Here is a 922,746-nt window from a genome sequence, read left to right on the forward strand (position 1 = left end):
TTGTCACAGGACGAAGAGCTCGCCCGGGTCTGGGGCCACGTCGTCGCGACCCTCGAGGCGAGCCCCGACATCACGCCGCGGCAGATCGCCTTCGTCCGGCTCGCACGTCCGCTGGGGCTCCTGGACGGCACCCTGCTGCTCGCCGTGGGCAACGACCTCACCAAGGACTACCTCGAGACGCGCGTGCGCTCGGAGGTCACGGACGCACTGTCGGACGCGCTCGACCGGGAGGCCCGGTTCGCGATCACGGTGGACCCGGACCTCGCGAGCGACACCACGCCGGCGCTGCGCGTCGTGCCCCCTGCTCCCCCCGCCCCGCTGGACCGCGGGGACGCGCCGCGGCACGAGGAGGACGGTGCCGAGCGGCCGGAGCTGTCGGTCGTGCACGGCGGGCAGGACGACGACGTGACCGGTCGGCCGACGGTCGACAACCGGCCGCTGCCCGCGGGGCGCAAGCAGGCCTCGGAGCCCGCGCGCCTCAACCCCAAGTACCAGTTCGAGACGTTCGTCATCGGCTCGTCGAACCGCTTCGCCCACGCGGCCGCGGTCGCCGTCGCCGAGGCACCGGCCAAGGCCTACAACCCGCTGTTCATCTACGGCGACTCGGGCCTCGGCAAGACGCATCTCCTGCACGCCATCGGGCACTACGCGTACAACCTCTACCCGAGCGTCCGGGTACGGTACGTGAACTCCGAGGAGTTCACGAACGACTTCATCAACTCGATCTCCGAGGGCAAGGCCGGCGCTTTCCAGCGCCGCTACCGCGAGGTCGACGTACTCCTCATCGACGACATCCAGTTCCTGCAGGGCAAGGAACAGACGATGGAGGAGTTCTTCCACACGTTCAATACGCTCCACAACGCGAACAAGCAGGTCGTGATCACGTCGGACCTGCCGCCCAAGCAGCTCAACGGCTTCGAGGACCGCATGCGGTCGCGGTTCGAGTGGGGCCTCATCACCGACGTCCAGCCGCCGGACCTGGAGACGCGCATCGCGATCCTCCGGAAGAAGGCCGGCAGCGAGCGTCTGCAGGCGCCGCCGGACGTGCTCGAGTACATCGCGAGCAAGATCTCGACGAACATCCGCGAGCTTGAGGGTGCGCTGATCCGCGTCACCGCGTTCGCGAACCTCAACCGCCAGCAGGTCGATCTGTCCCTCGCGGAGATCGTGCTCAAGGACTTGATCACCGACGAGCAGACGGCGGAGATCACGGCGACGCAGGTGATCGGCCAGACGGCGGCCTACTTCGGCCTGTCGATCGACGACCTCTGCGGATCGAGCCGGTCGCGCGTTCTCGTGACGGCGCGGCAGATCGCCATGTACCTGTGCCGCGAGCTGACGGACCTGTCGCTGCCGAAGATCGGCCAGGCGTTCGGCGGGCGTGACCACACGACCGTCATGCACGCGAACCGCAAGATCCGCGAGCTCATGGCCGAGCGCCGCTCGATCTACAACCAGGTGACCGAGCTCACCAACCGGATCAAGCAGCAGAGCCGGGGCTGATCCGCCCGTACTGTCCGTTTGATGGGGGATCCGTCCTCACGGTTATCCACAGTTTCCACAGGAGGCTGGGGATGTTTGTGACGGTGTTCACCCGATCGGAGCATCGAGCCTCCGAATGTGCCCGAGCGGCCCCCTGACCTCTGGTTTCGTTCCTCGAAGCTGCCCTCGCGTGTGACCCCCACCGCGTGAGCGATGAGACAAGTCTCATCGTCGAATCGATGCGACGACCTTGACGGCAACCCTCACGTTCCGGATGAAACATGCATGGGACGAATGTTCACACCTGTGCACACACCTGTGGACGACGGTGGACGACACGCGCGATCACTGTGGACGACACGGCCTCGACCGGTGGACGTCCGGAGGGCCTCCCGACGACTTCCACGGCCATCCACCGACGCACCGGCCCACGACCCACAGCACGTCCACACGGCACGACGCACCTGACCTGCACGGACGGCCGCGATCCACACCATGCACACGACCGATGACGACGACGAGACTTCTCTCTGCTGATGATCCACACACCGCCGAAGGCTGTCGGCGGCAACCTCGGGTGCCGCTCGCCCCGCCAACACGGACGGTGCACCGGACACCGCGACGACTCGGTCGTCCACACGGCCCGCACACCTGTACCGAGCGTCCGACCTCTCGCGTAGTGTTCGCGTGATGCCACGGACGGGGCCTCGTCGTGCGTGCGACCAGCGGGCACACGACGGCTCACCGGCGTCGCCCGCACGAGCGCCCCACACCGGCTCCGCGCGACGACGTCCCCGGCAGCACTCGAACGACGAAGAGGTGACACATGAGGTTCCGGGTCGACCGTGACGTCCTCGCCGACGCGGTCACGTGGACGGCTCGCAGCCTGCCCACCCGCCCGCCGGTCCCCGTGCTCGCAGGCGTCCGTATCGAGGCCGACACGACCGGCACGATCCAGCTGTCGAGCTTCGACTACGAGGTCTCGGCCCGCTCCCAGATCCCGGCCGACGTGTCCGAGCCCGGGACGGTGCTCGTCTCCGGCCGCCTGCTGGCCGAGATCTCCCGGGCGCTGCCGGACAAGCCGGTCGACGTGGTGCTCGACGGCACGAAGGTCGTCGTCACCTGCGGCGCGAGCCGCTTCACGCTCCTGACGATGCCGGTCGAGGACTACCCGAACCTCCCGGCGATGCCCGCGACGGCGGGGACGGTCGACGGCGACGAGCTCACGCACGCGGTCGCGCAGGTGTCGGTCGCCGCCAGCCGGGACGACACGCTGCCGCTGCTCACGGGCGTGCGCGTCGAGATCGAGGGCGAGAAGGTCACGCTCCTCGCGACCGACCGCTACCGCCTCGCGCTGCGCGAGCTCACCTGGAAGCCGTCGTCGCCCGACATCTCGACGGTCGCGCTCGTGCGTGCCCGGACGCTGTCCGACGCGGCGAAGTCGCTGGGCAGCGCCGGCTCGGTCACGGTCGCGCTCTCGACCGGTGCCGGCGTGGACCTCATCGGGTTCGAGGCCGGCGGCCGCCAGACGACGAGCCTCCTCGTGGACGGCGACTACCCGGCCGTGCGGCGGCTCTTCCCCGACGAGACGCCGATCCACGCGATCGTCTCGACGCACGCGCTCGCCGAGGCCGCCAAGCGCGTCGCCCTCGTCGCGGAGCGGAACACGCCGATCCGGCTGGCGTTCTCGGAGGGCCAGGTCGTCCTCGACGCCGGGCAGGGTGACGACGCACAGGCGTCCGAGGCCCTCGAGGCCACGCTCGTCGGCGACGACATCTCGGTCGCGTTCAACCCGCAGTTCCTGCTCGACGGTCTCGGAGCGCTCGACACGACGTTCGTCCGGCTGTCGTTCACGCACCCGAACAAGCCGGTCGAGTTCACGGGCCAGGAGTCGCTGGACGGCGACGACAAGCAGGAGTACCGCTACCTGCTCGTGCCGATCCGCTTCGCGAGCTGACGGTCCCTGCTGCGCGGGCGGACCGTGACGCAGTCCGCACGGGCACGATGCGGCGCGCCAGGCGCTGCACCGGGCCGTGCGGCAGAGTGACCGGTGGACGCCGGTCGGGCGAGTTCCGGGACACCGGGAGAGGCGAGGGGTCATGCACATCGGTCTGGTCGGGCTGGGCAAGATGGGCGCGAACATGCGGGAACGCATGCGCGCCGCCGGCATCGAGGTCACGGGGTACGACCGCAACCCCGACGTGACCGACGTGCCGTCGCTCGAGGCGCTGGCCGAGGCGCTCCCCGCGGGCGAGCGGGTCGTGTGGGTCATGGTGCCGTCGGGCACGATCACCGACGCGGTGATCCGGGACCTCAGCGGGCTCCTGAGCAGCGGTGACGTCGTCATCGACGGTGGCAACTCGTACTACCAGGACGACCAGCCCCACGCCGACCTGCTCGCCGAGAAGGGAATCGGCTTCCTGGACGTCGGCGTCTCGGGCGGCGTGTGGGGCCTCAAGAACGGCTACGGCCTCATGGTCGGCGGCGACGCGGACCTGGTCGCGCGCGTCATGCCGGTCTTCGACGCGCTGCGCCCCGAGGGTCCTCGCGAGGAGGGCTTCGTCCACGCGGGCGCGATCGGCGCGGGCCACTTCGCGAAGATGGTGCACAACGGCATCGAGTACGGCCTCATGCAGGCGTACGCCGAGGGCTACGAGCTGCTCGCCGCGAAGGACCTGGTCACCGACGTCCACGGCACGGTCAAGGCGTGGCGGCGCGGCACGGTGGTGCGGTCGTGGTTGCTCGACCTGCTGGTCGAGGCGCTCGAGGCGGACCCGTCGTTCGGCGAGATCGACGACTGGGTCGAGGACTCCGGCGAGGGCCGGTGGACCGTCGACGAGGCGATCGACCTCGCCGTGCCGGCCCCCGTCATCTCGGCCGCGTTGTTCGCACGGTTCGCGTCGCGCCAGGAGGAGTCGCCCGCGATGAAGGCCGTCGCGGCCCTGCGGCAGCAGTTCGGCGGTCACGCGGTGAAGCCGGCGGGCACGACGGGCCCGATCAGCGACACGACCCCGGTCCCGGACGCGGCGGTGCCGCCGTCCGCCTGACGGCGACGTCGCCGGATCGACCGTCCGTGGGGCGCATCCGATCCGGCAGCCGCGCAGAGCCGTCCCGGCACGAGCCCGGCGACACAGCCCGTACGCCTCACCACGACGAAGAGACCCGATGTACGTCGCCCACCTGTCGCTGACCGACTTCCGCTCGTACGCGCAGGTCGAGCTGCCCTTCGAGCCCGGCATCACCGCGCTCGTCGGGCCGAACGGGCAGGGCAAGACGAACCTCGTCGAGGCGATCGGCTATGTCGCGACGCTGGGCAGCCACCGGGTGCCCTCGGACGCGGCGCTCGTGCGCGCCGGGGCGAGTCGCGCCGTCGTGCGCACGCGTGTGGTGCGGGAGCTGGAGCCCGGGCGCCCGCGCGCGACGCTGGTCGAGGTCGAGGTCACGCCAGGCAAGGCGAACCGCGCGCGCGTGAACGGCGGGTCGCCGGGGCGCGCGCGCGACATCCTCGGGATCCTGCGCACGGTGCTGTTCGCACCCGAGGACCTGACGCTCGTCAAGGGCGACCCGGACGGGCGCCGCCGGTTCCTGGACGACCTGCTCGTGCAGCTCGTCCCCCGGTTCGCCGGCACCGTGCAGGACTACGAGCGGGTGCTGCGGCAGCGGTCGGCGCTGCTGAAGACCGCGGGTGCAGCGATGCGCGGCGGCCGCGGGACGGCCGACCTGCGCACGCTCGACGTCTGGGACGCCAAGCTCGCGCAGACGGGCGCGGAGCTGGTCGTGGCGCGCCGGGCGCTCGTCGCCGCCCTCGCGCCGCACGTCGCCGCGTCGTACGCGCAGGTCAGCGCAGGTCAGGGGGAGGCGGTCATCACGTACCGCGCGAGCCTCGACGCGGCCCTGGCCGACGACGGTCGGGGCCGCTCGGCCGAGGGGTCGCCGGACGTGCCGAGCGGGGCGCCGCCGCGCACGTCGGACGTGCCCGCGAGTGCGAGCCTGGTCGAGGCGCAGCTCCTCGAGGCCATGGGCCGGCTCCGGTCCAAGGAGGTCGAGCGGGGGGTGTGCCTCGTCGGACCGCACCGCGACGACCTCGTCCTCACGCTCGGCGGCCTCCCCGCGAAGGGGTACGCGAGCCACGGTGAGTCCTGGTCGTACGCGCTGGCGCTGCGCCTGGCGTCGTACACGCTGCTCACGGACGGCGTCCCCGTCGCGGCCCCAGCAGTAGAGGGCCCGGCGGCGGACGGCTCACGGGCGGACGGCTCTCCGGCGGACGGCTCAGCAGCGGACGGCTCGCCGGCGGACGGCTCAGCAGCGGACGGCTCGCCGGCGGACGGCTCAGCAGCGGACGGCTCGGCAGACCGTCCGGCCGCCGACCGCCGGGACCCCGACCCGACGGCGTGGCTCGGTCGCGGTGCGGACTGGGGGCCGGACGGCGAGCCCGTGCTCATCCTCGACGACGTGTTCGCGGAGCTCGACGCCCGCCGCCGCGACCGCCTCGCGGAGCTCGTCGCCCCGGCCCGGCAGGTGCTGGTGACCGCTGCGGTGGCGCAGGACGTGCCCGAGCCGCTCGCCGGTGCCCGCGTGGACGTCATGGGAGGCGAGGTCGCCCGTGTCCTCTGACGACGCCCGCGCCTCCGCCGACGCCAGGGCCTCCGCCGACGCCCGCGCCTCAGCCCGCGCCCGCGCCCGCGACGGCGCTCGCACGCGCGGCAGCGCCCACGACCCGCAGCCCGACGACGCGCTCCTCCCCCCGGTCCGCCGGCCGGCGTCGGACGGCGCACCGCTGCGCCAGCTCGTGGACCTCGTGCCCGAGCGGCAGGTCGCGGCCGCGGCGCTCAACCGAGCGCGGGAGGCCGCGCGGGCGAAGGGGATCCGGCCGGGTGACGCGCCCCGACGGCGGCCGCTGGTCGACGTCAACCCGGGCACCGCGGGGCCGGGTGCGCGCGACCCGCAGGCGGTGGCCGACACGCTGGGTGCGCTGGTCGGCCAGTTCGGCTGGGGCTCGGGGCTGGTGTCGGGCACGGTGCAGCACCGGTGGGCGGACCTCGTCGGGCCGCAGGTCGCGGAGCACTGCTCGTACGTGTCGCTGGAGGCGGGCGTCCTGACGGTGCAGGCGAGCTCGACGAGCTGGGCGACGAACCTGACGTGGGCGGTGCCGACGATGCTGCGGCGGTTCGCGGAGGAGCTCGGCGAGGGCGTGGTCTCGGAGATCGCGGTGCTCGGGCCGTCGGGGCCGGGGTTCGGGCGGGGGAAGCGTCGGGTGGCCGGTCGTGGCCCGCGCGACACGTACGGCTGAGGCGTGCCGACGGCCGTCGTCACGGAACCTGCCCGAAGTTCCCTCCCCCGCGGACGTCGACACGAGGGGTAACAGGCCGGGGTCCAGGTAGACTGTGAACGTCAATTCTGGCGCGCTTGCGCCGGTACCAGAGCCGAGAACTCCAGTCTCCTGGGGTGATCCGCCCTCCGAGGTCCTTGGCGGGGCGCTCTGTCGCGTGTGAGAGCTTGAGGAGTACACCCGCCCGTGGCCGACGAGAGCACGACCCCGCCCAGCAGCCCGAACGGCGCCGGCGGGTACGACGCCAGCGCGATCACGGTCCTCGAGGGACTCGAGGCTGTCCGCAAGCGGCCCGGCATGTACATCGGCTCGACCGGTGCGCGCGGCCTGCACCACCTGGTCTACGAGGTGGTCGACAACTCGGTCGACGAGGCGCTGGCCGGGTACTGCGACGCGATCGAGGTGACGCTGCTGGCCGACGGCGGCGTGCGCGTCGACGACAACGGCCGCGGCATCCCGGTCGAGCTGCACCCCACCGAGGGCAAGCCGACGCTCGAGGTCGTCATGACGATCCTGCACGCGGGCGGCAAGTTCGGCGGCAGCGGGTATGCGGTGTCGGGCGGTCTGCACGGCGTCGGCATCTCGGTCGTCAACGCGCTGAGCAGCCGGGTCCACTCGGTCGTGAAGCGCGACGGGTACGCGTGGGAGATGGACTTCGAGGACGGCGGCAAGCCGACGGGTCCGATCCGCCAGGGCGAGGCGACGACGGAGACGGGCACGAGCCAGACGTTCTGGGCCGACTCCACGATCTTCGAGACGATCGACTACGACTTCGAGACGCTGCGCTCGCGCTTCCAGCAGACGGCGTTCCTCAACAAGGGCCTGAAGATCACGCTGACCGACGAGCGTCCGCAGCACACGGGCACGGAGGACGAGGTCACGGACGCGGAGCCGGTGGCGAGCGACGACCAGCCGGTCGACGCGCCGCAGCACCGCACGGTCACCTACAAGTACGACGGCGGCCTCGTCGACTACGTGACGCACCTCAACGCGGCGAAGAAGGTCGAGCTCGTCCACCCGGACGTCATCGAGATCACGTCGGAGGACACCGAGCGTCGCATCTCGGTCGACATCGCGCTGCAGTGGACGAGCGCCTACAGCGAGTCGGTGCACACGTTCGCCAACACGATCTCGACGACCGAGGGCGGCACGCACGAGGAGGGCTTCCGGGCGGCGATGACGTCGCTGATCAACCGGTACGCCCGCGAGAAGAACATCATCAAGGAGAAGGACGAGAACCTCACGGGTGACGACATCCGCGAGGGCCTGACGGCCGTCATCTCCATCAAGCTCGGCGAGCCGCAGTTCGAGGGCCAGACGAAGACGAAGCTCGGCAACACCGAGGCGAAGACGTTCGTGCAGAAGGTGGTGAACGAGCGGCTGGGCGACTGGCTGGACTCGCACCCGAACGAGGCGCGCGACGTCATCCGCAAGTCGATCCAGGCGGCGGCGGCGCGCATGGCGGCCCGCAAGGCGCGCGAGGCGACGCGGCGCAAGGGCCTGCTGGAGTCGGGCGGCATGCCGGGCAAGCTCAAGGACTGCCAGAGCAACCGTCCGGAGGAGTGCGAGGTCTTCATCGTCGAGGGCGACTCGGCCGGCGGTTCGGCGGTCCGTGGCCGCAACCCGCGGACGCAGGCGATCCTCCCGATCCGCGGCAAGATCCTCAACGTCGAGCGTGCGCGCCTCGACCGCGCGCTGGGCAACCAGGAGGTCCAGGCGCTGATCACGGCGTTCGGGACGGGCATCGGCGAGGACTTCGACATCGCCAAGCTGCGGTACCACAAGATCGTGCTGATGGCCGACGCGGACGTCGACGGCCAGCACATCCGGACCCTCCTGCTCACGCTGCTGTTCCGCTACATGCCGGAGCTCATCACGCAGGGCCACGTCTACCTGGCGCAGCCGCCGCTGTACCGGATCAAGTGGTCGAACGCGGACCACGACTACGTGTACTCGGACCGTGAGCGCGACGCGTACGTGAAGGACGGACTGGAGAGCGGCAAGCGGCTCCCCAAGGAGAACGCGATCCAGCGCTACAAGGGTCTCGGCGAGATGGACTACCAGGAGCTCTGGGAGACCACGATGTCGCCCGAGCACCGCACGCTGCTGCAGGTCTCGCTCGACGAGGCCGCCGCCGCGGACGAGATCTTCTCGGTCCTGATGGGCGAGGACGTCGAGTCCCGCCGCTCGTTCATCCAGCGGAACGCGAAGGACGTGCGCTTCCTCGACATCTGACGGAGCCGGGCGCCGGCCCTCCACGAGGAAGCGCGCCCGCCCCCACGTCCTCCCCCGCCGCACGACAGAAGGAACCCCGTGACCGAGACCCCGGACCAGATCGAGCACGGCCGCATCGAGCAGGTCGACCTGCAGCTCGAGATGCAGCGGTCGTACCTCGACTACGCGATGTCCGTCATCGTGGGCCGCGCGCTGCCCGACGTGCGCGACGGCCTGAAGCCGGTGCACCGTCGCGTCCTGTACGCGATGTACGACGGCGGCTACCGCCCGGACCGCCAGTTCTCGAAGTGCAGCCGCGTCGTCGGCGACGTCATGGGCAAGTACCACCCGCACGGCGACTCGGCGATCTACGACGCCCTGGTCCGTCTGGTGCAGGACTGGTCGCTGCGGTACCCGCTGGTCGCCGGCCAGGGGAACTTCGGCTCCCCCGGTGACGACCCGGCTGCGGCGCCGCGGTACACCGAGTGCAAGATGGCTCCCCTCTCGATGGAGATGGTGCGGGACATCGACGAGGACACCGTCGACTTCGGCGACAACTACGACGGCCGCACGCAGGAGCCGCTCGTCCTGCCCAGCCGGTTCCCGAACCTGCTGGTCAACGGCTCGGCGGGCATCGCGGTCGGCATGGCGACGAACATCCCGCCGCACAACCTGCGCGAGGTCGCCGACGGCGTCCAGTGGTACCTCGACCACCCGGAGGCGACGAAGGAGGAGCTCCTCGCGGCGCTGCTGCTGCGGATCAAGGGCCCGGACTTCCCGACGGGCGCGACGATCCTCGGCCACCGCGGCATCGACGAGGCGTACCGGACGGGCCGCGGCTCGATCACGATGCGCGCGGTCGTGAACGTCGAGGAGATCCAGGGCCGGATCTGCCTGGTCGTCACCGAGCTCCCGTACCAGGTGAACCCGGACACGCTCGCGAAGAAGATCGCGGACCTCGTCAAGGAGAACCGCGTCACGGGCATCGCGGACATCCGCGACGAGACGTCGGGCCGCACGGGCCAGCGGCTGGTGATCGTGCTCAAGCGCGACGCCGTCGCGAAGGTCGTGCTCAACAACCTCTACAAGCACACGCAGCTGCAGGACACGTTCGGCGCGAACATGCTCGCGCTCGTCGACGGCGTGCCGCGCACGCTCAGCATCGACGCGTTCGTGCGGCACTGGACGACGCACCAGCTCGAGGTCATCCAGCGGCGCACCCGGTACCGGCTGCGCAAGGCCGAGGAGGCCATCCACCTCTACCGCGGCTACCTCAAGGCGCTCGACGCGCTCGACGAGGTCATCGCGCTCATCCGCCGCTCCCCCGACGCCGACCAGGCGCGTGCCGGCCTGATCGCGCTGCTCGACATCGACGAGCAGCAGGCGCAGGCGATCCTCAACCTGCAGCTGCGTCGGCTGGCCGCGCTGCAGCGCCAGGAGATCATGGACGAGCACGCGAAGCTCGAGGCCCAGATCGTCGAGTACAACGCGATCCTCGACTCCGAGCAGCGCCAGCGGGACATCGTCAGCACCGAGCTCCAGGCGATCGTCGACAAGTACGGCGACGAGCGGCGCACGACGATCCTGCCGTTCGACGGCGAGGTGTCCGTCGAGGACCTCATCGCCGAGGAGGAGATGGTCGTCACCATCACCCGCGGCGGCTACGCGAAGCGCACGCGCTCGGACAACTACCGGGCGCAGCGTCGCGGCGGCAAGGGTGTGCGTGGCGCGCAGCTGCGCGAGGACGACATCGTCGACCACTTCTTCGTCACGACGACGCACCACTGGCTGCTGTTCTTCACGAACCTCGGCCGCGTCTACCGCGCGAAGGCGTACGAGCTGCCCGAGGGCGGCCGGGACGCGAAGGGCCAGCACGTCGCGAACCTGCTGGCGTTCCAGCCGGGCGAGACGATCGCGCAGGTCCTTGACGTGCGGAACTACGAGCAGGCCGAGCACCTGGTGCTGGCGACGCAGCGCGGCCTCGTGAAGAAGACGCGTCTGACGGAGTACGACTCGAACCGCTCGGGCGGCGTCATCGCGATCAACCTGCGCGAGGACGAGGAGGGCCGGCCCGACGAGCTCGTCGCCGCGCGCCTCGTCAACTCCGACCAGGACCTCATCCTCGTGTCGCGCAAGGGCCAGTCGGTGCGGTTCACCGCGTCCGACGACGCGCTGCGGCCGATGGGTCGCGCCACGTCGGGCGTCACCGGCATGAAGTTCCGCGGCGACGACGAGCTGCTCGCGATGGACGTCGTGCGCGAGGACGCGTTCCTGTTCACGGTCACCGAGGGCGGCATCGCCAAGCGGACCGCGCTCACGGTCGAGAACTACCGGCAGCAGGGCCGCGGCGGTCTCGGCATCAAGGTCGCGAACCTGCCCGAGGCGAACGGTGACCTGGTCGGCGCGCTCGTGACCGACACCGATGACGAGGTGCTCGTCATCATGGAGCGCGGCAAGATCGTCCGCTCCGCGACGTCCGAGGTGAACGCGACCGGCCGCACGACGCAGGGCGTCATCTTCGCGAAGCCCGACGCGGGCGACCGGATCATCGCCGTCGCCCGCAACACTGAGCGACACCTCGGTGAGGATGCCGGTACCGTGGGCGGCGAGAACGGCCAGGGTTCCGACGAACCGGACGCCTCGGGGGCCCCCGGTGCGGCGGACGCGACCGGTGAGCAGGCCGTCGCCGACCAGTCCTCGGAGGACGCATGACCGACCCGACTCCGCCCTCGATCCCGCCGCGCCTGCGGCCGACCACCCCCACGACGGCACGTCCGGGGGCGTCGACGGGTGCGAAGTCGTCCGCGAAGTCGCCGACGGCGGCACGCAACGGCAACGGCCGCACGGAGTCCGCGTCGTCGACCCCCGTCCGGCCTGCACCGGCCGACGAGAAGCCGAGCAGCGAGACCGACGGCGTGTCGACGCCCAAGCGCGACGAGCCGCCGTACCGTGCGTCGGCAGGGGTCCCTCCGCGCACGTCGACGTCAGCCTCCGCTCCCGACGAGGACGAGCAGCCCTCGCCCCTCATGGTGGCGGTCGACACCGCGACCGTGTGGTTCAAGAAGGCGGCCGGTGCGACCAGCGCCGCGTTCGCCTCGGCTACCCGACCCCGTACCGAGGACCCGACCATGAGCAGTCCGGCACCGGCCCCCGCCACGTCACCCACGGCGGCCCGCACGTCGACCCGTCCCCCCGCGACGGGCGCGACATCCCAGGTCCGCCCGGCGACGGGTCGCATCCCGACGGTCGGCGGCCCGCGCCGGGTGCGTCTCGCCGTGTCGCGCATCGACCCGTGGTCGGTCATGAAGCTGTCGTTCCTGCTGTCCGTGGCGATCGGCATCATGATCGTCGTCGCGGCGGCCGTGATCTGGCTGACGCTCGACGGTCTGCACGTGTTCACCGAGGCCAACGACCTGGTGAAGCAGATCACGGGCGAGGAGAGCCCGATCAACATCCTCGAGTACGTCGAGTTCCGCCGCGTGGTGTCGGGGGCGACGCTCATCGCCGTCATCGACGTCTTCCTGCTGACCGCGCTGTCGACCATCGGCGCGTTCCTCTACAACATCGTGGCGGCGCTCGTCGGCGGCGTGCACGTGACCATGACCGACGAGTGACCTCGACCGGCCGGCCCGCCGCCCGTGCGGGGGCCGGTTTGGGCGGGACACCTCGGCTGGGGTAGTCTCGTCCGGCGCGCAGCGCACGTGTCCGCACGTGTGCCAGGCGGCACGGGCCTATAGCTCAGACGGTTAGAGCGCTTCCCTGATAAGGAAGAGGTCACAGGTTCAAGTCCTGTTAGGCCCACTCCCGACCCGTGGGGGATCCGATGAAGAAGCTCCTGCTCGTGGTGGCGGTCGCCGCCGTCGGTTACGTCCTCTGGCAGAAGTACCAGCAGGACCAGGACGAGCGGGACCTGTGGTCCGAGGTCACCGACACGTTCGAGTGACCGCCTCCCCCACGTGACCGCCGCCCCTCCGGGCGGCACCCGGGGGCCATGGCGCAATTGGTAGCGCACCTGCTTTGCAAGCAGGGGGTTAGGGGTTCGAGTCCCCTTGGCTCCACACGTGTGATGACGCGGGACATCGTTGATAGATGTCCCGCGTCATCGTTTATAGAGGAGAGCCCGGCCATCGGCCGGGCTCTCGTTCGTTGTTGCGCCAGTAGGTGCGGGTCGGGTCGATGGTGCAGGTGGCCAGGATCTCGCCGGTGTGTCGGGCGATGACGGTGGCTGTGGTCTCGTCGATGAGGACCAGGACGGAGGTGCCGCGGTGGGCGGCGCCGATGCCGAGGTGGTGCATGCGACCGGCGCGGCGCAGGGAGATCTTGCCGTTCGTGCCGACGTGGTCGAAGCGCAGCCGGTAGTGCCCGGCGATGGTGGTGCCGGCTGGTCGAGCCTTGGGGCGGGCGTGGTAGGTGTCGTGCGGGGTGGCTCGGTCCAGGGCGCGGTGCGGGCGGGCGGTGTTGTAGAGCGCGCGGAAGGCATCGAGCTGGGCTTGTAGCGCGGGTAGGTCGGCGGCTGGTGGCTGGTGTGCGAGCCAGTTCTTCAGGGTCTGGTGGAAGCGTTCGATCTTGCCCTGGGTCTGCGGGTGGTTCGGGTGGCCGTTCTTCTGCTGGATGCCCAGGGCGTGCAGCAGGTACTCGAACGCGTTGCGTCCGCCGGTGAACCTCGAGGTGTAGACCGAGCCGTTGTCGGTCAGCGTGGAGGCGGGCGGTCCGTAGGCGTTGATGCAGGTCGTGAAGGTCTCGACGACGAGTGTGCCGGTGACGCGGGGGTGGGCGGTGCAGGCCAGCAGGTAGCGGGAGTGGTCATCGAGCCAGTTCAGGATCTCGGTGTCGGTGCCGTCGGCCAGGGGCCAGTGGGTGAAGTCGGACTGCCAGGTCTCGTTGGGTTGTTCGGCGGCGAAGCGGCGCAGCGAGGAGCGGGGGCGTTTGCGCGGCTCGGACACGATGAGCTGCTCGGCGTGCAGGACGCGGCGGATGGTGGACGGCGCCGGCGGGTCCAGTCCTTCGGCGGCCAGGTGCCAGGCGATGGTCACCGGGCCGGCGTCCAGGCCGTCGACGGTCAACTTCTCGCGCAGCTCGACGATCCGGGTGCGCACGTGCTCGCTGGTCGCGTTCGGGTTGCTGCGGGGGCGTCTCGAGCGCGGCTCCAGACCGTCCAGGCCGTCGGCTTCGTAGCGCTGCACGAGGGTGTGGACCCACTGCCATGACACCTCGAACCGGCGGGCGGCCTCCGCCTTGGTCAGGCCCTGCTCGACGACGGACAGCACGATGACCTTGGCCTTCGACATGGTCGATCGTCGCGGCCCGGCCGGTATCAACGATGTCGCGACTCACCTATCAACGATGTCGTGAACCACAACACCCTTGGCTCCACACGCGAACGAAGGGCCGCTGACGCGCGTCGGCGGCCCTTCGTGATTCTCAGAGCAACAGAGACGGCCGCGGGTCGGTGTAGATCAAGAAGTTGTCGATGTACTTCTTGTTGATCATGACCTTCAGCGCGCGCTCAGCACCGTCCGGCTGCTGCCCTTGACGGAAGCTGCCGAGCACGATCTCGAAGTTCGCCTCGTTGACCTCGAGGATCATCATGCGACGGAACGTCACGGACTCCTTGAACTTTCGGGCGTACGAGAGCGGGTCGAACTCCTTCCGGCCCTTGTGCCCGACCGACCGGCGCCACTCGTTCCATGCGATCGTCGCCACGTCGCCGTTGTCTCGGGCGTGCTTAGTCGTGTGCTCGTAGATGACGTACCAGAACCGCCCGTACTCCTGGACGCACCGCCTGACGTCCTCCGCGTCGTTCCCGGGTGACTCGTGCTTGACGATGTCGGACGCCTTGAGATCGCCGTAGTAGTCCACCGAGAGTCGGCTGCGGAACGCGAGGTCGAAGTCGTAGCGGTGCCTTCTCTTGTCCTTCTGGAACTCGACGAGGTCGAGCAGCGAGCTCCTCCTGACGAAGGCGTCGAAGCGGTACTCGAGATAGAAGCCCGGCCACTCCGCCTGGAACCGGTCCGGCCATGCTGCGGCGTGCATCTCCTGCACGGCTTCGAGCGCGGGGATCTCGCGCCCGTCCAGGAGCTCGGCGTTGAACCGCCGGAAGACCTCGATCCTCGGGTCCTCCGGCGCGACTCCGCCCGACAGGTAGCGACTCAGCTCGTCCGCCCTGACACTCGTCAGGTGGTTGCCGTTGCGGTCGACCCTCGAGAACTGGCCGACGACCTGCGCCTGATGAAGGTCGTTCGTCGCGACGTGCGCAGCCGAGTTGTTCGCCTTGCGCCTCACATAGGTGGCCGGGTCGAAGTCGACGAAGATCGTGACGTCGCGGTAGCTGTAGATCCCGATGAATCGCGTGACGAGGCCCGCGGCTCGTGCCTCCGACTCGATGTCCAGCCACTTGATGGGGATCTGGATGCGCTTCTTGAACGCGGGCCAGGGGTTGCCGAGATGAGTGATCTGCTTCTTCAGGATGGCCTGGTCGCGGTACCTGACCACGCGCTCTCCGGCGAGCGTCTCGACGACTGCTCCCGGCAGGGCGGCGAGGAGCAGCTCGTCCTTTCGACGGTTCGAGAGTCTCGTGTCGACGTCGTGGAGCAGCTCTCCGTCTCGCCCGATCTGGTCGACCACGACGGACCCCATGACGCCTCCCAGCCTGTCGCGGCACGCATCGCGCACCCGCGCACCACGACGGTGCCTGACCTGCGGACAGACGCTAGCAGCTGTCGCTCCCACGTCGGCCCCGGCTGGCCGAGTCGCATCCGTGCTCGATGTCGGAGGGGCAAGCTAAGCTGTCCGAGCTTGCGCCGCGCGCCGAGTTGCGCGCCGGGTGGCAGAGCTGTCAAGCTTCGAGGATGGAGATCGGGTGAGCACGGCGAGCGCGGCGTTCAGGTACATCGACCTGTTCGCCGGCATCGGGGGCTTCGCTGCGGCACTCGAGGCCTTCGGCGGCGAGTGCGTCTACTCCGTCGAGATCGACGCGGCGGCGTCCAGGGTGTACGAGCGCAACTGGGGTCACTCTCCGCTCGGAGACATCACGAAGGACGCGAACGACGTCGTGATGAACGTTCCTCCGCACGACGTCCTGGCCGCTGGATTTCCCTGCCAGCCGTTCTCGAAGTCGGGCGCACAGCGCGGCATGGAGGAGACGCGGGGCACGCTCTACTGGAACATCCTCAAGATCATCCAGGCGCACCACCCGACCGTCGTCATGCTGGAGAACGTGCGGAACTTGGCCGGCCCGAGGCACAAGCACGAGTGGGACGTGATCATCCAGACGCTCCGCGCGGAGGGCTACCGAGTCTCTGAGACGCCCGCAGTCTTCTCCCCCCACCTGCTGCCGTTGGAGCGCGGCGGACGTCCCCAGGTGCGCGAGCGCGTGTTCATCACGGCGACCTACGACCCGGACGGCGTCCTCGACGGCGTCGTGGCGAGACCACCGCTGGAGCACGTCTCTCTCCGTGGCGGCGAGGAGTGGGACCTCGCCGCGGACCTGCCCTTGGACGAGGGCGCCGTCGCAGGCACAGAGCTCACGTCCGACGAGGTCGAGTGGATCGACGCCTGGGACGACTTCGTGACCACCATGTGGCCCGTCGTCCGGAGTGCGCGCACCGACAGCGAGCGGGAGGCGACCCTGCCTGGCTTCCCGATCTGGGTCGACCGCTGGATCAAGTCGGAGGAGCTCGAGGCGTGGGCGGCAGGTGCCGCACGCATGCCGTACCGGCACCAGGTCGATCTCCCCGACCGGTGGGAGGACGTCCCGGCCTGGAAGCAGGCGTTCCTCGTGAAGAACGCCTGGTTCTACACGCGCTACAAGGCTCAGCTCGACCGCTGGCTCGAGCGCCACGACGTCGCGTCGTTCCCGGCGTCGCGGCGGAAGCTCGAGTGGCAGGCGCAGCAGACCGAGACCTTGTGGGAGTGCGTGCTCCAGCTGCGACCGTCGGGCATCCGCGCGAAGCGACCGACGCACCTACCGGCGCTCGTGGCGATCACACAGACCTCGATCATCGGCCGGCTCCGCCGCCGGCTGTCGACGAGGGAGGCCGCGCGGCTCCAGGGATTCCCGGACAACTTCGACTTCGGGGTCCAGACGGATGCGGCTACGTACAAGCAGCTCGGCAACGGCGTGAACATCGGAGCGGTCTGGAACATGCTGCGGGCGCACGCCATGCGCGACGAGGCGATCCTCCAGACGACCCGTCAGGGCCGCGAGCTGTTCCAGGCCATCGTCGAGCAAGCACCTTCGAGCCCCGACGAGCGTCTGGAACACGTCGTCGCGGCGGGCCAGCGACGCTACGCCGACTCGCTGCTCGAGGCAGTCGCCGTCTGACGGCGCCACCGGCCGTGGACCTCTCGCCACCGGTGCCTCAGCACGTGCCCGCGCATCCGGGCTCGTCCTCGCCTGCCGTGTCACGGAGGATGAGCACCGCCAAGCGGCGCGACACCGCGGCCGAGCTCGCACTGAGGCGCGAGCTGCACCGGCGCGGGCTGCGATTCCGGGTCGCGTACCCGGTACCGGGCCAGCGCCGGCGGACTGTCGACGTCGCGTTCACGCGGGCGAGGGTCGCCGTCCTCGTGGACGGCTGCTTCTGGCACGGGTGCCCCGAGCACGGGACGAAGCCACGCGCGAACAGCCAGTGGTGGACCGCGAAGCTTGCCGCCAACCACGCCCGTGACAGGGACACCGATCGCCTCCTGGGCGAGCACGGGTGGACCGTCGTGCGGGTCTGGGAGCACGAGGCCGTGAGCACTGCCGCCGATCGTGTGGAGGTAGCGGTGCGACAGGCCACCACTCGCTCGTCTCACGCGGCCGAGCACTGACAGTCGCGGGCCGACGCAGGGCCGCGCCAGGCCGGCGCGCCGGCAGTCGCCCGCGCTTCGGGCTGCGGACGGCTACCGGCTCTCGAGGAGCGACTTCAGCAGGGCCAGGTCGGTGCGGACGAGGGCCTCGTCGCGGTCGAGCTCGGCGTCGGTCATGCCGGGCATCGGGCGGAGGGTGAAGACGACGTCGCACGCGTCGTCGCCGTCGGGGATGGCGCGCAGCGGGACGTGCACGGTGTCGCCGGACGGCGTGAGCACCTCGTGGTCGAGGACGCCGAAGGGGTTCTGCGGCGCGAACCGCACACGCACGCGCCCCTCACCGGTCTGCACGTACCACTCGCCGTCGTCCTGCAGGACGTCGGAACCGAGGCCCGGCGCCCACCGCGGCAGGTTCCGCGGGTCGGAGGCGAACTCGTAGACCACGGCCATCGCTCGGTCGATGTGCTCGCTGAGGTGGCGCGTCCGCGTCGTCATCCGGCGATGGTGGCACGCGGCGCCGACACCTGCTCAGGGTAGGGCGCGTCGACTCAGGTGCCGAACGACTCGGCGTAGCGGGCGACCTCCTGGTGCCAGGAGTCGCCGTCGGGGCCGTCGAACGTCCGGTCGACGACGCGCGCGACCTGCACGCGCACCCGGACGGCGATGTCGTCGCCGTAGCGGCCGCGGTGGGCGTCGAACCAGCCGAGGTAGGCGACGAGCGCCTCGGGGTCGTCGGTCGAGGCCAGGGCACCGAGGAGACGGATCGCGACGTCGACGACCTGCTGGTCGGTGAGCGCGTGGGAGCGGAGGAGCTCGACGACCCCGCGGACGGCCCCGTCGGCCACGGTCGGCAGCCGCAGGAAGCGTTCGGTGAGGCCGGCGACGTCGGTCGTCGTGCGCAGCAGCAGCTCGAAGCCGGCGGCCGCCAGGACGGGGTCCGCCGAGCCGCCGACGTCGCGCAGGACGGCCGGCTCGTCGGCGCCGGCGTCCAGCCACCCGCGGATCGTGGCGACGGCGGCGGGGAGGTCGTCGTCGGGCAGCAGGCCGCGCACGACGGGCGGGTCGGTGGCGACGACGAGCACGGGGTCGTCGGCGCCGGGGAGCGCCTGGTCGGCGTAGGGGACCGCGCGGAGGGTGTCCGGGGGGAAACGGTGGGCGCCGGGAGGCTCGCGCCGGTCCGGCGGGCGGGCGGTGACGAGCTCGACCGTCAGCGGGGCGTCGGGCGGTGCGCCGAACACCGGCAGGTCGGGCACGACCTCGACGTCGAGCGCGAACCCGTCAGCCCGGAACGCGGTCTCGCCGGCGGGGACGGGCCGTTCGTCGACCAGCCGGGCCGTGCCGGTGAACGCGGCGGACGCCGACTCGACGGCGTCGAGCCAGGAACGCGCCGCGGGTGCGCGCCGTGGCCCTGCGGACCGCCTGCTCATGCCTCCACCCCCGTCCGGTCGGTCACCAGCTCGACTCGACGATGGTCGCGACGTCGTCGGCGACGGGGTCGCCGTGCAGCGGCCATCGTCCGCCGGTCCCGTCACCGGTCCCTGTCACCCGCGCACCGGACGTCGCGGTGGGCGCGACGACGCACCGATGATGCGTCCAGCGTGCGAGGCCGCCGCTGCCCTCGCAACAGGGCCGGCGCCAGCCGATCGGGCACGCGTCGCTGCCCGAAGGAGCGGTCTCAGGCGGGAGGTGCGGTGTCCGCCGGGAGGAGCTCGGCACGCAGTGCCTCGACGCCGGTGAGTGTCACGGGCGGCCGCATCGCGTCCGGCCGGGCGTCCCACTGCGCGCGGGTCATGACGAAGCGGCGGTTCAGCGCCGCCGAGCCGTCGCGCAGCATCGGGTCCTCGCCGTTGTCGGCGTAGCCGAGCCGACGCGTCACGCCGAGCGACCGTGCGTTGTCGGCGAACGCACCCGTCGTGGCGCGCTCGGCGCCGAGCCCGTCGAACAGCAGGTGCAGGATCATGAGCCGCATGCGGGTGCCGACGCCCGCGCCCTGGTGCCGCAGGCCCAGCCACGAGCCGGTCTCCGCGGTCCGCAGCAGGGGGAAGTGCTTCGCGTACGCGCCCTGGATGCCCAGCACCTCCCCGGCCCGGACGACGCCCAGCTCGATCCGCCAGTCGTCGTCGGAGTACGAGGCACGGTTGCCCCACTGGTAGGTGAGGACGTTGCGCGCGACCTCGGCGGGCGTGCCCTGCGTCCACGGCACCGTGAACGGCATGAGGTCGGGTCCGTGGACGCCGTCGCCCGCGAGGCGCGCGAGGTCGGCGAGCAGGTCGTCGTCGAGGTAGCGCAGCTCGAGGTCACCGCTGGTGACGCGGACGCCGGCGAGGGGCCAGAGGTCGACGAAGGGGGTCGTCATGCGGGTCAGCGTGTCGGCCGCCGGGGGCGTCGGCAACCCGTTTCCGCTGCTCACCAGGCGTCGCCGCCGCGCGCGCGGTCGGTGATGGCCGCGAGCACGTCGTCGGTGTAGACGGGCTCGGCGTCCGGGGTCACGGCGCCGTCGTCGAGCGTCGTCCACTGCCAGTGCGGCGCGACGCGTGCGGTCGTGCCCTGCTCGGCGAGCCGGAGGTCGAGCAGGACGCCGTACCGGTAGCCGAACCGGCGCTGGATCGCCTGCGCGGTGACCAGGTCGAGCGCACCCGGGGTGTCGGCGGCGTCGGCGCTGAGCTCGACGAGCAGCAGGTTGTGCTCCGGCCCGAGGCGTCCACGCCGGTGCACGATCAGGTGCGGCGCGCGTGCCGTCCCCTCGTCGAGCCGCACCGACGACTCGAGCACCATGCCGGACCGGTCGTACTCCGCGTCGACGTCCCACGTGCTCTCGACCGTGCCGCGCAGCGCCCAGCCGAGGTGGAACGAGATGGTGCGCGGGCTCGGCCGGCTGGTGCCCGACGACGGCGCGAAGAGCGTCCACTGGTCGATGAGCGTGTTCGTCATCGCGATCCGGACGCGGGCCTGCAGGTCGGCGAGCAGCATGCGCGGACCGTACTCCCCCGCGGCGGCCGTCCGGCGGGACCACCGGCCCGTGACGGTGGCGGCGCCCGCGGCCACACGTCCGCGCCGACGTGGTTACCGAGCGGTCGGGTTTGCCGTCGACCGGTGTGGGTCCGGGCGTCTAGGTTGGTCCGCTGTGACACCTGTCATCGCCGCCCGTGGCCTCACCAAGACCTTCGGCGACCTCACCGCCGTCGCCGGCATCGACTTCGAGGTCGCGTCGGGCGAGTCCTTCGGGCTCCTCGGCCCGAACGGCGCGGGCAAGTCGACGACGATGCGGATGGTCGGCGCCGTGTCGACGCGGTCCGGCGGCGACCTGCACGTCCTCGACCTCGACCCCGACACGCACGGTCCGGAGATCCGGTCGCAGCTCGGCGTCGTCCCGCAGGAGGACAACCTCGACACCGAGCTGACCGTCCGCGACAACCTGCTCGTCTACGGCCGGTACTTCGGGCTCCCCCGCCGCGTGTGCGCGCAGCGCGCCGACGAGCTGCTGGAGTTCGCGCAGCTCACCGAGAAGGCGAAGGTCAAGACCGACAACCTGTCGGGCGGCATGAAGCGGCGCCTCACGATCGCCCGCGCGCTCATCAACGAGCCGCGCATCCTCATGCTCGACGAGCCGACCACGGGCCTCGACCCGCAGGCCCGGCACGTGCTGTGGGACCGGCTGTTCCGGCTCAAGGAGCGCGGCACGACGCTCGTCGTCACGACGCACTACATGGACGAGGCCGAGCAGCTGTGCGACCGGCTGGTCGTCGTCGACCACGGGCGGATCATGGCGGAGGGCAGCCCGGCCGACCTGATCCGGCAGTACTCGACGCGTGAGGTCGTCGAGCTGCGGTTCGGGTCGAGCCGCAACGCCGAGGCCGCCGAGCGCATGGACGGCGTCACGGAGCGCATCGAGGTGCTGCCCGACCGTGTGCTGCTCTACGCCGACGACGGCGAGGCGGTCGTCGAGAAGGTGCTCGCCCTCGGCCTCGAGCCCACGACGAGCCTGGTCCGCCGGTCCAGCCTGGAGGACGTGTTCCTCCGCCTCACCGGGCGGAGCCTGATCGAATGACGACGACGAGCACCCCGACGCCCGCCGCGCAGCGCGCGCTCGCCGCCGGCGCCCTGCCCCGCCGGTTCGGCTGGTGGTACGTCGCCGAGGCGCAGCTGCGCAGCATGAAGGCGTACGGCTGGACGATCGTGGCGAGCGGCGTCGGGCAGCCGCTGCTCTACCTGCTCGGCATCGGGCTCGGCCTGGCCGCGTTCCTCGACGTGTCCGTCGCCGAGGGGCCCGCCGGTCCGATCGACTACGTGACGTTCGTGGCGCCCGCGCTGCTGGTCACCGCCGCGGTGGGTGTCGCGATGGACGAGTTCACCTACGCCGTGATGTCGGGGTTCAAGTGGCGGCGCCTGTACTACGCGCCCAACGCGTCGCCGGTGTCGCCGCCGCAGCTCGCGACGGGCGTCGTCGTGGCGTGCGTCGGACGGATGCTGTTCACCGTCGTCGTGTACTACGCGCTCATGGTCGCGTTCGGTGCGGTCGGCGACCCGCTGTCCGGCCTGGCGATCCCGCTCGTCGGCATCCTCGGCGGCCTCGCATTCGGTCTGCCCGTGATGGCGTACTCGGCGTCGATCGAGGACGACCGCGGGCAGTTCGCGCTCATCCAGCGGTTCGTCTTCACGCCGATGTTCCTGTTCTCCGGCACGTTCTACCCGCTCGACTCCGTCCCGCTCGCGTTCCAGTGGATCGGGTGGATCTCGCCCGTCTGGCACGCGTCCGAGATCGGGCGGTCGCTCAGCTACGGGTCCGCGCCGGGTGCCTGGCCGGTCGGCGTGCACCTGGCCGTCCTGCTGGTCATGGCCGGGATCGGCGGGCTCGTCGCGGGCCGGATCTTCACCCGGAGGCTGCGCGGATGACGACGACCACCGCCACGACCCGCACCCCGCCCCGCCGGCGGTCGCGCGGCGGCGTCCGGGCGCTGTACGCCGGCAACGCGAGCGCCGTCGTCGAGCGCGGCCTGCGCGCGACCCGGTCGGGCAACTGGGTCATCGTGCTGTCCGGGTTCTTCGAGCCCGTGTTCTACCTGCTCGCGATGGGGTACGGGCTCGGCACGTTCGTCGGCGACGTCACGATGGCGTCCGGCGAGACGATCTCGTACGCCGCGTTCGTCGCGCCCGCGCTGCTCGCGGTGTCCGCGATGAACGGTGCCGTGTACGACTCCACGTGGAACGTCTTCTTCAAGATGCACTTCGGCAAGATCTACGACGCGATGCTCGCGACGTCGATCGGGCCGCTCGACGTGGCGCTCGGCGAGATCTCGTACGCGCTGCTGCGCGGCGGCGTCTACGCGCTCGGGTTCCTGTCGGTCATGCAGGTCATGGGCCTCAACCTCGCCTGGACCGCGTTCCTGTCGCTGCCCGCGCTGCTGCTCATCGCGTTCGGGTTCGCGTCCGTCGGGATGGCCGTCACGAGCTACATGAAGACCTTCCAGCAGATGGACTGGATCAACTTCGTGATGCTGCCGATGTTCCTGTTCTCGGCGACGTTCTACCCGCTGTCGATCTACCCCGAGGCCGTGCAGTGGTTCATCAAGGCGCTGCCGCTGTGGCACGGCGTCGAGCTGGTCCGCGGCCTCACGACCGGCGAGCTCTCCCCCGCGATGTGGGGCCACGTCGCGTACTTCATCGGCATGGTCGTCCTGGGCGTCGCATTCACGACGACCCGCCTGCGGGCCCTCTTCCTCGACTGACCGGACCCGTCGGTCCCAGGTCCGACCCCGCCACGACGAACGGGCCCGGTGCACACGAGGTGCACCGGGCCCGTCGACCGTGGCGGTCGCCCTGAGGTCAGCGGGTCAGCCGCAGACCTCACCGTTCACGGTGAACGACGTCGGGTTGGTGTTGGTCCCGTTGTGGGAGCCGTTGAACCCGATGTCGACGCTCTGGCCAGGCTGGATCGTGGCGTTCCACGCGGCGCCCGTCGCGGTGACCGTCGTCCCGGTCTGCGACCAGACGGCGCTCCAGCCCTGCGTGACCTGCTGGCCAGAGGAGAAGGTGAACCCGAGGGTCCAGGTGAGGGGCTTCGTGCCCGTGTTGGTGAGCTTCACCGCGCCGGTGAAGCCGGTGTTCCACGAGTTCGCCGTGTAGGTGACCTTGCACGACGCCGTGGTGGTCGTCGGCAGCGTCGTGAACGTGACCGCCGCGGAGACCGCCGACGTGTTGCCCGCGGCGTCCTTGGCCCGGACGACGTACGTGTACGCCGTGTCGGGCGTGAGGCCGGTGAGGACCGTCGACGCGGTGGTGGGCGACGCGACGAGCGTCTGCGTCGTCCCGTTGACCCGCAGCACCTCGTACCCGGACAGGCCGCTGCCCCCGGTGTCGGTCGACGCCGTCCACGTGAGCGTGGCACCCGTCGTGCCGACGTTCGACGCGACGGGCGTCCCGGGGACGGTCGGCGCGGTGGTGTCGACCGGCGGTGCGGTCGTCGTGAACGTCACCGAGGCGGAGACCGCGGAGACGTCGCCGGCCGTGTTCCTCGCCCGCACGGCGTACGAGTAGGCGGTGCTCGGGGTCAGGCCCGTGAGCGTGTACGTCGTGCCCGTGGTCTGCGCGACGACGGTGGTCGTCGTGCCCTGGACGCGCAGGACGTCGTAGCCGGCGACGGCCGGTGTGCCGGTCGACGCGGCCCAGGTGAGGGTCGCGCCGGTCGACGTGACCGCGGACGCGACGGGCGTGCCCGGCGTCGTCGGCGGCTCGGTCTCGCCCTGCGTCTCGGTCGTGAACGTGACCGCGGCGGACGCGGCGGACACGTTGCCGGCGACGTCCTTGGCCTTGACGACGTACGAGTACGACGTGCCGGGCGTGAGGTCGCGAAGGATGTAGGCCGCGGCGGTGGTGGTGCCGACGAGGGTCTGCGTCGACCCCTGGACGCGGTACAGCTCGTACCCGGCGACGCCCGAGCCGGCGTCGGTGGACGCCGCCCAGGTGAGCGACGCGCCGACGGTCGTGATGCCCGACGCGACGGGCGTGCCCGGGACGGTCGGCGCGGTCGTGTCGGTCGTGGTGCCGGTCGGCTCCTTGCCCCAGATCAGCGTGCTGCCGTCGTAGAGCGTGATCGCGGACGTCTTGGCCAGCGCGGTCGACCCGAGACCCGTGAACGAGGGGTCGTTCGCCGCGTTCCAGCCGGTCGGGCCGGTGAGCCGGAACTGGATCTCCCGGCGGTGCTGGGACTGGCCGCCGGGGTGGATGTTCTGCCCGACGCAGGACAGCTCGACGTACCCGAGGGTGCCGCCGGCGCTGACGCCCTTGCCCGACTGCGCCCCGCACTCGGAGTAGTTGGACGACAGCGTGACGTCGGACGCCGCGAAGCCGTCGGTCGTGAACCAGTACCGGATCTTCGCGTTCTTGAGCGCGCGCGCCGGGTACGCCGACTGGTTGCGGATCATGCCCTTGATCTCGGTGTACGTGGTCCCGGGCGGCTGGTTGAGCATCGCCTCGACGAAGATCTCGTCACCGTCGGGCACCTCACGCGTCGGGAAGGACGCGAGCGCGGTGCCGCCGTACTCGTCCACGAGCCGCGCGAGCGCGCTGGTGAAGCCGGCGTTGTAGTCGGTCGCGACCTCGTTCGCGACGTAGTCCTGCCGCGAGTCGGTGTACGCGTCGTTGGGCGACCCGGGGCCGCCGACGAGCGCGCCGTAGAGCACGTGCCGCGACGCGGCGGGCGTCGTGATCGAGTCGAGCCACGACCCGTGCGCCGTGCGGTGGTGCGGCATCGTCGGCGGGTTGGTGCCGAAGCCGACGACGTACGACGACTTGCGCGGGTTGTCGCCGAGCGCGTAGTTGATCTGGCGCACGCCGAAGTCGTGGTACCGCGCCTTGCGGGTCGCGTCGGTGAGCCAGTCGGAGTAGACGAGCGCGACGAACGACGTGTTCGCGGCGTACCGCAGCGCGCCCCACGAGTCGAGGACGGCCATGCCGCCCGGCGAGTACGGCACCTTCTGGCCGTTGACGCCGACCGTCCAGTAGTCGAGCCAGCGGTTCGCGTCGTCGACGTACTTCTGCTTGCCGGTCTCCATCGCGAGCAGCGCGTACATGCCGAACTGCTTGTTGTCCCACGCCACGGTCCACTTGTAGGACTTCGTGGTGCTCTGGTTCTCGGTGCCGAGCTTGTCGTACTCGGTCTCCGCCTTGCTCAGGTACGAAGCGTCACCCGTCGCCTTGTAGAGCCAGTACGCGCCCCAGACGAGCTCGTCCTGGTAGCCGGACCACGACTTGTAGTACGCGGAGGCGGCGGTGACGCAGTCGGAGTAGCTGCCGCGGTACTGGTCGGCGAACGAGTAGAGCTGCTTCGCGTGCGTCACGAGCGAGGCGGCGTACGTCGGGTCCTCGGACTTGAAGAGGATCGACGCCGACGCGAGCGACGCGGCGGTCTCGGCGGCGACGTCGGAGCCCGGGCAGGACGCGGTGATCTTGTGCGACGGCCGCGCCATCGTCATGACCTCGGCGGGGCCCCACCACTTGTGGTCCGCCTCGCCGTCGCCGACCTGCACGTACAGCTCGTTGGGCGCGGTGTGCGCCTTGACGAAGTAGTCGTTGACGAACCGCAGGTTGTCCTTGAGCTCGTCGAGCCTGGCCGGCCTTGGTGTACCCGCCGGGGCTGTCGATCGCGCCCCACGCGAGCATCGTCGCGCTGAACGCCATCGGCAGGCCGAACTTCACGTGGTCGCCCGCGTCGTACCAGCCGCCTGTGAGGTCCTTGCCGACGTCGGCGCCGTCGGTGAGGCCCGAGTCGCCGCGCCAGGAGACGGGGAAGTCGTCGGGCAGGTCGCCGGAGCGCTGCGCCTGGTAGAAGAACATCGACTTCTGGAGCGCCTCGGCGTAGTTGTACGCGGGGGCGGCGCTCGCGGAGGTCGCGAGCGGGGCGACGAGCAGTCCGGCGGCGACGGCGAGGGCGGAGGCTCCCGCCGTCGCGGTGCGTCCGCGGGATCCGCGGGGTCGAGGCGCGCGTGGCGCCGTGGCATGGCCGAGCATGGGGGTCCTCTTCCGGGCACGGGAGTGGTGGACGGCGTCCCGTGCTGACCGCTGTCGCTCCGGCACGACGCGCCTGGGGCGCATCGTCCAAACCCGGCGCTGTACCGGTCAACGGCCTAAACGATTCAGCACCGCCGACCTGCCACGACGCCTGTCCCCGGCAGCACCACGCCCCCCGGGCTCGAGGCCGGCGGAGGGCGTGGGAGCTGCTGACCCGGCGCGCGTGCCGGGCGGTCGGTCAGGCCGAGGGCGTGCCCTTCGTGTCGTCGGTCGTCGGGTTCACGACCGGGTCCGGGGTCGCCTCCGTGGACCCGGCGTCGACCGTCTTCGGCGCGGTGCGACGGACCCGCTTCGCGGCCTCCGTCGCCCCGTCCTTCGCCTCCGCGACCTTCTCCGTGAGGTCCTCGCGCGCCTCGGCGACCTTCTCGGCAGCCTTCCGGGTCGCGTCACGACCCTTCGCGACGGCCGCACCCGCGGCCTCCCCCACGGCGTCCGCCGCGTCACCCACGGCGTCCGTGAGGTCGTGACGGGCCTCCTGCGCACGGGACCGGAAGTCGTGCGACGACGTGCCGAGCGAGTCGGACGGCTCCCACGGCTCGGCCCACGGGTCGACCTGCGACCGCGACCGGCTCCACGCGACGGCGGCGGCACCCACCGCCGCCACGCCCGCGACGATCCAGAAGACCTTCGCGCCCGTGTGCTTGCGCTCCCTCTCCGCCGCCGCGGCGGCAGCGGCAGCCGCGGCCGCGGCCTTGGCGGCACGCTTCGCGGCCCGCTTGCTCGTGTCGGACGAGACGTCCGCGGCCTTCTCGACGGCGGCGCCGGCCTTGACGGCGGCCTCGTTCATCGCGGCCACCAGGCGCGGCAGCAGGTCGTCGACGAGCTTGTCGTGCGCGGTGTCGATCGCGGGCGACGCCTTCGCGGCGGCCTGCTCGACCTTCGGCGCCGCGGCGATGACGCTCTCCTTGTACGCGTGCTCGACGCGCGGCAGGAGCCACTCGACGAACGCCTCGACGCGCGGCGTCGTCCACTCCTTGGCGTGCACCGCGGCGTCCGACGCCTTCGACGCCGCCTCCTTCGCACCGACGGCCGCGGCGATCTTGGCCTGCGCCGCCTTGTCGGCGAGCGTCGCGCCGAGCTCGGCGGCCTGCTCCTTCAACTGCTCCGTGTCCACGTCGATCGTCGTGCGGCTCTTGCTGAAGCCCATCGTCAACTCCCGGCTGCTGTGCGGGCGGGTGGGGCATGACCCATCCGCGCTGGTCGGCGGCACTGGTGTCCCACTCTGCCACCGGACCTGCTGAGATGCAGTCCGGCAGCGCGATCGAGCACCCGTCCGCCGCTCGCACCGTCGGCGCTGCGTGCGAGACTGTCGGCATGTTCGCGACCCTGCACACGTCCGCCGGTGACATCCGGATCGAGCTGTTCCCGAACCACGCGCCGCGCACCGTCGAGAACTTCGTCGGGCTGGCGACGGGCTCCAAGCCGTGGACCGACCCCGCGACCGGTGAGCAGCGCACCGACGCGCTGTACTCGAACCTCGTGTTCCACCGCGTGATCGACGGCTTCATGATCCAGGGCGGCGACCCGCTCGGCACGGGTCGCGGCGGCCCGGGCTACACGTTCGACGACGAGATCCACCCCGAGCTCGCGTTCTCCGAGCCCTACCTGCTCGCGATGGCGAACGCCGGCAAGCGCATGGACCCGACGACCGGCAAGGTCGGCGGCACGAACGGCTCGCAGTTCTTCATCTCGGTCGCGCCGACGACGTGGCTCAACGGCAAGCACACGATCTTCGGCAAGGTCGCCGACGACGCGAGCCGCGCGGTGGTCGACGCGATCGCCACGACGCCGACGCGCCCCGGCGACCGTCCGGTCCAGGACATCGTCCTGCAGTCGGTCTCGATCGAGGACTGAGCGGGTCCCCATCACCGAGAACCCCACGCCCGACGCGGCCGCACCGCCGGTCTGCCCGCGGCACCCCGACCGGGTGTCGTACGTGCGCTGCCAGCGGTGCGGCCGTCCGGTGTGCCCGGACTGCCAGCGCCAGGCCGCCGTCGGTGTGCAGTGCGTGGACTGCGTGGCGGAGGCGGCGCGTGGTGCGCGGCCGGTCCGGACCGCGCTCGGCGGGCGTCGGCGCGAGGGCCGGCCCGTCGTCACCTTCACGATCATCGGCCTGTGCGTCGTGAGCTTCGTGCTCCAGCAGGTCGTCCCCGGGTGGACCACCCGGTGGCTGTTCGTCCCGGTGCTGCCCGACGCGTTCGGGCTGCCGGTCGCGACGCTCGCCGCGGAGCCCTGGCGGTTCCTCACGGCGGCGTTCCTGCACTCTCCCGGCGGCGTCGTGCACCTCGCCGTCAACATGCTCGCCCTGTGGATGATCGGCCCGTACCTCGAGCAGGCGCTCGGTCGGGCGCGGTTCGTGACGCTGTACCTGCTCAGCGCCCTCGGCGGGTCCGTCGCCGTGGTGCTCCTCGCGGACGCGCTCGACGCGTGGGGCGTCGGCGTCCTCGGTGCGTCGGGGGCGATCTTCGGCCTGTTCGGCGCGGTGCTCGTCGTCATGCGGCGGCTCGGCGGTGACGTGCGCGGGATCCTCGTCGTCATCGGCCTCAACGTCGTCGTCGGGTTCGTCGTGTCGGGCATCTCGTGGCCCGCGCACCTGGGCGGCCTGTTCACCGGCCTGGCCCTCGGAGCGGCCTACGCCTACGCCCCCGCCGAGCGGCGCCGTCAGGTGGCGGTGCTGGCGCCCGCGGTCGTCGTCGCGGTGCTGGTCGGAGCCGCGTGGCTCGCGTACTCCGCGGTCGGGCTCGTCTAGCTCGTCCCCAGGTGGCGTGCGTCACCCGTGCACGACGGACCGTCTGTCCACAGCCTGTTGACCTGCGCAAACACCGTCTCTGTCCCCAGCGGTGCACAACCATGTGGATAACTACACGGCTGTAGTTCCACAGCTGTGAGCAACCTTGGGGACGGGGGCGGAAGGCCCGGATCGTTCGTCACGACGGCTCCTGCGCACCGTACGGCAGGGGTCTGACACGTCCGCGCCGGGCCGGGGCAACACGTGCCGTCCCCGGGAACGACGACGGCGGGGCGGGTCGTCGTCGACCCACCCCGCCGTCCACCGGCGCGACGTCAGCGCCAGCGCGTCGTCATCCCGAAGCCCGCGATGATGAGGGTGAACCCGATCGCCAGGTTCCACTGGCCGATGCCGGGCACCGGGTACCTCGAACCCGTCAGGTACGTGACCACGATCCACGCGAGCCCGATGAGCATCAGCCCGAGCATGACGGGCACGAACCACGGCGGGTTGGGCTTGGGGCCGGCCGACTTCTCGGGCGGCGGGATGTACGCGGCCTTCTTGCGCGACCTCGACTCAGGCACGTCCGGGCTCCTGTCCAGCAGCGGTACGTGACGCGGGGCGTCACGCGAACGGACGGTGACGGGGTGTCACCGTGCGACAACGATGTGGCGTGGACGTCACGCACCGTCACGGGCGCCACGCAACGTGACCTAGCGTAGTGGGCACGAGCCCCACGCCCGACCCCTCGAGAGGACGACAGTGACCGAGCACTCGCACCGTGCGCGGCGCTTCCTCGCGCGTGGCACGCTCTCGGTCGCCGTCGTGCTCGCGCTCTCGGGCGCGCTGTTCGCCGCGAACGCGCGCTTCGCCGAGGCCGCCGAGGGCGAGCGCCACCCGCAGGACCTCGCGGGCCTCGCCGGTGTGCAGAACGACCGCGTCGCGCGGCTCTCGACCGAGGTCGACGACCTGCGGAACGAGGTGAACACGCTCGCCGAGGACAGCAACGCGGACGCCAGCACGCAGCCCGGGTCGCCGAGCGCCGGCTACGTCGTCGAGGGCGGCGCGACGCCCGTCAGCGGGCCCGGGCTCACGGTGCAGCTCGAGGACGCGCCCGCACGCGAGGGGGTCGACCAGGACCTGCTGCTCGTGCACCAGCAGGACATCCAGAACGTGATGAACGCGCTGTGGGCCGGGGGCGCGGAGGCGATGACGCTGCAGGGCCAGCGGGTGATCTCCACGAGCGCGTTCTGGTGCGTCGGCAACGTGCTCAAGCTGCACGGTCGCGTCTACTCGCCGCCGTACGTCATCGAGGCGATCGGCGACCCGTCCGAGCTGCGTGACGGGCTCGCCGCGTCGCCGGCCGTCGGGCTCTACCTGCGCGACGTCAAGGCGGTCGGCCTCGGCTGGTCCGTCGACGAGTCCGACACGATGGAGATGCCCGCCTACTCCGGTGCGACCGAGCTCGAGTACGCCCGCGTGCCGGACGGGGTCGAGATCCTCCCGGGGCTCGAGGAGGCCGAGGAGGCCGCGAAGGACGAGGCCCGTGCGGCCGACCAGTCCCGCAGGCCCACCGGCCCGGTCGGACCGGGGAGCCCCGATGAGTGACGTCGCGCCCACCGTGACGACCGCGCCCGAGCGGCCGCCCCGGACGCGACGCAGCCGCCGCGCCGACCGACGCGTCTCGCGCGCCCGGCAGCGCGCGTACACCGCCGTCGGCGTCGTCGGCGAGGTCCTCATCACCCTCGGCGTGCTCCTGTTCGCGTTCCTCGCCTGGCAGCTGTGGTGGACGGACGTCGAGGGCAACCGGGCGCAGGCCGAGATCGTGCGCGAGCTCGACTGGGAGGAGGCGCCGGCGCCCGAGCCGAGCGCGACGCAGGCCGGCCCGGTGGTCGCCGAGCCGCGCCGCGACGAGCCGCCCGTCATGGAGGAGCCGCCGCACGCGACGACGTTCGCGACGATCCAGGTCCCGCGCTGGGTCGGCGAGCCCGAGCGGCCCGTCAGCCAGGGCACCGACCGCGCGACCGTCCTCGACGTGCTCGGCGTCGGTCACTACGAGGGCACCGCGATGCCCGGCGGCGTCGGGAACTTCGCGCTCGCGGGACACCGGACGACGTACGCGAAGCCGTTCAACCGTGTCGAGGAGCTCCAGGTCGGCGACCCGATCGTCGTCCGGACCGCCGACACCTGGTACGTGTACCGCGTGACGTCGACGCAGGTCGTCAAGCCGTCCCAGGTCGACGTCATCGCGCCCGTGCCGGGCGAGCCGGGTGCGACGCCCACCGAGCGGTTCATCACGCTCACGACGTGCCACCCGATGTTCTCCGCCCGGGAACGCTTCATCGTGCACGGCACGTTCGACTACTGGGCGCCGGTGACGGACGGGACTCCCGCCGAGCTGCTCCCGGGCGCATGATGGGCGCCCGACGATTCCGCGTGACAGGAGACCGATGATGTACGGGTGGCTGTGGCGGCGCCTGCCGGGCCCGTCCGTGGTCCGGGCGCTGATCCTCGCGGTCGCCGCGTTCCTCGTGCTCGCCGCGTGCTTCCTGTGGGTGTTCCCGGCGGTCGCGCCGTTCATGCCGTTCAACGAGACCACCGTGGGGGAGTGACGTGACCCGGATCCTGGTGATCGACAACTACGACTCGTTCGTCTACACGATCGTCGGCTACCTCAACCAGCTCGGCGCGGAGACCGTCGTCGTCCGCAACGACGCCGTCCCGCCGCTGTCCGAGCGCGAGGACTTCGACGGCGTCCTCGTGTCCCCCGGTCCGGGCACGCCCGCCGAGGCCGGCCAGAGCATGCAGGTCATCCGGGACTGCGCCGAGACGAGCACGCCCATGCTCGGCGTGTGCCTGGGCCACCAGGCGCTCGGCGAGGTGTTCGGCGGGACCGTCACGCACGCGCCCGAGCTCATGCACGGCAAGACGAGCGAGGTCGAGCACCACGGCGAGGGGGTCCTCGTCGGGCTGCCGTCGCCGTTCACCGCGACGCGCTACCACTCGCTGGCCGTGGTCGACGGCACGGTGTCCGACGAGCTCGAGGTCACCGCGACCACGCACGGCATCATCATGGGTCTGCAGCACCGGACGCTCCCGCTGCACGGCGTGCAGTTCCACCCCGAGTCGGTGCTGACCGAGGGCGGGCACCGGCTGCTCGCGAACTGGCTCGCCGTCTGCGGCGACGATGACGCCGTCGCGCGGTCCGAGGGGCTGCACCCGCTCGTCCGCCTCTGACGGCCGCACCCGACACCCCCGGCACACAGCGAAGGCCCCGCCCGTCCGGAGACGAGCGGGGCCTTCCGCGTGCAGTGGTGCGCTACGGCGTCGGCTTGGGCGTCTGCTGCCCGTTGTTGTTGCCGCCACCCGGGCCCTTCGAGACGTGCAGGTCGATCTGCTGGCCCGGCTCGACCTCGGACCCGCCGTCGGGCTCGACCCGGATGACCTGGTCGACGGGCGACTCGGACTGCTCGTCGACGCGCCGCACGTTGGTCAGGCCGGCCTGCGCGAGCGCCTGCACCGCCTGGTCGTAGGTCATCCCGACGAGGTTGTTCGGCACGACCGGGTTCTCCGGCGCGATGGCGATCTCGATGTTGATCGTCGTGTCCTGCGGGACCAGCGAGCCCGCCGGCTTGTCCTGCGAGATCACGGTGTCGGGCGGGAACTCGTTGGTCTCCCGCTCGCGCGAGTTGGCGTTGAGCGACGCGTCGTTGAGCAGCTGCTCGGCCTCCGCGCGCGTCTTGCCGGCCAGGTCGGGGACCTGCACGTTGCCCGACGACACGAAGAGCTTCACCGGGCTGCCGGACGACACCGACTCGCCCTCGGCGGGATCGGTGCGCGTCACGCGGCCCTTGGGCTGCTTGGGGTCGTCCTCGGAGGTGCGGTTCGGGTCGACCGTGAGCCCGGCCGCCTCGATCGCGGCGACGGCCTCCTGCTCGGTCATCCCGGCCAGACCCGTCGGGACGGTCGTGGTCGCCGGGCCGGTGGAGAACGTGACGGTGACGTTGTCGAGCTTCTCGGCCGGGGTGCCCGCCGCCGGGTCGGACTTGATGGCCTCGCCCTCGGGGACGGTGTCGTCCGGCGCCTCGGCGGGCGTGAACTGCAGACCCGCGTCCTCGATCTTCTTCTCGGCCTCGTCGCGCGTGAGCCCGACCACGTTCGGGACGGTGAGCTCCTCGGGCGCGTTGTCGCGCGCGTTCGCGACGAGCAGGGCGATGATGCCCGCGACGGCGAGGACCGCGATGCCGATGAGCACCCACATGAGCCACGGCTTGCGCTGCTCGTCCTCGGGGTCCTCGGGGAGGCCCGCGGGCGTCGTCGGCTGGAGGCCCGTCTGCGCCCACGGGGACGTCGGCGCCATGGCCTGCGTCGCGGCGACGGCCGGGGGAGCCATGACCTGCGTGGCCTCGGCAGCGGCGACCGCCGCACCGGCGGCGACGGCGCCGACCGCAGGCGCGCTGACCACGCCGCCGCGCAGCACGGCCTCGAGGTCGGCGCGGAACTCCGCGGCCGTCGAGTAGCGGGCGTCGCGCTCCTTGGCGAGCGCCTTCGCGGTGATGCGGTCGAGCGCCTCGGGGACGTCGGACGCGAACTGCGAGGGCGTGGGCGCCGTCTCGCGGACGTGCTGGTAGGCGACCGCGACGGGGGAGTCGCCGGTGAACGGCGGACGGCCCGTGAGCAGCTCGAACAGCAGGCAGCCCGTCGAGTACAGGTCGGAGCGCGCGTCGACCTGCTCGCCGCGCGCCTGCTCGGGCGACAGGTACTGCGCGGTGCCGATGACGGCCTGCGTCTGCGTCATGGTCGCGGCGGAGTCGGCGACGGCGCGGGCGATGCCGAAGTCCATGACCTTGACCGCGCCCGTCGGCGTGAGCATGACGTTCGCGGGCTTGATGTCGCGGTGCACGATGCCCGCGTGGTGCGAGTACTCGAGCGCGGAGAGCACGCCCGCGGTGATCTCGACGGCCTCCTCGATCGGCACCGCGTGCCCGTCGCGCAGGATGCCGCGGACCGTGTGACCCTCGACGTACTCCATGACGATGAACGGCACGTGCGCGACGACGCCGGTCGGCTCGGTGAAGACGTCCTCGCCGGTGTCGTAGACCGCGACGATCGCGGGGTGGTTGAGAGCCGCGGCGGCCTGCGCCTCACGCCGGAACCGGTTCTGGAACGAGGGGTCGCGTGCGAGGTCGGAGCGCAGGATCTTGATCGCGACCGTGCGACCGAGCCGCGTGTCGTGGCCGATGTGCACCTCGGCCATGCCACCGCGCCCGATGAGCTCGCCGACCTCGTACCGTCCGGCGAGGATCCGGGATCCGTCGTCCACCACTAGGCGTCCTTCACTTCCGTCGTCAGCGGGCGCGCGGAGTCGTGACCGCGCCCGTCCACCGAGATCATCCCATCGGGACTGCCGCGACGAGGGTACTGACTGCCGTCGTCGCGTGGGGGCGTGCTGAGCGCGACGACGGCCCCGGGCGGTCCGTCGAGGGGTGCGGCCCTGGTCAGGCCGTTGGCGAGGGCCGCGCCGAGCAGCGCGACCAGGAGGAGCACGAGCGCGAGCAGCGGCCACCGGTACCGCGAGAAGCGGCCCAGGCGCGGCCCGCTCGTGCGGAGCGAGGCGACGTTCACGTGCCGCGGCGTGCCGGAGGCGCGCGCCCGCGGCTCGTCCCGCCGGCTGCGGCGCGGCGGGTACGTCGGCGGTGCCTCCTGCGACGTGCCGCGGGCGGTCGTCACGGCCGTCGCGAACGTGTCGACCGGGCGCGAGATCTTCGAGACCAGCACGGGCACGCCGCTCGGGGGAGTGCGCGGCACGAGCTTGTCGAACAGCCCCGCGAGCTCCTCGCCCGACTGCGGTCGCTGCGCCGGGTCCTTCGACAGCAGGCGCATGACGAGCGCGGCGAGGTGCTTGTCGACGCTCGACGGCAGCGGCGGGACCGCGTTGTTGACGTGCGCGACCGCGATGTCGACCGCGGTCGGACCGGTGAACGGCCGGTGCCCGACGAGCGCCTCGTAGGCGACGACGCCGAGCGAGTACAGGTCGGACAGCGGCGTCGCGGCCTTGCCGACGGCCTGCTCGGGCGACAGGTACTGCGCCGTGCCCATGACCATGCCGGTCGCCGTCATCGTGATCTGGTTCTGCGCGAGCGAGACGCCGAAGTCGGTGATCTTCACGCGGCCGCCGCGGCCCAGGAGGATGTTGCCGGGCTTGACGTCGCGGTGCACGACGCCCGCCGTGTGGGCCGCGTGCAGCGCGCGCGCGGTCTGCGCCAGGATCGGCAGCAGCCGTCGCGGGGTCAAGACGGGCTCGCGCTCCAGCAGGTCGGACAGCGGCTCGCCGACGACGAGCTCCATGACGAGGAACGCGGAGCCGTCCTGCTCGCCGTAGTCGAAGAGCTGCGCGATCGACGGGTGGTGCAGCGACGCCGAGTTGCGCGCCTCGGTCCGGAACCGCTCGAGGAAGCCGGGGTCGCCCGCGAACTCCTCCTTGAGGACCTTGACGGCGACGGGACGCGCGAGGGCGTCGTCGTGCGCCTCCCACACCTCGCCCATGCCGCCGGTCGCGATCGGCTTGATGAGCCGGTACCGGCCGTCGAGGGCCACGCCTGCCGCCGTCCTCACGATCCCAGCACCGCCTGGATCACGGCCTTCGCGATGGGCGCGGCGACGCGGCCGCCGGTCGCCTCGTTGCCGGCGCTGCCGCCGTGCTCGACGATCACCGCGACGGCCACCCGCGGGGCGTCGGCGGGCGCGAACGCGGTGAACCACGCGTGCGGCGCCTGGTCGTCGCCGGTCTGGGCCGTGCCGGTCTTCCCGGCGACCTGCACCCCCGGGATCTGCGCGGCGGTGCCCGACCCGTCGGCGACCACGCCGACCATCATGTCCCGCAGCGCGGCGGCGGTCCCGGGCGACACGGCGGTCGACAGCAGCTTCGGCTCGGTCTCGTCGATCGTGTGCAGGTCGGCGGACCGCACGGTCTGCACGAGGTACGGCTGCATGAGCTGGCCGCCGTTGGCGATCGCGGCGGACACCATGGCCATCTGGATGGGTGTGGCGCGGACGTCGCGCTGGCCGATCGCCGAGCCCGCCGTCTCGGGGGCGTCCAGGTCGTCGGGGAAGACGGAGGGCACGACGACAGTCGGGATGGTGAACCCTTCGTTGAAGCCGAACCGCTCGGCCTGGGTGCGGATCGCGTCGTCGCCGAGGTCGAGCCCGAGCTGCGCGAACGACGTGTTGCACGACACGCGCAGCGCGTCGGCGAGCGTGATGGGGTCGGCGCCGCAGCCGCCGCCACCGAAGTTGCCCACGGTCGCCGTGGTCTGCGGGAGGTCCAGCTCGACAGGTGCGGGCAGCGGCGACTGGGGCGTGTACGAGCCGCTCTCCAGGGCCGCCGCAGCCGTGACCAGCTTGAACGTCGACCCGGGCGGGTAGACCTCCTTGGTCGCGTTCGACCGCAGCGGGTTGCCCTCGGCCGTCGACAGCGCGGAGAACGCCTCGCCGGCGGCCTTGGTGTCGTGCGTCGCGAGCGCGTTCGGGTCGAAGCCGGGCGTCGAGACGAGCGCGAGGATCTTGCCCGTCGACGGCTCGATCGCGACGACCGCGCCCTCCTGGTCGCCGAGCCCGTCGCGTGCCGCCTGCTGCGCGGCCGGGAGGAGCGTCGTCTCGACCGCCGCACCCTCGGGCCGGCGACCGGTGAGCACGTCCCGCACGCGCGTGAAGAACAGCTGGTCGCCGCGGCCGGTGAGCGCGTCGTTCGCGGCGAGCTCGAGCTCGGTGCGGCCGTTGACCACCGAGTAGAAGCCGGTGACCGACGACCACAGGTCGCCGCCCGTGTACGAGCGCTGGTAGCCGAACGCGTCGTCGACGGGGGCGGACGACGCGACGGCCTCGCCCGCGACGACGATCGGGCCGCGCGCGTTGCCGAACTCGCGGTACAGCGTGCGGACGTTGCGCGGGTCGTTGTTGAGCGTGTCCGCCTGGACGTACTGGACCCACGTCGTGCCGCCCATGAGCACGACGAACATCACGAGGACCACGGTGGCGAGGCGGCGCAGGGGAGTGTTCACGACAGCCCCTCGATCCGCTCGGTGGGCTGGTCGCCGCCCGTCGGGCCGGCGGTACCGCCGCCGCTGCCACCGACCGCCCGCGCCCCGGACGCGACCGGGGTGCCGACCTCGGGCGTCAGGACCGCGCGCACCACGGGTGCGGGTCGACGGGCCTCGTCGGAGATCCGGAGGAGGAGCGCGACGATGACCCAGTTCGCGACGAGCGACGAGCCGCCGTACGCGAGGAACGGCGTCGTCAGGCCCGTCAGCGGGATCAGGCGCGTCACGCCGCCGACGACGACGAACGTCTGGAACGCGACGACGAACGCGAGGCCGCCCGCGAGGAGCTTGCCGAACCCGTCGCGCACGCCGATCGCGGTCCGCAGGCCGCGCTCCGTGAGGATCGTGTAGCAGAGCAGCAGCGCGAGCAGGCCCGTGAGGCCGAGCTCCTCGCCGAGCGACGCGACGATGAAGTCCGACTCGGCGTACGGGACGAGGTCGGGCCTGCCGGAGCCCCAGCCGGTGCCGAACAGGCCACCGTTCGCGAGCCCGAACAGGCCGCGCACGAGCTGCCCGGAGCCGCCCGGGAACCGGTCGAAGATCTCCTGGTCGAACGGGTGCAGCCACGCGTCGAAACGCGCCCCGACGTGCGGGAACGCGGTCGCGGCGACGAGCGCGCCGCCCACGAACAGCAGGAGGCCGATGACGACCCAGCTGAGCCGCTCGGTCGCGATGTAGAGCATCGCGACGAACAGGCCGAAGAGCAGCAGGGACGTGCCGAGGTCACGCTCCAGGACGAGGACCGCGAGCGAGACGCCCCACACGATGAGGATCGGGCCGAGGTCCCGCGGCCGCGGGAGCTGGAGGCCCAGCACCTTCGGGCCGGCCAGCGCGAGCGTGTCGCGGTGCGTCACCAGATACCCCGCGAAGAACACGGCGAGGGCGATCTTGGCGAACTCCGCGGGCTGCATGCCGACGCCGCCGACGCGCACCCAGATCTGCGCGCCGTTGATCGCCTGGCCGATGCCCGGCACCAGCGGGAGCACGACGAGGCCGAGCGCGACGATCATCGCCGTGTACGTGTACCGGCGCAGCGTGCGGTGGTCGCGCAGCAGCACCAGCACGAGTGCGGCCAGCACTACCGAGATCGCGGTCCACCCGAGCTGCCGCTCCGCGAATCCCGCGGCCTTGTCGCGCGCCTCGTACGCGATGTCGATCCGGTAGATCATCGCCAGGCCCACGCCGTTGAGCGCGACCGCGACCGGCAGGATCACCGGGTCCGCGTACGGCGCCCGCCAGCGCAGCACCAGGTGCAGCGCCACCGCGAGACCCGTCAGACCTGCCGCGTACCCGATGACGTCCGCGGGCACGCTGCCGTCGATGCCGAGGCCCACGAGCGCGTAGCCCGCGACGGCGATCGCGAGCGCCAGCACGAGCAGGCCGAGCTCGACGCCCCGGCCCGCACGCACCTGGTGCGGCTGCACGGTCGCCATCACGTCCGCCTCACGGGCTCGTCACCCCGGCAGCCGGGTCGACGGCCGGCGGCGTGGTCGGCTCGGTCGCGAGCGGCGTGGGCGTGGCCGTGGGGGTCGGCGTGGGCTCGTCCTGCGGCTCCGCGTCCGCCTCCAGCATGCGCACCAGGTCACGCGCATCGTCCAGCGACGTCGCGTGGATCGTCTGCTCGACGCGCTCGCGCAGGTACGCCGAGCCGAGGTCCTCCATCGACGTGCCCGACCGCTCGACGACCCGCGACAGGGCGACCGGGCCCAACGTCTGCGGCAGCCCGCGCAGGATGACGACCTCGCCGTCGGCGTCCGCGACGTAGTACTGCGTCTGCGTCCACAGGTAGCCGAGCGCGAGCACCGCGACCGTCAGGAGGCCCGCAAAGGTCCACACGAGACCCGCGCGCACGCGGCGGCGCCCCACCGGCTCGTCGTCGTCCTGGTCCTCGTCGCCCACCGCGCCGACCGTGACCGGCACCGCCGGCAGGTCGGCCGGGTCGTCGTCCTCGTCGTCCGCCGTGTCCGGCGGGGTCTTCTGACGTGCCGCCGACTGCGTCAGCGACGCCGCACGCGCCGCCGGGCCGTCCGCCGCTGACGTCGGGTCGTTGCGCGACGTCGCCGCCGCACCCACGACCGTCGCCGCCGTCGTCGGGCCCGCACCGTCCGCGATGTCGTCGAGCTCGATGACGTCCGCCAGCACCACCGTCACGTTGTCGCCGCCGCCCGCGCGCAACGCGAGCTGCACGAGCCGGTCCGCGCACGCGTCGACGTCCGCGATCGTGCGCAGCGTCTCCTCGATCGTGTCCGCGCTGACGAACCCCGACAGGCCGTCGGAGCACAGCAGCCAGCGGTCTCCCGGACGCGCCTCCCGGACCGACAGGTCGGGCGTGACCTCCGCGTCGAAGTCGCCCAGGACCCGCATGACGACCGACCGCTGCGGGTGGTGCTCGGCCTCCTCGGGCGTGATCCGGCCGATGTCGACCAGGTGCTGCACGAACGTGTGGTCCGTCGTCACCTGCGTCAGCACACCGTCGCGGAACAGGTAGCCGCGCGAGTCGCCCAGGTGCACCATCGCGAGCTTGTTGCCCGCGCGCAGGATCGCGATGACCGTCGTGCCCATGCCCGCGAGGTCCGGGTCCGCGTCGACGCGCGCCAGCAGGTCGTCACGCGCCGACTCCAGCGCCGCCTCGAGCTGGTCCAGCGCGTCGTCCGGGCCGTGCGACTCCCCGTCGAGCGGCGCGAACGCCGCGACCGCGACCGACGACGCCACGTCGCCGCCCGCGTGCCCGCCCATGCCGTCCGCGACCATGAGCAGGTGCGGACCCGCGTAGGCGGAGTCCTGGTTGTTCGTGCGCACGAGCCCGACGTCCGAGCGCGCCGCATACCTGAGGGCGACGGTCACCGGGTTACCTCTGCAGCTCGAGCACGCTCTGTCCCACGCGGACCGGTGTACCGGTCGGCAGGGGGATCGGTCCGTCGACGCGCTGGTCGGCCAGGAACGTCCCGTTCGTCGAGCCGAGGTCCTCCACGAACCACTGGCCGTCCTGCGGGAAGACGCGCGCGTGACGCGAGGACGAGTAGTCGTCGTCCAGGACCAGCGTGCACGACGGCGCACGGCCGATCAGCACCGGCGCCGTGCCGAGCGGGACGATCGTGCCGCGCAGCGGGCCCTCCGTCACCACCAGCTTGCGCGGTCCCGAACCGCTGCGCGCCGAGCGCGGCGTGCGGACCGGGGTGGGTGCGGGTGCCGCGGGGGCCGGGGCGGCGGCGGCGGCTGCCGCGTCGACCGGCTGCGGGCGGGCCGGCGTGGCCGTCGCCGCACGGTTGGCACGACGACGGTCCGTGATGCGCGTGCCGTACAGGTCGCGGCGCAGCACGCCGATCGCCGACAGCACCAGGACCCACAGCAGTGCGAGGTACCCCAGCCGCAGCAGGGTGATCGTCAGCTCACTCATGCGCCGGCGTCACTCGTCCAGGTCCGGCTCGCCGCCCGTCCAGAACAGGATCCGGGTGCGGCCGATCATGAGGGTGTTGCCGTCGACCAGCGTCGCCGCCGGGACGTGGTGCCCCTCCACGTACAGGCCGTTCGTCGAGCCCATGTCCGACGCGATCACACCGTCCGGCGTCACCCGGATCTCCAGGTGCCGGCGCGAGACGCCCGGGTCGTCCACGATGATGTCCGCCTCCGAGCCCCGGCCGATGACCGTCACCGGGCCCGTGAGGATGTAGCGCTGGTCGTCCACGATCAGCAGCGGGTGGCGCGACGTCGGCGCCGTCGCCGCAGCGGGCGCCACCGCGCCGCGCACCGTCGCGCTGTGCACCCGGAAACGACCCGCCTCGAGGTCCGCGTCCTCGCCGAACGACACCGTCACCGGCCCGACGAACGCGTACCGCTGGCTCGCGGCGTGCTCGGTGACGGTCGCGGCGAACTCGTCCGCCATCGCCTCCGCGCCCCACTCCTCCACATGGTCGTAGTCGGCAGGCGCGAGCTCGATCGTGAACTCGTTCGGCACCACCGTCCGGTCACGTCCCACGACCGCCGCACGGTCGTCGAGCTCCCGGCGCAGCGCGCTCGCGAGCTCCACCGGCTTCAGCTCGCTGCGGAAGGCCTTGGCGAAAGCGTTGTTCACGACGCGCTCCACGCCGTTCTCGAACTTGTCGAGGAAGCCCACGCCCACCTCCCTTACCCGTGCCGTGCCGTGGCCGCGCCGATCGTCGGTGGCCGTCCTGGACGTTGATGGTATCCGTGCCGCGCCCGCCACGGCCGGGTGAGGCGGGTGTTGTCGTGGGAGGACTCGGGGGAGGTCCCGTGCAGCGGGGTCGGTCGGGGTGCCTGCGCGGGCTCCGAGGCGGCCATGGGGTGTGTTGCCGCAGGTCATCCCGTCGGGTCGGGAACCACCCCGGCGCCGTGCTAATGTTCTCCGGCGCGCGCGAGTGGCGGAACGGCAGACGCGCTGGCTTCAGGTGCCAGTGTCCGAAAGGGCGTGGGGGTTCAAATCCCCCCTCGCGCACAAGTCACGAAGGGCCTCTGACCTGCTGGATCAGCAGATCGGGGGCCCTTCTGCTTACCCTGTGGGAACACCCGTGGGAACATGGGCCGTTTTCGAGGGGGGATCCAGGTGGCGCGCAAGCCGCTCGAGCCGGTCGAACGACCACGCACCGACGGCGACTCGTCCTGGCAGGTGCGGTGGCGAGTGGGCGGTGGCACCGGACCCGTGGCGTCGGAGACCTTCTCCACTCGCGAGCCGGCAGTCGAGTTCGCTGCGGCCGTTGACGCGGCAGACCGGTTCTGGCCCACAGGGTGGGTCAAGGGCGTCGGACGGCCCGTGCCCGAAGTCGAGGAAGCCGTCGACCCGTCCGTTGTGACGGTTCAGCACGTTTACGACGCCTACATGGAGGTCGTGCGGCGGCGTATGCGGCGTAACAAGATTCAGGCCGACCAGGTCCAGCGCTACGAGGGGTACTGGCGCAACCGCCTCGCACCGTCGTTCGGTGAGGTCCCGTTCGTCGACGTGGACGACGACCTCATCGACGGGTGGGTCGACGACATGCTCGAAGAGGGGTGGCAGGCGAAGACGATCCTCAACTGGCACGGGTTCTTCTTCTCGGTCATGGACCACGGTCGCGGACGCATGAAGCTCCGCCCCGACAATCCGTGCACGCTCACTGACCTGCCCGAGCCCGACGCGGGCACTGAGGTCCGGCAGGTCCGGTTCTTCACGCACGGCGAGTGGAACCTGCTGCGCGAGTGCCTGAAGAGCGACGTCCACCTGCTCGTCGACGTGCTCCTGGCGTCCGGCATGCGGTGGGGCGAGGTGTCAGCGCTGCGGGTGGAGTGCGTCGCGTTCCAGGGAGACGACGAAGCCGTCCTCCGGATAGTGCGAGCATGGCGGCAGCGCGGGCAGGGCGACACGTCCAAGGTCCTCACGGACCAGGGCGAGACGAAGCGGTGGAAACTCGGACCACCGAAGAACAAGCGGTCACGGTCCGTGGTCATCAGCGGTGACGTGGTCCACCGCCTGAGCGATGCAATCAGCGGGGCGCCCGGTGAGGCGTACGTCTTCCGCACCAAGCACGGCCACCCGTGGCGGTACCCGGACTTCCACTTCCACCGATGGTCTCCTGGACGGGACCTGGCGAAGGAGGCGGGCCTTCAGAAGGCCGCCAAGCCGCACATGCTTCGCCACACATACGTCGTCTGGCAGCTTGCGGACGGTGTGCCGCTGCACGAGGTCAGCGAGGCGTTGGGCCACGGCAGCATCGAGATCACGTACGACATCTACGGCGGCCTCATCGACCTGACCGACCCGACGAACGCTCGCCGGATGGCGAAGGCGATGGCAGAGGCGAAGACGGCGACGTTCGGGACGCCTCCACCGCGCGAGCAGGTTGACGCCTACCGGCCGCCCACACGAAAGCCCGGACCCGGACCTACAGCTTCGTCCTAGCGGTGGAGCGACGCGGATTGGGCTGCTCGCCGACGGTCAGGCGGCCATTGCGCGTCGCCGAGCCCGTCGGGGGCAGTGTCGGCACGGTGGCCTTGGAGCGCCTCTCACCGGCGAGCACGATTTCACCGATGTGGCCGGGGCTGAAACGCAAGTGCTTGCCGAGGCGGGTGCATGGGAAGTCGACGTCGTCAGCAGCCATCCGAGCGAGCGTCGTTGCCGGGATGCTGAGGACCTCGGCGGCTTCGTCGGTGCCCATCATGGCCGAGCGCACGTAGAGGCCCGGGACGCCGGGCACGGGGACGAGCATCTCGTGTGCTCGCTCGTCGGGCTGGACGAGACGTAGCGTTCGAGCCGGTCGGTGCGGCGTGGGGGGCGCGTCCGGGACCGCGTGAAGCGTGGCGGATGGCGTGACTCGAGGGCCGTGAGTTCCTGTTGCGGCGAGCGTCAGGGGCTCGCCCTGGCGCTCGGCGGGGCTCACGGGTTGGGCTGGTGGCTGTGGTGTCTCATGGGACTACGGTAACAACGCGGATATACGGTCTGACCAGGTACAACGCTAGCGTGCTAGCCGGTTTCGGCTCCGTGCCCGGCTCTCGCGAGCGGGGCCAGCACGCCACCGTGCTAGGTCGGACTTACCACCAGCGTCTATACGGAAATGTCCAAATCGAACCCTCCGCCCCGCAAGGACGAAGCCGGTTCAGACACCGTGATGCAACTCACACGCGGCCCTCACCTCGGAAGCGCTGTCGCACCCCACCGCGACCCTCTCCCCATGCCCCGCCTTGTCCGTCCTCTGAACCCGTGGCGCCTCATCGGCGCCCCACTCCCGGAGCGCTTCGAGGTGGCACGCGACGCGACCAGCACCGCCGAGGAGCTGACCGTCGTCGCCCCGCCCGCCCAGGACGCCAAGACCGACCCGTCGCTCACCGGGGTCTGCTGCACGGATGGGTGACACCTGACCTGTGGGGACGCGGTCCCCGCTGGAAGGATGTGCACCGTGCCCAGGCCCTATCCCATGGAGTTCCGCCGGGACGTCGTGGCGGTCGCCCGCCGTGGCGAGGCCCCGATCAAGCAGATCGCGCACGACTTCGGGATCGCCGAGTCGTGTCTGCGCAACTGGCTGCGTGACGCGGACGTCGAGGACGGCAACCGTCCGGGCGTGACCGCCTCGGAGTCGGTCGAGCTGCGTGAGGCGCGTCGGCGGATCCGGCTGCTGGAGCAGGAGAACGAGGTGCTGCGTCGCGCAGCGGCGTATCTCTCGCAGGCGCAGCTGCCGGGAAAAGGCTCTACCCGCTCGTGAGTGAGCTCGCCGCCAACGGGGTGCCCGTGCCGGTGACGTGTCGGGTTCTCAAGCTCGCCAGACAGCCCTACTACCGCTGGCTCGACGCACCCGTCGGTGCGCGTGGCTCGAGCAGGCGTATCTCGCGGACGCGTTGTTCGACGCCCACCGCGACGATCCGGAGTTCGGCCACCGGCTGCTCGCCGACGAAGCCGCCCGCGCCGGTCTGGTCGCCTGCGACCGCACGGTGTGGCGGATCTGCTCGTCCAACGGCTGGTGGTCGGTGTTCGGCAAGAGACGCCCCCGAGGTGGCAAGAAGGCCGGGCCGCCGGCGCACGACGACCTTGTGCTGCGCGTGTTCACCGCCGACGGACCGAACCGGTTGTGGCTGTGGGACATCACCGAGCACCCCACGAGCGAGGGCAAGGTCTACCTCTGCGCGATCAAGGACGTGTTCTCCAACCGGATCGTCGGGTACTCGATCAGTGACCGCATGACGTCCCACATCGCGGTGAACGCCCTGGCCAGCGCCGTGCAACGTCGCGGTGACGTGGCCGGGTGCATCGTTCACGGGGACCGTGGGAGCCAGTTCCGAAGCCGCAAGGTCCTGCGCGAGCTGGCCCGCCACGACCTGGTCGGGTCGATGGGCCAGGTCGCCTCCGCGGGCGACAACGCCGCGATGGAGTCGTTCTTCTCACTCCTGCAGAACAACGTCCTGAACCGGCGCCGCTGGACCACCCGCGACGAGCTGCGCCTGGCGATCATCGTCTGGATCGAACGGACCTACCACCGCCGCCGACGCCAAGCGCGACTCGGTCGCCTGACCCCCATCGAGTACGAGACCATCAACACCCCTCAGGTCGCACTCGCCGCCTGAGACCCGCTGTCACCTACTCGTGCAGCAGACCCAACATGAACGCGTTCGTTCCGCGTTCGTTCCGCGTTGCGGCATGCATGGGCACGACGTGTCGCTCGACGCCGAATGCGTGAGCCACGGTGGGCATCATCGTGTGTGTCGCGCCGAATCCACGGAACACCACAGGAAGATATCCAGCGGGTGTGCTGCCGGCGCGTAGGAGTCCGGGGTGAATGAGCATCTGCAGGCGGGTGCGGTCCTGGTCGTTCCAGGTACGTGTTGCAAGCATCCCGCCGCTGGGGATTTCGACGACGTCGTAAGGGGTGAAGTCAGATTCGGCGACTTGCTGAGCGACACTCGTCGGGATGAGCCCGACAGCGTATGTGTGCTCGTTGCGCGGGGCGAACGGGCAGCCGTCGTCGGTAAGGTGCATAGCGTTCTGTCCAATCGTGATGGGGTCGATAGGGACCTCCGGGGATGTGGCGCCGCGCTGATTGGCGACGACAACGGAGAGAAGATCACGACGACTCGGAAGGACCAAAGGATGTTCCCCACGGACCCCCTGTTTGGACAGCCATGGCGTTCAGAACCATGACGAACCCTATCGAATGCGGACAGCAGAAAGGCCCGCCGGGACGCCCGGCGGGCCTTTCTGTCGTCTGGTGGTGCGGGCTAGTTGGCTGCTTCGTACGCGGCCCTAACATCGGCCGAGATGCGTCCGCGCTCGGACACTTGGTGCCCGTGCGACTTCGCCCAGTCGCGGATCGCCTGCGCATCGGGCGATGTGCCACGCGCACGACGTGCCGCGGTGCGGGCTGGTGTGCGGCCGACCTTACGGGCGTGACCGACCCACGAAGCCAGTGCGTCGCGAAGTTCCTGAGCGTGGGCGGCCGTCAGGTCTATCTCGAACGTCACCCCATCAAGACCAAACATGACCGTCTCGTCGGCTGCGGTCCCGTCGAGGTCATCCGTGAGCAGCACCTGGATCTTTTGCGCCATCATCGATCTCCCGTTCGTCCGAGCGTCCGTCGAACTCTACCGGGACCTAAGTGAATATGGTGTCGCTCCCCAGCTCCGCAAGGCGCGCGTCCACTTTGGCCTGAATATTCGCTGGTACTTCGTCAGCGGCCATCAGGTAAGTGGCGCCATCTCCGCCTAGTGCAGTAACCACCCGCCGTGCACATGCCTCGCACAGATATCCGTTCGTCGCGCCGGCTGCCACGAGCAGCGGGGAGTCGTATCGCGCCGACTCCGGCGTTTTGCAGATGTCGCATTCGTATCTGTCTCCAAACATCACGTACACCGTTGTCGCGGCGAATGGATGCAGGAGTTCTGTCTCTTCATCAACGAGTGCGCACGAACGCGCCAAGTGATCCAGGACGTGACGATCGGGCGGAACTACCGGCGTGCCATCAATGTCGAACGCGGGCACCTGCTCAATGTACGAGTCGCCAGCCATCGCGAGCAGGGCGCCGAGCGCGTCTGGGAGGAGATTCCCCTCGTTGTCCCGCAGGGCGTTGACCTGAACGCTCATGTCCGGCTGGGGTAGGAGCCAATCGCTCTGCGGCATGGACCCGACCGTAGCGCTCTTCGACGCCTGTTCCCCAAGCCTCGATCTCGCTTCGCTCGGCCCCGCTCCGCTCTTCCGTCGGGACTTCCGAGCCAGCCCGCCGTCTGAAGCCGCGAAGGGGCGGCACCCCGACACCGCTACACCACGCGTGGCCGATGCACCAGGTCGATGGCGACGTGCACGGCTGCACCAGCACCAGCGGCCGCATGCGTCGGCATCGGCTCCGCAGGACGCACAGGAGCCGCACCCCCCAGGCAGCATCAGGAGGGCTCAGCTGGTTCCCGGCCCAGAGCTCTGCGGGCACGGTGAGGCGAGCGCTGCGAGCCGGAGGCAAGCGCCGCGCCCAGCCGGCGCACCAGACTCGCTCCACAGCTGCCCCACGGCCAGCACCACACGGACGAGCAGCGACGACCCGGTTCGTCGCAGCACGTGAAGCACGGGGAGGGCGAGCGCCGGGTCACCTGGGCGCGCCGCTTACCGCAGGGCTTGGCCGGCGCCCATCGGAGCGGCCCGAGCGGGATGGCCCGGATGTCCACGAGAGCGGGTAGCGGCGTGGCGGGCAGGTTACGGACGGAGCGAAGCGAGACGACCAGCGCGACCCTCAAAGCGTTGGTCGTCTCGATGAGCAACTGACCGAACCTGGCCGAACCACCACCACCACCCAACAGTCAGCACGAAAGCGCACGTGCGGCCGGCGCAATACCCCCAACCAACTAACGGTTGCTTCGTTTCGCGCGGGGGACGAGAGCGGGTATTCGCGCAGGTCAGTGCATCGTCTCTCCGGAAACATGCCGTGCCTATTGGAACGGTACGATTGTCGGTCCGGCCGTTCGGGTGGGCACCTATCGTGTATAGCGACGATGAACGCTGCTACCGATTTGGAGCGATGAGAATGGCACCCCGGTACCTCACTGAACTCACCCGCCTAGACGTCGAGGTCGTTCGCTTCTGCGTGCGATTCCCAGGTTGTCGTCCGGAGGCAATCACGGCATGGTGCGGGGCGTCGCACGATGGCATCCGAAAGAGCTTGCGCCGGCTGATGGCCCACAAGATGGTGCGGCAGCGGGTCCTACAACTCGACCTTGTCGGCGCAGACCGAAGCATCCGTGAAACGACTGCCCGAGTGTGGCTTGCCACCGGCCGTGGAGCACGCCTCGCCGGCACCTGGCGTGTGCCCGGCTCCGGGATGCAGGTCTCCCTCGACGCCGGGTCTGTGAGCCACTGGCTTGGAAATCATCAAGCCGGCGTGGCGTCATTGGCCGCCTGGTATCGCCACGGTGTCGTCAGTCCCGATGGTGTGCGGCGCGGGTTCGAAGTCGGCGGCGAAAGGGAGGTGCTCAGCCTGGAGCGGCGAGCAACCTCGGCGGTGGACTCCTCACGACCCAGCTCGCAAGCTACTGGTCGGTCCGCGTCCCTGGGCGCAAGGGCGTGCACCCCCCGGACCTAGTCGTCGTCGGCCGCGACCCCGGTCCCGAGGGCACCGGTGACCCGGTGCGTTTCGCCGTCGAACTCGAGCGGGCCATCAAGGAGCAGGCGGACTACGACGCGGTCGTCGCGGCCTATCGCGACGCGGGGCTCCCTCAGGTCTGGCACGTTCTGTCGGCTCGCACGGCTGAGCGGCTCGCCAAGGCGGCGCAGCGGGCCGGATTCCAGTGGGCGCCATCGCCCACTCGCGGTGTAAACGTCTCCACGGACGGGCTGTTCCGCATGCAGGGCTGGAGGTCGGGCAGGGTACTCAGCAACACAGCTTCGTGGGCACCTCGCCTGAACTTCCCCGCGAGCTTCCCTGCGGCCCTCGACGCCTACGTCTTCCCGCAGAAGCTTGACGCCTGGCGCGGCGGAACGATCGTCGACCCTAGCGCAGAGCCCCTTTGGGAGCCGCTACCGATGTACGACGCTGCCGCCTAATCCCGCCACCGCACGCGACGCCCCGGCACCTGCCGTGCGCACGGAGGGACCGAGGCTTCGGGCTGTCCGAGACGTGCCGGAACTTCACGGAGTGGGACGAGGCGGGCGCGGCCCTCGGGCTTACGCCTCGGCGCGCTGGCGGCGCTGGTAGAGCCAAACCGCGTGGTCGAGCCTCCGCTGTGAGACGTGGAACTCTGCGGCGGCGTCCTTGACCGCTGCGCGCGCCCGGTCAAGGTCAGCCGGTCCACTCGCCCCGATGGCGTGACCCACGAACCTCTGCACCATCGTGTCTGGCTTCACGCCGTCGACGCCGGTGTTCATCAGTAGGTAGTCCCAGGAGACGATGCCCAGGCCGCGCGTCCTGAGCCACGCCGACCCTCCTTCGCCGACCCGCGCATGGAGATCTGCGACGGTGTGTATCCCCGCCGTCTCGAAGGCCACCGCCGCCTCGTACACCGCTTCGCTCTTGAGTACCCGACCCAGACCTCCGCGCGCGGTCCCGGGCGCGACCGTGCGATTGACAAACAGCGATGTCGCGGCAGCCGCAGGTCCGCCAACCTCGTCGATCGTGGCGCGAAGCTCGGGCGTTCCGTCGTTGTTTGGGTCGGCCCCCGCTGCCCGGCGGTGCTCGCGGTATCGGGCGATCACGCGTTCGGCGCTCTTGTAGGTCGCTTGGAGCGAGAAGGCGGAGTCAAGCATCGAGAGCGCCAGGGAGCTGACGTATCCGGCAGGCTCAACCCAGTGCTCGGGCGCACCGAGCACCGCCCGAGCGTGCGCAACGACCGCTTCCACGTCACTCGTCATGGCCCGACCGTATCCGCGGTGTCGCCGCCAGGGGAGGCCTCCAAGAGGGACGTCACTCACCCGCCAGGCACCCCGTACACGGCTCGAAGCCGGTCAGTACGGGCCGCCGAGGGCCGGGCTGTTCTGGGCGCTCACCAGCGCGTACACAAAGCCGCCAGCCGCCCCGCTCGTGTGACCGAAAGGGCGGCTGGCGGTGTAGCGGTGGAGTTCAGAAAGCGAGCGGCTCGTCGTCGATGTCGATGGCGAGAGGTCCTCAAGCAGCAGCCTCGGACCGAGCCACCAAGGGGCCAAGCCAGGCCGCACCAGCGATACCGGCGCTTGCAGCAAGCCTCGACCAGTCGCCGAGCTCTCGGGCTGCACCTCGCTGACCGACAATGACTTGCTCCGCGACAGCCACCAACATCGCAGCAGATGGTGCGAAGCCGGTCCCAGTAGCGTGAGCCGACGCCCAGACCGACGCCACATCGCCTGCGAGCTCCACGAGGTCGCAGGCGAACGCCAGGTCATCCCGAGCGACGTCACGAGCAAGTTGCGCCAGCCGGATCGCCCCCTGCCCCACGGCGCCCTCATCGACTCCGTCGGGCAGGTCCGCGCACAGGTCCCAGACGGCGACCACCTCACGTAGCGGGTCGTCGTCCGCGAGCGTCTCGTCCTCCCACAACACAGCCGCTGGCTCGCCGGCGGTCTCCAGGTCGTACTCGTCACGGCTCGCTTCGTAGCGCGCCTCTGCCTCCGCCCACCGCTCGTCTGAACGGGCACTGCGCAGGCCGCGCACCGCACGCTTGAGCTCAACCTTGCCGTGCACCCCGAGCTCGATGGCAAGGATCCATAGCTCGGTGACGAGGCGGTAGCGCCCGTCTTGGCGGTCCGCCACACCGGCTTCCACCAGCACGGCCAGAGCGTTGTCGGCCTGCTTCACCGTCTTCCACGTCGCGTCGGCCACCTGCGCCCGACCGACCTCCCGGCCGTCATACATCATCGCAACGATCAGAATCGCGGTGGCCCGCTCGCGGCCGGCAAGGATGCCCGCCGCAGCCAGGTCAGACCCAGCGACGTCGGCGACACCACGCCAGGTCGGCATGCCGCCAGTGCGTGCCAACTCGTCGGTCGGCGCGACGATTTCCCACACCGTCGCACCGCGCATCTTGGAGCCTGTTTGGACCTCGCGTACGCACGGGTGCGCACGAAGCGCAGCCATGACGGCGCCACCGTCCATCGCAGTCAACAGCTCCAGCTGCATCTGCGACAGGCCGACCATTGCGCGGTCCAAGCGCACACAGGTCGCGGCGAGGACGGCCAAGGCCACCCGCTGCTCCGGGGGAACGGCGACTACCCAGGCGGCTTCGATGGTCGCCAGTCCTGTCCGCCCCAGGCGTGCACGACGGTCACCACCACCGGACTCCAGCCACGCACGCGCCCGCTTCACCGCCCGCCGCACGTGTCGACGGCGCCCACCCGCGGACCGACGAGTGACAACCCGACCGCCTTGTCGGCGCTCGTTCTTCATGCGGTCACCGATGCGGAACGCGTCGAGGAAGCAGTACACGTCGCCGACAGTCGCGTCCCGCGCCACGAGCGCGTCGATGACGCTCATCTCACCCTGGTGGCGCGAGCCCCGATCGGACGGGTCCCAACCCTCGCCCGTCGTGCAGACGAGGTCCTGATGGGCAGCAGAAAGCGACTCGAACCACTCGCGTGGCGACCGCGTCGGTGCCTCGTCGACCTCGAAGTGCAGCAGGAGCCTCGCCTCGCGCTCGTCGGCTCGCACACCGTGCTCGGTGAGAAGCGCGGCGAGTCTGCCCGTCGACACCGGCTGGGTCCGGCCGATGAGCGCCTCGACGGCCTGGGCGTCCATCGGCACGAACCGGCCCCCGTGGTCCAGGATGCCCCGCACCTTCGTCAGCCCGGCCGGGTGCCACGGCTTGTAGCCCGCGCTCACGAGCGTTCGCCCCCAGCCACCGAGCCTTGCAACCTTGCGATGCCCGAGCTTGGCCGCGATGAGGTCCACGTACGCCTGCGAGTACCGCCGGGTCGGCGTCATTGCCACACCGTTGAGCGCATCCACACCATAGGCACTCGAGCCGGAGCCCGTGACCACGACGACCACACCCATCAAAGTGGCTGCCCACGCCGCCACCCGGCGGTCTTCGGGAACAGCATCCGGCTCGAGTGGCTGTGAGGGCGGGTCCAAGTCGAGCATCGCGATCGACGAGCGGTGCTCAGCGACAACCGCCGCAGGAAGCCGCATCGCCTCCTCAGCGCTGAGGTCGGACGCCGGCGTTGCCTTCCCGTTCTCAGGGTCCCAGGTGTGAATGCGGCACGGCGCAGTCGGGCGGACAAGCAGGCCGGCGCCGAGGCGAAGCCAGCGCTCGTCTTCCTCCGTGAAGACCTGCCCGTAGGAGGCAACGGTTACACTTGATTCCATTCGGGGCCTCCTTCACAGGCTCCACGGCCGGTCACCTCCCGCATGGGGTGGCCGGCCTTTCTGCTACTTGTTCGCTCCGGTGAGTTCGTGCACTCGAGTGATTGACAGTCCGGAACTCGCGGCGATCGCCTTCAGGCTCGCCTCGGCCGCACGGGCCGCTCGCAGAGAGTCAAGGCGCGCGGTTGCTGCCAGGCGGTGCTGCAGCGTTGTCGCGCGCACTTCGCGCAGCGCCTCATCGGCGACCATCGAGACCACGTCCTTTCGCTCTACCGAAAGTCTATTCGACGGTCCGGACGGCTTTCTGAACCCCCAACTTCCACTGCCGACGGTGATTTCCTCTGTAGATTTGATCGAAGGCCAACTGACGTCTACACGTTGAGGTAGACGAGGAATGAGCGACCAACAAGGTCGCCATGGGACGACTACACGTAGGCGGTCCAAGGAATGACAACCCGCCCACGATTCCCTCTGTAGATTTGATCGAAGGCCAAGTGACGTCTACACGTTGAGGCGCGGGCCCCTCTCCCGAACCCGTTCGCCTCGTGGCGCACGGGTCGAACCCACCTGCCTGGGTGAGTGCAGGGATACGTGGGGGCGGCGCTTGGTGCGGGACGGTCAGACCTTGCCTGGCGGCACGATCGAGATCAGCAGCACCCGGAAGCGACCTCGCGCCGCGCCTTCGAGGGTGCTGTAGTCGCCCCAAGCGAGCGTGTGAGTGCCGGTGATGTCGAGGGCGTCCTCGCGTCCTCGGGTGGTCCCAGCGCCAGCCGTGACACCCCACGCGCGAAGTCCGGACAGGGTGGTGCTCTCGTAGAGCCTGAATGCGGATGCTGCGGTCGTGCGTCCATGGCCCGGGTCCGACCAGTAAGAGCGGTCGTTGCTCACGACGATCACTGCGCCGGCGTCGGCGAGTCCAGTGCGGACGAAGTGCTCGACCCGATGAACGTCCTTCACGACGTCGTACGCCGTAATGTCCTGCGCGCCTTGGCGGGGAAGCTCGAACAACTCGCCATCGACGACCGCGGTCAGGGCATCCGTTGGGTACTTCAACTCGATGGCGACGCGGCCGAGCGACGTTCGGAGCAGCACGTCGACCCGCTCGCGTCGACCGGGCCGTGATGGCTCAGGAACGCGCACCTCGAGGCGCACGTCGGCCGTCGAATGCTCCAGGTGTACCTGCCATGCGAGTTCCTGCTGGAGGTCGGCCTCAGAGTGGAACACCGGGCGGCGTACGGCGAGCGCGGCGAGGATGCGCGAGAGGTTCAGCTCATCGAGCGCCGGGTGCACGCGTTCACCACGGTCCGTGCTCAAGGCACGTAGTGCACCTAGACGTCGCCACTAGCACATTGCCCTCGGGTGTCGTCGTTGTCAGGCGCTCCCGGTTCGCGAGTCGCTGCCAGGCGCCTGGTGCGTCGATGAGTCCCCATCGGGAGTAGTCGTCGTCCTCGTCACCCTTGTGTGGGCACCCGTCGAAGTGCGCCTTGCCGCTCGGCGCGACCCGGAGTGCGGCGATGCGTTCGCGCGCAGTCCGGCGCCGCTCGAGCCCATGTGCACAGACCTCGTCGTCCATGTCGCAGAGTTCGCAGTAGGCCATGCCCGAGTATCCGTCAAGGTGACGGCCGCGTGAGCGCAAGTGACTGCTCTCTCAGCACGAACAGACGGCGCTCGTCGGGGAAAGCGCGAGCTGGGTTCGACGACGCTGATCCACGAAGCTGCGGCGCGAAGCGTCGCCGACTCGGATGCGCCGGATCGGACAGCTGCCGGGTCGAGCTCCTAGCCGGCCGCCACCGGGGTGGATGCGTTCATCACACGAAGCCTGCTGCCAGACTTTCGCCAACCGCCTTCGATCCTAATGCTGGCGCGGCGCCGACCACCTGCGGGCGACGGCGACTGTTGAGGACCTGAATGGAGTGACCTTGACCGAGTCAACGAGCGTACCTCTTCACCTCCTCGGCGATCATCGTGACCCGACCTGGGCCGACATGTCGCAGTACGTTGTCCACTTCACCAAGAACTCGGCGGTGTTCGCTCAGATCCTGGCGAGCGGCGTGCTGAGGCCGTCTGGGCCGTTCGGCTTCAGCTGGGCTCGGAAGGTCGTCGAGGTGCAGAACAGGCACTTGTCAGTCTGCTTCAGCGAGGTTCCGGTGGACAGGATCAAGCGAATCGCAGATCGTCATGGTCACTACGGCATCGCGTTCACCAAGGACTTCATCCGAAACGCACAAGGCGCGCGTGTCTGGTACGTCGACCAGGGGTCAGAGCAGGCTCGCAACCTGAACAGGCACCTGGGCGAACTGCGGTTGAGGCGAGACTTCGCCCACCCCATGTGGGAGCTCACGCCCTTCATGGACCTAGTCATGCCCGGCCAATACGAGTGGGACTGGGAGCGGGAGTGGCGGGTGCGCAATGAACTCCGGTTCCGAATGACGGACGTCGCCTTCGTCATCACACCCGAGGGTGTCGGTGAGATGCCAGAGTTGCACGGTCTTTACAGCCACCCGAAGCTCGACCTCATCGTCGCCGCAACGCCGCAGCCGCTCGTGGACCTGGTCGAAGACCTGGTGAAGGAGTTCGTCCAGACCTTCGAGAACCCAGTCGACAATCTGCCTGTCGATGACGGTGAGTACGTCTGGATCGTGAACGAGTGGAACACCGAAGGATGCGTTGACGAGCTGTTCCCCGAACTCTCGGACGACGTGCGTCCCCAGCTCATCGACTACTTGGATGGCATCAGTCACTCATGGGTCCGCTCATCGGACGTCGCATCCATCTACGAGTAGCAGTCGAACCCTCGTAGTCGGCACCACCCCATCCAGGACGCTTGCCACGACTCACTCGGTCGAGCTGCGGGAAGCGAATCCCGGCTTCGGCACGTGCAGCTCGCGACCGGCCAGAGTTTCACCGATGCTCAACACACGCAGGCGCTCGGAAGTCGGACGGCGACTCGTCCCTGCCGTCGAGCAGAGCGTGTCCACGATCGGAGCGCTACGGGCTCTGCCCCACCGTCGAATCGAAGTCGTTCATGCGGCTTCTGGAGTGCCTGAACTGGTCAGCGGACGACGCCTCCGGGGGTGACACCAGTGTCACCCCCCATGACGGGGGCGTCACCCAGGGGTGGCGTGGATGTCACCCAGGGGGTGTCACCGGTGTCACCCAGAACCCTAGGAGAACACCTCAGGTAACCCTCAGGGAACGTTTCCGCCTCGCTTCGCTCGCCGGACGCGCCATCGGCTCAGCCCGATCATCGAGGCGACGGTCCTGCTTGACTCACCACCTCGACCGTCCAGAGCGCCTTTCAGAAGGTGGCGCTCAGTCGTCGTCCTTGGGTAGCGAAGCGCTCGAACAGGCTCGAGCGGTTCCAACCCCAACCCCCGATTGCGCCCGCCCCCCTTCCCCGCGCCGCTCGGGAAGGCCAGACGCGCGTCCAGGAGCCGCCAAGTGGGCCGTCGAGCGCCCGGTGGGCCATCGCGCAGGGTCGTGGCGGCTTCGGTCGCCAGCGGGGCGTGTCGCGTCGGAACTGTGTCTGGACCGCAAGCGTACGATCGTCAGCCAGGCGACGACATGTCGTCTGCACGTCGCGGCAACACCCGACCGCGCCCCGACATGGGGTGCGAGCCCGACACGGGCGCCAGTCGCGCCGGACCGGACGTGCGCCGACCGAGCGGATCTCGGACGCAGGGCGAGCGCGATGCTCGACAGGCGCGATGCCTGAGCCCCTGTGGTCTGGTGGCAGGCGGCTCCCGCGACCACTGGGCGCGACCACCCGGACCGCGCTCGGACCGCGCGGTTCCACCTGCCGTGAGCCGTCATCGGCTCAGCCAGAACGAACCTCACCAGCACCGACCTTCTTCGGGCCGCTGACCGGGCAACGACCTCCGAAGGAGCGCTCGTGCTCGAGTCCCTGTTCGGCCACCTCGCGGTCGCCGGCACGGTTGGCCTGGTAGTGCGTCACGCCTGGCTCGCGTGGGTCGTGTCGTCCGAAGACCGGAGTCGCCGCCTCGCCCGGATCTATCGGGCACGTCGACCACGGGCCCGGTAGTTGCGCAGAGGCCGGCTTCCGTCCTCCGCCCCGTGTCGGTCGGTACGGTTCGTGGCGTGGATGAGTTGCTGCCCTGGGCGTGGGTCTTCCTCGGCGGCGTGCTGGTCACTGCGATGACCAACCTTGCCGTCAAGGGCACCGAGTCGGCGCTCGCCCGCGTGGGGCGTCTCGCAGCCGTGCCCTTCCGACGGTTGGTGGCCGGTCACCGCCGGAGGATGGTCGCCAAGTACGGAGCGCCGCAACCGGAGTTCACGCATCCAGCGCGGTTCGAGGTCCATGGCGAGATAGACGGCAACCGAGGACGAACCTGGCTAGTGAACGTCGGGCACGGCGACGCGTTTGGGGTGGTCGCGGCAGCCGACCCAATGAGCCCTGGACGCGTGACGATCCGAGGCGCGGCGTCGTGGAGTGCGATCCCCTCCGACGGTGGACGCGAGCTCATCGCCGTCGTGTCAGACGTGCTTGCACTGATCTCAGACGCGAACACGAACACCATCACCGTGTCCTGGCGGGACGCTGACGGCACCCAGCATGAGGACGAGGCGCCACTCGATGCGAACGCCACTCGCGTGGCAGCGAGTCGGCAGTAGACGCTTCTCGCAGTCACCGCACACGGGCGTATGGCCGGGGTTGGCCGCGGTCGACTCATGCTCGTTGCGACGGTGCGGGCGCGGCATGACCGTCCGAGCAGTCGGATGCGGCGCGGGGGTGACACTCGCCGCAGCACGGCATCCTTGAGGGATGAGTGACCCCACCAGCACAGCTGCCCCGGGCGGAGACTGGCGCGACCTCGTCGCATTCGAGACGCCTGCGCGTGTGGATGCCGCCTACCCGTGGATGAAAGGCCCCGAGTGGCGCGAGGTGCTGTGGTGCTCGTCTTGTGGGGGCGGCTCGCCAGTGCGGCTCGGCAGCGAACTTTGGGCGATCAAACACCACCACGCGACGCAGCCGCTCGGACACCTACGGTTCTACTGCCGCGATCACCTGCCCGACCGTGAGTGGACATCGAGCGGTGGCGGGAATAGCGGGGCCGGTCGCGTCGGAGCGCTGTGTCCGACCTGCTCGATGACGCTCCCGCTGACCGGTGTCTGCGACACCTGCGGGTAGCGCCACACGCGCTAACGGCGAGACCATCCCGCGATATCTCGAGCGACATGGAGGGCGCCACGGCGTCGGGTTTTCGACTCCCGGCTCAGCAGCCGGTGGTGCTGGTCCTGACCGCGCGAGGCGCGGCGGCCGCCGCCGGGAGGTCGAACTGGGGTCGGCCGGGAGCTCACCCGCATCACGGCAGCCGTAGCCCGGTGGTGCCGTGACTTCGCGCACTAGCCTGCCGTGTGGCAGCACACCGCCCCGCCGGAAGGTGAACACCTATGCCGCTCGAAATGGGCGTCTGGCGCATCGAGAACGGTAAGCCTCGCAGGCTGCCGCCAGTCACGGTCCCGACCGAGGCCGCGCTGGAGTCGTTCCTCGAACGTGACCCGTCCTTGCTGGGGGAGCGGCTGCTGGTCATCGGCCGGCAGGTGCAGACCCCGCACGGCAAGCGCATCGACCTGCTCGCGATGGACGGCGACGGCAACCTCGTCGTCTTGGAGCTCAAGAGGGACCGCACCCCTCGTGATGTCGTCGCGCAGATCCTGGACTACGGCTGGTGGGTGTCCCGCCTCGACCGTGACAGCGTCATCGACATTGCGAACACCCACTTGGATGCCCCGTTCGAGGCAGCGTTCGAGGGCGTGTTCGGCACACCCCCGCCGGATGAGCTCAACACCGAGCTCCGCCTGACGATCGTCGCGACCGAGCTCGACTCGTCCTCCGAGCGCATCGTCACCTACTTGCGCGAGTTCGGCGTTCCCGTGAACGCCGTGTTCTTCACCTACCTGGACGACGGGGACAGGCAGTACCTGGCCAGGTCCTGGCTCGTCGAGTCCACCGAGCAAGCCCAGTCCGCACCGACCCAGAAGAAGGGCAAGCGCGCCGAGTGGAACGGCAAGGACTGGTTCGTCTCGTTCGGTGACGGCCTAGGCCGCTCCTGGCAGGACGCCCGCGCCTACGGCTTCGTCTCCGCCGGTGGTGGCTCCTGGTACTCCCGGACCCTGCGCAACCTCCCCGTCGGTGCCCGAGTGTGGGTGCACATCGCGAACACCGGGTACGTCGGCGTCGGCACCACGCTCGGCGAAGCGGTCCGGTTCGACGAAGCCGAGGTCCAGGTCGCAGGCCAGTGGCTCCGGCTCGCTGACCTGAAGCTCACCGCCGCGTACCGGCACGGGAAACCCGCTCAGCCCGCAACGGACGACGAGGACATCGACGAGTGGGTTGTCCCGGTGCGCTGGGACGTGACCCTGGACAAGGGGGACGCGTTCTGGCAGAGCGGCATGTTCGCGAACCAGAACTCCGCCTGCAAGCTCCGTCAGGAGTTCACGCTCGAACGCCTGGCCGAGCGGTTCCCGAGCGGAGGCGAAATCGAGTAGGCGCCTGAGCCGTGTCGCAGGTGTCGGCCGGCTCTCGTGAGCGTGCTTGTCACCCGGACGGACAAACGTCGGGATGCTGGTTGGGCTCGATAGGCTCTCCGCGTGCGCGGCCCGGTGATTTTTCTTCCACCTGCCCAGCGGTCGGCACTCCAATCCCTTGCGGACGCGGGAGTTCGGGCTCGTGTTCGGCGCCCAACGCTGGAGGCGCTCGTCAGGCACGATCTCGCAACGCCGGAGGGTGCCCTGACCGATAACGGTCGGCGCTGGCTAGCGGAGTCCAACGACGACCGACACGAGACGATCCGCGCCGATACGGTGCAGTTCCTCGTCGCGATCGGACAGGACCCGACGCTTGTACCGAGCAGCGAGCAGGTGCGGCACATCGACGACGAGCGCCACGTCGTTCCGACACCTGAAGGATGGCAACTCACCCAACGTGGCAAGGCCGTCGTATCGCTGGTCGAGCTCCACGCCGGGGCGCCGGCGACCGCGATTGGCGACTGGGACGTAACGGGCTTCACCCCTTGGGGTGCGGCAGTCCAGGTCCTCGCGCGCCTCGAACGGGCCGGCTACGCCTGGCGCTTGATCGAGCGTTCTGACCTGCTCACGTTCGATGGGCGACCGTGGGCGTTCTACGGCACGCAGCCGTGGCTCGAGCTCCGACTCAACGCCGCCCCATGTCCGGAGCCGGTCGCCATCGAGGCAGTCGAGCAGGCGATGCTAAACACGGCGGACGAACTGCGCCTGATCCTGGACGACTCCGGCGTCACTCTTGACTACGAAGAAGCACGCCAGGCCGACCACACGCGGGTCGAGTTGAGCATGGCGCAGTGGGACGACGGCAACTTCCACGCGCATGTGTCACGAGTGGGCGACCTCATCGTCGGGGACGGCCTTGAACTCTTCCGCGCAGGCCGCGGCAGGGATGTTCGTGACCTCGCACCGATCACCACGTGGCGCGCCGCGCGCCTGTAGCCACAGGGCAGGCGAGCCGAGCCGAGTGTGGAGTCTCGGCAGAATCACCCTGTGCCTGTCTGTGCCATGTGGCACACTCAAGCTACGCGATAGGGCTTCAACCCGAGCGTCCAGCCTTCGGCCCTCGTCCCACGACGGGGGCCGTCGTGCATCTCGAACCTGTAGGTCTTGCCCGTGCGGTCGTCGAGCCACACTCGGTCACGCGTCACGATGCCGTCGACCTTCTTCCACAGGCGCTCGTTCGCCCGAGCGACCCGTGGGCGTTGGGCGTCCCGGTCGCTGTCGATTCGGGTCTTCAGGTAGGTCACCAGGTCGACGGCCTGGATCTGCCGGTACTTCGACGAGTCCACAAACTCGATCTTCAAGATGCGGTCGAGGTTCTTCTTCCGGTAGCCCCACGTCCCGAACTGCTGGAAGTGGAGGAGCGAGCGGACGACCGACGCCGCGAACCGGCACTCGTCCGCGAACACGTAGCAGGCCTGCTGCTTGCTGACGGCGCGCTCGTGGATGCGCTCCAGGGTGTACATGAGCGCTGCCTCATGCTCGTTGTAGCCGCGTCCCGCGTAGATTCGCTGAAACTCCGGGCGGTAGATCGCTTCGAAGATGAGGGCGTCGGCCCGAAACGCGATGGCGTCCAGAGCTTGACCGTAGACATCGATGCGCTCCCATGGCTTGAGGTCGCGCCAGACCCCATGCCCCTGGAACATCTCGAAGCCGTGCAGCTCGGTGGACGCTGGGATGCCGTACTTGACCTCGGCACGGTCCATCACGGCATCAAGGTCTGCTGCGAGGAGCCTGCGCTGCCCTGCAGGCATCACGAGGGCTCCGATACGGTAGATGTCGCCGTCAGCGGACTCGTCGATGAGGGCGACCCACCGGTCCTCGGCATTCACTACTGACCCCCAAGAAGTGTGGTCAGTGCGCTCCGACCAGGTGGAACGTACCAGCGCTGGGCGACGTCGTCAGGGCCGAGCGCGGCTCGGCCACCGCGATGCGCGCGAGCACGAAGGGCCGGCTCGGTGGGGCCGGGCCGCGGGTGCCGTTCTGCGACCCACTGTTCGGCGCGGCGGGGGTCGGATGAAGGCGAGCCCCTGGACGGGATCGCTCACGGGTCCGCGACAGACTCGTCGATCTCAACGCCATGGGAGTCCGCCCACTGCTTGGCCGCCGGTCGGAAGTGGTGGCTCCAGTACGGCCATCGCAGTGCGCCAGCGTCGGTGAACTGTGGCAGCTCAGGCAGACCGAACGCGTGTCCTAGCCCGACGAGGAGACGACGAACCGCGACGAGCAGTTCGGCACGGCCTGCCGCTGCCGCATCCACGAGTGCGTACGTCGTCGCCACAGGGCTTTGCCGTCCCGTGATCGAACGGCCGTTGGTGACCGGAAACCCCTGGCGGGCGTGCCCGAGGTAGGTCTCGTCAACCGACGTGGCGGTCACGATGAACGCACGGACCAAGGCCGTGCCCGAAGTTTGCGCCCGGTCACGAGCGTGTAGCGCCAGGAACTGCACCGACCCCGCGAGGAGTGCTGCGAGGGATTCCTCGGCGATGGTGTGCGACGGGTCCGGTGGTTGCACGCCCCGTCGGATGTCCCAGCACTGGGCTGCGACGACTCCGGACCCGTCCGTGTGGAGGGCCGCCGAGATGCCCTTGTCCGGACCATCGACTCGTAGCGAGCCGTTCGCGGTGAGACGCTCGAAGCCGACGTCGACCTGGTGGAACGCCGCCCCGCCGCCGGCCAGCGGATGAATGCTCCGGTCTCGGACCTCCCTCTCGAAGGCCCGGTAGCTCGCTGCTGTGACGTCGAAGTGCCCGGGGAGTTCTGGAACGAGGGAGACGACGACCCAAGGGCTGTCACCGTCGAGCCGCTCGACAACGTCCGCCTCTACGGTGTCGGCACGCTCGAGCCGGGCCGACGCGCTCGTCCAGCGGTCGCGATATGCCGCAGCGACTTCCGGTTCGTTCAGGTACCGCGTCGTCGTCCCGGTGCGAAGCGGGTAGCGCAGCGTGTCGTGCACCACCACGGCGTGCGGCGCGAGGGCGCTGCGAGCCACCGCAATGGCGATGAACCCGGGCCTTCCGTCTCTCCCTGGAATCGCGCGGACGTCGAACGGCGGCAGTGGGGCGACGCCAGCGGCGACGGTCTGGACGAGCCGGCGAACCTCGTCGTCTGACGTGTCCACGCCAGGGGCAGCGGATGCGCGGGCTTGGTCGTCTTCGTCGACGCCCAGCACGATGACGCCGCCGGCGGCGTTGGCCAGTGCAGCGACGTCGATGGCGAGTGCCTTCTTCCCACCGTCGCTCGAGACATACGAGTCACGCTTGAAGTCCAGGTCGAACGACTCGGCCACGTTGCTGGCGACGAGGCCCACGATGTCGTCGTAGGCAAGGTCGTCTACCTCAGCGCCCAGGACTTCCCGCAGACGTGCCGACCGCAGATGCGCCATGGCCGCACGATGGCAGATCGCGCCGACACCGCGTGCATCAACGCGGCGGGAGCCTCGTAAATGCCCCACTTCGTGGGTTCGGCGAGCGGACCTACCGGGTCGGCAGGGACGCTCCCTCGACCTGAACCGTGAGGTCTTGAGCAACCCAGAACACCGTGACCTTGAGGCTCATGAGTACAGGCAACATCACCGCCACCTCGGCACGGTGGTCCTCGTTGTCCGGAAAGGCCAGAGCGGCATGCACGCCGCCAGTTGCGACCCACCGCAGCGCCCGGACGGTTGCCACTCCAACGTGGCTATAGACCTGCTTACGTGTGAACGGCTGGCCGTATCGCTTCGACGTCGTGCGAGCGCTGCCGGCGCCCTTAGCCTCAACGAAGAGGCGGTGGTGGCCGAGCCACGCTTCCACATCGTTGCCCCGCTGGTGGCTGTACCTCGGATCGATGTCGGTCCAACCGGCGTCGCTCAGGTGGCCACACACTGCGTCGACCACCTGGTCCTCGTACAGGAAAGACGCTGATGGCAGCTCGGGCTCAATGGCCACGGCCGTTACTTCGGCGGTTCCTGGTTGGCGCGCTCAAGAGCGTCGAGGATGACGTCCATGTCTTCGTCATCCTCGGCGCCGTACGTGTTGAGGTCCAGCTGGTCATATCTGCCCATGCAGTGACCTTACTGACAACGGGCCGCGTCGACGCCGTACGCATTCCGTCCTATCAACGTGCGTGAGGGCGGCGGAAGAGGGCCGAAGGTTTGAGTGGCCCGCCACCGCGTCAGCCCTTGCCGAAGGTCGAGCCCGCCGTGGACTTCGCACCCTTGCTCGAGCTGTCCGAGGCGAGCGTCGCGCCGGCCTTGGACATCGCTGCCTTCGACGGCTTCCCCATGTTCATCACCTCCTTCTGGTGGTTTCGACACCACCGACGGTATGGAAGACGTCTGACATGCCCGTCCCGGGAACGACCCGTGGCGAGACACGCGCCGCACGGCAGTTCGCGTCGCCGGCTAGGCGTGGCCACTCGAGCCAGGGCGCGTGACCCCGGGGCTACCTGGTCGCCCGCATCCACGCTTGTTCGCTCGCGCCCAGCGCTGGTCGTCCGACCGCGACCCAGGCCGGCTCGTAGAGGTCAGTGAGACCACGCCAAGTTGTGTCCGTCGGGTCGCGAAGCTCCCACCCGAGTTCCTCGAGCGTGAGGTCGCCCTTGCGTCGGTTACAGCCCCAGCAGGCCGTGACGAGGTTCGACTCCGCGACAGGGTCACCGCCGCCGGCGACGGGCACCACGTGGTCGAGCGTCGTGGAACGCGCCACGAACGCGGGATGTGTCTCGGACGCCTTCCAGTTCGGGTGCATCGGGAACTCCTCCGGGTAGAGCCGCGTCAGCAGGCGCATCACCGGCGTAAGGATCGTTCGCTCCCCGCAGTAGCGACACTGGTAGCAGTCCCTCGCGTAGACCCGCGCGATCACCGTGGTCGACGGCCACCGCTTCACGCCACTCGAAGGTGTCGGCTCGAAGCGAATCTCGTCGAGCACCGACCGTCCGCCCTCGACGTCGCCGTCGATCACGAAGCGCAGTGCCCGCTCCAGCACAGCCGGGTAGGGGTCGTCGAGCTGGCGAGGCCCGTTCATCGACGTGACGTCCATGGCTGGACCATTCCACAGCATGCGTGTCTGCTGGCCGTTCGGATGCAGTAGCCCCTGTGAATGACGCTCTACGGGCGCTCCGAGCAGGCCTCTCACCGAGTCACTGAGTGATCGCCTTCACGACGGAAGCGACGCCAGGAGCAAGCTGGTACGCGGTACCTGCGATGGTGAACGCATTCGCGACGAACGCGATGAGTTCCCAGTACTTGCGCACGCCCTTCCTCTCGTCCGCTTCGGGGCGACCGTTCGACACGGCAGACAACGCGGCGACGGAGTCGAGAAGCGCTTCTCGGACACCCTCGGCGCCGCTCACCTTGAAGAGCCGGAGTGCTGCCTGCAGTCGCAGGGCATGCCGGACGAGAAGGCCACGTGCATCTTCGTCATCGATGGCCTCGAGCGCGTCAAGCAACTGCCCTACGAGGTCCGCTGCCTGTGCGACCGCGTCGGCCTCCATGTGGACCGGCGGCTCATTGCGGTCGAGTTGGTCGGCGACGACCTGCAACAACATCGTGTCGACCTCGGTGTACTGCGCCTTGAAGTTCTCGACCGTCGTTTCCAGTTGGTGGGCGATGCTCATGGCCGCGTCAACCCGTGCGCGCCACCCCAACAGCAGGTCGTGGTCGACGTTCGGAAGTCGCCGGACCGCCGCCTCGGTCTCGTCGGGCAAGGCGAGCACCGCGACGACACCCTGGACCAACGCGCTCGTGTCGGCGGGTTCGCACCTGAAGATCGGAGCCCAAGCGCCCCTCAGTTGCGTGTTCGAGCGTCCGCGCATCTCGACGAGCAACGCGTGAAGCCGTCCAGCCGGTGTGTCCTCGCGTGCCATGCTCGGGACCCTAATGGCGGAACGCCGCCCGGTGGGCTCTCTCGAAACCTTGGTTACGGGAGACTCTCCCGGCGCCCTTCGGGATGCGTGCAAACGGGACACAGAGGTCGCTCAGAAGCTGTTATCAAAATGAGGTCCCGTATTCGTGTGCGCGAACGTGGCATTTCGATACGTTCGGACGCCATGAAGACCACCGAGAGCGTCCTCGCGCCGACTGGCGTCGACTTGTCGTATTGCCGCGTGTCGACGACGGCTCAGCACCTCGATCGGCAGCTCGCCGCGATGGCCACCGAGGGCATTCCCGAGGACCGAACGTTCGTTGACAAGGCGACCGGCGCGCACACGCAGCGGCCCGGATTGCAGGCGCTGCTCGCGTACGCACGACCCGGCGACGTGGTCGTTGTGTACACGCTGGACCGGCTCGGCCGCTCGCTCCGGGACACCCTGAACCTCGTCGCCGAGCTGAAGGATCGTGGAATCGGTCTGCGCACCATCGCGGACCCGATCCGCATCGACACGACCGACGAGTCTCCAACGGCGCAACTGGCCTTGCTCCTGCTTGGTCTCTTCAGTGAACTCGAGCGCGTCTACAACCGCGAGAGGGTCGCTTCGGCGCGCGCTGCCCGCGCGGCGCGGGGCGACGGGCGCGGCGTCGGTCGACCCCGCGCGCTGTCCGACGACCAGATCGCCTACGCGACGCATCTGCGTGACATCCTCGAGCGCTCCGTCCCGTCCATCGCCACTGAGTTGGGCGTGGGCACTGCGACGCTCTACCGCGCACTGCCGCCTCGCCCGGTCCTCGCGCCGACGGCGAGCGGCACGGAGCCGGAGCAGCGCTGATCGGCGAACCACCCCACTCGCGCCGGGCGTGACCTTCGGCCAGCGCCAGCGCGGCTCTGGCCGGCCACGCGCCCGACCCGTGGCTTGACGGGCTCGCACCCCGGTACGTCGCGGGGACTATCACCGTCGCGAAGACGAGGAAGGCCGTCGAAGCCCAGTAACCGTGTCCCTCACCACCGACCCCAACCCCGGAGGCGCCGCTTGACCATGAACCCGACATTCGAGCCGTACGGCGGCTACGCCCTGACCAACCTGCACCAGGCGGGCGGTGAGGAGACCCTCCGCTTCGAGGCGTTCGTGACGCTCCACGGCCGGAAGGTCCTGCACGTCTCGAACGGAGGCGTGGGCGGTTCGCACCGCTACCAGCCCGTCACGTACGACTGGGCCGGGTTCCGTGCCACGCTGGCCACGTTCGAGGGCTACGCCGTCGGCTGGAATGCCGGGAGCGAGTTCGCTGGCTACGAGGACGCGGACCAGCTCGTCAACCGCCTGATCGATGTGGCGGCGCTGAACCGCATGCGCGTAGTGCCTTTCGTGCTCGACGGCGGTGACTATTGGCAGACGGGTGAGTGCCACAGGTTCACTCGCTCGGCGACGCGCGAGCAGGTCATCGCAGCCCTAACGGGTCCGGAGTATGCGCACCGCACCCCGCGCGTCTGGGAGAAAGCCGTGGGCGACTTCGTGCTAGTCGGCGACGTCGTCGGCGAGCCTGTCGACGGGGAGTGCCCGTGAGCGTCACCGCCGCGTTCACCGCGTCCGTTGTCGCGCATCTCAACGCCGCAGGGCTCTTCGCCTTCGTAGACCGTCAGGTGGGGCCTGCTGCTATCTGCGTCGAACTCGTGACCGACGAACTGCTCGCCTTCGTTGACCTTGAGGACCTGTCGTTCGCGGTCACCGTCGCCCGGGCGGGGACGCAGCGACTCGTCCCGGACGGACCGCTACGCGACCACGACCGGTGTGCCAACGCGGGTTGTGTGAGCGGTGCGCTCCTCGAGCGGGTCCTCGCCCAGAGGTGCATCGAGTACGCCCGATGAGGCTCACGTAGCCTCGAACTGTGGCGGAGCAGTGGACCAGCACGACCGCGGGGCGTCACCTCGCTGGGCGGGTCAGGGTCAGCACCGCGCCTGAGGTCGCGCTCCGAAAGGCGCTCCACGCGGCCGGGTTTCGCTTCCGTCTTCAGGTCAGGCTGGCTCCTCGCGGTTGCACGCCGGACCTCGTACTCCCGCGCTACCGGGTCGCGGTGTTTGTCGACGGGTGCTACTGGCACTCCTGCCCGGCGCACGGCCGCAAGACGCCGTGGACCGGGCCGAACGCAGACCTCTGGGAGCGGAAGATGGCCAGGAACCGCGAGCGGGACCAACGGTCGACGACGCTCGCCCGGGACGCCGGGTGGACCGTTCTCCGCGTATGGGAGCACGAGGTAACAAACGACATCACGGCCGCCGTCGACCGCCTTCGCGCAGCGTGTGGCGGTGGGTCGACGGCGAACTAGCACGCTACGGGGCTAGGGTCCCGCCCATGCCGATCCTGTGCGGTGCGACGGGCCAAGACCTTGCGACGCTCCACGTGGACCCCAAGGACGAGTCTCTAGTTCGCACGCTTGCCAACATGCTTGGCGACCCGGAGTTTCTGCTGCCGTTCGTCGCGGCCCAGCCCCAGTACCGCCAGACGTACTACGCACTCACGGCCGCCGCACTCCTCGAGGATGTCTGGTCCGACGCTCTCGCCAACTGGATCGCGCGAACAGAACCGGGCTCCACGCTTACGAAGACGCCACGTGGCGTGAAGGGCGCTCTCGGCGACTACTTGTTCAACCAGCGTCCATACAGCCACAAGTCCGGCGACGGTCCGCAGGACATGGGCGTCCACTGGGACGCTCTCGTCGCACAGAAGAGCAGCGGGCTCTGGTCGTCGCCGATCTCCGTCGTGTACGTCGCGTCGGGGTATGGCAACAAGGAGGGCGCGTTCGAACGTCACCTCGCGCCGAGCACTGTTGCACCAGTCTCCGTGCGAGTCGTCTTCCCGCTGCCACCGCAAGTGCCAGCGCGCGGGAAGGTCCCAGCGCTGTTCCGTTGGGAACCAACGGGCGCAGCCGAGGTTCTTGCCGTGTGGGCTGACTGGCCGTCATTCGAAGAGGTGTGGTCGCTCGTGGCCGAACAGGTTGCGAACGGTGTCCCGGCCAACCACATCGAACTGCTCTGGGTCCGTGCAGGTAAGGGAGTCGTCGCCGGCGACTTGGGGACAGTCAAGATCCCAGCCCGTCCCGGGGTCTACGTTCTGCCCGAGACGTTGCTGACCGACGTCCCTACCAACCACAACAACCGTGCGACGATCCTCAAGGCCACAACGATGGGCGAACTGATGCGGTCAGCCGCGCACCTCGGGTTGTGGGCGCCGTTGCCTATGTGGTTCGCGGCGTACGCGCCGCCGCGACCGCCGGACTTGTACCTGGCACTCCGTGGCGAGTTCGACCGGCGGTTCTCGCCCGTGAAGTAACAGCGTTCAGCCGGCCACAGGGAACATCTCGGCCAGCAGCTTGTCGGGTGCGTCGGGGGCGCCGTCTACGGCGGCAAGGATTCGACGGCCCTGCGGTGTCGTCTGCAGCACGTCGCGGTCGCGGTTCACGTGGGCGCGGAGGATGTGCCACACCACGCCGATGTTTACGCCGTTCCCGAGCTGCTTGTACGTCGCGGACGTCGGCTGCTCGCCAAAGTTGAAGCCGTCCGGCAGACCCTGTAGGCGCGCGGCCTCTCGAGGCGAGAGTCGACGCTCGCGCGGCCCAACGACGCTGGTCTGCGTGATTGCGACGAGCGCTGGCACGTACGTTGGGCGCTTGGCTCGGATGCCGGACGGGCGCAGGTGCATCACTGTGTCCCAGAGCCGCGGCGTGTCCTGTGCCTGCCATTCGAGTTTGCGGCGCGAAGGCGGGAAGGCGTCTGTGAACACGCCCCACTTCTTCGCCCACTTGTCGAGCGTCTTCCTGTGCTCCGTGTAGAACACCGCGTTCTTCGTGAGGTGCTGACGCTTCCACAGCGGGGTTTCCACGGGGATGCGCAGTTCGTCGACCTCGACCCACGCGTCTGCCCAGATGGGGAAGCCCGGTAGGCGCTTACCTTCGCGCTCCTCCCACATGAGCTGGACGAACTCGTCCCACGCGTCGATCCAGAGGCGTTCCGATGGGGTGAGGTCGCAGCCCTGCACATGGTGGTCGGGGTCAAGCGGCAGATGCGTGTCCAGGTCCCAGTCGTCGGGCCCCCAGCCATCGAACCTATCCGCCATCGTCGCTACGGGTGTCGGGCGGCTGTCGCCGATGCCCTTCGGGTTGTACGTCGCGGTGATGAACACGCGTTCACGGACCTGCGGCCGTCCACCGAGCGCAGGCGGCAGGAGGTGCGGGGAGAAGATCGCCGGCACATCCGAGACCCGGTAGCCCTCCTCGCGCAACGTCCGGACGATGATTCGCAGCTCGTGGTCGTGGCGCGGCCCCGCAAGGTTCCGGACGTTCTCGATGAGGACGACGGTCGGCTTGTGCTCCTGCACGATGCGCAACGTGTTGAACCACAAGGTTCCACGGGTCTCGTCCATGCCGCGCTGCGCACCTGACTTAGAGAAGGGCTGGCACGGCAGCCCTGCAGCCAGGATGTCGTGGGGGGGCACGTTCATGACGTCGTCGTTGGCGTCCTTGGTGATGTCGCCGCGCGGGTCCATGCCCCAGTTCCGCTGGTAGGCGGCAGCGGCGTAAGGGTCGATTTCGATGGCGTAGCGGCACGTCCCGCCGTACGCCGACAAGGCCGCGTGGAAGCCGCCGATGCCCGCGAAGAGGTCAACGAACCGGAACGCCGGCTCCTCGGACGTGTCGGTCACAGCAAACCTCCCAGACTACGGTCGCAGGGCGACAACGCGGGCCGTCCCGCAGTCCCCAAGCTAGCAGCTTAGCTGACAGTTCAGCTATCCGTCGGCAGCGTGTCTCCGATGCCGCCCGGCGCGACGGTACGCGTCGGGGCTGACACGCACGGCACCCTGCTGAGCGCGGGCGGGTCCCATGGACCGTGTTCCCGCCGAGCCGAGTGTCGTGTTCCCAGTGGGAACACGACACGCCGGGAACTGCACCCAACTGCAAGGAACTGGCTACAACGACGGGTGGGAACACGGTGTTTCTGCGTTTGACCTGCTCAGACACCACGTTGGCGGGGGTTCAAATCCCCCCTCGCGCACAGTGGGGTGGTTCCCGAAGGAATCGCCCGAGCAGTACCGAGACTCCCGGTCAGGGTTCCTGGCCGGGAGTTTTCGCGTTCGTGGGGCGCCGACGCCCGGGCCGCGGGCCAGTCGGGGACAGCACGGAGCCCCGCCGAGCGGCTCGACGGGGCTCCGTGGCTGCAGGATCGACGGTGACCGGAAGCGTCCGGGCCCGCCTCGTCCTGCCTCAGGGCGAGGTGCGCGCCCGGCGCCGCAGCAGGACGAGCGCCCCACCGACCACGATCAGGCCGAGCGCGGTCGGGACGATCCAGGGGTCGGAGAAGCCCGTCGCGGGCAGCCTCCCGCCCCAGGCCGCGCCGGTGCGCTGGGCGACCGTGCGGCTGCCGGAGCCTCCCGACGGATCGGCGGGAGCCTGTGCGCCGGTCCCGGATCCCGGCGGGTTCGCGGGCACGGGCCCTGGCGGGTCGACCGGGCCGGGATCCGGCGGGTCGGTCGGCTCGGGTGCGATCTGGACGATCGGACCACCGCCCAGCCACGCCATGCTCTCCGCGCCCTCGGCGAAGGTGCCGACGGCGTCGCCGGCCCGGCCGGCCTGCGCGGCCTGGGCGGCCAGCGGCACGCTCACCGCGTCGTAGAGGGAGGACTGCACGGTCGCCGGCAGGGTCGGGTGCGCCTGCTGGAACTGCTCGGCGGGCATCGCCTCACGCGGCGTGTCCGGGAGCGTGACACCGCCGACGATGTCCATCCAGTACTCCATCTCCCCGAACGTCCACTCGTACCGGAAGAGCGGCGTGCTCAGCTGCTCGAGGTACTCGTCGAAGACGTCCTGCGGGTCCCACGCCGTGCGCGCCGGCCACGCCGAGACGTCACCGGAGCCGATCACGTCGTGGAACGCGCCCGGCCGCTCGGCGTCGCGCTCCTTCAGCCACTGGGCGGCCACCCGGGACGTGTAGACGCGACGCAGGTCCGAGTACTCCGGGGCGGTGTTCACCCGCTGCTCCAGCAGCGGCGCGAACGTGTCGGCGATCCGCTGCGTGTTGCGGTCCACGACGTCCTGCGGCGCGTCCTCGCAGAGGTCCTCGACCTGGCCCGGCGGGCGCCAGTCGATGTCCATCGGCTCGTACCGGGCGGCCAGGGGTGCGTCGAGGATGTACAGCTGGTCGCCGTCCTCGCGGACGGTCGCCGGCTCGGGCTCGACCCACATGCGGTACGACCCGTGGCAGATCAGGCCGTCGGAGGTGCGCTCCATCGAGTCCCAGAACGCCTTGCCGTGCTCCGTGGCCGGGTCCATGTACGTGTTCTGCGTCTCCTTGAACCGCAGGTCCGCCTGCAGCAGCACGCGCCCCGCGTCGGTGGTCGCGAACTGCGGGTCGATGATGGACTCCGGCGTGTCCGGGTTGAGGTTCACCCAGAACTGGCTCTGGTCGAGGGACAGCCAGGTGAACAGCGCGTCCGAGGACAGGTCGAGCGCGGCCTCGCCCCCGTATCCCGGCTCGGCCTCGCCGTCGTCCGGCAGCTCGGCGGCGGAGAAGGCGTACCCGAAGTCCTTGGTCTGCGGGTTGTCGGACACGTAGTGCAGCTCGAGCGACGTCCAGTCGATGCCGCCCGGACGCCGCGGACCGAAGCCCTGACGGCGCTGGTCGTTCGCGAAGTCGTCCGCGAGGCGCCGGGCCTCGCGCGCGTCGGCGGCCGTCCGGCCCGAGCGCTGGGCGAGGTCCTTGGCGGCGCCGCCGGTCGGCCTGTTCGGGTCGGGGCTCATCGAGCTGTTGCCCGGGTTCGCCGCCGGGTTCTGCAGGCGTGCGGTGGACTCCAGCACGACGTACCGCACGCCGTGCTGGTTCATCAGCCGGATCTGCCCGGGCAGCGGCTCCTGGCTGAAGACGTAGTACACCCTCCAGCCCGACCCGCGCATCAGCGCCTGGTCGGCCCGCAGCTGGTCGAGCTTGAGCGGTGAGCCACCGGACTTGAGCTCGTAGGCGACCTGCCGGGCACGGTTCACGGAGTCGTACCGGCGGTCGTACCCGAGGTTCTTCTCCTTCGCGAGCTGCGTGTCCTCGCACATCCAGTCCGGGCCGCCGAGCTTCAGGCGCCGCCCGACGTTGCGGTGGAAGCCGTCGCCCCGCGAGTCGTTGGCCATGTTCGGGATGTACGTGTTGCGCCAGCGCTCCCACTCCCACTCGCCGCCGCTGGTCGTGTACTCCTTCCAGCGCCGGAGCATGTGGTCCTCGGACCCGGCGGGGAAGCTCTTGTACTCGCCCTGCAGCGCGTCGAGCTCCGCACTGGTCGGCGCCGCACGGTTCCGGTACGCCTCGGCGGGGTTCTCATACGTGTAGTCCGGGATCTTCTCCTTGTGCCCCGCCGGCACGTTCTTCCCGCCGGGTAGGTCGTCGTCGCCCGCGATGCCGTCAATGCCGTCGATCAGCTCGTCGCACTGGATGTCGAAGCGGGGTGCGGCCTCCACCTCGCCGACCGGGACGAGCACGACCGTGATGGCGAGCGCGAGCCCGGCGGCGAGGCCGAGCAGGTCTCGGAGCCGGTCGCGGCGCCGGTCCGGGCGCGGGAGGTTGCTTCGTGGCACGTCCATCTGGGCCCCCTGAGACCAGCGACGACGCAAACCCCGCCAGGCTCCCGTAAACCGTGCAGAACGGTCAACGGGTTAGTGGGACCGCTCCCTCGCGACCCGGTCCGGAGCGGCGGTCTGAGGGCGGTCGACGTGAAGCCCGGCCGTGAAGGTGAGGACGGCGTCGTGCAGGTCGTCCGCGAACTGCGGTGCGGACGTCGTACCGGTGACCACGGCGAGCCAGATGCTGCCGGGCACCGGGGCGGCGACCTGCGAGGTCGAGCTGAGAGCGCCCGTCACGGTGCGCTCGACGCGGCGCGCGACCAGGCCGGGCCCGATGCCGGTGTCGACGGGCTCGTCGCTCTGCACGACGAGCCGCGCGAGGGTGAGGTCCGCCCGCAGCGGGGCGGTGCGGAGCCACGTCAGGGAGATCGCACTGACCTCGGGCTCGGAGCTCGCGTCGCCCGCCGAGCCCAGGCGCAGCAGCGTCACCACCGCACCGCTGCCCGCGCTGGCCCGGGCCACCGACACCAGCACCGCGGCCGCGCCGCGGCGACGACGCTCGTCGAGCGCCGCCCACACCGGGGTCCGCGCGACGAGGGCGACGAGGTCGTCGCGCATCGACGGCGCGTCTCCTCGCAGGGCGTGCCAGCCGTCGGACGCGGTCACGCCGAAGCTGAACGGTGGCCGTGAGGGGACGCCCGGCAGACCGGATCCCGGCGAGGCGCGCTCGACGCTAGGGTGCACACCCGGACGATCCCATACGAATCGACCCGCGACGCGCAGGGAGCCGACGTGACCGACGAGCTGACCCGGGCGCAGGACCGCGTCGACGACCTGCGCGCGCTGCTGCGCCAGGTCCGGGAGGCGCGCGAGGGCCTCCCGTCCCTGCACCGCGCCGCCGAGGCCGTCGGTTCGCCCGGCACCTGGACGGGGACGGCGGCCGACCGGCTGCACCGCGACGAGCTCGCGCCGGTCGCCGCCGCGCTCCCGCGGACGCTGGTCCGCGTCGAGGAGGCCGTGGCGGACGAGCTCGCGCACGCCGAGCGCGCGCTGGGGCGGGCACGCGAGGACGCGGAGGGCGCCGCGTGACGCGTCTCGTCGAGGTCTGCCCGAAGGCGCTGTCCGAGGTCCGCTCGGACGTGGCGGCGACCCGCGACGCGGTCCGCGACACGGTCGGCCCGTTGCGGCACCGGATGGTCGCGCTGGGCGTGCCGACGGGGGCCATGGACGAGGCACAGATCATGGCGGACCGTCTCGGCACGCACGTGCTCGGCACGCTCGACCCGTACGTCGCGCGCGCACGGGACCTGGCGGCGATGCGCTACGACGGTGCCTTCGGTGCGACCCTGCCGGTGGTCGACGATCCGGACCCGTACGTCCCCGCCAGCCCGTTCACGCAGACCGCGCTCGCGGGTGGGGGCGTCGCCCTGACGTGGAGCGCGGCACCCGTCGAGGAGCAGCAGGCCGACGAGCGGGACACCGAGAGGTCCCGCGGGATCGGCGACTGGTTCGGCGACCGCTGGGACGACCTGTCCGGGGCGGTGTCGGACGGTGTCGACCGGTTCGCCGACGTCGCCACCGACGCCTGGGACGGCGTGCTGGACGCGGGTGGGCAGGTCGCCGACTGGTGGGACCGGACCAGCGCCGACCTCGGCGGCTGGATCGACGAGAACCTGGACGGGCTGCGCGACTTCATCGGCGAGCACGTCGCGGTGTTCCGCGTCCTCGCCTCGGTGTGCCGGGTCGTCGGCTGGGTCCTCGTGGGCGTCGGGGCGGTGCTGACGGTCGCGCTCGCGATCATCGGCGGCCTGGGTGGGGCCGCGATCGGCGCCGTCTTCGGCTTCGGGGTCGGTGCCGTGCCGGCCGGCGGCGCTGGTGTCGTCGCAGGGTTGTCCTTCGGGCTCAAGGTCGTCGGCGTCGGCTTCACGCTCGTGTCCGTCGGCGACTTCCTCGACGTCGCGGCCGACTGGGGCGAGGGCACGATCGACGGGCAGCAGCTCGTCCAGCAGGGCGGCCTCGAGCTCGTCCTCGCCGTGACGTCGTTGCTGGGCGCCGGTGCTGTCGGGAAGATCCTGCAGAAGACCCTGCGGCACCTCCCGGCGTCGTGGCGTTCGGCGCTCGACGACCTCTTCTCCCGCCCGGCGCCGACGCGGCCCCGCGGTCCGTTCGCGTCGTCCGACCCGTTCGTCGCCGACGCCGCCAACGCGATCGAGGCCGCGTTCCCCGGGCAGGTCCGGGACATCAACAACCTCGTGCCGATGAGCAACGGGCTCTCGCGCGAGGTGGACGTCGACCTGGGCGATATCGTCGTCCAGGTCAAGGAAGGCAACGCGCGAGGGCTGACCGGCCAGATCCTCAAGACCGAGCAGACGACCGGCCGCCGGACCATCGGGTTCGCCCCCGACATGCCCGACGGGGCGTGGCAGGCCGCCGCGAGGCAGGGCATCCCGATCGCGCGGTCGCTCGACGAGCTCGTCGCCATGGTGGGAGAGATGCGGTGAAGGGTGCGCTCGTGCTCAGCGAGGACGCGGGCCTGTTCGAGGTCGCGCGCGACGTGATCGTCGGTCGGGGCGGGACCGCGGTCGAGGACACGGCCCAGCTCCGGGGGCCCGACGGCTTCCTGCTGACGCTGTTCCGCGACGAGTACCCGGGCGACGACTTCCGCGAGCAGCCCTTCACCGCGGCCGACGGGGTCGAGGACGTCCCGCCGCTGACGCAGGTGCACGGTCTGCCCGTCGAGTGCCGGTCCGAGGTGCTGTTCGTCGACGTCGTCGGGGCGATCTCGGCTGCCGCCGCGAGGCCCGTGTGGGTCCTGGACAACGAGTCGGTCCTCTGGGCCGCCGAGCGGCTGGACCCCGCGACGATCTCGCTCTGAGTGCCGCGAGGCCGGCAGGGCGGCGCCCGCTCGCGAGGACGCGCGTCCGAGGCCGACCCGGTGCCGCGTGTCAGCCGCTCGTGGCCATCACGCGCGTGAGGGCGTCGACCTTGTCGAGGCACGCCTCGAGGCCGGCGGCCGAGAGGTCGCGCGACGCCTCCGTCGTGTAGCCGCGCTCGATCACGGTGAGCCGTGTGCCGTCGTCGGTGGGCTCGAACGTCACGAGGTGCGGCACGGGGTCGGGGACGCCGTCCAGGCCGGCCGCGGCCGGGCCGAGGTGATGCCCGTCGGCGTCGACGAACCGCAGGTCGTAGCGCAGCTCGTGGGGCGCGTCGACGAGGGTGTACGTCCACGACATGTACGTCGTCGCACCGCCCATCTCCGCCGGTGCGCGCATCCCCAGGAGCGACGTGCCGCCCTCGCGGACGTCCAGCACGGCGACGGGGCAGGTGAACGGGCCGGGGCACCACCACTGCCGGACCAGCCCGGGCTCGGTCCACACCCGCCACGCCTCGTGCGGCGTCACGGGCAGCCGCCGCGTGGCCACCACGTCGTAGGTCTGCTCGGTCTCGGGCATCTCGTCCTCCTGCGGTTCCGACGTCGTCCCCGATACGGACCCGGCTCCGCGGGCGAACTCACCGTCCGGCGACGCGGCGTCTCGTTCACCGTCGCAGGCCACCGGGCGGGCGCTCGGTCCGACCGGCGCGCATGCTGGGTCGAACCGGGCTGGAGCACCTCGGTCCGTCGCGTGCTCGACGTGAGGAAAGTCGATGACCACGAGAGTCGAGAAGTCGGTCCTGGTGAACGTGCCGGTGGCCGTGGCGTACAACCAGTGGACGCAGTTCGAGGACTTCCCGCAGTTCATGGGCGGTGTGAGGTCGGTGACGCAGCTGAGCGACGACCGGTTGCAGTGGGTGGCCGAGATCGCCGGCGTGAAGCGTCAGTGGGAGGCCCGCATCCTCGAGCAGGTGCCCGACCACAAGGTCGCGTGGGCCGCCACCGAGGGTGCGACCAACGCGGGTGCGGTGACGTTCGAGGACGTCGGTGGCGGGCAGACCTCGGTCCACCTGTCGCTGGAGTACGAGCCCGAGGGGCTGGTCGAGAAGGTCGGCGACAAGCTCGACGTCGTCGAGAACCAGGCGGAGAAGGACCTCGAGCGGTTCAAGGCGTTCATCGAGGCCGAGGGGTATGCGACGGGCGCGTGGCGCGGGTCGGTCGGCGCCGGCACGGGCGCGGGCACGCCCGGCGTGGAGGACGCCGCGGCGTCACGTGGCGACTCGGGCAAGGCCGGGGTCTCGGCCAAGGCCGTCGCTGCCGGGGTGGGTCTGGCCGCCGCCGGCGTGGCTGCGGCCGCTGCGACGCGGAAGAGCGGCTCGACCGACGACGTCGTCGTCACCGAGTACGACGACGTGACGCCCGTCGTCACCCCGGACGTCGGGGTCACGCCCGTCGTCGACGAGGACGTGGAGGTCGTCGTCACGGACGTGCCGCCGGCCGGGACGCTCCCCACCACGGAGGACCGGACCGACCCCGGCACCCGGATCTGACCATCACCTCAGGCGCGGTCGCGCGTCACGCCGCCGCTGTCGATGTGACGGGCACGAGCGCACCCGTCATCGCATCTCCCCGACGATCGTCAGCGTCGGAGCACGCCCGCGTCGTCGAAGGTCACCGTGCGCACCCACGGCTCGGCACCGACGTGCGAGTCCAGCCCGAGCGCAGCCGTCGGGACCGGCGCGCCCCTTTTGGTACGGTTCGTCGGTCTTGGAGGACGAGTCGTGAGAGGTCGTGGATGAGGCCGGTCTGGCGCGCCGCGGTGGGTCTGGGAATCGTCGCGGGGCTGGTGGGGTGCTCCTCGCCGCAACCGGCGGCGCCGACCGCTGCGTCGACGACGGCCCCACCGAGTCCGACGCCGACCCCGACGACCGTGGACTACTCCAACGCGGAGCTCGGGATCGTCTTCGAGGACGAGCCGCAGTGGGCGGGCGACGCGGCGGCGGTCTACCACTGGGCGGCGCTGTACGAGACGGAGTACTGGCGGACCCTGACCACCAACACGGTGAGCCCCGCGTTCGCGACCATGGCCTCGCCCGAGGTGCAGGCCTGGATGCAGCAGATCGCCGACACGAACGGGAGTCTCCAGGCCGAGGTCGGCGGGGTGTTCCGCGTGGACGTGCGCGACGTCGTCGTCGAGGGCGACAGCGCCAGCGTGATCGCGTGCCTCGACTACGCCGACGCGACCTTCGCCGACCCCAACGGCTCCTACACCCCCGACCAGGTCGGGTTCGGCGGCGTCTCGCACCAGGAGCTCACGTTCCTGCGCGTCGACGCCGACGCGTGGATCGTCCAGACCAGCACGGTCGAGGGCAAGTGCTGAGGCGGCTCCTCGCCGCCGTCGCGTCCGCGCTCGTGCTCCTCGCAGGGGCGGTCGCCCCGGCCCTGGCGGCCGACCCGCCCGGGTTCCTCGGCGAGGCGGACGACGTCACCCCGCCGCCGGCGCCGGTCGTGACGCCCGAGTCGTCGGGCGAGGGTGTGGCGGTGCGGGTGAGCCAGTCAGGGTCGACGTCGTCGGGCCGGTCGTTCTCGGGGACCTCGACGGTGTGGGTGCCGCCGATGTGCTGGTACTCGCGGGGGATGACGGGGGCGGAGTACTACGAGACGTGGCGACCGGGGGGTGCGGTCGAGACGGGTGGGTTGTGGTCGCCGAGCGGCCGCCGGTACGTCGACATGACCGTGCACCCGGGCTACGAGCAGTACGCGACGGTCGAGGGCTTCTGGTACGAGCCGATGTGCCGGGCGGGGGCGCCGCGGGAGTACTCCCAGGAGTACTTCGCCTCGCACCCGGCTCGGTTCGTGACGCCGACCGACCAGGTCCCGGCGCGGCAGGAGTCGATCGACCCGGCGGTGCTGGCGCAGGTCGCCGAGGACGCGATGGAGCTTCCGGCGGGGCAGATCCGGTGGAGCCCGTCGCTGTCGGGGGTGGGCGCCACGGTGGTGGGCGTGGAGACGTGGGTGTGGGTCGAGGACGCCCCCACGCAGGTCAGCGTGCGTGCGGAGATCCCGGGGACGTGGGCGCAGGTCGACGCGGTGCTGTCCGGGCTGCGGGTGTCGGCGCCGGGGGCCGGGACGGCGGACTGCCCGGGTGCGGGCGCGGTGTGGTCGGCGGGGGCGGACCCGGACGCCGCGTGCACGGTCGTGTTCCACCGCTCGACCGCGGGCGGGGACGACGTCGACGGGGACGACGCCACGCCGCCGACGGTGACCCTGACCGCGACCGCGTCGTGGACGGCGTCGTGGATCTCGTCCCTGGACGCCGACCCGACCGAGCTCGCCCCGCCGGACCCGCAGACGACGACGACGCAGATCGCGGTCGCCGAGGTCCAGGGCCTCGTCACCCGCCCGTAGGGGCCGCAGGACGGGACAGCGCGACCGAGCTGTCGGGCGGGGTGGTGCGAGGTCCCTGGTTCGCTCGCGGATGCGGCTGTCATGCTCAGGTCTCGGGGGTGGCGTGCCGATATACCCCTCAGGCCCCGGTTTGGGGCGTCCGGTCGGACTCGAGCGAGGACTCCCATGACCCTCCAGCCTCACCGGCTGCGTCGTCGTACCGCCCTCTCGGCGGCGTCCGCGGGCGCGGTCGTGTCCCTGGTCCTCGTGCTCCTCGCGCCGCCCGGCGCGGCCGAGCCGACGGCACCGGAGCCGTCCGACGCACAGCCGGGTGAGGTCGTGCAGACCCCCGACGAGTCCACGGCTGAGACCACCGCCGGGACGACGGGCGAGGCACCGGCGGCGCCGGACCGGGTGCTCGTCCGGTTCGAGCCCGGCACCGCCGACCTGGTGCAGCGGTCGGCGCTGGCCGCCGCGGACGCGACGCTCGACGGCGCCGTCGGGAGCACCGGGTTCGTGGCGGTCGAGACGCCGCCCGGTGAGGCCGAGGCCGTCGTCGAGCAGCTCGCGGACGACCCCCGGGTCGCGGAGGTGCAGCTCGACCACGTGCGGTCCGCGTTCGGCGTGCAGGAGTGGGGCGGGGACGAGTACCTCGACTACCAGTGGGCGCACCTGGAGCTCACGACGCTGCCCTCCGCGTGGGAGGTCAGCACGGGTGCGGGCACGACGATCGCGGTTCTCGACTCGGCGATCGCGACCAGCCACCCGGAGTTCAGCGGCCGGGTGCTCCCGGGATGGGACGTCATCGAGGGGAACGGCACCCCCGAGGGCCTGGTCGCGCACGGCACGATGGTGGCCGGGATCGCCGCCGCCGGCGCGCAGGGTCTGGGCACGGTCGGTGCGGCGTACAAGGCGTCCCTGATGCCGGTGCGTGTCCTCGACGACAACGGGTACGGCACGGACTCGGGCGTCGCGACCGGCATCGACTGGGCGTCGACGCGGGGCGCGGACGTCATCAACCTGTCGCTCGGCGGCCCCGCCGAGTCGCCCGTGCTGAAGACCGCGCTGCAGCGTGCCGTGGCCCGCGGTTCGGTCGTGGTGATCGCCGCGGGGAACACGTCCGACGACGTCCCGCAGTACCCGGCCGCGTACGCCGCCGACATCCCCGGCGTGCTGTCCGTCTCGATGACGGACGGCGACGGCTCGCTCGTGCGCGGCGAGCGGGGGTCGGGCTCGTCGTGGAACGACGCGGTGTCGATCGCGGCGCCCGGGTTCGACGCGGTCGGGACGATGGGCGCGAACGGGTACGGGTTCGGGACGGGCACGTCGTTCGCGGCGCCGTTCGTGAGCGGTGCGGCCGCGCTGGTGGCCGCCAAGAACCCGACGTGGACGCCGGACAAGGTCGCCGAGCGGCTGATGGCGACCGCGCGCGACGCGGGTCCGCGCGGGGTCGACCCGTACTTCGGGCGCGGGATCGTCGACGCCGCGGCGGCGCTCGGCCTCACCCCGGCGCCCCCGCTGGACCGCAGGGTCTCCGACGAGACCGTCGACGACCTGCCGGCGACGGCACGGCCGGTCACCCTCCCGGTCGCCGGGCCGGTGGACCTCGAGGCCGAGGGTGACATCGACTGGGTCCGGTTCACGGCCACCGCGGGCGCGGACTACTGGATCGCCGTCGAGGGCGGGCGTACGCCGGTCGCGACGGTGCTCGACGCCGACGGTCGGGAGATCGGGTACTCCGGGGGCCGCGAGCACGTCTACCGCGCCCCCGCGAACGGGCCGGTGTACGTCGGGGTCGGTCCGCAGGGCCTGGACGACGAGACCCCCACGCTGTCGATCCGCCGCTACGACGCGAGCAGCGGCCCGGTCGACCCGGCCGGTGCCGGGGCGTGGGTGTGGTCCGTCGACCCGGCGGCGTACTCGTCGGGTGTCGGCGTGCGGCCGGACCTCACGGTGACCAGCCGCCGCCAGCTCGCGGCGGGCGCGGGCGACGGTGTCCGGCTCGTCGGCTCGGACGGCAAGGCCGTGACCCTCGTGCCCGTCGCGACGACCGCGACCAGCGTGACGCTGCGTCCCGCGGCCGACCTCACGGTCGGCGGCCACTACGAGCTGCGGGTCACCGGCATGACCGACACCGGCGGCGACGTCATGACGGAGACCGTCCGCAGCTGGTTCACCGTCGGGGCCGCCGGTCAGCGCTTCACGCCGGTCGACCCGTACCGTGTGCTCGACACGCGTCAGGGCTACGGGCCGATCTACCCCGGCCGTCCGGTCGACGTCGACCTCGGCGACCTCGTGCCGGCCGACGCGACGGCCGTCGTCCTCAACGTCACGGCGGCCGCGCCCCGCGGCAACGGGTTCGTCCGCGTCTTCCCGACGCCCGCGGTCGGCGTGACGACCGAGCCGTCGACGTCGAGCCTCAACCTCGCGCACGGCGTCGACCAGCCGAACCTCGTGACCGTGAAGCTGGGCCGTGACCAGCACGTCCGCATCTCGGCGGTGTGGACGACGACGGACATCGTCGTCGACCTGGCGGGGTACTACAGCAGCGGTGGTGCGACGGCGTACCAGCCGGTGTCGCCGGTGCGCGTGATGGACCTGCGCACGGGTGAGGCGGGCGGGCCGAAGGGCATGGTCCGGGCGCGCAGCTACGTCGAGCTGCAGGTCGCCGGGCGCAACGGCGTGCCGGCCGACGCGACCGCGGTCGTCCTCAACGTCACCGGGGTGAACCCGGCCGCCCGCACGACGGTCCGCGTCTACCCCGCCCCCGAGCCGTACCAGAACACGTGGATGCCGGAGGTCTCGAACCTCAACCTCATCCCCGGTCGCGACCAGCCCAACCTGGTGACGGTGAAGGTCGGGTGGGGCGGGAAGATCCGCCTCTACTCGCACAACGTCGACATGTACCTGGTGGCGGACCTGGCGGGCTACTACACGCCGACCGGTGCCAACGGGTTCACGGCGATGGACCCCGAGCGTCTCGCGGACACCCGGACCGGTCAGGGCCTGCCCGGCGGGCCGATGTACCCGGGGGTCACGCGCTCGCTCGCCGTGGCGGGCACGGCGGGAATCCCGGCGGACGCGACGGCGGCGGTGTTCAACGTGACCGGTGCCCGGCCGCAGTACCTCACGGTCATCCGGGTGTTCCCGACCGGACCTGGCGCGCCGCCGAGCGTGTCCAATCTCAACCTCGTGCCCGGCCGTGACGACCCGAACATGGTGATCTCGCGGATCGGCGACGGCGGGAAGGTGTCGTTCTACAGCCACTCGGCGCTGACCGACCTGGTCGTCGACGTCGGCGGGTTCTTCCGCACCTTCGGCTGAGCCGGGCGGACCCGACCGGCGGGGCTGATCGAGCGCGGGGCCGCGCACGTCGCCGTGACGGTCCGGTCGCCGCCCCCGGGGGCGTCGGCGCTCACGACGATCGACGCGCGCGACGACCGGGTCGCGGACGTCGGCAGGCGGCAGGTCAGCGGGCGAACGGGCAGCCCGCGCAGCCGGGCGGGCGCGCGTCGGTGGTCGCCGCGCAGTCGGTGCACCCAGCGGTCGGGCGGAGGACGAGCCCGAGCGACTCGGCGTGGTCGAGCGCGGCCTCGACGGCGCCCACCGACATCCCGAGGCGGGCGGCGACGCGGGCGGGACGACGGCCTGCCCGCGTCTCCCGGACCACCGCGGCGAGCGTGGTCACAGCAGCCGTCCCACCTGGAACACCGCGACGGCGAGCACCCACGCGAGGACGAGCTGCGCGGCCACCGCGCTCGCGGTCCAGCGGGCGCCGAACAGCCGGACCTGCTCGGCGAGCGTCGCGAGGCACGGCGTGTAGGCGAGGACGAACACCATGAACGCGAGGGCCGCGGCCGCACCGGCGCCGCCCGAGGTCCGGTCGAACGTCGCGCGGAGCTGCGCGCCGAGGTCGCCGGGTCGCGTCGGGTCCTCCGGCTCGGCGACGGCGTAGGTCTGCGCCATCGAGCCGACGACGACCTCCTTCGCGACGAAGCCCGTCATGAGGGCCGCGGACGCGTGCCAGTCGTCGAAGCCGGCGGGCGCGAGCACGGGTGCGACGGACTCGGCCACCCGGCCGTAGACGCTGTCCTCGACAGGCACGTCGGCGACCGTGTGGCCCGGCGTCGCGGGGACGGCCATGAGGAGCCAGACGACCGAGAGGGTCGCGACGACGATCGAGCCGGCCTTCGTCACGAACGACCGCACGCGCACCCACGTGGTCGTCGCGATCGACGTCAGCCGGGGGCGCTGGTACGCGGGGAGCGCGAGGACGAAGGGCTCGCGACGGAGGTCGCGGAACGCCGTGCGGCGCAGCAGCACGCCGGCGCCGACGACGAGCAGCGCGGACACGACGTAGAGGCCGAGGACCGCGAGGCCCGCGCTGTCCGGGAAGAAGACGGCCGCGAGCATGAGGTAGACGGTCAGGCGTGCCGTGCACGACGTCAGGGGGATCAGCAGGCCGGTGAGCAGCCGTTGGCGGGCGTCCGGCAGGACTCGCGTCGCGGACAGCGCGGGCAGGTTGCACCCGAAGCCGACGACGAGCGGCAGCACCGCGCGGCCGTCGAGCCCGAGAGCGGCCATCGCGCGGTCGGCGACGAAGGCCGCCCGCGCGAGGTAGCCGGAGTCCTCGAGCAGCGCGACGGCGACGAACATCAGCGCCATCAGCGGGACGAACGACAGGACGGTGGCGACGCCCGCGACGACGCCGTCGAGCACGAACCCGCCGACCCAGTCGGGCGCGGGGTCGAGCACCGTGCGCAGCACGCCGCCGAGCCACCCGTTGACGACACCGTCGACGGCGTCCATGAGCGGCGCGGCAGCGACCGTGACCAGCTCGAACAGCGCCCACATGACCGCGAGCAGCACGGGCAGGCCGATCCACGGACGCAGCAGAACCTCGTCGATGCGGTCGGACCACGTCCGGACGGCGGGCCGGGCGTCGCCGGTCAGCCCTGCACGGGCGCAGACCTGCTGCACCCACGCGAACAGTCCTTCGGCGTCGGCCCAGACGTCTCCGGCACCGTCGGACGCACCGGCGCGCGGCGGCGTGAGGTGCTGGGGCGCGGTCAGGGCCGCGCGCACGGCCATGACCAGCGCGGGGACCCCGGCACCGGTCCGCGGGTCGACACCGACGACGGGCACGCCGAGCGCCCGGGCCAGCGCGCCCGGCTCGACGTGCAGCCCGCGGGCGGCGGCGACGTCGCGCATCGTGAGGCCCACGACCGCGGGCACGCCGGCGTGGGCGAGCTGGCCGACGAGGTAGAGCGATCGCTCGACGGCCGACGCGTCGACCAGCACGACGACCAGCGCGAGGTCGTGCGCGGCACCGCCGACGGTGTCCGCGGTGACCTGCTCGTCGGGCGTCCGGGCGAGCAGCGAGTACGCGCCCGGCAGGTCGACCAGGTCGACGTCGGCCGCCCGCCACACGCCCGTCGCGAGCTCGACCGTCGTGCCCGGCGCGTTGACGACGCGCTGCCGGGCGCCCGTCACGCGGTTGAACAGCGTCGACTTGCCGACGTTCGGGCTGCCGACGAGCGCGACGGTCGGCCGGCTCGTCGGCGCGACGGGCACCGGCGTCTCATGGCACGTCATGCCGCGAGCGCCACGTCGATGCGGCGGCACGTGGGCCGGTCGACGGCGAACCGCTCGGCGCCGACCGCGACGACCCTGCCCTGCGCGCGCACGTCGTGCGTCACCTCGACCAGCGCGCCCGGGCGCAACCCGAGCTCGCGCAGCCGCAGGCCCGCCGCGCCGGGGACGTCGACGGCGAGGATCCGGACGTGCGTGCGGGCGGGGCACGAGGCGAGGTCCACGGCCCGACCGTAGGAGTGAGGCATGCCTCACCTCATGCGACCAAGGTCCTATCTCGGCGGGAGAGCGCGTCGCCGTGAGCGAGGGACGCCTCGGCACGGGTCACAGCGTGATGCCTGTCCGTGCGGCGACGTCGCGGACGAAGTTCTGGCAGCTGTACCGGGGGTAGTCCGTCGGCTGCGGCAGAGCCGCTGGGTTGTAGTGGTACGCCGTGGCGGCGACACCGCGCGCAGCGTCGACCACCGCGCCCGACGTCAGGCCCTCGGGCACGGCGACCTGCTGGACGAGCGAGTTCGCCTTGTGCGCGCCCGCACCCCAGAGCACGCGAGGTCCGTCGGCGAGGGTCAGGTCGAGCTGGAACCAGCCCGTGGCGCCCTCGGGGGACGACGCCTCGAGGATGAGCCACCAGTGCTGCTTGTGGGCGACCGGCCCATCGGTCTTCCAGAGCAGGATCCGGGTGACGGCACCCTCGACCTTCGGCCCCACGGACTTCTCGAGCAGCGCACCGAACCGCACCAACGTCGCGGGCTCGTTCCCCGCTCCCGGCTGAGGGGTTGGGGTCGGGTCGCCGCCCTCCTGACCTCGCTGGACGGGCACGGGGCGTGCGCGCACATCGAGGAGACGGGTCGCAGCCCGGTTGCCGGCGGTGCGCTGGACGAGCCGGATCTGGGCCGCGTCGGGCGCGTGCACGCGGGCCCGGTCCGGTGCGACGACCCTCGACACGTCCCGAGCGGCGTGCGAGCGGGCCGACGAGGCGGCGCGTTCCGGTCGTTCACCCAGCCGCACGTCCTGGTACCCGGTCCGGACCATGGCGACCACTCTCTCGACGCGAGGCGCTCGTGCTCGACGGTTCCAGCGTAGGCGGGTGCCCGTGCACGAGGCCGCACGGGGCGGACGGCCGCCGGTCACGTGGACCGGCGGCCGTCGTCGCCGTGCTGCGTGGGGTGCCCCGTGGCGGGAGCCGGACGGCTCAGACGCAGGGCGCCCCGTTGACGGTGAACGCCGTCGGCGTGGTGTTCGTGCCGCTGTACGAGCCGTTGAAGCCGATGCTCGTCGAGCCGCCGGCGGGTACGGTGCCGTTCCACGGCGCGTTGGTCACGGTCACGGCCGACCCCGTCTGGCTGTAGGTGGCGCTCCACCCCTGCGTGACCTTCTGGTCGCCCGGGAAGGTGAAGCCCAGCTGCCACGACGACCACGGCGCCGACCCGGTGTTGGTCACCGTGATCGAGGCGGTGAAGCCGTTGCCCCACGAGTTCGCCGTGTAGGCGACGCGGCACGCGCCGGGCGGCGGGGTGGTGACGTCGGGGAGCGTCCGGAAGGTGACGCTGGGCGACAGGGCGGAGAGCTGGCCCGCGGTGTCCTTGGCCCGGACCGTGAGCACGTGGTCGGTTCCGGGGGCCAGGCCGGTGAGCGTGACCGACGGGGTGCTCGACGTCGCCACGACGGTGCCGTCCTGCGCCCTCAGGACGTCGTACCCGGTCACGCCCTTGTCGTCGGTCGAGGGCGTCCACGTGAGCGTGGCACCGGTCTGCGTGATCGCCGACGCGACCGGGACGCCCGGCGTGCTGGGCGGCAGGTCGGCGGTGGTGCCGGTGGTCCGCACGGTGACGGACGCCGAGTCGGAGGACAGGCGGGCGTTGTTGCGGGCCCGGACGACGAACGTGTACGAGGTGCTGGGCGTCAGGCCCGTCACCGTCGCCGAGGTGGTCGTGGTCGACGCCACGATCTGCAGCGCGTCGCCCGCGATGCGGATCACGTCGTACCCGGCGACGCCGCTCTCGGGGTCGCTCGACGCGGTCCAGGTCAGGGTGACCGACGTGTCCGTCACGGCGCTCGCGGTCGGCGTGCCCGGGACGGTCGGCGGCGTCGTGTCGACGGGCGGCGCGGTGCCCGCCTTCTCGGCGGCCCAGCTCGCGAGCCAGGCCAGCGCCGAGTTCCAGTTGATCGCGACCTCGTTGACCGAGTACGCCTCGATGTGGTCGACGAAGCACTTCTGGGCCGCGCAGCCGCCGAGCTGGGCCGCGGCGATCGGGTCCTGCAGCTCGCTGTTCGGGCCGCCCGAGAACGACCCCGGCGGCGCGATCGGCAGGGACGCGTCGGCCTGGTGCGCCCAGAAGCGGTGGTGCACGTTCTGCACGGCCCGCTCGCCGTAGCCCGCGATGTACGACTGGTTCAGCGGGTTGCGGCCCTGGAAGTAGTCGAGCGTCGCGTAGACGCCGGTGCGGTACTTCGACTGGCCGGTGAAGTCGTACGCCAGCGCCAGGGCGTTCGCGTTGTTGGCCACCTGGCCGTTCGAGCCCCAGTAGTAGACCGAGCCCGCGTTGTTCGGTGCAGGGTAGGCCTGGGCGTTCTGGCGGGTCAGCGCCGCGTCGGCGAACGACACGATCGCGGCGCGGGTCGCGGCGACGTCGGCCGCGGGGAGCCCGGTCGGGACGAGCGCGAGCGTCGTGTCGCCGAGCCCGCCGGTCCAGCCCCAGTCGTAGCCGCGCTGCGCGAAGCTCCCGCCCTTGTAGAGCGGCGAACCCGTGACGTCCGCGCGGTAGGTGTCGGAGCCGGTCGTCGCGTAGAGCTCGGCGGCGGCCCAGTAGAACTCGTCCGTCACGGAGCTGTCGCTGTACGCGCCACCGCCGGTCCCGTCGGTGCTCGAGGCGAGACGGTTGGGGTTGGCCTTGGCGGCCGCGTACGCGGTCTGCGCCGCGGAGAGCGCCTTCGCGGAGAACGTCGGGTCGTACGTCTTCCACAGCCGCGACGCCTGCGCGGCGACCGCGGCCATGTTGAGCGTCGCCGCGGTGCTCACGGGCGACAGGAGCCGGCGCTGGCTGTCCCGCGCGGGGATCGTCGGGAGCGCCGTCCAGTTCTCGTCGTGGATCTTGTGGTGCACCATCCCGGCGTCCGTGCGGCCGGCCGGCACCTGCATGCGGAGCAGGAACTCGACCTCCCACCGCGCCTCGTCGAGGACGTCCGGGGCGCCGTTGGCGCGCTCGGGGATCGCCATCGTCCCGTCGGCCAGCGCCGTGGCGTCGGCGCCCGCGACGTGCAGCGTCCGCTCGTACGCGTTCTGCAGCTGCCACGTCGCGATGCCGCCGTTGACGACGTACTTGCCCTGGTCACCGGCGTCGTACCAGCCGCCGCGCACGTCGAGGCTGTACCCGCACGACTGCCGGCACGGGACGCTGGTGTCGCCCTGGTTCGGCGCGACGCCCAGGTGCCCGGCCGCCCGCGCGTACGTGCTGCCGACGTACTGCGACTCGATCGCGATGCCGCTGCGCTGGTGGTAGAAGAACGCGAGCGCGTCGTACCGCAGCTTCTTGACGGGGTCCGCGGAGATGTCGAAGGGGAGGCTGCTCGCGCCGCCGGCGGACAGCACGTAGCCCGAGCCCGGGGTGTCGAACGTCGAGAAGTCGATCTGGTGGGTCGAGTCGCCGGACAGCGCGTCGGCGCCCCGCACGATCGACTGCCCGGACGCGACCGTCGTCCCGGCCGCGTTCCGCAGCGTCCAGACGACGGGTGACGTCGACGTGCTGACCAGCGTCGCGACCTTGGCGACGCCCGGCACGTAGGCGACCTGGTTGACCTTGACCTGCGAGCCCGGGTCGGGGGCCGCGAACGCCGCCTGCGGGGCGACGACGCCGCACACGGCCAGGGCCGCGGCGACCGCGACGGCGGCGACGCGGGCCCGGCGCGGCCCTCGGCGGTGGGTGTTCCATGACATGGCGGTCCTTCGTTGGACGGACGACTGGTGAGGGTGCCGTCACCACGAGGGCCGGCCGGCACGGTCGTCGGGGGGAGGCTCCGTCCACGCTAGGGCGCACGCGGAGCCGGTCAGGGGCGCTCCGGCAGCGGAATCGATTAGGCCGTGACGTCGCCCGGTCCCGGTGCGGGGGCACCGCACGGATCCTCGTGGTGCTCACCACGATGTGCGGCACCGCCGCGGGGCGAAGGCTCGTGCCGACGGAGGCGACCAGCGCCTCGGCAGGCACACCCGGGAGACGGATCATGCCCAGCATCACCAACCCCAACCTGACCCTGAGCGAGTCCGAGGGCCAGGTCACGCTGCGCGTCGAGTACGACGCCACCTTCACGCCCATCGACCGGCACCTGGCGGCCCTCGGGCTCAACTTCCACGCGCACACCACCGCGCACGGCTCCGACGGCGGGATCAAGGGACCGACGCTCACGGAGTTCCCGCGGCACCGGTTCGAGGTCACCGACGGAGAGCGGGACCAGGTCTTCGAAGGCGTCGTCGAGCGTCACACCGTCGCCCGCTCGGTCCTCGGCGAGGACCCCGTCGGCGACGCCGACGAGATCATGGTCAACGTCCGCGTGCACAGCCCGCTGCCACCGATCTTCACGGACGACGAGCTGTCCGACATCGAGACCCTGACCTCGGCGGGGTGAGGAGTCGACCATGTGCTGGCACAGAGAAGACAACGCACCACCGAGCTTCACCTGGACGCTCACCGTGACGAACGTCAACGGGGCGACGGTGCGGCACCACGTCCCGGCAGGCGCGATCGGGCTGGTCGTCCTGTTCGACGGCGGAGGCGGCGGGAGCGTCTGGTTCCGGCTGATGGAGAACCGGCTCCAGGTCGAGGCGCTCGTCGACGCGGGCTACGCGGTCGCGGCGCTGGACAGCGCCGGCCCGAGCGGTGACTACGACATGACGGCCGACCCCGTGACGAACCAGGACCTCGTCAACGTGGACGCGCTGATCACCCTCCTCGGGTTCGGCGGGTCGGACGTCTACTACCTCGGCTTCTCGTCGGGCGGCGCGTTCGCGAGCCTCGCGACGGTGTTCACGCCCGCCCGGGCGCTCGCGCTGTTCAACGTCCGGGGCGTCGCGAGCACGTTCTCGAACGCGGTCTTCCTGCCGCCCCCGACCCTGTGGGTCGTGGGCCGGAACGACCGGCGCATCCCACCCACCGACCCGGGACTCGTCGCGAACTGGGCGGCGATCGCGGCCAGCGGGGTCGACTGGCAGTTCTACGTCAACGAGCCGGCCGGCCTGCTGCCCGAGGCCTTCGAGCGCATCAGCGACCCGACGTCGAGCGTGAGCCCCGCCGACTCCGCCGACGCGGTCGCGGACCTCCGGGCGGGCGCCCAGCTCGACGCGTGCTCGGTCCCGGTCGGGCCGGCGAGCGCGATCAACTGGGCCGTCGTGTCGCCCGGGCCGTCCTTCACGGCGGACTTCCAGGCCGAGGCGCAGCGCCAGATCAACGAGCTGTACGGGTCGCACGTCCTCACGAGCGACTTCCGGCAGCAGGTCGTCGCGTTCTTCCAGGCCCACACCTGACGTCAGCGGGCGGCCGCACCCGTCGGTCCCGGCCGCGTGAGGTGCGGCTGACCGAGGGCGCCGGGGAGCTCGGCGCGGCTGCGGACACCGAGCTTCTGGAAGGCGTGCGTCAGGTGCGTCTCCACCGTGCGCCGGGTGACGTAGAACTGCCCGGCGATGTCGCGGTTGCTCACCCCCTGGCTCGCGAGGGTCGCGACGCGGTGCTCCGCCGGGGTGAGCGCGCCGGGCCCGGTCGTGGCGGGTCGTCGTGGACGGGCGCCGCTGGCGTGCAGCTCGTCGCGGGCGCGCCGGGCCAGCATCGCCATCCCGTGCTGGTCGGCCAGGTCCAGAGCCTCGCGCAGCGGAGGCCGCGCGTCGCCCCGCCGGTTCGACCGTCGGAGCGCCGCCCCGAGGTCCACGAGGCAGCGGACGTGCTCGAGCCGCGCTGGCGAGGACGCGGCGAGGTCCGTCGCCTGCTCGAGCAGCGGCACGCGTGCCGGGCCGTCGATCGTCTGGGCGAGGGCCCGCCTGCCGGTGGCGCGGGCCGCGGGCGTGCCGAGCACGTCGGCCAGCCGGAGCTGGTCGCGGGCGACCACCTCGGCCCGTCGTCGCTCACCGAGCGCGACGAGGGCCTCGACCTGCGTCACCCGCCATGACGCGAGGACCGGGTGCTGCACCGTCAGCTCCTCGCAGCGGGCACGCGCCTCCTCCGTGTCGGCGTAGGCCTCGTCGAAGCGCCCCTGCGCGAGCCGCAGGCGCGCGCGGCTCTGCAGGAGCAACGGCGAGCCCATGGCCCCGGGCGGCGGCGCCCCGGTGTGGCCCGTCTCCAGCAGCACGGTCTCGGCCTCGTCCAGGCGGTCGGCCTCGGTGAGGACGTCGACGAGCGTGTGCAGCGCCCACGTGAACGCCGCGGGCGGGGTGTTGCCCTGGATGACCTCGAACAGCAGGCGGGCGTCGGGCTCGGCGTCGCGGATCCGGCCCGCGCGCACCAGGGCCATCGACCGCCGGAGACACCCTTGCGTGAGGGCGAGCAGCCACCCCCGCGGACGCGCCACGTCGATCAGCGCCGTCGACCACGCGATCGAGGCGTCGAGCTCGTCGATGCCGACGAGGACGACGGCCGCGGCGGTCGGGAGCAGGGAGTCCATGTCGGTGCGGAACACGTCACGGACCAGCGCGGGCGCGAGCAGCCGGCTCACCGTCGTCGCCGGGAGCCCGGCCCAGGTGGCGCCCATCGCCGCGTTCACGGCGGCCAGGCCCGGCAGCAGCGGGTCCGACGGCGCGGCGCGGAGCCGTCGGACGGCCTCGGCGTGGGTGCCGGCCTGCATCGCGGCGTCCATGACCAGCTCGTGCTCCAGGCGCTCGCGCTCCTCGGCGGCGCCCGGGACGGCCCGGTCCGTCGCGGTGCCCGCGAGCCCTCGCCGCGCCAGGTCCATGGCCTCCTCGAACATCCCCGCGATCCCCAGCGCGCGAGCCCCCCGCAGGGCCGTCGCGACCCGCAGGTGCGACGGGTCGGCGAGCGCGACCGCCGTGCGCAGCAGGGCCGGCGCGTCGGGCTGCCACCGCGCCGCCTGGGCGAGGCCGAGCTCGAGGTGCACCGCGGCGGAGGTCTCCCGGTCCGCCGGAGGCTCGACGAGCGCGCGACGCAGGTACGCTGCCGCGCTCTCCGGCGCGCCGCGAGCGCCCGCCCTCGCAGCCGCGGCTCGCAGCGTGTGCACCACCGCGGCGTCGGCACCGGGGTCGGTGCGGAGCAGGTGCAGCGCCACCCGCTCGGGCTCGGCCGCCTCCCCGGCGAGCAGGTCGGCGGCCTGCCGGTGCAGCCGTGCCCGCTCCCCGTGCCCCAGGTGCGCGGAGAGCGACGACGCGATCAGCGGGTGCGCCAGGGTGAGCTCGTGCTCGCCGCGCACGAGCCCGGCGGCGCGCATCGCGTCGGCGAGCGCGGCAGCCTCCCGCGGCGGGCACCCCGCGAGCACGGCGGCGTGCCGCACGGGGGCGTCCCGACCCAGCACGGCCAGCGCACCGGCCAGCCGGTCGGCACCGGCAGGCAGGCGCGCGAGCTGCCGGACGACGCTCCGTGCCGCCTGGTCGGCCACGACCTGGTCGAGCCGTTCGGCCGACGCCCGCGTCGGGGCGATGCCCTCGGCCTGCACCTGCGCGACGAGGACGCCCAGCAGGAACGGGTTGCCGGCGCTCGCGGCGTGGCAGGCCTCGACGAACGCCGGCTCGGCACCCGGCAGCGCGCCGACGACGATGCCCTCCACGGCGGCGAGGCTCAGGGGACGCAGCCGCACGGTCGGGTCGGGCGCCGCGGCCAGGAGCTCGGCCAGGAGGTCGGCCGAGGGGGCCGGCTCGCCGGAGCGGACCGCGCACAGCACCCCGACCGGGACGTCGACGAGCCGACGCGACAGCGTGGCGAGCCAGCGCAGGGACGACGCGTCCGCCCAGTGGGCGTCGTCGACCACGAGGAGCACCGGCTGGCGCTCGGCGAGGTTGCTGGCGAGCCAGACCAGCCCGTGCACCGCCGCGTGCATCGCGTCGCCGCCGGGAGCGGGCTCGGGTGCGGCCAGCGCGAGCGCGGGACCGGCCAGTGCCGCGGCGCCGGTCGTCAGGTCCGCCCAGTCGTCGCGCCTCCGGACCGGCTCGAACAGCTGGCGGGCAATGCCCCAGACCGCGTCGCACTCGAGCGGTCCGCCCCGCGCCGAGCACGCCACGAAGCCGTCCGCGGCAGCGACCCGGGTGGCGGCCGCCAGGAGGCTGGACTTGCCGATCCCGGCCGGACCCTCGACGACGACCACCCGGCCCGCACCGGCCCGGATCGAGGTGAGGTGCCGGGTCAGCGTGGCCAGCTCGCGGTCGCGGTCGAGCAGCCCGGTGCTCACGCCTTTCACCGTACTCCGGCGTCGGACGCGGCCGACGGCGCGGCGTGCAGGTCGCCGTCGCGCGACGGTGACGATCCGCGCAGAGCCTTCACGACACTTCGACGCCGACCCGGTCCGGGGCTCGGTGCCCGCTGGGTACGGTCGGCCCGGCGCCGGACCCGGTGGCCGCCGAGCGACGGACAGGAGACGGGATGCCCGACGGGGCGCGGTTCGACAACCTGCGGCGGGCCGGTGCGGGCGTCGTCGCCGTCGTGGGGGTCTGGACCGCCGCGACCCTGGTCGGCGGCGGGACGTGGGCGACGGTCGGCGACGGGTTCCGCGCGCTGCTCGGGGAGGGCGCACCGTCGGACGCCGTCGAGGCGCAGTGGGCGCTGCGCGGGGACGCGCTGCCGCTGCTGGTCCTGGTGCTCGGGCTCGTCCCCGCGGTCGCGCTCCTGCTGGGTGGGGTGGCGCGGCGGTCGCCCGCTGGGCCGGACACCGCGAGCGTCGAGGCGCCGGCGGACGGGTCGACGTCGGTCCCACCCGGAGCGCGCCGCCTGACGTCGCGCGGCGCCGGTGTCGTCGCGGGTGTCGTGGCGGCGGGCGTGGTGGCGGTCGTCGCCGGGGTGCTCGTCGTGTCGGCGGACCCTGCGGCCCCGCGCCTCCCGTCCCGGCCGTGGATCTGGCTGCTCGTGTCGTCGCCGCGCACGCTCGCGGGCGTGTGGCTCACGTGCGTGGGGGCCGGGGTGGGCGTGGCCGGGGTCGGCGTCCTGCTGCGGCGCCGGGGTCCTGCCGTCGGGGGTGCGCTGGCCGTGGTGGTCGGCGCGTCGGCGACCGCCCTCTCCGCGGCCGCGTGGACCGCGCGGACGGTCGCGGCGGTCGCCCGGTACCGCGGCGGACCGTCGTCGCTCGCGACGGTCCTGCAGGACGGGGTGGTCGCGGCGGGCCTGGTCGCCGCCACGGCAGCGGTCGTCGCCGGGTCGTGCGCCGTGGTCGCGTGGCGCCGGCTGGGGGGCGGGGAGTCGTCCGCCCGGACGGTCGGACCGGAGGAGCGCAGGGCGACCCTGCGGCGGCGACGGCTGGTCGCTCTCGGCGTGGCGGCCGTCGTGGTGGTCGCCGTCGGCACCGCGTCCGGCGTGCGGGTGGCGGAGCGGCGCGTCGTCGACGAGGTCGTGGCTGATCCCGTCCTCGCGGCGTGCCTCGAACGGGCCCTCGGCGCGGGCCGGGGTGACGGGCTCGCGCCGCGCCGGTTCGACGAGGTGTTCACGGTCGACTGCCCGCGCGGCAGCGGCGGTGCGCAGGTCCGGTCGCTCGACGGTCTCGAGCGGCTCACCTCGGTGCAGCGGATCGACCTGACCGGCCAGGACGTCGCCGACCTGCGGCCGCTCGCGGCGCTGACCCGGCTCACGTCGTTGCGCCTGACGAACAACCCCCGGGTCGCGGATCTCTCACCGCTGGCAGGGCTGCCGCTCGACGACCTGGGCCTGTCGGGGACCGGTGTGCGCGACCTGGGTCCGCTCGCGGGGACGACCTCGCTGCGGTTCGTCGGCCTGGGCGGCACGGGGGTGTCGGACCTGTCGCCGCTCGTCGGGTCCACCGGGCTGATCGAGCTCGACGTGTCGCACGCCGCCGTCGTCGACCTCGCGCCGCTCGCGGGCGCTGCGAGCCTGACCAAGATCGACGTCCGCGACAACGGCGTCGTGGACGTCGCGCCGCTCGCGCGGATGCCCGCGCTCGACGAGCTGTGGATCGGCGGCAACCCGGTGGCCGACCTGCGGCCGCTCGTGGACGCGCCGGCCCTGCTGGGCGTCGACGTCGAAGGGCTGCCGGGCACGACGCCGGGCATCGCCGAGCTGCGGGCGCGGGGCGTCTACGTCGGCGGGCTGGCCTGACCCCGAGGGGAGGCCACGGGTCGAGGTGGCGTCGGGCTCGGGGGGACGGGCGCGGCGGGTCCCGCGGGCGGTCGCGTCCTGGTCAGCGCACGGCGTCGGCCGTCGGCTCCACGGCGTCGGCCCGCCGGCGAGGACGTCGTGCCAGAACGAGCGCGACGGTGGCGAGCGCCGCACCCAGCGCGGCACCGATCGCGTTCGAGAGCCAGTCGTTCGTGTCGCACGAGCGGCCCAGGACCGGCAGCAGCGCCTGCACGGCCTCGATGCCCGCCGACGCGAGGACGCCGCCCAGCAGCGCGAGCAGCGGCCGACGGGTCGCGACGGCCGCGAGCAGCACGGGCGGGACGAACAGCAGGACGTTGGCGAGCAGCTCGACCCGGCCGAACGTCGGGAGCACCCAGCCGACCGCGCAGCGCTCGAACACCTCGCGCTGCGTCGGGACGAGCGTCAGGAGCACGACGGGCACGAGCGAGAGCGCGCACAGGATCCACGACAGCCGGGGCGGGCGGCCGAGGAGCCACCGCCCGAGCAGCGGGCCGGCCACCACGAGGACGGCGAGCACCGTCGGGCCGAACCAGGGGTGGGCGACGAGCAGGGTGGAGATCACGAGTCAGGGGCTCCGGGGTCGGGCGGGGAGTGCGACGCTGCGGGGGCGACGCCTGGGGGTGGGGTGGTCCGGGCGGTTACGAGGCGAGACGGGTGCCGTCAGCACCGGCCTGGTCGAGCGCGTCCGGGCCCTTGATCGCGTCCCACACCGCGTCCAGCGAGAGGCCGAGGACGTCGGCGATCGCGGCGATCGTCGGGAAGGCGGGGGTGGCGACGCGGCCGGACTCGATCTTGCGCAGCGTCTCGGGCGAGATGCCGGCGTCGAGCGCGACGGTGAGGATCGACCTGTCGGCCCGCGCACGTCGCAGCAGCGCACCGAGGCGCTGCCCTCGGGCGACCTCGTCGGGCGTCAGCGGCAACCGGACCATACGGCCGATAGTAATACCGGGATAGTATGGCCGGGATAGTTATCCGAACCGCGGAGGGGCCTGGCCCGATGATCGAGATCCTGACGCCCACCGAGGTGCTGCGTGCCCGTGACACCGGCGCACTCGTCGCCGAGATCCTCCACACCCTCCGCGGCCGCGCGACCGTCGGCACCAACCTGCTCGACATCGACCGCTGGGCCCAGCGGATGATCGCCGACGCGGGCGCCGAGTCCTGCTACGTCGACTACGCGCCGTCCTTCGGGCGCGGGCCGTTCGGCCACTACATCTGCACGTCCGTCAACGACGCCGTCCTGCACGGGCTCCCGCACGACTACGCGCTCGCGGACGGCGACCTGCTCACGCTCGACCTCGCGGTGTCGCTCGGGGGAGTGGTCGCCGACGCGGCGATCAGCTTCGTCGTCGGCTCCGGCGCGCGGGCCGAGGACGTCGCCCTCATCGAGGCGACCGAGCGCGCGCTCGCCGCGGCGATCGCCGCCGTCGGGCCCGGCGTGCGGCTCGGCGACGTCTCGCACGCGATCGGCACCGTCCTCACGGACGCCGGCTACCCCGTCAACACCGAGTTCGGCGGGCACGGCGTCGGGACGACCATGCACCAGGACCCCCACGTCCCCAACACGGGCCGCCCCGGCCGCGGGTACACGCTGCGACCCGGCCTGCTGCTCGCGCTCGAGCCGTGGGTCATGGCCGACACCGACGAGCTCGTCACCGACCCCGACGGCTGGACGCTGCGCAGCGCGACCGGCTGCCGCACCGCCCACTCCGAGCACACCGTCGCGATCACCGACGTCGGCGCGGAGATCCTCACGCTGCCCCGCTGACTCGTGCCAAGGTTGGCAGGGTGCCGGCCCTGGCCTCGGTCCGCTCTGGCCGGGTGAGGACTCGTGCAGGCGCCGCACGCATGGACCGCGATCAACGGTGTCCGTGGGAGGGCGTGCGCCATGAGGCCGAACGAACCGTCCGGTGCGTCTGACTGGGACGACCGCATCGCGATGTTGCGAACGGAGTGGGCGCGCATCGAGCGGTGTGCGGTGGCCGTCGTGGTCAGAGAGGTGGCCGAGTGGGGGGATCGGCTCGCCGTCATGCGAGCCGAGCAGAGCAGGGTCGCGGCAGACGGAAACTGGACATCTGGCGAGCCGACACTCATGGGCGCGCTCTGGATGCAGCACAACGAGGTAGTTCTCACACGTGCACTCGCATGGTTGCTCCGCCCTGATGGGCGTCACCGCATGGGCCGGGCGCTGCTCGACCTGATCGCCGAGAGGGTCGGACTACCACCGCTCCCGCCCGACGCGGAGATCGACGTCGTCACGGAGGAGGCGCGCCGCGAGCGCGAGTCGGGACGGGAGACGCGTGCCGACCTTGTCGTCTACGGACCCTCGTGGACCCTCGTGATCGAGGCGAAGGTCTACGCCGCTGAACAACCCGACCAGCTCGACCGGCTGGCCGACCTCTGGGGCGAGGACATCGGACGGGTCTGCTGCACGGATGGGTGACACCTGACCTGTGGGGACGCGGTCCCCGCTGGAAGGATGTGCACCGTGCCCAGGCCCTATCCCATGGAGTTCCGCCGGGACGTCGTGGCGGTCGCCCGCCGTGGCGAGGCCCCGATCAAGCAGATCGCGCACGACTTCGGGATCGCCGAGTCGTGTCTGCGCAACTGGCTGCGTGACGCGGACGTCGAGGACGGCAACCGTCCGGGCGTGACCGCCTCGGAGTCGGTCGAGCTGCGTGAGGCGCGTCGGCGGATCCGGCTGCTGGAGCAGGAGAACGAGGTGCTGCGTCGCGCAGCGGCGTATCTCTCGCAGGCGCAGCTGCCGGGAAAAGGCTCTACCCGCTCGTGAGTGAGCTCGCCGCCAACGGGGTGCCCGTGGCGGTGACGTGTCGGGTTCTCAAGCTCGCCAGACAGCCCTACTACCGCTGGCTCGACGCACCCGTCGGTGCGCGTGAGCTCGAGCAGGCGTATCTCGCGGACGCGTTGTTCGACGCCCACCGCGACGATCCGGAGTTCGGCCACCGGCTGCTCGCCGACGAAGCCGCCCGCGCCGGTCTGGTCGCCTGCGACCGCACGGTGTGGCGGATCTGCTCGTCCAACGGCTGGTGGTCGGTGTTCGGCAAGAGACGCCCCCGAGGTGGCAAGAAGGCCGGGCCGCCGGCGCACGACGACCTTGTGCTGCGCGTGTTCACCGCCGACGGACCGAACCGGTTGTGGCTGTGGGACATCACCGAGCACCCCACGAGCGAGGGCAAGGTCTACCTCTGCGCGATCAAGGACGTGTTCTCCAACCGGATCGTCGGGTACTCGATCAGTGACCGCATGACGTCCCACATCGCGGTGAACGCCCTGGCCAGCGCCGTGCAACGTCGCGGTGACGTGGCCGGGTGCATCGTTCACGGGGACCGTGGGAGCCAGTTCCGAAGCCGCAAGGTCCTGCGCGAGCTGGCCCGCCACGACCTGGTCGGGTCGATGGGCCAGGTCGCCTCCGCGGGCGACAACGCCGCGATGGAGTCGTTCTTCTCACTCCTGCAGAACAACGTCCTGAACCGGCGCCGCTGGACCACCCGCGACGAGCTGCGCCTGGCGATCATCGTCTGGATCGAACGGACCTACCACCGCCGCCGACGCCAAGCGCGACTCGGTCGCCTGACCCCCATCGAGTACGAGACCATCAACACCCCTCAGGTCGCACTCGCCGCCTGAGACCCGCTGTCACCTACTCGTGCAGCAGACCCGACCGTGCTTCGTCTTCTTGACGCGAGGCCGTCGGACGCCTCGGACCGCGCGACGTTCAGCAGGCCAGTGGCAGGCACTGACCTGGGCCGACGTGGCAGCGCTGCTGCGCGCCGCCGTGGTGGGGCGACGACCACGGCCGGGGGTAGAGGACTTCATCGAGACGTTGGAGGCGTATCACCGTGTCTGAGCAAGGTGGTGGTCGCGCTCGCAGCCAGGACGATGCGCGCGCTTGGTTCTATCTGGACCACAGAGGCGACATCGAGACCTGGGTGACCCTTCGTTCAGAGGGTCGTGCCCTCCTGCATCGGTGCCTCCTCGAGATGGGACCGATGATCGACGAGCTTGCTACCGAGCTCGGGGTCGAGGTGCGCGACGGCGATCTCGACGATGGTGACCGCCCCGGATTCGGGCTGCGTCGGCGAGACTGGGTGGGTCCGGTCCTCGCCGAGGTCGCAGTCGTCGTGGAGTGGCAGCTGAGCGCTCTCCTCATCCCAGGACGCGGCGACACATGGCCGTATGTCGCTGTCAGATACGACGCAGCGATGGACGACCCCGCAGGTCGACGTTCGCTCGAGGCCGCGCTCGCGGATGTCCGCAAGGACCTGGACGGAAACGCGTCTCGGTGGTGGCCATTCTGGCGCTACGTCGAGCCCGCAGACGGGGTAGTCGATCCCGACGCGCTCATCGAGGCCTGCATCGAAGACCTCCGGGAGCTGTGGGCTGCGACTGCGCCGATCCTCGACAGCATCCGCACCCAAGTGGTGATCGACGAACCGTCGGACTGACCTCGACCGCGATCTGCGCCGGTGGCGTGTCTCCTGCGAGAGCGACACGCCACCGGACCCCAGTCGTCAGGCCAGCCGGCGGCGGACCAGCGTCGCCAGGCCGATGCCCGCGGCGAACAGGGCGATCGCCGCGACGAGCCGACCGAGGTTCGTCGCGCCCGCGCCGTCGACCCCGGCGATCTCGATCGAGTACGCCGTCGCGCCGACCGCACCCTCGGGAGCGCCGTAGGCCATGCCCTCGGCCTGCGCGCGCTCCGCACCGGCGGCGAGGACCGCGTACTTCACGCCGAAGTCCTCGGCCGTGGCCTGGCCGCTCGCGACGACCTGCGAGGTGCCCTCGTCGGAGAGCTGCTGCGTGCCGTCGACGAGCTTCGGCGCACCTTCCGAGGCCGACACGAGACCGTCCGCGAGGAGCGTCGAGCCGTCGGCCGCCCGGTCGATGCCGTCCGCGAGCTCGTCGGCGCCGGCGTGCAGGCGCGCCGCCCCGGTCCCGAGCCGCCCGAGGCCCGACGCCAGGGCGTCACCACCGGCCCCGAGCTGGTCGCTGCCGGACTGGAGCGCGTGGATCCCGCCGCGGAGGGTGCCGTCGGCCTCGGTGTCGTCGGCGTCGCCGACGGCCTTCTGCACGCCCGAGACGACCTCGGACACCAGCCTGCTGACCCCGGCGTCGACGCGGACGAGCCCCTCCAGGAGGCCGTCCTTCGCGGGATCGCAGACGCCGGGGAGCGACGCGGAGCTCAGTCCGCACTCGACCGAGGTCAGGCCCGGGTTCGCGATGTGCGTCAGGCGCCCCTGGAGGAAGGTGAGCGCCTGCTGGAGCGTCGCGTCGGCCGCGGGCGCACTCCCGTAGAAGGCGGGGGAGTCGGGGTTGCCCAGGGCCGCTGGGTCGGCGAGCGCGGCCTGGCCCGCGCGGAGCTGGTCGGCGAGCACGCCCAGGACGTACCAGTTCACCGGGTCGACCGTCGGGTTCATCGCAGGGCGGGCACCGTTGGGGTAGCACGGGTCCGAGCCGGCGGCCACACCGTTGCGCACGTGGCCGATGACGGTGATCGCGCACCCGAGCCGCTGATAGGCGCCGGGCTCGGTGGCGCTCACGTTGTAGACGCCCGCCGCCATCGACGCGAGGGCGGCCGGTGCGGCCACGCCGACCTGCCGGCGGAGCTGGTCGACGCCGGCGAGGAGCGTGTCGGGGGTCGTCGTCGAGCCGATGCCGGCGCGGAGCCGCGTGATGCCGTCGTGCAGCTCCTTCGCCTTGGTGGGCAGTGCGCCGACGGTCCCGTACATGGTGACGAGGCCGGCGTCGACCTTCGCGAGCCCGGCGTCGACGCGGGCCAGCCCGTCGAGGAGCTGGGGCGCCTTCGCGCGCGCCTCCGCCAACCCGTCGTCCAGCTGCTCGGCGCCGGCGGCGAGCCGGGCCGCGCCGGGGGCGGCGGAGTCGTTGAGGCCCGACGAGAGCTCGGCGGCACCGTCGCGGAGCTCGAGGAGCCCGGCGAGGAGCTGGCTGGCGCCGTCGTGGAGCTGGAGGACCGAGTCGTCGATCTGGGTCGCGCCCGCGGTGAGGTCGACGCCCTTCTGCGCGCCCGAGCGGTAGCTCTCCGCGCCGCCCTTGAACGACGGGTAGTCGAGCGGGGAGACGGGCATCGAGGTGAGGGTCGCGGGCGGCACGACGGCGCCGCGGACCTGCGCGGTGTAGCCGAACTCGGCGGTCGCGGAGCCGATGGGCGGGAACAGCGTCATCTGGAACTGCAGGCGCGTGCCGCCGCGGCCGTCGCCGGCGAGGCCGGCCTCGTCGGACTGCACGTCGGTGAAGGTCGACGGGAGGACGGTGACGAGCTGGCCGATCATCGGCACGACGGTCTCGGCGGACGCGGTGGCCTCGGTGCCGGTGCCGTCGTCGTAGGTGACGTCCTGCGTCTTCCCGGTGGTGTTGGTGACGGTGTAGTGGACGCCGAGCGTGCCGGAGCGACCGACGACGGCGCCGGGCTGCACGGGCTCGCCGTCGAGCGTGTACTCGACCTCGACGGTCAGCGGGAGGTCGCGGTCGTAGGTGCTGACGGTGCGGGCGCGGCGCTCGCCGTCGACGTCGACCGTCGCGACGAGGCGCCCGTCGACGACCCGGTACCCGCCGAACCCGTCGAGGTTGCGCAGGCCCTTGGTCGACACGGGGTTCTCGACGGTCGTGCTGCCGCGGCCGGTGAACGCGAGCTGGTCGTAGACGCGTGCCTCCTGCAGGGCACCGGTCGCGGACAGGCGGGCCTGGATCGTCTCGGTGTTCGTCACGGTGACGTCGCCGGAGCCGGAACCGGAGCCCGAGCCCGCCGCCAGTGCGGACGAGCCGGCCGTGCCGACGAGCAGGGGGACGAGCAGCGCGGCGGCGGCCGCGGTGGTGGTGGAGCGGCGCACGTCAGGCCTCCGGCTGCGGGTCGTACGGGCGGGTGGCGGGCATGCCCCGGCGGGCGTCGGGTGCGGCGTACGGGCGGGCCGGGGCGTGGGTGCCGGCCGCCTCGTAGGCGCCGACGGGCTCCGGCTCGGCGACGGCACCGCGTGGGGCGGTCGCGTCGTCGGCTGCGAGGGCGTCGGCCCGCTCCTGCGCGCGGTCCTGCTCGACGACCGGGCCGAGCAGCGACGTCGCGAGGAACCCGGCACCGGCCGCGAGGAGGATCGACGTGGCGGTCGCCGCCGACGACGCGACGAACGCGCTCGGGTCGTCGGAGTAGGTCGCCTCGTAGGCGCCGGCCATCGCGGCGGCGCCGAGCAGCGCGGCCCACAGGGGGAGGCGGCCGCGCGTCGCGCCGGCGACGGCGAGGCAGACGGCGAGGACGACGAGGACGGCGACGGCGCGGCCGGCGGCGGCGTCGGGCAGCGCGGCGGCGCGCAGCGCGTAGCCGAGCCAGGCGGCGAGGAACCCGACGGCGAACGCGGCGGCGCGGGCGCCGGGCGACCGGTCGGGCACGAGGCCGAGGGCCCCGCCGAGCGCGGCGCCGAGGAGGGTGACGCCCTGGAGGTCAGGGCCGGAGAACAGGACGATCGCCGTCGCGAGGACCGCGAGGGCGAGGCCCGCCAGGATGTGACGCCTCATGCATGACCACCTCGTCGTGGTGACCGCCGTCGGGGTGCGCCCGGGGCGGTGGTGCGGGGACACGGTCGCCCGAGGGCCCGCTACCTGCACCGTCACCGTTGACGGGGGTCGTCGAGCGGGCCCTCGGGCATGACCGAGCGACTGTCTAGCAGTCGGCCCAGCACCTGAGCCATGCGGTACTAGGTAAATCGGCGCGGTACTGGATACATCGTTATGTCGCCGTGATGTTGGTGGTCAGCGCAGGAGCAGCGGCGCGACGGCGTACCCGCCCGCGGGCGGCTGCTCGCGCTCGCGCGCGCGGTCCGGGTCCGGCGCGACGGCGGTCGTCGCGGCGAGCACCGCGCGGACGAGGACGCGCAGCTCCATCGTGGCGAGGGGCCGGCCGGGGCAGACGTGCGGCCCGACGCCCCAGACGAGGTTGTCCGCGGCGTGCGCGTCCGGGTCGAACGCGTCGGGGTGGCCGAAGACGTCGTGGTCGCGGTTCGCGGCCGTCCAGTGCAGGACGACGGTGTCGCCCGCGGCGACGTGCCGGCCGCCGAGCGTGACGGGTGCCGTGGCGACGCGCCGGTTGCTGACGAACGGGTCGTCGATGCGCAGGATCTCGTCGAGGACGGCGTCGAGCTCGCGGTCCCCGACCCCGGCGCGGAGGCGGTCCTGCAGGTCCGGGTGGTCCGCCAGGTACGTGAGCACGACGCCGGCGCACAGGGCCATCGAGCCGAGGTCGCCGCCGGTCCAGTTGCGCAGGATCGAGACGATCTCGTCGTCGGTGAGCGGGCGCCCCTCGACGCGGTCGCGGGTCAGCTCGGTCGTCACGTCGGCGGGCGCGTCGTCGCCGGCCCGGCGGCGGGCGTCGGTGAGGGCGCGCACGATCGCGTCGAACCGCCGCGCGACCTCGGCGGTGCGCGCACGGTCGCGCGAGCGCGTCGCGGCCCGGTTGTCGGCGACCCATGTGAGCAGGTCGTCCTCCAGGTCGGCGGGCCAGCCCAGCCAGGCGCTCTGCGCGCGCACGGCGAACCGCGCGCCGAGCGCGACGGCGTCGACGGTGCCCGGGACGTGGAGCTCGCGCACGGAGCGGGCCGCGACGTCGGCGACCACGGGGACGAGGGCATGCATCCGGTCGGGCGTGAAGTACCGGTCGACGACGGCGCGGAACGCCGCGTGCGCGTCACCGTCGAGCCCGTTCGGGACCTGCAGGTGCCGCGACACGGCGTTGGAGAACGTGCCCGGGTCGCGCGCGACGGCGACGACGTCGGCGTGCCGCAGGACCGTCCAGGAGCCGTCGGCGGTGTGCGCGACGGGGCAGCGGCCGCGCAGGTCGTCGGCGGTGTCGCGGGCGTCGCGCGCCGACGCGCCGGGGACCTGGGCCGTCGGGAGGTGCTCCGTCACGTGCCCATCCTCCTGCACCGACGGGGTGACGCTGCGCGGGCGGCGCATCACCGCAGGTCAAGAGGCTTTTTCCCGCGCGAAACGTTTAGCCGTTGAGTCTGCGGAAACCGCTGTCCTACGATCGAGAAACCGGTTACTCACACGGTGGGTGACGTCTGCAGAACCCGCGACGACGCGGCGCAGCGCCCAGGACGGCGCGCGGGACGCACCACGGCACTGCCCCTTCGATGACGAGGTGAGAGGCAACGATGAACCGACCAGTCGCAGTGCGACTTCTCGCGGCAGGAGCCACCACGGCTCTGGCCGCCACGATCGGCCTGACCGCCCTGGCCGCCCCCGGCGCCGTGGCGGTGACGGGCAGCGCGAACGGCTACGCGGCCCAGAACGGCGGCACCACCGGCGGCGCGGGCGGCACGACCGTCAAGGCCACGACCGGCACGGCCATCCACCAGGCGCTCTGCGGACGCGCCAGCACGAGCACCCCGATCACGATCCAGGTCGAGGGCACGATCACCGTCGGCAACACCGCCAAGGTGTCGGGGAGCTGCAACACCGCCGCCGGCGTGATCGAGCTCAAGGGCATCAGCAACGTCACGATCGAGGGCGTCGGCAACGGCGCCACGTTCGACCAGATCGGCATCCACATCCGTGACTCGAAGAACATCATCATCCAGAACGTCACGGTGAAGAACGTCAAGAAGTCCGGCTCGCCCACGTCGAACGGCGGCGACGCCATCGGCATGGAGAGCACGGTCCGCAACGTCTGGGTCGACCACGTGACGCTCGAGGCGTCGGGCGGCGAGTCCGAGGGCTACGACGGCCTGTTCGACATGAAGGACGACGTCCAGTACGTGACGCTGTCCTACTCGATCCTGCGCAACTCCGGCCGCGGCGGCCTCATCGGGTCGAGCGAGTCCGACACGGGGAACAGCTTCATCACGTTCCACCACAACCTGTACTCGAACATCGAGTCCCGGACGCCGCTGCTGCGCGGCGGCACGGCGCACATGTACAACAACCACTACGTGAACCTCACCAAGTCCGGGATCAACTCGCGGGCCGGCGCGAAGGCGAAGGTGGAGAACAACTACTTCGAGGACTCGAAGGACGTGCTCGGCACGTTCTACACGTCCGAGCGGGGGACCTGGCAGACCGCCGGCAACATCCTGGACAACGTGACCTGGTCCTCGACCGGCTCGGACAACTACCCCGCCGGCCCGAGCATGGCGTCGACCACCACGGTCTCCGTGCCCTACTCCTACAGCCTCGACGGCGCGTCGTGCGTGCCCAGCGTCGTCTCCGCGACCGCCGGCGCGAACAAGGGCCTGAAGACGTCGAACGGCTCCTGCACGCCGACCACTCCGAGCCCGACGCCGACGCAGACGTCGAACCCGACGCCGACCCAGACGTCGAACCCGACGCCCACGTCCAACCCGACCACGCCGCCGAGCGGCACCAACCTCAGCATCGGCGCGGGCGCCGACGGCTCGAGCAAGGCGTCGGGCACGAGCTACGGCAACGTGATCGACGGCTCGACCAGCACCTACTGGTCGCCCTCCGGCTCGACCGGGAAGATCTCGGTCAAGTGGGGCTCCGCCAAGACGATCTCGAAGATCAACGTGATCCAGGCGTCGGGCGGCGGCTCGATCACCTCGTGGAAGGTCCTCAACGGCGACAACGGCGCGACGCTCGCGTCCGGCAGCGGCGCCCCGGGCGTCGTGTCCTTCTCGTCGACGTCCCTCAAGAAGGTGACGCTGGAGATCGTGAGCGCGTCGGGCACGCCGCGCATCGCCGAGCTCCAGACGTTCGCCGGCTGACAGCCCGCACGGGTGGCAGCCTGACGGGTGGCAGCCCGACGGGTCGCGTGAGCGGCCCACCGGGCCGGGTGACCGACATCCCGGCCCACCACGGGGAGCCCCGGGGGTCCAGCACGAGGACCCTCGGGGCTTCCCCACGTCTGCCCGGTCGCTCGTCCGCGCCCGTCGCGTCGCGGTCCGGAGTAACGTCCAGCGACCGTGGACGCCTCGTACCCGCCGCCCGGTCCCCTCGCCCCGACGCCCCCGCGTCGCTCGCTCGTCGGACCGGTCCTCCTGACGTCCGCCGGTGCGCTGCTGCTCGTCGCGACGATCGTCGTCGCCCTCCTGGTCGTGCGCACGTTCCTGTCGCTGCTGCCCCTGAACGTGATCGACGGCGCGGGGAACCCGGGGTCGGCCGCCCTGGCCTCGACCGACGTGCCCGGCGTCGTCGACGTCACCCTGGAGCCGGGCCGCTACGACGTGTTCCTGGTCGTCGACGACGCCGACGCGCACACCGGTCTGGACGCGGACGTGCAGGTCGTCGGGCCGGACGGGTCGTCCGTCGAGGTCGACGACGCGCCCGGCGTGAGCATCAACGCGCAGCGCGGCGACCGCCGGGCGTTCAACGTCGCGGCGTTCACGGTGACCACCGCGGGCGAGCACACGGTCGTGGTCCCCGGCTCGCCGAGCGAGGGCGCGCTCGCGGTCGTCGCGCAGGGGCAGGCGACGTCGTCGTTCGTCGCCGGGGTGTTCGGCACGATCGGGGGCGTCTTCCTCGCCGTGGTCCTCGGCCTGGTCGGCCTCGGCCTGACGGTGGGCGGCGTCGTCTGGTGGGCGCTGCGCGCGCGGACCCGTACGGTCGGACCGTCGGGAGTCGTCGGCCGAGGAGGGGCATGAGCTGGGTCGAGCACTGCATCTGGTGGCACGTCTACCCGTTGGGGTTCACGGCGGCGCCGATCCGGACGGAGCACGACGCGGCGCACCGTCTGCGCCACCTGGAGGCGTGGCTCGACTACGCGGTCGACCTGGGCGCGTCGGGGCTCCTGCTCGGGCCGGTGTTCGCGTCGGAGACGCACGGCTACGACACGCTCGACCACTTCCGGATCGACCCGCGCCTGGGGGACGACGAGGACGTCGACCACCTCGTCGCCGCGTGTCGTGACCGCGGGCTGCGCGTCGTCCTCGACGGGGTGTTCAACCACGTCGGTGCGGGTCATCCGTGGGTCCGTGAGGTGCTGGAGGGCGGGCCCGACGGCCCGCTCGCGGACGTGCTCCGCGTCGACTGGTCCGCGCCGGGCGGTCCGCGGCTCGGCGACTTCGAGGGGCACGGCTCGCTGGTCGCGCTGAACCACGGGTCGCCGCGGGTGGTCGACCTGGTCGCGCGCGTGATGACGACGTGGCTCGACCGCGGCATCGACGGCTGGCGGCTCGACGCGGCCTACGCGGTCCCGACCGAGTTCTGGGCGCAGGTCCTGCCGCGGGTGCGCGCGTCGCACCCCGACGCGTGGTTCGTCGGCGAGGTCATCCACGGCGACTACGCCGCGATCGCGCAGGCGGCGACGTTCGACTCGGTGACGCAGTACGAGCTGTGGAAGGCGATCTGGAGCAGCCTCGTCGACGGCAACTTCTACGAGCTCGACTGGGCGCTGCAACGGCACGCCGAGATCCTGGGCAGCGTCCTGACCAGCACGTTCGTCGGCAACCACGACGTCAGCCGGATCGCGTCGACCGTCGGGCCGGAGGGTGCCGTGCTGGCGCTCGTCGTCCTCATGACCGTCGGTGGCGTGCCGTCCGTCTACTACGGCGACGAGCAGGGGTACACCGGTGTCAAGGAAGAGCGGCTGGGCGGCGACGACGACGTGCGTCCGTCGATGCCCGCGTCGCCGAGCGACCTCGCGGCGTGGGGCGCCGACACGTTCCGCCGGCACCAGGAGCTCATCGGGCTGCGTCGTCGGCACCCGTGGCTGGTCCGGGCGACGACCACGGCGACGTCGCTGACCAACACGCGCTACGCCTACACGGCGCGGGCGGGCGACGAGGCGCTGCACGTCGAGCTCGACGTCACCGCCGGTCACCGCGCGGTCGTGCGCGACGACGCCGGGACGGTGCTGTTCGAGTACCGCGCCTGACCGGGGTGGCCCGGGCGGGTCCCGACGCCGCCGCACGCGTACGTGCGGGTGACGCGCGTCCCCGCGGGGGGTGCGGGCGGTGTCCCTCGTCCGGGGACGACTTTCTCCTTCCGCTTGACTTTGCCCGGCGTCGCCAGCAGCCTTGACGCTCAAACGCCGGTGACACGAGTCAACGACCGTGACCAGGCCTCAGAGACGAGGTCTGGCGCCGGCGACGGACTGCACCACGGCGGTCACGAGCCGCCCGCACCACGCCGACCACGAGGCACGGCCCGCGCTGCGACAGGGACGTCGCACCGGTACCGCGCCGACGACCGGCGCCCGCCCCGCACCGGCGTCGCGCGACGCCGGTGAGCCCAGCACGCCCGGCGCGCACGTCCCCCGACGCCCGCGCCGACCCCGGTGCCGCACGACGCGTCGACGACGACCGCCGCACGGCACCCGACCCGAGAAACGGAGACCGTCGGATGTCATCCCATCCCCTGCCGGTGAGGGCGCGAGCCGTCGACCGGCGCGCCCTCGTGGCGATGATCGTGGTCGGCGCCCTCGTGGCGTACCTCGTCCAGGCGCTGTTCCTGCCCGTGCCGCGCGCCGCTGCCGTGAGCGTCGGCGCAGGCAGCTACGCGGAGGGGACGCCCAGCGGCGGCGCGGTGCCGACGGAGTGCAACGGCACGCCGGTCACCAACCCGCGCGCGCACGTCACGTCGAGCTTCCCGGCGGGGGCGATCCCGACGAACGACTGGTGGACGTCGCTGCTGTGGCGCAAGTTCGACTGCAACGCGATCTCCGAGAACCTCGTCGCGCACCCGCTGACGTTCAAGGCGTTCACGAACGGCCTGGGCGTGAGCTACCCGACGACGCCGAGCGTCTCCGGCACGTCGACGGGCGTGAGCGAGTACCACTACTCGTACGCCGAGGACTTCCGGCTCGGCGTCGCGGGTCTGACGTCGGACGGCAAGGTCGACACGTACTCCGACTGGACCGTCACCGAGCTGTGGAGCAACGGCTCGAGCAGCCTGCGCACGACGTTCGGGCACGGCCTGCCGTTCGTCTACGCGACGAAGACCGGCGGCAACGCGACCCTGACGACGACGGGCACCCCCACGGTGTGGAGCAACACCAACGCGGCGCTCGGCTTCACGGTCAACGGCCACGACTACGCGGCGTTCGCCCCCTCCGGTTCCACGTGGAACATCTCGGGGACGTCGATCAGCTCGTCGCTGAACGGCAAGGACTTCTTCTCGGTCGCGGTCCTCCCGACGGCGTCGGGGAGCAGCACGTCCGACAAGGTCGCCGCGCTCAACGCGTACGCGACGTACGCGCACAACCACGTGACCGGCACCAAGGTGTCGTGGTCGTACAACGAGTCGACCGCGCGCATGACGGCGACGTACGCGTTCACCACGACCGCCAAGCAGGGGTCGGCCACCGGCACGGTCTACGCGCTCTACCCGCACCAGCGCGACCAGCTCTCGGGCGTCACGCCGAGCAGCTACGCGTACGTCTCGCCGCGCGGCCCGATGCGCGTCGTCATCGGCTCGTCGCAGTTCCAGACGATCGCCGCGTTCAACGGTGTGCTCCCGCAGCTCGCGGCCACCGGCTTCACGCCCGGGTCCGCCGACGCGACGCAGCTCAACGGCTACGTCGACCAGGTCGCCGCGACCGACCCGTTCGCGGGCTTCGGCGAGGACACCTACTGGACGGGCAAGGCCTTCGGCCGGGCCGCGCAGGTCATCCAGATCGCGCACCTCACGGGCAACACCACCGCGCGCGACAAGCTGCTCGCCTCGGTCAAGACCCGCCTCACCGACTGGATGACCGCGTCCTCCGGCGAGACGCAGCGGGCGTTCTGGTACAACCCGTCGTGGGGCACGCTCATCGGCTACCCCGCGTCCTACGGCTCGGACACCGACCTCAACGACCACCACTTCCACTACGGCTACTACGTCGTCGCGGCCGCGAACGTCGCGCAGTTCGACCCGTCGTGGGCCGCGGACGCCGCGTACGGCGGCATGGTCAACACCGTCATCAAGGACGCCGCGAACTGGGACCGCAGCGACACCCGGTTCCCGTTCCTGCGCGACTTCGACATCTACGCCGGCCACGACTGGGCCTCCGGGCACGGCGCGTTCGGCGCGGGCAACAACCAGGAGTCGTCGTCCGAGGGCATGAACTTCGCCAGCGGGCTCATCCAATGGGGCCAGGCGACGGGCAACAAGACCGTCCGTGACCTCGGCATCTACCTCTACACGACGCAGGCGTCGGCCATCGAGAACTACTGGTTCGACACCGACGACGAGGCGTTCCCGGCCTCCTTCGGGCACTCCACGGTCGGCATGGTGTGGGGCGACGGCGGCGCGTACGCGACGTGGTTCTCCGCCGAGCCCGAGATGATCCAGGGCATCAACCTGCTGCCCAGCACCGCGGGTCACCTCTACCTGGGCTACAACCCGTCGTACATCGGCCGCAACCTCACCGAGCTCGAACGCAACAACGGCGGCAAGGCGACGGTGTGGAAGGACATCATCTGGGAGTTCCAGGCCCTCGCCGACGCTCCCACGGCGCTGTCCGAGTTCCGGTCGCAGGCGAGCTCGTACACCGTCGAGGAGGGCGAGTCCCGGGCGCACACGTTCTACTGGCTGAAGAACCTGTCCGTGCTCGGCACCGTCGACCGGTCCGTCACGGCGAACACCCCGCTGCACGCGGTCTTCGTCAAGAACGGCACGCGCACCTACCAGGCCGCCAACATGGGCAGCTCCGCGATCACCGTGACGTTCTCCAACGGGGTCACGCTGTCCGTGCCGGCGCGGTCCGTCGCGTCGACGACGGGCGGCTCGACCGGCGGCGACACCACGGCGCCCTCGACGCCGTCGGGGCTGTCCGCGTCCGGCACGACGTCGTCGTCGACCACGCTGTCGTGGTCCGCGTCGACCGACAACGTCGGGGTGACCGGCTACGAGGTGCTGCGCAACGGCACGGTCGTCGGCTCGACGTCCGGCACGACGTACACCGCCTCCGGGCTGTCCGCCGGCACCGCCTACACGTTCGCCGTCCGGGCGTACGACGCGGCCGGCAACCGGTCGTCGTCGAGCAGCTCGGTGAACGTGACGACGCCGTCCGGCACGGGCAGCGACACGACGGCGCCCTCGACCCCGTCCGGGCTGTCCGCGTCCGGCACGACGTCGTCGTCGACCACGCTGTCGTGGTCCGCGTCGACCGACAACGTCGGGGTGACCGGCTACGAGGTGCTGCGCAACGGCACGGTCGTCGGCTCGACGTCCGGCACGACGTACACCGCGTCCGGCCTGTCCGCGTCCACGGCGTACACGTTCGCGGTCCGGGCCTACGACGCCGCCGGCAACCGGTCCGCCACCAGCGGCTCGGTGTCCGTCACGACGTCGGCCGGCACGGGCACGGGCGTCGACGCGACGTCGCGCATCCAGGCCGAGGCCTTCAACGGCCAGTCCGGCACCGCGACCGAGGCGACGTCCGACACGGACGGCGGGCTCAACGTCGCCTGGATCGGCAACGGCGACCACCTGCGGTTCGACAACGTCCGCTTCGGCACCACGGCCCGCACGCAGTTCAGCGCGCGCGTCGCGTCCGGTGCGGCGGCCGGGGTCAGCGGGCTCGTGGTCGTCCGGCTCGACAGCCTCACCGCGCAGCCCGTCGGCTCGTTCGCGATCGGGAGCACGGGCGGCTGGCAGACGTGGCGGACGGTCCCGACCAACATCGCGGGCGTGACCGGCACCCACACGGTCTACCTGACGTTCGAGTCCGGTCAGCCGGCCGACTTCGTCAACGTCAACTGGTTCACGTTCCAGTAGGCCGACCGACGACAGGGCGCACCCGCCGGGCTCCACACCGGTGGGTGCGCCCTCGGCGCGTCAGGACTGCTCGCGGTCGCGTCGTGGGGCGTCAGGCCGGGACACGACGACGTGACCGGGACCTCGACGGCCAGGGTCAGGTGGACTCGCGCGCGACGACGTGGAAGACGTCGCTCGTCTGGGACGGTGGCCGGACCGCCGGGTCGAGCGCGGCCAGCACGGACGCGGCCAGGTAGGACGCCTGGGCGTCGATGGCCTGCCAGATCGTGGTGAGCGGGGGCGCCGCGAGCTTCGCGGTGGGGATGTCGTCGACCCCGATCACGGCGACGTCGTCGGGCACCCGCAGCCCCTCGGCGCGCAGCCCGGCGAGCACCGCCAGCGCGACCTCGTCGTTGTAGGCGGCCACCGCGGTCACCGGCTCGTCGCCGGACCGCCACGCGCGGACGGCGGCCGTCGCCGACTCGACGTCCAGGCCGACCGCCGCGACGCGCGGCGCCGGCAGGCCGTGGTCCTCGCACGCCGCCCGCACACCCGCGAGCCGTCGGTCCGCGAAGGCCGCGAGCCGGTCGTCGGCGGGAGCCGCATACGCCAGCGACCGGTGCCCGCGCTCGACGAGGTGGTCCACCTGGAGCGCGCCGATGTTCGTCTGCGGGACGGAGAAGATCTCGGGGTGCGGGTCCTCGTCGAGCGCCGTGCCGACGACCGGGATACCGGCCCGACGCATGGCGTACGTGTCCTCGTCGGCGAACGGCGCGAGGCCCAGGACCGCGCACGGCGTCACCGCGCGCCACAGGTCGGCGAGCGACCCCTTGCCGCGCCCGCTGTGCACCAGCACCGACAGCCCGTGGTCCGCGAGCGTCGTCGTGAGGTGGTCGATGAGCGTGTCGATGACCGGCCCGACCGTCCAGTCGGGCAGGACCACGAGCACGAGGTCGGAGCGTCCCGAGCGCAGCGTCCGCGCCGCCGCGGACGGGGTGTAACCGAGGCGGGCGGCCGCGTCGAGGACGCGCTGCCGGGTCGCGTCGGTGATGACGACGCCGTCCTTGGCGTTGAGCACGTAGCTCACCGTGGTGCGCGAGACACCGCTCTCCCGGGCCACGTCGGCACTGGTCACGCGCGGCACGGTCTTCCTCCTCAACCTGGCCGGACTGCGCCGACCACCCTAGACCCGCGCACGGGCCCGGCGACCGAGGCGTCGTCGAGAAACGCGCGCACGGCGCAACGCCCCGCCGCCCGCGCGACGAGTCGTGCGAGTGGCGGACGGCCCGGCGTCAGGCCTGCTGCGAGCGCGCGACGAGCTTGTGACCGAGCTGCCCCGCGGAGTGGGCGTCGAGCATCTGCGTCTGCGCCTCGACGATCCGCAGCAGCGCGGGGTCGTGCCGCTGCACCTCGGACGACTGCAGCAGCACGGTGCCCTTGCCGGTGAAGTCGTACTGGCGCTCCTCGCCGGACTCGCGACCGAACATCATCTGCACGCCCGACACGAGCGAGTGCGCCATCCAGTTGTAGTCGTAGTGGTGGCTCGGCGACGGGCAGTCGGCCCAGCCGAGCAGCGCCTCGGGGTCGGCGCGGAACGGCGGCTCGACGAAGATGACGGGCCCGTTCGACGACGCGAGGAACTTGCCCGTGCCGATGAGCGTGACGAAGCCCGGGACGATCGACTGCTTGAGCTCGAGGCCGGTCTCGAACGCGAGCAGGTTGGTCTGCTTGATCGTGAGGTTGCCGTCGCCCAGGTCGTACGAGTTGATGTCGTTGCCGCGGTCGCCGATGACGAGCTTGCCGCGGCCGCTCGCGACGACCCACTCCTGCGCGTACAGCGGCGACGCGAACCGGGCGGCGACCCACGCGGCGCGCGAGGCGTAGGCGCTCACGGCGGAGAAGTCGATGTTGCCGTAGTACGCGATCATCGCGCCCTTCGACGTGAACCACTCGCCGTTCAGGTCGATCGAGAACGAGTACGCGTTGACGTTGTCGTTCGCCGGGAGGGTCCGGGCGTCGTAGATCGTCGTGTCGATCCCGCTGATCATCAGAACTTCTCCTCGGACGCCTGGACGTAGACCGTGCCGTGACCCGACACGTGGAGCTGGAACGCCTCGCCGGACCCGCGGCCCACGAGGTCACGCAGGCCGACGCTGGCCTTGAGGTCGATGTTCAGCGCGCCCGTGTGGCCGACGTACGCCTGCGGGTCGACGCCGACGACCTCGCCGTTGAGCGGCAGCGGGAACGTGCCGCCGTGCGACAGCAGCGCGACCGACCCGTGCCCCGAGATGCGGGTGGTGAACAGGCCCTGCCCGGTCATCGCGCCGCGGACCGCGGAGCGGATGCCGCCCTGGCCGATGAACTCGACGCTGGTCTGGAGGTTCGCGTCGTGCGCGAGCAGCCGGTCCGCCTCGACCGTGAGCGAGTCGCCGCTGAGGTCGATCACCGTCACGTGCAGGCCGCGGAACCCGTACAGGACGGAGCCGTTGCCCTCGGTCGCCATCATCGGGTTCGACTCGCCCGACATCGCCGCGCCGACGAACCCGCCGACGCCCTGTCCCTGGCCGCTGATCGGCCGGAACGACACGTTCCCCTCGTACCCGAGCATCGCGCCGCGGCGCGCGAGCACCGGGTTCTGCGTCGTCACGGGGATGCGGACGACCTTGCTGTTGACCTTCTCGAACGCCATCGTCGTCGCCCTCTCAGCGCTCGGCCGGCTGGATGTAGACGGTGCCGTTGCCCTCGAACCGCAGGGAGAACGGCTCGCCGCCGTCCTCGCCGATGACGGACCGCCAGGAGACGCCCGACACGAGGCTCATCTGCGTCTGGCCGGTGCCCGCGACGTACACGTCGGGGTCGACGACCAGCGGCTCGCCGGGCGTGACGGCCAGCGCGATGAGCGGGCCCTCGGACATGATCGCGACCTGGCCGGTGCCGGTGACGGTCGTCGTCGCGAGGCCCTGCCCGGACGTCATGCCGCGCAGACCGGCGAACTGCACGTCGAGCTGGAGGCCGTCCGTGACGGCGAGGATGTGGTCGGACTCGACCGTGAGCCGGTCGTTCTGCAGCTGCACGACGGTCACGTCCATCGCGTCCTGCGCGAGGTAGACGCGGCCCGCGCCGCTGCACGTCATGAGCGAGATCGACTCGCCGGCGACGCGCTGCTTGAGCGCGGCGCGGAACCCGCCGCCGCCGCCCATGCCGGCCGACTTGAACTCGACCTTGCCGGTGTACGCGACCATCGAGCCGGACGCGGCCCGGACGGAGTCGCCCTGGAGGTCGGCGTGCAGGACGCGCTTGTCCGCGGTGAGGACGGCCACGGTTCCCCTGTCTGACGGGCGCGCGCCGGGGCGCGCGGGCGGAGGGTGACGCCGCGAGCCGGGGGCGGTGGGCGTCAGGACTCCGGGGAGCCTAACCGTGCGGTGCGACGCCTGCGGCGCGTTCCAGCCTCCAGGGCAGGTGATTCCCCGACTCGGGGGAACCGCGCCCCGGACGCGACGACGCGACCCCGCGCCGACAGCGCGACATCGATCTCTCGCGCTCGCGCCGATGTCGCTCCGACGCCGCCGTCCGTCACTTCGACGCCGAGGCGGTCAGTCTCGGCATCTCACGGGGGGAGGTCCTGCGTCGCCATCTGGAGGCTGAGGTCACGCGCGACGAGTCCCGGAGCGTCTCCATGACGGGCGCGGACCGGGACCGGTTCGCCGCCGCCTACTCCGGCCTCGCCGACCCGCACGTCATGGGCGCCGCGTGGCGGTGACGGCGTGGCTGGTCGACGAGTCGGCCCTGGTCCGGCTCCCGTACGCGGTGGACCGTCACCTCTGGCAGTCGCGGCTCGAACGCCGTCCGCTCCGCATCACCGTCGTCACCCTCGAGAGGCTCGACTTCGCCTGAGCCCCGTCCCGAGCCGGAGAACCGGCCCGGGGCGTCGGGGTTGGCCCCTACAGTTCACGGGTGCCTGACGACGGGACCATCGGGACGACGACGCAGAGCGCCTTCCAGGTCGACCTGCGCGGCGTCGTCGAGCTGCTGAGCCACCACCTCTACTCCGGCCCGCGCGTGTACGTGCGCGAGGTCGTCCAGAACGCGGTCGACGCGGTGACGGTGCGCGGTGCGCGCGACGACCGGCCGGCGCTGCTGCTGGTCCCGGCCGACGTGTCCGCGGACGGCCGGCTGCACGCGATGGACTCCGGGGTCGGGCTCGACGAGGACGACGTGCGCACGTTCCTCGCGACGATCGGCCGGTCGAGCAAGCGCGACGAGCTGGGCCTGGCGCGGTCCGACCTTCTCGGGCGGTTCGGCATCGGCCTGCTGTCGTGCTTCATGGTCACGGACGCGATCGAGGTCGTGTCCCGCCGCGGCGACCGGGGCGACGAGCCGCCGGTGCGCTGGGTCGGCGAGGCGGACGGGACGTACCGGCTCCAGTCGTGGGCGGCCGACGGGCAGATGGACGACGAGCGCGCCGACTGGCTCGCCGCCGGGCCGGGCACGTGCGTCGCCCTCGCACCGCGGCGCGGCTCGGAGCACCTGCTGAGCAGCGCGAGCGTCGTCGAGCTGGCCCGGCACTACGGCGCGTACCTCCCGCACCGCGTGGTCGTCCGCACGCCCGACGGCGACGTCGAGGTGAGCGACCGGACCCCGCCGTGGCGCGAGACGGACCCCGAGCGGCGGCGTGACGCGTGCGTGCGGCTCGCGGAGACCGAGCTCGGCGGGACGCCGTTCCACGTGCTCCCGATCCGCGTGCCGGAGGCCGGGCTCGACGGCGTCGCCGTGATCGCCGGTCAGCGGTCGTCCAGCGCACGGCACGGGCGCCACCGCGTCCACCTCAAGGGCATGCTCCTGTCGGACCAGGTGCCGGACCTCGTGCCGGAGTGGGCGTTCTTCGTCCGGTGCGCGGTCGACGCGGAGCTGCTGCGTCCCACGGCGGACCGCGAGGGGCTCGTCGAGGACGACCTGCTGGAGCACGTCCGCACGTCGATCGGCGAGCAGGTGCGCGCGTGGCTCGTGCGGCTCGCGGCGACGCAGCCGCACCGGTTGCGCGAGTTCCTGTCGCTGCACGACACCGCGGTGAAGGCGCTCGCGCTGCACGACGACGAGCTGCTGCGCATCGTGCTGCCGCTGCTGCCGTTCGAGACGAACCAGGGCGTCACGACGCTGCCCGAGCTGCTGGCCACGACGGACGTCGTCCGCGTCACGCAGTCGATCGACGACTTCCGGCAGGTCGGGGCGGTGCTCGCCGCGCAAGGCGTGGCGGTCGTCAACGGCGGGTACACGTTCGACCTCGCGCTCGTGCACCGTCTGGTCGACGTCCGGCCGGACGCGGTCGTCGAGCGCGTGACGCCGACGGACGTCGAGGGCCACGTGCGGTTCGTCGGGGAGGAGCGCGCGCGCGAGGTCGCGTCGGCGCTCGACGAGATCCGGGCGGTGCTCGACGCCGTCCAGGTGGACGTCGAGCTGCGGTCGTACGCACCCGCGACGCTCCCCGCGCTGCTGGTCGAGGACGACGCCGCGCACGACCGCCGCGAGGTCCGGGCGGTGGCCGCGGAGGTCGACGACGCGTGGGGTGCGCTGCTCGGCGCGTTCGACGACGGTGGCAGCGACCGCCCGCGCCTGCTGCTCAACGACGCCAACCCGACGGTGCGGCGCGTCCTCGCGCTCGACGACGCGACGCTGCGCGGCCTGGCCGCCGAGACGCTGTACGGCCGCGCCCTCCTCGCCGCCCCGCGCCGTCTGCGCCCCGCCGACTCGGCCCTGCTCGACCGCTCGTTCAACGCCCTGCTCGACCGTGCGGTCGCGACGGTGACGCCCGCCATCGAGACCCCCGCCACCGAGACCCCCGCCACCGACCCCGAGGGGACGACCCGATGACCGTGACGCGTGCCGAGGTCGAGGAGCTGCTCCAGCGGCTCGCGCAGACGCCGCCGAACGCGAAGCCCGACGTCGCGACGGAGCTCGTGCAGGTCGCCGACGCGCAGGGCGACGCCGACCTGCGGTTCCGCGCCCGTCTGGCGTACGTGTCGTCGTTGCACCACGCCAACGACCGGCACCGCATGTTCGCGCCGTTCGTCTACGTGCTCCAGCAGTACGACGCCGCGCCCGGCTGGATGACGGAGGAGCAGCGCTGGGAGGTCCTCTGGCTGCACAAGTGGATGGTCACGTGGCTCGTCGACCACCCGCAGGTGCCGCTCGCGCAGCTCCAGGAGGTGCTCGACGGGATGCGGCGGCGGTACGCGGAGGCCGGCGAGGGGCTTGCGCCCGTGCTGGGGTGCGCGTACGTGCTGCGCGCGCACGTCGACGGTGAGGCCGCGGCCGAGGCCGAGTTCGACGCGTGGGTGCGCGCGCCGCGCACGCACCTGTCGGACTGCGAGGGCTGCGAGCCGTCGGCGCGCATCGCGCACCTCGCCGAGCTGGGCCGCCACGAGGAGGTGCTCGCCGAGCTCGCGCCCGTGGTCGACGGCGACGTGGGGTGCAGCGAGCAGCCGCAGGTCGCGATCGGCGAGGCGCTGACGTCGCTCGTCGTCGTCGGCGACCACGACCGCGCCGCGACGCTGCACCGCACCGCGTTCCGGGCGAGCCGGTCCAACCCCGCGGACACGGCCTCGGTCGCCCGGCACCTGCACGTGCTCGCACGCACCGGCAACCTCACGCGCGGGCTCGAGGTGCTGGGCGAGCAGCGGCACGCGCTCGAGCACCCCTCGTCGCCCTACGCGGGGATGGAGCTCGCCGCGGCGGCGACGCGGCTGCTGCACGCGGTGGTCGCGGCCGGGGACGGCGAGGCGACGGTCCGCGGTGGCGGTCGGCCGCCCGAGCGCGCCGCCGACCTGCTGGTCCGCGTCGAGGAGCAGACGTGGTCGCTCGCGCGCGCGTTCGACGAGCGCAACGGCACGACGGCCGTCGGCGACCGCGTCCGCGCCTGGGTCGAGGCACCCGACCTCCCGCACCTCCCGCTCGGCCCCGTCACGGCACCGGCCGAGACGGTCGCGCGCCTCGACGTGGTCCGCACCCCGCTCGACCCGACGTTCGGCGCCGACCCCGGCGGCCTCGACCTGCCCGCGCTCGCGGAGCTCGTGATCCTCGCGCGCCGGCGGGCGTCGACCCCGACGTGGACGCGCCTCGTGGCGCACTGGAAGACGCGCCGCGACGGCGAGCTCGCGGCGCTCGACCGTGCCGACACCGTCGCCGTGCGCGCCGCGGCCGACCTCGACGCCTTCGCGCTCTGGGCGCCGTCGCCGCACCCCGACCTGTCGCTCGCGACCAGCGCCGCGGAGCTCTACCGGACCCTCGGCGACGAGGCCGAGGCGGTGCTCGTCGAGGTCCTGGCCGACCTGCACGCCGGTCGCCCGGTCGACGTCGCCGCCGTGATCACCGCCGTCGACGCGCACGGCACCCCCGTGCAGCGGGCGCGTGCCCGCTCGCGGGTGGCCGCCGAGGCGCTCGAGGAGCAGGCGCGGGCGCTCCACGCGGACGCCTACGCGATCCTCGTCGAGGCCCGCCCGACGTCCGCCGAGGACCGGTCGGTCGCGGCACGCGTGCTGCTCGACGTCACGCCGTTCGGCCCCGACCGTCCGGCGGTCCTGCAGAGCGCGCTCGACCTGCTCGACGACGGCGACGAGCCCATGCTGCGCGCGCAGGTCGCCTCCGAGCGGGCCGTCGCGAGCGCACAGGAGGGCGACCTCGACGCGGCGCACGCGCACTTCGACGAGGCCGCGCGGGTCGCGCGCGTCGCCGGTGCGCCCGAGGTGCTGCTCCAGGTCGAGGCGCGCCGCGCGCACGTGCTCGCCGGGACGGGTCAGCCGGACCGTGCGGAGGTGCTCGCGCTCGCGGTCGCCGCAGCCGCGCGCGAGGTCGAGCGCCCGGACCTCGCGATCGAGCAGAGCACGCTCGCGGCGCAGCTCATGGCGTCGCGCGGGCGCGAGCTCGAGGCCGTCGAGGTCGCCGAGGCCGCGCTCGGGCTCGTCTACCCCGACGCCGCCGTGTCGCGGCAGCACCGCGCGCTGCGCCGCCACCTGCGCGCGCAGCTGCTCGACCTCACGTCGCGCCTGTCCGCGGCGCTCGGCGAGCAGGACCGCGCCGTCGCGCTCGCCCGCGAGGCGGTCGACCTAGCGAGCGGCCCGGCTGAGCCCGGCGCCGAGCCCGACCCGGGAGCCGCGGCCGTCGTCGCGCGCCTCGCCGGGCTGGTCGAGGACGACGACGCCGTCGAGGCCACCCGCCTCTACGCGCACGCGCTCGACCTCGCCGAGCGCGCAGGTCAGGACGCGTTCGCGCAGGTCGTGCGGCGCGAGCGGGTCGCCGCGCGGTTCGACGCCGACGGGGTCGACGCGGCCCTGCGGGACGTCGACGACGCGGCCCGGTCCAACGCGGCGGCCCACGCCCGCACGCTCGCGGACCCCGAGGCGGCCGCTGCGTGGCAGGGCTGGGACTTCGCGTGGGAGGACGTCGTGCTGGCGGGGATGCGCAGCCGCGTGCTCGCGTCGGCGGGGCTCGTCGACGACGCGCTCGCGGCCGTCGAGGGGCTCCCCGCGCGGTGGGACGAGGTCGGCGGGCGGGTCGAGGCGATCGACGCCGAGATCCTGCGCGGCCGGCTCCTGCTGCACACGCCCCGACCGGACGAGGGCGTCGCCGCGCTCGAGTCGGCCGCGCTGCGCGCCCGCGCCGCCGGGGAGACGTCGCTCGTGCACTCCGCCGCCGGTACGGCCGCGAGCTGGCTCGACGAGTCCGGTCGTCCCGCGGAGGCGCAGGCGCTGTGGGACCGCCTGGTCGCGGACGTCTGACGCGGTCGCCGGCACGGGTCGCCGGCGCTCGCTGCTCCGCCAGCGGCCGTCGGTCCCGGGGTCGCCGATCGCGTGGACGTCGCTCGCCGCGCGCCCGGCGGCGCGATGATGGGGTGATGTCGAGGATCGCGGTCCGCACCCGGGTCACCCGGATCACCGTCGACGGGCCGCCGCGCCACGTCGAGGACCTGCTCGCCGCCGAGGAGCCGCTGGAGATCCGCGTCGGGGGCCGGTCGCTCGTCGTGACGATGCGCACACCCGGCCACGACGTCGAGCTCGCGCAGGGGTTCCTCGTGTCGGAGGGCGTCGTGTCGCGTCGTGAGCACGTCGCCGCCGCCCGGTACTGCGCGGGTGCGACCGTCGACGGGGAGAACACGTACAACGTCCTCGACGTGACGCTCGGGCCCGGCGTCCCCGCTCCGGGCGCACGCGTCGAGCACAGCTTCCTCAGCACGTCGGCGTGCGGGCTGTGCGGCAAGTCGAGCATCGACGCCGTCCGGACGCACTCGTGCTGGACGGTCGACGGCGACGACCTCGTCGTCCCGCCCGCGCTGCTCGCGACGTTCCCCGATGCGCTGCGCGAGCACCAGGACGTCTTCGCGAAGACGGGCGGCCTGCACGCGGCCGCGCTGTTCGACGGGCGCACGGGCGACCTGCTGGTACTGCGCGAGGACGTGGGCCGGCACAACGCGGTCGACAAGGTCGTCGGGTGGGCGCTCGCCGCGGGGCGGCTGCCGCTGCGCGGGACCGTCCTCATGGTGTCGGGGCGCGCGTCGTTCGAGCTCACGCAGAAGGCGTGGATGGCGGGGATCCCGTTCCTCGCGGCGGTGTCGGCGCCGTCGTCGCTGGCCGTGGACCTCGCGCGGTCGGCGGGGATGACGCTCGTCGGGTTCCTGCGCGGGCCGTCGATGGTCGTCTACGCGGGAGCCGAGCGCGCGGCGGTGCCTCCGCCCGGCAGGCCGCCGACGTCGGACGGCGCCCTCGCGGCCAGGGCCCAGCCGCAGCCCGTCGAGGCGGTCGCCCGATGACGCGTCGGCCGCCCGTCGTCGACCCGGCCGCGGCGCCGTCGACGGAGGTCCACCGGCCCGCGTCGTGGGCCGTCGGCCTGCCGTCGGTGTCGAACGCGATGGCGTACGCGGTCGGCGAGATGGGCGCGGCCCGCGCGCTGCGGCTGCTCACGAAGCTCAACCAGAAGGACGGCTTCGACTGCATGAGCTGCGCGTGGCCCGACCCGGACCACCGCGGCATGGCGGAGTTCTGCGAGAACGGTGCCCGCGCGGTGAGCTGGGAGGCGACGCAGCTGACCGTCCCGACGTCGTTCTGGGCGGAGCACTCGCTCACGGACCTGGCCGGGAAGTCGGAGTACTGGCTGGGCGCGCAGGGCCGGCTCGTCGAGCCGGTGCACAAGCCCGCGGGCAGCGACCACTACGTGCCCGTGACGTGGGAGGACGCGTTCCGGATCGTCGCGGACCGGCTGCGTGGGCTCGACTCTCCGGACCAGGCGGCGTTCTACACGAGCGGGCGGGCGGCGAACGAGACGGCGTTCGTCTACCAGCTGTTCGTGCGGGCGTTCGGCACGAACAACCTGCCCGACTGCTCGAACATGTGCCACGAGTCCACGGGGTCCGCGCTCGGCGCAACCATCGGGATCGGCAAGTCGACGGTCACGTACGACGACTTCGCGCAGGCGGACCTGATCGTCGTCATGGGCCAGAACCCAGGCACCAACCACCCGCGCATGCTGACCGCGCTGGAGGACGCCAAGCGGCACGGCGCGACGATCGTCGCGGTCAACCCGCTGCCCGAGGCGTCGCTGAAGCGGTTCCGCAACCCGCAGCGGCTGCGCGGTGCGGTCGGGCACGGGACCGACATCGCGGACCAGTTCCTGCGAATCCGCAGCGGCGGCGACATGGCGCTGCTCCAGTGGGTCTCTCGACGCGTGCTCCAGGCGGAGGAGCGCGCGCCCGGGACGGTGCTCGACCACGCGTTCCTCGACGCGCACACGCTCGGCCTCGACGACTTCCGCCGGCACGTCGCGGACCTCGACGAGCAGGAGGTCCTCACGGCCACGGGCCTCACGGTCGCGGAGATGGACGAGCTCGCCGACCGCTACCTCGCGGCGGGCCGCGTCATCGTCACGTGGGCGATGGGTCTGACGCAGCACCGCAAGGGCGTCGACACCATCAAGGAGATCGTCAACCTCCTGCTGCTGCGCGGGAACATCGGCAAGCCGGGCGCGGGTGCGTCGCCGATCCGCGGGCACAGCAACGTGCAGGGGGACCGGACGATGGGCATCTGGGAGCGCCCGCCGGACGCGTTCCTCGACGCGCTGGCCGCCGAGTTCGCGTTCGAGCCGCCGCGGCACCACGGACTCGACTCGGTCGCGTGCGTCGAGGCGATGCAGCGCGGCGACGTCAAGGTCTGGTTCTCGCTCGGCGGCAACTTCGTCGGTGCGATCTCCGACACCCGAGCGGCCGAGGCCGCGGTCCGCGGCACCGACCTCACCGTGCAGGTGTCGACCAAGCTCAACCGCTCGCACGCCGTGACGGGCGCGGAGGCACTCATCCTCCCGACGCTGGGCCGGACCGACCTCGACCTCCAGGACACCGGCCCGCAGTTCGTCTCGGTCGAGGACTCGGTGTGCGCGGTCCACGCCACGCACGGCCCGCTGCCGCCGGTCTCGCCGCTGCTGCTCTCGGAGATCTCGATCGTCACGCGCCTCGCCCGGGCGGTCCTGGGCGACGACGGGCCGATCGACTGGGCGGGGTTCGAGCGTGACTACGACACGATCCGCGACGCGATCTCCCGCGTCGTGCCGGGCTTCGCGGACTTCAACACGCGCATCCGCCAGAAGGACGGGTTCGTCCTGCCGCACGGGCCGCGCGACTCACGCACCTTCCCGACGCCCAGCGGCAAGGCGCTCCTCACCGTCAACGACCTCGTGCCGGTGGAGTGCCCGCCGGGCCGGTTGATCCTCCAGACCGTCCGGGCGCACGACCAGTTCAACACCACGATGTACGGCCTCGACGACCGCTACCGCGGCATCCGTCGCGGGCGCGACGTCGTCCTGGTGAATCCTGACGACCTCACGGACCTCGGCCTGGCCGACGGCGACCGCGTCGACGTGCACAGCGAGTGGCCCGGCGAGGCCGACCGCGTCCTGCCGAACCTCCGCGTCGTCGCCTACCCCACGTCACGCGGGTGCGCGGCGGCGTACTTCCCCGAGGCCAACGTGCTGGTCCCCCTCAAGAGCACCGCCCTCGACAGCAACACCCCGGTCTCCAAGGCGATCATCGTCCGCCTGGCCCGCCGCCCGTCCGCCCCCTGACGCCCCGACCGCGGCGTGGAAGGAATGGTTCGCCCGACGGCACAGACCTTCCACGCCAGAGGCCGGCGTCTCAGGTGCGGCGGACGAGAACCCGGCCGGCGACCACGTCGGCCGTCCAGGTCGCCAGGTCAACGACGTCGTCCCGCGGCGTCTTGCCGCCGGTGTCCAGGCACTCGCCCGTGCGCAGGTCCCACACCTGCTTGTGCATGGGCGACGTCACCGTGGGGGTGTCGCCGACGGACCCGACGATCCCGCGCGCGACGACGTTCGCCCCCGCGAAGGGGTCGCGGTTCTGCACGGCGAGGACGGTGTCGTCGGCGAGGCGGAACAGGGCGACCTGCACGCCGTCGACGAGGGCGGCTGCCCCGCGCTCGGGGACGAGGGCGTCGAGGCCGCAGACGTCGGTGCTGACAGTCGTCGTGGTGGTCACCGGGTCACCTCCAGGGTGAGCGTGCGCGCGACGCGCGGGTCGTGGTGCGCGACCTCGCCGGGCTCGGCGGGGCGGACCTGCCCCCGCAGCGGCGTGTACGCGAGGTCGGGGTCGTGCGAGCCGGGTGCGTTGACGAACGCGGTGAACCGGTCGAGCTTGTCGGGGTCCTCCAGGGCGGCGGCCCACTCGTCGCGGTAGTCGTCGACGTGCGCGGCGATGTCGGCCTCGAGGTCGGCGGCGATGCCCTCGCTGTCGTCGACCAGGACGGCCCGCAGCGCCTCGATGCCGCCCGGGTACTCGGCGACGAACGGCGCGGTCCGCTGCAGCCGGTCGCCGCGGCGGACGTACAGCGCGAGGAAGCGGTCGATGACGGCGACGAGCCCGTCGTCGGTGAGGTCCTCGGCGAGCAGGTCGGCGTGCCGCGGGTTCGCGCCGCCGTTGCCGCCGACGTAGACGTTCCAGCCGCCCGCGGTCGCGATGACGCCGACGTCCTTGCCGCGCGCCTCGGCGCACTCGCGCGCGCATCCGGAGACGCCGACCTTGAACTTGTGCGGCGTCCGCAGGCCCCGGTAGCGGTTCTCCAGCAGGATGCCCATGCTCACGGAGTCGCGGACGCCGAACCGGCACCACGCCGACCCCACGCACGACTTCACGGCGCGCAGCGACTTGCCGTACGCCTGCCCGGACTCGAACCCGGCGTCGATGAGCCGCTGCCAGATCGCGGGGAGCTGGTCGATGCGCGCGCCGAACATGCCGATCCGCTGCGCGCCGGTGATGCGCGTGTAGAGGCCGAACTCCGCCGCCACCTCGCCGAGGGCCACGAGCTTCTCCGGCGTGATCTCGCCGCCCGGCACCCGCGGGATGACGGAGTAGGTGCCGTCCTTCTGCAGGTTCGCCATGACGTGGTCGTTGGTGTCCTGCAGCCCGGCGTGCTCGCGCTCCAGCACGTGCCCGGCGCGCAGCGAGGACAGGATCGACGCGACGACGGGCTTGCAGACGGCGCACCCGCGGCCGGTGCCGTGCGCCGCGACGATCTCGGTGAACGTGCGGGCCTCGCCGGCGGCGACCAGCGCGTACAGCTCGGCACGGGGCATCGCGAAGTGCTCGCACATGGCGCGCGACACCTCGATGCCCGACGCCTCGAGCTGGGCGTTGACGATCTTGGTGACGACGGGGACGCACGAGCCGCAGACGGTGCCGGCCTTGGTGCACGCCTTGACCTCGCCGACCGTCGTGCAGCCGTGCGCGGTGACGGCCTCGCGGACGGTCCCGGCGGTGACGTTGGTGCACGAGCAGACGACGACGTCGTCGGGCAGGTCGGCGCCGGTGTCGGGCGCACCCCCCTCGGGCGCGAGGAACGCGGACGGGTCCGCGCCGAGCGGGCGGCCGAGCATCGGGCGCAGCTGCGGGTAGAGGGCCGCGTCCCCGACGAACACGCCGCCGAGCAGCGTGCGGGCGTCGTCGGACACGACGAGCTTGCGGTAGGTCTTCGCGACCGGGTCGGTGAACGTGACCTCCAGCGCACCCGGGGTCAGCGCGTTGACGTCGCCGAACGACGCCGCGTCGATCCCGACGCCCTTGAGCTTCGTGCCCTCGGGAGCGGGCGTGTAGAGGCGCGGGCCGCCGAGCAGCCGGTCGACGACGACGTCAGCCATCGCGTTGCCCGGTGCGACGAGCCCCGTGCACTCGTTCTCGAACGACGCGCACTCACCGATCGCCCAGATCGCCGGGTCGGACGTGCGGCACGACGCGCCGATGACGACGCCGCCGCGCTCGCCGATCGCGAGGCCGGACTCGCGTGCGAGCCGGTCGCGCGGCCGCACGCCTGTCGAGAAGACGACGACGTCGGCGGGGATCTCGTCGTCGCCGGACAGCCGCATGGTCGCGACGGCACCGTCGTCGCCCGCCGCGAGCCCGGTGCAGCCGGTCGTGGTCCGGACGTCGATCCCGAGCCCGTCGACGAGGACCCGCAGCGCCTCGCCGCCGCCCGCGTCGAGCTGCACGTTCATCAGGTGGTCGGCGAACTCGACGACCGTCGCGCTCGCGCCGAGGTGCTGCAGCGCCGCCGCGGCCTCCAGGCCGAGCACGCCACCGCCGACGACCGCGCCGCGCAGCGGCCGGCCGAGCACCGCGGACCGGTCGGCGACCCACTCGCGCAGCTCGTCGAGGTCGGTCAGCGTCCGGTACCGGAACACGCCCGGCAGGTCCGTGCCCTCGGTGCGAGGCGTCCACGCCCACGAGCCCGTCGCGAGCACGAGCTGGTCGTACGGCAGGACCACGCCGGAGCGGGTCGTGACGGTCTGCGCGTCGCGGTCGAGCTTGTCGACGGCGTCGCCGGTGATCAGCGTCGTGCGCGGGTCCTCCCACACGCCCGGCTCGAGCGCGAGGTCCGCGGGCGTGCGGTCCGCCGTCAGCAGCTCGGACAGGTGGACGCGGTCGTACGGCACCCACGGCTCGTCGCCGACGACGGTGACGTGCCAGCCGTCCCCGGGCGCCCGGTCGAGCAGGCCGGCGACGAGGCGGTGGGCGACCATGCCGGCGCCGACGACGACGACCCGGCCGAGTGCGGGCGGAGGGGTGGTGCGCATCGGAGTGGACTCCTGACGGGGGACGAACGGTGCTGCGCCCAGCATCCGTGCACGTCCGGGCCTCGCGACGGGCCCTTGGGCCCACGCAACCTCACACGGCGCCGGGGGGTCGTGAGAGAACTCGGGCCGACGTGCCCGACCGGCTCCCGACGACCCGTCGCCGCACGACCGGAGGTCCCTGGCCGGCGCCCGGCCGCCACGCCACGATGGCGCCGTGATCACCCTCTACCTGCACGGCCGGCTCCGGACGACGCGCGCCGACCTGGAGGCGTTCCTCGTGCGCGCGCGCCCGGTGTACGAGGAGCCCGGTGGCATCCGCACGCGGTTGCAGTGGGCGCTCGACGACCCCGCGGCGTTCGTCGAGATCATGGAGTACGCCGACCGCGCGACGTACGACGCCGACCAGGTCCGCGTCGAGCAGGACCCGACGATGCGCGCGCTGCTCGCCGAGTGGCGTACGCACCTGGACGGCCCGCCGCGCGTCGTCGCGTACGCCGAGGCGGACCTGCCGCCTGACGCGTCAGTGACCGGCGACCGCTAGTCGCCCCCGCCGCCTCCGTCGGAGCCGCCGCCCCCGTCGAACCCGCCGCCGCCGTCCCAGCCGCCCCCGTGGTCGCCGTGCCCGCCCGCGTCGCCGCCGGACCACGGGCGACCGGTCGAGCGGGAGCCGCCGCTGCGCCGCGGGAGCAGCAGGATCGCGATCGCGACCAGCACGAACACGACCACGAGCCCGACCGCTCCGGGAGGGAAGCCGGGGTCGGGTGCGGGTGGTGTCGCGAGCGCGAGCGGGGGCATGGCGGCGTTTCTAGCGCACGCGACGGGGTTCGCGTGGCGGAACGGGACATTCGTCCCGCGGTCGGGTGACCCGCGGCTGGGAGAGTCGCGTTGAAAGGATTCAGACCGTCGACGAGAGGGCGAGACGATGACCGGCACCGGCACGGGGACGCGGTCACGCGCCAGCCAGGCGCTGCGCGAGGAGATCCTGTACTACTGCCGCGAGTCCGTGCGGACGGGCCTCAACTTCAACACCCAGGGCAACATCAGCGTCCGCGTGCACGGCGACGACGGCTTCGAGGGCGTCGTCATCACGCCGTCCGACGTCCGCTACGACGCGATGCACCCCGACGACATGCTCGTCGTCGACCTCGACGGCACCGTGGTCGAGGGCGACCTGCTGCCGTCGACCGAGCTGCCCGTGCACCTGGCGCACTACCGCCGCCGCCCCGACGTCCAGGCGATCGTGCACACCGAGTCGACGTTCGTGAACGTCCTCGGCGCGCTCGGCCGGACGATCGACCCCGTCCTGCTCAACATGGTCCTGTACGCCAAGGGCCCGGTCCCCGTCATGCCGTTCGAGTTCTCGACGTGCGCCGCCTTCGGGGAGCGCAGCGCCGACCTCATGGGCGACGACGTCAACGCGGTCGTCTGGGCCAACCACGGCCTGCTCGCCGTCGGCGTCTCGCTCAAGCTCGCGTTCAAGGTCGCCGTCGCGGTCGAGGAGAACGCCGAGGTGCTGTTCCACGCGAGCCGCGTCGGCACCCCCCACGTCCTCGCGTACGACCGCATCGACGTCCCCGAGGGCACGCGCCTGCCCTGACGCGTCGGGCACGGCCGGGGCGAGGTGCCGGCGAGGACGCGTCAGCCGTCGAACCGCGGCCGGTCCGCCTCCGCCGCCTCGGCCGTGCGCCAGAACCCGCGCAGCAACGCCTCCTCCGGGCTGAGCGGGTCGACGTCCGCCGTGCCCGGGTCGCCGTCGTCCGCGAGGGCCTTGACCTCGTCGTGGATCCGCTCCATCGACGCGTCCAGGGTCGACGCGACCTCGGCGGCGAGCCGCAACGAGTCGAGCAGGTGCGGCGGGACCTGCCGGTGGTACTTGTAGAAGATCTTGTGCTCCAGGCTCGCCCAGAAGTCCATGGCGATCGTGCGCAGCTGCACCTCGACGATCACGTCCTCGACCCGGTCGGACAGGAAGACGGGCACCTGCAGGATCAGGTGCAGCGACTTGTAGCCGTTGGGCTTCGGGTGGGCGATGTAGTCGCGCTCCTCCAGCAGCGTGAGGTCGGCCTGCCCGACGAGCATGTCGCGCACGCGGTAGATGTCGGACACGAACGAGCAGGTCACACGCACGCCCGCGACGTCGAACATCTGCTCGCGGATCGCGTCGGGCGTCAGCGGGATGCCCTTGCGGCGGCACTTCGCGAGGATCGACTCGAACGACTTCAGGCGCGACCCGACGTGCTCGACGGGGTTGTAGTCGCGCATGTGCCTGAAGTCCTCGCGCAGGATCGAGAGCTTCGTCATGACCTCGTCGATCCCGAACTTGTACGTGAGCACGAGCCGGCGCAGGTCCGTCATGAGCGCGCGGACCTCGGCGGCGTCGGGGACGGGACGGTCTGGGTCGACGGGGAGGATCTCGGTCACGCGTTCCACCGTACGTCGGTGCGTCGAGGGCCCCGCCGGGCCGGAGGTCCGGGGTCCGCCAGGGTCGGCGACGCGGCGACGCCCGCCCCGCGACTACGGGACCGGCACGCGCGACACCGTGAACGGCCCGGGCGCCTCGCCCGCGGCGCGCTCGCCGAACTGGCTGTTCACGACGAGGAGCGACCTCCCGACGAGCGCCGCGGTCGTGGGGTCGTCGAACGACGGGTCGGTGGTGCGGCCGACGACGGTCCCGGACCGCAGCGACCGGTCGAGGTCGACGCGCACGACGTACCCGACGTCGCCCTGCCGCTCGACGGCCCACAGCGTGCGGTGCCGCAGCACGAGCCCGTCGCCCGCGACCGTCTCCCCGCCCAGGTCGATCGCCGCCACCGAGCGGTCCCGCAGGCCGACCCGGAACAGCGTCGCGGTGTTCGACTGCGCGAGCACCGCCGTGCGCCCGTCCTGCGAGATCGCGATCCCGTTGACGTTGAACCCCGGCTGGTACTGCAGGGCGGTCCCGGTGAGGTCGAGGAACACCGGCAGCGTCCGCTCGGCGGCCGTGGCGCGCAGGTCGCGCGCGTCGATCCGGTAGAGGAACGGCCGCTGCGAGTCCGTCGCGTACACGTCGCCCCGCGGGCTGATCGCGACGTCGTTGACGAACGTCGGCGCACCGGTCGGCGCGACCAGCCACGACCCCACGAGCGCGCGCGTCCGGACGTCGTACGCGAAGACGCGTCCCGTCGCGCCGCCCGCGACGACGAGCGTGCGTCCGTCGGTCTTCATCCCGACCGCGGACGTGCGCCCGTCGGCCCCGCCGAGCAGGAACGGCGTCGCCGCCGGCTCGTCGAGGTCGCCGCGGTAGACGGTGCCGTCAGTCGTGCTGCCCACGTAGAAGTCGTCGCCGTGCACCGCGACGCCCTCGGGGAACACGTCGTCGGCCGCCGGGCCGGTCGGGTCCAGGAGGTAGCTCGTCGGGCGGTCGTGCCCGTGCCCGCCGCCGGGACCGTGGCCACCGCCACCTCCGTGCGCGCCCGCGGCGGCCGGGGCGGCGACGACCAGGGCCGCGGCGAGCAGCGCTGCGGCGAGACGTCGGGTGGTGCGTCGGACGGTCATGGCGGTCCCCCTCGTCGACGGTTCGACGGCGACCGTGCGCGGTGGGCGCGGCGTGCGTCGTCGCGCGCGGAGCCTCCGCGAGGCTAGGTCGCGCGGCCCGCGCCCGCATCCCGGGGCGGCGAATCGGATCGCGTCGCCACCGTCGGCCGCGCGAGGATGGCGGCATGAGCACCCCGACCCTCGACCGTCTGACCGCCGACCTCACGACCGCCATGAAGGCCCGGGACACGTTCCGGACCGGCACGCTCCGCCAGCTCGTCGGCGCCGTGCGCGCCGAGGCCAAGGCCGGTCCCGTCGAGAAGGACCTCACCGAGGACGACGTGCTGCGCGTGCTGGCCCGCGAGGTGAAGAAGCGTCGCGAGAGCGCGGAGATCTACACGACGGCCGGCGCCGACGAGCGGGCGGCGAACGAGAACGCCGAGGCGGACGTCGTCGAGGAGTACCTCCCGCAGCAGCTGTCCGACGACGACCTCGCGGCTCTGGTGCGCGACGTCGTCGCCGAGACCGGGGCCAGCAGCATGCGCGACATGGGTGCCGTCATGAAGGAGGCGACGGCCCGCGCCGGGCTGAGCGCCGACGGCAAGAAGCTGTCCACCCTGGTCCGCGCGGCGCTCGCGGGCTGACGGGACACCGAAGGCCCGGCCGCGGAGGGTTCCCCCTCGCGGCCGGGCCTTCGTCGTGCTCGCCGGTGTCCCCGGCTCAGTCCTCGGTCCGCTCCGGTGACGTGTTGAGCCCGCGCTGCATGGGCGTCGCGCGCCCGCCGACGAGGATCGTGCGGTCCTCGGACAGGAACGGGTTCGGGTCCGTGAACGCGTGCGTCAGGTTCAGCGCGAACCCGCGCGGTGCGACGTTGTCGTGCTCGTCCATGTCGTCCTCCTGCGTGCCCTCTGCGAGACGTACCTGGGCACTCGTCCAGTCTTCACGTGCGCCCGGCACCATACCGGGACCATCGACCGGCCCGTGGCTCGTCTGAGGGGAAGGAGACGTTCCCGACGTCCTGGATACCGGGCGAAATCGGGACAGAATCCCCCATCGGCGGTGGTCCGGGCCGTACGCTCGCTGCGTCGTGCGACACCGGGGGACGGCGGTCCACGACGCCGCGACCGCGTCGTCGGCGCTCGCGGCAGGGGCTGCGGCTGGGGGCACGCGATGACGACGAGCCTGGACGACCCGCCGGCGGGCGCACCGCCGGGGACCGACCGCGCCGTGGTCGACGTGGACGTCCGCATCGTCCCCGACGGCGACGCGTACCGGTCGGTCGTGTCCTGCGACGACTACGGCACGTCGAGCACGCGCCCGTTCGCCCCGCCCGTGCCGGCCGCCGACCTCGCCGCGTTCGCCGACGCGCTCGCCGACGCACGGCGGCGCACGCGTCCCGACGCCGACGCCGCCCGGGCGCTCGCGGAGCGCACGGAGTCGCTGGGCCGTGCCCTGTTCGACGCGGTGTTCGCTGCCGACGCGCGCGACCTGCTGGTCACGGCGCGCGACCGTGCGGGCCGCGACGGCGGGGCCGTCCGGGTCCGGCTCCAGCTCGACGACGCGCCCGACGTCGCCGCGCTGCCGTGGGAGCTGCTGCTCCACGGCTCGACGTACCTGGTGCACACGGACGGCGTCTTCGTCGTGCGGTACCCCGACGCCTCCACGCCCGTCGACCCCGCGCCGCTGGAGGGGACGCTGCGCGTGCTCGTCGTCGCCGCGTCGCCCAGCGACCTCCCGCCGCTCGACGTCGACCGGGAGGTCGAGGCGCTGCGCGAGGCGCTCGCCCCGCTCGGGGACCGCGTGGAGCTGCACCGGCTCGAGCCGCCGACCCTCGACGCGCTGCGGCGCACGCTCGACGACCGGTGGCACGTGCTGCACGTCGTCGGGCACGGCGGTGCGGACGCGCGCGGAGGAGTCCTGGCCCTCACGGCCGACGACGGCACCGCGGACGTGCTCGACGCCGCGACGCTCGCCGACCACCTGCTCGCCGCGCCGCGGCTGCGGGTCGCCGTGCTCAACGGGTGCAGCACGGGTGAGGTCAGCACCCAGGAGCCCAAGGCCGGGTCGGCGCACCAGCTCGTCCGCGCGGGCGTGCCCGTCGCCGTCGCGATGCAGTACCCCGTGACGGACCGGTCCGCGCACGCCGCGGCGTCGGCCCTCTACGAGCGGCTGGCCGCGGGCGCGCTCGTCGAGCAGGCCGTCACCGCCGCCCGGCGCGCGCTGCTGCGCGGACCCGAGTGGGTCACGCCCGTCCTGTACACGCGCACGTCGCCGCGCGTGTTCGTGCCGTCGACGGTGACGCCCGACGCGCCCGCCGTCGTCGTCGCGCCGCGCGACCGCGTGCCTGCCGGGGTGGTCCCCGACGTGCTGCAGCCGCGCTGGTGGGCCGTGCGGGAGGTCGCCGCGTGGATGGACAGCCCGTCGACGGCGCTCCTGCTCACGGGCGACGTCGGGTCGGGCACGTCGGTGCTCGCCGCGTGGCTGGCCGGTGCAGGGACGACGCCGGACGAGCCCGACGCCCCCGTCGCGCTGCTCGAGTCCGTGCGCGACCGGTGGGACGCCGTGCACGTCAGCCCGCCGGGCGGGAGCGGCGCGCCCGTCGACACGCGGTCCGTCGTCCGGTCCCTCGCCGAGCAGCTCGCGACGACGGTCCCCGGCTGGAAGCGCGGGCGCGCGGACGCGGCAGGGCCCTACGGCCTCGCGCACCTGCCGCCCGAGGAGCTGTTCGCGGTCCTCGTCGGGCAGCCGTTGCGCGGCGCGCTCGAGGCCGCACCGGGCACCCGGGTGCACGTGCTGGTCGACGGCCTCGACCACGAGGCCCTCGACCCGGTGCTGCGGGTCGCCGCCGTCCCGGGCGTCCGGGTCCTCGTCGCGGGCACCGACCCCGCCGTCGCGACCGCGCTCGACGCGCTGGGCGCCGCCCGCGTCGACCTCGGCAGCCCGCACCGGCGCGCGCTCGTCGACGCCGACCTCACGGGCTACCTGCGGCGCCGCCTCGCGGGCACCGCGCGCGGCGACGACGAGATCTCCGCGCTCGTCGCGCGGGCCGCCGGGAACTTCCTCCTCGCGCGGAACGCCGCCGACGAGGCGCTCGCGCGACCCGACGTCGCCCTCGCCGACCTCGTGCTCCCGCGCGACGTGGACGCGTCGTCCGAGCACCACCTGCGCACGACGCTCGAGCGGTCGTTCGGCCCGGCGTGGCGGGACCAGTGGGCCACCACGATCGAGCCGCTGCTCGGCCATCTCGCGGTCGCGCGCGGACCCGTGCCGCTGCCGGCCCTCGTGCGCTGGCTCGGCTCGACGCTGCCGCGCGTCGCGGCCCTCGTCGACGGTCTCGGCGACCTGGTCGTGACCGACGCCGACGGCTGCCGGCTCGCGCACTCGTCGCTCGTCGCGACGCTGCGCGCGCCCACCGTCGCGTCGGGCGGGCCGAACCTGCTGCGGGTCGACGAGGCCGCCGCGCACCGCCGGGTCGTCGACGGCGCCGTGGCGCTCACCGGGACGGACCTCGCGCACCCCGACGACGTGGGCGCCGCGTACTCCCTGGTCCACGCGCCCGGGCACCTGCGCGAGCTGCCGGCCGAGGACGACGTCCCGGCCACGCCCGACGCCGGGCGGGACCCCCGACGGGCGGGGCCGAGCAGGCGCCAGGCGCTCGACGACCGCGCCCTCGACCCCGCGTGGGTCGACGCCCTCACCGCGACGGTGCACGACCCGCTGCTGCTCGGGCTGCCCTACCGCGACCTCGTCGCGCTGCACCTGCGGGCGCACGACACCGCCGCGGTGGAGCGCGTCGTCCGGTTCCTCGGGGCCTCCGACGTCCCCCTCCTGCGCGGGGCGGTGTTCGACGTCCTCGCCACCTACGCGGAGCGGGCGCCCGCCGACGCGACCGGCCTCCTCGTCCGGCTCGCCGTGCACGCCGCCCCGGAGCTCCAGCGCATCGCCCTGCACGCGACGTGCCTCCTGCCCGCCGCCGCGCAGGCCGACGTGTACGCGGGCGTCGTCACGCACCCGGACAGCACCGACGCGCACGCCGTGGCCGCCGCGTTCGCGCTGTACTCCAACGGCACGTCGGACCCCCAGCGCCTCATCGGTGACGTCCTCGACACGGTCGTGGGGCGCCTGCGCGTCTTCCCGCCCCGACGCGGCACCTGGCCGCTCGTGACCTTCTTCTCGCAGGTGACGGTGACGAACTACGTCAACGGCTGCGCGGACTCCGAGGTCGTCGACGCGACGAGCAGGCTGTGGCGGCACGTGCTGGTCGACCGGATCGGCGTGCTGCGCCCGTGGGGGCCGATCGTGCAGCGGCTCGTCGTCGAGCGCGGGGTGGCACGGCGCATCGCCCGCCGCGTGCTGCTGCTGTTCACCCCGCCCGGGCAGCCTGACGGTCCCGTCGAGCTCGGTGGGCACCGCGCCGAGGCGCCCGCGGCCCGACGCGTCCTCGCGGGCCTGGACCCCGAGGCGGACGTCGCCGCGCTCTCGGACGACCTCCGCGCGCTGCTCGCGTCCGAGACGACGATGTTCCGCGTCCTCGCCGCGCTGGTCGTCGCGGTGCACGGCCTCGCCGACCCCGCCGGGACCGACGCGCTCGTCGACACCCTCGCGGCCGGCGCCGACGCCCGGACCCTGCGCGCGCTGCTCGTCGCGCACGCCGTCGTCGCCCCCGACGAGACGCCCGCGTCGTGGGTGCCCCGCCTCGAACGCCTGACGCGGCTCGTCACCGCCGGCCCGCACGACGAGCACGCCGCCGCCGGACCCCTCGGTGGCCGGCACCTCGCGTTCGTGCCGCTCGGTCTCGCGTGCGCCGCGACCGCAGCCCCGCTGGACGTCCTCGACGAGTGGCTGCGCCCCGACGCCGACCCGGGCTGGCGGTTCTGCTGCCTGCGGGGTCTCGGCGCCGTCGGGCTCTACCACCCGGACGCGGTGCTCGGGACGTTCGAGCGGCTCGACCGCGCGGGCGTCCTGCCGCTCGACGCCGCCGTCCCCGCGCTCGCCCTCATGGCCGGCCTGCACCCCATGCGCACGCGCACGTGGCTGCTGCGCGCCGGCCGCCGTGACGTCCTCGACGCGGTGTTCGGCGCCGCCGACCCCGCCGACAGCCGCGAGCACCTCGAGCTCCTCGGCATGTACAACGCCGCGGTGCACGCGAGCGTGACGTCGTCCCGCGTGCGCGACCGGCTGGTCGCGGAGATCTTCGCCGCGTTCCTCGACTGCCGGACCGGGCGCGAGTGGTCCCGGCGGTTCGGCGCCGCCGGGGTGCGCGTCCTGCGCGAGGACGACTGGACGCTCGCAGCCTGGACGTCGTGAGGTCCGCTTCGCGGGCGGCGAAAAGAGTTGGCGCGTGTGCGGACGCGACGTAGCGTCGACAGCACACGGGAAGGAGGTGGTCCGGAACATGAAGCATTCCAGGACGCGTGAGGTGACTGTCCGCTAGTCGCCCGACAGCTCGGGACGGACTGCACGTCCGCCCGTTGCTCCCCGCCGGTCACGGCGAGGGGCGGCGAGCGAATCCCGGCAGTCACCGCAGCCCGTGGGAGCCGCGACCTCGTCCGCCGCGGCAGGACCGTCCAGGTCCGGCCCACGGGCTGTCCCGTGCCCGCCCGCGGTCGGTGGGCCTGCGGCGACGTGACAAGGTGGTTCCGTGGCCCTCAAGAACCCCGCCCAGATCGAGGCGATGCGTCCCGCCGGCCGGTTCGTCGCCGGAGTCCTGCAGTCCCTGCGCGACGTCGCGCGGCCCGGCATGACGCTCCTCGACCTCGACGCGCACGCGCACCGCATGATCGACGACGCCGGCGCGCACTCCGTCTACCTGGGCTACCACCCGTCGTTCGGCGCGATCCCGTACCCCGGCGTGCTGTGCACGTCGGTCAACGACGCCGCCCTGCACGGGCTGCCGTCGGCGCAGGTGCTCGAGGACGGCGACGTGCTGAGCATCGACTTCGCCGCGCAGGTGCAGGGCTGGGTGTGCGACTCCGCGCTCACGTTCCAGCTCGGCACGCAGACGCCCGAGGCGCAGCGGCTCATCGAGACGACCGAGCGGGCGCTCGACGCGGGCATCGCGGCCGCGCGGGTCGGTGCGCGCATGGGTGACGTGTCCGCGGCGATCGGCCGGATCGGGCGCGACGCCGGCTACGGGATCAACGCCGACTTCGGCGGCCACGGCGTCGGGCGGACCATGCACGAGGAGCCGCACGTCGCGAACCTCGGGCGGCCCGGGACGGGCGTCCGGCTGAAGGCGGGGCTCGTGGTGGCGATCGAGCCGTGGTTCATGGCGGGCGGCGACGACTACGTGATCGACGACGACGGCTGGACGATCCGTACGGCCGACGGGTCGCTCGCCGCGCACGCCGAGCACACGGTGGCGCTGACGCCCGAGGGCACGGTCGTCCTGACCGCGCGCGACTGACGCGGGGGCGCCGGGTTCGCCGGCCGGTACCCGTGACCGGTGCGGGTGAATCGGGCGGCCCCGGGCTGCGTCGTGTCGGTGGCCCGTGCTAATCAGGTGCATGAGGCACTCGTCGCCACACGTGCCCGAGGCACCCGTACGTGTGGTTCTCGGCCGTTCCTGTGGACGAGGGGAGCGCGGACCCGTCCGGTTCCTGGCAGGATGCTCGGGTCGTCCCGCCCTGGGGCGCCGAACCGCAAGGGGGTTGATGTGAAGTTCGCGATGGGATCCGACGTCCTCTCGACGCTGACGAAGAAGACGTCGTCGTCGAACGAGGACCTCGGTGCGCTGGTGCGTCAGCTGGCGGCGGCGGCCGAGCCGCTGCAGGGCAAGTTCAACGGCGCCGGTCGTGCGGCGTTCGACAAGTTCAAGGGCGAGACGGACCGCATCGCGGTCGACCTCAACGGCGCCCTCGCCTCGGTGCTCCAGGGCATCGGCGGCATGGACCGGTCGTTCGGCGAGGGCGACCTGCAGATGGCCGACGAGACGCAGGCCGCGCAGGGCGGGTCCGCCTTCGACGCGGCGCGGTTCGGTTCGGCGAAGGGCTGAGGGGGAGAACGATGAGCGGCAACAGCATCGACCGTCGGGACTTCGACCTGGGCGCATCCACGACCGCGCAGGAGAACTTCAACGCCGTCGCGCAGCGCCTCGAGGCCCTGATCGACGCGCGCGACCGCGACGTCAAGACGGCCATGGCCGACTACCAGGCGTCGGGCGTCTCGGAGGAGTACGCCGCCAAGGAGGCGCGCTGGAACCGCGTCGCCGGCGAGGTCCGCACCATCATCCGCACGCTCCGCGGCGCGCTCGAGAAGAACGACGCCACGGCGCAGGACACGCTGAAGAAGGCCAAGGCGGCCGTCGACGCGATCGGCTGACGCCGTGACGAGGTGGCACATCGAGCCGGCGGGGGTCCAGGAGGTCCTCACCAAGGTCGGGAACGTCGCGAGCCTGCTGTCGAGCGTCGTCCAGGCCATGCCGGCCAACGCCGAGTCCGCGGTGACCGCGGGGAACTCGCCGATCATCGGTGACGCGATCGCGGGCTTCTTCGAGCACCACAAGCCGACTCTCGAGTCGATCGGCAACCGCATCAACGCGTCCGTCGGGGGCGCCGCCGCGGCCACGCGGTGGTACCTCGAGGGGGACGAGACGATGGCAGCCCAGCAGCAGTCCGCCGCGGCGTCGTGCACCGGCGCGAACGCCCCGACCTTCCAGGTGCCGACTCCGTGACCGACCAGTGCTACGCCTCGGGCATCAACCCGTACGCCATCCCCGGCGCCGACCTCGACCCGGACGGCGTGATCGCTGCGGCGAACGCGCTGTCGGGTCAGGGCGCGTCCGTGCGCCAGCACGGCGCCGACGCGCTGAACGGCTGGCGCGGGCTGTCCGGCTACTACGAGGCGCCCGAGGCGAGCACGCTGTTCGTCGTCATGGACCCGGTCGAGGCGAAGTCGCGCCAGTTCGGCGACGACGTCGAGAAGGTCGCGACGGCGCTCAAGACGTACGCGGAGGCGATCCGTCCCATCAAGGCGTCGCTGGCCACGATCAAGAGCGACGCGTACGCGTTCCGCAGCAAGATCGCGTCGAACGCCGAGTGGGAGTACGACCAGGACCTGGTCGATGAGAACACCGCGCTCGTGTCCCGCGTCAACGCCGAGCAGGTCAAGCTCTGGGAGGCCGAGCGCACCTGCGCCAACGCCATCCGCGCGCTGTACGGCGCCGAGCCGTGGCACGCGATGACGGGCGAGGACGACCCGCTCGGCTACGGCCTGGACTCCCTGCCCACCGACGCGGCCATGCCGTGGGGGTCGGAGGTCGAGCGCAAGGACCACTGCCCGAAGTCCGCGGCCGTGCAGGTCAAGCGGTTCGTGTGGGACGGCGTCGTCGTCGACGGCCTGTGGGGCACCGTCGTGGGTCTCGGCCAGCTCGTCGGCATCAAGGACTGGTCCTGGTCGTGGGACACGATGAAGACCACGTGGGTCGGCATGGGCGGTCTCATCGGCTACGCCGACGGCGAGTGGTCCTGGGGCAACGCGGGCAACGCGTGGCTCGGCCTCGGCAAGGGCCTCATCGCGTGGGACACCTGGGAGGACGACCCCGGGCGCGCCGCGGGCGGTGCGATCTTCAACGTCGCCACGATCTTCATCCCCGCCGGTGCGGCGGTCTCCGGCTCGAAGGGCGCGGCCACGGCGGCCGGCGCCGCGGGCAAGGCCGCACGCGTGTCGTCGTGGCTCAGCAAGGGTGCGCGCGTCCTCGAGTTCGTCGACCCCATCTCGCTCGGCCTCAAGGGCGTCGGCGCGCTGCCCAGGCTCGGCGACCTGCTGACCAACATGAAGATGGTCGACGACCTCGGCAAGGCCATCGACATCGACGTCACCGACGTGAGCACGACGCTCGACGACGTGCCGACCAACCTCGGCGACGACCTCGGCTCGAACATCCCCGTCCGCGACCCCGACCGCGTCGACGTGGGCGACACCACGGGCGCCGACGTGCCCGAGCCCGTCAAGGTCCCCGAGCACCAGCTCGTCGGCACCGACGGCAACCCCGTGCACGACACGACCCCCGGCGGCACCGGCTCGGGCGCCGACGACCTGCTCGACGGCGGCACCACGCGTCCCCCGGGCAGCACCACGGGCGGCACCGACGCGCCGACCGGCGGCTCGCACGACCCGGCGACGCCGGGCGGCTCGGGCACCGGGACCGGCGGCGCCGGCCACGGTGGCTCGGGCTCCGGTGGCTCCGGCTCGCCGGTCGACCCGCCGACGAACCCCGTCGACCCGCCGAAGACGCCGGCGGACCCGCCGACGGGTGGCACGCCGGGACACGTCGACCCGCCGACGAACCCCGTCGACCCGCCGACGAACCCCGTCGACCCGCCCACGACGCCGGTCGACCCCGCCACGGGTGGCGCACCGCACGCTCCGACGACCCCTGTCGACCCGGCGACCGGCGGTGCTCCGCACGACCCGGCGACGCCCGTCGACCCCGCGACCGGCGGCGGCTCGACGCCGCCGCCCGCGTCGGGTCCGACCGGCCCGGGCAGCTCGCCGCACGGTCCCGAGCTCAAGTTCACGGAGGTGCTCGAGCAGGCTCTGCTCGACAACGGGCTGAACAGGACGAAGTTCCGGGAGCTTCTCCAGACGAGACTCGAAGACCTGACTCCGAAGCAGGCGGCGGCCCTGATCGACATCCGCGACCGCATGCCGCAGGTGTACGAGGACACGCTGCTCCAAAAGGTGATCACGCCTCACCAGGCCCTCAAGATCGTGGGTGGCGAGGCCGCGCGGTTCTTCGACCCCGACCACCTCGCGACGATTCGCGCGGGCGGTCCGGCGGATCTCGACGACCTGGGCGGATTCGTCTCGCGGCTCATCGACGTCGACGGTGCGCTACCGGCGCAGCTCTACCACCAGCTGGGACTCAACTACCCCAACAGTCCCTTCACACTGCCTCCGGGCGCGCCGTACTCGCTCGCCGACGACTCGGCCTTCACGGTGCGGTACATGGCGGGTGACGCCGTCGACGTCGACTGGACGCCGGGCACCGGGACGTCGTCTCTTCCCGACTACGTCTATCCCGGGATCCCGGACGGGCCCCTCAAGGCGCTGACCTCCATGCCCGGTTCGATCCTCTCGATCACCGACGACCTGCAGCGCCGGACCGCGATGTACGACTGGATCAAGACGAACGATCCCGACTCGGCGTTCGCGGCGTCCCGCGCACTCGATGTCGATCCGGCCACCGGCGTTCCCCACACGGGCGGCGAGCGCAACCCCTTCCGCGGGAACGGGTGGAGCGGAGCGGCACAGGCGTACAGCCCTGAGCTCACGTACGGCCCCAAGTCGGTCAAGATCCCGACCGGCTCCGAGCTGTGGCGTGTCACGGCCGGTGGCACGAACGAGCTCGTGGCCGTGTTCGACGGCAAGAAGTGGCACGTCCAGCCACCTGCGGTCACGCCGTGAGGGCCGGCATGTATGTGGAGATCGACGGCGCCACCTACCGCGCGACCGGCAACGAGCTCCCCTTCCTGGTGTTCGCACCTGCGCAAGAGCCGCGACCTGACGGCTTCGCCGCCGAACCCGACGGAGGGTGGACTCGACTCGTGGACAAGAGCGAGTTCCAGCGCGCGTACGTCGTCCGGACGACCGCGCGATGGAGAGACTGGACCGTACGGGTCAACCGCGTGGAGGACGGGATCGCGCACTGGCGGTATTACGGAGACGGACTGCCGGCCGACGACTCGAGAGTCTCGCGGGTCGGCCTCTTCGAGTGGTTGGGGCGCACGCCCGTCGAGGAGCTCGACGACGTCGTCGAGACCGTCGATGAGATGGCTCTGTGACGCGCGCGCTCGGTCCGTGGATACCGTGAGGGCGGGGTTGTACGCAGAGCTCGACGGCGTCACCCATCGGGCCGAGGGATCGGACGCGCTCCCGGTGAACCTCGTCGCGCCCGCCGGTCAGGAGCCGCCCGACGGGTTCGCCGAGGACCGTCGTGGGCTGTGGATCAAGCGCGTCGAGGACCCGTCCGAGATCGACCGGCTCTACCGCGTCCGCACGACCGCACGCTGGTCGCGGTGGACCGTCGACGTGGACCGTGTCGAGGGTGACATGGCGTGGTGGTCGTACGACGGCGACGGCCTCCCGCTCGACGACCGCAGGATCCACCGCAGCGGCTGGAGCGAGTGGCAGGGCCACGTCCCCGTCGCCGAGCTCGAGGACCCCGTCGAGGTCGTCCACGAGCTCCTCGTGTGAGGCAGGCACCCTCGTCGTCCGCCCCGTGGTGAGGGCCGGTGTCGGGCCTGGACCGGTCGTAGCATCTCGAGCAGCACGGCTCGGCTGAGGTGGGATCGATGAGCGCTCGTGACGGCGGCAGGATCGCGGTGTTGGCGGGCGGCCACGCGGAGCTCGACGGCGTGGTGCACTCGACGACCAGCCTCCTCTCCGGCCCGCTGATCCAGCTGCTCGTCCACCGCGACGCGGAGGCGCCCGGTGGCTTCGAGCGGCGCGTGGACGGGACGTGGATGCGCGTGGTCGAGCGCACGTCGCTCACCCGGCTGTTCCGCGTGACGACGCACGCGACCTGGCGGGGGCACGAGGTGCGGGTCGAGCGCGTCCTCGGGCACGAGGCTCACCTGTGGAGCCAGACCTACCGCCCGCCGGACGACTCGCGCGTGGTGCTCGACCGGGACTCCTGGTCGGCGACCGTGCCCGTCGACGAGCTGAGCGACGTCGTGTCGACGACCGGGGAGCTGTCGGTGACGTGGCCCGTGCGGCCGGAGGGTCTCGCGTGGTGACGGGTCACGTGCGGGTCGGCTACTACGTGGTCGTCGACGGCGTCGAGTCCGCGTGCGAGGCGCCCTACTCGGCGCAGGTGCGGGCGTTGTCGACCCGGTGCGACGACGACCCCGACCGGACGGTCACGCGCTACGACCGGCTCGCGGTGGACCGGGTGTTCCACGTGGAGGCGTGGGGCCGGTGGCGGGGGGCGGACGCGACGCTGCAAACGATCCGGACGGACGGCGTGGTGGTCGCCGGCAGCGCGCCTGCGCCCGAGGGCGACGGGGTGCGACACCTGTCCGGCGGCCGGTGGCAGGCCGTGGTCGACCCGGCCGAGCTCACCGACGTGCGCGAACGCGAACGGGAGGTCCTCCGGTGCCGCCCGCGCTGGGTGCGCGGGACCGGGCCGGACGCGACGCGCGTCGGGACGTACGCCCTGGTCGGCGACGAGGTGCTGCCCTGCGGGGAGCCGCTGGAAGGGCTGCTGCCCGTCGGCTACGGGCTCACGGGCGACCCCGGCGACGGTCCGGCAACCGGGCTGAGCGGCGACCGGCTCGTCGCCCTCGCCGACGTCCGCGGTCTGGAGACGGTCACGACCACCGCGTCGTGGCAGGGACGGCGCGTCGGCGTCGCGGTCGTCGAGCGGGACACGGCGCTCGTGTCGCTCGAGGACGGGTCCACGGAGGTCGTGGCGCTCGACGAGCTCAGCCTGGTCGCGGAGGAGGTGCGGCCGGCACCGGTCCCCACCGCCCCGGTCCGCGCGGCACCGTCGACGGGGCCGGCACCGCGGCTGCCGGCGGGAGCCCGGCCGCCCGAGCTCGTCGCGTGGGTGAACGACGGCGGCGTCGGGCACCGCGAGCTGCGGGACCTCGTCGCGGGCGTCTACCGGAGCGCCGACGCCGACGGCATCGCGGTGCTCGTGCGCGAGCTGCCGCGGCTGCGCACCGCGGACCCCTCGGCGGACACCGCGTGCGGGTACCGGCGGCTGGACTGGACGCTGCGCGTGGCGACGGCCACCTGGATCGCTGCGGCCGGGTTGCACGACCTCGCGGCGGAGGTCCGGGACGCGGCGCGCGTCGTCGACGACGAGACCGCGGTGGCGCTGCTCGACCCCGTGAAGCGGGCGCTCGCGGCCCTGCACGAGCGCGTCGTCGAGACCAACCGGGGACCGGCGACCGAGTGGGACGAGCTGCAGTGGCGCGCCGCGCGCAAGGGTGGCCGGGCGGAGTCGCTCGTCGCCGTCTCGAAGACCGTGTGCCTGGTGCGGGCCGTCGGGCGCGGGGATGGCCGGTACGCGGGTGCGGCGGCCACGACGTGCGGACGAGCCTCCGAGGCGCGGACCGCTGCGGCGCGTGTGGTCGCACGCCGAGGGGTGGATCCCGGGCTCGACGTCGCGCGGTACCCGCTCGGTGACGCGTTCCGGCGGTCGGCGCTCGACCTCGTGCGGGCGGCGACGCGCCCGAGCGCCTGAGCCGGCGGTCGCGCAGGCGGGTGGGCCTGGGGATGGCGGGCGGCCGGGTCGCCCCGCGTGGGACATACTCGCCGGAGCGTCTGGACCCGAGTCGAAGGAGCAGTCTTTCGTGACCGTCATGCAGAAGGCCGTCACCCCGCAGATGAGCGCGGCGTACCTGGAGTCCGGGTACGACCGGGTCGCGGGGTTCGTCGTGCGGGCGGAGGACGTGGCGTGGGCGACGACGCCGGCGGCGGTCTTCGAGGCGCACGGGCTCGGTTTCCCGGGCGCGCCGTTCACGCCGGACATGGACCACGTGGACGTGCTGCGGTTCCCGGCCGGCCCGACCATGCGGTTCCTCAACGCGACGGGCGGCACGGACCAGCGGACGCGCGAGCTGACGGGCGGTCCGTTCGTCGACCGGCCGCCGTTCACCGGGCTCGGCTTCGTCGCCGTGGCCGATCACGTCGTGCCGCTGTCGTGGCTCGAGCACACGCGCGTCCCCGCGGGCTCGGAGCTGGTGCGGATCGGCCGGGACGGGTCGTCGACGGTGATCGGGCGCTACGTGGACGTCGGGCACGGCTGGACGTCGGACGTCGTGACCGTCGGGCCGCCGCGCGACCCGCGGATCTCGCGGCTCGTCGGGCACCTCGTCGAGTGGAACGGCGGGCACCTCTCCGCCGACGTGCTCGACGACCGCGCCGTGCTCGCGCTCGACGGCGAGCCGCGTGCGGAGCTGGGCTTCACGCGCACGGCGAACGGCCGGTGGCGGCGCGAGGTGCCGCTCTCGGAGCTCGGCGCGCGGTTCGAGCTGCACGTCAGCGGCCGGTGGAACGGGCTGGAGGTGCGGCTCGTGGACCAGTGGCCGCCGGAGAACGGCGGCACGGTGTCGCGGGCGTTCTACACGGGGCACAACGCCGACCTCGCGGAGGGGCTGCAGCTCGTGAAGGTCGACGCCGCCGCCTACGAGGTGGTCGTCCCGACCGAGAACGTCGTCGACGTCGTCGCCACGCAGCTGATCCCGCAGGCATGGTCCTGACGACCGCCGCCCGGCGTGGTCGCACATCGATGAGCGAGGCATCCATCGACGCTGACCTGGGCCGACGGGGTGGTCGTCGGCGGGTGGAGGGCTCCGCTGGTCGCCCGACCGCCCGAAACGTGCCAGGATCGGCGCTCGCAGAGCGGTTGCGGCACCTGGCTGTGACCCAGGTCCGACCGAGGGGGTGACGCGGGCCGTGGGCGACCCCGTCGTGGCCTGGTGCGGCGTCTGCGCGGCATCCCTTCCCGCCGGTGCGGCGACGTGCCCCCGGTGCGGGTCGGCGGTCCTGCGCGGGCGTCGTGAGCCCCTCGCGGTCCTGGAGGGCGCGCGTCGCGCCCCCACCGCGTCCGTCGTCGTCGGCCTCGTGATCGACGTCCTCCTCGTGCTCGTCGCCCTCGCGCCCGCCGTCGTGGGTGCCGTCGGCACGGCGCCCGCCGGCCGGGCGCTCGTCGCCCTCGGTGCCGTGCTCGCGGTCGCCGTCGTCCTGGTGCTGCTCGTCGTGCTCGGGCGGACCGGGCGGACGCCGGGGCTCGCCGCGCTCGGCCTGCGGCTCGTCGACGGCGCCTCGGGGATGGCTCCCGGGCGCGGGACGGGCATCGCGACGTGGGCCCGTGACGGCGTGGTGCTCGACGTGCGCGGCGGGGTCGACACCGCGCGGCGGGCGACCGTCGGGACGCGTGAGGCGATCGGCCGGCTGCGCCCTGCACCTGCCGCGGGCGGTGCCGTCGGTGCCCGTGACGCAGCGACGGGGGCGACCACCGCCGCCGCCCGCGGAGCCGGCGCGTCGTCGCCTGCCACCGCCGGCGCCGCCGGCGCACGGTACGGCGCACCCGCCGCCGACGACGCCCGGTACGGCACGGCTGCCGGCTACGGCGTCGCCCCCCGCACGGGCGACGCCTGGTCCGGTGCTCCCGCTGCTCCGGGCGCCGCACCCGCGACGACGTCCGGGCCGGCGGGGCCCGGGGCCGCGAACCCGTGGGCCTCGACGGCGGGGGCCGGGTCGGCCGACAGCGGCGAGGCCGGCGGACAGGCGGCGCCGGCGGCCGGCGGTCGGCGGGCCGCGCGTCTCGCTGCCGCGTCCGCATCCTCCACGGAGCCCTCGGGCGCCCGCGGCGAGCAGGCGTCCTCGCCGACGCCCCGCGTCGCGCTCCCGCCGTCGGGCGCGTTCCCGACCGTCTCGACCGGCACCCCCGGTCGCGGTGCGCCGACCGCGGGCGGTGCGGCGGCGGGCGTCGTCCTGCCGCCCGTCCGCCCGCTCGACGACGCCGGCCACACCGGGCCCGCCGGCTGGACCCCGACGCGCGCGACCGAGGCTGCTGCCGGGGGCCAGCACGCCGCACCGGGCCAGGGAGGCGGCTCCGCGGGTCCGTCCGGCTCGACGGCACCCCTCTCGGGCGCCGAGCCCGTGGTCGGCCCGGGCGGCGCTGCGGCCCGACCGACCGGTGGGGCGCACGGGATCGTGCTCGTCGCCGACGACGGCGAGCGGCTGCTCGTCACCGGGCTCACGCTGATCGGGCGGAACCCCGAGCCGCGGCCCGGCGAGGTCGTCGCGGGGCTGGTCCCGATGATCGACATGACCCGCTCGGTGTCGAAGACGCACGCGTCGGTCCGCTGGGACGGCACGACGCTGTGGGTCGCCGACCGCGGCTCCACGAACGGCACCGCGGTCGTGCGGCCGGGCGCTCAGCCGCTGCGCGTCGGCACGGCGACCGAGGAAGAGGCCCCGGTGGGCTCCCAGCTCCGGCTCGGCGAGCGCGTGTTCCGCGTGGAGGCGACGGCATGACGGTTCCGCACCCGGCGCTGGACGCGCGCGCGGGCGAGGTCCTGGTGACGGAGACGCGCGCGGAGGTCGCCTACCTCAGCGAGACGCGCGCCGACCTGCTGGTGCGTGCGCGTGCCGACGGGCGGCGGGTCGCCCTCGTGAGCGACGAGGTGACGCGGCTGTCGTACCCGATGCGGGAGGCGCTGCGGGACTCGGGCGGCGCGTGGGTCGTGCGCGGGATCGACGGCACGCTGCGCGACGGGTCCGACGGGCGGCGGCTGTCGTCGGTCGGCGAGATCGCGACGCGCGGGCCGATCACGGCCGCCGAGGACGTCGCGGTGCGGTTCCTGCGCCCGGTCGCACCGCAGTCGGTGCAGCTCGTCGTGTCGCAGGCCGTGCGGCACCGCGCGACGGCCGACACGCAGCTCGGCGGGACGGCGGAGCTCTTCGCCGAGGACCTGACGGGAGCGGCGCCGAGCGGGTGGGGCGCGCACGAGCCCGCGGTCGTGGCATGGGACCGCGTGCGGCTCACCGAGCTCGCGCGGAACCGGATGCCGGAGGAGACGACGGTCGTCGTCGCGGGCACCCCCGAGCGGCCGCTCGTCGGCACGATCCGCACCGCGCGCACCGAGCACGGCCTGGAGGAGACGACGCAGCTCGTCGTCGGCGTCGGCGCGCCGGGCAGCCCGCAGGCACGCGCCGCGATCGACGCGCTCCCGGGCACGTTCGACCGGCTCGCGTCGCGCACCATGCCGCTGTTCGGCCTCGTCATGGGTCGCCAGGGCCGTCGCGACCTCACGTTCCCGTCGGTGCTGGAGGCGCCGCCGGTGCCGCTCGGGATGCTCGTCGGGCCGCCCGGTGTCCGCGACCTCGGCCTGCCGGTCGACGAGCTCGTGCGCACCCTCGGCGCGCGCGTCGTGGGGCGTCCGCGCGTCCCCGGCCTGTACTTCCCGCTCGGCACCCTGGAGCGTGACGGCTGGCAGGCGTTCGACGAGGTGCTGCGCGCGATCGGGCACGACCGGGTCCGTGAGGCCCTCGGGGCACCGCGCGGACCGTGGGAGGGGGCGCTCGATGGCCCGCGACCCTGACGCCGTCCTGCTGGAGTCCGTGCGCGTCCACCGCGCGCGCCTGCGCGCCGCGTTCCTGCACGGCGACCTGCGCGACCGGCGGACCACCAACGACAACGTGCGGCGCTTCGTGGGGAGCGTCGTCGTGGCCGCGCTCGCGTGCGCGGGCTGCGCCGGCTACTCGTTCGTCCAGGCGAACAGCGGGTCGCTGCGCGGCGGACCGACGAGCCCCCAGACGACGATCGGGACGACACCGTGAGCACCTTCACCCGACTGACGCTGGTCGGCGCCGAGCGTCGTGCGGAGGTCGTCGTGCCGTCCGACGAGGGCGTCGCCGCGATGCTGCCGCAGCTGCTCGAGCTCCTCGGCGAGTCCCCGCGCCTCGCCCCGCAGGCGGTGTCGCTCGTCCGTGTGACGGGCGACCAGGTCGACCTCGCGCTGGACCCGGCGTCGCAGGGCCTGCTCGACGGCGAGGTGCTGCGCGTCGTGCGTGCCGCGGCCGCCCCGCCGCCCGCGGAGGTCGCCGACGTGACCGACGCCGCTGCGGAGGAGCTGCGGGCCCGCACCGACCGGTGGTCGGCGTCGTCGCGCCGCGTGCTGGCCGCCGTCGTCGTCGGGCTCGCGACCGCGGCGTCGGTCGTCGCGGTGCCGCTCGTCGAGCAGCCGGTCGCGGGTGCCGCGGGCGTCGCGGGTCTCGCGCTGGTGCTCGCGGCCGTCGCCGCCGGGCTGGGGCGCGCGGGTCGCCGGTACGCCGGGCTGGTCCTCACCGCCGCGGTGGTCGGGACGGGCGTGCCCTTCGCGGCGCTGCTGCTCGCGACGGGGGACGTGCCGCTCGCCGAGGCGGCGACCGCAGGGTCGCTGCTCGCGTGGGTCGCGCTCGGTGCGGGGGCCGGGATCGGGCGGTCGGACCGCGGCGCGGCCGTCGGCGCCGTCGCGGGTCTCGTGCTCACGACGCTCCAGCTCGTGCTCGGCGCGCTGCTGCCCGAGGTCCGCGCCGACGCGGTCGTCGCCGTCGTGGCCGTGATCGCGTGCGGGCTGCTGCCCTGGTGGGCGATGACCACGTCGGGCCTCACCGGGCTCGACGACGCCGCGCTCGACGGGACGGCCCCGCGTCGGCCCGCGGTGCGGCTGGCGCTCGGTGACGCGTACGCGGGGCTGACCTGGAGCACGGTCGCCGTGGCCGTCGCGGCGGCGACCTCGTGCGCCGGCCTGATCGCGTCGCAGGACACGGGTGCGACGGTGCTCGCGGTGCTCGCGCTCGTCGTCCTGGCGCTGCGTACCCGCAGCCTGCCGCTGCGGCCGCAGGTCGCGCTGCTGTGGGCGGCGGTCGTCGTGCCGCTGGTCGTCGGGGTGCTCGGGCCGTGGGGTTCCGGCGAGCCCGTCGCCGCGGCCGGTGGGGCGCTCGCGCTCGCCGTCGTCGCGGCCGCGGTCGCCGGCACGGACCCGTCGGGGCAGCAGCGTGCCCGGTGGCGTCGGATCGGCGACCTCGCGGAGCTGCTCGGCGTCCTCGCGATGCTGCCCACGTTGCTCGGAGTCCTCGGCCTCTACGCCGACCTGCTCGGGACGTTCTGATGGCGGGGGCACGGCTGCGGGAGGTCGCCCGGCTGACCCTCGCGGGGTCGACGGGCCTCGCGCGCACGCTCGAGGAGGCCGACCAGGGCCTCCGGCGCCCGGTGTCGACCAGCCGGCGTGTCGCCGTCGTGCAGGCGGACGGCGGTGCGGGCGCGACGACGACGCTCGCCGGTGCGGCGACCGCGCTGGCGCAGCGGCGCCCGGCCGCGGTGCTCACGGTCGACGCCGCGGCCGGTGCGGCGGCGCTGGTCGCCGCGACGCGCGCGCCCGAGCCCCTGCCGTGGACCGTCGCACGCGGCGCGACCGCGGGGCTGGTCCGAGCCGCCGACGCACGGGCCGCGCTGCCCGTCGGGCGCGGCGGGCTGCGGGTCCTGGGCGACGGGACCGCGTCGTCGCCGTGGCCGCCGGGTCCGCGAGCGTGGCGCGAGGCGGTCGACCCGGTCGGCCGGTTCTTCGACGTCGTGCTCACGGACTGGGGCGTGCGGCCGTCGACCGACCTCGGCGTCGTCGCGGGGGACCACCACGTCGTGGCGGTCGTCGCGCGCGCCGATCGCGGGCCGGCCGAGCGCGGTGCGGTGCTCGCGGCCCGCCTGGCGACGGGGGCGCACGACGGCTTCGCGCCGGGTCGGCTCGACGCCGGCGTCGCGGGTGCGGGATCCGGGCGTCCCGGCGGAGGTGGCACCGGGGCGTCGCGCGTCGGCGGTCCGGGTGCTGCGGTCGTGCCCGGCGCGGGACCCGGCGGCGCCGGGCTCCTCGACGGCGTGTCGGGCGACGGGTGGCGTGCGCCCGCCGTCGTGCTCGTGCTGGTCGACGTCGGCGGGACCGCCGGGCGGACGGACACGGTCGCGCGCGACGCGCTCGACGGGCTGCCGGTGAGCGTGGTGAGCGTCCCGCACGACGTGCTGCTCGGGCGCGGCGACGTCGTCGCGGGCACGGCCGTGAAGGCGGCGTGGTCGGCGCTCGCGTCGCACCTGCTGGCCCGCGCGTGCGACCCGTCGTCCGCGCTCGCCGACGGGCAGGTCGCATGACGCGCGTCCTCGTGCACCGGCCCGCGCGCGTCGTCCGGCCGCTGGAGCAGCCGCCGGACGTGCCGGTCGCCGCGCCGCCGCAGACGAACGACGCCACCGGCGGTGCGGGCCTCCAGTCGCTGCTGCCGGTCGTCGGCGCGGTCGGCTCGATGACGATGATGCTGGTGCTGCGCGGGAACCCGCTGTTCGTGCTGGTCGGGATCATGGTGCTGGTCGTCGCGCTCGTCGGTGGCGTCGGCATGGCCCTGAGCAGCCGTGGGACCGCGGCCCGGACGCGGCGGCTCCAGCGCGAGCGGTACCTCGACTACCTCGAGGAGCTCCGCGCGGACCTCGCGGACGCGGAGGACGACGCCCGCAGCACGGCCCTCACGGTGCACCCGGACCCGGTCGCGCTGGTCGACGTCGTGCGCGACCCGGAGCGGCGCTGGGAGCGGCGGCGCACCGACCCCGACTTCCTCGACCTGCGCGTCGGCGTCGGGGACCGGCCGTGGTTCTCGCTCGTCGTGCCGGAGGACCCGAACCCGACCCAGCCGTTCGACCCCGCGATGGCGGCCGAGGCGCGTACCGTCGTGACCCGGCACGCGCGCGTGCCGCAGATGCCCGTGACCGTGCGGCTGGACCGGGCGGGCGAGGTCGCGGTCGTCGGGCCGCGCGACGCCGGGCTGGCCGTCGTGCGCGCGCTCGTCACGCAGGCCGTCGCGCTGCACGCGCCGGACGACCTGCAGGTGGCGGCGGCGTTCCCCGCGGCCCGCGCCGGCGACTGGGCGTGGCTCGGTGCGGTGCCGCACGTCGTCGACGACACGCTGTTCGACGGTCCCGTCGCCGCGCGACGCGTCGCGGGCGACCTCGCCGGGCTCGTGCGGGTCGTCGGGCCCACGCTCGTGGACCGCGCGCAGGCGGCCGCCCGGGCACGACGCAGCGGCGGCATGGGCGACGGTGCCGCGTTCGCCGCGCGCCTGCTGGTGCTGTCCGACGACCACGGCGACGTCGCGCAGGTGCTGCCCGCGGTCGACGCGGCGCTGCGGCCTGCCGACCTCGGCGTGACGGTCGTGCACCTCGTCGAGGACCGGCGGCACGAGCCGTCGGACACCGCGGTCCGGCTCACGGTCGACGCGGACGGCTCGGTCGTCGTCGAGGACCTCCGTGACCCCGACGCCGTGCCCGTGCGGGCGACCGTCGACGACGTCCCGGTCCCGCTCGCGTCGGGCCTCACACGCGCGCTCACGCCGCTGCGCCTGTCGTGGGAGGACAGCGCCGAGGCGGGCGAGGCCGCCGCGATCGGCACGGACGCGCTGCTGGGCGTCGAGGACGTCCGCCGCATCGACCTGCACCGCACGTGGGCGCCCCGCTCGCCGCGCGACTTCCTGCGCGTGCCGGTCGGCGTCGACGACACGGGCACGCCGCTCCTGCTGGACCTCAAGGAGTCGGCACAGCTCGGCATGGGCCCGCACGGGCTGTGCGTCGGCGCGACCGGTTCCGGCAAGTCGGAGATGCTGCGGACGCTGGTCGCGGCGCTCGCGATCACGCACCCGCCCGACGACCTCGCGATGATCCTCGTCGACTACAAGGGCGGTGCGGCGTTCGCGCCGTTCGCGGGCCTGCCGCACGTCGCGGGCATCATCGACAACCTCGCCGACGACGCCGGGCTGACCGAGCGGGCGCGCGCGAGCATCGCGGGCGAGGTCGTCCGCCGCCAGCAGGTGCTGCGCGACGCGGGCTCGTCTCCGTCGATCACGCACTACCGCGAGATGCGCGCGACGACCCGCCCCGACCTGCCGCCGCTGCCGCACCTCCTGCTCGTGATCGACGAGTTCGGCGAGCTGCTCACGGCCGACCCGGACTTCGTCGACCTGCTGCTGACGATCGGCCGCATCGGCCGGTCGATCGGGATGCACCTGCTGCTGTCGAGCCAGCGCATCGAGTCGGGCCGCCTGCGCGGGCTGGAGACGTACCTGTCGTACCGGATCGGCCTGCGCACGTTCTCCGAGGCCGAGAGCTCGGTCGTCCTCGACACCCCCGACGCGTTCCACCTGCCGGCCGTGCCCGGGTACGGGTACCTCAAGGTCGACACGACGGTCTACCAGCGGTTCCGCGCGGGCTACGTGTCCGGGCCGCTGCCGACCGACGACGTCCCCGAGCCGGAGGTCACCGACGAGACGCGCCGGCCGCTGCTCGTGCCCGTGCACCACGGGCTGCTCGCGGCGAACGGGATCGGCGACGGCGCGCCCGGCGAGGTCGAGCTCGTGCGGCCGTCCGTCGGGGCGTCGATGGTCGACGTGGTCGTCGAGCAGCTCGCGTCCGCCGCGACCCCGACGACCCCGGTGTGGCTGCCGCCGCTGCCCGCACGCGTCGCGCTCGGCGGGCTGGTCGGCGAGGCGCGCCCGCCGCACCTCACGGTGCCGCTCGGCATCCGCGACGACCCCGCGAAGCAGCGGCAGGAGCCCTGGCGTCTCGACCTCACGCGCGCCGGCGGGCACGTCGCGATCATCGGTGCGCCGCAGTCCGGGCGCACGACGGTCCTGTGGACGCTCGCCGCGGGCCTCGCGCTCACGCACGACCCGCGGCAGGTCGCGCTGTACGGCATGGACCTCGCCGGCGGTGGGCTCAGCCGCCTGGAGGCGTTCCCGCACGTCGGCGGCGTCGCGACCCGGTCGAGCCGGGACCGGCTGCGGCGCCTGCTGGAGGAGCTGCACGGAATGCTCGCCCAGCGCGAGCGGGTCTTCGCCGAGCACGGCATCGACTCGCTCGCGCTCCTGCGCGCGCGGCACGCCGCCGGGCAGGTGCCCGAGCTCGCGACCGCCGACGTGGTGCTGCTCGTCGACGGCGTGGGCGCCGTGCGCGGCGACTTCGAGGAGCTCGACGAGACGTTCACCGCGCTGCTGTCGCGCGGCAGCGGCTTCGGCATCCACGTCGTCATGACGATGGCGCGCTGGAACGAGGTGCGCATGCAGAGCCAGCCGCTCGTCGGCACGCGCATCGAGCTGCGGCTCAACGACCCGGGCGACTCGACCGTGGGGCGCAAGCTCGCCGCGACGCTGCGCGCCGACCAGCCGGGCCGCGCCCTCACCGACGACGGCCTGTTCGCGCAGGTCGCGCTGCCGCTGCCCGACACCGCCGCGCTCGACGGTGACGTCGCGACGGTCGGCGCAGGGCTCGACGCGCTCGCCGACGAGGCCCGCCGTCGCTGGGGTGGCGCGGCGGCCGCGCCGAAGATCCGCGAGCTCCCCGAGGTGCTCGACGTGGCCACCCTGCCCGACCCGCTCGACGAGCCCGACCTCGTGCCGTTCGGCCTCCGGCAGGACACCATGTCGCCCGCGCTGCTCGACCTCGTCGCGCGCGACCAGCACCTGCTCGTGCTCGGCGACCCGCGCTGCGGCAAGACGACGCTGCTGCGCACGGTCGTCGAGGGGCTCGTGGACCGGTCGACGCCCGACGAGCTCGTCGTCGCGGTGTTCGACCCGCGCGGCGGTCTCGCCGACGTCTGCCCCGAGGACTACCTGGGCGGCCGCGCGACGAGCGCGCCCCTCGCGCTGCAGCTGTCGACGGCCGTCGCCGCCGAGCTCGCGAAGCGCACCGGCGACGGCGCCTCGGCCGGTCCCCGGATCGTCGTCGTGGTCGACGACTACGACATCCTCGCCTCGGGCGGCACCGACCCGCTGCGCCCCCTGCTCGAGCACCTGCCCGCCGCGCGCGACCTGCGGCTGCACGTGCTGCTCACCCGACCCGTGGCCGGCGCGTCGCGCGCGCTCTACGACCCCGTCCTCCAGGCCGTCCGCGACACCGGCGGCAGCGGCTTCCTCATGGCCGGTGAGCGGTCCGAGGGTCAGGTCTTCCCCGGCCAGTACGCGGAGCTGCTCCCACCCGGACGCGGCAAGTGGCTGCGTCGCGGCGAACGGCCCACGCTCGTCCAGGTCGCCACGTCGCAGGAGGTGCCCGGTGCCCCGTGAGCTCGTCGTCCTCAGCCCGACCGCGCCCGACGCGCGCGTGCTCGTCGAGGCCGGTGCCGCCGTCGACCCCGACCTCGGGCTGCGCACCCTGCACGACGGCGCCGTGCACCAGGTCGTGCGCGTCGACCCCGCCGACCCGTCGCAGGGCACGGGCGTCGTGAGCATCATGCAGCCGCTGCGCGTCGACAACGTCGCGGAGGTCCGTCGGCTGCTGCCGACCCTGACCGCGCTGCCGCCGTGGCTGGACGCCGGCCAGCCGGTGTGGTGGGTCGAGGCCGTAGCGCCGTGGGGCGACCTCGGCCGGACCGGGATCGCCGTCGTGCAGGAGATGGCCGCGCGCCTCGGCGGCGTGTGCGTCGTGCAGGACGGCGAGTAGCCCGTGTCGTTCGTCGCGCCCCCGCCCCCGGCGCTCGCCGGGCTGCCGGAGTCCGTCCTCGCCGCCGTCGGCCGTCCGCTGCCCGCGTCCGGTGCCGTGCACGTCGCGGGCGTCGGAGGCGGTGTGGGGACGACGACCGTCGCCGGGCTCGTGTGGTCGGTGCTCGCGCTCGCGCACCCCGGTGCCGTCGGGCTCACCGAGCACGCGGCCGTCGTCGGCGGAGGAGGTCTGGGTGGCGGCCGGGTCGTCGCGCGGGTCGACGGTGAGGTCCCGACCACGGCGCCCGTCGTCGTGCACGACCGTGGACCGCTCGCCGCGGTCGTCGCCGAGTCGGAGCCCGGGCCGTCGCGCGTGCTGGTCGTCGTGTGCCGCGCCCACGCCGCGGGGATCGCGGACGCCGCGCGCGCCGTCGAGCGGGTCGGGGTGCGCGGTCCCGACGACCTGCGACGCGTCGTCGTCGCCGCCGTCGCGACCACCGGGGCCGCGCCGGGCACGCGGGCCGTCGCGGACGCCGCCGACCGTCTGGGGCTGGCGGTGCCGCTCGTCGTCGTCCCGTTCTCCCGCCACCTTGCCGCGGGCGGCGCCCTGCCCGGTCCGGACCTGCGCCCCCTCGCCGCCGGCGGCGTCCTGACGTCCCACGCCCTGGCGGCCCTCACCTCCTGACCCCTCGCGGCTGCGGACCGCTCGGGTCCTCGGTCACCCACGCCGCACGACCCCGTCAGGGGGACCGTTCCCGGGGGTTCTCGGGTCGCCATGACGGGATCGTGCGGCTCGGCGGAGCCGTGGGGTCGTCGGGAGGTGCTTCCGGGTCAGAGGGCGCGTTGGTACCTGCGCATCGCCGCGACCGACCAGGCGGCGACCAGGACGGCGAGCACCGCCAGGAGGGCCGAGCGCGTGCCGACGAGGGACCAGTCGACGTCCGTCGACATCGCGGTGCGCGCGACCTCCGTCGCCCAGGTGAGCGGGTTGAACCGCGCCGCCGACTCGACCCACGCGGGCAGCAGGTCGGGGGGCATGAGTGCCGTCGAGACGAAGGTCGCGGGCAGGACGATCGTCGTCGAGATGCCGATGAGCGCCGTCTGGTCGCGGGCGAGCAGTGCGACGGCCGTCGACAGCGAGCAGAACGACGCCGCGAGCAGCAACGACGCCCCGAGCGCGACGGCCAGCCCGACGACGCCGCCGTCGAACCGTGCGCCCGCCGCGAACGCGATCGCGAGGACGATCACACCCTGCACCGCCGTGAGCAGGAGCTGCTGGACGAGCTGCCCGACCACGAGTGCCGACCGGCGCACCGGCGACGTCAGCAGGCGGTCCATGACGCCGCTGCGGATGTCATCGATGAAGCCGGTCCCCGCCCACGCGCCCGAGTACAGGACGGTCATCATGAGGATGCCCGGCACCAGGAACGTCAGGTAGTCCGCGCCCTCGAAGCCCGGCACGGTCGCCACGGACTCGAAGACGTTCCCGAACAGCACGATCCACACGAGGGGCTGCAGCACCGAGACGCCGAGGCCCCACGGCTGGCGGACCGTGTCGACGACCCACCGCCGGCACACCTCCCCGGTCTGGGCGAACCACGACGCACGGCGGGCCGCCGAGGCGGCGGTGCGGGTGGGGGCGAGCGTGGCGGTCATCGGGCCACCTCCCGGGCGTCGAGTGCGTCGGACGGGTCGGTCGGGCGGTCCGTCGACGAGTCCGACCAGGAACGGCCCGCGTAGCGCAGGTAGACGTCGTCGAGCGTCGGTCGGGACACCGCGACGGCCCCGTGCCGGACGCCCGCCGCCTGGAGCGCGGCGATGGTCGCGCCGACGACCGCGGGACCGTCGGGGGTGCGGGCGACGAGCCGTCCCGTCGGGCCCTCGACGTGCACGACGACGTCGCTCAGGATGCCCGCGACGGCGCGCCGCACGGCGTCGGCGTCGGGCTCGACGAGGTCGACGGTGAGGGTGTCGCCGACGAGCGTCGCCTTGAGCTCGTCGGGTGTCCCGGCGGCGACGACGCGCCCCCGGTCGACGATGCTGAGCCCGTCGGCCAGCCGGTCGGCCTCGTCGAGGTAGTGCGTCGTGAGCAGGACGGTGAGCGCGTCCTCGCCGGCCAGGCGGCGGATCTCGTCCCACATCGCCGCGCGCGCCTCCGGGTCGAGCCCGGTCGTCGGCTCGTCGAGGAACAGCACGCGCGGCGCGTCGACGAGGCCGAGCGCGACGTCGAGCTTGCGTCGCGTCCCGCCGGAGAGGCCGCCCGTGCGGCGGTCACCGGCGTCGCCGAGGCCGAACCGGTCGACCAGCGCGGCCGCGCGGTCGGACGCGTCGGACCGCGTCGCGCCGCGCAGCCGGGCGGCCATGACGAGGTTCTCGCGCGGGGTGAGCAGCGGGTCGGCGCCGGTGCCCTGCGAGACGTAGCCGATGCTGCGGCGCACCTCGTCGGCGTCGACGACGACGTCCTGCCCGACGACGCGGGCCGTGCCGCTCGTCGCGCGCGACAGGGTCGTGAGGATCTTCGTGGTGGTGGACTTGCCGGCACCGTTCGGGCCGAGCAGCCCGTGGACGGTCCCGGCGGGGACGGTGAGCGTGAGGCCGTCGAGGGCGCGGACGTCCGGGCGGCCACGGCCGCCGGGGTACGTCTTGACCAGGTCGACCGCCTCCACCGCCGGTGGGCGGATGGGCATGGTGGTGCTCCTTCTCGGTCGGACCGAGGTGCCACCTATGCTGGTCGGTGCAGCGGATCGCACAGGTGTCCCGCCTCGCGGCGGGGGCTCGGTCGGTTCGTCGTCGGTCGGCCCGGGTGTGCCAGCACCTGGGCCGACCTCGTTCCCGGGGGTCCCCGGGGGTCTGGGTCGCGACGGCGGATCGACGGCCGACGTCAGCGGTCGGGCGGGCCCTCCTGTCCCGCGAGGAACGGCGAGAGCGCGTCGGCGACCGCCTCCGCGAGCTCGTCCGGGTCGATGCGGCCCGCGGCGTTCGTCCGCGCGTGCAGCGACCGCCACAGGTCGACGTGCTCCAGGGAGCCGTCGGTGATCGACTGCTCGAGCCCGACGACGAAGTCGAGCTCCGCGCGCAGCAGCCCGATCTCGTACTCCGCCTCGAGCGCGAAGATCCGCGGCAGGCCTTGCCGGCGGGCCTCGTCGACCGTGGTCTCGAGCGACGTGAGCGTCGTCCGGACCGACGCGGCGCGCATGCGCAGGAGCCGGGCGACGTCGTCGGGCGGGAGCAGCGGCAGGAACGACAGCGCCGCCTCGAACTGCGGGAACTCCTTGACCGGCGTGCGGACGAGGTCGCTCAGCCAGTCGACGGCCTCCGTCGCGCCGTCGTCGGTGATCCGGTACACCGTGCGCGTCGGGCGGTTGCCCTCGCGCTCGGTCGACGCCGCCTCGATCAGCCCGCGCTTCTCCAGCCCTTCGACGACGGAGTACAGCGACCCGAAGTTGAGCCGCACGGTCTCGTCCTTGCGGCGCTCGCGCAGGGTCATCGACATCTCGTAGGGGTGCATGGGTCGCTCCCAGAGCAGCGTGAGCACGGCCAGTGCCAACGGGTTGCTCCGCCCTCGCCCTGCCATGCTTCTCACCGCCTCATCACTCGACCCCGAATGCTCGTTCCAGAGTATATCGCGTCTATATCGCGTCTCAACCCCGTCCGGGTTCGTGGCCGGCCGTCCCTACCTCGGCAGGATGGGCGCGTGGAGCTCGAGTTCGACGGCGAGGTGTTCTGGTGGAAGGGCCCGGCGCCCTTCCACTTCGTCACGGTGCCGGAGCCGGAGGCGAGCGAGCTGCGGGCCGCGTCGCCGCTGGTCAGCTACGGCTGGGGCGTGATCCCCGTGGCGGTGGTGATCGGCCGCACGCGCTGGACCACGTCGTTGTTCCCGAAGAAGGGCGCCTACCTGGTCCCGCTGCGCGACGCCGTCCGTGCGGCGGAGGCGATCACGCTGGGCGATGTGGTGTCGGTCCGCCTGACGGTCGACGTCGAGCGCGCCGGTCGTCGCTGACGGCCGCCCGGCGTGCGGGAGGATGGGCCGGTGACCGAGCCGTACCGCGTGATGACCGTGTGCACCGGCAACATCTGCCGGTCCCCGATGGCGGAGATCGTCCTCCGCGACCGCCTCGACGCCGCCGGTCTGGGCGACCGGGTCGTCGTCGACTCGTCCGGGATCAGCGACGAGGAGCACGGGCGGCCGGTCGACCGTCGGGCGCGCGACGTGCTCGCCGCGCACGGGTACCCGGTCGGCGGCGGTCACCGTGCCCGGCAGGTCCGCGCGACCGACCTGCCCGCGCGGGACCTCGTGCTCGCGATGACCGCTCAGCACGCGCGGGCGCTGCGCCGCCTGGCGGGCTCGGGCGACGTCGCGGACCGGATCGTCATGTACCGCTCGTTCGACCCGGCCGCACCCGTCGTCGCCCCGGGTCAGCCCGAGCACGTGCTCGACGTCGACGACCCCTGGTACGGCGGTCCGGAGAACTTCGAGACCTGCCTCGCCGAGGTCGAGGCCGCCGCCGACGGGGTCGTCGCCCACGTGCGTGCGGCGCTCGCGGCCCGCGACGGTGCCCCCACGACCTGACACCGGCATGACGTCGCGTCCGCCGCGTGCGCCGGGCGCGCGAGCCTAGAGCCAGCGGTTGCGGCGGAACGCGCGGTGCAGCAGGACGCACGACGCCGCGATGACGACGAGAACGGCCCAGAACCCGAACGCGGTGTCGGCGACCGGGAGGTTGCGCACGTTCATGCCGTAGATCCCGGCGATGGCCGTCGGCACGAGCCCGATGGCCGCCCACGCGGAGATCTTCCGCATGTCGGCGTTCTGCTGGACGCTCACGCGGGACTGCGCGAGCGCGACCTGCGCCAGGTCGGCCTGCAGCACGCCGCTCAGCAGGTTGTCGGCGGCCTCGATCGAGTCGGCGACGCGCAGCGTGTGGTCCTCGACGTCGCGGAAGTACTCCTGCAGGTCGGCCGGGATGCCCGGCACCTGCCCGGACGCGAGCCGGTGCACGGGCCCGACGAGCGGCACGACGGCCCGGCGGAACTGCTGCACCTCGGACTTGAGCCGGTAGATCCGCTCCGCGTGGTCCTCGCCGGGCAGCGACCCGAACACCTGGTCCTCGATCTCGTCGAGGTCGACGTCGACGGCCCGTGCGACGTCGAGGTACTCGTCGACGGTGAGGTCGAGCAGGTGGTGCAGGACGGCCCACGGGCCGAGCGCCATCGTCTCCGGGTCGCCCTCGAGGCCGCGGCGGGCCCGCGCGGGGACGGTCGAGTCGCCGTGCCGCACGACCACGACGAACCGCTGCCCGACGAACACCGCGAGCTCGCTGACGTCGACGATCTCCGCGTGGTCGACGTACCGGACCGGCTTGACGATGGCGAACGTCATGTCGCCGTACCGCTCGAGCTTCGGCCGCTGGTGCGCGCGGATCGCGTCCTCGATCGCGAGCTCGGGGAGCGAGAACCCCTCGGCGAGGGCGTCGAACTCGTCCGCCGACGGGTTGACGAGGCCGATCCACACGAAGCCGTCCTCGTGCTCGGCCTCCTGCGCGGCGGCGAACACGTCGTCGAGCCGGTGCTGCCGGACCCCGCGGGTGTAGAGCGCGCAGTCGACGATCACGGTCCGATCGTCCTCTCGTCGCGACGACGCGTCGACCTGGAGTCCTGCCGCGTGGTCGGTCCCGGGTCACGTCGCGGGACGTCGCACGGCAGGATGGGCCGGGTGAAGGTCGCTTCCCGCGCGCACGTGCCGCCGTTCGCCGTCATGGAGATCCTCGCCGCCGCGAACGCGCGCCGGGCCGCCGGGGTCGACGTGCTCAACCTGTGCGCGGGCGAGCCGTCGACGGGTGCGTCGGAGGTCGTGCGGCAGCGGGCCGTCGAGCTGCTGACGAGCGGCGACCTCGGCTACACCGAGGCGCTCGGCGCCCCCGGCCTGCGGGCCGCGATCGCGACGCACTACCGGACCTGGTACGACGTCGACGTCGACCCGGCGCGGATCGCGGTGACGACCGGCTCGTCGGGCGGGTTCATGCTCGCGTTCCTCGCGGCGTTCGACGTCGGCGACCGCGTCGCGCTGGCCCGCCCCGGGTACCCCGCGTACGCGAACATCCTGCGCGCGCTCGGCTGCGAGGTCGTCGAGCTGCCGTGCGGTCCGGAGTCCCGGTTCCAGCCGACGGTCGCGCACCTCGAGGCGGCCGGGCGTCTCGACGGTCTCGTCGTCGCGAGCCCTGCCAACCCGACGGGCACGATGGTCGGCGCGGCCGCGCTCGCGGACCTCGCGGCGTGGTGCGCGGGGCGCGGCGTGCGGCTGGTCAGCGACGAGATCTACCACGGCATCACCTACGACGCGGACGCCCAGGTGGCCACCGCCGCGCAGTACCTCGACACGGGTGCGGTCGTCGTGAACTCGTTCTCGAAGTACTGGGCGATGACCGGCTGGCGGCTCGGCTGGCTCGTGCTGCCCGACGACCTCGTCGCACCCGTCGACGCGCTCGCCGGGAACGTCGCGCTGTGCCCGCCGGCCCTCGCGCAGCACGCGGGCGTCGCCGCGTTCAGCCCCGACGGGTACGCGGCCGCGCGGGCCAACGTCGAGCGGTACGCGGCGTCGCGCGCCCTGCTGCTGGAGCGTCTGCCGGAGCTCGGCTGGACGCACGTCGCGCCGGCCGACGGCGCGTTCTACCTGTACGCCGACGTGTCCGCGACCGGTCTGGACTCCGTGACGTGGTGCGCGCGGCTGCTCGACGAGGCCGGTGTCGCGCTCACGCCCGGCACGGACTTCGACCCCGTGGACGGGCGCCGGTTCGTGCGGCTGTCGTTCGCGTCGTCGCCGGACGTCGTGCGCGAGGCCGTCGACCGGATCGTGCACTGGCAGGCGACGCTCGCGCCCTGACGCGCGCGGGCACCATCGGGGCGGGCCGCACGTTGACCCGTCGACCACCGAACCCGGGAGGACCGACCATGCGTTGCCCCGTCGACCAGGCCGAGCTCGTCATGTCCGAGCGGCAGGGGGTGGAGATCGACTACTGCCCCACGTGCCGTGGCATCTGGCTGGACCGCGGTGAGCTCGACAAGATCCTCGAGCGTGCCGCCGCCCCCGACCCGGGCCTCGGCGCCGGCGGGGCACGTCCGCCCGCCGACCCGCGTCCGCCGGCCGACCCGCGCGCGCCCTACGACGAGCGCCGCTACGACGACGGCCGCGGCTACGACGACCGGCGGGGCTACGACGACCGTCGCGGGTACGACGACCGTCGCGGCTACGACCCGCGCTACGGCGGCGACCCCCGGTACTCGGGCGACCCGCGCTACCGCAAGAAGAAGAAGGAGTCCTGGCTGGAGGACCTCTTCGACTTCTGAGGACGACGCCGGACGGGGCTCCGTCGTGGCGCCGCACGCGGCCTGGTCACCGGTGCCGTGCATCGTTGGAGAACTCGTCGCTCACGAAGCGATTCAGGTTCTTGTGACGCGTGCGCGCAGCGCGTGAATGTGAGCGATCACATCCTGCGCCGGCCCTGGCGCGGCCCGTCGGAAGGACCCTCCCCATGGCCCCGTCCAGCCGGCGTCGTGCGCTCGCACGACGCCTCCTGTCGATCACCGCAGCCGTCGCGCTCGCCGCCGGCGGCCTCGTGGCGGCCTCGTCCGCGCAGGCCGCGGCGCCCGCGCTCCGGTCGGCCGCGTCGGGCCGGTGCCTCGACGTCGCCGGCAACAGCACGACCCCGGGCGCCGCGATCCAGATCTGGGACTGCAACGGCGTCGCAGGGCAGGGGTGGACGTTGACGTCCGCAGGTGAGCTCCGCACGTTCGACGGGACCCGGTGTCTCGACGCGCTGAACTGGGGGACGACGGCCGGCACGGCCCTCATCTCCTGGAGCTGCACCGGTGGCGCCAACCAGAAGTTCGCGTGGGGTGCGAACGGGTCGCTGCGCAGCCAGCAGTCGGGCCTGTGCCTCGACGTGACCAGCAACCGCACGGCCAACGGCACCGCCGTCGCGCTGTGGACGTGCAACGGCCGCGACAACCAGCGCTGGACGAGCGTCTCCGGCGGCGACGGCGGGACGACGTACCCCAACCCCGGCGTCGTCACGGGCGCGACGTGGGCGCACGACCCGACCGTCGTGAAGCGTCCCGACGGCTCCTACCTGGTCGCGACGACCGGCCGCGGCATCCCGCTGAAGACGTCCCGCGACCGCACCGCCTGGACCGACGCGGGCGCCGCGTTCCCGAACGGCACCCCGTGGACGGCGACGCACACCACCGGCGACCTGTGGGCACCCGACCTGTCGTACCGGGACGGCCGGTACTGGCTGTACTACTCGGCGTCGACGTTCGGCAGCCAGACCTCCGGCATCTACCTCGCGACCAGCCCGAGCGGCGACGCCGGGACGTGGACGAACCGCGGCCTGGTCGTCAGCACGACCAGCAGCAGCGGCTACAACGCGATCGACCCCGACGTCGTCACGGACGCGCAGGGGCGGCTGTGGCTGAGCCTCGGGTCGTTCTGGTCGGGCATCAAGCTCATCGCGCTCGACCCGTCGACGGGCCTGCGGTCGGGCAGCGCGATCCACTCGCTCGCGACGCGCAGCGGCGGCGTCGAGGCGCCGGACATCCTCCACCGCGACGGCTACTACTACCTGTTCGTGTCGTTCGACGCGTGCTGCCGCGGCGCCCAGAGCACCTACCGCGTCGCGGTCGGGCGATCGACGTCGATCACCGGCCCGTACGTCGACCGCGCGGGCGTCGCGATGACCAGCGGCGGCGGGACGCAGGTCCTCGCCGGGCACGGCTCGGTGCACGGCCCCGGCCACAGCGCGACCCTGCGCGACGGCGACGGCGACGTGCTCTTCTACCACTGGTACACCGACGCCGGTGACTCGCGGCTGGGCATCAACCTGCTCGGCTGGGACGCCGCGGGCTGGCCGTACGTGCGCTGAGGGCCGGACGCGGGCGTCACGGGGAGCGGCGCCCGGACGGCGGACGCGGCGGTCGACGGGGACCGGGTCACCTCGTCGACCGCCGCATCCCGCGCCGCGCCCGCGGGCCGGTGTGGCGACCGTCCGCGCCCCGATATCGACGGCGGTCCGCCGACCGGGACGTCCCGCGCCGACGTAGGTTGGTCGACGTGCACGTGCCCCCGCTCGTCGAGCCCGGACCGCCCCTGACCGCCGCCCAGGTCGCCCGCGGTTCCCGCCACCTGCTGCTGCCCGGGCTCGGGGTCGACGGCCAGCGCCGGCTGCGGAACGCGCGCGTGCTCGTCGTCGGCGCGGGCGGGCTGGGCGCACCCGTCCTGCAGTACCTCGCCGCGGCGGGGGTGGGGACGATCGGCGTGGTCGACGACGACGTCGTCGACGTGACGAACCTGCAGCGCCAGGTCGTCCACGGCACGTCCGACGTCGGCCGCCCCAAGGTCGACAGCGCGCGCGACGCGATCGCCGCGCTCGACCCCGACGTCCGCGTCGTCGTGCACGCGCTCCGGCTCGACGAGGCGAACGTCGACGACGTCCTGCGCGGGTACGACCTCGTCGTCGACGGCACCGACAACTTCCCCACCCGGTACCTCGTCAACGACGCGTGCGTGCGCCTCGGCCTGCCGGAGGTGTGGGGGTCGGTCCTGCGGTACGACGCCCAGACGACGGTCTTCTGGGGTCGCCCGCCCGCCGGCTCGGGTGTCCCCGCCGTGCAGCTGCGCGACCTGTTCCCGTCCCCGCCGCCGCCCGACACCGTCCCGTCCTGCGCCGAGGCCGGCGTGCTCGGCGCGCTGTGCGGGCAGGTCGGGTCCGTCATGGCGACCGAGGCGGTCAAGCTGCTCACGGGCCTCGGCGAGCCGATGCTGGGCCGCGTCCTCGTCGTCGACGCGCTGCGCGGCCGCTGGTCGCAGGTGCCGCTCGTCCCGTCCCCGCGCCGCTCCTCGGCCGAGGAGACGCCGGTGCCGTCGGCTGACGCGACCCACGGTCCTTCGCGCACCGACGGGGCGCCGCGCGCCGCGGGTGCGCCGATCAGCGGAGCGGCGTCGGTGGCGTCGCACCCGCTCGACGACGACGTCCCGACCGTGACGGCCGCCGAGCTCGCCGCACGGCTCGCGGTCGACCCGACGACCGTGCTCGTCGACGTCCGCGAGGCCGCCGAGCTCGACGTGATCGCCGTCCCCGGTGCGACCCACGTCCCGCTCGGGCGCATCCTCGACGGCTCCGGCGTCCCCGACCTGCCCCGGGACCGGCCGGTCCTCGTGATGTGCCAGGTCGGCGCCCGGTCGATGGTCGCCGCCCGCGCGCTCCGGGCGTCCGGCGTCGACGCGGTCAACGTCGAGGGCGGCGTGCTGGCCTGGCTCGCGACGCGCTCGTGAACGCGGCGGACGGACCGCCCGGCGAGGACCGCTGGGTCGCCTGGGCGGCGTACCCCGGACGAGCCGGGCACGGCGCCGGCGTGGCACGCGAGTCGGCGTGGTCCGTCGTGGCGCAGCGGTTCGAGGAGCTGCTCGCCGATGGAGGCGGGTACCTCGAGGTCGGTCCGGCCGACGGCGAGCACCCGGCGATGTCGATCGGGTTCGACGAGCGCGTCGCCGTCGTGCACCTGTTCCCGGACCCGTCGTCGTGCCTCCTGCTCGTCGGTGACGGGTCCCGCGCGCCCGACGACGTCGTGAGCGTCCCGGTCCTCGACTCGGTGGCCGACTTCGACGGCGTATACGCGACCGCCCCGCGCGACGCCTGGCGTGTCGTCGAGCGCGTCCTGCGGGACGGCACCGACGACTCCCGCTGGCACGCGCTCTGACGCGGCGAGCACCGGCCCCGGTGGACGGGCCAGGCGTGCCGGGCGTGCCCCTCCCGTCCGCCGGTCGTCCGGGCGTATCTCGCCCGACCTCCGGCCCGCCGACCCGGCCCGGCGTTTCTCCCGGTGGTCCGCCCCGCCGGACCCCGGCGGGCGGGTGGCAGGATCGGGGGGTGCCGACGACCACCGTGATGCGGACCCTCGACGAGCACCGCGCGGCCGCGCTCGCGCTGGCCACGCCGCTGCCCACGGTCGACGTCGGCCTGACCGACGCGCTCGGGCACGTGCTCGCGCAGGACGTGCGCACCGACGAGCCGCTGCCGCGGTGGGACAACTCGGCGATGGACGGCTACGCCGTGCGCGCCGCCGACGTGCGCGACGCGTCCGAGGCCGCGCCCGTGACGCTGCGGGTCGTCGCCGACCTCCCGGCGGGGTCGTCGGGGCGCCCGGTCGTCGAGCCGGGGACCGCGGCGCGGATCATGACGGGCGCGCCCGTCCCGCCCGGTGCGGACGCCGTCGTCCCGGTCGAGGACACCGACGCCGGGACGGTGAACGTCCAGGTCAGGGCGTCGACGGCGGTCGGTCGGCACGTCCGGCGAACCGGCGAGGACGCCGTTCCGGGGGACCTCGTCGTCGCCGCGGGGACGCTGCTCGGCCCCGCGCACGTGGCCGCCGTCGCGTCGGTCGGCGTCGCCCAGGTCGCGGTGCACCGGCGGCCGCGCGTCGCGGTCGTCAGCACGGGCGACGAGCTCGTCGCGCCCGGCACGGCGCTCGCGCACGGGCAGATCCCCGACTCGAACTCGTGGCTGCTCGCCGCGGCGGTGCGCGAGGCGGGCGGCGAGGCGATGCGGCTCGGCCCGGTCGGCGACGACCCGGACGCGCTGCGCGACCTGCTGCACGGGCTCGACGGCGGCGTCGACGCGATCGTCACGTCGGGCGGGGTGAGCGTCGGCGCGTTCGACGTGGTCAAGGCCGCGCTGCTCGACGAGCCCGACGTGGTCTTCGTGCCCGTCGCCGTGCAGCCCGGCAAGCCGCAGGGACTCGGCCGGCTGCCCGGCGGGACGCCCGTGCTCGCTCTGCCCGGCAACCCTGTGAGCTCGTTCGTGTCCTTCGAGCTCTTCGTGCGGCCCGCGCTGCTGCGCATGCGTGGTCTCGCCGACGTCGAGCGCCCGACGACGACCGCCGTGGCGGACGACGGCTGGCGCACCCCGCCCGGCCGCGCCCAGGTCATGCCGGTGCGCTTCGTCGCCCCGACGTCCGCCCCGACCTCCGAGCAGCCCCACCCGCACGTCGTCCGCGCCACCGCGGGCGGCTCCGGATCCCACCTCGTCGCCCGCCTGGCCCTCGCCGAGGGGCTCGCGGTCGTCCCGCCCGACACCACGGTCGCGCCCGGCGACCTCGTCACCGTCCTGAGAGTCGCCCCATGACGCAGCCGTTCACCCACCTCGACGCCGCCGGCCACGCCCGGATGGTCGACGTCACGCACAAGCAGCCGACGGTCCGCGCGGCCACCGCCTCGGGGCGTGTCGTGTGCGGGCCGGACGTCGTGGCCGCGCTGCGCGACGGCAGGGTCCCGAAGGGCGACGTGCTCGCCGTCGCGCGTGTCGCGGGGATCGCCGCCGCCAAGCGGACGGCCGAGCTGCTGCCGCTCGCGCACGTCATCGGCGTGCACGGCGTCGTCGTCGACCTGCGCGTGGAGGACGACGGCGTCGCGATCGAGGCGACAGTCCGCACAGCCGACCGCACGGGCGTCGAGATGGAGGCGCTGACCGCCGTCTCGGTGACCGCGCTCGCGGTCGTCGACATGGTCAAGGGCCTCGACAAGTCCGTGTCGATCGCCGCCGTCCGGCTCGAGGCGAAGACCGGCGGCAAGTCGGGCGACTGGCGGCGCGAGCCGTGACCTTCGACGCGGTCGTCCTCGCGGGCGGTCGCGCGCAGCGGCTCGGCGGTACCGACAAGGGGTCCGTCGTCGTCGCTGGTCGCGCCCTGGTCGACCACGCGCTCGCGGCCGTCGCCGACGCCAGTGCGCTCGTCGTCGTCGGGCCGCCCTCGGTCGCCCGACCGGGCGTGCTGACGGTCCAGGAGTCGCCGCCGTTCGGCGGCCCGGTCGCGGGCCTCGCGGCCGGTCTGACCGCGCTCGTGGCGACGCCCGCCGTCGAGGACGCCGTCCCGGGCGACGAGGAGCCGGCGCAGCGCACGGGTGCCGCGCCGGACGCGAGCGTGGCGGCGGGCGACGCCGGTGATCCGCTGGTCGTCGTCCTCGCGTGCGACGTGCCCGGGGCCGCGCGTGTCGTCCCGGCGCTCGTCGCTGCGGCGCTGGCCGCCCCCGAGGCCGACGGTGCCCGGCTCGTCGCGGGCGACGGGTCGCCGCAGCACCTCGTCGCGGCGTACCGCCGGTCCGCGCTCGACGCCGCGCTCGCGGCGCTCCCGGACGGCCCGCGCGACGCGTCGGTGCGGCGCCTGGTCGCGGGGCTGCGGCTGGTCGACGTCCGCGACCCCGACGACGCGGCGGCGGACGCGGACACGTGGGACGACGTGCGCCTCCTCGACGCCCGGCTGTCCGGTGGCACCATCGACCCTGACGACGATCGGAGGACACCGTGAGCACAGACCCCCGCAGGGCGCCCGGCGCGGACCTGCCCGCCTGGGTGGAGCACGTCGCCGCCGAGCTCGGCGTCGACCCGGCGCTCGTCGACATCGAGCGCATCCTCGACGTCGCGACCGACGTCGCGCACTCCGTCGCCCGGCCGGCGGTCCCGGTGACCATGCTGGTCGCGGGCCTCGCGATCGCGTCCGGGCGCTCGGGCGAGGACGTGCTCGCGACGGCCCGCCGCGCCGCGCTGGCGTGGGCGTCCGACGAGAACGTGCTGCCGTGACGACGCCGACGGAGGCGTCGACCGCGACGACGGGACCCGCGCCCATCACAACCGGGCACCGGACGGCACCCGCCGGGACCGTGACAGTCCGGTACTTCGCCGCGGCCGCCGAGGCGGCGGGTCTCGACACCGAGGTCCTCGCCGCGGGCACCGCGGCGGACGTCGTCACCGAGATGACGGGCCGCCACCCCGCCCTCGCCGCGGTCCTGCCGCGCTGCGCGCTGCTCGCCGACGGCACGCGCGTCGAGGGCGCGGACGAGGTGCGTGCGGGCGTGACGCTCGACGTCCTCCCGCCGTTCGCGGGCGGCTGACGGGCTGACCGCCGCACGCCTGCCCGACCGGCGTCCGGCCGACCCGCCCGGCGCACGCACGCCGGACGGGTCGTCGCGTCACCAGGGCACCGCACCCGACCGGTCGCGGAAGGTGCCGGACGGCGCGTCGGGTCCGACCGTCGCCGCGGCGACGACCGCGTCGGCGCCCTGCTCGACCGTCTGGTACCCCTGGAACCCGTTGAGCCCGGTCGCGGTGTAGCCCGGGTCGACCGCGAGGACCTGGTACCCCTCCAGCACCTTCGCGTACTGGCTCGTGATCATGTTGAGCGCGGCCTTCGACGACGGGTAGGCGAGCCCGGCGATGGTCGACTCGAAGCGACCCGGGTCGGTGGTGACGCCGAACGAGCCGAGCCCGCTCGACACCATGACGACGCGCGGCTGCGCGGACCGGTCGAGCAGCGGCAGGAACGCGTGCGTGACCCGGACGGGTCCGAGCACGTTGACGCCGTAGACGGGCAGGAAGTCGGCGGCCGGGGTGTCCCGCGGCCCGACGACGCGCCCGCTGACGCCGGCGTTGTTGACGAGCACGTCGAGCCGGCCGTGCGTCGCGTCGACGACGCGGACGGCCTCGGCGACGGAGGTGTCGTCGGTGACGTCGAGCCGCACGGCCCGCGCGTCGCCGCCGAGCCCGGTGGCGACGGCCTCGCCGGCGGTGAGGTCGCGCGCGCCGACCCAGACGGTCCAGCCGAGCGCGACGAGGCGGCGGGCGGTCTCCCGCCCGATTCCCTGGGTGGCCCCCGTGACGAGGGCGATCGTGGTGTCCATGGGTCGACCCTCCGCCGCCGCCCCGGGGCCCTCCAGGGCGCGTCGACCCTGGGACCGGCGGTCCCACGCTGCGACGTCCCGCGCGCGACCGGACGGGTGGATCCTGGGCGCATGGATCGTGGGGAGCTCGCCCAGGTGCTGCGGCGTGCGCGTGCGCGCCTGTCGCCGCAGGACGTCGGCCTGCCGGCCGGGGAGCGGCGTCGCGTCGGGGGTCTGCGCCGCGAGGAGGTCGCGCTCCTCGCGGGCGTGAGCGTCGACTACGTCGTGCGGCTCGAGCAGGGCCGTGGACCGCGACCGTCGCCGCAGGTCCTGCGTGCGCTCGCCCGGGCGCTGCGGCTCGACGACGACGAGAGCGCCGAGCTGTTCCACCTGGCGGGCTCGACGCCGCCGCTGCCGGGCACCGTCGACGACGTCGTGCGCCCCAGCGTGCAGCGCCTGATGGACCGCCTCGTCGACCTGCCGGTGATGCTGCTCGACGCGCGCGGCGACGTGCTCGCGTGGAACGCGATGGCGTCGGCGCTGCTCGGTGACTGGTCGTCGGTGCCGGTGCGCGAGCGCAACGTCAACCGGATCCGGTTCCTCGGCACGACGCCCTACGGCCCGCGGACGCGCGTCGCGATGTCGCCCGGTGAGCGCGAGGAGACCGCGGCGCAGGCGGTCGCGGCGCTGCGGACCGCGACGGCCCGCTACCCGAAGGACGCCCGCCTGAACGAGCTGATCGCCGAGCTGCGGCGCGAGAGCCCGGACTTCGAGCGGATGTGGCAGGAGGGCGGCGCGAGCCTCTGGCGCAGTCACCGCAAGTCGGTCGACCACCCGACCGTCGGACGCGTGACGCTCGACTGCGACGCGCTGCACGTCCCCGACAGCGACCAGGCGCTCATCGTCTACTCGGCCCCGCCCGGCAGCCCCGCCGCCGACGCGCTCGCGCTCCTGCGCGTCATCGGGACGCAGACGCTGACGCCGACCGCGGGCACGGCTGCGACGCGCGACTGACGGCCCCGGGCGGCGGCCCGTCGTGGTCGCCGCACCGGTCGCCCAGGGCCGAAGGGTGCGCCTCGACGGCACCCGGCGCACGCCGAGCGGCCGTCCTCCACCGGAACGGGGGAACGTGACCGCGCTCGGCGCGCGACCCGTCCGGGCCCGACCTAGCGTGGCCCGATCACCCCGTCCTGAGCGAAGGGAGCACGGTATGCCGACGATCGACCAGACCATCGAGGTGGCCGTCCCGATCAGCACCGCCTACGACCAGTGGACGCAGTTCGAGGAGTTCCCGCACTTCATGGGTGGCGTCGAGGAGGTGCGTCAGGTCACGGACACGCTCACGCACTGGCGGACCTCGATCGGCGGTGTGGAGCGGGAGTTCGACGCGCAGATCACCGACCAGCACCCGGACCAGCGCGTCGCGTGGCGCAGCGTCGACGGCCCCGCGCACGAGGGCGTCGTGACGTTCGAGGCGATCGACGCGGGCACGACGCGCGTGCACGTCGAGACCCGGTGGGAGCCGGACTCGCTCGTCGAGAAGGCCGGCGCCGCCGTCGGTGCCGACGACCTGCAGGTGAAGGCCGACCTCAAGCGGTTCAAAGAATTCATCGAGAACCGCGGCACCGAGACGGGTGCCTGGCGCGGCGACGTCTGACCGCCCGACGCACGACGACGCCCGGCCGCCCGCTCCTGGGACGGCCGGGCGTCGTCACGTGCACGGCGCGGCGCCGCCGAGCGTCGCGACGTCGACGACCGCGCCGACCAGCGCCGGGCCGGACGCCAGCACGCGGTCGTTGTGACCGCCGCCCGGCACCTCGACCTCGACGACCGTCGACCCGGCCCGCCGCGCCGCGTCGGCGACCCGGCGGCTCAACCGGTCCGGGACCGTCGTGTCGGCGTCGCCGTGGACGACCGCGACGGGCACGGTGACCCGCCCGACGTGCGCGACGACGTCGAACCGGTCGCGCAGCAGCCACCCGAGCGGCACGCCCGTGACGGCCCGCGCCGCGTCGGCGAGCGTCGTGAACGGCGACCGCAGGACGAGCGCGGCGGGCGGGTGCTCGGCGGCCAGCCCGCTGGCGACCGCGCCGCCGAGGCTCTCACCGAGGTAGACCGTCGACGCGGCGGGGACACCGGCGTCGAGCAGGAAGTCGCGTGCCGCGCGGGCGTCGCGCGCGAGGCCCTCCTCCGACGGCGAGCCCGGGTTGCCGCCGTAGCCGCGGTACTCGAGCAGCAGCACCCCGAACCCCGCGTCGCGCAGCGCCGACGCGAGCGACGCCCGCCCGGCCCGGTTCCCGCCGTTGCCCGGCGCGACGAGGACGGTCGACGTGCACCCGTCGGCAGCGGGCAGGTACCAGGCGGCGAGCGTCAGCCCGTCCGACGTGTGCAGCTCGACGTCCCGTGCGCCCGGCAGGACGGACGCGACCGGGGGCGGCTCGCGGCGGTCGGGGACGAACACGATCGACCGCTGCATGACCGCGACCCCCACGACGGCGAGGACGAGCACGACGGCGAGCGCGCCGAGCGCGACCGCGACGCGGCGCCGGGCGCGCGGACGAGCGTCGGACCGCCCGCTCACCGTCCGATCGTCGCACCGGCACGTCGCACCGGCCACGACGACCGGCGCCGCCAGGCGCTACCGCGCGTCGAGCGGGCGGGCGTGCGCCTCCAGCCAGCCGGCGATCTCCTCGAGCGTCAGGTGGTCGTCGCCGCCGACCGCCCGGACGAACCTGTCGACGTCGTGCGGCTCGGCGACGAGCCGATGGCCGTTGAGCCGGTAGAGCACGTCCGTCATCGTCCAGGAGAGACGCTTGTTCCCGTCCAGGAGCGGATGTGAGCGGTTGAGCGCGTCGAGGAGCGCCGCCGCCTTCGCGTGCAGGCCCTCATACGCCTCGACCCCCCACACGACGGCCGCGGGGCGCGCGAGCGCGGACGCGAGCGCCCCCTCGTCGCGGATGTAGAGGCCGAGCAGCTCGCAGAAGTCGAGCGTGTCCTCCATGTCGACGTAGACGACCGTCGTCATCGCGAGAGCAGGTCGAGCGCCTCGGTGTTGTCGGCGATCGAGTCGCGGATCGCCCGCGCTGCCGCCGACCGCCGGGCGGCCCGAGCGGCGAGGGAGGCATCCTCGTCGGCGGCGTCGAGGCGGGCCGCGTGCTCACGGACGGCGATCGCGACGACGTCCGTCATCGTGCGCTTCTCCCGCTCCGCGACCGTGCGCAGCAGCTCCTCGTCGGCCGGGTCGAGCCTGAGCGTCATCGCCATCGCGCACATCCTCCGTGGCAGGTATCGGGCGGATACCAGCCTAGTCGGCGCCGATGTACCGGCACCAGCGCCCGCCGGGTTCCGCGCGTCCGCGGAGTCCGTCGTGTCGCCGTGGCGACACGGATGGCGGACGCAGCGGCCGCTGGGACAGCCGCGGTCAGCCGCCGATCGCGCTCATCGGCCGGTCGGGCTGCCGGAACGTCGGCTCGCCGATGCCGTGACCGGCCTTCTTGCCCGCGAGGCAGCGCCGGAACGCGTCGGCGACGGCGTCGTCGTCGAGCGCCTCGTCCCGCACGACCGCGCGCACGTCGACCTCGTCCTGCGCGAACAGGCACGCGCGCAGCTGCCCGTCGGCGGTGAGCCGCAGCCGGTCGCACGCCGCGCAGAACGGCGCGGTGACGGACGCGATGACGCCGACGGTCTGCGGTCCGCCGTCGACGTACCAGAGCTCGGCGGGGGCAGCGCCGCGGCCCGGCACCTCGGTGAGCGTGAACGCTGAGGTCAGCCGGCCGAGGATCTCGGCCTGCGTGACCATCTGCGTGCGGTCCCACGTGTGGCCGCCGTCGAGCGGCATCTGCTCGATGAAGCGCATCTGGTACCCGCGCTCGACCGCGAACCGCGTGAGCGCCACGACCTCGTCGTCGTTCACGCCGCGCATCGCGACGGCGTTGATCTTCACGGGCCGGAGCCCGGCCGCGTCGGCGGCGGCGATGCCCGCGAGCGTCTCGACGAGCTTGTCGCGCCGCGTGAGCTCGATGAACTTCGCGCGGTCGAGCGTGTCGAGGCTGATGTTCACCCGCGACAGCCCGGCGTCCCGCAGCGCGGACGCGAGCGCGGGGAGCCGGAGCGCGTTGGTCGTGAGCGAGACCTCGGGGCTGCCGTGCGGGCCGGTGAGGGCCGTGAGCCGCCGGACGACGTCCACGACGTCGACGCGCAGCAGCGGCTCGCCGCCCGTCAGGCGGATCTCGGTGATCCCGAGCTCGACCCCGACGCGCGCGACGCGCACGATCTCGTCGGTGCTGAGCATCGTCGAGCGGGCGAGCCACGGGACGCCCTCGGCGGGCATGCAGTACGTGCACCGCAGCGAGCACCGGTCGGTCAGCGAGATGCGCAGGTCGTGGTGCGGCCGCCCGAACCGGTCGACGAGCGGGGCGTCGGAGCGGGGCGCGTCGACCTGCCGTGGCGCGCGGTCGCGCGGCGTGGCGCGGGCGTCGTCACCGGACGACGAGGACCGCACGGTCGGCATCGGCAGGTCCGTCATGACATCCCCACCCACACGTGCGACCCGTCCGCGAGGATCTCGCGCTTCCAGACGGGCAGCTCGGCCTTGACGGTCTCGACGAGCGCCCGGCACACGTCGAACGCCTCGGCGCGGTGCGCGGTCGCGACGGCGCAGACGATCGCCGCCTCGCCGACCTCGAGCCGCCCGACGCGGTGGCTCACCGCGAGCCCGAGCACGTCGTCGTCCGCCGCCGCCCGCTCGGCGAGCCGCGTCAGGACCGCCGCTGCGTCGGGGTGCGCGCTGTACTCCAGCGCGACGATCTTCCCGTCCACCGACGGGTCGTGGTCGCGGACGAGCCCGACGAAGGTCGCGACGGCCCCCGCCCGCGCGTCGCTCACATGTTCCACGTGAAACAGCAGGTCAAGCGGCCGCTCCTCGATCCGCGCCAGCACGGTCATCCGTGGTCACCCCCCGCGACCTGGTCGAGCAGGTGGTCCAGCAGCGGCAGCAGCGTCGCGAGGTTGTCCCGGACGCCCCCGGGGGAGCCGGGGAGGTTCACCACGACGACCCCGTCGGCGGTCACGCCCGCGAGCCCGCGGGACAGGACGGCCGTCGGCACGGTCCGCGCCGACTCGCGGCGCAGCAGCTCGGCGATCCCCGGCAGCTCGCGGTCCAGCACGGCACGCGTCCCCTCGGGTGTCCGGTCGCGCGGCCCGACGCCGGTCCCGCCCGACGTCACGACCAGACGCGCACCGTCGCGCGCCGCCGCCTCGATCGCGTGCTGCACGGGGAGGGCGCCGTCGGGCACGACGGCGGGCTCGGCGACCGCGTACCCGGCCTCGACCAGCAGGTCCCGCGCGAGCGGTCCCGACCGGTCCTCGCGCGTCCCCGCCGCCGACCGGTCGGACACGACGACGACCGCCGCGTGCCGCCCGTCCCGGTGTCCCGTGGTCACCGCGTCAGCCTAACGACGCACCCCCGGACCGCCTCCGGTGCCCGCACCGTGGAAAACCCCGCGGCCCGCGCCCGCCGTGCCAGCATGGGCGCGACCCCCGACGAGCGACCCAGGAAGAGCACCGGTGCGCAGAGCAGGCCCGACGTGGCGACGCAAGCGACGACTGCTCCTGAACGCGGCTGTCGTGGCCGTGATCGGGTTCGCGGTCCTGCGCGCCGCGACGCGCGGGTCCACGGTCATCGCCGTGGCCGCCGTCCTCGCGGTCGGCGGTGCGGTGTGGCTCGTGGTCGACTCCCTGCGCCGTCGACGCCGACGGGCGCTCGCGCCCCTCGACCGGGCACCGGCCGACGGGACGCGCTGAGGACGGCGGGGCCCGCGCACCACGCCGGGTGTGCCCGCGCCGGCTCGTCGGACGGGCGGCACGGGTCCTACGGTGCCGGGATGGGACCCGAGCGGCGGACCGAGCGACTCGTCATGCGGCAGTGGACCGAGGCGGACCTCGAGCCGTTCGCGCGGATGAACGCGGACCCCGAGGTCATGGAGCACTTCCCGGCACCGCTGACCCGCGAGCAGAGCGACGCGCTCGCTGCCCGGGCGCAGGCCGGCCTGGCCGAGAACGGCTGGGGCCTGTGGGCGCTCGAGGTCGACGGCCGGTTCGCGGGCTTCACGGGCCTGAACCGCCCGTCGTGGAACCCGGACCTCGTCGAGGTCGGCTGGCGGCTGCCGCGGTGGGCGTGGGGGCACGGGTACGCGTCGGAGGCGGCCCGCGAGGCGCTGCGCGTCGGGTTCGAGGAGGCGGGCCTCGACGAGATCGTCTCCTTCACGGCCGTGCCGAACGTCCGCTCGCAGGCGGTGATGCGGCGCATCGGCATGACGCGCGACCCGGCCGACGACTTCGACCACCCGTCGGTCCCGCACGGGCACCGGCTCGAGCGGCACGTGCTGTACCGCATCGCCCGACCGGCGGTCGGCGGCGACGACCCGGCGGCGGGTAGGCTGGCGCGGCAACGCGACAACTGAACACGCTGCTCGAACCGACGCGGGAGAGCTCCGGACACCACGAGCCGGACGCCGAAGGAGCAACCCTCCCCGGGAATCTCTCAGGCCCCTGTACCGCGACGGCGAGGCAACTCTGGAAAGCGGTCGACCCCCGCGGGGACCGACCCACCGACGGTGCAAGTCGGCGCGCCCCGGGCCCTCAGCGGCCATGGCGGACCGGCAAAACTCTCAGGTCGCACGCCCGGCGCGCGCGGATGACAGAGCGGGGAGCCCACACGCCCGTCCCGGCGCGCCTGCCGGACGACCCCCGGAGCAGCCCGTGACCGACCTCAGCTCGTTGCACGACGTCGTCGCCCGTGCCGGCGCCCTCGCCGTCCCGCCCGTGCAGCCCGACGCCGACGCCCCGCACGCCGGCCCCGCCGCCGAGAGCCACACCGCCGCGGTGAACCTGACGGCCGTGGAGCACACGCCCGCCGCCGAGGGGTTCGCCGACCGGCACATCGGCCCGCGCGGCGAGGAGACGCTGCGCATGCTCACGACGGTCGGCTACCCGACGGTCGACGCGCTCATCGACGCCGCCGTGCCCGCGTCGATCCGGACGGGCCGGGAGCTGGACCTGCCGGCGGCGCGCAGCGAGGAGGACGTGCTCGACGCGCTGCGGAGCATCGCGGGCCGCAACCGCGTGCTCACGTCGATGATCGGCCAGGGGTACTACGACACCGTGACCCCTGCGGTGATCCGGCGGAACGTGCTGGAGTCGCCCGCCTGGTACACGGCGTACACGCCGTACCAGCCGGAGATCTCGCAGGGCCGCCTGGAGGCGCTGCTCAACTTCCAGACGATGGTCACGGACCTCACGGGTCTGGACATCGCGAACGCGTCGCTGCTCGACGAGGCGACCGCCGTGGCGGAGGCCGTCGCGCTCATGTGGCGCGGGCAGCGCAACAAGCCGGGCACGGTCGTGCTCGACGCGGACCTGTTCGGCCAGTCGCTGGCCGTGACGGTCGGGCGTGCGGAGGCGATCGGCCTGCCCGTCGTCGTCGCGGACCTGTCCGAGGGGCTGCCCGAGGTCGAGGGGACGCTGCTCGGTGTCGTCGTGCAGCAGGTCGGCGCGTCGGGTGCGGTGCGCGACCTGCGACCCGTGATCGCGCAGGCGAAGGAGCGCGGCGCGCTCGTGACGGTCGCCTCGGACCTGCTGGCGCTCACGCTCGTGACGACGCCCGGTGAGCTCGGTGCGGACATCGCGGTCGGGTCGGCGCAGCGGTTCGGCGTCCCGCTGTTCGGCGGTGGCCCGCACGCCGCGTTCATGGCGGTCCGCAACGGCCTGGAGCGGTCGCTGCCCGGGCGGCTCGTCGGGGTCAGCATCGACGCGGACGGTGCGCGCGCCTACCGCCTCGCGCTGCAGACGCGTGAGCAGCACATCCGCCGCGAGAAGGCGACGAGCAACATCTGCACCGCGCAGGCCCTGCTCGCGATCGTCGCGTCGATGTACGCGGTCTACCACGGCCCCGACGGCCTGCGGGCGATCGCGCAGCGCGTGCACGGGCACGCCCGGTCGGTCGCGACCGTCCTGACCGAGGTCGGTGTGACCGTCGAGCACGCGACGTACTTCGACACCGTGCGCACCTCCGTGCCCGGCCGTGCCGCGGCGGTCGTCGCCGCAGCCGCCGACCTCGGCGTCAACCTGTGGGCGCCCGACGCCGACCACGTGCAGGTCACGTGCGACGAGCGGACCCGCCCCGAGCACGTGCTCGCGGTCGTCCTCGCGTTCGCGCAGGCCGGCACGACGCGCCTCGAGGCGGACGAGGACGGCACGTTCGCGTTCGGCTTCGTCGGCGCCGGCGACCTCGACGGGCCGTCCGACGCGCTCCCCGAGGCGCTGCGCCGCACGACGCCGTACCTGCAGCACCCCGTCTTCCACCTGCACCGCTCCGAGACCGCGATGCTGCGCTACCTGCGTCGCCTCTCCGACAAGGACCTCGCGCTCGACCGCACGATGATCCCGCTGGGCTCATGCACCATGAAGCTCAACGCGACCGTCGAGATGGAGGCGATCTCCTGGCCCGAGTTCGCCGCGATCCACCCGTTCGCCCCCGCCGACCAGACGCAGGGCTACGCCGAGCTCGTCACCGAGCTGCAGGACTGGCTCGCCGAGATCACGGGCTACGCGGCGGTGTCGGTGCAGCCGAACGGCGGCTCGCAGGGCGAGTTCGCGGGCCTGCTCGCGATCCACGCGTACCACCGCAGCCGCGGCGAGGAGCGCGACATCTGCCTCATCCCCGCCTCCGCGCACGGCACGAACGCGGCGTCGGCGGCGCTCGCGGGCCTGCGCGTCGTGGTCGTCGCGACGGCGCCCGACGGGTCGATCGACCTCGACGACCTGCGCGCGAAGCTCGACCAGCACGGCCCGCAGGTCGCGGCGATCATGATCACCTACCCGTCGACGCACGGCGTCTACGAGGAGGGCGTCCGCACGGTGTGCGACCTCGTGCACGACGCGGGCGGCCAGGTCTACATCGACGGCGCGAACCTCAACGCGCTCGTCGGGCTCGCGCGCCCGGGCGAGATCGGCGGCGACGTGAGCCACCTCAACCTGCACAAGACGTTCTGCATCCCGCACGGCGGCGGCGGTCCCGGTGTCGGTCCGGTCGCGGTCGCGGCGCACCTCGCGCCGTTCCTGCCGGGCGACCCGACCCCGGCGCGCGACGGCGACGGCTCCGGGGCCTCGGCGACGGGTGCCGTCGCCCCGGTGTCCGCGGCGCCCTGGGGCTCGGCGGGCATCCTGCCGATCTCCTGGGCGTACGTCGCGCTCATGGGCCCCGACGGCCTGCGTGCGGCGACGGAGACGGCCGTGCTGGCCGCGAACTACCTGGCCACCCGGCTCGCGCCGCACTTCCCGGTGCTCTACACGGGCCCGAACGGGCTCGTCGCGCACGAGTGCATCCTCGACCTGCGCGACCTCACCAAGCAGACGGGCGTGACCGCCGAGGACGTCGCGAAGCGGCTCATGGACTATGGGTTCCACGCGCCGACGCTGTCGTTCCCCGTCGCGGGGACGCTCATGGTCGAGCCGACGGAGAGCGAGGACCTCGCGGAGCTCGACCGGTTCGTCGACGCGCTCGTCGCGATCCGTGCCGAGATCGACGCGGTCGCCGACGGCCGGTGGACGGTCGAGGAGTCGCCGCTGCGCAACGCGCCGCACACCGCGGCGGCGGTCACGTCGGACGACTGGGACAAGCCGTACCCGCGCCGGCTCGCGGCCTACCCCGTCGCGTCGCTCGGCGAGAACAAGTACTGGCCGCCGGTCCGCCGCATCGACGGCGCGCACGGCGACCGCAACCTCGTCTGCTCGTGCCCGCCGGTCGAGGCGTTCGCCGAGTGAGCACGTCCGAGCCCACCCCGACGAACGGAGCGACCGTGAGCGACCCGACGACGGACACCCTGTCCCCGCTGCACGACGAGCACGTCGCCCTCGGCGCCGCGCTCACGTCGTTCGCCGGGTGGCAGATGCCGCTGCGGTACTCGTCCGACATCGCCGAGCACACCGCGGTCCGCACGGCCGCGGGGCTGTTCGACCTGTCCCACATGGGCGAGCTCGAGATCACCGGCCCGCAGGCGGGTGCCGCGCTCGACGCGGCGCTCGTCGGTCACCTGTCGGCGCTCGCCGACGGTCGTGCGCGGTACACGATGATCGTCGACGAGCACGGCGCGGTCCTCGACGACCTCGTCGTGTACCGGCTCGCGGCCGAGCGGTTCGTCGTCGTCGCGAACGCGTCGAACGTGGCCGTCGTCCGCGACGCCCTCGTCGAGCGGATCGCGGGCTTCGACGCGGCCCTCGACGACGCCTCGTTGCGGACGGCCCTCGTCGCGGTCCAGGGCCCGCGCGCGGAGCAGATCGTCGCGTCGGTGACCGAGGCCGCCGACGTCGACGCGGTGCGCGCGCTCAAGTACTACGCCGCCGTCCCCGCGACGGTCGCCGGGCTCTCGGCCCTCGTGGCGCGCACCGGCTACACCGGCGAGGACGGCTTCGAGCTGTTCGTCGACGCCGCCGACGCCCCCGCGCTGTGGCGTGCGCTCCTCGCCGCCGGCGAGCCGCACGGTCTCGTCCCCGCGGGCCTCTCCGCGCGCGACAGCCTCCGCCTCGAGGCCGGCATGCCGCTGTACGGCAACGAGCTCGACCGCACGACGACGCCCTACGACGCGGGACTCGGTCGCGTCGTCCGGCTCGACAAGACCGACGCCGACGGGAAGCCGCTCGACTTCGTCGGACGCGCCGCCCTCGCCGGTCGCCACGACTCCGAGCCGGCCCGCGTGCTCGTCGGGCTGCAGGGCCTCGGCCGCCGCGCCGCCCGACACGGCTACCCGGTGCTCGCGTCGTCGGCGCCGGACGCCCCGCACGTCGGGACCGTCACGTCGGGTGCCCCGTCGCCGACCCTGGGCCACCCCGTCGCCATGGCGTACGTGACCCCGGAGGTCAGCGCCCCGGGCACGGAGCTCGCCGTCGACGTGCGCGGTCGCGCCGAACCCGTGCGCGTGGTGGCCCTGCCCTTCTACCGTCGTCCTCGATGACGTCGTCGCGACACCTCGCAGCACCCCCGTCGCGACGACACCCGTCCTCGACGAGCCCGGCCCGGACCGACCTGGAGACGCCATGACCGACCTGCCCACGCACCTGCACTACACGCTCGAGCACGAGTGGCTCCAGGACGGGACGCCCGCGACCGTCGGCATCACGTCGACCGCCGCTGAGGCGCTCGGCGACATCGTCTACCTCGAGCTCCCGGCCGTCGGCGAGACGATCACCGCCGGTGCGGTCGTCGGCGAGATCGAGTCCACCAAGTCGGTGTCGGAGCTGTTCTCGCCCGTCTCCGGCACCGTCGCCGAGATCAACCAGGAGGCGATCGACGACCCGTCGCTCGTCAACTCCGACCCGTTCGGCCGCGGCTGGCTGCTCAAGGTCGACGTGACCGAGACCGGTCCGCTGCTCACCGCCGAGGAGTACGAGGCGCACGCCGCCGGCTGACGTCCTCGTCCTCCGGTGAACCAACTGCTGCGTCGAGCCGTATATCGGACGTTACGGACCGCACACCATCGGCCGAACGGGTGAACCCGACGGGCTCTCGTGGCCCGGGTGTATCAGCAACGCCCCCCGACGTTCATTGTGGGTGGCAGCGAGACCGGTACGCAGCGATTCGCGCAGAACGAGTTGGTGAAAGTGGCGTCATGACGCCCTGGATGTCGCCTCTCATCCGGTACGCCGCCTCAGGCGGAGCCGGAGAAGTCGGCATCCATGCAGCACAACCGGAGGACACGATGAGCATGTTGGAGACGAGCGAGACGGTCGGGACCGTCACCGAGGCGCTGACCCGCCGCGAGCGGGTGGTCCTCGGCGAGCTCGGCGAGGACGTGACGCTCGAGGAGATCGCCACCCGTCTGTTCGTGACGCGCAACACCGTCAAGTCCCAGGTCCGCAGCGTCTACCGCAAGATCGGCGTCTCCACGCGCGCCGAGGCGGTCGCGTGGGCCGTCGCGCACGGCATCCGCTAGACCTGACGACGCCGACTTCCCGGCGGCCCGGGCGACCGGGCCGCCGTTCGGCAGCCGGCAGCGCCTCGCCCGCTTTCGCCCACCGGGCCTGGCAGACTCACCGCATGACATCACCCGTGCTCGTCGTCGCCGCCGCCGTGGTCGACGACCTGGACGAGCCCCGGGTCCTGCTCGCCGCCCGTCGCGCGACGCCGGCGAGCCTCGCAGGTCGATGGGAGTTCCCCGGCGGCAAGGTCGACGCCGGGGAGACCCCCGAGGTCGCCCTGCACCGTGAGCTCCGGGAGGAGCTCGGCATCCGTGTCGCCCTCGGCGACGAGGTCGTGGGTCCGGACGACGGCGTCTGGCACCTCACCGACCGGTACGTGATGCGGCTGTGGCTCGCCGAGGTCGTCGACGGCGTCCCCGAGCCTCTCGTCGAGCACGACGAGCTCCGCTGGCTGCCCGCCGGGCAGTGGCACGACGTCCCGTGGCTCGACGCGGACGTCCCCATCGTGGACGCGCTCGCCGCACTCGTGGGCGACCGCGTCTGACGTCCCTTTCCGCACGCCCGCGTCTCCGGACGTGAGACGGCCCGCGGGGGGCCGGCATCGACGGCGGCGGGACCGTGTGCCGGCCCGCTCCGCGGGCCGTCAGCTCACCAGCGGTGGTTGCTGTTGCCCGAGCAGACCATGCCCGTGCCGCGGCAGAAGGTGCACTCGCCCTTCCACCGCTTGCGACCCTGACCCTCGCAGTGGTTGCACTCCGCCACCGGGGACGTGCACTCGTCGCACCTCTTCATGTCCGCCTCCTCGCCAGGCTCGTCGTCGTGCCCGGACCACGAGCCGTCTGGATCGGCACGGGGTCTTCAGTCGTCAGCATCGGCAGGACACGCGTCCACTTGAGCGGCGCGACCTGACCGTGACCTGGACGCGGGTCCCGACGGCGTCTCGGACGGGACCTATGTCGCGATTCGTGCGCTGTGTCCGTGCAGGTCGGCGAAGATTCGCCCGTTCGGCGCAGCGGTCGTCGGCGCGTCGATGACCGGACGGGGACCGGGTCGTCCGTGCGACGGTGCACCGTCCGAGCGTGTCGTCCACGCTCGTGCCGGGACCGTCGGACGGCGTCGCCGGAGCCGTACCGGGCCGGACCGGACCGGCGGCCTGGAGTCAGGCCAGCGCCGCCGCCAGGCGCCGGACGCCCTCGTTGAGGGTGGCCGTCGACGCCGCGAGGTTGAGGCGCGCGAAGCCGACGCCCTCCGGCGTGCCGAACGTCGGCCCGGGGTTGAGCGCGAGGCGACCACGCTCGAGCGCCAGCCGAGCGGGGTCGGCGCCGTCGCGGACCGCGAGGACGTCGCGCAGGTCGAGCCAGGCGAAGTACGTCGCGTCGGGCGGCGTCCAGCGCGCCGCGGGCAGGTGCGTCGCGAGGAGCCCGGCGAGCAGCCGCTGGTTGTGGCGCAGACCGTCGAGGACGGCGTCCAGCCAGTCCCCGCAGTCGCGGAGCGCCGTCGTGTGCGCAACCGAGCCGAGGTGGCTGACGCCGTGCAGCACGATCTCCGGCAGGCGCGCGAGGTCCGCGCGGGCGTCCGGTCCCGGGACCGCGACGGCCGCCTTGAGCGCGGCCAGGTTGAACGCCTTCGACGCCGAGTGCAGCGCGATCGCCGACGGGATCACGGTCGTCGTCGGGACGAACCTCGGTCGCGCGTCGCCCTGGCCGTCGCCGTCGGTCGACCGCGCGCTCACGGTCGTGACGAGCGGCGCGTGGATCTCGTCCGCGACGACCCGGACGCCGTGCCGCTCGGCGAGCTCACCGACGCCCGCGAGCTCCGCCGCCGTGTGCAAGGTGCCCGTCGGGTTGTGCGGGTGGCAGAGCAGGTACGCGGCGCGGCGGCCGCCTGTCGTGGCCGTCGCGAACGCGGCGTCGAGCGCGTCGAGGTCGAGGCGGCCGTCCGGTCCGAGCGGGGCGGGGAGCGGGCGGCGGTCGGCGTGCGCGACGAACTGCACGAACGGCGGGTACACCGGGGGACTGATCACGACGGCGTCGCCGGGGTCGGTGACGAGCCGCAGCACCTCGACGATCCCGAGCATGACGTCCGGCACGAGCCGGCAGTCCGCGACGGGCACGTCCCAGCCGTAGCGGGTGGCGGCGAACCCGGCGAGGGCCTCCGCGTAGTCGGGTCCGTGGACGTACCCGGTGTCGCCGGCGCGCATCGCGTCCGACACCGCCCGGACCACCGCCTCGGGCTGCGGGACGTCCATCTCCGCGACGTACATCGGCAGCACGTCGGGCGGGTAGCGGCGCCACTTCTGGCTCGTCCGTCGACGCAGCGCGTCCAGCGGCACGGAGTCGAAGATCGTCGTCCCGGCGCGCACGTCCACGTCCCGACCCTATGTCGGCCCGCTCCGGCCCGGCGGAGGGCCGGGCCCGTGGTGGACCCGGCCCTCCGGTCGTGCGGTGCGCCCGTCAGGGCGTGCGCGACGTCAGAGCGTCGCGCGGACCGCCCGCGTCGCCTGCAGGATGTGCTCCAGCGACGGGGTGACCTCCTCGTAGCGGCGGGTCTTGAGGCCGCAGTCGGGGTTCACCCAGAGCTGGTCGAGCGCGATGGCCTTGACGGCCTCGGTCAGGAGCTCCTCGACCTCGGCCTCGCTCGGCACGCGCGGCGAGTGGATGTCGTAGACGCCCGGGCCGACGGCGCGCGGGTAGCCCGCGGCGGCGATGTCGCCGAGGATCTCCATCTTCGAGCGGGCCGCCTCGATCGACGTGACGTCGGCGTCGAGGCCGTCGATCGCGCCCATGATCTGGCCGAACTCGGAGTAGCACAGGTGCGTGTGGATCTGGGTGTCCTCGCGCACGCCCGCCGTCGAGAGGCGGAACGAGCGGACCGACCAGTCGAGGTACGCCGCGTGGTCCTCCGTGCGCAGCGGCAGGAGCTCGCGCAGGGCGGGCTCGTCGACCTGGATGATGCCGATGCCCGCGGCCTCGAGGTCGGCGATCTCGTCGCGCAGGGCGAGGCCGACCTGGTTGGCGGTGTCGCCGAGCGGCTGGTCGTCGCGCACGAACGACCACGCGAGGATCGTCACCGGGCCCGTGAGCATGCCCTTGACCGGCTTCTCCGTGAGCGACTGCGTGTACGAGGTCCACGCGACCGTGATGGGCGCCGGGCGCGACACGTCGCCCCACAGGATCGACGGGCGCGTGCAGCGCGAGCCGTAGGACTGGACCCAGCCGTTGGTCGTCACGGCGAACCCGTCGAGGTTCTCCGCGAAGTACTGGACCATGTCGTTGCGCTCGGGCTCACCGTGCACGAGGACGTCGAGCCCGATCTTCTCCTGCAGCTCGACGACGCGGCGGATCTCCGCCTTCATCTCGTCCTCGTACTGCTCGGCGGTGAGCTCGCCCTTGCCGAACGCGGCGCGGGCCTTGCGGATCTCGGGCGTCTGCGGGAACGAGCCGATGGTCGTCGTCGGCAGCGGCGGCAGGTCGAAGCGCGCGGCCTGCGCGGCCTTGCGGGACTCGAAGTCGCCGCGGTTGAACGCGTCCTCGCCGAGGGCGGCCACGCGCTCGCGCACCTCGGGACGGACGACGCCGGGGGCCGTCTTGCGCGACGCGACCGCGTCAGACGCCGCGAGCAGCTGCTCGTGGATCGCCTCGCGGCCCTCGGTCAGGCCCTCGGCGAGCGTGACGACCTCGACGACCTTCTGGTCGGCGAACGCGAGCCAGGACTTCAGCGTCGGGTCGAGCGTGGGCTCGTCCTGCACGTCGTGGGGGACGTGGAACAGCGACGTCGACGTGCCGACCGTGACCGCACCGGCGCCGATGTTCTCGAGCTGCTCGAGGATCGCGAGCTTCGCGTCGAGGTCGGCGCGCCAGATGTTGTGGCCGTCGATCACGCCCGCGACCAGCGTCTTCGACTCCAGACCCGGGACCGCCTGCGCCGGGGCCGGGCCGCGGACCAGGTCGACGCCGATGGCCTCGACGTCGGTCGCGGCGAGCACGCCGAGCGCATCGCGCAGGTCGCCGTAGGGCGCGGCGACGAACAGCGCCGGGCGGCCCTCGACCGCGGTGAGCGCGCGGTACGCCTCCGTGACCGACGCGAGCAGGCGCTCGACCGGCACCTCGACCGAGTCCGACACGAGGGCCGGCTCGTCGAGCTGCACCCACGTCGCCCCGGCCTCGGCCAGGTCGCGCAGCAGCGCCGCGTAGACCGGCAGGACGTCGGCGAGGCGGTCGATCGGCGCGAAGCCCTCGGGGGAGCCCTCGGCGGCCTTCGCCAGCGCGAGGAACGTGACCGGGCCGACGATGACCGGGCGGGTCAGCACGCCCTCGGCCAGCGCCTCCGCGAACTCGCGCACCGGGCGGTCGCTCGCGTAGCGGAACTCGGTGTCGGGTCCGATCTCGGGGACCAGGTAGTGGTAGTTCGAGTCGAACCACTTGGTCATCTCGAGCGGCAGGTCGTCGCCGCGGCCGCGCGCGACCGTCGAGTAGCCCGCGAGGTCCAGGCGTCCGTCCGCGTCGACGAGGTCGGCGAAGCGCGGCGGGACCGCGCCGAGGACCGTCGCGGCGTCGAGCACGTGGTCGTAGAACGAGAACGCGCTGGGGATCGCCGGCACGTCCGTGCGCAGGCCGAGCTCGGCCAGGCGGGTGCGCGTGCGGCGGCGCAGGTCGGCGGCGACGGCCTCGACCTCGTCGGCGGAGGAACGGCCGGCCCAGAACGCCTCGATCGCCTTCTTGAGCTCGCGGCGCGGACCGATCCGGGGGTAGCCCAGGACGGAGCCGGCGGGGAACGTGGGGGTGGTGGTCATCGCGGTGTCTGTCCCTCGTGGGTCGGGTCGGGTGCCGTCGTGGTGGGTCCGGGCGAGCCGGGGGTCGTCGCGGTGGAGGCCGTGACGGGTGCTGCGACGCGGCCGGTGCGCGCCCCGCCGTCCAGACCCGCTCCTTCGAGCAGGTCGAGCGCGGCGTGGTGCTGGTTGAACGTGTAGAGGTGGACGCCCGGGGCGCCCCCGTCGAGCACCCCCTGGACGAGGTCGACGCCCGCGCGGATGCCGCGCCGGTGTCGCTCGACGTCGTCGTCCGCGGACCCGAGCAGGTCGAGCAGGTCACGCGGGACGGGCACGCCGGTGAGGTCCTGCACGCGCAGCAGCCGTGCGGGGTCCGTCGCCGGGATGATGCCCGGGATGATCGGGATGGTGACGCCCGCGTCGCGCGCCTCGGCGACGAGGCCGAGGTACGCCTCCGCGTCGAAGAACACCTGCGTGATCGCGAAGTCGGCGCCGGCCTCCTGCTTGGCGAGCAGCGACGCGACGTCCTGGGCGCGCGTCCCGCCGGTGGCCGCGTTGCCGCGGGGGAACGCCGCGACGGCCACCGACAGCGGTCGGACCCGGGCCCGGACCGCCTGCGACGGGCTGCCCGCGCAGCGACGCGACTCGATCTCCCGCAGCAGCTCGACGAGCTCGCTCGCGGTGTTCAGGCCGTCCGGGTGCGGCTGCCAGTCGGCCTGCCCCGCGGGCGGGTCCCCCCGCAGCGCCAGGAACGAGCGTGCCCCCTCGTCGAGGAACTCCTCGACGATCGTCGTGATCTCGTCGCGCGACGTGCCGACGCAGGTCAGGTGGGCGATCGGGTTGAGCGACGTCTCCCGCAGCAGACGGCTGACGAGCGCGCGGGTCGTGACGCGCGTGCGTCCCGAGGCGCCGTACGTGACCGACACGAAGTCGGGGTGCGCCTCGCCGAGCCGCTGGATCGTCTCCCAGAGGCGCGGAGCGGCGTCGGGGTTGCGCGGGGGGAAGAGCTCGAACGACACCGTGGGCCGGTCGATCGCCGCGAGCGGGCGACCCGGTGCGACGTGCGGACCGGTGGTCCGTCGCGAGGCGGGCTCGTCGACCGTCACGGGCCCGGCGGCCACCGCTGCGGCGGCGGCGTCCGTGGCGGGTCCGGTGACCGGTGCGGGCGCCGCGACAGGAGCGGGCGTGGCGACCGGCGCGGGAGCGGGCGCGGCGGTGCCCGGTGTCGCGCTCGCGAGGGGCGCGCTCACCGGGTGGCCCGGGGCGTCCGGCCCGCGCGGGGTGCGCGGGGACACGCGGCGTGATGCGGCATCGTTCACTCCATCGACCCTGGCGGAAGCACCCACACCCTCGCCAGGAGGGGGGTTGCTGCGGCGTCGTCGAGCCAGGTCTCTCGGCCGCTCTGGATGGTTGTCGTGATGCTAGACCGCCGACCACATGGTGGGCAACGCTGCTCGATCGGTGAGACGGCGACGTCCGCGGGGTCGACGGGTCAGACGGGGGCGTCGATCGGAGGGCGCCCGGGGCTCGGTCGGGCGACGGGGGCGGGGAGCACGGCGGCGCCGACGAGGGCGCGTCGGGTCAGCGGCGGCGGCGCGGCGTGAGGTGGCCCGGCCGGAGCCGGCTGCGCTGCGTCGGGACGTCGAACCACGACGTCGGCGAACCGGCCTGCACGCCGAGCAGTCCGTCCTGGACGGCGGCCAGCACCTCGGCGTCGACGGTCGACGGGGTCGACATGGCCGCTGCCGCCCCGCGCACGGCGTCGAGCCGTGCGTCCGGGTCGGTCGTGTCGGTCATGCCGGGCATCTTAACCTCCACCCGAAAGAGGGTCAGGGGCGGCGCGGAGGCGTCACCCGACGGGAGCAGCAGCCCGCCGGCCCCCGCAGCGACAGCCCGACGCCGGCCCCCGCAGCGACAGCCCGACGTCCGCCCCCGAAGCGTCAGCCCGACGCCCACCCCGGCAGCGTCAGCTCGACGCCCACTCCGGCAGCGTCAGCCCGACGCCGGGCGCCCGGTCACCGACGGGCACGTCGCGAGGTGGTCGTCGACCAGCCCGCACGCCTGCATCGCCGCGTACGCGGTGGTGGGACCGACGAACCGGAAGCCGAGCGACTTCAGCTCCCGCGCCAGCGCCTTCGACTCGGGGGTCACCGCGGGCACGTCCGCCCAGGTCGCGGGGCGGACGTGGTCCGCGCGGTCGGGGGCGTGCGACCACAGCACCTCGTCGAGCGTGCGCGACTGCGCGTGCAGGTCGCGCAGCGCTCGGGCGTTCGCGATCGTCGCCTCGATCTTCGCGCGGTTGCGCACGATCCCCGCGTCCGCCATCAGCCGGGCGACGTCGGCGTCGCCGAACTCCGCGACGACCTCCGCGTCGAAGTCGGCGAAGGCCGCCCGGAAGGCGGGCCGCTTGCGCAGGATGGTGATCCAGGCGAGCCCGGACTGGAACCCCTCCAGCGCGACCCGCTCGAAGAGCGCGTGCTCGCCGTGCACCGGCCGGCCCCACTCCTCGTCGTGGTACCGCTCGTACAGGGGGTCGCCGTCGCCGAAGCACCGCCCCACGAGCGGCGTCGGACCGACAGGGTCGGCGGGCGCGGCGGGTTCGGTGGTCAGGTCGGTGCTCGGGGGCGGCTGTGCGGTCACGACGTCAGTCTGGCGTCGTCCGCCCACACGTCGACGGCCGGGCGAGGGCAGTGGGGACGCGTCGGTCGTCGACGGGGGCTGTGGACGGCTCGGTCACGCATGGCCCGCGCGGGCGATCAGCGCCGCGATCCCGTCGAGCACGAGCCGCGACCCGAACGAGACGCCGTCGTCCTGCATCGCGGCGCTGAACGCCCCCGCGTCGGCCGCCCGCAGGAGCGCGGGGTGCTCGTCGCGAGTCGCGACCGCCGCGAGCATGCGGTCCATGTCGTAGGGCGCGGCGGTCATGTCCTCGACCGCCCGCTCGCGCGCCTCCCACGACGCGAACAGCCGCAGCTCGTCGAGCTGGTGGCTCGCGAGCATGCCGACGGCGGCGACCTTCGACGCCTCGTCGAGCGGTGTGTCCTCCAGCGCGGCGACCATCGCCTCCATCCACGCGAGCCGGTTCGGCCCGACCGCGTGCAGCACGGTGCCGGTGTGCGCGAGCCACGGGTGCGCGTAGAGGATCGGCTGCTGGAGCGCGACGAGCAGCTCGAGCCGGGCGCGCCAGTCGCCGACCTCGGGCCCGACGACGGGCGGGCGGCCGCTCGCGCGGTCCGACATGAGGCTGACGACCTCGTCCTTCGACGACACGTACCGGTAGAGGGACATCGTCGTGAAGCCGAGCGACTCGGCGAGCCGTGCCATGGACACCGCGCCGATCCCCTCGGCGTCGGCGAGCGCGATGGCGGCGTCGGCGATCTGGTCGAGCGTGAGGCTGGGGCGTGGGCCGCGGCGGGGCGGCTCGGGCGCGCGCCAGAGGACGGCGAGGTCGGGGGGCAGCGCGGAGGCGTCGACGGTAGCGGCGGGTGCGGGGGTGCTCTCGGCGCGGGCCGCCTCCCGTCGGGCCTTGTCCGCCTCGCGGGCGGCGCGCTGCTGGGCGAGGGCGGCGTCGCGTGCAGCCTTCTCGGCCTCGCGCAGCGCACGACCGGCCTCGCGGGCGGCGTCCCGGGCGGCGCGCTCCCGCTCGGCCTGGGCGCGCTCGGTCTCCTTGCGGGCCTCGTCCTCGCGTCGCCGGCGCTCCTTCTCGACGCCTGCGAGGGCGCGCGTCCGCTGGTCCTCGGCCTGCTGGAGCGCCTTCGTGCGGTCCCGCTCGGCCTTCTCCTCGTCGCGGCGACGCCGGTCGGCGTCGCGACGCGCGCGCTCGGCGTCCTTGGCGGCGGCGCGCTCGGCCTTCTCGCGGTCGCGGCGGGCCCGGTCGGCCTCCTTGGCGGCCGCGCGTTCGGCCTTCTCGCGGTCGCGCCGCAGGGCCTCGGCCTCGCGTCGCGCGTCGTCGGCCTCCTGACGGGCGCGGGCGTCGCCGTCGTGCGCACGTCCCTGCGCTCCGTCGTCGTCGTCGCCTGCCGGGTGGTCGACCGGCGGCGTCGTCGCCGCGTCGTCCTGTGCACGTCCCGGCACGGCGCCGCCCGCCGCTGACCGCGCCCGTGCCGCGTCGTCGGCGTCGGGCGACTGCGCCGGGTCGATGGCCTCGTCCACGTCGTACCTCCTTGACGCTCGATCCTATAAGTGTGTATGACATACACACACAGTTTACGACGTACACAGAAGGAGGCCACGCGATGACCGCTCCGATCGTCGTCGCCCGCGGACTGCGCAAGTCCTACGGCGACCTCACCGTCCTCGACGGCGTCGACCTCGACGTCCACCGCGGCGAGGTCCTCGCCCTGCTCGGGCCCAACGGCGCGGGCAAGACGACGACCGTCCGCATCCTGTCGACGCTCCTGCGACCCGACGGCGGCACCGCGACCGTCGCGGGAGCCGACGTCGTGCGCGACCCCGCCGCCGTGCGCGCGGCCATCAGCCTCACCGGCCAGTACGCCGCCGTCGACGAGCTGCTCACCGGGACCGAGAACCTGCACCTCATGGCCCGCCTCGCGCACCTCGGCAGCCGCGAGGTCCGCACGCGCACCGCCGACATGCTCGAGCTCTTCGACCTCACCGACGCGGACGGGCGCCTCGTCAAGACGTACTCGGGCGGCATGCGGCGGCGGCTCGACCTCGCGGTGAGCCTGCTCAGCCGCCCGCAGGTCGTGTTCCTCGACGAGCCGACGACCGGCCTCGACCCGCGCAGCCGCGGCGACCTGTGGGAGGTCATCCGCGGTGTCGTCGACGCGGGCGCGACGCTGCTGCTCACCACGCAGTACCTGGAGGAGGCCGACCGCCTCGCCGACCGGATCGTCGTCATCGACCACGGTCGCGTCATCGCGCAGGGCACCGCCGCCGAGCTCAAGCGGACGGTCGGGTCGGCGCACGTCGAGCTCGTGCTGCGCGACGGGACCGTGCAGCAGGTGCCCACCGACGGGTCCGTCGCCGACGTGCACCGCATCCTCGGGGAGGTGTCGGCGCGCCCGCTCGACGTCGCCGCGTGGCAGGTCCGTGAGCCCACGCTCGACGACGTCTTCCTCAGCCTGACCGGCAAGCCCGCCGAGCCCACCGAGCCCGCCGCCGGCGCCGCCCCGAGCGACACCGACCGCCACCGCCCGTCCGCCGACGCGCTCGCCGCCGCCGGCCCGCACCCCCGGGAGACCCGATGACCGCCCTCCTCGCGCCCGCACCCACGACGGCCCGCCCCGGCCCGGGCCAGACCGTCCGGGACACGACCGCGCTGATCGGCCGGACGCTGCGCCGCACGACCCGGCAGCTCGACACGCTGCTGCTCTCGGTGATGCTGCCCGTGATGCTCCTGCTGATGTTCACGTACGTGTTCGGCGGGGCGATCGACCCGACCGGGCGCTACGTCGACTTCGTCGTGCCGGGCATCATCCTGCTGACCGCCGGGTACGGGGCGGCGAACACCGCGGTCGACATGGCGTCCGACATGACGAACGGCATCATCGACCGCTTCCGCTCGATGCCGATCCGCGCGACGGGCGTCGTCACCGGGCACGTGGTGGCGAGCATGGCGCGCAACGCGGTGTCGACCGCGCTCGTGATCGGTGCCGCGTTCCTGGTCGGGTTCAGCCCCGACGCGACGCTGCTCGACTGGCTCGGCGCGCTCGGCCTGGTCGCGCTGTTCGTCCTCGCGCTGACGTGGGTCGGCGTGGCCGTCGGGATCGTGTCGTCCGGGCCGGAGGCGGCCAGCGGCTTCACGTTCTTCATCCTGTTCCTGCCGTACGTGTCGAGCGCGTTCGTGCCGCCGGAGTCGATGCCGTCGGTGCTGGAGGCGATCGCCGCGTGGAACCCCGTCACGCCGGTGACCGACACCATGCGCGGCCTGCTCCTCGGCCTGCCGCTCGAGACGTCGACGTGGGTGTCGGCGGTCGCGTGGTGCGTCGGCATCTTCCTGGTCGCCCGGACGGCCGCGGGCCTCCTCTTCGCCCGCCGCCGCTGACGCAGCCGGCCGACGGCCCGAACCCCGGCGACCCGGGTCCTGTGACCGCAGGAGCGCCACGAGCGGTCACAGGACCCGGGTCGCCGGGATGGGGAGGGGATGGGTGACCGGCGGCCGGCGGTCCTCGGGTGCGCGGCGTGCCTAGAGGGCGGCGAGGGCCTTGCGGATGCGGGTCGGGGAGACCGGTACCGGGGTGCCGAGCTGCTGCGCGAACAGGCTGACACGGAGCTCCTGGAGCAGCCAGCGGACCTCGTCGAGCGCCGCGTCCCGGGCGGAGTCGGGCGAGGACGCACGCGCCTTCGTCACCGCCGCGTCGTACAGGTCCTCGACGTCGTGCACCTGCCACGCGAGGTCCCCGTCGCGCTGCGGGTTCTCCGCAGCCTTGCCCAGCCGGTGCCGGGCCGCGCGCAGGTACCGCGTGAGCTGCGGCAGCCGCACGGCCCCGACCTCGGACACGAACCCGTCGTGCACCAGGTCCGCGGACTGCTCACGCACGTCCTGCACGGTGGCCAGGAGCGCGAGGCTCGCCGACGTGCGCAGGTCGGCCTCGAGCTCGCGCCACGCGCCGAGCACCGCGACGAGGTCGGTGACGACCGCGTGCACGGCGTCCTCCAGCCGGTCGCGGACCACCGTGCGCAGCGCGGCGTAGGCGTCGGCGTCGCGCACCTCGGCGGGGGTGCGGTCGCCGAGATGGGACGTCACGAGCCGGTCGATCGCCGCGAGCTGCACGTCGGTGACCAGCGCGTCCGTGCTCGGGTACGGGCTCGCGGCGAGGGTGAGGGCCTGCGTCCCGGTCCAGCGCGACGTGATCCGGCCGGTCGCGAGGCCGACGTCGAGCAGCAGCAGCCGGCGCAGGCCACAGCGGGCGGTCGACGGGACGGCCGCCGCGTCGGCGAGCGTCCGCACGGCGACCGACGTCGTCTCGTCGACGAGCACGGGGAACGCCCGCACGGTGACCCCGGCCGCGGTCGCCTCCAGGACCTCGGGGAGTCGACCTCCCGGGAGGTCGTCGGGCCAGGTGCGCAGGCCGGAGCGCTCGATCGACACGGCCGCAGCAGCGGCCGCCGACGCGGGCGCCGACGAGCCCGGTGCCCCGGGCGTCGGGCTCGTGCCCCGACCGGGACCGGCGCCGGCACCCTGCGCGGCCGCAGCCCCGACCGCCCCGGTGCGTCCGTCGACGGTCGTCCCGCGGCCACCGGCCGCGCCACCCGACCCGGCCGTCGCTCCGGAACCCGGCCCGTCACCGCCCGGCCCGCCGGAGGCCGCGCGCGCCTCCTCCATGGCCGCCCGCACCGCGGTCCGGACCGCGGCGTCGACGGCCTCCTGCGTGCGCGAGGCGAGCCGCCGCTGCAGGACCAGCAGGTCCTTCCCCTCGTCGACGACGCCGCCGCGCTCGCCCACGACGCGGAACGTCATGCGCAGGTGCGGGGGCAGCCTGTCGTCGTCGAACGCGTCGTCGGGCACGTCGACGTCGCGCACGGCCCGGACGGCCTGCCGGAACAGCTCACGGAACGACGGTGCGGCGTCGCCGGCCCGGACGGTGTCCTCCCACGACGCGGTGTGCTCGCGCAGCCACGCCTCGACGGACCGTGCGACGTCGGGCGCGGGCACGAGCTGCACGCGGACGGGCTTGGGCAGCGAACGGATGGTCGCGGTGACGAGCTCCTCGCGCAGCCCGGGCACCATCCAGTCGAACCCGTCGGGGGTCAGCCGGGCCAGTGCCGTGATCGGGACGTGCACGGTGACGCCGTCGGCCTCGGTGCCGGGCTGGAACTGGTAGGTCAGCGGCAGGCGCAGGTCACCCTGCGGCCACCGCGACGGGAACGCAGACTCGTCGATCGCGTCGGCGTCGTCGGCGACGAGGAGCTCGCGCGTGAACGTCAGCAGGTCGGGGTCGCGTCGTCGGGCGCCCTTCCACCACTGGTCGAAGTGCCGCGCGGAGACGACGTCGGACGGGATCCGCTCGTCGTAGAAGGCGAACAGGACGTCGTCGTCGACGACCAGGTCGCGACGGCGGGCGCGCGCCTCCAGCCCCTCGGCCTCGGCGAGCAGCCGTCGGTTCTCGTGGAAGAACTGGTGGTGCGTCGTCCACTCGCCCTGCACGAGCGCGTGCCGGACGAACAGCTCGCGCGCGTGCTCGGGGTTGACCTTGGCGTACAGCACACGCCGCTGCGCGACGATCGGCACGCCGTACAGCAGGACCTTCTCGAACGCGGTCGCGGCCCCCTGCTTGGACGACCACGCGGGCTCGGAGTAGGTGCGCTTCACCAGGTGCGCGCCGACCTCCTCGGCCCACTCCGGCTGGATGCGCGCCGCGTCGCGCGCCCACAGCCGCGACGTCTCGACGAGCTCGGCGGCCATGACCCACGCGGGCGGCTTCCTGGCGAGCCCCGACCCGGGGAAGATCGCGAACCGGGCCCCGCGCGCGCCGAGGTACTCGTTGCGCGCCCGCCGGTCGGGCCGCCGCCCCCGCGCGCCCGTGCCGCCACCACGCGCCGGTGCCGCGACCTCCGTCGCCTCCTGCATGCCGATGTGCGACAGCAGCCCGGACAGCACGCTGACGTGGATCCGGTCGGCGTCCCACTCGAGCCGCAGGGCTCCCCGCGCGGTGTCGTCGAGCGCACGGCCGGCCCCCGGGCCGTCCTCCGGGTTCGCGGCCGCGCCGCCGACGGGAGACGTGGACGTCGGACGGAGCGGGGAGACGTGGATGCCCAGCGGCTTCGCGAGCTCACGGAGCTGGGTGACCACGTCCTGCCACTCGCGGATGCGCAGGTAGTTGAGGTGCTCCGACCGGCACATCCGGCGGAACGCGTTGCCGGACAGCTCGCGCTGCTGCTCACGCAGGTACTGCCAGAGGTTGAGGTAGGCGAGCAGGTCGGACGTCGGGTCGGCGAACCGGCCGTGCAGCTGGTCGGCGCGGTCGCGCTCCTCGGCGGGACGCTCGCGCGGGTCCTGGATCGACAGGGCCGCGGCGATCACCATGACCTCGCGCGCGACGCCGCGACGGCCGCCCTCGACGATCATGCGTGCCAGCCGCGGGTCCATCGGCAGCTGCGCGAGGGCCCGCCCGGTGTCCGTGAGCCGCGTGACGGTCCGCGGTCGCTGCGCGCCGCCGTCGGCGCCCTCGACAGCGACCGTCTCCAGCGCACCGAGCTCCGTGAGCAGCTGCACGCCGTCGCGCACGGCCCGCACGTCCGGCGGGTCGACGAACGGGAAGTCGGTCACGTCGTCGGGCGACGCCGCGACGCCCACGGCGATCATCTGCAGGATCACCGAGGCCAGCGACGTGCGGAGGATCTCCGGCTCGGTGTACATCGGCCGGGCCGCGAAGTCGTCGGGCGAGTACAGCCGGATCGCGATGCCGTCCGCGACGCGCCCGCACCGCCCGGACCGCTGGTTGGCCGACGCCTGCGAGATCGGCTCGATCGGCAGCCGCTGCACCTTGGTCGCCTTCGACCAGCGCGAGATGCGCGCGGTGCCCGGGTCGACGACGTACCGGACGCCGGGCACGGTCAGCGACGTCTCCGCGACGTTGGTCGAGAGCACGACGCGTCGCGCGGCGTGCGGCTCGAACACGCGGTGCTGCTCGGCGGCCGACAGGCGGCTGTAGAGCGGCAGGAGCTCGACGGCCTGCGGGTGGCGGGGATCGGTCGCACGCGCGCCGAGCGACGTGCGCAGCGCGTCCTCCGCGTCGCGGATCTCCCGCTCGCCGGACAGGAACACGAGGATGTCGCCCGGCCCCTCGGCGGACAGCTCGTCGACGGCCTCGGTGATCGCGGTCATGAGGTCGCGGTCCTCGGTGGCCTTCGCGCGCGGCCGGCGGCCGGCGTCCTCCGCGGGCGCCTCGACGTCGGGCGACAGGGGCCGGTACCGGATCTCGACGGGGTACGTGCGGCCGCTGACCTCGACGACCGGCGCGGGCACGCCGTCGGGGTGCTCGGCCGTCGGCGGCCCGGCGAAGTGCTGCGCGAACCGCGCGGAGTCGATCGTCGCGGACGTGATGACGACCTTGAGGTCCGGCCGCTGCGGCAGCAGCCGCGTCAGGTAGCCGAGGATGAAGTCGATGTTGAGGGAGCGCTCGTGCGCCTCGTCGATGATGAGCGTGTCGTACGCCCACAGCATCGGGTCGCGATGGATCTGCGCGAGCAGGATGCCGTCCGTCATGACCTTGACGAGCGTCTCGTCGGACGACGTGTCCGTGAACCGCACCTGGTACCCGACGAGCTCGCCGAGCGTCGTGCCGACCTCCTCGGCGATGCGCTCCGCGACCGACCGGGCCGCGATCCGGCGGGGCTGCGTGTGGCCGATCTGACCGGCCCGCCCGCGGCCGAGGTCGAGCGCGATCTTCGGCAGCTGCGTCGTCTTGCCGGAGCCCGTCTCGCCCGCGACGACGACGACCTGGTGGTCGCGGATCGCGGCGGCGATCTCGTCGCGACGTGCGCTGACCGGCAGGTTCTCGGGGTAGACGATCGGCGGGACGACGACCTGCTCGCGGACCGCCGCGGCCCGGGCCCGACGGGCCCGGGCGCGCTCGTCGTCACGTCGCCGGTCGTGCTGCTGGCCGCCGCCGCGTGCACGCTGGCCGGGCTGCCGGGCCTCGTCGGTCCGCCGCGCCTCGTCGGTTCGGCGCGGCTCGTCGGGCCGCCGACCGCGGCCGCCACCGCGACCCCCGCGCCGGCGGGGGCCGGACGGGCGTCCGGTCGACGGCTCGCTGGTGGTCACGACGCACGATTCTCCCAGGTGCCCCGCGTCGCCCGCGCGCTCATTGCTCCAGCAGCACCAGCGCCTGGATGACGGGACCCGCGACGGCGACGTACATGACGGCGAAGAACAGCGCGTAGAGCAGCGTGAACGCCGTCGCCTGACCGGCCGCGCGCGGCTCGCGCAGGTGCGCGACCGTCTTGGCCACCACACGCCACGGCCGGACGACGTCCCAGCTGTTGAGGCGCAGGTGCCGGCCCAGGTACATCCCGAACGAGACGAGCAGCAGCACGACCGCGACGAGCGCGAGCGTGTCGCCGGCCAGCAGCGGTGCCGCGACGTCGCCGTGCCGCGCGATCGTCCACTCGAGCTGCACGAGCAGCACGTTCAGGACGGTGTTGAGCACCCCGGCCATCGCGAGCGAGATCACGAGGACGACGTCGAACCACATCGGCACGCCGTCGCCGTCGCGCCGGTGGCTGAGGTTGAGCTCGGTGACGAGGTAGCCCGCGTTCGGCAGGAGCAGGAGCCAGACGAGGAGCAGCAGGCCGACCAGCGGGAGGACGACCGCGCGCGGCACCCCGACCGCCAGCAGGAAGATCAGCGCGTACGACAGCAGCAGGACCAGCAGGGGGGCCGCGGACAGCGCGAGGTTGAGCAGCATGGGCCGGTAGACGCGCGTGCCGAACACCGGGCCGCGGGCCACGACGAGCCCGAGCGCGAGGACGTTCATGAGGAGCACGCCCAGCAGCAGGCTCGCGATCACAGGCGGCGTCCGGACGCGGCGGGCATGGCGCCATCGTGGTGCGCGACGGCTGGTCGGGCCAGCGGACGGGCGCCCGTCGCGGCCGTCCCGTGCGGGCACGGCGGCGGGGCCGACCGGGACGGGTCAGCGACCCTGCGGGAAAACGGGTGGCGCGCGCCCGCCACGCCTGCTTACAGTGCCGCCGTGCTGATCTGACCACCGCGCCGAGTCCCTCTCCCGACTCCCCGCGCCCGTCGTGCTGCTCCCGACGTCGGCGCACCCCCCGGTGGTGATCGCATGAACCCAGTCCTCCGTGCCCGTGCCCTGACCCGTTCCTACGACGGGCGTCCCGTGCTGACCGGCGTCGACCTCGACGTCGACCCCGGCCACCGCCTCGGTGTCGTCGGCGAGAACGGCATCGGCAAGTCGACCCTCCTGCGCCTGCTCGCGGGCGTCGAGCAGCCCGACAGCGGCGACGTCACACGGCCCGCGGCGCTCGAGCTGCTGACGCAGGAGCCGACCTTCGCGCCGGCCCACACCGTCGCTGACGTCATGGCGGCCGCGCTGGCCGACGTCCGTGCCGTCGAGCACGCGCTCGAGGACGCCTCGGCCGCGCTCGCGGACGACGTCCCCGGTGCCGACGACGCGTACGCCACCGCTCTCCTCGACGCCGAGCTCGCGGGCGTCTGGGACGCCGACCGGCGGGCTGAGCTGGCCCTCGTCGGGCTCGGTCTCGCGGACGTCGAACCGACCCGGCCGACCGCGCGGATGTCCGGCGGGCAGCGGTCGCGGCTCGCGCTCGCGGCCCTGCTGGTCCGCAGCCCGGCGGCCGTCCTGCTCGACGAGCCGACCAACCACCTCGACGACGCCGCGGCCGAGTACCTCGCGGGGGCGCTGCGCGCGCTGCCCGGGGCCGTCGTGCTCACGAGCCACGATCGCGTGTTCCTCGACGAGACGTGCACCGAGATCCTCGACCTCGACCCGTCGCTCGACGGTCCCACCCGGTACGGCGGCACGTTCACCGACTACCTCGCCGCCAAGCGCGTCGAGCGCAACCGGTGGGAGGAGCGGTGGAAGGCCGAGCGCGAGGAGCTGTCCCGGTTGCGGCACTCGGTGCGGGTCACCGCGCGGCAGGTCGGGTACGGCCGCGAGCTCGGCAACAACTTCAAGATGGACTACGACGCGCAGGGCGCCCGCGTCGAGCAGCAGGTGTCCCGGCGGGTCAGGGACGCGCAGCGGCGGCTCGACGAGCTCACGCGCGACCACGTGCGCAAGCCCCCGCCGCCGCTGCGGTTCGCGGTGCCGTCGTCATGGTCGGGTGCGGCCGGCGGCCTCGTGCTGCAGGTGCGCGACGCCGAGGTGCCCGGGCGGCTCACCGTCCCGTCGCTCGACCTCGCCGCCGGCGCCAAGGTGCTGGTCAGCGGGCCGAACGGGGCGGGCAAGTCGACGCTGCTGCACCTGCTCGCGGGAGACCTCGTGCCGGCCCGCGGGTCCGTGCAGCGGGCGCGCGGCGTCGAGGTCGCGCTGCTCGAGCAGGACGTCGGCCTGGCCGACGACCCGCGCACGCCGCGGACGCTGTTCGACGCCGTGACGGCCGACCTGCCCGACCCGGTCCGCCTCGTCGACCTCGGCCTCGTCGCGCCGCGGGACGTCGACCGGCCGCTGCGGGAGCTGTCCGTCGGGCAGCGTCGACGCGTCGTGCTCGCGCTGCTCGTGGCCCGGACGCCCGGCGTGCTGCTGCTCGACGAGCCGACGAACCACGTGTCCGTGCGGCTGGCGGACGAGCTCGTCGACGCCCTGGAGGTGTCGCCGGGGGCGGTCGTCGTCGCGACGCACGACCGGTGGCTGCGGCGCCGGTGGACCGGGGAGCACCTCGTCGTGCGCGACGGACGTGCGGCCTGGGCGGACGCCCCTACAGTGGCCGGATGAGCGAGACGGCCGGGTCGGACGGCGAGCGGCGGGCGGCGGCCGCGCTCGAGGCGTCGGGCGTCGGCTACACGATCACGCGGCACGGGCCCGTGCGGTCGCTCGCCGAGGCGGCCGCTGCGCGCGGGGTCGAGCCCGCCGACGTCGTCAAGACGATCGTCGTGCGGCGTGGCGACGACGACTTCCTCTTCGTGCTCGTCCCGGGCGACCGGACGATCTCCTGGCCGAAGCTGCGCGCGCTGCTCGGGGTGTCCCGGCTCTCGATGCCCGACGCGACGACCGCGCGGGACGTGACCGGGTACGAGCGTGGGACGATCACGCCCTTCGGCTCGCTCACGGCGTGGCCCGTCGTCGCCGACTCGCGCGTCCCGGACCGGTCGGTGTCGATCGGCGCGGGCGCGCACGGCGTCGCGGCGACCGTCGACGGGAGTGACCTCGTGCGGGCGCTGGAGGCCACCGTGGCGGACGTCACCGACCCGGAGGCGTGACCTGTCGTTGACCTCCGGACGCCGCCGGGCGGCGTCGACTGTGAGGGTTCTGTACTGGTTCTCGACCCGATCTTGACCGGACCGGGTCGTCGGTCGATCCTTGACGAACGCCGCGGATCGGGCACGAACCCCGGGGAACGGATCCCGTCCCGTGGCCGTTGGGCCTCTCGAGTGGCGGCGTCGGCACCGGCCGGTACCGTCATCAGGCCGCCGGGCCTCACGGGTCCGGTCGCGCAGGAGTGAGGAGCCATGGAGCTGATCGAGCACACCGCCGCCGCCGGGACGATCCGGGTCGACGAGCAGGACGGCCGCACGGTCGTCGTGCTGGTCGGCGAGGTCGACGCCGCGCTGCGCGACGAGGCGAGCGCGACCATGGCCCGGGCCCTCATCGGCGGCGACCCGGTCGTGATCGACACCACGCACGCGACGTTCATCGACTCCTCCGGCATCGCCTTCGTGCTGCAGCTGCACCTCGCGGCACGGGAGGCCGGCATCCCCGTGACCCTCCAGGACCCGCACCGCGTGCTGCGCGACGTGCTGGAGATGATCGGCATGGGCGGCGAGTTCGCGTCGGCCGAGCCGGTCGTGGCGGTCCCCGAGCCCGCCTGACCCGGCGTCCCCACGCCCGCCTGACCTGACGACGCGGGCGGTGCGGTCGGCCCGGCGCTCGTGCCGAGCCGTCCACAGCCCGGGATCACACCGGCCCGTCCACGACGCTCCGTGCCGCCTCGGTCGTCGTGTCGGACGCGGCGGTTAGCGTCCTCGGCATGCGGATCCTGCACACCTCCGACTGGCACCTCGGTCGGACGCTGCACGGGGTCGACCTCCTCGACCACCAGGCGGCGTACCTCGACCACCTGGTCGAGGTCGTGCGTGCCGAGGCCGTCGCCGCGGTGGTGGTCGCGGGAGACGTGTACGACCGTGCGATCCCGCCCGTCGAAGCCGTGACGCTCCTGTCCGACACGCTCGCGCGGCTCGCCGAGCACACGACCGTCGTCGTGACGTCCGGCAACCACGACTCCGCGACCCGGCTGGGCTTCGGGTCCGCCCTCATGCGCGAGCGCGTGCGGCTGCGCACCCGGGTCGCCGGGCTGCACGAGCCCGTCGTGCTGCCGTCCGACGACGGCGACGTGCTGGTCTACGGCCTGCCCTACCTCGACCCGGACACCGTGCGCGCCGACCTCGCCGAGGACGGTCCGGACGGCGAACGGCGCGTACCGGCACGTTCGCACGAGGCCGTCGTCGGCGCCGCGATGCGCCGCGTGCGGGCCGACGTCGACGCGCGTCGCCGTGCCGCGTCCGGCGGGCGGGTGCGCAGCGTCGTCGCCGCGCACGCGTTCGTCGTCGGGGGCGTCGCGAGCGAGTCGGAGCGGGACCTCGCAGTCGGCGGCGTCGAGCACGTGCCCGCCGGGGTGTTCGCGGGCGTCGACTACGTCGCGCTCGGGCACCTGCACGGCCCCCAGCGCGTCGCCGGCCCCGACGGCACGACGCTGCGCTACTCCGGGTCACCGCTCGCGTACTCGTTCTCGGAGCTGCGGCACACGAAGTCGACGGCCCTCGTGGACCTGTCCGGCGCCGATCCCGCGGTCGAGCTCGTCGCGGCGCCGGTCGCGCGCCGCCTCGCCGAGGTGACCGGCACGCTCGACGACCTCCTCGGCGCCGCGGGCGAGGCGCACGTCGACGACTGGGTCCGGGTGACCGTGACCGACCCGCAGCGCCCGTCCGACCTCTACCGCCGCGTCACGCAGCGGTTCCCGCACGCGCTCGTCGTGCAGCACCGTGCACCCGAGCACGCGCGCACGTCCGCTGCCGCCGTCGTCACGGCCGCGCACGACCCCGTCGACGTGGCCGCGCAGTTCGTCAGGCACGTCACCGGTGCCGACGCGACCGCGGTCGAGGTCGACGTGCTGCGCCGCGCGTACGAGGACGTCCTCGCCGCGGAGCGGAGCGCCTGATGCAGCTGCGCACGCTCACCGTCCAGGCCCTCGGGCCGTTCGCCGGCCGGCACACCGTCGACTTCTCGGCGCTGTCCGCGTCGGGGCTGTTCCTGCTCGACGGCCCGACCGGCTCGGGCAAGTCGACCCTCATCGACGCCGTGGTGTTCGCGCTCTACGGCAAGGTCGCGTCGGCCGACGCGAGCGACGACCGGCTGCGGTCCGCCTACGCGGCCGACGACGTACCCACCGTGGTCGACCTCACCTTCGAGGTCGCGTCCGGCGTCTACCGCGTGCGGCGCAGCCCCGGGTACGACCGCGCGAAGAAGCGCGGCACCGGCACGGTCCGGCAGCAGCCGTCCATCACGCTGTGGCGACTGTCGGCCGACGACGACGGCAGCGGCGACCCCGACGACGTGCCCGCCGGCGAGGTGGTCTCGACGCGCCTCGACGAGGCCGGGGCCGAGCTCCAGCGGGTCGTCGGGCTCGACCGCACGCAGTTCGTCCAGACGATCGTGCTGCCGCAGGGGGAGTTCGCGCGGTTCCTGCGCGCCGACCCCGAGCAGCGGCGCGGGCTGCTGCAGAAGATCTTCGGCACCGAGGTGTACGACCGGATCGGCCGCCGCCTGGTCGAGCTGCGGCGCGAGTCGGCGGAGGCCGTCGCGGCCGCGCGCGCGGGTCTCACCACCGCTGCGGCGCACCTCGTCGGGGCCGCCCGGCTCGACACGGAGACGGCCGACAGGCTGCGGCACGACCTCGACGAAGCGCTCGCGACCGGCACCGTCGACGCCGTGAGCGGCGTCGTGGGGACGTTCGCCGCGGACGTGACCAGCGCCGCCACGACCGCGCACGACCTGGCGGCGGCCGCCGAGCGCCGGCGCGCGGACGCACGGACCGCGCTCGACGAGGCGACGCGCACCGCCGAGCTGCTGCGGCGCCGCGACGCCCTCCGGGCCGAGCGCGCGGCGCTCGACGAGGCCGAGCCCCTGCACCGCGCGGCGCAGGCCCGTCTCGCGACCGCGCGCTCCGCGCAGTCCGTCCGGCCCCTGATCCACCGGTCCGACGAAGCGCGGGTCGCGCTGGAGTCGGCGTCGAAGGCGCTCGACGCGGCCGTCGACGCGGCACCCGCCGACCTGGCGGAGCTCGCGCGACGGTCGTGGCCCGACGACGCCGAGCCCGCCGGACGGTCCGGCTCGCGCGGGGCGGACGACGGTGGCGCCGCTCTGCCCGGTGCCGTCGGCAGCGCGCAGCCGACGCTGTTCGACGTCGCCGTGGAGGCCGTGGGGTCCGCGTCGCCGGCCGGCGAGCGGCGGCTGCTCGACGTCGCGCGCGAGCAGGCCGTGGCGCAGGCCGCGGCGATCGAGCGGCTCGTGGCCGTCGAGGCCGGGCTCGAGGCGCGCCGTCAGGAGGTGCGCGGGGCCCGGGCGGGCGTCGACGACCTCCGCACCGAGATCGGCGTGCACGACACCTGGCTGGCGGCGCGTCCGGAGGAGAGGGCCGCCCTCGTCACGGCACACCGCGAGGCGACGGAGCTCGCGGCGTGCGTCCCCGAGCGCACGGCCGCGCTCGAGGCGCTGACCGACGTGGCGTCGGCCCTGGTCGCGCTCGACGAGGCGACCGACCGGCACGCGTCCGCTGAGCGGCGGCTCGCGTCGAGCGCACGGGCGGCGGCCGCCGCCGTCCAGCGCGAGGCGACCCTGCGGACCGCGCGGATCGCCGACCTGGCGGGCGAGCTCGCGTCGGCCCTCGCGGACGGCGACGCCTGCCCGGTCTGCGGCGCCGTCGAGCATCCCGCCAAGGCCGCGCTCGGGGCGGACCACGTCACCGCCGACGACGTGCAGGACGCCGAGGACGCCCGGGTCGCCGCCGAGCACGACGTGCGCGCCGCCGAGAGCGAGGTCGCACGGTGCGCCGAGCGGGTCACCGCCCTCGCACGGCAGGTCGACGGCGCCACGCCCGACGACGTCGCCGCTCGGCTCGCCGCCGCGCACGAGGCACTCACCGCTGCCCGCACCGCCGTCGCCGACGCGGCACGTCTCGCCCGGGACGTCGAGGCGCACGACACCGCCACCGCGCGGCGGGTGAGCCTGCGCCAGGACGCCGTGACCGCGCTGGCCGCCGCCGAGGTGCGCATCGAGGCGCTGGTCCAGCAGCTCGACGCCGCCGAGGCCGAGGTCGTGGCCGGCCGGGCCGACCATCCGACGGTCGCCGCCCGGCACGCCGCCTTGCGCGAGCGCGCCGCCGCGGCCGGGACGCTCGCCGACGCGCTCGTCGCCGTCGAGCGCGCGCACACCGACGACACGGTGCGGCGTGCCGAGCTCGCGGACGGGCTCGCGGAGCACGGGTTCGCGTCCGTGGACGAGGCGCGCGACGCGCTCGTGGACCCGGCCGTGCTCGACGAGCTCACCTCGACCGTCGAGGCGTACGTCGCCGCCGTGGGGCGGGTGCGCGCCGGCCTCGCCGAGGACGCCGTCGCCGGTCTGCCCGACGACCTCGTCGTCGACCTCGCGGAGGCGCGCGAGGCAGAGCGGACCGCGCGCGTCGAGCACGAGGCCGCCGCCGGCGAGGCGCGCAGCGCCCGGGACCGCGCCGACGCCGTCCAGGCCGCCACGGCCGCGGTCGTCGCGGCCGCCGAGCGTCTCGTCGAGCGCACGGCCGCACACGCGCCCGTCGCACGGCTCGCGGCCGTCGCCGGCGGGACCGGCGGGGACAACGCGCACGCCCTGTCCCTCGCGACCTACGTGCTGACGCGCCGGTTCGAGGACGTCGTCGCCACCGCGAACGACCGGCTGCTCGGCATGTCGGACGGGCGGTACGAGCTCGTCCGCAGCGACGTCAAGGAGGACGTCAGCACCCGCCGCACCGGCCTGTCGATGCGCGTCGTCGACCATCGCACCGGCCACCAGCGCGACCCCCGCACGCTGTCCGGCGGCGAGACCTTCTACGTGTCGCTGTGCCTCGCGCTCGGCCTGGCCGACGTGGTGAGCGCGGAAGCCGGCGGCATCGACCTCGGCACACTCTTCGTCGACGAGGGGTTCGGCAGCCTCGACCCGCACACCCTGGACCAGGTGCTCGCCGAGCTCGGACGGCTGCGCGCCGGCGGGCGGGTCGTCGGCGTCGTGTCGCACGTCGAGACGCTCAAGCAGGCGATCGCCGACCGCATCGAGGTCCGTCCGACACCGCACGGCCCGAGCATCCTCACGGTCCGCGCCGGCTGAGCCGTCGGGCACCGTCTGTGGTGTCGCGGCCGGTCGCGCCGGTCGGGAGGCACGCTCGAGCGGCGGGCGGCGGGCGGCGGGCGGCGGGCAGCGGGCGGCGGGCGGCGGGCGTCGCGCCACGGAGGACGTCGATCCGCGTGCGGGTGAGCCCGGCGGACGTCGTGACGTGGGCGCCGACGGGGTCCGGCGACCCCAGGGCGAGGGTCGCGCACCGGTGTGCCGGATGACCGGCAGCAGGTATGGCGTGCGTCACAGTCGCGACCTAGCCTGAGAGGAAGCGTCGACGAAGGACCTCACGATGTCGTGGGTATTGCTGGCCGCAGTGCTCTTCGTGCCGGCGCTCGTCTTCAGCGCCCTGTGGTCGCTCCTCCCCGGCGCGGACGAGCCGCCGCGATGGCGGGTCGCGCTCGCCGACCGGCTCGAGAGCTGGGCGCACCGGCTGCGCCCCCCGCGCCCCGTCCCGCCGAACCCGTTCGACGCGCTCCGCGTCCAGGAGCGCCTCGGCGCCGTCGCCGACCACGTCCGTGCGCTCGAGCTCGACCCGCGCACGTTCGCGCGGGCGGAAAGGATCATCGCGTCCCAGCTCGCGTACGACCAGCTGCTCGCCGAGGCGTGCCGGCTCGCGGGCGTCGAGGTCCTGCCGCGCCCCAAGGGCGACCCGGCCGAACGGTTCCGTGAGGAGGTCGAGCTCGCCGCGCGCGGCTGGACGTGGTGAGACGCGCTGCGAGACCCGGCCCTGCGGATGTGCGCCGAGGTCAGCGCCCCTACCGTGGGCGCGTGCGCACCACGACCGAGCCGAGACCGGCCGCCCCCGAGACGTCCGTCGCGCCCGCTGACGCGCCCGCTCACGTGCCCGCACGGCGCGCCGCACGGGCCGGGGCGGGGTCGGGTCGATGAGCGGCCGCGCGGTCGCGATCGTCGTCTCCACGATCGTCGTGCTCGCGGCCGGCGTCGTCGTCGCCGACCGGGTCGCGGCGTCGACCGCGGAGCGCCGCGCGGCCGAGTCGGTCGAGGCGAACCTCGACGTCGCCGGCACGCCCACGGTGACGATCGACGGCTTCCCGTTCCTCACGCAGGTGCTCGCCGGCTCGCTCGACCACGTGACCGGCAGCGTCGACGGCGTGACCCTCGACGGTGGCCTGACGGCGACGGACGTGACGTTCGACGCGCAGGGCGTCAGCACGTCCGAGCCGTACACGGTGGCGACCGGCTCCATCACGGGCACGCTGCCGACGGCGACGATCGAGCAGGTCGTCGCCGAGCAGACCGACCTCGACGTGACCGTCGCCGTCGACGGGACGTCGCTCGTCGCGTCGGGCGAGGTGCTCGGCGTGGACCTCTCGGCGGCGCTCCAGCCGCGGGTCGAGGACGGCCGGCTGCTCGTCGACGTGGGGCGCATGTCGCTGGGCGGGCTGACGATCACCGTCGACGACCTGCCGGAGCGGGTCTCGTCCCGGTTCCGAGGGCTCGAGGTCCCCGTGAGCGGGCTCCCCGAGGGCCTCGTGCTGTCGGCGGTCGAGGTCGTCCCGGACGGTGCGCGCGTGACCGCCACGGGCGACGACGTGACGCTCACGGCTCAGCCCTGACCTGTCGTCCCGACGGGCCGGTAGGGTCCCCCTGCCCGCGGACACGTCGCGGGCGGGACGACCCCGAGGAGAGCCGTGGACTGGTGGAACGAGACGTGGCAGTCGGTCACGACGCCGCAGCCCGTGCCCGACACCGTCGTCGTGGTCGTGACGGCCGCCGTGGTCCTGGTCGCTCTGGTCGTCCCGCAGCTCTGGCACCTCACACGGCACGCGCTCACGATCGTGCACGAGGCGGGCCACGCCGCCGTCGCGGTGCTCGTCGGCCGGCGCCTCTCGGGCATCCGGGTGCACTCGGACACGTCCGGGCTCACCGTCTCGGTCGGGAAGCCGCGCGGACCCGGCATGGTCGCCACCGCGGCAGCCGGGTACCCGGCGCCGGCGCTGCTCGGGCTCGGTGCCGCGTGGCTGCTGTCCGAGGGGTACGCGGTCGCCCTCCTGTGGCTGCTCGTGGTCGTCGTGGCGCTCGTGCTCGTGCAGATCCGCAACTGGTACGGCCTGTGGTCGGTGCTCGTGAGCGCCGCGGTCCTCGTCGGCGTGACGGTGTGGGGCTCCGCGGTCGTGCAGTCCACGTTCGCCTACCTGGTCACCTGGTTCTTCCTCCTCGGTGCGCCCCGCGCGGTCCTGGAGATGCAGTCCGGTCGGCGGCGCGTGCGTCGTCGTGGCGGGTCGGACGTCTCCGACGCCGGCATGCTCGGGCGCCTCACGCACCTGCCGGGACTGTTCTGGGTCGGCGTCCTCCTCCTCGTCTGCCTCGGGTGCCTCGCCCTCGGCGGTGCGTGGCTGGTGGGCCTGCAGCTCGCCTGAGCCGAGCTCTGGCCGTCACGTCGTCACGCACCCGCCGAGCGCACCGGCGAGCGCCCGCTGCTCGTCGCGTGTGACGGACAGCCCGTACGCCGACTTCACGAGCACCTGCCGGACCGCGTACGCACACCGGTAGCCGACGTTCGGCGGCAACCACTGCGACGCATCGGCGGCGCCCTTGTCCTGGTTGGCGCGACCCTCGACGGCGAGCAGGTTCGCCGGGTCGTTGGCGAAGGCCGTGCGCGCGGCGTCGGTCCACCCGGCGGCGCCCGCGACCCACGCGTCACCGAGCGCGACGACGTGGTCGACCTGCACGTCGCCGGACGACGGCCCGCGCTCGAACACCATCCGGCGGCCCGTGTACGGGTCGTCGAGCGTCCCGTCGAGCACCAGGCAGCCGCGGGTCCCGGGCTTGGTGGTCGTGCCGGTGAGGTCACGTCGCAGGACGTCGTTGCGGGTGTCGCAGCCGTTGCGGTCGACGTCAGCCCACGCCTGCCCGAACTCGTCGCGCTCGTACGGCTCCGGGGGCGGTCGGCTCCGCACGTCGAGGGTCGCGAGAGCTCCGCGGGCGAGGGCGAGATCCTCCGCGTGGACCGGGTACCGGGCCGCCGACCGGGCCTGCGTCCACGCGGGCAGCCCCGTGCCGGTCGCCACGCACAGCGCGAGCACGCAGAGCGACGTCCGGCGAGCGCGCAGGTGCGCGCGCACGGCGTCGGCGCGCGCGGTGAGGAGTGCACCGGCGGGCGGCGCCGGGACGCGGTGCGCGCGGGGTCGGAGGGCCATGTGCCGCAGCCTCCCGCGGTCGTCGTCACCCGGTCCTCGCGCCGGCCGTGGTCGGTGGAGCGGCGGCGCCGGCGGCGGGCTGTGGACGGCTCGGCGTGGTGCCGGGCCCCACCCGGCGACGGGGTCGGCGGACTATCGGTCGCCGGGTCCCCGGGCCGCCGGGACCGCTGGGCCCTGGCTGCCGGGCTGCTGGGCCGTCGGGCCGCTGGGCTGCCGGGCTGCTGGGCCGCCGGGCTGCTGGGCTGCCGGGCTGCCGGGCTGCCGGGTCGCCGGGCCGCTGGGTCGTCGGGTCGCCGGGCTGCTGGGCCGCCGGGTCGCTGGGCCGTCGGGCCGCTGGGCTGCCGGGCCGCCCCACACCAGGGCCGCGAGGCCACAGGGCCCACCGGTGCCACGGCGGAGTCTTGACTTCGAGTGCACTCGAAGCGTCACCATCGGACGCATGAGCGTCGTCGCGGAACGGGTTGGCCTGAGCATCGCGGAGGCGGCGGAGGCCACGGGGCTGACCGCCCACACGCTGCGCTACTACGAGCGGGACGGCCTGCTGCTCGACGCGGTCGACCGGGCGACGTCCGGGCACCGGCGGTACACGGAGCAGGACCTCGGCTGGATCCGGCTGGTCACCAAGCTGCGGGCGACGGGCATGCCGGTGCGCGAGATCCGGCTGTACGCGGACCTCGTGCGCGCGGGCGAGGGGAACGAGGACGAGCGGCTCGCGCTGCTCCGGGCGCACCGGGACCGGGTGCGGGCGCAGCTGGACGAGGTCGCGACGCACCTGCTCGCGATCGAGGGCAAGATCGCGGTCTACGAGGGCACGTCGGACAACTGCACGTCCGCCTGACCCCGCGCGTCCCGCCTGACCTCGCGCGTTCCGCCTGGCCTCGCACGCCCCGCCTGACCACGCACGCCCCGCCTGACCGCGCACGCCCAGTCCGACCGCGCACGCCCAGCCTGATCGTGCGTCCCGCCTGACCCTGCGCGTCCGTTCGACCGCGTGCGTCTGCCTGACCTGCACGGACCCTGCACGCGCCTGCACGCGTCCTCCCGCGGCGCGGTGCGTCCGGATGCCTAGGGTGACCGCGTGCGCCCCCGCCCCCGCTCCCGTGCCGTCCTCGTCGTCGTCGCCGCGGTCGTCGTCGTGGCCGGGCTGGTCGTCGCGACGGCGGCGTCGGGCGCCCTGGCCGACCCGGCGGGCGACGCGCTGTACGCGGGGCTCGTGTACGTCCTGGTGCTGCTCGTGCGGCCGCGGGTCCGGCCGTGGCGCGCGGGTGCGGTCGCGACGGCGGTGTGCGTCGCCGTGGAGCTCGCCCAGCTGACCGGTGCACCGGCCGCGCTGGTGGAGGCGGTGCCCGCCGCCCGGTTCGTCGTGGGGACGACCTTCGTGCCGGTCGACCTGCTCGCGTACGCGCTCGGGGCGGCCCTCGCGATGGTGGCGGACGCGACGGCGGTCCGCATGGTGCGCAGGTCCCGGGACGTGCACGTCACCCGCTGACACACTGAGCCGTCCACAGCCCTGGACACGCGCATCGGTGTCCACCGGGTCGAGGCGCCAGGGTGCCGAGCACACGCATCCCCGGCATGCTGTCCCACGTCAGCGCACGCCGGCGAAGGGGCTGAGATGGCGACGTCGACGAGCATCTTCCGGCGCAAGTCCGTCGAGGACTCGCTCGCCTCCGCGGAGGACCCGGACCGGCACCTCAAGCGGAACCTCACCGCGTGGGACCTCGCGATCATGGGCGTGGCGGTCGCGGTGGGCGCGGGCATCTTCTCGGTCGGCGCGACGGCGGCCGCGAACTACGCGGGCCCCGCGGTGATCGTCTCGTTCGTGATCGCCTCGATCGTCTGCGCGCTCGCGATCATGTGCTACGCCGAGTTCGCCTCGACGCTCCCTGTCGCCGGGTCCGCGTACACGTTCTCCTACGCGTCCATGGGCGAGTTCGTGGCCTGGATCATCGGCTGGGACCTCATCCTCGAGATGCTGCTGGCCGCGGCGGTGATCGCGAAGTTCTGGGGCGTGTACCTGTCCGACGCGTTCGGCCTGTTCGGCGTCGACGTGCCCACGACGCTCGAGCTCGGGCCGGTGGACGTCGAGTGGGGGCCGGTCGTCATCGTGGCGGTCTTCACGACGCTGCTCGCGATCGGCACGAAGCTCAGCGCACGCGTGAACAGCGTGTTCACGATCATCAAGGTCGGCATCACGGTGTTCGTGATCGTCGCCGGGTTCTTCTACGTCAACGCCGCGAACTACTCGCCGTTCGTGCCGCCGTCGCAGCCGGCTGAGGGCGCGACCTCGCTCGAGCAGCCGCTCACCGCGTTCCTGCTGGGCATGTCCCCCTCGATGTACGGCGTGATGGGCATCCTGTCCGGCGCCGCGCTCGTGTTCTTCGCGTTCATCGGGTTCGACGTCGTCGCGACGACCGCGGAGGAGGCGCACGACCCGCAGCGCACCATCCCGCGCGGCATCCTCGGCGGTCTCGCGGTGGTGACCGTGCTCTACATCCTCGTGACGGTCGTCGTCACCGGCATGGTGTCGTACACCGAGCTCGCCGCGTCCGACTCGCCGTCGCTGACGACGGCGTTCGTGCTGGTCGGGGCGGACTGGGCGGGCCGCATCATCAGCGTCGGCATCCTCGTCGGGCTCACGTCGGTGCTCATGGTGCTGCTGCTGGGCCTGACGCGCGTCGTGTTCGCGATGAGCCGCGACGGGCTGCTCCCGCGCGGCATGTCCCGCACGTCGCCGCGCTTCCGGACGCCGGCCCGGTTGCAGATCGGTGCGGGCGTCGTCGTCGCGCTGATCGCCGGGCTCTCCGACGTCGAGCTGCTGGAGGAGATGATCAACATCGGGACGCTGTCGGCGTTCGTGCTGGTCAGCTTCGGTGTGCCGCTCCTGCGCAAGCGGCGTCCCGACCTCCCGCGCGGCTTCCGCGTGCCGTGGTCGCCCGCCCTGCCGATCATCTCCGGCCTCGCGTGCATCTGGCTCATGCTCAACCTGACCGCGCTGACCTGGGTGCGGTTCGCGGTGTGGCTGCTGCTCGGGATCGTCATCTATGCGGTGTACTCCTACCGGCACTCCGTGGCCGGGCGCGAGCAGCAGGACGTCCCGGCGACGACCAGCACGTCTTGACCTGACAGCCTGACCGCGCCGCCCGGCGGCGCGGACCGCGAGCGAGCCCGCAGAGGAGACGCACCCGATGGACCCGTCCTACGCGCTCTGGATCCGCGTGACGTGCGAGTTCATCGGCACCGCGATCCTCATCATCCTGGGCAACGGGACGGTCGCGAACGTGCACCTCAAGGGGTCCAAGGGGTACCGCGGCGGGTGGTCGCTCATCGCCATGGGATACGGGTTCGGCGTCATGATCCCCGCCGTCATGTTCGGCGGGGTCAGCGGCAACCACATCAACCCGGCGTTCACGCTCGGGCTCGCCGCCTGGGGGATGTTCCCCTGGTCGAACGTGCCGTACTACATCGCCGCGCAGATGCTGGGTGCGATGGCGGGGCAGCTCGCCATCGTCGTCACGCACAAGCCGTACTACGACGCGACGACCGACCCCGACGACATCCTCGCGACGTTCTCGACCGTCAACGCCGCGCGGTCCCGGCTCAACGGCTTCGCGAACGAGCTGCTCGGCTCGCTGGTCCTCTTCTCGTGCGCGCTCGGCATCGTGAACTCACCGCTCACCACGACCGAGCCCGGCCTCGCGCACGTCGTGATCGGGTTCCTCGTCTGGGGGCTCGTCGCCGGCCTCGGCGGGCCGACCGGGCCCGCGCTCAACCCCGCGCGCGACCTCGGGCCGCGCATCGTGCACGCGCTGCTGCCGCTGCGGCACAAGGGCGGCTCGGACTGGCGCTACTCGTGGGTGCCGGTCGCCGCACCGATCCTCGGCGGGCTGCTCGGCGTCGGCGGCTGGAAGCTCCTGCTCGGCTGACACGACGACCGGTCCGACGACGTGGGCCGGCGACGCGCGTACGAGCCGCCGGCCGCGGCGTCAGGCGTCGAGCGGGGTGAGGACGAACACGGGGATCTGGCGGTCCGTCTTCGTCTGGTAGTCGTCGTAGGCCGGCCACACTTCGGTCGCGCGCGCCCACCACTCGTCGCGCTCCGCGCCCGACACCTCGCGGGCCTCGTAGTCGCGCTTCACGGCGCCGTCCTGCAGCTCGACGTGCGGGTGCGCGACGAGGTTGTGGTACCAGGCGGGGTTCTCGGGCGTGCCGCCCTTCGACGCGACGACCGCGTACCGGCCGTCGTGCTCGACACGCATGAGCGCGTTCTTCCGCAGCTTGCCGCTGCTCGCGCCGACGGACGTCAGGACGATGACGGGCTTGCCCTGGAGCGTGTTCCCCTTCTGGCCGTCGGTGGCCTCGAAGAGCTCCGCCTGCTTGCGGGCCCACTCGGACGTGCTGGGTGCGTACTCACCGGTCAGAGGCATGTCGGTGCCAACCTTCCGCCTCGGCGACCCATTCCCGTGGCCCGCGCGTCGGGCGCGCCGGGCCGTCGGCGGGGGTCAGGGGCGACCCTTCTGCTGGTCGAGGATGTCCTTCGCCTTCTCGACGACCTGGTCCACCTTCGCGTCCGTGCCGTCGTCCGTGCGGGACTTCACCGCGTCGGCGGCACGGTCCAGCGCGTCCTTCGCCTGCTCCTCGTGGCCCGCCAGGGCGCCCTTCGCCTTGCTCACCAGGTCGTCGATGCCCATGTCGTCTCCTGTCGGCTCGTCGGGGTCGCCGGTTCGCCCCGGCACCTGGCCAGTCTGCGTGCCCGGCGGCGCGGCCGCCCGTCGGCAGACGTGAGGGCAGGCGTGAGGGCACGCGTGGTGGCGGCGCCCGCAGGTGTCTAGCCTGGGTGGCGAGGTGAGCGACGATGCACGCTGAGGTGGGAGACACGGTGGTCGTCCACGGCCGGACGGTCGGGACGACGGACCGCCGCGGGACGGTCGTGGAGGCGCGTGGCGCCGAGGGGCCGTACCTGGTGAAGTTCGACGACGGGCACGAGAGCCTCGTCTTCCCCGGTCCGGACGTGTCGGTGGAGGCGCGGTCCTGAGGTCACGTCCCACGCGCCGGGCGCACCTACGCTGACGCGCATGGGTGAGCGACCGGGCGAGGACGGGCAGGGCGACGGGTACCGCATGACGGGTCTCGTCGTGCGCGACCACCGGGTGCGGGTGCCGGTCGACCGCGCCGACCCGACCCGGTTCGGCGAGATCGACGTCTTCGCGCGCGAGGTGGTCGACCCGCGACGCGCGTCGGACGACCTGCCGCTGCTGCTGTTCCTGCAGGGCGGGCCGGGCGGCATGGGGCCGCGGCCCGCGCAGGGCGGCTGGCTGTCGAAGGCGCTCGAGAAGTACCGCGTCGTGCTGCTCGACCAGCGCGGGACCGGGAGGTCGTCGCGCGTCGACGCGCGCACGGTCGAGCGGATGACCGCGGGTGGTGCGGACGCGGCCACCGTCACGGAGTACCTCGCGTGCTTCCGCGGCGACGCGATCGTCGCGGACGCCGAGCACCTGCGCGCGACCGTGTTCGGCGGCCGGCGGTGGGCGACGCTCGGGCAGTCGTACGGCGGGTTCCTCACGATGACGTACCTGTCGCGGCACCCCGAGGCGTTGACCCGCTGCTACGTGACCGGCGGCCTGCCCTCGCTGACGGTCGACGCGGAGACCGTCTACCGGCACACGTTCGACCGGCAGGAGGCGCGCAACCGGGAGCTCGCGCGGCAGCACCCCGACGACGTCGCGCTGCTCGGGGTGCTCGCGGACCGGGTCGCGGCCTGCGACGTGGTGCTGCCCGGCGGCGACGTGCTGACCGTCGAGCGGTTGCAGACGCTCGGCATGTCGCTCGGCATGAGCACGGGCATCAGCGGTCTGCACTGGCTGCTCGATACCGCGACCGACGACGTCACGGGCGAGCCGTCGGTCCCTTTCCTCGCCGAGGTCGCGTCGCGGACGGGCTTCGAGACGAACCCGCTGTACGCGGTGCTGCAGGAGGTCATCTACCACCAGGGGGAGCGCACGGGTGGGTGGGCCGCGGCCGCGGAGCACGACCGGCGTCCGGTGTTCGCGTCGTCGTCCCGGCCGCTGCTGCTCACGGGTGAGGCGATGTACCCGTGGATGTACGCGCAGCACGCGGCGTTGCGCCCCTTCGAGGCGGCCGCTCACCTGCTGGCCGAGCGCACGAACTGGCCTGCGCTGTACGACCTCGACCGGCTCGCGTCGAACGACGTGCCCGTCGCCGCCGTGCAGTACTACGACGACCCGTACGTCGACCTCGACCTCGCGCTGCGGACCGCCGACGCGGTCGGGAACGTGCAGGTGTGGATCACGAACGAGCACCTGCACGACGGTCTGCGCGTCGCGGGCGACGCGATCCTGCCCCGCCTTCTCGACCTCGCGGACGGCGTCTGGTCCGTCACGGGCCGCTGAGGGGCGGACGGCGTCTGGTCGGTCACGCGCGCTGAGGGGCGGTCGTCGTGTGCCGGCCGCCGCGGCAGCCGTGCGGGATCACCCGGGTTCGACGGCCGTCACCCAGCGCAGGCCGGGGAAGCGTGCGAAGTCGCGATCCTGTGACACCCACGTCGCGCCGTGCTCGATCGCGACGGCGGCATGCTGCGCGTCGGCGACGAGGTTGCCGCGAGCGTCGGCGGCCCGGCAGAGCTCGGCGACGAGCTGCCAGTGGCGTGGTCCGGGCGTCACGCGCGAGACGTTGGGATGCGCGACCAGGGCGTCGACGAACCCGAGTGCCTCGTCGAGCGTCGACGGTCGGACGAACACGCGCGGGTGGGTGAGGACGCGCACGACCCCGCCGAGGACGGCGTCGGTGAGGCCGAAGGTCTCCGGTCCGGGGACGTGCTGCTCCACCCAGGTGCGCAGCCTCGCGTGCTGTGGCGCATCCGCGCGGGCGGCCCCGACGAGCACGTTGACGTCAGGCAGGATCACCGGGCGTCCATCACGTCGAGCAGTGCCGCGCTGTCGTCGAGCTCGACACCGGGCTGCAGGCCGCCGGAGCCGGTCGGCGCGACGACGAAGTCGACCGCGGCATGCCCGGCTCTCGCGCGGCGACGCAGCGCCTCCCGCAGCGCCTCCTCGACGAACGACGTCATCGTCTCGCCAGAGGCGGCGGCGGTGGACTTCACCTCGCGATAGAGGTCGTCGGGCAGCAGCAGCGTCGTACGCACGCATATCAGCATACGTGGGATATGCGGATATGTGTGCGTCCAGTCCCCAGGTGAAGCGACGCGCGCGTCACGGACGCAGCGGACGTCGCGCCTCTCGTGGCCGAGCGCGCCGCGCGCCGGTCCGCCCGGCGAGCCGGGTCAGCCCCACCAGCGCCACCAGCGCCGCTCGGCGGGCACCGACGAGGACACCGGGACGCCCACGAACGCGGCCACCCGCGTCCGCTGCGCGCCGAGCGGCGCGCGGTCGAGCAGGTCGGCGATGCGACCGCGCTGCTCGGGTGCGAGGTCGAGCCACATCCGGGCGCCGTACGCGTCCAGCCAGGCGGCGACGTCCTGGGTGCCGCGGGCGGCGAGTGCCGGGTCGGGATCGAGCGCGGCCCGCAGGCTGCCTTCGAGCCGGTGCCACCCACCCGACGACCGCGACACCGCCCACGCCGCACGGCGGCTCCACGGCTGCGGCGAGGACCACGCCTCGTCCGTGACCGCCGGCCCGGCGAAGACGCGCGCCAGCGCCCGCGCCGCCGCGGCGGTGACCCGGGGAGACGGGTCGAGCATCGCGGGGCGGGCGATCGCGATCACGGCGTCGCGGTCCGCCAGCACCCCCAGGCCGGACACCGCAGCCCCGCGCACCCGCGGCTCGGCCGAGCCGAGCGCTGCGCGCAGGACGTCGACGTGCCGCGGCTCACCCGTCCCGGCGAGCGTCTCGAGGCACGCGGCGTGCACGCGCGGCGGCGGGTCCGTCGCCAGCCGGGCCAGGGTCCACGCGGAGAGGTCGAGCCCGCGACGGGCGGCCTGCCCACGGGCGCGCTCGCGGATGCGCGCCGCGGCGTCGGTGGTCAGGGTCAGCACGTGCTCGTCGGTCAGGTCCGCGACGGCGACGTCGAACGCGCGGACGCGCACCACGACGCGTGGCGCGTCCAGCAGCGCGCCCACCTGCGCGCGGTCCGCGGTCGCGAGGTAGTGGTCGGCGTACGTGAGCAGCACGACCTGGTCGGCCTCGGCGCGCACGAGGGTGAGCAGCCGCTCGGGCGCGAGGAGCCCGGACCGGCACGCGACGTCCGCCGCCCAGCGCCGCACGATGCGGTCCGGGCTGCGGAGCGCGTGCTCGACGAGGTCGGAGTTCGTGGTCGTGCGCGTCGCGACGGTCAGGACGGCGGCGACGGCGTCCCGACCGCGCACACGTCCACCTCCGGCGAGGACGACGCCGAGCGCGCGCACCGCGTCGTCCGGCGTCGCGGGGCCCGCGAGCGCCGAGACCAGCGCGTCGCGCGCGGCGGCGCGCACGACGGGGACGTGGTCGAGGGTGCGCAGGGCCAGGGCTGCGGCGACGACAGGCCCTCGACGGTCGGCGAGCAGCCGGACGGCGCGCTCCCGGATCCGCCCGTCCGCGACCATGCTCCCGACGACGACGACGGTGAGGTCGAGGGCGCCCGGATCGGCCATCGCGGCCCGCCAGCGGTCCGCCTCGGTCGACACGTGCCAGCCCCCCGGGTACCACCACCGGCCCGCGCCGCGCACCGACTCGTCGAGCCGGAGCCACTGCGTGCCGTCGAGCTGCGACAGGCCGACCAGCGCGTCCCGTCGGGCGTCCGGGTCGCCGTCGAGCGCCGCCGACGCGAGGACCTCCGCACGGCGCTCCCCAGGCTTGTCCATGCCCGCCAGACTGGAGGTCATCCCCGCTCCTGGCCAGCGGATTGGTGGCCGAGCACCCGTGCGGCGGTGGGTCAGACGCGGGTCGTCGTCCTCTCGGCGTACGCATCGCGGACGGTCGTCTCGGCGGCCTTGCCGTACACGCAGTAGCCGTCGTCGGTGGCCGCGTCGGCCTCGTCGTCGAGCGCCGCCGGCCAGTCCCAGAGCATGAATCCCTGGACCCAGGGGCGGCGCGCGCTCGCGGTGAAGGCGGCCTCGTACCAGGCGACCTGGGCCTCCTGCGAGGGTGCGCCGTGCAGCGCCCAGTCGTTCGGCAGCGCGGGTGAGCCCTCGCGGCTCGGGCAGCCGGCCTCCATGAAGAGGAACGGCTTGCCGACCCGCTCGACGACGGGCTCGATGCGGTCGAGCTGGTGCTCCCAGTCGTCGACGGGGTAGTAGCCGGACGACGAGACGACGTCGACGGCGTCCCACCAGGTGACGCGGTCCTCCTGGTACTTGTCGCAGTTGTAGGTGACGAGCCCGTCGTAGACGCCGCGGACGGCGGCGATCAGTGCGCGCCACTCGTCGGCGCGGCGGTCGGTCTGGACCATCTCGCAGCCGACGCACAGCATCTCGACGCCCTCCTCGGCAGCGATGCGTGCGTGGTGGACGACGTAGGCGGTGTACGAGGCGAACCAGTCGCGCCACGTCGGCTCGCACGGCACGTCGTGGTCGAAGAAGTTGATGTGGGCGCGCCAGGTGCCGTCGGCGACGTTGACCACCGGCTTGAGGACGACGCGCAGCCCGCGGGCCTTGGCGGCGCGGACGGCCCAGCGGACCTCGTCGTCGGAGACCGTCGGGGCGTCGTGGAACCGGACGTCGACGGACTGCGCGGTGTCCTGGTAGGCGGCGAAGGTGATCGCGGTCCAGGTCACGCCGAGGCGCTCGACCATGAGGTCCATCGACCGCTCGGCCGCCGGTCCGCCCCACGTGCCGCGGACGCCGGTCCAGCCCCACGTCATGCCGGCGACGTACCCGCCGGGGATCTGCTCGCTCACGTCGTCCTCCCGCCCGCCGTCGCTCCGTCGCGACGTCCTGGACAGCGTAGACGACTTATTCAGTCCGCCGAACTTAGTCCGTCGAGGCGGTCGCGTGCATCCACGGCGTGTACGTGACGCCGACCAGCAGGCCCTCGGGGCTCAGGAGGCGGGCGGTCGTCTGGCCCCACGGCTCCTCCGCGGCCTCGCGCAGGACCCGGTGCCCCGCCGCCGCGAGCTCCGCGACACCCGCCGACACCGCGTCCACCGACGCGACGTCGAGCTCGACCCACGCCTGCGGCACCGGCACGTCGTCCGGCCACGACGGCGACCCGAACGTCGACTCCGCCGCCTGCGCGAGCGGCCACAGCGCGAACGCCTTCACGCCGTCGAGCGCGTCGTTCGTCAGGTAGCCCGGCGCCGGCTCCTCGAGCGGGATGCCCAGGCCGCCCTCCCAGAACGCGCGCGCGGCGGCACCGTCGCGCGTGATCGGGCCGAACCCGGCGACGAACGCGACCTCCACGACGACCTCCTCGCAGGCCACGCCGCGCGACCACCGCGCGGCCCGGTGCGTCCGACGCTAGCCCCCGCCACCCACGACGAGGGCCCGCGCCCGGTCCAGCACCGCGTCCAGCATCGCGGGCGTCAGCCGGCCCGTGAAGGTGTTCTGCTGGCTCACGTGGAAGCAGCCGAGCAGCGTCAGCGCGTCGCGGCCCGTCCCGGCGTCGGGCCGTCGCAGCCGCAGCTCGACGCCGTGCCCGAACGCCGGTCGTGGCCGCGGCACGTCCCAGCCCTGCTCCGCGAGCGTCGTGAGCACCGCCTGCCACCCGAACCCGCCCAGCACGACCATCACCGCCGGGTCCACCAGCTCGATCTCGCGCGCCAGGTACGGCCCGCAGGTGCGCCGCTCGGCCGGCGTCGGCGCGTTCGCGGGCGGCGCGCACCGCACCGGCGCGGTCACGCGGATCCCGGTCAGCGTCAGCCCGTCGTCGCGACGCACCGACAGCGCCTGCGACGCGAACCCCGTGCGGTGCATCGACGCGAACAGGAAGTCGCCCGAACGGTCGCCCGTGAACATGCGGCCCGTGCGGTTCGCGCCGTGCGCGGCCGGGGCCAGGCCGACGACGAGCACACCCGCGCGCGGGTCGCCGAACCCCGGCACCGGTCGGGCCCAGTACGTCTCGTCGCGGAACGCGGCGCGCTTCACCTCGGCCACCTCCTCGCGCCACGCCACGAGCCGCGGGCACGCGCGGCAGCCGACGACGAGCGCGTCGAGGTCGTCGAGCGTCGGGGCGTCGCGTGCGAGCGGCGGACGCCGTGCGTCGTCGGGTGCGGCGTCGCCCGACGGGGTGGGCACGTCGCGGTCGACGACGCGACGCCGCGGCGACGGGCGGGCCGGCGGGTGCGGGGTGTCGGTCCGGTCCGTCACCGGTGGGAGCCCAGCAGGTCGTCGACGGCCTCCAGGGCGGCGCGCGCGTCGGGGACGTGGTGCACGGCGGGGCGTGCCGACGAACCGCCGGTGAGACGCTCGGCGGTCACCCCGGGCGGCGGGGCGGGCTCGTGCCCGTCGGCCGCGCGGACCACCCACCCGCCGACGGCGACCACCGGCACGCCCGTCCGGACGGCCAGCGCGACCTCGCTGAGCGTGCCCCACGACCCGCCGACGCTGACGACGACGTCGCTCGCGCGCACGAGCAGCGCGTTGCGGACCTCGCCGAGCCCGGTCGGGAGCGCGACGGTGAGCCACCGGTTGCCGGCGTCGCGGTCGTCGCCCGGCAGCAGCCCCACGACGGTGCCACCCCCGGCGTGCGCGCCCTGCGACACCGCCGCCATCACGCCGCCCAGCCCGCCGCACAGGACGACGTGACCGCGCGCCGCCAGCCCGCGGCCGAGCTCCTCGGCGACGTCCAGCTCGACCGCCGACGCCTCGCTCGGCCCGACGACGCCGACGTGCCTGCCGCTCATGAACGCCTCCGCACCGGTCCGTCCCGTGGTCCGTTCCCCCATCGGACCACACCGCGACCCGATCGGGACCACATCGTGACCTGGGACGCTTTCCTGGCAGCGCGACCACCCCGCATCCTTCCGGCACGTCGAAGGAGGCGAGACATGGAGCGGACCGTCACGGGTTCGTCCGACGAGCCGGGGGGCCGGGTCGACTGCTACTGCGGGTGCCCGACGTGCCCGGGGTCGGGGAGCGCGCCGGCGGACGGCAGCGACGCGGCGTGGCTGCACACGGTGCTGCCGCCGTCGACGTCGCAGCCGTGGGTGCTCCTGCCGTTCGGGGCGGTCTGGTCGGGGCGCGCGACGGTCGACGCGACCGACTGACCGACGCGGCTCACGCGAACCGCGAGGCGTCCCCGGCGCCCACGCGCACGACCTCGGGCGCGCCCTCGGTCCAGTCGACGACGGTCGTCGGGACGGTCCCGCAGTCGCCCGCGTCGACCACGGCGTCGACGACGTGGTCGAGCTCCTCCTTGATCTGCCGGCCCTCGGTGAGCGGCTCGTCCTGCCCGGGGAGGAGCAGCGTCGACGACAGCAGCGGCTCGCCGAGCTCGCGCACGATCGCCTGCGCGACGCGGTTGTCGGGGATGCGCACGCCGACGGACCGCTTCTTCGGGTGCGCGAGGCGGCGCGGCACCTCGGGCGTCGCCTTGAGGATGAACGTGTACGGGCCGGGCGTCGCCGCCTTGATCGCGCGGAACGCGGCGTTGTCGAGGTGCACGAGCTGCCCGAGCTGCGCGAAGTCGGCGCACACCAGCGTGAAGTGGTGGCGGTCGTCGAGGTGCCGGATGCGGCGGATCCGCTCGGCGCCCTCCTGGTCACCGACCCGGCAGCCCAGGGCGTAGCAGGAGTCCGTCGGGTAGACCACGAGGCCGCCGCCTCGCAGCAGGTCGACGACCTGTGCGACCGCGCGCGGCTGCGGGTCGTGCGGGTGGACGTCGAAGTAGCGGGCCATGGGCCCGAGCGTAGGCCCGTCGGCGGTGTCGTGGCCGGTCGGAGGGGTGTCAGGCGGGCACGAGGTGGTCGGGGCAGACCTCGAACCGGTCGGGGGTCATGGTGAGCTCGGCGCGGCCGCCCGTCAGCGAGCGCAGGTCGAGCGCGTAGCGGGCGAGCTCGGCCTCGGGCACCGACGCCTCGATGCGGACCGTCCCGTCGTCGAGCGACGTCGTCGCGGTGATGCGGCCGCGGCGCGACGACAGGTCGCTCATGACGTCGCCCTGCGCGGTCGTGGGCACGACGACCGAGACGTGGCTGATCGGCTCGAGCACGACGGTCCCGGCGGCGGCGAGCGCCTCCCGGACGCCGGTCGCCGCGGCGGTGCGGAACGCCATGTCGGACGAGTCGACGGAGTGCGCCTTGCCGTCGTACACCTCGACGCGCAGGTCGACCACGGGGTACCCGTGCGGGCCGCCGTGCTCCATCGCCTCGACGACACCCTTCTGCACCGCGGGGAGGTAGCCGCGCGGGATCGCCCCGCCGACGACCTTGTCGACGAACTCGAAGCCCGACCCGTGCGGCGCCGGGGACACCCGCAGCTGCACGACGGCGTACTGCCCGTGCCCGCCGGACTGCTTCTTGACCTTGCCCTCGGCCTCGACGGGCTTGCGGATGGTCTCGCGGTACCCGACGGGGACGGGCGACGTGCGGACGTGCACGCCGAAGACGCGCGCGAGCCGTTCGAGCGCGACGGCGAGGTGCGTGTCGCCGAGGCCGCGCAGGATCGTGCGGTCGGTGCTGCGGTCGACCGTGAGGGTCGTGTCCTCGGCGACGAGCCGGGTCAGCGCGCCGGACAGCCGGTCGTCGTCCGACTGCGTGAGCGGCTCGAGCGCGAGCGCGTAGACGGGCGGGCGCGTGCGCGGCGGGACGGCCGTCATCGCGGCGCCGGGGCCGGTGCGGTCCGCGAGCAGCGACCCCGACGGCGTGCCGGTGAGCTTCGCGACGGCGGCGACGTGACCCGCGGGGACGGCGTCGACCGGCACGTGCTCCTTGCCGCGCAGCCGGAACAGGCCCGGGATGCGCTCCTCGGTGCGGGTCGTGGTGTTGACGAGCTTGTCGCCGGGCCGCAGGGTCCCCGACAGCACGCGCAGCAGCGTCACCTGCCCGACGAACGGGTCGGCGAGCGTGCGGAACGCGTGCACCAGCAGGGGGCCGTCCGGGTCGGCCGCGACCTCGACGACGGTCTCCCCGGCCAGCACGCGCGCGGTGCGGTCGGTGGGCGACGGGGTGAGCTCGCACAGCAGGTCCGCGAGCCGGTCGACGCCGACCCCGGTGACCCCTGAGACGACGAGGACCGGGAAAGCCTCCCGGTCCCTGACCTCGTGCGCGAGCGTCCGCTCCAGCTCGGCGGCGCTCGGTACGTCGCCCGACAGGTAGCGCTCCAGCTGCTCGTCGTCGTGCGCGACGATCTCCTCCGTCACCTCGTCGTGCAGGCGGTGCTCCTCGTCCGCGACGTCGGCCGGCAGCGGCTCGGTGTGGTGGTGGCCCTCGGCGTCGTACGCGAGGCCCTCCTCGGTGAGCACGTCCGCGACGCCCGTGAACGCGGACTCCTCGCCGAGCGGCAGCTCGAGCGGCACGAACCCGTCGCCGAACGCGGCCCGCAGGTCGGCGACGACGTGCCGGAAGTCCGCGCGCGCCTTGTCCTCCTTGGTGACGACGACGATCACCGGCAGCCCTGCCTCGGCCGCGGTGCGCCACGCCGCGTGCGTGCCCGCCTGCACGCCGTCGACCGCGCTGACCACGATCAGCGCGAGGTCCGCGGCCGACACCGCGGCGTCGCACGCGCCCACGAAGTCCGGCGACCCGGGGGTGTCGAGCAGCGTCACGTCGTACGTCCCGCCGTCGGGGGCGCGCCATCGGAACGGGGCCACGCCCAGCCCGAGGGAGATGCCGCGCGCGATCTCCTCCGGCTCGTGGTCGCTCACCGTCGAGCCGTCCTCCACCCGCCCCGGCCGGGTCAGCACCCCGGTCTGGTGGAGGAGCTCCTCGACGAGCGTCGTCTTGCCCGCGCCGGCGGCGCCCAGCAGGGCCACCGTGCGGATCCTCGGCGTCGTTGCCTGGTCCATCGTCGTCTCCCGGCCGCCTCCCGGCGGTTCCCCGGGGGCACGTGCGACCACACTAGCCAGACCCGTGCGGGCGTGGCAGGACGAGAGACCCTGGCATCCGTCGGCGCGAGGTGCGAGGGGTCGGGAGGCCCCGCGCCCGGTGCGGCGGGACGGCGACGGCCCGGGTCGCACCCTCGCGCGGAGGGGCGTCCCGGGCCGTCGGGAGCGGCGTGCGTCAGCGCGCGTCGAGGATGTCGACCACGAAGACGAGCGTCGAGTTGGCCGGGATCGTGCCCTGGTCCTGGGCGCCGTAGCCCTGGTCCGGCGGGACGACGAGGAGCACCTGGCTGCCGACCGTCTGGCCCTGCACGCCCGTGTCCCAGCCCTGGATGACCGCGCCGGCGCCGGCCTGGAACTCGAACGGCTCGCCCTTCTCCCACGCGGAGTCGAACTGCGTGCCGTCCCAGAGCCAGCCCGTGTACTTCACGGTGACGAAGTCGCCCTCCTCGACGACCTTGCCGGAGCCCTTGATCAGGGGCTGCGTGACGAGCGTCGTCGGGGCGTCGCCGGCGACCGGCGCGACCGACGGTGCGCCGTCCGTGCCGAGCGTCACGGCCGGGAGGCCGGCGGCCGGTGCGACGGCCTCGCCCTCGGCGCGGGTCGGCAGGCTGGCCGGGTCGGCGCCGTCGACCGCGTCGACGACCTCCATCGCGTACACCTGCGTGTTGTTCTCGCCCGACGACAGCGCGACGAGCACGCGCGCGCCGACGTGCGCACCCTTCAGCTCGGTGTCGAGCTCCGCGATGCTGGTCTGCCCGACCTTGATGCGCTGCGGGGTGTCGGTGTCGTACGTCGAGCCCATCGTCGAGCCGTCGGTGCCGTTGAGCATGAGCATCTGGACGGACATGATCTGCCCGTCCGTGAGCTCGTCGCCGTCGCCGTCCTCGACGAGGTGCGCGACGAACGTCGTCACGTTGAACGGCTTGCTCGGGAGCGTGACGGTCGGCTCCTCGCCCGCCTCGCCCTCGATCTTCACCTTGGCCAGCGCGGCCTTGTCGGCGGCGACCGCGGCGTTCGCGGACGCCGACGCGTCGCCCGACGGCGAGTCGCTGGAGCCGCCGTCACCGCTGCACGCGGCCAGCGAGAGGGACAGGACGAGCGCGGTCGCCGTGGCGACGACGGCGCGAGCGGTGGTCGTGCGGCGCACGAGGGTCCTCCGTCGATTCGGGTCCCGCCCGGGGTCAGGCGGCGGACCCCGGAACGGTACGCGACTTTCCTGGGGGTCTGCTGAGGACGACCGCGCGAAACCCTTCACACGGACGTGCCGAGCGCGGCGGCGAGGTCGGCCGGGGAGGTCGTCGGGCGGTCGCAGACGAAACCGCGGCACACGTACGCGGCGGGGCGGCCGTCGACGAGCGGCCGGTCGCGCAGCAGCGGCAGGGCAGGTGCGACGTCGGGACCGTCGGCGGCGGGTGACGGCGGCCCGGCGGTCGGCGGCCCGGCGGTCGGCGGCCCGGCGGCCGGCGGCCCGGCGGTCGGCGGCCCGGCGGTCGGCGGTCCGGCGGGCGGTCCGGCTGGCGGTCCCACGGCGACGACCAGGCCGGGTGCGGGTGAGCGCAGGGCGACGCGGTGCAGGGCGCGGGTCGCGTCGTCGTCGGGTGGCCCGACGACGGCCACCTCGCGCGGCCCGTCGAGCAGCGCCTCCGCGACCGCGAGCGCCCAGCCCGCCGCGCGCGGGTGCTGGACGGCGATCCGCAGCGGCTCGGCGAGCGCGCGCTCCGCCGCCTCCCGGTGGCGCGACGAGCCGGTGAGCGCCGCGTAGGTGAGCAGCGCGCCGGCCGCGGCGGCCTGGCCCGACGGCGTCGGCCCGTCGGCGGGGTCGTGCGGGCGGCGCAACCGGGCGAGGACCGGGTCGGTCTCGTCGTCGGCCGTGTCGAAGAAGCCGCCCTCGCCGTCGGGGAACCGGTCGAGCACCGTCTGCAGCAGCCCGCCCGCGGACCGCACCCAGCGGGCGTCGCCGGTCACCGCGGCGAGCGCGAGCAGGCCGTCGGCGACGTCGGCGTAGTCCTCCAGCACGCCGGCCGCCGCACCGGCGACCCCGTCGCGGGACGCCCGCACGAGCCGGAGCGGGACGACGGCCCGGGGGTCGCCGTCGGTCCGGACGTGCAGGTCGGTCAGCAGCGTCGCGGCGCCGACCGCCGCGTCGACCCAGTCGGGCCGGTCGAGGAGCGCCCCCGCCTCGGCGAGCGCGGCGATCACGAGGCCGTTCCACGCGGACACGACCTTGTCGTCGCGGGCGGGCTGGGCGCGGCCGGCGCGGTGCGCGAGCAGCCGGGCGCGCACCGACGCGGCGCGGGCCTCGTCGTCGGGGTCGGCGTGCAGCGTCGGGACGGACGTGCCGTGCTCGAACGTCCCGTCCGCCGTGACGCCGAGCATCGCGGCCGCCCAGGCGCCGTCGTCCGCGCCGAGCACGTCGCGGAGCTCACCGGGCGTCCACACGTACGTCGCGCCCTCGGCGCCCTCGGTGTCGGCGTCGAGCGACGACGCGAACCCGCCCTCGGCGGTGCGCAGGTCCCGGAGCAGCCAGTCGGCCGTGCCCGTGACGACGCGGTGCGCGAGCGGGGAGCCGGTGCTGCGCCACCAGTGCGCGGACGCGCGCAGGAGCAGCGCGTTGTCGTAGAGCATCTTCTCGAAGTGCGGGACGGTCCACGTCGTGTCGACCGCGTACCGCGCGAAGCCGCCGCCGAGCTGGTCGTGGATCCCGCCGCGCGCCATCGCCTCGAGCGTGTGCTCCGCCGCGTCGAGCGTGCGTGGGTCGCCCGTCCGCGCGTGCCGGCGCAGCAGCCACTCCAGGACCGTCGACGGCGGGAACTTCGGGGCGCCGCCGAACCCGCCGTGCACGCGGTCCTGCGACACGAGCAGCCGGCCGAGCGCGCGGTCGAGGAGCGTGTCGTCGACGACCGCCGCCGGGGACGCGACGAGCGGGGCGCCGTGGTCGACCGTCGCCCGGGGGTCGCCGTCGATGCGGGGAGCCGCCGCGTCGTCGGACGGCGCAGGGCCGGACCGGGAGGCGGCGAAGGCGTCGCGGATCGTCGTCGCCGTCGCGTCGACCTCGTCGCGACGCGTCTGCCACGCGGCGGCGATCCCCGCCAGCACCTCGGGGAACGACGGGACGCCGTGCACGGGACGGGGCGGGAAGTAGGTGCCGCAGAAGAACGGGACGCCGTGGGGCGTCGTGAACACCGTCATGGGCCAGCCGCCCTGCCCGGTGAGCGCCTGCGTCGCGGCCATGTAGACGGCGTCGACGTCGGGCCGCTCCTCGCGGTCGACCTTGACGTTGACGAAGTGCGCGTTCATGAACGCGGCGGTCGCGTCGTCCTCGAACGACTCGTGCGCCATCACGTGGCACCAGTGGCACGCGGCGTACCCGACCGACACGAGCAGCGGCACGTCGCGGCGTCGCGCCTCCGCGAAGGCGTCGTCGCCCCACTCCCACCAGTCGACGGGGTTGTCGGCGTGCTGGCGCAGGTACGGGCTCGTGCTCGCGGCCAGGCGGTTCGTCATGACGCTCCCTCCGCGGGGCGTCCGGCTCCCCGGGAGCGTCCGACGCTACGCGCCGACGCGCGACGCCGCGCGGGCGGTGAGACCCGCGCGGCGTCGTCCGGGATCAGCGCGCGGCGCCCTTGAGGGTGCCCGTGACGAGCTCGCCGTCGGTGTCGAGCACGCACTGGATGACGCGGTCGTCGACCGTCTCCCAGCCGGCCTGCGTCGGCGTGAGGGGCCACAGGTACAGGGCCGAGTCGTCGTAGGGGATGCCGACGAACGCCTCGAACTCCGCGGTGCAGAACGCCTCGCCCTGCGCCTGGACCTCGGCGTCGCCGGGGAAGTCGCCCTCGGCCAGCTCGGTCTGCGCGTAGATCTCGCCGTCGTGCGGGTCGGTGCAGGGGACGACCGGGAGCGACTCCATCTCGGTCTCCTCCATGGCGCCCGCGTTCAGGCAGTCGCCGACCTGGACGGAGAAGACGTCGGCGTCGGCGGACTCGGTGATCTGACCGCCGGGCGACTCGCGGGGCGCCTCCTCGGGGCCGAGGAGCGCGCAGCCGGACAGCGCGACGAGCAGGAGGGCGGGGGCGGCGACGGACGTCGCGACGCGCCGGATGGGGAACACGGGTACTCGATTCCGGGGGTCGTGGGGTGCGTCGGGGCAGGGCCGCCGACGTCAGACGCGGCATCCAACCACGCGGCCGTTCCTGTGCGTGGGCTGTGTGACCTGCTTCACACCGTGGTCGCGGAACCGCAGGTCCGCCGTTCACCCGTGCGCCGCCCGGGCGCCCTACCGACGTGTCGGTGGTCGGGTCCACGATGGCCCCGTCCGCACCGGATCGACGAGGAGTCCCCATGGCCGTGACCCTGAACCCGTATCTCAACTTCCGCACCGGGACGCGGGAGGTGATGGAGTTCTACCGGTCCGTGTTCGGCGGCGAGCTGAACGTCAGCACGTTCGCGGACTTCGGCGCAGCGCAGGACCCGTCGGAGGCCGACCTCGTGATGCACAGCCAGCTCACGACGCCCGACCTCACGCTCATGGCCGCGGACGTGCCGAGCCGCATGGAGCTCGCGTCCGGCTCCACCATCTCGGTCTCGCTCAGCGGCGACGACGACGCGAAGCTCCGCGGCTGGTACGACGCGCTGGCCGAGGGCGGGACCGTCCTCGAGCCGCTCACGGTCGCGCCGTGGGGTGACGCGTTCGGCATGGTCGTCGACAAGTTCGGCACCACGTGGCTGGTCAACATCGCCGGCTCGGGCTCGGGCTCGGACGCGGCGCCCGCCTGACGCGGCTCGGCCCGGGTCGGCGGGCCACCGGGCCGACCGGAACGTCGTCAGGCCTCGACCGGCGCGGGTTCGCCCGTCTCGACGGGCGTCCGCGGCCGGTCGGGGGCCGGGCGGCCGACGAGCGCGCGGGCCGGCAGCAGGCGGTCGATCCCGACGAGTGCGAGGCCGAGCACGTAGAAGCCGACGCCGTAGATCGCGACGTTGAGCGCGAGCCCGCCCCAGCCGAGCTCGCCGAGGTCGATGAACCCGTACGGGTAGCCCAGGTCCCACACGAGCCCGCGGACCGTCGCGAACACGCAGTACGCGAGCAGGTAGCCGAGCCAGTACGCCGCGTGCCGCAGCCGCAGCCGGCGGTGCGCGTCGAGGAGCACGAAGTCGAGGAACGCCGCGACCGGCGTGATCTCGTGCTCGATGGTCCCCGACGTCAGGCCGAACGCGACCGCGGGGGCGTCGGCGGCCTCGGGCGCCAGCACGAAGTACGAGATGAGGCCGGTGATCGCGAGGAACAGCGTGACGCCGCCCTTGAGCCACGCGGGCGGCTGCGGCCGGCCCAGCAGCGACGCGAAGCCGGCCCAGATCATCACGACCGCGAGCATCAGCCCGGCCTGGTTGGTGAAGTAGACGAGGCCGTCGAGGTCGCCGTCGAGCCAGATCTCGTGCGTCCCGATGAGGGCCAGCGTGGCGATCGCGAACCGTACGAGGGCGACCGGGACGTTGACGACGGAGAGGGACATGGTGCGGACCTTTCGACGACAGCGACGGTGCTGTGGACGGAACCTTCGCACCTCGGCCCGGGGCGGCGCACCCACCGCGCCGTGAGGGCGCCGCCGCGGCGGCGACGTCCGCCGAGGTGGGAGGGCCTGCGAGCGACGGACGGCACGGCCACGGACGCGGCGATGCCGCCCGCGACGCCGGGCTCAGCGGGCCGCCGCGCCGTCCCCGACGATCGCGTCGGCGTGGTCGGCGACCCACGCCATGAGCGGCAGCAGCCGCGCGACGAGCTCGTCGCCCAGCGGTGTGAGCGAGTAGTCGACGCGCGGCGGGACGGTGGCCGTGACCTCGCGGTGCACGAGGCCGTCGGCCTCGAGGGTCCGGAGCGTCTGGGCGAGCATCTTCTCGCTGATGCCCTCGACGACGCGGCGCAGCTCGCCCCACCGCATCGAGCGCTCGGAGAGGGCGACCAGCAGGAGGACGCCCCACTTGCTCGTCACGTGGTCGAGGAGCACCCTGCTCGGGCACGCGGACGCGAGAACCCCGTCCGTCATGAGCCGGTCCAGGACGCTGACCTCGTTGCTTACCGTCACGTCCGTACCTTACGACGAAGTGGGTACCTCCCGACGGGAAGGTGCCGCGACGGGCAGCGGTTGACGACGGCGACACACCCGCCGCCCGGCTGCCGGGCCACCGAGAGGACCACCATGTCGATCGTCGTCACCGGAGCCACCGGCCACCTCGGCCGCCTCGTCGTCGAGCACCTGCTCGACCGCGGCGTGCCCGCGCAGAACGTCGTCGCGACCGGCCGCTCCACCGACCGCCTGGCCGACCTCGCCGCGCGCGGCGTGCGCACGACCGTCGCCGACTTCGACGACCCCGCGACGCTGACTGCCGCGTTCGACGGCGCCGACGTCGTGCTGCTCGTGTCCGGCAGCGAGGTCGGCCGGCGCGTCCCGCAGCACACCCGCGCGATCGAGGCCGCCGCCGCGGCCGGGGTGGGCCGCGTCGTCTACACGAGCGCCCCGCACGCCGACACCACGCCGCTGCCGCTGGCCGTCGAGCACCGCGCCACCGAGGAGGTGCTGCGCGCGTCGGGTCTCACGTGGACGGTCCTGCGCAACAACTGGTACTCCGAGAACTACCTGCCCGTGCTGGAGCAGGCCGCGGCGACGGGTGTCGTCGTGTCGAGCACCGACGGCGGGCGGGTCGCCTCCGCGCCGCGCGACGACTACGCCGAGGCTGCCGCCGTCGTCCTGTCGACCGACGGGCACGACGGGCGTGTCTACGAGCTCAGCGGCGACGTCGCGTGGACGCACGACGAGCTCGCCGCGGCCGCCGCCGAGGCCCTGGGCCGGCCGGTCGAGCACCGCGCGGTGTCCCCGGAGGAGCACCGGGCGATCCTCGAGGGCGCCGGGCTCGACGCGGGCACGATCGGGTTCCTGCTCACGATGGACGAGGGCATCGCGCGCGGCGACCTCGCCGACGCGACCGCCGACCTGCGCACGCTCGTCGGCCGCCCGACCGTCCCGCTGGTCGACACCTTCCGCGCCGCCCGCGCCTGACGACCGGCACGCGCACCGACCGCTCGGCGTCGACGGAACCCGGTCGACCCGGGTCCGGGTACCGCGGACCGCGTCCGCGCGGTACCCAGACCCGGGTCGCGCGTCGGTGGCGGTCGGCGAGGCGGTGGGGGCGGGGGCCGGGTTAGCCTCGGGCCGTCCGGGTCGACGGAGAGGCGGGCGCATGGGCAACGGTGGACCGGTCACGTTCGGGGTCGTCGGGAGCGGGTGGCGCGCGGAGTTCTTCCTCCGTGCGGCGCGCCTCATGCCCGACCGGTTCCGGTGCGTCGGGGTCGTGACGCGGACCGCCGAGCGCGGCGCCGAGGTCGAGCGGGCGTGGCAGGTGCCGACGGTCCGCACGATCCCCGAGCTCGTCGCCGACCGGCCCGACTTCGTCGTCGTCTCCGTGCCGTGGCCCGTCACGCCCGAGGCGACGCGTGAGCTCGTCGGGCTGGGCGTCCCCGTGCTCGCCGAGACGCCGCCCGCGCCCGACGCCGACGGCCTGCGCGCGCTCTGGGCCGACGTGGGCGCGTCCGGGCTGGTGCAGGTCGCCGAGCACAGCCCGTCGATGCCGCAGCACCAGGCACGGATCGCGCTCGTCGACGAGGGGCTGGTCGGCACGCCGACGAGCGTGCAGATCTCGTCGACGCACCTGTACCACGCGGTCGGCCTGGTCCGGCGGCTCCTCGGGACGGGACGCGGCGAGGTCGACGTGCACGCCGTCTCGACGACGGCACCGCTGCTCGACCCGAGGAGCCGCGACGGCTGGACCGGCGAGACCGAGCCCCGCGACCGCTGGTCGATCCTCGCGACGCTCGACTTCGGGGGCGGGCGCACCGCGCTGTACGACTTCACCGAGAACCAGTGGCACAACCCGCTGCGCACCAACCGGATCGTCGTCCGCGGGTCGCACGGCGAGCTCGTCGACGACCGCCTGACGCGGTGGGTCGACGAGCGGACCGTCGTGACGTCGTCGCTGGTCCGCCGCATGTCGGGCGTCGAGCAGGACCTCGACGGCTTCGACCTCGAGCACGTGAGCCTCGACGGGCGCGTCCTGTACCGCAACCCGTTCGACGGCGCCCGGCTGGCCGACGACGACGTCGCCGCCGCGACCCTGCTCGCCGCCACCGGCGCGTGGGTGCGCGGCGACGGCCCGCCGCCGTACCCGCTCGCCGACGGCTGCCAGGACCATCTGCTCGGCCTCGCGATCGAGGAGTCGGCGCGCACCGGCCGGACCGTCCGGACAGCGCGGGAGGCGTGGGCGGACGCGTGAGCCGCGACGCGACCTCTCCGGACGCGCGGCAGGCCACCGCGGTCGTGCTCGGCGCGGGGATCGGGGGCCTGGCGGCAGCGGTCGGGCTCGCGCGGGCCGGCTGGGCCGTCACCGTCCTGGAGCGGGCGATCGCGCTCGAACCCGTCGGCGCCGGGATCGCCCTCGCCCCCAACGCGATCCGCGCGCTCGACGCGCTCGGCGTCGCCGACGAGGTCCGCGCGATGGCGGCGCTGCGCGGCGAGATCGGCATCCGGCGGGCCGACGGGCGCTGGCTCGTGCGCGCCGATGCGACCGCGGCGAGCGAGGCCCACGGGGAGGCGACGGTCGTCGTGCACCGTGCGCGGCTCGTCGACCTGCTGGTCCGGGCCCTGCCGGACGGCACGCTGCGCACCGGTGTCGAGGCGACCGTCGCCGACCCGGGCGACGCGAACCGCCCCGCACGGGTGCGTGTGCGCCGGGCGCCGACGGACGCCGGCGCCGACACGCTCGACGCCGACCTCGTCGTCGCCGCCGACGGGATCGACTCGCGCACCCGGGCCGCGCTGTTCCCGACGCACCCCGGGCCGGTCGCGACGGGAGTCGTCGCATGGCGGTTCGTCGTGCCCGAGCCGGACGGGCTCGTGCCCGCCGAGACGTGGGGTCGCGGGTCCGTCGTCGGCCTCGCACCGCTCGCCGACGGGCGCGTCTACGGGTACGCCACGGCGGTGCTGCCGCCGGGTGGTCGGTCCGACGACGAGGCCGCCGAGCTCCGGCGGCGGTTCGGGACGTGGCACGCGCCCATCCCGACGATCGTCGCCGGGCTGGAGTCGCGCGACGTCCTGCGGCACGACCTGCGGTGGCTCGCGACGCCGCTGCCGCGGTTCGACGTCGGCCGGGTCGCGTTCCTCGGCGACGCGGCGCACGCGATGACGCCGAACCTCGGCCAGGGCGGCTGTCAGGCGCTGGAGGACGCGGTCACGCTCGCCGTCCTGCTCGGGGCGCCCGACGCCTCGACCGTCCGGACCGCGCTGGCCGCGTACACCGCGGAGCGCCTGCCGCGGACCCGGCGGGTCCAGCGGATGTCCGCGCAGGTCGGCCGGCCGACGACGTGGACGGCACCCGCCGCGGTCGCCGTCCGGGACGCCCTCATGAGCGTCGTCGGGCGCCTCGCCGGCCCCCTGCTCGTGCGCCGCACGGCTCCGGTCGTCGGCTGGCGCCCCCCACGGGCCTAGTCGCGAACGACGCCGGCCTCGACGGCGACGATCGCCGCCTGCACGCGCGACGCGCAGCCGAGCTTGGCGAGCACGCGGCTGACGTGCGTCTTCGCGGTCGACTCCGTGATGACGAGCGCGGCGGCGACGTCCGCGTTCGACATCCCGGCGCCCAGGCACGCGAGCACGTCGCGCTCGCGGGCGGTGAGCGACGCGACCGCGTCGGCCTGCACCGGGTCGGACGGGACGTCGCGCACGGGGGCCGGTGCGGCGGCGACGAGGTCGGCGAGCAGCCGGCGCGTCACCTCGGGCGCGAGGACCCCGTCGCCGGCGGCGACCCGCTGCACGGCGTCGACGAGGGCGGCGGCGCCGGTCGTCTTGAGCAGGAACCCGACGGCGCCCGCGCGCAGCATCCCGAGGACGTACTCGTCGAGGTCGAACGTCGTGAGCGCCAGGACGTCGGCGAGCCCGTCGCGCGTGATGACGCGGGTCGCCTCGATGCCGTCGACGCCGGGCATCCGGACGTCCATGAGCACGACGTCGGGACGCAGCGCGCGGGCGTTCGCGATCGCGGCCGCGCCGTCGGCGGCCTCGCCGACGACCTCGATCCCGCCCTGCTCGAGCAGCAGCCGCAGCCCCGCGCGGATCGCGGCGTGGTCGTCGGCGAGCAGCACGGTCGGCGCACGCCCGGCCGCCGGCTCCCGGTGCGGCGCGCCGGGGGTGTGGTCCGCGTGGCCGCTCATCCGACCACCGTCGGGAGGTGCGCGTGCACCGTCCACGTGCCGTCGCGGGCTCCGGCGTCGAGCGTGCCGCCGAGCGCCTCGGCGCGCTCGCGCATCGTGAGCAGCCCGGTGCCGCCGTGCAGCGGCGGGGGGACGGCGCGGTCGCCCGTCGCGTTGGTCACGGTGACGTCGAGACCGGTGTCGCCGGCGGCGAGGACCACGCGCGCGACGGCGTCCGGTGCGTGCTTGGCGGCGTTCGTGAGGGCCTCCTGGACGATGCGGAACGCGGCGTGGTCGGTCGCGGCGGCGAGCCCGTCGGGCCGGGTGCCGGAGACCTCGACCTGCTGACCGGCGGCCTGCGCGGCGTGCACGAGGTCGTCGAGGCGGTCGAGGCCGGCGGGTGCGGTGACGGCGTCGGGACGGCCGCGGAGGACGACGATCATCGACCGCAGCTCGGCGAGCGCGTCGAGCGTGCCCGCCCGGACCGCCCGCAGCGCGGCACGGTCGGCCGCCTGGTCGGGGGGACCGGCGAGCGCCGCCTCGGCCCGGATCGCGACGGCGGACACGTGCCCGGCGACGACGTCGTGCAGGTCCCGGGCCGTGCGGGCGCGCTCCTCGCGGACGGCGGACTCGCGGTCGAGGTCGGCGATGCGTGCGAGGTCGTCGGCGTGCGCGCGCGCGAGCTCGGCGGCGGCCCGCTCGGCGTCGGCCCGTTGCCGCTCGGCCTCCGCCCGCCGGCCCTCGGCCTCCGCCCGCCGGCCCTCGGCCTCCGCCCGGTCGCGCTCGGCCTCCGCCCGGCGCCCCTCCGCGGCGGCGCGGTCCGACTCCAGCGCGGCGAGCTCGTCGCGGCGCCGCACGTCGTGGGCCCACCACAGCGGCGTGCCGTAGATCGCGACGGACTGGAGCAGGAGCAGGACGGCCTCGCGCGGCGGCGCACCGAGCGCGATCACCACGACGGGCGTGACGACGACGACGGCGACGACGGTGACGACGATCCGCCGGCGCACCGCCTCGCGGGTGAGGAGCGCGGCGGTGTAGAGGGCGTCGAACAGCGCGACGAGCGTCGCGACGCTGCCGCCGAGGACCGCGTCGAGCAGCGCGCACGCGGCCGCGACGAGCAGGACGCCGACGGGGTGGCGCCGCTTGACCACGAGCGCGGTCGACGCGACGACGAGCAGCACGACGTGCCACAGGCCGACCCGGTCGGCGACGACGTCGGGCACCCACGGCGCCGCCGCGCTCGCGACGCCCAGGCCGAGCAGCACGAGCCCGAACAGCAGCGTCGCCACGGCGGCCGTCCGGTCGTCCCACCAGCCGCGCGCCCGCACGGTCTGCACGAGCCGCGCGCCACGGTCCCACCAGCCCGTGCCGGGCGGGTCCGCCGCGGTCGGCGCGCGGACCGCGTGCCCCGGTCCGGTGGGCGCGTCGCCGGCACGGGCGGGACGGTCGGACGCCGCGTCGCGCACGGACCCGCGCACGCCGTCGGTCGCCTCGGTCATCCGCCCATCCCAGCACAGCGCCCCCCGACGGCCGTCGTCCGAAGGATGTACGGGCGCGCACGGGATCGGTCCTCCGCCCGACGCGACGCACCGCGGCCCGCGGCGAGGGTGACGGCATGGCCGAGCTGCTGGAGCTGATCCGTGAGAACCCCGTCGCCGCGCTCGTCGTGGCGTGCGAGGTGGCGTTCTGGGTGTTCCTCGTCGCCGCCGTCGTCGCGCGCTACGCGCTGCGGTGGCGTCGCACGTCGACCGTCCTGCTGCTGTGCGAGCCGCTGCTCGAGGTCGTGCTGCTCGTGGCGACCGTGGGCGACCTGCTGCGCGGCAGCGAGCCGACGTGGACGCACGGGCTCGCCGCGCTGTACCTCGGCTTCACCGCGGGGTTCGGGACGTACACGGTCCACAAGGTCGACGCGTGGGTGTCGTGGCGGTTCGCCGGCGGACCGCGCCCGCCGCAGGTGCCGAAGACGGGTGCGCCGGCGCGCGCGCACGAGTGGCGGATGTGGGGGCGCGTGGTCGTCGCGTGGGTCGTCGCCGCGGCCGTGCTCGGGGTGCTGCTGCTCATCGCGCAGGAGCCGGACCAGCGCGAGGTGCTGCTCGGGTGGCTGGGGCGCGCGACGCTCGTCCTCGTGATCTGGTTCGTCGCCGGGCCCGTCTGGACGGAGCTGTCCTCGCGCGGCCGCCCGGCCGACGAACCCGTCGACGCCCAGGAGCGCGCGGACGCCCGCTGAGCGTCGCGGGCGCCGACGGCCGGTGGGCGTCGCCTCGCGCGGCGCCCTGGGATGCGGTCGGGCGGGACCGGTGCGACGGTCGAACGATGACGCGATTCGGCTACACGCTCATGACCGAGCAGTCCGGCCCGAAGGAGCTCGTGCGGTACGCCGCCGCGGCCGAGGAGGTCGGCTTCGACTTCGAGGTGTCCAGCGACCACTACTTCCCGTGGCTCGACGCCCAGGGACACTCCGGCTACGCGTGGTCGACGCTGGGCGCGGTCGCGCAGGTGACGAGCCGCGTCGAGCTCATGACGTACGTGACGTGCCCGATCCTGCGGTACCACCCGGCCGTCGTCGCGCAGAAGGCGGCGACGCTCGGGGTGCTGTCCGACGGCCGGTTCACGCTCAACCTCGGCGCCGGGGAGAACCTCAACGAGCACGTCGTCGGCGAGCGCTGGCCCGCGGTCGGTGAGCGGCACGACATGCTCGAGGAGGCTGTGGAGATCATCCGCGAGCTCCTCACCGGCGAGCGCACGACCTACGACGGGGCCTACTTCCGGGTCGACTCCGCGCGCGTGTGGGACGTCCCGGACAGCCCGGTCGAGATCGGTGTCGCCGTCTCCGGCGACCAGTCGGTGTCGCGCTTCGCCCCGCTGGCCGACCACCTCGTCGCGGTCGAGCCCGACGGCGACCTCGTCGCGTCGTGGGACGCCGCCCGCCCGTCGGGGGCGCCGCTGTCGCGCAAGATCGGCCAGGTGCCGATCAGCTGGGACCCGTCGCAGGAGCGCGCGATCGAGCGTGCGCACGAGCAGTTCCGCTGGTTCGCGGGCGGGTGGAAGGTCAACGCCGACCTGCCGACGACCGAGGCGTTCGACGCCGCGAGCCAGTTCGTCCGGCCCGAGGACGTCGCCGAGCAGATCGCGTGCGGCCCCGACCTCGACGCGTGCGTCGAGTCGGTCCGCGCCTACTGGGAGGCCGGGTTCACCGACGTCGCGATCGTGCAGGTCGGCGACGAGAACCAGGCCGAGTTCCTCCAGAAGGCCGCCGGGCCGCTGCTGGAGAAGCTGCGCGCCGCGTCGACGGAGTGACCGCGGCACCACCGATGAGAGGAGCACCGACCATGGCCGTGACCGCCTTCCAGGACCTCCCGCTCGCCGACCGCGACCGTGCGTGGGACGGCGACGCCGCCGAGAAGCGCGTCCGCGCGTGGGCCGACGCGCAGGACGAGCCGAACGCGAAGTACCGCGACGCGCACGTCTGGTACGACGCCGACGCGAAGGAGAACTTCACCGCGTACAAGCTGCTCATCGCCGACGTGGTCGACGGCCGCCTGCGCGCGGTCCCGCGCGGGGTGTTCGCCGCCGCCGCCGTCATGCAGGGCTCGCGGGGCGGCGTCGACCTGCCGGACAAGGACCGCGACCGCGTGAAGAGCCACCTGGCGAAGTACTACGCGAAGCTCGACGAGACCCCGCCCTGGGACGACTGACCCGCCGAGGCCCACCGCCGAGCGCAACATGAACGGCGTTCCCGTGATGCGGAACGGCGTTCATGTTGCGTTCGACGGCGGCAGGGGGCCGGACCGCCCGGGCGATCCGTCGAGGGGTCAGTAGCCCGGGCGGAGGCGGACGCGGGGCTGGTTGTCGGCCGACCGCGACGACTCGACGATGCTCGGGCGGTCGGCGACGAAGTCCCCGAACGACCGGTACCCGAGCGACCGCTCGCTGAACGCCGGGTCCATGCGGGTCATCTGGTTCTTGAGCTCGCCGAACGACACCCACTCGTCGTCGGGCTTCTTGGTGCGGACCAGCCGCATCGCGCGCATGAGCAGCTGCGTGGCGGCCCGGTGGGCGGCCTTGCCGCTGCGCGCGGCCGGGCGGTCGGCGGACTCCACGGCGTCCGCGTCGTCCGCCGTGCGTGCCGTGCCGGTCGACGCCGGCGCCGTCGTCGCGTCGTCGGGCGACTCCGCGCCGCCGGCCCCGGACCCGGCGCGCCCACCCTTGCCGTTCCCGCGCCCGCCCGTCCCGGCAGGGCGGTCCACGGCGGTGGGGCCGGTCGTGGCCTGGTCGGCTCCCGACCGGTCGGCGGCGTCCTCCACGGCCTCGTCGTCCGCGTCGTCGGCGGCGGACGTCTCCAGCAGGTCGTCGTAGTCGGCGAACTCGTCGCACGCGGCCATGAGCGCGCGTGACGTCGCACCCGCGACACCGATCCCGACGACGTACCGGCCGAGGCGCTTGGCGCGCTGCGCGAGCGCGACGTAGTCGGAGTCCCCGGCGACGACGACGACGTGGGTGACGTCGGGCAGGCGGAACAGGTCCTCGACGACGTCCACGGCGAGCCGGATGTCGGCGCCGTTCTTGAGCCCGGCGGTCACCGGGAAGAGCTGCGTGAGGTCGACGGCGCGGTCGACGAGCTGGCGCTGGTAGGCGGCGTTCGCGGGCACGGACCAGTCGGCGTAGGCGCGGCTCACGACGACGGACCCGAAGGACGACGCGTAGTCGAGGATCGCGCCGACGTCGACGCGCGCCTGCGCGAGCCGCTGCGCGACGGGGTCGTCGGCGCGGGCGTCCATGCGGTGCTCGCGGGCGCTGTCGCGGTACCAGTCGCCGCGGCGGAAGGTCTGGTCGTAGCGCGAGATGACGATGTTGTCGAAGTCGACGTACACGGCGACGCGGGCGGTGGTGGTCTCCGGCATGCGGCCCATCCTGGCCCGTGCGGGGCGGCCGTGCGGTCCGAACCCGCCCTGCGGCGTCAGGCCGGCGGCGAGAACCGCGCGAGGTCGGCGGGGACGTCGTCGTGCCGGAGCTCGAACCAGACCGCCTTGACGGCGACGCCGTCGTCCTCGGAGGCCGTGCCCCAGCTCGACGACAGCCGGTCGATGAACATGACGCCGCGACCGCCGAGCGCGGTGGGCGGCGGGTTGCGCAGGACGGGCTCCTCGCGGGCGCCGTCGGTGACCTCGACGCGGGTGCGGACGTCGTCGACGTCGACGCGGAGCGTCACGGGCGGGTCGGCGTGGGCGACGGCGTTCGTCACCAGCTCGCTGACCAGCAGGACGAGCACCTCGAGGCGGGCCGGCTCGACGCCGGCCTCGAGCAGACGCTCGCGCGCCCACCGGCGCGCCGGCGCGACCGCGGAGAGCGCGGGGGCGACGGACGTCTCGGCGCGCATACGGGGCCTCCTGCTCGACCTCGTCCGGGGGGCTGATGTGGGGGACTCCGCCACGGTTGTGCACATCCGGCGATTCGGCAACTCGAACTCGCCCGACGGGACGCTCCGGCACCCGGACGCGTGTGAGCATGGTCGCCGTGGTCCCTGTCGCTCCTCCCGCCGCGCCGCGCCCGTCGTCCCGCCAGGTGCGTAGGTGGCGGCGCTACCTCGCGGACGAGCGCGCCGAGGCGGCGGTGTACCGGGACCTGGCGTCACGTCGGTCCGGCGAGGAGCGCGTGATCCTGCTCGCGCTCGCGGAGGCGGAGCGACGGCACGAGCAGCACTGGCTGGACCTGCTGGGTGACGACGTGGGCCGGCCGCTCCAGGGCGACGTGCGCACGCGCGTGCTGGGCTGGCTGGCCCGGAGGTTCGGGTCGGTGTTCGTCCTGGCGCTCGCGCAGCGGGCGGAGGCGCGCTCGGAGTACGCGGACGAGGCCGACGCGACGCCGCGGATGGCCGCCGACGAGCGGATCCACGAGGAGGTCGTGCGCGGTCTGGCGACGCGGGGCCGCAACCGGATGTCGGGCACGTTCCGCGCGGCGGTGTTCGGTGCGAACGACGGCCTGGTGAGCAACCTGGCGCTGGTGCTGGGCATCGGCGCGAGCGGTGCGTCGCAGGCGACGGTGCTGCTCACGGGCCTCGCGGGGCTGCTCGCGGGTGCGCTGTCGATGGGCGCGGGCGAGTACGTGTCGGTCCGGTCGCAGCGCGAGCTGCTGGAGGCGTCGCGGCCCGGCCGGCACGCGGCCGAGGCGCTGCCGCACCTCGACGTCGACGCGAACGAGCTCGCGCTCGTCTACCGGGCGCGCGGGCTGGACGCGGACGAGGCGCAGGCGCGGGCGACGCAGGTGCTCGCGGCGTTCGGGCCGGGCGGCTCGCGCACGGAGGCGGTGACCGGGGTGCCCGCGGTCGCGCGCGAGGCGCTCGCGGTCGCGGCGGGCGAGGGCGACGAGGACGCGCTGGTCGAGGTCGACGAGCACGAGACGGTCGGCACGGCGATGGGCGCCGCGGTGGCGAGCTTCTGCTTCTTCGCGTCGGGTGCGGCGATCCCGGTGCTGCCGTACGTGTTCGGCGCCGACGGGCTGGTCGCGGTCGCGTGGGCGGCGGCGCTCGTCGGTCTCGCGCTGCTGGGGACGGGCGCGACCGTCGGCGTGCTGTCGGGGGCGTCGCCGGGCAAGCGGGCGCTGCGGCAGCTCGCGATCGGCTTCGGGGCGGCCGCGGTGACGTACGCGCTGGGTCTGGCGTTCGGGACGTCGGTCGCCTGAGCCTGCCCCTCGCCGGGAGCCTCCACGATCTGACGCCGGGTCGCTCGTCACCGAGCGCCGCCCGGTGCGTGGGACAGGTTTGGCAATCCTTAGTTAGTTGAGGCTAACCTGCGCGTGTGCCCACGACGAGCCCGTCCGACGACGCCACCGCCGCGCCCGGGGTGCCCGCGCTCCGCGGCCACGACCTGCGCCTGGCGTACCACGGCACGGTCGTCGTCGAGCGCGCGGGCCTGCGCCTGCTGCCCGGCGAGGTCACCGCGCTGATCGGCCCCAACGGGTCCGGCAAGTCGACGCTGCTGCGCGCGCTCGCACGGCTGCACAAGCCCGAGGCCGGCACGATCGCCCTGCCCGACGTCGAGGACGCCCGCACGCTGTCGGCGCAGCACTTCGCGCGACGCGTCACGCTGCTCTCGCAGTCGCGGCCCACGCCGTCGGGCGTCTGCGTCCGCGACGTCGTCGGCTACGGCCGCCACCCGTACCGCGGCCGCTGGCGGCAGGACGACCCCGACGGCCCGCGCGCGATCGCGTGGGCGATGGACGTCACCGGCACCACGGACATGGCCGCCCGCCCGGTCGACGAGCTGTCCGGCGGCGAGCTGCAGCGCGTCTGGCTCGCGACGTGCCTCGCGCAGGACACGCGCGTCCTGCTGCTCGACGAGCCGACGACCTACCTGGACCTGCGCTACCAGGTCGAGATCCTCGACCTCGTCCGCGACCTCGCCGACGAGCACGGCGTGGCCGTCGGCGTCGTGCTGCACGACCTCGACCAGGCCGCCGCAGTCGCCGACCACGTGGTGCTGCTGCGCCGCGGCGAGGTCGTCGGCGCGGGCCTCCCGCACGAGGTGCTGACCGCCGACGCGCTCACCGAGACCTACGGCATCCGCATCGACGTGACCGTCGACGACCAGGGCCGCGTCCGCACGCGCCCCGTCGGCCGGCACACGCACCGCAGCCTCACCCCCGCCTGACCCGACCGACCGCCTGACACCGCGCCCCGCCCCCGTGGGGCGCACCACCACCACCCGAGGAATCCCATGCGAACCCTGCGCGCCCTGCCCGCCGCCGTCGTGACGGGCACCGTCGCCGCCCTGCTGCTGACCGCCTGCGGCACCACCGAGGAGCCCGCCGAGGCCGCCGAGCCCGGCACGACCGAGGCGGCCGGTGGCCCGGTCACGATCACCGACGACCGCGGCGAGGAGGTCACGCTCGACGCCCCCGCGACGGACGTCGTCTCGCTCGAGTGGGGCCTCACGGAGAACCTGCTGACGCTCGGCGTCACGCCCGTCGGCCAGGCCGACGTGAAGGGCTACAACACGTGGGACACGGTCGTGCCGCTCGACGCGTCGGTCGCCGACGTCGGCATGCGCGGCGAGCCGAGCCTCGACGCGATCGCCGCGCTCGACGCCGACCTCGTCGTCACGACGACGGACCTCCCGGAGGAGGTCATCGCGCAGATCGAGGAGACCGCCCCGGTCATCGCGCTGCGCGGCTCGGACGCGAGCGACCCGATCGGCCACATGGAGCGGACGATCACGGTCCTCGGCCAGGCCACGGGCACCGAGGACGAGGCGGAGAAGGCGCTCGACGAGTTCGACGCCGCGGTCGCCGACGCCAAGGCCGAGCTCGCGGACGCCGACCTCGCCGGCGCGAAGGTCGCGATGGCCGACGGCTGGCTGTCCGACGGCGCCGTCTCGATCCGCGCCTACACCGAGGGCTCCTACCTCGGCGGCATCGCGCAGCTCCTGGGTCTCGAGAACGCGTGGTCCGTCGAGGGCGACCCCGACTACGGCCTCGGCGGTACCGACGTCGAGGGTCTGACGACGCTCGGCGAGGGCGTGCACTTCCTGTACGTGGCGAACGACACCGACGGCGGCGACGCGTTCACCGAGGGCCTCGGCACGAACCCGATCTGGCAGCAGCTGCCGTTCGTCGTCGCGGGCGACGTGCACCGCCTGCCCGACGGCATCTGGATGTTCGGCGGTCCCGCCTCGGGTGAGGCGTGGATCGACGCGACGGTGGGCGCGCTGACGAAGTGAGCCTCGGTCTCGACGAGCAGGTCGACGCACCGGCGGGCACGCGCCCGGGCCGGGGCGGCGCGACGGGGACCCCCGCCGTGCCGCTCCGCGCCGCGGCGCTCCCGCTGGTGGGGGTGTTCACCGCGGCGGTCGTCCTCGTGGCGGCGCTCGCGGTGCTCGACCTGACCCTGGGCACCTCCGACGTGGGGGCCCGGGACCTGTGGCAGCTGTTGTGGGGCGCGAGCGACGACCAGACCCTCGCGGTCCTCGTCGCGTCGCGCGCCCCGCGGGTGCTCGCCGGTCTGCTCGTCGGGGCCGCGCTCGGTGTCTCGGGAGGCGTGCTCCAGTCGGTGGCGCGCAACCCGCTCGCGTCGCCGGACACGCTCGCCGTCAACGCGGGCGCGTACGTCACGGTCGTCCTGGCGGCCGTCCTCGGGATCTCCCTGCCGTTCGTGCTGAGCGGCGCCCTGACGTTCGTCGGCGGCCTCGCGGCGGCGGCGTTCGTGCTCGCGATCGCGCGCGGCGGTGCCGCCGGCCCGTCGCGCCTGGTCCTCGCCGGGTCGGCGACGATGCTCGCGCTGTCCTCGATCACGTACCTGCTGATGCTGCTGTTCGAGCAGGAGACGCAGGGCATGTTCGCGTGGGGCGAGGGCACGATCGTGCAGTCCGGCACGCAGAAGGTCGCGCAGGCGGCGCCCGTCGTGCTCGTCACGATCGTTGTGCTCGTCGCCTGGGCGCGGCGGCTCGACGTCCTCGCGCTCGGCGACGACACCGCGTCCGTGCTGGGCCTCGACGTGCGGCGCACGCGCGTCGTCGCGGTGCTGCTCGCGGTCCTGCTCGCGGCGCTCGCCGTGACGGTCGCGGGGCCCGTCGGGTTCGTCGGGCTGTCGGCGCCCGTCATCGCGCGGCTCGTCGCGTCGCGCGTCCCCGGTCTGTTCCGGCACCGCCTGCTGCTGCCGTTCGCGGCGCTCGCCGGGTGCGCGGTCGTGCTGGCCGCCGACGTGCTGATCCGCGCGCTGGTGCCCGCCCGGGCGGGCGTGATGATCCCGACGGGCGTCGTCACGACCCTGCTCGGGGCGTCGCTCATGGTGTGGCTCGCGCGCCGGCTGCGGGCGTCCGGGCCCGTGCGGGTCACGGCGTCGGTCGGGGCGCGGGCCGCGTCGCGGACGCGCGTGGGCGTCGTCGTCGGGCTGCTCGTCGTCCTCGTCGTCGGCCTGCTCGTCGCCGGTCTGCTGCTCGGTGACCGCCTGCTGCTCACGGGCGACGTCGCGAACTGGCTCGCCGGGACCAGCGGACGGCAGGTGTCGTTCGTGCTCGACCAGCGCGTGCCGCGCGTGCTCGCGGCGCTGCTCGCCGGTGCCGCGCTGGGCCTCGCCGGGACGTCGGTGCAGGCCGTCGCGCGCAACCCGCTCGCCGAACCGGGCCTGCTCGGCATCACGGGCGGTGCGGGCGTCGGCGCGGTGCTCGCGACCGTCCTGCTGCCGGGGACCTCGGTGTGGGGCGTGTCCGTCGGCGCGGTGCTCGGCGCCGGGCTGACGTTCTCGCTCGTCTACGGCCTGTCGTCGCGGCGGGGGCTCAGCTCCGACCGGCTCGTGCTCGTCGGCATCGGCGTCTCCGCCGCGGCCTCCTCGATCATCACGCTGCTCGTCGTGCTCACGAGCCCGTGGAACACGACCATGGCCCTCACGTTCCTGTCCGGCTCGACGTACGGGCGGACCGCCGCGCAGGTGTGGCCCGTCGCGGTCGCGCTCGTCGTGCTCGCGCCGCTGCTGGTGCGCTGGCGGCGGGACCTCGACGTCATCGCGCTCGACGACGACGTGCCGCGCGTGCTCGGCGTCCCCCTGGAGCAGACGCGTCTGGGGCTGCTCGTCGTGACCGCGCTGCTCACGGCCGTCGCCGTGTCGGCCGTCGGCGTCGTCGGGTTCATCGGGCTCGTCGCGCCGCACCTGGCGCGCGCGCTCGTCGGGTCGTCGCACGCGCGCGTCGTCCCCGTCGCGGCGCTGCTCGGCGCGGTCGTGCTGAGCGCCGCGGACACCGTCGGGAGGACCGTCATCGCGCCCGCGCAGATCCCCGCGGGCCTGGTGGCGGCACTGATCGGCGCCCCGTACTTCGTCTACCTGCTGTGGCGCAGCCGCCGCGCCTGACGCCGCGCGCGGGCCGGGTGTCCATGTGACGAACACCCGGGTTTAGGCAAGCCTCACCTTCGCGTAGGGTGGCCGACGTGACGACGACCACGACGACGGAGACCACCGCCGCCGCGACCGACGCGCTGCCGTTCCGCATGTTCGCGGTCCAGGTCGCGGACGTGCAGCGCCTGTGCCCCAGCGTCCTGCGGATCACCTTCAGCGGCGACGACCTCGACCGCTTCGCGGACAACGGGTTCGACCAGCGCATCAAGTTCTTCCTGCCGCTGCGCGACGCGGGCTACGACGAGCTGCTCTCGCTCGACGGCTCCGCCGACTGGTACGGCCGCTGGCGCGCGCTGCCCGACGAGCGCCGCCACACCGTCCGCACGTACACCGCGCGCGCCGTCCGCCAGCACCGTCGCGAGCTCGACGTCGACGTCGTGCTGCACGGCGACCTCGGCCCCGCCTCCCGCTGGGCGGGCTCCGCCGCCCCCGGCGACGAGCTCGTCATCCTCGGCCCCAACGCCGACGCGGTCGGCCCGCACGGCGGCGTCGACTTCGTGCCCCCGGCCCGCACCGACCGCCTGCTCATCGCGGGCGACGAGACCGCGCTGCCCGCCATCGCCGGCATCCTCGAGCGCCTGCCCGCCGACGCGCGCGGCGAGGCCATCATCGAGATGCCGCACCCCGAGGACCGCCTCGACCTCGTCGCGCCCGAGGGCGTGACCGTCCGCTGGTACGGCCGCGGCGACAACCCGCACGGCTCGCTCCTCGTCCCCGCGGTCCAGGCCGCGTGCGCCCGCATGCTGCCCGGCCAGGCGCCCGCGCCCGACGTCGACCTCGAGGACGTCGACGTCGACGAGGGCATCCTGTGGGAGGTGCCCGTCGACTGGACGACCGGCGAGCCCCTCGCGACCGAGGCGCACCTGTACGCGTGGCTCGCGGGCGAGGCCGCCGTCATCAAGACGCTGCGCCGCCACCTCGTGTCCGAGTGCGGCGTCGACCGCAAGGCCGTCGCCTTCATGGGCTACTGGCGCGAGGGCCGCTCCGAGGCGAGCTGACGCGTCGCCGCCGCCGCAGCAGGCGGCGGGCCGGTGCGGCGGCGGGGGTCGTGCGACCGACCTAGGCTCGGACCCGGGCGATCCGCCCGACCGACTCCCGAGGGAAGACGACTCATGCAGACTCGCAGCATCGGTGACCGCCAGGTGAGCGCGATCGGCCTCGGCGGCATGCCGATGTCGATCGAGGGCCGGCCCGACGAGGCCCGGTCGATCGCCACGATCCACGCGGCGCTCGACGCGGGCGTGACCCTCATCGACACGGCGGACTCCTACCACCGCGACGCGGGCGAGGTCGGGCACAACGAGGAGCTCATCGCGAAGGCGTTGCGGTCCTTCGGGCGTGACACGTCGGACGTCCTCGTCGCGACCAAGGGCGGCCACCTGCGCCCCGGGGACGGCTCGTGGACCCAGAACGGTGACCCCGACTACCTCAAGGCGGCCGCCAAGGCGTCCGCGCAGCGGCTCGGCGTCGACGCGATCGGCCTGTACCAGTTCCACCGCCCCGACCCGTCGGTGCCCTACGCCGACTCGGTGGGGGCGGTCCGCGACCTGCTCGACGAGGGCGTCGTCCAGATGGCCGGGATCTCGAACGCGAACCCGGAGCAGATCCGTGAGGCGCAGGACATCCTCGGCGGTCGGCTGGTGAGCGTGCAGAACCAGTTCTCGCCCCGGTTCCGCTCGTCGCTGCCCGAGCTGGAGCTGTGCGCCGAGCTCGGCATCGCCTTCCTGCCGTGGAGCCCTCTCGGTGGCATCTCCCTGGCGCGGTCCGGCGAGCTGGGCGCGGAGTTCGCGCCGTTCGTCGACATCGCGGCCGACCACGGGGTCTCGCCGTTCCAGGTCACGCTCGCGTGGGAGCTCGCACTCGCGCCGGTCGTCATCCCCATCCCGGGGTCGTCGCGACCGGAGTCGATCCAGGACTCGGCCGCGGCCGCCTCCCTGACCCTCACCGCCGACGAGGTCGCCCGGCTGTCCGCCGCCGCGTGAGCGCCTGACGCGCGTGTGACGGTCGCGCTCGTCGCTCACGCCGACCGGTTCTGGCGGTCGCTGCGCGATCCGTGGCGGTCACCCCCTTGGCAGGGCCGTCCCGCGCTCGGGAGAGTCGGGTCATGTCCGAGACTCGAGAGCTGCCGGCCGCGTTCGACGGTCAGGTCCTGGTCGCCGGCGACCCGGGGTACGACGAGGCGCGCGCGGTGTGGAACGGCGCGGTCGACCGGCGGCCGCGGTACGTCGTGCGGTGCGCGGGCGTGGCCGACGTCCAGCGCGCGGTCCGGGTGGCGCGCGACCTGGGCCTCACGCTGGGCATCCGCGGCGGCGGGCACAGCGCGGCCGGGTGGGCGGTGCCCGACGACGGGCTGATGATCGACCTGTCGGGGATGCGGGAGGTCACGGTCGACCCCGCCGCCCGCACGGCGCAGGTGCAGGGCGGCGCGCTCCTCGGGTCGCTCGACGCGGCGACGCAGCCGTTCGGGCTCGCGACGACCGCGGGCATCGTGTCGCACACCGGGATCGGCGGCCTCGCGCTCGGCGGCGGTGTGGGCTGGCTCGCGCGCCAGGTCGGCCTCACGTGCGACAACGCGCTCGGGTTCGAGGTCGTGACCGCCCAGGGGGAGGTCGTGCGAGCGACCGCCGACGAGAACCCCGACCTGTTCTGGGGGCTGCGCGGCGGGGGCGGCAACTTCGGCGTCGTCACGCGCTTCGACCTCGCGCTGCACGACGTCGGCACACAGGCGCTCGTGGCGGAGGTGGACCTCGACCCGGAGCACGCCCTCGACGCGCTGCGGACCTGGACGGCGCGGGCGTCGGACGCGCCGCGTGCCGCGACGCTGTACGCGGAGATCGTCGCCGGGGGTCCGCTCACGCTGGGGTTCGTCCGGGTCGGGGACCCCGCGGGAGCCGAGGGGCTCGTCGCGGAGCTCGACCACCTCGGGACGCCGCTCGCCCGACGCGTCGAACCGCGGTCGTACCTCGAGGTGCAGAGCCAGTCGGACGCGCCGACGGCGCACGGCTTCCGCCGCTACGCGAAGAGCCACTACGTCCGCGGTCTGCCGGACGCGGGTCTGGAGGCGTTCCTGGCGCACGTCGACGCCGGTGTCGGTGCGGCCAGCCTCGTCTCCTACGGCGGCGCGATCGCCGACGTCGACGCCGACGCGACCGCGTTCGTGCACCGCGACGTGGAGCTCGAGTACGACGTCGGTGCCCGCTGGGAGGACGCCGCGGACGACGAGCGCATCGTCGCGTCGTGCCGCGGGCTGGCGGCGGGGCTCGAGCCGTGGAGCAGCGGCGTCTACGTCAACGCGCTCGCCGACGAGGGCAGTGCGGGGGTCCGGCGGGCGTACGGCGACGCCACCTACGCCCGGCTGCGTCAGGTGAAGTCGGCCTGGGACCCCGAGAACGTCTTCCGGCTCAACCAGAACATCCCGCCGGCCTGACGTCGCTGACGTCGCCCGAGGGGCGCGCGACGGCTCGTCACCGGGTCGGGTCGACGACGGTGACCCCGGCGACGACCGCGCTGTCGAAGCGGGGCAGGAGCGTCGCGGCCTCGGCGAGGCCGACGGTCCGCTCGACCAGGAGCCCCGGCCGGAGCACGTCGCGCTCGACGAGGTCCATCATCCCGGGGTAGTCGACCGCCGCCATCCCGTGGCTGCCGAGCAGGTCCAGCTCCCAGCCGATGACGCGCGACATGGGGACGCGCGGGTGCCCGTCGACCGGCGGCAGGAGCCCGACCTGGACGTGCCGGCCGCGCCGGCGCAGGCTGAGGATCGCGTCGGCGCAGGTCTGCTCGCTGCCGACCGCGTCGACCGTCACGTGGCTCCCGCCTCCGGTGATCTCGACGACCGCCGCCGGGACGTCGGCGGACCCGGCCTGGATCACGTGGTCCGCTCCGAGGCGGGAGGCCGCGGCGAGCGCCTCGGGGTTGCGGTCGACGGCGACGACGCGAGCCCCCAGGGCGCGCGCGATCATCACGGTGCTGAGGCCGACGCCGCCGGCGCCGTAGACGGTGACCCACTCACCCTCGGCGACGCGCGCGCGGGCCACGAGCGCCCGGTACGCCGTCGCGAATCGGCACCCCAGGCTCGCGGCCGTCACGAAGTCGACGCCGTCCGGCAGGGCGACGAGGTTGGTGTCGGCGGCGTGCAGCGCCACCCGCTCGGCGAACGAGCCGCAGTGCGTGAAGCCGGGCTGCTGCTGCCGGGGGCAGACCTGCGCGTCGCCGGCGAGGCACCACTCGCACGTCCCGCAGCCGCACACGAACGGCACCGTCACGCGGTCGCCGACCTGCCAGCGCCGCACCTCGGGCCCGACCTCGACGACGACGCCCGCGAGCTCGTGACCGGGGACGTGCGGGAAGGTCACGTCGTCGTCGTGGCCCGCCCAGGCGTGCCAGTCGCTCCGGCAGACGCCCGTCGCCCGCACCTCGACCACCACGCCCGCGGGCGGGGCGGTGGGGGCGGGCACCTCCCGCACCTCCGGCGGGGACCCGACGACATCGATCATCACGGCACGCACCGGGGCATCGTGCCACCCGTGCCGGGCACGCGCGGACGGCGGCTGTGGAGCCGTGACGCCTGCCAGCGGTCTGCGCGCGCCCGATCCCGCCGCGCGCGGCAGCATGAGGGTCGTGAACCTGCGACAGCTCGGACCGTTCCGCGTCTCCCCGATCGGCCTGGGCGCGATGCCCATGTCGATGAACGACGACAGGGCATACCCCGGCGAGGACGACGCGATCGCGACGATCCACGCCGCGCTCGACGCGGGCGTCACCCTCATCGACACCGCCGACATCTACGCGCCGAGCTGGGACACGATGGGCCACAACGAGGTGCTGGTCGGGAAGGCCGTCCGCACGTGGGGCGGCGACACGAGCGACGTCGTGATCGCGACCAAGGGCGGGATCACGCGGGGCCCCGGCGAGTCGTGGGGTCGCGACGGGTCGCTGGCCTACCTGCAGGGCGCCGTCGAGAAGTCCCTCCGGAACCTCGGGGTCGAGGCGATCGACCTGTACCAGTACCACCGGCCCGACCGCTGGATGGTGTACGGCGAGGTCATGGAGAACCTCAAGACGCTCCAGACCCAGGGCAAGGTGCGCGCGCTCGGGATCTCGAACGCGAGCGTCGAGGAGATCGAGATCGCGGAGCAGGTGCTCGGGGAGGGCAACCTCGCGAGCGTCCAGAACGAGTTCTCGCCGCGACACCCCGGCAGCTACGGCGAGCTCCGGCACTGCGAGCGCCGCGGCATCGCGTTCCTCCCGTGGAGCCCGCTCGGCGGCACGGGCGGTGGTGCACGCGCGGTGGGTGAGCGGTTCGCGGTGTTCGCCGAGCTGGCCGCGACGTACGAGGTCAGCCCGCAGCGTGTCGTGCTCGCCTGGGAGCTCGCGCTGAGCGACCGGCTCATCGCCATCCCGGGTGCGCGACGGGCCGCGTCGATCCAGGACTCCGCGCAGGCGGCCACGCTCGTCCTCGATCCCGAGGACGTCGACCGCTGCTCCACGGCGCTCGGGCTCGACGCCTGACGGTCGCCCCCGTCGCCGCCCGCGGAGTCGTCGACGTCGGGTGCGTCGGACCGGCAGCCCGGATCCGCGTCGACGCGCGCCAACTGGATCGCGTACGCGCTGATCGGGGCGCTCGTCGTGGTGGTGATCCTGTTCTTCGTCGGGTACGCGATCGGCATCGCCGACTGACCGGCTGCGCCACCCGCGGGGCCGCGGGTCAGCGGTGCTCGAAGACGACGTACTCCTGGCGCTCACCGTCCTGGTCGCTGACGCCGAGGGCGAGCCGGCCGCTGAGCGACGCCATCCACGTGACCTCGTCGCCGAAGGCCACGTCGGCGCCCGTGGGCGCGGGGGTCGGGGCGGGACCGGGCCGCACGACGTGCTCCTCGCCCGCGTCCTGCACGTGCACGGACCACAGGCGCTCGCCCCGGTAGGAGATCGCGTCGAGCTGCGCCCCGCGGGCGGCGAGGATCACGCGGCCGTCCGTGAGGAGCTGGTGGACCGAGACGCCGTCGCCCGGCATCGGCACGCGCCAGCGGACCCGGCCGGTCCGGGCGTCGACGGCGGCGAGCTCGTCGGGCGTCCGCGCCACGACCAGGCCGTCGAGCGCGATCGCGGCGAGCACGTCGAGGCCGGGCACCTCCCACCGGACGGAGCCGTCCGGCTCGCGCAGGCGTGCGACGCTGCCGTCGTCGGCGGCCGGGTCGGCGGGGAGCGGCTCGCCGCCGCGCGTGCGGGTCGAGCTCGGTGAGGCCGCCGTCCCGGTGAGCAGGGCGTCCTCCAGGGTGCCGTCGTCGAGCCCCACCCACTCCAGGTGGTCACCGTCGAACGGCACCTCGGTCCCGTCGGGGCGCACGAGCATCACGGGGACGTCCCCGGTCGGCTCGTCGGTCGCGCGCTCGGGGTCGGTGACGACGACCGAGCCGTCGGGCCGGAGCGTCGTCTGCCCCCACAGCCCGCCGTGGCCTTCCAGCGTGGTGAGGGTCGCCCCGTCGTCGGCCGACAGCAGCCACCCCGCGTCGTCGGGGCCGACGGTGGCCAGCACGCGGTCCTCGACGGCCATGATCGACACGTACGTGTCCGGCCCGACCTCCGGGAGGTCGAGCGTGCGCGTCCACCGCGTCGTGCCGTCCCACTCGGACGCGGCCAGGGTCAGGCGTGCGCCGTCGCGCGTCCCGACGACCGTGCCCCAGGGGCCGGTGCCGAGCATCGCCCCCGCGGGCAGGTCGGTGCGGCGCAGCACGCGCCCGTCCGCACCGGCGACCTCGACGATCGCCGTCACGTCCGTCCAGAGGCCGTCGGCCGGTGCGTCGGCGGAGGGGGGCAGCTGCCAGTGGACGACGCACCGCAGGGACGTCGCCGCCTCGTCCTCCGGGGGCCAGCACCACGAGCCGCCGTCGAGCGCGCCCTCGACCGGCGGGGCGAACGTCGTCTCCCAGACGGGTTCCGCGGTCGCGGGGTCGAGCGCGACGAGCCGGGCTTCCGTGGCGCCGCCGGACCCGGACGTCCCGGTGACCAGGACGTCCGCGACCGGCACCCCCATGCCGAGGTACGCGGACACCTCGGGCGGCACGTCCCCGTCCCGCCACGAGTAGGAGCCGCGCAGGAACACCGGGAACGCGGGGTCGACGGGGTCGAGCACGAGCGGGACGTCGGCGAGAGCGGCTGCGCGGGCGTCGTCCTGCACCCGGAGGCGGTGGTCGCTGACGAGCTGGTACGCGACGAGCCCGGCGACGACCGTCGCGCCCGCGACCAGCCACCGCGGCCGGCGACGGACGCGGTCGAGGAACGACGGGTCCTCGTCCTGCGCGGGCGTCGACGGGTCGTCCGTCTCGACCAGGTCGACGTGCCGCATCGTCACGTGCGGGACGCTACTCGTCGCGCCCCCGCGCCCGCTGCTGTTCGGGCGGTCGACGGGCGGCCCTCGGGGGCCGGGTGCGAGGGTGGACGCCATGCGGATCACGACGCTGACCTCGACGATCGTCCTGTGCGCGCTGGCCCTCGCGGGCTGCGCCGCCGAGCCGGAGGCGCAGGAACCACCGTCGCCGACCGCTGCCGCGTCGACACCGGCCGCGTCGCCGACCCCGACGGCGTCGGTCGCCACGGACGTCGCGCCGGACGTGATGCTCGCCGAGGCGGACTGGTCGGCGGTGGGCCTCGCGGCCCCGCGCGACGAGAGCACGGGGGTCGTCGACTGGCGCCTGCCGGACGCGTGCGCCGCGGGGGCGCCGGCCCCGACGTCCGCGATGCGCACCGTCACGCAGGGCACCGGCGAGCTCGAGTCGTCCGTCGGGGTGCAGCAGGTCGTGCTGCTCCCGGACGCGGACGCCGCGGTCGCGGAGGCGGAGCGTCTGACGGCCGCGCTGACCGCGTGCACCGCGGGCGAGCCGCCGACGCTCTACGTCGCCGAGCCGGTGCCGGTGGGCGCACAGGGCGTCGGGCTCGCGACCGACTACTACGGGTCGTCGGCATCGGGTCCGCTCGACGACGCGATGGGCACCTACGTCGCGGTGACCCGCCGCGGCACCGCGGTGATGCTCGTCGGGCTCGACGGCGGCGAGTCGACCGTCGGGTCGGCGCGCACGACCGTGTCCGGGCTCGCGCAGCAGGGCTGGGAGCAGCTGTGCCCGTTCGACTCCGCGGGCTGCTGAGGTCTACGGGGCCGGGCGCAGCACGATCAGGCGCCACGCACCCCGCGCCCCGGGCGGCACGACGGGCGCGCGCGGCGGCACGGGCGCGACGCGCACGTACCCCGCGCCGACGGCCGGGCGCGGGTCCGGGTCGCCCGCGTTCGGCCACAGCGCGCACGCGCGCTCGGCCTGGGCGGTGATGGTGAGCGACGGGTTCACGCCGAGGTTCGCGGTGATCGTCGAGCCGTCGAGCACGTGCAGGCCGTCGTACCCGAACACGCGGTGGTAGGGGTCGACGACCCCGTCCGTGGCGCTCGTGCCGATCGTGCAGCCGCCGATGAAGTGCGCGGTCATGGGCACGTCGACGATCTCCCCGAGGCTGCTGAACGCGCCGCCGCCGACGTGCGCCGCCATGCGCCGGTAGGCGGCGTTGGCCCGCGGGATCCAGGTCGGGTTCGGTTCGCCGCCGCCGGGCGTGGACGTGAGCCGCCACCGTCCGAGCCGGGTGCGGCGCGGCCCGACGGTGATCGACGCGTCACCGGTCTGCATGACGAGCCCGATGACGGTGCGCTGCGACCATGACGCGAGCCCCGTGACGACCGAGACGGCCCGCACGGGGTGCCGCAGCACCTGCCCGAACCAGCGGACGGGCCGGGGCACGCGCCCGCCACCGTCGGTGAGGACCGTCGCGAGCAGGCCCATGAGGTTCGACCCGCGCCCGTACCGGACGGGCTCGAGGTGCGTGCGTTCGTCGAGCCAGACGGACGACGTGATCGCGACGCCGCCGTTGAGCGGCTCGTGCCGCCGCCAGCCCCGCACCCGGCGCGCCGCGCCGCCGAGCGACTCCGAGTTGGTGCGGGTCAACGCCCCGAGCCGGTCGGACAGCCGCGGCAGCGTCCCGTCGGCCTTGAGCCGGTGCAGCAGCGACTGCGTGCCCCACGCCCCGGCGGCGACGACGACCTGGTCCGCCGCCAGCGTCGCGGCCGGCCCGCGTCGACCCGTCGGGACGGTCGACACCGTCCAGCGGCCGTCGCGCGTCGGGGACAGCGACGTCACCGTCGTGTCGGGCACGATCCGCGCACCCGCCCGCTCGGCCAGCCACAGGTAGTTCGTCTCGAGCGTGTTCTTCGCGCCGTGCCGGCACCCCGTCATGCACTCGCCGCACTCGAGGCAGCCGCGCCGCTCGGGCCCGGCCCCGCCGAAGAACGGGTCGGGGACCGCGGCCCCCGGCGTCCCGAACACGACGCCGACCGGCGCGCGCCGGAACGTCGCCTCGACACCGAGGTCACGCGCGGCGGCCAGCACGACACGGTCCGCGGGCGTGACCGTCGGGTTGTCGACGACACCGAGCATCCGTCGGGCCTGGTCGTAGTGCGGCGCGAGCTCGGCGTGCCAGTCGGTGATGCCCGCCCACTGCGGGTCGGACCAGAACGCGTCCGACTCGGGCTCGTACAACGTGTTCGCGTACACGAGCGACCCGCCGCCGACACCGGCACCGGCGAGCACGACGACGTCGGGCAGCACGTGGATGCGCTGGATGCCGTGGCAGCCGAGCCGCGGCGCCCACAGGAACCGCCGCACGTCCCACGACGTCCGCGGCAGCGTCTCGGCCGTGAAGCGTCGACCGGCCTCCAGGACCGTGACGCGGTACCCCTTCTCGGAGAGCCGCAGCGCGGCCACCGACCCGCCGAACCCGGAGCCCACGACGACGACGTGCGGGCGCGCGTCGCTCCCAGCAGACGTCATCGTCGACCTCCGGCACCGTCGCCCGCGTCGGTCACGGACGTCGTGATGATAGGACGACGCCGACGTCGGGCCGGGGTCAGCGTCCGGCCAGGGCGGGGACGGCCTCGCTCGTCGCGTCGAGCGGGTGCTCGTCGGTCGCCGCGACGAGGGAGCGGACGAGCGGGTGCCACGGGCGGGTCGTCGGGCCGGTGAGCACGAGGTCGCGCGTCAGCGTCGGTGCGAGCGGGGCCATGACGACGCCGTCGGGGAGCAGGCCGCCGCCGAGACTGGGCATGACGGACACCCCGATGCCCTCCTCGACCATGCGGAGCATCGTCGCCAGCTCGCGCACGCGCTGTCCGGGGGAGAACGGCAGGTCGGCGGTGCGGTGGAGGCGCCGGACCTGGGCCTCGCACCCGCCCCCGGACACGAGCAGGCCGTCGTCCACGAGCTCGGCCAACGGGATCGGGCCGGCGTCGACGAGCGGGTGGTCGGTGCGGACGACGGCGCGGAAGTCGTCGCGCGCGACGAGCCGGGCACCGTCCGGTGCCGGGTCCGGGTCGACGAGCACCGCGGCGTCGACGATGCCGCCCTCGAGCCACTCCGCGAGCTCGTCGTCGTCGCCCTCGAACACGCGCACGTGGACGAGCGGCAGGCGGTCGCCCCACGTCCGCAGGAGCGCCGGCATGAGGCCCTGGCACACCGTCGGCACGGCGGCGAGCCGGACGGTCCCGGCCGACCGCGCCGAGGCGTGCTCGGCCGTGAAGGCGTCGGCGGACGCGATCGCGGCGCGCGCGTGGGGGAGCAGGCGGGCACCGAGCGCCGTCGTCACGACGGGCGTCGCTCGCTCGACGAGCCGGCCGCCGGCCTCCTGCTCGAGCGCGGCGACGGCGTGCGAGACGGCGGACTGGCTGACGTCGAGGGCCGCGGCGGCGTCGGTGAACGACGCGCGGTCGACCACCGCGACGAAGACCCGGAGCTGCACGAGCGTGGGCATGAACCGACCGTATCGCGGCATGAGCCGGATGCGTTTGCCTCATGTCGGAGGTCTCGGCCACGGTGGTGCACGTGACCCGGGACCGGACGATCGTCGTCTACTACCTCGCCGCCGCCCTCGTGTGGGGTGCGAGCTTCCTGTTCATCAAGGTCGGGCTCGACGAGGGCCTGAGCCCGGCGCAGGTCGTGCTGGCGCGGCTGACGCTGGGAGCGCTCGCGCTGCTCGTCGCGATGGTCGTGCTGCGGCGCCGCTGGCCGCGCGGTGCGCGGACGTGGGGGCACCTCGCGGTGCTCGGCGTCATCCTGTGCGTCGTGCCGTTCCTGCTGTTCTCGTGGGCCGGGCAGCACGTGACGTCGGGGCTCGCCAGCATCCTCAACGCGACGACGCCGCTCATGACCGCCGCGTGGGCGGCGGCGCTGCTGCCCACCGAGCGGCTGGTCGCCCGGCAGCGGGTCGGCCTGCTCGTCGGCATCGTCGGCGTGGTGGTGGTCGTCGCGCCGTGGACCTGGCTCGCGGGCGGCGTGTCCGCGAGCGTCCCGGCCGTCCTCGCATGCCTCGGGGCCACGGCGAGCTACGGCATCGGCACCACCTACCTGCGCCGGTTCGTCACGCCGCTGGGCCTGCCGCCCGAGTCGGTCGCGGCCGGGCAGATCGGCGCCGGGGCGCTCCTGGTGCTGGCCGCGTCACCGTTCATCGTGCCCGTGGGCACGCTGGGCACGCTCGAGGTGTCGTGGCCGCTGGTCGGCGCGATGGTCGCCCTCGGCGCGCTGGGCACCGGCGCCGCGTACGTGTGGTTCAACCGGATCGTCGACGCGTGGGGCGCGCAGCGAGCGTCGACGGTCACGTACCTGACCCCGCTCGTCGGGGTGGTGCTGGGCGCGCTCGTCCTGGGTGAGCGCGTGCACTGGTACGAGCCGGTCGGGGGGGTGCTGGTCGTGCTCGGCGTGGTGGTGGCGCAGCGGGGGAAGCGGGCGCCGGTCGCCGCAGCCGCGCCGGGCGAGGCGCTCGAGGCGCGGACGGCCTGAGGGCGGCCGCCGGGACCTCGCCGGGGTGTCTCCACCTCGCCGTGTTTGGTCGTGAGCGCGCCCGGGTGCACCATGGACGGCGATCTGCGTCGCGGGACCAGCCCGCGACCGCGAGCACGGAGTGCATCTCGATGCAGCAGGGAAGCGAGGCGGCCGTCCTGGCCTCCTCAGGCGCGGGCCCGACGCCCGCCCCGCACGCCTGACGCCTCACGGCGACGACCCGTCCGGACCTGGTCCGCGCGGGTTCCTCGGTGCACCCCGGCGGGCCGTCTCCTGACCCGTGCCGTCCCCGGACCTCCGATGGTCCGGCGACGGCTCCTGCCGCACGAGAGCCGAGACCCATGCTTCCCCTGACCGAACAGCAGATCCGCACGTCCTTCGTGAACTGCTCGCGCCGCGAGGCCGCGCAGCTCACCCTCCCGTCCGACCTGGCCGACCTGCGCTGGGACCGCCTCGACTACCTGGGGTGGATCGACCGCAAGGCGCCGCTGCGCTCCTACGTGGTCGTGCCCGTCGACGACGGGATCGTCGGCGTCACGCTGCGGGCCCCCGAGGTCGCGTCGCGCCGCCGTGCCGTGTGCGCGTGGTGCGAGGACGTCTACGCGACCGACGACGTGTCGATGTACGTCGCCCGCCGGGCAGGTGCGGCCGGTCGCAACGGCGACACCCTCGGGACGCTCGTGTGCACGGACTTCCACTGCTCGCGCAACGTGCGCCGCAAGCCGACGATCATCGAGGCCGGCCAGGACCCGGCCGGCGTCGTCCAGCGCCGCATCGAGACGCTGCGCGCGCACTCCGCGCGCTTCGTCCGCGAGGTGCTGCGCGAGTCCTGACCGCTGAAGGTGCGGCGTCGGCACGTCCGGCGCCGCACCGGGCTCACGGTCGACGCACCACCTGCGGCGCGTGTCGCGACGGCCGAAGGGCTGGACGGCTGGTGCGCCGGTGCGTACCTTCGGGGCGTCCGTCCGTCCGTCGACGATGGCCCCCGGTGCGCCGCGAAGCACCGCCCGCATGGAGACTCGACCCGGAGGGCTCGCCCTCGTCGTCCCGTGACCGGCCCGCAGGTGCGGGTCCGCACCCGCCAGGACCTGCGTCGGGAGCGACGTCCCCGCCCGCACTCCTGCTGGGACCACCTGGTCGCCGCACCGTTGTGGCCGTTGCACGGCGTGAACCTCGGCACGCTGCTGCGGACGTGCGACGCCGTCGGCGCGTGCCTGGCCGTCCCGCGGCTGCCGTGGGTGCCCGAGGCGCTGGCGCGCGGCAACACGCTCCGTCAGCCCGCGTGCGTGCACTGGACCGGCAACCCGGTCCGGTGGCTCGAGAAGCAGCGGGAGCGCGGCTCGGCGGTCGTGGGCGTCGAGCTGACCGAGGAGTCGGTGCGGCTCGGCGACCTGCCCGCGGCTCGCCGCCGGACGGTCATGGTGCTCGGGCACGAGCAGACCGGCATCCCGCCCGAGGCGCTCGACCTGCTCGACGTGACCGTGGAGATCCCCATGGTCGGGACCGGGTCGAGCCTCAACGTCGCCGTCGCGGGCTCGCTCGTGCTCTACCGCCTCGCGGGCCTGACGTGACGGCTGCCGGGCGGCGGCGTGCGTGGCGGGTCAGGCCGTGGCGCGGTGGCAGGCGGCGAGCAGCGTCTCCATGCCGACGCGGATGTCGTCGATCTCCCGTCGGGACAGGCCCAGGCGGTCGACCATCGCGGCGGGGATGCCGACGGCGTCGGCGCGCATCGCGCGGCCCTCGTCGGTGAGCGCGATGACGAGCTGCCGCTCGTCGTCGCCCGCGCGCGTCTTGGTCACGAGGCCGAGCGTCTCCAGGCGCTTGACCAGCGGCGACGTGGTCGCGGGCTCGAGCTGCAGGACGGCGGCGAGCCGCTTGAGCGAGAGGTCGCCGTGCTGCCACAGCGCGAGCATCGCGAGGTACTGCGGGTGCGTGAGGCCGAGGGGCTCGAGGAGCGACCGGTAGACACCGACGAGCGCGCGGGCGGCGGCGGACGTCGCGAGGCAGAGCTGCGCCTCCAGGGCGAGCGGGTCGGTGTCCGAGGCGTCCGTCACGGTGGTCGGCATGCGAGCATCCTAGTGATAAGTTCGTGCACGAATCATCCGCGCACGAATGGAACTCACGATGGGCTTCGCCGACCGGTTCGACGCGCTGAACAACCACGTGACGCTGTTCTTCCTGCGCTTCGTCGGCCCGCCGTCGGTGGGCTCGCCCGACGGGCGCGGGCGCGCGGTGAGCGACGACGAGCGCGCCCGCGAGGTCGAGATCCGGCAGTCCTTCGAGCGCGTGACGGGCCCCGACGGCCGCCCGTACCTCGTCGAGCGCCCGTCGTCGGAGGGCTAGGCGCCCCGCTGGTCGCGGAACGTGCGGTCGGCGTCCGCCTTGGCAACGGATGACGTCACATCCGATGCTAACGTCGTCCTGTGACAACGGATCCGCCCTCTGCGCGACCGGCCGCATGGCCCGCGTTCGGCAGCGAGACGGTCGAGTGGCAGTCGGCGGACGCGGGATACGGGCCGCGCACCGGCCGTAGCGGACGCACCGGTCCGTACGAAGCCGCCGTCCCACCCTCGATCGCCGAGGCCCCCGTCGTCCTGTCCACGTCGACGGTCGCGCTCGTCGCCGAGGCCTCGGCGGAGATCGCCCGGTTCGACGGCGAGACGCACGCCGCGACGACGTCGTACGCGGCACTGCTGCTGCGCACGGAGGCTGCGAGCTCGTCGCAGATCGAGAACCTCACGTCGTCCCCGAAGGCGATCGCTCTCGCCGAGCTCGGTCGGAAGGGGCGGGCGAACGCGGACGAGATCGTCGCCAACGTCGCCACGATGACCGAGGCGCTCGACGGAGCCGAGCGGCTGGACGGCGCCGCCATCCTCGCGATGCACCGGACGCTCATGGCCGACCACATGCCGTCGGCTGCCGGCCGGTGGCGCGAGGAGGCGGTGTGGATCGGGGGGAGTGCCCGGAGCCCCCACGGGGCGGCGTACGTCGCCCCCGTGCACACTCGCGTCCCGGACGCGATCGACGACCTGGCCGCATTCATGGCGCGCGACGACGTGCCGGTGCTCGCGCAGGCGGCTCTCACGCATGCGCAGTTCGAGTCCATCCACCCGTTCCCGGACGGCAACGGCCGCACGGGGCGCGCGCTCCTGCACGCCCAGCTGCGGCACGGGGGTCTTGCCCGGGAGGCGATCGTGCCGGTGTCGGCGGGGTTGCTGGCCGACACCGACCGGTACTTCCGCGCCCTGACCGTCTACCGGGACGGGGACGTCGAGCCGATCGTGGTCGAGGTCGCAGATGCCGTCTTCCCGGCGTTGGCGAGCTCGCGACGGCTCATCGCCGACGTCTCCGACGCGCGCGCCGGCTGGGGTGAGCGGATCCGGGCGCGCCGGGGCGCAGCCGCGTGGGCGCTCGCCGACCTCCTCACGACGCGTCCGGTCGTCGATGTCCGTCTGGTCGCCGAACGGCTCGGGATCACCACGGTGAACGCCCAGCTCGCGGTCGACAGACTCGTGGAGGACGGAGTCCTGACGCAGGTCGGCAACGGCGCGCGTGACCGGGTCTGGCAGGCGGCCGAGGTGCTGGACGCGATGGATCGGTTCGCCGCGCGCTCTCGGCACCGCGTCGTGTGATCCGGAGCGCCGAGCCGACCGTTGCTCACGGCAGGGGGTCGGTCGCCCACGGGTAGGACGGCTGGGCGCCGAGGCGCGTGACGGACGCCGCGGCGACGCGGGTCGCGAAGGCCGCCGCGTCCCGCAGGGCGTCCCCGACGGCGAGCCGGGCGGCGAGGGCGCCGACGAAGGCGTCGCCCGCGCCGGTCGTGTCGACCGCGTCGACCCGCACGGCGGGCCACGACCAGGAGGCGCCCGCCTCGTGCCCGACGACCCCCGACGTCCCGAGCGTGACGACGACCGACGCCGGCCCCCGCGCCGCGAGCTCCGTGGCGGCGTGGTGCGCGCCCTCGGCGCCGGGGGCGATCGGGTGCCCGAGCAGGAGGGCCGCCTCGTGCTCGTTGACGACGAGCGGGTCGGCGAGCGCGACGACGTCGTCGGGGAGCGTCGTCGCGGGTGCGACGTTGAGCAGCACCCGCACGCCGGCACGGTGCGCGAGGCGGGCGGTGTGACCGACGGTGTCGAGCGGGATCTCCGCCTGGAGCACGCACACGCGGCCCCCCGCGACCACGGCGCGGGCCGCGTCGACGGCTGCCGGCGTCACGGCGGCGTTGGCGCCCGGGACGACGACGATCGTGTTCTCGCCGTCGTCGGCGAGCGTCACCACGGCGAGCCCGGTCGGCCCGTCGACGGTGCGCACGTGCGCGAGGTCGACGCCCGCCGACGTCAGCAGGCCGAGCGCGACGGCGGCGTTCTGGTCGGTGCCGACCGCGCCGACCAGCGCGACGGACGCGCCGAGCCGTGCGGCGGCGACGGCCTGGTTGGCGCCCTTGCCGCCGGGCAGCGTGACCGCGTCGCGGCCCAGGACGGTCTCGCCGGGGCGCGGGTGTCGCCCGACCTGCAGCACGAGGTCGGCGTTGACCGACCCCACGACGACGACGTCGTGTCCCATGGCGCCTCCTCGTACCCGACCGGGACATCGTGGACCGTCGGCCCGGGATGTCGCCGCCCGTCCGCCGCCCGGGTGCCCCGGTTGCGCGCCGATCCGGGTCGCCTACCGTGGGCGACGGTCCAGCAGAGGCCGTCGGGTGCGGTTGCGCCGAGGCGGCGACGGGCGCACCCGGACGGCGGACACCGTCGGCACACGATCGGGTGACCTGGGTCCAACCGGGCGTAGTCATCCCAGGACTTCGGGGAGGCTTGCGGGATGGACATGCGGATCGAGGTCACGAACGCCGACGTCGCCGCGGCCAAGCGCGCCTGGTCGCGCGCGGTGGAGAGCGGCGAGAGCGACGCCCGCACCCAGGTGCTCTACGACAGCCTGCGCCGCGTCATCAACGCCCAGGCCCAGCAGATGGCGGAGGACTTCCGCGCGAAGCGCGCGAGCTGACCGGCGGAGTCCGGCGCGGAACGCGCGAGCCGACCCGGCGCGCGGCCGGGTGGCGCGAGCGGACCCGGTGGGCCGCGGGCAGCCACGGCCCGCGACCCACCGGACCTGTCACGGGTAGGACGTGACGAACGACGGGGTCCCCGTGTTCGTGTTGTCCACCTGACCGCCCACACCGTTCACCACGTGGCGGATCGTGCCCGCGCTGAGGTTCACGGTCATGACGTGCTTCAGCGTCACGCCCGGACGCTGCGGCACCTCGAACCCGTTCTCGGTGACGATCGACGGGTTGTTCTGGTTGAACACGTAGACACCGGCACCCCACAGCTGGTGCGACCGCACGCGGTCCCCGACCTTGTACCCGGCCCACCCGAGGGTGCCGTCGGGCTCGGTCCAGTCCGCCTGCGTCGGCGGGTCGTACGGCAGCTCGTTCTGGTACAGGACGACGCGTCCGCGCTCGCCGTTCCAGATCGTGTTGTGCTGCTGGAAGTGCTCGACGAACAGCCCGGTCGCGGTGACGTCGTCGCCGTTCACGACGACGCCGTTGTGACCGATGTTGGTGCGCCAGCGCTCGGTGTCGCCGTTGACGCCCTCGGTGAAGCCCTCGACGCCGTGGTCGGCGCGCCACACCCACGTGTGGTCGACGAGCACGTCGTCGGCGTTGATCTCGAGCGCGACGTCGGTGCTGCCCTTGTGGGGCCCGCCGACGCGGAAGTAGACGTCACTGAGCGTGATCGGGTCGCGACGGCTCTTGGTGCCCCAGTCGGGCGCGTGCCGGTGGTCGAGGCCGACCTTGAGGAGCACGGGCGACTTCGTCGGGCCGGCGTCGATGGTGACGCCCGCGACGACGATGCCCGGGACGTCGGCGACGAACAGCGGGGTCGCACCGCGCGCGGACGTGAGCGTCGCGTGGCCGGTGCCGAGCACGACCGTGCCGGGCCGCCAGACGGCGATCGTCGACGCGACGTCGTAGACGCCGGGCGTGAGCAGCAGGTGCTTGCCGAGCGCGAGCTGCGCGTTGATCTTGAGCACCGAGTCGCCGGGCTTGGCGACGTAGAAGTCGCGCAGCGGGATCGATCGGCCGGGCGTCATGCCGTTCGCCCACGTGATGCCGCGCGTGCCCTCGGCCGCCGACGGGACGCGGACCTGCCACGTGCCGCGGGAGTCGACGTAGAGGTACGGCTTCTCGCGGCTGACGGGGGTGGTGTCGAGCGTCGTGTACGGCGGGTCGGGGAACGTCGCGTCGGCGGGTGCGCCCTCGACGCCGGAGAACACCTGGTTCCAGACGGCGTTCGACCAGCTGCGCACGGAGCTGTTGCGGGTGAGCCACTGCTGCTGCGAGCCGTTGACCACGTCACCGAACCGGGAGTCGGCGATGAACCCGCCGCTCGCGTACTGCGGGCCCGCGGTGCAGTAGTCCATGAGCGAGAAGCCGGGGTCGCCCTCGTTCGCCAGGACGTTGATCCGGCGCAGCGACACCGCCTGCGACACGGCCCAGAAGTTGGCCGACGCGCGGCAGCCGTCCTGGCCGGCGCCGTCGATGTCGAGCGTGAGGTTGGACAGCGTGCGCCAGAAGTTGACGAGCGCGATGCAGTTCGGGTTCGCGGGGTCGTCGGACAGGCAGCGGTTGTAGGTCTCGATCTTGCCGTGCACGACGACGTCGGTCGGCGACGCCCCGAGGCCGGCGACCTCGGTGTAGTAGCCGACCTTCATCTGCAGGGGCTGCGTGGCGGTGCCGTACTCGCCGGGCTTGAACAGCAGCGAGTACCGGGCGGTGCCCATCTCGGCGTCGACCTGCTGGGCGTGGATCTGGTCGACCTTCGCCTGGATGTCGGCGACCGGCATGCTCGGGTCGAAGACGACGACGTTCGGGCCGAGGTTCGGGGTGGCGGGCGCGCCGCCGCCGTGCGCGGTCGCGGGGGCGGCGGCCGTCGCGGCGAGCGCGAGGGCGAGGGTCGCGATCAGCGGGGCGCGACGACGTCGTCGTGACCGGCTGCTCGCGGGGACGTGCGGGTCCATGCGGGTTCCTCTCCGTCGAGGGTGGACACACCGGAGGAAACCACACTTACCGACCTGTTAGTAAGAGTCCGGTGAAACGTGTCCACGATCGGGCCTCGGACATCCGCGACGGCCGACGCACCGCGCGGGCACCGGGACGCGGGTCTACTGTCGAGAGAAGCGGCGTCCACGACGGCCCCGGGGGGTTCGGACCCAGCCTCTCTCTTCCTTCGCGGCGGAGCCGCGAGGAGGACCCATGCCCGTCCACGCAGCCGAGGCGGTAGGCCGCTACACGTACGACGAGGGCGGTCGCTGGTGGTGGTCCGACACCATGCAGGCGACCTACGGCCCCGGGACGGGGGGCTCACAGCCGGGCGCCGTGGGCGTGGGACGCCTGCTGCACCGCGTCCTCGAGGACGACCGCGGGCGGGTCACCGACGCGCTCGCCGCCTGCGTGACGCACGGGACGTCCTTCGCCGTGTCGCACCGCGTGCACGCGGCCGAGGGCGACGGCCGACGACGCGTCACCCTCACCGGTGCCCGTGAGCGCGACGACGCCGGCGAGCCCCGCGTCGGGGGCTTCGTCCTGGACGTCGACGAGGCCGTCACCGCCGCCGCGCGGCACGACGCACAGCTGCAGCTCGGCACGGCCCTCGCGTCGCACGCGCTGATCGACCAGGCCAAGGGCGCCCTCATGCTCGTGTACGGCATCGACGAGCAGGAGGCGTTCGACCTGCTGCGCTGGAGCTCGATGCGGCTCAACGTCAAGCTCGCGCTGCTCGCCCAGCGGGTCGTCGCAGTCGTGCGCGAGGCCGAGAGCCTGGCACCGTCGGCCCGCGACGCCCTCGAGCGCATGCTCGACGACCCGGACGCCCCGCCCCGTCGACGTGCCGACCGCGGCGAGGTCACCACGACGACCTACGGGCCGCACGGCCCGGTGGTCACGGTCGGCGGCCGGGTCGACCCGTGGACCGCGCGGCAGCTCGCCGAGGCGCTCGGCACGGTGTGGTCCGAGGCCCGCGCGCAGGGCGGCCTCGTCGTCGACCTCGAACGCACGGCGGGGATCGGCGCGGCGGCCCGGCACCTGCTCGCCGGGACGGCGCGGCGCGCGGACTCGGACCACGTCCGGCTGTGGGTCGTCGTCCCCGCCGGCGACCCCGCCGGGATGGTCGGGACCCTGCCGGCGCGCGTCGTGCGCGCCGCGGACGAGGCCCTCGCGCCGGGACGTCGCTTCGGCGCCGTCAGCGCCTGACGAGCAGGACACCGGACGGGCCTCGCGGGGGCGGAGGTGGTGCTGATGGACGACGCGGTGCGCACCGTGCGCTGGGACGGCGGCTGGGTGACGCTGGTCGGCCGGCGGCTCGAGGGTGAGCCGACCGCCGACGCGTGGCACGCGATCGCGCGCGGACGGCGGACGGCGCTGCGACTCGGGCGACCCCACCTGATCGACCTGCCGGACGAGACCGTGGTGGAACGCGTGGGCGAGCTCGACGACAGGGCCGACCAGGCGCCATGGGTCGCTCCCCCGACCGACCCGCGCGCCCACGGGAGGTGGCGCTCGGCGGCCGACCTCACGGCACGGGCCTGCGAGCGGCCGGCCGAGCTGCGCGAGGGTCGCGCGTCGTCGCGTGCTCACGTCGACGACGGCGCAGCCTCGGCCCGCGAGGCGCAGCGCGCCGCGGCGGCCGCGCGCGCCCGGTCCGCCGACGTCTTCGAACGGGCCGCCCTCGCGCACGAGGCCGCGGCCGACGTGCACGAGCGGCTCGCACGGCTCGGGTCGGACCCCGCTCGCCACCGCTCCCGCGCGCGCGAGCACCGCGAGGCGGCCGAGGCCGACTGGCGGATGAGTCGCTCGGGGCGTCCGCGAGGGACGAGGGCGACGTCTCAGCTGCCGGAGTCGACGGAGGAGGAGCTGAGGTCGACGGTGGAGGAGCTGGAGACGGCGAACGACGACCTCCGGTCGACGCACGAGGAGCTGGAGACCGTGGGCGAGGAGCTCCGGTCGATCAAGGCCGAGCCCGCCACCGGCGACGCGGAGTCGCGCCAGCGGACCGCCCGGACGCGCGAGCTCGACGACCTCACGGAGTAGGTGGCGTCGACCCGGTGCGGGTGGGACGAACGGCACGCCTCACTGCGTCGATGCTCCCGACCGCATGAGCGCAGCGCGGCCGTGACGCGTCAGGCGGGTGGCGTGTCGTCGAGCGCGCCCGCGACGGCACGCTCGAGTCGGCCCCCCTGGGTGCCGAGGTCACCGCCCGCGGCGACGGCTGCCTGCATGACGAGCCGTGCGGCTGCGGTCACGTCGACGTCGCGCCGGTCCGCGCTCCACCGGAGCATCTCCAGGGCGCCGGCCCGGTCGACCCCGTAGACCAGGCCGAGGCACCCGATCGCCTGCTCGACGACCGGACGCTCCGCGAGCAGCTCGGGCAGCTTCGCGTTGACGGCCCGCGCGGCACGCGCGCGGACATCGGGGGACACGTCGACGACCACACCGCGCACGTCGTGCCCCTCTCCTGCCGGCTCTGCGACCCCGGCGATCGCCATGACCCGGGACTCGCCCTCGAGTCGCTTGACGGTGTGCACCTGGGCGAACGCGGCACCCCCGCGCGCGCACTCCTCGACCGCGCGGCGCAGCGCCTCCCGCTCGTCGACGCGTACGTGCCGCAGCAGCGCGTCGAGCGTCGGCGGGACGTCGCCGGGGGACATCCCGAGGACGGCGTACAGCTCGTCCGACCACCAGGGGCGGCCGTCGACCGGGATGAGGAACTGTCCCGACTGGAGGTCGTCCATCACTCGTGCTCCGCAACGCCCGGCAGCCGGGCGCCCGTGGCTGGACACTGTCGGCCGGATGATGTGCCCAGCGTAGTCACGGCGCCCTGTCGCGGCATCCACGTCCCGTCCCGTCCCGCGCCCGGGTACGCGGAGCCCCCGCGCCGACCGCACGCCGACCCCTCGCCCCGCCGTGGGGCGAGCCGAACGGACGTCGCAGGTGGCGCCGTCGGGAGAACCGCCTCTCCCGCCTCGGCTCGCCGAGCCGGGAGAGGCGGTTCATATTGAGGGGAGCCCTGAGGTAGTTCGGAGCCGGTCAGGGGCGACGCGGATCGCCCTTCGAGCCAGGCGGAGGCTCCGATGCGTGCAGTGCGATGGGCGGTCCCGGGTGCAGCGGTCCTGCTGGTCCTGACGGCGTGCGCCCGCGGGACGGGTGGCGGCGACGGGACGGCGGCGCCGTCCTTCGACCCCGACGCGGACGTCTCCGGGACGCTCACGGTGATGGGCTTCGGGGCGGGCGACGAGATCGGCGAGACCCGTCTGGAGCGCGCGAAGGAGTCGATGCCGGACGTCGACGTGTCGCTGATCGAGGGTGACCTCGACATCCAGGCGTTCCTGTCGGCCGTCGCCGCGGGGGACCCGCCGGACGTCGTGTACGCGAACCGCGACCAGATCGGGACGTTCGCGTCGCGCGGCGCGGTCGTGCCGCTGGACGAGTGCTACGCGTCGCAGGAGATCGACGAGGACGCGTTCCGGGACGCGGCGCTCGCGCAGGTGACGTTCGGCGACCAGCTGTACGGCGTGCCGGAGTTCAACCAGGTGCAGCTCACGATGGCGAACCAGTCGCTGCTCGACGCGGCGGGCCTGACGATCGAGGACGTCAACGGCTCGGACTGGGACGCGGTCACCGCGGCGACGACGGCGTTGTCGACGTCGGACGGCGGCACGGTGAGCGTCATCGGGTACGACTCGAAGATGCCGGAGTTCCTGCCGCTGTGGGCCAAGGCCAACGGCGCGGACCTGCTCTCGGAGGACGGGCGCACGGCGCAGCTGGACGACCCGAAGGTGCTCGAGGCGCTCGAGTTCGCGGTCAACGTCTATGACGTGCAGGGCGGGTTCGCGGGCGTGAAGTCGGCGCGCGACGCGGCGGACTTCTTCGGGTCCGGCAACCAGTTCGCGTCGTCCACGCTCGGCGCGATGCCGATGGAGCAGTGGTACGTCAACGTCCTCAACGAGAACTCGCCGGACGCGCCGATGGCGTTCGACGCGTTCCGGACCCCCGAGGGTGAGCCGCTCGCGTACGCGACGGGCTCGGCGTGGGCGATCCCCGCGGGATCGGCGAACCCCGAGGCGGCGTGCCGGTTCGCGGCGTCGATGGTGTCGTTCGACAGCTGGATGGCCGCGGCGCAGGCGCGGGCCGACGCGCGCGAGCAGGAGGGCCTCGTGTTCACGGGCGTCCTGACGGGCAACGAGAAGGCGGACGACGAGATCCGCTCGACCCTCGTGAAGGTCACCGAGGAGCCGTGGGCGACCGGCGTGAACGCCATGTACGAGGCCAACGACCACACGTTCGCGCTCCCGGCGAACCCCGCCGACAGCGAGTTCAAGACGGCCTGGCAGGACGCGGTGAACCGCGTGCTCAACGGCCAGCAGGCGCCCGCGGACGCCCTGGCCCAGGCGCAGGAGGAGGCGCAGAAGGCGCTCGACGCGGCGTGGGAGCGCTGGGACGGCGGGGCGACGGACTGATGGCCGCCACGACGACGACCGCACCGGCCGGGGTCGCGGCCCCGCGCCGGCGGCGGTCGAGCGTGTCGAGCCGTGACGCGCGCCACGCGTGGTGGTTCATCAGCCCGTGGATCGTCGGGTTCCTGGTGTTCACCGCGTGGCCGATGGTCTACAGCGCGTACCTGTCGCTCACGGACTACGACGTCATCAACGACCCCCGGTTCGTCGGGCTCGACAACTACCGCGAGCTGTTCGCGGACCCCAAGGTCGCGCTCGCGCTGCGGAACACGTTGATCTACACCGTCATGGCGGTGCCCGCGGAGATCCTGCTCGCGCTCGGGCTGGCGCTGCTGCTCGACCGGGCGGCACGGTCCGCGGGCTTCTTCCGGACCGCGTTCTTCCTGCCGAAGATGACCCCGCCGGTCGCGATCGGCGTGCTGCTGCTGCTCCTGTTCAACGGGCAGAGCGGCGTCGTGAACACGGTGCTCGGGTGGTTCGGCATCGCCGGTCCCGCGTGGACCACCGACCCCGACTGGGTCAAGCCCGGGCTCGTGGTGATGGGCCTGTGGACGATCGGCTCGACGATCATCATCCTGCTGGCCGCGCTGCGGAACGTGCCCGCCGACCTGTACGACGCCGCCCGCGTCGACGGTGCCGGCTTCTGGCACCGCACCCGCGCGGTCACGCTGCCGATGATCAGCGGCCCGCTGTTCTTCGTCGTGGTGGTCAACACGATCGGGTCGTTGCAGATGTTCACCGAGGCGTACACCGCGTTCTTCGGGTCGGGGAACACGACCTACTCGAACGACGCCGCGCTGTTCTACGTCATCTACCTGTTCCAGCAGGCCTTCGAGTTCCTGCACATGGGGTACGCGTCGGCGCTCGCGTGGCTGCTGTTCCTCGTGATCATGGCGATCACGGCCGTCCAGGTCCTCGTGAGCCGGCGCGTCGTGTACTACGAGGGGGACCGATGACGTCGACCGCCTCCGCCACCCGGATGCCGCAGGGCGTCGTCACCGCCGCGCCCCGCCCGGTCACGGAGCGCCGCCGTCCGCGCCGCCTCGTGACGCGGGTCGCGGTCATGGCGGCGCTCGTGCTCGCGACGGTCGCGTTCGTCTACCCGTTCGTGTGGCTGCTCTCGGCGTCGTTCAAGCCGCGCGGCGAGGTCTTCGACAACCGTCTGATCCCACGCACGTTCACGCTGCAGAACTACGTCGACGTGTGGCAGGTCGCGCCGATGTGGACGTGGCTCGTCAACACGCTGGTCGTCACGACGCTCGCCGCCGTCACGGTCACGGTCTCGTCGGCGCTCGTCGCCTGGGGCTTCGCGTACTTCCGCTTCCCGGGCCGCGGGCCGCTCTTCGGGCTGGTGCTGGCCACGATGATGCTGCCGGGCGCCGTCACGATGGTGCCGACGTACCTCATCTGGAAGCAGCTCGGGCTGGTCGGCGGTCTCACGCCCCTGTGGGCGGGCAACCTGTTCGCGAGCGCGTTCTACGTGTTCCTGCTGCGGCAGTTCTTCCTCTCCCTGCCGCGCGAGCTGTTCGAGGCCGCGCGCCTCGACGGCGCGGGCAACTGGACGTTGTTCGCCCGGATCGCCGTGCCGCTGTGCAAGCCCGCGCTCATCCTCACGCTGCTGTTCGAGATCCAGGCCGCGTGGACCGACCTCATGCGCCCGCTCATCTACCTGCAGGACTCGTCGACGTTCACCGTCCCGCGCGGGCTCAAGGCGATGCTCGACCAGTTCGGGTTCGGCGGGGAGTGGCACTGGGAGATCGTCGTGACCGCGAGCGTCATCACGACCGTCCCGATGATCATCCTGTTCTTCCTCGGTCAGCGGCACTTCGTCCAGGGCATCGCGACGACCGGCTCGAAGGGCTGAGATTGCGGCCGGCCCGCCGCTGCGTAGGGTCGACAGGACGGTCGAGACGTGGCCGGTGAGCCCGTCGGCGCGTGCCGGCGGCGGACGTCCCGGAGGAACCTCATGGTCACGGCCGACACCGACCGCCCCGGCGACCACACCCGCGAGCCCGAGGGCGTGGGACGGCACTCCGGCCCGCGCGCCGAGTCCCTCGCGGGCTCGGTCGCGCGCGCGCTCGAGACCGCGCACCAGCTCGACCCGGTCGTCGAGAAGCTCGCCGCGCTCTGGCGCACCCCGCTCCAGCACGACGGCCTGCGCCGCCTGCTGCGCGGCAAGCCGCTCGGCCACGCCGCGCACCCGCTGCTCACCGACGTGCCGCTCGGGCTGTGGCTGAGCTCCGCCGTCCTCGACGCGACCGGGCAGGACGAGGCGGCCCGACGTCTGATCGGCGCCGGCGTCCTCGCCGCCGGGCCGACGCTCGTCACCGGGTGGGCCGACTGGGCGGCGGGCGACGACCGGACCCGGCGCGTCGGCGTCGTGCACGCGGCCTGCAACGGCGTCGCGCTCGCCTGCTACACGGCGTCGTGGGTGGCACGGCGTCGCGGCCACCGGGGCGTCGGCCTGCTCGCGTCGGCGGCCGGGGCCGCGGCACTCGGCGCCGGGGGCTTCCTCGGCGGGCACATGGCGTACGTCCTCGGCTCGCCCCCGCGCGACCCCGACGCACCCGTGCGCTGACTGCCCTTCGTCCCGTACGCCGCGGCACCGCCGTCGGTCACAATGTCCTGCGCGCGCCGGACCACGGCCGCGCACGCCCCGGGCAGCGTCGCCCGCCCCGACGACGCGACCGAGGACGACACCATGGCCACCACCGACACCCCGACGCTGCCCACGGCGATCCCGCACGGGCGCGCCGAGGACGTGCTCGGCCTGCTCACGGGCGTCGTGCTCGTCGCCGTCGGCATGTCGCTGCTGCGGGCCGCCGGCCTGGTCACGGGCGGCATCGCGGGTGCGGCGCTGCTGCTGGGCCACGCGGTCGACGTGCCGCTCGGCGTGCTGTTCTTCGCGCTCAACGTGCCGTTCTTCGCGCTCGCGGCGCACCGGTCCGGGTGGTCGTTCACGCTGCGCAGCGCGGCGACCGTCGGGCTCGTCTCGCTCGGTACCGCGCTGACCGCCGCGCACCTTGACGTCGCGTCCGTCGACCCGTGGTTCGCGGCGGTCGTCGGCAACCTGCTGTGCGGCACGGGGCTGCTCGTCGTGTTCCGGCACCGGTCGAGCGTCGGCGGCTTCTCGATCGTCGCCGTGCTGCTCCAGGAGCGCGCGGGCATCCGCGCCGGGCACGTGCTCATGGCGCTCGACACGCTCGTCGTCCTCGCCGCGTTCGCCGTCGCGCCGCCGCTCGACGTGCTGGTCTCCGCCGGTGGCGCCGTCCTGCTGAGCCTCGTCGTGACGTTCAACCACCGGCCCGGGCGCTACACCGGGTTCTGACGGTCGCGTCCGGTCAGCCGCCGTAGAACGACTTCAGCAGCTCGTACGCGACGATCGCGGGCCACACGAGCGCCTTCGGGATCGCGAGGACGAAGTCCCAGAACCCCTCCCCGGCCGAGAAGTAGTACACCGCCGCGCCGATCAGCCCGAGGCCGTACACCGCCCCGCCGCCCGCACCGCCCGCGTCCGATCCCTTCGCCATCACGCACTCCCGTCGCTCGCGCCGCCGACCTCGCCCGGCACCTTCCCGCGACGGCGACGGCGGCGGCATCACCCGCGGCGGGCGGTTCCTGGCGGCCGGTGGGCGTGTGGGTGGGTCGCGGGACGATGGGTCGGACGCCGCCGGGGTCGTCCGGCGGGCCGACCGAGGGGGTTCCCGTGGAGTTCAGGCTCGAGCTCGTGATCGTCCCGGTGAGCGACGTGGACCGTGCCGTCGCGTTCTACGCGGAGCAGGTGGGGTTCGTCGTCGACCACGACCAGCGCGTGAGCGACGACGTGCGGTTCGTCCAGCTCACACCGCCCGGTTCGGCGTGCTCGATCGCCGTCGGGCTCGGCCTGACCGACGCGGCGCCCGGCTCGGTCAAGGGCCTCCAGGTCGTCGTGGACGACGCCGACGCGGCGCGGGCCTTCCTCGTGGAGCACGGGATCGACGCGCCCGAGGTGCAGGAGTTCCCGTGGGGCCGGTTCACGGGCTTCCGCGACCCCGACGGCAACGAGTGGTCGGTGCAGCAGCTCCCCGCCTGGCGCGGCTGACGGGGTGACGCGGCGTCGGACGGGCCGGCGCCGCGCAGGTCGGGGCCGGTGACCCCTTCCTCTGTCGCGCATGCGCGACATATGCTCGCCCGGTCAGCGACAACGGCAAACCTGCCGCGAGGCAGGGACGCAAAGCCATGGGGCCCTCGTGGTCCGCCAGGCTGCCGAACGACCCAGGGGGCTCCCCACCATGCGCACGCCTGCGCCCGTCCAGGGCGTCCTCCGCCATGCCCACCACCGACCCACCGCCCGCACCGCGCTGCTCGCCGCCGGGGTCGCCGCGCTCCTCGTGAGCGGTCTCACTGCACCCGCCGCGGCCGCCGAGCCCGCACCCGCACCGTCGACCGCGAGCGCCGCGCTCACGCCCGCGTCGGGCCTGCTGTTCGGCGCCTTCGTCGCGACCGGCTCGTCGGCGAACGTGGACGACGCCGTCGCCGCGTTCGAGCACACGGTCGGCCGCAAGCTCGACGTCCAGCGCGTCTACCGCCGGTGGGGCGACGACCTGCGGGCGGGCGGGGTCGCGTCCGCCGTCGCGCGCGGACGCACGCCCGCCGTGTCCGTCGCGTCCAAGCGGGCCGACGGGACGGCCGTGTCCTGGGCGTCGATCGCGCGCGGCGACCACGACGCCGCCATCGCGGCGCAGGCCACGACCGTCGCGGGTCTCGGCGTGCCGATCTTCCTCACGTTCCAGCACGAGCCCGACTACGCGACCGGCTACGGCACCCCCGAGGAGTACCGCGCGGCGTGGCGCCACTACGTCGAGGTGTTCCGCGAGCGCGGCGTGCGGAACGTCGTGTGGACGTGGATCGTCACGCCCGCGGCGTTCGCGACCGGCTCGACGAGGCCCACCGCCGACGCGCTCTACCCGGGCGACGACGTCGTCGACTGGGTCGGGCTCGACGTCTACAACTGGTCCGGCTGCAACCCGGGCGGCCCCACGTCGTGGAGCCCGGTCGCGAGCCAGTCCGCCGCGGCCCGCACGTTCGCGCAGGCGCACGGCAAGCCCGTCATGGTCGCCGAGTGGGGGTCCGTCGAGGACCCCGCCGACCCGCAGCGCAAGGCGGGCTGGCTGCGCGACGCGATGGCGACGTGGACCGCGTGGCCCGAGGTCAAGGCCGTCCTGTACTTCCACCAGCAGGGCAGCTGCCCGTGGTGGGTGGACTCGTCGCCCGCGAGCCTCGCGGCCTTCACCGAGATCGCCGCGCGGCCGGCCGCGCGCACCCGTGCGAGCGCGTTCCTCGACGTGTCGACGACGCACGGCAGCGCACCCCTGACCGTCACGCTCGACGCGTCCCGGTCGTCCGGGGCGGGCCACGTCGCGGGCGCGGGCGTCGCGTCGTGGACCCTGGACCGCGGCGACGGCACCCCCGTCCTGACCGGCACGGGGACGCCCCTGGCGACCCTCACGCACACGTACGCGGCCGGGACGTGGAACCCGCGGCTCACCGTCACCGACGCCGGCGGGCGCGCGGTGACGGACGCCGTGACGCTGCGCGCCGCCCCGGCCCCGACCGTCACGGTCTACGCCAAGGACGTGACGACGACCGGCGCGACGTCGCAGGCGCTCGTGGACCCGCACGGGTACGCGGGGACCGTCCAGGTCGAGTGGGGGACGAGCACCGCGTACGGCACACGCGGTGCCGTCGTGAGCGTGCCCGCCGTGTCGTACATGCGGACCGTGAACCAGCCGCTCACGGGGCTCGCGCCCGGCACGACCTACCACGTGCGCACCACGACCATCACGCCGGCCGGCACGACCGTCACGACGAGCAGCTTCGAGACCGCGGGCCGCCCCACGTCGTCGCGGCAGTACACGTCCGGGACGACGCCCACGTCGACCTCGTTCGGCGCTCAGGTCCACCCGCACCGCCTCGCCACGACCGCGTGGTTCGAGTGGGGTCCGACGACGGCCCTCGGGTCCCGGTCGCCCGTGACCGACGTCGCCGCGCTGACGTACGAGAAGACCGTGACCAGCGGCGTCGTCGACGGGCTCGCGCCCGGCACGACGACCTACTACCGCGTCGTCGCGCAGAACGCCGCCGGCACGTTCGTGGGGCCGGTCCTCAGCGTCAGGACCCCGCGGCTGCCCTGACGGCACCGCCCCGCACCCACGCCGTCAGCCGCGCCGGCCGCACCCGCCGGCGCGGCTGACCGCGCCGCCCCGGCTGTCCTAGGGTCGGCTCATGGCCGTGACCGACGCCGACCTGGTCCACCTGCGGCGGTGCGTCGCGCTCGCGCGCGAGGCCCTCGACGACGGTGACGAGCCGTTCGGCTCGGTGCTCGTCGACGCGCACGGCACGGTGCTGCTGGAGGACCGCAACCGCGTCAAGGACGGCGACGGCACCCGGCACCCCGAGCTCGAGATCGCCCGCTGGGCAGCCGCGCACCTCCCGCCCGACGAGCGGCCCGGCTGCACCGTCTACACCTCCGGCGAGCACTGCCCGATGTGCGCGGCCGCGCACGGCTGGGCGGGCCTCGGCCGGATCGTCTACGTCGCGTCGAGCGGGCAGCTCGTCGCGTGGCGTCGCGCGTGGGGCCTGCCGCCCGGTCCGGTCGCTCCGCTGCCGGTGAAGTCCGTCGTCCCCGGAGCCGTCGTCGACGGCCCGGCGGAGGCGCTCGTCGAGGAGGTGTGCGCGCTGCACCGCGCGCACGCCGACCGGCCGGCGTGACCGCTCCCGACCCGTCGCGCGCGGGTACGTCTCCCACCGGTACGGGACGGCCGCGCGAGGACCGCCGTGGGCCGACCTCGTACTTCCAGCGTGTCCGGTGGAGGCACGACGCCCCCGACCAGCCCGTCGTGCTGTGGGCCGAGGTCTCCGACGGGTGGGAGGTGCGGAAAACGGTGTGGCAGCGGGCGCGGACCGGCGGCGACGAGGACCGACGTCCGGGAGGGCCCCTAGCTCGTCGTCGCCTTCTCACCCCTGAGGAAGGCGAGGATCGCCGGCGTCGCGAGCCGGAGCTGGGCGACCCCCGCCTCGATCTTCGCGGTGCTGATCGTGTCCCACAGCGCCGCCGCCTCGGTGCTCAGCAGGCCCGCGAAGTGGTGTGACAGCGCGATCCGGGCGGTCGCCACCCACTGGCTCGCGGGCGGGTTGGACGGCATGTCGAAGTGCTGGAGCGAGTCGGACAGCTCGCGGATCTCCACGATGAACAGGTTCTCGGCGGCCTTGCCCCGCTCGGTGCGCGTGTCCATCGGGTACGCGCCCATGCCGTACAGGTGACGGTCCCGGGTCTCCTGCGGCCCGGGGAAGGGGTCCGTCTGCTCCCGGGCGGGGTCGCGCTTGCCCCAGCCGATCGGCGGGGACATGAGGTCGCGGCCGGCCCGGTCGTGACCGGGGACGTCGGCGCAGATGCTGCTGAGCCACTGCTGCACGGTCGGGCCCTGCATGACGACGTACGCGTTGTTGCCGTCCCGGTCCTTCACCCGCCGGACGACGAAGGCGTCCCGCAGCGCGTCGTCCTGGGCGACGACGTCCGGGTCGGCGCGGTAGGGCGCGACGGGGAACCGTGAGGTCATGTCGAGCCGGTCGCCGAGGACCGGCTCGACCGTCACCGCGCCGCGTGCCGCGCTCGGCTGCATCAGGCCGCGGAACACCTCCTGGTCCTCCCCCGAGAGGCTCAGGAACGCGGCCCGGAAGCTCGTGCGGGCCATCAGCCCGAACGACGCCTTCGGGCCGTCGGTCGTGCCGAGGTCCCACCACACGCCGTCGATCTGGACGGACGAGCCCGTCGGCTCCTTCACCTTCTCCGGCGGCCGGCTCCCGGCCTCGAGGTAGTACGCGACCATGCTGAGCAGACCGCTCACGGCGCCGGAGAGCGTCCGCGCCCCGGTCCACGTGCCGGTCCGCGTCCGGACCTTGTCGAGCGTCTCGCCGCGGATCTCACGGACGACCGTGGTCTGGGGGTCTTTCTTCTCGCGGTCCGCGACGGGGACGGTCATGGCGTTGGCGAGCAGGGTCGCGACCTTGGCCAGCGGCACACCGATCGTGGCCTGCGGCGTGGCCGCGAACGTCTTGTCGGGCGCGTCGATCCGGGCGTCCCGGAGCCACCTCCCCGCGAACGGGCCGGCGCCCTTGTGCACCGTGGTGCTGCCGGTCGCGCCGAGGGCCGTCGCGACGTTGCTCGCGCCCTGCACGGCGGCGAGCGCGTCGACGATGTCGTCGGTCGCGGTCGTGACGAACTCCAGGTCGGACTGCGAGGCCGTCGCGTTGTCGCCCTCGATGCGGAACAGCCCTTCCTGGCCCTCGTAGACGCGTTCCTTCTCCGCGACCCCCGGGACGCCGCCGCCCGGGACGAACGTGTTGCGCGTGCTCTGGAACTCGAACCCGAGCTTGCGCTGCACGACGGGTCCTGTGCCCGCGAGCAGCCCGCTCACCGCCCGGTTGCCCGCGAGCCGCCCCAGGGACGCCACGGCGGCCGCGCCGGTCACGAGGGGCACCTGCCGAGGTCGCTCCCGTCCGGGGGCGGGCGCCGACGCGCGCGTCGGGACGGCGACCTCGTCCTCGCCGCGACGACGGGCGCTCACCGGTCCGCCCCGCGTCGTCCGACGGCCCACCGGTTGACGACGTAGAGCAGCACGCCGATCGCGAGCAGGATGCCCGCGCGGACGTACACCGCGGGGTCGCGTCCGGTCAGCGGTGACGCGAGCACGAGCGACACGACGGCGCCCGCGACGGGTGCCCACGTCGGGGCGCGGAACGTGGGGCGGGCGTCGGCGTCGTCCGCCGCGGGGCGGCCCGGCGCGGCCCCGTCGTCGGCCCGGTCGTCGGCCCGGTCGTCGGCCCGGTCGTGGGCCCGGTCGTCCCCCTCGGCACGGCCCTCGTCGGGTCTGCGGCGGAGCACCAGGACGGCCACGTTGACCGTCGCGAACACGAGCAGCAGCAGCAGGACGGTCGTGTCGGCGAGCCCCGCGAGGTCGCCCGTCGAGACGAGGGTCAGCGCGACGACCACCGTGAACGCGATCGCGACGAACGGCGTCTGCCGCCCGCCCACCCGGCCGAGCACGCGCGGCACGATCCGCTCCTGCGCCATCCCGTAGACCAGCCGCGACGCCATGAGCATGTTGATGAGCGCGGTGTTCGACACCGCGAGCAGCGCGATCACCGCGAACAGCGCCGGCGGGAACGTCAGCCCGGCGACCTTCACGACCTCGAGCAGCGGACCCGTCGACTCCGCCAGCACGTCCGTCTCGACCAGCATCGACGACGTGAACGCGACGCCCACGTAGATGAGGCCCGCGACCACGAGCCCGCCGAACAGCGCGCGCGGGAAGTCGCGGCGCGGTGCGCGGCACTCCTCGGCGAGGTTGACCGAGTCCTCGAACCCGAGCAGCGCGTAGAACGCGAGCGCGGTCGCGCCCAGGACCGCCACCCACGCCGCGCCGTCGGTCTCCAGCACGAACGCCCGGCCCGGGTCGCCCTCGCCCGTGAGCAGCGCCCACCCGCCGATCGCGAGGATCACCAGCAGGCCCGTCGCCTCGACGATCGTCAGCACGACGTTGACGCGCACCGACTCCGAGATCCCCAGCAGGTTGACGCCCGTGATGACCAGCAGGAAGAACCACGCCGCGACCAGCGTCGGGACCGTGACGAACTCCGCCAGGTAGTCGCCGCCGAACGCGCGCGCCGCCGCGCTCGCGGACGTGACGCCCGACATCATCACGGCGAACGCGACGAGGAACGTGAGGAACGGCCGACGGAACGCCCGGTGCGCGTAGAGCGCCGCGCCCGCCGCCTGCGGGAACCGGCCGACGAGCTCCGCGTACGCCGTCGCCGTCAGCGTCGCCAGCACGAACGCGCACACGAACGGCAGCCAGACCATGCCGCCCACCTCGGCGGCGACCTTGCCCGTGAGGGCGTAGATGCCCGCGCCGAGGATGTCGCCGACGACGAACAGCAGCAGGACGCGCCGACCGATCGTCCGCCGCAGCGGTGGGCCGTCGGACGGGCGCGTGCCCGTCGTGGCCGTCCCCGGCTCGCTCATCGTGGCTCCCCCCGCCGACGCACGTGCCGCCAGTGTCGTCCCGCACGTCCCCCCGCGCGCGGCGGGCCGTCCCGCTCGTGCCTGGCGGACGCCGCGCGCCCGGTCGCCGCCGGTCGTTCACCGCGCGGACCCGCGGGTGGGTGCCTACGCTCGGACCTTCGGACGGGGCGGTGCGCTCTGCGGGTGCGCCGCCGTCAGGACCCTCGGGAGGACCGCTCATGAAGGGCAAGGTCGTGTTCGCCGTCGGCGTCGGGCTCGGGTACGTGCTCGGGACCCGTGCAGGACGGGGTCAGTTCGAGAAGATCAAGGGCTGGGCGAACGACGTCTGGCAGGACCCGCGCGTCCAGGGCTACGTCCAGGACGTCGAGAGCCAGGCGACCGCGTTCGCCAAGCAGCAGGGTGTGGCGCTCAAGGACAAGGCCGTCGAGGCCGCGAGGTCCGCCGTCGCGGGCAACGCACCCTGGCGGTCGTCCACGACGCCGGAGGCCGACGACCCGGCCCCCGACATCATCGCCGGCGAGCCGATCATCGACGCCGACGACGCCCGCACCCGCACCCCCTGACGAGTCGCCGCTCCCCGCTGGCCTGGTGAACACGGGGAGCGACCGACCACGACGACGCGCCCTCACGACCGCCACCCGGCGGGCCGGCGGGGGCGCGTCGGCGTGTCCGGCCCGCAGGCGGGCGGGCCGTCAGGCGGGCTGGCCGTCAGGCCGGGCGGGCCCTCAGGCCCCGAGCGCCTCGACGACGGCGGCGGCCGTCTGCGCCGGGTCGCGGTGGACCGGGAGCCGGAGGCCGTCCTCGTCCTCGCCCAGCGGTTCGAGCGTCGCGAGCTGCGACTCCAGGAGCGACGCGGGCATGAAGTGACCGCGCCGCCCGGCCATCCGCCGCCCGAGCTCTTCGTCGGGGACCGCGAGGTGCACGAACCGCACACGGCCCTGCGCCCCGCGCAGCACGTCCCGGTACGCCCGCCGCAGCGCGGAGCACGCGACGACGGTCCCGCGGCCGGCCTCGGCGTGCTCGGTCATCGCGGCCGCGACGAGCCGCAGCCACGGGCCGCGGTCCGCGTCGGTCAGCGGCACGCCCGCGGCCATCTTCTCGACGTTGGCCGGGGGGTGCAGGTCGTCGCCCTCGACGAACGGGACGTCGAGCGCCTCGGCGACGAGCCGCCCGATCGTCGTCTTGCCCGTCCCCGACACGCCCATCACCACGACGTGCTGCACGCCCACCGGCTCTCCTCCCGCTGCGGAACCCGCCCACCCTCCCACGCCGGCGCCCGCCCCCACCCGCACGCCCAGGACGGGTGCCCCGGGCGACGTACAGTGGCGGCGATGTCCGTCCTCGTCGACACCACACCCCTGCGCGTCAGCCCGGCGTTCCGACGGCTGTGGTGGGGGCTGTCGGTGTCGAACCTCGGCACGCAGCTCACCGTCGTCGCCGTCGGGCTCCAGGTGTACGACCTCACGGGCTCGACGTTCTCCGTCGGCGTCCTCGGCGTGTGCGCGCTGGTCCCGCTCGTGGTGTTCGGGCTCTACGGCGGGGCGATCGTCGACCACTACGACCGCCGCCGCGTCGCGCTCGTCGCGTCGCTGGTCGCCTGGACCGTCGTCCTCGGCCTCGCGGTGCAGGCGTACCTCGGCAACGAGCACGTCGCCCTGCTGTACGCGCTGGTCGCGGTGCAGTCGGCCGCGGGCGCGGTCAACAGCCCGGCACGGACGGCGATCATCCCGCGCCTGCTCGACCCGACGCTGCTCCCGGCGGCCAACGCGCTGCAGACGACGGGCTGGAACGTCGCGCTGACCGTGGGCCCCCTGCTCGGTGCGGGGCTCGTCGCCGCGTTCGACTACGCCGCCGCGTACACCCTCGACGCCGTGCTGTTCACGTTCGCGCTCGCGGCGCTGCTGCGGCTGCCACCGGTCCCGCCGGAGCCGTCGTCGGCGCGACGCGCGCGCGTCGGCCTCGGGTCGGTCGTCGACGGCCTGCGCTACCTCGGCACGCAGCGCAACGTCCGCATGACGTTCGCCGTCGACCTCGTCGCGATGATCACCGCGTCGCCCCGCGTGCTGTTCCCCGCGGTCGCGCTGCTCTACCTCGGTGGCGGCGAGACGACGACGGGCGTGGTCAGCGCGGCCGTCGCGGTCGGCGCGGTGCTCGCGGGCCTGTTCTCCGGAGCCCTGGTGCACGTGCGCTGGCAGGGGCGCATCATCACGCTCGCGATCGTCGTGTGGGGGCTCGCGATCGCGGGGTTCGGCGCGGTCCTCGTGAGCGTCGACGCGACCCGGCCCGACCAGGTGCTGTGGGGCGCGCTGGCGCTCGCGGTGCTCACGCTCGTGGTCGCGGGCGCCGCGGACGCGATCTCGTCGGTGTTCCGGCAGAGCATCCTGCAGACCGCGACGCCCGACGACATGCGCGGACGCCTCCAGGGCGTGTTCGTCGTCGTGGTCGCGGGCGGCCCGCGGCTGGGCGAGCTGCTCCTCGGCGGGCTCGCGACGCGTGTCGGCGAGGGGTGGACGGCGGTGGTCGGCGGCCTGACGTGCGTCGTGCTGGTCACCCTCCTGGTCCGGGCGCAGCGCACGTTCTGGCACTACGACGCCCACCACCCCACCCCCTGACCACCCGCGACGCCCTCCGCCGAGGCGGTGTGGGGCGACGAGCCCGCACGACCGGGTCGTCGTGCGGCCGCGCTGTCGATCCCGGCGATCCCCGTCCGTCACAGTGGTGACACGCCGCAGCCGCACCGGAGGAGCGACCATGACGCAGTACGCCATCTACTTCCAGCAGAACTGGGTCGGGGACCACCCGGCGGAGTGGTTCCGGAGCCGCGTCGAGCCCAGCACCGCGGTCGTCCGTGACATGGAGGCGGCCGGGGTGCTGGTCTTCGCCGGCGGGCTCGAGGAGGACCTGGCCGACGCGTTCACCGCCGACGCGACGAGCGGGACCGTGACGATCACCGACGGCCCCTACGTCGAGACGACCGAGTACCTGGGCGGGATCACCGTGATCGACGTGCCGGACGTCGAGACCGCCAAGCTGTGGGCCGGCCGGGTCGCCGAGGGGTGCGGCTGGCCTCAGGAGGTCCGGGTCATCAAGTAGCGCCCCCGGCTACCGCCCGACGACTGTCCGACGTGAGCGTGTCGAGGAACGTCCGCAGCGCGTCGGCCAGCGTCGTGCGGTACCCGGGGAGCCACTCGCCGTCGAAGGACCGGGGCACGATCTCGGTGGTGAGGACGAGCGTGAGGAACGTCCGGTACAGCGTGAGCCGGGTCTGCGCCGACGGGCTCGTCACGTCGATGCCACCCGGCACGACGCTCGCGTAGCCCGCGAGGACGCGCGGGTTCACGGGGCCGACGTTGTGGCAGTCCGCGCCGACGAGCTCGTGCAGCGGATCCCCCCAGAACGCGCGCTCGGGGTCGATGACACCGACGATCTCGCCGGTCGACGGCTCGACGAACAGGTTCCCGGCCCACAGGTCGGTGTGCACGAGCGCGGGCGACGTGACGTCGTCGAGCACGTCCCCGTGGCGGCGCAGGGCGGCGCGCACCTCGTCGGCGGGGAGGACGACGCCCCACCGGGGCGCGTCGGTCAGCACGGCCTCGACCATGGCGGTGAACGTCTCGCGCCACGTGCGCCTGTTGAGGCCGGCCGCGGGGTTCGGGTAGCCGAAGCCGCCGTCGGGCGCCGGCAGGCCCGCGGTGTGCAGCCGCGCCATGTAGGCGCCGAGCTCGTGCTCCGCGCGCGCGGCGCGCGGGTCCTCGTCGGCCGGGCCGAAGCCGACGTCGACCAGCGGCACGCCGGGCAGGTGGCTCACGACGAGCGCGTCGGACGGCAGGTCGGTGCGCGTGAAGTCGGTGAGCAGCACGCGCGGCATGAGCAGCGCCGGGTGCTCCTCGGCGAGCCGGTAGACGTGCGCCTCGGACCGGACGAGGTCGTGCTCGTAGGTGAGCAGCGCGTCGGTCGCGGTCGGCGCGGTCTTGACGATGACGCGGGTGCCGTCGTCGAGGGTCACGCGGTAGCTCGTCGCGAACATCCCGCCGGTCAGGCGCTCGACGGCGGCGATCGTCCCGAGCGGTGCGAGCACGGCGCGCAGCGCGTCGACGGGTACGTCGGTGTCCGGGGCGGCCGCGGGGGTCTCGTCGGCGAGGGTCACGACGCGCACGCTACTGCGGGGTCGGCGCGCCGGGGGAGGGCCGAAGGGCTGTTCGTGGTGTCGAAAACCGGGGCGCGCGTGGTGTCGAAAGTCGCGGCGCCGACGGCGTCGGTGATGTCCGGCCGGACCGCCCGCGGCCGGGCGGTCAGCCGTCCTCGGCGACGCCCGTCGGGCGCGGCGGCGCGGGGTGCTCGACGGCGCTGCCGACGTCGCCGTCGGCGGCGCCGCGCTGCCGCGGGACCGCGCCGCGCGGGTCGACGCAGTCGGCGACCTCGCACGCGGCGACCGCGGCACCGGCGGTGGGCGACGGCGACTCGTCCTCGACGGCGCGCGGGACGCGCACGTCGGCGGTCGTCGCGTCGGGGCGGGGGCGCAGCGTGCGGTAGGCGGCGAGGGTCGCGACGAGCGCGAGGACGGCGGACACGATGACGACGAGGAACCCGCCGTGCGACCCGTCGGCGTCGATGCGGGACCCGGCGATCGACGAGCCGAAGGAGACGCCGACACCGAGCGACGTGCCGACCCAGGTGAGCCCCTCGGTGAGGCGCGCGGGCGGGACGAGCTGCTGGACGAGCGCGTTGCCGTTGATGAGCGTGGGCGCGATCGCGAACCCGGTGACGAACATGACGGCGGCGAGCACGACGAGGTTGGTCGCGACGACGAAGAACGACACCCCGACGGCGAGGACGACGACGCCGATCGCGAACCGCTGGTGCAGGGGCCGGACCCAGTGCCGCGTGCCGTAGAGCAGGCCGGCGATGAGCGACCCGAACGCGAACACCGCGAGGATGACGCCGGCGATGCCGGTGTTCCCGGACTCCTCGGCGAACGCGACGGTGGACACGTCGGTCGCGCCGAAGATCGCGCCCATCGCGACGAAGACGAGCGCGAGCACGACCATGCCGGGGTTGGCGAGCACGGACCCGCGGACGCGCTCGCCGCCGGCGGCGACGGTCGGGGCGGGCTCGGTCGCGCGGAGCGCGAGGAACCAGTACCCGCCGACGAGCAGCGCGACGAGCGGGACGACGAGGCCGGCGGCGGGGTCGACACCGGTCGCGAGGACGGTGGCGAGGACGGGGCCGACGATGAAGACGAACTCGTCGATGGTCGACTCGAGCGCGTAGGCGGTGTGCATGGGGCGGGGGTCGCCGCCGAGCACGCCGGACCAGCGGGCGCGCACGAGCGAGCCGAACGACCCGACGGCGGCGCCCGTGACGGCGGCGGCGGCGTAGAGGAGCCACGGGTTGCTGTCGGCGCGGGCCGCGACGACGAGCGTGACGAGCCCGACGGACGCGACGGCGACGGCGGGACGCATGACGCGCGCCTGCCCGTGGCGGTCGACGAGCCGCGCGAGCTGCGGCGAGCACAGGGCCTGGGCGACGACGTAGACGGCGGAGACGCGGCCGGCCAGCCCGTAGGAGTCGTACAGCGCGGAGATCATGAGGACGATGCCGATCCCGATCATCGACATCTGGAGGCGCGCGACCATCCCCGCGACGGAGAAGGCGAGGGCACCCGGGCGCGACAGGATCTCGCGGTAGGGCTGGAGCATGCTCCCAGTCTCGCACCGCGCTCCGACGGCGGCCGGGGCTGGTGGTGGGGCGCCGGGTGCCGCACCATCGGTGCATGACGGACGTGCTGGTCAGCGACGCGCCCGAGGCGCACCGGTTCGAGGCCCGCGACGCGGCGGGCGAGCTCCTGGGGTTCGCGGTGTACGACGTGGTGGGCCGGACGGTGGTGTTCACGCACACCGAGGTGGACCCGCGCGCGGAGGGTCGCGGGGTCGCCGCGACGCTCGTGCAGGCGGCGCTGGACGCGGTGCGCGAGAGCCACCGGGACGTCGTGGCGCTGTGCCCGTACGTGAAGGCGTGGGTCGCCCGTCACCCGGAGTACCAGGACCTCCTGCACCGGCCCTGAGGGCCTCGGCGACGTCCCGTCGGCGGCTGTCGTCCGGAGCAACTTCTTGTAAATTTCGTGTGAAGTTGCCTCGGGCAAACCGGACATCTCCGGTCAAGGGGTAAGCGCTTGCGGTGAGCGCGGTCACTTTTGGACAAGTGTCCGTCTAAATCCCCTGTTACCGCCTGGTAAGTTCGATTTACCGAGTTCGCCGGGCGCTGTCATCCGTGTGCCTGTCCCCGGCTTCGGATCGTGCGCCTCCATCAAGCAGGGGGCGGTTGCGCACGTCCACTCGCAGGTCAACGGCCTGCCAGTGGTCTCTCGACGCGCCTGTGGGGGCCTGCGCGCTTCCCACGGTGACGTCCATGCTGGATCGCCGACGACGCCGGGACAGCCCGTCAGTAATTCGCCACCACCGTGTCGGGTAGGCAATTCATGTTCGTATTCGTGCTTCAGCTGCGTCATATGCTGGAAGGGCAGTCGGAGTTTTATCTCTTCGCTGTCTTCTCCACGCTGATCTGGGCGTTGTGGCTGCTCAAGGTCCTTCTCTCACGTCGGTACAAGCCGTACACCGGCGAGTTCCACGGCACCACCTCCGTCGTCGTCCCCGTCGTCGACGAGCCCCTCGACCTCTTCCACGACGTGCTCTCGCGGATCGTCGCGCAGCAGCCCGACGAGGTCATCGTCGTCATCAACGGCAAGCCCAACCCGGGCCTCGAGCGCGTCAGCGAGGAGTTCGCGCCGCTCGTCCGCTGGGTCCACACCCCGATCCCGGGCAAGCGCAACGCCGTCAAGATCGGCACCGAGATGTCGCGCGGCGAGATCACCGTGCTCGTCGACTCCGACACCGTCTGGACCGACGGCACGCTCCCCGAGCTCGTCAAGCCGTTCGCCGACGCCAACATCGGCGGCGTCACCACGCGTCAGCGCATCCTCGACCCCGAGCGGTCCTGGATCACCCGCTGGGCCGACTGGCTCGAGAACACCCGCGCGCTCTACTCGATGCCCGCGCAGTCCGCGCTCGGCCAGGTCGGCTGCCTCCCCGGACGCACCATCGCGTTCCGCCGGCACATCCTCATCGACGTCATGGACGACTTCATGCACGAGAAGTTCATGGGCGTCTTCCTCGAGGTCTCCGACGACCGCACGCTCACCAACCTGACCCTCAAGGCCGGGTACAAGTGCGTGTACCAGTACACGAGCCTCGTCTACACGGACGCCCCGCTGCAGGTGAAGAAGCTCTTCAAGCAGCAGCTGCGCTGGGCCCGCGGCAGCCAGTACAACACCCTGCGGATGCTGCCCTGGATGATGGGCCACGCCCCCGTCCTGGCGATCTTCTTCGTGATGGACATCATCCTGCCGTTCCTGCTGGTCGGGACGATCGCCGGCTGGGTGTACCGCGCCGTCTCCGGCACGGGCGTGAACCTCTACCAGGCGATCCTCGAGACCTACACCGGCCTCGAGGGCTGGGTCTGGGTCGTCGCCACGATGATCATCTCGTCGGTGCTGTCCATGGCGATCCGCCAGATCCGCCACCTGCACGAGAAGCCGTCCGACTTCCTGCGGCTGCCGATCTTCATCATCGTCTCGACGTTCTTCCTCATGCCGGTCCGCCTGCTCGGGTTCCTGCGCATGGCGCACGCGTCCGGCTGGGGCACCCGCGCCGGCGCCTACGCCGGCGGCGACCTCATGGAGGAGCTCGAGAACGCCCCGCAGGCGCCCGTCGACCTCGTCGACCGCGCCCCCGACGGCGTCGTCCCGAGCCAGCGCTCCGCCGACGGCACCGTCCTGACCGAGGCACCGACCCGCGTCCGCCGCGCCACCGCGGCCGCCGCACCGGCCCCCGCGCCGCGTCGCCGTCGCCGTCTCAACCCCCTCGCCGGCATCCCCTACGTGGCCGCCGTGCTGATCTTCGCCCTGGAGGCACTCGTCTATGTCTGAGCACACCGCCCACGGCTGGTGGACCCGGGCCATCCGACCGTCCCCCCGCAAGCGGCTGACCGCAGCCGCGATCGCCCTCGCGCTCATCGCCGTCACCGTCGGCGTCTGGCTGTCGCCGTCCGTCGACGGCGTCGTCCCGACCCGCGCCTCCGCCGAGGAGCTGCGGCTCCAGGCGGAGAACGACAAGCTCCGCAACTCCCTGGAGGCCCGCGAGCAGGAGGTCCTCGACCTCGAGCGCTCGCAGCGCAAGGCCGCCTCCGAGCGGTCCGCCGCCGCCGAGCGCGGCAAGGCCAAGGCCGCCGAGGAGAAGGCCGCGGCCGACGCCGCCGCGCAGCAGAAGGCCGCCGAGGAGCAGGCCGCCGCCAAGGCCGCGTCCGCCGCCAAGGCCGCGACCGAGAAGAAGGCCGCCGCCGAGCGCGGCAAGGCGCGCGACCGTGCCGAGCGGGCCGAGGCCGCGCTCGCCCGGGCCCGTGCCGCGGCCGCCACGCCGTCGTCGTCCGGCCCGGCGCCCGAGGTCAAGCCCACGGCCCCGTCGCTCGCCGAGCTCCGGCAGCCGACGGCCCGCCAGTTCGGCCTCTACACCCCGCAGGCCCCGTTCAGCTGGGCCGAGCAGGACGCGGTCGCCGCGCAGGTCGGCACGCAGCCGAGCATCGTCGGCTACTTCCAGGGCTGGGACGGCAACTTCCGGGCCGACGCCGTGACGCGCTCGTGGGCCAAGGGCGCCATGCCCATGCTCACGTGGGAGTCGCGGAACCTCGCGACGGCGAACGACGTCGTCGAGGAGCCCGAGTGGTCCCTCAAGGAGATCATCAACGGCCGCTACGACGCCTACCTGCGGCAGTACGCCGCCGACGTCACGGCCCTCGGTCTGCCCGTCGCGATCCGTCTCGACCACGAGATGAACGCGTCCTGGTACCCGTGGAACGAGCAGGGCTCCGGCGGCGCGTCCGTCAACGGCAACAGCCCCGGCGAGTACGTGGCCATGTGGCGTCACGTGCACGACGTCTTCGAGGCCGCCGGCGCGAACCAGTACGTGCTGTGGGTGTGGGCGCCGAACATCGTCAACAACCTGCCCGCCGCGAACCAGTCGCTCGCCTACACGAAGTCGCTCTACCCGGGTGACGAGTACGTCGACTGGGTCGGACTGTCCGGCTACTACCGGCCGCCGTACCGCGACGGCCAGACGCCGACCTTCGCGTGGACCTTCGACAAGTCGCTGGACCAGCTGCGCTCGATCACGCACAAGCCGATCTTCCTCGCGGAGATCGGGGCGTCGGAGAGCGGCGGCCAGAAGGCCGCATGGGTCACCGACCTGTTCGACGCGCTGGCCAAGCCGGAGAACGCCGACGTCGTCGGGTTCGCCTGGTTCAACCACGCCGTCACCACCATCAGCCAGGGCGAGCGCCTCACCAACGACTGGCGCGTCGAGTCGCGCGCCGACTCCCTCGCCGCCTTCGTCGAGGGTCTGCACGACCCCGCCGCAGGCTTCGCCCTCCCGGGCGGTGCGTCATGACGCCCGCGACGCCCACTGCCAACCCCCGCCGTTCTAGGAGAAACGACATGACCGAGCAGCACACCGAGGACCTCACGGTCGCGGACCACTTCCCCCGTCGCGTGTTCGACGCCGACGCCCCCGCCCCCCGCATCTCGGTGCTCGGCACCGGCTACCTCGGCGCCACGCACGCCGTGTCGATGGCCGCGCTCGGCATGGAGGTCGTCGGGTACGACGTCGACCCCGCCAAGGTCGCCGCGCTCCAGGCCGGCAAGGTGCCCTTCTACGAGCCCGGGCTGCCCGAGCTCCTCGAGGAGCAGCTCGCCACCGGCCGCCTGCGCTTCACCTCCGACGTCGCCGAGGCCGTGGCCTTCGCGGACGTGCACTTCGTGTGCGTCGGCACGCCGCAGACCAAGACGAGCCACGCCGCGAACCTGTCCTTCGTCGAGGCCGCCACCACGGCCATCGCGGAGAACCTCACGCACGACGCGCTCATCGTCGGCAAGTCCACCGTGCCCGTCGGCACCGGTGCGCGCCTGCGCCAGCTGGTCGCGCAGAAGGCCCGCACGGACGTCCGCGTCGAGCTCGTGTGGAACCCCGAGTTCCTCCGCGAGGGCAAGGCCGTCCAGGACACGCTGCACCCCGACCGCATCGTCATGGGCGGCACCACCGCCGACTCCGAGGCGCTGCTGCGCCGCGTCTACGAGACGCCCATCGCCGAGGGCACCCCGGTCGTCGTCTGCGACCTGCCCACCGCGGAGCTCGTCAAGGTCAGCGCCAACGCGTTCCTCGCGACCAAGATCTCGTTCATCAACGCGATCGCCTCGGTCTGCGAGGCCGCCGACGCCGACGTGACCGTCCTGGCCGACGCGCTCGGCCACGACGTGCGCATCGGTCGCCAGTTCCTCGACGCCGGTCTCGGGTTCGGCGGCGGCTGCCTGCCGAAGGACATCCGCGCCCTCATGCACCGCGCCAACGAGCTCGGTGCGCACCAGGCGTCCGCCCTGCTCCAGCAGGTCGACGAGATCAACATGGGCCAGCGCGGCCGCGTGATCGACCTCGCCCTCGAGGCGTGCGGGGGCTCCGTGCTGAACCGCCGGGTCGGCGTCCTCGGGGCGGCCTTCAAGCCGCACACCGACGACGTGCGTGACTCGCCGGCCCTCAACGTCGCCGCGGCCCTGCACCTGCGCGGTGCCCAGGTCACCGTGTACGACCCCGAGGCCGGCGACACCGCCCGCGCGTCCTTCCCGACGCTCGGCTACGCGACCTCCGCCGAGGAGGCCGTCGAGGGTGCGGACGTCGTCCTCGTCCTCACCGAGTGGGACGAGTTCGTCGGCGCCGAGCCGGCGAAGCTCGCCGCCCTCACGCAGAACGCGAACGTCATCGACGCGCGCGGCAAGCTCGACCCGCAGCGCTGGCGCCAGGCCGGCTGGTCCTTCCGGGGCCTCGGCCGCACCGCCGCCTGACGGGTCGTCTGAACGGTCGCCGGGGTGTCGGCGACCGACCTCGGGCCGCCGGAGGCACGGTCCGGCGGTCACCCCCGCACGCACCACCCGACCGCGTCGGGTCGGGGGTGCGTGCAGCGGGCGGCGTCGCGCCCCGACGCCGCTCCGCACGACGGGCCGCGCACCTCGACCAGGTGCGCGGCCCGTCCGTGTCCCCGCCGCCACGCCGCCCGGTCCCGCCGGGACGTACGGTGGCGCGCATGCCGCACGCGTCCGGACAGGTCGACGTCGTCGTCGTGAACGGCGGCTCCAGCTCGGGGAAGACCTCGCTGTGCCGCGCTCTCCAGGAGGCGCTCCCCGGTCTGTGGCTGACGTTCGGCGTCGACGCCCTGGTCGACGCCCTCCCGGGCGGCGGTGACAGCCCGCGGGCCGACATCACCTTCGCCCCGGACGGCACGGTCAGCGTCGGCCCCGACTTCACCGCCGGGCAGGACGCCTGGTACGCGGGGCTCGCGGCGATGGCCCACCACGGCGCGCGCCTGGTGCTCGACGAGGTCCTGCTGGCCGGGGGCGCCGGGCAGGAGCGCGTCCGCCGGGCGCTCGACGGGCTCGACGTCGTGTGGGTCGGGGTGCGCTGCGACCCCGACGTCGCTGCCGCGCGCGAGGCGCAACGGCCCGATCGCACGCCCGGCATGGCGCGCGCCCAGGCGCTCAGCGTCCACGCGGGTGTGCGGTACGACCTGGAGGTGGACACGACGCGACGGCCGACGCCCGACTGCGCCGCCGAGATCGCCGCCGCCCTCGCGGCCCGGACGGCCGCGCGCGGGTGACGGCGGGACGGCCGCGCACCGCAGAGCGGCTCGTCGAGGGCTCCTCCCCGGTCAGTCGGGGACGGGTGCGTGCGTGATCGCGGAGAGACCGGCGTTCACGGGCCGCGAGTACGTCGTCACGTCGGTGATGCCGAAGCCCGCGAGACGGGCGGTGTGCTTCGCGAGGTAGCGCTGGGCCGACTCGCGGTCCGTGAACAGGTACGCGCCGCCCGCCGTCCCGGCCTCGGCGTCCTCGGTCCAGACCTTCCAGAGCAAGCCGTCCTCGGCCGCGATGTCCGCGGCGAGCCCGCCGAACGCGGTGACGGCCTCGTCCCCGACAGGCCCGTCGGTCGCGAAGTCGAAGAACAGCAGGTGCGCCATGGGTGGGTCCTCTCGCTGCGGGCCGCGGAGGGACGCGAGACGCGCTCCGCTGGTCGCCCAGTCGACCACCGGCCGCCCACATCGACGCCACCCGGGCCGCAGCACCGGCGACGGCGCGTCAGCGGTCACCAGGCCCGGGTCGTCACCACGCACAGGGGCGACCCGGGCCTGGGTACCGGAGAGCGGACGTCAGCGGTACCCGGACCCGGGTCGTCGTGCGGAGCTGGCCGGGGGGCGGCGGGCGTCAGCTGCCCAGGGCCTGGGAGACGACCTGCTTGGCCTCGTCCTGGACCTGCTTCAGGTGGTCCTCGGAGACGAACGACTCGGCGTAGATCTTGTAGACGTCCTCGGTGCCCGACGGCCGCGCGGCGAACCACGCGTTCTCGGTCGTGACCTTGAGGCCGCCGATCGCGGCGTCGTTGCCCGGCGCGTGCGTGAGGCGCGCGGTGATCGGCTCGCCCGCGAGGGTGGTCGCGGTGACCTGGGAGGCGTCGAGCGCGGCGAGCGTCTTCTTCTCCTCGCGGGTCGCGGCGGCGTCGACGCGCGCGTACCAGGACTCGCCGAACTCGCCGACGAGCTCGCGATGGATCTGCGACGGCGACTTCCCGGTCGTCGCGATGATCTCGGACGCGAGCAGCGCGGGCAGCATGCCGTCCTTGTCGGTGGTCCACACGGTGCCGTCCTTGCGGAGGAACGACGCCCCGGCGGACTCCTCGCCGCCGAATCCGACGGACCCGTCGACGAGGCCGGGCACGAACCACTTGAACCCGACGGGCACCTCCAGCAGGCGCCGGCCGAGGCGCGCGGCGACCCGGTCGACGAGGCTCGACGACACGAGCGTCTTGCCGATCGCGGTGCCCGACGGCCAGCCCGGGCGGGCGCCGCCGTACAGGTAGTGGATCATCACGGCGATGTAGTGGTTGGGGTTCATCAGGCCGCCGTCGGGCGTGACGATCCCGTGGCGGTCGGAGTCCGCGTCGTTGCCGGTCGCGACGTCGAACGGCGCCTCACCGCCCGCCATCCGCTGCACGAGCGACGCCATCGCGTACGGCGACGAGCAGTCCATGCGGATCTTGCCGTCCCAGTCGAGCGTCATGAACGACCAGCGCGGGTCGACCTGCGGGTTCACGACCGTGAGGTCGAGGCCGTAGCGCTCGCCGATCGCGCCCCAGTACTCGACGGACGCGCCGCCCAGCGGGTCCGCGCCGATCCGCACGCCCGACGTCCGGATCGCCTCGAGGTCGAGGACGTTCGCGAGGTCGTCGACGTACGCGGACAGGTAGTCGTGCTTGCGCGTCGTCTCGGCCGCGACCGCCTGCTCGTAGCTCAGGCGCGGCACGGACCGCCAGCCCGACGCGAGGATCGCGTTCGCGCGGTCGGCGATCCACGCGGTCGCCTGCGACCCGGCGGGGCCGCCGTCCGGCGGGTTGTACTTGAAGCCGCCGTCGCGCGGCGGGTTGTGCGACGGGGTCACGACGATGCCGTCGGCGAGCCCGGGGCCGGACGTGCGCACGCCCTCGGAGGTCCCGGCGCCGTTGTAGCTGAGGATCGCGTGCGAGACGGCGGGCGTGGGCGTCCACGAGTCGCGCGCGTCGACGCGGACCTCGACACCGGCCGCCGCGAGCACCTCGAGCGCGGAGCGGAACGCGGGCTCGGACAGGCCGTGCGTGTCGCGGCCGATGAACAGCGGCCCGTCGGTGCCCTGCCCGCGGCGGTACTCGACGATGGCCGCGGTGATCGCGACGATGTGCGCCTCGTTGAAGGCGGAGTCGAGCGCCGAGCCGCGGTGCCCGCTCGTGCCGAACACCACGCGCTGCGCGGGGTCGTCGAGGTCGGGTTCGCGGTCGAAGTAGGCCCCGAGGAGGGCGTCGAGGTCGACGAGGTCGGACGGCTGGGCAGGGGTTCCGGCGCGCGGGTCCATGCGGTCGATCCTTCCGCATGACCTGCGCGCGCGCAGCCCCCGGTGGTCCCAGCCGTCCGTCGTCGTGGTGTGCCCGCGGGCGTCAGCCGGCGGAGCGCCCGCCGTCGACGAGCCACACCTGGCCGGTGACGTGCGACGCCTCGTCGGACGCGAGGAACGCGACGACGTTGGCGGCCTCGGCGGACTCCCCGATGCGTCCCTGCGGGACCTGCTGGGCCAGGGTGTCGATGAGGTCGGCGTCGAGGTTGTCGAGCCACGGGGTGCGGATGATGCCCGGCCCGACGGCGTTGACCCGCACGCCTCGCTGCGCGTACTCGAGCGCCGCGGTCTTCGTCATCATGACGACCGCGCCCTTCGAGGACCGCGTGCGAGGCGGGCGTCGCCGCCCGTCCCGGGGACTCCCGGTACCCTTCGGGACATGGCCAGGAACACGCCCGACTTCGTGCTGCGTCCGTTCGAGGGGCTCCCCGGTGAGCCCGACTGGGTCGCGCTCAAGGAGCTCGTCCCCGCGGCGACCGCGACCGCCCGCACCACGAAGGAGCACGGGGCGCGCGACGTCCTCGTCACCACCGTGCTGCCCACCGCCTGGCCCGCGCTGCACCGCGCGGACGGCGTCGTCCTCCTCGCGCTCCAGACGGTCGGCTCGTCGGGCGACGCGAGCCGCGACCTCGCCGCCGCGCTGCTCGAGGCCCTCGACGTCGAGCCCGGCACCGCGGTCGAGACCGTCGGCCTGCCCGGTCCCGGCCCGCGCCTCCAGGACGTGCTCGACCCGTCCGTGCCGTTCGAGGTCACGGTGCACGACTCGTTCTCCTACTGGCTCGCGCCCGACACCGAGCGCACGCCCGACCTCGTCGCGGCGATGGAGGAGGCCGACGCGGGCATCATCGACACCCGCAAGCTCGCCGCCGCCGACGCCGCCTACTGGTGCCGCATGGGCGCCCGCGAGTTCCTCCGCTGGGCGCAGCCGCACGACGAGCAGGTCGTCCTCGACGCGCTCGCCCGCCTGCACGCGCGCCGTGCGTCCGGGTTCGACGGCGGCAAGTTCGTCGGCTACTTCCGGTCCAGCGGCCTCGTCGTGCCGGTGTGGGAGCTCGCCCGCGGCTCCGAGGCCGAGGACGTCGAGACCCCGCTCGCGGCGTTCGCCCCCTCGTTCGCCGAGGCGCTCGCGTCGACCGAGCCGCTCGACGCGAACGAGCGTCGCGCCCGCGCCGGGCTCGTCGCCCGCCAGGTCACCCTCCGCTGACGCCCGCCGCGCCCACGCCCGCCGCGCCGACGCCGCCCGCCGGACGGGTGTCGTCGGCGTCCCGGCCTGCGGCTCCGGGCGGGCGGTCGCCGTCCGGCTCGCTAGGCTGACGCCCGTGACGCGCAAGGGCGGGAAGGCCGCCGACGACCAGCCGGAGGCCGGCCCGACCGACGCCTCGACGGCCGCTGCGACCGCGCCCACGCGCACGCGTGGCCGGACGCCCGCCACCACGACGGTCGACGAGGCGACGACGCCCGCCGACACGGGTGTCGACGCCCCCGCCGCGACGTCCGACGCGCACCCCGAGGCCCCGGCCACGGGCGGTCGTCAGCGGCGCGGAGGCCGGGACGCCGGTCGCGACGCCGCGCGTGAGCCCGCGCACGACGCGCGCGAGCCGAAGCCGCACCGGCACAAGCAGCGGGTCGCCGTGATCATCCCGGCGAAGGACGAGTCCCGGCGGATCGCCGCGACGGTCCGCTCCGCGCGCGCCATCCCGCACGTCGACCTCGTGCTCGTCGTCGACGACGGCTCCGAGGACAACACCCAGCACGTCGCCCGCGAGGCCGGGGCCGTCGTCGTCCGGCACTCGCACAACCGCGGCAAGGCCGCCGCCATGGAGACCGGCGCCGCCGTCGTCGCCATGCGGGATGCGCCCGACCGGTCGCCCCGCGTCCTGCTGTTCATCGACGGCGACCTCGGCGAGACCGCGGTCAACACCGCACCGCTCGTCCCGCCCGTCGTCGAGGGCCACGCCGACCTGTCGATCGCGCTCCTGCCGCCGCAGCCCGGCGCCGGTGGCCGCGGCATCGTCGTCGGCGCCGCGCGCCGCGCGATCGCGTCGATGACCGGCTGGACACCCACGCAGCCCCTGTCCGGCATGCGCTGCCTCACGCGCGAGGCGTTCGAGGCCGCGACGCCGCTCGCGCGCGGCTGGGGTGTCGAGACGGGCATGACGATCGACCTGCTGCGGCAGGGGTTCCGCGTGATCGAGGTGCCCTGCGAGCTGCGGCACCGACCGTCGGGCAGCGACCTCAAGGGCCAGCTGCACCGGGCCGCGCAGTACCGCGACGTGCAGCTCGCGGTCAGTGCGCGTCGGGTGCGGGGGGCGGCGTCGGCCGTGCAGCAGGCGGTCGCGCCGCGGTCGCGTCCGCCGCAGACGCACCGCTGACCCCACCGTCGACGACCGCACCGCCACCGTCGGCGACCGCACCGCCACCGGCGGGAGCGTCGGCCTCGCCCTGAGCGTCGGCCTCGCCGCGCGCGCCGACCGCGGCGGGCGTCCTCTCGTCGACGGCGACCGCCTGCGGCTCGGGCGCCTCGAGCCGCCACTGCGCCGCCGCGGCGACGAGGCACGGCACCGCGACCGCGATGCCGGTGGCGGGCACGACGATGCCGGAGTCGTTGATGAGGAACCCGACGCCGAGCCCGGCGCCGATGGCCAGCACCGCGGGACGCAGCAGCGGGACGGCGGCCTGCAGCCCCGCGAGCGGGCTGCGCGGGCCCATGAGCGCGCCTCGCCGCGGCCGGTCGCCCGCGAGCACGATCCACGTGAGCGCGATGCCGAACACGGCGAGCACGAGGTAGCGCCAGTTGGTGAGCACGCGCAGGTTGACGGACAGCTTGCGGTAGACGACGTCCCACAGCCCGCCGTCGAGGACCGTCGCGAAGAACCGGCCGAGGTGGGTGCGGTCCGCGGGCGGGCGCATCCAGTCGAGCACCGCGAACCCGCCGACGACGAGCGCGCCGACGCCGAGGATGATCGCGAGCGTCCTCCAGTGCACGCGCCGGCCGCTCACGGTGATCGCGAGCAGCGCGAACGCGAGGATCAGCGCGGGCGGGCCACCGAAGTCGGAGCCGAGACCGGGGGCGCCGTCGACGACGACGAGCAGCAGCCCGAGGCCGGCGACGAGCACGGTCGCGAGGACGCGCCGGCCGCGGCGCACGAGCGGGTCGGCGATCGCGACGGCGACGAGCAGGCCCGCCGCGGTGAGCAGCGCGAACGCCTGGTTGCTCATGCCGTAGAACCGCGCGGCGAGCAGCCGGTGCGCGCCCATGGGCGTGTCGATGACGAGGTGCGAGCCCGTGCAGGCGTCGACGACGAGCACGCCGACGGTCACCGCGGCCACGAACCCCGCGGGTCCGAGCACCGAGCGCCGCCACGGCCCGACGAGGGCCAGCGCCGTGATGAGCGCGATCCACGCGAGGACCGTCCACCAGAACGCCATGCGCGGGTCGGCGGCACGCCACCACGGGACGAGACCCGTGAGGAACGCCGTGATCGGCGCCGCCGCGAGCGCGAGCGACGCGATCTTGAGCGCGTGCAGCGCGGGCCGCAGGGGTCGGCGGTCGGACCGGCCCTTGCGCGTGAGGATGATCGCGGCGGCGACGAACAGCACCGCCTGCGCGAGCACCATGCGCGTCGAGAACCCGCCGCTGACGCGCGTCACCCACTGCGCCTGCTGCTGCACGTCGAGCAGCGTCGCCATCCGCCCGGACGCGGTCACGGGACCGGCGGTCGGGACGATCGTCGCGCCCGCGAGCGCCGGCGCGTCGTCCTCGAGGTCGAGCGAGTCGAGCAGCGTCGGTGTGACGTCGACGGTCTGCACCAGCCCGGCCTGCCGGGTGGCGCCCGACGTGAGCAGGTTGCGCGCGTACTCGTCGCCGTTCGGTGCGGTGCCGAGCGCGGCGGCGAGCTGGAGCGTCGCGCGGCTGGAGTCGGCGAGCGACACCACGAGGACCGTCGCGCCGCTGCGCTCGGTGGCCCGCAGGACGGCGCCGATGCGGTCGTCGAGGGTCTGCGCCTGCGCGGACCGCGTGGGCTCGACGATCGCGCCCGGCGTCGGCAGCTCCGGGTCCGTCGGGTCGGCGATGCCGGGGATCTCGTCGCCGGGCTCCTCCTCGACCGGGGTGGACGAGCCGCGCGCGGCGGTCGCGTAACCGGGGTCGCGCAGCACGCCCGCGTCGACGACGACGAGCCGCGACGTCTGGAGCGCGTCGCGCACGGTGCGCGTCAGGGCGTTCGTGCTGCCCGGGCGGGCGAGGTGCGTGCCGACCGGGAGCCCGTCGCCGTCGGCCAGCGCGATCGCGGCACCGGGGCCGATGCCGGTCGCGGGGGTGCCGGAACCGGCGAGCAGGTCGCCGAGGAGCCCGGGGCGCGCGCCGTACGACTCGGACTCGGCGGACGACAGGTAGTCGTCCCAGCCGGGCACCTGGCCGTCCTCGCCGGGGTCGCGCAGCGAGCGGCAGGTGCGGTCGTCGGCGGGCAGGTCCGCGGCGCGCTCGCCCGACGACACCGCGAGCCAGCCGTCCGCGGGGCAGGACCGGGACGCGACGGACCGCGCGGCGACGAGACCGATGGACCCGTCGCGGGAGAGGTCCCACAGCGTCGGCGTGGTGAGCGTCGTGACGTCGTCCCAGCGCAGGCCGGTGACGCCGACGAGCACGACGGGCGCGGCGGCGGTGTCCTCGGCGGTCGGGGCGGGGGTCGCGGCGGTCGCGGTCGGGGCGGTGAGCAGCACGGTCGCGGCGGCGAGCAGCGTGCCGGCGAGCGCACGCACGCGGTGACGCAGGGCGCGCGGGCGGGCGGAGGTCGGCACCGGTCAAGCCTACGGGCGCACTACCCTCGACCCCGGCGGGTGGGGTCGACGCCGCGTGGAGCGCCTGAGGAGGAGCTGTGATGTCCGCACCAGGAGCGGTCGCGCCCGGGGCGTCGTCGGAGTCCTCCGGCGGGCGGCCGCGGTACGCCTACCTCGGGCCCGCGGGCACGTTCACCGAGGCGGCGCTGCGGCAGGTCGTCGGGCCCGACGAGGCGGTGTACCTCCCGCAGACCGACGTGGCCGCCGCGATCGAGGCGGTCCGGTCCGGCGGCGCCGACTTCGCGGTCGTCGCGATCGAGAGCACCGTCGAGGGCGGCGTCACGGCCACGCTCGACAGCCTCGCCGGCGGCGCGCCCCTCGTGCTGCTGCGCGAGGTGCTCGTGCCCGTCCAGTTCACGCTCGCGGCCGCGCCGGGCGTCGCGCTCGCGGACGTGCGACGCATCTCCGCGCACCCGCACGCGTGGGTGCAGTGCCGCCGCTGGCTCGCGCACCACCTGCCGGGCGTCGTGCACGTGCCGGCCACGTCGAACACCGCACCGGCCGCCCTCCTCGCGGGGCGCGCCGCCGACGGCGAGCCCACGGACCTCGGCTTCGACGCCGCGCTCGTCCCGCCGCCCGCGGTCGAGACGTACGGGCTGGTGCCGCTGGCCGAGCACGTCGCGGACAACCCGAGCGCGGTGACGCGGTTCGTCGTCGTCGGCCACCCCGGTCACGTCCCGCCGCCGACGGGCGCGGACAAGACGACGCTCGTGGTGCACCTGCCCGACAACGAGGCCGGTGCGCTGCTCGCGATGCTCGAGCAGTTCGCCGTGCGCGGCGTGAACCTCTCGCGCATCGAGTCGCGTCCGATCGGCGACGCCCTCGGCCGCTACTCGTTCTCCATCGACGCCGAGGGGCACATCACCGACGAGCGGGTCGGCGAGGCGATCATGGGCCTGCACCGCCGCTGCCCGCACGTGCGGTTCCTCGGCTCCTACCCGCGGGCCGACGCGGTCGCACCGACCGTGCACGTCGGGACCGCCGACGCGGACTTCGTCGGGGCTCGCGAGTGGCTGCGCGCGGTGCGTGAGGGCTCCGCGACCTGACCGGCGGGTCGGGTCTGGTCAGCCGAGCGAGACCCCCAGCACCTGCGCGACGGGCGTCGCGCCGACGTCGAGCCCGCGTGCGACCCGGTCCGCCGTCACGCCGTCGGCCGGTGCCGGGAGGTCGAGGTCGGCCGGCTCGGTGAGCGCGACCGGTCCGGACAGGCCGCGCGTCGGGTCGCCGTCGACGGGCTCGGCGTCGGAGTCCACGAGCGCACGTCCGGGCGCCGCGACGGCCGTCGTCAGCGCGTACCCGGCGGGCAGCTCCCAGCGGACCCGGTAGACGCCGTCCGGGAGGTCGTCGAACGCCGCGGTCCCGTCGGTTCCGGTCGTCGCGGCGGCGACGAGGCTGCCGTCGGTGTGGTGCGCCGGGCGGGCGTCCGCGGTCTCGAGGTGGACGACGACGCCCGACAGCGGGGCCTCGGCGGCGCCGCGCAGACCGTCGGCGTCCTCGTCCGACCATGCGCCCGTGACCAGCGCGAACGCGGGCGGCGCGACCGCGCGGTCGTCGAGCAGCATCGCCCGGTCGTCGGCCGCGGGGCCGGGGTCCGGGGCGAGGAGCACGAGGCCGAGCGCGGCTGCGGCGAGCGCGCCGACCGTCCCGAGCGCGACCGACGCGAGCGTCGTGCGATGGTTCGCGGGCGACCCGACCACGGGCACGGGCGCCGTCCGGGGCGCACCCGCGGGCGGTTCGGGGCGGCTGTCGGTGGTCACCGTGCTCCTCGTCTGCTCCGCGACCGCGGCGGGCCCTCGGGGGTGGGAGGCGACCGTCCGCGTCGACTGCTCTCCACGGTAGCGGCGGGAACGGACATCGGCGGAGGAGTCGGGCATTCTTCACCACCCCGGAGCAACGACCGCCCGACCGCGGGCCGAGGGGCCGCCGTCAGCGCGTCGGGACGCGCACCACCAGCGCCCCGGGGTCGATCCGCGCGCTCAGCTCCGTGACGCGACCCACCACGTCGCCGTCGACCTGCACGTGGTCGCCGCCCGGCACGACGAGCCGCACCTCCTGCGCGCGGGTGTGGTCGATGCGGCCGATCTTCGCGGGCAGGTCGTTGCGGACCCCCACCCCTTGCAGCACCACCTCGCCGAGGAGCTGCGCCCAGCCCGCGATCCCCGCGCGCGTGTCGATCGCCGCGACGTCGAGCCAGCCGTCGTCGAGCTCCGCGTCGGGCAGCAGCGTGATGCCGCCCGGGAGCCGGCCGCAGTTGCCGATGAGCAGGCTGCGCAGCCGCGTCGTGGCGACCGGCTGGTCGTCGAGCCTGACGTGCACGCGCGTCCGCCGCCCGTGCAGGTGCTTCATCCCTGCGACGAAGTAGGCGATCCACCCCACGCGCGCCTTGAGCTGCTCGTCGGCGTCGGCCACCATCGCCGCGTCGAACCCGACCCCCGCGATCACCAGGAAGATGTGGTCGCGCGGCAGGTCCGTGTCGTCGGGCAGGCTGTCTGCCGCCTCCGCGACGTCGTCGTGCACGTCGGACTCCCAGCGCTGGACACGCAGCCAGCCGACGTCGATCGTCCGGTCGCGGCCCTCGACCGCGACCCGCATCGCCGCGAGCGGGTCCGACAGCGGGATGTCGAGGTTCCGCGCCAGCAGGTTGCCCGTCCCCAGCGGCATGAGCCCCATCGGCACGCCCGTCCCGACGAGTCCCTCCGCGACCGCGCGCACCGTCCCGTCGCCGCCGATCGCGACCACCACGTCGGCCCCCCGCTCGACCGCGAGCCGCGTCTGGCCCACGCCGGGGTCCTCGACCGTCGTCTCGAGCCAGAGCGGGGTCGGCAGCTCCTGCTCCGCGCACAGCCGCAGCACCGCCGCGCGCAGGTGGGCGACGTCGGGCTTCGAGGGGTTCGCGACGAACGCGACGAGCTGGCCGCCGCCCTCGATCTCCCGCGCCAGCCGCAGCGCCCGGGCCGACCTCGCGGCGCCGGGGGCCTCGATGCGTCGGCGCAGCTCGCGCTGCCGGACGAGGAGCACACCGACGCCGAGCAGCGAGAGGAGCGCGAGCGCACCCGCCGCGACCGCGACCCACCCCTCCCACGACACACGGGCAATCTACGGCCCGCCCCCGCCCTGGCCCGCCCGAACACCCCGAGCACCGCCTCCCGGGCCACCGACGGACGCCACCTCCCGACCCGCGACCCGGGACCCGGGTGCTGCGGGCCGGGTGGAGCGGCGGAGGTGCGGGGCGGCGGGTGCGGGGCGGTCGGTAGAGTCGGCGGGTGATCGATCTGCGGCTCCTGCGGGAGGAACCCGAGCTCGTCCGGACCAGCCAGCGGCTGCGTGGCGACGACCCGTCCCTCGTCGACCAGGTCCTCGACGCCGACTCCCGCCGCCGCGCCGCCCTCACCGAGTTCGAGACGCTGCGCGCGGAGCAGAAGGCGCACGGCAAGAAGGTCGCGTCGGCGCAGGGTGACGAGAAGCAGGCGCTGCTCGCGCACGGCAAGACGATCGCGGAGAAGGTCAAGGGGCTGCAGGCGGAGGCCGACGAGGCCGAGCGGCACGCCACGGACCTGGCCCGGCGGATCGGCAACGTCGTCGAGGACGGCGTCCCGGGCGGCGGCGAGGACGACTACGTCGTGCTGGAGCACGTCGGCACCCCGCGCGACTTCGCGGCGGAGTACGGCGACGACTTCCAGGTGCGCGACCACCTGGCGCTCGGCGAGGGCCTGGCGGCCATCGACACCGAGCGCGGCGCGAAGGTGTCGGGCGCGCGGTTCTACTACCTGACGGGCATCGGGGCGCGGCTCGAGCTCGCGCTGCTCAACGCGGCCGTCGACCGGGCGCTCGCGGTCGGGTTCACGCCCGTCATCACGCCGACGCTGGTGAAGCCCGAGGTCATGGCCGGCACCGGGTTCCTCGGCGCGCACGCGGACGAGATCTACCACCTGCCCGCGGACGACCTGTACCTGGTCGGGACGTCGGAGGTCGCGCTCGCGGGCTACCACAGCGGCGAGATCCTGGACCTGACGGGCGGCCCGAAGCGGTACGCGGGGTGGAGCGCGTGCTACCGGCGCGAGGCCGGCTCGTACGGCAAGGACACGCGCGGCATCATCCGCGTGCACCAGTTCCACAAGGTCGAGGCGTTCTCCTACACGACGGTCGAGGACGCGGCCGACGAGCACCGCCGCATCCTCGGCTGGGAGAAGGCGATGCTGGACCTCGTCGAGCTGCCGTACCGCGTGATCGACACCGCGGCGGGCGACCTGGGCAGCAGCGCGGCACGCAAGTTCGACTGCGAGGCGTGGCTGCCGAGCCAGCAGCGGTGGCTCGAGCTGACGTCGACGTCCAACTGCACGACGTTCCAGGCCCGCCGCCTGGGCGTGCGCGAGCGCACCGCGGACGGCACGGTCCGTGCGGTCGCGACGCTCAACGGCACGCTCGCGACGACGCGCTGGATCGTCGCGATCCTGGAGAACCACCAGCAGGCCGACGGGTCGGTCCGCGTCCCGGAGGCGCTGCGCCCGTACCTCGGCGGGCTCGACGTGCTGGAGCCCGTGCGATGAGCCGCTGCACGATGGTCGCGCTCGACGTCGACGGCACCCTCATGTCGTACGACGGCGTCATCTCCGCCGACGTGCGCGACGCGATCGCGGCGGTGCGGGAGGCCGGCGTGCACGTGGTGCTCGCGACGGGTCGTGGCGCGCACTCGGCGGTTCCGGTCGCGCGCGACCTGGGGCTCACCGAGGGCTGGGTGGTGTGCTCGAACGGCGCGGTGACGGCCCGCATCGACGGGACGGACGAGGGCTTCGCGATCACGAAGTCGGTGACGTTCGACCCCGGTCCGGCCCTGCGGACGATCGCGATGGAGCTGCCCGACGCGCTCTTCGCGGTCGAGGACCTCGGCGTCGGATTCAAGGTGTCCGCGGACTTCCCCGCGGGCGAGCTGTCCGGGCGGGTGCAGGTCGTGCCGTTCGACGAGCTCGCGTCGACGCCCGCGACGCGCGTCGTCATCCGGGCGCCCGAGGCGAGCCCCGAGGAGTTCCACGAGCTCGTGGAGCGCGTCGGCCTGCACGAGGTCGAGTACGCCGTCGGCTGGTCCGCGTGGCTCGACCTGACCCCGGGCGGGGTGTCGAAGGCCAGCGCGCTCGAGGAGATCCGGCAGCACGAGGGCGTCGAGCCGTTCGCGACGGTCGCCGTCGGGGACGGGGCCAACGACGTGCAGATGCTGCGGTGGGCCGCGCGGGGCGTGGCGATGGGCCACGCGTCCGACGTCGTGCGCGCGGCGGCGGACGAGGTCACCGGCACGATCGAGGACGACGGCGTCGTCGCGGTCCTGCGCAGCCTCGTGGGCTGACGAGGCGCCCGCAGGCGTCGTCGCAGGTGCCGAGGGCAACGGCCACCGGCGGCTGACACGTGTGCGTTGCCCAATTGTGACCGTTCTGTCCCCGTGTGCCGGTTGCGAAACCCTTGCGCAACGACTTGCATCGCTGGGGAGGGCGCGACGGGGTGGAGTCGCGCCGTCCGGACCATGACGACGTGGAGGTCTCATGAACGGCTTGCGCAAGCGTCGCGGCTACACCGCGGCAGCGGCGGCGGGGGCGGGTCTCGTGCTCGTGCTCACCGCCTGTTCGGGCAACGACGACGACGGCGGGGGCGGCGGCGACGAGACGTCGACGACCGACTGCTCGGCCTACGAGGACTACGGCGACCTGTCGGGGAAGACGATCAGCGTCTACACCTCGATCGTGGACCCGGAGTCGCAGCAGCAGATCGACTCCTACGCCCCGTTCGAGGAGTGCACGGGCGCGAAGATCGAGTACGAGGGCTCGCGCGAGTTCGAGGCGCAGCTCCCGGTGCGCCTCCAGGCCGGCAACCCGCCGGACATCGCGTACATCCCGCAGCCCGGCTTCCTCAAGTCGATCGTCGAGCAGTACCCGGACGTCGTCGTGCCGGCCCCGCAGGCCGTCATCGACAACGCGAACGAGTACTACACCGAGGGCTGGGTCAACTACGGCACCGTCGACGGCACGCTCTACGCGACGCCGCTCGGCGCGAACGTGAAGTCGTTCGTCTGGTACTCGCCGTCGGCGTTCGAGGAGAACGGCTACGAGATCCCCACGACGTGGGACGACCTCATCGCGCTCACCGACCAGATCCGTGAGGACTACCCCGACGTGCAGCCGTGGTGCGCGGGCATCGAGTCCGGCGACGCGACCGGCTGGCCGGCCACCGACTGGCTCGAGGACGTCGTCCTGCGGACCGCGGGTGCCGACGTCTACGACCAGTGGGTCAACCACGAGATCCCGTTCAACGACCCGCAGATCCTCGAGGCGCTCGGGACCGTCGGCTCGATCCTCAAGGACTCCGAGCGCGTGAACGGCGGCTGGGGCGACGTGACGTCCATCGCGACGACCCCGTGGAACGAGGCCGCGCAGCCGATCCCGGACGGCGCCTGCTTCCTGCACCGTGCGGCGAACTTCTACCAGGCCAACTGGGACGAGAGCCTCACGGTCGCCGAGGACGGCGACGTGTACGCGTTCTACCTGCCGGGCAAGACCGCCGAGGACAAGCCGCTGCTCGGTGGTGGCGAGTTCGTGACGGCGTTCGCCGACCGTCCCGAGGTCGCGGCGTTCCAGGCCTACCTGTCGAGCCCCGAGTGGGCCAACAAGAAGGCCGAGGTCACCGGCCAGGGCTGGCTGTCCGCCAACAACGGCCTCGACCCGGAGCTCCTGCAGTCGCCGATCGACAAGCTGTCGTTCGACCTGCTGACCGACGACTCGTACACCTTCCGGTTCGACGGGTCCGACCAGATGCCCGGTGCCGTCGGCGCCGACGCGTTCTGGAAGCAGATGACCGCGTGGATCGCCGAGAACCAGTCCGACGAGGAGACGCTCGACAACATCGAGGCGGCCTGGCCGCAGTGACGCCTCGACCGGTGTGACACCGCCGTGGTGGGGGTCCGTCCCGGGCCCCCACCACGGCCGTCGCACCGGCTGTCCCGACGTCTTCGGCGCGCGTACGGACCGCGCCCCCCGTTGCATCGACGCCGGCCTCGACGGCGAGGAAAGGGTGAGCCATGGACTGGTTGCTCGAAGCGGACACCACGGGCGAGAAGTTCGCGGTGATGGTGATCGCGATCCTGCTGTTCGTGGTCGTGATGGGTCTGATCCTGTTCGGCGTCGACCGGATCAAGCGGCTGCCCTCGTGGGCGGTCGCGCTCGGCTTCCTGGGCCCGACGCTGATCTTCATCGCGTTCGGCCTGCTGTACCCAGGGCTGCGGACGATCCGCGGCTCCTTCTACAACAACACCGGTGACGCGTTCGTCGGCTTCGACAACTACGTGCGCGCCTTCACCGAGGACCAGTTCCAGACGGTCCTGCGCAACACGCTGCTGTGGGTCGTGCTCGTCCCGCTCGCCGCGACGTTCATCGGGCTCGTGTACGCCGTCATGGTCGACCGGACACGGTTCGAGTCGTTCGCCAAGACGCTGATCTTCCTGCCGATGGCCATCTCGCTCGTCGGCGCGTCGATCATCTGGAAGTTCGTCTACGAGTACCGACCCGACCAGGGCAACATCCAGCAGATCGGCCTCGCGAACCAGCTCCTCGTGTGGCTCGGGCTGCCACCGCAGCAGTTCCTGCTGAACCAACCCTGGAACACGTTCTTCCTCATCGCGGTCATGGTGTGGATCCAGGCCGGCTTCGCGATGACGGTCCTGTCCGCCGCGATCAAGGCGATCCCCGACGACATCGTCGAGGCCGCGCGGCTCGACGGACTGGGCGGGACCAAGATGTTCCGCTTCATCACCGTCCCGAGCATCCGGCCCGCGCTCGTCGTCGTCCTCACGACGATCGCGATGTCGACGCTCAAGGTCTTCGACATCGTCCGGACCATGACGGGCGGCAACTTCAACACGTCGGTCGTGGCGTACGAGTTCTACACGCAGTCGTTCCGGGCGCAGCAGCAGGGGCTCGGCGCCGCGCTCGCCGTGATCCTGTTCGTGCTCGTCATCCCGATCGTCGTCTACAACGTGCGGCAGCTGCGTCTGGCGGAGGAGATCCGATGACCGTCATCCCTCCCACCAACCTCGTCGACGAGACCGAGGCGGACACGCGCGTCGCGAAGCCCGCGCGCAAGATGTCCCGCGCGGAGAAGCGCGCGATGGCCGTGAAGGGCAAGCTCAGCTCGCCGTGGGCGTCGGGCATCGCGATCACCATCGCGATCCTGTGGACCGTCCCGACGTTCGGCCTGTTCGTCACGTCGTTCCGGCCGCGCGCGGAGATCCGGTCGTCGGGCTGGTGGACCCTCCCGTGGAACCCGGAGCTGACGCTCGACAACTACCAGGAGGCGCTGTTCGGGTCGTCGACGAGCCTGTCGACGTTCTTCGTCAACTCCGTCGTCATCACGCTCCCGGCCGTCATCATCCCGATCTCGCTCGCGCTGCTCGCGGCGTACGCCTTCGCGTGGATCGACTTCAAGGGCCGCAACCTGCTGTTCGTCGCGGTGTTCGCGCTCCAGGTCGTGCCCATCCAGGTCACGCTGATCCCGCTGCTCTCGCAGTACGTGTCGTGGGGCCTCGCGGGCTCGTTCTGGGTCGTGTGGCTGTCGCACTCGATCTTCGCGCTGCCGCTCGCGATCTACCTGCTGCACAACTTCATGAAGGACATCCCGCCGTCGCTCGTCGAGGCCGCGCGCGTCGACGGCGCCGGGCACGTGAAGATCTTCTTCCAGGTGCTCCTGCCGCTGCTCACGCCCGCGATCGCGTCGTTCGCGATCTTCCAGTTCCTGTGGGTGTGGAACGACCTGCTCGTCGCGCTCGTGTTCGCCGGTGGCACCCCCGACGTCGCGCCGCTGACGGTGCGCGTCGCCGAGCTCGCCGGCACGCGCGGGTCGCAGTGGCACCTGCTGTCGGCCGGTGCGTTCATCGCGATGATCGTGCCGCTGATCGTGTTCCTCGGGCTCCAGCGGTACTTCGTCCGCGGCCTGCTCGGCGGTGCCGTGAAGGGCTGACCCCCGCTCGACCGCCAGACACCTGCGGCCCGCGCACCCTCCGGGGTGACGCGGGCCGCAGCGTGCCGGGCGGGCGGAGTGCCGGTGCCTACGCTGGACGCGTGCCCGCGCCGCTCCTCTTCGTGCTGTCGGGCCTGACCCAGTACCTCGGCGCCGCGATCGCGGTCGGGCTGTTCGACGTGCTTCCGCCCGCCGTCGTCGCGTGGCTGCGGCTCGCCGTCGCCGCGGTCGTCCTCGTGCTGTGGCGGCGGCCGTGGCGGTCACGTGGCCTCTGGACGCGTCGTGCGGTCCGCACCACCGTGCTGTTCGGCGTCGTGCTCGGGCTCATGAACGTCGCGTTCTACGTCGCGATCGACCACCTGCCGCTCGGCACGGCGGTCGCGCTCGAGTTCGTCGGGCCCGTCGCGGTCGCCGCGGTCACCGGGCACGGGTGGCGCGACCGTGTCGCGATCGGCGTCGCGGCCCTCGGCGTCGTGCTGCTCGCGGGCGTCACCCTGGAGTCCGGCGCGGTGCCGGGCGGCGACGCGGTCGTCGGGCTCGTCGCCATCGGGATCTCCGCCGCGTGCTGGGCCGGGTACATCGTCCTCGGGCGCCGCGTCGCGACCGCGGAGAGCGGCGGGGTCACCGGGCTGTCCGTCGCGATGACGGCGGGCGCGCTCGTCCTCGCGCCGTTCTTCGTGGCCGACGCCGCACCCGTCGCCACCGACGCGTGGCTCGCGCTGCTCGTCGTCGGCGTCGCCGTGCTGTCGTCCGTCGTGCCCTACGGGCTGGAGCAGGTGGTCCTGCGGCGCGTCCGCCCCGCCACGTTCGCGGTGCTGCTCGCGCTGCTGCCGGCGACGGCGGCCGTCGTCGGTGCCGTCGTGCTGCGGCAGGTCCCGCACCCCGCCGAGCTCGCCGGGCTGGTGCTGGTCTCGGGCGCGATCGCGCTCACCGGCACCGACCGGACCGCCACCGACGAGGCGCCGCCGCCCGCCTGAGGACCGGCTCGCCCGCACGACGGGAGGCCGCGCGCGGGCCGGGCCGCTCGGATGCGCGCGCCGGGGCGAGGTCGCCGCGCTGGGCGGGACGGCTACAGGTACTGACCGGTGCCCGGGCGCTCCGGGTCGTCGGGGTCGCCGATCGCGAGGCCCGGGTGCCCGGGGTGCGCGCCCGGCATCCCGCCTCGGCCGGGCGGCAGCGCGCGACGCATCTGCGACAGCTGCGCCTGCGCCGCCATCTGCTGCGCCACGAGCGCCGTCTGGATGCCGTGGAACAGCCCTTCCAGCCACCCGACGAGCTGCGCCTGCGCGATCCGCAGCTCCGCGTCCGACGGCGTCTGCTCGTCGACGAACGGCAGCGTGATGCGGTGCAGCTCGGCCACGAGCTCGGGGGACAGGCCGTCCTCGAGCTCCTTGAGCGAGCGCTCGTGCACCTCCGCGAGACGCGCACGGGCGGCGTCGTCGAGCGGCGCGCTGCGGACCTCGTCGAGGAGCTGCTTGATCATCGTGCCGATCCGCATGACCTTCGCGGGTTCGCCGACCAGGTCGGTGACGTCCTCGCCGGCGTCGTCCTGCGCGTCGTCGGCGCCGTCCGGCGCGGGCACCACGACGACCCGCGGACCCGCGCCCGTCGGGCCCTGCGCGTGCTGCTGCGTGCCGACCTCGTCACGTGCCTCGTCGTCGCTCATCCGGGCATTGTGTCCCGCCCGTCCCGCCCGGTGCAGCCCGGACCGTCGACCGGTCCGCCGTCGGTAGGGTTGACGCATGTCCTGGCTGACGACGCCCGCGCACGCCCGGTGGCTCGAGGGCGAGACCGACCGGTTGCTGGACTTCGGGAGGGCGTCGGCGGTCCCCGGCGGCGGGTTCGCGCGGCAGGACGAGCAGGGCGCTCCCCAGGACGGCCCGCTCGAGCTGTGGATCACGTGCCGCATGACGCACGTGTACGCGATCGGTCACCTCCTCGGCCGCCCCGGCTCGGCCGCGCTGGTCGACCACGGGCTCGCGGCGCTGCGCGGGGTCTTCCACGACGACGAGCACGGCGGCTGGTTCGCCGAGGTCGAGCGCGACGGCACCCCGCGCGACGCCGACAAGGCCGCCTACCCGCACGCGTTCGTCATCCTCGCCGCGTCGAGCGCGGCCGCCGCGGGCCGGCCCGGTGCGCGCGAGCTGCTCGACGAGGCGCTCGCCGTGTCCGAGCGGCACTTCTGGGACGACGAGGCGGGGCTCGCGGTCGAGCAGTGGGACCGCACGTTCACCACGCTCGACGGCTACCGCGGCGTCAACGCGAACATGCACACCGTCGAGGCGTACCTCGCCGCCGCCGACGTCACGGGGCACCGCGTCTGGCTCGACCGCGCGCTGCGCATCGTCGAGCGCGTCGTCGACGGCTTCGCGAAGGGCAACTCCTGGCGCATCCCGGAGCACTTCGACTCCGCGTGGGTCGCCGACCTCGAGTACAACGTCGACACCCCCGCGCACCCGTTCCGGCCCTACGGGGCGACGATCGGCCACTGGTTCGAGTGGGCCCGGCTCACCCTGCACGCGCGCGCCGCCGTCACCGCCCGCGGCGACGTCGCCCCGACGTGGCTGCTCGACGACGCCGTCGCGCTGTTCGACGCGGGCGTCCGCGAGGGCTGGGACGTCGACGGCGCCCCCGGATTCGTCTACACGGTGGACTGGAGCGGCCGCCCCGTCGTGCGCGAGCGCATGCACTGGGTCGCCGCCGAGGCCGTCGCCGCGGCCGCCGCGCTGCACGCCGCGACCGGCGAGGCGCGGTACGACGACCTCTACACGCAGTGGTGGGAGTACGTCGGGGAGCACCACCTCGACCGCGAGGGCGGGTCCTGGTGGCACGAGCTCGGCACCGACAACACGGTGTCGCGCACGGTGTGGGCGGGCAAGGCCGACCTCTACCACGCCGTGCAGGCGACGCTGATCCCGCGGCTGCCGCTCACGCCCGTGATCGTCCCGGCGCTCGCGGCGGGCCTGCTGGACTGAGGGGCCCGGCCCACCGGCGCGCGGGCGGCGTCAGGGGACCAGCAGCACCTTCCCGAAGACCTCGCCGCGCTCCATCATCCGGTGCGCCTCCGCGGCGTCGGCCAGCGGGACGCGCGCGTGCACGACGGGACGCACCCGGCCCTCGGCCACGAGCGGCCACACGTGCCGGGCCACACCGTCGACGATCGCCGCCTTCTGCGCGTGCGGGCGCGAGCGCAGCGTCGTGCCGATCACCGACGCGCGGCGCGCGAGCAGCAGGCCGAGGTCGAGCTCCGCGCGTCGACCCTGCTGCAGCCCGATGACGACGAGCCGGCCACCGTCGGCCAGCAGCCGCAGGTTGTCCGCGAGCGCCCCCGCACCCAGCACGTCCAGCACGACGTCGACACCGCGGTGGTCCGTCGCCGCACGGACGCGGCCGACGAGGTCCTCCTCGCGGTGGTCGAGCGCGACGTCGGCACCGAGCTCGCGGACCCGCGCCACCCGGTCGGGTCCGCCGGCCGTCGCGAGCACCCGGGTGCCGAGCGCACCTGCCAGCTGTACCGCCACGGAGCCGACACCGCCGGACCCGCCGTGCACGAGCAGCGACTCCCCGGGGGACAGGTGCGCCGCGCGCAGGTTCGACCACACCGTGGCGACCGCCTCGGGCAGTGCGGCGGCGTCCTCCAGGGGAACGTCGTCCGGCACGGGGAGGCACAGGTCGGCGCGCACCGTCACCCGATCGGCGTAACCTCCGCCCGCGAGGAGCGCGGCGACGCGGTCGCCGGGCCGCCACCGGTCCGTCACCGACTCGCCGACGGCGACCACGACCCCGGACACCTCCAGCCCCGGCCAGGCCGGGGCGCCCGGCGGCGGGGGATAGTGACCCTCGCGCTGGAGGAGGTCCGCGCGGTTGACTCCCGCGGCGCTGACCTGCACCAGGACGTCCGCGGGCCCGGGTGTCGGGTCGGGCACCTCGGCGACGCGCAGGACGTCCGCCGGACCCGGCTCCGAGACCACGACTGCCCGCATCTGCGCACCCTAGCGGCCCGTCAGGACGCGGCAGATAGGGTGCGCACCTGGTCTCGTCCCGACGTATCCCATCGGGTGAGGTCCATGGCAAACTCTGGCCCGGGCTAATGGTCCGGTGTCCAGGAGCCGATGGTGGCGGTGGACCCCCAGAGGGTCCGTCAGGACGCAGGGCCGGCACGCCCCCCGGTGGCAACACCCGTGTCGGGTGGAGGAAAGGAACGACATGCTGCGACGGCTTGGCATCCGCGCCAAGATCTTGGCTGTCCTTGCCGTGCCCATGCTCGTCCTGTTCGGTGCTGGGGCGTTCATCTCGTACGACGCGATCCGCGAGGCGCAGCGTGTGCGGGCGGCCGAGGGTGCCGTGGCGGCGCTCCAGGCGTACGCCCCGCTGGCGAGCGCGATCCAGACGGAGCGCGTGCTGTCGGTGAACGCCGCGCCCATGGAGGAGATCGAGGCGGCGCGCAGCGCCACCGACTCGATGCTCGCGAAGGTGCGCCCGATCACCCGCGAGCTCGACCTCGAGGAGTTCCCCGCCTCGGTGGTGCGGCAGTTCCAGGAGGTCCAGCTCGCGCACAACACGGCGCTGCCGCAGGTGCGCACGCTCGTCGACGGCAAGGGCGACCGGAACCAGACGGCCAACAGCTACGAGGCCATCATCAAGGGCCAGATCGACCTCGTCGAGCAGGTCGCGAACGTCCTCGACGACCGCGACCTGGCCCAGTACGTCACGGCGTACCGCGACGTCTCCGCGACGGCGGACGGCCTCGTGACCGAGATGCTCGCCGGTCAGGGCCTGCTGCGTGCCCGCCAGGCGCAGGCCGCCGGCGCCCGCGTCTACCAGAACCTCGTCACGACGACCGAGGTGTCCCGTGCCCGTGCCCGTGCCGCCGTCGAGCGGCTCGGTGAGAACGGCATCGCGATGCCCGCCCGTGACCCCTCCTCGTCCTTCACGTCGATGCGTACGTGGATGCAGCAGGGCAACGCGCAGGGCTTCGACCGCATCGACCCCGCCGCGTACGCCGGTGACATCCAGCAGCAGCTCGCGTCGCTCGTGAGTGTCAACGAGGCCGTCCTCGAGCGGGCGTCCGACATCGCCGACTCCGCCGCGACCGCCGCCGAGACCCGCGCCGTCTACACGATCGCGATCGCGATCGCCGCCGCCGCCCTGTCGCTGTTCTTCGCCCTCGTCATCGCCCGGGCGATCGTCACGCCGCTGCGGCGTCTGACCGCCGCCGCCGGTGACGTCCGCGAGCAGCTCCCGAAGCTCGTCGAGCAGGTGGCCGTCCCCGGCGAGGGTCCCGAGATCGTCCTGCAGCCGATCCCCGTGAACTCCCGCGACGAGGTCGGCGCTCTGGCCGAGGCGTTCAACTCCGTGAACGCGACGACCGTCCAGGTCGCCCAGGAGCAGGCCGCCCTCCGTGGCTCCATCGCGGAGATGTTCGTCAACGTCGCCCGTCGCGACCAGGTGCTCCTCAACCGCCAGCTGTCGTTCATCGACTCGCTCGAGCGCGCGGAGGAGGACCCGTCGACCCTGGCGAACCTCTTCCGCCTCGACCACCTGGCCACCCGGATGCGTCGTAACGCGGAGTCGCTCCTCGTGCTCGCCGGCATCGACTCCGGTCGACGCCTGCGCGACGCCATGCCGCTGTCCGACGTGATCCGGACCGCGTCCTCCGAGATCGAGCAGTACGACCGCGTCGAGCTCGACCTGCAGGTCGACCCGCACATGCTCGGCTTCAACGCCCTCGGTGCCGCGCACATGCTCGCCGAGCTCCTCGAGAACGCGACGATCTTCTCCGAGCCGGAGACGCCCGTCACCGTCACGACCGGCGTGTCCGGGCAGCACGTGTACGTCCGCATCCTCGACCACGGCCTCGGCATGACCGAGGCGGAGCTCGCCGCGGCCAACTCGAAGATCGTGTCGGTGTCCGCCAGCGACGCCCTGGGCGCCCAGCGCCTCGGCCTCTTCGTCGTCGGCCGGCTGGCGCAGCGCCTCGGTGCCGAGGTCCGCCTGCACAAGAGCTCGCAGGGCACCGGTACGGAGACCATCGTCCGGTTCCCGTCGACGCTGTTCGTCGCGACCGAGACCTCGCTGTACGGCGCGCCGCCCGCGGCGCAGCCCGCGCAGCTGCCGGCCGCGGCCCCCGCCCCGGTGGCCGAGCAGGCGCCCGTCGTCCGCGAGGTCGACCTCGCGGCGCTCACCGACGGCCAGACGGGCCTCGGCCTGCCGCGGCGCAAGAAGACGGACGACACGGGCGAGAACGAGATCGCGCCCTCGTCGCTGCCGGTGCGCGGCGGCGGCCAGCTGCCGACCCGCTCCGCGAAGACGTTCGACGAGGACAAGATCGTCCTGCCCGAGGTCCCGTCCGGGAACCTCGCCGCCGACCTCGGCTCCGCCGGGGGCGAGTGGACGCCGCCGACGATCGCGACGACCCCGCTCAACTCGGGCCTGCCGAGCCGCTCGCGGGCGTCGACCGCGGCGTGGGCCCCCACGCCCGAGCCCGAGGCCACCCCTGCTCCCGCCGCGCCCGCCTCGCCGGCCGCGCGTGCCGGTCTGTTCTCCGGGTTCCGCGGTCGCGGCGACCTGGCGACCGGCACCCCGGCGTCCGGCATCTCGATCCCCGGCCTGGCCTCGGACGACGACGACCGTCCCGCCGACCCGGTGCGCGCGCCCTGGATGTCGCTCGGTGCGCACTCCCAGGCCGCGGAGCCGATCGTCGTGCCGCAGCTCGCGGAGGACGACGAGTGGTCGCCGACCCCCGCCGAGGACTCGGCGGACGTCGTCGAGGCTCCGGCCGACGAGGTCGCCGTCGCGGCCGCTCCCGAGGAGTCCGAGCCGGCCTGGGCGCCGGCGCCGGTCGCCGAGACCGAGGAGCCTGTGTGGGCGCCGACCCCGGTTGCCGAGACCGAGGAGCCCGCGTGGGCGCCGACGCCGGTCGCCGAGTCGCAGGAGCCGACCTGGGCGCCGACTCCGGTTGCCGAGACCGAGGAGCCGACCTGGGCGCCGACCCCGGCCGCCGAGTCGCAGGAGCCCGCGTGGGCGCCGACGCCGGCCGCTGAGACGCAGGAGCCCGCGTGGGCGCCGACGCCGGTTGCCGAGTCGCAGGAGCCCGCGTGGGCGCCGACGCCGGCCGCTGAGACGCAGGAGCCCGTCTGGGCGCCGACCCCCGTCGCCGAGTCGCAGGAGCCCGCCTGGGCGCCGACCCCGGTCGCCGAGACCGAGGAGCCCGCGTGGGCGCCGACGCCGGCCGCTGAGACGCAGGAGCCCGCCTGGGCCCCGTCGTTCGCACCGGCCGAGCCGACGCCCGCCGCCGAGGAGCAGTGGAGCGCCCCCGAGGCGCCCGCCGCGACCTCGACCGGCCTGCCGTCGCGGTCCGCCGCACCCGCCGCCCCGGCCGCGTCGTGGGCCGAGCCCGTCGTCGACGAGCCCGCCACGGCCGACGCCCCCGCCGGTGACGCCCCGGTGTGGACGTCCCGCCTGCAGGGCTTCACGTCCTACAGCGGGTACGCCGGATGGGCTGCCCGCTCCACGACGCCGCAGGCCGACGTGCCGTTCGAGAAGGCCCTCGACGAGGCTCGCGCCTGGCACACGGGCGCCGTCCCGGTCGTGCCGGAGCCCGCAGCCCCGGCGCAGGAGCCGGCCGCCGAGGCCGACGCGTGGCCGACGCCCGCGTGGGAGGCGCCCGCCTGGGAGCCGCCGACGTGGCAGGCGCCCGCCTGGGAGACCGCCGAGCCGGCCGCCGAGGCCGTCGCGGAGCCCGTCGTCCAGCCCGAGCCCGCCCCGGCTGCGCCGACGTTCGCCCCCGTGCAGCTCGTCCCCGACGAGGAGCCCGAGGCCGCGTGGGAGGCGCCCGTCGCCGAGCCGCAGCCCGCGTGGGAGGCGCCGGTCGCCGAGCCGCAGCCCGCCTGGGGTGCGCCCGTCGCCGAGCAGGCCTGGCAGGCCCCGGCCGCCGAGCCGCAGCCGGCGTGGCAGGCGCCCGTCGCCGAGCAGCAGCCCGCGTGGCAGCCGCCCGTCGCCGAGGCTCCCGTCGCCCCGGAGCCCGTCGCCGAGCAGGCCGGCCCGCAGCCCGTGTGGCACGGCGCGACCCGCGCGTTCGCGCCCACCGAGGAGCCCGCGGCCGCCGCGGCTGCCGCCCCGAGCGCCGGCTTCAACGAGCTCGTCCAGGGGGGCGAGCAGGACAAGCCGAAGCGTCGCTGGGGTCTGTTCGGTCGTCGCAAGGGTGAGGACGGCGCCGAGACGGCGTCCGCGCCGACCCCGGTCGCCCCCGCGCCCGTCGCGGAGCAGCCCGCCCCGCCGCGCACGTCCGCCTGGAACGCCGAGCAGCCGCCCGCGCCCGCCGCCACGCCCTCGTGGGCCGCGGCGACGTGGACCGCCCCGGCCGCGCCCGCCCCGGCCCCGGCTCCCGTGCCGGCCGCCGCGGCGACCGAGCAGCGGTCCGGCGCCGGCTGGGCGCCGCCGGAGTGGGCTCCCCGCCCGCCGGCAGCCGCGGCCCCGGCCGCGACCGTCCCGCACCCGTCGCTCCCGCCGTCGGTCGCGCCCCGCATCGGGACGCTCGACGACGAGGTCGCCGCGATGCTCGCGATGCGATCGGACATCCAGGAGCAGGCGCTCTCGGAGCTCAGCCAGCTGTCCGCCTACCGGCCCGCCTCGATGGGCATGTCCGGTGAGACGCTGCAGCGGCGTGTTCCTTCAGCTGTGCCGTCGGCCGTCCCGGCCGCGGACGAGGGCAAGCCCGTCCAGCGCGACGCGGACCAGCTCCGCTCCCGCCTGTCGAGCTTCCAGTCCGGGACCAGCCGTGGCCGTCGTGCCGCGGACGGCCCCTCCGGCCAGAACGGCCAGGCCTCATGACGGCCTACGAATCCCGACCAGCCGTCTCCGCCCAGGTGACGTCTCACCCCGCAGTCGTCACCGACTGCACCAGCAAGGAGGAAGTGTGACCGCGCTCAGCACCGAGGCAGCCAACTTCGGCTGGCTCCTGGACAACTTCGTCCGGACCGTGCCCGGCACTCGCCACACGCTCGTGGTGTCGGCGGACGGTCTGCTCATGGCGATGTCCGAGCAGCTCGACCGCACCAGCGGCGACCAGCTCGCGGCGATCGTCTCCGGCATGTCGAGCCTGACCCGTGGCGCGTCGCGCCAGCTCCGTGCGGGGGAGGTGCGCCAGGCGATCATCGAGATGGACGCCCTGTTCCTCTTCCTCATGAGCGTCTCGAACGGCTCGGTCCTCGCCGTGGTCGCCGAGTCGAGCTGCGACGTCGGCCTCATCGGCTACGAGATGGCGATGCTCGTCTCGCGCACCGAGGCGACGCTCACCCCGCAGCTCATCTCCGAGATGCGCGGCCAGCTCCCCGTCGACGGCGCGACCCGCGCCCCCGTGGCCTGACGCGAAACGGAGACGGCTCGAACATGAGTGAGCACATCGAGTACGAGGCCAGGACGGTGCGGCCCTACGCCGTCACCGGCGGCCGCGTGCGCTCGGCGCGCTCCGACCTGCCCCTCGAGGCGCTGGTCGAGGTGATGCCGGGCGCTGTGACCAGCGCGGGGCTGCCGCCCGAGAAGCGGGCGATCCTGCAGCACGCCGCGCACACCTACATCTCGGTCGCAGAGCTCTCGGCTCTGCTCCACCTCCCCCTCGGGGTGGTCCGGATCCTCGTGTCCGACCTCTCCGACCAGCAGTACGTGCGCGTGCACACCTCTCAGCCGGTCGAGGTCAACACCGGTGAGTCCCCCGCCCTGTCCCTGAGCGTGCTGGAGAGTGTTCTCAATGGCATTTCCGCCCTCTGACGCCGCCGTCGCCGCTCCGGCGGGGACCGCGGGGTCTGTCGCACCCACCGTCGTCAAGATCGTCGTCGCGGGCGGCTTCGCCGTCGGCAAGACGACCTTCATCGGGTCCATCTCGGACATCGAGCCCCTCAACACCGAGGCCGCGATGACCGAGCACTCCGTCGGCGTCGACGACGCCGGTGGCGTGTCGGACCGCAAGACCACCACGACCGTCGCCATGGACTTCGGCCGCATCGCGCTGCCGGGCCAGCTGTGGCTGTACCTGTTCGGCACGCCGGGCCAGGACCGCTTCCTCTTCATGTGGGACGACCTGGTCCGCGGCGCGATCGGTGCGGTCGTCCTGGTGGACACGGACCGTCTCGACCAGTGCTTCCCGGCGGTCGACTACTTCGAGAGCCGTGGCATCCCGTTCGTCGTGGGTGTCAACTGCTTCGACGGCGTCGCCAAGCACCAGCTCGACGACGTCCGTGAGGCCCTCGCCATCCCGGCGCACGTGCCCGTGCTCTACACGGACGCCCGGTCGCGTGCCGCCACCAAGCAGGCGCTCATCTCGCTCGTGCAGCTCGCGATGGAGCGTCTGCGCAACCGGTGAGCCACCCCGCACGCACCGACGGCCGGTCCCCGCACGGGGGCCGGCCGTCGGCGTCTGCGCCCTCGTCGGCGGCCCCGCCGGACCACCGGGGGGTGGGTCGGGCGACGTCCGGGGTCCCAGACGGGGTGCGAGATCATGGGAGGGTGCCGCCGGTCGTCCCCCCGCCGCCACCCGAGCGCCGTCCGGTGCTCGGGCGTCCGCCGGTGCTCGACGGTCCGGGCGACGGGGCGGCCGACCGCGTGGTGACGCGTGTGCCGGTCCTGCCCGAGCCGCGCACGCCCGCCGACGACCGGCAGGCCGAGCAGCCCGTGCCGCCGATCCCGACCGACGCGCACCCCGCCGGTCGGCCGCTGCCCTGGGCGCCGACCTCCGCACCTGCTCCGCCGCCCGACGTCCCGCACCCGTTCGCGCCCGTGCACGCGCACGTGGCCTCGCCGGTCCAGGGGGGGCCGGCCGGCGTCGGCCCGGGCGCCGTCGGCCCGGGCGCCGTCGGCCCGGGCGCCGTCGAGCCGCCGCTCGTGGAGCCGCCGGTCGTGGAGCCGCCCGTCGTCGACACGGCTGTCGTCGAGCCGTCTGTCGTCGGACCGTCTGTCGTCGACCCGTCTGTTGTCGACCCGGCTGCGCTCGACCCGTCTGTCGTCGACTCGCCTGTCGTCGACCCGGCTGTCGTCGACCCGCCTGTCGTCGACCCGGCTGCGGTCGACTCGCCTGTCGTCGACTCGTCTGTCGTCGACTCGTCTGTCGTCGACTCGTCTGTCGTCGACTCGTCTGTCGTCGACTCGTCTGTCGTCGACTCGGCCGTCGTCCGGTCGGCTGTCGTCGGGCCGCCGGGGGACGCGCCAGACGACGACGTCGCGCCCACGGTGGCCGTCGACCCCGTCGCGCCCGACTCCGCCGCCCCGACCGGCGCCGTGCCGTGGTCGCTGGTGCCGCGCCGCGAGCGGCCCCGGGTCTACGTCGACGGGTCGGCGCTGACCCGGTACCTGCGCGGCGCACCGTCGCGCGACGCGTGGCTCGCGTGGGTCGCCGAGCACGAGGACCGGCTCGTCACGACGTTCCTCGGCGTGAGCGAGCTGCGTCGTGTCGCACGTCCGCGCGGGGTCGAGGCGCACGGCGTCGCGCACGACGTGACCGACCGCGTCGAGGTCGTGCGGTTCTCCGACCAGTCCCTGCACGCGGCCGCGCGCGTCGCGACCGTGCTGCCGTCGTTCGTGGCGCTGCACGTGGGCGCCGCGGTCGCGCACGCGCAGGTCGGGACGGTCGCGACGTACGACGTGCAGCTCGCGCAGGTCGCGGCGCTGCACGGCCTCGAGGTCGTGAGCCCGGGGTGGCCGGCCGGCTGGTGGGAGCGGGCGCAGCCGGCGTCGTGAGTGCCGCGTCGGTCGCGGAACGGGCGCTGGCGCGGAGGGCTGCTGTGGGAGGATCGACCCCAGCGCGCGGGCCTCGGGCAGGCGGACCCAGCGGCGCCGGGAGGGCTGTCTGAGCGGCCGAAAGAGACGGTCTTGAAAACCGTTGGGGCGGGACACCCCCGTCCTCGTGGGTTCGAATCCCACGCCCTCCGCCACGCCCCCGCGCGTCCGGACCGCGGACGGGCGACCACGCGCCCGGCCGCGTCGTGCGACGGGTCACCCGCTGCGGGCGAGGAGGCGTCCTGGTCCCCGGGCCTACCGTCGACGGATGACGGAGGAGCGCGTCGGGGTCGGGAGCCGGACGGCGCCTGAGGTCCGGCCGTCGGCCGAGCGGGCGGCACGGGCGGCCGAGGGGCGGTCGGCACGCAAGCGCGTCCCGCGGTCGGCGCTGGCGGACGTCGCGACGCGCGACGGGCGGCCGGGGGCGCTGGACCTGCTGGAGGCGCAGGCGACGACGCGGCTGCCGGACCTGGTGCCGGTGCGGTACGGGCGGATGGCGGAATCGCCGTTCGCGTACCTGCGCGGGTCGGCGGTGGTGATGGCGGCGGACCTGGGCGCGTCGGAGGACACCGGGCTGCGGGTGCAGCTGTGCGGTGACGCGCACGTCGCGAACTTCGGGACGTACGGGTCGCCCGAGCGGAACCTCGTGTTCGACCTCAACGACTTCGACGAGACGCACCCGGGGCCGTTCGAGTGGGACCTGAAGCGGCTGCTGGCGAGCCTGGAGGTCGTGGGGCGCTCGCTCGACGTCGGGCGCCGCCGTCGGCGGGAGATCGTCGTGACGGCGGCGCGCGCGTACCGGGAGGCGGTGCGGGACTTCGCGGGGCAGTCGGCGCTGGCGGTCTGGTACGCGCGGATCGACCTGGGGGACCTCGTCGACGCGGTGCCGCAGGACGAGCGGATGGTGCGGCGGGCACGCACCGCGCTCGACAAGGCGCGACGACGCGACCACCTGCAGGCCGCCGCGCGGCTGACGCGCGTGGAGGGGGACGAGCGGCGGTTCGTCGCGGACCCGCCGCTCGTGTCGACGCTGGAGGACGTGCTGCCCGCGGACGCCGCACCCGCGTTCCGGCGGGGCATGACCGACCTGCTCGTCGACTACCGGGCGTCGCTGGCGCCGGACCGGCGTCGGCTCGCGGAGCGGTACCGGGTGGTCGACGTGGCCCGGAAGGTCGTGGGGGTGGGCAGCGTCGGGACGCGCGCGTTCGTGGTGCTGCTGCAGGGCGTGGACGCGGACGACGTGCTGGTGCTCCAGGCGAAGGAGGCGCAGGCGTCGGTGCTGGCGCCGCACGTGGGGGGCGACGGGTACGCGCAGCAGGGGCAGCGGGTCGTCGAGGGGCAGCGTCTGATGCAGGCGGTGAGCGACGTGATGCTCGGGTGGCAGCGGTCGGCGGGCCCGGACGGTGTCGCGCGGGACTACTACGTGCGGCAGCTGCGCGACTGGAAGGGCGGTCTGGACCTGACGGGTGCGCGGCCGACGGGACTGACGGCGTACGGGCGGCTGTGCGCGTGGACGCTCGCGCGGGCGCACGCACGGTCGGGGGACGCGATCGCGATCGGCGCGTACCTGGGCGGGTCCTCGGCGGCGGACGAGGCGCTCGCGGACTTCGCGGCCGCGTACGCGGACCGCACGGAGTCGGACCACGCGGACCTGGAGGAGGCGGTCGACGACGGTCGGCTGCCGGTGGTTGGCTGAACCTGCCCACCTACCAGTGGGGACAGCCTGACCCGCTCAACGAGGTGATCGCGAAGGCCACCCCGGCGCGCGCAGCACCTCGCACTGGTGCTGCTGCTGGCCACCATCGAGCAGGTCACCGGCGTGCACACCTGGCGGCACCCCGACGCCGCCAAGCGCGCGTACCTCACCGCCCTGGCCACCTGGGGCTACCCGCTGTCCGACGTGGAGGCCTTGCTCACCGGCGAATCGACGGACGACGCGGAGGCATACGAGGGCGTCGAGTCCGTGGTCTGCGGGAACGCAGTCCCCGACGGCGAGGTCCGGTGGGGCGAGGGTCGCGCGATGTGCGAGGGGTGCGTCGGCAGCGACGTACGCGAGGACGACCCGGACGCATGAGCAAGCCCCCTGGGCCGGGCAGGCGACACGCCCCGGCCCGGGACCGGCCAACCCGGCGGGGTCTGGCCCGCCGCAGGCATCGAGCCCCCGACGGCCCACAACCGCGCCCACCACCAGCCCCACCCGACCCGGAAGGACCGACCCCACCATGAGCCGACGCCTGCGACCCCTGCCCGACAAGCTCACCGCACCGATCCTGCACCTGGTGCAGATCACCCGCGGCGCCACCACCGACCCCACCAACCCCGCACCCTGGGCTGCCGCCGAAGCCGGCCAGACCCCCATCCGTACCGGATACAAGGCCGCCCGCCGCACCGCCTCAGCTGGCCAGTACGCCGCGCACCTGATCGCCCACGCGTCCTAGATGGTGGCCCAGTTGGGATCACCGGGCTGTGGGAGCTTGGCGCTCCCCTTAGCCCCGGGAGCAGCCGCTTGGGCCGTTGCCGGGTCAAGCAGCTTTCTGCGGTATCGGCTGTCGAGGACGAGGGTCAGCTCGTCGTAGGAAAGGCCTCCGCGTTGCAGCACCAGCTCGTTGAACGTCTTCAGGCCCATGATCACCTTGAGCTTGGTGAGGACCGCCTCGATGGACGATGCTGTGAACGTCGCGCGGAATGCCTCGAGCGTGAGGATGAGGTTCGCGACGTTGCGACTATAGTTGCGGTACTGGTCCTTGTTCGCCTTGGTCAGCACTTTCACCTTGACGTTGCTGGTTCTGAGTGTTTCAAAATCAGCCGAAGCGGCCTGGTCGAGAGGAATGGCCGTGCCATGCGGCGCCAGCGGCGCTGGCGCATCCGGGTTTGGGTTTGCCTCCACAAAATGTCCGGTGCGGCCGCGGATGAGGCGGACGGGGGACGGGGCGTCCGGCGCGGGAAGATCTGGATTCTGGAGCACCTCTATAAGCTCGGACACCGTCTCCATCAACGCCGCCCGGTAGGACGCGACGGCGGCGCCCTTAACCGAGTTGGTCGCGGCAGGGTTGTAAGGGCTCCCGGTGTAGTGATCATGCTCACTGACGACGTACGCGAGTGTGGTCGGCGCGAGGCCCTCGACGGTGTAGCCCAAGGCCCTCAACCGAGAAAATAGCCGGCCGCCCAGCGCATGCAGCGGATCCGGCCCGGCCGCCACCCTGCACGCGTAGAGCAGAAACTGGTAGCGAAGGCCCTTTGTCATGCGCTTTCGGAAGGCGATCATCAAAAAGTTCTCGTCGTATTCGCCGAGCTCGTACTCGTTCCCGTGACCGATGAGGATCTCGCGCTCCGGTGCCGGGAGAAATGCCTCAGTGAACTCGAAACTGGACGAGCTGGTGTTGAGAGGCTCCCCATTTGGGACCATCGGCTTCTGAAGCAGCTCCGCGTTTGCCCCGGCCAGCCGCTCGTACCCGACGAGCACCTCCCCGTCAACCTTGCCGATCGTCCTGACCATCCGTTGCACCGCCACGGCGGGTCGGCCGGCGTCCCCAGGCCGGCTTGGAGACGGTGGCGCAGAGGCGATCAGGTGCTGCACCGCCCGGTTGCCTGCGGATCGCTGGAGTCCCAGCAGCAGGCGCGCGGACGGGCCGCCGCCAGTGGGGAGGGCTGGCCGCGCGGGCGAGGTCTCGCACGATGCACGACGGCACGCGCGCGGCGTCCCTTGAGACGCGTCTGGTCCGAGAGCCCGACGGTTGCCCCTCACGGCGCCCCCACTCCGTAGCAACTGCTGGTCAGCGTAGCTCCGACCGACATCGCGAGCGACATGCTGTCGCTGCGTCGTCCGGTCAACGCCTCCAGCGCACCGCGCGCAGCTGGAGCACAACCTCGTCGTCCTCGACGCGCTCGAGCACCACCGGGACGACGTTGGTGGCGGGCCGAGGTGTGCGGGGTCGTGGCGCCCTTGCGGACGTAACGGTGGCGGCGTAATGTACAACCACATGGTTGTAGGAATGGACACCGACCACGTCGACCGGGTCTTCGCTGCCCTGGCCGACCGGACCCGTCGGGACATCGTCCGGCGCGTCCTGCACGAGCAGGAGTCCGTCTCCGCACTGGCCCGGCGGTACGACATGAGCTTCGCCGCCGTCCAGAAGCACGTCGCCGTGCTCGAGCGCGCCGCGCTCGTCACCAAGACCACGCAGGGCCGCGAGCGGCTCGTGCGCGGCAACGTCGAGGCGATCCGGGCCGCCGCCCGCCTCCTCGACGCCTACGAGGAGATCTGGCGCGGACGCATCGACCGCATCCACGCCCTGCTGGACGAAGGAGAGGACGCATGACCGTCATCGAGAGCCACAAGGACCCGCAGGCGCTGACGCTCACGATCAAGGCCGAGTTCACCGCCACGCCCGACAAGGTCTGGGAGGTCTGGGCGGACCCGCGCAAGCTCGAGCGGTGGTGGGGCCCGCCGACGTGGCCCGCCACGTTCACCTCGCACGACTTCGTGCCCGGCGGCCGCGCGCAGTACTACATGACCGGCCCCGAGGGCGAGAAGGCCCACGGCTGGTGGGAGTTCGTCGCGATCGACGCACCCACGGGCCTCGCGTTCGACGACGGGTTCGCCGACCAGTCCGGCACCCCGCAGGACGACGGCCTCGTCACGCGCGCGGTCGTGCAGCTCGACGGCGCGTTCCCCGGCACGCTCATGACGATCACGTCGACGTTCCCGTCGGCGCAGGCCATGGAGCAGCTGGTGAGCATGGGCATGGAGGACGGCATCCGCGAGGCGCTGGGCCAGGTCGACGCGATCCTCGCGGAGGACTGACCCGGCCGCCCGGACCACCCCGGGCCACCCCGGACGACGGGTCGCGGCGCGGGTACGACGCGCCGTGGCCCGTCGTCGTCGCGCGGACCGGACCGGCCGGGTGCGTCGCCCGCCCGACGGGCGGGCCGGCCGGACGCCACGGACGATGGGGCGATGAGCGACGCGACCGACAGCCGCACCCCCGACCGCCCGACCGACGACCACCTGCCCCCGCCCGGCGTCAGCGACGCCGTCGTCGAGGCGGTCGGCGGCGTGACCGCCGCGTTCGAGGTCATCGAGCACGCGCGCGGCATGCTCTACGCCTTCCACCGCCTCGTCGGCCGCGCCGACGCCGAGCTCGCCGACGCGCTCGACCGGCTCGCCGACGCGGGCCATCCCGACGTCGCCGACGAGCTCCGCGCCGAGGTCGTCGGACGCAACGTCCTCGACGGCCGGTGGACGTTCCAGGTCGTCGAGGAGTTCGACGACGGCTACTACCGGACGTTCGCCGACGCCGAGCGCCGCACGCGCGAGCGCCTCATGGGCGGAAGGCGGCACGTCTACGAGGCGCAGCTCAAGGAGCGGAACCGCACGCACGGCCGCCCGGGCCACGAGGCACGACCGGAGGTCTGACGCGAGCGCCCGCCCGGCCGGTCGCCGTCGGGAGGTCGTCCGGAGGGCCGGCTCAGTCGGCCGCGACCAGGGCCGCCGGGCCGCGTGCGGGCGCGGGCGACGGACCGTCCGTCGCCGGTGCGGGCCGGGGGAAGTGCTCGGCGAGGTAGCCCGCGTACCCGCCCGGCGACCGCCCGGCACGCCGCCCGGAGGTCAGCACGTCGACCACGTCCGACGCCACGATCGTCGCCCCCGCGGCGTGCAGCGCGGCGACCAGCCCGACGTCCTCGTGCTCCCGCCGCGGCGCGAAGCCGCCCGCGGCCACGTACGCGCTCGCGCGGACGCCCAGGTTGGCGCCGTGCACGTGACCGTTCGGCCGGCCGGGCACGCGCGTGCGCTGCCACCGGACGACCTCCTCCGGCAGCAGGTCCCGCGGGTCCGGCCGGACCGTCCCGACGACGACGTCCGCGCCCTCGTCGGCGAGCCGGAGCTGCTCGACGAGCCAGCCGTCGGGCACCTCCGAGTCGGCGTCCGTGCACGCGACCCACACGTCGGCGAGGTCGCCGCGGACGCGGTCCAGCGCCGACCGGACCCCGGCCGCGCGCGCCCGGCCGACGTTGCCGCCGCGCGTGACGACCGTGCGGACCGCGGGGAAGCACGCGACGACGTCCGCCGTGCCGTCACGGCACCCGTCGAGCACCACGACCACGTCGACGCGCACGTCGGCCGGGAGCCGGTGCGCGGCCGCGGACACCGACGCGAGGCAGCGTCCGACCAGGTCCTCCTCGTCACGCGCGGGGACGACGACCGCGACGTGCCGGACGCTCACAGGAGCCCCGTCCGTCGGGCCACGGACCGGGGGTCTGCGGCGAGCACGTCGAGCACGAAGTCGGCCTCCTCGTGACGGACCAGCGGGGCGAGGTCGAGCGTGCGTCGCAGCACGCGGTGCACCTCGTCGCCGGTCAGGGGGTAGTCGGCGACGGGGTGCCGCCAGTGCACGGCCACGACGGTGCCGCCGGGCGCGAGCGAGGCCCGCAGGGCGCGGGCGGTGCGGACGAGGTCCGCGCGGGACAGGTAGTACCCGACCTCGGACAGCACGACGAGGTCCCACGGACCGTCCGGGACGCGCGCGGCGACGTCGCCGACCTCCACGCGGACGTGCGGGGCGCCCGCGACCCGCTCGCGCGCCCGCGCGACCGCGGCGGGTGCGACGTCGACGGCCAGCAGCGTGTCGCAGCGCTCCGCGAGCGCGGCGGTGAGGACGCCGATCGAGCAGCCGACCTCCAGCACGCGACCGTGCCGTGCCGCGGGCAGCGCCGCGAGCGTGACCGCCCGCTTGCGCTCCTCGTACCAGCGGTCCTCGAAGCCCCACGGGTCGTCGCGGCGCGCGTACGTCGCGTCGAAGAAGTCCTGCCGCAGCGTCGCGGGCGTCGCGTCGTCGTCGACGACGAGCACGTCGACGTCCCGGTCGAGCGCGGCCACCAGGGCGGGGTGCACGACGGCCGCGTCGCGCGGGTCGTCGGACAGCGGGTGCACCTGCGAGCGGTGGGCCGCGACGGCCCGGTGACGCCGGACGACGGACGCGTCCGCGAGGTCGACGACGCGCAGGCGGTCCCACGGCACGCGCGGGTCGTCGGGCGTCGCCCACTGCCACATCCACAGCGGGTACTCGACGAGGCGCGCGCCGGTCTCGGCCGCCAGCGCCGCCCCGATCTCGCCCGCGACGCGGTGGTCGCGGTGGCCGTCGCCGCGCCACGGCACGACGAGCGTGTCGACCGAGTCGGTGCCGAGCACGCGGCGCAGGTCGTCCCGGACGGCGTCGCGCACCTCGCGCAGGCCGCCGTCGGGATGTCCGAGCAGCGTCACGGGCGACGCCGGCGACAGGATCGCGACGGCCGCCCGGACCTCGGCGGCGCGCCGCTCGACGAGCGCCGCGGGGGCGTGCGTCGGTGAGCCGGGGTGCGACGCCGCGCCGTCCGTGAGGACCACGACCTCCGGCGGGTTGCCCCGCGCGGCGAGCTCGGCGACGAGGCCGCCGACGGCGAGCGACTCGTCGTCCGCGTGCGCAGCGACGACGACCGTCCGACCGGTCGGGAGCGCGAGCGCGGGCAGGTCGGGCCAGCGGGGGTCGGCCGCCCAGGCGTCGGCGGGGGCCGCCGGGGCGTCGCGGCCCTCGAACGCGACCCGGCCGCCGACCACGGCAGCGGGCGAGCCCGCGCCGGTCGTGGCGGCGTCGGACGTGCCCGCCCTGGTCGTGCCCGCGCGGTTCTTGCCCGGGTTGGTCGTGCCCGCGTTGGTCGTGCCCGCGTCAGTCGCACCCGCGTTGGTCGTGCCCGCGTCAGTCGCACCCGCGTTGGTCATGCCCGCGTCAGTCGCACCCGCGCCCGACGTGCCCCCGGTCGGCGCGACGGCGGTGCTGCCCCGCGTCACCACGGGGACCCCCCGCGCGCGGCCAGCGCGGCTCCGAGCGACGCGTCGTCCCGCTCCGCGTGGTGCTGCCGCACGTAGACCTGCAGGTCCGCGACGCGCTTGGCGTGCTCGGGCTCGAGCGCGAGCGGCGCCGGGCCGAGCGCGTGCCCGACGCGCGTGAGCACGTCCTCGCAGACGCGTGCGACGGTGCCGCGGACGCGCTTGGCGAGGAGGCGGCCGTCGTCGGCGTCGAGCGTGCCCGCGTCGACGAGCGCAGCGGCCTCGGCGAGCGCGCGCCGCGCGGACTGCAGGCCCTCGTCGACCGCGCCGAGGTGCAGGTGCAGCAGGGGCGTGTCGGCGCCGCGCACCCCGTCGAGCAGACGCCGCGCGAGCCCGACCGCGCCGCCGTACCAGCACGCGGCCACGCCGATCCCGCCCCACCAGAACCCCGGGCGCGTCAGGTACCAGCCGGGTGCACCGACGGGCTGGGCGGGCACGTCGTCGAACCGGACGGACGTGCTGGGGATCTCGACGAGCCCGCGCGCGGCCCACGGATCGTCACCGGGCGTCACGCCGGGACCGCGCAGCGCGACGGCGAACAGGCCCCGGCCACCGTCGGGCAGGTGCGCGGTGACGAGCGCCGCGTCGAGCCGGTCCGCGAGCGAGCACCATGGCTTGACCCCGCGCAGCCGCCACCCGTCGGCGTCCTCGACGGCGTCGAGCCGGACGCCGGGACCCTCCGCGGCGAACACGCCCCACGTCGCGCTGTCGTCGACGACCGTGGGACGGGCCTGCGCCTGGGCGAGGATCGCGCGCGCGTCGAGGTGCGGCTCGACGGCCCGCGCGACGGAGAGGTCGGCCGCCGCGAGCGTGGCGAGCAGCTCCCACAGCCGCCGGGTTCCGCCCGCACCGGGGACCAGGTCGTCGGACCACGTGCGCACGGCGGCGAGCGCGGCGTCGACGGTCCGCGGGACGTCGACGTCGGCGCCCCGGGCGGTCCGCTCGCGCGGGACGGGGTCGAGCAGCACGGGGATCGTCGGACGGCCCTCCGGTCGAGGTGGCTGGTGCGGGTCGGTGTGGCTGGTGCGGGTCGGCGTGGCTGGTGCGGGGCGGTGGGCTGGTGCGGGTGGGCGGGACGGGCTCGGGACGGTGCGGGTGGCGCGGTCGGTGGCGACGTGATCGTGCGGCGCGGAGGTCGGTGCTGCAACCGGAGCGGGCGACGTCGCCCGTGCGGGCGACCGGGCGGTGCGGCGTGGGGAGGCCCCGTCGTGGTCGCGGGTGGGCGCGGGCCGGACGCGCCTCGCCCCGGCGGTCGCGGTGTCAGGCCGTGCAGCGGCGCACGAAGTGCAGGATGCGGTCGAGCGCGACGGCACCGTCGGCCGTGTCGGGCTCGAACTGGTACTCGTGCGGCAGCGCCGGCTCGTGGTCGTCGGGGAAGAACAGCGTCTCGACGTCGACGCCGTGGCCCTGGAGGGTCGCCGCGAGGGTCACCGACTGGACGCGCAGCGGGTCGGCGTTGCCGACGGTCACGAACGTCGACGGGAAGGCCGCGGTGACGTGCCGGCCGACGGACATCGACGAGAGGAACGCCTCGTCGTCGAGGAAGTGCCGGTCGCCGCTGTACGCCCAGCCGCACGCCCGCAGCACGTCGCGCAGCGGAGACCGCGGGTCGAGCTGCGCGAGGTCGAAGACGCCGCAGCACAGCACGACGCCCCGCAGCTGCGCGGGGTGCACGGTCGGCTCGACGCCGAGCGAGCGCGCGTACGACGGCACCGTCGTGAGCGTCGCGACCTGCGCGCTGATCTGCGCGCCGGCCGAGTCGCCCGCGAGCACGAGCCGCGACGGTTCCACGTGGAACCGCGCGGCGTGCTCCTGCACGTGGCGCAGCGCGTCGGCGACCTGGCGGACGGGCGTCGGGTACCGCGCCTCGGGTGCGCGCGTGTAGCGGGGTGCGACGACCGTGACACCGTGGCTCGCGAGCATCCGGAACCAGCCGCGCAGCTCGTCCTTGGTCCCGCCGACGAACGCGCCGCCGTGGGTCCAGACGACCGTCGGCAGGGAGCCGGTGGCACCGGCCGGGTGGAACACGTCGAGGACCTCGTCGTCGCCGGGCCCGTAGCGCTCGTCGAGGACGGCGGTGACGTCCGCCGGGCCGAGCGCGTCGAGCCGGGCCGTGCGGTCGACGACGCCCCGCGCGAACTGGCGGCGCACGAGCAGCACCGTCGGACGCGGGCTCACCAGCAGCGACGCCCGGAGGAGGCCGAGCGCGGCTCGTCCGGCGAGTCCCCGCAGGCCCGCCGGGCGTGCGGAGGAGACCGGCGAGCGGCTCACGCCCGTCCCGCCCGCACCCGCACCGCGCGCGCCGTCATGGCGGGCAGCCTAGGGCCCGCACGGGTCGACGTCACGCTCCCGGGCGCCGCCCCCGGCCGCCCGTCGCCGCAGGTCACCGCCCGGCGGCGCTGCGCCGCGCGCGCGACCGTCCTACGCTCGCGAGGTGCCCCGACGTCGCGTCCACCTCGTCCCGCCGTCCCTCGCCGCTCGGCCCGCGGACGCGGTCGACGCCGACGTCGAGCGTGGCCTGGCCGACCTGCGCGACGAGCTCGGGGTGCCCGACGCGTTCCCGGCCGACGTGGTCGCGGAGGCGCAGTCCGCGTCCACCGCGGGACCGCTCGCCGACCTCCCGGACGCGACCGACGTGCCGTTCGTGACGATCGACCCGCCCGGCTCGCGTGACCTCGACCAGGCGGTGCACATCGAGCGGCGCGGCACCGGCTTCCGCGTGCGGTACGCGATCGCCGACGTCGCGTCGTGGGTGCGCCCGGGCGGCGCCGTCGACGCCGAGGCGCGACGTCGCGTCGTCACCCTCTACGCGCCCGACGGCCGCACCCCGCTGCACCCGCCCGCGCTGTCCGAGGGGTCCGCCAGCCTGCTGCCGGACCAGGACGTGCCCGCGCTGCTCTGGACGGTCGACCTCGACGCCGACGGCGCCCCGACGGCCGTCGACGTGCGGCGGGCACGCGTCCGCTCGCGCGCCCAGCTCACGTACGACGAGGTCCAGCGGGCGTACGACGACGGCACCGCGGACGGGACCCTCGCCCTGCTGCGGGACGTCGGGCGCCTGCGGCAGGACGCCGAGCGGGCGCGCGGGGGCATCACTCTGCCGACGCCCGAGCAGGAGGTCCAGCGGGTCGACGGGCACTGGGCGCTGGTGAGCCGCGCGACGCTCGACGCCGAGGAGTGGAACGCGCAGATCTCGCTGCTCACGGGCCTCTGCGCGGCGCAGCTCATGCTCGACGGACGCATCGGTGTGCTGCGCACCCTGCCGCCCGCCGACCCGCGCGACGTGGCCCGTCTGCGCCGGGCCGCGGACGCGCTCGACGTGCCGTGGCCCGACGGCGCGCCGGTCGGCGACGTCGTCCGGGGGCTCGACGCCGCCGTCCCCGCGCACGCCGCGCTGCTCACGGAGGCGACGACCCTGCTGCGCGGCGCGGCCTACGTGGCGTTCGACGGCACGGTGCCGGAGCAGGCCCAGCACGCCGCGCTCGCGGCCCCGTACGCGCACACGACGGCACCGCTGCGGCGCCTCGTCGACCGGTTCGTCGGCGAGACGTGCGTCGCGCTGGTCGCCGGGCAGGACGTGCCGGAGTGGGTGCGGTCCGCGCTGCCCGACGTCCCGGCGCTCATGGCCGGCGGTGACCGCCGCGCCAACGAGTACGAGCGCGGCTGCCTCGACCTGCTGGAGGCGGCGCTGCTCACCGGCCGGGTCGGCGACGTGTTCGACGGGGTCGTGGTGGACGCGCACGACGACCGCACCTCGGGAGTCGTGCAGCTGCGCGACCCGGTCGTGCGGGCGCGCGTCGAGGGCACCGCGCTGCCCGTGGGCGAGCACGTGCGGGTCCGGCTGGCCGAGGCGTCGACCGCCCGTCGCCGGGTCCGTTTCGCGCTCGCCGACCAGCCGGCCGCGCCGGCCGGCGCCGGCGACGCCGACGCGCGCGCCGAGGGCTGACCGGTGGACCTCGACGACGTCGCCGACGACCTGTACGGCGCGCCGCCCGACCAGTTCGTCGCACGCCGCGACGCCGCCGCGAAGGACGCGCGTGCGGCGGGCGACCGCGACCTCGCCGCCGAGATCTCCGCGCTGCGCAAGCCGACCGTCGCCGCGTGGCTGGTCAACGCGCTGCTGCGCGACGTGCCCGGGCTCGACGAGCAGCTCGTGACGCTCGGCGACAGCCTGCGCGAGGCCGAGCGCACGCTCGACGGCGCGGGCCTGCGCGACCTGTCGCGGCAGCGGCGCGCGCTCGTGACGTCGCTGGTCGGCCGCGCGAAGGCGCTCGGCAGGCAGGCCGGGCACAAGGTCGGCGACGCCGTCGCGCAGGAGGTGGACGCGACGCTGACCGCCGCGCTCGCCGACCCGGAGGTCGCGCGCGACGTCACGTCGGGCCGCCTCACCGCGGGCCGGGAGTTCGTGGGGTTCGGTGGGATCGCGTCGGGCGAGCCGGCCGCGGCGCCGGCGCGACCGTCCCGCGCCCCGGCCTCGCGCGCGAGCGACGAGACCCCGCGGACGACCACGTCACGCAGCCGCGCGCACCTGCGGGTCGTCGAGCCGCCCGAGCCCGCGCAGCCGCCCGAGCCGCGCGAGTCCGCCGCCGACCGGCGCCGTCGCCGCGAGCGCGAGGAGGCGGTCGCGTCCGCCCGCCGCGCGCGGGACGAGGCCGCCGACGCGCTGCGCACCGCCCGCGAGCAGCTCGACGACGCGACCCGTGAGCGGGACGCGCAGCAGCAGGCCGCCGCCGACGCCGAGACCGCCGCGTCGGACGCCCGGCAGGAGGTCGACGACCTCAACGCCGCGCTCGTCGACCTGCGGCACCGGCTCGCGGCCGCGCAGAAGGCGCTCACCCGCGCCGACGAGGCCGAGAGCCGTGCGGCGTCGAGCCTGCACACGCGCGAGAAGGACGTCACGTCCGCCCAGCGGGACCTGCGCCGCGCCGAGCGGGCCGCGTCGGACGCCGCCCACGCGCTCGAGCGCGCGGAGGGCGCGCTGGCCGACCTCGACGGCTCCTGAGGCGGCCGCTCGCCCGCGGTCAGCCGTTCGACGACGTCACCGCGATCGACGCGGCCGTGGCTGCGGCCAGGGCGGCCGTGACGCTCTCCGCGGCGGCGATCGCGCGGCGCACCGCCTCGCCCCCGACCTGACCGTCGGCGACCGCCTTCGCACGGCGCCGCACCTCGGAGCGGGACAGCCCGACGTCCCCGACGACGTCCGGCACCCGGCCGACGGCGTGCACGACGGCGACGAGGGTCGCGTCGCGCGCGTCGGGCGCGCGCGAGCCGACGATGACGTCGCGCACGCGGGCGCGCAGCCGCGCGGGCTCCCCGGCGGGGTCGACGGCGGGCCAGCGGGTGCTCCAGGTGATGCCGAGCGCGCGCACGGGCTCCGCCCGCAGGACGCGTGCGGTCGCGAGCCGGTCGTGCAGCGCGTCGCGCAGGCCCTTCGCGAGCCGCGGCAGGACGTCTTGCGGCTTGCGCGGGCGCGCGTCCAGCGCGAGGCGGTGCAGCGACTCGTCGAGGACCGCGTCCCCGGTCGCGGGCACCGGGCGCACGACGACACGGCCGGGTGCCGCGAGCGGGTGGCCCTTCCCCGCGACCTCGACGTGCCCGGAGAGCACGAGCTCGACGAGGACCGCCCCGGCGGCCGCGAGGCCGACGCGCTCGCCCGAGGTGAGCGCACGGCCGCTCACCGGGTCGGTGAGCAGCAGCAACGTCTCCTCCGCCAGCAGCATGCCCGTCACGGTAGCCGTGCCGGTGTCGGACCGGGAGGGGACAATCGGCCCCATGACGGGTCAGAAGGACGCGCCGCAGCTGCACGTCGAGACGGTCGAGGAGTGGCGCGACTGGCTCGTCGCGCACCACGCGGCGGAGACCGGCGTGTGGCTCGTGTCGTGGCGGCGGTCGACGGGCCGGCCCGCCGTGCCGTACGAGGCCGCCGTCGAGGAGGCGCTGACCGTCGGCTGGATCGACGCGACGCAGCGGTCGCTCGACGACGAGCGGACCGCGCAGTGGTTCTGCCCGCGGAAGCCCGGGTCGGGGTGGGCGCGCACCAACAAGGAGCGGCTGGTCCGGCTCGAGGCCGAGGGGCGGATGCTGCCGGCGGGCAGGGCCGTCGTCGAGGCCGCGAAGGCCGACGGGTCCTGGACGCTGCTCGACGACGTCGAGGCGCTCGTCGTCCCGCCCGACCTGGCCGCGGCGTTCGACGCGCACCCCGGCGCGCGCGAGACGTGGGACGCGTTCCCGCGGTCGGTCAAGCGCCTGCACCTGGTCTGGCTCGTCGACGCGAAGCGGCCGGCGACGCGCGCGGCGCGCGTCGAGGAGGTCGCCGTGAAGGCGGCGGCCGGCGAGCGCGCGCGGGCGTGACGAGCCCCGCGTGACCGAGCACAGGCGTGCGCGCCGGGAGGCCGCCGGGCGGGTGCTGCGGGACGTCGGCCGGACGGTGCGACGCTCGGACGTCGCGCTCGTCTACGGCGGCCTCGTCACGGCCGGTGCGCTCGTCATGGCGTTCCTCCCCGACGCGACGGTCGACGCGGTCACCGCGCACGCGTCCGGCAACCTCGACAACATGCGCGAGCGTCCCGTCGAGTCGCTCGTCCTCAGCGGCCTGGTGCTGCCGCACCCGTCGAACCTCGTGCTCGTCGTCGCGCTCGTCGTCGCCGTGGCCTACGTCCAGCGCTGGCTCGGGCGCGGCGCGACGCTCGTCGTGATGGCCGCGGGGCAGGTCGTCGCGTCGCTCGTCGTGGGGGCGGTGCTGACGACCGGCATCGCGCGCGGGTGGTTCTCGCCGGGACTGGCCGGGGCCGACGACGTCGGCGTCAGCTACGTGCTGGCGTGCGTGTCCGGCGCGCTCGTCGCGCGCGTGCCCCGACGGTGGCGGTGGTGGTACCTCGGGGTGCTCGTGGCCGTGTGGGTGCTGCCCGGGATCTGGCTGCGGTCGTTCACCGACGTCGGGCACGCGACGGCGCTCGCGGTCGGGCTCGCCGTGGCGCTCGTCGCGCACCGGGGCGCGGTCGCGGCCGCGAGCCCGGACGGCTGGCGGCCGACCGGTGACGAGCGGCACACCCCCGACACCCGGTCCCGGGACGACGGTCCCGGGCGACCAGGGGTCCCTGACCCGCGATGATGGGCCTCGTGCCGACCGAACCCGACGACGACGAGCTCGAGCTCATCCGCCGCTCGGGCGTCGCGCTGCGCGTCGGCCGCCTGAGCCTGTCGGCGGGGACCGGGTCCTACCGCGTGAAGGCGTCGATGGCCCGCATGGCCCGTGCGCTCGGCATCGACCGGCACGAGGCGCACGTGACGCTCACGGAGATCACGACGACGTCGCACCGCGGCCGGTCGTTCCGCACGGAGGTCGCGGAGGTCCGGTCCGTCGGCATCAACGCCGACCGGCTGTCCCGCCTCGAGGCGCTCGTGTCCCGGCTGGAGGGCCGCAAGCTCCGCGACGGCGTCGAGACGACCGTCGAGGAGGCCACCGCCGAGCTCGACGACATCGCCGCCCGCAAGCCCCTGTACCCGGCGCTGCTCAACGCGCTGTGGTCCGGGATCGCGTGCGCCGCGTTCGCGTTCCTCAACAACGGCGGGCCGGTCGAGGTGGTCGGCGTGCTCGTCGGGGCGTCGCTCGGGCAGGCGCTGCGCCGGGCGCTGCTGCACCGCGGCTATAACCAGTTCGGCGTGACGATGCTCGCGGCCGCGCTCGGGGCGTTCACGTACCTCGGGTTCGTCACCGTGCTGCACGGGGTCGGCGCGATCGGCGTCCGGCACGAGGCGGGCTACGTCTCCGCGGTGCTGTTCCTCATCCCCGGGTTCGCGCTCGTCACGGGCGCCCTGGACCTGGCGAAGCTCGACTTCTCCGCGGGCGTCGCGCGGCTCGTGTACGCACTCATGATCCTCACGTCCGCCGCGCTCGCGGTGTGGGCCGTGTCGAGCGTCGTCGGCCTGCAGCCCGACCCGCCGCCGCCGCTCGGCCTCGACACACCGCTGCTGCTCACGCTCCGGTTCGTCGCGTCGTTCCTCGGCGTCCTCGGGTTCGCGCTCATGTTCAACAGCCCGTGGCCCATGGCCGTCGGCGCCGCGACGGTCGGCATGGTCGCGAACGTCGTGCGGCTCGAGCTCGTCGACGCGGGCGTCGTGGTGCAGGCCGCCGCCGCGCTCGTCGCGCTGCTGGTGGGCCTCCTCGCGGCCGTCGTCGCACCGCGCCTGCACGTCCCGCGCATCACGATCTCGGTGCCCGCCGTCGTCATCATGGTCCCGGGCGTGACGGCCTACCGGGCGGTCTTCCACCTGTCCGACGGGCAGACGACCGCCGCGCTCGCGTACGGCGTCCAGGCCGCGCTCGTCGTCGTCGCCCTGTCCATCGGGCTCGCCGTCGCGCGCATGCTCACCGACCGTGTCTGGGCCTTCGAGCGCTGACGCGTCAGGACGAGCGTCGACGACGCCTGGGCGACCGTCAGGGCGCGCCCGGCAGCCGCTCGCACGCGACGCCGTTGTCGTCCCCGTCGAGCTCCGCGACGTCCCCGTAGTGCGGCAGGTACGTCTCGAACCACGCCTGCGCCTCGGCCCAGGTCGCGAAGTCCGCGCAGTTCCGCGCGTTGCCCGGGTCGGCGGGCGTGCCGCCCGCGGCAGGCGCGGGGTCCGCGGGCGCGGGCTCGACGGGTGCGGGGTCGACGGGTGCGGGCGCCTGGCCCACGGGCGGCGACGTCGCACCGGCGGGCAGCGGCTCGTCCGGGCACGACGCGAGCACCCCCGCGATCGCGTCCCGCTCGGCGGCGGTGACCCACAGGCCGTACGCGTGCTTCACGGCCACCTGCCGCGCCACGTACGCGCACCGGAACGCCTTGTGCGGCGGCAGCCACGTCGCGGCGTCACCGTCGCCCTTCTGCGTGTTCTGCGGGCCGGACACCGCGAGCAGGTTGAGCGGGTCGTTGCCGAGCCGCTCGCGCGCCGCCCGGTCGAGCTGCTGCGCACCCTTCTGCCACGCGTCGGACAGCGCGACGACGTGGTCGACCTGCACGTCCGCCGACGTGGACGCCCCGCGCACGAACGCGATCGACGTGCCCGAGTACGGGTCGGCGAGCGTGCCCGACTGCACGACGCAGTCCTGCGTGCCCGGCTTGAGCACGACGTCGGTCAGGTCGCGTCGCAGGACGTCGTTGCGGGTGTCGCAGCCGTTGCCGTCGAGGTCGACCTCCCGGTACGCGAACAGGTCGCGGTCGTACCCGGTCTTCGGCGCGCGCCCCTTGACCTCGAGCAGCCCGAGCGTGGCCAGCGCGGTCTGCCCCTGCGCCGCGTCGAGCCCTCCGTCGCCGGAGCCCTCCGTGGGCGCACCGGGCAGCGCGCCGGGAGGTGCGTCCGGGGGAGCCGCCGCGCCCCCCGTCGACGTCGTCGTGCCGATCGGCCCGCACGCCGCGGCCGCGGCGACGACGAGGGTGCCCAGGAGTCCGACGAGCGCCCGTCGTCGACCCCGCGTCCCGGAGGTTGTGCTCACGAGGAGGAGTATCGGCACTGCCGCCCACACGGCTGAGCAGGGTCCGCGCGTCGGTCCCGACGCTGGTCAGCGGACGCTTTGCCGCCCGGTCAGCGCGCCAGGTACCCTGTGCTGCACTTGGAGACGTCGCATAGCCAGGTCTAGTGCGCGACCCTGCTAAGGTCGTGAAGGGGCAACCCTTCCGTGGGTTCAAATCCCACCGTCTCCGCTCTCGCCGGCCTCGTGACCGGCACGCTCGAGCGGCTGCCGCCCGTCCGGTCCTCCGGGCGGGCGTTGCTGTGTGCCGGCACGGTCGGTGGTGGCGTCACGGCTGCTGCCGCCAGGACTGCGGCGCCGGCCGGTGCGGGTTCTCCGGCGGACGTCTGCGTGTTTCCACGCACGCGCGCCGCCGGGGCGGGTCCGGCCGGCGTGGGATGGCACTCGTGCGGCCCCGGGACATGCGGGCCGCCACGAGCGCAGCCTGAGGAGACACCCCGTGTCCGTCCAGACCGTCGACCGGTGGAGCACCACCCCCGCCCACGCGGGACGACACCCGCACACCCTGACACCGCGCGTCCGCCGCCTCCGGTCGGTGCCGACGCCACGACCCGCCGGGGACCTGTCGCCTGCCCGCCGCGACGCCGCGGTGGGTGCGGCGACGACGACCGTCCTGCCCGACCCGGCGGCCGTCGAGCTCGCGCCGGACCTGCAGCGCCTGCGTCTGCTCGGCCGGTCCGGGATCGACACCGTCGCCGCGAAGCTCACGCTGATGCGCGGCCGGCAGCGGCACCAGGCGGCCGGGGACCCGGTCGCGCACGTCAGCACGCGGCTCAAGTCCGTCGAGTCGATCCTCGCGAAGGCGCGGCGCAAGGACGTCCCGCTCACGCCCGACGCGATCCGTGCGCAGATCCTCGACGTCGCGGGTGTGCGCGTCGTGTGCGACGTGGCGTCGGACCTGTACCGCGTGCGCGACCTGCTGCTCGCGCAGGGGGACGTCGTGCTGCTGTCCGAGCGGGACTACCTCGCGCGCCCGAAGGCGAGCGGGTACCGGGCGCTGCACCTCGTCGTGGAGGTGCCCGTCGACGTCCGCGGCCGGCGCGAGCACGTCGCGGTCGAGATCCAGCTCCGCACGGTCGCCGCGGACGCGTGGGCGCGCCTCGAGCACCGGCTCGCGTACAAGGGCGACGCGGACCTGCCGGCGCACGTGACCGGGTCGCTGCGTCGGGCCGCGGACGTGTCCTGGACCCTCGACTCGAGCCTGGAGCTGATCCGCGCGGAGGCGCGTACCGCCGGCCTCGCGATCGGGTGAACGGCGCGGCAGGGCGCAGCCACGCTCGGGTGACGGCTGCGACGATCCTCGCGTGACGCACGACGCCTCCCCGCCGGCGGGCTGGTACCGGGACGGCCGCACGCACGGCGAGCTCCGCTGGTTCGACGGGGCGCGGTGGACCGGGCACACGACGCCCGACCCGGCGCACACCGAACCCGCGCGGACGCCGACGCCGGCCGCGCATGCACCGGCGGAGCGCTCGTCCACGCCCGCTCGACCCGCGTTCACGCCCTCGCAGCCTGCGTTCTCGCCGGCGCCGCCCGCGGTCGCGCCCGCCCGACCCGCGTCCTCGCCGGCTCAGCCCGCGTTCGCGCCCGCCCCGACCGCGTCGGTGCCGCCCTGGGAGACCGGGGGCGCGAGCACGTTCGGCCAGGTCCCCACGCGCCTGGGGCAGTCGCTGAACCTCGCCGACACCGTGTCCCAGGGAGCGGCGTACCAGCAGAACCGCCGCGACGAGGCGGCCGTGCGCCGCCGCAACGCGCTGTGGTTCGAGGTGGGCGGCGGGCTCCTGGCGTTCGCGCTGTCCGGTGCGCTGTGCCTCGTGACGCACGCGATCGTGGACACGGGCTCGATCGTGCTGGTCGTGCTCGGTCTCGGTCTCGTCGCGCGCGGCGTGCGGGGCTACCGGGACGCGGTCTTCCGGGGTGCGCCGCCGCTCACCCCGGTGGGCTGGACGGCCGTCGGTGTGGCCGCGCTCGTCGCGGTCGGGCTCGCGGTCGGCGGACCCGTCGCGAGCGCGACGAGAGCGGTGCAGGACGTGCGGGACGCGGTGGAGGTCAGCCTCAACTGACGGGCGCCCGTCGCTCCCATGTGCCGCAGGTCGCACGCGCCCCAGGAACTCCCGCGGCGACACGCGCGTTGGTGTGTGTCGAACGGGTCCCCTACCTGGAGAGAGATGGACGGCGGCAGTAGTCCCTACCCACCCCACCGACGACGACGACCGGTGAGGGTGGGTGAGCACTGAGATGTGGGTGCTGTCCCTGCTCGTCGGCATGCTCGTGGTGCTCGCGATCACCGCGGCCACGGGCTGGTTCGTGGCGCAGGAGTTCGCGTACATGGCCGTGGACCGGTCGCGCCTCGGTGCGCGCACCGCGGCCGGCGACCCCGCGGCCCGTCGTGCGCTCGCGGTCACGAAGCGCACGTCCTTCATGCTGTCGGGCGCGCAGCTCGGCATCACCGTCACCGGCCTGCTCGTCGGGTACGTCGCGGAGCCGCTCATCGGCGAGTCCCTCGGCGAGGCGCTGGGCGGCGTCGGCGTCCCGACGGGCGTCGGGATCGCGGTCGGCACGGTGCTCGCGCTGCTGTTCTCGACGCTCGTGCAGATGGTGTTCGGCGAGCTGTTCCCGAAGAACCTCGCGATCGCTCGCCCCGAGCCGGTCGCGGTCGCGCTCGCGGCGTCGACGACGCTCTACCTGCGCATGATGGGCTGGCTGATCCGCGTGTTCGACTCCGCGTCGAACGCGCTCCTGCGCCTGCTGCGCATCGAGCCGGTCCACGACGTCGAGCACTCCGCGACCGTCCGCGACCTCGAGCACATCGTCGCCGAGTCCGCGCAGTCCGGTGACCTGCCGACCGAGCTCTCCGTGCTCCTCGACCGCATCCTCGACTTCCCCGAGCGCGACGTCGAGCACGCGATGGTGCCGCGCTCGCGCGTCGACGTCGTGCGTCCCGACGACACCGTCGGCGACCTGCGCCTGCGCATGAGCACCGGCCACTCGCGCTACCCCGTCGTGTCCGACGACGAGGACGTCCTCGGCGTCGTGCACCTGCAGGACGTCCTGGCGACGACCGAGCCCGACGACACCCCCGTCGCGACGCTGCTGCGCCCGCCGGTCCTCGTGCCCACGTCGATGGCCCTGCCTGACGCGCTGCGCGCGCTGTCCGGCACGAACCAGCTCGCGTGCGTGCTCGACGAGTACGGCGGCCTCGCGGGCGTCGTCACGGTCGAGGACCTCGCCGAGGAGCTCGTCGGGGAGATCACCGACGAGCACGACCCGGTCACCGGCGCCGCGCCCGTCCTCGACGACGGTGCGTGGGTCATGCCCGGCGACGTGCACCTCGACGAGGTCGAGCGCGCGATCGGCCGCGACCTGCCGCGCGGCGACGTCGAGACCATCGCGGGTCTCGTCATCGAGGCGCACGGCGCGCTGCCGCCCGTCGGGACCAGCGTGCTGGTGCTGCTGCCCGCCGACCCGGCGGAGCTCGCGCACGCCGACCGGGTCGAGGAGGTGTGGATGCGCGTCGACGTGCTCGAGGTCGACCGCCACGTCCCCGCGACGGTCCGCGTGACCGTGCCCGCCGAGCCGCCGCCCACCGCCGCCGAGATCGCGGCCGCGACGTCGGAGGAGGCCCGATGAGCCCGCTCGTCGTCGCCGTCGTGACCGTCGCGCTCATCGCGCTGTCGGCGTTCTTCGTCGCGGTCGAGTTCGCGTCGCTGGCCGCGAAGCGGCACCGTCTGGAGGACGACGCGTCGACGAGCCGCTCGGCGCGCGCCGCGCTGCGCTCGTCCGGCGAGCTCACCGTCCTGCTCGCGGGTGCGCAGCTCGGCATCACCGCGTGCACCCTCGCGCTCGGCGCGATCACCAAGCCGGCGGTGCACCACTGGCTGACCCCGCTGTTCGAGTCGTGGGGCCTGGCCGCGTGGGTGTCGGACGTCGCCGGGTTCGTGCTCGCGCTCGTCGTCGTGACGTTCCTGCACCTCGTCGTCGGGGAGATGGCGCCGAAGTCGTGGGCCATCGCGCACCCCGAGTCGTCGGCGACGCTCCTCGCGCTGCCGATGCGCGCCTTCATGTGGGCGACGCGGCCGCTGCTGCGCGGGCTCAACGAGGCCGCGAACTGGTGCCTGCGCAAGGTCGGCGTCGAGCCGACCGACACGGTCGCGAGCGGGCAGAACCCCGACGACCTGCGTCACCTCGTCGAGCACTCCGCGAACGTCGGCGCGCTCGACGCCGCCTACTCCGCGCAGGTCACGGGCGCGCTCGACCTGCAGACGCTCACCGTCGCGGACCTCGCGCGCGCCGACCGCGACCCCACCGCGGTCCCGGCGGGCGCGACCGCCGCGGACGTGCGGGCGGCGACCCGGGCGACCGGGCACCTGCGGGTGCTCGTCGGCGGCCGGGACGACCTGACCGGTGTCGTGCACGTGCGCGACACCCTCGTGCGCGGCGACGACGAGCCCGTCGACGACCTCGTCCGTCCGGTCCTGACCCTCGACGCGGCGACGCCCGTCTACGAGGCGCTCACGCAGATGCGCGAGCAGCGCCAGCACCTCGCGGTCCTGCGGGACGGTGCGCGGTTCGCGGGCGTCGTGACGCTCGACGACCTCGTCGCCCGCCTCTTCCCGCGGGTCGCCGACGCGGCCTGACGGACGCCTACGCCGTCGCCCGGTCGCCCTCGGGGGCCCGGGCGGCGGCCTGCGCGCGCCGGGCCACGGCGACGTCACCGAGGATCACGGCGAGCAGCACGCCGTTCGCGAGCCACGACAGCGTGAGCGGCGTGGCGACCGGCGCGAGCAGCACGAGCGCGAGCGCCGCGACGACGCCACCGAGGTGCCAGACGGACCAGCGGCCGCCCGTCGCGCGTCGGAACAGCGCGTTGCCCAGCAGGTAGACGGCGGCCGCGCCGCACATGATCCACGCGGTCCAGCCGTCGGTCGCGCCGTGGTGCCCCTCCGGGTGCAGAAGCACCAGCTCGTCGGCGACGGCGGTCGCGACGATGCCCATGACCAGCAGGAACGGCACGTTCGTGTACGCGGTCTGCGCGACCATGCCCGTCTCGTCGCGCGACGCGAAGTACTCCGCAGCACGCCGCTCGGACCGGTCGAAGAACAGCAGCCACATGAGCAGGGTCGACGTGAACGCCGCGAGGAACGCCACGACCGTCACCGGCGTCACCGGCAGGTCCCCGAACGCGGTGCCCGTGACGATGATCGACTCGCCCAGGCTGATGATCATGAACAGCGCGACGCGCTCGGCCATGTGGTCGCCGCGCACCTCCCACGTCGTCGCGTTCGTCGAGCGCATCCCCGGCACCCAGAACATCGACCGCGGTCCCGCCATGTCGATCACGGCCGCCACAGCCCACAGCAGCAGCCGCTGCTCCTCCAGCAGCGCGCCCGCGACCCAGAACACGCCCGACACCGACAACCACACGGTGATGCGCACGAAGTTCACCGCGTTGACCGGCCAGTGCCGCCCCATCGCCCACGCCGTGAAGAGGGTCCGCCCGACCTGGATCGTCACGTAGGGGACGGCGAACAGCAGCGCCTTGTCGCCGAACGCCTCGGGGATCGCGCTCGACATCAGCAGGCCCAGCAGCATGAGGACGATGAGCATCGCCCGCACCGGCAGCCGCTCGGGGTCCAGCCAGTTCGTCACCCACGTGGTGTCGATCCACAGCCACCAGATCGCCCAGCCGAGGATCAGCGTCTGGAGCAGGTGCTCGCCGTCCGGGTGCGCGATCAGCAGGTGCGACAGCTGCGTCACCGCGAACACGAACACGAGGTCGAAGAACAGCTCCACGTACCCGACGCGGCTGCCGTCGTGCCCGTCGCCGTGCCGCAGCACGTCGGCCCGCATGCCGAACCGTCCGCCGCCCGTGCCCAGTCGCCCGGTGCTCGTCATGGCCGCGATCCTGCCAGCAGCGACGTCGCGTGCCGAGGGTCACGTGGTTCCGGTTTGGGGACTGGCCGGTCGTCCCTGTATCGTTCAGGACGGCCCGCGAGGGTCACGCGCCCGTAGCTCAATGGATAGAGCATCTGACTACGGATCAGAAGGTTGGGGGTTCGAGTCCCTCCGGGCGCACAGTGTGATGACGCGGGACATCGTTGATAGATGTCCCGCGTCATCGTTTATAGAGGAGAGCCCGGCCATCGGCCGGCCTCTCGTTCGTTGTTGCGCCAGTAGGTGCGGGTCGGGTCGATGGTGCAGGTGGCCAGGATCTCGCCGGTGTGTCGGGCGATGACGGTGGCTGTGGTCTCGTCGATGAGGACCAGGACGGAGGTGCCGCGGTGGGCGGCGCCGATGCCGAGGTGGTGCATGCGACCGGCGCGGCGCAGGGAGATCTTGCCGTTCGTGCCGACGTGGTCGAAGCGCAGCCGGTAGTGCCCGGCGATGGTGGTGCCGGCTGGTCGAGCCTTGGGGCGGGCGTGGTAGGTGTCGTGCGGGGTGGCTCGGTCCAGGGCGCGGTGCGGGCGGGCGGTGTTGTAGAGCGCGCGGAAGGCATCGAGCTGGGCTTGTAGCGCGGGTAGGTCGGCGGCTGGTGGCTGGTGTGCGAGCCAGTTCTTCAGGGTCTGGTGGAAGCGTTCGATCTTGCCCTGGGTCTGCGGGTGGTTCGGGTGGCCGTTCTTCTGCTGGATGCCCAGGGCGTGCAGCAGGTACTCGAACGCGTTGCGTCCGCCGGTGAACCTCGAGGTGTAGACCGAGCCGTTGTCGGTCAGCGTGGAGGCGGGCGGTCCGTAGGCGTTGATGCAGGTCGTGAAGGTCTCGACGACGAGTGTGCCGGTGACGCGGGGGTGGGCGGTGCAGGCCAGCAGGTAGCGGGAGTGGTCATCGAGCCAGTTCAGGATCTCGGTGTCGGTGCCGTCGGCCAGGGGCCAGTGGGTGAAGTCGGACTGCCAGGTCTCGTTGGGTTGTTCGGCGGCGAAGCGGCGCAGCGAGGAGCGGGGGCGTTTGCGCGGCTCGGACACGATGAGCTGCTCGGCGTGCAGGACGCGGCGGATGGTGGACGGCGCCGGCGGGTCCAGTCCTTCGGCGGCCAGGTGCCAGGCGATGGTCACCGGGCCGGCGTCCAGGCCGTCGACGGTCAACTTCTCGCGCAGCTCGACGATCCGGGTGCGCACGTGCTCGCTGGTCGCGTTCGGGTTGCTGCGGGGGCGTCTCGAGCGCGGCTCCAGACCGTCCAGGCCGTCGGCTTCGTAGCGCTGCACGAGGGTGTGGACCCACTGCCATGACACCTCGAACCGGCGGGCGGCCTCCGCCTTGGTCAGGCCCTGCTCGACGACGGACAGCACGATGACCTTGGCCTTCGACATGGTCGATCGTCGCGGCCCGGCCGGTATCAACGATGTCGCGACTCACCTATCAACGATGTCGTGAACCACAACACCTCCGGGCGCACAGGTCAGTGTTTGACTGAGAGCCCCCACCCGGATCATCCCGGTGGGGGCTCTTCGCATCCCGGCTCGACCTCGTGACGCGCCCCCCGCACTCAGCTCCGACGCAGCAGCCGTGCGTCGTCGGGCGGTATCACCCGGCGGGCGAATGCCTCCTCTCCAGGTGCGATGAGGACGGCGTGAGGCTGGCGAACGCGCCCGCACCGCGGGACCGAGGGCATCATGAGCGGCGAGCCGGCTCAGGAACGACCGTCACCCGCGCGGCGAGGGGCGTGGCGCGCGCAGATCGTGGTGCCGGTCGTCGTCGCGGTCCTCGGCGCGCTCCTGGTGACGGCCCTGACACCGCTCGGCGACCTCCTGGCTGAGCTGGTCGCCCCGACGCGTGCCACGGTCACGGGCGTCGTCATGCTCGGCGAGGCACCGCTCGAGGGCGCGACGGTGACGCTCGACGGCGAGACCTCCGTGACGACGCGCTCGGACGGCGCGTTCACCCTGGACGACGTCCGGGCGGGAGACCACCAGGTGCTCGTCGAGGCGCGAGCGGTCGAGCCGCGCGAGACGGACTTCGTCGTGGCGCGCGGGGACGAGGAGCGCGCGCTCGAGACGATCACGGTCGAGCCGACCTACCGGCTCGCCGTCGACGCCGACATCGTCCCCGGCAGCCGCACGGTGTCCTACGACGTCAGCGTGTGGGTGGACGCCGCGGCGCCGGACCTCGACCGCGTCGACACCGTCACCTACACGCTGCCCTCGTACCTGTCGCCGGTTCCTGTCACCGGCGGGACGCGTGCGCAGTCGTTCTGCTACCGCCTGCAGACGACCGTCCCTGTCGACGAGCTCGTCGACCTCGGCACGCCGTCGACCATCACGGCACAGCTCGCGGTCGCCGACGGACCGCCGATCGGGCTCAGCTCGCTCGACGCCGTGGTGGCACAGCGACCGCCGGACTGCCTGACGGTGCAGGCCGCGGACAGCGAGACCGGCGACGGCGACCGGTCGAGCGGCGGCGATCGACTCTCACGCTGAAGGTCGCCGCCTGAGCGGGCGGACGGGTCCGCGCCGACCCTGGTGCGTGGCGCGGTGACCTGGGACGATCCTGCGCATGACCGTGCCCGTCCTCCGGCCGCCCGCGGCCGAGCTCGACCTCACACCTGCGTACGCGAGCTGGTCGCGACGGGTCGTCGCGGCGCTGCTCGATAGCGCCGTGCTGGGTGCGATCACGTGGTTCGCGGTCGGTGACGGGTCCGCGTCGCCCACGCTCCAGCCGACGTTCGACATGGGTGCGACGCCGCAGAGCGCCGGCACGCCGTGGACGTCGTCGCTGGTCCTCGTCGGGGCGCTGCTCGCGATGCTCGTGCTCCAGGGCCTCACGGGGCAGACGCCCGGGCGCCGGGCCATGGGTGTCGCGGTCGTGCGGGCGACGCCCGACGGGCTCCCGCTCGACGGACGGCCGGGCGTGCTGCGGTCGGTCGGGCGCTGGTTCGCGCACCTGCTCGACGCGATCCTGCTGATCGGCTACCTGCGGCCGCTGTGGCACCGCGAGCGCCGGACGTTCGCCGACGGCCTCGCCCGGACGGTCGTGGTCCGGCGGCCCCGCTGGCCGATGGAGCACGACACCGCCGACGCGGTCCGGCGACGTCGCGCCCGGGCCGTCACCGTGGGCGCGTACGTGCTGGTCGTCGTCGGTGTGCTCGCGGGTGTGCGGTGGGGGCAGTCGGGCGGTACGGAGCGGCTCGCGCAGGCCGAGTGCGGGCTGACGGAGCAGACGCGCGGGCTGGCCGTGACGGTCGACGGTGCCGCCCTCGTCCTGGACCGGGAGTGGAGGGACGACCTCCGGCTGTGGCCCACGTTGAGCGGTCACCGCGCGGCCCGGCCCGCGACCCTGGCGCTCGAGCTGTCCTGGCGGGACGTCGCGCCGTCCGGTGACCCGTCGCGTCAGCTCGAGGTCCGCACCACGACGGCCGCGGGCACCTCGGAGCACAGCGTCGACGTGACGGCGGGGTGGACGAGGATCCCGCTCGAACAGGTGAGGGCCGGGACCGTCGACGTCGAGGTGCTCGTCGACGGCAGGCTCCTGACCACGTGCTCCACGGCCGTCCCGACCGTCCCCGGCGACGGCGGCGGCGTCGAGGAGTAGGTTCCCGGCATGCGCTGGTCGTCCCCGACCGACCTGCCCGGCCGCCTCGTGCCGTCGAGCGGTGGCCGCGTGCCCGTGCGGGTCCGTGGGTTCGTCGAGGAGGCGCCGCTGGCGGGCGAGCGGATGCCCGACCGGGGGTTCGCCGTGGTGCTGGCGCGCAAGCGAGCACGACGTGGTGAAGGTCGTGCGCGGCACCACGGTGCTCGGGTACCTGTCGCCGGCGTGGTCGCAGGTCGTCGACTTCGACCTGTGGTCGTGCGAGCAGGCGGGCGAGCCCGCGCTGGCCCGTGCGCTGCTCGAGGGGCGGCCCGGCGAGCGGGACCTGTTCGTCATGCTCGACTGGCCGCGGCGCCGGGGCTGACCGGCACCGCCGGACGGCGGGATACTGGCGGGCGGACGGCGGGTTGGGGACGACGCCGCCGGCGACGACGAAGGGCGACGGACATGGCAGGGCACCGGATCTTCGGGATGAGCTTCGCGAGCATCTACCCGCTGTACGTCGAGAAGGTCGAGCGCAAGGGTCGGTCCCGCGAGGACGTCGACCGGGTCGTCACGTGGCTCACCGGCTACGACGGCGCCGGTCTGCGCGCGGCGATCGCCGACGAACGCTCGCTGGAGGAGTTCTTCGCGCAGGCGCCCGGGCTCAACCCGGACGCGTCGCTCATCACGGGGCTGATCTGCGGGTACCGGGTCGAGGAGATCGAGGACCCGCTCATGCAGAAGATCCGGTACATGGACAAGCTCGTGGACGAGGTCGCGCGCGGCAAGAAGATGACGTCGATCCTGCGCGGCAGCACGCCGGCGACGGTCTAGCCGCCCGACGTCCTCGGGGCGCGGGCAGAGGGCTCAACGCTGAGTGGCACTCCAGATGGCGTCGGCGACGTAGAGCCTGTCGTAGGAGCCGTACGGACCGCTGAGCACACCGATGTCGACGAGCCTCTTGACCTGCGCGTACACGGCTGCCGACGAACGGCCAGTCCGGGCGACGAGCTGGGACGCGCTGATGAGCGGCTGCTCGAGCAGCACATCGACGATCGCGCGGGCAACGGCGCCCATCCCGGCCCGGTTCAGACGATCGATCGCCTCGCGATGCGCCGCCAGCATCCCCTCGATCCGAGCGATCGTGTCCTTCGCCGATGCAGCGAGGCCAGTGGCGAAGAACTGCACCCAGGCATCCCATCCGCCGCCGGCGGAGACGTTGGCGAGCTGATCCTGGTATTCCGACCGGCGGGACTCGAACCAGGGCGACACCGTCAGAAGGGGCACCCGGAGCAACCCTGTCGTCATGAGCTGCGCCACGATGAGCAGCCGACCCAGACGCCCGTTCCCGTCGTTGAAGGGGTGCACCGTCTCGAACTGGTAGTGGGTCAACGCGCACGCGACCACGGGGTCGACGCCGCCGTCGACCGCGGTGCTTATCCAGTCGAAGATGTCCCGAGCGGCCGCTTCCAGCGGCGCTCCTGGAGGCATCGGAACGAAGCGCGCGTCCTCGACCGTGCCGGTGGGACTTCCGATGACGACGTGCCCACGGCGTACCCGGCCGGCATCCGGGCCGTCGGACTCGGTCTCGTGCACGAGCAGTCGATGCGCTCCGGCCACGAGCCCGAAGGAGAGCGCCGAGCCTGACGTGAGCGCGTGGAAGACCGACTCCGCCGCCTCGACGTAGTTGAGCACCTCGGCCAGCTCGCTCGACCGTGAGCCGGTAGTCGTCGAACGACCTGCGACGACATCCTTGAGTGGCGCGAACGTGCCTTCGAGCGCGGAGGTGCTCTGGGCTTCTCGCCGCAGGCTGGGCGCTCTCAAGAGCTGTGCGTTCGGCACGAACGTCGTCAACGTGTCGAGGGCGGCGATGGCAGCTCGCGCCTCACCGACCGCGTGCCAGGAGCGTGCGGCGAGCTGTGGCTCGCCGCCCAGCGGGTCGGCGACGAATGCGACGTGGGAGAAGGGCCTTCCGGTGCGACCGTCCGTCCCGACGAACGGGACGAGTGTGCCGACCGGGCTGCCTGCGAAGCGAGATCGATCCACACTTCCACGATATCGCCCATTCGCAGAAGTTGGGGCGCCACACTTCTGCGAATCGAGAGGTCACAGCGTTGTAGTTCTCGTCTCCTCGCGAACAGCGGAACTTTCCGTACGACTCTTCCGGTGGTGGAGAAGTCCTTCGTCTGCGAGCGGTCACGCGACGGCGTGGGTCGCGGCGAGCAGAATCGTCCGCTGCGTCGCCGCGTGGGTGCGCAGGTGGTCGGCCAGGTCCGGGAGCCAGGGTGCGTCGGTGGGGTCGGCGAGGTCGTCGGGCGGGAGGTCGAGCACCCGGCGGACGTCGACGAGGTGGGACGCGGCGATCGCGGCGACGTGCGGCAGCAGCGCGTGCGGCGTGACGACGGTCCCGGACGCGCGCGCGAAGCCGTCGAGGAACGCGTCGAGCAGGTCCGGGTGCGCCGGCGCGGTCGGGTCGGCGCCGAGCAGGTCGCGGACCGCGGCGGCGACGTCGGCGGCGGCGGGTCGTCGGGCGGCCTCGTCGAGGTCGAAGCACACGGGCCGCCAGCCGCGCCACCGCAGGTTGTCGAGCTCGTGGTCGCCGTGCCCGACGACGAGCGGCCCCGGCGGCTGGTCGCGCAGGGTGCGGGTGAGCGCGGCGGCGGCCGCGGCGACGGCGTCGTCGGGGTCGTCGAGCAGCGCGGCGAGCGGCGGGGCGGGCGCGGTGTCGACGACGTCGGCATACCGGGCGGCGGCGGTGTGGAAGCGGGCGAGGCCGCGGCCCCAGGCGGCGGCCAGGTCGGGCGTGAGGTCGTCGACGTCGGTCTCGTCGCCGTCGACCCGCCGGACGGCGGCGGCGAGGACGTCGCCGAGGGGGGTCGCGACGCGCTCGAGCAGGCGGCCCGACGACGACGGGACGAGCGCGGCGACGTCGGCGTGGTCGGCGGACAGGCGGGCGTGCAGCAGCGTCCCGCGCGCGAAGCCGCGCGCACCGTCGGCGGACTCGGGCACGAACCGCAGGTAGACGGGCCGGTCGGTGCCGCGGACCCCGCCGGGGGCGACGACGACGTGCGACGCCGACGACCGCCAGAGCAGCGCGGACCCCGGGGGCGCGCCCCACGCGGCCGCGACGGCGTCGGCGACGGGCGACCGCCATGCGTCGTCGACGGTCCGGCGCAGGGCGCGGATCTGGCTCAGGGTCAGCACGTGGGCATCGTGGGCACGTCCGGGCGTGCCGGGCCAGCCGAATACCCGGTGTCTCGCGGGTCGACGGCACGCCGCGGCGGGCAGAGGCCCGGGCCCTGGGTCCTACGTCCCGGGCCGAGGGCCGGGTGAGCATGGCGGGGTGCCGAGCGAGCCGGGTGTGCGACAGGGGCAGGGCGTGCGACGGACGCCTGTCTACTACTACTCGTCGACGTCGGGGCTCGTGCGCGCGTTCGCGGAGCGACTGGACCGGCCGGTGCGGAACCTCGCCGAGCGCGAGCACCGGTCGTCGGAGGTCGACGGCCCGTGGGTGCTGCTGACGCCGTCGTACAAGACGGGCAACCCGGCGAACGACACGATCCCGGAGGCGGTCCGACGGTTCCTGCGCTCGCCGGTGAACCGCCGCGCGCTGGTCGGCGTCATGGGGTCGGGCAACCGGAACTTCGGCACGCACTACCAGCGGGCGTGCCGCGAGATCGCGGAGCGGTCGGGCCGTCCGGTGCTGTTCGAGTTCGAGCTCGCGGGCACGCCGTGGGACGTCGCGCGGTGCCGGGAGATCCTCGATGACCTGGACGTGGCGCTCGCCGGGGCGCACGCGGAGGCGGCCGCGGGCTGACGCGTCGACACGCTCCGCCGCCCGGGTGGGACCGTGCACAGTCGACGCCCGGAACGTGCGAGAGTGTGTCGCCGGCCGCCGCTCGACAGGTCGGCGACGCCCCCGACGACGAGGAGCCCGCCCGTGCCCGACCACCTCCCGCGCGTGCGCCCGACCGGCTGGTCGGAGCCGCTGACCCGCCCGGCGATGGCGAACGACGAGGACCGCCGGCCCGGGCTCGCGCTCACGTCGCGGTGGGTCGAGCGCGACGGGACGCCGTGGGTGCCGGTGTCGGGCGAGGTGCACTACTCGCGCGTGCCACGGTCGCGGTGGCGGGAGACGCTGCGACTCGTGCGGTCGGGCGGCGTCGACGTCGTCGCGACGTACGTCGTGTGGGTCCACCACGAGCCCGTGCGCGGCGCGGCGCGGTTCGACGACGGGCTCGACGTCGCCGCGTTCGTCCGGACGTGCGCCGAGGAGGGGCTGCACGTCGTGCTGCGGATCGGGCCGTGGTGCCACGGCGAGGTCCGCAACGGCGGACTCCCCGACTGGGTGCAGGACGCACCCGTGCGGCACCGCACGGACGACCCCGCCTACCTCGACCTGGTGCGCGCGTGGTTCGGGCGGCTCGGTGCCGAGCTCGGCGCGCTGTGCGGTCCGGACGGGCCGGTGCTCGGCATCCAGCTCGACAACGAGCTCTACGACCAGCCCGGCCACCTCGCGACGCTCAAGCGGCTGGCCCGCGAGGCCGGGCTGAGCGCGCCGCTGTGGACCGCGACCGCGTGGGGCGGCGCCCAGCTCCCGGCGGGCGAGGTGCTGCCCCTGTACGGCGGGTACGGCGACGGGTTCTGGGTCGACGCCGACGCCGGGTGGCACGACACGTTCCGCGCGCACTACCAGGTGTCGCACACGTGGGACGACCCGGGGATCGGCGCCGACGTGCGCGGTGAGGAGGGGGCGGCGACCGTCGACCGCGACACGGCGTTCCCGCCCGCGACGTGCGAGCTGGGCGGCGGCATGGCGACGACGTACCACCGCCGCCCGGTGCCCTCCGCGCTCGACGTGGCCGCCGTCGCGCACGGCAAGGTCGCGTCCGGGTCGGCCTGGCAGGGCTACTACATGTACGCGGGCGGCACGAACCCCGGCCCCGACCTCCAGGAGTCGCACGCGACCGGCTACCCGAACGACCTGCCGACCTACGACTACGACTTCCACGCCGCGGTCGGCGCCGCCGGGCTGCTCGCCCCGACCCACGCCGCCCTGCGCACGCAGCACGCGTTCCTCGCGGCGTTCGGGCCGACGCTCGCGACGATGCCGTCGACGCTCCCCGACGACCGGCCCTCCGGCGTCGACGACAGCCGCACGCTGCGCTGGTCCGTCCGCGCCGCCGACGGGACGGGCTTCGTCTTCGTCGTCTGGCACCAGCCGCACGTGCCGCTGCCGACCCTGCGCGGCGTCCAGGTCCGGGTCGACCTGCCCGACGGGCCGCTCGTGCTGCCGTCACGACCCGTCGACGTGCCCCCGGGCACGCTCGCGCGGTGGCCGTTCGGGCTCGACCTGCCCACGGCCCGCGGCGGGTCCGTGCGGCTGCGGTGGGCCACCGCGTCGGCGCTCACGACGCTGCCCGACGGGACGCTCGTGCTGCTCGCGTCGCCCGGGGTGCCCGTCGAGGTCGTCGTCGCGCCGGGTGTGCGGGTGTCCGGCGACGGCTGGGCCGTCGCCCCCGGCGTGCACGCGGTCGACGAGCGGACCGGCGGGCTCGTCGAGCTGCGCGCTCCCGAGGCCGGGGACGGCCCGGCTGCCCGGGTGCTCGTCGTCGGTGCCGTCGACGCCGACCGCGTGTGGGTGCTCGACGGGCCCGACGGGCGGGTGCTGCTGCGCAGCGTGGACCCCCTGTGGCTCGAGGACGACGAGGTCGTCGTCCGGGCCGCCGCCGCACCCGTCGTGCACCGGTGGACGCCGGACGGCTGGCGTCGGCTCGACGTGCGCGCCGCGACGGGGGCGCCCCCGGAGGCCGTCGGTGCCGGGGCGGTCGCGTCGACGCAGGTCCGTGCCGCCGGTGAGCCCGCCGTGTCGTACGGCGAGCGGGACGGGCGGGCGTCGGCGCCGACCGCCGACCGGGTCGCGGACCTCGCGGCCGAGCACCGGTTCGCCGACGTCGGCGCGCCCGTCGACGGGACCGTCCGGCACCTGCACGTGGCGTGGGCGGGCGACGTCGCACAGCTCCTCGTCGACGGACGCGTCGTCGCGGACCGGTTCTGGGACGGGACGCCGTGGGACGTCGACCTCGACGTGCTGCCCGGAGCCGAGGCCGACCGGGTCACCCTGCGCGTCCTGCCCCTTCACCGGGACGCCGCGGTGTGGCTCCCGGCCGAGGCCGCGGACCGCCGCCGCTCGGTCGAGGGTCCGCTCGGCGCGCTGGACGCGGTCGCGCTGACCCGCTCGACGACGTGGCGCGCCCCGCTCACCTGAGCCGGGCGGCCGTTCCGGCCCGGACGGGCCCGACCCCGGCTTAGCATCGCGGCCGTGGCGAGCGTGCGCAGGCTGGTGGCGGTGGGGGCGGGTGTGCTGGGCGCGGCCGTCCTCGGGACGTTCCTCGTCGTGCAGGGCGTCGGGCAGTCGGGCGTGCGCGCGTCGGTCGACGACGTCCCGGACACCCCCGTCGTCATCGTCCCCGGCGCCGGGCTGCGGCCCGACGGCAGCCCGTCGACGTACCTGCGACGGCGGCTCGACGCCGCGGCCGACCTCTACGCGCGCGGCACCGTCCGGGTGGTGCTGGTCAGCGGGGACAACAGCACGCGCTGGCACGACGAGCCGACGGCCATGCGCGACTGGCTCGTCGAGCGCGGCGTCCCCGCCGACCGCATCGTCCGGGACCACGCCGGGCTCGACACGCACGACACCTGCGTGCGGGCGCACGACGTGTTCGGCGTCGAGGAGGCCGTCGTCGTCACGCAGAGCTACCACCTGCGCCGCATGCTGTTCTCGTGCCGGGAGGCGGGCATCGACGTGACGGGCGTCGGGGTGTCCGCGGCGAGCGTCGAGCCGGGCAAGGCGGTCGTCTACCGGGTGCGCGAGGTGCCGGCGTCGCTGCGCGCGGCGTGGGACGCGGTGACGTCCCGACCGCCCGCGCTGGGCGGTCCGCGGGAGACGGGTGTCGACGACGCGCTCGCGACCGCGGACGGCTGACGACCGACGGCTGCCGCACGAGCCCCGGGCCGGCGCGTGCGACCGGCCGTGGTGACCCGCCCTGACGGCACCGGAGCCCGGCCCCTGAGGGGACCGGGCTCCGGAACTGCGGTGGCGCGACGTCAGGCGGCAGTGACCCCCCGGCGGCGGCGGACGACGACGAGCGCCGCACCGAGGGTCAGCAGCACGAGCGCCGCCCCGCCGACCCACGCGACGTCCGCGCCGGTCGTGGCGAGGGCCGCCCGCCCGTCGACGACCTCGACCGTGACGGTGCCCGTGGTGCGGGCGCCCTGGTCGTCGACCACGGTGTAGGTGAAGGTCACGGTGCCGGTGAACCCGGGCGCCGGGACGTAGACGACCTTGCCGTCGACGATCGTCACGGTGCCGGAGGACGGCTGGCTCACGTCGACGACGGTGACGGTGCCGCCGTCGGGGTCGGTGACGCCGGCCAGGACGTCGACGGTCACGGCGGACCCGGCGTCCGTCCTGACGGTGGAGCGGCCGGTCGGTGCCTTGACGACGACCGGGGCGGCGTTCCCGACGACGACGGTCACCGTGGCGGTGGTCGTGTCGGTCCCGTCGTCGACGGTGTACGTGAAGGTGACCGTGCCGGAGTACCCGGCGGGCGGGGTGTACGTCGCGACGCCGTTCGTGACGGTCACGGTGCCGCGCGTCGTGCCGTCGGCGCCGGTGGGGGTGCCGACCGTCACGGTGAGCGGGTCGCCGTTGGCGTCGGTGACGCCGTCCAGCAGGTCGAGCTCGACGGGCGTCGCGTACGGCGTCGTGCCGTTCACGGCGGGCACGACGGGTGCCGCGTTGGCGACGGTCACGACGAGCGTGCCGGTGTCCGTGCCACCCGCGCCGTCCGACACCGTGTAGGTGACGGTGACGTCGCCCGCGAAGCCCGCGGCCGGCGTGACGGTGAGGCGGCCGTCGGCCTCGACGACGACGGTCGCGCCGTGGTCGGCGGTCGCGCCGGTCACGGTGAGCACCTGGTCGGTGCCGGGGATGTTCGCGTCGGTGTCGTCGCCGAGCACGTCCACGGTGACCGCCGTGCCCGAGGGCGTGGAGGCGGTGTCGTCGACCGCGACGGGCGCGGCGTTGGCGACGGTCACGGTGACCGTGCCGGTGGCCGTCACGTCGCCGTCGGTGACGTCGTACGTGAACGTCACGGTGCCGGCCCAGCCGGTCGGCGGCGTGTAGCGCACCTCGCCGTCCTCGATCACGGCCGTGCCGCGGGCGGTGCCGCCCGCGTCGCGCGGCGTCGTGACCGAGCCGGGGACGATCGACAGGACGTCGGCCGTGTTCGGGTCGGTGTCGTTGTCGAGCACGTCGACCAGCACGGACCGGTCGGTCGGCGTGCTCACCGGGCCGTCGGCGACCGCGGACGGCGAGCCGTTGGCGACGGTCACCCGCAGCTCGCCGACGTCGGTGCCGCCGGCCCCGTCGCCGACCGTGTAGGTCACGACGATCGTGCCGGAGAAGCCGGTCGGCGGATGGACGCTCAGCGTCCCGTCGGTCTCGACGTCCACCGTCCCGCGGTCGGCAGTCGCGGAGACGACGCGCAGCGACTGCCCGGCGACCCCCGCGGTGACGTTCACGTCGGTGTCGTTCGCGAGCACGGCGACGTGGCTCGCCGACGTGTTCGTGGCGGTGCTGGCGGTGTCGTCGACCGCGACCGGCGGGGTGTTCGCGACGGTCACGACGACCTCCGCGGTGTCCGTGAGCCCACCCTCGTCGGTCACCGTGTAGGTGAACCGGTCGGTGCCCGCCCAGCCCGCGGTCGGCGTGTACCGGACGGTGCCGTCGGCCTGCACGGCGGTCGTGCCGTGCGCGGGGGCGCCCGTCACGGTGACCGTGAGGTCGCCCTCCGCGTCGGCGTCGTTGGTCAGGACGTCGACGTCGACCGACGTCTGCCCGGCCGCGACGGTCGCGGTGTCGTCGCCGGCCGTCGGGGCGCCGTTGACGGTGAAGGTGACCGTGACGACGTTCGACTGCGCGGTGCCGTCCGAGACCCGGTAGGTGAACGAGTCCGTCCCACGGTAGGAACCGCTCGACGTGTACGTGCCGGTGCCGTTCGGGTTGAGCGTCAGCGTGCCGTGCGACGGACCGGTGACGAGGACCGCGCCGAGCGTGTCGCCGTCGGCGTCGGTGTCGTTGGTGAGCAGCGCGACGGACCGTGACGCGCCCGTGTTGACCGTGTAGGAGTCGGCGACGGCGACGGGCGCGTTGTTGGTGACGGTGACCGTCACGACCGCGGTGTCGGTCATGCCGCGCGAGTCCTCGACGACGTACTCGAACGTGTCCGTGCCCTTGAAGCCGGCGCGCGGCGTGTAGGTCACGGTGTCGTCGTCGAGGACGGTGACCGTGCCGCCGTTGGCGCTCGTCGGGCCGGCGGACCGCAGGCGCAGCGTGTCGCCGTTGGGGTCGTCGTCGTTGACGAGCACGTCGACGTCCACGGGCGTGGCGCCGCGCGTGGTCGCGGTGTCGGCGACGGCGTTCGGGGCGGTGTTGAGCACCTCGATCTGCACGGAGGCCGTGGCGCGGTAGCCGCCCGGGTCCTGGATCGTGTAGGTGAACACGTCACGACCGGCGAAGTCGTCGCGCGGCGTGTACCGCACGGTGCCGTCGGGCCGGATCTCGACGCTCCCGCCGGCCGCGTCGGTCACCGCCACGACGGTCAGCGTGTCGCCGTCGGGGTCGGTGTCACCCGTGAGCACCGGGACGTCGATCGCGCGCTGGCTCTGCGTGGGGGAGAACGTGAGCACGTGCGGCGTCGCGACGGGCGGACGGTTCCCGCCCGGCAGCGGCGCCGCGACGACCGGGTCGATCAGCACGTTGGACGCCGACGCGGCGGACGCGTACGTCGTCGCACCGCGGTACGTCATGGCGGCGCCGTTGACGATCTGCTGCGCGTTCGTCGCGTCCAGGTCGACCGTGACGTCGAACGACACGGTGTGCTGCGGCGTGCCCGACGTCATCGGGATGCTGCCGCCCGCGGCCGAGGTCGCGCCCGCCCCGAGGTGGGCGACGACGTGGCCGTTCTCGGAGCCGTCGTAGTGGCCGACGTCCACCGCGTCGGCGGCGTCGGTCTGCGGGACGCCGTCGACCACGAGCGAGCCCGGCACGAACGTGGTGCCCGTGGGGATCGCGTCGAAGAAGCGGGAGTCGGCGGCGGTGTCGAGGCCGATGTTCTCGACCGGCACGGTGTACCGCAGCACGTCGCCGGGCACGACCGCACCACCGTCGAGGTCGACGACCGACTTGTAGCCGAGCAGCTTCGGGTCGTAGAGCTCGGTCGCGAACGTGACGACGCCCGGGTAGTACTGGTCGCCGTCGGTCGTGAGGGTGATCGTGGCGCTGGTCGTGCTGTTGCCGAGGATGCCGTCCGCGAGGAACAGGTCGGCGTCGAAGCCGAGCTGGTTGGCGTGGGCGGGGTTGCGCGTCGTGACCTGCGCGCCGCGCCGCCCGATCGACGAGTTGAACGCGTTGGTCGCGGGGTTCATCGCGTCGGTGACGGTCGTGCCGTTGAGCTGGAACGCGTCGCCCGTCAGCCCCATGTCGCCCTCGTAGGCGACGGCGCCGAGCGTCGTCTTGACGGGACCGCTCGGCGGGGTGAGGAAGCCGCTCACGGTGAACGTGGGCAGCGGGTCGCCGCTCGCGACCGAGCCGAACCCGGTGAAGACCGTGAGGTTGCGCGCGGGCGCGGCCGGGTCGGAGACCACGACGACGAGCGACCAGCCCGCGTACTGGTTGGTCCCGCCCGAGGACGACTGCACGTTCGCGACGGAGTAGGTGCCGCTGCCCGCGGCGCGCACGATCGCGGTGACGTCGAGGTACGACTGGTAGGCGTGGTCGGGCGAGGAGTCGACCCGGCTCGCGGTGACGGTGCGGTACCCGGCGCCGTCGGGCGCCTTGAACCGCGCGGTCCCGCGCAGCCCGAGGTCCGCGTTGGTGGCCGACGTCGCGGCCGTCCGGCCCGCCCACGTGAGCGCGGCGAACAGCACGGTGCCGTCGGTGGGCACGGTGACGTCCGACGACGAGGAGTTGAACGTCAACGCGTCGGCGTCGACGTCGACGAACTGCGACGCGTAGCTGTTGTTCGAGTAGTTGCCCGTCGTGGCGGCCCGCGCGGTGAGGCACGTCGCGGCGCCCGTGCCGGTCGTCGGGTTGCACGACATGAGCGTGTTCGCGGCGAGCAGCACGTCGCCGTTGGTGTTCGCGGAGAACACGGGCTCGAACGCGCGGTACGTCGCGGCGGCGGCGGGGCTCGCGAGGCCGAGGGCCGTGAGCGGGGCGAGGAGCAGCGTGACGAGCACCGCGAGGGCGGTCGTGCGGCGGGCCGGCCGGCGGGCCCCGGTGGGGGGCGCGGACGGGGCCAGGGGGCCGGTGGGCATGAGGGGGCCACAGCTTTCGTCGGGGAGCAGACCCGCGATGTCTTCGGGGACCTGGACAAGCGTCCGGTCCCGCGCGCGAATTTTGAACCTTCAACGACCGACGTCACACGCCGCGTCACCCGTCCGGTCGCGGACAACCGCGACGAACCGTCCTGACCTGCGCCAACGGCCCACACGTGGACGACCGGCCCACGACGGCGCAGGGTGGACGGACAGGGGGAGAGGACGGACGGATGGACGAGGCGACCGCGGCGGGCGGCACCCGCGCCGCACCCGTCGACTGGGCGGTCCCGCCGGGCCCGCGCGACTGGCTGTTCGGCACCGGCGCGACGCGCGCGGAACGCGGAGTCGTGTGGGCGACGACGGCGCTCGCGGTCGGCGTCCTGGTGCTGACCGCACCCGACGACTGGTCCTGGCTCACGTGGGCCGTCGTGCTGCTCGTCGCGCTCGACGTGACCGGCGGCGTCGCGGCCAACGCCCTCGGCTCCGCCAAGCGGCTGTACCACTCCCCGCTCGCGCCGCCCGTGACCCGGCTCGACCGCGTGCTGCACGACCACGTCGCGTTCACCGCGCTGCACGTCCACCCGTTCGTCCTCGCCGCCGTCGTGCCCGACGCGACGTGGGTGTGGGCGCTGTGGTGGTACCTCGTGCCGGTCGCGGGCGTCATCGTCGTCCGGTCCGTCCCCGCCTACCTCGAGCGGCCCGTCGCGCTCGGGTTCGCGACCGTCGCGCTCGTCGCGGCCCCCATCGCGGGAACGCCCGAGGGCCTCGCGTGGTTCGGACCTGTGATGGTGCTGAAGCTCGTCGTCGCGCACGCCGTCCGGGAGGAGCCGTACCGGCCGGCGGTGCGCACCGGCGACGTCGGCCCGGGGTCCGCCCCCGGGGGCACGCCCGACGCCGCTCAGGGTCCGACCAGGGCCTGACCAGGGACGTCACCGATGTCCCCGACCCCGCCGCACGAGGATCATCGTCCGTGGCGGGCACGCGTCGGCGTGCCGTGAGGTGAGCACGGACGTCGGACGACGTGCGGGGAGAGGCGGAGGACATGACGAGGGACACGACCCCGATCGCGAGCGCGCGCGGGCTGGTCAAGACGTACGGCAGGGGCGACACCGCGGTGCACGCCCTCGCAGGGGTCGACGTCGACTTCGGCCGCGGCGAGCTCACGGCGATCATGGGGCCGTCCGGGTCCGGCAAGTCGACCCTCATGCACTGCATGGCGGGGCTCGACCGCACCGACGCGGGCACGGTCGTCGTCGACGGGCTCGAGGTGTCCGGCATGAACGAGCGGCGCCTCACGAAGCTGCGCCGCGACCGCCTCGGGTTCGTCTTCCAGGCCTTCAACCTCGTGCCCACCCTGACCGCGCTCGAGAACATCACGCTGCCCCTCGACATCGCGCGGCGACCCGTCGACCGCGCCCACCTCGACACCGTCGTGCGCGCCGTCGGTCTCGCGGACCGCCTCGACCACAAGCCGTCCGAGCTGTCCGGCGGGCAGCAGCAGCGCGTCGCGTGCGCGCGCGCCCTCGTCACCCGGCCCGCGGTCGTGTTCGCCGACGAGCCGACCGGCAACCTCGACTCCACGTCGTCGGCCGAGGTGCTCGGCTTCCTGCGCCGGTCCGTCGACGAGCTCGGGCAGTCCGTCGTCATGGTCACCCACGACCCGACCGCCGCGTCGTACGCGCACCGCGTGCTGTTCCTCGCCGACGGGCGCCTCGTGGGGGAGGTCGTCGACCCGACCGCCGACTCGGTGCTCGCGGCACTCGCGGCGCTGCGCCCGGCGCGTCCGGCCACCTCGAACGGCACGCCCGTGGCGGCCGTCCAGCCCGCGGCCCTCTGATGGGACGCGTCGCGCTGCGCGGGATCCGCGCGCACACGGTGCGGTTCCTGCTGTCGCTGCTGGCCGTCGCGCTCGGCGTCGCGTTCGTCGCGGGCACGTTCGCGCTGCGGACCATGATGTCGTCGACCTTCGACGGCATCGTCGACGCCGCCGCCCCCGCCGACGCCTACGTCCGCGTCCAGCAGGCCGAGGGGTCGTCCGTCGTGACCGGAACGGCCACCGCCACGGGCGAGAGCGTGCCGCGGGACCTCGTCGCCGAGGTCGCGGACGTCGACGGCGTCGCGCACGCCGTCGCCGGCGTCCAGGGCCCGATCGTGCTCGTCGGCGCCGACGGCACCGCCGTGCAGAGCACCCAGGCACCGTCCTTCGCCGTCATGTACGTGCCCGACGACCCGTCGCTCGACGTCGTCGAGGGCCGCGGCCCCGAGCGCCCGGGCGAGGTCGCGCTGGAGTCGGCCACGCTCGACTCCTCCGGCCTGGCCGTGGGCGACACGACCGACGCCGTGCTGGGCGGCGAGGTCGTGCCCGTGGAGGTCGTCGGCCGCGTCGACCTGGGCGGGCCGATGGCCGGCGCGACGATCGTGCTGGTCGACGCGCAGACCGGGCTCGACGTGCTCGCGCCCGACGGCGGCGTCGGCGACATCGCCGTGTACGCCGCGGAGGGCACGACCGTCGCACAGCTCGTCGACCGTCTCGAACCGCTGGCCGGCGACGGCCTGGAGGTCGTCACGGGCGACGCGCTGCGGGCCGAGAACAAGGAGGAGATCGCGAGCCAGCTCGGGTTCGTCACGACGTTCCTGCTGGTCTTCGCCGGGATCGCGCTGTTCGTCGGCGCGTTCATCATCTCCAACACGTTCGCGATGTCGGTCCGGCAGCGCATGCGCGAGCTCGCGCTGCTGCGCGCCGTCGGGGCGTCGCCGCTGCAGGTGTTCGCGTCGGTGCTCGTGCAGGCCGCCGTCGTCGGCCTGGTCGGTTCCGCGGTCGGCATCGCGGGCGGGCTCGGGCTCGTGTCCGGGCTGCGCGTCGCGCTCGGCACGGCCGGCATGGACCTCGTCGGCGACATCCCCGTCGACGCCACCACGATCGTCGTGTCGCTCGTCGTCGGCACCGTCGTCAGCGTCCTCGCGGCCGCGCTGCCCGCCCGGCGTGCGGCGCTCGTCCCGCCCGTCGAGGCGATGCGCGACGACGTCACGACCCCCGAGCGGTCGCTGCGCTGGCGGGCCGTCGGCGGCCTCGCCGTCGCCCTCCTGGGCGGGGCCGCGCTGACCGTCGCGATGCTGCGGCCGGAGGCCGACAGCGCCGAGGTCGCGCTCGGCGTCGGTGCGGCGGGCGTGCTCGTCGGCGTCCTCATGCTGTCACCCGTCGTGGCGCGCACGGTCGTCGGGCTGCTCGCGTGGCCGTTCGTGCGGCTGCTGCGACCCGTGGGGCGGCTCGCGCGCGGCAACGTCGTGCGCAACCCGCGTCGCACGGCGAACACCGCGGGCGCGCTCATGATCGGGATGGCGCTCGTCGGCGCCGTCTCCGTCATCGCGGTGACCGCGCAGCAGTCCGTCTCCGGCGTCGTCGAGGCGCAGACCAACGCCGACGTCGTGGTGCGGTCCGCGACGAACGTCATCCCCGCCGGTGCCGTCGCCGACGTCGCCGCGCTGCCCGAGGCGGGCCGGTCCGACGCGATCGCGTTCGCGCCGCTCGCGGTGTCGAGCGGGGACGACGCGCCCGCCGTGCAGTACGTCGTCGGCGTCGACGACGGGACCCTCAACGGGTCGGTCGAGGTCGAGGTCGTCGACGGCACGCTCGACACGCTCGGCGCCGGGCAGGTCGCCGTCCAGGAGGCCGCCGCGGAGGACCACGGCTGGGGCGTCGGGGACACGATCACCGTCGGCGGCACGGACGGCCCGCAGGACCTCACCGTCACGGCCGTCTTCACCACGAACGTCCTCGGCTCGCCGCTCGTCGTCGACCAGCAGGTCCTCGACGGCCTCGTCGCGCCCGCGCAGCAGCAGGTCGACACGATCCTCGTGTCCGCCGCGTCGGGCGTCAGCGCCGCCGCGCTGCAGGAGGCCGTCGCCGACACCGTCGCGCCGTACGTCGTGGTGTCCGTCCTCACGCGTGACGAGTTCGTGTCGAGCCTGGCCGACCAGGTCAACCAGGTGCTCGTCATCCTCTACGCGCTGCTCGGGCTGTCCGTCGTCATCGCGGTCCTCGGCATCGTCAACACGCTCGCGCTGTCCGTGATCGAGCGGACCCGCGAGATCGGGCTGCTGCGCGCGGTCGGCCTCGGCCGGCTCCAGCTCGCCGGGACCGTGACCGTCGAGTCGGTGCTCACGGCCGTCTTCGGGACCGTCCTCGGGCTGGCCGTCGGGGTCGCGCTCGCCGCGACCCTGCCGACGGTGTTCGCCGACGAGGGGCTCTCGCAGCTCGCCGTGCCGTGGGCGAACCTGGGCGGGATGGTCGCGCTCGCGGTCGTCGTCGGGGTGCTCGCGGCGCTGTGGCCCGCGACGCGGGCGGCCCGGCTCAAGGTGCTGGACGCCGTCGCGTACGAGTGAGCCGGACGACCCGGACCGTGGCGGTACGTCCCGCCCGGTCCGGGTCGTGCGGTGCATCCGACGCTGTGCGATGGTCGAGTCACGTGCCCCGAGCAGCGCGCGGCACGGCGGGTCGACGTCGGCCTCCGGCCCGCAGGGGGAGGAGTCGTGCGCCGTCTGCCCGTCGCCGCCGTGGTCCTGGCGGCGGTGCTCGCCGCGGTGGGGCTCGTCGCGTCGCCCGCCGCCGCGCAGGTCGACCCCGACGTCACCGGTCGGCTGTCCCTGTTCAAGCGCATCGAGAACCTCGACACGGGGGCGAGCGAGGGCCGCCGCGAGCTGTGGACGATGACCGCGGTCAACACCGAGGACCCGGCGTACACGTTCACCGGCGACGGCCTCAACGGCGTGCAGTCGCTCGTCGTGCCCGCGGGCGACTACACGATCAGCGAGTCCGGCGGCGTCCCGGGGTACGCGTTCGTGAGCTGGGACTGCGGCGCCGCGGGGACGTTCACCGACCCGACGCCCACGATCACCGTCCCCGCCGACGGCACCGTCACGTGCACCGTCCGCAACGACGCGATCCAGCCGAGCCTCACGCTGCGCAAGGTCGTGACCGGGGGCCCCGCGTCGCCCACCGCGTGGACCCTCACCGCGCAGGGGCCCACGACCGTCACCGGCGCGGGGACGGCGACCGGCCCGGTGCGGATCGGCGAGTACCAGCTCGCCGAGACCGGTGGCCCGTCGGGGTACACCGCGGGCGACTGGGTGTGCACCGGCGGCACGCAGACCGGCCCGTCGAGCGTCGTGGTGTCGCTCGGCCAGGACGTCGAGTGCGTCGTCACCAACGCACGGTCCGAGCCGACGCCGCACCTCGTCACGCTGCGCAAGGAGGTCGTCGGCGGCCCGGCCACCACCGCGGACTTCCTGCTGTCCGGGACGGGGCCGCCCGGGACGGTGCAGGGCGTCTCCGGGTCCCCGAGCGTCACGGAGGTCCCCGTCCCGTCGGGGACGTACACGCTCGCCGAGACCGCGACGACCCCCGTCGCGCAGGCCGGGTACACGTCGTCCGGGTGGTCCTGCACCGGGGGAACCGTCAGCGGCAGCACGCTGACCCTGACCGACGGCGACGGCGACGCGGTCTGCACCGTCACCAACACGTGGACGGGCGGCACGCTCACGCTCGTCAAGGACGTGATCGGCGGCACCGTCGTCCCGGGGGCGTGGACGCTGACGGCGGCCGGTCCCGTCACCGTGACGGGCCGCAGCGGGCAGCCCGCAGTCACGTCCGTCCCGGTTCCCGCGGGGACGTACACGTTGAGCGAGAGCGGCCCGGCGAACTACGTCGCGTCGCCCTGGGTCTGCTCGTCCGGGGGGACCGGCACCGACCAGGTCGCCGTCGCGACCGGCGCCGAGGTCACCTGCACGATCACCAACACCATCGAGGACGCGAGCCTCACGCTCGTCAAGCAGGTCGTCGGCGGGCCTGCGACGCTCGACGACTTCACGCTCCGCGCCGTCAGCGACCAAGGCGTCGTCGTGGTCGGCACGTCCGGCTCCGACGCCGTCACGCAGGTGGAGGTCGAGACCGGCCAGACGTGGTCGCTGGGCGAGGACCCGGTCCCCGGGTACACCGCGAGCGCCTGGACCTGCACCGGGGCGTCGGCGGTCGGCGACCAGGTGACGATCGTCGACCCGGTCGACGTGGTCTGCACCGTCACGAACACGTGGACCGGCGGCACCCTCACGCTCGTCAAGGAGGTCGAGGGCAGCGGCACGCCGCCGAGCACGTGGCTGCTCACCGCGACCGGTCCGGCGAGCCTCGCCGGCCGCAGCGGCGCGCCCGCCGTGACGGCCGTCGACGTGCCACCCGGCGACTACGTGCTGAGCGAGTCGGTCGTCGCCGGCTTCACCGCGTCCGCCTGGGACTGCGGTGCCGCGCCGCTCGCGGGCTCGGTCGTCACCGTCGGGCCGGGCGCGGACGTGACCTGCACGATCACGAACACCGCGACGCAGCCCCACCTCACGCTCGTGAAGGTCGTCGACAACAGCGCGGGCGGCACCCTCGCACCCGACGACTTCACGCTGACCGCCGCCGGGCCCGTGACCGTCGTCGGCCAGACCGGCGACCCGTCCGTGACCGTCGCCGCGGTCGTCCCCGGCACGTACGACCTGAGCGAGACGCCCGACCCGGTCGCCGGGTACGACGCGTCGTCGTGGATCTGCTCCTTCGGCGTGGGCGGTCTGCCCAGCGTCGGCGACACCGTGACGATCCCCGCGACGAACCTCGACGGCTCGCCGTTCACCGAGGACGTGCAGTGCACGATCGTCAACACCGCGCAGTCGCCCCGCCTCACGCTGGCCAAGACCGTCGACAACACCGGCGGCGGGCCCGCCGCGCCGACGGCGTGGACGCTCCTCGCGATCGGTGACCAGGACCTGCTCGTCGGCAGCACCGGCACCGTGTCCGTGACCGGCGTGCCCGTGCGTGTCGGGTCGTACCGCCTGCTCGAGCTCGGCCCGCCGTTCTACGCGCTGGAGGGCTGGACGTGCGTCGACGCGGACGGCGCGACCGTGCCCGTCGTCGGCGGCGACGTGACGCTCGACCTCGGCGACGACGTGACCTGCACCGCCGCGAACCGGTGGACGCGCGCGCAGGTCACGCTGCAGAAGGTCGTCGACGGCGGCGTCGCCTCCCCGGCCGACTGGACGCTCGTCGCCTCGGCGCCCGGCACCGGGGCGGTCTCCGGCACGTCGGGCGTGCAGGGCGTCCTGCCCGCGGGGACGTACGCGCTGGCCGAGGTGCCGCAGACCGTCGTCGCCGAGCGGGGCTATGAGCTCGCCGCGTGGGACTGCGGGCCCGACCACCCCGTGACCGGCGGCACCGTGACGCTCGCCGAGAACGACGTCGTCACCTGCACCGTCACGAACACGTGGATCGGCGGCACGCTCACGCTGCAGAAGGCCGTGCTCGGCGGCGACGCGCAGCCCGCCGACTTCACGCTCCTCGCCAGCGGCACCGGCGGCTCGTGGCAGGGACCCGCCGGCAGCGCGGCCGTGACCGACGTCCCCGTGGTGCCAGGCGTGTACGCGCTCGCCGAGGGACTCGACGGTCCCGCCGGCTACCGGGAGGAGGAGTGGACCTGCGACGGCGCGACGCTGCTCGGCGACACGGTGGTCGTCACGGCCGAGGCCGACGTGACGTGCACCGTGCTCAACGTCTACGCGGGCGTCGACCCGCCCGGGCCGCCCGGTCCGCCGACCCCGCCCGTGCCGCCGCTGGTGCCGCCGGTCGAACCCGGCGGCGACGCCGCGCTCGCGACGACGGGCGGCCCCGGCGCGGGGCTCCTCGTCCTCGCGCTCGGGCTCCTCGTGGCGGGCGCAGCCGCGCGCGTCGTCGTGCGCCGCAGGCCGTCCTGACGAGCGTCGCACCACCCTCTGCGCGCGGCACGGGGCGCTCCGTGCTTGGCTGACCTCGGGTGCGACGTCCGACCGGGGGGACCGGGATGAGCGACAGCCGAGGTGACAGCACGCCCGCCGACGCGGAGTCCGGCGACGGCCCGGACGCGCCCGCCGCCGAGCCCGACGCATCCGCCGACGACACGGAGCGACCGCCCGCGGAGCCCGCCGTCCCCGCCGTCCCCGCTGCTCCGTTGCCGAGCCAGGCGAAGGCCCCGGGCGGCGCGACGGAGCCCGTCCCGGCCGTGCCACCGCCCGCGGCCCCGACGTCGCCGCTCCCGCGAACCGTGCCACCCGCCGCGTCGCCGCCCGCGGCCGTCGGTGCCGCCGTGGGGGCCGTGCTGGTCCCCGACGCCTCGACGCCCGTCCTGGAGGCCGCGAACGTCGGCGTCCGCGACCGCGCCCGGTGGCTGGTCCGCGGCCTCGACCTGAGCCTCGCGGCGCGCACGGTCACGTGGCTCGTCACGCTCGACCCGGTCGCGCGCGACGCGACGGCGCTCGCGCTCGCGGGTCGGCTCGCCGTCGACGAGGGGCACGTGCACGTCGTCGACCCGCGCGACGCGACGCGCCGGTCGGGACGCGCGGTCCGACGCGTCGTCGGGATCGGCTGGGTGCCCCGGCTGCGGCTGCTGGAGGACCGGGCGCGCGTCGGCGAGGTCGTCCGGCAGGCACACCGCCGGGCGGGCTCCCGGCTCGACGACGAGACACTCGACAGCCTGCTCACGGACGCGGGGCTGGCCGGCACGGTCGGGCAGGCGGCCGACGACCTGCCGGCGTCGCAGAAGGCGCTCCTGGGCCTCGTCGCGGCCGTCGCCGGCGACCCGCCGGTCGTCGTCGCGCCGTTCCCGTCCGGGTCGGCGCAGGACCGCGACGCCATGACCGCGTTCACGGAGCGGCTCGCGCGTGACGGGTCCACGGTCCTGGTCGTGACGGCCGGGGACTTCCGCCCGCCCGACGCCGGACCCGCGACGCGCGTCCTGGGGCGTCCGGCGTGAGGGCCGCCCTGCTGACGCTGGCCCGCTTCGTGCGCGACCGGTTCGCCGCGGTCGTGCTCGTCGGGGTGCTGGCGGTGCCGGCGATCTACGGCGGCGTGCTCGTGTGGGGCTACTGGGACCCGTACGCACGGTCGGGCCACATCCCCGCGGCGCTCGTCAACCTCGACGAGCCCGTGCAGACGGTCGACGGCAGCGACCTGGCCGCCGGTGACGACCTGGAACGCGTCGTCCTCACGTCGGGGACGCTCGACTGGACGGCGACCGACGCCGAGACCGCCGCCCAGGGGCTCGAGGACAAGACGTACTACGTCGTCGTGACGATCCCGCCGGAGTTCTCCGCGCAGGTCGCGTCGCTGTCGAGCGCCGACCCGCAGCAGGCGCAGATCGAGGTCCGCACGAACGACGCGGGCAACTACCTCGTCGGCGTGCTCGCCCAGGACGCGTCGGAGGCCGTCGAGGGCACGGCCGGCAGCCAGGTCCAGGCCGACTACCTCGACGTCGTCTACGGGCTGCTCGGGCAGGCGAAGGACGCCGGCGGCGAGGTCGGCGGGTCCGCGCAGGAGCTCGCGGACGGCACGCAGCAGGCCGCCGACGCGGCGCGCGAGGTCGCGGACGGTGCCGCGCAGGTCGCGGACGGGGTCACCCAGGTCGCGGACGCGCTCGCGGACGTCGACGACGCGGTGCAGGACGTCCCGGCGCTCGCCGACTCGCTCGCCACCGTGGCGGCGTCGGTCGCGGCGCGGACGTCGGGCGCGGCGGACGCGGCGCAGGACGTGTCGGCGCGCCTCACCGCCCTGGAGCAGCAGCTCGCGGCCGCCGGGCAGCCGGACGCGGCGGCGCGCGTCGCGGAGATCCGCGACTCGTTCGAGGCGACCGTGGTGCCGGCCGTCGAGGACGCCGCGGACGACGCCGCGGACATCGCCGACGACGCGGGCGCGCTGTCGGACCTCGCCGGGGAGGCCGTCACGGCCGCCGACCGTGCGAACGCGCAGGGCCAGGCGCTCGCCGACGGCGCGCGGTCGGTCGCGGACGGGTCCGAGGACCTCGCGACGGTGCTGGCCGACCAGCTCGCCCCCGGCGCGCAGCAGCTCGCCGACGGGCTCGCGCAGGCCGCGGAGCAGCTCGACGTGCCGATCACGGAGGTCGACCGGGAGACGTTCGGCCAGGTGCTGTCCCGTCCGGTCACCGTCGAGCGGGTCCGCGACAACCCGATCGCGCACTTCGGCGACGGGTTCACGAGCTACTTCGCCGGTCTGGGGTTGTTCGTCGGCGCGGTGTTCGTCTTCCTCGTGCTGTCGCCGCTCGACCGCCGCGGGCAGCTCTGGGGCGCGGGACCGCTCGCCGTGGCAGGGCCGCCGCTGCTCGCGGGCGGTGCCGTGGTGCTGCTGCAGGCCGCGCTGCTCTTCGGCGCCCTGCTGCTGGTCGGGGTCGGCCCGGACGCGCCGTGGGTGCTGCTGGGCGTGCTCGCGGCGTCGGCGGTGTGCTTCGTCGCGCTCGTGCAGCTGCTCAAGGCGGCGTTCGGGCTGGTCGGCGAGTTCGTCGGGGTGATCCTGCTGGTCCTGCAGGTCGCCGCGGGCGAGGGTGCGTACCCGATCCAGACGTTCGGGCCGTTCTTCCAGGCCGTCCACCCGTTCCTGCCGATGAGCTGGACCAACGACGCGGTGCGCCGGTCGGTCGCGGGCGGGCCGCTCACACCGTACGTCTGGGTCGACGTCGCGCTGCTGCTCGGCACCGCCGCCGTCGCGTTCGGTCTCACGTGCCTGGCGGCGCGCGGCCGCGAGCGCTGGACCCCCGCCCGGCTGCGTCCCTCCGTCGAGCTCGTGTGAGCCGCCGTTCCGGTGAACGCGCAGGTCCGCAGTGACCTAAGTCCCGCGAAAGCGGCCTCCGGGGGGAGTGGGATTGCGGGCATGGCCCCGGGCTACCGGCAGGTGCGGCCGGTCGGGGCAGCAGGGGGCACAACGCCGGGGCGTGGGGACGCGTCCCTGGCGAGGAGGAGGGCGCGTCCGACCCCCGGTCCCCGCGCGCCCTCCTCCGTGCGCCTGCCCGAAAAGGGCGGTTGACCTGCGACGACACCGTGGAAAAACGTGGGACTTGGGTCCCGTACGTGAAGCCCATGTGAACGCAACGATCTTCATGTGAGCCCGATCGGCTCACCGGATCTGGGGAGATCCGCACTCCGGGGGTACCGAAAGGTCACGAACCATGAGCACCAGCACCGTCACCACCAAGTCGCCGGCCCGTCTGATCGGCCTGATCGTCATGATCCTCGGCGGCATCTTCCTCGTCGCCGGCGCCGTCACGTGGGGCGCCGTGTCGAGCAACCTGCGCGCCGAGAACATCACGGTCTCGGAGGACGCGGACATGTTCGCGAACCAGATCGTCGACACGCCCTGGGAGGCGTACTCGCAGGCCGCGATCATCAACCACCACGCGCTCGACGCGTCGGGCGGCAAGACCTACGCCGAGCTGGACCGTGAGGACCCGGTCCGCGCCACGGTGATGAACGGCTCGTTCCTGCGGGCGTCGCTGTTCACGTCGGTCGTCGCCTTCGGTGTCGCCCTGCTCGTCATGGGCGTCGGCGTCACCTTCGGGCTCGTGGGCTGGGCCATCCGTTCGCTCGGCACCGTCGTCGCCGGAACCTCGACGGTCGAGCGGCCCGCGGTGGCCGCGGTCTGACACCGCACGGCGAACCCGCCAGCACGGCGGTGACCCCGCCGCGGTGAGGACCACCGGAAGGCCGGCACCCGACCAGGGGTGCCGGCCTTCCGTGTGCCCGTGTGCCCGTGTGCCCGTGTGCCCGCGTCCCGCAGGGCCCGACAGGGTGCCACCACCTGCACCGTCACCGCAACGGTGACCTTCTGAGAGGAGCGCCGCTACCGTGAGTGAGGTGACAGCGAACACCGAACCCGTCGCGACGCGTGAGCGCACTGTCGAGGGCTTCGTGCGGGAGTACCTGCGCGAGCTGAACTTCGGGCAGGGGGTCGACCTCTCCCGGGCCTCGGTCAACGACCAGTACCTCGCGCTGGCCCGCACCGTCCGCCACTACCTCATGGTCCGCTGGCTCGAGACCCTGCGCCGGCAGTCCGAGCTCCAGGCCAAGTCCGTCGCCTACCTGTCCGCGGAGTTCCTGCTGGGGCGCCAGCTCGACAACGCCCTGCTGGCCGCCGACCTCACCGACATCGTCGAGGAGGGGCTCGCGGGCCTCGGGATCAGCCTCGACACGCTGCGCCAGGCCGAGGTCGAGCCGGGCCTCGGCAACGGCGGCCTCGGCCGTCTGGCGGCGTGCTTCATCGACTCGCTCGCCACGATGAACGTCCCGTCGATCGGCTACGGGATCCGCTACGAGTACGGCATCTTCCGCCAGACGTTCGTCGACGGCTGGCAGGTCGAGAAGCCCGACTCGTGGCTCACGCTCGGCTCGCCGTGGGAGTTCCCGCACCCGGAGATGGCCGTCACCGTGAGCTTCGGCGGGACCGTCGAGGACTACGAGGACGACGACGGCACCACCCGCAAGCGCTGGCTCCCGGGCTGGAGCGTGCTCGGCGTCCCGTACAACTACATGGTCCCCGGCTACGGCAACGGCCGCGTCAACACCCTGCGCCTGTGGTCGGCCCGCGCGACGCGCGCGTTCGACCTGGAGATCTTCAACTCCGGCGACTACGCCCAGGCCGTCCGCGCGCAGACGTTCGCCGAGAACATCTCGAAGGTCCTCTACCCCGAGGACTCGACGCCGCAGGGCAAGGAGCTGCGGCTCCAGCAGCAGTACTTCTTCGTCGCGTGCTCGCTCAAGGACTTCGTCGACCAGGTCCTGCCCAAGGACTTCGACCTGACGAACCTGCCCGACCGCATCCACTTCCAGCTCAACGACACGCACCCCGTCATCGCGATCCCCGAGCTCATGCGGATCCTCGTCGACGAGAAGAAGTGGTCCTGGGACGACGCGTGGAGCGTCGTGCGGCAGGTCTTCTCGTACACGTGCCACACGCTGCTGCCCGAGGCCCTCGAGGTGTGGTCCGTCGAGCTGCTCGGCCGGCTCCTGCCGCGTCACCTCGAGATCATCTACCGCATCAACGAGCAGTTCCTCGTCGGGCTGCGCGCCGCGTACCCCGACGACGAGCTGCGGGCGCGCCGCATGTCGATCATCGCGGAGTTCCCGGAGCGCGGGATCCGCATGGCGCACCTCGCGACCGTCGCGGCGGTCAAGGTCAACGGTGTCGCGGCGCTGCACTCGCAGCTGCTGCGTGACAAGGTGCTGCACGACTTCGCCGAGTACTACCCCGGCAAGTTCACCAACGTCACCAACGGGATCACGCCGCGCCGGTTCCTGCGGCTGTCCAACCCCGGGCTGTCCGGGCTGGTCACCGAGGTCCTCGGGTCCGAGAAGTGGGTGACCGACCTCGACGAGCTGCGCGCGCTCGAGCCGCTCGCGGAGGACGCCGAGTTCCGCCGGCGGTTCCGCGAGATCAAGGCGGCCAACAAGCGCCGGCTCGTCGACCTGCTCGCCGCGCGCGACGGCATCGTCCTCGACCCCGAGACGATGTTCGACGTCATGGTCAAGCGCCTGCACGAGTACAAGCGGCAGACGCTCAAGCTGCTGCACGTCGTGTCGCTCTACGAGCAGATCACGTCGGGCGCGCTCGACCCGGCCGACGTGACGCCGCGGACCTTCGCGTTCGGCGCCAAGGCCGCACCCGGCTACCGGATGGCGAAGCAGATCATCGGGCTCATCAACGCGGTCGGCCGCGTCGTCAACGCCGACCCGGCGGTCGAGGGTCGTCTCACCGTCGCGTTCCCGGCGAACTACAACGTCACGCTCGCCGAGACGCTGATCCCCGCCGCCGACCTGTCGGAGCAGATCTCGCTCGCCGGCAAGGAGGCGTCGGGCACCGGGAACATGAAGTTCATGCTCAACGGTGCGCTGACGATCGGGACGGACGACGGCGCGAACGTCGAGATCCGCCAGCTCGTCGGCGACGAGAACTTCTTCCTGTTCGGCCTCACCGAGCCCGAGGTCGCCGACGTCGTCGAGCGCGGCTACCACCCGACGTCGTACTACGAGACGAACCCGCAGCTCCGCCACGCGCTCGACCTCATCGCGTCGGGCGCGTTCTCAGAGGGCGACCGCAGCGTGTTCGAGCCGATCGTGTCGAACCTGCTGCACGAGGACCGCTTCCTCGTGCTGGCGGACTTCCAGGCGTACGCCGACGCGCAGGCCCGCGTCGACGCCGCGTACGCCGACCCGGAGGCCTGGACGCGGTCGGCGATCGTCAACGTCGCCCGCGCCGGGTTCTTCTCGTCCGACCGGTCGATGCGCGACTACCTCGACCGCGTCTGGCACGCGGCACCCGTCCCGCCGGGCGCCTGACCCGCCCGCACCCGACCACGGGGCCTCGTCGCGACGCGCGGCGGGGCCCCGCGGCCGTCCCCGGCGCGGTCGCGAGGGTGCGCGGCGCGGTCGTGGGCGTGCGCGGTCGTTAGGGTGGGCGCGTGAGCCCCAAGAAGCCGCAGGAGATGAAGCCGTCGACGGCGGCCGCGAAGCTCGACGTCTACCTCCCGGCGACGCCGCCCGAGTTCCAGGCCGGCCCGGTGACGCGCGACGAGCTCGCCGAGCTCCAGCGCAACCCCCCGCAGTGGCTCGTCGACCTGCGTCGTGACGGGCCGCACCCGCGCACCGTCGTCGCCGGCCGGCTGCGCGTGTCGATCAGCGGCCTCGCCCGCGGCGGCATCACCGACCCGCTCACGACCGAGCAGATCGACGCCCTGATCGCCGACCCGCCCGAGTGGCTGGTCCGCGAGCGGGCCACGTTCGAGGAGGTCCGCCGCGAGGAGCGCCGCCTGCGCGCGCGCGACACCGACCGCCGCGCGGAGGCCGCCAAGCGCGCGGAGGACTGACGACGTCGCCCTCAGCGGCCCCGACGACGGCCCCGGCCCGACGACCGTGCCGGACCGCCGCGCTGCGGCCGTCCCGCCGACGTGCCGCCGCCCTTGCCCGACGCGCCGCCCTTGCCCGACGCGCCCGCCTTCTTGCCTGACGTGCCTGCCGTCGTGCTCGCGCTGCGTCCTGAGCCCGGGGACGAGGCGTCGGCCGCCCGCCGGTCCCCCGTGCCGGTCCGGCCCGCGCCGCCGGCGCGCGAGGCGTCCGCGGCGCCGCGCCCGCGGGACGACGCCGCGGTGCGGCCGCGGACGATGCCGATGAACTCCTCGGTGAGGTCGTCGTGGGTGTCCGTCAGCCAGGTCAGGGCGACGACCGAACCGGGGGCGTCGGTGACCGGCCGGGACACGAGGCCGCGGCGGTGGTGCAGGCGCGCGACGGACTGGGGCAGCAGGACGACGCCGATCCCGGCGGCCACCAGGTCGACGGCGTCCGCGGTCGTCGCGACGGGGCCGCCCGCGAACGGCTCGCCGGGGGCGTCGGTCCAGCCGACGAGGTCGTCGTCGGGGCGGACCACCGTCTCGTCGGCGAGGTCGGCGGGCGTGACCTGCTCGGCGACGGAGAACACGTGGTCACGCGCGGCGACCACCACGGTCTCCTCGGTGTAGAGCGGGATCGCGGAGAGCGCGTCACGGTCGACCGGCAGCCGCAGGATCGCGACGTCCGCGTCGCCCGCGCGCAGGGCGGGCTCGGCGTCCGGCGGCTCGACGACGACGAGCTCGAGGGGGACGTCGGCGAGGCGCTCACGCCACACCCGCAGCCAGCGGTCGGGGTTCACGCCGGGCACGACGAGCACGCGGAACACGCGATCGCCGCCGCCGGTGTCGTCCGCCCCGGGCGTGGCGGGCTCGTCGGGGGTCATCGGGCTCTCCTCATGACGACGTCGCGGACCTCGTGGCCCAGGTCGATCCCGCGCTGCTCGAACTTGGTGACCGGCCGGTGCGCGGGGCGCGGGACGAAACCGTCGGCGGTGTTCTCCAGGCCGGGGTCCGCGGCGAGCACGTCGAGCATCTGGTCGGCGTAGTCCACCCAGTCGGTCGCGCAGTGCAGCGTGCCGCCGACGCGCAGCCGGGACCGCAGCAGCGCGACGTGCGCGGGCTGCACGAGCCGCCGCTTGTGGTGCCGGGCCTTGGGCCACGGGTCGGGGAAGAAGACGTGCACGGCGTCGAGCGTGCCCTCGGGGACGTGCCGCCGCACGAGGTCGAGCGCGTCGCCGTGCGCGACCCGCACGTTCGTCAGACCCGCGCGCTCGACGAGGACCAGCAGGTTCGCGACGCCCGGCAGGTGCGCCTCGACGGCGAGGTAGTCGCGTCCGGGGTCGGCGGTGGCCATCGCGACGGTCGTCTCGCCCATGCCGGACCCGATCTCCAGCACGACCGGCGCATCCCGCCCGAACAGCGCCGAGGTGTCGAGCGTGCCGTCGGGACGCACCGGTGCGCGGCCGAGCGCGTCGTCGTGCACCGAGAACCCGTACCGCGGCCACAGGTGCGCGAGCGCGCGCTCCCGATCGCGGCCGAGCGTGGCGCGGCGCGGGTGGAACGTGCGCAGCGGCTCGTGCGGTCGCGACGCGACGTGCCGGAACGCGTCGGAGGGCAGGGTCACCCCGCGAGCCTACGGAACGCCGCGCCGCTGCCGGTCAGGCCGGGTCGTCGTCCTGTGCGATCAGCGCGAACACCTCGCCGAACGGGCCCGAGACGATCGACATCCGGCCGTACGGGGTGTCGGAGGGCGGGCTCATCACCGTGCCGCCGAGGTCGACCGCGCGCTGCGTCGTCGCGTCGGTGTCGGACGTGCCGAAGTACAGCGTCCACGCCGCGGGCGTCTCGGGGTCGACCTTGTCGCTGTAGCCGCCGATCCCGCAGACGAGCTGCCCGTCCAGGCTGACCGACGCGTACGCGAACCCGGGCCCGCTCATGTCGTCGGCCGTGAACCCGAAGACCTGCTGGTAGAACGCGAGCGACCCGGGCTGGTCGTGCGACATGACCTCCGTCCACACGATCGCGCCGGGCTCGTCGGTGACGTCCCAGCCGGTGTGCCCGTGCGGCTCCCACCCGCCGAACACGGCCCCCGTCGGGTCGACGAAGATCGCCATCGAGCCGAAGTCGACGATCTCCATGCCCGGCAGCAGCACCTGCCCGCCCGCGTCCGTCACGGCCTGCGTGGTCGCGGCGAGGTCGTCGGTCGCGAGGTAGAGGCACCACGCCGACGGCGGCGCCGGATCCTCACCGGTCGGCTCCCCCATGCCGACGACGCGCCGACCGCCGACGAACGCCTGCGTGTACCCGCCGACCTCCGGTCCGCCGCGCTCGAACCGCCACCCCAGGAGGGCGCCGTAGAAGTCGACGGCGCGGTCCAGGTCGGGCACGGTGATGTCGGCCCAGGCGGGCGTGCCCGTGGGCCAGCTGCCCCGGTGCGTCGTCATCGGTCCTCCTCGTCGTTCGGTGCTGCTGCGTGCCCATCCCACACCGTTCGTCCCGGTCGCACCACGCGAGCGAAGGTGCTAGTCACGGACGCATGACGCGGTCCGGTCCGGACGAGCCGACCGTCGACGTCCTGGGCGTCCCCCGCGACCCCGACGGCGACGGGCACGGCGAGTCCGCGCTGACGGTCGCGATCGCGTTCGGCGCGAACGTGCTCATCGCGATCGCCAAGACCGCGGCCGCGGTGATCACGGGGGCCGCGTCGATGCTCGCCGAGGCCGCGCACTCCTGGGCAGACGCGGGCAACGAGGTCTTCCTGCTCATCGCGCAGCGGCGCGCGGCGAAGCCCGCCGACCCGTCCCACCCGCTCGGGTACGGCCGCGAGGTGTACGTGTGGTCGCTGTTCGCCGCGATCGGCCTGTTCGCCGTCGGGGCGGGCGTCTCGATCACGCACGGCATCCAGGAGCTGTCCCACCCGGAGCCGGCGTCGGACTTCGGCGTCGCCTACGTCGTGCTCGCCGTGTCGCTCGTGCTGGAGGGCGTGTCGTTCGTGCAGGCGTCCCGGCAGGCGAAGCGGGCTGCCGCGCGACGCGACCGCGACCTGCTCGACCACGTCCTCGCGACGTCCGACCCGACGGTGCGCGCGGTCTTCTTCGAGGACGCCGCGGCGATCGTCGGCATCCTCATCGCGACCGGCGGGATCGCGGCGCACCAGGTCACGGGCTCGACCGTGCCGGACGCGATCGGCTCGATCCTCGTCGGGATCCTGCTGGGCGTCGTCGCGATCGTGCTCATCGACCGCAACCGCCGGTTCCTCGTCGGCGAGGCCGTCGACCCGGCCCTGCACGCCGCCGCCGTGCACGCGCTGCTCGCGCTGCCCGAGGTCGCGCGCGTCACGCGGCTGCGCCTCGAGGTCGTGGGCGCCCGGCAGGTGTTCCTCACCGGAGCGGTCGACCTCGACGGCGAGCCGGCCGAGACCGAGGCGTCGCACGTGCTGGCCGCGCTCGAACGGCGGATCGCCCGGACGCCCGGCGTCGTCGGGGCTCTCCTGTCGCTGTCCGAGCCCGAGGAACCGTCGATCCACGACTGACCGCCGGTCATCCGCGAGGGGTGACGCGCACGACGACCCGGCCCGGGGACGCTGGGCGTGGACGCGGGCGGGACGGAGGTGGCGATGACCGAGCCGACGACCGAGTTCCGCGTGCCCGTGCGGCAGCTGCTCGCGCTGGCGATCCCGGCCGCCCTGGTCGGCGTCCTGTGCGGGCTCCTGCTCATCGGGCTCAGCGCGCTCGCGGACGTGGTCGAGGGCTGGCTGTGGGACGACCTGTCGGGTGTCTTCGGGCTCGACCGCGACTCGCCCGTCTGGATCGTCGTGGTCCTCACGCTCACCGGCCTGCTCGTGGGGCTCGTCATCCGGTTCGCGCCCGGGCACGCCGGCCCGGACCCCGCGTCGGCCGGGCTCGTCGAGCCGCCGCTGCCGCCCCGGGTGCTGCCCGGGCTCGCGCTCGCGATGGTCCTCATGCTCGCGGGCGGCGTGAGCCTCGGTCCGGAGAACCCGATCATGGCGATCAACGCCGCGCTCGTGGTGTGGATCGGCGCGCGCGTCGCGGGACGCGTCGGGGTCCCGCAGTGGATGGCCCTGTCGACCGCCGGGACGCTCGGCGCGATGTTCGGCACGCCGCTCGCGGCCGCCCTGATGTTCAGCGAGCTCGACCCGGGGGACCGGCGCATCCCGCTGTGGGACCGGCTGTTCGCGCCGCTCGTCTCCGCCGCGACCGGCGCGCTCACGATGCTGCTCCTGTCCGACCTCGACTTCGCGATGGACGTGCCGGCCTACCCGGGGATCCAGGTCACGGACCTCGCGGTCGCCGTCGCGGTGTCGCTCGGCGCCGCCGCGCTCGGGCTGGCCGCGTCGTACGTCTTCACACCCCTGCACCGGCTCGTGCACCGCGTCCGGCAGCCGGTCCTGCTGCTCACGCTCGGCGGCCTGGTCCTGGGGCTCCTCGGTGCCCTCGGCGGCCCGATCACGCTGTTCAAGGGCCTCGAGCAGATGAAGCAGCTGCCCGGCCTGGTCGGCGAGACGACGGCGCTCGGCTTCCTCGCGTTCGCGCTGATCAAGCTCGTCGCCCTGCTGGTCGCGTCGAGCGTCGGGTTCCGGGGCGGCCGGATCTTCCCCGCGACGTTCGTCGGCGTCGCGCTGGGCTACGCCGTGGCCGTCGCGTTCCCGTCGGTCCCGACCGCGCTCGCGGTGGGCTCGGCGACCGTCGGCATCATCGTCGCCGCGACGCGCAGCGGGTGGCTGAGCATCTTCCTCGTCGTCGCGATCATCCCGCAGGCCACGCTCATCCCGCCCCTGCTGTTCGCGACGCTCGCCGCGTGGCTGCTCGTCACCAACCGCCCCGAGCTGCGCGCCGCCCCGCTCGACGAGCCGACACCCGCCGAGTCCGCCGCCGGGGTACCGCTCACCCCGCCGGACGCCCCCGACGAGCAGGGCTCGCCCCGTCGCTCCTGACCTCCGGCGGCGCGGGGTCGGCGCCGTCGCCCGCCCGCCAGGCGACGACCGCCGCCGTCACCGCCGTGCCGAGGGTGCGCGTGCGGTCACGTGCGCGGTACGGCGACGACGACCCCGCCGCGAGCGGCGCCGAGTCCTGGACGCGCGCCGCGAGCCGCGTCAGCGCCGCTCGCCCCTCGTGCTCGTACGCGTCCCGCTCGCCGTCCGTCAGGACGATCAGCAGCGAGCCGCTCACCGGTCCCTGGCTCACGTGCACGTCGAGCAGCAGCGACCCGTCCGACTCGAGCAGGAACCAGGACCACCGCTCGTGGTCGAGGACCTTCACGACGCCTCCGGGCGACCGCCCGTCACGCGGTCGAGGAAGTCGACGACCTCCGTGAGGTAGCGCTCGCGGGCCGGCGCCGGCGACAGCGCCAGGTCGTGCGCACCGCCGGGCACCTCGACGAACGTCACGTCCGGGCCGAGCCGCGGGGCGAGCGCGCGGATGTGCGCGACGTCGAGCACCGAGTCCGTCGTGAGCAGCGCGTCGTGCTCACGGTCGTCCGGTCCGGACGCGTCGGACGCCAGCACCAGCACGGGGACCTGGATGTCGAGACCGTGCGCGACCCGCCGGTGCCCCGCCCGGATCGCGCGGACGAACCCCGCCCGCGCCGGGAAGCCGTCGTGCGGCTTCCACGTGAGGTCGAAGTCCCACTCGCCGCCGGTCTCGCTGTGCAGCGCGCGCCCGTAGTGCGGCGCGATGTGCCCGACGACGACGTCCGGTGCGACCCGCCCGACGACGCGCAGCGCCTGCGTGAGCGCGTGTCGCTCGAACCACGACCCCCGGAGGTCGAGCCACGGGCTGTTGAGCACGACCGCGTCGACCGCGCCCGCCCGCCCGTTCGCCCACAGCGCCGCGACGAGCCCGCCCGTCGAGTGCCCGAGCAGCGACACCGACGCGTACCGCTCGCGCAGCAGCCGCACCGCGGCGTCGATCTCCTCCGCGTACACCGAGAGCTCGCGCGTGTCGTTCGGGACCCGGCCGTCGTGGATCGACCGCCCGTAGTCACGTAGGTCCAGCCCGTGCAGGTCGTACCCGTGCTGCGCGAGGGCTTCGGCGACGTGCGGGTGGAAGAAGTAGTCGACGAACCCGTGCAGGTAGAGCACCGCCCGCTCGCGCCGCGGCCCGTCGGCGCCCAGCGCACCCGCGGGGCTGACGAGGGTCGCGACGGGGTCGACGCCGCGGGTGGACCGGTGGTCGGGTGCGAGCGGGATCGTCCGCGCGGTCCATCCGTCGCCGAGCACGTCGGGCACGTCGATGACGTCGTCGTCCATGCGCGCGATCCTGCCACCCGCCGGTCCTCGACCGGCGTCCCACGCCGACCCGGTCCTGGTGACCGCTGACCGTGCCGGAGCGGCACTCAGGACCGGGTCGAGCGGCAGATCGTGGTCAGGCGACCGACGGGACCGGGGTGGGGGTGCGCATCGGTCGGGCGGCGATGTGGCCCTGGTTCGCCACGTCGACGGCGAGGCTCGTGATGCGGGCGGTGCCGTCGGGGTCGACCTCGACCGTCGAGACGGACGCGTTCGGCAGCGGCACGAGGCCGACCTCGTCGACGGTGGCCAGGTAGGCGCCCAGCGTGAGGCCGTGGCCGACGACGAGCACGTCCCCGTCGTCGTGCTGGGCGGCGATGCGGGCGAACACGTCACGGGTGCGGTCCATGAACTCGGCGGCGTGCTCGCCGCCGGGCAGACCGGGGTGGCGCCCGGCGAGGACCTCGGTGACCAGGTCGGGCCACGCGACGACCTCGTCGAGCACGCTCTCGGGCTTCTGCTCGTAGATGCCGAACGCGTACTCCAGCAGTCCGCGGTCGGTCCGCAGCGGCACGCCGTCGTGGTGTCGCAGGAGTTCGACGGCGGTGGCGACGGCCCGGCCGGACGGCGAGGACCAGGCGGCGGTGAACGGGGTGTCGGCGAGGTGGCGGGCGGTGGTTCGCACGCCCGCGCGGCCGTCGCGCGTCAGGGGGGAGTCGCAGCGTCCCTGCAGGATGCGGCGGGCGTTGAAGTGGGTGCGCCCGTGCCGGACGAGCGTCATGGTGAGGGTCATCGGTGCCCTGCTCTCTCTTCGGTGTCGCTCCCGACGCTAGGCACACGACGTGTCGCCGCGACGACGGCAACATGACGCCCGGGCGACGGTTCGCCCGTCGGACGGCGCCCTCGCCGGTGCCGAACGCAACATCAGACCCGTCTCCGGCCGGTGATGCGGACCTGGTGTTGCGTTCGACGGGGCGGGGCGCCGACGCCTCAACGTGGGGTGGCGGCGAGAGTTGAGTGGAATAGACTCAACTTTGGTCGATGTTGAGTCGGGCAGACCCCGATCCCGTCCGGACAGGAGAACCCGTGGACGCCAAGTTCACCACCCGTTCGCAGGAGGCCCTCGGCGACGCCATCCAGCAGGCGTCGGCGGCCGGCAACCCCCAGCTCGAGCCCGCGCACGTCCTCAACGCCCTGCTCCAGCAGGAGGGCGGGGTCGCGAACGCCCTGCTCGACGCCGTCGGCGCGGACCGCGCCGCACTCGGCCGCTCGGTCCGGTCGACGCTCGTCGGCCTGCCGTCGTCGGCGGGCCAGACGGTCGCGCAGCCGTCCGCGTCGCGCGCGACCGCCGCCGCGCTGGAGGCCGCGTCCGCCGAGGCGCGCTCGCTCGGCGACGACTACGTCTCGACCGAGCACCTGCTGCTGGGCCTCGCCGCGGGGCAGTCCGGCGTGGCCGACGCGCTGCGCTCCGCCGGCGCGAGCCGTGACGCGCTCGCGGCCGCGCTGCCCAACGTGCGCGGCAACAGCCGCGTGACGAGCCCCAACCCCGAGGGCACGTTCAAGGCCCTGGAGCAGTACGGCATCGACCTCACGCAGCGTGCCCGGGACGGCAAGCTCGACCCGGTCATCGGGCGCGACTCGGAGATCCGCCGCGTCATCCAGGTCCTCAGCCGGCGCACCAAGAACAACCCCGTGCTCATCGGCGAGCCCGGCGTCGGCAAGACGGCCGTCGTCGAGGGGCTCGCGCAGCGCATCGTCGCGGGCGACGTGCCGGAGTCCCTGCGGGGCAAGCGGCTCGTCAGCCTCGACCTCGCGGCGATGGTCGCGGGCGCGAAGTACCGCGGCGAGTTCGAGGAGCGGCTCAAGGCCGTCCTCGCCGAGATCACCGGCGCCGAGGGGCAGGTCGTCACGTTCATCGACGAGCTGCACACCGTCGTCGGCGCGGGCGCCGGGTCCGAGGGCGCGATGGACGCGGGCAACATGCTCAAGCCGATGCTGGCCCGCGGCGAGCTGCGCCTGGTGGGTGCGACGACGCTCGACGAGTACCGCGAGCGCATCGAGAAGGACCCCGCCCTGGAGCGCCGGTTCCAGCAGGTCTTCGTCGGTGAGCCGTCCGTCGAGGACACCGTTGCGATCCTGCGCGGGCTCAAGGAGCGGTACGAGGCGCACCACAAGGTCACGATCTCCGACGCCGCGCTCGTCGCCGCCGCGACGCTGTCCGACCGGTACATCACCGGGCGCCAGCTGCCCGACAAGGCGATCGACCTCGTCGACGAGGCCGCGTCGCGCCTGCGCATGGAGCTCGACTCCTCGCCCGTCGAGATCGACGAGCTGCAGCGTGCGGTGACGCGTCTGGAGATGGAGGAGGTCGTCCTGCAGGAGTCGGACGACCCCGCGTCGCTCGACCGCCTGGAGCGGCTGCGCAAGGACCTCGCCGACCGTCGCGAGGACCTCGCGTCGCTCACCGCGCGCTGGGAGAAGGAGAAGGCCGGCCACAACCTCGTCGGTGACCTGAAGGCGCGGCTCGACACGCTGCGCACCGACGCCGAGCGGCTGCTCCGCGAGGGCTCGCTGGAGGCCGCGGCGCGGATCCAGTACGGCGAGATCCCCGCGCTGGAGCGCGAGATCGCCGCCGCCGAGGAGTCGGAGGAGGCCACGGACGAGGCGCTCGCACCCGAGGGCACGCCGATGATCGCCGACAAGGTCGGCCCCGACGAGGTCGCCGAGGTCGTCGCCGCGTGGACGGGCATCCCCGCGGGCCGGCTGCTGGAGGGCGAGACCGCGAAGCTGCTGCGCATGGAGGACGTGCTCGGCGAGCGGCTCATCGGCCAGCGCACCGCCGTCGCGGCCGTGTCCGACGCGGTCCGCCGCGCGCGGGCCGGCATCTCCGACCCCGACCGTCCGACCGGCTCGTTCCTGTTCCTCGGGCCGACCGGCGTCGGCAAGACGGAGCTCGCCAAGGCGCTCGCGGACTTCCTCTTCGACGACGAGCGGGCCATGGTCCGCATCGACATGTCGGAGTACTCCGAGAAGCACTCGGTCGCACGGCTCGTCGGCGCGCCCCCCGGGTACGTCGGGTACGAGGAGGGCGGTCAGCTCACCGAGGCCGTCCGCCGCCGGCCGTACTCGGTCGTGCTGCTCGACGAGGTCGAGAAGGCGCACCCGGAGGTCTTCGACGTGCTGCTCCAGGTGCTCGACGACGGCCGTCTGACGGACGGCCAGGGCCGCACGGTCGACTTCCGCAACGTCATCCTCGTGCTGACGTCGAACCTCGGGTCGCAGTTCCTCGTCGACCCGCTGCTGTCGGCCGACGCGAAGAAGGACGCCGTGATGGGCGCCGTGCGGACGGCGTTCAAGCCCGAGTTCCTCAACCGGCTGGACGACGTGGTGCTGTTCGACCCGCTGTCGCTCGACGAGATCGGGCACATCGTCGAGCTGCAGGTCGCGGCGCTCGCCCGCCGGCTCGCGGACCGTCGGCTCACGCTCGACGTCACGCCCGCCGCGCGCGAGTGGCTGGCCCTGGAGGGGTACGACCCCGCGTACGGCGCGCGGCCGCTGCGGCGGCTCGTGCAGCGCGAGATCGGCGACCGGCTGGCCCGCTCGCTGCTCTCCGGCGAGGTGCACGACGGCCAGACCGTCCGCGTCGACCGCGACGGCGACACGCTCACGGTGTCGTCCGCGGCCTGAGCCCGGCGGTCGGGCACCGCACCGACGTGCCCGGTCCTGTCGCGCGGCAGGACCGGGCGCCGTCGTGCGGGGAGCCCCGCCCAGCGCGACGCTGGAGGGGTGCGAAGACGCCGCACGGTCGTCCGACGACGGAGGTCGACGTGGCCCGACCGGATCCCGACCGCCCCGGAGCCGAGCAGTGGGTGCCCGACGACGCCGACGTGGACGCCCTGGCAGCTGCGGCGCCCGCGTGCCGGGGGTGCGAGCTGTGGGCGCCCGCGACGCAGGTCGTCTTCTCGACCGGCTCGCCGACCGCGCGGCTCGTGCTCGTCGGCGAGCAGCCCGGCGACCGCGAGGACCGCGAGGGCGAGCCGTTCGTCGGGCCCGCCGGGCGGATCCTCGACGAGGCGCTGGGCGAGGCCGGGATCGCGCGCGACGACGTCTACCTGACGAACGCCGTCAAGCACTTCCGGTTCGTCGAGCGCGGCCCGCGCCGCATCCACAAGACCCCGGCCGTGGCACACATCCGCGCGTGCCTGCCGTGGCTCACCGCCGAGCTCGCCGCCGTCCGGCCGCGCGTCGTCGTCGCGCTCGGCGCGACCGCCGCGCGCGCGGTGCTCGGCCGCGACGTCACCGTCGGCGAGGTGCGCGGGCGGGTGCTCGACGAGACCGACGCCCGCGTGGTCGTCACGTCGCACCCGTCGTCGGTCCTGCGCCTGCGCGAGAAGGCGGAGCGGACCGCTGCGCTCGCCGCGCTCGTCGCCGACCTGCGCACCGCGTCCGACGCGACGTCGACACCCTGACGCGTCCGACCGTGGGCTGCGCCTGCCCCGTCCGCGCGCGTCTGGCACGCTGGCTCGATGCCCGCCGACCTGCACCTCCCCGACCCGCGCACGCCCGACCCCGCCGACGCCCCGCGGCTGCGCTGGGGCATCCTCGCGCCCGGCTACATCGCCGGTCGCTGGGCGACGGCCGTCCGCGAGCACAGCCGGCAGCACCTCGTCGCGGCCGGGTCGCGGTCCGTCGAGCGGGCGCAGGCGTTCGCCGACGAGCACGGGATCGAGCGCGCGCACGGGTCGTACGAGGCGCTTGTCGGGGACCCCGGGATCGACGCGGTCTACGTCGCGAGCCCGCACAGCCACCACCACGAGCAGGCGCTCCTCGCGTTGCGCGCGGGCAAGCACGTGCTCGTCGAGAAGGCGTTCACGCGCAACGCCGCCGAGGCGCGCGACCTCGTCGACGCGGCCCGCGAGGCCGGCGTGCTGCTCATGGAGGCGATGTGGACGCGGTACCTGCCGCACACCGACGTGCTGCGGCAGCTCCTCGACGACGGTGCGCTGGGCGACGTCCACCGCGTCACGGGCGACTTCGCGGTCCGGGCCGACGTCGACCCGACGCACCGGCTCGTCGACCCGGCGCTCGCGGGCGGCGTGCTGCTCGACCTCGGGGTGTACCCCGTCGCGTTCGCGTCGTTCGTCGCGCGGCACGCGGGCCTCGGCGTCGCGCCGTCGACCGTGCAGGCGTCGGGGTCGCTCACGTCCACGGGTGTCGACGCGCAGGTCAGCCTGCAGGTCGCGTACGGCGCCGCGCAGGCGCAGCTGTTCACGTCGATGCTCACCGCGACCGGCCAGACCACCACGGTGCACGGCTCCGCGGGCCACGTCGCGGTCGACGAGTCCGCCTACCTGCCGTCCGCGCTCACGGTGACGGTCGGCGAGCGCACCGCCCGCTGGGACGCCAACCGCGTCACCGGGTACGGCGGCCTCGCGTTCCAGGCGGCAGCGTTCGCGACGTACGTCGCCGAGGGGCGGACGGACTCCCCGCTGCTCCCGCTCGCCGAGACGGTCCGGATCCTCGAGACGACCGACGAGGCCCGCCGCCAGCTCGGCGTCGTCTACCCGGGGGAGTGACGCACGGCCCCGCGACGGGTGCGACCGATGTCACGTCCGCCCAGGTCGGCCCGCCGCGCGCACGCGCTGGACGGATGACAGCATCGGACCGATGAGGTCCCCCCTGCACCTGGCCGCCGCCGGAATCGGACCGCATGCGAGCCTCGGTGCCGCCACGTCGGAGGCCGAGCTCACCGGTCTCGTCGGGTGGGTCGTGTCGGTCATCGCCACGCTGGGGCCGATCGGCGTGGGTCTGCTCGTCGCGCTCGAGAACGTCTTCCCGCCGCTGCCGTCCGAGGTCGTGCTGCCCGTCGCCGGGTACGTCGCGAGCCAGGGGCAGATGTCGCTCGTGTGGGCGATCGTCGCCTCGACGCTCGGCTCGCTGATCGGGGCGTGGGTGCTCTACGCGATCGGTGCGAGCGTCGGGCGGGTGCGGCTGCGGCGCTGGCTCGGCAAGGTCCCGCTCGTCGAGGTCGAGGACCTGGACCGGTCCGAGCAGTGGTTCGTGCGCCACGGCGGCGCCGCGGTCCTGGTCGGCCGGTGCGTGCCCGTCGTCCGCAGCCTCGTGTCGATCCCGGCGGGCGTCGAGCGGATGCCGCTCGTGCGGTTCAGCGTCTTCACTCTCATCGGGTCGGGCGTATGGAACGCGGGCCTGATCCTCGCGGGGTACGCGCTCGGGGACCGGTGGGAGGACATCGGGCGGTACAGCGACTGGCTCAACTGGCTCGTGTACGCGATCCTCGCGTGGCTCGTCGGGCGGTTCGTCTGGACGCGCACGCGCCGGCGCCGGACCGTCCCGGACTGACGGACGCGCCTGTCAGGGGAGCGTCGCGGAGCCGTCGAGGAACGAGCCCGTGACGCCGCCGCCGTCGACGACCGCGAGGCACAGGCCCCGACGGTCGCCGCGCGACCAGCCCTGCTCCGTCGGCGACCACGTGACCGGCCGGACGCCCGCCGCTGTCTCGTCCTCGTCGAGCACGCACGCCCGCGCGACCCGCGCGTCGGCCGCCTGCTGACCGGGCCACACCGCGTCCTGCGCGAAGTCGAACTCCGTGACGACCTGCGCCTCGTGCTCCTGCGCGCACGGCACGACGCGCACCACGTCGACCGTGCCGTCGTCGGGGAGCTCCGCGATGCACGTGCCCGTCACGAGCTGTACGGCGTGCGCGTCGCGCGCCGACCCGACGTCACCCGGCAGCGGACGGGTCGCCTGCGCGTTCACGAACCCGACGACGACTGCCACGACGACGCCGAGCGTGCCCAGCGCCCCGAGGACGATCCCGGCGACGGCCAGCCCGCGCCCGCGCGTCCCCCGCGAGGACGTGCGGCGCAGCGCGACGATCCCGAGGACGAGCGCGAGCGGCGCCAGCAGCAGCACGCCCGCGGCGAGCGCCCAGGCCGCGAGCGGCTCGCGCGGAGGGCGGGCGTCCTCCCAGCCCGCGGCGTAGTACGGCTCGGGGTAGTCCTCCCCCTGCCCGAGCGGCTCGTTCAGGAGCCGACCCCCTGCCCCGCGACCTGCACGTCACCCGTGACGATCGAGCCCGTGAGGTTCGACTCGTCCGCGGTGTACGTGCAGAGCGCCGTCGACCCGCCGGGCGTGTCGAAGTCGTCCGGGTGCGGGAAGTAGACGTCCGGGAACCCGCCGACGTCGAACAGGCCGGGCGCCCGGGAGTCGATCGCGGTGAAGCACACGTCGACGGCCGCGTCGTAGGACGGGTCGTCCACGTCGTCGACGACCGGGCCGTCGAGCTGGACCTGCGTGACGATCTCGGTGCTGTGCGGCTCGGAGCACGGGACGACGTCCGCGTCGCTCATGTCGTACTGGTTCGGGTACTCGGAGAGGCACGTCCCCGGCGGCAGGTCGGTGCGCAGCTGCCAGTACCCCAGCTCGTCGGACGCGTCCGGACCCGCCTGGCCCTCGTCGACCGTCTCGCCGAGGTCCTCGAGCGCGGACTGCACGTTCTGGTCGGTGGCGACGCGCGCGAAGAAGATGATCCCCACGACGACGGTGAGGACGATCGTGAGGGTCCCGATGGCCCCGATGACGATCCCCGCGATCGCGAGGCCGCGGCCGTCCTGCCCGGTCCGCCGGATGCGGCGGAGGGACGCGATGCCCAGGCCCAGGCCGACGGGGGACAGCAGGCCCGCGGTCAGCAGCAGGCCGCCCGCGCTCGTCGCGAGGGACGCGACCGCGAGGCCGTCGGTCGAACGGGCCGGTGCCCCGTAGCCGGGCTGCTGCGGGTAGCCGGGCTGTGGCTGGCCGTACGCCGCGCCCTGCCCGTAGCCGGGCTGCTGGCCGTACGCGGGGGGCTGCCCGTAGCCGGGCTGCTGGCCGTACGCCGAGGGCTGGTCGTAGCCCTGCTGGCCGTACGCCGGCTGGCCGACCGGCGGCTGCCCGACCGGCGGCTGCCCGACCGGCGGCTGCCCGTACCCGGCCTGACCGTACGGCGGCGGCGTGGGTGCTCCGGCGGGCGGCTGCGGCGCCGCGGGGGCCGCGGCGCTCGGCACGGCCTCGTACCCGCTCGGCGGGGGCGGCAGCGGCTGCGTCGGCTCGGGGGCGGCCTTCGGGTCACGCGGCGCGGCGAAGGGGTCGTGCTCGGGCGTCGGCCCGCCCGGCTCGTTGCTCATGGCCGCAACCTAGCCGACGCCGCCGACGTGCGGATCCCCCGCTCAGGGGGTCGTGCGGTCGGCGATGTCGAGGACGACGGGGACGTGGTCGGAGGGCGCCTTGCCCTTGCGCTCGTCGCGCACGATCGTGACGCCGGTGACCCGCGCCGCGAGCGCCGGCGAGGCGTACGTGAGGTCGATGCGCATGCCCTGGTTCCGGGGGAACCGGAGCTGCTGGTAGTCCCAGTAGGTGTAGGTGTGCTCGGCGGGCACGTGCGCGCGGGACACCTCGGTGAGCCCGGCATCGGCGAGCGCGGTGAACGCGGCGCGCTCGGCGGGCGTGACGTGCGTGCGGCCCGCGAACCAGGCGGGGTCCCAGACGTCGGTGTCGAGCGGGGCGATGTTCCAGTCCCCGACGAGCGCGACGGGCAGCTCCGGGTCGGCGGCGAGCCACCCGGCGGCGGCGTCGCGCAGCCGCGCGAGCCAGTCGAGCTTGTAGACGTAGTGCGGGTCGTCGATCTCCCGGCCGTTGGGCACGTAGAGGCTCCAGACGCGGACGCCGCCGCACGTCGCGCCGAGAGCCCGGGCCTCCGCGACGGCCGGGTCGCCCCACGTCGGCATGCCCGGGAAGCCGACCTCGACGTCCTCGATCCCGACGCGTGACACGATCGCGACGCCGTTCCACTGGCTGAACCCGGCGGTCGCGACCTGGTAGCCGAGCGCCTCGAACGGCTCGCGGGGGAATTGCTCGTCCTTGCACTTGGTCTCCTGCAGCGCGAGGACGTCGACGCCGCTCCGCTCGACGAAGGACACGGCACGCTCGGTGCGGGCGCGGATCGAGTTGATGTTCCAGGTGGCCAGACGCATGGACGGCGACGTTACCGGCCCCGGCCGACAGCCCGGACCCGTCGCGCGGGTCGGCCGCGGGGACGCCCGGCCGGCGGTCGTTGGACCGGGTGGGTGTCGACCGGACGGACGAAAAGGACGTACGGGCTGTTCGCGGGGCGAAGCGCCTCGATACCGTTCGGCCAGCGACGCCGGGGCCAGGAACGGGCCCCGGACGGCGGGCACCCCGCCACGGGCGGGTCAGGGAGGACGACGTGGGCGAAGGGCTGAAGGGGCGACGGGCGCTCGTCACGGGCGGCGCCAGCGGGATCGGTCGCGCGGTCGCCGTGGCGCTCGCGCGGGCCGGGGCCGACGTGGCGGTCACGCACCTGTCGCACGACCCGTCGCAGGTCGTCGCGGAGATCGAGGAGGAGGGCCGGTCGGCGACGGCGGTCCAGGTCGACGCGCGGCACTCGTGGGACGTCGACAAGGCGGTCAGCACGGCGGCCGCGGCGCTGGGCGGCGGGATCGACCTGCTGGTGAACAACGTCGGCGGCATCGTGGAGCGGCGCACGCTCGCGGCGATGGACGACGCGCACTGGCACCACGTGCTCGACCTCAACCTGTCGTCCGTCTTCTACGCGACGCGCGCGGCCCTGTCGGTGATGCCGGACGGCGGCCGCGTGGTGAGCATCGGCGCGCAGGCGGCACGCAGCGGCGGCGGGACGGGCATGGTCGCGTACACGACCGCGAAGGCCGCGCTCGAGGGCTTCACGCGGGCGCTCGCGCGCGAGCTCGGTCCGCGTCGCATCACGGTCAACGCGGTCGCGCCGGGGTTCGTCGCGCACACCCCGTTCCACGCGACGCACACGCCGGAGCCCGCGCAGCGTGCGGCGATCTCGGCCGCGGCGGTCGGCCGGGCGGGCATCCCCGACGACGTGGCGGAGGCCGTCCTGTACCTGGTGTCCGACGGCGCCGCGTTCGTCACGGGCACGGTGCTCGACGTGAACGGCGGCGCGTACTTCACCTGATCCGCGCGCCGACCCGCCGCCGGACGCGGACGCCCGGCGCGGCCGACGAGCCGGACGCCGGCTGCGCCCCGGCGACGACGAGCTCGCTCAGGCGAGCGCGCGGCGGGCGCGTCGACCCGTGGACTCGACGAGGCGCAGGCCGCGCGACACGAGCGTCGGTCCACCCTGCGCGTGCTCGACGCGGGACGCGATCTTCCCGGCCACGCCCGCGACGACGGGCACGACGACGGCGGCGATCAGGACGGTGCGCACGCGGCGCAGCAGGAAGGCCCACATGGCGGCTCCTTCGGGTCAGTCGGGCGGCTCCCCGGCCGACGTCGTCGGGCCCAGGTCGCCTCGGTCGGGCACGCCCGGCGCGTCGGGTGCGGGCGGCGCGTCGCTCGGCAGCGGGTCCTCCTCGCGACGTGGGTCGTCGGGCGCGAGGTCGTCGAAGACGGGCGAGTCCGGCACGCGACCGGGGTCGGGGATCGGGTTGCTCATGGGTGCTCCCTCTTCCTGGGAGCGGCCGTGCGGTCGCTCCGCCGGGGTGGCGGGCGACCGCCCTCCTCGACCGTATGTCGGCGACGCGCGGAGCGCGCGTCAGGTGAGGTCGTCGAAGTCCCCGCGGGTCCAGGCGGCGTGCCGTTCGGCGGACCGCTGGACGACGGCGAGGGCGTCGGCCGGGATGACGCCGTCGAAGTTGTTGTAGAGCCGGTCGAACGGGCGCCGTGCGACGTGCGCCGCGACGCGGAGCGCGACCGTGCCGGACAGCGGGATGCGGTTGGGGTAGGAGCGCATGAACGCCGCCGTGCGGTCGGGGTTGGCGAAGATCGTGTCGCCCGACAGCAGCACGCCGCGGCCCTCGGCCCCCGCGGCCCAGTGCACGACCGCGCTGCCGGGGAAGTGCCCGCCGGGCTGCGACAGCACGACGCCGGGCAGCACCTCGCGCTCGCCCTCCCACGTCTCGACCACGGCGTCGGGACGCTGGACCCAGCCCGCGTCGGCCGCGGACACCAGCACGGGCACGCCGCCGAGCGCACGGCTCCACTCGACCTGCACGCCGAACATGTGCGGGTGCGACGCCGCGACGGCGACCACGTCCCCGAGCGCCCGGACCGCCGCGACGGCGGCGTCGTCGACGAAGCCGAGCGGGTCCCACAGCAGCATCCCGGCGGGCGTGCGCAGCAGCTTCGACTCCTGCGAGATCCCGACGCCGGGCGCGACGGTCAGCCCGAACAGGTCGGGCTCGAGCTCGCGGACCGCGACGCCGTGGCCCTCGGCCTGCAGCGCGTCGAGCGTCGTCCACTCCTGCCCGGTCACGGGCACCCACTGCCGCTCGTCGGCGCAGATGGGGCACACGTCGGACCGTGCGGCGCTCTCCACCGCGCACGTCCGGCAGATCCACCACGTCATCGTCGTCTCCTCCACCGCCCGCGGCGCGCACGGCCGCGGGTCCGCCGCCCATGCTGCCGTGGACCACCCACGACGAGGGAGGGGTCACCGAGCCGTGCCCGGTGACCCCTCCCGTCGTCGTGCGACGCGTCCGTCAGGACACGGGCGCGACCTTCGGGCACGTGAAGCCGCGCGGCGGGGCCACGTACACGAACGGCACGGCCTTCGACGTGCCGCCCGCCGTGGTGACCCGCACCTCGGCCTTCCCGGCGGCGTGCGCGGGGACCCGCACCGCGACCGCGGTGTCGCTCACGACGCTGACCTTCGCGGCGGGCGTCGACCCGAAGGTCACCGCCGTCGTGCCCCGCAGGTTCCGGCCCACGAGCAGCACGGTCGTGCCGCCCGCGGTGCAGGCGACGGGGGGCAGCGCGGCCGTGAGGACGGGCTTGGCCGCGGGGGCGGTGACGACCTGCGCGACCGACGTGGTCGACGACAGGTACGTCGCGTCGCCCGCGTAGGTCGCCGTGACCGTGTGCGTGCCCGCGGCCGGGGCCGCGACGGTGAGCGTCGCGACGCCGTCGACGAGGGCCACGGTCTGCGCGGGACCCGACCCGACGGCGAACCGCACGTCGCCCGTGGGGGTGCCTGACGGGCTGCTCACGGTGGCCGTGAACGTGACCGGTGCGCCCGACGGCACCGACGGTGCCGACGAGGCGAGCGCCGTGACCGTCCCGACCTGCTCGTACGCGAACTGCGCGGCGCCGTCGCTCGCACCCTGCCCGGTCGTCACGACCACGGCCGCGGGCCCCGCCGGGTGCGCGGGCGCGGTCGCCCGGATCCGGGTCGGGGACTCGACGACCACGTCGATCGCCGGGACGCCGCCGAACGTGACGACGGGCGTGCCGACGAAGCCGGACCCGGTGAGGACGACGTCGGTCCCGCCGAGGACGCTGCCCGTCGCGGGGTCGACGGACGCGACGGTCGGCGGCACGGGCTCCGGGTCGGGGGTCGTGTCGACCTCGAAGGGGAGCTCGACGAGCCGCTGGTCGTACACGGCGTCGCCGACGTGGCGGACGGTCAGCGCGGACGGCACGCCGTCGGAGCCCCACGCCAGGTCCGGCACGGTGAACGTGACGTCGGCGTGCCCCGTGGCGTCGAGCAGCGCGTCGCCGAGGAAGCCCGCGGGCCCGTGGACCTCGACGGCACCCGTCGGGACGCCCTGCGCGCCCGTGACGGTCACGGAGACGGTGGCCTTCCGGCCGACGACGCCCGTCGCCGACGCGACCGTCGCGGTCAGCTCGCTCTCGGCCGTGCCGCGCGGCGGGACGACCAGGTGGAGGCCGTCGACGGTCTCGCCGAGCGCGACGTCGACGGGCACCGCCCTGCTGCGCTGCTGCGTGCCGGTGCCGCCGTCGTAGTACGTCGTGACGCCGTCGTACATCGACGGCTCGCCGCGCGACTCGGCGACGACCCGCAGCACCCACTGGCCGGGGGTGAGGCGGTCGAACGTGAAGGCGCCGTCCAGGACCGATCCCCACACGGTGCCGTCGTAGGTCAGCGCGGGGTCGGACGCGAACATCTCGGCGGTGACCGGGTCGCCGCCCGGCGTCGTCGCCGTGCCGGTGATCGTGGCGCCCGGGAGCAGCCGGAGGTCACCGACCGGGGTGTCGTCGCCCGCGGTGACGGCGACGGTCTGCGCGTCGGCGCCCGACGCGACGCCGGGGTGGAACGTCACGATCCCCTCGTCGCCCTGCGCGCGGACCTGGTACTCGCCGGTGGGCAGGCCGCGGACGACGAACGTGCCGTCCGTCCCCGCGGACGCGCTCTGGACGAACTGCTCGCCGTCGAGCACGTGGACGTACCCGCCGACGGGCGTGCCGTCGAGGCCGAGGAGCCGGCCCGAGACGGTGCCGCCGACGGGCATGGTGACGTCGGCGTCGACGCACGTGCCCGCGTCGAGCGCGAAGACGGTGGCGCCGTCGAGGTCGGTCGAGCCCGGGTGGTAGCCGGCGACGAGGTCGCTGCCCCACTTCTCGACGCGCAGCACGTAGTCGCCGGCGGGCGCGTCGGTGAGGCGGAACGTGCCGTCGGGGCCGGTCGAGCCGTACGTGCCGGACCCGCCCGCGGTGGACGTCAGGCTGACGCTCGCGCCGCTCACGGGCGTGCCCTGCGCGTCGCGCACGGTGCCCGTCAGGCACACGCCCTGCTCGAGCGACGCGTCGACGCCGCTCACACCGTCGGCGTCGACCTCGACGGGGGTCGCGTCCTCCCAGCGGTGCGCGCCGTCGTGGTACTCGCTGAGCAGCCCGGACGACGCGGGCGGCCGGAAGCCGACCGTGTACGCGCCGGGGGTGAGGCCGCTGACCGAGTACGTGCCGTCGGCGGCGGTCGTCGCCCAGCCGGACGCGCCCGTGCTCGACGAGGCGGACACGGAGACGCCGGCGACGGGCGCGCCGTCGGGGCCGACCACGGTGCCGCGGATCGCGGTCCCGGTGGGCAGGTCGATGTCGCCGAGCGCGGTCGTCTCGCCCGCGACGAGGGTCACGGTGCCCGCCTGCTGACGGTCCTGGGTCCCGGGCCACCACGTCGCGAGGTGGCCGCCGCCCGAGGGCCCGGACACCTGGACGGTGTGGGGGCCGGCGGGCGCCTTGAGGCGGAACGTGCCGTCGAGCCACGTGCCGCCGTACGCGGACGACTGGATCGAGCCCGCCGGGGCGACCTGCACGAACGCCGACGTCACGGGCTGCCCGCCGGACACGACGCGGCCCGCGACGTACGCGGCCGTCTGCAGGACGGTCGTGCCGACGACGGTCGTCGTGCCGGGCGCGACGGTGAAGGTCGTCGCCGTCCAGGGACGGTCGCCGCCGTGGTAGCCGCCGAGCAGCGGCCCGTCCCACGGTGCGACGACCTCGACGACGTAGGTGCCGGCCGGGACGTCCGCGAGCGTGTACGCGCCCGTGTCGTCGGTCGTCGTCGACAGGCCGGCCGGCGGGCCGTTCGGCGCGAGGAGCTGGACGGTGGTCGAGACGACGGGTGCGCCGGCCGTGTCGGCGACCTGACCGGTGAGGGTCCCCGTGGTCGTCCCGGCCGTGGCGGCGGTCGCCAGCCCGGTGAGCGTGAGGAGGGCGGCGAGGGCGAGCGCGAGGGCCCGGGACGCCGTGCGGGTGGGGGTTCGGACGGGCATGGCCTCTCCAGGGATCGGACGCACGTCGTCGGCGTCAGGCCGGACCATATAGCCGGAGCGTCCCTGTTCGTGGCGCTTTCCGAACGACGTCGCCCGGTCGGTCCTGCGCAGGCGCACCGAGGGCCGGGTGGCCTGCGGTCCACCCGGCCCTCGTGACGGTCGCGGCTGCCCCGGTGCCGCGACGGTCCTCCTGTGACGTCCCTACTGCACGTCGTCGTCCACCCAGTCGAAGGTCTTGGTGACGGCCTTCTTCCACAGGCGGTACTGACGGTCCCGCTCGGTGTCGTCGGCCGCGGGCTCCCAGCGCTTGTCCTCGGCCCAGTTGTCGATGACGTCCTGCTCGCCGGACCAGTACCCGACGGCGATGCCCGCGGCGTACGCGGCGCCGAGGGCGGTCGTCTCGGCGACCTTCGGCCGGATGACGGGCACGCCGAGGATGTCGGCCTGGAACTGCATGAGCGCGTCGTTGGCGACCATGCCGCCGTCGACCTTGAGCTCGGTGAGGTCGACCCCGGAGTCGGCGTTCATCGCGTCGAGCACCTCACGCGTCTGGAAGGCGGTGGCCTCCAGGGCGGCGCGGGCGATGTGGCCCTTGTTGACGTACCGCGTGAGCCCGACGAGCGCGCCGCGCGCGTCGGCCCGCCAGTACGGCGCGAACAGGCCCGAGAAGGCGGGCACGAAGTACGCGCCGCCGTTGTCCTCGACGGTCGCCGCGAGCGTCTCGATCTCCGGCGCCGACTTGATGATCCCGAGGTTGTCGCGCAGCCACTGCACGAGCGACCCGGTGACCGCGATCGAGCCCTCGAGGGCGTAGACCGGGTCCGCGTCGCCGATCTTGTAGCAGAGCGTCGTCAGCAGACCGTTCTTCGACGGGATCGGCTTCGTGCCCGTGTTGAGCAGCATGAAGTTGCCGGTGCCGTACGTGTTCTTGGCCGTGCCGACCTCGAAGCACGCCTGTCCGAACGTGGCGGCCTGCTGGTCGCCGAGGATGCCCGCGATCGGCACCCCGGGCACCATGCCGCCCTCGCGGCCCTTGCCGTACACCTCGGACGACGACCGGATCTCGGGGAGCATCGACAGCGGGATGCCCATCTCGCCGGCGATCTCCTCGTTCCACGACAGCGTGTCGAGGTTCATGAGCATCGTGCGCGACGCGTTGGTGACGTCGGTGACGTGCACGCCGCCGTCGACGCCGCCCGTCATGTTCCACAGCACCCACGCGTCGGTGTTGCCGAATGCGAGGTCGCCGCGCTCGGCCTTCTCGCGCGCACCCTCGACGTTGTCGAGGATCCACTTGATCTTCGGGCCGGAGAAGTACGTCGCGAGCGGCAGCCCGACGCGGTCCTTGTACCGGTCCGCACCGCCGCCGAGCGCCCCCAGCTCGTCGGCGATCTTCTGCGTCCGGGTGTCCTGCCAGACGATCGCGTTGTAGACCGGCTTGCCGGTCGTGCGGTCCCAGACGACCGCGGTCTCGCGCTGGTTGGTGATGCCGACGGCCGCGATGTCGCGGTACGTCAGGTTGGCGCGGGTGAGCGCGAGGCCGACGACCTCACGCGTGTTGACCCAGATCTCCTCGGGGTCGTGCTCGACCCAGCCGGCCCTGGGGAAGATCTGCTCGTGCTCCTTCTGGCCGACGGACACGATCTGGCCGCCGTGGTCGAAGACGATCGCGCGGGAGCTGGTCGTGCCCTGGTCGATCGCCAGGACGTACTGCGTGTCGGGCATGGGGGTCTGCCTTTCGGTCGGTGGCCGCGGTCAGAGGATGTAGGCGATGCCGGCGAGCCCGGCGAGGACGCCGCCGACGAGCGGCCCGAGCACCGGGACCCACGCGTACGACCAGTCGCCGCCGCCCTTGCCGGGGATCGGCAGGATCGCGTGGGCGATGCGCGGGCCGAGGTCACGCGCGGGGTTGATGGCGTACCCGGTGGGTCCGCCGAGGCTCGCGCCGATGCCGACGACGAGGAGCGCGACGGCGAGCGGTCCGAGGCCGGACGGCGTCGGGCCGAACGCGAGGACGACGAAGACCAGCACGAACGTCGCGATGACCTCGGTGACGAAGTTCCACGCGTACGACCGCAGGGCCGGTCCGGTGGAGAACACCGCGAGCTTGATGCCGGGCTCGGCCTCCTGGTCGAAGTGCTTCTTGTACGCGAGCCACGCGAGGACGGCACCGACGAACGCGCCGATCATCTGCGCGAGCCAGTACCAGAGCATGTTGCCGACCGTCGGTGCGATGGACGCGGTGACGACGTCCTCGGGACCGGTCTTGCTGAAGAACGGCTGGTCGGCCGTGAACAGGCCGATCGTGACGGCGGGGTTGAGGTGGGCGCCTGACTTGAAGGCGGTGTAGACACCGGCGAACACGGCGAGACCCCATCCGAAGTTGATGAGGAGCCAGCCGCCGCCGAAGCCCTTGGTGCCGGGCAGGATCACGTTCGCCACCACACCGGCGCCGAGCAGGATCAGCATCGCGGTGCCGAGGATCTCGGAGACGAACGCCTGGGACATGAGTGTGCCCACGGCCTATCCCTTCTGTTGACGAGACGTCGTTGTCACGTGCACCCCGCGCACGGGCCGCGGGGAGTCCGGGTCGTGCTCAGGTGCCGGCGGGACCTGCCGATCCGCGGCCGCGCGGCGAGCCCGGCTTGGTCCCGGCGCCGACGACGTCGTCGAGGCGGCGCATGGGGGCCAGGTCGGCGGCGCGCAGGCGCACCTGCTCGGCGGCCGCGTCGTCGTGCTCCTGCGCGGCGGCGTCCTCGGCCTCCGCGCGGGCGGTGTACGCGGCGATCTCCTTGCTGCGGGTCCGCTCGTCCCAGCCGAGGACCGGGGCGATGAGGTCGACGATCTCGTCGAGCGCGCCGACGCCCTTGTCCGCCTGCTCGTAGTTGAGCCGGGTGCGGTGCATCATCACGTCGTCGAGGTGCAGGGCGCCCTCGTGGCTGACGGCGTAGACGATCTCGGCGCCGATGTACGCGGGCGCGTTCTTCAGCGGCTCGGCGAGCGTCGGCTCGGCGTCGACGAGATCGATGAGCTCGCCCAGCAGCGACCCGTACCGGTGCAGCAGGTGGTCCATGCGCGGCCGGTCCCAGCCGTACCTCGCACCGATGGCCTTGGCCTGCCGCTGGAACACGCGCAGGCCCTCGGCGCCGACGAGCGGCAGGTCGTGCGTGAGCGACGGGAGGCTCGTGGCGCGCGAGCCGATCGCGAAGTCGACGGCGTCCTTCGCCATGACGCGGTACGTCGTGAGCTTGCCGCCCGCGATGACGGTGAGGCCGGGCGTGGGGGAGGCGACGGTGTGCTCGCGCGACACCTTGGCCGACGACGTGCCCTCCTTGACGTGCGGCTGCAGCAGCGGCCGCAGGCCGGCCCAGGTGCCGATGACGTCGTCGCGCGAGATCGGGCGGGACAGCACCGCGTTGGCGTGCTCGATGACGTAGTCGATGTCCGCGCTGGTCGCGACGGGGTGCACGAGGTCCTGCTCCCACGGGGTGTCGGTCGTGCCGATCACCCAGTAGCGGGACCACGGGATGATGAACAGCACCGACTTCTCGGTCTGCAGGATCAGGCCGGTGTTGCCGGCGATCCGGCTGCGCGGCACGACGATGTGGATCCCCTTGGAGGCCAGCACCCGCAGACCGCCCTCGGACCCGGCGAGGCTCTCCGTCTCCTCCGTCCAGACGCCCGTCGCGTTGATGACCGCGCGCGCCCGCACGTCGAGGTGCTCGCCCGTCTCGAGGTCGACGAGCTCGGCGCCGGTGACCGCACCGCCGGTCGTCGTGTGCAGGTCGAGCACCTGCGTGCGGCTCGCGGCGTGCGCGCCGTACGAGACGGCCGTGCGGACCAGGGTCTCGACGAGGCGCGCGTCGTCGACGCTCGCGTCCCAGTACCGGACCGCGCCGACGGCGGCGTCGTGCCGCAGGTCGGGGAACAGCCGCTCCATGCCCTTGCGGGACAGGTGCTGGTGCATCGGCATCGCGCGCTTGGAGCCGTTGACGGTGGCGAGCGTGTCGTACAGCAGGACGCCCGCGCCGACGTACGCGCGCTCCCAGACGCGGTTCTCCAGCGGGTAGAGGAACGACACCGGCTTCACGAGGTGCGGCGCGAGCGTGTTGATGAGCAGGTCGCGCTCGGTGAGCGCCTCGCGCACCAGGTGGAAGTCGAGCATCTGCAGGTACCGCAGGCCGCCGTGCACGAGCTTGCTGGACCGGCTCGACGTGCCGCTCGCCCAGTCCTGCGCCTCGACCACGGCCGTCGACAGGCCGCGCGTCACGGCGTCGAGGGCGATGCCCGCGCCCGTGACACCGCCCCCGATGACCAGGACGTCGAGCTCGTTGCCGCGCTCGCCGCTCGCGCGCATGACGTCGAGCGCGTCCTGGCGTGCCTGGACCGTCAGTGGTGCTGTCCGCATGTGGTTCTCGTCCCCCGGGTGATCTGTCTGCCTCGGATCGCTGCGCCCGTGGCCGCTCGCTATCGTCATCACGGGGCGAACGGACGCGCAACCGGGGTGCACATACGTGCATGCACAGGCGTCCGCGGGAGGAGGGGTCCATGTACGTCGAGCGGGAGCAGGACGTCCTGCGCGCGGCGTCCATGTACTACCTGCAGGACCTCAAGATGGAGGTCATCGCGCGGCACCTCGGGACGTCCCGGTCGACCGTCTCGCGGCTCATCAAACGTGCGCGGCAGGCCGGGCTGGTCGAGATCACGCTGCGCCCCGCGAGCACGCGTGCACCGGGGCTCGGGCGTTCGGTGGCCGCGACGTTCGGCGTCGACGCGTACGTGGTGCCCGTCCCGGACTCCGCGTCGCACATCGAGCGGCTCGACCAGGTGTCGATGACCGCCGCGCGTCTCCTGTCGTCGTGGTTCGACTCCGACATGGTCATGGGCGTGGCCTGGGGCACCACGCTCGCGTCGGTGTCCCGCTACCTCACGCCCAAGCCCACGCGCGGGTCGCACGTCGTGCAGCTCAACGGCGCCGCCAACATGCGCACGTCCGGCATCGAGTACGCGTCGGACCTCATCTCGTCGTTCGGCACCGCGTTCGGCGCGGCCGTGCACCACTTCTCGGTCCCCGCGTTCTTCGACTACCCCGACACCAAGCGCGCGATGTGGCGCGAGCGGTCCGTGATGCGCGTGCTCGACATGCAGCGGCGGGCCGACATCGCCGTCTTCTCGGTCGGCGCGGTGGCCGGGGCGGTCCCGTCGCACGTGTACTCGGCCGGCTACCTCGACGACGCCGACGTGCGCCTGCTCCACGACGAGGGCGTCGTGGGCGACGTGTGCACCGTGTTCCTGCGCGCCGACGGGTCGTGGCAGGACGTGCACCTGAACGAACGTGCGACCGGCCCGACGCCCGACGAGCTCCAGCGGGTGCCGCGTCGGGTGTGCGTCGTCGCGGGGGACAACAAGGTCGCGCCGCTGCTCGCCGCCCTGCGCGCGGGGGTGGTGACGGACCTCGTGGTCGACGAGCTCACCGCGACCGGCCTGCTCGACGCGGCCGAGCCCCCGCTGCCGCGCCGGACCGCACGACGCACCCCCGACGCGTCGGCACGCGCCTGACGCGCCGGGACCCGCCGGCGCTCCCCGCCACCGCGGGCCACCCGCTCGCCGTGCGGGGCCGCGGGCACGCGCTGATACTCGCTCGGTGACCGACACCGCCACCGCCCCGGACCACGTCGACGACACGCGCCTGCGGCGCAGCGTGTCCGGCCGTCTGCTGTTCCTGTTCATCCTCGGGGACGTGCTCGGCGCGGGCGTGTACGCGCTGGTCGGCGAGCTCGCGGGCGAGGCCGGCGGCATGATCTGGGTGCCGCTGCTCGTCGCGCTCGGCATGGCGCTGCTCACCGCGGCGTCGTACGCGGAGCTCGTGACGAAGTACCCGCGGGCGGGTGGCTCCGCGGTCTACGCGCAGCGGGCGTACCGGCGCCCGGTCGTGTCGTTCCTCGTCGGGTACTGCATGCTCGCCGCGGGCGTCACGTCCGCCGCGGGCCTGTCGCTCGCGTTCGCGGGCGACTACCTCGGGGTGTTCCTCGACGTGCCGGCGGTGCCCGCGGCGCTCGTGTTCCTGGCGCTCGTCGCGGCGCTCAACGCGCGCGGCATCCAGGAGTCGCTGCGCGCCAACGTCGTCATGACCGCGATCGAGCTCAGCGGGCTCGTGCTCGTCGTGGTGCTCGGCGCGATCGTGCTCAGCCGCGGCGACGGCGACGTGTCGCGCCTGACCGAGCTGCCGGAGGGCACGGGGGTCGCCGCGGCGACCCTGGGCGGCGCGCTCATCGCGTTCTACTCGTTCGTCGGGTTCGAGACGTCCGCGAACCTGGCCGAGGAGGTGCGCGACGTGCGCCGCACCTACCCGCGCGCGCTGTTCGGGGCGCTGCTCACGGCCGGGGTGGTCTACCTGCTGGTCGGGATCGTCGCGCCCGCCGTCGTCGCGCCCGCCGACCTCCAGGCGTCGAGCGGACCGCTGCTCGAGGTCGTGCGCGTCGCCGGCGGCGTGCCGCTCGAGGTGTTCTCCGTCGTCGCGCTGGTCGCGGTCGCCAACGGCGCGCTGCTCACGATGATCATGGCGAGCCGCCTCGCGTACGGCATGGCCGAGGAGGGGTTGCTGCCGTCCGTGTTCGGCCGCGTCCTCCCCGGGCGCCGGACGCCGATCGTCGCGATCGTCGTGACGACCGCCGTCGCCATGGTGCTCACCACGACGGGGTCGCTCGTCGACCTCGCGTCGACCGTCGTCCTGCTCCTGCTGCTCGTCTTCCTCAGCACCAACGTCGCCGTGCTCGTGCTCCGTCGGGACCGCGTCGAGCAGCCGCACTTCCGGGCGTGGACGCCGCTGCCGGTGCTGGCCGCCGCGACGTGCGTCGGCCTGCTCACGCAGCAGGAGGCGAGGCACTGGCTGCTCGCGGGCGTGCTGCTCGTCGTGGGCCTCGTGCTCTACGCGGCGGCGCGGATCGCGTCGCGGCGATCGTCGGGCTCCTGACGCGTCCGCCGTGGTGGCGACGCGGTGACGTGGCCCGCGCGCACCTCCCGGGTCGTCGGCCCCGGGCGGACCGCGCCGACGGTTGTCACCCGTCCGGGTGGTTCTCGTCCCGGCGCACGCGGTGACCGGCGTGTCCGGGCCGGTCGGACGTGGCGCGATGTCGGTGCTGCACGGCACGATCGGGTCATGGCCGATGGCGACGCAGTCTCACAACGCTATGACGGCGCAGGTGAGCGTGGTCATGACGCCGTCACGACGCGTCCCGGACCCCTCGCGGGAGTGCTCGCCGGCGTCGTCGGCGTGACGCTCGCGCTGTCGCCCGAGCTCCTCCTCGTCCCCGGCGGCGCCTACCTCACCGTCCCCGCCCTGCGGTCACCGCTGCTCCTCGTCGGGATCGTCGCCGTCGTCCTCGGCGTGCTCGTCGCACACCGCCACCCCGGGTGGGCGACCGTGCTGGTCCTCATGCCGTTCGCGACGACCGTCTGGACCGGCTGGTTCGTGCTCGGCTGGTGGGCCGGGCTCGTCGCCGTCGCGGCCGTCGCCGCGCACCGCGCACCCTGGCGCGCCGCCCTGCCTGCCGCCGCCGCGGTCGCCGTCACCAGCTGGTTCACGGTCTCCGACATCGTCGCGTCCGTCCCGCTCGGGTCGAGCGCCGTCGGCGACGGACGCGACGAAGTCGTGACGCTCGGCGCGATGCTCGGGCTGCTCGTCGTCGCCCTCACGGTCGCCACCGTCGGCGGGGTCGTCGACCGGCGCCGCGACCCGGTCGACACGCCCGCGGACGACCCCGACGCCGCCGAGCGTGCGCGCCTCGCACGCGAGCTCACCGACGCCGCCGCCCGCCGCATCTCGCTCGTCGCGGCACGTGCCGAGCTGGCCCCGCCCTACCGGTACCGCGACGGCGGGGCCGACCGCCGGGCCGCGCTCGCCGCGCTCGCGGTCGACGCGCGGCGCGCGCTCGGCGAGCTCCGGCACGCGCTCGTGGTGCTCGACCACGCCGACGCCGACCGCGCCGGCCTGGACAGCCGTGACGAACCGCGGGCCCGTGCGGGGGCCCTGCGCTAGGACGCGCGCGCCGGCGCCGCCGTCGGACCGGCAGCCGTGCGACGGACCGCCCACCCCGGGGGTCCATGACCCTCGCGGACGGGCAGCCGCGCGCGACGGTTACCGTGTGCGCGTGACGTCCGACCAGCTCACGATCCGGTCCGCCCGCCCGGCCGACGTGCGCGCGATCCGTGCCCTCGTCCAGCCCTACGCCGACGAGCGCATCCTGCTCGCCAAGGAGTGGGTCGGCTACTACGAGGCCGTGCAGGAGTTCGTCGTCGCCGAGGCGCCCGACGGGACCGTCGTCGGTTGCGGCGCGCTGCACGTCATGTGGCAGGACCTCGCCGAGATCCGCACGCTCGCCGTCGACCGGGCCTACCGCGGCCAGGGCGTCGGCCACCTGCTGCTCGACGCGCTCGTCGACCGCGCCCGCGGCCTCGGCCTGCGCCGCCTGTTCTGCCTCACGTTCGAGGTCGACTTCTTCACCGCGCACGGGTTCCACGCCATCGAGGGCACGCCCGTCACGCCCGACGTGTACGCCGAGCTCCTGCGGTCGCACGACGACGGCGTCGCCGAGTTCCTCGACCTCGCCCGCGTGAAGCCGAACACCCTGGGCAACACCCGCATGCTCATCGAGCTCGACCAGGCGTAGCACGGACCGCCCGGCGCGGGGCCGTCGTCACGCCGCCGTCGTCACCGCCACGGGGTCGAGGACGACGAGCACCTGACCGGGGCCCACCTGGTCGCCCGGGGTCACCGTGACGTCGACGACCGTGCCGCCGCTCGCCGCGACGACGGGCGCCTCCATCTTCATCGCCTCCAGCGCGAGGAGCTGCTGACCGGCCTCGACGACGTCGCCCGGGCGGACGTCCACGCGGAACACCGTCGCGACGAACGGCGCCTCCACGCCGTCGCAGCCGTCGGGCACGACGACCGCACCGGCGGACGGTCCGGCGAGCGCGGGCTCGGGGTCGCGCCGGTCGAACTCGCCGGCCGCCTCCCACGCCGACCGCTCGGCCGCGAACGCGTCGGCCTGCCGGGCCTGGAACTCGGCGATCGACGGCGCGTTCGCCGCGAGGAACCGCTCGTGCTCGGCCAGCGAGAACGTGCTCTCCTCGATGCGGACGTCGTGCCGGCCCGCGGCCATGTCGGCGCGCAGGTCGAGCAGCTCGTCGGCTCCCACGGGGTACCAGCGGATCGTGTCGAAGATCCGCAGCAGCCACGGGGTTCCCGGCTCGAACGGCCGGTGCCGCGCGTACGTGTCCCACACCTGGATGGTCCGGCCGACGAACTGGTACCCGCCGGGCCCCTCCATCCCGTAGATGCACAGGTACGCGCCGCCGATCCCGACCGCGTTCTGCGGGGTCCACGTGCGGGCCGGGTTGTACTTCGTCGTGACGAGCCGGTGCCGCGGGTCGAGCGGCGTCGCGACGGGCGCGCCGAGGTAGACGTCGCCGAGCCCGAGCACCTGGTACGACGCGTCGAACACCGTGCGGTACACGTCGTCGACCGAGTCCAGGCCGTTGATGCGGCGGATGAACTCGATGTTCCACGGGCACCACGGGGCGTCGTCGCGGACACCCGCCATGTAGCGCTGGATCGCCTCGCGCGTCGACGGGTCGTCCCACGAGAGCGGCAGGTGCACCGTGCGGCTCGGCACGACGAGGTCGCGCGTCGCGGGCAGCGTCTCCTCGACCTCCTCGACGACCTCGAGCGCGCGGCGCAGCGGCAGCACGTCCGGGTCGACGTGGAGCTGGAGCGAGCGGATGCCGGGCGTGAGGTCGACGACGCCGCGCAGGCCGTCGTGGTCGACGCGCTGCTGCACCGCCTCCATGAGCGCGTGCACGCGCATCCGGGACGCGAGGTCGAGGCGCATGGGCCCGTACTCGACGAGGAGGTTGTCGTCGCCCGAGCGGCGGTACGTGACCTCGGGGTCGGTCGTCTCGACACCCGCGGCGCCCAGGGTGGTGGTCGCGACCGGCGCGGTGCCGGCCGTGCGTGCGGGCCGGGCAGGCGTGCGGCCCAGGACGCCGCCGTCGACGTGCGGCGCCCGGCGCGGGACCGGGTCCGCCTGCGGGCGTCGGCGCAGGTCGTCGGCCTGCGCCTCGTCGACGGGCACGAAGCGCACCTCGTCGCCGGGCCGCAGCTGCCCGAGCTTCCAGAGCTGGCCGAGCGCGACCGTCGCGGGGCACGTGAAGCCGCCCAGGCTCGGGCCGTCGGGGCCGAGCAGGATCGGCAGGTCGCCCGTGTAGTCGACGGCGCCGACCGCGTACGGGGTGTCGTGGATGTTCGACGGGTGCAGGCCCGCCTCGCCGCCGTCGGGCCGCGCCCAGGTGGGCTTCGGGCCGACGAGCCGCACGCCCGTGCGGGCCGAGTTGAAGTGCACCGACCAGGTGGCCGCGTAGAACTCCTCGACGTCGTCCGTCGTGAAGAACTCCGGCGCCGCGTGCGGTCCCTCCAGCGCCCCGACGTGCCAGGAGGACGGGATGACGGGCCGCTCGTCGACGGGGACGGGGTGGGCGTCGGCCGCGTCGGGCGCCGGTGCGCCCAGCGGGACCAGGTCGCCGGGCCGCAGCGGGAGCCCCGTCGCGCCGCCGATCCGGCCGAGGTCGAACGTCGCCGCCGAGCCGAGCACGCGCGGCACGTCGAGCCCGCCGCGGACCAGCACGTACGACCGCATCCCCGCCGTCGGGGTGCCGATCGCCAGGACGCCGCCGGGCGGCACCTCGACCGGCTCCCACTGCGGCACCGGTGCACCGTCGAGCGTCACGGGCGTCGGCGCGCCCGCGACCAGCACCGTCGCGCCCGTGACGAACCTCAGCTCCGGGCCGGCCATCGTGCACTCCAGCCCCGGGGCGCCCTCGGGGTTGCCGAGGGCGCGGTTGCCGAGGCGGAACGACAGGTCGTCCATCGGGCCCGACGGCGGGATGCCGACGTGCCACAGGTGCGTGCGGCCCGGCCAGTCCTGGATCGTCGTGAGCATCCCCGCGCGGACCACCTCGACGCGCGGCGTCACGTCGCGGACGTGCGCGAGCGTGCCCGTGTGGTGCGCGGCGGCCGCGACCTCGGGGGTGCGGACGATGCTGCGCAGCAGGCCGAGGTTGGTCGCGACGCCGTCGAGCCGGGTGACCGTGAGCGCGTCGTCGAGCGCGGCCCACGCGGCGTCCCGGTCGTCGCCCGCCGCGACGACCTTCGCGAGCAGCGGGTCGTAGTGGGTCGAGACCTCCAGACCCGGCTCGACCCAGGTGTCGACGCGCACGTCCGCGGGCACCGCGAACGCCGTGACCGTGCCCGCCGACGGCAGGTGGTCGCGATCCGGGTTCTCGGCGTAGACACGGGCCTCGACCGCTGCCCCGCGCGGGTGCAGCGGGGTGTCGAGCGGGCTCGTGTCGCCCTGCGCCAGGCGGATCATCCACGCGACCAGGTCCACGCCGTAGACGGCCTCGGTCACCGGGTGCTCGACCTGCAGGCGCGTGTTGACCTCGAGGAACGCCGCCTCCTCGCGCTCCGCGTCGTACACGTACTCGACGGTCCCCGCGCTGCGGTACCGGACCGACGCGGCCAGGTCGCGGGCCGCGTCGGCGATCCGCTGCCGCACCGCGTCGGGCAGCGCCGGCGCCGGGGCCTCCTCGACGACCTTCTGGTGCCGCCGCTGCAGCGAGCAGTCGCGGTCGCCCAGCGTGACGACGCGGCCCAGCCCGTCGCCGAACACCTGCACCTCGACGTGCCGCGCGGCCGTGATGAGCCGCTCCAGGTACACGCCCGCGGACCCGAACGCCGCACCCGCGGTCCGTCGCACGGCCTCCCACGCCGCCGTGAGCTCGTCGGGCGTCGCGCACGCGCGCATGCCGATCCCGCCCCCGCCCGCGGTCGCCTTGAGCATGACCGGGAACCCGATCCGGTCCGCCTCCGCCTGCGCCTCGTCGAGGTCCGCGAGCAGACCCGTGCCGACCAGCATCGGCATGTCCACCGCCGCCGCGGCCGCGCGGGCCGTGTGCTTCGCGCCGAACAGCTCGAGCTGGTCCGGCGTCGGCCCGACGAACGCGATCCCCGCCGCCTCCGCGGCCCGCGCGAACCCCGCGTTCTCCGACAGGAACCCGTAGCCGGGGTGGATCGCGCCCGCACCCGTCGCGAGCGCTGCCTCGACGATCGCGTCGGCCCGCAGGTACGACTGCGCAGCGGGTGCCGGACCGAGACGCACCGCAGTGTCGGCCAGGTGCACGTGCGGGGCTCCCGCGTCGGCGTCCGAGTACACCGCGACCGTACGCAGGCCCAGGTCGCGCGCGGTGCGCAGGACGCGGACGGCGATCTCGCCGCGGTTCGCGACGAGCAGCGTGTCGAACGTCATCGGGTCACCACCATCCGGACGGGCGTCGGGTCGAAGCCGTTGCACGGGTTGTTGACCTGCGGGCAGTTCGAGACGACGACCAGCACGTCGCGCTCCGCCCGCAGCGACACCGCCAGCCCCGGGGCGGAGATGCCGTCGACGATCCCGAGCGCGCCGTCCGGGTCGACCGGCACGTTCATGTACCAGTTGACGTTCGAGACGAGGTCGCGCTTGCCGAGCCCGTGCCGGCCGCCCTCCGCGAGGAAGTTCTCGACACACGCGTGCTGCGCACGCGTGTGGTGGCCGTACCGCAGCGTGTTCGACTCCTGCGAGCACGCGCCGCCGAGGGTGTCGTGCCGCCCGCACGTGTCCGCGACGACCGTCATGAGCTCGCCGTGCTCGCAGTCGCGCAGCACCGACCCCGTCGTGAGGAACACCGAGTCCTGCGCCTGGATCGTGTCGGGCGCGCTGTAGCGCAGCGACGTGTCGTGCGCGTCGTAGACGAGGAAGTCGACCGCCTGGTTCCCGCCGAGGTCGACGATCGTCAGCACGTCGCCGGCCGCGACGACCGCGGACCACGGTGCGCGGGCCGGGACGACGTCGTCGCGCAGCACCTCCCCGGCCGGGACGGGGTCCCCGCCCGACCCGGCCGGGGACGTGAGGTCGGGCGCGGTCGTCGAGCTCGTCCCGAAGGCGTCGGTGACCGCGGTGTCGGGCGTGCCGGGCGTCGGCGTGGTCGTGGTCATGCGATCCCCCGGGCGGTGAGGTCGGCGACGGTGTTGGTGAAGGCGCGGCGGCCCTCGGGCGTGGCGGTCCAGAGCGGGTCGTCGGGTGCCGTCGGGCGGCCCGCCCACGCGAGGACCTCCAGCGGTGACGACGTGAACGCCGGGCGCGGGTCCAGCGGGTGCGCGGTGTTGGCGACGAGCAGCAGCAGCGGCACCTCGGCCCGGAGGGTGACCGCGGCGCCCGCGCCCGCCGACCCGGTGAAGTGCGGGCGGCCGTCGTCGTCGACCCGGACCCCCTGGAAGAACGACACGCTCGGCGGCAGGTCGCGGCGGGTCAGGCCGTGCTTCGCCGCCGCCAGCGCGAACAGCTCGCGGCCGGCGGGCGACGGGCCGTGCGCGTCGCCGTCGCCGTAGCGCTGCACGTTGCGGGCGCGCGTCGTCGTGCCGAACAGCGCGTCCTGATGGCCCGACGAGTCCTGCACGACCGACGCGAGCACGCGGCCCGCGTCGGACAGCAGCAGGTGGCCCGCGGTGAGGTACACCTGCCACTGCACCTTGACCGTGTCCGCGACGTTGAGCCGCTCCCACGGCCGGTCCAGCCGGTACGCGAGCACGTGCGCGCACGCGTCGCCGTCGAGGTCGGTGAGCCGGACGTGCGTGCCGCGCGCGACCGCGAGGTGCGTGTAGCCGCCGCCCGCGACGACCTCGGCGTGCACGAGGTCAGCCGGGTCGACGTCGGCCGGCGGGGTCGGCCAGGCGCTCGCGGGGAGCGTCGGCATGGCCTGGACCCGGCCGTGCGCGGCGGCCTCCTGGGCCCGGGCGTGCGCGCGGGCGCCGGCGGTCGTGCCGGTGTCGTCGACGGTCGTCATGTGGGGCTCCCGGGTTTTCTGTCGTCTGACAGAAACAGCGTCGCGACGGCCTGTTCCCCGCCGATCACCACCCCGTAAACGTTGCGTTACGCCGCCCGCACCCCCGGGACGACGGACCCGTGCCGACGGTTCACCGGCCGCGGATCGACCTCGACCCGGGCGTCGTTGCCGCATTTGCGGCCGTACCGGTCACCAGACCCGGGTCGGCGCTCAGGGACGGCCGTCGAGACGGCCCGTCGGGAGCGTCCCGTCGCGAGCGGGCACCTCACGGGCCGGTGGTACGTTCCCCAGGCCATGGGACGCAGACCGGGACGACCACGCGCCACCGGCGACCCGCACGAGCAGCGGGACACCCGGCAGGACGTGCTCGACGCCGCCGCGGCCCTCTTCTGCACCGTCGGCTACGCCGCGACCAGCACCCGCGCGGTCGCCGACCGCGCCGGCGTCCGGCAGGCGTCGATCTACCACCACTTCACGAGCAAGGACGCGATCCTGCGCGAGCTGCTGCTCGGGTCGGTCCGCCCGTCGCTCGAGCTCGCCGACAACCTCGCGACCGCCGCCGACGCCCCGCCCGCCGCACGGCTCTGGGCGCTCGCGCACGCCGACGTGCTGCTGCTGACGACGAGCCCCGTCAACGTCGGCGCGCTCTACCTGCTGCCCGAGGTCGACGGCGAGCAGTTCGCCGAGTTCCACGCGCTGCGCGACCGCCTGCGCACGCGCTACGACGACCTCGCCGCCCAGGTCCTCGCCGGCGGAGAGCCCGCCCCGGCGGGAGGTGCTGCGGCGACCGCACGCGACGACGCGGCGCAGGAGGCCGCGGGTCCGCGTCACCCTGCCGGTCCGGCACCCGACGGCGACGTGGGTCCGCTCGTGCTCGGCCTGGTGGAGTCGGTCATCCTCCGCCGCCGAGCCGGCGAGGCGCTCGCCGCGTCGGTCGCCGCGTCCGTCGCCGACGGCGTGCTGCGGCTCGCCGGGTGCGACGCGGCCGCCGTGGCGTCGGCGCGTGCGACCGGCTCGGCCCTCACGACGCCCGCACCCGCACCCGCGCGCCCGCCCGGCCGCGAGCCGTGACGCCGACCCCCGACCCGTCCTCCGCCGCGCGACGGAGACCCGGGTCCGCCGCGCGAGCGTGGCGCAGCACCGCCCCCGACGCGCACCATCGACTCTCGTGACCACCGCCTCGTCGTCCGACGCCCCGGTGCGGCAGCCCGCCGTCGCGGCGGCGCGACCCGACGCCGCAGCCCTGCGACGGCTGCTGCCGGCAGCCGTCCTCGCCGCGATCGTCGTGGCGTTCCTGCTCAGCAGCCCGACGGTGTCGCGGCTGACGTTCAGCGAGACGGGGCAGTGGACGTCGTACGCGGTGGAGCCCGCCGTCTCGTCGGGCCTGATGTTCGGCGGCGCCGTCGTGGTCGCCACGGGCATCCTGCTCGCCCGGCGGCACCCGGTCTGGGCGACGGCCGTCACCCTGCTGCCGTTCGTCTCCTACCCGTGGGTGGGCTGGTGGGCGTACGGCTGGTTGCTCGGGCTCGTCGCCGTCGCCGTCCTCGCGGCCGTCGACCGGCCGCGGCGTGCGGCCGTGCCGGCGTTCGCGGCGGTCGCCGTCGCCGCCTGGTACTGCGCGTCGCCGGTCCTGGCCAGCGTGCCGATCGGCGTCACGGACGCCGGGTCGGGGCTCGGGTTCCGCGCGTACACCTTCGTCGCGCACGCCGTGGCCGTCGCGGCCGCCACGAGCCTCGCCGCTGCGGCCGGGTCCGCGGCGCGCAGTCGCGCACGGACCCGGGACGCCGCCGCACAGGAGCAGAACGCACTCGCCGTGGCGTCCGCCGTCGCCGAGCGTGCGCGGCTCGCGCACGACCTGCACGACGTCGTGGCGCACCACGTCTCGCTCGTCGTCGTCCGCGCGGAGAGCGCGCCCTACCAGCACCCGGGACTCGACGACGAGGCGCGCGCCGTGCTCGCCGCGGTCGCTGCCGACGGCCGCGAGGCGCTCGCGGAGCTCCGGCAGGTGCTCACGGTGCTGCGGCGCTCGGAGGGGCCCGGGCTCGCGCCGCAGCCGGGTGCGCGGGACGTGGACGCCCTCGTCGCGGCCGCGCGGGACGCCGGGCAGGAGGTGCGGGTGACGGGCTCGTGGCGGGACATCGACGAGCCGACGGGCTACGTGCTGTACCGCGTCGTCCAGGAGTGCCTGACGAACGCGCGCCGGCACGCGTTCGGGGAGCCCGTCGACGTGCAGCTCCGCAGCGACGCGCGCGGGGTCGGCCTCCTGGTCCGCAACGCCGTCCCGGAACCGGTGCGCGCGGTCGTGCCCGGCCGCGGGCTCGTCGGGATGCGCGAGCGTGTCGAGGCGCTCGGGGGTCTGCTCGACGTGCGCACGGTCGGCGGGCAGTTCGTGGTCGAGGCCCTGCTGCCCGACGGCGCGCCCGACGACCGGCCGGGCGCGACACGCGGCGGCCGCGCATGACGCGCGTCGTCGTCGCGGACGACCAGCCGGTCGTCCTGCAGGGGTTCGCGGCGATCCTCGGGTCCGCGCCCGACCTGGAGGTCGTCGGCACCGCCGCCGACGGGCGCGCGCTGGTCGAGCTCGTCGCGCGCACCGAGCCGGACGTGGCCGTCGTCGACGTGCGGATGCCCGTGCTCGACGGCATCGCGGCGACGCAGCAGGTCGTCGCGCGCCACCCGGCGACCCGCGTCCTGGTCCTCACGACGTTCGACCTCGACGAGTACGTGCTGGACGCGCTGCGCGCGGGTGCGAGCGGCTTCCTGCTCAAGGACGTCACCGCGGAGCGCCTGGTCGAGGCGGTGCGGCTCGTCGCCGAGGGCTCGATGCTGCTGGGCCCGAACGTGACGCGCAGGCTCGTCGAGGACTTCTCGCGGCGCGTGCGCCGCCCGTCGCCCGAGTTCGACACGTTGACGCCGCGCGAGCGTGACGTGGCGCTCGCGGCGGCCCGCGGGCTGTCGAACGCGGAGATCGCCGGCGAGCTGTTCATCGGCGAGTCCACGGTGAAGACGCACCTGTCGGAGGTGCTGCGCAAGCTGCGGTGCCGGGACCGCGTGCAGCTGGTCGTCACGGTGCACGAGGCGGGGCTGCTCGGGGACTGAGCGGCCGGTCCTCGCGTGTGCGCGCGTGTGCGCGGTCGCTGCGGGACGGGATTTAACACAGCCGTTTCGTCCGTGCAGCGACGCGGACACAGCCCGGGTGGTCAATGAACCTGTCGAGCGACAGAAACTCCTCGGCACGCGCTCGTGACCTGGCCACCGCGCCGACCCGGGAGAGCAGCCCGGCGCCGCCGCCGTCCCTCCCGGAGCCACCATGATCATCGCCGGAGTCGGGCTCTCCGTCCTCGCCGTCGTCCTCGTCGGCATCCTCGTCGCCCGCAAGGTCGACGGGGACAGCGCCAACTACCTCGTCGCCGGCCGCCGGCTCGGCGTCCCCCTCGTCGCGGCCTCCCTCATGGCCGCCGCGGTCGACTCCAACGCGACCGTCGGCAACACCGACCTCACCTCGTCGTTCGGCTTCTGGGCGGGCACGTCGCTCGCGCTCGGCCTCGCGATCTGCCTCACGCTGACGGGCCTGTTCCTCGCGAAGCCCATGCACCGCCTGAAGCTCTTCACGCTCGGCGACTTCTACCGGATCCGGTACGGCCGGGGCGTCGAGATCGCCGCGTCGGTCCTCATGATCTTCGCGTTCGCGATCCTCATGGCCGGCAACCTCGTCGCCTGCGGGTTCCTGCTCGAACGGTTCCTCGGGCTCGACTACACGGTCGGCGTCGTCCTCGCCGTCGTCCTGGTGCTCGTCTACACGATCGGCGGCGGGATGTTCTCCGACGCCTACACCGCCGCGATCCAGATCGCGATCACCGCCGCCGCGACCGTCGCGCTGCTGTGGTGGGTCGGCTCGACCATCGGCTTCCAGATCGACCCCGGCATGGGCCCGTTCGACCTCGAGCAGCTCACGTCGACCGACGCGGGAGCACCGATCAACTGGGCGACCCTCATCTCGCTGGGCATCGGCGACATCGTGGCCATCGACTTCATGCAGCGCGTGTTCGCGGCGAAGTCCCCCGAGATCGCCCGCCGGTCTTGCTTCACCGCCGCCGCGGGCACCGCGATCGTCGGCGTCGCGTACGGCCTCGTCGCTCTCACCGCCGTCTCCGTCCTCGGCATCACGACCGTCGACGGGCCCGTCCTGTTCACGCTGCTCGACGACTACGCGCCCCCCGGGCTCGCGATCCTCGTGCTGTCGGGCATCGTCGCCGCGTCGTTCTCCACCGCGTCCGGCGCGATCCTCGCGACGTCCGCCGTCGCCGTCCGCAACATCTTCGGCGTCCGCCGCGTCGTCGACACGCCCGGCGTCAAGGACCCGCTGCTGCGCTGGACCCGCCTCGCGATGATCCCGATCGTGATCCTCGGGGTCACCGTCGCGCTCGAGGTCGCCCAGACCGGCATCCTGCTGACCCTCGCGTTCGACCTCATGCTCGCGGCGCTCGTCGTGCCGTTCCTGCTCGGCCTCTTCTGGAAGCGCGGCGGACGCGACGCGGCCGTCGCCGCGATGGTCGTCGGGCTCACCGTGCGGCTCGGGCTGTTCGTCCTCACGCCGACGATCTACGGCGTGCCCAACGACGTGCTCTACGTCCCGAACGACCTCGTGCCCGCGACGTTCGACGGCTGGCCCACGATGTACGGCGCCGTCGCGTCGCTGCTCGCGTACCTCGTCGTCGCGTTCGTCCGGCCGCGGTCGGTCGCCGAGGAGGCCTGGGCCCTCACCGACACCGCCCCGGCGACGACCGAGCCCGAGCCCGCCGTGCCGGCTGCGGTCACGTCGCAGGCGCACGACGCGCCGACGACGCCCGTGGTCCGGACGACCGACCCCGACGTGGGCGACGGCCTGCCGTCCCCCGCCTGACGCACGGCCCTCGGCCCGTCCCCGTCGCCCCCGCCGACGCACGCGCCCTCACGCACGCCTCCGACCCTCCGGACGTGCGTGCGGGCGCGTTCGGCGCTCGGAGGACGGGGACCGGGCCGGTCGATCAGTCGGGGGTGCGGTCGGTGAAGGGTTCACCGAGGTCCAGGTCGCCCGACGTCTCGACGATCACCAGGACCGCGTCGGTGACCGCCCACGTCTGGTGCATCTCGCCCGGCTCCCAGACGACCAGGGTGCCCGGACCGGCCGCGACCCGCGGCCCGTCGTCGGTCTGCACCTCGACGTCGCCCGACACGACGCCCAGCACCTGCCGCCGGACCGCCCGGTGCCGGCCGATCGTGCCACCCGCGTCGAGCCGCGCGACGTGCACGCTCGTCGCACCGGTCGTCGGCGGGACGGCCTCGAGCAGCACGCCGGCGCTGTCGAACCGGTCGAGGGGGTAGCGGACGACGTCGACGAGACGCATCGGGACCTCCGGAGGGCGGGGTGCGGCTCGTTCGGCGCCGCGGCACGACTATCGCCCGCCGGGACGCGCACCGCCCGACGGCACGCCGTCGCCCGCCACGGCACGCGCCGCACTAGCCTTCCCCTGTCGGACCGCCTGGTCAGGAGGCTGGCATGGCGCGACGCACGGGGTCGGCTGCGCTGCCGACGTACCGGCGCATCCGGCGGCTGGGCTGGACGTCCGCCGCCCTGGTCGGCGCGGCCGTCGCGCTGCTCGTCGTCGGAGGCCTGCTGCTCACGACCGACGGGTTCGACGGCATCCTCACGACGCGGGCTCTCGAGGTGGGTGTCCCCGACGTCCTCGTCGTCCGGCTCCCCGGCGGCGCCGTCCTGGTCGCGGCCGCCCTTCTCGTCGTCGCGCTCGTGCTGCTCGTCGCGTCCGTCGAGGTCGCGGAGGCGTCGCGTGTGCTCGCCGAGCGAGGACGGCTCGAACGCGCCGCGGGCGAGCCGCAGCCCAGCCCGCGGCGGACCGGGGACGAGCCGCACCTCGCGTCGGCACGGCAGACCGCGCACCCCGACCGGCCGCTGCGGATCACGGTCCTCATCCCGGCGCACGACGAGGCGACGACGATCGGTGCGGCGATCGAGAGCCTGCGCGCCCAGCACCGCCCGCCCGACGCCGTCGTCGTGGTCGTCGACAACTCGGTCGACGCGACCGCGAGCGTCGCCGAGGCGTACGGCGCGCGCGTCGTGCTCACCGTGGGGAACACCGGGCGCAAGGCCGGCGCGCTCAACCAGGCTCTCGACCAGCTGCTCCCCGTAACCGGCCCGGACGACGCCGTCCTCGTGATGGACGCCGACACCGCCCTCGTGCCGGAGTTCCTCGCCGTGGCCGAACGGCACCTGCGGGCCGCGAAGGACGCCGTCGGCGGCATCTTCGTCGGCGAGGCCGGCTCCGGGCTCGTCGGGCAGCTCCAGCGCAACGAGTACGTGCGGTACGCGCGGACGATCGCGCGGCACCGGGGGCGCCGCGTCATGGTGCTGACGGGCACGGGCACGCTGTTCCGCGCGGACGCGCTGCGCACGGTCGCCGCCGAGCGCGGGTCGCTCGTCCCCGGCCGTCCCGGGCAGGTGTACGACCCGTTCGCGCTCACCGAGGACAACGAGCTGACCCTCGCGCTCAAGACGCTCGGCGCGCGCGTCGTGTCGCCGCGCGAGTGCCGTGCCGTCACCGAGGTCATGCCGACGTGGGGGCACCTGTGGCGTCAGCGCATCCGGTGGGACCGTGGGGCGCTGGAGAACCTTGGGGCGTACGGCCTCACGCCGACGACGGCGCGCTACTGGGTGCAGCAGGTCGGGCTCGCCTACGCGACCGTCGCGGTCAACCTGTACCTGCTGGCGGTGCTCGTGCAGTGGCTCGCGACCGGGCGGCTGCTCTTCGGGCTCGGGTTCTGGACCGCGGTCGGGGTGCTGTTCGTCGTCGAACGGCTGGTCACCGTCTGGCGCGTCGGGGTGCGCGGGCGGCTGCTCGCGCTCCCGCTCGTCGTCGAGCTCGCCTACGCCGAGCTGATCCTCGCGGTGTTCGTGCGCAGCATCGCCGACATCCTCGCGGGCAGGCGCGCGCAGTGGGGGCACGTCGACCGCGCCGGCCTCGCGCGGGGTGCCGTCGTGCTGGCGCCTCTCGCCGCGATCCTGTGGGAGCCGGTCATCACGGAGTCCACGCTCACGACGCCCTGGTTCCAGACGCTCAGCACGGTCGTCGCGGTCAACACCGCCGTCTTCGCGACGCTCGCGCTGCTCAACCTGGTCCCACGCCGCCAGGCGTGACACGACGGCGCCGCGTCATCTCGCCGGTGCGCCGGACGGGACGGCCGGTCCGTGGCGTCACACCGGAAGTCGGTAGGTCGGCGGGTCGTCGTCGCTGCGCCCGGGGACGCGGACGACGAGACCGTCAGCGACGAGCGCGTCGACGCACCGTGCGCGCTGCACGGCGTCGGGCCAGACGGCGTCGACCGCGTCCTGCGGCACCGGGCCGATCGCATCGCGCAGCAGCGCCATCACGCGCCCGCGCACCTGCCGGTCGGTCCCCGCCCACGCCTGCGTGCGCCGCCGGCCCGCGTGCTCGTCGACCGGCCGGCCCGACGCCCGCCACGCGCAGCGACCGGCGACCGGGCACGCGTCGCAGCGCGGCGACCGCGCCGTGCAGACGAGCGCCCCGAGCTCCATCGACGCCGCCGCCCACCGCGCGGCGCTCGCGTCGTCGTCGGGCACGAACGTCTCCGCGAGCCGCAGCTCCGCGACCGTCTGCGCCGGGGCCGGCAGCGCGACCCCCGCCCCGACGCGCGCGATCACGCGCCGGACGTTCGTGTCGAGCACCACCGACCGTCGCCCGAACGCGAACGCCCGCACCGCCGCCGCCGTGTACGCGCCGATCCCCGGGAGCGCGAGCAGCGCCGCCTCGTCGTCCGGGACCTCACCCCCGTGCCGCTCGACGAGCGCCCGCGCGCACTCCTGCAACCGCAGCGCCCGCCTGGGGTACCCGAGCCGGTCCCACGCGCGCAGCACGTCCGCGGTGCTCGCGGACGCGAGGTCCGCCGGTGTCGGCCAGCGCGTCATCCACGCCCGCCACGCCGGCTCGACCCGCACGACCGGCGTCTGCTGGAGCATGACCTCGCTGACCAGGACGCCCCACGGTGTGCGGTCCGGTGCGCGCCACGGCAGGTCACGCGCGTGCGCGTCGAACCACGCGACGACGTCGGCGCGCACGGCGTCGGCGTCGGGGGTGGAGTCGAGGGTCGCGGTCACCCGGTCATCCTCCCCGACACCGCCGACGCCGCCGACGCCCGGGGGCGGCTGCCCGTGCGCTCGCGGGCGCTCGGTGCGTCTCGGCCCGCGAGTCGGGCACGGCCCGTGCCGGTCGCAGCCGTACTGTGGTCGCGCGCCGGGCCGCCTCGCTGCCACCGAGCCCCGGCCGCCACGAGGACCGACCAGCCGACCGAGGGGGAGCGATGGGCGTCGTCCGGCCCGCGGGCCCGCTCCCCGCCCGGGTGTACTGGGTGCGACGCGTCGTCGTCCTCGGGATCCCGCTGCTGCTCGTCGCGCTCGTCGTGTGGCTCGTCGCCGGACGCGGCTCCGCGACGGGCCCGACCGACGCGGCCCCGGAGGACACCCCGTCGTCCCAGCCCGAGACCCCGGTGGCGCCGGCCGCCGACGACGAGAAGGACACCGACGACCCGTCCGGCGTACCCCCGGACTGCACCCCCGAGGTGCTCGCGCTCGCGATCGCCGCGACCGCGGAGTCCTTCCCGGAGGGCACGAGCCCGACGTTCACCGTGAGCATCACGAACACCGGCTCGCAGCCGTGCGTCGTCGACGCGGGCGACACGCAGCGGGAGATCGTCATCACCTCCGGCGTGGACCGGGTGTGGTCGTCGAAGGACTGCCCGGTCGCGGGCAACGAGTCCCGCGCGCTCCTGCTCACGGGCGGTGCGGCCGACGAGTCGACGCTCGCGTGGAACCGGGTCCGCTCGGCGCAGGGGTGCCCGGCCGACCAGCCGACCCCAGGCGCCGGCACCTACTCCGCGGCCTTCACGCTCGCGGGTGCGACGGCCACGCCGGTCGTCTTCGGCCTGGGCTGACCGGCACGCCGGCCCGGACCGCTCCGCGGCCGGGCTGAGCGCCGAACCGGCTAGACGTACCGCTCGAGGATCGACGACTCCGCGAGCCGGGACAGGCCCTCGCGCACGGCGCGTGCCCGCTGCTCGCCGACGCCGTCCACGGCCATGAGGTCGTCGATGCTGGCGGCGAGGAGCTTCTGCAGCCCGCCGAAGTGCGCGACGAGCCGGTCGACGATCGTGCCGGGCAGGCGGGGGACCTTCGACAGCAGCCGGTAGCCGCGGGGGCCGGCGGCCGCGTCGAGGGCGTCGCCACCGCCGGGCAGGCCGAGCACGCGGGCGATGTGCGCGATGTCGAGCAGCTCGGTCGACGTGAGCTCGCCGAGCGCGGCGAGGACGGTGTCGACGTCGCGGCGGTGGGTGTCGACGTAGTCGCGGATGACGAGGGCGCGGTCGGAGCCGAGGCCGCCGACGAGCTCGTCGAGCTGGAGGGTCAGGAGGCGGCCGTCGGTGCCGAGCTCGACGACGTAGCCCTCGATCTCCTCGGAGATGCGGCGGACCATCTCGAGCCGCTGGACGACGGTCGACACGTCGCGGACGGTGACGAGGTCCTCGATCTCGAGCGCGGACAGCGTGCCGCTGACCTCGTCGAGCCGGGCCTTGTAGCGCTCGAGGGTCGCGAGGGCCTGGTTGGCGCGGGACAGGATGGTCGTGGAGTCCTCGAGGACGTGCCGCTGGCCGCCGACGTAGAGCGCGATGATCCGCATGGACGCGGACACCGAGATGACGGGGAAGCCGGTCTGCTTGGCGACGCGCTCGGCGGTGCGGTGGCGGGTGCCGGACTCGGACGTCTCGATCGTCTGGTCGGGCAGCAGCTGCACGGCGGCGCGGACGATGCGTTCGCCGTCGACGACGACGGCACCGTCCATCTTGGCGAGCTCGCGCAGGCGGGTGGCGGAGAACTCGACGTCGAGCTCGAACCCGCCGGAGCAGATGCTCGCGACGAGGTCGTCGAAGCCGAGGACGATGAGGGCGCCCGTGCGGCCGCGCAGGATCCGCTCGAGGCCGTCGCGAAGCTCACCGCCGGGGGCGACGGCGGCGAGGGTGGACCTGAGCAGGTCGTCGGGGGCGTGCGAGGTCGGCACCTGAGCATGGTAACGAGCCGTGTCGAGCGAGTTCCGGACGACCCGCCTACCGGGCACGACGAGTGCGGACGTCCGCCCGTTCGCCGCGCTCACAGCGCGGGCGGCGTGCGGTGGTCGACGACGGCCGTCGAGACGCGGCAGGCGGTGCACCGCAGCCAGTGCACGGTGGTGTCGACGTCCGGGCGCAGCGCGAGCGGGTGCGGGTCCCACTCGACGTCGCGGTGCTCGCAGTCGCCGTTCACGCGCCGATCCCGGCGGCGCTGACGGCCTGCGCGAGGTCGCCGACCTGGAGCACGCGGATGCCGTCGGGCGGGGCGACCCCGTCGAGCGACCCGGCGGGCACGACGGCCCGCGTGAACCCGAGCCGCGCAGCCTCCGACAGCCGTCGCCCGACGCCGGACACGCTGCGGATCTCCCCCGCGAGCCCGACCTCGCCGACGGCGACGAGCCCCTGCGGCAGGGCGGTGTTCTCGCGCGAGCTGACGGCGGCGAGCGCGAGCGCGAGGTCGGCGGCGGGCTCGACGACGCGTGCCCCGCCGACGGTCGACACGTAGACGTCCTGGTCGGCGAGCCGCGCGCCGAGCCGCCGCTGCAGCACGGCGAGCACCATCGCGAGGCGGGACGAGTCGACGCCGCTGGTGGTGCGGCGCGGGTTCGGCACCGCGGACGGCGCGACGAGCGCCTGCACCTCGGTCGCGAGCGGCCGTCGGCCTTCGAGCGTGACGGTCAGGCACGTGCCGGGGACGGCGGCGTGCGCGCGGGACACGAACAGGCCGGAGGGGTCGGCGAGCCCGACGATCCCGTTCTCGGACAGGTCGAAGCAGCCGACCTCGTCGGTCGGGCCGTAGCGGTTCTTGGTCGCGCGCAGCAGCCGCAGGCGCGAGTGCCGCTCGCCCTCGAACTGGCAGACGACGTCGACGAGGTGCTCGAGCGTGCGCGGTCCCGCGACGGAGCCGTCCTTGGTGACGTGCCCGACGAGCACGACGGGCAGGTCGCGCGACTTCGCGGCGGCGATGACGGCGGCGGTGACCTCGCGGACCTGTGCGACACCACCGGCGGTGCCCTCGACGGCGGCGGACGCGATGGTCTGCACCGAGTCGAGGACGAGCAGGTCGGGGTCGACGACCTCGATGTGGCCGAGCACCGTCGCGAGGTCGGTCTCGTCGGCGAGCAGCAGCTGCTCGTGCAGCGCGCCGACGCGTCCGGCGCGCAGGCGGACCTGCCCCGCGGACTCCTCGCCCGTGACGTACAGGACGCGGCGGCCACCCCGGGCGGCGCGCGCGGCCACGTCGAGCAGCAGCGTCGACTTGCCCACGCCGGGCTCGCCGGCGAGCAGGACGACCGCGCCCGGGACGATGCCCCCGCCGAGCACGCGGTCGAGCTCGTCGACGCCCGTGGGGCGGGCGCGCGCGGCCTCGACGTCGATCTCGCTGATCGGCCGGGCGGGGGAGCGGGTCGGGGCCGTCGCGACCGTGCGCGGTGCACCGCCGCCGGGCCCGAGGTCCTCGCTCACCGTGCCCCACGCCTGGCACTCGCCGCACCGCCCGACCCACTTGGTGGCCGTCCAGCCGCACTCCGCGCAGCGGAAGCCGGGGCGGGCGCTGCGGTCGGCGCGCTTGGTGGTCGTCGTGCTCACGCCGGGCACGGTACCGACCCCCACCGACACGACGGCCGTCGACACCCGGCCCGCGACGACCGGATGCTTGCGCGCAGACTGAACGAGTGTTTAGTGTGGTGAACGTGCGTTCAGCCTCCGACGACCTGACCGCCCGCGCCCGCATCCGGGACGCGGCCATCGCCCGCTGGGGGCGCGAGGGCTTCCGCGCCGGCATGCGCGCGATCGCCGCCGACGCCGGCGTCAGCGCGGCGCTCGTCGTCCACCACTTCGGCTCGAAGGACGCGCTGCGCGCGGCGTGCGACGAGCACGTCCTGCACCGCATCTTCGAGGAGAAGTCCGCCGCGGTCGCCGGGGCCCCGCCCACCGACGTCGTCGCGAAGCTCGCGACGCTCGAGCAGTACGCCCCGCTGTTCGCCTACGTCGTGCGGAGCCTGCTCGACGGCGGCTCGCTCGCCGCGCGGTTCGTCGACGGGATGGTCGAGGACGCCGAGAAGTACCTGGAGGACGGCGTCGCCGCGGGCACGATCCGGCCGAGCCGCGACCCGCACGGCCGTGCCCGGGCGCTCATCGCGACGACCGTCGGCACGATCGTCATGGCGCAGACCGACGCCGCCGCGGGACGCGGCCCCGCCCCGACCGAGGACCCGACGGCCGCCATGGCCGCGATGTACGCCGACGTCATGCTCGGCAGCCTCGAGCTCTACACGGACGGCCTGTTCACCGACAGCTCCTACCTCGACGCCTATCTCGCCTACGAGGAGAACACCCATGAGTGACGCCATCGTCATTCGCGACCTGGTGAAGACGTTCGGCGCCAAGCGCGCGCTCGACGGCTTCGACCTCTCCGTCCGGACGGGGGAGGTGCACGGCTTCCTCGGGCCCAACGGCGCGGGCAAGTCGACGACGATCCGCGTGCTCCTCGGGCTGCTGCGCGCGAGCTCCGGCGAGGTGCGCCTGCTCGACGGCGACCCGTGGCACGACGCCGTCGCGCTGCACCGCCGCCTCGCGTACATCCCCGGCGACGTGAGCCTGTGGCCGAACCTGTCGGGCGGCGAGGCGATCGACGTCCTCGGGCGCCTGCGCGGCGGCCTCGACCCGCGCCGACGCGCCGAGCTCGTCGACCGCTTCGAGCTCGACACGCGGATCAAGGGCCGCGCGTACTCGAAGGGCAACCGGCAGAAGGTCGCGCTCGTCGCGGCGCTCGCGACCGACGCGGAGCTGCTGCTCATGGACGAGCCGACGAGCGGCCTCGACCCGCTCATGGAGGCCGTGTTCCAGGACGTCGTGCGCGAGGCGGCCGCCGAGGGGCGGACCGTGCTGCTGTCGAGCCACATCCTCGCCGAGGTCGAGGCGCTCGCCGACCGCGTGACGATCATCCGGCAGGGCAAGGCGGTGCAGTCGGGCTCGCTCGACGAGCTGCGCGGCCTGACCCGCACGACGGTCGTTGCCGGGGTGCGGGACGGCGCGGCCGCGGAGACCTCGCTCGGCACGCTCGCGGGCGTCCACCACCTGCGGCGCGACGACGGTCACGTCACCGCCGACGTCGACACGGCCGCGCTGCACGACGTGCTCGCCGCCCTGCCCGCGTTCGGCGTCACGTCGCTCGTCGCGCACCCGCCGACCCTGGAGGACCTGTTCCTGCGCGAGTACAGCGACGAGCTCGCGACGCTCGGCGTGCGGGAGGGCGAGGGGCGATGACGACGACGACCGCCCGGGCGCAGGTCCCCGCCGCCGCCGAGCGGTCCGTGCGCGACGACCCGCTCGTCGGCACCGGCGCGCTCGTCCGCGTCGCGCTGCGGTTCGACCGCTGGCGCATCCTCGTGTGGGCCGTCGCCGTCGCCGGGATGGTGCAGGTCTCCGTCGACGCGCTGGCCACCGTCTACGCCGACCCCGCGACGCGCGCCGCCCGCGCGACGCTCATCTCGTCGCCCGCCGCGACCGCGCTCGCGGGTCCCGGGTACGGACTCGACGACTACACGCTGGGCGCGATGACCGCGAACGAGATCGCGCTCTGGGTCATGCTGCCCGTCGCGATCATGGCGATCCTCGCCGTCACGCGGCACCTGCGCGCCGCCGAGGAGGACGGCCGGCTCGAGCTCGTGCGGTCCGCCCCCGTCGGGCGCGACGCGCCCGTCGTCGCCGGGATCGTCGCGGCCGTCGTCGCGACGCTCGCCGTCGGCGGCCTGACGTTCCTCGCGCTGCTGTCGACCGACCTGGACCCCGTCGGCTCCGCCGCGATGTGCGCGGGCGTCGTCATGGTCGGGCTCGTGTTCGCGGGGATCTCGGCCGTCGCGTCGCAGCTCTCGTCGCACGGGCGCACCGCGTCGAGCCTCGGCATGGCGGCGCTCGGCGTCGCGTTCCTGCTGCGCGCCGTCGGCGACGTGCGCGGACCCGAGAGCACGAGCGTCCTCACGTGGCTCTCGCCGTTCGGCTGGGCGCAGGCGACGCGCGCCTACGTCGACGAGCGGTGGTGGCCCCTGCTCATCGGCGTCGCGTTCGCGGCCGTGTGCGTCGCGGTCGCGTTCCGGCTCGTCGGGCGGCGCGACCTCGGCACCGGCCTGGTGCCCGAGCGGCTCGGCCGGCCCGCCGCGCGCCGCGCGCTCGCCGGCATGACCGCGCTGACGCTGCGCCGGCAGACCGGCGCGATCGTGTCGTGGGGCGTCGCGATCGTGCTGTGCGGCGCCCTCATCGGCGTCCTCGCCGGGGCGATCGTCGACTTCATCGAGGACGACGCGACGCTCGGCCAGATGTTCGGCACCGGGACCGACGCCACCGCCGGCGCGTTCGCGCTCTACACGATGTTCCTCGCCGTCATGGCCGCCTCGTACGTCGTCACCGGCGTCGCGGCGGTCCGGCACGAGGAGGTCGCGACGCGCGGCGCCCGGGTGCTCGCCGGACCCGTGTCGCGGTGGCGCTGGCTCGGCACGCAGGTCGGCGTCGCGGGGGTCGCGGGGCTCGTCATCATGCTCGTCAGCGGGCTCGTCATGGGCGTGACCGCCGCCGTCAGCCTCGACGACCCGGCGCAGGTCGGCGTGCTCGTCGGCGCCGCCGCCGTCACCCTGCCGGGCATCGCGTGCGTGCTCGGCCTCGCCGTGCTCGTGTACGCCGTCGCGCCGCGCCTGCTGGCCGTCGTGTGGGCGTACGTCGCGTACGTCGCCGTGGTCGGCATGTTCGGCGAGCTGCTGCCCGACGGGTCCGACGCGCTGTCCCCGTTCACCTACCTCCCCGGCCTGCCCGCCGACGAGATGTCGTGGCCGCCGGTCGTCGCGGTCACCGCCGTCGCGGTCGTGCTGCTCGCCGCCGGGTTCGCCGCCTTCCGGCGTCGCGACGTCCTCGGCTGAGCGCCCGTCGGTAGGCTGCGGAGCGTCCGGCGGGCGTGTCGGGCACGGCGAGCGATGGGAACCCGATGACCGAGACCGGCGGATCCGGCGGCAACACGAGCCCGCACTGGGGGCGGCTGGGCTGGGCGCCGACGGGTGCGACGGCTCCCGACGGCGGCGCCCCCGCGACGGCCGACCGCCCCGTCGCCGGCAGCGGGGCGACGCCGCCGCTGGTCCCGGCGACCGCGCCCGCACCGCTCCCCCGGCGCTCCGGCCCGGGCGTGGACCCGGCCCCCGCGGCAGCGCCCGCCGCACCTCCCGCCGCACCTCCCGCCGGCCCGCCGCCGGGCCTCGTCCGCGCGGCGCCGTCGACCGACGCGCCCGCGGGGGCCGCCGCGGTCCGTCCGGCGTTCACGCCCCCGACCGTCGCGGCGGGACCGGCGCAGGCCGCGGCTCCGCTGCCGACGCGCGTGCCCACCGCGCCCGCCGGTGCCGCGGCCGCGTCCGCGCCGGCCGCGGGGCCCGCCCCCGTCCCGCCGACCACCGCCCCGCCGGCCCCCGTCCCGCCGACGCCGACCACCGCCCCGCCGACGGGTCCCGCGCCCGTCCCGGCCGGTCCGGCTGCCGCGCGCCCGTCGTCCCCGACGAGTGCCGCGCCCGCAGGCCCGGCCGCCGCAGCCTCCGGCCCGTCGTGGTCGCAGGTGGCGCCGCCGAGCGCGCCCGCCGGTCCCGCGGTCCCCACGGGGCCCGTCGAGACGCCCTCGGGCCTCCCCACCGCTCCGCCGACGGGTCCCGCGACGGGCCCGTCCCGCCGGGTCCCGGTGCGCCCGTCGTTCGGCAAGCCGTCGACCCGACCGGTCAAGGCCGTGCCGGCGGCGTCCGCCGCGACGGGGTCGCCGGACGCGACGGGCGGCTCCTCCGACGGCCCGACGGGCGGCGGCTCGGGCGGGCGGCCGCGCTGGCTGCTGCCGGCGATCATCGGCGCCGTCGTGGTCGTGGCCGCGATCGTCGTCGCGGGGATCCTCCTGTCCCGGAACACCGGCGACGAGACGCCCCCGCCGGTCGCGAGCACGATCCTGCTGCCGTCGCCGACCCCGACGATCCAGCCCGCGGCCCGGACGGCGACGACCGCTTTCGCGACCGCGCTGCCGACGACGGTCCTGCAGTACGCACTCACCGGCTCGACGCCGGACGACGAGTGGCTCGCCGCGGGCGCCGTCGAGGCGTACTCGGACACGTTCGGTGACGGCGCGAGCGGCGAGGTCGTCGTGCGGGCCGGTCAGTGGGAGACGCCGGAGGAGGCCTCCGCGTTCGCGGAGGGGCTCGTCGCGGCGCTGCCGACGACGGCGGCCGAGCCGAGCCCGTCGGCGACCGCCGGTGGCACCGACCGCCCTCTGCCGCTGTCGGGCGAGGTCGTCGCGGGCGGCGCGCCCGCCGGGACGTTCACGGTCGTGGACGCGGGCGACGGGACGGGTGTCGCGGTCTGGACCAACGGCTCCTCGGTGTTCCGTGTCGTCGGACCGGTCGCGGACATCGCCGACCTGTACGCCGCCTTCCCGCTGTAGCCGCACCGCTCAGCCGCTCTCGTCGGGCCCCGGACGCGTCACGCGCCGGGGCCCGACGTCGTCGTGCGCACCTGCGGACGCGGCACTCGGGCCCGGGCGGCGGGGCCGGGTCGTGGCGTCCGTCACCCGTCCGGGCGATCTGTCGGACGACGTCCGGCGGCCGCTGCGGCGTGTCGCCCACCGGCGCGTCCGGACGAACTGGACGCTGCCCTTGTGGACCCGCTTGTGCACGGTGCTGTGCCTGTCCTGGGGACGCCTGTGGACGGTCCGCGAACCCGCAGGTCGGGGGCTCTGTCAGACCTCGGCGATACCCTGGGTTCTCCACAGGGTGAAGTTGAACGACACGGATGTAACACAAGCCCTAGTGGTGGCTTGCGAGTCCCACCCCTAGGTGTAGTGTCTGAAGTCGACGCGGTGGGGGAACCGCGATCGGCTCCGACAGGGGCCCACGGACCATCGCGACCCACTCCGGGGGGAGCGTCGCGCGAGAGTGAACAAGGAGCCACGATGACGATCACGGTCTACAGCAAGCCGGCGTGCGTGCAGTGCAACGCGACCTACCGCGCGCTCGACAAGCTGGGTGCCGAGTACACCGTCGTGGACATCAGCGAGGACGCCGACGCGCGTGACTACGTGATGTCGCTCGGCCACCTCCAGGCGCCCGTCGTGATCGTCGACGGCGACCACTGGTCGGGCTACCGCCCGGACCGCATCAAGGTGCTCGCCGACCGCATGGCCGCTGCCGTCGCCTGACCTACGCGGGCGGCCGGACGGGTCGCCCACCACGGACGCCCCGGGCCGGCGCAGGACTCGCACCGCGCCGGCCCGGCGGGCATCCGCCCCCGGTACGGAAGAAGAGGGTCGGCTCCGCCGTGCCCTCGCACCGACACCGCAGACCGAGACCGACGGTCCGACCGTCCGAGGTGAGGGGAGCAGGCCGATGAGCTCGCTGGTCTACTTCTCCTCCGCCTCGAACAACACGCACCGCTTCGTGGAGAAGCTGGGGCTGCCGGCGCAGCGCATCCCGCTCCGCCCGACGGACCCGTTCCTGCACGTGACGGAGCCGTACGTCCTGGTCGTCCCCACCTACGGCGGGGGCAACGAGGGCGGCGCCGTGCCGCGGCAGGTCGTGAAGTTCCTCAACGACGAGGACAACCGGTCGCTCGTCCGCGGCGTCATCGCGGCGGGCAACACCAACTTCGGCGAGGCCTACTGCATCGCGGGGGACATCGTGGCGGCCAAGTGCCGCGTCCCCTACCTGTACGGGTTCGAGCTCATGGGAACGAACGAGGACGTGCACCGCGTCCGCGAGGGATTGAGGACATTTTGGCAGCGACAGTCGCAGATACCCGCGTAGAGCTGACGGGGCTGGACTACCACGCCCTGAACGCGATGCTCAACCTCTACGACGCGGACGGGAAGATCCAGTTCGACAAGGACCGTGAGGCGGCGCGGCAGTACTTCCTGCAGCACGTCAACCAGAACACGGTCTTCTTCCACGACCTCGACGAGAAGCTCGACTACCTGGTCGAGAACAAGTACTACGACCCGGCCGTCCTCGCGAAGTACGACCGCGCGTTCATCAAGACGCTCTTCGAGTACGCCTACTCGAAGAAGTTCCGCTTCCAGACGTTCCTCGGCGCGTTCAAGTACTACACGTCGTACACGCTGAAGACGTTCGACGGGAAGCGGTACCTGGAGCGCTTCGAGGACCGCGTCTGCATGGTCGCGCTGAGCCTCGCCGAGGGTGACCAGGACTTCGCGATCAGCCTCGTCGACGAGATCGTGTCGGGCCGCTTCCAGCCGGCGACGCCGACGTTCCTCAACCTCGGCAAGGCGCAGCGCGGCGAGCCCGTCTCGTGCTTCCTGCTGCGCATCGAGGACAACATGGAGTCCATCGCGCGCGGCATCAACTCCGCGCTGCAGCTCTCCAAGCGTGGCGGCGGCGTCGCGCTGCTGCTCAGCAACATCCGCGAGCACGGCGCGCCCATCAAGCACATCGAGAACCAGAGCTCGGGCGTCATCCCCGTCATGAAGCTCCTCGAGGACTCGTTCTCGTACGCGAACCAGCTCGGCGCGCGCCAGGGCGCGGGTGCGGTCTACCTGCACGCGCACCACCCGGACATCTACCGGTTCCTCGACACCAAGCGCGAGAACGCCGACGAGAAGATCCGCATCAAGACGCTGTCGCTCGGCGTCGTGATCCCGGACATCACGTTCGAGCTCGCGAAGAAGAACGAGCCGATGTACCTGTTCTCGCCGTACGACGTCGAGCGCGTGTACGGGGTGCCGTTCGCGGACATCGACGTCTCGGAGAAGTACTACGAGATGGTCGACAACGCGTCGATCCGCAAGACGAAGATCAACGCCCGCGAGTTCTTCCAGACGCTCGCGGAGCTGCAGTTCGAGTCCGGCTATCCGTACGTGATGTTCGAGGACACGGTCAACCGTGCCAACCCGATCAAGGGCAAGATCACGCACTCGAACCTGTGCTCGGAGATCCTCCAGGTGTCGACCCCGTCGACGTTCAACGAGGACCTCTCCTACAAGGAGGTCGGCCGCGACATCTCCTGCAACCTCGGCTCGATGAACATCGCGCTCGCGATGGACGGCCCGGACTTCGGCAAGTCGGTCGAGACCGCGATCCGCGCCCTGACGGCCGTCTCCGACCAGACGGACATCGAGTCGGTGCCGTCGGTCAAGCGCGCCAACCGCGGCGGCCACGCCATCGGCCTCGGGCAGATGAACCTGCACGGGTACCTGGCGCGCGAGCGGATCTTCTACGGGTCCGACGAGGGCCTCGACTTCACGAACATCTACTTCTACACGGTCGCCTACCACGCGATCCGTGCGTCGAACCTGCTCGCGCAGGAGCGCAAGCAGGCGTTCTACGGGTTCGAGGACTCGAAGTACGCGACGGGCGAGTACTTCCAGAAGTACGTCGAGAAGGAGTGGGCGCCGCGCACCGAGCGCGTCCGCACGCTCTTCGCGGACGCCGGCGTGCACATCCCGACGCAGGACGACTGGCGTCAGCTGGCCGCCCTCGTGCAGGAGCACGGCCTCTACAACCAGAACCTGCAGGCGGTCCCGCCGACCGGCTCGATCTCGTACATCAACCACTCGACGTCGTCGATCCACCCGATCGCGTCGAAGATCGAGATCCGCAAGGAAGGCAAGATCGGCCGCGTCTACTACCCGGCGCCGTTCATGACGAACGACAACCTGGAGTACTACCAGGACGCGTACGAGATCGGCTACGAGAAGGTCATCGACACCTACGCCGAGGCGACGCAGCACGTCGACCAGGGCCTGTCGCTGACGCTGTTCTTCAAGGACACGGCGACGACCCGTGACCTGAACCGGGCGCAGATCTACGCCTGGAAGAAGGGCATCAAGACGATCTACTACATCCGCCTCCGCCAGCTCGCCCTGGAGGGGACGGAAGTGGAGGGTTGCGTCAGCTGCATGTTGTGACCTGAGGCAACTGACTTCCGCGACCACGAACGACGAAGGACTGACCATGACCCCCACGGGGAAGCTGAAGCTGATCGACCGCGTGTCGGCGATCAACTGGAACCGGCTCGAGGACGAGAAGGACGCCGAGGTCTGGGACCGGCTCGTCGGCAACTTCTGGCTGCCGGAGAAGGTGCCGGTGTCGAACGACATCCAGTCGTGGGCGACGCTCACCGAGGAGGAGAAGACGCTCACGATGCGCGTCTTCACCGGCCTGACGCTGCTCGACACGATCCAGGGCACCGTGGGCGCCGTCTCGCTGATCCCGGACGCGCTCACGCCGCACGAGGAGGCCGTCTACACGAACATCGCGTTCATGGAGTCGGTGCACGCCAAGTCGTACTCGTCGATCTTCTCGACGCTGTGCTCCACCAAGGAGATCGACGAGGCGTTCCGCTGGTCGGAGGAGAACCCGAACCTCCAGCGCAAGGCCGAGATCGTCATGCAGTACTACAAGGGCGACTCGCCGCTGAAGCGGAAGGTCGCGAGCACGCTGCTCGAGTCGTTCCTCTTCTACTCGGGCTTCTACCTGCCCATGTACTGGTCGAGCCGCGCCAAGCTCACGAACACGGCCGACCTGATCCGCCTGATCATCCGCGACGAGGCGGTGCACGGGTACTACATCGGCTACAAGTTCCAGAAGGGCCTGGAGAAGCTGTCGGCCGAGGAGCGCCAGGAGCTCAAGGACTACACGTTCGAGCTGCTCTTCGAGCTGTACGACAACGAGGTGGAGTACACCCAGGACCTGTACGACGGCGTCGGCCTGACCGAGGACGTCAAGAAGTTCCTGCGCTACAACGCCAACAAGGCCCTGATGAACCTCGGCTACGAGGCGCTGTTCCCGCGCGACGAGACCGACGTGAACCCGGCGATCCTGTCGGCCCTGTCGCCGAACGCGGACGAGAACCACGACTTCTTCTCGGGGTCGGGCTCGTCGTACGTCATCGGCAAGGCCGTCAACACCGAGGACGAGGACTGGGACTTCTGATCCCGTCCTGACCGACGCCACAAGAGGCCCGCACCCCGCCCGGGGTCGCGGGCCTCTCGCGCGTCACGACGGCCCGGCGGCGGCGGTCGCGGCGTTGCGGGCGGCGAGCCGCGCGAACGCCCGCGTCAGCTCGGGCGGATCGACGACCTCGACGTCCGCGTCGAAGCGGTTGAGCGCGGCGGCGAGGGCCACCCACGACCACGAGCCCGTCGTGAGGCGGCACCGGTCGGGGCCGAGGTCCTCGACCACCCCGTCGCCCGCGAACGGCCGGACGTCGGACGCCGGCAGGTGGACGACGACGGTCCCGCGGCACGGCGGCCCGCCGGTCGCACCGGTCGGGTCGGCACCCTGGAAGCGGGCGGCGACGTACGCGGCGACGTCCCCGCCGGGGACCTCGCGCGGCGTGAAGCGCGGTCCGTTCGGGGTGCGCAGGGTGAGCCGGTCGGCGCGGAACAGGCGCCAGTCGGCGCGGTCGAGGTCCCACGCGACGAGGTACCAGCGGCCGCGTGACGCGACCAGGTGGTGCGGCTCGACGCGGCGTGCCGGTCCGGGCGTCGGCGGGGTGTCCGACTGTGTGCCGGCGTAGTCGAGACGGAGGACCTCGTGCGCGCGCACGGCCGCCGAGAGGGCGACGAGGACGTCGGGCGCTGCACCGGGCTGCGTGCCGGCGGGGAGCGTCGTGAACGTCAGCGCGTCGAGGCGGTGACGCAGCCGCGCCGGCATCACCTGCCGCAGCGTGGTCAGGGCGCGCACGGCGGCCTCGTCGATCGCCGCACCCGTGGCCGGTGCGGCCTGCAGCGCCACGGCGAGGGCGAGCACCTGGTCGTCGTCGAGCAGCAGCGGCGGCAGCTCGGACCCGGCGTCGAGTCGGTAGCCGCCGTCGGCGCCCATCGTCGCCTCGATGCGGTAGCCCATCTCCCGGAGGCGGTCGACGTCGCGGCGCACGGTCCGGCGACTGATGCCGAGCCGCTCCGCGAGGACGGACCCGGGCCAGTCGCGTCGCGTCTGCAGCAGCGAGAGCAGCCGCAGCAGGCGGGAGGTCGGCGTCGCCATGCCCGTCAGCGTAGGCGCGTAGTAGGACCGGTCCTGACCTACATGACCGCGACGGTGGTGGTCACCGGGAACGACCCGGCGACCAACCCGTCAGGAGCGGACATGAGCCTCACGACCACGACCCACCTCAACTTCCACGGCGACGCGCGCGCGGCGCTCGCCCTGTACGCGTCGGCCACCGGCGGGCAGGTCGTCGCGACGACGTACGCCGACCTGGGCATGCCCGCGGACGCGCCCGGCGCGGACGGCATCGTCTTCGGGCTGGCCGCCGCCGACAACGGCTTCCGCGTCATGGCGTACGACGTCCCCGGCCCGCGCGCCGCTGTCGGGACGCCCGGCTCGACCCGCCGCGAGAACGGCATGACGATCACCGACCAGCCGTTCTTCGTCTCCGTGCGCGGCGACACGCTCGACGAGGTCCGCGCGGTCTGGGACGGCCTCGTCGACGGCGCGACCGTCGTGGAGCCGCTCGCCGCCTCGGCGTGGAGCCCGGGCTTCGGGATGCTCACCGACCGCTTCGGTGTGACGTGGGTGCTGGACGTCGCCACCGCCGCCTGACGTCCGCGAGGCGGGACCTTCGCCTCGCGCGGTGGTCCCGCTTCGCCCGTAGCGTGCGGAGCAGGTCCCGATGGAGGGGGTGCAGGTCTCCTTGTCCCGTCACACGCCGACGGCGCGTGCGCGGCTCGACGACGTCCCCGGCCCGCGGCTCGGGGAGCCGGTGCCGCTGTTCCCGACGGCCGACGTCGACGGGCTGCCCGAGGCGACGCGGCGCTGGCTGCGGCACGCGATCGCCGAGGGGACGCCGCTGCACCGCGCGGCGACGCTCACCATGCACGGCCACATCAGGATCGGGTCGTGGCGACCGTTCACCGCGCGCCAGGTGATCGTCCCCGGCGCGGCGTTCGTCTGGCACGCCCGCACCGCGATCCTGGGCCTGCCCGTGCGCGGGTTCGACCGGTACGTCGCGGGCGTGGGCGAGATGCGGTGGCGCCTCGCGGGCGTCGTGCCGGTGATGAGCGCGCAGGACGACGACGTCTCCCGGAGCGCCGCCGGGCGCCTCGCCGGCGAGGGTGCGCTCGTCCCCACGGCGTTCGGCGTCGCGACGTGGACCGCCGACGACGATCCCGACGCGTTCGTCGGGCGCTGGCTGATCGACGGCGACGAGCACGGCGTGCGGTTCGAGGTCGGACCGGACGGACGGCTGCTCCGCCTGACGATGGACCGGTGGGGCGACCCCGACGGGCGCGGCCACGCCCTGCACCACTTCGGCGTGACCGTCGACGCGGAGGCGACCTTCCACGGCGTCACGATGCCCGGCCGGTTCCGTGCGAGCTGGTGGGCGGGCACCGACCGCGAGGCGGAGGGCGAGTTCTTCCGCGCGACGGTCACCGACGCGTCGTTCGCCTGACGAGCCACCGACGGGATCTCGGCGGGATCCGTGCCACGAGGAGGATGCTGAGGCCCATGGATCACGACGCACCGCACGAAGCCGAACCCGTCAGGACACGTCTCGTCGATCCGCGCGACATGACGCACGAGGTGACGGCACCCGTCTTCCGGGTCACCGTCTGGACCGGGGAGCGTCACGACGACGACAGCACCCCGGCGAGCCAGGAGGTGACGTACGAGCTGGCGGGGGTCGACGTCGTCGAGGCGATCGCGTGGGCACGAGCGCACGCGCGGACGGCGAGTCCGCTCGTCCTCGTGCAGCTCGCGGTCGTGGCCGACGATCCCCGGACGGTGGGGCGCACGGCGATCAGCCTGTGGTCCTGGGACGGTCGGTAGGGGCGGGGCCGGACGGACGGCTCGCGCGACGCGCGCGCGCAGGTGAGGCTGGTCGTCGGCCGGTGCGCACCGGCCGACGAGAGCACCGAGGAGTTCGCATGGAGTACCGCCAGCTCGGCCGGACGGGCCTGCGGGTGTCGGAGATCGGGTACGGCGCGTGGGGGATCGGGGCGTCGCAGTGGAAGGGCGCGCAGGAGGACGAGTCGGTCGCGGCGCTGCACCGCGCGATCGAGCTCGGCGTGAACTTCGTCGACACCGCGCGCGGGTACGGGGAGAGCGAGCGCATCGTCGGCAGCGTCCTGCGCGAGCACCCGGACGTGCTGGTCGCGACGAAGGTGCCGCCGAAGAACATGGTCTGGCCCGCGCCGGACGGGCTGCACCCGGACGAGACGTTCCCGGGTGACCACATCCGCGCGAGCCTCGACACGAGCCTCCAGGCGTCGGGGCTGGACCGCTTCGACGTCCTGCAGCTCCACGTCTGGTCCGACGAGTGGGTCGGCAAGGGCGACTGGCTGGAGACGGTCGCGGCGCTCAAGGACGAGGGCAAGATCCGGTTCTTCGGGGTGTCGATCAACGACTACCAGCCGGAGAACGCGCTCGCGCTGGTCCGCAGCGGCGCGGTCGACACGGTGCAGGTCATCTACAACGCGTGGCACCAGCAGCCGGAGGAGCAGCTCCTACGGGCCTGCGAGGAGCACGGCGTGGGCGTGATCGTGCGCGTCGCGCTCGACGAGGGCGGCCTGACGGGCCGCATCACGGCGGGTGCGACGTTCCCGGAGGGCGACTTCCGGAACACGTACTTCGGCGGCGACCGGCCGGCGCAGGTCGAGCAGCGCGTCGCGGCGCTCGTCGAGGACCTCGGCATCGACACCGACGCGCTGCCCGACGTGGCGCTGCGGTACGTGCTGGACGACCCGGCGGTGTCGACCGTCATCGCGGGCATGCGGACCGTCCGGAACGTCGAGCGGAACGCGGCGACGAGCGACGGTCGCCGGCTGACCGACGAGCAGCGCGCCGTGATCCGGCGGCACCGGTGGGAGCGGAACTTCTACCGGGTGGTCGACGCGGACGCCTGACCGCGCGCGCGACCTCCCCGCGCACCGGACCAGCCACGACGTCCGGTGCGCGGGGCAACCGTCGGCGCGTCCGGGCGACGGGGGCGGGCTCGCGGACCGTGAGAAACGCGCGGAGGGTCAACAGCGGGCGGCGGCGGCCGATGGGCTCGGTGGGACGGGTGACGACACACCCGTCGTCCGCGACCCAGGAGCAGAGCCACATGCCCGTCCTCACCCCGCAGCGCGCCGACGTCCCGACCCAGCGGTCGTCGCCGGAGCCGACCGCCGAGCGACGGGCCGAGGGGAGCCGCGGAGGCGCGAAGCGTCGGCGGCGGCTCGTCGCCGACCGGTCGGTGCGGACGAAGATCCTCGGCCTCGTCGGGATGCTCGCCGTGGTCCTCGCCGCGGTCGGCGCGTACGGGGTCCTGTCGCTGAGCACGCTCGCCGACCGGTCGGCGGCGACCGCGCAGGCCAGCAGCGACGTCACGGGCCGGCTCGCCGCGCTCACGTCGGCGCTGTGGACGGTGCGGAACTCGATCACCAGCGTTCCCGCGTACCCGGACGCGGAGAACAAGGAGAAGGCGATGGCGGCCGTGCGCGCCGCCTACGCGGCCTTCGACTCCGAGACGGACACGTTCGCCGAGGCGTACGCCGCGAGCTACGGCGCGATGCCGCCGGAGTGGGACGCGTTCCTCACGCGGTACGACGAGTACAAGGCCGGCGTCGACGCGGACGTGCTGCCGCCGGCGATGGCGGACGACCGGGTGGCGTGGTCGGTGGAGCGCGACGAGATGGCGCGGGTCGGCACGGAGCTCGTCGCGTCCCTCTCCGAGCTCAGCACGCACGTCGACGAGGAGGTCGCGCAGGACCAGGCGGACGCGGCGGCCGCGGCGACCCTCGCGCGCTGGACCATGATCGGCGTCGCCGGCGTGGGGCTCGCCGTCGCGGTCGCGCTCGGGATGCTGCTCGCCCGCAGCGTTCGCCGTGCGGTCGGCGACGTGCAGCGGAGCGTCGACGCGCTCGCGACGGGCGACCTCACCGTGACCGCGCAGGTCCGCAGCGACGACGAGCTCGGCCGCATGGCGGCGGCGCTCGGTCGCGCGCAGTCGGCCCTGCGGACCACGCTCGCCGGCGTGACGGAGGCGTCGGGGACGGTCGCCGCCGCGTCGGAGGAGATGTCCGCGGCCGGTGCCCAGGTCGCCGCGGGCGCCGAGGAGACGTCCGCGCAGGCGGGGGTCGTCGCCGCCGCCGCGGACCAGGTGAGCCGCAACGTGCAGGTCATCGCGGCCGGTGCGGAGGAGATGGGCGCGTCGATCCGCGCGATCGCCGAGAACGCGAACGAGGCCGCGCGCGTCGCGGAGGAGGCGACCGCCGTCGCGGTGCGCACGACGGACACGGTCGCGCGGCTCGGGACGAGCTCGCGGGAGATCGGCGACGTCGTCAAGGTCATCACGTCGATCGCCGCGCAGACGAACCTGCTCGCGCTCAACGCGACCATCGAGGCGGCCCGCGCGGGCGAGGCCGGCAAGGGCTTCGCGGTCGTCGCCGGTGAGGTCAAGGACCTGGCGCAGGAGACGGCGAACGCGACGGACGACATCGTGCGACGCGTCCAGGCGATCCAGGCGGACACCGAGGGCGCCGTCGCGGCGATCGACCAGATCTCGCACATCGTCGCGCAGATCAACGACTACCAGCTGACGATCGCGTCGGCGGTCGAGGAGCAGACGGCGACGACGAACGAGATGTCGCGCGGTGTCGTCGAGGTCGCGACCGGCGCCGGCGAGATCGCGGCGAACATCACGGGTGTCGCGTCGGCCGCGCAGTCCACGACCGAGGTGCTCACCCAGATGGGCACCTCGATCCGCGAGCTCGCCGTCATGGCGCAGGATCTCGAGGACCGCATCGCGGCGTTCACGTACTGACACGGCAGCCCTGCGACCTGCGGCGGGAGCACGCCGACGCGTCCCACGGGCACCCGCCGGACCGGTCCGGAGTGAGGCTAGCCTCACCTGAAAACGGCCTCTGACCTGCGGCGGAACCTCGTGCCCTCCCTAGGCGCGAGGCGCCCGACGGGTCTACCGTCGGTGAGGTACGCCTCGTCCCCCGGATCGTGGAGGTACCGATGAGCACGCTGATGGACCTGCCCCCGGTCGCCGAGTGCTCGGTGGCCGGCTGTTCCTACAACGACCACTCGCACTGCCACGCGGCGGCGATCACGATCGGCGGGCACGCGGGCGACGCGGCCTGCGCGACGTTCATCCCGCTCGGCGTCAAGGGCGGCCTGGAGAAGGTCGTCACGCACGTCGGCGCGTGCCAGCGCGACGACTGCGTCCACAACTCCGCGCTCGAGTGCAGCGCCGAGTCGGTCCGCGTGGGCGCCGGCCACGACTCGGCCGACTGCCTGACGTACGCCCCGCGCTGACGCCGCACCGAGACCGCCCCGCTCGCTCGTCCGGGTGCGGGCGGTCTCGCGGTGCCCGGGGTCGAGTCGTACGGTTCGCGACGGTTCGCCCCCCGCCGGGAAGGTGACGTGCGCCCGACGGGCTCCCGCGCCGCCGGAGGTGCTCCGTAGGGTGCGGCTGCCGCGTCGGCTCGACGCGGTCCCGTCCGAAGGAGGCCGCGGTGAGCGCACGCGCCGGCTGGTACGCCGTCCCCGCCGAGCCCGGCACCATGCGGTTCTGGGACGGGACGGCGTGGACGGACCACCGCCAGCCGCTGCCGCCCGCGGAGGGCAGCGTCCCGATCGCCGCGCCGAGCCCGGCCGCCGCCGCTCCGGCACGTCCGGCGACCGCCGTCGTCCCGCAGCCCGCCCTGCCGGCCGCGCGCGTCCCGGCACCCGTCCCGCCGTCCCCGGGCTTCAACGGGCCGACCGGCCCGGTCGCGGTCGTCCCGCCCCAGCTCGCCGGCGTCGCCGCGGACCTCTGGACGGCCGCCTCCCGCTACGCCGCGAGCGAGCAGGGGCGCAGCACGGGCGAGGCGGTCGTCGGGGGTGCGATGGTCGCGGACGGCGTCGTGGGGTTCGGCCGGAACCGCGAGGGCATCGGCGGCGCGGTCAAGATGATGCTGTTCGGCCTCGTGTTCCTCGCCGTCGGCCTGCTCGTCGTGAAGCCGCTGCTCATCGACGCGGGCACGGTCGGCGCGGGCGAGGCGCAGACGGTCGGCACCGTGACCGCCCGCAACGAGAGCCGCGACGACGACGGCGACCGGCTGTGCTCGCCGGACGCGTCCTACACGGTCGACGGCGCCGTCCACACGGCGTCGGCGGGCTACCGGTCGAGCTCGTGCCCGTCGGTCGGCGCAACCGTCGACGTGATCTACGACGTCGCGCGCCCCGCCGACGCGCGCATCGCCCCCGATGCGACGTTCCGGCTGCTCGGGTGGGTCTTCCCGCTCGCGGGCCTGCTCATGCTCGTCGGCGGCCTGTGGACGTTCGTCGTCCGTGCGGGTCTGATCGGCGTTGGCGGCGCGCTGCTGCTGCGCGGGCTGCGCGGCCGCCGGGCCGCGGCAGACGCCGGCACCCCCTGAACGACGGCGAGGACCGCCCGTGCGCACCGGGCGGTCCTCGCCGTTCGCCCCTCGCGGGGCGTCCGTCAGTGCTCGGGCGGCGTCGCGACCGCGACGAGCTCCCGGATGAGGGCCGCGGCGGCGGGCACGAGCTCGCGCTCCCCGGCGACGAGCGACGGGTCCTGCGAGCGGACCGCGGCGGCGTCGTCGAGTGCGCCCAGCAGGTCGGTGCCGACGCACGTGAGGAAGGCCGCGAGCAGGGCCCGGGCCCCCGCGGAGTACTCGCCGCCGGCGTCCACGACCACCTCGGCGATGATGAGCGCCGTAAGCGCCACGTCGAGCTCGGCGGGGCCACTGCGTGCGTTCGACCAGTCGATGAGCGCCGGCCCGTGCGCCTCGCTGAGGATCACGTTCGCCGGGTGCAGGTCGAGGTGCACGACCGTCGGGCCGCCGGTCACGTGCGGCCACTGCGACCGCGTGTCGCTCCAGCCGTCCGGCGCGGGGATCTCGTGAAGGCGGCGGTGCAGGTCGGCGAGGATCTGCGCACCGTCGTGGAGGGACACCTCGCCCGCGGTCAGCGCCTGCAGCAGCGTCGGACCGTGCAGCCGCTCGGCGACCAGGTCGGGCCCCTGGACGAAGAACACGGCCGGTGCGGGGAACCCGTGCGCGACGACGTGCCGCAGGATCTCGGCCTCGCCGGACGCGTCACGCCCGTCGCGGTCGCGGCGCAGGACGCGCCGGTCGTCGAGCGCGTAGACGTCGGCGACGGTGCCCGTCGCGAGCAGCGGGCCGGGCGGGTCGGCCGTGAGGTCGACGTCGAGGTCCTCGGGCGGGACGTCGCGGTGGCGGGGCTGCGTGGGGACGGCGGGGCCGCTCGACGACGCTCCCGCGCCGGCCGGGTGAGGGGCGGACGGGTTCCCTGCCGCGGCAGGGTCGGGGGCGAGGTCGGCGGGGTTCATAGAACGACGGTAGACGCATCCGCCCGACTTGTCCCGGGCGCCCGTCCGACTCGCCCCTGACCTGCGCCGTAGCGACAGTTGAGATTTCTCCTATCGACGCTTGACCTTCGCTGGGCGGGCCGGCCCGCGCCCGGTCAGGGCCGCGAGACGCGCCGCAGCGTGTGCACCGCCTGCTCGTGCGTCGCGGGCAGCGGCTCGACCCACACGCGGACCGGCTGGCGCGTCGCGGCCCGGACCTCGAGCCGCTCGACCCGTCGGGCGATCTCCGCCTGGAGGCGCGACACCCGCTCCTCGAGCGGGTCCTGCCGTCGGGACAGCACCGCGAACACGCCGCCACCGAGCGTCGCCATCGGGTGCCCCTCGCCGAACGTCGCGGTCATCGCCGCACCGACCGCCGCCGACCGGGCTGCGCGCGAGAACGGGTCCACCGCGCCCGCGGCGACGTCGACCAGCACGAGGTGATGCGACTCGTGCGCCGGGAGGGCCGCACGGTCGCCGTCCTGGTAGGTCTCCGCGAGCCGCACGGCGAGGTACTGCCGCGTCGGGAGGCCGGACTCCGGGTCAAGCGACGTGCCGACCGCGACGGCCGCCGCCTGGGCGTCCGCCCACCCGTCGCACAGCGCGCGCACCGCGAGCAGCGGGGGCTGGGCCACGCCACGCGAGCGGTACAGGCACGCGAGGTCGTCGATCGTCTCCGCGATGCCGACGCCGTCGTGGCCCCGGGCGCGTCCGAGCTCGGCCGCGGCGAGCGTGGGGTCGCGGTCGCCGAGAACCGCGCCGGCCAGGTCGTCGACCGCGGGGTGGTACCAGTCCGCGGGGCGCAGCCAGACCGAGCCGAGGCTCTCGTGCCGCCAGCGCTCGCGCAGCGCCACGCCCGCGGCGTCGTCCCTGCCGATGTCTGTCGTCACGCCTGATGAGAGGGAGCCGCCCGCCTGCGGTGACGCGAGATGCGGAACTTTTCACCCACGCGATCGAGCGCTTTCCCCGTCGCTCGCCGCCCGGAACCGCCGGACAATCACGTACGTTGCAATTGGGCGATTGCGGTCTGGACACCCGATCCATCCGTTGTGGCAGGCTGTGCGCTCGACGAAGAACGCTGACGGGAGCAGGTCGTGGTGGCAAGCACGCGGCTCGGTGACGGCGTCACAGGGGACGCCGAGCTGATCGCTGCCGTGCGCACGGGTGACGCCGAGGCCTTCGGCGCCCTCTACGAGCGTCACGCGGGCGCCGCGTTCGTCGTCGCCCGCCAGTACACCGACTCGCACGCCGACGCCGACGACGTCGTCGCCGACGCGTTCACCGCCGTGCACGGTGCGCTGCAGCGCGGCAACGGCCCCGAGTCCGCGTTCCGCGCCTACCTCTTCACCGTCGTGCGACGCACCGCCGCCGATCGCCGGGAGAAGGCCCGGCGGGTGCAGCCGACGGACGACCTCGCGACCCTCGAACGCGGCACCGCATGGGCCGGCACCGCGGAGGAGCCCGCGCTCGAGGGGTTCGAGCGCGGCGTCGTGTCGCGGGCCTTCCACTCCCTGCCGGAGCGCTGGCAGGCCGTCCTGTGGCACTCCGAGGTCGAGGGGCTCTCGCCCGCCGAGATCGCCCCCGTCCTCGGCCTCACCGCCAACGGCGTCGCCGCGCTCGCCTACCGCGCGCGCGAGGGGCTGCGGCAGGCCTACCTCCAGCAGCACCTCCAGGACCCGCTCGACGAGGGCTGCCGCACCGTCTCGGGGAAGCTCGGCGCCTACGTGCGCGGCGGGCTCGGCACACGCGAGAACGCGCAGGTCGAGAAGCATCTCGACGGGTGCGGCGACTGCCGGGCGCTCGTCCTCGAGCTCGGCGACGTCAACCACGGCATGCGGGCCGTCGTCGCACCGCTCGTTCTCGGCGTCGTCGGGCTCGGCGCCCTCGCCCACGTGCTCCCGGTCGGCGGCGGGATCGCCGCCGGGGCGGCCGCGCTCAGCGGAGGCGCCGGTGCCGGGGCCGCGGGCGGTGCCGGCGGTGCGGCCGGTGGTGCCGGCGGCGTCGCGGCCGGGGCGGGAGCCGCCACCGGGACCACCGCCGTCGTCGGGGCGACCGCGGGCACGGCCGCCACGGGCGGCGTCGCCGCCCTCCTGTCGTCGATCCCGCTCGGCGCCGTCGCCGTCGCGGCCGGCTCCGTCGCGGTCGCCGCGATCGCCGCCGTCGGGATCTACGGGCTCACCCGCGGCACCGACCCGGAGGCGCTGCCCGCCCCCTCGGTGTCCGTCCCCGCCGAGACCCCCACGCCCACCCCCGGCACCGACACCACCCCGGCGCCCACGCCGACCCCGACGCCGTCACCCACCGACGTCCCCGACCTCGACGAGTCCGGGGCGCTGCTCGCGGACGAGCAGCAGGACGGGACGCCACGCGTGCGGACCGGGCCGCGCACCACGACCGACGAGCAGACGCCCGACGGTGAGACCACCCCGCCGCCGCCCGCCCCCGCGGACGTCGACGTCGTGCTGCCCGAGGGCGGGCTCGTCCTCTCGGCGGGGATCGCCGGCCAGGAGCTCGCGTTCGGCGTGCAGAACACCGGCGGCACCGTCGCGACCGACCTCGTCGCCGAGGTCACCCTGCCGGTCGGGGTGTCCGTCGACGGGATCGCCGACGCCGCGCTCGCGGGTCTCGCGCCCGGCCGGTTCGCCGTCACGACGGCCGCGGGCTGGGTGTGCGCCGACGGGACCGGCACCGGCGTCGTCCGCTGCACCCTCGCGACGCTCCCGCCGTCGTCCGTCGCCCGGCTCGTCCTGAGCGTCTCGATCGACGAGGCGTACGACGGCGTGGACGCCGCCGTCGGGCTGCGCGTCGCGGGTGGCGGCATCCAGTACCGCCCCGCGCCCTTCCCGCTGCGCATCCAGGCGGCGCCCGCGCGGCTCGCGCTACGCAGCACCCCCGCGTCGCTCGCGCTGCTGTCCGGTCGCCCGACGCAGGTCGACCTCGACCTCGCGAACGTCGGGGGCTCGCCCGTCGGGCCGACCCCCGCGACGGCCACGCTGCAGCTCCCGGCCGGCGTGACCTGGGCACCCGTCGACGGCAGCGCGTGGGAGTGCGCCGACGGCGCCGCCGGCGTGACGTGCCGGACCGACCGGATCGCGCCGCGGACCGCCGCGCCCCTGTCCCTGCTCCTCACCGCGGACGAGCCGGGGGCCGTCGGCGCCCGCACCCTCGGGCTCGACCTGCGCCCCACCGGCGTCCGGGCGCCCGAGCACCTCGAGCTCGGCTTCACGGTCCAGCGCCCGACACGCCTCGGGCTCACCGGCGACGTCGGGACGACGCTGGCCCGCGGGCGTGCGTCGAGCGTCGCGCTCGCGGTCTCCAACCTGGGCGACGTCCAGGCACCCGGTCTCGTCGCCCGCCTGACGCGGCCCGCCGGCGCGGCGTGGCCCGCGACCCCCGTCGACGGCTGGACCTGCGACCCGACCGACACCGTCGAGATCACCTGCACGCACGACGTCCTGCCCGGCGGCGGGACCGTCCCGCTCACCGCGCACCTCGACGCCCTGCCGGGTGCCGTCGGCGGGCTCGGCGACCTCGTCGTCCGCGTCGACGCGCCCGGGGCCGACGCCGCGCAGGAGCACCGCGTCGCCGTCAGCGCGACCGCGCCCGTCCTCACCGTCACGCCGCCCGTCGTCACCCTCACGGACTCGTCGCGGACCGGCACCGTCTCCTTCGCGGTCAGCGCCGCGGGCGGGGACACGGCCGCGGACGCCGACGACGTCGTCGCGACCCTCACCCTCCCGGCGGCCTTCACCGTCGACACCGAGGGCGGCGGCCCGACGACCGACAACTGCGTCGCCCTCGACGCGCGCCGGTTCCGCTGCGACGTCGGCGCGATCGCCGCGGGCGGCGCGTCCGAGGTGCTCGTCAACGTCCGCTGGTCCGGCAGCGCGCGCGGGGCCTTCGTGGCCGCCGCGACCGGCCCCGGCGCCGCCCCCGTGAGCGCGGCGACCGACGTCAGCACCTCGTCGGCCGGGCTCAGCCCGCGCGGCCGGTTCGAGGGCGGCTGGTCCGTCACCGAGGTCGGCGCACCGCTGCTCACCTGCCGCACCACGCTCACGACGTGCCTGCCCGCGCTGCAGAACGGCGACCGCGACAACAACAGCTTCGACATGGTCGAGCTCGACGAGGCCCCCGACCTGCCCGACGCGAACGGCACCCGTCCCGCCGTCCGGACGTCGTCGTCGACCCAGCTCGACGTTCCCGCCGGACGCCAGATCGCCTTCGCCGGTCTCTACTGGTCCGCGAACATCGGCCCCGGTGACACCTGGAGCGGCGACCCCGCCGTCGTCCGGTTCCGCGGTCCGACCACGCCCTACCAGACGCTGCGCGCCGCCGACGGCGACGTCGACCGCGTCTCCGACAACGCCGGCCGGTCCTACTACCAAGCGTTCGTCGACGTCACGAGCCTCGTCGCCGCAGAGGGCGGCGGCACCTGGTCCGTCGCCGACGTCGCCGTCCGCGCGAGCAGCAAGGACCCCAACCGGTCCTACTACGCGGGCTGGTCGCTCGTCGTCGTCTACGCCGACCCGTCCAGCGACTCCACCGTCACCGTGTACGACGGCGCCGCATGGATCGGAACCTCCGCCGCTCCGCCCGTCTTCGAGTTCGCCGCCGAGGCCGGGACCAGCGCGCGCCTCGGTGTCGTCGCCTGGGAGGGTGACCGCACCGCCGTCGGCGACCGTCTGCTGCTCGACGGCAACCGCCCGCTCGTGCCCGTCCGGTGGGACGGCAGCACGCCCGGCTCGGGCGCCGGCAACGCCTTCGACTCGACCGCGCACGGGTGGAGGTGGCCGAACTCGCTCGGCCTCGACGCCAAGGCGTTCGCGCCCGTGCGGCTGTCCGGCGACGTCTCCTCGCTGTCCGCGACGACGAGCGGCGACCAGTACCTGATCGGCGTCGTGACCCTGCGCACCGAGCCCGTCGTCGCCTCGGAGCGCGCGGCGGGCTGACCGGCCCGGCGCCGGGCCGACCGGCCCGCTCGTGGGTCCGTGCCCACCCTGCCCGGGGTCGGCGCCGCGCCGTCGCGCGCTGCCGGTCGCGGCCGAGCTGCCGGTGCCGTTCGTGGCCGGGCGGCGGTCGCCCTGGCCGTGAGCGGGTCAGTCGGCGGGCTCGACGACCGCGGCGACCGCGGCCTCGACCGGCACGACGCCCTCCGTGAGCTCCAGGACGAGTCCCGCGGTGAGCGGCGCGTGCAGGACCGCCGCAAGCACTTCCGCGACGTCGGCGCGCGGGATCGAACCCCGCGGCACGTGCGCGTCGAGCCGGACATGCCCCTGCGCGTCGTCGTCGGTGAGCCCGCCGGGCCGCACGATCGTCCAGTCGAGGTCGCGGGACCGCAGGTCCTCCTCGCTCGCCGCCTTCGCGCGCAGGTACGCGGCGAACACGTCGTCCGTGCCGTCCGGCGGCTCCGACGTCGCCCCCATCGACGACACCAGGACGTACCGGCGCACGCCCGCGAGCTCGGCGCCGTCCGCCAGCAGCGCGGCCGCGGCCCGGTCGACCGTGTCCTTGCGCTCGACGCCGCTGCCCGGGCCCGCGCCCGCCGCGAACACCACCGCGTCCGCGCCCGCGACCGCCTCGGCGACGTCGCGCGCGTTGGACCGCTCCAGGTCGAGGACCACCGCCTCCGCGCCGTCGTCCGTCACGTCCTGGACGTGCCCGAGCTGCCGCACCAGTGCGACGGGGACGTCGCCCCGCGCCGCGAGCGCGCGCGACAGATGGCGCGCGACCTTCCCGTGACCGCCGGCGATCGCGATGCGCATGCCCTCGACGGTAAGGCGGGCCCGTCGCGGCGGCGACCCGAGCCGGCGCGCCGCCGGGGTGTCGCGCTGCCGGACCTCCCTGGTCCCCCAGACCGGTGGTCGGCCCGGCAGCGCGGGCGTCGACCGCGTCCCCCGAGCCGTCGACGACGCGCGATGCTGGCACCCGGCGCGGGTGGGTCCAAGAGGCAGCGGCGAGCGTCTCAGGATGCGGAGCGGCCGCCTGCCTCCGGGTCAGACGATGCCGTAGAGGCGGTCGCCCGCGTCGCCGAGGCCGGGGACGATGTACGCCTTGTCGTTGAGCCGCTCGTCGACGGCCGCCACGACGATCTTCACGTCGGCGCGGTCGCCCACGAAGTCCTCGACGACCTTGAGCCCCTCGGGCGCGGCCAGCAGGCACACCGCGGTGACGTCGCGCGCGCCGCGGGCGAGCAGGTAGTCGATGGCCGCGACGAGCGTGCCGCCGGTCGCGAGCATCGGGTCGAGCAGGAAGCACTGGCGGCCGGACACGTCGTCGGGCAGCCGGTTCGCGTACGTGACCGCCTCGAGCGTCTCCTCGTCGCGCTGCATCCCGAGGAACCCGACCTCCGCGGTCGGCAGCAGCCGCGTCATGCCGTCCAGCATCCCGAGGCCCGCGCGCAGGATCGGCACGACCAGCGGCCGCGGGTCGGCGAGCTTCACGCCCGTCGCGGTCGTCACGGGCGTCTCGATCTCGACCGTGTCGACGTGCACGTCCCGCGTCGCCTCGTACGCGAGGAGCGTGACGAGCTCGTCGACGAGCAGCCGGAAGGTCGGCGACGGCGTGCCCTTGTCCCGCAGGACCGTGAGCTTGTGGGCGACGAGCGGGTGGTCCGCGACGTGCAGGCGCATGCGCACAACCTACCGGCAGTCCCACCAGGTGGACGTGGCGTAGGTCCCCGCGGTGGGCGTGTGCTGCGTCATCATGGCGGGCATGACGGACGGTCCCCGCCGGGCGGTGCAGCCCGCCGACGCGTGGGCGATGGGCCTGGCGCTCGACGAGGCCCGCCGCGCGGTCGCGACCGGCGACGTGCCCGTCGGTGCCGTGGTCGTCGGCCCCGATGGCGACGTGGTCGCGCGCGGCCGCAACGTGCGCGAGGCCACCGGCGACCCGACCGGGCACGCCGAGGTCGTCGCGCTCCGCGCCGCGTCCGACCGGCTGGGGCGGTGGCGGCTCGACGACTGCACGCTCGTCGTGACGCTGGAGCCGTGCCTCATGTGCGCGGGGGCTCTGGTGCTGGCGCGGGTCGCGCGGCTGGTGCTCGGTGCGTGGGACCCGAAGGCCGGCGCGTGCGGGTCGCAGTGGGACGTCGTCCGCGACCGCCGCCTCAACCACCGCGTCGAGGTCGTCGGGGGAGTGCGCGCCGACGAGTGCGGGCTCCTCCTCCAGCGCTTCTTCGAGACCCACCGCGACGGCGTCCCGCGCCTCTGACCGGCGCGCGGAACCGTCGACCTTCGAGCGGTGGCTCGCTGCCCCGCCGCGTTCGGTCCGCGCCTCGGCAGCGTCGACCCGGGCCTCGGTACCGCTTCCGGCGGCTGTCCGGTCACCATGCCCGGCTGGACGGCGACGGGCACCGTCGCGCGGTTCTCGTCAGAGACTCTGCGCGAGCGTCGTCAACGTCTCGGAGGTCCCCGCGTGCAGGGTGACCGTCGCGTGGCGGTCGCCGCGGGTCGTGCCGCGGTTGACGATCACGACCGGCTTGCCCGTCTGGGCCGCGTGCCGCACGAACCGCAGGCCGGACTGGACCTGGAGCGACGACCCGGCGACCAGGAGCGCGTCACCGTCGTCGACCATCGCGTAGGCCCGCTCCACCCGCTCCCGGGGGACCGTCTCGCCGAAGTAGACGATGTCCGGCTTGAGCATCCCGCCGCACACCGCGCAGTCCGCCACGACGAAGTGACTGGTCCGCTCGACGACCGCGTCCGCGTCGGGCGCGATCTCGACGTCGGCGACCTCGTCGGCGAAGTGTGGGTTGAGGTCCTCCAGCCGCTGCGCGAGCTCCGTGCGCGAGATGACGTGGTGGCAGCTCAGGCAGACCACCCGGTCGTAGCGCCCGTGCAGGTCGATGACGTTCCGCGAGCCCGCGGCCTCGTGCAGGAGGTCGACGTTCTGCGTGATGACGCCTCGAACGGTGCCGTTGCTCTCCATCTGCGCGAGCGCCAGGTGACCGGCGTTCGGCTGCGTGCGGCCCACGTGCCGCCAGCCGACGTGATTCCGGGCCCAGTAGTGCCGGCGGAACCGCTCGTCGCCCGTGAACTGCTGGAACGTCATCGGCGTGCGCGGCGGCGAGTCCGGGCCGCGGTAGTCGGGGATCCCCGAGTCCGTCGAGACGCCCGCCCCGGTCAGCACCGCGAGGCGCCGGCCGCGCAGCACGTCGACCACGTCGGCCAGGGTGCCCGCGGGGTCGAGGACGGCATCGCTCACGTCTCCCACCGTAAGCGCCCGGTTGGCGAGGGGCCGATTCGGAGCATCGGCCCCGACCGGGTACTCTTCTCCGCGAGGTAGCGTGTCCGAGCGGCCTAAGGAGCACGCCTCGAAAGCGTGTGTGGGTGAAAGTCCACCGTGGGTTCAAATCCCACCGCTACCGCCAGTCGAAGGGTCCCACCCGCAGCAGCATGCGGATGTGGGGCCCTTCGTCGTTCCCGGCACATGCTGAGCGCTCAGTCGGGGAGAGCGGGGACCTCTTCCCCTTCGCACGCCCACGGCAGCATCGAGACGAGCAGGTTCGAGACGTCGGTCAGCCCGTCGCGCCCGTCGACCGGTCCGACGAGCCCGACCCTCAGGATGTTGTCCCCGCACTGCCACGTCGCGACGCTCGAGCCTTCGGCGTGCTCGGCCCAGCCTTCCCCGTCGGCATCGGCGGAGATCGGCACGGCACCGCGACCTGTCCGCACGTCCTGCGGGCTCGGGCCGCTGCCCGGGCCGCCGTAGGTGACCATCAGTCGCGCGTCGTCGCCGCGCTCGGCAAAGCACTGGAAGGTCGCGTGGCCCAGCCCGGGTTCCCAGGAGTTGGTCGTCTCGACCTCGGCCGGGCCGCCGAGGGCGAGCTCGACGCCGGTCTGCGGGACCCCGGGGCAGATCCAGGGGGCTTCGGCGAGCGTGGGTACGGGCGAGTCGTCCGGGGTGCTGCATCCGGCCAGCAGAGCCAGCAGGGCCAGCGCGCCGGCGCCCGTCAGGGCCGCACGGGTGTTCCTCACTGGGCCGACCTCGTCCCGGAGGCGAACTCCGCGTTCATGTCCGGCAGGATCGCTGTCGCGCGTTCACCGGTGTCACCGGACTTCATCCACGCCACGAAGGCGTCGCGCACCTCCGGGTCGGAGGCCCTGTCGGCGTCGAACGCCCCGCCGGTGAACCACGGGTAGGTCTGGTCGTCGTTGTCGCGCATCGCGTCGTCGGGCAGCAGGCCGCGTTCGGCCATCGCCATGACCATCGCCATCTGCACGTCGAGCAGCGCGACCTGCTCGACCGTGTGGCGTGCTCCGCTGACCCGGGCCTCGTTCTCGGTCCAGGACGAGGTGACCGCCTCGATGCCCGCGGACTTGGCCTGGTCGGCCAAGAAGGAGGTGACGGCACCGCCGGTGGGGATGAGGTCGATGAGGTCGGTCGCGGCGCCGAGGAACGCCTGGACGTGCGCGTCGGTCTCGGCGGCCTGGGCGGTCAGGCCGAGGGTCATGGAGCGCACGATGAATCCTTGCAGGGCGGCGGACTGGTTCGCGGCGGCCTGCGCCGCGCCGAAGTCGTCGCCCGCGGCCCAGGCGTCCACTCCGGCGGCCATGCGGGCGGCGTTGAAGGCCGCGGTGGCTTCGCCGAGGGTGCTCGCGGCGGCGGGGTCGGTCATCACGTCGCGGAGGACGGTCCGCAGGTGGACGTCGGCGAACACGGCTGAGGGGGGCAGGTCCACGTCCCACACGGCGTTGCTGGGTGGCTCGGCGCTGCTCTGCGCGCGACCGATCGCGACCTGGTTGATGTCGACGACGTACGCGGCGAGCAGGTGTCCGAGGCTGTCCTTGCCGGCGTCGCCGAAGCTCCCGGCGTCGGCCAGGGCGCGGACCGTCGCGGTCGCGACCGCAGCGGCGTCCGCGGCCCGCGGGTGGCCGTAGGTGTGCAGGGCGGTGGCGGCGACGTCGAGCGCGCGGCCGGCGGTGTCGCCGTCGTCGGCGTACCAGGACCGGCGCACGACGTGCTCGACGCGTGCGGTGGTCGCGGGTCCGCCGCCGTCGGGGTTGAAGAACGTGAGGGTGGCCTGCGGGTCGCGCGCGAGCTGCCCGAGCGCGCTGACCAGCGGGTCGTAGCGGGGCTGGTCCTCGGTGCCGAGCCGCCAGTCGAGCACGCCGGGCTGCTCGATCCAGTGGTTCTCGGTCTCGGTGCGTTCGAGCTCGACCAGCCCGGACGCCACGTCGACGAGGAACGTCCCGTCGTAGCGGCCGTGGCCGAGGACCTGGGCCAGCGCCCACCCTTCGCCGGTGTGCCCGGCGGCGGCTTCGACGAGGCCGTCGGCGTAGTCGCGGGGGAAGGCGTCGGTCGCCGAGTACACGCCCAGGCCGCGTCCGAGGGCGGCGACGACGTCGTCCTGCAGGATCCGCAGGTGCTCGACCGTCGAGGTGCCCTCCCGCCAGAGGCCGTCGTCGTCGAACGAGGACCGCGCGTCGCGCTCGTAGGCGGCCAGCAGGTCCTTGAGGACGATCGGCACCTCCAAGGTGCCGCGGGGGCCGAGCGTGTCGAAGAGCCCCTGCATGACCTGCGCGTCCTGGCTGTAGGTGCCCAGCAGCGCCGCGAGCCGGTCGAGCTGCTCGACGTCGCTGCGGTCGACGCGCTGGGAGTACGGGTCCAGTCCGGTCAGGCGTGTCGCGAGCTGCCCGCCGAGCAGCCGGCGGACCTCCTCGATCGAGTCGCCGTTCGGCATCGACAGGGTGACGACGCCGCTCGTCGACCCGTGCAGCGACCGGCCGGCCTCGGCCTGGTCGGCGAGCTCCATGAGATCCACGCGGGCGCGCAGGTCGCCGCGCAGCCGCACGATCGTGTCCAGGTTCCGGTCGAGCTCGAGCGCCGTGCGCGAGGGGGACAGCTGCGCGCGTCGCGTCGCCTGCTCCACCCGGGGCCACCCGCCCCGGGCGCGGCGGGTGAACATCTCGAGCTCGGACAGTGCCTCGCGCAGCACGCCGAGGTCCATCGACGCGAGGCCCATCACACCGCCCGGGAGCGGGCCGACAGGGACGCCTGCTCGGTCTTCCACCGCAGGTGCGGCTGCGCCTCCACGTCGATCTGCACCGGCTCGTCGTCGCGCCTCGCGTCCGCGTCGTCACGCAGCCCGACGACGGCCCCGCGCCACGCCAGACCCGCCTCGGCGAGGTCGGCGAGGAAAGCCGCGCGTGCCGTGCTGCCGGACGCCGTCCACGCGTCCGCGATCATCGCCGCGACGCCTGCCACGGGGTTGCCGGGCCCCGCTCCCGCGTCGTGCAGGAGGTCGTCCGCCTGTGCGCACACGTCGCCGAGCGCGCGGCGGTAGACGTTCGTGCGCAGGTCGCCGGCCGTGCCGGTCACGCTCACGAGCACACCCCCTGTCCGGATGATCCGCATCGGACCGTACCGGAACCGCACCACCGCTCGCGGGCGGTGTCGACCCCCTCGACTCGTTCGGGTGAGCCCGTCCGTCAGGCGGACTCGCGGACCACGAGGGTGATGGCCTCGGAGCGGGGCGGGCGCGGGGGCGTCCCGCCGGCGAGGCGTCGCAGGACGGCGGCGGTGAGGTAGTCCATGACCGCGTCGGCGTTCTGGCGGACGGTCGTCAGGGGTGGGTGCGCGAAGGGGGCCAGGGGGGTGTCGTCGACGCCGATGATCGCGAGGTCCGTGGGGGCGGTCAGTCCCAGTGCCCGCATGCCGGCGAGGAGCGCGAAGGCCATGTCGTCGTTGTACGCGCACACGGCCGTCACCGCGGGGGACTCGGCACGCCAGGCGGCGACGGCGTCGGCCGCACCGGCGACGTCCATCGGCACGACGCGCGTCGACGGCTCGGACAGCCCGAGCTCGAAGGCGGCGGTGCGGACGCCGTCGAGGCGCAGGTCGCGGAAGACGGCGACGCGGGGGTCGTCGGGCAGGCCGTAGCCGATGTGCCGGTGGCCGGTGGCGGCGAGGTGCTGGAGCTGGGTCGCGCCGATCAGCGTGTGCGAGACGGTGAGGACGCCCTGGACCGAGCGCCGCGGGCGGACGAGGGCGCTCACGACGGGGATGCCGGCGTCCTCCATGGCGCGCTGCTCGGTGTCGTCGAGCCCGTCGAGGCTGACGACGGCGGCGGGCGCGACGGTCCGCCACAGCCCGGACAGCGCCGAACCGCCCGTGGTCCGACGCACGAACAGCGACAACCCGTGCGCCTGGAGGCGCTCCGTCAGGCCCTCGACCAGGCCGACGACGGCGGGGCCGATCGGCCAGTCGGGGAGCAGGAACAGCACGACGTCGGAACGACCGGTCCGGAGTGCGCGCGCAGCGCCGTGCGGCGTGTACCCCAGGCGTTCGATCGCCTCCTGCACGCGTTCGCGGGTGTGCGCCGGGATCGTCTGACCTGGGGTGTTGTTCAGGACGTAGCTCACGGTGGCCTGCGAGACGCCGGCTTCCCGGGCGACATCCGTCGCCGTGACGCGGCGACGTGCGGTTCCGTCTGCTGCCGACGCGCGTCTTGACGGGGCCATGCGGGGAACTTTAACGTATCAGCGGCACTGATACGTAAAAGTGGGTCGAATCACCGGCCCGCCACCCACAGTCCCCCTCCTCCTCCGGAGTCCCCCATGGCCACGAACCCCTACGGCACCACGCCGACCACGACGGCCGCCGCGGTCGCCTACGACGTGCTCGAGCCCCGCGAGCGTCACTGGTTCAGCGAGCCGACCCGCAAGGTCGGCCCGCGCTTCACGATCGCGCTCTTCGTCGCGCAGCTCGTCTTCTTCGTCGCACTCCTCGGCCCGGCCATCGTCGGCATCGCGGTCAAGGTCGACTCGATCGTCCCCGAGGCCCAGCGGACCTCCGCGGTCGCGCTCGTCGCCGGGTTCGGCGCGGCGGCGGCGTTCGTCGCGAACGTGCTGTTCGGCCGCCTGTCCGACCGGACGACGTCCCGCTGGGGTCGACGCCGGCCCTGGATCGTCGGCGGCACCGTCGTCATGACGCTGGCCTTCGTGATCATGGCGCTCGGCACGAACGTCGCGACGGTCACCCTCGGCTGGTTCCTCGCGCAGATCGGCGCCAACGCGACGCTCGCACCGTTCGTCGCGACGCTCGCCGACCAGGTGCCGAAGGTGCAGCGCGGCAAGATCGCCGCGGCGCTCGGCATGGCGCAGAACATCGGCATCTACGGCGGCACGCTCGTCGCGCAGTTCTTCCAGGACGACCTGCTCATCATGTTCGTCGGGCCCGCGGTCCTCGCGATCGTCGCGATGGGCGTCTACGCGTGGGTGCTGCCCGACCAGGTGCTGCCCGGCACGCCCGAGCGCATGTCGCTGCGCGAGTGGGTCACGACGTTCTGGGTGAACCCGCGCCGGCACCCCGACTTCGCGCTCGCGTGGTGGTCCCGGTTCCTCATCGTGCTCGCGACGTTCATGTTCACGACGTTCCGGCTGTTCTACATGCAGGACCGGATCGGGCTCGACGCGGGCGACGCCGTCGCGGCCGTGTCGACGGGCGTGCTCATCTACACGCTCGTGCTCGTCGCGGTCTCGCCCGTCGCGGGCTGGATCTCCGACCGGACTGGCCGCCGCAAGGTGTTCGTCGCGGGGTCCACGCTCATCTTCGCGATCGGCACGCTCATGCTCACGCAGGCCGGCACCGTCGGGCAGTTCTACGCCGTCGAGGCGATCCTCGGCCTGGCGTACGGGATCTACGTCGGCGTCGACCTCGCGCTGGTCGTCGACGTGCTGCCCAACCCCGACGACTCCGGCAAGGACCTCGGCGTCTTCAACATGGCCAACGCGATCCCGCAGACGCTCGCGCCCGCGCTCGGCGGTGTGCTGCTCGCGGTCAACAGCGCCGTGAACCAGAACTACGACCTGCTGCTGTGGGTCGCCGGCATCGCGAGCGTCATCGGCGCGCTCGTCATCATCCCGATCAGGAAGGTCCGCTGAGCGCCGCGGCCACCCCCGCCACGCCCGGAACCCGAACACCCCAGGAAGGACCGACATGACCGTCACCGACACCACCCGCGCCACCGACGAGAGCGCGATCCGCGCCCGCGTCGACGAGCTCCTCGCCGACATGACGATCGAGGAGAAGGCCGGCCAGCTCACCCAGTACTTCGCGTTCGACCTGCCCGAGGGCGAGGCGGCCGTGAGCGACCTGCCGCAGAAGCCCGGCGAGGTCGACGACGCGCTCGCGTGCGGTGGCGCCGGCTCGCTGCTGTTCGTCAACGAGGCCGCCCGCACCAACCGGCTCCAGCGGCAGGCCGTCGAGGGCTCCCGCCACGGGATCCCGGCGTTGTTCGGGTACGACGTGATCCACGGGCTGCGCACGATCCTGCCCGTGCCGATCGCGCTCGCTGCGTCGTGGGACCCGGACACGATCGAGCGCGGCCAGGCCGTCGCGGCGCGCGAGGCCCGCGCGGTCGGCATCCACTGGACGTTCGCGCCGATGGTCGACATCGCGCGCGACCCGCGCTGGGGCCGCATCGTCGAGGGCGCGGGCGAGGACCCGTACCTCGGATCGGCGGTCGCGGCGGCGCAGGTGCGCGGGTTCCAGGGCGAGTGCCTCGGCACGCCCGAGCGCGTCGTCGCCGGTCCGAAGCACTTCGCCGGGTACGGCGCCGCGATCGGCGGGCGCGACTACGACGAGGTCGACCTGTCGGACCAGCAGCTCCGCAACGTGTACCTGCCGCCGTTCAAGGCCGCGGTCGACGCGGGCGCGGGCAACATCATGACCGCGTACATGCCGCTCAACGGCGTCCCCGCGACGGCGAACGAGTGGCTGCTCAAGAACGTGCTGCGCGACGAGTGGGGCTTCGACGGCTTCCTCGTGAGCGACGCGAACGCGGTGCGCAACCTCACGACGCACGGCTACGCGGCCGACCTCGCCGACGCCGCCGCGCGCGCCGCGTCGGTCGGGCTCGACCTGGAGATGGCCATCTCCGACCCGGCGTACGCGCACCTCCCGCAGGCCGTCGCGGACGGTCGCGTCAGCATCGAGGCCGTCGACGCGTGCGTGCGCCGCATCCTCGAGGTCAAGCTGCGGCTCGGCCTGTTCGACGACCCGTTCGTCGACGAGGACCGCGCGCGCGAGGTGCTCGCCGACCCTGCGCACCGCCAGGTCGCCCGCGAGGCCGCGCAGCGCTCGGCCGTCCTGCTGCGCAACGAGGGCCACCTGCTGCCGCTCCAGGCGGACGCGCTCAGCTCGGTCGCCGTCGTCGGCCCGCTCGCCGACTCGAAGCGCGACACGCTCGGCCCGTGGGTCTTCGACTACGACCTCGACGAGACGGTCACGGTCCTCGACGGGCTGCGCGCGCGGCTCGGCGACACCGCCGACGTCCGGTACGCGCCGGGCGTCCGCCCCGCGCAGCGCACCTTCCCGTCGATGTTCGAGATGTTCCCCGGCAACGCGACGCCCGACCCGGAGAACTTCGACGACGAGGCCGAGCTCGCGCGCGCCGTCGAGGTGGCGCGCAGCAGCGACGTCGCCGTCGTCGTGGTCGGCGAGTGGCAGGGGATGATCGGCGAGGCCGCGTCGCGGTCGTCGCTCGAGCTCCCGGGACGCCAGCTCGAGCTGCTCCAGGCCGTCGCCGCGACCGGCACGCCCGTCGTGCTGCTCGTCATGAACGGCCGCCCGCTCGACCTGCGCTGGGCCGCCGAGAACGTGCCGGCGATCCTCGACGTCTGGTACCCCGGCACGCAGGGCGGGACGGCGGTCGCGGACCTGCTGCTCGGCGACGTCGCCCCCGGCGGCAAGCTGCCGTTCTCGTGGCCGCGGACCGTGGGCCAGGTGCCGATGATCTACTCGCACACGACGTCGTTCGAGCCGCAGAACCAGGGTCGCCGCTACTGGGACGAGGAGAGCACGCCGCTGTTCCCGTTCGGCTTCGGGCTCGGCTACGGCGAGTTCGCCTACGACGACCTGCGCCTGGACACCGAGACGCTGCCGCGCGACGGGCGTCTGACCGCCTCCGTGACGGTCACCAACACCGGCGCGCACGACGGCGACGAGGTCGTGCAGCTCTACCTGCACCAGCGTCACGGCCGCGCCGCGCGACCCGTCCGGGAGCTCAAGGGCTTCCGCCGCGTGCACCTCGCCGCGGGGGAGTCGCAGACGGTGACGTTCGAGGTCGGGCCCGACGAGCTGCGCTACTGGAGCGCCGCCGCGCGCGACTGGGTCGTCGACGTCACGACGTTCGACGTCGGCATCGGCGGCGACAGCACCGTGCCGCTGACGGCGTCGTTCACCACGACGGCCTGACACCACCGCGCCCGACACGACGGACCCCCGCACGCCGACCCGGTGTGCGGGGGTGCCGCGCTGCGGGGCCGCGCCGGTCCCGGTCCGCCGTCATCCGGTGGTGCCGCGCGCGGCGCCCGCCTTCCAGTCGACGACCTGCACGGGCACCACGAGCACCGGGCGGTGCTGGTGGTGCGAGAGGTGCACGGCGACGGAGCCCTCGACGAGCTCCCGCACCCGGGCGCCGGGGCCGGGCGCGCGCGTGCCGACGACGAACCCGGCGGCGTCGACGGCGCGGGCCAGGTGCGTGAGGGAGCGGTCGACGCGTCCCGCGAGGTAGCGGAAGTGCCAGGGGACGTCGGCGCCGGCGAGCGTCCGGGCGAGGGCCGCCTCGATCGCACGGGACCGGTCCCGCCACGAGTCGTCGACGCCGTCGGGGTCGATCGCCTCGTGCTCGACGGTGCCGTCGGGGTGCTCCTCGCCCGGGTAGCGGGAGCCGTCGACGTACGCGAGTAGAGCGCCGACGCGCGGGCCGACCGCGCCCACTCGAGCGCGGTGAGCACGACGAGCGGGGGCTGGTCGGGCACGACGCCCACGACGAGCGGGTGGCCGGCGAGCGGCACCATGCGCGACGGGCCGGGTTGCGGGACGTCGTGGGCTCGCATCGCGACCTCGTCTCCGGTGACGGACCTCTCGCGAGACTACCGGCGGGGTCCGTGCACCGACGGCGGCCAGCGGTGCCGCCGCCACGCGTCCCACGTCGCGAACCCGGGCGGCGGGTCGTCGACGGGTGCGCTGCCGTCGAGCTCGTCGGGCGTCGGCACGTCGATCGCGGCGGCCCACGCGGCGAGCTCGTCGTCGGACATGTGCCACGTCGTGTGCGGCTCCTCCGCGTGGCGGCGGTCGAGCCGTCGACGCTGCTCGTCGGGTGCCAGCGCGAGGTAGCGCAGCTCGACGACGGCGCCCCGGTCGGCGGCCGCCTGCCGCAGCGCGGACCGCTCGTCGCGTGACCAGAGGCCGAAGTCGAGGACGACGTCGGTGCCGAGCTCGAGGGCGCGCAGCGCGATCTCGACGAGCCGGCCTTCGATGACGGCGGTCGCGCCCCGGGGGTTGTCGTGGCCGTAGAGGGCCTTGACCCACTCGTCCTTCGTCAGGCGGAGCGCGTGCCGCTCGACCTCGATGCGTCGCGCCTCGGTCGTCTTGCCCGTGCCGGGCAGCCCGACGGTGAGGTAGAGGGTCGGTCGGGTCGTCATCGTCCTCCTCGGGGCCGCGTCGTCATCCTCCCCGACGCGCGCCCCGCGGGCAGCCCTCGGGAAGAGCTCCGACCTCCGGTCGACGCCCGGGACGGTCGCGCGTCGAGGGACCAAGGCCCCGCCGCCGTCGGCGGTCTCCCGGCACGCGGCCGCGCCCGCTCAAGTCGGGCCCGTGCGTGCCGATGCTGGAGACGTGGCCAGAAGGAAGATCCCCGCGGGCTGGTACCCCGACACGCGTCGGCGTGGGCAGCACCGGTGGTTCGACGGGCGGGAGTGGACCGAGCACACGATGCCGACGTCGGCCGTGCCCGGTCCTCCGCCGCCTGGTCCTCGCCCTGGTCGCACGCGCCGTGGGGTCGTCGCGGGCCCGCCGTCCGTGGTCTGATCGTCCGGGCGGTCGCGCGTCCGGGCGCGGCCCCGACCCCGGAGGACGCCATGGCGACGCTCGTCTCGACCCTGTTCATCTCGCTCGACGGTGTCGCGGAGATCGACCCCGCGTGGCACTTCCCGTACTTCGACGAGCGGATGGGGCAGGCGGTCGGCGAGGACTACGAGGACGTCGACGTGCTGCTGCTCGGACGCGTCACGTACGACAGCTTCGCGGGGGCGTGGCCCGACCGGGAGGCCGCGGGCGGTGACGACGCGCCGTTCGCGGCGACGCTCGGGGACACCCGGAAGGTCGTCGCGACGCGCGGTGACCAGGACCTCGGCTGGCGCAACGTCGAGAAGGTCGACGGGGACCTCGTCGCGGCGGTGACCGCGCTCAAGGCGGACCCGGCCGTCGGCAAGATCCTCGTCCCCGGCTCGCTGTCGGTGGTCCGGCAGCTCCTCGCGGCCGGGCTCCTCGACGAGCTCCGCCTGCTCGTGCACCCGGTCGCCGCACGCAGCGGGGAGCGGCTGTTCGACGAGGGCGAGCCGATCTACCCGCTGCGGCTGCTCGCGTCGGAGGCCCTGCCGACGGGTGTCGTGCGGCTGATCTACGCGCCCGCCGAGCTGCCGGGCACCGCCGGGTACGAGGACGTCGTCGACAAGGTGCCGGGCGCGGGCCAGGACTGACCGCTCAAGTCGGGCCGTCCGGACGCCGACGACCCGGGCATGAGCCAGCACGCCCCCGGGTGGTACGCCGACGGTGCGACGCCCGGCGTCCTGCGCTGGTTCGACGGCGCCGCCTGGACCGAGCACACGACCCCGCAGCCGCCGCCCGCACCCGCGGTGCCCGCGACCGGTTACGGCGCGCCCGCCTACGCCGGCGGCGGCTTCGGGGCGCCGACCTACTCCGGCGGCGGCTTCGGGGCACCGACCTCCGCGGGCGCCGCGTACGCCTACGCCGCGGCGCCGGTCACCACCGACGAGCACGGTCCCCGGAACGCGATGCACTGGCTCGTGCCCGTCGGCCGCTCGTGGCAGTCGATCCTCGCGGGCTACCTCGGGCTGCTCGCGCTCGGGATGTGGGTGCTCGGGCCCTTCGCGATCGGCGTGGGCGGGTGGGCACTGGTCCGGGCCCGCTCGGGCGGGCACGGCAGCGGTCGCGGGGTCTTCGGCGTCGTCGGCGGTCTCCTCGGCACCGCGGCGATGATCTGGTTCGTGGCGTCGGGGGCGATGAACGGCTGACGCGGCGCGCCGTGCGTCGGCGGGCGGGCGGGCGGCGTGGTTCCTACGATCAAGCCGACCGCTCGCGAAGGAGACCGGCGTGATCGACCTGACAGCCCTGGCGGACCGGCACCTCGAGAGTGCCCGTACCGACCCGCACGGCCGCAGCGCGGAGCTCGTCGCGCACGACGGCGAGCTGCGGCAGACCGTCCTCGCGCTCACCGCGGGCTCGCGGCTGGGCGAGCACAACTCCCCGGCGGCGGCGACGCTGCAGGTCCTGCGCGGGCGCGTGCGCGTCGAGTCGGCGGACGTGCAGGCGGAGCCCGCGGCCGGCGAGCTGTGGGTGCTGACCCACGAGCGGCACGCGGTCGTCGCGCTGGAGGACAGCGTCTTCCTGCTGACGACGGTGACCGGCGTGGACCGCGGCACCTACGCCTGACGCCGGCGCGTCACAGCAGCGACGCCGCGTACTCCTCGGCGCTCAGCAGGTGCGCGGCCATGTGGATCCGCGCGCGGTCGACGTCCCGCGCCTCGAGCGCCGCGAGGATCGCCCGGTGCTCGGCCTGCGCGGTCCGCACCGCGCCGTCCTCCCGGATCGCGCGCCACAGTCGGGTGCGCGCGGTGCTGCCCGCGAGCGAGTCGAGCAGGCCGGCGAGGACGGGGTTGCCCGACGCGCGGTGGATGACGTCGTGGAACCGCAGGTCGGCGTCGATGATCGTCGTCAGGTCGTGGTCGGGGTCGTCCAGCAGCGCGTCGACCGAGTCGAGGAGCGCGCGCAGCTCGGCGAGCGTCGCGTCGTCGATCTCGACCGCCGCACGCCCGACGCCCTCGACCTCCAGCACGCGCCGGACCCGGGCCAGGTGCACCGCGTCGTCGCGTCCGGGCAGGTCGGCGAGGAAGCCGACGGGTTCGAGCAGACGGCCCGCGTCGAGCGACGTGACGTAGGTGCCGTCGCCGCGCCGGGTGCCGAGGACGCCGAGCAGGACGAGCGCGCGGACCCCCTCGCGCAACGGGCCGCGGGAGACGCCGAGCCGCGCGGCGAGGACCTTCTCGACGGGCAGCCGGGAGCCCGGTCCGAGCTCGCCGGACAGGATCATCTGCTTGATGCCCTCGATGACGACGTCCGTCTGGGAGGCCGTCGGGTGGGGCGCCGGGCCGCGCGCAGGCACCGAGCCATCGTAGTGAGGGCCCGTCGGCGGGCGCCGTCACCCGTGGGGGCGAGGGGCGCGAGGGCACTCGTCCGGCGCAACGGCGCGCCGCGCTGAGAGCCCGCTGAGCCGCGGGTGCGGCCGCACCCCGACCCGCCCTAGCGTCGGCGGCAGGTCGCGGGGACACGTGGCGCAGGCGGTGCCACGACGCCCGGCCGGTCAGGGGGCGGCGATGAGCGTGGCGGAGGTCTGGGGCGCGCGTCCCGACGAGGTGGCCCGCCGGTACGCGTGCGACGACGAGGCCGCCGACCACCCGGTGCGGCTCGTGCGGGCGGTCGCCGTGCCCGCGCCGCGCGACGTCGCGTTCGGGTGGCTGTGCCAGCTGCGGCTCGCGCCGTACAGCTACGACCTCCTCGACAACGGCGGCCGGCGCAGCCCGCGGTCCCGCACCGTCGACCCGTCGGAGCTGACCCCGGGCACGGCGATGATGCGGATCTTCGCGCTCACGTCCGTCGAGCCGGGGGCCCACCTCACGATGCGGATCGTCGACCGGCGCGCGCTCGCGCTGTTCGGGCCGGTGACCGTGACGTACGCGGTGCACGACGACGGGCCGGGCCGGTCGCGCTACGTCGCCGTCCTGCGCATCGGCTCGCGACGGCAGGGTCGGCTGGTCCGGGCCGGTCGCGCGCTGCTCGCGTGGGGCGACCTCGTGATGATGCGCAAGCAGCTCCTGACGCTGGCCGCGCTCGCGGGCCGGGAGGCGCGGCAGGCGCCCGTCAGGCCCGCGAGCGACCCGCGCTGACCGCGTCGCCCGCTGACCGCCCGGGTCGCACGTCACGCCGCAGGTAGCCCCACGCGAGGACCGCGCACGCGACGCCGTTGACGAACCCCATGGCCACGTCGGTGAGCGAGTGCATGCCCCGGTACATCCGACCGACCCCCACGGCGAACGGCACGAGCACGCACAGGATCGTCGCGACCCACCGCAGCACGGGGTTGCCGATCCGCTGGCACAGCGCGGCGAGCGTCAGGTAGAACGCGGTCGCGGCACCCGTGTGGCCGCTCGGGTACGACGACGTCGGCGGGGAGACGTCGAGCTGCTCGACCTCGGGCCGGGTGCGGCCGACGACCAGCGCGGACGTGAGGAAGACGATCGCCTGCAGCGACACCGCGAGGCCCGGCACGACCGCGAACCACCACTGCTTGGTGCGCCACCAGATCAGCCCGATCGCGAGCGCGCACGCGCCGATGATGAACTCGGTCTGGCCGATCCCGGACAGCACCGTGGTGAGCGTGTTCAGCGCGTCGGTGCGGCGGCTGACGAACCACTCGTTGACGCCCGCCTCGGACGGCAGGTTGCCGAGCGGCCCGACGATCAGCAGGCCGACGCCGACGATCAGTAGCCACAGCCCGACGGCCGGCAGCAGCGCGCGGCGGGACAGGTCGTGCCAGAACTGGCGGGACGTCGGGGCCGACGTGTCCAGCTCGTAGCGGTGCAGGAACTCGTGCACTCAGGGCTCCTCACGGGGGACGGGCGTCCCGGCGGTGCGCCGGGCGGCGGGGGACGGGGTGGCCGGCGTGACGTCGTCGTCGCGTCGGGCCGGCTCGGGCACGGCGTCGCCGCCGTGCGGCACGTCGGGGACGTCCGCGGGCGGCGGGGTGTCGGCGCCCCAGCCGCGGTAGCCGACGTAGGACGCACCCGCGATGGCGACGCCCAGGAGGATCCCGGCGACGACGTCGGACGGGTAGTGCACACCGAGCATCACCCGGTCGGCCGCGGTGACGACGACCGCGAGCCCCGCGACCGCGGGCACCACGACGCGTCCGACGCGGCCGAGCAGGGGCCAGACGAGCAGGGTGAGCGTGACGGCCACGACGGCGGTGTTGGTCGCGTGGCCGGACGGGAAGCTGGACCCGGGCGCGTGCTCGACGGCGTCCTCGACGACGGGCCGGGCGCGCTGCACGAGTCCCTTCGCGGCGAGCTGGAGGACCCACCCGGCGAGCAGCGTGCCGACCGCCCACAGCGCGCGCGTGCCGAGCCGGTGCCGCCGCCACACCCACAGGCACACCAGCGCCCCGGCCGCGTTGACGAACACCGCGCGGAACGCCTCCTGCCACACGACGAGTGCCGTGCGCAGCGTCGGGTCGGCGCGCGTGACGTCGGTCGCGGCGGCGATCACGGCCTCGTCGAACCGCACGACGGCGGTCACCTGGGCGCGCACCAGGAACGCGAGCACGACCACGGGCAGCGCGACGACGGCACCCAGCGTCGCGGCGCGCACGAGGGCGCGGCGGCGGACGGTGGTGGCGCGCATGCGGTGAGGGTAGGTGCGCGGACGCGCGCGCGCCCGGCGAGACGGTGGGGGTCAGCCGACGGTGGTCACGACGGTGCCCGCGGGCGCCTGCCAGAGCACGTCGAGCACGTCGTCGGTCACCCGCACGCACCCGTTCGACACGGCCCCGCGACCGCGCAGGGTCGTCGTGTGGATCGCGGTGACCGCCGTGCCCGTGGGCTTGTCGTAGTGGTCGATCGTCTCGCTCTGGGTCGAGAGCGGCAGGACGCGCGGGGTCGTCGTGCCGGGCTCCGACCAGCGCAGGCCGAGCAGGAACGCCAGGCCGTGCGGGGTCGGTGTCGCGGGTGCACCCGTGGCGACGACGGGGAACGTGCGCACCGACGTGCCGTCGTCGACGGTGAGCGTCTGGGCGGCGACGTCGACGACGACCGACCAGTCGGTGCCCGCGGGCATGAGGTCGTCCGCGCGGACCCACCCCGTGCGCCCGTTGACCTGCGCGCGGTCGTCGCGCGGGAGCGCCCCCCTCGTCGCGAGCAGCACGCGGACCCAGCCGGGGGACTCGTCGACGACGGGCAGGACGTTCGCGGCGCCGAGCACGTCGGTCGGCAGCACGCCGACGGCCGGCCCGCCGACGCTCGCGTGGACCGCCGTGGGCTCCGACACGACGACCGTGCGCCAACGCCCCAGTGACGGGTCGTCGTTCTCGAGCGGCGTGAGCCCCTCGCTGCCGGGCAGGCCGGGCACCACGTGCAGCACGTCGACCACGGGCAGCGTCGTGAGGTCGACGGGTGCCGGGGGTGGGGGCGCGGCGACCTTGGCGACGGCGACCGGTGCGGCGAGCACGACGGGCTGCGGTGCGGTGGCGGCGCCCGCGTCGGCGCACCCCGTCAGGCCCACGACCAGCGCGACCACGGCGGCCGCACCGGCCGCGCGGCGGCTGTCGGCGACGGGCGTGCGCACGGGGACCTCCGGGACGGGGAGATCCCATCGTCCGCCAGACGCGGCCCCCGCGGCAAAGGGGTGCGTCAGATCGCGGTCGCGTCCCCGATCCGGTGGTAGGTGCGGTCGTGGTAGACGAGCGGCGTGACCTCGTCGGTCGTGCCGTGCGCGAGCGCCCGGACGGACACGAGGTAGGAGCCGCCGACGGGCGTGCGCTGCACGACGCGGCCGCGCACCCACGAGACGGCACCGTCGATCACGGGCTCGCCCGACGGCAGCGCCGACCAGCCGCCGGCGGCGAACCGGTCGATCCCGCTCGTGGCGAACCGGGCCGACACGTCGTCCTGCGCGCCGGACAGGAAGCTGATCGCGAGCGTCCGGGCGCGCGAGACGGCGGGCCACGACGACGACGTCGACGCGAGCGAGAACGCGAGCAGCGGCGGCGCGGCGGACACGGAGATGACGGACGTCGCGGTGAAGCCGACGAGCCGCTCGCCGTCGCGGAGCGTGACGACCGCGACTCCGGCGGGGTGGCGGCGGAACACGTCCTTGTACGCGTCGGGCGTGAGCTGCTCCTCGTCGTGCAGCGCGAGGTCGGCGTCGAGGGCGCGCAGGATCTCGGCGGTCATCGCAGCGCCTCCGCGAGGTCGGCGGCGTCGCGGACGGCGCGACGCAGCGGTTCGGCCGCCCGGTCGAGCCACCGGTCGACGACGGCGTCGAGGGCTGCCGGATCCCGCAGGTCCGTCTCGGTGACGACGAGCGCCCGCGTCGGGACGGTCGCGCCGAGCTCGACGAGCAGGGGCCGCAGGTGCACCTCGCCGACGAGCGCGTGCGCGGGGGAGCCCGTGACGACGAGCGGGACCCCGACGACCCCGGCCAGCCCGTCGGGCCCGTACCCGTCGAGGAACGCCTTGAGCAGGCCCGTGTACGACGCCTTGTAGACGGGCGTCGCGACGACGAGGACACCCGCCGCGGCGACGGTCCGCAGCGCCGCGTCGGCGGCCGGGCGCTCGGCGGCGAACAGCTCGCCCGCGACGTCGGCGAGGTCGACCGTCGTGACCCCGTCGGTCGTGGGACCGGCGGGGTCGGCGCCGAGGTGGGGCAGCAGGCGGCCGGCGACGTGCTCGGCCGTGCTGCGGGTGCGGGAGGCCGGGCGCGGGTTGCCCACGAGGGCGACGACGCTCGGACCAGTCAGGTGGCTCACGGTGCGGCTCCTTCACGTTCACGCTTGCCGCACCGGGCGGTGCGGCCTGGTCATCTCCCGGAGCACCCCGTCGTGGAGGGGTTGCTGACCAGCGAGCCGGGGCTTGCGTGCTGGTGCTCGTGACCTGGCCGCGGTTTCTACCAGCGGTCGTGGCGGCGGCAAGGGGTCGGCGGACGTCTTCTCGATATACGGACAAGAACGGTCGGGATTTCGCGGCGCCGTGCGGGGAGGGCGCCGGCCTCGTCGCCGTGCCACGATCGCCGCATGACGGACGTCGGCGACGCGCACGTGCTCCCCGCGACCGCCGTGACCAACCTGCGCGACCTCGGCGGCCGCGCGACCGCGGACGGCGGGACCGTCGCGCGCGGTGTCGCGTTCCGCTCGGCCGAGCTCACGTCGGACGGTGTCGCGGACGACCCCGCCCTCGCCGCGCTCGGCCTCCGGACGGTCGTCGACCTGCGCACGGCCGCTGAGCGGGAGGCCCGCCCCGAACGGCTGCCCGCGGGTGCGCGGCTCGTCGAGCTCGACGTGCTCGCCGACCTCCCCGGCGCCGCCGCAGCCCAGGCGGCGACGCTGCTCACCCGCCCCGCGGCCCTGCTCGAGACGCTCGACGGCATGGACGTCGCCGAGCAGATGCGCGCCACGTACCGGCGGCTCGTCTCGGCACCGGCGGCGCTCGCGGGCTACGCGGCGTTCGCGCGGACCGTCCTCGACGCGCAAGGCACGCCGGTCCTGTTCCACTGCACGGCCGGCAAGGACCGCACGGGCTGGGCCGCGACGGTGCTGCTCCTCGCGGCGGGCGTCGACGAGGACGGCGCGATGGACGAGTTCCTCGCCGTGAACCCGGCGGTCCGGGCCACGTTCGCACCGCTGCTCGCACAGCTCGACGCGGCAGGCGGCGACGCGACGCTCGTCACGCCGTTCCTCGAGGTGCGGCCCGACTACCTGCGGGCCGCGCTCGACACGATGCAGGCCCGGTTCGGCTCGTTCGACGGGTACCTCGCCGACGGCCTCGGTCTCACGCCCGTCGAGGTCGAGGCCCTGCGCCGCACGCTCCGCGCCGACGCCTGAGACCCGCCGCGCGCGGGGGTTCGTCCGGTTGGTCCGTTCGAGTGGTCCGGTATGTCCGATGTTGCCGGGCCCCCGACGTGCACTGACGATGGACCGACCCGGGCCGACGGAAGGCGGACGCATGCACGAGGACGAGCTGGTCTCCCCCATCCGCAAGGGTGCGCACGACATCGCGCTCGACCGCGAGCGCATGCGGCGTCGACGCGTGTACCGGCTCGCGGCCGTCGTGCTGGCGGCCGAGGCGTACGTGATCGTGAGTGCGCTGCTCGGCCGGAGCCCGCTCCCGGCCCTGCCGGAGGTCGACCCGCTGATCCTCGTCCCCGTGCTGTTCTTCGCCGCGCTGCTCGTGCTGCTCGTCGGCACGCAGGTCGGCTCGGCGCGCTCGCCGCACCTCACGTACCGCCCCGAGCAGGTTGACGTGCGCCTGGACGACGTCATCGGGATCGACCCGGTGAAGGAGGACGTGCGCCGCTCGATCGACCTGTTCCAGACGCACCGGCGGTTCGCCGACCAGATGGGCGGCACGCCGCGCCGCGGCCTGCTCTTCGAGGGGCTGCCGGGCACGGGCAAGACGATGACCGCGAAGGCGATGGCCGCCGAGGCCGGCGTGCCGTTCCTGTTCGTGTCCGCGACGTCGTTCCAGTCGATGTACTACGGCGCGACCGCGCGCAAGATCCGCGCGTACTTCCGGGCGCTGCGGCGGGCGGCGCGCACCGAGGGCGGCGCGATCGGGTTCATCGAGGAGATCGACGCGATCGCGATGCGTCGCGGCGGCCTGCTCGCGTCGTCGTCGCGCACGGTCGTCGGGGCGGCGACGGCGGGGACGCCCGGAGTCGTCACGAACGCCGCGATCAGCGAGGGCACGGGTGGCGTCGTCAACGAGCTGCTCGTGCAGATGCAGTCGTTCGACGAGCCGACGGGCGGCGACAAGGTCTACAACCGGCTGGTCGCCGCGGTGAACCTGTTCCTGCCGGCGACGCGTCAGATCCGCCAGCGTCGTCCCGGACGCGCCCCGATCCTGCTCATCGCGGCGACGAACCGCGCCGACTCGCTCGACCCCGCGCTGCTGCGCCCGGGTCGGTTCGACCGCCGGCTCACGTTCTCCGCGCCGGACGCGCACGGCCGCCGCGCGCTCGTCGACCACTTCCTGGCCCGCCGCGCGCACGACGCCGAGCTCGACGACCCCGTCGCCCGGGACCGTGTCGCGGCGTCGACGAACGGCTGGACACCCGTGATGATCGAGCACCTGCTCGACGAGGCGCTGGTCAACGCGCTGCGCCGCGGCTCGCTCACGATGTCGTTCCAGGACGTCGAGACGGCCCGCATCACCGAGATGGTCGGCATCGGCCAGCCCGTCCGCTACACGCGCGCCGAGCAGGAGCTCATCGCGACGCACGAGGCGGGCCACGCCGTGACGGCGTGGCTGGTCGCCCCGAACCGGTCGCTCGAGGTCCTCACGATCATCCGTCGCGGCGAGGCGCTCGGGCTGCTCGCGCACGGCGACTGCGAGGAGGTCTGGACGCGGTCGCAGGGCGACCTGCGCGCGCTCGTGCAGATCGCGATGGGCGGCTGGGTCGCGGAGGAGCTGTTCTTCGGCCAGACGACGACCGGCCCGGCCAGCGACCTGGCGGCGGCGACGCGGACCGCGGCGCAGATGGTCGGGGCGGCGGGCATGACGGGGTCGCTCGTGTCGTTCCTCGCGACGGAGAAGCCGCTGGTCGACGCGGTGGTGAGCGACGAGCGCGCCCGCGAGCAGCTCGAGCAGGTGCTGGAGGACGCGCGCGCGACCGTCCGGCGGCTGCTCTCCCGGCACCGGTACCTGGTCGAGGCGCTGCGTGACGCGCTGCTGGAGAGGCACGAGCTGCTGGGTCGGGAGATCACGGACGTGCTGGTCGCCGCGCACGAGGCCGCGACGCGCGGCGCCGACGCGGTGGTCCCGCAGCTCGCCGACGAGCCCTCCCGCCCGACTCCCGCCGCCGTGCCGCTGGGCGGTCCGACCGCCTGACGTGCGGCCCGGTTCCGTCGGCTCCGTCAGCGGAAGGCGGAGGGCGCGCGCGGTCGACGGTGGTGCGGCGCGGCGGGTGGCCGCCGATCGCGTTAGCGTGCGTGACCGTGCCCGAGGGTCATACCGTCCACCGCATCGCCCGCCAGCTCGCCGCCGACTTCGCCGGTTACCGGCTCGCGGTGTCCTCCCCGCAGGGCCGCTTCGCTGCCGGTGCCGCACGCCTCGACGGGCGGGTCCTGACCGAGGTGGCCGCGGTCGGCAAGCAGCTCTTCGCGACGTTCGAGGGCGGCGACGTGCTGCGCGTGCACCTCGGGCTGTACGGCGCGTGGGACTTCTACGGCGACATCTCGCCGATCGTCGACGGCCAGGACGCACGCGGGTCGATGGGCGCACCCCGGCTGCGGCGGGCGGTGCGGATGGGCGAGGACGAGCGCGAGTCGCCCGCCGCCGAGGGTGGGCTCGTCGCGACGTTCCCGCCCGACCCGGTCGGCGCGGTGCGCGTGCGGCTGGCGACCGAGAGGTCCGTCGCCGACCTCCGGGGGCCGTCCGCGTGCGAGGTGCTCGACCCGTCGCAGGCGCAGGCCGTCGTCGACCGTCTCGGCCCCGACCCGGCGTCGACCGACGACCTCGACGCGGCGGGGGACGTCGTCGTCGAGCGGATCACGTCGCGCGGCGTCGCGGTCGGGCAGCTCCTCATGGACCAGTCCGTCGTCGCGGGGATCGGCAACATCTACCGTGCCGAGCTGCTGTTCCGCGCGCGTCTCGACCCGCACACCCCGGGCCGGCGCGTCCCGCGGGACGTCGCCCGCGCGCTGTGGGACGACTGGGCGGTGCTGCTTCCCGACGGGATCCGCACCGGGGTCATGCTGACGCGCGAGGACCTCGACGACGCCGGCCGGGCCCGGGCGATCGCCGACCCGACCGAGCGGCACTGGGTGTACGGCCGCGCGGGCCTGCCGTGCCGGGTCTGCGGCACCCCGGTCGTCGTCGAGGAGATGGCGGGCCGCAAGCTCTACCTCTGCCCGGTCTGCCAGCGCTGACGGGACGGAGCCGGCGTCAGTCCGTCGTCGGGTCGGGGAGGGGGAAGGTCCGCTCTCCGACGGGCAGGTCGACGGGGACGGTGTTCGCGCGCGTCGCGAGCGGGCACGCCCACGACGGGTCGTACGCGCACGACGGGTTGTAGGCGAAGTTCAGGTCGACGACCAGCAGGCCGTGCGAGGTGCCGAGGTCGGCGCCCTTGATGGTGTCGAGCACGTACCGCCCGCCGCCGAACGTCCCGCCCGGCTTCCCGCCGCTCGCGTCGCGGACGGGCACGAACAGCCCGCCGCCGTAGGACCGCAGAGCCCAGACGGCGAGGGACCCGACGTCGGGCAGGTCGACGACGCCGACACGCTCGAACGGGACGACACCGTCGGTGCCGGTGGTGACGTCGAGCCGCTGCGGCTCGGCCGGCCGGACCTCGACCTCGAACCGGTACGCGGCGTCGTAGCGCGCGACCTCGAGCCCGGCGAACGAGGCGCGCGTCGGGCCGTCGAGCGGGGACGCGGGGTGCTCGGCGAACAGCTCGTCACGCCGCTGCACCCACACGGCGTGCGCGGCGGGCGGGTCGTCGGCGGCGATCCGCCGCACGGCGGCGTACGTCTCGGCCACGCGGCGTCGCCAGTCGGCGACGGCGAGCGCGTCGGCGGCCCGGGCGGACGAGGTCAGCGGTCGGTGGGGCACCCCTCCACCCTCGCACGCGCCCCCGACCCCCCGCCCGCGCAGTCGGCCCCTGACCGGCCCTCTCACCCACCGCGCGCGGGCGCCGCGGCGCGCGGGCGGCGCGGCGCGTGTGAGGGTGGGGGCATGGATCTGCGCATCTTCACCGAGCCCCAGCAGGGGGCCACGTACGACGACCTGCTCGCGGTGGCGAAGGCCACCGAGGACCTGGGCTTCGACGCCTTCTTCCGGTCCGACCACTACCTGACGATGGGCGGCGACGGCCTGCCCGGACCGACGGACGCGTGGACGACGCTCGCGGGGCTGGCGCGCGAGACGAGCCGCATCCGGCTGGGCACGCTCGTGTCGTCGGCGACGTTCCGCCACCCGGGGATCCTCGCGATCCAGGTCGCGCAGGTGGACCAGATGTCGGGCGGCCGCGTCGAGCTGGGGCTGGGCACGGGGTGGTTCGCGCAGGAGCACGCGGCGTACGGGATCCCGTTCCCGGAGAAGCGGTTCGGCATCCTCGAGGAGCAGCTCGCGGTCGTCACCGGCCTGTGGGGCACGCCCGTGGGGGAGACGTTCGACCATGCGGGCGCCCACTACACGTTGACGGACTCCCCGGCGCTGCCGAAGCCCGTCCAGCAGTCGCCGCTCGACCCGTCGAAGGCCGGTGTGCCGGTGATCGTCGGCGGCAGCGGCCCGCGTCGCACGCCGGCGCTCGCGGCGCGGTACGCGGCGGAGTTCAACCTCGCGTTCCCGGCGTTCGACGAGGTCGAGGCGAAGCTCGCGAACGTGGACCGTGCGCTGGAGGAGGCGGGCCGCGCAAAGGAGAGCCTGGTCCGCTCGGCGGCCCTCGTGCTGTGCGTCGGGTCGGACGAGGCGCAGATCGCACGCCGCGCGCAGGCGATCGGCCGCGAGGTCGACGAGCTGCGGGAGCACGGGATCGCGGGCACGGTCGACGAGGTGGTTGACCGCCTGGGACGGCTGCGCGAGCAGGGCGTGTCGCGGGTGTACCTGCAGGTCCTGGACCTGCAGGACCTCGACCACCTGGACCTCGTCGCGCGCGAGGTGGTGCCGCGCCTGGGCTGACGAGCCCGATCGGGTGGGCCGGGTCCCCCGCAGGTGAAACCCGTTGCCCGGAGCGACGTCCCGCGTCTCGCGCCCTGAGACATGGGACCTCTCTCCGTGGACGTCACACGGGTGGCCTGGGCCGACGCCGCCACGCATGGCCACCTGCCCGTTCGTCCTGCGCGTTCATCTCCGGTTCGCCCGATCCGACCCGAACTGTGACCCGGCGCACACCGGGCGCGCGTGGACTAACCGGGCATACGTCCGTACGTTCGAAGACATCACGGGGCGGCGACGCCCGCCGGGAACCCACCCGACGCAACCGGGTTCCTGCGGCGCCTCCCGCTTCTCGTGGGCCCGGCGCCAGCGTCGCCGTCGCAACGGAGGGTTCTGTCACGAGCCCTCCGCTCGACCGGACGACCACCATGGGGGCGCTACGTGGCCACAACTTTCGACAGGCTCGTGATCGAGCCGCGCAGGACCGAGTCCGAGCGGATCAGACCGACCCGCACACCCGAGAACAACGAGGCCCAGAGCCCGTCGCTGCTGCTGCTCGTGCTGCTGGCGGCGACCGGCGTCATCGTCTACGCGGTCTTCCTGCTCAACCCGGCCAACCGGGGTGACTGGCTGCCGTACGTGATGGTCATGCTCGCGGAGACGGTGCTCGTGGTCCACGCGCTGCTGGCGATGTGGACCGTGCTGTCCAGCGGGCACAACCCGCGCAACTTCGGGTTCCACCTCGCGCAGGACAGGCTGTACGACATCGCGGAGATCGTCCGCGACAAGACCGAGAAGCGTCCGCAGGACTGGCGGATGTACCTCCAGGAGTGGCCGATCAGCGTCGACGTCTTCATCACGACGTACGGCGAGGACCTGGACACCATCCGACGCACCGTCACGGCGGCCGTCGCCATGCAGGGCCGCCACGACACCTACGTGCTCGACGACGGCCGCAGCGACGAGGTCCGCGACCTCGCCGCCGAGCTCGGGGCCCGCTACGTGCGGCGCCTGTCGAGCAACGGCGCGAAGGCCGGCAACATCAACCACGCGCTGTCCCTGACCCGCGGCGACTTCTTCGTCGTGTTCGACGCGGACTTCGTGCCGAAGCCCGAGTTCCTGCACGAGACGGTGCCGTTCTTCGCGACGGACGACGTCGCGTTCGTGCAGACCCCGCAGACGTACGGCAACCTGCACACGATCATCTCCCGCGGCGCCGGCTACATGCAGGCCGTGTTCTACAAGTTCGTCCAGCCGGGCCGGAACCGGTTCAACGCCGCGTTCTGCGTCGGCACCAACGTGATCTTCCGCCGCGCCGCGATCGACTCCATCGGCGGCATCTACTCCGACTCGAAGTCGGAGGACGTGTGGACGTCGCTCATGCTCCACGAGAAGGGCTGGCGGACGATCTACATCCCCACGACCCTCGCCGTGGGTGACACGCCCGAGACCGTCGAGGCGTACACGAAGCAGCAGCTCCGCTGGGCGACCGGCGGCTTCGAGATCATGCTCACCCACAACCCGCTCTCCCGGAAGCGTCGCCTGACGATGGACCAGCGGCTCATGTACACGGTGACCGCGACGCACTACCTCACGGGGATCGCACCGCTGCTCCTGCTGCTCGTGCCGCCGCTGCAGATCTTCTTCGACCTCACCCCGATGAACCTGTCGATCACGCCCGGCCAGTGGGCGCTGTACTACGCCGGGTTCTACGTCATGCAGATCATCCTGGCCTTCTACACGCTCGGCTCCTTCCGGTGGGAGGTGCTGCTGCTCGCGTCCGTGTCGTTCCCGATCTACACGAGGGCCCTGGTCAACGCGATCTTCCGCAAGGACCAGAAGTGGCACGTCACCGGCCAGAAGGGCGCCTATCGCTCGCCGTTCGCCTTCATGCAGCCGCAGGTCATGTTCTTCGTGTTCCTGCTGCTCACCACCGTCGTCGGCGTCTGGAAGGACCTCGGCAACGGCTACCTGAGCCTCGCGCTCGCCTGGAACGCGACGAACACGCTGATCCTCGGCGGTTTCGTCATCACCGCCTGGAAGGAGGGGCACGCCGGCCGTCTCGCGGCCCGCGCCGCCCGCGCCGACCAGGAGTCCACCCGTCGCAACGACGCGGCCGACCCGAAGCTCGCACTCACCGGAGGTGCCGCATGACCTGGGCCAGCCGCATCCGACTCGTCGTCGGCGTGATCGTCGTCGCGATGATCGCCGCGCTCGCGACGTACCAGCTCAACGAGACCCGGGGGGTCGCGACGAGCGACTCCGCGCAGATCCTCGCCCGCACGTACAGCGTCGGGACCCCGTACTCGGGTCTCGTCGTCGACCAGAAGGTCGACGTGGGCGACACCGTGAAGACGGGCGACCCCCTGTTCGTCATCGACTCCGCGACCCTGCAGTACGACATCCGCAACGGCTTCGCCCGCCAGGCGACCGAGGCCACCCAGATCGACCCCGACGGCAAGCTCGTCATCCTCGCGACGGGCGACGGCACGGTCACCAAGGTCGGCTCCGAGCGCGGCACGTTCGTGCAGTCGGCGTCCGAGCTCGCCACCGTCCAGCGCGCCGGCACGCTCTACGTGCAGGCCGAGTACCGGCTGTCCGCCAAGGAGTACGCCCGCGTCCCGGACGGCGCCGACGTGACCGTCGTGCTGCCCGACCAGCGGGAGATCGCCGCGACGGTCGAGCGGAACGACGTCGAGACCGTCGGCGGGCAGGCGCAGGCCGTCTTCACCATCACGGGCGACGAGCTCGTGGAGGGTGACGGTGACGGGCTCGTCTCGGCCGGCACCCCCGTGACCGCGGAGCTCCACCTCACGAACGACGGGGTGGTCACCCGCACCGCCGACTCCGTCAAGACCTACCTGAAGGGCCTCTTCGGATGACGGCACGCACCACGGACCACCCGCCCCTGTCCCCGCCCGCACCGGCGCCCCGTCGCCGCCGCTGGCTGATCGCCGGGATCGCCGCCCTCGCGGTGGTGACCCTCGCCGCGGTCGTCGTGCTCGTCGGCCCGTGGGGGCGCAGCGCCCCCGCGGCCGGCGGGTCCGGCGGCGGTTCCGCACCGGACGCCCCGGTCGCCGGCCCGCCCGACGCCCGCACCCCGGAGGTCGACACGGCCGCGCTGACGGCCGGCGTCGAGCAGAAGGCCGTCGGCAAGATCGCGCCCGTGCGCCTCGCCGAGGGCGTCGTCCCGCCGACGAACCGCTGGTACAGCGGGCTCGTGTTCGGCGACGAGCCGCAGCCGGTCTTCGCGCAGCCGGTCTCGTTCGCGCTCACCGACACCGGCTTCACGCTCGGCCTGCCGGACCCGGTGGCCAGCGACAAGGCGGTCGTCGCACCGCACGTCCCGGCCGTGACCGTCGACGCTGGCGCCGCGTCCGCACAGGTCAGCGCCGCCGACCCCGTCAGCGTGACCGTCGACCTGCTCGACGCGACCGGCGCGGTGCTGGGACACGTCGTCCTCGCCGAGGGCTCGCCGTTCGTCAGCCTGACGGCCGAGCGGGACCTCACGCTGGACGCGACCGCCGAGGGCAGCTCGTTCTCGGGCGGCGGCGACGGCGAGCCGGCGACAGCCACCGTCGTGGGCACCGACTGGGCGCTCGTCGGCGCCGAGGGCGGCTCGACCACCCTCGCCGCGGGCGACACCGCGACCTGGTACCCCGTCCCGCAGGACGCCGACGCCGACGCGGCCGCCGCGCTCGCGACCGCCGCCGCCGACCCCGTCACGGGGGTCGACGTGACCTACGGCGTGGACGACGACGTGGCCCGCACGACCCTCACGTACAACACCGCGGGCGGCACGCCGTCGGCCTACGTGCTCGCGCCGCACCAGCGCACCGGCACCCAGCCGGAGCGCGACGGCTGCGACCTGGGCACCTACCCGAGCGTGTACGGCACGCTCGAGCTCTGCGCCGGCTCGCACCTGTCGGCGTTCGCGCCCACCGTGCGGCCCACGGGCGCGCTCGACCTCGACGGCGTCCCCGACGACCGTCGGACCGCGATCGTCGACGCCCTGCGCGCCGACGTCGCGGCCACCGAGCCGTTCCCGTCGGACACGTACTTCGGCGGGAAGGCGCTGTTCCGCGCGGCGTCCCTCGTGACGCTGGGCGAGCAGCTCGGCGCCGACGACGTGGTGGCCGACCTGCGCACCCGGACGACCGACGCGCTGCGCGAGTGGGCGGAGCCCGACGGCTGCGCCGAGCGGGACGCACGCTGCGTCGTCTACGACGCGGCCGCCCGGTCCGCGATCGGCCTCACGCCCTCGTTCGGGTCGGACGAGCTCAACGACCACCACTTCCACTACGGGTACCTCCTCGCGGCGGCCGGCCTCCTGTCGGCCGACGACGAGTCGCTCGCGGAGGACCTCGCGCCGGTCATGGACCTGCTCGCCGCCGACATCGCCTCGGCCACCCCGACGGACGAGCTGCCGCAGCTGCGGTCGTTCGACCCGTGGTTCGGGCACTCGTGGGCGTCGGGCACGTCGCCCTTCGCGGACGGCAACAACCAGGAGTCGTCCTCGGAGGCCGTCAACGCGTGGAACGGCCTCGGGCTGTGGGCGCAGGCGTCCGGGCAGGACGACCTCGCGACGCAGGCGGCGTGGATGACCTCCACGGAGGCCGCGTCGGCGCGCGCGTACTGGACGGCGCCCGACCTGGACGACCCCGCGCTCGACGGGTTCGGCCACGAGGTGTTCTCGATCAGCTGGGGCGCGAAGCGTGACTACGCGACGTGGTTCAGCCCTGAGCCGTCGGCGATCCTCGGCATCCAGCTCATCCCCATGGGCCCGGTGCAGATGTCGCTCGCGACCGGCGTCGACCCGGAGCGGATCTCGGCCGCCGTCGAGGAGTCCGGGTTCACCGGGCCGCTCGCCGACTACGTCGTGACGTACTCCGCGCTCGCGGGGGAGGACGCGGCGGAGAAGGCGTGGACGACGGCCACCGGGCTGTCGGAAGACGCGATCGACGACGGGTCGTCCCGCGCGTCGATGCTCGCGTTCATCGCGTCCGCGCAGGCGCACCCGCCCCGCAGCTGACGCACCGTCCGCAGGTGACGCCTCGCGTCACCGCATGCCGTCAGACGGCGTCGCTCGCCTCGTGCAGCGGCGCCGTCTGCGGCGTCCGGGGGCCGGTCGCCCCCGCGGGCGCGGGCGTCGCCAGCTCACCGGACCCACCCGTGGGCGCCGACGGCCCGCCGGTCGCCGCGGTGGCGTCCGCGGTCGTCGGCGCACCGGCTCCCGGCGCATCGCCCGCCGCGGGCGGCAGGTCGTGCGCGGGCGGCCGCAGCAGGGCGCGGGCGGTCGTCACGAGCAGCACGACGAGCGCGACGTTGCGGGCCGCGAGGACGGCGGTGACGAGCAGCCCGCCCCCGAGGATCTGGTCGTACCCCCACGGGAAGACGACCTGCGTCGCCGCGGCGACACCGGCGACGGTCCACGCGGTCGTCCGCCAGCCCGGGAGCCGCAGCGCGAGCGCGACCGCGACCGGCGGCGCCAGCCACCCGACGTACTGCGGCGACCCGACCTTGTTGAAGACGATCGTCGCGAGCACCAGCAGCAGGGCCCCGCGCACGACGAGCTCGCGCTGCGCGACCGCGTCCTCCCAGAACCGGTCCCCGAGGTGCCGCCGACGCCACCACAGCAGCGCGGCGCACGCCGCCAGTCCGACGAAGAACAGCGCGCCGAGCGCGTCGGCCGCGCCCGCCGTGCCGGGGCCGGACACCTCCCAGGTGACGATCGGCTCGTTGAGGTGGCGGCGCACGGTGTCGCTGAACACGCCGACCAGCACCCACGGCGTCGCGCCGACGGCCTCGATCTGGAGCCCACGGTCCTCCTGCTCACCGAGGAACGACGCCACGTGCGCGCCGCCGCCGAGCGCCAGCACGGCCCCGACGACGACGACGCTGACGACGGCCGCGGGCAGCACGACGTCCCGCCACGGCCGGCGCACCGCCACGACCACCGCGAGCAGCAGCGCACCCGGGGCGACCTTGATCCAGGCGGCGACGGTGAGCAGCACCGACGACACCCGCGGGTGGCGCAGCGTGACGGCGAGCGCGACGACGACCAGGGGCGCGACGACGGCGTCGAGCCGGCCCATCGCGATGGGACCGAGGAGCGCGAGGAACCCGATCCACCACCAGGCGCCCGTCGTCGTGCGCGGCTCGTGCGGCCGGCGGCCGCCGGTCCCGGCGGGACGCGCGAGCCGCGGCGCGTGCAGCAGGACCCCGAGCGCGGCGGCGTCGAGCGCGGTGACGAGCACGGACCAGGTGACGGCGTACGCGGGGCCGGTCCACTGACCGGTCGCGGCGGCGGCGAGCATCGGGCCGATCGCGCCGACCGGGTACACCCAGTCGCCGGACAGGACGGGCCACTGCCCCTCGTGCACGCCGAGCCACATCCAGTAGCGGTAGAGCTCGAGGTCCCAGAACGCCTTCTGCGGGATGAGCACGACGCCGACGTACGCCAGCCAGGCGTGCACGGCGAGGAACGCGACCCAGACGGCCGTCAAGGAGCGCAGCAAGCGGTGCAGGGGAGCCTCCGGCGGCCGTGCGGGACGAGGGCGGACGAGCGGCCCCAGGCTATAGCGGCGTCACGACGGCCGTGTCGGGGTTCCACACCGGTCGCGTCCGCGACGGCACGCGGACGGTCCGGCCCGCACGGCGCCGGGCGTGCGGGCCGGACGGGGGCCGGGTTACTCCTGGATCGGGCGCGCCGGTGGCGGCGGGACGGCCGGGCCGGCGCCGACGACCGGCACCACGCGCGGCGTCGAGTCGTCGATGTAGCTGCTGTCCTGCGTCTCGGCGTCGTCGGGCGCGGGCGCCGCGTGCGGCGCGGTGTCGCGGACCGGGTCGGGTGCGCCGCCGGGGATGACGCCGGACGGTGCGGGGCGGGTCTCGGGGACGTCGGGCTCGGTCATCGTGGACTCCTCCTCGGCAGGTGGGTCGCGCTCTTCAGGGTCACCGTGGCACGTGGGACCGCGGTCCGCGCGTCGAGCGCCGCAGGGGCCGTACCCTGCGGTGCAGCCGGCGCCGGGAGGTGGCCGGGACGACGTGACGGGAGCGGTCGATGGCGGGTCTGGGCTGGGCGGTGCACGGGGACGGGCGGAACGTGCGACCGGGGGCGGTCGTCGCCCCGGACGAGCGGCTCACGTGGCCCCGGACCGTCGGGATCGGCCTGCAGCACGTGGTCGCGATGTTCGGCGCGACGTTCGCGGTCCCGCTCATCACGGACTTCTCGCCGCAGACGACGCTCTTCTTCTCCGCGATCGGCACGGTCGCGTTCCTGCTGATCACCCGCAACCGGCTGCCCAGCTACCTCGGGTCGAGCTTTGCGTTCATCGCCCCGGTCGTGGCCGCCACGGCGAGCGGCGGCCAGTCCGTCGCCGTCGGCGGCATCCTCGTCACGGGCCTGGTGCTCGCGGCGGTCGGTGCCGTCGTGCACGTCGCGGGGTCGCACTGGATCGAGGTCGTGATGCCGCCGGTCGTGACCGGTGCGATCGTCGCGCTCATCGGCTTCAACCTGGCGCCCGTCGCGTGGGGCTCGGTCCAGAAGGCGCCGCTGACGGCGGTCGTCACGCTCGGGGCGATCGTCCTGACGACGGTGCTGTTCCGCGGCATCCTCGGCCGCCTGTCGATCCTCGTCGGCGTCCTGGTCGGCTACGCCGCGGCGCTGCTGCAGGGCCAGGTCGACTTCACGCGGTTCCGCGAGGCCGCCTGGGTGGGCCTGCCGCCGTTCACCGCACCGTCCTTCGACGTGGAGATCCTCGGCCTGTTCGTCCCCGTGGTGCTCGTCCTCGTCGCCGAGAACGTCGGCCACGTGAAGTCCGTCGCCGCGATGACGGGCCGCGACCTCGACCCGCTCACGGGCCGCGCGCTGTTCGCCGACGGGGTCGCGACGTCGCTCGCGGGCCTCGGCGGCGGCTCCGGCACGACGACCTACGCGGAGAACATCGGCGTCATGGCTGCGACGCGCGTGTACTCGACCGCCGCGTACTGGGTCGCCGCGGGTGGCGCTCTGGTGCTGAGCCTGTCGCCGAAGTTCGGCGAGCTGATCAAGACGATCCCCGACGGGGTGCTCGGCGGGGCGACGACGATGCTCTACGGCATGATCGGCCTGCTCGGCGCACGCATCTGGATCCAGGCCCGCGTCGACTTCTCGAACCCCGTCAACCTGGTCCCGGCCGCGATCGCGCTGGTCGTCGGTGTCGCCAACTACACGTGGGTCGTCGGGGAGCTCCGCTTCGAGGGCATCGCGCTCGGCACCGCCACCGCGATCGGGCTCTACCACCTCATGCGGGTCGTGGCGCGCTGGCGCGGGACGGGCGCCGAGCCCGCGACCCCGACGTCGGTGCCCGTCGCCGAGTCGCCGCGCGACTGACCCGGACCGGGCGCGGAGGGGTCAGCCCTGCGGGGCCTGCTCCTCCGTGCCCTCGACGGGCGCCTCCGCGCCGTCTGCCGCGGGCGTCTCCGGCTCCGGGGTCTCGATGGCGGCCTGGTCGAGCGGCACGCAGCCCTCGGGCGCCACGAGCGGCACGGACGGGTCGAGCACGACCTGGTCGGCGGGCGTGAGCTCCGCGAACTGCGTGCCGAGCGTCAGGTCGACCGACGGGTCCTCCCGCACGACGAGGTGCAGGTCCTCGCCCTCCAGCTGTGCGGCCAGGGTGTACGCGGCGGCCGCACCGGCCACGCCGAACGAGATGCGGGCCACCCCGTCGAAGGCGGGCTGCGTGTTGCCCGAGCCCGCGACGACGAACCCGCGCTGCGTGAGCTCCGCGGCCGCGCCGCCCGCGAGGCCGACACGGCTGGTGCTGTTGAGCACGGTGATCGTCACCTGGTTGTACGCCAGCGGCAGCGTGCCCGCGGGCGGGCACGGGTCCGGGTCGGGGACCGGCGGCGGGGGCGCGGTGCTGAAGCCGCGCGCCACGAACGGCAGGTTCACGCTGCCCGTGTAGACGGCCGTCGCGCCGAGGCCCGCGACCGCGAGCCCGGCGAGCAGCACCCCGAAGATCACGGCCTGCCGCTCGTGCATGTGCCGGCGGCGCAGCGCCCGGGCTCGGTCGAGGTCGCTCACGGCTCGACCGTCTCCGTGGTCGCACCGGCCTCGCCGCTCGCAGCGGTCGCGCTGGTCGTGTCCGCCGTGGCGGTCACGGGGGTCGCGACGGCCGTGAGGTCGTCGGCCGGCTCGCCGCCCGGCTCCTCCGCCGCCGCCGCGCCCGTGCCCGACTCGACGACCAGCACGCGCGCGTGCAGGACCGCACGCTGCTGGAGCGCGGCCCGCACGGCGCGGTGCAGCCCGTCCTCGAGGTACATGACGCCCTTGTACTGCACGACGTGCGCGAACAGGTCGCCGTAGAACGTGGAGTCCTCGGCGAGCAGCGCGTCGAGGTCGAGCGTGCGCTTGGTCGTCACGAGCTGGTCGAGGCGCACGACGCGCGGCGAGACCTCGGCCCACTGCCGGGGGCTCTCGTACCCGTGGTCCGGGTAGGGCCTGCCCTCGCCCACCGCCTTGAAGATCACGGTGGGCAGTCTAGGTGGGTCGGGCCGTCGGGCGAGCCGCGTCCACGATTCCTGTCCGGTATCACCCGGTGGGAGGTGCGGGTCGCGACGACGGGGCGAGGGCGCGTCCGCCCCCGGTCGGACGCGCGGGCGTCCGTGGTCGGACCGCGGTCGGCGTCGACGTTCCGCACGGCGGGACCGCCGGGGGACGCGCGTCGGACCGCGGCCCCGGCACGCTGGACGCCATGAGCACCCCTGCGACCGGCGCCGTCCCCGTGGCCGGCGGTACGGCCACCACCGTCCGTGTGTCCGCCCGCGGCCTCGTCAAGCGGTTCGGCGAGACGACCGCCCTGGCCGGCGTCGACCTCGACCTCGCCGACGGCGAGGCGCTCGCCGTGACCGGCCCGTCCGGGTCGGGCAAGTCGACGCTGCTGCACTGCCTGGCCGGCATCCTCGTGCCCGACGCCGGGACCGTGACGTTGCGCGGCCGACCCGTGCACGCGCTCGACGAGCGCGAGCGGTCGCTGCTGCGCCGCTCGCACTACGGCTTCGTCTTCCAGAACGGGCAGCTCCTGCCCGAGCTCCCGGCGGTCGAGAACGTCGCCCTCCCCGCGATGCTCAAGGGCACACCGCGCCGCGAGGCGACCGAGCTCGCCACCCGCTGGCTGCACTCGCTCGGGCTGGCGGGCATGGAGGGCCGCCGTCCCGGTGAGCTCTCGGGCGGTCAGGCGCAGCGCGTCGCCGTCGCGCGGGCCCTCGTGACGCAGCCCGACGTGGTCTTCGCCGACGAGCCCACGGGCGCGCTCGACCAGGCCAACGGGTTCGAGGTCATGCGGCTGCTCACGCAGGCGACCCGGTCGGTCGGCGCGTGCCTCGTCGTCGTGACGCACGACCCGCAGGTGGCCGCGTGGTGCGGCCGGCGCATCGAGGTCCGCGACGGGCGCGTCGTCGACGAGGTGCGGCTGTGAACGCCGTCGTCGCGCTCGCGCCCCACCTGCGCCGTGCGGGCGGCCGTGACACCCGCGTGACCACCGCGCTGTCGGTCACCGCGTTCGCGGTGTCGACCGCGCTCACGCTGTCCGTCGTCGGCGGGCTGCTCGGGTTCGCCGAGCGTGCGGCGCACCCCGCGGACGCCCTCCAGCGCGAGCTCGGCATGCTGTACGTGCAGCTCGCGTGGACCGCCCTCATCCTGCTCGTCGTCCCGCTGGTCACCCTCGCCGGTGCCGCCGCGCGCATGGGGGTCGCCCGGCGCGACGCCCGGCTCGCGACGCTGCGGCTGCTCGGCGCGACCCCGCGCGAGGTCGTCGCGCTGTCGCTGCTCGAGACGTGCGTGCAGGGGCTCGTCGGCGCCGTGATCGGCGTGCTCGGCTACGTCGCGCTGCTGCCGGTGTGGGCGCTCGTGCCGTTCCAGGGCGGCACGTTCTCCGTCGGCGAGCTGTGGGTCGGGCCGCTCCCGGTGCTCGCCGTGCTCGTCGCGGTCCCCGTGCTGGCCGCCGTCAGCGGGTTCGTGTCGCTGCGCCGGGTCGTCGTGTCGCCGCTCGGCGTCGCGCGCCGCACCACGCCGCCCGGGCTCAAGGTCGTGCGCGTCGTCGTCCTCGCCGCCGCGCTCGTCGGCTTCGCGATCGCGACCGCCGCCGCCGGACGCCTCGCCGCGGCCCTCGTCGCCGTCCTGCTCGGGTTCCTCGCCGCCGGGTTCGGGGCGATGAACCTCGTCGGGCCCTGGGTGCTCGGGATCATGGGCCGCGTCCAGGCGCGCCGCGCCCGCACCCCCGTCCGGCTGCTCGCGGCCCGCCGCCTCGCCGACGACCCGCGCGGCGCGTGGCGCGTCGTCGGCGGGCTCGGGCTCGCGGGCTTCGTCGCGGGCGCGCTCGCGGTCCTGCCGATGTTCACGTCGGGCCAGCAGGTCGACCGGCAGGGGGAGATCCTCGACGACGACCTCGTCACCGGCGCGATGCTCACGCTCGTCATCGCGTTCCTGCTCGCCGCGGTGTCCGCCGGGATCCAGCAGGCGTCGACGGTGCTCGACCGGCGCCGCGAGTACGCGCTCGCGCACCTCGCGGGGATGCCCGTCGAGCTGCTCGACGCCGTCCGTCGCCGCGAGGTGACCGGGCCGATGGTGCGCGTCGCCGGCGGGTCGTCGCTCGTCGCCGTCGTCATGCTGTCGCCGCTGTTCAAGACGGCCGCGTTCGCGGACTGGCGCGGCATCGCCCTGCTCGTGGGGTGCCTCGTCGGCGGTTGCCTGCTCGTCCTCGCCGCGACCGAGACCAGCCGCCCGCTGCTCCGCTCGGTCCTCGCCGAGCCGCTGGTCCGCGCGGACTGACCGCGCGTCCTGCCGGGGCGGCGCGCGTCAGACGATCTCCGTCACCGACACGACGTCGCGGCCGGGGCGCTCCCGCGCCCACGCGTCGAGGAGCTCGCGGACGGCCGTGCGTGTGCCGCTCAGCCCGAACGTGCGGTCCGGCGACCACTCGTCGGTCTCCTCGTGGTCGTGCCCGGGACCGGGGCGCCCGGTCGAGCAGGCGACGCAGAGGCGCCGGACGGTGGCCGTCCAGTCCTGGGCCTCGACCTCGACGATCGCGGCGGCGTCCCGCAACGCGGTCGTGCACGCGGCGGACGGCGCCGTGACCTCGGCGGTCCACGACGGCACCGTCGACCGTTCGAGCACGGCGATCTCGTCGAAGACGGACACCCACCGGCGCCCGTCGAAGCGCTCACCGTGCGGGACCCCGTCGACGAGGAGCACGTCGCCGAAGCGGTGCGCGCTCGGGGGCGTCGGGACGCTGACCACCCGGACGTGCGCCGGGGACAGCCGACGGGCCCAGACGACCTCGGCCGCGGGACCGCCGGAGCCGTCGTCGTCGGGGTTGAGACGGACGGGGACGTGCCCGAGCGGGAGCTCGACCGGCCCGTCGCCGTCGGGCACGTCGACACCGTAGGCGCGCCAGGCCCGGCGCGCCTCGGCCCAGTCGCCCAGGGCGGTCGCCGCGATGCCGAGGTTCCACGCCGCCGGCTCGTCCTGGGTACGCCTCGCCAGCGTGAGCGCTCGGCTGTTGCACCGCGCGCTCGCCGGCCAGTCCCGCCGTGCCTTGGCGTACAGGCCGAGGTTGAACCAGGTCGCCCCGTCGTCCGGGTGCTGCTCGACGAGGCGACGCGCGAGCCGCTCCGCGCCGGCGGCGTCCCCGTCGGCGTCGAGGGCCAGGTACTCCTGCCGCAGGCGCCCGACGGACGCGGCCCGCCTCCATCCCATGGGCGCTGATGGTGGCACACCCGCGACCACCACCGGGGTTCCCGGTCGGCACGTCACCCGCTCCGCCGATCGCCTCCGGGCGTCAGCGGAGCGTCCAGCGCAGGGCGTGCGTCGAGCCGTCAGGGGCCAGGACGGTGCCCATGACGTACCGGCCGGCGACCGCCTGCGCGGTGACGGCCCCGTCGATGCCGGCGCCGAGGTCGACGAAACGGCCGCCGTCGAGCAGGAACGCGCTCGTGCGCGACGGGTCCGACGCCGGCGTGAACGAGCCGACGACGCGGTGGTGGTCGTCGAGGGCGGTCGCGTGGGTCGCCGCGTCCGCAGGGCCGAGCGGGACGTACCGCGTGCCGTCCCAGAGGTGCGCGCGCTCGGTCCCGGACGCGTCGGACCGCAGGTTCAGGACGGCGTGCCCGTGCTCGTCGACGGCCACGGGCAGCGCCTCGCCGATCCCCGGCGGCAGGCCGAGCCACGTCTGCACACCCGCCCGCCACAGGAACGGCCCGCCCTCGTACGCCGTGCCCAGCACCCAGCCCGAGTCCGACAGGTCGACGACGGCGTTGCCGCCGAAGACGAACGGGTCGCCGATCGGTGTGAACGTGCCCGCCGACCACAGGTAGCCGAGCTCGAAGCTCTCCGGGCCGAGCCCGATGCCCAGCACCCGCCCGCGGTCGTCCAGGTCGACGAGCCGGCTGCTCGGCCCGGCGAAGCCCGGCACGGGGCCGAGGTCGACGCGGGTGCCACGCGTCCAGACGAACGGGTTCGAGCTGAAGTCGCCGTCGAACGTCAGGACGCTCCCGGAGACCTGGCCCTTCGCGTTCACCTGCTGTGCCGCAACCTCGCCGAGCGGCTCGGTGCCCCGCCGGGAACGCAGCTCCGACGTGGGCGGCCCGCCCGCGAGGTCGGTGACCTGCACGACGACCTGCCCGCGGTCGTTCACGTCGAGCGCCGCGGCGCTGTCGGCGGTCGGCGTGAGGTCGGTCATCCGCCCGTGCTGCCAGGAGAACGCGTGCCAGCGCCCGTCGGCCGTGAGGGAACGCCCGACGACGTGCCCGCGCGCGTTCACCGCGAGCGGCACGGTGTGCGCACCGCCCAGCGAGCCCAGGTCGACGACGTGCGGTCGCCCGTGCCCGCCGTGCGTCACCGCGGGCGGCGCCGCCCCGGCCGGTGCGACGACGAGCGCCGCGGGCAGCAGGACGGCGGCCGCGAGGGCCGTCAGGAGTCGTCGACGCAGCATGCGGACCGCCCCCCGGTCTCGTCGCCCCACCGGTGGGTCCCGCGGGGCTCGGCCCGTCGCCCCGGTGCGCGGACCGGTCCTCCCGTCCTAGCCCTCGGGCCGGGCGGGGACAACGGGCGCGCGGGGTGATATCCCCGGTGCATGACCACGACGCGTCCCGCCGACGACGCCCGCTGCCCGTGCGGCACCGGCCTGACCCTGGGGGAGTGCTGCGGTCCGCTGCTCGACGGGCGCGCGGCGCCGACGGCGGAGGCGTTGATGCGCTCGCGGTTCACGGCGTTCGCGGTGGGTGACGCGGCCTACCTGCGGGAGACGTGGCACGTCTCGACGCGCCCGCGCGCGCTCGTGCTCGACGACGACGTCGAGTGGCGCTCGCTGGAGGTGCGGTCGACGTCGGCGGGCGGCCCGTTCGACGACGCGGGCGTGGTGGAGTTCGTCGCCCGCTACCGCGAGGGCGGGGTGCGCGGCGCGCTGCACGAGACGAGCCGGTTCGTGCGCGAGGGCGGCCGCTGGTTGTACGTGGACGGGACGACCGGCTGACGGCGGCGGACACGACGAGGCCCCGGCCGCTGCTGCGACCGGGGCCTCGTGCTCAGAGCGTCTGTGGGGAGACGATCAGAGGGGCGTGATGTTCGACGCCTGCGGGCCCTTGGGGCCCTGCGTCACGTCGAACTGCACCTTCTGGTTCTCCTCGAGCGAGCGGTAGCCGCTCGTCTGGATGGCCGAGTAGTGCGCGAAGACGTCGGGTCCGCCGTCCTCGGGGGCGATGAAGCCGAAGCCCTTCTCCGCGTTGAACCACTTCACGGTGCCGACAGGCATGTTCTCTCTCTTCTCACGTGCGGTACTGACAACCCCGAAGACCGGGACCGGTGATCACGGTGGTCGTCGTCCGACACCGGCAGGGGTCCTGACGGCGAACGTGACAAGCGAGGCAACGCGACTACGGGAAGAGGGTACGCGAGAGAGCCCTCCGTGGCACTGCCCTTCTTCGCACCGTCTCACCCGGTCAGACGAGGACGGACGGGTCAGACCCGGTGGGCCGCCACCATCGGGCACACGAAGGGGTCACGGTCGGCGAGCCCGACGGTGTTGAGGTGACGCACCACGATGGCGTACGACCTGGCCAGGGACACCTGCGTGTAGGGGATCTGGTGGGTCGCGCAGTACTCGCGGACGATCGGCGCGACGCGGCGCAGGCTGATCGACGGCATCGACGGGAACAGGTGGTGCTCGACCTGGTGGTTGAGCCCGCCCATGACGACGTCGAGCCAGCGCCCGCCGCGGATGTTGCGGCTGGTCAGCACCTGGCGGCGCAGGAAGTCGATGCGCGAGTCCTTGGGGACCAGCGGCATGCCCTTGTGGTTGGGCGCGAACGACGCGCCCATGTAGAGACCGAAGAGCCCGAGCTGGACGGCGAGGAACACGGCGGCCTTGCCGGGCGACATCACGGCGAGGACGAGTGCGAGCCAACCGCCGAGGCGGACGGTGAGGAACAGAGCCTCGACCCACCGGCGCTGCATCGGGCCGGGCTGGGTGAGCCGCTTGACGCTCGACACGTGCAGGTCGAGGCCTTCGAGCAGGAGCAGCGGGAAGAAGAACCAGCCCTGCCGCGCGAGGAACCAGCGGGCGAGCGGGGAGCGGCGCTTCTCGACGTCGCCGGGCGTGAACGACAGCACGGGGAGGTCGATGTCCGGGTCGGCGTCGACTTGGTTCGGCTTGGCGTGGTGCCGGGTGTGCTTGCGCTGCCACCAGCCGTAGGACAGCCCGACGAACAGGTCGGCGAGCACGAGGCTGGCCCAGTCGTTGGCGCGGCCGGAGCGGAAGATCTGCTTGTGCGCGGCGTCGTGGCCGAGGAACGCGATCTGGGTGAACACCACGGCGGCGACGGCCGCGACGGCGACCTGCCACCAGGAGTCACCGAGGAGCACGATGCCGGCGACGAGGCCCGCGACGGCGACGACGGCGCCGCTGAGCCGCGCGGCGTAGAAGCCGTAGCGGCGGCGCATGTACCCGGCCTCCTGGATGGTGCGGGTCAGCGCGGTGAAGCTGCTGGTGGGGTGGGGGCGCTCGGCGGTGAGAGTGCCTGCGCGGGAGCCGGCGGGGCCGGCGGGGCTGGTCTGGGTCACGGTGGTCCGTCTCTGCCCCGTGCGGGGCCGGTCGCGTGCGGGGGGGAACGGGCAGGAGTGCGCGGCGGTCGGCGACCGCGCCCGGGTACGACGCGGGCGCCCCGGCACAGTCGTGCTGGGGCGCCCGGTCAGGTGCGGCGCTGGGTCAGGCCGGCGTGATGTTCGAGGCCTGCGGGCCCTTGGGGCCCTGCGTGACGTCGAACTGCACCTTCTGGTTCTCCTCGAGCGAGCGGTAGCCGCTGCTCGCGATGGCGGAGTAGTGCGCGAAGACGTCGGGGCCGCCGTCGTCGGGGGCGATGAAGCCGAAGCCCTTCTCGGCGTTGAACCACTTCACGGTGCCCAGGGGCATGATGCTCTCTTCTCTGTCGGTGTGTGGTGCTAGACAACCCCGGGTGTCCGGGACCGGTGAATCACGGTGTGTCGTCCGTCCGCTGCCGAGAGATTCTCGAGAACGTCGTGCCGGGGTCGCCCCGCGGCGGTGATGACAACTGCGACTACCCCTCCACCGTACGGCACGTCGCGCGATTCCGGGCGACCGGTGCCGGATGTGTGCACGACGGGCACGCGGCGGGCACGTCGTGCGTGGAGGGCCCGACGGGTCGACGCGCGGTCGCGGACCGGTCGGGGCCGACCGGATGCGCGGCGGACAGCGGTTTCCGCAGCGTGGTGACGCTCCCACCCGCAGTATCCGTCGAATCGCCCGTCGGGGCTTCAACCGGGACGGACTGCCGGGGTACGGTCGCGGACAGGCCTGGGGCAACGGCGCCCCGGCCGCTCTTGCCGTCCGGGGAGCCCTAGCGCTTTGAAAGGATTCAAGGATGAGTCTTCCCCGTCTCCACGGCCGCCTCGCGGCAGCCACCGGGACCGCAGCCCTGCTCGTCGGCTGCCTCGCCGTGCCGTCCGTCGCCGCCCCCGGGGCGCCCGCGACGGGTGCGCAGGGCGGGAAGCACGACGGGCCCGACCGCCTCACGCTCGAGCGGCTCGACCGCGGCCTCGTCGCCGCGACCACCGGCCAGGGCGTCTTCCTGTCGTGGCGCCTGCTCGCCCCCGAGGTCACGGGTGCCACCGCCACCGGCCAGACCGGCCCCGACTTCGCCGTCTACCGCGACGGCACGAAGATCGCCACCGTCTCCGACTCCACCAACTACCTCGACGCCGCCGGCACCGCGACGTCCCGCTACCGCGTCGCGGCGGTCGTCGACGGGGTCGAGGTCGACGGCACCGACGCCACGCCGTGGGCGCAGGCGTCGGTCGACCTCCCCCTGCACAAGCCCGCCGACGGCGTCACGCCCGTCGGTGAGGCCTACACGTACTCCGCGAACGACATGAGCGTCGCGGACGTCGACGGCGACGGCGCCTACGAGTACGTCGTCAAGTGGGACCCGTCGAACTCCAAGGACGTCAGCCAGATCGGGTACACGGGCAACGTGTACGTCGACGCGTACGAGCTCGACGGCACGCAGCTGTGGCGCATCGACCTCGGCGTCAACATCCGCGCCGGCGCGCACTACACGCAGTTCCCCGTCTACGACTTCGACGGCGACGGCAAGGCCGAGCTCATGATGAAGACGGCACCGGGCTCGAAGATCACGACGTACCGCACCGACGGCTCGGTGAAATCGGAGAAGTACATCAGCATCCCGAAGGACGACCGCAAGGCCGGCGTCACCGACACCGTCGACTACCGGCTCAGCAAGCAGGGGTACTACGAGCACGTCGTCGCGATGTTCCGCGGCTGGGCCGACCGGCCCGAGGTCACGTCCGGGCAGTGGCCCGCGACCCTCGAGGAGGCCTTCGGCATCGCGCCGCAGTACACCTACCCGCTGTCCGACGCCGACGCCCGCGCGCTCACCGACTACTTCATGGACGTCTACGCGCCGAGCCGCAGCGCGCGCAACGTGCTGCGCAACTTCGAGGGCTTCATCGTCGACGGCCCCGAGTACCTCACGGTCTTCGCCGGCGACACCGGCAAGGAGCTCCAGACCGTCGACTACAAGCCGGGCCGCGACGACGACGGCCTGCTGTGGGGCGACTACGCGATGGCCCGCATCGAGCCCGGCAACCGCGTCGACCGGTTCCTGTCCGGCGTCGGCTACTTCGACGGGAAGACCCCGTCGGCGGTGTTCGCGCGCGGCTACTACACGCGCACGACCGTCGTCGCGTACGACTGGGACGGCAAGAAGCTCCAGGAGCGGTGGTACGTCGACTCGGGTCACGTGCCGCTGACCAACCCGTTCAACGACGGCCCGCACGGGCGCGACGGGACCGACCCCGAGTTCGGCACGATCACGACGCAGGGCTTCCACTCGCTGTCGGTGGCCGACGTCGACGCCGACGGCCGCCACGAGCTCGTCTACGGCGCCGCGACGATCGACGACGACGGCTCGCTGCTGTACTCGTCGTTCGACACGCTGCCCGCGGGCAGCGCGGACCCGGGGGCGAACGTCCGCCTGGGCCACGGCGACGCGATGCACGTGACCGACATCGACCCCGACCGCCCCGGCCTGGAGATCTTCACCGCGCACGAGGGCGGCACGTTCGCGCCCTACGGCATGGCGATGCGCGACGCCGCGACGGGCGAGGTCCTGTTCGGCGTCTACTCCGGCCGCGACACCGGCCGCTCGATGGTCGGCGACGTGCTGCCCGGCACGCGTGGCCTGGAGGCGTGGGCGTCGCTGCCCGGCGGCTCGAACTCGCTCGGCCTGTACTCGGCGGCGGGCGTGCTCACGCCCGGTCCGATCCCCGGCACCAACCAGTCGATCCGGTGGGCCGCGGACGGCACCACGCAGATCGTCAACGGGTCCGGCGACCAGGACGTCACGATCGACGACTGGAACCGCGGCCGCCTGCTCACCGCGACCGGCACCCGTGCGAACAACGGCACCAAGGGCAACCCGTCGCTCGTCGCCGACGTCCTCGGCGACTGGCGCGAGGAGCTCCTCGTCCGCACCGCCGACTCCTCGGCGATCCGGGTCTTCGTGTCCACCGAGGTGACGAGCCACAAGCTCGCGACCCTCATGCACGACCCGCAGTACCGGGCCGAGGTCGCGCGCCAGCAGACGACGTACAACCAGCCGTCGTACCCCGGCTTCTACCTCGCGTCCGACACCGACTACACACAGGTGCCCGTCGCGGACTTCTGGGCGCCCGGCAGCATCGACGCCCTGGAGTCCGCCGTGAAGGCACGGATCGACGCCCGCGAGATCCGCGGACCCGTCGCCGCCGTCCTGCTCGCCGCCGTCAAGACCGCCGACGTGGCGGCCGACCACGGCAACGAGAAGGTCGCCGTGAAGTCGCTCGAGGCGTTCGTCACGGCGCTCACGCCGCGGTCGCGGGTCTCGACGGTCTCCGACGGCGCCCGCGTCGCGCTCACGCACCAGGCCGAGCAGGTCGTCGCGATGCTCGACTGACTGTGAGGATCTCGACGCAGCCTTGATGGGTGCGGTGGGCTGTGGCTCGGTGACTGCGCGTGTGACCCTTCGTCTGACTGGTCTCGTGCCTTGGAGCGGACTTGTCCGCGTGTGGTTGCCGGCCCCGGCCCGACCGGAGTTGCTGGCCTGATCAGGAGCTTGACCGCACCGTTGCAGCGGTGCGTGTCCCGTCACAGTCCTGCCGTCTCCGACCGGACCGGAACCTACGTTCCCCCGGTTCAAGGAGATGAACGCGATGCCCAGTCTTGCCGAACTCGTCGACGTCGTCATCGGGGTCGACACTCACAAGCACACGCACACCGCCGCGGTCGTGGCCGCGACCACCGGTGGGGTGTTGGCCGAGGTCACGGTCGCGACCGACCCGGCCGGCTACGACCAGCTGCTGCGGTGGGCTGGCGGCCACGGTGGCGCGCGGGTGTGGGCGTTGGAAGGCGCCGGGGGCTATGGCGCTGGCCTGGCCCGCCACCTGTGCGCCGCTGGTGAGCAGGTCATCGAGCTCGACCGGCCGGCTCGTGCGGCGCGTCGCCATGGCGCGAAGTCCGACTCGTTGGACGCGGCCCGCGCGGCCCGGGAGGCGTTGGGGCGCCAGCACCTGGCACAGGTCAAGACCGACGGGCCGCGCGCCCACCTGGCCGCGTTGATGGCCGCGCGTCGCTCCGCGGTCGAGGCCGCCACGCTCGCGCAACGTCAGCTGCACGCGCTGGTGGTCGCCGCCCCGGAGGTCCTGCGGGCGGCATTCCGCGGCCGGTCGACGGCAACGATGACCACGACCGCCGCACGGCTGCGCGCACGGCCCGCCTGGGACGGCCACACCGCGACGACCGCCACGGTGCTGCGCGCCCTGGCCCGACGCGTGATCACGCTGCAAGCCGAGGCCCGCGGGCACGAACAGGCCATGGCCGTGATCGTGCGGGCCTGGCGCCCGGACCTGCTCGAGGCGCCCGGCGTCGGGGTGATCGTCGCCGCCCAGGTCCTGACCAGCTGGTCCCACCCGGGCCGGATCCGATCCGAGGCCGCGTTCGCGATGCTCGCCGGCACCGCACCCATCCCCGCCTCCTCCGGGCTGCGCACCCGCCACCGCCTCAACCGGACCGGTGACCGCCAGCTCAACCGCGCCCTGCACGTCATCGCCCTGTCCCGCACCCGCTACCACCAGCCCACACGCGACTACATCGAACGCCGCCGCGCGCAGGGCAAGACCGACCGCGAGATCCGCCGCTGCCTCAAGCGCTACATCGCCCGCGACCTGTTTCGACAGCTCGAACACGGCCCACAACCGGCTTGACGATCCATAGGAGCGTCCGACCCACCCGGCCGGCACCCCTCCGCCGGCCACGCCGCCGGACCTCCTCCTCCGGCGGCCCGGGCGCCCGGGACCCCGACCAGGTCCCGGGCGCTCGGTCGTCCGGGTGGCGTCGCGGCGAACCCGCCCCGACCGGCCGGCGGCAGCCCTACGATCCGGGCGTGGACCCGCTGCTGCCCCCGCCCGACGACCCCGCGACGCCGGTCCGGGAGTGGACGTCCGACGCGGGGTACGTCGCACGCGTGTCCCGCGTCCTCGTGCGGCAGGCGTTCTGGACGCGGCGCATGCTCGTCGTCGTCGCGGCCGTCCTGCTCGCTGTCGTCGGCCTGCTCGTGGTCGCCGACTTCGACCCGGTCGCCGTCCTCGTCGGGCTCGTCGCGGGTCTGCTGGTGGTGGTCGTCCTGCCGGCCGTCCTGGGCTGGCAGATGCGTCGCCAGTTCGGCCGGGCGATCCCGCCCGGGAGCGTGTTCCGCGCGGCCGTCACCTCCGACGCGCTGTGGGTGGACGGTCCGCTGGGATCGTCGTCGACGTCGTACGCGGCCTACCGCGCCGTGACCCGGCGCGAGGACGTCGTGGTGCTGCAGCACCGGCACGGTCGCATGCTCGCGGCGCTGCCCGCGGCGCTCTTCCCCGGCGCGGACCTCGACCTGCTCCAGCAGCACATCGAGGCAGCCGGCCCCGGTGCGGGCACGGCGGTGCGCACGTCCTGACCGGACCGCCGCTGGCGGAGCGTCGGATCAGTGGATGAGGTCGCGCCAGTTCTCCGGCACACGGTCGCGGGGGGCCGGCGGGCGCTGCGCGTCGGGCCGGGACTCGGGCGGGGCGAGGTCCGGTCCGTCCACCGGGGCGTTCTCCTCGTAGTCCCACCACCACGACTCACCGGGCTCGAACGAGCGCATGTAGCGGTGGCCCGTCTCGCGCCAGTGCGCGGTCGCGTGCTGCGCGGGGGACGTGTCGCAGCAGCCGACGTGGCCGCAGTGCGCGCAGCGGCGCAGGTGCACCCACCACCCGCCGTCGGCCTCGCACTCGGCGCAGCCGGTGCCGCTCGGCGGGACGGTGGTGTCGACGTCGATGCTCACGAGGCCTCCGGTGGGGTGAGGGGCAGGCGGACGAGGAAGCGGGTGTCGCCGGGCTGCGACGTCACGCGGAGGTCGCCGTGGTGCTTGCCGACGACGATCCGCCACGAGATGTCGAGGCCGAGCCCGGTGCCGGACCCGACGGGCTTGGTGGTGAAGAACGGCTCGAAGACGCGGTCGACGATCTCGGGCGGGATGCCGGGACCGGTGTCGGCGATCTCGACCTCCAGCCAGTCGTCGACGCGGCGCGTGGTGATCGTGAGACGGCGCTCGGCGCTGTCCGCCATCGCCTGGCGCGCGTTGTCGATCAGGTTGGTCCACACCTGGTTGAGCTCGGCGCCGTGCACGAGGACGGGCGGCAGCGACCGGTCGTAGTGCCGGACGACGTCGATGCCCTGGAGCTTCGCGTCGAGCATCGTGAGGGTGCTGTCGAGCAGGACGTGCACGTCCGCCTGCTGCTGCGGGGCGCGGCCGATCTGCGAGTACTGCTTCGCGGCCTCGACGAGGGTCGAGATGCGGCTCGTCGCGTCCTCGACCTCGTTCATCAGCAGCTCGGTCTCGAGCGTGTACCCGAGCCAGTGCGCGGCGCCCGCGACGACGTTCTCGGGGATCCCGCCGACGTGGTCCTCGAGCCACTGCGGGTCGATCCCCGCCTCGACGAACGAGTGCGCCATCTCGGAGTTGTCGCCGACGCCGTGGTCGTCGAGCCAGTCCGCGACGTCGTCCTCGCGGTCCGACGCCTCCAGCGCCGACATCGGCGGGCGCCCGCGCGCCTCCTCCAGCGCGGCGACGGCCTTCTCCTGCAGCTCGATGATCTGCACGAGCTCGTCGCGGTCGTACGCACCCGACGCGACGAGCGCGAGCTTGCTGCGCATCCGGGCCACCCGCTCGCGCAGGGTCGCGGTCGCGCGCGTCGCCGCCGACGCCGGGTTGTTGAGCTCGTGCGTCAGGCCCGCCGACAGCGACCCGAGCGCGAGCAGGCGCTCCCGCTGGGCGGTGGCCGTCTGCATGCTCTTCTGCCCGAAGAACAGCCCCTCCAGCAGGTGCATCGCCATGGGGAACCACGTGTGCATGACCTCGGAGAAGTCCGCGGCGGGCAGCACGTAGAACCGCGACGGCGTCAGGACGCGCAGCGAGTGCAGGTAGCTGCGGGCCTCCTCCTGCTGCAGGTACGCGTGCCACGCGCCCGCGTACACGCCGACCTGCGACGTGCGGCTGATCTCGATGTCGTCCGTGCCGACCCGCCGGTACAGCGCGAGCGACCCGTCGAGCAGGACGTAGAACGCGTCGGCGGGCTCGCCCTCGCGGAACACGAAGCCGGGCTCCTGCCGCTCGACGTGCCCGCGCGAGCACAGGAACAGCAGCTGCTCGTCGTCGAGCTTGTCGAACAGGAAGAGCGTGCGGAGCTCCGCGATGTCGCAGGGCAGACGGTCGGGTGTGGTCGTCACAGCTGCTCCAGGTACCGGTGGACGAGCATGACCGCCATCGCTCCCTCGCCCACGGCGGACGCGACGCGCTTGGCCGACTCGGCACGGGCGTCGCCCGCGACGAACACCCCGGGTCGGCTGGTCTCCAGGTGGTAGGGCGGCCGGTCGAGCGGCCAGCCGCTCGGCGGTCGGCCCTCGTCGAGCAGGTCGGGTCCGGCGAGCACGAACCCGCGGGGGTCGCGCGCGACCGTCCCGTCGAGCCAGTCGGTACGCGGGACCGCGCCGATGAACACGAACAGGTGGCTCGTCGGCACCTCGTGCTTCTCGCCCGTCGTCGAGTCGCGCAGCACGAGGCGTTCCAGGTGGTCGTCGCCGATCGCCTCGACCACCTCGCAACAGGTGCGCACGTGCACCTTGGGGTTCGCCTCGATCTGCTCGACCAGGTAGTGCGACATCGACGCCGACAGCCCCTCGCCGCGCACGACGAGCGTCACCGAGCGGGCCGTGCGGGACAGGTGCATCGCCGACTGCCCCGCCGAGTTCGCGCCGCCGACGATGTACACGTCCTGGTCCGTGCACGCCGGCGCCTCGGTCAGCGCCGATCCGTAGTAGACGCCGCGCCCGGTGAGCGCCGCGAGCCCCGGACCGTCGAGCTCGCGGTACGAGACCCCGTTCGCCAGCAGCACGGTGTGCGCACCCACGACGCTGCCGTCGCCCAGCCGCACGTGCCGCGCGGCGCCGTTGACCTCGAGCGAGACGACGTCCGCCGCCAGCACGATCTCGGCGCCGAACCGCAGCGCCTGCCGCCGCGCCCGCTCGGTGAGCTGCGCGCCCGACACCCCGTCCGGGAAGCCGAGGTAGTTCTCGATCCGTGAGCTCTGCCCCGCCTGACCGCCCGTCGCGACGCGCTCGATGAGCGCCGTGCGCAGCCCCTCCGACGCCCCGTACAGCGCCGCCGACAGCCCTGCGGGCCCGCCGCCCACGACCACGAGGTCGTAGAAGTCCGTCGCGGGCGTCGTCGTCAGCCCGACCCGTGCGGCCAGCGTCGCGTCGTCCGGCGACCGCAGCGGCTCGCCCTCGGGCGTCACGACGAGCGGCACCGCCGACTCGTCCGCGCCCGCTGCCTCCAGCAGCCGGCGCCCCTCGGGCGAGTCTGACGAGAACCACCGGTACGACACCTGGTTGCGCGCCAGGAACTCCCGCACCTCCGACGACCGCGCCGACCAGCGGTGCCCGACCACCTTCGCCTGCGGCACCGGTGCCGGCGCGCTCGCGGCCCACGCGTCGAGCTGCGCGTCGATCACCGGGTACAGCTTCTCCTCCGGCGGCGCCCACGGCTTGAGCAGGTAGTGGTCGAGGTCGACGACGTTGACCGCGTCGATCGCCGCCTCGGTGTCCGCGTACGCGGTCAGCAGGATGCGTCGGGCGGTCGGGAACAGGTCCATCGCCTGCTCCAGGAACTCGATGCCCGTCATCCCGGGCATGCGGTGGTCGGCGAGCAGCACCGCGACCTGCTCGCCGCGCAGCTTGAGCTCGCGCAGCGCCTCCAGGGCGGCGTCACCCGACTCGGCGCGCACGATCCGGTAGCGGGAGCCGTACCGGCGGCGCAGGTCGCGCGCGACCGCCCGGGAGACGGCCGGGTCGTCGTCGACGGACAGCAGCGCGGGGCGCGGGGCGGCGTCCTCGGCGGGGGGCGCCGCCGGGTCGCGGTCGATGGTGAGGGCCGGGGTGCTCGACGTCACCCGGGCATCGTGCCTCGCGATCGGCCCGCTGTCAGCGGGGGCGCCGAATCCCGTCTTCGCGCCGGTCGCGCTGTGACGGGTGCCTCGGGCGCTCCGGCTGACGGCGGGGCTCGTCGCGGGTTCCCGGCGGCGCCGGACGACGGCCGTGGCGAGCGGGGTCGACAGGCGACGGGCGGGACGTCAGTCGCGCAGCCCCCAACGGCGCCAGACGACGACGGCCGTGACGACCAGGATCGGCAGGACGACGGACGGGACGTCAGTCGCGCAGTCCCCAGCGGCGCCAGACGACGACGGCCGTGGCGACCAGGATCGGCAGGACGACGAGCGACTCCGGACGGGCCGCGAAGGCGAGCGGTGCGTCGATGCGGACGACGCCCGGGTCGAGGAGCGCGAACGCGACCGCGTTGGCGAGGCCGTGCTCGACGACCGCCGGCCACACGCTGCCCGTCCGGGCCCGCATGACGCCGAGCACGACGGCCATCGCGAGGACCGCGACCGTGAACAGCGGGATCTGCAGCGCGAGCGGCACGTCGGTGTACTCGGAGCCCATCGCGAGGATGTACGGCACGTGCCAGACGGCCCACAGCGCGCCGACCGCGAGGTGCCGCCGCAGCCCGCGCACACCGAGTGCCTGGAGCCGCGGCTCCAGGTACCCGCGCCAGCCCCACTCCTCGAACAGCGCGAACAGCGTGCGCGCGACCAGGCCGGTCGCGACGAGCGTGCCGAACAGCGACAGCCCGCCGTCGCCCGCGTGGACGCGGCCCGTCAGGGCCCCGACCAGCAGCGCGACCGCGCTCGCCGCAGGGATCCACAGCGCGCCGAAGACGTACCAGCCGCGCTCGCGGCCGATCCCCAGGCCCGCGTCGGCCCAGCCGTCGCGGCCGAGCGTGCGCAGCGCGACCGCCATGAGGATCGGGCTCAGGACGAACAGCAGCGCGCCGGGGCTCGTCGACTTGTCCTCCGCGCCGGCGAGCGCGAGCCCGCCGAGGACGGACAGGACCATGACGCCGACGGCGTAGATCGTGACGTTGCGCCACGACGCGGGTCGGGGCGTACGGGTGCCGGCGGGACGTGCGGCGGTGGACGTGGACATGACGGGTCTCCTCGTGCGGTGCGGTGCGGATGCGGTGCCGATGCGGTGCGGAGGTCCGCCCCCGGACCCGCCACGCGGCCGAAGGGTCAGCGACACAGGCGACCCGGGTCTCGTGACCGGAACGGCTGCCGAACCGGTCACAGACCCCGGGTCGCCGCGCGCCGCGCGCAGGCGTGTGGGGGAGAGGGGGGGCGAGAGGGTGGGGCGTCAGGCCTCGTCGAGCTCGGTGAGGAGGTCCTCGATCCAGGTGAGCTCGGCGCGGGCGTGGACCAGGCCGTTGGACAGCGTGGCGAGCCGCAGGCGGATCGGGAGCGGGACGTCCCCGCCCGCCTGCGCGAGGGCCTGGTCGTTGAGATGGCGGGTGTGCTCGAGGACGGCGACGAGCTCGCGGGCCTCGGCGGCGCGCTCGTGCAGCACCGCGCGTGCCTGCTCGACGCCGAGGCGCCCGACGAAGAACAGGCGGACGAGGAACGACTCGCGCGACGGCACGTACTCGACGGGGGAGGCGAGCCAGCGGTCGAGCTCGGCCTCGCCCGCGGGGGTGATGGAGTGCTCGCGCCGGTCGGGGCGGCCCTCCTGCGGGATGGTGCGGACGTCGACGAGCCCGTCGGCGGCCAGGACGGTGAGCGTGCGGTAGATCTGCGCCTGGTCGGCCGGCCAGAAGTGCGCGACCGACTCCTCCATGTGCTTGCGCAGGTCGTAGCCCGTCATCGGTGCGACCGAGAGGAACCCGAGCACGGCGTGCTTCAGCGACATGTTCCGACCATAGATGACACGTCTTATATATGACAAGACATCTATCAAACGACGCGCGCGCGGCCCTTCATACGACGCACGGACGCGGCCGCGCGCGGGGTCACCGTCGGTCGGCGTCGAGATCGCGCGCGACGCGTGACGCGTCGAACGGGGGGAACGCGCGAGCGCGAGCACGGATCGCACTGACGACGTCGGGCGCCGTGGGGTGGGTGGCCGGGACCTCGTGCACGGTGATCGTCACGGCCATGCCGACACGGTATCGACGCCCGGTCGGCGGTGGGTGGTCAGGCGCGGTAGGCCGCCGTGATCGGGCAGGCGAACAGGTCGCGGTCCGGGCGGCCGACGGTGTTGAGGTGGTCGACGATCATCCGGTACGAGCGCACCAGCGACACCTGCGCGTAGGGGATGCCGCGCGCCTCGCAGTAGGCGCGGACGATCGGCTGCGCCCGGCGCAGCGTCGCGCGGGGCATCGACGGGAACAGGTGGTGCTCGACCTGGTGGTTGAGGCCGCCCATGAGCACGTCGACCCACCGGCCGCCGCGGATGTTGCGGCTCGTCAGCACCTGGCGGCGCAGGAAGTCGACGCGCGCGTCCTTGGGCAGCAGCGGCATGCCCTTGTGGTTGGGCGCGAACGACGCGCCCATGTAGAAGCCGAACAGCGCGAGCTGGACGACGGCGACGACGAGCGCCTTGAGCGGCGACATCACCGCGAGGACCAGCGCAGGGGCGCCGACGAGGCGGACGGTCAGCAGCGCGATCTCGACGCCGCGACGCTCCAGCGGCTCGCGCGACAGCACGCGCCGGACCCCGGCGACGTGCAGCGCGACACCCTCGAGCAGCAGCAGCGGGAAGAAGAAGAACCCCTGCCGGGCCAGGTACCAGCGCGACAGCGCCGACTCGCGCCGGGCGATCTGCTCGGGCGTGAACGACAGGACCTTCATGTCGATGTCGGGGTCCGTGCCGACCTTGTTCGGGTTGGCGTGGTGGCGCGTGTGCTTGTGCTGCCACCAGCCGTGGCTCAGGCCGACGAACAGGTTCGCGAGGACCAGGCTGGCCCAGGTGTTCGCGCGGCCCGACGCGAAGATCTGCCGGTGCGCGGCGTCGTGGCCGAGGAACGCGACCTGCGTGAGGACGACGGCGGCGACGACGGCGACCGCGACCTGCCACCACGAGTCGCCGACCAGCACGACCGCGGCGACGAGGCCCGCCATCGCGACGACCGCTCCGGAGAGGCGTGCGGCGTAGTGGCCGGGTCGGCGGGCCATGAGGCCGGCGGCCTGCACGGCGTGCGCGAGCTCGGTGAAGTCGCTGACCGCGCGGCGGCGCGAGCCGGCGGAGCCGTCGACGGGCGAGGCGGGGAGGGCGGTCGTGCTCATGGGCTGTCCGTCCAGTCGGTCCGGGCGCGGACGCGGCGAGGCGCGAGGCGACGGAGTCTCGGGCACACGTCGCCGGATCGCCCTGGCTCGACGGATACGACGAAGGCCCCGGCCGGGTCGGCGGTCGAGGCCCGTGCTGTGAAGTCACTCCCACGGTACGTCAGAGACGGTGCTCGTGTGCGGTGAACCGTCCACCGGTCACACGCGTGCCCGCGTGCCCCGCGACGTCTCCGCACGACGGACGCGTTCCGCACGACGGGAGTGCTCCGCACGACGGGAGCCCCGGGCCGTCGCGACCCGGGGCTCCCGTCGTGCCGGGATGTCGTACGTCAGGCGGTCGCCCGACCTGCGCCGGCCCGCCGCCGCGTCGCGACGACGACCGCCGCACCGCCGAGCAGGAGGAGCAGCACGCCCGTCGCGACCGGCGCCGCGAGGTCAGCGCCCGTCGTGGCGAGCGATGCGCCCGCGACCCGGATCTCGACCTGCGCGAGCACCACTCCCGAGGCGTCGCGCACCTGCAGGTGGTGGAGACCGGGCGAGAGCGTCGTCGGGATCGTGACCGTCGCCGTCGCCGTGCCGCCCACGACCGGGACGGTCGCGAGGCGCTGGTACGTGCTGGCGACGCCGACCTCGACCTGCGTGCCGGCGACGCCGGTGACCGTCACGGTGACGGTGTCGCCGGGTCGGACCGTGGTCCGGCTCGCGGTGATCGCCGGACTGCCCGACGACGGCGACGCGGTCGGGGCGGGCGTCGTCGTCGGGCCCGACGTCGGCGTGGTCGTGGGCGTGCCCGTCGGGTCGTGCGAGGGCGTGGGCGTCGCCGTGGTCGTGACGGTCGGCGTCGGGGTGGGCGTCGCCGCGGGCTCCAGCCCGTCGACCGCGCCCGTCACGAGAGCGGTCACGTCGTCGACGTCCTGCTGTGTCGGCTGTCCGGCCGCGAGGATCACGCGACCCGACGCGACCGCGTCGTCGAGCACCGCGAGCGACGCCGGCGTCCACGCGTCACGGTCGACCGCGTCGGCGTCGGCCAGTGCCGCCTCCAGGGCGGCGGTGTCGACCGTGGTGGCCGCGACCGACGGCTCGAGCCGCACGTTGTCGATCACGCCCCACGCGGGTGCGTCGAGGCTCAGCCACGCGCCGACCTTCACCAGCCCGTCGTCGCCGACGACCACGTCGGGCACGGTGAACGTCGTCGGCTTGTTCCAGCCTGCGAGCCACACGGGCGTGGACCGGGTGCCGCTCGTCTCGTTCCAGGCCCAGATGGTGAGGTCGGTGCCGGTCTGGTCGCCGCCGTGCAGCGTGGCCGACAGCGTGTACGTGCCGGCGGGGACGCCCGTGAGCTGCTGGCTGAGGTCGACCGTGAACGGCGTGCCCGCCCAGAACGCGACCGCGCGCGTGCCGTCGGTCGCGTTGCCCGTCGTCTTGATGGCGTTGTCGCCCGACGCGACCGAGTACGTGAGGTCCCACATGCTCGTGTCGGCGTCCTCGAAGGACCCGTTGACGACGACGTTCTCCGCGCGGACGCGGACCGTGGCGACCGTGTCGACGCCCGTCGACGTACGGCCCGGGATGCTGTACGTGCCGGTCCCGCGGATCCAGCTGAGCGCGCCGCCCCACGTGACGGACGCGGTCTCCTCCGTGCCGTCGTTGTACCGGACGGTGATCGTCGACGGCAGCGTCACGGGGTCGCCGAGGCGGACGTCGACGACGGGCTTCTCGACGGACGTGGGGACACGCTCGGTCGTCGCGCCGGTGCGGACGTACCGGAACACGTCGAGGGACTCGAGCGGGGTGCCGTCGAACGCGAACAGCGCCTGGTTGTCCCACGCGGAGCCGCCGTGCCAGTCGCGCGCGTCCTCGTCGTACGCGCCCGCGTAGCTCGACGCCCAGCCGGAGCCGAACTGCTCCCACAGGGCGTTCTGCGACGCCCAGTCCGACGGACCGCCGACGGGCAGCCACGCGGGCTCCCAGTAGAAGACGCCGATGCCCGCGTCGCCCACGGCGTGCACGGCCGCGATCACGTCGCGCACCAGGTCGGCCTGGCCCTGGACGCTGATCGGGTAGACGGGCGTCGTGGAGGTGTTGATCGTGTTGCCGTGCTGGTCGCCGTTGTCGGTCGTGTACGCCCACGACGTCTCGGCCACCATGACCTTCTTGTCGTAGGTGTCGGCGACGTGCTTCAGGACGCTCGTGAGGTTCGTCAGCGAGCCGTGCCACATCGGGTACCACGAGCTCGCGAACACGTCGTAGTCGACACCCGCCCGGTCGAGGATGCCCGCGTAGCTCGCGTACCGGCCGTTCTCGGGGTTGGTGAAGTGCAGCGCGACGAGCGCGTCGTCGCCGTAGTCGGACGCGCGGACGGCCGCGGACCCGGCCTCGTAGACGGCGACGCACGGCGCCCACGACGCGTCCGTGGCGCTCCCGGACTCGCAGCGGATGCCCGCGATCCCGTTGTTCGACTCGTTGCCGATCTGCACCATGCCGACGTCGACGCCGGCCGCCGAGAACGCGTCGAGCGTGTCGGCGGTGAAGTCGCCCGCGGCGTCGGCGCGCTCGGCGTCGGTCAGGTCCGCCCACGCCTTCGGCACGTGCACCTTGGCCGGGTCGGCCCAGAAGTCGGAGTAGTGGAAGTCGACGAGCACGCGCAGCCCGGCCTCGGTCGCGCGGCGGCCGATCTCGACCGCACGGGGGACGTCGACCGTCCCGCCGCCGTAGCCGTTCCCGTCGGCGTCGTACGGGTCGTTCCAGACACGCACGCGGACGTAGGTGATGTCGTGGTCGGCGAGCACCTCGAACAGGTCGGCCTGCTGCCCGTCGGCGTCGCGGAACACGGTGCCGCTGTCCTCGAGCGACAGCACGGAAGACACGTCGACGCCGGCGGCGAAGTCGGCGGGCAGGCCGTCGACCTTCTCCACGAAGATGCCCGCGTCGACGGGGCCGGTGTCCTCGGCGGCGGCGGACAGGGCGGTGGGCGCGAGGATCGCCGCACCGACGGCGATCGCGGCGGTGGTCGCTCGCGCGGCACGCGTCGAGCGGGATCTGGTGGGCGTCATGACACTCCGTCGGGTCGAACGCGGGTCGCACACGCGCGGTCCACGCTGTGCACGGTCCCAGCCTGGGACCGTGCACAAGATACGTCAGGAAGCCCTGGTCAGCGCAAGGGCGTGTCCATCGACGAGACCCAACCGTGACCGTTCACAGCGTGCGATCGGGTGAGACGGCGCCGGACCGTCGTCCGTCCGGACGACGCGGCGTCGCTCGGGCGGCGGTGCCGCCCGCGGGATCAGGCGCCCGTCAGCAGGCGCGCCTTCGCCGCCTCGAACTCCGCGTCCGACAGGTGGCCCGCCGCACGGAGCGACCCCAGCCGCTCCAGCCGCTCCAGCAGGTCGCCCTCACCTTCGGGGCCGGGGGTACCCGCCGCCGCGTCGGCCGGCTCCGCGACGGGCGCGGGCGCCTCGGGCGGAGCCGTCACGATGGAGAACGGCCGCTTCGCCGCCGCCGCCTCCTCCTCGCGCTTCTCCTCGAACGCGTGGTACCCCTCGCGGGCCGCGTCGACCGCGCCCTTGCCCGCGACGACCGCCCCGTTCGCGAGCGCGACGCCCGTCTCCGCGGCGAACGCCACGGCCTCGCCGCTGCGCGCCGTCAGCATCGACTTCGTCTCGTCGCTCACGGGGAGGAAGCCGATGCCCTTGCTGAGCCCGCGGTGCACGTCCCGCGCGAACCCGTGCCGCTGCAGCCGGGCGTCGAGGTTCGAGCGCGTCTCGTCGGTCATGTCGCCTCCGTCGTCGTCCGTGGCCGCAGCCCACGGCTGCGTGCGGTCGTCCGCGTCAATCTAGGCCACCGTCCGCGACGACGCCGCGTCACCGATCGACGCGCGGTGACAGGGGCACGTCCGTGGCGTCGTCACCGAACCCGAGCGCGCACAGCACCTCCGACGTCCCGTCGGCCTCCCCGGTGAGCTCGACGAGCGCGCCCGGTCCCGCGTCGTCGAACACGCTGCGAGGGATCGTCAGCTCCGGCACCTGGGTCACGTCGTCCGCCCAGGCGGCACCGTCACGGAACGTGACCGTCGAGCGCCACGCCGCGTCACCGTCCGCCCCGACGACCGCCACGTCGAGCGTCGTCCCGTCCGGTTCGGCGCCGGGGGCGAGCGTCCACGACAGCACGACCGGCGGACGCGCCGGCGACAGCCGCCGGACGCCGAGCCGCGTGACCCAGACGTCCCCGGGCTCGCGTCCGGACAGGGTCGCGAGACCCGAGGCGTGGTCGGGGACGAGCGTGCACTCGACCCTCGTCTCGCCGCTCTCCGTCACGGCGGGCGCGAGCACCAGGGCCCCGGCGGTGGCGGTCGCGACGCCGACGACCACCGGCACCGGCACGTCCACCCGGGCGCGCACGACCACCGTCCGCACGACCGAGTCGGCGAACGTCTGCCGCCGCGGGTGCCACAGCGGTCGCAGCCAGCCGACGAGCAGGATCCAGTCGAGCGCGTGCAGCAGGTCCCGCAGCACCGTGACCGGCAGCCCCGCGGGCGCACCGTCGCGCTCCCGGACCACGCGGACGCCGACCATCGCCTTGCCCGGCGTCATCCCGGTGAACGCCTGGAGCACCAGCAGCAGGACCACCGCCGCGCACGTCCACCACGAGAACCGCCCGTCCGGTTCGATCACCGGCACCCCGGTCGGCGGCAGCACCGGCACCGGCCGGAACGGCACCGGCACGAACGACCCCGTCGCGAGCCACGCGACCGCCGCGACGAGCAGCCCGTCCGCGACCGACGCGACGGCCCGCCGCCACCAGTGCGCGTTCCTCGGGCCCGCGGGATCGCTCGGCGCGGAACCGGTCGTCGCCGTCGCCTCGGTCGTCGTCACGCGCGGATCGTCCCACCGTCGATCCGGCGACGCGGGGCTTTCACGACGTCGTCGTCGTGCCGACCTCCAACCGCAGGATCCGCCCGTCCAGGAGCCCGACGGCGAGCCGTCCCGGTCCGCAGGGGGTGACGGAGAGAGGGACGACGGGTGAGCCGTGCACCTCGAGCTCGACGGCCTCGACCAGAGCGCCTGTCGTGGCGTCGGCGCGCACGAGCCACCCGTTGGAGGTCGTGAGCACGACGACGCCCTCCTCGTGCACGGCGTCCGTCGCGACTCCCGGCAGGTCCAGCGTCCAGCGAGCCGCGCCGTCGGGGTAGTCGCGTCGGACCGCGAACGGGCTGTGACTCCCGGAGCCCGCGTGGATCTCGCCGCAGTGGACGACGCCGGTACCGAGCTCGTCGTCGACGTAGACACCGGGACCACCGAACAGGTGGCGCTGCTCGGTCCCCTGCCAGTCGAGGGGGAAGAGCCGCTCCAGCACGGGCCCGCCCTCGGCGACGACGACGCGGGCGACCCACTTGTCGAGGTGGGGCTTCCTCGCGTCGGAGCCGACCAGGACGACGGGGACCGGCGCGCCGGCGACGTCGAACCAGTGGTTGAACGGGTCGTACCCCGTCGTCGGCACGCGGCCGACGGTCCGTCCCGCCGGGTCGATCACCAGGCAGTCGGTCGAGGTTGCGTCCCGGGTCGCCGGTCGGAGCAGCGAGTACGGGCCGGTCGACCCGACGGCGACGGACGCGCTCTCGGGGACGATCTCGCCGACGACGACGCCCGTCGCGTGGTCGACGACGTGGTGCTGGGACTCGCGGCGCAGGGGCCGGCCGTCGGCCCACGACGGCCGCAGCTCGACGGTCGTCGCGACGGTCGTCGCGTCGAGGGCCGTCAGCTGACAGCCCGTCCCCGTCGTCGTGATCCGCCACCTCGGGTCGTCCCCTCCGGTCGCGTCCCACCGCTCGGCGGCCACGCCCTCGCACGCCGCGACCACGGACCCGTCGGGGCATCCGGCGACGCTCCACACCGCGCGCCTCAAGGTCCACGTCCGTCCGGTCTCGGCGGCGAGGCGCTCCAGGGCGGCCCGGGCGTCCGCCCGGGCGGGCTCCGGGTAGACGAACGGCACCGCCTCTGCCTGGTGCCCCGACAGGTCCAGCTCGCGATCGCGGAGCTCGTGCCAGGGCGCCTGCACCTCGAAGGCGTCGCCCACCAGGTCCTTCCAGTCGGCGACGTCGTCGTCGGTCCACGGCGCCAGCACGACGGCCAGCCGCTGGTCGTCCACCCAGCGGACCGTCCTCACCTGGCGCCCGTCACGGAACGGGCTGGTCCGTCGTGCCCGTTCGAGGTCGAGGAGGACGAGCTCGCCTTCGAAGCTGTAGCCGCCGTCGTAGGCGCCCGTCCCGACGGCGACAAGCGTGCCCGACGGGTGGATCGCGACGTCGTTGGCGGGCCGCCGGAGCGTCGCGAGCTGTCGGCACACGAGATCGGCGCGGCCGTAGACGCCGACCCGGGCGTGGGCACGTGACGCCGTGCCGGCGCCGAACCACTGGGAGTACGGCAGGTCGCCGGCCACGACGACGAAGTCGTACGCCGGGTCGTCGACGACGAGCGTCGGGTCGCCGATCTCGGCGAACGGCTGGTCGGCGAGCACATCGAGGCGGCGGAGAGGCACGCGGCGATCCTGCCGCACGACTCGCGGACGACGAAGGGCCCGCGCTGCACGGTGGCAGGTCGCGGGCCCTTCGGGCGGCGGAGGATGGGGGATTCGAACCCCCGAGGGCTTTCACCCAACACGCTTTCCAAGTGGCCTGGAGGGGTCGCGGGCGGGTGCCGGTGGATGCGTTTGGGCTGGTCAGCGGCGTGCGCGGATAGGGGCGGCTTGGCGCGGCAGGTTCTGTCTCGAGACAAACTGCTACCGAAACTGCTACCGGCGAGCGCCGCGTGCCGGCCCGGAAGTTGCTGCGTCAGGCCCCGGGGAATCAGAGCACAGCGACTTCGCAGCTGACTGCAGGCGCCGTGGGCGGCAGGCTTGGCGGATGCTCCGCAAGATGCGCTTCGAGGGCCCGCCCTCCCGGTTCGACGAACTGGTCGACGCCGCTCGGGGAGCGGGGCTGGAACTCGATGACTACGCGATCGACACGACTGGCGCCTACGGCTGGCCGATGCTCGGCAACGGCTGGGCCGTCGTGGTCGCAGTAATCGACGACGACGAGTGGACGCCGGAGGACGTGGCTGCCGCACTCCGGGCCGCGCACGAGCGGATGACTGGTACCTCTGGCGACTGGATCGTCGCCGGGGGTTCCTTTGTGTACTTGCCGGACGGGCTCGAACCCGAGTGGTATGACGAAGCTGGCCGGCTCGCCGAGGCGCTGCATGAGGCGGAACGCAGCGGCGATCGCGGGCGAATCCGAGTACTGCGCGAGGAGGTCGCAGCGGTCGTGACAGCGGCGCTTCCGCTGGGCGAACGGGCCTTCGCGCGGTTCCGCGACGGTGCCGGGCGGCTGGCGCGTTTCCCCGAGGAGTGGGGAGGGGCGATAGAGAGCTCGCGGGCTCCTCAGTACCCAACGAGCAGCACACCAGCGAAGGGCAGGGGCAGTCGACGACTGGCGTAGACCGCGTCGAGCATCGCTCGTGCGTCGTCGTAGGCACGGACCTCCGAAGTGCGGCCACCCTCCCGCCCGCCGAAGCGATAGACCAGCGGCATCAATAGGACGAGGTACTGAGCGTTGACGATCAGGCTCGCGCGGATGACGTCCCGGTAGGCCGCGTTGTTCTGTGCACCGCGGCCGGCTTCGACCTCGAGAACGATGCCGAGTTCGTCGTGGACGCCATCGACCTCGTACGTGACTGTCGGCACGCCGTTCTCGCCGAAGAGCACGGGCCGCGCCACCTTCGCGTCACAGGACTTCGCGGTCTCCACCTGGAAACCCAGTCCCTGGAGGCCCGGCGCCAGCGCCGCAAGGACCTGATCGCTGGTCGCCTTCGAGCCGGGCTCAGCAGTCGAGATCGCTGCCTCGACCGCACGCACCACCTCGACGAGCGGTCGGATCCACGTTGGAGGCGTCGCGTTTCGAGGGAAGTACGTCCACGACGGCCAGGCGTTGAGCACGGCCCCGAGCTTCGCAGCTGCGTCGCGGAGAAGCTAGGGCCGCTGGGGCGACGGGCGACGGGCGACGGGCGACGGCAGGAACGGCGCACGAGCGCCGCTTCCGCCCTCTATCGTCGGGCCATGCGCGCGGAGAAGGCGATCGACGCCCTCGAGGGCCTCAAGACGGAAGCGACGACGTCCGCGGTGATGAGCGGGGGTGAGCACCTCACGGCATGGCAAGGCAAGGTGCGCGGGGTTCTCGTTGCTGCCCTCGGCAGGGATGATCACCTCGTCGAGAGGCTTGACGCCGTTCGCTACACGCTGGGCGCGTGGAGCACGAGCACGCCCGACTACCGCTTCGAGCAGGCGCGGCACGGCGGCATCCGCAATGCGTGCGGAGTGATCGACGCCGCCATCTACCAACTGCGCCTGCGGGTCGACGACGAGGAGCCCGTCGACCTTCGGTCGTTCGATCCAGAGCTATGGGAGCACGTGAAACGGCTCGTCGAGGATCAGGACTGGGGGAAGGTGGCGAGCCAGTCGGCGATCTTCCTCGAGGATCGTGTCCGCACGTGGGCCGGCGACCCGAAGACCGGCAAGGGCGACTCGTTGGTGGGCAAGGACTTGATGGGACGCGTCTTCGCTGACGAGAGCGACTGGCGTCTCGGGTCGCGAGCGGCGGAACGGGAGGGCTGGCGTGCACTGGCTACCGGCTTCGCCCAGGCACTGAGCAACGTCGACCGCCACAAGATCCAGAGGCGCGAGGATGCCCAGCGCTACGCCATCGGCGTGCTCGGTCTCGGCAGCCTCCTACTCACGCAGCTGCGCCACGAGCATGGGGAGCTGATCGAAGACATCCAGACCGGCGCGGACGAAGGAGCCTCATAGCGCCGACTCTTCTTGCACGCCGTGCGGGGGCCGGTCGGCCGGTCGCTTCGTCGGTCCGAACAGCGTGCGCGCGAGGTGACGGCGCGCGGGCTCTGGTCCGCCCGTACCCGTGCGAGCAGCCGGGTCCAGGGCTGGTCGGAGGGTCGAGATCACCGTTCCCCGCCGACGCTCTCACTTGACCGCAGGATGTCCTTCGCCACGTGAGACCGGAGTGCTCGCCTGGCCAGCGTAAAAGGCGTGCCCGGTCGGCTGCGCGTGACCGTCAGTCGGTGCGCGGCGCCATCGCGTCGACCAGGGCCTCGAGGTCGGCAAGGTGGGCATCCACGTACTCCTGCTGGACCTCCAGCTCGACGGCTCGGTGGCGGGCCGTCCAGTCCGTCGCCTCTCGACAATGGAGGTCCGCGACGGCGACGCGGCGTTCCTCGGCGGCGCCAGCCTGTGACGACGGAGGGTTCCGGGCCGACACCGTCGACGAACGCCGCCAGCTGCTCCTGCAGGAATCGCTCCTGCGCTGCGCGGGGTGACCGATCCGCGAACCCGGCGTCAGCCATGCAGGACGCCCAGGCGGCATCAACGTCGGCGAGTCGACTGTCTTGGTCGATCGTCGCGAGGAAGTCCATGGCCTCCTGGCGCACGGTGACGAGGTAGGCGATGTCGTCCCCAATCGGTGTGTCCGCCGCGCTGGAGCAGCCACCTTCGCGCAGCACTGAGCCATCGTTGGGGTCTTCGCTGACGGCCACGCGCCGTCGTCGGGCCGCGAGCTGCTCGAGCAGATCCTCGCGACCAGCCACGCCGAGCCCACCGCGACCGAGACCTGGGCGACCTACCACCCTCGAGAGCTCGCGCCCGCGGTGCCGCCCGTTCATCCACAGGAGCCGTGGGGAGCACCCCCTCCACAGTCGGCGGCGTATCGCTTGACCGCCGCCCAGCCACCGATCCCCGATGGACCGGTGCTGGGTCGCTGACGCACGTCACCCAACCCAACCGAGAAGGAGAACCGTCGTGAGTGACATCGAGATCATCCAGACCCCGCGCGTGATGCTCAGCGTGGTCGAGGCCGCCAAGTGCCTGTCCGTCGGCCGCACCACCATGTACGAGCTGATCCACAGCGGCGAGGTCGAGAGCGTGCACATCGGCCGGCTGCACCGCGTCCCCGCCGACTGCCTGCACGAGTTCGTCGAGCGGCGCCGCCGACAGCAGAGCGTCGGGGAGCCGTGACGCCATGGGCACCCGAGCGGGCAACCAGCGGTCGTCGGTCTTCCAGGGGAACGACGGGCGCTGGTACGGCTTCGTGTCGATGGGCATCCGGCCCGACGGCTCGCCGGACCGGCGCAAGCGCACCGGCGCGACGCGCGCCGAGGTGGTCCGCAAGGTTCGCGAGCTGGAGCGGCAGCGAACGGACCAGTCGGCGCTTCCGGCGGGCCTGTCGCCGCGGCTGGAGACGTGGCTCACGGAGTGGCTCCGGGCGACGGCGCTGCGCGTGCGGCCGAGCACCCTGTCCGGGTACACGGTCGACGTCTACCGGCACATCAACCCGACCATCGGCAGGCACCGCCTCGACGCGCTCCAGCCCGAGCACATCGAGCACCTGTACGCCGTCCTGCTGGCGAGCGGCCTCAACGCCGGAACCGCCCACCACGTCCGCCGGACTCTCAACAAGGCGCTCAACGACGCGGTCCGACGACGGCGCCTCCCGCGCAACCCGGTGACCCTCGCCCACACGCCCCGCTACGACCCGCCCGACATCGAGCCGCTGACGGTCGACGAGGCCCGGCGCATCCTCGCGGCCGCGGAGGACGAGCCGAACGGCGTGGCGTTCATGCTCGCGATCTCGCTCGGGCTGCGGCGCGGGGAGGTGCTCGGGCTGTCGTGGGCCGACGTCGACCTGGACGCCGGGCGGCTGCAGGTGCGGCGCCAGCTCGAGCGCCGGAACTGGCGGCACGGCTGCGCCGACCCGGACCGCTGCCTCGAGAAGCCGTCGCAGTGCCCGCAGCGCCGCGATGGCGGGCTCGTGCTGGCCGAGCTCAAGACCAAGCAGTCACGCCGGACGCTGCCCCTGCCGGAGCCGCTGCTCGTCGCGTTGCGCCAGCACCGGCGACGCCAACGAGAGGCGCGAACCCATGCCGGGACGCTGTGGCGGGACTGCGGGCTGGTCTTCACGACGGTGACCGGCCGTCCGGTCGCGCCGCGCGACCACTCGCTGCACTGGACGGCGTTCCTCGAAGGGCTCGGCATCCGGCCGGCGCGTCTGCACGACGCGCGGCACACGGCCGCGACGCTGCTGCTGGTCCAGGGCGTCGACCAGCGCGTGGTCATGAGCATGTTCGGCTGGACGTCGCCGGCGATGACGACGCGCTACCAGCACGTCGTGCCTGAGCTCGTCGAAGAGGCGAACCGGCGGATGGGCGAGTTGCTCTGGGGAACGCAGTGACGCCACTCCCTAAGTGAGAGTTCGCTCTAGGACCTTCCGATCCCACCGCACCAGCTCGCCCCAGACTCGCGCCAGTTTGGTCTCCACACCCCATGGTGTCTCGCGCTGACTTCTATGCAGCGCGCGCGGCGTCCATATCGTGACGGTGGGCTGCGCGCTCTGGCTAAGCACGACCGCTCGCCTCGGATGGCTAGTAGCAGGCCGGCCGTGCGCAATGTCGCCGCGATCCGAACCAAGCGAGTCCATCTCACTTAGCCAGACAGGGTCAAAATCGCCCTCGACAAAGCCCAGCGGAAGAAACAAGGAGAATAGGTTGCTCCGCTTGATCCCATTGTTGGCGTCGATCTGGGACACGTACCACCGCACTGCCTTGGCGACCGTGTCCGGCGAGACCGGACCGGCCTGCGAGGGTTTCTCGCCCCCACCGTTCTTGAAGGTCTGCCAGTGGTGACACTCGATCAATGAGCCCAGCGGTTGACTCACATGCCCCGTGGCGGCGAACGCCGCGAGTCCCGCGTGCGCGGCATACCTGCCGACCTCCTCGAAGAAGTACTCGAAGGCAGCGTGAACCGCCACGAGGTAGAGATCGCCGTCCCGGAGGTCGCTGTCGCTCGGAGACGCGGACGGGGGGCGACCAAACGCCCGTCGTAGTTCAAGAACCCGCTCTGCTAGCGCTGCCACGGCGATAACGTGTCGAGGCACGGCTAAGCCCTCGGAAGATCAACTTCGGGTAGTACCGTCGCCAGCCGGTCTCCCCAGATTGCGAGCCGCCCTCGGACGGCGCTCACCGACTTCGTCGTCGCTACTAGGAAATCCGAGAAAGTCGGGTCTGTTCGACAGAGGTCCTCGAACGCTGCCTTGACGGCAGAGCCAGACTCGAGAGCTGCCGCTGCGACGTCCCTGTGCTGGAAGTACCACGCCATAACGTCGAGGACTGCGCGGTTCCTGCGCGTCTCGTATCCCCGATAGCTCGGGCGCTTGAAGGCATCGCGCCCGAAGATCTCGTGGGTGGTCTCGACAGCGCGGTCGAGGCCATCAGCCAGATCCGACACGTCACTCGCCCACGTGCGCCATTCGCGGTTTCCGAACTCGCACGTTTCATCCAGGAAGCGCCTCAAGTTGCCTCGGTAGTCTTCGAGGCGGAGCGAGAGCCCAATGTGCCGGATGAGTATTTCGGCGTCGCGCATCCGGAAGTCTGGGTCCTTGATGTTCAGGAATCGCTTAATCCCCGGACTCTCCGTGGAGCGCTGCATCACAAACTCCATGAAGGGACCGGGATGCAACGCGCGACGTAGTTCTTGAGGCGAGAGGCCCACAACATTGAAGTTGAGCCTAAGGAAGGTCAGGTAGAGCAGAGACTCATTCTGCCAGTCCCTTAGAACGACTGCGCGGATAGCCTGATTCTCGAGCGCGGCTCCATAGTTCTCTAGGGGAGACTCCGACCTGAGTGCCTCGTAGGTCAATCCGTTGAGCTCCCGCAGCACCTCAAGTCCGGTGAGCCTCATGGGAGGTCCGTCGAGCCCGGCGAATCGCTGCAGGCTCCGGAGGCGTTGTTTGCCGTCGAGGACGATGAACCGTCCCCGGGACTCGCGCCGCTCCGCGAGGATGATTTGCGGCACAGGGATCCCAAGGAGGAGCGACTCGATGAAGCGCGAGCGCTTGCGGTCTGACCAGACGTCACGTCGCTGGAAGGCTGGTTCGAGGTCGAAGCGGTCCCTGGCGAGTTGCTCGATCATCGTCGAGACGGTCCAGTCGGCGCCCCACGTCACGGTGGAGTCGGGGCCGATCTCCCTGGCAAGGTCGTCCTCTTCGACGTCGAGACTCAGTGCGGTCTCGTCTCCGACCATGATCGGGCTCCTCGCTGCTCCGGGCGGCTGCTGCCTGCATCCTAGGTTCGCGATCAACAGGTGCGGTGCGCATGCGACTGATCGCCGGCCGAGTCGCGGCAGGCTTGCGGATCAAACGAACTGCTACCAGAACTGCTACCGCCGCGCCCGCCGGCCGGCCGCCCCCGCCGACGACGAAGGGCCCGCCACCCACGTCACCGCAGGTCACGGGCCCTTCTTCCGGCGGAGGATGGGGGATTCGAACCCCCGAGGGTGTTACCCCAACACGCTTTCCAAGCGTGCGCCATAGGCCACTAGGCGAATCCTCCAGGCGCGCCCAGGGTACTCGACCGGACCGGCTTCTCCGAAACGGGCGACGGCGACCGGGGTGAGCGGCCACGATGGGCAGGCGGCGCACGTGCACGGACCGGCGACGGGAGGCCCCAGGGTGGTGGCGCAGGACGCGTGGAACGAGACGGCGACGACGGGCGTGCGCGTGCGGCGCGCGGACGCGGCGGACCTGACGGCGACGCGGACGGTGCTCGCCCGGGCGCTCGCGCACGACCCGTTGATGGACTGGATCTTCGGCCTGCGGGCGGACCGGTCGGCAGCGGTCGCGGCGTTCCTGTGGGCGGGCGTCGAGGAGTACGTGGTCGCGGGGACGACGTGGCTCGCGGTCGACGACCGGCGCGCGGTCGGGGCGGCGGCGTGGCGGGTCCCGGGGTCGCAGGCGGTGGGTGCGGACGGCGGTCCGCCGCTGCCGGGGCCGTCGGTCCTCGGGCTGCTGCTGCCGTCGGACCGGGTCGTGATGGTCCGTGACGGGTTCGAGGCCATGCGCGACCTGTTCCCGGACGAGCCGCACGTGCTGCTGCACTTCCTTGGCGTCGACGCCGACCGGCGCGGGTACGGGATCGGCGCGACGCTCGTCGAGGCGGGGCTGGACGCGGCACCCGACCACCTGCCGGCGCACGTCAACACGACGCTCGACAGCAACGTGCGGTTCTACGAGGCGCGCGGGTTCGAGCACGTCGGGTCGGTGCGGCTGGGGGACCGCGGGCCGGCGATGCACGGGCTGCGCCGGCCTGCACGCCGCGCCTAGTCTGACGAGGTCCGGCCCGGCGCGGACGGCGGCGGGCGACCAGCGCGACGACTGGAGCGACGGCCATGGCGCACGGCGACATCACGCACATCGACATCCCGGCCGACGACCTGGGGCGCGCCACCGCGTTCTACCGGACGGTGTTCGGGTGGGACGCGCAGGAGATCCCGGGGTACGAGGGCTACCCGATGTGGCAGGCCCCCAACAAGATCAGCGGTGGCGGGTTCACGCAGCGCGGCGGCGACCTCCAGGTGCCGCGCAGCTACGTCGAGGTCGACTCGATCGACGCGGTGCTCGCGACGGTCGAGGCGCACGGCGGCAAGGTCGTGCGCGGCAAGGAGCCCATCTCGCCGACGAGCTGGTGGGCGGTGTTCGAGGACTCGGAGGGCAACCAGCTGGGGCTGTACGAGGGCACGACGGACGCGGACCAGGGCTGATCCCGGCGGCACCGGACGCGGGGGCGCGTCGACCGCGTCAGGGCCGGTCGAACGCGGGGTGCACGGCGGGCCGGAGCCGGGCCGGGAGCGCGTCGCGCGCCCGCAGCGCGGCCTGCACGAGCTCGGGCCGTTCGAGCGCCCGCAGGCGGCGGCGTCGTCGGGCGGTCGGCCGGCCGTAGTCGGCGACCTGCGCCGCGGTCACGGCGATCGCCCGGGCGGCGTCGAGGTCGCCCGATCGCAGCGCGGTCGCGTAGTCGTCCATCGTGATCTGGAAGAGCCGGGGGACGACGAGGTCGCGCACGTAGTACCGGTGCATGCGGACGTCGTCGGGCGTCGTGCGGGCCAGCTTGTCGAGGAACACCACGCGGCTGGTGCGGAACCGCTCGCCGGCCGACGTGCTCGTCGGGTGGACGCGGAACCGGGTCAGCGACTCGCGGACGAACTCGGCGTGCCAGCCCGCGCGGAACATGCGGATGAACAGGTCGTCGTCCTCGTACCCGACGAGCTGCGGGTCGAACCCGCCGACCTCGCGGTAGGCGTCGGCGCGCAGCACGGACGCCGACGGCACGACCATGAGGTCCGCCGCGAGGAGCTCGAGCAGCGTCCGGTGCGGGTGCGGCAGCGCGTAGGTGCGGATGTAGGAGCGCGTGACGGTGCCGCCGGCGGCGTCGATCTCGTCGAAGTCGCTGTACGCCCACGCGACGTGCGGGGACTTCTCGAACGGCCGGACGAGCCGGGCGAGGTGCTGGGGGTACCAGCTGTCGTCCTGGTCGAGGAACGCGAGCAGGTCGCCGCGCGCCGCGGCCGCCGCGGTGTTGCGGGCGGCCGACTGCCCGGCGTTGGCCTGCCGCAGGACGCGGACGGGCACCGGGGAGTCGAACGCGGCGGCGAGCGCGCCGCCGCCGTCGGTCGAGCCGTCGTCGACGACGAGGATCTCGACGGGCAGCAGCGTCTGCTCGACGACGGAGCGCAGCGTGTCGCGGATGTACGCGGCGCCCTGGTACAGCGGCAGGATCGCGGTCACGGCCGCCGACCGCGGCTGGGCGGTGGCGGCGACGGGCCGGGTACCGGCGCGCACCGACCCGACGGCGCCGGTCGGCGCGGCCACGTCCGTCGGCTCCGTCGGGGTGAGCGTGCCGACCGGAGGCGCTGCGGGCGCGAGGCCGTCGACGGGGTACTGCCGGGCGACGTCGGCGCTGTCGGTCGCGTCGAAGGGCCAGGTCACCGGGCCGGCGGGCGGCCCGACCTTCTCGGCGACGACCCACGCGCCCGACTCGCTCGGGACGGCCGGCATGAGGTAGGCGTTCTCGCGCCAGTGCGCCCCGGGCGTCACGGTCACGGTGCCGGTCATGCCCGTGCGCAGCGTGCGGAAGCCCGTGGCGGGCCCGAACAGCTGCCGCAGTCCGGCGTCGGAGAGCCGCCAGAAGTCGTTCGGCTGGGCGTGCGTCGGCCACGTCCACGGCACGACGTGGCACGTGAGCCCGCCGGGGGCGAGCACGGCGGCGATCTCGGCGGCGACGATCCACGGCGCGGCGACGTGCTCGAGCAGGCTCCGGGACACGACGAGCGCGTACGTCCCGGCGGGCACGGCCGACGACAGCGCGTGCACGTCCGCGACGACGTCGACGCCCGGCCCGGGGTGGATGTCGACGTGCTGGACGACGCGTCCCGCGAAGGGCGCCTCGAGACGCGCGTACTCGTCGGGCCGGTCGGTGCGCGAGCCCAGCCACAGGACGGGACCGGGCGGCGCGGCGGCGGCGAGCTCGGCGAACAGCTCCGACTCGTCGAGCTCCGCGCGAGCGTCGTGCCGCGGCAGGGGGTGGTCCGGCAGTGCGAGGGGCACGCGGTGGTCGCCGCGCGCGGTGTGCACGACGAGCGCGACCTCGCCGTGCGGGGTTCCGGGCACGTAGGCGGCGAACCCAGCGTCGGCCACGTGCGCGTCGTCGGGCCAGAACGTCGCGAGGTCCGGGCGGGGGCGTCGCGCCGCGCGGACGGAGGTGCCGCCGACCTCGACGGACACGCCCGTCGCCGGTTCGGGTGCGGCGTGCGCCCAGCCCTCGAGGTACACGCCGGACGCGTCGCACCAGTACACGTCGACGCCGTGGTGCACGGCGGTCCCGAGCGGGCGCAGCGGGGGGACCTCGTCCGTGGCGCCCTGCGCGGCGGCGAGCGTCACGTGCGCGTGCGCGGCCGCCGCGATCGCCTGCGCGTGCGCGTCACCGGGGTGCTCGGCGGCGGCGTCGGCGGCCGTCGTGAACCACAGGCGCGCGGCCCGCGGGTCGCCGGTGTTGAGCGCCCGCATCCCGAGCGAGAGGAGCGCGTCGAGCGCGGTCGTCGACCAGCGGCCGTCGCTGCGGGCCAGGCGGGGCGCGTCGTCCGCGACGTGGCCGACGAGCGGACCGGCGTCGGCGTACCGGCCGCGCGCGACGAGCTCGACGAGGACGTGGCAGCGGCGGCCCGCGACCCGGTCGCGGGCGTCGGGCGTGGACGTGTCGACGTGCTCGGGCAGCTCGAGCGCGAGGGCGGCCGCCTCGGCGGGCCGGGTGCGGGCCAGGGCGACCGCCCGGTGCACGGCGGCCTCGAACCGGACGTCGAGCGCGTCGAGGTCGGTGGGGTGCGTGCCGATCCACGCGATCGCGGCGGCCTGCGCGAGCGCGAGGTACCGCTCGGCGGCGGTGGCGTCGTCGCGCGCCAGCAGGCACGTCATGCCGATCGCGTGCGCCGCGCCGGGCAGCGCCCACGACGCGTCCGCCCCCGCGCGCAGCGCCGCGAGCGCCGCGTCGGGGTCGTCGAGGTCGACGCCGTGCCGGGCGCGGACCGTCTCGACCATGCGGGGGATCGCCTTCTCGGCCTCGTCGAACGCGCCCCGGGCGACGAGCGAGCGCACGAGGCGCGTCGCGGTGCCGACGGCGAGCGCGCCCGACGGGTCGGCGTCGGCGGCGCGGTGGGCGTAGTACTCCTCGAGCACGGCGGGCGGGAGGTGCCGGTCCCAGTGCGGTGCGGGTGCGGAGGTGTCGTCGGTCGCGAACGCGACGAGCGTGAGGCCCTCGCGGCGGACCTCGGCGACCGCGAACCCGGCCTTCCGCAGCAGGTCGCGCAGGCCGTCGCGCGTCGCGAGGACGGTGTGCAGGCCGGCGCTGAGGGCCGCGACGACCTCCGGCTCGGGCGACTCGGGCGTGACGTGCTCGGCGGCGGGGGTCGTGAGCAGGACGATCCCCGTCGGACCCGCGTGGCGGCGCAGGACGCGCGCGAAGTCGAGCGGAGCGGGCACGTGCTCGATGACCTCGCTCGCGAGGATCAGGTCGAACGTGCCGCCCAGGTCCGACTCCGTCGTGAGGAAGTCGTGGACGATCGGCACGTCGAGCTCGGCCGCGCCGCGGACCGCCGCGTACGACGGGTCGATGCCCAGCACCTCCCAGCCGTGCGCGAACCGGGCGACGTCCAGCGCGAAGCCGTAGTTGCAGCCGACGTCGAGGAACCGCCGCACGCGCGCGGGGTCGACCGCCGCGAGCGCCGTCGCGATGGTGCCGACACCGGCGCCGCCCTCGACGTACTCGTCGACCTGGACGTCGTCGGAGCCCGACGCTCCCGCGACGGGCAGCAGGTCGAGCGCGCCGCAGGTCGCGCAGCGCACGCCGTGGATGTCGGCCCCGTCGAGCCCGACCGTCGTCACGACACCGTCGGCCGTGCCGCTCGTCCCGCAGATGCGGCAGTCGAGGTCCCGAGCGGGCCCTCCCCACGTGAGCCCCGCCACCGGTCCTCCTCCGTCACACCTCGCTGAACCGAGCCACCGCGCGGATCTTGTTCGTCGCGTCCAGCGCCGCGACCTTGTACGCCTCGGACAGGGTCGGGTAGTTGAGCACGGTGTCCACGAGGTAGTCCACGTTGCCGCCGCACGCCATGATCGCCTGGCCGATGTGCACGAGGTCGGTCGCCGACGTCCCGAAGATGTGCACCCCGAGCAGCTCGCGCGTCTCCGTGTGCACGAGCAGCTTGAGCATCCCGTAGGAGTCGCCGACGATCTGGCCGCGTGCGAGCTCACGGTAACGCGCGATCCCGACCTCGTAGGGGACCGCGTCCGTGGTGAGCTGGTCCTCCGTCCGCCCGCAGTACGAGATCTCCGGGATCGTGTAGATCCCGATCGGCTGGACCGACGCGAGCTCGCGCGCGGGCTCGTCGAACGCCCGGTACGCGGCGAGCCGGCCCTGGTCCATGGAGGTGGCCGCGAGCGCGGGGAAGCCGATGACGTCGCCGACGGCGAAGACGTGCGGGACGGCGGTGCGGTAGTCCGCGTCGACGACGATGCGGCCGCGCCGGTCCGCCTCCAGGCCCGCGGCGGCGAGGTTCAGGTCGGCGGTCTGCCCCTGCCGGCCCGCGGAGTACATGACGGTGTCGGCCGCGATCTTCTTGCCCGACGCGAGCCGCGTGACCGTCCCGCGCGACCCCGTGTCGACGCCGGCGACCTCCTCGCCCAGCCGGAACGAGACGGACAGGTCGCGCAGGTGGAACTTGAGGGACTCGACGACCTCGGGGTCGCACATCTCGAGGATCGTCGGGCGCTTGTCGACGATCGTCACGCGCGTGCCGAGCGCCGCGAACATCGACGCGTACTCGATGCCGATGATCCCGGCGCCCACGACGACCATCGAGCCGGGCACGCGTTCGAGCGCGAGCACGCCGTCGGAGTCGACGACGGTCCGCTCGTCGAACTGCACGGTGTCGGGACGGTGCGGGCGGGACCCCGTCGCGACGACGACGAAGCGTCCCGAGAAGCGGCTGCGCCGCCCGTCGTCGTCGGTGACCTCGACGGTGTGCGGGTCGACGAACGCGGCACGGCCCGCGTGCAGGTCGACGTGGTTGCGCAGCAGCTGGGCGCGGACGACCTCGATCTCGCGGCCGATGACGTGCTGCGTGCGGGCGAACAGGTCCTCGATCGTGATGTCGCTCTTCACGCGGTAGCTCGCGCCGTACACGTCGCGCTGCGCCATCCCCGTCAGGTACAGCACGGCCTCGCGCAGCGTCTTCGACGGGATCGTGCCGGTGTTGACGGACACGCCGCCCATCATGTGCCGCCGCTCGACGACGGCGACCCGCCGGCCGAGCTTCGCCGCCGCGATCGCGGCCTTCTGCCCGCCGGGCCCGGAGCCGATGACGACGAGGTCGTAGTCGTACCGCTCGCCGCCGGGCGCGGGCGCGGGCGCGGGAGGCTGGGGCGGCTCGGCCGCCGGTCCCGGGATGCCGTCGCTGCTCACGCCTCCGAGTCTGGCCCGGTCGGCCGCGGGGCACACCCCCTGGACGTGCACCCGCCCGACGGGTACACCTGCGGCGTGAGCCTCGACCGCCCGCTGCCCGTGCGACGCGTGCAGCCGTCCGGTGCCCTCGACGGCGACGACGCCCCCTGGTACGCGCGCATCCCCGCCGTCCGTCAGGTCATGGAGGAGGGCTGGGACCTCGACCCCGTGACGATCCTGGTCGGCGAGAACGGCGCCGGGAAGTCGACGCTCGTCGAGGCGCTCGCCCTGAGCCGCGACATGGGACCCGAGGGCGGCTCGATCGGCTCGGCGCACTCGACGCGCCCGTCGGAGGCGGAGCTGCGGTTCCGCCTGGAGCGCGACGTCGGCGCCGGGCGGTTCGGCTTCTTCCTGCGCGCCGAGACGATGCACTCCTTCTACACGTACCTCGAGGAGAACCCGGGCACGCGCCCGGAGCCGCGGTTCCACGAGATGTCGCACGGCGAGTCGTTCCTGTCGCTCGTCGGCGACCGGATGTTCAAGCCGGGCCTGTACCTGCTCGACGAGCCCGAGGCGGCCCTGTCGTTCACCGGCTGCCTCGCGCTGGTCGCGCACCTGCACGACCTCGCCCGGTCTCCCGGGTCGCAGGTCGTCCTGTCGACGCACTCGCCGATCCTCGCCGCGCTGCCGGGCGCGACGATCTGGGAGGTCGGCGAGTGGGGCATGCGGCGGTGCGCGTGGGAGGACCTCGACCTGGTCCTGCGGTGGCGGGGGTTCCTCGACGACCCGCGGCGCTACCTGCGGCACGTCCTGGGTTGACGCCCGCCGGACGGCCGCCCGGCAGTCCGGCGCGCGCCTCCGCCGTGCGCGAGGGTGCCCCGGCGTCCGTTAGGCTGGTGGGCAGACCCCTCGTGCGGCGTCATCTCGCTGAACCCCCCCAGGGCCGGAAGGCAGCAAGGGCAGGTGAGCTCTGGCGGGTGTGCGGGGGGTCCTTCACGTCTCCGAGGACGCACGCTCGCGTCGCGTCCACTGCGCGAGCAGCGAGCCGGCCGACGCGACGACGACGAGCGCGACGACGAAGGCCGTGCCGCCCAGCACGAGCACCGCGGTGTGCCAGAACGTCATCCCCTGCTGCCTTCCCCGGTGTCACGAGCCGTCGTCGAACCTATCGACGGCTCCGCGCGTCCTGACAGGGACGGACGTCCCGCGCACGGGGTGAACCCGTCGCGCAAGCGCGACCTGCCGACGTGCGCGCCGGGGTCGACCGGGCGGGATCAGGCGTGCTCGGGGTCGCGCAGGGCGAGGCGCGTGAACGTCTGGGCGGCGCCGGCCTCGCGCTTGAGCCGGCGGACCAGGAGGTCGAGCGACGCCGGGTCCGCGACCAGCGCGTGCAGCAGGTAGTCGTACGAGCCCGTCACGTGCACCGCGTCGAGGACCTGCGGGAATCCCGGCGCTCGGCGCAGCGCCGCCTGGAAGTCCTCGTTCGTCGTCTCCGGGGCCAGGCGGACCTCGATGAACACCTCCAGACCGCCGCCGGCGACCCCCGTCGGCGAACCGGCCGTCACGATCGTGAAGCCGCGGATCGTGCCGTCGTCGACGAGCCGGCGCACGCGCGCCGCGGCGGCGTTGGCGGAGAGCCCGACCCGCGCGCCGAGCTCGCGGAACGGCAACCGCGCATCCGCGGTCAGCTCGCGAAGGATCGCGTCGTCGATGACGTCCACGGCGCACATTCTCGCAGTCCGACGACGACTTGCGCAGCGGACCGTCGACGCGCACGCCGCGCCGGGACGATCCTGGTCCGCGTGGACGTGACCTCCGCCCTGCTGCTCGGCGCGCTCGCCGGACTGGCCGTCGCCGTCCCCGTCGGGCCGATCGGCGTGCTGCTGCTGCGCGAGGGCGTCGTGCACGGGACCCGCGTCGCGATCGGTGCCGGGTTCGGCGTCGCGACCGTCGACCTGCTGTACGCGACCGTCGCCGTCGCCGCCGGGGCTCCCGTCGGGCAGGTCGTCGCCCGGCACGAGGGCGTCGTGCGGTGGGTCACGGCGGCCGTGCTCGTCGCGGTGGCCGTCGTCGCGCTGCGGGGGTGGTGGCGCGAGAGGACGGGGCGCGACGCGGTCACCGTCGCGGTCGACGTCGCCGCGGTACGGACGGCGGGAGCCGCGGCCGGGGCTGCGCGCCCGACGTCGCGCGTGACGACGTCGGCCGGGCCGTGGCTCGCGCGCGCGACGCCGGGCGCCGCGTACGTGCGGTTCGTCGGGCTGACGATCGTGAACCCGGCGACGCTGCTGATCTTCGCGACGGTGGCCGTCGGGCTCGCCGCGCGGCTCGGAGCGGACGGGTCGTCCGTGCTCGTCGCCGGTGCGCTCTTCGTCGTCGGCGCGGGCGTCGCGTCGGCGGCCTGGCAGACCGTGCTCGGCGTGGCGTCCGGCGCGCTCGGACGGGCGGTCGGCGAGCGTGGGCGGTCGTGGGCGTCGCCCGTCGGGGCGGTCGTCGTGCTGGTCCTCGCCGCGGTCGTGCTGGTCGGCTGACAGGCCGACGCGCGACGCGCCGCGCCGACCCGACGCGGTGCGGCGTGGGCGGCCGGGCGACCGCCCGCGGTGTCCGCGCAGGCCGGGGGACGGGCGCTGCCGCGCGTGGGTGGGGGCGTCTAGGGTTCTCGCGTGACGACAGCCCTGTACCGCCGCTACCGGCCCGAGAACTTCGCCGAGGTCATCGGTCAGGACCACGTCACGGCACCCCTGCGGCAGGCGCTGCGCAGCGGCCAGGTCAACCACGCGTACCTGTTCAGCGGCCCCCGTGGCTGCGGCAAGACGACCTCGGCCCGCATCCTCGCGCGCATCCTCAACTGCGAGGCGAACACCGAGGCGAGCCCGACGGACACGCCGTGCGGCACCTGCCCGTCGTGCGTCGAGCTCGCGCGCGGCGGACCCGGGAGCCTCGACGTCGTCGAGATCGACGCGGCCAGCCACGGTGGTGTCGACGACGCCCGCGAGCTGCGCGAGCGCGCCACGTTCGCCCCCGCGCGCGACCGGTTCAAGGTGTTCATCCTCGACGAGGCCCACATGGTCACGCCGCAGGGCTTCAACGCGCTGCTGAAGATCGTCGAGGAGCCGCCGCCGCACATCAAGTTCATCTTCGCGACGACCGAGCCCGACAAGGTCATCGGCACCATCCGCTCCCGCACGCACCACTACCCCTTCCGGCTCGTGCCGCCCGACGTGCTCGTGCCGTACCTGGAGCAGCTGTGCGCGAGCGAGGGCGTGCCCGTCGGGTCGGGCGTGCTGCCGCTCGTCGTGCGCGCGGGTGGCGGGTCGGTGCGCGACACCCTGTCCGTGCTCGACCAGCTCATCGCCGGCTCGGGTGACGGCGGGCTCGACTACGACGACGCGACCGGCCTGCTCGGGTACACCCCGGCGGCGCTCCTCGACGACCTCGTCGAGGCGGTCGCCGCCCGCGACGGCGGGTCCGCGTTCCGCGTCGTCGAGCGCGTCATCACGACCGGCCACGAGCCCCGCCGCTTCGTCGAGGACCTGCTCGAGCGCCTGCGCGACCTCATCGTCATCGCCGCGTCCGGCGAGGCGGCCGCCGCCGCGCTGCGCGACGTGCCCGCCGACCAGCTCGCGCGCATGCGCCTGCAGGCCCAGCACCTCGGCGCGTCCGAGCTGTCGCGGTCCGCCGACCTCGCGAACGCCGCGCTCACCGAGATGACCGGCGCGACGTCCCCGCGCCTGCACCTCGAGCTGCTCATGGCGCGGCTGCTCCTGCCCGCCGCCGACGACACCCGCTCCGGTCTGGGCGCCCGGCTCGACCGTCTCGAGCGCGGGCTCCCCGCCGACGGCGCCGCCTTCTCCTCGGCACGCCTCGTCGGCCCGGGCGACGTCGACGCCGTACGGGTCGCCGAGCCCGGCCCGGCTCCCGCTGCCGCCCCTGGCACGCCTCGGGGGGCGGCGGCCGTGCGCGAGGCGCTCGCGAACCGCGGGGCTCCGGCGGCGCCGGGTCCGACGGCGCCTCCCGAGCCCGCACGCGCGCCCGACGTGGTGCCGGCGGCAGCGTCGCTCGCCCCTGCGACCGGGGCCGTCGCGCCGGCGGACGGCGGGGCAGCCGGCAGGGCGTCCGGACCCGTCGCCGACCAGCCGGGCGCGGACGACCGGCCAGGCGCGGACGACCAGCCGGGCGCTGTCGACGACTGGCCGGCCGTCGCCGATCACACCGCGACCGCGGTCCGGGAGGACGCCGCTCCGGCGCGGGACGGTGCCGCGAGCCACACGGACGCGTCGGCCGAGCGCGGGCGCGGCGCTCCCGACGGCGGCGACGACGTCGAGACACGCTCGTCCGAGCCGGGTGAGCCCGCGACGGACGCCGACCAGCGCACCGCCGACCAGCGCAGCGTCGGTCCGCGCACCGCCGACCAGCCGGAGCCGGCGTCCGAGCCGAGCCCGTCGGGGCCCGTCGCGACGCAGGCGCGCTCCGCAGCGTCGGCACCCGCGCCGGCGTCCGCAGCGGAGCCGACGGCCACGCCCGGGCCGGCGGCTGCCCCGGAGACCTCGCCCGCGCCCGCGAGCGTGTCGGCGACGACCGCCGCGCAGGGCGGGTCGCGGGACACCGAGGTGCTGCGCCGGCGCTGGCCCGAGGTCCTCGAGACCGTGAAGGGTCTGCGGCGCGTGACGTGGGCGCTCGTCGACCCGCGCAACGCACAGGTCGCCGAGCTCGACGCGACGACGCTGCGGCTGTCGTTCACGACCCCGCAGCTCGCCGCGACGTTCCGCAACGGTGCGCACGCCGACGTGGTCGCCCGCGCGGTGCGCGAGACGCTCGGCTTCGACGTCCGCGTCGAGGGCGTCCTCGGAGAGCCCGGCGCCGGGCCGGGGAGCGGGGGCGGGCGTCCCCCGGGTGCGGGTCCCTCGCCTGCACCGTCCTCGGGTCCTGCGTCGACCGGAGGTCGGCCGGACGAGGACGCGGGCCGAGGCCCGACGTCCGGACCTGCGGCGGCTCCCCGTGGCGCCGCGCCCGCCGGTCCTGACGGCGTGCCCGACGACGGCGGGACGGGCTTCGGTGCCGCGCGCCGTGAGCCGTCGACGGGTGCGGTGGCGACGGCCGTCGCGACCGCACCTGCCCCGGTGCCCGTGCCGCGCGGTGTCGTGAGCGCCGCCGAGGCGGCGGCGTCGTGGGACGACGACGCTCCGCTGCCGGAGCCGCCGGACGACGACCCGGGCGAGCCCGGCCTGCCCGAGCCCCCGCCGGACGTCGCGGCGACGTCGGCGCGCGAGCGTGGCATGGCCGCCGCCGCGCGCGAGTCGGCGGCGCGGTCGGCCGCCCGGCAGGAGATCGACGAGCCGTCGCCCGACGACCCGGACATCACGTCGTCGTCCCTGGTCGGCGCGCCGCTCGTGGCGCAGCTGCTCGGCGGCACGGTGATCGACGAGCAGTTCGACGACCCGCAGGCGTGACGCCGCGACGGCGCCGCGCGGGCGGGTCGGCGGTGCCGCGCGGCGACGCGTGACCTGCGGCACCACCGGCCGGCGCCCGCCACACCGTAGGCTGGGCGCGTGTACGAGGGCGCGGTCCAGGACCTGATCGACGAGCTCGGGCGGCTGCCCGGCGTCGGTCCCAAGAGCGCCCAGCGCATCGCGTTCCACATCCTCGCGGCGGACCCGGCGGACGTGCGTCGCCTGTCGGACGCGCTCGTCGAGGTCAAGCGCCGGGTCCGGTTCTGCGAGGTCTGCGGCAACGTCGCGCAGGAGGACCAGTGCCGCATCTGCCGTGACCCGCGCCGGTCGCCGACGGTGCTGTGCGTCGTCGAGGAGCCGAAGGACGTCGTCGCGATCGAGCGGACCCGCGAGTTCCGCGGGAAGTACCACGTGCTCGGCGGGGCCATCAACCCGATCGCGGGCGTCGGCCCGGACGACCTGCGCATCGCGCAGCTCATGACGCGCCTGGCCGACGGCACGGTGACCGAGGTGATCCTCGCGACGGACCCGAACGTCGAGGGCGAGGCGACGGCGACCTACCTGGCGCGCCTGCTGGTCCCGATGGGCCTGACGGTGAGCCGTCTGGCGTCGGGCCTGCCGGTCGGTGGCGACCTGGAGTACGCGGACGAGGTCACGCTCGGGCGGGCGTTCGAGGGACGACGGCGCATCAGCGCCTGACGTGGCCCGGCGACGGGACGCGAGGACGGGGGAAGTGATGGACACCGTGAGGGCGACGACGGCGGACGCCGACCTGCAGGACCTGGCGCGCGCGGTCGCGGACGAGTCCCGCAGCTACCTGACGACGGTCACCGAGGTCGCGGCGGGCACGACGCCGGAGGCGACGCTGCCGCTGCTGCTGCTCGCGGTGTCCGACGTGCTCGCGGTCGGTGCGCGGCTGGGGGCGACGACGGACGTCGTGCCGGCGGAGCGCTTCGAGCCGGACCGCGGCCCGGACCCGGACGTCGACCCGCTGCGCGCGGCGCTGGCGAACGTGTTCGAGGGCATCGACGAGTACGCCGAGGTCGTCGACCCGCTGGTGACGCCGGAGCTGGAGCAGTCGTCGGTGTCGGGGGACCTCGTCGCGATCGCGCAGGCGCTCGCGCAGGGCCTGCGGCACTACGAGGCGGGCTCGGTGACCGAGGCCCTGTGGTGGTGGCAGTTCTCGTACCTGTCGGACTGGGGCGAGCGCGCGTCGGGCCTGCTGCGCGTCATCCAGACGATGCTCGCGCACCTGCGCCTCGACGTGGAGGACGACGTCGCCGCCGAGGCGGAGTACGACGCGCTCCAGTCCTGACGCACGACGAGGCGATGCGGCGCGCCGCCGACGCGATGGGGTTCGCCACCGACGACCCCGTCTGAGCTCCGTCGTCAGGCGACGCGGGTGCCGCGGGCGAGTCGGTGCTGCGGGACGCGCAGGCGGCGGACCGCGACGACGAACCCGGCGGCGCCGAGCAGGACGTGCAGCGCGAGGCCGAACGGCCAGACGGGCGTCGTGTTGTGGCTCCCGGTCGAGTTCGCGGGCTGCGCGTCGTCGATCCAGCACCAGTCCTCGACGGCGGGCGGGCCGTCGCGCAGGTCGCGCACGCCCTCACGGATCGCGCCGAGCGGCTCCGACGGCGGCACGTCCGTGTCGGCCGTCGCGGGGACGGCGTCGGCGACGATGACGAACGGGTTCGCGCCGAGCAGCCACCAGGTGCGTTCGGTGTGCATGACCTCGGTCCGCTGCGTGAACTCCTCGCACTGCAGGAGGTCGGCCTCGACACCCTGGGGCGGCACGCCGTAGACGCGCACGTCCTCGGTCGAGGTGACGGTCGGCAGCGTCAGCCCGAACAGCATGGGCGTGAAGACGGTGAGCGCGGCGACCGTGACGAAGGTGAGGACGGTCGACCCGGCGGTGCGTGACACGAGCGCGGACCAGCCGAGGCCCATCCCGCAGACGGTCGCGAGCAGCAGCGCGACGAGCAGCAGGCCGGCGAGCAGCGACGTCGGGGGCGTGTCGCCGAGGAACAGCGTGAGCACGAGGAACGGGACGCTCGCGACGAGGAACGCGCACGCGGCGGCCCATGCGGCGAGCAGCTTGCCGGCGGCGATCTCGGCGGGCGTCAGCAGCGTGACCTGCAACGTCGCGAGGGTCCCGGCGGCGCGGTCGCCGTTGACGGCGGTCGACGTGAGCGTCGGGGTGACGAGCAGCCCGAGCCCGAGGACGAGCATCGTGACCGCGCCGAACGCGATCGCGCCGCGCTCCAGGCCCTCCTCGTCGATCGTCCCGATCGCGCCGGTGATGAGGAGCGTCAGCGCACCGACGACGAGGAACCAGACGACCAGCGCGACGACCCAGCGGGTCGACCGCACGCGCTGGCGCAGCTCGAGGGCGGCGACGGTCCGCACGCCGTGCCACGTGAGGCCCCAGGTCGCGGAGCGGCGGCCCGACGGCACGGGCGGCGGGGTCGTGGTCGCGTCGTCGTCGAGGTCGACGGGGGTGACGCTCATCGGCGCTCCTCCTCCAGGTCCAGGTACGCCTGCTCGAGCCGGCCGACGACAGGGGCGAACGACGTGACGTCGACCCCCGCGGACACGGCGGAGCGCAGCACGCGGGCGGCGTCGGCGTCGTCCGTGACGTCGACGAGCACGCCCGCGGGGCCGCCGGGCGTCGTCTCCGTGGCGGGGCCGTCGGGGCGCCAGGCGATGCCCGCGGTCGCGAGCCAGCCGGTCAGCGGCGCGGCGGCCAGGGCCTTGAGGTGGAACGTGCGGGTGGCCGCGGCCGCGTCGGCCGACCACGAGTCGACGACGGTCCGTCCCTTCGACAGGAACACCGCGTCGTCGGCCATCTCCTCCAGCTCGGACAGCACGTGGCTGGACACGAGGACCGTGCGGCCCTCGTCGGCGAGGCGCCGCAGCAGGAGCCGCAGGTCGACGCGCGAGCGCGGGTCGAGGCCGCTGGCGGGCTCGTCGAGCAGCAGCACCTGCGGGTCGTGCACGAGCGCCCGCGCGAGGCCGAGCCGCTGCTTCTGCCCGCGGGACAGGACGCTCGCGGGCCGGTCGGCGAACTCCGACAGGTGCACGGTCGCGAGCAGCTCGCTGACGCGCGCGTCTGCCTGCGCTGTCGGCAGCCGGTAGGCCGCCGCGAACGTGCCGAGGACCTCGCGCGCGGTGAGCGAGTCCCACGTGCCGAACGCGTCGGGCATCCAGCCGGTGCGGGCCCGGGCGGCGGGTCCGTCGGTCACCGGGTCGTGCCCGGCGACGAGCACGCCCCCCTCGTCGGGCACGAGGAGCCCGGCGAGCACGAGCAGCAGGGTCGTCTTGCCCGAGCCGTTCGGCCCGACGAGCGCGGTGACCGCACCGGCGCGGGCCCGCAGGTCGACGCCGTCGAGCGCCTGCACGGTCCCGAACGCGCGGCGCAGGCCCTGCACGACGATCCCGTCACCGCCGGACGGGGGCGGCGCCGTCGTCGTGGCCGGTGCGCCCGCGGGGGGCGGACCGTCGCCGGGGGTGTCGTCGTCGACCGCGCTCGTCATGGCGACACCGTAGGACCGGCCCGCGACGTCGGACGCCCGTTCGCGGTGGAGGAACCGTGGAGGTCGCGGTCAGTCACCCGGACGCCCGCCCCGCCGGGCAGGTGACGACCCCGCCCTGACGCCCGCTGCCTCGTCCGCGGCGGTCGTCACGACGGGGTCGTCGTCCCCCTCCGTGCGTGGGGGGTCTCAGCAGCCCAGGCGCGAGCCCGCGACGGCCACGTCGTCGAACCACAGCGTGTCCGCACCGTCGCCGTAGCTCTCCCAGCCGAGCCGCAGGTCCGTCGGGCGCGGCGCCCACGCCGTCCGGTACCACTGGCCGTCGACGTCGTGCGTCGGCGTGCCGTCCGCGGTCAGCCCGGTCACGGCGGAGCCGTCGAGCCACGTCGCGAGCCGGCCTGCCCGGTCCACCTGCACCTCGACGCAGTGCCACGTCCCCGTCGTGAGCGGCGAGCTCAGCGCGACGCCGTTCGGCGACTGCTCGGGCAGGGTCGCGTCGTCCGACGCGCGGTTCCACTGCAGCGCGCCGTTCTGGCCGCCCATGCGCAGGTCACGGTTGCCGTCGCCCGCGTCGCGCATCGCGAGGAACGTCGTGTGCGCGGTCGGCAGGGCCGTCGTGTGCCGCACCCAGTACCGCAGCCACATCTGCGAGAGGCTGCTCAGGTCCGCCGCGGCCTTCGCGAAGACGTGGTTGCAGTACCCGGCCGCGCCGACCACCTTGAGCGAGCGGCTGCCCGAGTGGGCCACGGCGCTGTCGACCTCGATGCGCCCCTGGCCCGAGCAGTCCGGCGTGACGACGCTCCACGCACCTGACGGCGTCGTCGACGTCTGCGACTCCAGGCCGTCGCAGAACAGCGCGCTCCCGCAGCCGTCCCCGGTCGGGGTGGGGGTGGGCGTCGGCTCGACGGTGGGGGTCGGCGTCGGGGTCGGGGTCGGCTCGACCGTCGGCGTGGGGGTGGGCTCGACCGTGGGGGTCGGCGTCGGCGTGACCGTCGGCGTCGGGGTCACGCTCGGCGTCGGGGTGACCGTGGGCGTCGGCGTCGTCGTCGGACGCCCGTCGCACGGGATGCCGTTGACGGCGAAGTCGGTGGGTGCCGTGTTCGCGCCCGACCACGACCCCTGCAGGCCGAACGACGCGGTGCCGCCCGTCGGGACGGTGCCGTTCCAGGCCGCGTTGCGCGCGGAGGCGCGGTTGCCCTCGGACGTGACGGTGGCGTTCCAGGCGGACGTCACCTGCTGGCTCCCGGGCCACGTCCACGTGACGGTCCACGACGTCAGCGGGGTGCCGGTCGTCAGTCGGACGTCGGCGGTGAACCCGCCGGGCCACGTGTTGTTCGTCCAGGTGACGGCGCACGCCGCGACCGCTCCGGACGCGCGCGACGCCTGCGCGAGGAGCGTCCCGACGACCGCGAGCAGCACGACGACGAGCGCGGCGATCAGCACCCGGCCCCGGGCGCGCACGACTGCGATGGACATGTCCGGTCCTCTCCGACGCCGCCCTGCGACGACCGCCGCGTCCTCGCGTCGACCGTGGCGCGCGACCGTCCGCGGCGCCCCCTGCTGCGTCGCGGGGAAGCCTGCCGCGCGTCGACGCCCGCCCGTCACCCCCTCAAACGCTTCACCTGAGGCGGGCGTCGACAGCGGCACGGGTCGGAGGTCGCGCCGCGTCGAGGGGTGGAACGGGTTTGCGGCCGGGCGCGGCGCGTGCCTACGCTCCGGCGAACCACAAGGAACCCGGCGGGCCGTTGAGAGAGACGGAGGCCGGCGACAGATGGAGCAGGCACGTGGCACTTGTCGTGCAGAAGTACGGCGGATCGTCGGTCTCGGACGCCGCCAGCATCAAGAGGGTCGCCAAGCGGATCGCGGCGGCCAAGCGAGCGGGTGACGACATCGTCGTCGTGGTCTCGGCCATGGGTGACACGACGGACGAGCTCATCGACCTCGCGCAGCAGATCACCCCGCTGCCCCCGTCCCGGGAGATGGACATCCTCCTCACCGCCGGTGAGCGGATCTCGATGTCGCTCCTCGCGATGGCGATCAACAACCTCGGCGTGAAGGCCAAGTCGTTCACCGGTCAGCAGGCGGGCGTCATCACGGACGCCGTGCACGGCCGCGCACGCATCGTCGACGTCGTCCCGCACCGCATCCGCGAGACGATCGAGAAGGGCCAGGTCGCGATCGTCGCGGGCTTCCAGGGCGTGACGGAGGAGACGAACGACGTCACGACGCTCGGCCGCGGCGGGTCGGACACGACCGCCGTCGCGCTCGCGGCGGGACTCGGCGCCGACGTCTGCGAGATCTACACCGACGTGGACGGCGTCTTCTCGGCGGACCCCCGCATCGTCCCGGCCGCCCGCAAGCTCGACCGGGTCTCCTACGACGAGATGCTCGAGCTCGCCGCCAGCGGCGCGAAGGTCCTCGTCCTGCGGTGCGTCGAGTACGCCCGCCGGTACGAGGTGCCCGTGCACGTCCGTTCGTCGTTCTCGACCCACACCGGCACGCTCGTGACGAACGAGCCGGCCGCCGACAGCCCCGAGGGAGCAGCAGTGGAACAGCCGATCATCGCGGGCGTCGCGCACGACCGCTCCGAGGCCAAGATCACCGTCGTCGGAGTCCCCGACGTGCCGGGCAAGGCCGCCCGGATCTTCCAGGTCGTCGCCGGGTCCGGCGTGAACATCGACATGATCGTCCAGAACGTGTCGGCCGCCGCCACCGGGCTGACGGACATCTCGTTCACGCTGCCCGCGTCCGACGGCGCGACCGCGACCGCCGCCCTGTCCGAGCACCAGCCGGACATCGGGTTCCAGTCGCTGCAGTACGACGACACGATCGGCAAGCTCTCGCTCATCGGCGCGGGCATGAAGTCGCACCCCGGTGTCTCCGCGAAGCTCTTCGCGGCCCTGTCGGACGCCGGCATCAACATCGAGATGATCTCGACCTCGGAGATCCGGATCTCCGTGGTCACGCGGGCCGACAGCCTGGACGACGCGGTGCGCGCCGTCCACACGGCGTTCGACCTGGACGCGGACCAGCAGGAGGCTGTCGTGTACGGAGGGACGGGACGATGAGCGGGCTCACCGTTGCGGTGGTCGGAGCGACCGGCCAGGTCGGGAGCGTCATGCGGCGCCTGCTCGACGAGCGGGACTTCCCCGTCGGGACGATCCGCTACTTCGCGTCGGCCCGGTCCGCCGGTACGACGCTGCCGTGGCGCGGCGCCGACGTCGTCGTCGAGGACGTCGCGACCGCCGACCTGTCCGGCATCGACATCGCGATCTTCTCCGCGGGCGGCGGGACGTCGAAGGAGCACGCCCCGCGGTTCGCGGCCGCCGGCGCGGTCGTCATCGACAACTCGTCGGCGTGGCGCCGCGACCCGTCCGTGCCGCTCGTGGTCTCGGAGGTGAACCCGGACGCGCTCGCTGACGTGCCGAAGGGCATCATCGCCAACCCGAACTGCACGACCATGGCCGCGATGCCGGTCCTCAAGGTCCTGCACGAGGAGGCCGGTCTGCGCCGCCTCGTCGTGTCGACCTACCAGGCCGTGTCGGGCGCGGGCCTCGCGGGCGTCGCCGAGCTGGCCGGGCAGATCGCGGCCGCGGCGTCGCAGGACATCACCGCGCTGACGCACGACGGGTCCGCCGTGGACTTCCCGGCGGCGGAGAAGTTCCCGCGGACGATCGCGTTCGACGTCATCCCGCTCGCGGGCTCGGTCGTCGACGACGGGTCCTTCGAGACCGACGAGGAGCAGAAGCTCCGCCACGAGTCCCGCAAGATCCTCGGCATCCCCGACCTGCTGGTCTCCGGCACGTGCGTGCGCGTCCCGGTGTTCACGGGTCACTCGCTGTCGATCAACGCGGAGTTCGAGCGGCCTCTGTCGCCCGAGCGCGCGCGTGAGCTCCTGTCCTCCGCGCCGGGCGTCCAGCTCGACGACGTCCCGACGCCGCTCGCGGCGGCCGGGGCCGACCCGAGCCTCGTCGGCCGCATCCGCCAGGACGAGGGCGCGCCCGAGGGTCGCGGCCTGGCCCTGTTCGTCAGCAACGACAACCTCCGCAAGGGCGCCGCGCTCAACGCCGTCCAGATCGCTGAGCTCGTCGCGGCCCGCCTGACGGCCACCACCCCCGCCTGACCCCTCGTCCGGCGGCCACCCGCCGCCGACCACAACATGGCGCGCGTTCCGGACCCCCGGACCGCGCGCCATGTTGCGTTCGGACGCGGGGAGGGGACGCCGACCCGGGTCTTGTGACCGCTTGCGCCTGTCTGAGCGGTACCCATCCCCGGGTCGGCGGCTGTCGTCGGGCATGAAGGACGCCGGCGTCCGTGTGTCAGCCGGCGGGGTCGATGGGGAAGTTCTGGTCGAAGACGTGGTCCGGGTCGTAGGTGCGCTTGAGGGCGCGCAGGCGGTCGAGGGTCGCGGGCGGGAAGGCGTCGAGCAGGCGCTCCGGGCGCGGGTCGGTCTCGAAGGACAGGTAGAGGCCGTCCATGTGCGGGTACGCGAGGCGGTCCCACGCGTCGTCGAGGCCGGACCGGTCGAGGCGCCCGGCGAACGACGTGACCGAGAACTCCTGCGTGCGGTGCGCGTAGGCGGTCGCGGACGCGTCGACGTCATGCACCGCCCCGCCCGTGGCGCGGAGCTGGAGCAGCGATGCCTCGCCGCTGAGCAGCAGGTCGCCGAGCGCGGCACCGGCGTCGGGCACCATGCGGGGGAGCAGGCCCGAGCGTGACACGGGCGGGGCGCCGCCGTCGTGGTGCTTCGACACCGGCCCGATGATCCCGGCGTACGGCGTGACCTGGGCGCGCTGCTGGAGGACGGGCGCGACGTCGAGCATCGGCTCGAGCACCTCCACGGCGGCCGACGTGTCCGCCGACGCCCACACCGTCATGGCCTGCGCCATCGGCCCGCGGTCGCGGCCGCCCGCCGACAGGTGGAGGAACGACGTGAGCTCGCGGGGCGCGTCCTGCACGAGGGCACCCCAGCGCGACACGAGCGCGCCCGGGTCGGTCGCGTCGAAGACCATCTGTGCGAACACCACGTCGGGCACGTCGGACGCCTCGATCTCGACGGCCGTGACGACGCCCAGGTTGCCGCCCGCGCCGCGCAGCCCCCAGAAGAGCTCGGGCTCGGATGACGCGGAGACGACGTGCACCGACCCGTCGGCCAGCACGACCTCGTACGCGAGGACGTGGTCGATCGTCAGGCCGTGCAGCCGCCCGAGCAGCCCGATGCCGCCGGTCGTGGCGAGCCCGCCGACGCCGACACCGCCGTAGTCGCCCGACGAGATGGCCCACCCGCGCCGCGCGATCGCGGACGCGACGGCCCCCCAGGTGGCCCCGGCCCCGACGCGGACGCGGCGCGACGACTCGTCGAGCACCTCGATCGACGACAGCCGCTCCAGGTCGAGCACGACGCCACCGTCGTTGGTCGACCGCCCGGAGATGCCGTGCCCGCCGGACCGGACGGCGAGCGGCCCGCGCTGCCCGCGCGCGTACGTGAGGGCCGACGCGACCTCGGCGGTCGTCGACGGCCGGAGCACCAGACCGGGCGCGCCGCGGCGCATGTAGGTCGACCGGACCTCGGCGTACCGGCGGTCGCCCGGCTCGACGACCTCGACGCCCGCGGGCACCGCGTCGTAGTCGATCCCGTCGACGCGCTTCGCGAGCGCGGCGGCGGATCGCACGGGCCCGGTCGCCGTCCCGGCCGACGCCCTCGCGGCGGCCACCGCCGACCGGACGGCGGGCGCGACCTCGGTCCCGAACGTCTCGATGACCGACGGGTCGTCGCTGCCGAGGATGAACGTCCCGACCCCGTCGTCGAGCGCGAGCGCGACGAGCGCGTCGACCCACGCCGACGCCGATCCGACCAGCGAACCCGAGCCGGGGGTCAGGTTGTACAGCCGGCGGATCTCCCGCGGGTCCCGTCCCGCGGCGACCGCCGCCGCGTCGATCGCCGCGTTGCCGCGCGCGAGGTCGCCGAGCTGCATGTATCCCTCGGACGGCAGCCACCCGTCGGCCTTCTCGCCGACGAGCCGCAGCATGCGCGGCTTGTAGGCGCCGAGCCAGATGCCCGCGTCGTGCACGGGCGCCGGTCCGCGCTTGGCGCCGTCGACGGAGTGGTACGACCCGCCCACCCGCAGCGGAGAGCGGGTCGAGGTGTCCCACAGGCCGCGGATCACGTCGATCGCCTCGGACAGCGCGTCGACCCCCTGGCCCGGGGTCAGCCGCGGCACGCCCATCCCGACCATCGCGTCCCAGAACGCCCCGGCCCCGAGCCCGAGCTCGGCGCGCCCGCCGGACAGCAGGTCGAGCGACGCGACGGCACGCGCGAGGACGGCGGGCTGGCGCAGCGGGAGGTTGAGCACGTTGCCGGCGAGGTGCACGCGTGAGGTCCGGGCGGCGACGTAGGAGAGCAGCGTCCAGGTGTCGAGGAACCGCGGCTGGTACGGGTGGTCCTGGAACGTCACGAGGTCGAGCCCGACCTCCTCGGTGAGCACGGCGAGCGAGACCGGGACCTGCGGGTCGGCGTTCGTCGGGGTGATGAAGGTGCCGAAGGTGAGCTCGTGGCCGTAGTCGGGCATGGGTCCTCGTCGTCGTCGGTCGCGCGCCCGGGGGACCGGGGCCGCACCTGCCGCAACGAGCGAACCATCCCGGACCTTCCCTCGTCCTCTTGTGGCGCACGGCGGTTCTGTGGTTCATTAGTCGAGTAATGAACCAAGGAACTTCACGACGACAGGAGCAGCCGCATGTTCGACGGCCGTGAACCCCTGTACGTCCAGATCGCCGACCAGATCCGTCAGGACGTCCTCAGCGGCGCCCTCGAGGCCGAGGAGCAGGTCATGTCCACGACGCAGTACGCGACGACCTTCCGCATCAACCCGGCCACCGCCGCCAAGGCGTTCGCCGAGCTGGTCGACGAGGGCGTCCTCTACAAGCGCCGCGGCGTCGGCATGTTCGTCGCCCCCGGCGCCCGCGAGAAGCTGCGCGCCGAGCGCCGCGACACGTTCTTCGCCGACGTCGTCGACCCGATGCTGGAGCAGGCCCGCCTGCTGGGCATCGACGTCGACGAGGTCGTCGCCCGCCTCCGCGCGAACGCGCAGGCCGCCCAGGCCACCCAGACCGACACCCCCCAGGCAGGTGCCCGATGACCGGCTTCGGCGTCGAGGTCCGCGACCTCACCGCCCGCTACGGCTCCACGACCGCGCTCGACGCGGTGTCCTTCGAGATCCGCCCCGGCGCGATCACCGGACTGCTCGGCCGCAACGGCTCCGGCAAGACGACGTTCCTGTCGGTGCTGGCCGCTTTCCGCCGCCGCAACGGCGGCACGATCCTCGTCGACGGCGAGGACCCGTGGGAGAACCCGCGGATCATGGGCGGCACGTGCCTCATCCGGGAGAGCGGCGACGTCGTCCTCGACGAGGCGATCAAGGAGAACCTGGCGTTCCTCGCCGACCGCCGGCCGCACTTCGACCGGGAGGCCGCCGAGGCGCTGCTCGACCGGTTCGAGCTCGACCCCGACAAGCGCCCCGACCGTCTGAGCCGCGGGCAGCGGTCCGCGTTCGGCGTCGTCGTCGGCATCGCGACGCGGGCACCGCTCACGCTGCTCGACGAGGTGCACCTCGGCATGGACGCCCCGGCGCGGTACGCGTTCTACGACGCGCTGCTCGCCGACTGGATCGAGCACCCGCGCACGATCGTCCTGTCGAGCCACCTGATCGGCGAGGTCGAGCGGCTGCTGGAGGACGTCGTCGTCATCGACAAGGGCCGCGTCATCGCCGCCGACGACGCCGCGACGCTCCGCGAGCAGGGGCTCACCGTCACCGGTCCCGCCGACGCCGTCGACGCGTTCGTCGTCGGCCGTCGCGTGGTCGCCCGGCAGTCCCTCGGCCGTACGGCCCAGGCGACCGTCATCGGCACGCAGGCCGACGACGACGTGCGTGCCCGCGCGGCCGGCCTCGAGCTCGGCGCCGTCGGGCTGCAGGACCTCTTCGTCCACCTGACCGACCGTGGCGCCGGCGAGACCGCCGACGTCCTCACCCCGCAGGAGTCCCGATGACCGCCGCCACGCCCGCCCTCCCGGCGAAGGCCCGGGCCGGCCACGTCGAGAACCAGACGTGGCTCACCGCGCGCTGGCTGCTGCGCACGCAGATCTACCTCGCCGCGTGGTTCTGGGGCCTCGCGGTCGTCGTGGTCGCCGCGGTCGTCGTGATCGTGGTCAACGTCGGCGACCTGCACAACAGCATCGTCGCGTTCACCCGGCAGGGCGCGATCTGGTTCCCGTTCTCGGTGTTCATCATCGTCACCACGACGTACTTCCCGATCCACGTCGCGACGGGCCTGACCCGCCGCAGCCTGGTCCGCGGGTCGCTCGTGGCCGCCGCCGCGACAGCCGTGCTCTACGGCGGCATGTTCTCGCTGCTGCTCCTCGTCGAGCGCGCGGTCTTCGACGCGGCCGGGTGGCAGTGGAAGTTCTTCGACGACCTCTCGGCCGGCGCCGGGCCAGAGACCTTCATCCCGGCCGCGCTGCTCACGTACCTCGTGGCCTACGTGTCGGGGCTGCTCGTGGGCATCGTCTACCTGCGCACCGGCGGGTGGTGGGGCACGCTCCTGCTGCCGTTCACCGCCGGCCCGATCCTGATCGTCTCGGCCTTCTTCGCCGCCGACGCCGGGCCGATCGCGACGGAGTCGTGGTTCGGCGGCAACGGCGTGACGACGCCCGTCGCGGTCGCCGCGAGCCTCGTGCTCGTCGCCGTCATGGCGTTCGTCGTCGACCGGCTGGTCCGGACCGCCGACGTGCCCGTCCGCACCAGCTGACCTGACCCGCACCGGCCCACCGCCGGGCACCCGCACCACCCGCACCCCTCTCCGCGCACCACGGGACGGCCCGCACGCCGCTCCCGCGGCACCGCACACCCTCGAGCCGCCCGGCGACCCGCCGTGCGCCCGTCCCGCACCGACCCTGGAGGAGCACCATGCCCACCCCCGTCATCGAGGTCGAGCACCTGCGCAAGACCTACGGCAGCAACGTCGCCGTCGACGACGTCTCCCTGCACGTCCAGCCCGGCGAGATCTTCGGCATCCTCGGCCGCAACGGCGCGGGCAAGACGACGACCGTCGAGATCGTCGGCGGCCTGCGCCACGCCGACGCGGGCGACGTCCGCGTCCTCGGGCTCGACCCGCGTCGCGACGCGCGCCGCCTGCACGAGCGTGTCGGCCTCCAGCTCCAGGAGAGCGAGCTGCCGCCGCGCATCACCGTCCGCGAGGCGCTCGACCTGTACGCGTCGTTCTACGAGGACCCGGCGGACCCGGCGTCGCTCGTCTCCGACCTCGGCCTGACCGAGAAGGCGGACACCCGGTTCCAGAACCTGTCCGGTGGCCAGAAGCAGCGGCTGTCGGTGGCGCTCGCACTGGTCGGCAACCCGGAGGTCGCGATCCTCGACGAGCTCACGACGGGCCTCGACCCGCACGCCCGGCGCGAGACGTGGGGCGTGGTCGAGGCGATCCGGCAGCGCGGCGTGACGATCGTGCTGGTCACGCACCTCATGGAGGAGGCCGAGCGGCTGTGCGACCGGATCGCGCTCATCGACGCGGGCCGGGTCGTCGCGACGGGCACCCCCGCCGAGCTCGCCGCGCGCGCCACGGCCGAGCAGGTGCTGCGGTTCCGCCCGTCGGCGCCGCTGCCCGCCGGGCTGCTCGACCGCACGCCGACCGTCACGCACGTCGCGCCGACGGCCGGCGCGACCGCCGACGGCACCGCCGACACCGTCGACGCCGCCGACGGCACCGTCGAGGTCCGCGGCACGGACAACGTCGTGCAGGACGTGCTCGTCGCGCTCCACCAGCACGGCATCCGCCCGCTCGGCCTGCACCTGGAGCAGGGTTCGCTCGAGGACGCGTTCGTCGCCCTCACCGGTCGCGCGTCGCAGGACGCCGGCCCCTCCGTCACCGCCGCCAAGGCCGCGCGCCGCGCGAAGAACCGGGAGAACTGAGGCCATGTCCACGACGACCACCGCCCCCGCCCGCACGGTCACGCCGCGCCGCCCGTCGGGAGCCCGCGCGCTGCGCCGCCTCACCCTCACCGAGGGGCGCCTGTTCCTGCGGGACCCGTCGAACGCGTTCTTCGCGATCGTCTTCCCCGCGCTGCTGCTCACGGTCCTCGGGCTCGTGATGCCGTGGGCGGACCAGCCGTTCGACGACCAGGACCCGATCCTGTCGCAGTTCACGGCCATCACCGGGTACACGCCGACGGTGCTGGCCCTCGCGATCGGCACGGTCGCGTTCACGACGTACCCGACGACGATCGCCACGTACCGGCAGCGTGGCGTCCTGCGCCGGCTGTCCACGACGCCGGTCCCGCCGACGCGCGTGCTGGTCGCGCAGGTCGCGGTGAACCTCGCGGCCCTGCTGGTCGCGGCGGTGCTCGCGTTCGTGCTCGGCGTCGTGGTGGTGGGCGTCGAGGCGCCGGAGCAGCCGCTGCTGGTCGTGGGGGCGTTCGTGCTCTCCGTGCTCGCGGCGTTCGCGGTGGGCTCGCTCATCGCCGCGGTCGCCCCGACCGGCCCGGCGGCGAACGGCATCGGCGCGACCGTCTACTTCATGTCGCTGTTCTTCGCGGGCGTGTGGCTGCCCCTGCCGCTCATGCCCGACGTGGTCCAGACGATCGCGCAGTGGACGCCGCTGGGCGCCGCCGCGCAGGCGATGTCGGCCGCGTGGTTCGGGCAGCCGTTCCCGGGCGTCGAGCTGCTCGCGCTCGCCGTGTGGGCGGTCGTCGGGAGCCCGCTGGCGGCACGGCTGTTCCGCTGGTCGTGACCACCCGAGAGCTCCCGGAGGGGGGAGCGCGACGGCCCGTCGGGGAGGTCCCCGGCGGGCCGTCGTCGTGGGAGCGGCGTGGGAACGGCACGACACGCGGAGCGTCCGTGGTCGCGCTCCCACCCGAAAGGTTTAGGAGTCTGGACGGTCCCTGTGCGGTTGCGGATGGTTGGCCCGACCTGCCCGACGTGCACCCCGAGCCGCCCGCATCGCCGCGGACACCGGCCCGAGGGTCAGGCCGGGCAGGAGTGCACCTCCGCCACCGTCCCGCGCGTGCCCGCACGGGGCCCGGTGGGCACGCCCGCGTGACGTCGCACGGGCGGCCCGCACACCACGAAAGGTACGGACGATGTCGTCAACGACCCGCCGGCGAACCGCCTGGGTGGCTGTAGCCACCGTAGGTGTGTCGTCGTTCCTGGCGACCGCGGGGATCACCCCCGCGCTCGCCGCGACCGGAGCAGGCTTGCCCGCCACGGTCACCGTCCCCGCGGCCTCGCCGGTCCGCGCCGCCGTCGACGGCGAGTACGCGAACCGGTTCCTCGCGCAGTACGACAAGATCAAGGACCCGGCCAACGGGTACTTCAGCGCCCAGGGCATCCCGTACCACGCCGTCGAGACCCTCATGGTCGAGGCGCCCGACTACGGCCACGAGACGACCTCCGAGGCGTACTCGTACTGGCTGTGGCTCGAGGCCCTCTACGGCCAGGTCACCCAGGACTGGGCACCGCTCAACCACGCCTGGGACACGATGGAGAAGTACATGATCCCCCAGTCGGTGGATCAGCCCACGAACTCCTTCTACAACCCCAACTCGCCGGCCACCTACGCGCCCGAGTTCAACCACCCGAGCTCCTACCCGTCGCAGCTCAACAGCGGCATCAGCGGCGGCACCGACCCGATCGGCGCCGAGCTCAAGTCGACCTACGGCAACGCGGACGTCTACCAGATGCACTGGCTGGCCGACGTCGACAACGTCTACGGCTTCGGCGCCACGCCGGGCGCGGGCTGCACGCTCGGCCCGACCGCGACCGGCACGTCGTTCATCAACACCTTCCAGCGCGGCCCGCAGGAGTCGGTCTGGGAGACCGTCCCGCAGCCGTCGTGCGAGGAGTTCAAGTACGGCGGCAAGAACGGGTACCTCGACCTGTTCACCAAGGACGCGTCGTACGCGAAGCAGTGGAAGTACACCTCGGCGTCCGACGCCGACGCGCGGGCCATCGAGGCCGTCTACTGGGCCAACCAGTGGGCGACCGAGCAGGGCAAGGCGGCCGACGTCGCCGCGACCGTGGCGAAGGCCGCCAAGATGGGCGACTACCTGCGCTACACGCTCTTCGACAAGTACTTCAAGAAGATCGGCTGCACCTCGCCGTCCTGCGCCCCCGGCCAGGGCCGTGAGGCCGCGCACTACCTGCTCTCCTGGTACATGGCGTGGGGCGGCGCGACCGACACGAACGCCGGCTGGGCATGGCGCATCGGCTCGTCGCACGCGCATTTCGGCTACCAGAACCCGCTCACCGCGTGGGCGCTGTCGACCGACGCCAAGCTGACCCCCAAGTCGCCGACCGCGAAGTCCGACTGGTCCGCGTCCATGCAGCGCCAGCTCGAGTTCTACACGTGGCTCCAGGCGTCCAACGGCGGCATCGCCGGTGGCGCGACGAACAGCTGGGACGGCGCCTACGCCACGCCGCCGGCCGGCACGCCCACGTTCTACGGCATGGGCTACACCGAGGCGCCCGTCTACGTCGACCCGCCGTCGAACCGCTGGTTCGGCATGCAGGCGTGGGGCGTCCAGCGCGTCGCCGAGCTCTACTACGCCTCGGGCAACGCCCAGGCGAAGAAGATCCTCGACAAGTGGGTCCCGTGGGTCGTCGCGAACATCTCGACCGACGGCGCCAACTGGAAGGTCCCGAGCGAGCTCAAGTGGACCGGCAAGCCGGACACCTGGAACGCCGCGTCGCCGACCGGCAACCCGGGCCTGACCGTCGAGGTCACGTCCTACGGCCAGGACGTCGGCGTCGCCGGCGACACCGCCCGCGCGCTGCTGTTCTACGCCGCCAAGTCGGGCGACACCGCGTCGCGCGACAAGGCCAAGGCGCTCCTCGACGCCATCTGGGCCAACAACCAGGACCCGCTGGGCGTGGCCGCGGTCGAGACCCGTGGCGACTACAAGCGGTTCGACGACACCTACGTCGCCAACGGTGACGGCATCTACATCCCGTCCGGCTGGACCGGCACGATGCCCAACGGCGACGCCATCAAGCCCGGCGTGTCCTTCCTCGACATCCGCAGCTTCTACAAGAACGACCCGAACTGGTCCAAGGTCCAGGCGTACCTCGACGGCGGCGCCGAGCCGAAGTTCACATACCACCGGTTCTGGGCCCAGACGGCCATCGCCGGGGCGCTCGCGGACTACGCGCGTCTCTTCGACGAGGGCACGACCGAGCCCGACACCACGCCGCCGTCGGTCCCGACGGGCCTGCAGGCCGGCCTCGTCACCTCGACCGAGGCGACGATCTCCTGGACGGCCTCGACGGACGACACCCGCGTGGCGTCGTACGACGTGTACCGCGGCACCACGAAGGTCGGCTCGGCGACGACGACGTCCTTCACCGACACGGGCCTGACCCCCTCGACGGCGTACTCGTACACCGTCCGGGCGGTCGACGCGGCCGGCAACGTGTCCGCGGCGTCCTCGGCGCTCGCGCTCACCACGAAGGCCACGCCGTCCGACACGACGCCGCCGAGCGTGCCGTCGATCCTGTCGAGCGCGAGCACGACGAACAGCGTGACGGTCGTGTGGTCCGCGTCGACGGACGAGACGGGCGGCTCGGGTCTCGCCGGGTACGACGTGTACCGCGGCACGACCCGCGTCGGCCAGACGACGGGCACGACGTTCACCGACACCGGCCTCACCGCCGCGACCGCGTACCAGTACTCGGTCCGGGCGCGTGACGTCGCCGGCAACGTGTCCGCCGCCTCGACGGCCGTCACCGTCACCACGAAGTCCGACACCACGCCGGACACGACCGCGCCGAGCGTCCCGACGGGCCTCACGGCGACCACCGTGGGCGAGACCAGCGTGACCCTCACGTGGAACGCGTCCACCGACACCGGTGGCTCGGGCCTCGCGGGCTACGACGTCTACCGCGGCACGACGAAGGTCGGCACGCCGACCTCCGCCACGTACACCGACAGCGGCCTCACCGCCGCGACGGCGTACCAGTACACCGTCCGGGCACGGGACGTCGCGGGCAACGTGTCCGCCGCGTCGAGCGCCCTGTCGGTCACCACGAAGTCCGGCCAGCAGACCGGCTCGTGCAAGGTCACCTACAACGCCAGCACCTGGAACACGGGCTTCACCGCGTCGGTGCGGATCACCAACACCGGCACGACCACGCTCAACGGCTGGAGCCTCGGCTTCTCGTTCGCGAACGGTCAGAAGGTGCAGCAGGGCTGGAGCGCCGACTGGACCCAGTCCGGGACGACGGTGACCGCGAAGAACGCCGCGTGGAACGGCACCCTGGCCCCGGGTCAGAGCGCCGACATCGGCTTCAACGGCTCGCACTCGGGCACGAACGCCAACCCGACGACGTTCACGCTCAACGGCGCGGCCTGCAGCTGACGCCACCCGCACGACACCGAGGCCGGTCCGGGCACGTCCCGGGCCGGCCTCGGCGCGTCGGGGTGGGGTTGTCCCTACCTCCACCTCGGGGGTGGGCGTGCTGTCGACGAGGGGTCGCCGACGCCTAGGTTCGACGACATGGCCACTCCGACCGTCCCGCCCGCACCGGGCGCACCGCCGAGCCAGCCGCCCGCGCCCGTCGCGTCGCGCGGCTCCGGCCCCGCCGCCACGACCGCAGCACCCGCGGCGCCGACGACGACCGACGACGCCCGCGTCGTCGCCCCCGCGTTCCTCTCCGGTCACGCGCTGCTCCGCGCCCCCGGCGACGCCGCCACCTGGCGTGCGGTCGCGCAGATCACGATCGGCTGGCCGTGGCTCCTGACCTTCGGGCTCCTCGCGATGATCTGGACGCTCACCTCCGCGAGCCTGGTCGCCGCCTTCGGCATCGGCCTGCCGATGCTCGTGGGCGGCCTGGTCGCGGGGCAGTGGTTCGCCAGCGCCGAGCGCGCCCGCGTCGCCGCCCAGACGGGTGCGGTCGTCGCCGCACCGACCTACCGCCGCGGCCCGCGGCCCGGGTGGTGGCGCTGGGGCACGTGGTGGGCCGTGCTGTCCGACGGCCGGCGGTGGGCACACCAGGTGTACGCCGCGGCGGGTCTGGGCGTCTCGTCGCTGGGGTTCACGCTCGTGTTCACGCTGGCCGGCGCGGGTGTCGCGGCGATCGCGTTCCCGGGCTACGGGCGCGGCTCGGTCGTCGACGACTGGTTCGGCCTCGCGTGGCCGCTCGTGATCCTCGCGACCGTCCTCGGCGGCGTCGCGCTGCTGTGGCTCGCCGCGCTCGCCGCACAGGCGACCTCGCTCGTGACGGTGCGCCTGGCGCGCGGGCTGCTCGGCCCGACCGCCCAGTCGGAGGCTCTCGTCGAGGCGCGCGCCGCGGTCGACCGGGCCGAGGTCCGCGCCGAGCAGCTCCGCGAGACCCGCACGGCCGCCGTCGGAGCCGCCGACGAGGAGCGCCGCCGCATCGAGCGCGACCTGCACGACGGCGCCCAGCAGCGGCTCGTCGCCCTGGGCGTGGAGAACTCGGCGCCGCCAAGCGGGCCGCGACGCGCGACCCCGAGACGGCCGCCGCCGCCCTCGACCACGCGCACCGCGAGGTCAAGGAGACCCTCGCCGAGCTGCGCGACCTGGTCCGCGGCATCCACCCGGCCGTCCTCACCGACCGCGGGCTCGACGCGGCGCTCTCGGCGCTCGCCGCCCGCACGCCCGTGTCCGTCACGGTCGACGTGCCGGCGCCGCAGACCCTCGCGCTGGCACCCGCGGCCACGCAGGCCGCCGCGTACTTCGTCGTCGCCGAGGCGCTCACGAACGTCACCAAGCACTCGGGCGCGCAGAGCGTCCTCGTCGAGGCGACGGTCGTGGACGGCCCCACCGGGCCCGCGCTGCGCGTCGTCGTCGCCGACGACGGCAAGGGCGGTGCGACCGCCGCGCCGGGCAGCGGGCTCGACGGCCTGCGCAGCCGCGTCGCCGCCCTGGACGGCACGTTCGACCTCGACAGCCCCGCCGGAGGCGGGACCCGGCTCACCGTGGAGGTGCCGTGCGCATCGTGATCGCGGAGGACTCCGTCCTCCTCCGGGACGGCCTGTCCCGCCTGCTCGAGGCGGAGGGCCACGACGTCACCGGCTACCCGACGGCCGACGAGCTCGTCGCCGCCCTCGGCACCGGGACGGCCGGCGACGACCTGCCCGACGTGGTCGTCACCGACGTCCGGATGCCGCCCAGCCACACCGACGAGGGCCTGCGGGCCGCCGTCCACCTGCGCAGCCTGCACCGTCGCCTGCCGATCCTCGTGCTCTCGCAGTACGTCGAGCAGCGCTACGCCGCCGAGCTCTTCGCCGGCGACGTGCGCGGCCTCGGGTACGTGCTCAAGGACCGCGTCGCCGACGTGGAGGAGTTCCTCGACGCCCTGCAGCGCGTCGCGGGCGGCGGCACCGTCATCGACCCCGAGGTGGTGGCCCAGATCCTCGCCCGCACCCGCAGCACCGGTCTCGAGACCCTCACCCCGCGGGAGCGCGAGGTGCTCGGCCTCATGGCCGAGGGCCGCTCCAACACCGCCATCGCCGAACGTCTCGTCGTCGGCCTGCCCGCCGTCGAGAAGCACGTCACGTCCATCCTCACCAAGCTCGGCCTGCCGCCCGACGCCGACGACCACCGCCGCGTGCTCGCCGTCCTGCGCTGGCTCGAGCACGGCCCGACCGCCGCCCAGCCCGGCCCGGTCGTCACGCCGCCCGGCGGCGTCCGCACCGACCGACCCACGAACGGAGCACGCGCATGACCGCCACCCTGCAGCAGCCCCCCGTCACCCCCGCCGGCCCGCCGCCCGCCGACCCGACCCGTACGCCCCTCGGTCGCGGCCTCCTGTGGGCCGGCGTCGCCCTCGGCGTCGTCATCATCGGGTGGGGCGGCCTCCAGGCCGCCGACCTCGCGATGTCGAGCACCGAGCGCGCGAACGCCACCTACGACGCCGCCGGGGTCGTCGAGCTCGTCGCCGACGGGCGCGTGTCCGTCTCCGCGGGCGACGACGACGCGGTCGACGTCGAGCGCATCGCCCGCAGCGGCTTCACGTCGCCCACGTACTCCGTGCAGGAGCGCGGCGACCGGCTCGTCGTGCGGCACGAGTGCGGCTCCTGGTTCGGCGTCTGCGAGGGCGCCCTCGAGGTGCACGTCCCGCGCGGCACCGAGGTCGTCGTCCGGACGTCCAACGGGGCCGTCGTGGCACGCGGGCTGAGCGGCGACCTCGACGCGCAGACCTCCGACGGCCGAGTCGAGGTCACCGGGATCACGGGCGACGCGCAGCTGCGCACGAGCAACGGCGGCGTCGTCGTCACCGACGTCACCGGCGACGTCTCCGCCCGCACGAGCGACGGGCGCATCGACGCCGACGGGATCGGCGGCCACCTCGACGCGGTCACCAGCAACGGCAGCGTGCAGGTCGGCGACGTGGACGGCGACGCGCGCGTCCGGACCAGCGACGGGAGCATCGACGTCGCCGCCGTGCAGGGCGACGTGGAGGCCGTGACGAGCAACGGGAGCGTCGTCGTCGTCGGCACCGGGGAGCCCGTCGCGCTGACGATCTCGACGTCCAACGGTCGGCAGACCGTCGAGGCCCCCACCGACCCGTCGGCGTCCCGCACCGTCGTCATCCGCTCCTCGGACGGCAACGTCTCCTACCTCGGCCCCCGCTGACGAGCGGCCCGTCCGCGGGCAAGACGAGAGGCCCGGACCGGCATGATGCCGATCCGGGCCTCTCGTGTGTGTCGGGGTGGCGGGATTCGAACCCACGACCTCTTCGTCCCGAACGAAGCGCGCTACCAAGCTGCGCCACACCCCGTGGAGCCCCGTAAGGATAGCCGACGGACCTCCGATCGACGAAACCGGATACGGCGGCCGTGACCGACGTCTCCGGGCCCGTCCGCGACGTGTCGCGAGGACGCGTCAGGCGGCGACGAACGTCAGCAGGGTCGCCTCGGGGCGGCACGCGAACCGGACCGGCGCGTACGGCGACGTCCCGAGTCCCGCCGACACGTGCAGCCACGACGACCCGGCCCCGCCGGTGCGGTCGGGACGCGGGCCGGGCCAGCCGTGCAGGCCCTTGGCACGGCGGGTGTCGAGGTCGCAGTTCGTGACGAGCGCGCCCCAGAGCGGCACCGCGAGCTGTCCGCCGTGCGTGTGGCCCGCGATGGTGACGTCGACGTCGTCGGCGTGCATCGCGTCGAGCACCCGGCGGTACGGCGCGTGCGTGACCCCGAGGTGCAGGTCGACCGGCGTCGAGCCGGTGCGGGCGTCGTCGTCACCGCCGGCCGCGGGGAAGCGGTCGCGGTCGAGGTGCGCGTCGTCCGTGCCGACCAGCGACAGGACGCGCCCGTCGACCTTCACGACGTCGCGGCGGTTGGACAGGTCGATCCACCCGGCGGCGTCGAACCGGGCGACGAGCTCGCGCCACGGCAGCTCGACGGGCCGCACCGGGCCGGCGCCGCGCGAGTCCGGCAGGAGGTAGCGCGCCGGGTTCTTGGGCCGTGGGGCGACGTAGTCGTTCGACCCCAGCACGAACACCCCGGGACGGGCCAGGTGCGGCTCGAGCGCCTCCAGCAGGGCCGGCATGGCGTCGAGGTGCGCCCAGTTGTCACCCGTGTCGACGACGAGGTGCGGGTCCAGCGACGCGAGGTCCCGCACCCAGTCGACCTTGCGGCGCTGACCGGGCGTGAGGTGCAGGTCGGACAGGTGCAGGACCCGCAGCGGGTCCTGGCCCGACGGCAGCACCGGCACCGTCACCTCGCGCAGCGTGTACCACTGCGCCTCGACGACCGACCAGGCGAGCGCGCCGGCACCGAGGAGCGCCGCGGTGCCGAGCGTGCGTCCGACCGTCACGGCTGACCGCGGCCGTTGTTGTTCCCGGGGCCGCCACCGCCTCCGCCGGGGAAGCCGCCCGGACCGCCGGGACCGGGCGGCTGCTGACCGCCGCCCTGCCCGTTCGACAGCTTGAGCGTGATCGTGCCGCCCTTCGTGGCCTGGCCGGACGGGCTCTGCTCCGCGACGCTGCCGGCAGGCACGTTCGAGGGCACCTGGGCGCCGTCGACGCGGACCTTGAAGCCGCGCTGCTCGAGGATCGCCCGCGCGTCGCCCTCGGTCCTGCCGACGACGTTGGGCACGTTGACCTTCTCGCCGTACACGAGCTTGTCGTCGGGGGCGGCGAAGCCGGGGTTGTCGCCGCCGGCGAGCGCCTGCACCATGAACCGCTTCCACGTGGGGGCGGACACGGTCGCGCCGAACGCGCGGTTGACCCACTTGCCGCCGACGTACATGCGCTTGACCTGGCGCCTCGACTCCTTCGGGTCGCCCAGCCAGACGGCGGTCGCGAGGCGCGGCGTGTAGCCGACGAACCACGTCTGCTCGTTCTCGCTGGTCGTGCCCGTCTTGCCCGCGGACGGGAAGGGCGGTGCGCCGACGCCGTCGGCGGTGCCCTGCCACACCCCGCTGAGCGCGAAGTTCATCGTGTTGGCGACGCGCGCCTCGATGGCCTGGTGGCAGCCGGCGTCCGGGACCTCGATCGGGTTGCCGTTGGTGTCCGTCACGCTCGTGATGGCGATCGGGTTGCAGTACATGCCGCCCGACGCGAACGCGGCGAACGCGGACGCCATCGTCAGGGGGGCCACGACGTCCGTGCCGAGGACGTTCGACGGGTTGACGCCGAAGCGCGTGCTGCCCTTGAGCAGGCGGTCGATCGTGCCGTCGTCCCGCTCGCGGCCCTTGGCGCGGTGCACGCCGATCGACTCCGCCGCGTCGCCGATGTTGCACATGTCGAGCTCCATCGCCATGGACAGGTAGGCGAGGTTGACCGAGTTCCGCGTGGCGTCGAGGACGGTCATCATGCTGCCGTTGCCCTCGGAGTTGTTCGGCGTGTAGGGGGCGTTGCCCGCCTTGGCCCCGCAGATCCTGAACATGTTCTCGTTGAGCGGGCGCTTGGCGCCGTTGACCACCTCGTACAGGCTGTGCCCGGCCTGGAGCCACGCGAGCAGCGTGAACGGCTTGTAGGTCGAGCCCGGGGCGAAGCCGCCGGACGCGCCGTACGCGAAGTCGGTGTTGAAGTTGATCGGCTCCTCGCCGGGGTTGGCGGCGACGGGCGCGTAGATGCGGTTCTGCGCCATCGCGATGATCTTGCCGGTGCCGGGCTCGACGCTGACGAGCGCGTGCCCGAGGCGGCTGGAGTCGTCGACCGGCACGGCGGCCTTGACCTCGGCGTCGGCGATCGCCTGCTTGCCCGGGTCGAGCGTCGTGGTGATCGTCAGGCCGCCGTTGTAGAGGAGCGCCTTGCGGGTCGCGGCGTCCGCGCCGAAGGTCTCGTCGTTGACGATCACCTTGGTGACGAAGTCGCAGAAGTAGCCGGAGCCGGGGACCGCGTCGCTGGCGGCGACGCACCCGACGCGCAGCGGGTGCGGGTTCAGGGTGGCCTCGACCGGCGTCGCGAGCCCTGCCTGGAACTCGTCGTCGGTGATGTAGCCCTGCTCGTGCATGGTGAGCAGGACGGTGTCGCGGCGCTCCTTCGACACGACCGGGTCGCGCACGGGGTCCCAGTGGGTCGGGCTCTGCGTGACGCCCGCGATCGTGGCGGCCTGCAGGTAGTTGAGGTCCTTCGCGGGGATGCCGAAGTAGTACTGCGCGGCGGCCTCGGCGCCGTAGACCTTGATGCCGAACTGCGCGATGTTCAGGTACTTCTCGAGGATCTCGTCCTTCGTCATCTGCTTCTCGAGCGCGATGGCGAGCTTCGCCTCCCGCAGCTTGCGGGCGTACCCCTCGGCGCCGTCGGCCTCGGTGGCGGCCTGCATCGCGGCGAGCCGCTCCGCCTCGGTCTCCTTGGTGGCGGCGGCCTGGATCAGCACGTTCTTGACGTACTGCTGCGTCAGCGTCGAGGCGCCCTGCTGGCCCTCGTCCGAGCTGCCGAGCGCGCCCTTGACGGCGGCGCGGAGCATGCCGGGCGGGTCGACGCCCGCGTGCTGGTAGAACCGCTTGTCCTCGATCGCGACGACCGCGTGCTGCAGGTGGACCGAGATCTCCGACAGCGGCACGACGACGCGGTCCTCGCTGAAGAACGTCGCGAGCAGCGTGCCGTCGGCGGCGAGGATGACCGACTTCTCGGGGAGCTGGGTGGGCTCGAGCTCGGTCGGCAGGTCGTCGAACGCGGTGACGGTGAGGTCGGTGACCTCGTCGGCGACGGCGACGCCCGGCAGCACGAGGCCGGCGGCGAGCACGCCGCTGACGCCCGCGACGAGCACGAACGAGAGCAGGAGCGCCAGGGCCTGGAACGCGTTGACCTGGCGGCCCCGCGCGCGCGGAGGATGCGGCATGGCGACAGGGTAGTCGGGCCACCTCGGAGCGCTCTCCTCCCGGCCCGTCCGCGGTGCGACCTGCACCGGACCTGCACACCTCGGGGACTGGTCGAGCGTCCATCTGGCGAAATGACCCGAAAGGAGTCTCGCCAGACGGACGCTTGACCGACTAGTTTCCCCGCAGGACACGGGTGCCCGCGGCACCCGTCCGTCTTCTCTGGAGGGTGAGTGGCAACCGTCACGCTGGACGCGCACTGGACCGCGATCGCCGCCTGTGGCACGGGCAAGCTGTCACCGGACGCGCTCTTCGTCGAGGGCGCGGCCCAGCGGGAGGCGCGCTCGGTGTGCACCGGCTGCCCCGTCCGGCTGGAGTGCCTCGCCGACGCGCTCGACAACCGCATGGACTTCGGCGTCTGGGGCGGCATGACCGAGCGGGAGCGGCGTGCGCTGCTGCGCCGGCGGCCCGAGGTCCGGTCGTGGCGGGCGGAGCTCGTGGGGCTCGAGACGGGCGTCCTGCCGGTCCGGTGAGAGCGCTTGCACGGCGCGCCGCCGTGGCCGTCGCACCCCGCTAGGGTGGGCGCATGGCGACGCAGCAGTGGGAGTACGCGACGATTCCGCTCATCATCCACGCGACCAAGCAGATCCTGGACCAGTGGGGCGCCGACGGGTGGGAGCTCGTCCAGGTGATCCAGGGCCCGGACGCCGGCCTGGTCGCCTACCTCAAGCGCCCCAGGCAGGCCTGATGGGTGTCGCCGCGCGGCTCGCCGAGCTCGGGCTCGAGCTGCCGACCGTCGCCGCACCCCTGGCCGCGTACGTGCCCGCCCTGCGCGACGGCAGCACCGTGTGGACGTCCGGGCAGCTGCCGTTCGTCGCGGGTGCGCTGCCCGCGACGGGCAAGGTCGGCGACGGGCCGGGTCTGGTCGCACCCGACGAGGCCGCCGGGTACGCCCGCACGTCGGCGCTCAACGCGCTGGCCGCCGTGGCCGCGGCGATCGAGGCGAGCGGCGGGCCGTCCGGCGCCGACGCGCTCGACCAGGTCGCGCGGGTCGTCAAAGTCGTCGGGTTCGTCGCGAGCGACCCGGGGTTCACCGGGCAGCCCGCGGTCGTGAACGGCGCGAGCCTCCTGCTGCACGAGGTGCTCGGGGAGGCCGGCGTGCACGCCCGGTCCGCCGTGGGCGTCGCGGTGCTGCCGATGGACTCGCCCGTCGAGGTCGAGATCGTCGTCCGCCTGCACGACTGAGCCGCACTCCTCGTACGACGACGAACGGCCCCGGTCCGTCAGGACCGGGGCCGTCGCACGTCGTGGTGCCGCCGGGCTCAGCGGGCGCGCCGCTCCAGGCGGTCGATGTCGAGCAGGACGACGGCGCGACCCTCGCGCCGCACCCAGCCGCGCGCGGCGAAGTCGGCGAGCGCCTTGTTCACGGTCTCGCGCGACGCGCCCACGAGCTGCGCGAGCTCCTCCTGCGTGAGGTCGTGCGCGACGCGGACGCCCTCGTCGACCTTCTCGCCGAACCGCGTCGACAGGTCGAGCAGCGCCTTCGCGACCCGGCCGGGCACGTCGGAGAACACGAGGTCCGCGAGCGCCTCGTTGGTGCGCCGGAGCCGGCGCGCCAGGGCCTGCAGCAGCTGCTGCGCGACGGACGGCTTGTCCTGGAGCCACTTGACGAGGTCACCGTGGCCGAGCTCGAGGACCTCGGCGTCGGCGACGACCGTCGCGGTCGCGGTCCGCGGGCCCGGGTCGAACAGGGACAGCTCGCCGAACATCTCGCCCGGACCGAGGACGGCGAGGAGGTTCTCGCGGCCGTCGTTGGAGCGGCGGCCGAGCTTGATCTTGCCGTCGCGCACGACGTACAGCCGGTCACCGGGCTCGCCCTCGTGGAACAGCGTGTCGCCGCGCACGAGATGGAGCTGCTTCATGGTCGCGACGAGCGCCCCGGACGTCTCGACGTCCAGCCCCGCGAACAGCGGGGCAGCCAGCACGATGTCGTCCTCCACCGTGGCTCCTTCCTTCCCGGCCCGACCCGCGGGTCACCGGCCTGACGACCGCGCGCGGCCCGGCGGGCTCGGTGGCGGTACCTGTCCGGCGCGCTGGTCGCGGCACCGGCCATCTCACAGTTTGCCGTATGAGGGGCCTCAGCCCCGACCGATGGGCTCCCGGAGGCACGCGGCCGTCGCCTCGGGGTCGAGTGCGAGGCGCGTGATGAGCTGGTCCGTGGCGTCCGTGAGGGCCGACGCGACGCCGGCCTCGTAGCGGGCGAGCTGCTCGTCGAGGGCGCGCAGGTCGTCGAGCGTCGCGAGCTCGTCGGCGGGCGTCCCGGTGAGGACGGCGGCGAGCTCGGCCGGGCGTGGCACGTCGACGCCGACGTCGAGCGGGAGCTGGAAGGCGACGTCCTCGCCGAGCGTCTGAGGGCGCGTGACCTGGGCGACGGCGAGGTCGAGCCGGGCGCGCACCAGGCGACGCCACCACCCGACGCGCGCCCGCTCGGCGCGCAGCGCGCGACGGTCGAGACGTAGGTCGCGCACGCGCTGCTCGGTGGGTGCAGTCATCGGGGTGAGCCTCCAGGTCGTCACCTGTCGTTCGGCGTGGGGACGAGCCGACTTGAGCCGGGCGCCCGACCAGTTCGTCCGCAGATCGACGGGGTTGGGCCGACGGGGCGACACGCGCTGCGCCGACGGGGGGACGCGGCTCGCGACGGTCGCCCGGCGGGTGTCACCGCGTCGGCCTACGCTGCCTCGCGTGAGCGACTCGCCGGCCACGACCGAGACCCCGCTGGCCCGGACCCGGCGCGCCCGCCGCGTCGACCGGGCCCTGGCGGTCCGCTACCCGGACGCGCGGTGCGAGCTGGACTTCACGTCGCCGTTCGAGCTGCTCGTCGCGACCGTGCTGTCCGCGCAGACGACGGACGTCCGCGTGAACCTCACGACGCCGACGCTGTTCGCGCGCTACCCGGACCCGGCGGCGCTCGCGGCGGCCGACCCGGACGAGCTCGAGGAGATCCTCCGGCCGACGGGCTTCTTCCGTGCGAAGGCCCGGTCGGTGACGGGGCTCTCGGCGGCGCTGGTCGAGCGGTACGGCGGCGTCGTGCCGCACCGGCTGGAGGAGCTGGTTCAGCTGCCGGGGGTCGGGCGCAAGACGGCGAACGTCGTGCTCGGCAACGCGTTCGGCATCCCGGGGATCACGACGGACACGCACGTGCTGCGGCTGTCGCTGCGGCTCGGCTACACGACGAGCGAGGACCCGCTGGTGGTCGAGCGCGAGCTGGGGGAGCTGCTGCCGCGCAAGGACTGGACCATGGCGTGCCACCGGCTGATCTTCCACGGCCGGCGCACGTGCTTCGCGCGCAAGCCCGCGTGCGGGGCGTGCCCGGTCGCGGCGTGGTGCCCGTCGGCGGGCATCGGGGAGAACGACCCGGTGCGCGCGACGGCGATGCTCAAGGGCTGACGCGTGCGACGTCGAGGCTCGCGGCCCGACGAGCGCCGCGTCAGGGGCTGACGAGCGCCGTCTCGGAGAGCCAGTCGAGCAGCACCTCGGACACGACGTCCGGGGCCTCGTCGGGCAGCCAGTGGCCCGCGGACGGCACGAGCTCGTACCGGTAGCGCTCCGCCACGAGCGACCTGGTGGCGGCCGACAGGGGCGCGTGCGTCGCGGGCCGCAGACCGTCGCGACCGCCGTGCACCTGGAGGACCGGCAGCGGGCGCGTCTGCTCGAGCGCGGCGTGGTAGCGACGGCCGTCGGGGCGTGGCATCGACCGGACGAGCCAGCGCAGCTGCTCCATCTGGCTGTGCGCCGCGAACGGCACGCGGACGGCCTCGCGGTACCGCCGCTCGGTGGCCGCGTCGAGCCAGCCGGGCGCGCCGCCCCACTCCGTGAGGAGCGTGCGGACCAGGTCGCCGCGCTGCAGGGCGCGCTCGGGGAACGACGGGAGCTGGGCGAACGCGAGTCGACGCCAGGCGCCGGCGCGCAGCGCGGTGCGCGGGTGGCCGTGCACGTCGAGCGGGTGGGGTGCGCCGAGCGCCGCGACGGCCTGCACGACGTCCGGGTGCAGCGCGGCCATGGCCCACGCGATCTCCCCGCCCGTGCCGTTGCCCACGACGATCGCGCGCGACGCGCCGAGCGACCGGACGACCCCCGCCACGTCCGCGGCGAGCGTCGGGACGTCGTAACCCTGCGGCGGCTTGTCCGACGACCCGGTCCCGCGCACGTCCATCGCGGCGACCCGGTAGCCGGCGTCCGCGAGCGCGGGGATCTGCCGTCGCCAGGCCCACCAGAACTGCGGCACGCCGTGCAGCAGCACGACGAGGGGCGTGTCGCGGTCGTCGGGACCGGAGACGGTGACGTGGAACCGGGCGCCGTTCGCGGCGACGAACCGGTGCCGCCACGGTCCCTCGATCAGGAGCGTCGCGGAGTCGACGGTGCTCATCGGAGCCGAACCTACCCGCTGGCGCGGGTCCCGTGGGCGCCGGGGCCTGTCGAGGCGTGGTGCCGGTCCCGCTGCCACAGGGCCGCGCCACCCGCGCACGCGGCGACGAGGGAGCCCGCGAGCACCGCGACGACGACGTGCTCGTCGTGCGCGCTGCCCGCCCCGAACGCGAGCTCGCCGACGAGCAGCGACACGGTGAACCCGATGCCGCCGACGAGCCCGACGGCGAGCACGTCGGCCCACCCGAGCCCGGGCGCGAGAGCGGCTCGCGTGAACCGGGCCACGAGCCACGTCGCGCCGAGGATGCCGAGCGGCTTGCCGACGACGAGGCCGAGCGCGACGCCCTGCGCGACCGGGTCCGCGACGGCGTCGCGCACCACGGCTGCGCTGAACGTGACCCCCGCGGCGAACACCGCGAAGACCGGCACGGCGAACCCGGCGGACACGGGCCGCCAGCGGTGCTCCCACCGCTCGGCGAGCGACTCGGCGGGCGTCTCCCGCAGGCGCAGCGCACGCCGCGTCGCCTCGGGGGTCGCGGGGACGACGAGCCCGAGGAGCACGCCGGCGATCGTCGCGTGCACGCCCGACGCGTGCATGAGGGCCCACGCCGTGACGGCGAGCGGGAGCAGCAGCCACGGGCTCGTCAGGCCGCGCGTCACCGCGAGCGTGAACAGGCCGACGACGACGAGCGCGGCCACGAGCGTGAGGAGGGCGACGTGGTCGGTGTAGACGACGCCGATCACGATGATCGCGAGCAGGTCGTCGACGACCGCGAGCGTCAGCAGGAACGCGCGCAGGGCGTTCGGCAGCGACCGGCCCACGACCGCGAGCACCGCGACGGCGAACGCGATGTCCGTCGCGGTCGGGACCGCCCAGCCCGTCGGGTCCCCGCCGGGGGCGGTCAGGTTGACGGTGAGGTACAGCGCCGCGGGGACGAGCATGCCGCCGACCGCCGCGACGATCGGCACGACCGCGGTGCGCGGGTCGCGGAGCTCGCCCGCGACGATCTCCCGCTTGAGCTCCAGGCCGACGACGAAGAAGAAGATCGCGAGCAACCCGTCCGTCGCCCACGCCGAGAGCGTCAGGTCGAGGTGCAGCGCCGCCGGTCCGACGACCGTCTCCGACACGGCCGTGTACGACGACGGCCACAGGTTGGCCCAGAGCAGCGCGACGACGGTGCCGACCAGCAGCAGCACGCCGCCGGTCCGCTCCTCGCGGAGCGTGTCGAGCAGGTTGCGCTCGCCGCCCGGGGTGAGGGCGGCGAAGAGGCGGGGGGCGGGACGGCGGGGCACGGGCGACCTCCGGGCACGACGACGGGACGTGCCGACCAGGCTTCCCGGCTCACCGCGGACCAGGGTAACGGGACGGCGGGGCCGAGGCGTCAGGCGGCGCCGGTCGCGCGGGGGTGTGCGGGACGGTCACCGCACGAGGGGCGTCAGGCGTCCGCGGGGGCCGGGACGTCGGGACGGTCGTCGACCGCGGCGCGGCGGTCCTTCGGCGGGTCGAACCGGTAGCCGACGTTGCGGACCGTGCCGATGAGCTGCTCGTGCTCGGGACCGAGCTTCGCGCGCAGGCGACGCACGTGGACGTCGACCGTGCGCGTGCCGCCGTAGTAGTCGTAGCCCCAGACCTCCTGGAGGAGCTGGGCGCGGGTGAACACGCGACCCGGGTGCTGCACCAGGTACTTGAGGAGCTCGAACTCCTTGTACGTGAGGTCGAGCGGGCGTCCGCGCAGACGGGCCGTGTAGCCCCCCGCGTCGATCGTCAGCTCGCCCGAGGAGATCTCCTGCGGGGCGTCGTCGTAGCCCGCTGTCGCCGCGCGCTCCATGACGAGCCGGAAGCGCGTCTCGACCTCGGCCGGGTTGGCCGACTCCAGGATGATGTCGTCCGCGCCCCACTCGGCGGTGACGACCGTCAGGCCGCCCTCGGTGAGGACGAGCACCAGCGGCACCGTCAGACCCGTGGCCCGCAGCAGACGGCACGTCGTCCGGGCCGTGACCAGGTCACGGCGCGCGTCGAGCACGACGATGTCCGCGTCCGGGGCGTCCACCAGCGCGGACGGTTCGACAGGGAGCACCCGGACCCGGTGCGACAGCAGACCGAGCGCCGGGAGCACCTGAGCAGAGCCCCCGGACGCGGGAGTGAGCAGCAGCAGATCTGCCACGTGGAACCTCCTCCCCGCGTGCGAGTGCTGCACACCGTACCGCGCCGCGCGCGGACCTCGTGCGGCACGACGGCCGAGCGGACGGGCCGCGTCTGCGACAATCGCTGCCGTGCTCATCCCCTCCGTGGCCCCCGTGACGACCTGCGCGACCTGTGCGCCGGTGCCCGCCACGACTCCTCGGACGACGGGGCGGTAGCCGCGGGATGCAGCTCGCCACCCGGGCCGTCATGACGGCCGTCCTCGCGACCCTCGTCGCCGTCGCCGGCTTCGTCGGGCTCTACCCGCTCGCCGGCGCGTGCGCCGTCCTCGTGGTGCTCGTCGCGGTCGGCTGGCCGCCCCTCGCGAACCTGCCGTTCGGCGCGGGCACCGGCGTGGTGATCGCCCTCGCCGGGCTGGGGTCCGTCGCGGCCGTGACGCTCGCCGAGGAGCAGCCGTACCTCGAGCGCCTGCCGATCGTGTTCGCCGCCGCCGTGGTGCTCGCGTTCGTCGCCGAGCTCGTCCGGCGCGACGGGCGCGTCCGGCTCGTCGAGTCGGTGTCGGGCACCGTCGCGGGCGCGCTGGTCGCGGTCGCCGCGACCGGCTGGATCGCCATCGCGCGCGGGCCCGAGGGGGAGGCGCTCGTCGTCACCGCCGCGCTCGCGCTCGCCGTCGGGTCCGTCGTCGTCGCGATCCACCTGCCCGTGTGGATGGGGGTCCTCGCGACGACCGCCGCCTCCGCCGCCGCCGGGGCCGTCGCGGGTCTCGTGCTCCCGGACTTCGCCCCGCTCGCCGGCGGCCTGCTCGGCGTGGCCGTCGGCATCCTCGTCACCGCGCTGCACGCGCTGTTCGACCGGATGGAGGCGCTCGAGCGGCGCCGGCCCGCGCTCGCGGTCGTCGTGCTGCCCGTCGCGGTCACCGGGCTGCTCGTCTACGTCGTCGGTCGCGTCCTGGTCGGCTGACGTGGACCGCGTCCTGCTCGTGCTCGGCGTGCTCGCGCTGGCCGTCGTCGTCGGGTTCGTGTGGCGGTCGCGCAACGGGCGGTTCACGCCGGTCCCGCCGGGCGTGCTCGCCGCCGCGACCCCGGCCGGAGGTGCGGACGGCCCGGCCGACGAGCCGCGCGACGACGTGCTGACCGCCGCGGAGGTCGGCGCGCCGCTCGGCGCCGTCGCGACGTTCGTCCAGCTCTCGAGCGAGGTGTGCACGCCGTGCCGTCGCACGCACGCCGTCCTCGACGCCGTCGCCCGCGAGCACGACGGTGTCTCGCACGTCGACCTCGACGTCGCGCAGCACCTGGACCTCGTGCGACGCTTCGGCGTGATGCGCACGCCCACCGTCCTGCTGCTCGACGCGAGCGGAGCGGTCGTCGGCCGGATGTCCGGTGCGACGGACCGCCGGCAGGCGCTGGCCGCGCTCGACTCCTGTCGCCACGGGGTCGCCACGCGCTGACGCGCCCCTCCCGGGCCGCCGGCGTGCGGCCCGCCCGGGCGCAGCCCGACGGGTCACGGCGCCCCCGGCCCCGCCGTCCCGCGTGACGTCGCCGTCCTGCGTCCCGTCACCGTCCTGCGTCCTTGTCGCTGCCGCGCGTCCCGTGCCGCGCGAACCGTGCCACGCGCCCTGCCCCGCCCCCGAGGAGTCCCCGTGAACCAGCCCGCCACCGCCCGCGCCACCGCCCCCGTCGCCGCCGAGCGGCCCGACGGCGTCGACGTGCGCGGACCGCGTTTCGGTGCCGGCGTGACCGCCGTGCTGCTCGTCCTCGTCCTGCTGCTCGGCGCCCGGCCGGGGGTGGCGCTCGCGCTGCTCGCCGTCGTCGCGGCCGGCTTCGCGCTCGGTGTCGCGCGCGGCGTCTCCGGCACCTGGCAGGCCGCCGTGTTCCGGCGCGTCGTCGCGCCGCGCCTGGGGCCGGTCGTCGAGCGTGAGGACCCCCGTCCGCCGCGGTTCGCACAGCTCGTGGGTCTGCTGGTCACCGGCGCGGGCGTCGTGCTCGGCGCGCTCGGGGTGGCCGTGGCCGTGCCCGTCGCGGCGGCCGTCGCCCTCGCCGCGGCGTTCCTCAACGCGGCGTTCGGCCTGTGCCTCGGCTGCGAGCTGTACCTGATCGGCCTGCGCCTGCGCCGCGGCTGACGCGGCCCGTCAGTAGACGAGCGCCTGCGCCTGGGGAGCGAGGGTCTCCTCGACGAACACCGCCGCGCCGGCGATGCGGATGCCCGGGATCACGTCGTCCTCCGTGATGTCACGGCGGGCCGCGCACTGGGTGCAGAGCGTCACCGCGCCGCCCTCCAGGACGACCTCGAGGAGGTCCGCCAGCGGCGTCGCGAGCGGCAGGTCGAGGTCCGCCGCACGGCCGGGGAGGGCGAACCACGCCGACTCGCCGGTCAGCCACAGCGACACGTCCGCACCGGCCGCGACGGCCGCCGCGGCGACCGTGAACGCCTGGTTCGTCGCCTCCGGCCGCTCGGTGCCGGACGTGGTCTTGATCACGAGAGGTCGTACGCCGCTGCTCACCGGAACAGCGTACGGGTGCCACGTCGTTAGGATTCGGTGCATGACTGCGCTCGAGGGAGTCTTCATCGGCCTGCTCGTCGCGGCGACCCTGGCGATCGCGTGGGTCGCCGGGCTCGTCGTCTGGAAGCTCTTCAAGGGCCAGAGCTGATCCGTCGAGAGGCCTGACATGGCGTTCGTCCTGCCCGAGGGGCTGGCACCCGAGGTGTACCCGCTGGCGTGGCTCGTGGGCCGCTGGCACGGCGAGGGGGTCGTGGGCTACCCCGGGATCGAGGAGACCGCCTTCACGCAGGAGGTCGTCATCGACCACGACGGCGGCCCGTACCTCTCGTACACCTCCACGATCCGGCTCGTCGTCGCGCCCGACGACGCCGCGTCGCTCGACGACGGCGCCGGCACGTCCGACGGCCCCGGTCCCGTGTGGTCGACCGAGTCCGGCTACTGGCGCGTGCCGCCGGAGCGTCCCGACGGGCTCGGCGCCGACCAGCACCCCGTCGAGCTGCTCGTCTCCGACCCGTCCGGCCACGTCGCGGTGTACGTGGGCGAGGTCGGCAAGGGCCGCATCGACCTGGTGAGCGACCTCATCGCCCGGACCGCGAGCGGCGCCGAGGTGACCGCCGGCAAGCGCCTGTACGGGCTCGTGCAGGGTGAGCTCATGTGGGCGCACGACATCGCCGCGTTCGGGCAGCCGATGCAGTCGTACGCGTCGGCCCGGCTGGCCCGCGTCGACGCGGGCGAGGGCTGACGCGTGACCGCCGACGCCGTCGAGCGGACCGCGCACGGCGAGTCCGTGCGGCACACCAGCCCGCTGCTCCGGCGGCGCGGTGCCGTCGCCGGGTCCGGGCCTGACGCCGGGGTCGCCTGGCACTACGGCGACCCGACGGCCGAGCAGCGTGCCCTCACGCGCGGCGGTGCGGTCGTCGACCAGTCGAACCTCGGGGTCGTGCGCGTCGCGGGGCCGGACCGGTTGAGCTGGCTGCACTCGATCACCTCGCAGGACGTCGCGACGCTGCCCCCGCGCACGTCGACCGAGCTGCTCGTGCTGTCGCCGCAGGGGCACGTCGAGCACGCCGCGGGCGTCGTCGACGACGGCGAGGCGACGTGGCTCGTCACCGAGACCCCGGTCGCGCTCGCGGCGTGGCTGAACCGGATGAAGTTCATGCTGCGCGTCGAGATCGACGACGTCACCGACGACTGGGCCGCGATCGGCGAGCCCGTCGACGCCGAGGGCGCCGAGGGCGAACCCGTGACGTGGCGCGACCCGTGGCCGGCGACCGCCCCCGGCGGCACCCGGTACGGGCCCGCGGACGACGTGCACCCCGGCGCCGACCGTGCCTGGCGGCTCGTGCTCGTGCCGCGCGACCGGCTCGTCGACGAGGTGCGGGCGCGCGAGGCCGCGGGCTGGCCGCTGGTGGGCACGTGGGCGTCCGAGGCCGTCCGCGTCGAGGCCCTGCGTCCCCGGTCCGCGCGCGAGGTCGACCATCGGACCATCCCGCACGAGCTCGACTGGCTGCGCACCGCGGTCCACCTGCACAAGGGCTGCTACCGCGGGCAGGAGACCGTCGCGCGCGTGCACAACCTCGGGCGGCCGCCGCGGCGGCTCGTGCTGCTGCACCTCGACGGCTCGGGCCACGTCCTGCCGGAGGCCGGCGCCGAGGTGCACGACGTCGCGGGCGGGGCCGGGTCGCCGGAGCCGGGTCGCGTCGTCGGGCACGTCACGTCGGTCGCGCGCCACCACGAGCTCGGGCCGGTCGCGCTGGCGGTCGTCAAGCGCTCGGTGCCGGTCGACGCGCCGCTCGTCGTGGACTCCGACGGCGGCGCCGTGGCGGCCGCGCAGGAGGAGGTCGTGCCGGGCGAGGGCGTCTCCGTCGACCGTCCCGCGCCGCGCGGTCCCGTGAGCCGCGGGCTCGGGCACCACCCCAGCCTGTGACCCGGCCCGGCCCGACGGGCGGCGGCTCGACGGGTCGCACGGTCACGACGGGCCCGTCGTGACGAGCGCGCGCCCGGACGACCTGGGGGGCCTGCGGTCGCTCGGGCGTCGCGACCTCGCCGTGCTGGGGCGCGCGCGGGTGCGGCAGGGGTGGTCGCGCGTCGAGGCGTCGTGGTTCCCGATCCTCCAGGCGGCCGTCGCGGGGTCCGTGGCGTTCGCGATCGCGCACTTCTGGCTCGGGCACCCGTACCCGTTCTTCGCGCCGGTCAGCGCGTGGATCGCGCTCGGCTTCTCGATGGACCGCTCGGTGCGCCGGGTCGCCGAGCTCGCGGTGGGCGTGGCCATCGGCGTCGCGCTCGGCGAGCTCGTCGCGGTCGTCATCGGGCAGGGCGCGCTGCAGGTCGGGCTCGTGCTGTTCGTCGCGGCGCTGCTCGCGCGGTTCCTCGACCGCGGGCAGATGCTGACGACGCAGGCCGGCGTGCAGGCGATCGTCATCGTCAGCCTCCCCGCCGCGGCGGGCGGGCCGTTCGGGCGGTGGGTGGACGCGGCGCTCGGCGGGGCGGTCGCGCTCGCGGTCGCCCTGCTCACGCCCAGCGACCCGCGCCGGCACCCGCGCGCCCTGGGCCGTGCGGCGCTCGACGAGCTCGCGGGCGTCCTGCACGCGCTCGCGCGCGGGCTCGACGAGCGCGCGGTGCCCGCCGTCGAGGACGCGCTGCTGCGGGGCCGGGCGTCGCAGCCCGCGCTCGACGAGTGGTCGGACCGCGCCGGGAACGCGCGGGACCTCGCGCGGCTGTCGCCCGCGAGCCGCCGGTACGCCGACGAGCTGGCCGGGCACGTCACGCGCGCCGTCCTGGCCGACCGCGCCATGCGCAACACCCGGGTGCTCGCCCGACGCGCGCTGGCCGTGCTCGCGGCCGAGGCGCCGCACGACACGTCGGGGCTCGCGGCGCAGGTCGCGTCGACCGCGACCGCCGTCGACGAGCTCGCCGCCGCGGTCGGCGCCGGTCGCGACCCCGAGCGGGCGCGCACCGCGCTGCTCGCCGTGGCGCACGCCCTCGACCCGTTCGCGCTCGCCGCCGACGACTGGCAGGTGCAGAGCCTCGTCCTGCTGCACCGGTCGCTGGCCGTCGACCTGCTGGAGTCCGCGGGCGTGGCGCCGGGGGACGCGCGGGCAGCCCTGCCGGAGATCTGACCGCCGCGTCCCGGCGTCTCGTAGGCTCAGGGCGTGGTCGCCACCCTGCAGGTCTACCTGTACCTGATCTTCTTCCTCGCCATCTTCGGGCTGTGCGTGTGGGCGCTGGTCGACCTGCTGCGGCGCCCGCCGGCCGCGTTCACGTCCGCCGGCAAGCGCACCAAGGGGTTCTGGGGCGCGATCCTCGGCGTCGCGACCGCCGTCTCGTTCATGTCGATCCCGCCGCCGATCGGGCTGGGCTTCCTGTCGTTCCTCGGCCTGCTGTCGGCCGTCGGGGCGATCGTGTACCTCGTCGACGTCCGGCCGGCGATCGCGCCCTACACGCGGCGCCGCGGTCCCCGCGGCCCGTCGGGCGGCTGGTGACCGCCGGGCAGTCGCGCCCGGACGTCTCCTCGGCGGCGGTGCCGCTGGCGCGGGTCGTGCGCGGCGACCTCGTCGAGTCGGTGCACCTCGGGCACGTCGTCGTGCTCGCCGCCGACGGGTCGGTGCGGCTCGCGCTCGGCGACCCGGACGTGACGATCTGGGCGCGGTCCTCGCTCAAGCCGCTGCAGGCCGTCGGGATGCTGCGCGCGGGACTCGACTTCGACGGCGCCGCGCTGGCGCTCGCGTGCGCGAGCCACAACGGCGAGGCCGGCCACCTCGACGTCGTGCGCGCCGTCCTCGCGGGCGCGGGCCTCGGCACCGACGACCTGCGCAACACCCCCGACTGGCCGCTCGACCCCGACGCCGCGTGGCACTGGCGCGCCGACGGGGAGGACCGCTCGTCGCTGACGCAGAACTGCTCCGGGAAGCACGCGGCGATGCTCGCGACGTGCGCGGCCCGCGGCTGGTCGACCGGCGACTACCTGGACCCGACGCACCCCGTGCAGGTCGCCGCGCGCGACGCGGTCGCCGACCTCACCGGGACCGGCGTCGCGCACACGACCGTCGACGGGTGCGGCGCACCGCTGTTCTCGACGACGCTCGTCGGCCTGGCGCGTGCGTTCGCCCGCGTGTCGACGTCCCCGTCGGGGCCGGAGGCGCGCGTCGCGGCCGCCGTGCGCGCGCACCCCTGGCACGTCGCCGGCACGGGACGCGACGCGACGGCGTTCATGACCGGGGTGCCGGGGCTGGTCGCGAAGGACGGCGCCGACGGCGTGTACGCGGCGGGACTGCCCGACGGGTCGGCGGTCGCGCTCAAGGTGCTCGACGGGTCGGGGCGGCCGCGGGCCGCCGTGCTCGCGGCGGCGCTCGCCGTGGCCGGGGTCGACCCCGAGGTCCTCGGCCCGCTGGGCGCGACGCCGGTGCTCGGGCACGGCCAGCCCGTCGGGGCCGTCGTGCCGACGTTCGGCCCGGGGGGCGACGCGTGAGGGCGGTCGTGCAGCGCGTCACGCGCGCGTCGGTGACGGTGGACGGCGTGGTCGTCGGGTCGGTCGACCGTCCGGGGCTCGTGGCGCTGGTCGGCGTCACGCCGGGCGACGGGCCGGCTCAGGTCGAGCTCGTCGCGCGCAAGATCGCCGAGCTGCGGATCCTGCGCGACGAGCGCAGCGCCGTCGAGGTCGGCGCGCCCGTCCTCGTCGTCAGCCAGTTCACGCTCTACGCGGACACGCGCAAGGGGCGCCGGCCGACGTGGAACGCCGCTGCGCCGGGCCCGGTCGCCGAGCCGCTGGTCGACGCCGTCGTCGAGGCGTTGCGCGGGCGCGGGCTCGAGGTCGCGACGGGGGTGTTCGGCGCCGACATGGCCGTCGAGCTCGTCAACGACGGGCCGGTGACGATCCTGCTGGAGTCGTCACCGGCCGCCGGGTGACGCGTCAGGACTTCGCGAAGGTGTGCGACCAGATCTCGGCGCCGTCGGCGTTGAGGTAGACGTACCGGACCTGCGGGTCGACGGTGATGCCCTGCCCCTCCATCTCCGGGAAGACCGCGGAGTCGCACACGTCCTGCAGCTGGTCGACCTGGCCGTCGAGGGCGCTCGCGGTCGCGGGGCCGTCGAGCTGCTGCGCGTAGGTGTACGTGTAGACGACCGTGCTCGGCTGCTCGCCGGTGATCGTGATCGCGGAGTACGTGCCGTCGAACTGCGCCATGAGCTGCGGGACGGTGGCCTGCAGGGCCGTCACGTAGGCGTCCAGCGCGGCCGCCTGGTCGTCGGCGCCGGAGTCGGTCGAGTCCTCGGTGGCCTCGTCGACGGTCGCGGGCGCCTCCTTGGTCGGGACGGCGCTCGCGGTGTCCTCGGCCTCGGGGCTCGACGACGAGCACGCCGCCGTGAAGGTGAGGGCGGTCGCGATCAGCAGCGACGCTGCGGCGCGGCGGGTGGTGGTCTGCACGGGAGGATCCTCTTTCGGTGTGCGTCGACGGACGTGCGGTGCCGTCCGGACGCCGGTGTCCCGAGGCAACGGCAGTCTGGCAGCGAGCGCCCACGCCCGCCCGGCGCACCCGTCGTCCGAGACGCGCGCCGGGTGCACGCGCCGGGTGCGCGCACGGAGAAGGCCCCTCGGAGTAAGCGTCCGAGGGGCCTTCCCGTGGCCGCAGGTCCACGTCCGCCGGAGGACCGGCGAGGACACCGCTGCGACGGTGCGGTTCCTGCCCGTCACCCGGCTTCTCTCGGGTGCCGTCGCCCGGGGGCGTCGGCGCCGTCGGTCCGCCGCGGGCGGGAGGACTGCGTCCGACCTTCCGGTCCGTTGCGACCCCTGCGTCGTCGTCCACAGGTCGACGAGTCGCCTCGTCGAGATGGTCGCCCGTTCTCCGGTCGGCCCGTGCCCGGCAGCCCGCGTCGCGGGTGGTCCGCCCCCGAAAGGGCCTCTCACCTGCGATCTTGATGCTGTCGAGCTCGTTGGTGAAGTTCTAGTCCTGTGCCGTGGGGGCGTGCAAGGGGGTGGGGCGACCGACTTTTGTCCACCGTCGCGCCCACAGGTTCGTCCACAGCTCGTGCTGGGCCGACACCGGTTGCGCACAGGGCTGTGGACGGAATATGTGGACACGCCATGCGCAGTTCACCCGTCCGGGCGCACGTGCTCGTTACGCTTCTCGGCAGGCCCCTCGGTGTAAGCGACCGAGGGGCCTTCGTCGTCCGTGCGCACCCCTGGGCGACACCCCTACCGAGTGGTAGGTTTTTGCAGCCGGTGAATACGAGGGCGAGGAGCCGTCATGGGGTACGCACCGTTCGACGTCGAGCACGTGCTGGCCGCGCTCACGCTCGAGGAGAAGGCCGCGCTCACCTCCGGCCGCGACTTCTGGCACGCGAAGGGCGTCGAACGCGTCGGCGTCCCCGCCGTGATGCTCACCGACGGTCCGCACGGCCTGCGCAAGCAGCAGACGGGCGCCGACCACCTCGGCCTGTTCGACTCCGTCCCGGCGACGTGCTTCCCGACCGCCGCGGCGCTCGGCTCCACCTGGGACGTCGAGCTCGTCCGGCGGGTCGGCGAGGCGCTCGGCCGCGAGACCCGTGCCCACGACGTCGCGGTCCTCCTCGGCCCGGGCGTCAACATCAAGCGCACCCCGCTGTGCGGCCGCAACTTCGAGTACGTGTCCGAGGACCCCGTCGTCGCCGGCGAGATCGGTGCCGCGCTCGTCGACGGCATCCAGAGCCAGGGCGTCGGCACGTCGCTCAAGCACTACGCGGCCAACAACCAGGAGACGGACCGCATGCGCGTCTCCGCCGAGGTCGACGAGCGGACGCTGCGCGAGATCTACCTCCCCGCGTTCGAGCGCGTCGTCACGCGCGCGCAGCCGTGGACCGTCATGTGCGCGTACAACAAGCTCAACGGCACGTTCGTGTCCGAGCACCACTGGCTGCTCACCGAGGTCCTGCGCGACGAGTGGGGCTTCCAGGGCGTCGTCGTCAGCGACTGGGGTGCCGTGCACGACCGCGTCGCCGCGCTCGTCGCCGGTCTCGACCTGCAGATGCCCGCAGCCGGCCCGCGCCCCGACGAGGCCGTCGTCGCCGCCGTCCGCAGCGGCGCGCTCGACGAGTCCGTGCTCGACACCGCCGTCCGCCGGGTGCTGCACCTCGTCGCGCGCGCCCAGCCCGCGCGCGCCGACGCGGACGCCGCCGCGCGGGAGGCCGTGGACGTCGACGCGCACCACGCGCTCGCCCGCGAGGCCGCTGCGGCCGGCGCCGTGCTGCTCAAGAACGACACCGTCGACGGCGCGCCCGTCCTGCCGCTCGACGGCGGCGACGGGCTGCTCGTGGTCGGCGAGTTCGCCCGCACCCCGCGCTACCAGGGCGCCGGCTCCTCGCAGGTCGTCCCCACCCGCCTCGACGACGCGCTCACCGCGCTCCGGGCGGCCACGGGCACCGACCTGCCGTTCGAGCCCGGCTTCACGATCTCGGGCGGGCCGACAGGCGACGACGACGCGCTCCGCGCGGCCGCGGTGGAGGCGGCCCGCACGGCGCGCACCGTCGTCGTCTTCCTCGGCCTGCCCGGGCCCGACGAGTCCGAGGGCTACGACCGCCCCCGGCTGGGCCTCCCCGACAACCAGGTCGCGACCCTCGACGCGGTCGCCGCGGTCAACCCGCGCGTCGTCGTCGTGCTCGCCAACGGCGCCGCGGTGTCGTTGCCCTGGCGCGACCGCGCCGCCGCGGTGCTGGAGACGTGGCTCGGCGGGCAGGCGGGCGGCTCGGCCGTCGCGGACCTGCTGCTCGGGACCGTCGCGCCGTCGGGCCGGCTCGCGGAGTCGATCCCGTTGCGGATCGAGGACACCCCGGCCTTCGGCAACTTCCCCGGCGAGGCGGGCGTCGTCCGGTACGGCGAGGGCGTGCTCGTCGGGTACCGCTGGTACGACACCCGCGGGATCGACGTCGCCTACCCGTTCGGTCACGGGCTGACCTACACGACGTTCCGCTACGACGACGTGCGCGCGCACGTGTCCGGCGAGGGCCCGGACGTCCGCGTCGAGGTGTCGGTGACCGTCACGAACACCGGGCGCCGCGCGGGGGCGGAGGTCGTGCAGGTCTACGTGCGCGACCCCGAGGCGTCCGTGCTGCGCCCGACGCGCGAGCTCAAGGCCTTCGCGAAGGTCACGCTCGCCGCCGGCGAGCAGCGGACCGTGACGTGCACGCTCGACGCGCGCGACCTGTCGTACTGGCACCCCGGCCTGCGGCGCTGGGTCGTCGAGGGCGGCACGTTCGTCGTCGAGGTCGGGGCGTCGTCGCGCGACGTGCACGGCAGCGCCGCCGTCGAGGTCGTGGGCGAGCCGCTGTGGGGCGAGCTCACCGCGTGGTCGACGCTCGCCGAGTGGACCGCGCACCCCGTCGGCGGACCGCTCATCGGCGCGGTCCTCGCGTCGGGCGACGCGCCGCCGATCGACGAGACCATGGCGGCGATGCTCGCCCAGACGCCCGCACGCGTGTTCGCGGACTTCGGGCTGTCGCCGCTGACGCCCGAGCAGCTCGACGTGCTCGTGGAGAAGGCGAACGCCTGACCCGGATGCCGGCGCGGCGGACCGGACCGTCGTGGCGGGTGCGAGCGCCGGACGGTGCCGCTACGCCCCGGTCGTGCCGTCGGTCGGCACGAACAGCACCGTGTAGGCCCCCCGCAGGCTCGCGGCCATGTCGACGCGCGTGCCCGGGGTGTCCGCCTCCAGCAGCCACTGCACCTGCAGCCCGTCCATCACGGCTGTGAGGAGCCGGGCCGCGGTCAGCGGGTCCACGCCCGCGCGCAGCCGGCCCTCGCGGCGGCGCTCCTCGAGCATCTCGGCGGTCGTCCCGACGACGCGCGCGTAGCGCTCCTGGAAGTACGCGTGCGCCGGGTGGCTCGGCGACGTGGCCTCCGCGGACAGGGCGGTGAACAGCTCGACGATCGCGGGTCGCTGCGCGTTGCGCTCGACCAGCAGCACGAGCGCCTCGAAGTAGTCGACGCCCGCCTCGCGGTCGGCGCGGATCGCGGCCTCGTCGATCTCGTCGCGGCGCTGGAGGACGGCCTCCAGGAGCGCCACCTTGCTCTTGAAGTGGTGCAGCAGACCCGGGTGCGTGATGCCGACACGGGACGCGACCTCACGCAGCGACGCCGAGGTGTAGCCGACCTCGCCGAACAGGCGCATCGCCGCGTCGAGGATCTCCTCGCGCGTCGCGCGACCGCGCGCGTAGCCGGTCGGGGTGCCGCTGACCTCGGTCGACATGCGCCCAGGATGGCACGCGGCCGGCGCGCGCACGGGCGACGTCCGTCCCGGTGCGCGGAGCCTCGGGCGCCCTCCGCCGGCGACGTCCGCGCCGGGGGGCGCGGGTGCGTCAGGAGTCCTCGGGCGACGGCGACGGTCCGGTCGTGCCGGCGCCGCCGGACTCGGCCGGCGACCCGCTCGGGTCCGGGCTCGGCGTGCTGGCCGGCGCGTTCCCCGCGACCTGGTCGAGCGTGTACCCGATGCCCGCACCCGCCCCCGCGACGAGCAGCAGCGTGATGCCCGCGAAGATCAGCGAGCGCGCGGGCGTCAGCTTCGCCAGACCCGCCGCGACCTGCGGCACGAGCGCCTGCACCGCGGCCGTCGGCGCGTCACGGGCGCCCGTCGCCGGGTCCGACTCGGTGGTCTCCGTCGTCGTGACCTTGACGTACTCGGCGGTGAACGTCCCGCAGCCGACCGCGATGAGCAGCAGCCCGCCCGCGCACAGCGCGCCGATCGCGAGGACGCCGAGCTGACCCGTCGACCGCACGTCCACGAGGTGCCAGACGACGCCCCCGACGCCCGCCACGAGCAGCACGCCGACGACCCAGCCGACGGCATGGCGCACCTCCAGCGACCGCAGCGAGAACGCGGGCTCGCTCGTCGTGGTCCTCGTCGTCCTCGTCGGCACCCCGCCACCCCGCTCCCGCGCGACCTCGCGCGACCGCCGTGCGCGTCGGACGGCGTGGCGCGGCCCGACCGCTGCACCGTCCCGACCGGCCGCGACCGCGACCTGGTCGCACGCTAGACCCGCGCAAACCGGACGCGCGAGCGCGCGCGCCGCTGGCCGCCCGGCGGCGGCGCCCGCAGGATGGGCGCATGCGGATCGAGGCCGTCCAAGGGGACATCACCACGCAGGACGTCGACGCGATCGTCAACGCCGCGAACTCCTCGCTCCTCGGGGGCGGCGGCGTCGACGGCGCGATCCACGCCGCCGCCGGGCCGCGGCTGCTGGAGGCGTGCCGGGAGCTGCGGCGCACCGCGTACCCCGACGGGCTGCCGGTCGGCGACGCCGTCGTGACGCCGGGGTTCGATCTGCCCGCGCGGTGGGTCGTGCACACCGTCGGCCCGAACCGGCACCGCGGGCAGCGGGAGACCGCCGACCTGGCGTCGTGCTTCTCCCGGTCGCTCGAACGAGCGGTCGAGGTGGGCGCGACGAGCATCGCGTTCCCCGCCGTCAGCGCCGGTGCGTACGGGTGGGACGCCGACGAGGTCGCGCGGGTCGCCGTCGGCGTCGCGCGCGCGTGGCAGACGTCGACCGAGCGTCCCGACGAGGACGGCCACACGCACCCGAGCGGGATCTCGCTCGTGCGCTTCGTGCTGTTCTCGGCGCCCCTCCTCGACGCGTTCGAGCGCGCGCTCGCGGCACCGCACCACTGACGCCCGGCGGTCGGACCGACGAGCAGCCGACACCCGGCGGTCGGGCCGACGAGCCGCTCCCGGCTCAGCGGCTGCCGACCGGCTCCTGAGGGACCGCGTCGGCGGGGTCGACCGCGTGCCGCGCGTGCGCGGGCTCGGGGCGGCGGGCCAGCGCGCTCGGCCACCACATGCGCGGGCCGATGTCGAGGTTGAGCGCCGTGACGAGGATCGAGCGGACGACGAGCGTGTCGAGCAGCACGCCGAGCGCGACCGCGAACCCGATCTCCGCGAACGACACCACGGGCAGCGTGCCGAGCGCCGCGAACGTCCCCGCGAGGACCAGGCCGGCGGACGTGATGACGCCGCCGGTGGCCGCGAGCCCGACGAGCGCGCCCCGCCGGTGCCCGAGCCGCAGCGCCTCCTCCCGCACGCGCGTCATGAGGAAGATGTTGTAGTCGATGCCCAGCGCCACGAGGAACACGAACGTGTAGAGCGGGAACGACGAGTCGGTGCCGCCGAACCCGAACGCGTAGTGGAAGACGAGCGCGCTGATCCCGATGGCCGCGCCGAAGCTCAGCACCACGGTGCCCATGAGCACGAGCGGGGCGACGAGCGAGCGCAGCAGCAGCACGAGGACCAGGAAGACGACGAGCAGGATGATCGGGATGAGCAGCCGGTTGTCCGCCGCGGACGCGCGCTGCACGTCGAGGTCGATCGCGGTCGTGCCGCCGACGATCGCGTCGGCGTCCGGCACCGCGTGCACGGCGTCGCGCACCCGGTCGACGGTCGCGTCCGCCGCGTCGCTGTCGGGTGCGGACTCCAGCGTCCCCTCGACGTAGGCGAGGCCGTCGGCGACCAGGGGCTCGCTCACCGAGCCGGCGTCGATGCCCTCGACGCCCGCGACGGCGTCCCGGACCGCGTCGGCCTGCGCCGCGTCCGCCAGGACGACGACAGGGGCGCCGGCACCGCCGTCGAAGTGCGCCTCCAGGACCTTCTCGCCCTCGATCGACGGCTGCGTCGTGCGGAACGACTCCTCGTTCGACAGCCCGGACGGGTCGAGCTGCAGCCACCCGATGCTCGCGACCGCCAGCACCGCGGCGGTGGCCAGCCACGTCCGACGCGGGTGGCGGGCGACCTGCGCGCCGATCCGCGCCCAGACGCCGTGCGTCGTCGGCTCGTCGTCGCCCAGGTGCGGCACCTTCGGCCAGAACACCCAGCGCCCGAACGTCACCAGCAGCGCGGGGAGCAGCGTGAGCATGACGAGCAGCGCGACGCCGATGCCGATCGCGGCGACCGGACCGAGCCCGGCGGTGGAGTTCATCGTCGCGAGCAGCAGGACCAGCATGCCCGCGGCGACCGTCGCCGCCGACGCGATGATCGCCGGGCTCGCGCGGTGCAGCGCCTCCGCCATCGCCGCGTGCCGGTCGCCGTGCTTGCGCAGCTCCTCCCGGTAGCGGGCCACCAGCAGCAGCGCGTAGTCCGTGCCCGCGCCGAAGACGAGGACCGTGAGGATGCCCGCGCTCTGCGCGTTCACCGTGAGGTCGAACCGGTCCGCGAGCACGTACACGACCGCCTGCGCGACGGTGAGCGCGACGACCGCCGACGCGACCGGCAGCAGCCACAGCACCGGGCTGCGGTACGTGAGCAGCAGCATCACGATGACGACGCCGCCCGCGGCGAACAGCAGCGTCGAGTCGATCCGCTCGAACGCCTCCGACTGGTCCGCCGCGAGTCCCGCCGGCCCGGTCACGTACGGCACCAGCCCGTCCGCGCCCTCGTCGGCCGTCGCGCGGATCGCCTCGACCGTCGGCCCGAGCGAGTCCCACCCGTCGGGCGCGTCGATCGGCACGATCACCTGCACGGCCTCGCCGTCCTGCGACGGGATCGGACCGACGACCTCCCCGGCGAGCCCGTCGAGGTCCGCGAACGCCGCGACGTCCGCCGCGACCGTCTCTTGGTCGGACGGCTCCAGACCGCCCTCGCGCTCGTAGACGACGACCGCCGGCACCACGTCGTCCGGCTGGAACGCGGCCGCCGCCGCGAGCACCTCCGTGGACTCCGCGTCCGCCGGGAGCCACGACTCCGCGTCGTTCTCCTGCGCGCTCGTGAGCTTGCCCGCGAGCGGGCCGAGCAACGCGGTGACGACGAGCCACAACGCGATGACGACGTACTTGACGTAGCGGTGGGTGATCCACCCGGCGACCTGGGACATGACGGTTCCTCGGGTCTCGACGACGGGGACGGCCGGTGCGTGGTGCGGAGTCGTGCATGGATGTGCGAGGTGCGGACGGGCGCTGCGGTGCCGGCGCGGCGTGCGCGACGAGCGGGGTGTCCGGCGCTCCCGCGTCGCGTACCCCTGAGAAGGACGCTCTCGCAGAAGGGGACAGACCGGACATCCGGGATACCCCCGAATCGTGGGTCGGGGTCCCCCGACGTGTCGAGGGCGCGCTCTCAGGGTCCGCTCAGGAAGCGGGGCCGAGCAGCCAGTCGCGCACGGCGGCCGTCACCGCCGCGTCGTCCTTCGGGGAGTGGTCGCCCGTGACGAAGACCGTGGTCAGCGGGCCGCGGACGGTCGACAGGTGCGTCGTCAGCTCCTCGGGCGAGCCGAACGGGTCGCGCCGTCCCGACACCGCCAGCACGGGGACCGCGACGTCCGGGAGGTGCTCCGCGCGCAGCCGGTCCGGGCGGCCCGGCGGGTGCAGCGGGTAGGAGAGCAGCACGAGCCCCGCCGCGGGCAGCCCCTGCGCGACGGCGAGCGACGACATGCGGCCGCCGAACGACCGCCCGCCCAGCACGAGCCGCTCGGTCCCGACCCCGAGCGTCTCCGCGAAGGCCGCGGCGCGCTCCCGCAGGTGGGCCACGGCCACCTCGGGGCGGTCCGGGGCGCTGCTGCCGCGTTCGCGGTTGGGGAAGCTCAGCCGCAGCACGGGCAGCGGCGCGAGGGCGGCCTCCAGCGCGACGAGCGTCCGGTGGTCCCGGTCGGCCCCCGCACCGGGCGTCAGCACGACCCCGGCGACGTCGACCGGGCGCCGCTCGGTGCCGTCGTCCCCGCTCATGCCCCCACCTTCTCGCGCCACCCGGGCGCCGACCACAACACTGTGCGCGTCTCAGCCCGGTGGGACGCGCACAGTGTTGTGGTCGACGGCGCTCGACCGGTCGGGGACGGGAGTGAGGCGGCGGCGGGTGGCGGTGGGTCAGCGGGGGAGGTGGGGCCGGACGGCGGCCAGCGCGCGGGTGACGTCGTCCGGGTCGTTCCAGACGTGGAAGGCCAGGCGGACGCCGCCGCCGCGACCGGCCACGCGGCAGCCCGCGGCCGTGAGCGCCGAGCGGAGCGTGCCCGCGTCGTCGTCGGGGAGCGACACGATCGCGCTGCCGCCGGGGCCGAGCCCGACGCCGTCCCGGAACGCGTCGGCGAGCCCGACGTCGTACGCGCGGACGTCGGACGGGTCGACCGACGCGAACGCCTCGACCGCGGGGGCGGTGCCGAGCCACACGAGCCACGCGGGGGAGACGTCGAACCGGCGGGCGTCGTGCGCGAGCGTCATGTCCGGGCCGTAGATCGACCGCCAGATCTCCTCACCGGCGTACCAGCCGGCCGACAGGGGACGCAGGCGCTCGCGGGCGGCGTCGCTCACCGTGAGGAACGCGGCGCCGCGCGGCCCGGCCAGCCACTTGTACGCGGCGCCGACGGTCACGTCGAAGCGGCCCGCGTCGACGGGGAACCAGCCGACCGCCTGCGTCGCGTCGCACACCGTGAGCGCGCCGACCGACCGCGCGGCCGCCACGACGGCGTCGGCGTCGGCGACCCGCCCGTCGCGCGACTGCACGAGCGAGAACGCGACGACCGCCGTCGCCGGCCCGACGCTCGCCGCGAGCTCCTCCAGCGGCACCTGGCGCACGGTCACGCCCCGGTCGGCGTGCACGAGGAACGGGAAGACGACCGACGCGAAGTCCCCGTCGACGACGACGACCTCGGCACCGTCGGGCACGCTCGCCGCGACCAGCCCGACGAGGCTCGACGCCTGGGAGCCGATCGCGACCGATCCCACGTCCACGCCCACGAGGCGCGCGTAGGCGGCGCGCGACCGGTCGACGGCGTCGTCGTACGCGGCCATGTCGATCCGCCCCGCCTGCCAGGCGTCGATCCCGGCGCGCATCGCGTCGGCGGTCGCCCGCGGCGGGAGACCGCACGTCGCCGCGTCGAGGTACCCGGGCACGCGGTCGATCGCGGCGCGCAGGGACGCGAGCGGGTCGGTCGTGGTCGCGGTGGTCGCGGTGCGGGCGTCGGTCGTCATGGGCCGATCGTGACCCGGCGCGACCCCGAGGCACAACGATGCGCGGGGCGGCAGGAGCGAGGGCGACGCGCGGCGGACCGGCGGGGTCGCGGCGGGTCGTCGGTCAGCGGACGACGGCCGCGACCGCGGAGACCTCGACGAGCGCGCCCGGGACGCCGAGGCCCGCGACGCGCGCGGCGGTGACGAGCGGCGGGGCGCCCTCGCGCGCGAGGGCCGGGGCGGCGGCGCCGTAGGCCGCGGCGAGGTCGACGCCGTCGACGAACAGCACGGTGACGCTCACGAGGTCGGCGACGCCCGCACCGGCGGCCTCGAGGGCCGTGACGACGTTCGCCATGACCTTCGTGACCTGGGCGGCGACGTCGTCCCCGCCGACGAGCGCGCCGGACGCGTCGACGGCGTTCTGCCCGCCGACGAGGATCGTCGTCGCACCGGGCGGGATCACCGCGGCGTGGGAGAACGCGGGGCTCTGCACGAGCCCGTCGGGCCGGAGGAACGTGATCGTGTCCATGCGTGCCACGCTAGGGCGGTAACCGGACGGATCGCGTCCGGGTTGTGCCGCGATCGGCGGGGATCGCCGGTCAGCGACCGAACAGCCGCCGCCAGCCCGACGACGGCTTGGACGGGAGCAGGCCCGGGACGTCGCCGGGCGCGCCACCCGACGCAGCACCGGACCCGGGGGCGGGCGCGGCCGCCGGGCGTGCGACGGCGGGGGCCACGAGCGTCGCGCGGACCTCGGTGAGCAGGGCGTCGACCTGCACCTCGTCGTACCCCTCGGTGAACCGGCGGACGCTGAACCGGGCGGCGTCGATCTCGGCGACGGTGACGGGATCCGTCGTCGGCTCGCCGCCCTCGCGGGCGCGCAGCGTGCGGGCGACGCGGTCGAGGAGGTCGTCGACCTCGTCCTGGTCGTACCCGTCGCGGAACTTCGTGGCGGTGAACCTCGCCCGCAGGACGTCGTCGGCGGTCAGCACGCGCCCATCGTGCCGCCGGGACGCGCCCGCGCCCAGGCCGGTCACCCGATCGCGATGCCCAGCGCGGACGCGATCGTGCGGACGACGCCGTTGTCGTTGTTCGACGGGGCGACGAAGCGCGCGTGCGCGCGGACCTCGGGGTGCGCGTTGTCCATCGCGAACGACCACGCGGCGGCGTCGAGCATGCCGAGGTCGTTGAAGTAGTCGCCGAACGCCATGGTCTGGTCGCGCGTGACGCCGAGCTGCTCCTGGACGCGTCGCAGCGCGGCGCCCTTGTCGACCGTGCGGCTCATGACGTCGACCCAGTGCTGGCCGGACACGACGACGCGCGACTCGCGGCGCAGCTCGGACAGCGCGGGACCGGCGCCGCGCTCGGCGGGTCCGAAGTCGTAGACGGCGACCTTGAGCACGTCGTCGTCGACGGCGCGCAGGTCGTCGACGACCTCCAGGAGCGCGTAGTAGGGCCGGCACTGCGCGAGGAACCGGTCGTCGGCCCGCTCGACGTACGCGGACCGCTTGCCGCACAGGACGGTCCCGACGTCGAGGCCCGCGGCGGCCTCGGCCCGCACCACGTCCACGACGTCGTGCGCGGTCGCCGTCTCCAGGGTGTCCGACGCGAGCTCGACGCCGCCGCGCACCACGTATGCGCCGTTCTCCGCGACGTAGACGAGGTCGTCGCGGCCGATCTGGGCGCGCAGCGTCGCGTACTGCCGGCCGCTCGCGGGGCACACCATGACGCCGCGCGCGAGCAGCTCGTCGAGCAGCGGCCAGAACGTCGGGTGCACGCGCTTGTCGTCGTCGAGCAGCGACCCGTCCATGTCGAGCGCCACCAGGCGCACGTCGGGCACCTCGTCGAGGACGGGCGGTTCCAGCACGGGGGTCTCGGCGCTCACCCGGCCCATCCTCGCAAACGGCCACGCACCGACCCCGCCGCCGCGGCGCCCGCCCGGACGGACCGCCCGTCCGGGTCGCCTTTCACGCCTGCGGCGAACACGGGCAGTGGGGGGTACCCCCTGTGGTTAGCATCGAACAACGCCGCTCGTCGTCGCCCACCGGCCGCCGCCCCGGGTACCCGGCGAGCACGTCGCTCGTGAGGAGTGCACATGTTCGAGAGATTCACGGACCGAGCCCGCCGCGTCGTCGTCCTCGCCCAGGAAGAGGCGCGGATGCTGAACCACAACTACATCGGCACCGAGCACATCCTCCTGGGTCTGATCCACGAGGGTGAGGGTGTCGCGGCCAAGGCCCTGGAGTCGCTCGGCATCTCCCTCGAGGCCGTCCGCGCCCAGGTGCAGGAGATCATCGGCGAGGGCCAGCAGGCGCCGTCGGGTCACATCCCGTTCACGCCGCGCGCCAAGAAGGTCCTCGAGCTGTCCCTGCGCGAGGCGCTGCAGCTCGGCCACAACTACATCGGCACCGAGCACATCCTGCTCGGCCTGATCCGCGAGGGTGAGGGCGTCGCCGCCCAGGTGCTCAACAAGCTGGGCGCCGACCTCAACCGCGTCCGCCAGCAGGTGATCCAGCTGGTGTCGGGCTACCAGGGCAAGGAGCCGGTCGCTGCCGGCGGCCCCCAGGAGGGTCAGCCCTCGGGCTCGGCCGTGCTCGACCAGTTCGGTCGCAACCTCACGCAGGCGGCGCGTGACGGCAAGCTCGACCCGGTCATCGGGCGCGAGAAGGAGATCGAGCGGGTCATGCAGGTGCTGTCCCGCCGCACCAAGAACAACCCGGTGCTCATCGGCGAGCCCGGCGTCGGCAAGACGGCCGTCGTCGAGGGCCTCGCGCAGGACATCGTCCGCGGCGACGTGCCGGAGACGCTCAAGGACAAGCAGCTCTACACGCTGGACCTGGGCGCGCTCGTGGCCGGCTCCCGCTACCGCGGTGACTTCGAGGAGCGCCTGAAGAAGGTCCTCAAGGAGATCCGCACGCGCGGCGACATCATCCTGTTCATCGACGAGATCCACACCCTCGTGGGTGCGGGTGCCGCCGAGGGCGCGATCGACGCCGCGTCGATCCTCAAGCCGATGCTCGCCCGCGGCGAGCTGCAGACCATCGGTGCGACGACGCTCGACGAGTACCGCAAGTACGTCGAGAAGGACCCGGCCCTGGAGCGCCGCTTCCAGCCGATCCAGGTGTCCGAGCCGAACCTCCAGCACGCGATCGAGATCCTCAAGGGTCTGCGCGACCGCTACGAGGCGCACCACCGCGTCTCGATCACGGACGCCGCGCTCGTCGCCGCCGCGACGCTGGCCGACCGGTACGTCAACGACCGGTACCTGCCGGACAAGGCGATCGACCTGGTCGACGAGGCCGGCGCACGCCTGCGCATCCGCCGCATGACGGCTCCGCCGGAGCTGCGCGAGCTCGACGAGCAGATCGCCGAGACGCGCCGCGACAAGGAGTCGGCGATCGACGAGCAGGACTTCGAGAAGGCCGCCCGCCTGCGCGACGCCGAGAAGCAGCTCGGCCTCAAGCGCCAGGAGAAGGAGAAGGCCTGGAAGTCCGGCGACCTCGACGCGGTCGCGGAGGTCGACGAGGAGCTCATCGCCGAGGTGCTGGCGAACGCCACGGGCATCCCGGTGTTCAAGCTCACCGAGGAGGAGTCCAGCCGCCTGCTCCGCATGGAGGACGAGCTGCACAAGCGGGTCGTCGGCCAGGACGCCGCCATCAAGGCGCTGTCGCAGGCCATCCGCCGCACGCGCGCCGGGCTCAAGGACCCGAAGCGTCCCGGTGGGTCGTTCATCTTCGCGGGCCCCACGGGCGTCGGGAAGACCGAGCTCGCCAAGGCGCTCGCGGAGTTCCTGTTCGGTGACGAGGACGCGCTGATCCAGCTCGACATGTCCGAGTTCTCGGAGAAGCACACCGTGTCGCGGCTGTTCGGCTCGCCCCCCGGGTACGTCGGCTACGACGAGGGCGGTCAGCTCACCGAGAAGGTGCGCCGTCGTCCGTTCTCCGTCGTCCTGTTCGACGAGGTCGAGAAGGCGCACGCGGACATCTTCAACTCGCTGCTGCAGATCCTCGAGGACGGTCGCCTGACCGACTCGCAGGGCCGGGTGGTCGACTTCAAGAACACCGTCATCATCATGACCACCAACCTCGGCACGCGGGACATCGCCAAGGGCCTGCAGACCGGCTTCCAGGCCGGCGGCGACCTGTCGACGTCCTACGAGCGGATGAAGGCCAAGGTCAACGACGAGCTCAAGACGCACTTCCGTCCGGAGTTCCTCAACCGCGTCGACGACGTCGTCGTGTTCCCGCAGCTCTCGCAGCCGGAGATCTTCGCGATCGTCGACCTGATGGTCGCGAAGCTCGACAAGCGTCTGCGCGACAAGGACATGGGCATCGAGCTCACCCCGGCGGCCAAGAAGCTGCTGTCGGAGAAGGGCTACGACCCGGTCCTGGGCGCCCGGCCGCTGCGCCGTGCGATCCAGCGGGACATCGAGGACGCGCTGTCCGAGAAGATCCTGTTCGGCGAGCTCAAGGGCGGCCAGCTGGTCGTCGTCGACGCCGAGGGGGAGGGGCTGCTCGGGGAGTTCATCTTCCGCGGCATCGCCAAGGGTCTGCGCAAGGAGCCCGTCCCGGTCGGCGCGAGCGTCGGCACCCCGGGCTCCGGCACGGACGTGCCGGCGGCCCCGCCGATCTCCGGCGCCGGCGACGGCGGCACCGGAACCCAGCCGCTCGGCGCCTGACGCCGACCGCCTGACCGCAGGAGGCCCGGTCCCCACGAGGGGGCCGGGCCTCCTGGCGTCTCAGCGGGCCACGGGGGCGGGGCGTGCGGCGGCCACCTGGTCGATCGTCGCGGTGACGACCGCGAGGCGGGTGGCGACGTCGGCGTCGAGCGGGCGGACGCCCCACTTGAGCCCGATCCGCGGGACGTCGCCGGCTGCCGCGAGGGTGGCCGCGATCTCCGGCGGGCCGAGCAGCGACGCCGACGACGCGGCGAGCGCCGGGTGGTCGCCGCGCGGTGGGATGTGCATGTCGCCCCACGCGGCTCCCCACGCGGTGTCGGCGTCGGTCGCACCGGACAGGACGAGGAGCCGGAGCAGGCCGGCGTCGGCGACGGCGCGCGTGTGCGCCACGGGGGTCGCGGTGTCGCGGCCCTCGATCGCGGAGCGTCCCCAGTTGACGACCATGCCGAGCAGGTCGGGCGCGAGCCCGAACGACTGCACGAGCGCGATCTCGTCGTCGAGGCCGAGGAAGCCCTTGGCGGGCGTCTGCCCGGGCACGAGCGCGTCGCAGTGCTCGACGAGCAGCTCGGCGCCCGCGAGGTCCCAGCCGAGGATCTCGTCGAGCGAGCGCTCGAACGCGTCCCGTGAGCCGAGGAGCGGGCCGGGCGCGCTGTGCACCTCGACGGCGCTGACGCGCCGGACGCCGTGCCGGTCGGCGAGGACGTGCGCGAGGTCGCGGGCGCGGGCCACGTCGTCGATCGCTCGGGCGCGCTGCTCGGCGTCGGTGGACGCGAGGCCGTAGGCCGGGACGTCGGCGCGGCGCGCGGTCATCGTCGGCACGAGGGAGACGACCAGGTCGCGTACCGCGGGGACGTGCGCGTCGATCCAGGCGGGGACGAGCGTCCGGTGCCCCTCGGGCTGGAGCGCGAACTCGAGGCCGGCGAGGTCGAGGTCCGCGACGGCGTCGAAGAACCGGTCCTCGGCGGCGGGGTCGGTCGGGGCGGTGATGTACGCGGAGACGTACAGGTCGGGCGTCGTCATGCGTCCTCCGGGGCGCGTCGGGACGGCCGGAGCGGGTGCGGCGGGGCCGCCACGGCGCCACGAGCAACGGCTCTTCCCGCCCGGAAGGCGGGGTGTTGACCGGTCTGCGACGCTGCGTTACCGTTCCGTTCCGCTAGATGGAACTGAGTTCCACGAAAGTCTGACACCGTCGTCCTGACTCCCGCAAGCACCCGCACCGCACCTGCACCGCATCCCGCAACTGCACCGCATCCCGCACCGCACCTGCACCCGCACCGGCCTGCCCCGCAGTCACCGGCGGGCCGGACCGCCCGCACCCCCCGGATCCATCCCCCGCGCACGCCCTGCGAGCGCCCGAGCGCCCACGCCCGCCGTGGGCCCGCACCGAGGAGCACCCATGAGGCGAAACACCGTCGTTTCCGTCACCGCGCTCACCTTCGCCGCCGCGCTCGGCCTCGCCGCGTGCAGCACCGGCACCGGCACCGCCGCCGGCGACAGCACCGGCTCGTCGGGCGGTGAGGCCGCGACCGTCTTCAAGGTCGCGTTCAACCAGCAGCCCAACCACCCGCAGTTCCGGGCGCTCGACGCGATGGGCGAGCGCATCAAGGAGCGCACCGACGGCGCGTACGACCTGGAGATCTACCCGAACGAGACCCTGGGCGCGCAGAAGGAGACCATCGAGCTCGTCCAGTCGGGTGCCGTCGAGTTCTCGGTCGTCGCGAGCCCGCTGATGGAGAACTTCAACCCCGACTTCGTGGTCTTCAACCTGCCGTTCACGTTCGACTCGCAGGATCACCAGCGCGAGACGACGAACGACCCCGACATCGTGTCCGAGCTGTACTCATCGCTCGACGACCAGGACCTGCACGTGCTCGCCGCGTTCCACGGCGGTGTCCGGTCGATGTACAACGGCGAGAAGCCGATCGAGACGCCCGCCGACCTCGAGGGCATGAAGGTCCGCGTCATCGAGTCCGACACGAACATCGAGATGATCCGCCTCATGGGCGGCACCGGGACGCCCATGGGCATGGGCGAGGTGTACGGCGCGCTCCAGTCGGGCGTCATCGACGCGGCCGAGAACAACGAGCTCACCTACGCGAACGTCAAGCACGCCGAGGTCGCGCCGTACTTCAGCTACACGCGGCACCTCATGCTGCCCGACTACCTCATCACCAACCCGGCGGTCATGGACGGCCTGCCCGACGACGTGCGCGCGATCTTCGAGGAGGAGCTCGCGGCCGCGGTCGAGGAGGAGGGCGACCTCTGGAAGACCGAGATCGAGGTCGCCAAGGAGATGGCGACCGAGGCTGGTGCCCAGTTCAACGAGGCCGACGCCGACGCGTTCGCCGAGGTCATCCGGCCGCTCACGGAGTCGAAGCTCGACAACGAGTTCATCCGCGAGATCCACGAGAAGGTCCGCGCCGCGGCCGAGTGACGTCTGACGCCCCCGCGCTCTCGCACCGAGAGGTCCGTCCATGACATCCCCTCCAGGACCCCCGCCGGCACCGGACGACGGTCCCGACGACGCCGGCACGCGCGCGACGCCGCCCGTGCACACCGAGCACGCGCTGCTCACCCGGTTCAAGACGGCGCTCGACGCCGTGCTCCGGGCGGTCTGCGTGACGCTCTTCGCGCTGCTCGTCCTGCTGGTGACGTGGCAGGTCTTCACGCGCCTCGTGCTGGACGCGCCGAGCGTCTGGTCCGAGGAGGCCGCCCGGTACGTGTTCGTGTGGGTCAGCCTCATCGGCGTCTCCATCGCGACCGGGGAGAAGGCCGACGTGGCGATCGACTACTTCGTGCTCAAGGCCCCGATCGCCGCGCAGCGCGTGCTGGAGATCGTCGCGTACCTCAGCACCCTCACGTTCGCCGCCGTCGTCATGGTCTGGGGCGGCTGGACCAACGCGCACCAGACGTGGGACCAGGCCAACCCGGTCCTGCCCGTCTCGGCGGGGGTCCTGTACCTCGCGGTCCCGGTCGCGGGCGTGCTGTTCGCCTTCTACCTGCTCTACCACCTCGCCGGCACGCTCTCGCGCCGCTACGCGGGGGTCGAGCACACGGCACCCGAGGAAGGGGTCGAGCTGTGACCGAGGTCGGACTCGTGACGGCCGTCCTGTTCGGCGGCATGGCCGTGCTCATGGCGATCGGTGCGCCGGTCAGCATCAGCATCGGCCTGCCGTCGGCGGTCTCGCTCGTCCTCGTCATGGGCCTGGAGGACGGCGCCGCGACGTCCGCGCAGCGGATGTTCAACGGCGTCAACTCGTTCGCCCTGCTCGCGATCCCGTTCTTCATCCTCGCCGGCGGGATCATGAACAACGGCGGCATCGCGACGCGGCTCATCAACCTCGCGAAGGTGCTCGTGGGCCGCACGCCCGCCCCGCTCGCCCAGACGAACGTCCTGGCGAACATGCTGTTCGGGGCGATCAGCGGGTCGGCGATCGCGGCGGCGGCGGCGGTCGGCACGACGATGTCGCCGATGCAGGCCCGCGAGAGGTACGACCGGGCGTTCACCGCCGCCACGAACGTCGCGTCCGCGCCCAGCGGCATGCTCATCCCGCCGAGCAACCTCATGATCATCTACGCGATGGCCAGCGGCAGCGCCTCGGTCGGTGCGCTGTTCCTCGCCGGGTACGTGCCGGGCGTCCTGTGGGGCGTCGCGTGCATGCTCGTCGTCGCGTGGTACGCCCGACGGCACCCCGAGCTGCGCGAGCCGGTCCGGGCGGACCTGCGTCAGATCGGGACCGTGTTCGTGCAGGCGCTGCCGTCCCTCGCGCTCGTCGTCGTCGTGATCGGCGGCATCGTCGGCGGCTTCTTCACCGCGACCGAGGGGTCGGCGGTCGCGGTGGTCGCGTCGCTCGTGCTGTCGTTCCTCTACCGGGCGATCCGGGTGCGGGACCTGCCGCGGATCCTGTACTCCGCGGCCCGCACGAGCTCGGTCGTGATCTTCCTCATCGGGGTCTCGTCGATCATGTCGTTCGTCATGAGCTTCACGCGGATGCCGCAGCTCATCGCCGAGAGCCTGTTCGGCTGGACGGACAGCAAGGTCGTCGTGCTGCTCGTGATGATGCTGGTGCTGCTCGTCATCGGCATCCCGCTCGACGCGACGCCCGCCGTCCTCATCTTCACGCCGATCTTCCTGCCGATCGCGATGCAGTACGGGATCGACCCGGTGCACTTCGGGATCATGCTCACCTTCAACCTCTGCATCGCGATCATCTCGCCACCGTCGGCGCCCGTGCTGTTCGTCGGCGCGCAGGTCGCCGGGGTGCGGATCGAGCCCGTCATCCGCCACCTCATGCCGTTCTTCCTCGCGCTCGTGGCGGTGCTCTTCCTCGTCGTCTTCGTCCCCGGGCTGTCGCTGTGGCTGCCCGGACTCTTCGGCCTGCTCTGAGCCGGCCCACCCGACCTGCACCCCGACCCGGAAGGTTCCCGATGGATCAGCGGTACGCCACCAGCCCCGAGCACGTGCGCGGGGCGGACACCGAGGAGCTGCGGCGGCGGTTCCTCGTCCAGGACCTGTTCGCCGACGACGAGGCCCGTGCCGTCCACACGCACCACGACCGCGTCGTGCTCGTGGGCGTCGTCCCGGCCACCGGGCCGCTCGCGCTGCCGGCGTTCCCCGAGCTGCGGTCCGCGCACTTCCTCGAGCGTCGCGAGGCGGGCGTCGTCAACGTCGGCGGGCCGGGCACGGTCACCGTCGACGGCGAGACCCACGCCGTCGACCGCGGTGCGTTCCTGTACGTCGGACGCGGTGCGCGCGACGTCGTGCTCGCGTCGACGGAACCGACGGGACCCGACGGCCCGGCCGCGTTCTACGTGTTCTCCGCGCCGGCGCACACGTCGTACCCGACGACCCTCGTCGGGCCCGAGGGCGGGACGGTGCGCGAGCTCGGCGACGCCCTGACGTCGAACCGTCGCACGCTGCGGCAGGTGATCCACGAGGGTGGCGTGCGCAGCTGCCAGGTCGTCATGGGCATGACGACGCTGCACCCCGGCAGCATGTGGAACACCATGCCGGCCCACACCCACGACCGGCGCACGGAGGTCTACCTGTACGTCGACGTGCCCGACGACGCCCGCGTCGTGCACCTCCTCGGCGAGCCGACCGAGACCCGGCACCTGCTCGTCGCGAACCGCGAGGCCGTCCTCGCGCCGAGCTGGTCCGTGCACTCGGGGGTCGGTACCGCGAGCTACGGGTTCATCTGGGCCATGGCAGGCGAGAATCAGTCGTTCGACGACATGGATGGGCATCCCATCACCGACATGCGCTAGCGCGCCGACGACGACAGGTGGACGGACATGGTCTCCGGCTCGACGCCAGCACCCCGCACGCGAGCGGGCGACGAGCCCGACCAGCCCGTCCGCCTCGACCAGGCGCCCGGCGCGAGCGAGAAGACGCTGCTCGTGCTCGAGGCCGCGATGGCGCACGGCCGGTTCACCGACGTCGTCGAGGCCACGGGGCTCGCGAAGGCCACCACGCACCGGATCCTCGCGACGCTCATCGAGCGCCAGTTCGTCGCGGTCGCCGCCGACGGCACGTACCTGCCCGGCCCGAAGATCCTGTCGCTCGCCGGGCAGGCCATGGCGCGCATCGACATCACGGCGATCGCGCAGCCGTTCGTCGACGAGCTCGTCGAGAAGACGCACTGCACCGTCCACGTCGGGGTCAAGAACGGCGACGAGATCGTGTACCTGATCCGCGCCGACTCCGACAAGCCGTACCTCATGCCGTCGCGGGTCGGTCTCGCGATCCCGCTGCACACGTCGGGGATCGGGAAGGTCGTCCTCGGCGGGTTCACCGACCAGGGGCTCGAACGGTTCGTCGAGCGGGTGGGCCTGCCGCGGCGGACCCCGAACACCATCACCACGCTCGACGGGCTGCGGGCCGAGGTCGCCGAGATCCGGCGGCTCGGGTACGCGCTCGACCGCGAGGAGAACGTCCCGGGCGTCGCGTGCGTCGCGGCGCCGATCTACGACACCACGCACACCGTCACCTACGGGATCAGCATCTCGACGCTGACCCTCGAGCACAGCATCGACCAGATCGAGGCGATGGCCCCCCTGGCCGTCGAGGCCGCGCAGAAGATCTCCGCGGCGCTCGGTCACACGGGCTGACCGCACCGGTCGCCCACGGCGCACCGGAGGAGAGCACGCCCATGACGACCGCCCCCAGCACCTCGGCCGACTACACGGCCCGTCTGTTCGGGCTGACCGGCCGGCTCGCGGTCGTCACCGGCGCGAGCCGCGGCATCGGGCTCGCGATCGCCGAGGCCCTCGCGTGGTCGGGCGCGGACGTCGTCGGCGTCAGCCACTCGCTGCCGCCGGGTGCGAGCGACGTGCGGGCCGCCGTGGAGGCCGCCGGGCGGACGTTCACCCCGCTGCGCGCCGACCTCGCCGACCGTGCCGCCGTCGCCGCGCTCGCCGCCGACCTCGCCGGCCGGGACGTCGACATCCTGGTCAACAACGGTGGCACGATCCGCCGCACGCCCGCGGTCGACCACTCCGACGAGGACTTCGACCACGTGCTCGACGTCAACCTGCGCTCGGCGTTCGTGCTCTCGCGCGAGGTCGGGCGCACGATGGTCGCGCGCGGGTCGGGGCGGATCGTCAACGTCGCGTCGATGCTGAGCTTCCAGGGCGGGATCACCGTGCCCGGGTACACCGCGTCGAAGTCGGCGCTCGCGGGGCTGACGCGTGCGCTCGCGAACGAGTGGGCGTCGTCGGGCGTGCACGTCAACGCGGTCGCGCCGGGGTACGTCGCGACCGCGAACACCGACGACCTGCGGCAGGACCGCGCGCGTGCGCAGGAGATCCTCGCGCGCATCCCCGCCCACCGGTGGGCGACGCCGTCGGACGTCGCGGGCGCGGTCGTGTTCCTGTGCTCGCCGGCCGCCGACTACGTGCACGGCGCGGTCCTCCCCGTGGACGGCGGCTGGCTCGCGCGCTGACCGGCCCGGGCTCCTGCCCGCCGCTCGACCGGGAACGACGAGGCGGGACCCGCGCGGTCGCACCGCCGCCGCGCGGGCTACCGCCGGGCGACGCCCAGCGTGCGCAGGTGCAGCGCCGCGAGGTCGCGGACGACCGGCTCGTCGTCGTCGCGCCACGCCGCGGCGGGGTCCGGGTGCACGGTGAGCAGGTCGCGCGGCGCGGCGGACGTCAGCGCACGGAGCGCGAGCACACGGTCGCCGTGCGGCCCCGCGGCCGACAGCAGGCGCAGGTCGTGCGTCCCGTGCCACCACCGCACGCGCGGGGCGAGCCGGGCGACGAGGGCGACCAGGAGGGGGACGGCGACGACGGCGACGGCGAGCACGAGCGCGAGCCGCTCGACCGCCAGGACCTGCTCGTGGCTCGCCGTCGCGATCGCGGCTGCACCGTCGGACGCGCCGTCGAGCGGCGCGGACAAGGGGTCGCCGACGAGCGGGACGTCCGCGACACCGTCGCGCCCGGCGGCGAGCTGGTCGGCGATCCCGTCGGCACCCGAGCCGATGCTGCGGACGGGGTCGGCGAGCCGCCACACCGCCTCGTGGACGTGGACGGCCAGCCACACCGAGGCGGCCACGACCACGAGGGCGACGACGTCGCCGACCACCTGCCGGCGCAGGACCGGGCCCGGGGTCGCGTAGAGGCGAGGCACGCGCCGCATGCTAGGACCGCCCGCTCCGTCCGGCCCGGCGAACGTGTGCGGCGAGCCCGCCGACCGGCGCGGGCGGGGCCTCGTCGCAGGCGCATCGTCACGTGCCCCGCCGTACCGGCCGCCGCGCATTATCTGGACGGTCGTCCACGCGGACGTGGACGTGGCGTGACCCTTTCTTGCCACTTGTCCGGATTGTTCGCTAACGTGCCGTGACGCCACGCGGTCCCGGTGCATTCTCCTGGGCCCACGGGCGTCCTTTCTTTCGCACCGCAGGGGGAGCACGAGCGTGCACATCGACAGGAACTCGACCGAGAAGTACAAGCCGGAGTACGACGTCCTCGTCCGGCGCTTCGCGGAGACCTTCGCGCAGACCAGCCCGGGCAAGGAGGCCATGGGCGCGGCCATCTCGGTCTTCGAGCCGGGCGAGACGATCCGCGAGCACGTCAACAAGCCCGAGGTCGAGGAGGTCTTCCTCGTCCTCGACGGCGACGTGGACTTCTACCTCGACGGCCGGCGCGAGCGCATCACGACCGGTGACATGGGGCTCGCGCACATCGGCCAGGCGCACGCGTTCACCAACGCGGGCACCACCACCGCCCGGCTGCTGAGCATCTGGTGGCGCGCGGTGCGCGAGCCCGCACCCGTGGCCTGACGGCGATGGCGCGCACCGCCCCGACGGTCGTCTTCACCCCGCCGCCGACCCCGAACGGCGCGCTGCACGTCGGCCACGTCGGCGGCCCCTACCTGCGGGCCGACCTGTACGTGCGCCTCGTGCGGCTGCTCGACGACCGCGAGATCCGGCACGTCAGCCACGTCGACACGTACCAGTCGTACGTCGCGAAGAAGGCTGTGGAGGTGGGTGCGGAGCCCGACGCGCTGTCCCGGGAGTACACGGGCCGGATCCGCGCGGACTTCGACGCCTACGCGCTGCGCCACGACGCGTTCGGCGACAACCGCGACCCGGACTACCTGCGCTTCCTGCGGGAGGGCGTGCGGGCGCTCACGGACGTCGTGACGGTCGTCGAGCGCGAGGTTCCGCGGTGCGAGGGCTGCGGGCGCACGCAGCTCGAGGCGTACGCACGCTCGGCGTGCACCGGCTGCCTGCACGACGCGTACCTCAACGTGTGCGAGAACTGCTCGCTCCCGCAGCAGGTCGACGACGCGCTCGGGCTGCTGTGCACGCAGTGCCGCACGGCGGCGGGCGGCACGACGACGGCCCGCTTCCTGTCGTTCGACGCGGGCGCCGTCGCGGCCGTCGAGGACACGATGCGGCACCGGCACGGGGCGTCCCGCCGGGCGTCGGCGCTGTTCGACCGCCTCGGCCCGCACCTCGCGCTGTGGCAGTTCGAGTCGCCGTACGGCGTCGCGGTCGACGACTCCGGGCTGGTGCTCAACCCGTGGGTCGAGATCTTCTTCCACCACACGTGGTGCCTGCTCCAGGAATGCGGCGTCGACACCCGGCTGCCCTTTTCCGAGGGCGTCGCCGAGCTGAATCGTCGGGACCCCGACGTGATCTATTTCTTCGGCGTCGACAACACCTACTACTACGCGTTCCTGTTCACCGCCCTGGCGCAGGCGCTCGCCATTCGGCCGATGGTGCCGTCGCGCGTGAAGATCAACCATTTCATGCACCTGCGCGGCGCGAAGATCTCGTCGAGCCGGGGCAACGTCGTCTGGGCGGACGAGCTCGTCGGGTCCGCGCCGGTCGAGGTGCTGCGCACGCGCCTCGCCCGGTCGTGCCCCGAGTACGCGCCGCGCGAGCTGGCCGACGACGGTCCGCCGCTCAGCCCGGCTCGCCCGGTCGGCGTCCCGCCGGCCGGCGAGGGGCAGGGGCCGCGCGAGCTCGACGTCGTCCGCGCCCGGCTCGCGGACCTCGCCGCCATCGACACGTTCTCGGTCGAGCGCCTCGTCGACGTGATCGACAAGGGGCGCGAGCGCGCGCGTGCCGTCGGCGGCGACGACGCGGACGCGATCGACGGGTACCTCGCACACGTCTGCCGCGAGCTCCAGCTCGCGTAGCCCCCGCACCGGGCGCCGCCGGCACCCACGCACCGGGCACCGCTGCCCGCGCAACGAGCACCGACCACGCCACGACCGCGACCACGCACGTCGGCCGCGACCCAGCACCGCACCGCACCCGGCGACCGCGGGCGCGCACCGCCCCGGCGGCGCCGTGCCCTGCCGCCGTCCGAGCACGCCACTCCTCAGGAGGTTCGTCCACCATGACCCGCACCGACCACCCCGCCGTCCCCGTCCCCGCCCGCCGGACCACGCTGCGCGAGCTGTTCGACGCGCCCGGCCTGGTGCGGATCGTCGGCGCGCACAACCCGCTCGGCGCCCGGCTCGCGGAGCGCGCGGGCTTCGACGGGGTCTGGGCGAGCGGCCTGGAGGTCTCGGCGTCGCAGGGCGTGCCGGACGCCGACATCCTCACGATGAGCGACCTGCTGAGCGTCTCCGCGTCGATGGCGTCGGCGGTGCGCATCCCGGTCGTCTCCGACTGCGACGCGGGCTACGGCAACGTCCCGCAGGTCATGCACATGGTGCGCCGGTACGAGGCCGCCGGGATCTCGGCGGTGACGATCGAGGACAAGCTCTTCCCGAAGATGAACAGCTTCGTCGCGAGCAACCAGAGCCTGCTCCCGGTCGAGGCGTTCTGCGGCAAGATCGCCGCCGCCGCCGCGGCGCGGACCGGCGACCTGCTCGTGATCGCGCGCATCGAGGCGCTCATCGCGGGGCACGACCTGGACGAGGCGCTGTCCCGGGCGCACGCGTACGAGGCGGCGGGCGCGGACGCGGTGCTCATCCACGCGAAGGACCGCTCGCCCGACGTGGTGCTGGAGTTCCTCGAGCGCTGGTCGTCGCCGCTGCCCGTCGTGGTCGTGCCGACGACGTACCACACGGTCACGGCGGCGGAGCTCGAGGAGGCCGGCGCGAAGATGGTCGTGTACGCGAACCACGGGCTGCGCGCGCTCATCACGGCCGTGTCGCAGACGTTCTCGTCGATCCTGCGCGACGGTCGCACATCGCGGTTCGAGGACGACATCGCGACCGTCGAGGACGTCTTCGAGCTGCAGGGCCTGCGCGACATGCTCGACGAGGAGCGCCGGCACGACGCCGCGGGCGTCGAGCACGCGCTCGCCGCGGCGCCGCTGGCGAGCCGCTCGTGACGACGCTCGTCGACGTGCCCGCGGTGCTGGAGGCCGACGCGTTCCTCGACGTCCTCGCAGCGCGCGGGCTCGGGCCGGTCGTCGGGGTGCCGTGCTCGTTCCTGGCCCCCGCGATCCGGCGGATGGAGGACGGCGCGGGCGTCGAGTACCTGGCCGCGGCGAACGAGGGCGAGGCGGTCGCGATCGCCGTCGGCGCGCGGCTGGGCGGGCGTCGGCCCGTCGTCGTCATGCAGAACTCCGGGCTCGGCAACGCCGTCAACCCGCTGACGTCGCTCGCGAGCACGCTCGAGGTGCCCGTGCTGCTGCTCGTCACGTGGCGCGGTGAGCCGGGCTTCCCCGACGAGCCGCAGCACCGGCTCATGGGCGAGATCACGCCCGACCTGCTCGACGCGATGGGCGTGCGGCACGAGATCCTCCCGTCCGACCCGGTGGTGCTCGGCGAGCGCGTCGACGAGGCGCTGCGGCACCTGGACGCGACCGGCCGGCCGTTCGCGTTCGTCGTGCGCAAGGGCACGTTCGAGAAGGCGGTGCCGCGACCGCCCGCGGACGACGACGACGCCCACCGACCGCCGCTGCGCGCCGAGGTGCTGGGCGCGGTCGTCGACGCCGTCGGGCCCGAGACCGTGCTCGTCGCGACGACCGGCTACACCGCGCGCGAGCTCGCCGCCGGCTGGGACCGTCCGGAGAACCTGTACGTCGTCGGGTCGATGGGGTGCGCGTCGAGCGTCGCGCTGGGCCTCGCGACGGCCGTGCCCGACCGGCGGGTCGTCGTGCTCGACGGTGACGGGGCGGCGCTCATGCGGCTCGAGGCGCTCGCGACGATCGGCGCGGTGCGGCCGCCGAACCTCGTGCACCTGGTCCTCGACAACGGGTCGTACGAGTCGACGGGCGGGCAGCGCACGTCGTCGTCGCACGTCGACCTCGTGGGCGTCGCGAGGGCCTGCGGGTACGGCGACGCCCGGAGCGCGACGACGCCGGCCGCGGTCGCGGAGGCGGTGCTCGGCGCGACCGGCACGACGTTCGTGCACGTGCCCGTGAGCCCCGGCACCGACCCGGACCTGCCGCGACCCGCGATCCAGCCGCCCGACGCGGCCCGCCGCCTCGCCGCCGCGCTCGCGTCGGAGGTGCGGCCGTGACGCGCGTCGTGCTGCTCAACCCAGGCCCGGTGATGACGGCCGACGAGGTCCGCGAGGCGCTCGCCGGACCGGACCTGTGCCACCGGGAGTCCGACTTCGGCGACCTGCTGGCCCGCGTCCGGCACGAGCTGACCGACCTGTGCGGCGGCACCGGCACGCACGACACCGTCGTGCTCACGTCGTCCGGGACGGGCGCCGTCGAGGCGGCCGTCGCGAGCGCCGTGCCGGCCGACGGCGTCGTGCTCACGCTGGAGAACGGGCACTACGGCGAGCGCATGCGGCAGATCGCGCAGTCGCACGGCATCCCCGTCCGCGAGCTCGCGGTGCCGTGGGGACGCCCGCTCGACGCGCGCGACGTCGCGGCCCGGCTCGCCGCGGAGCCGCAGGTCACGCACGTGACGCTCGTGCACCACGAGACGAGCACGGCCATGCTCAACGACCTGCCCGGCATCGCCCGGGTCGTGGCCGAGGCGGGCCGGTCGCTGGTCGTCGACGCCGTGAGCAGCGTCGGGTGCGAGGACGTCGACGTCGCGGCGCAGGGCGTCGACTGGCTCGCGGGGACGTCGAACAAGTGCCTCGAAGGCATGCCGGGCCTGTCGTTCGTCACCGCGCGCGCCGACCTGCTCGACGCGCTCGCCGGGAGCCCCGGACGCGGGTACACCGTCGACCTGGGCCGGCACCACCGGGCCCAGGCGCGCGCGGGCGTCCCGGCCTTCACGCCCGCCGTCCCGACGTTCTACGCGCTCGAGGTCGCGCTGCGGCGCCTGCGCGCGGAGACGGTGTCCGGTCGACGTGCCCGCTACGGGCGGCTCGCGGAGCTGCTGCGCGCCGGGCTCGTCGAGCGCGGGTTCACGGTGCACCTCGACCCCGCCGAGCGTGCGTCGTCGCTCACGTCGCTCGACCTGCCGCCCGGGCTCGGGTACGCCGAGCTGCACGCGGGCCTGCGGGCGCGCGGCTACGTCGTCTACGCGTCGCAGGAGCACCTGCGCGACCAGGCGTTCCGTGTCGCGACGATGGGCACGCTGACCGAGGACGAGGTCCGCGGGTTCGTCTCCGCGCTCGACGCGGTGGTCGCCGCGGCACCCCGGACGGGTACCCGGCACGAGCGGGAACGGCGGCACGCGGGCCCGTCGCACGCCACCGCACCGGTGGCGACGTGACGCGTCCCCTGCGGGTGGCCGTCGTCGGGGGAGGTCCCCGCGCGACGTACGCCCTCGAACGACTCAGCGCCCACGCCGACGCCCTGACGGCCGGCCGGACGCTCGAGGTGCACGTCTTCGAGCGGACCGGGCGGTTCGGCGCGGGGTCCGTGCACGACCCGCGGCAGCCGCTCACCGCGGTCCTCAACCGCACCGCGGACGAGGTGTCGTTCGCCGCCGACGAGACCGTCACCGGCGCCGGACCGCTGCGTCCGCCTGCAGAGCGTCCGACGCTCGCGCGGTGGATCGCGCAGCGGTCCGACGGCGTCCCCGAGGAGCCCGCGGCCTGGCCCCCGCGCGCCGTCCACGGAGCCGCGCTCGAGGAGCGGCTCGCCCGGTTCGCCGCCGACCTGGAGCGCACCGGGCGCGCGCGTGTGCACCGGCACGCCGTCGAGGTCGTCGAGCTCCGCGAGTCGTCCCCCGAGGCGTCCTGGCCGGAGGGCCCACTCGACGTCCTGGCCGCCGACGGGCGCACGTGGACCGTCGACGACGTCCTGCTCGTGACCGGGCACGGGTCGCCGCGACCCGCGCACCCGACGGCCGACCCGTGCGCCGGACCGGGGGACCACGCGGCCGTGCACGTCACGCGCGCGTACCCGCTGGACGGCCCGGGCTCGGTCGCGGAGGTGCCCGCCGGGTCGCGCGTCGCGCTCGTCGGCACCGGCATGACGGCCCTCGACGTGCTGATCGCGCTCACGGCGGGGCGCGGCGGCCGGTTCGCGCGCGCACGCGGCGGACGGCTGACGTACCTGCGGTCCGGCGCGGAGCCGTCGACGATCCACTGCACGAGCGGCTCGGGGGTGTTCCCGTACGCGCGGCCCGCGGTGCTCTCGACCGTGAGCCCGTTCGTCGACGCGCGCGGCGGCCGCTTCCTGCGCCACGACGTCCTGCCGCGACTGCGCCGGTCGCGCGGCGGCCCGCGGGAGGGCGGCGGGGACGGCACGGGAGCGCTCGACGTCGAGCGCGACCTGCTGCCGCTGATCGTCCTGGAGATGGCCTTCCAGCACGACGCGACGCTGCGCGGCCTCGACGCCGCGCGCGACGCGGCGACCCGTGTGCAGGACGCCGTCGACGCGTTCGTGGACGACGGCCTCGCGGGTCGGACGGGGGACGACGCGCGGCCCGACGCGCTCGCCCGGCTCCTGCTGGCGCACACGGGCGACGTCGACGACGCCGACCGGTTCGACTGGGACGCGCTCGTCGACCCGCTCGCGACCGGCGACGACCTGGCCGACGTGATCGAGCTCGACGTGCGGCGCGCGCGCCAGGGCGTCGGCGTGAGCCCGCACCTCACCGCGCGCAACGGCGTGTGGCGGGACCTGCGCGGCGTCATCTCGGCGGCCGTCGACGACGGCGGGCTCACGGCCGCGTCGCACCGGCGGTTCGTCGAGCGTGTGGTGCCGTGGCACAACCGGTTCGCGAACGGTGCGTCGCCCGACGTGATGGCGCGCGTCGCCGCGCTGCTGCGGTCCGGGCTCGTGCGCGTCGACCGCGACGACCGCGTCGACCGCAGAGGGCCGTGCGCGGTGCCCACGACCACCGTCGACGCGCTCGGCGGGACGCCCGATGTGCTCGTCGACGCGTGGGTGCCGCGGCTCGACGTGCGGACCGACCTCAACCCGCTCTACCGGCGGCTCGTCGAGCGCGGTGCGGCGTCGCTGTGGGCGACGGGCACGGGCGCGGACGCCTTCCGGCCCGGCGGCGTGCGCGTCGACGACCGGCACCACCCGGTGCGTGCGGACGGCACGTCCGACCCGCGCGTGACGGTGCTCGGCCCGGTGCTCGAGGGGCAGCGCTCGTTCCTCGTGTCCGCGATGCGTCCCGGCCGCGACCACCACGTCATGCGCGACACGGTCGGCTGGGTCGACGACCTGCTGGCCCGCCACCCCGCCCCGCAGCGCGGCGCGACCGTCGTGCGCCCCCCGGCACGACCCGACGAGAGGACCCCCAGCATGGGCACGACGACCACCCGGCACGCGGTCGGCACCGACGGCGAGATCGGCCTGCTCGTCGACGCGCCCACCGACGGCGAGCACCTGGGCGACGTCGTCGTCGCGCCGGTGTTCGGCGGCACCGCGCGCAGCATGTTCCCGTTCGCGCACGCGCTCAACCGGCACGGTTTCCGGACGGTGCGCGTGGACTTCCGCCACCACGTCGGCTCGGGCAGCGGCGAGATCGCGGGGACGCGGCTGTCGGCGCAGGCGGAGGACGTCGCGGCGGTGCTCGACCTCCACCCGGGCGCGCTGCTCGTCGCGGTGAGCCTGGCGACCCGGCCCGCGGTCCGTGCGCTCGCGGGCGGTGCCCCGGCGGGCGGCGCGGTGCTCGTGACGCCCGTGCTCGACGTGACCGCGACGCTGCGCGAGGTGATCGGCACGGACTTCGTCGAGGCGGAGCTGGACCGGCTGCCCCCGACGGTCGACGTGCTCGGCTACGAGGTGCGCGACGGGTTCGTGCACGACGCGCGGACGCACGGGCTGCACGGGTACGACGAGGCGGTCGAGGACCTCGCGCGCGTGGCGGTGCCCGTGCGGCTCGTCGCGGGCGACACCGACCCGTGGGTCGACGTGACGCGCGTGCGGGCCGCCGCCGGCCGGCTGGCCGACGAGGGTCGGGACGTCGGGCTCGTCGAGGTGCCCGCCGCGACGCACCGGCTCAACCGCAACCCCGTCGTCGCGCGCCGCTACGTCGAGGAGACCGTCCGGGCGTGCCTCGACCTCGTGGGCAGCGACCGCCCGGTGGACGTGCCGTCGTTCGACGCGCTGGTCCGGGCGAGCAGCGCGCGTCCCGCCGTCGCCGAGCCGGCCGGGGTGCCGGGATGACGGCGTCCGGCATCAGGCAGCCCGCGGTCCCCGTCGCCGACGTCCCGATCGGTGACCTGGTCCGGCCCGAGCTGCGCGGCCAGGAGCCGTACGGCGCGCCGCAGCTCGACGTGCCCGTGCGGCTCAACACCAACGAGAACCCGTACCCGCCCGACCCCGCGACGAGCGCCGCCGTCGCGCGCGCGGTCTCCGAGGCGGCCGCGGACCTGCACCGGTACCCGGACCGCGAGGCGACGCGCCTGCGCACGGCGCTCGCGGGGCACCTGACCGCCGACACCGGTGTGCCGCTCGACGCACGGCAGGTGTGGGCGGCGAACGGGTCGAACGAGGTCATGCAACAGCTGCTGCAGGCGTTCGGCGGGCCCGGCCGGCTGCTGCTGTCGTACGGGCCGACGTACCCGATGTACCCGGAGTACGCGCGCAACACCGGGACGGCGTGGCGGTGCGAGCCCCGCGACGAGCGGTACGGGGTCGACCCCGCGCGGCTCGTCGACGACCTCGCGACGCACCGGCCCGCGGTCGTCGTGCTCGCGTCGCCGAACAACCCGACGGGGACCGCGCTGCCGCTCGCGACGGTGACCGCCGCGCTCGACGCGGCGCCCGGGCTCGTCGTGGTCGACGAGGCGTACGCGGAGTTCCGCCGCGCGGGCGTGCCGAGTGCGGTCGAGCTGCTCGACGGGCACCCGCGCCTGGTCGTCGTGCGGACGCTGAGCAAGGCCTTCGCGGGGGCCGGGGCGCGGATCGGCTATCTCGCGGCGGACCCGGCGGTGGTCGACGTGCTGCGGGTCGTCCGGCTGCCGTACCACCTGTCGGCGCTCACGCAGGCCGCGGGCTGCGCACTCCTGGCGCACCGGACCGAGCAGCTGCGCACGGTCGACGCGCTGCGTCGCGGACGGGACGACCTCGTCGACTGGCTCCGCGCCCGCGGCTGGACGGTGCCCGACTCCGACGCGAACTTCGTGCTCGTCGGGCCGTTCGACGACGCGTGCGCGGTCTGGGAGCGCCTGGTGGCGTGCGGGGTGCTGGTGCGGGAGATCGGCGGTCCGGGGCGGCTGCGGGTGTCGATCGGGACGCCCGAGGAGATGGCGGCGTTCCGGAGGGCGTTCGCCGCGGTCACGTCCGCGGGTGCCCCGTGACGTCACGCGCGGCACGCACCGGGATCGGGCTGCTCACCGCCGCGACGTTCATGCTCTTCCTCGACGTCACGGTCGTGAACGTCGCGCTCGACCGGATCGGCACCGAGCTCGGCGGCGGGCTGAGCGCGCTGCAGTGGGTGCTCGACGCGTACACCGTCGCGCTCACCGTCGGGCTGGCGGGAGCCGGGCCGCTCGTCGACCGGTACGGGGCCGTGCCGGTCGCGGTCGTCGGCGTCGCGGTGTTCACGGTCGCGTCGGCGGCGTGCGCGCTCGCACCGACCGCGGGCGTGCTGCTCGCGGGGCGGGCCGCGCAGGGCGTCGGCGCCGCCGTCGTCGTGCCCGCGTCGCTCGGCCTCGTCGCCGCCGTGCACCCCGCCGGACCCGCGCGGTCGCACGCCGTCGCGCTGTGGTCGGCGATCGGGGCGGTCGCGCTCGCGGTCGGGCCGCTCGTCGGGGGCGTGCTCGTGCAGACCGCCGGGTGGCGGTCGATCTTCTGGCTCAACGTGCCGGTGGGGGTCGTCGTGTGCGGCGGGCTCCTCGCGATCCGCCGGTCCGCACCCGTCGCCCCGCACGTCCCGGGCCGGGCGGACGTCGTCGGTGTCGTCGTGCTCGCCGCGGCGCTGCTCACCGCCGCCGTCCTCGTCATCGAGCACGTCCCGCCCGGTCCGCTCGGCCCCGCGCTCGCGGTCGTCGTGCTCGTCGGGGCCGTCACGCTCCTGCTGCGCCGCGGTCGCGGCAGGCCGCACGCCGTGCTCCCGACGGACCTGGTGACCCGCTCCGAGGTCGCGGTGCTCCTGCTGCTGGGCGGCGCGACCTTCGCCGGCCTCTACGCGTTCGTGTTCCTCGTGCCGCTCAGCGACCAGGCCGCGTTCGGCCGCAGCGCGCTCGCGACGGGCGTCGCGTTCCTGCCGCTGACGGTCGCGCTGTTCGCGGTCGGGTTCGTCGCGGGGCGGCTGGCCGAACGGTTCCCCGAGCGGCTGCTCGTCGGCGGCGCGCTGCTCGCGATGGCCGCGGGCACCGGGCTCGCGGTCGGCGTGGGCCTCGACCCGGCGTCGCCCGTGCGGCCCGTCGCGCTCGTCCTGGTCGGCGCGGGTGCGACCCTCGCGCTCACCCCCGCGACCATCGCGTTGCTGCGGCTGGCCGGCGCGCCCCGGGCGGGCGTCGTGACGAGCACCAGCAACCTCGTGCGGAACGCCGGCGGCGTGCTGGGTGTCGCGCTCGCCGGGTGGGCCGTGCACGCGGGCCGTCCCGGTGCCGGGCCCGTCCCCGCCGGTCCCGACCTCGTCGACCGGGTCGGCGGCGCGCTCGCGGCCGTCGCCGTCGCGCTCGCGGTCGTCGCGGTCGCCTTCCTCGTCGCCTGCCCACCGGGCCTGGCCCGACGCGTCCCGCGCGCCGAGCCGGCCTGACACGAGCCCGCCGCCCGACGCGCGCCGCCCGCCCGACGCGCCCCGCGCACACGTCACGCACCACCGAACGGAGATCCCATGGACCAGGTCATCGACCTCCCGCTCATCGTCAACGGCGTCGCCCGGTACGCCGACGGGCCGCAGGACGACGACGTCCACCTGCTGCGGTTCGAGAGCGGCGCCGCGGTCCGCATCCCGCGGTTCCACCAGGCGCACCTCGACGAGATCCACGCCGCGGCCGCCGACCTCGACGCCGAGCTCGCGGCGGTCTCGTCGGCGGAGATCATCACGTTCCTCGGCAAGGTCGGCGAGCTGTGGGACGCCCGTCGCCTCGCGGCGCGCATGTTCGTCCGCCGGCACGCGCACACGCTCACGCAGTTCCCCGACGTGATGATGGAGCGCGACTACGAGACCATCGGGCACTTCCTCGCGCAGCGCTGGCACCTGTACGACCAGATCGAGTCGGAGTTCGGCGACCAGCGGATCCTCGACGAGTGGCTGCCGGTGCAGATGTCGTACCGGCGCGCGTACCCGCGCGGTCTCGTCCTGCACTACCTGGTGGGCAACCTGCCGCTCGCGTCGATGTACAGCCTGTGCCGCGGCATGGTGACCAAGAACCGCTCGATCGCGAAGCTCCCGTCCCGCGACCCGATCTCGCCCGTCGGGATCGCGCTCGCGGTGCTCGAGGTCGACCCGCAGCACCCGGTGTCGCGCGCGCTGTCGCTGCCGTACTGGCCGCACGGCGACGCGGTCGGCGATGCGGCGATCGCGTCCGTCGACGCCGCCTGCGTGTGGGGCGGCGAGGCCGCCGTCCGGTCCGTGCGCAGCAAGCTCGGCGTCAACGTCCCGCTCGCCGAGTACGGCCCGCGGCACAGCGCGTCGGTCGTCGACCTCACGCAGACCGACCCGCGCGAGGCCGCGATGCGCGTCGTCGAGGACGCCGCGTTCTACGACCAGGAGGCGTGCTTCAACACCCAGCGCGTCTTCGTGAAGGGCGACACCGCGGCGTTCGTCGCCGCCGCGCGCGAGGCGTTCGCGACGTTCACCGGCAACCTGCCGTTCGTCACCGAGAACCGCGACGTGCTCGCCAACCGGTCCGCGCTGCTCGCCGAGGCGTCGTTCCGCGGCTTCCCGTCGACGGTCACCCCGGACTGGGCGGTCGTCGAGCTGCCCCTCGGCACCACGGACCTGCCGCACCCGCTCGGCCGCACGCTGTTCGTGCACCCCGTCGAGGACCTCGGCGACGTGGCCCGGCACCTCGACCGGCACAGCCAGACGCTGAGCGTGCACCCCTGGCGGATCACGACCGAGCACCGGGACCGGTGGGCCGCCGCGGGCGCGGACCGGCTCGTCGAGGCGGGGTTCTCGCGCATGCCGCGCGCCGGGTTCACGCACGACGGCTCGCTCGGCATGCACACGCTCGTCCGGCTCGTGTCGATCGAGCGCTCGTGGGACGACCCCGGCCGCTACTACACGCGCCGCACCGACGCCGCGCAGCACTACCTCGTCGACCGGTACGACCGCGTCCGGGCGACGATGCAGGCCGACGACCTCGCCGCCGTCGGCACGGACCCCCGACCCGCGCCCGCCGAGGGAGAGCAGCGATGAGCACGACCGCGACCCGACCCGCCCCGACGACGACGGCCGACGAGGTCAGCGCGCTCGACGCGTGGCTGTCGGCGACCGACGTGCTGCGCGACGGCGCGACGCCCGAGGTCCGCGCCGCGTTCCTGCGCGACGCCGTCGCGCACCACGTCGCGCACAACCCCGCCTACGCGCGGTACGCCGACGGGCTGGACCCGGCGTCGATCGACGCCGACACGCTCGACCGGATCCCGCTGCTGCCCAGCGGCGTGTTCAAGCGCGCGGCCGACCTGGTCCGGACCGGTTCCGAGCCCGTCGTCATGACCACGAGCAGCGGCACGCAGGGCACGGTGTCCCGCGTCCCGCGTGACGACGCGACGCTCATGCGGTTCTTCGCGTCGGTCACGGCCGCGACGCACGAGCTGCTCGACGTCGAGCACGCCGAGACCGTCGTGCACAACGTGGGCCCGCGCGTCGACGAGTCGCAGCACCTGTGGATCTCCTACGTCATGTCGGGCGTCTCCGTGCTGCACGAGACCGACTTCTACGTGCGCGACGGCGCCGTCGAGACCGAGCGCCTGGTCGCGGCGCTCGCGGCCGACGACCCGTCCGTGCCGTCGCTCGTCGTCGGGCCGCCGCCGCTGCTGTGGGACCTCGCGCACGCGCTGCGCTCGCGCCCGCTGCCCGCGCACCCGCGCCGGTTCGCCGTGACGATCGGCGGCTGGAAGGGGCGGCAGGGGCAGGCCGTCGCGCGCGACGCGCTCCACGACGTGCTGGTCCCGTCGCTCGGGCTGCCGGGTGCCGGTGCCGTGCGCGACGCGTTCAACATGGTCGAGCTCAACACCATCGCGCTCGAGTGCGCCCACCACGCCAAGCACTGCCCGCCGTGGCTGTACGTGAGCGCGCGCGACGCCCGCACGCTCGCGCCCGTCGAGCCGGGCGAGTCGGGGCTGCTCGCGTACTGCGACCCGACGCCGACGAGCTTCCCCGGGTTCGTCCTCAGCGAGGACTTCGGCTGGGTCGACCGCGACGTCGCGTGCCCGTGCGGTGTCACGGGCGACGTGCTGCGCATCGAGCGACGCGTCAACCGGCTGGAGAGCCGGGGCTGCGCGATGAAGATCTGATGCCCGGCGACCGTCCGGGAGCGGGGGTCGACCGGGCCGACGACGTCGTCGACGTGGTCGTCGTCGGGCTCGGGGTCGCCGGGGCGACCACGCTGTGGGCCCTCGCGCGCGCGGGGCTGCGGGCCGTCGGCGTCGAGCAGCACGAGCCCGGCCACGTGCACGGCGGGTCGCACGGCGGCACGCGGCTGTTCCGTCGGCTGCACTGGGAGGGCGCGCACTACCCGGCGCTCGCCGACCGGTCGCTCGCGCGCTACCGCGAGCTCGAGGCCGAGTCCGGCACGACCCTGCTGACGCCCTGCGCGCACGCCGTCGTCGGGCCGGGCGACGGTCCGCTCGTCGGGCGCACGCGCGCCGTCGCGCAACGCTGCGGGACCTCCGTCCAGGTGCTGCGGTCGCGCGCCGCCGCCCGGGCGGTGCCGCACCTCGCGCTCCGCACGGACGACACCGTGCTGCTCGACCGCGCCGCCGCGGTCGTCCGTCCCGAGGCGACGGTCCGCGCCGCGGTGGCGTGCGCCGCGGAGCGCGGGGCGCAGGTGCTCGTCGGGCGCGTCGTCCGCGAGGTCCGCGACGGTGCCGACGGGGTCGTCGTCGTGCTGGACGACCGCGTGCTGCGGGCGCGGCGGGTCGTGCTCGCGACGGGCGCGTGGCTCGCGACGGGGGAGGCCGCGCGCGTCGTCGGGGCGCCCGCGCGACGCGTCGTGCAGGCGTGGTTCCGCCCGGTCGGCAGGGTCGACGGTGCCCCGGCCCGCGCCGGGGAGCAGGTCCGACCCGGGGGTGCGTGGCCCGCGTTCGTGCGGCAGGTCGGCGCGGACCGGTTCTGGGGGCTGCCGGACGTCGACGGTCGCGGCGTGAAGGTCGGCGGGTCGTCGCGGCTGCTCGACCCCGACCGGCTCGGCGCCGGCCGGGCCGGGCCGCCCTCGCCCGACGAGACGCGTCCGGTCGTCGACTTCGTGTCCACGTGGGTGCCCGCGCTCGCGCCCGAGCCCGTCGCCGCGTCGGCCTGCGTCGACGCCTACACGTCCGACGGCGACTTCCTCGTCGGCCGCGTCCCGGGCACGCTCCGGCTCGTCGTGTGCGGCGGGTTCTCCGGCCACGGCTTCACGCACGCGGCCGCCGTCGGCGACCTGGTCGCGGCGCTGTGCCACCCCACCGGGCCGTCGGCGAGCGACGTCGAGCTCCTCCGCCCCCACGACCCCGCCCGGACCGCCCGGACACCGCGCACCGACCACGTCCCGGTCCAGCGCCCCGCACCCGCGACCACCCCCTGAGGAGAACGACCCATGCCCGACGGACTGCCTGCGACCATCGCGCACCGCTACAGCCGCGAGGTGGCCCTCCGCCACGAGCTGCTCTACGGCCGCGGCTACCAGGGCCCGGCCGAGCCGGAGGTGTTCGACGCGCTCGCCGCGCGCGCGGGTCTGCGTGCCGGGGCCGACGTGCTCGACGTCGGGTCGGGCCTGGGCGGCGACGCGTTCCGGCTCGCGACCCGGTTCGGTGTGCGGGTGGTCGGGCTCGACGCGTCGCCCGACATGACGGACCTGGCCCGCGAGCGCCGGGAGGTCGACGCGCCCGGCGCGGACGTCGAGCTCGTGTGCGGCAACGTGCTGACGTCGGACGTCGTGCGGCCCGGTGCCTTCGACGTGGTGTGGACGCGCGACGCGGGGGCGTTCCTCGCGCACGACGAGAAGCCCGTCGCGTGGCGCCTGCTGCACGACGCGCTGCGTCCCGGCGGGACGGTCCTGGTCACCGACTACTGCCTGGGGACGTCGGACGCGTCGGCGGAGTTCGGTCAGCGGATGCTCGCGTGGGGTCAGCACATGCTGACGCTCGACGCGTACGCCGACCTGCTGACGTCGTGCGGCTTCACCGACGTCGTGACCGAGGACCGCACCGCCGACCTCGTCGCGTCGCAGGAGCACGGGCTGCGGGTCCTCGAGGAGCGCGGCGACGACGTGCGCGCGCTGCTGTCGCCCGAGGAGCACGCGGACCTCACGCGACGCTGGCGCACGAAGCTCACGCACAGCACGTCGGGCGAGCTCGTCTGGATGGTCCTCACGGCCCGCCGCTGACGGTCCGCCGCTGACGGGCGCGCGCACAGCGGCCCGTCAGCGGCGTCGCGGTCGGCGGCAGGTCAGGGGGCGACCTCCGCCGTCGCGAGGCGTGCCACCGTGTGCGGGTTCGCGGGGCGCGCCAGGCCGTAGTGGTCGCGCAGCGTCGTGCCCGTGTACTCGGACCGGAAGATGCCGCGGTCGACGAGGATCGGCACGACCTGGTCGACGAACTCCTCCAGGCCCGACGGCAGCACCGCGGGCATGATGTTGAACCCGTCGGCGGCACCCTGGTCGTACCAGTCCTGGATCGCGTCGGCGACCTGCTCGGCCGTCCCCGAGAACGTGCGGTGACCGCGCCCGCCGCCGAGCCGGCCGATGAGCTGGCGGACCGTGAGCCGCTCGCGCCGCCCCAGGTTCACGATGAGCGTGTACCGGCTCTTCGCACCCTCGATCTCGTCCTCCGACGGCAGGTGGTCCGGCAGCTCGCGGTCGAGCGGCAGGTCCTCGGGGTCGACCCGCAGCTGCGCCGCGAGCTGCACGCGCGCGTACTCCGGGTTGATGAGCCGGTCGAGCTCGTCCTCCTTCTCCCGCGCCTCGGCCTCGGTCGCGCCGATCACCGGCACGATTCCGGGCAGCACGAGCACCGTCGCGGGGTCGCGGCCCCACTCGACCGCGCGGCGCTTGAGGTCCGCGTAGAACGCCTGCGCGTCCTCGAGCGTCTGCTGCGCCGTGAACACCGCTTCCGCGGAGCGCGCCGCGAGGTCCTTGCCGTCCTCCGACGACCCCGCCTGCACGAGCAGCGGGTGCGCCTGCGGCGAGCGGGGCGTCGTCAGCGCGCCCGCGACGCGGAAGTGCTCGCCGACGTGGCCGATCGGGTGGACGCGCGACGAGTCGCCCCAGACGCCCGCCTCCTTGTCACCGATCTCGGCGTCGTCCTCCCACGAGTCCCACAGCTTGAGCGCGACCTCGATGAACTCCGCCGCACGCGCGTACCGGTCGGCGTGCGCGGGCTGCTCGTCGAGGCCGAAGTTGCGCGCGGCCTCGACGAACGCCGTCGTCACGATGTTCCAGCCCGCGCGGCCGTTGCTGATGTGGTCGACCGAGGCGAAGCGTCGGGCGAGGTTGTACGGGTCGTTGTACGTGGTCGACGCGGTCGCGATCAGGCCGATGCGCTCGGTGACCGCCGCGATCGCCGCGAGGACGACCGTCGGCTCGAGCGTGCCCGACGGGCGGCGGCCGATGTCCCGGTGCAGCGCGGGGCCGTCGGCGAAGAAGATCGAGTCGAGCTTCCCGCGCTCCGCCGTCTGCGCCAGGCGCTGGAGGTAGGCGATGTTCGTCGAGACGGACGACGGGTCGCTCTCCGGCAGGCGCCACGACGCCTCGTGGTGGCCCGTGCTCATGAGGAACGCGTTGAGGTGCAGGTGGCCTGCGCGGTGCGTGGTCATCGGGTGCTCCCAAGGTCGTCGCGGTGGTGGTCCAGGTCGGGGACGACGCCGGCGGTGCCGGCCGTCGGGGTGGTGCCGGGCGTGCTCAGCGCGCCGAGCGCGCCGAGCAGGCGGGTGCGCAGCGCGGCGAACCGCGGGTCGGCCGGGTCGCGCGGGCCGTCGTCGAGCGTCACGGGCACGTCGAGCGCGATGCGCCCCTCGTCGAGCACGACGACCCGCTCGGCCAGCACGATCGCCTCGTCGACGTCGTGCGTGACCAGCAGCACCGCCGGGCGGTGCCGCGCGCACAGGTCGCGCAGCAGCTGATGCATCCGCAGGCGGGTGAGGGCGTCGAGCGCGCCGAACGGCTCGTCGGCGAGCAGCAGCTGCGGCTCCCGGACGAGCGAGCGGGCCAGCGACACGCGCTGCTGCTCGCCGCCCGACAGCTCGGTGGGCCACGCGCGCTCGCGGCCTGCGAGGCCGACCTCGGCGAGGCGCTCGCGCCCCAGGTCGCGGGCGTGCGCGCCGCGCAGGCCGAGGGTCACGTTGTCGAGCACGCGCGCCCACGGCAGCAGCCGCGAGTCCTGGAAGACGACGGACACCCGCTCGGGCACCGCGACCGTCCCGGTGCCGTGCACGTCGTGGTCGAGGCCCGCGAGCGCGCGCAGCAGCGTCGACTTGCCCGACCCGCTGCGGCCGAGGATCGCGACGAACTCGCCCGGCGCGATCGTGAGGTCGAGGTCGCGCAGCACGCGCCCGTCACCCTCGGCCAGGCCGTACGCGCGGTCGAGGTGCCGGACGACGACGGACCCGTCGGTCGTGGTGGTGCGCTCGTCGGCGAGGGCGCCGTGCGCGGGCGGCGGGACCGCGGAGCGCTCGGGCGAGCGGCCGTCGGCGTGCGCGGGTGCGGCGGCGGGCGCGGCGGGTGCCGCGGTTCCGTCGGCGAGCACGGTCGACGCGTCGGGGTGGACGGGGATCCCGGGTGCGCGGGTCAGTCCGCGAGCGTGCGTCGCCATGCGAGCGCCCTCCTCTGCACGAGGCGGACGAGCGCGTCGGAGCCGAAGCCGAGGACGCCGTACAGGACGAGGCCGACGACGATGATCTCGGTCTGCCCGTACGTGCGCGCGAGCTCCATCATGTAGCCGATCCCGGCGGTGCCGTTGATCTGCTCGACGACGACGAGCGAGAGCCACGCGCCGGTCACGGCGAACCGCAGCCCGAGCAGGAACCCGGGCAGCGCGCCCGGCAGGACGACGCGGCGCACGAACTGCCAGCGCGACAGCCCGACGGTCTCGGCGAGCTCGACGTAGCGCGCGTCGATCGTCCGCAGGCCGTTGTGGGTGTGGATGTACACGGGCACGAAGACGCCGAGCAGGATCGTGACGACCTTCATCGTCTCGCCGATGCCGAGCCACAGGATGAGCAGCGGCAGCAGCGCGAGGCTCGGGATGGCCCGCTTGACCTGCACGGGCCCGTCGATGAGCGCCTCCCCGATGCGGGTGAGGCCGGACACGAGCGCCAGCAGGGTGCCGAGGACGATGCCGAGGAGCAGGCCGAGGAGCGCGCGCTGCGCGGACACCGCGAGGTTCTCCTGCAGGCGGCCGGACTCGATCAGCTCGCCTGCGGTGGTGACGACCGTCCAGGGCGCGGAGAGCGTGCGCTGGTCGATGAAACCGGTCGCGCTGCCGAGGGTCCAGAACGCGACGAGCGCGAGCAGGCCCAGAGCGGCGCCGCCGGGGATGCTGCGGCCGGGTCCGAGGCGGCGGGTGGCGCGGCGACGGGTGGTCGTCGGGCGGGTGAGCGGGCGGGGCGACGCGAGCGCCCGTGGTGCGGTGAGGACCGACATCAGCTGCCCGCCCCCGCCCGGTACTCCTCGACGGCCTCCGCGATGACCGGCGCGAACCGCTGGTCCCACAGGTCGGGCGCGTCGAGCGGCTCGTTGCCCGTGGCCTCGGCGAGCAGGTCGATCGTCTCCTGGTGGCGCTCGATCGCGTCGGTCCAGTCGGCGGGGACGTCGGGCGTGCCCGCGTGCTCGACGAGGTAGCGGCCGTCCTCCTCGGACAGGCCCTGGTCGGCGACGTAGTACCCCTGCACCCACGCGTCGGGGTGGTCCTCGACCCAGAGCTTGGCCTGCGCCCAGAGCCGCACGTACGCGCGCAGCGCCGCGGCCTTGGCCGGGTCGTCGAGGGTCGACGTCGGCGCGTAGAGCACGCTCGGGTCGTCGCGCAGCCCGTGCGTCACCGTGTTCCCGCCGTCCTCGCCGTACTGGTCGACGTAGCGCGCGATCTGCACGCCGCCGAGAGGCGCGACGTCGACCTCGCCCGCGGCGAGCGCCGTCGGGTAGACGTCACCGGTGCTGGGCAGCTCGACGAGCTCGACGTCGTCGAGGTCGAGGCCCGCCTCCTGGAGCGCCCGCAGCACGATGACGCCCTGCGCCTGACCCGGGCTGTACGCGATGCGGTGGCCCCTGAAGTCCTCGAGCGAGTCCACGCCCTCGACGCCCGGCGCGACACCGAACTCGTAGATCGGGAAGTCCGCCCAGTCCTCGCGGTAGGACGCGGCGACGATCCGCACGTCGAGGCCGGTCCAGGTCGCGTGGATCGGCGGGATGTCCGCGACCGCGCCGACGTCGAGCGACCCGGCGCGGAACGCCTCGGTCGTCGCGGGACCGCCGGACACGTTGGCCCACTCGATCTCGAAGCCGAGGTCCGCGTCGAGGTCGTCGCCCGCGATCTCGACGGCCTTCTGCGTCGTGGGGTCGCCGATGACGAGCGTCGTGCCGGCGGGGATCTCGGTGGGCAGCTCGCCGGTCGCGGCGGGTGCGCCGGTCCGGCCGTCGCCGGTCGTCTGCGCGCTCGCGCCGGAGCAGGCGGCGAGCGTCCCGGTCAGGACGGTGGCGAGGACCGCGGCGGCGAGCCGGGGCCGGGCCGCGGGAAGCGCCGCGGTGCGCGGTGCCGGACGGGTCCGGCGGGTACGGGTGGACATGCGTGTGCCTCTCGACGGCAGGACGGATCGCGCCGCTGCCCCGTGCGGGCGTGCGGCGTTCGGTGCGTGGTGGTGCGCGGGGGAGAGGTGCCCTCGGTGCGAGGGCGGCGACGGCTCTGAGGGGCCGTCGGGCGCGGCGTGGGGGCGCCGCGGACCGGTCAGCGGGCGACGACGGCGTGGTCGTCGGTCACCGACAGGCGGGACACGCCCGACACGAGCGGGCCACGGGCAGCACGGCTGCGGTGGCGGGTGCTCGGCGGGTCGACATGGGATCCACCGTGCCAGCGCCGCCGAGGGGTGAGAAGACCCCTCCCAAATCCTGAGACTTCTGGTCGGGATTTATCGACGGACGCGCACCGGCCGTGCGGCCCGCGAGTGGGGTCAGCGCACCTCGAGGACCGTCCACCAGTCGTTGCCGTCACGCCCGGTGAACCCGGTGACCTCCTGCTGCCCCGCCGTCAGGGCCGGGTCCGACCGGCGGTGCGAGTGCAGCGCGACGCCCGTCGCGACGTGCACCAGCCGGACACGGGAGCCCGCGCGCCAGCGCCCGCCGCCGTCGACCTCCACGCGCCAGTCGTCGCCCGCGTCGCCCGCACCGTCGCGCCCGAACGCCGTCACCTCCTGCTGCGCGGTCAGCGGCGACGGGAAGCCCCGGTGGCTGTGCAGGTTCCGTCCGGTCTCGACGTGCCGCAGCCGCAGCACGTCGCCGTGCCGCAGCGCGTGCCCGTCGCCCACCGCCGCGGCGTTCCCGTGCGGCGCCGCGAGCCGCCACAGGTCGTTGTCGTCGGACCCGTCGAACGCCGTGACCTGCTGCTGCCCGGACGTCCCGGCGTGCGTGTACGCGAGCCCGTGCGAGTGCAGCGACCGGCCCGTCCACACGTGCGAGAGCTTGACGACGTCGCCGGTGCGCACCTGCCGGTCGCGGGCCGGTGCCGTGCGGGTCAGGACGCGCGGAGGCTTGGGCGCGTAGTCCTGCACGAAGAACCCGCGCCAGCGCCGGCCGTTCGACGCCGACCAGTCCTTCTGCCCCGGCCCCGACGTGAGGACGACCTCGCGCCCGGGCGTGTTCGGGTCGTACACCTGGAGCGCGACGCGGCCCGTCGCGCGGTCCACGTCGTACCCGTACGCGACGACCTGGTGGTTGTCGCCGACCTTCGCGAGCGCCCGCGCGACGACGAGGCCGAGGACGACCGGGCGCCCCGCGTCGACCGACGCGATCACGCGCGGGACCTCCTCCTCCTTCGTCCAGCGGCTCACGCCCTTGAACACCCACGTCTCGTCGTCCGAGTGCAGCGTCCACGTGAGGAACTTCGTCGCCGAGCCCGTGAGGAACGACTGGAGCTGGCGGTCGTGGACGTACTTCGCGAGCCAGTTCTCGTCGGGGGGGACGCGCTGCGGCGCGTACAGGTCCGCGGACCAGCGGGGGACCGGGCGGCCGGACAGGAAGTAGTCGAGCGCCGCGTACGACATGCCGCCGCACCGGCCCGCCGTCGTGATCGTCGTGCCGTTGGGCAGCGTGATGAGCTCGTCGACGAACGCGTTGGGGAACGCGAACCCGTGCACCGCCGGGTCGAAGTCGACGCGCCGGTGCGCGCGCGTGTCGTCGTCGGTGGGGACGGGCGGGGGCAGCGGCGACGGCGACGGGACCGGGGGGTGCGGGTCGGGCATCGTCGGGTCCTTCGTCGGCCGCTCGGGCCGGTCGTGGTGCGTTCCGGCAGGTGGCGGGCCGCGGGGCCCGCCAGCACCCACCCTGGCACCGTGCAGGAGCACGCGCCGCCGGGGGAGATACCGGGGTCGCTGCCACCCGGACGCGGACGGGGCGGCCCGCTGCGTGCGGACCGCCCCGTCGGGACGTGCTGCCGGCGGTCGGGCCGGCGTCGTGCGTGAGGACTACTGGCCGATGGCCAGCTTCACCTCGTCGGTGAACTGCTTGGCGGCCTGCTCGGGCGTGAGGCGCTTGAACAGCACCTCCTCGTTGATGCGCTTGGTGATGCCGGCGACCTCGCCCGCACCCACCGGCGGCACGACGGGACCGTCGACGATGTCGCCCTCGAGGCTCGCGAGGAACTCGGCGGCCTGCTTGTCGGTGTCGTTGAACTTGTCCTGCACCGCGGCGCGGACGTCCGTGTTGGCCGGCAGGCCGCGGTCGGACAGCAGGATCTCGCCGGCCGCCGGGTCGTTCAGCAGGAAGTCGACGAGGAGCTTGGCCTCCTCCGGGTGCTGCGACTTCGCGGAGACGGAGTAGAACATCGCCGGCTTGAAGTACATGCCGGTGCGCTCCTCCTCCGACTCGCCGGGCACGCGCAGGAGCTGGAGCTGGCGGCCCGACGCGGTCGTGATGGCGGTGAGCTGGTTCGTCCAGAACCACGCCATGGCGCCCTTGTTGGTGCCGACGAGCGACTGCTCGGGGCCGCCCGCGTCGGTCTCGACCGTGAGCGCCGCGTCGGGCGTGCCGCCGCCGTCCTGCAGGTCGAGCGAGTACTGCCACCACTGCGCCAGCGTCGACTCCTTGTAGCCGACCTCGCCGTCCTCGTTGTAGAGGGACTCGCCGCGCTGCCGCGCGAAGATCGAGAACCCGGGCTCGTTGAACCCGTAGTCCTGCGCGCCGTAGACGGCCTTGCCCGTCTTCGTGGAGATCTCGTTGGCGATCTCGACGTAGTCCTCCCACGTCCACGTGGTGTCGTCGGGCATCTCGACGCCCGCCGCGGCGAACGCCTCGGGGTCCGCGACGATCGCGTACGCGTTCACACCGGTCGCGACGCCGTACAGCGCGTCGTCGATCGTGCCGGACTGCAGCACGTTCGGGTCGATCTTCGAGGTGTCGAGGCCGAGCTCGTTGAGGTCCGCGAGCACGCCCTGCGACGCGTAGTCGGCGAGGTAGCGCTCCTCCTGCGTGATGACGTCGGGGGCGTCACCACCGGCGACGCCGGTGCTCAGCTTGTCGAAGTACGAGTTCCAGTCCGTGTAGTCCGGCACCACGGTGATGTGCGGGTACTTCTCGGTGAACTTGTCGAGGACCTGCTGCGTGAGCTCGTGGCGGGTGTCGGAGCCCCACCATGAGAAGCGGATCTCGACGGGCTCGGGCGGCCCGGACGAGGTGGCCTCGGCGGCGGGCTCGTCGGACCCGGCGCAGGCGGTCAGGGCGAGGGCCCCGACGGCGAGCAGTGCAGCGGACCGCAGGACGGCGGTCCGGCCGCGGAGGGCGGGACGGTGGCGCATGGTTCTCCTTCGTGACGAGGACGTCGGTGTGCTGGTCACTGCGGCCGGGCGCGAGCCCGGGTGCTACTTGATGCCTGTCGTCGCGATGCCCTTGACCAGGTACTTCTGGCCGAAGAGGAACGCGAGGAAGACGGGCAGGAGGGAGACGATCGACATCGCGAACATCGGCCCCCACGAGCTCTGGCCCGTGGCGTCGATGAACGTGCGCAGGGCGACCGGTGCCGTGTACATGTCCGGTCGGGTGAGGAAGATCAGCTGGCTGAAGAAGTCGTTCCAGGTCCAGATGAACGTGAAGATCGCGGTCGTCGCGAGGGCCGGCATCGACAGCGGCAGCATGATCTGCAGGTAGATGCGGCCGTGCCCGCAGCCGTCGAGGCGCGCGGCCTCGTCCAGCTCCTTCGGGATGCCGCGGAAGAACTGGACCATGAGGAAGATGAAGAACGCATCCGTGGCCAGCAGCTTCGGCACGATGAGCGGCAGGAACGTGTTGATCCACTCGAGCCGGGAGAACAGCACGTACTGCGGGACGATGATCACGTGGATCGGCAGCATGATCGACATGAGCATGATCGCGAACCACAGCTGCCGGCCCTTGAACTGGAGCCGCGCGAACGCGTAGGCCGCCATCGAGCAGCTCACGAGGTTGCCCACGAGCGAGCCGAGCACGATCAGCGCCGAGTTCAGCAGGTACCGGCTGAACGGGTACTGCAGCGCGTTCCAGCCCGCCGTGTAGTTGGTGGTGTCGATCTCCGACGGGATGAGCGACACGTCCCGGAAGATCAGCTCGCTCGGCTTGAACGAGCTCACCAGCAGCCAGATCAGCGGGTACAGCATGATCAGCGCGAGCGCGATCAGGCCCACGTGCTTGAGGAAGGCGCGCCAGCGTGACGGCCAGGGGGACCGCACACGGAGTGCGGGGGCGTCGGTGCCGCCGTGCCGTGCGTCGGCGCGCGAGGCGTGGACGCCGGCGGCGGGGTCGGGGCGCATCTGGAGGTCAGTCATCACCGTAGAAGACCCAATACTTGGAGGCGAGGAAGTTGAGAGCCGTCATGGCGGCGACGATGAGCACCAGCAGCCACGCCATCGCGGAGGCGTAGCCCATCTGCAGGGCCGTGAAGCCCTTCTGGTAGAGGTAGAGCGTGTAGAACATCGTCGAGTCGGCCGGTCCGCCCGTTCCGCCGGAGACGACGAACGCCTGCGTGAAGCTCTGGAACGCGCCGATGACCTGGAGCACGAGGTTGAAGAAGATGATCGGCGTGAGCAGCGGGATCGTGATGCTGCGGAACTGCCGGACCTTGCCGGCACCGTCGATCGACGCGGCCTCGTAGTACATCTCCGGGATCTGCCGCAGGCCCGCGAGGAAGATGATCATCGGGGCGCCGAACGTCCAGACGTGCAGGGCGACCAGCGTCCACAGCGCGGTGTCGGGGTCGGAGACCCAGCCCTTGCCCGCGACGCCGAACAGCGCGAGGAACGCGTTGACGAGGCCCTCCGCGCCGAACACCTGACGCCAGAGGATCGCGACGGCGACCGAGCCGCCGAGCAGCGACGGCAGGTAGAACACCGAGCGGTAGAACGACAGGCCGCGGAGCCCGCGGTCGAGCAGCATCGCGAGCCCGAGGGCCACGATCAGCTGCAGCGGCACCGCCGTCAGCACGTACGTGAACGTGACCCTGAGGGAGTTGAGGAGCCGGGGGTCCTCGAACATCCGCGTGTAGTTCTCCAGCCCGATCCACGTCGGCGGCTTGAGCAGCCGGTACTCCGTGAAGGACAGGTAGAGCGACATCACCATCGGCCCGATGGTGATGAGGAAAAGCCCGAGGAACCACGGCGCCAGGAAGACGGCGGCGACCTTGCCCTCGCCCCGTCCCGCGACGCCACGGGCGGTGCCCGCGGCTCCTCGTCTCCCGGTCGTTCGCCGGAACTCACTTACTACCGACATGCGTCGACCACCTCGTTGTGCATCGGCGTTGCAGCGGGAAACCGGTTCCCGATTGGGTACCGTAGCACCGGCCAAGCGCCTTGGGAACCGGTTTCCTGTGGTGTATGTTCGGCCACGAACCGTACCCGGGGGCCGAGCAACGCGTGCCCCGGGCTCGGACGGGAACGACCCGGTGGAGGACTGCAGTGACGCAGAACGGGTGGGCGCGCTCCGCGCCGACCATCGCGGAGGTCGCGCGCATCGCGGGGGTCTCGCGCGCCACGGTCTCGCGTGTGATGAACGGCCGGACGACCGTCGACGCCGAGTTGGCGTCCCGCGTGCGTGAGGTCGCCGACCAGCTCCACTACCGGCCGAGCAACGTCGCGCGCAGCCTGTCGCTCGGGCGCACCGAGACCGTCGCCGTCGTCGTCCCGGACCTCGCCAACCCGATGTTCCAGCAGGTGCTCCGCGGGGTCGCCTCCGCGGCGTCCGAGAGCGGGTACCGGGTCCTCGTCGCCGACACCGCCGAGGACAGCGTCGACGAGGAGAAGGTCGCGCTCGACGCACGGCTGCGCTGCGACGCCGTCGTCCTCGTCTCGCCCCGCATGCCCGAGCCCACGCTGCGCGCGCTGCTCCCGGAGATCGCGCCCGTCGTCGTCGTGAACCGCGCCCCCGACGGCACCACCCCGACGCTCGGCATCGACTACGCCGACGGCATCGAGCAGATCGTCGACCACCTCGCGCGGCTCGGGCACCGGCACCTGCTCTACCTCGCCGGCCCGACCAGCAGCGCGTCGCACTCCGCCCGCCTGGAGGCGCTGCGGGTCGCCGCCGCCCGGCGCGAGGACCTCCGGCTGTCGGAGATGCCGGCCGGCTCGTCCGTCGACTCCGGCTACGCCGCCGCGCAGGACGTGCTCGCGTCCCGGGCCACCGCCGTCGTCGCGTACAACGACCTCGTCGCGTTCGGCCTGCTCGCGCGGCTCAACGAGCTCGGCGTGGCCGTCCCCGGCGACATCTCCATCACCGGCTTCGACGACATCGAGCTCGCACGCTTCGCGACGCCGTCGCTCACCACCGCGACCGTCCCGCAGGTCGAGCTCGGGCGCCTCGCGTGGGAGCACCTGCGCCGCTCCGCCGCGGGCGACGACGTCGACCCCACGCCACCCCTGATCCGCCCGCTGCTCGCCGTGCGCGCCAGCACCGGCCCCGTGCCGCCCGCCGTCCGGCTGCGCCGCCGCACCCAGCCCGTCACCGACCGTCCGGGAGAGCCGCACGTGCAGTCCGCCCCGCGCTGGAGCACCGACGGACGTGCGCACGTCCTGACCGCCACCGTCCGCACCGGCCCGCGCCCCGGCGCCTCGACCCCGCTCGCGCGCTACGAGCCCGGCGACACCCTCCCGCCCGTGCACTCGCCGCGGCCGTTCCTGCACCCCGTGCACACCGCCGCCGGCACCGCGCTCACGCAGACGAGCCCCGTCGACCACCGGCACCACTACGGCGTCTCCGTCGCCGTCCCGGTCGTCAACGGCACGTCGTACTGGGGCGGCCGCACCTTCCTGCGCGACGAGGGCCCGACCCTCCTGCCCAACCACGGCCGCCAGGTGTCCACCGGCGTCCGGCTCGACGACGACGGCACGACGCTCGTCGACGACGTGCTGTGGCGCGACGAGCGCGACCGCCCGCTGCTGCGCGAGGACCGCCGGCTGAGCACGCGCGCGCTGCCCGACGAGCGCGGCTGGGCGCTGCGGTGGACCACCGAGCTGCGCGCCGAGCACGGCGACCTGCGGATCGAGAGCCCCGCGACCAACGGGCGCCCCGGCGCCGGGTACGGCGGGCTGTTCTGGCGGCTGCCGTCCGCCGACCTCACGACCGTCCTCGGCGAAGGGCTCGTCGGCGAGGAGGCCGTGCACGGCAGCCGGTCGCCGTGGCTGGCCTTCGTGCAGCGGCGCGAGGCGACGACCACGACGCTGCTGCTCGTGCAGGGCCCGGGGGAGGCGCGGCCGTGGTTCGTGCGCGTCGCCGAGTACGTCGGCGCCGGTCCCGCGCTCGCGTGGGACGCGCCCGTCGAGGTGCCCGCCGGCGACGTGCTGCGGGCCGGGCTCGCCGCCGTCGTCGTCGACCGCGCGCTCACCCAGGACGAGGCCGCGGTCCTCGCCGCCGAGGTCTGGGCGTGACTGCGCCGGCCGCGCTCGACCTGGCGCGGGTCGCCGTCGTCGGGGTGCACGGGCACGGTGCGTCGCACGTGCGACGGGTCGCCGCGCTCGCCTCCGACCGGCGCGCGGTGCTGTCCGGCGTCGTCGACCCGCGGCCCGTCGACGGGCTCGCCGACGTCCCGCCCGGCACGCCCTGGTTCCCGTCGCTCGACGCGCTGCTCGACGTGCAGCAGCCCGACGTCGTCGTGCTGTCCACGCCCATCCCCACCCACCTGCCGCTCGCGTCCGCCGCGCTGCGCGCCGGCTGCGACGTGCTGCTCGAGAAGCCGACGACCGCGTCGCTCGCCGATCACGCCGAGCTGCTCGCCGTGGTCGAGGAGACCGGACGGCGGTGCCAGGTCGGGTTCCAGACCTTCGGGTCCGGCGCCGTCGACGAGGTCGTGCGGATCGTCGCGTCCGGCGAGCTCGGCGACCTCGTGTCCGTCGGGGCCGTCGGCACCTGGGTCCGGACCGTCGCGTACTACCAGCGCGCCGCGTGGGCCGGGCGGCGCACGCTCGACGGCGTCGAGGTCGTCGACGGGGTCGTCACCAACCCGCTCGCGCACGCGGTCGCGACCGCCCTGCTCGTCGCCGGTGCCCGGACCGTCGAGGACGTCGCCGACGTCGAGGTCGACCTGTTCCACGCGCACGACATCGAGGCCGACGACACGTCGTCCGTCGTCGTCACGACCCGCTCCGGCCTGCGCGTCGCCGCCGGGCTCACCGTGTGCGCGCCCGAGCGCACGCCCGCCCGCGTGCTGGTCACCGGGACGGAGGGGTCGCTCACCCTCTCCTACGAGCAGGACGCCGTCGAGGTCCGCTCGCCGCGCGGCACGCGCCGCATCACCACCGGTCGCGTCGACCTGCTGACACAGCTGCTCGACGCGCGCCGGTCCGACGACGTGCCGCTGCGCTGCGGCGTCGGCGACACCGGCGCCTTCATGCGCGTGCTCGAGGCCGTGCGCACCGCGCCCGACCCGGCCGCGGTCGGGACCGCGCACGTCGCCTGGCAGGGGAGCGGGCCGGACGCGTGGCCCGTGGTCACCGACGTCGTCGACTGGTGCGAGCGCGTCGCCGTCGAGGGCCGCACCTTCACCGCCCTCGGCGCGCCCTGGACCCGGCCCTGACCCCATCCGCTCTCGCGGCCCCGCAGGTCGTCGGCAGGTGACGGGGTCGGGCCGGCAGGTGACGCCGCCTGCGGGGGTGCGCGAGGATCGCCGCGTGAGGTGGCGCGTCCGGCTCGGCGCCGCCGCGGTGCTCGTCGCGGCGGCGGTCGCGGGCTGCACGGGCGGCGACAGCACCTCCGGTGCCGGCGCGACGCCGGGCACGTCGGGCCTCACGGCCGAGGGAGGCGGGGGCACCTTGCCCGACGACGTCGCAGGCGCGCTCGCGGTGGAGATCCGGCAGTCGCGCGCGGACTGGGGCCGCCGCGTCGTGCAGGTCCGCGTCGCCAACACGGGGACGGTCGACGTGACCGTCGAGCGCGCGACGCTGCGCTCACCGACCGTCGCGGGTGACGCGACGAGCGAGCGCGGGCGCGACGTCCGCGCGGGTGTGGACCGCGACCTGTCGGTCCGGCTCGGCGATCCGGTTTGCCCGGGCGGTCCGGGCGGTCCGGGCGGTCCGGGTGCGTCCCGGTCGTCGGCGGGCGCCGGGGCCGCGGAGGTCGTGCTCGACGTCGTGGACCCGGACGGGCGCGCGGGGACCGTCGTCGTGACGCCCGAGGACCCGCAGGGGCACCTCGCGCGGATCCACGGCGAGGACTGCGCGACGCTCGCGGTCGCGGCGGGGGCGCGGCTCTGGCTCGACGACGACCTGCCGCAGCACCCGGTCGACGGCCGCCTGGTCGGGAGCCTGACGCTGCACGTCGAGCCCGTCGCGGGTGGCCCTCGCGTCGAGGTGTGGCAGATCGACCGGACGAACCTGATCATCCCCGCGGACCTGGCCAACGACTGGCCGGTCGCGGTGGACACCGCGGCGGGGGCCGGCCGGACGACCGTCGTGCTGCCGGTCGTGCCCAGCCGGTGCGATCCGCACGCGGTCGCGGAGGACAAGCGCGGGACGTTCTTCGGGGTGCACGCGCGGGTCGACGGGGTCGAGCAGGCGGTGTTCTACGTGCCGTCGTCGGACGCGCTCCGCGGTGCGGTGTACGACCTGGTGTCGGCGTCGTGCGGGTGGCCGGACTGACGTCCGCCGAGGCGGCGACGGCTCGCGAGCGGAGCCGTCAGTCGGGGCCGAAGTGGACGTGGCCGGCCCAGAGGAACGGGTACGCGGGGTACCGGCGTCGGAGGTCGAGGCTGACCGAGCTCATCGCCGCGGCTGTCCGCGACAGGTCCATCCCGTCGGGATGCACGACGTGGCCGTAGACCGCCCCGGCGGTCTCGACGGCGACGTCGTCCACGACGCTCCACAGCGTCCCGACGACGTAGGGGTAGCCGGCCGCCTGGAACCCGGCGGCCAGCGTCAGGTGCTCGTCGGCGGTGCCGGGCTCCGCCTCGGCGGTGCCGCATGCCGAGACGAACGCCCAGGCGGGTCGCGCCGGCCGGCGCGCACCGAGCATGGGGAGCTCGAGTGCGCCGTCGTGCAGCAGGAGCGCCGCGGTCGTCTCGCGGTCCTGGCTGCGCGCGTGCGACGCGATGTGGAGGGCGGGCGCCCGCTCGACGAGGTCGAGGACGGCGGCCACGGTGGGGGCCGGCTCGTCACGCCGCTCGCCGGCGCGCACGTGGGCGGCCACCGCGTCCAGCTCGTCGTGGACGTGGGCCAGCGGATGGTCGGCGACCCCGGTCGCGCAGCCGACCAGGGCGACCTCCGTGGCGGGGGCCGCGTCGGTGGCGCGTCGGACGGCTCCCGCCAGCCCGGCGAGGCTCCCGGTGAACGACGAGACGCACCGTTCGAGGGCGGTGATCACGCCGAGTGTTCCCTCGCCGGTGCTCTGTGCAGCGTGGAGCGGCATCGAGACGAGCGGCCCGGTCGGGCACCACCAGAGCCGCCGCGACGCGAGCTCCTCGGCGCCGTCCGGCGCGTCGATCCAGTCGAGCGCGCGCAGCACGGGCGCGACGACGGCGTACCAGCACCACTCCAGGAGGTGGCGGATCTCCGTGCCGACCCATTCCGGCTCCGTGTCGCCGAGACGGTCCAGCGCGTCCCGTGCGGCGCGCGCCGCCTCCTCGGCCGCGGCCCGGGTCGCGCGCGGCAGGCGGAGCGACCGCAGCTCACCGTCACGGAGCAGCAGGGCGTAGCCGCACCGCCGGCCGGCGACGACGTAGACGACACGCCGCTCGCCGAGCGCGTGCATGAGCTCCGACGTGGCCGGACGCCGGAGCAGGTCGTGGAGGCCGGGCAGCGTGCGCGCGCGTGCCACGACCTCGTCCCAACGGGCGAGCGCGGTGCGCCGTTGCTCACCGACGGTGTCGCGCACGGCCGCGCCGGCCGGCGCCACGTGATCGGCCGTCGCGGTCGCCCCCGGTGCGTGCTCGGCCCTCGCGAGCAGCGCCCGTGCGGCCTCGACGTCGGCGGCCAGTCCCGGGTCGATCCGTCGCAGCGTCGACAGGTCACCGGAGAGCTCGGAGTCCTGTTGCCAGATCTGCTGCCGGCCCTCCTCGAGGACGTCGAGCGCGTCGTCGGTGCGGCCTGCCTCCAGCGCGAGCTCGGCGGCCGCGGACACCACCCACCCGTGGCCGGCGAGGGCGCGGACACGGCGGGAGAGCGGCACCCCGCGCCACGCGAGCTCGGCGAGGAGGCGCGACGCCGCTCGGTACCCGGCGTAGGCCTCGTCCCGATCCCCCAGCGCTTCCGCGAGCCGGGCGGACTCCACCGCCGCCTTGTACCGGAGCTCGGCGGGTCCCAGAGGATGCGCGCCGGCGTCGGCGAAGAGTCGACGGGCGCTGTGCGCTGCGGCCTCGTCGCCGAGCGCGCGGTAGCGGTGCACGTGGAAGCAGGCGAGCGCGTACACGTGCCCGACGTACTCGGTGGCCGTCGCCTGGCACGCGGCGACCGCTGCCTCGCCGACGCCGACGAGCTCGTCGACCCGGGCGGTGTCCCAGTCGACGAAGAGCCGGGCCTCGAGGATCCGGGCGAGGTGGCCGTGCCGCCGGGCCAGCTCGGGATCGATCTCGCGCGTGACGCGGACCGCCTCGCGTGCTCGCTCCTCCGCGGTGTCCAGGTCGGCGAGGTCGTCGAGGAGCTCGTAGCGCGTCACGAGCGCGGAGGCGGCGGTCTCGAGCGTGCGAGGGCGGCCCGGGTCGTCCGGACGGCAGAGCTCCAGGGCGCGCGCCGACTCGTCCACCGCTCGGTCGACCAGCTCTCGCGAGCGACGGAGCGCTCCGAGTGCGCGGAGCTGGACGGCCAGGTTGGAACGCATCTCGTGCTGTCGAGGGTCGTCGGGTTCCAGCAGGTCGACAGCCTCCTGCTGGTTCTCGACCGCCTCCTCGAGGTCGACGGGGTCGTCGAGCTGCCAGTACCGGCCGCTCAGTGCCTCGGCCAGGGCGGCGTGGGCGAAGACGAGCTGCTTCACCGGTCCGGCCGTGCGGACCGCGTAGCGGCCGAGCTCGACCCGGCGGTCGAGGTCGTCCGTCTGCCCCGTCAGCGCGTACCGCCACGTCAAGAGCTGAGCGAGCGTGACGGCGAGCGTCGACGCCTCGGGTCGCTCCTCCGTGACGTCGTCGAACGCCGACCGTGCCTGGGCGAGCGACGTCGTGAGGACGTCCGGTTCTCCGGTCGCCTGGTAGAGCACGAGACCGACCCTGGCCATCGTGGTCATCGCGGTGAGCCGGCGCTCCGGCAGGTCCTCGACCAGCGCGCACGCGGTCCGCGCGCTCGTCCAGGCGTCGTGCAGCAGCCCGACCTCGTTCGTCACCCCGTAGAGCTCCCAGAGCACGTTCGACAGGTTCGTCCGGACGACGGCTTCGTGCGTGGGATCGAGGCCCGCGCCCAACAACGACCGCAGCAGCGCCGCCGCCTCGTCGAGCAGCGTCCGGTCCGCAGTGCGCGTCCCGAGCATCCGCACGGCCGACGCCAACGACCCCACGCGCCCGAAGCGGTCCTGCTCGTCGCCGTGGTCGTGGGCGGCGAGCAGCCGTCGTCGGACTGCCACGAGGGCCCGGTACGGCTCGACGGTGTCCACGGTCTGCAGCAGGACCTGGAGGCGGGCCTCGTCGGCGTTCAACCAGGTCAGCATCTGCCACGTGCCGTCGGGCTGCTCGTCCCGAGCGCAGCGGGCGACCTCGGAGGGAAGGGCGGCGGCGGGGACGGTGTCGTTCGACAGCAGCCGCGCGAGCGAGAAGTGGTTGACCCCGACGGAGAACTCGCGCCGGTCGCGCTCGCCGTCCGCACCCCAGCTGTGGAGGTGGTGCCACCAGCCGAGCTCGAGGTGGGCGAAGACCGCCGACCGGCGGTCGACGGTTCCGCGAGTGGCCGCGTCGAGCGTCTGCTGAAGCCGACGTGCCAGGTCGTCGACCTCGGCGGGCACGGGTGTGCCGTCGTCCGCACCGACCGAGGCGCGCCACGTGCGGAGCGCGGTGACCAGGTCGGCGACGCCGCCCGCGTCAGGCCCGTCCGTCGTCATCTGGATCCCTCCCCTGGCGGGTCGCTGCGCGACCGTGGCCGTCGGCGCGGTCAGGTCGAGGCGAGCTCCCAGGCCACGGCGACACCGAGGGCGGCGAGGGCGAGCAGCTGCGCCCGCAGCGACCAGTCGAGCGCCCGTGACTTGGTCCCGTTGCCCTCGCGCAGCGTCGTGAGCGTGTCCAGGTCCAGCCATGCCGCGTTGTTGCGCGCCGTGACCTCGGTGTCCGTCCAGGAGACCGTGATGAACGCCTGGAGAGTCGCCGGGTCCGGGACCTGGTAGGGCCGGAGCTGCCCGCACACGAGGGCGAGGAGTGCCGACGCGATGAAGAGCGCCAGCGCGACGACGACCGCGGCGACCGTGCCCGTCGCGTACGTGCGACCGCTGCCGCCGAGCCAGGCGCCGACCGTCGCGACGAGGGCGACGAGGGCCGCCGACGTCGACGTCACGGTGCCCGCGCGCGCCTCGAGCGCGGTGCGCCGCTCGCGCTCGTTCGTCAGGTTCCTCGCGATGTAGGCCGCGTAGACGGAGCCCTGGTCACTCATCGTCGGGCTCGGGGTCCCGCGGCCGGTGCGGCCCTCGGATGCTGACCGACTGCAGAAAGGCGGGGCGCTCTGTCGGTCCCGGCTCCGGAACCTTCCCCTGATCGCTCTCGTGCGTCTCGCTCGACACCGGACGGCCCCCTCGGATCAGCAGCGTGCCGCCATTGTGCCCCGTGTGCCGGGTGGGACATAAGGGCGAAAATCGCCCGACGCGAGCGGTGCCTGCGAGGCGCGAGGCCACGACGCGCGGGGAGCGTCCTGAGGTGAGTGCCTGATGGGGTGAGCGGGACGACGGAGGGCTCGCTTGACGGCCATTCGGGTAAACGCCAAGATGACTCGGGTCATCACGCTTACCTGCCTGTCAGTAACCAATGAGGGTGCTGCTCGGTCTCGTCGCGCGGTGGCGTGGCACCACCGCGACCCACGGTCGTCGGGCATCGTCGCCCGACCGCTGCGGGACGCACCGCGCGAGAGCGGCCTCCGGTCGCACTCCATCGCGCCCGACCACCGGACGACGAGCAGCGACTGCGCGCCGTCGGTCGGGTGACACGTGTCATCGCCCGCCCCGGGCTGCACCCGCGACCCGGGCGGACGCCCTCCGACCCCCTCCCCGGAAGGTCATCGCATGCGCATCGGCAGACTCAGAACCGCCCTCGGCGTCCTCGCCGCCGCGACCCTCGCGGTCCCGCTCACGCTCACCGCCACGACCGCGGCGCAGGCCGTCGGGCCGTCGGTCCTGCCCGTCACCGTCACGAACAGCACGGGGCGCGGCGACGCGGTCCACCTGTACGTGCTCGGGACCAACCTCGCGACGGGCCGCCTCGGCTACGTGAACGCGGGCGGCACGTTCACGCCGTGGCCGGCGGGTTCCAACCCGCCGTCGCCGGCCCCCGACGTCTCCATCGCCGGACCCGCCGACGGCAGCACGCGCACGATCAACGTGCCGCGCGGGTTCTCGGGCCGCATCTACTTCTCGATGGGCGCGAAGCTGCCGTTCTTCCTCACGCCCGACGGGCTCGTGCAGCCCGCGCCGTGGGCCGGCGGTGACCCGAGCCGCGACGTGCTGTTCGACTGGAGCGAGCTCACCTACAACGACTCCGGGCTCTGGCTCAACAGCTCGCAGGTCGACATGTTCGCCATCCCGCACGCCGTGACGGTCACGGGCGCGAGCGGCGCGACGAAGCGGACCGGCGACGTCGTCGCGAACGGTCGCGACCAGGTGATCAACGCGCTCAAGTCCCAGCCGGGCTGGTCGGGCAGCGTCGTGACCCGGTCCGACGGCACGGTCCTGCGCGTGCTCGCGCCGGGCAAGGCGGCGGGCGCCGGCCTGCTGGGCGCGACCTACCTCGACCCGTACATCACGTCGGCGTGGAACGCGTACACGTCGAAGACGCTGACGGTCGTGCCGTTCGGCGACCAGCCGAACGTCAAGTACTTCGGCCGCACGAGCGGGGACGTCATGCGCTTCACCAACGCGTCGGGTGCGCAGGTCGCGTCGTTCAGCAAGCCCAGCAGCGCCGACGTGTGGGGCTGCGACGGCAACCTGCACGCCCCGAACGACCAGGTCGTCGGGCCGATCGCCCGCACGCTCTGCGCGGCGCTCAACCGCGGCACGCTCGGCACGGTCGACACGCAGCCGAGCACGAACGCGGCCGACTTCTACAAGAGCAACCCGACCAATCAGTACGCGAAGGCGATCCACGCCGCGATGGCCGACGGCAAGGCGTACGCGTTCGCGTTCGACGACGTGGGCGCGTTCGAGTCGCTCGTGCACGACGGCGACCCGCGCTCCGCGGGCCTCGTCCTGAGCCCGTTCACGGGCGGCGGCACGGGCGGTGGCGGCGGTGGCGGTTCGACGACCGCGGGCGCCTTCGTCAACGCCAACGGCATGTGCCTGGACAACGACGCCCAGCGGACGACCAACGGCAACAAGGTCCAGATCTGGGGCTGCAACGGCACCGTCGCGCAGCAGTGGACGTTCGTCGAGGCGGGCAGCACCCTGCGCGTGCAGGGCAAGTGCCTGGACATCGCGGGCGGCGGCACGGGCAACGGCACCAAGGTGCAGCTCTGGGACTGCAACAGCACGGGTGCGCAGGTGTGGATCCCGCAGTCGAACGGGTCCTACCGCAACCCGCAGTCGGGCCGGTGCCTCGACGTCCCGAGCGGGACGTCCACCGCGGGCACGCAGGTCCAGATCTGGGACTGCAACGGCACCGGCGCGCAGCGGTGGACGCTCCGCTGACCGGGCCGGCCGCGCGCGCGACGACGGGGAGGGCGTCGCGCTGAGCGCACGGCGCGGGCGGTGAGGGTGCCGTCCGACGCCGACGAGGGGGCTGCTCCGCGGGGACGCGGGGCAGCCTCCGGCGCGTCCGGCCCTCGGAGGCCCGGCTCTGAGACGGGTGGCGGGCGGCAGCCGCCGGCGCGCGGGCTGGACCGTCCACTGGGTGAGCGCTTTCCACTTCTTTCCCCGTCCCTCTTGCGGAGGTCCGCGCGGCGTGGGTAGGAATGGTCCTGGTCGCGCCTTTGAACCGATTCACACCCCGCGGCCCGTCGGTCCCTGCTCTCAACGACGAGACACGAAGGTGACGCATGCGCCCCACCCGTCCCCGGACCCCCCTGCCCGAGCCCGCCCCTGACCGGCCGCACGCGCGTCGTCGCCGCGCGGCTGCCGCCGTCGCGTTCACCACCGCGCTCGCGACGGGAACCTTCGCGGCCGTCGCGCTGCCGGCCCACGCCGCCGACGGCGACCCGGCCACGTGGAAGTTCGACCTCGGCACCGCGACCAGCCCCGTCGCGGACGGCTACCGCCAGGTCACCGAGGCGACCCGGTACGACGCGTCGACGGGCTTCGGCATCGTCCCCGCCGACGGCGTCACGCCGATCTCCCGCGACCGCGGCGCGACCGACGCCGCGGACCGCGACTTCGTCCTCGCGACCGCGTGGTCGTTCGTCGTCGACGTGCCGAACGGCACCTACGACGTGACGGTCCGCTCGGGTGACCTGCTCGCGTCGTCGAGCACGACCACCACCAACCTCACGCTCGAGGGCGCGACCGCGGGGACGCTCAAGACCAAGCAGGTCGCCGTCGAGGGGACCTGGCGGACGACGGTCGCGGACGGCCAGCTCACGCTGGGCGTCACGGGCGCGGGCGCCGGCGGGTACGTGAACGCGGTGGTCGTCACCGCCGTCACGGGCGAGCCCGGGCCCGACCCCGAGCCGGAGCCGGACCCGACGATCGCCGCGCCCACCGCGCTGCGGCTCGCGCACGTGACCCCCGGTGCGGCGACGCTGCGCTGGAACGAGGTCGCGGGTGCGACGGGCTACGTGCTGACGCGCGCCGACGCGCTGGCCGGCCCGTACACCGAGGTCGCGCGGACGACGGGCGACGTGTTCGCGACCGACGCGGCCGTCGACACGACGACGACCCACTGGTACCGGGTGCAGACGCTCACGGGAGCGGGCGCGTCGGTGCCGTCGGCCGCGACCGTCAGCAGCCTCGCGGGTGACGGGGTCACCGACCCGACGCTCCCCGCCGACGGCGTGCTCGCGTTCGACCTGGGCAGCGGCGCGCTCGTCCCCGGCAGCACGCGCCTCGACGCCACGAGCGCGTACGGCCCGACGACGCGTGCCGGGTTCGTCGACCCGTCGCAGGTCACCGCGACCGACCGCGGGACCGACGACGCGCTGCGCTCCGACTTCGTGACGGTCGGCGACACCGAGCTCGTCGTCGACCTGCCGGCCGGCGACTACACGGTCGACGTGGTCGCGGGCGACGCCACGGAGGCGTCGGAGATCGCGATCACCGCCGAGCAGATGGCGAAGGTCGCGACGACCGCGAAGCCCGCCGGGCAGTTCCTCGAGATGTCGTTCGACATCGCCGTGGTGGACGGGCAGCTCAACCTCGACTTCGGCGGGACCGCGCCGAAGCTCGCCGCGCTCACGATCCGGCAGCAGTCGCCGCGGGCCGCGGGCCCGAAGCCGACGGTGTGGGTGACCGGCGACTCGACGGTGCAGTCGTACACCGCCGACTACGCGCCGCAGGCCGGCTGGGGCCAGATGATCGACCGCTACCTGTCCGACGACGTGGTCGTCGACAACCGCGCGATCGGCGGCCGCTCGTCGAAGAACTTCATCAGCCAGGGCCGGCTCGACGAGGTGCTGCGGCTCATCAAGCCGGGCGACTACCTGTTCGTGCAGTTCGGCCACAACGACAACACGTACGGCGTCGACGACCGGTACGCGGCACCCGCCGACTACCGCGAGTACCTGCGCACCTACGTCGACGGCGCCCGGCAGCGCGGTGCGACGCCGGTGCTGGTGACCCCCGTGTCGCGGCGCTCGTTCGACGCGACCACCGGCGTGTTCAACGTGTCCTTCCCCGAGTACGTCGCCGCCGCGAAGGCGCTGGCCGCCGAGACGGGCACGCCGCTCGTCGACCTGTCCGCGTCGAGCCGCGCGTACCTCGACGAGATCGGGCCGGAGGCCGCCAAGGCGGTGTTCCTGCACGTCCCCGCGGGCGTGTACCCGAACCGGCCCGCAGGCACGGTCGACGACACGCACTTCCAGGAGTACGGCGCGATCCAGATGGCGCGGCTCGTCGCGACCGACGTCGCGGCGCTCGACGTCCCGCTCGCGGACGAGGTCGGGGGCTTCGAGCCGCCCGCGACCGTGCCGGACGCGCCCGCGGGCGTCGTCGCCGGGAACGTCTCGAACGCGGGTGTGCAGCTCACGTGGACGCCCGTCGAGGGTGCCGACGTGTACCGCGTCTACCGCAAGGACGCGGCGGCCGGTGACGACGCGTACGCGCTCGTCGCGACGTCGACGCTCGCGCAGGCCGCCGTCGGCGGGCTCGTCGAGGGCGCGTCGTACGACCTGCGGGTCACCGCGGTGAACGGGCGCGGCGAGTCCGCGCCGAGCGCCACGGTCCGCGTCACGACGAAGGCCGCGCTCCACAAGTTCGACGTGCAGCTCGCCGGGTCGCCCGTCATGCCGGGCTACACCGAGGTGAACCAGAACAGCCGGTACACGCCCGAGACCGGGTGGGGCTGGCTCGACCCGACGGGCATGGGCGGACGCGACCGCGGCACGAACTTCCCCACGCCGCCGAACGACCTGCAGCGGGACTTCCTGCTGCCCGGGCCGCAGCACGTGTTCGCGGTCGACGTCCCCGACGGCTCGTACGCCGTCAAGACGTACAACGGCGACTGGATCGGCACGTCGCGCTCGAACGTGCAGATCGAGGGCAAGGACTGGGGGGCGTCGAACGCGGGCGCGGGATCCGTCTCCGAGAAGGTGTCGCAGCCGGTGCTGGTGACCGACGGTCAGCTCTCGATCGTCATGACCGGCTCGTCGTCGCGGCTCAACGGCATCGAGATCACGCCGCTGCTGCTCGCGCCGCAGGACCTCGTGCTCGACGGGGTGACGATCGACGGCGCCGCCGTGTCCGTCGCGCTGTCGTGGACGGGCACCGACGACAACGCCGGCTACCGCGTGTACCGGCAGGCCGAGGGGGCGACGGCACCCGTCGTGATCGGCGACACGGCGGACACCACGTTCGTCGACACCACCGCCGACGTCGGCCTCGCGTACCGGTACCACGTCGTCGCGCTCGACCCGTCGGGGGCCGAGTCCGTGCCGACCGACGTGCTCGACGTGACGACCGTCGACCCGTCCGTGCCCGTCGCGGGCGTGCCGTTCGGCGTGACGCTGGGCGCGGTGAACAAGAACGACGTGACCGTGCGGTGGACGCCCGTCGACGGCGCGCTGTTCTACCAGGTGTACCGGTCGGAGTCCGTGAGCGGGCCGTACGCGCTCGTCGGGCGGGCGTCGACCGCGTCCTACACGGACACGACGGTGCTGACGACGATCGAGTACTCCTACCGCGTCGCGTCGGTCAACGCCGGTGGCGTGTCCGCACAGTCGCTCCCCGTGACGTCGCCCGCGGTCACGACGCTGTCCCGGCAGTCGGAACGTCTTGACCGGTCGCCGGTCGCGGTGGTCGTCGAGGGCGGCGTGTACGTCGGGTGGCGCATGCTCGGCACCGACCCCGCGTCGATCGGGTTCCACGTCTACCGCGACGGCACGCGCCTCACCACGGCACCGGTCGGCGGCTCGACCAACACCCTCGACGCGGGCGGCACCGCCACGTCCGTCTACCGGGTGAGCAGCGTCGTCGACGGCATCGAACGCTGGGCCACGCCCGAGTTCCGCCCGTGGGACGCGCAGCACCTCGACGTGCCGCTCGACAAGCCCACCGACGCGTACGCCAAGGACGGCCAGCCGTACACCTACAGCGCCAACGACGCGTCGGTCGGCGACCTCGACGGCGACGGGCAGTACGAGATCGTCGTCAAGTGGGACCCGTCCAACGCGAAGGACAACTCCCAGGCCGGGTACACGGGCAACGTCTACCTCGACGCGTACGAGCTCGACGGCACCCGCCTCTGGCGGATCGACCTGGGCCGCAACATCCGGGCCGGTGCGCACTACACCCAGTTCCAGGTGTTCGACCTGGACGGCGACGGGCGGGCCGAGGTCACGGCCAAGACCGCCGACGGCACCGTCGACGGGGTGGGCGGCGTCATCGGCGACGCCCGCGCGGACTACCGCAACTCGAGCGGCTACGTCCTCACCGGGCCGGAGCTCCTCACCGTCTTCGACGGGCGCTCCGGTGCCGCGGTCGACACCGTCGACTACACGCCGCCGCGCGGCGACGTGTCCGCGTGGGGCGACGCCTACGGCAACCGCGTCGACCGGTTCCTCGCCGGCGTCGCCTACCTCGACGGCGAGCACCCGTCGCTCGTCGTGAGCCGCGGCTACTACACGCGCACCGTCATCGCGACGTACGACTTCGACGGCGCGCAGCTCGTGAAGCGGTGGGTGTTCGACTCCGACGTCGAGGGCGACCGGTACAAGGGCCAGGGCAACCACAACCTGTCCGTGGCCGACGTCGACGGGGACCAGAAGGACGAGATCGTCTTCGGGTCCATGACGATCGACGACGACGGCGACCCGCTGTACGTCACCGGGCTCGGCCACGGCGATGCGCTGCACGTGTCCGACCTCGACCCGTCCCGGCCCGGCCTGGAGGTGTTCGCCGCGCACGAGGAGGCGCCGTCGTCGAAGGGCATCGGCGCGACGTTCCGCGACGCCCGCACCGGCGAGGTGCTGTGGTCCATGCCGGCGACGCGCGACACCGGCCGCGCCGCCTCGGGCGACATCGACCCGGACCACACCGGCGCGGAGTCGTGGGCCGTCGTCAGCACCGGCGAGTGGAACTCGCGCTCGGGCGAGCTCCGGGCGGCCGACGGCACGCTGCTCGGCACGTCCATCCCCGCGGCGAACTTCCTCACGTGGTGGGACGGCGACCTCCTGCGGGAGATCACCGACCACGACTGGGACACCACGACCACGACGGGCGTGCCGACGATCGCGAAGTGGTCGCCGTCCGCCGGGGCCGCCACGGAGGTCTACCGGGCGACCGGGACGCTGTCGAACAACAGCACCAAGGGGACCCCGGCGCTCCAGGCCGACCTGTTCGGTGACTGGCGCGAGGAGCTCGTCACCCGCCTCGCGGACTCGTCCGCGCTGCGCATCGCGACGACCGTCGACGTCACCCAGCACCGGCTGCGCACCCTGCAGTCCGACCCGGTGTACCGGCTCGGCGTCGCCTGGCAGAACACCGCCTACAACCAGCCGCCGCACACGTCGTACTTCCTCGGCGCGGGGATGACGGCCCCGCCGGCGCCGCGGCTCGCGCTCACGGGCGCGGACCCCGGCCCGGGGGAGCGCGTGCCCGGACCGGCGACCGGTGCACCCGCCCGCGGGGCGCTGTCGTCCGACAACTGGGACGGCGACGGGACCTACACCGTCGCGCTCAACGTCTGGTGGGGGCAGAACGCGCACACGGTGACGCTCCTGGAGAACGGGGTCGAGGTGGCGCGGCGGGACCTCGTCGACGCCACGCCGTCCGCGCAGTCCGCCGCCTTCCAGGTGGCCGGCCGGGGCAACGGCACCTACGTCTACACCGCGGTGCTGGCCAACCAGCACGGGTCGACGACGACCGCCCCGCTGACCGTCGTCGTGAGCAAGGCGAACCCGGCGACGCCGGTGCTGAGCCACGACAACTGGGACGGCGACGGCACGTACACCGTCACGACCAACCTGTGGTGGGGCACCAACGCGACCGAGTACCGGCTGTACGAGGACGGCGTGCTGATCGACACCCAGGCGCTCGTCGCGAACGGCGTCCACGCCCAGAAGGCGGCCACGACCGTCACCGGCCGGGCCGTCGGGACGCACGTCTACCGCGCGGAGCTGTCCAACGCCGCCGGCACGACCAGCAGCACGGACCTGAAGGTGGTGGTCCGCCGCTGACGCACCGGCGCGGGCGGGCCGGCTCGCTGACACCGGCCCGCCCGCGCTCTCACCGCTCGACGCCCTGCCCGGACCTGTCCGGACGGGGCGTCGGTGCGTCCGAGGCGACCCGTACGGTGGCCGTCATGACGACGACCGAGCAGCTGCAGTTCGACACGACCATCGGCGTGGAGGTCAAGGGCGAGACCTGGAGCTGCGTCGAGATCCCCGGCTCGGCGGAGTTCTTCGGCACCGGCAAGACGGTCCGCGTCGACGCGACGGTCGACGACGTCGTGCTGGAGAACGTCGGCGCGATGGTCACCGGGACCGGCGGCCACATGGTGTCGCTGAGCGCGAAGATCCGGAAGCGTCTCGGCAAGGACGTCGGCGACCCCGTCCGCGTCACGATCACGAAGCGCTAGCGCGCGCATCCTCCGGCGGAGGTGCGACGACGGCCCGAGGGCGCGACATGGTCGCACTCTCGGGCCGTCCTGCCCGCCGCGGGGGTCGGGCCGGTCGCGCCGCCCGACGAGCCCCGGGCAGCGACGTCAGACGCGGACGACGACCTTGCCGCGGACGTGGCCCGACGCGCTCGCCTCGTGCGCCGCGGCGGCGTCGGCCAGGTCGAACACCTGCGCGACCTCGACGCGGACCTTGCCATCGTCGATCAGCGCGCCCAGCGCCGCGAGGTCCGCGGAGTCGGGGCGGACCCACACGTAGTGGCCGCCGAGCTCGTCGCGGGCCTTGGCATCGACGATCGACGCGATCGTGCCGCCGTCCCGCAGCAGCGACGGTGCCGTCTCGACCGCGTCCGGGCTGCCGTAGTCCAGGACCACGTCGACACCGTCGGGGGCGACCGCACGGACCCGCTCGACGAGCCCGTCGCCGTACGTCACCGGCTCGGCGCCGAGACCGCGCAGGTACTCGTGGTTCGACTCCGACGCGGTGCCGACGACGGTCGCGCCGAGCGCGCGGGCGATCTGCACGGCGAACCCGCCGACGCCACCCGCCGCGGCGTGCACGAGCACCGTCTGACCGGCGGACACACCGCTGCGCTGGATCGACTGGTACGCCGTGAGCCCGGCGAGCGGGACCGCGGCGGCCTCCTCGAACGACAGGCTCGACGGCTTGGGCGCGAGCGTCCGGACCGGCGCGGACACGTACTCGGCGAAGGTCCCGCCGTGCACCCAGTCCTTGCGGACGTACCCGAACACCTCGTCGCCGACCCGGTACTCCGGGGTGTCGAGGCCGACCTTCTCGACGACGCCCGCGACGTCCCAGCCCGGCACGACCGGGAAGTGCACGTCCATGATCGGGTCGAGGTACCCCTGCCGGACCTTCCAGTCGACCGGGTTGACCGACGCGGCCCGCACGCGGACCAGCACGGTGTCGGCGCCGACCTTGGGGGTCGGCTGCTCGGTGAGCTCGAGGACGTCGGCGCCGCCGTAGCGGGAGTAGGTGATCGCACGCATACGAGTCCCAGCACCACCCCCGCCACCCCTATTCCACGCCGCCGGCCGTCGTCGCCGACGTCACACCCCGCTATTGCCCGCCGCCCCACCCGTCCCGCCCACCGCTGCCGGTCCCGCCACCGGTCCCGCCGCCACCGGAGGGCCGAGCACAACATCAGACGCGTCCGAGGGGGTCGGGACGCGTCTGATGTTGTGCTCGACGGACGAGCCGTGCGCGGGACGGGTCGGACTCAGGGGGAGGGGGCGTCGCGGGGGACGATCGCGAACGGCCACGGGTGGCGGCGGAGGGCCGGGCGGAGGCGGCCGACCTGGGCGAGCGCCGTGGCGACGAACGCCGTCGCGACGAGGGCGAGCGCCCCGGTGATGACGAGGCCCGCGCGCACACCGAGCCACTCGGTGAGCCAGCCCTGCAGCAGCCCGCCGAGCGCGTGCCCGCCGAGCAGCAGCGGTGAGTAGAGCGCGAGCACGCGGCCACGGACCGGCTGGTCGGCGGTGAGCTGGACGAGGGTGTTCGCCGCCATGAGGAACAGCAGCGTCGCGCCACCGACGACGGCGAGCATGACGAGGAAGACGGCGTGCGTGGGGGACAGCGCGGCGAGCGCCTCGGTGACGGCGAACAGCCCGGACGCGACGACGACGTTGCGGGTCCGCAGCCGCAGGTACCGCCCGCCGAGCACGACGCCGACGAACGCCCCGGCGGCGCTGACCGCGTTGTAGAGCCCGAACCCGGCGGCGCCGGTGTGCCAGACGTCCTGCGCGAACGCGGTGAGGACGACGGGCCCGTTCATGCCGAGCGCCCCCATGAGCCCGGCGAGCACGATGACCCACGCGAGCCGCGGCCGGTCGAGCACGTACCGGATGCCCTCGCGCACCTGACCGCGGGCGCGGGGGACGCGCGGTGCGGGGCGCAGCTCACGGGCGCGCATCGACGCGACGACCGCGACGACGCACAGCGCGACCACACCGTTCACGGTGAACGCCCAGCCCTCGCCCCAGTGCGCGATGACGTACCCGGCGGCGGCCGGTCCGAGCAGCCCGCCGGCCTGGCCGATCGCGTTCATGGTGCTGACGGCCTTCTGCAGGCCCCGGTCGCCGACGATCTCGCTGACGAGGACCTGGCGGGACGGCTGGTCGACGGACGCGACGACGCCGAGCAGCACCGCGACGACGTACAGGTGCCAGACGGCGACGGCGCCGGTGAGCGTGAGGACGGCGAGGACCGCGGCCAGCAAGGCGTTGGCGACCTGCGCGACCTCGACGAGGCGACGCTTGTCGTACCGGTCGGCGAGCAGCCCGCCGAACGGCCCGACGACGAGCATCGGCAGGAACTGGAGCGCGACGAGCACGCCGACCGCCGCCGACGAGCCGGTGAGCTCGAGGACGAGCCAGTCGGTCGACATGCGGACCATCCACATGCCGGTGCCGCCCAGCAGCTGGGCGCCGAGGAGGAGCCGGAAGTTGACGAGGGACAGGACGCTGCGGCCCGACGAGCGTTCGCGGTCGTTCGCCGGCCCGCCGGGTGGGTCGGCGGAAACCGTGGGGACGGGTCCTTCCTCGGTCGGTGGGGCGTCGACGTCAGGGCAGGCGCACGTGCTGCGGGCCGAGCTCGCCGACGGACGCGACGCCGAGCAGGGCCATCGTCCGGCGCACCTCGCGGGAGAGGATCTCGGCGGCACGGTCGACGCCGCGCTCGCCACCGGCCATGAGGCCGTAGAGGTAGGCGCGGCCGACGAGCGCGGCCCGTGCGCCGAGGGCGAGCGACGCGACGACGTCGGCGCCGGACATGACGCCGGTGTCGACCCAGACCTCGGTGCGGTCGCCGACGGCCTCGGCGACGTCGGGCAGCAGCCGCAGCGGGACGGGTGCGCGGTCGAGCTGCCGCCCGCCGTGGTTGGACAGGACGATCGCGTCGGCCCCGGCGTCGGTGACGCGGCGCGCGTCGTCGACGGTCTGGATGCCCTTGATGATGAGCGGCCCGTCCCACGAGGCGCGCAGCCACTCGAGGTCGGCGATCGTCATGGTCGGGTCGAAGAGCTTGTCGAGCAGCTCGGCGACGGTGCCGTCCCACGTGGACAGGGACGCGAAGGTCAGCGGCTCGGTCGTCAGCAGGTTCAGCCACCACGCGGGGTGCGTCGCGGCGTCGAGGACGGTCTTGACGGTGAGCGCGGGCGGGATGGAGAACCCGTTGCGGGCGTCGCGCAGCCGCGCGCCGGCGACGGGCACGTCGACGGTGAGCATGAGTGCCTCGAACCCGGCGGCCTTGGCGCGGGCCATGAGGTCCTCGCCCGCGGAGCGGTCCTTCCAGACGTAGAGCTGGAACCACTTGCGCGCGTCGGGTGCGGCGGCGGCGACGTCCTCGATCGACGTCGTGCCCATCGTGGACAGCGCGTAGGGGATGTCGCGGCGCTCGGCGACGCGGACCACGGCCCGCTCGCCCTCGTGGTGCATCATCCGCGTGAAGCCCGTGGGCGCGAACGCGAACGGCTGCGCGGACGGCTTGCCGAGGAAGTCGGTGGTCGTGTCGACGCCCGACACGTCGTGCAGGATCGACGGCTGGAACTCCAGGTTGCGGAACAGCGACCGCGCGCGGCGCAGGCTGATCTCGGCCTCGGCGGCGCCGTCGGTGTAGTCGAAGACGGACCGCGGGGTGCGCCGGCGCGCGACCGAGCGCAGGTCGGCGATGGTGAGGGCGTCGGCCAGGCGCCGGTCGGTCGCGTTGAGCGTGATCGGCTTGGGCCGCAGCAGCGGCTTGAGCTCGGACCACGACGGGATCTGGCGTTCGGTCACCGTGGGGACTCCTGGGCGCGTCGTCGGGCTGCACGGAGGTGGCGCGGTGCGGGGGTCCCGCGGGCCGCGTGCCGGGTGGTGCGCGTGCGGTGCTCCCGAGGCTACGGCGCCCCGGGCGTGCTGTCTGCCGCTCGTCGGTAAGCGCTCGCCAACGAGTGTTTGAAACGATACACCGACCCGGTCGCGCGGTCACGCGGCGAGTTGCGCAACTGCGCGCGGCGTCCCGTAGCGTGGAGCGCGCCGCCGGGGTGTGGCGTGCGACACAACGGCTTTGTAACGTTTCATCGAGAATCGTTGACACGGCCGCGAGGGCTCACCTACCGTCCGGAATGCGCTTTCACTGACCGAGCAAGGAGGCTCACCGACGATGAAGCGATCCCTCTGGAAGATCACCGCCGTCGCGGCGGTCGCTGCACTCTCCCTCACCGCCTGCGCCTCCGGCTCGGGTGACGACGAGGACGCCGCCCCCAGCGCCAACCCGACCGACCCCGTCACGATCAACTTCACGTGGTGGGGCAACGACGACCGGGCCGCGCGCTACCAGGAGGCCCTCGACCTGTTCAAGGAGCAGTACCCGTACATCACGGTGCAGACGAGCTTCGCCGCGTTCCCCGACTACTGGACGCAGCGCTCGACCGAGGCCGCGGGCCGCAAGCTCCCCGACGTCATGCAGTTCGACCTGTCCTACCTGCGCGAGTTCAACCAGAACGGCCAGCTCCTCGACCTCGCCGAGTTCGTCGACGACGGCACGATCGACCTGTCGGGCTACGACGAGACCCTCACGGAGTCCGGCGTCCTCGACGGCAAGACGATCGGCATCCCGACGTCCACCAACACGTTCGCGATGTTCCAGAACCCGGCCGTCATCGCCGCGACCGGCGCCGAGTTCCCGGACGACGCGGAGTACACGTGGGAGGACTACAACGAGTTCATCGCCGACGCGTCGTCGGCCGGCGCCAAGACCGCCGACGGCTACGCCCTCTACGGCGCGGTCGACTACACCGGCACGTTCTGGTTCTTCATCCAGTGGCTGCTGCAGAAGGGCATCACCCCGTTCGAGGACGACGGCACGTTCGGCTTCGACGAGGACGACGTCGTCGAGTTCCTCGACCTGACGGCCGACCTGCGCGCCGACAAGCTCGTCTACCCGATCGACCGCGGCACGTCCCTGCTGCCCAAGGGCGGCTTCACGGTCAACGAGTCCGCGACCGAGATGAGCTGGGACAACTTCCTGGCCGCCTACGTCGCCGACTCCGGCACGCAGGACATCGCGCTCGCGCAGATCCCGTCGGTCGAGCCCGGTGAGAAGCACCTGTTCTTCAAGCCGTCGATGCTGCTGTCGGCCGGCGCGAACACCGAGCACCCCGAGGCCGCGGCCACGCTCATCAACTTCCTCCTCACCGACCCCGAGGTCGGCAGGATCTTCGGCACCTCGAAGGGCGTCCCCGCCGACGAGGAGCAGCGCGCCGCGGTCGAGACCGAGGAGGGCAGCGTCGACGCCCGTGTCATCGCGTACGAGGAGGCCGTGACCGAGCAGGTCACCGAGTCGACCCCGATCCCGGTCAAGGGCTTCGGCACCATCGAGGCCAAGTGGAAGACGCTGGGCGAGGAGCTCGCCTACGGCACCATCACGCCGGACGACTTCGCGTCGCAGTGGTTCTCCGAGGCGGAGCTCGCCACCTCCTGAGCCGACCGGCGCCCCGCCCGCACCACCCCCGCGGGCGGGGCGCCCACCCGGCGGCCCCGCACACCGGCCGCCAGCGGAACCCGCTCCCAGACGAACGGAACGACCCGTGACCCTCACCGCCGAGGTGACCACGCCTCCCGCCGCCCCCGCGCCGCCGCCGGGCACCGCGCGCAAGCGCCGCAAGGCCGCCGAGACCCGCGCCGGGTACGCCTTCCTCACGCCGTGGCTGCTGGGGTTCTTCCTCCTCACCGCCGGCCCGATGCTCGCGTCGCTGTACCTCGCGTTCACGAACTACAACCTGTTCGCGCCGCCCGAGTTCACCGGCCTCGAGAACTTCCGGCTCCTGTTCAAGGACCCGAGCTACCTCAAGGCGTGGCAGGTCACCGCGACCTACGTGATCTTCGGGACGCCGATCAAGCTGATCGCCGCGCTCGCGGTCGCGATGCTGCTGAACAACCGGCGCCGCGGCAAGGGCTTCTACCGGTCGTCGTTCTACATGCCGTCGCTCGTCGGCGCGTCCGTGTCGATCGCCATCGTCTGGAAGGCGATGTTCATCGACGACGGCATCGTCGACCAGATCGGCCAGATCTTCGGCGCCCCCGCGGGCGGCTGGGTCGGCGACCCCAACCGCACCATGCCGATGCTCATCCTGCTGACCGTGTGGCAGTTCGGTGCGCCGATGGTCATCTTCCTCGCCGGACTCAAGCAGATCCCGAACGAGCTCTACGAGGCCGCGTCCGTCGACGGTGCCGGCCCGGTGCGCAAGTTCCGGAACATCACGCTGCCGATGCTCTCGCCGGTCATCTTCTTCAACCTGCTGCTCGAGACGATCCACGCGTTCCAGATCTTCGCGTCCGCGTTCATCATCTCGAACGGCACCGGCGGGCCCGCGCGGTCCACGCTCTTCTACACGCTGTACCTCTACCAGCGCGGTTTCCAGGACTTCCGGATGGGTTACGCCGCGGCGATGGCCTGGGTCCTCGTCGTCGTCATCGGCCTCATCACCGTGCTCTTCTTCCGCAGCTCGAAGTTCTGGGTGCACTACTCCGGGGAGGGCAAGTGACCACCATCGCCGCGACCCCCAGCGGTCCCGTCTCCACCGAGCACAGCGACCAGCTGCGCCGTCAGCACCGCACGCGCGAGCGCGTCAAGGGCGTCGGCTTCCACGCCCTCGTGCTCGCGATCGTCGCGGTCATCCTGTACCCCGCCGTCTGGATGCTGTCCTCGTCGTTCAAGCCGAGCAGCGACATCGTCGGCAACGTCAGCCTGGTCCCCGACGCGGCGACGTTCGCGAACTTCGCGAAGGCGCTCGACGGCATCGGTGGCGTCTCGTTCTGGACGTTCTTCACCAACTCGCTGATCCTCGCGGTCGGCTCGGTCGTCGGGATCACGCTGTCGTGCTCGGTGTCCGCCTACGCGTTCGCGCGGATCGAGTTCCCGGGCCGGAACGTGTTCTTCGCGCTCATGATCGGCACGCTCCTGCTGCCGTTCCACGTCGTGATCATCCCGCAGTACATCGTGTTCTCCCGGCTCGACCTGGTCGACACGTTCGTCCCGCTGCTCATCGGCAAGTTCCTCGCGGCCGAGGCGTTCTTCGTGTTCCTCATGGTGCAGTTCATGCGGAACCTGCCACGCGAGCTCGACGAGGCCGCGCGCATCGACGGCGCGGGGCACGTCCGGATCTTCACGTCGATCATGCTGCCGCTCATGAAGCCCGCCCTCGTGACGAGCTCGATCTTCGCGTTCATCTGGTCGTGGAACGACTTCTTCGGTCCGCTGCTCTACCTCAAGGACCCCGACCTGGCGACGATGCCGCTCGCCCTGCGGCTCTACGTCGACCAGACCACGACGTCCGACTACGGCGCGCAGATGGCGATGGCCGTCCTCGCGCTCGTGCCCGTGCTGCTGTTCTTCCTCCTGTTCCAGCGGTACCTCGTCGAGGGCGTCGCGACGCAGGGCCTCAAGGGCTGATGACGCGTGCGCAGCGGGGCGGTCCGGCGTCGGCGGGGCCGCCCCGACGTGCGAGCCTTGTCGCCATGACGGACACCGGCCGCCCCGAGGAGCCCCGCCCCGACGGCGAGGAGCCCGACGACGGCGGCGCGCGTCCCGACGACCGGGCGCTGCTCGGCGGCGGTCGCGTCGGCCTGTTCGGCGAGTCGCTCACCGTCGGCCTCGCCGTCTCCGTCCTGTCGCTGCCCGTCGTCACCGCGCTGCCCGCGCTCGCCGCGGGGATCGCGCACGTGCGCCGGCACGTCGGCGGTCGCCCCGACACCCTGCGCGACCTGTGGGACGACTTCCGGCTCGCGTGCCGCGGCGTGTGGCTCGTCTCCGTGGGCTCCGTCCTGCTGCTGCTCGTGCTCGCGTTCAACGTCAGCCTCGCCGGCACGGGCGCACTGCCGGGCGGGACCGGGGTGCGCGTCGTCTCGGTCGTGATCGCGGTGCTGCTGCTCGTCGCGCTGCTGCGTGCCGCCGCGGGGTGGACGCCGGGCGCGGTGTGGCGGGTCGTCCTGCGGGACGCCGGCCGTCGCACGGGCGACGACCTGTCCGGGACGTTCCTGCTGGTGCTCGCGCTCGGGCTGTGCGGGGTGATCGTCTGGATGCTGCCTCCGCTCGTCGTCATCGTCCCCGGGCTGCTGGCCCTCGCGACGGTCGCGGTCGAGCACCGCGCGACCGTCCGCTCCTGACGGGCCCACCGGGCCCGCCGGGACGCGGCCGCGCGGTGCGGGCGGTCAGCAGTCGCAGACGGGGCTCGACACCGGCGCCGTGAGCGGGTCGGACGGGCGCCGGGCGGTGCCGGCGTCGGTCGCGACGGGCAGCCCCTCGCGCGCCCAGTACTCGATGCCGCCGATCATCTCGCGCACCCGGTAGCCCAGCAGCGACAGCTCGAGCGCCGCGCGCGTGGCGCCGTCGCAGCCCGGGCCCCAGCAGTACGTCACGACGGGCACGTCGGGGTCGAGCACGTCGGCGGCCCGCTCGCGCATCTCCGCGAGCGGCAGGTGGATCGCGCCCGGGATGCGGCCCTGCGCCCAGCCGGCGTCGCCGCGGCTGTCGACGAGCACGAAGCCCGGCTCGCCGGTCTCGAGGGCGGCGTGCAGGTCGGAGGCGTCGATCGCCCACCGGAGGCGCGCCGCGAAGTGCTCCGCCGCGGCGCGGGTGTCGTGCGAGGTCAGGTCGAGGTTCGTCGTCATGCGGACGAGTGTCGTGAGCCCGCCGGTGGTCCGGCCACTGGCAGGGATGCCGCCGTTCGGGCAACGTCTGCCAACATCGCCGCATGCTGCACGACGTCGTCGCGCTCGTCGGGCCGGAGGTCGCGGCCTTCGAGCTCGGGGTGCTGTCCGAGGTGTTCGGTCTCGACCGGACGTGGGAGGGCCTGCCCGGCTACGACTTCGCGGTCGCGTCCGCGACGGCGGGCCTCGTCCCGACGACGTCGGGGTACGCGGTGCAGGTCGACCACGGCCTCGACCGGCTCGACCGCGCGGACCTGGTCGCCGTCCCCGCGTGGACGTCGGCCGCCGTCGCCCCGCCGCCCGAGGTCGTCGACGCGCTCCACCGGGCGGTGGACCGCGGCGCCCGGGTGCTGTCGATCTGCTCGGGCGCGTTCCTGCTCGCGGCGGCGGGCCTGCTCGACGGGCGACGGGCCGCGACGCACTGGAGGTACGCGCCGCTGCTCGCGGAGCGGTACCCGTCCGTCGACGTCGACCCCGACGTGCTCTACGTCGACGCGGGCAGCGTCGTGACCAGCGCCGGGACCGCCGCCGCGATCGACGCGTGCCTGCACCTCGTCCGGCTCGAGCACGGCGCGACCGTGGCCAACGCGATCGCGCGCCGCATGGTCGTCGCGACCCACCGCCACGGCGGGCAGGCGCAGTTCATCGAGCCGCCGTCCGCCGCCGTCCGGGCCGACGACCTGGCGGACGTGCTCGAGTGGGCGCGCCGGCACCTGCACGAGGACCTGCCCGTGCGGCGGCTCGCCGCGCAGGCGCTCATGTCCGAGCGGACGTTCGTGCGGCGGTTCCGCGAGAGCACGGGCGCGACGCCGCACCGCTGGCTCCTGGAGCAGCGGCTCGCGCTCGCGGAGGAGCTGCTGGAGTCGACCGACCTGCCCGTGGGGCTGGTCGCCGAGCGCTCGGGGATCGGCAGCGCTGACACGCTGCGCCACCACTTCGCCCGGCGTCGCCGGCTCAGCCCGCAGGCGTACCGGGTGTCGTTCCGCGGGCGCTGAGGGTCAGCGTGGCGCCGTGGGCGCGTCGGCCGGGAGGTCCAGGTACGGGCCGAGCAGCCGGCGCAGCGCGGCCAGGATCGCCGCACGCTCCTCGTCGGTGCTCGCGCGCCGGCGGGTGCGCGCCTCCTGCGTGCTGCTGAGCACGACCGCGTCGACCATGTCGGCCGTGACGTCCGGGTCGGGCTCGCCGAGGTCCCGCAGCGCGTCGCGCAGCGGCCCCTGCAGGGAGCGGTGGAAGTCCTGCAGGGGACCGTGCAGCACGGCGGGGTCGACGACCGCTCCGAGCGCCCGCGCGACGCGCTGCTCGGACCCCGTGAAGAAGTCGACGTTGCTCTCGACGTAGGCCCACACCTTCGCGCCCGGCGACGACGCGTCGGCGATCGCGGTGCTGATCCGCTCCGTCCACGCGGGGAAGATGTCCGCGACGACGGCCTCCAGCAGACCGTCGCGTGAGCGCACGTACTCGTACACGCTCGACCGGGCGAGACCCGCCCGGGCACCGACCTCCGCGAGCGACGGGGCCTGGCCGGTCTCCGCCAGGAGGTCACGTGCCGCATTGAGCAGCGCGCGCCGCTGCTGCTCGCGGTGCTCGGCGACGGTCGCCGCCTTGATGCGCGGCACGTGCACCTCCCGGACGGGTCAGAGGGACGCGCTCGTGAGCTGCCCGTCCGTCATCTGCAGGACCCGGTCGCAGTGGTGGAGCACGTCGTGGTCGTGCGTCACCATAACCGTCGCGACGCCGTGGTCGTGCGCCTCGCGCGCGAGCAGCGCGACGATCTCCTGGCTGCGGTGACGGTCCAGCGCCGCGGTCGGCTCGTCGACGAGCAGCAGGCGCGGCCGCGTGACGAGGGCCCGCGCGATGCCGACACGCTGCCGCTCGCCGCCCGAGAGCTTGTCGGGCCGCCGGTCGGCGCGGTGCGTCATGCCGACCTCCTCGAGCAGCCGCGCCGGGTCGCGCGGGTCGGCGACGCGGCCGAGGTGCAGCGGGAGCCGCAGCTGGTCGATCGCGGTGAGCGCGGGGACGAGGTTGCCGCTCTGGAACACGAAGCCGATGTGCGTGCGGCGCAGCTCGGCGAGCCGGCGGGACGAGACCGACGTCAGGTCGGTGCCGCCGACGCTCACCTGGCCCGAGGTCGGGCGGATCAGGCCGCCCGCGACGGCGAGCAGGCTCGACTTGCCGGAGCCTGAGGGCCCGACGACCGCGAGCAGCTCGCCGGGCTCGACGTCGAGGCTGACCGCGTCGAGGGCGGTGACGGTGCTCTCGCCGTCGCCGTACGTGAGGGAGACGTCCGCGAGGTGCAGACCCTGACGCGTCGTGGTGGGTGTCGTGCTGGTCATCGGTGGGCTCCCAGTGCCGTGAGGGGGTCGACGCGGACGACGCGGACGACGGCGGCGGCGGCGCCGATCATGCCGAGCATGACGAGCAGGGCGGTCGCGACGACGATGGGACCGGCCTCCAGCGCGAACGGCATCGCGGACGCCGACAGGCTCGCGCCGAGCAGCAGGCCGATGCCGACGCCGAGCCCGGCCGAGGCGACCAGGAGCACCGCGGACTGCGTGAGGCTGTCGCGCAGCAGGTACCGCGTGCTCGCCCCCATCGCCCGGAGCACCGCGAGCTCCTGCCGGCGCTGGATCGTCACGACCGTGAAGAACGCGCCGACGACGAGCGCGGAGATCGCGTACAGGAACCACTGGATCATCTCGAGCGTCATCATCTCGGCGGTGTAGCCGGGGGAGGCGTCGAAGGAGTCGGTGAGCGTGGTCGGGAGCGTGCCCGCGACGGCGTCGCCGTCGCCGGGCGTCGTGCCGTCGGCGTGCTGCAGGGCGATCGCGGTGACCTCCTGGTACGCGTGGTCGGGCGCCGGCTCGCCGGGGCGGACGCCCGCGCGGACCTCCTGCCACGTGCGCAGGTCGACGTAGCCGACGTCGACGTGGCCGAACGTGTGCTGGCCGTCGACGAAGCCGACGACCTCGAGCTCGGTGCCGAGCTGGTCGACCGTGAGCACGTCGCCGACCGCGACGCCCTCGTCCTGGAGCGTGCCGGTGAGGACGACCTGGCCCTCGCCGGCCAGCGCGTCGCCGGCCGCCGGCGTGGGGTTGAGCCACGCGTCGCGGTCGACGCCGAACAGCGCGAGGTCGATGTCCACGCCGGCGTCGCTGCGCGTGTTGACGAGCGTGTTGCCGAACGGGGTCGCGGCGTCCACGCCGGGCTCTTGCGCCCACGCGTCGGCCGCGTCGACGTCGACGACCGACCGGGAGAACGCGGCGGTCTCGTCGACGCCCTCCTCGAACGCGAACGACGACACCGGCAGCTTCTTCAGCCCGGAGACGCCGTCGTTGAGCAGGCCCACCGAGAGGCCCGACAGCAGCACCATGAGGACGCCGATGAGGGCCACGACCGACCCCATCAACGCGAACCGTGCGCGCCCGTAGGTGAGCTCACGCCATGCCAGGAACACGACCGGTCCTCCTTCTTGCCGACAATGTGTCGATAAGATAGGCACGCATCGGTCCCGGATCCAAACGTGCGGGTGGACGCGGTTCAGGGGCAGTCGCGCAGGATCCCGTCGACCACGCGCGCGCGATCCGTGCCGCGACCGATCGCCTCGGCGCGGGCGTCGAGGCGCCGCCGGAGGTCGGGCGTCAGTGACGCGCACCGCCCGGCGACGCAGCGCCGCAGCGCCTGGAGCGACCAGTACTCGTTGAACGGCTTGCGGTCGGACAGCGCCTGCTCGGCCACGCGCACGACGGCGGTCGGGTCGGGACGCGCGTAGAGCGCGCAGGCCGCGACGAGGCGCAGCCCGAGGTCGGTCGAGCCGAGCAGCGGCGTCACGTCGACGGTCGAGGCGCTCGCGACGCGGACGATCTCGCGCGCGAGGTCCTCCATCGCCCGGGTGCGGTCGGCGCCGCGCGGCATCGTCCAGCGCACCGTCTTGTAGCGCTCCGCCAGGTCACGCAGGTCGTCGGGCAACCCGTGCTCGCCCGGGTCAGGGCCCGCGGCGGGCGGTGTGTGCCGTGCCGCCGCGTCGTCGGCCGACGGGGTGAGCGGGAGGTCGAACGCGACGTCGGGCGTGCCGGTGCCGGGGACGGGGACGGTCGGCGGGGTGTCGGCCGCCGGACGGGTGCCGACGCGCCGCTCGAGGGCGGCGATGCGGGCCTCGGCGTCCTCGAGCCCGTCGCGCGCCGCGGCGAGCCCCTCCATGACCTCGGTGCTGTTGTACGTGGCGTCGTCCGCCTGGTGCTTCGCCTGCTCGGCGGTGCCCTTGGTCTGACGGACCGCGCGCCGCAGGTTCGAGACGACCTCGTTGTCGCCGATCCGCAAGCGCGGGAACCGCCCGTCGACCGCGGTCATCGTGAGGAAGACGGCGACCAGGAGCAGTGCGGCCGCGCCCACGCCGTTGTCCGTCCGGAAGACCGCGACGGCGCCGACGACGCCCGCGACCGCGGCGAGCGCACCGGCGCCCCAGCGGGCGACGACGGGGATGTCGCCCGGGAGGTCCTCCTCGTCGATCGGTGGCGGTTCGTCGTCCTCGCGCGCGGCGTGCTCGGCGCGGACGGCCGAGGGGGGCACGACGGTCGCGCGTGGGTCCGCGGGTCGCCGGACGGGTCCTGGCATCTCGCGCACCTCCCGCGCGTCCGCTCGTCGACGAGCCTTCGCACCGATGCTCCCGCTCCCTCCGCCCACGCGCACGCGGCGGGAAGGGAGCGACCGCGGGAGGGTGCGCCCGTGGAGTGACGAGGCCCCGGGACGGCGACACGGAGATCGCGGTCCCGGGGCCTCGTGCTCGGCCGGCGGGGCGGGCCGGCTCGCCCGCCCGGAGGGTCAGAGGCGGGTCAGGGTCGCCGGCAGCGCGAGCCAGGACTCGGGCGCGAGGGTCACGACCGTGCGGCCGGTCTCGGCGGACGTGACGGGCGCGTCGATCTCGGTCACGTGCTCGGCGATGATCCGGGCGGCGTGCTCGGGGCCCTCGACGGCGGCCTCGTGGTCGGCCGTGACCTGCACGCCGCGGTCCAGCGTGAGGCTCGCGCCGGGGTGCGAGAGCTCGACCTCGACGGGCTCGGCGGACCGGTTGACCAGGAACACGGCGCCCTCGGTGCCGTCGAGCGTCGCGGCGGCGGTGACGACGGGGACGTCGCCGTGCTGCGCGGTGGTGACGGTCGGGGCGGTGACGCGCAGGTCGAGCGCGGTGCCGCGGGCCAGGCGGGCGGTGGTCGCGAACGGGGCGAACGTCGGCTGGCGCCAGGCGGGGCCGTCGGGCTCGGTCATGATCGGCGCGATGACGTTGACGAGCTGCGCGAGGCACGCGACGGGCACGCGGTCGGCGTGGTTGAGGAGCGTGACGAGCAGGTCGCCGACGACCACGGCGTCGAGCGCGGAGTAGACGTCCTCGATGATGCGCGGGGCGTCCTTCTGCAGGGGCAGGTTCTTCTCGCCGACGAAGCGCGACTGCAGGTACCAGACGTTCCACTCGTCGAACGAGATGGTGATCCGCTTGTCGGACCGGCGGCGCGCACCGACGGCGTCGGCGGACGCGACGACGCGGCGGATGAAGCGGTCCATCGCGGTGCCCGAGCCGAGGAACGACGCGCGGTCGCCGTCGAGCTCCTCGTAGTAGGCGTGCATCGAGATGTGGTCGACGACGTCCCAGGTGTGCTCGAGGACGATCCGCTCCCACTCGCCGAACGTGTCCATCTGCATGGACGACGAGCCGCACGCGACGAGCTCGATGCTCGGGTCGACGAGCTTCATGGCCTTGCCGGCCTCGGCGGCGAGCTTGCCGTACTCGTCGGCGGTCTTGTGGCCGATCTGCCACGGGCCGTCCATCTCGTTGCCGAGGCACCACAGGCGCACGCCGTAGGGCTTCTCGCGGCCGTTGGCGATGCGCAGGTCGGCCCAGCGGGAGCCGGCCTCGCCGTTGCAGTACTCGACGAGCGCGGCGGCGGCGGCGACGCCGCGGGTGCCGAGGTTGACGGCCATCATCGGCTCGATGCCCTCGCGCTCGGCCCACTGGAGGAACTCGTCGGTGCCGATGGTGTTGGGCTCGATGGTCCGCCAGGCGAGGTCGATGAAGGGCTTGCGCTCCTCGACGGGGCCGACGCCGTCCTCCCAGTCGTAGTTGGAGACGAAGTTGCCGCCGGGGTAGCGGGCCATGGTGACCCCGAGCTCGTGCGTGAGGTCGGCGACGTCGCGACGGAAGCCGTGCTCGTCAGCGGTGGTGTGGCCGGGCTCGTAGATGCCGGTGTAGACGGCGCGACCGAGGTGCTCGACGAAGGAGCCGAAGAGGCGGCGGTCGATCGGCCCGACGCGGAAGTCGGGGTGGAGCAGGACGGTGGCGCGCAGGGACATCGGGCTCTCCTGGTGTGGTGCCCGACGGCGGCGTCAGGCAGTTCGTGCAACGTTGTAGAAGCGAGCCTAACCCGCGCCGGGCGCGTGGAGGAAGTCCCCTCCGGCGACCGGGACGGATCGATTCGACGATCGTCGCAGAACCGTGGCGCGGATCGACTCGACCATCGTCCCAGGCGCTGGCGCGGATCGATTCGACGATCGGCCCAGGCCCCTGGCGCCCGCTCGCGTGCCGACCTAGGCTAGGTGTCACGGAACGCGCTTTCCCGACACCGGTGCGACGTCGCACCGAGAGCAGAGGATCTTCGTGGTCGACCAGAACCCCACCGCCCCCCGTCCCGCCTCCAGCGCCAGCACCGTCGCGTCGCAGGGAGTCGTCCCGGACTTCGCGCCCGCACCGCCCGGGGAGCAGCGCAGGTTCGCGGTGGCGGGCACGGGGCACCGCGCGGGCATGTACGTCGCGGCGATCACCGGTGAGCACGCCGACGTCGCGACCCTCGTCGCCTGGCTCGACCCCAACCCCGGCCGCATCGACTACTACGACGCCGAGGTCGGCCGCGCGACCGGCCACGACGGGCCCGCCGGTCTGCCGCGGTACACGCCCGAGGGCCTCGAGAAGATGATCGAGGAGCAGCGCGTCGACACCGTCGTCGTCACGGCCCCGGACCACACGCACGCCGACCTCGTCGCGCGCGCGCTCGCCGCCGGCGCCGACGTCGTCGTCGAGAAGCCCCTGACCACCGACCGCGCGGGCTGCCGTCGCATCACGGGTGCCGTCGCCGACACCGGGCGGGACGTCGTCATGACGTTCAACTACCGGTACGCGCCGCGGAACTCGTCGCTGCGGCAGATCATCCAGTCCGGGCAGATCGGTGAGGTCACGAGCGTGCACTTCGAGTGGGCGCTCGACACCGTGCACGGCGCCGACTACTTCCGCCGCTGGCACCGCGACAAGAAGAACTCCGGCGGCCTGCTCGTGCACAAGTCGAGCCACCACTTCGACCTCGTCAACTGGTGGCTCGACGACGTCCCGTCGCGCGTCTACGCCTCGGGCGGCCTCAGGTTCTACGGCGAGCGGAACGCCGCCGCCCGCGGGCTCGCGCCGCGCCCGACGCGTGGCACCGGCACGACCGGGGACCCGTTCGCGCTGGACCTGAACGACGACCCGCGGCTCAAGGCGCTCTACCTCGACGCCGAGCACCACGACGGCTACCTGCGCGACCAGGACGTGTTCGGCCCCGGCATCACGATCGAGGACAACATGGCCCTCGTCGTCGACTACCGCTCGGGCGCGACGCTCACGTACTCGCTCAACGCGCACAGCCCGTGGGAGGGGTACCGGGTCACCGTCAACGGGACCGAGGGGCGCGCCGAGCTCGAGGTCGTCGAGCGCGGGGCCGTGCTCGTCGGCGACGACGGCAAGGTCGTGCTCGACCCGTCCGCGACGCCCGAGGGGATCGCCGCCGGCGGGCTGCGACCCGAGGGCGAGCGGCTGCTCGTGCAGCGGCACTGGGAGGCGCCGGTCGAGTACCCGATCCCGGCGGGGATCGGCGGCCACGGCGGCGGCGACGCGATCCTGCTCAAGGACGTCTTCCGGCGGCACCTGCGCGTCTCCCAGGACGTGCTCGGGCGTCCCGCTGGGTACCTCGACGGGCTGCGGGCCGTCGCCGTCGGCATCGCCGCCAACCAGTCGCTCGTCACCGGGCTGCCCGTGCGCGTCGACGACCTCGACCTCGGCGTCGACCTGTCCCGCGCCCCGCGCGAGGTCACCGCGTGACCGCGCCCGCCGGACCGGCCGGGCCCGGGGGCACCAGTCTGCCGCGGCTCGACGAGCGGCCCGCGGTCGGCGCGCTGCACGACGTCGGCCGGGCCGTCGACGTCACCGCGGGCGGCACGACGCTCGCGCGCTACGTCTACGTCCCCGACGACGCGCAGCTCGAGAGCCCGCGCCCCTACGTGCACCCGCTGCGCACGCGCGGCGGCGACCTCGTCTCCGCGTTCCGCCCGTGGGACCACGTGTGGCACAAGGGGATCTCCTGGTCGCTGCCCGTCGTGGGCGAGCACAACTTCTGGGGCGGCCCGACGTACGTGCACGGCCGGGGGTACGTGCAGCTCGACAACGACGGGTCGATGGACCACCAGGCGTTGCGCACGCTGACCGTCGCGCACGACCGGGTCGACCTCGCGCACACCCTCGCGTGGCACACCCAGGCGGGCGAGCACGTGGTCGACGAGGAGCGCGCGCTCGCGTTCGTCGTCCCCGCGGACCAGCCCGACGCGTGGGTGCTCACGTTCACCACGACGATGACGAACGTCTCCGCGCACGACCTCACGATCGGCTCACCCACCACGCGCGGGCGCGAGAACGCCGGCTACGGCGGGCTGTTCTGGCGCGGGCCGCGGTCGTTCACCGACGGCACCCTCGTCGCGCCCGGCGGGACGGGCGGCGACGAGCTGCGCGGGACGCGGCAGCCCTGGCTCGGGCTCGTCGGGCGCCACGACGACGTCGGACGCGCGTCGACCGTCGTCATGGTCGACGCCACCGGCGAGGCCGACGGGGCCGGGCCGCAGTGGTTCGCGCGCGTCGAGCAGTTCGGCTGCCTCAACCCGGCGCCGTTCTTCTCGACCGAGGTGCCGTTCGGCCCTGGCGACACCGTCGCCTTCCGGTACGCGGTCGTCGTCGCGGACGGCGCGTCGGACGTCGCGCGCGCCGGACGGCTCGCGGCGCTCGGGTTGGGTGCGGCGGTCGGGTCGTCGTGAGCCTCCTGCCCGGCGGTGTCTCGGTGAGCCACCTGCGCGTGTACGACTGGCCCGCGCCCGACGGGGTCGGCCGGGCCGGGTCCGGGTCGCCGCACCTGCACACCGCGTCGGCGGAGGCGTACGTCGTGCTCGGCGGGACGGGTGCCGTGCACACCCTCGGCCCCGACGGGTTCGCCGAGCACCGGCTGACGGCGGGCGACGTCGTGCGCTTCGACCCGGGCGTCGTGCACCGCGCGGTCAACGACGGCGACCTGGAGGTGCTCGTCGTCATGGGTAACGCCGGGCTGCCGGAGGCGGGTGACGCCGTGCTCACGTTCCCGCCCGACGTGCTCGCCGACCCCGCCGCGTACCGCGCGGCCGCGCTGCTGCCGGGACCGGGAGCGTCCGACGACGACCTCGCCGCGGCCGCCCGTCGCCGCCGTGACCTCGCGCTGGAGGGCTACGCCGCTCTGCTCGACGACGTCCACCGCGTCGGTCCGACGCAGGCGCTGCGCCCGCTGCACGAAGCCGCGGCCCGCCTGGTCAGGCCGTACGTGCCGCACTGGCAGGACCGCTGGACGCGGACCGTCCTGCACGAGACCGACGGCACGGCGCGCGCGCTCGAAGGGCTCGTGCGAGGCGCGTCGGGGCATCTCGCGTCGGCGCGCGTGCGTGACGCCCGCCCGGACCCGGCGCCCCGCCGCTACGGCATGTGCGGCCGGCTGCAGACCTGGCCGCTCGGCTGACACCACGCCACCGCGGCCCGCGCGGGGCACGCGAGGGGATTGCCGCCACCGGTCGATGCTCCTACCGTCGCGAGGGTGAGCCCCGCAGGCATCAGCGTCGACGGCCACCCGATCGTGCCGCTCGGTCCCGACACCTGGGACCTGTTCGCCGACCTCGCCGAGAAGCACAACGGCGTGTGGGGCGGGTGCTGGTGCACCTACTTCCACCTGTACCCCGACCCGACCGAGGAACGCCGCGCGATCGGCCACCGCGAGCTCAAGCACCAGCTCGTCCTCGCAGGCCGCGCGCACGCGGCGCTGGTCGTCGACGGGGACGCGGCGGTCGCGTGGGCGCAGTACGGCCCGGTCGACGAGGTCGCGAACATCCACCACCGCAAGCAGTGGGAGCGCGAGTCGGTGCGGCGCCCGGACTTCCGGATCACGTGCCTGTTCGTCGACCGTGACCACCGGCGCGACGGGATGGCCGCGGTCGCCGTGCGCGGCGCGCTCGCGCTCATCGCCCAGGCGGGCGGCGGGCTCGTCGAGTGCTACCCGCACGACCTGCCGCCCGGCAAGAAGACGTCGGCGTCCTTCCTCTACAACGCGACGCGGACGATGTACGAGCGGCTGGGCTTCACGTACGACCGGCCCAAGGGCCAGGGCAACTGCGTCATGACGACCTACGTGGAGCCCGCCGTCCCGGCGACCGGCTGACGCGTGCGCGCCCGCCCGCCGTCCCGGCGACCGGCTGACGCGTGCGCGCCCGCCCGCCGTGCCGCACGAGCGCCGCCCCGGCCGCCGCCGACCCGAGCCCGCCCATGACCAGGTCGCCGATCGTGTCCCCGTAGGCGACGTAGATCGTCGGGTCCAGGTACGTGTGGCCGAGGTACTCGCCGATCTCCCACAGCACGCTGAGCGTGATCCCGAGAGCCGCGGTGGCCAGCACCGACGCACCGCCGAGGCCCGCCGCCCGTGCCGTCCGCGGGTCGACGACCGCCCCGGTCCGGACCGCGAGCAGCAGGTGCGCGACCGCCGCGACGAGCCCGGTCACGACCAGGTGCATGACGACGTCGAGCCACGCGACCGCCTCGTACTGGTCGAGCACGCCGGACCACGCCGCCGCGAGCAGGCCGACCCCGTACGCGGCGTCGAGCCACGGCGGGACCTCGCCGAGCGGGGGCAGGGCCACGCCGCCGACGACGAGCACGAGCAGCGCGGCGTCGACCGGCCCGAGCGTGACGAGCGCGACGACCACGCTGACCAGCGCCGCGACCCGCACCACGCCCCCGGGGCCGCGGAGCAGCGCGCGCGCCGTGACCCGGCCCGCGTGGTCGTCGGTCACGTCGCCTCCCGGTCCGGTCCGCCGGGGACCCCGCTCGCTGTCGTGCGACGGTACGACGCGGCTCCCCGCTCCGCTCGGCGGGGAGCGCGCCGGCGTCAGGCGCGACGACGTGCGCGGAGGATCGCGTCGTGCAGGACGACGGGCTGCCCCTCGGGGTCGACGGCGTCGCGCGGGCGGGCCTCCGCGGTCACGACCTCCCACTGCGCGGGGTCGAGCAGCGCCGCGATCTCGTCGGCGTCGGCGAACAGCTCCGGGACGTGCGGGCGTCGCATCGACGTGTCGAGGTCGGACGCGTGGTGGCCGACGACCAGGAGCGTCCCGCCGGGCCGCACGAGGGACGCCATGCGCGCGACCGCCGGGGTCCGCAGCGCGGGCGGGAGGTGCAGGTAGTGCGACGTGACCAGGTCGTACGCCTCGTCGTCCCAGCCGTCGTCGGAGGTGATGTCGGCCTGCCGCCACGTGACGCGGTCGGCGACACCGTGCTCGGCCGCGGTCGCCTCGCCGCGCGCGAGCCCGCCCGCCGCCCAGTCGGTCGCGGTGACGTGCCAGCCGCGCTGCGCGAGCCAGACGGCGTCGCCGCCCTCGCCCGCGGCGATGTCGAGCGCGCGGCCGGGGGGCAGGTCGCCGACCTCGGCGACGAGCGTGCCGTTGGGCCGGCCGGACCACTGGCGTGCGCCCGCGTAGCGCTCCTCCCAGAACGCGGGCGCGAACATCCCGGCGAGCTCGTCCGGCAGCTCGATCCCGGTCGTCGGGTCGACGTGCCGGCCACCGTCGTGCCCGTGCCCGTGCCCGTGCCCCTGCCCGCGGTCGCGAGCGGCCGCGACGGCGGTCTCGGCGTCCTGCGCGACGAGCCACGCGTTGACCTGCGCACCCGCGGTCGCACCGGCCGCGGCGGACACCACGACGGTCGCGCGCAGGTCGGTCACGTTGCCGGCGACCCACACGCCGGGCATCGTCGTCGCGCCGGTCGGGTCCGCGGGGACGGCGCGACCGATCTCGTGGCCGTCGACGAGCAGCGGCACGGGGTGCAGGCCGAGGGGAGCGAGGTGCTCGGCGCGGGCGACCGTGCGCGTGCCGACGACGACGGCCCCGGCGGGCAGGGTCGCGCCGGAGGCGAGCGTCACGACGAGGTCGCCGGACGGGCCGTCCACGGCGGTGGCCCGCTCGTCGACGACGCGCACTCCGGTGGCGGCGAGCCGCGCGGCGTCGTCGGGCGCGAGCGCGGGCGCGGTGTGCCGGACGAGGGTGACGTCGGCGGTCCACTGCCGCCACAGCAGCGCGGCGTGCGCGGCCATGGGGTGGGTCCCGATGATCACGACCGCGCGGTCGCGCACCTCCCAGCCGTGGCAGTACGGGCAGTGCAGCACGTCGGTGCCCCAGCGCTCGGCGAGGCCCGCGACGTCGGGGAGCTCGTCGACGAGCCCGGTCGCGGAGAGCACGGCGCGCGCGACGACCGAGCGGCCGTCGGCCAGGTCGACGCCGAACGCGCCGTCCTCCTGGTGCACGGCGAGCACCTCGCCGCGCTCGACGTGCACGCCGTACCGCTCGACCTCGGAGCGCCCGAGCGTCAGCAGGTCGAGCGGCGGGGTCCCGTCGCGTGTGAGCATCCCGTGGGCGTGCGCGGCGGGCGCGTTGCGCGGTGCGCCCGCGTCGACCACCAGCACCGACCGGCGGGCGCGTCCGAGCATGAGCGCGCCGCTCAGCCCGGCGGCCCCGCCGCCGACCACCACCACGTCGTACCGCTCGTCCATGCGTGCTCCTCGTCTCGTCGGGCCGCACCGGGCCCGGGTTCCGTCGCCGCGCCAGGAGTCGGGTCGGCCTGCCGACGACTGTGCGCCGTGCGACGATCGGATGGCAACTCCCGTTGCCGTTCCGGCAAACGGTGCGGCACCGCCGCGACGGTCCCGACACGATCCGAGGTGAGGACGATCCCCGACGACATCGACGCCGCGCTCGACGCGGTCGGCGCCCGGCTGCGCGCGCTGCGGTCCGACCGGGGCCTGACGCTCGCGCAGGTCGCGGACGCGACGGGTGTCTCCGTCTCGACCCTGTCGCGCCTGGAGTCGGGCGGGCGGCGGCCGACCCTCGAGCTGCTCCTCCCGCTGGCCCGCGAGTACCAGGTGCCGCTCGACGAGCTCGTCGACGCCCCCGCGACGGGCGACCCGCGCGTCTACTCGCGCCCGTTCCAGCGCCACGACCGGACGTTCGTGCCCCTCACCCGGCGTCCAGGCGGGCTGCGCGCGTACAAGGTCGTCATCCCGCCCGGCTCGTCGCCCGTCGATCCCGAGCTCAAGGTGCACGAGGGCTGGGAGTGGCTCTACGTGCTGTCCGGCCGCCTGCGTCTGCTGCTCGGCGAGCACGACCTGACGCTCGGCCCGGGCGAGGTCGCCGAGTTCGACACCCGCACGCCGCACGCGATCCTCAACCCCGGCCCCGAGCCCGTCGAGCTGCTGACGTTGTTCGGCCCGCAGGGCGAGCGTCTGCACGTGCGCGCCCAGCAGCGCCGTTCCTGAGGTGCGGGGGCGCCGCGACGAGACGGCACGCGAGCCGCGCGCGTCGCATCGAGCCCCGGACGGTCGGCCCGCGGCGGGTCTGCGCGCGCGCCCGGCGTCAGGCGGGTGCGCCGCCGGTCCGTGCGAGCGCGGCGTCGAGCGCCGCGTGCACGTCGCGCGGGTCCAGTTTGAGCTGGCGTGCGACGAGCGCGAGCCGGTCGGCGGCGCGGGGCAGCGCGTCGGCGTCGGGCGGCGCGGGCAGACGCTCGGCCACGACGGTGCCGTGCCGGCCGGCGGTGCGGACCCAGCCGTCGCGCGCGAGCTCGTCGTAGACCCGCTGCACGGTCCCGCGCGCGAGGCCGAGGTCGGCGGCGAGGTGCCGGATCGTCGGCAGGCGGCTGCCCGGGGCGAGCGCGCCCGACGCGACGAGCCGCTCGACCTGCTCGCGGAGCTGCTCGAAGACGGGGACCGGCGAGCCGGGGTCGACCTGGACGATCATGCGCGGACGGCGGGGTCGCGGAGCCGCGCGGTGCGGGGCGGGCGTGGCCGGGCGGCCCGCAGCTGCACGACGGCGACGACGAGCCCTGCGACCACCGCGACCACGCCGAGCCACTCGCCGTCGCCCGGCAGCAGCGACGCCGCCGACACCACCCAGGCGAGCGTGAGCACCGCGGCGGCGAGCTCCAGGTGCGCGACGGACGCGGTCGCGAACGCGCGCAGCCGCTCGTCGAGCCGGGTGGCGCGCGGGGACAGGACGGGCCGCCGGCGGCCGACGACGCGCGCGCGGGTGAGCTCGGCGAGACCGACGACCGCGGCGCCGAGCAGCAGCGTGACCGCGGTGCCGGTCGCCACGGACGCGCCGTCGCCCACGACCGCGGCGCGCACCACGTCCGCGACCGTGACCAGCGCGGCGGCGCCCGTGGTCGCCCGGGCCGCGCGGACGTGTCCGGCGCCCGCGCCGCCGGTGCGCGGCGCGAGCGAGGCCTGGACGGGCCCCCGGGGCCGGGGGAGCCGGAACGACTCGGCGACGAGGGCGCCGACCACGACCCCCGTGAGGCCGAGGAACAGCGGGTCGGCGAGCGGGCTGCGGCCGCCGACGCCGACCACGAGCGACCCGTACCAGCGGATCCCCACGACGACCGCGAGGCTCACGCCGGTGAGCGCCCCGACGACGGGGTACGTGCGGTGCCGGCGGAGGTAGCGGGTCGCGACGTCGGTCTCGTCCGCGGGTGGGGCGGGGTCGCCGGTGAGCCACGCGAGGTCCGCGGCGGTGGGGCGGGAGCGTGCGGCGCTCACGAGGGCGCCGACGAGCGCGGCGCCGATCAGCAGCACGAGCAGCCCTGTCAGCGTCGCCATGTCCCCTCCCGTCGCCGAAGTCGTGCGTTCTGGCCCATTGGCACAGTACATTAGGCCAATGAGCATCGCCGACACCACCGCGACGCCCGACGGCGATGCGCGTCCCCCGCGGGACCCCGACGTCGACGGGCTCGTCCCGCCCGCGCGGCGCGGCTCGGGCCTCGTCGTCGCCGCGCTCGTCGTCGCCGTCCTGCTCGCGGGGTGGGCGTCGACCGCGCTCCGACCGACCGTCGTCGACCGTGGGGGTGCCTCGGGGGCGGCCCGTCAGGTCGACGACGGGCAGGTGCTCGTCGGGGTCGCGCTCGCGCGCGGGGGAGCGGGACCGGTGACGGTCGCGTCGGTCGCGGACGTGCCCGGCGCGCACGTGCTCGGCGCGTGGGTCGCACCCGCCGGCGGGCCGCCGGGGACCGACATGGCGCCGGACGGCCTCTTCACGGTGGACGGACCCGTCCCCGTGCCGGGTCTCCCGGTCGGCGCGGCACCGGCCGTCCCTGCTCCGGTCCCCGCGGGCACCGACTCGTGGCTCGTGATCCTGTGGGAGGTCACGGACTGCGCGGCCGTGCAGAGCCTCGGCGTCGACGGTCCGCAGGTCCGGCTCGGCACCGTCCTGGGGCCGGTGACCGAGACGCTGCCCGCGATCGCCGCACCGGGCCTCGGGGCGGACTGCGACGCGGGTTCGTGACGGCACCTGCGGTGGGACGCGGCCCGGCCGGCTCACTTCGCGCGGTCGTAGCTCTCGACGACGGACACGTTCAGCGCGAAGTCGACCGGCGTCGCCCCGAACAGCAGGCGCCCGGCCTCGACGGCGGCCGCCCGCACCGCGTCGGCGACCTCGTCGGCGACCGCCGCGGGGGAGTGCACCATGACCTCGTCGTGCAGGAAGAACACCAGGTGCGGGCGGCCCTCCACGTCCCGCAGCCGCCGTCGCAGCGACGCCATCCAGCACAGCGCCCACTCCGCCGCCGTGCCCTGCACGACGAAGTTGCGGGTGAATCGGCCCCAGTCGCGCGCGCGACGGCGCACCGCGCGCACGTCCTCCGCGGCCGCGCCCTCCGCCGACGCCGCCGTCAGCTCGGCCTGCCACGCGGCGTCCGGGACCGGCGACGACCGGCCGAGCCACGTCGTCACGACCTCCCCGCGCTCGCCCGCGCGTGCCGCCGCCTCGACCAGCGCCACGGCCTGCGGGTACGCGCGCGTGAGCTGCGGCATGAGCGCCGCGCTCGCACCCGTGGTCGCGCCGTAGATCGCGCCGAGCATCGCGTACTTCGCGTCGGACCGGGTCGCGACGATCCCCGCGTCGACGACGCCCTGGTACAGGTCGGCCTGCCGCCCGGCGGCGGCCATCGCCGCGTCACCCGACATCGCGGCGAGCACGCGCGGCTCGAGCTGTGCCGCGTCGGCGACGACCAGCCGCCAGCCGTCGTCGGCCCGCACCGCCGCGCGGATCGCCGCGGGCAGCTGGAGCGCGCCGCCGCCGTTCGTCGCCCAGCGGCCCGACACGACGCCGCCGGGGACGTACTCGGGACGGAACCGGCCGTCGTGGATCCACGTGTCCATCCACGCCCAGCCGTTCGCGGACAGCAGCCGCGACAGGGACTTGTACTCCAGCAGGGGCTCGCGCGCGGGGTGGTCGAGCGCGCGGATCTCCCACTTCGACGTCGACTGCACGTCGAAGCCCGCGAGCCGCAGGCCGCGCAGCAGGTCGGGCTGCGAGTCGGGGTTGAGGGTCGGCTGGACCAGGTGGGTGCGGATCTGCTCGACGAGCGCCTCGAGGCGAGCCGGTCGGCCGCCGCGGGGTCGCGGGCCCAGCAGGTCGGTGAGCAGCGCGTCGTGCACCGCGGTGTCCCAGGGCATGCCGTCGTGCCGCATCTCCTGCGCGATCAGCGCGCCCGTCGACTCGGCCGCGAGCAGCAGCCGCAGTCGCCCCGGCTCGGTCGAGCCCGCGACGGCGGCGAGCTGCCGGGCGAGCTCCTGCGGTACGTCGAGCGGGACGTCGTCCGGGTCGGCGGGGGGCGTCGCGGCGGCGCCCGGGTCGTCGAGCAGCGTGAGCTCGTCGAGGAGGTCCGGCTCGGCGGGTGCCGGCTCCTGCGGCCGTCGACCGTCCCACGGCCCGCGCGGCGCCCGGGCCAGGTCCGAGCCGGTCGCGTACGCGCTGCCGCGCAGGATCGTGTGGCACAGGCGCAGGTCGTGGCACCGCTCGACGCGGACGCCGGCGCGCAGCAGCGCGGGGTAGCGGCGGGCCGTGTCGTCCCACACCCAGCGCGGGTGGTCCGCCTCGTAGCGGGCGACCGCGGCCGGGAGGTCGCGCGCGGGCACCCGCTCGGCGTCGGGCGCGGGCTCGCCGTCGTCCGACGTGTGCCGCAGCAGCACGCCGCCGGCCCGGTCCGGGTCGTCGGTGAGCAGCACGTAGGGCACGCGCCATTGTCGTGCGCACCACCGACACGCTCGTACGCGCAGGGCCCGGGGCACGCCCGCGACACCGCACGCACGTCCCTGCGCTCACCGGGCCGCACCGGCCGCGACCTGTGGCGCAGGGCCGCGCCGGATGCGAGCGGCCGAGGGTCAGTACCCCCCGCCGCCCCCGCCGTCGCCGCCGCCGAAGCCGCCGCCGTCGAAGCCCCCGAACCCGCCGCCGTCGAAGCCGCCGTGCCCGCCGCCGTCGTAGCCGCCGTGGCCGTGACCCCCCGAGCCGCCGTCGGACGCCCCGTGGAACCAGCCGCTGAACCACCCGCCGCCGTGCGCGGCGGGTGTCACGTCGGGGACCGGGGGCGCCACGGGGTCGGGCGGTCCGTCAGGACCGGTCCCGCCGTCGACCACGGGCAGGACCACGGCCGTCGCGGCCGCGGTCTCCGCGAACCGGTCCTTCCGGCGCCATCCACCGAACAGAGTCATCGCGCACCCCTCGCCGAACGGGCCCGGCGGACCGGGCGGACGGTCCCCGCGGAGCCGGCAGGTGCACCCGCCCCGGGGTGTGACAGGGCCAGCATGGCACGCATGCTTTCCCTGGCGAAAGGGGTCGCTTGACCTCTGCTTGACCCGACGGAGGTCAGGCGGCCTTGCGCGGGCGCGCCATGGGGATGATCCACGGCCCCTCGGGCGCGAGCGCCACGCGGGCGCTCGTCTCCGCGTAGCCGAGCGCGGAGTAGTAGTTGACGTTGAGCGGCTTCGTCGTCTCCAGGTAGCCCGGAGCCTCGCCCGCGTCGATGTCCGCGAAGACCCGCGCCATCAGCAGCTTCCCCCGGCCGGCGCGCTGCAGGTCGGGCCGGACGCCCAGCGCCTCGACGTACCAGGCGTCCGCGGGCACGCCCTCGGCCGTCAGGTCGCCGAACTTGATCAGACCGAACGAGTGCGTGCGGGTGCGCAGGGCGATCGCGGCGATGCGGAACGCCTGCCGCCACCAGCGCGCGGGCGTCATCGGGTAGGTGCCGGGCGCGTACAGCGCGACCGCGCCGGTCACGACACCGTCGAGCTTCGTCACGTACGTGATGCCGTACCGCAGGGCGTCCGAGAGCGTCATCCGGTAGAGCGCGCGCAGCTCGGACTCGCGCCGCGTGTCCACCGGGAACAGGTGCCGGAACCCGGGGTCGTCGGCGAGCGCCGCGGCCAGGACGGCGGCGGCGGCGGGGAGGTCGCGTCGCGTCAGCGGCTCGACGACGTCGGGGGGTGCCGGCCGGGAGGCAGGCGGCTCGGACGGGGTCGCTGCCATGTGGCGCATCCTCACCGGGACAAGCGTCCAGTTGCAACCGGGTCGTCCGGTTCGTGCGTCACACCAGCGGGTGAAAAGTCAGACGTGGGGCGGGTGCGCAGGTCAGCCGCCTGCGGTCGCCACCGTGACGGCGATCACGGCACCCGGCTCCGCCTCGACCTCCACGACGTGCTCGACGGACAGGTCCACGGCCTCGCCGAGCGTCACGTCACCCCCGGCGACCGTCCGCGCGTCGCCGCCGCACGGCACCCCGCCCTCCCACGAGCCGTCGAGGTACACGCGTGCCACGTCGCGACCCGTGCACGAGACGGTCACGGTCACGCCCGTCGCCGGGCGGTCCTGCGGGAGCACGACGAGACGGACCCGGTCCTGGCCCGCGCCGCGCACGAGGGTCGCGTCCGTGACGCCCTGGTCGGCGAGCAGCGTCGTCGGGTCCGGTGTGCGCGTCCGTGGCAGCACGACCAGGACGACGACCGCCACCGCGGCGACGACCAGCCCGGCGACGACCCCGAGCACGACGGGTCGGCGACTCCGCCCGCCCGTGCGTGCCGACCGGTCGCGCGTCGCACTCCCTGCACCGCTGCCGACGTCCACCATGCGCGTCCCCTCGCACCGCCACGAGCCCCCGTCGGCCCGTGGCGGTGATGGTAGGGGGACGACGCGGCCGACCGGCAGGGGGTTCCGCGAGAAAGGCCCTGATCGAGCGCTACAGCTCGCGCAGGACGGCGTACCCGCCCGCGTCGACCTGTCCGCCGGTCGTGCGTCCCGCGAGCACCTCGCCCGCGGGCAGGTCGACGGCCGCCGTCGTGTGGTTGAGCACGAAGAGCCACGAGCGGCCGTCGTCGGCGGTCCGGCGCGCGACCTCGACGCCCTCCGGCACGCCCGCGAGCACGGGCTCGACGCCGGCCTCGACGAGCAGCGTCTCGGTCAGCGCGCCGAGCGCCGCGTCGTCGAGCCGCGTCGCGAGGTACCACGCGGACCCGTCCCCGACGGCCCGACGCGTCACGGCGGGCCCGCCGGCGAGGTCACCGTCGGCGAACGTCCGCACGACCTCGGTGCCCTCGGCGGGGTGGATCTTCTCCGACCACACGTCGGCGACGGAGCCGTCGTCGAGCGTGAGCGTCTCGCCGTCCTGCAACGCCCAGAACTCCTCGGTCCGGACGCCCAGCAGGTCGCGGAACGCGCCCGGGTAGCCACCGAGCCGCACGTGGTCGTGCTCGTCGACGATCCCCGAGAAGTAGGTGACGAGCACCGTCGCGCCGCCCTCCGCCGCCCGCGCCAGGTTGGCCGCGTCGGCGTCGGTCGTCACGTAGAGCGTCGGGACGACGACGAGCCGGTAGCCCGACAGGTCCGCCGACGGGGCGACGACGTCGACCGAGACGTGCCGCTCCCACAGCGCCCGGTAGTGCGCGAGCACACGGTCGGGGTACGTGACGTCGGTCGACGGGTGCGAGTCGAGCTCGACGCCCCACCACGACGGGTAGTCCCAGACGATCGCGACGTCGGACCGCACGCGTGAGCCCTTGACCTCGCCGATCGCCTTCAGCGCCGCGCCGAGCTCGACCGTCGAGCGCCACACGTCGGTGTCCGTCCCCGCGTGCGGCAGCATCGCCGAGTGGTACTTCTCGGCGCCCGCCGCCGACTGCCGCCACTGGAAGAACATGACCGCGTCCGCGCCGTGCGCGACGTGCGCGAGCGAGTGCCGCAGCATCTCGCCCGGCCGCTTGGTGCGGTTGCGCGGCTGCCAGTTCACCGCCGACGTCGAGTGCTCCATGAGCACCCACGGGTCGCCGCCCGCGACGCCCCGCGTCAGGTCGGCGCTCAGCGCGAGCTCGACGTGCGCGAGCGGGTCGTGCGCGCGGGTGTAGTGGTCGTTCGCGACGAGGTCGAGGTCGTCGGCCCAGGAGAAGTAGTCCATCCACTTCGTGCCCGTCGACAGCATGAGGTTCGTCGTCGTCGGCACGTGCGGCGTGACCTCGCGCAGCACGTCGCGCAGCGCGCGGTAGTGCACGAGCAGCTCGTCCGAGGAGTAGCGCGCGAAGTCGAGCTGCTGCGTCGGGTTCGGGTACGTGGGGGCGGTGCGCGGCGGCAGGACCTCGTCGAAGGAGTCGTACCGCTGCGACCAGAACGCCGTGCCCCATGCCGCGTTCAGCGCCTCGACCGTCCCGTACCGCGACTCGAGCCACCGGCGGAAGGCGGCGGCCGCGTCGTCGGAGAAGTCGTGCGGCACGTGGCAGCCGAGGCTCGTTGTCGACGTGCCACAGCGCGAGCGCGGGGTGCTCGCGGTACCGCTCGGCCATCCGCCGCGTCATCGCGACCGCGTACTCGCGCCACAGCGGCGCGGACACCCGGTACGCCTGCCGGCCGCCCGGGTGCAGCACCGTGCCGTCGGCCAGCACCGGCAGCAGCTCGGGGTGCTTCCGCGTGAGCCACGGCGGCGGGCTGGCGGTGGCGGTGGCCAGCGCGACCTTGATCCCCGCCGCCGCGAGCCGGTCGAGCACGTCGTCGAGCCAGCCGAAGTCGTACTCGCCCGGACGCGGCTCGAGCTGCGCCCAGGAGAAGATGCCGACGCTCACGAGCGTCACGCCCGCCTGCTGCATGAGCTCGACGTCCTCGACGCGGGTCGCGAGCGGCCACTGCTCCGGGTTGTAGTCGCCGCCGTAGGCGATGCCGTCGACGCCGAGCGGCCAGGGGTTCGTCATGGGAGTACCTCGCGGGGGTGGTGCGGTCGGGGTGCAGGGTCGAGCGTGTGACGGGATCAGGTCAGGGGAGCGGGACGCGGCGCAGGTCGAGGTCGACGGGCTCGTCGCGGTCGCACACCAGGTGCCCGTCGACGACGCGCGCCACCGCCACCTGCACGACGGCCCGCCGGGTCGCGGGGGTCTCGCCGCCCGCGGCGCCGCCGACCGGGTCGTCGTCGGAGCGGGTCGCGGCGTGCGCCGCGCCCAGCGTGCGTCCCTCGTCCGAGAACGGCGACACGAGGTGCGTGAAGTAGAAGACCCACGCGACGGGCTCGCCGTCCGCGTCCGACCCGACGACGACGTCGGCGTGGTGCCCGATCGACCCGTCGGCCGGGCGGCGTCCGGGCCGGTCGAGGACGTGCCCGTCGTACGCCCACGTCTCCAGGTCCGACGAGCGGTGGACGGCCTGCCCGCGCCACTCGTCGACGAGCATCCAGTGCCACCCGCCGAGCGTGAAAACGTTCGGCCCCTCGTGCGGGCGGCCCGTGATGGCGGGGCGCGACGGGCCCCACGTCTCCAGGTCGGGGGAGTCGGCGCACCACGTGGTGGACTCCGCTGCCTCGTCCTTGAACCACATCCGGTAGCCGCCGCCGGGCAGCGGTGCGACGCACGCGTCGATGACGCGGTCCGACGACAGCGGCACGACGCCGCGGTACTCCCACGTCACGAGGTCGTCGGACACGTGGTGCAGCACGTGCCGGTCGTGCCCCTCCCACCGGTCGGGGACGCCGCGGACGTACGAGACGAACATGTGGAACCGGCCCTCGGCGTGCACGACCTCGGGCGCCCACAGGGTGTTCCGGCCCTCGTGCGGGTCCAGGCCCGCGACGACGCCGCGGTGCGTCCACGTGAGCCCGCCGTCGTCGGACGTCGCGACGGCGATGTCCGTGCCGTGCACCCAGGTGACGCCCGGGCCGGGGTCGTCGGGGCGGCGCCGCGTGGCGAACAGCCACCACGTGCCGCCGGGGCCGCGGACCAGCGTCGGGTCGGTCGGTGCACCGAGCGGGTCGGTGAACAGCGGCGCCGGCGCGACGCGGCGTACCGACGAGCCGTCCGACGGCGCGTCGTCGACCCCCGCGGCCGCGTCCGTGACGCCTGCGCTCACGCGTCCGTCCCCGCCGCGACCGGTCGCAGGTCCTCGATCCCGTGCAGGAAGCCGCCGCGCAGCTCGCTGCCGGGTGCGAGGTCGGCCTTCGTGACGGGCCGGCCGAGCGCGGCGGACGCGTAGATCGCGGTGATGAGCTCGAGGGACCGGGCGGGTTCGGCGGCGACGGGCGGCAGCGGCGCGCCCGTGCGGAAGGACTCGTAGACGGCGCGCAGCAGCGGGGTGTGGCCGCTGGGCTCGTCGTCGGCCGGCAGGGTCCACGAGTCCGGCGCGGGCTCGGCGGGGCCGCCGGTCACGGCCGGGGCGGGCGTGAGCCGCCACGAGCGGGCGTCGTGGCCGTACAGGTGCTCGACCTCGACGGTGCCGAGCGTCGTGTCGACGCGCACGTAGCTCGTCTGCCGGGGCGCGAGCGCGGTGGTCAGGACCGACACGACGGCGCCGTCGGCGAACCGCACGACCGCGGTCGACGTGTCCTCGGTCTCGAGGTCGCGGTCCAGCCGGAACGCCCGAGCGTCGACCTCCGCCCAGTCGCCGAGCAGGAACGCGAGCAGGTCGAGCTGGTGGATGCCGAGCCCGAGCAGCGGCCCGCCGCCCTCGGTCGCCCACCTCCCGCGCCACGGCACGGCGTAGTAGTCCTCCTGCTTGCGGTACCAGAGCGTGTGGCAGACGCCGACGAGCGGACGCCCGAGCGCGCCGTCGGCGAGCAGCCGCTGCACGTGCCCGACCGCGGTGCCGGTGCGCTGCTGGAAGACGACGGCGTACTCGCGCCCGACCTCGCGCGCGACGTCGAGCACGGCGTCGAGGTCGGCGAGCGACAGCACGGGCGGCTTCTCGCACACGACGTGCGCGCCGGCGCGCAGCGCGGTGATCGCCTGGTCGCGGTGCAGGCCGGGCGGGGTGCACAGGTGGACGACGTCGACGGTCTCGGCGGCGAGCAGCTCGTCGAGCGAGCCGTACCGGCCGGGGATGCCGTACCGGTCCGCGAAGACGTCCCTGACCTCAGGGTTCGGGTCGGCGACCGCGACGACGGTCGCACCGGGGTTCGCGTCGAGGACCTGCTGGTGGGCGTGCGCGATGGCGCCCGTGCCGACGATCGCGACGCGCAGGACGGCGGCGTCGGGCGCGGTGGTCGAGTCGGTCACGTGCGCTCCTTTGCGACGGATTGAATCGTCTCACTCTACGGGGAAGCGCTTGCCTCCTGTCCAGGGGGAGGCGGTCAGGCGTTCGGGTCCGACGACCCCCGGACGACGAGCTCCGGCTGGAACTGGACCCGCTGGTGCTGGAACCGCTCGCCCTCGGTGCGCTGGCGGAGCAGCAGGTCGGCGGCCGTCCAGCCCAGCTGGTGCGTCGGCTGCCGCACCGACGTGAGCGGCACGGTGAGCATCGACGCGAACGTGACGTCGTCGTACCCGACGACGGCCATCTCGGCCGGCACCGCCACGTCGCGCGCCCGCAGCCCGCGCAGCACCCCGAGCGCCGCGAGGTCGTTGACGCAGAACACCGCGGTCGGGCGGTCGGTCGTGTCGAGCACCTGGGCGATGCCCTCCTCGCCGCCGTCCGCGTTGAGCGACCCGATCGTCACCTCGACGAGCGCCTGCTCGGGGTCGAGCCCCGCGGCGTGCAGCGCCTGCAGGACGCCCGCGCGGCGGTCGGCGCACTGCCGGATGCTCAGCGGGCCGTTCACGAACGCGATGCGCCGGTGCCCGAGCTCCACGAGGTGCTCGATCGCGAGGGCCGCGCCGCGCACGTCGTCGACCGCGACCGACGACAGGTCGTCGAAGGGCGACGTCGCGTCGAGCAGCACGACGTCCACGCCGCGGTCGCGCACCGCGAGCAGCGCGTCGATCGACCCGGCCGAGGGTGTGACCATGACGCCCTGCACGCCGTGCTCCTCGAACAGCCGCAGGTAGCGCGACTCGCGCTCGGGGTCCTCGTCCGACGACGACAGCATGAGCGTGTAGTCCTCGGCCGCGAGCCGGTCCTCGACGCCGCGCGCGACCTCGGTGAAGAACGGGTTGGCGATGTCGAGCACGATCGCACCGACCGTCTGGATGGTGCCGGCCCGGAGCTGGCGGGCGGACGCGTTGCGGACGAACTGCAGCTCGTCGATCGCCGCCTGCACGCGGTCCCGCGTCGCAGGAGTGACCTGGTCGGGGCGGTTGAGGACGTTCGACACGGTGCCGACGCTCACGCCCGCGCGCTTGGCGACGTCGGTGATCGACGGGCGGCGTTCCGCTCGTCCCCGGGTCGTGGTGGCCATCCGTGGTCCTCCGCTCTGCGTCGTCGCGCCCCGATGGTATCGGCCGACCGTCCGGCGTCCCCGGACCGCCTCACCGCCGGTCGACCTCGTGCGCAGCGTGCACGGGCGTGCCCGGCGCGGTCGCCGTGGTGGCCCTGGGCGGCAGTAGGCTCGGGCCGGGAAAGGGCTTCCCGGCGGATCTGCCGCAGAGGGTTGACGCCGTGGTCGCCCGGTTCCTAGAGTGCTCAACGATGAATCGTTTCAACGACGCGACGATCGGAGGCAGGCCGTGACGCGAGTCTGCTTCGTCTCCCGGGTCCGCCCGGACCGCCTCGACGAGTACCGCGCCCGGCACGCCGCCGTGTGGCCGGAGATGCTCGAGGCGCTCCGCGACACCGGGTGGCGCGACTACTCCCTGTACCTCGCCCCCGACGGGCTGCTCGTCGGGCACCTCGAGACCGACGACTACGCCGCCGCGCAGGAGGCGATGACGCGCACCGCCGTCAACCCGCGCTGGCAGGCCGAGATGGCCGAGTTCTTCGTCACCGACGGCAACCCCGACGAGGGGTTCCAGGTGCTCGACGAGGTCTTCCACCTCGAGGACCAGCTCCGGGCCGCCGGGCTCCCCACCACGCCGCCGACCGCCCGCCCGCCGCACGCCGACCCGGCCGGCACCGCCGACGACACCGCACCGCGCCCCACCACGACCGACCCCGCCCGACTGGAGGACCTCGCATGAGCCCCACCCCCGAGGCCCTCGCCGCCGCGCGCGGCGTCCTGGCCCAGCAGACGATCGAGCTGCCGTCGTGGGCGTTCGGCAACTCCGGCACGCGGTTCAAGGTGTTCGCCCAGCAGGGCGTCCCGCGCGACCCGTTCGAGAAGATCGCCGACGCCGCCCAGGTGCACCGGTACACGGGCGTCGCGCCGCGCGTGAGCCTGCACATCCCGTGGGACCTCGTCGACGACTACGACGCGCTCGCGCGGCACGCCAAGGACCTCGGCGTCCAGATCGGCGCGATCAACTCGAACCTGTTCCAGGACGACGACTACATGCTCGGCTCGCTCACGCACCCCGACGCGCGCGTGCGGGCCAAGGCCGTGCAGCACCACCTGCAGTGCCTCGACGTCATGCGCGCGACCGGGTCGCAGGACCTCAAGCTGTGGCTGCCCGACGGCCTCAACTACCCCGGCCAGGACTCGATCCGCGCGCGGCAGGACCGGCTCGCCGAGGGCCTCGCGGAGATCTACGGCGCGCTCGACCCGCAGCACCGGCTGATCCTCGAGTACAAGTTCTTCGAGCCCGCGTTCTACTCGATGGACATCCCCGACTGGGGCACGTCGCTGCTGCACTGCCTCGCGCTCGGCGAGCGGGCGATGGTCGTGCTCGACACCGGCCACCACGCGCCGGGCACGAACATCGAGTTCATCGTCGCGCAGCTGCTGCGCGCCGGGCGGCTCGGCGCGTTCGACTTCAACAGCCGGTTCTTCGCCGACGACGACCTCATGGTCGGCGCCGCCGACCCGTTCCAGCTGTTCCGGATCATGCACGAGATCGTCCAGGCGGGGGCGCTCGCGCCCGACAGCGGCGTGAACTTCATGCTCGACCAGTGCCACAACATCGAGCCGAAGATCCCGGGCCAGATCCGGTCCGTCATGAACGTGCAGGAGGCGACGGCCAAGGCGCTGCTCGTCGACCGCGACGCGCTCACGGCCGCCCAGCTCGCGGGCGACGTGCTCGGCGCGAACGGGGTCCTCATGGACGCCTACAACACCGACGTGCGCCCGCTGCTCGCGGACCTGCGCACCGAGCAGGGTCTCGACCCTGAGCCCCTGGCCGCGTACGCGCGGTCCGGGTACGCCGAGACGATCGTGGCCGAGCGTGTCGGTGGCACGCAGGCCGGATGGGGAGCCTGACGACATGACCGACGCGACGACGCACCGCGCCGCGGCCGACCTGATCGCCCGCTCGAACCGCCTGGGCTCCGACCCTCGCGTCACCAACTACGCGGGCGGCAACACGTCCGCCAAGGGCACCGCGACCGACCCGGTGACCGGGCAGGACGTCGAGCTCCTGTGGGTCAAGGGCTCCGGCGGCGACCTGGGCACCCTGACCGAGAAGAACCTCGCCGTGCTGCGGCTCGACCGGCTGCGCGCGCTCGTCGACGTGTACCCGGGCGTCGACCGCGAGGACGAGATGGTCGCCGCGTTCGACTACTGCCTGCACGGCAAGGGCGGCGCGGCGCCGTCGATCGACACCGCGATGCACGGGCTCGTCGACGCCGCGCACGTCGACCACCTGCACCCCGACTCCGGGATCGCGATCGCGACCGCCGCCGACGGCGAGGAGCTCACGCACGAGATCTTCGGCGACTCCGTCGTGTGGGTGCCGTGGCGCCGGCCCGGGTTCCAGCTCGGCCTCGACATCGCCGAGATCAAGGAGAAGAACCCGCAGGCCATCGGCTGCGTCCTCGGCGGGCACGGCATCACCGCGTGGGGCGACACGTCCGCCGAGGCCGAGCAGCGCTCGCTCGAGATCATCCGCTCCGCCGAGGCGTTCATCGAGGAGCGCACGCGTGCGCTCGCCGCCGAGGGTGGGCACCCGTTCGGCGCCGTCGTGCCGGGCTTCGAGCCGCTCGACCCGCAGGCGCGGCGCGAGCGGGCTGCCGCGCTCGCGCCCGTGATCCGCGGCCTCGCGTCCGCCGACCGCCCGCAGGTCGGGCACTTCACGGACTCCGACGTCGTGCTCGACTTCCTGTCCCGCGAGCGCCTCGCACCCCTCGCGGCGCTCGGCACGTCGTGCCCCGACCACTTCCTGCGGACCAAGGTGTCGCCGCTCGTCGTCGACCTGCCCGCGACCGCACCCGTCGAGGACGTGATCGCGCGGCTGCGGACGCTGCACGAGGAGTACCGGGCCGCGTACCAGGCGTACTACGACCGGCACGCGACCGCGGACTCGCCCGCGATCCGTGGCGCCGACCCGGCGATCGTGCTCGTCCCCGGCGTCGGGATGTTCTCGTTCGGCAAGGACAAGCAGACCGCGCGCGTCGCGGGCGAGTTCTACGTCAACGCGATCAACGTGATGCGCGGCGCCGAGGCGATCTCGACGTACCAGCCGATCGACGAGTCGGAGAAGTTCCGCATCGAGTACTGGGCGCTCGAGGAGGCCAAGCTCCAGCGCATGCCCGCGCCGAAGCCGCTCGCGACGCGGGTCGCGCTCGTGACCGGCGCCGGGTCGGGCATCGGTCGTGCCATCGCCGAGCGGCTCGCGGCCGAGGGCGCGTGCGTCGTGATCGCGGACCTCAACCTCGCGGGGGCGCAGGAGGTCGCGGACGCGCTCGGCGGGCCCGACGTGGCCGTCGCGGTCGAGGCCGACGTGACGTCCGAGGACGCCGTCGCCGCGCTCGTCCGCGAGACGGTGCTCGCGTTCGGCGGCGTCGACCTGGTCGTCAACAACGCCGGCCTGTCGATCTCGAAGCCGCTGCTGGAGACCACCGTCAAGGACTGGGACCTGCAGCACGACGTCATGGCCCGCGGGTCGTTCCTCGTCGCCCGCGAGGCGGCGCGCGCGATGATCGCGCAGGGCTTCGGCGGGGACATCGTCTACATCGCGTCGAAGAACTCGCTGTTCGCCGGCCCGAACAACATCGCCTACTCCGCGACCAAGGCCGACCAGGCCCACCAGGTCCGGCTGCTCGCGGCCGAGCTCGGCGAGCACGGCATCCGCGTCAACGGCGTCAACCCCGACGGCGTCGTGCGCGGGTCGGGCATCTTCGCAGGCGGCTGGGGCGCGCAGCGCGCGGCCGTCTACGGCGTGCCGGAGTCCGAGCTCGGCGCCTACTACGCGCAGCGGACGCTGCTCAAGCGCGAGGTCCTGCCCGAGCACGTCGCCGCCGCGGTGTTCGCGCTCACCGGGCCGGACCTCGTCCAGACGACGGGCCTGCACGTCCCCGTCGACTCGGGCGTCGCGGCGGCCTTCCTGCGATGAGCGCGTTCGCGGCCGTCGACCTCGGGGCGTCGTCCGGGCGCGTCATCGTCGGACGGGTCGTCGACGGGGCCGACGGGCCGCGCGTGGCGCTGCACGAGGTCAACCGGTTCCCCAACGGGCCGGTCCGCGTGCCCGCGGTCCCGGGCGGCGCGGGGGCACGGGGCGACGCGACGCTGTTCTGGGACGTGCTGCACCTGTACCGCGGCGTGCTCGACGGGCTGCGCGCGGCGACGCGCGAGGTCGGGACGCTCGCGGGCGTCGGCATCGACTCGTGGGCCGTCGACCACGGGCTGCTCGACGCCGACGGCCGCCTGCTCGGCAACCCCGTGCACTACCGCGACGCCCGCACCGACGGCGTCCCGGACAAGGTCTTCGCGACCGTCCCGGCGGCCGAGCTCTACGCGCGCACCGGCCTGCAGGTGCAGCCCTTCAACACCGTGTTCCAGCTCGTCGCCGCGCAGGGCACCGCGGCGCTCGCGGCGGCGCGGCAGGCGCTCCTGGTCCCCGACCTGCTCGGCGCCTGGCTCACGGGGACCGCCGTCGCCGAGGTCACGAACGCCTCCACGACCGGCCTGCTCGACGCGACCTCCCGGACCTGGGCGGTCGACGTCGCCGAGCGGCTCGGGATCGACGCGCGCCTCCTGCCGCCGCTGCGCGACCCCGGTGTGCTGCTCGGGCACGTCCGCGACGACGTGCGCGCCGACGTCGGACACCACGCGCCGCTGCCCGTGTGGACGGTCGGGTCGCACGACACCGCGTCGGCCGTCGTCGCCGTGCCCGCGACGCAGCCCGGGTTCGCGTACGTCTCGTGCGGCACGTGGTCGCTCGTCGGGCTGGAGCTCGACGCGCCCGTGCTGACCGAGGCGTCGCGCGCCGCGAACTTCACGAACGAGGCGGGCGTCGACGGCACCGTCCGCTACCTCAAGAACGTCATGGGCCTGTGGGTGCTGCAGGAGACGCTGCGGACCTGGAACGACGCGGGCCTGCCCGCCGACCTGCCCGACCTGCTCGCCGCCGCGGCCCAGGTGCCGCCCCTGACGACCGTCGTGGACGTCGACGACCCCGAGCTCCTCCCGCCCGGCGACATGCCCGCACGGCTCGCGGCCGCCGCGGTGCGGACCGGCCAGACCCCGCCGCAGACGCAGGCCGAGGTCGTCCGGTGCATCCTCGACTCGCTCGCGCTCGCGTACCGCCGGGCCGTGCGGCAGGCCGCCCTGCTGTCGGGACGCGACGTGCAGGTCGTGCACGTGGTCGGCGGCGGCGTGCGCAACGCGCTGCTGTGCCGGCTCACCGCCGACGCCACCGGGCTGCCCGTCGTCGCCGGTCCCGTCGAGGGTGCCGCGCTCGGCAACGTGCTCGTGCAGGCGCGCGCCGCGGGCGTGCTGTCGGGGTCCCTCACCGACCTGCGCGCGGTGGGTGCGCGCGGCCTGGACCTCGACCGCTACGAGCCCGGTGGGCCGGGCACGCCCGGCGAGGACCAGTGGGCGGCCGCGGAGGCGCGCCTGTTCTCCTGAGCGGCTCGTGTCGGACCGGCACGCCGGTGTGTCGAGCCGGGTGGGTCTCGCGCGTCATGGGCGTGCGAGGGCACAGTGGGTGCCCCGGTGAGGAGGACTGACATGGCCCGCTACCTCGTGATGCTGCGTGGTGACCAGGCGACGTGGGACGCCTGGACGGACGACGACATGGCGCGGAACTCGACCCGGCACGCGGAGCTCGCCCGCCGCGCACCGGCGCGCGGGCACACGATCGTCGGCGGCGAGGAGCTCACGCACCCCGGCCAGTCGCTCGTCGTGCGGCGCAGCACCGACGGCACCGGCACCGTGAGCGACGGCCCGTACACCGAGCTCGTCGAGCAGGTCGGCGGCTACTACCTCGTCGAGACCGACGACGTGCGCGACCTCGCGGCGCTGCTCGCCGAGACCCTTGCGGAGGACGTCGAGATCCGCGGGTTCGTCGACCACTCCGCCGACCTGCCCGCCGGCGAGGTCGACGTCCCCGCCTGAGCGTTCGCCGGTCACCGCGACGAGCGGATCGGCCCCGCGGGTGGCGAGGGCGACGCTACGGTGCGGTCAGGCGGCACCGTGGCCGCCCGCCACCGCGCGGTGGCCGACGAGAGGAGCGGCCCGTGGACCTGCCCCGTCTGTCCGCCGTCCAGATGTTCTGGTGGAGCGTCGGCCTGCTGGTCGGTGGCGCGGTCGCGAACGAGGTCCTCGCGCGATCCGTCGGGTTCCTCGGCGGTGGCGGCTCCTGGGTGGTGCTCGTCGCCACGCTCATGAACCTCGCGCAGACGCTCGGCGTCACGGGCGTCGTCGGGGCGTTCGTCGTCCGCGCGCTCGAGCCGCGGCGCGTCGCGCGGGAGGCGCCCCAGAACGTCGACCGCGAGCAGAACGTCTGAGGGCGGCGACGCTCAGAGGACCGCGGTCACGACCAGCAGCACGGGCAGGGCGAGGAGCGTCGTGACGAGGCCCGCGTCGCGCGCGAGCGCCTGGCCGCGGCCGTACTGGATCGCGTAGACGAGCACGTTCTGCGCGGTGGGCAGCGCGGCCATCGCGATCACGGCGAGCCGTGCCTCGCCGTGCAGCCCGAACGCCGTCGCGACGAGCGCGGCCAGCGCCGGGTGCACGACGGACCGCAGCACGACGGCGAGCGTGAGGTCGGGCCGGGGCGCGCGCTCGCGGTCGGTCGCGGGCACGGCCAGCGACATGCCGAAGGTGAGCAGCGCGAGGGGTGCGGCGGTCGCGCCGACGAGCTCGAACGGGCCGTAGACGACGTCGGGCAGCTTCCACGGGAGCGCCGCGAGGACGAGCCCGGCGAGCGTGCCGACGATGATCGGGTTCGTCAGCGTCCGGCGCGCCGTGGCCCGGACGGCGGCAGCAGCGCGACGCGGGCGGGGGACCGGTGCGGGGTCGGCGCCGTCATCGGGTGCCAGGTCGCGCTCGACGTCGGGGGCACCGGGCTCGCGGGCCGCGCGCGGTGGCGTGCCGACCCCGTGCGCGCGGCGGGCGTCGAGGACGGTGAACGCGACGGGCGCGAGCACGAGCAACTGGAACAGCAGCGTCGGGACGGCGGCGACGGGGTCACCCAGCAGGAAGACGGCGAGGGCGAGCCCGAGGTTGCCGGCGTTGACGTACGACGACGCGAGCGTGCCGATCGTGACGTCGCCCGCGTCGCGGCGCAGCGCGAACCGCAGGACGAGCGCGGCGAGGACGGCGACCGCCGCGGTGCTGGTCCAGGTCGCGAGGGCGGCGCGGGAGGCGAGCACGTGCAGGTCGGTGCGCCCGATGCTCACGAGCAGGAGGGCGGGCGTCGCGACCGTGAAGACGAGCCGTGCGAGGACCGCCGACGCGTGCGGTCCGAGGACGCGCAGCCGGCCGAGCACCCACCCGGCGACGACGACGGCGGTGAGCGTGCCGAGCGCGGTGAGGACGGCGCCCATTCAGGCCCGCTCGCCGGGGACGCGGGGCCGGTCGCTCGTGAGGGGCACGGGATCACCCTGTCACGCGTGCCCCGACGAGCGCGGCCACCGCACGGGATCGCGACGTCCTGGGGCAGCGGATAGCCTGACGAGGCACGTCAGCCACCGCACTCCCGATCGCTCTGCCTCGTCCGGGGCGGGTTCGCGCGAGCCGCTGGACCCTGCTCACCTCTGCCCGGCTGCGCACCTGCCACGGAACGGCCGGAGCGCAGGCGCCGCCGGTCCGCAGCGCCCGCAGCCCTCGAACCCGGGGACGTCCGATGGAACACCGCCGAGCCCCGCTCGAGCCGCACGGCTCGCGCCCGACGCCGACGCCGAGACCCGCGGCCGCAGCCGTCGCACGGGCGGAGGAGGCGCTGCGGCGTGCTCCCGGCCCCCCGCCACCGGTGGCCGCGCGCACGATCCGGCTGCTCCAGGGGCAGGTCGGCAACCGCGCGGTCCAGCGGATGCTGGCCACGGCCCCCGCGATGGCCCCCGCCCCCGCGCTCGCCCCCGTCCAGCGGCAGATCGGCAACGGCGCGGACCAGCGTCCGGTGCTGCGCGAGAGGGACCGTGTGCTCTTCGTCGCGACCCTGCTGCCCGACTGGAGCGAGGACGGCACGCACCGCTACCGGTTGAACGCCATGCACGGCCAGGAGGTCGTCACGATCGTCTCCGGCGACCAGGCCGGCTACCGGCTCGCGCAGGAGCGCGTGGCGTTCGGCCACGGCGTCAACCTGGGCAAGGACTACCGGCAGCAGGCGGGGACCGCCGAGTGCGTCGTCGTCTTCTACGGGCCGCTCGAGGCCACGCTCTCCCGCGCGGTCGCCAAGTGGGTCAGGGTCCGCGGCATCGTGCCGGCCGGGTCGCTCCGGGTGGTCCCGAACGACGTCTACGACAAGCTGCTGGCCCGGTACGGCGGCAGCTGCGCCTCGTTCGAGCAGGACCTGTGGAGCCAGGCCACGCCGACGGACTATCCGCAGGTCATCCCGCCCGGCCACGCGCTGCCTCACCTGTCGCTCGAGCGCCAGACCGAGGAGGACATCAGCGGCGAGCCGCAGGTGCCGGCGCGCGAGATCGCCCAGGTGGCGCTGCCCACCCCGATCAGGGAGATGCAGAAGGGCATGGGCCCGACCGACGTCCTGCACTGGGGCGCGTGCCAGAACCCTGACGGCAAGCTGATCCGGGGCACGGACCTGTCGGTGATCCTGGACCCTGCGCTCAGCGCCCAGGTGTATCCGCCCGATGCCGCCGAGATCCGGCGCGAGAAGGAGTACCAGGAGCGCAAGGCCGCGCGGCAGCAGCCGCGCGCCCCTGCCCCGACGTTCCAGTCGCAGTCCCGCGTGACCGACCTGAGCGACACGCTCGTGCAGGCGCTGCGGGCGGACTACAAGGCCACCGACAAGCTGGACGACCAGGTCGCCCGGCTGAAGGTCCTGGCCACCCAGCACGACGTGCCCTGGGCGAAGCTGATGCGCTTCCTGGGCCAGGAGGGCCTCAAGGGCTCGGAGTGACGCGACGACGACCCGTGTCCGCTGGCCGGAAAGCGCTTGCCTCGCGCCTGGTCCGCATGTCACGATGACGGCGGCGGCGCCCGACGGACGGCCCCGCTCGCACGGACCCGTGCCGTCGTCCCGCCGCACCGTCGGCTCGGGCGTCGCCGGGTGAGCACCGACTCGGACGGGATGGCAACGATGCCGGCAGTCGCACTGGTGACCGGGGGGAACAGGGGCATCGGCCTCGGGATCACGCGGCGGCTGCTCGCCGACGGGTACGCCGTGTCGATCCTCGCCACGCGCGAGGAGCCGGCCGACGTCCTCGCCGAGCTCCGCGAGCTCGCCGGAGCCGACGACCTCGTGCGCTACGTCCGCGGCTCCGTCGCCGACCTCGACGACCACCACCGCTACGTCGACGACGCCGTCGACGCGTGGGGCCGGCTCGACGTGCTCGTGAACAACGCCGGCGTCGCACCCACCGTCCGCGCCGACCTCCTCGAGGCCGGCGCCGAGTCGTTCGACCGCGTCCTCGGCATCAACCTGCGCGGCCCGTACTTCCTCACGCAGACGTTCGCGAACCGCGTCCTCGCCCTGCGCGGCCCGCTCGACGCGCTGCCCGAGCCGCCCGCCGGCCCCGTCGCGACCGTCGTCAACGTGTCGTCCGTGTCCGCGACGACCGTCTCGACCAACCGCGGCGACTACTGCGTCTCCAAGGCCGGGGTCGCGATGGCGACCCAGCTCTTCGCGGCACGTCTCGCGCCCGAGGGCATCGTCGTCTACGAGGTCCGGCCCGGCGTCATCGCGACCGACATGACCGCGGGCGTCTCCGCGAAGTACGACGCGCTGTTCGAGGGCGGGCTCGCGCCGATCGCCCGCTGGGGCCGTCCCGCCGACGTCGCGGGCGCCGTCGCGATCCTCGCGTCCGGGCAGACGCCCTACTCGACCGGCGAGGTGTTCCACGTCGACGGCGGCATGCACATCCCGGTCCTGTGACTTCTCCGGTGACCGGCACGACGAGCAGGCCGACGACGAGCAGGCCGACGACGAGCACCCCGACGAGCACCCCGACGACGAGGACGCACCGATGAGCGACACCACCCGCCACGAGCCCGAGACCGTGCGCATCGGCCACCACGACGTGCCCGTCGTCACCGCGCGGACCGTCGTCGTCGGTACCGGCTCCGCCGGGTTCAGCGCCGCCGACCGGCTCTGGGAGCTCGGTCACGACGACGTCGTCATGGTCGCCGACAAGGTCAACGCGGGTGCGTCCCGCAACGCCGGCTCCGACAAGCAGACGTACTACAAGCTCACGCTGTCCGGCGGCGACGGCGACTCCGTGCGCGAGATGGCCGAGACGCTGTACTCGGGCGGCGCGATGGACGGGGACAACGCGCTCGCGGAGGCCGCGCTGTCCGCGCGCGGGTTCCTGCGCCTGTGCGACCTCGGCGTGCCGTTCCCGCAGAACCGCTTCGGGGAGTTCATCGGCTACAAGACCGACCACGACCCGCGCCGTCGCGCCACGTCCGTCGGGCCCTACACGAGCCGGTCGATGGTCGAGCAGCTCGAGAAGAAGGTGCACCGCAACGGCACCCGGATCTTCGACGAGTGCCGCGTGGTGGACGTCATCGTGCGCCCGGTCGCGGATGCGACGAGTGCATCCGCGGACGGGGTCCCCGTCGACGACGGCGCGACCGCCGCCGAGCGGGAGACCGAGGTCGTCGGCCTGCTCGTGCTGCGCACCGACGTCCCGCACGACGGCTCGCGCTCGCCGTTCCTGCTGTTCCGCTGCACCACCATCGTCTACGCGACCGGCGGCCCGGCCGGCATGTACGCGACGCGCGTCTTCCCGAACGGCCAGTGGGGCGCGTCCGGGGCCGCGTACCGCGCGGGCGTGCACGGCAAGAACCTCACCGAGTGGCAGTTCGGGCTCGCGTCGACGCACCCGCGGTGGAACGTCTCCGGCACGTACATGCAGGTCGTCCCGCGGTTCGTGTCGACCGACCGCGACGGCGGCGACGAGCGCGAGTTCCTCACCGAGGCCATCGGCGACTACGGGCGACTCATGTCGCTCGTCTTCCTCAAGGGCTACCAGTGGCCGTTCGACATCCGGAAGGCGCTCGACGGGTCGTCGCTGATCGACCTGCTCGTCTACCGCGAGACCGTCCTGCGCGGGCGGCGCGTGTTCCTCGACTTCCGCCGCAACCCCGTCCAGGAGACGTTCGACCCGAGCGCCCTGTCGCCCGAGGCGTACGAGTACCTCGACCGGGCGGGCGTCCTGTTCGGCACGCCCATCGAGCGCCTGCGCCGCATGAACGAGCCCGCCTACCAGTTCTACCTGCAGAAGAACCCGTACGTGGACCTCGAGACCGACCTGCTCGAGGTCGACGTCTGCGCGCAGCACAACAACGGCGGGCTCGTCGTCGACGCGTGGTGGCAGTCCAACGTCACCGGCTTCTTCCCCGTCGGCGAGGCGGGCGGCGCGCACGGCGTCTACCGGCCCGGTGGCGCGGCCCTCAACAGCGGCCAGGTCGGCGCGACACGCGCGGCACAGTTCATCGCGGCGCGCCGGTCGGTCGACCCGGTCGCGGTGCCCGACTTCGCGGAGGCGGCGGCGCCCGTGCTCGACGGTGCGCTGGACCTCGTCGCGCGCGCCTCGGCACGCGCCGCGTCGGGCGTGCCCGACAACACCGGCGACCTGCTGCGCGACGTCCAGGTGCTCATGAGCGCCAAGGCCGGGCCCGTGCGGTCGGCCGCGTCGATCCACGAGGCGCTCGTGCAGGTGCACGAGTGGCTGTCGTCGTACTCCGACCTGGTCACGGCCGACGCGTCGTCGCGACGCTCCGTCAACCGCACCTTCCTGGTCCGCGACATCCTCACCTCCGCATACGTCTACCTGTCGGCGATGGCCGACTACGTCGCGCACGGCGGGCGCTCCCGCGGCTCGGTGCTCTACAGCGACCCGGAGGGCACCCTGCCGCACGTGGGCTACGGCCCCGCCGCCGACGAGGAGCTCGACCTGCCCGAGGTGTTCCGCTTCCGCCTCGACGGCGGCGCGCTCGACGACGTCGTCCAGGAGACCGGGTGGCGGCCGCCCGCGGGCGGGACGCCCGGCGTCGACTGGACGCCCGGCGTCGACTGGAAGCCCGTCGTCGAGCGCAAGGACGACGACCCCGCCGGCCTGCCCGTGTTCCGCTGGCGCCCCCGACGCCCCATCCCCGAGGACGACGACTTCTTCGAGAACGTGTGGCGCGAGTTCCGTACGCACGGGAACGTCTTCTGATGTCCACCACGACCACGCCCGTCGGGTCCGCGCCCACCGAGTCCGCAGAGTCCGCCGGGTCCGTCACGACCGCCGCCGTCGCCGGGTCCGTCACGACCGCCGCCGTCGCCGGGTCCGTCACGACCGCCGCCGTCGCCGGGTCCGTCACGACCGCCGCCGTCGCCGGGTCCGTCACGACCGCCGCCGTCGCCGAGTCCGTCACGACCGCCACGCCGGTCTCGTCCGTCGCGCCCGCCACAACCGCCTCGGCCGTCGCGGCCCTGCCGGTGGTCCTGCCCCTGCCCGACGACCGGGTCGAGGTCCGCGGCGCCGCCTGGCTCGAACCCACCGATCGCGGCCTGCTGCCGCACCGGCTGCCCGCGTGGACGCGCGCGCAGTTCCCCGACCGGTTCGTCGCCCTGTGCGACGAGCAGCCCGCGGGAGTCCGGCTCCGGCTGCGCACCGCCGCCACGCGGCTGCGGCTCGACGTCGACGTGCTGCGCGTCGCGGTCGACCCGCAGCCGCCCGCCGACCCCCAGCCGTTCGACGTGGTCGTCGACGGCGAGCTCGTCGAGCAGCCCGCCGGCTGGGGCGTGGCCTCCGGGGGCGGCGTGGTCGAGCTCGAGCCGCGGCACGGGACGACCGTCGAGCGGCCCGGCGCGACCTCGTCGGTCGACCTCGCCCTGACGGCCGAGCGCGCGGTCGACGTCGCCTCGCCCGCCGCGGTCCTAGCGCGTGTCGCCCCACCCGCCGAGGGCGTTGCCTCGCTCGCCGACCGGCCGGCCGACGGGGCCGGCGTCGTGCGCGACGTCGAGGTCTGGCTGCCCTACGGCGAGGTCGTGCGGCTCGTCGCGCTGCACGCCGACGCGCCCGTGCTCGCCCCGTCGCGCACCGCCGGCCGGCGCTGGGTCCACCACGGGTCGTCGATCAGCCACGGCGCCGCCGCCGACCGGCCCACGGGGACCTGGCCCGTCGTCGCCGCCCGCACGACCGGCCTCGACCTCGTGAACCTCGGCATGTCCGGCAACGCGGTGCTGGACCCGTTCGTCGCCCGCACCCTCCGCGACGCAACCGCCGACGTCATCTCGGTCAAGCTCGGCATCAACGTCGTCAACCACGACGCGATGCGGCTACGGGCCTTCGTGCCCGCCGTCCACGGGTTCCTCGACACGATCCGCGAGGGCCACCCGACGACGCCGCTCGTCGTGGTGTCGCCGCTGCTGTGCCCGCTCGTCGAGGACACGCCCGGCCCGACGTTCATCGACCCCGCGTCGCCCGCCGGTGCACCCGTCTTCGCGACGCGCGGCCGGCCCGAGGACGTCGCCGACGGACGCCTGACGTTGCGCGTGATCCGACGCGCGCTCGCGGACGTCGTCGCCGCGCGTCGGGCCGCCGGCGACGATGCGCTGCACCTCGTCGACGGGCTCGACCTCTACGGCGCCGACGACGCGGTCGCCCTGCCGATGGCCGACCTGCTGCACCCCGACGCGCCCGCGCAGCGGCTCGTGGGAGAGCGGTTCGCGGACGTCCTGCGAGGGCTGCTGGGCTTCGCGACGGCCCCGACGTGCGAGACCGACGCGTCGCCCGCGAGCGACGCGACGGGCGCGCGAGGCCGCTGAGCGCCCTCGGCTGTCTCGCCGGCGGGCGGACGCTCGCCGAGGCGGTCTTGCGAACGGGAGAGTTCGCGCCACGGCGTGATCGTGGGTCCACGGGTGTCATGCGAGTCCACGGGTGTCACGCGAGCACACCGGTGTCACGCGAGCCGGACGCGCGACGGCGGTGCGCCGGAGGGACCCCTCCCCGGGCGCACCGCCGTCGTCGTCACGTCACCCAGGTCGGCGGGCGACGCGACCCCGCACCCTGCTCGGGAGCCCGCTCGGGCGGCCTGCTGGACCGTCCGAGCGGAACCGTCACAGGTGCGGCAGCACGTGCCGGACGTACCGGTCCGCCATTGTGGCGAGCGTCTCGTCGCCCGGCGCGGACCACACGTCCTCGTTGAAGATCTCCACCTCGACGTCGCCGGTGTATCCCGCGTCGCGGACCCACCGGGTGATCGTCGCGAAGTCCACGTACCCGTCGCCCACGTGCCCGCGCGACAGCAGCGGGTCCGACGCGAGCGGCAGGATCCAGTCGCACACCTGGTAGCCCGCGATCCGGCCGCCCGCACCGGCGCGGGCGATCTGCCGCTGCAGGTCGGGGTCCCACCACACGTGGTAGGTGTCGACGACGACGCCCACGACCTCCGCGGGGAACGGCTCCGCGATGTCCAGCGCCTGCCCGAGCGTCGAGATCACCGCCCGGTCCGCCGTGAAGATCGGGTGCAGCGGCTCCAGCACCAGCCGGACCCCGTGACCGGCCGCGAACGGCGCGAGCTCCCCGATCCGGTCGGCCACCCGCTGCCGCGCGGCGACCAGGTCGCGCGCCGGGTCGTCCACCGGGTCATCCGTCCGTGCGTCGCCACCCGAGCGGGACGAGCCACCCGCCGCGCGCGCGGCCGTCGGTGCGCCGGGCTGACCGGAGTGCGCGGACCCCGCGCGCGCCGTCGCCGCGCCGGGCAGGGGCACGTGGGCCGGGTAGGGGAGCGCGGGACCTCCCGGCGCGCTCGCCGCGGGCAGGCCGCCCACGACCATGACGAGCTCGCGCGTGCCCAGCGTCGCGGCCTCGACGATCGCCCGACGGTTGTCGTCGAGCGCCGCCTGCGCAGCCGCGTCGTCGTCCGTGGTGAGGAACCCGCCGCGGCACAGCGACGACACGCGCAGGCCGGCGCCCTCGATGATGCGGGCGGCCTCCGCGGCGCCGACCTCCTGCACGCGGTCCCGCCAGGGGCCGATCGACGACAGCCCGGCCCGCACGGCGCCGTCGACGGCCTCGCGCAGCGTCCAGCGCTTCGTCGTGGCCGTGTTCAGCGACAGCCGCGACAGGTCGGCGGGCGTCGTGCCCGTCGGGGCGGCCTGCGCGTCGTGCGCGTCCTGCACCACGCCCGTGCCTTCCGCGGCCACGTCGGTCGTCACAGCGTGATGTCCGGGACCGGGAGGCGGCGCCCCTCGGCCGACGACTGCAGGCCGAGCTCCGCGAGCTGCACGCCGCGCGCGGCCGACAGCAGGTCGAACCGGTGCGTGCGCCCGGCGGCGACGTCGCGGAGGAACTCCTCCCACTGGAGCTTGAAGCCGTTGTCGAGGTCCGCGTTCGCCGGGACCTCCAGCCACTGGTCGCGGAACGGCTCGGTGACCGGCAGGTCCGGGTTCCACACGGGCTTCGGCGTGTGCGCCCGCTGCTGCGCGACGCAGTTGCGCAGGCCTGCGACGGCCGACCCGTGCGTGCCGTCGACCTGGAACTCCACGAGCTCGTCGCGGAACACCCGGACGGCCCACGAGGAGTTGATCTGCGCGATCACCGGGTCACCGCCGGGCGTCTCGATCTCGAAGATCCCGTACGCCGCGTCGTCGGCGGTCGCCGCGTACTCGCGGCCCTGCTCGTCCCACCGCGTCGGGATGTGCGTGACGGCCTGGGCGTTCACCGTCTTCACCTGCCCGAGGATGCCCTCGAGCACGTAGTTCCAGTGGCAGAACATGTCGACGACGATGCCGCCGCCGTCCTCCTTGCGATAGTTCCAGCTCGGCCGCTGCGCCTCCTGCACGTCGCCCTCGAACACCCAGTAGCCGAACTCGCCGCGCAGCGACAGGATCCGGCCGAAGAAGCCCTCGTCGACGAGCCGGCGCAGCTTGACCAGGCCCGGAAGGTAGAGCTTGTCGTGCACGACCCCCGCCGTGACGCCCGTGGTCTCACGGAGGCGGGCGAGGTCGATCGCTTCCTCCAGCGTCTCCGCCGTGGGCTTCTCCGTGAAGATGTGCTTGCCGGCCTTCATCGCCGCCGTGAGGGCGGCGTACCGGCGGGAGGTGACCTGCGCGTCGAAGTAGATGTCGACCGTCGGGTCGTCGATGAGCGCGTCGGCGTCGGTGGTCCAGTGCTCGACCCCGTGCAGCTCGGCGAGCTCCCGCACCTTGTCCGCGTTGCGGCCGACGAGGATCGGTTCGACCTGCAGGCGCGTCCCGTCCTCGAGCGTCACGCCGCCCTGGTCGCGGATCGGCAGGATCGAGCGGACGAGGTGCTGCCGGTAGCCCATCCGGCCGGTGATGCCGTTCATGGCGATGCGCAGGGTGCGGGACGTCATGGTCGCTCCGAGGTTCAGGACCGCGTTGTCGGTCGGAGAGGGAATGCGCTTTCCAGCGTAGCGCACGGCCCGTGCGAGTCAAGTGCCCCATGAGCCGGAGTCCGACGGCTCGGCGACCACCCGGTGCGCCGCACCGGCGAGGGCGATCCGTCACGTCGCTCCTGCGACGGCGTGCGGGCACCGCACCGCGCCGCGGGCCATCACCGCGACGCGACCGTCGCCCGGCCCTCCTCGGACGTCGGCGGGCGTACGCAGACGCACCCGTCGGATCGCCTGTCAGACGCCGACAAGCAGGTGCGCGGGCGCGCTCGTCGAGTCGTCCGTCAGACGCCAGTGAGCGGGTGTGCGGCGGCTCGTCGGGTCGTCCGTCGGACGCCGGTGAGCGGGTGAGCGGGTGCGCGGGCGCTCGTCGGGTCGTCCGTCAGACGCCGGTGAGCGGGTGCGCGGGCGCTCATCGAGTCGTCCGTCGGACGCCGGTGAGCGGGTGCGCGGGCGTTCGTCGCGTCGTCGCAGACGCCAGCGAGCGTGACCGGGTTCGCTCGTTCGGTCACCCGTCGGACCGCAGCGAGCGTGTGCAGGTGCGCCCCGTTCGGTCGTCCGTCAGACGGCAGCGAGCGTGCGCCAGGTGCGGCCCGTTCGGTCGTCCGTCAGGCGGCAGCGCGCGTGCGCAGGTGCTGCCCGTTCGGTCGTCCGTCAGACGGCAGCGAGCGTGCGCAGGTGCGCCTGCACCTCGCGCCGCAGCACCTCCGACTCGGCGAGGTCGTCGCCGAAGACCTGGCGCACGGCGAGCAGGCGCCCCGGCAGACCATCGACGGACCCGGCGGCTGCCGAGGCGAGCACACCGGCGAGCGGGTCGTCGAGCGTGACCTGGTGGCCCGCGACCTCGAGACCCCCCTGCGTCGTGGCATGGACGTAGGACATCCACGCGGCGATCGTCGCCGCGGCGGCCGTCGGCACGGCGCCTGCCGCGAGCCGGTCCCGGACCGTGCCGAGCAGGCGCTGCGGCAGCTTCGCGGAGCCGTCCATCGCGACCTGCACCGTGGTGTGGCCCGTGTTCGGGTTGGCGAACCGCGCCAGCACGTCCTCGCGGTACTGCGCGAGGTCGAGCCCGTCGGGCGCTTGGAGCGTGGGGAGGACGTCCTCGTCCACGAGTGCGTGCACCACCGCCTCGAGCGCCGGATCTGCGATTGCCTCCGCGATCGTCTCGTACCCCCGGAGCGCGCCGAGGTAGGCGAGCGTCGAGTGCGACGCGTTGAGCACCCGCAGCTTCGCGCGCTCGTACGGCGCGACGTCGGTCGTGAGCGTGGCGCCCGCGAGCTCCCAGGCGGGCCGGTCCCCGGCGAACCGGTCCTCGATGACCCACTGCGTGAACGGCTCCCCGACGACGAGCCCGTGATCGTCCAGGCCGGTCAGGCGTGCCGCCTCCGCGCGGTGCTGGTCCGTCGTCGCCGGGACGATGCGGTCGACCATCGTCGAGGGGAACGTCACGGAGGCGGCGACCCACGCGGCGAGCGCGTCAGCGCCGGGGACGGCCGTGAGGATCGCCTGGACGAGCCCTTCGACGACCGGCCCGTTCTCCGCGAGGTTGTCGCAGCACACGACGGTGATCGGTCCGGCGTCGTCCCGGTGCCGGCGCGCGAGCCCGCGGAGCAGCAGGCCGATCGGCGAGCGCGCAGGCTGCTCCGGGTCCGCACCTCCCAGCTCGGCGGCGAGAGCGGCGACGTCGGACCCCAGGTCCGGGTCCGCGAGATCGGGCCGACCGTCCGCGGCCCGTCGGTAGCCCTTCTCGGTCACGGTCAGCGTGACGACGTGCGTCGTCGGCGCGGCGATCGTGCGCACCACGTGGGCCGTACCGGTGCCCGGGAACGAGACGTCGCGGAGCGACCCGATGATCCGGAGCGAGGTCTCGTCGGTGCCCTTCGTCAGGACGCCGTAGAGGCCGTCCTGGGGTGCCAGCTGCTCCGCCACGCGCGCGCTGCGCTGAGTCACACCGAGGATCCCCCAGCCCGTGGCGCCCGCGGCCGCGGCGGCGTCCTCGGTGTAGACCGCCTGGTGAGCGCGGTGGAACGCACCGAGACCCAGGTGGACGAGACCGACCGAGGTGGCGCCTGGGTCGACGGCGGGTCCGCGGACGTTCGCGTGACCGGGCAGCCCGGCACGAGCCAGGGTCGCACCGGGCAGGGTCGTGCGGGACAGGCGCGGCGTCATCGGTCGCTCTCCATGGTCGTGGGACGAGGTGCGGTGCTGGTCGAGCCGCGGACGACGAGCTCGACGCGCAGCCGGACAGGGGCGGGCCCGGCGGTCTCGACCGCCGTCGTCCGGGGGGCTGGCGCGTCGCCGGTGTCGCGGCTGTGGGGTGCGCTGTCGTCACCGGGCCTCTGCCGCACGCCGTCCGTGGCGGACGGTGCGGCCGGCTCGGCGAACCGGTCCGTCGCCACCGTGAGGGCCTCGGCGAGGGCGCGCTCGGCGGCGGACTGCCGGCCGGCGCGCAGGCCGTGTGCGACCAGGAGGTCGACCGCCTCGCGGCCCAGCCGCGCGAGCGGCACGGTCACCGTGGTGAGGGCGGGTGAGACGAGCGTGGCGGCGGGGATGTCGTCGTAGCCGACGACGGAGACGTCCTCGGGGACGCGCAGGCCGCGCGCCTGGAGCCGATTGAGGATCCCGAGCGCGACGAGGTCGTTGTGCGCGAGGACGGCCGTCGCCCCGCTCGCGGCGACCAGGTCGGCCGCGGCGACGCCGCCCGCGAAGACCGGTGCGAAGTGCCCGAGGTTCACGACCTCCACGTCGCTCAGCCCGTGCGAGACGTCCTGCAACCCGAGCCGACGACGGCTGTCCGACCACGAGTCCGCCGGACCGCCGGCGTATGCCACACGCCGGTGGCCGAGTGCGTGCAGGTGCGTGACGGCCTGCCGGACGCCGTCGGCGTTGTCGATGACGACGGAGGGCAGAGGCGCGTGCTCGCGGTTGACGAGGACGAGGGGGACCTCGGCCGAGAGCCGGTCGAGGTCCGCGTCGGTCATGCGTGGCGAGCAGAGGATCGCGCCGTCGACCTGGCCGCCGAGGTGGGCGACGAGCTCGGACTCCATGCGCGGGTCCTCCTCGGCGTCCGCCACGAACACGGCGTGACCGAGCGTCCGTGCGCGGGCCTGCACGCCCTTGGCGACCGCCGCGAAGAACGGGTTCTCGAGGTCGGGCACGACGAGGCAGAGGTTGCCGGTCCGGCCGGTGATGAGCTCTCGTGCCGCGCGGTTGGGGCGGTAGCCGAGCTCGCGGGCGGCGCGCTGCACCTGCTCGCGTCGGGCAGGCGCCACCAGGTCGGGGGCGCTCAGTGCGCGGGACGCCGTCGCGGGGGAGACCCCGGCGAGGCGCGCGACGTCGCGCAGCGTCACGACCACGGTGGGTGCCTCCTGTCTCCTCGCCCGGTCGACGGCAGGCGCGGGTGCGGCCGTCGCGATGAATTCGATTGCAGCACGCGGTGAGCGGCGAGGACAAGCCCTGTCCCGCACTTCGAACGTCTGTACGGCTCGCCCTTGCCGAACGAGGTCGGACCTGCTTGGGTAGGCGGTGAAATCGATTGCACGCCGTTCATGCCGTCGTCTGATCGACGGCGTACGGCTCGACGAGGAGGTCGCTCGATGGCGCGTCCCGCCTGGACACTGCACCCCGACAGAGCGCTGCCCAGCGACCCGGTCGTCCGTCCGATCGCCCGCGAGATCGCGGAGCAGACGCTCCGCCTGCCGATCGTGTCGATGCACGGCCACGTCGACGCCGGCCTGTTGGCGCGCGACGAGCCCTTCCCCGACCCCGCTGCCCTGCTCGTCGTCCCCGACCACTACCTCGTGCGCATGCTCGTCTCGCAGGGGGTCCCGCACGACGCGCTCGGCGTCCCCCGGCGGGACGGGCAGCCGGTGGAGACCGACCCGCGCGCGATCTGGCGGACGTTCGCGGCGCACTGGCACCTGTTCCGCGGTACGCCGACGCGCTACTGGATGGAGCATGTCCTCGTCGACGTGTTCGGGGTGTCCGAGCGGCTGTCCGCCGAGTCGGCCGACCGTGTGTACGACCACCTCGTCGAGCGGCTCGCCGACCCTGCCTACCGCCCGCGCGCGTTGTTCGAGAGGTTCGGCATCGAGATCCTGGCGACGACCGACCCGGCCACCTCCACCCTTCCCGACCACGCGACGCTCGACGCCGACGGCTGGGGCGAGCGCGTCGTGCCGACCTTCCGCCCCGACGCTCTGCTGCACGTCGACCGGCCCGGCTGGCGCGACGACGTCGCGCTGCTCGGCGACGTGACCGGGACGACGGTCGACGGTTACCGCGCGCTCGTGTCCGCCCTGGAGGAGCGCCGTCGGGCGTTCGTCGCCGCCGGTGCGCGGGCGACCGACCACGGGCACCTGGCGGCGGGCGCCGCGCCGTTGAGCGACTCCGTCGCCGAGCGGATCGTCGCCGACGCGCTCCGCGGGAGGGTGGACGCGCGGGACGCGGCGGCCTTCTCCGGTCACATGCTGTTCGAGATGGCCCGCATGTCGACGGAGGACGGGCTGGTCATGCAGCTGCACCCGGGCGTGCTGCGCGACCACGACCCGGCCGTCTTCGCGGCGCGCGGGCCGGACGTCGGCTACGACATCCCGGTCCCGACCGAGTACGTGCGCGCGCTGCGGCCCCTGCTGGAGTCGTTCGGGCACCACCCGAACCTGCGCCTGGTCCTGTTCACGGTGGACGAGGACACGTTCAGCCGCGAGCTCGCCCCGCTGGCGGGTGTGTACCCCGCCGTCCGACTGGGCGCGCCGTGGTGGTTCCTCGACACCCCCGACGGCATGCGCCGGTACCGCGAGGCGGTCACGGACACCGCGGGGCTCTACAACACGACGGGATTCGTCGACGACACGCGCGCGTTCTGCTCGATCCCCGCGAGGCACGACCTGGCGCGCCGGATCGACGCGGGCTTCCTCGCGCGACTCGTCGCCGAGCACCGGCTCGACCTGGACGAGGCCGTCCAGTCGGCCGTGGACCTGGCGTACCGGATCCCTCGGGAGGCGTATGCTCCCTCTCGGAGGGGAAACGCTTTCCCGTCCGAGCCGGCCCTGGCCACCGCTGCGAAGGAGCACGCGTGAGCGACACCGACATCCTCGACCGCCTCGGGGCGCACCGCCTCGTCCCGGTCGTCGTCCTCGACGACGCCGCTCACGCGGACCCGCTCGCGGCCGCCCTGGTGGCCGGCGGCCTCCCGGTTGCCGAGGTGACATTCCGGACCGCCGCCGCGCCCGACGCGATCCGCGCGATGAGCGCCCGGGGCGACGTGCTCGTCGGCGCCGGGACCGTCCTCACCGTCACACAGGTCGACCAGGCCGTCGCCGCCGGCGCGCAGTTCGTCGTCTCGCCCGGCACGAGCCGTGCGGTCGTCGAGCGGTGCCACGAGCACGGCGTGCTCGCGCTTCCCGGTGCCGTCACGGCCACCGAGGTCATGGCGGCGCTCGAGCTCGGAGTGACGACCGTCAAGTTCTTCCCCGCCGGGACGTCAGGCGGCGCGGCCGCCGTCGCGGCGCTCGCCGCACCGTTCGGTGGCGTCGGCTTCGTGCCGACCGGCGGGATCGGTCCTGGCAACCTCGCCGAGTACCTCGCCCTGCCGTCCGTCCGGGCCGTCGGGGGCTCGTGGATGGTGCCGAAGGGCCTCGTCAACGCCGGCGACCTCGACGGCATCCGTGAGCTCACCGCCGCGGCGGTCGCGCTCGCCGGCACCGACCGCCCGACCTGACCCAGCCGGCCCCGCGCCGGCCTCCCGCCCCGCTCGACACCGGCAGTCCCGCCGGCCGACGACCCGCCCGCCGTCCCTGGACCGCACGACAGCACGAGGAGCAGACCGAATGTCCGACCTGGTGATCCGCCCGGCCGAGGAGACGCGCTACGACGCGGTGTCGCTCGGAGAGGTGATGCTGCGCCTCGACCCCGGCGAGGGACGCATCCGCACGACCCGGTCGTTCCGCGTGTGGGAGGGCGGTGGCGAGTACAACGTCTCCCGCGGCCTGCGTCGCGCGTTCGGGCTCCGGACCGCGATCGTCACGGCGCTCGCCGACAACGAGGTCGGCAGGCTCGTCGAGGACTGCATCCTCACCGGCGGGCTCGACACGTCGTTCATCAAGTGGGTGCCCTACGACGGGGTCGGGCGCACCGTGCGCAACGGCCTCAACTTCACGGAGCGCGGCTTCGGGGTGCGCGGGGCGGTCGGGGTCAGCGACCGCGGGCACACGGCCGCCGCGCAGCTCGCTCCCGGTGACATCGACTGGGAGCACCTGTTCGGTGACCTCGGGGTCCGCTGGTTCCACACCGGGGGGATCTTCGCAGCGCTCTCGGACGGCGCCGCCGAGACCGTCATCGAGGCGGTGACCGTCGCGCGCAAGCACGGCACCGTCGTCTCGTACGACCTCAACTACCGCCCGAGCCTGTGGAAGGCGATCGGCGGCCAGGCCCGCGCACAGGAGGTCAACCGCGCGATCGCCCCGTTCATCGACGTGATGATCGGCAACGAGGAGGACTTCACCGCGTCGCTCGGGTTCGAGGTCGAGGGCGTCGACGAGAACCTGAGCGAGCTCGAGATCGGGTCGTTCGCGGCCATGATCGACCGTGTCGCCGAGGCGTACCCGAACTTCAAGGTCATCGCGACGACCCTGCGGACCGTGCGCAGCGCGTCCGTCAACGACTGGGGTGCGCTGGCCTGGTCGCGAGCGACGGGGGTGGTGCGGGCGACGCACCGCGAGCGTCTCGAGATCCTCGACCGCGTGGGCGGCGGCGACTCCTTCGCCTCGGGTCTGGCGTACGGGCTCATCGCGGGCGAAGGGCTCGCGACAGCCGTCGAGTACGGCGCCGCGCACGGTGCGCTCGCGATGACGACGCCGGGCGACACGACGATGGTGACGAAGGCCGAGGTGCTGAAGCTCGCGGGCGGTGGTGGGGCCCGCGTCGATCGCTGACCCCATCCAGCGCGGACCCGTACGGACCGAGGCCCCACCCGGCGCACGACCGGGTGGGGCGTCGCCCGTCCTGGACGAACCAGGGGAGAAGAGGCGCGACGAGGGGCCGGCGGCTCGTCGGTGGATGCGGGCAGCGCGCCGATCGGCGCGACCCCGACGGCGTCGGGCCGGCCGGGCGATCGCCGGACGACGCGGCCGGCGCGACCCGACGGCGTCGGGCCGGCCGGGCGATCGCCGGACGACCCGGCGGGCGAGCTGCGGACGACTCGGCGGCGACCGCCCGTGGCGCGCAGACCGGCGTGACGGACGAGTCTCGAACGGGCTCGGTGCCGGATGCCGACGACGCCGTCACATGCCGCGCGGCCTCGGGCGGGCTCGGTGACGAGCGTCGGGGCGCCGACCCGTGCCGTGCGGCCTCGGGCGGGCGTGGCGACGAGTGTGCGGGGCACCGCCCCGTTCCGGGCAGCCCTCGGACGGGCTCGACGACGGGTGTCGTCGGCGCCGATCGGTCAGGTGACGGCGCCGAGCTGCCACGGGACGAACTCGTCGGCGCCGAGGTCGAGCTCCTCGGAGACGGTCTGGCGACCCGACGCGACCTCGACGATGAGGTCGAACAGCTCCTCGCCGACGGACGCGACGGTCGCGGTGCCGTCGACGATCCTCCCCGCGTTGAGGTCCATGTCCTCACGCATCCGCAGGTAGGTCGCGGTGTTCGTCGCCACCTTGATCGACGGCGTCGGCTTGCAGCCGAGCACGGACCCGCGTCCGGTGGTGAAGACGACGACGGTCGCCCCGCCGGCGACGATGCCGGTCACCGACACGGGGTCGTACCCCGGGGTGTCCATGAAGGTGAAGCCGCGCTCGCGGACCGGTTCGGCGTACTCGTAGACGGCAGCGAGCTCGGCGGTACCGCCCTTCGCGACGGCGCCGAGGGACTTCTCGAGGATCGTCGTGAGCCCGCCCGCCTTGTTCCCGGGCGACGGGTTGTTGTCGAGGGTGCCGCCACCGGCGGCCGTGTACTGCTTCCACCAGTCGATGCGGTCGAGGAGCTTCTGGCCGACCTCGCGCGTCACGGCGCGTCGCAGCAGCAGGTGCTCGGCGCCGAACACCTCGGGCGTCTCGGCGAGGACGGACGTGCCGCCGCGGGCGACGAGCAGGTCGGACGCGTACCCCAGCGCGGGGTTCGCGGTGATCCCGGAGTACCCGTCGGACCCGCCGCAGTTGAGGCCGAGGACGAGCTCGGAGACGGGTGCGGGGGACCGGCGCAGCGCGTCGACGGCGGGCAGCATCTCCTCGATCGCGGCGACACCGGCGCGGACGGTCGCGCGGATGCCGCCGTTCTCCTGGATGACGAGGGTGCGCACGGGCTTGTCGGCGGGCAGGTCGAGGCCGTCGAGCAAGGACTGCGCGGGCAGCATCTCGCAGCCCAGGCCGAGCACGAGCAGCGCGGCGATGTTCGGGTGGTCGGCGTACCCGCGGAGGGTGCGCCGTGTGATCTGGGCGCCCTCGGACGTGGGGACGAGGCCGCAGCCGGTGTCGTGCGTGAGCGCGACGACGCCGTCGACGTGCGGGAACGCGTCGAGCGCGCGGCCGCGGAACTGGTCGGCGACGAGCCGCGCGGTGGACGCCGAGCAGTTCACCGACGTGACGATGCCGACGTAGTTGCGGGTGCCCCACCGGCCGTCGGCCCGCCGGTACCCGTCGAACGTGCGCGGCGGCCCGGCCGGTGTGGGCAGGGTGACGCGTGCGGTCCCGAACTCGTACTCGCGGTCCTCGTCGTCCATGCCGAGGTTGTGCGTGTGCACGTGGTCACCGACCGCGATGTCCCGGGTCGCCCGGCCGATCGACTGGCCGTACTTGCGCACCTGCTCGCCCGCGGCGACGGGCCGCAGTGCGAGCTTGTGCCCGCGGGGCACGCTCTGCCGGACGACGAGCACGGGACCGCCGACCGTCGTGCCGGCGTCCGCACCCGGGGCGACGACGGGGCGATCGTCCCTCTGGCCGTCCGCACGGGTGGGGTCACGGTCGGTGGCCGCGGCGTGCAGCGGCGTTCCCGCGGTGTCGTGCACCGGGGCGGCGTCGAGCGCGAGGACGGTCCCGTCCTGCAGGTCGCGGGTCGCGACGCCCACGTGGTCGTCGGGACGCAGCACGAGCACGGCGTCGGCAAGGCGGAGGGTGGCCGTCATCGTCGAGAGCCCTTCGTGGAGGAAGACGTTCAGGATACCGCTTTCCCAACACGCGGAGGAGCCCTCTGAGCAGCGCGATGCCACACCGTGACGGACTGTGCCACCGCTGTGACACGACGAGCCCCTACCCTTGCGAGCATGGCGGGATCGGTGACTCTGAGCGACGTCGCGCGCGAGGCGGGCGTGTCGTTGGCGACCGCGTCGCGCGCCATCAACGGCAGCGCGAACCGCACGGTCCGCGCCGACCTCCGCGACCGGGTGCTCGCCGCGGCCGCGAAGCTCCGGTACACGCCGGACGCGAACGCGCAGGCGATGGCGCGCGGCCGCACGACGTCGCTCGGTCTGGTCGTGCACGACATCGCCGACCCGTACTTCTCGTCGATCGCGGCGGGCGTCACGCGCGCGGCGGACCGGGCCGGGCTGCAGGTCACGCTCGCGAGCACGCAGCACGACCCGAGCCGCGAGGCGGGACTCGTCGACCTGCTCAAGCGGCAGCGGGCGCGCGCGATCGTCATCGCCGGTGGTCGCCTCGACGACCCGGAGACGACGGGTGAGCTGCGCGACGCGCTCGCCGACTACCGCGCGGTCGGCGGCTCGGCGGCGGTGATCGGGCAGCCGGTCCTCGGCGTCGACGCCGTCGTCGTCGCGAACGCGCAGGGCGCGGCGGACCTGGCCCGCGCGCTGTACGAGCGCGGCTACCGCTCCTTCGCGGTGCTGGGCGGGCCCGACGGGCACCTCACGGCCCGCGAGCGCCGCGAGGCGTTCGTCGCCGAGCTCGCCGAGCTCGGCGTCGACGTCCCGACCGAGTCTGTGGTCGCGAGCGCGTTCACGCACGAGGGCGGCGAGGACGCGATGCGTGCGCTGCTGCGCGCCGGCGACCTCCCCGAGGTCGTCTTCGCGGTGAACGACGTCATGGCGCTCGGTGCGCTCGCGGCGGCGCGCGACGCGGGCGTCGAGGTGCCGCGCGACGTGGCGCTCGCAGGCTTCGACGACATCTCGACGCTGCGCGACGTGGTCCCGCCGCTGACGACGGTCCGCATCCCGCTGGTCGACATCGGCATCGCCGCGACGGAGCTCGCGCTCGCGGAGCCGTCGGACGAGCCGCGCCTGACGCACGTCCCGACGCAGGTCGTGCTGCGCGACTCGACGCCCGCGCGCTGACGCACCCACGGGACGCGGCTCCGGCGCAGGACCGCGGCCGCACCTCGGGCGGCGCACGACCGCGGACGCACCTCCGGTGCATGACCGCGCACGCATCTCCGGTGCACGCCCGCGGACGCGTCTCCGGCGCACGCCCGCGCACGTGGACGTCGACGCGGCTGCGCCGTGGCCAGAGCGGCGGCGCCTCAGCGAGCGGGGACGGCCTCGGCGCGGGCGTGGTCGGCGGTGGCGACGTCCGACCCGGTGATCGCGTCCTCCAGGCTCAGCAGGTGGGTGGCCATGCGCAGCCGTGCGCGGTCGGGGTCGCGCGCGACGATCGAGGCGAGGATCGCCTCGTGCTCGACGAACGTGCGGTCCTCGAGCCCGTCGTCGTGCGCGGACCGGCGCCGGCGCGAGGTGCGGCCGGCGATGCCGTCGATGAGCGCGGCGAGCACGGAGTTGCCGGATGCGCGGGCGATGACGGCGTGGAACGCGACGTCGGCGGCGGCGAGCCGCTCGTGGTCGAGGGGGTCGGCGGACAGGGCGCGGGCGGACTCGTCGAGCGCGGCGCGGGCGAGCTGGACGTCCTCGTCGTCGATGTGGAGCGCGGCGAGCCCGGCGGCCTCGGTCTCGAGCAGGCGGCGGACGGCGTGGAACTCGGCGTCGTGCTGGAGGTCGGCGACGAACGAGACGGGCGCGAGCAGGCGCGCGGGGTCGAGCGTCGTGACGTAGGTGCCGTCGCCGTGGCGGGAGTCGAGGATCCCGAGGGTGCCGAGGGCGCGGACGCCTTCGCGCAGGGAGCCGCGGGAGACGCCGAGCGTGCCGGCGAGCTCCTTCTCCGCCGGCAGGCGGTCACCCGGCCCGAGCAGGCCGTCCAGGATCATCTGCTTGATGCCGTCGACGACATCCTCGGATCGGGACACGTCTGCAGTATTCCGTGTGGCGCGCCGTCGCGGGCGTGGTCGGTCAGAGGTCGTCGAGCGGGAGCCCGTAGACGCGGTTGGCCGTCCCGCCGAGGACCAGGGCGCGCGCGTCGTCGGGGAGCTGGTCGACGGTGCTGCGCAGCCCGTGCCACACGCGGCCGTAGGAGTCGCCGTCGACGAGCGCGTACGGCCAGTGGGAACCGAGCATGAGCCGGTCGGGTCCGAACAGCTCGAGCGCGCGGTCGACGGCCGGCTGCAGGTGCTCGGGTGTCCAGCCGGGCCCGGCGGCGGCGCCGAGCCCGGAGAGCTTGGCGACGACGTTGGGGAGCTGGGCGACGGCGCCGATCATGGCGGACCAGTGCGTCCACGCGTCGCGCTCGCCGTGCCGCAGGGCCGCGAGCGGGGGTGCGCCGAGGTGCTGCACGACGAACGTGAGCTTGGGGTGGGCCTCGGCGAGCGTCGCGACCTGGCCGAGCAGGGTCGGCGTGTGCGCGGGCACGTCGAGGGTGAGGCGTCGTTCGGCGAGGAGGTCGAGCGACTCGTCGACCGCGGGCTGGAGCAGCCACTGCGGGTCGGGCTCCTCGTGGACGCGGTGTCCGACGCCGACGACGGGCTCCATGCGCCAGGCGTCGAGCTGGGCGGCCGCGTCCTCGGGCTGGGTCAGCGGCACCCAGGCGACGACGCCGGCGACGCGGGGGCACGAGAGGGCCTGGAAGAGCATGAGCTCGGAGTCCGCCCGGTTGTCCGCCGCCTGGACGAGGACGACCTTGCCGACGCCTTCGTCGACGAGGTCGGGTTCGACGTCCGGGACCCGGAAGGGGCGCTCGACGACGGCGACGTCCCCGGTCATCCAGGGGTAGTGGACGGCGTCGGGGTTCCACACCTGGAGATGAGCATCCACGACATCGTGCATGGCTCGGACGCTAGCAGTGGTCGGACCTCTTGCCTCCGTACGCATGAAGATCCTCATGGAACCCTCATGAACCTGCCGTACTGCCCGGTAGACATCGGACGACTTCCGCAGCGGGCGCACAGTCGCCGCACAGACACGCGTCCGGCGCCCGGGAGACGTCGGACCTCCGGCGGCCCCGACGCGAGCGGTCAGCGGCCGACCGCGTACCCCTGCATGCCCCGCGGGTTGGCCGCGGCGACGAGGAACCCGTCGGCCCGCACGCCCGCGGCGCTGATCCGGCCGAGCGCCCACGGTCCGGCGTCCTGCACGGCGTGCCCGCGGTCGGTGAGCGCGGCGAGCACCTCGGCGCCCAGCCGCGACTCCGCGACGAGCCCGCGCGGGACGTGGGTGCGGGGGTAGAACGACTCGGGGACGTGCGACGAGTGCCACGACGGCTCGTCGATCGCGGCCTGCAGGTCGAGCCCGCCGAGCAGGTGGCGCAGCAGGAACGGCACGGTCCACTGGTCCTGCTGGTCCCCGCCGGGCGTCCCGAACGCGAAGCCGCGCCCGTCGTCGTCGAGCACCAGACCCGGGCTGAGCGTGGTGCGCGGCCGGCGGCCCGGTCCGAGCGAGCCGGGCAGCCCCGGCGCGAGCCAGAACATCTGCGCGCGGGTCGGCAGCGGGAAGCCGAGCCCGGGCACGACCGGGCTCGACTGCAGCCAGCCGCCCGACGGGGTCGCGGACACGCGGTTGCCCCAGCGGTCGACGACGTCGACGTGACAGGTGTCGCCCCGGGTCGCGCCGGTGGTCGACACGGTCGGCTCCCCGACGCCCGCGACCGCGGCGGGCCGCTCGACGCGGCGCAGCACGGGGGACAGCACGGCGTCGCGGCCGTCGGGCCGCCCCGGCCGCAGCCCGTCGGCGGCCTCGGCCCCGACGAGCCGCACGCGGTCCGCCGCGTACGCGGGCGACAGGAGCGCCGCGAGCGGCACGTCGGGGGTGTCGCCGTACCAGGCCTCCCGGTCGGCGAACGCGAGCTTCGCGACCTCGACGACGGTGTGCACGAGCTCGGTGACCGCGCCCGACGGCCGCGTGTCGCCGACGGTGGCCCGCACGAGCGGCGCGACGTCGAGCGCGTCGAGCATCGCGAGCTGCTGGAGCAGGACGGGACCCTGCCCCCACGCGGCGGTCTTGTGGACCGTCCGCCCGGCGAAGCGCAGCGTCGTGGTCGGCTCCTCCGTCGGGCGCCAGGCCGCGAGGTCCGACGCGGTGAGGAAGCCGGTGTGCGCGCGGCCCGACGAGTCGTGCACGGGTGTCCCGGTGACGAACGCGTCGACGGCCTCGGCGACGAACCCCTCGTAGAACGCGCGGCGGGCGGCCTCGATCTGCGCCTCCCGGTCGGCCCCGGCGGCCCGCGCCTCCGCGAGGATCCGGTCGAACGTGTCGGCGAGCGCGACGTTGCGGAAGCGCGCGCCCCCCTCGGGCACGGCGCCGCCCGGCAGGTACACCGCGGCCGACGTCGGCCAGTGCTCGGCGAACAGGTCACGGACCGTCGCGACGGTCCGCGCGGCCGTCGGCAGCAGCGGGAACCCGTCGCGCGCGTACGCCGCCGCGGGCGCGAGCACGTCCTCGAGCGTCATCGTCCCGTAGCGCGCGAGCAGGTCGAGCCATGCGCCGAACGCCCCGGGGACGACAGCCGCGAGGTGCCCGGTCCCGGGCACGAGGTCGAGCCCTAGGTCGCGGTACGCGTCGATCGTCGCGCCGGCGGGGGCGGTGCCCTGACCGCACACGACGAAGGTGTGCCCGTCGGACGCGCGGTGGCCGATGATCGGCGCGTCGCCGCCCGGCCCGCACAGGTGCGGCTCGACGACGCTGACGACGAACCCGGCGGCGACGGCCGCGTCGAACGCGTTCCCGCCGGCCTCCAGGACCCGCATCCCGACGCCGCTGGCGAGCCAGTGCGTCGAGGCGACCATGCCGAAGGTGCCGGTGAGCTCGGGGCGCGTCGTGAACATCGACCGATCCTCTCCCACGCGGGGGTGCCGGGCACGCGGCGCGGCGGGGGACCGGATCTCGGGCCGCGCGTCGGCCTCGACCTCGACCCGGCGTCTCCCCGCGTGCGCGCCCGCGTCGCCCCGGGCGGCGTCGTCGCCCGACCGGCGGGGTGAACCGTCACCGAGCCCGCGGGGAACGGTCCGTGAACTTCCGGCGACGTGTCCGTTCTGCCCGCTGACCTGCGAGAATGATGCCCGGGTGGACGACGACCTGACGCTTCTCGCCGACCGGCTCCAGCACGCCCTGGGCGACTACCGGACCACCGCCGCCGCGACCGTGAAGGAGCTCGCGCGCGCCGTCGACGTGGTCGAGGCCGACATGCCGGTCTCGCGACTCGAGGTGCTGTTCCGCTCGCCGCACGTCACGACCGTCGCGGTCCGCGACCCCGTCGAGCCCGGCCGCATCGGACTCGTCACGAGGACCCGGTTCACCGCCGCGATGACCGGTCGCCTCGGCTACGGACGCGCCGTGCACGCGCGGCGCGAGACCGGCGAGATCGCCGACTGGGCGCCGCTCGTCGCACCGCCGTCCGCGCCCGTCTCCGAGGTGGCCGTCCGGGCGATGGAGCGGCACGACGAGCGGAGGTACGACGACGTCGTCGTCGCCGGGGACGTGTGGGCGGTCGCGAGCACGTCGGACCTCGTGCACGCGCTGTCGACGCTGCTCGCCGTCCGGTCCCTGCACGACTCGCTCACGGGCCTCGAGCACCGCGCGATGCTCCAGCACCGGCTCGCGCAGCGGTGCGCGGACCTGCACGGGACCGCGGCACGTGTCGTCCTCGTGCTGCTCGACGTCCGGGGCTTCCGGAACCTCAACGCGACGCGCGGGCACGCGTTCGCGGACGTCGTGCTCGCCGCGCTCGGGGCCCGCCTGCGGGGGATCGCGCCCGTCCGGTCCGACGCCGCCCGCACCGGCGGTGACGAGCTCGCGCTCGCGGCGACGCTGCACGCGCGTGACGAGGAGCACGCCGCGCAGGTCGCCGAGGGTCTGCGGCAGCAGCTCGTCGAGCGGCTCGCGGTGCCGGCGTCGGGGATCGCACCCGCGGACTGGCCGTCCCTGCACGCGGTCGTCGTGTGGTCGGAGCCCGGTGGCGGTACACCGGACGAGCTGCTGCGGCTCGCGCTGCGCCGGCTCGGCGAGGCCAAGGACCGCTGGCGTCTGCGGGCGTCGGGCCTGCCGGAGGTCCGCTCGCTGCTCGGCGGCGACGAGCTCGTCGAGGTCGTCGACCTCTGACGTCGTCGTCCCTCAGGCGCCGCCCGGGAAGCCGAGCTGTCGCCACGCCTCGTACGTGGCGACGGCGGCGGCGTTCGAGAGGTTCATCGAGCGGCGGCCGGGCAGCATCGGGATCCGCAGCTGCGTGTCGACGCGGGGGTGCGCGAGCACGTCGGCGGGCAGCCCGGTCGGCTCGGGACCGAAGAGGAGCGCGTCGCCGTCGCGGTAGACGACGTCGGCGAAGGACGTCGTGGCCTGCGTCGTGAAGGCCAGCACGCGCGCGTCGGGCAGGGCGTCGAGCAGCGCGTCGAGGGACGCGTGGACGACGACGTGCGCGAGGTCGTGGTAGTCGAGCCCGGCCCGCTTGAGCCGCGCCTCGGACAGGTCGAACCCGAGGGGCTCGACGAGGTGCAGCGTCGCGCCCGTGCCCGCCGCCATGCGGATCGCGTTGCCGGTGTTCCCGGGGATGCGGGGCTCGAAGAACACGACGTGCAGCACGCGCCGATCCTAGGCGGCACCCGGATCGGATCGATTCGGCCGACCGGCGCCGCGCGGGCTAGCGTGGCGACGCACGCTCCCACCGCCGAGAGGACGCCCCGCGATGCCCACCGAGCCCGTCTACCGCGCCGCGGACGAGCGGTACGACGCCATGACCTACCGTCGCTCCGGGCACAGCGGCCTCGACCTGCCCGCGCTGTCGCTCGGCCTGTGGCACAACTTCGGCGACACGACGCCGCTCGAGACGCAGCGGGCCGTCCTGCGCCGCGCGTTCGACCTGGGCATCACGCACTTCGACCTCGCCAACAACTACGGCCCGCCGTACGGCTCGGCGGAGGCGAACTTCGGCCGCATCCTGCAGCGCGACCTCAAGCCGTACCGCGACGAGCTCGTCATCTCGTCCAAGGCCGGCTACGACATGTGGCCCGGACCGTACGGCGACGGCGGGTCGCGCAAGTACCTGCTCGCGTCGCTCGACCAGTCGCTCGCGCGCATCGGGGTCGACTACGTCGACGTCTTCTACTCGCACCGCCCCGACCCGAGCGTCCCGATCGAGGAGACGATGGGTGCGCTGCACACCGCGGTCACCAGCGGCAGGGCGCTGTACGCGGGCATCTCGAACTACTCGCCCTCGCAGACGCGCACCGCGCAGCGCGTGCTCGCGGACCTCGGCACGCCGCTGCTCATCCACCAGCCGTCGTACTCGATGTTCAACCGGCACGTCGAGAACGTCGCCGAGGGGGAGTCGGAGTCGCTGCTCGACGTCGTCGGGGACCTCGGCATCGGCACGATCGTGTTCTCGCCGCTCGCGCAGGGCCTGCTCACCGGCCGCTACCTGTCGGGCGACGTGCCGTCCGACTCGCGCGCGGCCGTCGGACACTTCCTCAAGCCGTCGGCGCTGTCCGAGACGTACCTGGCCCGGGCCCGGGCGCTGAACGAGATCGCCGCCGGTCGCGGGCAGTCCCTCGCGCAGCTCGCGCTCACGTGGGTCCTGCGCGACTCCCGGATCACGTCCGCGCTGGTCGGGGCGTCATCGGTCGCGCAGCTCGAGGACAACGTCGCCGCGCTGTCCGCGCCGCCGCTGACCGACGACGAGATCGCCGCGATCGAGCCCCACGCGGTCGACGGCACCGGCCGGTGAGCGCGCCGCTCGTCCTGCTGCACGGGCTGTCCGACTCGGGCGACTGCTGGCCCGGGGTCGTGGCGCACGTGCACGACCGGCGGGTGCTGACGCCGACCGCGCTCGGGCACGGCGGCCGGCCGCTGCCCGACGTGTTCGCGGTCAGCGCCCTGGGCGCGGACGTGGTCGCGACGCTGCGGGCCGATCCCGGCACCGAGCGCGTCGTCGTCGTCGGGCACTCGATGGGCGGGCTCGTGGCGCAGGAGGTCGCGCTGACCGCGCCCGAGCTCGTCGCGGCCGTCGTGCTCGTCGATCCGGCCTGGACCGCCGGCGACGTCCCGCCGCCCTGGCTCGCCGACGCCGTCGCCGCGCGGGACACCCCCGTCGAGGAGCTCGTCGCGCAGTCACGGCGCGACGACCCGACGTGGCCCGAGGACGAGCGCGCCCCCTGGGCCGCGGCCCGCGCCGGCCTGCACCCGCGGCTGGCCGCGGTCCCGCACCGGTGGGCCGAGCGGGACTGGCCGGCCGCGGTCGGCGAGATCACGGCGTCGGGCATCCCCGTCACGCTCGTCACGGGCGACCCGGACCGCACGATCGTCGGCCCGCCCCTCGTGGCGCGTGCTCTCGCCGCCGTGACGGACGCCGGCCCCGACGCAGCGCGCCTGACGGTCGTCAACCTCCCCGGCACCGGCCACAGCGTCCACCGCGACGCCCGCCCGGCGTTCCTCCGCACCCTCGACACGGTCCTCACCACGACCTGACCGTGCCACCCGCCGCCGCCCCCCGGGGGTTCCCGCGGCCGTCGAACGCAACATGACGCCCGCGGAACACCCGGCAGACGCGCCTGGTGTTGCGTTCGGCGGCGTGGGCCACGGGTTGAGCGTCAGAGGTGGGTCGCGAACCAGGTCAGGACGCGGCGGTGGTGGACGGCGTCGCCGTTCTCGTGGTGGTTGAACGGGTAGACGGCGATGTCGCGCGGCACGGACGGGTCGCCGTCGGCCCAGGCGTTGAACGCGGCGAACGCGGTCGACGGCGGGCACACGGTGTCGCGCAGGCCGGTGGCGAAGAGGGCGGCGGCGCGGGCGCGACGGGCCAGGTGCACGCCGTCGAGGTACGACAGCGTGCGGAAGACGTCGTCCTCGGCTCCACGGTGCACGGCGAGGTAGCGCACGATCTCGGCGTACGGCTCGGTGTCGACGAGCCCGACGGCCCGCTGCATGTGGCAGAGGAACGGGGCGCTCGCGGCGACCGCGGCGAGGTCGGGCACGAGCCCGGCGACCGCGATCGCGATGCCGCCGCCCTGGCTGTTGCCGAGCGCGGCGACCCGCGACGCGTCGACGCCGGGCAGCGCGCGCACCGCGTCGACGGCCCGTGCGGCGTCGGTGTAGAGCCGCCGGTAGTAGGCCGTCCCGGGCGACCGGATGCCGCGGGTGACGAAGCCGGGCGCGGCCGGGTCGGAGCCGACGGGGTCGGGCGTCACGCCGCCGTTGCCGTGCTGCCCGCCCTGCCCCCGGCTGTCCATGAGCAGGTGCGCGTACCCGGCGTTCGCCCAGGTCAGGCGCTCGATCGGCTCGCCGCGCCCGCGCCCGTACCCGAGGAACTCCACCACCGCGGGCAGGTCCCCGTCGACGCCCGCGGGACGCGTGTACCAGGCACGGATCGGGTGCCCGCCGAAGCCCGCGAACGTCACGTCCCACGTGTCGACGAGCGTCAGCCCGGTGTCGACGCGCGTGGCGGTCACCGCGAGGTCGTGCGTGCGCGCCTCGGCGAGCGTCGCGGACCAGAACGCGTCCAGGTCGTCGGGCTCGGGGAGGTCGGGGCGGTACGTGCGCAGCTCGGCGAGCGGCAGGTCGAACAGGGCCACGGTGGTCCTCCGGGTCGGGTCGCGTCGTCGCGACGGGTCGTCGGGCCGGCGGGCCGCGCGGCGTCAGACGGTGACGGGCGGCGGCGCGGTGCTCTCGCGCACGACGAGCTCGGTGGCGAGGTCGATGCGCTGGTTGGTCGGGGTCTCGCCGCGGGCCAGGGCGAGCACGAGGCGGGTCGCGGTCGCGGCCATCTCGTGCAGCGGCTGGTGGACGGTCGTGAGCGCGGGGCCGAGCCACTCGGTGACGGGCAGGTCGTCGAACCCGACGATCGAGACGTCCTCGGGGACGCGCAGGCCGAGCTCGCGGGCGGCGCGCATGACGCCGAGCGCCTGGAAGTCGGACCCGGCGAAGATCGCGGTGGGCCGGTCGGGCCGGGACAGCAGCTCGAGCCCGTGCCGGTAGCCGCCGTTGACGAAGAAGTCGCCGTAGCGGATCAGTGCGGGGTCGGTCGCGATGCCGGCCTCGTCGAGGGCGGACCGGTAACCGTCGATGCGGGCGCGCGAGCACAGCACGTCGACCGGGCCGGAGATGACGGCGACGCGGCGGTGGCCGAGCCCGAGCAGGTGCCGCGTCGCGGCGAGGCCGCCGGCCCAGTTGGCGGAGCCGACGACGGGGACGCCGGGCGGCTGCTCGCCGGCGGTGTCGACGACGACGAAGGGGATCGAGCGGGTCTCGAGCTGGCGGCGCTGCGCGGGGTCGAGGTCGGACAGCACGAGGATGACGCCGCGCGGGCGGCGCGCGAGCACGTCGTCGAGCCACTCCTGCCGCGGGCGGTGCGCGCCGCCGAGCTCGGACAGGACGACGCCCACGCGCGCGGGGCCGGCGACCTCCTCGACGCCCTTGATGATCTGCGTGGCCCACGCGGAGTCGAGCTCGTGGAAGACGAGGTCGATGAGCCCGGGGCCGGTCGACGTGCGGCCGCGCCGGCGGCGGTACTGGTACCGGTCGATGACCTCCTCGACCCGCGCGCGCGTCACCGCGGCGACGTCGGTGCGGCCGTTGAGCACCTTGGAGACGGTGGGCACGGACACGCCGGCCTCGGCGGCGATGAGGGCGATCGTCGCCGTCCCGCCCGCGGGCGGCACGGGCTCGTCGACGCCGTCGGTGGTCCCGGACGGCCCTGCGGCATCCGTGCTGGTCATCCTCGCAACCTTCCCGCGAACCGCAAGTATCGCGTCCGAACGTAGCACCGCGAAGGGCGCATTCCGACGCTCTCCGGCAGGCCGTCCGGGTGAAGGCCGCGCATCCTGGCAAGTTTTGGCAAACGATTGACACGCCTTGTCGGGAGTGTCTAGTTTCCGAGTCGTTGACCTTTCGCCAACGGTGGCGATAGTTGCGGACGCTCACGACGACGTGGGCACGGGAGGACGCCGACGACCATGACGGACGCACCGCACGCCCCCTGGCGGGACGCGACCCGCACCCCGGACGAGCGCGCCGCCGCCCTCGTGGCGGCCATGACGCTCGACGAGAAGGTGTCGCAGCTGGTCGGGCTCTGGGTCGGCGCCGACGCGTCGGGGGGCGGCGTCGCCCCGCACCAGGCGGACATGACCGGGGACCTCTCCTGGGCCGACGTCATCGCCGACGGCCTCGGGCAGCTCACGCGCCCGTTCGGCTCGGCGCCCGTGGACCCGGTCGCCGGCGCCCGCAGCCTCGCGGCGTCGCAGGAGCAGGTCGTCGCCGCCAACCGGTTCGGGATCCCGGCGCTCGTGCACGAGGAGTGCCTCACGGGCTTCGCGGCCTGGCGGGCCACCGCGTACCCGGCGCCGCTGTCGTGGGGTGCGACGTTCGACCCGGCGCTCGTCGAGGCCATGGCCGCCCGGATCGGCGCGAGCATGCGGGCCGCGGGCGTGCACCAGGGCCTCGCACCCGTCCTCGACGTCACGCGCGACTACCGGTGGGGCCGCACGGAGGAGACGATCGGCGAGGACCCGTACCTCGTCGGTACGGTCGGCACCGCCTACGTGCGCGGGCTGGAGCAGTCCGGCGTCGTCGCGACGCTCAAGCACTTCGCCGGCTACTCGGCCAGCCGCGCGGGCCGCAACCTCGCGCCGGTCTCGATCGGGCGACGCGAGCTCGCCGACGTGATCCTGCCGCCGTTCGAGATGGCGGTCCGGGACGGCGGCGCGCGCTCGGTCATGCACTCGTACGCCGAGCTCGACGGCGTCCCGTCGGCCGCCGACGCGTGGCTGCTCACGACGCTGCTGCGCGACACGTGGGGCTTCGACGGGACGCTCGTCGCTGACTACTACGGCATCCGCTTCCTGCACACCCTGCACGGGGTCGCCGCCGACGACGGCCACGCCGCCGCGCTGGCGCTGCGCGCGGGAGTCGACGTCGAGCTGCCGTCCGTGCACTGCTACGGCCGCCCGCTGCGCGACGCCGTGGCCCGTGGCGACGTCGACGAGGCGCTCGTCGACCGCGCACTGCACCGGGTGCTGCGGCAGAAGGCCGAGCTCGGCCTGCTCGACGAGGGCTGGGAGCCGCTGCCGGCGGACGTCGACACCCTGACGTTCGACGACGCCGAGAGCCAGGACGTCGCGCTCCGCCTGGCCCGCGAGGCGGTCGTCCTCCTGACCAACCCGCAGGCGGCGCTCCCGATCAGCGCCGGGCAGCGCGTCGCCGTCGTCGGACCGCTCGCCGACGACCCGTACGCGATGCTCGGCTGCTACTCGTTCCCCGCGCACGTCGGCGTGCACCACCCGGACCACGCGATCGGCCTCGACATCCCGACGGTCCTCGACGGCCTGCGCACCGCGGGCGTCACGACGACGACCGCGCGCGGCTGCGACGTCACCGACCCCGACCGCAGCGGGTTCGCCGACGCGGTCGCGCAGGCCGAGGCCGCCGACGTCGTCGTCGCCGTCGTGGGCGACCGCGCCGGGCTCTTCGGCCGCGGCACGTCGGGCGAGGGCTGCGACGCGACCGACCTGCACCTGCCGGGCGTCCAGGCCGACCTCGTCCGCGCGCTGCTCGACACGGGCACGCCCGTCGTGCTCGTCCTGCTCACGGGCCGCCCGTACGCGCTCGGCGACCTCGCGACCCGCGCGGCGGCCGTCGTGCAGGCGTTCTTCCCCGGGCAGCTCGGCGGTCAGGCGCTCGCCGAGGTGCTGACCGGCGCGACCAACCCGTCGGGCCGCCTGCCCGTGAGCCTGCCCGCCGACGCGTCCGGCCAGCCCGGCACGTACCTGTCGCAGCCGCTCGGTCGCCGCACGCAGGTGTCGAACATCGACCCGACGCACGCGTTCCCGTTCGGCCACGGGCTGTCGTACACGTCGTTCGACTGGGACGCGCGGCTCGCGACCGGCGACGTGTGGCCGGTCGACGGCGAGGCCGTCGTCGAGGTCGACGTCGCCAACACCGGTGACGCCGCCGGCGACGACGTCGTGCAGCTCTACCTGCACGACCCGGTCGCCCAGGTGACGCGGCCCGTCGTGCGCCTCGTCGGGTACGCCCGCGTCGACCTGGCCCCCGGCGAGCGGGCGCGTGTGACGTTCACCGTGCCCGCCGACGTCACCGCGTTCACCGGCACCGACGGCCGCCGCGTCGTCGAGCCGGGCGACGTCGAGCTGCGGGTCTCGCGCTCGAGCGCCGACCACCACACCACGCTGGCCGCGCGCCTCGACGGCCCGCTGCGGACCGTCGACCACACCCGCCGCCTCGTCACCGAGGTGGCCGTGCTCACCGGAGCCGACGCACCGGAGGTGGTGACCGCATGAGCAGCGTCCAGGAGCCCGTCGTCGCGGGCGTCGCGACGACCCCGGGCGCGCCGCCGCCCGTCGGGGTCGCCGACAACGCCCCGCCGCCGGCGGGCAGCCCCGCACCCCGCAAGGCGCGCGGCCCACGCCGCACGCAGACGTTCACGACCCCCGGCGGCACGGTCGTCCGCCCCAGCCGCACGACGTGGCGGCAGGCGCTCAAGCGGGACTGGCGGCTGTACTCGTTCCTCGTCCTGCCGCTCGTGTTCCTGCTGGTGTTCCGGTACCTGCCGATCCTCGGCAACGTCGTCGCGTTCCGGCGGTTCCGGCCCGGGTCGAGCATCTTCGGCGACGAGTGGGTCGGCCTCTACTACGTCCGGATGTTCATCAACGACCAGCAGTTCTGGCACGCGTTCACCAACACGGTCGTGCTGGGCCTGCTGACGCTCGTCATCGTCTTCCCGCTGCCGATCCTGCTCGCGCTCATGCTCAACGAGGTCCGGTCGCGGCACTTCAAGCGGTCGGTGCAGACGATCTCGTACCTGCCGCACTTCATGTCGGTCGTCATCGTCGCGGGCGTGGTGTTCCAGCTCACTTCCGTGAACGGCACGATCAACCAGATCATCACGGCACTCGGCGGGGACGCGATCACCTTCATGCAGGAGGCGTCGTGGTTCCGGACGATCTACCTGAGCTCCGAGGTCTGGCAGACCGTCGGGTGGGGCACGATCCTCTACCTCGCGGCGCTCACGACGATCGACGACCAGCTCTACGAGGCCGCGCGCATCGACGGCGCCAACCGATGGCAGCAGACCTGGCACATCACGCTGCCGGGGATCCGCCCGACGATGATCGTGCTGCTCATCCTCAACGTCGGCACGTTCATGGCGGTCGGCTTCGAGAAGATCCTGCTGCTGCAGAACCCCCTCATCTACTCGACGGCCGACGTCATCTCCACGTACCTGTACCGCGTCGGCATCGTCTCGAACAGCGTCTCCTACGCCACCGCAATCGGCCTGTTCGAGGCGATCATCGGCGTGACGCTCGTCCTGTCCGCCAACGCGATCTCGCGCAAGACCGTAGGGGCGAGCCTGTGGTGACCACCGACCTGTCGAAGCCCGCCGCGGCGGTGAGCACCAAGCCCCGCGTCGTCCAGGACTCCCGCGCGTACCGGTCCTTCCGGTTCGTCAACGCGGCGCTGCTGATCGTCGTCTGCGCGCTCGTGCTGTACCCGTTCGTCAACATCGTCGCGCAGGCGTTCTCGTCCGAGGGCTACATCAACTCGGGGCAGGTGAACCTGATCCCGCGCGGGTTCAACGTCACGACGTTCGGCGTCGTCATGGGCGACGACATGTTCTGGCGGAACTACCGGAACACCGTCGTCTACACCGTGGTCGCGACGACGATCGCGATGGCGCTCACGACGACGTACGCGTACGCGTTGTCGCGGCGGAACCTCAAGGGCCGCAAGTTCTTCATCGGGATCGCGGTCGCGACCATGTTCTTCAACGGCGGGCTCATCCCGAACTACGTGCTCATCAGCGAGCTCGGGATGCGCAACACGATCTGGGCGATCGTGCTCCCGAACGCGATCAGCGTGTTCAACCTGCTGGTGATGAAGTCGTTCTTCGAGAACTTCCCGAGCGAGCTCGAGGAAGCGGCCGCGATCGACGGCATGACGACGTACGGCGTGTTCTTCCGCGTCGTCCTGCCGCTGTCCAAGGCGGTCGTCGCGACGATGCTGCTGTTCTACGCGGTGTCGTTCTGGAACGCCTGGTTCGCCGCATTCCTCTACATCGACGACCCGAAGCTCTACCCCGTGACGATGTACCTGCGGAACCTGCTCGCGGGCGTGACGTCGGGGACGTCGATCCAGGGCGGCTCGACGGACAGCCTCACGCAGATCGCGGCGAACGTGCAGTCCGTGACGATGCTCCTCACCGTGCTGCCGATCATCTGCCTCTACCCCTTCATCCAGAGGTACTTCGTGTCGGGCGTGATGCTCGGCGCGGTCAAGCAGTGACCCCTTCTGGCTGACACACCGCATCACCCATCCCCTCCCGTGCAGGACGACGGAGTTCCACGAAAAGGAGAATCATGAGGTCAGCACGAAAGCGCGCAGGCGCCGCGGCGTCGATCGCGGTCCTCGCCCTCGCCCTGACGGCGGCGTGCTCGTCCGGCGACGGCGCGACGGCCGAGGAGACGGGCGGCGACGCCGGCATCCCGGACGCGAACCGCGTCGGCGCGATGGAGGACTTCGCGGCCGGCACGGAGTTCGTCGCGACGGAGCCCGTGGAGTTCGGGCTGCTGTACCGCGACCACCCGAACTACCCGCTCAACGAGGACTGGCTGTTCTTCTCGGAGATGAAGGACAAGCACAACGTCACGTTCGACATCACGAGCGCGCCGCTGTCCGACTGGGACCAGAAGAAGTCGCTCATCATCTCGTCGGGCGACGCGCCGGAGTTCATCCCGGTGACGTACAAGGGCCAGGAGACGCAGTTCGTCTCGGGCGGCGCGATCCTGCCGCTGAGCGACTACGTCGAGTACATGCCGAACTTCCAGCAGAAGATCGAGGAGTGGGGGCTGCAGGACTACCTCGACTCGCTGGAGCAGGCCGACGGCAAGTACTACATGCTCCCCGGGCTGTACGAGTCGCCGCAGCCGCAGTACTCGATCGCGGTCCGCAAGGACCTGTGGGACGCGGCAGGCATCACGGAGGACCCGGAGACCTGGGACGACTTCCGGGACGCCCTCGAGAAGCTCAAGGCGGCGAACCCGGGCGTGTGGCCGATGTCGGACCGCTGGTCGACGACGAACAACAGCCCGCTGGGCGCGACGCTCAACATCGCCGCGCCGAACTTCGACACGATCGCCGGCTGGGGCTTCGGCCAGGGTCTGTGGTTCGACGAGGACGAGGAGAAGTTCGTCTACGCGCCGACGACCGACGGCTACAAGGAGCTCGTCGAGTACTTCGCGAGCCTGGTGGCGGACGGCCTGCTCGACCCCGAGTCGCTGACGCAGGACGACGACACCGCGATCCAGAAGTTCGGCTCCGGCCAGTCGCTCGCGATCTCCGGCAACACGCAGGAGATCACGACGTACCGCAAGACGTTCACCGACGCGGGCAACACCGCCGCCGACGTCAAGCTCATCCGCGTCCCCGCCGGCCCGGCCGGTGACTACGTCGCCTCGGGCTCGCGCATCGCGTCGGGCTTCATGCTCTCGTCGGCCGCGAAGGACTCGCCGCACTTCCTCGCGCTGCTGCAGTGGATCGACTGGCTGTACTACTCCGACGAGGGCATCGAGTTCGCGCAGTGGGGCGTCGAGGGCACGACGTACACGAAGGACGGCGACACCCGCACGCTCGCCGCGGACGTCGACTGGAACGGCCTCAACCCGGCCGGCACCAAGAAGCTCAACGCCGACTTCGGGTTCAGCAACGGCGTGTTCATGTTCGCGAACGGCACGACCGACGAGCTCATCGGCTCGATGCAGACCGAGACGACCCGGGCGTTCGTCGAGTCGATGGCGGACAAGGAGGAGCTGCCGCTCGCGCCGACCGCGCCGCTCGACGAGATGCAGCAGGAGCAGGTCACGCTCTGGCAGTCCGCGCTCAACGACTCGGTGCTGCAGAACACCGCGGCGTTCATCCTCGGGACGCGCCCGCTCTCGGAGTGGGACGCGTGGATGACCGAGCTCAAGGGCCTCAACGTCGACCAGTACGTCGAGACCTACAACCAGGCGCTGGCCGCGAAGGGCTGACGCCACCCGGACCCGGCCGCTCCCGCGTCGCTGCGCGCGGGACCGGCCGGGTCCGCCGTTCCACCCCTGTGTCCCGGGAGACGTGCCGATCGTGAGCAACCAGGTCCGCTACGGCGGCGACTACAACCCCGAGCAGTGGCCGAAGGACGTGTGGGAGGACGACCACCGCGCGTTCGACGAGGCCGGCATCACGACGGTCACGGTCGGGGTGTTCGCGTGGGCGCACCTGCAGCCCGCCGAGGACCGGTACGACTTCTCGACGCTCGACGCGATCGTCGACCGGGCCGCGCAGGCCGGGCGTGAGGTCGTGCTCGCGACGCCGTCGGGGGCGATGCCGCCGTGGCTCGCGCGGGCCTACCCGGACGCCTGCCGCGTCGACCTCGAGGGCCGCCGGCACGTGTACGGGCAGCGCCACAACCACTGCCCGTCGTCGCCGGACTTCCGCCGGCTCTCGGTGGCGCTCGCGTCGCAGCTCGCGCAGCGGTACGCGGGCCACCCCGCGGTCGTCGCGTGGCACGTCGGCAACGAGTACGGCGGCGCGTGCTACTGCGACCTGTGTGCGGCGGGGTTCCGTGACTGGCTGCGCGCGCGGTACGGCACGCTCGACCGGCTCAACGACGCGTGGAACGCGACGTTCTGGTCCCACACGTACACCGACTGGGACGAGATCCAGCCGCCGACGATGCTGTCCGAGCACTGGCGCGGGCCGAACCACACCGCGTTCCAGGGCACGACGCTCGACTACCGCCGCTTCATGTCGGACGCGCTGCTCGGCGGGTTCGTCGCGGAGAAGGCCGCGATCCGCGCGCACGACGCGACGACGCCCGTGACGACCAACTTCATGGGCCTCTACCAGCCGGTCGACTACCACCGCTGGGCGCCGCACCTCGACCTCGTGACGTGGGACAACTACCCGCCCGCGGACACCCCGCTGCGCACGGCGGCCCGGATGGCGGCGACGCACGCCGCGATGCGCGGGGTCGGCGGGGGCGCCCCGATCTGGGTCATGGAGCAGACGCCCTCGATCACCGCGTCGCGCGACGTGAACCCGGTGAAGCGGCCCGGCGTCCTCGCGCTGTGGACCTGGCAGTCCGTCGCGCACGGCGCCGACGCGACGCTCTTCTTCCAGCTCCGCCAGTCGAAGGGCGCGTGCGAGAAGTACCACGGCGCCGTGATCGACCACTCGGGGCGGACCGACACGCGCGTGTTCCGCGAGGCGTCGGCCCTGGGTGCGTCGCTCCGCACGGTGGGCGACGGCGTCCTCGGTGCGCGCACCCCCGCCCGGGTCGCGCTGCTCCTCGACTGGGACTCGTGGTGGGCCGTCGAGATGACCGACGGCTACAACCGGCACGTCTCCTACGTCCAGACGCTGCTCCAGTACCACCGGGCGCTGTGGTCGGCGAACGCCGCCGTGGACGTCGTACCCGTGACCGCGGACCTGGCGGGGTACGACGTCGTCGTCGCGCCGCTGCTCCACCTGCTCAAGGGCGACGTCGTCGAGCGGCTCACCGCGTTCGTGCACCGCGGCGGCTCGCTCGTCACCACCTTCTACGGCGGCCGGGTCGACGAGGACGACAACGCGTTCCTCGGGGAGCCGCCGCTCGACGCGCTGCTCGGCGTCCGCGTCGAGGAGACCGACTCCGCCGCGCCCGACGTCGCGAACCCCGTGACGCTGCGCCTCGGCGGTCCCGGCACCGACGGCGCGATCGACTGGAACGGCTCCACGACCCACCCGGCGACGCTCGTCTTCGAGCTCCTCGTCCCGCACGACGGCACCGAGGTCGTCGGCACGTACGGCGCCGACTTCTACGCGGGCACGCCGGCGGTCACGCGTGCCGCCCGCGGCGAGGGCGCCGCCTGGCACGTCGGCACCGGCCTCGACGACGACGGGGTCGCACGCGTCCTGCGGCACGTGCTCGACCAGCACGGGCTCATGGGTCCGCACGCCGACGAGCCCGCGCTCGAGGTCGTCGACCGCGTGCAGCCCGACGGCACCCGGTACCGCTTCGTGCTGCACCATGGAAGCACGCCGCTCACGGTGACGTCCGAGGTGGAGGGCACGGACGCCCTCACCGGACGCGTCGTCCGCCGCGGTGACGCCCTGACCCTCGCGCCCGCCGACGTGCTCGTCCTCCAGGAGGCCCCGTGACCCGCGTCGTCGTCCCCGCCACCCCGCTCGGCCCGCTGTCCGACGCGTGGCGGCACTGTGTCGGCACCGGCCGGCTCAACCTCGCGCTGCGCGCCGACTACCGCGACTCGCTCGCCCTGGTGCAGCGCGACATCGGGTTCCGGCACGTCCGCGGGCACGGGCTGCTGTCCGACGACGTGGGCGTGCTGCGCCCCTGGTCGATCGGCGACCGGTCCGGGCTCCGGCACTCCTTCACCTACGTCGACCAGGTGCACGACGCGTTCCTGTCGCTCGGCATCCGCCCGTTCGTCGAGCTCGGCTTCATGCCGTCGGCGCTCGCGTCGGGGGACCAGACGGTGTTCTGGTGGAAGGGGAACGTGACCCCGCCGGCCTCGCACGCCGACTGGGCGGACCTCGTGACCGCCCTCGTGCGGCACCTGGTCGACCGCTACGGCATCGACGAGGTCCGGCAGTGGCCGGTCGAGGTGTGGAACGAGCCGAACCTCCCGCAGTTCTGGAAGGACGCCGACCAGGACGCGTACCTGCGGCTGTACGAGGTCACGGCGCGCGCGATCAAGGACGTCGACGCCTCGCTGCAGGTCGGCGGTCCGGCCATCTCGCCCGGGGCCGACGAGTGGTGGCAGCCGTTCGCCGACTTCGTGACGAGCCGCGACGTGCCGTGCGACTTCCTCAGCGTGCACGCCTACGCGTCCGGCCCCGCGCAGCACGTCCCGTTCGGCAGCTACCAGACGCTCAAGCCGCCGCAGGACCTGCTCGACCAGTTCGCGACCCCGCGCCGCCTGCTCTCCGGCAACCCGCTCGCGGACCTGCCCGTGCACGTCACGGAGTTCAACACCTCCTACTGCCCGGACAACCCGATCCACGACACCGCGTACAACGCGGCCTACCTCGCGCCCGTCCTGGTCGGCGGTGGCGACCACGTCGACTCGTTCTCCTACTGGACGTTCTGCGACGTGTTCGAGGAGGCGTGGATCCCCACGTCGTTCTTCCACGGCGGGTTCGGGCTGCTCACGCACCGGCAGGTGCCCAAGCCGACCTACCACCTGTTCGCGTTCCTGGCCCGCATGGGCCGGCACGTCCTCGCGCGCGGCGACGACCACCTCGTGTGCGCCGACGACGACGGGCGCGTCACCGTGCTCGCCTGGCAGCCCGTCGGCGGGAGCGACGGTGCGCCCGCCGACGAGCGGCACGAGCTGCGGCTGTCGGTCCCGGTCGGCGGCGGTGCGGGTCCCGGGGTCGACGGGGGAGGACCGGCGACGGCGTTCGTCGTGCGCGAGCGCGTCAACGAGCACGAGGGCAACGCCTTCGCCGCGTGGCGTGAGCTCGGCCGCCCGTTCTCGCCGACCGAACGCCAGGTCGACGTGCTGCGCGACCTCGCCCGCCCGTCGTCGACGCACGCCGCCTACCCGGTCCTCGACGGCCGCATCGCGCTCGACCTGTCCCTCGCGCGCCACGAGGTGACGTTCGTCGAGGTCACGCCCGTCGTCGACACGTTCCACGAGGGCCTCGACGACCGCCGGCTGCTCGGCGTCGCCGACGACCGGCTCGTCGCCGACCCGCCCGGGACGGGCCGCGCGGTCGCGCTGCTCAGCGGGGCGCGCGCCCACGTCGACGCGGGGGCTCCGGAGCTGCCGACGCCGCGCACGCCCGACGACGGCCCGGCGGAGTGAGCGTCGTGAGCGCGGACGCCGAGCGGTTCTCCGAGGTCGGCCGCGGACCGTTCTCCCGCGGGTCCGCGGCGGTCTACTGGGCCGTCGTGATCGAGGGGCTCCTGGTGCTCACGTCGTTGCCGACCCTCCTGGCGTTCGTGCTGCTCGACCGCGCGCCCGGCAACGCGCCGCTGTTCGCGCTCGCGGCCGTGCCGCTCGGACCGTCGCTCGCCGCCGCGGTGTTCGCGTGGCGCGACTGGCTCACGACGCCGCCCGGCGACCGCGACCTGTCACCGGCGCGGCACTACTGGCGCGGGTACCGGCTCAACTGGCGCGACGTGCTGCGGTGGTGGGTGCCGACGCTCGTCGTGCTGACGGTGCTCGCCGTCAACGTCGCGGGCGCCGGAGCGCTGGGCGGGTCCGGCGGGGCTTTCGCGACCGTGTCCCTCGTGGTCGCCGTCGCCGTGCTCGTGTGGGCGGGGAACGCGCTCGTCCTGTCGTCGCTGTTCGCGTTCCGCACGCGCGACGTCGCCCGGCTGTCCGCGCACTACCTCGCGGCCAAGCCGGTCAGCGGCCTCGGGGTGCTCGCGCTCGTCGTCGTCGCCGTCGGCATCGCGCTGCTCGCGACCGACTGGCTCCTCGTCCTGCTCGCGTCCCCGCTCGTCGCCCTCCTGGTCCGCAACGCCACCCCGGTGATCGCCGACGCGACCGCCCGCTTCACCACCTGACCTGAGGAACGCGGGCGTGCCCCGGGACGCCGAGCCGGACCGTGCTCAGGCGGGCGGCGGGCCACCCACGAGCGTGAGCGCGTCCTCATAGCCCGCGACGCGTGGATATCGGGTCAGTACACCGTTCGGCCGGTCGCGTCCGGGATGCCGCTGTGGCGGAAGACGTAGGTGCGGAGCTGGTCGCGCCACTCGTGGGCGCTGCGGACCTGCTCGGCGAGGCGTTCCGCAACGCGTGCGTGCAGGTCGGCGGGGACCTGACCCGCGATCGCGTCCCACGCGGCGGCGTTCTCGACCGTGCGGGCGGCGCCGTCCCCGTGGGTGTCGTACACGTGCTGAGCGACCGAGACGCCGCTGTGCAGCACGTGCGACCACGGCACGTGGTGGAAGAACAGCAGCAGCTCGTCGGGGCACGTCGTGACGTCCTCGTAGACGTCGCGCCAGGGCGCCGGGAACTGGCCCGTGAACCCCGTACCGGTCGCGCGCGTGCGGTCGACGCCGATGCCGTCGCGGTCGGCGAAGTGGTACGTGCCCCACGGGGTGTACTCGTAGCCGTCGACGTCCGGGCCGTAGTGGTGCCCGGGCCGGACCATGAAGCCGACGCCGAGCGGGGCGGTGTAGTCCTCGTAGGTCCGCCACGAGTCGTCGAGGACGCGGTGCAGGGTCTCGCCGACGACGGGGTCGGTGCCCGGGAACGTGAGCCCGATCCACTCGTCGAGCAGCGCTCCGGGGTCCGCGTCGGGCGACCACGCGAGACGTGCGAACGTGTAGAGGTTCGCCTGCGCGAGCGGGTGGCCGGTCCAGAAGTCGTCGTCGCCGACGTTCGACACGGCGACGAGCCCGGCGCGGGGCGCGTCGTCGGCCCCGGTCCCGGCCGCGACGTCGGCGACGGTCCGGCCGCCCTCGCCCCACGGGCGGAAGCGCAGGATCTCCGACCACTGCGGCCCCAGCCAGACGGCGTGCTTCTGCTGACCGGTGTACTCCTGCGTGACCTGGAGCTCGACGGCGAGGCGGGTGTGCGGCATCGCGGCGATCACGGGGGAGACGGGCTCGCGCGTCTGGAAGTCCATCGGTCCGTACTTCACCTGGAGCACGACGTTGTCGTCGAAGCGCCCGTCGAGCGGCGCGAAGTGGTCGTGCGCGGCGCGGGCGCGGTCCGTCGAGCGGTCGCGCCAGTCCTGCCGATGGTCGTAGACGAACGCACGCCAGAACACCGTGCCGCCGAACGGCTTGAGCGCCCGGGCCAGCAGGTTCGCCCCGTCGGCGTGGTCGCGCCCGTACGCGAACGGGCCGGGCTGGCCCTCGGAGTCGGCCTTCACGACGAACCCGCCGAAGTCCGGGACCGCGTCGTAGACGTCGGCGACCCGCGCCGCCCACCAGGCCTGCACGTCGGCGTCGAGCGGGTCCGACGTGGGCAGGCCGCCGACCGTCATCGGCGCCGCGAACGACACCGACAGGTGCACGCGGATGCCGTGCGGGCGGAACAGGGCCGCGAGGCGGGCGACGTCGGGCAGGCCGTCGGTGAGCAGGCGCGCCTCGGTGCGGTGCACGTTGACGTTGTTGACCGACACGGCGTTGATGCCGACGGACCCGAGCAGCCGCGCGTAGGCGGCGACGCGGGACAGGTCGTCGCGCACACGGCCGTCGGCGTAGAAGATCGACCCGCCCGCGTAGCCGCGCTCGACCTGCCCCATCACGGGGTGCACGTCGACGTTGTCCCAGTGGTCGAGCATCCGGATCCCGTTGACCGGCACCACGCGGCGCTCGTCGAGGTCGTCCGCGAAGGCCGCCTCGCCGAGCCGGACGACGTGGTGCAGCCCGTGGAGCAACCCCGCCGGACTACCCGCGCGCACGTTCGTGACGGCGTCGTGCCGCCCGACGACGAAGCCGTCGGCGGGTGCGTCGGACGTGAGCGTGAGGGCGAGGTCGCCGGTCGTCGCGTCCGGTCCGCCGACGAGCGCGCCGCCGAACCGGTGCGTCGCCGCCGTCACCTCGTCGTGCACGGTGCGCAGGACGACGTCGTCCGTGCCAGCGACGTCGAGGCGGACGCGTCGGCTGCCGAGCGGGCGGAACACCTCGTCGGGCAGCCACATCGGGTGGGCGTCGGTGCTGGTCACGCGGGTCCTTCCGTGGTGCGGGCGGTCGGCGCGGAGCGCATCACCAGTCGTGGACGGTCCCGTCCTTCAGTCGGTTGAACGGCAGGTACGCGGGCTGGTACGCGAAGCGGTCGGCGACCTCGTCGTCGTAGACGACGCCCAGCCCGGGCTCGTCGCCGGGGTGCAGGAACCCGTCGGTGAACGTGAACGACTGCCGGAACACCTCGTCGGTGCGGCTGCCGTGCTGCATGTACTCCTGGATGCCGAAGTTGTGGATCGCGAGGTCGAGGTGCAGCGCGGCGGCCATCCCGACGGGGGAGATGTCCGTGGGCCCGTGGATGCCGGACTTGATCTGGTACTGCGCGGCGAAGTCGAGGATGCGCCGCAGCGCGGTGATCCCGCCGGTGTGCGTGACGGCGGACCGGACGTAGTCGATGAGCTGCTCGCGGATGATCCTCTGGTAGTCCCAGACGGTGTTGAACACCTCGCCGATCGCGAGCGGCGTGGTGGTGTGTTGCCGCACGAGCCGCAGCGCCTCCTGGTTCTCCGCGGGCGTGCAGTCCTCGAGCCAGAACAGGTCGTACGGCTCGAGGTCCTTGCCGAGCCGCGCGGCCTGGATCGGGGTCATGCGGTGGTGGCCGTCGTGCAGCAGCGGCAGCTCGGGACCGAACTCGTTCCGCACGGCCTCGAACACGCGGGGGACGTGCCGCAGGTACGCGCGCGTGTCCCAGTCCTCCTCGGCCGGCAGCGGGGCGCGCTGCGCGGGCTCGTAGTCGTACCGGCCGCCGCTGCTCGGCTGCGCCGCGACCCCGTAGACCGCGTCGATGCCGGGCACCGACGTCTGCACGCGGATCGAGCGGAAGCCGAGCTCCTGGTGGTGGCGGATCGAGTCGAAGAGCTCGGGCAGGTCGCGGCCCGACGCGTGCCCGTACGCCATGATCCCGGTCCGGCTCGCGCCGCCCAGCAGCTGGTACAGCGGCATGCCCGCGTAGCGCGCCTTGATGTCCCACAGTGCGACGTCGACCGCCGCGATCGCGGCCATCGTCACCGGGCCGCGCCGCCAGTACGCCGACCGGTAGAGGAACTGCCACGTGTCCTCGATGCGGTGCGCGTCGCGGCCGATCAGCAGCGGCACGACGTGGTCCTGCAGGTAGGAGACGACGGACAGCTCGCGGCCGTTGAGCGTCGCGTCGCCGAGGCCGACGACGCCGTCCTCGGTCGTGAGCCGCAGCGTGACGAAGTTGCGGTCCGGGCTGCTGACCAGCACCTCCGCGGACCGGATCGCGCTGCCGGACGGCCGGGTCGCCGGCCGGGTCACCGGTCGGGCGCCGTCGGCGGGCGCCGGCGTCACGTCGCGCGGGTCGGCGGCGCCGGTGGACCGCGTCGGCGGGGCGGCCGGGGCGTCGGTCGTGGGCTCGGGGTGCTGACTCGTCATCGGTGCTCCCGTCGTGCGCGGCTCCGTCGCCGCGTGCGGTCCGTTCCGACGCCGAGCCTAGACACGGCGACCGGAATGCGGCAATCGCTTGCCAGATATTGCCAGGCGCGCGTCGCGTGGACCAGCATGGACACCACCGCCGGACCCCGGACGACGACGACCGGCCGCCGCGCGGACGAGAGGAGACCCCCGATGCCGGGCACCCGGCCCACCCTCCGCGACGTCGCCGACGCCGCGGGCGTCGCGGTCTCGACCGCGTCGCGCGCCCTCACCCGTCCCGGCCGCATCACCGAGGACACCGCCGCTCGCGTCCGCGCCGCCGCCGAGGAGCTCGGCTACGTCCCCAGCGCATCCGGCCGGGCGCTCAGCTCCGGGCGCACCGGCACCGTCGCGCTCGTCCTGCCCGACGTCACCAACCCGTTCTTCTTCGGGATCGTGCGCGGCGTGCAGTCCCGGCTGCGGGTCGACGGGTACACCCACGTCCTGGTCGACACCGAGGAGTCCGTCCCGGCCGAGGAGCGCGCGCTGCGCATGATCCGGTCCTCGGCCGACGGGGCGATCCTCGCCGCACCCCGGCTCGACGACTCCACCCTGGCCCGCTGGGCGCGCGACATGCCGCTCGTCACCATCAACCGGCCCGTCGACGGCGACGGCATCGTGCTCGACACCCCCGGCGGCGCCGTCCAGGCCCTCGAGCACCTCGCCTCCCTCGGCCACCGCCGGGTCGCCTACGCCTCCGGCCCGCGCACGTCGTGGTCCGACCGCCACCGCCGTGCCGCCCTGCGCCCGGCTGCGCGTCGGCTCGGCGTGGACCTGGTCGTCCTCGGGCCCTACGCCCCGCAGCGCGAGGCCGGAGCCGCCGCCGCCGACGCCGCGTGCGGTGCCGGTGTCTCGGGCCTGCTCGCGTTCAACGACCTGCTCGCCTTCGGCATCCTCGACCGCCTCGCGGCACGCGGTCTCGACGTCCCGGGCGACCTGAGCGTCGTCGGGTGCGACGACGTGTTCGGCGCCGATCTCGTCCGCCCCGGCCTCACGACCGTCGCCGCACCGCTCGAACGTGCCGGTCAGCGCGCCGCCGACCTGCTGCTCGCCCGCATCGACCGCCCCCGCCGACCCGACGGCCGGGCCGCCGGCGACGGGATCCCGCCGACCGTCGACCTGCTGCCCACGCACCTCGTCGTCCGCGGGACGACGGGCCCGGCGCGACCCGCGCCCTGACGCCCTGCCCCCGGACGACGACGGGGGTGCCGCGGACCGCAGCACCCCCGTCGGTCGTGCTGGCTCAGATGGCGACGTCCTCCACGACGACGACGACCGCCGACGACGTGTCGAACTGCTCGGTGATCGTCGCCTGGTTCGCCGCGCTGCCCGCGAAGCCCAGCACGAAGCCGATCGCCGTGATGATCCACGCGAGCTTCTTGTGCTGCTCGTACCCGGCGAGCGGCCGACCCGCCTTGTCCCGCTGCACGCCCGCGAGCACCAGGATGATGTCGACGAGCGCCCAGATGCCCAGGCCACCGCACGTCACGAGCTTGAGGATGCCGGTGCCGACCTTCCCCAGGTAGAACCGGTCGACGCCGAGCACGCCGAGGAACCACGCGAGCAGCCACGTCGCGACGAACGACTTGCCCGACTCCGCGGCGACGCCGTAGCCGGACTGGTCGCCGTACGCCGGCGCACCGTAGGCCGGAGCGCCGTACGCGGGTGCCGGCGGCGCCGCGGGCGGCGGCGGCGCGACGGGCGGCTGCGGCTTCGACAGGTCCGTCGGGTCGACCGGCTCGGCCGGTCCGGTGCCCTCGGGCGGGGTGGTCGACATCAGTGACTCCGTTCGACGTGCAGGATGGGCCTCTCACCAGGCGCGACGCCGCAGCGCCGCACCCGGTCGCCACGCTAGGGCCCCGCGACGGTTCTGCGCAGCGGTACGCGCCGTCGTCTCGCGCGCCGCTGCGGCGACCACCCGGACGGGGGGCAGGATCGGTCCCGTGGCCACGCGCGAGTCGATCGCCCGCACCGTGCACGCCGACGCCTGGGAGCAGCACGGCCTGCTCCGGGCCGGGCGCGGGGGCCGCACTGGCGTGCTCCCCGGTATCCGGCTCATGGCGAGCGGACTGCCGCACCCGCAGTGGAACAACGGTGACGTCACCGATCCCGCCGCCGTGGACCTCGCCGCGGTGCGCGCCTGGTACCAGCCGCTCGGAGTCCCGTGGGGCGTCCGCGTCCCCGCCGGCGTGCCGTGGCCGCACGGCCGGTTCCTGTTCCGCAAGCGGCTCGTCCTGCGCGACGCCGGGACCGTCGACGCCCCGCCCGTCCCCGGCCTGGTGGTCAGCACGGCGCGCACCGACGACCTCGTCGCGGTCGCGGCGGTCGCCGCCGCGGCGTTCGACGGCGACCCCGCCCTCGAGGCCGCCTGGATCGACCCGCTCCTGCGGGCACCCGAGCACGCGACCGTGGCGCTCGCGACCCTGGACGGCACACCGGTCGCGACCGGCTCCGTGCTGCGCACGGCCGGGCATGCCGGTCCCGCGGCCGCTCTCGCGGGCGTGGCGGTGCTGCCGGACGCGCCCGAGGAGGCCGTGCGGGCCGTCGTCGGGTCCTGGCTCCTGCGGCACGCGTTCGCGACCGGCGCGCGCCTCGCGCTCGCGCACCCCGACACCGACGCGGAGGCGGCGACCCTCGCGACCCTCGGCCTCACGCCGGCCGGAGCGCTCGACGTGTACGTCGACCTCGCCTGACCCGTCCGAGCGGACCGGCCCGAGCGCACCCGGGCCGGCCCGCTCGGTGGCGGGTAGCCGGCCCGCTCGGTGGCGGGTAGGTCGTCAGCCGACCGTGAGCGTCCAGCCCCCGTTCGCCGTGACGTCGACCACCGACGGCCCCGCGCTCAGCGGGACGGTCCCCGAGTACGGCCCGATCTCGTTGATCAGCAGACCGAACTCGAACACCGCGCCCGTGTTCTCGGAGACCGCGAAGTTGCCGTCACCGTCGTGCGTCGCCGTGAGCGTGCCGACCGGGCCGTCGTACAGGAACACGCCGTCGCCCGCGCCCGCGGGAGCCAGCGGCGGTGCGGCCGAGATCGGCGCGACGGTGATCGACCACGCGCCGTCCGCGCTGACCTGCAGCGTCGTCCCCTCGCCGAACGCGCGCAGACCGAACACCGTCGACCCCGCGTAGGCGCCGATCGTGTTCACGAGGAGCTCGCCCGTCGACTGGTTCGCGGCGTCGAGGACCTGCACCGCGAAGTTCGCCGCGCCGTCGTGCGTCGCCGTGACGATCCCGGCGGTCGCACCCGCCGGCAGCGGCACGACCGCGTCGCCCGTGCCCGTCACCGTCGCCGGGGTGAACGTGCCGAACGTCTCGTCGGCCCACGCCTGCGGGGTGAGCGCCTGCTCCGCGGGCTCCTCGGGAGTCTCCTCCTCGGCGGCCTCGCTCGCCTGCTGCTGCGCGTCCTCGAGCGCCTCCGACACGACCGCGGCCGGGTCCTCGACGGTGTCGAGCGCGTTCTGCAGGCGGATCGTGTTGCTGATCGCCCCCACGACGAGCCCGACCGCGACGCCGATCGCCGTGATGATCCACGCGGGCCGCTTGAACTGGTCGTAGCCGGCGAGCGGACGCCCGAACCTGTCGCGCTGTGCCCCCACGAGCACGAGGATCAGGTCGACGAGCGACCAGATGCCGAACCCCCCGCAGGTCAGCAGCTTCGCGATGCCCGTCCCGACCTTGCCGAGGTAGAACCGGTCGACGCCGAGGAACCCGAGGAACCACGCGAACAGCCACGTCGCGATGAACGACTTGTCCGACACCCCGTCCGGTCCCGGCGCCCCGAGCGCGCTGACGGGTGCCGCCGCAGCGCCCGAGGGGCCGTAGGGGCGCGCGGGCGGCACGGGCCCGTAGCCCGGTGCCGCCCCTGGCGGCGGTCCGTAACCGGGTGCCGCGGCCGGCGGCGGTCCGTACCCGGGTGCCGCTCCCGGCGGTGGCCCGTACCCGGGTGGTTGCCCGGCCCCGGCCGGGGATGACCCGTACCCGGGCGGCGGCCCGGACGCGGCGGGCGGCTGCGGCTGCCCGACCGCCGGTGGCGGTGAGCCGGCCGGCGGGTGCGGCGGCGCGCTCGCCGGCGGCGCAGGCGCGGCAGGTGGCCGCGCGTCACCGGCGGCCGGTGGCGGCTCGGCGGGTGACCGCTCGGGCTTCGAGGCGCCCACCGCGTCGGGCGCGGCGGGTGGCTCGGGAGGTGGTGCGGTGGCCTCGGCATCCGGCCGTCCTGCGGGCGTGGCACCCGCAGCCTGGCCTGCTGCGTCGGGTTCGTCGTCCGGTGGGTTCGTCGACATCACGGCTCCGTCTCGTCGCAACGGGGGCCGGCGCGGCACCACGGAGGGATGCGCTGCCCCCCGAACGCACCCTCGCGACTCCCACGGTAGGACCGCGACATTCCGGGCGCGAGCAACTTCACCCGCAGGCGGGGACGGCTACTCGGCGGTGTCGAGCGCGGCGAGGACCCCCTCGCCGTAGCGGTCGAGCTTGGTCGCACCGACACCGCTGATCGTGCCGAGCGCCTCGATGCTGGTCGGCTGCTGGGTCGCGATCTCCCGGAGCGTCGCGTCGTGGAACACGACGTAGGCGGGCACGCCCTGCTCCTTCGCGGCTCCGGCGCGCCAGGCGCGCAGCCGCTCGAACCGCTCGGCGGCGTCGTCGGTGAGGTCGGCGGCGACGGAGGCCCGGCGGTCGCGGCCGGACGAGCCGCCGCGGGAGCGTCCGGCGCGCTCGGGCTCGCGGCGCAGCCGCACCTCGCGGTCGCCGCGGAGCACGTCGGCGGACGCGGGGGCGAGGCGCAGGGTGCCGTAGCCGTCGGAGTCCACGGCGAGCAGCTCGAGCGCGAGGAGCTGCCGGACCACCCCGCGCCACTCGCCCTCGGACAGGTCGGTGCCGACCCCGAACGTGCTGAGCGCGGAGTGCCCGAGCTGCTGGACCCGCGGCGTCGTCTTGCCGCGCAGGATGTCGACGAGGTGCCCGACGCCGTACCGCTGGTTGCGCTGGTCGAGCCGCACGATCGTCGACAGGAGCTTCTGCGCCGCGACGGTGCCGTCCCACGACTCGGGCGGCGTCAGGCAGGTGTCGCAGTTGCCGCACGGCTCGGCGGACTGGCCGAAGTAGTTGAGCAGCTGGACGCGCCGGCACGACACCGTCTCGCACAGCGCGAGCATCGCGTCGAGGTGCTGCGTGAGGCGTCGCCGGTGCGCGGCGTCGCCGTCGGACGTGTCGATGAGCCGGCGCTGCTGCACGACGTCGGCGAGCCCGTACGCGAGCCACGCGGTCGACGGCAGCCCGTCACGCCCCGCGCGGCCGGTCTCCTGGTAGTAGCCCTCGACGGACTTGGGCAGGTCGAGGTGCGCGACGAACCGCACGTCGGGCTTGTCGATCCCCATGCCGAACGCGATGGTCGCGACCATCACGAGCCCGTCCTCGCGCAGGAACCGCGCCTGGTTGCGCGCACGGACCAGGCGGTCGAGGCCCGCGTGGTACGGCAGCGCCGGGATGCCGTTCGCGACGAGGTGCTCCGCGGTCTGCTCGACGGAGTTCCGCGACAGGCAGTAGACGATCCCCGCGTCGCCGGCGTGCTCGGTCCGCAGCAGGTCGAGCAGCTGCGCGCGCGGGTTGTCCTTCGGCGCGATCCGGTACTGGATGTTGGGCCGGTCGAAGCTCGCGACGAAGTGCCGGGCGTCCTCGAGCTGGAGGCGCTGCGCGATCTCGGCGTGCGTCGCGGCGGTCGCCGTCGCGGTCAGGGCGATGCGCGGCACGTCGGGCCAGCGCTCGTGCAGCATCGAGAGCTGCAGGTAGTCGGGCCGGAAGTCGTGACCCCACTGCGACACGCAGTGCGCCTCGTCGATCGCGAACAGCGCGATGCGGCCCTGGTCGAGCAGGTCGACCGTGTCCGGCACGCGCAGCCGCTCGGGGGCGAGGTAGAGGAGGTCGAGCTCGCCGTCGAGGAACGCCTGCTCGACGGCGCGGCGCTCGTGCGGCTGCTGGGTCGAGTTGAGGAACCCGGCGCGCACGCCGAGCGCGGACAGCGCGTCGACCTGGTCCTGCATGAGCGCGATGAGCGGCGACACGACGACGCCGGTCCCGGGGCGGACCAGCGCGGGCACCTGGTAGCAGAGCGACTTGCCCCCGCCGGTCGGCATGAGGACGAGCGCGTCGCCGCCGTTCACGACGGTGTCGATGATCTCGGCCTGCTCGCCGCGGAACGCGTCGTACCCCCACACGCGCTGCAGCACCTCGTGCGGCGTGGGACGCGGGCCGTCGTCGGGCTCGGGGACCGCTCGCGGGCGGCTGCGGCCCGGGACCGGCGCCCCGTGCGCGGCCTCGTCGCGCGCCCTCCGGTCCAGGTCGCCGGACCGACCGGCCGACGCACCGCGCGCGGGGCCGCTGCCGCGCGCGGGACGGTCGGGCGGCGCCGCGTCGTACGCCGGGTCGAACGGCGGCTCGTCGAAGGCCGGGTCGTACGGCGGCTCGTCGTACGACGGGTCGAAGGGGGGCTCGTCGGGCAGCGGGACGTCGTCCGTCCACACCGCCGACGCGTCGGTACGGGGGCGGGGGCGGGCGGGTCCGGCAGGCACCCGCCCACCCTACGAGCCGCGGCCCACACCGCGGAGCCACCCGGACGACCCGTGGACGGCCCGACGAACCGCCGGGCTGGGGACGGCTCGCCGAAGCGCTGCGACAGGGCCGGGACGGTCCGTAGGGTGGCCGCATGGGAACCGCACTCGTCACGGGCGCCAGCGCCGGTCTCGGCCTCGAGTTCGCCTGGCAGCTCGCCACCGCCAAGCACGACGTCGTCCTCGTCGCCCGCGACGAGGAGCGCCTCACGCGCCTCGCCGCCCAGCTCGAGGCCGCCGCGGGCATCCGCGCCGAGGTGCTGGTCGCGGACCTCACGAAGCCCGACGACGTGACCCGCGTGGCCGACCGGCTGCGCAGCGACGAGAACCCGGTCGGCCTGCTGGTCAACAACGCGGGCTTCGGGATCAACCAGGAGTTCGTCGGCGGCGACCTGGAGCGCGAGCTCACGGCGCTCGACGTCATGGTGCGCGCGGTCCTCGTGCTGTCGCACGCGGCCGCCGAGGCGATGGTCGCGCGCGGGCGTGGCGCGATCCTCAACGTCGGGTCGGTCGCGGCGCTCATGGCGTCCGGGACGTACTCGGCGCACAAGGCGTGGGTGCGGTCGTTCACCGAGGGCCTCGCCGTCGAGCTCAAGGACAGCGGCGTCACCGCGACCGTCGTGAACCCGGGCTTCACGCACACCGAGTTCCACGAGCGCGGCCGCATCGACATGAGCGGCTACCCGGAGATCGTCTGGCTCAACGCCGAGGACGTCGTCGCGACCGCCCTCGCCGACGTGCGCCGCGGCGTCGTCATCTCGACCCCGAGCACGCGCTACCGCACGATGTCGGCCCTCGCCCGCATCGCTCCGCGCTCCGCGATCCGCGCGATCGGCCGCTACCGCCGCGCGATCGAGGACGCCCCGGCCGACGCGGACGCCGACGCCTGACGGACGAGACGGCGCCCGTCCACCCGTCGGGCACGCACTAGCCTCGGTGGCGTGACCCACGACCTGTCGCCGACGCCCCGCGAGCAGCTGCTCGCCCTCATCCAGGACCTCGCGGTCGTGCACGGGAAGGTCACGCTGTCGTCGGGCCGCGAGGCCGACTACTACGTCGACCTGCGCCGCGTCACGCTGCACCACCGCGCGGCACCGCTGATCGGCCACCTCATGCTCGACATGCTCGAGGAGGTCGGGCTGGGCACCGCCGAGGTCGACGCCGTCGGCGGCCTGACGCTCGGTGCGGACCCGGTCGCGACGTCCCTGCTGCACGCGGCGGCGTCGCGCGGGCAGGACCTCGACGCGTTCGTCGTCCGCAAGGAGGCGAAGGCGCACGGCATGCAGCGGCGCATCGAGGGGCCGGAGATCGCCGGTCGCCGCGTCGTCGTCCTCGAGGACACGTCCACGACCGGCGGCTCGCCGATCACGGCGGTCGAGGCCGCGCGCGAGGCCGGCGCCGAGGTGCTGGGCGTCGCGGTGATCGTGGACCGCGCGACGGGCGCCCAGGCGAAGATCGAGGCGCTCGGCGTGCCGTACCACTACCTGTTCACCCTGGCCGACCTCGGCCTGGCCTGACACGAGGGCGTCGGCCGCGGCCCCGGTCGACGGGGTTCCGCAGCGCCGGTGGCGCGGACCTCAGACGACCGCGAGGGTCGCGGCGGTGACGACGACCGTCGCGACGATCTCGCCCACGCCGATCGCCTTCGCGGACGGCCACGGCCGGCGCCGGGGTACCAGGACCGCGCGTGCGAGCAGCCCGAGCGCGACGACCGCGCACACGACGGCACCGCGCACGGCGGGCGCGGCCAGCACGGCGGCCCCCACCGCACCGGCGACGAGCGCCCCGTGGAACCCGACGGACACCGCGAGCACCGTGCGGTCGCCGCGGTCGCGGATCAGCGACTTCACGTAGGGCACCGTGCCGAGGAAGTACGCGGCGAGCAGCCCGGTCGCGGCCCACGTGCGCGGGTCGTCGGCTCCCGGCAGCGGGCCGGGCGACCCCAGGCCGGCGGAGACGACGGTCATGAGCATCGCCGCGACGACCGTCACGCCGTCGTTGAGCCACGAGCGGTCGGCACGGCGCGCCGAGCACACGAGGCTCACCGCGAGGAGGACGCCGAAGACGGGCGCCCACCAGAGCAGCGACGGTGCGGACGCGACGAGCCCGGCCCCGAGCACGGCCGTCGCGACCCCGTACGCCCGCACCGGCGGCAGGTAGCGCGGCCGCCGGGACGCCTTGAGCCACAGCCCCGCCGCGTTGTACGCGAGGAACGCGACGAGCCAGGCGACGAGCAACAGCGCGTGTCGCCACGTCGGCCCGACGAGCGCCGCACCCACGACGACGGGGACGACGAGCATCGCCCACGCGCCGTGCTGCTGCGGCACCCAGCCGGGTCCGCGGCGGCGGCGCGCCGGGGCGACGCGGTGCGGGGCGGTCGTCGGCACGCGGCGAGCATGACCCGCGGACCCCGTCGCGCGGCCGGGACCTTGGTCCCGGGTCGAGGTCCGGCGGACCGAGCTCGACGCGTCCGGAGCCGCAGCCGGCGCGCGGTGCCGGCGGGACGCGTCAGACGCGGTCGACGAGGTCCTGGACGGAGTCCGCGATCTCGCTCGGGCGGAACGGGAAGCGCTCGACGTCTTCCCGCCGGGTGGACCCGGACAGCACGAGGATGGTCCGCAGTCCCGCCTCGATCCCGGCGACGACGTCGGTGTCCATCCGGTCGCCGACCATGACGGTCGTCTCGGAGTGCGCGTCGATCCGGTTGAGCGCGGACCGGATCATCATCGGGTTGGGCTTGCCGACGAAGTAGGGCTGGCGGCCGGTCGCGGCGGAGATCATCGCGGCGACGGCACCCGTCGCGGGCAGGTCGCCCTCGGCGGACGGGCCGGTCACGTCGGGGTTGGTCGCGATGAACCGCGCGCCGCCCTGGATGAGCCGGATGGCCTGCGTGATCGCCTCGAACGAGTACGTGCGCGTCTCCCCGAGGACGACGAAGTCGGGGTCCGACGACGTGAGCGTGTAGCCGGCCTCGTACAGCGCGGTCGTGAGCCCGGCCTCGCCGATCGTGTACGCGGACCCGCCGGGCATCTGGTCGGTGAGGAACTGCGCGGTCGCGAGCGCGGACGTCCAGATGGCGCGCTCGGGGACGTCGATGCCGCTGGCCCGCAGGCGCGCGGCGAGGTCGCGCGGCGTGAAGATCGAGTTGTTCGTGAGGACGAGGAACGGGCGGTCCCCGTCGCGCAGCGCGGTGACGAACTCGGCGGCGCCCGGCAGCGCGGTGCCCTCGTGCACGAGGACGCCGTCCATGTCGGACAGCCAGGAGCGGATCTCCCGCGTCACTCGCCGAACGCCTTGCGCTCGACCGCCTCGCGCTCGGACTGCTCGTCGTAGCGGGTGTCGCGGCCGTCCGCGTCGAGGGGCGCCTTGGCCCGCTCGCGGCGCGCGCGCCACATCTCGACGCCGATCGGGATGACGGAGAAGAGCACGATGAGGACGAGCAGCGGCTCGATGTTCTCGCGCACGAAGGGGATGTTGCCGAGCAGGTAGCCGAGCATCGTCACGCCGACGCCCCACAGCAGCGCCCCGACGGCGTTGTAGGAGACGAAGGTGCGGTAGCGCATGTTGCCGACGCCCGCGGCGACGGGGGCGTACGTCCGGACGATCGGCACGAAGCGCGCCACGATGATCGTGCGGCCGCCGTACTTGTCGAAGTACGCGTACGTCTGGTCGATGTACGACTTCTTGAAGAAGCGCGAGTCGGGCTTGTTGAAGACGCGCGGGCCGAGCCGTCGTCCGATGAAGAACGCGGTCTGGTCGCCCAGGAACGCGGCGAGGAACAGCAGCCCGCACAGCGCCCAGATGTTGATGTGCACGGGGAACGTGTCCTGCGCGACGAGCGCGCCCGCCGTGAACAGCAGCGAGTCCCCGGGCAGGATGGGGAACAGCAGGCCGGTCTCGATGAAGATGACGGCGACGATGCCGATGACGACCGCGGTCCCGAACGAGGAGATCATGTGGTCCGGGTCGAGGAAGTCCGGCCCGAGCGTGGCGACGGGGCCGGCGGCGTGCAGGGCGGCCCCGAGGGTCGTCGTCAGCATGGCGTCCAGGGTACGTGCCCGGTCGTGCCCCGGACGTGCGTCCCTGTGTGGGAACGGTGTGGACCGCGACGCGAGGCCGCCGGGACAATGAGCGCCCACCGGCGCCCGAGGAGAGGTCGACGATGCGGTCCACCGTGAAGGACGTCGCGCTGCGCGCGGGCGTGTCCCCGAAGACGGTGTCGAACGTCATCAACGGCACCGCGTTCGTCCGGCCGGAGACGCGGGCCCGCGTCGAGGCGGCGCTCGCGGAGCTCGACTACGTGCCCAACCTCGGCGCGCGCGGCCTGCGCAACGGCCGGTACGGGCTCATCGCGCTCGCGCTCCCCGACCTGTCGACCGCGTACTCGGCGGAGGTCGCGCACCACTTCGTCGAGGAGGGCCACGCGCGCGGCTGGAGCGTGCAGATCGAGGAGACGGCCGCCGAGCCGCAACGCGAGCGTGCGCTGTTGTCGCGGGCCCGCTCGCACCTCGTCGACGGGCTCGTGCTCAACCCGGTCTCGCTCGCGGACTCGGTCGTCGACGAGCACGTGGCCCGCGGACCGCTGCCGCCCACCGTGCTGATCGGCGAGGTCGAGCAGGACCGGACCGACCAGGTGGGTGTCGACTCCGTCGCGGGTGCCCGGGACATGACGGAGCACCTGCTCGCGACCGGCTTCCGGCGCATCGCCGTCGTGGGGGCTCCCGGGCACGCGGAGACCGCCGCGGCGCGGCAGCGGACCGAGGGGTACCGGCGCGCGCTCGCGGACGCGGGCGTCGCGCACGACCCCGCGCTCGAGCTGTCGACGGCGCGGTGGACGGCCGACGAGGCGCGCGACGCCGTGCGGGCGTTCCTCGACGAGCACGCGACGCCCGAGGCCTTCTTCTGCTTCACGGACTCCATGGCCCTCGCGGTCGTCCACGTCCTGTGGGAGCGCGGGCTGCGGGTGCCCGACGACGTGGCCGTCGCGGGCTTCGACGACGTCGAGCCGAGCCGGTACGCGGTGCCGCCGCTGACGACCGTGTCGTTCGACCTGCGGGCGTTCGCCGCGACGGCCCTGGACCTGCTGCGCGACCGCATCGACGATCCCCACCGCGCACCCCGCCGCCTCACCGTCCCGCACCGCGTGGTCGTCCGCGCGAGCACGACGCGCTCCGCGACCACGCGCTGACGTCGGGTCCGGGCGACGGCCGCGGGAGGTCTCCACGTGCCCGCGGCCCGCGCGCGAGGGGCCTCGGCGATGTGTCCGGTTCACGGCGTGGCGTCCCGCTTGCCGAGGCGTTTCAACGATGTAATGCTCACGACTGGTCCTGCCACGGCCAATCCCGCGGACGGCGTCGAGCCGTCCCCGAGCCGACGGTGGCAGGACCTCGACACGTGTCTCACGAAGGAGTGACGGCATGACCGATCGCCACGGGCCCCCGCGCGGCCCGGTCCCCTCCACCCCCGCGCTCGACCGCGCCGGGTTCGTCGTCCCCGGCCGCTCCGGACCGCCCGGCATGACGCGTCGGCAGATGCTGCTCGGCTCCCTCGCGGCGATCGGCGGTGTCGCGGCCGCCGGCGCGCTCGCGGGCTGCGCGTCACCCACCGCCGCCGCGGACGGTGTGCGCGAGCTCGCGTTCTGGCACCTGCTGTCCGGCGGCGACGGCATCAACATGGCCGGCCTGGTCGACGACGTGAACGGCCTCGACCATGGCTACCGAGCGACCCAGACCGTGCTGGCCTGGGGTGCGCCGTACTACACCAAGCTCGCGATGGCGAGCGTCGGCGGGCGTGCCCCGGACACCGCGATCATGCACGCGTCGCGCATCGCCGGGTACGCGCCCGGCGGCCTGCTCGACCCGTGGGACCTCGACCTGCTCGCCGAGTTCGACGTCACCGAGCAGGACTTCCTGCCGCGCGTCTGGGAGAAGGGTGGGCTCGACGGGACGCAGTACTCGATCGCGCTCGACTCGCACCCGTTCGTGATGTTCTACAACACCGACGTCGCCGAGCAGGCCGGCGTGCTCGGGACCGACGGCCAGCTCGCGCCGATCGAGGACGCCGACCAGTTCCTCGAGGTCGCGCGGGCCATGCAGGGCGTCACCGGCAAGCACGGCCTGTCGTACGGGTACCTCGGCGACGGCGCGCAGATGTGGCGGCTCTTCTACACGCTCTACAAGCAGCACGACGCGCCGTTCGACCTGTCCGGCAGCCGTGCGGAGGTCGACACCGACGCCGCGGTCGAGTCGCTGGAGTACATCCAGACCCTGCTCGACGGCACGATCTGCGCGCCCGACGGCGACTACGGGACGGCCGTCGCGGAGTTCATGTCGGGGGAGAGCGGCATGTTCTTCACCGGTGTGTGGGAGCTGCCGACCGCCAAGAAGGCCGGCCTCCCGTTCGACGCGATGCCGATCCCGACGCTGTTCGGCACGCCCGCCGCGTACGCGGACTCGCACGCGTTCACGTTGCCCCACCAGTCGGACCCCGACCCGGAGCAGCGCCGCGCCACGTACCGGTTCGTCGCGGACATCCTGCAGAGCTCGTTCGCGTGGGCCGAGGCCGGGCACATCCCCGCGTACCAGCCGGTCGTGCAGAGCCCCGAGTACCAGGACCTCGTCCCGCAGGCGCACTACGCGCCCGCCGCCGAGATCCTCAACTACGACCCCGAGGCCTGGTTCACCGGATCCGGCAGCGACTTCCAGAACTACTTCCTCGAGACGGTGCAGAACGTGTACCTGAACGGCGCCGACCCGGCCGAGGGCTTCGGCGCCTTCGTGCGACGCGTCGACGTGCAGCTCTCCAAGCCGAACCCGGTCTGACGCCCGTCCTGCCGACCTGACCGCCCGATCCGACGAAGGAGTCCGATCGTGTCCTCTGCCGCAACCGCCGCCCCCGGCCGCACCCGGCCCGGGTCGACGACGTCCGAACGGTCGGTGACCCGCGCGCAACGGTCGCGCGACACCCGCATCGGTTGGCTGTTCGTCGCGCCGTTCGTCGTCGTCTTCGCGATGTTCCTGCTCTGGCCCCTCCTGCACGGGTTCTACCTGTCGTTCACCGGTGAGTCGATCACCGGCTCCGGCGGCGCGTTCCTCGGCCTCGACAACTACGCCGAGGCCCTGCGTGACCCGATCATGTGGCGCTCCATGCTCAACACGCTGTGGTTCACCGTGCTCTCCACGGTGCCGCTCGTGCTCGTGGCGCTCGTCATGGCGCTGCTCGTGTTCCAGGGCCTGCCCGGCCAGTGGCTGTGGCGGCTGTCGTTCTTCATGTCGTTCCTGCTGGCGTCGACCGTCGCCGCGCAGTTCTGGATCTGGATGTACAACCCGCAGCTCGGGCTCGTGAACTACCTGCTGAGCGGCCTGGGGATCGAGGGACAGGCCTGGTTGCAGGACACGAAGTGGGCGATGCTCGCGGTCGTCGTCGAGACGCTGTGGTGGACCGTCGGGTTCAACTTCCTGCTCTACCTGACGGCGCTGCAGAACATCCCCGAGCAGCAGTACGAGGCGTCCGCGCTCGACGGCGCCGGCCGCTGGCGGCAGCTGTGGTCCATCACGATCCCGCAGCTCGGGCCCACCACCGTGCTCATCGTGATCCTGCAGATCCTCGCGTCGCTCAAGGTCTTCGACCAGATCTACATCATGACGCAGGGCGGCCCCGGCGGTGTGACCCGCCCCGTCGTCCAGTACATCTTCGAGTCCGGCTTCACCGGCTACCGGTTCGGCTACGCGTCGGCGATCGCGTACATCTTCTTCGCGGTCATCATCATCGTGTCGCTGGCGCAGGTCGGGTTCACGTCGCGGAGGAACGCCCGATGACCACCACCGTCGCCCCCCAGCCCAACGCCGGAGCCGCCGGCGTCGTCGGTGGCCGTCGCCGCCGCCCCCAGGGACGCTTCGCGCACGCCGCCGGGCTGCGCGTCGGCGAGCGGTTCGCGAGCCCCGGTCGCATCCTCGCGATCCTCGCGCTCCTCGTGCTGGCCGTGTTCTGGCTCCTGCCGTTCCTGTGGGCCGTGTTCACGTCGTTCAAGTCGGAGACGTCCGCCGCGGCCACGCCCGTGTCCTGGTTCCCGCCCGACGGCTTCACCGCCGACGCGTACGCGAGCGTGCTGCGCGAGGGGAACATCCCGCTCTGGACGTGGAACAGCCTGCTCACGGCGGTCGCGATCACCGTCGTCACGCTGGTCGTGTCGTCGCTCGCGGCCTACGCGCTCGCGCGCATCGACTTCCGCGGCCGTAGGTGGCTGTTCTGGGTGATCATCGCGTCGATCATCGTGCCGCCGCCGGTGCTGATCGTCCCGCTGTTCTACGAGATGCTCGCGCTCAACCTCGTCGACACGTACTGGGCGATCATCCTGCCGCAGGTCGTCCACCCGGCCATGGTGTTCGTGCTCAAGAAGTTCTTCGAGCAGGTGCCCGTGGAGCTCGAGGACGCGGCCCGGATCGACGGCGCGGGACGCCTGCGGGTGTTCTGGTCGATCGTGCTGCCGCTGTCGCGGCCCATCCTCGCGGCCGTGTCGATCTTCGTGTTCATCGCCGCGTGGAACAACTTCCTGTGGCCGTTCATCATCACGAGCGACTCCTCGCTCATGACCCTGCCCGTCGGTCTGCAGACGGTGAAGAGCGCGTACGGCCTGCAGTACGCGCAGACGATGGCGTCCGCCGTGCTCGCGGCGCTCCCGCTGATCGTCGTCTTCCTGTTCTTCCAGCGGCAGATCATCAAGGGCTTCTCGACCACCGGCTTCGGCGGTCAGTGACGTCCGCGGCGGCGGCCCGGTCCACCCGCCGGGCCGCCGCCCTTCCCGCACCGCACGCACGACCCGCAGCACCCTGAGGAGACCCATGACCCAGGCACGACTCGTCCTCGACCGCGACTTCACCGTCGGGGAGGTGCCCCGCCGGATCTTCGGCTCGTTCGTCGAGCACATGGGCCGCTGCGTGTACACGGGCATCTACGAGCCCGGGCACCCCGCGGCCGACGCGCAGGGGTTCCGCACCGACGTGCTCGACCTCGTCCGCGAGATGGGCGTGACCGTCGTGCGCTACCCGGGCGGCAACTTCGTGTCCGGCTACCGGTGGGAGGACGGCGTCGGGCCCGTCGACCAGCGGCCCCGGCGGCTCGACGGCGCGTGGCACACCGTCGAGACCAACGCGTTCGGGCTGCACGAGTTCGTCGACTGGGCGCGTGTCGCGGGCGTCGAGGTCATGGAGGCCGTCAACCTCGGCACGCGCGGCGTCGAGGCCGCCCGGCAGCTCGTCGAGTACGCCAACCACCCCGGCGGCACCGCGCTGTCCGACCTGCGCGCCGCGAACGGCCACCCCGAGCCGTTCGACATCAAGCTCTGGTGCCTGGGCAACGAGATGGACGGCCCGTGGCAGATGGGCGCCAAGACGCCCGACGAGTACGGCCGGCTCGCGCAGGAGGCCGCCAAGGCCATGCGGCTCGTCGACCCGACGATCGAGCTCGTCGCGTGCGGGTCGTCGAACTCCGGCATGCCGACGTTCGGCACGTGGGAGCAGACCGTCCTGCGGCACGCGTACGAGTACGTCGACTACGTGTCGCTGCACGCGTACTACCAGGAGGACGAGGGCGACCACGCGTCGTTCCTCGCGTCCGCGGTCGACATGGACCACTTCATCGAGTCCGTGGTCGCGACTGCCGACGCCGTGCGCGCCGCGGGCAAGCACACCAAGCGCATCAACCTCTCGTTCGACGAGTGGAACGTCTGGTACCAGCGCGGCAAGGACACGCCCGACCAGCCGCACGTCATCGAGCGCGAAGGCGTCTGGCAGGAGCACCCGCGGATCATCGAGGACGAGTACAACGTCACCGACGCGGTCGTCGTCGGGACGTTCCTCAACTCGCTGCTGCGGCACGGCGACCGCGTGAAGGTCGCGAACCAGGCGCAGCTCGTCAACGTCATCGCGCCCATCCGCTCCGAGCCCGGGGGGCCCGCGTGGCGGCAGTCGATCTTCTGGCCCTTCGCCCGGATGTCGGCGCTGGCCCGGGGTTCGATCCTGCGCGTGGCGGCGACCTCCGACCAGTACGACGCCGGGAAGTTCGGTGACACCGACCTCGTCGACGCCTCCGCCACCTGGGACGAGGAGCACGGGCGCGTCGCTCTGTTCCTCGCGCACCGTGGCCTCGACGCGGCCGCCGACGTGACCGTCGACCTGCGCGGCTGGACGGGTGCCCGCGTGACCCGCGCCGAGGTGCTCACCGTCCCCGAGGGCGGCGACCGGTTCACCGCGAGCACGCAGGACCGCCCGGACGCGGTCGGCCTGGCGCCGCTCGACGGCGTGACGGTCGACGGCTCGACCGCGACGGTCCGCCTGCCCGCGCTGTCGTGGGCGGTCGTCGAGCTCGACGTGACAGCGGCCTGACGCGCCGCGCCCGCACCCGTCCCGCTGCTGGTCGTCGGCGGGGGGAGGGCAGCGGCATGATCGGGGCATGACGCAGCGGACGGTCGTGGTCGTGGGAGGGACGGGGCTCGCGGGGCGGGCCGTCGTCGAGGAGGCGCTCCGGCGCGGTCACCGCGTGCGGTCCGTGTCGCGGCACGTCCCGCCGGCGGCCCGTCAGGTCGTGGGGGCCGAGTACGTCGCCGCCGACGCGGTCGCGGCCGACGCACCCGAGCGGCTCGGCGCCGCGTTCGACGGGGCGGACGTCGTCGTGGACACCGTCAACGGCGAGACGCCCGCGACCGTGAAGGTGCTGACGGCCGGGGCCGCGTCGATCGCGCTCGCGGCGCGCGACGCGGGGGTCGGCCTCGCGGTCGTGCTGTCCATCGTCAACGTCGACCGCGGCACCGCGATCGGGTACTACCGCACCAAGGTCGCGCAGGAGCGCGTCTACCAGGCGAGCGCCGTCCCGACGACCCTGCTGCGCGCGGCCCAGTTCCACGACTTCTTCGACCGGTTCTTCGGCCGCCCCACGCTCCTGGGCGCGCTCAGCCGCGTCGGCACCGTGCCCTACCTGCGGGGCGCCCGGCTCCAGCCGATCGACGTCGCCGACGTCGCCCGCGCGGTCGTCGACGTGTCCGCGGGCCTGGACGCGCCCCTTGACGGGGAGGCGCGCGACGAGGGCGAGCCGGGGCGCCGCACGGTCACCGTCGCCGGCCCGGAGGAGCTCGACGGCGCCGACCTCGCACGCCGCTGGGCCGCCGCGCACCACAGCCGACGCGTTCCGGTCGGCGTCCCCCTGTGGGGCTGGGGCGCGTTGTTCGCGTCCGGCGACGCGACCGCCCCCGACGGGCGCTACGGGCGCGTGACCTACGACCAGTGGCTCGCCCGGACGGCCGGGGCATGAGCCACGGCCCGCGTGGCCCGCTCCACGACGCGCCCCCTGGCGACGAGCGCAACACCGTCGCGCCGCACGACCCGGCGCGCGGTGACGGCCCGCGCGCGCCGCACGACGCGGTCCCCGGCGAGGCGGGTGCCCACGTCGTGCTCCGCGACGCGGTGCCGGGCGACGCGACGCGACTGGCGCAGATCTGGTCGACCGGGTGGCACGACGGCCACGACGGGCACGTCCCCGACGAGCTGGCCCGACTCCGCACCGCGCAGTCGTTCGTCGACCGCGCCCCCGGCCTCGTGCTCGACACCCGGGTCGCGGTGCTGAGCGGGGAGGTCGTGGGGTTCGCCACCACGGTCGGCGACCAGGTCGACCAGGTGTACGTCGACGCGAGCGCGCGGGGGACCGGTGTCGCCGCGGCGCTGCTCGCCGACGCGGCCCGCGTCGCGGCCGAGGCCGGGCACGCGCACCCGTGGCTCGCCGTCGTCCCCGGCAACGCGCGCGCCCGTCGCTTCTACGAGCGTCACGGCTGGACCGACGAGGGGCCCTTCGACCACCGCGTCGAGGTCGCGCCCGGCGTGACCGTCGACGTGCCGTGCCGGCGCTACCGCCTGACCGGGGGCGGCGCTCCCACGTCGGCCGCCGCGACGGCCACGTCGCCCACCGCGACCACGGTCCCCGGCACGGGCACGGGCGACGCGTGACGCACCACGACGAGCCCGCCGACGACCGCCCGGCGGACGCCGCCGCGGACGTCGGTGTCGGACCCTGGCCGGGCGGCCCGGACGCGTGGCCGCGCGACCCCGCGACGGGCCGTCTCGACCCGCGCTACGACGTCGACCTGCTCGCGCACGGCGACCGGCGCAACGTCGTCGACCGGTACCGCTACTGGACGGTCGAGGCGGTGGTCGCGGACCTCGACACCCGGCGGCACCCGTTCCACGTCGCGATCGAGAACTGGCAGCACGACCTCAACATCGGCTCGGTCGTGCGCACCGCGAACGCGTTCCTCGCGGCCGAGGTGCACGTCGTCGGGCGCCGCCGCTGGAACCGCCGCGGCGCGATGGTCACGGACCGCTACCAGCACGTCCGCCACCACGCGACCGTCGACGACCTGCTCGACTGGGCGGCCACGGCCGGCCCGGACGGCGGGCAGCTGCCGGTGCTGGGGGTCGACAACCTGCCCGGCTCGGTGCCGCTCGAGGGCTACCCGCTGCCACGCGCGTGCGTGCTCCTGTTCGGGCAGGAGTCCGTCGGCCTGTCCGACGCCGCCCGCGCCGCCGCGCAGGACGTCCTGCACATCGCCCAGTTCGGCTCGACGCGCTCGATCAACGCGGGCGCTGCCGCCGCGATCGCGATGCACGCGTGGGTCGCGCAGCACGCGGGGAGCGCGTCCTGACGCGACGAGCCCGACCCGGCCCGACCGGGCGGCGGCGCGGCTCGCGGTCCGGGCGCCCCGTCAGTCGACGAGGCCCGCGCGCAGCGTGAGGATCGCGACCTGGACGCGGTTCGTCACGCCGAGCTTCTCGAACAGGTGCGTGACGTGGCTCTTCACGGTCGCCTCCCGCAGGTCCAGGAGGGTCCCGATCTCGGCGTTGGACCGTCCGCGCCCGATCTCCACGGCGACCTCCCGCTCACGTGCGGTGAGCGCGTCGAGTCGCTCGAGCGACTCGGCCCGGCTCCGCGACCGCTCGTGCGTCACGACCCGGGCCAGGACCCGGGGGACGACGGTCGGCGAGAGCATCGCGTCGCCCGCCGCGGCGCGTCGGACGGCCTCGACGAGGTCGTGGGGCGGGGTGTCCTTCAGCAGGAACCCCGACGCCCCGGCTGCGAGCGCGCCGAACACGTCGTCGTCGGTGTCGAAGGTGGTGAGCACGACGACCGCGGGCGGCGCGTCGAGCGCGTGGATCGCCGCGGTCGCGGCTGTGCCGTCGAGACGCGGCATGTGCAGGTCCATGAGCACGACGTCGGGGCGGTCCCGGCGGACGGCGTCGAGCGCGGCCCGCCCGTCGGCGGCCTCGCCCACCACGGTCAGGTCGGGTGCGGTCTCCAGGATCATGCGGAGACCGGCGCGCACGAGGTGCTCGTCGTCCACGAGCAGCACCGTCGTCATCTCGACGGTTCCCCGGTGCGCTCGTCGAGCCACGGGACGACGGCCCGGACGCGCCAGCCGCCGCCCGGGTCGGGCCCCGCGTCGAGCGTGCCGCCGACGAGCCGCACGCGTTCCGCGAGGCCGGCGAGCCCCGACCCGGAGCCGGGCAGGTCGAGTGCCGGTCGCTGCGGCCCGGAGTCGTCGACGGTCACCGTGACCTGCCCGTCGTCCCGGCGGACGGACACGGTCGCCCGACCGCCGGGCGCGTGCTTGCGGGCGTTCGTCAACGCCTCTCGGGCGACGCGGTGCACGACGCGCGCGGTCGGGGCCGGCAGCGTCCCCGCGTCGTCGTGCAGCGTCACGAGCTGGCCCGCCCGGACCGCCTCGGCGACGACCGCGGCGAGGTCGCCGGGCGGCTCGTCGTCGGCGCCGCGCAGCACGCCGAGGACGGCGCGCAGGTCGTCGAGCGCCTCGCGGGCGGTGACGCGGATCAGCACGGCGCCGTCCCGGACCTGGTCGGCCTCCGCGCCGGGCCCGACCTCGAGCGCGCCCGCGTGCAGGGCGATCAGGCTCACCTTGTGCGCGAGGACGTCGTGCATCTCCCGCGCGATGCGGGCCCGCTCGTCCGCGCGCGCCTGCTCCGTGCGCAGCTCCTGCTCGACCGCCCGCTGCCGGGCCTCTCGGGCGGACTCCGCGTCGCGTGCGGCCCGCAGGTCGCGTCGGGTTGCGACCGCGGCACCGACCCCGGCCACGGCGGCGGTCACGAGGAGCGCCGTGAGGGCGTCGTCGACGTCGAGCCGCCCTTCGTCGATCCACCACCAGCCGACGAGACCGGCCCACGCGACCGCGACCGACGCCACCAGACGCCGCGCGGACGTGGACGCCGCGGCCGCCCAGAGGCCGACGGCGAGCGGCAGGGGGTTCCCCGAGAGCGCGTAGGCGGCGGCCGCGACGGACACGGCGGTCGTCGGGTGCGTGCGGCGCAGCGGGACGGCCGCGGACCCGAGCGTCCCCGCGACCGCGACCACCCCGGCCGGCACGGCCGACCAGCCGCCGCGCACGGCCATCACGGTCAGCGCGAGCGACACCACGACGAGGACGGTGTCGACCAGCACGCGGACGCGGGACGGTGACATGGGCCCAATCTAGGGACGCCCCGGCCGGGGTGGGTCCGACCGTCGTCGGTCGTCCGTGCCGGCGCGCACCGACTTTCGTCGGTCGACGAACCCTCCGACGCTCCGACGCGGCCGGCACGCACCGCCGCGGACGCTGGAGGCATGCGCTCGCTCCTGCCCCTCGTCCTCGTGTCCGCCACGGCGGCTGCCGTGGTGGCGGCCGGCCCGTCCGCCGCTGCGCCGCCGTCCGCCATGCCGCACGACCCGGCCGTCACTGCGCCGCCGTCGGCCGTCCCGCACGCCCCGGCCGTCGCCCCGGCCGCGACCCGCGCGGCGCTGGCCGAGCAGGCGTGCGCGCCCGTCACCGACGACGCCCTCGACGCCGTGCTCGGCGGGCTCCCTGCGGAGCTCGCCCGTGACGGTGTCCCCGGAGCGGTCGTGTCCGTCGTCGCGGGTGGGCGCACCGTGCGGGCGGAGGGGTTCGGCGTCGCCGACACCGCGACCGGCGCGCCGATGGACGCCGACCGCTCGCTGGTCCGCATCGCGTCGATCACGAAGCTCTTCACCGCGACCGCGGTCATGCAGCAGGTCGAGGCGGGGCGGCTCGCCCTCGACGACGACGTCAACGCGCACCTCACGGCGTTCACGGTCCCGACGGCGTTCGGCGAGCCCGTCACGGTCCGGGACCTGCTCGACCACACCGCGGGCTTCGAGGAGCGCGGGATCGTCATCGGGGCGCGCGCGGCGGCGGACGTGCGGCCCCTCGGCGAGACCCTCCGGCGCCACCTGCCCGCCCGCATCTACCCGCCCGGCGAGGTCGCCGCCTACTCCAACTGGGGTGCGGCGCTCGCGGGCCACCTGGTCGAGCAGGTCAGCGGGGAGCCCTACGACCGGTACGTGCGAGCGCACGTCCTGGAGCCGCTGGGCATGACGCGGACCACGGCTGCCGAACCCGTCCCGGACGGGCTCGCCGCCGACCTCGCGCACAGCTACGACTCGGAGGTCGTCCCGCCCGAGGCGATCCCGTTCACGTTCGACCGCCTGCCCCCCGACGGCTCGGTGAGCGCGACCGCGGCCGACATGGCGCGCTTCGTGCAGGCGCACCTCGACGGCGGTGGTCCGGTCCTCGGGGAGCGCACGACCGCGCTCATGCACACGCGCTCGTTCACCGCCGACGACCGTCTCCCCGGCTCCGCGCACGGGTTCCAGGAGCGGTTCGTGCGGGGCCACCGGCTCCTCGTCCACGACGGGAGCTGGGAAGGGTTCCAGTCGGCGCTGGTCCTGGTGCCCGCGTGCGGGCTCGGCATGTTCGTGTCGTTCAACGCGACCGGTGGGGCGCGCACGCTCCCGGACGTCGTCGAACGCTTCACCGACCGCTTCCTGCCCACGCTCGACGGAGCGACGCCGTCGCCCCCAGCCGCGGCGTCGGCGCTGCCCGCGCACCCGGCTCCGCTGCTGCGCGCAGGTTTCTACACCCGGACCCGGCACAACGAGTCGAGCGTCGAGCGGCTCCTCGTGCTGCTCGACCAGTCCCGGCTCCGCGTCGCGGACGACGGGACGGTCGCGTTCGCGGGGACGACGTGGACGGCCACGGCCGACGGGCTGCACCGCTCGCCCGACGGCGGGATGCTCGTGCCCGTCGACGGTCGCACCGGGCGCCACTACGTGGTGACCGACGGCCCGGACCACGTCCTGCTGGCCGCGGCGGACACCCTGCCGGTGAACCTCGCGGTCCTGGCCGTCGCGGTGGTCGTCTCCCTGAGCGCCCCCGCCGTCGTGGGCGTGCGCCGGCGGGCGCGCCGACGCCGGTCCGCGACCGCGCCGCGGTGGCGTGCGGCACGGTTCCTGACGGCGGCGGCGAGCCTCGGCGGGACCGCGTTCCTCGTGGCGCTCGGCGCGGAGCTCGTCGGAGACTCGTCGGAGTTCCTGTACGAGGTCCCGGCGTCCTTCCGCGTCCTGCTCGGCGGGGGCGTCGCCGTGCTCGCGACGGCGGCCGCCGGCGCGGTGCTCACGGCCCTGGCATGGCGGGGGTCCGGCGCGACGCGCGCCGCTCGCGTCCACCAGGTCGTGCTGCTCACCGGGCTCGTGGCGCTGACCTGGTTCCTCGCCCGCTGGAACCTCGTCGGCTGGCAGCTCGGCTGACGCGGGTGGCGCGAGCGTGCGCGGGGGGCCGTCCCGTGGGTAGGACGTCCCGACCGGCCCTTTGCCGAACGGTGGCAAACTGTGGGCGACACCGCCCTACGAACGCAGGAGTGCTGCAGATGGCCATCGCCACCCCCGAGGTCTACGCCGAGATGATCGACCGGGCGAAGGCGGGCAAGTTCGCCTACCCGGCCGTGAACGTCACGTCGTCCCAGACCGTCACCGCCGCGCTGCAGGGCTTCGCGGAGGCCGAGTCGGACGGCATCCTCCAGGTCTCCGTCGGCGGCGCGGAGTACGCGTCGGGCGCGACGGTCAAGGACCGCGTCGCCGGCTCGATCGCGCTCGCCGCGTACGCGGCCGAGGTCGCCAAGGGCTACGGCATCACCGTCGCCCTGCACACCGACCACTGCGTCAAGAAGAACCTCGACTCGTGGGTCCGCCCGCTGCTCGCACTGGAGGCCGAGCAGGTCAAGCGCGGCGAGAACCCGACCTTCCAGTCGCACATGTTCGACGGCTCGGACATCCCACTGGACGAGAACCTCGTCATCGCCGCGGAGCTCCTCGAGCTCTCGCAGGCAGCCCGCACGATCCTCGAGATCGAGGTCGGCGTCGTCGGCGGCGAGGAGGACGGCCACGAGGCCGAGATCAACGAGAAGCTCTACACGACGGCCGAGGACGGTCTCGCGACGGTCCGCGCGCTCGGCGTCGGTGAGAAGGGCCGCTACCTGACGGCCCTCACGTTCGGCAACGTGCACGGCGTCTACAAGCCGGGTGCGGTCAAGCTGCGCCCGTCGATCCTCGCGGACATCCAGAAGGCCGTCGGCGCCGAGGTCGGCAAGGAGTCGCCGTTCGACCTCGTGTTCCACGGTGGTTCGGGCTCGACGGCCGAGGAGATCGCCGAGGCGGTCGACAACGGCGTCATCAAGATGAACATCGACACGGACACGCAGTACGCGTTCAGCCGTCCGGTGGCCGACCACTTCTTCAAGAACTACGACGGCGTCCTGAAGGTCGACGGCGAGGTCGGCAACAAGAAGGCCTACGACCCGCGCGCGTGGGGCAAGCTCGCCGAGGCGGGCATGGCGCAGCGCATCGTCGAGGCGGCGCAGCAGCTCCGCTCGGCCGGTCACAAGCTCTGACGCACTGACGACGACGGGCCCCGACCACGCGTGGTGGTCGGGGCCCGTCGGGCGTTCGGGGGACGTGCCGACGTGTTGGGCGCGGTGCGTCGAGGACCCGTGCGCGGGGCGCCGGCGCGGCCCGGTCAGGCCGTCGTCGGCCCGTTCGTCACGGGGGCGTCGCCGACGGGCTGGAAGTCCGAGTCGTCGGCGTCCTCGACCACGTCGAGCAGCTCGCCGATGCGCGTGACCTCGAGGAGGAAGCGCACGGTCGGCGGGACGCGCAGCAGGCGCACCCGGTGCTGGCTGCGGATCGACAGCCGGGCGAGGAAGGCCACGCCCGACGAGTCCATGAACGTCACGTGGTGGGCGTCGACCTCGATCGGCAGACCCACCTGCTCGGCCTCGGCCGTCGCCTCCTGCAGCTCCGGCCCGAGGTCGGCGTCGACCTCGCCCGAGAGCACGATCCGCGTCCGGTCGGTGCCGACGATCACGTGGACCGCACCGGGTTCACCCACGACGCGACCGGCCACGTCGTCGGGCGTCGCCGACTCGTCCGGGTTGCTGCTGTTACCGTCGCGCACAGTGCTCCTTCTGGTGCCGGCCTCGAAGGCGCGCCATCGACTGCCTCGACGGTTCGCCCGTTCGGCACGCTAGACGATCGGAGGTGGTGGTGGTCAACTCCCACGCGGATCCGATGTCGGGCGGACTGCCCGCCACGGCACCGTCCGGGACGCTCGACCTGCACGCCCGCGCCCTGGCCGCGACGGTCGTGCCGATGGGCCTCTTCGAGTCCCGGGACGCGGTGCTCACCGCGGTCTGGGTGAACGCGGCGTTCGAGCGGTCGGTCGGGTACGGGCTGGAGGGTGCGCACGACCGCGAGCCGGCCATCCGCACCGAGCTCGCGCGCGACCCGGTGCGGGCGGCACAGCTCGCGGAGGCCCTGCTCGCCCGGCAGCCCTTCTCACCGACGTTCGAGCTGGACCGCGGCGACGGCACACGGTTCGTCTGCCAGGTCCACCTGTCGCCCGTGCCGGTCGCGCACGACGAGCCCGAGTACTGGGTCGCGGCGTTCCAGGACATGACCGAGCAGCTGTCGCACGACGCCGAGCAGGCCGCGCTCGTCGAGGCGGAGCGTCGCGAGCGCCGCAGCCTCGGCCTCATCGCCCAGGTGTCGGACCTGCTGATGGACGTCGACGACCCGCACGCGCTGCGCGAGATCGCGATGGTCCTGCGGCACGCCGTCGTCGGCTGGGCGGGCTTCTACCTCAACGACCGCGGGCTGCGGGCCGCGGACGGCATCGACGGCGGGCCGGGGCGTGGTCACCGCGGGGACGCGTTCCGCACCGCCGCCCGCGGGCCGCGCCCCGACGCGCCCGACGTCGTCCAGATGCTGCTCGACGGCGAGCGCGACCGGCCCGTCGAGCTGGCGCTCGACGCCGGGTACGCGTGCGGCAGCGCGTCCGAGTGGCTCGCCCAGCACGTGCGCGCCGGGGCGCTGCACCCGGACGGCGGGGCGCCGGCGTCCGAGGGGGCGCACGCGGTTGTCTTCCCCGTGCCGGGGCGTCGACGGGTGCTCGGCCTCATGGCGGTCGTCCCGCGCGACGAGGGCGGCCTGCGCGCCGTCGAGCCGTCGGCGATGACGATCCTCGAGCTGACCGCACGACGCGTCGGGCTCGTGCTCGACAACGCGCGCCTGTACGACCGCGAGCACCGGCTCGCCGAGACGCTGCAACGGTCGATGCTCCCCGAGCAGGCCGAGGTCGACGGGCTCGACGTGTGGACCTACTACGCACCCAACTCCGAGAACGTCCAGGTCGGCGGTGACTGGTACGACGTCCTGCAGATCTCGCCGGACGTCGCGGGGGTCGTCATCGGCGACGTCGTGGGGCACGACGTGGAGGCCGCGGCGGCCATGGGCCAGCTGCGGTCGGTCGTGCGCTCCTACACGTTCGACATCACGACGCCCGGGCCGGTGCTGGAGCGCGTCGACCAGCTCGTCACGGGCATGCGGATCCCGCGCTCGGCGGGTCTCGTCCTGTCGACCCTGACCCGCCGCGCGCAGGGCTGGCAGCTCGCGTGGTCCCGAGCCGGTCACCTGCCCGTGCTGCACGTGCGCGACGGCGTCGCCACCGAGCTGCGGGACGCCGGCGGCGCGCTCATCGGGTTCGGCGACGGGGTCCGCACGACGAGCACGCTCGACCTCGCCGAGGGCGACGTCCTCGTGTACTACACCGACGGGCTCATCGAACGACGCGACCGCGGCCTGCGGGACGGTCTCGCAGCGCTCGCGGGCGTGGCGTCCCGCATCACGGCGCGCGACGCCGCGGGCATCGGCGAGGAGCTCCTGTCCCGGCTCGCGGACCACCCCGAGGACGACGTGGCCGTCGTGGTCGTGCGCGTCCCCGACCCGCGCGACCACCTGGAGCGCGCGCGCAGCCCGCGGCGGCGGCGCTGGTCGCTGCCGAACGAGCCGGCGTCGATCGGGCGGGCCCGCCACGCCGTCGTGCGCACCTGCCAGGCGTGGGAGATCCCCGACGCGGCCAACGCCGAGCTCGTCGTGTCCGAGCTCGTCGCCAACGCCGTGCTGCACGGGTACGGCCACGTGTCGCTGCAGCTCTACGACACGGGCGACGGCCTGCGCATCGAGGTGGAGGACGGCAACCCGGCCCCGCCCGTCGCGACCGACGGCCACCCCGGGCGCGTCGGCGGCTTCGGCATGCAGATCGTCGAGCGGCTCGCCGACTGGGGCTGGCGGCAGTCGCGCGGCGGCAAGCTCGTGTGGGCGAAGGTGCGGCCGGGAAGCCTGCCGGCCACGGGTCGCTGACGCGCGTGGCACAGCCGCGTCGGGTCGCTGACGCGCGTGCGCAGCCCCGCGAGGTCGCTGACGCGGCGGCGCAGGGCGCGCGAGGTCGCTGGCGCGAGTGGCGGGGCGCGGTGGGCCGTGCGCCGCGAGAGGTCAGTGCGCGGGGGCGCCGTCGGGCTGGACGACGTCCGGCTCGGTGCCGTGCGCGCAGCGGTGGTCGCCGTCGATGCGGAACAGCTCGGTCGCGCCGCAGATCTCGATGACGAACAGGTCGCGCGAGTCCGCTCCGCGCAGCACCGTCGCGCCGCCGCGCTTGCGGCTCGCGTCGGCGAGCGAGATGAGGAACGCGGCCCCCGTCGAGTCCATGAAGGTGACGCCGCACATGTCGATCACGAGCAGCTGCCGGCGGAGCCCGACGACACGGGCGGCCACCTCGGGGAACTGGTCGCGTTCCGCGAGGTCGAGGTCGCCGGTGATGACGAGCGTGGTCGTCGTCGCCGACGTGGAGATCTCGATCATGGACATCCACCGGGTTCGGGGGGTCACCCAGCTCCTGCGGGGCGCCGGGAGGGGGTCCGGCGGCTCGACTGTAGTTGCGCTCCCACGGTCCCGCATCCGCAGCACCTGGACGCGCGACCGGTTCGCCCCGTCCGGGCGGGGATGTCCCCCGGACGGACCACACCGCACGCCCGTCGGGGAGAGACTGGCCCCATGAGCCACGAGAACCTCCTCGACGGACCCGCCCCGACGCACCTGCCCGAGGACGGCCCCGACGCGGACGCCCGCGCCGCGCTCGCGGCGGGCTCGGCGCCGCGCGACGTCGTCGGCGTCGCGCCCGCGTCGTCGCTCGTGTGGGCGCTGCTCGCCGAGCGTGCGCTCGCCGACGAGGGCGACCCCGTCGCCGCGTACGCCTACGCCCGCACCGGGTACCACCGGGGCCTCGACGCGCTGCGCCGGGCGGGCTGGCGCGGCCGCGGTCCCGTGCCCGTCGACCACGCCCCGAACCAGGGGTTCCTGCGGGCGCTGCTCGCGCTCGCGGAGGCGGCCGAGGCGATCGGCGAGACCGACGAGGCGCAGCGGTGCGCGCAGTTCCTGGTCGACTCGGGGACGTCGGTCGAGGAGGTCGCCGGGCTGCGCTGACACCGCACCGGGCACGTCCCGGGTGACGGCCCGGCCATGACCGTTCCTTGACCGTCCGGTACCCTCTCGGAGGTACCGGGTCACTGCCGCCCGTGCCCGGGTCCACGTGCAAGCGCCGCCCTCGTCGGTCGGTCTCCGCCGTGCGTCCCCGCATCGCAGGCAGGTAGGAGTGGTGACAGATGCCTGCAGTGGTGGTGCTCGGCGCCCAGTGGGGCGACGAGGGCAAGGGCAAGGCGACCGACCAGCTCGGCTCGCGCATCGACTACGTCGTCAAGTTCAACGGCGGCAACAACGCCGGCCACACGGTCGTCGTCGGCGGCGAGAAGTACGCGCTGCACCTGCTGCCCTCCGGCATCCTGTCGCCCGGCGTCGTCCCCGTCATCGGCAACGGCGTCGTCATCGACCTCGAGGTCCTGTTCCAGGAGATCGAGGCGCTCGAAGCCCGCGGGGTCGACACCTCGCGCCTGCTCGTGTCGTCGGCCGCGCACGTCATCGCGCCCTACAACCGCACGCTCGACAAGGTCACCGAGCGCTTCCTCGGCTCGCGCCGCATCGGCACGACGGGCCGGGGCATCGGCCCCACGTACGCGGACAAGATCAACCGCGTCGGCGTCCGCGTGCAGGACCTGTTCGACGAGAAGATCCTGCGGCAGAAGGTCGAGGGCGCCCTCGACCAGAAGAACCACCTGCTCGTGAAGGTCTACAACCGCCGTGCGATCACGGTCGACGAGACCGTCGAGGACCTGCTGCGCTTCGCGGACCGCGTCCGCCCGTACGTCGCGGACACGCCGCTCGTGCTCAACCAGGCGCTCGACGCGGGCAAGACGCTGGTCTTCGAGGCCGGCCAGGCGACGATGCTCGACATCGACCACGGCACCTACCCGTTCGTGACGTCGTCGTCGGCGACCGCGGGCGGCGCGTGCACCGGCTCGGGCGTCGGCCCGACCCGCATCGACCGCGTCGTCGCCGTCGCGAAGGCCTACACGACGCGCGTCGGCGAGGGCCCCTTCCCGACCGAGCTCCTCGACGACGACGGCGAGTGGCTGCGCCAGACCGGCGGCGAGTTCGGCACCACGACGGGCCGCCCGCGACGCACCGGCTGGTACGACGCGGTCGTCGTCCGGTACGCGGCGCGCGTCAACGGGCTCACCGACCTGGTGCTCACCAAGCTCGACGTCCTCACCGGCAAGGACCGCATCCCCGTCGCCGTCGCGTACGACGTCGACGGCACGCGGCACGACGAGATGCCCGCCGACCAGTCGGACTTCCACCACGCGAAGCCCGTCTACGAGTACCTCGACGGCTGGACCGAGGACATCACCGGCGCGCGCGAGTTCGACGACCTGCCCGCCGCCGCGCAGCGCTACGTGCTGCGTCTGGAGGAGATCAGCGGCACCCGCATCTCGTCCATCGGCGTCGGCCCGGGCCGCGAGGCGACGATCATCCGCCACGACCTCCTGGCCTGACGTCCCCGCCGCCGCGTCGTCGCGGTCGGCTCGCAGGACGCACGCCGACGGCACCCGCCCCTTCCCGTGGCCGGGTGCCGTCGGTGTCTCCGGCGTCAGGCGGTGGCCTGTGCGAGGGATCGGGGGGCCGGGTCGGCCTCGGTGACCGCCCGGGTGCCGGTCGCGGTGCGCGCGGACGACGGTCGGGCCTCGGCGTCGTCCGCGGCGGTCGTGACGGTCCCGTCGAGGTCGTCGTCGGAGCCCGGGCGGTCGTCGTCGCGCGCGTCGTCCTGCTCGGCGGCGGCGAGGACCGCGGCCTCGGCGGCATCCACCATCCGCTGGCGGACGACGGCCATCGAGCCGAGCGTCGCGAGCACGGCGACCACGGTGCCGCCGACGAACACGGCCTCGAGGCCCCAGGTCTCGGCGACGAACCCGGCGAGCAGCGCGCCGACCGGCATGAGGCCGTAGCCGAGGGTCCGGCCGGCGCCGCCGACGCGGCCGAGCATGGTCGCGGGGACGATCCGCTGGCGCATCGACATCGAGATGACGTTGCCGATGGTGTTGGTGAAGCCGAGCAGGAACAGGGTGACGGCGACGGCGCCGACGCTGCGCACGAGGACGGGCACGATGAGCAGCAGGCTGTTGGCGAGCCAGCAGCCGAGCATGAGCCGCACCTCGCCGACGTGGCGCGTGATCGCCTCGGCGACGACCGAGCCGAGCACGGCGCCGACGGCGAGCGTGGCGGCGAGCAGCGTGTAGTGCTCGGCGCGCATCCCCAGCTGCGAGCCGGGGCCGACGGCCCAGAGGACGAAGACCGCGAAGTAGCCGGTGCTGGCCATGTTCATGAGCGAGCCGGAGACGAGGAGCGGGCCGAGGACGCGGTGCTTGGCGAGGAACGTGATGCCCTCGACGACCTCGCGGCCCGCGCGCTTCCGCTCGGTGGGCGCGTGGCGGTACCGGCCGGGGATGCCGCGCCACAGCAGCACGGCGGCGGCGACGGCGAGCGCGGCGGGCACGCCGAAGACCCAGCCCGTGCCGAGCGTGAGGACCGCGCCCGCGATCGGTGCGCCGACGAACGAGTTGGTGACGGTCTGGACCGCGAGCGTGCGGCCGTTGGCGGCGCCGAGCCGCGAGCGGGGCACGAGGTCGGGGACCAGCGCGCCGGCGGCGAGGTCGGCGAACACCTCGGTCGCGCCGTAGACGAGGGCGATCACCACGAGCGCGGTCATGGTGAGGCGGTCGGTCGCGATGAGCGCGACGGCGGTGGCGAGGACCGCGGCCCGGACGAGCATCGCGACGATCTGGACGACGCGACGGTCCTGCCGGTCGACGAGCACGCCCGCGACGAGGCCCAGCAGCAGCCAGGGGAGCCAGGCGGCCGCGGTGATGAGGGCGATCTGCCCGGGCGAGCGGGTCAGCGTGAGCGCGACGAGCGGGACGCCCATGCCGAGGACGCCGTCGGCGAGGTTCGCGGCGCCCGTGGCGCCGAGGGCGGCGGTGAACCGGCGACCCAACGGCTCGACCGGCGGCTCGACGGGTGCGGCTGCGGCGGGGGAGTGCTGCGTGCTCATCGTGCGCCCCTAGGATCGAAGAGGAAGTTCTGCAAAGAGTTCTTTGCAGAGAAGACTTTGCAAAGGTATCTCTGCATATGGCCGAGCGCAAGACCCCTGCCGACCCGGCGTCCCTCGACGCGACCGAGACCGCGACCGGGACCGCGCCCGAGACCGCGCTCGACGCGCGCGCGGACGCGCCCGACGCGACCGCGGGCCGTGACTCGGCGGCCGGTGACGCCGCGGGGAAGCCGTCGATCTTCGCCGAGCGCCCGATCGGCCCCGAGGCCCTCAAGGCGCTCGCGCACCCGCTGCGGATCGCGATGTACAACCTCCTGGGCGAGATGGGCTCCTCGACGGCCAGCCGGCTCGGGCGCGTGCTCGGGGAGAGCAGCGGTCAGACGAGCTACCACCTGCGTCAGCTCGAGCGGTTCGGCTTCGTCGAGGACGACCCCGCGCACACCGGCGGTCGCGAGCGGTGGTGGAAGCCCGTCGGGTTCAGCCTCGACGGCAAGATGCTCGAGGACCCCGCGACGGCGCCCGCGGCCCGGATGATGCTCCAGTCCGTCGTGGCCGACCGTGCCGACGTCCTCACCCGCTGGATGAACAGCCCGCGCGAGCCCGAGTGGGAGGACGCGCAGATCAACGACCGCGTCACCACCGAGCTGACGCCGGCCGAGGCGCACGACCTCATCGCCGCGGTGCAGGCCGTCATGGACGAGCACGTCGAGGCCGCGAAGGCCCGGAAGGACGCGGGCGAGACGACCGGTCGACGCCGTTACCGCATCTACCTCGACGCGCTCCCGCTCCCGGCCGACGACCCGGAGCCCCCGACCGCCTGACACCGGAGCCCCCGCCCGACGTGCACCGCCCGTGCGGCGGGGCGACGCGGGCCTCGTCGCCCCCCTCGCGTGATGCCGCCGGCGACCCGGGTCCGGTGACCGCTGAAAGGCCCCCGCCGGTCACAGGACCCGGGTCGTCGCGCGGGGGCGGGGTTGTGGCGACGTGATTCCGCACGGGAGGCCGTGGCCGGGCGGGGCCGGGCGGGGCGACCGGTCGTCGGACGGGTGGTCGGCCGCCGCGGACGGCTCGGTAGGCTCGGCGCCCGTGAAGATCCTCGTCGTCGGCACCGGTGCCCGTGAGCACGCCCTTGTCCGCGCACTGTCCCTCGACCCGGCCGTGACGGCGCTGCACGCCGCCCCGGGCAACCCCGGCGTCGGGGCGCTCGCGACGCTGCACGCGGTCGACCAGCTCGACGGGTCCGCGGTCGCCGCGCTCGCCACGGAGCTGGCCGCGGACCTCGTGGTCGTCGGCCCCGAGGCCCCGCTGGTCGCGGGCGTCGCCGACGCGGTCCGCGCCGCCGGCATCCCCGTCTTCGGGCCCTCGGCCGAGGCGGCCCGCCTGGAGGGGTCGAAGGCGTTCGCCAAGGAGGTCATGGCCGCTGCAGGCGTGCCGACCGCCGAGCCGCGCGTCGCGTCGACGGTCGACGAGGTCGAGGCCGCGCTCGACGCGTTCGGCGCGCCGTACGTCGTCAAGGAGGACGGGCTCGCCGCGGGCAAGGGCGTCGTCGTGACGGACGACCGCGCGGTCGCGCTCGAGCACGGGCGCGCGTGCGTCGAGAAGGAGGGCGGCCGGGTCGTCGTCGAGGAGTACCTCGACGGCCCCGAGGTGTCGCTGTTCGTGCTGTCCGACGGTGCGACGGTCGTCCCGCTGGTCCCCGCGCAGGACTTCAAGCGCGCGCTCGACGGCGACGCCGGCCCGAACACCGGCGGCATGGGCGCGTACTCGCCGCTGCCGTGGGCGCCCGACGGCCTGGTCGACGAGGTCCTCGACCGCGTGGCGCGCCCGACGGTCGACGAGATGGCCCGTCGCGGAACGCCGTTCGTCGGCGTCCTGTACTGCGGCCTCGCGCTGACGTCGAAGGGCACGCGCGTCGTCGAGTTCAACGCGCGGTTCGGCGACCCGGAGACGCAGGTCGTCCTCCCGCGCCTGGCGACGCCGCTCGCGGGTGTGCTGCTCGCCGCGGCGACCGGCGCGCTCGCCGACCTGCCGCCGCTGGAGTGGCGCGACGAGGCCGCCGTGACGGTCGTCGTCGCGTCGCACGGCTACCCGGGCACGGTCCGTGGCGGCGACCCGATCACCGGGATCGACGACGCCGAGGCGCTCCCGGGCGTGCACGTCCTGCACGCGGGCACCGCGCTCCGGCAGAACCCCGCGGGCGACGACGACGCGCAGGTCGACGGCGCGCACCTCGTCTCGAACGGCGGGCGCGTCCTGTCCGTCGTCGGGGTCGGCGCCGATCTGGCGGCGGCCCGCGAGGCCGCGTACGCGGGCGTCGCGCAGATCGAGCTCGACGGCTCGCACCACCGCACCGACATCGCCGCGGCAGCCGCCGCGCGCTGACGCGACACCGATGACCGCGACCGCACGACCGGAGGACCAGCGATGACCGCGACGACGCCCCGCACCGAGTCCGTCGGTCCGCCCACGCTCCCGCCGCTCGCCGCGCAGGCGGAACGGCTCGCGACCCTCGGCGTGCTCGAGCTCGCCGGGCTCGACGCCGCGCGCGTGCGGGACGCCGTGGCGACCGTCGACCTCCCGGGCCTGCTCGTGGTCGACCGTGCCCTGGCCCCCGCCTCCGCGCTCGCTCCGCTGCTGCGGCTGGGCGACCGGCCAGGCTTCGTCGTCGAGGACATGACGGACGTCGACGCGTTCGCACCGACCGAGGGCCTCGACGTCCCGGACTCGCCCGTCTACGTCGTGACCGCACCGGACCGCGGCGACGACCTGGGCAACTGGTCGCCCGAGGAGGCGCTGCCGGAGCTCGCCGCGCGCGGCCGCTCGCCCATGCTGCTGACCGAGGGGATGCACTGGGCGCTCCAGGTCCCCGAGGTCGTCGAACGCAGCTTCTGCTACATGACGATCGGCTCGCGGCTGCGCAGGGCGAACGGCACGTACGACGCACGCACGCCCGCGGTGTGGATCTCGCTCGGCACGGGCCGCGACGGCCGCGAGCGCCGCGGGGCGCCGAAGGTCGGCTGGTGCTGGTGGCGCAACCGGCACACGTGGCTGGGTTTCGCGTCGGGCGTCGACCGCGTCGCGGTGCCGCTCGACGCCTGACGCTGCGGCTCAGGACGCGCCGGCCCCGAGCACGTCGTCCGGGCGGACCGGCCCCGCGCCCAGCAACGAGCGCGTGACGCGCTCGGAGTCGTGGAGCATCTCGTCGACCGCCGCGGCGAGGTCACCGTCTCCGACCGGGCGCCCGACCTCGGCGGCCATCAGGACCGCGCGTCGCGCCGCCTCCTTGACGAACGACGCCGTGACACCGGACGTGCGGGTGGTCGCCCGATCGAGCGCCTCGTCGCCGAAGGGCAGGCCGCGCGTGTAGAGCGCGAACAGGCGGCGGCGGGCCTCGTCGTCGGGCAGCGGGATCTCGACGGCCAGGTCGACGCGGCCGGGCCGCTGCGAGAGCGCGCGTTCCAGCAGGTCGGCGCGGTTGGTGGTCAGCAGGAACGTCACGTCCGCGTCGGACGCGAGCCCGTCGAGCGCGTCGAGCACCTCGAACAGCAGGGGCTGCGGGCCGTGGCTGAACGACCGGTCCTCGGCGACGAGGTCGCAGTCCTCCAGGACGACGATCGCGGGCTGGAGCGCGCGGGCGGTCTCGGCGGCGAGCGACACGAGCGCGAGCGAGGGTCCCGCGAGCAGGATCACGGTCGTGCCCTCGGCGGCGCCGACGAGGTGCCGGACGGTGTGCGTCTTGCCGGTGCCGGGCGGGCCGTACAGCAGGACGCCGCGCTTGAGGTGCTGGCCCGCGCCGCGCAGGGTGTCGCGGTGCCGGGCGACGGCGAGCACCTGCCGCTCGACCCGGTCGAGGGTGCCGTCGGGCAGGACGACGTCGGCACGCGGCACGACCTCGCGTCGCACGAACGTCACGCCCGCCGCGCCGGGCTGGTAGGGCGAGCCGTTGAACGTCACGACCTGCCCGCGGAGCACCGAGCGCTCCGTCATGGCGGCGCGGACCTCGGCGAGCAGCGTCCCCGCGACGTCGTCGTCGGCGCACAGGACCTCGATCGTGCCCTGGCCCTCGTGACGCGGGCTCGCGAGGCGCTGCCCGAGGACGACAGGCTCGTCGCCGACGTGGAGCAGGTGCAGCCCGAACGCGACGACCCGCCGCTCGCTGTCGGGTCCGGTCGCGGTGCGCTCGTAGTCGACGGCGCCGACGGGGAAGTGCGCGGCCCACTGCCCGGCGGTGTTGAGGATCTCCGAGAGCGACGAGTGCATGCGCTGCTCACCGCCGCCGACCCCGAGCAGGCGCCCGCCGCCGTGGGCCTCGACGACGGCGGCGACCGCGACGTCGGCGTCGACCCGCCGCAGCAGGGGGACGACCTCGGTCAGCACCGGAAGCCCGCGCGGGTCGCGTCCGAGGTGCTCCCGCAGCACGGGCACGAGCGGTGTGATCTCACCCGCGGCCTGCGCCTGGGCGGCCGCGTGGGCGGCGTCGGCGAGCGTGCGGAAGGCGCGGAGGAAGTCGTCCAGCCGGTCGTCGGGCATGCGCGGGCTCTCCTGCCAGGCGGGCCACGGCGGTGGCGTCGTCAGGTGGACTGGTGCACGGCGTCGGTGCCGCGCACGTCACACTAGGCCGGTGACCACCGCCGTCGTGCCCGAACCGTCCGTCGCGCTCCCCGGTTGGGTGCACACGTACTCCGGCAAGGTGCGGGACCTGTACGTCCCGGACGACTCGGCCGCGGGTGCGGCGATCACCGCGGAGCACGGCGACGTCGTGCTGGTCGTCGCGAGCGACCGGGTCTCGGCGTACGACCACGTGCTGTCGCCCGGCATCCCGGGCAAGGGCGTGGTGCTCACGCAGCTGAGCCTGTGGTGGTTCGAGCAGCTCGCCGACCTGGTGCCGAACCACGTCGTCTCGACGGACGTGCCCGACGCGGTCGCGGGCCGCGCGATGGTGTGCCGCCGCCTGTCGATGTTCCCCGTCGAGTGCGTCGCGCGCGGCTACCTGACGGGGTCGGGCCTGGCCGAGTACCGCGCGTCGGGCGAGGTCACGGGCATCCCGCTGCCGGCCGGCCTGGTCGACGGGTCGCGGCTGCCGGAGCCGATCTTCACGCCGGCGACGAAGGCGGAGCTCGGCGACCACGACGAGAACGTGCCGTTCTCGGCGGTCGTGGCGCAGGTCGGGCGGGACGCCGCGACGACGCTGCGGGACCTCACGCTGGCCGTCTACGCGCGGGCCGAGGCGGTCGCGCGCGAGCGGGGCGTCATCCTCGCGGACACCAAGCTCGAGTTCGGCACGGACCCGACGACGGGCGCCGTCACGCTGGGCGACGAGGTGCTGACGCCGGACTCGTCGCGGTTCTGGCCCGCCGACGCGTGGGAGCCGGGGCGCGCGCAGCCGAGCTTCGACAAGCAGTTCGTGCGCGACTGGCTGACGTCGCCCGCGTCCGGGTGGGACCGCGAGTCGGACACGCCGCCGCCCGCGCTGCCCGCCGACGTGGTGGAGCGCACGCGCGACCGCTACCTGGAGGCGTACGAGCGGCTCACGGGCACCCCGCTGCCGCTCTGAACGGGTCGCGGGGACGGGGAGCACCGGCGGGGCGACCACGTGACGGGGCGTCCACCGGTGTGAGCAGGACGACACCGCGGTCCCGACTGCGCGACGGGGCCTGAGGTTAGGCTTGCCTCATCCGCCGGCCGTGACGGGATCACTCGCGTCGGCCCGCCCCCGAACCCGATGGGAGTACCCCCGTGCGCCACCTGCGCCGCTCCGCCGTCGCCGTCGCCGCGACCGCGCTGACCCTCGCGCTCGCCGCGTGCGCCGGCTCGACCGACGACGACGCCGCCACGCCCGAGCCCGGCAGCACCGAGAGCGACGGCACGACGTTCCCGGTCACCATCGAGTCGGCGCTCGGCGAGGCCGTCATCGAGCAGAAGCCCGAGCGCGTCGTGACGCTCGGCTGGGGTGCGGACGACATCGCGCTCTCGCTCGGCACGGTGCCCGTGGGCATCGAGGCCGACACGTGGGGCGGCGACGAGGACGGCTACCACCCGTGGTTCCGCGACGCGATCGAGGAGCGGGACGCCGAGCTTCCCGAGGCGATCGCCGCGTACCCGCTCGACGTCGACGCGATCGTCGCGCTCGAGCCCGACCTGGTCCTCGCCCCGCAGTCGGGCCTCGAGCAGGACGTCTTCGACCAGCTCTCCGAGGTCGTGCCCGTCGTGGCGTACCCGGAGAAGCCGTGGCAGACGACGATCGAGGAGCAGGTCGAGATCATCGCGACCGCCCTCGGTGTCCCGGAGCAGGCCGAGCCGCTGCTGCAGACGCGTCAGGACGCGATCGACGCGGCCGCGCTCGCGAACCCCGAGCTCGCCGGGGTCTCGTTCGCCTACGTCTACGCCGGCACGCCGGGCAGCCTCGACGTGTACCTGCCGGGCGACCCGCGCGTCGACCTGCTCACCGACCTCGGCCTGGAGCTCGCGCCGTCCGTCGCGGACCTGAAGCCGTCGCCGAACACGTTCACGTCGAGCCTCGGGCTGGAGAACGCCGACCAGCTCGCCGACGTCCAGCTGCTGTTCACGTGGTTCGGGGACGAGGCCGAGCAGGCCGCGACCGAGGCGCAGCCGCTGTTCGCCCAGATCCCCGCGTTCGCCGCCGGTGCCTACGTGCCGATGCTCGACCGCTCGCTGGGCATGGCCGTCACGACCGCCACGCCGCTGTCGCTGCCGTGGGCGCTCGACGAGTACCTGCCGCTCATCACCGCGGGCGCGGCGAACGTCGGACCCGGTCCGCCCGGCCGGTCCTCGTGACCGGCGGGGCGCCCGCGGACACGGTCCCGTGCCGGTGACGTCACCCGCGAGGGACCCGTTCCGTACCGTGCACCCATGAGCACCGTCGCCGACCACCGAGCCCCGGACGCGCCCGTCTCGCGCGTCCGGGGCTCGCGCGCGCTCGCGCTCACGGTCGGCCTCGTCGCCGCGCTCGCCCTGCTCGCGCTCGCGGTCGGGCTCAGCCTGGCCGTCGGGGCGAAGTCCGTCCCGCTCGGCGACGTGTGGTCCGCGCTCCTGCACCCCGACGACTCGTACACCTCCAGCGTCGTGGCGTCGCGGGTCGACCGGACCCAGCTCGGGGTGCTCGTCGGCGCGGCGCTCGCGGTCGCGGGCGTCGTCATCCAGGGCCTGACCCGCAACCCGCTCGGCGACCCGGGGCTGCTCGGCGTCAACGCGGGTGCGTCCGCCTCGGTCGTGCTCGGCATCCTCGTGCTCGGCCCCGCGACCGGCCGGTCGGTGTGGACGGCGATGCCCGGGGCCCTGCTCGCGGCCGTCGCCGTCTACCTCATCGGGTCGGGCGGCCGGCGCGCGACCCCCGTCCGGCTGGTCCTCGCGGGTGCAGCCGTCTCCGCGGTGCTCGTCGCGCTCGTCGAGGCCGTGTCGCTCACGCAGCCGCAGGTCTTCGACTCGTACCGCGTGTGGGTCGTCGGGTCGCTCGCCGGACGGCCGCCCGGGCTCGTCGGTCAGGTGCTGCCGTTCGTCGTCGTCGGGCTCGTGCTGTGCGCGCTGCTCGCCCGGCCGCTCAACGCGCTCGCGCTCGGCGACGAGTCCGCGACGTCGCTGGGCCTGCACGCCGGCCGCACGCGGCTGCTCGGCGGTGCCGCCGCGACGCTGCTGTGCGCCGCGGCCGTCGCGGCGGTCGGTCCCATCGCGTTCGTCGGGCTCGCGGTGCCGCACGTCGTCCGCTCGTTCACCGGGTCGGACCACCGCTGGCTGCTGCCGTACTGCGCGCTGCTCGGCCCCGTGCTGCTGCTGGTGTCCGACGTGGTCGGGCGGGTCGTCGCACGGCCGGGCGAGCTCATGGTCGGTGCCGTCACCGCGTTCGTCGGGGCACCGTTCCTCATCGCCGCCGTGCGCCGCGGCCGGATGGGGCTGTGATGCTCCAGGGCCGTCCGCCGCGGGTGCTGCGCCTCGGGTCCGCCGAGCGCGGGCTCTCGCTGCGCTGGCGCGTCCGTCCGGTCGTCGTGGGCGTCGTCGCCCTGGTCGTCGCGGTCGTCGCGGCACTCGTGACCGTCGGCGCGGGGCGGCTCGGCATCCCGCTCGCCGAGCTGCCGTCCGTGCTCGCGGGGGACGGCTCGCGCATCCAGGAGTGGGCGCTGTTCACCAAGGCGCTCCCGCGCCTCGCCGTCGCCGCGGCCGCCGGTGCCGCGTTCGCCGTCGCCGGCGCGCTGTTCCAGTCCGTCACGCGCAACCCGCTCGGCAGCCCCGACGTCATCGGGCTCGGGACAGGCGCCGCCGCGGGCGCCGTCGCCGCCGGCCTCGTCTGGCCCGGCGTCCTGCCCGTGCCCGTCGGTGCGGTGCTCGGGGCGGTCGTCGCGGTCGTCGCCGTGTGGCTCGGCACCGGGCGCGGGTTCGCCGCCCCGCACCGCATGGTCGTCACGGGTATCGCCGTCGGCGCGATGGCCCTCGCGTTCGTCCAGCTCGCACTCGCGCGCGGCAACCGCGAGGACGCGCAGGAGGTCGCGATCTGGATCAACGGGTCGCTGCTCGCGCGCACCTGGACCGACGCGGCGATCGTCGGCGGCGCGCTGCTCGTGCTCCTGCCGCTCGCACTCGTCCTGAGCCGCCCCCTGCAGGTCGTCGAGATGGGCGACGAGGCCGCGACCGCGGTCGGCGCGCGCCCGTCGACCGTCCGCACCGCGGCCGTCGTCGTCGGCGTGCTCGCGACCGGCGCGGCCGTGAGCGTCTGCGGGCCCATCGCGTTCGTCGCGCTCACCGCGCCGCAGATCGCCCGACGGCTCACGCGCTCGACCGGTCCGGGCGTCGCGGCCGCGGCCTGCACCGGGGCGGCGGTGCTGGTCGTCGCGGACCTCGTCGCGCAGTACGCCGTGCCGGGGCAGCAGTTCCCCGTCGGTGTCGTCACCGCCGCCCTCGGTGGCGTCTACCTCGCGTTCCTGCTGGTGCGCGAGTGGAGGAGGAGTGCCGCATGAGCCCCGCACCCGCCGCACCGGCGACCCCCGACGACCCGGCCGGCGCGCCCGGCACGCCCGGCACGCTCGCCGCGTCGCCGCTCGCCGCGCGCGACGTGACGCTCGCGTACGACCAGCTCGTCGTCGCGCGCGACCTGTCCGTCGCGATCCCGCGCGCGTCGTTCACCGTCATCATCGGCCCCAACGGCTGCGGCAAGTCGACGCTGCTGCGCGCGCTCGCCCGCACGCTCAAGCCCCGCGCGGGCGAGGTCCTGCTGGAGGGGCAGCCCGTCGAGAGGATGCGCGGCAAGGACGTCGCCCGCCGGCTCGCGCTGCTCCCGCAGAGCCCCGTCGCGCCCGAGGCGATCACCGTCGGCGACCTCGTAGCGCGCGGCCGGTACCCGCACCAGGGCATCCTGCGGCAGTGGTCGCCCGCCGACGCGCGTGCCGTCGCCGCCGCGCTCGACGCCACCGAGGTCGCCGACCTGCGCGACCGGTACGTCTCCGACCTGTCCGGCGGCCAGCGGCAGCGCGTGTGGCTCGCGATGGCGCTCGCGCAGGAGACCGACCTGCTGCTCCTCGACGAGCCGACGACGTACCTCGACATCGCCCACCAGGTCGAGGTCATGGACCTGTGCGCGCGACTGCACGAGGAGGGCCGCACGCTCGTCGCCGTCCTGCACGACCTCAACCAGGCGGCCCGCTACGCGACGCACCTCGTCGCGATGCGCGACGGACGCGTCGTCGCCGAGGGGCCGCCCGCCGAGGTCGTCACCGCCGAGCGGGTGCGCGACGTGTTCGGGCTCGCGTGCCGGGTCGTGCCGGACCCGGAGACGGGCACGCCGATGGTCGTGCCGCTGCGCGGGGCGACCGCGCGGACCTGACGGTCCGACGGGCCGGGGTCAGACGACGATGTCCGACGGCTCCGTCAGCGACACCCACGCCTTGTCGCCGAGCGCGCGCGTCGGCGGCAGCACGTCCGCGTCGACCGCCGGCCCGAGGTCGAGCCCGGTGAGCTCCTCGATCGTCGACACCGGCACCTGGAAGGTGCGGAACGGGCCCAGCGGCGGGGGAGCGTCGACGTCCCGCGCCGCCCGCTGGGCCTCGTCGAGGTCGAGCCCCGCGAGCAGCGGCGACTGGTCCACGAGGAACCCCGCGGACGCGAGCCGCAGCTTGGGGGCCTTGTCGTCGGGTGCGCCGCCGACGGGCGCGTCGGGGTCGGGCGTCGCCCACACGGCGACCTTCCAGAAGTGCCGCGGCACGCCGACCCCCCGGTAGACGGGGTCGTCGTCGCGGAGCACGGGGCCGGTGAAGACGCTGAGCCGCTGCCGCCACGTCTCGGCGTACCGGAGCACGTGGTCCTCCAGGCCGACCCAGAGCTGCTTGCCCTGGTTGAAGTCGTCGACCTGCGGTGCGGCGTTCGTGTAGCGGAAGGTGTCGACGTTGGCCCGCTGCGCGACGTCCGGCGGCCCCCAGACGGGGTCGGCGCGGCGCACGAGGTGGCCGCGGTCGAGCCGGTTGTTGCGGTAGACGTCCGGGCCCGCCTGCCGGTCGGCCGGCACGCGCGGGTCGAGCTCCCACCTGTCGTTGCGCGGCAGGTCGAGCAGCTGGTCGCCGTCGATGTTGACGGCGGTCGCCGCGGCGAGCTTGTGGTGCTCGTCGAACTGCACGGTGAAGTGCGTGGACGGGAGGTCCTCCGTGGGCCGCGGCGTGACCGGCAGCGGCAACGGTGGTCCGAGGAAGAACGGGTCGTACCCGGCTGCGTGATCCATGCCGCCCCCTACGGTGCTCACATGACGACGGTAGCGGCGGGGTCGACGCGGGCGACATGACAATCGGGACAAATCACCCTCTCCTGCTGCGCGGCGCGCGGCGCGTCGGCCACGACGGGCTCGTCGACGTGCTGCTCCGCGACGGGCGCGTCGCCGGGCTCGGGCCGGACCTCGCGGACGCCGCCGGGCCGCGGACCGAGGTCGTCGAGCTCGACGGCCGGCACGTGCTGCCGGGGCTCTGGGACGCGCACGTCCACCTCACGCAGTGGGCGCTCGCGCGGCAGCGGCTCGACGTCTCGCGGGCGACGTCCGCCGCCGAGGCGGTCGCGCTCGTCCGGGCGCGTCTCGACGTGACGCCGCCGGCTCCGGGCGTCCCGCTCGTCGGGTTCGGGTTCCGCGACGGGCTGTGGCCCGACGAGCCCACGTCGGGCCTGCTCGACGCCGCCGTCGGCGACGTGCCCGTCGTGCTCGTCTCGGGCGACCTGCACTGCGCGTGGCTGTCCACGGCCGGCCTCCGGCTCCTCGGCGTCGGCGCGCACGACGGCGGCCTGCTGCGCGAGGGCGACTGGTTGCCGCTGCAGGGGGCCGTCGACCACGTGCCCGACGACGTCGCCGACGCCGCCGTGCACGACGCGGCGCTCGCCGCCGCCGCGCGCGGGGTCGTCGGGGTCGTGGACCTGGAGATCGCCGACAACCTCGACGTCTGGCGCCGCCGGTCGGCCGCCCGGCCCGGCGTGCTGCGCGTGCGTGCGGGCGTCTGGGAGGAGTACCTCGACCGCGTCGTGCGCGACGACCTGCACACCGGGGACCGCGTCACGGGGCTCGTCGAGCAGGGGCCGCTCAAGGTCATCACCGACGGCTCGCTCAACACCCGCACCGCCTACTGCCACGACCCGTACCCCGGCACGTCCGACCGCGGTGTGCTGTCCGTGCCGCCCGAGCGGCTCGTCCCGCTCATGACGTACGCGCGGTCGCACGGCCTGCGGTGCGCGATCCACGCGATCGGCGACGCCGCCAACGCGCTCGCGCTCGACGCCTTCGCCGCGTCCGGTGCGGCCGGGTCCGTCGAGCACGCGCAGCTCCTCGACGACGACGACGTGCGACGGTTCGCCGCGCTCGGCGTCGTCGCGAGCGTGCAGCCCGAGCACGCGATGGACGACCGCGACGTCGCCGACCACCACTGGGCGGGCCGCACGCGCCGGGCGTTCCCGCTCGCGACGCTGCACGCCGCCGGGGTCGCACTCACGCTCGGGTCCGACGCGCCCGTCGCGCCGCTCGACCCGTGGGTCGCGATCGACGCCGCCGTCTGGCGTGCCCGCGACGGACGGGAGCCGTGGCACCCCGAGCAGCGGCTGGACCTGCTCACGGCGCTCGCGGCGTCGGTCGACGGGCGGTGGCTCGGCCTGCGGGTCGGCGACCCGGCCGACCTCGTGGTGCTCGACGACGACCCGCTGGCCCGAGGCGCCGTCGCGGGCACGCTCCGCTCGACACCGGTCGCGGGCACGCTCGTCGCGGGCGCGTGGACGCACCGCGCGATGTAGTCCGACGCCGCCACGGCCCCGCTGACCTGCGGCGTCGCCCGTCCGAGGGATGGTCGCCATAGGTCGTCACGCGATATATATCGAGCATGGTGTTCCGGATGACCGAGCAGGCGTACCTCGTCATGCTCGCGCTCGCGGACGAGCCGCGGCACGGGTACGGCGTCGTCCAGGAGGTCCGCGCGCTCTCCGACGACCGCGTCCGCCTCGGCGCGGGCACGCTCTACGGCGTGCTCGACCGGCTCGTCGAGGCGGGGTACGCCGAGGCGTCGGGCGAGGTCGTGGTCGACGGACGCGTCCGGCGCTACTACCGGCTGACGCCCGAGGGCCGCGACGTCCTCACCGTCGAGACCGCGCGCCTCGCCGACCTCGCCCGGCGCGCGCAGCGCGTCCTCGCCGCCCCCGTCCGCCCACGCCCGCTGCTGGGTGGTGCGTGATGGCCCTCCCGCCCCCGGACCGCTTCGAGCGCTCCGCCCGACGGTGGCTGCGCGCCTACCCGCCGCGCTGGCGTCGTGCGCGGGCCGACGAGGCCGTCGCCCTGCTCGCCGACCTGGCGCCCGACGCCCGGCGCGTCGACCTCCGGACGGCCCTGGGCCTCGTCCGGGGCGGATGGTCGACCCGCCGCCGCACGCGGCCGCCCCTGCGCACCTACCTCGCCTTCCGGTTCCGGGACCGGCTGCCCGGTCCCGAGCACTCCGGCTGGCTGGAGGACGACGTCACGGGACGCTGGTTCCACGCCCGCGTCGCGCTCGCGCAGATCCTGCTGTTCGGACCGGTCTTCGGGCTGGTCGCGTCGGGCATGGCGGCGATCGGGTGGGTCTCGTGGGATGCGGTGCTGTTCGGCTTCCCCGTGATGGTGCTCGGGGAGGTCGTGCGCGCGGCGCGGCGGACGCTGCGCCACGAGGACCCGCGCCGACCGGCGGCCGCGGGTGACGTCGGCCGCTTCGGCCCGTACCAGCCGCTCGACCCGCCGCAGCGCGACGCGTGACCGTCGGCTCCGGCTGGCGGACACGGGGCCGGGGGTGCGCGGCAGGTCGGTAGAATCGCCGCGACCCCCACCGCCGCGAACTCAGGGAGCACCCCCGTGGGACGAGTCGTCGTCGACGTCATGCCGAAGCCCGAGATCCTCGACCCGCAGGGCAAGGCCGTGGCAGGCGCGCTGCCGCGCCTCGGCTTCGCGCAGTTCTCCTCGGTCCGCCAGGGCAAGCGGTTCGAGCTCGAGGTCGACGGGCCGGTGACGGACGAGGTCCTCGCCGCGGCCCGCGCGGCCGGTGAGCAGGTCCTGTCGAACCCGGTGATCGAGGACGTCGTCGCGGTCTACGAGGACACGGACGCCGAGGTCGCGGCCCGATGAGCCGCATCGGCGTCGTCACCTTCCCGGGCACGCTCGACGACCGCGACGCGGCGCGCGCGGTCCGGCTGGCCGGCGGCGAGCCCGTCGCGCTGTGGCACGCCGACGCCGACCTGCACGGGGTCGACGCGGTCGTCCTGCCCGGCGGCTTCTCGTACGGCGACTACCTGCGTGCGGGCGCGATCAGCCGCTTCGCGCCGGTCATGGGCGAGATCGTCGACGCCGCCCACAGGGGCCTGCCGGTGCTCGGCATCTGCAACGGCTTCCAGGTCCTCACCGAGGCGCACCTGCTGCCGGGCTCGATGATCAAGAACGACCACCTGCACTTCGTGTGCCGGGAGCAGGTGCTGTCCGTGGACCGCACCGACACCCCGTGGACCCGCGACTACGCGCAGGGCGAGCACATCACGATCCCCCTGAAGAACCAGGACGGGCAGTACGTCGCCGACGAGCGCACGCTCGACGAGCTCGAGGGCGAGGGCCGCGTCGTCTTCCGCTACCAGGGCTGGAACCCGAACGGGTCGCGCCGCGGGATCGCGGGCATCAGCAACGCGGCGGGCAACGTCGTGGGCCTCATGCCGCACCCGGAGCACGCGGTCGAGGCGGGCTTCGGCCCCGACGGCCCCCGGGGTCCGCGCACGGGCACGGACGGGCTGCGCTTCTTCACGTCGGTGCTCAAGGCCCTCGTCGGCTGATGACGGCGGACGCCCCGGCCGTCACGGTCGACGTCGTCTCCTGGGACCACCCGGACGTCGTGCGCCTGCGCGACGCCCAGCAGGCCGAGCTGCGGGACCGGTACGGCGAGGACGACATCGGTCACGAGATGAACGGTGACGACATCATCGGCGTCGTGCTGCTGCACGCGGACGGTGAGCCGGTCGCGATCGGTGCGCTGCGCGACGTCGACGCGGTGTACGACGACCTCGAACCGCAGACGGCCGAGGTCAAGCGCATGTACGTGGTCCCGGAGCACCGGGGTCGCGGCTACTCGCGCCTGATCCTCACGGAGCTCGAGCGGCTCGCGACGGCGCAGGACGTGCGCTGCCTCGTCCTGGAGACGGGACCGCTGCAGCCCGAGGCGATCGGGCTCTACCTGCGGGCGGGGTTCTTCCCGGTCGAGAACTACGGCGAGTACGTCGGCGTCGCGGACTCGCGCTGCTTCGCGAAGTACCTGGTCCCCGTCCCCGAGGCGGAGCGCGGGCCGCGGTACGAGGGGCGCGTCACGGTCGAGCGGACGGTGTGGGACGACCCGCGCGCGCGGGAGCTGCGCCGGGCCATGCACCGGTTCAACGGGTGGCGGTACCCCGAGCTGCAGCCGATGTGGGACGCGGCGGGCGGCTTCGACGGCGACGACGCGGCGCAAGGCGTCGGCGTGCTGGTCGTGCTGCTCGCGCTCCTCGACGGCGAGCCCGCCGCGCACGTCGCCCTGCGGGGACCGCGCGACGGCTACCCCGCGGGCTCCGGCGAGGTGAAGAAGCTCTTCGTCGACGACAGCGCGCGTGGCGCCGGCCTCGCGCGCACGCTCATGCGCGCGCTGGAGGCGGAGGCGCGGGCGGCGGGCATGACGTCGCTGCTCCTGCAGACCGGCGTCCGCCAGCCCGAGGCCGTCCGCCTCTACGTCGACGAGGGCTACCGGCCGGTCGCGCCGTTCGGTCCCTACGTCGGCGACCTGCTGTCCCTGTGCTTCGCGAAGACGCTCTGACGGCGTCGCCGGGACCAGCGTGACGATCCGCGTCGGGACGTCGGGCTGGTCGTACGACCACTGGGAGGGCGTGCTCTACCCGCCCGGCCTGCCGCCGCACGACCGGCTCGCCCGCTACGTGCAGGAGTTCGGCACCGTCGAGCTCAACGCGTCGTTCTACCGCTGGCCGCGCGATGCGACCTTCGCGTCCTGGAACCGCCGCCTGCCCGAGGGCTTCACGATGTCCGTCAAGGCGTCCCGCGGGCTCACGCACGCCAAGCGGCTCTACGCGCCCGAGGTCTGGGCCGACCGGATCGCCCGCTCGTGGCACGCGCTGCGCGACCGGCGCGAGGTGCTGCTCGTCCAGCTGCCGCCCGACCAGCAGCGCGACGACGCGCGGCTCGACTGGTTCCTCGGGTCGCTGCCCTGGTGGGTGCGCGTCGCGGTCGAGCTGCGGCACCCGTCGTGGCAGCACGACGACGTGTTCGCGATCCTCGAACGGCACGGCGCCGCGTCGTGCGTCATGAGCGGTGCCGGCCTCCCGTGCGTGCTGCGCGCGACCGCGCCGTTCGTCTACGTGCGGCTGCACGGGCCCGAGCACCGGTGGCTCTACGGCGGCTCGTACTCCGACGACGACCTGCGGTGGTGGGCCGACCGGGTGCGCGAGTGGGACGCGCAGGGCCGCGACGTGCTCGTCTACCTCAACAACGACGGCGACGGGAACGCGGTCCGCAACGCGCGGACGCTGCGGTGGCTGCTGGGCGCCTGACGAGCGTCGCACCCGCGTGTTCTCGCGTCGCGGACAGGGGTGGTGCGTGGCCGTGCGCCGCGGTTAGCCTGCCCGCATGTCCTCGTCCCGGGTGTGTTGTCGCTGAGCTGACGACCTCGCGCGCCCGCGGCCCGACGGCCCTCGCCGCGCACCCGTACGACCCGAGGACCTCCTCCCGTGACTCAGCTCCTCGCGCGCACCCGCGCGCCGCACACCCTCACCGTCGCCCGCATGCACGCTGCCGCTGCCGCTCCTGCGCCCGCCGCCACGGCCCCACCCGTCGTCGAGCGCGTCGTGGTCGACCGGGCCGGCCGCACGACCGTCGAGCCCACCTCCGTCGCGGCCGGTCCGCACGGCGCGGAGGTCGTCGTGGCGAGCGCCGCGCTCGACGACGTCGGCCTCCTGAGGTCCGCGGCCGCGGCCGACACCGTCCGCATCCGCTACTCGCCGACGCTCACGACGCCGACAGCCGTCGACGTCCTCGTCGCCGTGCTGGAGGGCCACCTGCTCGCGGTCGGCCGGCGTCGCAGCGACGTGCGCGTCGTGCTGGAGGTCGAGACGGTCGTCGCCGACGACGAGACCGACGCGGCCCGTCGCCGCGCCAACCTCTCGTACGCCGAGGCGTTCTCCGGGCTCGCGTGGCGGCCGTCGTCGACGTGGCTCGTCGGCACCCCGGAGCAGGTGCGCGCGGACGCCGCCGCGCTCGCCGGGGCCACCGGGGTCGACGCCGTCGTCCTCGCCCTCGTCGGCCGCTCCCGCGAGCACGCGCACCGCCTCGGCACGTCAGCGGCGACCGCCGCCTGAGGACAGGCCCGTCGCCGGTCTCAGTCGAGCTCGCGCAAGGGCTGGGTGCGGTCGCCGCCCGCGTCGCCCGTGTTGGTCGTGCCGACCCGCTCGATCAGGACGGCCCGGACGTCGCCGTGCGCGAGGGGGCAGTGCTCGACGCCGCGCGGGACGACGAACACGTCGTCGGGGCCGAGGTCGACGTCGCCGTCGCGCAGCTGGATCGTCAGGCGGCCCGACACGACGAGGAAGAGCTCGTCGGTGTCGGGGTGCGTGTGCCACACGAACTCGCCGTCGAGCGTCACGACCTTGACGTCGTGGTCGTTGACCGTGGCGAGGCGGTGCGGCTGGTAGGGCGCCGGGAGGCCGGCGAGCGCGGAGCGGACGTTGCGGACACCGTCGTGCGTCATGGCACGACGGTACGGCGGGGGCGCGCGTGGGTCCGGTGCGCACCCCTGCCGGCGTCCGGGTGCGTGCTCCGGGCGACGTTCGGGACGGTGGCGGACGACTCGGACGGCGCTGTGGAGCGGCGGCCGGGAGCGCGCGCCGTGCGTGGCATCCTGACCCGCGTGCTGAGCCGGTCCACCGTCCCGTCCCTGCCCGTCCGGGTGCTGGGGACGGGTGTCCACCGCCCGTCCCGTGTCGTCCTGTCCTCCGAGCTCGACGCCGCGCACGGGCGCGACGCCGGCACGTCGGAGGCGCGGTCCGGGGTGCGCTCGCGCCGCTGGGCGTCGGCGGAGGAGACGTCGTCGGTGATGGCGGCGGCCGCGGTGCGGCAGGCACTCGACGCTGCCGGCCTCGACGCCGGTGACCTCGACGCGGTGGTCGTGTCGGCCGTCGCGCCCGAGCAGCCCATGCCGACGACCGCGGTCCTCACGGCCGCGCACCTCGGCGTGCCCGGCGGGCGGGTCGCGGCGCTCGACGTCAACGCGTCGTGCGTCGGGTTCCTCACCGCCCTCGACCTCGCGTCGACGGCGGTCGCGGTCGGCCGGTGGGAGCGGGTCGCGGTGGTCGCGACGGAGATCGCGTCGAAGGGCCTCGACCACCGCGAGGTCGAGGGGTCGGCGCTGTTCGGCGACGGCGCGGCCGCGGTGGTCGTCGGTCCGACCGGCCCGGACGACGGGGCCGCGGTCCTCGCGAGCGCGTCGGGCGTGTGGCCGGACGCCCGGGCGGCGTGCCGGATCGACGCGGGCGGGACGCGGTTCAACGTGACCACGCCGCCGGACGACCCGTCGGCCTACCTGTTCCGCATGGACGGCGCCGCGCTGCTGCGGCAGGTCGCGCGGCACCTGCCCGGCTTCCTGCGTGACCTGGAGGCCCGCGCCGGGCTGGGGGTCGGCGAGGTCGACGTCGTCGTGCCGCACCAGGCGAGCGCCGTGGGCCTGCGCTACCTGCGCGAACGCGTCGGGGTCCACCCGGATGCCGTGGTCGACATCCTCGCCGACCACGGCAACCAGGTGTCCGCATCGGTCCCGACCGCGCTGCACCACGCGGTGACGTCGGGCCGCCTGCGGCGCGGCGGCACGGCGCTGCTGCTGGGCACCGGCGCAGGGCTGGCGCTGTCCGCGACGATGCTGCGGTACTGACGTGGTGACCGTCGGGCTGACCCTGCTGGAGGCGGGGCACACCACCCACAGCGCGGGTGTCGCGCGGCGCGGCGCGGGCCGGGCGCAGATCCGCTTCCCGGCGCTGGTCGGCGTCGTGCACCACGCGGGCGGTGTCGTGCTGGTCGACACCGGGTACGCGCCGCGCGTCGTCGAGGCGCTGTCGCACGGGATCGACCGGGTCTACGGCGCGCTGCTGCCCGTGCACGTCGGGCCGGACGAGTCGGCGGTCGCGCAGCTCGCGGCGCGCGGGATCGGCGCGTCCGAGGTCACGCACGTCGTCGTCACGCACCTGCACGCCGACCACGTCGGCGGTTTGCGGGACTTCCCGACCGCTCGCGTCGTCGTCGCTCGCCGGGCCGTCGAGGAGGCCGCGCGCGTCCGGGGGTTCGGGCGCCTCCGGCGCGGGCTCGCCCCCACGCTCCTGCCCGACGACCTGCCCGACCGGCTGCTCGACCCGGCGACCCTCCCGCCCGCCGACGACGCCGACCTCGACCCGCTGGCCGGTGCGCGGGACCTGCTCGGGGACGGATCGGTCGTCGTCGTGCCGCTGCCCGGGCACGCGACCGGTCACCTCGGCGTCCTGGTGCGCACGGCGGCGCGCGACGTGCTGCTCGTCGGCGACGCCGCCTGGGACCGGCGCGCGGTGACGCACGGCGAGCTGCCCGCGCCCGTCGTCCGGCTGCTGTCGGCGGACTGGGCGCGCTACACGGGGACGATCGGGGCTCTGCACCGGCTCGCCGAGCGTCGCCCCGACCTGCTCGTGCTGCCGGCCCACGACGAGGCCGCGATCGCCGAGGCGCGGGCGGAGCTGTCGTCGTGAGCCGTGCGCGTGTCGTCTGGCACTACGCGCGGGCGCGGCGGCGGACGTTCGCCGACCGGGCCGCGCTCGTGGCGTGGCAGGACCGGCACCTGCGCCGGGTCCTGCGGCTCGCGCCGCGCCGGTACGCGTTCTACGCGGGCACGCAGCCCCGCGCGCTCGGTGACCTGCCGGTCGTCGACAAGGCCGACGTGCTCGCGCGGTTCGCCGACCTCAACGTGCGGGGCGTCGGCCTCGACGAGTGCCTGGCCGCGGCGCGTGCGGCCGAGCGCGGCCGCGACTTCGGCACCACGCTCCGTGGGCTCTCCGTCGGGCTGTCGTCCGGGACCACGGGCCGGCAGACGGCGTTCCTCACGTCCGCGGCCGAGCGCGACCGGTGGGCGGGGGAGGTCCTCGCCCGCACCCTCCCCGACGGGTTGCTCGCCGGCGCCCGCGTGACGCTCGTCCTGCGTGCCGGCGGGCCGCTGTACGAGAGCGTCGACGGCGGCCGGGTGAGCTTCCGGTTCGTCGATCTCGCGCTCGACGAGGAGCGTCTGCTCGACGAGATCCGCGCCGCCGACCCGACCGTGCTCGTCGCTCCGCCGTCGGTGCTGGTCGCGGTCGCGCGCGCGGGCCTGGGCGTGCACCCGGGTCGCGTGCTGTCCGTGGCCGAGGTGCTCGACCCGCAGGACGCCGCGGTCGTCGAGGACGGGCTCGGCGTGCGGGTCGACCAGGTGTACCAGGCCGCCGAGGGGTTCCTCGGGGCCAGCTGCGCGCACGGCCGGCTGCACCTCGCGGAGGACCTCGTGGTCGTCGAACGCGAGGACGCGGGCGGCGGGCGGTTCGTTCCGGTCGTCACCGACCTGTTTCGCAGCAGCCAGGCCGTGCTGCGTCGCCGGGTCGGTGACGTCCTCGTGCCCGACGACGACGTCTGCCCGTGCGGTTCCCCGATGCTCGTGGTGCGCGAGATCGTCGGCCGGTCCGACGACGTCCTGTGGCTGCCGCGCCGGGGCGGGGTTCCCGGTGACGCGCTCACGGTCGCGGGCGGTGGGGACGTGCGACCGGTGCTCGGCGCGTTCCACCCCGACTTCGTGCGGGCGGCCGTGCTCGCGGTCCCTGAGGTCGACGACTTCCGTGTCGACCAGACGGCGACCGACGTGCTGCGCCTCGCGGTCGAGCCCGCCACCGCGTACGACGCCGCGCGACGCTCGCTGGAGCTCGCGCTGGCGGGCGCGGGCCTCGCCGTCCCCTCGGTCGTGCCCGGTGTCGTCGAGCCGCGCGACCCGCTGGTCAAGCGTCGACGTGTCCGGCGGGATCCGGCCGTCCCCGCAGGGACCCGCTGACCGCGTCGGCGACCGCACCGACCGGGTCGTAGGCCGCGGCCGCGGCGGCGAGCGCGTCGAGACGCGTGCGGTCCGCGTCCAGCACGGTGCGCACCGCGTCGCCCAGGCGGCGGCCGCGCAGGCGTCGCACGCGCACCCCGGCGCCGGCGGCCACGACGCGAGCCGCGAAGTCGAACTGGTCGTAGTCCTGCGGGCACACGACCGCCGGGACGCCGGCGCGGATCGCGCTGTACGTGATGCCCGCGCCGCCGTGGTGCACGACCGCCGCGAATCCGGGGAGGACCTCGTCGTACGGCACGTGCGCGTGGACGTGCACGCGACCGTCGACGTGGAGCGGGTCGGGGGAGGACCGCGTGGCGTCGCCGAGGCTCACGACGACCGCGTGCCCGGGGAGCGCGTCGGCCAGCGTGCGGGCGTGCTCGACCAGGTCCTCCTTGGCCCACGGCAGGTGCGTGCCGAGCGTGACGAGCACGCGCGGACCGTCGGGCAGCCGCGGTGCCGGCCCTCGCTCCGGGGTCGCCGTGACCGGCCCGACCATGCGGAACGCCGCGGGCCAGTCGCGGGGTAGCTCGAGCTCGGTCATGCCCAGCCCCAGGATGTGCGTCGGGGAGTAGGCGGCCTCCGACCCGTCGGCGCGGTACACGCCCGTCCCGGCGGCGCGGAAGGCGGGGGCCAGAACGCGTTGCATCGCGTGCTTGGTCACACGCGTCGCCGCGCGGCCCGCGGCGTCACGCACGCGGTGGCCGACGTGCCGGGCCGGACCCCACCCGCCGCAGTACGACGGTGTGCCGGTGCGGGTCTCGAGCGCGAACGGGGTCGGCATCGTCGTGAGCCAGGGCAGGCCGTGGTCGAGCGCGACCATGCCGGCGACCGGCGCGGTGAAGTCGGCGAGCACCGCGTCAGGCCGGTCGCGGCGCACGAGCGCGTCGAGCTCGGCGCGGGCGCGGGGCAGGAGCCGCAGGTTCGCGGCGAGCTGGCGCGTGAGCAGCAGCGGGTTGGACCTGACCGGTCCGGACGTGTCGGCGATGCGGTCGAACACGTGCGGGTCGTCGGGCAGGAGCGCGTCGACGGCGAAGCCGTGGGCCCGCAGCAGGTCGACCTTCGTCGCCCCCGTCGCGAAGCGGACGTCGAACCCGCGCTCGCGCAGGCCGCGGCCGAGGGTGACGAGCGGGTTGAGGTGCCCGGCGAAGGGCGGCGCGACGAGCAGCAGGCGCGCGCTCATGACGCGTCCCGCCGCTGGTCGGGCTCACCGGGACTCGCCGGCACCCGGCCACGCCCCGGTCCCGCGGCGATGCGGGCCAGCGCCGCCCTCGCCTCGGGCGACGTGGCGGCCCGCAGGTGCCCGCCTGGGACGACCACGTCGACCGGGCCACGGTGCCCCCAGCGGCTCAGCAGGTCGGCGGACCCGCGGACGGTGTGCACGGTCCACGGGCCACCCGCGGGCGGGAGCGGGCCGACCGGGCCGAGGCCGACGACGCGCACGTGCAGCCCGGCGGGCACGGCGAGCCGCGGCGCGGCGACCGCGATCATCCGTGCGCCGGTGCTGCCGCACAGCAGCAGCAGGTCGCGACGCGTCCGGTCGAGCAAGGTCTGCAGATGGCGCACGGTCTCCCGGGTGAACGCCGTGCCGGGCCGGGCGGCCGCCCACTGCGCCGCGTTGCGCGCGGACGCCCGCACGAGCGGTTCGCGTCGGTACGGGGCGAGCGCTCGGTCGGTCCACGGGAAGCCGACCCGCAGCGGGGTCCAGCCCGCGACGGCGAGGTCGTCGAGCACGGCGTGCTGCTCGGGCGAGAGTGCCGAGTGCGTCCACGAGCTCTGCCCCGTGAGCCAGGCGACGCGCGCGTCCACCGCGTCGGCGACCGGGGTCGCCGTCGCGTGCGCGTCGAGCCACCTCACGGCGCGGACCCGATCCCGACGACGACACGGCGCCCGCGCCAGGTCACCGTCCGCGGCCCGACCTGCGCGGCGACGGCCTGGAGGGGAGCGAGCACGGCAGCGACCGGTTCGAGCGCGACACCGAGCCAGCCGGACGCGCCGCCGTGCGTCGGCGCCGTCCAGAGGTCCGCGCCGCCGCGACCCGAGCCGTCCTCGGTGACGACCCCGCCGTGCGCGCTGCCCCCGGCGGTCGCCACCGCGGGCGTGGCTGTGCGCGCGAGGTCCGCACCCGTGGACCTCCCGGAAGCGGTGACGCGCCGTCGCAGCGTCCGGGTGACGAGTGCCGACCCCGCGAGCGCGACGAGCGTCGCGACGACGGCCGTCGCGTCGCGGGACACCGCCGCGAGCACGACGGCGACGAGCGGCAGTGCGGTCGGCACGAGCACGAGCAGCACGAGCCGCGGCGAGAGGTCCCGGCGGACGACCTCGCCCGCGAACATCAGCCAGCGGCGCACGACCCGCAGGTAGTCGGACGCGCTGGGGACGGTCGTCGCGACGAGCGCGGGGTGCGCGGTCTGGACGATCCGGAGCCCGTGCGCGCGGAACAGGCGGGCGAGCGCGTAGTCGTCGCAGGTCGCGGTCGCGAGCGCGGCGAACCCGCCGACCGTCGCGAGGTCGTCGCTCCGGAACGCGACGACCATCCCGTTGACGCTGACGGGCGGTCCGACGCGCGCCAGCGGCAGGTAGGTGACGAGCGCGGAGCCGTTGACGAACGCCGCGAGCAGCCGTGACCAGAGCCCGCCCTGCTCCCGGTACACGGGCACGCCGGTCGCGAGGTCGGCGTCGCCGAGCGCTGCGACGAGGCGGGCGAGCCCTCCGGCGGGGAGGGCGGTGTCGTCGTCGAGCAGCACGACCGTGCGGGTGCGGACGTCGGCCAGCGCGAGCTTGTGGACCTTGGGGTTGATCCCCGGTGCGGGCGGCGGGCAGACGACGACCTCGACGTGCGGGCGACCTGCGACGGCGGCGCCGGCCGCGTCCTGCCCGGCGACGTCGTCGTCGTCGACCAGCAGCAGGACCCGCGCGGGGGAGAGCGTCGCGACGGACGACGCGAGCACCCGGGGCAGCAGCGGGTCGCCCGAGCGGACCGCGACGAGCACGGTCACGTCACGCAGCGCCTCGTCCGCGCCGACGCCGCCCGCCTGGGTAGCCCCGGCGATCGACGCGGCGGCGAGGCCCCCGCGTACGGCGGCCGCGACCACGAGGAGGGCCGCGACGACGAGCGCGGCCTCAGCCATGCGCGCGCACGAGCCGGTCGACGCTCTCGTCGAGCGACACGGCCGGCGCGCCCAGGTCACGCAGCGTGCGCGTCATGTCGAACGTCTTGGACCGCGACAGGACGGACACGCCGAACCGGGTGAGGGGCGGCTCGCGCCAGCCGAGCAGCGTCGCCGACACCTGCTCACCGGCACCCGCGAGCCCGCGCACCACGGACGGCGAGACCCGCACGGTCCGCGGCCGGGCGCCGAGCCGCGCGAGGATGCCGAGCAGGAAGGGGTACAGGTCCACGGGCTGCGCGTTCGTCAGGTGGTAGAGCCCCTCGACGCGTCGCTCGACGGCCTCGTTCACGTAGTGCGCGGCGGTGTGGACGTCGGTGAGGTCGGTGCGGACCGGGGGGCCGTCGCGTCGCTCCAGGACGGGCAGCACGCCGGTCTGTGCGAGCCGCAGGATCCGCGGCAGCAGGACGGTGTCGCCGACGCCGAAGACCGCCCGCGGCCGCACCACGGCGTGCGGGCCGGGGTAGCCGGCGACGACGCGCTCGGAGATCCGCTTGGTGCGGGCGTAGGCGTTGAGCAGCTCGTCGTCGGGCGGGACGGGGCTGTCCTCGGTGAGGTCGTACTGGTCGGCGTCGCGGTAGAGCACGGACGACGACGAGACGTGCACAAGCGGCGGTGCGCCGTGGTCGGCGGCCCAGCGCGCGACGTGCCGCGTCGCGTCGACGTTCGCGGCGACGAACGCCCGCGGCGGTGCCCACGGCGACGCGAGGGCGGCACAGTGCACGACGGCGTCGACCGGCCCGGGGACCGCGTCGTCAGGGAGGGGGAGCGACAGGTCGTGCCGGACGTAGTGCGCGACGTCGTTCGACGGTGTCGCCGCGCGCCCGACGCCGACGACCTGCCAGCCGCGCGCGTGCGCGTCGGCGACGATCCGCGTCCCCAGGAAGCCGTTGGAACCGGTGAGCAGGAGACGCATGCGGTGGAGGATACGGCGGCGGCCCGACCGCCAGGCCCGTCCTCCACAGGCGTGTCCCGTCCGGCACCCGCCGGCGCCGGGGTGGTGCGTCACGCCGTCGACGCACCACCCCGGCGACCCGCGTCAGCGACCCAGACGTGTCCAGCGCCGCACGGACAGAACGCCGAACACCCCGACGAGGACGACGGGCCACACGACGGCGAGCAGCAGCGCGTGCTCGGACGCCCAGCCCGTGCTCGCGACGGTCGGGTTGCCGAACAGGTCGCGCGTCGCGGCGATGGTCGCGGTGATCGGGTTCCACGCCGACAGCGCCTCGATCCACCCGGGCATCGTCGAGATCGGGACGAACGCGTTCGACAGGAACGCGAACGGCCACACGAGGATCTGCACCGCCGTCACGCCGCCCTGCCCGCGGAACAGCAGCCCGAGCCAGATGCCGAGCCACAGGAACGCGAAGCGGAGCAGGAGCAGCAGCCCGAGCGCGACGAGCGCGTTGCCGAGCCCTTCGTGCCAGCGCCACCCGACGGCGAGGCCGCCGACGAGCAGCACGAGCAGCCCGACGACGGAGGAGAGCATGTCCGCGAACGCCCGGCCGAGGAGGACCGCGGACCGGGACATCGGCAGCGACCGGAACCGGTCGGTCACGCCCCGCTGCACGTCGTTCGCGACGGCCGTCATCGTCGACTCCAGCCCGAAGGCCATGGTGACGGCCAGCATGCCCGGGAACAGGAACTCGATGTACCCGCCGGGGACGTCGATCGCGCCGCCGAGCAGGTAGCCGAACATCAGCAGCAGGAGCAGCGGGAACGCGAGCCCGATGAGCAGGTCCCAGGGCTGGCGGCGCCAGTGCCCGAGGTCGCGCAGGGTGACGGTCCAGGCGTCGCGCAGGGCCCACGACGGGCCGCCCGACGGGACGGTCGGCGCGGTCGGGGTGGGGACGGTGGTCGCGGTCATCGGGAGACCTCCTCGGCGGTCGCGGCGGGGGCGGTGTCGGTGGCGGGGCCGGCCGTCGACCCGGCCGGCGCGTCGACCGGGGCCTCGGCCGGAGCCCCGGTGAGGTGCAGGAACGCCTCGTCGAGGGTCGGGCGGCGCAGGGCGACGTCGTCGACGGGGACGCGGGCGTCGTCGAGCGTGCGGACCACGTGCGTGAGCGCGGCGACGCGGTCCGCGACGGTCGCGGTGACGCGCCGGGTGGCGACGTCCGTCTCGACGTCGGTGCCGACGGCGTCGAGGGCCGCGCGCGCCGCGGGCAGGTCGGCCTCGGTGCGGACTACGACGTCGAGCCGGTCCTGCCCGATCGACGCCTTGAGCTCGTCGGGCGTCCCGCGGGCGACGAGCCGGCCGTGCGCGAGCACGCTCACCTGGGACGCGAGCTGGTCCACCTCCTCCAGGTACTGCGTGGTGAGCAGCACCGCGGTCCCGCCCGCGACGAGGTCGCGCACCGCTCGCCACACCTCGCGGCGCCCGCCGGGGTCGAGGCCCGTCGTCGGCTCGTCGAGGAGCAGGACCTGCGGGTCGAGGACGAGCCCGGCGGCGAGGTCGAGCCGTCGCCGCATGCCGCCCGAGTAGGTCGCGACGGGCCGGTCGGCGGCGTCGGCGAGGTCGAACCGTTCGAGCAGCTCGTCGGCGCGACGCCGGGCGGCGCGCGTGCCGAGGTGCGAGAGGCGGCCGAACATGACGAGGTTGTCGCGGCCGCCGAGGATCTCGTCGACGGCGGCGTGCTGGCCGACGAGCCCGAGGCGGCGGCGCGCCTGCGCGGCGTCCCGCACCACGTCGAACCCGGCGACGTGCGCGGTGCCGCCGTGCGGGTCGAGCAGCGTGGAGACGATGCGGACGGTGGTCGTCTTGCCGGCGCCGTTGGGGCCGAGCAGCGCGTGGACGGTGCCGTGCTCGACGTCGAGGTCGAGCCCGTCGAGCACGGTGGTGTCGCCGTAGCGGCGGGTGAGCCCGCGGACGCGGACGGCGGGCACGTCGGATGCGGCCGTCGTGGCCGCGCGGGTGGTCGGGGATCCGGTGGACGTGGGCATGCGGGTGGACCTCCTCGGACGGGAGCGCTTATCGTACAGCGTACGACAAGAACGCACGGGCGTCGCCACCTGTTCCCGGCAGGGAGGATGAGGTCATGACCGAGCACACCGGGACGCACACCGGGACCGGCGACCCCGCCCGCAGCATGGCCCTGCTCTGGCGCACCGCCGAGCCCGCCGCCCCGCGCGGCCGCGGCGCTGCCGCCGGGCTGTCCGTGGACCGCGTCGTCGAGACCGCCGTGATGCTCGCGGACGCCGAGGGCCTCGCCGCGCTGTCGATGCGCCGCGTCGCGACCGAGCTCGGCGTGGGCGCGATGACCCTCTACACGTGGGTCCCCGGCAAGGCCGAGCTCGTCGACCTCATGGTCGACGCCGTGCTGGGGGAGGTCGTCGATGCGCTCGGCGGCCTCACCGACGCCGCCGACGCGTCGACCGTCGCACCCGCCGGCTGGCGCGACCGGCTGGAGGCCGTCGCCCGCGCCAACTGGGCCGTCCTCGAACGCCACACCTGGCTCCTGCAGGTCGCGACGATGGGCCGCCCCCCGCTCGGGCCGAACGTCATGGCGAAGTACGAGGTCGAGCTCCGCGCGGTCGATGGCACCGGCCTCGACGAGGTCACCATGGACGCCGTCGTCACCCTCGTGAACGGGTTCGTCTCGGGCGCGGCGCGCGGCGTCCTCGACCGTGCGCAGGCCGAGCGCCTCACCGGCATCAGCGAGGACCAGTGGTGGGAGGCGACCGCGCCCTACGTCGACCAGGTCTTCGACGCCGACACCTACCCGACCGTCGCGCGCGTCGGCCCCGTCGCGGGCGAGGCCAACCAGGCGGCGTACGACCCGTACCGCGCGTTCGAGTTCGGCCTCGCGCGCCTCCTCGACGGCGTCGCCGTCCTCGTCGACGCCACGCGCTGACGTCGGACCCGGCCGTCGCCGTCGGGGAGGATGGGCGCATGAGTGCGACCCTGCAGGCCCGCGCGGTGTCGGCCGCCTTCGGCGACCGCGAGCTGTTCTCGGGCCTGGACCTCGTCGTCGCGCCCGGGGACGTCGTCGGGCTCGTCGGGCCGAACGGCGCCGGCAAGACGACGCTGCTGCGCATCCTGGCCGGGAGCCGCGCGCCCGAGTCGGGCGCCGTGAGCCTGTCGCCGCCGACCGCGCAGGTCGGCTACCTCGTGCAGGAGGTCGAGCGCCGCGACGACGAGACCGTGCGCACGTTCCTGGAGCGCCGCACGGGCGTGCTCGACGCGCAGGCGGAGATGGACGACGCGTCGCACGCGCTCGCGGCCGACGAGCCCGGCGCCGACGACCGGTTCACCGAGGCGCTCGAGCGGTGGATGTCGCTCGGCGGCGCGGACCTCGACGCACGGCTCGGGGTCGTCGCCGACGACCTCGGCCTGACCGTCGACCTGGACCTGCCGATGACGGCGCTGTCCGGCGGCCAGGCGGCGCGTGTCGGGCTCGCGGCGCTGCTGCTGTCCCGGTTCGACCTGTACCTGCTCGACGAGCCGACGAACGACCTCGACACCGACGGCCTGCACCGGCTGGAGGAGTTCGTCGACCGCGTCCAGGCACCGGTCGTCGTGGTGAGCCACGACCGCGAGTTCCTCGCGCGGACCGTCACGCGCGTCGTCGAGATCGACCGCAGCCTCCAGCGCGTCGCGAGCTACGGCGGCTCCTACGACGCCTACCTCGACGAGCGGTCGACGGCCCGCCGCCAGGCGCGCGAGGCGTTCGAGGACTACGCCGCCCGCCGCGACACGCTCCAGGCGCGGGCCCGCACGCAGCGCGCGTGGATGGAGAAGGGCGTCCGCAACGCCCGCCGCAAGGCCACCGACAACGACAAGAACGTCAAGCACCACCGCGGCGAGACGTCGGAGAAGCAGGCCGCGAAGGCCCGCCAGACGGACCGGATGATCGAGCGGCTGGAGGTCGTCGAGGAGCCGCGCAAGGAGTGGCAGCTCCGCATGAGCATCGCCGCCGCACCCCGGTCGGGCGCGGTCGTGGCGACGGCCCGCGCGGCGGTCGTGCGGCGCGGCGACTTCACGCTCGGACCTGTCGACGTGCAGCTCGACTGGCAGGACCGCGTGGCGGTGACCGGCCCGAACGGGTCGGGCAAGTCCACGCTGCTCGCGCTGCTGCTGGGCCGCGTCACGCCGGACCAGGGGAGCGCGGCGCTCGGACCGGGCGTGCTCGTCGGCGAGGTCGACCAGGCGCGCGCCGCCTTCGAGGGTGACGCACCCGTCGGGGACGCGTTCGCGCGGGAGGTCCCGGACTGGACGACGGCCGACGTGCGGACGCTGCTCGCCAAGTTCGGCCTCGCGGGTCACCAGGTCGGCCGCCCCGCCGCGTCGTTGTCCCCCGGCGAGCGCACCCGCGCCGCGCTCGCGCTCCTCCAGGCCCGCGGCGTCAACCTGCTGGTCCTCGACGAGCCGACCAACCACCTCGACCTGCCCGCGATCGAGCAGCTGGAGCAGGCCATGGAGTCCTTCGACGGGACGATCCTGCTCGTCACGCACGACCGCCGGATGCTCGACACCGTCCGCCTCACGCGCCGGTGGCACGTCGAGGACGGCCGCGTCACGGAGGTCGCGCCCGACTGACCGCGGCGCTCGCCGGGCCGGACGCGTCAGGCGGACGCCCCCACGCTCACCAGGCGCTGAGCGAGACGGAGGCGCCCATCACGACGACGGTGCCGTCCTCGTCCTCGTCGACCGTCGGGTCGACGAAGGCGAACACCCCGTGGCCGCGCTCGAGACGCAGGAACACGTGGCACGCGTCCGACTCGAGGTCGGGTGCCACGAGTGTCGGCGAGCAGTCCTGCTCGAGCACACCGCTGTCCGTGCCGCCGAGCCCGGCGGCGAGGTCGGCGGCGACGTCCGTGACGGCGCGGTCGACGCTCCAGCACGCGACGAGGTCGTCGGCGTGACACCCGGCCTGCGTGACGGCACCCGCGGGCGCGGGCAGCGCGGTCGCACGCTCGACGGCCTCGGCTCGGAGGTGCCCGTCGACGGCCCGCAGGACCCCGGGCACGGTCACGGCCGCGACCGCGCCCACGGCGACGACGGCGAGCGAGATGACGAACACCGGTCGCGGAGTGCGCATGCGCAGGTCATCGGCAGTGCGGCTGCCGGCCTTGAACGTCGCGCCAGGCCCCGCGCCCGCTCCGCGACGAGGCGGGCCGTTGGTCACCTGTGCCGCGCGCACCGACGGTCGTACCGTCGGGGGAGGTCCGGTGGTCCGCGGTCCGTGAGGCGGCACGCGATGAACAGGTCCATGACGACGACGTCGACGAGTCCCCGGGGTGGCGGACGCGTCCGGGCGAGGTCGCGTGCGCTCACGGTGCTCGTCGCGGGTGTCCTGGTGGCCGCCGTGTCGTTCGTCCCGCACCCCGCCGTCGCCGCGACCCCGGCGCCACCGTCGCGTGCGTCGGTTGTGCAGGCGGCACGGCTCGCCGTCGACCACTTCTACGCGACCGGCGGCGGTGCGACGTCCGACGCCGGGTGGCGGTGGGCGCCGTACTTCATGGCCGTCGAGGCGCTGCACCGCGAGACCGGGGACGCGACCTACGCCCAGTGGCTCCAGGCGTGGGGCGAGCGGAATGCGTGGACCGGCGACGCGCCGCCGAGCCCGACGTCCAACCCGGACAGCCGCGCCGCGATCCAGGTCTGGTACGACATGGCCGCCCGCGGCCTGCCGGCGGACCTGGGCCAGTCGGACACCCTCATGGCGGCCGACCTCGCGCTGCCCGCCGACCGGTACTGGTGGATCGACGCGATGTTCATGGGCCTGCCGCTGTGGCCGCGCTGGGCGACCCGGACGGGTGAGAGCGCCTACGCGGCGAAGCACGCGCAGCTCTACACCTACCTGCGCGACGACGGCTTCACGACGTACCGCCGCGGGTGCGGCCGCACCGGCCTGTTCGACGCGACCGAGAGCCTGTGGTGGCGCGACTGCCAGTTCGTCCCGCAGCGGGACGCGCTCGGGCACAAGGTGTTCTGGTCGCGCGGGAACGGCTGGGTGCTCGCCGCGATGGCCCGCACCCTCATGGTCCAGCCGCCCACGGACCCGCAGGCCGCCGAGTACCGGGCGATGCTGCAGCGCATGGCCGCCCGCCTGGTGCCGCTGCAGGGTGCCGACGGGATGTGGCGCTCCAGCCTGCTGAGCCCGTCGCTGTACCCGGCGCCCGAGACGAGCGGCACCGCGCTGTTCACGTACGCGATGGCGTACGGGATCCGCACCGGGCTGCTCGACGCGGCGACCTACCTGCCGGTCGTGCTCCGCGCGTGGCAGGGCCTGTCGACGGTCTCGTTGACGAGCACCGGGTTCGTCTCGAACTGCCAGCTCGTCGGCGACCAGCCCGCCGCACCCAGCACGACGACGTCGATCGCGTACTGCGTCGGCGCGTTCGCGCTCGCCGCGACGGAGGTCGCGCGACTCGACGGCTACCTCGCCGCAGACCCGTTCACACGGACGGCGACGAACGGTCTCGGCACCGCGGAGGTGGGGGGCGCGTGGACGACGCCCGTCGTGCCGACCGACTTCTCCGTCGACGGCACGGCCGCCCGCGTCCGCACGCCCGCCGGCCACACGCGGTACGCGAACCTGGCGGGCGTCTCGTCGCAGGACACCGACCTCACCGCGACCTTCGGGCTCACGCGCCCGACGAGCCGGAGCCTCTACCTCGCGCTCGTCGCGCGTCAGGTCGGCAGCGCCACCTACACAGGTCGCGCGGTCGTCAGCAGCACGGGGACGGTCCAGGCGCAGGCGCAGCGCTCGGGGACGACGCTGCGCGCGGTCGCGGTGCCGGGCCTCGTCGTCGGCGCCACCGACCGGCTGCGTCTCCGTGTGCAGGCCGTCAGTGTCGCGCCGACGACCGTCCGTGTGCGGGTGTGGAAGGACGGGACCGCCGAGCCCTCCGCGTGGGCCGTCACCGTCACCGACTCGACGGCCGCACTGCAGACCCGCGGTGCGATCGGCCTCACGACCTACCTCAGCGCCGACGCGACCCCGTCGCAGGTCGTCGTCACGGTCGACGACCTCACCGCCCGCCGTCCGGGCTGAGGGGGCCGCTGGGGATCGTCGCGGGCTCGATCGACGTCCAGCGGGAAATCAGACAATCAGATCCGTCTGCTAGCCTGAGCGGGTGCGCATCCTCACCGCGACCGAAGCCTCGCGCGGCTTCTCCGATCTCCTCGACGCCGTCGAGCGGGGGGAGACGGTCATGGTGACGCGCGGCAACCGGACGATCGCGCGCATCGCTCCCGTGCCCGCCGCCACGGGTCGGAGCCTGCGCGAGGCGCTCGACGCGGTGCCGCGGCTCGACGACGCGTTCGAGGCCGACATCGCGGAGGCCACCGCCCTGCTCACGAGCGAGACGGATCCGTGGGCCGGCGACTGATCCTCGACACCACGACCCTGATCGCCTACGAGCGTCGGGCGTTCGACAGGACCGTCCTCGACGACGACGACCTCGCGATCGCGGCGGTGACGGTGGCCGAGTTCCGCACCGGCATCGAGCTCGCCGACACCGCGGCCCGCGCGGCCGACCGCGCGCGCGTCCTCGACGCGGTGCTGGAGAACGTCACCGTGCTCGACTACACCGAGCACACGGCGACGCAGCACGCGCGCCTGCTCGCGCACGTGCGCCGCACCGGCGTCCCCCGGGGCGCGCACGACCTGATCATCGCGGCCCACGCCGCCCACACCGGCCGGGTCCTCGCGTCCCGGGACGCGCGCGCCCGGTTCGCCGACCTGCCCGGTGTGGAGGCCCTCAGTCTCTGACGGTCGCGCCGTCGCCCCGCTCCGAGCCGCGCTCAGCCGGCCGCGACGTCCAGGGCCTGGATGAGGTCGTCGCGGAGGTCCTCGACGTCCTCGAGCCCGACGGACAGGCGGACGGTCGACTCGGCGATCCCGACGGCGGCGCGCCCCTCGGGGCCGAGCTTGCGGTGCGTCGTCGTCGCGGGGTGCGTGACGATCGACTTGGTGTCGCCGAGGTTGTTCGACAGGTCGATGACCCGCAGCGCGTCGAGGAACGCGAACGTGGTCTTCTTCGCGACGTCGGGCGTCGCGCCCTCGGGCACGCGCAGGTTCAGGGTGACGACGGTGCCGCCGCCGGTCTGCTGGGCCCGCGCGAGGTCGTGCTGCGGGTGCGACGGCAGGAACGGGTAGCGGACGGACTCGATCGCGGGGTGCTGCTCGAGCCACGTCGCGAGCGTCAGGGCGGACGCCGCCTGGTGCCGCACGCGCAGCGACATCGTCTCCAGGCCCTTGAGGAGCACCCACGCGTTGAACGGCGACAGCGACGGTCCGGTGTTGCGGATGAGCGTCTGGACGGGACCGCGGACGTACTCGGTCGAGCCGAGGATCGCGCCGCCGAGCACGCGGCCCTGGCCGTCGATGTGCTTGGTCGCGGAGTACACGACGACGTCGGCGCCGAGGTCGAGCGGGCGGGACAGGACGGGCGTCGCGAAGACGTTGTCGACGACGACGGTCGCACCCGCGGCGTGCGCGAGGCGGGACACGGCGGCGATGTCGACGAGGTCCTGCATCGGGTTGGACGGCGTCTCGAAGAACACGACGTCGGCGGGCGTCGAGAGCGCCTCCTCCCACTGCGACAGCACGTGCCCGTCGACGTAGTCGGTGCGCACGCCCCACTTGGCGAGGATCTCGTCGAAGATCACGACGCTCGACCCGAACAGCGCGCGGGCGGACACGATGCGCGATCCCTGCTGCACGAGCGCGGCGAGGGCCGTGAACACGGCCGACATGCCGGTCGCGGTGGCGTAGGCGGCCTCGGCGCCGTCGAGCAGGCGCAGCCGCTCCTCGAACGTCGACACCGTCGGGTTGGAGTACCGGGAGTAGAGGAACCGGTCGACGTCGCCCGCGAACGCGGACTCGGCCTGCGCGGCGGAGTCGTACACGTAGCCCTGGGTGAGGAACAGGCCCTCGGACATCTCCTGGAACTCGGACCGGACGAGCCCGCCGCGCACGGCGAGCGTGTCGGGCCGCAGCGTGGCGCGGTCGACGGACCGGTCGTCCCAGTCGCCGGGACCGGGCACGCGGCCCGGCACGCGGTCGGCGGTCACAGCGTCGTCCAGGGCAGACCCTCGGCGCGCCATCCGACGTGCCCGCGCTGTCCGTCGGGGCCGACGTCGCCCTCGAACCCGCGCAGCACGTTGTACGCCGGGCCGAACCCGGCGGCGGTCGCGGCCTGCGCGGCGGCGACCGAGCGGACCCCGGAGCGGCAGAGGAAGACGACGGGCCGCTCGTCGCCGGGCTCGAGGCCCGCCTCGGCGAGTTCGTCGACGAACCGCGGGTTGAGGCCCTGCGGGGTGGTCCACTCGACGAGCGCGGCGCGGCCGCCGATGTCCGTCGCGTCCGGGATGCCGATCAGGCGCCACTCGGCGTCGGTGCGCACGTCGACGAGCAGCGCGCGCTCGTCGGACGCGAGCAGGTCCCACGCCTGCTGCGGGGTCAGGTCACCGGCGTACGGCATCGCGATCCTCCATCGGTCCTGGCGGTAGCACCCTCGCCCGGCGGACCGGGGGGTTGCTGCGGCGTCGTCGAGCCAGATCTCTCGGCCGCTCTGGATGGTTGGCGTGATGCTACGCGCGGCGCCCGACCTCGCGCCAAGGAGTGGACAGCGTGTCCCGTCATGCGAGACGGCCGACGTGTCCCGTTGACACACGCCCGCGCCCGACGGAACCCTCGTCGTCAGGTCATGAGCGCCAGCGCGAAGCCCCGGCTCGCTGGCCGGCAACCCTCCTCCGCGGTGGGGTGCCCCGGGTGACGACCAGGCCGACCGCCGACCGGCGGACGGCAAGCGCGGGGGCCGGCGGTGCCGGGTCCCACGGACCCGTGAGGAGCACCATGTCCGTCATCGCCGAGCAGACGTCCTGTGCGGAGGTCGACGCGGCCCGCGCGTCGACCCGTGAGCCCGTCCCCGCCCTGCTGCCCGTCGTCGGCGGCACCACCACCGTCCCGCTCGTCGACGGGACCCAGCGCGTGTACGCCAACCTGGACTACGCGGCGTCCGCGCCCGCGCTCGAGTCCGTCGCCGCGCGCGTGACCGAGGTCCTGCCGCTCTACGCGTCCGTGCACCGCGGCGCGGGCTACCTCTCGCAGGTCTCGACGGCGCTCTACGAGTCGGCCCGGCAGAGCATCGCGCGGTTCGTCGACGCCCGCCCCGACGACGTCGCGATCGTCACGCGCAACACCACCGACTCGCTCAACCTGCTCGCGGGCGTCGTCCCCGCGGGCGGCAAGGTGCTCGTCCTCGACGTCGAGCACCACGCCAACCTGCTGCCGTGGGTGCAGTCGTCGCAGCGGCACGGCAACACCACGACGATCCTGCCGATCGGCCGGACCGTCGCCGACACCCTCGCGGCCCTGCGCGCCGAGCTCGCGACCCAGCCGTACGCGCTGCTCACGATCACGGGCGCGTCGAACGTCACGGGTGAGTCGCTGCCGATCGAGGAGGTCGTCGCGCTCGCGCACGCCGAGGGCACGCGCGTGGCGGTCGACGGCGCGCAGCTCGTCCCGCACCGCGGCTTCTCGCTCGCCCGCACGGGCGCCGACTACGTCGCGTTCTCGGGTCACAAGACGTACGCGCCGTTCGGCGCGGGGGCGCTCGTCGGCCGCCGCGACTGGCTCGACACCGGCACGCCCTACCTCGCCGGGGGAGGCGCCGTGCGCGACGTGCGCGCCGACCGCACCGTCTGGCAGCCGGCACCCGCGCGGCACGAGGCCGGGTCGCCCAACGTCATCGGCGCGATCGCGCTCGCCGAGGCGTGCGACCGGCTCGCCGCCCTCCCCGCGGGTGCGCTGCTCGCGCACGAGGAGGCGCTGCGCGCCCGCCTGGTCGACGGGCTGAGCACGATCGACGGCGTCGAGGTCGCGCGCATCTGGCCCGACTCCGCGGACCCGGTCGGCGTCCTCACCTTCACCGTCCCCGGTCACGACCCGGGTCTCGTCGCTGCGTACCTGTCCGCCGAGCACGGCATCGGGGTCCGCGACGGCCGGTTCTGCGCGCACCCGCTGCTCGCGCACCTCGGCGCGTCCGGCGGCGCGATCCGCGCGTCCGTCGGCGTGGGCACGACCAGCGAGGCCGTCGACCGCCTGGTCGACGCGCTGCGCCGCTTCCTCGCCGACGGCCCGACCGCCCGCTACGACGTCGTCGACTCCTGCTGGACCGTCGTCGACGACACCCGCCCGCTCGTGCAGGTCCACGGCCTCGACGCCCTCGCCGCCACGGCGGCGGCGGCCTGCGGCCCGGCCCTCGACGACTGACCCGGCCCGGAGCCGACGGGCCGCCTGCTCGGGGCGAGCCCGGGTGGGTCGACGTCAGCCGACGACGATGCCCAGGTGCTCCGCGACGAGCGGGGCGAGGTCGAGCAGCTGGTCCTGCGTGATGCGTGCACCGCGCAGCCCGTCGAGCCCGTCGATCCGCTCGAGCCCGACGACACCGCGCAGGTCGACGTCCTCGAGCCGCGCGCCGGAGACGTCGAGCCGCCGCACCCGGCAGTCCTCGAGCACGACCTTGCGGGCGGTCACGCGGGCGAGGTCGAGCTCGTCCACGACGACGCCGACCAGCCGGACGTCGGCCAGCCGCGCCTCGCGCAGGTTGAGGTAGTCGACCTTGCCGCCGTGCAGCTCGACGCGGGTCCACTCCGACCCGTGCGCCTCCACGGCACCGAGCCGCGAGCCCTCCCACCGGCAGTCGAGCCACGTGGCCGACACCGCGGACAGCGACCCCGCGCGCACGCGCGTCCACGTCGTGTCGGCGGCCCGGGTGCCGTCCAGCCGGACGCCGTCGAGCGAGCAGTCGGTGAAGGTGCACTCGAGGATCCGCGAGTGCGAGCCGTCCTGCCCGTCGAGGTCCTCACCGACCAGGTCGACGGCGTCGAGGTCGCCGTCACGTTCCAGCGTGCGGGATTCCATGCGGGCCACCCTGCCACGACGTGCGAGGCTCGCGGGCGTGCTGCGCGACGTCACGCTCGAAGGTCACGGTGTCCGGCTCGTCCCCCTCGACGAGCCCCACGCGGAGGGCCTGGCCGCGTTCGTCGACGCGCGCGTCTGGGCGGGCATGTCGTCGCCCCTGCCGGTCGGGCTCGACGCGTGGCGCGCGGAGATCGCGAAGGCCCGGGCGACGCCCGGACGGCTCGCGTTCGCGGTGCTCGACGCGGAGACCGGTGAGGTGCGGGGGAGCACGTCGTTCTACGACTGGGACCCGCACGTCCTGCGCGTCGAGATCGGGCACACGTACTACGCGCCGCGCTGGTGGGGGACGTCGAACAACCCGGCGTGCAAGCTGCTGCTCCTCACGCACGCGTTCGAGACGTGGGGGTGCGTGCGCGTCGCGTTCCGGGCGGACACCCGCAACACCCGGTCGATCGCGGCGATCCGGCGGCTCGGCGCCGTGCCCGAGGGCGTGCTGCGCAGCCACCGCCTCGCGCCCGACGGGACGCGCGGCGACTCGGCGTACTTCTCGATCCTCGCCGACGAGTGGCCCGCGGTCCGCGCGGGCCTGCTCGACCGCCTGACGGCCACCGACTGAGGCCACCGCGGCGGGCGCCGGATCACCCCGAGCGGAGGGTGCGCGCACGGGCCTGCCCGGCAGACTGGGCGCATGCCGGGCAGCGTGCTCCTCCCGCGAGTCGACCGTTCCGCCCTCGACGAGCAGCGCCGACGCGTGCACGTCCGTGTCCTCGCGTCGAGGACCGTCTGGGTGCTGGCGGTCGTCGGGCTCGTGTCGAGCCTGCTCCGGGGGGTGTGGCGCGACCTCGCGCTGTTCGACGACATCGTCCCGGACGCGGGGACGGCGTCGGCGCGCCCGGCGCTCATCACGGTGTCGATCGTCCTGCTGTTCACGGCGCGCGGTCTGCGGCGGGGGCACCGGCTGTCCTGGATCCTCACGCTCGGCCTGCTCGTCGCGTCCGCGGTGCTGCACCTCGTGCGCGGCCTCGACGTGCTGGCCGCGGCCGCCGTGGTGGTCGGCACGGTCTGGCTCGCGACGCAGGGTGCGTGCTTCCCGGTGCTGCCGAACCGTCGGGACGTGCGGCGCGCGGTCCTGCTGGTCGTGTTCGCGGTCGTGTTCGTCGTCGTGACGACGGTCGGGCTCGTCGTGTGGGTGCTGGTGCGTGACCCGGGCACCGACCAGATCGAGCGGCTGGCGCGCCTCCTCAGCCCCGTGGAGTTCGTGCTCGAGCTCGCGTTCCTGCTCTCGCTGCTGTGGACGCTCACGTCGCCGCGCCGGCCTCGCCGCCTCAACGCCGTCGACCACGTCGACGAGCGTGAGCGCGCCCGCGCGATCGTGCAGCGCTGGGGCACCGGGACGCTCGACTACTTCGCGCTGCGCGACGACAAGGACTGGTTCTTCGTCGGCCGCTCGGTCGTCGCGCACTCGGTGCGCGGCGGCGTCGCGCTCGTGTCGCCCGACCCGATCGGGCCGCCCGAGGAGCGCGAGCAGACGTGGGCCGAGTTCCTCGACTACACCGAGGACCACGGCTGGTCGGTCGCCGTCATCGGCGCCGGGCAGGACTGGCTCGGCGTCTACGAGGCGGCCGGGCTGCGCGTCGTCTACCTGGGCGACGAGGCGATCGTCGACTGCACGACCTTCACGACGGCCGGCGGGTCGCACAAGTCGCTGCGGCAGGCCGTCGGACGCGTCGAGCGCGCGGGCTACACGACGACGTTCCACGACCCGTCCGCGATCGACCCGCACCTGCGCGCGCAGATCGAGGCGATGAGCGACGAGTCCCGTCGCGGCGAGACCGAGCGCGGTTTCTCGATGACCCTGTCGCGGCTCTTCGACCCGGCCGACACCGGGCTGCTGATGTCGGTCACGCAGACGCCCGCGGGTCGCGTCGACGCGTTCTGCCAGTGGGTGCCCGCGCCCGCGATCGGCGGCTGGTCGCTCGACGTCATGCGCCGACGCCTCGACGTCGACGGCCTGCCCAACGGGCTGATCGACACGAACATCGTCCACACGATCGGCGAGCTCAAGGCGCGCGGGCACACCGGTCTGGGCCTCAACTTCGCGGTGCTGCGCGAGGTCCTCGAGAACGAGGAGGGCGGCGGCTCGCGCCTCGACCAGCTCACGCGTCCCGTGCTGCAGCGGCTGTCGCAGGGCACGCAGATGGCGACGCTCGGCCAGTTCAACGAGAAGTTCGACCCGTCGTGGGTGCCGCGCTACACGATCCTCGACTCCGTCGAGTACGTCGCGACGCAGGCCGTCGTCATGGCCGGTGCCGAGGGCGTGACGGAGATCCCCGTCATCGGCCGGTTCCTCGGCAACGTCGGGCAGCCCACGTGACGCGACCGGGCACGGACGACGCGGCACGCAGGAGGGTCGCGGCGACGCGCGGGCGGCCGACGTGATCGGGTCCCTGCTCGCCGCGGTCGCGTCGTCGGTCGGCTACGGCGTCAGCACGATCATGCAGGCCGTCGGCGCACGCCGGGCGCGTGGGCTCGGCGCGGTCCTGCAGCCGCTCGTGATCGCCGCGTTCGTCCTCGACGGTCTCGCGTGGCTGCTGTCGCTCGCGGCCCTCGACCACCTGCCGCTGTTCGTCGTGCAGGCGGTGATCGCCGCGTCGCTGGTCGTCGTCGTGCTGCTCGCGCGCGTCGTCCTGCACGCGCGCATGCGGAGGATCGACGTCGCCGCGGTGGTCGCGGTCGTCGCCGCGCTCGTCGTGGTCGCGGCCGCCGGCGGTGAGCAGCCCGCGGTCCACCCGCCCGACGGGTTCGTCGCCGCGACCGTCGCCGCCGGGGCGGTCGTGGCCCTCGGGACCCTCGCCGCCTACCGGTCCGGGCCGCCGGCGCTGCTCGCCGTGCTCAGCGGGCTCGGCTACTCGGTCGCGGCGATCGGCGCCCGTGCCGCGCACGCCGACGGCGACCTGCTCGACACCGTGCTCCAACCCCTCGCGATCCCGATCGTCGTGGGCGGCGTCGCCGGTGCGCTGGCCTACCTGCGCGCGCTCGAACGCGGACCGGTCGGCACGGCGGCCGCGATCGTCTCCGTCGTCGAGGTGGTCGTGCCCGGCGTCGTCGGGCTCACCGCGCTCGGCGACGTCGTCCGCGACGGCTGGGCGCTGCCCGCCGCCGTGGCGCTCGCCGGTGCCCTCGCGGGCTGCGTCGTCCTGGCGGCGAGCCCCGCCAACGCCGCCGCCGAGTCCGGCGACACCCCAGACGGCGACGTCCGCACCGCCGCGCCCACCCACTGACCGGGCCGACCGGCTGACCGGCGGGCCGGGCCTCCCGCCGCACGCTGTGCTTGGGTGGGGCGCATGAGTGCTGCCCAGGCGCCGTCCGACGGTTCGCTGACGGGCGACGCGACGCTCGTCCTGCCGGAGTTCGACGACCCGCCCCGCGACCCGCTGGCGCTGCTGCGCACGTGGTGGGACGCCGCCGTCGACCGCGGTCTGCGCGAGCCGTTCGCCGCGACCCTCGCGACCGTCGACGAGCACGGCGACCCGCGCACCCGCACCGTCCTCGTCAAGGACGTCGACGCGGACGGCCTGCTGTTCGGCAGCTCCGCCAGCAGCCGCAAGGGCCGTCACCTCGCCGCCCACCCGCGCGCGGCGCTGACCTTCTTCTGGCGCGAGACGCTCCAGCAGGTCAACGTCACCGGCTCCGTCGAGGTCCTGGCCAACGACGTGTCGGACGCCCTGTTCGCCCGCCGCACGCGCGCCGCGCAGGCCGCGACCGCCGCCTCGCGGCAGAGCCGGCCGCTGTCGTCGGAGGCCGGCCTCCGGGCGGAGGCCGCCCGGCTCGTCGCCGCCGACGGTCCCGTCGAGCGCCCCGCCGACTGGACCGCCTACCGCGTGGTCCCCGATGCGGTCGAGTTCTGGTACGGCAGCCCCGACCGCCTCCACCGCCGCCTCCAGTACGTCCGCACGGGCACGACGTGGGAGCCCACCCGCCTCCAGCCGTGACCGGGCGCGACGCAGGTTCACCCCGGCCCGCCGTGGTGCCGATGGACCGGGTGTGAGCAGCGAGACCGCCGGAACCGGCGACAAGACGATGCGGCTGCGCTATGCGGGGGACTGCCGACTCTGCGCTGCACCCCTGGCGGCGGGCACGGTCGCGGTGTACGAGCGGCCGACGAGATCGGTGCGATGTGTCGAGTGCGCGCCGGTCGCGGTCGACCCGGAGGCGCAACCGCTCGCGCCCGACGTGGTCGTCCGGCCGGGCGAGGCCCACGAGCAGCCCTCGGTGCACGAGGCCGACGCTCAGGAGCCCGTCGAGACCGGGCACGCCGGAGCGTCCGCCGCGCGGGAGTTCGAGCGCCGAGCCGCCAAGCGCGAGGAGCGGATCCGGGCGGAGCACCCGCGGCTCGGGGGACTGATCCTGGCGCTCTCCGACGACCCGCAGAGCACGCGCGCATGGAGCTCGGGCGCTCGCGGGGAGCGGGTCGTCGCGCGGAGCCTGGACACGTGCGCGAACGAGCGTGTGCGCGTCCTGCACGACCGTCGCATCCCGCGGACGCGCGCCAACATCGACCACATCGCGGTTGCGCCGACAGGCGTGTACGTCATCGACGCGAAGCGGTACAAGGGCCGGCCCGATCTCCGGGTGCAGGGCGGTCTGCTCCGTCCCCGCACGGCGACGCTGACGGTCGGCGGCAGGGACTGCACGAAGCTCCTCACGGGTGTGCAGAAGCAGGTCGAGCTCGTCCGCGCAGCGCTCGCGCCGACCCACCCCGACGTCCGTGTCCGCGGGCAGCTGTGCTTCGTCGACGCCGACTGGCCGCTGTTCGGCGGCGCGTTCGCCCTGGACGACGTCGACGTGCTCTGGCCGAAGAAGGCCGCGCAGATCCTGAACCGCGACGGCCCGCTGACCGACGACCAGATCGACCTCGTTCACCGCGGGCTCGCGGACGCGTTCCCCGTCGCCTGAGTGGTGCGCGTCGCGGTCAGGGCTGCGGGGTGGCCATAGGTCCCTGGTCCCGCACCGACACCTGCGGTCGGGGCAGACTTGCCGTCCAGGCTCGAGACACGCGGCCGGTGCAGCACGACGGTGTGGGGTGGCCGTGGCGCAGTCGTCGCGAGAGTTCGGTGTCCTGTCCCTGACGCCGTCGACGCCGCGTGCGTCCGCCGGACAGGTCGAGGGACCCTTCGGGTCGGCTGCGGAGGCGCACGTCGCGGGCGTCTCGCGGTGCCAGCGGGACGGCGGCGACTACGAGCTGATGGTGCGCGAGGAGCCGGACGGTCCGTGGCGCTCGACCCGCGGGGAGTCGCCCCGTGACGTGCTGCGTCGTCGGCGGCGTGAGGGCGCCGACCGGTCGGCGCGCACGTGGACGTCGAGCGGGCGCGGAGTGGCGTGGGACTGGTGGCGTCGCCGGGCGGACGGGTCGTAGCGTCGACCACCCGGGCGACTCACCCGGGCGACTCCTTGAACCGGCGGCTGCGCGCGCCGATGGATCAGGCATGAAGCGCGACCCGCACCTGAGCCTGCGAGGTGAGCTGTCCCTGCGCCGGGACCGGCACTGGATGGTCGGCTACGCGGCGCTCGTCCTGTGCCTGCCCGCCGTGATGGCCCTGGTCCGCGTCCCGTCGATCACCGGCAAGGGCGCGGTCGTCACGGTCGCGATGGCGCTCGCGTTCGTGGGGCTCGTGCGGGTGCGGTGTGCGCGGCGGCTCGAGCGGATCCTCGACGAGTCGACGCCGGTCCGGTCCGACCTGGGCGAGGACGTCGACCACTGACCGCGTGACCGCGGCCGGGCGACGCGCGTCGACGCGCAGCCCGGCCGCGCGGGTGTCTAGACCCGGACGACGGTGCCCGTGAGGTGCGGCTTGCCGGTGCGGGCGTCCCAGCCGGCGAACGACGTGGTCCCGGCGCCGTCGGGGGCGACCCGGACGGTGACGGTGCCCGGCAGCAGGACGGGCTTGGCGAACTCGACCGACCACGTGAACGCGTCGCCGCGGGCGGCGCCGACGTCGGCCAGCGCGCGGGCGGCCGTGTCCATCCCGTGCGCGATCGCGCGCGGGAAGCCGAGCGCCTTCGCGGAGAGCGCGGACAGGTGGATGGGGTTGTGGTCGCCGGACACGGCCGCGTAGCGGCGGCCGGTGTCGGCGGCGAGCTTCCACCGCCCGGTCGGCTGCGGGGCGACGAACTCGTCGCGCGGCTCGTCGTCGGTCGGGCGGCCCGCGAGCCGGACGCCCTTGGCGAGGTATGTCGAGACCCCGCGCCAGACGAGCGCGTCGCCGACCCGCACCTCCGCGACCAGGTCGACGGTCGTGCCCGACCGGTGCGGCCGCAGCCCCTCGGCCCACGCCCGCACGTCGAGCGCGTCGTCGAGCGTCACGGGCGCGTGCTGCGTCACGTGGTTCGCGACGTGCACGAGCCCGAGCAGCGGCAGCGGGAAGTCCGGCCGGACCATGACGGCGAACGCGACGGGGAACGCGAGGACGTGCACGAACCCGGCGGGCAACCGGTCGGACGCGGACTCCCCGACGAGGTGCTGGTACTCCGTCAGGTGCTCGGCGTCGGCGCGGACGCCCCGGACCTCGTGCACGACGTCCGGCAGGGTGGTCGGCGCGCGACCGACGCGGCGGGCGACGGCCAGCCGTCCGGTCGCCGCCGCACCGCGCGCGTACAGCCCGCCGAGCGAGGGGACGGCGGGCAGGACGACCGTCGTCACCGGCCCACCAGGTTCTGCCCGCAGACGCGCAGCGTCTCGCCGACGACCCCGCCCGCGGCGGGCGACGCGAGGAACGCGACGGCCTCGGCGACGTCGACGGGCAGCCCGCCCTGCTGGAGCGAGTTGAGCCGCCGTGCGACCTGCCGCGTGACGGCCGGGATGCGCGCGGTCATCTCGGTCTCGATGAAGCCGGGCGCGACCGCGTTGGCGGTGCCGCCGAACGGCACGAGCAGGGGCGCGGTCGCGCGGACCATGCCGATGACGCCGCCCTTCGACGCCGCGTAGTTGGTCTGGCCGCGGTTGCCCGCGATGCCCGACGTCGACGCGAGCGACACGATGCGTGGCGCGTCGGTGAAGTCGCCCGACGTGAGCAGCGCCTCGTTGATCCGCAGCTGGCTCGCGATGTTCACCGCGAGCACGGACTCCCACTTGTCGGGCGTCATGTTGGCGAGCAGCTTGTCGCGCGTGATGCCGGCGTTGTGCACGACGACGTCGAGCCGCCCGTGCCGCTGGAGGGCGTGCGCGAGGATGCGGGCGCCCGCGTCGTCGGCGGTCACGTCGAGCTGGAGCGCGGTGCCGTGGACCTCGTTGGCGACGGCGGCGAGCTGCTCCCCGGCGGACGGGACGTCGACCGCGACGACCGTCGCGCCGTCCCGGGCGAGCGTCTGCGCGATCGCCTTGCCGATGCCGCGCGCGGCTCCGGTCACGACCGCGACGCGCCCGTCGAGCGGGGCGTCCCACGACGCCGGCAGCGCGCCCGCGTCGGACGCGACCGTCAGCAGCTGCCCGTCGACGAACGCGGAGCGTGCCGACAGGAAGAACCGCAGCGCACCGAGCACCGACGGCGCGGTCACGGGCACGCCCTCGCGCAGCACGATCCCGTTGCCGGTCGCCCCGCCGCGCAGCTCCTTGGCGAGCGAGCGCAGCAGCCCGTCGACGCCCTGCCGGGCCGCGGCGAGCGCGGGGGCGTCGTCGACGCCCGCCTCGCGCGAGACGGTGACGACGCGGCCACCGCGGGCCAGCCCCTTCAACGTCGCCGCCGCCGCGAGGACCGGCTCCGCGAGCTGGTCGGGGTGGGTCACGCCGGTGAGGACGACCACGACGGCCGCGTACCGCGTGTCGGGGGTCGCGTGCCGGTGCACCTCGAGGTCCCAGCCGTCGAGGACGGCCGCGCCGGGGGCGCCGCCTGCAGGCGCGGACAGGACCCCGGCGAGCGCGTCGGCGTCGTCGTCGCGACCGAGCACGAGGACGGGCCCGTCGACGAGCGGGGCGCCGGGGCGGTGGCGGCGCAGCGGCGTCGGCTGGGGGAGGCCGAGCTGCTTCGCGATCTTCTTCGTGACGCCGCTGTTGACGAGGTTGAGGTAGGTGTCGGTCATGGTCACGCCGCCTCGAGGATCGCGGTGAGGCCGAGCCCGCCGGCCGCGCACACGGACACGAGCGCCCGCACCGGGCGGCCCTCCGCCTGCTTGCGGCGGTGCAGCTCCTTGCTGATCGTGGCGACGATGCGCCCGCCGGTCGCGGCGAACGGGTGGCCCGCGGCCAGCGAGGAGCCGTGCACGTTGAGCCGCGCCCGGTCGACGGACCCGAACGCCCCGTCGAGGCCCAGCCGCTCCTTGCCGAACTGCTCCGACTCCCACGCGGCGAGCGTCGTCAGGACGGTCGACGCGAACGCCTCGTGGATCTCGACGTAGTCGAGGTCGTCGAGCGTCAGGCCGTTGCGGGCGAGCAGGCGCGGCACCGCGAAGACGGGGGCCATGAGCAGCCCGTCGACGCCGTGCACGAAGTCGACCGCGGCGGCCTCGGCGTCGACGACGACGGCGAGCGGCGTGAGGTCGTGCGCGGCGGCCCACTCGTCCGAGCCGAGCAGGACCGTCGACGCGCCGTCGGTGAGCGGCGTCGAGTTCCCGGCGGTCATCGTCGCGGGTGTGTCGAGCCCGAGCCCGAACACCGGCTTGAGCTTCGCGAGCTTCTCGAGCGACGTGTCGGCACGCAGGTTGCCGTCGGTCGTCTGGCCGCGGAACGGCGTGACGAGGTCGTCGAAGAACCCGTCGGCCCACGCGGCGGCGAGCCGCTGGTGCGACGCGAACGCGATCTCGTCCTGCGCCTCGCGCGTGATGCCCCACTGCGCGGTGGTGAGCGCCTGGTGCTCGCCCATCGACAGGCCGGTGCGCGGCTCGTCGGTGCGGGGGGCGGCCGGGGCGAGGTCCTTGGGGCGGATGCGCGACGCGACGGCGAGGCGCTGCCCGACGGAGCGCGCCCGGGACAGGTCGAGCAGCGTGCGGCGCAGCCGGTCGCTCACGGCGATGGGCGCGTCGGACGTGGTGTCGACGCCGCCCGCGATCCCGGAGTCGAGCTGGCCGAGGCGGATCTTGTTCGCGAGCCCGACGACCGACTCGAGGCCGGTCGCGCACGCCTGCTGCACGTCGTACGCGGGCGTCGTGGGCGCGAGCGCGGAGCCGAGGACGGCCTCGCGGGTGAGGTTGAAGTCGCGCGAGTGCTTGAGCACCGCGCCGGCCGCGACCTCGCCGATGCGCTCGCCCTGCAGGCCGTACCGCGCGACGAGCCCGTCGAGCGCGGCGGTGAGCATGTCCTGGTTGCTCGCGTGGGCGTACTTCCCGCCGGCGCGGGCGAACGGGATCCGGTTGCCGCCCAGGACCAGCGCGCGGCGCGTGGCCACGGGGGTCGCCGGGTCGGCGGGGGTCTTGCGGGGGGAGGGGGCCACGGGTTGGTTCCTCTCGCATCGTCGCTTGAGTCGGACGGCCCTCGTGCCGGTGCGCGAGGGACCTTCGTCCCGAAGTGGTGTCCGAAACCCACAGTACCTGATACCTTCGGTTTCGTGAGCCCCATCACACGAGGGCCGTCGACGACGACGCGACCCACGCTCCTGCGCACCGACGCCGGGACGCCGCCGCCGGCCGACCACCGCATGCCCGACCCGCACGAGCTGCCCGTCGACGGGCGCTCGACCCGCTGGGCCGACCACCGCGAGGCCCGTCGCGCCGAGCTCGTCCGGATCGCGCGCCGCACCGTGCACCACCACGGCCCCGACGTGTCGATGGAGGAGATCGCGGTCGCCGCCGGCACGTCGAAGTCGATCGTCTACCGCTACTTCACCGACAAGACCGGCCTCCAGATCGCCGTCGCCGAGGCCGTCGTGCTGCAGATCCAGGGCGCCCTCGAAGGCGTGCTGCGCGTCTCGCCGACGCCGCGCGAGGGCCTGCGGGCGATGGTCGCGGTCTACCTGGAGATGATCGAGTCCTCCCCGAACGTGTACGCGTTCGTGACGCGCGACGGGTCGGTCGAGTCCGGCGGGCCGCTCGGCCACTTCCTCGACTCCGTGACCGCGCTCGTCGCCGCCCCCTTCGCGCGCGGCCTCACGCAGGAGCAGCCCGACGGCCGCCGCACCGCGCGTCGCCCCGAGGCCGCCCCCGACGAGCCCGCCCCGGCCGACGACGACGAAGCCGCGCGCGTGGCGCTCGCCGAGGCCTGGGCCGCCGGCGCCGTCGGCTTCGTCCGCGGCGCGGGCGAGTGGTGGCTCGCGCACCGCGACCAGCCCGGCACCCCCGACCGCGAGGCCCTCACCGCCCAGGTCGCCGCCTGGCTCTGGGCCGGCCCCGTCGGCCTGCTCGCCCGCGACCGTCCCCGACCCGACACCAGCCCGCACGCGACGCACCCCGCAGACCCGGAGGAGTCCCGATGACGACGACCACCCCCCGCCCCACCACGGCGGAGACCGAGCAGGGCGACCCCCGGCTCGACGCCGACGTCCGCCTCGACGTCGACCACCTCGCACGGCTGCTGCTCGGCCACTACCCGGAGCTGCGCCTCGGCGCACGCAAGCTCATGGCCGACGAGCGGTTCCACCGGATCGAGGGCCTGCCGCTGGCCGAGCACCGCGACCGGGTGCTCGGCCAGCTGCGGCTGCTCGCCGCCGAGGGCGACGTGCACCGCTCGTTCCCCGTGCGGTTCGGCGGTGCCGAGGACCACGGCGGCTTCCTCGCGCGGTTCGAGGAGCTCGGCCACGCGGACCCGTCGCTGCAGATCAAGTCCGGGGTCCAGTGGGGGCTGTTCGCGTCCGCGATCTACCACCTGGGCACCGAGCGCAGCCACGACCAGTTCCTCGCCGACGCGCTGTCCGTCGCGGTTCCCGGCGCGTTCGCGATGACCGAGACCGGTCACGGGTCGGACGTCGCCGCGATCGGCACGACCGCGACCTACGACGTCGAGACCGAGGAGTTCGTCATCCACACGCCGTTCCGCGCGGCGTGGAAGGACTACCTCGGCAACGCCGGCCAGCACGGCACGGCCGCGGTCGTGTTCGCCCGGCTCATCACGTCGCCCGCGGGCAAGCCGCGCGTCGACCACGGCGTGCACGCGTTCTACGTCCCGATCCGCGACCCGCAGACCATGGAGTTCCTGCCGGGCGTCGGCGGCGAGGACGACGGCCTCAAGGGCGGCCTCAACGGCATCGACAACGGTCGGCTGTGGTTCGACCACGTGCGCGTGCCGCGCACGAACCTGCTCAACCGGTACGGCGACGTCGACCCCGACGGCACCTACACCTCGCCGATCGCGAGCCCCGGCCGGCGGTTCTTCACGATGCTCGGCACGCTCGTCCAGGGGCGCGTGTCCCTCGACGGCGCCGCCGTCACCGCGTCGCGGCTCGGCCTGACGATCGCGATCACGTACGGCAACCAGCGCCGCCAGTTCGCGGGCGCCGGGAACGACGAGGTCGTGCTGCTCGACTACGCCGAGCACCAGCGTCGCCTCCTGCCGCTGCTCGCCGAGACGTACGCCGCCGGGTTCGCGCACGAGGACCTGCTCGCCGCGTTCGACGACGTCTTCTCGGGTCGCAACGACACCCCGGAGACGCGCGAGGACCTCGAGACGCTCGCCGCCGCGCTCAAGCCGACGTCGACCTGGCTCGCCCTCAAGACGCTCCAGACGTGCCGCGAGGCGTGCGGCGGCGCCGGGTTCCTCACCGAGAACCGGCTGACCAGCCTGCGCGCCGACATGGACGTCTACGTGACGTTCGAGGGCGACAACACCGTGCTCTACCAGCTCGTCGGCAAGCGGCTCCTCACCGACTACGCCAAGGGCTTCAAGCACCTCGATGCCGTCAAGGTCGCGCAGCTCGTCGCCGAGCGGGCGTCCGACGCCGCCCGGTTCCGGACGCCGCTGCACCGCGCGATCCAGACGATCGCCGACGTCGGCGACGTCCGCCGCAGCGCGGGGCAGCTCCGCGAGACCGACACCCAGCGGGCGCTGCTCGTCGACCGGGTCGAGACGATGGTCGCCGAGATCGCGCAGGCCCTGCGCCCCGCGCAGAAGGCCGACGCCGCGACCGCCGCCGCGCTGTTCAACAGCCAGCAGCACGCGATCGTCGAGGCCGCGCGCGCGCACGCCGAGCTCGTCCAGTGGGAGTCGTTCACCGCGGCCCTCGCGCGCGTCGACGACCCCGGCACCAAGCAGGTCCTCACCTGGGTCCGCGACCTGTTCGGGCTCACGCTCGTCGAGCGGCACCTCGCCTGGTACCTCGTCAACGGGCGGCTCTCGGCCGGCCGTGCGCGGACCGTCACGTCGTACATCGACCGGCTCGTGTCGCGCCTGCGGCCGCACGCGCAGGACCTCGTCGACGCGTTCGGGTTCGAGCAGGCGCACCTGCGTGCCCCCATCGCGTCGGGCGCCGAGCAGGCGCGTCAGGACGAGGCGCGCGCCTGGTACCGCGCGCAGCGCGCGTCCGGCGACGCCCCGATCCCGGAGAAGCACACCCGCTGACCCGGCACGACGACGGGCCCCGGGGCGCGCGGTGGAGGCGCACCCCGGGGCCCGTCCGTGCGTCCGCCAGACGCCACGAGGTCGGCCGTGCCGCTCGGGTCAGGCGATGCTGCCGCGCCACGCGGGCGGCGGCCCCGGGTCGTCGGGGACCGTCGCGAGCGTCGCACCGTCCGTGGCCAGCAGGACGACGAGCTCCGGCACCGTGCGCTGGACGGTCGCGCCGTCGGCCGTGAGGTCCACGACGCCGTCGACCGGCCCGACCGTGCCGGCCGCGCCACGGACGGTCGTCGCACCCCAGGTCGAGGCGTCGACCAGCACGGCGTGCAGGTCCGCGCCGGACAGGTCAGCGCCACGCAGGTCGGCACCGCCGAGGTCCGTCCGCACGAGGTACGACCCGCTCAGGTCGGTCTCCGTGAGGTCCGCGCCCGTGAGGTCCGTGCGGACCAGCCACGTCCGGTGCAGCCGCGCGCCGACCGCGCACACGCCCGAGAGGTCGGCCTTGCCGAGGCGCGCGCGCGACAGGTCGGCGCCGCGCAGGTCGGCCCCCGCCAGCAGGGCTCCGGACAGGTCCGCGCCGCGCAGGTCGGCGCGCTGGAGGTCGACGCCGAAGAGGTCCGCGGACGCCAGGTCCGCGCCCCGCAGGTCCGCGCCCGCGAGGTCGGACGCGGAGGCGTCGGACCCGAGGGCGAGACGTGCGCCGTCGGCACCGGACGTGCGCAGCCAGGTGCGGTGCGCCTCCAGACGTGCGGCGAGCGTGTCGCTCACGGTGCTCCTCCCCGGTCGCACCCCACCGCCCGAGCATGCCGGGCGGCGCGGGTACGTGACCAGGGTGCTACCGCAGGGTGGACGCGCGGGAGGCCCTGCGCGCGGTCAGGCCGGCGCGTCGAGGCGGGCCACGAGGTCGGCGTCGAGCGTCAGGCGCGCCCCGGCGACGGCCTCCTCGACCTGCGCGACGCGCGTCGCGCCGACGATCGGGACCACGCCGTGCGCGACGAGCCAGGCGATCACGACCTGGTTCGCCGAGACGCCGAGCTCACCGGCGACCTCGCGCAGCACGGCGAGCCGTGCGGTCGTGCCGGGGTGCTCGAAGAGCTCCTGCATCGGCTTGTCGGGCCGCGTGTACGCCCCGAACATCAGCGTGTTGTACGCCCAGAGCGTCAGGTCGCCCTCCGCCGCGAGGTAGTCGAACGTCTCCGGGGTCGCGAGGGTGTGCCCGCCCTCGGGCAGCCGGACGCCCGGCCGCGGCTGCAGGTAGGTGTGCCGCAGCTGCACCTGCGTGAACGGCGTGACGCCGAGGTCGCGCGCGGTCCGCCGGGCCCGCTCCAGCCGCCACGTCGCGTGGTTGCTCGCGCCGAGGACGCCGACGGTGCCGTCGGCGACGAGCGCGCCGAACGCGCCGACCGTCTCCTCGAGCGGGACCGCGCGGTCCTCGACGTGTGCCCAGTAGACGTCGATCCGGTCGGTGCCGAGGCGCTGGAGCGAGCCCTCGACGGCCGCCCGGATCGCGCGCGCCGACAGGCCCTCGACGTCGTCGAGCGTCCGGTCGCCCGGCGTGCGGGGACGCGCGCCGACCTTCGTCGAGAGGACGACGGCGTCGCGGGTGCCGCGCGCGGCGAGCCAGCGGCCGATGGTCGCCTCGCTCTCGTCGCCGGTGCAGCCGTCCTGCCAGAACGGGTAGTTGTCGGCCGTGTCGAGCCGGGTGCCGCCGAGCTCGACGAACCGGTCGAGGATCGCGAACGAGTCCCGCTCGTCCACGGTGGTGCCGAGGGGGATGGTGCCCAGTGCCAGTCGCAGATCGGTCATGACGACACCGTGCCGCTTCGAGCGCGCTCGAACGCAAGCCCTGCCCGGGGCCGGTCTACTCCGGGTTGCAGCGCGCGGCGATCATCGCGAACGCGTCGACGTCGGGCCGCCACGGCTCGAGGTTCCACTGCGCCTTGTCGGGCGCGCCGAGCATGTGGCACACCAGCTGGTCGCGCATCGTCCGGGAGTCGGCGCGCGGCTCCTGCGCGACGAGCTGCGTCCACGTGAGCTCCTGCGCGGCCAGCCCCGACGCGCGCGCCCAGGCGGTCGGCGTGACGCCCAGCGACTCGCCGCCCTCGCGGTTCCCCCAGTCCAGACCGGCCACCGCGGACGACGCGAGCCACAGGGCGTCCCCGGTGGACGTGCGCACCTCGGCCACGTCCGGTCCGACGGCGTCCGCCGCAGCGCCCGCGAGGCCGCCCACCGGTGTCCCGGCGTCGTCGAGGACGACGACCGTGCCGTCGTCCTGCACCGTGAGCGACCACCCGGCGGGCGCCGCCACGTGCACGGTCCCCGGTCCGACGGTCGCGCGGGCGCTGCCGTCGGCGTCCGCCGTCACGGACACCGTCGTCGGCGGGACCGCCAGGACCGCCAGGGTCACCGCGCCGGAGGTGAGCGGGACGCCCCGGGCGCGGACGTCGGCGGCCTCGGGCGCGACGGGCGGCGACGGGGTCCGAACGGGGGACGTCACGTCGGCCGACGCGCTCGTCTCCGCCGGCGTCGGGGCGGCGTCGTCCGAGCCCTGCGGACCGCACGCGACCAGCGCCAGGAGCAGCGCGGCACCCGCCGGCAGGGCGGCGGTCGGGACGGCGCGGCGCATGTGCCGGACGCTAGCAGCGCGGCCTCACCACCGGTCGCGACGGAGTGCGGACATATGCTGACCCGACGGTGTCCGGACGTGCGGCACCCTCCGCCCGCCGAGGGGGGCCCGTGCCGGTCCGTGAGCCCACCGACGACGACGCGCCCGTCGCGTCCGTCGAGTGCCGCGACGGCGTCGTCCACCCGGACGGTGTCGACGAGGTCGCGCGCGCCCTCGAGGGCGAGCGGATGCGCTGGCAGCTCGCGGTGTCCGCGGGCGAGGTCGGCGGGTTCGACTGGGACCTGGTGACCGGCCGGCTCGAGTGGGACGACCAGCTCCACGCCATCTTCGGCATCCCGCGCGAGCAGTTCGGCGGCACGATCGAGCACTTCTCGGCGGCCCTGCACCCCGACGACGTCGCGCGCGTCGGTCAGGCGCTGCGCCGCGCGATCGCCACCTGTGCGGAGTACGCCGCCGAGTACCGCGTCGTGCGCCCCGACGGCACCGTGCGCTGGGTGCAGGCGCGCGGCAGGGCCCTGAGCGGACCGGACGGCTCGGCCGTGCGCGTGCTGGGCGCGGCCTACGACACGACCGACCGGCGCGACGCGGACGCCCGCATCTCGCGCGTGCTCGAGACGATGTCGGCGGCGTTCTTCCTGCTCGACGACGCGTGGCGGTTCACCTACGTCAACGCCGAGGCCGAGGTGCTGCTCGCGCGGCCCCGGTCGGAGCTGCTGGGCGGCGTCCTGTGGGACCTGTTCCCCGACGCGAACGGCTCGGCCTTCGAGGAGAACTACCGGGGCGCGGTGCGCACCGGCGAGCCGCGCACGTTCGAGGCGTACTACCCGGCGCCGCTGGATCGCTGGTACGAGGTGCGGGCGTGGCCGGGCACCGACGGCCTCTCGGTCTACTTCTCCGACTGCACCGAGCGTCGCCGCTCCCAGGACGAGGCGCGCCGGGCGCGCGACCGCGCCGAGACCGAGCGCCGCGCGGCCGAGTGGGCGCGGCAGCGTGCGGAGGTCGGCCAGGCGCGCCTGCGGCTGCTCGCGGAGGTCGGCGACGACCTCGCGTCCACGCTCGACACCGAGGACGCGGTCGCGCGGCTCGCGCGGCACCTGGTGCCGAGCCTCGCCTCCTGGTGCCTCATCACGCTGTCGAGCGACCAGCGCCACCTGCGCGACATCGCGAGCTGGCACGGCGACCCGGCGCGCCGCGAGACCGTCGCCCGCTACGCGCGGCTGCGCCTGAACTCGCTCGACCCGTCGTCGTACCTGTACCGCGCGCTGCGCACCGGCGAGGTCGTGGCGGTCCCCGACGCGACCCGCTCGATCTCCGAGGTGCTGTCGGTCGGGGAGGCGCGGGCCGTGCTCGGCGAGCTCGCACCGGAGAACGCGTACGCGATCCCGATGCGCGCGCGCGGCCGCACCGTCGGCGCGATGACCCTCTTCCTCGACGCGGAGCGGCGCGACCTCACCGAGGACGACCTGGCGATGCTCGTGCAGCTCGCGGACCGGGCCGGGCTCGCGCTCGACAACGCGCGGCTCTACGAGGAGCAGCGCCAGATGGCGGAGTCGCTCCAGCGTGCGCTGCTGTCCGCGCCCGTCCAGCCCGACGGTCTGCGCGTCGTCGTGCGGTACCTCCCCGCGTCGCGCGCGGCCCAGGTCGGCGGCGACTGGTACGACGCCTTCCTGCAGCGCGACGGCTCGACGGTCCTCGCCGTCGGCGACGTGATCGGGCACGACACGCAGGCCGCGGCGGCGATGAGCCAGGTCCGCACGCTGCTGCGCGGCATCGGCTACACGGCGGGTGCCGCGCCGGCGACGATCCTGCGCGACCTGGACGAGGCGATGCACGGGCTGCGCGTCGACACGATGGCGACGGCCGTCGTCGCGCGGTTCGAGCCGGCCGGCACGGCGGAGGGGTCGGGCGCGCGGCGGCTGCGGTGGTCCAGCGCCGGGCACCTCCCGCTCGTCGTGGTCGCGCCCGACGGGACGGCGCGTGCGCTCGACGTGGGCCGGCACGAGCTGCTGCTCGGGGTCGGCCGGGGGACCGAGCGTGGCGAGCACGAGGTCCTGCTGGAGCCCGGCAGCGTGCTGCTGCTCTACACCGACGGGCTCGTCGAGCGCCGCGGGGAGCACCTGTCGCACGGCGTGGCGCGACTGTGCGACGTCCTCACGCAGACGTGGGCGGGCGAGCCGGGCGACGACGACGAGCGCCTGGGACGCGTCGTCGACGGCGTGGTCACGCGCATGCTCGACGGCCACGCCGACGACGACGTCGCGGTGCTCGCGGTGCACGTGCTCCCGCCGGACGCCGCCGTCGGCGGGGTGCGCTAGCGCCGGGTCAGGGCACCTGGACGCCGGCGGCCCCCGCCCAGGTCCGCCAGTCGTTGAGCCGCTGCCACCCGCGTTGCGCCTCCTCCAGCAGGCTGGGCGGGATGGGTCGGATCTTCCCGAGCGCCGTGGCCCCCTCGACGATCGCGTCGAGGTTCCCGGCGATGAGCTGCGCGAAGGCGTCGACCAGGGCCGCGTTCGCGGGATCGGTCAGGCGGCCGACGATCGCGTCGATCTGGGCTGTCCCGGCGGCCGTCGGGTGCGGCACGAACGTCCAGACGCTCGCGACGAGCGCGTCGGTGCGCTCCGGTGTCATCGCGGGGGCGCCCGTGCCGGCGACGGCCGCGAGGTTGGCGTTGGACTGCGCCACCGCGGCGGCGGCGATCCGCTGCGTGTCGGGCGACCGTGCGAGGGTCCCGTCGCCGGACAGCCGCCAGGTGTCGCCGCGGTCGTTGGCGACGTCGAGGCCCCCGACCGAGGCATCGCCCGCGAGGCCGTTGAGGACGTCGTGGACGACCTTGGCGATGCTGTTCGGCACCAGCTCCGGCTTGGCCTCGGAGACGCCCTTGAGGAAGCGCTCGAACATGCCCTGCGTGTCGAAGTCCAGGTGCAGCGGCGTCGAGTTCTCCTCGTAGCGCGACATCGTCGCGACCACGCCGGGGATCGCCCACGCGCGTGCGGCGACCGCGGACAGGAACGCGTCCGCGTCGGTGAGGCGGGCGGCGAAGCGTGCCATGACGTCCGCCTTGTTCACGACGTGCCCGGCGGCGAACGCGTCGGTCAGGAAGTGGCCGGCGAAGCTGTTGTGCCGCTGGGCGACGTCGGGGTGCCCCAGCGCCGACTCCCACAGCGCGCGGGAGTGGCCGGCGACGAACGCCGCGCGGTGGTCGGCCGTGCTGGTGCCGCTGACCGGCACGAGCGCCGCGTTCGGGGGGCCGAAGTGCGCCTGGTTGGCCGTCGCGAGCTCGAGGTAGCGCCCGCCCGTGGCGCGCTGCCAGTCGGCCGTGCCGGCACCGCCGCGCCGGATCGCGGCGAGCACGTCGCGGACCTGCTGCGGGTGGGCCTCCATCTGGTCGACGCCGGTGAAGAAGTCACCCATCGTGATCATCTCGCCCTGCGTCATGTCGATCCCGGCGACGGTGACGCGTGTCCCCGGCGCACCCAGCGTCGCGTGCTCCTCGGTCTCGTAGCGCTGGACGACGGTCGCACCCGACCGGGCCGCGAGGAGCCCTGCGACCGCACGGTTGCCCGCGGCGCGCTGCAGCGCGGGCAGCCCGTCGACGGCGCGGGGCCGGGGGCGGGCAGCCGCCGCAGCGGGGGCCGCGCGGCTCGTCCTTCCCACGGCGCGCGGGAGGTCGCGGCGCATGGGGTGATTGTCCAGCGCTGCTCGGCACGCGTACAGCGAGCGTGCCCGTCCGCGCAGGCCGGCTGCCCGGCCGGCGGCGCGGTCGGGCAGCCTGTCGGACTCAGGCGCGGTGCGCGGGCCGTGGACGGTGCGAGCGGCGGTGGAGGGACCGCAGGACGACGCCGGCCGCGACGGCCGCGGTGCCGACGCCGAGGACGGGCACGAGCAGCGCGCTCCCGGTGAGCGCGAGCGCCCCGCCCGGGGAGTCGTCGCCGGCGCTGAGGACCTCGGACTGCACGACGGACGCGCTCGACGTCGGTCCCGGCGTCGCGACCAGCGCGGCGCCGCTCACGGTCGGGCTGGGCGTGGGAGCGGGTGCCGCGGTCTCGTGCGGCGCGGGCGGCGCGGCCTCGGGCGGGCCGGCCGGGACGGCGGGCATGGGCTCGACGGGTTCCGCCGTCGTCGGGGCGTCGGTGCACGCCGGCCGCTGGCCGCCCTCGCCGAAGTGCTCGTTGTACCCGCTGACCTCGACCCACGTGACGCAGTACCGGTCGGGGAGCCCGAGCTCGGTCCACGCGAGCCCCGTCCTGCCCGCGAACGCCCCCTGCGCGGTCGCGGCCTGGACGTGGAGCTGCGCGGCGAGCGTCTGGCCGTCGACGACGTACCGGACGTTGACGTGGTCGTGCTCGACGAACGTCCGGCCGGCGGGCAGCGAGAGCCCGTCGGCGGTGACGGTGTACGGCGTCGGGTCGTCGGACCCGCCCGCGAACGCGGCGGCCGCGCTCCCCGCGACCAGCAGGCAGGACAGCGGGACGACGGCGACGGCGCGGCGGAGCATCGGACCTCGGTGACGGATCGGCGTGTGGACGGCGTGCGGGACCGACCCTAGGCGGCAGCCGGACATCACGGACGAACCGGGCGATGAGAGTCCGGTGAGAACCTGCACGTCAGACGCGTGCGGGCTGCGACCGCCGGCGACGACCGCGCCGCCCTGGACGGCCGCCGGGCCGCCGCGCCGCCGCGGGTACCCTGGTGCCCGTCTGCCGACCCCGCCGCGGTCCGGCGTCCCGCCGCCGTCCGCGCCCCCACCGAGGGAATCGATGACCACCGCATCCCCCCGCACCGCGCCCACGACCGACACCGTCGAGCACGCCGCCGCGACGCCCGACCAGGAGCAGCCGTTCGCCGAGCTCGGGCTCAAGCCGGACGAGTACCAGCGGATCCGCGACATCCTCGGCCGCCGCCCCACGGCTGCCGAGCTCGCGATGTACTCCGTGATGTGGTCGGAGCACTGCTCCTACAAGTCCTCCAAGACGCACCTGCGCCAGTTCGGCGACAAGACGACGCCCGCGATGAAGGAGCACCTGCTCGTCGGCATCGGGGAGAACGCGGGCGTCGTCGACATCGGCGACGGCTGGGCGGTCACGTTCAAGGTCGAGTCGCACAACCACCCGAGCTACGTCGAGCCCTACCAGGGCGCGGCCACGGGCGTCGGCGGCATCGTGCGCGACATCATCTCGATGGGCGCGCGGCCGGTCGCCGTGATGGACCAGCTGCGGTTCGGCGCGGTCGACCACCCCGACACGGCGCGCGTCGTGCACGGGGTCGTCGCGGGCGTCGGCGGCTACGGCAACAGCCTCGGCCTGCCGAACATCGGCGGCGAGCTCGTCTTCGACGCCTCCTACCAGGGCAACCCGCTGGTCAACGCCCTGTGCCTCGGTGTGCTGCGGCACGAGGACATCCACCTGGCCAACGCGTCGGGTGCGGGCAACAAGGTCGTGCTGTTCGGCGCGCGCACGGGCGGCGACGGCATCGGCGGCGCGTCGATCCTCGCCTCCGAGACGTTCGACGACACCAAGCCGTCGAAGCGCCCGTCCGTGCAGGTCGGCGACCCGTTCATGGAGAAGGTGCTCATCGAGTGCTGCCTCGAGCTCTACGCGGCGCAGGTCGTCGAGGGCATCCAGGACCTCGGCGCGGCCGGCATCTCGTGCGCGACGAGCGAGCTCGCGTCGAACGGTGACGGCGGCATGCACGTCGACCTCGAGAACGTCCTGCTGCGGGACCCGACGCTCACGGCCGGCGAGATCCTCATGTCGGAGTCGCAGGAGCGCATGATGGCGGTCGTCGCGCCCGACAAGCTCGACGCGTTCCTGGCCATCACGGGCAAGTGGGACGTCGAGACCGCCGTGATCGGCGAGGTCACCGGCACGGGCCGCCTGACGATCGACCACCACGGCCAGCGCATCGTCGACGTCGACCCGAAGACCGTCGCGCACGAGGGCCCGGTCTACGACCGCCCGTACGCGCGGCCGGCCTGGCAGGACGCGCTCAACGCCGACTCGGTGGCCGACGAGCAGCGGTTCGCGCGCCCGTCGACGCCCGCCGACCTGCGCCAGACCGTCCTGCGGCTGCTCGCGAGCCCGAACCTCGCCGACAAGTCGTGGGTGACGAACCAGTACGACCGGTTCGTGCAGGGCAACACCGCGCTCGCGCAGCCCGACGACTCGGGCGTGATCCGCGTCGACGAGACGACGGGCCTCGGCGTCGCGCTCGCGACCGACGCGAACGGCCGCTACGGCAAGCTCGACCCGTACACGGGCGCGCAGCTCGCGCTCGCGGAGGCGTACCGCAACGTCGCGACCACGGGTGCCCGGCCGCTCGCGGTCACGGACTGCCTCAACTTCGGCAGCCCCGAGCACCCGGACTCGATGTGGCAGCTCGTCGAGGCGATCCGCGGCCTCGCGGACGCGTGCCAGGAGCTCGAGGTCCCGGTCACGGGCGGCAACGTCTCGCTCTACAACGGCACGGGCGAGCCCGGGAAGATCGACTCGGCCATCCACCCGACGCCCGTCGTCGGCGTGCTCGGCGTGCTCGACGACGTCGCGGACGCGGTGCCGTCGGGCTGGACGACGCCGGGCCAGGCCGTCTACCTGCTGGGCGAGACGCGCGCGGAGCTCGACGGCTCGGCGTGGGCCGACGTCGTGCACGGGCACCTCGGCGGGACCCCGCCGCGCGTCGACCTCGCCGCGGAGCGCCGGCTCGCCCAGGTGCTGGTCGCCGCCGCGCGTGACGACCTGGTCGACGCGGCGCACGACCTGTCCGAGGGCGGCCTCGCGATCGCCCTGGTCGAGTCGTCGCTGCGGTACGGCACGGGCGTGCAGGTCGACCTGGACGCGCTGTGCGCGCGCGACGGCGTGACCCCGTTCGAGGCGCTCTTCGCGGAGTCGCAGGGGCGCGTGCTCGTCGCCGTCCCGCGCTCGGAGGAGGTCCGTCTGCTCGACCTGTGCACCGCGCGCGGCGTGCCGGCCCTGCGGCTGGGCGAGACCGCGGAGACCTGCGCGCCGGGTGCGGGGACGCCGGTCGACGACGCCGACCACGAGCACGCGCCCGCGGTCGAGGTGCGCGGCCTGTTCACGCTGCCGCTGTCCGAGGCCCGTGCGGCCTGGTCGGCGACGCTCCCGTCGTACTTCGGCTGACCCGCCGCTCCCCGTCGCGACGCCCGCGCCCGCCTCGTGCGGCGCGGGCGTCGTCGTCCCCGCCGGCGATGCGGACGGCACGCCACTGCACCGGGGGGCGTGCCGTCCGCGCGCAGGGTGTGCGCGCGCCCATGAAACAGCAGGCCGCGGTGCCGAATCGTTTCCGGGACGTGCCGCGTGCGGCTTCTCACCCGGAGGTCGCGCGGGCGACCGGGGCCCGCGAGGCGTATCGGTGGCGTCGGGCACGGCTCCTTCCACTACGGCGCGGCAGGGGGACTGTCGCCGACCCGAAGGAGCACGACCATGCCAGCGAAGAAGAAGCCGGCGGACCTCGGCGGCGACGGGTTGTTCCCGCCGCATCTCGAGGACCTGCCGGGGCAGGAGACCCGCGACGCCGGGGAGCGCGTGCCGTACGCCGAGGTGCTGCGGTCCATCTGCGGCGCGACGGACGACTCGCAGGAGGTCGAGCAGTACGACGGCACGCTCGGTGTGACCGTCGCGTTCGTCAACGCCCACGAGCGACCCGTCGTGCAGGTGCAGTGGAACAGCAACCTGGCGGCGACGTTCACCAACCCGGGGAACGTCAACGGCGTCCGGTGGGGGACCGGCACGCTCATCGGCCCGGACCTCGTCCTCACGTGCGGCCACCTGTTCGACCCGGACCCGAACGGCTGGACGATCCCGCGGCAGAACGGCACGAGCACGCCGCTGTCGCCGCAGCAGGCCGCGACGGCCATGCACGTCAACCTCAACTACCAGGTCGACGCGGGCGGCACGCTCCAGGCGGAGCAGTCGTTCGCGATCACGCAGCTCGTCGAGTACCGGCTCGGCGGCCTCGACATGGCGCTGTTCCGCGTCGCCGGGAACCCCGGCAACACGTACGGCTGGTCGGAGTTCGGCACCACCAACCCCGCGGTCGGCGACATGCTCGCGATCATCGGCCACCCGGTGGGTGCGCCCAAGCGCATCGAGGCGGGACCGGCCACCCAGGTCACCGCGACCACCATCCGGTACGCCGACATCGACACGCTCGGCGGCAACTCCGGCTCCGGCATCCTGCACTCGCCGTCGGGACGCGTCGTCGGCGTGCACACCAACGGCGGGTGCACCGCGTCGGGCGGCAGCAACTCGGGCGTCGCGATCGCGGCGATCGTCGCGGCGTCGCCCACGCTGCAAGGGCTCACGCCGAGCTCCAGCACGGGTCTCGGACTCGACCTCTCGACCCCGCTCGCGAGCGACGTCACGGGCACGCTGCTGTCGGCCGACACCGCCGGCGGCACGGACACGGGCTTCCTGCAGGACACCCTCGGCACGCCGATCGCGCAGGACATCGCGACCACCGTCGCGGCCGACACGGCGACGCCGAAGATCCAGGACCTCATCGGCACGCCGCTGTCGCAGGACCTCGCGACGACGCACGCGACCGACGTCGGCACCGCGACGCTCCAGGACCACCTCGGCACGCCGCTCGCGCAGGACCTCGCGACACCCGTCCAGCGGGACAACCTCACGTCGCTCAACCGCGACACGCACATCGCGCTCGACGCGGGCACGCCGGTCGCGATCGACTCGGGCGCGGCGGACCAGCCCGGCACGCTGTTCGCGGCGGACGTCGGCATCCTCAACCCCGGCGGGACCGTCGTGAACCCGGGGCTGACGGGTGGCCTCGTCGGCGGGCAGCGACCGTTCGTGCAGGCCGGGCCGTACATCTCGCTCGGTCAGGACGAGGGCGGCGACACCGTGCTCGGCGCGGTGCTCGCCGAGCTCGAGGCGCTCATCGCGACCCAGACGCAGGTCCTCGCCTCGCTCCAGGCGCTCTACGCGACCCTGGCCGGCGAGGCGGACGGCTGACGAGGCCGACGTGATCGGCATCGTCTCCCACGCGGGCGACCTGCACACGCAGACCGTGGCCCGGCACCTCGACCAACGAGGTGCCGGGCACCGCCTGCTCGACACGTCGCGCGTGCCCACGTCGGCCGCGCTCACCACCCGGCAGCGTCCCGACGGGACGTGGACGGGCACGTGGGCGGACGCCGACGGCACGCTCGACCTCGCGGACGTCGGCGCCGTCTGGTGGCGTCGCCCGCAGCCGTTCGTCCTGCACGACGAGGTGACGCGCCCGCACGACCGCGGGTTCGCGCACGGCGAGTGCGCCGCGATGGTCGCGGGCCTCTGGGCGTGCATGGACGCGGAGTGGGTCAACGACCCGGACCGCGACGAGGCGGCGTCGCGCAAGATGCGGCAGCTCCAGCTCGCCGCGCGGCTCGGGCTGCGGGTCCCGCGCACGTGCATGACGAACGACCCGGAGCAGGCGCGCGACTTCGTCGGCTCGGAGCCGGCGGGCGTCGTCTACAAGTCGTTCTCCGCGACACCGCGCACGTGGCGCGAGACCCGGCCCGTGCGCCCGGAGGACGTCGAGATGATCGACGCGGTGCGGTTCGCGCCGGTGATCTTCCAGGAGCTCGTGCCGGGCGGGCGCGACGTGCGGGCGACCGTCGTCGACGGGCAGGTGTTCGCCGCGGAGATCCGCGCCGACCGGTCCGCGTACGAGTTCGACTTCCGGATCGACACGATGAACGCGCCGATCGGCACGCACCGGCTGCCCGACGACGTCGAGCGCCGGCTCGTGGACCTCGTCACGTCGCTCGGGCTGCGCTACGGCGCCGCCGACTTCCGCGTGGCCCCCGACGGCGAGCACGTGTTCCTGGAGGTCAACCCCGCGGGGCAGTGGCTGTTCGTGGAGCTCGCGACCGGGCTGCCCATCTCCGCGGCGCTCGCCGACCTGCTCGTCCGCCTCGACGACCGTCCCGCGGACCGTGAGACGGTTGCCTCACGCACAGGTGTCGCCGTGTGACCATGACCCCATGAAGGAGCAGCTCGCCGACATCCTCGACCAGGTCCTGCGACGCAACCCCGGGGAGCGCGAGTTCCACCAGGCCGTCCGGGAGGTGTTCGAGAGCCTCGAGCCCGTCCTGCGCAAGAACCCGCAGTACGTCGACGCGGCCGTGCTCGAGCGCCTGTGCGAGCCCGAGCGCCAGATCATCTTCCGCGTGCCGTGGGTCGACGACGAGGGGCGCGTGCAGATCAACCGCGGCTTCCGCGTCGAGTACAACTCGGCGCTCGGCCCGTACAAGGGCGGACTGCGGTTCCACCCGTCGGTGTACCTCGGCATCGTCAAGTTCCTCGGCTTCGAGCAGGTGTTCAAGAACTCGCTCACCGGCATGCCGATCGGCGGCGGCAAGGGCGGCTCCGACTTCGACCCGCGCGGCCGCAGCACGGGCGAGGTCATGCGGTTCTGCCAGTCGTTCATGACCGAGCTCTACCGCCACCTCGGCGAGCACACCGACGTGCCCGCGGGCGACATCGGCGTCGGCGGCCGCGAGATCGGCTACCTGTTCGGCCAGTACAAGCGCATCACCAACCGCTGGGAGGCCGGCGTCCTCACCGGCAAGGGCCTCTCGTGGGGCGGCTCGCTCGTCCGCACCGAGGCCACCGGCTACGGCACCGTGCTGTTCGCCGAGCGCATGCTCGCGACCCGCGGCGCGTCCTTCGACGGACGTCGCGTCGTCGTCTCCGGCGCCGGGAACGTCGCGCAGTACGCGATCCAGAAGGCGCAGCAGCTCGGCGCGCACGTCGTCGCGTGCTCCGACTCCACCGGCTACGTGCTCGACGAGCGCGGCATCGACCTGCCGCTGCTCCAGCAGGTCCGCGAGGCCGAGCGCCTCCCCGTGTCCGTCTACGCCGAGCGCCGCGGCGCGACGTTCGTGCCCGGCCGCCGCGTGTGGGAGGTCGGCGCCGAGGTCGCGCTGCCGTGCGCGACGCAGAACGAGCTCGACGAGGACGACGCCGCCGCGCTCGTCCGCTCCGGTGTCCTCGCGGTGTCCGAGGGCGCCAACATGCCGACGACGCCCGCCGCCGTCGCGCTGCTCACCGAGGCGGGGGTGCTGTTCGCGCCCGGCAAGGCCGCCAACGCCGGCGGCGTCGCGACGTCCGCGCTCGAGATGCAGCAGAACGCGAGCCGCGACGCCTGGACGTTCGAGTACACCGAGCAGCGCCTCGCGGGGATCATGCACGGCATCCACGACCGCTGCCTCGCGACCGCCGACGAGTACGGCGCACCCGGGAACTACGTGCTCGGCGCCAACATCGCGGGCTTCACCAAGGTCGCCGACGCGATGCTCGCCCTCGGCGTGGTCTGACCGCAGGCCCGCGGACCGGGCGACGACCCGCCGACCACGGCCGGTCGGCGGAGCCGGACGTCGGACGGCGCGAGGGCGGTCCCCGGGCCTCGAAATCCGTGGCCGCCCGTCGCGGGCGCGCCTACCGTCGGCCCGATGACGACCGAACCGGACACGATCCCCGCGGGGGCCGTGCGCGTGGTCCGCGCCGACCGGGGCGCGGTCCTCGTGCTGCCCGCGCAGGCGCTCGCGCCGTACGACGAGCGCCCGGCCGAAGCCCCCGACCAGACCGACGAGCCGCGCCGCGTCCCCCTCGACCGCGACGGCTGCGTCGCGAGCGACGAGGGCCGCACACCCCCGACGGTCGGGGACTGGCTGCTCCTCGACGACACCCCCGACGGCCCGCGCGTCGCGACGATGCTCCCGCGGACCACCGCGCTCGTGCGCGACACCGCGGGCGAGACCTCCCGGACCCAGGCGCTCGCCGCGAACGTCGACGCGGTCCTCGTCGTCGAGCACCTCGACCCGGACCCGGACCTCGGCCGCGTCGAGCGGCTCCTCACGCTGGCCTGGCGGTCGGGCGCCCGGCCGGTCGTCGTGCTCACCAAGGCGGACCTGGTGCCCGACCCCGACGGCATGGCCGCCGACGTCGCGCGCGTCGCGCTCGCGGTCGAGGTGCACGCGGTGTCGGCGCAGGACGGGCGCGGGCTCGACGGGCTCCGTCAGGACGTCCTGCGACCGGGACACACGCTCGTCGTCGTCGGGCCGTCGGGCGCGGGCAAGTCGACGCTGGTCAACGCGCTCGCCGGACGGCCGGTCATGGACGTCGGCGACCGGCGCTCGGACGGCAAGGGCCGGCACACCACGACGCACCGCGAGCTCGTCCCGCTGGCCGACGGCGCGATGCTCGTCGACACCCCCGGGATCCGCGGCGTCGGCGTGGTGGCCGACCCCGACGCGCTCGACGCCACGTTCTCCGACGTCGCCGCGCTCGCGGCGGCCTGCCGGTTCTCCGACTGCCGGCACGAGCAGGAGCCCGGCTGCGCGGTCCGTGCGGCCCTCGAGTCCGGCGACCTCGCGCCGCGGCGGCTCGACTCGTTCCGTCGCCTGGAGCGCGAGGCCGCCTACCAGGCGCGCCGCGTCGACGCCCGCCTCGCCGCCGAGGAGCGCGCGCGGTGGAAGAAGATCACCAAGGAGTACCAGCGCGGCACGCGCGGACCGGGCCGCCCCCGGTCCTGACGCGCGCGCGACCGGCCCGTGACCGGCGGGTCACCGCTCCTGACCAGGGCGAGCGCGACGGATCGCGGGCAAACCCTCACACCTCCGGGACCCCGACCGATCAGAGGAGCACAGGGCCCACGGACGGGCCCGGGGCGGCGTCAGCCGCCTGCAGGACCGGGTGACCAGGGACGGGTACCGCTGTGATCGTCGTGACGCGCCTCAACGGAGGACAGATCGGGGTGAACCCCGACCTCGTCCAGCGCATCGACTCCGCGCCGGACACGATCCTCACGCTCATCGACGGGACGAAGTACATCGTCACCGAGTCGCTGCCCGAGGTCATCGACCGCATCAACGAGCACCGGGCGTCGATCCTCGCCCGGGCGCGCGAGATCCAGTCGTCGCCGCACATCGAGCTCGTCCCCGACCTCGAGGACGACGACCCGACCGCGCAGGCGCCGATCGCGCCGGCGGTGCCGCTGCGACCGAGGAGCGTGTGATGGACCCGGCCGGCATCATCGGGATCGTCGTCGCGCTCGTCGCCATCTTCGGCGCGATGATCCTCGAGGGCGCGGACCCCATGTCCGTCATGCTGCCCGCGCCGCTGCTGCTGGTGTGGGTGGGCACGATCGGGGTCGGTCTCGCCGGGCACACGCTGCGGGACGCGAAGGAGTCGTTCGCGGCCGTCCCGCGCGCGCTGCGCAGCGGCATCCCCGACCCGTCCGACACCGTCGACACGCTCGTCAGCCTCGCCGACCGGGCGCGCCGCGAGGGCCTGCTCGCGCTCGAGGACGCGGCCCGCACGATCGACGACCAGTTCCTGCGGGCGGGGCTGCAGGCCGCGATCGACGGCACAGACCCCGAGGACCTGCGCATGATCCTCGAGGACAAGATCGCCACGAAGCGCACGCGCGAGCGCGCGCACGCCAAGTACTTCCAGGACATGGGCGGCTACGCGCCGACCATCGGCATCATCGGCACGGTCATCTCGCTCGTGCACGTGCTGGAGAACCTCGCCGAGCCCGCCACGCTCGGCCACTCGATCGCAGCCGCGTTCGTCGCGACGCTCTGGGGCATCCTCTCCGCGAACGTCGTCTGGCTGCCGCTGTCGACGCGCATCCGCCGCATCTCCGACCTGGAGTGCACGCAGATGGAGATGACGCTCGAAGGGCTGCTGTCGGTCCAGGCCGGCGCGAACCCGCGGCTCGTCGGCGAGCGCCTGCGCAGCCTGCTGCCCGACGCGCCCGAGGGCAAGGACGCCAAGGCGAAGTCGAGGGCCGCGTGAGCGCGGGTCGGCGGCCGCGCCGGCACGTCGAGGAGGAGCACGTCAACCACGAGCGCTGGCTCGTGAGCTACTCCGACATGATCACGGTCCTCATGGCGCTGTTCATCGTGCTGTTCGCGATCAGCCAGGTGGACCAGGAGAAGTACATCGCGCTGCGTGACTCGCTCGCCGCGGGCTTCATGGACACGACGACGTCCCCGTCGGTGCTCGACGGCACGTCGGGCAACCTCGACGGCGCGACCGTGCACAAGGACACGACCCCGGCCGACGGGTCCGCGGGCATGGTGAGCGCCGACAGCGGGCTCGGCCTGCAGGCGGCCGACCCGATGGTCCCGCAGACGCAGACGCCGCAGGAGTCGGTCGACCCGGCGGTCCTCGCGGCCGCGCAGGCGGAGGCCGCGCACCTGCAGGACCTGCAGGCGCGCATCATGCAGGCGCTCGCGGCGAACGGTCTGGACAGCGCGGTGCGCATGCGGATCGACGAGCGCGGCCTCGTGCTGGGGCTCGTCGCCGACGACGTGTTCTTCGCCCCGGCGCGCGCCGAGCTCACCGACACCGCGAACCGCGTCCTCGACGTCGCGGCGCCGCTGCTCGTCGGCATCGGCGAGAACATCTCGGTCGAGGGCCACGCCAACGTCATCCCGGTCTCCGGGCGGTACGCGACCAACTGGGAGCTGTCGTCCGACCGGGCCACCCAGGTGCTGCGGCACCTCGTCGAGGTCGACGGCATGCCGGGCAACCGGATCATGGCCGTCGGGTTCGGCGACACGCGCCCGCTCGTCGCGGGCGACAGCCCGGAGGCGATGGCGGCGAACCGCCGCGTCGACCTCGTCGTCCTCAGCAACGCCCCGGACCAGGTCCGGGCGCTGCTGCCGTCGCTGACCCAGGGAGGCTGACGTGCCCATCGAGCAGCGGGTCATCTCCGGCCCGAAGATCGGCGCCAAGATCGGCGCGAACTCCTCGGCCACGCCCCCGCCGGCGCCCGAGCCGGAGCCGAAGAAGCGGCGCATGCCGTCGAAGAAGCTCCTGGTCATCGGCGCCGTCGTCGTCGTGCTGGCGGCCGCGGCAGGCGCGTGGTTCCTGTTCTTCCAGGGCGACGGCGCTCCCGTCGAGGAGCCCGCGCCCGAGGCGGGCAGCGTCCTGCAGGTCGAGCCCATCAGCCTCAACCTGGCCGACGGGCACTACCTGCGCCTCGGACTCGCGCTGCAGCTCACCGCGGACGCGCACGAGACGCCCGACCCGTCGCGCGCGCTCGACCTGGCGATCGAGCTGTTCTCGGGCCGGTCGGTCACCGAGATCTCCGACCCCGCCAGCCGTGCCGCGCTGAAGGACCAGCTCGCGCACCAGCTCGTCGAGGCGTACGAGGGCGAGGTGATGGACGTCTACCTGACGAACTACGTCACGCAGTAGGCCGGCCGCCGCCGGCGACCCAGGGCACCACGGAGGGTGCCCGCACCGCCCCGCAGTCCGTCGCACGAGGCGACGGAGGGGATGAAGTCAGGGGTTTCGCTCAGCACCCCTGCGCGCCCGCCGATAGGGCGGTCGTGACACCCCTTGCGCCGCAGCCCGCCCGTCGGGTGCGCACCGCCGAGCCCGAGCCGTACGACTTCCGTCGACCGCTCACCCTCGCCCGGGAGCACGCGCGCCACCTCGAGATGGCGTTCCAGCGGCTCGCCCGGCAGTTCGCGACCCAGCTCACCGCCCGCCTGCGCGTCGTCAGCCAGGTGACGTTCGAGGACCTGGAGCTGCGGACCTACGACGAGTACGCGGGCGGACTGCCGTCGCCCACCGCGATGGTCCTGTGCACGCTCGAGCCGAGCCGTCAGCCCGCCGTCCTGCAGATGCCCGTCGGTGCCGCGCTCGTCTGGATCGACTACCTGTTCGGCGGTGACGGCCGCGGCGACGAGCGCGAGGGCCGCGAGCTCACCGAGATCGAGTGGACCCTCGTCAAGGACGTCCTGCAGCACGCGATCGGCGACCTGGACTACGCGTTCGCGGGCCTCACGTCGATGTCCGCGACGCTGCGCTCGGTCCAGTACAACCCGCAGTTCGTGCAGGTCGTCGCCGCGCAGGAGACCGTCCTCGTCGCCGCCTTCCTGCTGCGCGTGGGCGACCGCGAGGACCGCATGACGCTCATGCTCCCGTCCGACCTGCTGCTCGGGGCGCTGCGCTCGTCCGAGGGCGCCGACGCGCGCTCCGACGAGGAGCGCCGCGCGGTCGTCACCGCGCAGGGCGACCTCGAGCGGGCCGTGCACGGCGTGCCGGTCGACGTCTCGGTCCGGTTCCGGCCCGTCACCGTGCACCCGCGCGACGTCCTCGACCTCGCCGTCGGCGACGTGCTGCCCCTGTCCCACCCGTCGACCGACCCGCTGGACGTGGTCGTCGACGGGATCGTGCTCGCCCGTGGCGCCGCCGGCACCCACGGGCCCCGACTGGCCTGCCAGGTCGTCACCGTCGAGGAGATCCCCGCATGACCCAGACCACCGACGCCCTCACGGGGCAGACCGCCGCCGACGCCGCGGCCGCCCTGGTGCCCTCGGCGCTGCCGCTCGCCGCGGTCGGCGCGTCGCACCGGGACATCCCCGCGGGCGCGACGGCGCTCGTCGCGTCGTTCGTCGGCTCGCCCAGCGCGGAGCTCGTCCTCGTCGCGGGTGACGCGGTCACCGAGGCCGTCGCGTCGTCGAGCGTGCCGCTCGAGCTCGCGGACGCGCTGCGTCCCGCGCTGGAGGCGGCGTCGCGCACGCTCGGCGCCGGCGTCCTGGAGACGGTCCGGCCCGCGCCGGTCGCGGAGGTGCTCGCCGACGACGCCGACGTGTTCGCGCTGGCCGCCGAGGGCGCCGCGCCCGCCGCGTGGTTCGCGGTGCGCGTGCGCAGCCCCAAGGTCGCCGAGCCGACGACGACGCAGGTCCCGACGCCGCGCACGAACCTGCGCATGCTCTACGACGTCGAGATGACGCTCACCGCCGAGATCGGCCGCACGCGCCTGTCCGTCAAGCAGGTGCTCGACCTCGCGCCCGGTGCGGTGCTCGAGCTCGACCGCACCGCGGGCAGCCCCGCCGACGTGCTCGTCAACGGGCGGCTCGTCGCACGCGGCGAGGTCGTCGTGGTCGACGAGGTGTACGGCATCCGCGTCACCGAGATCGTGGCCGGCTCGGACACGGGCGGCACGGTCGACTGATGGACTCGGTCATGCTGCTCCTGCGCGTCGCCCTGTCGCTCGCGGCCGTCGTCGGCCTCGTGTGGTGGGTCGGCCGTCGGTGGGGGGCGGGGCGCGCCGCGGGCAGCGGGCGCTCCAAGGAGCCGCAGGTCCAGGTCGTCGGGCGGCAGTCGGTCGGCCGGCACGCCGGGGTCGCCGTCGTCGCGGTCGGGTCGCGCCGCCTGCTCGTCGGGTACGGCGAGCAGCAGGTCACGTTCCTCACCGAGCTCGCGCCCGTCGTCGAGGTGCACGCGCCGCCCGCGGCGGCACCCACCAAGCCGGCGCCCGTCGCGAAGAAGGTCGTCGACCCCGACGTGCCCCGCCCCCGCCCCGCGGCGGACCCGGGCCTCGACCTGCCGCTCGCGGACGTCAAGCACGGCGCGCTGCACGGCTCGGTGCTCGACCCGGCGACCTGGCGGCAGGCCGTGCGCACGCTGCAGGACCGCACGGTGCGCCGATGAGCCTCGCCAGCACGCTCGCCGTCACCTGGTTCGCCCCGACGCCGCCCACGGCGCCGGACGCGCCCGCCGTCGGCGACACCGTGACCGTCGCGGTCAACGGCATCAACGGCACGCCCAGCAGCTCGATCGTCGTGCTGCTCGCGATCACGCTGCTGTCCGTCGCGCCCGCGCTGCTGCTCATGACGACGAGCTTCACCAAGATCTTCGTCGTCCTGTCGTTCACCCGGAACGCGCTCGGCCTGCAGGGCGTCCCGCCCAACCAGGTGCTCGCGGGTCTCGCGCTCTTCCTCTCCCTGTTCATCATGGCGCCGACCGTGAGCGACGTGAACGCGATCGGTGTCCAGCCCTACCTCGACGGGTCGCTGACCTTCTCGCAGGCCGTCGACGCGGGCTCGGGCCCGCTGCGCGAGTTCATGCTGAGCCACACGCGCGAGCAGGACCTCGCGCTGCTCACGCGCGCCGCGCAGCAGGAGAACCCCGCGTCGCCCGAGGACGTGCCGTTCACGACGCTCGCCCCGGCGTTCCTGCTCTCCGAGCTGCGGTCCGCGTTCATCATGGGCTTCGTCATCTTCGTGCCGTTCCTGGTCATCGACCTGGTCGTGTCGGCGTCGCTCATGTCGATGGGCATGATGATGCTGCCGCCCGTGATGATCTCCCTGCCGTTCAAGATCCTGCTGTTCGTCCTGGTGGACGGCTGGGGGCTGGTGGTCACGTCCCTCGTGGGCTCCTACGTGGGGAGCGGCTGATGGACACCACCGCGGTCCTCGACGTCGGCGTCGACGCGCTCGTCCTCGCTGCCAAGCTCGCCGCACCCGTGCTGGTCACGGCGCTCGTCGTCGGGTTCGTCGTCTCCCTGCTGCAGTCCGTGACGCAGATCCAGGAGGTCACGCTCAGCTTCGTGCCCAAGGCGATCGCCGCCGCGGTCGCGCTCGTCGTGTGCGGGCACTGGATGATCTCCGAGCTCGTCACGTTCACGCACGAGCTGTTCGACCGCATCCCCGCGCTCGTCGGCGGCTGACGTGGACCCGATCAGCATCGCCCTGCCCGTCGGGGCGGTGGAGACGACGATGCTCGCGAGCGTGCGCGTCGCCGCGTTCCTCGTGATCGCGCCGCCCTTCTCGCAGCGGGCCGTGCCGGCGACGATCAAGGTCGCCCTCGCGCTCGGGATCGCGCTCGCGGTGTCGCCGCGGCTCGACCCGTTGCCGTCCGACACGACGCCCGCGTTCGTCGGGTCGCTCGTCGGGCAGGCCGTCATCGGTGCCGCGCTCGGGTTCCTCGTCTCGCTGGTGTTCTCCGCGGTGCAGTCCGCGGGCTCGCTGATCGACCTGTTCGGCGGGTTCCAGCTCGCGACCGCGTACGACCCGATGAGCCAGACCAGCGGCGGCCCGTTCGGGCGGCTCTACCAGACGACCGCGATGGTGCTGCTGTTCGCGTCCGACGGGTACCAGCTGGTGCTCGCCGGGCTGGTGCGCACGTTCGACGCGCTGCCGCTCGGCGCGATGCTCGACCCGGCCGCGCTCGGGCACACGCTCACCGACGGCCTCACGCAGATGTTCCTCGCGGCGCTGCAGATCGCCGGGCCGCTCATCGTCGTGCTGTTCCTCGCCGACGTCGGCCTCGGTCTGCTCACGCGGGTCGCGCCTGCGCTCAACGCGTTCGCGATGGGCTTCCCGCTGAAGATCCTGCTGACCCTGGTCTTCGGCTCGCTCGCGTTCCTCGCGCTGCCCACCGTCATGGAGGCGCTGACGGGACGCTCGGTCGAGCAGATGCTGGGGGTGGTCGTGCCGTGAGCAGCGACGGGCAGGACAGGACCGAGAAGGCCACCCCGCAGCGGATGAAGGAGGTCCGCCGCAAGGGCGGCCTCGGCCGGTCGCAGGACCTCGCCGCGTGGGTCGGCCTCGGCGCCGCGGCCGCGGTGCTGCCGCTCGTGCTCGACAACGGCAAGGCGGCCGCGCTCGGGCAGCTCGCGGTCGTGCGCGACGCCGCGCTCGACCCGGACGGGACCGACGTCGCGCAGGTCCTCGGCGACGGCCTCATGACCGTGATCACGACGCTCGCCCCGCTGTTCGTGGTCGGTGTCCTCGCGGCGATCGCGGTCAGCGCCGCGCAGGGCGGCATCCACCTGCACCGCCTGCGCTTCCACGCCGACCACCTCAAGCCGAAGGGCGTCGCGTCGCGGCTCGTCGGCGGGCAGGCGTGGTGGCAGGGCACCAAGACGCTGCTCAAGACGGCGGCCGTCGCGCTCGTCCTGCTGGTCGCGCTCCAGGCGCTCGTGCCGACGCTGCTCGCGTCGGGGCGGCTGCCGCTGTCGCACCTGCTCGGCATCGCCGCCGACGGCACCTCGACGCTCCTGCGCACCGGCATCGCCGCGGGCGTGCTCCTGGCGGTCGCCGACGTCGCCGTCGTGTGGCGCCGCAACCGCAAGCAGACCCGCATGACGCTCCGTGAGGTCAAGGAGGAGCACAAGCGGACGGAGGGGGACCCGATGCTCAAGGGCGCGATCCGCTCGAAGCAGCTGTCGATGAGCCGGAACCGGATGATGGCCGAGGTCGCGAACGCGGACGTCGTGCTCGTCAACCCCACGCACGTCGCCGTCGCGCTGCGCTACGAGCCGGGCACGGGCGCGCCGCGCGTCGTCGCGAAGGGCGCCGGGGCGGTCGCCGCGCGCATCCGGTCCGCCGCGTCCGACGCACGCGTCCCGATGGTCGAGGACGTGCCCCTCGCGCGCGCCCTGCACGCCGCGTGCGAGCTCGGCCAGGAGATCCCCGCGCACCTGTTCACCGCGGTCGCGCGCGTCCTCGCGTTCGTCATGGCCCTGCGCCGCCGCGGCGCCGCGTCCGGCCAGCACCGCGTCCCCGGCGGCTCGACGCTGCCCGCCGACGACACCACCGACCACCGCGCCGCGGCGCGGGCCGCCGTGCGCGACGCCGCGCGCGCCGGCCGCCGGCCCGCCGGCCCCACCGACCCCGCTGAGACCTCCACCGGTCAGGAGACCACCCGATGAAGTCCCGGTCCATCGCGCCCATGGCGGTGCCCGCCGGCGTCGTCGGCATCGTGCTGCTGCTCGTCGTGCCGCTGCCCGCCGCGCTGCTCGACGTGCTCATCGCCGTCAACATCACCGCGTCGCTCGTCATCCTGCTGACGTCCATGTACGTCAAGCGGCCGCTCGACTTCTCGGTGTTCCCGTCGCTGATCCTCGTGTTCACGCTGTTCCGGCTCGGCCTCAACGTCGCCTCGACGCGGCTCGTGCTGCGCGACGGCTACGCGGGCCAGGTCATCGAGGCGTTCGGGCACTTCGTCATCGGCGGGTCGCTCGTCATCGGCCTCGTGATCTTCCTCATCCTCGTGGTCATCCAGTTCGCGGTCATCACGAACGGTGCGGGGCGCGTCGCGGAGGTCGGCGCGCGCTTCACGCTCGACGCGATGCCCGGCAAGCAGATGGCGATCGACGCCGACCTCAACTCGGGTCTCATCGACGAGGACGAGGCGCGCCGCCGCCGCGCGGACGTCGCCGCCGAGGCCGACTTCTACGGCGCCATGGACGGTGGCTCGAAGTTCGTCAAGGGCGACGCGATCGCCGGCATCGTCATCACGGTCATCAACCTCGTCGGCGGCTTCGTCATCGGCATGGTGCAGATGGGCATGTCCGCGGGCGACGCGCTCCAGCGGTTCAGCCTGCTGACCATCGGTGACGGCCTCGTCACGCAGATCCCCGCGCTGCTGCTGTCCGTGTCCACCGGCATCGTCGTCACGCGGGCGACCGCCGAGGGCGACATGGGCACGGCCGCCGCGAAGCAGCTCGGCCAGTCGCGCACCGCGCTGCTCATCGCCGGCGGCGGGGCCGTCGCGCTGGCGCTGCTCCCCGGCATGCCGAAGCTGCCGTTCATGCTCGTCGGCGCGACGCTGATCCTCGTGGCGCAGCGGGTCAAGGCCCGCGAGACGCGCGAGGCCGCCGCCGCGCTCGCCAAGCCCGCGGCGTCCGTCGCCGCGCCGCCCGCGGACACCCCCGAGCAGCTCATCGAGGACATGCGCGTGCACACCCTCGAGATCCTGCTCGCACCCGACCTCGTCGACCTCGTCGGCTCCGGACCCGACCAGGACCTGCTCGCGCGCGTGCGCGGCCTGCGCCGCAAGACCGCGATGGAGCTCGGCATCGTCGTCCCGCCCGTCCGCACCCGCGACTCCGTCGACCTGCCGCGCGCCACCTACGTCGTGAAGATCGCCGGGGTCGAGGTCGGTCGGGGTCAGGCGCCCGCCGGCTCGATGCTCGCGCTCGGCGACGACCTCGGTGCCCTGCCGGGGACCGTCGTGCACGAGCCCGTGTTCGGCCTGCCCGGCAAGTGGGTGCCGGCCGAGCTGCGGCACGCCGCCGAGATGTCCGGCGCGACGGTCGTCGACCGCGTGTCCGTGCTCATCACGCACCTCGGCGCGCTCATCACGCAGAACGCGGCCCGGCTGCTCGGCCGCGAGGACGTGCGCGTCCTCACCGAGTCGGTCAAGAAGGTCAACCCCTCGGTCGTCGAGGAGCTCGTCCCGTCGTTGCTGTCGCTCGGCGAGGTGCAGCGGGTGCTGCAGGGCCTGCTCACCGAGGAGGTGCCGATCCGCGACCTCGGGCGCATCTACGAGGCGCTCGCGCTGCGTGCGAAGCAGTCGACCGACGCCGAGGGGCTCGTCGAGGCCGCGCGCGCCGCGCTCGGGCCCGCGCTCGCCGCGCAGTACGCGCAGGACGGGACGCTGCGTGTCCTCACGCTCGACCCGGGCCTCGAGCAGTCGTTCGTCGAGGCGCTGCGTCCCGGCGACGGTGGCACCCAGCTGCTCGTCGACCCGTCGCGCGTCGAGTCCGTGCTGCACCAGCTGCGCACCGCCGTCACCGAGGTCGAGGCCGACGGGCGCGCGGTCGTGCTCGTCTGCGCGCCCGTCGTGCGGCCCGCGCTGCGCCGGCTCGTCGCGCTCGGCCTGCCGCGCCTGCCCGTCCTGTCCTACGCCGAGGTGACCGGTGGCGGCCTGACCGTCGAGACCGTGGGGGTGGTGCGCGGTGACCACGCGATTGCTGCTTGAGGGCACCAGCCTCGCCGAGCTCATGGCGCACGTGCGTGCCGAGTTCGGGCCGCAGGCGCGCGTCGTGCGCGCCGAGCGCGTGCGCACCGGCGGGATCGGCGGCTTCTTCGCGCGCGAGCGGTACGAGATCACCGTCGACGTCCCGCCGCCGCCGGAGGCCCGGCCCGCCGCGCTGCGCGCCGTGCCCGCCGGCGGGCTGCCCGCGCTGCTCGCCGCCGCGGACGAGGCCGACGAGGTCGGGGGTGCCGTCGCGGAGGCGGCGGCCGCGGCCGGCGGTGGTGCGGACGCCGACGACCGGGACGGGCCGTCGTTCGAGCACGTCCTGGAGCAGGTGCGTGCCGTGACCGCCGACCCGCTGCCCGACCCCGGGCTGGCCGCCCCGCCCGCCGCCCGTGCGCTCCAGGCCGTGTCGCCGCGTGCCGCGGTCGCCGAGCCCCTGCCTGATGTGCCCTCCCCGCGTGCGCCCGTCGACGCCGTGCCCGTCACGTTCCCCGTCGCGTCCGCACCCGTCGTGGGCGCACCCGTCGCGCCCGCGCCGTCCGACCCGTCCGAGGACGCGGCCGACCTGCGCACCGCGCTCGCCGAGATCGGGGTCCCCGCGAGGCTGCTCGACCGCGAGCGCGTCACGCTGTCCGCCGTCCTCGCGGACGTCCCGCCCGCGCCGCAGCCGCCGCGCACCGCCGGGTCCGTGCTCGTCGTCATCGGCGCGGACGACGACGCCGACGCTGCCGCCGTGCTCCTCGCCGAGCGCCTGCGCCTGCCCGCCGAGGCCGTCCGCCTCGCCGGAGCGCCGAACGGTCGCGGTCGCGGCCGGGGCCGCACGCCGGGCCGGATGTCGAGCGCCGAGCAGGTCACCGCGTGGCGTTCGGGTGCGTCGGCCGCGGAGCATCCGTGGGTCGTCGCGCTCACGGTCGGCGCCGACCCGGAGGACCGCGAGCTCGCCCGGTCACTGCTGGCGGCGTCCGACGCCGACCAGGTGTGGGCCGTGCTGGACGCGCGTACGCGCACCGCCGACGCGCGCCGCTGGCTGCGGTCGGTCACGCCCCACGTCGACGCGGTCGCCATGCGTGGGTTGCTCGACACGGCCGAGCCGGGCGCCGCCCTGGCCGTCGGCGTGCCCGTCGCGTGGATCGACGGCGTCCCCGCGACGCCGGTCGCGTGGGCCGCGGCGCTCAGCCAGGCCCTCGGCGACCGGGCCCGCTGGGACTGACCGCGCGGACCGGTCGTCGGGCGGGGCCGGCCGCCGGCCCTCGTTCAGACGGCCGGGGTGACCGAACAGGCGTACGATGGGAGCAGTCTCAGGATGAACCGGCTCTCAGCCGAGGACCCGCCCTCCTTGGACCACCAAGGAGGGCGTCATGCCCGTCCAGAGCAACTCCACGCCCCGTTTCACCAGCGACCTCGAGCATCCGCTCCCGCTCGGTGACCGGCCCTCGCGCACCGCTCCCGGCGCCCGGGCGCCCAAGCCCGTCCGCAGCCGCACCAGCGCCGCCTGGTTCGGGGTCTGCGTGGGCGCACTCGTCCTCGTCGCGCTCGTCGTCTTCATGATGCAGAACACCGAGCCCGTCGAGGTCGCCTTCCTCGGCATGGCCGGCAGCGCGCCCCTCGCGCTGGTGCTCGTCATCGCCGGTCTCGGTGTCGGTGTCGTCGCGCTCGTCGTCGGTGCCCTGCGCATCGGCCAGCTGCGGCGCCGCATCCGTTCGGACCGGCACACCACGCCGCCGACGCGCTGAGCCCTCCCGGGCGGCTCGCCCCGCCGCCTGCCTCGTCTTCTCGAAGGGGTCGATCATGACCACCGCCATCCAGCCGCACGCACCCGACGCCTCGACGGGCGACCTGCACCTGCTCTCGATCCTCGAGTCCGGCCTCCCCGCCGAGCTCGGTACCGCCGACGAGCCCGCCACGTACACCGTGCCGGTCGTGTTCTCCCGCCAGGTCAGCCGGGACGAGCGCGCCCGCATCGAGGACCCCGCGACCGCCCGCCGGCTCGCCGAGCAGATCGGTGCGACCGGCCCGCCGCTCCGGCTCGCCGTCTCCGACCGTCGCCTGCTCGTCGAGAACACCAACCTCGACCAGCTCCGTGACGGCCTCGCCGCCGCGCTGGCCGCCATGCTGCGGGACCTGGGCGGCGAGCTCCGCGCCGCGAGCGACGAGCGTGCCGTCGCGGCCGACGCCCGCGTGGTCGAGGAACGACGGCGGTCTGACGCGACCCACGCCGCCGTCTCGACGATCCACTTCGAGTAGGCCGCCGTGGACACCCCCGTGATCGCCCCGGCCACCACCCGCACCCCGTCCGCGCGCGAGCGCCAGGTCAGCGAGTTCACGACGCTGAGCAAGGCCGTCCAGGAGACCGGTCTCATGCGTCGCCGGCACGCCTACTACTGGGTGCGGTTCCTCGTGCTGACGGCGCTGCTGGCGCTGACGTTCACCGCGTTCGTCGTCGTCGGGCCGTCGTGGTGGCAGCTCGTCATCGCCGCGCTCGTCGCGGTCCTGCTCGGCCAGGTCATGTTCCTGGGGCACGACGCCGCGCACCGGCAGATCTTCGAGTCCGGGCGGTGGAACGACTGGTCGAGCCTCGTCATCGCGAACCTGTACGCCGGGATGAGCTACGGGTGGTGGCAGCACAAGCACTCGCGCCACCACGCCAAGCCGAACCAGGTCGGCGCGGACCCCGACATCGCGACCGACGTCATCGTCTTCCACACCGAGGACCTCAAGGCCCCCCGGACGGGCCTCAAAGGTTGGCTGACGCAGCGGCAGGGCTGGTTGTTCTTCCCGCTGCTGCTGCTCGAGGGGCTCAACCTGCACGTCTCGGGCGTGAAGACGATCTTCGGCCGCGCCCCCGTGAAGCGGCGGCCGGTCGAGATCGCGTTCGTGATGCTCCGACTCGGCGGCTACCTCGCGCTCGTGTTCTGGCTGCTGCCGGTCGGGATGGCGTTCGCGTTCCTCGGCGTCCAGCTCGGGCTGTTCGGGCTCTACATGGGGGCCGTGTTCGCGCCCAACCACAAGGGCATGCCCCTGGTGCCCCGCGACGCCCGGATCGACTTCCTGCGCCGGCAGGTGCTCATGAGCCGCAACGTCCGGGGCGGCCGCATGACCGACCTGTTCATGGGCGGGCTCAACTACCAGACCGAGCACCACCTGTTCCCGAGCATGCCGAGCCCGAACCTGCGGCGCGTCCAGCCCCTCGTGCGGGCGTTCTGCGCCGAGCACCGGGTGCCGTACACGGAGACGACCCTGCTGCAGTCCTACGGGATCGTCGTCCGGCACCTGAACGCCGTCGGGCTCGCCGCGCGCGACCCGTTCCAGTGCCCGCTCGCGGCGGAGCTGCGGTCCGCCCGGTAACCCCGTACCGGTGCCGGGAATGCCCGGCGAGGGCTGGCCGTTGAGCAGGGTGTCGCACCGCCCATGACCCCCGGGCTTCACCCTCAGCCGCCGCGAGCGGCCTCGCGCCGAGAGGCGTCATGCGGTGCGCACGTCGCGGAGGGCGGCCGGTCTCGTACCGGCCGCCCTTCCGCGTTCCGCGCGCCTTCGCGGCTGCCGTGCGCCGAGGGAGATGCGTGTCCCGCGGCAACGGATCCGCGGGCCAGGGTGGCCAGGCGACGCGCACGGACGATCACCCCCGCACCCTCGACGCTCTCCGGCGCGAGCGCCGCACCACGACCGCCGCACACCGCCGGGCACGTCGACCAGATCCGCGGCTCCGCCGACGAGGTCGCCCGCAAAGCGGTGCGTCTCGACGAGCTGGTGGGACGGTTCAGGGGCTGACCGGCGGCCGGCGGCCGGCGCGACGCCGTGCTGCCGTGAGCACGGGCTCGGGACGCTGTGCGCAGCAGCACGCTTCGGAGGTGCGGCCCGCGGTGTACTGCGCTCATCCTGAAGGCGCTTGCCTTCCGTGACCGGCTCGGCGCCGAGGACGCGACCGACCTGTGGCGTCTGCTCGAAGCCGCGGCCGCGGCGGGGCACACCGCGGACACGTGGCGGGGCTCGGCCGACGGTCGGACGGCCGCGCTCGCGATGCACACGCTGTTCGAGCCGGCGGTGCGTCGCGGGGCGCAGCTCGGTCCGGACCGTGCGGTCCGGGCGTGCGTCCGCGCGCTCGTCCAGCTCGTCGTGCCGCGCCCCGCGCCCTGAGCCGCGCGGGTCGCCTCGTCGAGCGCGGGCGGACGCCCGGGCAACCGGGCGCGCGGAAATGCGTTTCCCGCGGCAACGGATCTGCGGGCTAGGGTCGCCAGGTGACAGCGTCCGGCGACCGCCCCCGCACGACCGACGCCCTCTGGCGGGAGCGGCGCACCACCACCGCCGCGCTCGTCACCCTGGTCGTCCTCGTCGCGTTCGAGTCCTTCGCCGTCGCGACCGTCATGCCGCGCGTCGCGGACGTGCTCGACGGGTACGCGCTCTACGCGTTCGCGTTCGCGGGGCCGCTCGCGACGGGCGTCGTGGGCATGGTCGTCGCCGGGTCGTGGTCGGACCGGAGCGGGCCGTTCCGCCCGTTCCTCGCCGGCGCGGCCCTGTTCGTCGCGGGGCTCGTCGTGGCGGGGCTCGCGGCCTCGATGCCGGTGCTGGTCCTCGGGCGGCTCGCGCAGGGGCTGGGGGGCGGCGCGGTCAACGTCACGCTGCTCGTGACCCTGGCGCGCGCGTACCCGCCCGTGCTGCACCCGCGGGCCTTCGCGTGGTTCTCGGCGGCGTGGGTGCTGCCGTCGCTCGTCGGGCCCGCGGTCGCCGGGGTCGTCGCGGAGGCCGCCGGGTGGCGGTGGGTGTTCCTCGCCGTCGCGCTGCTCGTGGTGCCGACGAGCCTGCCGCTGCTGCGCACGCTGCGCCCGCTCGGCCCGCCCGCGACCGGGTCCGACGTGACCGCCGCCGAGGCCCGCGTCCGGGTCCTGCTCGCGGTCCTCGTCGCCGCCGCGGTCCTCGCGCTCAACCTCGCGGTCGAGCTGCCGCCCGTGCCGTCCGCGGTGCTGGCCGCCGTCGCGGGCGCCGGTGCGCTCGTCGCCGTCCGGCCGCTCCTGCCGCCCGGGTCCCTGCGCGCGCGACCGGGACTGCCGAGCGTCCTGACCACGCGTCTGCTCGTGTCCGGCGCGTTCTTCGGCGCGCAGGCGTACGTGCCCTACCTGCTCGCGGCGCGCGACGGCTGGGGGCCTACGGCCAGCGGGCTCGCGCTCACGACCGCCGCGCTCGCATGGTCGGGCATGTCGGCGGTGCAGGGGCGGCTCGGGCAGCGGCTCGCGAGCCGGGACGCCGTGCGCATCGGCACCGTGCTCGTCGTCGGCGCGACGGTCGGGGCCTGGGCGACCGCGGCGGCCGGGCTGCACCCCGCGGTGCTCGTCACCACGTGGACGCTCGCGGGTGCGGGCATGGGGCTCGCGTCGTCGCGGCTCAACGTGCTGCTGCTCGCCTACTCCGGGCCGGGCACGCAGGGCCGGAACAGCTCCGCGCTGTCGATCGGCGACGCCGTCGGCGCCGCGCTCGCCCTCGCGGTGAGCGGGGTGCTGTTCGCGCTGGTCTCCGGCGCGGCCGCCGCGGGAGGTCACGGCACGGGCGGGGGAGACGACGTGGTCGGCACCGCCGGCTTCGTCGCCGCGTTCGGGCTCACGGTCGTCCTGTCCGTGGTGGCCGCGCTCGTCGCGCCGCGCGTCGGGGTACCGCCGACGGAGCGGCACGAGGAGGCGGCGGCCGTCGACGACGAGGCGGCCGCGCACCCCTGACCGACGGCCGCCCGGACGGCCGACGGGCGGCGGCGCGCGGGGCGGCGTACGGCGCGGCGCACAGGGCGGCCACAGCGGTGGCACACCGCGGGCACGGACCCGCTCCGTAGACACGGGGCATGACTCCCGCAGACCTCACGTCCCCGCGCCGCCGGTCCAGGCCCGTCCGGCGCGCCGTCCTCGCGTCAGTCGCCGCCGTCGTTCTGGTGCTCGGCGGCACGACCGCCTGGGCGCTCGACCGGTACGTCGTCGAGCACGTCGCGATCGGCGACGTCGACGCGTACGAGGCGGCGCAGGGCGGCGGCGCCGGCTCGACGTCCGGCACCTCCGGCTCGTCCGGCTCGTCGGGCGCGTCGGCCGGCACGCTCACCGGCACCACCTACACCTCCGACGACGCCGACATCACCGTCTCGACCGTCACGACGGGCTCGGGCGACGACACCGTCACCTACTACGTCGCGGACGTCGTGCTGTCCGACGCGACGGTCCTGCGCTCGGCGTTCGCGCAGAACCAGTTCGGCACCAACATCACCGAGACGACGTCGGACATCGCCGCCGACAACGACGCGGTCCTCGCGATCAACGGCGACTACTACGGGTTCCGCGACACCGGCATCGTGATCCGCAACGGCGTCGTGTACCGCGACGAGGGCGCGCGCGAGGGGCTGGCGTTCTACCGCGACGGGCACGTCGAGGTGTACGACGAGACGGCGACGACCGCCGACGCGCTCGTCGCGGCGGGCGTGTGGAACACGGTGTCGTTCGGGCCCGCGATCGTCGAGGACGGGCAGGTCGTCGACGGGATCGAGGACGTCGAGGTCGACACGAACGTCGGCAACCACTCGATCCAGGGCGACCAGCCGCGCACCGCGATCGGCGTGGTCGACGACAACCACCTCGTCTTCGTGGTCGTCGACGGGCGGAGCCCCGGCTACTCCGCGGGCGTCACGCTGACGGGGCTCGCGGAGATCATGCAGGACCTCGGCGCGACCACGGCGTACAACCTGGACGGCGGCGGCTCGTCGACGATGGTGTTCGGCGGCGAGCTCGTCAACGACCCGCTCGGCAAGGGCCGCGAGCGCGGCACGTCCGACATCCTCTACGTCGGCGGCCTGTCCGCCGCGACCGGCACGACCGCCGCGACGGGCACGACCGCCGCGACCGGCGCGGACGGCTGAGCCGTGGTCGTCCTGGTCCCGGCGTACGAGCCGGACGCCCGGCTGGTGACGCTCGTGCAGGCGTTGCGCCGCGCGCGCCCGCACGTGCCGGTGGTGGTCGTGGACGACGGCAGCGGCCCGGGGTACCGGCCGGTCTTCGCCGCCGCGGGTCGCGCGGGCGCCGACGTCCTCACCCACCCCGTCAACCGTGGCAAGGGGGTCGCGCTGCGGACGGGTGTCGCGCACGTCCTCGCCCGGCACCCCGGTGCCGACGTCGTCTCGGCGGACTGCGACGGCCAGCACACCGTCGGCGACGTGCTCGCGGTCGCGGACCGCGTGGCGCGCGGCGACGTGGCGGTCGTGCTCGGCGCGCGGTCGTTCGCGGGGGACGTGCCGCTGCGCAGCCGCGTCGGCAACACGTGCACGCGCGTCGCGTTCCGGCTCGGCACGGGCGTGCCGGTGCGGGACACCCAGACGGGGCTGCGCGGGTACCCGGCGGACATGCTGCCGTGGCTGCTCGACGTGCCGGGGGACCGGTTCGAGTACGAGCTCGCGGTGCTGCTGCGTGCCGCCGACGAGCGGCGGACGGTCGTCGAGGTGCCGATCGCGACGGTGTACCTCGACGGGAACGCGTCGTCGCACTTCCGCCCGCTCGTCGACTCGGCACGCGTGTACGCGCCGCTGCTGCGGTTCGTCGCGTCGTCCCTCGCCGGGTTCGCCGTGGACGCGGTGGCGCTGCTCGCGCTCGCGGCCGCGACGGGGTCGCTGCTCGCCGCGACGGTCGGCGCGCGGGTGCTCAGCGGGGCGGTGAACTTCGGCCTCAACCGCCGCTGGGTGTTCCGGCGCGGCGCGACCGGGCCGGTGTCGCGCGAGGCCGTGGCGTACGCGCTGCTCGCGGTGAACCTGCTGCTCGCGGGCTACGCGGGGCTGCGGGTGCTGACGCACGCCGGGGTGCCGCTGCTCGCCGCGAAGGTCGTCGCCGACCTCGTGCTGTTCCTCGTCGGCTACCGCGTGCAGCGGACCGCCGTGTTCCGCGGCCCCCGGGTCGCACCGGGGGCCGCGAGAACGGGTGCGCCGGGTCAGGCGGCGGGGACCTCGACGTCGACGCGCACGACGTCGCCGGTGCGCGCGAAGACGCGCCCGCTCACGTCGGCGTCGAGCACGCCGTCGGTGCCCTCGACGCGCGAGCCGTCGGCCAGCACGGCGGTGACGCGCAGCGCCGACCCGCGCCGGTAGACGACGGGGACCTGGCAGAACGTGAAGGCCAGCGAGCCCGCGTCGAGCGCGATCGTCTGCTCCTGCTGCGCCGCGTCGTGGAAGCGGAACGTCGCGGGCGCCTCCGTCCACTCGTCGGCGCGCAGGAGCGCGGGCCGCACGACGACGCGGCCGTCCTCGACCCGCAGCCCGAGCTCGCCGAGCCGCGTGAGGACCTCCTCCTTGACCTGACCGGTCATGCCGGGCTGGCGGGCACCGTGCCCGGCGGGCGTGTGCGAGTACGGGTCGACGGGGAACGCGCCGTAGACCTCGGGCGACTTGCAGTAGCCGAGCCCGAGCCGGACGTCCTCGTACGCGTCGGCCAGGCCCTGGACGACCGCCGCGTCGAGGCCCTGGGCGACCGCCCGCTCGTGGTTCTCCTGCACCGCGAGCAGCAGCTTGGAGACCATGTGCCAGTAGATGCTGCCGAGGCCCTCGTACGCGAAGAACGAGCCCGACCGGCCGGTGAACTCGGCGTGCCGGAAGACCTGCTCGAACACGTCCAGCACGGCGTCGCGCCCGTCGGCGACCTGCTGCGGTGCCACGCCGGGTGCGCCCGCGGCCAGCGCGTCGAGGGCTGCGACGACGTCGCGCGCGTTGTGCAGGCCCGGCGCGAACCGGTGCACGCCGTGCACGTCGCGCAGCACGAGCGTCGTGTCGCCCGCGGCGACCAGCGCGTCGAGCAGCGGCGCGCTCGCGGCCTGGGCCTCGGTGATCGTGTTGCGCGCGAGGAACGTCGGCAGCTCGCGGTCGGGGTACAGCTGGTAGGAGTGCTGGTCCGCGCGGTACAGGGCGCTGCGGCGCAGCGCGTGCACGAGGTCGAGCGCCTCCGCGGGCGTCAGGAGCCCGGACGACAGGACCGCGACCTGGCCCTCGAGCATCTCCTGCAGGTGCCCGACGCGTGCGACGCCGCCGCGCAGGTCGAGCAGGTTGTAGGAGTGGAAGAGCCCGTCGGGCCGACGGTTCGCGCGCAGGCCCGCGTCGACGTACCGCTGCGCGACGTCGAGGAACGCCCGCACCCCGGCTGCGCCGACCGTCCGGTGCGCGCCGCCGAACCCGGCGTACACGCGCGTCCGGTAGGCGGTGCCTGCGGCGCCGAGGTCGTCCATGACGGCCCGTCGCCCGGCGTCGTCGAACCCGCCCTCGACCGACGCGGCGTGCGCGTCGAGCGCGGCGGTCACGTCGGCCAGCAGCCCGGCGAGCTCGTCGGTGACGGTGAGGTCGTGGTCGAGCAGGTCGCGGGCCAGCGCGAGCGCGCGGCGCAGGTACGCGAGCGTCACGACCGACAGGCCCTTGCCGACCAGCGCGTTGTTCGCGTCGTTCCACTCGGGGCGCTGCGTGTTCATCCAGATGCCGCCGTCGGGCACGAGGTTGACGACCTTCGCGAGCACGAGCAGCAGCAGCTTCTCGCCGAGCGACACGCGCACGAGGTCGCCGTCGGCGCCGTGCACGAGGCGGCCGTCGGCACCCTCCGTGCGGACCCGTGCCTGCACGCGCTCCTCGGCGGCGGTGTCGAACGTGATGGTCTCGATCGGCTCGACGACGGTCTGCTCGTACGACGCGATCCGGTACGGCACGTCCGCGTGCGTGAACAGCGCGCGGTCGACGAGCGCGTCGAGGCGGCCGGGGTGGAAGCGTCGCGACGTCTCCAGCAGCTTGACCAGGTAGACGATCTGGTGGTCGCTCCAGTAGCCGATGTTCGCCCACGGGTTCGACGGCTCGGGGACCTCCCAGTCGATGCCCGAGCGCGAGATCCGGTACGGGTTGTAGCCGTCGGCGGTCGTCGCGTCGAGGAAGACCGCGACCATCGAATCGACGTAGCCCGGGAACGACCAGGCGAGCGCCTCCCAGTTCTGGAAGATGTCGCGCCAGTTGCCCTGGAAGTCGACGCGCGTGCGGCCCTTCGCGTCCGTGAGGGCGATCTGGAACTTGTTCCACGGCCGGCTCGGGTCGCCGTGCCGGCGGCTGAAGGTCAGCGGCAGGTACTCGCGCACCAGGCGCAGCAGGTCGACGTCGCCGCTCGCGTCGGCGCGCTCCAGCAGCGTGTCGAGGTCGGTGGTCGCGGGCAGCGCGTCGAGCCAGTCGCGGCGACGCGCGGCGGTCCGCGGCGAGCGCTGCGCGACGAACGCGCGCAGGTCGTCGGCGGACACCGTGTAGCCGTCGACCGGCACGCCGCCGCGCATGACGTTGAACAGCACGTTCGCCGCGTGGTGCGCGGACGCGAGCTCGTCGCCGGTGACCTGCGCGGCGTCGGCGGTGCCGACCAGGCGGTCCAGCCGCTCGCGCGTCCCGACGACGTCGGCCTCCAGCGCGGCGGCCGCGGCGTCGGCGTCCGCGAGCTCGTCCTGCAGCCGGACGACGTCGGCGGCGCTCTGGTCGACGTCGGCGACGACCCGCCAGCGGCGCGTCTCGCCGGGCGCGAGCGCGACGTCCGCGACCACGAGGTACGCGCCCTTCTCGCCGCGGACCTCGTGCTCCGGGGCGACCGGGCGGCCCGCCGCGAACGCGCCGACCTGCCGCGTCGAGGTGAGGTGCGCGACCGGGTCGAGGCCCACCTGCCACGCGACCGTCGCCGCGAGCGACTCGCTCGGGTCGCTCTTGTCGGTCAGTGTCGAGTTCAGGTAGACGAGCCCGAGGCCCGTCGCGGCGTCGACCTCGGTGCGCTTGTACGCGTCGAGCAGGCTGCTGAACTCGGCCTGCGTCTGGACGGTCACGCCCGCGGGCAGCAGGTCGACGAACCCGTCGAGCACCTGCGCGCGCACGGGCGCGTCGGCGACCGCGGTGAGCGCGACCTCCCGGACGACGCCGTACCGGGCGCTGGTCCGCCACGCGACCCGCGCGCGCAGGCCGAGGTCGGGGCGGGTCTCCTCGAAGACGAGCGTCGTGCCGAGGTAGTCCTTGAAGAGGTGGCGCTCGACGGCGGGGTCGTCGGGGCGGCGCTCGGCGAACGGCTGCCACGCGCGCGTGCCGGCGGGCGTCTCGACGCGCAGCAGCGTGAACCCGCCGGTGCGGCCGGCGCCCGCGGCCACCTTGTCGTCGGTCGAGTACGGGAACAGCGCGCGGTCGGCGTGCTCGCGACCTGCGGTGACGCCGCCCGTGCTCGACACGAACAGCCACAGGTCGCTCGCCCCGACGAGCGTCATGAAGAACGGCGGCAGGTCGTCGTACGACGCGATCCGGTAGAACCGCCGCCCGTCGAGGTCCACGGGCCCGCTCGTGACGAGCGCGTCGCCGGGCTCGTCGGTGCGTGCGGGCGTGAGGGTCTGCGACGCCATGTCCTGATCGTCCTTCGTGCCGGGGCGCGGAGCGACCGGTCGGGGGAGCGGTCGGGCCGCGTCGGTGCGGCCGTGGGTGCGCTCCCATACAGTGACACGTGTCAACGAGGAAGGCAACGGCCCTCGGTCCCGCCGCGCGCGCTCGCCGGCGTCCGGGTCACCCGAACGCGCCCGCCCGGGCGGGCCGCTCCGCTAGCCTGCGTCCGCCGGGGCGCGGGGCCTGCGGCACCGGAGGAGGGGTCGTGCTCCGCTACCTGCCGTTCGTCGTCGAGATCGGCCTGCTCGTCTACTGCCTCATCGACTGCATCCAGTCCGACGAGGGGCGCATCCGCAACCTGTCCCGGACCGGCTGGCTCATCCTCATCGTGATCCTGCCGATCGCGGGCGGCGTCGCGTGGCTCGTCGCCGGACGCCCCAAGGACGAGCGCTCCCGCCAGGTGCCCTGGCCGTCGACCGGCACCGCGGGCTTCCCCGAGTACGAGCGGCCCCACCGCGCCCCCGACGACGACCCCGAGTTCCTCGACCGGCTGCGCCGCGACCGCGAGTCCGACTCGAAGCACGAGCAGATGCTCAAGGACTGGGAGGCGCAGCTGCGCGACCGTGAGCAGCGGCTCTCCGAGCCCGAGGGCGGCACGGGCGGCACGCCCGCCCCGTGAGCCGCGGGGTGAGTCGCAGGTGAGTCGCGGGTGACTCGCACGTCGCGCGCGGGCGCCGCCGCGTGCGGACGGTAGGGTCGCTCGCATGCTCGTGCTCAGCAGACGCGTCGGTGAGCGTCTCGTCATCGGGGACGACATCGTCGTCACCGTGATCGAGGTCCGCAGCGACGGCGTGCGCCTGGGCATCGACGCCCCCCGCGACGTCCGCGTGCACCGCGCCGAGGTCCTCGAGGCCCTCACGGCCGCCAACGCCGACGCCGCGGCCGCCGACGACAGCACCGCCGCGGCCCTCCGCCGCCTCGCGCCGCCGGCTGCGAGCCCGCCGGGCGAGAGCGGCACCGGCACCACCTCCGCCGATCCCTCAGCAGGGACCTCCACCGGCCGATGAGGTTGGGCGCCGGGCCGGCGCCGATCGCCTCCCGGTGGGGAGGCACGCGTGGAGGACATCGACGAGATCGTCCGCGAGTTCCTGGTCGAGAGCTACGAGAACCTCGACCAGCTGGACCGGGACCTCGTGGAGCTCGAGGAGAACCCGGGCGACAGGCCGCTGCTCAGCAGCGTCTTCCGGACGATCCACACCATCAAGGGGACGAGCGGGTTCCTCGCGTTCTCCCGCCTGGAGCGCGTGACGCACGCGGGCGAGAACCTGCTGGTCGAGCTGCGCGACGGCCGCCGGCAGATGGACCAGGTGACCACCGACGTGCTGCTGCGCACCGTCGACACCGTCCGCCTGCTGCTCGACGCGATCGAGCGGACCGGCGGCGAGGGCGACGTCGACGTCGACGTGGTCGTCGAGGCCATCGTGGCGGTGCAGGAGGGGCGCACGGCCGCCGCGCCCGCCACCGCGGCACCGGCCCCGGCCGCCGAGCCCGCCGTGACGCCCGCCGAGGCGGCGCCCGCCGCGGCAGAGCCGACCGACGCGGTCGAGCCCGCCCCCGAGCCGGCGACCGACGTGCCGCACCCCCGCGAGGCCCCCGCCGACGAGACCGCCGCGCAGGTCGGCGCGGCCGCCGCCGCGCCCGCGGCCGAGGCCGTCGCGACCCCGGACAAGGCCCCGACGATCAAGCAGATCGCGCGGCGCGTCCCGACGACCCCCGCCGCACCGCCCGCGCCGGCCGGCGGGTCCGGCGCCGGCGACGTGACGCCGGTGCTGCCCACGCCGCACGTCGACCCCGACGCGCAGCGCGCGGCCGACGAGGCGCTGGAGGCGGCCGCCGTGCAGGCGCTCGCCACCGCGGCGCTCGCGGATCTCTCGACGGGGCGCGAGTACCAGCCGACGATGGCTCCCGCGGCCGCGCCGCTGGAGGAGGTCGGCACGCTGCGCGGCGCGAGCGAGTCGTCGGTGCGCATCGACGTCGACCTGCTGGACCGCCTCATGCGGCAGGTCGGCGAGCTCGTCCTGGTCCGCAACCGGCTCACCCGGCTCGCGGCGGAGTCGCAGGACGTCGACCTCACGCGGTCCGCGCAGCAGCTCAACCTCATCGCCTCCGAGCTGCAGGACGGGGTCATGCGGACCCGCATGCAGCCCATCGAGAACGTCTGGGCGAAGATGCCGCGCGTCGTGCGCGACCTCGCCGCGACGTGCGGGCGCGAGGTGCGCCTCGAGCTCGTCGGCGGCGACACGGAGCTCGACCGCAGCCTGCTGGAGGCCGTCAAGGACCCGCTGACGCACCTCGTGCGCAACGCGGTCGACCACGGCATCGAGCCGCCGGCCGAGCGCGTCGCCGCGGGCAAGCCGTCGCACGGCACGCTCGAGCTGCGCGCCTTCCACGCGGGCGGTCAGGTCGTCGTCGAGGTCCGCGACGACGGCCGCGGCATCGACCCGCAGAAGGTCGCCGAGTCGGCGGTCCGCAAGGGCCTGCGCACGCCCGAGCAGGTCGCGTCGCTCGGCCAGGCGGAGATGCTGGGCCTGCTGTTCCTGCCGGGCTTCTCGACGGCCGCGGCGGTCACGAACGTGTCCGGCCGTGGTGTCGGCATGGACGTCGTGCGCACGCGCATCGAGGCGGTGGGCGGGACGGTCGACGTCGAGTCCACCGTCGGCGTCGGGACGTCGTGGCGCCTGCGGATCCCGCTGACGCTGGCGATCATGCCGTCGCTGTCCGTCGAGTGCGACGGCGACGTGTACGCGGTGCCGCAGGTCCACGTGCTCGAGCTGGTCGCGCTCGACGAGCGCGCGGAGCAGGCCGTCGAGCACGTGCACGAGGCACCCGTCTACCGGCTGCGCGGCGAGCTGCTGCCGCTCGTGCCGCTGCACGACGTGCTCGGCCTGTCCGACGGCGAGCCCGCCGGGTCGCGGCCCGGGGTGATCGTCGTCGTGCAGGCGGACGACAACCGCTTCGGTCTGCTCGTCGACCGCGTGCTCGCGACCGAGGAGATCGTCGTGACGCCGCTCGCGGCGCAGCTCAAGTCCGTGAGCACCTACGCGGGCACCACCGTGCTCGGCGACGGGCGCGTCGCGCTCATCCTCGACATGCAGTCGATCGCCCGCGAGGCCATGCCGCGCGAGCACGAGCACGCGTCGGTCGGGCACGCGTCGACGGTCGCCGAGGAGACGCACGAGACCGAGCAGCTGCTCGTCGCCCGCATCGGTGAGGGCCGGCTGGTCGCGATGCCGCTCGCCGGCGTCGCGCGCCTCGAGCACGTGCGGTCCGACGAGGTCGAGACGGTCGGCGACCGCGAGGTCGTGCAGTACCGCGGTTCGATCCTGCCGCTCGCCCGCGTCGACGCGCTGGTCGGTGCGACCCCCGAGGACCGCGACGAGCTCCTGCTCGTCGTGTACGAGCGGGGTTCGCGCAGCGCCGCGCTCGTCGTCGAGGACATCGTCGACATCGTCGAGGACCACGCCGAGCACTCCGACATCGACGCCGCCGGGCTCGTCGGCTCGACCGTCGTGCACGGGCGCGTCACCGAGCTGCTCGACCTGCCCGCCGCGCTGCTCGCGGCTGACCACGACTTCGAGTCCGACGACCTGCTGGAGAGTGTCGCGTGAACCGCTACGTCACGTTCACGATCGGCGACGACCTGTACGGCGTCGACGTGCTGCGCGTCCAGGAGGCGCTGCGCGCGCACGCCCGCACGCGCGTGCCGCTCGCGCCGCCCGGGATCGCGGGGGTCGTCAACCTGCGCGGTCAGGTCGTCGTGACCGTCGACCTGCGGCCGCGGCTGGGGCTGCCGGGCCTCGCCCAGGACGCCGAGCCGATGATGGTGGTCGTCCAGGTCGACGGCGAGCCGGTGAGCCTGCTGGTCGACGAGATCGGCGACGTCCTCGACGTGCCCGTCGAGGACGTGGGCGCGCCGCCGGAGACGCTCGACCCGGCCCTGCGGTCCCTCATCCGCTCGGCCTGCACGCTCGACGACCGGCTGCTGCTGGTGCTGGACGTCGACGAGGCCGCGGCCGCCGCCTGAGCAGCGCGGGGGTGGATGTCGCCCCGACCCCTCACAGCACCGCTGCCGTGGCCGATCTTGACGGACGACGGCGACGAAGCCCCTGACAAGGAGCAGTGATGAGCAAGACCTCCCGCGACGGCGCCCCGCGTCGGCGCATGAGCCTGGGCAACCTGGGCATCCAGACGAAGATGATGCTGCTGCTCGGCCTCGTGGCGTTCGTCGCCCTCGGCTCGGGCGCGTTCGCCTACGTCGCCCTCCAGCGTGCCGCCCAGGACCTGCGGGACGTCGACGTCGTCGCCACCGAGGTGGCCGCGCTGTCCCGCTCGGTCGACGACGGCCAGCACAACGCTCGGCTCATCGTCGCCCAGATCGCGGCCGTCAAGAACCCCGTCATCCGCAAGGGCTGGGTCGAGCTGCAGCGGCGCAACGACATGGACATGGCCGAGGCGATCGAGGCGTTCGGGACGTCGAGCGGCGCGGTGGGCAACGCGGCCTGGCCCGCGTTCGTCGACTCGTACCAGACGTGGGTCGTGCTGCGGGACGAGAAGGTCGTGCCCGCCGCGCTGGCCGACGACGCCGACGCGTACTCCTCGATCTCCGACACCGTGAGCCAGCCGGCCATCGACGACTTCGTGCTGAAGTTCGACGAGGTCGAGAAGGCGATGGCCGCGCAGGTCACCGCGACGACCGACGCCGCGCAGGACCGCGTCGACATGGCGGGCTACATCCTCGGGATCAGCCTGTTCGCCGGTCTGGCGATCTCGATGTTCCTCGGCTTCAAGACGGCGTCCGGCATCCGCAAGAGCGTGTGGGACATGTGCCGCGCGCTCAACGGCATGGCCGTCGGCGACTTCACGCGGACCGTCCCGGGCACGTCGCGCGACGAGATGGGGCAGATGCGCGAGGCCCTCACCCGCGCCCAGGCCGGGGTCCGCGAGACGCTGACCGAGGTCAAGCACACGGCCGACGAGGTCGCCGTCGCGGCCGAGCAGCTCTCCGCGTCCTCGAGCCAGGTCGCGTCCGGCTCGGACGAGACGAGCGCGCAGGCGGGCGTCGTCGCGGCCGCGGCCGCGCAGGTGTCGCGCAACGTGCAGGCCGTCGCGGCGGGCGCCGAGCAGATGGGCGCGTCGATCCGCGAGATCGCGCAGAACGCGACCGAGGCCACGAAGGTCGCGCAGGCGGCCACGGGCGCCGCGGCGAGCGCGAACGACTCCGTGTCGCGCCTCGGCTCGTCGAGCCAGGAGATCGGCAAGGTCGTCAAGCTCATCACGTCGATCGCGGAGCAGACGAACCTGCTCGCGCTCAACGCGACCATCGAGGCCGCGCGGGCCGGCGAGGCCGGCAAGGGCTTCGCGGTCGTCGCGGGCGAGGTCAAGGAGCTCGCGTCGGAGACCGCCAAGGCGACCGAGGACATCGCGCGCCGCGTCGAGGCGATCCAGGCCGACACCACGGGTGCCGTCGCCGCGATCGGCGAGATCGGCACGATCATCGCGTCGATCAACGACTACCAGCTGACCATCGCGTCGGCCGTCGAGGAGCAGACCGCGACGACCAACGAGATGTCCCGCGGCGTGGCCGAGGCCGCCACCGGTTCCGGCGAGATCGCCGCGAACATCACCGGGGTCGCCACGTCCGCCGCCACCAGCTCGCAGGTGCTCACCCAGATGGGCGACTCCGTCACCGAGCTGGCCCGCATGTCCGCCGACCTGCGCGAGCGGGTGTCGATGTTCACCTTCTGACCGAAGGTGCACCACCGCCGGGCCACGGAAGGCCCGCCGGCACGAAGGAGACAGGGATGTCGCGACGGAAGGCTTGGGCGGCGTCGGTCATGGCGCTCGCCGTGGCGGCCGCGTTCGCCCACCAGACCGGGGACGGCGAGGTCAGCGGCGACGCGCTCGCCCGGTGGCAGGCCACACGGCTCGTCGGCGTGACGCTGCCGGCGACCGGCTGGGCCGAGGAGGGCGACGTGCTCGTGCAGCGCCTCGCCCAGCTCGGGTACGGCGTGCGCGTGCACTACGCGCCCGACTCGGCGACCCAGGTCGCGCAGGTGCACCTGCTCGTCGACGGCGGTGCCGACGCGGTCGTCGCGGTCGCGGTCGCCGAGGGCACCCTCGACGACGTGCTCCAGCAGGCCCGGCTGCGCGGTGTGGTCGTCGTCCCGTACGAGGCCGACGTCGCGACGAGCGTCGAGGCGCAGCTCGGCGGCGTCGCGTGAGCCGGATCCGGGTGCTCGTCGTCGACGACTCGGTCGTCGTGCGGCGCATCGTCAGCGACGTGCTCGGGCAGGACCGGCGCATCGAGGTCGTCGGGATCGCCGCGAACGGCCGGCTCGCGCTCACGAAGGTCGCGCAGCTCCAGCCCGACCTCGTGACGATGGACGTCGAGATGCCGGAGATGGGCGGCATCGAGACGGTCGCGGAGCTGCGCGCACAGGGCTACCGGATGCCGATCGTCATGTTCTCGACGCTCACCGAGCGCGGCGCGACGGCGACGCTCGACGCGCTCGCGGCCGGCGCGACCGACTACGTCACGAAGCCCAGCGGCACCGCGTCGGTGCACGAGGCGCTCGCCCGGGTCGCGCACGACCTGATCCCGCGCATCCTCGCGCTCGTCCCGCGCACCGAGGACGTCGTCGACGTGCGGCAGCCCGCGGCGCCCGCACACGCCGCGCACGCCGCCCCGCCGGTCGACGTGCTCGCGCCCGGCGCCGAGCCCGTCACGCGGCCGATGCCCGCGGCGCACCCCGTGCAGCTCGTCGTCGTCGCGTCGTCCACGGGCGGCCCCGAGGCGCTCACCCGCGTCCTGCGCGGCCTCACCGCGCCGCCGCCCGTGCCCGTCCTCGTCGTGCAGCACATGCCGCCCGTCTTCACGCGTCAGCTCGCCGCGCGGCTCGACCGGGTCGGTCCCGCCGCGGTCGTCGAGGCGGGCGACGACGAGCCGCTGCTGCCCGGGACCGTCTACATCGCCCCCGGCGACCGGCACCTCGGCGTCGACACCCGGACCGGCATGCTGCGCACCGCGCTCGACGACTCGCCGCCCATCAACTTCTGCCGGCCCGCGGCCGACGTCCTGTTCCGCTCCGCCGTGCGCGCCGTGCGCGGCGAGCTGCTCGGCGTGGTCCTCACCGGCATGGGCGTCGACGGCCGGCAGGGCTGCGTCGACGTCGTCGGCGCGGGCGGGACCGTCCTCGTGCAGGACCAGCCGTCGAGCGTCGTCTGGGGCATGCCCGGAGCCGTCGCCACCGCCGGGCTCGCGCACCGCGTGCTGCCCGTCGACCAGATCCCCGCGGCCGTGGAGGACGTCCTCAGCCACGCCACCGCCGAACCCACCGGAGCGCACCGATGAGCCTCGCCCCCGACGCCTTCGCCTACGTCGCGGAGCTGGTGGCACGACGCGCCGGCATCAACCTCGACGCGGGCAAGGAGTACCTCGTGGAGTCCCGGCTCCAGCCGCTCGCGCAGCAGGCCGGGCACACGCGGGTCGACACGTTCGTGCGCGAGCTGCGCGGAGTCGAGCGCGAGGCCGACGTGCGTGCCGTCGTCGACGCGCTCACCACCAACGAGACGTCGTTCTTCCGCGACGGCGCACCGTTCCACGCGCTCGCCGAGCACGTCGTGCCCGCGCTGCGTGGCCCGGACGGCACGCTGCCCCGCCTGCGGGTCTGGTCGGCGGCCTGCTCGACCGGGCAGGAGCCGTACTCGATCGCGATGACGCTCGCCGACGCCGCACCCGACACGGCCGTCGAGATCGTCGCGACCGACATCAACGCGACCGTGCTCGACCGCGCGTCGCAGGGCCTCTACTCGCGGCTCGAGACGAACCGCGGGCTGCCCGCGCAGATGCTCGTCCGCCACTTCGAGGCCGACGGCACCGGCTGGCGCGTGCGCGACTCCCTGCGCCGGCAGGTCACGTTCCTGCGGCACAACCTCCTCGACGCGCCGCCGTTCGGCGGGGGCTTCGACGTGGTGTTCCTGCGCAACGTGCTCATCTACTTCGACCTGCCGGTCAAGCAGGCCGTCCTCGACCGCGTGCTCGCGGCCATGCGCCCCGGCGGGTTCCTCGTCCTCGGCGCCGCGGAGACGACGATCGGTCTCGACGACGGCTGGGAGCGGGTGCCCGTCGAGCGCGGAGCCGTGTACCGCGCCGCCGCCGTGCCCAGCCTCCTCGCCCCGACCGTCCGGCCGTTCCCCGCCCTTGCCCCCCTCGGTGTCGTGCCGTCCGCGCGCGCCGCCGCCGTCCAGCTGTCCGACAGCGTCCGAGGAGAGAGCCGATGAGAGCACTCGTGGTCGACGACTCGCGGACGATGCGCCGCATCGTCGCGAACGTCCTGGAAGGGCTCGGGTTCTCGACGACCCAGGCCGCCGACGGCCAGGAGGCCCTCGACGCCCTCCAGCAGGAGGGGGCCGTGGACCTCGTCACCGTCGACTGGAACATGCCCGTGATGGACGGGCTCGAGCTCGTCACGCACGTCCGCAAGAACCGCGAGTGGCGCGGCGTGACGCTCATGATGGTCACGACCGAGGCCGAGCAGTCCCAGATCGTGCGTGCGCTCGCGGCAGGCGCGCACGAGTACCTGATCAAGCCGTTCACCGCCGAGGAGCTGCGGGCGAAGCTCGACCTGCTCGGCCTCGTCCCCGTGGAGGAGACCGCATGAGCACCGACGTCGCGACCGACCAGGTCCTGCTCATCGCCCGTGACGTGTTCGCGTCGATGATCGACGGCGAGGACGGGCACCTGAACGCCTGGGAGGGCGGGACGCCCGCCGTCGAGGAGCCCGTGCACGCGTGGGTCGACCTGTTCGGCGAGCTGAGCGGCCGGGCGGTGCTCACCACGGCCACGTCGACGGCGCACGACCTGGCCCGGGCGCTGCTCGGGCTGCCCGCCGACGAGGAGGTCTCGCACGACGACCTCGTCGACGCGTTCGGCGAGCTCGCGAACGTGGTCGGCGGCAACATCAAGGCGCTCATGCCGGACGCCGCCAAGCTCGGCCTGCCCGCGGTCGCGGACACGGTGCCGCTGCTCGAGGGCGCGCTGCGGGTCCAGGAGCTCGCGCTGTCGTGGCGCGGCCGCGCGATCGTGGTCGAGCTGTGGGTCCTGCTGACGGGGGGCGGACAATGAGTGCCGTCCTCGTCGTCCCCCGAACCGCCGCCGTGACGGACGCCCCCCGCCACGGCACCGAAGGAAGGAACCGTCCATGATCCGCGTCCTCGTCGTCGACGACAGCCGCGTCATGCGCCAGATCGTGATCCGCACGCTCCGGCAGGCGGGCTACGACTGGGACGTGCGCGAGGCGTCCGACGGTGCGGAAGCCCTCGCGGCCGTCCGCGCCGACGAGCCCGACGTCGTCCTGTCGGACTGGAACATGCCCAACGTGTCGGGCATCGAGCTGCTGGAGGCGCTGCGCGCCGAGGGGTTCGAGACGCCGTTCGGGTTCGTGACGTCCGAGGGCTCGCCCGAGATGCGGGCGACCGCGGACGCCGCCGGCGCGCTGTTCCTCATCGCGAAGCCGTTCACCGCGGAGTCGTTCCGCGAGGTCATCGAGCCGGTGCTCGCATGAGCGCGCTGACGCCGCTGGCCGGTGCCGTCGAGGTGCGCGACCTGCTCGAGAACCTCGTCGGCCGCGAGGTCGACGTGCTCACGGGCGCCAAGGGCCAGGACCCCGCCAAGGGCGACGGCTGCCTCGTGGGCGTGTACCTCGACGACACGCAGCAGATCGCCGCGCTCGTCCTGCTCGACGTGGCCGCCGCCGCCTACCTCGGCGGCGCGCTCGGGCTGGTCCCCGTGAAGATGGCGCAGCAGGCCGTGAACCACGGCGGGCTGCCCGCGGGCCTGCTCGAGAACGCGAGCGAGATCCTCAACGTGCTGGGCTCGCTGCTCAACGCGGAGGGGGCGCCGCACGTGCGGCTCGACGTCGTCTACGAGCCGGGGCACCCGCTGCCCGCGGACGTCGCACGGCACGTGCCGGCGTTCGCGCGGCGGTGCGACCTCGAGGTCGACGTGGCGGGGTACGGCCGCGGGGGGTTCTCGCTCGTCGTCGTCTGACGCCGGTCAGCGCCCGGCGTCCGGGCCCGTCCGCGGTCGCCGCGTGCGGGCCCACACGAGCGCACCCAGCCCGATGACGACGCCCGTCGCGCACACGACGGTCGGCGCCCAGTCGACGGCCCCGGTCCAGCCGAGCACGGCGCACACGACGAGCGCGACCGCCCACAGGCCCGTGCCGACGAGCACCACGTGGGCGAGGTCCACCTGCACGGCGGGCGGCGGCGTGCGCTCGGGGCGCAGCAGCTTCTCCAGGAGGGACGGCACGGGCGAAGCCTACGACCGTCGCAGCGTGCCGACGATCGCCTCGACGGCCTGCGCCATCTGGTCGAACACGCGCACGTAGACCGCGTCGGACTGGCCGATCGGGTCGACGACGTCGTCGTCCTCGGGCGTGGCGTGCACCCGCCCGCGCTGCGCGGCGGCGAGCGTGACGAGCGCGCGCAGGCGCTCGGCGGGCGTCCCGCCGGCGGCCGCGAGCTCGGCGGGGTCGACGAGCGGCGCGAGCCGGGCGAGCTCGCGCAGCGTGAAGGTGCGGCGCACCGCGGCGGGCACGAGCTCGACGACCGCGGAGCGGTGGCTGCGCGTGAGCGCGAGCACGACGTCCGCCTCCCGGACGGCGGCCGCGTCGAGCTGCCGCGCGACGAACCGGTCGGCGACCAGCCCGCGGCCCGCGACGAGCGCCGCCATCTGCGGGCTCATGCCCGACCCGACGACCGCGCGCGTGCCCGCGGACCCGACCTCGAGCCCGCCCGCCGCCGCGTCGCCCCGGAACGCGCCGCCCGCGCCCGCGGCCAGCAGCCGCTCGACGGCGGGGGAGCGGCAGATGTTGCCGGTGCACACGGTGAGGACGCGCACGGGCGCGGCGGGGTCGACGGTCACGGCGTCCATGATGCCCGGCGGGGCTGCACCGCCCGGTACCGCCGGGCGGGCGTCGTCCACGTCACCATGTGACGTTCATGTTGCGGACGGTGGGAACCACCATGCGGACGCGATCGTTCTCCTACGATCTGCGCATGGCTTCCCCCTCCGCCCCCGTCGCGCAGGACGAGACTCCCGCGCCACCCCGCAACGCGGTCGACCGCTACTTCAAGATCACCGAGCGCGGCTCGACGATCGGCACGGAGATCCGCGGCGGTCTCGTCACCTTCTTCACGATGAGCTACATCATCGTGCTCAACCCGCTCATCATCGGCACCGTCGCGTCGGACGGCGGCAACGGCGCGTTCCTCGGCGGCGGCGACGCCCCGAACCTCGCGGCCGTCGCGGCGACCACCGCCCTGGTCGCCGGCGTCATGTCGATCCTCATGGGCGCGGTCGCGAACTTCCCGCTCGCGCTCGCCGCCGGGCTCGGCCTCAACGCCGTCGTCACCTACTCGATCGCGTTCCTGCCGGGCATGACGTGGCCGGACGCGATGGGCATCGTCGTGCTCGAGGGCCTCATCATCCTCGTGCTCGTGCTCACCGGGTTCCGCGAGGCCGTGTTCAAGGCCGTGCCCGTCGAGCTCAAGACCGCGATCTCCGTCGGCATCGGCCTGTTCATCGCGTTCATCGGCCTCGTCGACTCCGGCTTCGTGCGGATCCCGTCGAGCCTCGCGACGCCCGTCGAGCTCGGCATCGCCGGCTCGCTCGGCTCGTGGCCGCTGCTCGTCTTCTCGGTCGGTCTCATCACCGCGATCGTGCTCATGGTCCGCAAGGTCAAGGGCGCGATCCTCATCGCCATCGCGACCGCGACGGTCCTGTCGATCATCGTCGAGGCGGTCACCAAGGTCGGCCCGTCGACGCCCGACGGCAGCAACCCCGGCGGCTGGAAGCTCAACACGCCCGCGATCCCCGACCAGGTCGTCGCGACCCCCGACTTCTCGCTGCTCGGCCAGTTCTCGCTGTTCGGCTCGGTCGAGCGCATCGGGATCGTCGCGGTCGTCCTGCTCGTCTTCTCGCTCCTGCTCGCCGACTTCTTCGACACGATGGGCACGATGGTCGCCATCGGCGGCGAGGCCGGTCTGCTCGACAAGGACGGCAACCCGCCGCGCACCAAGCAGATCCTCGTCGTCGACTCGATCGCCGCGGCCGCCGGCGGCGCCGGCTCGGTCTCGTCGAACACGTCGTACATCGAGTCCGCCGCGGGTGTCGGCGACGGTGCCCGCACGGGCCTCGCCGCGATCACGACCGGTGTCGCCTTCCTGCTCGCGACGTTCCTCGCGCCGCTCGTCGACGTCATCCCGTTCGAGGCCGCCACCCCGGCGCTCGTCGTCGTCGGGTTCCTCATGGTCATGCAGATCACGGGCATCGACTGGAAGAACTGGGAGGTCGCCATCCCGGCGTTCCTCACGATCGTCCTCATGCCGTTCGCCTACTCGATCACCGTCGGCATGGGCGCGGGCGTCATCTCGTTCGTCGTCATCAAGGTCGCGCTCGGCAAGGCGAAGGCCGTGCACCCCCTCATGTGGGGCGCCGCGGTGCTGTTCGTCGTCTACTTCCTGCTCGGCCCCATCAAGGACGTCCTCGGCGTCTGAGCCCCGCTCAACCGCAGGCGCGGGCCGGGTCCTCCTCCGGGAGGGCCCGGCCCGCCCGCGTCCGGGCGCGGCGCCGGGCGAGGAGCAGCGCGGCCACGCCGACGGCCGCGCCCAGGGTGTTGAGGACGACGTCCTGCACGGTAGGGACCCGCGACGGCATGGTGCGCTGCACGAGCTCGATCGCGGTCGACGTCGCCGCGGCCAGCCCGACGGCCCACCACGAGCGGCGCAGGAGCCACCCGACCAGCAGCCCGAACGGCACGAACAGCACGACGTTCGCGACGGCCTCGGTCCCCGCGTACGTCACCGGCAGCCCCCGGTCCTGCATCCACGCGAGGACGGCCCTCACCAGGCCGAACGTCGCGTCGGGGGCCGGCTCGGGCCACAGCGTCAGGCGCGCGACACCCGCCAGGTACACGACGAGCACCGCGACGACGGCGCGTCGGCGGGCGGCGGGAGAGGACGTCACCCGGTCACGGTAGCCGTGACGACGGTCGACCCCCGGGTTTCCAGATGCCCGGGGCAGTTGTACCGTCGGACGCGGGTGCCGTGTCCGTGCGCGGCGCCGACGGCCCGGGGGAAGCCGAGGGGGACACTCATGAACGTTCGACGCCAGATCGCCGCCGTGCTCGTCGCAGGCGGACTGCTCCTGACAGCCGGGAGCGCAGCCGGCGCCGCGACCACCGACGACGGCTACCGTGCGCCGAGCGTCGTCGCGACGGTCTCCGACCCGACACCCGCGCCCGGGCAGTCGTTCACGTTCGTCGTGCAGTACACGCCGAGCACGCCCGTGAACCTCACGATCACGGCCCCGCCGTCGATCCCGGACAGCGCGATCACGATCGCGGGCACGAAGTCGCTCACCAAGACGACCGACGCCGCCGGGTCCGTGACCTTCACCGTCACGCTCGCGCAGGCCGGCACGTACACCCTCACCGCCACGAACGCCGCGACCGGCGCGGTCATCGCGACCGAGGTGCTCGCCGTGACGTCGACCGGGACGGGCGGGACGCTGAGCTCGACCGGCGCCGACGCGCTGCCGTACGTGCTCGGCGGCGTCACGCTGCTCGTGGTCGGCGCGGGTGCGCTGCTGCTCGCCCGGCACCGCAGCGCCACCCGCTGACACCGGCGCGCCCCGCGGTCGCCGCCACGGCCGGCCGGGAACGCGGCGTGCGGACGGGTCGCGCGTCGCCGCGGGTCCGGCCCGTGCACAGCGCGCGCGGTTACCATCGAGCGCGCCGCCGGGCCCGGGTCCGCGCGGCGGGACGGTGACCCAAGCCGAGCGGAAGGACCTGCGTGACACATCCGGACTGGGGCGACGCCTGGTCCGCGCAGGTCGTGCCGGAGCAGACGCCGCCCGTCGAGCCCCGCTGGCGGCGCCGCGTCGTGCTCGACCGGCGCGCCGTCCTGGGCGCCGTCGGTGCGCTCGTGCTCCTCGGTCTCGTGGGCGTCGGCTGGCTCGTCGCCGACGTCCTCGCCGCACGTTCCGCGCTGCTCGCCGCGCGGGAAGAGGTCGTCACGCTGCAGGAGCAGGCCACCGCGGGGGACGTCGAGTCCGCCCGCGCGACCGTCGCCCGCCTCCAGGAGGACGCCGCCACGGCCCGCACCCGCACCCGCGGTCCCGTGTGGTCGCTCGCCGGTGCGCTGCCGTGGGTCGGCGACCAGACCGGTGCCGTGCAGGTCGTCGCCGACGTCGTCGACAACCTCGCGCAGCACGGCCTGCCGCCGCTCGTCGACGCCGTCGCGCTCGTCGACCCCGCCGCGCTCGCCCCCGTCGACGGGCGCGTCGACCTCGATCCGCTGCGCGCGGCCGCGCCGCAGGTCGTCGGCGCCGACACCGCCGTGCAGGCGGCCGTCGCGCAGCTCGACGGCCTCGACACGTCGCGTCTCGTCGGCGAGCTCGCCGACCCCGTCGAGGAGCTGCACCGCCAGGTGGACGCGGTCGCCGCGACCACGGCGACCGCCGCCCGTGCCGCGACGCTGCTGCCCTCGATGCTCGGTTCCGCAGAGCCACGCACGTACCTCGTGCTCGTCCAGAACAACGCCGAGCCGCGCGCGACCGGCGGGATTCCTGGCACCGTCCTGGTACTGCGGGTCGAGGACGGCCGGATCGAGGTCGCCGACCAGCGCAGCGGCGGATCCCTGACCGGACTGGCGGAGCCTGCCCTGCCGCTCACGGAGACCGAGGTCGCACTCTTCAGCCCGCTGGTCGGCACCGACATGCGCGACGTCACCTTCACCCCTGACTTCCCCCGCTCTGCGGCGCTCGCCCGTGCGATCTGGCAGCAGGAGGTCGGTGGCGAGGTCGACGGTGTGCTCTCGGTCGACCCGGGCGCCCTCGCGCACGTCCTCGAGGCGACCGGGCCCGTGGCGCTCGACGGCGGCGGGGAGCTCACGCGGGACAACGCGGTGGCCGAGCTGCTCAACGGCGTCTACCTGCGCGTCGCGGACCCCGAGGCGCAGGATGCATACTTCGCGTCGACCGCCGCGACGGTGTTCGGTGCCGTGGCGAGCGGGCAGGGCGACGCCGGCGGGGTCGTCGATGCGCTCGCCCAGGCGGCGCGCGAGGGGCGGCTCATGGTCTGGTCCGCGCACGACGACGAGCAGGCGCTGCTCGCGCCGACGGTCCTCGCCGGGGCGCTCACGGGTAGCGCCGGCGACGACGAGGCCGTCGTCGGCGTCTACCTCAACGACGGCACGCAGGCGAAGATGGGCTACTACCTCGACCTGGACGTCACCGGGCAGGCCCGCGAGTGCCGGCCGGACGGGTCGCAGGTCGTCGACCTCGACGTGACGCTGACGTCGACCGCGCCCCCCGACGCCGCCCGCCTCCCCGAGTACCTCGTCGGCGGACTCCTCCCGGCCGGTCAGGTGCAGACCAACGTGCTCGTGTATGGGCCGTCCGGGGGATTCATCGAGTCGGTGCGGGTGAACTCCACCGAGACCGGCGTTCTCGCACAGGTCCACGACGGGCTGGGGGTGGTGGGGCGGACATTCACGCTCGCACCCGGGCAAACCGCCACGCTCGATCTCGAGATCGTCACCGGAAAGTCCTCCACGGGGGACGTCGTGGTGCGTTCCACGCCCTTGGCCAGCGGCTCCGGGCCGACGATCCTGCCTTCCGGTTGCTCCAGCGAATCGGTACGGTGACGCCGACCCATTTCCAGGGTCATCGGCCGGAAAACGCCCGCAAAGGGCATTTCGCGCCAATGTCGTCCGTCCCATGCTGGGGGAGCACCATGAAGACCCGTCGCGCGTTCGTCGTCGCTGCAGCCGCCGCCGCCCTCGTCCTCGCACCGTCCGCCGCCTTCGGCTACGGCGCCGAGAACTACCAGGACAAGGGCACGGTCTCCGACACGACGCCCGCCACCGGCGAGGCCTTCAAGGTCACCGTCAAGGGCCCGGCGAACACCAACGTCACGCTGACCATCACGACGCCCGGGTCGGTCCCGGTCGACGCCGTCACCATCGCGGGCACCAAGTCGTTCAGCAAGCTGACCGACGCCGCCGGCAAGGCCGTCTTCTCGGTCACGCTCGCCCAGCCCGGCACCTTCTCGCTCGTCGTCACCGACTCCGCGTCCGGCGCGGTGCTGTCGACGCAGGCCGTCACCGTCGCCGGTGCCGCCGCCGCGCCGGCCGCGCTGAGCTCGACCGGCTCGGACGCGCTGCCGATCGCCGCGGGTGCGGGCGCGCTGCTCGCCGTCGGTGCGGGCGCGATCGTCATCGCGCGCCGCCGCTCCGAGGTCCGCGCCTGACGTACCCCTCGCACGACGAAGGCCCCCGCCGGGATCCGGCGGGGGCCTTCGTGTCGTCGGCGAGCGGTGTGGCCGCCGACGCGCGGCTCAGGGGCGCGGGCCGCCTCGCTGGTGCTGCGGCTGCGGCGTCGCGGTGCTGCGCAGCCGGGACTCGCTCAGCGCGTCGCCCGGCCAGATCGACCCGGTGTTGGTCGACACCGGGACGGCGCCCGTCGTCGCGGCGGGCGTGGGGGAGGTCGCCGGGGCGGACGGAGCCGAGCGGCCCTTGCGGCGCCGGCTCGAGCGCGAGCGCCCGTCGACCGCGGGCGTCGGCGAGTAGTCGTAGTAGGTGTACTGCTCGCCGGCCTTGCGGCGTTGGCGGTTGAGCACGATGCCCAGCACGCGCGCGCCCACCGTCTCGAGCGACGACAGCGACTCCGCGAGCTGGTTGCGGTGCAGCTTGTCGGAGCCGGCGACGAGCAGCGCACCGCCCGTCAGCTTGGCCAGGATCGCGGCGTCCGTCACCGGCAGCAGCGGGGCCGTATCGAGCAGCACCACGTCGTAGCGCGACGTCAGCGTCGCGAGCAGCTGCGCCATCGCCTGTGAGCCGAGCAGCTCGCTCGGGTTCGGCGGCACCTGGCCCGCGGGCAGGACGTGCAGGTTGCCGTTCCCCCAGGGCTGGATGACGTCCGTGACGTCCGCGCGGCCGATGAGCGCCGTCGTGAGGCCGACGCCGCCCTCCAGGCCCATGTAGCGCGCCACGGCCGGGCGGCGCAGGTCCGCGTCCACGAGCACCACGCGCGTGCCCGCGTCGGCCAGCGTGATCGCCACGTTGATCGACGTCGTCGACTTGCCCTCGCCGGGCAGCGAGGACGTGATGACGATCGACCGCGGCCGGTCCGCCACGTCGAGGAACTGCAGGTTCGTGCGGACGCGGCGGAACGCCTCCGCGCGGTGGCTGTGCGGGCTGGACTGGACGATCAGCGGGTGCTTCGGGGCGTCCTCGTCGTAGGGGATGGTCCCGATCACCGACGTGTCGGTCACGCGGGTGATGTCGTCCTCCGTCCGGACCCGGGTGTCCAGCACCTCGCGCAGCACCGCGGTGCCGACGCCCAGCGCCAGTCCCACCAGGAGCCCCAGCGCCACGTTGAGCTTGAGGTTCGGGGACGAGGGCTCCGTCGGGGCCGCCGCCTCCCGCACCACCGACACCTTGACCGCCGACGGACCGCCGTCAGCCGGGGTCTCCAGCTCCGAGATGACGTCCTTGAACTGCGCCGCGACCGCGTCCGCCGTCGCTGCCGCGACCGCCGGGTTCTCGTTCGTCACCGTCACGTTGATCAGCGAGGTGTTCAGCGGCGAGTCCGCCTGCACGCGATCAGCGAGCGACTCGACCCGCACGTCGAGCCCCATGTCGTCGATGACCGGCCCGAGCACGCTCGGGCTGTTGACGAGCTGCGCGTACGACGTCACCTGCTGGCGCGTGAAGTTCGCGCCCTGCAGCAGGTCCGACGTCGATGCACCGCCCTGCACCGAGACGTAGAGCTGGGTCGTCGCCTGGTACACCGGCGTCATCGCCAGCGACGCGGCCACCGCACCGAGCGTGCACAGCGCCGTGATCGCGACGATCGACACCCAGCGCTTGCGCACGATGCGCAGGTAGTCCTGAAGCTCCACGAAAAGTCTCTTTCCGTCCCGTGCCCCCGGCGGGCGCGTCATTGTCTCACGCCGTCGGATTCTCGCGCTGGCGCGTGCGCCGAGCGCTGCTCCTCGTGCATGCGAGGGCCAGCAGCGGGAGCGGGCGAAAATGCGCTCTGACTATGCGACAAAGAGCCGCAAAACGCCTCGGTGACGACGCCTGCCACGGATTGCGATACCGCTGCCCCGGGTACGATGTCGCGGTTAGTCGACGTCGACCGCAGACGGAGGGGGCCAGTGGTCGAGACGCACACCTCTGCGCCCTACGGTCGCTCTGCACGCACAGGCCCGCAGGGCGCGGACGCCGCCGGGGTCGAGCGCGTCGCGCCCTGGTGGCCCTGGTACGTCGCGCGCCTCACCATCACCGACGCCGTCGCGATCGTCGTCGCCGTCGGCGTCGCCTACGTCGTCCGGTTCGACTCGACCGCGGCCGTGTCGGGCGACTTCTCGCCGTCCTACCTCGCTGTCTCCGGCGTGCTCGCGGTCGCGTGGCTGACGGCGCTCGCGGCCACCCGGTCGCGCGACCGTCGCATCATCGGCACCGGACCGGTCGAGTACTCCCGCGTCTACAGCGCGACGTGGCGCCTGTTCGCGGTCGTCGCCATCGTCGCCTACCTGTTGAAGATGGACGTCGGGCGGGGGTATCTCGCCATCGCGGCGCCGCTGGGGCTCGCGATGCTTCTCGCTGGCCGGTACGGCTGGCGCCAGTGGTTGCATCGTCAACGCGACGCCGGTCGGATGCAGCTCGGTGTCGTGGTCATCGGTCACCGGCAGAAGGTCGACCGCCTGATCAGGGACCTGCACGGAAGCCCTCGAGCCGGCTACACCGTGGTCGGTGTCTGCATCCCGTCGGGCGAGGTCGCGGTCGGTGAGACGGTCGCCGGTGTGCCGGTCCTCGGCTCGATGGAGGACGCCGCCCGGATCGCCGGAACGACGCATGCGTCCGCCGTGGCCGTCACCGGCTCCGACGCGATCACCGCCGACACGGTGCGTCGCCTCGGGTGGGACCTCGAGAAGTCGCACGTCGACCTGGCCCTCACCCTGTCGCTCGTCGACGTGGCCGGGCCACGCGTCACCATGCAGCCGGTCGCCGGACTCCCCCTGATGTACGTCGACGAGCCGCAGTTCACCGGGGCGAAGTACGTCGCCAAGACCGTGTTCGACTGGACGGCCGCCGCATTCCTGGTCGTCCTGCTGTCGCCGGTGCTCGTCGTCATCGCCGCGGTCGTCGCCTCGACGAGCCGCGGCCCGGTCCTCTACGCGCAGGAGCGGATCGGCAAGGACGGTCGGCACTTCCGGATGTACAAGTTCCGGTCGATGGTCGCCGATGCCCACGACCGCCTCGCCGATGTCCTGGCCGCGGAAGGCGTGACCGAGGTGGGCCCGTTCTACAAGCCCAGGCACGACCCCCGGATCACGCCTGTCGGCCGCGTGCTCCGGCGGTACTCCCTGGACGAGCTGCCGCAGCTCTTCAACGTCTTGCGCGGTGACATGAGTCTGGTCGGGCCGCGCCCTCAGATCGCTGAGGAGGTGGCGAGGTACGACCGGACCGCCCAGCGGCGCCTCCGGGTCAAGCCCGGTCTCACGGGTCTGTGGCAGGTCTCCGGCCGCTCCGACCTGTCGGTCGAGGCAGGCGTGCGGATGGACGTCTCGTACGTGGAGAACTGGACGCTGTTCAACGACTTCCTCCTCCTCGCTCGCACCGCGAAGGCGGTCCTGATGCGGAACGGGGCGTACTGATGGTCGCCTGGCACGGCGGGACGGGCCGCCGACACGTCGCGCACGCGGTCGCGCCCCGGACCTCGGGCGAGACGGCCTGACTGTGCGCGTCCTGCTCGCCACTCCCTACGATCCGGCGGTCGTGCACCAGCACGCGGCCGACGACGTGGGGCGACCGTTTCTCGCAGCGCTCGCGACCCTCGTCGAGCTGCACGTCTACGCCCCTGGAGCGACACCACGCTCCGCCGAGGGCTACGTCGTGCACGGCGGGGTGCGTCCGTCGACGGCACCGAGCCGACACCTCGGGGTGTTGCCCGCAGCAGTTCGCAAGGACTGGGGGCGAGCGAACGACGCGGAGTTCGGCCGGCTGCGCCGCATGCTGGTGCCCGACAGGACGCACTTCGAATACCTGCAGACGTTCGGCGCCGCGTTGAGCCAGCCTGACGACCGTTGGTCGATCACGCTGCACGACGTCAGCTCGACGGTCTTCAGCCAGCGAGCACGAGCCACCCACGGTGCAGAGCGCGCCTACCGACGCGTCGAGGCGGTCCGGGTTGCCGCGCTCGAGCGCCGAGCACTCGGGCGTGCCCGCCAGGCGTTCGCGCTCTCCGAACGCGACGTCCGGCAGATCGCGCCGGCGACGCGTGAACCGGTACTGCTCAGGCTCGGGGTGGATCGCCCGGACGTGGCATGGACACACCGCCGGACGGATGCGCCGACGTTCGTGTTCGCCGGCGCCATGTGGCGCGACGCGAATGCGAGGGCCGCGCGCTACCTGGTCGACGAGGTCATGCCGCACCTCTCGGCGGCGTGCAGCACGGCACGGCTGCGGATCGTCGGCGCCGGGCCGCCGGCCGATCTCGTGGCACGGTCGAGCGCGAACGTCGACGTCGTCGGCGCGGTCCCCGACTTCGACGACGAGTTCTTCGCGGCGGACGCGACGATCGCGATCTCGTTGGTCGACGCCGGAGTCCTGCTGAAGGCCGTGCGCGCCATGCGCTGCGGGGCACCCGTCGTGCTCAACAGCACGGCCGCCGAGCCGCTCGCGATCGAGGACGGAGTGCATGCGCTCGTGCGAGACGACCCTGCGCAGCTCGCTGCGGCTCTCCTGGCGCTCTGGCGCGACGAAGACCTCGCGACCCGGCTCGGCTCGGCTGGCGCGGCGCACGTCGTGGCACGAGGGGACTGGCACCGAACGGCCGAGGACTTCGTCCGGGCGCTCAGGGAGCAGCCGTGAGGACGGCCGCCATCGTCGTCGCTTACCGCTCGGAGTCGACGCTGCGGGCGTGTCTCGACGCGTTGGCGTCGAGCGGCGTCGACGAGGTGGTCGTGTGGGACAACTCGCCGGACCTGCCCGCGGGCGACGTCCTCGACGGCACGATGACCGACGTCGTCCGCGTGGCGACGGACGGGACCAACCGTGGGTTCGGTGCGGGCGTCAACCGCGCCGCAGCGCTCGTGCCGGATGCGGACGCCGTCGTCCTCGTGAACCCGGACTGCATCGTCGACCGCGAGGCGGTGCGGGCCCTCGTCGACGGCGTGCGAGACCCTCGCACAGGCGTGGTCGGCGTGCGGGCGGTCTCCCCGTCGGGCGAGCCGCTCGTCTCAGGAGGGGCTCGACCGTCCCTCGTGAAGGAGACGCTCGCGTCGCTCGGTCTGGATCGGCTGGTGCCGCGTCGTCTCCGGCAACGGATCCTCGCGACCGGCGTCGTGGGCGGAGGAAGTCGTGAGCTGGGGCTCTCGATGCAGGCCGGACCGCCCATCGAGCTGGACTGGGTCTCCGGGTGCTGTCTGGCCGTGCGTCGCGAGGTGTTCGATGCGGTCGGCGGGTTCGACGAGGACTACTTCCTGTACTTCGAGGACGTCGACCTCTGCCTGCGTGTCCGAGACCTCGGGTTCCGCGTGATGCTGCTCCGTGACGTCGAGGTCTTGCACTTCGAGAGCACCAGCACCGGGCCGGCAGGAAAGTCGACGCACTACCGGCGCGGGTACGGAACCTACCTGGACCGGCACGCCTCGCGTCTCGCAGCCTCCGCCGCGCGCCTCGTCGGAGTCGCACGATGAGAGTCCTCGTCGTGACGCCCTGGGTGCCCGGGCCGATGCGCCCTCGGAGCCTGTACCTCATCGAGCGGCTGGCGGCGGAGCACGAGGTCACCCTCGTGGCGGCGACGTGGTCGACCGAGGACGAACGTGCGCTCGAGTCCGTACCCGTCCATCGGCGTGTCGGTGTGCGAGTCGGGCGCCTCGGAGGCCTCGCGCGTGCTGGCCTCGCGGTGTGGTCCCGCCGTTCGCTCCAGGAGGCCTACGTCGGTTCCGTGCGCCTGCGTCGTACCGTGCAGCGCGTCGCCGAGGACACGAAGCCCGACGCCGTGATGTGCAACGTCCTGAGGACAGCGGGACTCGCCGACGTGACGGGCGCTCGCATCAGGCTCATCGACCTCGACGAGTTCCGGAGCGAGTACTACGCGCAGATGGCAGACCGAGGGACGACCTCGTTGCGGCGGCTGCTCGGTCACGTGGAGTCGGGGCGCATGGCGCGTCGAGAGCGGAGCATCGTCTCGAGCTTCGACGCCGTGCTCGTGTCGAGCGCGGCCGACCTGCGGCCCGAGGCACCCAACGTGCACCTCGTGCGCTCGGTGCACGCTCTGTCCGGCTCGACGGACCCCGGCCGGCGCGGAGGCGACGGTCCGGACGGGCCGACCGTCGCGTTCGTCGGTCGGATGAGCTACGGCGCCAACCACGATGCCGCGTGCTGGTTCATCGACCGCGTCTGGCCGCTTCTCCGCCAGGCTCACCCCGGCATCCGGCTGGAGGTCGTCGGCGACGCACCCCGCCGTGCCCTGCGACGGCGCAGCGCCGACGACGTCCGGATCCGGGGCCGCGTCCCCACGGTCGCCCCCTACTACCGGGCCGCGCAGGTCGTCGTGGTGCCGGTGCGCATGGCGACCGGTGTGCAGATGAAGATGATCGAGGCGATGAGCCTGGGAGTTCCGACCGTCGTGAGTCCTGTGGTGGCGCGCGGGGCAGGTGTCGAGCATCTGCGCGAGACGCTCGTCGCCGACCTCCCGTCCGAGTGGGCCGCGCACGTCTCGCGGCTGATCTCCGACCCCCGGACCGCGGCCGAGATCGCGGACCGTGCACGCGACTGGCACGCGCGTCAGCACGGCCGCGATGCCGTCTCGAACCAGCTGCGGGCCGCGCTCGCCTCCGTGGACGGTTGGGCAGCCGGATGACGCTGACCGCGCTGGCGATCGTGGTGCTCTCGATCTGGGCAGTGGGCGCTGCTACGAAGAAGACGGGACTCGCGGCCGTCATCATGGCCCTCGCTCTCGTCGTCTCCAGCATCATCCCGCGGTTCCTGACCTCGACGGGTCCCGCGGGCCATGTCGGGATCGCTCCCGCCGTACCCGCAGTCGCGACGTACGGCATCCTCGTCGTCGGTGGGGCCGCGCTCCTGGTGCTCGGGTCGGGGCTCCCTCGCAGATCCGCTGTGTGGCTGCCGTTCATCGTCTGGATGGCCGTCGGCACGGCGTTCGCATGGGACGTCGACGCTGCAGCATGGTCGGGCGTCGGTCATCTGCTGCTCGCCCCGGCGGCCTGGTTGATCGGTTTCCGGACCGGCATGCGCGTCACCGCGGGGGCGCGTCGGGTCCTGCTGTTCACCGTCTCCCTGATCGTGGTCGCCGAGGCGTTCGTCGTGCTCGCTCAGACGGCGGGCATCGCCATCAACCCGATGTCCAGCGTCCAGGCAGTCCTCATGGAAGGCCGGTTCAACGGAACCCTCGACCACCCGAACATCCTCGGTCGGCTGGTCGTGCTCCTGGTCGTGCTCGTGCTGGCGCTGGCACCCGCCATGGATCTCCGCGGGCGTCGGCGGATCGCGGTCGTCCTCGTGGCGGCTCTGGGGCTCCTCCTCCTCACGGGCGGACGAGCCGCCGTCTTCGGGTTCCTGGCGATCCTGGTGACCTGGCTCGCGCTGCTCCCGGGCACGCGACAGCGTGTGGCGTGGAAGGTCGTCGCGACATGGGGGGTGATCGCGGCGACCGGCGTCGCCGTCGTCGCCCTCAGTGGCCGACTCGCCGACGACGGAGAAGGCGACGCCCGCCGTCACCTTGCGGTCGTCGCCGGTGACGTCATTCGGCAGGAGCCTGTGTGGGGCGTGGGACCGAACCACTACGTCTCAGCCGGAGGAGCGGTCGACGCGCTCACGGGGTCGGGTGTGCCCGTGCACAACGTCGGGCTGCTCGCTGCGGCTGAGCTCGGCTGGGTCGGTGCGGCCGCCCTCGCCCTTCCGCTCGCAGCTGCGGCCGTGCGCGCGCTGCCGCGACTGCGGAGCCGAGGTCCCGCCGGTGATGCGTCGCGCGCCCTCGTGGCGTTCTTGCCCGCACTCGCCCTGCTGGGCGGTACAGGCTGGAGCCTCCTCGCCGGGGTGCTCCTCCCGATGGTCTTCGTCGTCGTGGGTTTCCTCGACGGGGCGATGAGCACCTCGGCGGGTGACGGCGACATCGCTCACGCGTCGGACGATCACGCTGTGACGGCGACGACGGCCGCCGCCAGAGCAACGGCGTAGGACGGCGCGGCGAGGCGCGCCGTCACAGCGGGCTCCAGCGCTCGGGTCCACAGCCCGAGCAGGCACGCGACGGGAGCCAGCGCGAGTGCGGCGACGAGGAACAGTCCGACCGCGAGACGCACGACGTCACCGTGGAGTGCGACCGACGACGACAGCAGCACGGCGGCCACGATGATCGAGGTGGCGGAGATCTGGGCGGTCGAACCTCGGCGGAGCAGACCTGCACTCGTCGCGTAGTAGGCGGTCATCGCCGGGAAGACGGCCGCCAGCATGAGCTGGACGTCGAGGTCGGGGTGGCGCGCCTCGGGGAGGGCGATCGGCAGAAGCGCGACTCCGAGCAGGACAAGCGCCCCGCAGCCCGCGCCGAGCGCCGCGTACCGCCGCCCGGCGCGGGTCACGGCACTCGTCAGGTCGTCCTCGCCGGCGAGCTGCACGTCGACTGTCAGTAGCCCGTGGACGCTGGCAAGGACGGTCGTCGCGACGCCGGCGGCGAGGGCGAGATGGTGCAGCGGCACCGGGACTGCGCCGTTCGCGATGACAGCTCCGGAGAGCCGAAGTCCCTGGACGATGATGGCGAAGGCGACGAGATGAGGGACGAGCAGGAGCGACCGCCCGAGCTGCCGCTTCAGCGCGTGCGGTCGCGGGGACCTCGAGTGCCGCAGGTACGGCCGGGCGACGACGATCGCCACCGCGACGCCGGCAGCGCACGTCCCCAGCGCGCCGAGGCGGAGCCCGCCACCGAGGGCCGACGTGAGGGCGGTCCCTGCGGGAAGGACCAGCGGCGGCAACGCGGCCACGACCATCTGCCGCGGTGCGTTGCGGAGTCGTGCGACGACCTGGACCAACGTGCTCAGCGAGAGCAGCCCTGCCTGCCCGAGCGTCAGCGCCAGCACCGCCCGCCCCGGAAAAGCCGCCACCACGAGCCCGCTGAGGCACATGCCGCACGAAACCGCCGCGCAGATCGTTGCCGTGACGCTGGTTCCCGAGCCCGTGGCGCGTTCTCTGGCCTCCGTGGGCAGCATTGGCGGGATACCCAGAGAAACGACGACCGCCACGACGGAGGCGACGGCGAGCGCTGTAGCAGCTGCAGACTCGGTGCGATTGTCGGCGACGATTGACACGACCGCCCAGCACGCGAACGTCGCGGCGGCTCCGGCGAGCTGTACGATCGGCAGCAAGGTCCGTTCCGCCGCGGGAGACAACTGCAAGTGAGTCCGATCTCTCTCTATTGGTGGGCGCCTGGACGCGAAGGGCGTGCCTTCGCAGACGAGATGCGTGCGAACCCGGGGGCCTGGATGAGGCTGGGATTCGCCGCCCGTTCCGTGCCGCGCAACTTCGGGGACGAGCTGAGCCGCCTCGTCGTGGAGTATTTCACGGGCCGACGCGTCCGATGGGCGCCGAGCAGCTCCGCCTCGCTCGTCGGAATCGGCTCGGTCGCGGAGCGATTTCTCGGGGTCAACCCCGAGGGTCAGGTCTTCGGCTCCGGAGCGCGCGAGTTCCGCCGTGACCCCTCCACCGCGGCCGTCGACCCTGCGCGGATCCTTGCTGTCAGGGGCGAGCTCACTCGGGACTTCTTGCGCCTGCCCGCCGGTGTGCCGCTCGGAGACCCGGGCCTCGCCGTCTCCGACCTCGTCCCGCGCAACGGGCGCCGCCGCGGGGTCGTCGTCATCCCGCATTTCCGGACCTATGGGTCCGCTGCGGGGAGATCGCAGCTGGCGCGACTTGTGGCGGACGGTTGTGAGGTCGTCGCCCCTTCGCGGTCCCCGCTCGAGGTGGCGACACGCGCCGCGCGATCAGATCTCGTGGTCACGTCGAGTCTCCACGGCCTCGTCGTCGCGAATGCGACATCGGTGCCGGCGATTCTCGTCCGATTTGCGTCGCGGACCCAGGAGCCGGACGCCAAGTACGCGGACTACCTCAGTGCATTCTCCCGCAAACCCCGTTGGTGGAGTTTCGACGAGGCACGGAAAATGCTCGCCGACCGTTCGTTCGCCGATGCCGTCGAGGAGCGGGACGTGATCACCTCGCGGCTGTCCGGTGTTCTCGAGGGATTGCACGGGGCGGCACGCGGAATTGCGTGACGTCGTCGGTCGACCGTCGCGACGCTCCGTCGTCGGAGGGCGGCCGCGCCGTCCGGGCGGTTGACGCTCGCGACCTCGTCCTGCGCCGCACGACGCACCGGGGGCGCCGGCCGTCGACAGGGTTCGCTCGGGTCCGGCGGTGGCCGGCAGCCCTGACGTCATCGTCGAAGCCGTTCGAGATGCCCTGCGTCGAGCGCCGGACTCGCCGGATTCACCCGGTCTTGCACGATTACACCCGATTGCCCGGCGTCTGGCGGTGACTCCGGGCGCTAGCGTGACCGGACACACCGCCGTTCTTTCCCAGGGGGACTCCTGTGCGCATCTCCGTCATCGGCTGCGGCTACCTCGGCGCCGTCCACGCCGCCTGCATGGCCAAGCTCGGCCACGAGGTGATCGGCATCGACGTCGACCCGCGCAAGGTCGCGGCGCTGGAGGCGGGCGAGGCGCCGTTCTTCGAGCCCGGCCTGCCGGAGCTGCTGACGGAGACGAAGGCGACGGGCCGGCTGACGTTCAGCACGGACATGGCGGACGCGGCGGGTGCGCAGGTGCACTTCCTGTGCGTGGGGACGCCGCAGGTGCACGGCGAGTTCCGGGCGGACCTGTCGTACGTGGAGTCGGCGTTCGAGGCGCTCAAGCCGTACCTGTCGGGCGGCGACGTGGTCGCGGGGAAGTCGACGGTGCCGGTGGGCACGGCGGAGAACCTGGCGGACCGGCTCGCGGGCACGGGCGCGACGCTCGTGTGGAACCCGGAGTTCCTGCGCGAGGGCTTCGCGGTGAAGGACACGCTGCACCCGGACCGCCTCGTCTACGGCCTGCCGACGGACGACGAGGGCGTGCCGACGGCGGAGGGCGACGCGGCGAAGGCGCTGCTGGACGAGGTGTACGCGACGCCGCTCGCGGACCGCACGCCGCTGGTGGTGACGGACTACGCGACGGCGCAGCTGGTGAAGGTCGCGGCGAACTCGTTCCTCGCGACGAAGATCTCGTTCATCAACGCGATGGCGGAGCTGTGCGAGGCGACGGGTGCGGACGTGACGCGTCTGGCGGACGCGATCGGGTACGACGCGCGCATCGGCCGGCGGTTCCTCAACGCGGGCCTGGGCTTCGGCGGCGGCTGCCTGCCGAAGGACATCCGGGCGTTCATGGCGCGCGCGGGGGAGCTGGGCGTGAGCGACGCGCTGACGTTCCTGCGCGAGGTCGACTCGATCAACATGCGGCGTCGGGTGCGCATGGTGGACCTGGCGCGCGAGGTGTGCCACGGGTCGATCGTGGGTCGCCGGGTCGCGGTGCTGGGGGCGTCGTTCAAGCCGGACAGCGACGACGTGCGCGACTCGCCGGCGCTGTCGGTCGCGGCGCAGATGCAGCTGCAGGGTGCGCACGTGACGCTCACGGACCCGCAGGCGATCGGCAACGCGCAGGCGAAGTGGCCGGAGATGAAGTTCGCGGCGACGGCGCTGGAGGCGGCGGTCGACGCGGACGTCGTGCTGCTGGCGACGGAGTGGCAGGAGTACCGGGACCTCGACCCGGACGCGCTCGCGTCGGTCGTGGCGCACCGGCGGATCCTCGACGGCCGCAACGTGCTGGACCCGGCGCGCTGGCGTGCGGCCGGGTGGACGTACCGGGCGCTCGGCCGCCCCTGACGGTCGGGCGGCCGGTGCGGCCGTTACGGTGACCCGGTGACGGGTGGTCCGACGACGGGTGGGGCGCCGGGTCGGTCCGACGACAGGCCGGCTCCCGCGTCGTCGGCGCGGTGGGGCTGGGTGCTCGTCGCCGTGGGCCTGCTGCTGGCGGTCCTGACGGTGGCCGCGTGGTTCGCGACGCGCACGGACGGCATGACGCCGGGGTCGCAGGAGGCGTCGGCGGCGACGCCGTCCCCGCCCGCGGCATCGGTCGATCCGCGGGCGCCGTGGTCGGCCGACGAGGCGCCGGGGGCGTACGCGCAGCGGCTCGTCACGGCGACGAACGTGGCCCGGGCGGACGAGGGCCTGCCGACGCTGGCCTGGTCCGGGTGCGCCGCGGAGCAGGCCGGTCTGCGGGCGGACGCGCTGGTCGGCGCCCCCGACCTGACCCACGCGCCGATGGACGACGTCATGGCGGCGTGCGCGGTGTCGGTCGCGGCGGAGAACCTGAGCCGGGGTGCGGCGCCTGCGCAGGAGGTCGTCGACGCGTGGCTCGGGTCGCCGGGCCACCGCGCGAACCTCCTCGACCCGGGGCTGACGTCGGTGGGGATCGCGTGCGCACGCGAGGCCGACGACACCCTCACCTGCTCGCAGGTCTTCCTGGGCTGACCGGACCTGAGCCCGCCTGTCCGGCTCGTCCCCGGACGTCACGGTTCGTCCTCCGCGAACGTGCGCGCCACCACTCATTACGCAAGGTAATGAGTTAGAGTAATCACCATGCCCACCGCCCCCGCTCTCGCCGGAGAGCTCCGCATCGCCGTCGGTCGGGCGTCGCGACGGATCCGTGCCGAGCGTGGTGCCCAGGGCCTCACCGACCCGCAGTTCACGGTGCTCGCCTGGCTCGCCAAGGACGGCCCGATGACGCCGGGCCAGCTCGCCGAGGCGGAGCGCATCCAGCCGCCGAGCATGACGCGCACCGTCAACTCCCTCGTCGAGCTCGGTCTGGTGCAGAAGGCCGAGCACCCCACGGACGGCCGCCAGGTCGTCGTCACCCTCACGGACGCCGGCAAGGCGGAGGTCGTCGAGACGCGACGCCGCCGGGACGCCTGGCTGACCGAACGCCTCAAGGGCATGACCAAGGAGGAGCGTCAGCTCCTCGCCGACGCCGCCGAGCTCCTGCGGAGGATCGCCGCCTCATGAGTCCCACGTTCTCCTCGCTCCAGCACCGCAACTACCGGTTGTGGTTCGCGGGGGCCCTGGTGGCGAACGTGGGCACCTGGATGCAGCGCGTCGCCCAGGACTGGCTGGTCCTGACCCAGCTGTCCGACGAGTCCGGCGTCGCGGTCGGCATCACCACGGCCCTGCAGTTCGCGCCCGTGCTGTTCTTGTCCGCGTGGGCGGGGCTGCTCGCGGACCGCGTCGACCGGCGCAAGCTGCTCGTCGCCACGCAGGTCGGCCAGGGCGTGCTCGCGGCCGGGCTGGGTGCGCTCGTGCTGTCCGGGCACGCCGAGCTGTGGCACGTCTACGTCTTCGCGGGGCTGCTGGGCGTCGTCGCCGCGATCGACGGGCCGGTGCGCCAGACGTTCGTCGCGGAGCTCGTGCCCACGAACCAGCTGTCCAACGCGGTCGGCCTCAACAGCGCCTCGTTCAACGCGGCGCGCCTGATCGGCCCGGGCGTCGCGGGGCTGCTCATCGCCTTCGTCGGCACCGGCTGGGTGTTCGTCATCAACGCGGTGACGTTCGCGGCGACGATCTTCTCGCTGACCCGGATGCGCACGAGCGAGCTGCGCCGCATGCCGACCGTCCCGCGCGCGAAGGGCCAGATCCGCGAGGGCATCCGCTACGTGCGGGGGCGCAGCGACATCCTCGTGATCATGGTCGTCGTCTGCGTGATCTCGACGTTCGGCCTCAACTTCCAGATGACGTCCGCGATGATGGCGCGCACCGAGTTCGGCCGCGGCGCGGGGGAGTACGGCATCCTCGGCTCGGTCCTCGCGATCGGCTCGCTGACGGGTGCCCTGCTCGCCGCCCGACGCGAGCGGCCGCGCGTGCGGCTCGTCATCGGCGCCGCGTTCGCGTTCGGCATCGCGACCGGCGTCATGGCGCTCATGCCGACGTACCTGACGTACGCGATCTCGGCGATCCCCGTCGGTCTCGCGTCGCTGACGATGATGACGGCCGCCAACGCGACCATCCAGCTCAGCACCGACCCTGCCGTGCGCGGCCGCGTCATGGCGCTGTACATGATGGTGTTCCTCGGGGCGACGCCCGTCGGGTCGCCGATCGTCGGCTGGATCGGCGAGACGTTCGGCCCGCGCTGGTCGGTCGGCATCGGCTCGATCACCGCGCTGCTGGTCGCGACCGGCGCCGCCCTGTGGGCCCGCCGCGCGTGGCACGTGCAGGTCCGCTACCGGTGGCGCGCCCGCCCCCACCTCCAGGTGCTGCACCCGGACCCGGCCGACGAGGTGCCGACGCCGCGCTCGGAGACCGCGCTGCGCCTGGGCACCGACCAGGCGACCAACACGCGCTCGGTCGCCTGACACCGTCGGCGTCCGAGCCGGCTGCGGGGCGGCCGGGTGAATCCACCGGGTGATCGTGTCGGGCGGTTCGTCCGGCATGTCACGATCGCCGGGTGAGCACGCACGTCGGCGCCCCAGGCCCCGGTCCGGAGGGGACCTCGGCCGGCGCTGCCGACCCGCGCGGCTCCGGGGCCGACGACGACGGGCCGACCGGCGGCGCGCCGTCCCCGGCCGGCGACGCGTCGGCACCGGCCGCCGCCGACCCGGCCGCGGCCGCCCGCGACCGGCGTGCACGGCGTCGTCGGATCACGGGCCGCGTCGTGGTCGTGCTCGTCGTCCTGCTCGCGGTGGTCCTGCTGCTCGCGGGCTGGCTGGCGTTCCGTGCGGTCCAGACGGTGAACGCCCTCACCGACGCCAAGGACGCGGTCTCCGACGTGCGCGGCGCGCTCGACGACGGCGACACCCGGACCCTCGAGGCGGCGCTGCCGCAGATCCAGGACGCGACCGGGCGCGCGCACGCGTCGTCGTCGGACCCGGTGTGGCGGCTCGCGGAGCACCTGCCGCGGGTCGGGCCGCAGCTCGTGGCCGTGAGCACGGTGTCCGCGGCGCTCGACGACGTCTCGACGGGCGCGCTGCCCGCCGCGACGACCGTCACGGACCTGCTGGGCGACGGGACGAGCATCCGGGGCGCGGACGGCCGCATCGACCTCGAGCCGTTCGTCGCCGCGGCACCGGACCTCGTCGACGCCGCCGCCGTGGCGCGCACCGCGTCGGCCGACGTCGCGCGCATCGACACCACGGAGCTCGTCGGACCGCTGGTGAGCCCGGTCGAGGAGGCCCGCGACGGCCTCGCGCAGGTCGCGGGCGCGCTCGACGCGGGTGCCCAGGCGGCGACCATGCTGCCGCCGATGCTCGGGAGCGAGGGGCCGCGCACCTACCTGGTGGCGGCGCTCAACAGCGCCGAGCTCCGCACGGCGGGCGGGATCGTCGGCAGCCTCGCCGTGATCCGCGCGGACGACGGTGCGCTCTCGCTCGTCGACCAGCGCAGCACGGACGAGCTCAAGGGGCTCGCGGAGCCGGTCCTGCCGCTCACCGAGGAGGAGCTCGCCGTCGAGGGCCCGGGTCTCGGCCGGTTCGTGCAGAACGCGGTCATGACGCCGGACTTCCCGCGCTCGGCGCAGCTGCTGGCGGCGCGCTGGCAGCAGGACGTGGGCGGCGCCGTCGACGGTGTTGTCGCGACGGACCCCGTCGCGGTCGCGGCGCTCCTGCGCGAGGTCGGCCCGGTCACGGAGCCGGGCGGCACGACGCTCGACGCCGACACCCTGCTCGCGACGCTGCTGCACGACGCCTACCTGCGGTACCCCGACCTGCGCGCCGCGGACTCGTTCTTCGCGGACGTGGCGTCGACGATCTTCGGCGCGCTCGGCTCCGGCGGCGGGGACGTGCGCGGCCTCGTGGAGGTGGCCGCGGACGCCGGGGAGGAGGGCCGGATCCGGGTCTGGTCGGCCCACCCCGCGGAGCAGGAGCGGCTCCTCGCGACGGCGCTCGGCGGCGCCTTCCTGTCGGGACCGTTCGACGACGCCGCGGGCGTGTTCCTCAACGACGGCACCGCGGGCAAGCTCGACTACTACCTGCGCCCGACGCTCACGGTCGAGGAGCTGCGCTGCACGGGCGCGCAGCCGTCCGCGACGGTGCGCCTCGACCTCGCGTACGACCCGCCGGCCGACGTCGCGTCGTTCCCCGAGAACGTCACCGGCACGAGCGGCGTGGTGCCCGTGGGGTCGCTCGCCACGAGCATCACGCTCTACGGGCCCGTCGGCGGTGCCCCGCAGGGTCTCGTGACGGACCAGGGCGTCGTCGGCGGCAGGTCCGCGACGGTCGCCGGGCGGCCGGTCACCGTCGCCGGCTCGCGGCTCGACCCGGGCGGCCGGGCGACCTACCGGTTCGAGGTCCCGGTGCGCGACGGCCGCCTCAGCGTGTGGACGACGCCCAGCCTGACGAGCCCGGGCAGCGTCGCGGCGACCTGTCCCGGCGCCGACCGCTGACGCCCGCTCACCCGCGCGGGTGACCAGGACCGTGCTGGGCGCGCGCGACCGGGTGATTGTCCGAAATCACCCGATCTTCCCCTGGGGTGCGCCGGACCGGGCGGGGGAGGATGAGCACGAATTGTCCGTTCTGCCCATCGAGGGAGCAAGGTCATGAGCAAGGTCATCCGGGCATGTGCCACCGCGCTGCTGGTGGCGGCGGCCGCCCTGGGCGTCCCCGCCGTGGCCCAGGCGGAGGTGTACCCGTCGCAGGAGCCCTCCGCGCCCACGCAGGAGCCGTCGGGCCCGCTGTACGGCTGCGAGGGCGACACCGACGAGTACGGCGCCCCGCTGCCGTGCGACCTGACGGTGTCCGTGCTGACGCCGATCTGCGACAACGACGTGCCGAAGCTGCGGTACGCGGTCGTGCCGAACGGCACGCCGAACACCACCGTGACGATCACGTGGGTCAACCCCGGCGGCCCGGACGTCGTGCAGTCCGGCCTGCCGCTGTCGGGCACGGTCCTGTGGCCCGGCGCGGTGGTCGGCCCCGACGGCAAGGGGGCCGACTGGCCCGGCTGGAGCCAGCTGTCCGACGGCTCGTGGGTCGAGGGTGACGAGTTCGACTGGGTCCGCCCGTCGGTGAGCGTGAACTTCGCGGTCAACCCGGAGATGACGACGACCGTCGCCTACCCGCCGTCGAGCCCGAACTGCGCCACCAACCCGCCCGGTGAGGCCGTCCTGGCGTCGAACCAGGTCCTGTCCGCCACGGGCAGCAACACCGCGCCGCTGCTGTGGGCCGGTGCCGGCCTGCTCGTCGTGGGTGCGGGTGCCGTCACCGCCGTGACGCTGGTCCGCCGCCGGCACGAGGCGGCCTGACGCGACGCCGGGGTCGGTCGGAGGGGACCGGTCCCGGGGCCGTCGACGACGAGGCCCGCTCCGCTTCTCGCGGGGCGGGCCTCGTCGCGCGTGCGCCGTGCGCGGTGCGGGCGGCGCCCGTCGTCAGGACAGCTGCTCGACGACGTGGTCGATGCAGGCCGTGAGCGCGAGGACGTCCTCGGGGTCGACCGCGGGGTACATCGCGACGCGGAGCTGGTTGCGGCCGAGCTTGCGGTACGGCTCGACGTCGACGACGCCGTGCGCGCGCAGGACCTTCGCGACGGTCGCGGCCTCGATCTCGGGGTCGAGGTCGATCGTGCCGACCACCGACGAGCGCGCGTCCGGCTCGGGCACGAACGGGGTCGCCCAGTCGCGCGACTCGGCCCACCCGTAGAGGTGGCCCGCGGAGGTCGCCGTGCGCTGCGCCGCCCAGGCGAGCCCGCCCTGGCCGAGGATCCAGTCGAGCTGGTCGGCGAGCAGCAGGAGCGTCGCGATCGCGGGGGTGTTGAGCGTCTGGTCGAGCCGTGAGTTCGTGACGGCCGTGGTGAGCGACAGGAACTCCGGCACCCAGCGGTCGCCCGACTCGAGCCGGGCCGCGCGCTCGACGGCGGCGGGGGAGAGGCACGCGAGCCAGAGGCCGCCGTCGGACGCGAAGGACTTCTGCGGCGCGAAGTAGTACGCGTCGGTCTGCGCTACGTCCACCGCGAGCCCGCCGGCGCCCGACGTGCCGTCCACCACGACGAGCGCGCCCTGCTCGCGCGAGCCGGGGACCCGGCGGACGGGGGCGACGACACCGGTCGACGTCTCGTTGTGCGGCCACGCGTACACGTCGACGTCGTCGACGAACGCGGGCACCGCGACCCGGCCCGGTGCGGCGGTCGTGACGACGGGCTCGTCGAGGAACGGCGCGCGCGCCGCCGCGGTGGCGAACTTGGCGCCGAACTCGCCGAACGTCGCGTGCGCGCTGCGGCGCTCGACGAGGCACAGCGTCGCGACGTCCCAGAACGCGGTGGACCCGCCGTTGCCGAGCACGACCTCGTACCCGTCGGGCAGCCCGAACAGCGCGGAGACGCCCGCGCGCACGCGTGCCACGACCTGCCGGACGGGCGCCTGGCGGTGGGACGTGCCGAGGACCGCGGAGCCGGTGCGCGCGAGCGCGTCGAGCTGCTCGGGCCGGATCTTCGACGGACCGGAGCCGAACCGGCCGTCGCGCGGCAGGAGGTGCGCGGGGATCGTCACCGCGGGCGGGGCGTCGCGAACGTCAGGCACGGCCCGAGGATAGGCGGTCACGGCCCCGGACGGTCGGACCGACCAACTAACCTGTCCCCAGCGTCCGGGCGGTCGTCACCCGCCACGGCACGGACTGATGCGGGAGGCGTAGCGGTGAGCGACCTGATCGACACGACGGAGATGTACCTCAAGACGATCTACGAGCTCACCGAGGAAGGGCGCACCCCGCTGCGGGCGCGCATCGCGGAGCGCCTGGGTCACTCGGGGCCGACGGTCTCGCAGACCGTCGCGCGCATGGAGCGCGACGGCCTCGTGGTGGTCACGGGCGACCGGCACCTCGAGCTCACGCCCGACGGCCACGCGAAGGCGGTGCGCGTCATGCGCAAGCACCGGCTCGCCGAGCGCCTGCTCACGGACGTCATCGGCCTGGAGTGGCCGTACGTCCACGAGGAGGCGTGCCGCTGGGAGCACGTGATGAGCGAGCGCGTCGAGAAGCGGCTCGCGTCGCTGCTCGACCACCCGCACTTCGACCCGTACGGCAACCCCATCCCGGGGCTCGCGGAGATCGGCGAGGAGGTCACGCGCGAGGAGTTCCTCGACGGGGTGACGCCGCTGACGGCGGTCTCGCCCGCGCTGGGGCAGGACGGCGGACGCGCGGTCGTCGCGCGCATCGCGGAGCCGCTGCAGGTCGACGTCGAGCTGCTGAGCCGGCTCGCCGACGCGGGCGTGCGCCCGGGCAGCGAGATCGACGTCGAGCGGGGCGACGGCGTCGTGACCGTCGCGGTGCCGGGCTCGGCCACCGTGCTCGACCTGCCCGACGACGTGGCGCGGCACATCTTCGTCGGCACGCGCTGACCGCGGGAGGGCCGTGCGCGGCCCTCCCGCGACACGTCCCGTCCACCCGCGGGTGAGATCGACCACCTGCGCGTGTGCGCGCTCCCACGGCCGGGATGCCGTCGTCCCAGGTCGCCCCGGCGTGTTGCGCTGGCGCGCCGGACAACCGTCCAACAGGAGCCGTATCTCTTCGTGATCGGAACGTGACAATCACGGGAAGGCTCCTGTACGTTCGACCTGCTTCAAGGAACCCTCCTCCGCGAAGCCCTCGAGCGGAACGCCGAACCCTGCCGCCGCCCCGAGGTCCGTACGAACCGCCGGCAGGGGCGGGGGACCCACGTTTTGTGGTCCACCGGAGACGGTGACCTTGGGGTGAAGCCGAGGTGGCAGCAGGACCGCCGCCGACGCCGAGTGTTCTCCCACTCGAACCCGACAGCTCACCTCGCAGGCGACAGGAGAGGCACCTAGTGACCGTGAGCACCACCCGCGCCCGGCACCGGTCTGCGCGTCGTCCCTCGACGCCCCTGACCGAGCTCGCTTCGGCCGCATCGGAGCAGATGGGCACCGTCGGCCGCCGTACGGCCGTCGTCGCCGCGTCCTCCGGCCTCGTCGTCACGATGATCGGTGCCCCCGCGGGCGCCGCGTCGGACAGCTCGGCGGCCGGAGCCCTGAACTCCGTCGACACCGCAGCACTGACCGCGTCCGCGCGTGCCGTGCTCAACACGTCCCCCGTCGTCAGCTCCCCGGCCGAGGCCGCGTGGACCTTCGACGCCCCGACCGTCACGGCCGTCAAGCCGACGCCTCCGCCGGAGACGCGCCGCGCCACGGCGACGACCACGTCGCGCACGGCGGCCCGCACGGCGACGCCCGCCGCGGCGACCACCAACGCGCCGATCCCGCAGTCGGTGGCCGGCAACGCGGTCCTCGAGATCGCCGCCCGCTACGTGGGCACCCCGTACGTCTCCGGTGGCTCCTCGCCCGCCGGCTTCGACTGCTCGGGCTTCGTCTCGTACGTCTACGCGCAGCTCGGCGTCTCCCTGCCGCGCACGTCGTCGGGCATCAAGGCGGCCGCGACCGTCATCTCCCGCGACCAGGCGCAGCCGGGTGACCTCATCTGGAGCCCCGGCCACATCTCGATCTACGCCGGTGGCAACCAGCAGATCGACTCGCCGCGCCCCGGCAAGACGGTCCAGTTCCGCGCGATCTGGCAGTCCTCGCCGGTCTTCCTGCGGGTCGGCTGACACCGAGAACGGCTTCACCGAGGCCCCGACGACGTCCGCGTCGTCGGGGCCTCGTCGTTCCCCCAGGGCGTCGTCCGGCTCGTCGTGGCGTGTGAGGGCGACGGGGGCGGGTCCGTCGTCGTGGACTGTCGTCCGGGCGTTCACCCGCGCCGCGCGCCGACGTCCGATGGCCGTGTCCAGGTCGCCGCGTACGCTGGTCGCGCACCACGCTGTTGCTTCGCCGGGCCGGCAGCCAGCCGGTCCGACCCGTGAGGTCGGGAGGACGCCGTGCTGACCGAGACAACTGCCCTCGCCCCCGAGGGGGGCGGGACGGTCGGCGCGAGCGCGCGTACCGTCACCGCCCCGCCCGCTACCCGGGCGATCCCGTCGGCGCTGTCGTCCGGCGCCCGCTCGCTGCTGCTGAACGCGAGCATGGAACCGCTGTGCATCGTGAGCCTGCGTCGGGCGGTGCTGCTCGTCATGAGCGGCAAGGCGACGGTGCTCGAGACCGACGGCCGCCTGCTGCACTCCGAGCACACGGCCGTGCCGCTGCCGGTCGTGCTCTGCCTGACGCGGTACGTCCACGTGCCCGTGCGCCGGCCCGTGCCACCGACGCGCCGCACCGTCCTGCAGCGCGACGGCCACCGGTGCGCGTACTGCGGCGGCGGGGCCGACACCGTCGACCACGTGCACCCGCGCTCGCGCGGCGGCCGGCACGAGTGGACGAACGTCGTCGCGGCCTGCGTCCGGTGCAACCACCGCAAGGCCGACCGGCTGCTGCACGAGATCGGGTGGGAGCTGCCGTTCCTGCCCCGCGCGCCGCGGTGGTCGGTGACGTTCGGGTCGGCGGCGGTGCGCACCGAGCCGTTGTGGGCCGCGTACGTCCGGTCCTGACAGGGACGTGCCGGCGAGCGGGCACGTGCGCCGGTTCCGGGCGGTCCGTGCAGGTTCCCGGGTCAAGCATGTGTCAAACTACGGTATCGCTGCCGTCTCCTGGGAGCGCGGCGGTGATCCCGGGGGCCACACTGGACCTGGGTGAGGATCCGACGCCGGACGGCGCGCGACGCAGCGGTCGCGCGGCGAGGACGGGAGGCCCCGATGGTGCGGGACGACGTGGTGCTCGTGGGGCTGGACGGTTCGGCCGCCAGCCTGCACGCGCTGGACTGGGCGGCCGCCGAGGCCTCGGTCCGCGGCTGGGGGCTCCAGCTCGTGTGCGCGTACTCGCTGCCGTCGTTCACGGCCGCGTCCCTCGACGGCGGCTACGCGGCGCTCGACGACACCGCGATCCAGCAGGGCGCGAAGGCGGTGCTCGCCGAGGCGTCGGCCCGGGTCGCCGCCTCCGGTGTGCCGGTCACCGCGACCGTGCAGACCGGGGACGCCGCGGGCGTGCTGGTCGAGATGTCGCACCGCGCCCGGCTCGCGGTCGTCGGGACCCGGGGCCGTGGCGGCTTCGCGGACCGGTTGCTCGGCACGGTGTCGTCCGCGCTGCCGGCGCACGCCTTCTGCCCGACGGTCGTCGTCCCGCTCCGGGAGGGGGGCCGTGCTCTCGCCGACGACGCCGCGCTGCCCGCGGTCAAGCCCGTCCGCCGGATCGTCGTCGGCGTCGACGGGTCGCCGCAGGCCGAGCGGGCGCTGGCGTACGCGATCACCGAGGCCGCGGCCTGGGGCGCGGAGGTGCACGCCGTCGCCGGCGTGCCGGCCAGCTCGCTCAGCGGGGTGCTCGCGTGGTTGCCCGACACGGTCGACCACGACCAGGTGCTCAAGGACGTCGCCGAGGGGCTCAACGTGGTCGTGGACCGCGCGCTGCTCGAGCACCCCGAGGTCGTCGTGAAGCGGCACGCGCTCGACGGCGGCGGCGCCGAGCTCCTCACGGAGTTCTCCGTCGCGACCGACCTCATCGTCGTCGGGTCGCGTGGGCGGGGCGGGTTCGCCGGCCTGCTGCTCGGGTCGACGAGCCAGGCGGTGCTGCACCACTCGGACTGCCCCGTGATGGTCGTGACGAACCGCTGCCAGAAGGACGAGCAGGGCGCCTGACGCGTCGCCGGGCCCGGCTCAGTCGTCCGCGGCCGGGTCCGCGGGCACGTCGGGCCGGCGCACGAGCGCCGACAGGACGACGGTCGACCGGGTCCGGGACACGAACGGCTCCGCCGCCAGGCGCTCCACGACCCGCTCCAGGTGCCGCATGTCCCGCGCGCGCACCTGCACGACGAGGTCCACGTCGCCCGTGACGGTGCTCGCCGCGACCACCTCGGGGTACTGCTCGACCGCGTCGCGCATCGTCGCGGGGCTCGTGGAGCCCTGGCAGAACAGCTCGACGAACGCCTCGGTGTGCCAGCCCATCGCGGCGGGGTCGAGCCGCACGGTGAACCCGCGGATGACGCCCGCCGCGCGCAGCCGGTCCACCCGTCGCTTCACCGCGGGTGCCGACAGCGACACCTGCTGCCCGACCTGCGCGAACGTCGCGCGCGCGTCCTGGGCGAGGACCCGCAGGATCGCGGCGTCGAGGGCGTCGGTGCCGGAGTCGTCTCGCACGAGGTCCATCTTCCCGGACGTGGGGCGGCCCCGGTCCGTCCTGGGCGCGTGTCCGCGTTCGGGTGGCGACATCGGGGCGCACCCGACACCCTGGCGGAGATCGAACGAAAGGGAACGGATCGCTCAAGACCGACCATGCGCGTGCCGAAGGGATAGTCGAGCCCCGCCACCGCCGACCGGTGGAGGGGTCGTCATTCGGGGGGAGACGAATGGACGTGGACTCGAAGGACAGCGTGACGCAGACCGTCGCGCCGGTGGACGGTGCCCGCACCGCGGCGCCCGCCGGCACGATCCCGACGCAGCGCACCCGCGCGGGCGGGCCCCGCCCGCACGGCGGTCGCAGCCGTCGCACCTGGTACGTCGTGGCGGGCGGTCTCGCACTCGTCCTCGCGGGCACGACGACCGGGGTGGCCGCCCAGCGGTCCGCCGCGCTGCGCGAGGAGCAGGTCGCCGAGGCCCGTCTGCGGATCTCCGCCGTGCTGCCCGCGGCGACGACGGACGCCGGGGTCCGCGACGCGCTCGACGCGCAGGCCGCCACCGCCGTCTACACCTCCGCCCGGACCGCGGCGGCGACGTCCGCCCAGCAGGTCGTCGAGCACGCGCTCGCGACGCTCGTCGCCTCCCCGCAGGCCGGCGACGGCCCGCGGGGCCAGCTGTACACCGCGGCGGGCACCGTGAGCACCGCGATCGCCGGGCCGAACGTCAGCATCACCGCGCTGCGCACCGCGACCGGCGGCGTGCCCGGCCTGGAGAAGGCCGTCGTCGACGCGCAGGCCGCGTGGGTGGCCGCCGAGCAGGCCCGCATCGCCGCCGAGCAGGCCGCGGCGGCCGAGGCGGCGCGGCAGGCCGCGGCGCGGGCGTCCACGAAGACCATGGTCAAGCCGCGCTCCACGCGCACGACCACGACCACGACGCAGTCGTCCGGCGGTACCGCGGCGCCCGCGCCGACCGGCGGCGTGCCCGCGGGCGGCAAGGTCTGCCAGGGCTCCGGCGGGGCGGCGGCCGAGGCGAGCGCCGGTGCGGTGGGTCAGGCCATCAACGCCTACCGTGCGTCGGCCGGACTCGGCGCACTGTCGATCTCGCGGTCCGGCAGCCTCACGTCGCACGCGCTGAACATGGCCGCGACGGGCGGGATCTGGCACTCGGGCGGCGACAACATCGTCGGGTGCGTGAGCAACGGCAGCGCGTCGTCGCTCGTGGCCGCGTGGTCGCGGTCGCCCGGGCACAACGCGCAGATGCTGCGCACCGACGTCTCCAGCATGTCGGTCGGCGCCGCCACGAGCGCCGGGTGGCTCTTCGGGGCTGTCCGCTTCAGCTGACCCACGCCGGCCCGCCGCTGCGCGGGCCGACGACAGGGCCCGGGCGACACGTCTTCCGGGCCCTGTCGCGTCCGGAGGGAAGGGCAGTCCGGACGGATGGCGCGGCGCCGGGCCGCGCACCGTGCGTGGTGCGGGGCCTCGCGCCGGCCCGACGGCCGTCAGGGCAGCGCGTCGGCGAGGCGGTCGAGCGCCGTGTCGAGGTCGGCGGGCGACATCGTGAGCGGCGGTGCGATGCGGATGGTGCGCCCGTGCGTGTCCTTCGCGAGCACGCCGCGCTCCAGCAGGCGGCTGCACAGCTCGCGGCCGGTCGCGGGACCGCCCGGGCGTCCGGGGGCGACGTCCATCCCGGCCCACAGCCCGACGCGTCGCACGGCGGCGAGCCGCCCCGCGTCGACCAGGGCGTCGAGGCGCCCGCCCATGTGGGTGCCGAGCTCCCGCGCCCGCGCCTGCGGCTCGCCGGTCGCGAGCAGGTCGACCACGGCGAGGCCCACCGCGCAGGCCAGCGGGTTGCCGCCGAACGTCGACCCGTGCGTGCCCGCGGTGAGGACGCCCAGGACGTCGTCGCGGCCCACGACGGCGGACACCGGGACGATGCCGCCGCCGAGCGCCTTGCCGAGCGTGACGAGGTCCGGCCGGACGCCCCACAGCTCGCTCGCGAGCGTCGTCCCGGTGCGGCCGAGTCCGCTCTGGATCTCGTCGACGACGAGCAGGACGTCGGCCGCGGTGCACGCCGCGCGCACGGCCGGCAGGTAGTCCGGCGGCGGCACGACGACGCCCTGCTCGCCCTGCACGGGCTCCAGCAGGACCGCGACGGTGTCCTCGTCGAGCTCGGCCTCCAGCGCCGCCGCGTCGCCGTACGGGACCCGCACGAACCCGGGCGTGTACGGACCGAAGCCGTCGCGCGCGTCCGGGTCGCCCGAGAACGACACGATCGTCGTCGTCCGGCCGTGGAAGTTGCCGTCGACGACGACGATGCGCGCACGGCCTGCGGGCACGCCCTTGACGTCGTAGCCCCACTTGCGGGAGGCCTTGATCGCCGTCTCGACGGCCTCGGCGCCCGTGTTCATCGGCAGCACCATCGGCGTGCCGACGAGGAGCGGCCCGACCAGCGCCGCGAGCCGGTCGGCGAACGGGTGCAGCAGGTCGTGGTCGAACGCGCGCGACGTGAGCGTGAGCCGGTCGAGCTGCGCGTGGGCCGCCGCGACGAGCGCCGGGTGCCGGTGCCCGAAGTTGAGCGCGGAGTACGCCGACAGCAGGTCCAGGTAGAGCCGGCCGTCGGTGTCCGTCACCCAGGAGCCCTCGCCGGAGACGAGGGTCACGGGCAGCGGGTCGTAGTTCCGCGCGAGCGTCGACGTCCGGGCGTCCTGCAGCGCGGTCATCGTCAGTCTCCCGTCGGTGCCCCGGCCGGACGGATCTCGAGCGTGCAGCACTTCGCGCCGCCGCCGCCCTTGAGCAGCTCCGTGGTCTCGACCGGGATGGGGGTGTACCCGCGCTCGCGCAGCGCGGCGGCGAGGTCGGTCGCGGCGGGCGCGACGACGACGTTCTGCCCGTCGGAGACGGCGTTGAGGCCGAGCGCGACGGCGTCCTGCTCGGTCGCGAGCACCGCGTCCGGGAACAGCTGCTGGAGCACCGACCGCGACCCCGCGGAGAACGCGGGCGGGTAGTAGGCGATCTGCGGGTCGCCCGGGTCGCTCGACAGGACCGCCAGGGCGGTGTCGAGGTGGTAGTAGTGCGGGTCGACCAGCTCGAGCGACACGACGGGCCGGCCGAACAGCTCCTGCGCCTCGGCGTGCGCGGCCCGGTCGGTGCGGAACCCGGTGCCCGCGAGGACCATGTCGCCGACGACGAGCATGTCGCCCTCGCCCTCGTTGACCTGCGCCGCGGTGTGCGTGACGAAGCCGCGGTCGGCGAACCACTTCTGGTACGCCGGGCCCTCCGGGCCGCGCTCGGGGTAGCGGAACCGCGCCGAGTAGACGACGCCGTCCACGACGGTCGCGCCGTTCGCCGCGTAGACCATGTCCGGCAGGCCGTCGATCGGCTCGATGGTGTCGACGCGGTGGCCCAGGTCGAGGTAGGTGTCGCGCAGCGTGCGCCACTGCCGGACGGCCAGGTCGACGTCGGTGTACCGCGTCTTGTCCATCCAGGGGTTGATCTCGTACGAGACGGTGTAGAAGCGCGGCTCGCACATCAGGTAGTGGCGGCGCGTGGCACCGGGGGCGGTCGTCGTCATCGTGCTCCTCGTGGGGACGGCGGGAACGGACGGCAGTCATGTCGAGCCTAGGGGCCGCCCGTGACGCAAGCCGACACCGCGGATTGCGCGTCGGAGGCAGATCTGTTGCGTCGCTCGCGGATCCGGCGTCGATCCGTTGCGTCAGAGGTGGTGCGCCTCGTCCTGCCGCGCCTCCGACGTCGCCAGCCGCAACGCGCGCCGCACCATGAGCGCCAGGAACGGTGCCGCCGCCGCCCGGGTCAGCGCCGCCGGCACCGGACCGGCCAGGTGCACCGACTCCGTCCACGACACGCGCGCGCTGTCCGCCCCCAGCGCCACGACCTCGATGCGCGCCGTCCCGCGCAGCACCCGCCCGACCTTCGTGAACTCCGCGACGCCCGGTGCGTCGCCCTGCGGCGGGTCGAACCGGTCGACGCGCATCCGGTCGACGAGCCCGCCGCCGCCCCGGCGCGCCCGCGGACCCGTCACCGCGACCACGTAGCCGTCCGCGACGTCGACCCGCGTCAGCGGGACCCACCGCGCGTGGTTCCGCGCGTCCGCGACCAGGTCCCACGCGCGCGGGGCCGGCAGGGGGAGGACCTGCGTCGTCGTCGTCATCGTGTCTCCCTCCGCGGGTCGACCGCCGCCCGTCGTCCCCCATCCTGCGGTGCTCGGCGCGGGTCGGCGCGGCGGGCCGGCGCGCGGCGTCGCCGCGGTGCAGCCGGGCCGGTGCCGGGCGGGTGCGGGCGGGGCCGCCGTGCACGAGAGGGCGCCGCGGTCGGGGTAGCGTCGTCCACATGGAGACGCGGGTTCTGGGACGCACGGGTCGGAGCGTCGGGGTCGTCGGCCTCGGCTGCTGGCAGCTGGGAGGGGACTGGGGCGACGTCGGCGACGACACCGCGCTGGAGATCCTCGACGCCGCCGTCGACGCGGGCGTCACCTTCCTCGACACCGCGGACGTCTACGGCGACGGCCGCTCCGAGCGCCTCGTGGGCCGCTTCCTCGCCGCCCGCGGCGGGACCGGGTCCGGGCTGACCGTCGCCACCAAGATGGGCCGCCGCGCCGACCCGCACGTCGCCGACGCCTACACGCTCGACGCGTTCCGCGGCTGGACCGACCGCTCGCGCGCCAACCTCGGCGTCGACACGCTCGACCTCGTGCAGCTGCACTGCCCGCCCACGGCCGTGCTGTCGCGCGAGTCGACCTACGACGCGCTCGACACGCTCGTCGACGAGGGCCGCGTCGCGGCCTACGGCGTCTCGGTCGAGACCGTCGAGGAGGCGCTCACCGCGATCGCGCGACCGAACGTCGCGTCGATCCAGATCATCCTCAACATCTTCCGCCGCAAGCCGCTCGACGAGGTGCTCCCGGCGGCCGTCGACGCCGGGGTCGGCATCATCGCGCGCGTGCCGCTCGCGTCCGGGCTGCTGTCCGGCAAGTACGACGAGCACACGACGTTCGCCGCCGACGACCACCGGAGCTTCAACCGGCACGGCGAGGCGTTCGACGTCGGCGAGACGTTCTCCGGGGTGCCCTACGACGTCGGCGTGGCCGCCGCGCGCGAGGTCGCCGCGCTCACGCCCGCGGGCGCGACCACCGCGCAGCTCGCCCTGCGCTGGATCGTCGAGCAGCGCGGCGTCTCCGTCGTCATCCCCGGCGCCCGCACGCCCGACCAGGCGCGCGCGAACGCGGCCGCCGCGGACCTCGCGCCGCTGGGAGCGGACACGTCGGAGCGCCTGCGCGCGATCTACGACGAGCGCGTCCGGGAGCACGTGCACGCCCGCTGGTGACCCGCGGGCCGGCCGTCGCGGTGACGGTGCACGTCACGAGCGCCGCACGGCCGGTCCCGTCACCGGGCCGCCCGGTCCCGCACCCGCCGCGCACCCTGTCGGCGGGCGCGCGGCGGCGCCGAGCAGGGCGGACGTCAGGACTCGTCCGGCGCCGAGCTCTGGTCCGGGACCTTGGGGGTGCGGCGGCCGGACAGCGCGCGGAGCCGGCGACCCGCGCCACGCTGCTCGGGGACCGCGGTCAGCGTCGGCAGGACCGGTGCGCCGTCCTTGCGGTCGGCGACGATGAGCTTCGGCGTCTCGCCCGCGGCCACGACGATCGTCTCCGGGAACCGCGGCGGCGGCGGGCCGAACGCGGCGCGCGCACCCTGGACGACCGTCCGGCCGAGCGCGCGGGCACCCGTCACGCCGACGACCGCGCCGATCCCGTAGGGCACGAGCCGCCCGAGCGCGAGACCCGTGTGGCGGGTGAGCTGCGTGCGGACCATCTTGCGGGTGAGCGTCGAGTTGACCTTGCGGACCGTCGCCATCGGCATGCGCGTGAGCAGCACGCGCGCGGCGTTCGACGACGTGAACTCGGCCGCGTCACCCAGCACCTTCGCGCCCGACTCGCCGAGGATCGTCGCCAGCAGCAGCGCGCGCCGGCGCTCGACGTCCTCCACGTCGATCCCGTGGACGCTCGCCACGGCCAGCGCGAACGCCGCCGACGCGCCGAAGAACGTCGCCACGTCGCTCGCGGTCAGGGTGATCGCGAGGCCGGTGCCGACGGCCGGAGCCGCGGCGGCCGCACCCACGGCGCCACCGGCGGCTGCGACGACGACCAGGTACTCCTTCTCGAGGAGCCGCACGAGCTCCTCGGGCGTGGCCTCGGGGTTGCGACGGCGCAGCGAGTCGACGTGCGCGTGGATGGTCGACGACGGGATCGTCACCGCCTTCGCGAGGGCGGCCTCGACGAGACGCGGCATCGCGTCAGCGCTCCCCGGTCACCGTCAGGGTGACCGCAGCCCCGTGCTCCAGGGTGCGGCCGACGGTGCAGTGCTGGTCGACCGCGCGGTGCACGACCGTGAGCAGGCGCTCGCGGGCGGCCGGGTCGAGGCTCGACAGGTCGACGACGAGCTCCTCGGCGAACGCGGGGTAGCGGTCCTCGGTGTCGTGCGCCATGCCGCTGACCTTGATCGTCACGTCGACGTCGTCGCCGAGCCGGTGCGCGAGGGCCGCGTCGGACGACAGGCCGCTGCACGCGGCGAGCGCGATCTTCAGCAGCTCGCCGGGCGTGAACCGGCCCTCGTCGCCGATGGACCCGATGAGCACCTCGGCGCCGCGCGACGAGCGGCCCGTGTACTGGCGCTTGCCGGTGCGCTCGACCCACAGCTCGGTGTCGCCGGCGTTCTTCGTCACGTCGGGCGTCGTCGGCACCGCGTGCACGGGTGCGGGCGTGGTCTCCTGCGCGGGCGCCGCGGACTCGGCCGCGGGCGCGTCGGGGGCGGTCGGGACCGCCTGCGGGGAGGCGCCCTGCACCGTCTGGTCGGTCGTCATGCGCTCGATCCTGCCACGCGGCCGTCCGCGCGACCGCTCGGCCCGTGTTCGCCGTGCGAGGACGAGGTGCGGATCCCGTCGACGCCGTGCGGGCCGCCGGGTGCGCTGCCGCCGGGTGGTCAGTCGCCGGTGACGACCACGTCGAGGTAGTGCTGGTTGTACATGAGGCCGACGACGTTGCCGAACGGGTCGACCACGGCCGCGGTCACGAACCCGGCCCCGTACTCGGTGAGGGGCTGGAGCGGCGTCGCGCCCGCGGCGAGGAACTCGTCGAGCGCCTTCTGGACGTCGTCGACCGCCCAGTACGCGACGATCCCGCCCGGCTCGCCGGTGCGCAGCCCGGGCAGCGCGAAGCGGCGGTCGATGATGCCGAGCTCGGTGCCGTGGTCGCCCAGCCGGAACTCGAGGTAGCTCGGCGGTGCGGGCGGCTCGGGGCGGGCGTAGTACGGCTGCACGCCGAGGAGGTCGGCGTACCAGGCGCCGGCGGCGGGGACGTCGTCGGCCCACAGCGAGAGCGTCGAGATCCCGCGGAGCGTGACCGGTGCGGCCATGACCGTTCCTTCCGTCGTGGGCTGGTTCGTCCACGGTACCGACGGGGTCCGACACGTGATCCGGGCACGTCGCCGGCTCGGACGGGGCCTCACGACGGGCGCGCGGCGTGTGGCTGGACGACACCCCCGCCACGCGCCAGGGTGAGCGTGCCGGTGGTGGTCGTCACGACGGAGGTCGGGATGGGCGACGGGACGGGGACGGACGCAACGGGTGCGACGGCGGGGACAAGGGCCGGGCACGCGCAGCGCACGCTCGTGGTGCTGGCCGCGGTCGTCGTCCTCCTGGCGGGCGTGTGGGCGGCGCGGGACCTGCTCGGACCGCTCGCGCTCGGCGCGGTGATCGTCGTGATCGTGCACCCCCTGAGGTTCCCGCTCGAGCGGCGTGGGTGGCCGTCCTGGGCCGCGACCACCGTCGTCGTGGTGGTCGGCTGGCTCGTCATCCTCACGATCGCCGGGCTGATCGCGTTCGCGGTCGCGCGGTTCGCCGTCATGGTCGGCGACTACACCGACGAGCTCGGCGCGGTCGTCGACGACGCGACGCAGCGGCTCGCCGACCTCGGGCTGGCTGGTGCGGCCGCCGACGCGGCGTCGGCCGCGGTCGACCCGGCGCGGCTCGTCGGCGTCGTCGCGTCGCTCGGGTCGTCCGCGCTGTCGCTGCTCGGCGCGCTGTTCGTCGTCTTCGCGTACGTGCTGTTCATGGCCGCGGACGGTGCGCGGTACGCGAGCGCGGGGCGGCTGTTCGGCGACGAGCGGGGGCCGGACCTCGCGCGCATCGCGCGGTTCACGACAGGCGTGCGGCGGTACTACGTCGTCAACGCGACGTTCGGGGCGATCGTCGCGGTGCTCGACGGCATCGCGCTCGCGCTGCTCGGGGTCCCCGCGCCGGTCGTGTGGGCGATCCTCGCGTTCGTCACCAACTTCGTGCCGAACGTGGGGTTCGTGCTCGGGCTCGTCCCGCCCGCGGTGCTCGCGCTCGTCGTGGGCGGGTGGCCCCTCATGCTCGCCGTGATCGCCGTCTACTGCGTGGTCAACGTCGTCCTGCAGGTGCTCGTGCAGCCGAAGTTCGTGAGCGACGCCGTGGACCTGTCGCTCACGCTGAGCTTCGTGTCCGTCGCGTTCTGGTCGTTCGTCATCGGGCCGATCGGGGCGGTCCTGTGCATCCCGCTCACGCTCCTCGTCCGCGCGCTCGTGCTGGAGCCCGACCCGTCGACGCGCTGGCTGCGGTGGCTGTCGGGGGACCGCACGGTCGCCCGCGCGGCGGAACCCGACCGGTCCCCGCCGCCCGTCCCACGACCGGGGCCGCACGCGGGACGTGAGCCGTCAGCGGCCGCGGACCCGGCGTAGCGCCTCGCGCAGCGGCGGCACGACGACGCCGTCCTCCGCCATGAGCGCACGCGTGCGACGGCGGCTCGACAGCACGCCCACCACGCCCACGACCCACGGCACGAGCAGCACGGTGAACGCGACGCGGTAGGCGTCGAGCGAGTACGTCCCCGCGGCGTGCGGCTCGACGAGCTGGAGCACGACGCCCACGCCGAGCAGCCCCGCGATCGTGGACGTGAAGCCACCCGTGTTGACGAACCCGCTCGCGGTGCCGAGGGACGCGGCCGGGGCGAACGTCCGCGCGAAGTCCATCCCGACGAGCGACACGGGGCCGCCCGCGCCGACGAGGACCACGAACACGACCAGCTGCCACATCGGCCGGGGCGTCGACGGGACCAGCAGCCACACCCAGGCGACGAGGGTCACGGCGCAGCTCGCGAGCACCGACCACGACCGGCGGAGCGGGTGCCGCGCGGTGAACCGCCCGACGACCGGCCCGGTGACCATCGCCGTGACGGTGAGGGCCGTGAGCAGCACGCTCGCCTCGGCCGCCGTCCGGTTCTGGGCCGTGACGAAGAACGGGACGCCCCACAGCAGCGCGACGACGTTCGCGCTGAACGGCGTCGCGAAGTGGCTCCAGAAGCCGAGCCGCGTGCCGGGCGGCCGGAGAGCCGCGCGCAGCGCGGGGGCGAGCTTCTCGTGCGCGTGCGCCTCGCGAGGGCGAGGGCTGCGGATGCCCGCGAACGCCACGCCGGCCGCGGCCGCGCCGACCGCGGCGAGCGTGCCGAACGCGGCCGTCCACCCGTGGTGGTGCAGCAACCACGCGACGGGGATCGCCGACGCGAGGTTGCCGGACTGCCCGATGAGCCCCGTGACCTGCACCATCACGGGTGCGCGGTGCGGCGGGAACCACTCGGCGATGAGCCGGATCGCGCTGATGAAGATGCCCGCGTCCCCCGCGCCGAGCAGGACCCGCGCGAGCAGCGCCATCGGGACCGTGTCCGCCAGCGCCAGCAGGAGCTGCCCCACCGCCATCACGAGCGACCCGACGGTGATGACCGCGCGCGGCCCGAACCGGTCGAGGACGCGCCCGGCCGGGATCTGCATGACCGTGTAGAGCACGAGCTGCGCGACGACGAACGAGGACAGCGCCGTCGCGGACAGCGAGAACCGGTCGACGGCCTCCACGCCCGCGACGCCCATCGCGGTGCGGTGCACGACGGCGACGAAGTACGCGGTGACGGCGGCCGCGTAGACCAGGAACGCGCGCCGGGTGCGGGGGTCGGTGAGCGAGGGGGCGTCGGAGCGCGCCGAGGCGGGCGCGGGAACGCGAGTCACGCGAGGGAACCTCTCCGGGAACCGGCCCGCGACGAGACCGCGGTGCGACCGGGGATGCCCACCAGCGTACGTCCGCCACCCGGGACGACCGGACGCCGCGCGTGCTCTCCTGCGGCGACGCGGTGAGACTGTGGCCGACACCACGACGAGAGGACGCCTCCGTGCCGAAGCCCCCGCTGCCCGCCGACGTCGCCGCGCTGCTCGCGCGCCCCAACCCCGCCGTCATGGGCACGATCCACCCCGACGGTCACCCGGTCACCGTCGCGACCTGGTACCTCGTCGAGGACGACGGACGGATCCTGCTCAACCTCGACGCCTCCCGTGCGCGGCTCAAGCACCTGCGCGCGAACCCGCAGGTCTCGCTCACCGCGATCGACGAGGACAACTGGTACACGCACGTGAGCGTCCAGGGGCGCGTGGTCGAGATCCGCGACGACACCGACCTCGCCGACATCGACCGGCTGTCGGTCCACTACGGCGGCAACCCGTACCCCGTGCGCGACCGCGCGCGCGTGAGCGTGCTCGTCGAGATCGACCACTGGCACGGGTGGGGCGCCGCGAAGCAGGACTGAGCCCGTGGGCCGCGCCGTCGACGTCGCGGTGCCGGCCGGACGCGTCGCCGGGCGCGACGTGCGCGCGACGTACAGTCACGTCGCGTGAGCACCTCGACCGCCGCCGTCCCGCCCCGCGTGGGTGTCGTCGTCACCGACCGCTACCCCGTCGACGACATCGACCACGACACCGGCCCGCTCGTCGCCGCGCTGCGCGACCGCGGCGTCGACGCTGCACCCGTCGTCTGGCACGACGCGACCGTCGACTGGGCGGGGCACGACCTGATCGTGCTGCGCAGCCCGTGGGACTACCCCGAGCGGCTCGACGAGTTCCTCGCGTGGCTCGCGCACGTCGAGACCGCGACGCTCGTGCTCAACCCGCCCGCTCTGGTGCGGTGGAACCTCGACAAGCGGTACCTCGCGGAGCTCGCCGAGCGCGGCGTCGCGGTCGTCCCGACGACGTACCGCACCGCGCTCGACGAGGTCCGCGCGGACCTGCGCGGGTTCGCGCCCGACGCGCACGTCGTCCTCAAGCCCGCCGTGTCCGCGGGCGCGCGCGACACCGGTCTGTTCCGCGCGGACGACCCGCGCGCCGTCGACCTCGCCGGGCGGATCCTGTCGTCCGGCGGCGTCGTCATGGTGCAGCCCGAGGTCCCCGAGCTGTCGGCCGGGCACGAGAAGGCCCTCTACGTCATCGGCGGGCGGCTGACGCACGCGATCGCCAAGGGTGCGCTGCTCGCACCCGGCGGCGGGCTCATCGGCGGCGTGTACGTCGAGCACCCCGAGGAGGTGCCCGTCACCGAGGCGGAGGCCGCGTTTGCGCAGCAGGTCGTCGCGGCCGTCGGCGACGCCACCGGTCTGGGCGTGCCGCTGTACGCGCGCATCGACACCGTCGACTCCGCCGAGCACGGCCTCGTGCTCCTGGAGGCGGAGCTGTTCGAGCCGGCGCTCAACCTCCACGTGGTGCCGGAGGTGACCGAGGTCGTCGCGGCGGCGGTGCAGGAGCGGCTGGCGTCCTGAGGCTCGCTCGCCGCGGGTCATTGGGGGCCTTCGGTCCGGCACCCACCCGGACCGAAGGCCCGGCTCGGTGCCCGCGGCCGGTGGTTGGCTGCGTCGGTGGAACCCTCGCTGACCAGCACCGACGTCCGTCCCGCTCGTACGCCGGGGGAGGTGCGGCGGCCCGCGCTCGCGACGGTCGTCGTGCCCGGCGGTGCGCCGCCCGTGGTGACGGTCGACGGTCTCGCCGACACGTCCACAGGTCGTGCGGCCGACGCCTCGACGCCGTTCCACCTCTGCTCCACCGCCAAGACGGTGACGGCCGTCGTCGCCCTGCGTCTCGCGCGCGCCGGCCTGCTCGACCTCGACGCGGACGTGCGCGCCGTGCTCGACGTCGAGGTCGTCCCGCCCGGTCCCGGGCCGACGGTCCGGCAGCTCCTGTCCCACCACGGCGGCGTCGTCGACGCCCCCGACGCGTTCACCCCCGCACCCGACGAGGCGCCGTCCACCGCGGACGTCGTCGCCGGTCGCACCCCCCACCACGCCGGTCCCGTCCGCGTGACCGCGCCTCCCGGCGTCGCGTTCTCCTACACCGACGCCGGCTACTGCCTCGTCGAGCGCGTCGTCGAGACCGTCACGTCGTCGTCCTTCGCGGACGTCGTCCACCGGGAGGTCGTCGAGCCGCTGGGCCTCGCCGCGACGACCGTTTGGGCGGGCGAGCCGACGGCCGCTGGTACTCGCGCCCAGACGCTGGCCCGGGTGGTCGCCACCGCGTGCGCCGGGCACCACCGCGACGGCACCCGCGTGGACGGCGTCCGGGTCCACTACGCCGGACCGTCCGCCTCAGGCCTGTGGTCGAGCCCCGCCGACGTCGCGCTCCTGCTCGCCGACCTGCTGCGCGCCTGGCGCGGCGACGAGTCCGTCCTGCTCGACCCGGCGTCCGCCGCCGCGATGACCGAGGACCGGCACGACGACGGCGTCGGGCTCGGGGTGTTCGTCGACGGGCCGCGCGTCATGACGCAGGGCTGGGGCGTCGGCTTCCAGGCGAAGGTCCTCGCCGACCGCGACGCCGACCGCGCCGTCGCCGTCCTCCTCGCGCGCGACCCGGGCGTCCCGCAGGAGGAGTCCGTCGTCGGCCGCACGGTCTGCACCCTCATGGGCTGAACCCGGCCGTGGTGCTTGACCCTCACGCCGTGTCAGGCTCCAGCGTGGTCGACGCCATGTACACCATCGGAGAGTTCGCCGGCATCGGTCGCGTCAGCGTGCGCATGCTGCGCCACTACGACGCGATCGGCCTGCTGCGGCCGGTCCACGTCGACGACCGCACCGGCTACCGCCGCTACGCACCCGCACAGGTCCCGCACCTGCTGCGCCTCGTCGAGCTCCGCGACCTCGGCGTCGGCCTGGACCGCATCGCGACGGTCCTCGCCGCCGACGACGAGCCGGCGGCATTCGCGCGGGTGCTGCGGGACCGGTTGGGCGAGATCGAGTCGGCCATCGCCGCCGACGCGGCTCGCGCCGACCGGATCCGGCGCACGCTCTCCCGACTCGAAGGAGAAGCCGCGATGACCGTCGCAGTCGACTACCGCACCCTCCCGTCCCTCACCGTCTACGCCCTCGCCGCCCAGGCGCCCGGCATGGGCCCCGAGCACGTGAGCCCCGTCGTCGGGCCGCTCATCGAACGCCTCGACCAGGCCCTCGAGGCCGCCGGCCGGCCGATCCTCGAACCGTCGACCTTCTGGTACGAGCCCCACGACGACGACACGCTCGGCGTCACCGTCTCCTACCCGGCCGGTCCCGACCCGCAGCCCGGCGACGGCTACGACGTCGTCACGCTCCCCGATGTCCCGCTCGCCGCCACGACGCTGCACCGCGGCGACATGACCGGGATCGGCGAGACGTGGATGGCGCTGTTCGAGCAGCTCACCGCCGACGGCTACCGCGTCACCGGCCCGACGCGCGAGGTGTACGTCGAGGCCGAGGGCCACGAGCCCGGACCCGACTGGGTCACCGAGCTCCAGGCCCCCGTCGAGCGCGTGGCCTGAGCCCCCCGACGGTCACCGCCCGGCCGCCCACCGGGCGGTGACCGTCACGGCCGAGCCTCCCCCGACGTGCTGCGCGCGTCCGCCCGCCCGCAGCCCGCGCCAGACGCATCGCCCCGCGCGCGTCGACACCCGGGACCGCTGGGAGCCGCTGCCACACTGACCGGCGTGGACGACCTGCGCTCCCGCCTGATCACGGGCTTCACCTGGCGGTCGGACCCGCCCGTCTGGCCGGCGACGCGCACCTACTACGCCGACTACAGCGCGTGGTGGCGCGACTCCGCGGTCCTCGCACAGATCGGGCCAGCACTCGCCGGGCTCTTCCGCGACATGCAGCCGACGGTCGTCCTCGGCACGGAGTCGCACGGCTTCCTGCTCGGACCTCTGGTGGCGCTGCACCTCGGAGTCGGCTTCGCCGCGGTACGCAAGGAGCCCGAACGCGGGTCCCACGACGAGGTCTGGCTCGTGCGGAGGACACCGCCCGACTACCGCGACCGACACCTCGACCTCGCCGTCCGTCGGTCCGTCCTGCGCTCCGGGGACCGTGTGCTCTTCGTGGACGAGTGGGCGGCGACGGGCGGGCAGGCGCTCGCCTGCCGACAGCTCGTCGAGGACGCCGGCGCACGGTGGACCGGAGCCGCCGTCGTCGTCGACGCGCTGGAGAGCTCGGCCGACCGGCGTGCGCTCGGCCTCCGCGGGTTGCTCCACGTGCGCGACCTCAACCGGCGCTGACGCCGCACGAGCAAGCGAGGGTGGGCCCCGTGGGGATCGAACCCACAACCCGCGGATTAAAAGTCCGCTGCTCTGCCAGTTGAGCTAGAGGCCCGGTGGATGGGAGACACCTGCGAGAGAGGTGGGGCGCCGCAGACGTCTGGCCCGACATCCAGGAGGAGAGCCTACGGGCAACTCACCGCGCGACCCGTGACACATGGACCGCGGACACCCGGATCGGTCGGGCGCGCCGGGAGGCTGCCGCGGCGCGACGGTGCGGTGCGGTGCGCGACCATCGTCGACGTGAGCCCAGAGCCTGATCTCGACGACGCGCGGTGGCAGATCCGCGAGACCGTCGACGGCGTGGCGGGTGCGACCCGCCTGGAGATCCGTCTGGGCGAGGCGCACCGGAGGTATCCCTCGTCGGATGCCGAGGACGAGCCGGTGGCGGTGATCGACGACCCGACCACTATCGCGGAGGTGCTCGGCGTGATCGCCTCCGCGGATCCCTCGCTCCGCGTCGTCGCCCATTCGCTCGGCGGCTTGTCGCTGGACTTCTTCGCGGACGACGACGACTTTCTCGGCTCGGTGCAGATGCTCTCGCCGCGGTGGGTCCGGTCGTGGTGGTCCTACGACGCGCTGCTGTCGTCCACTGTCCTGGACAGCGTCGTGGCGAGCCTCGAGAGCCCGCCGTGGGACCCGCGCGCCGACGCCGCGATCGATGCTGCGCTGAGCGGCGCGGTCCTCGCACCGGCGTCGCAGGCGTCGTGGCTCGCCGGCGCGTGGGACAGCAGATGGCCCGGTCAGGAGCCGATCAGCTATCGGCTGCGCTCGGACGCCCGGTGGGTTCGGTTCCACAGCCTCCCGCAGTCGAAGCGGTACCCGGACGACGAGCACGAGCTCGAGGAGGTCCTCACGCGGCACCGCACCGTGCTCGACGAGCTCGCTGCCACAGCGGGTGACGAGGATCGTCACGTCGTCGTGGTGACGGCCTCGTGGTCGGCCAGCAGCCAGCCGATCCCGCGCTCGGCACCGGTCGCCGCGGCGATCCCCGGTGCGCAGTACTGGATGAGTGTGCGCACCGAGGAAGACTCGGCGTTCCGGACGTGGGTGTGGACGCACCTGTACGTCGACGTCGTCAGCCTCGACGACCCTGGCGTGGAGCAGCTGCTGCGCATCGTCGCGGACGACCAGACCGCCAACGCGCTGATCCTCGCCCCGGACCTGTCGTGGCTGTACGCGCCGTACGACGGGGGAGCGGACGTGTATCCGGCGACCCCTGAGCAGCGCGATGAGCTCGCGGCGATCCACGCCGACTGGCTGTCGGCGACCGACTCAGGGCTGTGAGGCGTCCACCCCGCCGGACGGAAAGGGCAGGCCGCCCTACGCGTCCGTGAAGTTGCACGTGATGACGAAGCGGACGTTCTTGTCGAACGTGTAGGTGCGGTCGCCCTCGTTGGCGTCGCCCAGGTCGCTGACGAAGTACGTCTTGCCGGTCTTGATGACGACGAATGCCACCGGGGACGGCTTGGTGTAGGTCCGCACGCCGTGGCCGACGGTCGCCTTCGAGCAGTCGTAGACGCCGCCGTACTCCCACGTCGCCGGGTCGTCCCGGGGGTCGGGCTTGCACGCGGCGGCCGGTCCGGCCGAGGCGAACAGCGCGACGCCCGCGAGTGCGGCGGCGGTGAGTGTCAGGCGTAGACGAGCCATGGAGTGCCCCCTCGGTGAACGGGCACCGCGCGAGCCGCGGTGTCCGGTTTGTCACGTTAGGGGAGGTGCGGAGCGCGGCAGAAGTGGGGCCGCGTCGTTTCACCCGCGGGTCGTGCCGTCAGGGTGTCGGGCAGGTCGGGGTCCACAGGGACGGGCGGGCGTCGGTCATCAGCAGGACCTGGCCGGCCTCGCTGATCCGGTAGGGCACCCCGCGCAGCAGCGCGCCGTCGGCGTCCGCCAGCCGGCGGAAGCCGAGCTCCGGGCGGTACAGGAACGGGAGCGCCGAGCCCGACGTCGGGTCGATGACCGTGCCGATCGCGCCGCCGTGGTCGTCGGCGTCGATGACCTGGAGGTCGCCGCCGGGCGACGGGACGAAGGTGTATCCCGTGATCGGGGACCAGGTGACGAGCGCGTCCTCGGTCCAGTCGGCGCCGAGGCGGTGGCCGATCACGCGGCCCTGCTCGTCGAGGTGCTCGGCGACGAAGGTCGCGTCGCCGGGGAGCGGCGGGAGCTCGAGCACCGTCAGGTCGGGGCGCCACAGGAGCACGCGGTGGTGGTACACGCCCTGCGCGTCGAGCCGGTACCCCGACCCGAGGACCCACCCGGACTCGTTGACCGACCGCGTCCGCACCATCCGGTACGACGCGTCGGGCGTCGGGAGCACGTGCTTGCGGTCGGTCCACACGAACGGCTCGGTCGCGCCCTGGCCGCCGAGGATCTCGCTCGTGCCGACCACGACGTTCGCGTCGTTGACGTCGTGCACCTGGTCGTGCGTCCGCTGCGCGCGGTCGACCGGCGTCAACGGGAGCGGGCCCTCGACGCGCACGGCCTTCGCGGGGTCGAGCGTCGGGCCGTCGATCTCGGCGAGGCCGGCGACGCGTCCGCCGCCGCTGATCGCGCTGATCTCCGAGGACCGGCCGCCGTCGATGCCGCCGTACCAGCGGTAGGCGCCCGTGTGCGAGCTCCACGACGTGGCCCGGGACCGGTGGTCGTAGCCGACGACGACGCCCGCGTCGTCCACGTCGCGCGCGACAGTGAGCGGGACTGCGGTACGGGTGCCGCACACCGACCCCTGCCAGCCTGTGCCGGGTGGGTCCTCGGCGAGGGCGGGTGGCGTCGCGACGGCGGCGATCGTCGCGACCGCCAGGATCGAGCTCAGGACGATGCGTCGTCGCACGGACGTGACCCCCTCGTGCACGGGCCGCCGCGGCGACCCACCCCCTGCGTGCCGTGCGCGAGGACGGGCCTCGCGTCGCTCCATGCTGCGGGAGACCTCGCCGGGTGGCGACCCGGACGGCGGCCGACGGCCGGACTCCCTGCGCCCCCTCGTCTGCGCATCCCGCGAGCCGGGCGGCGCGACGGACGCCGCCTGAGGCCGCGCGCCCGCGAGCCGCGCCTGACGGCCGCGGGAACGGCGCGCGGGTGAACCCGGCAGAACCGGGGCGGGCGCGACCGTCGACTCCGTTACCGTGCCGCGGGTGAGCGAGCACACGGGACCTGACGCGGGCGGCACGCCGTTCGTTCCGCCGGGCGGCGCGCGGCCCGGGCTCGACAAGCGCCAGGCCCCCGACGCCCCGCCGGCTCCGCCCGCTGCGTCCCCGTACGCACCGCCTGCGGCGTCCCCGTACGCCCCGCCGGCCGCGCAGGAGGCGTGGCCCTACGCGCCGCCCGTCGCGGGGCAGTCCGGTCCGGTGACGGGGCCTCCGGTGACGACGCCGTCGCTCGGTCACGGCGATCCGTACGCCCCCGCCGACCCGTTCGCCCAGCCGTCGCCGTACGCCCCCGCCGACCCGCACGCGCAGGCGGGCCCCTCCGCCCAGCCGTCGCCGTACGCGCAGCCCTCGCCGTACGCCGAGCCGTCGCCGTACGCCCAGCCGTCGCCGCACGCCCAGCCGTCGCCGTACGCGCAGCCCTCCCCGTACGCGCAGCCCGGCCCGTACGCGCAGCCGTCCCCGTACGGCGCGCCGCAGCCGTTCGCGGCGCCGTCGGCGCACGGCACGCCCACCGCCTACGGAGCCCGCACCGCGTACGGAGCCCCCGCCACGTACGGAGCCCCCGGCGCGTACGGCGGCCCGCCCGCCTACGGTGCGCCCGCGCAGTACGGGAGCCCGTTCGGGTACGGCGCCCCGATCGCGCCGCCGACCGAGCCCCTCGCGATCGCGTCGCTCGCCACGAGCGTCGGCGGTCTGCTGCTGCTCGGCGGCATCCCGGGCCCGGTCGGCCTGGGGCTGGGCATCGGTGCGCTGCGCCGGATCCGGCGGCGCGGCACGCGGGGCCGCGGCATGGCGATCGCGGGTGTCGCCGTGGGGGCCGTGAGCACATTGGTGTTCGTCGGGTGGGTGTGGCTCGCGGTGTGGGCGGCGTCGACCTCCGGGACGGACGGCGGGCTGGCGTTCGGCGGCGAGCTGCCGGACTACACGCTGCGGTCGGACCTCGTGGTCGGCGACTGCCTGCACGAGTACCCGAACGCGCTCGACCTCGGCTCGGCCGAGCCGGTCGACTGCGACGGGCCGCACGCGCTCGAGATCGTGGCGGTGCTCCCGCTGTCGGGCCCGGTGGACACGTACGCGAACCCGACGGAGCCGGGGTACGACCGGGGGTTCGCGGAGTGCACGGCGTCCATCGAGCGCGTCGCGCCGGGCCTGCTCGACGAGTGGGCGGTCTGGACGGACGTGAGCTTCCCGCACCCGGACGACTGGTCGTCGGGCGCGACGTCGGCGTACTGCGCGGTCGCGACGGACTACCCGGACCTGCGCGGGTCGGTGCTCGACGGACCCGTGTCGGGGCCGTGACGACGCTCCGCATTCCTCACGGAACGGCATCTGTTCGACGCCGCCGCACATTCTGAGAAATGCGGCTCACGCATTGGGCAGCCGTACCTCCCGCCGCGCGCCCGACGGCCCGTCGCCGTCGTCGCGGAGCAAGTTGCCTGGTCACAGGCGTGTCTCGGCCTGGTCACGGGCGACTCTGGGAACCGGCTGTCCGTGACCTGAACGGGACAGTCGTGTGACTGCCCCGTGCTGGCGGTGACCGTCGGCGGGCCGGGAGGCTTCAGTCCTCGGAACAGACGGAGGCGACTGATGCGCGGATGGGCGACGACGGGGACGCGGACGACGGCACGGCGACGTGGCGGTGCGGACGGGCGGCGGCGGGGACGGCCGTGGGCACGGGCGGCCGCGGCGCTCGCGGCCGTGGCGGTCGGGGGAACGCTGGCCGCGTGCAGCGCGGGCGAGTCCGGTGCGGACATGGCCGGCCCCGAGGTCGCCTACGACGACTCGTTCCCGGAGGGCTGGCGTGACGTCCCGCTGGACGACCAGGAGGAGTACGACGACTCCCCGGAGCAGCCGTTCCAGGACGTCCGGACGAGCCCTCTGTCGACGTTCGCCTCGGACGTGGACACCGCGTCGTACAGCAACCTGCGCCGCCAGCTCCGTCAGGGGGTCGCGCCGGAGGGCGTGCGCATCGAGGAGCTCGTCAACTACTTCGACTACGACTACCCGGCTCCGGACCGGGACGCGGCGGACCCGTTCACGGTGACGACGCAGGTCGCGGACGCGCCGTGGGCGCCGGACCACAAGCTCGCGATGATCGGCGTGCAGGCGACGGCGGCGACGCCGACGAGCCGGGGCAACAACATCGTGTTCCTGCTCGACGTGTCGGGGTCGATGGACGAGCCGAACAAGCTGCCGCTGCTCGCGGAGTCGTTCGAGCTGCTGGTCGAGCAGCTCGACGAGGACGACACGGTGTCGATCGTGACGTACGCGGGCAGCAACCAGGTGCTCGCGGACTCGGTGCCGGGCGACCACCGCCGTGAGCTCGTCGGGATCCTGCGTGACCTGCGGGCCGGCGGCTCGACGGGCGGCGCGGCGGGCCTGGAGACCGCGTACGAGCTCGCGACGGAGAACTTCGTCGAGGGCGGCAACAACCGGGTGATCCTCGCGACGGACGGCGACTTCAACGTCGGCCCGTCGACGCCCGAGCAGGTCACGGACCTCATCGAGGAGCACGCGAAGACGGGCGTCTACGTCTCGGTGCTCGGCTTCGGGATGGGCAACCTGAAGGACGTGACGATGGAGGCGATCGCCGACCACGGGAACGGCAACTACGCGTACATCGACACCATCGAGGAGGCGCGCAAGGTCCTCGTGGACGAGTTCGACTCGACGATGTTCGTCGTCGCGCAGGACCTCAAGGTGCAGGTCGAGCTCAACCCCGCGACGGTGTCGCGGTACCGGCTGCTGGGGTACGACAACCGTCGGCTGGAGGACGAGGAATTCGACGACGACACCAAGGACGCCGGCGACGTGGGCGCCGGGCACGAGGTCACCGCGTTCTACGAGCTGGTCCCCGCGGACGGGGCGTCGGCCGAGGACGACCTGGCCTACCAGGACGTCGAGACGGGCGGCTCCGACGACTTCCTCACGGTGCACGTCCGGTACAAGCAGCCGGGCGGTGACACGAGCACCGAGGTCGTCTTCCCGGCCGGTGCCGACACTTACACGACGCGCCCGTCGGCCGACTTCCGGTTCGCGTCCGCGGTCGCCGAGTTCGGGCTCGCGGTGTCCGGCTCGGAGCACGCCGCCGACGCGAGCCCGGCCCGGGCCCGGGACCGTGCGCGCGAGGCGCTCGGCGAGGACCCGTACGGGCTGCGGGAGGAGTTCGTCGGCCTGGTCGACGAGTACGTGCGGATGACGGGCTGAGCGAGGACCGCCCCGGGACCTCCTCGGGCCGGCGCGGGCGTCACCAGGTGGCGCGCGACGCCAGCCCGAGGAGGTACTCCTCCCACAGCCGGCCGGCGGCGGGACCGCCCGCGCAGGTCCCGTCGCTCAGGCCGACGGTCTTGACCCACAGGTCGGCGACGTGCGGGCCGTCACCGGTCGCACGCGGCGGCGAGCCCAGCGCGCGGCCGGCCGGGTTGCACCACACCGTCCCGTCGGGGCCGGCGAGCGCGCCGTTGCCGTTGCGCGACGTGTCGACGACGAACGACGCCCCGCCGAGCAGCGCGGACAGGTACCGGCCGTACGCGACCTCGTGCTCCGAGCGCTGGAAGTTCGACGTGTTGACGGCGAAGCCCGCCGCCTGGTCGACGCCCGCGGCGCGCAGCCGCAGCGCCATGTCGCGCAGCGCGGCCGTCCCCCAGCCGAAGCTGTTGCTGCTCGCGGCGTCGAGGTACACCTCGGCCCCGGCTCGGCTCAGCACCGTCACGGCGTGCCGGAGCGTCGCGAGCCGGGCGTCCCGGTCGCCGCAGCGGTCGAGGTGCAGCAGCGCGTCGGGCTCGACGACGACCACCGCCCGCGCACGGGTCAGGCCCGCGGCGACCTGGTCGACCCACGCGCGGTACTCGGCGGCCGTCGCGAGGCCGCCGGCCGAGAGGCCGCCGCAGTCGCGGTCCGGGATCGCGTAGGTGACGAGCACGGGCGTCTGACCGGCGGCGGCCGCGGTCGCGGCGTACGCCCGCACGGACGACGCGACGGTCGCGGTCGCGTCCTGCGGACCGAGCCAGCGCGCCGAGCCCTGAGCCGCGGCCTTGGCGAGCAGCGCGGCGTCGGCGTCGCGACCGGCGTCCCGGGCGACCTGCGCGGCGCGCGCCGCCGGCGACGCGGGGTCGACGTACTGCGGCGCGCCCGCGAGCACGGTCCCCGGGAGACGCTCGTCGAGCGGGGTGCCGGAGCTCGTGGTGGTCCCCGGGCGGGTCCCGGTCAGCGGGCCCGACGGCACCGGCAACGGGTCGGGCAGCGGCAGCGAGACGACGGTCGGCACGCGCTCGGCGGGTGTGTCCGGCGTGGACCAGACCGACGCGTGCGTCGCGGAGATCAGGTACGCCCGGCCGTGGTCCTTGACGACGAGCCGGGCGCCCGCCGACGACGTCCCGCTCGACCAGAGCACCGCACCGTCGGGCCCGACGACGCGCAGGTCGCCGTCGGGTGCGACGAGCGCGTGCGCACCGGCCCGTGCGGTCGGCGACCGCCACGCGGTCCGGTCACCCGCCGTCAGCACGAGCGCACCGTCCGTCCCCATCGTGAGCCGCGTGGTCCCGTCGGGGCTCGTGACGGACTCGCGCGGCAGCAGCACGCCGCCCGACGGCACCCGGTCCAGGCCGGTCGTGCGCAGCGACGCCCCCGGTGCGCTCGCGCTCTTCCACGCGACGGTCCCCGTCGCGCTGATCGTGTAGAGCACCCCGTCGGGCTTGAGCACCGACCGGGCGCCCGGCGACGACGTCGCCGTCGTCCACAGCACCGCGTCGGCGCGTGACCGGACCTCGAGCGCACCGCCGGCCTGCTGCACGAGGCGCGCCCCCGGGTTGCCCGTGGTGCCCGTGTGCCACAGGACGCGGCCGCCGACGCTCACCGTCACGTCGCCGTCCGAGCGGACGGTCAGCACGTGCGTGCTGCCGACCGCGTGCAGGCTCGCGCCCGCCGCGAGCGTCTGCCCGCCGAGGACCCGGTCGGTCGGCTCCTGCGCGGACGCGGGCAGCGGGCCGACCAGCGAGACGACGACGGCGAGCGCGGCGACGACGTGGACGGCGGACGCGAGGGCGCGACCGGTGCGGCCGGTCGTCCGGGGCGTCGACGGCGAGGGCATGACGGGACTCCTGCGGGTGCGGTGCGGTGCGGGTGGCTCGCACGTGCGCATCGACCGCCGGGACCCGTCTGTGAGCGACCGCCGCCGACGTCACGCGGGCGAGCGCCCGACGCGTACCGGTCCGTGGCGCAACGCGTCGTTCGCGCGCGGGGCCCGGCGTCGTCGAGACGTCGTGAGGTGCCGAGCGCCACCTCACGCCCCGCGGCCGCGTCGCCACCGTCGGGCGGCCTCCGGGAACGCGCGACCGCCTCGCGACCGGCGCTCGCGGTGCCGGCGCGCCGGCGTCCACCGACGGACACGTCTGCCGACGTTAGGGTCGAGGGGACGACGAGCCGCCGGGGCAGCAGGGTGGCCGTCGGGAGGGAGCCCAGGTGCCCGAGGACGTCGGCGACGACACGGCCGCCGTCGCCGCGCTCGGGGAGCCCGTGCGGCGGGAGCTCTACCGCTTCGTCGTCGCCCAGGGCGTCCCGGTCAGCCGCGAGACCGCTGCGAGCGGCGTCGGCGTCCCGCACCACGTCGCCAAGTTCCACCTCGACAAGCTCGTGACGGCGGGTCTGCTGGACGTCGAGCACCGGCGTCCGCCCGGTCGCGGTGGTCCGGGGGCCGGCCGTCCGACGAAGCTCTACCGGCGCGCCGACCGTGAGGTCGCCGTGAGCCTGCCGCCGCGCCGCTACGACCTCGCGGGTCGCGTCATGGCCGAGGCGATCGTCGTCGCCCAGCGGGACGGGACCGCGGTGGGCGAGGCGCTCGCGGCGGTGGCGAGGGAGACGGGTCGCCGCCTCGCGCGGGGCGCGGACGTCGGCCCGGGAGCGGGGCGCGAGGCGGTCGCCGCCGTGCTCGCCGGGTACGGCTACGAGCCGCGGGACGTCGGCGGGGACGTCCTCCTGACGAGCTGCCCGTTCGAGCGGCTCGCGGTCGAGCGGGCCGACGTCGTGTGCGTGATGAACCGCGACCTCGTCGAGGGGGTCGTCGACGAGGTCTGCCCGGGTGGGCTCACGGTGCGCCTGGACCCCGGCGCCGGGCGGTGCTGCGTCGTCGTCGGGGCGCCGTGAGCGGTCAGAGGTGGCCGGGCGTGCAGCCGGGCGTGTAGTACCCGGTCACGGTGGCCGCCCGGCTGGTCGAGCGGTTGCCGGCGAGGTCGACGGCCTGCACGCGCACCGCGTTCGGGCCGGGCTGCAGCAGGTGCAGGATCGCCCACATGCCGCTCGAGCCCTTGTCCTCGAGGGCGCCGATGTCGACGCCGTTCGCGAGCACGCGGTACCGGATCTGGTCCTGGGGCGTGACGTCGTCGGTGACCTTGGGCACGCCGACGATGAGCATGAGGCACTGGAACCCGCCGGCGTAGCCGTAGAGCGGGGTGCCCGGGGGTGTGGTGTCCGCGGCGGCGGACGCCGAGGCGCCGCCCGCGAGGGCGGTGGTGAGCGCGGTGATCGCGGCGACGGTCGCGGTCCGGACGAGACGGTGTCGGGACATGCGGTCCTCCTGGGACCGGTCGGTGCTGGGGCGCGGACGTGTCCGCTGCGGCACGCCCGGGGAGAACGCGGAGCGTTCTAGAAGAGATGTCATTCGACGTTAGAACGCGGTCCCGGCGTCGGCAACCCGGCGCAACCGCTGCGGGTCCGGCGGTCGTGCTCCGCTGGACCGCGGTCCGCGGCTGCGCTCGAATGGGCGCCGGGACCAGCACCGTCCGAGGAGGAACCGTGGGCCGCCTGCACATCGACCTGTTCGTCACGCTCGACGGCGTCGCCCAGGCGCCCGGCGGACCGGAGGAGGACACGTCGGGCGGCTTCCCGTTCGGCGGCTGGCAGGCGCCGCTCCCGGACGACATGGTCGGCCGCGAGGTGAGCGCCGGGATCGCCTCGATGGACGCGCTGCTCCTGGGCCGCCGGACGTACGACATCTTCGCGGCGTACTGGCCGCGGCACGCGAGCACGATCGGGCGGAAGCTCAACGAGGTGCCCAAGTACGTCGCGAGCCGCGGCGCGCCGGACCTGACCTGGGAGCGCTCGACGCTCCTGGGGCCGGACCTCGCCGCCGAGGTGCGGGCCGTGCGGGACCGGCACGAGAGCACGCACGTCATCGGCAGCGTGGACCTCGTCCAGACGCTGCTCGCGGAGCGGCTGTTCGACGTGCTGACGCTGTGGGTGCACCCGATCGTGCTGGGTCAGGGCAAGAAGGTGTTCCCTGACGGCGTGCGGCCGTCGGGGCTGCGGCTGCTCGAGCCGCCCGCGGTGGGCAGCGAGGGCGTCGTGCAGCTCCGGTACGCGCCGACGGGGCAGGACCCGGCGACGGGGGACATGACCGTCGACGACTGACGCCGCGCCGGGGCGGTGGGTGCTGGCGGTCAGGTCAGCACGAGCCGCGGCGCGAGCGCCCGGATCCGCCGGTCGAGCTCGTCGACCGCGCTGTCGAACGCCGCGGGTGCGCCGTCGCGCACGGGGTCGGGCACGGACCAGTGCACGTCGGCGCGCACGCCGGTCTCCTCGTGCGCGCGGTCGCACACGGTCACGACGAGGTCGTCGTCGCGCCGCACGGACGCGAGCGCGCGCGGTGCGACGCCGGTCAGGTCGAGCCCGTGCCGCGCGGCCGCCGCGAGCGCGCCGGGCGCGACGGCGTCCGCGGGGTGCGTGCCGGCGGACGCGGCGGGGACGTCGCTGGCGCGGTTCCACACCGCGACGGCGAGGTGGGAGCGCGCGGAGTTGGCGGTGCAGACGAACAGCACGCGGGGCGGGCGGGGGAGTGCGGTCGTCACCGGTCCGAGGTCGGTCGGCAGCAGCCGCAGGTAGGTGCGGCGGCGGTCGCCCTCGGAGCGCGTCCGGGCGACGAGGCCGTGCTCGACGAGGACGTTGACGTGGTGCGCGAGCAGGTTGGACGGGATCGCGAGCGCGCCGGCGAGCTCCGACGGCGAGGCGTCGCCGCGGGACAGGAGGTCGACGACGGCGAGGCGGCCGGGGTCGGACAGTGCGCCGTGCAGCGCCGCGCGCCGCTCGACCGCCCACATCCACTCAGTGTTCATTGAGTCAATGTTGACTGACTGAACGTGCGGGATCAAGATGTGCGACGAGCGGGACGCCGACGGCGGCCCGCGACCGCCGCCGTCCCGAAGGAGCAGCCGTGACCACGCCCGACAAGCCCAGCGTCCTGTTCGTGTGCGTGCACAACGCCGGCCGCTCGCAGATGGCCGCAGGCTTCCTGGCCGCGCTGTCCGGCGGCGCGGTCGAGGTCCGCTCGGCCGGGTCGGCCCCCGCCGCGCAGGTGAACCCGGTCGCGGTCGAGGCCATGGCCGAGGTCGGGGTCGACATCGCCGCCGAGCAGCCCAAGGTCCTCACGGCCGACGCCGTCCAGGCGTCCGACGTCGTGGTGACCATGGGCTGCGGCGACGCGTGCCCGTTCTACCCGGGCGTCCGCTACGAGGACTGGGAGCTCGACGACCCCGCCGGGCAGGGGATCGAGGCCGTGCGGCCGATCCGGGACGAGATCCGCGGCCGGGTCGTCGGGCTCCTCGACTCGCTCGGCGTGCCGGTCGTCACCCCGTAGCGGAGCCCGGGCGGTCAGGCGGCGCAGCAAGCCGCGGGGGAGCGGTCCGCCGTCAGGGCGACGGGCGCGCGCAGACCGCGGACGAACGACCGGCCGGCCGTCGCGACGTCCTGGACCAGCGCGCGGGTCCGGAGACCGCGCCCGGCGGCCGCGGGGGTCGCGCGCTCGCGGAGGAGCAGCGCGACGGCGAGCGCGCGGTCGAGCTCGCGCTGCTGCTGCCGGTGGAGCGTGAGGTACAGCTCGGGGTGCATGTCAGGCCTCCGGCTTGCGTGCGTGGACGATCGCGCCGTGCATGCCGTCCGCGACCTGGTGGGTGAACGTGACGGCGGTGTCGACGAAGCCGGCGGTCGCGAGCCCGTCGAGGTACTCCTGCCGGGACAGGGCGCCCGCGATGCAGCCGACGTAGGAGCCGCGCTCGGCGCGCTGCTCGGTCGTGAGGTGGTCCTCCGCGACGACGTCCGAGATGCCGACGCGGCCGCCCGGGACGAGGACCCGGAAGACCTCGCCGAGCACGGCGGGCTTGTCGGGCGAGAGGTTGACGACGCAGTTCGAGATGACGACGTCGACGGACGCGTCGTCGAGCGGCAGGTCCTCGATCGTGCCCTTGTGGAACGCGACGTTGGTCGCGCCGGCGCGCTCGGCGTTGGCGCGGGCGAGCTCGAGCATCTCGTCGGTCATGTCGACACCGTGCGCGAAGCCGGTCGGTCCGACCCGCTTGGCGGACAGCAGCACGTCGATGCCCCCGCCGCTGCCGAGGTCGAGGACGCGCTCGCCCGTGCGGAGCTCGGCGACCGCGGTCGGGTTGCCGCACCCGAGGGAGACGAGCTGCGCCTCGACGGGGATGCCGGTCAGCTCGGTCGGGTCGTAGAGCGCGGCACCGAAGATCTCGGCCTCGTCGGTCGGACCGCAGCTCCCGCCGCCGCAACAGCCGGCGTCGCCGCCGACCTGCCGCGCCGCCTCGGCGTACTTCTCGCGGACCTGCTCCCGGATGTCGGCCATCGTTCCTCCTTGATATCGATGCTTGTCGATGTCCACTGATCATGGGCCTCGACATTGATCACTGTCAATATCGACAGCCATCGATTTCCCGCCATACACTCGTCGCATGGCTGCCATGGACCTGCTTCCCGTCGTCTCCGAGCCGGCCGCGTGCTGCACCCCGGCGACGGCGCCGACGATCAGCGCGGACGACGCGACGGCGCTCGCCCGCACGCTCAAGGCCATGGCGGACCCGACGCGGCTGCGGCTGCTCTCGCTCATCGCCGCGCACGAGGGCGGCGAGGCGTGCGTCTGCGACCTCATCGAGCCTGTGGGCCTCAGCCAGCCGACGGTGTCCCACCACCTCAAGCAGCTCACCGAGGCCGGGCTGGTCACGCGCGAGAAGCGGGGCGTGTGGGCGTACTTCACGATCGTGCCCGGCGTGGTCGACGCCGTGAGCGAGCACCTCGCCGCCCACCTGACGGTGCGCGCCCCGCGCTGACGCGCGCCCCCTGCTCAGCGGCCGCCGTCCCGCGTCGCCTGATCGAGTCAATCTGACCTGAATCGCTTGCGCGCCCGTCGCGGCGGCATGCATATTGTCATCATGACTCAAAGCGACCGGGTCGAGACCACCCTCCCCAGCACCGCGCTGCTGACGGACCACTACGAGCTGACGATGCTGCGCGCCGCGCTCGCCGACGGCACCGCGCACCACCGGGCCGTCTTCGAGGCGTTCGCGCGCCGGCTCCCTGCGGGCCGCCGCTACGGCGTCGTCGCCGGGCTCGGCCGGCTCGTGGCGGCCGTCCAGGCCTTCCGCTTCACCGACGCCCACGTCGGCTGGCTCGAGGAGCAGGGCGTCGCCGACGCCCGCACCGCCGCCTACCTGCGGACCTACCGCTTCCGCGGCCAGATCGACGCCTACCGCGAGGGCGAGGTCTTCTTCCCCGGCAGCCCGGTCCTCACCGTGACGGGAACGTTCGCCGAGTGCGTCGTCCTCGAGACGCTCGTCCTGTCGATCCTCAACCACGACTCCGCGGTCGCGTCGGCCGCGGCCCGCATGGTCACCGCGGCCCGCGGCCGGACCCTGCTGGAGATGGGCAGCCGCCGCACCGGCGAGGCCTCGGCCGTCGCGGCCGCCCGGGCGGCCTACGTCGCCGGGTTCGACGCGACGAGCAACCTCGAGGCCGGCTTCCGGTACGGCGTCCCGACCCGCGGCACCGCCGCGCACGCGTTCACGCTCGCGCACACCGACGAGCGGGCCGCGTTCGCGTCGCAGGTCGCCGCGCTCGGCACCGGCACCACGCTGCTCGTCGACACCTACGACACGACCGAGGGCATCCGGAACGCCGTCGCCGTCGCGGGTCCGACGCTCGGCGCGGTCCGCATCGACTCGGGCGACCTCGCGACCGAGGCGCGCGCGGCGCGTGCGCTGCTGGACGGGCTCGGGGCGACGGGCACGCGGATCGCCGTCACGTCGGACCTCGACGAGCACACGATCGACGCGCTCGCGGACGCCCCCGTCGACGTCTACGGCGCCGGGACCCGGCTCGTCGGCGGCTCGGGGCACCCGACCGCGGGCATGGTCTACAAGCTCGTCGCGGTCGCCGACCGGCCCGGGGCCGACGCGCCGCTGCGGCCCGTCGCGAAGACCGCGGCCGGCAAGACGAGCACCGGCGGGCGCAAGACCGCCTACCGCGAGCTCGACGACCAGGGTCGCGCGGTGCGCGAGACCGTCGTCGTCGGACCCACCGGCACCGTCCCCGGCCGGGCGCTCCAGGTCGCCGTGGTCCGCGACGGGCACGTCGTGCACACCCCGACGCTCGACGAGGTCCGGGCGCACCACCGCGGCGCCAAGGCCGAGCTGCTGCCGACCGACCTCGACCTCACCGACGGCGCGCCTCGCCTCGTCGCCGAGGCACGCTCGACCGACACCCTCGCCGGAGCCGCCGCATGAGCACCCCGCCCGTCGTCCTCGTCGACATGGACGGCGTCCTCGCCGACCTCGAGACCGCGTTCTGGGACCGCTGGGCCGTCGCGCACCCGGACCTGCCGCAGCGCGCCGACGCCGACGCCTCGCGGTTCCTCGTCCTCGACCAGGTCGGGCGTCGGTGGGCCGACGAGGTGCACGCGATCACCGGCGCGCCGGGCTTCTTCCGCGACCTGGCGCCCGTCGACGGCGCGGTCACGGCGATGCGCGAGATGCTCGCCGACGGCATCGACGTCCGGATCTGCACCGCGCCGCTGCTCGCCAACCCGACGTGCGCGTCCGACAAGCTCGCGTGGGCCGACCGGCACCTCGGCGACGGGTGGTCCGCCCGCGTCGTCGTCACCCGGGACAAGACGCTCGTGCGCGGCGACCTGCTGGTCGACGACAAGCCCGACGTCACCGGCGTTCTGACCCCGACGTGGCGGCACGTCGCGTTCGACGCCCCCGCCAACCGCACCTCCACCACCGCCGCGCACCGCCTGCGCGGGTGGGCCACCTGGCGTCGGACCCTGACGCCGCTCCTGGGAAGGACCGCAGCATGAAGAGCGCCCTCATCGTCGTCGACGTCCAGAACGACTTCTGCGAGGGCGGCGCGCTCGCCGTCGCGGGCGGGGCCGAGGTCGCCGCGCGGATCACCGACTACGTGAAGCGGCACGGCGACGACTACGACACGGTCGTCGCCACGCGCGACTGGCACGCACCGCTGCCCGACACCAACGACGGCCACTTCGCGGCCGACGGCGAGGCCCCGGACTACGTCACGACGTGGCCCGTGCACTGCGTCGCCGGGACGCCGGGGGCCGACTACCACCCGGCCCTCGTGCTGCCCGAGCGGACCGTGCACGTCGTCAAGGGCGAGTCGCGGCAGGACTACTCGGGGTTCCAGGGACGCGTCGTCGACGCCCCCGGCGGGCTCGTGCGGCTGGCGGACCTGCTGCTGGCCCGCAACGTGGCGCACGTCGACGTCGTCGGCATCGCGACCGACTTCTGCGTCGCGTCGACCGCGATCGACGCCCGCCGCCGCGCCGCGACCGTCGTCACCGTGCTGACCGACCTGACCGCCGCGGTGTCCGCGCCGACCGCGGTCAAGGCGCTCACCGAGCTCACCGGGCGCGGCGTGCGGCTGGAGGAGTCGCGGTGAGCGCGGCGCAGGCCCCCGAGGGGTACGACGCGTCCGCCTACCCGCCGTTCGCCGTCACGGTCGACCTCGCGATCTTCACGATCCGCGACGGGCACCTCAAGGTCCTCCTGGTGCAGCGCGCCGACGACCCGTACGCGGGTGCGTGGGCGCTGCCGGGCGGGTTCGTCGGGATCGACGAGGACGCGACCACCGCGGCGTGGCGCGAGCTCGCCGAGGAGACGGGTCTGGCCCGCTTCGGCGGCCACCTGGAGCAGCTCGCGACGTACTCGGCGCCCGACCGTGACCCGCGCATGCGGGTGGTGTCCGTCGCGCACGTCGCGTTCGCGCCGAACCTGCCCGCCCCGCGCGCCGGGTCCGACGCCGCCGCCGCGCACTGGTGGGACGTCGACGACCTGTTCCTGCCCGGGCTGACGCTCACGGGCGACCCCGACGACGCGCCCGACCTGGCCTTCGACCACGCGCAGATCCTCACCGACGCCGTCGACCGGGTCGCCGCCAAGCTCGAGTACACGACGCTCGCGACCGCGTTCGTCGAGACGCCGTTCACGCTGTCCGAGCTGCGGCACGTCTACGAGACGGTGTGGGGCGTCCGTCTCGACCCCGGCAACTTCCGCCGCAAGGCCGAGACGGGCTCGCTCGCGACGAAGGACGCGGACACCGAGCCGCGTCCGACGGGCGGCCGGCGGGCCGCCGTGTACCGCCCGACCGGGACGGCCGCGCTCCAGCCGCCGATGCTGCGGCCCGACGGCGCCCGCGCCAAGACCACCGACACCACCGGAGGACCCCGATGACCAGCCCGGCGACCCTGCGGGTCGCGCTCGCCCAGCTGCCCGTGCGCGTCGGCGACCTCGCCGGCAACCGGTCCGCGATCCTCGACGCCGCCGCGTGGGCGGGGTCGGTCGACGCCGACGTGCTGCTGACCCCCGAGATGTCCGTGACGGGCTACCCCGTCGAGGACCTGCTCGCCGAGCCCGGGTTCGTCGACGCGGCCGCGCGCACCGTCGACGACCTGGCGGCCGCGTCGGGCCCCGTCGTGACCGTCGTCGGGGCGCCCCTGCGGACCGACCAGCTCCCGGCGGCGGGCGGGGCGCGCAACCTCGGCTCGGCGCTCGACGCCGTCGTCCGGCCGCTGCGCAACGCCGCGGTCGTGCTCGCCGACGGGCGGGTGCAGGCCGCGCACGCGAAGACGCTGCTGCCCACGTACTCGGTGTTCGACGACGCGCGGCACTTCGGCGCGGGTCGCCGTGACCAGGCGCTCCTCCAGGTCCCGACGCCCACCGGTCCGGTCACCGTCGCGCTGCTCGTCTGCGAGGACGTGTGGGATCCGACGCTCGTCGCCGAGGTCGCCGCCGCGGGCGCGCAGGCCGTGCTCGTGACGAACGCGAGCCCGTACGAGGTCGGCAAGCCCGCGCGCCGCCTCGCCGTGCTGCGGGCCGCCGCCGTCGCGGGCGGCGTGCCCGTCGCGTACGTCAACGCGTGCGGCGGGCAGGACGAGGTCGTGTTCGACGGCGGCTCGCTCGTCGTCGACGCCGACGGGCGGCTGCTCGCGCGCGCCGCCGCGTTCACCGCCGACCGGCTCGTCCTCGACCTCCCCGTCGCGCCCGCCCGGCCCGTGCTCCGCGACGCGGTGCGCGTGGACCGGTCGGCCGTCCCGGACAGCCGCCGGCCGGTGCCGTCGCCCGTGGTGGCGCCGCCGCTCGACCCGCACGAGGAGGTGTGGACCGCCCTGGTCACGGGCTTCCGCGACTACTGCACGCGCGTCGGCCTCCCGCGCGTCGTCCTCGGGCTGTCGGGCGGGGTCGACTCCGCGCTCGCCGCGACGATCGCCGTCGACGCGCTCGGCCCGGACGCCGTGCGCGGGATCGGGATGCCCGGCCCGTACTCGTCGCCCGGTTCGGTCGACGACGCCGCCGCGCTCGCCGCGAACCTCGGCATCCGGTTCGACGTCGTCCCGATCGCCGACGCCTACACCGAGCGTGTCACGGCGCTCGCGGACGTCGTCGGCGGCCCGGACGTCGACCCGGTCGCGTGGGAGAACCTCCAGGCCCGCCTGCGCGGCACGACGCTCATGACGATCGCCAACGCGACCGGCGCGCTCGTCTGCTCGACGGGCAACCGGTCCGAGAGCGCCGTCGGCTACACGACGCTCTACGGCGACACGTGCGGCACCGCGCCGAACCCGCTCGGCGACCTGCTGAAGACCGACGTGGTCGCCGCCGACGGGCGGCTCGTGCCCGGCGTCTACGGGCTGTGCGCGTGGCGGAACGCGCGCGCCGACGCCGCCGGCGAGACCCCGCCGATCCCGACCTCGACGCTCACGAAGCCCCCGTCGGCCGAGCTCGCGCCGGACCAGCAGGACTCCGACTCGCTCCCGCCCTACGACGTGCTGGACCCGCTGCTGCTCGCGTTCCTCGAGGACCGGACCGGCCCCGACGGGCTCGTCGACGACCTCGTCGCCCGCGGGCACGACCGCGCCGCCGCGACGGCGACCGTCCGGCACGTGCTCGGCCTCGTCGACCGCAGCGAGTTCAAGCGGCGTCAGGTCCCGCTGCGGATCAAGGTCAGCCGCGTGGCGTTCGGCCGCGACCGTCGAATGCCGCTCGCGACGCACTGGCGGCACGTCCCGACGCCGGTCGGGGAGCCGTCGCCCAGCGTGGCCTGACCGCCGCCCGTCACGTCTGCGGGACGGTGCGGCCGGTCACGACTCCAGGACGGCGCGCAGCACCGTCGCCTGGTTGTGCTCCGGGTCCGCGGCTCCGTAGAGGAGCGTCACCACGTCGTGCGCCGCGACGACCTCCCGCAACCGGTCGAGCGCCGGGTTCTGGGCGAGCTCGGCGCGGTAGCGGCGCGCGAACTCGTCGAACAGCGGCGCCTCGTGGTGGAACCACCGCCGCAGCTCCGTCGACGGCGCGACGTCCTTGAGCCACACGTCGACGGCGGCCCGCTCCTTGGTCAGGCCGCGGGGCCACAACCGGTCGACGAGCACGCGCAGCCCGTCGTCGTCGGACGGCTCCTCGTACACCCGGCGCACACGCACGGTCACCCGCCCATCGTGCCGTGTCGGCGCCGGGTGCGACGATCGGCGGCACCGGGCGACCCCGCGACGAGGCGGTCCGACGCACGGCGGCACCACCCCCGCACCGACCCGCGCGCACGACCGTGACGCGCGACGCCCGACGACGAGGAGACGCCATGACGACGTTCGGCCCGGCCGACGACCTGCGCGGGGCGGAGTTCCGCGACACCGACCTCAGCGGCGCGCGGTTCGTGGGCGCCGACCTGTCCGGCGCGGTCCTGCGCGGCGTGCAGGTCGAGGGCGTCGAGATCGACGCCCCGTGGCTGCCCGACGGCGACACGTTCCTCGTCAACGGCGTCGACGTCATCCCGTTCGTCGAGGCCGAGCTCGACCGCCGGTTCCCCGGCCGGTCGACCCGCCGCGCCGCCGACCCCGACGGGCTGCGCGACGCGTGGGACGTGCTCCAGCGCACGTGGGACGCGACCCTCGCGCGGGTCGCCGCGATGCCCGAGGGGACGCCCGACGTGTCCGTCGCGGGGGAGTGGTCGTTCGCGCAGACGCTGCGGCACCTCGTGCTCGCGACGGACGCGTGGCTCGGGCGCTCGGTGGTCGGCCTCGCACAGCCCTTCCACCCGCTGGGCCAGCCCGGTCCGCAGGCGGAGGACGACGGCCTCGACCTGTCCCTGTTCACGACGACCACACCGACGTACGACGAGGTGCTCGCGGCCCGCGCCGACCGCGTCGCGCTCGTGCGGGACTTCCTCGCGGCCGTCACGACCGACGACCTCGCGACGCAGCACCCGCACCCGTGGGCCCCCGAGTACCCCGAGACGACGCTCTCGTGCCTGCACGTGATCCTCGAGGAGGAGTGGGAGCACCACCGGTTCGCTGTGCGCGACCTCGACGCGATCGCGGCCTCGCAGGGCTGACCGCCGGTCCGCCGCGCCGGACCGCGTGGGCGAAAACCGCTGGCCAGGAGCACACCCCGGCGCGCAGAGTACCGGGGCGCTGCGCGTGACCTCGCGCGCGGCGACCACCGTGACGGCACGACGAGCCGCGGAAGGAGGAGCCCGTGCACGACCGCACCACCGGCTGGTCGGGACGCGTCATCACCGCGTCCACCTGCGCGCTCGTCCTGCCCCGCGCCACCGACCGCCCGGAGCAGTGCGGTCGCCTGGTGAGCCCGTCGTCGACCTGACGTCCACCACGTCGACGACGGGCCGTTCCCTCACCGGGGAGCGGCCCGTCGTCGTTCGTCACCGCCCCAACCCGTCACCGCCTGAGCTCGACACGTCCGTCACCCGCCGACCGGCGACCGGAGGAGAGGAGACCGCCATGGTCCGCATCGTCAACCAGTCCCTGACCACCACCCACGCGCCGATCTCCGACGCCGACGCCCGCCGCGCCGCGCGACGCCTCGCCCGCACCGCCGCGCGCAACCCGCTGCGCCGTGTCCGCGTCGACTGCGAGCCGCACGCCGTCCGCGACCCGCTCGCTGTCCTGGGCGACCGCGTCTGGTGCGACCGGCACGCCGACTGGGCGACGGTCGTCGAGGTCACCGAGTAGCGCCGCCCGATCCACGGTCCGGTCCGCACGGACCACGAGAACGGTCCGCACGGACCACGAACACGGTCCGCACGGACCACGAGAGAGGAGGTGAACCCGGTGTCCGGAGTCCTGGTCCTGAACGCGGGCTACGAGCCCCTGCACCGGGTGAGCCTGCAGCACGCGGTGCGGATGCTGCACCGGCAGGTCGCGGTCGTCGAGGAGGCGGTCGCGGGCAAGCGGTTCGGCCGGTACCCGCTCCCGGCGGTGCTGCGGCTGGTCCGCTACGTGCAGATGCGCTGGCGGCACCAGGGCGGCGTCCCGACGTGGTCGCGGGCCGGCGTGCTGCGGCGTGACGGCCACGTGTGCGCGTACTGCGGGACGGGCGGCGCGAGCACGGTCGACCACGTCGTGCCGCGGTCGCGGACCGCCGACCCGAACACGTGGCTCAACACGGTGGCGTGCTGCGGCCGGTGCAACAACCGCAAGCGTGACCGGACCCCCGACGAGGCCGGCATGCGGCTGCGGTACGCGCCGCGCGTGCCGTCGCACGCCGAGCTCCTCCAGCACTGACGACGGACCGCTCCCGGACGGGGGCGGTCCGTCGTCGTGCGTCGCCGCGGACCTGGGCGGCCGCGCGACGCGGGGTGGTCAGCCCGCAGCCGCGCGGGCCTGCGCGAACGGGAGCCGGTCGACGACGGTCGTCACGCGACCCGCCGGCGACGCGCACCGCTCCGCGCCCGGCGCATGCCGGACGACAGATGCGTCCGGTGGCAGGATCCCCGCGTGACACCGCCCTCGACGAGCCCCGCGATCGCCCTCGCACCGATGACCGAGGCGCACTGGCCCCGCGTCGCGGCGATCTACGCCGCGGGGATCGCGACCGGCCAGGCGACCTTCGCCGCGGAGGTGCCGTCGTGGGAGGAGTTCGACGCCGGCAAGCACCCCGGGCTGCGCTGGGTCGCGGTCGACGGCGACGCGGTGCTCGGGTGGGTCGCCGTGTCGCCCGTGTCGGCACGGGCCGTCTACTCCGGGGTCGTCGAGGTCTCGGTCTACGTCGACCCCGCGGCGCACGGCCGCGGCGTCGGGCGGCTGCTGCTCGAGCGGCTGCTGGTCGAGGCGCCCGCCCAGGGCGTATGGACCGTGCAGGCGGGCGTCTTCCCGGAGAACACCGCGAGCCTCGCGCTGCACACCGCGGTCGGGTTCCGCGTCGTCGGCACGCGCGAGCGCCTCGGGCGGATGACGTTCGGGCCGTTCGCGGGCCGGTGGCGCGACGTCGTCCTGCTGGAGCGCCGGCTCGACGACTGACCGTCGCACGCCGGCTGGGGGCCGCGGACCTGTCGGCCGGTCGGGCGACGCACGCGGACCTCACCCGGTCTCCGCTTGACGACCGGCGCACCGCGCGTTTGCCTGGCGAGGTCGGCATCAGGAGAGCGGGGTGGCGATGACCGGTCAGCACGTCGCGTACTGGGACGCGCAGGCGGCCTCGTACGACCGTGTCACGGCATGGGCCGAGCGTCGCCTGCTCGCCGACGCGCGCGCCTGGGTCGGCGAGCGCGCGCACGGGCGGACGCTCGACGTCGGCGTCGGGACCGGCGCCAACCTCCCGCACCTCGTCGGGCACGCCGACAGCCTGTGCGGCGTCGACCAGAGCGGCGCGATGCTCGACCTCGCCCGGCGCCGGGCCGGGACGCTCGGCGCGGACGTCGAGCTCGTGCAGGGCGACGCGGCGGCCCTGCCGTGGCCCGACGCGTCCTTCGACACCGTCGTGTGCACGTTCGCGCTGTGCTGCGTCGACGACGAGCTCGCCGTGCTGCTCGAGCTCGCGCGCGTCGTGCGCCCCGACGGGGCGGTGCTGCTGGCCGACCACGTCGAGTCGTCGTCGGGGGTGCTCCGCGCGGGCCAGAGCCTGCTCGACGCCGTGGAGCGGCGGCACGGCGAACGGTTCCGCCGTCGACCGCTGCTGCGTCTGCCCGAGGCGGGCCTCGCCGCGATCGAGCAGGAGGCGTCGCGGTACCGCCTCGTCGAGCGCGTCGCCGCACGTCGCGAGCGTCGCGCACGCCGGCACTGACCGCCGCGCGCACCTCGCCCGCACTCCCGCCCGTGACCTCCGGCATTGCCCGGTCCGCCCACCCTCCGTACGGTGACCGCCGGCAGTCGGCCGGTCGAGGAGCGAGGAGGTGCGCGCGTGCGGTGCTCGGCCCCCGGTGACGCGCGCGACGGCGGCGTCGTCGGCCAGGACGTCGCCGAGCAGGCGCGCGAGCGCGCCGGCGTGACGCTGCCCGAGCAGGCGCAGGACGCGGGTGAGCGGGCGCAGGGCGCGGGCGAGCAGGGCGACGCGTCGCAGGCCGGCGGTGCGTCCGCCGAGCACCGCCCGCAGGTCACCCCGCCGGTGACGCCGCCCGTGGGTGGCCCGGCCGCCGGCGGCGCCGGCGCGCAGGGCTGACCCCCCGGCGGGGAGCACGACCCCGCCGCGGACGGCGGGCCGACCTTCCCCTGATGTCGGCCCGCCGTCCGGTGTCAGGGCCCGGTGCGGTCGCCTGCGGGGACCGGCTGCTCGAGGAGGACGTTGCGGTGCGTCCCGAAGTCGCGCTCGCCGACGGCGACGAACCCCTGGCCCTCGTAGTAGCGGCGCAGCGCGGGGTTGCTGGTGCGGCAGTCGAGGCGGAACCGCGCGACGCCGGCCTCACGGCCATGCGCGGCGGCCCAGTCGAGGAGCGCGCCGCCGAGCCCGTCGCCCGACCGGCGTCGGGCCACCATCAGGCCGTGCACGTAGACCGCGGGCGTCGCGTCGTCGCCCCAGAAGTCCGGGTCGGACCACAGGAGCCGGATCGTCGCCGCCAGGCCGTGCGCGTCGCGGACCACCCACCACTCGCCCGCGGCGACCTGCGCCTCGACGCGGTCGCGGGGGAGCGATCCTCGCGGCCACTGGTCGACGCCGCGGTCGGCCATCCAGTCCTCGAGGTCACGACGCAGCGCGTGGATCTCGTCGACGTCGGCGGACCGGGCGGGGACGGGGGTCAGGGGCACGTCCCGACGATAGGCGCCGGTCCGCGGGCCGGGCGCGGCGGGTCGCGTCGCGGGACGGCTCTCCCCCCGGGAGTCAGCCGCTGCGGGGCGCGTACATGATGATCGCGACGCCCAGCAGGCAGACGAGGGCACCGATCACGTCGTAGCGGTCGGGCCGGAACCCGTCGACGAGCATCCCCCAGGCGAGCGACCCGGCGACGAAGACCCCTCCGTAGGCGGCGAGGATGCGGCCGAAGTGCGCGTCGGGCTGCAGCGTCGCGACGAACCCGTAGACGCCGAGCGCCATGACTCCCGCGCCGATCCACACCCAGCCGCGGTGCTCACGCACGCCCTGCCAGACGAGCCACGCACCGCCGATCTCGGCGACGGCGGCGGCGACGAACAGGACGAGGGACCTCAGGACCGTCACGCGCGCATCCTCGCAGGAGTGCGGCCCGTGCCGTCAGGACGCGTGCGTGCGCGCGCCGAGGTGCAGGTCGAGGCCGAGCCAGCGGGCGAGGTCCTCGAGCTCGTCCGCGACGTCGGCCCGGACCGCCGGTCGCCACGGGACGTCCTCGTGCACCGCGTGGACCCGCAGGACCCCCGCGGCGTGGTCGGCGGTCGCGTCGACCTTGCCGACGAGCCGGTCGCCGTGCAGCACGGGCAGCGCGTAGTAGCCCCAGCGGCGGGCGGCGGCGGGCTTGTACATCTCGAGCGCGTAGTCGAACTCGAAGAGCTCGACCATGCGCTTGCGGTCCTGGACCAGCCGGTCGAACGGCGACAGGAGCGCGGCGCGGCCCTCGAACGGCGCGTCGAGCAGCGTCGGGTCGACGCGCCACTCGCCGCGCACCCCGTCGACGACCGCCGGCTCCCCGGCCTCGCCGACGTCGACGGGCTCCACCGGGCACTCGGGTCCGCGTGCCCGCGCGATGCCGAGCGCGTGGAGCCGACGCTCGTCACGCCGCCGCCGCGCCTCCTCGACGGGCACGGGCGGGTCGTCGGGGTAGATGCGCTCGGCCAGGTCCCAGAGCCGGTCCCGGCCACGGCGCCCTGCGGCGGCCACCTCGCCCGCCTGCACCATGAGGTCGAGCATCATCGGGACGTTCCGGTCCCGGTTCCAGCCGCTCGACCGCCACGGGCGGACCGTCGTGTCGGGCAGCTCGCGCGCGGTCAGCGGGCCGTCTCCGCGCAGCGCGTCGAGGATGTCCTGCCGGCACGCGGCGTTGTCGCGCAGCCACCGGGCCTGCGCATGCGCCCAGTCCTTGGCGTCCGGCCCGGGCCATGCGGCCATCTCGGCGGTGTAGAGCGCGAGGTCCTCGGCCGGCCGGATCATGCCCTGCACGTCGACGAGCGTGAGGTCGTCGACCGCGTCGGCGAGCTCGTCGGGGTCGTACCGGGAACCGATCCGGCTCCACAGCACGAGGTCGGCGCTCGGCGCGACCGCCTTGGTGTGGTCGACCTGCAGCATCGTCAGCCCGCGCGCGACCGTGAGGACGTCGGTCGGCCGCGGCGCGGTCAGCAGCTGCGCGCGCACGGCGACGCGTCGGGCGTCGGCACGTGACAGGTGGTGCACCGCACCGACGCTACGACGCACCTCCGACAACGCGGCGCTGAGCGGGGTGCCGAGGGCCGGCGTGGCCGGTGCCGTCGGCCGACCCGACCGTCCCGCGTGGACGTCAGACGGTGACGTCGACCCCTCGGTCCGCGACCGCGGGCGGGTCCGCCGGGCGCCGCGCGGTGGCCCGCCCGACGACGAGCAGGGCGAGCAGCGCCGGGACCCACCCGTACAGCAGCCCGGCGGCGCCACCGTCGGTCGGGCCGTAGAGCAGCGTCTGCTGCACGTACCAGCGGCCGTCACCGGCAGGGTCGAGGCCCAGGCCGACCAGCACGGTCGGGATCGCGCCCACGAGCGCCGCGACGACGCACGACAGCCACACGGCCAGGACCAGGACGAGCCGCCCGCCGGGCAGCGTGGTTGCGCGGGCCGCGACGTAGGTGAGCGCGCCGGCGATCGTGCCGACGAGCGCCCCGCACACGAGCAGCGCCCCGGGGGACGCGTCGGCGGCGGTCGTGACGGGTGCGAGCCAGTCGGCGGCGGTGGAGACCGTGGCCGCGAGCTCCGAGCGCGCCGTCGTGACGTGCTCGGCGACCGTGCGGTCGACCCACCCGTGCACCCCGGCCGCGACCGCCCACCCCAGGCCGACGACGGCGCCGACGACGACCGCGGCGCGCAGCGCCCCGGAGGCGGGCGCGACGGCGGGGCCTTGGTCCGCGTCACCGGTCGCCCGCTCCAGCCGCCGTGCGAGCGCGACCGTCGCGAGCCCGACGACCCAGCCGTAGGTCGCTCCCCAGGCGGCGCCGACCCGGACCGGGTCGAGCATGGCGACCCGCAGCGTCGGGACGAGGCCCTCGTGCCGCAGCACCGGGGACAGGATCATGACCGACGACGTGAGGACCGCGACGACGCCGCCGGCGGCCGCCGCGAACCAGACGGCGAGCACGCGGGGGGCGAAGCCGGTGCGCGCGGCGCCGGCACCGGAGAGCGCGAGCGCGGCCACCGCGACGACCAGCGCGACGGCGGCGGCCACGTGCCACGGCTCGAGGACGCCGTACTGCACCAGGGAGAGCCCGGACGTGGCCGGTGCGACGAAGCCGACGACGCCGGCCGGCACCCCTGCGCGCACGAGCAGCGCGTGCACCGCGGCAGCCCCCAGCCAGAGCGCGAGGGAGAGGAAGCCCGCGACGAGCGCCGGGAGGAGTGTCCGCTTCGACAGCATTTGCGCGACGGTAGCAGCGGGCGGGACGCGGCACGGCGGATCCCGACCTCACGTCCCCCCGTCAGGTGAACGGGACCGGGCGGACGTGGCCGGCGGGCCGCGGGGATCAGGACGGGGCGCGCGTGCCGGCCTTCCAGTAGCCGCAGAAGGTGACGTGGGTCTTGGGGACGCCGCGCTCGTTGACGAGGAACCGCCGGGTGCCGGTCGCGAGCCGGGACTCGCCGACGGCGAAGGCGGCGACGGTGCCGTCGGACCACGGGAGCGCGCGCAGCGCCGCCAGGGCGAGCTCGCCGACGGGCTCGCTGCCGGCGCGGGGGAGCCAGTGCACGGTCACGCCGTCGGGAGCGTCGACGGGCTGGGCGTCGGCGGCGTCGATGAGCTCGACGAACGCGTCGCCGACGGTGTCGCGGGGGAGGTCGCGCAGGATGCCGGCGACCGCGGGGAGGCCGCTCTCGTCGGCGACGAGCAGGACGCGGTCGGCGGGGACGTGCACCCACCCGCAGCCCTGGTCGATGAACGCGACGTCGACGCCGGGCTGCGCGGCCTCGGCCCAGGGGCCGCCGACGCCGACGGGGCCGTGGCAGACGAAGTCGATGTCGACCTCGGGCGTCCCGTCGGGGCCGTCGGGGCGGTGGTCGCGGATCGTGTAGCTGCGGATCACCGGGCGTGTGGCCTTGGGCAGCGTGAGGAAGCGCAGGTAGGCGCGGGTGTCGAACCGGTCGGACATGTTGTCGAACCGGGTGTCGTCCCGCACCGGGATCGCCAGCCGGACCCACTGGTCGAAGCCGCGGTACTCGAACCGGCGCAGGTCCTCGCCGCCGAGGGTCACGCGGACCATGTGCGGGGTGACGCGCTCGGCGCGCACGACGGATGCGTGCACGAGCCCGCTGGGGGCGTGGGTGACGGCGATCTGGGGCACGACGGGCTCCCGCGGGTGGGCGACTGAGGTCCGCCTAACTTAGCCAGGCCTCACTACGGCGCCAAGAGTCGTCTCAGGGTCGCTCTCACCGGCCCGGTGCGCCGGTCGGAGGGCGCGACCTGCGAGGTCGCCACCGAAAACTCCGAAAACACCGAAACCCATTGCGGCCCGGTGGCGTGCCATGTCAGTCTCGCCAGGAACCTCGCATTCTCAACGTAGAGAGGCGTTTCGGACGTGAGATATCCCCGCGTGGCACGCAGGCGTGCCGTGGTTCCCTCCCTGACCGCACTCGCCGTCGTCGCCGTGGGGCTCGTCCCCGTCGCCGCCGCGGCCGTACCGGGCGACGAGACGCCGCAGAGCAGCCTCGGCTACCCGACGTTCCGCGGCTCCGACGCGCCCGTGCCGCCGACAGGCGTCGACTACGCGCCGTCGCCCTACCTGCAGCGGGTCTTCGACGCCGACGTGGCCGCCGGTGCGGGCAGCGCGCCCGGGAACGACTTCTGGGTCGACCGCACGCTCGCGCGCACGGGCCCGGCGTTCGACGGCACCGAGAACCTCGTCGCGTTCACGCGCGGGCGGGCCGTGTTCATGAAGACGCACCAGCCCGCCCGGCTCGGCTGGGACGGTGACGTCGCGTACTGGGAGTCGCTCGGCGGCGGCGGGGCGTTCACGTTCACCGTGCAGGCGGGCGGCGAGGCCGTGACGCTCACCGAGCAGGCGTCGCTGCGGCGCCAGACGCCGTCGTACTTCCAGTCGGTCTTCACAGGCGGCGGGCTGCGGCTGACGCAGACGAAGTTCATCACCGACCAGGACGTCATGGTCGCGGACGTCGAGGTCACCGACACCTCGGGCGCCGCGCGCGACGTGCGGCTCTCCGCGACGTCGCCGCAGGCGCGCACGGTCGAGGGCGACGAGCTCGTCGGGACCGTGCGCGCGTTCAACAACCTCACGACGATCACGCCGCGGCTGTCGGGCGACGGCTTCACCGCCGACGCCGCGTCGGACGCGCTCGTGCGTGACCTCGCGGTGCCCGCGAACGGCTCCGCGACGACCAAGCTCCAGCTCGGCATGCTCACCGACGAGCGCCCGCAGACGGCGGCCGAGTACGCGGCCTACCGCGCCGCGAGCCCCGCCGAGGCGTTCACGACGCACGTCACCGCGTACAACCGCTGGTGGGCTCTCAACATCCCCTATCTCGACACACCGTCGGACGACATCGACAAGACGCTGCTGTACCGCTGGTGGCTCATGCGGTTCAACTACCTCGACGCGGACATCCCGGGGAACGACTACCAGTTCCCGACGTCGATGGAGGGCGTGCTCGGCTACAACAACGCGATCGTGCTGACGGTCGGCATGTTCGTCGACGACCTCAAGTACTTCCGCGACCCGACGTACGCCTACGGGCCCGCGCTCGCGGTCGGCGAGACGTCGAAGCGCGGGAAGTTCGTCGACAACCCGGGCGACCCGGCGAACTGGTCGAACTCGTACACGCAGTACATCACCGAGGCCGCGTGGCGGGCCTACGAGCTGCACGGCGGACCGGGCGCGATCGGCTCGACGCTCGGGCAGCACTCGATGGACGACGTCGAGGGCCTGCTGGAGGCGTACGACGGCAACGGCAACGACCTCATCGAGTACTCGTGGGGCGCGATGACGGGCAACGACGCCGACGCGGTGTCGTTCCACTGGCCCGGGCACGGCGCGAACATGGACCGCACCGAGAGCGCGTACCTGTACTCGAACGCGAAGGCCGCGGCGGAGTTCTTCCGCGTCGCGGGGCAGACCGAGAAGGCCGACCACATGGAGGCGCTCGCGGAGCGCGTCAAGGCCGCGGTCCTCGAGTACCTGTGGGAGCCCGCGCAGACGACGCCCGACAAGGTCGGCCTGTACGGGAACCTGCTCAAGCACCGCATGACGCAGGACGGGACGCTCAACCCGTACAAGGAGATCAACAACTACTACCCGTTCACCGTCGGCCTCATGCCGAAGCCCGGTGACCCGGATTACGACCAGCCGTACACCGAGGCGTTGCGGCTGTTCGCGGACGCCGACCAGTACCCGGTCTTCCCGTTCTTCACGGCGAACCAGGTCGACAAGGCGGACTCGCCCGAGGAGGGGTCGAACAACTTCTCCGTCATCAACTCGACGGTGCTGTTCCGTATGTTCTCCTCGGTGCTGCGCGACTACCCGACGGACTACGTCACGCCGGAGATGTACAAGCAGCTCCTGTACTGGAACGCGTTCGCGCACTACCAGGGCGGGGACAACCGGCTGCCGAACCAGAACGAGTTCTGGGCGAACGGCTCCGCGGCCGACGGCGGGTCGATCGGGTACCGCTCGTGGATCCACCACACGATCCTCGGCGCGACCAACTTCACGGTCATCGAGGACGCGATGGGCCTGCGCAGCCGGGCCGACGGCAAGATCGAGCTCGACCCGATCGACATCGACTGGCCGTATTTCACGGCGAACAACGTCCGCTACCACGACCGCGACCTCACGGTGACGTGGGACGAGACGGGTGACCACTACGGCGCTGACGTGCCCGCCGGTTACTCCGTCTTCCTCGACGGCGAGCTCGCGTTCACGGTCGACGACCTGTCGCACGTCGTCTACGACCCGGCGACCGGGTCGGTCGAGGTGCTCGAGGGCGACGCGGCCGTCGTGACCGCGAACGCCGCCGATCTCGCGACGGCCTCCGACGTGCGCTTCGCCGACGGCGACCGCGTCGTGGACGTGTTCGCCAAGGCGGGCACCGACATCGCGACCGCGTCGACGGGCTCGGCGAACCTCGCCGCGGGCCGCCCGGTCACGGCGTCGTTCTCCGCGTCGGGCCGCGCGCCTGAGGGCGCCGTCGACGGGACCACCGTCAACGAGCCGTTCTGGGGGACGGCCGGCTCGCCGAACGCGACCGACTCGATCGAGGTGTCGCTCGACGGCACGCAGGCGGTCGACGACGTGCGCGTCTCCTTCTACCGCTCATCCTCCAGCGCGACCGTGCAGGGCTACGCGGCACCGGAGCTGTTCACGGTCGAGTACCACGACGCCGCCGGCTGGCACCCCGTCCCGGGGCAGGCGCGGTCGCCCGTCTACTCGACGGCCAACCTCAACCGCGTGCAGTTCCCCGAGGTGCAGGCCGACGCGCTGCGCGTGACCGTCCAGCACGCTGCGGGCTTCCGCACGGGCGTCAAGGAGGTGCAGGCCTTCGCGACGGGCGTCGAGGCGCCGCCGTCGACCAACGCCGCACCGAAGGTCACGGTCTACCAGGACCCGACGTTCGAGCAGCCCGCCCAGGTCCGCCTGGTCGGGACGGTGTCCGACGACGCGCAGCCGTCCGGCACGCTGACGTCGGCATGGACCGTCGTCAGCGCGCCCGAGGGTGCGCAGGCCGTCGTCGCGTCGCCCGCGCAGGCCACGACCGTCGTGCAGTTCGACACGACCGGCCGGTACGTCCTGCGGCTGACGGCCTCCGACGGTGAGCTCACGACGAGCCGTGACGTCACGGTCGACGCCGAGGTCAGCGGCACCGCCAAGACGAACGTCGCGCCCGACGCGACCGCGTCCGCGTCGGCCGTCACCGGCTGGAACCGCGTCGCCGCGATCAACGACGGCCTCGCGTCCTACCCGGTCGCCGCCGAGTCCGACGCGTGGGGCACATGGGGCACCGCCGCCGGTGCGGGCAACACGTACTGGGCCCGGCTGACGTGGCCCGAGCCCGTGCGCGTCGACGAGTCGCGGATCCTGTTCCACTCCAACCGCGACCCCGGCGGGGTCCTGCCGCCGTCGTCGTGGACGCTCGAGTACCTCGCCGACGACGGCTCGTGGCAGCCGGTGCCGGACCCCAGGGGCTACCCGACCGAGGACGGGACGTTCAACGCGGTGACGCACGGGTCGGTGACGACGACGTCGCTGCGCGCGACGCTCGTCCGCAACGGGTCGTCGTACCCCGGCATCATCGAGTGGCAGGCGCTCGCGGAGGAGCCGGTCGCGGTCGAGGACGTGTCCGTCCGGACGCTCGTCGGGGTCGCGCCGGTGCTGCCGCCGTCCGTCGAGGTCGTCTTCGCCGACGGGTCCCGCGTCGAGCGGGCGGTCGACTGGCAGGACGTGCCCGCCGACGCGTACGCCGCGCAGGGTGAGTTCACGGTCCCCGGCTTCGTCGCGGGCACCGCGAGGCTGGCCCGGGCGACGGTCTTCGTCCGGCCGACCGACGCCGTGCAGATCAACACCTTCGAGCCCGCCCCGGTGACCACGGTCGCCGGGACGGCCCCGGTGCTGCCGGCCCGCGTCGTGGCGACGTACAACGACGGCTCCGAGGCGTCGCTGCCGGTCACGTGGGACGCGGTCGACCCGTCGTCCTACGCCTCTCCCGGGGAGTTCACGGTCGAGGGGACCGTCGCGGGCACCGACAAGCGGCCGACAGCCGTGGTCACCGTGACGTCCGGCGCGCCGCAGGCGCCCGTGGTCACGCTGACCACCGACCCCGAGCGTCCGGCGTCCGGCTGGTTCACCGGCCCGGTGGCCGTGACGGTCACCGCGACCGACGACACCGACCCGTCGCCGACGGTCGAGGCGCAGGTCGATGGGGGTGCGTGGACCGCCGTGACCGGACCGGTCACGGTGAGCGGCGACGGGCGGCACACCGTCCGCGGCCGCGCCACGGACTCGGGTGGGCTCGTCTCGCCGGTCCAGTCCGCCGCGGTCGACATCGACGGCACCGCTCCCGTCGTCACCGCGAGCTTCGACGAGTCCCGGCGCCGCCTCACCCTGGCGACGACCGAGACCGGCTCGGGCGTGGCGTCGACCGAGTACCGCGTCGACGGCGGCGCGTGGACGGCGTACGGCACGGGCGCGACGATCGCCACCGCGGCGACCGTCGAGTACCGCGCCACCGACCGGGCAGGCAACGTCTCGGCCGTCGGTTCGCTGGCGGTGCCGGCGCCCGACCCGAACGCACCCGTCAACATCGCCCCGAACGCGGCCGTGAGCGTCTCCGCCACGACCACGTGGAACCGCGCCGCGGGCATCACCGACGGCGTCGCGAACCACCCGGTCACGTCGCAGGCGTCCGCCTGGGGCACGTGGAACATCGCGGGCGACACGCAGTGGGCGCGGCTCGACTGGCCCACGCCGGTCACGACGGACACCAGCCGGCTGCTGTTCTTCGACGACGGCGGCGGCATGCGTGCCCCCGCGTCGTGGACGCTCGAGTACCTGCTCGACGACGGGGTCACGTGGGCGCCCGTCTCGGACGCCTCGCCGTACACGACGACCGTCGGCCAGTTCGACACCGTCACGCACGCCCCGGTCACCACGACCGCGCTGCGTGCGACGCTGACGAAGCCGCCGACCGGGTGGGTGGGCATCGTCGAGTGGGAGGTCCTGAGCGCGCCCGTCGCGGCGACGGCCCTCACCGTGCCGACGGACCCGGTCACCGCCGGAGACGCGTTCGACGTGACGCTCAGCGGGGGCACGTCGGGCACCGCGTACGCGGTGACGGTCGAGCCGGGCGCGGTCGCGCTCGGGACGCTCGTCACCGACGCGCAGGGCACCGGGACGCTGCGTACGGCCCCGCTCCCGCGGGACCTCGCGGGCGGGTCGTACACCGTCCGGGCGGCCGCGGGTGACTCCGTGGTCGAGGCGCCGCTGACCGTGGTCGCCGGACCGGGGGAGGCCGTCGTCACCGCCGGGACCGTCGAGGTCGTGGGGGTGCCCACGGTCGGGCAGGTGCTGCTCGCGCAGACCGCCGGCTGGGGTCCCGAGGGTGTCGAGCTCGCGTACCAGTGGTCCGTCGGCGGCAAGGCCGTCCGTGGCGCCACCGGGGCCGAGTACACGCCGACCCAGAAGGACCTCGGCAAGACGGTCACCGTCGAGGTCACCGGGTACCTGGAGGGCTGGGAGAGCACGTCGGTCACCTCGGAACCCACCGCGGCGGTCGTGAAGCCCACCGTCCAGGCCGGGACCGCCGCCATCGCCGGGACCGCCGTCGTCGGCAGCACCGTGCGGGCGCAGACCTCGGCCTGGGCGGACGGCGTGAGGCTCGAGTACCGCTGGCTGCTCGACGGGACCGTCGTGAAGGGCGCGACGTCCAGCAGCTGGAAGGTGCCCGCGTCGGCGGCCGGCAAGGTCCTGACGGTCGAGGTCCGCGGCAGCGCCGCCGGGCACGAACCGTCGACGTGGGCCTCGTCGCCGCCGACCACCGTGCAGCCCGGCACGCTCACGGCCCGCGACGTGCGGATCGTGGGGGCGGCTCGGCCGCTGTCGGTCGTGACCGCGCTGCACGGGGTGTGGGGGCCGTTCCCGGTGCACCTGTCGTACCAGTGGTTCGCCGACGGCAAGGCCGTCAAGGGAGCGACCGCACCCGTGTACCTCGTGCGCACCGCCGACCGCGGCGCCGTCCTCACCGTCGAGGTGACCGGCACCAAGGACGGCTACAGCCCGACCACGCGCACCTCCGACGGCATCAAGGTGGGACGTTGACCATGACCACGCACCAGACGACACGCAGGTCCGTCGCCGCCGCGCTGGCCGGGGCCCTCGTCGCGACGGCGGTGGCGGCCTGGCCGTCGGCCGCCGTCGCGGCGGACCCGCCGCCGCCCACGCGGTCCTTCCACACCGAGGGCAACCCGATCCTCGGGGACGGGACGTCCTACTCCGCCGACGCGGCGCCGCTGTCGGTCGAGGGAAAGCTGTACGTGTACGCCGGGCACGACGAGGCCGCCGAGCAGCAGGGCGGCTTCGAGATGCACGACTACCAGGTCTTCGCGACCGACGACCCGACGTCGGGGGACTGGGACCTCTACGCCGACAACCTGGACCCCGACGAGGTCTTCTCGTGGGCCACCGGTGACGCGGCGTTCGCGGGCCAGGTCACGACCGGCGCCGACGGGAAGTTCTACTGGTACGCGCCCGTGCAGTGGGAGAACACGGCCGTGCCGAACCGCATGGCGATCGGCGTCGCGGTCGCCGACTCACCCGTCGGGCCGTGGACCGACGCGGTCGGCGCACCCCTGCTGACCTGGACCGACGTCTTCGGGTCGTCGACCACCGGGCAGGAGGTCATCGACCCGCACGTCTTCACCGACACCGACGGCTCGGTCTACCTGTACTGGGGGTCCTGGTCGGTCGCGCGGGTCGTGAAGCTCTCGTCGTCGATGACGGCGCTGGACGGCACGATCCAGACGATCCCCGGGCTCACCGGCTTCTTCGAGGCGCCCTGGGTGTTCGAGCGCTCGGGCACCTACTACATGGCCTACGACTGGAAGCAGGGCGGGTCAGCGTGCACGCCGTCGAACTACCAGGCGTGCATCGCCTACGCGACGGCGCCGTCGGCGCTCGGCCCGTGGACGTACCAGGGGATCATCCTCGGCGGCACGTCCGCGACGACCGTGCACCCGTCGATCGTCGAGCACGAGGGTCGCTGGTGGATCACGTACCACACCAAGGACGCCGTGGGCGGCGGGCACTTCCGCCGGTCCGTCGCGATCGACGAGGTGCGCTGGGACGGTGACCGGATCCTGCCCGTGCAGCAGACGCTCGCCGACGACCCCGACTTCCGGCTGACGGACAACGTCGCGCTCGCGGCCACGGCCTCGGCGTCGTTCACCGAGCAGCCGCCCATGCGGCTCGGCGCCGTCAACGACGGCTTCCGCCGGACCACCGCGCTGCTGCCGCCCGACCAGTGGGGCAACTACCGTGGCACGACGTCGTCGCACCCGTCCGACTGGGTGCAGTACACGTGGGACGCGCCCGTGCGGACCGGCTCCGTGGGCATCGAGTTCCACCGTGACGGCAACTGGATCCGGCAGCCGTCCTCGTGGGTCGTCGAGTACCTCGACGACGCGGGCGCGTGGCAGCCGGTCACCGGCGCGACCTACCCGACCGCCACCGACACCTGGCACACCGTCACGTTCGACACCGTCTCGACGACCGCGCTGCGCGCGACGTTCCGCGGGCTCGACGAGGGGCCGTACGTGCACTCCGTGTCGGTCTCGGAGTGGGAGGTGTACGCGGTCGCCGCCGACTCCCTGCCCGACGTCGAGGTCGCGACGCCCGTCGGCACCGCGCCGGCGCTGCCCGCGGCGGTGCGGGCGTCGTACGGCTCGTCGTCTGCGTGGGTGCCGGTCAACTGGCGGCCCGTCGACCCGGCGGACTACGCCGCCGCGGGGACGTTCACCGTCGAGGGCCGCGCGCTCGGGCAGGCCGGCGGGTACGTCGTCGCGACCGTCCGCGTGGGCGGCACCGTCGACCCGGGCGGCGACGACACGACGGCGCCCGTCGTCGCTGTGTCCGCGTCCGGCACGTCCGGCGAGGACGGGTGGTTCTCGTCGCCCGTCACCGTCCGGGTCGCCGCCGACGACGACACGTCGTACCTCACGACGATCGAGACGCGCGTCGGCGACGGTGCGTGGACCCCGACGGCCGATGCCCGGCACGTCGACGTGCCCGTGACGGCGCAGGGGGAGACGGTCGTCAGCGGCCGGGCCACCGACGCGGCCGGCAACACGTCTGCCGAGGTCAGCCGGGCCGTCAAGGTCGACACAGGCACCCCGGCGGTCACGGCCGTGCTCGACGACGCGACCCGTTCCGTCACCGTCGGCGCGACCGACACCCTGTCCGGTGTCGCCGCGGTCGAGTACCGGTTCGACGGGACGGGTGACTGGGTCGCGTCCGAGGCCGGTGCCGTGGTCGAGGCGCCCGACATGCTCCCGCACGAGCTCGTCGTCCGCGCCCGCGACCGCGCGGGCAACACCGCGACCGCCACCGTGACGATCCCGCTCGGCGACGGCGCGTCGCTCACCGGCAACGTCGCCCCGTACGCCACGGCGTCGGCGTCCTTCACCTCCGGGTGGGAGAACGTCGCCGGCATGAACGACGGCACGAACGCGTGGGGCGAGGACGACGCGTCGAAGTACGGCGCGTCGTGGGGCACGTGGGACCGCGTCGGCGAGCAGTGGGCGCAGCTCACGTGGGAGTTCGACGTGACCGTCGACCGCGCCAACGTCTGGTGGTACCAGAACGTCCCGGACGCGCAGAACGAGGGCCTCATCGCGCCGCGGTCGTGGGTGCTGCAGTACCTCGACGCCGACGGTGCGACCTGGCACGACGTGGCGCTCACGTCGGGTGAGTACGCGCGCACGTCGACCGGGTTCGTGCCCGTCGGGTTCGACGCCGTCACGACCCGCGCGCTGCGGATCGTCGCACAGTCGTGGGGTGCCGCCGCCGGGCAGGGGTCCGTCGGGATCCACGAGTGGCAGGTCGGGGCCGCGGAGGCTGCCGGGGTCGTGACCCCGGCCGCGCCGACGTTCACGCCCGCCGAGGTGTGCTCCGACGGCGTGCCCGAGAAGGCGCGCGTCGTGATCCCGTCCACCGAGGGGGTGGTCTACGCGATCGACGGCACCGACGCGACCGGGACGGTCGAGGTCGCGGCCGACGCGTCGGTCGTCGTCACCGCCCGCGCCGCCGACGGGTACACGCTGGCCGACGGCGCCACGACCGAGTGGGAGCACCAGTTCGTCGCCCCCGACTGCCCGGTCGAGGACGTCGTCGTCACCCCCGCCGCTCCCGTCTACACGGGCCCGGTCTGCACGGACGGCGACGCGGGTGACGGGTCGCTCGCCGTGCCGACCGTCGAGGGCGTCGAGTACCGCGTCGACGGTTCCGCGGTGACCGGGACGGTGACCGTGGCCCTCGGGGCGCTCGTCACGCTGACCGCCGTCCCGCTCGACGGGTACGCCTTCCCGGCCGGCCCGCAGACGGTGTCGTGGGCCTACCGGGCCGATGCCCCCGACTGCTCGCCCGCCGCGGCCGTCGTGCCGGGGTCGGTCGAGCTCAAGGGCAAGGCGCGCGTCGGCGACACGCTCACCGTGTCGACCACGGGCTGGCAGCCCAGCGGCGTGCGGCTCGCCTACACCTGGTTCGCCGACGGGGTCCGCCTCGACGGCGTCACCGGTGACCGCCTCCAGGTGCCCGCCGCGCTGGAGGGGACGTCGGTCACCGTCAAGGTCACGGGCTTCGGCACCGGACTGGTCACGGCGTCGGCCACCTCCGACCCCGTCGGCCCGGTCCTCCCGCCGAAGAAGGGCTGGGACTGGCCCTGGTCGGGCGGCGGCTGGCGCTGGCCGTGGTCCTGACCCACCCGTGACCGACGAGGGGTGGCCGCCCGAGGGGGAGCGGCCACCCCTCGGCCGGTCCTCATGACGGGCTCGACCCGGGGGTGAGTACCGGTGGCGACGCGGTTCCGGTCACCAGCACCGGGTCGCCGGCCGTTGTCGCGGACCGAACCGGCCGGCCGCGCCCCCCCGCCGTCCGGGCCTGCCGCCCCCGTCCTCCGACCTTGTCGACCCGGGTCGGCGGCGGCAGTCCGGCGGCGAACGCAACGTTGGGCTCGCATCGGACCCTCCGGACCAGCCTGATGTTGCGTTCGACGGCGGGCGGCCGGATGGCGGGCGGCCGGACGGCGGGCGGCAGGCGGGCAGGCGGGGACGGTCAGGCGGGCGGGCGCGGAGGGTCAGGCCGGCTTCGGGCCTGTGGAGCCGCGGGGGACCAGGCGGGACGGGATGACCTCGGTGCCGTGGTGGGGGTTGCCCTCGATCGCGTCGAACAGGAGGGCTGCGGCGCGGCGGCCGAGCTCCTCGAGGTTCATGTCGATGCTCGTGAGCTGCGGGCGCGCGTTGAGCGCGAGGATCTCCCAGTTGTCGTGGCCGGTCACGGCCACGTCCTCGGGCACGCGGCGGCCGGACTCGCGCAGGGTGTCGAGCACGCCGCGCGCGATCTGGTCGGACCCGCAGACGATCGCGTCGACGTCGGCGTGCTGCGCGATCACGAGCCCCGCGGCCGTGCGGCCCCACTCCTCGGACCACGTCCCGTAGAGCGGACCTCCGACGACCCCGACCCCGGCGGCGTTCAGCACGGCGGTCGCGCCGTCGACGCGGTCGTGCGCGGCCCCGTACCCGGCGTCGCCGGTGACGATCGCGACGCGCGAGCGCCCGCACGCGAGCAGGTGCTCGGCGACGAGCCGCCCGCCCTGCACGTTGTCGGTGACGACGGACATGTCGGCGGGGTCCTGCGACGGCGCGTACGCGTAGACGACGGGCACGGGCAGCTGGCCGAGCGACGGCCGCGGGTCGGGGCGCGCGCCCACGACGATGAGCCCGTCGACGCGCCGGCCGAGCAGCGCCTGCACGTGGTACTGCTCGCGCAGGGCGTCGCCGCGTGCGTCGCACAGCAGCACGGACGTCTTGCCGGTGCCGGCGGCGTCCTCGGCGCCCATGAGCGTGGGGATGGAAAAGCGGCCCTCGAGGTCGTGCGTGACGAGGCCGATCGTGCCGGACCGCCCGGAGAGCAGGTGCCGCGCGAGGACGTTCGGGGAGAAGTTCAGCTGCTCGGCGGCTGAAAGGACTCTCTCACGGGTTTCGGCCTTGACCTGCTGCCGCCCGTTGAGCGACTTGGAGGCCGTGGCGAGCGACACCCCGGCGAGCTTGGCCACGTCCGCGAGGGTCGGCGGCTTCCGCGTGTTCCCCGGTGTCGTCTGCATGTTCATCCCCTGCGAGAACGAAAGTGACACGGCTGGACGCCGTCGTCTTTCGGGATCGTACCGGCAACTCCCGGGGAAGGAAGCCCTTGACGTGCCCGAACCGCGACCGCTACGTTGCCGAAAAGGGTTTCGGCAGACCCTCCGCCCACGGGTGCCCGACGGAGGACACCCGCAGTTCGCTTCGACGATGAAGTCCGAGGAGAGCACGATGAGCAAGCGGTTGTCCCGATCGCGCACAGCACGAGGAGCTGCCCTGCTGGCCGTCGCCGGTCTGGCGCTGACGAGCCTGGCAGCCTGCAGCAGCGGTGACGACGACGGGGGCGGCAACGCCCCGGCCGAGTCCGTCGGCCCCGACGGCGTCGACGACGGCACGACCCTCACCATGTGGACCCGCGCGCCGCTGGAGCGGCAGGCCAAGGCCCTGGTCGAGGCGTACAACGCGTCGCACGAGAACCAGGTCGAGCTCGAGATCATCCCCAACGACGACATGGAGGGGAAGGTCGGCGCCGCGGCGACGAACGACGAGCTGCCCGACCTGCTCGCGGGTGACGTCGTCCGCCTGCCCTACTGGGTGTCCAACGGCCTGTTCACCGACCTGACCGAGAACATCGACGGGCTCGACTACGCCGACGACATCACGCAGGGCCACGTCGACGCGGGCACGGACCAGGACGGCGCCAAGCACACCGTCCCGTTCGTCACCGACATCTCCGTGATGGTCTGGAACAAGGCGCTGTACGCCGAGGCCGGCCTCGACCCGGAGAAGGGCCCGACCACGTTCGCCGAGTTCGAGGAGCAGGCGAAGGCGGTCCAGGCGCTCAACAAGCCCGGCGTCTCCGGCACGTACTACGGCGGCAACTGCGGCGGCTGCCTCGTCTTCACGTGGTTCCCGACCATCTGGGCGTCGGGCGACGAGGTGCTCTCCGACGACGGCAAGGAGTCGCTGCTCGCGTCCGACACCGCGAAGGAGGTCTACGACACCTACGCGCGGCTGAACGACGCGGGCGCCGTGGGCGCGGGTTCCAAGGAGGAGACCGGCGCCACGTGGACCGCCCCGTTCTCGAACGGTGAGGTCGGCGTCATGCAGTACCCGAACACCGCGGTGTACGCGGCGCAGGAGGCCGGCATCGACGTCGGCGTCACGGGCATCCCCGGGATCGACGGCGGGCAGTCGACGTTCCTCGGCGGTGACGCGATGGGCGTCTCGAAGGACTCCGAGCACGTCGCGCAGGCGTGGAACTTCCTCGCCTGGATGATGTCCGACGAGACCCAGCTCGAGGTCGTCGCGAAGAACGGCGAGGTCCCCGGCCGCAACAGCCTGCTCGACAACGAGTACGCGCAGGAGGACCCGCTGGCCCTCACGATGAACAAGCTCGCCGAGAACGGCCGCACGCCGGTCGCCGAGTACTTCTCGGAGGCGTTCAACGCGTCCGGCAGCCCGTGGGTCACGCTGTTCCGCAACGCGACCTTCGACAAGACCGGCACGGTCGACGAGGACAACGACGCCATCACGGCGGTCCTCGACCAGTGAGACCAGGGCGGCGGCGGGCACCGGACCCGTCCGCTCGGCCGGCAGCCCGCCGCCGCCCGACCCCGTCTCACCCGCGAGCCCGCCACGACGGGCGCGACCCCGGAGCCAGCATGACCACCGTCACCACCCGTCCACCCGACGCGGGCCCCTCCGCGTCACCCCCGCACCGCCACCGCCCGCGGGCCAACCGCTCGCACGGGCCCCTGCTCGGCTGGCTCTACGCGAGCCCGACGGCCGTGCTCGTCGCGGTCCTGTTCGTCGTCCCGCTCGTGCTCGTGCTGATCATGTCCGCGTCGGACTGGTCGCTCCTCGGCGGCAACGACGGCACCAACTTCCCGGAGAACTACACGGAGGTCCTCGACCACCGGATGTTCTGGCCGGCCGTCGTCTTCACGCTGAAGTACACGGTGATCGCGACGGTGCTCCTCATCGGCCTGGGCCTGGGGCTCGCGCTGCTGGTGCAGGAGAGCAGCCGCTGGAGCGGGGTGCTGCGCACGTCGTTCCTGCTGCCCACGGCCCTCGGCCTCGCGTCGGCGTCGCTGCTGTTCTACGCGCTGTACTCGCCGCAGGTCGGCCCCATGTCGGACTTCCTCGCGCGGTTCGGGATCGGCAGCGGCCAGGTGAACATCCTCGGCACCGCCGACGGCGCGCTCTGGGGGACGGTGATCCTCATCGTCTGGCGCTTCGCGGGGTTCTACATGCTGCTGCTGCTCGTGGGGCTGCAGGGCATCGGCCAGGAGGTCTACGAGTCGGCCCGCATGGACGGCGCCAACACGTGGCAGGTGTTCCGCAAGATCACGCTGCCGCTGCTCAAGCCGTCGCTCGCGCTCGCCACGATCCTGTGCGTCACCGGGTCGCTGCTCGCGTTCGACCAGTTCTACATCCTGACGAAGGGCGGACCGGACGGCGCCACCATGACCGTCGTCCAGCTCGTCTACAACCTCGCGTTCGAGTCCAAGCGCGACCTCGGGATGGCCGCCGCGCTGTCCGTGCTCGTGCTGCTCGCCCTCGTCGTCATCAACGTCGTCCAGCTCAAGGCGCTGCGGCGCTCGCCGGACGAGTGAGGGAGGCCGGACGATGAAGACGCTGCCCCGCGTGCTCGGACGCACGCCCTACTGGGTCCTGACCGGTGGCCTGGCCATCCTGTTCCTGTACCCGATGATCTGGACCGCCGTGTCGTCGGTGTCGCCGCAGCCGGGCTCGGCGCAGGTGAACGGCTACGGGCTCGGCAACTACGAGACGCTGCTCAACTACCAGGCGGGTCTCGGGCACTACCTCGGCAACTCGCTCGTCATCACGCTCGTCGCGGTCCTCACGACGCTCGTCGCGGCGACGTTCGGCGGCTACGCGTTCGCGCGGTTCACCTTCCCCGGCAAGGACGCGCTGTTCCTGCTCGTCCTGTCGATCCTCATGGTCCCGTACGCGACGCTGCTGGTCCCGCTCGTCATCTGGCTCAAGGACATCGGGCTCAACAACTCGCTCGTCGGCGTGGGCCTCGTCCTCGCCGTGTTCCAGCTGCCGTTCGCGATGTTCATGATGCGCATCTCGTTCGAGGCGGTGCCCAAGGAGATGGAGGAGGCGGCCCTCGTCGACGGCTGCGGCTCCTTCGGCGCGCTGCGGCGCGTGCTGCTCCCGGCCGTCAAGCCGGGTCTCATCACCATCGGGCTGTTCGCGTTCCTCGCCGCGTGGAACGACTTCATGGTGCCGCTGTACCTCGTGGGGGGCGAGAACCAGCCGCTGCCGCTGGCGCTGGTCAACATGCGCCAGCAGGTCATGGGCGTCATCGACTACGGCGCCACGCAGGCGGGCGTCGTCGTGCTGACGATCCCGTGCATCGTCCTCTTCCTCGTGCTCCAGCGGCACTACGTCAACGGATTCATGTCGGGCGCGCTGAAGGGATGACATCGCTCGTGGACCACAAGACCATCACCCGACCCGCACCCGTGCTGCCTTCGACCGGGGCGCTGCGGCCGCTCGGCCTCGACGAGGTCGCGATCACCGGGGGCTTCTGGGCCGACCGGCAGCGCGTCAACGGCGAGGCGTCGATCCGGCACTGCGACACGTGGGAGACGCGCGTCGGCTGGATCGACAACTTCCGGCACGCGCTCGACGGCACGATCGTGGCGCAGCGCACGGGCCGGGAGTTCTCCGACTCGGACGTCTACAAGATGATCGAGGCGATGGCGTGGGAGGTCGGCCGGACCGGCGACCCCGCGCTCGAGGCCCGCATCGTCGAGCTGTCCGCGCTGATCGGCCGCGTGCAGGAGCCCGACGGCTACCTCAACACGAAGTTCGGCCGGCCCGGTCAGGAGCCGCGCTACTCCGACCTCGCGTGGGGCCACGAGCTGTACTGCTACGGGCACCTGATCCAGGCCGCGGTCGCGCGGCTGCGGACGGGTCACGACGACGATCTCGTCGCGATCGCCCGGCGCGCAGCCGACCACGTGTGCGCCGAGTTCGGGCCTGACGGCCGCGACGGCGTGTGCGGGCACCCCGAGATCGAGGTCGCGCTCGTCGAGCTCGCCCGCGCGACGGGGGAGCGGCGCTACCTCGACCAGGCCGCGCTGTTCGTCGAGCGCCGCGGCCGCGGCACGCTGCCGGACATCGAGTACGGGCGCGAGTACTACCAGGACGACGTGCCCGTCCGGGACGCCACGGTGCTGCGCGGGCACGCGGTGCGCGCGCTCTACCTGGCGGCGGGCGCGGTCGACGTCGCGGTGGAGACGGGCGACGAGACGCTGCTCGACGTCGTGCGCGACCAGTACGAGCGCACGCTCGCGCGCCGGACGTACCTCACGGGCGGCATGGGGTCGCACCACCAGGACGAGGCGTTCGGCGACGACCACGAGCTGCCGCCGGACCGCGCGTACTGCGAGACGTGCGCGGGTGTCGCGTCCGTCATGGTCGCGTGGCGGCTGCTGCTCGCGACGGGTGACGCGCACTGGGGCGACGTGGTCGAGCGGACGCTGTTCAACGTCGTCGCGACCTCGCCCGCGGAGGACGGTCAGGCGTTCTTCTACACGAACCCGCTGCACAAGCGCGTCCCCGGCTCGGCGGCGAACCCCGACGAGGTCAGCGCGCGGGCCCTGTCGCGGCTGCGCGCGCCCTGGTTCGAGGTGTCCTGCTGCCCGACCAACGTGGCCCGCACGTTCGCGTCGCTCGGCGCCTACCTCGCGACCGTGTCCGACGACGGCGTGCAGCTGCACCAGTACGCGCCGGCCCGCATCGCGACGACGCTCGGCGACGGGCGTGCGATCGGCCTCGAGGTCGCGACGGGCTACCCGCACGAGGGTGACGTCGTGGTCCGCGTGACGCAGGCGCCCGACGGTGAGGTCGAGCTGTCGCTGCGCGTGCCGTCGTGGGCGGTGGGCGCGGCGACGCTCGACGGCGAGCCCGTCGAGGGCGGCGTCGCGACCGTCCGCCGGACGTTCACGGTGGGCGACGAGGTGCGCCTCTCGCTCCCCGTGCAGCCCCGCGTGACGACACCCGACGACCGCATCGACGCCGTGCGCGGCTGCGTGGCCGTCGAGCGCGGGCCGCTGGTCCTGTGCGCCGAGTCGACCGACCTGCCCGGCGACCTGCACGTCGACGCCATCCGCCTCGACCCGTCGGCGCCGCTCGTCACCGACGGCGACGGCGCTCGCGGCCGGGCGCGGGCCGTGGAGCACGCCGAGGCCGACTGGCCGTACGGGCCGCAGCCGCGCGAGCGCGACGCCGACGGCTTCGACCTGCGACTCGTCCCGTACCACTCGTGGGCCAACCGCGGCCCCAGCACCATGCGGGTCTGGATCCCGACGACCTGACCGGCCCCCGACCGCCCCGCCGCCCCGCCGTGCCGACGCCGGGGCGGCGGGGCATCTCCGTGCCGCAGACGGGCGACCCGACGCCGGCGCGGGAGCAGCCGGCGGAGCCCGCGCCCGGGTGCACGTGCCGTGCGACGACCACGGCGGCAGACTCGTGACGTGCCTGGACGTCCGCTCGACGAGTACCGCGCGAAGCGGGACCCGGCGCGCACGCGCGAGCCCGTCCCGCCGCCCGACGCGCCGCTGCCCGACGGCGAGGGGCGCACGTTCGTCGTCCAGGAGCACCACGCCCGCGCGCTGCACTGGGACCTGCGCCTGGAGCGTGACGGCGTGCTCGTGTCGTGGGCGGTGCCGAAGGGGCTGCCGCAGGAGCCCGGGACCAACCACCTCGCGGTGCACACCGAGGACCACCCGATGGAGTACGCGACGTTCGAGGGCGACATCCCGGCGGGCGAGTACGGCGGCGGGCAGATGTCGGTCTGGGACCGCGGCACGTACGAGACGGTGAAGTGGTCGGACCGCGAGGTCCAGGTCGTGCTGCACGGCGAGCGCGTGCAGGGACGGTACGTGCTGTTCCGCACGCGCGGTCGCGGGCGTGCGGGCGGTGACGGCGGCGGGCGGAGCGACGACGAGCGCAGCTGGATGATCCACCGTATGGACCCGCCGACGCGGCCCGACTGGACGCCCCTGCCCGACCTGGTCCGGCCCATGGCGGCCGTCGCCGGGGAGCTGCCGCCCGACGACGACGCGTGGGCGTACGAGATGAAGTGGGACGGCGTGCGGGCGGTCGCGTACGTCGACGGCGGGCGTGTGCGGCTCATGTCCCGCAACGACCTCGACGTCACGCGGTCCTACCCCGAGATCGCCGGTCTCGGCGAGCAGCTCGGCTCGACGCAGGCGGTCCTCGACGGTGAGCTCGTCACGTTCGACGCGCGCGGCGCGCCGGACTTCGGGCGTCTCCAGCAGCGCATGCACGTCGCCGACCCGTCCGTCGCACGACGCCTCGCGCAGAGCGTGCCCGTCGTCTACCTCGTGTTCGACGTGCTGCACCTCGACGGCCGCGACACGCTCGACCTGACCTACGACGACCGTCGCGCGCTGCTCGACGGGCTCGGCCTCGCGGGCCGGTCGTGGCAGACGCCGCCGTCGTTCGACGGCCCGGGGACGGCCGTGCTGGCCGCGAGCCGCGAGAACGGCCTGGAGGGGGTGCTCGCGAAGCGACGGTCGTCGCCGTACCGGCCGGGGCGCCGCTCGCCCGACTGGGTCAAGGTCAAGCACGTCCGCATGCAGGAGGTCGTGCTCGTCGGCTGGAAGCCCGGCAAGGGCGCGCGGGCGGACACGCTCGGCTCGCTCGTGCTCGGCGTGCCCGACGGCGACGGCGTGCTGCGGCCCGCGGGCTCGGTCGGCACGGGGTTCACGCGCCGCACCCTCGACGACCTGCTGCGACGGCTCGCGCCGCTCGAGACCGGCGCGTCGCCGTTCGTCGGGCGTCTGCCCGCCGCGGAGACCCGCGACGTGCACTGGGTGCGCCCCGAGCTCGTCGGCGAGGTCGCGTTCGCCGAGTGGACCTCCGACGGCCGCCTGCGCCACCCGTCCTGGCGCGGCCTGCGCCCCGACAAGGCTCCGGGCGACGTCGTCGTCGAGAGCACCTGACGCCCGCGGCGCGCGTCCGGACCGTGGGTGTGCGGACCGTGGGCGCGCGGACCGCGGGCGCGCGGACGGTGGGCGGGCGGCCCGCACGTCCGGACCGGGGGTGCGGCCCGCGTGCGGACCGTGCGACGCGGGGCGACGATGTGGTCACGCGGCCCGGTGCCGCGTTCGCGGGTGCGGACCGGCGCCCGCCCGGACCGCGTCGACGACGACGCGCGTCACCGAGGAGACCGCCCATGGCCACCGTCGCGGACGTCCTGACCCCGTCCCCGCTCACCGTCGACACCACCGCGACCGTGCGGCAGGCCGCCGAGCTCATGCGCGAGCACGACGTCGGGGACCTCGTCGTCGTCGAGCAGGGCCGGCTCGTCGGCATCGTGACCGACCGCGACCTCGTGGTGCGCGTGCTGGCCGTGGGCGGCGAGGCGAACGACCCGGTCGGCCAGGTCGCGACGGGCTCGCCGGTCGTCGTCGGCCCGGACGACGACCTCGTCGGCGCCGCCCGTCTCATGGCCACGCACGCCGTGCGCCGCCTGCCCGTCGTCCGCGAGGGCGAGGTCGTCGGCATCCTGTCGCTGGGCGACCTGGCGGTCCGGCACGACGCCGGCTCGGTGCTCGGCGCGATCTCGCAGGCGCCCGCGTCGTCCTGACGGTGCACGTCGCAGGGGCGGCGTGGCGGCCCTGCGACGGCGGCGCGCGCCCGCGCGGGGCGGGACCGTGCCGCCGCGTCGCACGGACGGTGGTGCACGCGCGCGGGGTCGTCGCTTACCGTGGCGCGATGACGAACGAGGCGACAACCCGCCCCGCCCGCCCCACGTGGTCCGAGCGGCTGGGCCGCATCACCGAGACGATCCGCAG

Annotated in this window: 824 protein-coding genes, 10 tRNA genes, 1 other RNA gene, 7 pseudogenes and 7 riboswitches (1 of these 849 only partly in view); of the genes and pseudogenes, 511 read left to right on the top strand and 331 right to left on the bottom strand. The window is 74.2% G+C overall.

The window, feature by feature from the left end:
* The 11 genes from dnaA to OOT42_RS00055 all read left to right on the top strand — a co-directional run bounded on the left by dnaA (position 1) and on the right by OOT42_RS00055 (position 13,083).
* On the top strand, positions 1–1,503 hold the full coding sequence (gene dnaA, locus OOT42_RS00005) for a chromosomal replication initiator protein DnaA (RefSeq protein ID WP_273652937.1): 1,503 nt from the start codon (positions 1–3) through the stop codon (positions 1,501–1,503).
* Between the two features lie 805 nt (positions 1,504–2,308).
* Positions 2,309–3,439, top strand: a complete 1,131-nt coding sequence (gene dnaN, locus OOT42_RS00010) for a DNA polymerase III subunit beta (protein ID WP_273652938.1) — start codon at positions 2,309–2,311, stop codon at positions 3,437–3,439.
* Between the two features lie 76 nt (positions 3,440–3,515).
* Entirely contained in the window at positions 3,516–4,529 is a 1,014-nt protein-coding gene (gene gnd, locus OOT42_RS00015) for a phosphogluconate dehydrogenase (NAD(+)-dependent, decarboxylating) (RefSeq protein ID WP_273652939.1), read from the top strand.
* A 118-nt stretch (positions 4,530–4,647) separates the two neighbouring features.
* Entirely contained in the window at positions 4,648–6,096 is a 1,449-nt protein-coding gene (recF, locus tag OOT42_RS00020; RefSeq protein WP_273652940.1) for a DNA replication/repair protein RecF, read from the top strand.
* Positions 6,086–6,772: a DUF721 domain-containing protein gene (locus OOT42_RS00025; protein ID WP_273652941.1), complete on the top strand. Its 687-nt coding sequence runs from the start codon at positions 6,086–6,088 to the stop codon at positions 6,770–6,772. Before recF ends, OOT42_RS00025 begins: the two co-directional genes overlap by 11 nt.
* 225 nt (positions 6,773–6,997) lie before the next feature.
* Positions 6,998–9,046: a DNA topoisomerase (ATP-hydrolyzing) subunit B gene (gene gyrB / locus OOT42_RS00030; protein ID WP_273652942.1), complete on the top strand. Its 2,049-nt coding sequence runs from the start codon at positions 6,998–7,000 to the stop codon at positions 9,044–9,046.
* 78 nt (positions 9,047–9,124) lie between these two features.
* Positions 9,125–11,737: a DNA gyrase subunit A gene (gene gyrA, locus OOT42_RS00035; protein WP_273652943.1), complete on the top strand. Its 2,613-nt coding sequence runs from the start codon at positions 9,125–9,127 to the stop codon at positions 11,735–11,737.
* The gene (locus OOT42_RS00040) at positions 11,734–12,639 is read left to right on the top strand and encodes a DUF3566 domain-containing protein (protein WP_273652944.1); all 906 of its coding nucleotides are present in this window, start codon (positions 11,734–11,736) and stop codon (positions 12,637–12,639) included. Before gyrA ends, OOT42_RS00040 begins: the two co-directional genes overlap by 4 nt.
* Before the next feature lie 113 nt (positions 12,640–12,752).
* Positions 12,753–12,826 (top strand) — tRNA-Ile (locus tag OOT42_RS00045).
* A 22-nt stretch (positions 12,827–12,848) separates the two neighbouring features.
* Positions 12,849–12,968, top strand: coding sequence for a DLW-39 family protein (locus OOT42_RS00050; RefSeq protein WP_210728157.1), 120 nt, complete (start codon positions 12,849–12,851; stop codon positions 12,966–12,968).
* 42 nt (positions 12,969–13,010) lie between these two features.
* A tRNA-Ala gene (locus tag OOT42_RS00055) sits at positions 13,011–13,083 on the top strand.
* A gap of 48 nt (positions 13,084–13,131) precedes the next feature.
* Here OOT42_RS00055 and OOT42_RS00060 read toward each other — a convergent pair.
* The gene (locus OOT42_RS00060; RefSeq protein ID WP_273652188.1) at positions 13,132–14,313 is read right to left on the bottom strand and encodes an IS481 family transposase; all 1,182 of its coding nucleotides are present in this window, start codon (positions 14,311–14,313) and stop codon (positions 13,132–13,134) included.
* Between the two features lie 133 nt (positions 14,314–14,446).
* Positions 14,447–15,649, bottom strand: a complete 1,203-nt coding sequence (locus OOT42_RS00065) for a hypothetical protein (RefSeq protein WP_273652945.1) — start codon at positions 15,647–15,649, stop codon at positions 14,447–14,449.
* Positions 15,650–15,884: 235 nt separating this feature from the next.
* Here OOT42_RS00065 and OOT42_RS00070 point away from each other — a divergent pair, with 235 nt between their 5' ends.
* Together OOT42_RS00070 and OOT42_RS00075 are read left to right on the top strand one after the other, a co-directional pair.
* Entirely contained in the window at positions 15,885–17,348 is a 1,464-nt protein-coding gene (locus OOT42_RS00070) for a DNA cytosine methyltransferase (RefSeq protein WP_273652946.1), read from the top strand.
* Between the two features lie 89 nt (positions 17,349–17,437).
* Complete coding sequence (locus tag OOT42_RS00075; RefSeq protein ID WP_273652947.1) at positions 17,438–17,839, top strand: very short patch repair endonuclease; 402 nt, start codon at positions 17,438–17,440, stop codon at positions 17,837–17,839.
* A 72-nt stretch (positions 17,840–17,911) separates the two neighbouring features.
* On the opposite strand, the gene OOT42_RS00080 is transcribed toward OOT42_RS00075, so the two are convergent.
* The 4 genes from OOT42_RS00080 to OOT42_RS00095 all read right to left on the bottom strand — a co-directional run bounded on the left by OOT42_RS00080 (position 17,912) and on the right by OOT42_RS00095 (position 20,788).
* The gene (locus tag OOT42_RS00080) at positions 17,912–18,313 is read right to left on the bottom strand and encodes an SRPBCC family protein (protein ID WP_273652948.1); all 402 of its coding nucleotides are present in this window, start codon (positions 18,311–18,313) and stop codon (positions 17,912–17,914) included.
* Positions 18,314–18,366: 53 nt separating this feature from the next.
* Positions 18,367–19,245: a hypothetical protein gene (locus tag OOT42_RS00085; protein ID WP_273652949.1), complete on the bottom strand. Its 879-nt coding sequence runs from the start codon at positions 19,243–19,245 to the stop codon at positions 18,367–18,369.
* A gap of 248 nt (positions 19,246–19,493) precedes the next feature.
* A complete protein-coding gene (locus OOT42_RS00090; RefSeq protein ID WP_273652950.1) occupies positions 19,494–20,174 on the bottom strand; it encodes a GNAT family N-acetyltransferase in 681 nt (226 codons plus the stop codon).
* Between the two features lie 50 nt (positions 20,175–20,224).
* The gene (locus tag OOT42_RS00095; protein ID WP_273652951.1) at positions 20,225–20,788 is read right to left on the bottom strand and encodes a hypothetical protein; all 564 of its coding nucleotides are present in this window, start codon (positions 20,786–20,788) and stop codon (positions 20,225–20,227) included.
* A 154-nt stretch (positions 20,789–20,942) separates the two neighbouring features.
* Here OOT42_RS00095 and OOT42_RS00100 point away from each other — a divergent pair, with 154 nt between their 5' ends.
* The 3 genes from OOT42_RS00100 to OOT42_RS00110 are packed head-to-tail and all read left to right on the top strand — an operon-like array spanning position 20,943 to position 23,544.
* Positions 20,943–21,866 (top strand): ABC transporter ATP-binding protein, encoded by a 924-nt coding sequence (locus OOT42_RS00100; protein WP_273652952.1) that lies wholly within the window; start codon positions 20,943–20,945, stop codon positions 21,864–21,866.
* Positions 21,863–22,711 (top strand): ABC transporter permease, encoded by an 849-nt coding sequence (locus tag OOT42_RS00105; protein WP_273652953.1) that lies wholly within the window; start codon positions 21,863–21,865, stop codon positions 22,709–22,711. Before OOT42_RS00100 ends, OOT42_RS00105 begins: the two co-directional genes overlap by 4 nt.
* The gene (locus tag OOT42_RS00110) at positions 22,708–23,544 is read left to right on the top strand and encodes an ABC transporter permease (protein WP_273652954.1); all 837 of its coding nucleotides are present in this window, start codon (positions 22,708–22,710) and stop codon (positions 23,542–23,544) included. The genes OOT42_RS00105 and OOT42_RS00110 overlap by 4 nt, the downstream gene beginning before the upstream one ends.
* Positions 23,545–23,649: 105 nt before the next feature.
* Here the strand turns inward: OOT42_RS00110 and OOT42_RS00115 are convergent, their stop codons facing one another.
* The 3 genes and pseudogenes from OOT42_RS00115 to OOT42_RS00125 form a co-directional block, all read right to left on the bottom strand.
* Complete coding sequence (locus OOT42_RS00115; protein ID WP_273654890.1) at positions 23,650–26,400, bottom strand: glycoside hydrolase family 9 protein; 2,751 nt, start codon at positions 26,398–26,400, stop codon at positions 23,650–23,652.
* Positions 26,401–26,473: 73 nt separating this feature from the next.
* Positions 26,474–26,908 (bottom strand): annotated as a pseudogene (locus tag OOT42_RS20215) (glycoside hydrolase family 9 protein); the annotation flags it as partial.
* 154 nt (positions 26,909–27,062) lie between these two features.
* Entirely contained in the window at positions 27,063–28,031 is a 969-nt protein-coding gene (locus OOT42_RS00125; RefSeq protein ID WP_273652955.1) for a hypothetical protein, read from the bottom strand.
* Between the two features lie 167 nt (positions 28,032–28,198).
* On the opposite strand from OOT42_RS00125, the gene OOT42_RS00130 reads away from it, so the two are divergent.
* Positions 28,199–28,738, top strand: a complete 540-nt coding sequence (locus tag OOT42_RS00130) for a peptidylprolyl isomerase (protein WP_273652956.1) — start codon at positions 28,199–28,201, stop codon at positions 28,736–28,738.
* Between the two features lie 154 nt (positions 28,739–28,892).
* A complete protein-coding gene (locus tag OOT42_RS00135) occupies positions 28,893–29,633 on the top strand; it encodes a rhomboid family intramembrane serine protease (RefSeq protein ID WP_337251879.1) in 741 nt (246 codons plus the stop codon).
* 314 nt (positions 29,634–29,947) lie between these two features.
* On the opposite strand, the gene OOT42_RS00140 is transcribed toward OOT42_RS00135, so the two are convergent.
* Positions 29,948–30,196, bottom strand: coding sequence for a cell division protein CrgA (locus OOT42_RS00140; protein WP_273652957.1), 249 nt, complete (start codon positions 30,194–30,196; stop codon positions 29,948–29,950).
* A 178-nt stretch (positions 30,197–30,374) separates the two neighbouring features.
* Between OOT42_RS00140 and OOT42_RS00145 the strand changes: the two genes are divergently transcribed.
* The 4 genes from OOT42_RS00145 to OOT42_RS00160 are packed head-to-tail and all read left to right on the top strand — an operon-like array spanning position 30,375 to position 32,849.
* Positions 30,375–31,220 (top strand): DUF881 domain-containing protein, encoded by an 846-nt coding sequence (locus tag OOT42_RS00145; protein WP_273652958.1) that lies wholly within the window; start codon positions 30,375–30,377, stop codon positions 31,218–31,220.
* Complete coding sequence (locus OOT42_RS00150) at positions 31,213–32,028, top strand: class E sortase (RefSeq protein ID WP_273652959.1); 816 nt, start codon at positions 31,213–31,215, stop codon at positions 32,026–32,028. Before OOT42_RS00145 ends, OOT42_RS00150 begins: the two co-directional genes overlap by 8 nt.
* A gap of 34 nt (positions 32,029–32,062) precedes the next feature.
* On the top strand, positions 32,063–32,224 hold the full coding sequence (locus tag OOT42_RS00155; protein WP_273654896.1) for a hypothetical protein: 162 nt from the start codon (positions 32,063–32,065) through the stop codon (positions 32,222–32,224).
* Position 32,225: 1 nt separating this feature from the next.
* Complete coding sequence (locus OOT42_RS00160) at positions 32,226–32,849, top strand: aminodeoxychorismate/anthranilate synthase component II (protein ID WP_273652960.1); 624 nt, start codon at positions 32,226–32,228, stop codon at positions 32,847–32,849.
* 82 nt (positions 32,850–32,931) lie between these two features.
* Here OOT42_RS00160 and pknB read toward each other — a convergent pair whose 3' ends face one another.
* From pknB to OOT42_RS00195, 7 genes are read right to left on the bottom strand one after another with little or no spacing between them, the layout of a single operon-like run.
* Positions 32,932–34,938, bottom strand: a complete 2,007-nt coding sequence (gene pknB, locus OOT42_RS00165) for a Stk1 family PASTA domain-containing Ser/Thr kinase (RefSeq protein WP_273652961.1) — start codon at positions 34,936–34,938, stop codon at positions 32,932–32,934.
* Positions 34,938–36,209 carry a serine/threonine-protein kinase gene (locus OOT42_RS00170; RefSeq protein ID WP_273652962.1) on the bottom strand — a complete coding sequence of 424 codons (1,272 nt, stop codon included), beginning with the start codon at positions 36,207–36,209 and terminating at the stop codon, positions 34,938–34,940. The genes pknB and OOT42_RS00170 overlap by 1 nt, the downstream gene beginning before the upstream one ends.
* A gap of 14 nt (positions 36,210–36,223) precedes the next feature.
* Entirely contained in the window at positions 36,224–37,672 is a 1,449-nt protein-coding gene (locus OOT42_RS00175; protein ID WP_273652963.1) for a peptidoglycan D,D-transpeptidase FtsI family protein, read from the bottom strand.
* On the bottom strand, positions 37,669–39,144 hold the full coding sequence (locus OOT42_RS00180) for an FtsW/RodA/SpoVE family cell cycle protein (protein ID WP_273652964.1): 1,476 nt from the start codon (positions 39,142–39,144) through the stop codon (positions 37,669–37,671). The genes OOT42_RS00175 and OOT42_RS00180 overlap by 4 nt, the downstream gene beginning before the upstream one ends.
* A 10-nt stretch (positions 39,145–39,154) precedes the next feature.
* On the bottom strand, positions 39,155–40,555 hold the full coding sequence (locus OOT42_RS00185; RefSeq protein ID WP_273652965.1) for a PP2C family protein-serine/threonine phosphatase: 1,401 nt from the start codon (positions 40,553–40,555) through the stop codon (positions 39,155–39,157).
* Between the two features lie 4 nt (positions 40,556–40,559).
* Complete coding sequence (locus OOT42_RS00190; RefSeq protein ID WP_273652966.1) at positions 40,560–41,108, bottom strand: FHA domain-containing protein FhaB/FipA; 549 nt, start codon at positions 41,106–41,108, stop codon at positions 40,560–40,562.
* Between the two features lie 9 nt (positions 41,109–41,117).
* Positions 41,118–41,825, bottom strand: a complete 708-nt coding sequence (locus OOT42_RS00195) for an FhaA domain-containing protein (RefSeq protein ID WP_273652967.1) — start codon at positions 41,823–41,825, stop codon at positions 41,118–41,120.
* 256 nt (positions 41,826–42,081) lie between these two features.
* Here OOT42_RS00195 and OOT42_RS00200 point away from each other — a divergent pair.
* Positions 42,082–42,164 (top strand) — tRNA-Leu (locus OOT42_RS00200).
* Between the two features lie 108 nt (positions 42,165–42,272).
* Entirely contained in the window at positions 42,273–43,601 is a 1,329-nt protein-coding gene (locus tag OOT42_RS00205; protein ID WP_273652968.1) for a tyrosine-type recombinase/integrase, read from the top strand.
* Here OOT42_RS00205 and OOT42_RS00210 read toward each other — a convergent pair.
* Positions 43,585–43,908, bottom strand: coding sequence for a hypothetical protein (locus tag OOT42_RS00210; RefSeq protein ID WP_273652969.1), 324 nt, complete (start codon positions 43,906–43,908; stop codon positions 43,585–43,587). The genes OOT42_RS00205 and OOT42_RS00210 overlap by 17 nt on opposite strands.
* 462 nt (positions 43,909–44,370) lie before the next feature.
* Between OOT42_RS00210 and OOT42_RS00215 the strand changes: the two genes are divergently transcribed.
* Together OOT42_RS00215 and OOT42_RS00220 are read left to right on the top strand one after the other, a co-directional pair.
* Positions 44,371–44,550 (top strand): hypothetical protein, encoded by a 180-nt coding sequence (locus OOT42_RS00215; protein WP_273652970.1) that lies wholly within the window; start codon positions 44,371–44,373, stop codon positions 44,548–44,550.
* A 45-nt stretch (positions 44,551–44,595) separates the two neighbouring features.
* Positions 44,596–45,754 (top strand): annotated as a pseudogene (locus OOT42_RS00220) (IS3 family transposase).
* Positions 45,755–45,767: 13 nt separating this feature from the next.
* Here the strand turns inward: OOT42_RS00220 and OOT42_RS00225 are convergent.
* The 3 genes from OOT42_RS00225 to OOT42_RS00235 all read right to left on the bottom strand — a co-directional run bounded on the left by OOT42_RS00225 (position 45,768) and on the right by OOT42_RS00235 (position 47,303).
* Positions 45,768–46,166, bottom strand: a complete 399-nt coding sequence (locus OOT42_RS00225; protein WP_273652971.1) for a hypothetical protein — start codon at positions 46,164–46,166, stop codon at positions 45,768–45,770.
* 239 nt (positions 46,167–46,405) lie between these two features.
* Positions 46,406–46,732: a histone-like nucleoid-structuring protein Lsr2 gene (locus OOT42_RS00230; RefSeq protein WP_273652972.1), complete on the bottom strand. Its 327-nt coding sequence runs from the start codon at positions 46,730–46,732 to the stop codon at positions 46,406–46,408.
* A gap of 46 nt (positions 46,733–46,778) precedes the next feature.
* On the bottom strand, positions 46,779–47,303 hold the full coding sequence (locus OOT42_RS00235; protein WP_273652973.1) for a hypothetical protein: 525 nt from the start codon (positions 47,301–47,303) through the stop codon (positions 46,779–46,781).
* A 1,491-nt stretch (positions 47,304–48,794) separates the two neighbouring features.
* Between OOT42_RS00235 and OOT42_RS00240 the strand changes: the two genes are divergently transcribed.
* A complete protein-coding gene (locus tag OOT42_RS00240) occupies positions 48,795–49,211 on the top strand; it encodes a hypothetical protein (RefSeq protein ID WP_273652974.1) in 417 nt (138 codons plus the stop codon).
* Between the two features lie 120 nt (positions 49,212–49,331).
* On the opposite strand, the gene OOT42_RS00245 is transcribed toward OOT42_RS00240, so the two are convergent.
* The 4 genes from OOT42_RS00245 to OOT42_RS00260 form a co-directional block, all read right to left on the bottom strand.
* Positions 49,332–50,015, bottom strand: a complete 684-nt coding sequence (locus OOT42_RS00245) for a hypothetical protein (protein ID WP_273652975.1) — start codon at positions 50,013–50,015, stop codon at positions 49,332–49,334.
* Positions 50,016–50,268: 253 nt separating this feature from the next.
* Entirely contained in the window at positions 50,269–52,440 is a 2,172-nt protein-coding gene (locus OOT42_RS00250) for a hypothetical protein (protein ID WP_273652976.1), read from the bottom strand.
* A gap of 63 nt (positions 52,441–52,503) precedes the next feature.
* Positions 52,504–52,695 (bottom strand): hypothetical protein, encoded by a 192-nt coding sequence (locus OOT42_RS00255; RefSeq protein ID WP_273652977.1) that lies wholly within the window; start codon positions 52,693–52,695, stop codon positions 52,504–52,506.
* A 360-nt stretch (positions 52,696–53,055) separates the two neighbouring features.
* Positions 53,056–53,727, bottom strand: a complete 672-nt coding sequence (locus OOT42_RS00260) for a hypothetical protein (protein WP_273652978.1) — start codon at positions 53,725–53,727, stop codon at positions 53,056–53,058.
* A gap of 629 nt (positions 53,728–54,356) precedes the next feature.
* Here OOT42_RS00260 and OOT42_RS00265 point away from each other — a divergent pair.
* The 4 genes from OOT42_RS00265 (at position 54,357) to OOT42_RS00280 (ending at position 59,922) form a co-directional block, all read left to right on the top strand.
* Positions 54,357–55,220: an abortive infection system antitoxin AbiGi family protein gene (locus OOT42_RS00265; protein WP_273652979.1), complete on the top strand. Its 864-nt coding sequence runs from the start codon at positions 54,357–54,359 to the stop codon at positions 55,218–55,220.
* A 1,315-nt stretch (positions 55,221–56,535) separates the two neighbouring features.
* On the top strand, positions 56,536–57,069 hold the full coding sequence (locus OOT42_RS00270; RefSeq protein ID WP_273652980.1) for a hypothetical protein: 534 nt from the start codon (positions 56,536–56,538) through the stop codon (positions 57,067–57,069).
* Positions 57,070–57,849: 780 nt separating this feature from the next.
* Entirely contained in the window at positions 57,850–58,947 is a 1,098-nt protein-coding gene (locus OOT42_RS00275; protein ID WP_273652981.1) for an endonuclease NucS domain-containing protein, read from the top strand.
* Positions 58,948–59,049: 102 nt separating this feature from the next.
* Complete coding sequence (locus tag OOT42_RS00280; RefSeq protein WP_273652982.1) at positions 59,050–59,922, top strand: hypothetical protein; 873 nt, start codon at positions 59,050–59,052, stop codon at positions 59,920–59,922.
* A gap of 77 nt (positions 59,923–59,999) precedes the next feature.
* Here OOT42_RS00280 and OOT42_RS00285 read toward each other — a convergent pair whose 3' ends face one another.
* From OOT42_RS00285 to OOT42_RS00305, 5 genes are all read right to left on the bottom strand, one after another.
* Entirely contained in the window at positions 60,000–60,815 is an 816-nt protein-coding gene (locus tag OOT42_RS00285; protein ID WP_273652983.1) for a DUF3800 domain-containing protein, read from the bottom strand.
* A gap of 212 nt (positions 60,816–61,027) precedes the next feature.
* Positions 61,028–62,368, bottom strand: coding sequence for a helix-turn-helix domain-containing protein (locus OOT42_RS00290; protein WP_273652984.1), 1,341 nt, complete (start codon positions 62,366–62,368; stop codon positions 61,028–61,030).
* A gap of 91 nt (positions 62,369–62,459) precedes the next feature.
* Positions 62,460–62,912: a hypothetical protein gene (locus OOT42_RS00295; RefSeq protein WP_273652985.1), complete on the bottom strand. Its 453-nt coding sequence runs from the start codon at positions 62,910–62,912 to the stop codon at positions 62,460–62,462.
* 495 nt (positions 62,913–63,407) lie between these two features.
* Positions 63,408–64,004 carry an HNH endonuclease gene (locus tag OOT42_RS00300; RefSeq protein ID WP_273652986.1) on the bottom strand — a complete coding sequence of 199 codons (597 nt, stop codon included), beginning with the start codon at positions 64,002–64,004 and terminating at the stop codon, positions 63,408–63,410.
* A gap of 100 nt (positions 64,005–64,104) precedes the next feature.
* Positions 64,105–64,830, bottom strand: a complete 726-nt coding sequence (locus OOT42_RS00305) for a hypothetical protein (protein ID WP_273652987.1) — start codon at positions 64,828–64,830, stop codon at positions 64,105–64,107.
* A 183-nt stretch (positions 64,831–65,013) separates the two neighbouring features.
* Between OOT42_RS00305 and OOT42_RS00310 the strand changes: the two genes are divergently transcribed.
* The 5 genes from OOT42_RS00310 to OOT42_RS00325 all read left to right on the top strand — a co-directional run bounded on the left by OOT42_RS00310 (position 65,014) and on the right by OOT42_RS00325 (position 68,166).
* Complete coding sequence (locus tag OOT42_RS00310) at positions 65,014–65,670, top strand: recombinase family protein (protein ID WP_273652988.1); 657 nt, start codon at positions 65,014–65,016, stop codon at positions 65,668–65,670.
* Positions 65,671–65,871: 201 nt separating this feature from the next.
* Positions 65,872–66,402 (top strand): hypothetical protein, encoded by a 531-nt coding sequence (locus OOT42_RS00315; protein WP_273652989.1) that lies wholly within the window; start codon positions 65,872–65,874, stop codon positions 66,400–66,402.
* Positions 66,399–66,704 carry a hypothetical protein gene (locus OOT42_RS00320; RefSeq protein ID WP_273652990.1) on the top strand — a complete coding sequence of 102 codons (306 nt, stop codon included), beginning with the start codon at positions 66,399–66,401 and terminating at the stop codon, positions 66,702–66,704. The genes OOT42_RS00315 and OOT42_RS00320 overlap by 4 nt, the downstream gene beginning before the upstream one ends.
* 20 nt (positions 66,705–66,724) lie before the next feature.
* Positions 66,725–67,162: a very short patch repair endonuclease gene (locus tag OOT42_RS20260; protein WP_423775941.1), complete on the top strand. Its 438-nt coding sequence runs from the start codon at positions 66,725–66,727 to the stop codon at positions 67,160–67,162.
* Between the two features lie 26 nt (positions 67,163–67,188).
* A complete protein-coding gene (locus OOT42_RS00325; RefSeq protein ID WP_273652991.1) occupies positions 67,189–68,166 on the top strand; it encodes a hypothetical protein in 978 nt (325 codons plus the stop codon).
* Between the two features lie 6 nt (positions 68,167–68,172).
* On the opposite strand, the gene OOT42_RS00330 is transcribed toward OOT42_RS00325, so the two are convergent.
* The 3 genes from OOT42_RS00330 to OOT42_RS00340 all read right to left on the bottom strand — a co-directional run bounded on the left by OOT42_RS00330 (position 68,173) and on the right by OOT42_RS00340 (position 73,048).
* Entirely contained in the window at positions 68,173–69,534 is a 1,362-nt protein-coding gene (locus OOT42_RS00330) for a DNA cytosine methyltransferase (protein ID WP_273652992.1), read from the bottom strand.
* Positions 69,535–70,093: 559 nt separating this feature from the next.
* A complete protein-coding gene (locus OOT42_RS00335; protein ID WP_273652993.1) occupies positions 70,094–72,451 on the bottom strand; it encodes an LPXTG cell wall anchor domain-containing protein in 2,358 nt (785 codons plus the stop codon).
* Between the two features lie 72 nt (positions 72,452–72,523).
* Complete coding sequence (locus OOT42_RS00340) at positions 72,524–73,048, bottom strand: hypothetical protein (RefSeq protein ID WP_273652994.1); 525 nt, start codon at positions 73,046–73,048, stop codon at positions 72,524–72,526.
* Between the two features lie 174 nt (positions 73,049–73,222).
* Here OOT42_RS00340 and OOT42_RS00345 point away from each other — a divergent pair, with 174 nt between their 5' ends.
* Genes OOT42_RS00345 through OOT42_RS00355 form a run of 3 tightly spaced genes read left to right on the top strand, consistent with a single transcriptional unit; the run spans position 73,223 to position 75,305 of the window.
* Complete coding sequence (locus tag OOT42_RS00345; RefSeq protein ID WP_273652995.1) at positions 73,223–73,519, top strand: hypothetical protein; 297 nt, start codon at positions 73,223–73,225, stop codon at positions 73,517–73,519.
* Entirely contained in the window at positions 73,516–74,931 is a 1,416-nt protein-coding gene (locus tag OOT42_RS00350; protein ID WP_273652996.1) for a hypothetical protein, read from the top strand. The genes OOT42_RS00345 and OOT42_RS00350 overlap by 4 nt, the downstream gene beginning before the upstream one ends.
* An 11-nt stretch (positions 74,932–74,942) precedes the next feature.
* Entirely contained in the window at positions 74,943–75,305 is a 363-nt protein-coding gene (locus tag OOT42_RS00355; protein ID WP_273652997.1) for a hypothetical protein, read from the top strand.
* Between the two features lie 70 nt (positions 75,306–75,375).
* On the opposite strand, the gene OOT42_RS00360 is transcribed toward OOT42_RS00355, so the two are convergent.
* Positions 75,376–75,882 (bottom strand): SRPBCC family protein, encoded by a 507-nt coding sequence (locus OOT42_RS00360; protein WP_273652998.1) that lies wholly within the window; start codon positions 75,880–75,882, stop codon positions 75,376–75,378.
* 193 nt (positions 75,883–76,075) lie between these two features.
* Here OOT42_RS00360 and OOT42_RS00365 point away from each other — a divergent pair, with 193 nt between their 5' ends.
* The 4 genes from OOT42_RS00365 (at position 76,076) to OOT42_RS00380 (ending at position 82,013) form a co-directional block, all read left to right on the top strand.
* Positions 76,076–76,852, top strand: coding sequence for an SRPBCC family protein (locus OOT42_RS00365; RefSeq protein WP_273652999.1), 777 nt, complete (start codon positions 76,076–76,078; stop codon positions 76,850–76,852).
* 380 nt (positions 76,853–77,232) lie between these two features.
* On the top strand, positions 77,233–77,682 hold the full coding sequence (locus tag OOT42_RS00370; RefSeq protein ID WP_273653000.1) for a hypothetical protein: 450 nt from the start codon (positions 77,233–77,235) through the stop codon (positions 77,680–77,682).
* The gene (locus tag OOT42_RS00375) at positions 77,676–78,710 is read left to right on the top strand and encodes a hypothetical protein (protein WP_273653001.1); all 1,035 of its coding nucleotides are present in this window, start codon (positions 77,676–77,678) and stop codon (positions 78,708–78,710) included. Before OOT42_RS00370 ends, OOT42_RS00375 begins: the two co-directional genes overlap by 7 nt.
* Positions 78,711–78,875: 165 nt before the next feature.
* Entirely contained in the window at positions 78,876–82,013 is a 3,138-nt protein-coding gene (locus tag OOT42_RS00380) for a S8 family serine peptidase (RefSeq protein WP_273653002.1), read from the top strand.
* Between the two features lie 145 nt (positions 82,014–82,158).
* On the opposite strand, the gene OOT42_RS00385 is transcribed toward OOT42_RS00380, so the two are convergent.
* The 5 genes from OOT42_RS00385 to OOT42_RS00405 all read right to left on the bottom strand — a co-directional run bounded on the left by OOT42_RS00385 (position 82,159) and on the right by OOT42_RS00405 (position 88,215).
* The gene (locus OOT42_RS00385; protein WP_273653003.1) at positions 82,159–82,377 is read right to left on the bottom strand and encodes a hypothetical protein; all 219 of its coding nucleotides are present in this window, start codon (positions 82,375–82,377) and stop codon (positions 82,159–82,161) included.
* On the bottom strand, positions 82,374–84,263 hold the full coding sequence (feoB, locus tag OOT42_RS00390) for a ferrous iron transport protein B (protein WP_273653004.1): 1,890 nt from the start codon (positions 84,261–84,263) through the stop codon (positions 82,374–82,376). Before feoB ends, OOT42_RS00385 begins: the two co-directional genes overlap by 4 nt.
* Positions 84,264–84,280: 17 nt before the next feature.
* Positions 84,281–84,505: a FeoA family protein gene (locus tag OOT42_RS00395; RefSeq protein ID WP_273653005.1), complete on the bottom strand. Its 225-nt coding sequence runs from the start codon at positions 84,503–84,505 to the stop codon at positions 84,281–84,283.
* 100 nt (positions 84,506–84,605) lie between these two features.
* The gene (locus tag OOT42_RS00400; RefSeq protein WP_273653006.1) at positions 84,606–85,313 is read right to left on the bottom strand and encodes a hypothetical protein; all 708 of its coding nucleotides are present in this window, start codon (positions 85,311–85,313) and stop codon (positions 84,606–84,608) included.
* A gap of 160 nt (positions 85,314–85,473) precedes the next feature.
* Positions 85,474–88,215, bottom strand: a complete 2,742-nt coding sequence (locus OOT42_RS00405; protein WP_273653007.1) for a glycoside hydrolase family 9 protein — start codon at positions 88,213–88,215, stop codon at positions 85,474–85,476.
* Between the two features lie 284 nt (positions 88,216–88,499).
* Here OOT42_RS00405 and OOT42_RS00410 point away from each other — a divergent pair, with 284 nt between their 5' ends.
* Positions 88,500–88,901, top strand: coding sequence for a hypothetical protein (locus OOT42_RS00410; RefSeq protein ID WP_273653008.1), 402 nt, complete (start codon positions 88,500–88,502; stop codon positions 88,899–88,901).
* Between the two features lie 10 nt (positions 88,902–88,911).
* Entirely contained in the window at positions 88,912–89,796 is an 885-nt protein-coding gene (locus OOT42_RS00415; RefSeq protein ID WP_273653009.1) for a hypothetical protein, read from the top strand.
* Between the two features lie 2 nt (positions 89,797–89,798).
* Here OOT42_RS00415 and OOT42_RS00420 read toward each other — a convergent pair whose 3' ends face one another.
* The gene (locus OOT42_RS00420; protein ID WP_273653010.1) at positions 89,799–92,654 is read right to left on the bottom strand and encodes a helix-turn-helix transcriptional regulator; all 2,856 of its coding nucleotides are present in this window, start codon (positions 92,652–92,654) and stop codon (positions 89,799–89,801) included.
* Positions 92,655–92,845: 191 nt separating this feature from the next.
* On the opposite strand from OOT42_RS00420, the gene OOT42_RS00425 reads away from it, so the two are divergent.
* Positions 92,846–94,525, top strand: coding sequence for a leucine-rich repeat domain-containing protein (locus tag OOT42_RS00425; protein ID WP_273653011.1), 1,680 nt, complete (start codon positions 92,846–92,848; stop codon positions 94,523–94,525).
* A gap of 82 nt (positions 94,526–94,607) precedes the next feature.
* Here the strand turns inward: OOT42_RS00425 and OOT42_RS00430 are convergent, their stop codons facing one another.
* Together OOT42_RS00430 and OOT42_RS00435 are read right to left on the bottom strand one after the other, a co-directional pair.
* Positions 94,608–95,129, bottom strand: a complete 522-nt coding sequence (locus OOT42_RS00430; RefSeq protein WP_273653012.1) for a VanZ family protein — start codon at positions 95,127–95,129, stop codon at positions 94,608–94,610.
* Between the two features lie 76 nt (positions 95,130–95,205).
* A complete protein-coding gene (locus OOT42_RS00435; RefSeq protein ID WP_273653013.1) occupies positions 95,206–95,496 on the bottom strand; it encodes a helix-turn-helix domain-containing protein in 291 nt (96 codons plus the stop codon).
* A 68-nt stretch (positions 95,497–95,564) separates the two neighbouring features.
* On the opposite strand from OOT42_RS00435, the gene map (OOT42_RS00440) reads away from it, so the two are divergent.
* The 4 genes from map (OOT42_RS00440) (at position 95,565) to OOT42_RS00455 (ending at position 99,033) form a co-directional block, all read left to right on the top strand.
* Positions 95,565–96,335, top strand: coding sequence for a type I methionyl aminopeptidase (gene map / locus OOT42_RS00440; RefSeq protein ID WP_273653014.1), 771 nt, complete (start codon positions 95,565–95,567; stop codon positions 96,333–96,335).
* A 120-nt stretch (positions 96,336–96,455) separates the two neighbouring features.
* A complete protein-coding gene (locus tag OOT42_RS00445; RefSeq protein ID WP_273653015.1) occupies positions 96,456–97,010 on the top strand; it encodes a PD-(D/E)XK nuclease family protein in 555 nt (184 codons plus the stop codon).
* Between the two features lie 45 nt (positions 97,011–97,055).
* A protein-coding gene (locus tag OOT42_RS00450) for an IS3 family transposase (RefSeq protein WP_273653016.1) occupies positions 97,056–98,215 on the top strand; the annotation gives its coding sequence in 2 pieces (ribosomal slippage) (positions 97,056–97,334 and positions 97,337–98,215; 1,158 coding nt in all).
* A gap of 362 nt (positions 98,216–98,577) precedes the next feature.
* A complete protein-coding gene (locus tag OOT42_RS00455; protein ID WP_273653017.1) occupies positions 98,578–99,033 on the top strand; it encodes a hypothetical protein in 456 nt (151 codons plus the stop codon).
* Positions 99,034–99,099: 66 nt separating this feature from the next.
* Here OOT42_RS00455 and OOT42_RS00460 read toward each other — a convergent pair whose 3' ends face one another.
* The 3 genes from OOT42_RS00460 to OOT42_RS00470 form a co-directional block, all read right to left on the bottom strand.
* Positions 99,100–101,436, bottom strand: a complete 2,337-nt coding sequence (locus tag OOT42_RS00460; protein ID WP_273653018.1) for a hypothetical protein — start codon at positions 101,434–101,436, stop codon at positions 99,100–99,102.
* A gap of 1 nt (position 101,437) precedes the next feature.
* Positions 101,438–102,112 (bottom strand): hypothetical protein, encoded by a 675-nt coding sequence (locus OOT42_RS00465; RefSeq protein ID WP_273653019.1) that lies wholly within the window; start codon positions 102,110–102,112, stop codon positions 101,438–101,440.
* 234 nt (positions 102,113–102,346) lie between these two features.
* Positions 102,347–103,498, bottom strand: coding sequence for a cytochrome P450 (locus OOT42_RS00470; RefSeq protein ID WP_337251880.1), 1,152 nt, complete (start codon positions 103,496–103,498; stop codon positions 102,347–102,349).
* Between the two features lie 248 nt (positions 103,499–103,746).
* On the opposite strand from OOT42_RS00470, the gene OOT42_RS00475 reads away from it, so the two are divergent.
* The 4 genes from OOT42_RS00475 (at position 103,747) to OOT42_RS00490 (ending at position 111,250) form a co-directional block, all read left to right on the top strand.
* Complete coding sequence (locus OOT42_RS00475) at positions 103,747–105,315, top strand: pectate lyase (protein WP_273653020.1); 1,569 nt, start codon at positions 103,747–103,749, stop codon at positions 105,313–105,315.
* Between the two features lie 198 nt (positions 105,316–105,513).
* Entirely contained in the window at positions 105,514–106,191 is a 678-nt protein-coding gene (locus OOT42_RS00480; RefSeq protein ID WP_273653021.1) for a hypothetical protein, read from the top strand.
* Positions 106,188–107,423, top strand: a complete 1,236-nt coding sequence (locus OOT42_RS00485) for an alpha-amylase family protein (RefSeq protein ID WP_273653022.1) — start codon at positions 106,188–106,190, stop codon at positions 107,421–107,423. The genes OOT42_RS00480 and OOT42_RS00485 overlap by 4 nt, the downstream gene beginning before the upstream one ends.
* 488 nt (positions 107,424–107,911) lie before the next feature.
* A complete protein-coding gene (locus tag OOT42_RS00490) occupies positions 107,912–111,250 on the top strand; it encodes a glycosyl hydrolase (protein WP_273653023.1) in 3,339 nt (1,112 codons plus the stop codon).
* A gap of 136 nt (positions 111,251–111,386) precedes the next feature.
* Here OOT42_RS00490 and OOT42_RS00495 read toward each other — a convergent pair whose 3' ends face one another.
* The 4 genes from OOT42_RS00495 to OOT42_RS00510 all read right to left on the bottom strand — a co-directional run bounded on the left by OOT42_RS00495 (position 111,387) and on the right by OOT42_RS00510 (position 114,549).
* Positions 111,387–112,364 (bottom strand): LacI family DNA-binding transcriptional regulator, encoded by a 978-nt coding sequence (locus OOT42_RS00495; RefSeq protein WP_273653024.1) that lies wholly within the window; start codon positions 112,362–112,364, stop codon positions 111,387–111,389.
* Between the two features lie 157 nt (positions 112,365–112,521).
* The gene (locus OOT42_RS00500; RefSeq protein WP_273653025.1) at positions 112,522–113,277 is read right to left on the bottom strand and encodes an AIM24 family protein; all 756 of its coding nucleotides are present in this window, start codon (positions 113,275–113,277) and stop codon (positions 112,522–112,524) included.
* Positions 113,277–113,918: an AIM24 family protein gene (locus OOT42_RS00505; RefSeq protein ID WP_273653026.1), complete on the bottom strand. Its 642-nt coding sequence runs from the start codon at positions 113,916–113,918 to the stop codon at positions 113,277–113,279. Before OOT42_RS00505 ends, OOT42_RS00500 begins: the two co-directional genes overlap by 1 nt.
* Before the next feature lie 13 nt (positions 113,919–113,931).
* Positions 113,932–114,549, bottom strand: a complete 618-nt coding sequence (locus OOT42_RS00510) for an AIM24 family protein (protein ID WP_124342867.1) — start codon at positions 114,547–114,549, stop codon at positions 113,932–113,934.
* Positions 114,550–114,979: 430 nt separating this feature from the next.
* Here OOT42_RS00510 and OOT42_RS00515 point away from each other — a divergent pair, with 430 nt between their 5' ends.
* The 5 genes from OOT42_RS00515 (at position 114,980) to OOT42_RS00535 (ending at position 123,328) form a co-directional block, all read left to right on the top strand.
* On the top strand, positions 114,980–115,123 hold the full coding sequence (locus OOT42_RS00515) for a hypothetical protein (protein WP_273653027.1): 144 nt from the start codon (positions 114,980–114,982) through the stop codon (positions 115,121–115,123).
* Positions 115,124–115,183: 60 nt separating this feature from the next.
* Positions 115,184–117,097, top strand: coding sequence for an HSP90 family protein (locus tag OOT42_RS00520; protein WP_273653028.1), 1,914 nt, complete (start codon positions 115,184–115,186; stop codon positions 117,095–117,097).
* Positions 117,094–120,000: a hypothetical protein gene (locus OOT42_RS00525; RefSeq protein ID WP_273653029.1), complete on the top strand. Its 2,907-nt coding sequence runs from the start codon at positions 117,094–117,096 to the stop codon at positions 119,998–120,000. Before OOT42_RS00520 ends, OOT42_RS00525 begins: the two co-directional genes overlap by 4 nt.
* A 116-nt stretch (positions 120,001–120,116) precedes the next feature.
* Positions 120,117–121,028, top strand: a complete 912-nt coding sequence (gene fdhD, locus OOT42_RS00530; protein WP_273653030.1) for a formate dehydrogenase accessory sulfurtransferase FdhD — start codon at positions 120,117–120,119, stop codon at positions 121,026–121,028.
* Entirely contained in the window at positions 121,025–123,328 is a 2,304-nt protein-coding gene (locus OOT42_RS00535) for an FdhF/YdeP family oxidoreductase (RefSeq protein ID WP_273653031.1), read from the top strand. Before fdhD ends, OOT42_RS00535 begins: the two co-directional genes overlap by 4 nt.
* A 70-nt stretch (positions 123,329–123,398) precedes the next feature.
* Here the strand turns inward: OOT42_RS00535 and nirD are convergent, their stop codons facing one another.
* On the bottom strand, positions 123,399–123,758 hold the full coding sequence (gene nirD, locus OOT42_RS00540) for a nitrite reductase small subunit NirD (protein WP_273653032.1): 360 nt from the start codon (positions 123,756–123,758) through the stop codon (positions 123,399–123,401).
* Complete coding sequence (gene nirB, locus OOT42_RS00545; protein WP_273653033.1) at positions 123,755–126,346, bottom strand: nitrite reductase large subunit NirB; 2,592 nt, start codon at positions 126,344–126,346, stop codon at positions 123,755–123,757. The genes nirD and nirB overlap by 4 nt, the downstream gene beginning before the upstream one ends.
* A 214-nt stretch (positions 126,347–126,560) precedes the next feature.
* Here nirB and OOT42_RS00550 point away from each other — a divergent pair, with 214 nt between their 5' ends.
* The gene (locus OOT42_RS00550) at positions 126,561–126,887 is read left to right on the top strand and encodes a hypothetical protein (protein ID WP_273653034.1); all 327 of its coding nucleotides are present in this window, start codon (positions 126,561–126,563) and stop codon (positions 126,885–126,887) included.
* Here the strand turns inward: OOT42_RS00550 and OOT42_RS00555 are convergent.
* On the bottom strand, positions 126,884–127,141 hold the full coding sequence (locus tag OOT42_RS00555; protein WP_273653035.1) for a hypothetical protein: 258 nt from the start codon (positions 127,139–127,141) through the stop codon (positions 126,884–126,886). The genes OOT42_RS00550 and OOT42_RS00555 overlap by 4 nt on opposite strands.
* A gap of 127 nt (positions 127,142–127,268) precedes the next feature.
* Here OOT42_RS00555 and OOT42_RS00560 point away from each other — a divergent pair, with 127 nt between their 5' ends.
* Positions 127,269–127,943, top strand: a complete 675-nt coding sequence (locus tag OOT42_RS00560) for a class II aldolase/adducin family protein (RefSeq protein ID WP_273653036.1) — start codon at positions 127,269–127,271, stop codon at positions 127,941–127,943.
* Positions 127,944–127,984: 41 nt separating this feature from the next.
* Here the strand turns inward: OOT42_RS00560 and OOT42_RS00565 are convergent, their stop codons facing one another.
* Together OOT42_RS00565 and OOT42_RS00570 are read right to left on the bottom strand one after the other, a co-directional pair.
* Positions 127,985–128,701 carry a GTP pyrophosphokinase gene (locus OOT42_RS00565; protein WP_273654893.1) on the bottom strand — a complete coding sequence of 239 codons (717 nt, stop codon included), beginning with the start codon at positions 128,699–128,701 and terminating at the stop codon, positions 127,985–127,987.
* 159 nt (positions 128,702–128,860) lie between these two features.
* The gene (locus OOT42_RS00570) at positions 128,861–129,880 is read right to left on the bottom strand and encodes an SMP-30/gluconolactonase/LRE family protein (RefSeq protein ID WP_273653037.1); all 1,020 of its coding nucleotides are present in this window, start codon (positions 129,878–129,880) and stop codon (positions 128,861–128,863) included.
* 164 nt (positions 129,881–130,044) lie between these two features.
* Between OOT42_RS00570 and OOT42_RS00575 the strand changes: the two genes are divergently transcribed.
* A complete protein-coding gene (locus OOT42_RS00575) occupies positions 130,045–130,503 on the top strand; it encodes a GatB/YqeY domain-containing protein (protein WP_273653038.1) in 459 nt (152 codons plus the stop codon).
* A gap of 76 nt (positions 130,504–130,579) precedes the next feature.
* Here OOT42_RS00575 and OOT42_RS00580 read toward each other — a convergent pair whose 3' ends face one another.
* Positions 130,580–130,747: a hypothetical protein gene (locus tag OOT42_RS00580; RefSeq protein ID WP_273653039.1), complete on the bottom strand. Its 168-nt coding sequence runs from the start codon at positions 130,745–130,747 to the stop codon at positions 130,580–130,582.
* Positions 130,748–131,029: 282 nt separating this feature from the next.
* Between OOT42_RS00580 and OOT42_RS00585 the strand changes: the two genes are divergently transcribed.
* The 19 genes from OOT42_RS00585 (at position 131,030) to OOT42_RS00675 (ending at position 154,484) form a co-directional block, all read left to right on the top strand.
* Positions 131,030–135,166, top strand: a complete 4,137-nt coding sequence (locus tag OOT42_RS00585) for a CHAT domain-containing protein (protein ID WP_273653040.1) — start codon at positions 131,030–131,032, stop codon at positions 135,164–135,166.
* A gap of 334 nt (positions 135,167–135,500) precedes the next feature.
* A complete protein-coding gene (gene map, locus OOT42_RS00590; protein WP_273653041.1) occupies positions 135,501–136,265 on the top strand; it encodes a type I methionyl aminopeptidase in 765 nt (254 codons plus the stop codon).
* A 261-nt stretch (positions 136,266–136,526) separates the two neighbouring features.
* The gene (locus tag OOT42_RS00595; RefSeq protein ID WP_200829780.1) at positions 136,527–136,853 is read left to right on the top strand and encodes a hypothetical protein; all 327 of its coding nucleotides are present in this window, start codon (positions 136,527–136,529) and stop codon (positions 136,851–136,853) included.
* Positions 136,854–136,864: 11 nt separating this feature from the next.
* Complete coding sequence (locus OOT42_RS00600; RefSeq protein WP_162353470.1) at positions 136,865–137,179, top strand: pore-forming ESAT-6 family protein; 315 nt, start codon at positions 136,865–136,867, stop codon at positions 137,177–137,179.
* Positions 137,180–137,183: 4 nt separating this feature from the next.
* The gene (locus OOT42_RS00605) at positions 137,184–137,531 is read left to right on the top strand and encodes a DUF6507 family protein (protein ID WP_273653042.1); all 348 of its coding nucleotides are present in this window, start codon (positions 137,184–137,186) and stop codon (positions 137,529–137,531) included.
* Entirely contained in the window at positions 137,528–140,266 is a 2,739-nt protein-coding gene (locus OOT42_RS00610; RefSeq protein WP_273653043.1) for a hypothetical protein, read from the top strand. The genes OOT42_RS00605 and OOT42_RS00610 overlap by 4 nt, the downstream gene beginning before the upstream one ends.
* A complete protein-coding gene (locus OOT42_RS00615) occupies positions 140,263–140,643 on the top strand; it encodes a hypothetical protein (RefSeq protein WP_273653044.1) in 381 nt (126 codons plus the stop codon). Before OOT42_RS00610 ends, OOT42_RS00615 begins: the two co-directional genes overlap by 4 nt.
* A gap of 37 nt (positions 140,644–140,680) precedes the next feature.
* A complete protein-coding gene (locus tag OOT42_RS00620; protein WP_273653045.1) occupies positions 140,681–141,055 on the top strand; it encodes a hypothetical protein in 375 nt (124 codons plus the stop codon).
* A gap of 98 nt (positions 141,056–141,153) precedes the next feature.
* Complete coding sequence (locus tag OOT42_RS00625; protein WP_273653046.1) at positions 141,154–141,597, top strand: hypothetical protein; 444 nt, start codon at positions 141,154–141,156, stop codon at positions 141,595–141,597.
* Entirely contained in the window at positions 141,594–143,051 is a 1,458-nt protein-coding gene (locus OOT42_RS00630; RefSeq protein WP_273653047.1) for a hypothetical protein, read from the top strand. The genes OOT42_RS00625 and OOT42_RS00630 overlap by 4 nt, the downstream gene beginning before the upstream one ends.
* Before the next feature lie 118 nt (positions 143,052–143,169).
* Positions 143,170–144,069, top strand: coding sequence for a hypothetical protein (locus OOT42_RS00635; protein WP_423776025.1), 900 nt, complete (start codon positions 143,170–143,172; stop codon positions 144,067–144,069).
* A 364-nt stretch (positions 144,070–144,433) separates the two neighbouring features.
* Positions 144,434–145,852: an FHA domain-containing protein gene (locus OOT42_RS00640; protein WP_273653049.1), complete on the top strand. Its 1,419-nt coding sequence runs from the start codon at positions 144,434–144,436 to the stop codon at positions 145,850–145,852.
* Positions 145,849–146,919 (top strand): DUF6177 family protein, encoded by a 1,071-nt coding sequence (locus OOT42_RS00645; protein WP_273653050.1) that lies wholly within the window; start codon positions 145,849–145,851, stop codon positions 146,917–146,919. The genes OOT42_RS00640 and OOT42_RS00645 overlap by 4 nt, the downstream gene beginning before the upstream one ends.
* The gene (locus OOT42_RS00650) at positions 146,903–147,157 is read left to right on the top strand and encodes a hypothetical protein (protein WP_273653051.1); all 255 of its coding nucleotides are present in this window, start codon (positions 146,903–146,905) and stop codon (positions 147,155–147,157) included. The genes OOT42_RS00645 and OOT42_RS00650 overlap by 17 nt, the downstream gene beginning before the upstream one ends.
* Positions 147,154–148,470 carry an EsaB/YukD family protein gene (locus tag OOT42_RS00655; RefSeq protein ID WP_273653052.1) on the top strand — a complete coding sequence of 439 codons (1,317 nt, stop codon included), beginning with the start codon at positions 147,154–147,156 and terminating at the stop codon, positions 148,468–148,470. The genes OOT42_RS00650 and OOT42_RS00655 overlap by 4 nt, the downstream gene beginning before the upstream one ends.
* Positions 148,470–149,498 carry a hypothetical protein gene (locus tag OOT42_RS00660; protein ID WP_273653053.1) on the top strand — a complete coding sequence of 343 codons (1,029 nt, stop codon included), beginning with the start codon at positions 148,470–148,472 and terminating at the stop codon, positions 149,496–149,498. Before OOT42_RS00655 ends, OOT42_RS00660 begins: the two co-directional genes overlap by 1 nt.
* A complete protein-coding gene (gene eccCa / locus OOT42_RS00665; protein ID WP_273653054.1) occupies positions 149,495–153,445 on the top strand; it encodes a type VII secretion protein EccCa in 3,951 nt (1,316 codons plus the stop codon). Before OOT42_RS00660 ends, eccCa begins: the two co-directional genes overlap by 4 nt.
* Positions 153,435–153,821 (top strand): hypothetical protein, encoded by a 387-nt coding sequence (locus OOT42_RS00670; RefSeq protein ID WP_273653055.1) that lies wholly within the window; start codon positions 153,435–153,437, stop codon positions 153,819–153,821. The genes eccCa and OOT42_RS00670 overlap by 11 nt, the downstream gene beginning before the upstream one ends.
* Positions 153,822–153,824: 3 nt before the next feature.
* Positions 153,825–154,484, top strand: coding sequence for a hypothetical protein (locus OOT42_RS00675; protein WP_273653056.1), 660 nt, complete (start codon positions 153,825–153,827; stop codon positions 154,482–154,484).
* Positions 154,485–154,630: 146 nt separating this feature from the next.
* Here OOT42_RS00675 and OOT42_RS00680 read toward each other — a convergent pair whose 3' ends face one another.
* The 3 genes from OOT42_RS00680 to OOT42_RS00690 all read right to left on the bottom strand — a co-directional run bounded on the left by OOT42_RS00680 (position 154,631) and on the right by OOT42_RS00690 (position 157,373).
* Positions 154,631–155,455 (bottom strand): ABC transporter permease, encoded by an 825-nt coding sequence (locus OOT42_RS00680; RefSeq protein ID WP_273653057.1) that lies wholly within the window; start codon positions 155,453–155,455, stop codon positions 154,631–154,633.
* Entirely contained in the window at positions 155,452–156,486 is a 1,035-nt protein-coding gene (locus OOT42_RS00685; protein ID WP_273653058.1) for an ABC transporter ATP-binding protein, read from the bottom strand. The genes OOT42_RS00680 and OOT42_RS00685 overlap by 4 nt, the downstream gene beginning before the upstream one ends.
* Before the next feature lie 194 nt (positions 156,487–156,680).
* Complete coding sequence (locus tag OOT42_RS00690) at positions 156,681–157,373, bottom strand: PadR family transcriptional regulator (RefSeq protein ID WP_273653059.1); 693 nt, start codon at positions 157,371–157,373, stop codon at positions 156,681–156,683.
* A 120-nt stretch (positions 157,374–157,493) separates the two neighbouring features.
* On the opposite strand from OOT42_RS00690, the gene OOT42_RS00695 reads away from it, so the two are divergent.
* Positions 157,494–157,799, top strand: a complete 306-nt coding sequence (locus OOT42_RS00695; RefSeq protein WP_273653060.1) for a DUF1905 domain-containing protein — start codon at positions 157,494–157,496, stop codon at positions 157,797–157,799.
* 51 nt (positions 157,800–157,850) lie between these two features.
* On the top strand, positions 157,851–158,369 hold the full coding sequence (locus OOT42_RS00700; RefSeq protein WP_423776026.1) for a low molecular weight protein-tyrosine-phosphatase: 519 nt from the start codon (positions 157,851–157,853) through the stop codon (positions 158,367–158,369).
* Between the two features lie 45 nt (positions 158,370–158,414).
* Here OOT42_RS00700 and OOT42_RS00705 read toward each other — a convergent pair whose 3' ends face one another.
* The gene (locus OOT42_RS00705) at positions 158,415–159,410 is read right to left on the bottom strand and encodes a magnesium and cobalt transport protein CorA (protein WP_273653062.1); all 996 of its coding nucleotides are present in this window, start codon (positions 159,408–159,410) and stop codon (positions 158,415–158,417) included.
* Between the two features lie 102 nt (positions 159,411–159,512).
* Between OOT42_RS00705 and OOT42_RS00710 the strand changes: the two genes are divergently transcribed.
* From OOT42_RS00710 to OOT42_RS00755, 10 genes are all read left to right on the top strand, one after another.
* Positions 159,513–160,679 (top strand): pyridoxal phosphate-dependent aminotransferase, encoded by a 1,167-nt coding sequence (locus OOT42_RS00710; protein ID WP_273653063.1) that lies wholly within the window; start codon positions 159,513–159,515, stop codon positions 160,677–160,679.
* A gap of 68 nt (positions 160,680–160,747) precedes the next feature.
* Complete coding sequence (locus OOT42_RS00715; RefSeq protein WP_273653064.1) at positions 160,748–161,143, top strand: zf-TFIIB domain-containing protein; 396 nt, start codon at positions 160,748–160,750, stop codon at positions 161,141–161,143.
* A 185-nt stretch (positions 161,144–161,328) separates the two neighbouring features.
* The gene (locus OOT42_RS00720) at positions 161,329–162,717 is read left to right on the top strand and encodes a family 43 glycosylhydrolase (RefSeq protein ID WP_273653065.1); all 1,389 of its coding nucleotides are present in this window, start codon (positions 161,329–161,331) and stop codon (positions 162,715–162,717) included.
* Positions 162,718–162,905: 188 nt separating this feature from the next.
* Positions 162,906–164,126, top strand: coding sequence for a ThiF family adenylyltransferase (locus OOT42_RS00725; RefSeq protein ID WP_273653066.1), 1,221 nt, complete (start codon positions 162,906–162,908; stop codon positions 164,124–164,126).
* An 80-nt stretch (positions 164,127–164,206) separates the two neighbouring features.
* A complete protein-coding gene (locus tag OOT42_RS00730) occupies positions 164,207–164,551 on the top strand; it encodes a hypothetical protein (protein WP_273653067.1) in 345 nt (114 codons plus the stop codon).
* 170 nt (positions 164,552–164,721) lie between these two features.
* Positions 164,722–165,975 carry a gephyrin-like molybdotransferase Glp gene (gene glp / locus OOT42_RS00735; RefSeq protein ID WP_273653068.1) on the top strand — a complete coding sequence of 418 codons (1,254 nt, stop codon included), beginning with the start codon at positions 164,722–164,724 and terminating at the stop codon, positions 165,973–165,975.
* A complete protein-coding gene (moaC, locus tag OOT42_RS00740) occupies positions 165,972–166,448 on the top strand; it encodes a cyclic pyranopterin monophosphate synthase MoaC (RefSeq protein WP_273653069.1) in 477 nt (158 codons plus the stop codon). Before glp ends, moaC begins: the two co-directional genes overlap by 4 nt.
* Positions 166,445–167,152 (top strand): molybdenum cofactor guanylyltransferase, encoded by a 708-nt coding sequence (gene mobA / locus OOT42_RS00745; protein ID WP_273653070.1) that lies wholly within the window; start codon positions 166,445–166,447, stop codon positions 167,150–167,152. The genes moaC and mobA overlap by 4 nt, the downstream gene beginning before the upstream one ends.
* The gene (locus OOT42_RS00750) at positions 167,149–167,424 is read left to right on the top strand and encodes a DUF6457 domain-containing protein (protein ID WP_218052216.1); all 276 of its coding nucleotides are present in this window, start codon (positions 167,149–167,151) and stop codon (positions 167,422–167,424) included. The genes mobA and OOT42_RS00750 overlap by 4 nt, the downstream gene beginning before the upstream one ends.
* Positions 167,421–167,735, top strand: coding sequence for a MoaD/ThiS family protein (locus OOT42_RS00755; RefSeq protein ID WP_337251881.1), 315 nt, complete (start codon positions 167,421–167,423; stop codon positions 167,733–167,735). Before OOT42_RS00750 ends, OOT42_RS00755 begins: the two co-directional genes overlap by 4 nt.
* A gap of 78 nt (positions 167,736–167,813) precedes the next feature.
* On the opposite strand, the gene OOT42_RS00760 is transcribed toward OOT42_RS00755, so the two are convergent.
* Positions 167,814–168,521 carry an SDR family NAD(P)-dependent oxidoreductase gene (locus OOT42_RS00760; protein ID WP_273653071.1) on the bottom strand — a complete coding sequence of 236 codons (708 nt, stop codon included), beginning with the start codon at positions 168,519–168,521 and terminating at the stop codon, positions 167,814–167,816.
* Positions 168,522–168,632: 111 nt separating this feature from the next.
* Between OOT42_RS00760 and OOT42_RS00765 the strand changes: the two genes are divergently transcribed.
* Positions 168,633–169,514, top strand: coding sequence for a helix-turn-helix transcriptional regulator (locus OOT42_RS00765; RefSeq protein WP_273653072.1), 882 nt, complete (start codon positions 168,633–168,635; stop codon positions 169,512–169,514).
* Positions 169,515–169,710: 196 nt separating this feature from the next.
* Positions 169,711–170,157 (top strand): SRPBCC family protein, encoded by a 447-nt coding sequence (locus OOT42_RS00770; protein WP_273653073.1) that lies wholly within the window; start codon positions 169,711–169,713, stop codon positions 170,155–170,157.
* Positions 170,158–170,211: 54 nt separating this feature from the next.
* Here OOT42_RS00770 and OOT42_RS00775 read toward each other — a convergent pair whose 3' ends face one another.
* From OOT42_RS00775 to OOT42_RS00800, 6 genes are all read right to left on the bottom strand, one after another.
* Positions 170,212–171,081, bottom strand: coding sequence for an alpha/beta hydrolase (locus tag OOT42_RS00775; protein WP_273653074.1), 870 nt, complete (start codon positions 171,079–171,081; stop codon positions 170,212–170,214).
* 57 nt (positions 171,082–171,138) lie between these two features.
* A complete protein-coding gene (locus OOT42_RS00780; protein WP_273653075.1) occupies positions 171,139–171,525 on the bottom strand; it encodes a type II toxin-antitoxin system death-on-curing family toxin in 387 nt (128 codons plus the stop codon).
* Positions 171,522–171,764: a CopG family transcriptional regulator gene (locus tag OOT42_RS00785; protein ID WP_273653076.1), complete on the bottom strand. Its 243-nt coding sequence runs from the start codon at positions 171,762–171,764 to the stop codon at positions 171,522–171,524. The genes OOT42_RS00780 and OOT42_RS00785 overlap by 4 nt, the downstream gene beginning before the upstream one ends.
* Before the next feature lie 157 nt (positions 171,765–171,921).
* The gene (moaA, locus tag OOT42_RS00790) at positions 171,922–173,025 is read right to left on the bottom strand and encodes a GTP 3',8-cyclase MoaA (RefSeq protein ID WP_273653077.1); all 1,104 of its coding nucleotides are present in this window, start codon (positions 173,023–173,025) and stop codon (positions 171,922–171,924) included.
* Positions 173,022–173,444, bottom strand: coding sequence for a molybdenum cofactor biosynthesis protein MoaE (locus tag OOT42_RS00795; RefSeq protein WP_273653078.1), 423 nt, complete (start codon positions 173,442–173,444; stop codon positions 173,022–173,024). Before OOT42_RS00795 ends, moaA begins: the two co-directional genes overlap by 4 nt.
* Positions 173,441–173,941 (bottom strand): MogA/MoaB family molybdenum cofactor biosynthesis protein, encoded by a 501-nt coding sequence (locus tag OOT42_RS00800; RefSeq protein ID WP_273653079.1) that lies wholly within the window; start codon positions 173,939–173,941, stop codon positions 173,441–173,443. The genes OOT42_RS00795 and OOT42_RS00800 overlap by 4 nt, the downstream gene beginning before the upstream one ends.
* Positions 173,942–174,125: 184 nt before the next feature.
* On the opposite strand from OOT42_RS00800, the gene OOT42_RS00805 reads away from it, so the two are divergent.
* The 7 genes from OOT42_RS00805 to OOT42_RS00835 all read left to right on the top strand — a co-directional run bounded on the left by OOT42_RS00805 (position 174,126) and on the right by OOT42_RS00835 (position 181,017).
* A complete protein-coding gene (locus OOT42_RS00805; protein ID WP_273653080.1) occupies positions 174,126–174,302 on the top strand; it encodes a hypothetical protein in 177 nt (58 codons plus the stop codon).
* 80 nt (positions 174,303–174,382) lie between these two features.
* Positions 174,383–174,961, top strand: coding sequence for a GNAT family N-acetyltransferase (locus OOT42_RS00810; protein ID WP_273653081.1), 579 nt, complete (start codon positions 174,383–174,385; stop codon positions 174,959–174,961).
* A 10-nt stretch (positions 174,962–174,971) separates the two neighbouring features.
* A riboswitch (glycine riboswitch) is annotated at positions 174,972–175,067 on the top strand.
* Positions 175,068–175,259: 192 nt separating this feature from the next.
* Entirely contained in the window at positions 175,260–178,322 is a 3,063-nt protein-coding gene (gene gcvP / locus OOT42_RS00815) for an aminomethyl-transferring glycine dehydrogenase (RefSeq protein WP_423775942.1), read from the top strand.
* Between the two features lie 35 nt (positions 178,323–178,357).
* Positions 178,358–179,509, top strand: a complete 1,152-nt coding sequence (gene gcvT / locus OOT42_RS00820; protein WP_273653082.1) for a glycine cleavage system aminomethyltransferase GcvT — start codon at positions 178,358–178,360, stop codon at positions 179,507–179,509.
* 82 nt (positions 179,510–179,591) lie between these two features.
* On the top strand, positions 179,592–179,963 hold the full coding sequence (gene gcvH, locus OOT42_RS00825; protein ID WP_273653083.1) for a glycine cleavage system protein GcvH: 372 nt from the start codon (positions 179,592–179,594) through the stop codon (positions 179,961–179,963).
* Between the two features lie 290 nt (positions 179,964–180,253).
* On the top strand, positions 180,254–180,487 hold the full coding sequence (locus OOT42_RS00830) for a LuxR C-terminal-related transcriptional regulator (protein WP_124342576.1): 234 nt from the start codon (positions 180,254–180,256) through the stop codon (positions 180,485–180,487).
* Between the two features lie 104 nt (positions 180,488–180,591).
* The gene (locus tag OOT42_RS00835; protein ID WP_273653084.1) at positions 180,592–181,017 is read left to right on the top strand and encodes a (deoxy)nucleoside triphosphate pyrophosphohydrolase; all 426 of its coding nucleotides are present in this window, start codon (positions 180,592–180,594) and stop codon (positions 181,015–181,017) included.
* 104 nt (positions 181,018–181,121) lie between these two features.
* Here OOT42_RS00835 and OOT42_RS00840 read toward each other — a convergent pair whose 3' ends face one another.
* The 7 genes from OOT42_RS00840 to OOT42_RS00870 form a co-directional block, all read right to left on the bottom strand.
* Positions 181,122–181,265 carry a hypothetical protein gene (locus OOT42_RS00840; RefSeq protein ID WP_168678160.1) on the bottom strand — a complete coding sequence of 48 codons (144 nt, stop codon included), beginning with the start codon at positions 181,263–181,265 and terminating at the stop codon, positions 181,122–181,124.
* A 367-nt stretch (positions 181,266–181,632) separates the two neighbouring features.
* Positions 181,633–182,841, bottom strand: coding sequence for a MalY/PatB family protein (locus tag OOT42_RS00845; RefSeq protein ID WP_273653085.1), 1,209 nt, complete (start codon positions 182,839–182,841; stop codon positions 181,633–181,635).
* A 102-nt stretch (positions 182,842–182,943) separates the two neighbouring features.
* The gene (gene metE, locus OOT42_RS00850) at positions 182,944–185,265 is read right to left on the bottom strand and encodes a 5-methyltetrahydropteroyltriglutamate--homocysteine S-methyltransferase (protein ID WP_273653086.1); all 2,322 of its coding nucleotides are present in this window, start codon (positions 185,263–185,265) and stop codon (positions 182,944–182,946) included.
* On the bottom strand, positions 185,262–186,347 hold the full coding sequence (locus OOT42_RS00855; protein ID WP_423775991.1) for a methylenetetrahydrofolate reductase: 1,086 nt from the start codon (positions 186,345–186,347) through the stop codon (positions 185,262–185,264). The genes metE and OOT42_RS00855 overlap by 4 nt, the downstream gene beginning before the upstream one ends.
* A gap of 211 nt (positions 186,348–186,558) precedes the next feature.
* A riboswitch (SAM riboswitch) is annotated at positions 186,559–186,654 on the bottom strand.
* A gap of 168 nt (positions 186,655–186,822) precedes the next feature.
* Complete coding sequence (locus OOT42_RS00860; protein WP_273653087.1) at positions 186,823–187,038, bottom strand: hypothetical protein; 216 nt, start codon at positions 187,036–187,038, stop codon at positions 186,823–186,825.
* 195 nt (positions 187,039–187,233) lie between these two features.
* A complete protein-coding gene (locus OOT42_RS00865) occupies positions 187,234–187,881 on the bottom strand; it encodes a DNA-3-methyladenine glycosylase I (RefSeq protein WP_423775943.1) in 648 nt (215 codons plus the stop codon).
* A gap of 93 nt (positions 187,882–187,974) precedes the next feature.
* Positions 187,975–189,393, bottom strand: coding sequence for a TetR/AcrR family transcriptional regulator C-terminal domain-containing protein (locus OOT42_RS00870; RefSeq protein WP_273653088.1), 1,419 nt, complete (start codon positions 189,391–189,393; stop codon positions 187,975–187,977).
* A gap of 83 nt (positions 189,394–189,476) precedes the next feature.
* Between OOT42_RS00870 and OOT42_RS00875 the strand changes: the two genes are divergently transcribed.
* Complete coding sequence (locus tag OOT42_RS00875) at positions 189,477–190,451, top strand: ATP-binding cassette domain-containing protein (RefSeq protein WP_273653089.1); 975 nt, start codon at positions 189,477–189,479, stop codon at positions 190,449–190,451.
* Entirely contained in the window at positions 190,448–191,248 is an 801-nt protein-coding gene (locus OOT42_RS00880) for an ABC transporter permease (protein ID WP_273653090.1), read from the top strand. The genes OOT42_RS00875 and OOT42_RS00880 overlap by 4 nt, the downstream gene beginning before the upstream one ends.
* Positions 191,249–191,389: 141 nt before the next feature.
* Here the strand turns inward: OOT42_RS00880 and hrpA are convergent, their stop codons facing one another.
* Together hrpA and OOT42_RS00890 are read right to left on the bottom strand one after the other, a co-directional pair.
* Entirely contained in the window at positions 191,390–195,970 is a 4,581-nt protein-coding gene (gene hrpA / locus OOT42_RS00885; protein WP_273653091.1) for an ATP-dependent RNA helicase HrpA, read from the bottom strand.
* Between the two features lie 40 nt (positions 195,971–196,010).
* Positions 196,011–196,715 carry a DUF1361 domain-containing protein gene (locus tag OOT42_RS00890; RefSeq protein WP_273653092.1) on the bottom strand — a complete coding sequence of 235 codons (705 nt, stop codon included), beginning with the start codon at positions 196,713–196,715 and terminating at the stop codon, positions 196,011–196,013.
* Positions 196,716–196,991: 276 nt separating this feature from the next.
* Between OOT42_RS00890 and OOT42_RS00895 the strand changes: the two genes are divergently transcribed.
* The 8 genes from OOT42_RS00895 to OOT42_RS00930 all read left to right on the top strand — a co-directional run bounded on the left by OOT42_RS00895 (position 196,992) and on the right by OOT42_RS00930 (position 206,650).
* Positions 196,992–198,623 carry an ABC-F family ATP-binding cassette domain-containing protein gene (locus OOT42_RS00895; RefSeq protein ID WP_273653093.1) on the top strand — a complete coding sequence of 544 codons (1,632 nt, stop codon included), beginning with the start codon at positions 196,992–196,994 and terminating at the stop codon, positions 198,621–198,623.
* Positions 198,620–199,108 carry an aminoacyl-tRNA deacylase gene (locus OOT42_RS00900; protein WP_273653094.1) on the top strand — a complete coding sequence of 163 codons (489 nt, stop codon included), beginning with the start codon at positions 198,620–198,622 and terminating at the stop codon, positions 199,106–199,108. Before OOT42_RS00895 ends, OOT42_RS00900 begins: the two co-directional genes overlap by 4 nt.
* 249 nt (positions 199,109–199,357) lie before the next feature.
* Complete coding sequence (locus OOT42_RS00905) at positions 199,358–199,717, top strand: STAS domain-containing protein (protein WP_273653095.1); 360 nt, start codon at positions 199,358–199,360, stop codon at positions 199,715–199,717.
* Between the two features lie 158 nt (positions 199,718–199,875).
* The gene (locus OOT42_RS00910) at positions 199,876–201,063 is read left to right on the top strand and encodes an exonuclease SbcCD subunit D (RefSeq protein WP_273653096.1); all 1,188 of its coding nucleotides are present in this window, start codon (positions 199,876–199,878) and stop codon (positions 201,061–201,063) included.
* A complete protein-coding gene (locus OOT42_RS00915) occupies positions 201,063–204,260 on the top strand; it encodes an AAA family ATPase (RefSeq protein ID WP_273653097.1) in 3,198 nt (1,065 codons plus the stop codon). The genes OOT42_RS00910 and OOT42_RS00915 overlap by 1 nt, the downstream gene beginning before the upstream one ends.
* Before the next feature lie 298 nt (positions 204,261–204,558).
* Positions 204,559–204,975, top strand: a complete 417-nt coding sequence (locus tag OOT42_RS00920) for a hypothetical protein (protein WP_273653098.1) — start codon at positions 204,559–204,561, stop codon at positions 204,973–204,975.
* 178 nt (positions 204,976–205,153) lie between these two features.
* On the top strand, positions 205,154–205,846 hold the full coding sequence (locus OOT42_RS00925; protein WP_273653099.1) for a DUF2993 domain-containing protein: 693 nt from the start codon (positions 205,154–205,156) through the stop codon (positions 205,844–205,846).
* A gap of 75 nt (positions 205,847–205,921) precedes the next feature.
* Positions 205,922–206,650, top strand: coding sequence for a M50 family metallopeptidase (locus tag OOT42_RS00930; RefSeq protein ID WP_273653100.1), 729 nt, complete (start codon positions 205,922–205,924; stop codon positions 206,648–206,650).
* A 15-nt stretch (positions 206,651–206,665) separates the two neighbouring features.
* Here OOT42_RS00930 and OOT42_RS00935 read toward each other — a convergent pair whose 3' ends face one another.
* Positions 206,666–207,430, bottom strand: a complete 765-nt coding sequence (locus OOT42_RS00935; protein WP_273653101.1) for an HNH endonuclease family protein — start codon at positions 207,428–207,430, stop codon at positions 206,666–206,668.
* A gap of 439 nt (positions 207,431–207,869) precedes the next feature.
* On the opposite strand from OOT42_RS00935, the gene OOT42_RS00940 reads away from it, so the two are divergent.
* The 4 genes from OOT42_RS00940 (at position 207,870) to OOT42_RS00955 (ending at position 211,356) form a co-directional block, all read left to right on the top strand.
* On the top strand, positions 207,870–208,268 hold the full coding sequence (locus OOT42_RS00940; RefSeq protein WP_273653102.1) for a MerR family transcriptional regulator: 399 nt from the start codon (positions 207,870–207,872) through the stop codon (positions 208,266–208,268).
* A gap of 240 nt (positions 208,269–208,508) precedes the next feature.
* The gene (locus tag OOT42_RS00945; RefSeq protein WP_273653103.1) at positions 208,509–208,919 is read left to right on the top strand and encodes a DUF2809 domain-containing protein; all 411 of its coding nucleotides are present in this window, start codon (positions 208,509–208,511) and stop codon (positions 208,917–208,919) included.
* A 126-nt stretch (positions 208,920–209,045) separates the two neighbouring features.
* Complete coding sequence (locus OOT42_RS00950; RefSeq protein WP_273653104.1) at positions 209,046–210,551, top strand: amino acid permease; 1,506 nt, start codon at positions 209,046–209,048, stop codon at positions 210,549–210,551.
* 67 nt (positions 210,552–210,618) lie between these two features.
* The gene (locus OOT42_RS00955; protein WP_273653105.1) at positions 210,619–211,356 is read left to right on the top strand and encodes an MIP/aquaporin family protein; all 738 of its coding nucleotides are present in this window, start codon (positions 210,619–210,621) and stop codon (positions 211,354–211,356) included.
* Positions 211,357–211,416: 60 nt separating this feature from the next.
* On the opposite strand, the gene OOT42_RS00960 is transcribed toward OOT42_RS00955, so the two are convergent.
* Both OOT42_RS00960 and OOT42_RS00965 read right to left on the bottom strand, forming a co-directional pair.
* Positions 211,417–211,857, bottom strand: a complete 441-nt coding sequence (locus tag OOT42_RS00960) for a nitroreductase family deazaflavin-dependent oxidoreductase (protein ID WP_273653106.1) — start codon at positions 211,855–211,857, stop codon at positions 211,417–211,419.
* 75 nt (positions 211,858–211,932) lie between these two features.
* Positions 211,933–212,121, bottom strand: coding sequence for an antitoxin (locus OOT42_RS00965; protein ID WP_273653107.1), 189 nt, complete (start codon positions 212,119–212,121; stop codon positions 211,933–211,935).
* A 164-nt stretch (positions 212,122–212,285) separates the two neighbouring features.
* On the opposite strand from OOT42_RS00965, the gene OOT42_RS00970 reads away from it, so the two are divergent.
* Together OOT42_RS00970 and OOT42_RS00975 are read left to right on the top strand one after the other, a co-directional pair.
* Positions 212,286–212,465, top strand: coding sequence for a DUF1918 domain-containing protein (locus OOT42_RS00970; RefSeq protein ID WP_273653108.1), 180 nt, complete (start codon positions 212,286–212,288; stop codon positions 212,463–212,465).
* Between the two features lie 40 nt (positions 212,466–212,505).
* Complete coding sequence (locus tag OOT42_RS00975; RefSeq protein WP_273653109.1) at positions 212,506–213,840, top strand: alpha/beta fold hydrolase; 1,335 nt, start codon at positions 212,506–212,508, stop codon at positions 213,838–213,840.
* Between the two features lie 78 nt (positions 213,841–213,918).
* Here the strand turns inward: OOT42_RS00975 and OOT42_RS00980 are convergent, their stop codons facing one another.
* From OOT42_RS00980 to OOT42_RS01010, 7 genes are all read right to left on the bottom strand, one after another.
* Entirely contained in the window at positions 213,919–214,353 is a 435-nt protein-coding gene (locus OOT42_RS00980; protein ID WP_273653110.1) for a type II toxin-antitoxin system VapC family toxin, read from the bottom strand.
* A complete protein-coding gene (locus tag OOT42_RS00985) occupies positions 214,350–214,592 on the bottom strand; it encodes a ribbon-helix-helix protein, CopG family (RefSeq protein ID WP_273653111.1) in 243 nt (80 codons plus the stop codon). Before OOT42_RS00985 ends, OOT42_RS00980 begins: the two co-directional genes overlap by 4 nt.
* Before the next feature lie 138 nt (positions 214,593–214,730).
* The gene (locus OOT42_RS00990; protein WP_273653112.1) at positions 214,731–216,266 is read right to left on the bottom strand and encodes a HEAT repeat domain-containing protein; all 1,536 of its coding nucleotides are present in this window, start codon (positions 216,264–216,266) and stop codon (positions 214,731–214,733) included.
* Between the two features lie 50 nt (positions 216,267–216,316).
* Positions 216,317–217,279, bottom strand: coding sequence for a glycoside hydrolase family 113 (locus OOT42_RS00995; RefSeq protein ID WP_423775944.1), 963 nt, complete (start codon positions 217,277–217,279; stop codon positions 216,317–216,319).
* A gap of 73 nt (positions 217,280–217,352) precedes the next feature.
* Positions 217,353–217,781, bottom strand: coding sequence for a VOC family protein (locus OOT42_RS01000; RefSeq protein WP_273653113.1), 429 nt, complete (start codon positions 217,779–217,781; stop codon positions 217,353–217,355).
* Between the two features lie 57 nt (positions 217,782–217,838).
* Positions 217,839–218,615: a uracil-DNA glycosylase gene (locus tag OOT42_RS01005; protein WP_273654754.1), complete on the bottom strand. Its 777-nt coding sequence runs from the start codon at positions 218,613–218,615 to the stop codon at positions 217,839–217,841.
* Positions 218,616–218,683: 68 nt separating this feature from the next.
* The gene (locus OOT42_RS01010; RefSeq protein ID WP_273653114.1) at positions 218,684–219,223 is read right to left on the bottom strand and encodes a TIGR00725 family protein; all 540 of its coding nucleotides are present in this window, start codon (positions 219,221–219,223) and stop codon (positions 218,684–218,686) included.
* A gap of 144 nt (positions 219,224–219,367) precedes the next feature.
* Here OOT42_RS01010 and OOT42_RS01015 point away from each other — a divergent pair, with 144 nt between their 5' ends.
* Complete coding sequence (locus tag OOT42_RS01015; RefSeq protein ID WP_273653115.1) at positions 219,368–219,586, top strand: hypothetical protein; 219 nt, start codon at positions 219,368–219,370, stop codon at positions 219,584–219,586.
* A gap of 10 nt (positions 219,587–219,596) precedes the next feature.
* On the opposite strand, the gene OOT42_RS01020 is transcribed toward OOT42_RS01015, so the two are convergent.
* The 5 genes from OOT42_RS01020 to OOT42_RS01040 form a co-directional block, all read right to left on the bottom strand.
* The gene (locus OOT42_RS01020; protein ID WP_273653116.1) at positions 219,597–220,217 is read right to left on the bottom strand and encodes an L-threonylcarbamoyladenylate synthase; all 621 of its coding nucleotides are present in this window, start codon (positions 220,215–220,217) and stop codon (positions 219,597–219,599) included.
* Positions 220,218–220,266: 49 nt separating this feature from the next.
* Entirely contained in the window at positions 220,267–222,324 is a 2,058-nt protein-coding gene (locus OOT42_RS01025) for an elongation factor G (RefSeq protein ID WP_273653117.1), read from the bottom strand.
* Between the two features lie 214 nt (positions 222,325–222,538).
* Entirely contained in the window at positions 222,539–223,510 is a 972-nt protein-coding gene (locus OOT42_RS01030; protein WP_273653118.1) for an FKBP-type peptidyl-prolyl cis-trans isomerase, read from the bottom strand.
* A gap of 104 nt (positions 223,511–223,614) precedes the next feature.
* Positions 223,615–225,867: a thioredoxin domain-containing protein gene (locus tag OOT42_RS01035; protein WP_273653119.1), complete on the bottom strand. Its 2,253-nt coding sequence runs from the start codon at positions 225,865–225,867 to the stop codon at positions 223,615–223,617.
* Positions 225,868–225,970: 103 nt separating this feature from the next.
* Positions 225,971–226,471 (bottom strand): septum formation family protein, encoded by a 501-nt coding sequence (locus OOT42_RS01040; protein WP_273653120.1) that lies wholly within the window; start codon positions 226,469–226,471, stop codon positions 225,971–225,973.
* A gap of 230 nt (positions 226,472–226,701) precedes the next feature.
* Here OOT42_RS01040 and OOT42_RS01045 point away from each other — a divergent pair, with 230 nt between their 5' ends.
* Positions 226,702–227,136, top strand: a complete 435-nt coding sequence (locus OOT42_RS01045; protein ID WP_273653121.1) for a VOC family protein — start codon at positions 226,702–226,704, stop codon at positions 227,134–227,136.
* Positions 227,137–227,183: 47 nt separating this feature from the next.
* Here OOT42_RS01045 and OOT42_RS01050 read toward each other — a convergent pair whose 3' ends face one another.
* Entirely contained in the window at positions 227,184–227,870 is a 687-nt protein-coding gene (locus OOT42_RS01050) for a Pr6Pr family membrane protein (protein WP_273653122.1), read from the bottom strand.
* A gap of 183 nt (positions 227,871–228,053) precedes the next feature.
* Positions 228,054–228,440, bottom strand: coding sequence for a winged helix-turn-helix transcriptional regulator (locus OOT42_RS01055; RefSeq protein ID WP_423775945.1), 387 nt, complete (start codon positions 228,438–228,440; stop codon positions 228,054–228,056).
* 114 nt (positions 228,441–228,554) lie between these two features.
* Here OOT42_RS01055 and OOT42_RS01060 point away from each other — a divergent pair, with 114 nt between their 5' ends.
* From OOT42_RS01060 to OOT42_RS01070, 3 genes are all read left to right on the top strand, one after another.
* A complete protein-coding gene (locus OOT42_RS01060; protein WP_273653123.1) occupies positions 228,555–229,412 on the top strand; it encodes an SDR family oxidoreductase in 858 nt (285 codons plus the stop codon).
* A 181-nt stretch (positions 229,413–229,593) separates the two neighbouring features.
* Entirely contained in the window at positions 229,594–230,682 is a 1,089-nt protein-coding gene (locus tag OOT42_RS01065; protein WP_273653124.1) for a Gfo/Idh/MocA family protein, read from the top strand.
* Positions 230,679–231,893: an FAD-dependent monooxygenase gene (locus tag OOT42_RS01070; protein WP_273653125.1), complete on the top strand. Its 1,215-nt coding sequence runs from the start codon at positions 230,679–230,681 to the stop codon at positions 231,891–231,893. Before OOT42_RS01065 ends, OOT42_RS01070 begins: the two co-directional genes overlap by 4 nt.
* Here the strand turns inward: OOT42_RS01070 and OOT42_RS01075 are convergent.
* Entirely contained in the window at positions 231,890–232,615 is a 726-nt protein-coding gene (locus tag OOT42_RS01075; protein ID WP_273653126.1) for a response regulator, read from the bottom strand. The two genes, OOT42_RS01070 and OOT42_RS01075, sit on opposite strands and share 4 nt — an antisense overlap.
* Entirely contained in the window at positions 232,612–234,093 is a 1,482-nt protein-coding gene (locus OOT42_RS01080; RefSeq protein ID WP_273653127.1) for a histidine kinase, read from the bottom strand. The genes OOT42_RS01075 and OOT42_RS01080 overlap by 4 nt, the downstream gene beginning before the upstream one ends.
* Before the next feature lie 116 nt (positions 234,094–234,209).
* Between OOT42_RS01080 and OOT42_RS01085 the strand changes: the two genes are divergently transcribed.
* The 3 genes from OOT42_RS01085 (at position 234,210) to OOT42_RS01095 (ending at position 236,289) form a co-directional block, all read left to right on the top strand.
* A complete protein-coding gene (locus OOT42_RS01085; protein WP_273653128.1) occupies positions 234,210–234,821 on the top strand; it encodes a hypothetical protein in 612 nt (203 codons plus the stop codon).
* A gap of 86 nt (positions 234,822–234,907) precedes the next feature.
* Complete coding sequence (locus OOT42_RS01090; RefSeq protein WP_273653129.1) at positions 234,908–235,891, top strand: TIGR03557 family F420-dependent LLM class oxidoreductase; 984 nt, start codon at positions 234,908–234,910, stop codon at positions 235,889–235,891.
* A gap of 32 nt (positions 235,892–235,923) precedes the next feature.
* Complete coding sequence (locus OOT42_RS01095; RefSeq protein ID WP_273653130.1) at positions 235,924–236,289, top strand: hypothetical protein; 366 nt, start codon at positions 235,924–235,926, stop codon at positions 236,287–236,289.
* A gap of 117 nt (positions 236,290–236,406) precedes the next feature.
* Here the strand turns inward: OOT42_RS01095 and OOT42_RS01100 are convergent, their stop codons facing one another.
* Together OOT42_RS01100 and OOT42_RS01105 are read right to left on the bottom strand one after the other, a co-directional pair.
* On the bottom strand, positions 236,407–237,495 hold the full coding sequence (locus OOT42_RS01100) for an NYN domain-containing protein (protein ID WP_273653131.1): 1,089 nt from the start codon (positions 237,493–237,495) through the stop codon (positions 236,407–236,409).
* A 56-nt stretch (positions 237,496–237,551) separates the two neighbouring features.
* Positions 237,552–237,971, bottom strand: coding sequence for an ATP-binding protein (locus OOT42_RS01105; protein WP_273653132.1), 420 nt, complete (start codon positions 237,969–237,971; stop codon positions 237,552–237,554).
* A 128-nt stretch (positions 237,972–238,099) separates the two neighbouring features.
* Here OOT42_RS01105 and OOT42_RS01110 point away from each other — a divergent pair, with 128 nt between their 5' ends.
* The 7 genes from OOT42_RS01110 (at position 238,100) to OOT42_RS01140 (ending at position 246,903) form a co-directional block, all read left to right on the top strand.
* Positions 238,100–239,272 carry a VIT1/CCC1 transporter family protein gene (locus OOT42_RS01110; RefSeq protein WP_273653133.1) on the top strand — a complete coding sequence of 391 codons (1,173 nt, stop codon included), beginning with the start codon at positions 238,100–238,102 and terminating at the stop codon, positions 239,270–239,272.
* 116 nt (positions 239,273–239,388) lie between these two features.
* Positions 239,389–240,240 (top strand): ABC transporter ATP-binding protein, encoded by an 852-nt coding sequence (locus tag OOT42_RS01115; protein ID WP_273653134.1) that lies wholly within the window; start codon positions 239,389–239,391, stop codon positions 240,238–240,240.
* Positions 240,241–240,306: 66 nt separating this feature from the next.
* A complete protein-coding gene (locus OOT42_RS01120; RefSeq protein WP_273653135.1) occupies positions 240,307–241,308 on the top strand; it encodes an ABC transporter substrate-binding protein in 1,002 nt (333 codons plus the stop codon).
* Positions 241,305–243,431, top strand: coding sequence for an iron ABC transporter permease (locus tag OOT42_RS01125; RefSeq protein WP_273653136.1), 2,127 nt, complete (start codon positions 241,305–241,307; stop codon positions 243,429–243,431). Before OOT42_RS01120 ends, OOT42_RS01125 begins: the two co-directional genes overlap by 4 nt.
* A gap of 77 nt (positions 243,432–243,508) precedes the next feature.
* Positions 243,509–244,474, top strand: a complete 966-nt coding sequence (locus tag OOT42_RS01130; RefSeq protein ID WP_273653137.1) for a siderophore-interacting protein — start codon at positions 243,509–243,511, stop codon at positions 244,472–244,474.
* Positions 244,475–244,588: 114 nt separating this feature from the next.
* Entirely contained in the window at positions 244,589–245,458 is an 870-nt protein-coding gene (locus OOT42_RS01135; protein ID WP_273653138.1) for an aldo/keto reductase, read from the top strand.
* Between the two features lie 122 nt (positions 245,459–245,580).
* Positions 245,581–246,903, top strand: coding sequence for an FAD-binding oxidoreductase (locus OOT42_RS01140; protein ID WP_273653139.1), 1,323 nt, complete (start codon positions 245,581–245,583; stop codon positions 246,901–246,903).
* 37 nt (positions 246,904–246,940) lie between these two features.
* On the opposite strand, the gene OOT42_RS01145 is transcribed toward OOT42_RS01140, so the two are convergent.
* Positions 246,941–247,981: a zinc-dependent alcohol dehydrogenase family protein gene (locus OOT42_RS01145; protein ID WP_273653140.1), complete on the bottom strand. Its 1,041-nt coding sequence runs from the start codon at positions 247,979–247,981 to the stop codon at positions 246,941–246,943.
* A 112-nt stretch (positions 247,982–248,093) separates the two neighbouring features.
* Here OOT42_RS01145 and OOT42_RS01150 point away from each other — a divergent pair, with 112 nt between their 5' ends.
* Complete coding sequence (locus OOT42_RS01150; RefSeq protein WP_273653141.1) at positions 248,094–248,984, top strand: aldo/keto reductase; 891 nt, start codon at positions 248,094–248,096, stop codon at positions 248,982–248,984.
* Positions 248,985–249,056: 72 nt separating this feature from the next.
* A pseudogene (locus OOT42_RS01155) lies at positions 249,057–249,152 on the top strand (hypothetical protein); the annotation flags it as partial.
* A gap of 28 nt (positions 249,153–249,180) precedes the next feature.
* Here OOT42_RS01155 and OOT42_RS01160 read toward each other — a convergent pair.
* The gene (locus OOT42_RS01160; protein ID WP_273654756.1) at positions 249,181–250,818 is read right to left on the bottom strand and encodes a PQQ-binding-like beta-propeller repeat protein; all 1,638 of its coding nucleotides are present in this window, start codon (positions 250,816–250,818) and stop codon (positions 249,181–249,183) included.
* Between the two features lie 97 nt (positions 250,819–250,915).
* On the opposite strand from OOT42_RS01160, the gene OOT42_RS01165 reads away from it, so the two are divergent.
* On the top strand, positions 250,916–251,614 hold the full coding sequence (locus OOT42_RS01165) for a hypothetical protein (RefSeq protein ID WP_273653142.1): 699 nt from the start codon (positions 250,916–250,918) through the stop codon (positions 251,612–251,614).
* A 3-nt stretch (positions 251,615–251,617) separates the two neighbouring features.
* On the opposite strand, the gene OOT42_RS01170 is transcribed toward OOT42_RS01165, so the two are convergent.
* On the bottom strand, positions 251,618–253,339 hold the full coding sequence (locus OOT42_RS01170) for an FAD-dependent oxidoreductase (RefSeq protein ID WP_273653143.1): 1,722 nt from the start codon (positions 253,337–253,339) through the stop codon (positions 251,618–251,620).
* 76 nt (positions 253,340–253,415) lie between these two features.
* Positions 253,416–254,315, bottom strand: a complete 900-nt coding sequence (locus tag OOT42_RS01175; RefSeq protein WP_273653144.1) for a LysR family transcriptional regulator — start codon at positions 254,313–254,315, stop codon at positions 253,416–253,418.
* A gap of 71 nt (positions 254,316–254,386) precedes the next feature.
* On the opposite strand from OOT42_RS01175, the gene OOT42_RS01180 reads away from it, so the two are divergent.
* The 3 genes from OOT42_RS01180 to OOT42_RS01190 all read left to right on the top strand — a co-directional run bounded on the left by OOT42_RS01180 (position 254,387) and on the right by OOT42_RS01190 (position 256,911).
* The gene (locus tag OOT42_RS01180; protein ID WP_273653145.1) at positions 254,387–255,340 is read left to right on the top strand and encodes a DMT family transporter; all 954 of its coding nucleotides are present in this window, start codon (positions 254,387–254,389) and stop codon (positions 255,338–255,340) included.
* 341 nt (positions 255,341–255,681) lie between these two features.
* A complete protein-coding gene (locus OOT42_RS01185; RefSeq protein WP_273653146.1) occupies positions 255,682–256,173 on the top strand; it encodes an FBP domain-containing protein in 492 nt (163 codons plus the stop codon).
* A 216-nt stretch (positions 256,174–256,389) separates the two neighbouring features.
* A complete protein-coding gene (locus OOT42_RS01190) occupies positions 256,390–256,911 on the top strand; it encodes a TrmH family RNA methyltransferase (protein WP_273653147.1) in 522 nt (173 codons plus the stop codon).
* A gap of 30 nt (positions 256,912–256,941) precedes the next feature.
* Here the strand turns inward: OOT42_RS01190 and OOT42_RS01195 are convergent, their stop codons facing one another.
* Positions 256,942–257,406 (bottom strand): MarR family winged helix-turn-helix transcriptional regulator, encoded by a 465-nt coding sequence (locus tag OOT42_RS01195; RefSeq protein WP_273653148.1) that lies wholly within the window; start codon positions 257,404–257,406, stop codon positions 256,942–256,944.
* A gap of 58 nt (positions 257,407–257,464) precedes the next feature.
* Here OOT42_RS01195 and OOT42_RS01200 point away from each other — a divergent pair, with 58 nt between their 5' ends.
* Both OOT42_RS01200 and OOT42_RS01205 read left to right on the top strand, forming a co-directional pair.
* Positions 257,465–257,683: a hypothetical protein gene (locus tag OOT42_RS01200; RefSeq protein WP_273653149.1), complete on the top strand. Its 219-nt coding sequence runs from the start codon at positions 257,465–257,467 to the stop codon at positions 257,681–257,683.
* An 80-nt stretch (positions 257,684–257,763) separates the two neighbouring features.
* A complete protein-coding gene (locus OOT42_RS01205; RefSeq protein WP_273653150.1) occupies positions 257,764–258,972 on the top strand; it encodes a Fic family protein in 1,209 nt (402 codons plus the stop codon).
* Between the two features lie 25 nt (positions 258,973–258,997).
* Here OOT42_RS01205 and rbsK read toward each other — a convergent pair whose 3' ends face one another.
* Complete coding sequence (gene rbsK, locus OOT42_RS01210; RefSeq protein ID WP_273653151.1) at positions 258,998–259,903, bottom strand: ribokinase; 906 nt, start codon at positions 259,901–259,903, stop codon at positions 258,998–259,000.
* A 255-nt stretch (positions 259,904–260,158) separates the two neighbouring features.
* Here rbsK and OOT42_RS01215 point away from each other — a divergent pair, with 255 nt between their 5' ends.
* Positions 260,159–260,341 (top strand): hypothetical protein, encoded by a 183-nt coding sequence (locus OOT42_RS01215; protein WP_273653152.1) that lies wholly within the window; start codon positions 260,159–260,161, stop codon positions 260,339–260,341.
* Positions 260,342–260,449: 108 nt separating this feature from the next.
* Here OOT42_RS01215 and OOT42_RS01220 read toward each other — a convergent pair whose 3' ends face one another.
* Entirely contained in the window at positions 260,450–262,357 is a 1,908-nt protein-coding gene (locus OOT42_RS01220) for a glycosyl hydrolase family 28-related protein (protein ID WP_273653153.1), read from the bottom strand.
* 235 nt (positions 262,358–262,592) lie between these two features.
* Between OOT42_RS01220 and OOT42_RS01225 the strand changes: the two genes are divergently transcribed.
* Both OOT42_RS01225 and OOT42_RS01230 read left to right on the top strand, forming a co-directional pair.
* Positions 262,593–263,588 (top strand): ANTAR domain-containing protein, encoded by a 996-nt coding sequence (locus OOT42_RS01225; RefSeq protein ID WP_273653154.1) that lies wholly within the window; start codon positions 262,593–262,595, stop codon positions 263,586–263,588.
* Positions 263,589–263,633: 45 nt separating this feature from the next.
* Positions 263,634–264,425, top strand: a complete 792-nt coding sequence (locus tag OOT42_RS01230) for a hypothetical protein (RefSeq protein ID WP_273653155.1) — start codon at positions 263,634–263,636, stop codon at positions 264,423–264,425.
* An 89-nt stretch (positions 264,426–264,514) separates the two neighbouring features.
* Here the strand turns inward: OOT42_RS01230 and OOT42_RS01235 are convergent, their stop codons facing one another.
* Positions 264,515–265,126: a PAS and ANTAR domain-containing protein gene (locus OOT42_RS01235; protein WP_273653156.1), complete on the bottom strand. Its 612-nt coding sequence runs from the start codon at positions 265,124–265,126 to the stop codon at positions 264,515–264,517.
* Between the two features lie 339 nt (positions 265,127–265,465).
* Here OOT42_RS01235 and OOT42_RS01240 point away from each other — a divergent pair, with 339 nt between their 5' ends.
* From OOT42_RS01240 to OOT42_RS01260, 5 genes are all read left to right on the top strand, one after another.
* Positions 265,466–266,851, top strand: coding sequence for an ABC transporter substrate-binding protein (locus OOT42_RS01240; protein ID WP_273653157.1), 1,386 nt, complete (start codon positions 265,466–265,468; stop codon positions 266,849–266,851).
* Complete coding sequence (locus OOT42_RS01245) at positions 266,851–267,804, top strand: carbohydrate ABC transporter permease (protein WP_273653158.1); 954 nt, start codon at positions 266,851–266,853, stop codon at positions 267,802–267,804. The genes OOT42_RS01240 and OOT42_RS01245 overlap by 1 nt, the downstream gene beginning before the upstream one ends.
* Positions 267,801–268,712 (top strand): carbohydrate ABC transporter permease, encoded by a 912-nt coding sequence (locus OOT42_RS01250; protein WP_273653159.1) that lies wholly within the window; start codon positions 267,801–267,803, stop codon positions 268,710–268,712. The genes OOT42_RS01245 and OOT42_RS01250 overlap by 4 nt, the downstream gene beginning before the upstream one ends.
* 48 nt (positions 268,713–268,760) lie before the next feature.
* Positions 268,761–269,426, top strand: coding sequence for a DUF2231 domain-containing protein (locus tag OOT42_RS01255; RefSeq protein ID WP_273653160.1), 666 nt, complete (start codon positions 268,761–268,763; stop codon positions 269,424–269,426).
* 123 nt (positions 269,427–269,549) lie between these two features.
* Positions 269,550–270,176 carry a YitT family protein gene (locus OOT42_RS01260; RefSeq protein WP_273653161.1) on the top strand — a complete coding sequence of 209 codons (627 nt, stop codon included), beginning with the start codon at positions 269,550–269,552 and terminating at the stop codon, positions 270,174–270,176.
* A gap of 13 nt (positions 270,177–270,189) precedes the next feature.
* Here OOT42_RS01260 and OOT42_RS01265 read toward each other — a convergent pair whose 3' ends face one another.
* Complete coding sequence (locus tag OOT42_RS01265) at positions 270,190–270,378, bottom strand: hypothetical protein (RefSeq protein WP_273653162.1); 189 nt, start codon at positions 270,376–270,378, stop codon at positions 270,190–270,192.
* Between the two features lie 176 nt (positions 270,379–270,554).
* Between OOT42_RS01265 and OOT42_RS01270 the strand changes: the two genes are divergently transcribed.
* From OOT42_RS01270 to OOT42_RS01280, 3 genes are all read left to right on the top strand, one after another.
* Positions 270,555–270,929, top strand: coding sequence for a VOC family protein (locus OOT42_RS01270; RefSeq protein WP_273653163.1), 375 nt, complete (start codon positions 270,555–270,557; stop codon positions 270,927–270,929).
* 94 nt (positions 270,930–271,023) lie between these two features.
* Positions 271,024–271,098, top strand: a riboswitch (cyclic di-GMP riboswitch).
* Positions 271,099–271,119: 21 nt separating this feature from the next.
* Positions 271,120–273,021 (top strand): glycosyl hydrolase, encoded by a 1,902-nt coding sequence (locus OOT42_RS01275; RefSeq protein ID WP_273653164.1) that lies wholly within the window; start codon positions 271,120–271,122, stop codon positions 273,019–273,021.
* A 91-nt stretch (positions 273,022–273,112) separates the two neighbouring features.
* Positions 273,113–273,598, top strand: coding sequence for a nucleoside deaminase (locus tag OOT42_RS01280; protein ID WP_273653165.1), 486 nt, complete (start codon positions 273,113–273,115; stop codon positions 273,596–273,598).
* Positions 273,599–273,825: 227 nt separating this feature from the next.
* On the opposite strand, the gene OOT42_RS01285 is transcribed toward OOT42_RS01280, so the two are convergent.
* Together OOT42_RS01285 and OOT42_RS01290 are read right to left on the bottom strand one after the other, a co-directional pair.
* The gene (locus OOT42_RS01285) at positions 273,826–275,358 is read right to left on the bottom strand and encodes a hypothetical protein (RefSeq protein WP_273653166.1); all 1,533 of its coding nucleotides are present in this window, start codon (positions 275,356–275,358) and stop codon (positions 273,826–273,828) included.
* Between the two features lie 92 nt (positions 275,359–275,450).
* Positions 275,451–276,911, bottom strand: coding sequence for an APC family permease (locus OOT42_RS01290; RefSeq protein ID WP_273653167.1), 1,461 nt, complete (start codon positions 276,909–276,911; stop codon positions 275,451–275,453).
* Positions 276,912–277,129: 218 nt separating this feature from the next.
* Between OOT42_RS01290 and OOT42_RS01295 the strand changes: the two genes are divergently transcribed.
* Complete coding sequence (locus OOT42_RS01295) at positions 277,130–277,474, top strand: YtxH domain-containing protein (protein ID WP_273653168.1); 345 nt, start codon at positions 277,130–277,132, stop codon at positions 277,472–277,474.
* A 162-nt stretch (positions 277,475–277,636) separates the two neighbouring features.
* Here the strand turns inward: OOT42_RS01295 and OOT42_RS01300 are convergent, their stop codons facing one another.
* Complete coding sequence (locus tag OOT42_RS01300; RefSeq protein WP_273653169.1) at positions 277,637–278,140, bottom strand: gluconokinase; 504 nt, start codon at positions 278,138–278,140, stop codon at positions 277,637–277,639.
* Between the two features lie 102 nt (positions 278,141–278,242).
* Here OOT42_RS01300 and OOT42_RS01305 point away from each other — a divergent pair, with 102 nt between their 5' ends.
* Positions 278,243–279,523, top strand: coding sequence for an MFS transporter (locus OOT42_RS01305; protein ID WP_273653170.1), 1,281 nt, complete (start codon positions 278,243–278,245; stop codon positions 279,521–279,523).
* A gap of 139 nt (positions 279,524–279,662) precedes the next feature.
* Positions 279,663–280,004, top strand: coding sequence for a YciI family protein (locus OOT42_RS01310; RefSeq protein ID WP_273653171.1), 342 nt, complete (start codon positions 279,663–279,665; stop codon positions 280,002–280,004).
* On the opposite strand, the gene OOT42_RS01315 is transcribed toward OOT42_RS01310, so the two are convergent.
* Both OOT42_RS01315 and OOT42_RS01320 read right to left on the bottom strand, forming a co-directional pair.
* On the bottom strand, positions 279,997–281,058 hold the full coding sequence (locus OOT42_RS01315) for a phosphotransferase family protein (RefSeq protein WP_273653172.1): 1,062 nt from the start codon (positions 281,056–281,058) through the stop codon (positions 279,997–279,999). The two genes, OOT42_RS01310 and OOT42_RS01315, sit on opposite strands and share 8 nt — an antisense overlap.
* A gap of 145 nt (positions 281,059–281,203) precedes the next feature.
* Positions 281,204–282,610, bottom strand: coding sequence for an MFS transporter (locus tag OOT42_RS01320; RefSeq protein ID WP_273653173.1), 1,407 nt, complete (start codon positions 282,608–282,610; stop codon positions 281,204–281,206).
* Positions 282,611–282,684: 74 nt separating this feature from the next.
* Here OOT42_RS01320 and OOT42_RS01325 point away from each other — a divergent pair, with 74 nt between their 5' ends.
* From OOT42_RS01325 to OOT42_RS01345, 5 genes are all read left to right on the top strand, one after another.
* On the top strand, positions 282,685–282,975 hold the full coding sequence (locus tag OOT42_RS01325) for a GNAT family N-acetyltransferase (protein ID WP_273653174.1): 291 nt from the start codon (positions 282,685–282,687) through the stop codon (positions 282,973–282,975).
* 414 nt (positions 282,976–283,389) lie between these two features.
* Complete coding sequence (locus OOT42_RS01330) at positions 283,390–284,895, top strand: glycosyltransferase family 2 protein (protein WP_273653175.1); 1,506 nt, start codon at positions 283,390–283,392, stop codon at positions 284,893–284,895.
* The gene (locus tag OOT42_RS01335; RefSeq protein ID WP_273653176.1) at positions 284,888–286,408 is read left to right on the top strand and encodes a glycoside hydrolase family 26 protein; all 1,521 of its coding nucleotides are present in this window, start codon (positions 284,888–284,890) and stop codon (positions 286,406–286,408) included. Before OOT42_RS01330 ends, OOT42_RS01335 begins: the two co-directional genes overlap by 8 nt.
* A gap of 47 nt (positions 286,409–286,455) precedes the next feature.
* Positions 286,456–287,853, top strand: coding sequence for a UDP-glucose dehydrogenase family protein (locus OOT42_RS01340; RefSeq protein WP_273653177.1), 1,398 nt, complete (start codon positions 286,456–286,458; stop codon positions 287,851–287,853).
* A gap of 239 nt (positions 287,854–288,092) precedes the next feature.
* On the top strand, positions 288,093–288,662 hold the full coding sequence (locus tag OOT42_RS01345; RefSeq protein ID WP_273653178.1) for a chloramphenicol phosphotransferase CPT family protein: 570 nt from the start codon (positions 288,093–288,095) through the stop codon (positions 288,660–288,662).
* A gap of 51 nt (positions 288,663–288,713) precedes the next feature.
* Here OOT42_RS01345 and OOT42_RS01350 read toward each other — a convergent pair whose 3' ends face one another.
* The 3 genes from OOT42_RS01350 to OOT42_RS20265 all read right to left on the bottom strand — a co-directional run bounded on the left by OOT42_RS01350 (position 288,714) and on the right by OOT42_RS20265 (position 291,280).
* Positions 288,714–289,022, bottom strand: a complete 309-nt coding sequence (locus tag OOT42_RS01350; protein ID WP_273653179.1) for a monooxygenase — start codon at positions 289,020–289,022, stop codon at positions 288,714–288,716.
* 244 nt (positions 289,023–289,266) lie between these two features.
* Positions 289,267–290,943, bottom strand: a complete 1,677-nt coding sequence (gene pgm, locus OOT42_RS01355) for a phosphoglucomutase (alpha-D-glucose-1,6-bisphosphate-dependent) (RefSeq protein WP_273653180.1) — start codon at positions 290,941–290,943, stop codon at positions 289,267–289,269.
* Positions 290,944–291,025: 82 nt separating this feature from the next.
* A complete protein-coding gene (locus tag OOT42_RS20265; protein ID WP_423775946.1) occupies positions 291,026–291,280 on the bottom strand; it encodes an SDR family oxidoreductase in 255 nt (84 codons plus the stop codon).
* 81 nt (positions 291,281–291,361) lie between these two features.
* On the opposite strand from OOT42_RS20265, the gene OOT42_RS01365 reads away from it, so the two are divergent.
* Together OOT42_RS01365 and OOT42_RS01370 are read left to right on the top strand one after the other, a co-directional pair.
* Complete coding sequence (locus tag OOT42_RS01365; RefSeq protein ID WP_423775947.1) at positions 291,362–292,186, top strand: DUF5926 family protein; 825 nt, start codon at positions 291,362–291,364, stop codon at positions 292,184–292,186.
* A 115-nt stretch (positions 292,187–292,301) separates the two neighbouring features.
* Positions 292,302–293,354, top strand: a complete 1,053-nt coding sequence (locus tag OOT42_RS01370) for a glycosyltransferase family 2 protein (RefSeq protein WP_423775948.1) — start codon at positions 292,302–292,304, stop codon at positions 293,352–293,354.
* Here OOT42_RS01370 and OOT42_RS01375 read toward each other — a convergent pair.
* On the bottom strand, positions 293,269–295,782 hold the full coding sequence (locus tag OOT42_RS01375) for a hypothetical protein (protein WP_273653183.1): 2,514 nt from the start codon (positions 295,780–295,782) through the stop codon (positions 293,269–293,271). The two genes, OOT42_RS01370 and OOT42_RS01375, sit on opposite strands and share 86 nt — an antisense overlap.
* A gap of 80 nt (positions 295,783–295,862) precedes the next feature.
* On the opposite strand from OOT42_RS01375, the gene pheA reads away from it, so the two are divergent.
* Positions 295,863–296,867: a prephenate dehydratase gene (gene pheA / locus OOT42_RS01380; RefSeq protein WP_273653184.1), complete on the top strand. Its 1,005-nt coding sequence runs from the start codon at positions 295,863–295,865 to the stop codon at positions 296,865–296,867.
* A gap of 18 nt (positions 296,868–296,885) precedes the next feature.
* Here pheA and OOT42_RS01385 read toward each other — a convergent pair whose 3' ends face one another.
* Together OOT42_RS01385 and OOT42_RS01390 are read right to left on the bottom strand one after the other, a co-directional pair.
* Positions 296,886–297,578 (bottom strand): SdrD B-like domain-containing protein, encoded by a 693-nt coding sequence (locus tag OOT42_RS01385; RefSeq protein WP_273653185.1) that lies wholly within the window; start codon positions 297,576–297,578, stop codon positions 296,886–296,888.
* Positions 297,579–297,747: 169 nt separating this feature from the next.
* Entirely contained in the window at positions 297,748–298,908 is a 1,161-nt protein-coding gene (locus tag OOT42_RS01390; protein ID WP_273653186.1) for a diacylglycerol/lipid kinase family protein, read from the bottom strand.
* A 176-nt stretch (positions 298,909–299,084) separates the two neighbouring features.
* Here OOT42_RS01390 and serS point away from each other — a divergent pair, with 176 nt between their 5' ends.
* The 6 genes from serS to OOT42_RS01420 all read left to right on the top strand — a co-directional run bounded on the left by serS (position 299,085) and on the right by OOT42_RS01420 (position 305,792).
* On the top strand, positions 299,085–300,368 hold the full coding sequence (serS, locus tag OOT42_RS01395) for a serine--tRNA ligase (protein ID WP_273653187.1): 1,284 nt from the start codon (positions 299,085–299,087) through the stop codon (positions 300,366–300,368).
* On the top strand, positions 300,365–301,159 hold the full coding sequence (locus OOT42_RS01400) for an HAD family hydrolase (protein WP_273653188.1): 795 nt from the start codon (positions 300,365–300,367) through the stop codon (positions 301,157–301,159). Before serS ends, OOT42_RS01400 begins: the two co-directional genes overlap by 4 nt.
* A gap of 193 nt (positions 301,160–301,352) precedes the next feature.
* Positions 301,353–302,729 (top strand): ABC transporter substrate-binding protein, encoded by a 1,377-nt coding sequence (locus OOT42_RS01405; protein WP_273653189.1) that lies wholly within the window; start codon positions 301,353–301,355, stop codon positions 302,727–302,729.
* 152 nt (positions 302,730–302,881) lie between these two features.
* On the top strand, positions 302,882–303,871 hold the full coding sequence (locus tag OOT42_RS01410; RefSeq protein WP_273653190.1) for a carbohydrate ABC transporter permease: 990 nt from the start codon (positions 302,882–302,884) through the stop codon (positions 303,869–303,871).
* Positions 303,868–304,815: a carbohydrate ABC transporter permease gene (locus OOT42_RS01415; protein ID WP_273653191.1), complete on the top strand. Its 948-nt coding sequence runs from the start codon at positions 303,868–303,870 to the stop codon at positions 304,813–304,815. The genes OOT42_RS01410 and OOT42_RS01415 overlap by 4 nt, the downstream gene beginning before the upstream one ends.
* Before the next feature lie 101 nt (positions 304,816–304,916).
* Positions 304,917–305,792 (top strand): EamA family transporter, encoded by an 876-nt coding sequence (locus OOT42_RS01420; RefSeq protein ID WP_273653192.1) that lies wholly within the window; start codon positions 304,917–304,919, stop codon positions 305,790–305,792.
* Between the two features lie 92 nt (positions 305,793–305,884).
* On the opposite strand, the gene OOT42_RS01425 is transcribed toward OOT42_RS01420, so the two are convergent.
* On the bottom strand, positions 305,885–306,481 hold the full coding sequence (locus tag OOT42_RS01425; RefSeq protein WP_273653193.1) for a bacterial proteasome activator family protein: 597 nt from the start codon (positions 306,479–306,481) through the stop codon (positions 305,885–305,887).
* Between the two features lie 76 nt (positions 306,482–306,557).
* Here OOT42_RS01425 and OOT42_RS01430 point away from each other — a divergent pair, with 76 nt between their 5' ends.
* Complete coding sequence (locus OOT42_RS01430; protein WP_273653194.1) at positions 306,558–307,790, top strand: AGE family epimerase/isomerase; 1,233 nt, start codon at positions 306,558–306,560, stop codon at positions 307,788–307,790.
* Between the two features lie 30 nt (positions 307,791–307,820).
* Here the strand turns inward: OOT42_RS01430 and OOT42_RS01435 are convergent, their stop codons facing one another.
* Complete coding sequence (locus OOT42_RS01435) at positions 307,821–308,798, bottom strand: NAD(P)H-quinone oxidoreductase (protein ID WP_273653195.1); 978 nt, start codon at positions 308,796–308,798, stop codon at positions 307,821–307,823.
* A gap of 223 nt (positions 308,799–309,021) precedes the next feature.
* On the opposite strand from OOT42_RS01435, the gene OOT42_RS01440 reads away from it, so the two are divergent.
* The 10 genes from OOT42_RS01440 to OOT42_RS01480 all read left to right on the top strand — a co-directional run bounded on the left by OOT42_RS01440 (position 309,022) and on the right by OOT42_RS01480 (position 319,022).
* The gene (locus OOT42_RS01440; RefSeq protein ID WP_273653196.1) at positions 309,022–313,647 is read left to right on the top strand and encodes an ATP-binding protein; all 4,626 of its coding nucleotides are present in this window, start codon (positions 309,022–309,024) and stop codon (positions 313,645–313,647) included.
* A gap of 85 nt (positions 313,648–313,732) precedes the next feature.
* Positions 313,733–314,182 carry a roadblock/LC7 domain-containing protein gene (locus tag OOT42_RS01445; RefSeq protein ID WP_124342969.1) on the top strand — a complete coding sequence of 150 codons (450 nt, stop codon included), beginning with the start codon at positions 313,733–313,735 and terminating at the stop codon, positions 314,180–314,182.
* 23 nt (positions 314,183–314,205) lie between these two features.
* Positions 314,206–314,583, top strand: coding sequence for a DUF742 domain-containing protein (locus OOT42_RS01450; RefSeq protein WP_124342968.1), 378 nt, complete (start codon positions 314,206–314,208; stop codon positions 314,581–314,583).
* On the top strand, positions 314,564–315,175 hold the full coding sequence (locus tag OOT42_RS01455) for a GTP-binding protein (RefSeq protein ID WP_124342967.1): 612 nt from the start codon (positions 314,564–314,566) through the stop codon (positions 315,173–315,175). The genes OOT42_RS01450 and OOT42_RS01455 overlap by 20 nt, the downstream gene beginning before the upstream one ends.
* A gap of 249 nt (positions 315,176–315,424) precedes the next feature.
* The gene (locus OOT42_RS20270; protein WP_423775992.1) at positions 315,425–316,150 is read left to right on the top strand and encodes a pentapeptide repeat-containing protein; all 726 of its coding nucleotides are present in this window, start codon (positions 315,425–315,427) and stop codon (positions 316,148–316,150) included.
* On the top strand, positions 316,102–316,545 hold the full coding sequence (locus OOT42_RS20275) for a PIN domain-containing protein (protein WP_423775993.1): 444 nt from the start codon (positions 316,102–316,104) through the stop codon (positions 316,543–316,545). The genes OOT42_RS20270 and OOT42_RS20275 overlap by 49 nt, the downstream gene beginning before the upstream one ends.
* A 99-nt stretch (positions 316,546–316,644) precedes the next feature.
* Positions 316,645–316,739 (top strand) — tRNA-Ser (locus OOT42_RS01465).
* Between the two features lie 113 nt (positions 316,740–316,852).
* Positions 316,853–318,280: a DUF2252 domain-containing protein gene (locus OOT42_RS01470; RefSeq protein WP_273653198.1), complete on the top strand. Its 1,428-nt coding sequence runs from the start codon at positions 316,853–316,855 to the stop codon at positions 318,278–318,280.
* An 87-nt stretch (positions 318,281–318,367) separates the two neighbouring features.
* Entirely contained in the window at positions 318,368–318,658 is a 291-nt protein-coding gene (locus tag OOT42_RS01475) for a hypothetical protein (protein ID WP_273653199.1), read from the top strand.
* A 148-nt stretch (positions 318,659–318,806) separates the two neighbouring features.
* Positions 318,807–319,022: a hypothetical protein gene (locus OOT42_RS01480; RefSeq protein ID WP_273653200.1), complete on the top strand. Its 216-nt coding sequence runs from the start codon at positions 318,807–318,809 to the stop codon at positions 319,020–319,022.
* Here OOT42_RS01480 and OOT42_RS01485 read toward each other — a convergent pair.
* A complete protein-coding gene (locus tag OOT42_RS01485; protein WP_273653201.1) occupies positions 319,019–320,080 on the bottom strand; it encodes a hypothetical protein in 1,062 nt (353 codons plus the stop codon). The genes OOT42_RS01480 and OOT42_RS01485 overlap by 4 nt on opposite strands.
* Before the next feature lie 496 nt (positions 320,081–320,576).
* On the opposite strand from OOT42_RS01485, the gene OOT42_RS01490 reads away from it, so the two are divergent.
* The 3 genes from OOT42_RS01490 to OOT42_RS01500 all read left to right on the top strand — a co-directional run bounded on the left by OOT42_RS01490 (position 320,577) and on the right by OOT42_RS01500 (position 322,000).
* Positions 320,577–320,903 carry an ArsR/SmtB family transcription factor gene (locus tag OOT42_RS01490; RefSeq protein ID WP_272729023.1) on the top strand — a complete coding sequence of 109 codons (327 nt, stop codon included), beginning with the start codon at positions 320,577–320,579 and terminating at the stop codon, positions 320,901–320,903.
* Positions 320,900–321,388: an SRPBCC family protein gene (locus OOT42_RS01495; protein WP_273653202.1), complete on the top strand. Its 489-nt coding sequence runs from the start codon at positions 320,900–320,902 to the stop codon at positions 321,386–321,388. Before OOT42_RS01490 ends, OOT42_RS01495 begins: the two co-directional genes overlap by 4 nt.
* Before the next feature lie 153 nt (positions 321,389–321,541).
* A complete protein-coding gene (locus OOT42_RS01500) occupies positions 321,542–322,000 on the top strand; it encodes a hypothetical protein (RefSeq protein WP_273653203.1) in 459 nt (152 codons plus the stop codon).
* A gap of 52 nt (positions 322,001–322,052) precedes the next feature.
* Here the strand turns inward: OOT42_RS01500 and OOT42_RS01505 are convergent, their stop codons facing one another.
* The 4 genes from OOT42_RS01505 to OOT42_RS01520 form a co-directional block, all read right to left on the bottom strand.
* Positions 322,053–322,808, bottom strand: a complete 756-nt coding sequence (locus OOT42_RS01505; RefSeq protein ID WP_273653204.1) for a glycosyltransferase — start codon at positions 322,806–322,808, stop codon at positions 322,053–322,055.
* On the bottom strand, positions 322,805–324,340 hold the full coding sequence (locus OOT42_RS01510; protein ID WP_273653205.1) for a PIG-L family deacetylase: 1,536 nt from the start codon (positions 324,338–324,340) through the stop codon (positions 322,805–322,807). Before OOT42_RS01510 ends, OOT42_RS01505 begins: the two co-directional genes overlap by 4 nt.
* 65 nt (positions 324,341–324,405) lie before the next feature.
* Complete coding sequence (locus OOT42_RS01515; RefSeq protein ID WP_273653206.1) at positions 324,406–325,416, bottom strand: acyl-CoA dehydrogenase; 1,011 nt, start codon at positions 325,414–325,416, stop codon at positions 324,406–324,408.
* Between the two features lie 292 nt (positions 325,417–325,708).
* The gene (locus OOT42_RS01520) at positions 325,709–326,719 is read right to left on the bottom strand and encodes an alpha/beta hydrolase (RefSeq protein ID WP_273653207.1); all 1,011 of its coding nucleotides are present in this window, start codon (positions 326,717–326,719) and stop codon (positions 325,709–325,711) included.
* A 163-nt stretch (positions 326,720–326,882) separates the two neighbouring features.
* On the opposite strand from OOT42_RS01520, the gene OOT42_RS01525 reads away from it, so the two are divergent.
* Together OOT42_RS01525 and OOT42_RS01530 are read left to right on the top strand one after the other, a co-directional pair.
* Positions 326,883–328,394 carry an RNB domain-containing ribonuclease gene (locus OOT42_RS01525; protein WP_273653208.1) on the top strand — a complete coding sequence of 504 codons (1,512 nt, stop codon included), beginning with the start codon at positions 326,883–326,885 and terminating at the stop codon, positions 328,392–328,394.
* Between the two features lie 3 nt (positions 328,395–328,397).
* Positions 328,398–329,450 (top strand): hypothetical protein, encoded by a 1,053-nt coding sequence (locus tag OOT42_RS01530; RefSeq protein ID WP_273653209.1) that lies wholly within the window; start codon positions 328,398–328,400, stop codon positions 329,448–329,450.
* A gap of 19 nt (positions 329,451–329,469) precedes the next feature.
* On the opposite strand, the gene OOT42_RS01535 is transcribed toward OOT42_RS01530, so the two are convergent.
* Complete coding sequence (locus OOT42_RS01535) at positions 329,470–330,168, bottom strand: GOLPH3/VPS74 family protein (protein ID WP_273653210.1); 699 nt, start codon at positions 330,166–330,168, stop codon at positions 329,470–329,472.
* A 52-nt stretch (positions 330,169–330,220) separates the two neighbouring features.
* Here OOT42_RS01535 and OOT42_RS01540 point away from each other — a divergent pair, with 52 nt between their 5' ends.
* The 3 genes from OOT42_RS01540 to OOT42_RS01550 are packed head-to-tail and all read left to right on the top strand — an operon-like array spanning position 330,221 to position 332,848.
* Positions 330,221–330,799, top strand: a complete 579-nt coding sequence (locus OOT42_RS01540; protein ID WP_273653211.1) for a YdeI/OmpD-associated family protein — start codon at positions 330,221–330,223, stop codon at positions 330,797–330,799.
* A gap of 10 nt (positions 330,800–330,809) precedes the next feature.
* The gene (locus OOT42_RS01545) at positions 330,810–331,559 is read left to right on the top strand and encodes a rhomboid-like protein (RefSeq protein ID WP_273653212.1); all 750 of its coding nucleotides are present in this window, start codon (positions 330,810–330,812) and stop codon (positions 331,557–331,559) included.
* Positions 331,559–332,848, top strand: coding sequence for a threonine/serine ThrE exporter family protein (locus OOT42_RS01550; RefSeq protein ID WP_273654758.1), 1,290 nt, complete (start codon positions 331,559–331,561; stop codon positions 332,846–332,848). The genes OOT42_RS01545 and OOT42_RS01550 overlap by 1 nt, the downstream gene beginning before the upstream one ends.
* 37 nt (positions 332,849–332,885) lie before the next feature.
* Here the strand turns inward: OOT42_RS01550 and OOT42_RS01555 are convergent, their stop codons facing one another.
* A complete protein-coding gene (locus OOT42_RS01555) occupies positions 332,886–333,923 on the bottom strand; it encodes a GmrSD restriction endonuclease domain-containing protein (protein ID WP_273653213.1) in 1,038 nt (345 codons plus the stop codon).
* Positions 333,924–334,042: 119 nt separating this feature from the next.
* Between OOT42_RS01555 and OOT42_RS01560 the strand changes: the two genes are divergently transcribed.
* From OOT42_RS01560 to OOT42_RS01580, 5 genes are all read left to right on the top strand, one after another.
* Positions 334,043–334,131 (top strand) — tRNA-Ser (locus OOT42_RS01560).
* Between the two features lie 267 nt (positions 334,132–334,398).
* Positions 334,399–335,211 carry a GTP pyrophosphokinase gene (locus tag OOT42_RS01565; protein ID WP_273653214.1) on the top strand — a complete coding sequence of 271 codons (813 nt, stop codon included), beginning with the start codon at positions 334,399–334,401 and terminating at the stop codon, positions 335,209–335,211.
* 52 nt (positions 335,212–335,263) lie between these two features.
* Positions 335,264–336,022, top strand: coding sequence for a DUF2510 domain-containing protein (locus OOT42_RS01570; protein ID WP_273653215.1), 759 nt, complete (start codon positions 335,264–335,266; stop codon positions 336,020–336,022).
* 175 nt (positions 336,023–336,197) lie between these two features.
* The gene (locus OOT42_RS01575) at positions 336,198–337,589 is read left to right on the top strand and encodes a hemolysin family protein (RefSeq protein WP_273654759.1); all 1,392 of its coding nucleotides are present in this window, start codon (positions 336,198–336,200) and stop codon (positions 337,587–337,589) included.
* Positions 337,586–338,596 (top strand): hemolysin family protein, encoded by a 1,011-nt coding sequence (locus tag OOT42_RS01580; RefSeq protein ID WP_273653216.1) that lies wholly within the window; start codon positions 337,586–337,588, stop codon positions 338,594–338,596. The genes OOT42_RS01575 and OOT42_RS01580 overlap by 4 nt, the downstream gene beginning before the upstream one ends.
* Before the next feature lie 7 nt (positions 338,597–338,603).
* On the opposite strand, the gene OOT42_RS01585 is transcribed toward OOT42_RS01580, so the two are convergent.
* Positions 338,604–339,854, bottom strand: coding sequence for a low temperature requirement protein A (locus OOT42_RS01585; RefSeq protein ID WP_273653217.1), 1,251 nt, complete (start codon positions 339,852–339,854; stop codon positions 338,604–338,606).
* A gap of 107 nt (positions 339,855–339,961) precedes the next feature.
* On the opposite strand from OOT42_RS01585, the gene OOT42_RS01590 reads away from it, so the two are divergent.
* Positions 339,962–340,034: transfer RNA gene (locus OOT42_RS01590), tRNA-Arg, on the top strand.
* Positions 340,035–340,081: 47 nt separating this feature from the next.
* Here OOT42_RS01590 and OOT42_RS01595 read toward each other — a convergent pair.
* Complete coding sequence (locus tag OOT42_RS01595; RefSeq protein ID WP_273653218.1) at positions 340,082–341,263, bottom strand: IS481 family transposase; 1,182 nt, start codon at positions 341,261–341,263, stop codon at positions 340,082–340,084.
* A 303-nt stretch (positions 341,264–341,566) separates the two neighbouring features.
* Between OOT42_RS01595 and OOT42_RS01600 the strand changes: the two genes are divergently transcribed.
* The 4 genes from OOT42_RS01600 to OOT42_RS01615 all read left to right on the top strand — a co-directional run bounded on the left by OOT42_RS01600 (position 341,567) and on the right by OOT42_RS01615 (position 344,294).
* Positions 341,567–342,370, top strand: a complete 804-nt coding sequence (locus OOT42_RS01600) for a carboxypeptidase regulatory-like domain-containing protein (RefSeq protein WP_273653219.1) — start codon at positions 341,567–341,569, stop codon at positions 342,368–342,370.
* Between the two features lie 76 nt (positions 342,371–342,446).
* On the top strand, positions 342,447–343,481 hold the full coding sequence (locus OOT42_RS01605; RefSeq protein ID WP_273653220.1) for an RDD family protein: 1,035 nt from the start codon (positions 342,447–342,449) through the stop codon (positions 343,479–343,481).
* Positions 343,482–343,653: 172 nt separating this feature from the next.
* Positions 343,654–343,842 carry a hypothetical protein gene (locus tag OOT42_RS01610; protein WP_273653221.1) on the top strand — a complete coding sequence of 63 codons (189 nt, stop codon included), beginning with the start codon at positions 343,654–343,656 and terminating at the stop codon, positions 343,840–343,842.
* Between the two features lie 83 nt (positions 343,843–343,925).
* Entirely contained in the window at positions 343,926–344,294 is a 369-nt protein-coding gene (locus tag OOT42_RS01615) for a DUF2200 domain-containing protein (protein ID WP_273653222.1), read from the top strand.
* A 33-nt stretch (positions 344,295–344,327) separates the two neighbouring features.
* Here the strand turns inward: OOT42_RS01615 and OOT42_RS01620 are convergent, their stop codons facing one another.
* Together OOT42_RS01620 and OOT42_RS01625 are read right to left on the bottom strand one after the other, a co-directional pair.
* Positions 344,328–345,506, bottom strand: coding sequence for a Fic family protein (locus tag OOT42_RS01620; protein WP_273653223.1), 1,179 nt, complete (start codon positions 345,504–345,506; stop codon positions 344,328–344,330).
* A gap of 150 nt (positions 345,507–345,656) precedes the next feature.
* Positions 345,657–346,664: a hypothetical protein gene (locus OOT42_RS01625; protein ID WP_273653224.1), complete on the bottom strand. Its 1,008-nt coding sequence runs from the start codon at positions 346,662–346,664 to the stop codon at positions 345,657–345,659.
* 175 nt (positions 346,665–346,839) lie between these two features.
* Here OOT42_RS01625 and nrdI (OOT42_RS01630) point away from each other — a divergent pair, with 175 nt between their 5' ends.
* The 3 genes from nrdI (OOT42_RS01630) (at position 346,840) to OOT42_RS01640 (ending at position 350,445) form a co-directional block, all read left to right on the top strand.
* A complete protein-coding gene (gene nrdI / locus OOT42_RS01630; RefSeq protein ID WP_273653225.1) occupies positions 346,840–347,277 on the top strand; it encodes a class Ib ribonucleoside-diphosphate reductase assembly flavoprotein NrdI in 438 nt (145 codons plus the stop codon).
* 123 nt (positions 347,278–347,400) lie between these two features.
* Complete coding sequence (locus OOT42_RS01635) at positions 347,401–349,728, top strand: beta-galactosidase (RefSeq protein WP_273653226.1); 2,328 nt, start codon at positions 347,401–347,403, stop codon at positions 349,726–349,728.
* Between the two features lie 54 nt (positions 349,729–349,782).
* Complete coding sequence (locus OOT42_RS01640; RefSeq protein WP_273653227.1) at positions 349,783–350,445, top strand: SanA/YdcF family protein; 663 nt, start codon at positions 349,783–349,785, stop codon at positions 350,443–350,445.
* A gap of 122 nt (positions 350,446–350,567) precedes the next feature.
* Here the strand turns inward: OOT42_RS01640 and OOT42_RS01645 are convergent, their stop codons facing one another.
* Entirely contained in the window at positions 350,568–354,842 is a 4,275-nt protein-coding gene (locus OOT42_RS01645; protein WP_273653228.1) for a beta strand repeat-containing protein, read from the bottom strand.
* Positions 354,843–355,075: 233 nt separating this feature from the next.
* On the opposite strand from OOT42_RS01645, the gene OOT42_RS01650 reads away from it, so the two are divergent.
* The 9 genes from OOT42_RS01650 (at position 355,076) to OOT42_RS01690 (ending at position 369,550) form a co-directional block, all read left to right on the top strand.
* Positions 355,076–355,765 carry a hypothetical protein gene (locus OOT42_RS01650; RefSeq protein WP_273653229.1) on the top strand — a complete coding sequence of 230 codons (690 nt, stop codon included), beginning with the start codon at positions 355,076–355,078 and terminating at the stop codon, positions 355,763–355,765.
* 122 nt (positions 355,766–355,887) lie between these two features.
* Positions 355,888–356,682, top strand: a complete 795-nt coding sequence (locus tag OOT42_RS01655) for an ABC transporter ATP-binding protein (protein ID WP_273653230.1) — start codon at positions 355,888–355,890, stop codon at positions 356,680–356,682.
* Positions 356,682–359,228 (top strand): ABC transporter permease, encoded by a 2,547-nt coding sequence (locus OOT42_RS01660; protein ID WP_273653231.1) that lies wholly within the window; start codon positions 356,682–356,684, stop codon positions 359,226–359,228. The genes OOT42_RS01655 and OOT42_RS01660 overlap by 1 nt, the downstream gene beginning before the upstream one ends.
* Before the next feature lie 147 nt (positions 359,229–359,375).
* Positions 359,376–362,624 carry a hypothetical protein gene (locus OOT42_RS01665; protein WP_273653232.1) on the top strand — a complete coding sequence of 1,083 codons (3,249 nt, stop codon included), beginning with the start codon at positions 359,376–359,378 and terminating at the stop codon, positions 362,622–362,624.
* Positions 362,625–362,710: 86 nt separating this feature from the next.
* Positions 362,711–363,658: a hypothetical protein gene (locus tag OOT42_RS01670; RefSeq protein ID WP_273653233.1), complete on the top strand. Its 948-nt coding sequence runs from the start codon at positions 362,711–362,713 to the stop codon at positions 363,656–363,658.
* Positions 363,655–365,484 (top strand): YhgE/Pip family protein, encoded by a 1,830-nt coding sequence (locus OOT42_RS01675; protein WP_273653234.1) that lies wholly within the window; start codon positions 363,655–363,657, stop codon positions 365,482–365,484. The genes OOT42_RS01670 and OOT42_RS01675 overlap by 4 nt, the downstream gene beginning before the upstream one ends.
* Before the next feature lie 376 nt (positions 365,485–365,860).
* Entirely contained in the window at positions 365,861–366,334 is a 474-nt protein-coding gene (locus OOT42_RS01680; RefSeq protein WP_273653235.1) for an aromatic ring-opening dioxygenase LigA, read from the top strand.
* A gap of 202 nt (positions 366,335–366,536) precedes the next feature.
* Positions 366,537–369,023, top strand: coding sequence for a glycogen/starch/alpha-glucan phosphorylase (locus tag OOT42_RS01685; protein ID WP_273653236.1), 2,487 nt, complete (start codon positions 366,537–366,539; stop codon positions 369,021–369,023).
* A gap of 122 nt (positions 369,024–369,145) precedes the next feature.
* Positions 369,146–369,550 (top strand): DUF5997 family protein, encoded by a 405-nt coding sequence (locus OOT42_RS01690; protein WP_273653237.1) that lies wholly within the window; start codon positions 369,146–369,148, stop codon positions 369,548–369,550.
* Positions 369,551–369,561: 11 nt separating this feature from the next.
* On the opposite strand, the gene OOT42_RS01695 is transcribed toward OOT42_RS01690, so the two are convergent.
* From OOT42_RS01695 to OOT42_RS01705, 3 genes are read right to left on the bottom strand one after another with little or no spacing between them, the layout of a single operon-like run.
* Positions 369,562–370,452 (bottom strand): LysR family transcriptional regulator substrate-binding protein, encoded by an 891-nt coding sequence (locus OOT42_RS01695; protein WP_273653238.1) that lies wholly within the window; start codon positions 370,450–370,452, stop codon positions 369,562–369,564.
* Positions 370,449–371,192 carry a tRNA (guanosine(46)-N7)-methyltransferase TrmB gene (gene trmB / locus OOT42_RS01700; RefSeq protein ID WP_273653239.1) on the bottom strand — a complete coding sequence of 248 codons (744 nt, stop codon included), beginning with the start codon at positions 371,190–371,192 and terminating at the stop codon, positions 370,449–370,451. Before trmB ends, OOT42_RS01695 begins: the two co-directional genes overlap by 4 nt.
* Before the next feature lie 34 nt (positions 371,193–371,226).
* The gene (locus OOT42_RS01705) at positions 371,227–372,012 is read right to left on the bottom strand and encodes a VOC family protein (RefSeq protein WP_273653240.1); all 786 of its coding nucleotides are present in this window, start codon (positions 372,010–372,012) and stop codon (positions 371,227–371,229) included.
* Between the two features lie 92 nt (positions 372,013–372,104).
* Between OOT42_RS01705 and OOT42_RS01710 the strand changes: the two genes are divergently transcribed.
* Complete coding sequence (locus OOT42_RS01710; RefSeq protein WP_273653241.1) at positions 372,105–373,100, top strand: cation diffusion facilitator family transporter; 996 nt, start codon at positions 372,105–372,107, stop codon at positions 373,098–373,100.
* Between the two features lie 84 nt (positions 373,101–373,184).
* On the top strand, positions 373,185–374,522 hold the full coding sequence (locus OOT42_RS01715; protein ID WP_273653242.1) for an ion channel protein: 1,338 nt from the start codon (positions 373,185–373,187) through the stop codon (positions 374,520–374,522).
* On the opposite strand, the gene OOT42_RS01720 is transcribed toward OOT42_RS01715, so the two are convergent.
* From OOT42_RS01720 to OOT42_RS01730, 3 genes are all read right to left on the bottom strand, one after another.
* Positions 374,473–374,847: a hypothetical protein gene (locus OOT42_RS01720; RefSeq protein WP_273653243.1), complete on the bottom strand. Its 375-nt coding sequence runs from the start codon at positions 374,845–374,847 to the stop codon at positions 374,473–374,475. The genes OOT42_RS01715 and OOT42_RS01720 overlap by 50 nt on opposite strands.
* On the bottom strand, positions 374,844–375,836 hold the full coding sequence (locus OOT42_RS01725; protein ID WP_273653244.1) for an alpha/beta hydrolase: 993 nt from the start codon (positions 375,834–375,836) through the stop codon (positions 374,844–374,846). The genes OOT42_RS01720 and OOT42_RS01725 overlap by 4 nt, the downstream gene beginning before the upstream one ends.
* A gap of 115 nt (positions 375,837–375,951) precedes the next feature.
* A complete protein-coding gene (locus OOT42_RS01730; protein WP_273653245.1) occupies positions 375,952–376,608 on the bottom strand; it encodes a histidine phosphatase family protein in 657 nt (218 codons plus the stop codon).
* Between the two features lie 293 nt (positions 376,609–376,901).
* Between OOT42_RS01730 and clpB the strand changes: the two genes are divergently transcribed.
* The 4 genes from clpB (at position 376,902) to OOT42_RS01750 (ending at position 382,175) form a co-directional block, all read left to right on the top strand.
* Complete coding sequence (clpB, locus tag OOT42_RS01735) at positions 376,902–379,502, top strand: ATP-dependent chaperone ClpB (protein WP_273653246.1); 2,601 nt, start codon at positions 376,902–376,904, stop codon at positions 379,500–379,502.
* Positions 379,503–379,642: 140 nt separating this feature from the next.
* On the top strand, positions 379,643–380,284 hold the full coding sequence (locus OOT42_RS01740; protein ID WP_273653247.1) for a UdgX family uracil-DNA binding protein: 642 nt from the start codon (positions 379,643–379,645) through the stop codon (positions 380,282–380,284).
* 57 nt (positions 380,285–380,341) lie between these two features.
* A complete protein-coding gene (locus OOT42_RS01745; RefSeq protein ID WP_273653248.1) occupies positions 380,342–381,391 on the top strand; it encodes a Gfo/Idh/MocA family protein in 1,050 nt (349 codons plus the stop codon).
* A gap of 91 nt (positions 381,392–381,482) precedes the next feature.
* Positions 381,483–382,175, top strand: coding sequence for a DedA family protein (locus tag OOT42_RS01750; protein ID WP_273653249.1), 693 nt, complete (start codon positions 381,483–381,485; stop codon positions 382,173–382,175).
* A gap of 12 nt (positions 382,176–382,187) precedes the next feature.
* Here OOT42_RS01750 and OOT42_RS01755 read toward each other — a convergent pair whose 3' ends face one another.
* The 3 genes from OOT42_RS01755 to OOT42_RS01765 all read right to left on the bottom strand — a co-directional run bounded on the left by OOT42_RS01755 (position 382,188) and on the right by OOT42_RS01765 (position 384,844).
* The gene (locus OOT42_RS01755; protein WP_423775949.1) at positions 382,188–382,748 is read right to left on the bottom strand and encodes a DUF4190 domain-containing protein; all 561 of its coding nucleotides are present in this window, start codon (positions 382,746–382,748) and stop codon (positions 382,188–382,190) included.
* Between the two features lie 110 nt (positions 382,749–382,858).
* Complete coding sequence (locus OOT42_RS01760; RefSeq protein WP_273653250.1) at positions 382,859–383,998, bottom strand: DUF4190 domain-containing protein; 1,140 nt, start codon at positions 383,996–383,998, stop codon at positions 382,859–382,861.
* Positions 383,999–384,040: 42 nt separating this feature from the next.
* Entirely contained in the window at positions 384,041–384,844 is an 804-nt protein-coding gene (locus OOT42_RS01765; protein WP_273653251.1) for an exodeoxyribonuclease III, read from the bottom strand.
* Positions 384,845–385,077: 233 nt separating this feature from the next.
* Between OOT42_RS01765 and OOT42_RS01770 the strand changes: the two genes are divergently transcribed.
* The gene (locus OOT42_RS01770) at positions 385,078–385,833 is read left to right on the top strand and encodes an SDR family NAD(P)-dependent oxidoreductase (RefSeq protein WP_273653252.1); all 756 of its coding nucleotides are present in this window, start codon (positions 385,078–385,080) and stop codon (positions 385,831–385,833) included.
* Positions 385,834–385,920: 87 nt separating this feature from the next.
* Here the strand turns inward: OOT42_RS01770 and OOT42_RS01775 are convergent, their stop codons facing one another.
* The 7 genes from OOT42_RS01775 to OOT42_RS01805 all read right to left on the bottom strand — a co-directional run bounded on the left by OOT42_RS01775 (position 385,921) and on the right by OOT42_RS01805 (position 394,796).
* Positions 385,921–386,109, bottom strand: a complete 189-nt coding sequence (locus tag OOT42_RS01775; RefSeq protein WP_273653253.1) for a hypothetical protein — start codon at positions 386,107–386,109, stop codon at positions 385,921–385,923.
* Between the two features lie 15 nt (positions 386,110–386,124).
* A complete protein-coding gene (locus OOT42_RS01780) occupies positions 386,125–386,313 on the bottom strand; it encodes a hypothetical protein (RefSeq protein ID WP_273653254.1) in 189 nt (62 codons plus the stop codon).
* Positions 386,314–386,412: 99 nt separating this feature from the next.
* A complete protein-coding gene (locus tag OOT42_RS01785; protein ID WP_273653255.1) occupies positions 386,413–387,225 on the bottom strand; it encodes a hydrolase in 813 nt (270 codons plus the stop codon).
* Positions 387,226–387,358: 133 nt separating this feature from the next.
* Positions 387,359–390,388: a carboxypeptidase regulatory-like domain-containing protein gene (locus OOT42_RS01790; protein ID WP_273653256.1), complete on the bottom strand. Its 3,030-nt coding sequence runs from the start codon at positions 390,386–390,388 to the stop codon at positions 387,359–387,361.
* Between the two features lie 201 nt (positions 390,389–390,589).
* Positions 390,590–392,113, bottom strand: coding sequence for a glycerol kinase GlpK (gene glpK / locus OOT42_RS01795; RefSeq protein ID WP_273653257.1), 1,524 nt, complete (start codon positions 392,111–392,113; stop codon positions 390,590–390,592).
* Between the two features lie 30 nt (positions 392,114–392,143).
* Positions 392,144–392,896, bottom strand: a complete 753-nt coding sequence (locus tag OOT42_RS01800) for an MIP/aquaporin family protein (RefSeq protein WP_273654761.1) — start codon at positions 392,894–392,896, stop codon at positions 392,144–392,146.
* An 88-nt stretch (positions 392,897–392,984) separates the two neighbouring features.
* Positions 392,985–394,796 (bottom strand): glycerol-3-phosphate dehydrogenase/oxidase, encoded by a 1,812-nt coding sequence (locus OOT42_RS01805; RefSeq protein WP_273653258.1) that lies wholly within the window; start codon positions 394,794–394,796, stop codon positions 392,985–392,987.
* Positions 394,797–394,936: 140 nt separating this feature from the next.
* On the opposite strand from OOT42_RS01805, the gene OOT42_RS01810 reads away from it, so the two are divergent.
* The 4 genes from OOT42_RS01810 (at position 394,937) to OOT42_RS01825 (ending at position 399,057) form a co-directional block, all read left to right on the top strand.
* Positions 394,937–395,947, top strand: a complete 1,011-nt coding sequence (locus OOT42_RS01810; RefSeq protein ID WP_168677031.1) for a sugar-binding transcriptional regulator — start codon at positions 394,937–394,939, stop codon at positions 395,945–395,947.
* Positions 395,948–396,032: 85 nt separating this feature from the next.
* On the top strand, positions 396,033–397,361 hold the full coding sequence (locus OOT42_RS01815) for an APC family permease (protein WP_273653259.1): 1,329 nt from the start codon (positions 396,033–396,035) through the stop codon (positions 397,359–397,361).
* A gap of 300 nt (positions 397,362–397,661) precedes the next feature.
* Positions 397,662–398,426, top strand: coding sequence for a histidine kinase (locus tag OOT42_RS01820; RefSeq protein WP_273653260.1), 765 nt, complete (start codon positions 397,662–397,664; stop codon positions 398,424–398,426).
* 112 nt (positions 398,427–398,538) lie between these two features.
* Entirely contained in the window at positions 398,539–399,057 is a 519-nt protein-coding gene (locus OOT42_RS01825) for an amino-acid N-acetyltransferase (protein ID WP_273653261.1), read from the top strand.
* Positions 399,058–399,084: 27 nt separating this feature from the next.
* Here the strand turns inward: OOT42_RS01825 and uca are convergent, their stop codons facing one another.
* The 3 genes from uca to OOT42_RS01840 are packed head-to-tail and all read right to left on the bottom strand — an operon-like array spanning position 399,085 to position 404,326.
* Positions 399,085–402,753, bottom strand: a complete 3,669-nt coding sequence (gene uca, locus OOT42_RS01830) for an urea carboxylase (protein ID WP_273653262.1) — start codon at positions 402,751–402,753, stop codon at positions 399,085–399,087.
* A complete protein-coding gene (locus tag OOT42_RS01835) occupies positions 402,750–403,478 on the bottom strand; it encodes an urea amidolyase associated protein UAAP2 (RefSeq protein WP_273653263.1) in 729 nt (242 codons plus the stop codon). The genes uca and OOT42_RS01835 overlap by 4 nt, the downstream gene beginning before the upstream one ends.
* Positions 403,475–404,326 carry an urea amidolyase associated protein UAAP1 gene (locus tag OOT42_RS01840; RefSeq protein WP_273653264.1) on the bottom strand — a complete coding sequence of 284 codons (852 nt, stop codon included), beginning with the start codon at positions 404,324–404,326 and terminating at the stop codon, positions 403,475–403,477. The genes OOT42_RS01835 and OOT42_RS01840 overlap by 4 nt, the downstream gene beginning before the upstream one ends.
* A gap of 294 nt (positions 404,327–404,620) precedes the next feature.
* Between OOT42_RS01840 and OOT42_RS01845 the strand changes: the two genes are divergently transcribed.
* The 4 genes from OOT42_RS01845 to OOT42_RS01860 all read left to right on the top strand — a co-directional run bounded on the left by OOT42_RS01845 (position 404,621) and on the right by OOT42_RS01860 (position 409,229).
* Positions 404,621–405,397, top strand: a complete 777-nt coding sequence (locus OOT42_RS01845) for a TetR/AcrR family transcriptional regulator (RefSeq protein ID WP_273653265.1) — start codon at positions 404,621–404,623, stop codon at positions 405,395–405,397.
* 97 nt (positions 405,398–405,494) lie between these two features.
* Complete coding sequence (locus OOT42_RS01850; protein WP_273653266.1) at positions 405,495–406,787, top strand: sensor histidine kinase; 1,293 nt, start codon at positions 405,495–405,497, stop codon at positions 406,785–406,787.
* Positions 406,784–407,425 (top strand): response regulator transcription factor, encoded by a 642-nt coding sequence (locus tag OOT42_RS01855; protein ID WP_273653267.1) that lies wholly within the window; start codon positions 406,784–406,786, stop codon positions 407,423–407,425. Before OOT42_RS01850 ends, OOT42_RS01855 begins: the two co-directional genes overlap by 4 nt.
* 211 nt (positions 407,426–407,636) lie before the next feature.
* Positions 407,637–409,229, top strand: a complete 1,593-nt coding sequence (locus OOT42_RS01860) for a sodium:solute symporter family protein (RefSeq protein WP_273653268.1) — start codon at positions 407,637–407,639, stop codon at positions 409,227–409,229.
* Between the two features lie 124 nt (positions 409,230–409,353).
* Here the strand turns inward: OOT42_RS01860 and OOT42_RS01865 are convergent, their stop codons facing one another.
* Positions 409,354–409,713 carry a cupin domain-containing protein gene (locus tag OOT42_RS01865; RefSeq protein ID WP_273653269.1) on the bottom strand — a complete coding sequence of 120 codons (360 nt, stop codon included), beginning with the start codon at positions 409,711–409,713 and terminating at the stop codon, positions 409,354–409,356.
* Positions 409,714–409,865: 152 nt separating this feature from the next.
* Here OOT42_RS01865 and OOT42_RS01870 point away from each other — a divergent pair, with 152 nt between their 5' ends.
* Positions 409,866–411,518, top strand: a complete 1,653-nt coding sequence (locus tag OOT42_RS01870; RefSeq protein ID WP_273653270.1) for a glycosyltransferase — start codon at positions 409,866–409,868, stop codon at positions 411,516–411,518.
* Positions 411,519–411,575: 57 nt separating this feature from the next.
* Here OOT42_RS01870 and OOT42_RS01875 read toward each other — a convergent pair whose 3' ends face one another.
* Positions 411,576–412,496 (bottom strand): A/G-specific adenine glycosylase, encoded by a 921-nt coding sequence (locus OOT42_RS01875; RefSeq protein ID WP_273653271.1) that lies wholly within the window; start codon positions 412,494–412,496, stop codon positions 411,576–411,578.
* Between the two features lie 203 nt (positions 412,497–412,699).
* Here OOT42_RS01875 and OOT42_RS01880 point away from each other — a divergent pair, with 203 nt between their 5' ends.
* Positions 412,700–413,329 (top strand): hypothetical protein, encoded by a 630-nt coding sequence (locus tag OOT42_RS01880; RefSeq protein ID WP_273653272.1) that lies wholly within the window; start codon positions 412,700–412,702, stop codon positions 413,327–413,329.
* Between the two features lie 50 nt (positions 413,330–413,379).
* Here OOT42_RS01880 and disA read toward each other — a convergent pair whose 3' ends face one another.
* The 3 genes from disA to radA form a co-directional block, all read right to left on the bottom strand.
* Positions 413,380–414,450 carry a DNA integrity scanning diadenylate cyclase DisA gene (gene disA / locus OOT42_RS01885; RefSeq protein ID WP_273653273.1) on the bottom strand — a complete coding sequence of 357 codons (1,071 nt, stop codon included), beginning with the start codon at positions 414,448–414,450 and terminating at the stop codon, positions 413,380–413,382.
* Between the two features lie 89 nt (positions 414,451–414,539).
* Positions 414,540–414,692, bottom strand: coding sequence for a hypothetical protein (locus tag OOT42_RS01890; protein WP_273653274.1), 153 nt, complete (start codon positions 414,690–414,692; stop codon positions 414,540–414,542).
* Entirely contained in the window at positions 414,689–416,086 is a 1,398-nt protein-coding gene (gene radA, locus OOT42_RS01895) for a DNA repair protein RadA (protein WP_273653275.1), read from the bottom strand. The genes OOT42_RS01890 and radA overlap by 4 nt, the downstream gene beginning before the upstream one ends.
* 104 nt (positions 416,087–416,190) lie before the next feature.
* On the opposite strand from radA, the gene OOT42_RS01900 reads away from it, so the two are divergent.
* The 8 genes from OOT42_RS01900 (at position 416,191) to nrdF (ending at position 425,454) form a co-directional block, all read left to right on the top strand.
* Complete coding sequence (locus tag OOT42_RS01900) at positions 416,191–416,844, top strand: TetR/AcrR family transcriptional regulator (protein WP_273653276.1); 654 nt, start codon at positions 416,191–416,193, stop codon at positions 416,842–416,844.
* Complete coding sequence (locus OOT42_RS01905) at positions 416,837–417,766, top strand: ABC transporter ATP-binding protein (RefSeq protein ID WP_273653277.1); 930 nt, start codon at positions 416,837–416,839, stop codon at positions 417,764–417,766. The genes OOT42_RS01900 and OOT42_RS01905 overlap by 8 nt, the downstream gene beginning before the upstream one ends.
* Complete coding sequence (locus OOT42_RS01910; protein WP_273653278.1) at positions 417,763–419,409, top strand: ABC transporter permease; 1,647 nt, start codon at positions 417,763–417,765, stop codon at positions 419,407–419,409. The genes OOT42_RS01905 and OOT42_RS01910 overlap by 4 nt, the downstream gene beginning before the upstream one ends.
* Positions 419,410–419,474: 65 nt before the next feature.
* On the top strand, positions 419,475–420,953 hold the full coding sequence (locus tag OOT42_RS01915) for a hypothetical protein (RefSeq protein ID WP_273653279.1): 1,479 nt from the start codon (positions 419,475–419,477) through the stop codon (positions 420,951–420,953).
* A gap of 507 nt (positions 420,954–421,460) precedes the next feature.
* The gene (gene nrdH / locus OOT42_RS01920; protein WP_273653280.1) at positions 421,461–421,706 is read left to right on the top strand and encodes a glutaredoxin-like protein NrdH; all 246 of its coding nucleotides are present in this window, start codon (positions 421,461–421,463) and stop codon (positions 421,704–421,706) included.
* A 187-nt stretch (positions 421,707–421,893) separates the two neighbouring features.
* A complete protein-coding gene (gene nrdI / locus OOT42_RS01925; protein WP_273653281.1) occupies positions 421,894–422,310 on the top strand; it encodes a class Ib ribonucleoside-diphosphate reductase assembly flavoprotein NrdI in 417 nt (138 codons plus the stop codon).
* 35 nt (positions 422,311–422,345) lie between these two features.
* The gene (gene nrdE, locus OOT42_RS01930) at positions 422,346–424,427 is read left to right on the top strand and encodes a class 1b ribonucleoside-diphosphate reductase subunit alpha (protein WP_423775950.1); all 2,082 of its coding nucleotides are present in this window, start codon (positions 422,346–422,348) and stop codon (positions 424,425–424,427) included.
* Positions 424,428–424,473: 46 nt separating this feature from the next.
* Positions 424,474–425,454: a class 1b ribonucleoside-diphosphate reductase subunit beta gene (gene nrdF, locus OOT42_RS01935; protein ID WP_273653283.1), complete on the top strand. Its 981-nt coding sequence runs from the start codon at positions 424,474–424,476 to the stop codon at positions 425,452–425,454.
* A 63-nt stretch (positions 425,455–425,517) separates the two neighbouring features.
* Here nrdF and OOT42_RS01940 read toward each other — a convergent pair whose 3' ends face one another.
* Entirely contained in the window at positions 425,518–426,507 is a 990-nt protein-coding gene (locus OOT42_RS01940) for a helix-turn-helix transcriptional regulator (protein WP_273653284.1), read from the bottom strand.
* Between the two features lie 102 nt (positions 426,508–426,609).
* Between OOT42_RS01940 and OOT42_RS01945 the strand changes: the two genes are divergently transcribed.
* The 7 genes from OOT42_RS01945 (at position 426,610) to OOT42_RS01975 (ending at position 432,872) form a co-directional block, all read left to right on the top strand.
* Positions 426,610–427,065 (top strand): VOC family protein, encoded by a 456-nt coding sequence (locus tag OOT42_RS01945; protein ID WP_273653285.1) that lies wholly within the window; start codon positions 426,610–426,612, stop codon positions 427,063–427,065.
* 70 nt (positions 427,066–427,135) lie between these two features.
* The gene (locus OOT42_RS01950; protein WP_273653286.1) at positions 427,136–427,915 is read left to right on the top strand and encodes a DUF6920 family protein; all 780 of its coding nucleotides are present in this window, start codon (positions 427,136–427,138) and stop codon (positions 427,913–427,915) included.
* A gap of 119 nt (positions 427,916–428,034) precedes the next feature.
* Positions 428,035–428,292 (top strand): hypothetical protein, encoded by a 258-nt coding sequence (locus OOT42_RS01955; RefSeq protein WP_273653287.1) that lies wholly within the window; start codon positions 428,035–428,037, stop codon positions 428,290–428,292.
* 98 nt (positions 428,293–428,390) lie between these two features.
* Complete coding sequence (locus tag OOT42_RS01960) at positions 428,391–429,368, top strand: aldo/keto reductase (protein WP_273653288.1); 978 nt, start codon at positions 428,391–428,393, stop codon at positions 429,366–429,368.
* A 200-nt stretch (positions 429,369–429,568) separates the two neighbouring features.
* Positions 429,569–431,269, top strand: coding sequence for a methyl-accepting chemotaxis protein (locus OOT42_RS01965; RefSeq protein ID WP_273653289.1), 1,701 nt, complete (start codon positions 429,569–429,571; stop codon positions 431,267–431,269).
* Positions 431,270–431,469: 200 nt separating this feature from the next.
* Positions 431,470–431,769, top strand: a complete 300-nt coding sequence (locus tag OOT42_RS01970; protein WP_273653290.1) for a DUF1540 domain-containing protein — start codon at positions 431,470–431,472, stop codon at positions 431,767–431,769.
* Positions 431,770–431,969: 200 nt separating this feature from the next.
* On the top strand, positions 431,970–432,872 hold the full coding sequence (locus OOT42_RS01975; protein WP_273653291.1) for a DUF2510 domain-containing protein: 903 nt from the start codon (positions 431,970–431,972) through the stop codon (positions 432,870–432,872).
* 65 nt (positions 432,873–432,937) lie between these two features.
* On the opposite strand, the gene OOT42_RS01980 is transcribed toward OOT42_RS01975, so the two are convergent.
* Both OOT42_RS01980 and OOT42_RS01985 read right to left on the bottom strand, forming a co-directional pair.
* Positions 432,938–433,810 (bottom strand): phosphotransferase, encoded by an 873-nt coding sequence (locus OOT42_RS01980; protein WP_273653292.1) that lies wholly within the window; start codon positions 433,808–433,810, stop codon positions 432,938–432,940.
* A 134-nt stretch (positions 433,811–433,944) separates the two neighbouring features.
* Positions 433,945–434,718 carry a hypothetical protein gene (locus tag OOT42_RS01985; protein ID WP_273653293.1) on the bottom strand — a complete coding sequence of 258 codons (774 nt, stop codon included), beginning with the start codon at positions 434,716–434,718 and terminating at the stop codon, positions 433,945–433,947.
* A 204-nt stretch (positions 434,719–434,922) separates the two neighbouring features.
* Between OOT42_RS01985 and OOT42_RS01990 the strand changes: the two genes are divergently transcribed.
* Positions 434,923–438,777 (top strand): sigma-70 family RNA polymerase sigma factor, encoded by a 3,855-nt coding sequence (locus OOT42_RS01990; RefSeq protein WP_273653294.1) that lies wholly within the window; start codon positions 434,923–434,925, stop codon positions 438,775–438,777.
* Positions 438,778–438,924: 147 nt separating this feature from the next.
* On the opposite strand, the gene OOT42_RS01995 is transcribed toward OOT42_RS01990, so the two are convergent.
* Complete coding sequence (locus tag OOT42_RS01995) at positions 438,925–439,590, bottom strand: SDR family oxidoreductase (protein ID WP_273653295.1); 666 nt, start codon at positions 439,588–439,590, stop codon at positions 438,925–438,927.
* A gap of 231 nt (positions 439,591–439,821) precedes the next feature.
* On the bottom strand, positions 439,822–440,457 hold the full coding sequence (gene upp / locus OOT42_RS02000; RefSeq protein ID WP_273653296.1) for a uracil phosphoribosyltransferase: 636 nt from the start codon (positions 440,455–440,457) through the stop codon (positions 439,822–439,824).
* Positions 440,458–440,530: 73 nt separating this feature from the next.
* Here upp and OOT42_RS02005 point away from each other — a divergent pair, with 73 nt between their 5' ends.
* Positions 440,531–441,037 carry a nucleoside deaminase gene (locus tag OOT42_RS02005; RefSeq protein WP_273653297.1) on the top strand — a complete coding sequence of 169 codons (507 nt, stop codon included), beginning with the start codon at positions 440,531–440,533 and terminating at the stop codon, positions 441,035–441,037.
* 159 nt (positions 441,038–441,196) lie between these two features.
* Here the strand turns inward: OOT42_RS02005 and OOT42_RS02010 are convergent, their stop codons facing one another.
* Positions 441,197–442,030, bottom strand: coding sequence for an NAD-dependent protein deacetylase (locus tag OOT42_RS02010; protein ID WP_273653298.1), 834 nt, complete (start codon positions 442,028–442,030; stop codon positions 441,197–441,199).
* A 76-nt stretch (positions 442,031–442,106) separates the two neighbouring features.
* On the opposite strand from OOT42_RS02010, the gene OOT42_RS02015 reads away from it, so the two are divergent.
* Positions 442,107–442,196 (top strand) — tRNA-Ser (locus OOT42_RS02015).
* A gap of 70 nt (positions 442,197–442,266) precedes the next feature.
* Here OOT42_RS02015 and OOT42_RS02020 read toward each other — a convergent pair.
* The 4 genes from OOT42_RS02020 to OOT42_RS02035 form a co-directional block, all read right to left on the bottom strand.
* The gene (locus OOT42_RS02020) at positions 442,267–442,803 is read right to left on the bottom strand and encodes a hypothetical protein (RefSeq protein ID WP_273653299.1); all 537 of its coding nucleotides are present in this window, start codon (positions 442,801–442,803) and stop codon (positions 442,267–442,269) included.
* The gene (locus tag OOT42_RS02025; protein WP_273653300.1) at positions 442,800–444,791 is read right to left on the bottom strand and encodes a DUF6571 family protein; all 1,992 of its coding nucleotides are present in this window, start codon (positions 444,789–444,791) and stop codon (positions 442,800–442,802) included. Before OOT42_RS02025 ends, OOT42_RS02020 begins: the two co-directional genes overlap by 4 nt.
* Entirely contained in the window at positions 444,791–445,153 is a 363-nt protein-coding gene (locus OOT42_RS02030; RefSeq protein ID WP_273653301.1) for a hypothetical protein, read from the bottom strand. Before OOT42_RS02030 ends, OOT42_RS02025 begins: the two co-directional genes overlap by 1 nt.
* A 104-nt stretch (positions 445,154–445,257) precedes the next feature.
* The gene (locus OOT42_RS02035; RefSeq protein ID WP_423775951.1) at positions 445,258–446,190 is read right to left on the bottom strand and encodes a LacI family DNA-binding transcriptional regulator; all 933 of its coding nucleotides are present in this window, start codon (positions 446,188–446,190) and stop codon (positions 445,258–445,260) included.
* Positions 446,191–446,385: 195 nt separating this feature from the next.
* On the opposite strand from OOT42_RS02035, the gene OOT42_RS02040 reads away from it, so the two are divergent.
* Together OOT42_RS02040 and bglX are read left to right on the top strand one after the other, a co-directional pair.
* Positions 446,386–447,711 carry an MFS transporter gene (locus tag OOT42_RS02040; RefSeq protein ID WP_273653303.1) on the top strand — a complete coding sequence of 442 codons (1,326 nt, stop codon included), beginning with the start codon at positions 446,386–446,388 and terminating at the stop codon, positions 447,709–447,711.
* Between the two features lie 55 nt (positions 447,712–447,766).
* Positions 447,767–450,025 carry a beta-glucosidase BglX gene (bglX, locus tag OOT42_RS02045; RefSeq protein ID WP_273653304.1) on the top strand — a complete coding sequence of 753 codons (2,259 nt, stop codon included), beginning with the start codon at positions 447,767–447,769 and terminating at the stop codon, positions 450,023–450,025.
* Between the two features lie 90 nt (positions 450,026–450,115).
* Here the strand turns inward: bglX and OOT42_RS02050 are convergent, their stop codons facing one another.
* Both OOT42_RS02050 and OOT42_RS02055 read right to left on the bottom strand, forming a co-directional pair.
* Positions 450,116–450,550 (bottom strand): universal stress protein, encoded by a 435-nt coding sequence (locus tag OOT42_RS02050; protein WP_273653305.1) that lies wholly within the window; start codon positions 450,548–450,550, stop codon positions 450,116–450,118.
* Between the two features lie 155 nt (positions 450,551–450,705).
* The gene (locus tag OOT42_RS02055) at positions 450,706–451,257 is read right to left on the bottom strand and encodes an AAA family ATPase (RefSeq protein ID WP_273653306.1); all 552 of its coding nucleotides are present in this window, start codon (positions 451,255–451,257) and stop codon (positions 450,706–450,708) included.
* A gap of 193 nt (positions 451,258–451,450) precedes the next feature.
* Between OOT42_RS02055 and OOT42_RS20280 the strand changes: the two genes are divergently transcribed.
* The 4 genes from OOT42_RS20280 to OOT42_RS02070 all read left to right on the top strand — a co-directional run bounded on the left by OOT42_RS20280 (position 451,451) and on the right by OOT42_RS02070 (position 453,286).
* Positions 451,451–451,642 (top strand): DUF2510 domain-containing protein, encoded by a 192-nt coding sequence (locus OOT42_RS20280; protein ID WP_423775952.1) that lies wholly within the window; start codon positions 451,451–451,453, stop codon positions 451,640–451,642.
* A gap of 50 nt (positions 451,643–451,692) precedes the next feature.
* Positions 451,693–452,313 carry a dihydrofolate reductase family protein gene (locus tag OOT42_RS02060; protein WP_273653307.1) on the top strand — a complete coding sequence of 207 codons (621 nt, stop codon included), beginning with the start codon at positions 451,693–451,695 and terminating at the stop codon, positions 452,311–452,313.
* A gap of 39 nt (positions 452,314–452,352) precedes the next feature.
* Positions 452,353–452,868, top strand: a complete 516-nt coding sequence (locus tag OOT42_RS02065; RefSeq protein ID WP_273653308.1) for a DUF2510 domain-containing protein — start codon at positions 452,353–452,355, stop codon at positions 452,866–452,868.
* Between the two features lie 79 nt (positions 452,869–452,947).
* On the top strand, positions 452,948–453,286 hold the full coding sequence (locus OOT42_RS02070; protein WP_273653309.1) for a cupin: 339 nt from the start codon (positions 452,948–452,950) through the stop codon (positions 453,284–453,286).
* Between the two features lie 10 nt (positions 453,287–453,296).
* Here the strand turns inward: OOT42_RS02070 and OOT42_RS02075 are convergent, their stop codons facing one another.
* The gene (locus tag OOT42_RS02075) at positions 453,297–454,016 is read right to left on the bottom strand and encodes a FadR/GntR family transcriptional regulator (RefSeq protein ID WP_273653310.1); all 720 of its coding nucleotides are present in this window, start codon (positions 454,014–454,016) and stop codon (positions 453,297–453,299) included.
* A 211-nt stretch (positions 454,017–454,227) separates the two neighbouring features.
* Here OOT42_RS02075 and OOT42_RS02080 point away from each other — a divergent pair, with 211 nt between their 5' ends.
* On the top strand, positions 454,228–454,797 hold the full coding sequence (locus tag OOT42_RS02080) for an SRPBCC family protein (RefSeq protein WP_273653311.1): 570 nt from the start codon (positions 454,228–454,230) through the stop codon (positions 454,795–454,797).
* On the opposite strand, the gene OOT42_RS02085 is transcribed toward OOT42_RS02080, so the two are convergent.
* The 5 genes from OOT42_RS02085 to OOT42_RS02105 all read right to left on the bottom strand — a co-directional run bounded on the left by OOT42_RS02085 (position 454,772) and on the right by OOT42_RS02105 (position 458,432).
* On the bottom strand, positions 454,772–455,506 hold the full coding sequence (locus OOT42_RS02085) for a phosphatase PAP2 family protein (protein WP_273653312.1): 735 nt from the start codon (positions 455,504–455,506) through the stop codon (positions 454,772–454,774). The two genes, OOT42_RS02080 and OOT42_RS02085, sit on opposite strands and share 26 nt — an antisense overlap.
* Positions 455,507–456,310: a phosphatase PAP2 family protein gene (locus OOT42_RS02090; protein WP_273653313.1), complete on the bottom strand. Its 804-nt coding sequence runs from the start codon at positions 456,308–456,310 to the stop codon at positions 455,507–455,509. It lies immediately after the preceding gene.
* 51 nt (positions 456,311–456,361) lie between these two features.
* Positions 456,362–457,249 carry a L,D-transpeptidase gene (locus tag OOT42_RS02095; protein WP_273653314.1) on the bottom strand — a complete coding sequence of 296 codons (888 nt, stop codon included), beginning with the start codon at positions 457,247–457,249 and terminating at the stop codon, positions 456,362–456,364.
* Positions 457,250–457,314: 65 nt separating this feature from the next.
* Positions 457,315–457,857, bottom strand: a complete 543-nt coding sequence (locus OOT42_RS02100) for a flavin reductase family protein (RefSeq protein WP_273653315.1) — start codon at positions 457,855–457,857, stop codon at positions 457,315–457,317.
* Positions 457,854–458,432 carry an NADPH-dependent FMN reductase gene (locus OOT42_RS02105; RefSeq protein ID WP_273653316.1) on the bottom strand — a complete coding sequence of 193 codons (579 nt, stop codon included), beginning with the start codon at positions 458,430–458,432 and terminating at the stop codon, positions 457,854–457,856. Before OOT42_RS02105 ends, OOT42_RS02100 begins: the two co-directional genes overlap by 4 nt.
* Before the next feature lie 15 nt (positions 458,433–458,447).
* A riboswitch (SAM riboswitch) is annotated at positions 458,448–458,557 on the bottom strand.
* A gap of 139 nt (positions 458,558–458,696) precedes the next feature.
* Between OOT42_RS02105 and OOT42_RS02110 the strand changes: the two genes are divergently transcribed.
* The 3 genes from OOT42_RS02110 (at position 458,697) to OOT42_RS02120 (ending at position 462,548) form a co-directional block, all read left to right on the top strand.
* Positions 458,697–459,503 carry a tyrosine-protein phosphatase gene (locus OOT42_RS02110; RefSeq protein WP_273653317.1) on the top strand — a complete coding sequence of 269 codons (807 nt, stop codon included), beginning with the start codon at positions 458,697–458,699 and terminating at the stop codon, positions 459,501–459,503.
* A 121-nt stretch (positions 459,504–459,624) separates the two neighbouring features.
* Entirely contained in the window at positions 459,625–461,508 is a 1,884-nt protein-coding gene (locus OOT42_RS02115) for an AAA family ATPase (RefSeq protein WP_273653318.1), read from the top strand.
* A 107-nt stretch (positions 461,509–461,615) separates the two neighbouring features.
* Positions 461,616–462,548 carry an Fpg/Nei family DNA glycosylase gene (locus OOT42_RS02120; protein WP_273653319.1) on the top strand — a complete coding sequence of 311 codons (933 nt, stop codon included), beginning with the start codon at positions 461,616–461,618 and terminating at the stop codon, positions 462,546–462,548.
* 16 nt (positions 462,549–462,564) lie between these two features.
* On the opposite strand, the gene OOT42_RS02125 is transcribed toward OOT42_RS02120, so the two are convergent.
* Positions 462,565–463,230: a DUF1684 domain-containing protein gene (locus OOT42_RS02125; RefSeq protein ID WP_273653320.1), complete on the bottom strand. Its 666-nt coding sequence runs from the start codon at positions 463,228–463,230 to the stop codon at positions 462,565–462,567.
* Positions 463,231–463,353: 123 nt separating this feature from the next.
* Between OOT42_RS02125 and OOT42_RS02130 the strand changes: the two genes are divergently transcribed.
* The 4 genes from OOT42_RS02130 to OOT42_RS02145 all read left to right on the top strand — a co-directional run bounded on the left by OOT42_RS02130 (position 463,354) and on the right by OOT42_RS02145 (position 469,306).
* Positions 463,354–464,298, top strand: coding sequence for an LLM class F420-dependent oxidoreductase (locus tag OOT42_RS02130; RefSeq protein WP_124343536.1), 945 nt, complete (start codon positions 463,354–463,356; stop codon positions 464,296–464,298).
* Between the two features lie 417 nt (positions 464,299–464,715).
* The gene (locus OOT42_RS02135) at positions 464,716–466,428 is read left to right on the top strand and encodes a glycosyltransferase family 2 protein (RefSeq protein WP_273653321.1); all 1,713 of its coding nucleotides are present in this window, start codon (positions 464,716–464,718) and stop codon (positions 466,426–466,428) included.
* Positions 466,425–467,156 (top strand): HlyD family efflux transporter periplasmic adaptor subunit, encoded by a 732-nt coding sequence (locus tag OOT42_RS02140; protein ID WP_124343538.1) that lies wholly within the window; start codon positions 466,425–466,427, stop codon positions 467,154–467,156. The genes OOT42_RS02135 and OOT42_RS02140 overlap by 4 nt, the downstream gene beginning before the upstream one ends.
* Positions 467,153–469,306, top strand: coding sequence for a glycosyl hydrolase (locus OOT42_RS02145; protein ID WP_273653322.1), 2,154 nt, complete (start codon positions 467,153–467,155; stop codon positions 469,304–469,306). Before OOT42_RS02140 ends, OOT42_RS02145 begins: the two co-directional genes overlap by 4 nt.
* Positions 469,307–469,346: 40 nt before the next feature.
* Here the strand turns inward: OOT42_RS02145 and OOT42_RS02150 are convergent, their stop codons facing one another.
* Both OOT42_RS02150 and OOT42_RS02155 read right to left on the bottom strand, forming a co-directional pair.
* Entirely contained in the window at positions 469,347–470,792 is a 1,446-nt protein-coding gene (locus OOT42_RS02150; protein WP_273653323.1) for a glycosyltransferase 87 family protein, read from the bottom strand.
* Positions 470,793–470,963: 171 nt separating this feature from the next.
* Entirely contained in the window at positions 470,964–471,188 is a 225-nt protein-coding gene (locus OOT42_RS02155) for a hypothetical protein (protein ID WP_273653324.1), read from the bottom strand.
* Positions 471,189–471,337: 149 nt separating this feature from the next.
* On the opposite strand from OOT42_RS02155, the gene OOT42_RS02160 reads away from it, so the two are divergent.
* A complete protein-coding gene (locus OOT42_RS02160; RefSeq protein ID WP_273653325.1) occupies positions 471,338–472,648 on the top strand; it encodes a uracil-xanthine permease family protein in 1,311 nt (436 codons plus the stop codon).
* 21 nt (positions 472,649–472,669) lie between these two features.
* On the opposite strand, the gene OOT42_RS02165 is transcribed toward OOT42_RS02160, so the two are convergent.
* Positions 472,670–473,341 (bottom strand): LytR C-terminal domain-containing protein, encoded by a 672-nt coding sequence (locus tag OOT42_RS02165; RefSeq protein WP_273653326.1) that lies wholly within the window; start codon positions 473,339–473,341, stop codon positions 472,670–472,672.
* A gap of 152 nt (positions 473,342–473,493) precedes the next feature.
* Positions 473,494–473,787 (bottom strand): annotated as a pseudogene (locus tag OOT42_RS02170) (type II toxin-antitoxin system VapB family antitoxin); the annotation flags it as partial.
* A 224-nt stretch (positions 473,788–474,011) separates the two neighbouring features.
* Here OOT42_RS02170 and OOT42_RS02175 point away from each other — a divergent pair.
* Positions 474,012–474,734 carry an ABC transporter ATP-binding protein gene (locus tag OOT42_RS02175; protein ID WP_273653327.1) on the top strand — a complete coding sequence of 241 codons (723 nt, stop codon included), beginning with the start codon at positions 474,012–474,014 and terminating at the stop codon, positions 474,732–474,734.
* Entirely contained in the window at positions 474,731–476,086 is a 1,356-nt protein-coding gene (locus tag OOT42_RS02180; protein ID WP_273653328.1) for an FtsX-like permease family protein, read from the top strand. The genes OOT42_RS02175 and OOT42_RS02180 overlap by 4 nt, the downstream gene beginning before the upstream one ends.
* A 27-nt stretch (positions 476,087–476,113) precedes the next feature.
* On the opposite strand, the gene OOT42_RS02185 is transcribed toward OOT42_RS02180, so the two are convergent.
* Complete coding sequence (locus tag OOT42_RS02185) at positions 476,114–477,013, bottom strand: tetratricopeptide repeat protein (RefSeq protein ID WP_273653329.1); 900 nt, start codon at positions 477,011–477,013, stop codon at positions 476,114–476,116.
* Between the two features lie 82 nt (positions 477,014–477,095).
* Positions 477,096–478,247, bottom strand: a complete 1,152-nt coding sequence (locus OOT42_RS02190) for a hypothetical protein (RefSeq protein ID WP_273653330.1) — start codon at positions 478,245–478,247, stop codon at positions 477,096–477,098.
* 141 nt (positions 478,248–478,388) lie between these two features.
* Between OOT42_RS02190 and OOT42_RS02195 the strand changes: the two genes are divergently transcribed.
* A complete protein-coding gene (locus OOT42_RS02195) occupies positions 478,389–478,787 on the top strand; it encodes a YchJ family protein (RefSeq protein WP_273653331.1) in 399 nt (132 codons plus the stop codon).
* Positions 478,788–478,862: 75 nt separating this feature from the next.
* Here OOT42_RS02195 and OOT42_RS02200 read toward each other — a convergent pair whose 3' ends face one another.
* The 3 genes from OOT42_RS02200 to OOT42_RS02210 all read right to left on the bottom strand — a co-directional run bounded on the left by OOT42_RS02200 (position 478,863) and on the right by OOT42_RS02210 (position 480,722).
* Positions 478,863–479,066 carry a cold-shock protein gene (locus OOT42_RS02200; protein WP_124341270.1) on the bottom strand — a complete coding sequence of 68 codons (204 nt, stop codon included), beginning with the start codon at positions 479,064–479,066 and terminating at the stop codon, positions 478,863–478,865.
* A 206-nt stretch (positions 479,067–479,272) separates the two neighbouring features.
* A complete protein-coding gene (locus tag OOT42_RS02205) occupies positions 479,273–480,373 on the bottom strand; it encodes a fatty acid desaturase family protein (RefSeq protein WP_273653332.1) in 1,101 nt (366 codons plus the stop codon).
* A gap of 145 nt (positions 480,374–480,518) precedes the next feature.
* Positions 480,519–480,722 (bottom strand): cold-shock protein, encoded by a 204-nt coding sequence (locus tag OOT42_RS02210; RefSeq protein ID WP_124341269.1) that lies wholly within the window; start codon positions 480,720–480,722, stop codon positions 480,519–480,521.
* 469 nt (positions 480,723–481,191) lie between these two features.
* Here OOT42_RS02210 and OOT42_RS02215 point away from each other — a divergent pair, with 469 nt between their 5' ends.
* The 3 genes from OOT42_RS02215 (at position 481,192) to OOT42_RS02225 (ending at position 485,817) form a co-directional block, all read left to right on the top strand.
* Entirely contained in the window at positions 481,192–483,783 is a 2,592-nt protein-coding gene (locus OOT42_RS02215) for a rhamnogalacturonan lyase (protein WP_273653333.1), read from the top strand.
* Between the two features lie 247 nt (positions 483,784–484,030).
* Positions 484,031–485,089 (top strand): IS110 family transposase, encoded by a 1,059-nt coding sequence (locus OOT42_RS02220; protein WP_273653334.1) that lies wholly within the window; start codon positions 484,031–484,033, stop codon positions 485,087–485,089.
* 179 nt (positions 485,090–485,268) lie between these two features.
* A complete protein-coding gene (locus OOT42_RS02225; protein WP_273653335.1) occupies positions 485,269–485,817 on the top strand; it encodes a hypothetical protein in 549 nt (182 codons plus the stop codon).
* Positions 485,818–485,844: 27 nt separating this feature from the next.
* On the opposite strand, the gene OOT42_RS02230 is transcribed toward OOT42_RS02225, so the two are convergent.
* The 11 genes from OOT42_RS02230 to OOT42_RS02280 all read right to left on the bottom strand — a co-directional run bounded on the left by OOT42_RS02230 (position 485,845) and on the right by OOT42_RS02280 (position 499,111).
* Entirely contained in the window at positions 485,845–486,186 is a 342-nt protein-coding gene (locus OOT42_RS02230; RefSeq protein WP_273653336.1) for a UBP-type zinc finger domain-containing protein, read from the bottom strand.
* Entirely contained in the window at positions 486,183–487,631 is a 1,449-nt protein-coding gene (locus tag OOT42_RS02235; protein WP_273653337.1) for an ATP-binding protein, read from the bottom strand. Before OOT42_RS02235 ends, OOT42_RS02230 begins: the two co-directional genes overlap by 4 nt.
* Positions 487,628–489,352, bottom strand: a complete 1,725-nt coding sequence (locus tag OOT42_RS02240) for an FAD-dependent oxidoreductase (protein ID WP_273653338.1) — start codon at positions 489,350–489,352, stop codon at positions 487,628–487,630. Before OOT42_RS02240 ends, OOT42_RS02235 begins: the two co-directional genes overlap by 4 nt.
* 256 nt (positions 489,353–489,608) lie before the next feature.
* Positions 489,609–490,445, bottom strand: a complete 837-nt coding sequence (locus OOT42_RS02245) for a CPBP family intramembrane glutamic endopeptidase (RefSeq protein WP_273653339.1) — start codon at positions 490,443–490,445, stop codon at positions 489,609–489,611.
* 207 nt (positions 490,446–490,652) lie between these two features.
* Complete coding sequence (locus tag OOT42_RS02250) at positions 490,653–491,201, bottom strand: PadR family transcriptional regulator (protein ID WP_273653340.1); 549 nt, start codon at positions 491,199–491,201, stop codon at positions 490,653–490,655.
* 100 nt (positions 491,202–491,301) lie between these two features.
* On the bottom strand, positions 491,302–491,448 hold the full coding sequence (locus OOT42_RS02255; RefSeq protein WP_273653341.1) for a hypothetical protein: 147 nt from the start codon (positions 491,446–491,448) through the stop codon (positions 491,302–491,304).
* A 37-nt stretch (positions 491,449–491,485) separates the two neighbouring features.
* On the bottom strand, positions 491,486–492,577 hold the full coding sequence (locus tag OOT42_RS02260; protein ID WP_273653342.1) for a fatty acid desaturase family protein: 1,092 nt from the start codon (positions 492,575–492,577) through the stop codon (positions 491,486–491,488).
* Between the two features lie 329 nt (positions 492,578–492,906).
* A complete protein-coding gene (locus OOT42_RS02265) occupies positions 492,907–495,630 on the bottom strand; it encodes a glycosyl hydrolase 53 family protein (protein ID WP_273653343.1) in 2,724 nt (907 codons plus the stop codon).
* A 230-nt stretch (positions 495,631–495,860) separates the two neighbouring features.
* Positions 495,861–496,349, bottom strand: a complete 489-nt coding sequence (locus OOT42_RS02270) for an SHOCT domain-containing protein (RefSeq protein WP_273653344.1) — start codon at positions 496,347–496,349, stop codon at positions 495,861–495,863.
* Positions 496,350–496,437: 88 nt separating this feature from the next.
* A complete protein-coding gene (locus OOT42_RS02275; RefSeq protein ID WP_273653345.1) occupies positions 496,438–497,448 on the bottom strand; it encodes an RDD family protein in 1,011 nt (336 codons plus the stop codon).
* A 40-nt stretch (positions 497,449–497,488) separates the two neighbouring features.
* Complete coding sequence (locus OOT42_RS02280) at positions 497,489–499,111, bottom strand: hypothetical protein (RefSeq protein WP_273653346.1); 1,623 nt, start codon at positions 499,109–499,111, stop codon at positions 497,489–497,491.
* A 364-nt stretch (positions 499,112–499,475) separates the two neighbouring features.
* Here OOT42_RS02280 and OOT42_RS02285 point away from each other — a divergent pair, with 364 nt between their 5' ends.
* Positions 499,476–500,051: a hypothetical protein gene (locus OOT42_RS02285; RefSeq protein ID WP_273653347.1), complete on the top strand. Its 576-nt coding sequence runs from the start codon at positions 499,476–499,478 to the stop codon at positions 500,049–500,051.
* Here OOT42_RS02285 and OOT42_RS02290 read toward each other — a convergent pair.
* A complete protein-coding gene (locus OOT42_RS02290) occupies positions 499,994–500,548 on the bottom strand; it encodes a hypothetical protein (protein ID WP_273653348.1) in 555 nt (184 codons plus the stop codon). The two genes, OOT42_RS02285 and OOT42_RS02290, sit on opposite strands and share 58 nt — an antisense overlap.
* 120 nt (positions 500,549–500,668) lie before the next feature.
* Between OOT42_RS02290 and OOT42_RS02295 the strand changes: the two genes are divergently transcribed.
* The 4 genes from OOT42_RS02295 (at position 500,669) to OOT42_RS02310 (ending at position 503,846) form a co-directional block, all read left to right on the top strand.
* A complete protein-coding gene (locus tag OOT42_RS02295) occupies positions 500,669–501,415 on the top strand; it encodes a TIGR02391 family protein (protein WP_273653349.1) in 747 nt (248 codons plus the stop codon).
* A gap of 313 nt (positions 501,416–501,728) precedes the next feature.
* Positions 501,729–501,857 carry a hypothetical protein gene (locus OOT42_RS02300; RefSeq protein WP_273653350.1) on the top strand — a complete coding sequence of 43 codons (129 nt, stop codon included), beginning with the start codon at positions 501,729–501,731 and terminating at the stop codon, positions 501,855–501,857.
* Between the two features lie 560 nt (positions 501,858–502,417).
* Positions 502,418–502,633: a helix-turn-helix domain-containing protein gene (locus tag OOT42_RS02305; RefSeq protein ID WP_273653351.1), complete on the top strand. Its 216-nt coding sequence runs from the start codon at positions 502,418–502,420 to the stop codon at positions 502,631–502,633.
* A 4-nt stretch (positions 502,634–502,637) separates the two neighbouring features.
* Positions 502,638–503,846 carry a tyrosine-type recombinase/integrase gene (locus OOT42_RS02310; RefSeq protein ID WP_273653352.1) on the top strand — a complete coding sequence of 403 codons (1,209 nt, stop codon included), beginning with the start codon at positions 502,638–502,640 and terminating at the stop codon, positions 503,844–503,846.
* Between the two features lie 9 nt (positions 503,847–503,855).
* On the opposite strand, the gene OOT42_RS02315 is transcribed toward OOT42_RS02310, so the two are convergent.
* The 3 genes from OOT42_RS02315 to OOT42_RS02325 all read right to left on the bottom strand — a co-directional run bounded on the left by OOT42_RS02315 (position 503,856) and on the right by OOT42_RS02325 (position 506,001).
* Positions 503,856–504,422: a hypothetical protein gene (locus OOT42_RS02315; RefSeq protein ID WP_273653353.1), complete on the bottom strand. Its 567-nt coding sequence runs from the start codon at positions 504,420–504,422 to the stop codon at positions 503,856–503,858.
* Between the two features lie 128 nt (positions 504,423–504,550).
* Positions 504,551–505,693 carry a DUF262 domain-containing protein gene (locus tag OOT42_RS02320; RefSeq protein WP_273653354.1) on the bottom strand — a complete coding sequence of 381 codons (1,143 nt, stop codon included), beginning with the start codon at positions 505,691–505,693 and terminating at the stop codon, positions 504,551–504,553.
* Positions 505,694–505,916: 223 nt separating this feature from the next.
* A tRNA-Ser gene (locus tag OOT42_RS02325) sits at positions 505,917–506,001 on the bottom strand.
* A gap of 119 nt (positions 506,002–506,120) precedes the next feature.
* On the opposite strand from OOT42_RS02325, the gene OOT42_RS02330 reads away from it, so the two are divergent.
* Both OOT42_RS02330 and OOT42_RS02335 read left to right on the top strand, forming a co-directional pair.
* Positions 506,121–506,771: a GNAT family N-acetyltransferase gene (locus OOT42_RS02330; protein ID WP_273653355.1), complete on the top strand. Its 651-nt coding sequence runs from the start codon at positions 506,121–506,123 to the stop codon at positions 506,769–506,771.
* 65 nt (positions 506,772–506,836) lie between these two features.
* The gene (locus OOT42_RS02335; protein ID WP_273653356.1) at positions 506,837–507,208 is read left to right on the top strand and encodes a VOC family protein; all 372 of its coding nucleotides are present in this window, start codon (positions 506,837–506,839) and stop codon (positions 507,206–507,208) included.
* 37 nt (positions 507,209–507,245) lie between these two features.
* Here OOT42_RS02335 and OOT42_RS02340 read toward each other — a convergent pair whose 3' ends face one another.
* Positions 507,246–510,962 carry a glycosyltransferase gene (locus tag OOT42_RS02340; protein ID WP_273653357.1) on the bottom strand — a complete coding sequence of 1,239 codons (3,717 nt, stop codon included), beginning with the start codon at positions 510,960–510,962 and terminating at the stop codon, positions 507,246–507,248.
* Positions 510,963–510,975: 13 nt separating this feature from the next.
* Positions 510,976–512,460 carry a Si-specific NAD(P)(+) transhydrogenase gene (sthA, locus tag OOT42_RS02345; RefSeq protein ID WP_273653358.1) on the bottom strand — a complete coding sequence of 495 codons (1,485 nt, stop codon included), beginning with the start codon at positions 512,458–512,460 and terminating at the stop codon, positions 510,976–510,978.
* A 75-nt stretch (positions 512,461–512,535) separates the two neighbouring features.
* Here sthA and OOT42_RS02350 point away from each other — a divergent pair, with 75 nt between their 5' ends.
* A complete protein-coding gene (locus OOT42_RS02350) occupies positions 512,536–513,258 on the top strand; it encodes an ATP-binding cassette domain-containing protein (RefSeq protein WP_273653359.1) in 723 nt (240 codons plus the stop codon).
* An 81-nt stretch (positions 513,259–513,339) separates the two neighbouring features.
* An RNA gene (gene ffs, locus OOT42_RS02355) (signal recognition particle sRNA small type) lies at positions 513,340–513,436 on the top strand.
* Here ffs and OOT42_RS02360 read toward each other — a convergent pair.
* Positions 513,433–513,564, bottom strand: coding sequence for a hypothetical protein (locus OOT42_RS02360; RefSeq protein WP_273653360.1), 132 nt, complete (start codon positions 513,562–513,564; stop codon positions 513,433–513,435). The two genes, ffs and OOT42_RS02360, sit on opposite strands and share 4 nt — an antisense overlap.
* Before the next feature lie 149 nt (positions 513,565–513,713).
* Complete coding sequence (locus OOT42_RS02365; RefSeq protein ID WP_273653361.1) at positions 513,714–514,169, bottom strand: Lrp/AsnC family transcriptional regulator; 456 nt, start codon at positions 514,167–514,169, stop codon at positions 513,714–513,716.
* 72 nt (positions 514,170–514,241) lie between these two features.
* On the opposite strand from OOT42_RS02365, the gene OOT42_RS02370 reads away from it, so the two are divergent.
* From OOT42_RS02370 to OOT42_RS02385, 4 genes are all read left to right on the top strand, one after another.
* Positions 514,242–514,967 (top strand): LysE family transporter, encoded by a 726-nt coding sequence (locus OOT42_RS02370; protein WP_273653362.1) that lies wholly within the window; start codon positions 514,242–514,244, stop codon positions 514,965–514,967.
* Between the two features lie 132 nt (positions 514,968–515,099).
* A complete protein-coding gene (locus tag OOT42_RS02375) occupies positions 515,100–517,886 on the top strand; it encodes a DNA polymerase III subunit gamma and tau (protein ID WP_273653363.1) in 2,787 nt (928 codons plus the stop codon).
* A 99-nt stretch (positions 517,887–517,985) separates the two neighbouring features.
* The gene (recR, locus tag OOT42_RS02380) at positions 517,986–518,585 is read left to right on the top strand and encodes a recombination mediator RecR (RefSeq protein ID WP_273653364.1); all 600 of its coding nucleotides are present in this window, start codon (positions 517,986–517,988) and stop codon (positions 518,583–518,585) included.
* A gap of 37 nt (positions 518,586–518,622) precedes the next feature.
* Positions 518,623–519,201, top strand: coding sequence for a DUF5063 domain-containing protein (locus OOT42_RS02385; protein WP_273653365.1), 579 nt, complete (start codon positions 518,623–518,625; stop codon positions 519,199–519,201).
* Between the two features lie 74 nt (positions 519,202–519,275).
* Here the strand turns inward: OOT42_RS02385 and OOT42_RS02390 are convergent, their stop codons facing one another.
* From OOT42_RS02390 to OOT42_RS02400, 3 genes are all read right to left on the bottom strand, one after another.
* Entirely contained in the window at positions 519,276–520,397 is a 1,122-nt protein-coding gene (locus OOT42_RS02390; protein ID WP_273653366.1) for an ABC transporter permease, read from the bottom strand.
* Positions 520,394–521,422, bottom strand: a complete 1,029-nt coding sequence (locus tag OOT42_RS02395) for an ABC transporter ATP-binding protein (protein WP_273653367.1) — start codon at positions 521,420–521,422, stop codon at positions 520,394–520,396. Before OOT42_RS02395 ends, OOT42_RS02390 begins: the two co-directional genes overlap by 4 nt.
* Before the next feature lie 186 nt (positions 521,423–521,608).
* Positions 521,609–522,895, bottom strand: a complete 1,287-nt coding sequence (locus OOT42_RS02400; protein WP_273653368.1) for a cellulose-binding domain-containing protein — start codon at positions 522,893–522,895, stop codon at positions 521,609–521,611.
* Between the two features lie 308 nt (positions 522,896–523,203).
* On the opposite strand from OOT42_RS02400, the gene OOT42_RS02405 reads away from it, so the two are divergent.
* The gene (locus OOT42_RS02405; protein WP_273653369.1) at positions 523,204–524,487 is read left to right on the top strand and encodes an aspartate kinase; all 1,284 of its coding nucleotides are present in this window, start codon (positions 523,204–523,206) and stop codon (positions 524,485–524,487) included.
* Entirely contained in the window at positions 524,484–525,542 is a 1,059-nt protein-coding gene (locus OOT42_RS02410; RefSeq protein ID WP_273653370.1) for an aspartate-semialdehyde dehydrogenase, read from the top strand. Before OOT42_RS02405 ends, OOT42_RS02410 begins: the two co-directional genes overlap by 4 nt.
* 196 nt (positions 525,543–525,738) lie before the next feature.
* On the opposite strand, the gene OOT42_RS02415 is transcribed toward OOT42_RS02410, so the two are convergent.
* The gene (locus OOT42_RS02415) at positions 525,739–527,988 is read right to left on the bottom strand and encodes an LLM class flavin-dependent oxidoreductase (RefSeq protein ID WP_273653371.1); all 2,250 of its coding nucleotides are present in this window, start codon (positions 527,986–527,988) and stop codon (positions 525,739–525,741) included.
* Positions 527,989–528,153: 165 nt separating this feature from the next.
* Here OOT42_RS02415 and OOT42_RS02420 point away from each other — a divergent pair, with 165 nt between their 5' ends.
* The 11 genes and pseudogenes from OOT42_RS02420 (at position 528,154) to OOT42_RS02465 (ending at position 539,075) form a co-directional block, all read left to right on the top strand.
* Positions 528,154–528,555, top strand: coding sequence for a GntR family transcriptional regulator (locus OOT42_RS02420; RefSeq protein WP_273653372.1), 402 nt, complete (start codon positions 528,154–528,156; stop codon positions 528,553–528,555).
* A complete protein-coding gene (locus OOT42_RS02425; RefSeq protein ID WP_273653373.1) occupies positions 528,552–529,463 on the top strand; it encodes an ABC transporter ATP-binding protein in 912 nt (303 codons plus the stop codon). Before OOT42_RS02420 ends, OOT42_RS02425 begins: the two co-directional genes overlap by 4 nt.
* Positions 529,460–530,221, top strand: a complete 762-nt coding sequence (locus tag OOT42_RS02430) for a hypothetical protein (protein WP_273653374.1) — start codon at positions 529,460–529,462, stop codon at positions 530,219–530,221. The genes OOT42_RS02425 and OOT42_RS02430 overlap by 4 nt, the downstream gene beginning before the upstream one ends.
* Positions 530,222–530,379: 158 nt before the next feature.
* Positions 530,380–531,396 carry an ABC transporter ATP-binding protein gene (locus tag OOT42_RS02435; protein ID WP_273653375.1) on the top strand — a complete coding sequence of 339 codons (1,017 nt, stop codon included), beginning with the start codon at positions 530,380–530,382 and terminating at the stop codon, positions 531,394–531,396.
* Between the two features lie 4 nt (positions 531,397–531,400).
* Positions 531,401–532,213: an ABC transporter permease gene (locus tag OOT42_RS02440; protein WP_273653376.1), complete on the top strand. Its 813-nt coding sequence runs from the start codon at positions 531,401–531,403 to the stop codon at positions 532,211–532,213.
* 349 nt (positions 532,214–532,562) lie between these two features.
* Positions 532,563–535,835 carry a glycoside hydrolase family 48 protein gene (locus OOT42_RS02445; RefSeq protein WP_273653377.1) on the top strand — a complete coding sequence of 1,091 codons (3,273 nt, stop codon included), beginning with the start codon at positions 532,563–532,565 and terminating at the stop codon, positions 535,833–535,835.
* Positions 535,836–536,234: 399 nt separating this feature from the next.
* Positions 536,235–536,663, top strand: a pseudogene (locus OOT42_RS02450) (sensor domain-containing protein); the annotation flags it as partial.
* A pseudogene (locus tag OOT42_RS20220) lies at positions 536,657–536,986 on the top strand (hypothetical protein); the annotation flags it as partial. The pseudogenes OOT42_RS02450 and OOT42_RS20220, both read left to right, overlap by 7 nt.
* A 111-nt stretch (positions 536,987–537,097) precedes the next feature.
* Entirely contained in the window at positions 537,098–537,439 is a 342-nt protein-coding gene (locus OOT42_RS02455; RefSeq protein WP_273654897.1) for a sensor histidine kinase, read from the top strand.
* Positions 537,427–538,164: a response regulator gene (locus OOT42_RS02460; protein WP_273653378.1), complete on the top strand. Its 738-nt coding sequence runs from the start codon at positions 537,427–537,429 to the stop codon at positions 538,162–538,164. Before OOT42_RS02455 ends, OOT42_RS02460 begins: the two co-directional genes overlap by 13 nt.
* Positions 538,161–539,075, top strand: a complete 915-nt coding sequence (locus OOT42_RS02465) for a hypothetical protein (protein WP_273654762.1) — start codon at positions 538,161–538,163, stop codon at positions 539,073–539,075. The genes OOT42_RS02460 and OOT42_RS02465 overlap by 4 nt, the downstream gene beginning before the upstream one ends.
* 71 nt (positions 539,076–539,146) lie before the next feature.
* Here the strand turns inward: OOT42_RS02465 and OOT42_RS02470 are convergent.
* From OOT42_RS02470 to OOT42_RS02480, 3 genes are all read right to left on the bottom strand, one after another.
* A tRNA-Pro gene (locus OOT42_RS02470) sits at positions 539,147–539,220 on the bottom strand.
* Positions 539,221–539,324: 104 nt separating this feature from the next.
* On the bottom strand, positions 539,325–540,257 hold the full coding sequence (locus tag OOT42_RS02475; protein WP_273653379.1) for a metallophosphoesterase: 933 nt from the start codon (positions 540,255–540,257) through the stop codon (positions 539,325–539,327).
* The gene (locus OOT42_RS02480) at positions 540,254–542,731 is read right to left on the bottom strand and encodes a transglycosylase domain-containing protein (RefSeq protein ID WP_273653380.1); all 2,478 of its coding nucleotides are present in this window, start codon (positions 542,729–542,731) and stop codon (positions 540,254–540,256) included. Before OOT42_RS02480 ends, OOT42_RS02475 begins: the two co-directional genes overlap by 4 nt.
* A gap of 210 nt (positions 542,732–542,941) precedes the next feature.
* Between OOT42_RS02480 and OOT42_RS02485 the strand changes: the two genes are divergently transcribed.
* Genes OOT42_RS02485 through OOT42_RS02495 form a run of 3 tightly spaced genes read left to right on the top strand, consistent with a single transcriptional unit; the run spans position 542,942 to position 543,953 of the window.
* Positions 542,942–543,241: a WhiB family transcriptional regulator gene (locus OOT42_RS02485; RefSeq protein WP_273653381.1), complete on the top strand. Its 300-nt coding sequence runs from the start codon at positions 542,942–542,944 to the stop codon at positions 543,239–543,241.
* Positions 543,242–543,294: 53 nt separating this feature from the next.
* Complete coding sequence (locus OOT42_RS02490) at positions 543,295–543,456, top strand: DUF4177 domain-containing protein (RefSeq protein WP_218050942.1); 162 nt, start codon at positions 543,295–543,297, stop codon at positions 543,454–543,456.
* On the top strand, positions 543,456–543,953 hold the full coding sequence (locus OOT42_RS02495; RefSeq protein WP_273653382.1) for a RidA family protein: 498 nt from the start codon (positions 543,456–543,458) through the stop codon (positions 543,951–543,953). Before OOT42_RS02490 ends, OOT42_RS02495 begins: the two co-directional genes overlap by 1 nt.
* Before the next feature lie 77 nt (positions 543,954–544,030).
* On the opposite strand, the gene OOT42_RS02500 is transcribed toward OOT42_RS02495, so the two are convergent.
* On the bottom strand, positions 544,031–544,708 hold the full coding sequence (locus OOT42_RS02500; protein ID WP_273653383.1) for a Crp/Fnr family transcriptional regulator: 678 nt from the start codon (positions 544,706–544,708) through the stop codon (positions 544,031–544,033).
* Between the two features lie 138 nt (positions 544,709–544,846).
* A complete protein-coding gene (locus OOT42_RS02505; RefSeq protein ID WP_273653384.1) occupies positions 544,847–545,260 on the bottom strand; it encodes a hypothetical protein in 414 nt (137 codons plus the stop codon).
* 190 nt (positions 545,261–545,450) lie between these two features.
* Here OOT42_RS02505 and nth point away from each other — a divergent pair, with 190 nt between their 5' ends.
* A complete protein-coding gene (nth, locus tag OOT42_RS02510) occupies positions 545,451–546,155 on the top strand; it encodes an endonuclease III (RefSeq protein ID WP_273653385.1) in 705 nt (234 codons plus the stop codon).
* A 40-nt stretch (positions 546,156–546,195) separates the two neighbouring features.
* On the opposite strand, the gene OOT42_RS02515 is transcribed toward nth, so the two are convergent.
* The 3 genes from OOT42_RS02515 to OOT42_RS02525 form a co-directional block, all read right to left on the bottom strand.
* On the bottom strand, positions 546,196–547,134 hold the full coding sequence (locus OOT42_RS02515) for an alpha/beta fold hydrolase (protein ID WP_273653386.1): 939 nt from the start codon (positions 547,132–547,134) through the stop codon (positions 546,196–546,198).
* A gap of 11 nt (positions 547,135–547,145) precedes the next feature.
* On the bottom strand, positions 547,146–548,426 hold the full coding sequence (gene nhaA, locus OOT42_RS02520) for a Na+/H+ antiporter NhaA (protein WP_273653387.1): 1,281 nt from the start codon (positions 548,424–548,426) through the stop codon (positions 547,146–547,148).
* 143 nt (positions 548,427–548,569) lie between these two features.
* Positions 548,570–549,298 carry a winged helix-turn-helix transcriptional regulator gene (locus tag OOT42_RS02525; RefSeq protein WP_124343871.1) on the bottom strand — a complete coding sequence of 243 codons (729 nt, stop codon included), beginning with the start codon at positions 549,296–549,298 and terminating at the stop codon, positions 548,570–548,572.
* 203 nt (positions 549,299–549,501) lie between these two features.
* Here OOT42_RS02525 and OOT42_RS02530 point away from each other — a divergent pair, with 203 nt between their 5' ends.
* The 3 genes from OOT42_RS02530 to OOT42_RS02540 all read left to right on the top strand — a co-directional run bounded on the left by OOT42_RS02530 (position 549,502) and on the right by OOT42_RS02540 (position 551,395).
* Positions 549,502–550,236 (top strand): hypothetical protein, encoded by a 735-nt coding sequence (locus tag OOT42_RS02530; protein WP_273653388.1) that lies wholly within the window; start codon positions 549,502–549,504, stop codon positions 550,234–550,236.
* Between the two features lies 1 nt (position 550,237).
* Complete coding sequence (locus OOT42_RS02535; protein WP_273653389.1) at positions 550,238–550,723, top strand: thioredoxin family protein; 486 nt, start codon at positions 550,238–550,240, stop codon at positions 550,721–550,723.
* Between the two features lie 192 nt (positions 550,724–550,915).
* Complete coding sequence (locus OOT42_RS02540; RefSeq protein WP_273653390.1) at positions 550,916–551,395, top strand: DUF4395 domain-containing protein; 480 nt, start codon at positions 550,916–550,918, stop codon at positions 551,393–551,395.
* A 9-nt stretch (positions 551,396–551,404) separates the two neighbouring features.
* On the opposite strand, the gene OOT42_RS02545 is transcribed toward OOT42_RS02540, so the two are convergent.
* On the bottom strand, positions 551,405–551,818 hold the full coding sequence (locus OOT42_RS02545; protein WP_423775953.1) for a DsrE family protein: 414 nt from the start codon (positions 551,816–551,818) through the stop codon (positions 551,405–551,407).
* Between the two features lie 124 nt (positions 551,819–551,942).
* On the opposite strand from OOT42_RS02545, the gene OOT42_RS02550 reads away from it, so the two are divergent.
* From OOT42_RS02550 to dtd, 6 genes are read left to right on the top strand one after another with little or no spacing between them, the layout of a single operon-like run.
* Positions 551,943–552,518, top strand: a complete 576-nt coding sequence (locus tag OOT42_RS02550; RefSeq protein ID WP_273653392.1) for an FABP family protein — start codon at positions 551,943–551,945, stop codon at positions 552,516–552,518.
* A 3-nt stretch (positions 552,519–552,521) separates the two neighbouring features.
* Positions 552,522–553,703, top strand: a complete 1,182-nt coding sequence (locus tag OOT42_RS02555) for a YgfZ/GcvT domain-containing protein (protein WP_423775954.1) — start codon at positions 552,522–552,524, stop codon at positions 553,701–553,703.
* Positions 553,704–553,761: 58 nt separating this feature from the next.
* Positions 553,762–554,895 carry an FUSC family protein gene (locus OOT42_RS02560; RefSeq protein WP_273653393.1) on the top strand — a complete coding sequence of 378 codons (1,134 nt, stop codon included), beginning with the start codon at positions 553,762–553,764 and terminating at the stop codon, positions 554,893–554,895.
* Between the two features lie 33 nt (positions 554,896–554,928).
* Positions 554,929–555,258 carry a DUF2516 family protein gene (locus OOT42_RS02565; RefSeq protein WP_273653394.1) on the top strand — a complete coding sequence of 110 codons (330 nt, stop codon included), beginning with the start codon at positions 554,929–554,931 and terminating at the stop codon, positions 555,256–555,258.
* On the top strand, positions 555,252–556,244 hold the full coding sequence (locus tag OOT42_RS02570) for an asparaginase (protein ID WP_423775994.1): 993 nt from the start codon (positions 555,252–555,254) through the stop codon (positions 556,242–556,244). Before OOT42_RS02565 ends, OOT42_RS02570 begins: the two co-directional genes overlap by 7 nt.
* Complete coding sequence (dtd, locus tag OOT42_RS02575) at positions 556,241–556,681, top strand: D-aminoacyl-tRNA deacylase (protein WP_273653396.1); 441 nt, start codon at positions 556,241–556,243, stop codon at positions 556,679–556,681. The genes OOT42_RS02570 and dtd overlap by 4 nt, the downstream gene beginning before the upstream one ends.
* A gap of 4 nt (positions 556,682–556,685) precedes the next feature.
* Here the strand turns inward: dtd and OOT42_RS02580 are convergent, their stop codons facing one another.
* Complete coding sequence (locus OOT42_RS02580) at positions 556,686–557,198, bottom strand: hypothetical protein (RefSeq protein WP_273653397.1); 513 nt, start codon at positions 557,196–557,198, stop codon at positions 556,686–556,688.
* 820 nt (positions 557,199–558,018) lie between these two features.
* Between OOT42_RS02580 and OOT42_RS02585 the strand changes: the two genes are divergently transcribed.
* Positions 558,019–560,295 (top strand): glycoside hydrolase family 3 C-terminal domain-containing protein, encoded by a 2,277-nt coding sequence (locus OOT42_RS02585; protein ID WP_273653398.1) that lies wholly within the window; start codon positions 558,019–558,021, stop codon positions 560,293–560,295.
* Between the two features lie 60 nt (positions 560,296–560,355).
* Here OOT42_RS02585 and OOT42_RS02590 read toward each other — a convergent pair whose 3' ends face one another.
* Entirely contained in the window at positions 560,356–560,991 is a 636-nt protein-coding gene (locus OOT42_RS02590) for a TetR/AcrR family transcriptional regulator (RefSeq protein ID WP_273653399.1), read from the bottom strand.
* Between the two features lie 109 nt (positions 560,992–561,100).
* Complete coding sequence (locus OOT42_RS02595; RefSeq protein ID WP_273653400.1) at positions 561,101–561,658, bottom strand: hypothetical protein; 558 nt, start codon at positions 561,656–561,658, stop codon at positions 561,101–561,103.
* A 188-nt stretch (positions 561,659–561,846) separates the two neighbouring features.
* Between OOT42_RS02595 and OOT42_RS02600 the strand changes: the two genes are divergently transcribed.
* Positions 561,847–562,407: an O-acetyl-ADP-ribose deacetylase gene (locus OOT42_RS02600; RefSeq protein WP_273653401.1), complete on the top strand. Its 561-nt coding sequence runs from the start codon at positions 561,847–561,849 to the stop codon at positions 562,405–562,407.
* Between the two features lie 64 nt (positions 562,408–562,471).
* Here the strand turns inward: OOT42_RS02600 and OOT42_RS02605 are convergent, their stop codons facing one another.
* From OOT42_RS02605 to OOT42_RS02635, 6 genes are all read right to left on the bottom strand, one after another.
* Positions 562,472–564,598, bottom strand: a complete 2,127-nt coding sequence (locus OOT42_RS02605; protein ID WP_273653402.1) for an MMPL family transporter — start codon at positions 564,596–564,598, stop codon at positions 562,472–562,474.
* Between the two features lie 250 nt (positions 564,599–564,848).
* Positions 564,849–565,442 carry an alpha/beta family hydrolase gene (locus tag OOT42_RS02610; protein ID WP_273653403.1) on the bottom strand — a complete coding sequence of 198 codons (594 nt, stop codon included), beginning with the start codon at positions 565,440–565,442 and terminating at the stop codon, positions 564,849–564,851.
* Positions 565,443–565,580: 138 nt separating this feature from the next.
* Positions 565,581–566,681, bottom strand: a complete 1,101-nt coding sequence (locus OOT42_RS02615) for an aminotransferase class V-fold PLP-dependent enzyme (protein ID WP_273653404.1) — start codon at positions 566,679–566,681, stop codon at positions 565,581–565,583.
* A gap of 103 nt (positions 566,682–566,784) precedes the next feature.
* On the bottom strand, positions 566,785–567,189 hold the full coding sequence (locus OOT42_RS02620; protein WP_273653405.1) for a RidA family protein: 405 nt from the start codon (positions 567,187–567,189) through the stop codon (positions 566,785–566,787).
* A 70-nt stretch (positions 567,190–567,259) separates the two neighbouring features.
* Positions 567,260–567,652, bottom strand: coding sequence for a DivIVA domain-containing protein (locus tag OOT42_RS02625; RefSeq protein WP_337251882.1), 393 nt, complete (start codon positions 567,650–567,652; stop codon positions 567,260–567,262).
* A 41-nt stretch (positions 567,653–567,693) separates the two neighbouring features.
* The gene (locus OOT42_RS02635; protein ID WP_423775955.1) at positions 567,694–568,545 is read right to left on the bottom strand and encodes a Cof-type HAD-IIB family hydrolase; all 852 of its coding nucleotides are present in this window, start codon (positions 568,543–568,545) and stop codon (positions 567,694–567,696) included.
* 210 nt (positions 568,546–568,755) lie between these two features.
* On the opposite strand from OOT42_RS02635, the gene OOT42_RS02640 reads away from it, so the two are divergent.
* The gene (locus OOT42_RS02640) at positions 568,756–571,338 is read left to right on the top strand and encodes an ATP-dependent Clp protease ATP-binding subunit (protein ID WP_124342158.1); all 2,583 of its coding nucleotides are present in this window, start codon (positions 568,756–568,758) and stop codon (positions 571,336–571,338) included.
* 60 nt (positions 571,339–571,398) lie between these two features.
* Here OOT42_RS02640 and OOT42_RS02645 read toward each other — a convergent pair whose 3' ends face one another.
* Entirely contained in the window at positions 571,399–572,358 is a 960-nt protein-coding gene (locus tag OOT42_RS02645; protein WP_273653407.1) for a DUF4862 family protein, read from the bottom strand.
* Between the two features lie 376 nt (positions 572,359–572,734).
* Here OOT42_RS02645 and OOT42_RS02650 point away from each other — a divergent pair, with 376 nt between their 5' ends.
* Genes OOT42_RS02650 through OOT42_RS02675 form a run of 6 tightly spaced genes read left to right on the top strand, consistent with a single transcriptional unit; the run spans position 572,735 to position 578,282 of the window.
* Positions 572,735–573,772 (top strand): TRAP transporter substrate-binding protein, encoded by a 1,038-nt coding sequence (locus OOT42_RS02650; RefSeq protein WP_273653408.1) that lies wholly within the window; start codon positions 572,735–572,737, stop codon positions 573,770–573,772.
* A gap of 40 nt (positions 573,773–573,812) precedes the next feature.
* Complete coding sequence (locus OOT42_RS02655) at positions 573,813–574,421, top strand: TRAP transporter small permease (protein ID WP_273653409.1); 609 nt, start codon at positions 573,813–573,815, stop codon at positions 574,419–574,421.
* Positions 574,418–575,725 carry a TRAP transporter large permease gene (locus OOT42_RS02660; RefSeq protein ID WP_273653410.1) on the top strand — a complete coding sequence of 436 codons (1,308 nt, stop codon included), beginning with the start codon at positions 574,418–574,420 and terminating at the stop codon, positions 575,723–575,725. Before OOT42_RS02655 ends, OOT42_RS02660 begins: the two co-directional genes overlap by 4 nt.
* 41 nt (positions 575,726–575,766) lie before the next feature.
* A complete protein-coding gene (gene kduI, locus OOT42_RS02665) occupies positions 575,767–576,606 on the top strand; it encodes a 5-dehydro-4-deoxy-D-glucuronate isomerase (protein ID WP_273653411.1) in 840 nt (279 codons plus the stop codon).
* Positions 576,607–576,633: 27 nt separating this feature from the next.
* The gene (locus OOT42_RS02670; protein WP_273653412.1) at positions 576,634–577,449 is read left to right on the top strand and encodes an IclR family transcriptional regulator; all 816 of its coding nucleotides are present in this window, start codon (positions 576,634–576,636) and stop codon (positions 577,447–577,449) included.
* Between the two features lie 41 nt (positions 577,450–577,490).
* Positions 577,491–578,282 carry an SDR family oxidoreductase gene (locus OOT42_RS02675; protein WP_273653413.1) on the top strand — a complete coding sequence of 264 codons (792 nt, stop codon included), beginning with the start codon at positions 577,491–577,493 and terminating at the stop codon, positions 578,280–578,282.
* 77 nt (positions 578,283–578,359) lie between these two features.
* Here the strand turns inward: OOT42_RS02675 and OOT42_RS02680 are convergent, their stop codons facing one another.
* Entirely contained in the window at positions 578,360–578,968 is a 609-nt protein-coding gene (locus OOT42_RS02680; RefSeq protein WP_273653414.1) for a hypothetical protein, read from the bottom strand.
* 286 nt (positions 578,969–579,254) lie between these two features.
* Here OOT42_RS02680 and OOT42_RS02685 point away from each other — a divergent pair, with 286 nt between their 5' ends.
* The 12 genes from OOT42_RS02685 (at position 579,255) to OOT42_RS02740 (ending at position 594,608) form a co-directional block, all read left to right on the top strand.
* Positions 579,255–579,620, top strand: a complete 366-nt coding sequence (locus OOT42_RS02685; RefSeq protein WP_273653415.1) for a cupin domain-containing protein — start codon at positions 579,255–579,257, stop codon at positions 579,618–579,620.
* Between the two features lie 5 nt (positions 579,621–579,625).
* Positions 579,626–580,987, top strand: coding sequence for a class I tRNA ligase family protein (locus tag OOT42_RS02690; protein ID WP_273653416.1), 1,362 nt, complete (start codon positions 579,626–579,628; stop codon positions 580,985–580,987).
* 203 nt (positions 580,988–581,190) lie between these two features.
* Positions 581,191–582,135, top strand: a complete 945-nt coding sequence (locus tag OOT42_RS02695; RefSeq protein ID WP_273653417.1) for an isocitrate lyase/phosphoenolpyruvate mutase family protein — start codon at positions 581,191–581,193, stop codon at positions 582,133–582,135.
* On the top strand, positions 582,132–583,271 hold the full coding sequence (gene aepY / locus OOT42_RS02700) for a phosphonopyruvate decarboxylase (RefSeq protein WP_273653418.1): 1,140 nt from the start codon (positions 582,132–582,134) through the stop codon (positions 583,269–583,271). The genes OOT42_RS02695 and aepY overlap by 4 nt, the downstream gene beginning before the upstream one ends.
* Entirely contained in the window at positions 583,268–584,431 is a 1,164-nt protein-coding gene (locus OOT42_RS02705; protein WP_273653419.1) for a pyridoxal-phosphate-dependent aminotransferase family protein, read from the top strand. Before aepY ends, OOT42_RS02705 begins: the two co-directional genes overlap by 4 nt.
* Positions 584,428–587,289, top strand: a complete 2,862-nt coding sequence (locus tag OOT42_RS02710; RefSeq protein WP_273653420.1) for an FAD/NAD(P)-binding protein — start codon at positions 584,428–584,430, stop codon at positions 587,287–587,289. Before OOT42_RS02705 ends, OOT42_RS02710 begins: the two co-directional genes overlap by 4 nt.
* On the top strand, positions 587,286–588,425 hold the full coding sequence (locus OOT42_RS02715) for a histidinol-phosphate transaminase (RefSeq protein WP_273653421.1): 1,140 nt from the start codon (positions 587,286–587,288) through the stop codon (positions 588,423–588,425). Before OOT42_RS02710 ends, OOT42_RS02715 begins: the two co-directional genes overlap by 4 nt.
* Positions 588,422–589,831, top strand: coding sequence for an MFS transporter (locus tag OOT42_RS02720; protein WP_273653422.1), 1,410 nt, complete (start codon positions 588,422–588,424; stop codon positions 589,829–589,831). Before OOT42_RS02715 ends, OOT42_RS02720 begins: the two co-directional genes overlap by 4 nt.
* Positions 589,832–589,909: 78 nt before the next feature.
* Positions 589,910–591,439, top strand: coding sequence for an aldehyde dehydrogenase family protein (locus tag OOT42_RS02725; protein ID WP_273653423.1), 1,530 nt, complete (start codon positions 589,910–589,912; stop codon positions 591,437–591,439).
* On the top strand, positions 591,436–592,539 hold the full coding sequence (locus OOT42_RS02730; RefSeq protein ID WP_273653424.1) for a hypothetical protein: 1,104 nt from the start codon (positions 591,436–591,438) through the stop codon (positions 592,537–592,539). Before OOT42_RS02725 ends, OOT42_RS02730 begins: the two co-directional genes overlap by 4 nt.
* The gene (locus tag OOT42_RS02735; RefSeq protein ID WP_273653425.1) at positions 592,539–593,807 is read left to right on the top strand and encodes an FAD-dependent oxidoreductase; all 1,269 of its coding nucleotides are present in this window, start codon (positions 592,539–592,541) and stop codon (positions 593,805–593,807) included. The genes OOT42_RS02730 and OOT42_RS02735 overlap by 1 nt, the downstream gene beginning before the upstream one ends.
* A 12-nt stretch (positions 593,808–593,819) precedes the next feature.
* On the top strand, positions 593,820–594,608 hold the full coding sequence (locus OOT42_RS02740; protein ID WP_273653426.1) for a methyltransferase domain-containing protein: 789 nt from the start codon (positions 593,820–593,822) through the stop codon (positions 594,606–594,608).
* Positions 594,609–594,670: 62 nt separating this feature from the next.
* Here OOT42_RS02740 and OOT42_RS02745 read toward each other — a convergent pair whose 3' ends face one another.
* From OOT42_RS02745 to OOT42_RS02780, 8 genes are all read right to left on the bottom strand, one after another.
* A complete protein-coding gene (locus tag OOT42_RS02745; protein WP_273653427.1) occupies positions 594,671–596,035 on the bottom strand; it encodes an LLM class flavin-dependent oxidoreductase in 1,365 nt (454 codons plus the stop codon).
* Positions 596,032–597,030, bottom strand: a complete 999-nt coding sequence (locus tag OOT42_RS02750; RefSeq protein WP_273653428.1) for an ABC transporter ATP-binding protein — start codon at positions 597,028–597,030, stop codon at positions 596,032–596,034. Before OOT42_RS02750 ends, OOT42_RS02745 begins: the two co-directional genes overlap by 4 nt.
* Positions 597,006–597,860: an ABC transporter permease gene (locus OOT42_RS02755; protein ID WP_273653429.1), complete on the bottom strand. Its 855-nt coding sequence runs from the start codon at positions 597,858–597,860 to the stop codon at positions 597,006–597,008. Before OOT42_RS02755 ends, OOT42_RS02750 begins: the two co-directional genes overlap by 25 nt.
* Positions 597,860–598,999, bottom strand: a complete 1,140-nt coding sequence (locus OOT42_RS02760) for an ABC transporter substrate-binding protein (RefSeq protein WP_273653430.1) — start codon at positions 598,997–598,999, stop codon at positions 597,860–597,862. The genes OOT42_RS02755 and OOT42_RS02760 overlap by 1 nt, the downstream gene beginning before the upstream one ends.
* Positions 599,000–599,380: 381 nt before the next feature.
* A complete protein-coding gene (locus OOT42_RS02765; RefSeq protein WP_273653431.1) occupies positions 599,381–600,667 on the bottom strand; it encodes an MIR domain-containing protein in 1,287 nt (428 codons plus the stop codon).
* A gap of 222 nt (positions 600,668–600,889) precedes the next feature.
* The gene (locus OOT42_RS02770; protein WP_273653432.1) at positions 600,890–602,218 is read right to left on the bottom strand and encodes an ABC transporter substrate-binding protein; all 1,329 of its coding nucleotides are present in this window, start codon (positions 602,216–602,218) and stop codon (positions 600,890–600,892) included.
* Between the two features lie 63 nt (positions 602,219–602,281).
* Complete coding sequence (locus OOT42_RS02775) at positions 602,282–603,220, bottom strand: carbohydrate ABC transporter permease (RefSeq protein WP_168679073.1); 939 nt, start codon at positions 603,218–603,220, stop codon at positions 602,282–602,284.
* Positions 603,213–604,160, bottom strand: a complete 948-nt coding sequence (locus OOT42_RS02780) for a carbohydrate ABC transporter permease (protein WP_273653433.1) — start codon at positions 604,158–604,160, stop codon at positions 603,213–603,215. The genes OOT42_RS02775 and OOT42_RS02780 overlap by 8 nt, the downstream gene beginning before the upstream one ends.
* 185 nt (positions 604,161–604,345) lie before the next feature.
* Here OOT42_RS02780 and OOT42_RS02785 point away from each other — a divergent pair, with 185 nt between their 5' ends.
* From OOT42_RS02785 to OOT42_RS02795, 3 genes are all read left to right on the top strand, one after another.
* Positions 604,346–606,313: a DUF6807 family protein gene (locus tag OOT42_RS02785; protein WP_273653434.1), complete on the top strand. Its 1,968-nt coding sequence runs from the start codon at positions 604,346–604,348 to the stop codon at positions 606,311–606,313.
* On the top strand, positions 606,310–607,458 hold the full coding sequence (locus tag OOT42_RS02790) for a Gfo/Idh/MocA family protein (RefSeq protein ID WP_273653435.1): 1,149 nt from the start codon (positions 606,310–606,312) through the stop codon (positions 607,456–607,458). The genes OOT42_RS02785 and OOT42_RS02790 overlap by 4 nt, the downstream gene beginning before the upstream one ends.
* Before the next feature lie 94 nt (positions 607,459–607,552).
* Positions 607,553–608,518: a hypothetical protein gene (locus OOT42_RS02795; RefSeq protein WP_273653436.1), complete on the top strand. Its 966-nt coding sequence runs from the start codon at positions 607,553–607,555 to the stop codon at positions 608,516–608,518.
* Positions 608,519–608,555: 37 nt separating this feature from the next.
* On the opposite strand, the gene OOT42_RS02800 is transcribed toward OOT42_RS02795, so the two are convergent.
* The gene (locus tag OOT42_RS02800; RefSeq protein ID WP_273653437.1) at positions 608,556–611,894 is read right to left on the bottom strand and encodes a CHAT domain-containing protein; all 3,339 of its coding nucleotides are present in this window, start codon (positions 611,892–611,894) and stop codon (positions 608,556–608,558) included.
* A 50-nt stretch (positions 611,895–611,944) separates the two neighbouring features.
* Positions 611,945–612,436 carry a hypothetical protein gene (locus OOT42_RS02805; protein ID WP_273653438.1) on the bottom strand — a complete coding sequence of 164 codons (492 nt, stop codon included), beginning with the start codon at positions 612,434–612,436 and terminating at the stop codon, positions 611,945–611,947.
* Between the two features lie 622 nt (positions 612,437–613,058).
* On the opposite strand from OOT42_RS02805, the gene OOT42_RS02810 reads away from it, so the two are divergent.
* The 3 genes from OOT42_RS02810 to OOT42_RS02820 all read left to right on the top strand — a co-directional run bounded on the left by OOT42_RS02810 (position 613,059) and on the right by OOT42_RS02820 (position 621,210).
* Positions 613,059–614,675 carry a beta-1,3-glucanase family protein gene (locus OOT42_RS02810; protein ID WP_273653439.1) on the top strand — a complete coding sequence of 539 codons (1,617 nt, stop codon included), beginning with the start codon at positions 613,059–613,061 and terminating at the stop codon, positions 614,673–614,675.
* Between the two features lie 347 nt (positions 614,676–615,022).
* Complete coding sequence (locus OOT42_RS02815) at positions 615,023–620,809, top strand: GDSL-type esterase/lipase family protein (protein ID WP_273653440.1); 5,787 nt, start codon at positions 615,023–615,025, stop codon at positions 620,807–620,809.
* Positions 620,810–620,934: 125 nt separating this feature from the next.
* Complete coding sequence (locus tag OOT42_RS02820) at positions 620,935–621,210, top strand: DUF1905 domain-containing protein (protein WP_273653441.1); 276 nt, start codon at positions 620,935–620,937, stop codon at positions 621,208–621,210.
* Between the two features lie 126 nt (positions 621,211–621,336).
* Here OOT42_RS02820 and OOT42_RS02825 read toward each other — a convergent pair whose 3' ends face one another.
* The 3 genes from OOT42_RS02825 to OOT42_RS02835 all read right to left on the bottom strand — a co-directional run bounded on the left by OOT42_RS02825 (position 621,337) and on the right by OOT42_RS02835 (position 625,047).
* A complete protein-coding gene (locus OOT42_RS02825; RefSeq protein ID WP_273653442.1) occupies positions 621,337–622,260 on the bottom strand; it encodes an NADP-dependent oxidoreductase in 924 nt (307 codons plus the stop codon).
* 230 nt (positions 622,261–622,490) lie between these two features.
* Positions 622,491–623,732 (bottom strand): MFS transporter, encoded by a 1,242-nt coding sequence (locus OOT42_RS02830; RefSeq protein WP_423775995.1) that lies wholly within the window; start codon positions 623,730–623,732, stop codon positions 622,491–622,493.
* Between the two features lie 103 nt (positions 623,733–623,835).
* Positions 623,836–625,047, bottom strand: a complete 1,212-nt coding sequence (locus OOT42_RS02835) for an alpha-hydroxy acid oxidase (RefSeq protein ID WP_273653444.1) — start codon at positions 625,045–625,047, stop codon at positions 623,836–623,838.
* Between the two features lie 367 nt (positions 625,048–625,414).
* Between OOT42_RS02835 and OOT42_RS02840 the strand changes: the two genes are divergently transcribed.
* From OOT42_RS02840 to OOT42_RS02855, 4 genes are all read left to right on the top strand, one after another.
* Positions 625,415–626,734, top strand: coding sequence for an ABC transporter substrate-binding protein (locus OOT42_RS02840; RefSeq protein ID WP_273653445.1), 1,320 nt, complete (start codon positions 625,415–625,417; stop codon positions 626,732–626,734).
* A gap of 106 nt (positions 626,735–626,840) precedes the next feature.
* The gene (locus OOT42_RS02845; RefSeq protein WP_423775956.1) at positions 626,841–627,797 is read left to right on the top strand and encodes a carbohydrate ABC transporter permease; all 957 of its coding nucleotides are present in this window, start codon (positions 626,841–626,843) and stop codon (positions 627,795–627,797) included.
* 53 nt (positions 627,798–627,850) lie between these two features.
* On the top strand, positions 627,851–628,705 hold the full coding sequence (locus OOT42_RS02850) for a carbohydrate ABC transporter permease (RefSeq protein WP_273654766.1): 855 nt from the start codon (positions 627,851–627,853) through the stop codon (positions 628,703–628,705).
* Between the two features lie 65 nt (positions 628,706–628,770).
* The gene (locus OOT42_RS02855; protein WP_273653446.1) at positions 628,771–629,418 is read left to right on the top strand and encodes a hypothetical protein; all 648 of its coding nucleotides are present in this window, start codon (positions 628,771–628,773) and stop codon (positions 629,416–629,418) included.
* Positions 629,419–629,463: 45 nt separating this feature from the next.
* Here OOT42_RS02855 and OOT42_RS02860 read toward each other — a convergent pair whose 3' ends face one another.
* Positions 629,464–629,922, bottom strand: a complete 459-nt coding sequence (locus OOT42_RS02860; RefSeq protein ID WP_273653447.1) for a rhodanese-like domain-containing protein — start codon at positions 629,920–629,922, stop codon at positions 629,464–629,466.
* Positions 629,923–630,005: 83 nt separating this feature from the next.
* Between OOT42_RS02860 and OOT42_RS02865 the strand changes: the two genes are divergently transcribed.
* The gene (locus tag OOT42_RS02865; RefSeq protein WP_273653448.1) at positions 630,006–630,956 is read left to right on the top strand and encodes a helix-turn-helix domain-containing protein; all 951 of its coding nucleotides are present in this window, start codon (positions 630,006–630,008) and stop codon (positions 630,954–630,956) included.
* A 3-nt stretch (positions 630,957–630,959) separates the two neighbouring features.
* Here OOT42_RS02865 and OOT42_RS02870 read toward each other — a convergent pair whose 3' ends face one another.
* From OOT42_RS02870 to OOT42_RS02890, 5 genes are all read right to left on the bottom strand, one after another.
* Complete coding sequence (locus OOT42_RS02870) at positions 630,960–631,577, bottom strand: TetR/AcrR family transcriptional regulator (RefSeq protein WP_273653449.1); 618 nt, start codon at positions 631,575–631,577, stop codon at positions 630,960–630,962.
* Positions 631,578–631,595: 18 nt separating this feature from the next.
* Positions 631,596–632,294 carry an ABC transporter ATP-binding protein gene (locus OOT42_RS02875; RefSeq protein ID WP_273653450.1) on the bottom strand — a complete coding sequence of 233 codons (699 nt, stop codon included), beginning with the start codon at positions 632,292–632,294 and terminating at the stop codon, positions 631,596–631,598.
* Positions 632,291–633,415, bottom strand: coding sequence for an ABC transporter permease (locus tag OOT42_RS02880; RefSeq protein ID WP_273653451.1), 1,125 nt, complete (start codon positions 633,413–633,415; stop codon positions 632,291–632,293). Before OOT42_RS02880 ends, OOT42_RS02875 begins: the two co-directional genes overlap by 4 nt.
* 83 nt (positions 633,416–633,498) lie before the next feature.
* On the bottom strand, positions 633,499–634,572 hold the full coding sequence (locus OOT42_RS02885) for a hypothetical protein (protein ID WP_273653452.1): 1,074 nt from the start codon (positions 634,570–634,572) through the stop codon (positions 633,499–633,501).
* Between the two features lie 207 nt (positions 634,573–634,779).
* Positions 634,780–636,303, bottom strand: a complete 1,524-nt coding sequence (locus tag OOT42_RS02890; protein WP_273653453.1) for an alpha-N-arabinofuranosidase — start codon at positions 636,301–636,303, stop codon at positions 634,780–634,782.
* A 304-nt stretch (positions 636,304–636,607) separates the two neighbouring features.
* Here OOT42_RS02890 and OOT42_RS02895 point away from each other — a divergent pair, with 304 nt between their 5' ends.
* The 4 genes from OOT42_RS02895 to OOT42_RS02910 all read left to right on the top strand — a co-directional run bounded on the left by OOT42_RS02895 (position 636,608) and on the right by OOT42_RS02910 (position 640,478).
* A complete protein-coding gene (locus tag OOT42_RS02895; protein WP_273653454.1) occupies positions 636,608–638,077 on the top strand; it encodes a Gfo/Idh/MocA family protein in 1,470 nt (489 codons plus the stop codon).
* A complete protein-coding gene (locus tag OOT42_RS02900; protein ID WP_273653455.1) occupies positions 638,074–639,060 on the top strand; it encodes a PmoA family protein in 987 nt (328 codons plus the stop codon). Before OOT42_RS02895 ends, OOT42_RS02900 begins: the two co-directional genes overlap by 4 nt.
* Entirely contained in the window at positions 639,057–639,785 is a 729-nt protein-coding gene (locus tag OOT42_RS02905; RefSeq protein ID WP_273653456.1) for a cupin domain-containing protein, read from the top strand. The genes OOT42_RS02900 and OOT42_RS02905 overlap by 4 nt, the downstream gene beginning before the upstream one ends.
* A 75-nt stretch (positions 639,786–639,860) precedes the next feature.
* Entirely contained in the window at positions 639,861–640,478 is a 618-nt protein-coding gene (locus OOT42_RS02910; protein WP_273653457.1) for a GNAT family N-acetyltransferase, read from the top strand.
* On the opposite strand, the gene OOT42_RS02915 is transcribed toward OOT42_RS02910, so the two are convergent.
* A complete protein-coding gene (locus OOT42_RS02915) occupies positions 640,435–641,106 on the bottom strand; it encodes a hypothetical protein (protein WP_273653458.1) in 672 nt (223 codons plus the stop codon). The genes OOT42_RS02910 and OOT42_RS02915 overlap by 44 nt on opposite strands.
* 95 nt (positions 641,107–641,201) lie before the next feature.
* Positions 641,202–642,857, bottom strand: coding sequence for a bifunctional NAD(P)/FAD-dependent oxidoreductase/class I SAM-dependent methyltransferase (locus OOT42_RS02920; protein ID WP_273653459.1), 1,656 nt, complete (start codon positions 642,855–642,857; stop codon positions 641,202–641,204).
* Positions 642,858–643,034: 177 nt separating this feature from the next.
* Between OOT42_RS02920 and OOT42_RS02925 the strand changes: the two genes are divergently transcribed.
* Positions 643,035–643,619, top strand: a complete 585-nt coding sequence (locus OOT42_RS02925) for a helix-turn-helix domain-containing protein (protein ID WP_273654767.1) — start codon at positions 643,035–643,037, stop codon at positions 643,617–643,619.
* 97 nt (positions 643,620–643,716) lie between these two features.
* Here OOT42_RS02925 and OOT42_RS02930 read toward each other — a convergent pair whose 3' ends face one another.
* Together OOT42_RS02930 and OOT42_RS02935 are read right to left on the bottom strand one after the other, a co-directional pair.
* A complete protein-coding gene (locus tag OOT42_RS02930; protein WP_273653460.1) occupies positions 643,717–644,097 on the bottom strand; it encodes a GntR family transcriptional regulator in 381 nt (126 codons plus the stop codon).
* Positions 644,094–644,954, bottom strand: a complete 861-nt coding sequence (locus OOT42_RS02935) for a hypothetical protein (protein ID WP_273653461.1) — start codon at positions 644,952–644,954, stop codon at positions 644,094–644,096. The genes OOT42_RS02930 and OOT42_RS02935 overlap by 4 nt, the downstream gene beginning before the upstream one ends.
* Positions 644,955–645,012: 58 nt before the next feature.
* Here OOT42_RS02935 and OOT42_RS02940 point away from each other — a divergent pair, with 58 nt between their 5' ends.
* A complete protein-coding gene (locus tag OOT42_RS02940) occupies positions 645,013–645,636 on the top strand; it encodes a hypothetical protein (RefSeq protein WP_273653462.1) in 624 nt (207 codons plus the stop codon).
* A gap of 32 nt (positions 645,637–645,668) precedes the next feature.
* Here the strand turns inward: OOT42_RS02940 and OOT42_RS02945 are convergent, their stop codons facing one another.
* The 8 genes and pseudogenes from OOT42_RS02945 to OOT42_RS02980 form a co-directional block, all read right to left on the bottom strand.
* On the bottom strand, positions 645,669–647,369 hold the full coding sequence (locus OOT42_RS02945; RefSeq protein WP_273653463.1) for a bifunctional 3'-5' exonuclease/DNA polymerase: 1,701 nt from the start codon (positions 647,367–647,369) through the stop codon (positions 645,669–645,671).
* Between the two features lie 147 nt (positions 647,370–647,516).
* Positions 647,517–647,846: a hypothetical protein gene (locus tag OOT42_RS02950; protein WP_273653464.1), complete on the bottom strand. Its 330-nt coding sequence runs from the start codon at positions 647,844–647,846 to the stop codon at positions 647,517–647,519.
* Positions 647,847–648,000: 154 nt separating this feature from the next.
* Positions 648,001–648,660 (bottom strand): GNAT family N-acetyltransferase, encoded by a 660-nt coding sequence (locus OOT42_RS02955; RefSeq protein ID WP_273653465.1) that lies wholly within the window; start codon positions 648,658–648,660, stop codon positions 648,001–648,003.
* A gap of 102 nt (positions 648,661–648,762) precedes the next feature.
* Complete coding sequence (locus OOT42_RS02960) at positions 648,763–649,257, bottom strand: hypothetical protein (RefSeq protein ID WP_273653466.1); 495 nt, start codon at positions 649,255–649,257, stop codon at positions 648,763–648,765.
* 109 nt (positions 649,258–649,366) lie between these two features.
* A pseudogene (locus tag OOT42_RS02965) lies at positions 649,367–651,362 on the bottom strand (beta-galactosidase).
* A 61-nt stretch (positions 651,363–651,423) separates the two neighbouring features.
* Positions 651,424–652,506: a hypothetical protein gene (locus OOT42_RS02970; protein WP_273653467.1), complete on the bottom strand. Its 1,083-nt coding sequence runs from the start codon at positions 652,504–652,506 to the stop codon at positions 651,424–651,426.
* Positions 652,503–653,648 carry a Gfo/Idh/MocA family protein gene (locus OOT42_RS02975; protein ID WP_273653468.1) on the bottom strand — a complete coding sequence of 382 codons (1,146 nt, stop codon included), beginning with the start codon at positions 653,646–653,648 and terminating at the stop codon, positions 652,503–652,505. Before OOT42_RS02975 ends, OOT42_RS02970 begins: the two co-directional genes overlap by 4 nt.
* A gap of 74 nt (positions 653,649–653,722) precedes the next feature.
* Positions 653,723–654,766 (bottom strand): LacI family DNA-binding transcriptional regulator, encoded by a 1,044-nt coding sequence (locus OOT42_RS02980; RefSeq protein ID WP_273653469.1) that lies wholly within the window; start codon positions 654,764–654,766, stop codon positions 653,723–653,725.
* A 268-nt stretch (positions 654,767–655,034) separates the two neighbouring features.
* On the opposite strand from OOT42_RS02980, the gene OOT42_RS02985 reads away from it, so the two are divergent.
* The 6 genes from OOT42_RS02985 (at position 655,035) to OOT42_RS03010 (ending at position 661,125) form a co-directional block, all read left to right on the top strand.
* Positions 655,035–655,484, top strand: a complete 450-nt coding sequence (locus OOT42_RS02985) for an L-rhamnose mutarotase (protein ID WP_273653470.1) — start codon at positions 655,035–655,037, stop codon at positions 655,482–655,484.
* The gene (rhaI, locus tag OOT42_RS02990; protein WP_273653471.1) at positions 655,481–656,659 is read left to right on the top strand and encodes an L-rhamnose isomerase; all 1,179 of its coding nucleotides are present in this window, start codon (positions 655,481–655,483) and stop codon (positions 656,657–656,659) included. Before OOT42_RS02985 ends, rhaI begins: the two co-directional genes overlap by 4 nt.
* A 4-nt stretch (positions 656,660–656,663) precedes the next feature.
* The gene (locus OOT42_RS02995; protein WP_273653472.1) at positions 656,664–658,730 is read left to right on the top strand and encodes a bifunctional aldolase/short-chain dehydrogenase; all 2,067 of its coding nucleotides are present in this window, start codon (positions 656,664–656,666) and stop codon (positions 658,728–658,730) included.
* The gene (locus OOT42_RS03000) at positions 658,727–660,244 is read left to right on the top strand and encodes a rhamnulokinase (RefSeq protein WP_273653473.1); all 1,518 of its coding nucleotides are present in this window, start codon (positions 658,727–658,729) and stop codon (positions 660,242–660,244) included. Before OOT42_RS02995 ends, OOT42_RS03000 begins: the two co-directional genes overlap by 4 nt.
* A gap of 102 nt (positions 660,245–660,346) precedes the next feature.
* Positions 660,347–660,733 (top strand): YciI family protein, encoded by a 387-nt coding sequence (locus tag OOT42_RS03005; RefSeq protein ID WP_273653474.1) that lies wholly within the window; start codon positions 660,347–660,349, stop codon positions 660,731–660,733.
* A gap of 122 nt (positions 660,734–660,855) precedes the next feature.
* A complete protein-coding gene (locus OOT42_RS03010; RefSeq protein WP_273653475.1) occupies positions 660,856–661,125 on the top strand; it encodes a hypothetical protein in 270 nt (89 codons plus the stop codon).
* A 12-nt stretch (positions 661,126–661,137) separates the two neighbouring features.
* Here the strand turns inward: OOT42_RS03010 and OOT42_RS03015 are convergent, their stop codons facing one another.
* The gene (locus tag OOT42_RS03015) at positions 661,138–662,166 is read right to left on the bottom strand and encodes an AEC family transporter (protein WP_273653476.1); all 1,029 of its coding nucleotides are present in this window, start codon (positions 662,164–662,166) and stop codon (positions 661,138–661,140) included.
* Between the two features lie 299 nt (positions 662,167–662,465).
* Between OOT42_RS03015 and OOT42_RS03020 the strand changes: the two genes are divergently transcribed.
* The 4 genes from OOT42_RS03020 to OOT42_RS03035 all read left to right on the top strand — a co-directional run bounded on the left by OOT42_RS03020 (position 662,466) and on the right by OOT42_RS03035 (position 668,558).
* Positions 662,466–663,698: a hypothetical protein gene (locus OOT42_RS03020; RefSeq protein ID WP_273653477.1), complete on the top strand. Its 1,233-nt coding sequence runs from the start codon at positions 662,466–662,468 to the stop codon at positions 663,696–663,698.
* A 180-nt stretch (positions 663,699–663,878) separates the two neighbouring features.
* Complete coding sequence (locus OOT42_RS03025) at positions 663,879–664,673, top strand: 3-ketoacyl-ACP reductase (RefSeq protein ID WP_273653478.1); 795 nt, start codon at positions 663,879–663,881, stop codon at positions 664,671–664,673.
* 91 nt (positions 664,674–664,764) lie between these two features.
* A complete protein-coding gene (locus tag OOT42_RS03030) occupies positions 664,765–666,960 on the top strand; it encodes an FAD-binding protein (RefSeq protein WP_273653479.1) in 2,196 nt (731 codons plus the stop codon).
* A complete protein-coding gene (locus OOT42_RS03035; RefSeq protein WP_273653480.1) occupies positions 666,960–668,558 on the top strand; it encodes an SGNH/GDSL hydrolase family protein in 1,599 nt (532 codons plus the stop codon). The genes OOT42_RS03030 and OOT42_RS03035 overlap by 1 nt, the downstream gene beginning before the upstream one ends.
* A 291-nt stretch (positions 668,559–668,849) precedes the next feature.
* Here the strand turns inward: OOT42_RS03035 and OOT42_RS03040 are convergent, their stop codons facing one another.
* The 4 genes from OOT42_RS03040 to OOT42_RS03055 all read right to left on the bottom strand — a co-directional run bounded on the left by OOT42_RS03040 (position 668,850) and on the right by OOT42_RS03055 (position 674,505).
* Positions 668,850–669,950, bottom strand: coding sequence for a sugar phosphate isomerase/epimerase family protein (locus OOT42_RS03040; protein ID WP_423775957.1), 1,101 nt, complete (start codon positions 669,948–669,950; stop codon positions 668,850–668,852).
* On the bottom strand, positions 669,947–671,110 hold the full coding sequence (locus OOT42_RS03045) for a Gfo/Idh/MocA family protein (protein ID WP_273653481.1): 1,164 nt from the start codon (positions 671,108–671,110) through the stop codon (positions 669,947–669,949). The genes OOT42_RS03040 and OOT42_RS03045 overlap by 4 nt, the downstream gene beginning before the upstream one ends.
* Before the next feature lie 693 nt (positions 671,111–671,803).
* The gene (locus tag OOT42_RS03050; RefSeq protein ID WP_273653482.1) at positions 671,804–673,318 is read right to left on the bottom strand and encodes a mannitol dehydrogenase family protein; all 1,515 of its coding nucleotides are present in this window, start codon (positions 673,316–673,318) and stop codon (positions 671,804–671,806) included.
* Positions 673,315–674,505 carry a LacI family DNA-binding transcriptional regulator gene (locus OOT42_RS03055; protein WP_273653483.1) on the bottom strand — a complete coding sequence of 397 codons (1,191 nt, stop codon included), beginning with the start codon at positions 674,503–674,505 and terminating at the stop codon, positions 673,315–673,317. The genes OOT42_RS03050 and OOT42_RS03055 overlap by 4 nt, the downstream gene beginning before the upstream one ends.
* 240 nt (positions 674,506–674,745) lie before the next feature.
* Between OOT42_RS03055 and uxaC the strand changes: the two genes are divergently transcribed.
* The 3 genes from uxaC (at position 674,746) to OOT42_RS03070 (ending at position 678,081) form a co-directional block, all read left to right on the top strand.
* Positions 674,746–676,227: a glucuronate isomerase gene (gene uxaC, locus OOT42_RS03060; RefSeq protein WP_273653484.1), complete on the top strand. Its 1,482-nt coding sequence runs from the start codon at positions 674,746–674,748 to the stop codon at positions 676,225–676,227.
* Positions 676,224–676,868 carry a bifunctional 4-hydroxy-2-oxoglutarate aldolase/2-dehydro-3-deoxy-phosphogluconate aldolase gene (eda, locus tag OOT42_RS03065; protein ID WP_273653485.1) on the top strand — a complete coding sequence of 215 codons (645 nt, stop codon included), beginning with the start codon at positions 676,224–676,226 and terminating at the stop codon, positions 676,866–676,868. The genes uxaC and eda overlap by 4 nt, the downstream gene beginning before the upstream one ends.
* Before the next feature lie 109 nt (positions 676,869–676,977).
* Positions 676,978–678,081, top strand: coding sequence for a sugar kinase (locus tag OOT42_RS03070; RefSeq protein ID WP_273653486.1), 1,104 nt, complete (start codon positions 676,978–676,980; stop codon positions 678,079–678,081).
* 509 nt (positions 678,082–678,590) lie between these two features.
* Here OOT42_RS03070 and OOT42_RS03075 read toward each other — a convergent pair.
* Complete coding sequence (locus OOT42_RS03075; protein ID WP_273653487.1) at positions 678,591–680,267, bottom strand: UxaA family hydrolase; 1,677 nt, start codon at positions 680,265–680,267, stop codon at positions 678,591–678,593.
* A 138-nt stretch (positions 680,268–680,405) separates the two neighbouring features.
* Here OOT42_RS03075 and OOT42_RS03080 point away from each other — a divergent pair, with 138 nt between their 5' ends.
* Positions 680,406–681,428 (top strand): LacI family DNA-binding transcriptional regulator, encoded by a 1,023-nt coding sequence (locus OOT42_RS03080; RefSeq protein ID WP_273653488.1) that lies wholly within the window; start codon positions 680,406–680,408, stop codon positions 681,426–681,428.
* A 185-nt stretch (positions 681,429–681,613) separates the two neighbouring features.
* Here OOT42_RS03080 and OOT42_RS03085 read toward each other — a convergent pair whose 3' ends face one another.
* The 3 genes from OOT42_RS03085 to OOT42_RS03095 all read right to left on the bottom strand — a co-directional run bounded on the left by OOT42_RS03085 (position 681,614) and on the right by OOT42_RS03095 (position 685,237).
* A complete protein-coding gene (locus OOT42_RS03085; protein ID WP_273653489.1) occupies positions 681,614–682,330 on the bottom strand; it encodes a FadR/GntR family transcriptional regulator in 717 nt (238 codons plus the stop codon).
* Positions 682,331–682,373: 43 nt separating this feature from the next.
* The gene (locus OOT42_RS03090; RefSeq protein WP_273653490.1) at positions 682,374–683,243 is read right to left on the bottom strand and encodes an amidohydrolase family protein; all 870 of its coding nucleotides are present in this window, start codon (positions 683,241–683,243) and stop codon (positions 682,374–682,376) included.
* A gap of 188 nt (positions 683,244–683,431) precedes the next feature.
* Positions 683,432–685,237: a gamma-glutamyltransferase family protein gene (locus tag OOT42_RS03095; RefSeq protein WP_273653491.1), complete on the bottom strand. Its 1,806-nt coding sequence runs from the start codon at positions 685,235–685,237 to the stop codon at positions 683,432–683,434.
* 238 nt (positions 685,238–685,475) lie between these two features.
* Here OOT42_RS03095 and OOT42_RS03100 point away from each other — a divergent pair, with 238 nt between their 5' ends.
* On the top strand, positions 685,476–686,510 hold the full coding sequence (locus OOT42_RS03100; RefSeq protein WP_273653492.1) for a diguanylate cyclase domain-containing protein: 1,035 nt from the start codon (positions 685,476–685,478) through the stop codon (positions 686,508–686,510).
* A 12-nt stretch (positions 686,511–686,522) separates the two neighbouring features.
* On the opposite strand, the gene OOT42_RS03105 is transcribed toward OOT42_RS03100, so the two are convergent.
* A complete protein-coding gene (locus tag OOT42_RS03105) occupies positions 686,523–686,987 on the bottom strand; it encodes a tRNA (cytidine(34)-2'-O)-methyltransferase (protein ID WP_273653493.1) in 465 nt (154 codons plus the stop codon).
* 103 nt (positions 686,988–687,090) lie between these two features.
* Between OOT42_RS03105 and mgrA the strand changes: the two genes are divergently transcribed.
* Positions 687,091–688,128 (top strand): L-glyceraldehyde 3-phosphate reductase, encoded by a 1,038-nt coding sequence (gene mgrA, locus OOT42_RS03110; protein ID WP_273653494.1) that lies wholly within the window; start codon positions 687,091–687,093, stop codon positions 688,126–688,128.
* The gene (locus OOT42_RS03115) at positions 688,125–688,868 is read left to right on the top strand and encodes an alpha/beta fold hydrolase (RefSeq protein WP_273653495.1); all 744 of its coding nucleotides are present in this window, start codon (positions 688,125–688,127) and stop codon (positions 688,866–688,868) included. Before mgrA ends, OOT42_RS03115 begins: the two co-directional genes overlap by 4 nt.
* Before the next feature lie 122 nt (positions 688,869–688,990).
* On the opposite strand, the gene OOT42_RS03120 is transcribed toward OOT42_RS03115, so the two are convergent.
* Together OOT42_RS03120 and OOT42_RS03125 are read right to left on the bottom strand one after the other, a co-directional pair.
* Complete coding sequence (locus tag OOT42_RS03120; RefSeq protein WP_273653496.1) at positions 688,991–689,971, bottom strand: acetylxylan esterase; 981 nt, start codon at positions 689,969–689,971, stop codon at positions 688,991–688,993.
* Between the two features lie 63 nt (positions 689,972–690,034).
* Positions 690,035–691,114, bottom strand: a complete 1,080-nt coding sequence (locus tag OOT42_RS03125) for a LacI family DNA-binding transcriptional regulator (protein WP_273653497.1) — start codon at positions 691,112–691,114, stop codon at positions 690,035–690,037.
* Between the two features lie 237 nt (positions 691,115–691,351).
* Here OOT42_RS03125 and OOT42_RS03130 point away from each other — a divergent pair, with 237 nt between their 5' ends.
* From OOT42_RS03130 to OOT42_RS03160, 7 genes are all read left to right on the top strand, one after another.
* Positions 691,352–693,691 carry a glycoside hydrolase family 3 N-terminal domain-containing protein gene (locus OOT42_RS03130; protein ID WP_273653498.1) on the top strand — a complete coding sequence of 780 codons (2,340 nt, stop codon included), beginning with the start codon at positions 691,352–691,354 and terminating at the stop codon, positions 693,689–693,691.
* Positions 693,688–694,770: an ABC transporter permease gene (locus OOT42_RS03135; protein ID WP_273653499.1), complete on the top strand. Its 1,083-nt coding sequence runs from the start codon at positions 693,688–693,690 to the stop codon at positions 694,768–694,770. Before OOT42_RS03130 ends, OOT42_RS03135 begins: the two co-directional genes overlap by 4 nt.
* Positions 694,764–695,693 (top strand): carbohydrate ABC transporter permease, encoded by a 930-nt coding sequence (locus OOT42_RS03140; protein WP_273653500.1) that lies wholly within the window; start codon positions 694,764–694,766, stop codon positions 695,691–695,693. Before OOT42_RS03135 ends, OOT42_RS03140 begins: the two co-directional genes overlap by 7 nt.
* Before the next feature lie 74 nt (positions 695,694–695,767).
* Positions 695,768–697,435 (top strand): extracellular solute-binding protein, encoded by a 1,668-nt coding sequence (locus OOT42_RS03145; RefSeq protein ID WP_273653501.1) that lies wholly within the window; start codon positions 695,768–695,770, stop codon positions 697,433–697,435.
* A gap of 91 nt (positions 697,436–697,526) precedes the next feature.
* Positions 697,527–699,584 carry a beta-galactosidase gene (locus OOT42_RS03150; RefSeq protein WP_337251883.1) on the top strand — a complete coding sequence of 686 codons (2,058 nt, stop codon included), beginning with the start codon at positions 697,527–697,529 and terminating at the stop codon, positions 699,582–699,584.
* Entirely contained in the window at positions 699,581–701,254 is a 1,674-nt protein-coding gene (locus OOT42_RS03155) for a GH39 family glycosyl hydrolase (protein WP_273653503.1), read from the top strand. Before OOT42_RS03150 ends, OOT42_RS03155 begins: the two co-directional genes overlap by 4 nt.
* A 5-nt stretch (positions 701,255–701,259) precedes the next feature.
* Entirely contained in the window at positions 701,260–701,961 is a 702-nt protein-coding gene (locus tag OOT42_RS03160) for a YesL family protein (RefSeq protein ID WP_273653504.1), read from the top strand.
* Positions 701,962–702,074: 113 nt separating this feature from the next.
* Here the strand turns inward: OOT42_RS03160 and OOT42_RS03165 are convergent, their stop codons facing one another.
* Both OOT42_RS03165 and manD read right to left on the bottom strand, forming a co-directional pair.
* On the bottom strand, positions 702,075–704,051 hold the full coding sequence (locus OOT42_RS03165; RefSeq protein ID WP_423775996.1) for an alpha-glucuronidase: 1,977 nt from the start codon (positions 704,049–704,051) through the stop codon (positions 702,075–702,077).
* Positions 704,052–704,115: 64 nt separating this feature from the next.
* The gene (gene manD, locus OOT42_RS03170) at positions 704,116–705,489 is read right to left on the bottom strand and encodes a D-mannonate dehydratase ManD (protein WP_273653506.1); all 1,374 of its coding nucleotides are present in this window, start codon (positions 705,487–705,489) and stop codon (positions 704,116–704,118) included.
* A gap of 192 nt (positions 705,490–705,681) precedes the next feature.
* On the opposite strand from manD, the gene OOT42_RS03175 reads away from it, so the two are divergent.
* Positions 705,682–706,707, top strand: coding sequence for a LacI family DNA-binding transcriptional regulator (locus OOT42_RS03175; RefSeq protein WP_273653507.1), 1,026 nt, complete (start codon positions 705,682–705,684; stop codon positions 706,705–706,707).
* A gap of 64 nt (positions 706,708–706,771) precedes the next feature.
* Here OOT42_RS03175 and OOT42_RS03180 read toward each other — a convergent pair whose 3' ends face one another.
* Positions 706,772–707,305, bottom strand: a complete 534-nt coding sequence (locus OOT42_RS03180; protein WP_273653508.1) for a TM2 domain-containing protein — start codon at positions 707,303–707,305, stop codon at positions 706,772–706,774.
* Positions 707,306–707,471: 166 nt separating this feature from the next.
* Here OOT42_RS03180 and OOT42_RS03185 point away from each other — a divergent pair, with 166 nt between their 5' ends.
* Positions 707,472–708,221, top strand: a complete 750-nt coding sequence (locus tag OOT42_RS03185; protein WP_273653509.1) for a hypothetical protein — start codon at positions 707,472–707,474, stop codon at positions 708,219–708,221.
* Between the two features lie 84 nt (positions 708,222–708,305).
* Here OOT42_RS03185 and OOT42_RS03190 read toward each other — a convergent pair whose 3' ends face one another.
* On the bottom strand, positions 708,306–709,286 hold the full coding sequence (locus OOT42_RS03190) for a TM2 domain-containing protein (protein WP_273653510.1): 981 nt from the start codon (positions 709,284–709,286) through the stop codon (positions 708,306–708,308).
* Between the two features lie 660 nt (positions 709,287–709,946).
* On the bottom strand, positions 709,947–712,046 hold the full coding sequence (gene recQ / locus OOT42_RS03195; protein WP_423775997.1) for a DNA helicase RecQ: 2,100 nt from the start codon (positions 712,044–712,046) through the stop codon (positions 709,947–709,949).
* A gap of 182 nt (positions 712,047–712,228) precedes the next feature.
* Here recQ and OOT42_RS03200 point away from each other — a divergent pair, with 182 nt between their 5' ends.
* Together OOT42_RS03200 and pyrE are read left to right on the top strand one after the other, a co-directional pair.
* Positions 712,229–713,023 carry an SDR family NAD(P)-dependent oxidoreductase gene (locus tag OOT42_RS03200; protein ID WP_273653512.1) on the top strand — a complete coding sequence of 265 codons (795 nt, stop codon included), beginning with the start codon at positions 712,229–712,231 and terminating at the stop codon, positions 713,021–713,023.
* Positions 713,024–713,074: 51 nt separating this feature from the next.
* On the top strand, positions 713,075–713,650 hold the full coding sequence (gene pyrE / locus OOT42_RS03205) for an orotate phosphoribosyltransferase (RefSeq protein WP_273653513.1): 576 nt from the start codon (positions 713,075–713,077) through the stop codon (positions 713,648–713,650).
* Positions 713,651–713,710: 60 nt separating this feature from the next.
* Here the strand turns inward: pyrE and OOT42_RS03210 are convergent, their stop codons facing one another.
* The 3 genes from OOT42_RS03210 to OOT42_RS03220 form a co-directional block, all read right to left on the bottom strand.
* On the bottom strand, positions 713,711–714,520 hold the full coding sequence (locus OOT42_RS03210; protein WP_273653514.1) for a YwiC-like family protein: 810 nt from the start codon (positions 714,518–714,520) through the stop codon (positions 713,711–713,713).
* Between the two features lie 121 nt (positions 714,521–714,641).
* Complete coding sequence (locus OOT42_RS03215; protein ID WP_202924250.1) at positions 714,642–715,415, bottom strand: HAD-IIA family hydrolase; 774 nt, start codon at positions 715,413–715,415, stop codon at positions 714,642–714,644.
* Positions 715,412–716,173, bottom strand: a complete 762-nt coding sequence (locus tag OOT42_RS03220; protein ID WP_273653515.1) for a VTT domain-containing protein — start codon at positions 716,171–716,173, stop codon at positions 715,412–715,414. Before OOT42_RS03220 ends, OOT42_RS03215 begins: the two co-directional genes overlap by 4 nt.
* Before the next feature lie 122 nt (positions 716,174–716,295).
* Between OOT42_RS03220 and OOT42_RS03225 the strand changes: the two genes are divergently transcribed.
* The 8 genes from OOT42_RS03225 (at position 716,296) to OOT42_RS03260 (ending at position 724,821) form a co-directional block, all read left to right on the top strand.
* Positions 716,296–717,321 carry a LacI family DNA-binding transcriptional regulator gene (locus OOT42_RS03225; RefSeq protein ID WP_273653516.1) on the top strand — a complete coding sequence of 342 codons (1,026 nt, stop codon included), beginning with the start codon at positions 716,296–716,298 and terminating at the stop codon, positions 717,319–717,321.
* A gap of 328 nt (positions 717,322–717,649) precedes the next feature.
* Complete coding sequence (locus OOT42_RS03230) at positions 717,650–718,954, top strand: extracellular solute-binding protein (protein ID WP_273654769.1); 1,305 nt, start codon at positions 717,650–717,652, stop codon at positions 718,952–718,954.
* Between the two features lie 45 nt (positions 718,955–718,999).
* Positions 719,000–719,950: a carbohydrate ABC transporter permease gene (locus OOT42_RS03235; protein ID WP_423775998.1), complete on the top strand. Its 951-nt coding sequence runs from the start codon at positions 719,000–719,002 to the stop codon at positions 719,948–719,950.
* Positions 719,947–720,888: a carbohydrate ABC transporter permease gene (locus OOT42_RS03240; protein ID WP_273653517.1), complete on the top strand. Its 942-nt coding sequence runs from the start codon at positions 719,947–719,949 to the stop codon at positions 720,886–720,888. Before OOT42_RS03235 ends, OOT42_RS03240 begins: the two co-directional genes overlap by 4 nt.
* A gap of 85 nt (positions 720,889–720,973) precedes the next feature.
* Positions 720,974–722,515: an alpha-N-arabinofuranosidase gene (locus OOT42_RS03245; protein WP_273653518.1), complete on the top strand. Its 1,542-nt coding sequence runs from the start codon at positions 720,974–720,976 to the stop codon at positions 722,513–722,515.
* Positions 722,516–722,582: 67 nt separating this feature from the next.
* Entirely contained in the window at positions 722,583–723,437 is an 855-nt protein-coding gene (locus OOT42_RS03250) for an SDR family oxidoreductase (protein ID WP_273653519.1), read from the top strand.
* A complete protein-coding gene (locus OOT42_RS03255) occupies positions 723,434–724,126 on the top strand; it encodes a GNAT family N-acetyltransferase (protein WP_273653520.1) in 693 nt (230 codons plus the stop codon). The genes OOT42_RS03250 and OOT42_RS03255 overlap by 4 nt, the downstream gene beginning before the upstream one ends.
* Entirely contained in the window at positions 724,123–724,821 is a 699-nt protein-coding gene (locus OOT42_RS03260) for a TrmH family RNA methyltransferase (protein ID WP_273653521.1), read from the top strand. Before OOT42_RS03255 ends, OOT42_RS03260 begins: the two co-directional genes overlap by 4 nt.
* A 60-nt stretch (positions 724,822–724,881) precedes the next feature.
* On the opposite strand, the gene OOT42_RS03265 is transcribed toward OOT42_RS03260, so the two are convergent.
* Together OOT42_RS03265 and OOT42_RS03270 are read right to left on the bottom strand one after the other, a co-directional pair.
* Positions 724,882–725,535: a response regulator gene (locus OOT42_RS03265; protein ID WP_273653522.1), complete on the bottom strand. Its 654-nt coding sequence runs from the start codon at positions 725,533–725,535 to the stop codon at positions 724,882–724,884.
* The gene (locus OOT42_RS03270; protein ID WP_273653523.1) at positions 725,532–726,650 is read right to left on the bottom strand and encodes a sensor histidine kinase; all 1,119 of its coding nucleotides are present in this window, start codon (positions 726,648–726,650) and stop codon (positions 725,532–725,534) included. Before OOT42_RS03270 ends, OOT42_RS03265 begins: the two co-directional genes overlap by 4 nt.
* Positions 726,651–726,791: 141 nt before the next feature.
* On the opposite strand from OOT42_RS03270, the gene OOT42_RS03275 reads away from it, so the two are divergent.
* Positions 726,792–728,771 carry a serine hydrolase domain-containing protein gene (locus tag OOT42_RS03275; RefSeq protein ID WP_273653524.1) on the top strand — a complete coding sequence of 660 codons (1,980 nt, stop codon included), beginning with the start codon at positions 726,792–726,794 and terminating at the stop codon, positions 728,769–728,771.
* 119 nt (positions 728,772–728,890) lie between these two features.
* Positions 728,891–729,910: a class II fructose-bisphosphate aldolase gene (fbaA, locus tag OOT42_RS03280; RefSeq protein ID WP_273653525.1), complete on the top strand. Its 1,020-nt coding sequence runs from the start codon at positions 728,891–728,893 to the stop codon at positions 729,908–729,910.
* A 125-nt stretch (positions 729,911–730,035) separates the two neighbouring features.
* Here fbaA and OOT42_RS03285 read toward each other — a convergent pair whose 3' ends face one another.
* A complete protein-coding gene (locus OOT42_RS03285; protein ID WP_273653526.1) occupies positions 730,036–730,473 on the bottom strand; it encodes an STAS domain-containing protein in 438 nt (145 codons plus the stop codon).
* Between the two features lie 113 nt (positions 730,474–730,586).
* Between OOT42_RS03285 and OOT42_RS03290 the strand changes: the two genes are divergently transcribed.
* Positions 730,587–732,716, top strand: coding sequence for an ATP-binding SpoIIE family protein phosphatase (locus tag OOT42_RS03290; protein WP_273653527.1), 2,130 nt, complete (start codon positions 730,587–730,589; stop codon positions 732,714–732,716).
* Positions 732,717–732,848: 132 nt separating this feature from the next.
* On the opposite strand, the gene OOT42_RS03295 is transcribed toward OOT42_RS03290, so the two are convergent.
* Positions 732,849–733,214 (bottom strand): STAS domain-containing protein, encoded by a 366-nt coding sequence (locus OOT42_RS03295; protein ID WP_273653528.1) that lies wholly within the window; start codon positions 733,212–733,214, stop codon positions 732,849–732,851.
* A 192-nt stretch (positions 733,215–733,406) separates the two neighbouring features.
* Here OOT42_RS03295 and OOT42_RS03300 point away from each other — a divergent pair, with 192 nt between their 5' ends.
* Both OOT42_RS03300 and OOT42_RS03305 read left to right on the top strand, forming a co-directional pair.
* Positions 733,407–733,835, top strand: a complete 429-nt coding sequence (locus OOT42_RS03300; protein ID WP_273653529.1) for a DUF3151 domain-containing protein — start codon at positions 733,407–733,409, stop codon at positions 733,833–733,835.
* A 179-nt stretch (positions 733,836–734,014) separates the two neighbouring features.
* Positions 734,015–735,301 (top strand): adenylosuccinate synthase, encoded by a 1,287-nt coding sequence (locus OOT42_RS03305; RefSeq protein ID WP_162353053.1) that lies wholly within the window; start codon positions 734,015–734,017, stop codon positions 735,299–735,301.
* Between the two features lie 95 nt (positions 735,302–735,396).
* Here OOT42_RS03305 and OOT42_RS03310 read toward each other — a convergent pair whose 3' ends face one another.
* Complete coding sequence (locus OOT42_RS03310; protein WP_273653530.1) at positions 735,397–736,854, bottom strand: MFS transporter; 1,458 nt, start codon at positions 736,852–736,854, stop codon at positions 735,397–735,399.
* Between the two features lie 77 nt (positions 736,855–736,931).
* On the opposite strand from OOT42_RS03310, the gene OOT42_RS03315 reads away from it, so the two are divergent.
* From OOT42_RS03315 to OOT42_RS03325, 3 genes are all read left to right on the top strand, one after another.
* Complete coding sequence (locus OOT42_RS03315) at positions 736,932–737,675, top strand: winged helix-turn-helix domain-containing protein (protein ID WP_273653531.1); 744 nt, start codon at positions 736,932–736,934, stop codon at positions 737,673–737,675.
* Positions 737,676–737,940: 265 nt separating this feature from the next.
* Positions 737,941–739,236 carry a phosphoribosylamine--glycine ligase gene (gene purD, locus OOT42_RS03320; RefSeq protein ID WP_273653532.1) on the top strand — a complete coding sequence of 432 codons (1,296 nt, stop codon included), beginning with the start codon at positions 737,941–737,943 and terminating at the stop codon, positions 739,234–739,236.
* Between the two features lie 42 nt (positions 739,237–739,278).
* A complete protein-coding gene (locus OOT42_RS03325) occupies positions 739,279–739,953 on the top strand; it encodes a DUF5701 family protein (protein WP_273653533.1) in 675 nt (224 codons plus the stop codon).
* Positions 739,954–739,962: 9 nt separating this feature from the next.
* On the opposite strand, the gene OOT42_RS03330 is transcribed toward OOT42_RS03325, so the two are convergent.
* Positions 739,963–741,384 (bottom strand): AAA family ATPase, encoded by a 1,422-nt coding sequence (locus tag OOT42_RS03330; protein ID WP_273653534.1) that lies wholly within the window; start codon positions 741,382–741,384, stop codon positions 739,963–739,965.
* Positions 741,385–741,475: 91 nt separating this feature from the next.
* Between OOT42_RS03330 and OOT42_RS03335 the strand changes: the two genes are divergently transcribed.
* The 5 genes from OOT42_RS03335 to OOT42_RS03355 all read left to right on the top strand — a co-directional run bounded on the left by OOT42_RS03335 (position 741,476) and on the right by OOT42_RS03355 (position 746,683).
* Positions 741,476–742,408, top strand: a complete 933-nt coding sequence (locus OOT42_RS03335) for a phosphoribosylaminoimidazolesuccinocarboxamide synthase (RefSeq protein ID WP_273653535.1) — start codon at positions 741,476–741,478, stop codon at positions 742,406–742,408.
* Positions 742,409–742,590: 182 nt separating this feature from the next.
* On the top strand, positions 742,591–743,649 hold the full coding sequence (locus tag OOT42_RS03340; protein ID WP_273653536.1) for an ABC transporter substrate-binding protein: 1,059 nt from the start codon (positions 742,591–742,593) through the stop codon (positions 743,647–743,649).
* Positions 743,650–743,724: 75 nt separating this feature from the next.
* Positions 743,725–744,768: a FecCD family ABC transporter permease gene (locus tag OOT42_RS03345; protein ID WP_273653537.1), complete on the top strand. Its 1,044-nt coding sequence runs from the start codon at positions 743,725–743,727 to the stop codon at positions 744,766–744,768.
* Complete coding sequence (locus OOT42_RS03350) at positions 744,768–745,820, top strand: FecCD family ABC transporter permease (protein ID WP_273653538.1); 1,053 nt, start codon at positions 744,768–744,770, stop codon at positions 745,818–745,820. The genes OOT42_RS03345 and OOT42_RS03350 overlap by 1 nt, the downstream gene beginning before the upstream one ends.
* Entirely contained in the window at positions 745,817–746,683 is an 867-nt protein-coding gene (locus OOT42_RS03355) for an ABC transporter ATP-binding protein (protein WP_273653539.1), read from the top strand. Before OOT42_RS03350 ends, OOT42_RS03355 begins: the two co-directional genes overlap by 4 nt.
* An 18-nt stretch (positions 746,684–746,701) precedes the next feature.
* Here OOT42_RS03355 and OOT42_RS03360 read toward each other — a convergent pair whose 3' ends face one another.
* Positions 746,702–747,571, bottom strand: coding sequence for a DNA/RNA non-specific endonuclease (locus tag OOT42_RS03360; protein ID WP_273653540.1), 870 nt, complete (start codon positions 747,569–747,571; stop codon positions 746,702–746,704).
* Positions 747,572–747,627: 56 nt separating this feature from the next.
* On the opposite strand from OOT42_RS03360, the gene OOT42_RS03365 reads away from it, so the two are divergent.
* The 8 genes from OOT42_RS03365 (at position 747,628) to OOT42_RS03400 (ending at position 753,714) form a co-directional block, all read left to right on the top strand.
* Positions 747,628–749,112 (top strand): amidohydrolase, encoded by a 1,485-nt coding sequence (locus OOT42_RS03365; protein WP_273653541.1) that lies wholly within the window; start codon positions 747,628–747,630, stop codon positions 749,110–749,112.
* 98 nt (positions 749,113–749,210) lie between these two features.
* Positions 749,211–749,546, top strand: coding sequence for a PadR family transcriptional regulator (locus tag OOT42_RS03370; RefSeq protein ID WP_273653542.1), 336 nt, complete (start codon positions 749,211–749,213; stop codon positions 749,544–749,546).
* The gene (locus OOT42_RS03375; RefSeq protein WP_273653543.1) at positions 749,546–750,097 is read left to right on the top strand and encodes a hypothetical protein; all 552 of its coding nucleotides are present in this window, start codon (positions 749,546–749,548) and stop codon (positions 750,095–750,097) included. Before OOT42_RS03370 ends, OOT42_RS03375 begins: the two co-directional genes overlap by 1 nt.
* Before the next feature lie 96 nt (positions 750,098–750,193).
* Positions 750,194–750,463, top strand: coding sequence for a phosphoribosylformylglycinamidine synthase subunit PurS (gene purS / locus OOT42_RS03380; protein WP_168678611.1), 270 nt, complete (start codon positions 750,194–750,196; stop codon positions 750,461–750,463).
* Positions 750,460–751,155, top strand: coding sequence for a phosphoribosylformylglycinamidine synthase subunit PurQ (gene purQ / locus OOT42_RS03385; protein WP_273653544.1), 696 nt, complete (start codon positions 750,460–750,462; stop codon positions 751,153–751,155). Before purS ends, purQ begins: the two co-directional genes overlap by 4 nt.
* Positions 751,155–752,162, top strand: coding sequence for a GNAT family N-acetyltransferase (locus OOT42_RS03390; protein WP_273653545.1), 1,008 nt, complete (start codon positions 751,155–751,157; stop codon positions 752,160–752,162). Before purQ ends, OOT42_RS03390 begins: the two co-directional genes overlap by 1 nt.
* A gap of 19 nt (positions 752,163–752,181) precedes the next feature.
* Positions 752,182–752,910 carry a DUF72 domain-containing protein gene (locus OOT42_RS03395; protein WP_273653546.1) on the top strand — a complete coding sequence of 243 codons (729 nt, stop codon included), beginning with the start codon at positions 752,182–752,184 and terminating at the stop codon, positions 752,908–752,910.
* 177 nt (positions 752,911–753,087) lie between these two features.
* Positions 753,088–753,714 (top strand): hypothetical protein, encoded by a 627-nt coding sequence (locus OOT42_RS03400; RefSeq protein WP_273653547.1) that lies wholly within the window; start codon positions 753,088–753,090, stop codon positions 753,712–753,714.
* A gap of 20 nt (positions 753,715–753,734) precedes the next feature.
* On the opposite strand, the gene OOT42_RS03405 is transcribed toward OOT42_RS03400, so the two are convergent.
* Positions 753,735–754,103 (bottom strand): cupin domain-containing protein, encoded by a 369-nt coding sequence (locus OOT42_RS03405; protein ID WP_273653548.1) that lies wholly within the window; start codon positions 754,101–754,103, stop codon positions 753,735–753,737.
* Between the two features lie 159 nt (positions 754,104–754,262).
* On the opposite strand from OOT42_RS03405, the gene OOT42_RS03410 reads away from it, so the two are divergent.
* The 3 genes from OOT42_RS03410 to OOT42_RS03420 are packed head-to-tail and all read left to right on the top strand — an operon-like array spanning position 754,263 to position 757,439.
* Positions 754,263–755,279 carry a 3-oxoacyl-ACP synthase III family protein gene (locus OOT42_RS03410; RefSeq protein ID WP_273653549.1) on the top strand — a complete coding sequence of 339 codons (1,017 nt, stop codon included), beginning with the start codon at positions 754,263–754,265 and terminating at the stop codon, positions 755,277–755,279.
* A 1-nt stretch (position 755,280) separates the two neighbouring features.
* Entirely contained in the window at positions 755,281–756,120 is an 840-nt protein-coding gene (locus tag OOT42_RS03415) for an MBL fold metallo-hydrolase (RefSeq protein WP_273653550.1), read from the top strand.
* The gene (locus tag OOT42_RS03420; protein WP_273653551.1) at positions 756,117–757,439 is read left to right on the top strand and encodes a F390 synthetase-related protein; all 1,323 of its coding nucleotides are present in this window, start codon (positions 756,117–756,119) and stop codon (positions 757,437–757,439) included. The genes OOT42_RS03415 and OOT42_RS03420 overlap by 4 nt, the downstream gene beginning before the upstream one ends.
* On the opposite strand, the gene OOT42_RS03425 is transcribed toward OOT42_RS03420, so the two are convergent.
* The 6 genes from OOT42_RS03425 to OOT42_RS03450 form a co-directional block, all read right to left on the bottom strand.
* On the bottom strand, positions 757,387–758,661 hold the full coding sequence (locus OOT42_RS03425; protein ID WP_273653552.1) for a glycosyltransferase: 1,275 nt from the start codon (positions 758,659–758,661) through the stop codon (positions 757,387–757,389). The two genes, OOT42_RS03420 and OOT42_RS03425, sit on opposite strands and share 53 nt — an antisense overlap.
* Positions 758,658–759,335: a hypothetical protein gene (locus tag OOT42_RS03430; protein WP_273653553.1), complete on the bottom strand. Its 678-nt coding sequence runs from the start codon at positions 759,333–759,335 to the stop codon at positions 758,658–758,660. The genes OOT42_RS03425 and OOT42_RS03430 overlap by 4 nt, the downstream gene beginning before the upstream one ends.
* Positions 759,332–760,609, bottom strand: coding sequence for a glycosyltransferase (locus tag OOT42_RS03435; RefSeq protein WP_273653554.1), 1,278 nt, complete (start codon positions 760,607–760,609; stop codon positions 759,332–759,334). The genes OOT42_RS03430 and OOT42_RS03435 overlap by 4 nt, the downstream gene beginning before the upstream one ends.
* Positions 760,602–761,564, bottom strand: a complete 963-nt coding sequence (locus OOT42_RS03440; RefSeq protein WP_273653555.1) for an NAD-dependent epimerase/dehydratase family protein — start codon at positions 761,562–761,564, stop codon at positions 760,602–760,604. Before OOT42_RS03440 ends, OOT42_RS03435 begins: the two co-directional genes overlap by 8 nt.
* A gap of 123 nt (positions 761,565–761,687) precedes the next feature.
* Positions 761,688–762,518, bottom strand: coding sequence for an ABC transporter permease (locus OOT42_RS03445; RefSeq protein ID WP_273653556.1), 831 nt, complete (start codon positions 762,516–762,518; stop codon positions 761,688–761,690).
* Complete coding sequence (locus OOT42_RS03450) at positions 762,515–763,591, bottom strand: ATP-binding cassette domain-containing protein (protein ID WP_273653557.1); 1,077 nt, start codon at positions 763,589–763,591, stop codon at positions 762,515–762,517. The genes OOT42_RS03445 and OOT42_RS03450 overlap by 4 nt, the downstream gene beginning before the upstream one ends.
* A 95-nt stretch (positions 763,592–763,686) precedes the next feature.
* Between OOT42_RS03450 and OOT42_RS03455 the strand changes: the two genes are divergently transcribed.
* Together OOT42_RS03455 and OOT42_RS03460 are read left to right on the top strand one after the other, a co-directional pair.
* Entirely contained in the window at positions 763,687–764,502 is an 816-nt protein-coding gene (locus OOT42_RS03455; protein WP_273653558.1) for a TetR/AcrR family transcriptional regulator, read from the top strand.
* A 38-nt stretch (positions 764,503–764,540) separates the two neighbouring features.
* Entirely contained in the window at positions 764,541–766,187 is a 1,647-nt protein-coding gene (locus tag OOT42_RS03460) for an ABC-F family ATP-binding cassette domain-containing protein (RefSeq protein ID WP_273653559.1), read from the top strand.
* A gap of 46 nt (positions 766,188–766,233) precedes the next feature.
* Here OOT42_RS03460 and OOT42_RS03465 read toward each other — a convergent pair whose 3' ends face one another.
* Positions 766,234–766,689, bottom strand: a complete 456-nt coding sequence (locus OOT42_RS03465; protein ID WP_273653560.1) for a hypothetical protein — start codon at positions 766,687–766,689, stop codon at positions 766,234–766,236.
* Between the two features lie 171 nt (positions 766,690–766,860).
* On the opposite strand from OOT42_RS03465, the gene OOT42_RS03470 reads away from it, so the two are divergent.
* The 3 genes from OOT42_RS03470 to OOT42_RS03480 all read left to right on the top strand — a co-directional run bounded on the left by OOT42_RS03470 (position 766,861) and on the right by OOT42_RS03480 (position 769,368).
* Positions 766,861–768,648 carry a glycoside hydrolase family 88 protein gene (locus tag OOT42_RS03470; RefSeq protein WP_273653561.1) on the top strand — a complete coding sequence of 596 codons (1,788 nt, stop codon included), beginning with the start codon at positions 766,861–766,863 and terminating at the stop codon, positions 768,646–768,648.
* Between the two features lie 82 nt (positions 768,649–768,730).
* Positions 768,731–768,985 (top strand): type II toxin-antitoxin system Phd/YefM family antitoxin, encoded by a 255-nt coding sequence (locus tag OOT42_RS03475; RefSeq protein ID WP_273653562.1) that lies wholly within the window; start codon positions 768,731–768,733, stop codon positions 768,983–768,985.
* A complete protein-coding gene (locus tag OOT42_RS03480; RefSeq protein WP_273653563.1) occupies positions 768,970–769,368 on the top strand; it encodes a PIN domain-containing protein in 399 nt (132 codons plus the stop codon). The genes OOT42_RS03475 and OOT42_RS03480 overlap by 16 nt, the downstream gene beginning before the upstream one ends.
* 32 nt (positions 769,369–769,400) lie before the next feature.
* Here OOT42_RS03480 and OOT42_RS03485 read toward each other — a convergent pair whose 3' ends face one another.
* Together OOT42_RS03485 and OOT42_RS03490 are read right to left on the bottom strand one after the other, a co-directional pair.
* Positions 769,401–770,657 carry an O-succinylhomoserine sulfhydrylase gene (locus OOT42_RS03485; RefSeq protein WP_273654771.1) on the bottom strand — a complete coding sequence of 419 codons (1,257 nt, stop codon included), beginning with the start codon at positions 770,655–770,657 and terminating at the stop codon, positions 769,401–769,403.
* An 11-nt stretch (positions 770,658–770,668) separates the two neighbouring features.
* Entirely contained in the window at positions 770,669–771,082 is a 414-nt protein-coding gene (locus tag OOT42_RS03490) for a rhodanese-like domain-containing protein (protein WP_273653564.1), read from the bottom strand.
* Positions 771,083–771,088: 6 nt separating this feature from the next.
* Positions 771,089–771,183: riboswitch (SAM riboswitch) on the bottom strand.
* Between the two features lie 120 nt (positions 771,184–771,303).
* Positions 771,304–771,418: riboswitch (SAM riboswitch) on the top strand.
* A gap of 38 nt (positions 771,419–771,456) precedes the next feature.
* Between OOT42_RS03490 and OOT42_RS03495 the strand changes: the two genes are divergently transcribed.
* Positions 771,457–772,875 (top strand): aminotransferase class V-fold PLP-dependent enzyme, encoded by a 1,419-nt coding sequence (locus tag OOT42_RS03495; RefSeq protein ID WP_273653565.1) that lies wholly within the window; start codon positions 771,457–771,459, stop codon positions 772,873–772,875.
* A gap of 54 nt (positions 772,876–772,929) precedes the next feature.
* Here OOT42_RS03495 and OOT42_RS03500 read toward each other — a convergent pair whose 3' ends face one another.
* Positions 772,930–773,526 (bottom strand): pentapeptide repeat-containing protein, encoded by a 597-nt coding sequence (locus tag OOT42_RS03500; protein WP_273653566.1) that lies wholly within the window; start codon positions 773,524–773,526, stop codon positions 772,930–772,932.
* A 37-nt stretch (positions 773,527–773,563) separates the two neighbouring features.
* On the opposite strand from OOT42_RS03500, the gene OOT42_RS03505 reads away from it, so the two are divergent.
* The 6 genes from OOT42_RS03505 to OOT42_RS03530 all read left to right on the top strand — a co-directional run bounded on the left by OOT42_RS03505 (position 773,564) and on the right by OOT42_RS03530 (position 779,288).
* The gene (locus OOT42_RS03505) at positions 773,564–774,142 is read left to right on the top strand and encodes a GNAT family N-acetyltransferase (RefSeq protein WP_273653567.1); all 579 of its coding nucleotides are present in this window, start codon (positions 773,564–773,566) and stop codon (positions 774,140–774,142) included.
* A gap of 72 nt (positions 774,143–774,214) precedes the next feature.
* Entirely contained in the window at positions 774,215–775,900 is a 1,686-nt protein-coding gene (locus OOT42_RS03510) for a bifunctional lysylphosphatidylglycerol flippase/synthetase MprF (RefSeq protein ID WP_273653568.1), read from the top strand.
* A 61-nt stretch (positions 775,901–775,961) separates the two neighbouring features.
* Positions 775,962–776,807 (top strand): hypothetical protein, encoded by an 846-nt coding sequence (locus tag OOT42_RS03515; RefSeq protein WP_273653569.1) that lies wholly within the window; start codon positions 775,962–775,964, stop codon positions 776,805–776,807.
* A gap of 63 nt (positions 776,808–776,870) precedes the next feature.
* Positions 776,871–777,518 carry a pyridoxal 5'-phosphate synthase gene (locus tag OOT42_RS03520; protein WP_273653570.1) on the top strand — a complete coding sequence of 216 codons (648 nt, stop codon included), beginning with the start codon at positions 776,871–776,873 and terminating at the stop codon, positions 777,516–777,518.
* A gap of 52 nt (positions 777,519–777,570) precedes the next feature.
* Complete coding sequence (locus OOT42_RS03525) at positions 777,571–778,482, top strand: nuclease-related domain-containing protein (protein ID WP_273653571.1); 912 nt, start codon at positions 777,571–777,573, stop codon at positions 778,480–778,482.
* Between the two features lie 530 nt (positions 778,483–779,012).
* Complete coding sequence (locus OOT42_RS03530; protein ID WP_273653572.1) at positions 779,013–779,288, top strand: hypothetical protein; 276 nt, start codon at positions 779,013–779,015, stop codon at positions 779,286–779,288.
* A 56-nt stretch (positions 779,289–779,344) separates the two neighbouring features.
* Here the strand turns inward: OOT42_RS03530 and OOT42_RS03535 are convergent, their stop codons facing one another.
* Genes OOT42_RS03535 through OOT42_RS03545 form a run of 3 tightly spaced genes read right to left on the bottom strand, consistent with a single transcriptional unit; the run spans position 779,345 to position 782,948 of the window.
* Positions 779,345–780,226 carry a MaoC/PaaZ C-terminal domain-containing protein gene (locus OOT42_RS03535; protein ID WP_273653573.1) on the bottom strand — a complete coding sequence of 294 codons (882 nt, stop codon included), beginning with the start codon at positions 780,224–780,226 and terminating at the stop codon, positions 779,345–779,347.
* Complete coding sequence (locus OOT42_RS03540) at positions 780,223–781,602, bottom strand: 3-oxoacyl-ACP reductase (RefSeq protein ID WP_273653574.1); 1,380 nt, start codon at positions 781,600–781,602, stop codon at positions 780,223–780,225. The genes OOT42_RS03535 and OOT42_RS03540 overlap by 4 nt, the downstream gene beginning before the upstream one ends.
* A gap of 2 nt (positions 781,603–781,604) precedes the next feature.
* Entirely contained in the window at positions 781,605–782,948 is a 1,344-nt protein-coding gene (locus OOT42_RS03545; RefSeq protein WP_273653575.1) for an acetyl-CoA C-acetyltransferase, read from the bottom strand.
* A gap of 114 nt (positions 782,949–783,062) precedes the next feature.
* On the opposite strand from OOT42_RS03545, the gene OOT42_RS03550 reads away from it, so the two are divergent.
* Together OOT42_RS03550 and OOT42_RS03555 are read left to right on the top strand one after the other, a co-directional pair.
* On the top strand, positions 783,063–783,926 hold the full coding sequence (locus OOT42_RS03550; protein WP_273653576.1) for a TetR/AcrR family transcriptional regulator: 864 nt from the start codon (positions 783,063–783,065) through the stop codon (positions 783,924–783,926).
* Positions 783,923–786,004 carry an acyl-CoA dehydrogenase gene (locus tag OOT42_RS03555; RefSeq protein WP_273653577.1) on the top strand — a complete coding sequence of 694 codons (2,082 nt, stop codon included), beginning with the start codon at positions 783,923–783,925 and terminating at the stop codon, positions 786,002–786,004. The genes OOT42_RS03550 and OOT42_RS03555 overlap by 4 nt, the downstream gene beginning before the upstream one ends.
* Positions 786,005–786,103: 99 nt before the next feature.
* Here the strand turns inward: OOT42_RS03555 and OOT42_RS03560 are convergent, their stop codons facing one another.
* From OOT42_RS03560 to OOT42_RS03570, 3 genes are all read right to left on the bottom strand, one after another.
* On the bottom strand, positions 786,104–786,769 hold the full coding sequence (locus OOT42_RS03560) for a pentapeptide repeat-containing protein (RefSeq protein WP_273653578.1): 666 nt from the start codon (positions 786,767–786,769) through the stop codon (positions 786,104–786,106).
* A gap of 105 nt (positions 786,770–786,874) precedes the next feature.
* Positions 786,875–787,807, bottom strand: a complete 933-nt coding sequence (locus OOT42_RS03565) for an aldo/keto reductase (RefSeq protein ID WP_273653579.1) — start codon at positions 787,805–787,807, stop codon at positions 786,875–786,877.
* Between the two features lie 55 nt (positions 787,808–787,862).
* Positions 787,863–788,627, bottom strand: coding sequence for a DUF2599 domain-containing protein (locus tag OOT42_RS03570; RefSeq protein ID WP_273653580.1), 765 nt, complete (start codon positions 788,625–788,627; stop codon positions 787,863–787,865).
* A gap of 110 nt (positions 788,628–788,737) precedes the next feature.
* Here OOT42_RS03570 and OOT42_RS03575 point away from each other — a divergent pair, with 110 nt between their 5' ends.
* Entirely contained in the window at positions 788,738–790,942 is a 2,205-nt protein-coding gene (locus OOT42_RS03575; protein WP_273653581.1) for a SpoIIE family protein phosphatase, read from the top strand.
* Between the two features lie 7 nt (positions 790,943–790,949).
* Here the strand turns inward: OOT42_RS03575 and OOT42_RS03580 are convergent, their stop codons facing one another.
* Both OOT42_RS03580 and OOT42_RS03585 read right to left on the bottom strand, forming a co-directional pair.
* Positions 790,950–792,305, bottom strand: a complete 1,356-nt coding sequence (locus OOT42_RS03580) for a hypothetical protein (protein WP_273653582.1) — start codon at positions 792,303–792,305, stop codon at positions 790,950–790,952.
* Positions 792,306–792,405: 100 nt separating this feature from the next.
* Positions 792,406–793,122: a hypothetical protein gene (locus tag OOT42_RS03585; RefSeq protein ID WP_273653583.1), complete on the bottom strand. Its 717-nt coding sequence runs from the start codon at positions 793,120–793,122 to the stop codon at positions 792,406–792,408.
* Between the two features lie 262 nt (positions 793,123–793,384).
* Here OOT42_RS03585 and purL point away from each other — a divergent pair, with 262 nt between their 5' ends.
* The 37 genes from purL to OOT42_RS03775 all read left to right on the top strand — a co-directional run bounded on the left by purL (position 793,385) and on the right by OOT42_RS03775 (position 832,635).
* Positions 793,385–795,760 (top strand): phosphoribosylformylglycinamidine synthase subunit PurL, encoded by a 2,376-nt coding sequence (gene purL, locus OOT42_RS03590; protein ID WP_273653584.1) that lies wholly within the window; start codon positions 793,385–793,387, stop codon positions 795,758–795,760.
* Between the two features lie 303 nt (positions 795,761–796,063).
* Positions 796,064–797,611 (top strand): trypsin-like serine peptidase, encoded by a 1,548-nt coding sequence (locus OOT42_RS03595; RefSeq protein ID WP_273653585.1) that lies wholly within the window; start codon positions 796,064–796,066, stop codon positions 797,609–797,611.
* A 10-nt stretch (positions 797,612–797,621) separates the two neighbouring features.
* Complete coding sequence (locus tag OOT42_RS03600) at positions 797,622–798,614, top strand: MvdC/MvdD family ATP grasp protein (protein ID WP_273653586.1); 993 nt, start codon at positions 797,622–797,624, stop codon at positions 798,612–798,614.
* Between the two features lie 10 nt (positions 798,615–798,624).
* Positions 798,625–799,959: an NADP-specific glutamate dehydrogenase gene (gene gdhA / locus OOT42_RS03605; RefSeq protein WP_273653587.1), complete on the top strand. Its 1,335-nt coding sequence runs from the start codon at positions 798,625–798,627 to the stop codon at positions 799,957–799,959.
* 135 nt (positions 799,960–800,094) lie between these two features.
* Complete coding sequence (gene rsgA / locus OOT42_RS03610) at positions 800,095–801,177, top strand: ribosome small subunit-dependent GTPase A (protein ID WP_273653588.1); 1,083 nt, start codon at positions 800,095–800,097, stop codon at positions 801,175–801,177.
* 221 nt (positions 801,178–801,398) lie between these two features.
* On the top strand, positions 801,399–801,659 hold the full coding sequence (locus tag OOT42_RS03615; protein WP_423775958.1) for a flagellar FlbD family protein: 261 nt from the start codon (positions 801,399–801,401) through the stop codon (positions 801,657–801,659).
* Entirely contained in the window at positions 801,659–802,444 is a 786-nt protein-coding gene (locus OOT42_RS03620; protein WP_273653590.1) for a motility protein A, read from the top strand. Before OOT42_RS03615 ends, OOT42_RS03620 begins: the two co-directional genes overlap by 1 nt.
* Entirely contained in the window at positions 802,441–803,340 is a 900-nt protein-coding gene (locus tag OOT42_RS03625) for an OmpA/MotB family protein (protein ID WP_273653591.1), read from the top strand. Before OOT42_RS03620 ends, OOT42_RS03625 begins: the two co-directional genes overlap by 4 nt.
* Position 803,341: 1 nt before the next feature.
* Positions 803,342–803,854 carry a flagellar basal body-associated FliL family protein gene (locus OOT42_RS03630; RefSeq protein WP_273653592.1) on the top strand — a complete coding sequence of 171 codons (513 nt, stop codon included), beginning with the start codon at positions 803,342–803,344 and terminating at the stop codon, positions 803,852–803,854.
* 134 nt (positions 803,855–803,988) lie between these two features.
* Entirely contained in the window at positions 803,989–804,918 is a 930-nt protein-coding gene (locus OOT42_RS03635) for a flagellar motor switch protein FliM (RefSeq protein ID WP_273653593.1), read from the top strand.
* A complete protein-coding gene (gene fliN / locus OOT42_RS03640) occupies positions 804,915–805,622 on the top strand; it encodes a flagellar motor switch protein FliN (protein ID WP_273653594.1) in 708 nt (235 codons plus the stop codon). The genes OOT42_RS03635 and fliN overlap by 4 nt, the downstream gene beginning before the upstream one ends.
* Complete coding sequence (locus OOT42_RS03645; RefSeq protein WP_273653595.1) at positions 805,622–806,101, top strand: FliO/MopB family protein; 480 nt, start codon at positions 805,622–805,624, stop codon at positions 806,099–806,101. The genes fliN and OOT42_RS03645 overlap by 1 nt, the downstream gene beginning before the upstream one ends.
* On the top strand, positions 806,098–806,847 hold the full coding sequence (fliP, locus tag OOT42_RS03650) for a flagellar type III secretion system pore protein FliP (protein ID WP_273653596.1): 750 nt from the start codon (positions 806,098–806,100) through the stop codon (positions 806,845–806,847). The genes OOT42_RS03645 and fliP overlap by 4 nt, the downstream gene beginning before the upstream one ends.
* A complete protein-coding gene (gene fliQ, locus OOT42_RS03655) occupies positions 806,847–807,119 on the top strand; it encodes a flagellar biosynthesis protein FliQ (protein ID WP_273653597.1) in 273 nt (90 codons plus the stop codon). Before fliP ends, fliQ begins: the two co-directional genes overlap by 1 nt.
* Positions 807,120–807,129: 10 nt before the next feature.
* The gene (gene fliR / locus OOT42_RS03660; RefSeq protein WP_423775999.1) at positions 807,130–807,891 is read left to right on the top strand and encodes a flagellar biosynthetic protein FliR; all 762 of its coding nucleotides are present in this window, start codon (positions 807,130–807,132) and stop codon (positions 807,889–807,891) included.
* Between the two features lie 44 nt (positions 807,892–807,935).
* Positions 807,936–809,105 (top strand): EscU/YscU/HrcU family type III secretion system export apparatus switch protein, encoded by a 1,170-nt coding sequence (locus OOT42_RS03665; protein ID WP_423776000.1) that lies wholly within the window; start codon positions 807,936–807,938, stop codon positions 809,103–809,105.
* Positions 809,102–811,159 carry a flagellar biosynthesis protein FlhA gene (flhA, locus tag OOT42_RS03670; protein WP_273653600.1) on the top strand — a complete coding sequence of 686 codons (2,058 nt, stop codon included), beginning with the start codon at positions 809,102–809,104 and terminating at the stop codon, positions 811,157–811,159. Before OOT42_RS03665 ends, flhA begins: the two co-directional genes overlap by 4 nt.
* Positions 811,137–812,369: a hypothetical protein gene (locus OOT42_RS03675; RefSeq protein WP_273653601.1), complete on the top strand. Its 1,233-nt coding sequence runs from the start codon at positions 811,137–811,139 to the stop codon at positions 812,367–812,369. The genes flhA and OOT42_RS03675 overlap by 23 nt, the downstream gene beginning before the upstream one ends.
* Before the next feature lie 148 nt (positions 812,370–812,517).
* Entirely contained in the window at positions 812,518–812,892 is a 375-nt protein-coding gene (locus tag OOT42_RS03680) for a LapA family protein (RefSeq protein WP_273653602.1), read from the top strand.
* Between the two features lie 55 nt (positions 812,893–812,947).
* Positions 812,948–813,403 carry a hypothetical protein gene (locus OOT42_RS03685; RefSeq protein ID WP_273653603.1) on the top strand — a complete coding sequence of 152 codons (456 nt, stop codon included), beginning with the start codon at positions 812,948–812,950 and terminating at the stop codon, positions 813,401–813,403.
* Between the two features lie 6 nt (positions 813,404–813,409).
* Entirely contained in the window at positions 813,410–814,504 is a 1,095-nt protein-coding gene (locus OOT42_RS03690; protein WP_273653604.1) for a fatty acid desaturase family protein, read from the top strand.
* Between the two features lie 480 nt (positions 814,505–814,984).
* Entirely contained in the window at positions 814,985–815,293 is a 309-nt protein-coding gene (locus OOT42_RS03695) for a hypothetical protein (protein WP_273653605.1), read from the top strand.
* A 101-nt stretch (positions 815,294–815,394) separates the two neighbouring features.
* The gene (locus OOT42_RS03700) at positions 815,395–816,864 is read left to right on the top strand and encodes an MFS transporter (protein ID WP_273653606.1); all 1,470 of its coding nucleotides are present in this window, start codon (positions 815,395–815,397) and stop codon (positions 816,862–816,864) included.
* Positions 816,865–816,983: 119 nt separating this feature from the next.
* On the top strand, positions 816,984–818,042 hold the full coding sequence (locus OOT42_RS03705) for a phosphodiester glycosidase family protein (RefSeq protein WP_273653607.1): 1,059 nt from the start codon (positions 816,984–816,986) through the stop codon (positions 818,040–818,042).
* A gap of 3 nt (positions 818,043–818,045) precedes the next feature.
* On the top strand, positions 818,046–819,257 hold the full coding sequence (locus tag OOT42_RS03710; RefSeq protein ID WP_423775959.1) for a GtrA family protein: 1,212 nt from the start codon (positions 818,046–818,048) through the stop codon (positions 819,255–819,257).
* A 3,535-nt stretch (positions 819,258–822,792) separates the two neighbouring features.
* The gene (locus OOT42_RS03720) at positions 822,793–823,206 is read left to right on the top strand and encodes a PLD nuclease N-terminal domain-containing protein (protein WP_273653609.1); all 414 of its coding nucleotides are present in this window, start codon (positions 822,793–822,795) and stop codon (positions 823,204–823,206) included.
* 85 nt (positions 823,207–823,291) lie between these two features.
* A complete protein-coding gene (csrA, locus tag OOT42_RS03725) occupies positions 823,292–823,594 on the top strand; it encodes a carbon storage regulator CsrA (protein ID WP_273653610.1) in 303 nt (100 codons plus the stop codon).
* 48 nt (positions 823,595–823,642) lie between these two features.
* On the top strand, positions 823,643–826,195 hold the full coding sequence (locus OOT42_RS03730; protein WP_273653611.1) for a chemotaxis protein CheA: 2,553 nt from the start codon (positions 823,643–823,645) through the stop codon (positions 826,193–826,195).
* On the top strand, positions 826,192–826,611 hold the full coding sequence (locus OOT42_RS03735) for a chemotaxis protein CheW (protein ID WP_273653612.1): 420 nt from the start codon (positions 826,192–826,194) through the stop codon (positions 826,609–826,611). Before OOT42_RS03730 ends, OOT42_RS03735 begins: the two co-directional genes overlap by 4 nt.
* Positions 826,612–826,709: 98 nt before the next feature.
* Positions 826,710–828,332, top strand: coding sequence for a methyl-accepting chemotaxis protein (locus tag OOT42_RS03740; protein WP_273653613.1), 1,623 nt, complete (start codon positions 826,710–826,712; stop codon positions 828,330–828,332).
* Between the two features lie 56 nt (positions 828,333–828,388).
* Positions 828,389–828,808, top strand: a complete 420-nt coding sequence (locus OOT42_RS03745; protein ID WP_273653614.1) for a hypothetical protein — start codon at positions 828,389–828,391, stop codon at positions 828,806–828,808.
* Positions 828,805–829,938, top strand: coding sequence for a chemotaxis-specific protein-glutamate methyltransferase CheB (gene cheB, locus OOT42_RS03750; protein WP_273653615.1), 1,134 nt, complete (start codon positions 828,805–828,807; stop codon positions 829,936–829,938). The genes OOT42_RS03745 and cheB overlap by 4 nt, the downstream gene beginning before the upstream one ends.
* Complete coding sequence (locus OOT42_RS03755) at positions 829,935–830,867, top strand: CheR family methyltransferase (RefSeq protein ID WP_273653616.1); 933 nt, start codon at positions 829,935–829,937, stop codon at positions 830,865–830,867. Before cheB ends, OOT42_RS03755 begins: the two co-directional genes overlap by 4 nt.
* Positions 830,864–831,247: a response regulator gene (locus OOT42_RS03760; protein WP_124342398.1), complete on the top strand. Its 384-nt coding sequence runs from the start codon at positions 830,864–830,866 to the stop codon at positions 831,245–831,247. The genes OOT42_RS03755 and OOT42_RS03760 overlap by 4 nt, the downstream gene beginning before the upstream one ends.
* Positions 831,244–831,711 carry a chemotaxis protein CheX gene (locus OOT42_RS03765; protein WP_273653617.1) on the top strand — a complete coding sequence of 156 codons (468 nt, stop codon included), beginning with the start codon at positions 831,244–831,246 and terminating at the stop codon, positions 831,709–831,711. The genes OOT42_RS03760 and OOT42_RS03765 overlap by 4 nt, the downstream gene beginning before the upstream one ends.
* Before the next feature lie 76 nt (positions 831,712–831,787).
* Positions 831,788–832,150, top strand: a complete 363-nt coding sequence (locus OOT42_RS03770; RefSeq protein WP_124342396.1) for a response regulator — start codon at positions 831,788–831,790, stop codon at positions 832,148–832,150.
* Positions 832,147–832,635: a hypothetical protein gene (locus OOT42_RS03775; protein ID WP_273653618.1), complete on the top strand. Its 489-nt coding sequence runs from the start codon at positions 832,147–832,149 to the stop codon at positions 832,633–832,635. Before OOT42_RS03770 ends, OOT42_RS03775 begins: the two co-directional genes overlap by 4 nt.
* A gap of 6 nt (positions 832,636–832,641) precedes the next feature.
* Here OOT42_RS03775 and OOT42_RS03780 read toward each other — a convergent pair whose 3' ends face one another.
* Together OOT42_RS03780 and OOT42_RS03785 are read right to left on the bottom strand one after the other, a co-directional pair.
* Positions 832,642–832,899, bottom strand: coding sequence for a DUF2530 domain-containing protein (locus tag OOT42_RS03780; protein ID WP_273653619.1), 258 nt, complete (start codon positions 832,897–832,899; stop codon positions 832,642–832,644).
* Positions 832,900–832,908: 9 nt separating this feature from the next.
* Positions 832,909–833,514, bottom strand: a complete 606-nt coding sequence (locus tag OOT42_RS03785; RefSeq protein ID WP_273653620.1) for a low molecular weight phosphatase family protein — start codon at positions 833,512–833,514, stop codon at positions 832,909–832,911.
* A gap of 134 nt (positions 833,515–833,648) precedes the next feature.
* On the opposite strand from OOT42_RS03785, the gene OOT42_RS03790 reads away from it, so the two are divergent.
* Entirely contained in the window at positions 833,649–835,148 is a 1,500-nt protein-coding gene (locus OOT42_RS03790) for an NCS2 family permease (RefSeq protein WP_273653621.1), read from the top strand.
* 7 nt (positions 835,149–835,155) lie between these two features.
* Here OOT42_RS03790 and OOT42_RS03795 read toward each other — a convergent pair whose 3' ends face one another.
* Positions 835,156–835,617, bottom strand: a complete 462-nt coding sequence (locus tag OOT42_RS03795; protein WP_273653622.1) for a VanZ family protein — start codon at positions 835,615–835,617, stop codon at positions 835,156–835,158.
* A 129-nt stretch (positions 835,618–835,746) separates the two neighbouring features.
* Here OOT42_RS03795 and OOT42_RS03800 point away from each other — a divergent pair, with 129 nt between their 5' ends.
* From OOT42_RS03800 to OOT42_RS03810, 3 genes are all read left to right on the top strand, one after another.
* Positions 835,747–836,271, top strand: a complete 525-nt coding sequence (locus OOT42_RS03800; RefSeq protein ID WP_273653623.1) for a peptidase — start codon at positions 835,747–835,749, stop codon at positions 836,269–836,271.
* 173 nt (positions 836,272–836,444) lie between these two features.
* Complete coding sequence (locus OOT42_RS03805) at positions 836,445–838,298, top strand: DUF4012 domain-containing protein (RefSeq protein WP_273653624.1); 1,854 nt, start codon at positions 836,445–836,447, stop codon at positions 838,296–838,298.
* An 89-nt stretch (positions 838,299–838,387) separates the two neighbouring features.
* Complete coding sequence (locus OOT42_RS03810) at positions 838,388–838,903, top strand: peptidase (protein WP_273653625.1); 516 nt, start codon at positions 838,388–838,390, stop codon at positions 838,901–838,903.
* An 87-nt stretch (positions 838,904–838,990) separates the two neighbouring features.
* Here OOT42_RS03810 and OOT42_RS03815 read toward each other — a convergent pair whose 3' ends face one another.
* A complete protein-coding gene (locus OOT42_RS03815; protein WP_273653626.1) occupies positions 838,991–840,556 on the bottom strand; it encodes a polysaccharide biosynthesis tyrosine autokinase in 1,566 nt (521 codons plus the stop codon).
* A gap of 258 nt (positions 840,557–840,814) precedes the next feature.
* On the opposite strand from OOT42_RS03815, the gene OOT42_RS03820 reads away from it, so the two are divergent.
* From OOT42_RS03820 to OOT42_RS03840, 5 genes are all read left to right on the top strand, one after another.
* Entirely contained in the window at positions 840,815–842,317 is a 1,503-nt protein-coding gene (locus tag OOT42_RS03820) for a sugar transferase (protein ID WP_273653627.1), read from the top strand.
* 82 nt (positions 842,318–842,399) lie between these two features.
* Positions 842,400–843,533: a glycosyltransferase gene (locus OOT42_RS03825; protein ID WP_273653628.1), complete on the top strand. Its 1,134-nt coding sequence runs from the start codon at positions 842,400–842,402 to the stop codon at positions 843,531–843,533.
* The gene (locus OOT42_RS03830; protein ID WP_273653629.1) at positions 843,530–844,360 is read left to right on the top strand and encodes a glycosyltransferase family 2 protein; all 831 of its coding nucleotides are present in this window, start codon (positions 843,530–843,532) and stop codon (positions 844,358–844,360) included. Before OOT42_RS03825 ends, OOT42_RS03830 begins: the two co-directional genes overlap by 4 nt.
* Positions 844,357–845,529 carry a glycosyltransferase gene (locus tag OOT42_RS03835; RefSeq protein ID WP_273653630.1) on the top strand — a complete coding sequence of 391 codons (1,173 nt, stop codon included), beginning with the start codon at positions 844,357–844,359 and terminating at the stop codon, positions 845,527–845,529. Before OOT42_RS03830 ends, OOT42_RS03835 begins: the two co-directional genes overlap by 4 nt.
* Positions 845,526–846,866, top strand: coding sequence for an O-antigen ligase family protein (locus tag OOT42_RS03840; RefSeq protein ID WP_273653631.1), 1,341 nt, complete (start codon positions 845,526–845,528; stop codon positions 846,864–846,866). The genes OOT42_RS03835 and OOT42_RS03840 overlap by 4 nt, the downstream gene beginning before the upstream one ends.
* Here OOT42_RS03840 and OOT42_RS03845 read toward each other — a convergent pair.
* Positions 846,821–848,044: a hypothetical protein gene (locus OOT42_RS03845; RefSeq protein WP_273653632.1), complete on the bottom strand. Its 1,224-nt coding sequence runs from the start codon at positions 848,042–848,044 to the stop codon at positions 846,821–846,823. The genes OOT42_RS03840 and OOT42_RS03845 overlap by 46 nt on opposite strands.
* 117 nt (positions 848,045–848,161) lie before the next feature.
* Between OOT42_RS03845 and OOT42_RS03850 the strand changes: the two genes are divergently transcribed.
* The 7 genes from OOT42_RS03850 to OOT42_RS03880 all read left to right on the top strand — a co-directional run bounded on the left by OOT42_RS03850 (position 848,162) and on the right by OOT42_RS03880 (position 855,988).
* Positions 848,162–848,947 carry a polysaccharide pyruvyl transferase family protein gene (locus OOT42_RS03850; RefSeq protein ID WP_273653633.1) on the top strand — a complete coding sequence of 262 codons (786 nt, stop codon included), beginning with the start codon at positions 848,162–848,164 and terminating at the stop codon, positions 848,945–848,947.
* 314 nt (positions 848,948–849,261) lie between these two features.
* On the top strand, positions 849,262–850,587 hold the full coding sequence (locus OOT42_RS03855) for a UDP-glucose dehydrogenase family protein (protein WP_273653634.1): 1,326 nt from the start codon (positions 849,262–849,264) through the stop codon (positions 850,585–850,587).
* Between the two features lie 36 nt (positions 850,588–850,623).
* Positions 850,624–851,235: a CAP domain-containing protein gene (locus tag OOT42_RS03860; protein WP_273653635.1), complete on the top strand. Its 612-nt coding sequence runs from the start codon at positions 850,624–850,626 to the stop codon at positions 851,233–851,235.
* Between the two features lie 108 nt (positions 851,236–851,343).
* Positions 851,344–851,766 carry a MarR family winged helix-turn-helix transcriptional regulator gene (locus tag OOT42_RS03865; RefSeq protein WP_273653636.1) on the top strand — a complete coding sequence of 141 codons (423 nt, stop codon included), beginning with the start codon at positions 851,344–851,346 and terminating at the stop codon, positions 851,764–851,766.
* On the top strand, positions 851,763–853,106 hold the full coding sequence (locus OOT42_RS03870) for an MFS transporter (protein ID WP_273653637.1): 1,344 nt from the start codon (positions 851,763–851,765) through the stop codon (positions 853,104–853,106). The genes OOT42_RS03865 and OOT42_RS03870 overlap by 4 nt, the downstream gene beginning before the upstream one ends.
* Positions 853,107–853,198: 92 nt before the next feature.
* Entirely contained in the window at positions 853,199–855,130 is a 1,932-nt protein-coding gene (locus OOT42_RS03875) for a DUF4012 domain-containing protein (protein ID WP_273653638.1), read from the top strand.
* Positions 855,131–855,283: 153 nt separating this feature from the next.
* On the top strand, positions 855,284–855,988 hold the full coding sequence (locus OOT42_RS03880) for a peptidase (RefSeq protein ID WP_273653639.1): 705 nt from the start codon (positions 855,284–855,286) through the stop codon (positions 855,986–855,988).
* A 123-nt stretch (positions 855,989–856,111) separates the two neighbouring features.
* On the opposite strand, the gene serC is transcribed toward OOT42_RS03880, so the two are convergent.
* Positions 856,112–857,257: a phosphoserine transaminase gene (serC, locus tag OOT42_RS03885; RefSeq protein ID WP_273653640.1), complete on the bottom strand. Its 1,146-nt coding sequence runs from the start codon at positions 857,255–857,257 to the stop codon at positions 856,112–856,114.
* Between the two features lie 114 nt (positions 857,258–857,371).
* On the opposite strand from serC, the gene OOT42_RS03890 reads away from it, so the two are divergent.
* From OOT42_RS03890 to OOT42_RS03905, 4 genes are all read left to right on the top strand, one after another.
* On the top strand, positions 857,372–858,073 hold the full coding sequence (locus OOT42_RS03890) for a metal-dependent transcriptional regulator (RefSeq protein ID WP_273653641.1): 702 nt from the start codon (positions 857,372–857,374) through the stop codon (positions 858,071–858,073).
* 247 nt (positions 858,074–858,320) lie between these two features.
* Positions 858,321–858,517, top strand: a riboswitch (cyclic di-AMP (ydaO/yuaA leader).
* 2 nt (positions 858,518–858,519) lie between these two features.
* Complete coding sequence (locus OOT42_RS03895; protein ID WP_273653642.1) at positions 858,520–859,293, top strand: C40 family peptidase; 774 nt, start codon at positions 858,520–858,522, stop codon at positions 859,291–859,293.
* 267 nt (positions 859,294–859,560) lie between these two features.
* Complete coding sequence (locus tag OOT42_RS03900) at positions 859,561–860,166, top strand: HNH endonuclease (RefSeq protein WP_273653643.1); 606 nt, start codon at positions 859,561–859,563, stop codon at positions 860,164–860,166.
* Between the two features lie 204 nt (positions 860,167–860,370).
* The gene (locus OOT42_RS03905; RefSeq protein WP_273653644.1) at positions 860,371–861,306 is read left to right on the top strand and encodes a universal stress protein; all 936 of its coding nucleotides are present in this window, start codon (positions 860,371–860,373) and stop codon (positions 861,304–861,306) included.
* Positions 861,307–861,324: 18 nt separating this feature from the next.
* Here the strand turns inward: OOT42_RS03905 and OOT42_RS03910 are convergent, their stop codons facing one another.
* On the bottom strand, positions 861,325–861,813 hold the full coding sequence (locus tag OOT42_RS03910; protein ID WP_162352962.1) for an Lrp/AsnC family transcriptional regulator: 489 nt from the start codon (positions 861,811–861,813) through the stop codon (positions 861,325–861,327).
* A 224-nt stretch (positions 861,814–862,037) separates the two neighbouring features.
* Between OOT42_RS03910 and OOT42_RS03915 the strand changes: the two genes are divergently transcribed.
* On the top strand, positions 862,038–863,123 hold the full coding sequence (locus OOT42_RS03915; protein ID WP_273653645.1) for a CAP domain-containing protein: 1,086 nt from the start codon (positions 862,038–862,040) through the stop codon (positions 863,121–863,123).
* A gap of 158 nt (positions 863,124–863,281) precedes the next feature.
* On the opposite strand, the gene rocD is transcribed toward OOT42_RS03915, so the two are convergent.
* From rocD to OOT42_RS03930, 3 genes are all read right to left on the bottom strand, one after another.
* On the bottom strand, positions 863,282–864,502 hold the full coding sequence (rocD, locus tag OOT42_RS03920; protein WP_273653646.1) for an ornithine--oxo-acid transaminase: 1,221 nt from the start codon (positions 864,500–864,502) through the stop codon (positions 863,282–863,284).
* Positions 864,503–864,504: 2 nt separating this feature from the next.
* Positions 864,505–865,353 carry a dimethylargininase gene (ddaH, locus tag OOT42_RS03925; protein WP_273653647.1) on the bottom strand — a complete coding sequence of 283 codons (849 nt, stop codon included), beginning with the start codon at positions 865,351–865,353 and terminating at the stop codon, positions 864,505–864,507.
* A gap of 141 nt (positions 865,354–865,494) precedes the next feature.
* Positions 865,495–865,950: an SRPBCC family protein gene (locus OOT42_RS03930; RefSeq protein WP_273653648.1), complete on the bottom strand. Its 456-nt coding sequence runs from the start codon at positions 865,948–865,950 to the stop codon at positions 865,495–865,497.
* Positions 865,951–866,129: 179 nt separating this feature from the next.
* Between OOT42_RS03930 and OOT42_RS03935 the strand changes: the two genes are divergently transcribed.
* Positions 866,130–867,122: an aldo/keto reductase gene (locus OOT42_RS03935; protein WP_273653649.1), complete on the top strand. Its 993-nt coding sequence runs from the start codon at positions 866,130–866,132 to the stop codon at positions 867,120–867,122.
* 134 nt (positions 867,123–867,256) lie between these two features.
* Here OOT42_RS03935 and OOT42_RS03940 read toward each other — a convergent pair whose 3' ends face one another.
* The 3 genes from OOT42_RS03940 to OOT42_RS03950 all read right to left on the bottom strand — a co-directional run bounded on the left by OOT42_RS03940 (position 867,257) and on the right by OOT42_RS03950 (position 869,206).
* Positions 867,257–868,084, bottom strand: a complete 828-nt coding sequence (locus OOT42_RS03940; protein WP_273653650.1) for a hypothetical protein — start codon at positions 868,082–868,084, stop codon at positions 867,257–867,259.
* Positions 868,085–868,088: 4 nt separating this feature from the next.
* Positions 868,089–868,655, bottom strand: coding sequence for an OsmC family protein (locus tag OOT42_RS03945; protein ID WP_273653651.1), 567 nt, complete (start codon positions 868,653–868,655; stop codon positions 868,089–868,091).
* A 119-nt stretch (positions 868,656–868,774) separates the two neighbouring features.
* On the bottom strand, positions 868,775–869,206 hold the full coding sequence (locus OOT42_RS03950) for a VOC family protein (protein ID WP_273653652.1): 432 nt from the start codon (positions 869,204–869,206) through the stop codon (positions 868,775–868,777).
* A gap of 156 nt (positions 869,207–869,362) precedes the next feature.
* On the opposite strand from OOT42_RS03950, the gene OOT42_RS03955 reads away from it, so the two are divergent.
* On the top strand, positions 869,363–870,550 hold the full coding sequence (locus tag OOT42_RS03955) for an AI-2E family transporter (protein ID WP_273653653.1): 1,188 nt from the start codon (positions 869,363–869,365) through the stop codon (positions 870,548–870,550).
* Here OOT42_RS03955 and OOT42_RS03960 read toward each other — a convergent pair.
* A complete protein-coding gene (locus OOT42_RS03960; RefSeq protein ID WP_273653654.1) occupies positions 870,527–871,867 on the bottom strand; it encodes an MFS transporter in 1,341 nt (446 codons plus the stop codon). The genes OOT42_RS03955 and OOT42_RS03960 overlap by 24 nt on opposite strands.
* A gap of 161 nt (positions 871,868–872,028) precedes the next feature.
* On the opposite strand from OOT42_RS03960, the gene OOT42_RS03965 reads away from it, so the two are divergent.
* The 5 genes from OOT42_RS03965 (at position 872,029) to OOT42_RS03985 (ending at position 876,188) form a co-directional block, all read left to right on the top strand.
* Positions 872,029–872,439, top strand: coding sequence for a PPOX class F420-dependent oxidoreductase (locus OOT42_RS03965; RefSeq protein WP_273653655.1), 411 nt, complete (start codon positions 872,029–872,031; stop codon positions 872,437–872,439).
* A gap of 84 nt (positions 872,440–872,523) precedes the next feature.
* The gene (locus OOT42_RS03970; RefSeq protein WP_273653656.1) at positions 872,524–873,438 is read left to right on the top strand and encodes an ATP-grasp domain-containing protein; all 915 of its coding nucleotides are present in this window, start codon (positions 872,524–872,526) and stop codon (positions 873,436–873,438) included.
* A 96-nt stretch (positions 873,439–873,534) separates the two neighbouring features.
* Positions 873,535–874,578 (top strand): serine hydrolase domain-containing protein, encoded by a 1,044-nt coding sequence (locus OOT42_RS03975; protein ID WP_273653657.1) that lies wholly within the window; start codon positions 873,535–873,537, stop codon positions 874,576–874,578.
* 29 nt (positions 874,579–874,607) lie between these two features.
* On the top strand, positions 874,608–875,459 hold the full coding sequence (locus tag OOT42_RS03980) for a MerR family transcriptional regulator (protein ID WP_273653658.1): 852 nt from the start codon (positions 874,608–874,610) through the stop codon (positions 875,457–875,459).
* Positions 875,460–875,624: 165 nt separating this feature from the next.
* A complete protein-coding gene (locus OOT42_RS03985) occupies positions 875,625–876,188 on the top strand; it encodes a phosphoribosyltransferase family protein (protein ID WP_273653659.1) in 564 nt (187 codons plus the stop codon).
* Positions 876,189–876,209: 21 nt separating this feature from the next.
* Here the strand turns inward: OOT42_RS03985 and OOT42_RS03990 are convergent.
* Positions 876,210–876,282, bottom strand: a tRNA-Lys gene (locus tag OOT42_RS03990).
* A 188-nt stretch (positions 876,283–876,470) separates the two neighbouring features.
* On the opposite strand from OOT42_RS03990, the gene OOT42_RS03995 reads away from it, so the two are divergent.
* Positions 876,471–877,514: a DUF3885 domain-containing protein gene (locus OOT42_RS03995; protein ID WP_273653660.1), complete on the top strand. Its 1,044-nt coding sequence runs from the start codon at positions 876,471–876,473 to the stop codon at positions 877,512–877,514.
* Positions 877,515–877,550: 36 nt separating this feature from the next.
* On the opposite strand, the gene OOT42_RS04000 is transcribed toward OOT42_RS03995, so the two are convergent.
* Both OOT42_RS04000 and OOT42_RS04005 read right to left on the bottom strand, forming a co-directional pair.
* Complete coding sequence (locus tag OOT42_RS04000; RefSeq protein WP_273653661.1) at positions 877,551–877,877, bottom strand: hypothetical protein; 327 nt, start codon at positions 877,875–877,877, stop codon at positions 877,551–877,553.
* Between the two features lie 118 nt (positions 877,878–877,995).
* A complete protein-coding gene (locus OOT42_RS04005) occupies positions 877,996–879,054 on the bottom strand; it encodes a hypothetical protein (RefSeq protein WP_273653662.1) in 1,059 nt (352 codons plus the stop codon).
* A gap of 301 nt (positions 879,055–879,355) precedes the next feature.
* On the opposite strand from OOT42_RS04005, the gene OOT42_RS04010 reads away from it, so the two are divergent.
* Positions 879,356–880,669 (top strand): DUF4190 domain-containing protein, encoded by a 1,314-nt coding sequence (locus OOT42_RS04010; protein ID WP_273653663.1) that lies wholly within the window; start codon positions 879,356–879,358, stop codon positions 880,667–880,669.
* A gap of 453 nt (positions 880,670–881,122) precedes the next feature.
* Positions 881,123–882,577, top strand: a complete 1,455-nt coding sequence (locus OOT42_RS04015) for a vWA domain-containing protein (RefSeq protein ID WP_273653664.1) — start codon at positions 881,123–881,125, stop codon at positions 882,575–882,577.
* Between the two features lie 40 nt (positions 882,578–882,617).
* On the opposite strand, the gene OOT42_RS04020 is transcribed toward OOT42_RS04015, so the two are convergent.
* On the bottom strand, positions 882,618–884,459 hold the full coding sequence (locus OOT42_RS04020; RefSeq protein ID WP_273653665.1) for a glycoside hydrolase family 6 protein: 1,842 nt from the start codon (positions 884,457–884,459) through the stop codon (positions 882,618–882,620).
* Positions 884,460–884,830: 371 nt separating this feature from the next.
* Between OOT42_RS04020 and OOT42_RS04025 the strand changes: the two genes are divergently transcribed.
* Positions 884,831–885,511 carry a helix-turn-helix transcriptional regulator gene (locus tag OOT42_RS04025; protein WP_273653666.1) on the top strand — a complete coding sequence of 227 codons (681 nt, stop codon included), beginning with the start codon at positions 884,831–884,833 and terminating at the stop codon, positions 885,509–885,511.
* Between the two features lie 4 nt (positions 885,512–885,515).
* Here OOT42_RS04025 and OOT42_RS04030 read toward each other — a convergent pair whose 3' ends face one another.
* Positions 885,516–885,932, bottom strand: coding sequence for a hypothetical protein (locus OOT42_RS04030; RefSeq protein ID WP_273653667.1), 417 nt, complete (start codon positions 885,930–885,932; stop codon positions 885,516–885,518).
* Between the two features lie 227 nt (positions 885,933–886,159).
* Between OOT42_RS04030 and OOT42_RS04035 the strand changes: the two genes are divergently transcribed.
* The gene (locus OOT42_RS04035) at positions 886,160–886,774 is read left to right on the top strand and encodes a dihydrofolate reductase family protein (protein WP_273653668.1); all 615 of its coding nucleotides are present in this window, start codon (positions 886,160–886,162) and stop codon (positions 886,772–886,774) included.
* Between the two features lie 29 nt (positions 886,775–886,803).
* Here the strand turns inward: OOT42_RS04035 and OOT42_RS04040 are convergent, their stop codons facing one another.
* Entirely contained in the window at positions 886,804–887,475 is a 672-nt protein-coding gene (locus tag OOT42_RS04040; protein ID WP_273653669.1) for a helix-turn-helix domain-containing protein, read from the bottom strand.
* A 161-nt stretch (positions 887,476–887,636) separates the two neighbouring features.
* On the opposite strand from OOT42_RS04040, the gene OOT42_RS04045 reads away from it, so the two are divergent.
* Positions 887,637–887,996: an arsenate reductase ArsC gene (locus OOT42_RS04045; protein WP_423776001.1), complete on the top strand. Its 360-nt coding sequence runs from the start codon at positions 887,637–887,639 to the stop codon at positions 887,994–887,996.
* Positions 887,997–888,010: 14 nt separating this feature from the next.
* Here OOT42_RS04045 and OOT42_RS04050 read toward each other — a convergent pair whose 3' ends face one another.
* Both OOT42_RS04050 and arsM read right to left on the bottom strand, forming a co-directional pair.
* Positions 888,011–888,247: a hypothetical protein gene (locus OOT42_RS04050; protein ID WP_273653671.1), complete on the bottom strand. Its 237-nt coding sequence runs from the start codon at positions 888,245–888,247 to the stop codon at positions 888,011–888,013.
* Position 888,248: 1 nt separating this feature from the next.
* Positions 888,249–888,995 (bottom strand): arsenite methyltransferase, encoded by a 747-nt coding sequence (gene arsM / locus OOT42_RS04055; protein ID WP_273653672.1) that lies wholly within the window; start codon positions 888,993–888,995, stop codon positions 888,249–888,251.
* Between the two features lie 106 nt (positions 888,996–889,101).
* Here arsM and OOT42_RS04060 point away from each other — a divergent pair, with 106 nt between their 5' ends.
* From OOT42_RS04060 to OOT42_RS04085, 6 genes are all read left to right on the top strand, one after another.
* On the top strand, positions 889,102–889,476 hold the full coding sequence (locus tag OOT42_RS04060) for an ArsR/SmtB family transcription factor (RefSeq protein WP_273653673.1): 375 nt from the start codon (positions 889,102–889,104) through the stop codon (positions 889,474–889,476).
* Between the two features lie 102 nt (positions 889,477–889,578).
* On the top strand, positions 889,579–890,928 hold the full coding sequence (locus OOT42_RS04065) for a nicotinate phosphoribosyltransferase (protein ID WP_273653674.1): 1,350 nt from the start codon (positions 889,579–889,581) through the stop codon (positions 890,926–890,928).
* Positions 890,925–891,503 carry a 5' nucleotidase, NT5C type gene (locus OOT42_RS04070; RefSeq protein ID WP_273653675.1) on the top strand — a complete coding sequence of 193 codons (579 nt, stop codon included), beginning with the start codon at positions 890,925–890,927 and terminating at the stop codon, positions 891,501–891,503. Before OOT42_RS04065 ends, OOT42_RS04070 begins: the two co-directional genes overlap by 4 nt.
* Positions 891,500–892,102, top strand: coding sequence for an isochorismatase family protein (locus tag OOT42_RS04075; protein ID WP_273653676.1), 603 nt, complete (start codon positions 891,500–891,502; stop codon positions 892,100–892,102). The genes OOT42_RS04070 and OOT42_RS04075 overlap by 4 nt, the downstream gene beginning before the upstream one ends.
* On the top strand, positions 892,099–892,893 hold the full coding sequence (locus OOT42_RS04080) for an NUDIX hydrolase (RefSeq protein WP_273653677.1): 795 nt from the start codon (positions 892,099–892,101) through the stop codon (positions 892,891–892,893). The genes OOT42_RS04075 and OOT42_RS04080 overlap by 4 nt, the downstream gene beginning before the upstream one ends.
* Positions 892,890–894,764: an NAD+ synthase gene (locus OOT42_RS04085; RefSeq protein WP_273653678.1), complete on the top strand. Its 1,875-nt coding sequence runs from the start codon at positions 892,890–892,892 to the stop codon at positions 894,762–894,764. The genes OOT42_RS04080 and OOT42_RS04085 overlap by 4 nt, the downstream gene beginning before the upstream one ends.
* A gap of 36 nt (positions 894,765–894,800) precedes the next feature.
* Here the strand turns inward: OOT42_RS04085 and OOT42_RS04090 are convergent, their stop codons facing one another.
* Positions 894,801–895,145: a DUF488 domain-containing protein gene (locus OOT42_RS04090; protein WP_273653679.1), complete on the bottom strand. Its 345-nt coding sequence runs from the start codon at positions 895,143–895,145 to the stop codon at positions 894,801–894,803.
* 149 nt (positions 895,146–895,294) lie between these two features.
* Here OOT42_RS04090 and OOT42_RS04095 point away from each other — a divergent pair, with 149 nt between their 5' ends.
* The 7 genes from OOT42_RS04095 to OOT42_RS04125 all read left to right on the top strand — a co-directional run bounded on the left by OOT42_RS04095 (position 895,295) and on the right by OOT42_RS04125 (position 899,109).
* On the top strand, positions 895,295–896,047 hold the full coding sequence (locus OOT42_RS04095) for a DinB family protein (protein ID WP_273653680.1): 753 nt from the start codon (positions 895,295–895,297) through the stop codon (positions 896,045–896,047).
* A gap of 143 nt (positions 896,048–896,190) precedes the next feature.
* Entirely contained in the window at positions 896,191–896,316 is a 126-nt protein-coding gene (locus OOT42_RS04100) for a hypothetical protein (protein WP_273653681.1), read from the top strand.
* A 137-nt stretch (positions 896,317–896,453) separates the two neighbouring features.
* Positions 896,454–896,684 (top strand): hypothetical protein, encoded by a 231-nt coding sequence (locus OOT42_RS04105; RefSeq protein ID WP_273653682.1) that lies wholly within the window; start codon positions 896,454–896,456, stop codon positions 896,682–896,684.
* 99 nt (positions 896,685–896,783) lie between these two features.
* The gene (locus OOT42_RS04110; RefSeq protein ID WP_273653683.1) at positions 896,784–897,236 is read left to right on the top strand and encodes an HNH endonuclease; all 453 of its coding nucleotides are present in this window, start codon (positions 896,784–896,786) and stop codon (positions 897,234–897,236) included.
* Positions 897,237–897,491: 255 nt separating this feature from the next.
* On the top strand, positions 897,492–897,971 hold the full coding sequence (locus OOT42_RS04115; protein ID WP_273654772.1) for a GNAT family N-acetyltransferase: 480 nt from the start codon (positions 897,492–897,494) through the stop codon (positions 897,969–897,971).
* 136 nt (positions 897,972–898,107) lie between these two features.
* On the top strand, positions 898,108–898,734 hold the full coding sequence (locus OOT42_RS04120) for a class I SAM-dependent methyltransferase (RefSeq protein ID WP_273654773.1): 627 nt from the start codon (positions 898,108–898,110) through the stop codon (positions 898,732–898,734).
* Positions 898,735–898,806: 72 nt separating this feature from the next.
* Positions 898,807–899,109 (top strand): hypothetical protein, encoded by a 303-nt coding sequence (locus OOT42_RS04125; protein WP_273653684.1) that lies wholly within the window; start codon positions 898,807–898,809, stop codon positions 899,107–899,109.
* A gap of 74 nt (positions 899,110–899,183) precedes the next feature.
* On the opposite strand, the gene OOT42_RS04130 is transcribed toward OOT42_RS04125, so the two are convergent.
* The 5 genes from OOT42_RS04130 to OOT42_RS04150 form a co-directional block, all read right to left on the bottom strand.
* Positions 899,184–899,693 carry a GNAT family N-acetyltransferase gene (locus tag OOT42_RS04130; RefSeq protein ID WP_273653685.1) on the bottom strand — a complete coding sequence of 170 codons (510 nt, stop codon included), beginning with the start codon at positions 899,691–899,693 and terminating at the stop codon, positions 899,184–899,186.
* A gap of 73 nt (positions 899,694–899,766) precedes the next feature.
* Positions 899,767–900,102: a YnfA family protein gene (locus OOT42_RS04135; RefSeq protein WP_273653686.1), complete on the bottom strand. Its 336-nt coding sequence runs from the start codon at positions 900,100–900,102 to the stop codon at positions 899,767–899,769.
* 33 nt (positions 900,103–900,135) lie between these two features.
* The gene (locus tag OOT42_RS04140) at positions 900,136–901,245 is read right to left on the bottom strand and encodes a DNA glycosylase AlkZ-like family protein (protein ID WP_273653687.1); all 1,110 of its coding nucleotides are present in this window, start codon (positions 901,243–901,245) and stop codon (positions 900,136–900,138) included.
* 103 nt (positions 901,246–901,348) lie between these two features.
* Positions 901,349–902,449, bottom strand: coding sequence for a hypothetical protein (locus OOT42_RS04145; RefSeq protein ID WP_273653688.1), 1,101 nt, complete (start codon positions 902,447–902,449; stop codon positions 901,349–901,351).
* 106 nt (positions 902,450–902,555) lie between these two features.
* Positions 902,556–903,368 carry a siderophore-interacting protein gene (locus OOT42_RS04150; protein WP_273653689.1) on the bottom strand — a complete coding sequence of 271 codons (813 nt, stop codon included), beginning with the start codon at positions 903,366–903,368 and terminating at the stop codon, positions 902,556–902,558.
* 267 nt (positions 903,369–903,635) lie between these two features.
* Here OOT42_RS04150 and OOT42_RS04155 point away from each other — a divergent pair, with 267 nt between their 5' ends.
* Together OOT42_RS04155 and OOT42_RS04160 are read left to right on the top strand one after the other, a co-directional pair.
* Positions 903,636–909,848 carry an Ig-like domain-containing protein gene (locus OOT42_RS04155; protein WP_273653690.1) on the top strand — a complete coding sequence of 2,071 codons (6,213 nt, stop codon included), beginning with the start codon at positions 903,636–903,638 and terminating at the stop codon, positions 909,846–909,848.
* Between the two features lie 2 nt (positions 909,849–909,850).
* Complete coding sequence (locus OOT42_RS04160) at positions 909,851–913,501, top strand: family 43 glycosylhydrolase (protein WP_273653691.1); 3,651 nt, start codon at positions 909,851–909,853, stop codon at positions 913,499–913,501.
* Between the two features lie 377 nt (positions 913,502–913,878).
* On the opposite strand, the gene OOT42_RS04165 is transcribed toward OOT42_RS04160, so the two are convergent.
* On the bottom strand, positions 913,879–914,904 hold the full coding sequence (locus OOT42_RS04165; RefSeq protein ID WP_273653692.1) for a LacI family DNA-binding transcriptional regulator: 1,026 nt from the start codon (positions 914,902–914,904) through the stop codon (positions 913,879–913,881).
* Between the two features lie 187 nt (positions 914,905–915,091).
* Between OOT42_RS04165 and OOT42_RS04170 the strand changes: the two genes are divergently transcribed.
* The 7 genes from OOT42_RS04170 to OOT42_RS04200 all read left to right on the top strand — a co-directional run.
* The gene (locus tag OOT42_RS04170) at positions 915,092–916,435 is read left to right on the top strand and encodes an ABC transporter substrate-binding protein (protein WP_273653693.1); all 1,344 of its coding nucleotides are present in this window, start codon (positions 915,092–915,094) and stop codon (positions 916,433–916,435) included.
* A 110-nt stretch (positions 916,436–916,545) separates the two neighbouring features.
* Positions 916,546–917,499 carry a carbohydrate ABC transporter permease gene (locus OOT42_RS04175; protein ID WP_273653694.1) on the top strand — a complete coding sequence of 318 codons (954 nt, stop codon included), beginning with the start codon at positions 916,546–916,548 and terminating at the stop codon, positions 917,497–917,499.
* Positions 917,500–917,512: 13 nt separating this feature from the next.
* Positions 917,513–918,337 (top strand): carbohydrate ABC transporter permease, encoded by an 825-nt coding sequence (locus OOT42_RS04180; RefSeq protein ID WP_273653695.1) that lies wholly within the window; start codon positions 917,513–917,515, stop codon positions 918,335–918,337.
* Positions 918,334–920,238, top strand: a complete 1,905-nt coding sequence (locus OOT42_RS04185) for a glycoside hydrolase family 127 protein (protein ID WP_273653696.1) — start codon at positions 918,334–918,336, stop codon at positions 920,236–920,238. The genes OOT42_RS04180 and OOT42_RS04185 overlap by 4 nt, the downstream gene beginning before the upstream one ends.
* A 159-nt stretch (positions 920,239–920,397) precedes the next feature.
* A complete protein-coding gene (ligD, locus tag OOT42_RS04190) occupies positions 920,398–921,891 on the top strand; it encodes a non-homologous end-joining DNA ligase (RefSeq protein WP_273653697.1) in 1,494 nt (497 codons plus the stop codon).
* A gap of 233 nt (positions 921,892–922,124) precedes the next feature.
* The gene (locus tag OOT42_RS04195; RefSeq protein ID WP_273653698.1) at positions 922,125–922,538 is read left to right on the top strand and encodes a CBS domain-containing protein; all 414 of its coding nucleotides are present in this window, start codon (positions 922,125–922,127) and stop codon (positions 922,536–922,538) included.
* A gap of 128 nt (positions 922,539–922,666) precedes the next feature.
* On the top strand, positions 922,667–922,746 hold the 5' portion of the coding sequence (locus OOT42_RS04200) for a PGPGW domain-containing protein (RefSeq protein ID WP_273653699.1). The gene runs 229 nt beyond the window's last position; the window shows 80 of its 309 coding nt (coding positions 1–80); it begins with the start codon at positions 922,667–922,669; its stop codon lies off the right edge, out of view.

It is taken from the genome of Cellulomonas fimi, assembly GCF_028583725.1.
Classification (GTDB): Bacteria; Actinomycetota; Actinomycetes; order Actinomycetales; family Cellulomonadaceae; genus Cellulomonas; species Cellulomonas fimi_B.

Coding starts and splice junctions, on each gene's coding strand:
- OOT42_RS00105 (WP_273652953.1), top strand. CDS start 21,863: ATGACGACGACGAGCACCCCGACGCCCGCCGCGCAGCGCGCGCTCGCC.
- OOT42_RS03225 (WP_273653516.1), top strand. CDS start 716,296: ATGCGGTCCACCGTGAAGGACGTCGCGCTGCGCGCGGGCGTGTCCCCG.
- fliQ (WP_273653597.1), top strand. CDS start 806,847: ATGGACACCACCGCGGTCCTCGACGTCGGCGTCGACGCGCTCGTCCTC.
- OOT42_RS02670 (WP_273653412.1), top strand. CDS start 576,634: ATGGTCTCCGGCTCGACGCCAGCACCCCGCACGCGAGCGGGCGACGAG.
- OOT42_RS03305 (WP_162353053.1), top strand. CDS start 734,015: ATGCCTGCAGTGGTGGTGCTCGGCGCCCAGTGGGGCGACGAGGGCAAG.
- OOT42_RS02980 (WP_273653469.1), bottom strand. CDS start 654,766: ATGGCCACCACGACCCGGGGACGAGCGGAACGCCGCCCGTCGATCACC.
- OOT42_RS00860 (WP_273653087.1), bottom strand. CDS start 187,038: ATGACCGACACGACCGACCCGGACGCACGGCTCGACGCCGTGCGCGGG.
- OOT42_RS00940 (WP_273653102.1), top strand. CDS start 207,870: ATGAGCGTCGTCGCGGAACGGGTTGGCCTGAGCATCGCGGAGGCGGCG.
- csrA (WP_273653610.1), top strand. CDS start 823,292: ATGCTCGTGCTCAGCAGACGCGTCGGTGAGCGTCTCGTCATCGGGGAC.
- OOT42_RS03790 (WP_273653621.1), top strand. CDS start 833,649: ATGGCTTCCCCCTCCGCCCCCGTCGCGCAGGACGAGACTCCCGCGCCA.
- OOT42_RS00975 (WP_273653109.1), top strand. CDS start 212,506: ATGGGTGAGCGACCGGGCGAGGACGGGCAGGGCGACGGGTACCGCATG.
- OOT42_RS02090 (WP_273653313.1), bottom strand. CDS start 456,310: ATGCGCGCCACCACCGTCCGCCGCCGCGCCCTCGTGCGCGCCGCGACG.
- OOT42_RS02490 (WP_218050942.1), top strand. CDS start 543,295: ATGGCGACGCAGCAGTGGGAGTACGCGACGATTCCGCTCATCATCCAC.
- OOT42_RS01240 (WP_273653157.1), top strand. CDS start 265,466: ATGCGTGCAGTGCGATGGGCGGTCCCGGGTGCAGCGGTCCTGCTGGTC.
- OOT42_RS02865 (WP_273653448.1), top strand. CDS start 630,006: ATGCTGCACGACGTCGTCGCGCTCGTCGGGCCGGAGGTCGCGGCCTTC.
- OOT42_RS00645 (WP_273653050.1), top strand. CDS start 145,849: ATGACGGTTCCGCACCCGGCGCTGGACGCGCGCGCGGGCGAGGTCCTG.
- OOT42_RS00535 (WP_273653031.1), top strand. CDS start 121,025: ATGACGCGTCGGCCGCCCGTCGTCGACCCGGCCGCGGCGCCGTCGACG.
- OOT42_RS02005 (WP_273653297.1), top strand. CDS start 440,531: ATGGCGGGCATGACGGACGGTCCCCGCCGGGCGGTGCAGCCCGCCGAC.
- OOT42_RS02080 (WP_273653311.1), top strand. CDS start 454,228: ATGAGCGTGGCGGAGGTCTGGGGCGCGCGTCCCGACGAGGTGGCCCGC.
- OOT42_RS00905 (WP_273653095.1), top strand. CDS start 199,358: ATGGAGCTGATCGAGCACACCGCCGCCGCCGGGACGATCCGGGTCGAC.
- glpK (WP_273653257.1), bottom strand. CDS start 392,113: ATGCCCGACACGCAGTACGTCCTGGCGATCGACCAGGGCACGACCAGC.
- OOT42_RS02465 (WP_273654762.1), top strand. CDS start 538,161: ATGACCGCCACCCTGCAGCAGCCCCCCGTCACCCCCGCCGGCCCGCCG.
- OOT42_RS01655 (WP_273653230.1), top strand. CDS start 355,888: ATGACGAGGGACACGACCCCGATCGCGAGCGCGCGCGGGCTGGTCAAG.
- OOT42_RS01845 (WP_273653265.1), top strand. CDS start 404,621: ATGGGACGCAGACCGGGACGACCACGCGCCACCGGCGACCCGCACGAG.
- OOT42_RS04050 (WP_273653671.1), bottom strand. CDS start 888,247: ATGCACCCCGAGCTGTACCTCACGCTCCACCGGCAGCAGCAGCGCGAG.
- OOT42_RS00275 (WP_273652981.1), top strand. CDS start 57,850: ATGCCGCTCGAAATGGGCGTCTGGCGCATCGAGAACGGTAAGCCTCGC.
- OOT42_RS04075 (WP_273653676.1), top strand. CDS start 891,500: ATGAAGAGCGCCCTCATCGTCGTCGACGTCCAGAACGACTTCTGCGAG.
- OOT42_RS02655 (WP_273653409.1), top strand. CDS start 573,813: ATGACATCCCCTCCAGGACCCCCGCCGGCACCGGACGACGGTCCCGAC.
- OOT42_RS01605 (WP_273653220.1), top strand. CDS start 342,447: ATGACCGTGCCCGTCCTCCGGCCGCCCGCGGCCGAGCTCGACCTCACA.
- OOT42_RS03910 (WP_162352962.1), bottom strand. CDS start 861,813: ATGGACCTCGTGCGAGACGACTCCGGCACCGACGCCCTCGACGCCGCG.
- OOT42_RS04065 (WP_273653674.1), top strand. CDS start 889,579: ATGACTCAAAGCGACCGGGTCGAGACCACCCTCCCCAGCACCGCGCTG.
- OOT42_RS04020 (WP_273653665.1), bottom strand. CDS start 884,459: ATGCCCTCGCCGTCGACGCCCCGGACGACCGGCCGCACCGGTCGCGCC.
- flhA (WP_273653600.1), top strand. CDS start 809,102: ATGAAGTCCCGGTCCATCGCGCCCATGGCGGTGCCCGCCGGCGTCGTC.
- OOT42_RS03510 (WP_273653568.1), top strand. CDS start 774,215: ATGCCGGGCAGCGTGCTCCTCCCGCGAGTCGACCGTTCCGCCCTCGAC.
- OOT42_RS01245 (WP_273653158.1), top strand. CDS start 266,851: ATGGCCGCCACGACGACGACCGCACCGGCCGGGGTCGCGGCCCCGCGC.
- OOT42_RS03495 (WP_273653565.1), top strand. CDS start 771,457: ATGTCCGTCATCGCCGAGCAGACGTCCTGTGCGGAGGTCGACGCGGCC.
- OOT42_RS00215 (WP_273652970.1), top strand. CDS start 44,371: ATGCCCCGCCTTGTCCGTCCTCTGAACCCGTGGCGCCTCATCGGCGCC.
- OOT42_RS01105 (WP_273653132.1), bottom strand. CDS start 237,971: ATGCGCGCCGAGACGTCCGTCGCCCCCGCGCTCTCCGCGGTCGCGCCG.
- OOT42_RS02420 (WP_273653372.1), top strand. CDS start 528,154: ATGTTCGACGGCCGTGAACCCCTGTACGTCCAGATCGCCGACCAGATC.
- OOT42_RS03470 (WP_273653561.1), top strand. CDS start 766,861: ATGACGACGACGTCGACGAGTCCCCGGGGTGGCGGACGCGTCCGGGCG.
- purL (WP_273653584.1), top strand. CDS start 793,385: ATGACCACCGCATCCCCCCGCACCGCGCCCACGACCGACACCGTCGAG.
- OOT42_RS02820 (WP_273653441.1), top strand. CDS start 620,935: ATGACGACGACCGAGCAGCTGCAGTTCGACACGACCATCGGCGTGGAG.
- OOT42_RS04030 (WP_273653667.1), bottom strand. CDS start 885,932: ATGTCCCGACACCGTCTCGTCCGGACCGCGACCGTCGCCGCGATCACC.
- OOT42_RS01165 (WP_273653142.1), top strand. CDS start 250,916: ATGCGGATCACGACGCTGACCTCGACGATCGTCCTGTGCGCGCTGGCC.
- OOT42_RS02390 (WP_273653366.1), bottom strand. CDS start 520,397: ATGAGCGTCACCCCCGTCGACCTCGACGACGACGCGACCACGACCCCG.
- OOT42_RS03705 (WP_273653607.1), top strand. CDS start 816,984: ATGACTCCCGCAGACCTCACGTCCCCGCGCCGCCGGTCCAGGCCCGTC.
- OOT42_RS03130 (WP_273653498.1), top strand. CDS start 691,352: ATGACGGACGCACCGCACGCCCCCTGGCGGGACGCGACCCGCACCCCG.
- gcvH (WP_273653083.1), top strand. CDS start 179,592: ATGACCGACCTGCCCACGCACCTGCACTACACGCTCGAGCACGAGTGG.
- OOT42_RS00335 (WP_273652993.1), bottom strand. CDS start 72,451: ATGGACGTGCCACGAAGCAACCTCCCGCGCCCGGACCGGCGCCGCGAC.
- fdhD (WP_273653030.1), top strand. CDS start 120,117: ATGTCGAGGATCGCGGTCCGCACCCGGGTCACCCGGATCACCGTCGAC.
- OOT42_RS03355 (WP_273653539.1), top strand. CDS start 745,817: ATGAGCCCCGCACCCGCCGCACCGGCGACCCCCGACGACCCGGCCGGC.
- OOT42_RS01595 (WP_273653218.1), bottom strand. CDS start 341,263: ATGTCGAAGGCCAAGGTCATCGTGCTGTCCGTCGTCGAGCAGGGCCTG.
- OOT42_RS02745 (WP_273653427.1), bottom strand. CDS start 596,035: ATGACCACGCACCGCGCAGGCCACCTGCACCTCAACGCGTTCCTCATG.
- OOT42_RS00660 (WP_273653053.1), top strand. CDS start 148,470: ATGGCGGGGGCACGGCTGCGGGAGGTCGCCCGGCTGACCCTCGCGGGG.
- OOT42_RS02335 (WP_273653356.1), top strand. CDS start 506,837: ATGGCGCACGGCGACATCACGCACATCGACATCCCGGCCGACGACCTG.
- OOT42_RS01225 (WP_273653154.1), top strand. CDS start 262,593: ATGCCCGTCCACGCAGCCGAGGCGGTAGGCCGCTACACGTACGACGAG.
- OOT42_RS00960 (WP_273653106.1), bottom strand. CDS start 211,857: ATGCCTCTGACCGGTGAGTACGCACCCAGCACGTCCGAGTGGGCCCGC.
- OOT42_RS01650 (WP_273653229.1), top strand. CDS start 355,076: ATGGACGAGGCGACCGCGGCGGGCGGCACCCGCGCCGCACCCGTCGAC.
- OOT42_RS01980 (WP_273653292.1), bottom strand. CDS start 433,810: ATGAACCCCGCCGACCTCGCCCCCGACCCTGCCGCGGCAGGGAACCCG.
- OOT42_RS03310 (WP_273653530.1), bottom strand. CDS start 736,854: ATGAGCACGCAGCACTCCCCCGCCGCAGCCGCACCCGTCGAGCCGCCG.
- OOT42_RS00875 (WP_273653089.1), top strand. CDS start 189,477: ATGACCGCTCCGATCGTCGTCGCCCGCGGACTGCGCAAGTCCTACGGC.
- OOT42_RS00650 (WP_273653051.1), top strand. CDS start 146,903: ATGGCCCGCGACCCTGACGCCGTCCTGCTGGAGTCCGTGCGCGTCCAC.
- OOT42_RS04165 (WP_273653692.1), bottom strand. CDS start 914,904: ATGCAGACGACACCGGGGAACACGCGGAAGCCGCCGACCCTCGCGGAC.
- OOT42_RS04185 (WP_273653696.1), top strand. CDS start 918,334: ATGACATCGCTCGTGGACCACAAGACCATCACCCGACCCGCACCCGTG.
- OOT42_RS00235 (WP_273652973.1), bottom strand. CDS start 47,303: ATGCCGCAGAGCGATTGGCTCCTACCCCAGCCGGACATGAGCGTTCAG.
- OOT42_RS03045 (WP_273653481.1), bottom strand. CDS start 671,110: ATGACGTCCCGCACCCTGCGCATCGCCATGAACGGCATCACCGGCCGG.
- OOT42_RS01340 (WP_273653177.1), top strand. CDS start 286,456: ATGACCGAGCAGCACACCGAGGACCTCACGGTCGCGGACCACTTCCCC.
- OOT42_RS00290 (WP_273652984.1), bottom strand. CDS start 62,368: ATGGCGCATCTGCGGTCGGCACGTCTGCGGGAAGTCCTGGGCGCTGAG.
- OOT42_RS00190 (WP_273652966.1), bottom strand. CDS start 41,108: ATGAGTGAGCTGACGATCACCCTGCTGCGGCTGGGGTACCTCGCACTG.
- OOT42_RS03390 (WP_273653545.1), top strand. CDS start 751,155: ATGACGGCGGACGCCCCGGCCGTCACGGTCGACGTCGTCTCCTGGGAC.
- OOT42_RS03365 (WP_273653541.1), top strand. CDS start 747,628: ATGACAATCGGGACAAATCACCCTCTCCTGCTGCGCGGCGCGCGGCGC.
- OOT42_RS02800 (WP_273653437.1), bottom strand. CDS start 611,894: ATGACGACGGACGGGCCTGACGCGGGCGGCGTCGCCGACCTGGTCACC.
- OOT42_RS01775 (WP_273653253.1), bottom strand. CDS start 386,109: ATGTGGGCCTTCCTGCTGCGCCGCGTGCGCACCGTCCTGATCGCCGCC.
- OOT42_RS02605 (WP_273653402.1), bottom strand. CDS start 564,598: ATGTCCCAGGTCGCCGGGTGGATCACCCACCGCTACGTCAAGTACGTC.
- OOT42_RS02365 (WP_273653361.1), bottom strand. CDS start 514,169: ATGTGCGCCGTGGACGTCATCGACGACGCGATCCTTCGCGAGCTGACC.
- OOT42_RS00575 (WP_273653038.1), top strand. CDS start 130,045: ATGAGCACCCCGACCCTCGACCGTCTGACCGCCGACCTCACGACCGCC.
- OOT42_RS01090 (WP_273653129.1), top strand. CDS start 234,908: ATGACGCGATTCGGCTACACGCTCATGACCGAGCAGTCCGGCCCGAAG.
- OOT42_RS00500 (WP_273653025.1), bottom strand. CDS start 113,277: ATGATCAGCGGGATCGACACGACGATCTACGACGCCCGGACCCTCCCG.
- OOT42_RS01855 (WP_273653267.1), top strand. CDS start 406,784: ATGACGCGCGTCGTCGTCGCGGACGACCAGCCGGTCGTCCTGCAGGGG.
- OOT42_RS04175 (WP_273653694.1), top strand. CDS start 916,546: ATGACCACCGTCACCACCCGTCCACCCGACGCGGGCCCCTCCGCGTCA.
- OOT42_RS01065 (WP_273653124.1), top strand. CDS start 229,594: ATGGGCAACGGTGGACCGGTCACGTTCGGGGTCGTCGGGAGCGGGTGG.
- OOT42_RS03770 (WP_124342396.1), top strand. CDS start 831,788: ATGATCCGCGTCCTCGTCGTCGACGACAGCCGCGTCATGCGCCAGATC.
- OOT42_RS04170 (WP_273653693.1), top strand. CDS start 915,092: ATGAAGTCCGAGGAGAGCACGATGAGCAAGCGGTTGTCCCGATCGCGC.
- OOT42_RS00915 (WP_273653097.1), top strand. CDS start 201,063: ATGCAGCTGCGCACGCTCACCGTCCAGGCCCTCGGGCCGTTCGCCGGC.
- moaA (WP_273653077.1), bottom strand. CDS start 173,025: ATGACGGACCTGCCGATGCCGACCGTGCGGTCCTCGTCGTCCGGTGAC.
- OOT42_RS03240 (WP_273653517.1), top strand. CDS start 719,947: ATGACCACCACCGTCGCCCCCCAGCCCAACGCCGGAGCCGCCGGCGTC.
- OOT42_RS03500 (WP_273653566.1), bottom strand. CDS start 773,526: ATGGAATCCCGCACGCTGGAACGTGACGGCGACCTCGACGCCGTCGAC.
- mgrA (WP_273653494.1), top strand. CDS start 687,091: ATGCCCACCGAGCCCGTCTACCGCGCCGCGGACGAGCGGTACGACGCC.
- OOT42_RS01500 (WP_273653203.1), top strand. CDS start 321,542: ATGAGCGACGCGACCGACAGCCGCACCCCCGACCGCCCGACCGACGAC.
- OOT42_RS03765 (WP_273653617.1), top strand. CDS start 831,244: ATGAGCACCGACGTCGCGACCGACCAGGTCCTGCTCATCGCCCGTGAC.
- OOT42_RS00780 (WP_273653075.1), bottom strand. CDS start 171,525: ATGACGACGGTCGTCTACGTCGACATGGAGGACACGCTCGACTTCTGC.
- OOT42_RS01745 (WP_273653248.1), top strand. CDS start 380,342: ATGCCCGCCGACCTGCACCTCCCCGACCCGCGCACGCCCGACCCCGCC.
- OOT42_RS01860 (WP_273653268.1), top strand. CDS start 407,637: ATGATCATCGCCGGAGTCGGGCTCTCCGTCCTCGCCGTCGTCCTCGTC.
- OOT42_RS00910 (WP_273653096.1), top strand. CDS start 199,876: ATGCGGATCCTGCACACCTCCGACTGGCACCTCGGTCGGACGCTGCAC.
- OOT42_RS03645 (WP_273653595.1), top strand. CDS start 805,622: ATGGACTCGGTCATGCTGCTCCTGCGCGTCGCCCTGTCGCTCGCGGCC.
- OOT42_RS03945 (WP_273653651.1), bottom strand. CDS start 868,655: ATGACGACCGACCAGACGGTGCAGGGCGCCTCCCCGCAGGCGGTCCCG.
- OOT42_RS02740 (WP_273653426.1), top strand. CDS start 593,820: ATGCCCGACGGACTGCCTGCGACCATCGCGCACCGCTACAGCCGCGAG.
- OOT42_RS01670 (WP_273653233.1), top strand. CDS start 362,711: ATGAGCGACAGCCGAGGTGACAGCACGCCCGCCGACGCGGAGTCCGGC.
- OOT42_RS03375 (WP_273653543.1), top strand. CDS start 749,546: ATGGCCCTCCCGCCCCCGGACCGCTTCGAGCGCTCCGCCCGACGGTGG.
- OOT42_RS02265 (WP_273653343.1), bottom strand. CDS start 495,630: ATGACGCCCACCAGATCCCGCTCGACGCGTGCCGCGCGAGCGACCACC.
- OOT42_RS03050 (WP_273653482.1), bottom strand. CDS start 673,318: ATGACGCCGCGCCTGTCCCGCACGACCCTGCCCGGTGCGACCCTGGCT.
- OOT42_RS00475 (WP_273653020.1), top strand. CDS start 103,747: ATGAACCGACCAGTCGCAGTGCGACTTCTCGCGGCAGGAGCCACCACG.
- OOT42_RS00600 (WP_162353470.1), top strand. CDS start 136,865: ATGAGCGGCAACAGCATCGACCGTCGGGACTTCGACCTGGGCGCATCC.
- OOT42_RS00715 (WP_273653064.1), top strand. CDS start 160,748: ATGCGTTGCCCCGTCGACCAGGCCGAGCTCGTCATGTCCGAGCGGCAG.
- OOT42_RS00990 (WP_273653112.1), bottom strand. CDS start 216,266: ATGACCTCCAGTCTGGCGGGCATGGACAAGCCTGGGGAGCGCCGTGCG.
- OOT42_RS02415 (WP_273653371.1), bottom strand. CDS start 527,988: ATGCCCGACTACGGCCACGAGCTCACCTTCGGCACCTTCATCACCCCG.
- OOT42_RS01435 (WP_273653195.1), bottom strand. CDS start 308,798: ATGCGGGCAGTCGTGGTCTCGGAGCCGGGTCCGGCGGACGTCCTGCGC.
- OOT42_RS03270 (WP_273653523.1), bottom strand. CDS start 726,650: ATGTCACCGTCCCGCGTCCGCGTGCTGGTCGACACCGTCCTCGTCGTG.
- OOT42_RS00400 (WP_273653006.1), bottom strand. CDS start 85,313: ATGGTCCGGACCGGGTACCAGGACGTGCGGCTGGGTGAACGACCGGAA.
- OOT42_RS02210 (WP_124341269.1), bottom strand. CDS start 480,722: ATGCCCCTGGGCACCGTGAAGTGGTTCAACGCCGAGAAGGGCTTCGGC.
- rocD (WP_273653646.1), bottom strand. CDS start 864,502: ATGACCGCGCTGCAGGACGCCCGGACGTCGACGCTCGCGCGGAACTAC.
- OOT42_RS00880 (WP_273653090.1), top strand. CDS start 190,448: ATGACCGCCCTCCTCGCGCCCGCACCCACGACGGCCCGCCCCGGCCCG.
- OOT42_RS00060 (WP_273652188.1), bottom strand. CDS start 14,313: ATGTCGAAGGCCAAGGTCATCGTGCTGTCCGTCGTCGAGCAGGGCCTG.
- OOT42_RS01550 (WP_273654758.1), top strand. CDS start 331,559: ATGGGCCTCGTGCCGACCGAACCCGACGACGACGAGCTCGAGCTCATC.
- OOT42_RS00720 (WP_273653065.1), top strand. CDS start 161,329: ATGGCCCCGTCCAGCCGGCGTCGTGCGCTCGCACGACGCCTCCTGTCG.
- purQ (WP_273653544.1), top strand. CDS start 750,460: ATGAGCCGCATCGGCGTCGTCACCTTCCCGGGCACGCTCGACGACCGC.
- nrdI (WP_273653281.1), top strand. CDS start 421,894: ATGAGCTCGCTGGTCTACTTCTCCTCCGCCTCGAACAACACGCACCGC.
- OOT42_RS02600 (WP_273653401.1), top strand. CDS start 561,847: ATGCGGATCGAGGCCGTCCAAGGGGACATCACCACGCAGGACGTCGAC.
- OOT42_RS03880 (WP_273653639.1), top strand. CDS start 855,284: ATGAGCAAGGTCATCCGGGCATGTGCCACCGCGCTGCTGGTGGCGGCG.
- OOT42_RS03520 (WP_273653570.1), top strand. CDS start 776,871: ATGAGTGCTGCCCAGGCGCCGTCCGACGGTTCGCTGACGGGCGACGCG.
- OOT42_RS01260 (WP_273653161.1), top strand. CDS start 269,550: ATGGCCACCACCGACACCCCGACGCTGCCCACGGCGATCCCGCACGGG.
- OOT42_RS03300 (WP_273653529.1), top strand. CDS start 733,407: ATGAGCCACGAGAACCTCCTCGACGGACCCGCCCCGACGCACCTGCCC.
- OOT42_RS00210 (WP_273652969.1), bottom strand. CDS start 43,908: ATGCTCGTCCCCGTGCCCGGCGTCCCGGGCCTCTACGTGCGCTCGGCC.
- OOT42_RS02825 (WP_273653442.1), bottom strand. CDS start 622,260: ATGCGTGCGATCACCTACTCCCGCTACGGCGGCGCCGACGTCCTCGAG.
- OOT42_RS02695 (WP_273653417.1), top strand. CDS start 581,191: ATGACCCGCACCGACCACCCCGCCGTCCCCGTCCCCGCCCGCCGGACC.
- OOT42_RS03530 (WP_273653572.1), top strand. CDS start 779,013: ATGAAGCGCGACCCGCACCTGAGCCTGCGAGGTGAGCTGTCCCTGCGC.
- OOT42_RS03460 (WP_273653559.1), top strand. CDS start 764,541: ATGAGTGCGACCCTGCAGGCCCGCGCGGTGTCGGCCGCCTTCGGCGAC.
- OOT42_RS03425 (WP_273653552.1), bottom strand. CDS start 758,661: ATGAGCGCGCGCCTGCTGCTCGTCGCGCCGCCCTTCGCCGGGCACCTC.
- OOT42_RS01905 (WP_273653277.1), top strand. CDS start 416,837: ATGAGTGACGCCATCGTCATTCGCGACCTGGTGAAGACGTTCGGCGCC.
- OOT42_RS02950 (WP_273653464.1), bottom strand. CDS start 647,846: ATGACTCTGTTCGGTGGATGGCGCCGGAAGGACCGGTTCGCGGAGACC.
- OOT42_RS00485 (WP_273653022.1), top strand. CDS start 106,188: ATGAGCTGGGTCGAGCACTGCATCTGGTGGCACGTCTACCCGTTGGGG.
- OOT42_RS00425 (WP_273653011.1), top strand. CDS start 92,846: ATGCCCGACGGGGCGCGGTTCGACAACCTGCGGCGGGCCGGTGCGGGC.
- OOT42_RS03165 (WP_423775996.1), bottom strand. CDS start 704,051: ATGTGGCTGCCCGACGAGGTGTTCCGCCCGCTCGGCAGCCGACGCGTC.
- OOT42_RS03090 (WP_273653490.1), bottom strand. CDS start 683,243: ATGCACGATGTCGTGGATGCTCATCTCCAGGTGTGGAACCCCGACGCC.
- OOT42_RS03145 (WP_273653501.1), top strand. CDS start 695,768: ATGAGGTCAGCACGAAAGCGCGCAGGCGCCGCGGCGTCGATCGCGGTC.
- OOT42_RS02310 (WP_273653352.1), top strand. CDS start 502,638: ATGGGCACCCGAGCGGGCAACCAGCGGTCGTCGGTCTTCCAGGGGAAC.
- OOT42_RS02585 (WP_273653398.1), top strand. CDS start 558,019: ATGGGGTACGCACCGTTCGACGTCGAGCACGTGCTGGCCGCGCTCACG.
- OOT42_RS01580 (WP_273653216.1), top strand. CDS start 337,586: ATGAGCCCGCTCGTCGTCGCCGTCGTGACCGTCGCGCTCATCGCGCTG.
- OOT42_RS01710 (WP_273653241.1), top strand. CDS start 372,105: ATGACGCGGTCCGGTCCGGACGAGCCGACCGTCGACGTCCTGGGCGTC.
- OOT42_RS00300 (WP_273652986.1), bottom strand. CDS start 64,004: ATGGACGTCACGTCGATGAACGGGCCTCGCCAGCTCGACGACCCCTAC.
- OOT42_RS04085 (WP_273653678.1), top strand. CDS start 892,890: ATGACCAGCCCGGCGACCCTGCGGGTCGCGCTCGCCCAGCTGCCCGTG.
- OOT42_RS01440 (WP_273653196.1), top strand. CDS start 309,022: ATGCTGCGACGGCTTGGCATCCGCGCCAAGATCTTGGCTGTCCTTGCC.
- OOT42_RS20265 (WP_423775946.1), bottom strand. CDS start 291,280: ATGACGAAGACCGCGGCGCTCGAGTACGCGCAGCGAGGCGTGCGGGTC.
- OOT42_RS03020 (WP_273653477.1), top strand. CDS start 662,466: ATGGAACACCGCCGAGCCCCGCTCGAGCCGCACGGCTCGCGCCCGACG.
- OOT42_RS03250 (WP_273653519.1), top strand. CDS start 722,583: ATGACGCAGCGGACGGTCGTGGTCGTGGGAGGGACGGGGCTCGCGGGG.
- OOT42_RS00380 (WP_273653002.1), top strand. CDS start 78,876: ATGACCCTCCAGCCTCACCGGCTGCGTCGTCGTACCGCCCTCTCGGCG.
- OOT42_RS01940 (WP_273653284.1), bottom strand. CDS start 426,507: ATGGCGACGCCGACCTCCCGCCTGCTGCGGCTGCTCTCGCTGCTGCAG.
- OOT42_RS03555 (WP_273653577.1), top strand. CDS start 783,923: ATGACGACGACCACCCCCCGCCCCACCACGGCGGAGACCGAGCAGGGC.
- OOT42_RS01025 (WP_273653117.1), bottom strand. CDS start 222,324: ATGGACCAGGCAACGACGCCGAGGATCCGCACGGTGGCCCTGCTGGGC.
- OOT42_RS02750 (WP_273653428.1), bottom strand. CDS start 597,030: ATGGCGACGCACGCTCGCGGACTGACCCGCGCACCCGGGATCCCCGTC.
- OOT42_RS01080 (WP_273653127.1), bottom strand. CDS start 234,093: ATGACCGAGGCGACCGACGGCGTGCGCGGGTCCGTGCGCGACGCGGCG.
- OOT42_RS01085 (WP_273653128.1), top strand. CDS start 234,210: ATGGCCGAGCTGCTGGAGCTGATCCGTGAGAACCCCGTCGCCGCGCTC.
- OOT42_RS00085 (WP_273652949.1), bottom strand. CDS start 19,245: ATGAGCAGGCGGTCCGCAGGGCCACGGCGCGCACCCGCGGCGCGTTCC.
- OOT42_RS01470 (WP_273653198.1), top strand. CDS start 316,853: ATGACGGAGGAGCGCGTCGGGGTCGGGAGCCGGACGGCGCCTGAGGTC.
- OOT42_RS01485 (WP_273653201.1), bottom strand. CDS start 320,080: ATGGTCAGGACGATCGGCAAGGTTGACGGGGAGGTGCTCGTCGGGTAC.
- OOT42_RS03175 (WP_273653507.1), top strand. CDS start 705,682: ATGCCGGGCACCCGGCCCACCCTCCGCGACGTCGCCGACGCCGCGGGC.
- OOT42_RS02765 (WP_273653431.1), bottom strand. CDS start 600,667: ATGCCCGACCCGCACCCCCCGGTCCCGTCGCCGTCGCCGCTGCCCCCG.
- OOT42_RS03440 (WP_273653555.1), bottom strand. CDS start 761,564: ATGCGTCTCCTGCTCACCGGTTCCAACGGCTTCCTGGGGACGCGGATC.
- OOT42_RS01730 (WP_273653245.1), bottom strand. CDS start 376,608: ATGACCCTCACCATGACGCTCGTCCGGCACGGGCGCACCCACTTCAAC.
- OOT42_RS01430 (WP_273653194.1), top strand. CDS start 306,558: ATGTCCTGGCTGACGACGCCCGCGCACGCCCGGTGGCTCGAGGGCGAG.
- OOT42_RS00125 (WP_273652955.1), bottom strand. CDS start 28,031: ATGGGCTTCAGCAAGAGCCGCACGACGATCGACGTGGACACGGAGCAG.
- OOT42_RS01705 (WP_273653240.1), bottom strand. CDS start 372,012: ATGACGACGCACCGGGGCAGCTGGCCCACGGGCACGCCCGCCTGGGCC.
- OOT42_RS03435 (WP_273653554.1), bottom strand. CDS start 760,609: ATGGCTGAGGCCGCGCTCGTCGTCGCGGCCCTCCTCGTGGTCGCGGCC.
- OOT42_RS00895 (WP_273653093.1), top strand. CDS start 196,992: ATGAACCCAGTCCTCCGTGCCCGTGCCCTGACCCGTTCCTACGACGGG.
- OOT42_RS04120 (WP_273654773.1), top strand. CDS start 898,108: ATGACCGGTCAGCACGTCGCGTACTGGGACGCGCAGGCGGCCTCGTAC.
- OOT42_RS03740 (WP_273653613.1), top strand. CDS start 826,710: ATGAGCAAGACCTCCCGCGACGGCGCCCCGCGTCGGCGCATGAGCCTG.
- rsgA (WP_273653588.1), top strand. CDS start 800,095: ATGACGACCGAACCGGACACGATCCCCGCGGGGGCCGTGCGCGTGGTC.
- fbaA (WP_273653525.1), top strand. CDS start 728,891: ATGGCCATCGCCACCCCCGAGGTCTACGCCGAGATGATCGACCGGGCG.
- OOT42_RS02115 (WP_273653318.1), top strand. CDS start 459,625: ATGCACGAGGACGAGCTGGTCTCCCCCATCCGCAAGGGTGCGCACGAC.
- OOT42_RS01290 (WP_273653167.1), bottom strand. CDS start 276,911: ATGAGCGAGCCGGGGACGGCCACGACGGGCACGCGCCCGTCCGACGGC.
- OOT42_RS01680 (WP_273653235.1), top strand. CDS start 365,861: ATGAGCACCAGCACCGTCACCACCAAGTCGCCGGCCCGTCTGATCGGC.
- OOT42_RS01250 (WP_273653159.1), top strand. CDS start 267,801: ATGACGTCGACCGCCTCCGCCACCCGGATGCCGCAGGGCGTCGTCACC.
- OOT42_RS02025 (WP_273653300.1), bottom strand. CDS start 444,791: ATGGGCCTCGCGTCGATGGACCTCGGCGTGCTGCGCGAGGCACTGTCC.
- OOT42_RS02855 (WP_273653446.1), top strand. CDS start 628,771: ATGACGGACACCGGCCGCCCCGAGGAGCCCCGCCCCGACGGCGAGGAG.
- OOT42_RS01945 (WP_273653285.1), top strand. CDS start 426,610: ATGAGCCTCACGACCACGACCCACCTCAACTTCCACGGCGACGCGCGC.
- OOT42_RS02410 (WP_273653370.1), top strand. CDS start 524,484: ATGAGCGGGCTCACCGTTGCGGTGGTCGGAGCGACCGGCCAGGTCGGG.
- OOT42_RS03030 (WP_273653479.1), top strand. CDS start 664,765: ATGAGCGACACCACCCGCCACGAGCCCGAGACCGTGCGCATCGGCCAC.
- OOT42_RS02645 (WP_273653407.1), bottom strand. CDS start 572,358: ATGACGACGCCCGACCTGTACGTCTCCGCGTACATCACCGCCCCGACC.
- OOT42_RS00525 (WP_273653029.1), top strand. CDS start 117,094: ATGACCGTGACGCGTGCCGAGGTCGAGGAGCTGCTCCAGCGGCTCGCG.
- OOT42_RS00050 (WP_210728157.1), top strand. CDS start 12,849: ATGAAGAAGCTCCTGCTCGTGGTGGCGGTCGCCGCCGTCGGTTACGTC.
- gdhA (WP_273653587.1), top strand. CDS start 798,625: ATGAAGGAGCAGCTCGCCGACATCCTCGACCAGGTCCTGCGACGCAAC.
- nirB (WP_273653033.1), bottom strand. CDS start 126,346: ATGCGCACCACCCCTCCGCCCGCACTCGGCCGGGTCGTCGTCGTCGGC.
- dnaN (WP_273652938.1), top strand. CDS start 2,309: ATGAGGTTCCGGGTCGACCGTGACGTCCTCGCCGACGCGGTCACGTGG.
- OOT42_RS02735 (WP_273653425.1), top strand. CDS start 592,539: ATGCCCGGCGACCGTCCGGGAGCGGGGGTCGACCGGGCCGACGACGTC.
- OOT42_RS03330 (WP_273653534.1), bottom strand. CDS start 741,384: ATGCCCGACGACCGGCTGGACGACTTCCTCCGCGCCTTCCGCACGCTC.
- OOT42_RS01035 (WP_273653119.1), bottom strand. CDS start 225,867: ATGACGAACCGCCTGGCCGCGAGCACGAGCCCGTACCTGCGCCAGCAC.
- OOT42_RS03200 (WP_273653512.1), top strand. CDS start 712,229: ATGGGAACCGCACTCGTCACGGGCGCCAGCGCCGGTCTCGGCCTCGAG.
- OOT42_RS00785 (WP_273653076.1), bottom strand. CDS start 171,764: ATGGCGATGACGCTCAGGCTCGACCCGGCCGACGAGGAGCTGCTGCGC.
- OOT42_RS00760 (WP_273653071.1), bottom strand. CDS start 168,521: ATGGACACCACGATCGCCCTCGTCACGGGGGCCACCCAGGGAATCGGG.
- OOT42_RS01185 (WP_273653146.1), top strand. CDS start 255,682: ATGCTTCCCCTGACCGAACAGCAGATCCGCACGTCCTTCGTGAACTGC.
- OOT42_RS04045 (WP_423776001.1), top strand. CDS start 887,637: ATGGCCGCAGGCTTCCTGGCCGCGCTGTCCGGCGGCGCGGTCGAGGTC.
- OOT42_RS00465 (WP_273653019.1), bottom strand. CDS start 102,112: ATGAGGCGTCACATCCTGGCGGGCCTCGCCCTCGCGGTCCTCGCGACG.
- OOT42_RS02730 (WP_273653424.1), top strand. CDS start 591,436: ATGAGCACGACCGCGACCCGACCCGCCCCGACGACGACGGCCGACGAG.
- OOT42_RS02780 (WP_273653433.1), bottom strand. CDS start 604,160: ATGTCGGTAGTAAGTGAGTTCCGGCGAACGACCGGGAGACGAGGAGCC.
- OOT42_RS01760 (WP_273653250.1), bottom strand. CDS start 383,998: ATGAGCAACGAGCCGGGCGGGCCGACGCCCGAGCACGACCCCTTCGCC.
- OOT42_RS02675 (WP_273653413.1), top strand. CDS start 577,491: ATGACGACCGCCCCCAGCACCTCGGCCGACTACACGGCCCGTCTGTTC.
- OOT42_RS02890 (WP_273653453.1), bottom strand. CDS start 636,303: ATGTCCCTGCGCGCCACCGTCCTGCTCCACCCCGACTTCCGCGTCGGG.
- OOT42_RS00700 (WP_423776026.1), top strand. CDS start 157,851: ATGACCGTGTGCACCGGCAACATCTGCCGGTCCCCGATGGCGGAGATC.
- OOT42_RS00455 (WP_273653017.1), top strand. CDS start 98,578: ATGATCGACGAGCTTGCTACCGAGCTCGGGGTCGAGGTGCGCGACGGC.
- OOT42_RS02160 (WP_273653325.1), top strand. CDS start 471,338: ATGGCGGGTCTGGGCTGGGCGGTGCACGGGGACGGGCGGAACGTGCGA.
- OOT42_RS02100 (WP_273653315.1), bottom strand. CDS start 457,857: ATGACCGCCGAGATCCTGCGCGCCCTCGACGCCGACCTCGCGCTGCAC.
- OOT42_RS01790 (WP_273653256.1), bottom strand. CDS start 390,388: ATGCCCGTCCGAACCCCCACCCGCACGGCGTCCCGGGCCCTCGCGCTC.
- OOT42_RS03015 (WP_273653476.1), bottom strand. CDS start 662,166: ATGGGCGCCGTCCTCACCGCGCTCGGCACGCTCACCGCCGTCGTCGTC.
- OOT42_RS01810 (WP_168677031.1), top strand. CDS start 394,937: ATGTACGTCGAGCGGGAGCAGGACGTCCTGCGCGCGGCGTCCATGTAC.
- OOT42_RS02995 (WP_273653472.1), top strand. CDS start 656,664: ATGACCGACGCGACGACGCACCGCGCCGCGGCCGACCTGATCGCCCGC.
- OOT42_RS00830 (WP_124342576.1), top strand. CDS start 180,254: ATGAGCATGTTGGAGACGAGCGAGACGGTCGGGACCGTCACCGAGGCG.
- OOT42_RS02250 (WP_273653340.1), bottom strand. CDS start 491,201: ATGTCGCTGAAGCACGCCGTGCTCGGGTTCCTCTCGGTCGCACCGATG.
- OOT42_RS01450 (WP_124342968.1), top strand. CDS start 314,206: ATGAGTGAGCACATCGAGTACGAGGCCAGGACGGTGCGGCCCTACGCC.
- OOT42_RS00835 (WP_273653084.1), top strand. CDS start 180,592: ATGACATCACCCGTGCTCGTCGTCGCCGCCGCCGTGGTCGACGACCTG.
- rhaI (WP_273653471.1), top strand. CDS start 655,481: ATGAGCCCCACCCCCGAGGCCCTCGCCGCCGCGCGCGGCGTCCTGGCC.
- OOT42_RS01295 (WP_273653168.1), top strand. CDS start 277,130: ATGAAGGGCAAGGTCGTGTTCGCCGTCGGCGTCGGGCTCGGGTACGTG.
- OOT42_RS02935 (WP_273653461.1), bottom strand. CDS start 644,954: ATGGCGACGCTGACAGGGCTGCTCGTGCTGCTGATCGGCGCCGCGCTC.
- OOT42_RS02055 (WP_273653306.1), bottom strand. CDS start 451,257: ATGACGACCCGACCGACCCTCTACCTCACCGTCGGGCTGCCCGGCACG.
- OOT42_RS01010 (WP_273653114.1), bottom strand. CDS start 219,223: ATGAGCGGCAGGCACGTCGGCGTCGTCGGGCCGAGCGAGGCGTCGGCG.
- OOT42_RS01510 (WP_273653205.1), bottom strand. CDS start 324,340: ATGACCAACGCGGGTGCGACTGACGCGGGCACGACCAACGCGGGTGCG.
- OOT42_RS03005 (WP_273653474.1), top strand. CDS start 660,347: ATGGCCCGCTACCTCGTGATGCTGCGTGGTGACCAGGCGACGTGGGAC.
- OOT42_RS04145 (WP_273653688.1), bottom strand. CDS start 902,449: ATGCTGTCGAAGCGGACACTCCTCCCGGCGCTCGTCGCGGGCTTCCTC.
- OOT42_RS00950 (WP_273653104.1), top strand. CDS start 209,046: ATGGCGACGTCGACGAGCATCTTCCGGCGCAAGTCCGTCGAGGACTCG.
- OOT42_RS03680 (WP_273653602.1), top strand. CDS start 812,518: ATGCCCGTCCAGAGCAACTCCACGCCCCGTTTCACCAGCGACCTCGAG.
- OOT42_RS03095 (WP_273653491.1), bottom strand. CDS start 685,237: ATGTTCACGACGCGCCCCGAGCTCACCGGCACCTTCGGCATGGTCGCC.
- OOT42_RS02650 (WP_273653408.1), top strand. CDS start 572,735: ATGAGGCGAAACACCGTCGTTTCCGTCACCGCGCTCACCTTCGCCGCC.
- OOT42_RS01400 (WP_273653188.1), top strand. CDS start 300,365: ATGAGCCGCTGCACGATGGTCGCGCTCGACGTCGACGGCACCCTCATG.
- OOT42_RS00435 (WP_273653013.1), bottom strand. CDS start 95,496: ATGGTCCGGTTGCCGCTGACGCCCGACGAGGTCGCCCGAGGGCAGCGC.
- OOT42_RS02690 (WP_273653416.1), top strand. CDS start 579,626: ATGGCGCGCACCGCCCCGACGGTCGTCTTCACCCCGCCGCCGACCCCG.
- OOT42_RS03870 (WP_273653637.1), top strand. CDS start 851,763: ATGAGTCCCACGTTCTCCTCGCTCCAGCACCGCAACTACCGGTTGTGG.
- OOT42_RS00405 (WP_273653007.1), bottom strand. CDS start 88,215: ATGTCATGGAACACCCACCGCCGAGGGCCGCGCCGGGCCCGCGTCGCC.
- OOT42_RS02810 (WP_273653439.1), top strand. CDS start 613,059: ATGCGCATCGGCAGACTCAGAACCGCCCTCGGCGTCCTCGCCGCCGCG.
- OOT42_RS00570 (WP_273653037.1), bottom strand. CDS start 129,880: ATGACCGTCCGACGCACCACCCGACGTCTCGCCGCAGCGCTGCTCGCC.
- OOT42_RS03450 (WP_273653557.1), bottom strand. CDS start 763,591: ATGCCCACGTCCACCGGATCCCCGACCACCCGCGCGGCCACGACGGCC.
- OOT42_RS00180 (WP_273652964.1), bottom strand. CDS start 39,144: ATGGCGACCGTGCAGCCGCACCAGGTGCGTGCGGGCCGGGGCGTCGAG.
- OOT42_RS00595 (WP_200829780.1), top strand. CDS start 136,527: ATGGGATCCGACGTCCTCTCGACGCTGACGAAGAAGACGTCGTCGTCG.
- OOT42_RS03080 (WP_273653488.1), top strand. CDS start 680,406: ATGGCGGGATCGGTGACTCTGAGCGACGTCGCGCGCGAGGCGGGCGTG.
- OOT42_RS01170 (WP_273653143.1), bottom strand. CDS start 253,339: ATGACGTCTGCTGGGAGCGACGCGCGCCCGCACGTCGTCGTCGTGGGC.
- OOT42_RS04040 (WP_273653669.1), bottom strand. CDS start 887,475: ATGAACACTGAGTGGATGTGGGCGGTCGAGCGGCGCGCGGCGCTGCAC.
- OOT42_RS02590 (WP_273653399.1), bottom strand. CDS start 560,991: ATGTCGACCGAGGTCAGCGGCACCCCGACCGGCTACGCGCGCGGTCGC.
- OOT42_RS01455 (WP_124342967.1), top strand. CDS start 314,564: ATGGCATTTCCGCCCTCTGACGCCGCCGTCGCCGCTCCGGCGGGGACC.
- bglX (WP_273653304.1), top strand. CDS start 447,767: ATGACCGTCACCGACACCACCCGCGCCACCGACGAGAGCGCGATCCGC.
- OOT42_RS04015 (WP_273653664.1), top strand. CDS start 881,123: ATGGCCGGCCCCGAGGTCGCCTACGACGACTCGTTCCCGGAGGGCTGG.
- OOT42_RS03935 (WP_273653649.1), top strand. CDS start 866,130: ATGGAGACGCGGGTTCTGGGACGCACGGGTCGGAGCGTCGGGGTCGTC.
- OOT42_RS00250 (WP_273652976.1), bottom strand. CDS start 52,440: ATGGAATCAAGTGTAACCGTTGCCTCCTACGGGCAGGTCTTCACGGAG.
- OOT42_RS03025 (WP_273653478.1), top strand. CDS start 663,879: ATGCCGGCAGTCGCACTGGTGACCGGGGGGAACAGGGGCATCGGCCTC.
- OOT42_RS02195 (WP_273653331.1), top strand. CDS start 478,389: ATGACCACGACGCGTCCCGCCGACGACGCCCGCTGCCCGTGCGGCACC.
- OOT42_RS02840 (WP_273653445.1), top strand. CDS start 625,415: ATGAAGCGATCCCTCTGGAAGATCACCGCCGTCGCGGCGGTCGCTGCA.
- OOT42_RS02175 (WP_273653327.1), top strand. CDS start 474,012: ATGAGCACCCCTGCGACCGGCGCCGTCCCCGTGGCCGGCGGTACGGCC.
- OOT42_RS01100 (WP_273653131.1), bottom strand. CDS start 237,495: ATGCCGGAGACCACCACCGCCCGCGTCGCCGTGTACGTCGACTTCGAC.
- OOT42_RS02620 (WP_273653405.1), bottom strand. CDS start 567,189: ATGGACACGATCACGTTCCTCCGGCCCGACGGGCTCGTGCAGAGCCCC.
- OOT42_RS04095 (WP_273653680.1), top strand. CDS start 895,295: ATGACGACGTTCGGCCCGGCCGACGACCTGCGCGGGGCGGAGTTCCGC.
- OOT42_RS04115 (WP_273654772.1), top strand. CDS start 897,492: ATGACCGAGGCGCACTGGCCCCGCGTCGCGGCGATCTACGCCGCGGGG.
- OOT42_RS00585 (WP_273653040.1), top strand. CDS start 131,030: ATGACGACGAGCCTGGACGACCCGCCGGCGGGCGCACCGCCGGGGACC.
- OOT42_RS03840 (WP_273653631.1), top strand. CDS start 845,526: ATGACGCTGACCGCGCTGGCGATCGTGGTGCTCTCGATCTGGGCAGTG.
- OOT42_RS02480 (WP_273653380.1), bottom strand. CDS start 542,731: ATGCCGCATCCTCCGCGCGCGCGGGGCCGCCAGGTCAACGCGTTCCAG.
- OOT42_RS02615 (WP_273653404.1), bottom strand. CDS start 566,681: ATGACGACCGACGCCCGCACCGCGACCACCGCGACCACGACCGACCCG.
- OOT42_RS01335 (WP_273653176.1), top strand. CDS start 284,888: ATGTCTGAGCACACCGCCCACGGCTGGTGGACCCGGGCCATCCGACCG.
- OOT42_RS03620 (WP_273653590.1), top strand. CDS start 801,659: ATGGACCCGGCCGGCATCATCGGGATCGTCGTCGCGCTCGTCGCCATC.
- OOT42_RS03540 (WP_273653574.1), bottom strand. CDS start 781,602: ATGACCGACACCTACCTCAACCTCGTCAACAGCGGCGTCACGAAGAAG.
- OOT42_RS03465 (WP_273653560.1), bottom strand. CDS start 766,689: ATGCGCACTCCGCGACCGGTGTTCGTCATCTCGCTCGCCGTCGTCGCC.
- recF (WP_273652940.1), top strand. CDS start 4,648: ATGTACGTCGCCCACCTGTCGCTGACCGACTTCCGCTCGTACGCGCAG.
- OOT42_RS01265 (WP_273653162.1), bottom strand. CDS start 270,378: ATGGCGAAGGGATCGGACGCGGGCGGTGCGGGCGGCGGGGCGGTGTAC.
- OOT42_RS03405 (WP_273653548.1), bottom strand. CDS start 754,103: ATGACGCACGACGGTGTCCGCAACGTCCGCTCCGCGCTCGCCGGCCTC.
- OOT42_RS01280 (WP_273653165.1), top strand. CDS start 273,113: ATGGCCGTGACCGACGCCGACCTGGTCCACCTGCGGCGGTGCGTCGCG.
- OOT42_RS02295 (WP_273653349.1), top strand. CDS start 500,669: ATGCGCGCGGAGAAGGCGATCGACGCCCTCGAGGGCCTCAAGACGGAA.
- OOT42_RS03850 (WP_273653633.1), top strand. CDS start 848,162: ATGAGGCTGGGATTCGCCGCCCGTTCCGTGCCGCGCAACTTCGGGGAC.
- ddaH (WP_273653647.1), bottom strand. CDS start 865,353: ATGACGACGACCGCCCCCGGTGCCACGCGCCGCCACTACCTGATGTGC.
- manD (WP_273653506.1), bottom strand. CDS start 705,489: ATGACGAGTCAGCACCCCGAGCCCACGACCGACGCCCCGGCCGCCCCG.
- eccCa (WP_273653054.1), top strand. CDS start 149,495: ATGACGCGCGTCCTCGTGCACCGGCCCGCGCGCGTCGTCCGGCCGCTG.
- OOT42_RS01805 (WP_273653258.1), bottom strand. CDS start 394,796: ATGCGGACAGCACCACTGACGGTCCAGGCACGCCAGGACGCGCTCGAC.
- OOT42_RS03135 (WP_273653499.1), top strand. CDS start 693,688: ATGAGCAGCGTCCAGGAGCCCGTCGTCGCGGGCGTCGCGACGACCCCG.
- OOT42_RS01045 (WP_273653121.1), top strand. CDS start 226,702: ATGGCCGTGACCCTGAACCCGTATCTCAACTTCCGCACCGGGACGCGG.
- OOT42_RS01970 (WP_273653290.1), top strand. CDS start 431,470: ATGAGCACGCTGATGGACCTGCCCCCGGTCGCCGAGTGCTCGGTGGCC.
- OOT42_RS02610 (WP_273653403.1), bottom strand. CDS start 565,442: ATGAGCGGGGACGACGGCACCGAGCGGCGCCCGGTCGACGTCGCCGGG.
- OOT42_RS00970 (WP_273653108.1), top strand. CDS start 212,286: ATGCACGCTGAGGTGGGAGACACGGTGGTCGTCCACGGCCGGACGGTC.
- OOT42_RS01110 (WP_273653133.1), top strand. CDS start 238,100: ATGGTCGCCGTGGTCCCTGTCGCTCCTCCCGCCGCGCCGCGCCCGTCG.
- OOT42_RS01695 (WP_273653238.1), bottom strand. CDS start 370,452: ATGACCCCCGACGAGCCCGCCACGCCCGGGGCGGACGACACCGGCGGC.
- OOT42_RS01715 (WP_273653242.1), top strand. CDS start 373,185: ATGACCGAGCCGACGACCGAGTTCCGCGTGCCCGTGCGGCAGCTGCTC.
- OOT42_RS01840 (WP_273653264.1), bottom strand. CDS start 404,326: ATGACGACCGTCGACGACACCGGCACGACCGCCGGCGCCCGCGCGCAC.
- OOT42_RS04105 (WP_273653682.1), top strand. CDS start 896,454: ATGGTCCGCATCGTCAACCAGTCCCTGACCACCACCCACGCGCCGATC.
- OOT42_RS00925 (WP_273653099.1), top strand. CDS start 205,154: ATGAGCGGCCGCGCGGTCGCGATCGTCGTCTCCACGATCGTCGTGCTC.
- OOT42_RS01880 (WP_273653272.1), top strand. CDS start 412,700: ATGGGCGTCGTCCGGCCCGCGGGCCCGCTCCCCGCCCGGGTGTACTGG.
- OOT42_RS00505 (WP_273653026.1), bottom strand. CDS start 113,918: ATGGCGTTCGAGAAGGTCAACAGCAAGGTCGTCCGCATCCCCGTGACG.
- OOT42_RS00310 (WP_273652988.1), top strand. CDS start 65,014: ATGAAGACCACCGAGAGCGTCCTCGCGCCGACTGGCGTCGACTTGTCG.
- pgm (WP_273653180.1), bottom strand. CDS start 290,943: ATGGACCCGCGCGCCGGAACCCCTGCCCAGCCGTCCGACCTCGTCGAC.
- OOT42_RS03950 (WP_273653652.1), bottom strand. CDS start 869,206: ATGGCCGCACCGGTCACGCTCCGCGGGATCTCGACGCTCTCGCTGTGG.
- OOT42_RS03835 (WP_273653630.1), top strand. CDS start 844,357: ATGAGAGTCCTCGTCGTGACGCCCTGGGTGCCCGGGCCGATGCGCCCT.
- OOT42_RS02725 (WP_273653423.1), top strand. CDS start 589,910: ATGGACCAGGTCATCGACCTCCCGCTCATCGTCAACGGCGTCGCCCGG.
- OOT42_RS00410 (WP_273653008.1), top strand. CDS start 88,500: ATGCCCAGCATCACCAACCCCAACCTGACCCTGAGCGAGTCCGAGGGC.
- OOT42_RS02815 (WP_273653440.1), top strand. CDS start 615,023: ATGCGCCCCACCCGTCCCCGGACCCCCCTGCCCGAGCCCGCCCCTGAC.
- OOT42_RS00690 (WP_273653059.1), bottom strand. CDS start 157,373: ATGGCAGGGCGAGGGCGGAGCAACCCGTTGGCACTGGCCGTGCTCACG.
- OOT42_RS03220 (WP_273653515.1), bottom strand. CDS start 716,173: ATGCTGACGACGACCCTCGGGGCCGCCCTGCACGCCGCCGGCCCCGTC.
- OOT42_RS01075 (WP_273653126.1), bottom strand. CDS start 232,615: ATGAGCGGCCACGCGGACCACACCCCCGGCGCGCCGCACCGGGAGCCG.
- OOT42_RS01095 (WP_273653130.1), top strand. CDS start 235,924: ATGGCCGTGACCGCCTTCCAGGACCTCCCGCTCGCCGACCGCGACCGT.
- OOT42_RS02040 (WP_273653303.1), top strand. CDS start 446,386: ATGGCCACGAACCCCTACGGCACCACGCCGACCACGACGGCCGCCGCG.
- OOT42_RS00965 (WP_273653107.1), bottom strand. CDS start 212,121: ATGGGCATCGACGACCTGGTGAGCAAGGCGAAGGGCGCCCTGGCGGGC.
- OOT42_RS02495 (WP_273653382.1), top strand. CDS start 543,456: ATGGGTGTCGCCGCGCGGCTCGCCGAGCTCGGGCTCGAGCTGCCGACC.
- OOT42_RS02360 (WP_273653360.1), bottom strand. CDS start 513,564: ATGACGTTCTGGCACACCGCGGTGCTCGTGCTGGGCGGCACGGCCTTC.
- OOT42_RS02775 (WP_168679073.1), bottom strand. CDS start 603,220: ATGACTGACCTCCAGATGCGCCCCGACCCCGCCGCCGGCGTCCACGCC.
- pheA (WP_273653184.1), top strand. CDS start 295,863: ATGTCCGCACCAGGAGCGGTCGCGCCCGGGGCGTCGTCGGAGTCCTCC.
- OOT42_RS02760 (WP_273653430.1), bottom strand. CDS start 598,999: ATGTCCACCCGTACCCGCCGGACCCGTCCGGCACCGCGCACCGCGGCG.
- OOT42_RS01410 (WP_273653190.1), top strand. CDS start 302,882: ATGGACTGGTTGCTCGAAGCGGACACCACGGGCGAGAAGTTCGCGGTG.
- OOT42_RS03905 (WP_273653644.1), top strand. CDS start 860,371: ATGGTGCGGGACGACGTGGTGCTCGTGGGGCTGGACGGTTCGGCCGCC.
- OOT42_RS03075 (WP_273653487.1), bottom strand. CDS start 680,267: ATGACGGCCACCCTCCGCCTTGCCGACGCCGTGCTCGTGCTGCGTCCC.
- OOT42_RS00900 (WP_273653094.1), top strand. CDS start 198,620: ATGAGCGAGACGGCCGGGTCGGACGGCGAGCGGCGGGCGGCGGCCGCG.
- OOT42_RS03810 (WP_273653625.1), top strand. CDS start 838,388: ATGAAGACCCGTCGCGCGTTCGTCGTCGCTGCAGCCGCCGCCGCCCTC.
- OOT42_RS02385 (WP_273653365.1), top strand. CDS start 518,623: ATGGACACCGTGAGGGCGACGACGGCGGACGCCGACCTGCAGGACCTG.
- OOT42_RS02245 (WP_273653339.1), bottom strand. CDS start 490,445: ATGTCCACGTCCACCGCCGCACGTCCCGCCGGCACCCGTACGCCCCGA.
- OOT42_RS02140 (WP_124343538.1), top strand. CDS start 466,425: ATGACCTGGGCCAGCCGCATCCGACTCGTCGTCGGCGTGATCGTCGTC.
- OOT42_RS00340 (WP_273652994.1), bottom strand. CDS start 73,048: ATGCGCGACGACCTCGTCGCCCTCGTCGCGCGGACCCCGGTGTGGGCG.
- OOT42_RS01660 (WP_273653231.1), top strand. CDS start 356,682: ATGGGACGCGTCGCGCTGCGCGGGATCCGCGCGCACACGGTGCGGTTC.
- OOT42_RS02200 (WP_124341270.1), bottom strand. CDS start 479,066: ATGCCTGTCGGCACCGTGAAGTGGTTCAACGCGGAGAAGGGCTTCGGC.
- OOT42_RS00075 (WP_273652947.1), top strand. CDS start 17,438: ATGAGCACCGCCAAGCGGCGCGACACCGCGGCCGAGCTCGCACTGAGG.
- fliN (WP_273653594.1), top strand. CDS start 804,915: ATGACCCAGACCACCGACGCCCTCACGGGGCAGACCGCCGCCGACGCC.
- OOT42_RS03295 (WP_273653528.1), bottom strand. CDS start 733,214: ATGATCGAGATCTCCACGTCGGCGACGACGACCACGCTCGTCATCACC.
- OOT42_RS02955 (WP_273653465.1), bottom strand. CDS start 648,660: ATGGCAGCGACCCCGTCCGAGCCGCCTGCCTCCCGGCCGGCACCCCCC.
- OOT42_RS00680 (WP_273653057.1), bottom strand. CDS start 155,455: ATGACCGCCACGCTCGCCCCCACCCGCACCGCCGCCTCGGCGGCCCGC.
- OOT42_RS03865 (WP_273653636.1), top strand. CDS start 851,344: ATGCCCACCGCCCCCGCTCTCGCCGGAGAGCTCCGCATCGCCGTCGGT.
- OOT42_RS02130 (WP_124343536.1), top strand. CDS start 463,354: ATGGATCTGCGCATCTTCACCGAGCCCCAGCAGGGGGCCACGTACGAC.
- OOT42_RS01800 (WP_273654761.1), bottom strand. CDS start 392,896: ATGTCCCAGGCGTTCGTCTCCGAGATCCTCGGCACCGCGATGCTGATC.
- OOT42_RS01615 (WP_273653222.1), top strand. CDS start 343,926: ATGGCAGGGCACCGGATCTTCGGGATGAGCTTCGCGAGCATCTACCCG.
- rbsK (WP_273653151.1), bottom strand. CDS start 259,903: ATGGGACACGACGTCGTCGTCGTGGGGTCGGTCAACGCCGACCTCGTG.
- OOT42_RS02640 (WP_124342158.1), top strand. CDS start 568,756: ATGTTCGAGAGATTCACGGACCGAGCCCGCCGCGTCGTCGTCCTCGCC.
- fliP (WP_273653596.1), top strand. CDS start 806,098: ATGAGCCTCGCCAGCACGCTCGCCGTCACCTGGTTCGCCCCGACGCCG.
- OOT42_RS01490 (WP_272729023.1), top strand. CDS start 320,577: ATGGACACCGACCACGTCGACCGGGTCTTCGCTGCCCTGGCCGACCGG.
- OOT42_RS04070 (WP_273653675.1), top strand. CDS start 890,925: ATGAGCACCCCGCCCGTCGTCCTCGTCGACATGGACGGCGTCCTCGCC.
- OOT42_RS02930 (WP_273653460.1), bottom strand. CDS start 644,097: ATGATCGTCCAGGTCGACCCCGGCTCGCCGGTCCCCGTCTTCGAGCAG.
- OOT42_RS00095 (WP_273652951.1), bottom strand. CDS start 20,788: ATGCTGCTCGCCGACCTGCAGGCCCGCGTCCGGATCGCGATGACGAAC.
- OOT42_RS03685 (WP_273653603.1), top strand. CDS start 812,948: ATGACCACCGCCATCCAGCCGCACGCACCCGACGCCTCGACGGGCGAC.
- OOT42_RS00810 (WP_273653081.1), top strand. CDS start 174,383: ATGGGACCCGAGCGGCGGACCGAGCGACTCGTCATGCGGCAGTGGACC.
- OOT42_RS03565 (WP_273653579.1), bottom strand. CDS start 787,807: ATGACCGATCTGCGACTGGCACTGGGCACCATCCCCCTCGGCACCACC.
- OOT42_RS01910 (WP_273653278.1), top strand. CDS start 417,763: ATGACGACGACGACCGCCCGGGCGCAGGTCCCCGCCGCCGCCGAGCGG.
- OOT42_RS00765 (WP_273653072.1), top strand. CDS start 168,633: ATGGATCGTGGGGAGCTCGCCCAGGTGCTGCGGCGTGCGCGTGCGCGC.
- OOT42_RS01960 (WP_273653288.1), top strand. CDS start 428,391: ATGGAGTACCGCCAGCTCGGCCGGACGGGCCTGCGGGTGTCGGAGATC.
- OOT42_RS01050 (WP_273653122.1), bottom strand. CDS start 227,870: ATGTCCCTCTCCGTCGTCAACGTCCCGGTCGCCCTCGTACGGTTCGCG.
- OOT42_RS02185 (WP_273653329.1), bottom strand. CDS start 477,013: ATGGGATGGAGGCGGGCCGCGTCCGTCGGGCGCCTGCGGCAGGAGTAC.
- OOT42_RS02860 (WP_273653447.1), bottom strand. CDS start 629,922: ATGACGACGAACCTCGACCTGACCTCGCACGACACCCGCGCCGCGGCG.
- OOT42_RS01015 (WP_273653115.1), top strand. CDS start 219,368: ATGGAGCGGACCGTCACGGGTTCGTCCGACGAGCCGGGGGGCCGGGTC.
- OOT42_RS01330 (WP_273653175.1), top strand. CDS start 283,390: ATGTTCGTATTCGTGCTTCAGCTGCGTCATATGCTGGAAGGGCAGTCG.
- OOT42_RS02190 (WP_273653330.1), bottom strand. CDS start 478,247: ATGCTGCGTCGACGACTCCTGACGGCCCTCGCGGCCGCCGTCCTGCTG.
- OOT42_RS03275 (WP_273653524.1), top strand. CDS start 726,792: ATGCGCTCGCTCCTGCCCCTCGTCCTCGTGTCCGCCACGGCGGCTGCC.
- OOT42_RS02960 (WP_273653466.1), bottom strand. CDS start 649,257: ATGGTGGACGTCGGCAGCGGTGCAGGGAGTGCGACGCGCGACCGGTCG.
- nrdH (WP_273653280.1), top strand. CDS start 421,461: ATGACGATCACGGTCTACAGCAAGCCGGCGTGCGTGCAGTGCAACGCG.
- OOT42_RS00635 (WP_423776025.1), top strand. CDS start 143,170: ATGCAGAAGGCCGTCACCCCGCAGATGAGCGCGGCGTACCTGGAGTCC.
- OOT42_RS01600 (WP_273653219.1), top strand. CDS start 341,567: ATGAGCGGCGAGCCGGCTCAGGAACGACCGTCACCCGCGCGGCGAGGG.
- OOT42_RS00130 (WP_273652956.1), top strand. CDS start 28,199: ATGTTCGCGACCCTGCACACGTCCGCCGGTGACATCCGGATCGAGCTG.
- OOT42_RS02715 (WP_273653421.1), top strand. CDS start 587,286: ATGACGGCGTCCGGCATCAGGCAGCCCGCGGTCCCCGTCGCCGACGTC.
- OOT42_RS01780 (WP_273653254.1), bottom strand. CDS start 386,313: ATGAGCAACCCGATCCCCGACCCCGGTCGCGTGCCGGACTCGCCCGTC.
- OOT42_RS00560 (WP_273653036.1), top strand. CDS start 127,269: ATGACCGGCACCGGCACGGGGACGCGGTCACGCGCCAGCCAGGCGCTG.
- OOT42_RS04060 (WP_273653673.1), top strand. CDS start 889,102: ATGGCTGCCATGGACCTGCTTCCCGTCGTCTCCGAGCCGGCCGCGTGC.
- OOT42_RS03000 (WP_273653473.1), top strand. CDS start 658,727: ATGAGCGCGTTCGCGGCCGTCGACCTCGGGGCGTCGTCCGGGCGCGTC.
- OOT42_RS03800 (WP_273653623.1), top strand. CDS start 835,747: ATGAACGTTCGACGCCAGATCGCCGCCGTGCTCGTCGCAGGCGGACTG.
- metE (WP_273653086.1), bottom strand. CDS start 185,265: ATGACCACCACCCCCACGTTCCCCGCCGGCTCCGTCCTGGGCTACCCC.
- OOT42_RS02545 (WP_423775953.1), bottom strand. CDS start 551,818: ATGCACCGAATCCTAACGACGTGGCACCCGTACGCTGTTCCGGTGAGC.
- OOT42_RS01540 (WP_273653211.1), top strand. CDS start 330,221: ATGACGGGTCAGAAGGACGCGCCGCAGCTGCACGTCGAGACGGTCGAG.
- OOT42_RS02940 (WP_273653462.1), top strand. CDS start 645,013: ATGAGCATCGCCGACACCACCGCGACGCCCGACGGCGATGCGCGTCCC.
- OOT42_RS02805 (WP_273653438.1), bottom strand. CDS start 612,436: ATGAGTGACCAGGGCTCCGTCTACGCGGCCTACATCGCGAGGAACCTG.
- OOT42_RS01305 (WP_273653170.1), top strand. CDS start 278,243: ATGTCCGTCCTCGTCGACACCACACCCCTGCGCGTCAGCCCGGCGTTC.
- OOT42_RS00770 (WP_273653073.1), top strand. CDS start 169,711: ATGCCGACGATCGACCAGACCATCGAGGTGGCCGTCCCGATCAGCACC.
- OOT42_RS01405 (WP_273653189.1), top strand. CDS start 301,353: ATGAACGGCTTGCGCAAGCGTCGCGGCTACACCGCGGCAGCGGCGGCG.
- OOT42_RS02530 (WP_273653388.1), top strand. CDS start 549,502: ATGCAGCTCGCCACCCGGGCCGTCATGACGGCCGTCCTCGCGACCCTC.
- OOT42_RS02430 (WP_273653374.1), top strand. CDS start 529,460: ATGACCGCCGCCACGCCCGCCCTCCCGGCGAAGGCCCGGGCCGGCCAC.
- OOT42_RS00795 (WP_273653078.1), bottom strand. CDS start 173,444: ATGACCGTGCTGGCGCGGATCGAGGAGCGGCCGCTTGACCTGCTGTTT.
- OOT42_RS00090 (WP_273652950.1), bottom strand. CDS start 20,174: ATGACGACCCCCTTCGTCGACCTCTGGCCCCTCGCCGGCGTCCGCGTC.
- OOT42_RS01585 (WP_273653217.1), bottom strand. CDS start 339,854: ATGACGAGCACCGGGCGACTGGGCACGGGCGGCGGACGGTTCGGCATG.
- OOT42_RS03230 (WP_273654769.1), top strand. CDS start 717,650: ATGACGCGTCGGCAGATGCTGCTCGGCTCCCTCGCGGCGATCGGCGGT.
- OOT42_RS00040 (WP_273652944.1), top strand. CDS start 11,734: ATGACCGACCCGACTCCGCCCTCGATCCCGCCGCGCCTGCGGCCGACC.
- OOT42_RS03455 (WP_273653558.1), top strand. CDS start 763,687: ATGACCGAGCACACCGGGACGCACACCGGGACCGGCGACCCCGCCCGC.
- OOT42_RS02255 (WP_273653341.1), bottom strand. CDS start 491,448: ATGGCCGTGACGATCACCGTGCACGAGGTCCCGGCCACCCACCCCACG.
- OOT42_RS03345 (WP_273653537.1), top strand. CDS start 743,725: ATGAGCACCGTCGCCGACCACCGAGCCCCGGACGCGCCCGTCTCGCGC.
- OOT42_RS02440 (WP_273653376.1), top strand. CDS start 531,401: ATGTCCACGACGACCACCGCCCCCGCCCGCACGGTCACGCCGCGCCGC.
- OOT42_RS01060 (WP_273653123.1), top strand. CDS start 228,555: ATGTCGATCGTCGTCACCGGAGCCACCGGCCACCTCGGCCGCCTCGTC.
- OOT42_RS02755 (WP_273653429.1), bottom strand. CDS start 597,860: ATGTCGGTCCTCACCGCACCACGGGCGCTCGCGTCGCCCCGCCCGCTC.
- OOT42_RS02435 (WP_273653375.1), top strand. CDS start 530,380: ATGCCCACCCCCGTCATCGAGGTCGAGCACCTGCGCAAGACCTACGGC.
- OOT42_RS00445 (WP_273653015.1), top strand. CDS start 96,456: ATGAGGCCGAACGAACCGTCCGGTGCGTCTGACTGGGACGACCGCATC.
- OOT42_RS01135 (WP_273653138.1), top strand. CDS start 244,589: ATGCAGACTCGCAGCATCGGTGACCGCCAGGTGAGCGCGATCGGCCTC.
- OOT42_RS03930 (WP_273653648.1), bottom strand. CDS start 865,950: ATGACGACGACGACGCAGGTCCTCCCCCTGCCGGCCCCGCGCGCGTGG.
- OOT42_RS01835 (WP_273653263.1), bottom strand. CDS start 403,478: ATGACCACGACCACGCCGACGCCCGGCACGCCCGACACCGCGGTCACC.
- OOT42_RS01535 (WP_273653210.1), bottom strand. CDS start 330,168: ATGCTGCTGGCGGAGGAGACGTTGCTGCTGCTCACCGACCCGGTGAGC.
- OOT42_RS01350 (WP_273653179.1), bottom strand. CDS start 289,022: ATGGCGCACCTGCTGTTCTTCGACTTCGCGACCGACGGGCCTGTCGGG.
- OOT42_RS03595 (WP_273653585.1), top strand. CDS start 796,064: ATGCCAGCGAAGAAGAAGCCGGCGGACCTCGGCGGCGACGGGTTGTTC.
- OOT42_RS04195 (WP_273653698.1), top strand. CDS start 922,125: ATGGCCACCGTCGCGGACGTCCTGACCCCGTCCCCGCTCACCGTCGAC.
- OOT42_RS01950 (WP_273653286.1), top strand. CDS start 427,136: ATGGAGGGGGTGCAGGTCTCCTTGTCCCGTCACACGCCGACGGCGCGT.
- OOT42_RS03585 (WP_273653583.1), bottom strand. CDS start 793,122: ATGCTCCGCCGCGCCGTCGCCGTCGTCCCGCTGTCCTGCCTGCTGGTC.
- OOT42_RS01645 (WP_273653228.1), bottom strand. CDS start 354,842: ATGCCCACCGGCCCCCTGGCCCCGTCCGCGCCCCCCACCGGGGCCCGC.
- OOT42_RS00155 (WP_273654896.1), top strand. CDS start 32,063: ATGATGTACGGGTGGCTGTGGCGGCGCCTGCCGGGCCCGTCCGTGGTC.
- OOT42_RS02065 (WP_273653308.1), top strand. CDS start 452,353: ATGAGCCAGCACGCCCCCGGGTGGTACGCCGACGGTGCGACGCCCGGC.
- kduI (WP_273653411.1), top strand. CDS start 575,767: ATGGATCAGCGGTACGCCACCAGCCCCGAGCACGTGCGCGGGGCGGAC.
- OOT42_RS02445 (WP_273653377.1), top strand. CDS start 532,563: ATGTCGTCAACGACCCGCCGGCGAACCGCCTGGGTGGCTGTAGCCACC.
- OOT42_RS01175 (WP_273653144.1), bottom strand. CDS start 254,315: ATGCCCACGCTCGTGCAGCTCCGGGTCTTCGTCGCGGTGGTCGACCGC.
- OOT42_RS03745 (WP_273653614.1), top strand. CDS start 828,389: ATGTCGCGACGGAAGGCTTGGGCGGCGTCGGTCATGGCGCTCGCCGTG.
- OOT42_RS03755 (WP_273653616.1), top strand. CDS start 829,935: ATGAGCCTCGCCCCCGACGCCTTCGCCTACGTCGCGGAGCTGGTGGCA.
- OOT42_RS02875 (WP_273653450.1), bottom strand. CDS start 632,294: ATGACCAGCACGACACCCACCACGACGCGTCAGGGTCTGCACCTCGCG.
- OOT42_RS01870 (WP_273653270.1), top strand. CDS start 409,866: ATGGCGCGACGCACGGGGTCGGCTGCGCTGCCGACGTACCGGCGCATC.
- OOT42_RS01160 (WP_273654756.1), bottom strand. CDS start 250,818: ATGCGGCACGTCGACCTGGTCGAGACGGACGACCCGTCGACGCCCGCG.
- OOT42_RS01320 (WP_273653173.1), bottom strand. CDS start 282,610: ATGCTCCAGCCCTACCGCGAGATCCTGTCGCGCCCGGGTGCCCTCGCC.
- OOT42_RS03180 (WP_273653508.1), bottom strand. CDS start 707,305: ATGTCGACCACCCCGCCCGAGGGCACCGGACCGGCCGAGCCGGTCGAC.
- OOT42_RS00625 (WP_273653046.1), top strand. CDS start 141,154: ATGAGCGCTCGTGACGGCGGCAGGATCGCGGTGTTGGCGGGCGGCCAC.
- nrdE (WP_423775950.1), top strand. CDS start 422,346: ATGCTCAACCTCTACGACGCGGACGGGAAGATCCAGTTCGACAAGGAC.
- OOT42_RS00110 (WP_273652954.1), top strand. CDS start 22,708: ATGACGACGACCACCGCCACGACCCGCACCCCGCCCCGCCGGCGGTCG.
- OOT42_RS02060 (WP_273653307.1), top strand. CDS start 451,693: ATGGCGACGCTCGTCTCGACCCTGTTCATCTCGCTCGACGGTGTCGCG.
- OOT42_RS00230 (WP_273652972.1), bottom strand. CDS start 46,732: ATGGCGCAAAAGATCCAGGTGCTGCTCACGGATGACCTCGACGGGACC.
- OOT42_RS01230 (WP_273653155.1), top strand. CDS start 263,634: ATGGACGACGCGGTGCGCACCGTGCGCTGGGACGGCGGCTGGGTGACG.
- OOT42_RS01995 (WP_273653295.1), bottom strand. CDS start 439,590: ATGCGCATCGCGATCGCCGGCGGTCACGGGAAGGTCGCGCGCCATCTG.
- OOT42_RS03570 (WP_273653580.1), bottom strand. CDS start 788,627: ATGCGCCGCGCCGTCCCGACCGCCGCCCTGCCGGCGGGTGCCGCGCTG.
- OOT42_RS01915 (WP_273653279.1), top strand. CDS start 419,475: ATGACCGAGACCGGCGGATCCGGCGGCAACACGAGCCCGCACTGGGGG.
- OOT42_RS02285 (WP_273653347.1), top strand. CDS start 499,476: ATGCTCCGCAAGATGCGCTTCGAGGGCCCGCCCTCCCGGTTCGACGAA.
- OOT42_RS00935 (WP_273653101.1), bottom strand. CDS start 207,430: ATGGCCCTCCGACCCCGCGCGCACCGCGTCCCGGCGCCGCCCGCCGGT.
- OOT42_RS04180 (WP_273653695.1), top strand. CDS start 917,513: ATGAAGACGCTGCCCCGCGTGCTCGGACGCACGCCCTACTGGGTCCTG.
- OOT42_RS00555 (WP_273653035.1), bottom strand. CDS start 127,141: ATGCCCCCGCTCGCGCTCGCGACACCACCCGCACCCGACCCCGGCTTC.
- OOT42_RS03370 (WP_273653542.1), top strand. CDS start 749,211: ATGACCGAGCAGGCGTACCTCGTCATGCTCGCGCTCGCGGACGAGCCG.
- OOT42_RS04000 (WP_273653661.1), bottom strand. CDS start 877,877: ATGGCTCGTCTACGCCTGACACTCACCGCCGCCGCACTCGCGGGCGTC.
- OOT42_RS00685 (WP_273653058.1), bottom strand. CDS start 156,486: ATGCCCATCCGCCCACCGGCGGTGGAGGCGGTCGACCTGGTCAAGACG.
- OOT42_RS03350 (WP_273653538.1), top strand. CDS start 744,768: ATGCTCCAGGGCCGTCCGCCGCGGGTGCTGCGCCTCGGGTCCGCCGAG.
- OOT42_RS03070 (WP_273653486.1), top strand. CDS start 676,978: ATGTCCGACCTGGTGATCCGCCCGGCCGAGGAGACGCGCTACGACGCG.
- OOT42_RS02270 (WP_273653344.1), bottom strand. CDS start 496,349: ATGACCGACGAGACGCGCTCGAACCTCGACGCCCGGCTGCAGCGGCAC.
- OOT42_RS01785 (WP_273653255.1), bottom strand. CDS start 387,225: ATGACGTGGTGGATCTGCCGGACGTGCGCGGTGGAGAGCGCCGCACGG.
- OOT42_RS01495 (WP_273653202.1), top strand. CDS start 320,900: ATGACCGTCATCGAGAGCCACAAGGACCCGCAGGCGCTGACGCTCACG.
- OOT42_RS01140 (WP_273653139.1), top strand. CDS start 245,581: ATGTCCGAGACTCGAGAGCTGCCGGCCGCGTTCGACGGTCAGGTCCTG.
- OOT42_RS00150 (WP_273652959.1), top strand. CDS start 31,213: ATGAGTGACGTCGCGCCCACCGTGACGACCGCGCCCGAGCGGCCGCCC.
- OOT42_RS00565 (WP_273654893.1), bottom strand. CDS start 128,701: ATGACGGACCTGCGCCGGCTCGTGCTCACGTACAAGTTCGGGATCGAC.
- OOT42_RS03445 (WP_273653556.1), bottom strand. CDS start 762,518: ATGACCGCGACCACCGTCCCCACCCCGACCGCGCCGACCGTCCCGTCG.
- OOT42_RS03490 (WP_273653564.1), bottom strand. CDS start 771,082: ATGCCGTACGCCGGTGACCTGACCCCGCAGCAGGCGTGGGACCTGCTC.
- nrdF (WP_273653283.1), top strand. CDS start 424,474: ATGACCCCCACGGGGAAGCTGAAGCTGATCGACCGCGTGTCGGCGATC.
- OOT42_RS01220 (WP_273653153.1), bottom strand. CDS start 262,357: ATGGACCCGCACGTCCCCGCGAGCAGCCGGTCACGACGACGTCGTCGC.
- OOT42_RS01425 (WP_273653193.1), bottom strand. CDS start 306,481: ATGAGCGACGACGAGGCACGTGACGAGGTCGGCACGCAGCAGCACGCG.
- OOT42_RS02885 (WP_273653452.1), bottom strand. CDS start 634,572: ATGCCAGGACCCGTCCGGCGACCCGCGGACCCACGCGCGACCGTCGTG.
- OOT42_RS00305 (WP_273652987.1), bottom strand. CDS start 64,830: ATGGCACGCGAGGACACACCGGCTGGACGGCTTCACGCGTTGCTCGTC.
- OOT42_RS01325 (WP_273653174.1), top strand. CDS start 282,685: ATGACGGACGTGCTGGTCAGCGACGCGCCCGAGGCGCACCGGTTCGAG.
- OOT42_RS03580 (WP_273653582.1), bottom strand. CDS start 792,305: ATGCGCCGCGACCTCCCGCGCGCCGTGGGAAGGACGAGCCGCGCGGCC.
- OOT42_RS03665 (WP_423776000.1), top strand. CDS start 807,936: ATGAAGGAGGTCCGCCGCAAGGGCGGCCTCGGCCGGTCGCAGGACCTC.
- OOT42_RS01575 (WP_273654759.1), top strand. CDS start 336,198: ATGTGGGTGCTGTCCCTGCTCGTCGGCATGCTCGTGGTGCTCGCGATC.
- OOT42_RS03360 (WP_273653540.1), bottom strand. CDS start 747,571: ATGGATCACGCAGCCGGGTACGACCCGTTCTTCCTCGGACCACCGTTG.
- OOT42_RS02145 (WP_273653322.1), top strand. CDS start 467,153: ATGACGGCACGCACCACGGACCACCCGCCCCTGTCCCCGCCCGCACCG.
- OOT42_RS02770 (WP_273653432.1), bottom strand. CDS start 602,218: ATGCGCCACCGTCCCGCCCTCCGCGGCCGGACCGCCGTCCTGCGGTCC.
- OOT42_RS00580 (WP_273653039.1), bottom strand. CDS start 130,747: ATGGACGAGCACGACAACGTCGCACCGCGCGGGTTCGCGCTGAACCTG.
- moaC (WP_273653069.1), top strand. CDS start 165,972: ATGACGCAGCCGTTCACCCACCTCGACGCCGCCGGCCACGCCCGGATG.
- OOT42_RS02515 (WP_273653386.1), bottom strand. CDS start 547,134: ATGAGCACCGTCGACTCCGCGACGCTCCTGATCGAGGGACCGTGGCGG.
- OOT42_RS03290 (WP_273653527.1), top strand. CDS start 730,587: ATGTCGGGCGGACTGCCCGCCACGGCACCGTCCGGGACGCTCGACCTG.
- OOT42_RS01865 (WP_273653269.1), bottom strand. CDS start 409,713: ATGCGTCTCGTCGACGTCGTCCGCTACCCCCTCGACCGGTTCGACAGC.
- OOT42_RS01345 (WP_273653178.1), top strand. CDS start 288,093: ATGCCGCACGCGTCCGGACAGGTCGACGTCGTCGTCGTGAACGGCGGC.
- OOT42_RS02400 (WP_273653368.1), bottom strand. CDS start 522,895: ATGTCCATCGCAGTCGTGCGCGCCCGGGGCCGGGTGCTGATCGCCGCG.
- OOT42_RS01310 (WP_273653171.1), top strand. CDS start 279,663: ATGACGCAGTACGCCATCTACTTCCAGCAGAACTGGGTCGGGGACCAC.
- OOT42_RS02110 (WP_273653317.1), top strand. CDS start 458,697: ATGACGGACGTCGGCGACGCGCACGTGCTCCCCGCGACCGCCGTGACC.
- OOT42_RS01955 (WP_273653287.1), top strand. CDS start 428,035: ATGACGCACGAGGTGACGGCACCCGTCTTCCGGGTCACCGTCTGGACC.
- OOT42_RS03255 (WP_273653520.1), top strand. CDS start 723,434: ATGAGCCACGGCCCGCGTGGCCCGCTCCACGACGCGCCCCCTGGCGAC.
- uxaC (WP_273653484.1), top strand. CDS start 674,746: ATGGCGCGTCCCGCCTGGACACTGCACCCCGACAGAGCGCTGCCCAGC.
- OOT42_RS00080 (WP_273652948.1), bottom strand. CDS start 18,313: ATGACGACGCGGACGCGCCACCTCAGCGAGCACATCGACCGAGCGATG.
- OOT42_RS03265 (WP_273653522.1), bottom strand. CDS start 725,535: ATGACGACGGTGCTGCTCGTGGACGACGAGCACCTCGTGCGCGCCGGT.
- OOT42_RS01235 (WP_273653156.1), bottom strand. CDS start 265,126: ATGGACGACCTCCAGTCGGGACAGTTCCTCATCCCGGTCGACGGCCGC.
- OOT42_RS00365 (WP_273652999.1), top strand. CDS start 76,076: ATGACCACGAGAGTCGAGAAGTCGGTCCTGGTGAACGTGCCGGTGGCC.
- OOT42_RS00840 (WP_168678160.1), bottom strand. CDS start 181,265: ATGAAGAGGTGCGACGAGTGCACGTCCCCGGTGGCGGAGTGCAACCAC.
- OOT42_RS01765 (WP_273653251.1), bottom strand. CDS start 384,844: ATGCGTCTGGCCACCTGGAACATCAACTCGATCCGCGCCCGCACCGAG.
- OOT42_RS03245 (WP_273653518.1), top strand. CDS start 720,974: ATGACCCAGGCACGACTCGTCCTCGACCGCGACTTCACCGTCGGGGAG.
- OOT42_RS02425 (WP_273653373.1), top strand. CDS start 528,552: ATGACCGGCTTCGGCGTCGAGGTCCGCGACCTCACCGCCCGCTACGGC.
- OOT42_RS00955 (WP_273653105.1), top strand. CDS start 210,619: ATGGACCCGTCCTACGCGCTCTGGATCCGCGTGACGTGCGAGTTCATC.
- OOT42_RS04160 (WP_273653691.1), top strand. CDS start 909,851: ATGACCACGCACCAGACGACACGCAGGTCCGTCGCCGCCGCGCTGGCC.
- OOT42_RS01200 (WP_273653149.1), top strand. CDS start 257,465: ATGGGCTTCGCCGACCGGTTCGACGCGCTGAACAACCACGTGACGCTG.
- OOT42_RS01965 (WP_273653289.1), top strand. CDS start 429,569: ATGCCCGTCCTCACCCCGCAGCGCGCCGACGTCCCGACCCAGCGGTCG.
- OOT42_RS01120 (WP_273653135.1), top strand. CDS start 240,307: ATGCGAACCCTGCGCGCCCTGCCCGCCGCCGTCGTGACGGGCACCGTC.
- OOT42_RS03125 (WP_273653497.1), bottom strand. CDS start 691,114: ATGACCAGCACGGATGCCGCAGGGCCGTCCGGGACCACCGACGGCGTC.
- OOT42_RS01365 (WP_423775947.1), top strand. CDS start 291,362: ATGGCCAGGAACACGCCCGACTTCGTGCTGCGTCCGTTCGAGGGGCTC.
- uca (WP_273653262.1), bottom strand. CDS start 402,753: ATGACGTTCGACACGCTGCTCGTCGCGAACCGCGGCGAGATCGCCGTC.
- OOT42_RS02920 (WP_273653459.1), bottom strand. CDS start 642,857: ATGGACGAGCGGTACGACGTGGTGGTGGTCGGCGGCGGGGCCGCCGGG.
- OOT42_RS03940 (WP_273653650.1), bottom strand. CDS start 868,084: ATGCCGCGTCTCGTCGAGGCCGCCCTCGCGAAGGCGGTGACGATCCCG.
- OOT42_RS01275 (WP_273653164.1), top strand. CDS start 271,120: ATGCGCACGCCTGCGCCCGTCCAGGGCGTCCTCCGCCATGCCCACCAC.
- OOT42_RS02550 (WP_273653392.1), top strand. CDS start 551,943: ATGGCGTTCGTCCTGCCCGAGGGGCTGGCACCCGAGGTGTACCCGCTG.
- map (WP_273653014.1), top strand. CDS start 95,565: ATGATCGAGATCCTGACGCCCACCGAGGTGCTGCGTGCCCGTGACACC.
- OOT42_RS02260 (WP_273653342.1), bottom strand. CDS start 492,577: ATGAGCACGACCGCCCTCCCCGCCTCGCCCGTCGACGGCTCCGCCGGC.
- OOT42_RS01415 (WP_273653191.1), top strand. CDS start 303,868: ATGACCGTCATCCCTCCCACCAACCTCGTCGACGAGACCGAGGCGGAC.
- OOT42_RS00360 (WP_273652998.1), bottom strand. CDS start 75,882: ATGCCCGAGACCGAGCAGACCTACGACGTGGTGGCCACGCGGCGGCTG.
- OOT42_RS01725 (WP_273653244.1), bottom strand. CDS start 375,836: ATGGACGACGACGTCATCGACGTGCCCGACGTGCTCGGCGACGGATGG.
- OOT42_RS03035 (WP_273653480.1), top strand. CDS start 666,960: ATGTCCACCACGACCACGCCCGTCGGGTCCGCGCCCACCGAGTCCGCA.
- OOT42_RS00325 (WP_273652991.1), top strand. CDS start 67,189: ATGCCGATCCTGTGCGGTGCGACGGGCCAAGACCTTGCGACGCTCCAC.
- OOT42_RS02215 (WP_273653333.1), top strand. CDS start 481,192: ATGAGTCTTCCCCGTCTCCACGGCCGCCTCGCGGCAGCCACCGGGACC.
- OOT42_RS01195 (WP_273653148.1), bottom strand. CDS start 257,406: ATGCCGACCACCGTGACGGACGCCTCGGACACCGACCCGCTCGCCCTG.
- OOT42_RS00225 (WP_273652971.1), bottom strand. CDS start 46,166: ATGCACCTTACCGACGACGGCTGCCCGTTCGCCCCGCGCAACGAGCAC.
- OOT42_RS00245 (WP_273652975.1), bottom strand. CDS start 50,015: ATGACGAGTGACGTGGAAGCGGTCGTTGCGCACGCTCGGGCGGTGCTC.
- OOT42_RS01480 (WP_273653200.1), top strand. CDS start 318,807: ATGAGCCGACGCCTGCGACCCCTGCCCGACAAGCTCACCGCACCGATC.
- OOT42_RS00415 (WP_273653009.1), top strand. CDS start 88,912: ATGTGCTGGCACAGAGAAGACAACGCACCACCGAGCTTCACCTGGACG.
- OOT42_RS02395 (WP_273653367.1), bottom strand. CDS start 521,422: ATGACGAGCGCGGTCGACGACGACACCCCCGGCGACGGTCCGCCCCCC.
- arsM (WP_273653672.1), bottom strand. CDS start 888,995: ATGGCCGACATCCGGGAGCAGGTCCGCGAGAAGTACGCCGAGGCGGCG.
- OOT42_RS03315 (WP_273653531.1), top strand. CDS start 736,932: ATGGCCGAGCGCAAGACCCCTGCCGACCCGGCGTCCCTCGACGCGACC.
- OOT42_RS01750 (WP_273653249.1), top strand. CDS start 381,483: ATGAGGTCCCCCCTGCACCTGGCCGCCGCCGGAATCGGACCGCATGCG.
- upp (WP_273653296.1), bottom strand. CDS start 440,457: ATGCGCCTGCACGTCGCGGACCACCCGCTCGTCGCCCACAAGCTCACG.
- OOT42_RS02320 (WP_273653354.1), bottom strand. CDS start 505,693: ATGGTCGGAGACGAGACCGCACTGAGTCTCGACGTCGAAGAGGACGAC.
- OOT42_RS03760 (WP_124342398.1), top strand. CDS start 830,864: ATGAGAGCACTCGTGGTCGACGACTCGCGGACGATGCGCCGCATCGTC.
- OOT42_RS02220 (WP_273653334.1), top strand. CDS start 484,031: ATGAACGCGATGCCCAGTCTTGCCGAACTCGTCGACGTCGTCATCGGG.
- OOT42_RS01215 (WP_273653152.1), top strand. CDS start 260,159: ATGGACATGCGGATCGAGGTCACGAACGCCGACGTCGCCGCGGCCAAG.
- OOT42_RS01020 (WP_273653116.1), bottom strand. CDS start 220,217: ATGGCCCGCTACTTCGACGTCCACCCGCACGACCCGCAGCCGCGCGCG.
- OOT42_RS02155 (WP_273653324.1), bottom strand. CDS start 471,188: ATGACCGAGCCCGACGTCCCCGAGACCCGCCCCGCACCGTCCGGCGTC.
- OOT42_RS00920 (WP_273653098.1), top strand. CDS start 204,559: ATGTCGTGGGTATTGCTGGCCGCAGTGCTCTTCGTGCCGGCGCTCGTC.
- OOT42_RS02505 (WP_273653384.1), bottom strand. CDS start 545,260: ATGACTGCACCCACCGAGCAGCGCGTGCGCGACCTACGTCTCGACCGT.
- OOT42_RS03325 (WP_273653533.1), top strand. CDS start 739,279: ATGACCGCGACGACGCCCCGCACCGAGTCCGTCGGTCCGCCCACGCTC.
- OOT42_RS03775 (WP_273653618.1), top strand. CDS start 832,147: ATGAGCGCGCTGACGCCGCTGGCCGGTGCCGTCGAGGTGCGCGACCTG.